Source organism: Bacteroidales bacterium, assembly GCA_022647615.1.
Classification (GTDB): domain Bacteria; phylum Bacteroidota; class Bacteroidia; order Bacteroidales; family UBA932; genus Egerieousia.
The window spans coordinates 115344-1038089 of sequence record JALCKZ010000001.1 but is presented as its reverse complement, the minus strand read 5'-3'; the positions used below and the strand labels follow the sequence as shown (position 1 = coordinate 1038089).

Sequence of the window (922746 nt, the reverse complement as noted above, 5' to 3'; positions counted from 1 at the left end):
AATTCTCCCCCTCCTGATATCAACTTTTACCTTGGTATCCTGAGGCCCCTTTAATAGCTTGATGAGCGAATCCTGATTAAATTTTACTCCGGCAACATTTCTACCGTTAACTTTTATAATTCTATCTCCGCTTAGCAAACCCGCCTTTGCAGAAGGTCCTCCTGGTATTACGTTGATAACCACCGCAGTATCATTAGGGACATTAAACTCAACGCCAATTCCGCTAAAGTTTCCCTCCAAAGATTCATCCGCTTCCGCCAAGTCCTGCGGAGGAAGATAAACAGAGTGAGGATCCAAAGATTCCAAAATAAGAGGAATGGATTTTTCAACCATATCCTTAGGGTTGAGAGTATCTACGTAATTCTGCTGAATCTGGTCAAGCACAAGCAGAAGCTTATCCCACTGATGTCCACCTATTGCATACTCAGCCATGCTCCTCCTTCTTGAGCATCTCTCCAACATGTTGAGAGACAAGAATAAAGAAAGAATAATGATAATAACTATCCCAAAATAAGGATTGTGCAAAAGCTCTTTAAAATACTTATGGTGATACTGCTGAACAGGCTGCTGCGGTTTTTGATCAGGCTCTTGCTGAGAATTTTGCTGTAACTCCTGTTGGGAATCTTGCTGCGGTTCTTGCTGTGGAGTCGGCTCTTGGTTCTCTTTATTAATATCTTCCGGCATACTATAGGTTCCTCTCTTTTTCTAATTTGTCAATTTCTTCCTGCGGCATGTGAACTATTTCTATATTAGCTCTTTGCAGCAACTTTATTCCATCATCAAGACGATAATCGTCTCTATAAACCACTCTCACAATTCCGCTTTGAATAATAAGCTTGGCACATTCAACACACGGCGATGCAGTGATATAAAGCGTGGCCCCCTGTGAGCTGTTGTTCGACTTTGCCACTTTTGTAATTGCATTAGCCTCAGCATGTAACACATACGGCTTTGTAACTCCGTTCTCATCCTCGCATACATTTTCAAACCCCGATGGGGTTCCGTTATAACCATCAGAAATTATCATTCTGTCCTTCACCAGCAGAGCGCCAACTTGTCTTCTTTTGCTGTAAGAATTCTTGGCCCATATACCTGCCATTTGCAAATAACTAATATCAAACTGTGTCTGCTTATCCATAGACGAATCCTTTAACTCTCCAGTGTATTAGGCTGGTACAAATATCTCTTAATGCTGCGCTTTGGAGTTTTTTCAAATTCCTCCGGCATAACTCTTACTCCTGCTAGCTTGCAATAATTTGGCAAATCTTGATTTACAATCTTAATGTTCTCCTCCATCTTCTGCTTCATATCTCCGTTTGTAATTCCGGCAAGAGCACCCGCTTCAAAATCGGGATAAATTAATGCCATAAGTTTCCCGTTCTCTTCAACAACCAAAGATTCAACAACATACGGCATATTATTAATTAAACTCTCTATCTCTTCTGGATAAATATTTTGTCCGCTAGGACCAAGCAACATTGTTTTGCTCCTGCCCTTGATGTACAAAAATCCCTCTTCATCCATTAGTCCCAAGTCTCCAGTCTTAAACCATCCGTCGGGAGTAAAAGATTCTTGCGTAGCCTTTTCATTTTTATAATAGCCAAGCATTACATTGTCCCCCTTTATCAAAATTTCTCCCGGTATTGTTGCAGGAATTCCTGAATCAATTTTTATCTGCATGCGCGGCGCCGCCTTGCCGCAGGAATACAATTTCAATTTATCCCACCTTGCATAAGCTATGATTGGAGCGCATTCTGTCATTCCGTAACCAACTGTATATCTGAAACCTATCTTATGGAAAAAGCTGTCAGCCTCTTTGTTAAAAGCAGCACCGCCCACAATTACTTCCACAAAATTTCCTCCAAATGCATTGGATAATGTCTCATTAATTTTATCCCCAATCTTTTTATCTACATACGGCAGCCCAAGTAAAAATCTCATACCCGGTTTCTTTAAGAAAGGCTGCAATCTGCTCTTGTAGATTTTCTCTATGATAAGAGGAACTGCAATAATGAGTATAGGCTTAATCTCTTCCAATGCCTTGACAATAATACTTGGAGAAGGAACTCTGGTCAGGAAATAAACATGTGCGCCTACGCACATTTCAAACAGAAACTCAAACATCATTCCGTACATGTGAGCTGTCGGGAGCATAGACACAACGCTGGTAGCATTATTTACCTGAGGCATTTCCTGCATTGCAAATAACACATTGGAGACCAAGGCTCTATAAGGAATCATCACACCCTTGGAAAAGCCGCTGGTTCCGCTTGTATAGTTTATCATTGCAAGCTGCTCCGGACTCTCCTCCTTATAATAATTCAAGCTCTCTTTTGTGAAAGCCTTAGGATATTTTTTTCCAAAAAGTTCATTAAGATGCTCGCGTGTTTCAGAAACGGTTGGATCTTTTGCATAAAGTACAATAAATTGATCCATGTTTATAATTGACTCAGCATTAGGCATGTGTGATGCCGTAATTTCTTCCGCCACAATTGAACCCACAAAGAGCGCCTTTGCGTCTGAGTGATTAACTATAAACTCTATGTTCCCCGGTTTGAATTCATGCAGGATAGGAACAGGTACTGCACCATAAGTAAGGCAGGCAAGAAAAACCACGCCCCAGTTTGCCTGGTTGCGCGCACATATTGCAATCTTGTCACCCTTTTGTATTCCACAGATTTTAAAGATGATATGGAGTTTTTCTATTCTCCTGGCCACATCTCTGTAATACAGAGTTATCCCTTTGTAATCTGATAAAGCAGGACAGTCCCAGTTCTTCTTAAAACTATCCTCAATCATTTTATTTAGAGAAATATTCATATTTAATTTAACTAAAAATAATCTTTTTTATCCCGACGGATTATTCCGCCATCTTATGCAAAATCCTGCAGCTGACACAGATGCGAATACAAACCGCCCTTTGCTACAAGCTCTTCATGTGTCCCCTGCTCTTTAATTTCGCCATCTCTAAGTACAACAATAATATCTGCGTGACGAATAGTACTCAGCCTGTGAGCAATCACAATGGACGTTCTGTTCTGCATCAGCTTTGTAAGCGCATCTTGTACAAGTCTCTCGCTCTCAGTATCCAACGATGATGTTGCCTCATCAAGAATAAGAATAGGAGGATTCTTTAAAATAGCTCTTGCTATTGCCACTCTCTGTCTCTGTCCGCCGCTCAAGTTTGCGCCGCGGTCTCCAATATTGGTCTCAAACTTATCCGGCATCTGCTCTATGAAATCATAAGCGTTCGCAATTTTGGCGGCATTTATAACATCCTCTTTCTTAACGTTTTCCGCACCAAAAGTTATATTATTGTAAATAGAATCATTAAATAAAATGGAGTCCTGGGTAACAATACCCATTTGAGCTACAAGGGATTCCAGCGTATAGTCCTTAATGTCCACATTATCAATCAGCACTTCTCCGCCCGTAACATCATAAAATCTTGGAAGCATATCTGCAAACGTAGACTTGCCCGCACCGGAAGGACCAACTATTGCAACCATTTTTCCCTTAGGAATTTTAAGGCAAATATTTTTTAAGACCGGAACATCCGGCGTATAAGAAAAATCTACATTGCGATACTCTATATCCTCTGTAAAATCCTTTAATTCAATCGCTTCTTCTTTCTCCTTGATTGGATTCTCAACATCCAAAACTGCAAACAATCTCTCTCCGCTAACCATTCCCCTCTCTATGCTTGCATAAGCCGTTGAAATATTTTTAGCAGGCTCCAGGACTCTCCAATAAAAAGCAATGTAAACAACAAAGGCAGGCATATCCAGCCCAAGCTGTCCATGAATCTGAAGCCAGCCTCCGTAGAACAAAACCGCAGCGGCAATAGTTATTCCCAAAAATTCAGATATGGGAGAGGCAAGCTCCTGACGGTAAGACATCCTTCTACTGTTCTTCTGATGAGCAACGTTTGATATCTCAAAATTATTCTGAACATACTTCTGTCCGTTAAATGCTTTTATTATTCTTATGCCGGACATAGCCTCATCAAAATGGCTTACGATTCTTCCCATAAGCTGCTGAGTAGTAACTGCTTTCTTCCTTAGCTTATGCGCAATTTTCCCAATAACTATCGCTGAGAAAGGTATGGTCAGAAGAGTCACCAACGTTAATTTTGGAGACATGTAAAACAAGCCGGCAAGGAATCCGATAATTAAAAGCGGCTCGCGGAATAAAATATGAAAACTGTTTGCAACTCCGTTTTGAACTTCAGTAACGTCATTGGAAATTCTGCTTAGCACATCTCCCTTTTGATGGGAATGAAAATATCCGACATGCAAAGTGGAAACTTTTCTAAACAAATCCGTTCTGATATTTTTCATGATGCGCGCCCGCATCTTAATGAGAATCACCTGAGACCAGTATCTTGTAACATTGGAAAGAAAGGATGCCATGATTAAAATTATGCAGACAAAAAGCAATGCGCTCAAAGGGCCGCTTTGCATAAATATTTTGTCCATCTCATACTGAAAGACATCCTTAAAATATTGAACGCTCAAAGAAAAATGGGCAACCTTGTCCGCGTTTGCCGCCGCTGCCGCCTGCACCGTATTAGGCTCAAATAGAACGGTCAACAAAGGGTCAACCAATGCATAATTAGCAACGCCGAAAATAACTGAGAATATGGAGAGTACAAGATATCCGGGCCAGAACCTTTTAAACGGCCTGGCATAATTTAATAATCTCTTAAATGACTTCATACTCTCATCTTTCTTTATATCAATTTATTATCGCGGAAGGTTAAAGTTTCTTTATCCTTCCGCTCTTTAAATTCAGCAAAAACTCCTTCCCGTCAACTCCCATGACTTTAATGTACCCATCCTTCTCCATGGTAATGCGGCTGTCCTTTGCTATAGGCCTGCGCCAATTTCTTGCGGTAAGCTCAGAGCCATCCAGATTATAAATTCTTGTAGCTCCTATTGTCCTCATCAACAAATAATTGCGACCAAATATCACAACTTCTGAAGGCAGTTCTCTAGTAAACTCCGGAGCATGAATATCCTTCCATCCGGATGCCGGCGTACCGTCAAGATTATATTTTGTAATAGTGTTATCCTTGTTAATTACCAGCAGATAGTATTTATCTCCCTCCTTTACAACTGAAGGTCCCATGGAAACCCTCTTTGGCAGCACAATAGGATATCCGCCGGCATACGCTCCGCGCTTTGTCATCAGACACAGCTTATCTGCAACAATAAACGCCATGTGAACTTTGCCTCCATAAACTACCTGACCTACAGCACCTTTAAGAGTATCCTTAAATGGCAGGGCCCACTGGTCTTTATGGGTTTTATCAGAAAATGCAATTGAAAGAAACTTCTTAGACTGCTCAACATAATTAGTGTCTCCGCTAACAGGGTCAATAACCATAAACGGTCCGAGCGATGCTTTAATTGTACTATCAATAAACTGCTGGTGTCCGCCCTCACGCTTAAACATCTCAGGCGCATTGGAAAGCTTGGCGGCATAAAAATCCAGTTCCGCTATAACATTCTTATCTTCAGCACCTACGGTTGCAGTAAGACATTCAAAATTCTTCTTCTTTATGCTTGAGGTAAACTGCTTTCTAAAATATGGATTAAGCGCGCTGAACAATGTATCGGAACCCTCTTTGATATTAATCAAAACTCTTGCGGAACCTTTATCAGACAGGAAAGAAGACGCCGGTGTTTTGCCAAGATAATTCTCCAGGCTTATACGTCCTCCGCCCTTTGTAAATTCTGCAAGCGCTTTACGCGGACCAACGACCATCCACTCTCCGGAACGGCAATAAACCTCCTCCCTTGTATGGCTGAAGGCCTCTCCAAAAACTGAATAAAAATATCCTCTCAGTTTATAAGGCTTAACTTTGGGTCTGCCTATCTTATCTTTAACGCCTCCAAATAATCTTGATAATCCCGATGGTTTCACGTGTGCAACCGTCAGCCATTCATACTTTCCTCCAATAAGGCAGAATGCAGTAGCAACCTCTGTAAAATTCTGAGATATAGCCCAATCTGCAGGCTGCTTCTCTCCCCTCCTTGCGACTTTAAGCTGTCGGGATAAATAAGAATTCAATTTTTTATTTACCTCCAGATAGTCTCTGTAAGATTTTAGATAACTCTTCATTCCGGAGATTTGCAAGCTTACGCAGAACATCGTGCTGGCAGGAAGAATTTTTCCAACTTCGGATTCGGCCGGTTTTTGAGACAGGAAGACAGACGCGTAATTGGCCGGATCATTTGTATTGCAGGCCACTCCGCGGAAAGAGATAAAATTCTTCTGTCTTGGATTAATCTCCAGCGCGCTCCAAGAGGAGAAACGCAAAAGAAAATCTGAATATTTCAAAAAGTCATATGTAACGCAGCCGGAGAAAAGTTTTCCTACCTGTTTGTGACTCAGATATAAACACTCTGCACCGCCTGTTCCCTCCAAAGCAGCTTTGAAATCATGAAAGTCCAAAATAGAACTTCCGTTGGCAAGGTGCCGCACAGAACTCTCCAGCAAAAATGTGGAGCCGCTGGCTATCAGCAGAGACCCGTGGGTTGTAACTTCCAATCCATCAGGATATTCACGGACATCACAATTATTATATTTTCTGGAAGTATGGGAGACCGAATCCAAAAGTCCGGATATGATGCCGCTGTAACCCGGCACAGTACTCATATCCATAATCTCCATAAATGTTATTTCATTTTTGGAAGAATAATGTAAAGAAAAGAGAACGTGGCAGTTATTGAATACTTTTTTCTTAAGGAGAGATTCCTGGAATTTTACAATTGACTCGTTCTTGTTAATGAGGCCGCTGCCAAAATTTGTAGTATCATTAAGCACCGGAATAAAATGTTCCAGCTTCTCAAAATCAAATATTGCTATGGCATCTGTCGGGACCGCCTTATAAGCCGCCATTGATGCCTCTGTCAGCTGCCGCTGCTCTTTATCAGCCTTCTCTTCCCGCCCCTTGCATGCCACAAGTAATAGCACGGCAGCGCCTAGCACTCCGCACAAAAAGTAATTCCTCCGGTTCCTCATTTATTTGAACGCACAGTCGGGGCAAATTTACTAAAAAATAAAGGAAGGGAGGCAAAGAGGGAGAAAAAAAGAGGCCGGCAATATGCCGGCCTCAAAATTCTTTATGCTAAAAATTCACTTTGCTACTTAACAGGAGCAGCAGTTGCAGCTGCAGGTTTAGCAGCAGCCTTTGTAACTTTTACAAGTTCAACGTTGAAAATCAAAGTAGAATAAGCAGGCAATTTAGGACCCATCTGTCTTGGACCATATCCCAAATCAAATGGAATCCACAAAGTCTCTTTTCCACCCTCTCCAATAAACTGAAGTCCTTCTGTCCAGCCTTTGATAACTGCATTTAGAGGGAATTTAACAGTTTCTCCTCTGTCATAAGAAGAGTCAAATACTGTTCCGTCCAAAGTTGTACCCTTATAGTTAACCTCAACGGTATCCTCCGGAGCCGGCTTGTTTTCATTACCAGGTTTCTCAATCTTATACTGCAAACCATCGGGAGTCTCCTTTACGCCATCTTTAGTTTTATTAGAAGCCATAAACTTCTTCTCCTCCTCTTGTTTAACCTTTGCCATAGCCTCCTGAGCCTTCATCATATACCTTTGAATGACAGGACCACAATCATTTTCCTTAATCTTTAAAGTTGTGTCTCCGGCCATGTAAGCCTTCATGGCCTTCATAATAACGCCATAATTAAGACCTTCCATAGAAGAAGCCTTAAGCATTCCGCCAAAAGAAACACCAACGGCATAGCTGACAGAGTCAATTTCTGCCTGGCTTACGCCCTCAATCTTAGTCGTCTTCTTTCCGCAAGAAGCAACAACCATTGCGCATAAAGCGCAAACTGCTAGTGATTTTAAAATCTTCATTGTATTTAACTAATTAGTTTATAATAAATTCTATCCAAGCGCCTTAACCGCAGCGCAGAGGGCAAAGGTAACTATTTTTGCAAACTTCTGACAGCAAACAGGCAAAGTTTATGCAATAGCCGTGCCCCGACGTTTGCGTCCCATTCATTCTTCTCTCCGCCGGCCGCCATCTTGCCTTTTGCAGAAGCAGGCGCAACCTCGCAAAGGTCAAATCCAATTATTCTTTTTCTTCCCGACAGTTTCCTAAGCAAGTACACAGCCTCTCCCCACGTAAGCCCGCCGGGAACAGGAGTGCCTGTATTAGGACAGCAGGATGGCTCAAGTCCGTCAATATCAAAGCTTACGTAAACATTATCCGGCAAAACATCAATAATGCCATCGCATATTTCATCCCAGGTCATCCGTCCGCCGTAAAGCGCAGATTTAATTCCCGCATCCGTAAAGACCTTTAAAGATTTATTGCCGTTCATCAAATCATACTCGTCCTTGCAAAAATCTCTAATTCCAACCTGGCATAAAGTCTTGACGCCCTTAATCTTATGCAAAATATTATACATGATTGAGGCATGAGAATATTCAAAACCCTCATAGGCCTTTCTCAAATCTGCATGCGCATCTATCTGCAGCACACCAAGTTCCGCAGTCGCTCCTTTTCCAGCTTTTCTAGCCTGCTCCGCAACCATTTCCGCCGCCGCCTTAACAGCGCCAAAAGTCACACTATGTTCTCCCCCAACAACGCCCACAATTTTGTTCTCTTTATTGTAATCCCGACAGATTCCCTCTACAATTTCATTCATCTCCTCGGATGCCGCATTAACCTCATCTATAAGCTTCTGCATTTTACTCTGCTTCTCCCCTCCGGCAAGCGCATCTATAACTTTTTCCGCCTTTGCCCGCGCATCCTTGCTAATCAGCTCTATATAATCTTCCGCGGCAAAAAACTTTACATCATTCTCTTTACTTTTAGCATTTTTATTTCCCGCACTTTTTGAGTTCTCCGCAGCTCCAGCAACAAAAGTTTTTGCAGTTCCGATTTTCAAATTTTCTGAATTTGCAATTCCCTCGTCAAATAGGTCCACTTGAATAGAGGCGTCAATAATTGCCTTTGGTCCTTTTGAGGTACCTACTGAATATGAGACAGTTGCATCCCACGGGACAGAAACGATAACAACCGGGCACTCGTCTGCCCCATAAGGCATCCCAAAATAATTCCCATTAGGAACGCCCACTCCGTTAACATCAAATTTTTCCATACAAAGGATTAAAAACCAATTGAATTAATTTCCAACTTCTGACAGAAATTTAATTCTTACAAGACGCACTTCCTCTTCTGAATAATCCGGGCCAAGAGCTTTCTCAGCATCTATCAAAGAATCTGTCTCCGCCTCTTCCTTAAAATAATCATAGATATCTGCAATCTTGTCTTCATCAACAACTTGCTTTATGTAATAGTCTATGTTAATGCGAGTACCTGAGTTCACGATAGATTCAATCACAGAATACAAATCATCCATGTCCATATTCTTTGCATTTGCAATCTCATCAAGCGGCAACCTTCTGTCAATACTTGAAATGATAAATATTTTATTGGCAGAATTTGTCCCGATAGTTTTCATTACGAAATCATCCGTAGGCCTGTCTATCTCATTCTCCTTCACATATTTATCTATCAGCTCTATGAATTCTTTCCCGTATTTTTTTGCCTTGCCTTCACCAACTCCCTGGCAATCTTTAAGTTCCTCAAGGGTAATCGGGTACTTGATTGACATCTCCTCCAGCGCAGGATCTGAGAATATTACAAATGGAGGAAGACCCAATTTCTTTGATACGGAACGTCTTAAATCTTTAAGAATAGCCAGCAGCTGAAGATCTCCGCCGCCGCCGCCATGTTTTTCAGCGTCATTTGTAATTGACTCATCCTCATCCGTATCCTCAAACTTCCTGTCCTCAGTAATCTTGATTGAATAAGGTTTCTCCAAATACTCCTTCCCCTTTGGAGTCAATGATATCAACCCATACTGTTCAATATCTTTCTTTAAGAATTGCATTACGCATGCCTGGCGGATAACAGCCAGCCAGAACTTATCGTCCTTGTCCGGCATTACTCCAAAAAAGCGGCTGTGATGATGATTGTAAGACTTTATAATTGAATTCATTACACCGCCCAATATATTTGCAAGATGGTCGCTTTTAAAACTCTCCTTCATTGAGCGAATCAACTGGAACAGCGTAACAAAATACTCTTTTCCTTCAAACTTAGGCTGCGGATGCAAACAATTATCGCACGCCCCGCAATTATCCTGTTTGTAAACTTCACCAAAATAATTCAGCAAAGTCTTTCTGCGGCATTGATTAGATTCCGCATAAGCAACTGTCTCATTAAGAAGCTGCTTCCCTATCTCCTGTTCTGCAAGAGGTTTGCTTTGCATAAATTTCTCCAGCTTAAGAATATCCTTAAAACTGTAGAAAGCAATGCATTGTCCCTCACCGCCGTCACGGCCTGCACGCCCCGTCTCCTGATAATAACCTTCCAAAGACTTAGGCATATTATAATGGATAACAAAACGGACATCGGGCTTATCAATACCCATTCCAAACGCTATTGTCGCAACAATAACATCTACGTCCTCCATCAAAAATTTATCCTGGTTTGTAGCTCTTGTTGCTGCATCCAAGCCGGCATGATAAGGCAATGCCTTGATTCCGTTAACGCACAGCAACTCAGCCATTTCCTCCACCTTTTTGCGGCTAAGGCAATATATTATTCCGCTCTTGCCGGGATTATTTTTGATAAACTTTATAATCTCTTTCTCAGCATTTATTTTTGGACGGATTTCATAATAAAGGTTTGGTCTGTTGAATGATGTCTTAAAAACTTTAGCATCCATCATCCCCAGATTCTTCTGAATATCAGACTGAACCTTTGGAGTTGCCGTTGCCGTCAAGGCAATTATGGGGGCAGCCCCTATCTCCTGAACTATCGGGAGTATCCTCCTGTACTCGGGACGGAAATCATGTCCCCACTCAGAAATACAATGGGCCTCATCTACCGCGTAAAAAGAGATATGGCATTGCTTTAAAAGCTGAATATTTTCATCTTTTGTCAAAGACTCGGGAGCAACGTACAAAAGTTTTGTAACTCCTTTAAGCAGGTCATCTTTAACCTCTTGCACCTGCGCCTTATTAAGGGAAGAATTTAAGAAATGCGCAATGCCATCACTATTTGCAACAAAGCCGCGAATGGCGTCAACCTGATTTTTCATCAACGCTATCAGCGGAGAAATAACTATGGCAGTACCCTCCATCACCAATGCAGGCAGCTGATAACAAAGAGATTTGCCGCCACCTGTAGGCATGATAACAAAAGTATTATTTCCTGCAATCAGATTTTTAATGACAACTTCCTGGTCACCCTTAAAAGTGTCAAAGCCAAAAAACTCTTTCAGCTTTTTATGTAGTGCTTCCGATGATACCACGTCTCCTCCTTATAATAAATAAAAACCACTAAAGGGGCATGTCGGCCATTCAGGCCCAGCTCCAAACAAAATAATCTTTTATACAAAAGATATTTTTAACTTTGTGCATACAAGTTAGTGATAACTTTTTTGATAGCAAAATTTTTATGAAAATTTCAAAGAATAATCTCAAGGATTTAGCAGTTAACGTCATAAAAAAAGAGGCGGAGGCCGTTAGCAATCTTACTCCATATATAGATGATAAATTCATAGAGGTCTTAAACCTCATTTACAGTTCAAAAGGACGTCTTATTGTTACGGGCATAGGAAAGAGCGCCCTGATAGGCAACAAGATAGTGGCGACTATGAATTCAACCGGCACACCTTCTATTTTTATGCATGCCGCAGATGCAATCCACGGAGATTTGGGAATTGTTCAGCCGGATGATGTTGTTATGTGTATCTCAAAAAGCGGCAATACTCCGGAGATAAAAGTCCTTGTTCCGCTGATTGCAAGAATGGGAAATAAAATTATCGCTCTGGTATCAAATGCAGACTCTTTTTTAGCACAGCATGCAGATTATATTATCAGAGCAACTGTCGCGGAGGAAGCTAGTCCCAACAATTTGGCGCCAACTTCTTCTACCACAACTCAGCTGGTTATGGGGGATGCCATGGCGGTCTGCCTGCTTAAGATGAGAGGCTTCTCCCAGGAAGATTTTGCAAAGTATCACCCGGGAGGTTCACTTGGCAAACGCCTGTACCTGAGGGTTGCAGATGTTATTGACAAGAGCGTGCGCCCATGGGTTGACCAGGATGAAAATATTCAAAATACCATCATAAATATTTCTCAGAACCGCCTTGGTGCTACGGTAGTTCTGGACAAAAATGACCAAATGCTGGGAATAATTACAGACGGAGATGTCCGCAGAATGGTTGAGCGCGGCAAACCGCTGGAAACTCTTAAGGCAAAGGATATTATGTCCCACAATCCCAAGCAGATAGATATCAATGAGCTTGCGGTGAATGCGTTTAACATAATGCAGAAAAACAAAATCACATCTGTGGTTGTAATGGAGGATGGCAAGTATGCAGGTCTTGTCCACATTCATGATATTTTGAGGGAAGGTATTGTCTAATTTTTTGTTCCCGACAGGTTATTCCATTTGATTGAATTGTCTCGTCCCCACCAGGTTAGCTGGCGTTTGGCGTAGCGGCGGGTGTTGCGTTTGATGAGGTCTGCGGCGGTTGCGAGGTTTGTTTTGCAGTCCAGATAGTCAAATAGTTCCCGGTAGCCTACCGTGCGCAAAGAGGGATACTCAGGTGTTACAGCGCCACTTCGCTTAAAGTCGCTGCGCTCCATGCGTTCGCCGGGCACCAGCGACTGCTGGAGAACTCTGTACTTTTGCAGCCCCTTCACTTCATCAAGCAAGCCGGCAGAAATCATATTATCAACTCGCATATTGATACGCTCATAAAGCTCTGCGCGATTGCGGGTTATCCCGATTTTTTCAATTTTGAACGGTCTTTGCTTGTGAGGCATGGCGGGTGCGTTGCCGGATGCGGCAACCCCGCCGGTTTTCCAATCGGAAAATTTGCGGCCGGTTTGCAATGTGACTTCCAGCGCCCTTACAACTCTCTGGGGATTAGCTATATCTATGGTCTCATAGGATTCCGGGTCCAGCCTCTTAAGGTCATAGCGCAAACTCTCCAGCCCCTCTTTTTCCAGACGCTCAGTGAGTTGCGCCCGCAAGTCCAAATCGGCTGCTGGGAAATCATCCAGCCCGTTGCACACAGCATCTATGTAAAGTCCGCTGCCTCCGCACATTACAAGTCTGTCGTGAGTCTTGAACAATTCATCCATCAACGCAAGCGCCTCAATCTCAAAGCGTCCTGCGGTATAATGTTCTGTTATGGAATTTGTGGCAATGAAATAATGCTTGACCTCCGCAAGCTGCTCCAATGATGGGCGCGCCACCCCAATATTTAATTCTTTGAAAATCTGTCGTGAGTCACAACTAATTATAGGCGAGCCAATTTCTTTTGCAAGTTTAATTGCATATTCTGTCTTTCCCGCAGCAGTAGGACCTAAAATTATTGTGAGAGTTTTGGAAGAGTCTGACATCATTATTGATTATCATCCGCATCTGCGTCGGCAGGGTCTTCATAAATATCTGAAGGGTTGTCCGTTGCGTCAACAGAAGTAGACTCGTTAATCAAATCAAAGTTGTCATATTTTGCGGCAAATTGTTCCGGAACTCTCCCCTTCTCTGCCACAAGCCGGGGATATGAGTTGTGCGCAGCAAATTCAGCCGTACCCTCTTTTGTTAAAGTCAGATATTTATTCTTTTTAATGTCAAAGACATACAGCAGAGTATTCTCTTTTTTTGACAAAGTCTTCTCTATTGTCACCCCATCCAAAGTTCCGCTGCCCATATCAAACAGACCATAAATACTCTTGACTTTTCCGCTGTCATCCAATCCCTTAAAAGCAATCATCTGATCCGGCGCAAAACCCAAATCATCAGTCAAATATTTATGCAACGCAAAAAGCGTAGTACTTCCGCTTATTTCATAAGTGCGGAAAAAAATTTTACTGAATGTAAACGTTGCCTTGTATGTATAAATTGTATCTGCCATGATGCAATAATTTGTAGCCGTTAATTTTTTAATATAAAACGCACAGTATCAGCTCTATCTGCAAAATCGTCAATCTCAGGCCTCTGCGCTAACCCAAAGGTAGTATATTTTTTCTGAATTTTGCTCTTGTTCGTTTTCTCAAAATCCGCCACATCTTTTTTGTATTTGTAGTACGCAAAATTTATCTGCGCCAGCGGAGGATGCACAGAATTGCCGCGCTGCAAAATAAAGAACCCTCCATCTATAAATCCATTTTCATCAGCACATGAAGAATCTGGAGCACAAATATTTGCGCCGCCCATGATATTCAGGGCGCGCATCCTCAAATATGAATTTTTGTACGCATCAACGCTCATCATAATTTGCTTAATGCTCCGCGTTCCGTTCAGCTTCATTTTTTGCGCTGCTTTTATAAGATTCTTAAAATCATAATGTTCCGGTACAAACAAATATGAGACGCTACGGCAGCCAAGTCCAAAATAAAGCAGCATATCTTCTGTCAAATTACAAAGCTGCTCCTCACTTTCCTTACCATTCACAACGGCAAAACTAAATCTGCTCCCCCTCAAAAGTTTTGGAACGCCCGGATATTCTTTTTTAATCTCAGCCATAGAATCATCGCTGCCGGAAGCAATTATAGCACAAGTATTTGAAGCAAATTTGCAAAAAACAACTTTGCCGCTCCAGTAACTATCAATATTACACAGCATCTTGTACACCGCAGGAAGCAAACGTGAATCTTTGGAAGAGAGCTTAATATATGCGTTGCGCCCGCAGGCAAGAGTGCAGAGAAAATCATGGAAACCAACAAGAGGCAGATTGCCGGCCATTATTATCCCGACAGTTTTTTCCCACAAATCGCCCTCTCCCCTCTCTGAGATTTTCCCATCTCCTCCGGCATGATTTAACAGCCATTCCAAAGGTCTGGGCTGCAAGAACTTATCCACAATATTAATAATTGCGGCGCGCTGCATCTCTATTGTAAAAAAAGGATTATCCTTCCGGGCCAAACGCATTGCATCTGCAAGAAGCGGATTTTTCAGATTTTTCATCTCCCTGCCAAGCCGGACAAAACTTTTTATAAAATGATTTTCTTGCATAGTGCAAATTTATCAAAAAGGAGTATCTTTACAACCTGAAATGGGCGCACAGAAAACTTTACTCTCCGACAGTTATTTGAGTATTGCTTCCCTTTCAGAAGGGGCATACAAAGATAACGGGAGCCGTTTTCTTTCCTTCGCCTACCCCTGCACTTCCGCAGAACAGGCAGATGAAATCCTAACAAGCATAAGAAAAAAGTATTACGACGCTACGCACCATTGCTATGCGTACAGACTTGGCAGAGAAGGAGATACATTCAGAATAAATGATGACGGAGAACCCTCTTCCACGGCAGGACGTCCTATTTACGGGCAAATACTTTCAAACAATTTAAGCGATATTCTTCTGGTGGTTGTCAGATACTTTGGCGGCGTTAAGCTGGGAGTTCCCGGACTTATCAAAGCCTACAAAACGGCGGCGGCAGAAGCCATCGCGAACTCAAAAATTATCACAAAAATTTCTACTGAACGCTATAAGATAATTTTTGACTACCCATCTGCAGACAAGATTTTAAAAGAGCTGAAAAAACTTGGAATAGAGGCGCAAAATAAAAAATTCGAGAGCGAATGCTCAGTAGAGGCTGATATAAGGCTGACTGATATAGAGAGACTTACAGGGACATTTAAAAGAGACAGCCATATCTCCTTCACTAAAATTGAGCAAGAAAAATCAGATAATAAAAAGACTAAAGTATAGAGATAAAAAATTTAACAAATATGCCAAAAAGTTTAATTTCCATTTCAGATTTTACAAAGGAAGAGATGCTTCATGTACTGGAAGTTGCGCGGGAATTTGAGGAGAAAAAATCTCAAACTTTCCTGCATGATAAAGTCATAGCATGCCTGTTCTTTGAGCCTTCCACCAGGACCAGGCTGAGTTTTGAGACCGCCTCAAACAGACTGGGAGCCAGGGTAATAGGATTTTCAGATGCAGCCAACACCAGCGTTTCAAAAGGGGAAACTTTAAAGGATACCATAAAAATGGTCTCCAACTATGTAGACCTGATTGTGATGCGCCATCCTCTGGAGGGTGCGGCAAGATACGCTTCTGAAGTAGCATCTGTCCCTGTCATAAACGCCGGCGACGGAGCAAACCAGCATCCGACTCAAACCATGCTGGATCTCTACACCATTAAGCAGACTCAGGGGACATTGGAAAATCTAAACGTGGATATGGTTGGAGATTTAAAATATGGACGCACCGTACACTCTCTGCTTCAGGCACTTTCATACTTTTCTCCAGAATTTATGTTCACCGCTCCGGAAGAACTTTCCATGCCGGAAGAGTACAAAGATTTCCTAAAGCACAAAAAAATCTCTTTCAAAGAGACAAAGGATTTGGCAGAGGGACTGAATCAGGCAGATATCCTCTATATGACAAGGGTTCAAAGGGAGCGTTTCACAGATCCAATTGAATATGAGAAGGTAAAGAACTGCTACAGGTTAACTGCTGATATGCTTGGAGATTGCAAGAAAAACATGAGAATCCTCCACCCTCTTCCAAGAGTAACGGAAATTGCTCAAGACGTGGATGATACCCCTTTTGCATACTACTTCAAGCAGGCGGAAAACGGAATGTACGTAAGAATGGCAATCATCTCTTACCTGCTGGGATACAGATAATAATATCCATCGCGATGGATAAATAATTGTCATTTTTAATAGGGATAAAAAATAAATATGATGGATAAGGTTAAAAAAGTAACAGAAGATATTCTACAGGTTAGCGCAATAAAGAACGGAACAGTATTGGACCACATACCTGCAAATCAGCTTTTTAAAGTAATCAGCATTTTGGGTCTGGACAAGAATTGCTCCAACCAGATAACTTTTGGAATGAATCTGGAAAGCAAGCTTCTTGGAAAGAAAGCTATCATCAAGATTGCCGACAGATATTTCAAGCCAAGCGAGATTAATAAAATTGCGCTTGTAGCTCCCGATGCCAAAATTAATGTAATCAAAGATTACAAAGTGATTGAGAAAAAGGTTATCACCATTCCAAAAGAGATAGTAGGCATTGTAAAGTGCATGAATCCGGTCTGCATAACCAATCATCAGCCTATCGCCACTAAATTCAGGACGGAATATGAGAACAAGCATTTAAAACTTGTCTGCCATTTCTGTGAAAAAACCACTGACGGAGATGATATTCAGATAATTGACTCCCAGCTATAGCTCCCGTTCCAAAAATGCCCCGCTCTCTTGTGATGCGCGGCGCATCAGTTTAAGTGCTTTATAGCTGCAGATTTAAGGGACATTGCCACAAAAGGGTTCGGCTTTGTCCCTTTTTTATTTAGTTTAGCATAAATATTACGTTTAAATAAAAAGATTTATTAAATTTGGCACTCTAGAAAAGAAAACTAGAAAAAATTAAAACAATAATTTCAAAAATATAAATAATTTAAAAGATACATTAGTTATGAAAAAGGCTTATAACTTTAACGCAGGACCTTGCAAATTGCCTCAAGAGGCCATTGATGCAACAATAGAAGGTCTAAAAGATTTTAACGGCACAGGTATGCCGGTTATTTCAGTTTCTCACAGAAGCAAAGAGTGGGAAGCAGTTATGGAGGAGTGCAGATCTCTATGGAGAGAACTTCTTCATATTCCTGATAATTACCATATTCTGTTCCTTGGCGGCGGCGCAAGCTTGCAATTCCTATATGTTGCAATGAACTTGTTTGACCACAAGGCAGCTTATCTTGAGACAGGTGTTTGGGCAAAGAAATCTCTAGCAGAGGCAAGAGGACTTGCAAAGAGCAGAGGTCTTGGTGATAACGCAGCTTATGCAATTGCATCTTCTGCAGACAAGACATATTCTTACATTCCAAAGGGTTACACTATCCCTTCTGATTTGGATTATTTCCACATCACAACCAACAACACTATCTACGGAACTGAGATTAAGACAGATATGGATTGCCCTGTTCCATTGGTAGCAGATATGTCATCAGACATTATGAGCCGCAGAGTTGATGTCAGCAAATATGCAGTTATCTACGGTGGCGCACAGAAGAACGTTGGTCCTGCCGGTGTTGCATTTGTAATCATCAGAGATGATATGCTTAACAGAGTTAAGACTTATATCCCTACTATGTTGAATTACAAGACTCACGTAGACGGAGAGAGTATGTTCAACACTCCTCCTGTATTTGCAATTTACGTTATGGTTCAGACACTTAAGTGGCTTAAGAATCTTGGTGGCGTAGATAAGATGCATGAAATCAACATGAAGAAATCAGAGCTTCTTTACAATGAGATTGACCGCAACAAGATGTTTGTGGGCACAGCTGCTAAAGAGGACCGCTCTATCATGAACCACTGCTTTGTAATGGCTCCTGAGTATAAGGCTCTAGAACAAGAGTTTATGGATTTTGCAAAGAGCAAGGGAATGGTTGGAATTAAAGGCCACCGTTCAGTTGGAGGATTCAGAGCATCTCTTTACAATGCCTGCACAGTAGAAGACGTTCAGGCTCTTGTTGACTGCATGCAGGAATTTGAAAAAATGCACGTTAAATAACTGAGTTATAAATAGTTGTAATACTCCCGACAGATGGTTAAAATAATCTGTCGGGACTATTATTTAAAAACAAAATATCATGAAATTTTTAATAGCTACTGATAAACCTTTTAGCGCCGCTGCCGTTACAGGCATTAAAAAAATTGTCGAGGGCGCAGGACACACTCTAACCGTTTTGGAAAAATACGGAACAGAAGATAAATTTATTGCAGCAGTTGCTGATGCAGACGCACTAATTGTTCGCTCTGATAAAGTTACCAAGGCTGTTGTTGACGCCGCCAAGAATCTTAAGATTGTTGTACGTGCCGGCGCAGGCTTTGATAATCTGGACCTTGCAGCACTTTCTGCAAGAAAGATTGTTGCCATGAATACTCCGGGCCAGAACTCAAATGCAGTTGCAGAACTTGCACTTGCATTTATGGTTTACATAAGCAGAAATCAGTTCACTCCAGGAACAGGAAGCGAGCTTAAGGGCAAAACACTTGGTATCCAGGCTTATGGACACGTAGGAAAATTGGTTGCAGACCATGCAAAAGGATTTGGCATGACTATCATGGCATTTGATCCGTTTGTACCTAAAGAAGTTATGGAGAAAGATGGAGTTGTTGTTGCTAAAGACCTTGATGATCTTTACTCTCACTCTAATTTCATTTCTCTGCATATCCCTGCTAATGACCAAACTAAAGGCTCCATCGGATACGCACTTCTATCCAAGATGCCTAAGGGCGGCTGCCTTGTAAACACTGCAAGAAAAGAAGTTATCAATGAGCCTGAACTAGAAAAAGTTCTGGAAGAGAGACAAGATCTTAAATACATTACAGATATTGCTCCTGCAAACATTGCAACTCTTAAGGAGAAATTTGGCAATAGAGTTTTTGCTACTCCTAAAAAGCAGGGTGCAGAAACTGCAGAGGCAAATTTGAATGCCGGTCTAGCTGCTGCTAATCAGATAGTTGGATTCTTCAAAGATGGTTGCACAAAATTCCAGGTTAACAAGTTTTAATAAGGTTTAATTCTTTTTAAAATTCTAAAGAATATGGTAAAAGTAAAACCTTTTGCGGCGGTACGCCCTCCAAAAAATCTTGCAAAGGAAGTTGCATCCCATCCTTATGATGTGCTAAGTTCAGAAGAGGCACAAAAAGAGGCTGGTGAAAAATCTTTGCTTCACATCATAAAACCTGAAATAGATTTCACTCCAATTGCAGGCGAGCATGAACGCAGAACCTATGATAAAGCGGTGGAAAACTTCAAGTTATGGCAGCAGAAAGGGTGGCTGGTTCAAGATAAAAAAGAGCAGTACTACGTATATGCTCAAACCATGAACGGCCGCACTCAATATGGAATTGTGCTTTGCGCAAATGTAGATGATTACATGAACGGCACAATAAAAAAGCATGAACTTACACGCAAAGAGAAAGAGGATGACAGAATGATTCACGTTAGAATTCAGAATGCCAACCTTGAACCTGTCTTTTTTGCTTATCGCGATAATAATGAAATCAACAAAATTGTTGCTGAGACTATTAAGAAACAGCCTGAGTATGACTTTGTTGCAGCAGACGGTTTTGGCCACAAGATGTGGGTCATAGATGATGACAAAACTATCGCGAGAATAACAGAGCTTTTCACAACACAAGTTCCTGCCTTCTATGTTGCTGATGGACACCACAGAACAGCTGCAGCTGCGAGAGTTGGAGAAGAGAAGAAAAAACAAAATCCTCACCATACCGGCAAAGAGGAATACAACTACTTTATGGCAGTAGTATTCCCTGAAAGCCAGCTGCATATCCTTGATTACAACAGAGTTGTAAAGGATTTGAACGGCATGTCAAAAGATGAATTCATTAAGAAAATGAGTGAAGATTTTGATATAGTAAATAAAGGAAAAGAAATTTATCATCCTGCAGGACTTCACAATTTCTCCATGTACATTGGTAGCGAGTGGTATTCAATGACAGCTAAGAAAGGAACCTACAATGATTCAGACCCTATTGGCGTTCTGGATGTTACGGTCCTTTCAAATTGCGTCTTTGACAAACTGCTTAACATAAAAGACTTGCGTACATCTGACAGAATAGATTTTGTCGGAGGAATTCGCGGTCTTGGAGAATTAAAGCGCAGAGTAGATAGCGGAGAGATGGTTGCAGCATTTGCATTGTATCCTGTCTCTATGAGCCAGCTGATTAACATAGCTGACACCGGCAACATCATGCCGCCAAAGACAACCTGGTTTGAGCCAAAGCTTGCCAGCGGCGTTACTATTCACAAGCTTGATGATTTTAAGGGTTAAGATTATAACTCTCTGATTTTTAAAAAGCAGCATCTTTCCGGTGCTGCTTTTTTTATTTTGCAAGTCATTTGAAAAGTTTCGCTCTGCCTTAATTCCACCAAGTAATGATAACAAGGCCGCAGGCCCGCGACCGAAGGGAGCGTGCAGCTCCGCGGCGCAAGCCGCGTAAACCACAAGGCAATGCGGCGCGCTCGTGACGCATTGCTTGTTTTCCGGCCCCGCCGGAAAACAGAAAAGCCCTGCAGTCATTGCTGACTGCAGAGCTTTTCGTTTTAAATTGGCGGCTACCCACTTTCCCACTTGGTATAGCAGTATCATAGGCGCGCGCGGGCTTAACTTCTCTGTTCGGAATGGGAAGAGGTGGATCCCCGCTGCTATTGCCACCACAATATCTTCGCCCGGCCTTTGTCTCCGCCGGCAGGGCGTATGTTGCTGAGAGAGAAACTCCCTGGTAAAGTCTCGTTTCACTGTTTGTATTTGAAGCTCTCGGGCTATTAGTACCGCTCGGCTTTGGCATTGCTGCCTTTACACCTGCGGCCTATCAACGTGGTAGTCTCCCACGGCCCTGTTTGGAAATCTCATCTCGAAGCTAGCTTCGCACTTAGATGCTTTCAGTGCTTATCTAAACCGCACATAGCTACCCGGCAATGCAGCTGGCGCCACAACCGGTACACTGGAGGTGCGTCCATCCCGGTCCTCTCGTACTAAGGACAGGCCTCCTCAAATTTCCAACGCCCACAACAGATAGGGACCGAACTGTCTCACGACGTTCTGAACCCAGCTCGCGTGCCACTTTAATCGGCGAACAGCCGAACCCTTGGAACCTGCTCCAGCCCCAGGATGTGACGAGCCGACATCGAGGTGCCAAACCGCTCCGTCGATTTGAGCTCTTGGGAGCGATCAGCCTGTTATCCCCGGAGTACCTTTTATCCTTTGAGCGATGGCCCACCCACGCGGAACCACCGGATCACTTTGCCCTACTTTCGTACCTGTTCGACTTGTCGGTCTCACAGTCAAGCCCGCTTTTGCCACTGCACTCTGCGCACGGTTACCATTCGTGCTGAGCGGACCTTGGGAAGCCTCCGTTACTCTTTTGGAGGCGACCACCCCAGTCAAACTACCCACCAAACGGTGTCCCTGTCGCCAGGTTAGATCCCGGATAACCAAAGGGTGGTATTTCAACGGCGACTCCACGAATACTGGCGTACTCGTCTCACGGTCTCCCACCTATCCTACACATCGGTTATCCAAAATCAGCGTTAAGCTGCAGTAAAGGTTCACGGGGTCTTTCCGTCCCGTTGCGGGTAAGCGGCATCTTCACCGCTACTACAATTTCACCGAGCTCATGGCTGAGACAGTGTCCAGATCGTTACACCGTTCGTGCAGGTCGGAACTTACCCGACAAGGAATTTCGCTACCTTAGGACCGTTATAGTTACGGCCGCCGTTTACCGGGGCTTCAATTCAGCGCCTCGCACTTCCATTGCTTTCCGTGCTTACGCCCCCTCTTAACCTTCCGGCACCGGGCAGGTGTCAGGCCTTATGCTTCATCTTTAAATTTTGCAAAGCCATGTGTTTTTGGTAAACAGTCGCCTGGACCATTTCTCTGCGCCCTCTTACGAGGGTCCCCTTATCCCGAAGTTACGGGGTTAATTTGCCGAATTCCTTAGCCATGATTCACTCGAGCACCTGAGGATTCTCTCCTCTCCCACCTGTGTCGGTTTACGGTACGGGCTCTGACAGATTGTATCGCCGAAGATTTTCTCGGGAGTCTGATTACCGCTTCTGTCGGATCGTCCGAAGACTCTCCGTACTGTCGGCTTTCAGCGGCAGTAGCTCTTAACCTCTGCTGTGCCTACGGCCTTCAACCGGCTATTCCGTCAGCCGGCGAGCGTGTCACTACTCCGTCCCTCCTTTGTGTCTGTCACAGGTAATGGATTATTAACCATTTCTCCATCGGCGTCGCCTCTCGGCTTAGCCTTAGGTCCCGACTTACCCTGATCCGATTAACGTTGATCAGGAACCCTTGGGTTTTCGGTGTGCGGGGTTTGCGCCCGCATTATCGTTACTTATGCCTACATCTTCTTTTCCGGACGCTCCAGAAAGTCTCGCGGCTTTCCTTCACGGCCGACCGGAATGCTCCCCTACCGCTCCGCCATTGCTGGCGAAGCCCATAGTTTCGGCAGTGTGTTTGATACCCGATCATCATCCACGCACAGTCCCTCGACTAGTGAGCTGTTACGCACTCTTTAAATGATTAGCTGCTTCCAAGCTAACATCCTAGCTGTCTATGCGACCGCACTTCGTTCTATTAACTTAACACACGTTTGGGGGCCTTAACTGTTGGTCTGGGCTATTTCCCTTTTGCCGCCGGACATTAGCACCCGACGACTCATTCCCGCAGATCGTCTCCACGCATTCGGAGTTTGTCAGAACTTGACAGGCGTTGAAGCCCTCGCATCCTATCAGTGGCTCTACCTCATGCAGACTGCTGCAAGACTGTTCCTAAAAACATTTCGGGGAGTACGAGCTATCTCCCAGTTTGATTGGCCTTTCACTCCTACCCTCAACTCATCCGATCCCTTTTCAACGGAAATCAGTCCGGTCCTCCATCCCCTGTTACGGAAACTTCAACCTGGTCAAGGGTAGATCACAAGGTTTCGCGTCTGCTCCCGGCAACTCGCTCGCCATATGCTGACTCGCTTTCGCTTCGGCTCCGTACCTCACAGTACTTAACCTCGCTGCCGAGAAGCAACTCGTAGGCTCATTATCCAAAAGGCACGCCGTCACCACCTAAGTGGCTCCGACCGCTTGTAAGCGAACGGTTTCAGGTTCTCTTTCACCCCGCTGTTCGCGGTGCTTTTCACCTTTCCTTCGCAGTACTGGTTCCCTATCGGTCTGCCATCCATGTTTAGCCTTGCGGAGTGGTCCCCGCTGCTTCAGACAGGATTCCTCGTGTCCCGCCTTACTCAGGATTCCGCTGGACTCCGGCCTGGCTTCGAGTACGGGGCTGTCACCCGCTGCGGCGCGCCTTTCCAGACGCTTCCTCTCGCTCTGCCTTCGTCGTATCGCGGTCCTTCTACCCCCAAAACGCCTAGACGTCCTGGGTTTGGGCTCTTTCCTTTTCGCTCGCCACTACTCGGGAAATCGATGTTTCTTTCTTTTCCTGCGGATACTGAGATGTTTCAGTTCTCCGCGTGCGCCCACCCTCGCGGGTGTATGATGTCTTCAACATCATGGGTTGTCCCATTCGGAAGCCTGCGGATCAATTCCTGTTTGCAGATCCCCGCAGATTTTCGCAGCTTACCGCGTCCTTCTTCGCTGATGGTAGCCTAGGCATCCTCCATTCGCTCTTTGTAACTTCTTCTTACCTAGTGAATCATTCTCTGATTCTCTACTTGTGAAATCGTAGTCCCATATCAACGGACAGCGCCCATCCCTGGACGCCGACCCTGTACATATAACTCTTGGTCGTACATACTCTCTTAATTAATATCAGACTAATAAATTTCTTTACCTCTTTGTTTCTCTCTCATTACTTCAATGAACTTCCCGGGTCCCCCCGGTGGTCCGGATGTGTGCGGAGCGCGGGCCTCTTGCGGCGAGCGTCCCTCCGGATTATATCTAAAAACAAGCAGTCAAGCGCCTACAGCTACTTCTCAACTCCAAAAAGGAGGTGTTCCAGCCACACCTTCCGGTACGGCTACCTTGTTACGACTTAGCCCCAGTTACCGGTTTTGCCTTAGGTCGATCCTTGCGGTCTCGAACTTCAGGCACTCCCAGCTTCCATGGCTTGACGGGCGGTGTGTACAAGGCCCGGGAACGTATTCACCGCGCCATGGCTGATGCGCGATTACTAGCGAATCCAGCTTCGTGGAGTCGGGTTGCAGACTCCAGTCCGAACTGAGACAGGCTTTCGAGATTGGCTCGGCGTCGCCGCCTCGCTCCCCTCTGTACCTGCCATTGTAACACGTGTGTCGCCCCGGACGTAAGGGCCGTGCTGATTTGACGTCATCCCCCCCTTCCTCACACCTTACGGCGGCAGTCTCGCCAGAGTGCCCACCACTGCGTGATGGCAACTGACGACAAGGGTTGCGCTCGTTATGGCACTTAAGCCTACACCTCACGGCACGAGCTGACGACAACCATGCAGCACCTCGGTACAGACATATTGCTATGCTGCAGAATCTCTCCTGCATTCCTGCACCGTTCGAGCCCGGGTAAGGTTCCTCGCGTATCATCGAATTAAACCACATGTTCCTCCGCTTGTGCGGGCCCCCGTCAATTCCTTTGAGTTTCAACCTTGCGGTCGTACTCCCCAGGTGGACAACTTAACGCTTTCGCTTCGCTACCGATCGGTATATCGCCGACAGCCAGTTGTCATCGTTTACTGTGCGGACTACCAGGGTATCTAATCCTGTTCGATCCCCGCACTTTCGTGCCTCAGTGTCAATCGAGGGTTCGTCAGCTGCTTTCGCAATCGGTGTTCTGTGTAATATCTATGCATTTCACCGCTACACTTCACATTCCGCCAACGGCACCCCTATTCAAGGCCGCCAGTTTCCATGGCACGATCCGCGTTGAGCGCGAACTTTTCACCACGGACTTGACAGCCCACCTACGCACCCTTTAAACCCAATAAATCCGGATAACGCTTGCATCCTCCGTATTACCGCGGCTGCTGGCACGGAGTTAGCCGATGCTTATTCGTACGGTACACTCATCGGGCTACACGTAACCCTTATTGTTCCCGTACAAAAGCGGTTTACAATCCATAGGACCTTCTTCCCGCACGCGGCATGGCTGGATCAGATTTCCATCCATTGTCCAATATTCCTCACTGCTGCCTCCCGTAGGAGTCTGGACCGTGTCTCAGTTCCAGTGTGGGGGACCTCCCTCTCAGGACCCCTAAACATCGTGGTTATGGTGGGCCGTTACCTCACCATCTGACTAATGTTACGCGAACCAATCCGTCACCGCATCGCTGCTTTCTTGAAGGTGGGATGTCCCACCCGCAATCTATGCGATATTAGACCACGTTTCCATGGATTATCTCCCTGTGACGGGAATGTTGTTCACGCGTTACGCACCCTTCCGCCGGTCGCCGACATCCGTATTGCTACAGACCGCTGCCCCTCGACTTGCATGTGTTAAGCCTGCCGCTAGCGTTCATCCTGAGCCAGGATCAAACTCTTCATTGTATATGTTTCTATTTTTCTAAGTTGATCTGTAGCTCCTTTCTTATTAAATTTGACGCTCGAAAATTAAGTGGATCTCGTCAAAGACTCCACCTACCAAACTGTTTAAAGTTTGCTGCTTGTTTCTATGTTTCAACGAACTTTTCCGATCCGCTTTCAGCGAAACGGGCTGCAAAGGTAAACATCTTTTCTTTTCCTGCAAATTTTTTTGAAAAAAAAGTTGAAAATTTTTCAAAAAAGCATAAAAAAGCCGTTGCAGATATCTACAACGGCTAAAAAAAAATCTGTTACAAAATTGTAAATTTGATTATATCGCCATAAAATGAAGTACCAAATACCTATTGAAATCTCATATACTGGCCTCTGTTTTATTTACCTTTTATTTTCTTTTAAAATATCTCTGATTTCCTCCAAAAGCTTCTGGTCTTCAGTCTTTTCCGGAGCTGCAGGTGCAGGCTCGTCTTTCTTTTTCTTTGATAGAAGATTGATTCCTTTTACAAGCAAGAACACGCAGAACGCTATGATAATGAAGTTGATAATAACATTGATGAAAGTTCCGTATTTAAACAAAACTGCAGGAACGGCAGGGGATGTTGCCGTTGCAGCAACAGCAGGTTTAAGTGTAACAGCAAGGTCTGAAAAATCTACGCCGCCAACCAGCACGCCAATGCAAGGCATAATTAAATCGCCTACTAATGAGTTAACTACAGCTGTAAACGCTGCGCCGACAATGAAACCTACGGCCATGTCAGTTACATTGCCGCGCATTGCAAATTCTTTGAATTCCTGCAAAAACTTTTTCATATCTAATTGATTTTAATTGGATTACGTCCATCAAGCACAGCCTTGTTTACAGTTTCCAGCTCCACAGAAAAACGTTTCATTTTTTCAGCCATGTTGTAAACAGCCTGCTGCAAAGTATAAGGAGGCTTTATTGCAACTACCACCATGCCGTTAATTCCCTTATCTCCAATAATTTTCATTGCATCCTCACCGCTGTAGGCAGTCATGGTTTCCATATATCCGTCCCTTACATCTCTGAAGGAATCTATAAATGCCTTATGGTTAAGACTATCCACGGCCAGGATTGGAGCGCCGTTAGGATTTTTATAAGAGAACGCTCTAAATGCCTCATCATCTGTTCCGTATGATGCAACGGCGTTTCTGGCATTTTGAGCAAAAATGCCATCTTTGTTATCAATTTGATTTAGTGTCATTTTGGTAACAATCGCCTGTCGCGTAATATTGTTGTCAGATGGAATTGCCTGGCATGTATTGAAATCCTCGCCATCTTCCAAATCTAAAATCAGCACTCCGTTTGGAAGGTCTTTGCCATATTGCTTTGTCTGCTTTTTATCTTTAAGATAACGCATCCCTTTTATTGCATCTGCTCTAATCTCGCTGAAGAATGTCACAACGGAATCCCCTACTACATACATGGGCGCCTTTGTGGAATCGCAATCTACTATAGCACTGATAGTAAGCATGTTATCTACAGAAGAACCTTTTTTATCATATACGGTGCAAAGCACTTTTAATGAATCTTTTAGCGTAACCTCAGCAACAGACTTGCTCTTCTTGCCTCTCTGAAAATAATCCATCGCGGAGATAGAAGAAAAACTGAAAACTGAAAGTGCAACTACCGCTGCTGCAACAAAAATGCGTGCGGAAAAAAATCTTTTAAATCTCATACCAAAAAAATATTAATAATGCCGGAACTGTTTTAGCTCCCGACAGATGCAAAGATAAGAAAAGATGCACAGAACAGATTGTAAATTATTTGTCGTGCCCAAACACGTAGCTGATGCTAAAGCCAAGCATTAAACCGGCAACATCTTTTTTTGAGGAAACTCTGTACCATGAGTTGTCGGTGGAGCTGCCTCTGTATTCTGTTGTGCTCTTTTCCGTTCGCCTCATTTTTAAGTTTGTAAAATTCATAACCATAATCCGATAGTTCAGACGCATATCCTTGGAATTGCCTGTGAGAGAGATAATTGAGGACATGTTATAATGCACCTTGGTTTGTTGGGCAGCCAAAGATTGCACTGGCGAAAATAGAAAACTGCATCCAAATGTTGTGAGTCTGGTTATTTTATAATCAAAGGCTAAAGATGGCGATATTGTGTTTGTGCGTCTTGTTGTATCTGCCCTGCACATATTATGTTGCAAAGTTAAATTAAGCGAAGTACGGAAATTACTTGTGAAGGAGTAGCGCATAATCATTTTTGCAGCAATATTATTGGAGACCCCGATATTTTTGTAAGTAGTGTGCGTAACTCCGTCATTTCCAAGGGTGGAGAAAAGATTTATTGCATCTGCCGTGTACTTATACTCAAGGTTAACTGAGAACATTATTTTGTTAACGGACATCATATAATTTACTAAAGCATTATCGCTTTTGCTGTCCTTAAGATTAGGATTCCCGCTGTTCACATAAAGCGGGTTAGAATCATCAACTGCAGGGTTAAGCTGGTCAATTCTAGGATGAAAGGCATCACGAGAGTATATAAACGTGATATTATATCCAGCCTTTGGAACCCATATAAATTTTGCGGACGGCAAAAAATGAAAAGAATGATAGGAAACATCGCTGTAAGTATCAGTCGTAAAATTTCCCTTATCATTATAATAATTCGCCTTTCCCGATAGCGAAAGCTTTAGGGACTTTGCAAGTGTGAATGTGTAACTAGCTGTAAATAAGCCCTCTTGGATTTTATTGTTCAATATCTGCGGAAAACCGGAAGTCTCATTCCACAGATTTGTGTTCTCATCAAAAACATAAGCGGCATTATTATTTTTATTATTGTCAAAGCTATAACTTCCTGTAAATGCGGCTGATTGCGTCTTTGTGACCGGGATGTTAAACCTTGTGCTAAATATTTGGAATCTCTCTCTTGTTGTATTGTCTCTCTTGCTTGCACTTGAAGATGAGGGATTTCCGGAATAATAGCTGGAGGTATTGCTGTTTGAATTTACATCTCCTTTTGAATACCTGTAAAGATAGGATATCATAAAATCCCTCTTTTTAAACTCTCCGTTGTTGTATGTAAGCTCAGTGGAATAGTTAGTGTTTTTTCCTATAGATGAATAAATGCTATTGCTTTCTGCTCCCGACAGATAATAATGGATATCCGTTAATGAGTGTAAGTCTGTCCTCCTGTGAGAGTAAGTGTAATCAGCCGCAAGGCTCTGTTTTTTAGATATTTGCCAACTAACAGCTCCCTTTATGCTTGGAAAATTAGAACTTGAATTTTGCTTTCCGGCAGATTCTAGAACCGGAACAGGCATTGCATTATCCTCTATTTTTTCTCTGAGATTGCTGCTCTTTGTTTTTCTATAATCATCAGAATAATTCTCTGCCAAATTTGCTGTGTAAGAAAAATGATGAGTACTAGCTGTTATAGTCCCCTGGGGAATTCCCTGATAATTAAAGCCGGAGAGATTGCCAATGAAATTAGGAGTGAAAAGAAGACCCTCAAACAGTTTGGATTCATTTTCTGTTATAATATTGATTATCACATCCGTATTGGCATATGACACTGGCGGATTAGGCACAAGCTCAATGCTTATTATTTTTTTCCCGGTTACCACTTTCATAACAGATGCATCAATCAAAGATGCCTCAGGTTTCCCATTTACCAAGTAGCGTATCCTGCTGTTGCCGCCAAAATAAATTGGTTGATTAGATGCATTTAGCTCCATAAATGGCAACCTTGCAAGCAGTTGCGCAATCTTCTTCTTTTTTGCGGTAGAATCCGCAGCTACATCATAAATATATCCGTCGGCCGACGGCCTCACCAATTGCGGAGCCGTTACATACACTGTATTTAGCTGAGTATTTGGCTTCAAATAAATAATTCCAAAATTGTAATATCTCTTGCCTGACTGAATATCAATCTTTTTTACAACGCTGTCATAGCCAAGCATTGCAATCTCAACCGTATAGGCATTGCTGTTTTTTTGAAAGAAAGACTTAAACATTCCTGAGTTGTCGGTGGGAATATTCTCAATAAGTTTATTTGCCTCATCCCTCACAACCACAGTTGCAAAGGAGATAGATTTCTTTGTGGCGCCATCCCGCACCACTCCTCCTACGGCTATCTCTCTTCCGCTCTTATTTTGCTGCTGCTCTGTGTTTTGCGCTGTCGCGATGCTAATAGAAAAAAGGGCACAGCAAACAACGCAAAAAAATGCGAGGGAATAATTGACTGCCCGGTGTGATTTCATTAAAATTCTAGGTTGTTGTGCAAATGTAGTGATAATCAGTGAGCTTTTATGCGTACATTTGCAGCAAGTTTAAAAACAATTAATATGTTAAAAGTTTTATTTGTTTCATTGATGGTTCTTGCATCTGCAAATGCTAATGCAAGCTCACCTGTTGTTGCTAAAAGCAACGCAATTGTTCCGGCTACAGCTATGACTGCTCCCGCTACAGGTATTGATCCCGTTTACGTAGTTGACGGTGTTGTAAAAACTAAAGCTGAATATGACAAGCTTAAGGCTGCCGGCAAGATTGCCCAGAATTTTTTCTCTAAGAAAATTAATGCTTCAGAAACCTCATTCTTAGGACAATGCGCAGCTCAAGCACAAAAGTACGGCGCTATGTTTGCACTTTCAAAAGGAAGCAAAGCATCTCCTGCATATAAGAAGATGATGGCTACTTATGCAAAAGGCAAAGCTGCTTATGCACAGGGCAAAGCTCAGTATGACCAAGGAAAGAAAGCTTATGACCAAGGCAAGTCAGATTACAACTCTGCAAAACAGGATGTAAATGACGCTAAGGCTGCCGGCAAGGAAATCAGTTCTATGTTTGGAAAGAAGAAGAAATAAAAGAGTTGCAGTAAAGACTGAAACTCAAATAGTTAAAAAAAATCCCCATCCGTACGGAGGGGATTTTTTTTAATGCATTGATTCACAGCCCCTCCTATGCATCTTTTTTTGTATCTTCGCATACCAAACATAAAAACTTATGGCAGACACAAATAAACAACAGGAGAAAGCACCGGAGTATAAACCTCTTCTTTCTCCCGACAGGAAATACCCGGAGGCCACAATCTACAGCGTGAGCGTTGGCCTTCTGATGGTTATAATATTCTCTGCAGCAGCAGCTTATCTTGGTCTAAAAGTAGGACAGGTCTTTGAAGCTGCAATACCTATCGCGATAATAGCAGTAGGACTTTCAAGCGCGCTAAAGAGAAAAAACGGACTTGGAGAAAATGTGATTATTCAATCCATTGGAGCCTGCTCCGGAGGAATTGTAGCGGGTGCAATTTTTACGCTACCCGCCCTTTATATCTTGCAGGCAAAGTATCCGCAAATTTCCATTGATTTCTTTAAAGTCTTCTTGAGCAGCTTGTTAGGAGGCGTGCTTGGAATTTTGTTCCTGATTCCTTTTAGAAAATATTTTGTAAAGGAGATGGACGGAAAGTATCCTTTCCCTGAGGCAACCGCTACTACTCAGGTACTTAAGAGCGGAGAGGGAGAAGGCGGAAGTGCAAAGCTGCTATTGATTAGCGGTCTGGTCGGAGGTATTTATGACTTCATCGTTTCCTCTTTTGGCTGGTGGTCAGAGACAGTTTACACTACCGTAGCACATTGGGGAACCGTTGTTGCAGACAAGGCCAAATTGCTTGTAAAACTGAATGTTGGAGCGGCCGTTCTTGGACTTGGATATATTATTGGACTTAAATATGCATTCATTATTTGCTGCGGTTCTTTCCTGGTTTGGTTTGTAATTATTCCTCTGATGAGCATAATTTGCGGACCGGATACAGTTACTTTTTTAGGGACAACTTTTGCGGGCGTTTCTTCTATGGCACCGGAAGTTATCTTTAAAACTTACGCAAGACAAATTGGTATTGGCGGCATTGCAATGGCCGGCATTATAGGAATTATAAAATCTGCAGGAGTTATCAAATCTGCTTTCTCTCTGGCTACCAAGAGTTTTGGAGGGAAGAAAAAGGGAGCGGAAGAAGAAGCCGTGGTGAGGACACAAAAGGACCTGAGCATGAAAATTATTGTCTGGGGCCTTGTTGCCGCACTGGCCGCAACTTTCATATTCTTCTATTTTGGCGTAATTCCTGATACGGGCAAGCTCATGCTATCTATTGTAGCTCTGCTGATTGTGGCTGTGATTGCATTTTTATTCACGACAGTTGCCGCAAATGCAATTGCAATTGTTGGCTCTAATCCTGTAAGCGGAATGACATTGATGACTTTGATTTTAGGCTCTGTAATTCTTGTTGCATGCGGACTAAAAGGATGGCCGGGAATGGTATCATCAATGATTATCGGCGGCGTAGTTTGTACGGCGCTGTCCGTTGCGGGAAGTTTTATAACTGACTTAAAAATAGGATATTGGATAGGCTCTACTCCAAAAGTTCAGGAGAGCTGGAAGTTCCTTGGAACTCTTGTTGCCGCTGCAACAGTTGGAGGAGTTATGATTGTGCTAAACCAAACTTACGGATTTACAGGACAGAATGCCCTTGTTGCTCCGCAGGCAAACGCCATGGCAGCTGTTATTGAACCGCTTATGAGCGGACAGTCAGCCCCTTGGGTGCTTTACGGAATAGGCGCCATCATTGCTCTGATTCTGAATTTCTGCGGAGTTCCGGCGCTAGCGTTTGCACTTGGAATGTTCATTCCTTTGGATTTGAACCTTCCGCTTTTGATTGGCGGCGCAATTGCTTGGTATGTAAGTACAAGAAGCAAGGATGAAGCGGTAAATACTGCAAGAAAAGAGAAAGGAACTTTGCTGGCCAGCGGCTTCATTGCGGGCGGTGCGCTTATGGGCGTTGTCTCTGCAATCATCAGATTCTCAGGCAAAGATTTGATGGCAAAAAATTGGATGGGGACGGCAGGTGCGCAGTATGTTGGTATGCTTATGTATGTGCTGCTGATTTCGTTCTTGATTTACAGTTGTTTGCATGATTCCAAGAAAAAAGCATAATTTATACAAGGTCATTTGAAAAAAATAAAAACACAAAATAAAATGGAAAAAGTAGAAGAAAAATTTCTGAGATACGTATCCGTATGGACAACGTCAGACCCTGATTCTAAGACAGCTCCAAGCGCAAAGCGCGAATTTGATTTGCTTAAGATGCTTGCAGATGAGCTGCACAAAATGGGCATCAAAGCTACAATCTCCGCACATGGAGTTTTGATGGCTACTGTCCCTGCTAATCTTGACAACGCAAAAAAGAGCAGCGGCAAAAAAACTGTCGGGACAAAAAAAGTTCCTGCAATTGGTTTTATTGCACACGTTGATACCGCTCCAGATGCAAGCGGCAAAGACATTAAACCGCAGATTATCAAGAACTATGACGGCAAAGACATATTGCTTAACAAGGCTCTGAAACTAAAGCTTTCCGTAAAGATGTTCCCGGAAATGAAAGCATATAAAGGGCAGACTATCATCACGACAGATGGTACTACACTTCTTGGCGCAGATGACAAGGCTGGTGTTGCAGAGATTATGTGCGCCGCAGAGTACATGATGGAGCACAAAGAATTTAAGCACGGAGAGGTAAAAATTGCCTTCACTCCGGATGAAGAAATTGGATGCGGTGTTGACCATTTTTCAGTTAAAGATTTTGGCGCTCAATACGCTTACACTCTGGATGGCGGAGCAATTGGAGAGCTTGAATATGAGAACTTTAATGCCGCTTCTGCAAAAATAGAAATACAAGGCTGCAACATTCACCCGGGGTATGCAAAGGGCAAAATGATTAACGCCATGCTGGTTGGAAATGAACTGATAAACATGCTTCCTCCAAAAGATAGACCGGAACACACAAGCGGACATCAGGGATTTTTCCATCTGACAAGTTTTAACGGAACCGTAGAAAATGCTAGCATGAGTTTCATCATCAGAGACCATGATATTAAGAAATATGAGGAGAGAATTAAGATGATGAAAAAGATTGGAGAGAAACTGAACAAGAAATACGGAAAGGGTGTTGTAAAGATGGAAATCAAGAACCAATATTACAACATGAAGAAGGTTGTTGAGCCTAAGTATTTCATTGTAAAGCAGGCAATTGAAGCAATGAAGAAAGCGGGAGTAAAACCTGTCATCCAGCCAATCCGCGGCGGTACAGACGGAGCAATGTTATCATTCCGCGGCCTGCCATGCCCTAACCTGTTTGCAGGCGGACACAACTTCCACGGCAAACTGGAATACGTTCCGGTCGGCAGCATGGAAAAAGCGGTTGAGGTTATAAAGAATATTGTTAGTTATTCATAAACTCCTACGGCGCGGAAGTAATAGCTGTAGTCATTTATGTAGACATATTCGTATACGGTATTGCCAACCAGGTAATATATCTGGCCGTTGTAATTGATTTCCTGATAGTCATTTGGAAGGTCATACAAGACTGACCCCGTTGGAGCATTTACAACTCTCATGTAGTAACTGTTTACAGGTGTGTAGTAGTTGCCGTAAGCATCTACATAGTAAGGCTGTCTGTAACCGTAGTAGTAAGAATCTGCATAATCAACTGCATAAAGGATTGAAGCAATTAGATTGCGGGCAATTAAGGTCCCGATAGGTGGTCTGGAAATTCCGTAGTAATCTCCATATCCTCTGTACCATATGCCATTCCAGAAATAGAAATCGTAGCCGTTTTCATTTATGTAGTAAGCGCCTCTTGGACGATTATAGAAACGTGCGCCGTACTCATATCCTCTGCGGATTGGGGCTGGTCTGTGAATTTGTCTGCCATCTGAGAACGGATTGTATCCAAGATGTCTGTTTGGATTTCCCGGATTGTAACGCGGCTGTCTGCTGTTGTTATAACCATATCCTTCATCTCCTCTGCCGCCAGGATAACCATAACCTCTGTTTCCGCGTCCGTTATTGTCATTCATTGTGTTATGACCATTGTTATTTGGTCTTGCACCATTACCAATACCGTTATTGTTATTATTTGGCCTTGCACCGTTTCCTATGCCGCCGTTGTTATTGCCATAACCGGTATTTCTGTTATTGCCGTTATTGTAATTGTTGTTGTTGCTGTAACCCTGATTCCTGTTGTTGCTAGGTCTTGCGCCGCTGCCTATGCCACCGCCTATCTGGTCATTGTAATTCCTATTGTTTGAAGGAGTTGCACCATTACCAATGCCGCCGCCATTATTATTTGGACGCGCGCCGCTGCCAATACCGCTTCCGCTGTTATTATTGTTGTTAGGTCTTGCACCGTTTCCGATACCTCCGCCTGTATTTCTGTTTTGACTAGCGGGAGCCGCACCATTACCTATTCCGCCGCCCGTGCTGCGTCTTGTAGAGGAACCTCCGTTATTTTTCTGTTGCTGACCGGAAGGGGCCGCACCGTTGCCTATCTGTGCAAAAGCATCATTTGCCGTAAAAGCAAAAGCTGCTGCAACCGCCAGAATAAGAGCCTCTTTTAAGAATGTTGTTTTCATATCAGTAAGGTTTTAATAATTATTCATGTTAATATTTTTCTTCCCGACAGATTTTTTATCTCCTTCTATTTCTTCCTATTCTTTCTGCCTTTTCATATCTCCTTCTATGTATTAAAGGCAATACTTGTGCCACACTAATAACTCTCTAATTATATGCAAGATGCGGGCACATAACAGCCTGTAAAAAGTACCTCTTCTTTCTATTTGTAAAGGTAGTACTTTTTGCTCAGCTCTTTAAATGCAGCCTCATCCTTATCAAAGAATGTCTTAACATCGCTCCACTTATAATTCTGTGAAAATTTCTCCCTTATATACTTGCTGCCGCACACAATGTCAAACATATTAAAGCGCCCCTTATCGCAGCAATCAAAAGTCTTCCTGTCGGGATACATCTTTGCAAGCACCTGCATTACATAGAATTGCACCTCAGTCAATTTTGCCTTCTTGTAGTTGGTAATAAAGACCTGCACGCCCTTCATCTGCTTGCCCTGATATTTTCCGTAGAACGGAGTGTAATTGATTGGACGGAACCTAAACCCCGGCAGCTTAAGAGCATTCATCTCTTTTGCAAATGCCTGCGGCTCAATCCATTCTGCTGCAAACAACTGGAACGGAAGGGTATAACCAACGCCTTCCGATATGTAGCCAAGCTCTCCAAGGATTCCGCTAACAGGGTAGTAATAAGCACTTTCTATCTGCGGAATGTGAGGAGAAGGCAACACCCAAGGAAGCTTTGTATCCTCATAAAGCATATCTCTGTGCCACCCCTTCATAGGAATAACAGTAAGCTTACACTGTTCTCCGTTCTTGAGCATCTTCTCTCCGTTCAGCATCTGGGCAAGTTCACCAAGAGTAAGTCCGTACAAATAAGGAATCTTCCACTGGCTAACAAAAGACTCACAGCCGGGCTCAACAAGATTGCCCTCAACTCTCTCACCTCCAAGCGGATTAGGACGGTCAAGCACAACCACCTCTTTATCATTTTCCGCAGCCGCTTCCATAATAAGTCCAAGCGTGCTTACGTAAGTATATGAGCGACAACCAATATCCTGAATATCAAAAACCAGAACGTCAACTCCCTTAAGCATCTCAGCATTAGGCTTCCTGTTCTTTCCAAAAATTGAATAAACGGGAAGACCTGTTGCAGAATCTTTTTGGTCTGTAACAGAGGCGCCGGCATAAGCATCTCCTCTAACCCCGTGTTCAGGAGCATACAACGCTACCAGCTTGACATTAGGGGATTTATAGAAAATATCAATATTAGAATTCAAGTCAGAATCTACTCCGGTAGGATTTGTTACAAGTCCTACTCTTTTTCCTTTTAGCTCCTTGAAATGATTATCCTTAAGAACTTCCAGACCGGTCTTAACTCCGCCAAAAAAAGGAAGCTGAGCCGTTGCAAAATTTGACGTGCCGCTTGCAAACAAAAGTGCCGCAGCTGCAATTATAAACTTCTGTAATCTTCTCATATTAAAATTATTTTTCATCAATTTTTTTAGGCTCTTCCGCAGCCTTTACCGTCTTCACCTTTTTCCCGTAATTAGGATCAACTTTAATTAGTGCGGTTACAATAAGAGTTGCGATGTTGCAGGCGAACACCCACCAGAAGAAGGGTTTATAGCCGCCAAGATGTTCCTCTATCCAGCCGGCCGCCATGCCGGGAAGCATCATGCCCAAAGCCATGAATGCTGTGCAAATTGCATAGTGAGATGTCTTGTGAGTTCCCTCTGCAAAATACATCATGAACAACATAAATGCTGTGAAACCAAAGCCATATCCAAACTGCTCAATAAAGACGCAGATGTTAATTACAAGAAGGCTTGACTGAGGGAAATGACTTAAGTAACAGAATGTTATACAAGTCAGGGAAATACTCAAAGCCATCGGCCACAACCATTTTTTAAGACCTCCGCGGCTTGCGCATATACCTCCGATAATTCCTCCAATAGTTAAACCCAAAACTCCAACAGTGCCGTAAACAATTCCGACGGCCTCCGTGCTAAGTCCAAGACCACCTGCGCTCAAAGGGTCCACAAGAAATGGCTGAATTAGTTTAATAAGCTGAGCCTCAGGCAATCTAAAGAACAGCATAAAAAGAATTGCAATTCCAACCTGCGGCTTGCGGAAGAAAGAACCAAACGTTTCAAAAAATTCTTTGACAACATTTGTCTTAATTCCCTCCTCCTCTTTAATAGCCTCAACGCTTCTGTCAGATGCAGGACGCGGCAATATAAACAGGTGATACAGACCAACTACGCCAAGCAGCGCAGCCAAAATTAAAATTGTATATCTCCAAGCCAAAGGGACAACTCCAATGCTATTCTCCAGCAAGCCGGCAATTACCACAAGCACTCCCTGTCCGAAAATTGAGGCACATCTGTAGAACGTACTGCGGATTCCCACAAACAAAGATTGGTCAGAAGAATCCAAAGCCAGCATGTAAAAACCGTCCGCCGCAATATCATGAGTAGCAGATGAAAAGGCTACAAGCCAGAAGATTGCAAGGCATGCGGTAAACAAAGAGACAGGGACATTGCCCGCTGCAATTTGCGCAGCCGGCACAATTGGAATAGTAAATGCAACAAGCGCAAGCCCAACCGCCATCACCAGCTGCATTGTAACTGTCCACCATCTTTTTGTCTTAAGTATATCCACAAACGGGCTCCAGAAAGGTTTAATAACCCAAGGCAGATAAAGCCATCCCGTATAAAGTGCAATGTCTGTATTTGACATTCCCAACTTCTTGAACATCAGCACAGAAATTGTGTTGACGGCAAAGTACGGAAGACCCTCCACAAAATACAAAGTGGGAATCCAATACCATGGATTTCTCTTTTGAACTGCAGGTTTTTTCTGGCTCCCGACAGTTTTTACTTCTTCACTCATATATTATGATTTAATATTTTCTAACTCAATTATTAATATTCTCTGACTAAAGCACTACAAGCTGTTCTAGATAGAAATATTTTCTAATATTTCTTAATAAGCTCAGAATTAGGATAATAATGCCTTAAAATCTCATTGTATTTATAACCCTTCTCCCCCATAACGGCCGCTCCAATTTGACAAAGTCCAACACCATGTCCCCAGCCTGCGCCAATCAATTCAAATCTTGCCACTCCATTTCCGTTTGCCTCAGCTGAAACATTTTTAATCTCTTTTCCTGAGGCATCATATTTTCTCACAATAAATGCGGAACTGTAAAGATGTGATTCAGAAAGAGTTTTGCGAATCTCCAATTCCTTGCCTATGGTAACAGTTCTCTTTGTCCCCACAATCTTAAGTTTGGTAAGACGCCCGGAAGTTCCTCTTTCTACAGGAATCATATCTGTGATTGTTCCAAAATCTATCCCTGAACGTTTCTTTGCAATTGCAGAAATTTCATCTGCTGAATATTCAACTTTCCATCTGTAAAAATTCACAGTCTCCTGATCATAATTATTCAGGACCTGGCTAAGAATTTTTTTATCATGAGTATTGCAGAAAGAATCGGGATTATCCAATATCCATTTCTCCGCATTTTCCTCTTTTGTCAAATCTGTTTTTGAAAGTGCGGCGCTAAAATCCCCTTTTCTCTCGGACTCTGCAGCATCCTCATTATCACGTACATTCAGCAAATAATCATAATGCTTAGGCTCCCAAGCATTTTCAAATTCTTCCAGCACTCCGCCGCAGCATTTATAAAATCTTGCATCGCAAATTTCTCCTTTGTATGAGAGAACTTTTCCCCAAGTGGCATCAACAGCATCAGCAACCGTCTTTGTGGATTCTCTTGTAAGTCCCTCATATCTTTGACAATGGTCATCCGCGCAAACATCAAATTTTTTATGGTCCTCTCTGTCATACCACTTTATAATTTCTTTGTCTGTCGTGATAAAAGAATTTACAGGAGCGGTCTTGCTGTTGATATTATTCCTTTTTGCTATCTGAGCCATTAGCCAGCTTCTAGATATAACAGCGTGAGCCTTAAGGAATTCCCCAGATGCAGCCGCATTCATCTCAGAGGAAATAACGCTCTTTAAATAATCCTCTATTCCAATCAAATTCACGGCGCAGGCTTTGCCCTCATCCACAATAAATTTTAAAAAACCTCTGAACTTTTCATTCTCTTTTCTCTCCCAATGAAAATTCACACCTATCGTGACATCATATAACCAGAATGTTCCCAGCTCCGATTTTGGCTCATCCTCAGAAGAATCCTCTGTTGGGGTGAGAATAAATTCATCACAACCTTCTCCGTCCAGCAAGAGCCTGCCGTTATTTAGCTCAACAGTGTGCTCGCCTGAAAAAATTCTATCAGTATGTGCACACAAATTATTCTCCGCATCCGCTGCCGCAGAAGATTTACAGCTTGTCAATTGATACTTTCCGTTTAACTTGAACTTAATCTTGTCCGCGTGCATAATCCCCACGCTGACAAACGGTTGAATACTATTCATATTATTGTTTGCTCAAAATTCCGTCAATAATTTTCTGCTCAACTTCTTTTGTTACAGCCACCTCATCCAAAATTTTCTCCAGGTCGGCAGCTTTTATCTTATTAAAATCTTTCTCCAGCGGGGTAATAAAAACTCCTCCCATATCCACGGAAGCTGGTGATAGCAAGATGTTTGCATCTCCCTGTGCATCATAGCAAGAAGGTCTGTGCTTGGCACGGGCAAAAAGCACAATGTACCAAGTGCCTGTGTCATACCAGCATAGGATATTCAACATTGGCTCCCACTCCTCATCTTTATACACCTTGCTCTCCATTTTCTTTACAAGAGCGGGGTCAAAATTTGGATCCCCCTTCCCCGTAATTTTGGAAAAAGCAGCATAAATTTTTGCACTAGCCGCAATTGCAAGCTTTTTATTTCCTGCTTCAATTAAAAAAGCTCCGTTAATATAATTCTCTATTAATGAAAGTCTTAAAAAGTTATCGCTAGGCTTTAATTCATCTTCCAGCTTATTATAAATTCCACGTTTTAAAATTTCCTTGGTACGGAAATTTTTAAGCTTTGCCTCCAGCGGAAGAAAACCTTTGCTGCCCGCCTGAAAATGAAAATGGTCCGGCGCGGAAGCTCCGCACTTTGGACCATTATAGAATAGAACGTAATTTTTTAGAATTTTTGCGAGGCTCATCATATCATCCAGCCTTGTGGAATCCATCTCTTGCCTGGAATGTGTTGTGCAAGGGATTGTAAGATGCCGCGGAAAAATTGGAAAAGGATTTACGAGTACTGAATAATCAGTTGCAACTCCATGGAAATTAATACCTTTCTGCACTTCCGGACGATTTGCCGCACATAGAAAACACTTCCTTTCCGTAATAGATTTTGCATCAACTTTGGCCCCGGAAGAGACAATGCGCGCCGGATTAAACTGCACTTTCACCGCAATTCCGGGATTCTGTTTCAAATTTGCCAGTTCGCCCTTGCGTATCCACAATGTCTTAACCTTCACACTCTTAAGAGCAGCATAATTATTTCTTGCCTGCTCCCATTCCTGCAACTGACTCTCAAACAGCTCATCCACAGCTGCCATATTCAAAACCACATTCTCAAAATTTTTCCCCATCACAAAAAATTCTTATCAATTTTCTTGCTTTGTTGTTGCACTATCTTCCTGTCTTTTTATTCATTGCAACGCGTGCCTGCAACTCCCAAGTACGGATTCTGTCCTTGTACAAATTATTCTTATTTGTCTTCTCAACACTCAGTGAAGCATCAGAATTTCCCTCCCATCTGCGGCAGCAATAAAGTGTTTCAAAAGAGCGGCCAATTGCATACTCGCGACAGATTCTTAGTCCAACCGCGTAGTCTTCTCCGTAACTAGTGTTAGGAAGATTTATGCTGCGGATAAATGGAGTAAAGAAAGCGCGTGGCGCTCCAAAACCATTAATCCTCAGCGCATTATTATGGCCATTCTCTTGAGTGTATTCTTTATGGTCAATGATTCCAGGAGGAATTATCTCCATCTTAAAGTTTGTCATTGCATAGGCGCCGACAAACATTCCGCAATTCTGCTTGTAAAAATTATCAACTATTGTTTGAAGTGAATTTTCTGAATAATAAACATCATCGGAATCGAGCTGAATTGCAAACTTTCCGCACTTAGGATTGTGAATTCCAAGATTCCAGCAACCGCCTATTCCAAGGTCATTCCTGTCGGGAATAATATGAACAACACGCTTATCATTTTTAAACTCGTCAATAGCCTCCTTTGTGCCATCATTAGAGTGATTATCAATGATTAGCACATTATACTTAAACTTGGTCTGCTGGCTTAAAACGGAATTGATGGCATCCCTGACTGTCTTTACGCGGTTGTAAACCGGAATGATAACGGATGCCTCAAACTCAAATTTCTCCTTGCCAAACGGAACCTTCTTGGTGCGGCGCGACAGGTACCCTCCAATCTTCTTAAGATGGTCAGTACAAGCCTGTTCCATCTCCACCTGCACAGCGCGGTTCTTAGGGTCAACATAATCAAATATCTTCTGCCCGCTCTTGCGCGTATCCTCCTCAATCTCAGAATACAAGAACTCATTAATATGAACAAGAGCACCCTTCTGAGAGACCTTAAGCCGCAAGTCATACAGACCCGCAAACTTATAATTAGTCTTCATGGTCTTTACAGCAGCCTTCAAAGCGCTTGTCTTATAGAACAATACAGACCCAAAATCAAAATCATCCCTCAAGCTGCCAAACTGATAATCAATCACCGGCTTTGCTGTTTTCTCTCCATTCAAAAATGAATAATGATCCGCGTAAATCATGGCCGCGCCGGAATCCTTTGCAACATTCACCATACGCTCAAGACTCAGATAACCAATACTTAACGTAGTTTCCTTTGTATAAATTAAAGTGTAATCACAATCAGAATGCGCCGCAATCTTCTTAATAACAGCTGTCTTGGCCATAGGTTCCTTAACAGAGTCAAGCAAGATAATCTTAGACACCATTGGACAAGCCTTAAGGCTCTCCATAGTTTTAATCACCTGTTGCTTAGACGTATAGGGAATAAAACAATTGATTTTTACGCTCATGATATTGAATTTATTTGATTATTTTTCTTAGACGCGTAAAATTAACAAAAATAAAGGAATATCCCAGCCGCCCGCCTCCACGGACTTGCTTGCCCGGACTTGTACTCAAGCGGAGCGGCCAAAGGCCACAGAGCCGCGCCGGAAGCACGTGTCTCTCCGAGCGGCAGCGCGTCAAACCACAAAGCGGTGCAGTGCGCTCGTGCTGCACCGCCTACATGCCGCTCAGCGGCTTGTTAAACAAAATTCCTCTCTTGCAGCCCAACGGCATATAAAAATCCTCTTCTGAAGGCACTCTCAGGGGTGTACCGTAACTCATTGGCCTGAGCCTTAGAACCAATACCCTTGATAATGTGCATTTTATAAAACTTCCTCATTTTAGAATTGAGGATGTTTTACAATTAATTGAATACGAGCAATTAACGTTCTACGGATCAGGCCAGCAAGTTACAATAACAAGGAATATAAAAAGAGAAAAGGCTGACAATATATTGATTATCAGCCTTTTATAAGTGGAGAACAAGGGAGTCGAACCCTTGACCCCCTGCTTGCAAAGCAGGTGCTCTAGCCAACTGAGCTAGTCCCCCAGTAATTTACTCTATCTAAAGAACTTCTGAGCTGATTTCGCCAGCCCTAGCCGTGTTCCGGCTTTTTGTAGTCCCGCGCGGAGTTGAACCGCGGACCCCCACATTATCAGTGTGGTGCTCTAACCAACTGAGCTACGAGACTGTGTTAAAGACACCTTCTACTGGTCTCTCCGCAAAAGCGGGTTGCAAATATAAGTACTTTTTTTATTCCTGCAAATTTTTTTACCCACACAGTAATTTACTACTTTTGCTCCCCGCAAATAGTTGCGCAGCAAACTGTCGGGAATAAAAAGAGTAACATGGTATCCTACTGGGAAATATTTAAGTGCTTCTCCAAAATTGGAGCGTTCACGTTGGGGGGCGGGTATGCCATGATTCCAATTATTCAGCGGGAGGTTGTGGAGAATAAGAAGTGGATTGGGCTACAGGATTTTATGGATGTACTCGCGATAGCTCAGTCTGCGCCCGGTGTTATGGCGGTGAATATCAGCATCTTTCTAGGGTACAAGCTGCGCGGCAACAAAGGGAGCGTAGTGGCAACACTTGGAAGCTGCCTGCCGTCTTTCATTACTATCTTGCTGATTGCCATGTTCTTTGCTGGCTTCAGAGACAATCCCATAGTAGTAAAAATCTTCAAGGGTATCCGGCCGGTTGTAGTTGCTCTTATTGCGGTTCCGGTTGTAGATATGGTAAAGCAGTCAAATCTAAATGTTTACAGAGCTTTGCTTGCCATCGCGACAGCTGTTGCAATTGTATTCCTTAAAGTTTCTCCAATATATATCATTCTTGTGGTGGGTGTATTTTTCTTTATGGGAAGGTATTTTGATGACAAAAAAAAGAGAAAACAAAGTGGTAATAATCTGATAAATAGAGAAGCAAACAACGCAGAAGCAAACAACGCAGAAGCAAGCAGCGCAGATGGAAAGAGTGAAGAAGGAGGTGAGAAATGATTTACCTGCAGCTGTTCTGGGTGTTTTTTATCATTGGACTCTTTACGTTTGGCGGAGGGTACGCAATGCTGTCACTGATTCAGAGTGAAGTGGTTATAAAGCATGCGTGGATAACCGCCGGGAAGTTTACTGATATCGTGGCAATATCCCAGATGACTCCGGGACCTGTCGGGATAAACAGCGCAACCTACGTTGGCTATACCGTAACGGGGAATGTATTTGGCTCACTGCTAGCCACTTTTGCGGTTGTGCTACCGTCATTCATTTTGGTGCTTACAATCTGTCACCTCTATATGAAGTTCAAAGAGAGCAACTTATTTGCCTCTCTAATGAAAACGCTGCGGCCTATCGTTATAGGCATGATTGCCGCCGCCGCAGGAATTTTAGTCACAAAAGAGAACTTCTTTGACTGGACCAGCTGGGTTCTTTTTGCCGGTGCCTTTGCCGCATGTCAATGGCTGAAAACCAACCCTATATGGGTTATCATTGCCGGCGGAGTTATAGGATTGATAATATATTAGCTAGGCGTTAAACAAATATCCAAAAATCAGAACTTGAGCATCAGCTCAATGACAAATTTGTCCTGCTCGCCTTTTGGAATGACTGCATTTTTCCTGTAGAAATAGTCCTCGTAATTAAGGCGCAAGTCTGCGGTGAAGGGCTTGCCCATGCTCAGCGTGATGCCGTAAGTGGCTCTGCTTCTGTGGTAATTTGTGATTGCAAGTGTTTGGGTCCCGACAGTTCCTGTTGCAGTTGTACCGGAATGTGTGGCCAGCACTTTGCCGTTGCTGTGGTCTTGCATATAATCATAACGCACTAAGAATGAAATCTTTTTGAAAAGATATTTTGATGCATCGGAGTTGGCCGAACCGCTATTTGATGAGGAGCCGCCCAATAGTGCCAAGCGGCAGAATTTGATTGGCAAATCATAATTGGCAAATGCATTAACCGCATTGACATCATGGAAAGCGTTGTGAGCGTAGTGATAATACAGATACTCTGTCTCTACATGCAGACGCTCACCCTGATAATATCCGCCGGCATCCACCATGTAAAATCTTACAGAGTCCGGCTTGCGGTCTTGAATGCCGCAGGTGAATACCCACTGCTTGCTTACAAGGAACTGAGCCTTAAATGTATGCAGCAAAGAGACGTGCCAATTCTTTTGTTCAGTAAAACTTGCACCGTTGTAAATGCCTGCCTGCAAGATTATTGGGAACGGGGTGTTGCTGAAAGTGTACCCAAGCATTACGCCAACATCTCTTAAGCCGCCGTACTTTGCAATAAAGGAGCGGTTTGCAAAGAACTGAGTAGCAGGACTTCTGTGAGCATCAAGAGTTGAAGGGATTCTCATTTGGCCGGCTGTCAGCTCAAAGCCTTTAAACGGAGTAAAATGTATATATGCGTCAATAGGTTTTATAGAACCTTCATCGGAAAAATCTACTTGGATGCGATAATCAAAAATGGGACTCACTCTTCCGGTCATATCAACACGGGCATGGCGGATTTCAAATCTGCTTATCCCCTCTGTCTCAGGCTTTGAGGAGCTTGAAGCACTTTCCCCCTTCTCTCCTCCGCGCGGTTCATATTCATATCTTGCATTCAAAAGTCCGTGGAACTGAGGCATATACGGAGACTGCAAAACTTTCTGCAATGTGGTTGGCTGCTGCGGTGTGGTTGTCTGCTGTGCTGCGGCTGTCTGCTGCACTGCGGGATGGATTGTGTCCCTCTGCGCCAATGTAGTAACATCTCTCTGCGCAGACGCTGCAGAAACTGTCGCGATAATAAAAACTATCGTGATACAAAAAATAGAAATTGCAGTTGAAAAGTGTTTAATTGCTCCTATATGCTTCATTATGAAAAACTTCTTGGTTAAGTTGTTACGGGCATTCAATATTTATACGGGCGGCAAAGATAAAAAATTTTAACTTTGCAGAAAAGAGAGCTACTTGAGGACTTTTTCATAATTGCTTTATTATAAGCCTATTAATGTTTTCACAATCAAGATTAATAATTATTATAAAAAGAATATAATCCTATGAATCAACATATTATAAAAAAGTCCTCAAGTACGTTGCTTATTATCCTTTTGTCATGCGTAATGCTGCATGCACAAAACGACACTTTAAAGATGCTTACCCCGCAAAAGGCTGCTATTGAGATTGCTCCGGATGATACTGTGGACGTGATGCTGAAATATGCGGAGACTTTGCTGGGCAGCAGATACGGCAGAAGCAAGATTGGCGGGAAGACTTTTGACTGCTCAGGATACGCAAGAGAGGTTTACTACAAAGTAGGATACACCCTAGGCGCCTCATCCAGAGACCAATACAAACAGGGAGTTAAAGTTAAGCTGGACAGTTTGAAAAGAGGAGACCTTGTTTTCTGGAAAGGGACCCGCAGCAGAAACATTGGACATGTGGGAATTGTATATGAAGTCTTGGGTAATGGCGCGTTTAGGTTCATACATGCAACAAGGCCGGGAAGATGTGTCTCAATTGACAATTCAACCCAGCCCTTTTATGCTAAACGTTTTGTCGGAGCCCGCAGGATTCTCTATTAAACCACCACAGGCTTCTCCGCCTGGTCCAACTAATATTTATTATGCAAACTAGCTCTGGCTATTTGCGCTGCTCTCTTGACTTGCAGTGCTTGCCGGTCCTGCCTGGCCTGCAACAATCTTAGCAGCCTCCGCAGCGGCGGCAGCCTTCATAACTCTCTTTGCTTTAACGTATTTCACATCCAGAATAATCTCCGCAACGCCAAATAAAATCAAACCAAAACCAAACAGCATTGTAAGAAGTTTCAATGCATCCTTTGAGCGGAAGAAGAAAATTACACCGATAATCAGAGCAATGACAGGCAATGTATAAACCAGCGCCTTGTTCTTGCTGCCCTTTGTAAATCTGTAAGTATGAATTATTTGAGCAATACCGTAAACAACAAGAACGGCTCCGAACAAGAAGGCAATTATGCTAAGAAAAACCTGAGGCATGAATAACATCCAGCATCCAAGCGCAAGAAAAATAATAGCACTAACCGCTGTAAGATAGCCCATTCCAACAATGTGAATAAACATTCTTGTTGCAAAAGCATAAATTATAGTAGCAACTCCGGCCGCAATAAAACACCACCCAAGCACTAAAACAATATACTGGGAAGAGGCTGTCGGCCACAACGCCAGGCAAAAACCCAGCACCAACACAAAAATTGCTCTGATTAAATTTCTCATATTAATTTTTTTTTAAAATTGTTTTCAATTTGTAACGCCGTTAATAATTAAAGATGGCGTCTTTTTAAAAAACAGCCTTTATCACACGCTTGATATTTTCCGCTTTGCCCATTGTATAAAAATGAATGGCAGGAGCTCCGGCAGCAAGCAGCTCTTTGCATTGCCCTACGCACCAGTCAATTCCACATTCATATACGGCTGCATCATCTTTGCATTTTTTAAGTTCCGTCATCAATTCCACCGGCAAATCCAGAGCAAATGCGTGAGGCAAAAGTTCTATCTGCTTGCGGGTGGAAATTGGTTTTATACCTGGGATGATTGGTACTTTTATCCCGACAGTTCTGCATTTTTCTACAAAGCTGAAATATTTTTTGTTGTCAAAAAACATCTGAGTAATTACGTAATCTGCGCCCGCATCTACCTTTCTCTTAAGATTCTGAATATCAGCCTCTAAATTAGGAGCTTCAATATGCTTTTCCGGATACCCTCCAACGCCGACACAAAAATCCGTGCTTACGGCATTTTTGATGTTTGGGTCCAAATAGTTTCCGTTATTCATATTTTTTATTTGCGCAACAAGTTCTGAACTATGAGCATGTCCTCCAGGTGTTGGAACAAAGTATTTCTCACCTTTTGGAGCATCTCCGCGTAATGCCATAATATTGTGGAAACCAAGGAAATGTAAATCCAAAAGCAAACTCTCATTCTGATCCGCAGTCTGTCCTCCGCAAATCACATGGGGCACAACTTCTATCTGAGGGAACTTGCGGCTCACGGCAGAAACTATCGCGAGCGTGCTAGGTCTCTTAGTCACTGTAACTTGCGTGAACGTGCCATTTGCATTTTTGCGATACTCCACCTCATCTCTGTGAGATGTAAAATTCATGAACGGCGGCTCAAACTCCATGAGCGGTTCAATAGATGCGTACAACTTGCTGATATCGCTGCCTTTAAGAGGCGGGACAATTTCAAATGAGGCAAAAGGCTTGCGCCCTTTTTGTGTAAGAATTTCAGAGACTTTCATTGTGGAACTTTATTGCAATGGCAAAGGTAATAAGTAATTACAAAAAGAAGTGCGAGTCCGCCAATTAAATCTTTATATATCAAAAAAACGGGCATCAGGGTGGGCAATGAGCATGCCGCAGATGGAGGTGGTTGGTATGATGGCATTGGATTCCGTGAGCTTTATGTCCATGCGGTCTTGCACGCGCAACAGGTTAAATGCCATGCGTTTAAGAGAGTGATCAGGACATACCGGATAGCCAAAGGCGGGACGGATTATGTGAAGGCGCTGCACTGCTGCTGCGGCTTGCGCATCACTTGCAATCTGCACTGCGGCGGCGGCTTGCACGTCACTTGCCGTCTGCGCACTTCCATCTACCTGCGCTTGCATCCAGTCTGCAAGCGCCTCTGCAAGGCGCGCACAAATGCTGTAACGCAGCAGGTACTCAAAACTCTTATGATCAAGCTGTTCTGCTCGGCGGTCCTCGACCTTCAAAACAAAGATTCCAACACGGGAAGTGTATCCCTCCGGAGCAATGAAGTCCGCAAGTGACAAATACTCAGAGCCTTCAACAACTTGCCGGGGAACAGGAATTTCCGCAATTATTTTCCTCCCGACAGAACTTTCACCCTCTTTAAGATTCTCATATATATGAATAACATCCTCAGCATCAGCCGCAGCATCAAAAAACTTAAGCATCACACTCGCCTCTGCGGAGCCATCGGCAGTCATCTCGGCAACACATGCAAGTGCTTGGTCATAAAGCTTTTCAGCCTCTTCATTCTTGTAAGCTACCTCCGGATATTTTCCTTTGAATCCCCAAAAATTAAAGAACCCGGTCCAGTCAATCCTTCCAACAATATCTCCAAGATTCAAATTTTTTGCAAAAAGATTATTCTCCCCATAACCATCCGGCTGAACATAACTGTCGGGAGCAAAATGAGGAGCCCTCGCACGCGCTTCAGCAACAGTCAGTTTGCGAGCATTGCGCCATTTGTAGCTGCGACGGATTTCACGTTGTTCATGCTTGATAATTGCGGAATAATTTCCCGGCAAATAGTCATCCGGAATTGTACCGGACGCACTAGAAATATCGCGGGCATGACCTCCAAAATCATTCACAAGTTTCTTGTAAACAACCGCCGCCTTTGAGGCATCGCCGCCATAAACGACTGTTCCACTGTATAATGGAGCGATATTAACCGCAGTGTGAATTGCGGAAGTTGTGGCGCCGCCAACTGCAAGCGGAATCAGATAGCCAAGCTCTTTGAGCATTCTCTCTTTATTCTCCTCCAGCAGCGCAGCAAGATTTTCCATCTGTTTCAAAGATGGCGTAATCAAACCGCTCACCCCTATCAAATCCGCTTTGTTTTTTATAGCCTCATCTACAATCTTCTGATTCTCAACCATTACTCCAAGGTCAATCACTTTGAAATTATTGCATGTCAAAATAATTGAAACAATATTTTTCCCAATATCGTGGATATCCCCTTTTGCCGTTGCCAGAATTATGACAGGCTGTGATAAAATATTTTTATTCCCGACAGATGATGTGCCGGCATTATATTTTTCAATGAACGGCTGCAAGAAATTCACAGCAGCCTGCATCACGCGGGCGCTCTTAACCACTTGAGGCAGAAACATTTTCCCCTCACCAAACATTTTCCCTACCGCTTCCATTCCATCCATCAGCGGACCCTCAATCAGAGAAACCGGTGAGGCGGACTGAGTCAATCCTTTTTGCAACAGGGACTCAATATCACTTGAATCTCCTTTGATTAGCTTGTGTTTCAGAACTGCTGCAATATTTTGTGGCTCTGCGGAGTTGCTGCTGCCCGTTGATTCTGAAGACCCTGCGGAGCTGTGCTCTGCGGAGTTGCTGCCTGCTGATTCTGAGGACCCTGTCGAGCCTAGCGAGCGCATGGAGCGCAGCGACTTTAAACGAGCAGGCTCCGACAGGTCCGAGGAAGCATGCTGTTTTGCAGCAGGCTCCGACAGGTCAGAAGAATTTTCCTTTGCAGCAAACTCATCTTCTTTAATTCTAGTGGCAACCTCCACAAGCAACTCAGTAGGCGAAAGCGATGCAGCAGAACCAGAAACTGTCGGGAACTTAGAAGCATCATTCATCACAACCGCCTCCACCCTGGCCAGCAGCTCCGGCTCTATATCATCATAAACCTGTAACATAGAAGGATTTACAATAGCCATATCCAAACCGGCTGCGATGGCGTGATATAAAAATACGGAGTGCATTGCCTCGCGCACTTTGTTGTTTCCGCGGAATGCAAAAGACAAATTTGAGACACCGCCGGAAGTTTTCGCACCCTGCAAATTCTCTTTAATCCAGCGCACTGCGCGTATAAAATCAACGGCATAATTATCATGCTCCGACATCCCCGTTGCAATAGTCAAAATGTTGCAATCAAAAATTATATCGCTTGGAGCAAAGCCTACGCGCTGAGTTAAAATATCATAAGCGCGCTTGCAAATTTGGATTTTGCGCTCATACGTAAGTGCCTGACCCTCTTCATCAAACGCCATTACAATCACAGCGGCGCCCAGATAAAAAAGTTCAGTTGCGCGGCGCACAAATTCCTCCTCCCCGTCCTTCAAACTTATAGAATTCACAATGCATTTTCCGCTGCAATTTTTCACCCCCGCAAGAATAGTTTCCCAGTTTGAAGAGTCAATCATCAGCGGAACTTTTGCAATCTCCGGCTCACCCGCAATATAACGTAAGAAGTTCTGCATCAGCTCGCTGCCATTGAGCATAGTATCATCCGTATTGATATCAATCACAGTTGCACCGTCCTCAATTTGCTTTGCCGCAATCTTTGCCGCCTCGCCCCAATTTTGCTCTCTCACCAGCCTTGCAAACTTGGCGCTGCCCGCCACATTAGTCCTCTCACCTATATTTATGAAGTTGTTTATCTTTCTGTTTATCAGCAAATTCTCTAGTCCGCTGACATATAAATTATCTTTTGTACTCCCGACAGATTTTGTCTCTCTTGGCTTGCAATCTTTTAAGGCATTGGCAATTGCACGAATATGCTCCGGTGTTGTACCGCAGCATCCGCCCGCAATATTTATGCATCCCTTCTGTGCAACTTCTTTGATGCAGGCCGCCGTGTACTCCGGAGTTTCATCATACTCGCCCATCTCATTCGGAAGTCCCGCATTTGGATAAATACTTATGCCACAGCCTTTTGAGTCTCCATAAAATTCACTGCAAAAATTGCTCAGCTCCTCAACAAACGGCATTAAATCTTTTGCGCCAAAAGAACAGTTGAGACCAAAAGTTAATAGTTTATAATGTGAGATTGCCGTAAAAAATGCTTCAACTTTTTGTCCGGTCAGCAAACGTCCCGTCTTATCATTTATTGTAGCTGAGACCATTACGGGAATGTCTGTGCCTTTTTCTACTTGTGCCTGATGGATTGCATAAAGGGCAGCCTCTGCATTGAGTCCGTCATAGCAGGATTCCAACAGCAAAATATCAGCTCCACCATCTATCAGACCTTCAGCTTGTTCCTTGAATGCTGCGGCCATTTCATCAAACGAGATGCTGCGGTATTCGGGTTTGGTGACGTCTGGAGACAGCGATAAGGATTTGATTGTGGGGCCCATGGATCCTGCCACAAGTGTGCGGCGGACAGACTCCTCTGACCCTCTGTTGCTGGCAGAATCTCCAGACTTGCAGTAGCCTGCTCGCTTAAAGTCGCTGCGCTCCATGCGCTCGCTAGGCTCTGCTGCGTCTTGAGATTCTGCATCCTGTGCGTCTTGAGATTCTGACTCTTCTGCTGCACGCCTGGCGATTTCTGCGCCGCGTTTGTTGAGCTCGTAGACTTTATCGGCAGTGCCGTATTCTTTTTGGGATATGCGGGTGCTGCTGAATGTGTTTGTTGTTATGATTTCCGCTCCGGCTGCTATGTAATCCTTGTGTATCTGCATGATACCATCGGGATTAATAAGGTTCAACATATCCATGTTGCCATCCTTTGAGAGCTTGCGCTGCTGAATCAAAGTACCGAGGCCGCCATCAAGAATCAAGATATGATTCTGCATCCGCCTCTCTATTTCTGCGCGTGAAATCCGTTCCATAAGTGCCTGTAAAGATAAAAAAAAGCAGGCAAGGTGCCTGCTTTTCTCCGGGTGAGAAATGGGGCTCGAACCCACGACCCTCGGTGCCACAAACCGATGCTCTAGCCAACTGAGCTACTCTCACCATATTATCAGCTTCAACATATTTCAGCCTCCGCTGCCAAATCAGCCTCAGCATATCCGCCGTCGCTGCCCAATCAACCTCAGTGCATTGCTGCATCTGCCGCCGAATTGGGTTGCAAATATAATTCCTTTTTAGCAAAGTACAATCCTTTTTCCTAAATTTGCCGTTCGTGCACGGCAGGGAGAGGGTGGAAAGAAGCGGAGAGAAGAATATCTGTCGGGAGCTAAAAGAAATTTTTATAACACTCAGATAATATAGATTAACAATATGGCTAGAGAAATAAAGTTCTCCCTTCTTTACAGGGACATGTGGCAATCTTCCGGCAAGTACGTGCCGAAAGTCTCTATGTTAAAGCAAATTGCACCGGTCATTATAGATATGGGCTGCTTTGATAGAGTTGAAACTAATGGCGGCGCTTTTGAGCAGGTAAACTTGCTTTTTGGAGAGAATCCTAATACCGCAGTAAGAGAGTGGACAGCACCATTCAATAAGGCTGGCATTCAGACACATATGCTAGAGCGCGGACTTAATGCACTTAGAATGTTCCCCGTTCCCGATGATGTTCGCGCACTTATGTGCAAAGTTAAAAAGGCTCAGGGTGTGGACATTATGCGTTCATTCTGCGGATTGAACGACCACCGCAATTTGAAAGGTTCTGTTATTCACGCAAAAGAGGCCGGGATGATTTCTCAGGTTGCTCTAAGTATCACACACTCACCTATTCACACAGTTGAATATTATATGGGCGTTGTAGATAAAGTTGTTGAATACGGCGCAGATGAGATTGCTCTTAAGGATATGGCGGGTATTGGACGTCCTGTATTTTTGGGCAGATTAGTTAAGGCTATTAAAGATAAATATCCTCATATAAAAGTTCAGTATCACGGTCACTCAGGCCCCGGATTTTCAGTAGCTTCCATGCTTGAAGTTGCAAGAGCGGGCGCCGAATATATTGACGTGGCTATGGAACCTCTTTCTTGGGGAAAGATTCATCCGGATGTTATCACAATTCAGGCAATGTTAAAGGATGCCGGCTTCCTTGTTAAGGACATCAACATGAAAGCATACATGGAGGCTCGCCGTTTAACTCAATCATTTATAGATGATTATCTTGGATACTGGATTGCACCGGGCAACCACATGATGACATCACTTCTTGTAGGCTGCGGACTTCCTGGCGGAATGATGGGCTCTATGATGGCAGACTTGAAAGGTTTCCAGGGAGCTATAAATGCTTCATTAAGAAATCAGGGCAAGCCGGAACTTGGTATCAATGACCTTGTTATAAAGTTGTTTGATGAGGTTGCATACGTTTGGCCTAAGCTGGGTTATCCTCCATTGGTTACTCCGTTTAGCCAGTATGTAAAGAACACTTCTTTGATGAACTTGATGCATATGCTTAAGGGTGAGCCGCGTTGGGGCACCATAGATAAGGATACAATGAACATGATTCTTGGTAAGATGGGCAAGCTGCCTGGGCCGTTGGCTCCTGAGATTGTGGACATTGTAAAGCAGAAGGGTCTTGAGTTCTACACAGGAGTTCCTCAAGATGCATTCCCTAACGAGCTTCCTAAATATGAGCAGATGATGAAGGAGAAAGGCTGGGAGCGCGGACAAGATGACGAGGAGTTATTTGAGCTTGCAATGCATGAGACTCAGTATCTTGATTATAAGAGCGGAGTTGCTAAACAGCGTTTTGAGAAAGAGCTGGAAGCTGCTAAGGCTAAGGCAAATGCGCCAATCATTGTTGAGCGTCCGGTTGTTGAGATGCCTACATTTGATGTCAATAAAATTGTTGAGCAGCATCCAAACGCAAAACCAATTCAGGCAACTGTCAAAGGACAAGTTGTTTGGCAGTATGACGTTGCAGACAAATCCATGGCTCCGGTTGTCGGAACCGCTGTAAAGGCCGGACAGACAGTATGTTTTGTTCAGGCATTCTATGGCCAGGAAGAAATCAAGGCACCTGCTGACGGCAAGCTTGTAGTAATTTGCGCAAAGCAAGGCCAGAAAGTAGAAAAGAATGAAATTATTGCGTTTGTGGAGTAATCTCATCGCCTTTAAAAGAGTCAATTGACATATAATCAATACGTTACAGGGTCCAGCTAGCCGAATTTTGGCACAGCGAGACCCTGTAACTTTTAGATTATCAAATGATTGTATTTTTTATAGGCGATGAGATTCCTCACAGTTCTTCTCCAACGTGGTTCACAAACGCCCACCAAGCCCAAGCATCTATAAGCTCATTATCATCTGAGTTCCACGCTTTTAAATAGAGCTTGCGGACTACATCCAGCCAAACCAAAGAGCGGGTTTCATGACTGTCGCCGGTGCCAACATTGATAACTTCTCCGTAAGAATTTTTTATGCAGCAAACGCCTTGAGAGCCATTGGGACTTGCAGCAACTTGAGAACCATTGGAATTGCAGGCGGACTTTGAGCTAAGAGGATTAAACGCATCTTTATAGTTGATAATACCGTTGTATTCATAATACATCTCACGGGTGGTGCTGGAAATTCTGGCAAAGCGTCCGGAGTACGGCTTAAGTTGTGAGTTGTCCAACTTCAAATAATATTCAAGCATGGCATCAGTGCACCACTTTAAAGTAGAATCTGTCGCGACCATCTTAGGATCTGCTACATAGACAGTTATACCATCCTTAAAAACGTATGGTTCATAGTAGCCGCGGGTGTACATGTCCTCATACACAACTCCGCGCACTGCAAACTGTCCGGCATTCTGCCACATAATATAATTCAACAGCTTCTGAGTATACTTATAATCAAGACTTTGCACGGCACGCCAGCAAGCTGAAATTGTCCAGCACGCAAGTTTCTGAGCATCAGGCATAAGCAGCATTACTCTGCCTTTCTTGTCCGCATGAGTTTTAACATCATTGCGCATATAATAAGTATACAACTTCACGGGATATCCCTCATATCCAGGCACATCAGTTACAGTCTTCTCCAGCTCCTGAGCCATGTAAGCGGAGTTAAGCACCTTCTGACAGCGCGCCATCAAAACATCCATGCTATCCCTAACATATTGTTTGACAGCCTTTTGCTTAAACACCTTCACGCGCCGCGCATCTCTTAATGTCCAAGTTTTTGCCTCACCGCTCTGCTGGAATTTTGCCTCACCGCTCTGCTGGGATTTTGTTGTCTGCGCATTTGAGAAAGATGCAAGGCAACAAAGAACAAAAGAAGATGAAATTGCAATTAACATCTTCCTGGAAACTTTAATTAAGCTTAACTTATTATACATATTAATGGTTCTAAGAATATTAGCGTCAAAGATACGACGCACTTTTGTGCCCCCCAGCGGAATCGAACCGCTACCGCGAGAACCGGAATCTCGAATTCTATCCATTAGACTAGGGGGGCGGGCAAGGCGCATGCGGCATTCCCGCTGCGCGGCAGGCAAAGTTATATATTTTATTTATCTTTGCCGAGCTGCGGCAGGGGGTGCCCTGTCACAATAAAATGCGGCAGGAATGTCTTGTCATAATAAAATGCGACAGGAATGTCCTGTTATAATAAAATGCGGCAGGAATGTCCTGTCGGGATAAAAAGAAAAATTTTATAAAATATGAAAGCATACGTTTTCCCCGGACAAGGGGCGCAATTTACAGGAATGGGTCAGGAACTGTACAACAGTAATCCGCTGGCTAAGAAACTGTTTGATGAGTCAAATGATATTTTGGGATTTAACCTTGTAGACATCATGTTCAAGGGAACCGCGGAAGAGCTTAAGCAGACCAAGGTTACACAGCCTGCAATTTTTGTTCACTCCGTTGCTCTTGCAAAGTGTCTTCCGGATTTTAAACCTGATATGGTTGCAGGTCACTCACTTGGAGAGTTTTCCGCACTAACGGCAGCCGGCGGTTTGAGTTTTGAGGAGGGACTTCAGCTTGTTGCAAAGCGTGCGTTTGCAATGCAGAAAGCCTGTGAACTTAAGCCATCTACAATGGCCGCCGTTCTTGGAATGGATGATGCAAAGATTGAAGAAATTTGCAAACAGACTCCCGGAATTGTTGTAGCAGCAAACTACAACTCTCACGGACAAGTTGTGATAAGCGGTGAAATTGAGGCAGTTGCAAAGGCAGGAGAAGCCATGAAAGCAGCGGGTGCAAAACGCGTTGTTCCATTGGTAGTTGGAGGCGCATTCCACTCACCTTGCATGGAACCAGCACGCGTAGAACTAGCAGAAGCAATTGAGAAAGCACAAATCAGCAAGCCCGTATGCCCTGTATATCAAAATGTTGATGCACAGCCACATTCAGACCCTGCTGAGATTAAGAAGAACTTGTTAATCCAGCTTACCCATCCGGTACGCTGGGCTCAGATAGTTGAAAACATGGTCAAAGACGGAGCCAATGAATTTGTAGAACTTGGGCCAGGCTCTGTCCTTCAAGGACTTGTAAAGAAACTTGCACCGGAAGGCACCATTATTTCCGGTAAGCAATAATGAAAATTGGAGTAATCATATCTACGTATAATAATCCGGCGTGGCTGGAAAAAACCTTGTGGGGTTACCTTAACCAGACAAGGCCGGCGGATGAGATTTTGATTGCTGATGACGGCAGCACGGATGAGACGCGCAAGTTGATTGAGAGCTTCACGGAAAAGTCCGCGGCAAGCAACCACGGCACCCTTCCAATCAAACATATCTGGCAGGAAGACAGAGGTTTCCAGAAGTCGCAAATTTTAAACAAAGCTCTGGTTGCGGCAACCGCAGAGTACCTGATTTTTACTGACCAGGACTGCGTGCCCCGCAAAGATTTCATTGCAACTCATGAGCGTTATGCGGAGAAAAACTATATACTGTCTGGAGGCTATTTTAGGCTCCCGATGGATATTAGCAAGCAGCTCACAATGTCAGATGTCGCATCTGGCAATGCCTTCAGTTATAAATGGTTAAAAGCGCAGGGGCTCAAATGGAATTTTAAGTGCACCAAGCTGATTAAGTGTCCCGCCTTTTGCAAATTCATGAATTTTATAACGCCTGCAAAGGCAACATGGAACGGCTGCAATGCCTCAGGATGGAGAGAAGATATGCTTGCCGTCAACGGCTATAATGAAGAGATGCATTACGGCGGACAAGACAGGGAATTTGGAGAGAGACTCTTTAATATGGGATTGAAATCCAAGCAGATACGTTATTCAGCAATACTGCTGCACTTGGATCACAAGCGCCCTTACAAAACGCCGGAGACATTGCAACACAACAGAGAAATCCGCAACAACACAAAGCTCAATCACATCATCCAGACTCCAAACGGAATTAATAAACTATAAATCCTTAATAAGTTTGAGCAGCCGCTCTTTAGTGAATAAATTTTTTACAATTTCTCTGTTAGAAATTTTCTCTGAAACAGTCAGCGGAGTATCCAGCTGCTCTTGCGTAATGCCCTCCAGCTCAAAGACTTTCAGCCTATGAGCCAACGCCCATTCATAAACCGGACTGCGCTTGGAAAGAAAAACTTTTGACCCTATAAAAAGAAATACCAGTATGTTCCCGACAGCTTCTTGCCTCCAGTTTCCATACAAGGCAACTCCAATGCTCAGCTGTAATTTATTGTACTCCTCCAAAGGCATAAAATCCAAAAGCGGACAAAATCTGTCGCTGAGCAACTTGCGCCCGCCTACCAGCACGCACCTCTTATAACGCTTTATACATGAATAACTTAACGGAACATAAACTTTTCTTGCGCCAAGATTGAGAGATGCAATTTTCCTCATTGCATAAAGATGATTATTTGATGCGGAACCGGAATTTCCAATGATTATATTGCCGGAGCCGCCACTGCCATTGCCATTGCCACTGCCATTGCCACTGCCATTACCATTGTCGGAGCCGCCACTGCCGCTGCAAACACCGCCCTCGTTTTTCCCCTCATTATCAGACCTCAGCAGCCGCTTAAGCAAATCCTCACCAAGAACAACATCAACAGGATAATAGAAAAAATCCTTGCGCGGCTTGCCGGCAAGAGAAGGATAATATTTTAAAAGATAATCATAATCATTTTCTGTTGTGTCTGTAACTATGTAATCCACATGCTTTTGCACAAACCGCACAATCATGTGCGCAGAAAATTTTCTGTTTAATCTTCCAACAAAAGCAAAGAAATTTCCAACTGACGGACGCACCCCCGCAATTGAGAGAGAATCTATATCATAAATTTTAAAGCTGGCCGGTTCAAGAAGATTATTGTATAAATCCAGTCCCCAGATAATCCAATAAATTTTAACCCCGCACGCTTTAAGACGCTTCAAATCCATGCACCGCAAAAGGCTAATCTTCCGCTTATTAAGAAGGTGTATAAAAATTTTATCATTTTTCTCCGCATGAACCTCTCCAATACGTCCGCCGGGAAGAAGCCCCGCAGAATCGCTCAAACCAAAAACATCCTTAAAACAATCGTTTTTAAAAAACTCGCTGCGGGAAAAAATAAATGGTTTTCCGGAGACATATTTGAACGGATGATGGAGCCGGTTTGCGACAACAAAAAGATTCTGACCGGGATATACTTCCTCAAACATCTCAACCGTGCGGTTGATGACTTTCTCGTCATTTACAAAATGCAGAATCATAAGTTTTTTTTATTGCAGCTATACAACTGCAGGAGAAGTTTCTGCAACTTTAGCCTCAGACTCTCTAAGATAATTCACAGTCTCGCTCACAACATCCTCAACATCCGCTAGTTGCATAGCATTATATAACGGAAGGCGCAGAAGACAATTTGAGTAATTATCTGCCTGAGGCAGATTCACCCCGTCCCATCCGTTCTGCACGGCATACTTGCTGCGGTGCAGGGAAAGATAATGGAATGTTGCATGTATGCCATTGTCAGCCAAATACTTGATTAAACCGGAACGCTGCTCAAGAGAACGGCACACAATGTAAAAAACATGAGCATTATTGTAAGCATATACCGGAAGAGCAGGAATTCTTATTCCATAACTCTCCAAAACATTCTCCCCTTCCGCGCCGGCAGAGACATTACTATTTGCAAATCTGTCGGGATTATACTTAAATGCCTTATAATAAGCTCTCCACAGCTCTCTGCGCCTACGCTGAATATCCTCCACTTTCTGCAGCTGGCCCCACAAAAATGCTGCGGTATATTCCGACGGCAAGAAAGAAGAGCCGTTGCCAACCCAGCCATATTTATCCACCTCTCCGCGGAAAAATTGGCTGCGGTTTGTCCCCTTCTCCCAAACAATCTCCGCATCATTCTTAAACTTCTCATTGTTAACCACCAGCAGACCGCCCTCTCCGCACTGGATATTCTTAGTCTCATGGAATGAAAATGCCGCTAAGTCCCCTATGCTTCCCAGCGGTCTATCTTTATAAGAGCTGTAAATTGCTTGTGCACAATCCTCTACAACAATAATTCCATGTCTGCGCGCAATCTCCATAATTTTGTCCATCTCACACGCAACGCCTGCATAATGCACAACCACAATCACTTTGGTGCGCGGAGTAATCAGCGCCTCCAATTTGCTCTCATCAATATTCGGGTTATCAGGCCGGCTGTCTGCAAACACAATCTTGGCCCCCTCCCTGGAAAAGGCAAGCGCACTTGTAACAAAAGTATAGGAAGGAATTATGACTTCGTCTCCATTTTTGACTCCCGACAGGATTGCACACATTTCCAGCGCGTCCGTGCAGGAGGTAGTAAGCAGGCACTTTGGAGTGCGGAGCACCCCGTCTTTGCCAGCCACGGCCAGGGCACCCTTGCTAAGCTTTTCCTCAAAAAACCGCTGGCACAACTTGGTATAATACCCGTTGCCGCTCGTCTGGCCCCTTTTGAAGGAGTCCTCTATAAACTTCACTTCCAAGCCCGTAAAATACGGCTTGTTGAAAGGAATTCTTTCTGTATTTTTCATATAACCCTTACTACCACCGGAAGGTACCGGAGGTCTCTAAAAAATTGTGCCAAAACAGAACGGCGGCGCAAATTAAATAAAAACCTTCCGTTAAATGATATCTTTTCAAAAATACTGCATAAAAGAACAAAAAGCCCTTTGCTTTAACTCTAATAAATGACTACCTTTGAACCTCAAATTTGTAAGAATTAATAACACTAATTTTTTGATATGGCAAAAGAAAAACAATTTATTACCTGCGATGGTAATCAGGCTGCCGCACATGTAGCCTATTTGTTTAGCGAACTTGCTGCTATTTACCCTATTACCCCGTCATCACCAATGGCTGAGCACATAGACGAGTGGGCAGCATTTGGAAGGAAAAACTTGTTTGGAGAGACTGTCAAGGTCATAGAGATGGAGAGCGAAGGCGGTGCGTCCGGAGCTGTTCACGGTTCTCTGCAGGCCGGAGTTCTAACTTCTACATTTACAGCATCCCAGGGATTGCTGCTTATGATTCCTAACATGTATAAGATTGCAGGTGAAATGCTTCCTGCTGTATTCCACGTTTCAGCAAGAAGTCTTGCAACTCACGCTCTTTCCATTTTTGGAGACCAGCAAGACGTTATGGCAGTAAGACAGACCGGTTTCTGCATGCTTGCTTCCGCAAGCGTACAGGAGGCTATGGACCTAGGAGCCGTTGCCCATCTTTCTGCAATTAAAGCTTCCCTTCCGTTTGTTCACTTCTTTGACGGATTTAGAACCTCTCATGAGATTCAGAAGATAGAAGTTCTTCCGGAAGATGAGCTAAAGAAGATGGTAAGTACCAAGGCTTTGGCAGCTTTCAGAAAAAGAGCTCTTAATCCTAACGCTCCCGTTACAAAGGGAACCGCTCAGAATTCAGATGTTTACTTCCAGGAGACTGAAGCCAGAAACCCTTATTACACAGAGGTTCCAGACATCGTAGCAAGATATATGGGAGAGATTGGAGAGGTTTGCGGCCGCCATTATCTTCCTTTTGACTATTACGGAGACCCTAAGGCTGAGAATATTATCATCGCGATGGGTTCTGTAACAGACACCACAAGAGAGGTTGTTGATTACCTTGTAGCAAAGGGAGAGAAAGTCGGAGTCATTGTAGTTAGACTTTACAGACCATTCTCTGCAAAATATTTCTTAAGAGTTCTTCCTAAGACTGTAAAGAAAATTGCAGTTCTGGATAGATGCAAAGAGCCGGGATCTGTCGGCGAGCCTCTATATGAAGATATTAAGACTACCCTTGCTGAATCTGCTAACAAGATTAAGATTGTTGGCGGACGTTACGGTTTGTCATCTAAGGATACTTCTCCGGCGCAAATTTTTGCAGTATTTGACAACCTTAAACTTAAGGAGCCAAAGAACTCATTTACAATTGGTATCGTAGATGACGTTACATTCTTGTCATTGCCTCAGAAAGAGGAAATCCCTATGGCAAGAAAGGGTACTTATGAGTGCAAGTTCTTTGGACTTGGTTCAGATGGTACCGTTGGCGCAAACAAGAATACTATTAAGATTATTGGTGAGAGCACAAAGAAATATTGCCAGGCTTACTTTGATTATGATTCAAAGAAATCAGGCGGTTACACTTGCTCACACTTAAGATTTGGAGATTCTATCATCCCTGCACCATACTTGGTTTCAACCCCAGACTTTGTTGCTTGCCACGTTCCATCATACTTGACAAAGTACGATGTTTTAAGAGGCATCAAGAAAGGCGGCACATTCTTGTTGAACAGTTTATGGGATGCAAATGAGACTTGCAAGAGACTTCCGGATTTCATTAAATACCAGATAGTTAATAAGAAACTTACATTCTACATCATCAATGCAACTAAGATTGCAGAGGAGATTGGACTTGGCGGAAGAACCAACTCTATTCTACAAAGCGCATTCTTTAAGATTGCAAACATTATCCCTTATGAGGATGCTGTTAAAGAGATGAAGAAGATGATTGAGAAGAGCTACGGCAAGAAGGGTGAGAACGTTGTCAAGATGAACTATGCAGCTGTTGACAGAGGCGTAGAGTTTGAGAAAGTAGAAATTCCATTTGAGTGGAAGAACATTTCTCCTTGCAAGTTTGTCCCTGATTCTTACAAGCGTATGGCTCCGGATTGGGTTAGGAAAGTTGCAGATCCTGTTAACGCACAATGCGGCAATGACCTTCCTGTCAGCACATTCGTAGACTTCCCCGATGGCTGGATTCCTGCAGGAACCGCATCATTTGAGAAGAGAGGAGTTGCTACTCACGTACCTGAGTGGAATCCGGAGAACTGTATCCAATGTAACCAGTGCGCATTCATCTGCCCTCACGCTGCTATCCGTCCTTACTTAATGACTGAGGCAGAGGCTGCTAAAGCTCCAAAGGGTTTGAAGAAAGCACAAGGCAAGGCTAATCTAAAAGATTACTTCTTTACAATGCAAGTAGATCCTGCGGATTGTACAGGTTGCGCAAACTGCGCAGATGTATGTCCTGCAAAGGAGAAAGCTCTTGTTATGAAACCTGCTGAGACTCAGCTTGGTGAGCAGGCTAACTTTGAATATCTTCACAACAAGGTTGGATATAAAGATACTGTTGCTCCTAAGGGCGCTAACCCTAAGAACTCTCAGTTTGCTCAGCCATTGTTTGAATTCTCAGGCGCTTGCGCAGGTTGCGGCGAGACTCCTTATATCAAACTTATCACTCAGATGTTTGGAGACAGAATTATGGCTGCCAATGCAACAGGCTGTACATCAATCTACAGCGGTTCATTCCCATCTTCTCCTTATTGCAAGGACAAGAACGGTCACGGTCCTGCATGGGCTAACTCATTGTTTGAGGATAACGCAGAATATGGTCTTGGCCAGAGACTTGGCTTTGTAAGATTAAGAGAAACTCTTGTTAAGAGAGTAGAAGAGGCTATCGCTGATGCAAAGACAGGTGCGGAAGTTAAAGAGCTTATGCAGAAATGGCTGGACAATAAGGATAATGTAGAGGTTGCTAAAGAAGTTGCAGCTAAGCTTATCCCTATGATTGAGGGTTGCAAACACCCTGCATGCCAGGCAGTTTATGAATACAAAGATTGCTTCATTCCAAGAAGCCAGTGGATTATCGGCGGAGACGGCTGGGGATATGATATCGGTTACGGCGGACTAGACCACGTTCTTGCTTCAGGCGAGAATGTAAACGTTCTAGTTGTTGATACTGAGGTTTATTCCAACACAGGCGGCCAGTCATCCAAGGCTACTCCTGCAGGTGCAGTTGCTAAATTTGCAACCAGCGGCAAGAAGATTAGAAAGAAAGACCTTGGAATGATGGCTATGAGTTATGGTTATGTATATGTTGCCCAGGTTGCAACAGGTTCTAGCCAAGCTCAATATCTAAAGGCTATTCAAGAGGCTGAAGCACATAATGGTCCTTCATTGATTATTGCTTATGCACCTTGTATTAACCACGGTCTAAAGGCCGGAATGGGTCACAGCCAGCTAGAGGAGAAGAAAGCTGTAGAGTGCGGTTATTGGCACCTATACAGATTCAATCCGGATGTTCCTGCCGGCACAAATCCGTTCACTTTGGACAGCAAGGAGCCAGATTGGAGCAAGTTCCAAGACTTCATCAAGGGCGAGGTTAGATATGCATCTCTTCTTAAGACCTTCCCTAAGGAGGCTGAGCAGTTATTCTCTCTAACAGAGGAGTTTGCTAAGCTGCGTTATGATGGTTACAAGAAACTATCAGGCAAATAGCCTATAAGTTTTAATATTTAAAAAGGGCGTTCCAAACGGGACGCCTTTTTTATTTCCACAAGAATCTGTCGGGAGCTATAAAAGCTATTTTTTGGAAATTCATTTTTTAATGTTTAATTTTATAAAAATGAAGGAGCAGATTTTTTGGCTCCCGACAGATATTAAAAGCAACCTTAACTTACATTAAATACTTTCAGAAATGGGAAACAGAGTACACAATTCTTTTTACACGCCAATGGGGCTGGTTGACGTTGAGTACCTTGCTCACGGTTCAATTCATATTGACTGGGAAGGGATGCAGATTTACGTAGATCCGTACAGCGCCGTTTATGATTTCACCGGCGCTCCCAAAGCAGATTTAATACTTATAACACACGCTCATACAGATCACTATGACTGCAGGGCTATAGAAAAAATAGCAACTCCTCATACAACTTTTGTGGTAAGCAAAGGAGTTGGGACATGCCTGGATAATGACCTGCCTTCACTGCACTTGAATCTGGATGATAACAAGCTTAACGTTGACGCCGGGACCACGCTTGAGAACATGAAAAAAATAAACAAGCTTAAACACTGCAAGGTAGATGTGCTTAAAAACGGAGACAACGTAGCATCCAGGGGGTTAACAATTTATGCAGTGCCGGCATACAACATTAAAAATCTCAGAAGCAACGGGAAACCATTTCATATTAAAGGTGAAGGGAACGGATATATAATGGACATGCAGGGGTTCAGACTTTACTTTGCAGGTGATACAGAGATGATTCCGGAGATGAAAGAAATCAAGAACATAGATATTGCCTTCATGCCAAAGGAATCCCCTTTCACAATGTCGGATGAAGAATTTGTAAAAGCAGCAAACATGATTGGACCCAAGAATTTGTTCCCGGTTCACTATGTTGATATTGACCCTAAAAAGCTTGCAAAAGAGACAAATACAGGTATTTGCTTGTACGTTAATGGTAAGCAGTACTAATCATGAGAATCATAGAATGTGTGCCTAATTTCTCTGAAGGGAGAGATAAGGTTGTTATTGAAAAGATTGCCGCATCAATCAGAGAATGCGGCGTGAAGCTTCTTAATGTTGACCCCGGAGATGCCACAAACAGAACGGTTTACACTTATGTAGGCGAACCGGAAAAGGTTATCTCCGCTACTTTCAATGCTATCAAAACTGCTCAGCAGCTGATAGATATGAGCAAGCAGCATGGAACTCATCCCCGCATCGGAGCGGCGGATGTAGTGCCGCTTGTACCGGTGAGTGAAGTCACCCTGGAAGAGTGCGCAGCTTATGCGCGCCGGCTTGGCCGAATGGTTGGAGAAGAGCTGGGGATACCGGTATATTGTTATGAGTCAGCCGCTTTTACTCCCGACAGACAAAACCTTGCAGACTGCAGGGCAGGAGAATATGAGGGAATTAAGGATAAGCTGGCGGACAAAAAGTGGAAGCCCGATTTTGGCCCAAACGTTTATAATGAGACTGTTGCACGCAGCGGAATTTCCGTCATAGGAGCGCGCGATTATTTAATTGCAATCAATTTTAATTTAAATACCCCGGATGTTGCTGTAGCAAAAGAGATTGCAGGAGAGGTGCGGGAGAGCGGACGCAAAATAAAAGTGCCCGCCGGCAACAGCAAAAAAACACAAGAAAGCGGCAAAGAGATAAAAGAAACCGGAAGGAATAATAATGATTTTATAATTAAAAGAGTTCCCGGACTGCTAAAAGGATGCAAAGCAATCGGCTGGTACATAGATGAGTACAAGATAGCGCAAGTTTCCATGAACGTAACAAACATCAGCGAGACGCCGGTGCATATTGCATACAAGAAAGTTTGCGAGTGCGCGCAAAAGCACGGGGTTAAAGTTACGGGCTGCGAGCTGATTGGACTTGTGCCTAAGAAAGTGATGACCGCAGCGGGAGAATATTTCTTCTACAACAACACGGCAGCTGTAGAGTCAGCCGCGCGTCACAAGAAGCAACCCACTGAGGGTGAACTTATTCAAATGGCTATCAAAGGATTTAACTTGAATGATGTTAAACCTTTTGACCCATCAAAGAATATTATTGAAAATCTCTTGTAATTACTTTACAAGTTTCACCTTTTTACCACTTGCAGGTTGAGCATTCTCAACATCCGCAGGTTTTGAATTTTGAATATCAGTTGGTACAACTTGTTTATTATTAGAAGTTTTGCGTGCCTGTTCTTCTGCCGCCTGCTTGGCCTCCGCAGCGTTTTCCGCAGCAATTTTTTTGTTGATGGATTTGATTAGCGCGGTTATAGCCTCGTATGATTTTAGAAAATAAATTTTAGTCTGGGGATAATCCGGGAACGCAATGCTGCTTAGCCTTCCCCTCTCCGATGGGTGTACCTTCCTGTCAGTCAGCTCCCAGCGGCTGCGCGGCATTTCAGAAATTCTCCAGTTGAAATTCTTAAGACGTTGCTTATCTATCGCGAGCTTATAAGTTGGCCGCACATCACTCTTTAAATCCTCCACATATTTTATGCGCTGAATTTTTCTGTTAATTATATGTGCGGAGAGAATTTTACTCTCCTTCTGGTTCATCAAAGTGATTGCGCTGTCCCTCTCTTTTAAGAATAAAAGCGCAGATGCTCCGCCAAGCGCGTCAAATCTGTAAACGTCATTATCCTTAAAATATGCAACCATCTCCGTGCTCTTAATCTGGTCAAAATGAATGGAATCCTCTTGCGAAATGATGAATGCGTTCTCAATCAGATTCCCTTTGTAAATTGTATTATTACGGATAGAGAGCTGAATGCTGTCTGCGGTAAACTGGTTCTTATCTTCATTCCACAGAGCCGGGTTTGAATAAAATCTTGCTATGCTGTCTATCCCTGTATAAACCAGAGAATCACACTTTCCGCGCAAATCGCTCTTGAAAATTTTCACCTTATGGTACGCATCCATAAACATAACTTTGGATGTATCACCTGCTGCTATTAAAGCTTTCTTTCTTGCCGTTGCCAGACTGTCCTTTCTAATTTTATCCAGCCGCATCTTCACCGCACTACCCACAGTATCAGGCTTTTGCTGCTCATCATTTTCAAGCTGTCCGTTTGGATTATTTAATCCGTTTAAATTCTTTTTACCTGCCGCAGCACCGGCATCACGCTTCATTTCCGGCGCCGAGTTTTCACGTACATTATTTGTTCTGCCTCCGCCTGAATCATTGTTCCCGGAGGAACTTAATTTATAACTGTACGGATTTACAAAAGTGCCCAATAGCTTCTTATTTTTCTTGTATGCTGCAAGGTATTGAGCATTAAGAGAATCCACCTGTATCATAGGGTCTCTGTCAGCAAGCATCTTCCTCTCCCAGCACTGCTTGACTGTATTGGTGTCAATGTCACACCTGCGGAACACTCTCATTTTCAAAGTATCCGCGGCAAGGAACAAAGTATCAAGCTTATAAATCGGCTGCCGTTTTAAAGAATCATAGCCGCTCTTCTCCTGGGAGTACATTGCGGCAACAGGCTTCTCAGTCATTATTGCGCTCATGGGTTTTCTATTGTAAATTCCTCTGTCGCCCATAAGTATCGCAGAATTTGCCGTGTCCTTAATCTGCACATTACCAAACATTTCCGCGTTTCCTGTCTTGCGAAAATAATTTATGATGTTGCCCCAAACCTCCTGATCTTTTGTTGCAATGTAGTTGTCTTTTTTGAATGAGAGCATCCCTGTTTTTGTCAGATAATCTCCATCATTTGTGTAAAGAGTATCTCTCTCTTTCCATGCGGTAGTATGCATTCCAAAAGTCGCAAGTTCCGCCGGAGAATTATAAGTAGCCTGGTCACTGCGCACATAAACTGAGTCTGAAAACATCTGCACATCTGTGTAAAATGCAAACTCTTTCTTCCCTGCATTATACGTTCCGGAACTTCCTTCTATGATATCTCCCTTGCTGTCCCTCAAACATCCGCCGTTGTAAAACGTTGCTATACTGTCCTTTGTGTTATAATCCAGAAACTTGGTTTTAAGCTGGTCTCCCTTTCTATTATAAAGCTGAACAATCTGCCCGCGAAACTGAGCAAGATTTTGGTCAGAAAGATAAGTAAGCTGGTCGCCGACAAGATATGTTGTTTGCTGTATTATTTGGACATGTCCCATTGCATCAATGACATTGGTGACAACATTCCAAATTGCAGAATCGCAAAGCAAGTATGTGTTATTGTGGTAAAATCTGGCGGGTCCTATAACTTTCCTGTAGACTCCGTTCATGTTATCAATCAGAGCTGCAGACCTTGCATCCAGAAGTCTGACCAAAGAGTCCCTATCTCTATTCTTCTGAGCATAAGCGCTATCCGCTGCCGCGCCGTTTAATAAAACTGTCGCGATGCAGAACAAAAAAAGAGAGGGGAAAAACCTGAAATATTTATTTAATCCACCCGCTGCTTTCAAACGGACAGTCTTTAAACATGTCATCAATTCTAATGTAAGTGGACTTTTGCTTCTCAGCTACAAACTCCTTAATTGCTTCCGTTTGCCTATCCTGATTTGCAATATTCTGAATTACAGTAAAGTCATCTTTTGCATTTGCAGTATGAGAAGGAATTATCTGGTCCAATCTTATTATCTTGTAAATAGTGTGTCCTACACGAGTCTCATTATCAGCAGATTCAAACGGTGCAGAAATATCGCCCACCTTCATATCTTTTAGCACGTTATAATCTGCCGGCTTCAGCTGGTCCTTCTCAAAATAAGTGCTTCCGCTATTTTCATCTACCATCTGGCCGCCGTTAACTCTTGTCTTGCTATCCTGGGAATAGAAGCGCGCAGCCTTCTCAAAAGTAATGCTGTCCTGCTGAACTTTTGTCCTTATGCTGTCCAAAGTTTTAAATGCCTTATCCCTGTCAGCTGTTGTGTACCTGGGCTTTAGAAGGATATGACGCACATTGAACATATCACCATCCTTCTCAATCATTTGAATAAGATGGAAACCATCCGGAGTCTCAACAATTTGAGAAATCTGCCCCGGCTTTAGAGCCATTGCCGCATCTGAAAATGCAGGCCAATAAATATTTTTTGAAGCCATCCTCAGCTCACCGCCGCGCAACGCACTGCCCGGATCCTCTGAATAAAGTGCCGCAAGCATGGAGAATTTTTCTCCGTTAAGAACCCTCTGCCTGAACTCCAAAAGTTTCTCCTTCACAGCCATAGTTGCCTGTTCCTTAGAAGGATACAACACTATCTGGCTAAGCTTGTATTGAGTAGAAACTATAGGAAGAGAATCTTTGTCAACTTTCTTATAAAATCTTTTTACCTCAGAAGGTGTAAGCTCACCGACAGATCTCATCACTTGCTGCTGCTCTTGCTGAGTAAGATTCTGCTCATTCAAAATCGCTCTCCAATCTTCCTTCAGCTTAAAAATAGGTTTCTTAAAATAAGCCTCAGTCTCCTTCTCTCCGCCAAGCTGAGTCATAACTTTATCCAGCCTTTCATTTAGCTCAGACTCAACCTGATCCGGACGTACGTTCAAACTGTCCAGCTTTGCCTGATTCAAAAACAATTTTGCAGAAAGCATGCCCTCTAAAATCTGGCAGCGCATATTTTTGTCAGATGTAACTCCCTGAGCCTGCATCATTTGCACCTCATCCTCCAGCTGGCTCAACATAATAGGCTCATTGCCTACTATAGCTACGGTCTTGTCAATCAGACCCTTCTTATACACCTGCGCCTGCGCCGTTCCGCTAGCACCAAACAATGCCGCAGCAAAAACAACAGCAAGCCACAATGCTCCGCTTTGCCTGCTCTTTAATAACCCCTTGCAAAAAACTTTAAGAACCTTATTCATATAAAATATTTGTATTCAACTTATTATCCCGACAGTTATTATCTCCCATCAATTTTTATACTCCTTATTAACTGCTCGCTTCTATTCCTCTCTATACTATAATATTTCTGTCGTGAGTCAATTAATTATTGTTCCTTTTACCTGCTGTAATTAGGTGCTTCTCTTGTGATTGTCACATCATGCGGGTGATTTTCAATCACACCTGCAGAAGTAATTCTTACAAAGCGCGCATTTCTAAGCTCCTCAATATCAGCAGCTCCACAATATCCCATTCCAGCTCTCAAACCGCCGGCCAGCTGATAAATAACCTCATTCAACATTCCCTTGTAAGGCACCTGAGCCACAATACCTTCCGGAACCAGCTTCTTCACATCATCTTCCATATCCTGGAAATACCTATCCTTTGAACCTTGCTGCATAGCCTCCAAAGAACCCATGCCTCTATAAGATTTAAACTTCCTGCCGTTCAAAATGATAGTCTCGCCCGGAGATTCCTCAACTCCTGCAAACAAAGACCCTGCCATAATTGTGCTTGCACCTGCGGCCAGAGCCTTAACCATATCACCTGAATAACGGATACCGCCATCTGCAATTACAGGTATTCCTGTGTTTTCCAATGCCTTAGAAGCCAGCATGATAGCAGTCAGCTGCGGAACTCCGACTCCGGCAATCACGCGGGTTGTACAGATAGAACCCGGCCCTATTCCTACCTTTACAGCGTCTACTCCGCACTCAGCCAATGCCTTAGCGGCTTCTCCCGTTGCAATATTACCCGCAACTATTTGCAAATGAGGGAATGCCTTGCGCACAACCTTGATAGTATCCAGTACGTGAGTAGAATGTCCGTGCGCCGTATCAATGCAAATCGCATCAACTCCGGCAGCCACCAGCATCTCAACTCTCTGCATGGTATCTGACGTAACTCCCACAGCAGCAGCAGCTAGCAGTCTTCCCTTAGAATCCTTGCTGGCATTAGGGTTATCCTTTATCTTTGTAATGTCCTTATAGGTGATAAGTCCCACAAGAACGCCCTGTCTGTTCACCACGGGTAATTTTTCTATTCTGTATTTCTGCAAGCAGTCTTGTAGCCTCGTCCAAATCTGTACGCGTTGTTGTAATCAAGTGATCCTTAGTCATCACCTTGCTTATAGGCGTACGGGAATTCTCTACAAATCTCAAATCTCTGTTAGTTACAATTCCAATCAAGTTTCATATTAGAATCCACAACGGGAATACCGCCTATGTGATTCTCACTCATCAACTTGCGTGCATCGCCAACAAGCGCGCTCTCGTGAATAGTTATAGGGTCGAATATCATTCCGTTTTCCGCCCTCTTTACCTTGCGCACGCTCTCCGCCTGCTTCTCCTTGCTCATATTCTTGTGAATCACGCCAATACCTCCCTCCTGAGCAATGCTGATAGCAAGATTGGAATCAGTAACGGTATCCATTGCAGCAGAAACTATCGGGACCTGCAACGTAATATCCCTTGTAAACTTACTGCTGATATTCACCTCCCTAGGAAGCACAGAACTGCGCGCCGGAATCAACAACACATCATCAAAAGTCAATCCCTCCATGGCAATCTGCCCGTTAGGATTCGCCGCCTCAATAACCTTATTGGCCGCAGCAGCACCAGCTTTAGAATTAGACCTTGAATTAAGCTTAGAATTGGAATGATTAGATTTCATACGCTTTTTTTTGAAGTTGCGCAAAGATAATAAAAACCTTGTTGTGGCACAACTTTGCAAAACGCCCTCATTATCAACCCTTCCCCAAACATCGCTCCCCCGTTTCCAACATAGCGCGCTTTTATAACACCCTGTCTTTCAATTATTTTTGCAAAGTTGTGCCACAAATCTTTCTTATCCTATATCTAGAATCCTTAACCATGCTGGCAATCTGGCTTGTAGTTCCACCAACGTTTTTATATAAATGTACTGCAAGTTCATCACTTTCTCTTAGTGATAACTCACCCAATCTCTTACCATCAAAATGAGCATCAATGTACCCCTGTGCAGCCCTCATTAACTCTTGAAAAGGCAACTTATTCCATGCGCTACGTCTGCTCTTATATTTTTCTCTTAACCCGGACGGAATAGCATTAATATAATTTACAAACTCATTTTTATCTTTAAACTTGCTATCAATCAGCGAAGTATCAATTTCTACATATTTAAGAATTCGAGCTCTAACTACATCTTTACATCCAAAATGGACATGTACTGAACTCCACTTATAATCACAGACATCATCACACATGCCTGCTGCAATTGGATTCCTTAAAATATAAGCACAGTTATACAACAGATTCTCCTCCGTCACTTTTGGATAACTAATAAAGGGAGAACTAAAAAGGCTTCCAGATTCACCATATCTTTTATTATGCCACAAGCTGTACCGCGGCAAGAATTGTTTCATTAGCTTTGTAATAGACTGACTCTCAACCATTATATGGCAATGGTTTGTCATTATGCAAATCTCCATCAAAGTGCTCCCCGTCTTTTCAAGTGCATTGCCCAAAAATTCCAGCAACTTAATCCTATCCAAATCATCAAGGAAAACCACATTTCTATTATTCCCTCTAAACGCCACGTGATGAATTCCGGACTGCTCTCTTTTCTCTCCTCTTTTTCTTTTCATAATCCCGATAGTTTTTTACTTGTTTCAGTTTTGCAATATACAACCATAAAAGCCTGATGTCAAGCCAATTCGTATATTTGACTTTTTTAATATTTCTTGTAAAAAGCAACGCGGTCCGCGTAGCTTTTTCCGCTCATGTGGTCTTCAACAAATTATGCAAATCGCACAATCTGTTGTCAAGACCACATGCAAATAAAAACGCTAGAAAAACAATTTTACCGCAATGCGCAGAACAGCATTGCAATTTAGAGGTTCCTGCTTCGCAGGTATATTTAAATTAATGTTCTGCCACAACTTTGCAAAACTTCCTCATTATCAACATCCCACAAAATATCGTTCTCCTTATTTTTGCACAGCGCTCTTCTGCAATACCCTGGTTTCCAATTATTTTTGCAAAGTTGTGGCACAATCTTAAAAATATATTTGCCTGCGCAGCAGGTCAACCCTCAATTGCAACACCTCACAACGCACATAACCTCACTTCCCTTACCAGCCAATAAAAAAGCATATGGGCTAAACAATATATTGCGCGCCAGCGCAAATTATTGTAGCCCATATGAGCGGAAAAGCTACGCGTCAAGCGTTGCTTATTCCAAGAGATTCCCCCGTTGTGGCACAACTTTGTAAAACACCCTCATTATCAAACCTTTCTAAAACATCGCTACCCCCATCTTCCGCATAGCGACCTTCTGTAACACTCTATCTTTCAATTACTTTTTCAAAGTTGTGCCACAACCTGAATCTAATTATCTTTGTGAAACCAATGGAACAGCACCTCAGATATAATCCTTTTATCAATTATTTTACGGAGCGGTACGGATGCCGGCTGCAGAAGGTTGTTGTGAATGCAGGATTCACATGTCCTAATCGCGACGGATCTATAAAGAGCGCGCGGTATAGAATCCAAAATAATGATACCAAAAACAGCAAGCCACAATATAAGACGGTAACGTGCAGCGGCCTGGGTGGTTGCACGTACTGTGACAATGACGCGTTCCATCCAAACTACTCCACGCCAGACAAATCTATCGGGAGGCAAATAGATGAAGGGATTGAATTTCACAAAGTGAGATATCATAAGGCGCAGCAGTATATTGCATATTTTCAGCCATTTTCAAATACATACGCGCCGCTGGAGCAGCTCAAGAAAATTTATACAGAGGCGCTCAACCATCCGGATATCCGCGGGATTGTAATTGGGACGCGCCCGGACTGTATTGATAATGAGAAGCTTGATTGGCTACAAGAATTATCTGATAAAAAAATTGTAATCATAGAATACGGCGTAGAGAGTGTATATGATAAAACGCTGGAGCGCATCCACCGCGGGCACAATTTTGAAACGGCAGTCAGAGCAATTGAGGAGACGGCAAAACGCGGCATCACGCAATGCGGGCACTTCATTTTTGGACTGCCGGGAGAGACCGCACAGGAAATGGATGCCTCAGCGCAAATAATTAATACATTACCGCTTACAGCACTCAAATTCCATCAGCTCCAAATCATCAAGGGCACCCAAATGGAGCAAGAATTTGCAGCTCGGCGACAGGATTTCATCACATTCACGCTAGAAGAATACATAGACTTCATTGCAAAATACATCGCAAAACTAAAACCAACATTTTACATAGACCGTTTTGCCGGAGAAGTGCCGCCGCGCTTTGTCAATGAAACACCCTGGGGACTAATACGTTACCAAGAACTGCGCACAATGCTGGAGAAACGGATGGAGGAACTCAACCTCACTCAAGGTTGTAACTTTACAAAAAGATAAACTTATATGAAAAAACTAACTCTAATTATCAGCGCATTACTAATTGCTGCAACAACTTCATTTGCAGGCAATCCTGTAAAAATCACAAAAGGCAACGCAAGCGCCATCAAAGACGCCGGCGTAATCCCGTTTGAATTTGATTACACTAAAACAGCTGTAACAGGCCAAGGCTCAGATGTTTTCATTAAGGCGCAAGGCAAAAATGAAGAGACTATTCAGAGTTATGAATATTTTATAGATGCATTTAAGAGCAAAAAATTGGGTATCTCAACAACAAGCAATTCAAACCTTGCTCAAGTTAAAGACGCCAAATATAAATTAGTAATTCACGTTGCACATTTAGACCTTGGCAGCGGAATAGCATCCCAGTTTGCAGTAACCTTCACGGCCGGCGGCTGCATCATGGACGGCACTGCGGAAATAGTTGAGGTCGCGACAGGTAATCCCGTAATTACCATGTCCATAGACAAATTCAAAGCCCACAGCCGCGTCAAGGACAACAAGCGCCTTGGCATCCTTTACAAGGACATTGCAGAATTCATGATTGACGCACTGGAGGATTAATTATTTTTTTTACTTCCGCAGTTGGCGGGTTTTTACGGAGTAGGCGTATTTGGAACCTGCACGTATGGATTGATTGTATAAACATTTCCACCCACTAACGTCTTCCCTGAAACTGATGAAGTTTTATAGGTCAAATCTCCTTTGTCACTTGTATGCGCCGTGATAACTATCTCTGAATTAAGTGTTTGCCCAAATACCGCAACATAAATTGGATTAAGTTTATCATTTGCAGAAATAATAGAGGAAGTTCCTATACTTACGTTCATATCTCCGCGCGTTGGCGTACCGATAATGTTTCCCGCAACATCCGTTTGGCCCGCAACAATCAATTTATTATTGCTATCAGATGTTGAGATAGTTAAATTCCCTAGGAACGCACAATCACTACCAAAGGTAACATTAATCTTGAGGATTGCCGTTAAGTGCTTGAAATTCAGATTCCCGGAAATTTCTTTTGTTGTATTTTGGTCAGAACCAGATACGATGTACGAAAAAGAAGCCCCCATAATAATTTTTGAGTACACATCATCATTTCTTGGAATACCAAAAGAGAGCAATCTTCCGGACTGAGAAGAAAGATTAAAAATTGCATATTTATAATAATGAGTATCAAGTGTCAATGAGGCCGGATAAAAAGCATCTATTTCTGAATCATCTTGAGTTATTGGATAGTTAGCAACAGAAATGCTAAGCTCCCCCTGAAATTTCGCAGACTTAGACGTTCCAGAATTATTTGTGGTTAATAGAGTCTTTGAAGCCCTATCAAAACTAGTGCTATAGTAATAAGGATACCCAACCTTAATAGAATCCGTCGGAGACCAGTAAACATTCATACCGCTCCCCGGGTCTTCTAGTGAGACCTTTGTAGGCAGGCCGCTCTCCAGGTCAATCTCCTGACCGCCCAACAATCCGGCAACGCCTGCAACACCTGTAGCACCTGTAGCACCCGCAGCACCGCTAACACCATTGGCAGAACTATTCCCGTCATCATCTAGTGTCGCCGACAGTTTTATCACATATTTTTGGGTTTTGGCGCCCGCATCAGAATCTGCATCGCTCTTGGAGCATGCGCCGGCCAATACCGCACCAAACAGCAACAAAAGAAGAAGGATCTTACTTGAGGACTTTTTCATAATATCTTGATTTGTAATTGAATACTAATTAAAACTATTTTGCTACAATGCTCCTGTACTTCAGTTGGGTAGCGGTAGGATTATCAACTTCTTCTATCTCCCAAGTGAAATTGTTCACCTCCCCGCCTCTTGATATAATTTAGTCTAGACGTTAGAAAAAAACTTATTTACAGTATCCACGCTCACCGTAAAAGAAGAATACTAAACAGTCGCTCTGTCGTTCGGCAAAAAATCATGCTCATTGCAAGACCACAACAGCACAGCGCCCAATAACATCAGGATGATTTTCTTAATAGCTAAATTTTAATTGTCAAAGATACTCATAATCCCGACAGATTAATCCCCCCATTTTCAACCACTTCAATTCCAAGATCTTACTTGAGGACATAGCGGAGCGGCAGCAAGCCGCGGAGCCTGGCGCGTAGCGCCAGTGCCTCCTCATGGCGGCAGCCATGTAAACCACAAGGCATTACGCCGCTTTGTGGCGGAATGCTCTGCATGCGAGCGCAGCAAGCATGCAAATAAGCTCACGCCAGGAAACTCATGCCTGCGCAACAAGGCATACATTCGCCACTGACAATCAAGTATTTACATTTTGTCCGTTCCCTGCAGACACGGATAATCCGCAACACTCTGATTATCAGACTTCACCCCGACCCTTATTTTCCAGTGCCCCCTCATCACACCCCCAAAAACTCAGCGTCACGCACCATCCCAAAATCCTTTTAAAATTTGTTGTAATAAATATGTTTTTTACAGCCTTTTTGTTTTTATAGTCCTTCCATCTGGAATCCACAACATTAACTCTCTCTGCATAGCAACAACTGCGTTAACTATTCAGTGACAAATCATTATTCAATACAAGACTCCCAAGCGGAGCGGCAAAGCAGCAAAGAAAAATCCAAGCGGAGCGGCCGCAGGCCGCGAACGCCTGGCGCGTAGCGCCAGTGCCTCCTCATGGCGGCAGCCATGTAAACCACAAAGCATTACGCCGCTTTGTGGCGGAATGCTCTGCATGCGAGCGCAGCAAGCATGCAAATTGTTCCTATCGCACAAACTTTTTACTTTTCCGGAAAAAATTTTTACGATATGACACAGAATTGACGATCTGGTTACATATAATTGTTCCCTGATTTTATAAAGCAACAAATTATGGAAAATGAATTGGAGAACATCAGTAGTAAAATCTACACCATCAGAGGTGTAAAAGTAATGTTAGATTGTGAACTGGCATCATTATATGGGGTAGAGACAAGAGCTATAAATCAAGCAGTTAAGAGAAATATGAAAAGATTCCCGACAGACTTCATGTTCAAATTGGATGACGCAGAGCTTGCAAACTTGAAATCACAGATTGTGATTTCAAGTTGGGGAGGAAGGAGATGGAGACCCGTAGCATTTACCGAGCAAGGGTTAGCCATGCTATCTGGGCTTCTTAAAAGTGATATCGCAATTCAAGTAAACATTCAGATCATGCGCGCCTTTGTTCAAATGCGCAACTATCTGGCAACCACCGCCAACCTCACTGCAGAACTTGAAGAACTCAAAAAAAAATTGACAATGCTGGAACGCAGTGATTCAAATAATCAATTGGCAATCAGCAAAATTAGCAAAGACATAGATAATATTTATCTCGCGATAGCTGCTTTGTCCGTTACCGCTCCGTCCGCCCCTAAACCCAAACCAAACAATCCCATAGGTTTTAAACAAAGCATCACTAAAAAATAACGGTCCTCAAGTACATAATCCCCTAAAGCGGAGCGGCCGCAGGCCGCGCAGCCTGGCGCGTAGCGCCAGTGCCTCCTCATGGCGGCAGCCATGTAAACCACAAGGCATTACGCCGCTTTGTGGCGGAATGCTCTGCATGCGAGCGCAGTGAGCATGCAAATAAGCTCACGCCAGGAAACTCATGCCTGCGCAACAAGGCATACATTCGCCACTGACAATCAAGTATTTACATTTTGTCCGTTCCCTGCAGACACGGATAATCCGCAACACTCTGATTATCAGACTTCACCCCGACCCTTATTTTCCAGTGCCCCCTCATCACACCCCCAAAAACTCAGCGTCACGCACCATCCCAAAATCCTTTTAAAATTTGTTGTAATAAAAATGTTTTTTACAGCCTTTTTGTTTTTATAGTCCTTCCATCTAAAATCCACAACATTAACTCTCTTTGCATCGCAACAACTGCGTTAACTATTCAGTGACAAATCATTATCCAGTACAAGACTCCCAAGCGGAGCGGCAAAGCAGCAAAGAAAAATCCCAAGCGGAGCGGCCGCAGGCCGCGAACGCCTGGCGCGTAGCGCCAGTGCCTCCTCATGGCGGTAGCCATGTAAACCACAAAAAAATGCGGCGCTTTGTGCCGCCTTTTACGCATGCACTGCACAACAGTGCATGCAACAAAACTAGAGTATAACACCCTGAATACCAGTATAAGGTCGCATATTGCGTCCTTAAATAATTTTGTCACTATAAAAATGTTTTTTACATTTGCACCAGCGGAGAGACATAAAACCGCTGAAAGCAACTTGCGAAGCTGCAAAACTGCAAAGGCCGTTTTTACGGCCTTTGTGTTTTTGTAGCCTTTCCATCTGGAATCCACAACAATAACTCTCTTTGCATCGCAACAACTGCGTTAACTATTCAGTGACAAATCATTATCCAGATAACACAAGTACTCATCCGCCTCAGCCTTAGTCAATGCAGCAACGCAACACAGGCAAACAATTTTTTCCTGACGCGTCATGTCCTTAAATGCCTTCCCCTTTTCTTTGCAGTACTCCTTAATTTGTTCTGTATAATCCACTTCTTCCATAGTCAAATGTTTTTAAAAGTTTTATGCAAAACTCTTTTTTGTTCGCGACAGTTTTTGTCATTGGTAAAATTATTTTTTGTATCGCGACAGAAAATGTCACAGAAGAATTTTATACTTGCTGCCTAAAATGGATATCACAATGGTAGCGCAAGGTTTGAATAAAAAAAGACGAGGAGCATTTCTGCCCCCCTTCTTAAATGTTTTCACAACGGAATAATCCTTATTGTGAATTGCTTCGTTTTGTATTACAAATATAATAAGAACTTTGATTATACCAAAAAGAATAAATATTTATAACTTTGAAGTAACAAACTTAAACAGGTCATTATGAAAAGGATATTAGGGTTAGATCTGGGAACAACCAGTATTGGCTGGGCATTGGTCAATGAAGCCGAAAACAAAGATGAAAAGTCATCAATTGTAAAGCTGGGAGTAAGAGTTGTCCCATTATCTACTGATGAGATTCAAAACTTTGAAAAAGGAAAAAGCATAACAACAGAAGCGGACAGAACACTCAAAAGGGGCATGCGAAGAAATTTGCAACGCTATAAATTGAGAAGGAAAAACTTAATTGATGTTCTAAAATCCAATCACATCATTACAGATGAAACAATCCTTTCGGAAAATGGTAACAGAACAACATTTGAAACCTATAAGCTAAGAGCACAGGCTGCAACTAAAGAAATATCACTTGAACAATTTGCTAGGGTCCTATTGATGATCAATAAGAAAAGGGGATACAAGAGCAATAGAAAAGCTAATAATCAAGAGGAAGGATCTCTCATTAATGGGATGGACATCGCCAAAAAACTTTATGATGAAAATATGACTCCAGGCGAATTTGTTCTTGAATTATTAAAGGAAGGGAAACATTATATACCAGATTTTTACAGGTCTGATTTGCAAAATGAATTTGATAAAATATGGAATAAACAGGCACCATATTATGCTGAGTATTTGACACAAGATTTTAAAAAACAGATTTCTAATAAAAGCAAAACTCAAACTAATAAAATCTTCCTGGGAAAATATAAAATATTTACCGCTGATAATAAAGGAAAAGATAAAAAGTTGCAGGCATACCAATGGAGAGTCAAGGCTCTAAAAGAGAAATTAGATATTAACCAGTTAGCATACGTGGTAAGTGATGTAAATGGAGATATTACATCATCAAGCGGCTATCTTGGCGGCATAAGCGATAGAAGCAAAGAGCTATTCTTTAAGAAGATAACGGTAGGACAGTACAAAATTCTGAAATTGAGTGAGAATCCTAATTACAGCCTTAAAAACAAAACATTTTACAGACAAGATTATTTAGATGAATTTGAAATTATTTGGGAGACACAGGCAAAATTTCATAAAGAATTAACTCCTGATTTAAAAAAAGAAATTCGAGATATAATTATTTTTTATCAAAGAAACTTAAAATCCCAAAAGGGATTGGTTGGTTACTGTGAGTTAGAGAGCAAACAAGTAGAAAAGATAATAGATGGAAAGAAAAAAATAATCACAATAGGAAGTAAGGTATGCCCAAAATCATCTCCATTTTATCAAGAATATAGGATATGGCAGAAGTTAAATGATTTTATTGTTATTAATGAAAAAGAAGAAGAACAAAGAGTGCTAACACAAGATGAGAAGCATTTGATAGCCAATGAATTAAATTATAAAGAAAAACTATCTAAAACTGATATTCTTAAAATATTATTCAAGAATTATAGGAGCTATGATGCAAACTTTAAAGAACTCATCGGGAATAGAACAAATTCATCAATTTATCAAGCGTTATCTTTAATTATTTCTGAAAGCGGAAATGGTGATTATGACTTTTCAAAGACAAATGCGGATGAAATAAATAGAGTAACTAGCGAAATATTTAATGGACTCGGGTACAAAACAAACTGCTTGACTTTTGATACAAAAATACAAGGGAATCCAGATGTACAACCATATTACAAGCTGTGGCATTTGCTATATTCATACGAAGGTGATAATTCTAAAACCGGAGATGAAAAACTAATTGCTGATATACAAACTATTACTGGCCTTCCAAAAGAATTTGCAATAATTTTATCAAAGGTCAAATTTGAACCCGACTATGGTGAATTAAGCACAAAAGCTATTCGCAAAATCCTACCATTTCTAATAAAAGGGAATAACTATAGTTCAGCCTGTGAACTCGCTGGTTACAACCACTCCAAACGCTCTCTAACCAAAGAGGAAATTGAAAATAAAAACTTGATTAAGAAATTACAGATTCTACCTAAAAATACATTGAGGAATCCAGTTGTTGAAAAGATTCTTAATCAAATGATTAATGTCATTAATCAACTAGACGATACATATGGTAAACCTGATGAGATAAGAATTGAACTAGCACGAGAATTAAAAAAGAGTGCTGAAGATAGACAAGAATTAACAGATGCAATTAACAAGTCTTCAGCTGAATATGATGAATATAAAAAACTATTAACTTCAGATCCAGATTTTCATTTACATGGAAGTTATATAAGCAGAAAAGATTTAATTAAATACAAGCTTTACCTTGAATTAAAGGATAATGGCTTTAAAACGCTTTATTCAAACACTTATATCCCTAAGAATGAGTTGTTTATCGGAGATTTTGAAGTAGAACACATAATTCCTAAAGTTAAATTATTTGATGATTCTTTTTCCAACAAAACATTAGAAAGTTCATCTTGTAATAGGGAAAAAAACAATAGGACCGCCATGGATTATGTTGAATCAAAAGGCCATAGCGATGAATATCTTAATAGAATTGAACAGCTAATGAAGTCTGGTGCTATCTCCAGAGCAAAGTACAACAAATTGAAAATGCATGAGAGTGATATTCCGGATGATTTCTTAAACAGAGACTTAGGCAACACTCAATATATTGCAAGGAAAGCAAATGAAATTCTTAGCACATATGTCAAGACAGTTGTGCCAACGACCGGTTCCATTACTGATAGATTAAGGGAAGACTGGCAACTAATTAATGTAATGCAAGAACTTAATTGGGATAAATATGATAAACTGGGTTTAACAGAGACTTTTGCCAACAGGGATGGCAAACAAATTAGGAGAATTAAAGATTGGACTAAAAGAAATGACAATAGACACCACGCCATGGATGCTTTGACTATTGCCTTTACAAAACATAGTTACATACAATACTTAAATAATTTGAACGCGCATTCGGATAAATCTAGCAGTATTTATGCGATTGAACAAAAAGAACTAACAAAAAATAATCATGATAAGTTAGTATTTAATCCTCCTATTCCGCTGAATGAATTTAGAACAGAAGCAAAGAAACAACTTGAAAATATACTTGTATCCATCAAGCCCAAAAACAAAGTTGTTACTGATAATGTTAATATTACAAAGAAGAAAGGTGGAGTAAATAAAAAAATCCAGGCGACACCTAGGGGTCAGCTACATAATGAAAGTATCTACGGCCACATTAAACAATATTCTACAAAAGAAGAAAAAGTAGGTGCCACATTTGATGAAACAAAAATATCAACTGTAGCAAACAAGGCATATAGGGTTGCACTTTTAAACAGATTAAAAGAATTTGACGGAAATGCTAAGAAGGCATTCACCGCTAAAAATTCTTTAGTCAAGAATCCATTGTTTACAGATGCAGCGCATTCAATAAAAGTTCCGGACAAAGTTGCAACTACGCAAATTACAGACCTTTATACAATAAGAAAAGCAGTCGATAAAGACTTGAGCGTTGATAAGGTTGTTGACGCACATGTAAAAGCAATATTAGAAAGTCGACTAAAAGAATTTGGCGGAGATGCAAATAAGGCATTCTCTAACCTTGATGAAAATCCTATATGGCTTAATCGAGAAAAAGGAATTTCTATTAAGAGGGTGACAATTAAGGGAGTAAATAATGTTGTGGCGCTTCACGACAAAAAAGACAAAGACGGGAAATTAATCTTAGATAAAAACAACAACACACAGCCAACAGATTTTGTTAGTACTGGCAACAACCATCATATTGCAATTTATAAGGACGAGAAAGGAGAGCTGCAGGAAGTGCCTGTTTCATTTTTTGAAGCAACCGTCAGAGCAAACAACAATCTTCCAATTATTGATAAAACTTACAAACAATCAGAAGGTTGGAGGTTTATGTTTACTTTAAAACAAAATGAATATTTCGTTTTCCCTAATCCTGAAACAGGATTTGATCCTAGTCAAATAGATCTAAAGGACCCCAGTAATTATTCTCTAATTAGTCCCAATTTATATAGAGTTCAAAAGATTGCATCTAAAGACTATGTTTTTCGCCATCATCTAGAAACAAATGTGAATGACTTTAGCCTTCTAATGGGACTGACATTTAAAAGAATACGTACTATTTCAAGTCTAAACGGACTAATAAAAGTTAGACTAAACCATATTGGAGAAATTGTGGAAATCGGTGAATAAATAAATATGCATTGATAAAGAAAACATTATACTTTGGCAATCCGGCATACTTGTCCTCTACAGATAATCAGCTGGTTATTAAAATGCCTGAGGTAGAAAAATCTAACCTCCCGGGGTTTGTTAAAAACAGCGCAATTAGGACAATCCCTATTGAAGATATTGGGATAGTCGTCCTTGACAATAAGCAGATTACTATCAGTCAAAATGCAATATCACAACTGCTAAATAATAATGCTGCAATAATAACTTGCGATGATTCCAGAATGCCTGTTGGTTTGCTATTACCTCTTGAAGGCAACAGCATTCAGAGTGAGAGATTTAGGGACCAGATAGAAGCAAGTCTCCCACTAAAGAAACAGCTTTGGCAACAAACTGTACAGGCAAAAATTATACATCAAGCAGTTATATTAAAATCCATATTACAAGAAGAACAAAAGAATATGATTATTTGTGCTAATTCAGTAAGAAGCGGAGACCCTGATAATTATGAGGCAAGGGCGGCAGCGTATTATTGGAGCCATCTGTTTCCTGCGATACCAAATTTTACAAGAAATAGAAATGGAATACCTCCAAACAATCTGCTCAATTATGGATATGCTCTACTTAGGGCAATAATAGCAAGAGCTCTTGTGGGTAGCGGCATGCTGCCTACATTGGGAATACACCATAAAAACAGATACAATGCATATTGTCTTGCAGACGATATAATGGAACCATACAGACCATTTGTTGATAAGAAAGTACTGGGAATCATTTCCACGACAAAAGATTACACATTAATAACACATGAGATTAAGGTCGAATTACTTAAACTAGCCACAGAAGACGTAATTATAAATGGTCAAAAAAGTCCTTTACAAGTAGCCGCGACAATTACAACGGCATCACTATATAAATGTTTCTCCGGCGAACTTAAAAAAGTTGTTTACCCAGATATATAATGGATGAACGAATTAGTCAATATAGAATTATGTGGGTGCTCGTATTATTCGATTTGCCTACTGAAACTAAGGCAGATAGAAAGAATTATGCAATATTTAGGAAGGACCTTATAAAGGATGGTTTCCTAATGTTCCAATTCTCAATTTATATAAGACAATGCGCTTCAAAAGAAAATGCAGAAGTTCATATGAAGCGAGTGAAGAGAGTTTTACCGCCTACAGGAGAAGTTGGAATCTTTTGTATTACCGATAAGCAATTTGAAGATATTCAATTGTTCTCATGCAAGAAACGAAAGAAGGTAGAATGCGAGGACATCCAATTATCATTATTTTAAAAAAGAAAAACCCCATCCTTACAGATGGGGTTTTTTAGAAATACACCATTTTTTAAATCGTTGTTGCCACATATAATTATTTGATTAATAGTATATTACTCAAATTGTGGTGTATATCAATGATCTAAATTACAAAACTGAAAGCAATTCACAACCAAGTGTTGATGATTACCTGAGAACAGAGCTCGTAAGGTGTATATCAATGATCTAAATTACAAAACTGAAAGCAATTCACAACGATCCTTACGAGGTGGCTCTGCAAGTTCTTGGGTGTATATCAATGAAGCGGTGGTGTATATCAATGATCTAAATTACAAAACTGAAAGCAATTCACAACATGATAACCGGGAGTTATCATTCGTCTATTTTAAGGTGTATATCAATGATCTAAATTACAAAACTGAAAGCAATTCACAACTGCCACTGAATATATCAATGCCGTTACAGGGAATATGAAGAAGCAGGTGTATATCAATGATCTAAATTACAAAACTGAAAGCAATTCACAACCCTTTAATGGTTTTAGTTCTTCTACCGCTAGGTGTATATCAATGATCTAAATTACAAAACTGAAAGCAATTCACAACGCCTCAACTCCTCCATTCACAATCTGTGAAGGTGTATATCAATGATCTAAATTACAAAACTGAAAGCAATTCACAACCCATCAGAAAGTTTCCATCTTCTGACAGCAGGTGTATATCAATGATCTAAATTACAAAACTGAAAGCAATTCACAACAAGAATGAACCCGGAAGTCTCTGCAATGGTGGTGTATATCAATGATCTAAATTACAAAACTGAAAGCAATTCACAACAGCCTTTGCTGCATCGTTACAAGTTTCAGCGGTGTATATCAATGATCTAAATTACAAAACTGAAAGCAATTCACAACCACACCAATGGAACTCACTATTATTTAGGGGTGTATATCAATGATCTAAATTACAAAACTGAAAGCAATTCACAACTACGGCGCGTACATCGCAATTGAATTTAAGGGTGTATATCAATGATCTAAATTACAAAACTGAAAGCAATTCACAACTATTCCAATCCAACACGAATTTTTGAGGGAGGTGTATATCAATGATCTAAATTACAAAACTGAAAGCAATTCACAACTCCCGGAAGCATTTGCGCTGCTTCCAAATTGGTGTATATCAATGATCTAAATTACAAAACTGAAAGCAATTCACAACCTCAGAGAATTATTACACGACAGATGATGCGGTGTATATCAATGATCTAAATTACAAAACTGAAAGCAATTCACAACAGGCATTGAGCTTGATTTAAAATATCTAAAGGTGTATATCAATGATCTAAATTACAAAACTGAAAGCAATTCACAACATTGCCGGAGATGATTACCGACAAGGACACGGTGTATATCAATGATCTAAATTACAAAACTGAAAGCAATTCACAACACCTTTGTTATACTCTGAGAATAACACTCTGGTGTATATCAATGATCTAAATTACAAAACTGAAAGCAATTCACAACGCTCCTGCTGCTCTGCCTTGCATTTTTCTAGGTGTATATCAATGATCTAAATTACAAAACTGAAAGCAATTCACAACCTTGATTAATGACTTGTTTTTATCGCCATGGGTGTATATCAATGATCTAAATTACAAAACTGAAAGCAATTCACAACAGGACTTGGAAACGTAATGTTTTTGAGTGTGGTGTATATCAATGATCTAAATTACAAAACTGAAAGCAATTCACAACAATAAACGTACAATGCACAATACCGTTATAGGTGTATATCAATGATCTAAATTACAAAACTGAAAGCAATTCACAACTGTTTGAGATTTATCCCCATCAATTTGCGGGTGTATATCAATGATCTAAATTACAAAACTGAAAGCAATTCACAACACTTTTTATGATGATATTCGTGTAGCATTAGGTGTATATCAATGATCTAAATTACAAAACTGAAAGCAATTCACAACGTTCTGGAATAATGTTTACTCAGTCAAATGGTGTATATCAATGATCTAAATTACAAAACTGAAAGCAATTCACAACACCGTTACAGTTACATCCTGAGAATAAAGTGGTGTATATCAATGATCTAAATTACAAAACTGAAAGCAATTCACAACCCTTTGTCTACAAGGTTAAACTTTGCTTTAGGTGTATATCAATGATCTAAATTACAAAACTGAAAGCAATTCACAACCGAGTTGTCAGGTTCTCTCGTCTCTGTAAGGTGTATATCAATGATCTAAATTACAAAACTGAAAGCAATTCACAACTCGCTTTTCTTGGCTGTAATAGCCCAAGCGGTGTATATCAATGATCTAAATTACAAAACTGAAAGCAATTCACAACATACCGTTTGATACTGCTGGATTCCAAATAGGTGTATATCAATGATCTAAATTACAAAACTGAAAGCAATTCACAACAGATGCAACGTGATAAACGTTTGCAAGAAGGGTGTATATCAATGATCTAAATTACAAAACTGAAAGCAATTCACAACAGCAGAGGAACTGTTATCAGTGCACTTCATGGTGTATATCAATGATCTAAATTACAAAACTGAAAGCAATTCACAACAACTTGTCAATGACACTCCAAATGAAAGTGGGTGTATATCAATGATCTAAATTACAAAACTGAAAGCAATTCACAACTATACTGCGGAAGAATCCGAATCATTTGCGGGTGTATATCAATGATCTAAATTACAAAACTGAAAGCAATTCACAACCAAGTACCTCCAGCAGTTCAAATACAACGAGGTGTATATCAATGATCTAAATTACAAAACTGAAAGCAATTCACAACATCATTTTTATCTAAAAAAAGATAATCAACGGTGTATATCAATGATCTAAATTACAAAACTGAAAGCAATTCACAACACATTGGCTATGGTTGGTGATAATATTGGTGGTGTATATCAATGATCTAAATTACAAAACTGAAAGCAATTCACAACACAACAAAGGTTATTCATCTGATTTTAAGGGGTGTATATCAATGATCTAAATTACAAAACTGAAAGCAATTCACAACGTGTCCTGTAACCGTTGTAGCATCTCACTCGGTGTATATCAATGATCTAAATTACAAAACTGAAAGCAATTCACAACGAGGATGACTATAAGCGTTATCTGATGAAGGGTGTATATCAATGATCTAAATTACAAAACTGAAAGCAATTCACAACACAAGCGTGGCAAGCACCTGCATCTTGTTCGGTGTATATCAATGATCTAAATTACAAAACTGAAAGCAATTCACAACTGGATATTCCAATGATCCCACAGCTATTGTGGTGTATATCAATGATCTAAATTACAAAACTGAAAGCAATTCACAACACAGCCAGTGTTTCACAAACAATTGAGTTTGGTGTATATCAATGATCTAAATTACAAAACTGAAAGCAATTCACAACCCTGCGCCGTCACCATTATCATCCGGATTCGGTGTATATCAATGATCTAAATTACAAAACTGAAAGCAATTCACAACGTGCAAACGCAATCTATGCTGCAGTCATCTGGTGTATATCAATGATCTAAATTACAAAACTGAAAGCAATTCACAACTCTACAGTATGGGCGGAGCAAGGCTAAGCAGGTGTATATCAATGATCTAAATTACAAAACTGAAAGCAATTCACAACTAGACGTTTGCAATACCAACGCATTATGTGGGTGTATATCAATGATCTAAATTACAAAACTGAAAGCAATTCACAACTAACCAAGGTGATTAAAGATACTTCCACGTGGTGTATATCAATGATCTAAATTACAAAACTGAAAGCAATTCACAACCGGCTCTATAATGATTACCGGTTACGCTAAGGTGTATATCAATGATCTAAATTACAAAACTGAAAGCAATTCACAACCTGCCGTCAGCTTGGTTATGAGGCTGTTGCGGTGTATATCAATGATCTAAATTACAAAACTGAAAGCAATTCACAACAGCACGGTCTGCAGGGTGAAGCAAGTCAACGGTGTATATCAATAATCTAAAATACAAATTTTTTTTCATCGCCTTTAAAAATGTTATTCACCACATTATCCGCATATTACAACGGCACGTTGCGGCATTTTAGGCAGAGCGCAACCTTGCAACTGTCTAATAATAAGTTGATTGTCTTTTTTATCGCCCATAACCTTCTGTCGTGAAGAAAAAAAACCGAGCTACTTTTTAAACAGCGGTACAATTCCGCTGACGTTAAAAAGCAACTCGGCTTAAAGGACGTTGCCAGAAACATAAGTGGAACATCCAGCACAATATCAAGTGCGCCATCAGTATAATCTCCACTCATCTTCTAGCAAACGTAATGCAAAGGTAACTACTATGAAGTGAACATCAAAATTTGGCAAGGCTTGTTGAGGTTTTTTAAACCCTCTCTATAAGCCCAATTGCATGACACAGTGAATTATGCTCATAATTCATTGTTAATTTGTCTACAATCTCTGTATTATCGCAATCGCCTACTATAAGCAATTGATTATCTTTAAGATTCTCCATTTGCCCAGCGATTCTTTTAGAATTAGATATGTATTCCTCAATTGTTTCAAAATCGTCAAAATTCTCTATTATTTCTTTTAACATTTCAAGCTCATCTTTGATGTAATACTTAGCATCGCCACGTCTATATTGAGAATATTCCTTTCCATATTCTTTTGAAGAGCGTTCAAATGCGTTAAGTGCTTTTTTACCAGTTCTATACCAAAACTTGCAATCTTTTTGTTTTGTGAATATTTCAATCTTTAAATTGTATTTCTTTGCCAATTGTTTAGCTTTTGCAAAATCACTAAATCCAATTACTGCACCTTGCACGTCTGCCGGTTTGCCGTTCATATCCGATGTCGTTTCTATGTACTTAAGACCCTTATATTCTGTCAGTAAATTATCATAAATTTCTTTCATAATAATGATGTATGCCGCTTATCCGTTGCCGCCGTTTAATTGCTGCTTTTAGAGGCCATGTACGGCCTTAAACTTCTTCAATGCTCCATGTCATAGCGCCTTCTTTGTGTTCTACTTCGCTATACAACCAATCCGGTATTTCATTTTCATAAAATCCAGGTCCTTCATACCAAGAAAAATCCCATTCACTTTCTGGGTCACCAATCTCTCTATAATAATCTTTTGCATCCTGAATACTTTTAAATTCCTGTGCATCATTCCCCCCTAAATAATATTTTCTCGCATATCCAATTAGTTTCTCATGTGCTTCTTCCCTCGTATACAGATGTCCAAAATTGTCATCATGTACCCAACGCACAGGTATTGTCCCGTCCCTCTGCAACACTTCTTCTCCATGATAATGCCTTTTAGCGAAACGAGGATTGCAACTTGCTATTATTCTGCAGATTGCACTATTCTTAGAATAGTCATTTGTTTTCATCTGACTTTATTTTTTAAAAATTTCTTATACCGCTATATTGCGTTCAAGAGTATCATGCGCTGTCTCTTAATTTTGCAAAGATAAAACAGCTGAGTGACAATTTGTGTCATTAAAATCAAGCGGTGCGGCACAAAGCACCGCACCGCCTAGTGGTCAACGCGCAGTCGCGCGGAGCTGCACGCTCCCTCCGGTCGCGGGCAAAAAAAGGCTGCGCTATTTTTTGCCTTGTGAGCTTTTCATCGCCTTTAAAAAACTCAATTGCCACATTGTCTGCACGTTACAACGATACGTTGTAGCATTTTAAGCAGAACGCAACCATGCAACTGTCTAATAATAAGCTGATTGAGTTTTTTAAAGCCCATGAATCCTGTCGGGATGAAAAAACTGAAAGCAATTCATAACTTACAAACCCAATACAACCTCAGGAGATATTGCAAGTTTCTTAACCATTGCGCGTGCTATTGAAAGAGTTGGCTCGCTTTTTCCAGTCATGTATTCGCTTACACGTGAAGGGCTGACGTTTAGTGTTTTAGCAAGATCTTTTTGTGACATTTTGCGTTCATACATGCGCAGTTTAAGTACGTCCGATAAAGATGGAGCTTTTATTGGATAATGTTTTTCATCATAGTCGGCTACTAGATTTGAGAGTAAAACAAGCTCTACGGATTTGATATCATCATCCGGAGTATTCTCATCAACAACCTTTAACAGTTGTTCTATGCGCTTTGTAGCAGCGGCATATTGTTTCTCATTCTCAATTTTTGCCATGACTAAATGTTCTCTATATTCTTAATGCTATAAATATAAATCGTTTTTTACGATTTGGAACAATTTGTTTGATTTGCATGTTTTTCACGCATGCTTCGCGCGGAGCTGCACGCTCCTTCTGGTCGCGGGCAAAAAAACGCTGCGCGTATTTTTGCCTTGTGAATTTCCTACAACATTAATTTCTGTCGTGAAGAAGAAAAAAAACCGAGCTACTTTTTAAACAGCGGTACAATTCCGCTGACGTTAAAAAGCAACTCGGCTTAAAAGACGTTGCCAGAAACATAAGTGGAACATCCAGCACAATATCAAGTGCGCCATCAGTACAATCTCCACTCCTCTTCTGGCAAACGTAATGCAAAGGTAACTACTATGAAGTGAACATCAAAATTTGGCAAGGCTTGTTTGGAGAATTATTTTGCAACATAGAAGTTAATCTTTTACCTTGGGAACCAGTTGGGGCTGATTGTTTTTCCCGATTCAGATTTGGTATTCTGATAGGGTTTGGCAATCTGCCCTTTTTCATTTGCATGTTCTGCATGCTACACTACGCTTGCATGCGTACGGCAAGGTAATTTGATTTATATGTCTACTCACTATAATGTCCAACAACAGAAATTATATAAACAGTTATTAAATCATCGTTAATAGAATAAACAAGTCTGTGTTCCTTAGTTATCCTCCTTGAATAACAGCCTTTTAATCCGTACTTTAAAAGTTCAACCTTGCCTGTACCACTCCGTGGATTTTTCATAAGCTCCAACAAAAGAAGTTGTAATTTATCAAAGACTTGCGGAGCAGATTTGCGCAATAAAGAAATATCCTTAAGTGCACTTTTGGAAAAGGTCAACTTGTACATCATAACTTTTTAAGAAGATTATTTAGCTCTTCCGGAGTACTGACTTGGATGCTCTTACCTTTGTGAATTTGGTCTATTGACTTCTTTATTTTGTCTATCATTTTTGGAGAAAAGTCAACATCATCATCCGACAGTGGTACAAGGGTAAATAATTGATTACCACGCCTAATAAGCACTTTCTTACCTGCCTCGGCAGCATCAAAATAACTCTTTATGTCCTTACGAAAGTTTGCAGTTGTAACTATAAGGTTCTCCATTTTGCTTAAAATTTTATGTACATAATTATGTACAATAGTACTAGAATTTTCCATGAGTTCCAAATTTATAAGTGTATATTTTTTCACGCAATATACAATTGGAGCCATGCGTTCTCCAAGCCAAATAGTATATTTATCCTGCTGTTAATGAGAAGTTTTTACGATTTGGAACAATTTGTTTGATTTGCATGTTTTTCACGCATGCTTCGCGCGAAGCTGCACGCTCCCTACGGTCGCGGCCTGCGGCAAATAGATTCTGCTGTGAAGAATAAAAATATCTAATAAACGATTTACTGATTTTTACTCTCTTAGCACTACTAGAATTAGAAGAGAATTCCATCAAAGACAAACTGTTAGAATACTCTACACCTTTAATCACTACAACCCAATCAAGGATAATGCTATTACCGTGATGTATCACAAATTTAGGCTTCTCAATCTGTAATGTCTTGCCTGTCTCAAATTCCACAGGAGAAGAAATCATCTGATAAATATCACTAGCACCACCTACAATATTTAAGCTCTTTAAAGTACAAGAATATGGTAACGTATTATTAAAAATAACGGAAATTGCCATATAGCCAGAAGTATCATTGCCAAAATAAGATAGCTGACATTTTTCCAATTCAAATAAATCATCTAGTCTTTTAACCGTCACGGCACAGGTATCTGCTGCCAAACCATCCTGGCTCTTAGCAATAACCAATGAACCGCCCCTGGACAAGCCTGAAACAAAACCCTTATTATCTACCTGAGCAATAGAAGGTTTAGTAGATGTCCATATTAAATTATTTTTATCAACGGTACCCGTAACATTATACGACAACTGCTGTGACTCACCTATGATTAACGACAGGCTATTGGGACTAATTGTAATTGTATTATTGACAACCGTAAAGGTATATGTTGTATCTGCAAAACCATCATTACTCATTAAACCCAATGTACTTGTACCCTCTTTCAGCGGAGTAATAACTCCGGAGGAAGAGACGGAAATAATTTTATCATCCCCCACTGAAATCTTAGCACCAGGAACATACACATTATTGGGGATGATAGAATATGTCATCGGGAAGGTTGTCTTAAGCTGTAACGTTAAATCATTTGGCGTAATATTAGTCTCTATTTTTTTTGCCAATGGTTTCAGTTCTCCGGAAGAAATATTTATATAAATCTTGTACACCCTATCAGAATTTGAATAAAAAGCAGAAAGCAAATCATTGTCTTTTGTCAAAGAAAGCGTTCCCTTAACATTGACTAGTTTATGAGACCAAACCGTCTTTTTAGACATATCAAAAGAAGTTCTTATGATAGAATCATTATTGGCCTGTATATAGTCTATATCATTAAGATACAGTATTTTAGAATTATTATCCGGAATCCTGATTTTGCCTAAAGAAGTCAAAAAATTACCATTCTTATCCAATAAAGCAGACGATACAGTTTTAGTTAAATTTAATCTAGCATATTCCTGATCTGTCAAATAACAATATATGTTATTATTGGGCAAAATTTGTGTAGCATTAAAAAAGAAGTTAGAGCCAACTTCAGGTATTTCTAATTTTTGTGAATCTTTGTGAAAAACAATAAGTAATTCTTTTTGGATGTCTTTTCCTGATATGTATTTATCTATCGTACTCCGACTCATTATTGGAGCAACTATGAGGTACACATCCTTTGTCGCACGAATTATATCCAAAGGGCGTATGTAATTATTATCTCCTATATTATAAGATATATCTACTTCAGACAATTTTGCTCTTGTACTTCTATTTGCCTGGACAACAAACACTTGATTTTGATTTCTAAAGCCGATATAATAACATGCAGTATCTATGTCGACTCTATTTACGTATACAATATTTTTATCTCTTGTCAACCAATACGCAACAGTATCTTTTGGATTTACAAAACTAGACGAGACATTTTTCACACAAGAACTAAAAATCCCGAATGAAAAGCAGACCAGTAATAACAAATATATGATATGTGAGTGCCTGATATTTAATATCTTCATAATCTATGCAACGCGGCGGCAAATTTACATAATTCTGTCAGGAAGAAAAAAATTACTTGGCCACAATCGCCCTGTACTTCAGCTGTGTTGCGGTTGGATTGGCAACTTCTTCTATCTTCCACGTAGTTTTATTGACTTTCCAGCCAACAGGCTGCAACATCTTGTCATAATCAAGGTCCTCTGTAGTCTCCACATATTTAAGGAGTTGAGTGATATCGCACCCGCACATTTCTTTGTACATTTGCCAAAACTCTGCCTTGGTATAGCCGCGATTGTTGGAGGTACAGAATCTGTCGAGAGTATGCAAGAAATCATCCAGACTCTTCTTGCCTCCTGTTGCGTTTACCATAAAGACATCCATGAAAAGACCCATAATAGCTCCTTTTTTGTAAGGATTTGCAAAAATTTCATTAGAATCATACTCCAGATTGTCAGAATAAAACAACATCCAGATATCTGTTCCGGACTGCTCCAATGGCATTACTTTATATCCTCCAATGGTCTGAGTAAAGCTGATGAAATAATTTATAATAAACTTGTATTCAAAATCAGAGAAGTCATTATTTTTTAAAAACAATTTAAAGGTATAATAGTCAGTTACCCCCTCTACAAACCATAACATCTTGCATGGTACAACATTTTGATAATCAAATGGACCCAGCTCTATTGGCCTGATAATTTTTGAATTCCAAATGTGTATGAATTCATGCTGAAGCGAACGCCAGAATGAAGTTAAATGTTTGTCCAATCTGCAGGAACATCAAAGCGCACATGCACGGACTTGTGGTTCTGTCGTGAGGCAGAAAATCATGCTCATTGCAAGAATACAGCAGCATGATGCTAAGCAACAGCAGGACAGTTTTTTTTATGCGTAAAATTTTAGGTACTCAAAGGTAATCATCATCCCGATGGATTCATTCTTTAAATCTGTCGGGAGCTACAAAAGGCCTATTAACAGTATGATGATGGGGATAGAAAATGCGAGACCAAATAGGGTATAATCTAAGGCGGATGCGCGGCGGTTTTCTTTGGGATACAACTGCGCTACCTGCGTGGAACCTACCAGATAGAAGAACCAGATGGCTTGGAAGAGCGTGAAGACAAACATTATAATAGCGTAAATAATAGCTGTATGCATGAAGAAGCCTCTTAGCACATTTTGAAACACTACAATAAAAAATATTGATTTACCAAGGAAGACGGAATCTGGTTTAAACTTTATAAAGGAAAAAACCATATAGAGCTCATACATGCCTGTAACCAGCAAGGATGAAATGGAAAACATCCATATTGCGTCAAAGGTTGGCAACATTTTAATCAAACTGCTAGCTCCTACATAGATATTTCTCAATGCACCGGCGGAAAGCAATATAAGGGCAACTAATAGCCAGCCGTGTATGCCCTTGTGTTTTAAGTGTTCTTTTTCCATGATTATGGAATCCTGCTCCTATGTTTGCAAATATAGCAATTTGCCAATTACAGCAGCCCAATGATAAGGAATATGAGTGGAAATACGAATGTAACACCTACTATGAAAAAGTCCCAGCCGCTGGCATAGCGTTTTTCCTTGGGATACAGGCGCTTAACTTGTTCTGAACCGTATAGGAAAAATATCCAAATTGCCTGAAAGAGTGTGAAAATGAAGATAATGACTATATCTATAATTGAAGAGTCAGGATATAAAAATGTATTTATTAGATTCTCAAATACAACTATGAAAAATAGAGCTTTTCCAAAAAATATTGCGTTAGGTTTAAATTTGAAGAAGCAGTAAATCATATACACTTCAAACAGACATAGAGTAAGCGTTGACAATATAAAATAAACATCTAAGAAGCTCACCGGCAATGATAAATAGATCAAACTATACACCAGACCCCTAATATTGTAGCCTACTCCAAATGCCAGAAGTATGAGAGCAAACAGCAGCCAGCCGTGAATTCCCTTATGTTTATTTTCCAACTCCATTATGTCAAATTTTTATTCCCCGACAAATGCAAACAAGTCAATGGTTAAGCAGATAAGAGGGACAAAAAATGCGATGCCGGAAATGACCCAATCTGCTTTGGTTGCTTTGCGCTCCTCTTCCGGATATAAGCGCTTAACTTGCAGTGAACCTTGAAGATAGAAGAACCATACCGCCTGCAGGAACGAGTTGACTGCAAAGCCTGCAACACCAGTGTTTGACGCTATAGGGCTGAGTAAAACCGATATGATGTTTTGAGAAATTACAATGTAGAACATCATTTCTCCAAGGAAAAATGCATCAGATTTGAATTTGATGAATTTATAAACCATCCGGAGTTCAAAGAAGCTTATGAGTATAAGACTTGAGATGCCAAATAGCGGATGGTAATGGTAATATTCCATCTCCTTGAAATAGACAATACGCGGTGTCAAGTTATATAAATTGTAACAAGCTCCTAGTGTTAATAGGAGAACCAGGAGCCAGCCACGTTAATGCAACAAGGAGCCAGCCGCGTATTTTTAATTTCTCTTGCATGTTACAAAGGTATTAAAAAAGAGGCTGTGGTGCAATTTTGTAAAATTGCACCACAGCAAAATTATTTAGTGTAAAAATCTATTATCCTTTGGATGGCTTGCTGGCAAACGGGGCAGAAAGTTGGGTATTGATTTGTGCGCATGCGGCAATCATAGTTACCTCTGTAAATACCTTTAAATAAATAGCCTCCGCCTTCATACATTCCAACGGGAAGTTCTCCCGGGTGTTGCAGTTTGTTGTTGCCGAATGCAGGGGTATTTACAAATACGCCTTTTTCTCTGCTTTCATATTGTTCTATTACCAAACCCAGTTTGCCCGCTTTTGCTTTGACTTGTTCTGGGGTTCCTTTAAGCATTTTTAGTTTGCCGTTTTTATCCAGCGTGCCCATAAGCGTCACGCGCAGGATATTCTTGGGTATGAAGCTGTTGCCGTAACGTTTTACGCTGCCGGCAGATGCAGAGTTAATAGGAGTGTGTAAAGCAGCCGCAGATTTTTCTGCCTCAGCAACTAATTGCTCCTCTGTTGCTGTAATCTCCACGGGAACTTTTTCAACAACTGTCGGGACCTGAACATTGGGCTTTATTAAATTTTCCCATTTGCCTGTGAAGTTTACGCGTGTGGTAATGTTTGGTTCCCAAGGTTCTACAGAGATATCATAAGAGTCTGTAAGGACGTCATGTTCATAAAAATACTCGTCAGCCAGGCCGCCAAAACTGTGACCAAACTCGTGAACTACAACAGGTCTGAACAGCGGATGATGCGCTGCGGTAAGGTCATACTCATTGTAAATTCCGCCCCCGCCGTACTCTTCTGTATTGACCAAAACTATGATATGCTCGTATGGAACTCCAACAAGAGCATCATGTATCTGCTTGACATTCAGCGATGTCATGTATCTGTCAGAGTAGAAGGTGGAGAAGCTGGAGCCAAAGCTTGTGTCTTTCCACTCTCCAAGACGCGGTATGCTGACTCCTGAATCTTTTGACGGTGAGGCTACTGCAACAATGTTGAATTTTTCTTTGTTGGATTTGAACGGCTCATATTCAAACAAACTTTCCGCTGCAATTTCCGCATCTTTATAGAAAGTATCCATCTCCTTCTCTGTATAGCCTTCAGCTACAATTGCCACATCTATACAGTTTTCCGGGTCCCCTCCCTTAACAATATATTTGGATGGAAGCAGATGCGTCTCTCCTTTTTTATGAATCAAAATATCCTTGGGATTTACAAAATGTGTCAGCGTTGCGATTGGCTTCTGACTTTTGTTGTAAATAGTAACTGTAATCTCGACAGGTTGTTTTGGGAATGGTACCAGGAATGTATTCTGGAATGAACGCTCTTTTCCTCCCGCGGCCTCATCAGTATCAAGATACTCCAAGAACAAAGAGGAAAAAGATGTCTCATAAATAATCTTATGCGATGCGCTGTCGGCGACAACAACCTGACCGTTCCCTTTAAGAGGCAGCCTGTCTAAATTGTGTCTGCGGCCCGCCCATATTGGAAGGCTTGCCAATTCATCCACCGCGATTGTCTGATGCGTTTTTGAACCGCAGAACACATAATCCAGCCGCAAAGTCTTGTTAACAAAATAATTATCAAATTGTATATCCTGAGCCGCTGCAGTCATGACCGCCGCCGCTGCAAAAAAGCACACTAACAAAAATCTTTTCATAAATATAAAATTAGGTTTAACACTCAAAGATACAAAATGACGACGTTATATTGGATATGACAGCGTCATATTGGATATAACAACGTGATATTGGATATGACGGCGTCATTAATAATTGTCTTTCTTTTAAAAATCCTTAAATTTACCGTATCAATTTTGTGCATTATGAGATACGTATCTTTTTTAGCGCTGGCTGCGGCGGCTTTCATTGCAGTTCCGGCGGGGATGCAGGCGCAGGAACATAGCGGCTGCAAGAATCAGAATCCTGACAATCAGGCATTTGAAAAGTTGAACAAAGAAGTGCGCAGTGCGTACGCCCCGGATGAGCGGGATAAGACTTACCAGGTGCGCATGGAGACGGCTAAGAGCCAGTCAGACCAAACCAACAATTTTACTTTTGTGCTAAGAGGCTCAACAACAGAGACTGCGGCAAAAGAAACTATCGTGAAAAAAATGAGAGAAGCACTTGCAGCAAATCACGCAGGGGCCAATGTTCAAGTTCTAGATAGTATTGACCTTCTGCCTTCCGCCAAGTTAAACGGTAAAATTTACGGCATTATATGTATGTCCGTTGCAAGTTTCAACTGTGATGGAGATTTCTCTGCAGAATCTGGCACTCAAGCTCTTATGGGAATGCCTGTAAAAATTCTGGAGCAAAATGAAGACGACTGGTATCGCTGCATCAACATGGAGGGCTATACCGCCTGGGTGATTGGACGCAGCGTTACTGCAATGAATGAGCAGGAGTATGATGAGTACATGAGAAAACCTAAGGTTATTGTAGCCACCAAATACACAACCATTTACAGAGAACCTTCTTATACTTCTCTTGTTGTGAGCGATGCTGTTTGGGGAGATATTTTGATTAAGAAAGGTGACGTAGCCGGCACGCACGGAAAAAACGCCGGCAATCATGACGGGCAGGGAAAGGTCTTGCGCAACGGTGGAAAAGGTTTGCACAATAACAATTGGGTGCATGTTGCAATTGCCGATGGAAGAGAAGGTTACATTAGGGCATCAGAGGTAATTGGACTTGATAAATGGATAAGCACGGCAAATCCTACGCCTGAAAATATTGTTGAAACTGCAAAGCAATTTACCGGATACCCTTATGTTTGGGGCGGCACTTCAGTTAAAGGAATTGATTGCAGCGGTCTGGCTAAGACCTCCTATTTCCTTAATGGTTACGTACTTAGAAGGGATGCTTCCCAGCAGTGCAAGACCGGAGACAGTGTGGATGTTGCAAAATATGTTGCGGGCGAGCAGACGCTTGAAAATCTCAAGGCTTTGCAACCGGGTGATTTACTGTTCTTTGGACGCAAGGCAACAGCGGAGAGACCGGCTCACGTATCCCACGTAGGAATATATGTTGGCAACGGTATAATGATACATTCGTCTGATATTGTGAGAATTAATACTCTTATTCCCGACAGCTCAAATGCAAATGCGGAGGGAGATTTTATTGGTCCCGACGGTTACAATTACGGTAAGCTGCCATATTACAGAGGCTCCGGCAGATTGCTAATGGCCCGCAGAATAATAGGCAATGCAGACCAAGGCAAAGGAATTATTTCCGTTAAGAAGATTGGTCTTACAAAGGCCGAGAAGCCGGCGCCGTATCCTAATAAATGAAAGATTATTTAATTAATATACTGATACACAATGACAAGCAGAAGAACATTTTTAAAGAGCGCGGGACTTCTGACAGCTGCAGCAGCACTGTTTGATCCTGCTAAGATTTTTGCACGCAATGGAATGGGATTCTCCGGTGCAGGCGGACGCGGATTGTCCGGCAAAGGAGAGAAGAAGATTGTCCTTGAGTGGTGCCCTTATGAGGCAAAGATGAAACACGTTTTCACCATCTCTCACTCATCCAGAACATCCACTCCAATTGTCTTAACCAGAATAACTTATGACGGATATACCGGATACGGCGAGGCAGCAATGCCTCCATATCTTGGAGAAACCACCAGCTCTGCGGTTGAATTTTTAAAGAAGGCAAAACCGGAGCTTGAGAGATTCAGTGATCCGTTCATGATTGGAGATATCATGCAGGATATGGATGAGCTGACAACTCACAACTGCGCAGCAAAAGCTTCAGTTGATATTGCACTGCATGATTTGGTTGGAAAAATGATTGGCCAGCCATGGTGGAAGATTTGGGGCTTTGATCCTGCACATTGTCCAAATAACTCATTCACAGTAGGATTGGACACACGAGAAGTTGTACTTCAGAAAGCAAAAGAGGCCTCTATATATAAAGTTATCAAGGTAAAGCTTGGTCGCACAGAGGAGCAGGACAAGATGATGATTAACACAATCCGCGAGGTTTGCAACAATACAATTTGCGTTGACGCCAATCAAGGATGGAAAGACAAACATTATGCTCTTGACATGATTAACTGGCTTAACACCAAGAATGTCAACATGATAGAACAACCAATGCCTGTCGGGATGCTAGAAGATACAGGATGGGTTACAGAGAACAGCCCGCTTCCAATTATTGCTGATGAGTCTTGCCAGCGTCTTACCGATGTGCGCAAGTTGCACGGCTACTTTACCGGCATCAACATCAAATTGATGAAATGCACCGGTTTGCATGAAGCTCGGGAGATGATATCATTAGCAGAGGCACTAGGCATGAAGCTTATGGTTGGCTGTATGACAGAGACTTCCGTAGCAATTTCCGCCGCTTCTCAGATTGCTCCAAAGACCAAATGGTCAGATTTGGACGGCAACTGGCTGATTGCAAATGATTGCTTCACAGGTTCTCAAGTTGTTGACGGACGCATAGTTCCATCTAATGACCCCGGCATTGGAGCCAAGATGAACAAAGGCGTTGATTTGCAATTTGTAGGCAGAATAAAAACGAATACTTGAGGACTTTTTCAATGAAAAAGTCCTCAAGTAAAAACATTATATCATGAAAAATTTAAGAGAAATAAAAAAGGACATCAATTACCTTGCAAGCGAGGTGGTTTCCGATTGCCTTACTTACCTGGCAATCAATGACAACAAGAATCAGGAAGAGATCAGCAAAATCATTGGCGCCGCGCTAGATTTGCGTGATGAGATGGTTTGCAAGATTAATGATTATCCTCGCGACAGTGAGGCTAATGCAGGCAAAGCAAAATCAGCAGCTGGCAAAGCCGGCGCAGAGGGCAAGCATCGCGTCCGCAGTACCGTCACAATGAAGTACTTCAATGCCGTTGGCAAAGAGATGCTGGAAAAAACTGACGCTCTGTTTGCAGAACTAAGCAAGCTTTCCGGCGGCGGTGCAAAGAAATAATGGTTGTGCCACAACGTTAATCTATAAACGAAATGCTCTTAAACGTAACGCCCAGAAAAGTGTTGCCGGAAACGCCTGTCTGACCGCGTTTTAGAACAAGGTCTATGTTAGTGGTGGTGACGCCTCCAAACACAGATGTCCAGTCGGTGTCTGTTATGATGGAGCAGAATATCATCTTTGACAGAGCAGTACAATCAAAGAACGCCCTACTGTCAACATTTGTTACTTTTGGAAGGAAAACTGTACTCAAAGCACCGCATTCTTCAAAGGCACTATGGGTAATATGATTAACTTTTGGTATGGAAACATATTTAAGACCATCGCAATGATAAAACATATACTCAGGAATAAATTCCAGAGTCTCATCTATAAATCCCGACATGCCAACTGTCCTAAGTGGAGATACTGCACCTACACCTCCATCTGCCTGAATAATAGTTCCGTTATAGGATTTATCACTCAAATAAATTTGTAAAGCATTACTTTCCAGCGGGGCCTGGTTAATCAAAACCAGATAAACAAGACTTCCGATAATATTTCCGCTTGTATTAAAGATTGCCGCCGGATGAAAAATCGCACCATTACTGCTTATATTGTATGACTTGCCGGCCTCCAATTTTGCAGGAGCAGTTGTGTAAAGAAATTCAACAGACGTTGCCGTTGCAAGAGGTTGATCACTAAACACATAATACAACGGTCCAGTAAAGACGCCAATATTTTTAAGCACCTTAGGTGTTGGTATCACAAGGTGATTCCATTTATTGTTTGTAGATGTACTTAACGTGTTTTCCGATACGTACTGTGCCTGACCAAAATTCAAATCTGACCAATTAAGCTCTAGAGAACTCCCTGTACCTGAAAGCGTTGCAGTGCCAGAATTTGCAAGCAATCCGTTACCTGCAAAGACTGTAATGTATTTGAATGAATTATAGGGCGGTATATTCATTCCGTTTGCTCTAATAATTGAACATGCATTCCTAAATTTTAAATCCGGGACAATGCTGTCCGTTGTAATGGTTGTATCTGCATACATCAATGAATTATTTGTGGCGTTGCCGGAAGTTGTAGTTTCTTCCCAAAGCGCTCTGTCGTTTGCAGTTGCCCCAGTGTAACTTACAGATATGCTGTTGTTTGTCTGATTGACCGCTCCGTGCTCATTGTAAAAAGCATAGATTTGGTCCCCGACTCCGGCGCTCAGCGGACTCGCACTTGTAAACGGTCCCTTCTTTGCGTTATCTGTTCCTGCATAGGAATAAGATGATGCCGCATTTGTTGAATCATTGATAAGTGTCACAGCATCACCTGTTTGCCAAGTCACCTTCTTGGCATTTCCGGACCCGTCGGGAGTAATATAAACTTTTGTGCCAGGCGTTGCCGCAGTGCCGGCATTTGCTGTAGCGCTTGATTTTGAGGCATTTGCGCCGCCATCAGCACTTGCATTTGAGGTATTTGCGCCGCCATCAGCACTCGCATTAATTGTGACAAGCGGGTGTCTTGTTGTGACTCCCGACAGTTCATCTGTTTTGGCGCAGCTTGTTGCAGTCAGCACCACTGATGCTGCTGCAGCAACCGTTGCTGTCACGGTTACAATAATTGCAAAAAATTTCTTCATTTTATATAGTACACGTTCCTTGCTTGGGCCTTGTTGAAAAGCAAAAGCCCCGGATAGCGCTGCAAAGGTACTGTTTTTTGCTAAGTTGTGGCACAACTTATGCCATGTCAGGCTGGATTTTGCAAAATCCAGCCTGACCTTTTAAAATTTGCACGCCGTCATATTGGTTATTACGACGTGTTATTGGTTATGACGGCGTCCTTTTTTTAAAATTAATCCACAAGCGTGATGCTATTGAACTTAATTCCGTTAATTATGTTATTACCAGTACCAGTAATTCCTGTTTGTCCTTTCTTAAGAACAAGATCTATGGTAGTAGCATCAATACCGTTAAAAACGCCTGCGCTGTACCAATTCTGAGAAGAACTGATAAGAGTCCCAAATGTTATCTTTTTTAAATTGGAACAGTTTGCAAAAGTGAATCCGTTTGTTGTGCTAAGAGATGTGACCGATGGTAAATATATGGATTCAAGTGCTGTACATCCCCTAAAAGCATAATCTGGAAGTGCTGTAACGTTTGCTATTGAAACATTTTTTAAAGAGGTGCAACCGTTGAACATAGAAGATGCAAGAGAAGTGCAGCCGTTTGCAATAAAGGTTTCCAGATAGGTGCTATTTTGCACATATTTTGGAGTTGATGTAAAACTGTCGGGAATTACAACTGTTTTATTGCTTGTTGCGCTATTAAGAGCCTGCCTGATGTAATCACTTGAGCTTGGATCTACTGTGCAGTACCAGAATGCAGAACTTGGAGCAGTTGATGAAGAAAGCAGCGCCCCTTGCTTTACTAGAGTTGAAGGAATTTTATAATAGTTACCTCCCACTAATTCTGTTGAACCGGTAAGCATAGTATAGTAGACTTCTGTTGCTGTGGCACCCGTACCACCTTTAGTGAATACAATGGTTAAACCTTTGCTTGTTGATTGTGGCAACATCAGAAAATAAAAAGTTGGGAATTGCGCAAAGTTTGCGTCAGTTGTTTGATTCCAAAGTTGTCTAGTCCCGTACATGCCTTTATTTGACCAACTTATATCCGGAGATTTTCCATCTGTACCTCCACCGGACAATTTCATTGTGGCTGTATTGCACATGGAACCATCCGCCGAACATGCTCTAACATACCTAAACCCACCTGTTGTTGGAAATGTAATCTTAATGGCTACTAATGCATTTTTGAACGTTATCTTGGGTATTGAGCCGGAGGTATACTTTACACCGCCATACATAATTGAATAATTGCCAAGAGATGAATTTGTCATTGGAGTCTTAAAAGAGCCGCCGGCTTCTACGCCAGTAAGTTCTACGACATGCCCGTTAGCTACCCAATTTGCAGGTTTTGTCTCTTGAGGTGCCCACGGTGCATAAATTGCGTACAACTGATTCCCATTTGTTGATGAAAATGATCCTGAGAACTTGGCAGATGCTGTTGCGCTACCATCCGTTAATGTAAACTTTGATGGAACACTTGAAGCTAATGGACCGTCAAATACATAAAAGGCATCTCCTGTTTTCCATACAACTCCCATTCCGCCAACTCCCAAAGAATTAGCGTTATCCGTCAAGGTAACCTTGGTTCCTGTGGCAAGGTCTATCTCATCACCGCCCAGAACTGCCTCAGCCTTAGTGCCTCCGGCAAGCGACGCATCAAGTGTTGTAATTTTTTCTTTTGCTCCCGACAGTTCTTCTGTTTTGGTGCAGGATGCTACTGTCAACGCTACAATCACCGCACTGGCAGTTATTGCCGCCATTGCATATCTTATTGTAAATATCTTTTTCATATATATAAATCTTTTACTTGAGGACTTTTTCATAATTTATTCATTTTCAATTATTTAATTTTTAAATTTATTGGTTATGCATAAATACATATAAACTTAAAACACATATAATCAAATGATTATGAAAAAGTCCTCAAGTACGGGGTTTATCCTATTAGTTTATTCTTATCCGGTTTTGGATTATACATCTGGGAAAGCGAGCCGCCGTCACCATAATCAGGCAGTTCTCCGCTGGTGGCAATGAAACCCTCCGGCTCCATTGTAATTAACTTGCTGTCGGGAGACAAATAATTTTTCTTAACAGTGCATGCTCCCTCTGCAACTGAATTAATTGTTTTCTTCATATAATAAATTGTTTCTTTGTCTAGGTAATGCCTTATGCCTGAACGGCTAGGGCTGAACGGGGGCAAAGGTAATAATAATAATTTAACGCAGGCTGGATTTTGCAAAATCAATTGCAAATCAAGCATATACAAAAAGACGCCCGGCCACTGTTGACCGAGCGTCATTTTATAACTATTTATATATCAGGTTTTTTTGCAAAATCCAGCCTGACCTTTTAAAATTGCACGCCGTCTTTTTTCAAAATTAATCTGCAAAAGTAATGTGATTGAACGTAACGCCGGAGAATGTATTTCCAGTGATAGTAGCACCGCCGTCATCCTTCTGACCGGTTTTCAAAACCAAGTCAATATTTGCCGGTACGGTGGTTCCGCCAAATACATTGAGAGACGACCATGAGAATGAAGTTATAATGCTATTAAAAGTTACCTTAGTCAGCGCAGGGCAATCTTTAAAGGCAGAGTCTGTAAGAGTAGTTGCTGATGGTAAATTTATGGATGTTAAACTTGAGCAACCTTCAAATGCTGAGGTGCCGATATATGTGGTACCTGCTATTGAAACATTCTGTAAATTTGTGCAGCCTTTGAACATTGCACCTTCTATAGAAGGACAGTCATTATCAACAAAGGTCTGCAACCTAGTGCAACCCTCAAGTTTTGCCGGTACTTGATTAAATCCGTCAATTACAACTGTTATATTTCTTGTAGTACCATTTAAAGCTGTCAGGCGATTGTACAAGTTTCCGGCCGTAGGGTTTACATTGCAATACCAAAAATCTGAAGCATCAGTTTGAGAATTAACTGAAAGAACAGCACCTGTCAAGACAGAAGTTGAGGGAATTCTATAATATTTGCCGGACTCAATTTTTTTGGTTGCATCTGTAAGCATAACGTAATTAACAGCTGTCGCAGAGGCCCCCTCACCACCTGCTGTAAAAGTGATTATCATTCCTTTGCTGCTTGCCTGCGGCAACATCATTAAGTAAATTTTTTTCGCAGCGCTGAAAGTATATTCGGTAAGCCAGGTGCCCATCGTTCTTGTACCATATTCACCTGATTTTGACCAGCTAATAACTGGAGATGCTCCTCCGCTGATAGTCATTGTTGCCTTATTTCTTATAGAGGCGTCCGCAGAGTAACCCTTTATCACCATAAACGTTGCTGATGTATTAGGAAGTGTCAACTTGACTGCCGCCATTGCATTGCTGAATGTCAAATGAGGAATTGCATCGGATGCATACACTGCCCCGGCATACATAACAGAATAGTTATAAACACATGATTCGACTGTGTTTATTACAGAAGAAGTAATATTTTTTAAATCAATAATTGACCCATTTACAGCGGGCTGAAATGAAGAGGAAGAAGTACCTGCTATTGCATAAATATTATGACCGTTTGTAGAAGAAAATGTCCCGGTGAACGGACCGCTGGCCGCACCATCTGTACCGGCGTAAGTAAACGCTGTATTAGTGCTTGAATTATTGTCACCGTCAAACACAAACATCTCGTCTCCTGTTTTCCACGTAACTCCCATTGTAGTAGTGTTATCTGTAAGTGTTACCTTAGTACCGTCCGCAAGATTTGCCTCAGCTTTGGTACCGTCATCAATGCTTGCATTAATGGTTGTAATCTTATTTTTTGTCCCCGACAGTTCATCTGTTTTGCTGCAGGATGCAGTTGCAACAACTGTTGCCGCAACTGCTATTATTGTAAATATCTTTTTCATATACATATAAATTTTCTACTTGAGGACTTTTTCATAATTCATTCATTTTAAATTATTTAATTTTTGAATTTACTGGTTATGCATAAATACACATAAACATAAAACACATATAATCAAATGATTATGAAAAAGTCCTCAAGTACGTTATCCTATCAATTTATTCTTATCCGGTTTTGGATTGTACATCTGGGTCAGCTCGCCGCCATCACCATAATCAGGCACATCACCGCTGGTTGCAATGAAACCCTCTGATTCCATTGTGATTACCTTACTGTCGGGAGCTAAATATTTATGCTTCCCAATACTTGAAATTATTTTCTTCATATTTTTTGGTTAAATTTTTAGGTTTATTTGCTCCATGAAAACATTATGACAAAAGTAGTTAACTCATTGATTCTCACCAATGAGTAATTATACCTAAATTACAGAAAGGAGGTTGAGCTGGCTTATGCAAAACTGTTTTGCAAAATCCAGCCTGACATATTCAAAATTAGATTAATTTAACCTTTTGCAGCCGGGCGGAAAGCTCCTTTTCACGGCCATCTGTGGCAGCATTGACAAGGGCGTGAAAGCGGGCGCCGTGATTGCTGTAGACCAGGTGGCAAAGTTCATGGACAATCACAAAATCCATCAGATCCACAGGGAGTTCCACAAGGTGCATGTTGAGGTTGAGGTTGCGGATTGTGGAGCAGCTGCCCCAGTTGGTCTTGTTGTCCTTGATAGCCACGCGATTGTATCGGAACGGGTCTTTTTCTATGATTCCCAGCCTGTTACGGATGACTACCTTACCGGTGAGCAGTTCATAAAGCGCCCGGGTTCTTGCAGGCAGAATCTCATGCGCGCGTTTGCTAAGTGCCTGCAGCTGAGCCTTTGTGGGCAGCGTGGCGGCAGGATATTTAGCTGCCATCTCCCGCTTTGTGGCCATTATTTTGTTCTCGACAGTTTTTAGGAATTGTTGCGCTTCTAGGTAGCTCACATAGTTGGGCAGCGTCACCTTCACCACCCCGCGAGCGCTGACACTCACTGATATAGAGCGGCTCTGCGGTCTTTTCTCAAAGATCACATCCCCCAGCCCGTTGCTATATGAAATTATTTTTTTGCTCACGGCTCACAAAAAATCAAAATCTGCAAAATCCGCAGACAAATAATAAGCCAGTAAATTTATTTTTGCTCAAATAAAAAAAACTTATACCTTTGCACTCCCCAAAAAGAGAAGCATATCCGCAGATGCTCTGTGGCTGGCGTACAAAAAATATGCAAGACAACCAGATAAACTGTCGGGAGCTTCAAAGGGGTAACAAAAATAATTAAAATCTTAGCAATTATGTCAGAGTATTTAGCTTCAGACAAAAAGCAGGATATCTTTGGAAAGTACGGGAAGTCCAATAAGGACACCGGCTCCGCAGAGAGTCAGATTGCTTTATTCTCCTACCGTATCGCTCACCTTACCGGTCACATGCAGCGCAACAAAAAGGACCACGCAACTCAGCGCGCCCTTATGATGTTGGTTGGTAAAAGACGCCGCTTCCTTGATTTCTTAAAGGAACGCGATATTGAGAGATACAGGAAAATCGTTAAGGACCTAGACCTACGTAAATAATTTAGGATTTTTCCTAAACACTTTTAGGTTCTTATTTTTAATAATCCCGACAGGATAATACCCTGCCGGGATTTTTTTTGTGTCCCTCTAATATGACGCCGTTATATTGGATATGACAACGTGATATCGGATATGACGGCGTTATACCGGATATGACAACGTTATAACCAATAATACGGCGTAATAACCGGTAATACAGCGTCATTTTGGGTGAAATTTTGAAAGTTTTGGCGTTTTGATACATCGTCCGGCGCCGAAGGGGGTATTTTTGCCAATTTCCCAGAGGGAAAAATTTGCTTTTTCCCGGAGTGGAGGTTTGCAGAATCTAAATTTAAACAATACACTATTTGAAAATTATGAAAAGATTTTTCACAAATGAATTTGCGCAAGCTGCAATTTTGGCATTTGCAGCAATTATCGCTTTTGCGTTTTTTGCGCTTACGGCAACATCCTGCGCCAAGACAGATGAACTGTCGGGAGAAAAAAATAAGCTGATGACCATTAACGCAAACATTGACAGCGGCACAAAAGCAGAGGCAAGTCTTGTGGATGGCACAAAGGTATATTATACAGAGAATGGCGATGATGCTCATCATACTATGAGTGTTACATGGGCGACTAGTGACAAGATGTTTGTGTATGACGGCAATGCTAATAGTGCAAATTTTGACATATTTACCTATGCCGGTACTGACAACGCAAAAAGCGGAAAATTTACCGGAACACTCGCCTCTACAATTACAAATGGGCATCAGATTTATGCTATTGCGCAAGGTAACGAAAGTTCTTATTATGGTGGTAGCGCTAAAATTAACGGATGTGGCATAGATGTTTCAACTACCCAAGGTAGTTACAGCTTATTATACAATCAGGCAAACGAACTTAGGGCAACATCCTATATGTATGCCGGAGCAACTTATTCAGGGGATTCAATTCCAGCTTTGACATTTCACAATGCGATGGGGGCAATCAGGGTAAATCTGCCTAGTGACGTATGGCGTTTTTACCAAAAAATCAGAAGTTATTCTGCGGATGCATCTATTTGCAACTCAGCTGTTATGGAAGTTAAGGGGACAGGAACAAGTGTTTATCCTGTATGGACTGGCCAAACACGCTTTGGAACTAGAGAAATTATGAACTGGACAGGCAATTGTTCTTTCGATCAGTCAGATTATAGATTCTATTTTACGATGTTGCCGCAAACCTCCTGCAAAGGTTTAACAATTGTACTTACAGCCGGAGGTTTAAATGTCAGCGCAACAGATGTTTATTATTATATGCTTACCGGAACAACAGCTATTGAAAGCAGCAAGTACTACGTGATACCTGCATCTGCATTCAAAACCGGAGCATTGCTTTCTAATGAAACTCAAAGAGGTACGTCCGATTTTTGGTATTGCAATAAAAATCCCCAGGGTACAGAACTTAAGACATATCTGACTGCAGTTAATGGAAATACTGCAAGAAATATTGTGGCTGTTGCAGAGGGCTTCACGGAAACTCCTGCAGCACTGCAAGGTTGCAACCGTCTGCAAACATTTATTGATAATGATTGTACAGCCCTGTCTGCTAACATGTTTAACGGATGTACAAATCTTCAGAACGTCTCTATAGATGGCGTTACATCCCTGCCGGCAAATGCGTTCACAGGATGTACATCCCTGACACATTTGAATTTAACTGCAAGTGGTGGTATGGATACCATTGGAGATTATGCATTTAGCGGTTGTACGGCATTAACAACTCTTAAAATATATCAACGTGTATATAATTGGGGAGTTACTGTATTTGACGGCGTAAATACCGGGAATGTTGATTTGTACGTTAATACCGGCCAAACGGGCGTGAGCGGCAATACAATTACTTGCGGCAGCACCACGTATACCTTCAAAAATATTTACGCAACGTTATAATTAATTTTAATGACGACGTCATTTTGGAGATAACAACGTTATATCGGATATGACAGCGTTATATTGGAGATGACAACGTCATATTGGAGATAACGGCGTCATTTTGGGTGAATATAAAATTAAACAATACACAATTTAAAAAATTATGAAAAGAAATTTAATCCCGACAGCTAGCTGCATGCATAAGCAGTCTTATGAAAAACCTCAATCAAACGTTATTAAGATGGAGTCTGAGGGCTTTATTGCCACCAGCGGAGAAGCGCCTGATTACGGTGACGGCGGTGAGCTGACCCAGATGTACAATCCAAAACCGGATAAGAATAAACTTATAGGATAACGTACTTGAGGACTTTTTCATAATCATTTGATTATATGTGTTTTATGTTTATGTATGTTTATGCATGATCATTAAATCCAAAAATCAAGTAATTTAAAATGAACAAATTATGAAAAAGTCCTCAAGTAAAAGACTATATATTATATGAAAAAAATATTTACAAAAAGATACGCAATGGCGGCAATGGCTGCCGGAGCGGTGATTATGGCGCTGACGGCAACATCCTGCACAAAGACAGATGAACTGTCGGAAACCAAAACAAAAAATGCCATTACATCCATCAACGCAAATATTGATGAGGGTTTGACTAAAGTTTATATTGCTCCCGACGGGTCAACTACAAACGGGAAGAAGGTTACGTGGAAGACAAGTGATGCAATAACTGTAATCAATGATGCTACAAATGCCTCTGCTGTTTATACTTATGATGGTACTGACAATGCACAAAGAGGAAGTTTTAAAAACACCAGCGGCAGTTTGAACGCAAGCGCCGGAAACCAGGTGTATGCTTTCTATAATGCAAATGGCACCGTTGACGCAGCTAAAAATGCAATATCTGTGAGCTATACAGGTGCAACTGCCAATGACCAAGCAATTTGGGACGGAAACACAACCTCCGGAGATGCAACAAATAATTCACTGATGTATGCCGGTGCGTCCGTAGCGTCAGACAATGCTGTTCCACTTGTCACTTTTAAAAATGCAAATGCCATCATCAAGAGTACCGTAACAGGCGGAACGGCAGCACAAGAATTCAAATACATAACAGTTGTTTCAGGAAACGGCATGATGCCAATAGCAGGCACCGCAACCATTTCCGGTACCGGAGATGCAGCAACGTTAAAATGGTCAGAAAGAAAATTTGGCGCTGTTGAATATCATTCTGCAAGCACTTTAAATCTCTCTGCAAACAACACATGGAATCAACTGGTAATTCCTAGCATGCAGTTTTATAATGCAGACGGAACTGTCGCCAGCACCAAGGCTGATATAGGACCAATATACTACTTGTTCAGTGATGCGCCTCTTGCCACTGCAACCAAGGTTTATTACATAAAAGCAGATGGTAACTTATCATCCAGTCTTACAGTATTTGAGGCGGGCAAATCTTACGGCTTGAACAAGGAAGTACAAGAAGCTGCTATTATAACTACCAACGGCACTAGTAGCGTCGCTGTTAGTGATAACACTAAGATGGTTTGGATTAACCAAGCACCTGCTTCTTTTACCCAGTATATAGGAGATGTAGCACTGCACCTTGATACAACACCATCTAACATTACAATAATTCAGGCAAATCCAGATCCTGCAGCTGCTACCCGTGAGAATTACTTTTGTACGAAAATAGGTACATACATTAACAATTATTCAACAGCAATTGGCACCTCTATGTTTTCCTTTTACTCAGGCCTTAAGTATGTTTCCTTGGGAAAAGTAACGGCACTTACTTCATCTGCTTTCCAAGATTGCAGCATACTACAGTCAATATTCCTTCCAAAGGTCACAACAGTTGGCTCTAACGCATTTCAGAACACTAAAAAGTTAACTAAAATAATGTTTGGTTCTATTCTAGAGAACGGTGATTGGGGAACAAACAACGTGTTTTGGAATAGAGATGCAGCAGGAGAAATAGACCTTGTACTAAAGACCGGCCAGAAAGACAATAACGGCACCGAAATATCAGGGACAACATTCCACGGCGTTACGTTTAAGAGCATCACGTTCATGGATTAACAAGATTGTGGCACAAGAAATTTTTTATGAAAAAGATATTTACAAAAAGATACGCAATGGCGGCAATGGCTGCCGGTGCGGTGATTATGGCGCTGACGGCAACATCCTGTGCAAAATCAGATGAACTGTCGGAAACCAAAACAGATCTGTCGGGAGAAAAAGGAAATGTGATTACAACTGTCAGAGCTTCTACAGGCGGGGATGACCAGACCAAGGTTTATTTTACACCGGGGGATGGAAATATTTTTCACGTTACCTGGCATACCGATGATAAGATTCATGTCATTAATGATACCCAAAATGACAATACGACTTTTACTTATAACGGAACAGATAATGCAAAGATTGGGGAGTTCAAAGGAAGTTTGTCTGCAAAAGCAGGTGATCAGCTATTTGCATGTTATTACCCTGACCCTAACACTACTGTTGATTGGAATAATAATAGCCTTACTTTTGTTCCTTTTCATTCTGTTTGGAAGATTGTTCCGGGAGAAAAAACATCTGCATCTGCATATTCACCTCAACGTGCATTGATGTACGCCAGTGCAACGGCCGGAGCAAACGGAACCATCCCATTGTTTAATTTCAAGAACGCCAATGCAATAATAAAATTTACATTTGGTAGCCCTATCCCCGCAAGTTATAACGCCACCAAGTATTTGACACTTTTGTCTGCCGACGGCCAATTTCCACAAACAGGTAAGGCAACGGTTTATATTGAGGGTGGTGAAACCAAAATTAAGTGGTCAAATTTAAACTATGATGAGTACAGAGTCTCGGGATTGTCGACGGGTTATTATGATTTTTCATATTCTTATGGTAATGTAGCAATCCCGGGTACTTATGGTCCCCTATATTGTATAGTAAGCAATGACCTTCTTGAAACAGCAAGCAATGTTTTTTATATTAAGACAGACGGAAAAGTATCACTTGAGGCGGGCAAATCTTATAGCATGAATAAACCTATGGGAAAAGCTGCTGTTCTTAGTTCCTCCAGCGTTATTGGCAATCTAGGAGAATCAGAAGTTTGGATTAATCAATTAGCAGTATCTGATACGAGATTAAGGGATTCGCTGTATAACGTTAATAGTAGAAATGCTACTGTCAGAACGAAAGGCGTTACAATAATTCAGACAATCCCTGCGTCTACAACAGACGTACCGGCAATATTTATCAAAGCCAACAATGTAAGTTATTATGACTCCACTCTTGCTGCATATATAAACAATCGTTCAAACACAATTCCAGAAAAAATGTTTATGAATTGCCGAGCCCTTAAGTATGTTTCTTTGGAATATGTAAAGGCAATTCCTTCTTATACTTTCACTAATTGCTTAGGCATAGAGTCACTATTTTTCCCAAGTGTAACCACTTTAGCAGATCGCGCCTTGGCGTGGATGCCTAATTTAACTAAATTAAGATTTGGTTCTATTATAACGGATACAAATTGGTATTTAGCGTTTGGTACTGTAGCGGCGTCTGGGTTTACAGTTCCAGGGAACATAGATCTTGTGCTAAAGACCGGCCAGACGGGAGTTTCCGGCAATACGTTTAATGGCATTACGTTTAAGAGCATCACGTTCATGGATTAATTTTAAAAGCGCAGGCTGGATTTTGCAAAACAGCCTGATATGTAAATAATTATAAAAAAGCGCTCGGCCTAAATCAGCCGAGCGCCTTTTTGTATGTGCTTGATTTGCAATCAATTTTGCAAAATCCAGCCTGCCTTATAATTTACTCCGTTGGAGCATTATCTGTGTGGCTTTCAGGTGCGTGATCATCATGGCGGTCATCGCGATGGAAATCTCTGCGGGGACCACGGTCACCGTCACGGGAATCTCTGCGGTCACCGTCACGGGAATCTCTGCGGTCACCGTCACGTCTGTCATGACCATAACCTCCACGGGAACCGCCGCGTCTGTCATCGCCGCCTCTGCGGTCATCACGTCTGTCGTGACCTCCAAAACCACCACGGCCACCCTCCGGACGAGGTCTGCGAACCGGCTCTACATAGCCCTCCGGTTTTGGCTGTAATGCTCTCATTGACAAGCGCATCTTGCCGCTCTTCTCATCAATCTCCAGAAGCTTGACGTCAACTTCATCTCCAACCTTTAGAACGTCCTCTACCTTCTCTGTCTTGCCCCATGCAATTTCAGAGATGTGAAGAAGTCCCTCTTTGCCCGGAAGAATTTCTACAAATGCTCCAAACTCAAGAATGGAAACTACTTTGCCGTGATAAGTTGTACCAACCTCAGGAACTGTGGTAATACCCTTAACCCATGCAAGTGCCTTATCCATACCCTCTTTATTCTCTCCAAAGATATCAACTGCTCCAACTGTTGTTCCGTCCGGCTGCTTTTCTTCTGTAACTGTGACAGTTGTACCGGTAACTTTCTGAATCTCCTGAATAACTTTTCCGCCTGTTCCAATAACGGCACCAATAAACTCTCCAGGAATTCTCAACTGTACAATGCGAGGTGCATAAGGCTTCAAGTCCGGACGCGGTGCAGGAAGAGTCTTCATCATCTCTCCCATGATGTGCATGCGGGCTTCATGTGCCTGTGCAAGTGCCTCAGCCATAATCTCTTCTGAAAGACCGTCACACTTAATATCCATTTGAGTTGCTGTGATACCATCCTTGGTACCTGCAACTTTAAAGTCCATATCTCCAAGATGGTCCTCATCTCCAAGTATATCAGAAAGGATTGCGTATTTACCTGTCTTTGAATCCGCTATAAGACCCATTGCACAACCTGCAACAGGTTTCTTAAGTTGAATTCCGGCATCCATCAATGCAAGACATCCTGCGCAAACAGTTGCCATTGAGGAGCTTCCGTTGCTCTCCAAAATATCTGAAACAACTCTGACTGCATAAGGATTTTCTTCACCTGTCGGGACCATAGGCTTTAAAGCCCTCATAGCCAGGTTGCCGTGACCAATCTCTCTTCTGCCTACGCCGCGCTGAGCCTTAGCCTCGCCCGTTGCAAACGGAGGGAAATTGTAATGCAAAACAAATGCATCGCTGCCCTGAATCAAAACCTCATCTTTAGATTTCATGTCTAGTTTTGTTCCAAGGGTAACAGTTGCAAGTGCCTGAGTCTCACCTCTTGTAAAGATTGCAGAGCCGTGAGCGCAAGGAAGGCAATCAACCTCGCACCAAATTGGGCGAACGTCTTTTGTTCCTCTGCCGTCCATTCTTTTTCTCTCATTAAGAATCAGGGCGCGCATTGCCTCTTTCTCAACTGCTGCAAAATATCTGTTGACCATTACGGTCTTATCTTCTCTCTCCTCTTCCGGAATAGTCTCCATAAACTGCTCTTTTAGAGCATCTAACGCATCATCTCTCTGATGCTTCATCATTGCCGCGCTTGCTATTTCATAGCACTTGTCATAGCAGAATTTATGGCATGCCTCTTTAACTGCCTCATCATTAGTCTCATGGCAATAGGTTCTCTTTGTCTCTTTACCTACTGCGACAGTTAATTCTTTAAGTACTGCGCATTGCTTTTTAATCTCCTCATGAGCAAATTTGATTGCGCCCAGCATAACGTCTTCACTAACCTCATTCATCTCACCCTCTACCATCATTATGTTTTCAGATGTAGCGGCCACCATTATATCAAGGTCTGTATCAGTCATTTCTGAGAATGCAGGGTTGATACAGTACTGCCCGTTTTTACGTGCAACTCTAACCTCAGAGATAGGTCCCTGGAAAGGAATATCACTTACTGCAAGAGCACCGGCTGCTGCAAGTCCTGCAAGCGCATCCGGCTGTGTATCTTTGTCTGCGGAAATTAGCATCACGTTAACAAAAACTGCTGCGTGGAAATCCTCCGGGAACAAAGGTCTTAAAGCCCTGTCTACCAGACGGGCAATTAAAATTTCATAATCTGAAGCTTTCCCCTCTCTTTTCATAAATCCGCCGGGGAATCTTCCTGCTGCCGCGAATTTTTCTTTGTAGTCTACCTGAAGAGGTAAGAAATCAACATCCTCTTCTGCGTCTTTTGCGCATGTAACAGTGGCCAGGAGCATCGTGCCCCCCATCTTCACAACCACTGCGCCGTCAGCCTGTTTGGCTACTTTACCGGTCTCAATTTCAATTGTTCTGCCATCACTCAGCTGGATGGTTTTTGTAATTATATTCATATCGTCTTCTTAAATGTCTTCTTTATAATCCCGACAGACCATCTGTCGCGACCTTTAAAAAAAGCGGCTTAGCTTTTTGCTGCACCGCTTTAATCTGTTGGCTACCAGTTGTATAGAGGGCGTCCCGCCATCATTTGCCCAACATCGTGCTTGACTTCCTCCAAAACCTGAGGGTTGCTGATGTCGCACAAAACTTTATCTATAAGCCTTACAATCTCCTTAATATCATTCTCTTTCAAACCTCTGGTTGTTACGGCAGGAGTACCTACTCTTAAACCTGAAGTCTGGAACGGAGAGCGTGAATCATTAGGAACCATGTTCTTGTTAACCGTGATATCCGCCTGAACCAAAGTGTTTTCTACAACCTTACCGGTCATATCAGGGAACTTGGTGCGCAAATCTATCAGCATCATGTGGTTATCTGTTCCGCCGCTGACAACTTTGTAACCGCGGCTCATAAATTCATCCGCCATTACCTTTGCATTCTTCTTAACCTGCTCAACATAATCTTTAAACTCCGGCTGCAAATCCTCAAAGAATGAAACTGCTTTTGCTGCAATGCAGTGCTCTAGCGGACCGCCCTGAATACCAGGGAATACGGAAGAGTTAAGAACTGCAGACATCATCTTAATTTCACCCTTTGGAGTTTTCTCTCCCCAAGGATTTTCAAAATCCTGACCAAGCAAAATCACACCACCGCGCGGGCCTCTCAAGGTCTTGTGGGTTGTGGAAGTTACTATGTGAGCATATTTTACAGGGTTCTTCAAAAGACCCTTTGCAATTAGTCCTGCAGGATGAGCCATATCAACCCAAAGAAGAGCACCAACTTTATCAGCGATAGCTCTCATTCTCTCCCACTCCCACTCTCTGGAATATGCTGATGCGCCGCCAATTATAAGTTTTGGCTTGCACTCCAAAGCTGTCTTCTCCATCTGGTCATAATCTACATAACCATCGGGAGTAAGACCGTAAGGAACAGCATGAAACATTTTACCTGAGATGTTTACGGGAGAACCGTGCGTCAAGTGACCGCCCATATCCAAATGCAATCCCATGAAAGTATCACCCGGCTTTAAGCAAGCCAGCATAACTGCCATATTAGCTTGTGCTCCTGAATGTGGCTGAACATTAGCATACTGCGCGTCAAACAGTTTGCAAAGTCTGTCAATAGCGCACTGCTCAATCTTGTCAACCTCCTGGCATCCGCCATAATATCTGTGACCCGGATAACCTTCCGCATACTTGTTGGTGCATACAGAACCCAACGCAGCAAGGACTTGCGGGCTCACAAAGTTCTCAGAGGCAATTAACTCAACGCCACGCATCTGGCGGTTTTCCTCTCTTTTAATGTACTCAGATATCTCTAAATCCTGTTTCATAACTTAAGCTTTATTTTTCTCCGTCGGTAACCCCTCCGGCGTTATTATTATTTTAATTATTATTTCAGCTACAAATTTGCCTTTTCCCAAAAGACGTAATTTGCAAATGTAAAAAAATTTAATCGCTTTTGGAAGAATTCCTGATGTATCTTTTTGTCCATTATTAATATCTTTGCAAAACTTATCATTTTTAAGGCCGTTTCTTAACAATTTTAAACTAATGGGCAGGAAACTTTTAAATAGTGAATTGGGCAGGCCTAGCGTTGAGGAATTTAAGCAGGTGCCTCGTATTCCCGTAGTACTGGTGCTGGACAACATCCGCTCGCAGTTTAATATTGGAGCAGCTTTCCGTACTGCAGATGCCTTTGCCGCAGAAAAGCTCTATCTGTGCGGCATTTGCGCCACTCCGCCATCCGCAGAAATTCACAAGTCCGCCCTTGGCGCAGAGCTTTCCATGGAGTGGGAGCATTTTGATGAAACGCCGGATGCCATACAAAAGCTTAAGGCTCAAGGATATACCATTATAAGCATAGAGCAGGCTGAAGGCTCAATTATGCTTGACAAGCTGAATCTTGTAAAAAGTTGCGAAGGAACTTTTTACAAATATGCGCTTGTATTTGGCAATGAAGTTGCCGGCGTTCAACAGTCTGTGGTAGATATGAGTGATGCCGTCATTGAGATTCCTCAATGCGGCACCAAACATTCAATCAACGTTTCCGTCTCCGTGGGAGTTGTTCTCTGGGAGTTTTTCCAAAGATTGCGGAAATAAATTTTTAGAAACCAAGGTTTACTACAGAAGAGCCTTCAGTTTTTATCTTTTGCTCTGTTAATGCTTTGTGGATTTTGTCATACAAAAATTTGTAGTGAGCTTTTTGCACAACTGTTCCGGCAGCGGATGCTGCAAGACATTTTTGCTGAAGCTGTGTCAGCTGATAATATACCATTGAACCTATGTCTGAATTGTCTTTATCAGCAGCCATTCCTGTAGCGATTGTTCTGTCTCCCATCCTAAATGTCATTGCATTTGCTCCGGTGTACAAATCTACAAGATGCTTAACATAAGCCTTTTGCATGATTCTCTGAGCTGATGCCTCTTTTGCTCCGGCAGCAGCAGGTGCAAAAATCATAGAATTCATATCGGCAAAATAATCGCTCAAAGTATATGCCTTTGCCCCGTTGGAAATTTCATCTTCATAGCAGTTAAGAAGAACCCGTCGTGAGACAAGATTGTCTAAAGTTGAATTGTAGATTTGCTCCAGTACAACATCCGGACGGCGGACAATTTTCTCCATTATATCATTAGGAGTCAGCCACATCTGAGGAGAGAAAGTGTTTCTCTTTAAATAAGCCATTGCCTCTTTCTGCTTTGCTTTCTCTACATGAGTATAAAGAGCACCAGGCTGGTCAGAATATTTTTCTTCCTGATAAACACCTCCTATCCATTTGGCTACGTGGTTGTTATATCTCTTATACTGTCCTAATACCTGATCATAAAGTTCCAGCAAATTATCATATCCCTCATTAGGAGTGTTGGTCCACTCAACCAAATGCTTCATGATAAACTTAAGATTGCGCGTTCCTACTTCATTGGTTTCCATCTGATTAGCACCAAGGTCCTCACTCTGCAATCTTGGGTCGTTTACGCTGCTCTCTGTTCCAAACTGATAAATAGGATCCTTTATTTTCTCCTTAACAACATTGCTCAGGTAAGGGATTTCACTGTCGGGAGTAAAATTAGGCAACCTCTTATAGCCCCACTGAATTGCCCACTTGTCATAAGGTCCAATGCAAGGGAACAACAGGTTCTGCGGAATATTGTCACCAGGCTCAGCAACATAATTGAAGCGAGCGTAATCCATTATAGATGAAGCATGTCCATACTTCTTCAAGAAATTCACATCCTTAAGCTGCGCTACAGAATAATGAGCGCTGCCGATAAAATTGTGACGCAATCCAAGAGTGTGTCCAAGCTCGTGAGAAGAGACAAATCTGATAAGTTCTCCCATCAGATTGGTAGGCAGCACCATGTGGCGTGCCATTGTATCAGCCGGAGCGCACTGAACAAAGTACCAGTCTCTCAAAAGCTTCATCACATTGTGATACCAGTTAACGTGAGTCTCAATGATTTCACCAGAACGCGGGTCACTTACATGAGGGCCGCTGGCATTCTCAATATCAGACGGTTTGTAGATTATAGCGGAGTGAGTTGCATCCTCCAGAGACCAGGTAGAATCCTGCTCTTTTGTTGGCGCAACCTCTGCGCGAATTGCATTTTTAAATCCTGCCGCTTCAAATGCAGGTTGCCAATCATTCACACCCTCAATAAGATACGGAACCCACTCTTTTGGAGTAGAAGGATCTATATATATCACGATAGGTTTTACAGGTTCTACAAGTTCACCCTTTGCGTATTTTTCAGCATCCTCAGGTTTAGGCTCCAATCTCCATCTAGAAATCATGCTCACTCTTTTTACACCCTGCGGATTTTTATCAAAGTCTGTGTAATTAACTGTAAAATAGCCAACTCTAGGGTCAACATACCTTGGCTGCATAGGAACTTTAGGAAGCATTACCATAGAAACATTTAGAACAAACGTGGCTGCTCCTTCCTCTTTACCGTAGGTTACAAGAGAAGTAAATTCTGTATTGATTGGGAAAGTTTTGACGCTCTCTACATAAGAACGATCTTTGACAATATTATTTATTCTTAATTGTTTCTTATCACCTCTGTCAAAATAAAGACCGTTGTTATCATTTAATAGAAAGTCAGTTACATCAATCACATTATCTCCGTTCCCCTGAGCTTTAATATCAAATGAAGCAATGATTGCATTAACATTTGAGTTCTTTACATTCTGCGCAAGCTCTCCGGTAGAACGTTCTCTCATCAAAACTTGCTGCAAGAAAATTTTATTGCCCGGACCTTTGGCAAACCTAATCATGCTCTCTCCAATCTGGTCGCCCGCATATCCGCCAAAAGACATCCTGCTTCCCTCTGCGGATTTCACGATTCTGGAAACAACCTCAATATCACGCCCTATAATAGAGTCATTAATATTAATGCACCACTTATCATCCTTTTGTTGATAAACAGTTGTAAAACCCTTCATCACTTTGGTACCAGGAGTAAGGAATTTATCCATCGCGACAGGCTTCTTTCCTTTATCCTTGTCCTTATCCATGCCAGCCTTATCTCCCTGATCACCAGGTTTCTGGCCATTCTGCATCTCCGGCTTGTCGCTCCTGCGGTCCTTGCGGCCCTGAGCAGCCGCACTGTTGCCGTTAGCACTAACGCAGAAGCCAATGGCCGCCGCTGCGCACACAATTGTAAAAAACTTGCTTATTCTCATACGATTATTTTAAGTTTGAATTATCTAATTAGACTACTTTGACACTTCAAAGTTAGAAAAAAGGCCGACAAAAATGCCGGTCTTTTATTTTGACTGTATAAATCTTCAAAAATTTGCCGTGACGTTTTACGGATTCATCATATCCGTGTTGCGGAAATTGAGAATCTCATATATGGAATCTATTGCGGCGGCGGCGGGGCCTTCCGGCTCCAGCATCTTTGCGTTGTTGTAAGCGTTGATTGCTTCTCCCCACATCTGCTGCCTGCGGTATAGACCGCCAAGAAGATACCAGGCATAAGCATTTTTTGGTTCTCTTTCCAGCAATGCATTCACCTGATTATAAGCTTCTTCATTAAGGCCTTCACGCATCAGTGCTTCAATCTCAACTGTCGTGATTATTTGTGATATGAGCTTCTTCTTCTGTTCCATGACAGTTCAAAAATACACAATCAATTTCAACTTTCCAACTCCAAAATTTCTAAAGGAAATGCAAAAAAAAACTCCGGAGAAATCCCCGGAGTTTTTTTAAGATTCACACTCCTACTTAACCATTCCGGAGAAGCCCATGAATGCAAGGGCCAACATGCCGGCGGTTATCAATGCAATTGGAGTTCCGCGGAAAGCTTTTGGAACGTTGTTGAGTTCCATCTGCTCTCTGATTCCGGCAAACAGCGTAATTGCAACGCCAAAACCAAGTGCAAGAGCCATTGCATAAACTACTGATTCTGCAAGGTTTAGCATGTGAGGTGCAGCGCCAAATGTAAATTGTTTGGTAACTACGATGATAGCAACTCCTAGTACGGCGCAGTTGGTGGTAATCAATGGAAGATAAATTCCTAGAGCCTGGTAAAGTACCGGGTTGATTTTCTTAAGAATGATTTCTACCATCTGAACCAGCGCGGCAATTACAAGAATGAAGACGATTGTCTGCATGAAGGTAATGTCTATCTGCTGACCAAACCATGTATTGATAAGGATGTGATATTGAATCAAATATGTAACCATAGTGGAAAGTCCCATGACAAAGCAAAGTGCCGCGGACATTCCAACTGCGGTGGAAATTTTCTTTGATACTCCAAGGAACGGACAAATTCCAAGGAACTGAGAAAGTATTACGTTGTTAACGAATACTGCTGAAATTATTATAAATAAATACTCCATAATTTTTCCTTTTAAGCATTAGCCTTTTTGCGGTTCTTCATGCTGTTGAACAGAACCATCAGATATCCAAGCACAATGAATGCGCCGGCAGGAAGAATGAAGATTAACATTCCGTCTGCGTCAAACAATTTTGTGTTCATGAAAGATAAACTTCCAAGGAACTCTCTTATGATTCCGATGCATGTCAGGGATAGTGTAAATCCAAGACCAACTCCAATACCGTCGCACATAGAATCTATTACTGTATTTTTATTTGCGTAAGCCTCTGCACGTCCAAGGACAATACAGTTTACAACAATTAGCGGAACGTAGATTCCCAATGTTTTATAAAGGGATGGAGTGTAAGCCTGCATAAGGAACTGAACTACAGTTACAAACGCGGCTATGACAACTATATAGCAAGGGATTCTGACCTTATCCGGAATGTGCGGAGCAAGTGCTGAGATTCCCATGTTTGAGCAAGCAAGAACTATCATTGTTGCAAGTCCCATTCCCATTCCGTTAAGAGCAGAAGTTGAGGTTGCAAGCGTAGGGCACATACCAAGAACAAGTACAAATGTTGGGTTGTTCTTTATGATTCCCTGTAATGTCAATTTAAACTTATTCATGATAATCTATTTTTTATTCCCGACAGTTTTTTCTCCTTTTGCAGCAGCAGCATTAGCGGCTGGTTTTGTGGCAGTTGCAGCAGTTGTTGCGGCAACGGTTGAATCAGCTGCAACAGCGGATGAATCTGCAGGAGCGGCCTGGTCAGCTGAAGCGGAACTCTCTGAATTTATACTGTTGAATATATCAGCGGCCTGTTGCATTGCGTCGCAAAATGCTCTGGATGAGATTGTTGAAGCTGTAATAGCATCAATATCTCCACCATCTTTCTTAACTGCAATTTTAACGCTGCCGTTTATAAGATTCAAACCTTTCCATTGTTTGATGAAAGGTTGATTAGGGTCTGTGATTTTTGCTCCAAGGCCCGGAGTTTCCTGATGGCTGACTACTGCTGTATTATAGACAGCACCGTCGGGAGTAAAACCAACTATCATGCTGATTGCTCCGCCAAAACCTTTAGAGGTTGTGACAGGAACTGCGTAACCAACTATCTGACCACCTTTCTTTGCTATGTAAACCTTATCCATTTTAGATGGAGTGGTAGGGTCAGCGATAGCAAGAGTATCTTTTGAAACCTCATTGTCGCATGGCGGAACTACCTGTTTGATAGCGTCATTCACCTTTGCGGCTTCTGCCTGTGCTATAGGGTCCTTTGTAACTGCATAAACAACTGCAACTGCAGCGGATGCTCCAAGACAAATGAACAGGAGCACAAGGGCCATATTCTTTAAACTAGATTTTGTAGCCATAATTATTTCTTCTGCGCCTCCGTCGCAAACCTCTTAGGTGTAGCAAATTTGTTAATCAAAGGAACAGTTGCATTCATAATAAGAATTGCAAATGAAACGCCCTCCGGATATGAACCAAATTCCCTAATTAAAACTGTAAGAATTCCTATTCCTACTCCAAAGATTATCATGCCTTTAGGGGTCATTGGGCTGGTAACATAATCCGTCGCCATAAAGAATGAGCCCAGCAGCAAACCACCGCTTAACAGATTGAATACAGGATCTGTAAACTTGGAAGGGTCTGCAAGATAAAGTATTCCGGAGAACACAAATACCGTCAGCAATATTGATAGTGAAATATGAGGTTTAATAACTCTTCTGCAAAGAAGATAAATGAAACCTAAAATAAGAGCAAGCGCGCAAGCCTCTCCGGAGCTTCCTCCGATTCTTCCCCAAAGCAGCTGGCCGTAAGAAAGATTGGGATCTTTATCCAAAAGAACTTGTTTGATAGTTGATCCATTATTTAGCTGAGCCTGAACCTCAGGTTTTGCAAGCTCCTCTTTTACAAAAGCTAGCGGAGTTGCTCCGGAAGTTGCATCAAGTGCGGTAGTTGCAAAATGGCTGTTTCCAAATAGATATCCGCTTTCAGGTGCGTGGAATGCTGCGCCCGTCATAAGAACAGGGAATGAAACCAGCAAAACAACACGCGCTACAAGTGCGGGGTTAAAGAAATTTTGTCCAAGTCCGCCAAAAGTCATCTTTGCAATTCCTATTGCAACAACAGCTCCTATCAATATCATCCACCATGGTGAGCAGACCGGCAAGTTAAGTGCAAGCAAAACGCCCGTAACCACAGCAGACAAATCGCAAATAGTAAGCGGTCCTTTGAACAAGAATTTCTGAATCAGATATTCAACAAGGACACAAGCTACTACGCTAATTAGGACAAGCTTGATTGCGGACAAACCAAAGAAGTATATAGAGACCAAGACTGCCGGCATCAGTGCAATGATGACGTCCAGCATCAGCCTCTTGGTGTTTTCCCTCCCATGAACGTGAGGGGCACCGGATACAATCAGTTTATTCATTATTATTTATTTTTTTAATTTTTCTCAAAATTTATAGAGCTCCCGACAGTTACTTTTTAGGACGGCTCTTCATAATTTTCATTACTGCGGCCTTTCCTAATCTCACTGAATCAAGAAGCGGAATGTAAGCCGGGCATGTAAACTGGCAGCAGCCGCACTCTATACAATCATAAATTTTATGCTCTTCCAATCCTGCCATATCGCCGGCACGATACATCTTATTAAGAATGTAAGGTTCCAAGCCCATAGGGCAAGCATTGATACATTTAGCACAACGGATGCAGTTTCCTTCTGTCTTTCTCTTTGTCTGAGCTTCAGTCAAATACAAGATAGCGGAAGTTCCCTTTAATGTTGGAGCATCCAAATTTGCAATGGCCTTGCCCATCATAGGACCGCCGTTGATAAGCTTTGCAGCATCTTTTGGAATTCCTCCGCAATAATCAATAATCTCTTTGAATGGAGTTCCGACTCTGTGCAAGAAATTTCTCTGTACATTGCTGCAATCTCCGGTAACAGTCATAACACCTTGGAACAAAGGCATGTTCTTCTGTACGGCATTATAAACTGCAATTGTAGTTGCAACATTTTGAACAACTGCGCCTGTATCTACAGGAAGTCCCATGGAAGGAACTCTCTTTTTGATAACGGCATCAATCAGCTGTTTCTCACCGCCTTGCGGATATTTCTTCTTTAGCTTTACAATCTCAATGTTAGGATGCTTGCCGCTTGCAAGAGATGTAAGTTTCTCAATAGCAGCAGGTTTGTTCTCCTCTATTCCAATGTAGCACTTCTTTACATTCAGCGCTTTCATTAAAATCTCACAGCCAACAAGCAGTTGCTCAGGCATCTCTATCATCTCACGATAGTTTGATGTTAGATATGGCTCGCACTCTGCTCCGTTAATAATAACACATGTTGGATGTGCTGTTGGAGGAGGGCAAAGTTTTATTGAAGTTGGGAATGTTGCGCCGCCCAGTCCGACAACGCCGCACTCTTTAATTTTCTCTATAATTTGCTTTTGGTCTAGCTTGATTTCACTGACAACGGCATCTGATCTGTCAATACCTTCCATCCACTCATCTCCCTCAACATCAATTATTACCGTCATTACAGGATTGCCCGCAGTATCTTTAACGGGCTCTATTGAACGTACAGTTCCGGAAACGGAAGAGTGAACCGGAGCAGAAACAAATCCCTTTGGATTTGCAATCAGTTGTCCAACCTTTACTTTATCTCCCGGTTTTACTATTGGTTCTGCGGGAGCTCCAAGATGCTGGCCCATAGAAATATACGCAACCTTTGGAACAGGAAGCTTCTCTATTGCAGCCTCTGAGGAAATCTTTTTATCTGAAGGATGAACACCACCTATAAAAAATGTCTTCATAATATATTCTCCTATTTGTTATGCAACAGGCTTTGCCGTACTTTCTACAGGTTTTTGCGCAACTGTCTGTGCTGCAGGCTGTGCGGACGCCGCCGGTCTTGGCGGGAAGTTGCACTCATGAATTGCGCCGGTTGGGCATTCAAGAACGCACTTGCGGCACATTCTGCATTTTGTATAATCTATATAAGCCAAATTATTTTCTACCGTAATAGCACCAAACTGGCAGACTTTCTGACACTTGCCACAACCTATGCAGGCAGCAAGGCAAGCCTTTCTGGCAACTGCTCCCTTGTCTTTGCTGACACAGGAAACATACAATCTGCGACCTTTAGGGCCTTTGTTTCTAAGCTCGATAATGCCTTTAGGACAAGCTTTTACGCACGCTCCGCAGGCAACGCATTTTTCCTCGTCAACCTCCGGAAGACCTGTCGTGACATTAACCTTAATTGCATCAAACTGGCAGGCTCTCTCGCAGTCTCCTAGTCCAAAGCATCCATATCTGCAGCCAGTATCTCCTGAATAAACGGAGGCTTCTGTAGCACAAGTCTTGCGACCGTCAAAAAAGGTGACTTTCTGTCTCTTATCACAAGACCCTGAGCACCTTACAACTGCTACTTGCGGCTCTTTTTCCGCAACCGTGTAGCCTAGCGCATCTGCTACTTTCTTCATTGTAGCATTTCCGCCAACGGGGCAGAAAAGATTATCAAGGTTACCGGATTTTACGGCATCCTCTGCAAAAGCTCTGCAGCCTGCATGTCCGCAACCTCCGCAATTGGCACCCGGCATAAGAGCCTCAACGGTGTCAATCCTTGGATCTTCCTCTACCTTAAACTTTTGTGCCACTAAAAACAGCACAATCGCCAGAAGCAATCCTAGGATTGTCAAACAGGCGATGGTAAAAATAATCGTATTAGTCATCTAACTGTTAATAAAATCAAAAGAACTATTATTATTTAAAATTCAGGTTTGTTTCAAAAAGCTGCAGACAGCCCTATTTTTCAGCCTGCGGGTCTTGTAATTTGCTGATTGTAAAGTGGAACCCTCTCCCAACACGTCCTCTGAACAAATAGAGGATAAAAAAGTACAACGCTATGATCCCCAGCACAATCAACCCCAAATATAACTCATTTGTTACAAAACGCTGCAAAGATAACAATAATATTATAAGAATAACCCCCGGAACTGCGTATACAATCCATACCGCCCTATTTCCGAGTTTTTGCTCCATATTCACGTTTACACGCTCTCCTACCTTGTAATCACCCTCCGCACCCTTAACCTCTACCACCTTCTCCTGCATCTCAGAGGCTGAGCAAAAACCCTTTGCATGGCAACCGGCGCAAGCAGATTGGCTAACTATCGTGACCTTAATTACATCCGGCTTTATCTCCCGGATTACACCTTCATGAGAAATTGTTTCCATTATCTGATTTTGCTGGTTAAAGGATACTTGTTGTTGATGATTTTAGAGACGCGGCCCTGCATTTTGCCCACTAGAATCGGAGATTCAAAAAAGACGGGAAGTTTGTTGTCATCGTCTGTTACCCAGATGGTCATATCATCTTTGCCAGTAAAGACATTACCGGCAACAACTCTCACCGCAAACTTCATTGTGCGGAAAGTGCCATAACCCGGAACTTTCCTGTTCTCTTTCCCTAAATAAATAAAGTACAAATTGTATATCTCCTTGTCTATCGCAAAATTAATTGGTTGCTTCTGTCCAATTGGAATGCTGCCAAAGCTTAGAGTGCGGCTGTGATAATAAAGAGATAGTAAATCAAATGTATTTGGAGAACCTTGCAGCACAGTGTCAAATGGCTCTCTATCATACTTTTGCGTGATACTTTTAATAGTGTAATTTCTATTGTTGAAATAGAATGTGTTTTTCATTCTATACTTGCCTTCCGCGGCGCTGCGGTAAAAATAGCTGGGCCTCAGCGTACTAGGAGAAAATTTGGACTCAAATCTCTCTCTTACTTTAAAGAAAAGGTCATAGAATTTAAAGGTGTAGCCGTTTATAACAGCATGATATTCACCATTTTCATAGGACAGCTGGCATACCGCGCTGCCAACATCCGTAAGGACTCCGCCCCAAGTATAATTTAATGTGTAAGCTACCGTCTCCCCGCTTTTAAAAGGAAGTTCCTGCGCTTTGCAATTAGCTGTCGGGAATAAAAAACAAAGCACAGCTAAGGAAATAAATACTGCACGTATTCTGTTGGCCCTATGTAATTTTTTATCTGTATCCATTTGAAACATTGCTGTTTAAATAAATTTATTCCATTGTAAAATCAGTCTCGCCAAACTCTTTTTTATTCATTTTTGACTCAAAAGACATAGGCTTGATTCCCGTGTCAGTCGCTCCCTCAATATTACTCTCCAACTTGTCCAGCTCTTCATCTGAAGGAAGTTCCATCTCATTGTAATCCACAAACCTCATCTCTCTCTTTACAAACTTCATGTGCACTTCATCAGTTGGACCGTTACGGTGTTTTGCAATTATGACATCCGTAAGTCCCTCTGGCATATTGGCATCCGTTGTTCCGTAATATTCAGGGCGATGCAAGAAAATTACAATATCCGCATCCTGCTCTATAGCTCCTGACTCTCTTAAGTCTGTCAGCTGCGGCTTCTTCTGACCGCCTCTGATTTCTGCTGCACGGCTTAGCTGAGCCAGCGCAATTACCGGAACATCAAGCTCTTTCGCAATTGACTTTAATGAACGGGATATCTCTGAAACCTCCTGCTCCCTAAATCCCTTGAGCTCTTTTGAGCCGGTCATCAGCTGAAGGTAATCTATGATAATCATCTTAACATGAGCCGTTTGCACCAATCTTCTTGCCTTAGCCCTCAAGTCTGTAATAGATAATGACGGGGTGTCATCTATATATAAAGGAGCATCAACCAGCTGATTAAGCTTATCGCTGAGCTGCACCCAATCTGAATCCGTCATTTTTTTAGCGCCCTTTATTTTATCAGATGAAATTCCTGTCTCCGCAATCATCAATCTCTGAACAAGTTGCTCAGGCGCCTGCTCCAAAGAGAAGAAGGCAACGGGGATTCCAAAATCCACCGCCATGTTGCGCGCCATTGTAAGAACAAACGCAGTTTTTCCCATTCCGGGACGTCCTGCAATAATAACCAAATCTGAATTTTGCCAGCCAAAAGTAACCCTGTCCAATCCCATGTATCCGCTATGTAAACCGCTCTGTCCGTTAGGATTAGATTGCGCCTTCTCCAGCTTGTCAATGGTATCTTTAATAATGGATTTAACGGCTTTTGTCTCTCTGGTCATGTTCCTCTCCGCAAGTTCAAAAATCTCCTGCTGGGTGCTGTCCAAAAGTTTATCTACAGGCTCCGCATCATCATAAGATTTCTTAAGAGCATCCAATGATATGCCAATCATCTTGCGCTGTATATACTTATCTACCAGAATTTTAGTGTGATAATCAATATGTGCTGCCGCACCAATCTTCAAGCTCAGCTGAGTAAGATAAACAGTTCCGCCCACCTCATCCAAATCTCCGTTTGCTTTAAGTTGCTCAGCGACAGTGTATATATCAATTGCCTTATTTGCCTGATTCAGCTGTACAATGGCATTGTAAATTTTTCTGTTCTCCTGTTTATAAAAACATTCCGGAATAAGAGAGCTGACAACCTCTACAACAGCTTCCGGGTCCAGCATCAGAGAGCCAAGCACAGCTTCCTCTATATCAGGAGCTTGAGGAACTTTATTCCCTGTCTCAAGACCTGCAACCTCCAGCTCTTTGTTACGGGCTTCCAATGCTCTCTCACGATATTGAGCCGCCTTTTTAGGATTAAAAACTTTGCCGTTAGAATCTGCCATATTATATCTCTAATTATTTGCCGGGAAGAAAATTATTTATCCCGACAGTTTGTTTTCAATTTGTTAAGCGCTTTTAAAATTGCAGCCGTTCCAATATCAATCTCCTCATCAGTTATGCAAAGCGGAGGAGCAATTCTAAAAGAAGTTGGCTGGAACAAGAACCAATCCGTAAGCACCCCTTCATCCAATAGCAAATATAATATTTGTTTTGCCAGCTCTGCGCTGCCCAAATCTACCGCTATTAGCAGGCCGGCTGCACGTATCTCTTTTACAAGCGGATGCGAGCTTAAAGCCTTTACAATTCTAGCGCTTTTTTTATCAACATCTTTTACCCAAGGCTGTGTTAATAAAAGTTTCAAAGAGGCCAAAGCCGCAGCACAACATACCGGGTGGCCGCCAAAAGTTGTAATGTGTCCAAGCGGAGGATTATTCTGCCAGGCGCTCATAAGTTCATTGCTTGCAACCAGTGCTCCAAGCGGAAGTCCGCCCCCAAGCGCCTTTGCCAGCACCAAAATATCAGGAACAACATTGTCGCCATATTTTTGGAACGCGAACATTTTTCCGGTGCGGCCAAAACCGGTTTGCACCTCATCATAAATCAGCAAAGCTCCTGTCTCCGTGCATTTTGCCCTCAATTCATTCAGAAAACCGGGCTGCGGAATCTGAACCCCTCCCTCACCCTGTACAGGTTCAATTATCACAGCAGCCGTCTGTTGCGTAATTGCGCTCAAAGAATTTATATTATTGAACTCAATGAAGTTAATCATTGGAAGAAGCGGACGGAAAGGATTCTTAAAATCTTCTGAACTCATCAAGCTCATAGAACCCTGAGAACTACCGTGATATGCGTTTTTACAAGCTATGATTTCCCTGCGGCCCGTCACTCTCTTTGCAAGTTTCATAGCCGCCTCATTGGCCTCGCTGCCGCTGTTAACATAGTAAACACTTTGAAGACTGTCGGGAAGAATAGAAGTAAGCAATTTAGCATGAAGCACTTGCGGAGACTCTATCATCTCTCCGTACACCATAAGGTGAGCATAATTTTCCATCTGCTCCTTTACGGCGTCAATGACTTCTCTGCGGCAGTGCCCCACATTGCTTACAGATACTCCGGAAATAAAATCCAGATAACGTTTTTCCGGCGAGTATAAAAAAACACCCTCAGCCCTAACTATGTTTAATCCAAGAGGTTTTGAGGATGTTTGTGCAACGTGTTTGAAGAAAAGTTCCCTTAATATTCCAGGCTCTTGTTCCATAACACTATGTTGTGAAGGAATTTATGCTCTCTTGCAAAAGTTCCCGCGCTTTATTTCCTATTTTTTTGTCGTCTTTCTTGCAGCACTTTTCTTTGCAGGCTCCTTTGCATCAGCAGGTTCCGCCTTAGATGCGCTCTTGCTTCCGGCAGCATCTTCATCATCAAACTTCTCGCTAACAAGAATTCTTCCGCAATATTCGCAAACAATAATTCTCTTGCTGCTCTCTATATCTATCTGTCTTTGAGGAGGAATCTTATTAAAGCAACCTCCGCATGCGCCGCGGACAACCTTAACAACGGCCATCTTATTGCGCGCATTAGACCTAACTTTTTCATATGCAGCAAGCATACGCGGATCTATTTGTGCCTGAATCTCTTCTGATTGTTTAAGCAACTCCTTCTCCTCTTTCTCCGTCTCCTTTACAATACCGTCAAGCTCTTTCTTCTTATTTGCCAAATCCTCCTGGCGACCCTTAAGCTCTGCGTTTTCCTCATCCAAAAGAGCCTTTTTCTCCAAAAGAATCTTTGTATTATCAGCAATCTTCTTTTCAGAAAGTTGGCTATCAAGTTCCTGATATTCAATCTCTTTGGAAAGAGAATCAAACTCTCTGTTATTCTTGACATTGTTGCGCTGCTGCTCATACTTCTTTATAGCTGCCTTTGAGCCAACGATATCCTGCTTCTTAGAGGCGATAAAAGCCTCAATCTCTTTAACCTCTTTTGCAAGAGCCGCAATCTTTGTCTTATGACCAAGAATCTCATCCTCAAGGTCTTGCACCTCCAAAGGAAGCTCACCTCTCAGCATGTAAATCTTGTCTATTCTGGAATCAGTCTTCTGAAGCTCATAAAGCAGCTTCAGTTTCTTTTCCATACTGTCGGGATCAATATTCTTTGAAATTTGCAAAGATACAAAGGTCTCTCCCTTAACAACTTTTGGGTTGACCGTCTTTATTGTCTGTTTTGTTGCCATATTCTATAAATCAGTGCCGCGTGAATTGCAGCTGTAATTAAATCTCTCTCTAATAATAATATATGGGGCTTTTATCCCTTTTACTCAGAGAGACCGCAAATTTAGAAAAATTTTTCTTAACAATGCTCTCTAACAAGGCAACCGCCCCCCATTCGCTCTCATAATGCCCAATATCCAGAATCATAAAGCCCTCCGGCTGGTAAAAATTGTGGTGGCTGACGTCCGCCGTAACCAGCGCCTGAGCCCCCGCAGCAATAGCATCACTCACAGAACCCTGCCCTGCGCCGCTGCTAACCGCCACTTTTGTGATTTTGCCGGCCACTCTCCTATCCAAAGCTGCTATTTTGCCGGCCGCCTCTACACTTTTGCAATCTGTCGCGATGCCATACCCTATTGGCTTTGAGCATCTTAAATACTTCACATTGAACTGCTTCTTCACAAATTTGATAAACTCCTCTCCTGTCATGCCCTCTTTGCCATTACCCCCTCTATTCCCATTTTTACCGCTATTACCGCTATTACCGCTATTTAAGCTCCCGACAGTTCCGAATCCGTCTGCGCTCAGCACTTTGCAATTCTGCAGATTTAATCTCTTGGCCATCAGGTCATTAAGACCACCGCGCGCTTTATCCAGCGGCGTATGGCTGGAATAAATTGTGATACCGTTCTTAATAGCAATTGCTATAGCGCGGCCTTGCAGACTTTCAAAAACGCAGCTTGTGCCGGAAGAAGTCCTATTTGCAGGACCATTATATCCGCAGGCATCACTATAGAGTATATTCTTGCACCCACCGAAAATCAGCGGATGATGAGTCAGAATCATATCACACTTCTTCTCAACAGCCTCCTCCACAACATCCAGCGTACAATCCAAAGCTATAAGCACCTTATGCACAACTGCTTGAGGGTCTCCAACAGAAAAACCGCTGTTATCCCACTCAACCTGAGTACTAAGCGGTGCAAACTTCTCCACCGCCCCGGCTATGTCAATGGCTCTAACCACCTTCACTGATCTCATTGCTTTCATGGCTCTCACTGTTCTAGCTGTTCTAGCTGTTCTAGGCATTATTTATCCTCCGGAAAATCTTCATCCGAAAATTCTTTGTTATCTGCATTATCACCATCTTCTTCAGCTGCACCTCTTTTTGCAATATCCTCATTAGCAATAGCCTCCCCAATATCTTCAATAGCGTCAGCTTTCTCAATATCCTTGTTCGCTACAGCTTTCTCAATATCCTTGTTCGCTACAGCTTTCTCAATATCCTCAACCGCTACAGCCTCCTCAATATCCTCATTCGCTACAGCTTTCTCAATATCCTCATTCGCTACAGCCTCCTCAATATCCTCATTCGCTACAGCTTTCTCAATATCCTCAACAGCGTCCTTTTCAATATCTCCGCCTGCAACACCCTTACCTTCAGCAATTTGTCTGGCAACACTTTGCAATTTCTCCTTAATGGAATTCAACCGAGTAATCACCTCCAGCCGCTTATCCTCCCCCGTAGCATTATCCTTCATTCGGCGCTCAGCACCCTCCAGCGTCATCCCCAAATCCTTGACAAAGTGGTGAATAAGCCTAAAATTCTCCACGTCCTTTGCCGTAAACAACCGATTGCCCTTCTTGTTGCGCGCAGGCTTAATAAACTGCGGGAACTTCTCCGCCCAAAACCTAACCAGCGAGGCATTCTCCTTCAAAATCTCAGAGACCTCACCTATAGTGTAATACACCTTTCCACTAGAAATTTTTTCTGCTGTTGTCATAACGCTAGCAAAGATAATGTTTTTTCCCGCCGTATTGAGAAAATAAGTTCTGTAGGCGGCACTGTGTATCAAAGGATTGCAGTTTGGACGAATCTACAGATTCGGCCAAATCATAACTCATTGATTCTCAATGCCGATACGCACACTTATAAAAAAAGAAAATATCTATCGCGATACAAAATAAAAAATTAACTTTGTACTACAAGACGGCTACATCACAGCCATCTTATCTCCGCCAAAAATATTAGCATGTGATAATTCACATGCTGTTAATGCTGCTGCACGTAAAAATTTGCCGCAGCTAATAATGCTGCTGCATGCAAAAATTTGCTGTAGCTAATAATGCTGCTGCACGTAAAAATTTGCCGCAGCTAATAATGCTGCTGCACGTAAAAATTTGCTGTAGCTAATAATGCTGCTACACGTAAAAATTTGCCGCAGCTAATAATGCCGCTGCACGTAAGTTGTATTTTAAAATGAATTTAAAATATTGGGAATAATGGAGTTAGAAGATTATTATGTTGGCGATGGGGTGCAAATCGTTTCACCTGCGCGAGAGGAAAAGAGATTTTTTAAAAATGTTTATCATGTCATGTTCAGGGGAGCTATGAGGTATAATATATTCTTTAGGAAAGAAGATTATTATAGGTTTTTATTTTATTTGAACAAATCATTAACACGGTATGAATCAAATATTTATGCATTTGTGCTTATGACAAATCACGTGCATATGCTCATAAAAAGTGATTTTATAAATGAGGTTACAATATCATTAATAAGGAGTTACTGCAGCTATGCATATTACAAACATGACATAGGTAAAAATTTTATTGAAACTCCGGCTAAGATTGTACATAAGCCTGAACTTGAATGGCAGTTGGATGCATTGCTGTATATTATTAATAATCCGGTAGTTGCTAATTTATGCAAAAAACCTGGCGGGTACCCTTACAGTTCCTATCTTCTTTACACAAAATGCAGAACCCCTTTAAGACAATTTATTGATATTGACTCATCTCTGCTTTTTAATAATTATCATACTCTCGACAGATTTAATAAGGTCCGGCTAGATAAGTTAAGATATCAGAAGGACAACAGTATTTTCAAAAATGCAAAGTATTTAAACGAATGGAGCACTGATGTTTAATAAGTTCTGTGGGTGCCATTGTGTACTAGAGAGTTACAGTTTGGCCGATTCTACAGATTCGGCCAAATCATAACTCATTGATTCTCAAAGCCTATACGCACACTTACATCACATCACCACGTTGCAGGAATAATTGCCAGCGGACGAGTGAGTGCGTTTCGTACGAGCAATGATTTTCACCAGAAAATCATTAGCGAGAAGTAAGCCAGAACGAGTCGCTGGCAATTATTCCTGCAACATTGCGAATTAGGAGCGAATGAAGAGCAAATGAGGAGCGCCGTATTAATCCAGTGACTGACCGGTGTTCTGGGCGGCGGAGATGACATCCATGTAAGTATGCAAGTCTAATGAACCAAAGAAGTAGTTGACGGGATTCATATAGCGGCCATTGAAGACTACCTCATAGTGCAAGTGCGGTGCCATTGACATGCCGGACATTCCAACGCGCCCTATTACCATGCCTTGCTTAACACTCTGTCCTGCACGCACATACACAATTCCAACATTTGCATAGCGGGTGTGATATCCGTTTTGATGGTTGATGCTGAAGGACTTGCCGCTGCTGCGGTCCTCCCCTTTTGGCATCTTTTCCACCACACCATCAGCCGGCGCAAGAATTTCAGTGCCGGACGCCGCGGGCAAATCAAGTCCATTGTGAGCAACTACACTTTTAAAGAATGGATTTATTTTTTTCCCGACAGATGCTCCAACTTGTTGAGGAGTAAAATTTCCTATCGGGACCAAAGAAGGGATATTCCTAACACTCTTGCCAAGGTAGTTAAATGCGCTTCTTATTGAGTCAATGGATGTTCTGACGCTGAGGGCTCCTGCCACAGCCGTATCCAGCCCGCTTTTCATCATCCTTATAATATGCTTATTATTAACGGTGTCCAGGTCATAATCGTATGACGCAGCACGCTGCGCAAGCGGAGAATAATCTGGAGGATCTGCATTAAAAATTGTATGATAAATGTCCCGGTCCCTCTCCTGCAAAGAGGCAACTGTTCCGTTGAGAACCACAAGCTGTTTCTGCATCTGCCTGTATTCCTGTTGCATAGCGCGGTTTTGCCGCATGATGCGTCTGTCCTTGCCGGTGTAAATTATGCTGGAAAATACAAAATAGTAAAGAATGGTAAGCAAGATGCTGGCCAGCAAGTACTTTACAACCAGCCATATGCGGCCGCGCGTGGTGAGTTTGTCTTCCACGAATTTGAGTTGTTCTCTGCTGAACCGATATTTATTTTTCTTTGCCATTCAAGTTGCTACTTTTCATTAAAAATAAATTTTTTTGAATATTCTGCCGCAGCCGGCTCAGCCGCAGCCGATCCCTTTGCGCAGCAAAATAGGGGAGGCGAGGATGGATAAGGCGAGGCAGAACTATTCAAAAAATTTATTCCCTTTTAATCATACGTGAATACTCCTCCGGAGAAATATCCTTCTTAAAATAATTCATCGGATTAACCTTGCTCCCGCGATACTCCACCTCATAATGCAGATGCGTTCCCGTACTGCGCCCCGTACTCCCCATCATTGCAATCTGCTGACCTCTTTGCACATACGCACCCGGTCTCACAATAGCCCTGGATAAATGCGCATACCTTGTCCTATATCCAAAACCGTGATCAACCACAACCTCATTACCATATCCGAAGAATGAATAATCCACTTCCGCAACTCTTCCGTTACCTGTTGCATAAATAGGCTCTCCCTGATGCCCGGCCAAATCAATACCGGCATGCATTCTTCCGCCACCCTCTATAGGATCTACCCTTACACCAAAACCGCTGGAAAATTTTATATGATTCAAGAACACCGGCGGAATTGTAGGAACACAGGAAGCCATCTCCCCCGCCCGTTTTGCCATTTTCTCAACCTTGTCATAACTAAGAGATTGTATATATGCTTTTTTATAGAGCATATCCATCTGCATATCTGATGCAACCATAAAATCTGAGTTGTCAAAGTTCTGCAGCCAAACATATTTTTCCGGAAATCCGTAGCCGGCATCTCGCACATCCGCAGGGATATCATCCATTCCAAAAATTGGTCTGTAGACATTGTTGTCCCCTCATCTGCAATTCTCTAAGAATACTCTTGTTTGCAGCCATCCTCCTGTTTAGAACTTCCAGCTTTGAATGCAGTCTTGCGGTAGTCTGACGCAGCTGGATTGTACGCGGAGTCTCCAGCTTTAACACTTTGATGTACAGCATGTACCAGCATCCGGCCGCTACAAGAGATAACAGGAAAACTATCATCCCCTTGCTTAGCCGCTTCATTAAAGGAACTTTATGAAGCTCATACGCAAGAGTCTCTGCGTTAAATTCATATCTCTTTTTAGATGCCATTAAGGTGACAAATTTAAATCAAATAGTTATTTTTGCAAATTGCGTGCGAGGATAGATAGAAGGGGCCCAGAGCCATTAAAAAATTTTTTACACCGTTTAATAACACAAGCTATATGATGACTTCAAAAGAAATACGAGCAGAATTTCTGCGCTTTTTTGAATCAAAGGGACATAAGATTGTCCCCTCTGCGCCGATGATAGTTAAGAATGACCCGACGTTGATGTTTACCAACGCAGGCATGAATCAGTTTAAGGACATCTTCCTTGGCAATGCGCCTGCCTTTGCAAAAAGGGCTGCTGATTCTCAGAAGTGCCTGAGGGTTAGCGGGAAGCACAATGACTTAGAGGAGGTTGGACATGATACCTATCACCACACAATGTTTGAAATGCTTGGCAACTGGAGCTTTGGAGACTATTTTAAAGCAGAAGCCATTGAGTGGGCGTGGGAGCTTTTGACAAAAGTCTTTAAGCTTAATCCCGACAGATTATATGCTACTGTTTTTGAAGGGAGCAAAGAGGATAAGGTAGATATGGACAGTGAGGCTAAAGAGGCCTGGCTCAAGTATTTGCCTGCAGAGAGAATTCTTCTTGGAAATAAGCATGACAACTTCTGGGAGATGGGAGACATGGGACCTTGCGGTACTTGCAGCGAGATTCACATAGACCTGAGAGATGATGCAGAGCGCGCAAAAGTTCCAGGTAAAGAGCTTGTAAATCAGTCTAATCCGCTTGTTATTGAAATTTGGAATTTGGTGTTCATGCAGTATAACAGAAAAGCTGACGGAACACTGGAGCCGCTTCCTCATAAAAATGTGGATACGGGAATGGGCTTTGAGAGATTGTGTATGGCAATGCAGGGGAAGAAGAGCAATTATGATACTGACGTTTTCACTCCTCTTCTGGATAAGATTGGAGAACTTGCAGGCAAAGATTATAAGACTGCAGATGAGAAAGTTAGAATTGCAATGAGAGTTATTGCAGACCACACAAGGGCAATTACTTTTTCAATTGCCGACGGCCAGCTTCCATCCAATGTAAAGGCAGGTTATGTTATCAGAAGAATTTTAAGACGCGCTGTACGTTATGCATATACATTCCTGGGAGTTAAAGAACCTTTGCTGTATCGCCTTGTGCCAACGTTAGTTGCGCAGATGGGTGATGCTTATCCCGAGATTAAAAAACAACAGCAGCTTATAGAGAAAGTTACAAAGGAAGAAGAAGATGCATTCTTAAAGACCTTGGACAGAGGCATTAAGATGATGGATGATTTGGTTGCAAAATGCAAAACAAAAGAGGGAAGTTCTGCTGAAATCAGCGGAACAGATGCATTTGTTTTGTATGATACGTTCGGGTTCCCGATAGACCTTACAGAGCTGATTGCCAAGGAGAACGGTTTGACTGTGGATTTAAAGGGATTTGAAGTTGAGCTTGGAAAACAGAAGGCCCGCAGCAGAAATGCCGAGAGCAAAAAAGAGGGAGACTGGATAGAAGTTCATCCCTATTCAGAACCGGTATTTACAGGTTATGACGTTACTGTGGAGCACGGTGTTAAAATATTGAAGTACAGAAGCGTAAAGACAAAAGGAAAGGAAGTTTATCACATTGTTCTGGATAAGACTCCGTTCTACGCAGAGAGCGGCGGACAGGTTGGTGATACAGGTTATATTGTTGCGGAAAATAACAGTGCAACGCAAAATGCAAACACAACACAAAATGCAAACGCAACGCAAAATAATATACCTGTCGGGAGCATAAAGATTCTTAACACAATAAAAGAAAACGGACTTTCAATTCATGTGGCCGATAAATTGCCAGATGATGTAAATACCTTATTTACAGCACAAATAGATGAGAACAAGAGACTGCGCACAACGGCCAACCACAGCGCTACCCACCTGCTGGATTTTGCGCTGAGAAAAGTTCTTGGCACTCATATTGAGCAGAAGGGTTCTTATGTGGATTCTCATGTTTTAAGATTTGACTTTTCACATTTTGAAAAAGTCAGTCCGGAAAAATTAAGAGAGACAGAAAAAATTGTGAACGCAATGATTCGTGCAGACTATGAGAAAGACGAGAGGCGCAACGTTCCAATTGAAGAGGCTCGCAAGAGTGGTGCAATTGCCTTATTTGGAGAGAAATACGGAAACAAAGTCCGCATAATAAAATTTGGAGATTCAGTTGAATTCTGCGGCGGCACGCACATTGCTTCTACAGGAAGAATTGGATATTTTAAGATTCTCTCTGAGAGTGCTATTGCAGCAGGTGTCAGAAGAATTGAAGCAACAACAGGAGAGGGTGCGGAAGAGGTTGAATATAGTTTGGAAGATTTGATGATTTCAATAAAGGATTTGTTTAACAACGCACCAAATGTTATTGAAAATATAAAGAAACTTCTTTCTGATAATGAGCAGTTTAAGAAGGAAGCCGAGCAGATGGTGAAGGAGAAATCCGCGGAGATGAAGAATAAGATTATGGCTAGCGCGCAGCATGTTGGAGGAATAGATTTGATGGTGCTGAAAGGGATGTATCCTGCTGAGATTGTAAAGAACATAGCATTCATGATTAAAGCGGAAGCAAAGCACTCTGTGTTTATAGGAGCAAGCAATTACGGCGACAAGCCTACTTTAACTTTGATGTACACGGATGATATTGTTAACCAGGGATTTAATGCAGGCAAGGATATCAGGGAAGCTGCCAAATTCATACAAGGCGGCGGCGGCGGACAGCCGTTCTTTGCAAGTGCGGGAGGTAAAAATGTTGACGGACTTGAGGCTGCAGTTGAGTGCCTGATTAAGATTATTAAAAAATAGCTGCGGCTGAACCGGCTACGATTAACTAAAAAAACTTTTAACTGCCAGGAATTTTATAATGAATTTTAAGAGGAAGAGAATAAACTGGAACATTCTGCATATCAAGACATTGGACTTGTATATGCTGAAGTCCTTTTTAGGCCCCTTCATCTTAACTTTTTTGATTGTCACCTTTATTTTGGTGATGCAGTTCCTATGGCTGTACATAGACGAGCTGGTCGGCAAAGGATTGAGTTTTGGTGTCATTGTTGAGTTCATGGGATGGGGTTGCTGTACGTTAATCCCTCTGGCTCTGCCACTTGCAACATTGCTTGCCTCTATCATGACAATGGGCAGCCTTGGAGAAAACAGCGAGTTGCTGGCAATGAAAGCGGCAGGAATTTCTTTGCAGAGAATTATGATGCCTCTTTCTTATGTGGCTGTGTTCATTGTAATTGGAGCATTTTTTGCCTCTAATAATTTGATACCGGTTGCTTATAACAAGATTTACACTTTGAGAGAGGACATCGGAAAAACAAAGGATGAAATTAAAATCCCGACAGGTGTATTCTACAGCGGCATAGATGGTTACTCCATAAGAGTTACAAACAGAGACAAGAATGATTTGATGCATGGCATCATGGTCTATAACCATACAAAGGATAACGGCAATGTAGATTTGACTGTCGCCGACTCCGGACGTTTCTCTCTTTCAGAAGATAAAAAGAGTCTTGTTATTGTTCTGCACCACGGTACAAACTATCAGGAAACAAACAAATTAAATTTTGCCGATACCTCACTTCAAGTTCAGAAGATACAGTTTAAATATCAGATGGTTACAATTCCTTTGCAGAATTATGCTTTCCAAAAATCTGATAAAGCAAAGTACGGAAGCGAGGTTATGTCAAAGAACCTTAAGCAGCTAAAATATGACAGGGACTCTCTGACAAAGGAGTACAACAAAAGCCTGGATATGCAGACAATGAGGGCTTTGACGGGAGATAATTTAAGTCATCAAGAACAGCTGGATTCCACTAGAAATAAGGGATTTAAGAAGTCTTTTGCGCTAAACAGCCTATTCAAGTGGAAAGATAAAAATCAAGAGAAAACCGCATACAGGGAGGCTATTTCAAATATTGATGTACAGAAACAAACTGCAGAATTTTATGCGGCAGAACTTTACAACTCAGCATATCCATTAAGGCGCACAAAAATAGAAAGTTACAGAAAGTTCACTCTTTCAATCGCGTGCCTTATTTTCTTCTTTATCGGAGCTCCAATCGGCGCAATTGTACGCAAGGGCGGATTGGGAACTCCTGCAATTATTTCAATTCTATTCTTTGTATTGTACTGGGTAGTAGACATTAGCGGCAAAAAGCTGGCAAATGACGGTGCGGTGGATCCATTCTCCGGCGCATTTATCTCAACCATTGTTCTTGCCCCTATTGGCGCATTTTTAACTTGGAAATCTACAAAGGACTCATCATTGTTTAACCCGGAGGTACTATTTAACAATATTGGCAATTTCTTCAAAGGATTGTTCAGCAAGGCCAAGAGAATTCAGTTTAGACTGGAGAAGGAGGAACAGCGCAAAGAGGCTGAGCGTGAGGACCGTGAGTGGCATGAGAGAGAAGCCAGGGAGAAGGCTGAAGCAGACAAAGGGGAAATCAAATGAAAATAGGAAAAATCATATACATGGGCACTCCGGAATTTGCGGTTGCCCCTCTTAAAGCGCTGCTGGACAATGGCTACAATGTTGCGGCTGTTGTTACAGTTCCCGACAGGCCAAAGGGCCGCGGGCTTCAGCTTGCTGAGAGCGATGTGAAAAAATTTGCTTGCTCAAAAAATATTCCCGTACTCCAGCCAGAAAAATTAAGGGATGAAAATTTCCTAAAAGAGCTTTCCTCTTTTAATGCAGATATCTTTATTGTTGTGGCTTTTAGAATGTTACCGCAGTGCGTCTGGCAGATGCCAAAGTTTGGAACATTCAACCTGCACGGTTCATTGCTGCCAAGATACAGAGGCGCCGCCCCCATCAACTGGGCAATAATGAACGGAGAAAAAGAGACGGGTGTAACTACATTTTTCATTGATGAGCAGATAGATACCGGGAAGATTTTAATGCAAGAACACTGCCCTGTTGAGCCGCGTGAAACAATGGGAACGCTGCATGACAAGCTGATGTCAATGGGCGCCAAGTTGGTTGTGGATACGGTTCGCGGTCTTGAAGCAGGGACATTAAAGGCTGTTGCACAGGATGATATTACTGCAACAGCAACAACAACAGCAACAGCAAATTCAAGCAAGCTTGAACCCTGCCCGGCTCCAAAAATCACAAAAGAGACTTGCCGCATAGATTGGAACAGAAGCGCGCAACAAATTGATGCTCAGGTACGCGGGCTTTCCCCTTATCCCGGCGCCACTACTGTACTTGAAGGTGAAGAAAAATCCATTGACGTAAAAATTTACTCAACGGATTTATGCAATGAAACCTTGCAAAAAAAATCTGTCGGGAGCCTGACAACTGACGGCAAAACATACATCCGCATTACTTGTGGAGATGGCAACCAACTGGAAGTAAAAGAATTGCAGATGGCAGGCAAAAAGCGGATGAAAACAGAAGACTTCCTGCGCGGCTTCCGCGGAATTGAAAACTACAAGAGCCAGTTAAACAAGTAACCGGACAGGATAATAAACAGAGTTATTGTCCCAAAGAAAATTCCAATCAGTTTCCACGTCATTACTTTTTTAAGCAACGTTGCCTCCGGCAATGATAATCCAACAACCGCCATCATAAAAGCTAACGCCGTTCCAATTGGGATTCCCTTTGCTACAAAGACCTCTATAACAGGCACAATACCAGCTGCATTGGCGTACATAGGCACTCCAAGAATGACAGACAACGGAACCGCATACCAATTGCTTTGAGACATGTGCTGCTGGAAAAATCCCTCAGGAACATAACCGTGAATTGCACCACCTATCGCGATACCAATAATAACATACAGCAGCACACCTTTTACAATCCCCCAGGAATCATGAATAATACCAGGGAGACGCTGCATAAAAGTAGCCTTATCTCTCTCCCACTGCTTAGTTTCTGCCGTTGAATCCTTCTGAATTTTTTTGACCCAATCACTCAGATAAGGTTCCAATTTCATTTTGCCAAGCACAAAGCCGCCAATAATTCCAAGCAAGATACCGCTGACAACATAGATAACGGTAATACGTAAACCAAAGGTACCCAAGAACATAGCAACGGCCACTTCATTAACCAGCGGAGACGTTATAAGAAATGAAAAGGTTACCCCCAGCGGTATTCCTCCTTTTACAAAACCGATAAAAAGCGGAATGGATGAACAGGAACAGAACGGAGTTATTGCTCCAAAGAATGAGGCAAAGAAATATTGCAGACCGTATAACTTATGTTTTGTCAGATAATTACGTAATCTCTCTATAGGGAAATAAGCATTAATTACTCCCATTACAGAACTGATTATAAACAGCAAGATTAAAATCTTGATTGTATCATAAATAAAAAAATCAACGGCCGACCCGAGTCTGGACTGTGCGTCCAGGCTCAAAATTCCATAAGCCAGCCAATCTGCAAATCTTTGCAACATATTAATATAAAACTATTTATAAACGTTTTTTTAAACGTTATTTATAAACTCTATTTATAAAACTACTTAGCTGGCATCAATGCTTTTTTAATTTCAGCCTCAGAGATAACCCCCTTAGCAACAACCTTTTCATCAACCACTAATGCCGGCAGAGCCATAACATGATATGACATAATCTTCTCCAAATCCTCCTCTTTAATCAGCTCAGCATTAATACCATTCTCTTTTACAACTTTCTCAACTGCAGCATATAATGCCTTGCATTTGCTGCATCCTGTTCCTAAAACTTTAATTACCATAATCTTATTTATTATTTGTTAAATATCATTTGTCAATGTTGTGTTGTTGCTGCTTGTTCGCAATTCGTAAAACAACGAACAACATAACTAAAAAAATTTAGCAGCACCCGCCCTTCTTCTTTTGGCAATTGCAAAAGAACTCTCCAAAAACTTGCTTTGCAAGCGCCCAATTATCTCTATTAATACAATACTTCACTTTTGGCCCCTCTATCTCTCCCTGGATTAAGCCTGCATTTTTCAACTCTTTGAGATGCTGAGAAACAGTTGCCTTTGCAATTGGAAGCTCATCATTAATGCCGCCAAAGAAACAAGTATCACGTTTAGCCAGGAAATCTAAAATTGCAATACGCGCAGGATGTCCCAATGCCTTTGCAAACTTTGCCAGCTTCTCTTGCTGCTCCGTATATTTCTTGTTCTTATTCATGAGCTTATTTAATTACTAAGTGGTTACAAGCTTTTAACAATGTTTGTCAGCAACTCTAACACATCTTATTGTTCGCAAATTTACGAACAATATTCAAATATCCAAATTTTGATAACAAATAAAAGTGGAATACCTTTGATTTATCTAAGATGAAACAGAAGAACATAATTATTGTTTGTGACGGAGACTTTCCCACTGCAAAACAGCCGCTTAAAGTTTTGCGGGATGCAGCCGGGGGCGCGCCAAGCAAAAGCAATTCTGCCGGCAAGCGCAATGGGATAATCATTGCCTGTGACGGGACCGTGGTTAATCTTGCCAAAAACAGATTTACACCAGATTATATTGTTGGAGATATGGACACTTTGTCCGCAGCCAACCAGAAAAAATACAAGAAACTCATTCACAAAAATTCCAGCCAGAAGAACAATGACCAGACTAAGGCGTTTGAGTTTGCGCTGCAACTAGTCAAAGAAGAGGCAGGGGCTGCAAAAATAGCAAATGATGCTATTGCAAAGTCAAAAGCTGAAAACGCTACTACCACAAAGTCGGCACGCGCAAATAGCTCATTACAAACACAATACAAGATTATAATTCTTGGGGCAACTGGCAAAAGGGAAGATCACACGCTTGGGAACATCTCATTGCTTGCAGATTACGCAGAGGTGCTTAAACAGAACTTCTCTGCCAAAGCAACTACAGGTAATAAAAAACTCAAAACAGATAAAGGTGATCCATACAATATAACTGTCGAGATAATAACAGATTACGGCACCTTCATCCCTTACCTGGACAGCTTTAAAATCACAGGGCGACCAAGAAGTTTGGCGTCACAAAAGAAAGGTGAGCAAATCTCATTTTTTGCATTTGATCCAACACTGCGCATTAAATCTAAGGGATTAGTATATCCGCTTGATAATGTGAAGTTTGATATGTGGTGGAAGGCCACGCTCAATGAGTTTGCGGAAAGTAATGCTTTATTAAAATTCAATCATCCCGCAAAGGTTCTTATTTTCAGAAAATTCTAACATCCGATATGAACATAAAACTAAAACGTATTTATGATGCTCCCGCAGAGGATGACGGTTACAGGGTCCTGGTAGATAAACTTTGGCCGCGCGGAGTTAAGAAAAGTCCTAACTTAATGAATTACTGGGCAAAAGAGATTACTCCCACGGATGAGATGAGGAAAACATTTCACGCAGACATGGAGAATAATTGGGATGCCTTCCGCAAAAGCTATAAAAAAATGCTGGAACATTCTGAAGCTCTCGACAGTTTAATTCAGGGCTGGCGCGCTGCAGGATACAATACGGTCACTTTGCTCTATGCCTCCAAAGCTCCTAAAAATCACGCACTTATTTTGAAAGACGTCATTGAGAAGAAGCTAGGTTGACACTGAAGGAGTTAACTCAGCACATACCCCTCATCGGTTTTTTTGATTACGCCCTTTTCTGCGAGCATAGATATAGCCCTTGATAGTGAGGGCCTTGCAACACCAAAGATAAAGGCCACGTCTTGAACGTTGGAGATTTTTCTCTGGAATTTAAGATATGTAATGATTCTTTCTGTCAAGTTTTGCAAAGCGAATTCATTAACTTTTCTGCTTAAAAACTCACTGCGATCTGAAATGATTCTCAAGAAGTTACGCAATACAGTTGAATCTGCCTCCATGATTTTAAGGAAGTCCTCTCTGGAAAGAGCGTAAAGCTTGCAGTCGTTTTCAGCCTGTAATGAGACGGGAAAATAATTCTCACTCCCAAAGATAAACGCAGGTGCCAGGATATCAGGAGATTTCAAGTGGTCAATTATAACCTCCTTCCCCTCTTCATTTGTCATTTTAGCAATAATATTTCCCTCTGTAAGCAAGTATAAAGAGGAGCAAGTATCATCCTGCATTGCTATAAAATCTCCGGTCTTATAATATTCCTCTTTAAGTGAACATTTTTTAAGAAATTCTACGGTCTCTTTCTTAGAGCATCCCTTAAATACCTCTGTACCAGTTATTTCATCAAAATCAATCATTGCAAAAAAATTTTTGCCTGCGTAACAAAGGTTACGCTTTTCTTATTCCCGACAGCATACTTTTGTACTACAAACAAATTTAAAGAATAACTTTTTAAAAAAATAAGATTATGGAAAATAGTATGTTTTGTTATCAGTGCCAGGAAACAGCAAAGGGTATTGGATGTACATTTGCCGGCGTATGCGGAAAACGCGCTTCTACCTCATCTGCAATTGATATTTTATTGTTTGCAGTAAGGGGTGTCTCGATTGTAGCAGATGCCTTAAGAACAGGGGGTTATAAGATAGACCAAAAGGTGAATCTGTTTGTAACGGATGCACTTTTCTCAACAATCACAAATGCAAACTTTGATGACGCAAGTTTACTATTGAGAGTAAAAAAGGGATTTGCTATTAGAAATGAATTGCTGGCCGCAGCTAAGCAAGAGAACATAGAAGTTCCTCAGGTTGATGAGATTACATGGAAGGGAGAGGAGAAAGATTATTTAGAGAAAGCTAAGACAGTAGGCGTATTAAGAGAACAAAATGAAGATTTGCGTTCTCTTAAAGAGCTTGTATTGTATGGATTAAAAGGAATGGCCGCATATCATGAGCACGCTATTCGTCTCGGATTTAATGAAGACAGCATTCACGCTTTTACACAATCTGCTATTGCTCAGATGGCTACAAAGAGCATGACGGCAGATGAGCTTGTAAAGCTTGTAATGCAGACAGGAAAGTTTGGCGTTGATGCTATGGCCCTATTGGATAAGGCAAACACCACCCGTTACGGCAATCCGGAGATTACAAAAGTTAATCTTGGAGTTGGCACCAACCCGGGAATTTTAATTAGCGGACATGATTTGCGTGATATTGAGCAGCTGCTGGAACAGACTGAGGGAACGGGAGTTGACGTTTACACTCACGGAGAAATGCTACCGGCTCACTACTATCCTGCATTCAAAAAATACAAACATTTTATTGGCAACTACGGCAACGCATGGTGGAAGCAGAGAGAGGAGTTTGCACAGTTTAACGGTCCAATTGTATTTACAACAAACTGCATTGTTCCGCCAATGGAAAATGCTGTGTATAAGAGCAGAATGTTTACAAGCAATTCAACCGGGTTCCCTGGATGCAAGCATATAGAAACGGATGAGAACGGACACAAAGATTTCTCAGAAGTTATTGCACTTGCAAAAACCTGCAAAGCTCCCGTTGCACTGGAGTCCGGAGAAATAGTTGGAGGATTTGCTCATAATCAGGTACTTGCACTTGCAGATAAAGTTGTTGACGCAGTTAAGTCCGGAGCAATCCGCAAGTTCATTGTAATGGCGGGTTGTGACGGCAGGATGAAAAATCGTGAATACTACACGGAGTTTGCAAAAGCTCTTCCAAAAGATTGCGTGATTCTTACCGCCGGGTGCGCAAAGTATAAATATAATAAGCTGAATCTTGGAGATATCAACGGCATACCACGCGTATTGGATGCAGGCCAATGCAATGATAGTTACTCACTTGCAGTAATAGCTCTTAAGCTTAAAGAGGTATTTGGACTTGATGATGTTAATAAGCTCCCGATAGTTTATAACATTGCCTGGTATGAGCAGAAGGCGGTAATAGTGCTGCTGGCGCTTCTGTATCTTGGAGTTAAGAACATTCACCTTGGCCCGACATTGCCTGCATTTTTATCACCAAACGTTGCAAAAGTTCTTGTAGACAATTTTGGAATTGCAGGAATTGGAACCGTTGATGAAGATTTGAAAATATTTGGAATAACAAAATAACATGAGCAGTTTAGATATAAAATATAAGTATGCAGCTCTTACATCCTCTGTGCCTTTTGCAAAATGGCCGCTGGATTTGCTGATGGAGTATGTGCTCAAAGTTCACCACAAGGGAATACGCACAAATGGTCCAAAACTATTGCAAATTGCTGCAAAGGTAAAAGACAAGCACGGGAATGAACACCCGGAATTGGTTGAAGTCTACGAACTTGTAAATCAATCCTTGCAAGATTTGGAAACGCATCTTACAAAAGAGGACCAGGTTCTGTACCCATACCTTTTTGAACTTTATGAGGCATCTGAGAACAGCAAAAAGATAGAGCAGATTCATTGCGGAACCATAGAAAACCCAATAAGTGTCATGGTTTCAGATCACGACGGAGAAGAGGAGAGATATGCCCGCATCATAAAGCTGACAAACAATTTTGAAGTGCCAAAAGGTGCTTGCCCCGCTTATCGCCTGCTGATGACAGAGTTAGAAAAGTTTGCAAACGCTCTCTTTGAACATATACATCTTGAGAACAACATAATTTTCCCAAGATGTATAGAACTGGAGAAGCAAGTTGTACAGAGCTAGCAAATTGTACTGAACTGGAAAGTTGTACTCAGCTAGCAATAGCAACTTTCAAAATTTAACGTAGCCTTTGAGAGCATCCACATAGCTCTCAAAGGCTTTTTTACCTTTTTCAGTCATCTTGCAGGTGGTCCTGGTTTTTTTCCCGACAAATTCTTTCTTTATGCTAATATACTTTGCCTCAGAGAGTTTATCCAACTGCACGCTAAGATTGCCGGCAGTTGCGTCTGTTTTCTCTTTTAGATATACAAAGTCTGCTTCTTCCACATTCATGAGGATAGAAACTATCGCGAGCCTAAGCTGCGAGTGAAGAAGCGGATCTAATTCTTTCAACATCATTTCTTAATCTCTTTTTGCGCTGCTGCTATTTAATACCTGCACAATCCTTTAATTATTAGTGTTTTGCCTTGCCTTATGAACAAGAATGTGACCGGGAACAACCATCATCACAACAAAAGAGAGTCCAAACAGCAGAACATCATAGACCATCAGAGAATGGCTTAGCATTATTTCAAAAAGCATATAAAATGCTAATACAAAAGCAATTATTGGAGTATATGTTAAAGATTTTTCTTTAATTATTATACCGGTAATTGACACTCCTATACCCGCGAACAATAATGAAAGTGGCATCATAGTAGCCATCAGAAAATGCTGCCCATGATAAGCTGCACCTGGAACATTAAAGAAATCATCCGCGCCAAAAATACTGAACAATCCAAGAACAACCACGGACAGTAGAAACATGTAACTCATTATTATCCAGACCTTACCAACAACCTTATCCGTATAAGTCACAACTTTGCGCGGATGCTTTTTATACCATCTTTCCATATATCCCTGCAAACAAAACATTAGTATCCAGCACCAATTCCACATATTATTGTGAGTAATAATTAAGAGTGTAAATATCACAATAGATAATGCGGCGGTAAAATAGCCCCAGTAAAGAAAACTGTTACCATCCCCTACTTCTAAATTTTTTTTGCTTGTTAGAATCATTTTAGAAATAAGCTCCAAACTTTCCTTCTCATTTAGAGGTTTGTCATCCATAGAAGTTTTTGGACATTGATTGTCCATAATTGTTTTTTCTTCCATAATTTGTTAAAAATAAACTGGTTAAAAAGAAGCGGAGAGAAACGCCGGCCGTTATCATCTCCGTTTCATGCTGCAAATATAAAGCGGTTTATTTTATAAACCAAATAATTTTTTCATAAACTGCGGTTCAGTTCCTCTGAGGCAGCGTTAAAAGCTGCGTTGCCGATGCTGCGGGCAAGGATTTTCCCGTCGGGAGATATAAAGACAAAATATGGAAGCCCCTGCAAGAAATAGCTGTCAATCAGAGCTTTATTGTTTGCTTCCGCAACTTCTGCATCAACGGGCCAAGGGTGATTAAGCAGTTCAGTAATCATGCCTTTCACATTTATATTTCCCATGCTGTCATCAGGAGATGTGTTTTTCAAAGTGCGGCGCAACTGAGCATAAGAATCTGTGATACCTATAACAACCAGTTTATCTGAGTGCTTCTTATACAAGTCTATGACGCTGGAATCTATCTGGAATGTCCCTGGGCAAAGTCCGTAATGATAAATCAAAACATACTTACCTTTAAAGTTTGACAATCTGTAAGTTACTGGCTTACTTGAATTACCCGCAGCAACAGCCGTTGATTTGTCCGCAACCGTTATCTCAAAATCAGGTGCGGTTTTACCAACATTTACCGCCTCCATTTTTTGCAACAGAGATGCCACTTGTTTTCCATAATGGCTCTGTTTGCCTGCACGTGAAAGACTATCATACCTTCCGCGCAACTCCTCATACGGCTTGTAAGAATCTTTCAAAATTCCAAGCGCGCAAAATTCATTTCCGTGCGTTGCAACATACTTCTTCATCTGCGCTTCAATTCTCTCATTATCAGCTTTATGGTAATATCCGAATCCATTGAACTCCCCAATAAATTTCTGTGCATTCACAGTATCCTTTTCTGCAAACGCGTTAATAATTTTTTTAGCCAGCCCACCACGCAGAGAGGACAAAGAGTCCCTGGCAATTAATATTTTTGAGAGTTCAGCATCATAAGTTTTTCCTCCCGCCACACAGTAATAAATTGACTCCCTATCACCGCTCAAAGTATAGTTGCCGTCGCTGATTAAAATTTCTTTGCCCTTCCTATCTGATGCAGCAACTTTCTTATCTACAGGATAATACTCAATTAAATACAATTGGTCATGGGAGTGGCTGCCGCTGTAAAAAGCATAACCGTCCTTTTGCGCAACAACATCAAAAGAAAATTTGTTTCCCCAGCCGGGCAGAATAATCTCAGAAAAACGCAGTGTATCACCTTTTTGCATGCCCGCAATTTTTGCAGTCACAGTAAACTTCTTTGAGTTCCCGACAGTTTTTTGTTGTGCTTGCGCGGTGGCTGATAAAGTCTGCACGGCCGCAGATGTAGAATGCTTTGCCTGCGCAGCGGCTGAAAAAGCAAAAGAGAAGAACATAAAAAAACATAATGAGACTGAACCCAATCTCATTATGCTAAGTGACTTATAGTTAGACATAGTATGTTATATTTTTCTTTGTAACGCCGTGGATTGCTCCGGATTACTCCGCCAGGAACATCCCCACCATTGCAGCAGAAATAAGCGCCACAAATGTGGCTCCAAGCAGTGCGCGGAATCCGTACTCTCCAAGTATGGATTGTTTGTTTGGCGCCATTCCTCCAACTCCGCCTATTATAATTCCGATAGATGCAAAGTTTGCAAATCCGCAAAGCACGTAAGTTGCCATGATGATAGATTTAGCAGATGTAAATACGCTTGTTTGCAACATAGTTGTCAAACTCTGATATCCAATAAATTCTGTAAGAATTAATTTTTCACCAAGCAATCTTCCTACAAGACCAAGATCTGCAGTAGGAACTCCAGTCAACCAAATGACAGGAGTAAACAGGTAAGAAAGAATGCATTGCAGCGTCAGGTCAGTATATCTTCCGTGTGAAAATACAGTAAGCCAGCGGTCAAATGCAGGGAAGCTTATGATGTTCAAGATATAATTGACACCCGCTATCAATGCATAAAATACAAGAAGCATTGCCGCAACGTTTGCTGCAAGTTTAAGTCCCTGAGTTGTTCCGCGGGAAATTGCATCCAGCACATTATCTCCAAGTTTCTCCTTGGTAACTTCAACGGAGTTGTCAATTGGCTCAGTCTCAGGCTTTAATATTTTTGCCATTGCAATAGCGCCGGGAGCGGCCATTACAGATGCGCTCAGCAAGTGCTTTGCAAATTCAACTGTCATAACAGGGTCGCCGCATCCAAGCATTGCAATATAAGCAGCAAGAACGCCGCCTGCCATTGTCGCCATTCCGGAAACCATAACAAGCATAAGTTCAGAACGGCTCATCCTTGGTATGTACTCTTTTACCATCAAAGGCGCCTCTGTCTGACCTAAGAAAATATTGCCTGCGCAAGACAATGACTCTGCGCCGGAAATACTCATAAGTTTTGTCAGGCACCAGCCCATGAACCATACAACCTTCTGAAGAATACCAAGATAGAAGAACAAGCTAGTCAGAGCGGAGAAGAATATGATTGTCGGCAATATTTGGAAAACAAATATGTATCCAATTTTTGTCTGATCCAGCAACGGTCCAAACAGGAAGTTGGAACCCGCTTTTGTCCAGTCCAAAACCGCCACAAAGCATTTGCCCATGTACTCAAAAAATACCTGAACAGCAGGGAACATCAGCACGGAGAACGCAACTATAAACTGCAGCAGCAGAGCCATTCCCACCGTTTTCCAATTTATTTTTTTACGGTCAGTTGAACAAATCCATGCTATGAAAATTATCAAAGCTATTCCAAGGATACCCTTGCCAATTGATTTCCAGCTAAATACAAGCTGTTTCTTCTGAAGTATTTGTGCAAACTGAGCCTTTCTTTTTGCAAGCGAAATCTTTATAGAATCTTGCTGCGCCTGGGCCGCCAGTTTTGTACTGTCCGCATTTGCCTTAAACTTAGCCAGTTCCAAAGAATCTGACTGAGCTTTTGTCATCTCTGCAGAACCCGCGTTAGCGGCAGCCTCAGCCTTGCTGGCCTCAACCGTTTTCTCAACATCTTGTGCAGCCGGATTTGACGAACGCTTCTGGGCTACTTGATTTTTCTGTGCAGCTTGTTGTGATTCAGTTACATTCTCCTTAACGGAAACAACACTGTTTAAAGGTTTGCCGCTAATAAAACCGCAAAGCAAACCGACTGAAATAATGACAAGTGCAACTTTTAAAAACTTCTTGCTGAATAGTCCAATCTTCTCTGATTGTCCTTTCTTACTGTTCTTCATATATTTAATTCATTAATAATCAACAATAACCAACCGGGTGAAAATTACTTTTTCTTCTGTTTTCCGGAAGCCTTTTTCTTTTCCGGGGCTGCAGGTTTCTCAGGTGCCGCCGGTTTTTTCTCGGCTGCAAAGGTTAACTTATGCAGCTCAGCCTTAAGCTGTTCCGCCCGTTCATAATCTTCATTGGCAATTGCAGCGTTAAGCGCATCTGTAAGTTTTGTTTTGTAATTTTTCTCCCGATAGACTTTCTTCCCCTCTGTATTTACCTTTGTAGCAAACTTTTCCAGCACATCCGCATAAACATAAATTGGAGCGTTGAAAAATTTTGCCATGACAATTCCGTCAGCAAATCCGCAAACAAGTCGCAGTTCTTTTTTGCCGTCAAACAGCAGCAACTCCGTCATGAAGTGCCTGTTTGAACCCATCCCTTTTATAACGGTAATTTCCAGCAGCTCAATTCCAAAGTGCTGCAGCGTTGTGCAATAGAGCATCTGCATAGTTGGAAGTTCTTCCGCAGGATTCAATTCTTTGTTCTTGAAATTTGTAAGAATGATATTGACATCTGGCCTTGACAGCTTGATAGGCAAACACTTGTCTCCTCCCTTTTTGTACAGGAAGAAAACAAAATTACCCCCTTGAAAGTCAGAGACGCTCAGCGCCCCCATGTCCAATCTTACCCTTTCCATATAAAGCAAGGCAAAGATACTATTTTTTACTACTTTTGCCTTAATGTTTTTTGAGGTAAAAAATAAGGATGCGCAAAGCGGCGCAAGGGCTGGGGTCCTGCATACGGAACATGGTGATATTCAAACACCTATCTTTATGCCGGTAGGAACCGTAGGCTCAGTAAAAGGGGTATACCATCGGGACCTAAAAGATGATATCAAAGCTCAAATTATTCTTGGCAATACTTACCACCTGCTGCTGCGGCCGGGCATTGATTTGATTAACAAGGCGGGAGGATTGCATAAGTTTGTAGCATGGGACCGTCCAATTCTTACGGACAGCGGAGGATTCCAGGTCTTTTCACTTGCAGAGAATAGAAAAATCACAGAGAAAGGTTGTACTTTCCGCTCACATATAGACGGTTCTCCAAGAGAGTTCACGCCGGAGAATAATGTTGATACTCAGCGCAAAATAGGCGCAGATATTATAATGGCTCTGGATGAGTGCACGCCCGGAACTGCAGATTACAAATACTCTTTGCAGTCTTTGCAGAGAACAGGCCGCTGGCTGGAAAGGTGCGTAAAGCGCTTTAAAGAGACGGAGCCGCTTTACGGGTACAAGCAGTTTTTCTTCCCGATAGTTCAAGGTTGCATATATCCTGATTTGCGCAGAATGGCTGCAGAACAAGCAGTTAAAGCAGATATGGATGGCTGTGCAATTGGAGGTCTTTCTGTTGGGGAGCCAACAGAGAAAATGTACGAAATGCTGGAAGTGCTTAACCCTGTGCTTCCTGCGGATAAGCCGCGCTACCTCATGGGGGTCGGCACCCCTGCAAATCTGCTGGAAGGCATTGAGAGAGGGGTAGATATGTTTGACTGCGTAATGCCTACAAGGAACGGACGCAACGGGATGTTGTTCACATCAGAAGGGATGATTAACATGAGAAACAAGTGCTGGGCGGAGGATTTTTCTCCAATAGATTCTAACGGCACCTCATTTGTAGACCACACATACTCAAAGGCTTACTTAAGACACTTGTTTGTTGCGGGAGAGATGCTTGCGGCTCAGATTGCAAGCTATCACAATTTGGCCTTTTATTTGAAATTGGTTGGAGACGCTCGCGCTCACATAATTGCCGGGGATTTTAAGAAGTGGAAAGATGAAACTGTTAAAAAAGTTACACAAAGAATTAATGATAAGTAACTTTGCGGCGCCGCAAGGCAATATGCGGCAATAAAAAAGTAAACAACTGTCGGGATACAAAAAGTGGCATTAACAAGAAAAGACATAGAGAAGCAGCTTAAGGATTTTAACTGGCACATCACCACGCTGGACAAGTACATAATACGCAAGTTTATAGGTACTTTCTTTGTTGCGCTGCTGCTAATCATCGGCATTGTAATCATATTTGATATCAGTGAAAAAATTGATGACTTTGTGGACAAGAATGCCCCGCTTAAAGAGATTATCTTTAACTACTATGCAAACTTTATCCCCTATTTCATAAACGTATTCAGCCCTCTGTTTGTGTTCATTACGGTAATTTTCTTCACCTCCAAGATGGCTGCAAATTCTGAAATTGTTGCAATACTTGCGGGAGGAATCAGCTTTAAGAGATTGATGTATCCTTACTTTTTGTCATCTGCTTTTATTGCCATATTCAGCTTGATATTAAATCTTTACGTCATACCGCCATGCAACAAGGGGAGGCTCGCCTTTGAGGCAAAGTATATCAAAAAACCATTTGAGAACACCAACAGGAACATGCACTATCAAATCAGTCCGGGAACTTTTATGTATGTGCAAAGTTTCTCCACTTTCAATAATACCGCTTATCAGTTTACGCTGGAAACCATTAAAGGTCACGATATTATCTCAAAGCTGAGCGCAGGTGAAGCCCAATGGGATTCTACAAAACAATGCTGGCAGCTGCGCGATTATTTCTGGCGCAAATATGTTGGAAATGCAGAGCAGGTTAAGACGGGCAAGCAGCTGGATACGGCGTTATCTATTACCGTAGATGATTTTTACAGAAAGAAAAATACCGTCCAGGCCGTTGCATCCGGACAGCTTGGAAAGCTTATAAAAGCGCAAAAAATGCGAGGTGACCAGATGGTGGAGTATGCTCTTATAGAGAGAAATACACGATGGGCTCTTCCGTTTTCCGCATTTATTCTTACGCTCATAGGCGTCTCACTTTCTTCTAAAAAGAGGCGAGGCGGAATTGGTATGAATATAGGAATTGGAATTGCATTAAGCTTCTCTTACATCCTGTTCCTGCGCTTTAGCCAGATGTTTGTCTTTACGGGAGCGCTGCCTCCGTTTGTGGCCTTGTGGCTGCCAAACGTAATTTTTGCGGTGATTGCGGTCTTCTTATACCGCATCGCACCTAAATAAGCCTCTCTTAATTGTCACCCAATTAAAATCAGCCAATTAAATTTTAGCTCACGGCCTGGGCTTCAAATCTGTGATTATAACTTTATAATATCGTTTGTAAGCGCGTATTTGACAAGTTCTATGGAACTATTTATTCCCAGCTTGTGAAAGATGTTCCTCTTGTGATTATCCACCGTTCTGGGGCTGATTGAGAGTTTATCGGCAATCTCTTTACTTAAATATCCGTTGCAGCACAATCTCATCACATCCATCTCCCTATCTGAAAACATTTCAGATGCCTCTTTGCATTTGTGCCCTTTTGCAATGTGCACATTTTCCAAAATTCTTGCAGTATCCATTCCAAAATACTGGTTGCCGCTCCCAACGCACTCAACAGCTGCGGTAATTTCCCTGCCGGAAGAGGTCTTATTTACAAAGCCATCAATTCCTATTTGCAGAAGTCTGTAAATAACAGATTCATTGCTCTCTGCGCTAAACACAAGAATTTTTACAGCTGGGTATTCCCTCTTGATTATTTTTGCCGCCTCTTCTCCGGACATCCCGGGCAAAAGCAAATCCAGCAGGATGACATCCGGCAATTCATGTAATCCCGACAGTCCTCCGTTTTTTAACATTTCCAACAACTCCTCTGCAGTTGAGGCGCTTCCAATAACTTTGATATCTCTGCTGTTTTTTTCCAGTGCGGCGGAAATACCTGAAAGTATCAGGGGATGATCATCTACCGTAATAACTTTAACAATCTCATTCATAACCACATGTATAAGATACTATTCTATATTCCTGTTAATTGTAAAAGTAAAAATTGTACCCCCTCCCTCTCTCTTTTCTGCAAAGATTGTCCCTCCGCAAATTCCTATCATGTCCTTGCAAACCTCCAAACCAAGTCCGCTTCCAATCTCCCCTTCAGTTCCGGGAGAAGATTGTCTTTTGCTGTAATCAAAAATATTTTCAAGTTTTTCCGCACTTATTCCAACTCCATTATCAACAACTGAAATTGCTATTTTGTCTCCGATAATTTTTTCCTGCACTGTTATCTCACCGCCTCTGTAAGAATACTTTATTGCATTAGAAATCAGATTCCTAATGACCGTCTCTACAATGTTTCTATCGGTGACAATTATAGTATCATTAGATATTAGCATTTTAAAATTGATACCCTTAAGCTCAAGAGGAATTGCCAGCAAACCTTTAACTCCGCCCACAACAGAAATGAGTTTAAATCTTGTCGGATGATAAGATAATCTTCCCATTTGAATTTGAGTCCAGTTAAACAAATTCTGCAACAATGTAAGTTCAGAATCTCCGGAGAGCAAAAGAAGTTCACATTGCTCTTTTAAAAGTTTTCTGTCAATTGTTTCAGACAAATCCATAATTTGCTGAATCGTAAGCTGTTGTGCAGCTACAGGATTTTTAAGGTCATGTGAAATTATTGCAAAAAATCTGTTTTTGACATTATTCACCTTCTCCAGGTCTTCCGCTCTTTTCTTCTGAATCTTGAACAAACGTCTGCTCAGAATCAGCAACGTAAGCAACAACGCAGCAATCACAGAGCCAAGAACAGTAGTAATCATTCTTGCTCTGCGCTCAACTTTATTTCTCAAGCTAAGCTTGCTTACATCCTTATCTCTCAGCTCTTTCTCATACTTAACACGGCTCTCCAAAAAAGCCGATGCATCTTTATTTCCAATTACGCTGTCTCTATAAATATCGCTCTCCTCCTTACAGGCAAGAGCAGCTTTATAGTCTCCCGTTTTCTTGTAATATTCTCCAAAGCTCTTTTTAATTTCTATTAAATATTCCGGAGCATGTATCTCACGTGCAACATCCTGAGCTTCAGAGAGAACTCTATACGCATCCGGCAACTTCCCAAGTTTTATATCAATATCCCCAAGCGCAATTGCAGAAGGAATCCAATGCCATCTGTCGGGAATAGAATAAGAAAGCTTGTATGCATTTGCATACTCTTCCTGAGCCTTAGCTAATTTTCCCTGCTTTTCATACAAGGAACCTATGGCGCAGTAATTCAAAGACATACCCACTTGAGATTTTGCCGCAATATTCTTCTCCATGGAATGATTGTAATAAACTTCAGCAGAATCAAACTGCCCGCGATGCTCAAAAATAGAACCTATGTTTGCGTAATTGATTGCCATCCCAAGCGGACTTTTCAAAGAGTCTTCCATTGCAAGCGCCTCCCGGAAAAACTCCTCGGCATCATCATAATAACGCATTGTCAATGAGATGTTCCCAAGTCCGTTTAAGGCAACGGTTTTATTTTTAAATGCATGAAACTCTCCCCTTTTCATACCGGAATATTCATTTGCATACTGCAACGCCATGTTATGATTTGCAGTTGCATCTGCATAAGAACTTATCCTTCTGAAATCTGTTCCCAGATTGTTGTATGCCTGAGTAATTTCAATTGTATCTCTTATTGCCAAGGCCGCTTCAAGTCCCTGTTTATGAAGCGCTAAGGCTTCATTATACTTTGAGGCATCCCTCATATATTTCCCCAATATGCGGCAGGTAACTTCTATGCTAACCGGGTCATTATTTTCAACGGCGCTTTTCAAATATTTTCTAACCTCGGCAGAATCAAAAATAGCCTCGCTCTCAGACAAGCTTTTCTTAGATGCATTATTGTATCTAACATTCTGTCCGGCAAGAGCAAGCACTTTTTCCTCTATAACCTGCTTATCATCAGATGAAATATCGTAATCGGTTCCGCCCCTTTTGCATGACGGCAGAAGAAAAGAAATGGCGGCGGCACATAAGAGTGAAGCTACAATTAAAGCCCTATTTACACTACCGGTCTGCATTTGCGCAAATTTAGGAAATATTTGTTAATCAGATATTTTAAAGGGACGATGATTTTCAGATTTTGTCTTTTTAAGTTCCTCTTCCATTCTCTTATAGCTATCAGGAGAAATAAAAGACTCTTTAAATCTTTCAAAAATATACTTTACCGCAGCAGCAGAGGGATGAATCATATCTTCCGCATACCACCTGTAATCCCTAAGCTCATCCATCATAATCTCATAAGCCGGAAAATATTCTGCATTCTTTTTTTCCTCCCGACAGTTTTGCTGTTCTTGTATTAGGTTATCTACAGCCATCAGCAAAGAGGATTTGCTAACTTGGTTACCGTGAGCGCCATCCGCCATGTGTCTGATTGGACTTACCGTAAAAATAAAACGCTTATCAGGAAATGTGCTTACAATTGTATGAAGCAAACTTTCGGTGCGGGAAACAGGAAGAAATTCTCTGGAAAAATATTTTGCAGGCAGCTTGTGACAATTTGCTACTATCATCCCTGTCCCGCCTGCAGCAGGATTTTCCACACCCGCAACTATTTGCTTATCTGCCGTTCCAACATATTTGAAAACCCATGAAGTACCAAGTGTTACTATTACTTTTGTTGATGCTTTAAAAAACTCCGCGTCATTTTTTAGTTTCTCATTTGCTTTATCCAGAAAAGTTTTTGCATCACGCTGCCCGCAGGAAGAATGATGGAAAAAGGTGACATACAGACCATCAGGACGGCTGACAATATCTTTCTCCGTAAAGAAAGGAGAAATACCCAGCGGCATTTTGCAAAGCCCGGCTGCCGCACCAAGTCTAAACAAAGAGATAAAAATAGAGGCGGGATTATATAATGTGCCAAAAGGATTTGTCATCACATCAAACTTGTAATCCTTTAATACTCCGCCAATTTCATCAGAAAAGCAAGAACCGGCAAGAAGTATTTTGTCAGAATAACTAATTTGACTCTTTGGTTTTTCTATCTCTACTATCGTTTGTATTTTCATATTCTGTTAAAATTTCAATTTCTTCCCAAAATGTTTTCCCGGATTTTTTTAAGCCCTGCACGCATAAGCGGCGTCTCTCCAAATAGCCTCTTAAATCCCTGTTCATCAAGGTTTTTCCACCATTCACAAGTTGCCTTGGCAAGCAGTTTTTCATTTGTGCGGAACTCCGGCCAGCCATCTTTATTTTTGCTATTCCAGGGACATGCATTCATGCAATCATCACATCCAAAAATCCATTTTGTTTTTTTATCTCTCTCTGCCTTACTCTTTTGTTTGCAAGGAACATTCTCAGTTTTCGCCTGCAAGCGCTCTTCTATTGTCTTATATGATAAGCATTTGCGAGCATCAAAAAAATGGCCTCCGCTTAATGCGCCAGTACTGCAGGCATCAATGCACTTTGTACAAGTTCCGCATTTGCTCCCTTTATTTTTGCTCGGCGATGATTTTTCTCCCTCCTCTCCGCTATTGCAACCATCCGCGCTACAATAGCAATCACTAGTACTGCTGTCACAACTGTCTGTGTAGTATGGCAATACAACTGTCGTGATAATAATTCCAATAAAATTTTTTATGCCGTGCTCCGGACTAATCAAAAAATTATTTTTTCCTATAAATCCAAGTCCCGCTTTTACAGCCCATGCCCGTTCCAGCACCGGCGCGGAATCTGTGAAGGCGCGGCCAACATTTTTTATATTTGATTTACAGCAATCTATTTCCGTTGTTGTGCTAAACGCACCGGAAACCGCTGGAATTGCTGCTTCACTTAGCACATTGGGAACCCCGGTGGTTTCTTGTGAAATCAGCTGTAAAATTTTATACAGCTTGTCCTTTATAACAATGTGATAATCAATACCACGCGCAAATTCGGAAATCAGGGGCGCAGAACTTTGTTCGTTAGAATTTTCCACCTTATTGGGTTTTGATACGCGCCCAAAAGGAGCGAGAAAAACAAGCACGCTTTTGGCTCCGGGAACTAACAATGCAGGATTAAAACGTTTTTCCATGTTGCGCTTTAAATAATCCATGCCGGCAAAACGTCCGCTCTCTTCAGCAGACTTGTAATGCTCCTCCTCAGATACCAGCTCCTCAGCCTTGGCACAGCCGCACGCAACAAAACCCAGCTCTGCACTTAATGCTTTAATCTTCTCAAATAAATCCTTATTTGTATCCCTTTTTGCCATTTGCTGATTTAAGACACACTTGCAATTCAAACAAAATGTACTAGTTGCAAATTTAACAAAAGATAAACTGTCGGGAGTTAAACATAATAGTTTAAAAATCTAATAGATTTTATTAAATTCGCGCATTATTGTTATGAAAATTTAAAATTGATTTAAATATGAAAAGAATATTAGTAGTTGGAGCCGGCGGACAGATAGGTACGGAATTGGTTGTACATCTGCAGAAAAATTACGGAGAGGACAACGTTGTTGCCGCTGAAGTAAGACCGGATGTGGTTAAGAAAATTTCTGAGCACGCCCAAGCTGTAGAACTGGATGCTCTTGATTTCCAAAAATATGGAGAGACCATAAAGAAATATAAAATTGACGCCATCTATAATTTGGTTGCACTGCTTTCCGCAAAGGGAGAGCTGAATCCGGATTTAGCTTGGAAGATTAATATTGGGGCGCTTCTTAATTCATTAAATCTTGCAAGAGAGCTGCACTGCTCTGTTTTCACCCCTTCTTCTATTGGCGCATTTGGTTACAATACACCTCATTACAAGACTCCTCAGGATACAATCATGAGACCTGATACTATTTACGGAGTTTGCAAAGTCACAGGCGAATTGCTTGGAGATTATTACTTTAAGAGATTTGGAGTAGATGCCCGCAGCGTACGTTTCCCGGGACTTATTTCCAACGGCGCTCTACCAGGCGGTGGAACAACAGATTACGCAGTTGAGGTATTCTATGAAATTTGGAAGCATGGAAAATATACATGCGCCGTTCCTCAGGATGCGTATATGGACATGATGTATATGCCTGATGCATTGGCTGCTACAACACAGCTAATGGAGGCTGATCCTTCTCGTTTGAAACACCGCAATAGCTTCAACATTGCCTCCATGAGTTTTACTCCGGAGCAATTGTTTAATGAGCTTAAAAAGAGAATTCCTTCATTTACATGGGATTACAAAGTAGATCCTATTAAAGCTGACATTGCAAACAGCTGGCCTGATATCATGGATGATTCTTGTGCCCGCGCCGAGTGGGATTGGGCTCCAAAATGGGGTCTGCAGGAGATGATGACAGATATGCTTGCTGCCTGCAAAGAGAAAGTTGATAAAGGTTTATATTAGAAAAAGGTCTGCAGGAGATATTGAAACACAGACAATTAAAAAAGATGTCCTCCGTAATGGAGGACATCTTTTTTAATTAATTGATTATCAATATTCCCCGTTGGTCTTTCTCCGCAGGGAAATATCCAATTATTTCTTCTCTTCAGCCTTTGGAGCAGCAGCTTTTGGAGCTTCTGCCTTAGGAGCCTCAGCTTTTGGAGCTGCAGGTTCTGCAGTTTTCTTTGCGCGGCTACGACGTGTAGTCTTCTTCTCTCCGCTCTCTTTCTTTGCACTCTCAAGAGCAGCCTCATTGAAGTCAACCAATTCTATAATAGCCATCTCAGCAGCATCTCCTGCTCTGTATGAAGTCTTCAGAATACGGGTGTATCCGCCCGGACGCTCTGCAATTTTAGGAGCAATAACTCTAAACAACTCTGTTACAGCCTCCTTCTGCTTTAAATAGCTGAAGGTGACACGGCGTGAATTTGTATCGTCTGTTTTGCTCTTGGTAATCAGAGGTTCTACATAGACTCTCAATGCTTTAGCCTTTGCAAGAGTAGTTTCTATTCTCTTGTGAAGAAGCAATGAAGAAGCCATATTAGCAAGCATCGCCTTACGGTGTCCGCTCTGACGGCCAAGATGATTTACTTTCTTATTGTGTCTCATGTCTTCTACTTTTTATCAATGTTATATTTGGAAATATCCATTCCAAATGACAATCTGTGCTTGTCAATCAGAGACTCTATTTCCGTTAATGACTTCTTTCCAAAATTACGGAACTTCACAAGTTCATTCTTCTGGTGTGAAACAAGGTCTGCAAACGTCTCAATATCAGCTGCCTTTAAGCAGTTAAGCGCTCTTACGGACAAATCCATATCGCTTAACTTCTTCATAAGAAGCTGACGCATTCTCAACGTCTCCTCATCCAATTCTGAATTCTCTTTCTCCGCGCTCTGCTCAAATGACATCTTCTCATCTGAGAATAGCATGAAGTGATAGATAAGAATCTTTGCAGCTTCCTTCAAAGCCTCCTTTGGCTGAATAGAGCCATCTGTCGTGATTTCTATATTAAGACTCTCATAATCTGTCTTTTGTGCTATACGGCATGGTGCTACCGTGTATTTGACATTTACGATTGGAGTATATATGGAATCAATTGGGATTGTCCCTGCCGGAGCATTTTCATCCTTATTTTCCTCTGCCGGAACCCAGCCTCTGCCTTTGCCAATAGTCAAAGTCATCTTAATCTTTACGGATTCCTCCATAAAGCAGATGTGCTGCTGTGGATTAAGAACCTTGAATGATGTAAGGCTCTTGGAGATGTCCTCTGCGGTCATCTCTTTCTTTCCGCTGACTGTGATAGAAACGGTCTCTCCATCCTCGCTCTCTACCATTCTCTTAAATCTTACTTTCTTAAGATTAAGAATAATGTCTATAACCCCCTCAATCACACCGTGGATAGTGGCAAACTCATGATCAACTCCCTCTATTTTAACGGAGGTGATTGCAAAGCCTTCCAGTGAAGATAACAACACACGTCTAAGCGCATTGCCAATGGTAATTCCATACCTAGGCTCCAAAGGCCTAAATTCGAATTTTCCAAAGGTATCCGTGGACTCCAGCATTATTACCTTGTCCGGTTTTTGAAATGCTAATATTGCCATATTTTTAAATTTAATTTTTCAGTTAAAACTCGTTACTACTTAGAGTACAACTCGACGATGAGCTGTTCATTAATGGTCTCCGGAATTTCCGTTCTCTCAGGCAAATTTAAGAATTTACCGCTTAAAGTGTCTGAATTCCATTCTAGCCAAGAATATTTTGCAGGATTGGCGGCAATAGCGCTCTGAATAACTTCCATGCTCTTGGATCTCTCTCTTACACCTACAACATCACCAGGTTTAACGTGTGTAGAAGGAATGCTTGCTACAGTTCCGTTAAGAACAATGTGACGGTGGCTAACAAGCTGTCTTGCAGCTGCGCGCGTAGGAGCAATGCCAAGTCTGTAAACAACGTTATCCAATCTTGACTCCAGAAGCATCAGCAAATTGATACCGGTGATTCCCTTCATCTTGGAAGCTGCTGTAAACAGATTGCGGAATTGTCTCTCCAATACTCCGTATGTATATTTAACTTTTTCTTTCTCTTTTAACTGAGTGCCGTACTCAGAGACTTTCTTTCTCTTCTTAGCCATGCCGTGCTGTCCCGGAGGGCAGTTCTTCTTCTCAAAGCTCTTATCAGCACCGTAAATTGGCTCGCCAAATTTGCGGGCAATTTTTGTTTTTGGTCCAGTATATCTTGCCATAATCTTTTACGTTTTATCAGTTAAACTCTGCGGCGGCCCTTTGGTCTGCAGCCGTTGTGAGGAAGTGGCGTAACGTCTATAATTTCAGCTACTTCTATTCCCGCATTGTGAATTGTTCTAATTGCAGATTCTCTTCCTGCGCCGGGGCCTTTTACATAAGCCTTAACCTTGCGCAATCCTGCGTCAAACGCAGCTTTGGCACAATCCTCTGCTGCAACCTGAGCAGCATAAGGAGTATTTTTCTTAGATCCTCTGAAACCCATCTTGCCGGCAGAAGACCAGCTTATAACCTGACCCTTAAGATTGGTCAAGGTTACAATCACATTGTTGAATGTAGAAGTGATATGAGCCTGGCCCAGAGCTTCTACTTTAACAACTCTCTTTTTATTTGTAACAACTTTCTTTGCCATAATCTAACTGCCTTTATTTAGTTGCTTTCTTCTTATTAGCTACTGTCTTCTTCTTACCCTTTCTGGTACGAGCATTGTTTTTTGTGCTTTGCCCTCTGACAGGCAGTCCTAGTCTATGGCGAATGCCTCTGTAGCATCCGATGTCCATAAGACGTTTAATGTTTAATTGAGTTGCGGTTCTAAGCTCGCCCTCAATCTTATAGTCTGCTGCAATAGTTTGTCTGATTGCAGCAATTTGGTCATCTGTCCAATCTTGCACCTTGGTATTCACATCAATGTGATTACTCTCAAGGATTTTTTTGGCAGACTTGCGACCAATTCCGAAGATATAGGTCAGACCTATCTCTCCCCTTTTGTTTTTTGGTAAATCTACTCCGGCTATACGTGCCATAATCTATTGTTTACTTTTGTTTTATTAATTACAAATTCACTTTCAGGAATCAGCAACTGCTAACCCTGGCGCATTTTAAACTTAGGAGTTTTTTTGCAGATGATGTAAACACGTCCTTTACGTCTTACAATTTTGCAATCTTCACTGCGCTTCTTAATTGATGCTTTAACTTTCATCGTATTATAATTTTATAATTTATTCTTACAGAGTTATTTATATCTGAATGAAATTCTTCCTTTAGTCAAATCATAAGGAGACATCTCAACTTTTACTCTATCTCCCGGAAGAATCTTAATGTAATGCATTCTCATCTTTCCGGAGATGTGCGCAATAATAACAGGGCCGTTATCCAGTTCAACTTTGAACATTGCATTGGACAGCGCCTCCAGAATTGTTCCGTCTTTCTCTATTGCCTCTTGTTTTGACATACGCTAATTTTTATTCTTTAATTTGTTAATGTAGTCGTAAGTGGTCAGGATTTGCGGCTTTCCTTTTTTTACTGCGACAGTAAATTCAAAGTGAGCAGATTTCTTGCCGTCCGCCGTGGCAACACCCCAGTCATTATCCTGGATGTAAACCTCTTTAACTCCGGCATTTATCATTGGCTCAATGCAAATTACCATCCCTTCTCTCAGCTTCTTGCCTGTCCCCGGTTTTCCGTAGTTTGGAACCATCGGATCTTCATGCATATCTTTTCCAATGCCATGGCCGACCATTTCTCTCACGACAGAAAATCCCTGAGACTCACAATGTTGCTGAACCGCGTTGCCTATATCTCCAATCCTGTTTCCGTCAATTGCCTGAGCAGCACCTAAATACAAGGACTCCTCAGTTGTCTTAAGAAGCAATGCCGTCTCTGCATCAACTTCTCCAACAGGAAAAGTATAAGCTGAATCTCCAAAAAACCCTTTATAGATAGTGCCGCAATCTACGGAAATAATGTCTCCCTCTTTTAGCTCATACTCGCTTGGAAAACCGTGAACCACAACGTCATTCACTGACAGGCACAGCGTTCCGGGAAAACCGTCATAACCAAGAAAACCGGGAATTGCCCCGTTGTCCCTGATGAACTCTTCCGCAAGCTTGTCCAGAGTTTTTGTTTTAACTCCGGGAGCCACGGCCTTGCCCACCTCGGCCAAAGTCTTGGAAACCAAGATTGCATTCTCTTTAAGAATCTCTATCTCTTCTAAGGTTTTATAATGTATCATCCTAACCCCTTCCGGGTTTCTCTAAAAATTAGTACGGCCTTTCAGACGTCCCGTTTTCATAAGTCCGTCATAGTGCCTCATTAACAAATAACTCTCAATCTGCTGCAATGTATCAAGGATAACTCCAACAACAATCAGCAAGCTTGTTCCTCCATAGAATTGTGCAAACTGGTTGTTAATTCCAAGTATCATTGCAAACGCAGGCATAATTCCGACAATTGCCAGGAAAAATGAACCCGGAAGCGTAATGCGTGACATTATACTATCCAGATAATCAACAGTTTTCTTGCCCGGCTTAACTCCAGGAATAAAACCTCCGTTTCTCTTCATATCCTCTGCCATCATGGTAGGATTTACAGTGACTGCGGTATAGAAATAAGTAAATATCACAATCAAGAATCCAAATACCAAGTTGTACCAGAATCCTTTATAGTCGCTCATAGTAGCTGCAAGTCCGCGGGTTGCATCAAATCTTGAGAACAACAGCGGGAACAACATCAATGCCTGGGCAAAGATGATTGGCATAACGCCGGCAGCATTAATCTTTAAAGGAATATACTGTCTTACGCCACCGTACTGCTTGTTGCCTACGATTCTTTTTGCATACTGTACCGGAACTTTGCGGGTTCCCTGAACAAGTGCAATTGTTGCGGCAAAAACAAGGAACAAGAAAATGAGCTCAACTATCAGCATCAAGATGCCTCCCGTTGTAGCATTAGCTCTTGTACCAACCTCAGCAGCAAGTGCATATGGAAGCCTTGCAACGATACCAACCATGATGATTAATGATATTCCGTTTCCAAGACCTCTATCTGTAATTCTTTCGCCGAGCCACATAATAAATATTGTACCGCCAATCAACACCATTGTTGCGAACAGCGTGAATGAAAATCCGTGAAGTAAAAATGCATCTTCCGGAAGCGTTGTGTGCAAACTAGTTAGATAAGCAGGTGCCTGTACTGCCAGAATAACAATGGTCAGATATCTGGTCCATTGGTTCATCTTTCTTCTTCCGCTCTCCCCTTCTCTCTGCATTTTCTGGAAGTAAGGGATCATAATTCCAAGCAGCTGAAGGACAATTGATGCGGAGATGTAAGGCATTACACCCAGCGCAAAGATTGAAGCATTTCCAAAAGCACCTCCGGAAAACATATTCAGCAAGCCAAGAAGACCCTCTGAAGTCTTTGCAGCCAAATCTGAATTGGCAATCAAAGACGGGTCGATGCCGGGCATTACTACAAAGCTTCCCAGACGATAAACCAGCAAAAGAAGAAGCGTATAGATTATCCTCTTTTTCAGTTCCTCTATCTTGAAAATGTTCTTTATAGTTTCAATTAGTCTCTTCATTATTTTACTTTATTACAGTTGCAGTTCCTTTTGCAGCCTCAATTTTCTCTTTAGCTGACTTTGAGAAAGCATTTGCCGTAACATCCAGCTTTGCTTTAAGTTCTCCGTTGCCAAGAATCTTTACAAGATCTTTCTTGGAAACAAGTCCATTCTCAATAAGAGTCTCCTTGTTAATTGCGGTAACCTTAAGCTTTTCACTAAGCGTTTGTAGAGAGGACAGGTTAATAACCTTATACTCAATCTTTTTAGGGTTGTTAAAACCGAACTTTGGAAGTTGTCTCTGGATTGGCATCTGACCTCCCTGGAATCCAATCTTATCGTGGTAGCCGCTGCGCTGTTTAGCACCGTTCATACCGCGTGTGGAAGTGCCGCCGTGTCCGGAACCTTCTCCGCGTCCTATTCTCTTATGCCTTCCTAGGGCACCCTTTGCGGGTTTTAATGTATGTAGTTTCATCTTAAAATCTCCTATTTAATATCCTCTATTGTAACAAGGTGACGAACTTTCTCAATCATTCCCTTGTTAACAGGATTAAGTTCAACTTCTACGGAATGATGAATTCTTCTGATTCCTAAAGCGTAAAGCGTTGCAATTTGTCTTTTTGTTGCACCGTTTCTGCTTATAGTTTGTGTAATTCTAACTTTAGCCATCTTCCAAATCTCCTATCCGTTAAATACATTCTTCATTGGAACACCTCTAACGCCTGCAACGGTGTAAGCATCTCTCATCTGAGCAAGAGCGCCAATTGTAGCCTTTACAAGGTTGTGAGGGTTTGATGAACCTTTAGATTTTGCAAGGACGTCGTGTACGCCAACTGACTCAAACACAGCACGCATTGCACCTCCGGCCTTTACTCCGGTTCCTGGAGCTGCAGGTTTCATAAAGACCTCTGCACCACCAAATTTTGCAACTTGCTCATGAGGAATTGTCTCCTTGTTAAGAGGAACCTTTACAAGATTCTTCTTAGCGTCCTCTATTCCTTTGGAGATAGCTGTCGTGACCTCATTAGCCTTTCCCAGACCGTAGCCTACAACACCTTTCTCATCTCCAACAACTACTATGGCAGCAAAGCTGAAGTGGCGGCCTCCCTTGGTCACCTTTGTAACTCTTCTAACTGCAACCAATCTGTCTTTTAATTCCAGATCTGTAGTTCTAACTCTTTTCTCTTTATCGTTGTTATTCTCTGCCATAATAATTAGAATTTAAGTCCGCCTTTGCGTGCGGCATCTGCCAAACTTTTAACTCTTCCGTGATAAAGGTAACCTCCGCGGTCAAATGCGACCTCTTTAATTCCCTTTGCAACAGCTGCTTGAGCGGCTGCAGCGCCTACAAGAGCTGCAACTTCTACGCTGGTCTTTCCCTTTGTCTGAGGCGCAATCGCCTTATCCATAGAGGAAGCGGCAGCTAGTGTCACGCCCTTCTGGTCATCTATGAACTGCACATAGATTTGCTTATTGCTTCTAAATACGCTCATCCTTGGTTTCTCTGCAGTTCCGGAAACATTTCTGCGGATGCGGTAACGTATTCTCTGTCTTCTTTCTGTCTTATTCATAATCTCTCCTCCTGTTATTTAGCTGCTGCTGTCTTACCGGCCTTTCTGCGGATGTACTCACCCTCATACTTGATACCCTTGCCCTTATAAGGCTCCGGTCTGCGGAATGAACGAATCTTTGCCGCAATCATGCCAACCAGCTGCTTGTCACAGCTTCTAAGAATTAATACAGGGTTTGCACCCTTCTTAACTTGAGGAACCTCAGCTTTAACCTCATCGGGAAGCTGAAAATAAATATCGTGAGAATAACCAAGGCTGAACTTTAAAAGCTGACCTTGAGCTTCTACACGATATCCAACTCCTATTAGCTCCTGCTGGATTTTGTATCCCTCAGAAACTCCTACCACCATATTGTGGATAAGAGCACGGTAAAGTCCGTGCAAAGATCTGTGGCGCGGCTGATCTGTAGGTCTCTCTACTTTCACTACGCCTCCCTCAACGGTGACCTTGATATCAGGGTCTACCTTCTGGCTCAACTCGCCTTGAGGGCCTTTAACCTTCACCACATTATCCTGTCCAACCGTAACGGTGACAGCTTTGGGAAGGCTTACAGGTAATTTTCCTATTCTAGACATAATTAAAAAATAATTCTATTAATAAATGTAGCACAAAACTTCACCGCCGACGTTCTGCTCCTTAGCTTCCTTGTCTGTAATAATACCCTTAGAAGTAGAAAGGATTGCAACGCCAAGTCCGTTAAGTACGCGCGGCATCTCTGCAACGCCCTTGTACTGTCTAAGACCCGGACGGCTGATTCTTATTAGTTTTTTGATAGCAGGCTGCTTAGTATCAGGATGATACTTAAGAGCTATCTTTATATTCCCGACAGGTTTTCCCTCTTCAAACTTGTAGCTTAAAATATAGCCTTTATCAAAAAGGACTTTTGTAAGCTCCTGTTTCATTCTAGAGGAAGGAACGTCAACAACTTTGTGTCCTGCCTGATAAGCGTTCCTAATTCTTGTTAAATAATCTGAAATTGGATCAGTCATTTTACTTTAATTTTTTAAATTTTTAATCTCTTTACCAGCGTCATTTTGGCGCCCGATATCCAATAATGTAACCTGCTACCAGCTAGCTTTATGCACTCCCGGGATAAGACCTTTGCTGGCCATCTCTCTGAATTGAATTCTGCTGATGCCGAACACGCGCATATAGCCTCTTGGTCTTCCTGTAAGAGAGCAGCGGTTGTGTAATCTAACCGGGCTGGAATTCTTTGGAAGTTTATCCAAGGCAGCGTAATTTCCCTCTTTCTTAAGTTGTTTACGCTTCTCGGCATATTTGGCGCATAATTTGGCGCGCTTAACTTCACGCGCTTTCATTGATTCTTTTGCCATATTCTTTTTTTAAATTTTTTCTGCAAAAAGTTATGCTTTCTTCTTGAAAGGAAGACCGAAGGCTGCAAGCAGAGCGCGAGCTTCCTCATCACTATTGGTGCTGGTAACAAAAGTAATTTCCATACCAACTACCTTAGTAACTTTATCAATATCAATCTCGGGGAAGATAACCTGCTCTTTTAATCCAAGAGTATAGTTGCCTCTTCCGTCAAACTTCTCCTCAATTCCTTTAAAGTCCCTGATACGAGGAAGAGAAACCTTAATCAATCTCTCCATGAACTCGTACATCTTGGTCTGTCTTAAAGTAACTTTAACACCAATAGGCATTCCCTTTCTCAATTTGAAAGTTGCAATATCTTTCTTTGAGTAAGTAAGAATTGCTCTCTGGCCGGTAATCATAGACAACTCTGCCTGAGCATTTTCTGCAATTTTTTTATCTGCAGTTGCGCTTCCAAGACCCTCGTTAACCGTAATCTTCTGAAGTTTTGGAACTTGCATAATTGTCTTATAGCCAAATTGCTTTGTAAGCTTTGCTATAATTTCATCCTTATAAAGTTTCTGCAGGTTAGGAACCCAGCCCTTTGGTTTTACCTGATCGGCTGCGGCTTTCTTTGCTCCACCTTTTTCCTGCTTTCCACCTTTAGCTTCTTTCTGAGGCTTTCCCTCTTTCTGAGGTTTTGCAGCCTTAGGAGCTTTCTCCTGTTTTGGAGCCGCTTCTTTCTTAGGAGCTTCTGCCTTAGGCGCCTGCTCCTTCTTTACTTCTTCTGCCATTATTTAATTTCCTCCCCTGACTTTTTAGCGTAACGTACAAGTTTACCTTTATCGTTCAAGCGGCGGCCAATTTTTGTAGGACCACCCTTAACAGGATCTACAACCTGTAAATTAGAGATGTGAATAGATGCCTCCTGCTTAATAATTCCGCCCTGCGGATTCTTAGCATTTGGTTTTGTATGCTTGCTTACCATGTTGAGACCCTCAACAACTGCACGCATCTTAGCCTTATTAACTGCTAGCACTTTACCCTGCTTGCCTCTATCGTTTCCAGAGTTTACAAAGACCGTATCGCCTTTCTTAATGTGTAGTTTTACATTCATTATTATACCCTCCTTATTATTATAGTACCTCCGGGGCAAGTGAAACAATCTTCATAAAGTTGTCGCGAAGCTCTCTGGCTACCGGGCCAAAAATACGCGTACCTCTGACTTCTCCCTGGCTGTCCAAAAGGACGCAGGCGTTCTCGTCAAATCTGATATAAGAACCGTCCGGTCTGCGGACCTCTTTCTTTGTTCTTACAACAACTGCCTTGGAAACAGAACCCTTCTTGGCATCTGCTCCAGGGATTGCGCTCTTTACCGCAACAACTATCTTATCTCCAACACCGGCATAACGGCGCTTTGTTCCTCCCAGCACGCGAATGCAAAGAACTTCCTTTGCTCCGCTGTTGTCGGCTACCATTAATCTTGATTCCTGCTGTATCATGGTTATTTAACTTTTTCAACAATTTCTACTAATCTCCAGCGCTTTGTCTTGCTCAAAGGACGAGTCTCCATAATTTTTACGGTATCGCCTTCTGAACATTCGTTCTTCTCATCATGCGCTACAAACTTTGTGGTTTTATTTACGAACTTGCCGTAAATAGGGTGCATTTCCTTAGTTTTTACTGCAACTACTATGGATTTGTCCATCTTGTTGCTAACCACTACACCTACTCTGACTTTCCTTAGCTTTCTTTCCATTACTTAGATTGTTTTTTATTCTCAATCTCACTAAGAACAGTGAGCATCTTTGTAATATCCTTTTTTGCTTTCTTAATTTGAGACGTATCCTCTAATGGAGAGACTGCGTGATTAAGAAGCATCTGGTTAAGAGAACCTCTGCTGGTCTCTATGCGCTCCCTCAGATCCTTCTCTGACATTTCGCGTATTTCTTTTGTTTTCATGGTAATATCTCCAATTATTGTTTAACGTAATCCCTTCTTACAACAAACTTTGTAGAGACGGGCAATTTCTGGGCTCCAAGTCTAAGCGCCTCTCTGGCAACCTCTACGGGAACACCTTCAACTTCTATTAACATTCTTCCTGGCGTAACAGGTGCAACAAATCCCTCAGGATTTCCTTTTCCTTTACCCATACGGACTTCGGCAGGTTTTCTTGTATAAGGCTTATCCGGAAATATGCGGATCCATACGTTTCCTTCACGTTTCATATAACGGACAACTGCCTGACGTGCAGCCTCTATTTGCTGACCTGTCATCCAGCAAGACTCCAAGGTCTTAATGCCGAATGAACCAAAGGCAAGCTGACTACCTCTGTGGGCTACACCTTTCATGCGGCCCTTCTGCCATCTTCTGAATTTGGTTTTCTTTGGTTGTAACATTGCTTTATCTTATTAATTTTCAATACTTTAGTTGTAACGGAGCCAGAGTATTGGGGTTCAAAGGTATAATAATTTATTCAATGTGCAAACTTTTTTCAGTTTTTTTTAATGCATTTTGGACAAAAAAAAATGACGGTCAACACCGCCATTTTCATTGAGTTACAAATTTGCAAATTTTTTAAAATCCCCTTTTTTGGAAATCTTTATACAAATCCCGACAGGTTATTTTTGCTTAGCAGCATTGAGCTTTGAACTGACTTCAATACATTTATTCCAGACGCGCATAAGGTTTCCGCCCCAGAACATTTGCAATTCATCAGTTGTCCAGCCTCTCTTTAAAAGCTCCACCGTTAAATTCTTCATCTGCCCGGCATTATCCATCCCGACAACTCCGCCGCCGCCGTCAAAATCTGTTCCAAGTCCCACATACTGAGGACCTACCAAATTTTTAACATGGTCAATGTGATTTGCCAGAACCGCAACGCCAACCTTATGTGCAGGCAGGTCATCAGATAGGAAAAATCTTCCTGTTCCAATCTGAACAACACCGCCGTTTGCGGCAATCATCTTAATCTCCTCATCAGTTAAGTCTCTCCGCTGGGAAGGCTTTAAAGCCCTACACGCAGAGTGCGAAGCTATCACTGGAGCCTTGGCAACCTTAAGCACATCTTTTAGCGCTTCAGAGGAAACATGAGAAATGTCAACTATCATTCCCAGTTTCTCCATCCGCTCAATAACTTTGTATCCAAAAGGTGAAACTCCGTGCCAGCAGGCAGTTTTCCACTCTCTTGAACCATCGCAAACTTGGTTTGCAGCATTGTGGCTTAAGGTTATATATCTTACACCTATCTTAAAAAATTCATCTACCCTATTTACGTCATCACCAAGAGGATAACCATTTTCAATTGCAAGAATAACAGCCCTTTTCCCCTGAGCCTTAAGCTTTAACACATCCTGGGGAGTGTAGGCCATTCCGGCAACATCGCTCTTTTTTGTGGTAACATACTTTTTCCATGAAAGCAGTTCGCTTTTGCAATAATGGTATGCGGAGTCCAATGACTTCTTATTTTTCCACGGCCCCTGCTCCAGGTAAACTGCAAAAAATGCAGCGTCCAATCCTCCCTTCTTCATCAGCGCAAAAGAAACCTGTCCCTTTGGAACTGTATACTCACCGTTGGGATGCATCATATACGTCGCCGTATCATTGTGAGTATCAAAGGATACCACATAATTATGCACACTGTCCGCAAGCACATAGTACTGCGCATCAGATAAATTATATGCGTTATGCTTTGGCGCCCCGGGTATCGGCAAACTTTTAGGTTTTGGTGCAGTTGTCTCAGCGACAGATTGTTCCGTTACAGCGCTTTTTACATTTTTCGCATTTTTTGCGCTCTTAGAACTCTGCGCTGTAGCACTTTGATTTCCGCCGCAACTGCAAAGCACTACTGTTGCTGCTATCAATAAATATTTTCCGATTTCACTCATCATATATCGTATTCCCGACAGATTATTTTATCACCGCTTTTTTACTCCACCACTTCATCTTAAACGCCAGCCACAACAGCAACGCACTGAATATCAAGCATGCCCACATCAGCCAATTCCCCCAGCCCGCAGTAAAGGCTATCGGGACCAAAGTAATTAAAATGATTTCCACCGGCGCAATTGGCAGATATGCAAGCGCATAGTCATCCATGGTCTTGCTCTTCATCTCCGGATCTACTATTCTTTCCAGCGCAATACCCATTGCCATAGTACCTGTCCACCAGCCCCATGCAAAGATTGAGCGCTCAAACCAGTAGTTGTGAGAAAGATGTCTTCCAAAGTAAAATGTGATTGCATAAACTACAACGGTACCAACAACCAGCATAACTACAAGCGGTACCCAGAATTTAACAATAACAGCAAGCTTTATGGATGCAACTCCGCAGGCAACAAGCAAGTCCGTAAAGAAACTTCCTATACGCTGCGTTGTCTTTGGGCATATATAATCAGTAACACCTGTTCTATCAAATATCTTCTTGAATATCAAGCCGGCAATGAAGGCGCATGAAAATACGGGAAGCTCCATATTATTATAAGGAGGCTGCATTCCGCTGCACCAATTTTTAACCGCCACGCTCAAAACATATCCTAAAAATGCAACAAAAAATACAAGAGCAAAATGGAATGTCAAGGTCTCGATAGATATAGAAGAAGTTGTGCTTTCTCCAACGTCATCTCTTTTGCCTTTTGGAAGAAGCCCCGTACGCAGTTCGTTTGGAAGGTCTTTAAAATCAGTGATAAACGCGGTTTGGTTTTTCCTTGCCGCATGCTTGATGATAACAAGCCCGCCGACAATTGCAAGAACAACTCCAACCGTTGCAGTTGTCATTCCAAGACTCATGGCATCATCCCATCCCATATTCTTGAATGCCCCGCCAATTGCTGCAGCAGTCCCGTGACCGCCATAAAAACCTGTCGGGAGCATAGCACCAAAGGCGCTGTTCAAATCGGGCCATATCAAATTAAGCACATAAAGGCCAAAAAGTCCCATGATTCCCCACTGCACCAACATTCCTATCTGAGCATAAACCCACATAGGCCCTACTCTTGTAACAACCTCTTTTACAGAGGATTTTGGAGAGGAAAGCGGAAGGGAGCCAAATACAAGCGCAATCATAACTGCCGCATAGGAGGCCAAATTATTTGAAAAAGGAAGCCACCCAAGACCGTTTGGACCAAACGCAAGTCCAAGAAGACCAGCAATTAAACTAGGCGGAACAAAAAGTTTTTGAACTAGTTTTACTTTGACTCTGATTAGCTTGCCGACCAGAATAAGGCCGAATATCATACCCATGTCCACAAAAAAAGACCACGGAGTAAAGCCTTGAAAATTGAAGAAGTTGTACATTTAAAACAAATTAAGTATCAGGTTAAAAACGCCACTTCAACCGCAAAAAAAGATTGAAGCATGCAGTAAAAAAGTATCAGTGCATTTATACGTTAAGTGCAATTGAATTGACAAATATACAACTTTTGCATTAGTTTTGCAGGTCAATCGTGGATGGAAAGCATTATGGAGGGGACAAAAATAGAGAGAGATATTTCTTTTATCTCGACAGTTTTCAGCCGCTGCTGCTGCACAATATTTCTAACCGGAGCAATTTTGCTATCGGGAGGAAAAACTTTGTGCGCCCAAAACAACAGAAATGAGAAAATTAAAAACGGCAACGAGAACGTAAACCCTCAGCTATCCCACCCTAAATCTCTCTTTGGCACAACAACTTACGGGAATCAGCAAGTTAACCCGTCCGGAGACATGATGAACAAAGAGCTCAAGGAGGACAAGGATGCCATTGCCGCCCGCATCAAAAAGAGAGAGGCCGACGACAAGATTAGAGCTAAGCTATGGGAGAAAGTAGAAAAGGATAGAGCTCTATATAAGGGGAGTTCAGAATGGGCGGTTATGTATTACAATGTTGATGAAAAGGGAGATACAACTTTCATTGACTGGCTTCCCCCGGTATTTAAATTTGAGACCGTACGCAAATGGTACAAAGCAAAAGTTTGGAGAGAGTACCGCAGGCTGGTTTGGAACTTCAAAAAAGTTTACCCTTATGCTTTGCAGGCCAGAGGGATAATCCATGAGGCAGATAGCGTTCTTGCCGTATCAAATTTCAGCAGGCGGGAAAAAGATGAGTACATAAAAATGTACCAGGACAAACTGTTCAAACAATTTGAAAAGCCTATGAGGAATCTGACAATATCACAAGGCCAGCTACTTATGAAGCTTATAGACAGAGAATTAGGAAGAACATCATTTTACATAATAAGACAGTATCGCGGACGTCTTTCCGCCGGATTCTGGCAATTGGTTGCCCGCATGTTTGGCTCAGATTTGAAAAAGCCTTATGACAAATTTGGAGCGGACCGGCAGGTAGAAGAGCTGGTAGTCCTCTACCAAGAAGGCTCATTTGATGCCCTCTACTACTCAATGTTTGGAAATCAATACTGATTCGTCAATTTTATCGCCTTTAAAAAAGTTATTTTTTTGATTATCAGCATGTTCTAGCCTTGCGTTAGCCGCTTTTAGCCCCAACGCACGTCTGGAACAATTTGATAATTACGCACTTGCACTTTTCATAGGCCATGAAACTTTTGTGAATTTGGCACGCGATTGTTAAAATGGCACTCTAACTTTGCTGCAGCAAAAGCAAATCATTCAATGAAAATACAAAAACAGCTATTACATTACAACATATTAAAAGCCACAACATTACAGCAACGTAATGCAAATGAATCCCAACGCCGGAATAACAGTAAATTCCAATAATAGAATAACAGTAAATCCAACTGATAGAATAACAGCAGATTCCAATAATAGAATAACAGTAATCCAACTGATAGAATAACAGCAGATTCCAATAATAGAATAACAGTAAATCCAACTGATAGAATAACAGCAGATTCCAATAATAGAATAACAGTAAATCCAACTGATAGAATAACAATAATTAAAATATAGATATGGAGAGATTTAAGAGAGTACAAGCGGGAGTATTGCATGTTGCATTTAGGGGAAACAGCAGAGATACAGTATTTTATGATGATGAGGATTACATTGTGCTTTTGAAGTACCTGCAGAAAGCGCTGGAGAAAAATGCAAGTTCACTGCTGGAGTTTTGCATTATGACTAACCATTGCCACCTGCTGGTTAGAACGGAAAACATTACAAAACTAATGTCCACATTTTTACGCACCTACAGCCTGTGGCACAACAAAAAACACCATCGTTCAAACAAATTGTTCAGCACCCCTTTCTTGAGTTCGCCACAATATACGGAAAGAGATATTTTGGAGATGTCATCATATATCCTTAATAATCCGGTTGTTGCAGGGATATGTGAAGACTTCCGCTCCTATAGATGGTCCTCTGCAAATTTACATTTTAACAATAAAGATATCATTCGGACCAAACTGCTTGAATATGTCAAAATGGATACAAGCCTTATTGACAATCAGTTTGCAAATAAAGAGGAGTTCCTGAAATTCATAAAATTTATGCCGGAATCTGTCAGGAAGAAAATTGAAGATGAGAAAAAGAACTGGAATCTGACACCTGTGCGAGAATTAATAGAGCTTGCTAACTCATATATTACCAGCCATTTTCACAATTCAGCCTCTATAAGTGACCTCACTTTGTCAGAATCGGATGAGTTGATAAAATATCTGTTTCACAACGCGCGCTGTACATACGCCCAACTTGCCGGCTTGTTTCACGACAGCAAAGAAAGGATACGCAGGTTGATGTTTCATCGCCTTTAAAAATGTTAATAGCTTTATTTTCAACTCATTACAAGGCTCCGTTGCCGGCAAAACAGGCCAACGCGACCTCGCAAACAACTAATAATCAAATGATTGTATTTTTTAAAGGCTATGAGATTCTCCCGTTTCTCCATCAAACACAACATAATCCGGATTGTAAATCCAGTCTCCCAGCATGAAAAGCTCAGAGCCATCCGCAAGCTGCTTATGTGCAGGGATGTGGAAGTGTCCAAAGATAAAGTAATCTATTTTCTTCCCGACAGTTTGTGACATACCGGATGCAGACCGCTCTTCCGCGGCAGCAATTTTATCTTTTGTTGCAGATGCTGGTTGGCTTGCTGCTGATGACACAGAGCAATCTTTCACAGCGGCAGCATATTTTTTCTGGAAATCTTCTGAATAGGCAATGCACTTATTGATAGTCCTTTGCGCGCCCTCGGCAGAAGCCTGTCCGCGGGTAAGTCTATTATGTTTGCTCCAGCTATGCCCCAGCAAAAACGCCCAGCGGGGATGAATTCCGCTAAACAAAATTTGCAAAATGCGATTATAAAAAATGCTTTTTAAAAATTTATATCCAGGGTCGCCGCTCCACAAACCATCACCATGTCCCAGGCAAAAACGCTTCCCCTCAATCTCAATAACAGCCGGCTGCTTTTCCATCACAACCCCAAGCTCTTTTTGAAAATATCTGTAAGTCCAGATATCATGATTCCCGTTAAAAAAATGCACCTTAACCCCGCGGTCAACCAGCGCCGCAATCGCACCAAGCGTCCGCGTAAAACCATTGGGAATCACATCTTTATACTCATACCAAAAATCAAAAATGTCCCCCATCAGAAAAACCTCTTTTGTCTGTGCCGGCAAATTGTAGAGGAAGGAAGAGAATTTTTTTTCTCTCCCGACAGGGTCTTTAAAGTCAAGCCCCAGGTGTACGTCCGCCACAAAAAAATATAAGTTTTTCTCCTCCATTAAACTGCCCAATAATTTTGCTGTTATATGTTTATTGTTGTGCTGCTATTGCGCTATTGCTATTGCTACTGCTGCTGCTATTGCTACTGTTACTGTTATTGTTACTGCTATTGCTATTGCTATTGCTATTGCTACTGTTATTGTTACTGCTATTACTACTGCTGCTGCTATTGCTATTGCTAAAACTAATTTTATTTAATCAGATATGGAAGCACAATACAAAGAATTCCCACTATTGCACAATAAATTGCAAAACCTGTAAGCTTCACATTCTTAACAAGTTTAACCATCCACTTGCACGCAGCCCATCCTGCAAAAAATGCAGCGATAAATCCCAGCAGAAGAGGTAAAAATTCAATTCCTGCAGCACCTGCACTTGAAGAACCAGCAGCATTCATTGCAGCAGCACTTGAAGAACCAGCCGCGCTCGCTGCCGCAGCACCAGCTCCCTTGACTGCCTTATATACATCCAATAACGCCTCTCCGAGCACCGGAATGATAACCATCAAAAAAGAAAATTGTGCAACGGAAGATTTCTTAACCTTGCAAAGCAATCCGGTGGAAATTGTTGAACCAGAACGTGATAAGCCAGGAAGAACAGCAATTGCCTGAGCTATTCCAACAACAAATGCCTGCCAATAACTAATCGCTGAATTATCACAATAATCAACTCCGGAACTCTCTTCCTCAGCTGCAATTTTACTGTCTGATTTGGAAACGCCGCAACCATCACTTGCAATTTTACTGTCTAATTTGGAAACGCCGCAACCATCACTTGCAATTTTACTGTCTGATTTGGAAACTCCGCAACTCTCAGCCGCAACTTTATCATCTGCAATTGCTGAAGTTTTTTTCATGCTCCGTGCAGTTATTCTTTCACTGCAATCCAGCAGCAACGCCGTGACTATCAGCATGCTACCGACAAGCAGCAATCCGTTGCCCGTATGGGATGCCACATAATCTGTGGAGAAAATTTTCTCAACAAAATCTTTTAATGTGAAGCCAATTATTGCAACCGGGATAAGTGAAACAAGTATCTTAAAAACATAATCTTTTTCCCCATTCATGCCGCGGACAAAAAAACCTTTTATTAATCTTCCAAGTGGTCTGCGGAAAACTACAATTGTACTTAGAACTGTTGCAACATGCACCGTAACGTCAAATGCAAGATTTGTTTTTCCGCCTATCCCAAAAAGCTCCTGAAAAATTGTAAGATGTCCGCTGCTGCTTACGGGCAGAAATTCCGTAAGACCCTGTACCAAACCAAGTAACAAACCCTGTATCCAAGTCATATTAATCTATCCTTTAATTATTCTATCAATGATTTTACTAGCTACCTTCCGCGTAATTAATTGTTGCTTTTATGTTCAGCTAATTAATTTTACACAAGATTAATCCTTTGTTAATTTCTTCATGTTTCTCTTCATGATGGCGACTATTACAAGAACAATTCCCCCAAGAATTAGTATCGGAGAAATTACCAGTCTTGTAAAACTAAATATTGCGGGAGAAAAAACATCTGGATCTTTGCTGCCTCCGCCAATCATTAAAATGTATCCCAGAACCATTATTCCAAGTCCTATGAGAATCCAAATAATATTGCTCTTGGGCATTGCAAAATTCTGCTCTTCAGCAGAATTATTTTTCTGTATTTTTTTCTGACTCATAATTTATGTGTATAATTCATTACCGCTTAATCCTACTAACTTATTGACAACAAAGTAAGTACAGATAAGACATATAATAACTCCAAGTATAATAACTCCGGCTGAAACTTCTATCATAATCTGCAAATTGATAATAGAAAATATGCTGGAAAATTCTCTTCTAACTAAAAACAGTACTCCGGTCAGTGCGCATATTGCAACAACTCCGCTTATAAGTCCCTGGAATATAGCCCTGTAAATAAAAGGCCGTCGGATGAATCCTTTGGTTGCTCCAACAAGCTGCATGGTATGTATTGAGAATCTTTTTGAGAAAACATTTAGCCGTACAGTATTGTTAATCAGGACTATGGAGATAAACATCAGCAGCGCAATAAATACTATCAGAACCATTCCTATCTTCTGCATATTCTTGTTTATGGTATCTATCAATGACTCCTGATACACAACATCATCAACAAGAGGGTCGCGCATCAACATGCTCTTAAGAGTCTTTACGCTGTCGGGATGAAAATAATTTGAGTTAAGCTGAATCTCAATTGAAATTGGGATTGGATTGGATTCAAAGACATCCAGGAAATCGCTTCCCAGCAAATCTTTCATCTCCTTTGTTCCCTCCTCTTTTGTAATCAGCTGCGTGGATTTTACCGCGGGCAGCAATGCAACGTTTTTACAAAAAGCCTCCGCCTGAACCTGCGTGGCATCCTCTTTCAGAATGGTGGAAATCTTAATGTTCTCCTTAAAGTAATCAGAAACCTCACGCGCATTCACGGCCAAAACCGCAAAAATGCCCACTATAAAAAGCACCAGCGATATGCTTATTACGGATGACACGTATGAACGCATCAGCCGTCCCCCAATGGAATTTTTTTCTTTTCTGCTCATAAAATATGCCCCCAAAGATATGAAAAACCTTCATTTAAAAGTCAAAAATTTTTACTACCTTTGCCTAGAGGATATTGTGTACTATGGGTGAGCCTGTTAAAATCTTATATGTAAGCAGTGAGATTACTCCGTATTTGCCGGAGGATTCCATTTCACTGGCGGGGCGTTATATGCCTCAGGCGGCCCAAGAACACGGCATGGAAATCAGAGCTTTTATGCCAAGATACGGGACAATAAATGAACGCCGCAATCAGCTCCATGAAGTCATCAGGCTTAGCGGAATGAACATTGTCGTCAATGATTTGGACAGACCTCTTGTCATAAAAGTTGCATCTATCCAGCAGGCTCGCATGCAAGTGTATTTCATTGAAAATGAGGATTATTTCAAGAGAAAATTTTTGTACACGGATGAGCGCGGAAAGTTTTTTGCAGACAATGATGAACGTGCAATTTTCTTTGCGCGCGGAATGTTGGAGACTGTAAAAAAATTAAGATGGCAGCCTACAATTATTCACTGCGGCGGATGGATGACTCACCTTGTTCCGCTGTATCTAAAAATGTCTTACAAAACAGATCCTATATTTGCAAAAAGCAAGATTGTTCTCTCTCTTTATGATGAAGTTTTCAAAGAGAAATTCTCCTCCGGTTTTGTGAAAAAGGCGCTGATGCAGGGAGTATCTCCGGCGGACATGGATGTGCTTGGCAATCCTAATGGCATAAATCTTGCTAAATTAGCCGTCAAGTATGCGGACGGAATAATTCTGGGAAGTAATAATGTTAATAAGGAAGTCCTTGATTACGTGGCTAAACGCAAATTGCCAACTCTCCCTTATTCAGAAATAAGTGCCGGAAACGCCTCGTACACAAATAAGTACATTAAGTTTTACGACAAATTATTAAAAGTATAATGCAATTCAAGGCTTTCTTCCGTTATCTGATTTTGCCGGCGGCGGCATCGCTACTCACATATTCCTGCATATCAGTAGATAAAACTATCGGTGACAATTATGTTCCCGATGATTATATAATGCAGGTTGGGACGGCTACTTTCCACATGCCGCTAAAAACCAGAGTTGCAGACAGCATGCAGGCGCTTAATACATCTTATGGTTATTTTGGGGCAATAAGAACAAAAGAATTTGGTCTGGCCAATTTTACATGCGCCACCAATTTTGCACCTGTGTCTTCCGGAATGAACTTAGGAACAGGAGCTTATGTAAAGAAGATTTTTATCACCATGCTTCTTAGCGGAAACTCTATTCCGGATGCAAGCCAGGAGGGCATAACTCAAAACATACATGTTTACAGAATGAACAAATATGTTGATACTACCGACAAGTACAACAACATGATTAAGAGTTCTGATTACATTCATACACAGATAAATAAAGGCAGCACCGTTTATACCGGCACAGATTCCCTGACAATATATCTTGACAATAGTCTTGGAGAAGATATTCTTAAAGCAACTGATTTACAGTTAGATTCTACGACTCAGTTTGTAAAAGGATATAAGGGATTGTATTTTACATGTGATCCTCCTGCTGCAGGAACTTACGGCGGCAGATTGAACAAATGGACTGTTAGTTCTACTTACATGTATATGCAAGTTAATTTCCAGCCAACATGGAAAAGCGGTCTTGCAAGAAAAGATACTACGATAACTTTTGCTTTGGGTGTAGACTATGCTCAGAATGAATCCACCTATGAGTCCAAAGCCATGGAATCTGATACGCCTCAGAAATACATTGATATTGAGGGAGTAGGAGGACTTAAACCTTATGTAGACCCTGTTGCTCTGAAGGACACTTTGGATGCGTGGGCAGCAAAGCAGGGATATGATAAAAATAGAATTTTAATAAGCGGCGCAACTTATTATTTGCCTTATGAGCTCCCGACAGATGAAAGCAGAGTTACAAGCTATTATCCGCAATATCTATATCCTTGTCACAAAGTTGCAGATACAACAGATTACTACTATTATCCTCTTTCAGACGTTTACAGCACAAGCAATGCGGTTGGCGCAATCAACAGATCTCTTTACTATTATGAGGGACAGATGGCCAGCACAATCCAAAAAATAATGAAGGCTGACAGAAAAGATGTTGCCGCAGAGCCTTTGTACAAATTGTGGATTATGCCAATCGTTGCATCTTCCAGCAGCTCTTATTATTCTAGCTCCAGTTCAACAACATACTCCCTGGATGCTTCAACTTACACAATGGGAAGGATAAACGGTCCGGCAAACGCCAACTATCCTTATATCAAAATTGTTTACGCTATCCTCAAGGATAAATAAAAATGCAAACTGCTAAGCAGTTTGCAAAGCAATGCGCTACAATGCAGCGCATTGCCTTGTGGTCAAGCGCACTTCGTGCGCAGGATGCACCGGCACTCCGTGCCGGGACTCACGGCTTTCAGCCGCTCGTCTTTATATATACATGAAGTAATAATTGCAAGGCCGAAGGCCCGCGCTTTAGCGCGTGCATTTCCGCGGCGGTAGCCGCGTAATACACTAATTGCCGGCGTGCTTTGTGCGCCGGCAAATATAGCCGGCATTGGCCGGCTATTAAACGCATTGCTCAGCAACCTGCACAGCAGGTTGCTGTACATGCAATAAAAAAGGCTGCCCATTTGGACAGCCTTTTTTAATCAACTATAATGTTTTAGAACAACAATCTTACGCCAAACAACATTCCCCAGGTACTGCCTGTAGAAACGCTCTTCTGCCAAGTATTGTTTCCTGCCCATCTGCTTACGATTGCCTCTGCAGAATCATTTGCTCCTGCAGCTGATGCATTCAACATATAAGTAGGAACACCGTTAACAGCCTTAACAAAAGTTAAAGGACGGATTCTATCATAAGACATTGAACCCATTGTCTTGTAAGCGCCCCAATTCTTGTTAAGAAGGTTGCCTGCATTGATGATGTCTAAGCTGACCTGTAGAGTATATCTTCTGTTGCTTCCAAAGTTTGTGAAGATGTCTTGAATAACCTTAACATCCCATCTGTTGTGCCATGGCTCAACATAACCATATCTCTTAGCATATTGGCCTTTATGGCTCTTCAAATAAGAGTTGCCCTCAACTAATGTCCAGAATGCATCTCTCATCTGTGTGTCAGTTACAGTATATTTATACTTAACCTTGTTAGCATCTGTATATGTGTAAGTAGAAGTTACAAATGCAAGCTCGCCCTTACTTCCAGGGATATACATCAAATCAGATGAGTTGCCATCTTTATTCATATCATTTGAGTAGCAGAAGTCTGCTCTACCCTGAGACTCTCCTGTGTAGGATAGTGAAAGAGTTGTAGCAAAATGTTTAAGCCATTCAAATCTGTAGGAGATGTTTCCAACTAATCTGTGAGGAACAGCAAAACCGGAAGCTGCAAGCTCAGGGTCATTCAAATAAGAAACAACTGAGTTGGCGCTCCATGCTGATGATGCAGTAGAACCAGGGTTGTTTGTAACGTCCTTAGCAACTGTATAAGTGTAAGCAATCATTCCGGAAAGACCTCTTGTCAAGTTCTTAGTCAACTGAGCAGTAAGTGAATTCTGGAAACCTTTGCTTGTATTGCAAAGAACCATCGCAGAGCTTAAATCTGAATTGATTCTTGTATTTGTCCAGTAAGGTCTGTCATCCATTCCGGAATAGTATCCTGAAGGATATTGCAAGTTCACATTCTTCTGCATAACGGCATTGATATCCTTGGAGAAAATTTCCTCCAAAGTCAAAACCATGTTCCAAGGAAGAGCTATATCCAAAGCCAAATCACTTCTCCATACCTGAGGCATCTTGAAGTCTTTTGAAACCTCGCAAAGTGCTGAACCTGAAGGAATTTTACCAGGGGTTGTAGGGAACAATGTTGGATGAGCAGCAATCATAGCCTTGTAATCTTTGTTAAAGGTTATCTTGTTCTGAGCCAACGTAGAAAGGTTGGTAATCATAATCTCAGGAGACTGAATCATACCTGAACCGCCTGGCTGGTTTGTAAACCATACAAAAGGAAGCATGCCACTAAAGAAACCTGAACCACCTCTTAACTGAAGACTTCTGTCTCCGTTAATATCCCAGTTGAAACCAATTCTTGGGTTAAGTTCCAGTTTTCTCTTTGGCCACTTGCCGCTGTTCATGTAGTAATTCTTCTCTGCTGATTCTCCAACAGTGTAGTGATCTCTGAAAGTATTGTTCCATTTGTTAAAGCCGTAAGCATTAACAGCAGGGTTGTTGTCCAAGCTATTCAGATAGAAAGGAAGCTCAGCTCTTAAACCCATCGTAACCTTAACTTTGTCATTTACCTGCCACTCATCCTGAGCATATAATGCGCCTAGGCCGAATGAAAGCTCAACACCAGGAGTGCTTTGTCCATTATATCCGTAAGTTACGGCAAAAGCGGTTGGAGTTGCATTTGCATAGAAAGCAGACATACCATCTGCATAAGTAACGCCTGTTGCAGGGTCTACTGTATTGTTGTAGTTATATCTGTAGTATGACGTACCTTCTCTGATGTAAACATTCTTAAAATATAGTCTGTCGAAAGAGGCGCCAAATGTAAGGTTGTGGTCGCCAAGGTTGATAGACAAGTTATCTTTTACAGAAAGTGTGTTGTTCTTAACATCATTTCCATAAGTAAATAGCTCATATCCAAATGACATATATTGGTCTCCGCCTTTGTAGATATCAACAAACGGGAACACACCGCTATCTGAAGTTCTCTTATCCTCAATCATTGTGTATGAACCAAGCAGCTGATTGGAGAATTTTCCCCAATGGCTGTCCAACTCACCCGTTATACTTCTTACAGTGTTTTTGAAACCGTACCAGGAATTACCAAAAGAGACTGAATAAATGGAACTACGTCCGGAACCTCTAGGGCTAGGAGCGGAGTTTGCATTTGTCAGCTGGTCTGATGTTCCGACAACCTCATTGTATCTGATAGTGAACTTGTTGTTCTTATTGATGTTCCAGTCGATTCTTGCAAGAATCTTGTGGTTATCGCTCTTAAAGTTAGGGAAGTTCTGATATGCACCTGCCTCATAACCATACTGGCTTAGCAGATAATCATGCATAGCCTTCAAATCAGAAACGGTTGTACGTGAAGTCTTGGTTGATACGTTTGAAGTACCATCTGTACTTGGCTCATAAGCGCCTGAAGGAGAAGTCTCTTTCTCATACTCGCCGCTGACAAAGAAGAACAATTTGTCTTTAATGATTGGGCCTCCGAATGTTACACCATAAGTCTCTGCTTTGGAATCACGTGCATTTGCAACTGTGTAATCTCCAACTTTGTTGCCGGTGAATTTCTTAGGTCTCAAATAAGAGTAAACGGAACCTGAAAATCTGTTAGTACCGCTCTTTGTAACTGCGTTGATAGATGCGCCGGTGAACTGTGACTGTCTGATATCAAACGGAGCCAAGTTAACGGATACCTCCTCAATAGCGTCCAAAGCAATTGGCTGTGCATTTCCTCCGGGAAGGATTTGAGATGTGCTCAATCCAAAATTGTTGTTAAATGCTGCACCATCGATTGTTACGGTATTCATACGATTATCGCGGCCTCCAAATGATGTTCCATTTGCCTGAGGAGTAAACTTGGTAAAATCAAGAATACTTCTGCTGATGGAAGGAAGTTGCTTTAATTGTGTTGAACTTACGTTTGTAGAAGCACCGTTCTTATCTGAGTTCATGATTGGGTTATTTCCCTTGGCCTGAACTACAACTTCATTAAGTGCAACAGCCTCTACGTTCATTACCACATTGCGAACAAAGTTTTCGCCTAATTTTAGGTATGCGCCTCCTGTCTTGTTGCTGCCATAACCAAGCAGTGAGACTTCAACGTCATAAGGTCCTCCGATTCTCATATTCAAGATACGATAATTACCAGAATTATCGGTGGTTGAATAATACTTAGAACCGGACGGAGTGTGCGTTGCTATAACAGTAGCGCCAACTACAGGACTCCCGTCCTTCTCTGTTACCTTGCCGCTCATTGAGGATGTTGTAACCTGGGCAAACAAGCCCGCAGATACAAACAAGCTCAAAACCGTCAAGGCAAAAAGCTTAATAGTTTGTTTCATAAATGATTAGATTATTTAAGGTTTTGTAAAATAATATCTGTTTTTTCAGCCGTTTTCTTCGGCAGTGCAAAATTAAAAAAATTCAGATTCATAAGAAGTAGTAAAACAAATATTTAACAACTTTTTATTAACATTGTATTAATTCACAATCTTTATTACCTTTGCACATATAAGTGGAGAGATTTGACTGCTTGCAACCACGCTAAAAAATGCTAAAAGGAACGGACGGCTTATCTGCCGGACGCTTTCAACACGCACAAAGTCAAATTACTACACTAGATGTTTAACTTTAAAATGTTTAGTTATGGCTTATTTATTTACATCAGAATCTGTATCTGAAGGACATCCGGATAAAGTTGCGGATCAAATATCAGATGCGGTATTGGACGAATTTCTAAAGCAGGACCCTGAGAGCAAAGTTGCTTGCGAAACTTTTGTAAGCACCGGTCTTGTCGTTGTGGGAGGAGAATCCCATTCAAATGAGGCGTATGTTGATATTCAAGATACTGCAAGGAAAGTGATTAATTCTATCGGCTACACAAAGGCCGATTATATGTTTGACGGCAACTCATGCGGCATCCTTTCCGCCCTGCATGAACAGAGCGCTGATATCAGGCGCGGAGTTGACAAAAAGGATAAATACAATCAGGGCGCTGGCGACCAAGGCATCATGTTTGGATATGCCTGTCGTGAGACAGATGATTACATGCCTCTACCTATATGGCTGTCTCACAGAATTTTGCAGGAGCTTGCAGAGATAAGAAAGAATACAAAGCTAATGCCTTATTTGAGGCCGGACGCAAAGTCTCAGTTCACGATAGAGTATTCTGACGATCGCAAACCTCTGAGAATTAATACGATTGTACTTTCCACCCAGCATGATGAATTTGCCGGAGATGCGGAAATGCAAAATAAAATCAAGGAAGATGTGCGTAAAATTCTAATTCCAAGATTGATAAAAAAATTGCCGGCACGCCTGAAAGAATTGTTTAATTGTAACTACAAGCTGCTGGTAAATCCTACCGGAAAATTTGTGATTGGCGGACCTGCCGGTGACACCGGCCTGACAGGCAGGAAGATAATCGTAGATACATACGGAGGAAGAGGAGCTCACGGTGGCGGCGCGCTTTCCGGAAAGGACCCAAGCAAGGTTGACCGCTCTGCTGCCTATGCGGCGCGCTATATTGCTAAGAATCTGGTAGCTGCAGGGGTTGCGGATGAAGTTCAGATACAGCTTTCTTACGCGATTGGAGTGGCCAAACCGCTGAGTATTTTCATAAATACTTTTGGAACTTGCAAGGTTGCAAAAGGGAAAAGAAATGCCGGCGATAAAAACGCTGATAACAGTACAAATTGCAAATCAAAAGTTGTAATGTCAGATGGAGAAATTGCAAAAATTGTTGGAGAAATTTTTGATTTGCGTCCTGCGGTAATAATAGAAAAATTCCAGCTGAAAAATCCAATTTACTTGCCTACAGCCGCTTACGGTCACATGGGACGTACTCCTTATGTTGGGGAAGTTACCGTTGTGAAGAACGGAAAGAACGTGAAAAAGAAAGTTCAGTTTTTTGGATGGGAACTTCTGGACGCAGTACCAAAAGTCAGAAAAGCTTTCGCGCTTGCTAATTAATTTACAACAGCTATCAGTTGAATAGCTGCTATCAAATCATCTAAGCAAAACGGCAAATGGTCTCAGGCTATTTGCCGTATGCTTTTATACCGTCTTGCAGGAATTTTGTAAAGACCTTGACGTCAAGATTATAACCCATTGGCTGAGCCAGAGGCTTGCCGGTTTCATCAAGTATTATGTAGTATGGCTGAGCGTTTGCGTTAAAACGGGTTAACATGAAATTGGAATTTATATCTCCTAACTCGCTTAGCACCTTTCCATTAGGCAGAGTTACCTGATCTTCTTCCGGCACGGTCATCTTGTCATCTGCATATAATGCACATACAACATACTCTTGCTTAAGCATTTGCAGCACTATCGGATTGCTCCAAACTCTTGCTTCCATCTCACGGCAGTTGACACATCCATGTCCTGTAAAATCCAGGAATACAGGTTTATGTACTTTTTGCGCATAAGCCAATGCCTCATCATAATTAAAGAAACCCTGCAGTCCCTGAGGCAAATGCAAAACATCAGAATATTTTGCATTCAATGTATCAATGGCGGCTGTTTTATTTCCGCCGTCCGCACTGCCTGCACCAATGTAGGCCACTCTAAAGTCCTGTGTCTCAATTGGAGGCAAATATCCGCTCAAAGCCTTAAGTGGTGCACCCCACATTCCGGGAATCATATAAACAACAAATGCAAAATCAATTATTGCAAGCAAAAGACGCGGAATAGAGACATGATCCTCTTTTGAATCATATTGGAATCTGATTTTCCCAAGCAGATAAATACCTAGTAATGCAAATATTACAATCCAGAATGCAAGATAAACTTCTCTGTCCAAAATTCCCCAGTGGTAAGTTTGGTCTGCAATAGAAAGGAACTTCATTCCAAGAGCAAGCTCTATAAATCCAAGGACAACTTTAACTGAATTAAGCCATCCGCCAGATTTTGGAAGCTTATCCAGAAGTGACGGAACAAATGCAAAAATTGTGAACGGAATTGCGAAAGCTATTGAGAATGCGAGCATTGCAACAACAGGTGCCCAAATCTCACCTTGTGTGCTTCTGATTAAAATGCTTCCTACTATAGGACCCGTGCAAGAAAAAGAGACAAGCACCAGCGTCAAAGCCATAAAGAAAACTCCCAGCAAACCTCCTTTATCTGATTTAGCATCAGCCTTGTTAACCATCCAGCTTGGCAGCACAATTTCAAACGCACCAAAGAAACTCAGCGCAAAAACAAAGAACACAATGAAGAATATCAGATTTGGTATCCAATTAGTAGCCAGCCAGTTAAAAATATTTGCAGTTACGCTCCCGCCTCCAATTAAATATGTTATAAGTATTATTATCGCGATAGGCAATGTGTACAGCGCAACTATTGAAAGACCATACATGCTCGCCAGGAATTTGCCTCTGCTGCTAGATTTTTTCTTGTCATCCTCCTTCTCATCTCCCTCTGAGTGATGCATGAAAAATGAGACCGTCATCGGCACCATCGGGAAAACACAAGGAGTAATCAACATTGCAAAACCCCACAGAATTGCCTCAAGCACAAGGCTCCACAAAGAGCGGTGTCCAACTCCCGAATTATCAAGCTTGCTCCCGCTATTGGCTGAACCAGCACTTGTAATGCTGCCGTTTTGTGAATTGATTGCACTGTCTGCAACTGCATTTACGCCAGCTCCGTCTGCCGCGGAAGCTCCTGATACAGAAGAATCTGTCGCGATGCTATTATTCGCTGATATTCCGCTGTTTACAGCACTGTTAGCAACTACCGGATTTTTTGCAGCAGGCAAAGTGACATTAAAATCTTTCTCGCCGTTTACGCAGTTACCCTCCTTGCAAGCCTGCCACTCAACATGCGCAACAACTTTCACGGGCTTGTTAGAAAGCACCTGAACTTTTTGAACTAGAATAGCGCCGCTTCCAAATGTTCCAATTTTCATTTGGAATATATCATCATAAGCCTTTGTAACCTTGCCTTTTATAAAGGGTTTGCCAATAAGTTTAAAATCTTTGTTAAGCTGAAATCCTGCGGTTGCAGCAACCTTATAAATAGTTGCATTAGGCCCGTCTGTGTAGGGACCAAAATCATACACATGCCACGCGGGATCAATGCTCGCAACAAGCTGAATTTCATAAATATCAGCAGCTGCACCATTTGCAGACTTAACTCCGGAGTTTGCAACTTTCTGCGCCCAGGTCACCGGATCTCCAACATTTCCAAACTGAGGAGCTACAATGCAAGGCATAACCACCGTGTTTGGAACAGCTGCTCTTGCGGACACCGCATTCGCATTTAAAACACTTGCAAACCCGGCACTTTGCAATGCGCACACCGTCACAAGCGCCACAAATATTCTGTATATCTTTTTCATAAAACTAATTCCTTTTATCACCAATAAAATTCTCTTTTTTAGATATGGGACACTCTAAACTGAAGGATCACTAACACAAAAATAAGGATTTTCGGTTTTATAGCCTATAAAAAAGTCAATTCTTTCATAATGTGATAGTTACATTGGTCCGTTAGGCGCAAAAAAGCCCAACGGACCATTATATCATATTGATAATGTGATAATTAACTTTTTTAAAGGCGATGGACTTTCCCCGGCAAGGCAAAAAAAGGCCGGCTAAAAACTTAGCCGGCCTTTCTGCCTCGTGCTCGGGACGGGAATCGAACCCGTACAGCCATTTCTGGCCACAGGATTTTAAGTCCTGCGTGTCTACCAATTCCACCACCTGAGCAATTCCAGTAAAACTTTTGGTTTTGACGGCTGCAAAGGTAATATTTTTTGGAGAATTGGAAAAACTGAGTACATTTGCAGCGTTATTAACAATTTTGTTAAACAATTTTGTTAAATAAAATATAAAAACACAACTGAAATGAAGAGCAATAAAAACAGGTTGAACAAGGAAGATGATATTCTACAAGCAGCTGAACAAGAATTCCTTACAAAAGGATTTGACGGAGCAAGAACCACGTCAATAGCTAAAGCAGCAGGGGTTACGCATGCGATGCTGCACTATTATTTTAAGACAAAAGAAAACCTTTTTGAGAAAATTGTAGGCGGAAAAATAAAGACTATCGGGAATTTGTTTTTAGTTGCCTTCAGCAGTTCAAATCTTCCTTTTGAGAAAAAACTGGAGGATGGAATAACAGCTCAATTTGAGTTCATCTTAAAAAATCCTGACCTCCCGCGTTTCTTTGTTAATGAAATAGCCTCCAAACCAGAGCATTATAAACTAGTTGGGTTGAACAAGGAGATACGCTCAATGGTTAAAAATATCTTAAAGAACGTGCAGGCTGAACTTGACAAAGAAAATGCAAGGAAAAAATTACCCCACATGGATGCCCGCCACCTGATGCTTGATATTGTTTCCCTTAATGTTTTCCCATTCATTGCATATCCGGTTATACAAATGGTTCTGGGGAAAGAATTTACGAGCATCAAACATTTTGCGGCAGCACGCAAGGCGGAAAACATTGAAACAATTATGAAACGCCTTAAATAAAATAGGTGCCATAAATGCACTAAACACCTTAAATAAAAAGGAAGCTATAATGCATTAAACACCTTAAATAAAAAGGGAGCTATAATGCATTAAACACCTTAATAGAAAACACCTTAATAGAAAACACCTTAACAGAAAACGCTTTAACAATTAAGTGTTATGATTAAAAAAAACAGAAATACTTTAAGGATTTGCAGCAGAACCGCCTCTTTATTCTGCGGCAGGACCGTCTCATTGATTTGTGGCAGAACAGCATTGTTTGCTTTGCTTCTGCTGTGTACTGCATCTCTAAAGGCTCAAACTACCGCATCTCAAGAGCTTAGCTTGGATGAATGCCGCGCACTTGCCAGAAAAAATTATCCTGAAATAAAGCAATATGATTTAATCAGGCAAAGCGAGCAATACACAATATCCAATGCCGGAAAATCTTATCTGCCGCAGATAACACTGTCGGGACAAGCCACATGGCAAAATGAAGTCCCTTCCTTCCCTTCTGCATTAGGAAAAATGCTGGCCCAAAGCGGAATGAGCATGAGCGGAATGGATAAAAAACAGTATAAGGTTACCCTTGAAGTTAATCAGACCATCTGGGATGGAGGAAAATCTTCCGCAGATAAAAAATTGGCTCAGGCGGAATCCATTGAGCAGCAGAATTCTGCAGATGCAGATTTATATGGCATAGAGGGAAGAGTAGATGATTTATATTTTGGAATTCTGTTGCTTGACAAAAGAATTTCCCAGACCAATTTAACAGCCAAGTTGCTTCAAAGCAATTTGGATAAGGTGCACTCTCTGTTAAAAAACGGTGTTGCAACACAATCTGATGCAGATGCGGTAGAAGCTCAATTACTTACTGTAAATCAACAAATTACACAGCTAGAGTCAGCTCGCGACAGTTATGAATTAATGCTTGGAGTGTTCATTGGAGAAGATGTGAAGGGGAGACATCTTCTCATGCCTGACGTAACCAATAATGGAGACAGCACAAATATTAACACGCTCATAAATCTTGTCCCGCAGAGGCCGGAGCAGAAAATGTTTGAAGCAAAATCAAATAGCCTTGCTGCAAAAGAAGAACTTATAAAATCCTCAACTAGACCCAAGTTCGGACTTTTCGCACAAGGATTTTATGGTTATCCGGGCTTTGATTATTTCCAAAGCATGATGAACAAAAACCCAGGATGGAATGCAATTGCCGGAGTAAAAATGGTGTGGAATTTTGGCGCATATTATACGCGCAAAAATGATTTAAATAAAATACGGACGGCGCAGCAACAAGTAAATGTGCAAAATGATGTATTTCTGTTTAATACAAAGCTGCAGACAACCCAGGAAAACGGGGAAATTACGCGCATCAAAAAGGCGCTGTACAATGATGATAAAATTGTAAGCCTAAGAACGTCAGTGAGAAAAGCGGCAGAATCCAAACTAAGAAACGGCATCATAGACACTAATGATTTGCTTGGAAAAATAACTGATGAATCTGATGCCGTCACCGCCCGCTCTGCAAGAGAAATAGAGCTTGTGAAGGCAATTTATCAATTGAAACATCTTGTAAACAGATAGTTGCCAACAAATATTCAGACAAGAAACATCATGATTAACAAGTAACAGGATGATTAACAAGAGACATTATAAAGAATAATAATAGAAAAAGATATGAAAAGAATTGTTAGATACCCGCTTCTTATTGCCGCCGCAGGGACGGTGATAATGTCATGCAGCAAAAAAGAGAACTGGGATGCAACGGGAACATTTGAAGCAACTGAAATTACAGTCTCTTCTGAAACTGCCGGTAAAATTCTGTATCTCAATGCAGAAGAAGGGAATACGCTTAGTGCGGGCGAAGTTGCAGGGGTCATAGATACAACACAATTGTACTTGCAGAAACTGCAGCTGCAAAAAAGCGGTGCAGCCCTTAAGTCCGGCCGTCCCGACATTCAGAAACAGGTTTCATCCATCAGGGAACAAATTGCAAAACAGGAAATTGAGAAGAGACGTGTACAGAATCTTCTTAAAGACGGCGCGGCTACAACCAAACAGCTGGATGATGTAAACTCCTCATTGAAAGTATTAAACGGACAATTGGCAGCACAGCTATCTTCTCTTAATAACAGCACCGCCTCTATAAATGATAACTCCTCAGCCGTGGATTTGCAAATTTCCCAAATCAATGACAAGCTAGAAAAATCTCATATAAAAGCTCCTGTAACAGGCACGGTGCTAGCCAAATACAGCGAGGAAGGAGAATTTGCAAATATTGGGCGTCCCCTATTTAAAATTGCGGACTTGAATAACATATACCTGAGAGCATACTTCACTTCCGACCAGCTTTCCAAAATAAAACTTGGACAAAAAGTACATGTTACTGCTGATTTTGGAGGAGATAAAACCTTTGATTATCAGGGACAAATAACTTGGATAGCTTCAGAAAGCGAATTCACTCCAAAGACAATTCAAACAAAAGATAGCCGCGCGGATATGGTTTACGCAGTAAAAATTGCGGTAAAAAATGACGGGCGCATAAAGATTGGAATGTACGGAGAAGTTAAGTTATGATGCAGCAAAATGCTATAGAAATTAACGGAATCTCAAAGAGTTACGGGACTCTTAAAGCTCTCGGCAGCATCACTTTTAATGTCGGGCGCGGAGAAGTCTTTGGACTTATAGGACCGGACGGCGCGGGAAAATCTACGCTGTTCCGCATCCTGGTTACTCTAATAAATTCCGATAGCGGTACTGCAAAAGTTGACGGGCTGGATGTTCTAAAAGATTATCATTCAATAAGGAACAAAATAGGATACATGCCGGGAAAATTTTCTCTTTATCCGGACCTTACCGTAGAAGAAAACGTGAATTTCTTTGCCGCTCTGTTCCATGTTACCCTGGAACAAAATTATGACCTTATCGCCCCTATTTACAAGCAGATAGAGCCATTTAAGAGCAGAAGAGCAGGCAATCTGTCGGGAGGAATGAAACAAAAACTGGCACTGTGCTGCTCTCTTATACACAAGCCGGACGTTCTGTTTTTGGATGAACCTACAACTGGAGTTGACGCTGTTTCCAGAAGTGAATTTTGGGACATGCTGCTGGAGCTGCAAAAGAAAGGACTATCTATTTTGGTCTCAACTCCTTACATGGATGAAGCGGGCAGATGTAATAGGATTGCCCTTATAAACGGCGGGAAAATTTTGGATATTAATACTCCCGACGGCATAGTAAATAATTTTAAAGAACCGCTGTACGCCATCTCCGGAACAGATATGTACGGCATATTGGCTGCAACCAGAAAGGAGAAGGAAGTTATTGAGTGCTACCCATTTGGAGCTGCACATCATATAGTGGCTTCTGAAAAATTCAATCCCGAAATTTTAAAGCAAACGTTGGAAAAGCAAGGATTTAAAAATATAGAACTTAATAAAACCAGGGCGGGGATAGAGGATGTGTTTATTAAGTTGATGCGCAAGCAATAATTAGGCTGGCAGGCAAAACGTGCAAAAAACGGATGTAAGAAAAATGGAAGAAAACATCATATCGGTTAAAGAGTTGTGCAAAAGCTTTGGAGATTTCAAGGCGGTTGACCGCATTACTTTTGATGTAAAGCGCGGAGAAATCTTTGGTTTCCTGGGAGCTAACGGAGCCGGTAAAACAACGGCAATGAGGATGTTATGCGGTTTAAGCTACCCAACGTCCGGCTCAGGTACGGTTGCAGGATTTGACGTAATGAAGGAGGGAGAAAAAATCAAACATCACATTGGCTATATGAGCCAGCGCTTCTCTCTTTATGATGATTTGACTGTCTATGAGAACATGAAATTATTTGGAGGAATTTACGGACTCTCAAAGATGCAAGTTAGACGCAGAAGCGTGGAAATACTTAACCAGCTGCAATTTAAATCTGAGATAAACACGCTGGTTGGTTCTCTTCCTCTGGGCTGGAAACAAAAACTTGCTTTCTCAGTAGCCTCTCTTCACAGGCCGGAAATAGTTTTTCTGGATGAGCCAACCGGAGGAGTTGACCCCGTTACCCGCCGTCAATTTTGGGAGATGATTTACAAGGCATCATCAGAGGGGACAACAATCTTTGTTACAACCCATTACATGGATGAGGCCGAATATTGCAGCAGGGTCTCCATAATGGTTGACGGACAAATTAAAGCGCTGGATTCTCCTTCAGCATTAAAGAAACAATTTAACGCCTCAGCAATGGATGAAGTTTTCCGTTCGCTTGCAAGAGGAGCAAAAAGGGGGGAGTGATATGACAGGTTTTGCATCATTTGTAAAAAAGGAATCACTGCATATTTTGCGGGATAAATGGACGCTGCTGATAATTTTAATACTCCCGATAGTTCAGCTGCTGCTGTTTGGTTTTGCAATATCTATCGAGATTAATAACATCAATTTTTCTGTCTCCGCGCCTCACAGGACAGAGGCTATCAGAAAACAAGTTGAGCAAATTTCTTCTAATCCGTATTTTACATTTAAGGGATATATTACAAGAAATCAGGTAGATAAAGAGCTGCGGTCAGGCAAGAGCGACGCAGTTGCGGAGTTCTCAAAAGATAATTCAGTGCTGATTGCCATTGACGCATCCAATCCAAACAAGGCAATGGAAGGGGCTGGATATATGCAAAGCATATTGGCAAACGGGAGCTCAAATGCATCGGGGACAACTGCAAATTTATCCTCAATAATGCCGGAGACGCACATGTTATACAATCCTCAAATGAACAGCGCATACAATTTTGTTCCAGGCATTATGGGTCTGATTTTCATATTGATATGCGCAATGATGACATCAGTTTCAATAGTGAGGGAGAAGGAAACGGGAACCATGGATGTGTTGCTTGTGTCCCCTGTAAAACCAATAAAAATCATTTTTGCCAAGATGGTTCCCTATTTTGTTCTCTCTTGTATTAACCTGGCTTGCATACTGTTACTGGCGCGGTTTGTTTTAAATGTTCCAATGTCGGGGAACCTTGGGAGCGTAATAGGGATCTCTCTGCTTTACCTCGCCTTGGCTCTAGCACTTGGACTTTTAATCTCTACGGCCACATCAAAACAAATAACGGCTCTAATTATTTCCGGAATGCTTTTGCTTCTTCCAATCATCATGCTTTCCGGAATGGTATTCCCGATAGAAAATATGCCAAACGTCTTTAAGCCCTTGACTTACATTGTGCCGGCGCGATGGTATATTTCAGCAATAAGAAAACTTATGATAGAAGGACTGCCGTTTAAATACGTGCTTGAGGAGTTTTCCGTCCTGCTGGTTATGACGCTATTTTTGATAGCGCTGGCTCTTAAGAATTTTAAAGATAAAATGGAATAGGCTATGCGTACACTTCTTGTTTTACTGGATAAAGAATTCAGGCAGTTTTTCCGCAACGCCTTCCTGCCAAAAATGGTACTAATGTTTCCATTGGCGGTGATGCTGATTTTCCCTTGGACAACAACAATGGATGTGCATCATATTAACATCTCTATTGTAGACAATGACCACTCGCAAGCCTCTGAAAGAGTGATAAATAAAGTAAAGGCCTCCGATTATTTCACTCTTAGCAATACAGCGGAAAATTACTCCCGCGCGCTGGACAATCTGGAAAAAGGAAAGGTAGATGTAATAGTAGAAATCCCGACAGATTTTGAGAAGGGACTGGAAAATGGAAAGCCTAAAAAAGTTAGCATTTTTGCTAACACCGTAAATGCGGTCAAGGGTTCTCTTGGCTCACAATACATGAGTCAAACCGTAACTCAATCTATCGCCGAGCTATATAAAGAGAAGGGACTGACGTTTTCAGCAGCAAGCATATCGGTACAATACCGCTACAATCCCACTTTAACGTACAGGTATTTTATGATTCCGGCGCTGATGATTATGCTGATTATCATGATATGCGGCTTCCTGCCCTCTCTTAACATTGTGAGCGAGAAGGAGATAGGCACTATAGAACAAATCAACGTAACACCGGTAAACAAGTTCACATTTACTTTGGCAAAGCTGGTTCCATATTGGATTATGGGATTTTTTGTTCTTGGGGTGGCGATGGTTATTGCATGGCTCGTTTATGGACTTACGCCGGCGGGTTCAATAGGAGCTATATTTTTGGGTGCGGCGCTTGCAGCGCTCGCAATGTCAGGACTTGGAGTTATTGTTGCAAATAATTCAAACACAGTGCAGCAGGCTATGTTTGTAATGTTCTTCTTTGTAATGATATTTGTCCTGATGAGCGGACTTATAACCCCTATAGAATCAATGCCTTCATGGGCGCAATATTTAACATACGCATTCCCCCCAAGATACTTTGTGGACATTATGCGCTCCGTTTATCTTAAAGGGACGCTGCTATCTGAATTGTGGATTGATTATGTTGCCCTTGCGGGACTTTCCATAGCTCTTGACCTGCTTGCAGCTGTCACATACAAAAAACAAGGATAAAAAGAGAATAGTTAGAGTCAGTAACGCAAGCTAAAATCAACAGCTCAAATTAGAACCTAAGCTCTATTCCAAATGTTAATGCAAAACGATTGTGTACCGGTTTGCTCACTCCGCCAATTGTGTGATAGCGGTGTGTTAAACGCCATGTTGCATCTACGCGGAACATTCTGAAAATGTTAGATATACCAACTCCGGCCTCCATGTACGGTCTGCTAAGAGAGGACATTTTTTCCGGGAACAAAATTTCTGCTTGTGATGCCGCTCCGTTACCGTCAGAGGTACTGCCATTGTTGCGTTTTGACAAAGTTCCATAAGCGGCCTTGTATGTAAATATTTCACGCCACTGCAATCTTTTTAGCAACGGAATTTTACCCAGGAAAAATCCTTTGAAGTTATGCTCATAAAATAAAGTTACCCAAGTGTCAGATGCAAATTCATAAAAGTCCATGCATGTAAACGCAGTTGCATCATGGAAATACGTACCGTTGCCCTCATGCAATTTAAGCAGCGGATAAGGCACTTTGCCTATTATTCTTCCGCCGGATAACTGGATATTTGAAACTCCGACAGGAGGCAGCTGCAAATTATACTCAACTTTTCCCTCTGTTCTGAAATAGCTGTAACTATTGTTGCTCAGACCTTTAACGGCAGCAATCAAATCAATCGTGATAACAGGGAATTTTGTAAACATGTATTGTTTGTCAAACACGCCGCGCGTAACTGTCTCATTCCAAGAGAAACGCGCCGTGTAATGGAATTGATTTGCTGCAACTGATGAAATGTGCGTACTATCAGGAGCAAACATAGGAACATATTTGTTGGAGTAAATTCTCCTGCTCTCTATTGCAAAAGTATTATCAAAACCCGTTCTCCACTCATGCAGATATTGTAAAGAGAAATCGTTTACCGGACTGAGTTTCTGACTATTACCTTTTGCAAGCACAGAAGAAAGTATATTGCCCTCCGTAAAGGCATCTATTCCTTTTCCAAGCTGCAGAGCATCATGCTTAAAGCTCAACGTGATTTTTTTAGTTGGCTGATTGCTAAACATATATTCTACAGTACCGCCCCCCTTAAAGTTCTGGTCTTTTGTTCCGTATGCACCATAAAGCATGAACCTCCACTTCTTGCTGAAATTGTCATTTGTCCTTGCTCCCATCTGAAAGCGCGCCCCCTCCAAATTATTGAAGCTGAATATTTTAAAGTAAGGGCCAAACCCCACGTATTTAGTATCGTAATAGCCGTTGAATATGGTATTAATAACGGTATAAATATTTCTGTACAGCGGAACATTTTTAATGGAATCCACCATTTTATAAATATTGCTCTCTTTTGTGGTCAGCGCATAAGGTCTCACTTTGTCCCAATAAGACTCATCATTATTTAAAACATTTCCGTTGACAATAACGCTGGTATTTATTTTAGCCACACTATCAGGCAATTGCGTGTCAAAACGCGGATGCAGATAATCAACCTGTCGGCGACCCAAAAAAGAAATCATCTTGGAGGAATCTCTTAGCGTAACGGAGAAATCTGCATACACTTTATCCTGCTTAAAAAACCACACAGAGTCCGTCAAGCTCCCGACAGATTTTCCCCCGCCGGCATTGCCGCCGGCAACTCTCTCATTCTCAACATCAATTACAAGGTCTCTAATCCAGTTAACATTAGAACCCTTCTTTAATTTTGCGTGAATATCCTTTAACGCAAAGTCTTGAGCATCAATTGACATCTCTCCGTCAAACACAGGAGATGAAACCAGCTTTGACGGATGGTATCTTATTTTGTAAGTCTTTCTACCTCCAATTTTTGTGCTGTCAATCAAGTAGTAATTATAATACACGTTTCCAACTGAAGAAATTGGAGACGGAAGCTGCACTCCAAAAATATTTATATAATTATCATAAAAATTTGTCTTGACGTTCATATTTCCGGTAAACTGCGCCAAAGTGTATTCATCTTTGATACCTGAGATTTTGCTAGCCTTTATAACTTCCTTGTTTACAACGGGATTCTTCTGATGATAAAAATGAGAATTTGCCTCAGAAATCATTACGGGCAAATACGGCTGTCCGGAAATTACAGAAGTATCCATGTAATTAAAAACAAATCCAAAATTTTTACGCAGCAACTTGCTCTTAATCTGCTCATCAGCGTTTGTCAAATCAAGCTCCATTTTGCTGTAAATACCACAGTCATAACGCTCTCTCTGCTCCGGATCATTTCTGTATTTGTTGTCGTCTATCCTCTGAAGGATGGAGCGGACATAGTGGTCATCCGGTTTCACAACAATAGCATTAAGATTTGTAATCTGCTCATTAAGAGCAAAATTAACCTCCTTAAAACCTCCCTTAACAATTGGAAATTCCTGCTGATCATAGCCAATAATCATGGCGCACAAAATACCGTCGGTGGGTTTGCGCGTTTCCATAGTATAATAACCATCCAAATCTGTGGAGACTCCAATTGTGGTATTCTTAAAAAAGACACTCGCAAAAGGGATAGGCTCGCCGGTTTTAGCATCTGTAACCCTGCCCTTGACTTTTGTCACCTGGGCAAAAGAAAAACTTGGCAATGAGATAATTATACTGGCAATTAGACAAAGAGCCAGCACTATTTTCTTCTTTTTTATCCCGATAGTTATATCGTTTAATAACATTTATCTATTCAAAAATTCCGGCAGGAAGAACTTTATTAAACTCCTTCGCCGGGGTTTTATAAAGCGTATAATTTCCGTTTCCCTCTTCCATCTTCATAAGGCATAAAGAGCAGTCTTTCTTGCTGTAATACAGGATTAAAGCCACAACCCCGTTCTTTGCTCCCTTCCCTTTATTCAATTCAAACGTATAATATTTGTCAGAATCTCCATAAGTGATAGATGCATTATTCTCTTTTGCCGCACCGTTTACATCACCGGAAATTGCAGTGACCAACGTATTCTTAAGGTTCCTCATGCGCGCATCTGTTTTTGTACTGTAAGCAGTTTTCTTTGAGCCTTTTGCAAGAACCAATTTATCCCCGTTCACAAGGAGCTGATTACCCGCCGGCTTGTCATATTTCATATTAAGCTGCCCAGATGAGCGCTTAAAATATAGAGTGCCGGAGGAATTTAAATCACTTTTCACCCCCATCATATGCTTAACCTGCACAAATCCGCATTCCACTGTTCCGTATTTTGCATTAGCATCCGCTATCTTTTTTATAATTCTCTGTTGTTCTGCATTTTGTGCAAGCACCGCTGAAAAAGAGAAAACAAAAAATAACGCCGCAAAAATAACTTTAGATACCTTATTATAAGTAGTCATTTCTTCTCAATTTATATCTGTTAATCCTATATTTTGCCCCTGCTGATACTGCAATTATTACTCCAAAAATTTGCCGGCACATCACATCTCCAGATTCAAGTCCAATCCTGCAGTTGCTTCCTTAAGCCCAATAACCGCAGAACAAGTTAAAAATGAGGTAATTGAGACACCAAGGATTCCGTGCAAATTTAAATTTTGCCCGGTAAAATACAAATTCGGAATTGGAGTTTTAGGCGCCAAAAGCGTACACAGCAGATTATTGCAATCTTTTCTAATGCCGTATGCAGCGCCATTAACCGTTCCGGTATAGTTCATATAAGTAAGCGGGGAGCTTGTACATATACTCCCGATGGAATCTCTTAGCCCAGGTATGCATCTCTCTGCCAAAGCAATACATTCCTCAGCCTTTTTCCTCTTAAACTCTTTATAATCCTCTCCTCTCTTTCCGACAGAGGTATCCTTCCATTTTTCAACTTCAGAAAAACTCATCGGAGCAAGCAAATCTATTATCTGAGCAAATTCACCATTGGCAGGGACCTGATAACTTATCAGCACGCCATGCACCTTGCCATCCCCCAGCATATCTGAAATCTCCCAAGGTGAACCCACCTCCGGAGAATAATAGTAAACGTTTCTGTTTCTGTACTGTACACGGCCGGGCTTTAGAGCAATATTTACGGTAAACATTCCGTAGGTCTCTCCAAGATTATTAATTCTATGACGGAACACCGGACGTACAAGATGAGTCTCTTTAATAAGATTAAGGGTAATCCCGGGGTGAACATCAGAGATAAAATTATCCGCAGAAATTCTCACACTCTCTCCGCTGTTGTTAATAATCCTCAGCCTCCGTTATTTTCCCCTCTTTTTCAATAAGCTGGCTGACAGCAGAATCTGTCATTATTTCTCCGCCCATCTTTTTTATTCCATTTGAAAGAGAGTCTGCTATCATAGAACCTCTTCCGCATAATCTCCAAGCACTCTGCACAAAAGAACTGTTTATCTGAGCAAATAAATAGAGCGGCAATGTCTCCCTGTGAAGCTCCAGCTTTAAAGAATCCCCGCTCAAGACATTTAGCAATTCTGTATTCTTTATGGTCTCACGCAAAAAACAATATGCAGAATCTGAAAACAGTTTTGTGCGGAAGGCAATATCTTCTTCATGCGCCATAAGTGGGCCTGTAATTTCCTTTCCTACAGACCTTAAGAAGAAAACATATCTGTTAAGAGCAGCCTCATCTTCAGGGAAATATTCAGAAAGTTTACGGGCGAAATTCTCATATCCGTTAGCAAAAAGATAAGATTTTTCTCCTAAAATTACCTCATTGTATCCGTCGGTATCCAGTTGATGCCAAGGCAAATCCATCAGCTTGAAATAAGAAAAAATATTATGCAGGATTTGTCCCTTGCCCAAACCTCCTACATAGTGAAAGCCGGTATCATATTCATTATCACCGCGTTTAAAGCTTTGCAAACACCCGCCAATGGAATGATTCTTCTCAACCACGCAAACCCTTCTCCCATGCTTTGCAAGAATATAAGCACATTCCAGACCGCCAAGTCCGCTTCCAATTATTAGAGTATCAAAGCTTTTAGAAGACATATCTATTCCTTTTCAACTACTTTTTCACCTTTGCCCTGACTTTTTCATAAGCCTCAAAAAGCCATGGCTGCAAAACAAAAGTAATCATAATGGTAGAAATCATTCCCACAAGGGTAGAAAACCCTATTGATGAAATTGCGGGGTGAACCGCAAACATCAATGAAACCACCGCAATAATTAATATGCACGCAGAGAAGAAAATTGCACTCTTGTGATATACAAGCAGTTCCTTGCCGGATGCTCCGGACATATCCCTCCCGCTCACTCTATTTTCATGCGTTAATCCATCCATCACAAATATGCTGTAATCAACTCCCATTCCAAAGATGAAAGTGGAGATTATAATATTTATGAGATTAAATTCCACTCCCGCAGCTGCCATTGCTCCAAGCACAATATACCAGCTCATTCCCATTGGAAGAAAAGCTATTAGCGCATAAACAACATTCCGCATAGAAAGCAGCAAAACTATTAGAACAAAAATAGAGGAAATCATAAGCACAAGATTAAAATCATGGCTCATAATACTCACCATATCAGATGTATAGAAGAACGGATCCACAACCAGCGTATGCTTTGCCAGCTCGTTTTCCGCGGCAGCCGCGTTCCCCGATGAAACTGATTCAGGTTTTCCGTAAACTCCTCCGCGCGCTATAAACTTTGAGATTTTTTTAAAATTCTCCGCCGGAGCCTTAACGGCAGTAAATACAAGCCAGGTGTCTCCTGTATGTTCTATCATATTGGACATCAAGCTATTTGGCAGCACATTGGAATCATATAGACTCACGGGCTTATATTGTTTTTCCACCATTTCATAAAACGGAGAAAACATATCCGCCTCAAATCCTGCCCTCTCCCCTGCCTTTATAATAAGACTTTTAACCTCTTGCTTTCTATCGGGAGTCCAATAATTATTCCAAAAATTTATACGCGCATTTTGCTCATCTTCAGGCAAAAGCAGCGCGGAAGAGTTGGAGTATTTTGCAATCTCCCCTCTCTGTTTTAAATCCCGACAGATGTATCCAATTTTCTGATTGTACCTGAGCGCAGAGTCCAGCGACCTGGCAAAGACCGCATAATATTTCTGAGTCAGTCCGTGCATAACTTTCTCTGTATAAAGATTATTGGCTCGTACAACCTTAGGTTCATAATATCCAAGATGAGTTATGTCCGTATCAAATTTTGCCTTCCCCCCCGTAATTATAAGAGAGGCGGAAAATACCAGAAGTACTAAAGCAATCAGCCAGGATTTTTTATGATAAGGATAAGACGTAATTCTTTCAATTACTCTAAATGCCTTATTATCAGAACTTACAAGCTCCCCGTTGTCATTATCATTATCGCTTATCATTATCGTTGTTGTTGTTGCCCTCTCCGTTCATGGTTTTTGGAGCCTTTGTTTTAAAAAACTGCGGCAAGAAAAGCAAAGCGGAAAGGGTTGTACCAAGCATTACCAATGAGGCAAACAGGCCAAAATCTCTTAACAGGGACGACCGCGTAAACATCAGTCCCATAAGAGCTCCAATGGTTGTGATACACCCCAGCATCACAGGTTTGGTTTGCTCTTTTATTACCCTCTCCGGGTCATAAAGATAAGAGTAATGAGTTATCACGTGGAGACAATAACTAAGCGCAACTCCAATTACCAAAGAGCCTATGCCCAAAGAGATAAATGACATGGAACCTTGGATAAAATACATCATCGCAAGGGCAAACACTATCCCGTAAATAAGCGGCAATAAAAGCAAAACAAGAACTTTAAATCCTCCTATGGTCTTCCGGAATGAAAAACCTATGATTAAGCAAATAAGTAACAATGAAATACTTACCGTGATTGTCAAATCTTTCTTTATCCTTTTGGAATTAAAAACGCTCTGCACCGGAGAGCCATAAAATAAAACCTCAACTCCGGGGTTGGCCGCCTCAAAAGAGGCAATCTCTTTTTGCAAATTATTCACCAGCCGGGTTCCGCTTTTGCTGTCAAATGATTTAAATGACGGGGACAAAAACGCAAGGGCCATTGTACTGTCGGGAGAAAAAAAGTGATTGCTAATTATTTTATAATCAGAATCTTTAAGCGGGTTACCGGAATTGCCTGCAGCAGGGGCGCTGCCATTTGAAACGCTGCCGGACGATGCGCTTTTGGCAGAGAAAAGATTGCGCAAAGCAAGAGGATCCTCTCTTATGATATCATAATATGCGCTCCCCTCGGGAGAGGACAGAAGCTCCGTGTTGGCCGCCATAAGTGAATCCAGCACAGCCGGTTGCAGCATCCTGTCAAAGCGCGGATAGAAGTCCGCAGGCAAAAAAACGGGGGCATTTTCAAAGATGAAAGAGACGGCATTTTGAACCAAAGTGTCATCAATTTTCCAAAGTACATTCTCTATCTCACCGCCATTATGAGCAATAAGAGAATCGCAAAAAGTATCAGCGCATAAAATCAGGCTGTCTGGTGTAACTCCCTCTGCCCCTGCATTTTCCTTAGTACTGCCGGAATTTGAAATTTGCGTGCCGCGCGGAACAAATTCTAGAAAAATCTTATCCTTGACCCTTAATTTATCAAATGCATAGCGGGCTCCGTTATTGTTCCCCGCAGATGGAAGCAACTTGGAAATATCCTCTTCATAATGCATTTTTGCTCCAAAAAATGCAAAGAGGATAAAGCTGGAAATCAGTACTATGTAAAAAGCCGCCTTATGCTCCTTAAAGAAGCGGAAAGCGGCCAGTATAAATTTTGTCATTTGGGAAAAGCAATTACTTGCTCTCTATCCTTGCAAGTATAAAATTATATAACTCTGTAAATGTCTTAATTTTAACTATTTCCGTCCCCTTGATTTTAACTCCGAAGGTCTCTTCCATTAAAGCAACAAGATCCACAAGACTAAGGCTGTCCAGGTTTAGGGTTTTCTTGATGTCTGCATCAGGAGTAATTACATCTTCTTCTACTTCAAATTCTTCTGCCAGAACTTTTTTTGCTTTTGCTTCAATCTCTGCTGTTGTCATACCTTTTATTTTTAGAACTATCTATCTAATTTTTAATTACTTATTATTTGCCGCCATTCTGCAGGTTCTTTACCACAAGCGTAGAATTTGTGCCGCCGAATCCAAAAGAGTTGGAAAGGAAAATATTAAAATGAGCATCCAATCTCTTTGCCGGAATATTCAATTTTGCAGAATCCTCATCCGGAGTTTCAAAATTAACATTCGCCCCGATAAAATCATTCTGCATCATCAACATTGAGTAAATCACCTCGCTTGCTCCTGCCATCCACATTTCATGCCCTGTCTGTGATTTTGTGGAAGTTACAGGCGGCATGTGGTCTCCAAATACCTTATAAATTGCCTTGGCTTCATTTTGGTCACCGACAGGTGTACTTGTGGCGTGAGCGTTTATGTAGCCTATTTCATTTTTCTGAATACCCGCGCGGCGAATAGCCATCTCCAAAGAACGCGCCGGGCCATCTACGTTAGGGACGGAAATATGGTCTCCGTTTGAGGAAAAGCCATATCCTAAAACCTCCGCAATGATTGGCGCTCCGCGCTTTACGGCACTCTCATAATCCTCCAGAATTACAGTTGCCGCACCTCCGGAAGGAATTAATCCGTCGCGATTTTTATCAAAAGGACGGCTAGCTTTCTCCGGCTCACTCTCCCTTTTTGAAAACGCTCCAATGCCGTCAAAACTGCAGACAGAATAGGGATTAACCTCCTGCGCACCTCCGCAAACAACCATATCCTGCAACCCGTCTCCTATAAGCAAAGCTCCTAAACCTATTGCATGTGAGCCGCTTGCGCAAGCTCCGGAAACCGTAAGATTCATTCCCTTAAGCTTAAAAATGCAGGAAAGATTCATTGTGACGGTAGAGTTCATGGATTTAAAAATTCCGCCGCTCCCTATCATTGATGTATCCTTGTGTTCCCGCATGGTATCTACGCTCCTAATTACAGGCTCCGCGCTAGAATCATTTCCATACATAAGACCTACCTCATGCGTATCCAGATAATCTTGCTCAATCTTTGCAGCCTTAAGAGCATCAGCGGTAGCACAATAAGCATAAAGCGCCTCCTCCGGCATATAAACTCTTTGGTTGCGGCTTAGAACTCCCTTAAGATTAGGAATTTCCAGCTTTCCGGTAAGGGCGGAAACAAATCCCATCTCTTTGCGGACCGGGTCAAAAACAATCCCCGATTTCCCGCTATATAAAGAATCTCTCACCTCCTCCAGCGTCTTGCCAAGGCAGGAATAAATTCCCATTCCGGTTATTACAACTCTTCTTTTCATTTTAACGCGTCCGATTTTACTTTAACGCACTCCACAACTCATCCTCCAATCTATCCCTCAAATCTTTCAAGGCGCGCAATTTAGCACTTTTTCTATTTTTATAAAAGCGATATTCCTCTTTTAGACCAAAACTGTATGAACAATAGTACCACGCAAAAAGTGACAAAAGCGGCAGAAGGCAGACATAAATCACTCCCATCAACACCGTAAAAATTTTACATGCCAGCAAAAAAGATATCAGATAGAAAAGGGGGATTGTAATAATTGCGCTGAACCCCAGCAAAAAGGACCCACGCAGCATTGGATCATTCATCCTCTTTGCAAACGGCTGCGGAATAACATAAATGAAATAGGCAGGCCACAAAGAGAAAATCCAAAGCGGCAGCAGCAAAACCAGGCAAACGCAACGCACAATCATCCTGCACTTTACAGCATCCATTCCAAAAATCTTCTTCCCATTTTCCAAAGGCACATTAGTTAAAGTCTTAAAAGAAATCTCATTCTCCTCCAATCCTTTTTTAAGCTCCTGCGCCTCATCAAATATTTTATTTTTTATCCCGACAGCTGGTAGATTTCCAATTGCCTCCACCATCTGCTTATCGGCAATCAGCTGTTCCGGCAGCTCCTTATAATCCAAATTATTTTGATGCGCATAATTTGCCCCAAAATTTGTACGCAAAAAATCTATCGCATCATAATTATCCAAATCTTCAATGTTGAGCATCATCTCTTTTATCTGTGCTCTAACAAGCTCATTCACTTCTCTTTGCGCCGTTCTTGGCTGGCTTTTGTAGAGTTCATAATAAGGTTTAAGAGAGATTGGCTTGCCGTATTTAATTAGCATATCTCCCTGTATGGGATAATATCTTGAGTAGTGATTTGCGCATGGAAGAATAAAGACTTCTTCCAGAAAATCAGATTTTTTTGCGGCATTGAAAGCCAGAGTTGTATAGCCGCTTGTGAAATCTCCAAGCCAGCGTTTGTTCTGATGTCCGGCCTCCGGAAAAAGCATCACAGCCTCTCCGCCAGCAACCAGTTCTTCACTTTCAGCAAAAGTTTTCTCATTCTTCCCGACAGCTTCAATTCCCTCAAAATTAGCTCTATACGCCGGCATAACACCCAGATAGCGCATAAACTTTGTAAGGATGCCGCTAACGCTAAAAATATCAGCGCGTGCTATAAAATGAATTTTTCTGTTTGAATTTGAATTTGACAACAACACCGCAATTGCATCAATAAGACAATTCTGATGATTCTCAACTATGACAAGCGGCGTTCCATCCGGAGGAACATTTTTGGTGTTCATGTAATACACATGTTTGAACATCAAATTGTTAAAAGTAAAACTAATAATCCACTTAATAATTCTGTAAAAAAAACCTGTCTTTCTAACCTCTTCTTTCATTACCTATCGCGATTATTATTTATTCTTCATTAATCCAGCGCTCTATATCAAACGTGTCATTAAAGAATAGTTTAGTCATCTGATTTACAATATCATGTCCGCACGCACTGTTTGCAAAATACACAAACGTTTTTCTCTCATTTGGAATTATGATGAACAGCGCCTTTGAATTTCCGTTATCGCCCCAATGCCAAAGAATTGTACCGTGATTCTTTGTCTTCTCAGTGCCAATGCCCAGGCCCCAGGCAATTGTTCCCTTCTTGTCTATCTCCCTGATTTTAGGAGGATACTGAGTTGCAAGTCCGCTGCAAGGAGTAATCATCATCTTGTAAGTCTTTCTTTTTAAGCCGGTTCCATTCAACAAAACTTTCAGGAAATTTGAATAATCATGCGCATTTGTCAGCAAAGTGTATGCAACATTCTGCCTTGGAAATCTCCTGACCCCGCGGTTTTCCCCCTCCCTGTTAAATGACGCAACTGCCATAGTATCAAACTGCGGCATCCATTCGTAAGAACTGTTTGGCATATCATATTTATCAAACACTTCCTCTTTTGCAATTTCCTGTATTGACTTGCCTTTTATTTTCTCGACAGCTCTTTGCAGAAAAGCGTAACCTTCTCCGGAATAATCAAAAATAGAATCCACAGGGAAAATAAAATGGATTTTGCTTGCGGGCCATTCATCAGAAGATGGAGATGCCGCCCATTCCTCCAGTCCGGTGCGATGCATCAGCACCAATCTGGCTGTCAGCCTTTTAGCCTTATCCTTGTCTATGAAACGGTCTATGTCCGTATAGTTGTACAGCGGCTTGTCCAGGTCAATCTCCCCGCGGTCATACATCCTCAGCACAACGTATGCAAAAATCACTTTGCTCAAAGATGCAGCCTGAAAAACAGGCGTCTTGCCGCCCGGCTTGTTTGCACTGACGTAACCAAACATTCCTGTCCTCTCTAACTTAGGTTCTGAGGAAGCGTTGTACTCAACGTACTTGTACTCAATCAAAGGAATCCTTGCCTGCACTCTGATTTGATCTACGCTGTTTTGGATGTTTTTAAAATTATTCACCTTGTTGTTTATATACTCAGCAGCATCCTGCGCCATCACCAAACCAGGCGCAAACAGCAAAGCTGCAAGTATCATAATTGATTTTTTCATAGGTCGCAAAGTTACGAAAAAGATGTGGAAAAGGCCGCGTAAACTCAGCCCTTGGGTCCACAAAAAAAGCCTGAAAAAATTCAGGCTTTTTCTGTGGACCCAGTAGGACTTGAACCTACGACCCCCTGATTATGAGTCAGGTGCTGCTAACCAACTGAGCTATGAGTCCATGTCCAACGGCTAAGATGGTTTACTTTATCGGGGACACTTTGCCACCGGAAAATAATCATCATCACCGTATGTGTTGTTCATCAGACTTTTATCTCAACTTCTACGCCGCTTGGAAGTTCCAGCTTCATAAGAGCATCAACTGTCTTGGATGAAGAGCTGTAAATATCCAGCAGACGGCAGAAAGAGTTTAGCTCAAACTGCTCACGTGCCTTTTTGTTAACAAAGGTTGAGCGGTTTACGGTAAAAATCTTCTTGTCAACCGGCATCGGGATTGGACCGCTGACGATTGCGCCTGTAGCCTTTACTGTCTCTACAATCTTGGCGGCAGATTTATCTACCAGCGCATGATCAAAAGACTTAAGCTTAATTCTTATTTTTTGGCTCATTTTATTTATTAATTTTTTAATTATTCCTCTTCTGCAATTGGCTTATTGCCAGACTTCTCAATAATCTCTTTTGCAAGATTAGCAGGAAGTTCCGCATAATGTGAAAATTCCATCGTACTAGTTGCACGTCCGGAAGACAATGTTCTTAAGACAGTTACATAACCAAACTGCTCGGAAAGCGGAACCATCGCCTTGATGATTCTTGCTCCTCCCCTGGAGTCCATGTTAGTAATCTGTCCGCGACGTTTGTTAAGGTCTCCGATTACATCTCCCATATACTCCTCAGGTGTTACAACCTCCAGAGCCATAACGGGTTCCATAATTACAGGAGCTGCCTTAGCTGCTGCCTTGCGGAATGCTTGTCTTGCGCAGATTTCAAATGAAAGCTGATCGGAATCTACGGGGTGGAATGAACCATCTTTAAGAACAACCTTCATAGATGTAACTTCATAGCCGGCAAGAACACCATTTTGCATTGCCGCCTTGAAGCCCTTTTCTACTGCAGGAATATATTCTCTTGGAATGTTTCCTCCTTTAACCTCATCTACAAATTGTAGTCCTGTAACTCCCTCGTCCGCAGGTCCCATTTCAAAGATGATATCCGCAAATTTACCACGGCCGCCAGTCTGTTTCTTAAACAGCTCTCTGTGCTGAACGGTCTGACGCAATGCCTCTTTGTAGTTAACTTGAGGAGCGCCCTGGTTAATTTCTACGCCAAACTCTCTCTTTAATCTGTCAATCAAAATCTCCAGATGAAGCTCTCCCATTCCGCTGATAATAGTCTGACCTGTATCTGTATCAGACTTAACGGTAAATGTAGGGTCTTCCTCTGCAAGCTTGCCAAGAGCGATTCCAAGTTTGTCCAAATCTGCCTGAGTCTTAGGCTCTACGGCAAGTCCGATAACAGGAGTCGGGAACTTCATAGACTCAAGAACTATAGGATGATTCTCATCACAGATGGTATCTCCTGTTCTCAAATCTTTGAAACCGACTGCAGCACAGATATCTCCGGCCTCAACAAAATCTATAGGATTCTGTTTGTTGGAGTGCATCTGGTACAATCTTGCAACTCTCTCTTTCTTATCGCTTCTGGTATTAAGAACGTAAGAGCCTGAATCCAGTTTGCCTGAATAAGCTCTCAAATATGCTAATCTTCCTACAAAAGGATCTGTCGCGATTTTGAAAACAAGTGCGCAGAAAGGCTCTGAAGCTGAAGGTTTTCTCTCAACTTCTTCCTCTGTCTTTGGATTTGTTCCGGTGACATTGCCTCTATCCAAAGGACTTGGCAGATATCTCACGACAGCGTCCAGCAAGAACTGCACGCCCTTATTTTTAAATGAAGAACCGCAGCACATTGGAACAATGTCCATGCTAATGGTACCTTTTCTTATTGCTGCTATAACTTCTTCATCTGTAATAGTTTCCGGATTGTCAAAATACTTCTGCATTAAGGCGTCGTCAAATTCAGCGGCGGACTCAATCATAGCGGCCCTCCACTTCTTTGCCTCTTCTACCAAGTTTGCAGGAATATCTTTCTCTTCATAATTAACAAGTTCCTTACCCTCTGAATCATAGTAAATTGCCTTCATCTTAAGGATATCTACTATACCTTCAAATTTATCCTCTGCACCTATCGGGATGCAAATAGGAACCGGCTTAGCTCCAAGCTTCTTCTTGATGTCCTCTACTACTGCAAAAAAGTCTGCACCAACACGGTCCATCTTATTTACATAAGCAATCTTTGGAACACCATACTTATCTGCTTGTCTCCAAACTGTTTCTGACTGAGGCTGAACTCTTCCAACTGCGCAGAAAGTTGCAACCGTCCCGTCTAGAACACGCAAAGAACGCTCTACCTCTGCGGTAAAATCTACGTGCCCCGGGGTATCAATCAAGTTAATCTGAAAATGTTCTCCGTTGTAGTGCCAGAATGCCGTAGTAGCTGCAGAAGTGATAGTAATACCGCGCTCCTGCTCCTCTACCATCCAGTCCATTGTGGCTGCTCCATCATGAACCTCACCGATCTTGTGAGTCTTGCCCGTATAATACAGTATTCTCTCAGAAGTAGTTGTTTTTCCGGCATCTATGTGCGCCATGATGCCGATGTTTCTGGTGTATTTTAAATCTCTTGCCATTTAACTAAACTCTCCTAAGAACTAAAAACGGAAGTGAGCGAATGCCTTGTTGGCCTCTGCCATCTTGTGCATGTCCTCTTTCTTCTTGAAGGCACCGCCTTCATTGTTATATGCTGCCATTATCTCCGCCGCTAATTTTTCAGCCATTGAGTGGCCCGGTCTCTTTCTAGCAAAAAGAATCAAGTTCTTCATACTGATAGAAATCTTTCTCTCCGGACGCACCTCGGTAGGTACTTGAAAGTTAGCTCCTCCAACTCTGCGGCTTTTAACCTCAATTTGGGGAGTTACATTTTCCAATGCTTTCTTCCAAATCTCTACTGGAGCCTTGCCAGAATCTTTCATCTTCTCGCCGATCATGTCCATTGAATCGTAAAAAATAGCGTAAGCGATACTCTTCTTCCCCTGCAACATAAGATTGTTCACGAACCTGGTTACCAGGGCGTCGTGAAATTTTGGATCAGGAAGTAGAATCCTCTTTTTAGGCTTTGTTTTTCTCATTTCTTTGAAATTTTAAAACATTAATGACTTACTTCTTAGCTTTAGCGGCCTTTGGTCTCTTTGCTCCGTACAGTGAACGTCCTTGTTTACGTCCATCTACGCCTGCAGTGTCCAATGCCCCTCTAAGAATGTGATAACGTACTCCGGGAAGATCCTTTACACGGCCTCCTCTAACAAGAACAATACTGTGTTCCTGCAAGTTGTGACCCTCTCCCGGGATGTAAGCATTCACCTCTTTTTGATTTGTCAGCCTTACACGTGCAACTTTTCTCATTGCAGAGTTGGGCTTCTTAGGAGTTGTGGTGTAAACACGCACGCAAACTCCACGTTTTTGAGGACTAGAATCAAGCGCGCGAGATTTAGATTTGGTTACGATTCTCTTGCGCCCATTCCTTACTAACTGTTGAATTGTTGGCATAAATTATTGTTAATCTTTACTTTATGTAATTTCCCGCCCTTAAAAGCGGGTTGCAAAGATAACAATAGTTTTGTGTTATGCAAAATTTTCCGCAAGCATGCAGCGGGCGCTGCCGCCGCCGGCCGTCTCGATGGTATTAATGTCAGGTGCCACAATTGTGACATCTTCCTCCAGCTTTTTAATCTGTTCGGGAGTCAGCGACCCTTTTGCGGTTGCGGACATTACAAGAAGTTTTTTGCAAGAACTGTCGTGAGCCTTATCAGCTGCCTTGCCTGAATGCAGCTCCAGCATATTGCCGGCAAACTGCCCCATCTGCTCAAAGGATATTTCCACAATCTCTTTGCCGTTCTCCTCCAGCAGTTCTATAAGTCTTTCACGTTCAGATAAATCCGTGATTGAATCTAGACAAACAATTGCAAAGCGGGAACCAATGCTCATCATTACATTAGTATGATATATTGGCGTACCGTTCTCATCTGCAGCATCAAACAAGAAATAATCATAGTCCAGCTTCTCCGCAAATTTCTCCAAAACATCTTCATTGGTACGCGGGGACTTGCAGCAAAACGCCAGCTTATGCTCTCTATCAAGAACCATAGAACCGGTCCCCTCCAAAAATTTATTCTGCTTCTCAAATCCCGTAAGGTCCACAACTTTGTCACATTTTAGTCCCGACAGCTTATCCATTAATTTTTTTCTCTCTTCTCTGCGGTTGGGGGCAAACATAGGATAAAGTACAAGCGTACTTTCCGCCGATGTGCTTGCACAGCAAGCTCCGGAAGGATTTTTTCCGTCACAGCATGCATTAACAGACCCGTCACAGCAATGCACGGAAAAACAATTGTTTGGGAAGATGGAATCTGGAGTAAACGGCTGAGGGGTATCCTCTGCTACCATCACTTCAACGCCTGAATCCTGCAGCAGCTTGACATACGCGTCAAACTCTTTAAGAGCCTGTCGCTGAACTTTTTGAGCAGCCTCTTCATCTGCGGTTGTGTTTTGCTGAAACGCATTGTTTGCCGCTGTCTGCTCATTAAAGGCAAAACGTACCGGCCTTACCATCAATACTTTATTTGTTGTCTGCATAAAAAATCATTTTAAAGAATACTACAAAGTAAGTAAATTTTAACTGACTGCTTTTATAGTTTTCCATTATTTTACTACTTCACGTTTTTTTTTATAAATTTGTAAGCAATTAAAAAGGAACTACTTAAAAAACATAATTATGAAATTCACAGCAAAAGAAAAACACTATATGGACATGGAGTCCAAATACGGTGCTAAAAATTATCATCCGCTTCCCGTTGTTCTAGAAAGAGGCAAAGGGCCATTCGTATGGGATGTCAACGGAAAAAAATATTTTGATTTTCTTTCTTCTTATTCTGCTATTAACCAGGGACATTGCAATCCTAAAATTGTAAAGGCTTTGTGCGACCAGGCTCACAAATTGTGCTTGACTTCCAGAGCATTCTACAATACATCTCTTTGCGAGTATGAGAAATACATACATGAATTCTTTGGATATGACAGGATGCTTCCTATGAACTCCGGTGCAGAGGGAGTTGAAACCGCTCTTAAGCTTGCAAGAAGATGGGGCAACGTAAAGAAGGGTATTCCAAATAATAAAATCAAAATCATTTGCTGCGAAGGCAACTTCCACGGACGTACAATTACCGTGATAACCATGAGCAATGATCCATCATCATTTGCAAATTATGGTCCTCTTACCCCAGGATTTGTACAGATACCTTACAATGATACAAAGGCTTTGGAGAAGGCTCTTGATAAATATGGAAAAGAGACTTGCGCATTCATAGTAGAACCCATTCAGGGAGAGGCGGGCATAATGGTTCCGGATGACGGATATCTAAAGAAATGCTATGACCTTTGCCATAAACATAATGTTCTTTTGATTGCAGATGAGGTTCAGACCGGTATCGCAAGAACAGGCAGAATGCTTTGCAGCCAGTGGGATAAGATTCGTCCGGATATTGTTATTCTTGGCAAAGCTCTTGGCGGCGGCGTACTTCCTGTATCTGCTTGCCTTGCAGATGATGATATCATGTTGAACATTGCTCCCGGCGAGCACGGCTCAACGTTTGGAGGCTTCACTCTTGCAGCCCGCGTTGCTGTTGAAGCTTTGAAATTTGTTAAAGATGAACATCTGACAGAGAAAGCTGAAAAGCTTGGAAAGGTTTTCCGCGCAGAAATTACCAAGATTCATTCCCCTTACATTGCAGAGGTCAGAGGCCGCGGTCTTTTGAATGCCGTAGTTATAAAACCTCACAACGGTAAAGAGGCATGGGATGTTTGCCTGGAGATGATGAAGAATGGTCTTCTTGCAAAACCTACTCACAGACACATTATTAGATTTGCACCTCCGTTGGTAATAACTGAGGCTCAGATTAAACAAGCTGTAAAGATTATTGCAAAATCTATAAAGTCTTTGGAATAAAATAAATCAATAATTAAAGAGGGAGGGGCCTTTGATTTAAGACCCCTCCCTCTATTTTTTATTGTGTATCAGCTACTTATATGGCCATCACCTATAAGGCAATGAATATCAAAATCTGTGCGGTGAGAACCCGCAAGAACATTGTCAGCGGATATACGGTTGCATAACCTACTGCAGGATAACTATTTCCGGCAATCTCACCGGAGAATGCAAGCGCAGGAGGGTCCGTGGTACTTCCGGCAATCATACCAATTAGAGTCAGGTAATTTGTCTTTGTAACAAGCCGGGCAAGAATTCCTACAAGCAACAGCGGAACTAAAGTTATTATAACTCCGTAGCCTATAAGCATATACCCCTGATGATTTACTAGCGTATCTATAAATTTCTCTCCAGCACCAAGTCCAACGGCTGCAAGGAAAAGACAAATGCCAATCTCTCTTAACATCAAGTTTGCACTCTCAGTTGTGTAAGTAGGAAAATGAATTCTATTGCTAAAATGACCTATTAAAATTGCAATAATAAGCGGACCGCCGGCAAGTCCAAGTTTCACAGGCTGAGGCATTCCCGGGAATTTAAATGGAAGACTTCCAAGCAAAACTCCAAGCGCAATTCCCAAAAAGATAGCTGCAACATTTGGCTGCCAAAGTCTCTTTATTGAGTTGCCCATCAGTTCGCCCATCTGCTTAATTCCGCTCTCGCTCCCGACAGCTACTAATGTGTCACCAACTTGGAGCGCAATGTTGGAGGTTGCAACAATATCAACGCCTGAACGGAGAATTCTTATGACATTAACGCCATAAGCTGTCCTCAAATCTAATTGGCTAATAGTCTTGCCGTTAATGGAAGCTTTTGTGATTAATATTCTCTTGGATATTAGAGTTTTATCTAAACTTTCCCACTCTTTGATATCCATGTTCACAATTTTGCCCATAGAGGTTGCAATCTCATCAATTTCAGAATCTGCAGCAACTATCAGCATCCTGTCTCCGGCATTAAGTACGGTAGAAGGAGCTGCCAGGACAACAGTACCATTTGGTCTGCATAATCTTGTGATAACAAAATGCTTTTTATTAACGGCATGTAATTGCGCTACTGTTTTCCCGTTAACAATGTTTCCATTTACGGCACTGTCTGATATCTCAACAGTTATAATGCGCGGAGCGGAATCTTTTACGGAAGAGCCGGAATCAAGTTTTTCCGTTTCTTTCTCAATTTTTACTTTGAAAATAGACTTAAGTATCAGCATGGAAAATATAATTCCAAGCACTCCAAGAGGATAAGCCATTGCATATCCTATTGCAAGAGAAGGGTCAGCGGCTCCCGTCGCATCAGCAACTGTTTGCTGAGCCGCACCAAGTCCGGGGGTATTTGTAACCGCACCATAAAGAACGCCGGTCATTGTAATAAGAGAAGTGCCTGTTATTCTGTGAATTGCATAAGCACAGACACAACCCAGCAATACAATTAGAGTTGCCCACCCGTTAAGAGCAAGACCTCCTTTTTTAAATGATGATACAAAGTTGGGCCCTACGGAAAGACCTACGGAATAGACAAAAAGTATCAGTCCAAAATCTTTAACAAATCCCAAGGTAACGGGCTCTATTCTCATCCCAAAATGGGAGACAATAATTCCAATGAAAAGCACCCATGTTACTCCAAGGGAAATTCCCCCAACTTTAACTTTTCCAAGTAAAACGCCAAGAGTTATTACAATAGAGAGAATTATCACGGCATGTGCAACTCCCTGATTCATAAATAACTGTCCAAACCATCCTAATATCATAACTTCTAACTATACTAAATATTATTGCATCTAAAAGATTCTATTAATTGCAATAGATTACTTTTTATTTTAATTTATTTCTTCTTTTTTCCCGACAGCTTTGCTACAGGTTTTGCAGAATTTTCCGTTATGGTCATCTCTTTTAGCAAAGTATCGGCGTGAGCATACTTATCCAAAAACCACAAAACATATCTGATATCCAAATTTACGCAACGGCAATATTTGTTGTTAAAAAAGAACTCATCTGCAATGCCGTCTCTGTTTCCGTCAAATGCAAGACCTACCAGCTCCCCATTAGCATTCATTACGGGACTGCCTGAATTTCCGCCTGTTATATCGCATGTTGAAATGAAATCAACAGGGATTGTATTGCCGCTCATTGTACTGGTCCACCTCCCAAAATTCTTATTTTTGATTAAGGTGTACACAGCCGGATACATATTAAAATCATAATTTGTTGTATCTCTCTTCTGTTCAATTCCGGCCGCAGTTGATTGCCATGAATAATATACTCCATCTGCAGGAGCAATAGATTTTACATTGCCATAAGTAATTCTCATTGTAGAGTTTGCATCCGGAGCCTGAGCAACCCCTCTATCTTTGAGCATCAAATAAGTTGCACCAATGTACGCTCTGTTAAGCGTTGTCGGATTAAGCTTTTCAGCAGCCAAAATTTTGTTAACCTTCTGCCCAAGCTCAATTGAGTTCACAAAATCTCCAAATACTGCAAATGGTTCAGCTTTAACTTTTTCCGCAGTAATGCCGCTTGCAAAAAATTTGATTGTTTTAGTGCTGTCGCTGAAAATACTATTGGCGTACATCTCCTTGACTTTGTTCTCCAGATTGTCTCTGTTGTCATCCAAGAATTTCCTCAGCTCATTACTCATATATTGGCGGTCCACATGCTCATCAATATATTTTAGCATTGTATATGTAATCTCCTGCTCTACAGCCGGGTCTGTCTCCCGCTCTTGTTTTAGAGTCATATATAAAATTCCACGTACATCTTTATCTGAAGTATCCACGGTTGTAAGTTTTTTCTTCTCCATTGTCCTAACAATCGATCCTAATCTTGTAGAGTAAGTAACGGCTGCGCAACCTCTTACAAGCGCTTCCATTAACATTTGCCTGTTCTTGCTTACATCCTTGACAGAAGAGTAAGTTTTTTGCAATCCTTCAAGAACATCGCCATAAGCCTTAACTCTTTGAGGATCTGCATCTATCCACTGTTTAAGCTTTGCCTCTCTGACCTTGATTGTATCAATCGTCCCCTGCTTTCCAATACAGATGTTCTGCCATTTTGCATAGTCGCAATAATTGCTGATTTCAAAGTATTCATTTGAATATTTTAATCTTAGCAGCGGATCCTTGTCCATGAATTTCTTAATGACATCTAGCTTGGTCCTTCTAATTACGTATGTGATAGGATTTTCAACTGCATAGTGATATTCCAATTCAGGAGAAGAGACATATCTGCTTGTGCTGCCCGGGTAACCCATGACCATTGTGTAGTCTCCCTCTTTAACTCCTGCCGCTGAAACTTTCAGATATGCAGAGGTTTTCATCGGCACATTGTTTGGACTGTACTCTGCCGGCGAACCGTCGGGAGCTGTATAAATTCTATACATTGCAAAGTCACATTTGTGCTGAGGCCAGCCCCAATTGTCGGCATCATTTCCAAATGCGGCAACTGTAACGGGAGGCGCGCCAACAAATCTTACATCTCCATAAGTCTGACTGATATATAGATAGTATTTCTGACCGGCCCACTCTGACTGCAAATCAAAATCATATTTTTTAGCCTCTTCATCTTTGCCAAGCTTGGAAAGAAGTCTGCGCTGAACTTTCATCAAATAGCGGAATCCTCTGCCGCCGTGACAATCCATGCTGTCAACTATTGCCCTGCACTCATCTGTTACATCCAGAACGGTGCAAAGGAATGTTATTGTCTTTCCCTTGATTGGCATCTCATCTGAACGCTTCAAAGCCCAATAACCGTTCTCCAGGTAATTATGTTCCGGAGTTGAAAGCGCGTGAATATCAGAGTATGCACAGTGATGGTTGGTAATCATTAAACCATCGGGAGAAATAATACTGCCGCTGCACTCACCTCCATTAAGAGCAACAACTGCATCTTTTAAAGATGTGCCGCGTTTGTAAATACCTGGCTGCTGATATTTTGCATCTGAATATATTTGAGCAGGAGTAATCTTAATACCCGCTTTTCTCATCAATCCATAAAGCTGGGGATTAATATCATTCACCAGCCACATTCCGCCGTCAGCACGAGCTGCGGTGCAAAAGCCTAACACGCAAAGTGTTACAATAATTAAAGTTTTACGCATTTTATAAAGTTCAAAATTGTCCGCCAAAAGTAGCAATAAAAATTCAACTGCAACCTACCGGCGGCATGCAAAAAAAACGGCCGGCATGTTTTGCCGACCGTTTAAATATGATTTACGTTGTGTTCCTAGAAGTTCAAGCCAACCGCAACGCTGAACATCTGAGAATATTTGCCCGGAGCATAAATAATGTTTTTGCCCTGCATTCTTGTATAAGAAACGTCAGCATAAAGGTTACCCAGAAGCTTGCCGCCTAAAAAGTAAGTATATCTTAAACCAAAGTTATACAAACCTTTAGGTTGAGTGTAATATTCATACTCTCTGAAAAGCAGCAGATAGTTTGGCTTAGGCTCGCCTGTTGCAACTGTAGCGCTAAAGTTTGGATCCGTGTGCTTTTCAAGCACAGTGCCCCAGCCGTTGCTCCACTTTGCTCCTGCATAAACATCAAACATGCCTTTCTTGAACAAGAAATTTTTCCTTGCTTTTACATAGAAATCATTGTAAGTGATTTTTTGAGTGTAGTAATAAGGAAGGACAAATGAACTGTTGGAACGATTGGTAGAATGATCATATCCAAAGTTGACATCAACAGAAGGATTTAATTCTCTGCCTGCGCCGCGTCCAAAGGTCATTCTATAATCTAGATTCCAATCAAAGCTTCTTTTCGCAAATACTTGAACCTGACCATAATAAGTCATTGTTGAGATTCCGCTGACAATTTGTGTAGTGAATACCTGATCGCGATTCTTAATCTTATTATACGCACTTGTGAATGTCAGATAATCTGCAAAACTTCCATTGTCATAGCTAAGTTTTCCGGTATAAGTGAAATTCTTTCCATGTTCCTTGGAATATAGGTGCTGTCCGCCTTCTCCGGTTTGACCGCGCCTCTTGTAGAAAGAGAATTCATTATAGAAGCGCCATTTGCCGCCTCCGTTATCATCAAACTTAAACTCAACCTGACCACTCAAACCGTTGTATTTGCTAATAAAATATTGATCATCCATACACAGATTTTCCGTATCCCAGGCATCATGCAATCCAAAGAATAAGCCCTTGAACCAATACCCCGTATAGATAACATTGTTATCTGAAATCTTGGAATATCTGACTTCTTCATTGTATTTCCTATAAAAATAGCTTGCTCCAACATCCACATAATCAGATGTATATTTTGCGCCAAAATTAACATCCATGAATGCATAAGTTGTATTGTGACGCAAATCTCTCATCTTGGATAAGTTAGAGGTTTCATATTTTGCGCTTGCGCCAAGTTCCAGCCATTTTGTAGCATTAAACGCAACGCCTCCTGCAACTTTATAAAACTCTTGTCTTTTAGAAGTTGGTACAGTATCGGCTATAAAGTTTGTCAATCTCTCCGGATCAAGCACGCCGCTGAAAGTCATATTATTGCCTCTGAAGTTGTTATACTCTAACATACCGTGCATGGCAACTTTTTTAACTCTGGCATAGGACTCAGTCTTAAATCCGAAAATATTGCTATTATCTGATTCATAATATTTTACAAACTTTCCATTGTTGTAGTTAAAATAGGAACCAACATAAGAGAGCTCTTTATTATTCGCGATAGGAATATTAACTAGTCCGGCTGGATTCAAGCCTGTAATCCAAGCGCTCTTAAGAGGGACTATTTCAAATTTTGAAGTTTGCTTAAAAGTAACCAAAGAGTCATTAATCTGTTTCTTAAAGTACTCCGCATTTTTGCTGTTCTGCGCGTAACCACCCTCTGTAAAACCACATATAAAAAGAGCGGAAACTGCAATAAAACCAAATAAGTTTTTCATCTTTTTCATTTCAGTTCCTCCCTATTCATCTTTTAATAATTGGTGATCGCTGATAGCAAAATCTGCAAGCGAGTTATTAGTATCTTGCAAAATGGTTCTGCCGGCTTTTGCCGTAGCAGCCTCATCTACAATTCTATAAACAGTATGTCCCTTATATGAATTAGCCGCAGGAGGGAACAAAACATAAGAAGCATCTACAGATGCCGGTAATCTCTTATATTCTGTAGTTGATCTCATAACTTCCACCGCATCAAGTACAAATGAAGAAGGCACCATTATATATTCCATTGCTGAAGAAGTACCAGGTTTGCGGCTTCTATTGTTTGGATCGTTAATAAATCCTTGCGCAGTATTTCCTTGAATTTTGAATATCAGGGCCGTAGGCGAATTAATAGAGAACGCATACGCCGTGGAAGTTCCCTGTTTCCAAAGCAAATCCAGCCAATGTCCGTCAAGATTTGATGATGGAGTTGGATTGAAGGTCTTGTTTGTATAGCGGGAATTGTAGCATACAAAGTAATCAGACTTGCTCAAATCCACAGAATTAGAGTTAACCAAAGTGTGGTTGATAGCGCCCCTGATTACAAGCACTGCGTACTTGCCCGGCTGAACAGGGAAAGTTGTACCAGTTCCCGGCCATTGCCAAACAGCCTCTGTAATTGGGATAGTATCCCTTATAACCTTCTGACCATTAGCATCTTTATAAGACCATACGCTTGGAGAAGAGAGTGAGTTGTACGCCTCGGCACAACCAAAACACAGACTGTCCAAATAAGCTACCTGATCACTATTATTATAAATGGTCATGTAGGCATCAGAAAAATATGTCTTTTTTGTAGCAGGATTAAAGCAACCAGAAAAGTAAAGCTCCTTTATTACTAGCTGGCTGGAATATGACAATACTAAATCTACATTAAGATTTATGGAGCTTGCCGTAGTATCTTTAAGCTTAACTGCATCTATACTCTTATTAAACAAAGGTATTGTCCCTGATTCAGAAACACCTTTATCTGAAACAGATACTCTATAGAAACCATATTGCAAATCCGCAGAGCAAGTTCCCTTTGCATCTGTTGTAAGGTCATACTCAACTCCGTTAGAAGGGTTTATAACCTTAACAATTACACCGGCTCTTGTGAGAGAGGTATATTTATCGGGATAAACAAGCTGAATATTCAGCTTCTTTGTTCCGCTGACATAAGGGCTGTCATCCATCTTGTCCAGCTGCTTTGAGCAGGAACAAAATATCATTAAGCCTATCGAGATTAAAAATAATATCTTTTTCATATTCATTTCTTTATGAGTCTCCTTAGCCCTTTAAAATTTAAGTCTTAAAGTTGCTCCATAGGTGAAGTTTGCATTCTTCATCTGATACATTCCGGTAGACCAATATTTTATTCTGTGCATACTGCGGGAACAGTTATTTGCAAAGAATGAGATGGACGCTATCTTACCTATCTCTTTTGTAATACTGATATTTGCACTAAAGTAAGGGCCATTGCCGTCAGTAACATAAGTACTCTTGCTGCTCCTGTAGCTTATTAATGAAGCATATACAGGGTCTGAAGCCTCTTTTTCAGTGAACGGTCTTACTGTTCCGTCAAGCGTTTTGTAAGCAACCGGCCATGCGCCTGTAATATATTGCTTCTGGTGATAAACAGAACCTGAAACTCTGTTTCCGCTGTCATCTACAAGGTACGCCCACTCTTTACCATTGTAGTATGTTAGGTTCCTATCTCTCTCATAGAATTGAGCTTCTATTCTAGTTGAAATTGTCAAACGAATTTCAGGTATGTGAGTTACAAAAGTGACATTAGCGTTAATAAAATCTTTCTTGCTTCCATTGTATGTAGCAACTCTATTCATATTGCTGCCAACATAGTAAGCGACAAACTGATAAGAACGACCCTGCGCGCCAAGAGTTGAGTGTGGCAAACCGGATGCATAATATTCTACCAATCTAGTATCCAGGTTTTTAGTATACTCATACCTAGCGTCTGCAATAACAGAAGTTCTCAAAGGCTTAATAGTTCCAAAATCAATTGTTAGCTCAATACCCTGAGTAGTAATAGGTTGTAGGTTATTTGCCTTTGTGTTTCCAACAAAAGTAGTATCAAGAACAGACTTTGGAAGAAGTGTCTCGCCTGCAGTAGGGTTATCAAGATCTGTTACAAAGACATCTCCCGTAGAGTTGTCAATTCTAAAACTTGGATTTGCCGGAACAGATGTTTGCTCGTTAGTTCTTACATAAGCATAAGGAGCATAATCTGTAGTCGTTGTGTAAGTGTTCTTTGCTTTATTATTAAAATAAATTGCGGACACTTTTACACCGCCCAAGTTTACATCAAAGCCTAGCTCAATGTTTCTGTTCTTTGCCCACTTAAGGTCCTTGTTCTCTTGATTCTTATATACCTGGGTATTAACAGCATAGAAATAATTGCTGGTGTTATAATTTTTAGAATAAACAACAATATCACGATAGTTATCAAGAGGATATAAAATTCCAAGGGATGGAAGTTTTGTCAGCTGACCCCAAGCGCCTCTTATTGTGAAAGATCTTAGGAATCCGCTTCTCTTCTCTCTCATCAGACTCCACTTTAAATTGAAACGAGGTGACAAAGCAGAAGGATTGTTATACTGCATATTTCTTAGGTGCTGTCTCTCTGCTCTTAATCCGGCAACAGCCGTAACCATAGTCTGGCCAAAAGGAATTGATGCAACATCCTCTAAATATGCAGAATATGTATTAAGAGCTGGAATTTCCTTGTACGATCTGTCTCTGACACCGCCATTCATGGAAATTCCGGGATAAGAAACATTGGTTGAACTATTTGTCGCCAAATAAGAAATACCATCTCCCATATTCTGAGAATTTGCCCAGTCAACGCCAAGTTTCATATTATTATTAACTGTACCAAATTTTCTATTCCATGTAGCTTTCAAACCAAGTGAAGCATCAAATGGTTTGCTGTCATTGGTTGTTAAATAGTAAAAATTGTTTGGGAGATAAGCCATCTCATAATAGCCGTTTTCCAATGAGCTATAGCCAGGAATGATTGTAGAATAAGCATAAAAATCATTCTCTTTTTCTGTGCCGTTTTCATAGCTAATAGAGCCTTTGCCTTCCAAACTTGTAATCCAAGGTGCATTAATCAGCCATTTAACATCAGCGCCAAATCTCAAATTGCTCTGATTCTGTTTTTGCCATGTATTCTTGTAAGCATCAGGGTCTTGCTTGGCATGCTGTTTAGCAAACCCTCCAGCTAAAGTAAGATCAACTTTAAGAGGTCTTCCTGTTTTATTGAAAGTCCTCACGTAATTAACGCTGTAATTATTTCTGTAGTAAGTAGTGTAACGACTAACAGGATTGCTAAAAGCTTTTGCATATTCTGCACTTATATTCATTATACCCTTATCGTTCCCGAGCTCAAAACCTTTGCTTGCAGAGAACTGTTTAGTCTTTGGATTAATAGATATAGTCGCAGTATACGGAGTCTTTCCTTTCTTGGTATTAATCAGCACCATACCTGATGTCATATCGCCATATTCAACAGATGGAACTCCGGTGATAACTTCAACTGACTCAATATTTGAAGCAGCAAGAAATCTTGTATCTACTCCAGTTAATTTATTTGACAAATCATTTGATTGGAAAATCCTTTTTGTGTCATCAAAAGTTAGCATGGATGCATTGTTGGACAATTTAATTCCGTCCATCATAACTGCTGTTCCAAATCCGCCTGTAACCGCATCATCTCCTCTCAAGCTAATAACTGAAGCATCTGTAAGAGAATTCTTTGTAGTTGTTCCTCCGGGCAGCAAGCTCAAAATATCCGTAGCATTTACAACCTGCAGATGCTCAATAGCTTGCTTCTCCATCATTCTGGTAGTAGTTGCCGCGCTTTTGCTTTCCTGCGCCGTAACTGTAACGGAAGACAATGTTAAGTTGTCCTCTTTCAGCTTGAACTTCAAGTTCTCCATGTCCATCTCAATCTTCAGCGTCATGTCCTGTCCCTGATAACCAAGGCAAGAAATCTTAAGGGTAGTAGTACCCTTTGGAACTCTGTTGATTGTGAACTGCCCCTTTGAATTTGTTGTTGCCCACAAGCCGTACTCAGGCAGGTTGACGGTAACCATTTCCAACGGCGCGTCAGTGCCGTATTCGGTTATCACACCTTTTAGAGTAACACCTTGTCCCTTAGCAGTTTTGTTCTGCGCGGAGATAGAGGCAACACCAAATAGAAGAGCAAAGAAAATACAAATCAGTTTCTTCATTTAGGGTTAATATTAAGTTAAATTATAGTAAAATAGTTTCTGTTTAATCCCGACAGATTACTTGGTATCTGCCGTTTTGTTATCATCTGCAGGTTTATAAATCTGAGTGAAAATGTTATTCTGTCCAAAGATGTTCTTAGCAACATTCTGCACATCCTCTTTTGTCATTGCATTGATTATTGCCAAATCATCTGTGTCTTTGTACTCTCCGTCTGTAAGATTATCTTCAATTCTGCTAATCCAACTAATGCGGGAGTAATCCTTCTCTTTAATTGACTTGTTAAGGAACTTGCGGAAAGTCTCCATCTCTTCATCTGTAACACCATTCTTTACGACATTGTCAAATTCAGTATAAACGGCCTTATTCAATGCGTCAAGATTTTTTGCTCCTGCAGTGTAGCTGACAGTAACACATAAATATTTCTCAGGTGCAGTATTGTATGTAGGAGATACGCTTACGCTATAAGTGCCGCCCATCTTCTCTCTCAATATCTGTATATATCTGTCTCTCAAAGCACTGCATAAGAATCTTGCAGCAATAATTTGCTTGGTGCTATACTCTCCAAATCCGGTAGCATCTACTGTAATATCGCAGACAGTACTCTTTATATCATGTGCGTTAAAGACAAAATCTCTCTTTCCTTTAAGCATATAATTGCCCTTATTGCTCTTTGCATTTTCACTTCCCGTAGGCATGTTGCCAATATATTTTTCAATAAGAGGCTTAACAGTTTTTGCGCTCATCGGGCCGCTGAAAATGTATGTCATGCCGGAGCGATTGCTGAAATGCTCTTTGTAATATTTCATCAACATGTCAGCAGTGAAATCTTTAACATCCTGGGTCTTAACTTCTTGCTGAAGAGGAGTTGGATAATAAGTTACCTTCTCCAGAGTATCTATGTATTTGCCAAGTTCACTCTTTGGAAGTTCCAAAGATGCAATGCTGGATTTCTTTGTGTTGCTCAAAGCCTCTGTGTCCAACTGAGGATCAGTAACTTGAGCGTATAACATCTGGAAGAATTTCTCCGCATCTTCTACTTTGAATACGCCGCTTATTGCATCTTCCCTATAATGGGACTCTGGTGAAAGTCTCATATTTTTGCCGCTCATAAGCTTTGCAATTTCATCTCTCTTAAGGTCTCCAAATACAACTGCTCCCATACAACCTGCAGCAACTTTTGCACGTCTTGATGCAATTTCATCTTTAACAACTGAAAGACCGCCGTTTCTGTAAGCTTTCATCATTACTCTCTTCTCTACATCTGGCTTTGTTTCTCTCCAGTAAACCTTTGTGTTTCCGGGCAATGTGAAGACAGTAGTTGAATCTACCGCAGCATATTTCTCAGTAGAGATTACAGAAACAGGCTTCAAATTTTTAGAGAATACAAATTTACCTGCAGCCTTAAATGCAAAAGGTTCAATCTTTGATTTATTCACAGAATCTCTGATGGCATTCAATTCACTCTCTGTCGGGAGTATTTTCTCTAAACTCTTAGGAGCAACCAAAACAGAAACGCTGTTGTTGTATTTTATTTTCTTAACGTAATCATTAACATCTTTTGCAGTAAGCTCGCTAAGCATTTTTACATTATTATCTGCATAAGCCTTTGTGTCAAACAAAGGAGACTTCCTTGTAAAATTCTGAACTGCAATACCTACGTAAGTTCTGCTATCAGGATCATATAATCCTTTTATGTCTCTGGTATATCTGCCTTTTACCTCAGCTGCAGCCTCTGCAACCTCATCCTCTGAGAAACCGTATTTCAACATTTGGGCAGCATCTTTATAAAGTGCTACCATTGCTTTTCTATAATTGTTATTTACAGGAACGGAGGTAAATCTCATAATGTTGCAATCATAATAAAGTCTGTCCATTGCAAGAACACATCTTTTTGTTGCTGCATCAGGCTCTTTTCTCTCTTGTACAAAACGGTTGTTCATAGCAGTTGAAATGACCTCTCTTATAAGGGTTTGCTGTAAGTACTCATTTGTAGAGATAAACTTATCATCAAAGTAAGGATATCTTATATCTAGTTTTGCAGCAATGGCTCTGGTCTCAGGATCTACAAAGTAACCAACCTGATTTTTGCCTGCATAATCAACTTTGTATGTCTCTCTCTTAGCTCCGTTCTTTACGGCAGGGATATCGCTGAAGATTCTCTTGATGCTGGCTTCTATTTTGGCCGGGTCAATATCTCCGACAATTACAATAGCCTGCAAATCTGGTCTGTACCATTTGTGATAATAATCTATCAAGACCTGAGGAGGAAAATTATTTACAACATCCATAAGGCCTATAGGATCTCTCTGAGCAAAACGGGAGCCTGCATAGTCCAAATCATAAATAGTTTTCATCATTCTGCTCTTAACGTCATCTCTCATTCTCCACTCCTCTCTTATAACGCCTCTCTCCGCCTCTATCTCCTCCGGCTCACAAGAAATAAATGAAGACCAGTCATGCAACATTAAAATTACAGTATCCACAAATGATGCTCTCTTTGTAGGAACGGCATCAATATTATAGACTGTTCTGTCCTGTGAAGTGTAAGCATTTAAATTGTTGCCAAATCTTACGCTGTTAGCGGCAAGAATATTTCTAAGAGCTTGCTTGGGAAAATTCTTGGTTCCGTTAAATGCCATGTGCTCAAGGAAATGGGCAAGTCCTCTCTGAGACTCGTCCTCTTGTAATGAGCCAACGTTATCTGCAATATAAAAATCTGCGATGCCGGCAGGATTTGTGTTCCTTCTTATGTAATAAGTAAGACCATTGTCCAACTTGCCGACGATATAATTCTTATCTGTCGCGATAGGTAAATCTTTAGTTCTTTTTTGTGCGAATGAAAATGTAGCGGCCAGGCACATAGCCACCGCAATGAGGAATATTTTTTTCATATAGATATTAAATTTCTGCAACAAATGTAATAATTTATTTCTATGAAAATACCCGCCATAACGCATTTTGGCGGGCATCTCAATTTTTAGAATTTTTTTTTGATTACAAATTGAAAGAAAAACAAGAAATTTGGATTATTTATTTAACTAAAATCCTTCCGAAAACTTGTTTGTGTGCAGTTATGCACATATAAACCGTTCTTATTAAGTTATGTAACATAAAGGCAACATAGAGAGCTTGGATACCTATTATGTCTTTTAAAAGGAAATATGAAGCAAAGAAACCGGCGACGGCAACCAGCATCAAATGCATGATTGACCTTGTTGCTGTAGCGCCAATAAAAATTCCGTCCCACGTAAATGCAATACAACTGAATGCAGGCATAACCCAAAGCCAAGGTAAAAACGGAACGGAATCTTCTATTACCTGTTTGCTATCTGTAAGCATCATCACCATTCCCTTTCCTCCAAACAAGTAGCAAAATGTTGATACAACGGCTATTCCGCCGCACCACCAAAAAATTACTTTAACAGAAGTTTTAAGAGAATCCTTGTCTTGAGCTCCTATGTATTTTCCCGTGAGAGCTTCTCCTGCAAATGCAAAACCATCTATAAAGAAAGAGTAAAGCAAAAGCAGCTTCATCATTATTGTACTTACCGCCAATAGTTCGTCGCCGTAATTTGCTGAAAAAGAGGTGAATCCGGCATAGATGCAAAGAAAGCAAAGAGAGCGCACAAATAAATCTCCGTTAATTGAGAAGAATTTTTTAAGGTGCTTTAATTTTAAACTATCGTGAAAATTAAAATATTTAAACAATTTTCTGTAATAGACTATAGTGAGTATAATACAGAGTATCAGGCCTGTATATTGAGCAAGCAAAACCGCAAAAGCAATTCCGCGGAATCCCATTCCCATGTGCAATGCAAACCAGATGCTGGCCAGCAGGTTTACAACGTTAACCGTTATATCTGCTATCATTGGACTTATTGCATTTTGCATTCCAATGAAAAATCCTTTGAACACAAATAGTGAAAGCGTGGCGGGAGCAGCCCATATTCTTATGAAGTAATACTCTTTTGCGAGTACTGCAACCTCCGGAGAACATGGTATTACAAGCAGTGCAAGATTAACGTATAAATATTGTATTATCCAGATTAGCAGCGCAATAATCACAGCAGTCCCAAGCCCCTGGGAGAAAATTTTCATGGCGTCGGAAAAATCTCTTCTGCCATAAGCCTGTGCAACCATGCCGCTGGTGCCCACTCTTAAAAAGCCCATGTTCCAGTAGAGCAAATCAAAAAGCATCGTGCCAATTGCCATTGCTCCAATAGCCACGGCGTCTCCAAGGCGGCCGGCAACACCAAGGTCAACCATTCCAACCAGCGGCACGGTAATGTTGGCAAGAATGCTTGGGAAGGCCAGAGCGAGTACGCTCTTATTTATCCTTTTGACGTTGCTCATAAATTTATTTAGTATTTCGGCTGCTTAATGCTAATATGCAATTGCCGCTTTGCATTAGTCCTCCGGTGCTCTATACTTTGTATCTTCCTCCAGCATAGCAAGATATGAGTAGTATCTTTCCGGAGAAATTGTTCCATTTTCAACAGCCGCTTTCACAGCGCAGCCGGGTTCATGAGTATGAGTGCACGGGGCAAACTTACAATTATTTTCCACTTTAAGCATCTCCGGAAAATAATTGCTCAGCTCCTCTTTCTTAAAATTGACAAGACCAAAACCTCTGATACCGGGGGTATCTATCACAAACCCTCCCGTTACAAGAGGATGCATTTGATAAAAAGTGGTAGTATGTTTTCCCTGGAGATGCGCAGCAGAAATTTCTGCAGTTTTTAAATCAAGTCCCGGGTCCATTTTATTTATCAAAGAAGATTTTCCAACTCCGCTCTGGCCGCTGAAAAGCACCACCCTGTTTTTGCACTCCTCCTCCAATATATTGATATTCAATCCGGTAATTGCAGAGACCTCCAGCACTTCATACCCCGCCCCATTATATATGGCTTTAAAATTTTCCGCAATTGCCTTTATCTTTTTTCTCTCTTCAGGCTCTATTTTTTTACTCCCGACAGCTTCTCCATTTTGTAAATAAATATCTGCCTTGTTTATCAAGATTGTAACGGGAACTCCATAAGCCTCACATGTAACCAAAAACCTATCAACAAATTGCGGCTTTACCTGAGGGTCAGCCATTGTAACCGTAAGAAAAACTTTATCTAGATTGGCGGCAATAACATGGTTCTGCCTGGACAAATTTGTGGACTTTCTGATGATGCAGTTTTTGCGCGGAAGCACCTCTTTTATGATGCACATTCTGCCATCAGAGGAACTGTCGGGAGCTATATCTCTGCCCATATCAGCCTGCTCATATTCAACTATATCCCCAACTGCTATGGGATTGGTAGATTCCAAATCTTCCAACCTCATCTTACCTTTTATGACTGCGGGAAATAAATTCCACTCCGGTAATTTTGATAGCAGGTAATGGCTGCCGGTATGCTTTACTACGGTGGCTCTCATACGGTGCGAATTTAGCAATTTGTTTAAAAAGGATTAACTTTGTCATATATGAAAACATTAGCGCAGCTCAATTCTATTATAGATAAGGCAATTGCAAAACTTGATTGGGAAAAAGAACCCCTGCGTCTGTACAAGCCGCTGGAGTATATGTTATCCATAGGAGGCAAGAGATTGCGTCCAAGGTTTTGCATTACAACTTACAACCTTTTTAATGACAAGATTGACAAATCCATAATTTTGCCCGCACTTTCCTTGGAGGTATTTCATAGTTTCACCCTTATTCATGATGATATCATGGACAAGGCGGACCTAAGGAGGGGACAAAAGACCGTCTATAAAAAATGGAACAGCGATATTGCAATTCTCTCCGGAGATGCAATGTGCATAGCTTCATATTCTTTGCTTGCAAATGCTCCATGGGGGAAATTACATTCGGCATTGGAGCTGTTTTCCCAGACCGCAATGCAGGTATGTGAAGGTCAGCAATATGATATGGATTTTGAATTCATATCCTCTATCAAAATGGAGGATTATATGAAAATGATAGGTCTTAAAACGGGAGTCCTTATTGCCTGCTCTGCAAAACTTGGAGCTTTGCTGGCCGGTGCTCCTGCTCATATCTGCAATGGGCTGTATAAGTTTGGTTATCAGCTTGGCCTGGCATTCCAAATCCAAGATGATTATTTGGATTCTTTTGGAGACGAGAAGATTTTTGGAAAGAAAATTGGGGGAGATATTTTAAACAACAAGAAGACATGGCTGCTGATTAATAGCTGTAATGTGGCCAATCAAAAGCAGAAAAAAGAGCTGCATAAGCTTTTGGCAATGAATGAATCAATGGGCAAAGAGAAGATTGTCAAAGTAAGACAATTCATTGAAATGCTTGGAGTTAAGAAAAATGCGGAAGAAGCCATCGCTGAGAATTACAACAAAGCTCTCTCTACTCTTAAGAAGCTAAAGCTGACAAAAGCTCAGGAAGAGCAAATGACAAAATATGCTAATACCTTAATTACCAGAATAAAATAAGCTCTAGAATTTGCCGGAATAAAATAGATATTCAAAAGAATATTTTTGATGTTTTATAGAATATTTTTTAGATAAAATTTATAATTGATACTTATATGAGTTTTACAGAAAAGTGCAACGAGATATTTAACAGGTGCATAAACAACTATCACAAAACCAATGATGTAGATGCGCCCATCCAAAACCCTTATGAAGAGAGAAGCATAGAATATTTTCTATACCTGAAGAATTGGATAGATACCGTTCAGTGGCATTTGGAAGATATTATCAGAGACCCGCAGATAAATCCGGCGGAAGCCCTCAAGCTCAAAAGGCGCATAGATAAGTCCAACCAGGACCGCACAGATTTAGTGGAGATGATAGACAGCTGGTTCCTAGATAAATACAAAAACATTAAACCTCTGTCGGGAGCTACAATAAATACGGAAACTCCGGCATGGGCAGTTGACCGTTTGTCTATTCTTGCGCTTAAGATTTATCATATGCATGAGGAGGCAACAAGAGGAGATGCAAGCAAGGAGCATAAAGAGAAATGCCAGGAGAAGCTGGAGGTGCTGCTTGTTCAGCAAAAAGACCTGGGCACAGCTATAAATCAGCTGCTTGCAGATATTGAGGCCGGTCGCAAATATATGAAAGTATATAAGCAGATGAAGATGTACAATGACCCGTCCACCAATCCTGTTTTGTACGGAGGCGGCAAAAAATAATTTGGATAACAAGGTCTGTTCACCATCTCAAATGGAACGGAAAATTGCAGGCATCATTATCTAACATCATCAAATTGTATCTCAATCATGAGGTCCGTTAAGGAGAGACATATTTTAGTTATAAGGCTGTCAGCCCTTGGAGATGTGGCAATTGCAGCACCTCTTGTAAAGGAGTATGCTCGTCAAAATCCTGCAGCAAAATTTTACATGCTATCCCAGCCCCGCTATGAGCCAATGTTCAGCGGAGTGGAAAATTTGTTTTTTGTCCCGATAGATACTAAAAGAAATTCTCCCGCATATTGCGGAGGACCGCGGCAGCTTATGAGATTTGCAAATGATACTGTAAAAAAATACGGCATCACTGACGTGGCTGATATTCATAATGTTCTGCGAACAAAAATTATGCGCTTTGCAATGTGGGGACACAGAGTAAAATGTCGCGTAATTAATAAACGCTTTGGACAAAAGCGCGGACTGATTAGGAAGAACAACAAGATTCTTAAACCACTTACCGCTAGCCAAAGATGCATGGAGGAAGTTCTTGTTTCACTGGGATTTACTGATATTCATTTCACCTCCGCCGGCAGACCTATTGAAGAACGGCTGCACCTTTCAACTGATGTTTGTAAAATTGGGATTGCTCCTTTTGCAGGACATGCCGGAAAAACTTGGCCGCTGGAGAAGATGGAAGAAGTTGTGAGAATTTTAAGCGGAAGTAAAAAATACGATAATGAGAATTGCAGTGGAGATAATACCTGTAAAAATAGAATTTTGCTGTTTGGAGGAGGAGAAAAAGAGGTTGCGCTATTAAATAACTGGGCCGCAAAATATCCTAATACAGAAGTTGTTGCAGGAAAGCATACAATGGTGGAAGAGCTTGAGCTGATGAAGAATCTTAACGTTATGGTAAGCATGGATTCCGCAAATATGCACCTTGCATCTTTGGAGGGAACTCCCGTTGTTTCAATATGGGGAGCTACTCATCCTTATGCAGGCTATTACGGTTACAGACAGAATGTTAATTATGCAGTACAAGTAGATTTACCTTGCAGGCCATGCTCTATATATGGTGCAAAACCCTGCTATAAAGGTAATTATGAGTGTCTGGAAAAAGTTGCTCCGTCAATGGTGGTAGAAAAGGTTGAGGCCGTTTTAAAGAGCGGAGAGAAAAAATCATAAGAAAAACTGATAAAATATTTTATAGTACCAAGTTGAGATTTTATCAAAACTTTATGAATTATTACATGCCTGAAAATCAAATAGAAATAATGGCTCCTGCCGGCAACTTTGAATGCCTGATGGCGGCAATCCAAGGCGGTGCAAACTCCGTTTATTTTGGAGTGGGCAATTTGAACATGCGTTCTCATTCAGCCAATAATTTTCAGCCGGAAGACTTAAAAAAAATAACAGAAATCTGTCGGGAGCATAAAATAAAATCCTACCTGACTCTTAATATCGTCATTTATGATTCTGAGGTTGGCGATGTGCGTACGGCTCTGCAAGCTGCTAAAGATGCGGGAGTTACGGCTGTCATTGCTTCTGACATGGCAGTAATTGGGATGGCCAGGCAGATGGGTATTGAAGTGCATATTTCTACTCAGCTGAATGTTTCAAATTTTGAGGCGGTAAAGTTTTATTCTCAATTTGCAGATGTAATTGTCCTTGCGCGGGAGCTGACCTTGCAGCAAGTTAAAGAAATCAGCAGAAGGATTAAAGAGGAGAAAATTTGCGGTCCGGGAGGGAATCTTGTACGGCTGGAAATGTTTGTTCACGGAGCGCTTTGCATGTCTATCTCAGGCAAGTGCTATCTCTCTCTGGATGAGTATGGTGCATCTGCCAACAGAGGTTCTTGCTATCAGCTTTGCAGAAGAGGATATAAGGTTTCAGATTTGGAGACCGGCCGTGAGTTTAACATAGAGAATAAGTACATAATGTCTCCAAAAGATTTATGTACAATTGAGTTCATAGATAAAATTATTGATGCGGGATGTACTGTCTTTAAGATTGAGGGACGCGCCCGCAGCGCAGAATATGTAAAGTTTGTAACTTCTTGTTACAGAGAGGCTGCAAATGCCGTACTTGCAGGAAAATATACTCCCGCTTTAGCAGCTGATTTAAAGTCTAAGCTCAGCGGCGTTTTCAACCGCGGCTTCTGGGACGGTTATTACATGGGCGCGCGACTTGGAGAGTGGAGCACAGTCTACGGCAATAAATCTACACGCAAAAAAACATACGTCGCAAAAATCACAAACTACTTTTCCAACCTGAAAGTTGCAGAAGTCCTGGTGGAGGCAGGAGAACTTCATGTAGGAGATAATGTGCTGATTATAGGCCCATCTACCGGCTGCCTGGAAAAAACAATCACAGAAATCCGCGTGGATTTAAAGAGCGTTCCCGCCGCACATCAAGGAGAGCTTTGCTCCATTCCAATTGCAGAACACCTGCGGCGCTCAGACAAGATTTACCGCTGGGAGTAATACTCCAACGTTCATTGTTCCCTGGGTCACAAAGTCCATTGCCACATGAGTCACAAAACCCAAAATCTCAAAGGTCCTCACAGTCCAAGATTACAAGATTACGAGCAAGAGTTGTAAAGCCACCGCAGGCCTGCTGCCGTAGTGAGCGTGCAACATCGGGGTCGCTAGAGTCGCTCCATCACGTCTCGTGTCTGGCTGGTGGTTTATCGTCCCTGGGAATCAACTTGTTAGGAAAGTTCTGTTTTATAGTAAACAGAACTTCGGTAACTATCAGATTATCAGCATCGGCAATAGACCAGCAATACAGCAGTGGACCAGTCATGAACCAGCCATGAACCAGTCATGAACCAGCCGTGAACCAGCCGTGAACCAGTCATGAACCAGTCATGAACCAGCCGTGAACCAGCCGTGAACCAGCCGTGAACCAGTCATGAACCAGTCATGAACCAGCATACTTGGTTTTTTCTCTGATTACATCTAGGTATGTACAAATACATCCAAGTACATCTTATTACAACCTCTCGGCACCATCATATAAAATACAACCTCTCGACACTGTCATATAAAAATAAACAGCTCTAACTATTTTTTCTGTCGTGATAAAAAATATTAATTTTGAACAGCAGATGCGCTTGGCATATATACTTTCATGCCACTGATACATTTGCATCTTCACTACTTTTTTACCGCTATTAAGTTTGTGAGGGAGATATGTGGGTTTAAAATTATGCGAATGCTGCAGTTTTGCAGCCGCGTGATATTATATAATAATTTGATTATTAACTTAATAGATGTAAAATTATGGAACTTGGAGATTATTTTCTTAACGGAGAAGGGACACAATTAGTTGTAACTAAAACTGCTGCACAACTTGCATCAAGGCATGCAGATTCAGACAAATATGCTGGAATGGAACAACTTGCATCTGGGCAGGCAGCAGCAAGCAAAAAAATAAACGGCAATAATATTTCTGTCGCGACAGAAAATATATATAGTTCTTATCATGTTATTGTAAGGGGTACAGATGGACATAAAATCTTTTTTAAAAGAGAAGATTATTGCAGATTTTTATTTTTTCTGAACAGGTTTTTACATCTCAGCAACTCAAGCATTTACGGCTTTGTTCTTATGACAAACCATGCTCACCTGTTAATTCACAGCAATTGTGTAAAAGATGTTGTTTGCAATCTAGTAAAAGCATATGAAGGATATTTCTATTGTAAGTACCAGAGACCTAAGTCAATAGACAACCATAAAAATAACAGGCAAGCGAGGCTGGAAAAATTGTCCATTATAAGCAGCGGACCAAAATTGGTAAATAAATCAACAAAGGAAGGTTTTAAAAGGGCACCTATCATTGAAATGCCGGCAAAAATTATAGAAAAGGCAAGCGTTGATTATCAATTAGATACCTTGTACTATATTATAAACAATCCTATTTTATCTGGAATGTGCATACGGCCCGGCGGATATCTTTATAGTTCTTATTTATTTTATACAAAGCATGGGACTTTTTTATCACAATTTATAGATGTGGACACAAGCTTGATTTTTGAGCATGACAAAACATTGGAAGATTTCAATAAGAAAAGGTCTAAGAAATTAGCATATCAGTTAAGTACAAAGAATCGTAAAAAATGCGGAATAGTCGGCAACTGGAATGAAGTTTAAAATATCTTGCTGCTGGCTTATTGCCGATACTGATAATCTGATAGTTACCGAAGTTCCGTTTTCTAAAAAACAGAACTTCTTTAACGCGTTGATTTCCAAGGCCGATTGGTCACCAGCCAGCCACGAGACGTGATGGAGCGACTCTAGCGACCCCGATGTTGCACGCTCACTACGGCAGCAGGCCTTCTGGCCTTAGGGAACTCAGCAGGCCTTCTGGTCTTGGGGAACTGAACTCAATAAGGTTTTAAACTTGGGTATAATTAACAAACTTGAGTGCAAGTAACGTGGAGTGTTTATTTCCATTTGGCAACCGCCTTGCGAAGCTGTTCATCATTGCGGATGATGGAGCGGACGCGGCCGGGGATGTAGTAGTATTTCTGAACTATTTCTTCTTCCAGCAACGGTTTGATTTCCTGCATTTTAAGGTTGAGCGTTTGTTCTTTGGTCAGTTTAAGTTTTTTAGTCAGGGCGTCATATTCAGATTTATTGGCATTGTACATGTCATCTTTTTTGGCCTCTTCTATCATCTGGTCCAGCAAAACTTCTGCGCCTGAACGCTCATCAAATTTTTTCTTGGAGGCAAATTTCACAAAGTCCGCATACTCTGCAGAAGTCAAAGAAAATTTATCGGGAGCTGCAATAGAGTTATGCTTTTTATAATAATCAACTGCATACTCTTCCATTATTCCGCTCAGCACCAATGAATAAGCAGGGCGACTATAGTTTTCTCCCTTTACTTCTATGTCCGGAGTTATTCCGCCACCATCATAAACAGTGCGTCCGTTTTTTGTCTTAAACGCTTTTTTAAGAGAGTCCGGAACAGTGCCCGCGCTGCCGTCCGCATTCCTGTGAGAATAATCCAGCACTTGAATGCATCTGCCGCTTGGAGTGTAATATTTTGATGTAGTGAGTTTTATCCTGCCGTCATAGCCAACCGGTCTGAAAGACTGTACAAGTCCTTTTCCAAAAGTACGTGTCCCAATAATTGTTCCGCGGTCCAAATCCTGCATTGCTCCGGTTACAATTTCTGAAGAAGATGCCGATGCGGAATTTACAAGCACCATTACAGGTATCTGGGTATCAACAGGTTCTTCTTTTGTCTTTGCAGTAAAGTTTGCGCTCTCCGCTCTTCCTTTGGCCGAGACAACCTCTGTCCCTTTTGGCAAAAAGATAGAGAGAATATTCACGGCCTCATCCATAAGACCGCCGCCGTTTCCCCTCAAATCCAGTATGATACGCTTTGCTCCCTTTCCTTTTAGACTCACGACAGCTTTTCTAACGTCTTCTCCTCCTCCCATGCTGAATCCGTCAATTTTTATATAACCATCTTTTGTCATTCTGCCGGTTGAATCTTGCAGAAGCCCGCTATAGGAGACATCGGAAACATGCACTCTGTCTCTCTTTACCAGAAGTTCTTTTGTCTCTCCCGTGCGTCCCTTCCTAACCAAAAACTTAACATCAGTGCCCGGAGTTCCCTTCATCCTTTTACTGCATTCATTTGATGACAAAGGTTTTACATCTGCACCATCTATTTTTAAAATCAAGTCACCTGGCTCCAAATTGTAAGTAACAGCAGGAGAACCCTCATAAACTTGTTCAATCTCAATTCCCAGAGAATCAATCTTTCTGATAACCGCGCCAATTCCTCCGTATGAAGCTGTAGTAATTAAATCTATCTCCTCCTGGTTTTCATCCGGAATATATTCTGTGTAAGGGTCTATGGAATTCAGCATTGCATCAATTCCCGTGTTGAGCAGCTTGCCAAAATTAATAGTATCCACATAATCAGTAGAGAGCTGCTTTAGTATATTATATTCAACCTCAAGACCTTGCGATAGCTTAAAATTTTTGCTCTGAGCTGCTGCGCCATTTTTTGCAGGGAACAGAGCTGCCGGCAACAAAAGAACAACCATCGCGACAGAAATAATTCTGCTAATAATTTTATTCATAATAATCCTCTAAAAAATTTTCCAAATTTACTCAATTCTAAACTTTTGTTAACTTTGGGTATATAAATGCTCAAAGCGATGCAAAAGGCAAAACAAAAAACAATGCAAATGGTATTTGCTACCGGAAATCCCAACAAATTAAGGGAAGCGGCAGAAATACTAGGCAAAGAGTTTACACTTATTATGCCAAAACAGCTGGGATATGAGGGAGATATTCCGGAAACGGGAAATACTGTGGAGGCCAATTCCAGGGAGAAAGCTCAGCTAATATGGAATATGTTCCACAAGACTTGTTTTGCAGATGATACGGCACTGGAAGTTAAAGCTTTAAATGGCGCACCGGGGGTGTATTCAGCAAGGTACGCCGGAGAGTCCAAAGACTCCAACGCAAACATTGCAAAACTGCTGGATGCGCTGGCAAAAGTTGCGGCAAGCGGCAAGGCAAAAAAATGCAGAGACCGCAGCGCAAGATTCAGAACTGTCGTGACCTTAATACATCAAGGGACCGTTTACTCTTTTGAGGGAATTCTAAACGGGACAATTGCCGAGAGTCCGAGCGGCGAGGGCGGTTTTGGATATGACCCTGTTTTTATTCCGGAAGGATGCTCATGCTCGCTTGCGGAAGTGACTGAAGAACACAAGAATAACATCTCACATAGAGGCATTGCAATGCGCAAGCTTGCCAATTTTGCAGGGAGTCTGCTGCAAGAATAATCTTGCGGAAAATTGATGATTTCAAAGAGCCAGATAATAATTTTGCACACCATTAAACATTCCGATACTGGGATTGTTGTGCAGGCCTATTCAAATTGCGCGGGAAGGTGCGCTTTTTACTTCAGGGCAGGTGGAAACAAAAACAAAAACATTGCAGAGCTTCACCCTTTAAATATCTTGGATATAGTATCTTACAGCGGAACAGGTCCTGCCATGCCAAGCATAAAAGAGATGACCCCTGTTGAAAATATGCGCTCTATTGTTACAGATGTCCGCAAGAATGCAATTGCAATTTTCATCAGCGAGCTGCTTACAAAAAGCATTAGAGAAATTGAACCAAATCCAAGCTTATATACTTTTCTTTCATCCTCAATTTTAGTCCTTGAAAGTTTGCAGCAAGGCATTGAAAATTTTCATCTGCACTTCCTTGCACATTACTGTAAAATTCTGGGTTACATGCCATTAGATGACTACAGCCAATCGCGCAAATTCTTTGATTTTACCCAAGCTCACTTTTCAGAATTTTTTGATAAAGGATGTTGTTTCACAGAGCAACAGTCTTCTCTGTTGCATAATATTCTCACCACGCCTGTTACTGACATTGATAAAATTCAATGCACCGGACAAGAGCGCGCGGAATTTTTAAAGAGCCTTTTGGACTATCTTTCATACCATTTGGGCGGAAAAATGGAGATAAAATCCCTTCCCGTATTACATGAAATATTTGCTTGATGCGTTCTGTTGGTTAATTTTGCAGCAGCAATGAAGGTTAATGAGATAATAAATAAATTCTTCCTTAGGGCGGAAAAGAAATTGCTGCTGGAGATAGAGAAGAGCAAACAAGAGCCGTTTGAATATCAGCATAGTACTTTTAATTCCCTGATACATAGCGGAAAAGAGACTTTGTTTGGAATAGAGCATAGATTTGGCAGCATTAAATCTGTCAACGATTTTCAAAAGAATGTTCCCGTTTCTGACTACAACGGTCTTGCAAGTTATGTAAACCGCGCCCGCAGCGGAGAGGACTATATACTTTGGAATCAGAAAGTTAGATGGTTTGCAAAATCCAGCGGCACAAGTTCTGACAAGAGCAAGTTCATTCCCGTTACGGAAGATTCGCTTAAGTTTATGCACTTTAAGGGGATGACTTCTATGCTTGCTAATTATATTAATACTTATCCCGACAGCAAGCTATTTGCAGGGCGCGCACTTACCCTTGGCGGCAGCGTAAAACCGGATGAAATGGGCAATGGCTCATCACAATACGGAGACCTCTCCGCAGTCATGCTTAAGAACACGCCCGCTATTGTTGAGTTTGCCCGCGCACCAAAAAGAAGCACTGCGCTTATTGCAAACTTTAATGAAAAAGTAGAGAGAATCTGCAAAGAGTGCAGCAAAAAAAATATCACAAGTTTTTCCGGAGTGCCAAGCTGGAATCTTATCCTGCTAAATAAAGTGCTGGAATACAACAAAAAAGAGAGCCTTCTGGATATATGGCCAAACCTGGAATTATTCATGCACGGCGGAATTGGATTTGAACCCTATCGGGAGCTTTATAATAAAATTATTCCGCGCGACGATATGCATTACCTGGAAAATTACAATGCGTCAGAAGGTTACTTTGCTTTCCAGGATGACCCCGCAGTAGATGCAATGCTGCTGACAGTGAACAACGGCGTATTTTATGAATTTGTTCCAATGGAATTTTTGCATGAAGCCATGCAAGGGGATAATTCTCACGTAGTTACACTGGAAGGAGTAAAAACGGGAATTGACTATGCAATTATCATTACAACCAACGGCGGACTATGGAGATACCTTCCGGAAGATTGTGTAAAATTCATCTCTTTGTTCCCGCACAGAATAAAAGTCACGGGACGTACAAAAATGTATATCAATGCATTCGGTGAGGAGATGATGATAGATAATGCGGAAAAAGCTCTCTCCGCCGCCTGCAAAAAATGCAATTGCACAACCCGGGCATTTACGGTTGCTCCGGTATTTATGGATCTTCACAAAAAAGGGTATCACCTTTGGGCAATTGAATTTGCAAAAGCTCCGGAAAGCATTACTGAATTTGAAAGGACTTTGGATACGGAGCTTACAAAAGTTAATTCAGATTATGAGGCAAAAAGAGCCGGAGATGCAACAATGCAATGCCTTAAAATACTGCAACTTAAAGACAACACTTTTGTAAGGTGGATGGAGAGCAGAGGCAAACTTGGAGGACAAAATAAAGTACCCGCTCTATGGAAAGACCAAACATTTATCAGCCAGCTTAAAGAGCTGCAATAATGTACGGCATAACAAGTTTCACAGGAAAAGTGATGGACATAAAAAAATACTCTGCAGAAATTTTCAAAATCAAGACGGAAGAAGAATTTAACCGCCTTGCGCTGCAGGCATTTTCCCATCAAAAAGAAAATTGCAAAGTCTATCGTGAGTACCTGCAACTAATTGGAAAAGAGAGCTTTCAACCTCAGCATGCCTCTGAAATTCCTTTTCTTCCAATAAAACTTTTTAAGTCCCGACAGATTATTTCCAAAGCGCCTTCATCTGCTGCCTCATCGGCAAAAAACAACGCAGACAGCAGTTTACGATACAGCTTGCAAGACTGTTATTTTTACAAGCAGCGCCACCACTGGAATGATTCCGTCCAAACATTATGTCACGAACATTAAACTTTATGAGAAAGATTTTCTGAAGGGCTTTGAATATTTTTACGGCAACATTAAGAATTACAACATTTTAGCACTGCTGCCATCATATCTGGAACGCAAAGGCTCATCACTTGTTTACATGGCGGACAGGCTCATAAAAAAAGTTAGGGAATCTGGCGGTAAGGGAGATTTTTACCTTTACAATTATGAAAAATTGTTGAAAGACTTAACGCGGCTTTGTGGCGGTACCACTTCATGCAGCCAAAAATCTGACTACCCAAAATCAAATTATCTAAAATCAATTCATCTAAAATCAAAAAGTGCTCAAACTGGCAAAAACAATAAAGAACGTAAGACAATTTTACTGGGGGTAAGTTTTGCGCTGCTGGATTTTGTAAAATTTCTCAAAGCAAAAAGCTCAGATTCAGGTGTTGACTTGCAAAGTCTTCCAAAAGGCAACATCTCCAAAAATCATAATATATTTCCGTTTGAAAATCTTATCGTCATGGAGACGGGCGGAATGAAGGGCAGAGGCAAAGAGCTGAGCCGCAATGAATTGCATACGGCACTTTCAAAAGGTTTTGGTTTTTTCCCAAAATACTTGCGGAGCAAATCCCATCCATTCAGCAAGCCACATACATTCAGCAAACCACATCCATTCAGAATATGGAATGGCGGAACTTTTATCACAAGCATACTCTACTGGTGACGGCATATTTCAAACACCTCCTTGGATGAAAATTTATACCAGAGATTTGATGGATCCGTTTAAGATTACTGAGAAAACCGGCGGCATAAACATCATTGATTTGGCAAACATAAATTCATGCTGTTTCATTGAGACAGAGGACCGCGGTACAGTAACCACACGTAACACTCACACGGTGCACAAAGACCAACTGCACATTCACAATTGACGGCCGCATCAAAAATTCAGAGCTCCGCGGCTGCAACATGCTAATAGAGGAATAAGCCACCTGCCCCATGGTGTGCTGTGCTGTACTGTACTGTACCAAAAAAGCAAAAATTACCCTATCTGATTATCAATAAGTTACAGCGTTTTTATTTTTCTCAAAAATTTACACCTTCGCAATACATAGATTGTCAAGTAATTAACTTTTTGCCTTTCTGTGTGTACTGACTGGGGTTGGAAGAGCATCAAAAAAAGCGGCCACAGAGAGCATATATTTAGGCACCTCTTAGCGACATTTTGCAACACATTGTAAATCTGCACGTTTTGTAAAATTGTGGCACAACAGAAAGGAATTTCATTTACGCAACCCGCTGCGCAGGCTGCGTGTTGCCAGCATACAAAGCATGCTGGCAATCTGTGGTTTACACCGCTACCGCGGTGAAGGAGGCACGCACCTCCGGTGCGGCTGCGCGGCAACTGGCTGGCAGAATATAAGAGATATGCGTATGGTGATGATGCCCGCTGCCGCTCAGCAGGAGATCCTTTCCAGATGCTCCGATGGTGGACCAGAACCGCAGCACTAACCGCCGCAAGGGACCACCTTAAAAGAACCGTAACACTAACTGGCGCTATCAGGGGTTACGTTGGAAGCTGGCTGATCAGCGTTGGAAGCGGGCTGACCGGCATTGGCGGCCGGCTGGCCTTGGGCTCCGTAAGTGACCGGTTTGTCAGGGGTTACGGGTTCTCCGTTAAAGAAGCTTATGTATTTGTTTGCCTTATCTGATAACGCTTTGGCCTCAGCAGTTGCACCGCCTTGCCTGTAAGCATCTGCTATCATAAGCAAATAATACAAGTTTCTCTTAAGGTTATCCTCTGATATCAGCTTGCCGTGATAAGGCTTGGAGAACAGAAGAATATGCTGTTCTGTCTCCTCTACCATTTTCTCTCCAAGCGCAACACCTTTTGCTTTTTGTCCGCACTCTAAGTAAACAATGATTGCATCCATTACGGCCGCATCATTGACTGAAGAGATAATAGAATTGTTCAGCGGGAAATTCTTCTCCGGCATAACTTCCTGCATCCTGTCCAAAACCTTAACCGCCTTCTCTTTCTCTCCAACCTGCAACAAGGCCTTGGCCGTATTGGTCATAATCTCTCTTATGGAAATTAAAGAGTTGAATGTTAAAAGATTCTGGTAATCAATGTTAACTGGAGCTTTCAAAGAATTAAGCCTGTAAACATTCATTACTCTATTATACAAAGCATCAGCATCCACCTGATCTATATTTCCGGCGGCCTGTCCGGTTGCGCTCTTTATAGGAACAAACTTATATCCAAAGCCATCATATTGCAGATAATCCTTCTCTCCAATATTAACATCTCCTCCTCTGCTAAGCATATAAAGCGGTCTATCCCATTTATAATGAGCCAGATAATCCAGCAACATCAAATCTGTTTTAGTAATAGAAGAGACATTGCTTGGAATAACAAGTTCTACCGTATCCAAAATTTTATCATAATCTTTCTCCGCAACAATATGATACTTCTTTACATTCTCCTTATTTACAGGTATCAACAAATGTTTGCAAGGGATAAAATTGTGGTCCTTGCCATCTGTCAAAGGAATTGTAATAGAAGGATCTTCAAAAATATCCATTGCATCAGATGCCAGGATAGGACCCTTTATTCTATCCACAACCTGCACATAATCATTGCATCCGTAATAATATTGCTCCTTCTTTATAGAGAATTTTATTGGTTTGGAATCATATTGCTGAAGCTGCATCTGGTCTATGTACCAATCAGTTCCAAGCAATGAAGTGTTAACAATTCTCACATCTGTTCTAACACCTTCAACCTCCTGAATATACCACAAAGGGAATGTATCATTATCTCCGTGTGTAATCAGAATTGCGTCTTTATCACAGTTTTGCAAATAATTATAAGCCATATCGCGACAGGTATATCTTCCGCTTCTGTCGTGATCATTCCACGTCTGAGACACCATCTGAATTGGCACAAGCAAGCACAAAACACCTGCAACCGCAGAGGCTGCAACTGGCTTCTTCATAAGCTTTTCCAAAACTTCCGCCAGCCACATTGCGGCAATACCAATCCAAATTGCAAACGCATAGAATGAACCTGCATAAGCATAGTCCCTCTCTCTTGGCTGATAAGGAGTTTGGTTAAGATATAATATGATTGCAATACCTGTCATGAAGAACAAAAGAAGCGTTACAACAAAATTTCTCTTGTCTTTCTTATACTGATACCACAAACCTATAAGTCCCAGAATTAGAGGCAGAAAATAGAAATGGTTCTTTGCCCTGCTGTGAACAATGTAAGCAGGCCCCTCACTCTGGTCTCCCAGTCTTGCCTTATCTAAAAACTTAATTCCGCTCTCCCAGTTGCCTTTGTAAATATCACCCGGAACACTTGCCTGCAAATCATTTTGTCTCCCCACAAAGTTCCACATGAAATATCTGAAGTACATGAAATCCAACTGATAATCAAAGAAATACTTAAGATTAGCTCCCATGGTAGGCATCTTGTAATCGCTCCCCTCTATGTAACGTCCGCCGCCATTAGTGTACATATTGTAGAAGTCCGCATAAGATGGATCTGCAGAGCTGTACATTCTTGGAAACACCATCTTGGTGTCTGAATTGTAAACAGGCTCAGCCGGCGCATCCAGCTTCACATATTTGCCATGCATTATATTATAATAATGAGGAACCTTTATCTCCTTAAGAGTGGAGGCATAAGTCTCACCGTAAAGAAGAGGCTGACTGCCATATTGCTCTCTGCTCAAATATCTTACAAGGGTAAAAGGATTATCTGGCTGATACTCGTTTGTAGGGGTATTTACGCTGGACCTGATTATTACAACGGCAAATACAGAATACCCTATCAGTATAGAAGCAAGACATAACCATATCGTATTCCAAATTGCTTTTTTAGTCTTGTACGTTCTATAAACGCCCCAGAAGCAAAGCGCAAGAATAGCAGCCACAAAGAATGCTGCTCCGCTATTTACAGGAAGCCCTAAACCGTTTACAAACAGCAAATCTGTATATGCTGCAAACTTTGCTGTATAAGGAACTATAAACCAAAGCACTAATGCTATCAATACAAATGAAAGAAGCATGACTTTAAAAGCACCCTTCTTTGTAACAGTATATTTTTTGTAATAATAAACAAAAACAAGAGCAGGAATTGCCAATAAATTAAGAAGTTGCACTCCTATTGAAAGTCCCATCAGGACGGCAATAAGCACTATCCATCTGTTTGCATATTTCTCATCCGCTTCCTCTTCCCATTTAAGCATTGCCCAAACAACAACAGCTGTAAACAGAGATGACATTGCATAAACCTCACCCTCAACCGCAGAGAACCAAAATGTATCAGACCAGCAATACGCCAAAGCACCAACAACACCTGCCGCATACATTGCAATTGCATCTCCAAGAGAAAATTCTCCTTCTGCCGCTCCGGAAGCGTTGCTCCCGTTTGCAAAAACCATTTTCCTCTTCTTTTCAGTAATTCTTCTAACAAGGTGAACGATAGTCAGATATAAGAAGAATATCGTAAAACCGGAACACAAGGCGCTCATGGAATTTATAAGTTTGGCAGCATGCATTTTGTCCCCGAAGAAAGTAAATGCGCGTGCAATTACCTGGAATACAGGGTTTCCTGGAGCGTGTCCCACCTCCAGCTTGTATGATGATGCAATAAATTCTCCGCAATCCCAGAAGCTCACGCTTGGTTCAATTGTAGAGAGATACGTAACAGATGCGACGACCAAAACAATAACCGCCACAATGTTATTAATCCTGTTAAATCTTCTAATTTCCATCAGTTAAATATAAAAATGATAGTGGTTGGCAAAGATACTCTTTTACTCCTTTTAATACTACCTTTGCGGAAAATTTTAACCCCTGCAAATTATTAGCCATGGCAAATAATGACTGGAAAAAGAGACTTGGCGTAGTTTATTCAACTAATCCCGATTTTAATTATAATCGCGATAGTCATTCCGCCGCCGGCAACGTATCCTCAGCCGATAACGGAACTGCCGCCGGAACACTTAAGCCAGCGGAGCAAAAGCTGGTGGTAATGATAGACCGCAAGGGAAGAGCAGGGAAGCAGGTTACCCTGGTCAAAAATTTTATAGGAGCTGAGGAAGATTTGGAAACCCTTGCAAAGCTGCTTAAGACCAAATGCGGCGTAGGCGGTTCTATAAAAGATGGAGAAATTTTAATACAGGGAGACTGTCGGGATAAAATTGTAACCATACTCCTTTCACAAGGTTACAAAGCTAAAAGAGGAAACTAGCCCGCAGGTAATCCGGCTAAATTAAATTTGACGATATTAAAAAGATTATAATCATTAATGGCTCATGCAGGTCTTACATATTATTTCCCTGTTCAGCAGGTAGATACGCTTGCCAATACGGCAACCTCAGATGTTGCATCGCAGGCACCAGCAGATTCCGCAGCAGCCGCCAACTTTTTATATATACCTCCCCATTTTACAATTGACCATGAGACCCAAGAGCATGCTCTGATAGCGGGAAAAAGTTTGGATGATCTAATCAACGAGCTTAAAAATGTAAAGCCGAACCCTCATAAAAATTTACTTGAACCTATCTCAAACGCATGGCCGGAAAGCGTCAAAACCGTCTCATCCGTAGAGAGCTTTGAGAAAACATACATTCCAAAAAAGATTGATACATACACCAATCTTGGATTGTTCCTAATGCTCCTGGTCTTTTTTATTTTGGCATGTGAAAGAATAGCAGAAGGGAGCATCAAAATAATGACACGCTCCTTTAACCTAAAGAGAATGAGAGAGATGGAGGGCGACTCCGCAATGCAGACAAGCCGTAATCTTACGGCAGTATTTGGAACATGCTTGCTTGCGTTCATACTTGCAAACCAAAATATCAATTATGGCTTCATGGGAGAAATACCTGTAGCAGAAGCATTTGGTCTAATTGTAGTGTCCACGGGAATATACGTTATTCTTAAATCATGGATACTTACTATTTTGGATTATGTTAATGAATCATCCTCCTTCCGGCTTATAAATAAATTCGGGCGCACATATTTTGCCATGGCCATCATATTCATGCTGGCGGGAGAAGTTATTTTTTCATTATTCCAGGACATTTCAGCAAATTACATAATATGGTGGATTGCAATTAGTTGCGCAGTACCGACATTGCTGTATTTAAACATGGAAAGAAGAATTATGTTCCAGAACAGATTTTCCGTATTTACTTACATTTTGTATCTTTGCACCGTGGAAATTTTACCGATTGTTTTAATTGTTAAAACAATTTAGACAGATTATGAAGATTAGCAAGATATTGATTTCACAACCGGAGCAGGCAGGAGGCAATCCTCAATACGGAAATTTGACCGCCAAGTATGGAGTTGCCATAGATTTTAAGCCGTTTTTTAAGTTGGAACCCCTGAGTCTCAGAGAGTTTAGAACACAGCGTATTAACATCCCGGATTACACTGCCATTGTGTTTACGGCAAAGGCGTCCATAGATGCCTTCTTCCAATTGTGTGAAGAGCAGAGATATAAAGTCCCTGAAAGTTTAAAGTATTTTTGTATAGGAGAGAATATTGCTTACTATCTTCAAAAACACATCGTATACAGAAAGAGAAAAATTTTCTTTGGTAACGGAACTTTTGAATCTATTGTCAAAAACGCTACTAATGAGAAACATAGAGATGAGAATTTTTTAATCGCGACAGCTGATCACTTAAGACCGGAGTGGAGCAAAATGTTTGAGCAGGCAAAACTTAAACACTCTTCAGCCGTTTTTGTAAAGATTGTGAACAGTGATTTGAAGAGCGTAAATCTTGCTGATTATCAATTAATTGCATTTTACAGTGCACTTGACGTAGCATCACTGAAAGCCAACTATCCAAACTACAAGCAGGGAGAAACCATGTTTGTAATTTTTGGTAACAGCGCGCAAAAGGCAATGCAATCTGCAAAACTTAAAACTACGCTGGCGGGACCGGCTGCAAATTATCCGTCCATGGCTTCTGCTATTGAATATTGCATAAACAATACGGATAAGCTTATTGCTCAGCAAAATGCAGCACCTGAAAAGAAAGCGGCGCCAGTTAAAAAGACAGAACCTGTTAAAAAAACGGCACCCGTAAAAAGGGCTGCTCCTGCAAAGAAGGCTCCAGTTAAAAAAGCTGTAACTGCAGGAAAGAAAGCAAGTTCAAAGAAGGTAGTCTCCGCAAAGAAAGCCGCGCCTGCAAAAAAAACACCGGCGGCAAAGAAGCCAATACCGGCAAAGAAAAAATCTTCCGTAAAATCGGCAACAGTAAAAAGCAATAAGAAAGTTGTTAAAAAGACTCCCGTAAAGAAAACAAAATGTCTCAAGAAAGTTCAGAAAAAAACACCTTTAAAAAGGAAGAGCGTCTCTGTTCGTTCAAAGAGATAGAGGAGCTTAAAATCAAAGGCAATCCGCTATTTGTCTTCCCGTTTAAGGCTAGCTGGATGAAAACGGAAGGAGGCATTAATAAGATTCTTATTCTTGCACCAAAAAGAAACTTCAAAAAAGCAGTTGACAGAAATCTATTAAGACGCAGGATTAGAGAGGCTTACAGAAAAAATAAAACTCTGATTCCGCAACAGGGAATTGATATTTTCATAAGCTATATTGCAAAGGAAATTTCAGATTACAGTTTCATTGAAGAGAAGCTCAAGGACATTTTAAAACAAATTGCAGATGCAGCCTCAGCAACAACAGAATAAAACATCCAAGGCGGGACAAAACAAAATACTGCACACCATTAAAACTGTCGCGAGCATACCATTCCTGATTCTTATTAAATTCTACCAAATTTGTATCTCTCCTCTTAAGCCGCAATGCTGCAGATTCACACCTACCTGCTCAGCTTATGCAGTGGAGGCGCTAAAAAAATACGGCCCCATAAAAGGCTCATGGCTAGCAATTAAGAGAATTTTAAGATGTAATCCATGGGGAGGCAGCGGCTATGACCCGGTACCCTAAAATAGAACTTGCAGAGTTGTAAAATGCGTTAATAAGTATCCCCGTAAAAGCGGCGGTAGATGTCATCTTTTCCGGAATCTACAAACTCTTTTGAAAGCCCGTCAATGTCATCCGTCGGCATATCGTTGAGATTCAACATAATAAGTCCGTCAACACAATCATTGAAATCAGGGTCAACATTAAAGTTGATAATCTTTGCGTTCAATCTCAAATATTTTTTCAGCAGCGTAGGAAGACGATACTGTCCGACGCTAATCTTAAAAATAAACCGGTCAAAAGTCTCCAGATTGTCCATCTTCTTGGAAAGGAGCGCCTCAATATCCACCCTGCCAAAATCGGGAACAAACGGATTCTTGGGAGATACAAGAGCTGAGTACTCCGGTATGTACTGCTTCAATCTAAGATAATATATCATTGCGCTTCTGTAAAAAGCCGGATACCAAGAGCTTATGCTCACAGGCCCTATAAGGCACTTAACATCCCTGTAACGCAACATTGCATAGAGAAGTCCTTTTAGCAAAAGAAGCAAAGCAAGAGTATCTTTCTGATAATTTTTAGCAACAAAAGAACGCCCCAATTCAACAGATTGATTAAGCAATGGGGAGAACTCCTGCTTGTAACAAAATAGAGAGTCAGTATAAAATCCTTTGATTCCGTATTCTTTAATAATCTCGCTGCCTATGCCAAGCCTGTACGCACCAGCAAGTTCATTTTTAGAATTGTCCCAAAGAACAAGATGCTTGTAATATTTGTCATACTCATCAGTATCACTCTCTTTGTTTGTCCCTTCTCCAACAAAGCGGAATGCCTCCTCCCTCCTAAGTCCTATCTCCTGCATTATAGCCGGAATATTTTTATAATCAAACAAATAACAAGAGAACTGCCCAACCTGAAATAGTTTGCTGTCGGGAGAATCATTGAATTCCGATAAAATATTATCAACGCTGGCCGGCGCAATTAGCGGAACGGTGTATTCCCTTGAGACATCGCTCTTTAAATTGGCCTCAAGCGCATAAGTTCTGCTCCTCAAATAGGCACCTAAAGATTTATTCTCCTTATAATCAGCTATTTCTTCTACAGGTATAACTCCTCCTATCCTAAAATGAATTGTCTTGCCCTTCTTGTTATTAAGCTCTCCGGGCAATCTTAATGTTCTTAATTTCGGACTGATTTTACCCAGGAAATGAAAATACGCAGAATTAGTTCCATGAAAATAAACGGGAAGAACGGGAACGTTGGCCCGCTTAATCATCTTAATAATAGAAGGTTGCCACTCTATATCTTTTACCACCCCTTCTTCATTATCATTAGATGAAACCTCCCCGGCAGGGAAAAGAACCAGCACACCTCCATTTGCCAAATGCTCCTCTGCCCCTTTGATCCCCCTGAAACTGCTCCTTAAATTGGCCTTGTCTGTAAAAGGATTCACAGGCAAAAATTGCTCTTTCATATTTGGAATTTGGGAGAGAATAAAATTTGTCAAAACTTTAATATCGGGTCTGATTTTACTCAGAATGCTAACGGCAATCATCCCGTCTATTCCGCCAAAGGGGTGATTTGAAACTACAATAAGAGAGCCTGTTTTTGGAATCGTTTCCAGCGCCTTGGAATTAACATCTACCGTAACGCCAAGATATTCAATAAGATGATCTGCAAAATCTGACCCATTATATTGGGAGATGTGAGAGTAAATAGCATTCATCTTGTCAAAGCCGGCAATTTTCATTGCAGCGGCCGCAACCAATGTCCCCGCAACGCCGGGAATTTTGAGGGCGCTCTTGACTTCAGAATTATTAATTACTTTTGTACCCATTAGTAGAACAATGCCTGCAAGCCACAAAGATACAATAAATTTGGAAGAGAAAATATCTCTATTGCCGGATGAGCCGGGGGTCTATAGATTCCTCAACTCAGATGGAAAAATCATCTATGTGGGCAAGGCAAAAAATCTGAAGAAAAGGGTTAAGCAGTATTTTGTGACTCCCGACAGATTAAATGCTAAAACTCAGGTTCTTGTGAGCAAAATTGCAGATTTGCAGCATACGGTGGTGGGGAGCGAGCAAGATGCTTTGCTGCTGGAAAACAATTTGATAAAGCAGTATCAGCCCAGATATAACATTCTGCTTAAAGACAGCAAAACATACCCTTGGATTTGCATAAAAAATGAAACTTTCCCAAGAATGTTTATGACTCGCCGGGTTGTGCAGGATGGCTCTCTATATTTTGGACCATACGGGTCTGCATTATACGCGCATCACTTGCTGGATTTATTTCACTCCCTTTTCAAACTAAGAACATGTTCTTTAAAGCTTGACGCAGAGGACATTGCAGCGGGGAAATTTAAAGAGTGTCTTAACTGGCACATTAAAAAATGCTCCGCTCCATGCATAGGAAAAATTTCAGAAGAGGAGTATAATATTCAAATAGAGTACATTAAAAATATTCTTAAGGGAAATGCAACTCCGCTTGTCAAAGAGTTTAAAGAGAAAATGACTGCAGCCGCAGCGGCACTTAAATTTGAAGAGGCGGAGGTTTACAAAGAGAGGATGCAAATTTTAAATGCACACTACAACAAATCTCTTATTGTCCAGCCAACGCTCTCCAACATAGATGTGTTCTCAATTGTTTTCTCAGAGTCCGCGGCATACGGAAATTACATGAGAGTGAGCAACGGGTGTATTATTCAAACAATGAACCTGGAGCTGAAGATGAATATAGAAGAGAGCAAAGAGGATATGCTAACACATTTTATTCTAGATGTTTACGATATCCTTAAAAGTGCGGGCACAACTCCTAATCCGGAGATACTTGTGCCGTTTGAACCATCTGAAAAAATATTTGGAGAGGAGAAATATATCCATGTTCCGCTGCGAGGAGACAAGCTGAGCCTGCTGGAGCTGAGTCAAAAAAATGCATCGGAATTCAAATTCCAAAATTTAAAACAGGACGCTCTAAAAAATCCTGAACACAAAAGCGTATCTGTCGAGATGCTTAAAAAAGACTTGCATCTCCAAAATTCTCCCGTTCATATTGAGTGCTTTGATAACTCAAATATTCAGGGTACCAATCCGGTTGCTTCATGCGTTGTATTTAAAAACGGCAGGCCAAGCAAAAAAGATTATAGAAAATTTAATATTAAAACCGTTGTGGGTGCAAATGATTTTGCCTCCATGTATGAAGTTGTATTCCGCAGATATTCAAGGCTTCTGGAGGAAGATGGAGAAATGCCGCAGCTGATTGTTGTGGATGGAGGAAAAGGTCAATTGGATTTTGCATATAAAGCCTTGACGGATTTAAAGCTAAATAAAAAGATTCCAATAATAGGCATTGCAAAAAGATTGGAAGAGCTTATTATTCCGGGAGACCCGACGCCGCTTTTTTTAGATAAAAATTCTCCCGGTCTAAAATTAATTATGCAGCTCAGAGATGAGGCGCACCGCTTTGGAATAACTTTCCACAGATTAAAGAGAAGCAAAGGACAAATAAACTCAGAATTGCGTGATATTAAGGGCATCGGAGAGGGAACTGAGAAAAAGCTGCTTCAAAAATATAAAAGCGTTGCAAGGTTGAGAGAAATCTCCGCGGAAGAATTGACGGAATTTGCCGGGGCAAAAGTTGCTCAGGCAATTAAATCCCATTTTGAGAATCACTCTTAACATCCTGCTCCTCAAGAGCTTTCTTCTCCAATATTGCTTTATCCGCCGCCTTTTTCCAAACAATATATCCGTTAATAGAATTAGCCAGATAGAAAAACCACATTATAACCATCTCCGCAGAAGCCTCACCTCCACGCATATAGACCACAATCCACATAATTATGCTAAGGGCATTTACAAAAATCCAGATTGCCCACTGCTCCATATAGGTCATTACCATAAGTATCATTGCAATTATGGAGAGAACCGTTGTTGCGGAATCTTTAAACGGCTGAGGGTCATTGACCGCCTGAAGAATAAAACCGCAGCTTGTTACAAGAATTACACATCCTAAAATTAAATATATCCTGTATTTCCAAGGCATCTTTAGAGTGCTGACAACTGTCTCATCTTTGTTCCCCTTTTCATCCACTCCTCCGCGTTTTTTTATCCAGGAAAAGAAGCCTATGAATTGCATGGGAAAATAATAAAACGCATTTAGCACAAAATCTCCGTATATCTTATTATTCAAGGATATATAAGCATATAGGGAGACATTAATCAAACCAAAAAAGTAGTTGAAAATGTTTCTTTTTGCGCATAGCACATTACAAGTCAAACCAGTAACACCAGCAACTGCTCCAATCAAGCTAAACTGTTCTGCGGCTCCGCTTCCAAATTTTAAAAAAAGCCAATATCCTAGGTAAAAAACTATGGAACCAATTATTATTATCCAGTCAAAAAGCTGCAGGGTATTTTTTTTAAAGAGTTTCATGGTTAATCAAATGTAATAGAAAACAGAAGGGCGCCGTAATTGTGTCCTCCGCCATTATTTGCATATCTGAATCCGAGACTAACAGGATATCCTATTCTAAAGAAATGTCCATCAACAATTATATCCCCTCCTATTGCGTGCATATTGCTCCACCCCGTATTTTTTTTAATCCTGGCATAATCCGCAAACGGAATGATTTGCAGACGTTTAAGATAGGCAAAACAGCCAAGTGAAACATCTCCAAGATAAAGCGGAATAGCATAATCAGCAGAGAGCTTATAGTAATCCGTTCCATACTCCTCATCCATTCCTCTTGGCATATCAAGCTGATTGCCAAGCCAATATGTATGACCACCAATATCCTGATACTGATACCCTGCGGAAAGTTTTATCCCTTGATTCCAAAAAATACCGGGGACATAACCATAAACATATCCGGAATAAATTGAGCCAAATTTATTGCCTCCGTTAGGATTAAAGCCGGCCCGTACACTTGCGCCAATTCCCCACTTTGGATAGATTTGAGCTTTTGAAACAGGAAGCATGCAATAAGCTCTTAACGCCCCTATAAGCTGTTGTCTATCAACATTCTTCTTAATAAACAATTTTGTATACAGTTTTTGGTCATTTCTATAACTCCACAAAACTTGCGGAATAAATCCTCTGTTCCATCCGCCGGAATTAAATCTCCAGGGAATATATAATGTGGCAGCAGTATGAATAGAATGTTTGTTCTTATCTGTCATGGCTGCGTCATTGTAATGAGCCTCCATTTCAAAGACCGGATAAAAACCTGTATATGAAAACTTTGCATGCAAGCCGCTTCTGCCGTGCAAATAAGAGTATCCCACCATTCCAACCGCAGTACCCAAAGTATTTTGGGAATAGAGCGTTACGCCAGGAGCAGCTTCATTAATAAATGAATCATAACTTCCGGCAGTAACAGAATTAACATCATAATAGACCGGAGCCCAGGAGTGAAGTTTTAGCAGATGTTGTAACTTATTGTAGTTCCCGATAGTTACGCTATCGGCATCCATATCTTTTTTAAGCCTCTCCATTGGCTCTTTGCTCTGCGCCTCTTTGTATTGCCCGGAAAGCTCCTCAGCTACAACATAATGCGCTCTTCCTATAGAATCTCCAGGAACGGCAATTCTGCTTGGAGAAGATTTATAAACTTTAAAACCGTGGGCATCCTTCATTGCGGTATAATATAAATCTTCGCCTGAAAGTTGTGCAGAAGAGACATTTACAGCATCGCATGCCCGGAAAGTTTTCCCCGCAGCAGTATCATAACAATACAACATATCGCTTCCGGAAAAATCAGAGATAAAATATAATAACCTGCCTTCTGAACGCAATCTCTTAATCACCTGATGTTGAGGAGCTATTACTGATGTTGCAGCCGACTCTGAAATTTCGTTTCCATCATATACATACAAACCTTCTCCATCATCTGTAATGGCGGTCATGAATATTTTGGTTCCTACAGAGGCCGTTTCCAAAATCTGGCCGCGGAAGGATTTGCTCCTGTAAACACTTACAGAATAAGGATTTACAATAAGCAATTTGGAAAAATCAGCACTGCCGTTATACTCAGTTAGCACAAGATAATCCTTACATCCGGAGGGGTTGTACCAATATGTTCCCTCTTTAAGAAGAGATGTTGTTCCGTTTTTTAAATCATAAGAATAAACCTGGCTGTAATCAACTTGCTGCCATCGCGGATTTGGAACAATCTCGCTCCACCAAATTTTGCCATCTTTATAAAGAAGATTGCTGGTAGAACTGCTGAAATACCTCAGCACCTTGCTTTTAAAAGCACCGTCTTTTTTATCTCTCTGCAAAAGGGCAAGATAAGATGAGCTTCCATATCCGGAATAAACAACTAAAACGCTATCGGGATTAATAACAGTAACTTTGTCATAATTAACATAATAGCCATGCTCCGCACCGGTTGCCCTCTCCTCAAAAGGAAGGGTTGCCGCAGAAGCATCGGACTGCGTATTTGTCTGATTATAAAGAGATTTCATTTTTTCAAACTCAGCCCCCCGCACATAATCTCTGTGACTTTTCCCCGTGTAAGTTTCAAAAGCATTGGAGACCACATTAACATTCCAGAACTGTTTTGCCTCCAGCGTAAATATTTTATCAGCAAGTTTATAATCCTTTGTTTCATATCTGGCGGCACTGTTAATCCAATATCCAAGAGCATAATGATTTGGAGTGTAATTCTTTACAGACCCAAACCGCCACTGGTCCCAGGTGCGTTCCTTTAATTCCCCGCTCCGATTTGGAACCCTTGTATCCAAAAGATAATAGGCTAAAAAGGAGCCGCTTCTGCCGCGTCCCGCATTGCTCCGCTCCGTCTCCGCAACCACTGCATCTCCCTCCAGCATCCACCTAGAAGGATAGATTCCGGAGGCTCCTCCGGTAATATGGTCACCCAGAAACCAATAGAGATATTTGTAAATTCCTTTTGTGAAATGTGCAATTTGCCACGCATGTCTTCCCTCATGCAAAACCAGCTGCTCCTCCCACTTCTGAGGATAGGTAGAATACGCAGATGGTATACCGTAAAAATCTATCTGTCGCGGAGCCCAAACCGTAACACCATTCCCCTTAGCATTATACGTATGCAGCACCATAGGAAAACTATTGCACAGTCCGGAACGCAACCCAAGAGAATCTGCTGAGGAACCATAATTAAGCTCCATCAGATTAAGGTATCTTTTTGCAACCTTGCCGGCAGCAGTGCTGTCGCTATATGGAAAGATTAAACTGAAGTGTCCGGATTTTGCTATCTGCCATTTTACTCCCGACGGCTCCTCTCCAATGTAGTAATACTGCGCAAACGCCTGAGAGGCAATAAGCAGTAAAAGAGCAGCAGAGAATAGAAACTTTTTCAAAATCTTAACTTTTGTTTGCAGATGCTAAGTTAAGAGAAAAAATATTTTTCTAACTCCAATTTTAGAATTACATTTGTTGAACTATGGTTAAAACTACTATTTAAGCAGATGAATGTAGTTTACGGCATTCTAAAGCTTCTCGGCGCGCTGGGTTTGTTCCTGTACGGAATGACCATGATGAGTGAGGCCCTGCAAAAAGTTGCAGGAGACAAGCTTAGAAGTTTTCTTGCCGCCATGACCTCCAACGCCTTTAAGAGAATTCTTACAGGTCTCTGCGTTACAGCAATAATTCAATCCTCAAGTGCCACAACCGTTATGGTTGTAAGCTTTGTCAATGCGGGATTGCTCTCTCTTTCTCAGTCAATTGGAGTAATCATGGGTGCCAATATCGGTACTACGGTTACCGCGTGGCTTCTAGCTTTGCTGGGATTTCAGGGGAGCCTTTCATCAATAACTATTCCTCTTATCGGATTTGGATTTGTTTTCATGATGTGCAAGTCCAAAAAGAAAAAGTCTATAGGAGAGATGATTATAGGCTTTGCGCTTTTGTTTCTTGGCCTTGAGTTCTTAAAAAATTCCGTTCCCGATTTAAATAATTCTCCGCAGGTTATAGAGTTTATTCGCAAGTGGTCCAGCTATGGGAACTGGTCCGTAATTCTCTATGTGCTAATTGGTACCGTTCTTACAATCATAATGCAGTCCTCCGCCGCAACTATTGCCCTTACATTGGTAATGTGCAACAATGGCTGGCTGCCATTTGAATATTGCGCCGCAATGGTACTTGGAGAAAATATCGGAACAACTATTACTGCAAACCTGGCTGCAATGGTCGCAAATGCATCTGGTAAGCGAGCCGCCAGGGCACATACAATATTCAATGTCTTTGGAGTAATTTGGGTTGTAATTTGTTCCATCCTTTCTTGAAACTTGTTTCATGGGCAATTATGGGGCTTGGAATGGACAATCCTCTAATGAGCGGAGCATCAAATACCTCTCTGCTTTGCTCCATTGCAATGATGCACTCTTTGTTCAATATCTGCAATACCATGATTCTTGTCTGGTTTACACCGCAGATAGTAACTCTGGTAACAAAGATGGTGAAGAGTCCAAAAGAAGAGGAAGTTTACAGACTTCAGTATATACAGGGCGGGCCTTTAAGCACGGCGGAACTATCTCTGGGCCAGGCAAAAGAGGAAATCTTGCATTTTGCCGAGCTGTGCCGCAAACAATACGGCTATGCAAGGGAAGCGCTTAACACAACTGATCCTCAGAAATTTGATGAGCTATACCGCAAGCTGGAGCACTACGAGCTTATCACCGACCATGTTGAGTTTGAAATTGCAAAATATCTTAACAGCTTGTCAGAGGGGGTATTAAGTGATGAATCTTCCCGCCGCCAGCAGGCAATGTATAAGATAATAAGTGAACTTGAGAGCCTCGGCGACAGCGGTTTCAATATGGGCAGAATTCTGCAGAGGCGCAATATCCACAACACCACCTTTGACCCTACAATGCTAAAGAAACTTAACTATATGCTAGATCTTCTGGAGAAGGGTTTTGATGCAATGGAGACCAACTTAAAGCTTGGTTATGATCATATTACGGATATTTCCAATGCTCAGGATGCAGAGCAGAACATCAATGAATACCGCAACAATCTAAAGGAAGAACACCTTCTTAATCTGGAGAATAATTCCTACGGCTATCTTACAGGAGTTTACTACATGGACTTTATCAATGAGTGCGAGCATGTAGGAGACTTTATGATAAATATCTCAGAAGCTATTATTGAGATAAAATAATTTTCCTGGAGCAAATTATCCAACAAGCCAAACCATTACGTGGTTTGCAAAGACTTCATACTCCAGCTCAAACTCTTCCTCTTCATTCTCCTCTTCTCCATCCTCATTTACAATATGCTCATCCTTAGGATATTTAAAAACAGCATCTATATCCCCCTCATCTCTTATGCTGAATTTTTCAATCTCCATGTCTTTGGAAAAATCAACATCATGGCGTCCCATCCTTTTGTATAAAGCCTCCTTTGCACACCAATAAATAGCAAGTTGCTGCGTCCTCTCCCTCTTACGCTCATCATCATCCTCTTTTTCATCCAGCAAATCATCAATCTCATTCTCAGATAAAGCCTTCTTCTCTACAGCGGAAAAATCTCTGTCCAGGCACTCAATATCAATGCCTACATCTTCCGAAGGATTTATAATTATTGCAGCAAAATTATTTGTATGAGTGACGCTTATGTGCGTCATGTTATTGACAAGATAAGGGCTCCCGTTATCATGGTGGCCAAGATGCATCTCTTCTTCAAACACGCTGTTAATCAAAGCTCTTACGGCAAGTTTCTCCCGCCTTAATTGCGCGCTTTTTATTAAGAACAAATCTTCCAGATCCTCTTTAGGAGTGCCAATAATTTTAAGGAGTTCGTCTTCTGTCTCTTTAATCTCCCAGACGGCAATTGTTGTTCCGTCCTTTAACTCTTTTTTAGTGTACAGTCCCATTTTTATATCTCAATTTTTTAATATCTGTTGTTAAAATAATTCTATTTTTTCATCGCGACAGTTTCTTTATCGCTTTCATCTGTTATCTCTCCAACTATCTCTTCCAGAATATCTTCCAAAGTTACAATTCCGTCCATCCCGCCAAATTCATCCACTACAATTGCAAGGTGCTTTTTCTGTTCTCTAAATTCTTCCAGCAAATCAATTGTCTTTTTAGACTCCGGAACAAAGTATGCCTCTCTTATATGGCTGCGCCAGTCAAATTTTTTTGCAGGAGATGTTCTGTCGGGAGCCTGATTAGAATTTGCAGACAAAAGAAATGGCAGCATATCCTTGATATACAGGAATCCGCGGATGTCATCCAGATTATCTTTGTAAACAGGAAGGCGGGAATATCCGCATTCCGTTGCAATTTTTATGACCTCTTCATTGCTCATGTCCATCTCCAACGTAACCACATCTACTCTCGGCTTCATAACTTCTGTTACATTTTTCTTTGGCAATGAAAGTATTCTCTTAAGAATTTTCTTCTGCTCCGGGTTTGACGGAATAGTCATTTCCACCGCTCCGCTCAAATATTTATATGGGTCATCCTCAACATCTTGGGATATTCCGGCATCCACGTTTTTTGTGAACAAATCCATAAGTTTGTTGATTGGTTTTGCCAGCGGTCTCAAGATAGAAAGCGGCATGCTCATAGCTCTGGAAAAAGAGACCGGTCTGCTGTTGCCAATTAACTTTGGCATCGCCTCTCCAAAAAGTACAAGGACAAACGTTACAATAACGGTACAGACAATAAACTCAAGCACCGGATGCCCTGTGAAATCAAACAGCCTGGAGATAAGAGCAGATGAGAGCAGAATTATTAGAATGTTTACCAAATTATTTACTTGAAGAATTGTACCAAGCAAATCATTTGGTCTGGAAATCAAGTTAATAACACGTTTGCTGTTTTTATCTGCGGACTTGCGCAACTTCTCTGTTTCCTGTGGGGAAAGAGAAAAAAACGCCGCCTCGCTCCCGCTCATCATAGCGGAGCAAAACAATAAGAAGATTATGCAAATCCCCATCAACAATGATGTTGCCTGACTGCTGCTAAAAAGAATTATTAAGCTACAACTGGGAGGTTCCACAGACTATAAAACGTATTGGTTAGTACGCAAATATATAAAATTTCACCAATTAACTAAAATTTTGAGGCTCTCAGGGGTTATTCTGCCTAAGTATTATTTTCTATAGGAAATAGTTTCTAATAGAAAATAATTTATATATTTGCATCGTAAAACTATATGACAATGGAACCAATTTGTGCTTTGAAAGAGGTGTACAAGCAGCTGTACAAATTTGAAAAAGAGTTCTCTGCGGAGAATGACATAACCATTAATGAAGCAATGTTGCTTTGCTGCATGAAGGACGGAAAAGAACGTTCGGCCGGAGAAATTTATAAATATATAGGTCTCTCTGCATCAAGAGGTTCCAAGATTATAACTGCAGCGGAAAAGAAGGGTTTTTTAGTGCGCTCAATTGCAAAAGCGGACCACAGGCAGATGTTATTCAAATTGTCAGCTATCGGGAAAAAGAAAGTTGAGCAAATGCAAAAAAGCAAAGTGAATACAAAAGATTTATACAACGGAATATTAAATATGTTAAAATAAACACAATGAAATACTTGATTATAGGCGGAGTAGCCGGAGGAGCTTCGGCGGCTGCAAGATTAAGAAGATTAGATGAAAAGGCTCAGATTATTCTGTTTGAGAAGGGAAATTATGTCTCCTATGCAAACTGCGGCTTGCCATATTACATTGGCGGAACAATAGCTGACAGAGCAAAACTTTTTGTTCAGACGGCAAAGGGTTTTCACGACAGATTTAACATTGACATAAGAACTGAGCAAGAGGTAATTGCCTTGCATCCAGACAAAAAGAGCATTTCTGTTAAAGAGCTCTCATCCGGGAATGTGTATGAAGAGAGCTATGATAAACTTGTTCTCTCCCCGGGAGCTGAACCAATTAAGCCAAATCTTCCAGGGATAAATGATGAGAGAATTTTCACGCTCCGCAATGTAAGCGATACGGATAAAATAAAGATGTACATAAACGGGCACCAACCTAAAAAAGCAGTTGTAATAGGCGGCGGATTTATTGGGCTGGAAATGGCTGAGAATCTTCATAATACCGGGGCAGAGGTAACGGTTGTGGAGATGAGCAATCAGGTTATGGCGCCAATAGATTTTTCTATGGCTCAAATTGTTCATCATCATTTGGTTTGCAAGGGAGTGAATTTAATTTTGAATGACGGTGTAAAAAGTTTTACGGAACAGGGAGATTTGTTGACGGTAGATTTACAAAGCGGAAAATCTGTTCAGGCAGATTTTGTTTTGCTGAGCATTGGCGTGCGGCCGGATATTGCTCTTGCGGAAAAGGCGGGACTGGAAATTGGCAAATTGCATGGAATTGCTGTGAATGAGCATCTTCAGACATCCAATCCGGATATCTACGCTATTGGAGATGCAATAGAAGTTGTACACGGAGTAACTGGCATGGCTGCTAAAATTGCTCTTGCCGGACCTGCCAATAAACAGGGAAGAATTGCGGCAGATAATATAGTTGAAGGGAACAAAGAAAAATATGAGGGAACTATCGGGACCTCAGTGGCAAAAGTATTTGATTTGACAGTTGCCTCTTCCGGCGCTAATGCTAAGATGCTTAAGAGCGCAAATATTCCTTATGTCTCTTCCTGGACACATCCTGCTTCACATGCGGGGTATTATCCTGGCGCTCTAAATATGGATATCAAAATTTTATTCTCTCCGGAGAACGGAAGGTTGTTTGGTGCGCAAATAGTTGGTTATGACGGAGTTGACAAGAGAATAGAAATGGCGGCGCAGGTGATTCAAAAGAGAGGAACCGTTTATGATTTGGCAAAACTTGAGCATGCTTATGCTCCTCCTTTCTCTTCCGCAAAGGACCCTATGAATATGGCTGGCTTTGTGGCTGAAAATATTTTGGAGCATAAAGTAGAAACAGTTACTTGGAGAGATATAGAGACTCTTCCAAAAGATGCTGTTTGTGTGGATGTTAGAACGCCTGTTGAATACGGTCTTGGTACAATTCCGGGATTTAAAAATGTTCCGGTTGATGAGCTGCGCTCCAGAATGAGCGAGCTTCCAAAAGATAAAATGATTGTTGTCACTTGCGCCGTTGGATTGAGGGGATACCTGGCTTACAGGATTTTAACGCAGAACGGTTTTACAAACGTCAAAAATCTGTCGGGAGGATACAAGACATGGGAAGCCGCTACGGAACCTGTTGGAGATGCAAAAAACGGCAGTGCAAATTGCAAGTTTGAGCCTGCTGATAAAAAGAGTGAAAAAGTGTTAGTGCTGGATGCCTGCGGTCTGATGTGCCCGGGACCGATTATGAAATTGAAAGAGGCGTATGAGAAAATGGCTGAGGGTGAGACCCTTATCATTAAAGCAACTGACCCCGCTTTTGAGAGAGATGTACAGGCATGGTGCAAGGTTGTCGGAGCAAAATTAAATTATGCGCGCACAGAAGGTGGTATTGTAAATGCCTCTGTTACAAAAGAGAAACAACAGCAGGCAACTCCGGAATACCATTGTTCAATGGAGGGAAAGAATAAAACTTTGATTGTTTTTAGTGATGATTTGGACAAGGCTCTGGCTTCTTTTGTTTTGGCAAACGGAGCAGCGGCAACCGGAAAGAAAGTTACTATGTTCTTCACTTTCTGGGGATTAAATGTTATCAAAAAGAGTAACAAGCCGCGTGTGAAGAAGGATATTTTTGGGAAGATGTTTGGCTTTATGCTACCGGCCAACAGCAAAGAACTTGGACTTTCAAAGATGAATATGTTTGGCCTTGGCAGCATTATGATGCGTCACATCATGAAGCTCCGCCGCATAGACAATTTGGAGAGCCTGCGCCAGCAAGCCATTGATAATGGGGTAGAGATGATTGCCTGCACAATGAGCATGGATGTCATGGGCGTAGCAAAAGAAGAGCTGCTGGATAACGTTGTACTTGGCGGAGTTGCCAGCTACATGGAACGCGCAGAACAAGCGGGTGTGAATCTGTTCATATAGAACCTATTTCGCCTGAGCAGCCCCAATCCATTCAAGATAATTGGCCGGGGTAATAACAGATATTTTTTTCACAGAATAGGTGTCGGTGAAAATTTTGGGGACAGAAGTTTTCCCCTTTTTAGGATTCCACTTGAATTCAAAGGCAAGAAGTTGTCCCTCTGATTCCTCCAGATAGTCAATCTCTTGCTGCTGGGTTGTGCGCCAAAAATATGAGCGCACATAATTCTTATTATACTGGTTTGCCTTTATCCTTTCTCCTATGATAAAATTTTCCCACAACGCCCCTGAATCTTCACGCATATTCAATGGAGAAAATCTCTGAATTACCGCATTGCGTATTCCGTTATCATAGAAATATATTTTTTTGCTCTTTTTAAGTTCCGTGCGAATATTCTTGTTATAAGCGCTTAACTTAAAAATGATGAAACATTTTTCTAATAAGTCTATGTATTTTTCTACTGTTTTATTATCTGTCCCGACAGTTTGCGCAAGTTCATTGTATGAGACCTCATTGCCAACTTGCAAAGCAAGGGCAACTAATAACTTATCCAAGAGGGCCGGTTTCCTGATATTATCCATGGTAAGTATATCTTTATATAAATAACTGCCAGTCAGGTTTGTAATGAGATCTTTGGAATCCCATGAGTTGTTAACAATATCTGGATATGAGCCGTAAATTAGCCGTGACTCTAAGATTTGGTTTACATATAGGAAACCTTTATAATCATAAAGTTCTTTTGTAGATAGCGGATATAAAAAATATTCATATTTTCTTCCTGTAAGCGGTTCGTTTATAGTATTTTGAAGCATGAGAGAAGAAGAACCTGAAACAAGAAGCTGCACTTCCTTAATGTTATCCGTAATTAATTTTAAAGTCTGTCCTATTCCGGCAACTTTTTGGGCCTCGTCAATTACAACAATTTTGTTGTTCCCGATAAGGCTTTTTAGTCTCTGTGTGTTTGTATTAGTCAATAATTCTCTGACTTCTGGCTCGTCACAGTCAAGGAATAATGAGGCCATATTTTTAGTATTGACTATTTCTCTTAGCAGCGTACTTTTACCAACCTGCCTTGCTCCAATTACTATAATTGCCTTCCCCTTAAATAGTTTTTCTTCTATGATTCCTTGCAAACTTCTTGTAATCATGATTCCCTAGGTATTTTTTCATTGGCAAAAGTATAAAATTTGGGATTATAATCCAAATATTTATACTAATTTTTGGGATTACAATCCCAAAATAAGAACTAAGGCCCTCGACCGGATGTCCCCAAGCGGAGCGGCAAAGCCGCGCAGCCGCGACCGTAGGGAGCGTGCATTTCCGCGGCGGTAGCCGCGTTATACACAAAACGGCACGGCGCTTTGTGCCGGGCCGTATGTTTTGCAAACTATGCTAATTTTTTAGTGTATTGTATCAGACTGAGTCCTCCACGGAAAATAAAAACTTTCTTGCAAATGGGACTTGGTAGAGTAATTTATATAATTCCACGCATCTTTTTCTGAGACGTTGTGTTTCTTTAAAAAATCCCATTCTATTACCATGTCATTTGTAAGATTGTTGAGATTCAATACAATCAAATTTACATCATCTATCAAAATAAATAATGAACCAGAATGGGTCTGATTTATACCGAATTGATAAATTTTATAATCTTTATTATTTTGGCCAAATACAATTTCTTTTTTCCAAATATAATCTTTTTTTAAACCATCATTTACGTAATTTTCGCTTGGATGACTTATAAGATATCTAAATAGATAATCGTTAAGTCTCCTATCAGAAATTTTTAAAAAAGAATCTTCTTTTTTTGCACTAACTTGACAGTAAGATATACTGCTGTTGAATAGAAAAAAAGCAAAAAAAGAAATGAAAAACAATTTACTCAATATGCTAATTTTAATTTTCATGGTTTTCTAGAGTTTCTTTTAAAATCTGTTCTTCAATTTTATTAGGTGCATCCTCAACTCCAGGGGCATTACCCTCAAGGCGTAATTTTATATTTTCGTTATTGATGTTATGTTCTGCTTCGTGTCCAACTATTGCTGCAATTTTTTCATCAATTGTTATTGTTTTATTTTTATACATGGATGTAATAATCTGATTATTTATGCTTTTATCATTCATGAGACTATTAAGACTACCCTCATATACAGTTATTATAGAACTATATAGTTTCTTCCCAACAAACATTGAATTCGAAAGGCCCAACCTGTACACTGATTTTGATGTTTCTATACTTTTACTGCTTATGTCAAGAGTTATTTTTACATTAGACTTAGCCATTTTATACCACTGCGTTTTCCCTGTATGAGTTTTTAACATAGCTGTACCAATGCGTTTTGCATTATTCGTTGCATATTTAGTCCAACCCGTTTTTAAATTATATACTATGTGACCACAAGTGTCTACTATTTTTTCCCCATGTTTGTCAATATATTTAATAGGAGAGTTTAAACAGTAACCATATAAAGAAATTGCATAATATTTTTCGCTCATCGGATCTGGTCTTGTCCATCTTGCTATTACTTCATCATACTCCCTCGCACCGTAATCCAGCCAGTTAACATTGCCGGTGGTCTGTACTTCCTTGCCGTTGTATTTCCATCTGTTTGAGGTCATTACAGGATATGTGCCGCCCGTTGTCATCCTCTTTCCAAATGCATAATAATCATTTCTTTCAGTGACATTTCCACTTGCATCGGTTATAGCTCTCACACTTCCAAGATGATCGGTAGCATAGTAATATGGTGACAGCGTGCCGTTTACATTGATGATTCTTCCGCCTCCAAAGTCCGTGCTTTCAAACGCATAGCCTGTTCCCGTCTTTCTGAACACCATTGATCCAAGGTACAGATAGCCGTTTGACGATGAGCTGCTTGCATTGTCCTGCACCATCACCTTTGTTCCATCTGCAAGGTAAGTGTAGGCACATTTTAAGGTTCCGTTGAATTGGTCATATTTTAGGTCCCGACAGGACATTGCCAAGAGATACTGCAATGTGGTTTTTATTTTCAAAGCTGAAATCCATGGCCTCTCCAATTTTTATTACATCATGTTTGCCAATAATAGAAATAGTATCAGAGGTTCCTGTATATAAAACTTCTATTTCCACGTTTTTGCCGGTAGACAAATCAGTAAGTATTATTCTTTTTATATCATTGTTATATCCTTGAGAAAAAGAGAGTTGTGAACACAAAATGCATAGTGCAAAAATTATTATTTTTATATTTTTACTGGCATCCATTTAATATACCTTTTTGAATATTATTTTGGGACTTCCCATTCATCACTTTATCATTCTTAACAACTATTGGCATGGTCATCAAAAATGACCTATTTATTAAGATGGGATCATTTTGATAATTGATAGTTTGAATATCTATTATCTATACCCATTGGAATTATGCCTTGCTTTTTTAAAATCCAATATTCATTTTCAAAAACTCGATGAGTTTCAAAATGTACCTCAAAAAAATTAGAGTTTGTACCTCGTATTATATACAGCGGAGAATGCAAACCCTTAGAATCTACAATGTAAAACGAGGCAAATTTTTTTTCAATGACTGTTTTGTTAAACTGGTCTTTAAACTCAAGAGTATCTCCTTTGTGGGAGATTAAATATAGACTGTAATTTATTAAGTTATTCTCCATATCGCGAATATGCAGTGTGGTCTTCTTTCCTTTTTTCTTAGACTCCCAGACTACTAATTTTGTCCTTTGAGGTTTACTGTCTAATACTAAGAGACTGTCATTTCTTATTTGCCAATTGCCAGTTACCCCCATTTTTAAAAATTCCGTCTTTTGCCAGTAACTAAACGTTCCATTTTCAAACAAATCAATACTCTCATAGTAATGAGGAGATTTAAAGGAGTAATTACCTTCTATTGAAAAATCTTGCGAATACAACGGTATAGGCAATAACAACAAGCAATAAAAAACTTTAAGTATTTTCATGTGGTTAGTTTTTTTGGCCTTTGAGATAATCAGAATCAAGTTCTGCAATATACAAATCTTCAAATGCTGTAGTATCCCCATATGCAATTTAGACAAAATTTTATTTTCTCATAAAGAAGGCACTAAAAGTAAGGTTATTATTATGACTTGTGTCTTTTTCATAATTTATACCTAAATTTCGTTGTAATTAAATAATATTTCAGCACTTATGTGTGTTCTAGACCTAATGAAATAATAATTAGAAAAATGAAAAAGATGAATAATAATTTTAAGATATTACTTTTTTTATTTTTATTAGTCATAAGTGGATGCAATAATTCTATACATAGGAGTCTCAATTTTATAGAGAATAATTCTAGTGATAATTTTAATTGTTTTAAAAACAAAGAGATTTGGTATAGAGGTGCAGATAGTATTGGCAATCAAATTGTGATTATAAACGACGGTGTAGATAGTAGTGGCTATTTGGTTGTTATAGACAAAGCATCTAAGAAACTTGTAACGCTAAGAAACTTAAACTCAAAGAATAACAAAACAATAGAGGCTGCATATAAAGATTCATTAACTTACATAGCAAATGAATTTTTAAGGTATAATGTAATGTTTCTTAAGGTTGATAAATATTATAACATATATATAAGATTTGAGAGTGTGGATTCCCCTCCGACATTAATGAGAATAGTGCAAAAAAGTAAAATTGATAGGAGTCGGTATTTTTTTGAAAAAACAAAATGGAAAAACATAATTGATAACTGGTACTTGACGGAATGGTGATGTAAGATAAAATGCGCCCTCACCTATCTTGTAAATGGCACGCTGTCACCTTATTACTACGCTGCTGATCATCTTGGAAGTGTGAGAGCCATAACCGATGCAAGTGGAAATGTCACTGAAAGAAATGATTATTACGCATTTGGAAAGAGGATGACAACGGGCGGCACATATCCTGTAATGACCTCAAACAGATGGAAATACAACGGCAAAGAGGTGCAGACCACCGGCAATGTTAACTGGCTGGATTACGGTGCGAGGGAGTATGATGAGGTGACAGGACGATGGACAAGACCGGATCCGATGAGCGAAAAATATTATGGGACAAGCGGGTATACTTATTGTGTGGATAATCCGATAAATAAGATAGATTTAGACGGTTTGGATTGGTATGAAACTGTCGACGGTACAATAAAGTGGACTAAATTAAGAAGCCAAAAGGAACTTGATAAAAATAAAATCAGAGGTAACTATTTAGGTGAAGCGTATCTTGTATTCAATGGTTCAAGGAAAGAAAAACTTGGATCGAAAAAGGAAGGAGATAAAGGATATGATAAAAAACATTCTGATGGCTATATAGATGGCGAAGGAGCGATTACTGCGAATGTAACCCTATATGGTCCTAATGGAGAAGATGATATATCGACATTAACTGGTTATACAATGACGTCAAATGCAGAAAAATTCATTCCTATAGAAGAAGGGCTGTATGATGCTAATTATGATGAAAAGGGCAAAAGCGGCACATTAAAGTCACATTGGGTATTAAACCACAGAGGTGTTATTCCGACTATGGATGGTCTACCAAATACAAGCCCATATGCTGGAGAAAATTATGGGAAAGGGATTAAAACAGGCATTTTTATACATTCTACGAACCGCTCTGGTTATGCAGGAGGAAACATTTCAACAGGATGCTTATTACTAAGTCCAAAAGATTTTCAAAAATTTAATTCTAAAATGACTGGGGTACAAAATTTTAAGGTACTAATCAAAAGAGATTAACAAATAATATAAATTTTTATTATGTATTATAAGGGTATTAAAATTTGTATCGCAATAATCATCCTATCAGTGCTGACAGGAGGATCGTACATTTTTTGCCAAAATGATTTAAGACACACAAAACAAAGTGTCATGCAATACAATGTGGATACACTTGACATTAAGAACGATACGGCCATTGTCTTTTTAAACTTGTCATTCAAAAACAGAGTATATGTTTATGACAAGCCAAATGGGAAAATTTTAAAATCTATAAAGCAGGACAGTGCTAATGAAGACTATTTAATGTTTATGCTTCTAAAGAGAGAGAAAAATATGTTTTTTGTTAGAGCATACTCATCTTTAGATGGAAGAAAAATTATTGATGGTTGGATAGACAAAAATTATCCTCTAGGAATTTATTCATCTGTATACAATAATGATTTGAAACTATTCAAGCTACCATACGATAGGAAAAAGACTGTTGCTAAACACATCGCGTATAGTCCAAACGCGTATCAAGTAATTGATTTTTACGGGAATTGGCTACTTGTCAAGTTTAGAATAAATAATAAAATTATGTATGGATGGATGCCCCCAGAATATCAATGCAATAATGTTTATTCAGCGTGTTCATGAATTTTTAACAAAGCAAATTAATGTACTGTCGTGAAGAAAAATATGACCAGTTCAATGGAACCTTAAAATGTGCCTACACTTACCTTGCAGATGGAACAAAGGTGATGGTGCAGGACAATGCAAGCAGCTCATCGTCAAACGGCTATCTGTATCTTGGCTCAATGGTGTTCAAGAAGACGGGAACAGGCTATGCGTTTGAAAGCACGGACTTTGGAGGCGGAAGAATCATCAATGTAAACGGCACGCTGTCACCATATTACTATGCTACCGATCATCTTGGAAGTGTGAGAGCCATAACCGATGCAAGTGGAAATGTCACTGAAAGAAATGATTATTATGCATTTGGAAAGAGGATGACAACGGGCGGAAGTTATTCTGTAATGACCTCAAACAGATGGAAATACAACGGCAAGGAAGTACAGACCACCGGCAATGTTAACTGGCTGGATTATGGTGCGAGGGAGTATGATGAAGTAATAGCAAGATGGACAAGACCGGATCCGATGAGCGAAAAATATTATGGGACAAGCGGGTATACTTATTGTGTGGATATCCCTGTAATTTTCTGTGATCCTACCGGTAAAACTATCTGGATATATTACGATGACAATGAGGGTAAAAAGAAGAAGATGCGATATCTAGCAGGAATGGCATACTCCGGAAACAACAATTTTGTCTCAAGCTCGATAAACATTTTGAATGCAATGAATGGTGTTAAGGCAGGAGCCAAGGTACTGTCATCTTTAACTTCATCAAAATATGATTACGATTTTACAAACACCCAATCTGCTGCCGGCAGTGAATCCATGGCTTTTGATTACATACATGACGGCAAGTACAAGGAGGGCGGTGGAGAAATACATGCTGCAAGTCTGTTAAATAATGGGCTTGATAATGAAACTAAAGTGGAATTATCATCACATGAATTATTTCACGGTTATCAGAGAGAAAACGGCAGGAATCCTGCCACAGTTAACGGCGAGGTTGAAGCTTATCTTTTTGGCTATGAGGTGGCCAATTATTCCATATATGGTCATCAGACAGTTTTGACACCTTTTGGAACCGAAAGTAAGGCAGGGGGTGATTATGGACTTGCAATGTCGTATATGCAAGACATTCCTGAAACAATACACGATAGTTATCAAAAAGCAGTTAACAATTTCATTAACGGGGCCGCAGCCAATCAAACTCATATATATGATAAATTTAAGATAGACCCCAATTACAAGCCACTGATATTTAAATTTTTACCCATTGGAAAGTAAATTTATTTTTTATGTCACGAATACTTTTATCACTCATGTTTTTGTTATCGTTTTTTACCCTATCCGGGGAAAAAATATATGGTCAAAGACCATTTGATATTGAAAAATATCCAGGTGATTATTTATACATGGATGGGGTTAATATTAATGGTAATTTTCTGATACGACTTTATGTTTCAAAGAAGGGGACAATAAAAAATTTTGAAATAGGGCGGATAGATTTAAAGAACGGAGAAGACACCGTACTATATTTTAGCTATGCCACTCCCTATAAAAAAATTATTAATAAACGATACTACTCAATTGATGAACAAAGCTGCCATGACAGTATTCAAAAATACGTTAATCAAATTATCTTAAAACCTACAATGGATACCGCTCTATATAGAAACATAGTACCGTGCACATTACGGATTTTGGTAAGATGCAAACCAATACCGAAATATAGGTCGGAACTGTTAAACAATTATTATTGCAAAAAAAAATCCGTTGATATAAACGGTGCCATATTATACAAAGGGGAGAAAGAGCATAACAAAAACAATAAATACAAATAAGGTAAGATTAAATCATTAAACAAAGCAAATTAATGACTTGTCGTGACCTAAAATCTGTCCAGTTCAATGGAACACATTCATAGTAATCCGAATACCGTTTCTATGCTGAAACTTTATAGGGGGTAGAATATATAACGCTTATCCTAATATTTATTACAAGAAATGAAAAGAGTTATAATTTATATAGCCATTATGTTGGGGTCATTTGTTATTTGCAATGCACAGAAGATAGAACAACGCGCAATGTGTGGTATATTTGATAAATGCGTAAATCGCAAATATTTCAATATAGAAACATTCTACTCCTTAGAACTAAATGCTGACAGTACTTTTACATTCGTTATAAATCATCAGGACGCTCGTCCCAAAGGTGTTGGCAAATGGAAGATAATTGATACATGCTTTATATCTCTTGAACTTGAAGAACCCTCTGTTGAAGAATGTCTTACATCTGGGTATATGAGTGAAAGGAAAATAAAAATGAGAATTATTAATATAAATAAGATTAAATACAAAGATGTTATTTTAAAACGCAAACGATGATGTCCCATCGTGAAGCAAAATATTAACAATGGAAAGAACAAAAAGAAAAATAATTAGGCGTGCTGCTCTCATAGCAATAATTATAATCTTTGCGTGCATAATATTCTATATCATTTCTTGTATCATCGCATTTGAACATATTTCACAACCAAGAAAACAGTTAAAGACGATTCCTATTAGCCAAGATGTTAAAATTGAGATAGGTTACGTGCCTGGCAGCGCTCTTGATCCTAGGGTTTTTCAACTTACCGGATATAGAAAAAATAATACTTTTATAAAGGGATTATAGAAAAGCATTACACGTGCACAGTTTGCAAAACATACGGCCCGGCACAAAGCGCCGTGCCGTTTTGTGTATAACGCGGCTACCGCCGCGGAAATGCACGCTCCCTACGGTCGCGGGCCTTCGGCCTGGGGGACATCCGGTCGCTGGGAGATGTTGGACGTAAAAAAAACCTCGGAGATTTTCTCCGAGGTTTTTTAACATACATTGTTTGGGGCTATTACATCATGCCGCCCATTCCGCCGCCGCCCATTGGAGGCATTGGGGCAGGATTTTCTTCTTTTTTGTCTGCAATTACACACTCGGTTGACAGGAACATTCCGGCAACTGAAGCTGCATTCTGAAGAGCAACTCTTGTAACTTTGGTTGGATCAATAACTCCGCCTGCAAGCAAGTTTTCATATTGACCTGTCTGAGCATTGTATCCAAAATCACCCTTTCCTTCCTTTACTTTTTGAATAACAACGCTGCCCTCTTCTCCGGCATTCTCGCAAATCATTCTAAGCGGCTCTTCTAGTGCTCTTATAATAATATTGATACCGGTCTGCTCATCCTCATTATCTCCCTTAACCTTCTTAAGAGCCTCAATAGCACGGATATATGCAACTCCGCCACCTGCTACAATACCTTCCTCAACAGCTGCTCTTGTTGCATTAAGCGCATCCTCAACTCTATCCTTCTTCTCCTTAAGTTCAACCTCAGAAGCTGCACCAACATAAAGAACTGCAACACCACCTGCAAGTTTAGCAAGACGCTCTTTCAATTTCTCTTTATCATAATCGCTGGTTGTTGTCTCAATTTGTTTCTTAATCTGAGCAACTCTGTCTGCGATATCATTCTTCTTTCCTGCGCCATTGACAATTGTAGTGTTCTCTTTATCAATAGTTACCTTCTCTGCAGAACCTAACATCTCAGGTGTTGTGTTCTCCAAAGTAAATCCTCTCTCCTCTGATACAACTACGCCGCCTGTAAGAGTTGCAATATCCTGCAACATCTCTTTTCTTCTGTCTCCAAAACCAGGAGCTTTAACTGCGGCAACTTTGATTGTACCACGCAATCTGTTAACAACCAATGTTGTAAGAGCTTCTCCATCTACATCCTCTGCAATGATAAGAAGAGCTTTCCCGTCGCGAGCTAGAGGCTCAAGAATAGGAAGAAGATCTTTCATTGTAGAAATTTTCTTATCTGTAATCAAGATTTTTGGCTGGTCAAGAACGGCCTCCATCTTATCTGGATTTGTCATAAAATAAGGAGAGATGTAACCGCGGTCAAACTGCATACCCTCAACAACTTTAACCTCTGTTGATGTGCCTTTTGCCTCTTCTACTGTGATGACGCCCTCTTTCTTAACTTTGCTCATTGCATCTGCAATAAGTTTTCCTATAACTGCATCATTGTTTGCAGAAATAGTACCTACCTGCTCAATCTTAGAGTAGTCATTACCAACGGATTGGCTCTGCTTCTTAAGATTCTCAACAACTGCGTCAACAGCTTTGTCTATACCTTTCTTCAATGCCGTTGGGTTAGCGCCGGCTGTAACGTTTTTAAGACCGACGTTTATAATTGCCTGAGCAAGAACGGTTGCGGTGGTTGTACCATCACCGGCCTGGTCATTAGTTTTGGAAGCAACCTCTTTAACAAGCTGAGCTCCCATATTCTCAAAATGATCATCAAGTTCAATCTCTTTAGCAACGGTAACACCATCCTTTGTAATCTGAGGTGCTCCAAACTTCTTATCTATAACAACATTGCGCCCCTTTGGACCAAGTGTAACCTTAACTGCATCTGCAAGTGAATCAGCTCCTTTCTTCATAAGAGAGCGGGCTTCCATATTGAATTTAATCTCTTTTGCCATATCTATAATTTTTTAATTCTTTGTAATTAATTGTGTATTAAACAAAATGACCTGTCGGGATTACTTGCTTATAACTGCAAGAACATCTGACTGGTGCATAATCATATATGTTGTTTTTCCATCCGGAGAATTAATCTCAGTACCTGCATATTTTCCGTAAAGTACTGTATCACCTTTCTTTAGCTCCATTGGCTCATCCTTTTTGCCGGGGCCAACTGCAATAACTTTTCCCTCTTGAGGTTTCTCTTTTGCTGTATCGGGGATAATAATTCCGCCTTCCGTTTTCTTTTCAGCCTCTTTAGGCTCAATTAAAACTCTGTCTGCTAATGGTTTAATCATGATTTTATGTTTTTAAATATTTATATATTTTTTTTTTTTGTCCCGACAGGTTTTCCAATCCTTGCGGGGACGCTTGGGCAAAGGGCAAAATAGATGCCAGCGGGAGAAAGCGGATAAAATCTGACATTTTGACACCATAATGTGCTATATTTGCCACCATGGATGATGAAAAATATATGTTGGCAGCATTAGGAGAGGCAAGAATGGCGCTGGAGGATGGAGAAGTCCCTATTGGATGTGTAATTACCGGCGGCGGCAAAATAATTGCACGCGGACATAATTTAACGCAGACTCTTAATGATCCCACGGCACATGCGGAGATGCAGGCCATAACATCAGCCACCTCATATCTTGGCGGCAAGTACCTGGACCGCTGCACCTTATATGTGACCGTAGAACCTTGCCCAATGTGCGCCGCGGCCCTCAGCTGGGCCCAAATTGGAAAGATTGTTTACGGCTGCAAGGACCCAAAAAGAGGATACTCCTTGTTTGAGCCGTCCCTGCTGCACCCTAAGACAGAAGTTGTTAGCGGGATATTGGACGGAGAATGCGAAAAGCTTATGAAAGATTTCTTTGCAAAAAAAAGAGTGAAAAAAACTGTCGGGAAGAAAAAAGGAAAACAATAAAAATTTAGAATGGGAAGTTTAACGGGACTTGGATATCTGGGCCTTTTTCTGGGGTCATTTCTGGCGGCTACTATTGTGCCGTTCAGCTCCGACTTTCTGATTATAGGAATTCTCCTTGGTGGTGGAAACCCCTGGATATCATTTACTTGTGCAACGGCAGGCAATTGGATTGGCGGACTTACTTCCTATTGGATTGGATGGCTTGGAAGATGGGACTGGATAGAGAAATGGTTTAAAATAAAGCAGAAAACCCTTGAAAAACAGAAGTCTAAGATAGATAAGTTTGGAGCCGGGCTGGCCTTTTTTTCCTGGCTCCCGATAGTTGGCGACCTATTTGCCATAGCATTAGGCTTTTACAGAGTCAAATTTTGGAAGTCCGCTTTGTTCATGCTAATTGGAAAGGCGGCCAGGTTTGCGGTGTGGGTAATTCTCTATATCCATTACGGAGATGCCTTTGTAAACTGGATACATACGCTGGAACCTTTTGCTTAAGTTAAATTTTTATATATTTTTGCAGTCCCAAAGCTGCCGGGAGTTACAGAGGCGGCGCGTAATATTGAGATATGGTGTAATGGCTAGCACTGCTGATTTTGGTTCAGCCAGCCCAAGTTCGAATCTTGGTATCTCAACTTCTTTTTATAAATCACATTTTTATGAGGCGTAATTTTTCTTTTGGTTCTGTTCTCATATCTTGCTGTCTGTTAATTTCTTGCTCCATTTTTATTTTCTCCTGCAAGGGAAAAAAAGGCGCAATGGATATGGTGTCCCTGAATAAATTTCCGCAGGTTCAGGTACCCGATATGATTGACAACCAGGTTGATGCAGCAAAGTATTATGCCCTCAACTATTGGAAAGATTTCCTGGACCCAAACAGATTGCTGCAGCTGGAATATAGCAAAGACACATCCGGGGTTCTTGGTGTAAGCGGCAAAGTTTTCCAGGATGCATTCATTGGGTACATAAAAGCGCTGCAGGCTGCAAATCATTATCCTACAGCAAATGCCGGAGAGCGTGACCTTATGAAAAAAGCCGATTCTCTTGCCATGACAGGAGATAAAAAATTCCTTGGAAAAATAATTGAGTACAGTGAGAAATATCTGTATGAACCTAATTCTCCGTATTTGGATGAACAGCTGTATGTTCCTATATTGGAGGGTATTATAGATGCTCAATCTATACCTGCGAATGAAAAGATAGGTTACATTGCCCAGTTCAAGATGGCTATTCTTAACATGATTGGAGCAAGAGCAAATGATTTTGAATTCTCAACCGGCACGGAGACTAAAAACCTGTATGATATTGACGCTGAGTATACTCTAATTTATTTTAATAATCCAGATTGTTCAGATTGCGTCAGAGTTCTTAATGTTCTAAAAAATTCAGACGTCATAATAAATATGATTGGCCAGGATAGATTGGCAATTCTTTCTCTTTATCCCGATAAAAATCTGGCTGCATGGAGAAAAGGAAAGAGCTTATTTCCAAAAGATTGGATTTATGCATATGATCCAAAAGGTGCTATCAACTCCGGAAAAATTTACTCTTTGAGAGCTATTCCAAGCCTGTATCTTTTAGATGAACACAAGGCTGTCATTTTAAAAGACGCCACTGCGGACAAAGTCATTGCCAAGCTGCAAGATGCTTTATATCAGAATGATGTAATGGACGCCAAGAGCAAAAAAGAAGCTGCCGCAGCAGATTCAGCCGCAGCAGCCCTTGGACTTTAATTGACTCTATTTCTAAATTTATTCAGGAATAATTTCCAGATTGTGTCCTTTTAAGGTCACGATAGTTTTCTCTATCATCTTAAAAGGATGATAATCTGTTTTTGCTTTTCTAAGCCCCTCATCTCCCGCATCATCTTCTCTGTTAACATAAGCAAAGCCAAGCTGCGAGTTATGTTGTAAAAACTCATAATTAATTGTAGGATAAGCACCTACAATATCAGCAAATGCCTTTTCTATATGCACAAGAAATGTATTTGAATTAGTCATTTCGCCTAGAGTAAATGCCACAATTTTACCATCCAGCCTAAGCAATCCGCCCTTTAAACCCAGCTGCTTAAAATTTCTTATTGCCATCTTAACAGAACATCCCTCAGCAAATAATGATGGATTATGACTGCATCCATACTTCTTGCACCACTCCATGTTCATTGCAGCACACTCATCTATATTAGCCTCCGTAATCTCCTCATACGCCCAGTTTTGCGCACGTTTAAATCTTGAGATAAAATTACGTTTGCTCTGATATTTTTTCCCTTTTAGTGTAAGCAAATCACTTGCATTATACACATAGTCAAAACTATTGCGGTACTTCTGATACTCAAATCTGTCGGGATAATAATGCTGCAGAAATTCTACCTGTTTATCCAGCACACCCACAAAAACCACATAAGCTCCTAGTTTCTCCGAGTCTGCAATTATATAATCTACAGCCTCTTTCAGCTCTTCATCACTACCTTTGCCGGCCGGGAATAAATAGTAAGCATGTCTGATATCTGCCGTTTCTCCGTCATCAACCGGCTTTAAGTCTGTGATTGGATTTTCCGCCTTGCTGCAGTTTCCGCATCCCGTCTGACCGGCAGGTTTTTCATATTTTTTTTTCTCTGCAAATCTTACCAGCAGGAAGTCCTTATGGCGGGCAACATTAGTATTAATGATTTCCCGCCATATGAACATTACTGTAAAATTATAATCTGTAGAATCATAGTCTGACGCATGCAACAGGCTGTCAATCCACACTTTATCCCCCAGCTCAATATCTCTGAATTCCATAAAAACTTTTTAAAACCAACAATCCGCCCCCCGCAAACTCTATACCTAAAGTCTTAGTCCTTTATGTCCAGCCATTGTTTTAAAGTTGCAATTGCCTCTTTCTTCATAGGTTCCGGCATATTGTTTATTCTGGAACGGTGGCTGCCACCAGGCAAAATATAGAACTTAATGTTGTCATGTCCGGGATTGTGAGGTCTTACAGAAGACCATGGATCCCACTGGCCATATATGAACATCATCTTGGCATCTGTTGTAGCAACAAAGTTTGTAAGTCTCTTATACAGAGTATTATCAAATTTAAATTTCTGTGCCGGCAAGAAAATTCTCTGAAGATATCCGTGAGTAGATTTAATTGTCAGAAGGTCCTTAAACGGCTCACAATCATAACTATAGTACCCAAGTTCTTTAGCCGCCTGAACAAAGAAAGGAGCGTTGGCATCCCAGCTTTGGAAATAATCCGGACCTACTGCCTCTGCAAAAAAGTCAAACATCTCTTTGTCCGTTGCAGTCTTTGGATTTGGAACGGTAGAAGTTTTTCTGCCCCACTGCCAAAAAGCAAATGTAAATTCAAGAGTGCAATAATCATAAAGCTCAGGAATTGTAATCTTATATTTCAAATTATTTTTCTTTACATATTCCTCCAGCATAGGCTGTATAGTTGCGCGTCTCTTAAGAATTTCTATTTGGAAATTTTTAAGAATAGCTCTGTCTTGCGCTGTTCCGCAGGAATCTCTAATAAAAGGCTCATGTCTTCCATCCTCAGCGCTTCTGCTTACCGGTCCTACGTAAGGAACAGAGCAATCCAAATCTTTTGGATAAAAAGATGTGTAGGCCATACAGTTTTGTCCTCCCTTGCTTATTCCGGAAGAGAACCACTTGCCAGGGAACAGATGTCCAAGCGCCGTTCTAACAGCGTGTAAATCTGCCGCTTCCTGCTCCGCCGTCATATAGTCCCAATTTAATTTATCGGGAGTAATAGTGGTATCATCCTGTGCAAATGGGACAGATTTGTTAAAATATCTGTGCTCCACGCCAACCATATTTGTGTTAAACAATGCGGAGATTTCCTCTCTGTATCTTGGATTAAGAAAATAACTTCCGGTATATCCCTCAGTTATAATTCCCGTTGGCTTGTTCCATCCGGCAAAAGCAACAACAACCATCTGCTTAAAAGTGCCTTTCTTAGGGTTCTTATGGTCAATAGGTTGCGTGATAAAGAAAACATATTTGTCAATAAACTTGTTAGGCATTTTGTCCGCAACCTCAAGTTTTTTGATGTCTGAAATAAGACCAATTTTTTCATTAGGCTTTACATATCTGTTAAGCCATAGTAAATCTTCCGGCAGCAAAGAGTCCGGAGACGATGCTGCAAACTTCTCACAACAAGCTTTTTGCGCCGTTGTTTTGTCTTGAGCCGCAGCGGGTATTGCAATCATTGCAACTATGCAAATCGCAACTGATATTTTAATTGTTTTTAATAAACCTTTTAACATAACTATTTTATAAAATTATTAATTCATTAGTTTTTTAACGGTACATATTTCTTTTTTAGCTTACCAAAGATAATTATTTTGTAGCACTCACTCCAAGCCAGCCGCTCAATGTTGCCATTGCCTCTGTTTTCATCTTGGACGGCATAGTGGAAATGGTGGCTGTATGGCAGGCATCAGGGACTATATATAATTTCAGATTCTTTCTTTCCGTTGAGAAAAGTCTGACAGCCGTACATGGATCATGCGCTCCATAAATGAACAGCATCTTTGATTTTGTGGTTGTTACAAATTTATGCACCCTATTGTATAGAGTATTATCAAAGCTAAATGTCAAACCACATAATTCTAATTTAAGCAAATCTCCTCCGCTTTTTACCTGAGTCAAAATATCCTTGAATGAATCAATATTGATAGAGGGGAAACCCATCTCCTTTGCCTGCTGAACATAAAGAGAGAAACTAACTTCTGCTTCTTTCGTCGCTTCCAGGCTGTCTATTACACCAACAAAACCTATAAGTTCTTCATCTGTCGCCTTTTTGACATTTGATATTGCATCAGGATTTCCGCCCCACTGATAAAATGCAAAGCCCGACAGTAAAACAGAGTATTCAAATTGCATTACACTAACAGGATTATCGCCGGCACCGGGACCAAGCATCAGATTTGCAATCCTCTTTTCCCGTTTAATTAATTCCCTCTGATAACCAATAAGCTTAGCCCTGACATCAGGAGTCCAGACCGTATCTGTTATGTAATTCATAAGACGTCCGTCATTTAGCCCATTGCAAAATGGAGCCTCATAAACAACAGAACACGTCATGTCTTTAGGGTAGAAACTCGTATAAGAAACTGTGCAAAAGCCTCCCTTGCTCCATCCGCTAGCTATCCATTTACCTTTAAACAATTCTCCAAATTTTTCTCTAATAGCGTGTAAATCAGCAGCCGCCTGCTCCTCCGTCAAGTAATCCCAATTCATTTTAGCTATGTCCAAAGCGGTTGTATCGCCTGCAAATGGAACAGATTTTCCAAAATACCTGTGCTCAACTATTATAGTGTTTGTTGAAAAGGCAGAAGATATCTCTTTATTAAAATTCGGATCAAGTCCGTATGTAACTGTATATCCCTCTGTTATATAGTTAACCGGCTTGTCATATCCTGCAAAGCAAATTACAACTCTCTGTTTAAAAGTTCCAATTTCCGGATGCTTATGATCTATCAACTGAGTAATATAGAGCACATACTTGTTTTTATATTGCTGACATTCTGATTTGTCAATTCCCAGTTTCTCAATGCCCGTTATCATTCCAACGCTATCTCCCTTCCCAACCACGCTGTTCAGCCACAGCAAATCCTTCTGAGTCAGAGAATCTTGATACTCAGGCGTAAATGATGGCGCAACGCTCCTATTACAACTTGCAAAGGAGAATACGACAACCGCAACAATAACTATCGCGACAGTCATCCTAATTACCGGAGAGAATTGTTTTAACATAAAAAAGAGAGATAGTTTAAGTTAAACTAACGGCTATGGTACTCTATCATAGCCATTATGATTGTCAAAGATAACAATTTTAAGTACTTTTGCGGCTCACAGAATTGAGAAAGAGATGAAAAATTTTGTAGAAGAACTAAAGTGGCGCGGAATGATTCATTCCATGATGCCAGGAACGGAAGAACAATTAATGAAGGAGCCAACTTCCGCTTATGTTGGAATAGACCCAACCGCAGACTCTTTGCACATTGGACACCTTGTAGGTATAATGATGCTTAAGCACTTCCAGGCTTGCGGTCATAAGCCGATAGCTTTGATTGGCGGTGCGACCGGAATGATTGGAGACCCCTCTATGAAGAGTCAGGAGCGCAACCTTTTGGATGAAGCCACATTGCGCCACAATCAGGAGTGCATAAAAAAACAGCTCTCCAGATTCTTGAATTTTGATGATAAAAATTCCCCTAACGCAGCACTCATGGTGAATAACTATGACTGGATGAAAGATTATACTTTTCTTGGTTTCATCAGAGATATTGGCAAGCTAATTACTGTCAATTATATGATGAGCAAAGACTCCGTAAAAAAGAGATTGAGCGGAGAAGACAGAGAGGGAATGTCATTTACAGAATTTTCTTACCAGCTAGTGCAAGGATATGATTACTTGTTTCTTAACAAGCACTACGGATGCAAGCTGCAGATGGGCGGAAGTGACCAGTGGGGTAATATCACCACAGGAGCTGAACTGATTCGCAGAACTTCCGGCAATGAAGTATTTGCTTTGACTTGCCCGCTGATGACCAAAGCTGACGGCGGAAAATTTGGAAAGACAGAGAAGGGAAATATTTGGCTAAGCGCAGATTATACAACTCCTTATGCTTTTTATCAGTTCTGGCTGAATGTCAGTGATGAAGACGCTCAGAAATTCATCAAGATTTTTACAATGCTGGATAGGGAGACAATTGATGCCGCCATTGCGGAACATCTTAAGGACCCCGGACAACGTTCTCTGCAAAAGCTTCTTGCAAAGGAGATTACAACAATGGTGCACGGTGAGGAAGAGTGGAAAAACGCTGTTGAAGCATCAAATATTTTGTTTGGCAAATCCACAAGAGAAGCGCTTCAGAAATTAGATGAGCGGACATTCCTTGCAGTGTTTGACGGAGTTGAACAATTCACCGTTAGCAAAGATAAATTAAAGACTAATATATTGGATTTACTTGCTGTTGATACACAAGTATTTCCATCAAAAGGCGAGTGCCGCAAAATGATTCAGGGCAACGGACTTAATATTGACAAAGAGAAATTTACTGACGTTAACGGAACCCTTGATGATAAGTTTTTAATCAACGGCAAATACGTTCTTGTTCAGAAGGGTAAGAAGAATTATTACATTCTTAAGTTTGAATAGCTGCCGGCAAAATAAGTAACGCAAATTTTAAAGTTGTCATAAAAATAATCGTATATGGAAGGAGAATCAAAGAGACAGCAGAAAATTCAGCGGGAGCTGCAAAGGCATCTAGCTGAAATAGTTAGAGGCAGGGGCATGTCCGCTTTTGGCGGAGCTCTTGTAACAGTGAGCGAGGTGCGCGTAAGTCCCGATTTTTCTTATGCAAAAGTTTTTGTGAGCATATTCCCGACAGAAAAGAAAAAGAGCGTTATGGAACTTATTGCGGGGGAGAGCAAATCTATCAGAGGAGAGCTTGGACATGTTGTTGCAAAACAGCTTAGAATTGTTCCGGAACTTGAATTTGTTCTGGATGAGACGCTGGATTATGTACAGCACATAGATGATTTGCTTGCGGCGGACCGCAAGAAGTCCGAAAAATAAAGAAGCAATCTGCGTTTACGCACATTGCTGATTAACAAGATTATGCATCTTCCATATTTTATAGCGCGCAGATATCTTTTCTCAAAAAAGAAACATAATGTGATTAACATTATTTCCGTAGTGAGCGCGTGCGCTATTGGAATTGGCTGTCTTGCTCTAATTGTTATTCTATCTGTATATAATGGATTTGACTCTACAATTTCCTCTATGTATGAGAATTACATTCCGGACTTTGTAGTTGAACCTGCACGGGGAAAGGTCTTAAACACAGAGGATGCTCCGCTTCAAAAAATTAAAAACATAAATGGGATATTTGCATTTTGTCCTGTAGTAGAAGAAAATGTGTTCTTGCAATACGGTAATGTTCAATCAATTGCAAAAATAAAAGGAGTCCCGGATAATTATTGTCTCCTTAAGAAAATTACAAATCACATAACAGACGGCGTCTTTCGCACAAAATTTGGCCAGCTAAATAAAGCGGTTGTCGGGGCCGGACTTGCTCAAAGGCTCAGACTGCAGCCAAGTTTCACAGATGCTCTAGAATTATTCTTCCCTACCAGAACCGGAAATATCTCCATGCTTATGCCAATGGAATCCGTGGAGACATTAAATATCCACCCCTCCGGCATTATACAGCTGGAACAAGAATTTGATAAAAACTCTATGTTCATCCCTTTGGAGGCGGCACAAGAATTAATTGAATATCAGCCAAATGAGGCAAATAAAATTGAAATATATCTCAGTCCCGATGCCAGCCCCGCAATAAAGGAGGGCGTTAAAACAGAAAAATATAAAACTGTCGGGACCCAAATAAAAAAACTTGCCGCCCAGGCCGGCACAGCTGATAAAGAAAAATATATAGTCAAAAACAGATGGCAGCAGAATGCATTGCTATACAAGATGATGCGCAGCGAGAAGTTTGCAGTTTATTTGATTCTTTTCTTTGTTATTGTTGTTGTTTCCGTAAATATTTTTGCCTCACTATCAATGCTCATAATTGATAAGCAAGATGATATAAAGACGTATCGCGCAATGGGAGCAAAGAACAAAATGCTCCGCAGGACTTTTACCCTGCACGGCTGGTTAATTTGCATGGCAGGGGCAGTTATAGGAGTATCTATTGGCTTAGTACTCTGTATTATACAACAAAAATTCGGGGTTGTGCCAATGCCGGGGAATTTTACAATAAGCTCATATCCGGTAGACATTCAGTTATCTGATGTTGTTGTAATTATGGCGATTACTGCAATTATTGGATACATAATGTCCGCTATTCCGGCACATTCCATAAAAGAATAAAAACGGGCCGCAAAAAAATATGCAGCCCGCTTTCTTGTACTAAAACCTAAACCTACACTATTAAGATGCAATAGAGGCATTTTCTGTTGCAGCTCTATTAATGTATTTTTAAGAATAATTTTGAATTAGGTATTATTACCTAGATGTTGTGCCGGAAATTTGCCATAACATGTGCATTTCCCTTGCACTTTACACAAAGACAGCAATTTTGGATAAATTATTACTCACATTTTAGTTGTGTTTTTCATATATTTGCAATAAACAAAGCGTTCAGCCAGTGGAACCCTTGGTAAAAACAAATTCTATCGCCAGCCAGCAGAATTGCTGGTACGTAGCACATATAAAAAATTTAACCGGACAAAAGATACAAGCCAGGTTAAATGAGCTTGGCATTAAGAATTACTTGCCGTACTGGACTGAAGTGACAGAATTCCGCGGTAAAATTGTAAAAAAGGAGAAACCGGTCCCTATAAATCTTATTTTTCTCTTTACAACGTACAATACTTGCCTGAATCTTATTAATTTTGAGCCAATGAAGGTGAACTTCATGAGAGATGCCATCACAAAAAGATTCATGGTAATCCCGGAGAAACAAATGGAAGATTTTATGTTCCTTCTTAATTTCTCTGACAAAGCCATCAGGGTTATTAATAAAGATTTGCGTCCGGGGGATAGAGTGCGGGTTATCAAAGGAGATTTTGCTGGAATAGAAGGAGAACTTATCAGGGTCCAGGGGCATAAGAGGGTTGTTGTAAGGCTTAAAGGACTAATTTCCCTGGCCACGACGTACATTCCTGGCAGTTTTCTTGAGAGGATTGTTCCGGAGCAAAGTTCAAATACCGGAACAGAGATGACAAAGAAGGGGGATTCATAAAATATTAATAGATTTAATTGGGGGTAAAAGAATGTATAATTATCAAGGTCCTGTAAAACGTTTTTCACTTAGGCATTTGTCTCAAATTGTAGTTAATTCAAAATTTGTTAACAGATGGTTTGTATTTGCATTTGATGTCCTTGCTTCAACTTTTGCGACTACAATTACATACATAATCATTGGATTCTTTATTAACTCACCTGCTCCCGTCTCTTCATACATTCACATAGTTTGCGCCTCACTTGTATCAAGTGCCGCAGCATTCTTAATTTTTGGAACATACAGGGGCATCTTAAGATATACCAGCTCCCAGGAAATTTGGAAACTTTCTGTCGCCGTATTCAGCAAATGCGTTATTCTTTTTGGATTGTTTGCAATTCTGGACGGAAGAATTGGTTTTACAATTGGCACAGCAAAAATTCTAATTGTAGAATTTCTAGATATAGTTGCAACAATGTCCATCTTGGTATTTACAAGAGTCGTGCTTGTTTACATTTATAACCTTAGTCTGAGCCAGCTGAACAGGAACAAAATTAATGTCTTGATTTATGATGATGGAGATAAGAGTGTTTTTGTTGCTAACTACTTGGCTAATACTCATTTATCAAAATACAATGTTGCCGGTTTTGTGAAAATGACGGACACTGTTGCAAAGCATGTTCTGAGCGGTATCAAAGTTTACTCCGTTCTTAATATGAATTTTCTATCTCACATAATAGAGAAACATGATATTAAGGCTATTGTGTTCCCAACGCAAATATCTGCCGCAACAGAAAAAGACCGTATTGTAGATTTTGCAACAAAGCATGATATTAAAGTTTTACTGTTCCCTCCTATTGATGAAATTAATAACGGATCCAACTTCAGAGCTTCCCTTAAAGAGATAAACGTGGAGGACTTGCTTGGGAGAGATGAGATAGAAATCAACATGGATAAAATAAAGGAATTCCTTGATGGCAAGCGTGTTATGGTCACAGGAGCTGCAGGCAGCATTGGAAGCGAATTGTGCCGCTTAATAAGCGGATATAATATCAAAAAACTTATTATGCTAGATAGTGCTGAAACTCCAATGCACAATCTTATGCTTGAATTCAATGACATTATCAAACGCCACAACGCAGAGATGGAGAATGATAGTGATAACCCTGCGTCATTGCTAAATGATTACGAAGACCGTTTTTCATTTATAATCGGAGATGTACGAAACAGGGTCAGAATAGAGAAAGTTTTTGATAAAGAACGCCCACAGATAATCTTCCATGCTGCTGCATACAAGCATGTTCCAATGATGGAAATGAATCCTTGCGAGGCCATTGGCGTTAACGTCAGAGGTACCATGATAGTAGCGGACAACGCCGTAAAATATGGCGCGGAAAAGATGATAATGATTTCTACTGATAAAGCAGTAAACCCAACTAATGTAATGGGCGCCAGCAAGAGAATTGCAGAAATTTATGTTCAGTCTTTAAGCAGGGCCATTATGAGCGGAGAGGTAAAGGGCTCAACAAAGTTTATTACCACAAGATTTGGAAACGTGTTGGGTTCCAACGGTTCTGTTATTCCTCACTTTAAGGATGAGATTGCCAACGGAGGTCCCGTCACGGTTACACATAAAGATATTGTAAGGTATTTCATGTCCATTCCGGAGGCATGCCGTCTGGTACTTGAGGCTGCAACCATGGGAGAAGGATATGAGATATTTGTATTTGATATGGGCAAGCCTGTTAAGATTGCCGATCTCGCAAAGAACATGATTCGCCTTGCCGGGTATGAACCTGATGTAGATATAAAGATAGAATATACGGGTTTGCGTCCTGGAGAAAAATTATACGAGGAGCTTCTTAACACAAAGGAGAATACTATTCCTACATCTCATAAAAAAATATTCAAGGCCAAAGTGCGTGAGTTCCCTTATGACGTAGTAGTCAAGAATTTGGATGAACTGCGCTTGTTTGCAAAGAACATGGAGGTTGTGGAAACTGTTAGAAAGATGAAAGAGATTGTTCCCGAATACAAGAGCCGCAATTCTGTCTTTGAACAGCTAGATAAGGCAATCTAGCTTACGCAAGAAAGCAATCTAAATTTTATTTGAGTATTTTTGTCTGACGCTTGCTAATCATGCGGCATATATCGTATGTCAGATAAAATGAAAATGGTTGACCTTTTTGGCCAATATGGCAAAATCAAAAAGGAAATAAATTCAGGAATACAAAATGTCATTGACACCTCTGCTTTTATTCATGGGCCGGAGGTTTCTCAGTTTGAAAATAATCTTGCACAATACCTTAATGCCAAGCATGTTATAAGCTGCGCCAATGGAACTGACGCATTGCAAATTGCATTGATGGCTTTGGATTTGAAACGCGGAGATGAAGTTATTGTCCCCGCATTTACTTATGTATCAACTGCGGAGGTAATTGGTCTGCTTGGACTTGTCCCTGTTATGGTGGACGTTTGCCATGATACTTTTAATATCGCGACAGATAATGTTTCATTAGAAAATATTGAGAAGGCTCTGACAAAAAAAACAAAGGCCATTGTGCCTGTTCATCTTTTTGGGCAGAGCTGTGATATGAAGCCGCTGATGGAATTTGCAAAGGCTAACAAACTATTTGTTATAGAGGATAATGCGCAGGCTTTGGGGGCAAAGTATTTTCCGCGCGGCAAGGGAGGGAAGAACAGAAAAAAACCTGTCGGGAGCTTTACGGGAACAATTGGAGACATTGGCTGTACCTCTTTTTTCCCGACAAAAAATCTAGGCTGTTTTGGAGACGGCGGAGCGCTAATCACAAATAATAATGCGCTGGCGGAAAGAATAAGAATGATTGCAAACCACGGTCAAGTTGTAAAATATCACCATAAAATTATTGGATGCAATTCCAGGCTGGATACTTTGCAAGCTGCTGTGCTGGATGTAAAATTAAAATATCTAAATGCCTATTTATCAGCACGCTATAACGCAGCGCAATACTATACGTCAAATCTGAAGTCATTAGATCCGGGCGGAGATTTTTTTGAAACCCCTTATGAAATGGGTAACTCAACACATACTTACCACCAGTATACGTTAAAGGTAAAAAACATTGGAGGCAAGAACAGCACTCGCGATGCGCTAAGACAATTCCTTGCAAATAAGGGAGTTCCGTCAATGATATATTATCCTCTTCCGCTGCAGGAACAAGAGGCGTTTAAAAATATTGCAAGAATTGGAACGCCATTGGATGAGTCTAAAAAACTCGCATATTCCGTTCTCTCTTTGCCAATGCACACGGAACTTACTCACAAAGAGCAGGATAAAGTAATCAGAGCTATAAAAGAATTTTATTCGCTTTAAGATTTTCTTCTTAAAAATCTTATTACCAGCCAAAAGGATGTTTGGTTAGAGGCAACTTTGCAAGTGGATGATAATCTCCTTTAAGTCCTATAGGTTCTGCATGACGAATATCATAAACAGTTTGTATGCAGTTCTTTGCCTCACCTATTCTAAATCCGTTGCCGCCAAGAATATTTTCATAACTCTTTGTATGCAGCTCCGTGAAGCCTTTGCTGAATTCAAATTCATTTCCATCTATGGTAACGCTCCTGTATGTTCTCTTCTCTCCTTGCACTGCATTTGCCGGAAGAGTATCTGCGTTAATGCTTAAGAAATAGCGTACTCTCGCTCTCTTAAGTTGAAGAAAACCTGCTACCCTATCGTGAGTCTTAATATGCACAACACTCTGCTGCACAGGACCGAATACCCATTGCAACATATCATAAAGATGTATCCCAATGTTAGTGGCAAGACCTCCGCTTTTAGCCTCATCTCCCTTCCAGCTTGCATAATACCATAATCCTCTGGATGTTATGTAAGTAAGGTCTACGTCATAAATTTTGTCTTTCGGACCCTCTTCTATCTTTTTCTTTAGCGCAACAATGGAATCATGCAGCCTCAGCTGAAGAATTGTATAAGCCTTATGGCCGGTCTCCTGCTCCAACCTCTCCAAATCCTCTAGATTCCAAGGGTTCAGGACAACAGGCTTTTCACAAATCACATCCATATCATGCTCCAGCCCATAACGGATAAAAGAGTCATGCGTATAATTCGGGGTGCAGATAGAGAGAAACTGTATGCGGTCTTTTGTATTTCTTAACTTTGAGATATGACGCTCAAATAATTCCTGTTCAGTAAAAAAAGAGGCCTGCGGAAAAGAACTATCCAGGCGGCCGACGCTGTCAAATTTATCGTAAGCTACTACTAGATTATTTCCGGTATCGTGAATTGCCGTTAAATGACGCGGAGCAATGTAGCCGGCAACTCCAATGAGTGCAAAATTTTTCATAAATATTTTTGATATATAAAGGGTATTTTTGTTATCCGTTCAAAGATAATGTTTTTTGGGCATTTGGCGTCTCCGTTTTTTACCCCAAATGTTTTCAAAATCTGATAATTTTGCTACTTTTGCAAGTTAGTGAAAACACAGCGTTCAGCTGTTTGATTAAACAGATAAAAATTCAACTAATGGCATATAAAACAAAATCTATGGCGTTAACGCCTGGAGCAATCAGACTAGCGTCAATGGCGGTAATAGCGTGCGGACTTTTGGTTACAGGATGCAAATCCGCCAAGGAAGTTGTTTACCTGCAAGACGCAAATAAAGTTGCTACTGAACAGATTGCAAATTATCAAGATGTAAAAATCAAAACCGATGATTTGCTTTCAATTATCGTCAGCAGTCAAAACCCGGAGTTATCCGCAATGTTCAACTTGCAGGAAAACCAATACCAGGTAGGTGGCACAGGAACCACTATGGGACAGAGTAAAACTTTGGGTTATCTTGTTGATAAAGACGGAGATATTGATTTCCCTGTTCTTGGCAGGCTTAGGGTTTCCGGTTTAACAAGAGCTGAACTATCCACTATGATTAAAGAGAAACTGGACAAAGAGGGGCTTTTAAAGGATGCTGTTGTTACAATTCAGTTCCAAAATTTTAAAATTTCTGTAATTGGTGAAGTTAACAATCCCGGAAGGTTTTCCATTGAAACAGACAGAGTATCAGTCCTTGACGCTATTGCAATGGCAGGTGATATGACCATTTACGGCAGAAGAGATAGCGTTATGATTATGAGAGAAAATAACGGAGTAAGGGAAGTCATGTTTACCAACCTGCTTAAAAGAGAGGCTCTTGCGGCCCCAAGTTTTTACCTGCAGCAGAATGATGTTGTCTATATAAAACCAAACCAGATAAAGGCGCAGCAGAGCAGGATTAACCAAAACAACAATGTTGGAGTTTGGTTGTCTGCTACCTCATTGCTGGCATCTGTGTTGACGCTCATTTTTAAATAGTAATAAACATAACTGTTTTAAACAATGGAAATAGAAGAGCAGAAACAATATACATCGCAAGAAGAAAACGTAAATCAGATTACCCTGCGTGATATTCTGAATATTTTCTGGATAAACAGAATGTGGTTTATCCTCTCTATAATTGTCTGTCTTGCAATCGCTTGTCTTTATATTTTAAGAACGCCAAAGACATACTCAAGATCAGCGACAGTGCTAGTTAAAGAGCAAAAGAAGGGCGGTATGTCAGGGTCTTCAGCCGCAATGTTCCAAGATATAGGAATGTTCAATTTTAACAATGACGTTAATAATGAACTGATCGTTTTCCAGGCTACCAAGCTAATGCGTAATGTTGTAAATAAGTTAAATCTTACGGTTGATTATGTGGCCAAGTCCGGGCTTAAAAAATTAAACTTGTACACAGAGTCTCCGTTCCAAATTTATTTCTTGGATGCAGGGCCTGATATGTCTTTTTCTTTTGAGGCAAAAAAAATAAATGCCAGTACAATAAGAATTTCTGACTTTTACCAGAAGCCAGACAAAATGAACATTCTCCATGCCCCCGCAATGAATGTAAGAACTTATGATACTGTTAATTCCCCTGTCGGGAGAATAGTAGTCATTCCAACTGAAGAATTTGTTGACAAAAAAAGTTCTGGCAAATTGATATATGTCTACAAGAAAAATTTTGACAGAACAGTTATAGGATACCAACAAAAAGTATCTGTTTCACTTGCAAATAAACAAGCATCTATTTTATACTTAAGCATTAATGATGTTTCTATAAAGAGAGCAGAGGATGTTTTAAATGCTTTGATTGATGCCTACAATGAGGATGCTTTGGCTGATAAAAACAAAGTATCTCTTAACACATCCAATTTTATCAACGACAGATTAAGTGTGATTGACAAGGAGTTGGGGAATGTTGATTCAGATATAGCAAGTTTCAAGAGCAGCAATAAATTAACTGATGTTCAAACAGAAACCGGCGGATATGTACAAGAAGGAAATGAATATAAAAAGACCAGCCTGGGCATTGAAAACCAATTGAGCATGGCCAGATATATTCAAGATTATTTGGCTAATTCCAGAAATCGCAATGCGCTTATCCCTGCCAATGTTGGATTCGACCAAGCTCTTGAGCAACAGATATCTACTTACAATACTACAATGTTGCAGAGAGATAAGCTGATGGCAGGAAGCAGCATGAGCAACCCTCTTGTTGCAAATTTGACCGCACAGCTAGAACCGATGAGACGCAGCATTGTAAGTTCTGTTAATAATCTTGTAAGCTCTCTTACAATACAAGTCAGAAATGTAAGGAGCAGAGAGGCCGCAACAATAGGAAAAGTCGCCGCTATTCCAGAGCAGCAAAAATATTTGATTTCCGTTGAAAGACAACAGAAAATCAAGGAAGAGCTTTACTTGTATTTGCTGAACAAACGTGAAGAAAATGAACTTAATCTGGCAATGAGCGAGAGCAATATCAGGGTGATAGATAATGCTAAAGGTTCTATGATTCCTATTGCTCCAAAAACTAATATTATTCTGCTTATTGCATTAGTTCTTGGATTTGCAATTCCAGCAGGAATATTCTGGCTATTAGATACTTTGGATGTTTATGTCCGCAATAAAAAGGATGTGGAGGACGCAACGGACGCACCATTCCTTGGAGAGATTCCGCGCAAAGAAAATTTGGAAGACAGGTCTATTGTTGTACGTGCTGCCGGACGTGACTCCATCTCTGAGGCATTCAGAATAATCCGTACTAATATGGACTTTATGAATGCCGGGAAGACGGGCAAGCAGGTTATCATGTTTACATCTGCAAACCCAGGCAGCGGAAAAACATTTGTCTCAACTAACCTGGCAGTAAGCTTTGCACAAGCCGATAAGAAAATTATTTTGATAGATACAGATATCAGAAAAGGCACATTGGAGACAATGGTTAAAAAGTCTTCAACCAATATTACTAGTTCCGTTGGACTTACAAATTATTTAAGCGGCAAGATTGACGATGTCAGCAAAGTAATTACCAGGGGTGCGTTTAACAGCAAACTAGATGTTATATTTTCCGGCCCTATTCCGCCAAATCCTACGGAACTTCTTATGACGGACAAACTTGGAAAATTAGTTGAAGAACTTAAAAAGAGTTATGACTATATCTTCCTTGACAATGTCCCTGTTGGAGTTGTAGCTGATGCAAGTATTGTCAATAAGCTTTGTGATATTTCTATCTATATCATTCGCGCAGGTTCAATGGACCGCAGACAGTTGCCGGATGTCAACAAGCTATATAAGGAGGGAGCCCTTAAGGGTATGTGTATTATCCTTAATGCAACCGAGTACAAGAAGAATGGATATGGATACGGCTACGGTTACGGTTACGGATATGGTTACGGATATGGATATGGCTACGGGTACGGAGCTGAAACTGAGCAAAGCCACCATCATCGGAGCAGATTTCAAAAAGCCGTTGATACTATTTTAGGCAGGCACCACCACCACGCTCATTAGTGTGAAAATTTGTGGCACCGTTAATTTTTAACTATATTTGGGAAATATTTGTTCAAAATATAGTTAACTATGGGATTGTTTAATCATAAAATACAACATGGGAGCGCATTGCTGGGGGGTACTACGGACATTCACTGCCACATTCTACCTGGAGTTGATGACGGTTCTAATTCATTAGCTGAGAGCGCCGAAATATTAAGACTGGTGGGAGAAGCGGGTGTAAAAAGAGTCTACCTTACTCCGCACATGATGGGCAAGGAGGGGGCTGTCGTTGATCCTGAAAGTTACGGGAGCCACCATCACCACCATCGCGGAGAAGAAAATTCTTCTGCTCAAAACAGTCAGCTTGCCACATCCAAGCTTCCGGAAAATTCCAGCGGAAAAATTATTCCAAGCAGTGTAATAATTGAACAGGAGGAGGAAAATTACAAATTGTCCAACACCACAGGAAAATTTGCATCAGAACCTCTTGGCGGATTCTCTGAAGAACACATAAAAGAGAGATTTGAGAAATTCAAAAAATACTGCAAAGGAAATATTGATATCAGACTCGCCGCGGAGTACATGATGAATCCTGATTTTTCAAATAAAATTAAGGATCACAATCTTCTTGCATATTCTGACGGTAAGCATATCTTGGTAGAAACTTCATACTTTTTTCCGCCTGTTGAAATGGATGAGATTCTTTATAATCTTACACTAAACGGATATATTCCAATCATCGCCCATCCGGAGAGATATAATTACATGCAGAAAGAGGATTATAAATCCCTTAAGCAGAAAGGTTATGCCTTTCAGCTGAACTACCTCTCATTAACCGGCTATTACGGAGAAACTATTTACGACAAGGCTATTGATTTGCTAGACGCTGATTACTACAACTTTACGGGTAGCGACTTCCACCGTTCAAGTACTTTCATTCACCAAATCCAATACTTAAAGCTTAATAGAAAGCGCACTCTAAAATTGCAGCAGCTCTTTGCAAACAATGACACGTTGTAGTTAGCATTTTTGTCATTTATCGCGACAGATTTTAAATTATTTTTTTTCCAATCTTGTCTGCAGGGGATTTGCAGAGGTTGTTAATTTTTTTGTTCACAACATTTAGAAACCCTATTAAAAAACAATATTAAATCTGTTTAAATTGCAGTCAGATTTTCCGCGCATCAGGACATAAAGATGTGCGGTGTTTTTTTCACACATTAATTATGAAAACCTACACGTACAAAGAAGCTATTGATGAGAGTTTGCGTTATTTCAAAGGTGATGATTTGGCTGCAAATGTTTGGGTTAACAAATATGCCATGAAGGATTCTTTTGGCAATTTGTATGAATGCAGCCCTGACCAGATGCATCACAGAATTGCAAAAGAGTTTGCACGCATAGAGAAAAAATTCCCAAACCCCCTGACAGAAGAGGAGATTTATGAGCTTATTAAAGATTTCAAATACGTGATTCCCCAGGGCAGCCCGATGAGCGGCATAGGTAATCATTTTCAGATAGTTTCATTAAGCAACTGCTTTGTAATAGGGCATGATGAGCCGGCTGACAGCTACGGTGGAATTATGAAAATTGATGAGGAGCAGGTTCAGCTTATGAAAAGACGCGGCGGAGTTGGCCATGACTTGTCACACATCCGTCCTAAGGGTAGCGCCGTTCTTAACAGTGCGCTTACTTCTACAGGAGTTGTGCCTTTCATGGAGAGATATTCTAACTCTACAAGAGAGGTTGCGCAGGATGGGAGACGTGGAGCTCTTATGTTATCAATCTCTATAAAGCACCCGGATTCAGAGAGTTTCATTGATGCAAAACTAGAGGAGGGAAAAGTAACCGGAGCAAATGTTTCTGTTAAAATAGATGATGAATTTATGCGCGCTGCCATTGACGGCAAAACGTATAAACAACAATATCCCATTTATTCTTCCGCTCCAAAAGTTGTAAAAGAAATTAATGCATCTGCTCTTTGGAAGAAAATTATTCACAACGCATGGAAGAGCGCGGAACCGGGAGTCCTATTTTGGGATACTATCATAAGAGAGTCAGTTGCAGATTGTTATGCGGACCTGGGATATAGAACTGTTAGCACAAATCCTTGCGGAGAAATTCCGCTGTGTCCTTATGATTCTTGCCGCCTGATTGCAATGAACTTGTATTCTTATGTAGATGACCCATTTACAGAGAAGGCAAAATTTAACACTGCAAAATTTAAAGAGCATGTCGGAAAGGCAATGCGTCTAATGGATGATTTGCTGGAACTGGAAATAGAAAAAATTGACGGTATTCTTGCAAAAATAAGCAAGGACCCGGAGGCGATGGATATAAAGAGAACGGAGATAGAACTGTGGGAAAAAATTAAAGAGAAATCTAAAGGCGGACGTCGTACAGGTCTGGGAATTACTGCAGAAGGAGATATGCTTGCAGCACTTGGCTTGAGGTACGGCTCTGATGAAGCGACAAATTTTGCAGTAGAAGCGCAGAAAACTTTAGCAGTAGAAGCATACCGTTCTTCTGTAAATATGGCAACGGAAAGAGGAGCTTTCCCAATTTACGATTCTAAGAGGGAAGCCAACAATCCAATGATTCTCAGGATTAAAGCGGCAGACCCCGCTCTGTATAAAAAGATGGTATCCGTCGGGAGGAGAAATATATCAATGCTAACCATTGCCCCTACCGGAACGGTCAGCATTATGACGCAGACTACCAGCGGAATAGAGCCTGTGTTCAAACCATATTATATCAGGCGTAAAAAAGTTAATCCGTCTGATCAAAATGCGGTGATTACCTTCCGCGATGATATTGGAGATTGCTGGGAAGAGTATTATGTTTTCCATCCTAAATTTGTTTATTGGTGCAGTCTGCAAGGAATTGATATTGAAAAGATTAAAAAGATGAAGGCATCTGAGCTGGATGCGCTGGTTGCAAAATCTCCTTATCATCTTTCATCATCTAAAGATATCGACTGGGTTGCAAAAGTAAAGATGCAGGGAGCAATGCAGAAATGGGTTGACCACTCTATTTCCGTAACAGTGAATCTCCCGACAGAAATTACAGAACCAGTTGTAGCTGAGGTATATAAAGCAGCATGGGAAGCCGGCTGCAAGGGTGTAACGGTTTACAGGGAAGGCTCCAGAAATGACGTGCTTGTCTCTACAACCAAAGCTCCAAAAGAGGCGGCTATCAAACCAAAAGAGCGTCCAAAATCTTTGGAAGCAATTGTCATAAGATTCTTGAACGGACAAGAGCATTGGATTGCGCTTGTGGGACTTATGAACGGAGCGCCTTATGAAATCTTTACCGGACTTTTGGATGAGGATTCCCGTTCTATTCCAAAGAGCGTGGACAGAGGATTCATTGTAAAAGAGAAAGATCCAAAGACCGGAGCCAGTAGATATGACTTCCAATTTGTTGATAAATACGGATATACAAATGTTGTAGGTGGTATTTCCCACATGTTCAACAAAGAGTATTGGAACTACGCCAAGATGATAAGCGGAGTTCTTAGAAACGGAATGCCTATTGTAGACGTTATCAATTTGATTAATGGTCTGCAGCTGGATTCAGATAACATCAACAACTGGAAGAACGGAGTTGAGCGCGCTCTTAAGAAATTTATTCCGGACGGAACAAAGGATGAGAGCGGCAAGAAATGCAGCAAGTGCGGCAGTAACAATCTGGTTTACCAGGAGGGTTGCCTTGTTTGCCTGAACTGCGGCTATTCTAAGTGCGGTTAATAGCTGAATTCTAGCCTATTGCGGCTTGCAGCAGCATATTGCATAGTACGGATATTTATGATTTTATTCCCGACAGCTAAAATAAATATTGGGTTGTATGTTTACGGCGTAAGGCCGGATGGGTTCCACAATTTGGAAACCGTATTTTTTCCTGTCGGACCTTTCAACAGCAATTTGCAAAGTGATATTCTGGAAATTGTTCCCGCAGAAAATTCCTCAAATATGGCAAAAGCCAGAATTTTCCAGACAGGAATTACTTATCCGGGAGCACCGGAAGACAATCTCTGCGTGAGGGCATACAACCTTATGGAACAGGAATTTAAATTACCCGCTGTAAATATTCATTTGAGAAAACAAATTCCCGTTGGCGCCGGTCTTGGAGGAGGCAGCGCAGATGCGGCATGCACTCTTCTGGGATTAAATAAAATGTTTGCTCTTAATCTAAGCGATGAAAGACTTGCCGAATTTGCCGCAAAATTGGGCAGCGATTGCCCTTTCTTCATCTTCAATAAGCCGATGCTTGGCGAGGGACGCGGAGAGCTTTTAACGCCATTATTTTCAATTGAAAATGATAGCGTAAAAGAGAACGGCATCAGAGAGCTTGCAAATGGAAAATACAGAGTCAAAATAATCAAACCCGATTGCTCAATCTCAACGGGCCATGCCTACTCTTTAATAAAGCCAAGAACAGAAAAATCAGGCAATTCCACACAACAAGCTGGCATTGCACAACAATCTCTTGCAGAACTAGTTAAAGAACCTGTCGAGAACTGGAAAAATAAAGTCTCTAATGATTTTGAAGAGCCTGTCTTCAAAGAGCACCCGGAACTTGCAGCAATAAAGCAGCAGCTAATTGATGAGGGAGCGATATACGCCTCATTAAGCGGCAGCGGCTCCGCTATCTACGGAATCTACAAAAGCTCCTGAATCGCAGCCTCAACAACCTTTAAATCTGCGGTTGGCTCAAAACGCGCAATAACTTCTCCGTGTCTGGTAACCAGGAATTTGGTGAAGTTCCATTTGATTTCCGCATTGTTCATGTAATCAGGATCTATCCTTGCAAGCATCTTGTTCATGCGGCCGGACATTTTGTTCTCCTTGTCAAAACCTTTGAATCCCTGTTTCTCTTTCAGATATTTGTAAAGAGGGATTGCATACTCTCCATTTACCTCAATCTTAGAGAATTGTGGGAACCGGACATCATAATGCAAAGTGCAGAAGTTATGGATTTCTTCATCTGTTCCGGGAGCCTGACCTGCAAATTGATTGCAAGGAAAATCCAGAATTACAAGTCCCTGGTCCTTATACTTTGCATAAATTTTTTCCAGCTCTTCATACTGCGGGGTAAAACCGCATCCTGTTGCGGAGTTAATGATAAGAAGTACTTTCCCTTTGTACTGTTCCATGGAAACTTCCTTCCCCTGCTGGTCTTTTACCGTAAATTTATAAATGCTCATGTCATTCTCCTTTTTAGTTTGACTTTCAGTATTTTGCGCATTAATAAAGCAAAAGGAGAAAATCAAAAATGTTATTGTCAAAATATACTTTTTCATATCCAAAACTAAATAAGCAGGCGGCAAAGCTAGCAGCAATGTTTGCTGCAATCTGAACAATGTGTAAATTCTCCGCGCAATCTTCTCTCCACCAAATCGCTCAGCCTGCTGCGCAGCTCTTCATTAGAAATCTTTTCCAGCACGGCATAAGCAAAGGCTTGCTGCTGAAGCAGTTTTGCCTCTTCTACATTTATGCCCCTTGAGCGCATGTAGAATAATTCGCCTTCATCCAAGCTCCCGACAGTTGCTCCATGAGAGCACTTTACATCATCCGCATAGATGATAAGATGAGGTTCTGAAGTTGCCCTGGCAGTGTCCGTTGTAAGCAAATTATTGTTTGACTGATACGCCTCAGTTTTCTGAGCATCAGGAGCTACCAGAATTTCTCCGCTAAAATTGGAAACGGCCTCTCCTCCAAGAATTCCCTTAAACAGTTGCAAGCTGTTACATTTTGGAGCCTTATGGGTAAGATTTATTTCCGTCTTAATTTTTTGTTTGCCGTCTGCAAGGTACAAGCCATCAAGTTCACAATTTGCATGCTCGCCCGTAAGGTATGTCTCTATGTTGTTATTTATCTCTCCGCCGTGCAAAGTAATCAGGTTAAGATGGAAAGTGGCGTCTTTGCAAACCTCTATGGTAAAATGCGTTACATGAGAGGATAAATTGTGTTCATTCTGCATTGCAAGGAAATCTAAAGTTGCCCCCTCGCAAACTTTTATGTTAATATTTTCCGCCGTCAAAAACTTTTCTTCAGCCAAAGTATGAGAACATAAAACAACTTTTCCGGAAGAATTTTTTCCGGCAGTTATATTAATATCATATCTCAATTCAGGCTTTTGCGGATTGGTTCTTATTGCAATAATTTGCAAAAGATTCTCAACAATTTTTCCTTCCGGCAAATTAATATTTAGCGGAGCACTTTTTTCTATTTCTCTAACATGCTCAGGCATAGACAGTTTTGTACTAACCTTGCCAAGCCTTGTATGAACGGAAAATTCTCTTTGTACAGATTCCGTTTCATTTGCAGAACCCGGACATTGGGCAATTTTATCATTTGAACAGTTAACATCATTCCCGGAGCATACAAAAGAATCACTCTCCTTCAACAAGCCGTCAACAACAAAATATTGTCTGGTGTTTTTTAACGGTACGCGACACTTGAAATTGCCATGGCTGTCATTTTGCAATGTATTGCTCATCAGCACATTGGGACAATCTTTTGGTTCCGTAAAATTGCCTAAAAATGTATAATTATTTTTCTTCTCCTCTGCCATGTTCAATTCCTATGCAACTGTAATCCCTATTTATTTTCGCTCTCTTCTTGTTCCTTAATCATCTCATCATAACCCTTGGTCTCAACAACATGAGCCAATTCTTTGCCCGCCGTCTTTATAATTCTTCCTTTATAAAGGACATGAACGACATCCGGAACTATATAGTCCAGAAGTCTTTGATAGTGAGTGATTACTATAAATGCGTTGTTACTTGTCTTAAGCTTGTTAACACCATGTGCAACTATCCTCAAAGCGTCAACATCCAAACCGCTGTCCGTCTCATCCAAAATTGCAAGAGTCGGATCAAGCATTGCCATTTGGAAAATTTCATTTCTCTTTTTCTCTCCTCCGGAAAAACCTACGTTAACACCTCTGGAAGAAAATGACGGATCCATCTGCACAATTGCCATCTTCTCTCTCATCATTTTCAAATATTCAGCCGCACTCAAAGGGGGAAGATTCTTCTCTTTACGATGCTCATTTACAGCTGTTTTCATAAAGTTAACATTGGTTACTCCGGGAATCTCTACCGGATATTGGAATCCCAAAAAGATTCCGGCCCAGGAGCGCTCCTCCGGTTTCATCTCCAAAAGATTTTTTCCCATGAATTTTACGGTCCCCTCTGTAACTATATAATTTTCATTGCCCGCAAGCACTGCAGACAAAGTGCTTTTTCCGCTTCCGTTAGGGCCCATAATTGCGTGAACCTCACCGGGTTTTACAACAAGATTAATTCCTTTAAGAATTTCCTTGCCGCTGATTGTTGCGTGCAAATTATTGATTTCCAGTAAATTTTCCATATCTCTTTCTCTTTTATTAACTATCGCGACAAATATTATTTATTTGCAGCGTCTCCTTTCATATCAAATTCCGCAGCTTTTTTTAAATCTGCAATTCTCTGTTTCTTATACATTTTCAGCCATATTACAAACCCGCCTATAGCTAGAAATACATAAGCAAGATATACCAGCGGCATAAATCCAAGACCAGCCTTTAAGCTTAATATTATGTTAGTTATATCTGCTATCAGCCACACGCCCCAGCAGTCCAGCTTCTTCTGGGCGGAAAGCCACTGAGCCATAAGCACAAGGCCAAGAGCAAAGGCATCAAAGTATGGGAATGTTGCGGGATAAGTAAATACTGCCGGCCACCACATATCTATTCTGGATAGCAAATAACCCCACACAAACATGAAAATCACAACAATCCCGGCGACTACCGTACGCTGGCCGTTATTATAAACCGTAACTTTTAATTTGTTCTTTTCATCCTTCTCATAAATATGCGGATGTGTCCAGCGATAATGTCCGTAAAAGTTTATAAACAAAGATATCGGCTGCAACAACATGCTGGAATACAGTCTGTTCTGCAAGAACAGAAAAAACAGCAAAATGTTATACAAATATCCAAACCAGAAGTTTGCAACCTTTCCTTTAACTGCAAAGAAAACGCAAAGCAGGCCGGTAACAACGGAAATTATTTCCAAAGCGCTAACGCCCTGGCCCATAATTGTGAATATCACATTATGAATGCTGAAAAAATTCAGTACGAGGTCTTTTATGAATCCTATCTGTACCATGTTATCCTATGCTTCCCTCCAATGATACCTGCAAAAGCTTCTGCGCCTCCACTGCAAACTCCATCGGGAGCTTATTCAAAACCTCTCTGGCATAGCCATTTACAATAAGTCCTACGGCATCCTCAGCCTTTATTCCTCTCTGCCTGCAATAGAAAAGCTGGTCATCTCCAATCTTGGAAGTTGTCGCTTCATGTTCTATTACCGCACTCTTATTTGCACTGTCTATATGTGGAAAAGTATGCGCTCCGCATTTGTCTCCAAGGAGCAAACTGTCACATTGTGAATAGTTTCTGGCACCTGTTGCATTTGGGAAAACACGGATTAATCCTCTATAGCTGTTCTCACTGTGACCCGCTGATATTCCCTTGCTTACAACCCTGCTGCGGGTATTTTTGCCTATGTGCAGCATCTTTGTTCCAGTGTCAGCCTGCTGCCAGTTGTTGGTAACCGCAACGCTGTAAAACTCTGAAGTTGAATTATCTCCCCTAAGAATGGTACTTGGGTATTTCCATGTAATTGCAGAACCGGTCTCAACTTGAGCCCAGAACAATTTTGCATTGGCCCCCTCGCATAATCCCCTCTTGGTGACAAGGTTATAAATACCACCGTCTCCGTTCTTATTTCCCGGGTACCAATTCTGCACAGTTGAATATTTGACTTCTGCATCCTGCTTTACAACTATCTCTACAACAGCTGCATGCAGTTGCGCCTTATCTCTTCTGGGAGCAGTGCAGCCCTCCAGATAACTGACATAAGCCCCTTCATCCGCAACTATTAAAGTTCTCTCAAATTGTCCCGTTCCAGATGCGTTAATTCTAAAATAGCTGGAAACTTCCATGGGGCAGCGAGTATTCTTTGGGATGTAGCAGAAAGAACCGTCGCTGAAGACGGCAGAGTTCAGGGCAGAAAAATAGTTGTCGCCGATAGGCACTACGCTTGCCAAGTATTTTCTTACCAGATCTGGATAATCTTTTACAGCCTCTGAGAATGAGCAAAATATGATGCCCTTCTCAGCAAGTGTTTCTCTGAATGTTGTCTTAACGGAGACTGAGTCAAACACTGCATCTACAGCAACTCCCTGTAACACATTTCTCTCCTTCAATGGGATACCCAGCTTGTTAAATGTCTCTTCCAGTTCAGGGTCTATGTCACTCTTGACAGCCTCTGTTCCTGCGACGCCCGCAACGGGTTTTCCGGATGGAGCGGCATAGTATATAATATCCTGATAATCAATTTCCGGAACTTTCAAATGTCCCCATGTGGGCATCTTCATTGTCTTCCATTTTGCATAAGCCTTCAAACGGAATTCCAGCAGCCACTCGGGTTCATTTTTCTTCTTGGATATAAGCCTGATAATCTCCTCGCTTAGTCCTTTGGGTGCAAATTCTTGCCGGACGTTAGAGACAAATCCTTCCTTGTACTCCTCGTTTGCTATCTCGCGGATTATTTCACGGCTTTCTTCCATGTTTACGTTTTCTTGTTTCATGAATTGGCAAATATAGTAAAAAACGTGGAGGGGGCGCATTATCCACCCTCTCAGAACTCTTCCTCTCCTAGCCCTGCACGTTTTGTTATGCCCTGTTTTTGACTACGGCTTGTAAATGGCTCATTGCCTAGCCATCTTTGGCTGAAAAGCTAACTCGCTACGCTCAAACACACGATTTTCCGCCTTCAGCTGGCACGGCAATTATCGCCCAAGCCTCATGTCTAAAAGCAGGGCATAACTGCAACTTTGCAGACTGAACCGGCCTGTCGGGAGTTAGAAGTTAAGCGGAGTGGTCTTCAAATAATCAACTGTTTTGTTGATTTGCTTATACATCACAACATCATCCTGGATAAAAGCAACTTGCTTGCGGTATCCAGACAGATATTTCTCAATTATAGGAGAACTCTTCAAAGGACGGCGGAATTCCATAGCCTGAGCCGCATTAAGAAGTTCTATTCCAAGTATCCTCTCCAGATTATCAATAATCTTGTGAAGTTTTGTAGCAGCATTTGCTCCCATGCTGACCATGTCTTCCTGGCCATTTGAAGAGACTATTGAATCACTGGATGCTGCAAAGCAGTACATCTTATTCTGACTAACCATAGAGGCTGCCGCATATTGCGGAATCATCAGTCCGGAATTCAAGCCAGGATTTGCGACAAGAAATTCCGGAAGATTGCGCAAACCCAAAATAAGCTGCGCTGTTCTGCGCTCAGAAATATCTCCAAGTTCTGCAAGTGCAACTGCCAGATAATCAAATGGTATGGCAATCGGTTCTCCGTGGAAATTTCCTCCAGAAATAATTAAATCTTCATCTGGGAAAATTGTAGGATTATCCGTTACGGAATTAATTTCTGTTTCAAGAACGGATGATACATAATGAATAGCATCCTTTGCTGCGCCGTGTACTTGAGGCATACAGCGGAATGAATAAGGGTCTTGCACATGAACTTTGTGCTGAGCTATTATCTTGCTGCCTTTCAATAATTTGCGGAATCTTGCACCCGTTTCAATCTGTCCTCTGTGCGGACGCATCTGCTGAATGCAATCCATAAACGGCTCAATTCTACCATCATACGCATCCAGAGAAATTGCTCCAATTAAATCTGCAGTCTTAGAGAGACGAATTGCATTAATCATTGCAAACACAGCATTGGCACTCATGAATTGTGTTCCGTTAAGAAGCGCCAGTCCCTCTTTGCTCATAAGCTTGACAGGCTCCCACTTAAACTCTTTTAGAACATCCTTTGCCGTGCGACGTTTCCCTTTGTAATTAACGTCGCCTTCTCCAATAAGAGGAACAAACAAATTAGCCAGCGGAGCTAAATCTCCGGAAGCGCCAAGAGAACCTCTGTCATATACAACGGGCAAAATATCATTATTGAAAAAATCTATTATTCTCTCGACAGTACCTACTTGTACTCCGCTGTGTCCCAGAGACAAAGCATGTGCTTTAAACAAAAGCATTAGTTTAACTATCTCCGGTCTTATCTCCTCTCCAACGCTGCAAGAATGACTCTTGATTAAATTCTCCTGCAGTTTGCCAAGGTCAGCCAAAGAGATGCTTTTATTACAAAGAGAGCCAAAGCCGGTAGTGATGCCATAAAGAGGTTCAGAAGATTTAGCAATCTTTTTATCTAGATAATCTCTGCATTTTTGAATGCGTTTTTTTGCCTCAGGAGCAAGCTCCAGAGTCATATTATCTTTTAATATTTTCTCAACTATTTCTATTGTAAGCCTGCCGGAGCCTACGCGGTAAACATTACTTTTCATTATAATTTCTGATTAATTTCCTTTAACAAATCGCTCTCTTTTTCACAAGCTTTTTTCTCCAGCTCATCTGATTCTTTCTTCATCTTTGCAACATATTCCGCATCTTTAAGAGAACCAAGATTAATTTTTACATTCAGCAAAGCTCCTAATACAGAAGAACGTGCAGCCATCATTGCAACGCACGCATCTGTCACGGCATTGCTGTTTCCCTTGCGGGCAACCTCTGCAATCATGTCCATAATTTCATACGCACGTCTTGCTACGGACATTGGAACTTCCGCTGCAAATTTTGTAGCCTCCTGAATTGCAGCGCTTCTTGCCGCCTTCTCTTCCGGAGTATTTTTAGGCATCTTAAAACATCCAAAAACTTTATCGTAAGCCTCTGAATCTTTATCCACATCTGCAATAAAAGCGGCTTTGTTTTCCAGCATCACTTTCTGGATTTTCTCCATCAGTTCAGCTTTATCTTCATAGCCCTTCTTGCCAATAGTAAGTCCTGCCACCATTGCGGCCAATGAAGCTGCTATTGAGCCATTTAGAGCAGCAATGCTGCCACCTCCGGGAACAGGATCATTGCCGGAAACTTTATCTAAAAATTGTTTTACAGTTAAATCTACTAACATAAAATGATGATATTAATTTCTATTAATTTTATCTTGTTGCTTATTAAATTTTCTATTTATCGTACCGAATAAAAGACTCCATCTTTAACAACCGCGCTAACGCAATTCATTCCGATATAGTATGGCAGCACGTGATAATCAGAGGAATACAGCATCACAAAATCTCCTTTCTTTCCTTTTTCTATACTCCCGATAGATTCTGCTCTGTTAACTGCGGCGGCGCCATTTAAAGTAAGAGCTGTAATTGCTTCTTCTATAGCAAGTTTCATATATATGCACGCAAGGTCAAACGTCAGCGGAATAGAACCGGAGAAACAACTTCCGGGATTCAAATCTGTCGCGAGTGCAACAGCGCAGCCGGAATCTATCATCTCTCTTCCCCTTGCATAAGGCTCTTTTAACGCAAATGCGGTTAGCGGTAATAACGTGGCTACCACATTGTTATCAGCCATTGACTTAATGCCGGCGTCTGATGCGTGAAGCAAATGGTCTGCAGAAAGAGCATGCAGTTCTCCCGCCAGTTCGGCACCTCCGAGAGAGACAATTTCATCTGCATGAATTTTCAGTTTAAAACCAAGCTGCCGCGCAGCACTTAAAAGTCTTCTGGATTCCTCTATGGAAAATACTCCCTCTTCACAAAAAACATCGCAGTTTTCTGCAAGATTTTCTTTTTTGATTAAAGGCAGCATCTCATTGATTAAGAAATCAATATACTCTTTGCTCCTCCCTTTATATTCTTCAGGCAAGGCGTGAGCTCCCAGAAAAGTTGAGACAACATTCACTCTCTTCTTCTCATCTTCATCTAAACTCCGCATTACCCTCAGCTGTCTTAGTTCAGTCTCTTTATCCAATCCGTAACCGCTCTTCCCCTCAACTGTTGTAACTCCCATCCGGCTCATCTTGTCCAAAAATGCTGCGGCTCCGGAACGCATTGATTCAAAGGTTAATGCGCGAGTAGCTTTAACGGTGCTGACAATGCCGCCTCCACGATTCATTATGGACATGTAGCTCTCGCCTTTAAGGCGCCAGGAAAATTCCTCAGCTCTCTCTCCTCCAAAAACAAAATGAGTATGGGAATCTACAAAGCCGGGCAGCAAACATTTTCCATGCGCATCATAATATTGAACGCCGCCGTAAAATCCGTCGCGATAATTATTGCGGGATACTCCCACATAATCAATGATTCCGTCCTTTACTTCAACCTCTCCATTATCAATGATTTGCAGCTGCGACATCTCCTTTCCCCTGCGCGCTGATTTTCCTACAGGAGTAACTATTTTTGCATTATAGATGACAATATTCCCTTTCATATTTGCTGCTGCGGTTTAACTCTATTACTCCATTATTCTGGACTCCAGAACTTGCTGCATGGAGAAATTCTCCAGTCCCAAATAATAAGAAGCTGTGTCAATAAGAGCCTCCATTGGAACAAGGCCAATTATCTCACTCCCGACAATACTTACACCATAACGGCGGGCCTCAAAACGTACCATCTCAAAAGCTCTGTAAAGTGCTGTCTTTGTGAAGTCTGTCATATTGATGGAGACTTGTGTAATACCTCTGTCTTTAAGCTCTACGCCCATTGCTTTGCAATATCTTAAACCGCCTCCGATGAAGCGAATTTTCTTTGCAATATTATGTGCAATCTCCAAACTTGGAGTGTTAAGATTTATGTTGTAAGCAACTAAAGGCATGCGCGCTCCAACGGCAACGGTACCGGCGGTTGGATGACGCTCTGCGGGACCAAAATCTGGCTGCCACTCAGGCAACTTTATTTTCTCGGCCATCCCCTCAAACTCTCCCTTGCGAATTGCTGCAAGATTCTCTCTATGAGGAGCTGTCGCAGATTTCTCATATAAGAAAACTGGAATTTTATATAGCTCTGCAATCTTTGCCCCAACCTCTTTTGAAAGAGCAATACACTCCTCCATTGAACTATTTCTGATTGGAATAAAAGGTACAACGTCAACAGCGCCCATGCGCGGATGCTGACCCTGATGATGATTCAAATCTATCAGCTTAACTGCAATTCCAATTGCCTCCAGCAACGCTGCCTTAAGCGGCTCAGGTTCTCCTACTACAGTGACAACCATACGATTATGGTCTTCATCATTGCTATAGTCCAAAAGTTTAACGTTTGTTTTCCCGCGGAACGGTTCTACAATCTTATCAATTTTTGCCTTGTCTCTTCCCTCGCTAAAATTGGGAACGCACTCAATTATTTTATTCATAACTATCTATTTCTTAGATTTAATAACTCTATTAATTAATTCATCATCAGCTACATAAGGGATTGTAATATGATACATGTCCCCGTTAGTTTTGTTAAAGGCCTCTGCGGTTTCCAGAGCGTGCTCATTGCGTGCCCAAGAACGTCTTGCAACTCCGCTCATTACATCCCATGTCATTGCGGAACGTAATATGTCATCTACTCTCTTGCTGCCGTCGCAAACCATTCCAAATCCGCCGTTTATAGCCTTCCCTATTCCTACTCCGCCGCCATTGTGAAGAGATACCAAACTCATTCCTCTTGCACAATTTCCTGCAAAACACTGAACAGCCATATCGGCCATAATATTGCTTCCGTCTTTAATATTCGCGGTCTCTCTGAAAGGAGAATCTGTTCCGCTAACATCATGATGATCACGTCCTAACATGATTGGGCCAACCTCGCCGTTGCGGACCATTTCATTAAAGCGCAAAGCAATTTTCAAACGTCCGGATGCATCCTGGTAAAGAATACGAGCCTGCGTCCCGACAACTAAATTATTTTTCTCCGCATCTCTAATCCAATTATAATTGTCCAAATCTTGTCCTCTGCGGTGAACATCTATGCAATCCATTGCGGCATGGTCTGTCTTGACCAAGTCTTCATGCTTGCCGGAAAGGCAAACCCATCTGAACGGACCATACCCATAATCAAACAGTTGCGGCCCCATGATATCCTCAACATAACTAGGCCAGATGAATCCGTTTTTCACATCCCCGTCGCGAGCTATCTCAGTAACACCTGCATCAAAAACAGCCTTCATAAATGAATTGCCGTAGTCAAAGAAATATGTGCCGGCCGCTACAAGTTTCTTAATTGCAGCAAAATGGCGGTGCAAAGATTCATCTACAAGTTTGCGGAATTTGTGAGGATTTTCATGCAGCATTTTTGTGCGCTCTGCAAAAGTCAGCTGCACAGGACAATAGCCGCCATCATAAACTGCATGGCAGGAAGTCTGGTCAGAAAGCAATTCTATCTTCTCTCTCTTCTCTACTGCATATTCCAGCAAATCAACAACATTGCCGTGATAAGCAATTGAACATGGCTCACGACGGCTCATTGCATCATGGGCAATTTTGAACGCCTCAGCTTTATCTTCTGTAATATGATTAACCCATCCCTGACGATGACGGGTCTCAATGCGGGACATATCAACTTCTGCAATAATTCCAGCAGCTCCGGATATTTCCGCCGCCTTTGATTGAGCGCCGCTCATTCCTCCCAAACCGGAAGAGACAAATAAATGACCGCGCAAATCTCCGTTCTGAGGAATGCCAAGTTTTAACCTTCCGGCATTCAGCAAAGTGTTAAATGTCCCGTGGACAATACCTTGCGGGCCTATGTACATCCAGCCGCCGGCGGTCATCTGACCGTAATTTGCTACGCCAAGCTGCATGGCGGTATGCCAATCTTCCTGATTGTCAAACATTCCTACCATCAAAGCATTGGTTATTATAACGCGGGGAGCATCCGGACGAGATTTAAAAAGTCCAAGAGGATGACCGGACTCCAAAACAAGCGTTTGGTCCTGGGTAAGCTCCTGAAGGTATTTTTTAATCAGGCGGTACTGCATCCAGTTTTGGCACACCTGCCCTGTTTCTCCGTAAGTAACTAATTCATAGGGATATAAAGCTATATCAAAGCAAAGATTATTATCAATCATCACCTGAAAGGCTCTCCCCTCTATGCATTTTCCCTTATATTCATCAATCGGCTTCGCCTTCAAATCACCTTGAGGTCTAAAGCGATAACCGTAAATTCTGCCGCGAGTGCGAAGCTCCTCCATAAATTCAGGAGCAAGTTTCTCATGTAATTCTTTTGGTATATAGCGCAATGCGTTCTTTAAAGCAATTTTAGTCTGCTCCGGATTTAACGTGTAACCGCGGTCCGGGGCTCTGCGGATTCCCTCTACGAATGTGGGGTACTCCGGTAATTTATTATCAAGTGTAAATTCCATGACTTTAATTTTAAATCGCAATAAAAATACAACATTTATTAACAATTATTGCAATTTTTCAGATATTTTAATTGAAAATCATGTCTGAAAGCCTTCTCCGCTTGCAGAGATAAGGTTTGCACTATATGCCCTTAAGACGGGCAATAAGCTCATCGCCCAGCGCCTGCTTATCCTCAATGTGCTTTAAAATCGCCCTTACAAACGTATTGTTCTCAAAATCTCCGCGGACACATTCAAAATCCTCAATCTTAGTATCCCTTGTTCCGTCCACCCCAAATCCTGTCATTGACTGCATGGAAAATTCTTTGCGGGCATCATCATAAATCTTATGATCCAAACCAATCACCGCCTCTTGCCAATCCTTAACAATATCAACTATATTCTTAGCCGTAATTGCCTCCGGATTAATGCCATACACTTCCTCTATTTTTGAATAAGCCCAAGTCCATTCATAGTTGTAATAGTTGTCATTCATTCTGGCAAAATGAGCGTTTATATCCTTCAATTTGTTAATATCCCCATTCTCTATTCCGTTCAGCAACTTTCCAATCTCACTCTGCGGCGCAATAAGACCGGCAATATCTACCCAATCTCCAATACCCACGGAACTCTCCGGTTTCAAACGTTCTCTGATTTGTGCATCGTTCTCAAACTTAATCCCTTCCAACCTCTTAATTATGGAATTGCCCATAAATTTATGAATAGCCGTCTCATAAAATTTAATCCCGCCAAAGAGAGAAGAACTTTTAATCTTTGCACTTTGATAGGAATACAATTCTGACGTCTCGCCTGAAACCCTGATTAAATCTTTCAGAATTTGTCTCCCCTTCATCATCTTCTGAATTGTATAAGGGCTCAACAAGTTGTAATTAATGAAATCCAGCCTGTTAGGGTCTGCTCTTTTATCTCTCTTAGGCCATTTCTGGGCATCTCTGATTGTTCCCACGCTACGTAAATTAACCCCAGGAACCAGATAAGTTGTATTGCCCTGCTCTATCAAGATACGAGAATGGCAAATCCGACGTATCTGCGTGATTAACATGCCTTCCCATAACCAAAGAAAAGGCTCCGACACGTGCCGGCCACAAAATATATGAATCTGATGTTGTCTTTGCCCCCTCTCCAGTGTTCCCTGGTGAATCGGGCCAAGTTTATACATGTGATTGCTCTGATTAGAGCCTGAGCCGGCATTCATAAATGAAAACATTCCGGCAATAAGCAATGTGGATTTATGATGAGTAACAGTAAAAGGCCCTGCAAAAATTGCACATGCCTCTCCGTTTTCTCCCTGGCAATTGCTAAAGAACAGAGAATCTGAAGCTGAATAATTGTGCCCCAGCAAGCATGCCTGCCCCACAAAACAACGGCTTAAAGTGGTCCCGTCGGTGACACTAGAACCAGAAGAAATAATAAAATCCTCGCATATTACATTTGCCCCAATTAAAACAGGAGCCGCCTCATTGCTGTTGATGCTGCCATTCTCCAATCTGGAGGCCCCATTAATTGAACAGTAGTCGCCTATCCTGACATTTTTTATTACGTCAGCATTTTTTATCCTCACAAAAGAGCCGGTTGTACCAACGGTTGATGCATGCTTATTGGAGTAATAATCAGTGATTTCCCTCAGCTTTTGAATCAGCTTCGGACGGTGTCTGTAAAGAGCGATAATGTATGCCTGATGTGCAGAAAGCTTATCGTTAATGTAAACCTCTCTGCCACCAGTCTCATTCAAAACGGAAGCGGCCACTCCATTGCCAAAAGTTGACAGGCGGTCCACATACATAATCCCAATATTCTCAATCAAAGTGTTATCACCTATCTCATAATTAGCAATATAGTTTTGCACTTTCTCAATACAGCAGTTGTCGCCGACAGTTACATTATGCAGTGTGGCAAATTTGAGCTGACTATGTTTTTTTATACCGCCGGGAAGCGTAAAAGAATCCTCCGTCACCCCCAGCTTAATTGTGCCGGAAAATGTGACATTGCTTATATAATCTGTCGTAAAGGCCTCCGCAACAGTTATGTTATTCCAATCCTCAGCTATGCAGAATTGTCTCTCCAGCCGGATAATTTCATCTCCGGTTAGTTTACGATACTTTTTGTTCATACTTAATTAAACTTTAATATGGTTAGTTTGACCCTCTCTTTTATGTAAAATTATATAATTTTTCTCATTTCCAATAACAATTTAATAATCCGTACGTTTGGTTTTAAATAAATATCTTTGCAATAATAAATCAGACAGAACATGGCAGAAAAAGAAAACAAAGCGGCAAAAACTCCGCAAAGGACAGAAATCAAGGAACTTGGAAGGATAAAAGCATTGGACAAGCTTTTTGAAAAGACTTCATACAAAAACAATGATGTACAATTCTTTGGAGGCAAGCTTAGCGCAGATAAAAGTGATGATTATTACTACATGACAGCAAACCGCATGATGATGGAAGGTGTTGATTTTGACCTTACTTACACTCCGATAAAGTACCTTGGATATAAAATGGCCATTTATGCAATGGGGCCTCTTTACGCACATAACTATGCCCCTTATGTTCTGAGCTTTACGGTTGGGCTCTCCGCCAAATTCAGCTATGAAAATGTTGATTGGCTTTGGGCCGGCATACAGGCCGCAGCAAAGGAGCATAATATTTTTAATGTCACGATAGACTTAAACTCCTCTATGACAGGGCTTATAATAAGCTGCACATCTGTCGGGAGGCAAGAGAAAAAAATAGTTGACGCCTGGCCTAAGGCGGATAAAAACTCATTGCTGTGTGTAACGGGAAATCTTGGGGCTGCTTATATGGGGCTGCATGTGCTTGAAAGAGAAAAGGTTGCTTTTGGAAACGTAGCGCCGGAGCAGATGAAAAATTACAAGCAGCCGGATTTAAGCAAATACAAATATATTCTGAGCCAATACCTTACACCGGAAATCAGCAGCAAGTGCATAGATAATTTTAAAGATGCCGGATTCTTCCCGTCCACAGGATGCTTCATTGCCAAGGGTTTAGGCGATGCGGTAAAACAAATTTGCAAGGAGACAGGGTTTGGCGCCAAAGTTTACATAGATAAAATTCCTATTGCTCCGGAGAGCAGGGCTATGGCGGATGAGATTGATATTGATATTATTACATCTGTCATTAATGGAGGGGATGATTACCGTTTGCTGTATGTTGTGCCGCTGGAAAAACATGAGCAGCTGCATAAAGAGATGGCAGACCTGGATGTAATTGGGCATCTTTGTCCTGCAGATGAGGGAACAGCTTTGGTAACCCCAGACGGCAGAAGCCTGGAAATCAAAGTACAAGGCTGGGAATAAAATCCTCCGGATTTTAACGCTACATATTTATCTGAGTCTCTGCTCTATACTTGATATCCATTTTGTCAAGCTCATTAAGCAGCGGTCTGTCAACGTTAACTTTTTTGGAAGAGGCGTAGTTAAGCGTTATTTTATTTTCTGATTCAGTTATGACAATATTCATGGGAGTGGTTCCCTTGTTTTCTTTTATTGTCTTGACCAAATCTGTGCGGAACTCTTTATCTAATTTCTCCGTCGGGATATACAAAGTTATGCCGCGCATAAACTGCTCCTTAAGATTAGCCAAAAATGTAATCTTCTGAATCCTAATCTCATAGTCCGTTTCTGAATTGTATCTTTTGCGCAGCTTGCACTTGATGAACAGAGCCGCCCCGGGATTAAGATACTGCAGAAATGCTTCATAGTCTTTCCCAAAAACAGCAAAATTCAGGGTCCCGGCATAATCTTCCAAAGTCATTGAAGCAAAAGGCTTTCCGCTTTTCTGTGAAACCTTTTTTATAAGAGATGAAACTATTCCGCCAACGTAAAAATCTTTATCCGCAAGTGCGGGACTGCTTTTAACTTGCTGAGGCAGAGCCGCCGCCTGGACAAGATTATAAGATGTAAAATTGTCCATCTCAAACTTGTACATATCAAGAGGATGAGAAGAAATATACATTCCAACCATCTCCTTCTCTTTCTCCAAGAATTCCAGATTGTTATACTCTGCGGCAGCTGCAGGAACTTCAGGAGTTTGCGCAACAAAACCTGTATCGGATTCTCCAAACAAGGAGGCTCCGTTATCCTCTTTTTTATTTACTACCTGAGAATATCTGACAAGGGCATCTAAGAAAATGTCCCCTTTTGAATTGGCTGAAAAATACTGATCTCTACGTATATCCGGGAACGACGCATCAAAAGCTCCTGCATAAGCAAGAGATTCTATGGTCTTTCTGTTTATATTTCCGTTGCCCGCTTTTTCCGCAAAATCAAAGATAGATTTGTACGGCGCGTTTTTTATAATCACCTCAGAAGCAGCGCCTCCAACTCCTTTAATGGCGGCAAGTCCAAATCTTATTTCATTATCTCCGTTAACGGTAAAATCTATTCCGCTTTCATTAACATCAGGACCAAGAACTTTGATTTTCATTCTCTTGCACTCATCCATCAATTTGGAAATTTCCCCTATGTCACCAAGATTTTTGCTCATGTTGGCGGCCATGAACTCCGCGGGATAATGTGCTTTAAGCCATGCGGTTTGATAGGCTATCCAAGCATAACAAGTTGAGTGAGATTTATTGAATGCATACTTTGCAAACTCTTTCCAGTCGCTCCATATTTTTTTCAGCTGCTCCTCTTTGTAACCATTTGCAAGACCACCCTTCATGAACAACTCCTCCATCTCCATCATCTTCTCTATCTTCTTCTTTCCCATAGCCTTGCGCAATCCGTCGGCCTGTCCTTTGGAGAAGCTTGCAATTCTCTGGCTCAGAAGCATGACCTGCTCCTGATATACCGTAACGCCGTATGTGTCTGAGAGGATGTCCTCCATCTCCGGCATCTCATATTCAATTTTTTTACGCCCTATTTTTCTTTCAACAAAATCAGGAATATACCGCATAGGTCCTGGACGATACAGTGCATTCATCGCAATCAAATCCTCAAACCTATTGGGTTTCAGCTCTCTAAGCCACTTCTGCATTCCGGGGCTTTCAAATTGGAAAACAGCAATTGTATCTCCGTGGCTGAACAGCTTAAATGTCGCCTTATCATTAAGCGGCAACGTATCAACATCAATATCAATTTTTTTGCTCCTCTTTATATTCGCGACAGCTTCTTTTAAAATTGACAAAGTCCTCAATCCAAGGAAATCCATCTTAAGCATTCCAACATCCTCTATATCAGAACCCTCATATTGAGAGACCCAAATATCATTTCCGGAATCTTTATCTTTTGCAATGCTGATTGGAATGTGCTCGCTTAATCTGTCGCGACCAATAATAACAGCGCAAGCGTGAACACCTGTATTTCTTACTGTTCCTTCCAGCATGCGCGCATACTTCATCGTCTCTCCAACCTCCTTAGACTCAGGATGTTCATACTCCTGCTTGAACTCCGGCACAAGGCGCAGGCAGTTATCAAAATTTACAGAAACTTTCTTTGCGTCTATTTCTTCTGTGCCGTCCGGACGCTTAACTTTTACCTGCTCATCTGGGAAATTTGACGGAACCATTCCTGCAATTTTATTTGCAATGGCAAGCGGAACATCCTCTATTCTGGCAATATCCTTGATTGCACTTTTAGTTGCCATTGTGCCAAAAGTAACCACGTGAGACACATGGTCTTTGCCATATTTCCCCTCCACGTAAGAGAGTACATCTCCGCGCTTCTCCTCCTCAAAATCTATATCAATATCGGGCATTGAAATTCTGTCGGGATTAAGAAAACGCTCAAACAGAAGATCATACTTGATTGGGTCTATCTTGGTGATTCCCAGACAATACGCAACAACGCTGCCGGCTGCGGAACCTCTGCCCGGACCAACCCAAATACCTCTTGCTCTGGCAGCATTAATGAAATCCTGCACTATCAAAAAATAATCAGGGAATCCCATTCCCTTAATTGTCTGAAGCTCAAAGTCAATCCTCTCTTTAAGCTTTGGAAGCATATTGGGATATCTTGTCTGAGCGCCGTTGTAAACCAAATCGCGCAAATAATCATTGGAATCTGAATATCCTTCAGGCAACTTGAAAATAGGGAGGATATGGTCATGGTCAATATCATACTCCTCCACTTTTGCGGCAACTTCCAATGTGTTTGTAATAACCTCAGGATGAGAAATATGCATAGCCGCCATCTCATCGGCGGTCTTCATATACTCCTGCTGTGTATAATGCATCCTGTCCTGGTCCGTTACGCGCGCGTTTGTATTGATACAAATTAATCTGTCGTGAGCAGGACCATCTTCTTTATTTACAAAGTGACAGTCATTTGTGGCAATGCATTTTATCCCAAGTTTTTCACTCAGCTTAAATAAGCCGGCATTTACAATCTTTTGTTTTTCAAATACTTCCTGGCTCTGTCCGGGAACTTCCGTGCGATGCTGCTGAATCTCAAAATAATAATCATCACCAAAAAGATTCTTATACCACAAGGCAGATTTTTCCGCCTCTTCCATATTCCCCGCAGCAATCAGACGCGGCAGCTCACCCCCAAGACAGGCGGAAGATGCTATCAGATTCTCATGATATTTCTCCAGTATCTCCCTGTCTACCTTTGGCTTATAATAAAAACCCTCTGTCCATCCAATAGACACTATCTTCACAAGATTGTAATAGCCCGCAAGATTTTTTGCAAGCAAAATCAAGTGATAGGCACCCTGGTCTTCCTTCCCCCTTTTTACAAATCTTCCCTCCGGATTTACATACACTTCACATCCCACAATTGGTTTAACCACTCCTTTGAACTTTTTTGCAGTCTTAAGAAACTCCTTGATACCAAACATATTGCCGTGGTCTGTCAAAGCCATGGCAGGCTGGTGGTCAGCAGCAGCTTTCTTAAAATAATTCTCTATCTTCCCCTCTCCATCAAGAATGGAATAGTATGAGTGTAGATGTAAATGAACAAATTGCATTATTTTTCTCCCGACAGTATATTGTTTTTACCTAGATACAAATTCAGTTACTTACTAATTGGAACCTTGGATCTTATTTATACAAGCGCCTCTCCCGTCATCTCCTTTGGCTGCTGTATCCCCATCAGTTTCAAGATAGTAGGAGCTATATCACATAACCTTCCGTTCTTGACGCTCTTTACATCATCATCAACTACAATGAACTGAACAGGATTTAAAGAGTGCTGAGTATTTGGCGATCCGTCGGGATTAACAGCACAATCCGCATTGCCGTGGTCTGCCGTAATCAAAACAGTGTAGCCATTTTCACGCGCCGCTGCAACAACTTGCTTTACAAGGCCGTCAATGCATGTCACAGCTTTCTCAATGGCAGTGAAGACTCCCGTATGTCCAACCATATCTCCGTTAGCAAAATTGAGAATTATCATATCCTCTTTTTGCGTTTTAATTGCTGCAATTAATTTCTCCGCAACTATCGGCGCGCTCATCTCCGGCTGCAAATCATAAGTTGCAACTTTAGGAGAAGGAACAAGGATTCTATCCTCATTTTTAAACGGTTCCTCTCTTCCGCCGCTGAAGAAAAATGTAACGTGAGCATATTTCTCCGTCTCCGCAATTCTCAGCTGATTTTTACCCGCATTTGCAACAACCTCACCAAGAGTATTTTGTACGTTTTCTTTATCAAACAAAATATGCACGCCCTTAAATTCATCATCATAAGGAGTTAAGCAGCAATAGTATAACGGAATAGTATGCATACCCTCTTCCGGCATATCTTTTTGAGTCAATGCATAAGTCAATTCACGCGCGCGGTCATTTCTGAAGTTAAAGAAAATGATTGCGTCATCTTTCTGAATCGTAGCCACTTGCGGTGTACCATCGGGAAGCTGATTGGCACTACTCTCCCCGCCGCAAACAGAAATAGGTTTTACAAACTCATCCGTAACATCTGCTTTATATGATGCATTCATACCGTCTGCAGCAGTTGCAAATTTTGCCCCTTTACCGCTGACCAACAAGTCATAAGCCTCTTTAACCCTGCCCCATCTTTTATCTCTGTCCATAGCGTAAAATCTTCCTACCACGCTGGCAATCTGGCCGCAAGATTTCTTCATGTGTTCCTCCAGCCGGTTGATAAATTCTATTCCGCTATGAGGATCGGTATCTCTTCCGTCCATAAAGCAATGGACATAAACTTTTTGCAGACCGCACTCTTTTGCCGTATCCAAAAACGCAAACAAATGCTCTAAAGAACTGTGAACTCCACCTGTAGAAACAAGTCCCATCAGATGCAAGGCGTGTCCTTTCTGCGCATATTCATAAACCCCTTTTACCTCTTTATTTTCCAATAGCTTATGAGCCTCGCAAACCTTGTTGATTTTTACCAAATCCTGATAAACAACTCTTCCGCCGCCAATATTCAAATGCCCGACTTCTGAATTTCCCATTTGCCCTTTTGGAAGACCCACATCCTCCCCGCAAGCCTGTAGTTCAGAATGCGGATACTTTGCCCTAAGTGCGTCAATATTAGGCTGTCCCGCCATATATATTGCATTGGTTTTATCATGTGCTCCAATGCCCCAGCCGTCCAAAATCATCAATAAAACTTTCTTGTTCATAATATCTCTCCTTATCTTTTTTGCTCTTTTTTATCCCGACAGATTATCTTATTTCTCCAATAAAATTTCTCTCCTAATCGGGTTCGCAAATTACTGATTTTTTCACTACCAAAAAAGGTTGAACAACATCATTAGTTATCAACATAGAGCAGACAATAATATATCGTAACTTTGGGGCATGTTTTACGTTAGCGAATTAAAAAACACTCCGCCGGAAAAATGCTCTACGGAGTTACAAAAGAAAGTTTATGAGGCTTTTGCCAAATTAAACATCCCTTATGAACGAGTAGACACTGACCCGGCAATTTCAATGGATTTGTGCCTTTTGATTGATGAAAAAATAGGCATAAAAATAGTTAAGACGCTTTTTCTCTGCAACAGGCAACAGACTGAATTTTACCTATTTGCAACAAGAGGAGACAAACCGTTTGTCACAAAAGATTTCAGCCATGCGCTTGGCATTTCACGAGTCTCTTTTGCACCTGCAGAGAAGCTCTTGAGCATGATGGGAACCGTGGTAGGCGCCACAACAATTTTAAGCGCGCTGCTAGACATGGGTCCGGAAAAAAAAGTAAAAATTGTCCTGGACAAGGAGGTCACCGATAGTGAATGGTACGGCTGCAGTGACGGCACAGTCAACGGCTATCTCAAAATCAAACTCAAGTATATCCTAGAAGATTTCTTTAATTACACCGGACACAAACTACTGATTGTTAACGTATAATCTGTGGCCGAGAAGTTGTGAGATATCCAAGAGCGATTTCCAGGGAACGTGGAAAGAAGAAGCGGAATTTCTCTGGAATAGAATCCCAATTGGTTTCTACTTTGCCGGTACCTGCGGAATATTTCATAATCAAAATATTACCTGCAGAATTAACAGATTTTAAATCAGAATCTACCCCGGAAAATACTGCCGTGAAGAAAAATTCTTCAGAGGTTTTGCGCTTGTATTCCGTTGCAAAAACGGTATGACTAACGGTCCTTTCTTCCTTTGTAATTTCTTTGGAATTTAACTTCTGCAACTCATCTGATGACGGCAACAAAAGCCACTGGGAACTCAGCGTCAAAATATAGCGGTTCTTTGGCAACTGTAAATCCTTGCCGGACATAAGCGCATCCGCATCCAGAACAAATTCTTTTTCCGCAAGTTCCGGATAGTTGTAATTATCTGTAATACTACCTTTTAGAGCGCTTCGTATTGCCAGCAGATTCTCTCCTATTTTGTAACTTTTTACCGTTAGATTTATTGCCTCCGGAAATTTTTCTCCCTCTTTGATTATCATTTTTTTTGCTCCTGTTGTTTCTAAAATTTCTATTGCCGGAACCCGGATTAGTCCTAAAATTTCTGCCGCTGGAATTAGAGTTATCCCTCTGAACATCTGCGTTGCTGGCAAATTCCGCTTTATTGTAGCTCTCATCCCATACAAGCGAGAAGTCTATTATCTTTTGCTCAAGATTAGTCTTCTCTACTTTTATCTTCACTTTGTCTCCAAGCGTAAATTTTTGGTGCGTGGATTTGCCTATCACACAATAGTTTTTCTCATCAAATTCAAAGTAATCCTCTTTAATATCACGCAAAGCAACCATGCCTTCAACTTTGGTTGGTTCTATCTGAACATACAGTCCCCAATCTGTAACTCCGCTAATAACGCCTTCATAAATCTGACCAATTTTATCCTCCATAAATTCAGTCATCTTATACTTAACGCTCGCCCTCTCAGCCTCTGTTGCAAGCTGCTCTCTTTCAGAGGCATGCTGGCACATATCCTCATAATATTTCTTATCCGCGCTCTTTCCTCCGGCAAGATAATTCGCAAGCAGACGATGAACCATCATATCTGGATAACGTCTGATAGGAGAGGTAAAATGCGTGTAGTATTCAAAGCCCAAACCATAGTGACCAATATTGTCAGTTGAGTATTCTGCACGCGCCATAGACCTCAGCGCAAGAATTTCTATTGTGGCGCACTCAGGTTTACCCTTCAGAGAATCAAGCAGTTTGTTCAATGCTTTTGCCAGCTGCTGCGGAGTATCGGAGGCATCCATCGTGTATCCAAAATGTTTGATGAAAGTCCTCAGCTCTGTAATCTTGTCCATATCAGGCTGGTCATGAATACGGTATACAAACGTTGGCGCTTTTATCTTAAGACCTGTCGTGACATAAGTTGCTACTTCTTTATTTGCCAGAAGCATCAGCTCCTCAATCAGCCAGTTGGCCTCACGTGAAATTTTCTCAACTATATCTATTGGCTTACCCTTCTCATCTACAAGCACTTTCATCTCCGGTCTCTCAAAACTGATAGACCCTTTTTCAAATCTCCTCTTTCTTAAAAGTGTTGCAAGTTTGTGAAGTTCAAGCACTGCGTCAATCACAACTTTCCCTGGAACAGCGGTGCTAAGTCCAGTCACTTTATGAGTCTCTCCCGCTGTACCGTCAGCTGTTGCAATATTTGCATTAACTGAAGTATTCTCTTTATTCGCGACAGATGCTCCTCCGCTAGAAAGTGTTGGCTTGTAATTAGTTGTATCCCCGTTGCTCTCTATCAGCTGCTGAACTTCTTCATAAGCAAATCTAAAATCAGAACTAATTATTGTTCTTCCAAACCAGCGATTAATAACGTTTGCATCATCATCCAATTCAAAGACAGCGGAGAACGTAAGCTTTGGCTCTCCGGGTCTTAATGAGCAAAGATTATTTGACAAAACTTCCGGCAACATTGGAACGGTCCTGTCAACCAAATAGACAGATGTTCCTCTGTCAACCGCCTCTTTATCAATAATGGAACCTGGTCTTACATAATAAGATACATCGGCGATATGAACTCCAACCTCCCAATGTCCGTTATCCAGTTTTTTAAGAGAGCATGCATCATCAAAATCTTTTGCATCTGCAGGGTCAATGGTAAAAGTGCAAGTCCCTCTAAAATCTCTTCTGCCGGAAAGCTCTGCGTCACCGATAGTTACAGGAATTTTTGCCGCCGCATTTTCAACTTCATCAGAGAACTTATAAGGCAATCCAAACTCAGTAAGAATTGCATGCATCTCCGTATTATTATCCCCGGAAGCTCCAAGAACATCAATCAAATCTCCCTTTGGAGTCTCTTGACCACGTACAAATTCCTTAATCAGCACGGCAACTTTAAGCCCCTGATATTCAGGCTTTACTTGCTCTATCGGGACCTCAATATCATAAGGCATATTTTTATTCTGCATAATAACCCATGCCTTCTGACCCGTAATCTGAAGAATTCCAATATAAGGCCTCTTGCTTCTCTCTACAATCTGGAAAATTTCTCCCTCCTCGCGATGGTCATTCTTTGCCTTGCGTGTTATTGCAACTTTAACAGTATCATTGTTTAAGGCGCCGTTTAATTTGCCGGAAGGGATGAATATATCATCCTCTCTGTCGGGAACTGTAACAAAGCCAAATCCGCCTGCCGCCATGCTAAGCTTGCCGGTAACTTCCTCAATTACTTTTCTGCTGTTGGTTCTATTCTTCTTGTGGCCATATTGGCTCATGATTTCGTCCTCAGTTCCATATTTGGAGCCGTAAGTTTTTTCCGCAGAGCGCATATAATGTTTGTCATTGCGCCCCTCACGGTTTCTGCGATTTTTGTTACCGCCTCTGTTTGAACGGTTTGAACCGCCTCTTTTATTATTTCTGCTCATGAATTTTCTCAATTAAGATTTAGCAAATTTAACAAAAAAAAGCGGCCATAAACTGACCGCTCTTTTTGTATCATTATTTTAACACTTAGGCTTTAACCTCTGGTGTGGCAGGTTGTGCTTCAGGAGCAGCTGCAGGAATCTGTTTCTTTCCCTTCTTGCCGCCCTGATTTTTCTCCTCTTCCTTCTCCTCTTTCTCTTTCTCTTTCTTCATGTTCAAATCATACATGATAGGAGTTGCGATAAAGATAGAAGAATATGTACCAACTATAACTCCAAGTGAAAGAGCGCAAGAGAATCCGCGGATAACCTCGCCTCCAAATATTGCAATTGCAATCAAAACGACAAGCGTTGTTCCTGATGTATTGATTGTTCTTGACAATGTGCTGTTTACGGCTCCGTTTACATTATCTCTCAAAAGTCTCTTTGGATATAATCTTCTGTACTCCCTGATTCTATCAAAGATAACCACGGTATCATTGATTGAATATCCGATGATTGTCAAAACTGCTGCAATAAACGTCTGGTCAACATCCAATGAGAATGGAAGAATTCCGCTGAATATTGAGTAGAAGCCAATTACAAGGATAGAGTCATGCGCCAATGCTATAACTCCGCCGGCGCCCCAAGACCAGTTCTTAAAGCGGACCGCTATGTATAAGAAGATTGCAAGCAGTGATATGATGACGGCCAAAACTCCCTTTCTCTTCATATCATTTGCAATGGTAGGACCAACCTTATCAGAACTTACAATTCCGTTAGGATTATCTACCGTAGTTGTAAATTCTTCCAGAGACATTTGGCTCTTGTACATGCCCTTTAATGCATTGTATAATTTAGCCTCAACCTCTTTGTCAACCTCTGTAGAATTATTCTTAATCTTATACTTAGTTGTCAGTTTCATCTGGCTGCCAGATCCAAACTGCTTAACCTCAACGCTCTCATTGAATTCCTTCATTGCCGCTGCACGGACCTGTTCAGCAGTAACATCCTGGTCAAATCTCAAAACGTAAGTACGACCACCTGTGAAATCAACTCCATAAGAGAAGCCTTTTGTAAGAATGAAGGCAAGTGCAACGGCTACTATAATTCCGGAAATAGTGTATGCATATTTACGCAGATGAACAAAGTTAACGTGCGTATTCTTTAAGAAGTTTCTTGTCAGACTGTTATCAAATGTGATGTTCTTATTACGTGCAAGACGTGATTCAAAAATCAACCTTGTAACAAATATTGAAGTCAGCAAGGATGTAATGATACCAATTACCAACGTAGTAGCAAATCCTTGAACCGGACCGGTACCAAAGATGAACAAAACAATACCTACAATTATTGTGGTAATCTGACCATCCAAGATTGCAGAATATGCATTGCTGTAACCGTCGTGAACTGCAAGCCGTAACTGTTTGCCCGCTCGCAACTCCTCCTTGATACGTTCATATATGATGACGTTGGCGTCAACCGCCATACCCATTGTCAATACCAAACCTGCAATACCAGGCAATGTCAAAACCGCTCCGAATGAAACCAAAGCTCCCATCAGGAACAAAACGTTTGTAAGCAATGCGGCATCAGCTGCAAGACCCGCACCCTGATAGAACAAAACCATGTAAATCAATACCAGCAAGAATGCGATAATGAATGAAAGCAAACCTGCATTGATTGACTCGGCACCCAAAGAAGGTCCGACAACTTGTTCCTGAACAATTGTTGCAGGAGCAGGCAACTTACCTGATTTCAAAACATTAGCTAAGTCCTGAGCCTCTTCTACGGTAAAGTTTCCGGTAATCTGAGAACGTCCGCCTGTGATTTCAGTTTGAACAGTAGGATATGAATAAACCATTCCATCCAACACAATGGCAACGCTTCTCTGCAAGTTATCTGCTGTTAGTCTTGCCCATGTTCTTGCACCCTCCGGGTTCATTGACATTTCAACGTCAGGAGAACCTCCGCTTGTCTGATATGCTGTATTTGCATCAGTAATAACACTTCCGTCAAGAGGTGCTTTACCGTCGCGGGTAGCGTTCTTAATTGCAATCAGGTCAAAAATAGTTCCGCTCTTATCCTGAGGATCTGCCTTAACTGTCCACATTGGAACAAGTTCTGCAGGAAGAATTGCTTTAATCTGAGGCAATCTTAAATATGCATTAATCTTTGCAGTATCCTTATAATGAGCTCTTCCAATTACAGGACCCGGCGCAAGCTGACCTTGATATGCGCTCGGCTGAAGAACTGAGAACAGCGGATTTGATTTTGCGTAATTTACATTCTCTTTATTTGAAGTTGAGTCTGCAGCAAGCAATTGCTCTTTGTAACTGCTTATAGCTTTGTTAGTAGTATCTGCTGCACCAATTGCTTTTGTACTATCTGCTGAAGCAGCAACTTTGGAAGTATCTGCAACTTTTACATTTGCAAGAATATCTCTTAGGGTATTATTAATCTGCTCCAAATAACTGTAAACTTCTTTGTTTTCAAACGTAGGCCAAAATTCCAAAGAGGCAGTACCCTGCAGCAGTTTTCTAACACGCTCAGGCTCTTTAACTCCGGGAAGTTCTACAAGAATTCTACCGGTGTTGCCAATTCTTTGAATATTAGGAGATGTTACTCCAAAACGGTCTATACGGCTTCTTAAAACGTTGAATGAGTTTGCGATAGCACTTTCAGATTCCGTGCGGATTACTGCAATAACCTCAGCATTAGTGGTTTCCGGCTTAATCTTATCCTTCATCTCATAAGTACCAAAGATGGCGGATAGTTTCTTGCCCGGAGCTACCTGGTTCCAAGCCTGCTCAAATAGCGTAATGAAATCTGCATGACTTACAACCTCATTTTTCTCTGCAAGAGCAAGGGCTTTCTGGAATTCCGGTGACTGGTTGTTATCTGACAAAGCCCTAATCAAATCCTTCAACTGAACCTGAAGCATAACGTTCATACCGCCCTTCAAATCCAATCCAAGGTTAATCTCTTTCTCCTTTACGTCTTTGTAGGTAAAGCCAAAAAATACTTTCTGAGAGGTAATGGAATCTATATAATACCTGTTCCTCTCTTTACGCAGTGAATCAAGGAAATACGCCTTGTCCATGTCAGCAACTGCCGCATATTGCGGAGTCTTCTTCATAGCTGTAACCGCAGCCTCTGCGAAATCTTTTGCCTTATTCTCCTGATGTCTGGTTGCCCAAGTAAATGATAGTTGATACAAGCACGCCAGAGCTATTAAAATCGCCACAAATCTAATGGCACCTTTACTTTGCATGTGATATTGTTTTTAAAAGTAGGGTGCAAATGTACAATTTTTTCTCAAAATATAAAGTATTTCCTACCTTTGTTACAGCGTTTTGGCACATTCAAATGAAATCTATAAAATTCCTATTAATCATATCCGCGGCCTCTTTGCAGTTAATGCTATTTTCATACGGGCATGCGTTTTCACAAAATAAGCAGCAAGAGGAGGGGAACAAGCTGGAGGCGTCGGCAGATTCTCTGGTGCGCGTCTATCAGTTTTCCAGAGCAAAAGGCATCTATAAAAATCTTGTAAAGATGGAATCTTCAGCTCCCGACAGGGCAAGGCTGGAGTCAAAAATTGTGACTTGTGATAACGGGGAGGCTTTGCTGAATTATGTAGCTGAGCCAAAGGTCATCACCAAATCCACCTTCAGCAAAAAAGATTTTTTTCTGCATTATCCGGGACTTTCAAAAGAGGGTTCATTTGTGGAGATTCCCGCCTCTCTAGGCGGCGGAAAGGACACAATTTACTTTCCGTCAAACACTTCCGTGCTTTACTATAGTAAAGCAGACAAGAACGGAAGCTGGAATATTTACATGACAAAGAAGGGTGCCAATAATGTTTGGAGCGCACCAAAAGTTCTAAATGACAATGTGACCTCTTCCGGCAATGAACTGTTTCCCTATGTCTCTCCGGATGGCAAAAAACTCTACTTCTCATCTAATGGCCACTATGGCGCAGGCGGTTATGACCTGTATGTGAGCGACTGGGATGAGCAGACAGGAGATTGGGGCATGGCGCAGAATATGGGTTTCCCCTATTCATCCCCGTCAGATGATTTGTTCTTTTATAATACTCCCGACGGGAAATATTCAATTTTTGCCTCCACAAGAAATTTAGACAATCCGGCAAAAAGCAGCTACGCGCCGGATAAAATTACTCTTTATGTTCTAGCATTTGAGCCGCTCCCCGTTAAGCATCAGACAACTCCGGAGGAGGCGCTGGAAATATCAAAATTAAGGAGCGGAAAAACACAAGAAGAGAGAGATTCTGCAGCAGCTGTCGGGATTAACAAAAAAATAAAAACTGCCGACATCAGCTCTTCCGCAACTCCGGCGGACTCTGTTACACAATCTGCTACCGCAAATTATTCCCGCATCAGCATCCAATACAGAAACCTGCAAAAATCTATAAACCAGTCTATTGCAAGGCAGAAGAAAAACAGGGAACTATATGCGGCGCTAAAAAACAGAATTGGAAGTTCAACAGATTCTTTGCTTACCGCCCGCAGAACAGATTCTCTTACAGCACTTGCGCAAAAAATAACTGAAGAAGAGCGCAACACTCTGGACTTGCAGGACAAAGCAAACAAAGCGGCTGCGGCACTGAAAAAAATAGAGGAAAATTTCCTATCCGACGGAATGATTGTTCCGCCTGTAAAGCAAGCAGATACCACATCAAATAATTCTGCAAAAAAAGATTCACTTAATGTTGCCGTCAGCGATAATATATTTGAACAGAACGCTTTAGGCGAGACGCCAACAATGAAAGTAGAAAAAGCGGCACCGGAAAAAGACTTGACTTTCAGGATAGGCGCTTCACAAATGGGACAACCGGAAGACGTGCCGGAAGGTTTAGTTTATCAAGTTAGATTTTTACAGCTTGCCAAACCTGCAACCTTAAAAACATTCAAAGGAATAAGCCCCGTATTTGAAAAAAAATCAGGCGGCAAATATTTTTATAATGCCGGCCTATTCTACTCATATCCAGAGGCTTTAAAGGCACTGTCGAGAATAAAAAAGATAGGATTTCGCTCTGCCTCAATAGTTGCGCTAAACAACAGAGAGTCTGTCTCTTTAAATGCGGCAAGAGCGATGGAGAAAAAATTGTCTGCCGCTACATACAACGTTATAATTTCTGGATACGACAGCTCTCTGCCGGAAGATGTTCTTAAAGTCCTAAAGGAAAGCACGCAGAAAGATATTGCAAAAATAGCGGGCAATTTTATAATAGGCCCGTTCTCCAAACTTGCAGAGGCAAACTCACTTGCAGATAAACTTAAGAATATTTCCGACAAAACTATTTCTGTGGAAAAAGTCAAATAGTTTTTTTATATTGCGTTAAAATAAATCAACATTAAACACTATGTGGGCACTTATTATTGCACTGATTATCATAGGAGTAATTTTATTAGTTACTGAATTAATAATCATTCCGGGATTTGGTGTGACGGGCATTTTGGGCATTGCTGCAATGGTGGCTTCTTGCTGCCTTGGATGGTATCATTTTGGACACGTATGGGGAACTTGGATTATACTAATTAATGTTGCGCTAATCCTTTTGCTGTTATTCCTTTTACTGCGCTCAAAAACGTGGAAAAGAGCAAGCCTGCAAACAAACATCAACGCAAAAGTTGATGAAGACCCAAGAAAGAAAGGAATCAAAGTTGGTCTTAAAGGTATTTCTCTAACACGTCTTGCCCCTGGAGGACAGGCAAGAATAGGAGAGAATAACATAGAAGTATTCTCCAGAGGCCAGCTGATAGATGCTTGTAAAGAGCTTGAAGTCACTGATATAGATGGCACAAAAGTTTTTGTGCGTGAGGTTGAAGATGATAAAATCAATTAGAAATTTTTAAACTAAAAATATTATGATGGGTCCTGCTACAATGATTATTTGGATAATGGTTGCTTTTGTTGCACTCCTTATCCTGTTATGGTTTTTCCCTATCACACTTTGGTTCCAGGCCTTAATTTCCGGTGTGAAAATATCTCTGCTTCAGCTGGTTCTGATGCGCTGGAGAAAAGTTCCTCCCGGAACAATTGTAATGGCAATGATTACCGGAACAAAGGCGGGATTGCATTTGGATGCCAATCAGCTGGAAGCTCACTATCTTGCAAAGGGAAATGTTCCTAATGTTGTAAACGCTTTAATATCAGCAGATAAAGCAAACATTTCATTGGACTTCAATATGGCTGCTGCAATTGACCTTGCAGGACGTGATGTTTTTGAAGCTGTGCAAATGTCTGTAAATCCTAAAGTTATAAATACACCTCCTGTAACGGCAGTTGCAAAAGATGGTATTCAGCTGATTACCAAAGCAAGAGTAACCGTACGCGCTAATATCAAACAATTGGTTGGAGGCGCAGGAGAAGAGACGGTGCTTGCCAGAGTTGGAGAGGGAATCATCTCTTCAGTAGGTGCTGCAGACAGTCATAAAAAAGTTCTTGAGCATCCCGACAGTATTTCCAAAGTCGTTCTAGGTAAGGGACTTGACGCAGGAACAGCATTTGAAATTTTATCCATTGATATTGCAGACATAGACATTGGAAGAAATATCGGCGCCATCCTTCAGATAGACCAGGCAAATGCAGATAAGAACATTGCACAGGCCAGAGCTGAGGAGAAACGCGCAATGGCGGTAGCTCTAGAACAGGAGATGAAAGCGAAGGCTCAGGAGGCGCGCGCCAAAGTCATTGAGGCTGAGGCACAAATCCCAATGGCCATTGCAGAAGCATTCCAAAAAGGTCACATTGGAGTAATGGATTACTATCGTCTGAAAAACATTCAGGCAGATACAGATATGAGAGAAAACATTTCAAAGTAACCACAACACTATTAAGCAAATGCTGCTCCGGCAGAGGCTTAAATTTTGGTTAACCGCAGAAATCAATTATATTTGCACTCCTTTTGAAAGAGAGGAAATTTAGCTTAGGCTTCCGGTGAGGTGGGAGAGTGGCTGAATCCACCAGTTTGCTAAACTGACGAACGGGGTTTCCCGTTCCGCGAGTTCGAATCTCGCCCTCACCGCGAACAAATGCAAGATGTTGCTCTGCAACACCTTGTAAAACGCAAAAGGCACCACAAGCTTGCTTGTCAGGTGCCTTTTAAGTTTTATAGGGGTTTTGCGGCGTGCCGCAAAACATCTTGCATTTGCTCTAGCATCCCCAGCCGGACAGGCTAATGCGAGAATGCGCAGCCGCCTCAGCGGCGAGCACCATCCGCCAAATTTTTCATAGGCCATAAAAACGTTAATCGCTTGATAATATGATTATTGCAAGCCTCCGTTGAGCCTTTTTAAGCCCAACGCGTCCCTGCAACTCTCTAAAAACTAATTGATTGTATTTTTTAAAGCCTATGAGATTCTCCCTCTTTCAGCAAATCCCCTATCAACTTTATCATCGCCGCAGACAAATCCATCCCGGAAAGCTCCTTCTCCAGTTCCGCCTTTTCTCCGCGCTTCTCAATTATATCATACAAAGTCTTCAAATCTGCACCATCCTCATTGCGCCTAGAATCTGAAGTTAACATTCGCTGCACCTTTGCTTTAAAAAGATAAACAGGTTTCCAAAATAGCACGGAAATTTCATCATACGTTTCCGTAGTCAAATTCACCCGCTCAGTCTGTCCCTCAAATCCAGGATCATACGTCAACAAGGCATCAACTTCAACTCCCTCTTTTTTATTAGCATAGCCCAGCTGAAATCCATTATTCTCTTCTACTAATGGCAAAAATTTTTCTCCCGACAGATATTTTTTGAATTCTTCAATTCCCTTATTATCAGCCTTTGACATAAAATTAATATCATCTCTAGGACGCTCTCTATTCTCTTTCACTTTATACATCCTAGCCAGAAATTGCACAGCAGTTCCTCCAATTAAAGCAAAACCGCACTTTGTCGCATTAATAACTATCGGGATATCAAAAGGTGAGTAAGTTTCAATGAAAGTTTTCTCACTAAAAATGATTGAATCAAAGGCATCTGATTTATTTGCCGCGTTGAACTTCTCAATAAGCTCTTTGAATGATTCGACTATTTTATTCCAGCCGATATACATGATATTAATCTTAACGCCGTCATCTTGCTTAATAGTGGAAACGCCTGATTGTTGGACAAATACGACATTGTAAATTTTAGAGATAGTGCTCTTTTTTATTTTTTGGTTTCTAAAACATCTTTCACAATTACTCTTGATTTTTCCCCAATCTTCCTCCGAGTCATAATTGCTAAAGAAAATTGCATCTTGCTTTTTGGTACTTTCATGAGTAGCAATTACAAGCGCATTAGAAATGTAATACTTCTTGTTAAAATTCGCATAATACAAATGTAACTCCCGAACATCCTGCAAATCAAGCTCTTTAACGCAGATACCCAATAGCTTACGCCAGCCCTTAGGGGAATCATTATTAAGGATTCTCCAGAGAGTCTCCACCATCCCGTAGTCAACAGAGTACGGACGTTCTATGTAGTATGTGGTCATGGTAAAAATTAGGAACAATTATTTATGAATTACTGGCCTAATCTTATTCCTTGATCATCAATTAAACCCTCATTATACCTATACACGGCTCTTAGAACACTATTTTCATCTGTGTCGTTTACAATGCTGTCCCAACTGATAAAATTAATCGACCCTAAATTCAAATTAGTATATGTTGCTACGTCTTCTGGAATATCTTTTTTTAGTTTAGGAACAATTGCTACATAATATGAATTTTTGCACGGTACAATCTTGTTAAACAATTTTAAGACTGTTGTATTCTGCCCGATTGTTCTTTTTTTTCTATACTTGTCCGTAATCCATATTCTTTTATTGATATTGATATTGATATTGATGTTCTCACGATTATCAAATAATAGTTTTTTAAGATATAATTGATAAAAAAGATTTGAACTATAACCGTCATACTTATTCCGACTTTTGAAATTAGATTCAGATTTTTTCAGTCCACCGTATGCCTTCACTTTTGCCTCCACAAAGATTGCATCCTTTGTACTATCTTTATCTTTATGAGAGACAATGATAACTAAGTCTGGGGTTCCAAATTCAGATAAAGAGTGTTCTAGGTATAATTCACATTCTGCGATATCTTTGATTTTTAATCCTTTTATTTTTTCCAAAAAGTGTGTTAATGTTTCTGGCTTTTCCATAAATGAAAATACAAGCGCATCCATCATACCGCGTTCTGAATACCCAATAAAATTTGTTTTCATATTAATATTAAATTTAAGTTTAGACAATAAAACTACCTACAAATCTCAGACATCGTAACTATCCGCCCCTTGTAAAATCTTATACCCCTTAAACACTTCTTCAAATTTCTCCGGCGCTTCTGTATGTACAGGGATAATCGCCTTTGGGCTAACGCTTTTCACAATCTTTTGCAAAGATTCAACATCAGCATGTCCGCTAGTATGAGCAAAATACAATGGAATCTGATTATCATTTAACCATTTGACAAGTTCTTTATTTTTATTACGATAGCCAAGCCAAACAGACCAGATAAAATCCACATCTCTCACCTTAAGCGGCTTTAAAATATCTCTCAACAACCTAGGACGTACAAGCACCACAGATGAACCAGAATCCTGCGTTATTACATCCTTCTTTACCACTTTACCTTTGTCGCTAAAATACTTTGCATCATTCTGTCTCAACTCTTCCACTTTATGATTATTCGGGTGCCTATAACTCTTAGGTATATAGACATTTATTTTTTGATGCGTCTCTGCGGAGGGAATAGTATTTCTTACTTCATTAATATCTCTTAGGACTGCTGCCGTATATAAATCAATATATAATGTTTTTTGAGTCTTAACACATGCTTGGTAAATGGTAACAATCCTGTCAATGTCCAATGCAGAGGCCCAAATATAATGCAGCTTATTACTGCCGGAAAACAAATTACACAACTCACTTTCTACCTCATTCTCAAAATAATACCTCCTTACACATTTAGCAAAATGTAAATCCCCAACATCACACGTTTTAACAGAATGATCTTCTTCTTTTCTAATATTTGTTCCTTCAAGCAACAGACAATCAACATTTTTTGGAAGACATTTGTAAAGCCCTCTTTTTCTGCCGCTGATTCTAATATCTCCGCTATATAACAGTTGTTTGCCATCCGCCTCAACTAATAGAGCACATGCATCAAATGCTGAATGATCTACTGTATAAGGAGTTACCTTAATAGAACCAACCGTAACAGATCTGTCGGGATTACTTTTGTCATACGATTTAAAAGTGATAAAATTATTATTCAATCGCAGTCTTTCGCTCAAATGTTTTCTGGGAACGGACACAGCAGCTAATGTTCCTTCAGATAGATACACCGGAATATTTTTGTCAATATGTTTCAACAGTCCAGTATGGTCTGCGTGATAATGGCTGATAAAAATTGCATCTGCTCCTTCACACCACCGTTCTGCCTCATCGTCAATGTTTTTCTGTTCAGTATCATTTAATTCATCATAATTAAGAGGCATTCCAGCATCCAGAATGATTCTATTTGTAGAGGTTGTAACTTCTATGCAACTGCCGCCAATCTCATGCGAACCTCTATAAATTTTTACCCTCATAATTAAAACGTTAATATATCCCTGCCGGCAGAATCTTTGCCACCCTGGAAATATAATTTTTGAGCCTCTGCAAAAGGAATTTCTTTTGTTTCTTCCAATATTGTACAAGGCATCATTTCTTTAAGAAGCTTAGGAATATCTTTAAACTTTAAACCCTTAGCATCCTCAAAAATAGCATCCATAATATCTTGTTTCGTTCCAAATGTCACATGAACTGCATACTCAGTAGTCCACTTAAATCCATACCCTTTGGGGGAGGTAATTTTAACCAAAGGCCTTACTTTCTTGGCTGGTGATTTTTTATTCTCTTTTAACATTGTCTTATTTCTTTCTAACATTTTCATAGTTTCTTCTGGTTTTCTTTTCATAGTGCAGTTTGTTTATTTTCTTGAGGTTATAATTCTCTCTCAAAGTTATGAATTTATTCTTCTGTTAAGACCCGGTTTCCGTTTTCTATCAATTCTGTCAGATTTCCCTCGCAGATAAACACATTGCTCAACACGCCAAACGCAACTATGTGTGATTCATGTGTTTGAACATCAGTCATTTTACAAATAGAAAAAACAACGTATTGGGTAACGCTTATATCATATCTTGCAGCTATGGAATTATTTACGAGACCCGGTAGCATTGAGCTAAAAAATCTTGCAACTTGATATGCTCCGCTATTTAAATTAGAATTATACTCCAAGTCAAACTGAGCGGCATCATCAAGTACCGTATTCTTCATTTTTCCCTCTGAGGGACAGGTGATTATTAAAATAATTATAATTGCCGCAGTTGTGATTGACTCTATTATTTTCCCGACAGATGATGACTCGTTTTCCATTTCTTTGACCTTTTAAATCTGGTACAAAGATTACTTCTAACTTTGCCAAATGGCAGCAGAAGCCAGGAAAAGTGATTTATTTATCAAAAACCTGTTTGTCGTAACCTTCTACATAGATTGCCTTGGCCGGACGGGCAGGGCAAGCTTTTTCACAGGCGCCGCAACCCACGCAGATGCTGTCATCTACAGATGGATATTGCAAACTATCGGGATTAGTCTCATCCAGCGGCAGCATGGTAATTGCACCATAAGGACAATTTTGCCAGCAAACTCCGCATGCCACGTTCTTATTCAAAACCAGACAGTTAAAGCCTTGCCAAACAGCATGGCCAATATGAACTTTAAATTTTGTTTCTGCCTTGATTGGCTTTATAGCACCGGCAGGACACAGATTAGAACACTTGTCACAATCTGGCTGGCAAAAACCTTTTTCATAAGAGACGGTTGGCTGCATAAAAGTCATCAGACCCATTGAAGGATGCAGCACATGACCGGGACAATTTGCAATACAAAGCTGACAGCCGGTACAATGGTCAGCCATGTTTTCCGCACTCATCGCTCCTGGAGGAAGAATTGGTGTTTCCCTGGAAACTTTATCAGGCTCGCCCATTACTTTTGTCACACATTTATCTTTTGCCAAAGCAGCGGTTGTCGCCAGCATTGCAGTGGCTGTCAGAAAGTTGCGGCGTGTAAAATTTTGTGTCCCGACAGTTTGTTGTGCAGGAGCATCTGATTTTTTATCTGCATCAGCAACCACTTTTTTTGCCTCAGCCGCATCCTGCTGCTGCCTGCCTTTCCACATAAAATGATAATGAATTGCACCCTGATTGCAATTACCAATGCAATCTCCGCAAGAGACACATCTGCTATAATCTATTTTATGATTATCATAATTTATACAAGATGCTTTGCATCTGCGGCCGCAAAGCTTGCAGCCCACACATTTGGAATTATCAATCATTGGACGGAACATTGCAAACCTGGAGAAAAATCCAAGTACTGTTCCAACGGGACATATTGTATTACAATAGGTTCTGCCGTTCCTCCATGCAAGAATAAAAATTACAACAAGAGTAATAACTGCTACTCCAAAAACATAGTAACTTAAAATATGATAGTGTCCCAATTGTACTGCCGGAGCAAATAAATTAGACGCAATTCTTCCATAAGAACTATACGGCGCAAGCAGCGCAACAAAAGAATGAATTCCAAAAACTATCGCGAGTATAAAAAGTCCAAGTACCACATACCTCAGCCATGAAATTGCAGGAGAATAAGTAAACCTGTTTTTCTTCCCTTTGCGTTTGCCTGAAATCCAGGATATTACATCTTGCATAACGCCAAGAGGGCAAATAACGGAACAATAAATTCTGCCAATTATTAAAGTTAAAATTATCAGCGCTGCAACAACTATTATATTTAGTGAAAGAACCGCAGGCAGAAATTGCATCTTTGGCACCCATGAAAGCCATTTTGCATAGCCGCCGCAAATTCCTAAAAATAAAAGTGTTATGGCAATAAAGAAAATCGCCGCCAAAATAATTCTAACTTTTCTAAACATGTCTAATTCTTATTAGTGAGTTCTTATGTGCAAAGTTATGTTAAAATTTCTTACGGAAGCTTATTATAGACTTCATCTGTCACAGGCTCCAGCCACTCGGTAGAAGCTCCCTCTGCAGGAACTCCAATTGCTATATGCTGGAACCAGCAATCCTTAGCTGCTCCATGCCAATGCTTTACGCCGGCAGGAATATCCACAACATCACCCGCATGCAACTCTTTTGGAGCCTTCCCCCACTCCTGATACCAGCCTCTGCCGGCAACACAAATCAAAATCTGACCGCCTTTGTAATGAGTATGCCAGTTATTGCGGCATCCGGGTTCAAAAGTAACATTTACAATTGGCAGCTTCCCCTCTCCTGTTGCAAGAACATTTAAATAACTATTACCGATAAAGTATTTTGCATAAGCAGAATTAAAGTCTCCAACTGGATAAAGAAGTTTTTTTATTTCCATATCTTTTATTTGTAAGACTCACGATAGATTCTCAAGCAATCTTCATCTGTTAATGGAAGTCTCTCACAATCAAACAACATGCTCATGCAGCTTTTTGCATTCTTAACCATCCCCTCAAATTCAGACTCCTTAATTCCGTAATCAGACATCTTTAAATCTGCAACGCCGCAATCCTCCTGAAGCTTTGCAAGCATTGTTATAAAATCCTCAGGCTTAGAGGCATTCTCCATTCCCATAATCTTAGCCATCTGAACAAATCTATCATCACAAGAGTGTTTTCTAATCAGACAAGAATAATAAGCCTTGCTTATCATAATCAAGCCTGCCCCATGTGGAAGTTCCTGATGATAAGCAGATAACGCATGCTCCAAAGAGTGCTCCGCAGTACAAGTTCCAACACACATAACAGTTCCGGAAAGAGAATTTGCAAAGGCAACTTTTTCCCTTGCCTCCATATCCTTCCCGTTCTTTACGGCACGCGGCAGATAATGAGACACATTGTAAATTGCGGTATGAGCATACATATCACTCATCAAATTTGCACACTTGGAAACATATCCCTCAAGACTGTGGAAGATTGCGTCAAAGCCTTGATATGCTGTGAATTTTGGAGGAACAGATGCCATAAGTTCAGGGTCAACAATAGCAAGAACCGGAAACAAATTCACGCCAAAAAGAGCGGTCTTCTCTTTTGTATCCGGATTAGTAATAACTGCTCCATTATCTGTCTCTGAGCCTGTTCCGGCTGTTGTAGAAATAGCAACTATCGGGAGCGGATTAATAATTGGTTTTCCCTTGCCCGTTCCAAGCGCAATATAATCCCACAAATCACCGTCATTTGTAGCCATTGTAGCAATGCCTTTTGCAGCATCCATGCAACTCCCTCCGCCAAGCGGCAGAATAAAATCACATTTGTTTTCACGCGCCATTTTTCCGCCTGCCTCAACGGTTGCCTTTAAAGGATTAGGCTCAACTTTATCAAATACAACATACTCAACACCAGCCATTTTAAGCTGTTCCTGAGTTCTGTCCAAATAACCGTTTGCTCTTGTAGATTTACCATTGGAAATAACTATCAACGCTTTCTTTCCGGGAAGCGGAAGTGTGTGAAGATTATTCAACTGTCCTTGTCCAAACACCAGCCTGGTAGGAACATACATATCAAAATTGCTCATAATTATTAATTTTTAAATTTATTATCTCTGTTTAAACATAATTTCATGTTGCAAAAATAAGGCCCTGTACCCTATTGCAAGTTACATAAATTACAGAAAGATTTACCATTTTCACCGCTTGCACACATCTCTCCCTTTCTTAACTTTGCACAGACGTTGGCACTCAGAGAATCCTCACAATAACCAGAATGACGCATGAATAAAACCCGCACAGAAATATTAAAGCAATTAAAAGCTCTTATTTTGCCTCACGACGGTGAATACAAAGAGTTTAACGCCCGCATAGTTTTTGGAGCAAAGAAGCTGCGGCAAATCAAAAAGAGAGCGTGCTGGGAATAAGGATTCCTGCCATCAGAACTCTTGCAAAAAAGCTCGTCCAGGAAGATTGGCAAAAAATTCTGGAAGCAGAAACCGCAGAGGCAACTTTTCTGGAGGAAAAATTACTCACAGGCATTTTGATTGGTTCTGCTAAAATGCCTTTAAATGAGAGATTTAAGTGGTATAAGAAATTTATCCCAATGATTGATAATTGGGCAGTCAATGATGTTGCCTGCAGCACCACAAAATGGGTTCAAAAACTAACTGCAGCTGACAAAGAATCTGTATGGAATTTTCTGCAACCCTATCTGAAATCCACAAAAGAATTTTATTGCAGATTTGCCGTAATAATGCTGATGGTCAATTTTTTAGATGACCAATATGTTGATAATGTTTTATCAGCATGCAGAACTGTTGGCGGCAAAAAAGGACAATTTTATTCAAAAGAAAAATCAACATCGGGCAACTCCAAAACAAAATTGCAAGAAGGTTTTAAAACTCCTTTTTATGTAGAAATGGGAGTTGCATGGTGCCTTGCAACCGCTGCTGCAAAATATCCTGAAAAGACAATTAACTTCCTAAAAAACAATGAACTGTCGGGAAGAATAAAAAAAATGACAGCTCAAAAATCCAGAGATTCTTTTAGAATAACTAAAGAGAATAAAATCAAGATTTCCGAGCTGTCACATTAACAACTGCAAAATATATATTGTCAGAAATTCACTCCTATGCGGAATGAAATTCCGTTCATGTTTACATCCTTGTAATTGCCTGTAATACCATCTTTCCAATATGGATTATAATCATCATCGCTGTCGTTTGAATAATTGTATCTCAGCCAGTTAAACCCTATGCTCAAATCCAGGTTTCTTAAAGAAATTCCCAATGATGCATTAAAAGTGGGACCGTGAATATCGCCCGCCATAAACCCGCTCTTAAAATCAAGGTACGGGCTAATTGTCGTTGGCAAAAAATGGAACCTTACATCTGCAAACATTTTAAAGCTATACAGATTGTCATCATAATCATTAAAGTAACTGCTGTTATAGTTATCATGATTATTGTTGTCAGCATCAAAATAGACAACGCCAATACCGCCTCCAACAAAGACAAACGGATTAATTTGACAACCGTGAGTTGTGGAGATATCATATCTGTCCAGACTATAATCCCCTACTCCAACGGTATATCCGTTATCTACAAAACCCCTGTATCCATGATGACGGAAAACGTTATCATAGTCATAATCATTACGATAATATTGTTGCCGAGATGGTTGCTGCTGGTCTTGGTTAATTATCACTCTATGAGAACGATACCCAGGTCCATAATACACTTGGGCAGATGCTCCGGCGGCAATCAGAACCGCAAATAAAACACAAATTATCCTTTTCATTTTTATTCCGTTTTAGACTAAAAAGTGAACATTTTAGAACTTATGACCAAAATCAATGCCAGCGGTTAAGCTTTAATTTCTATTCAAATGGAAAAACCGGAGAAATACTGCACAAAGAATTTACTTGCAATGCACAAAAAAAGCAATCACCCGCTTACGCAAATGATTGCTCCAAACTTTACTATGAAAAACTTGTCGGGGTACTCCGACTCGAACGGAGGACCCCCTGCTCCCAAAGCAGGTGCGCTAAGCCAACTGCGCCACACCCCGAATCCCCTAAAGGGGCTGCAAATGTAAAACTTATTTCTGTTTTTGCAAAATTCCCCTATTATTTTTAAAGTTCCCGACAGTTTTTACCCGCCGCAAAACGTTTTATTTCAACTGCTCAAGCAGTCTCTTCATGCTCACTTTCTGAGCAACAATTTCATGTATCTTCTCAATTGGCACTCTCTCCTGCTTCATGGAATCTCTCTCTCTTAAGGTAACAGCATTATCATTAAGTGTGTCAAAATCAACGGTTACGCAGAACGGCGTGCCAATAGCATCTTGTCTTCTGTATCTCTTCCCGATAGTATCTTTCTCCTCATACTGACAATTGAAATCAAATTTCAGCTCATCCATAATCTTCTGGGCCACAGCACTTAATTCATCTTTCTTAACAAGAGGCAAAACCGCAACCTTAACAGGTGCAAGAGCCGGATGAAATTTCATAACAACCCTCTCTTCTCCATTCTCCAGTTTTTCAACATTATACGCAGATGAAAGAATAGCAAGTACCGTTCTGTCCAGGCCTACAGAAGTTTCAATATCATAAGGGGTATAACTTGCATTATCCTCAGGATCAAAATATTGTATCTTCTTTCCGCTGAACTCCTGATGTCTTTTCAAATCATAATCTGTTCTTGAGTGAATACCCTCCAGCTCCTTAAATCCAAATGGGAAATTGAACTCAATATCAGTTGCCGCATTTGCATAATGCGCAAGTTTTTCATGATCATGAAATCTGTAATTCTCTTTGCCCAAGCCAATTGCAGTATGCCAAGCCAAGCGGTGCTGCTTCCAGTACTCAAACCATTTCATCTCCTCACCCGGCTTTACAAAGAACTGCATCTCCATCTGCTCAAACTCTCTCATTCTAAATATAAATTGTCTTGCAACAATCTCATTTCTAAAAGCTTTACCAATCTGAGCTATTCCAAAAGGAATCTTCATTCTGCCGCTCTTCTGCACGTTAAGGAAGTTTACAAAAATACCCTGGGCGGTTTCCGGTCTCAAATAAATTGTTCCAGCATCATCAGAAACGCTTCCTACCTGAGTGGAAAACATAAGATTAAACTGCCTTACATCTGTCCAGTTTTTAGTTCCGGAAATTGGGTCAACAATTTCACAATCAATAATCAGCTGTCTTAAAGCGGCAAATCATTGTCATTAAGGGCCTTGGTCATTCTCTCTCTAACTTCTGTATCTTAACAGCTTCTCTCTGCACATTCGGATTTGTCGCACGGAACTTCTCTTCATCAAAGCTCTCTCCAAATCTCTTTTTCCCTTCTCAACTTCCTTGTTAATTTTTAGCCTCCAGCTTTGCAATGTAATCTTCTACAAGTACATCTGCGCGATAACGCTTTTTAGAATCCTTGTTATCAATCAGCGGGTCATTAAATGCATCAACGTGTCCGGAAGCTTTCCAAATTTTAGGATGCATGAAAATGCAGGAATCAATCCCCACAATATTCTCATGCAGCTTAACCATAGCATCCCACCAATATTTCTTTATGTTATTCTTAAGCTCGCTGCCCATTTGACCATAATCATAAACCGCGCTAAGTCCGTCATAAATCTCGCTGGACGGAAAAATAAAACCATACTCTTTTGTATGGGCAATCAGATTCTTAAAAAGTTCTTCCTGTGTCATAATCAAAAAATATTAAATCCCCTTAAACGCTTATAAGCGGCGTATTATTAGGCACCGACCTTTGTTTTTTCTGGGGTTGCAAATTTACTTATAAAATTTCCTTAAGCAATTTCTGGGCAAACGGCCGCTCTTTTAATCTTGCATGAGGCACCGTCAAGTTCTCTGTATTTATCTGCAATTCAGCACATACCGTATTATTGTTTCCATGACTGCTTTCTGCAAAAATTTTTAAAATATCTATGTCTATAGTTCGCGACAGATATTTCCTTTTGTTTAAATCCTTTGGCTGCTTCTCTTCCTTTCTTGTCCTGCCCAATTCTTTTTCAGTCTCCAGGCAAATATCCAAAACCTCTTGCGGCTCCTTATAGGTCAAGCACATAAAGGCCTGATTCATAAATTTCTCTGTCGGGATTATATTTCCGGTTTCATCTGTCTTTTTCTCAAAAATTCCCCACGGCTCAGTCTCAGATATGGAAGATGTCCGCACCGCTTCACTTAAATCCGTTACATCCAAATAATCTGGTAAAAGTTTATCAATCAAAAGTTTATCAGCTTTCTCAATAATACCTTTTTTATCCCCGATGTTGCTCCCAAGCAACAAATAGACCCTATACAGTTTTTGCATAGAAATACTCTTTACAACTTTAATGAATTTTTACAGAAGTCCCAGTTCCAGTTTTGCCGCCTCGCTCATTCTGCTCTCATCCCAGGCCGGCTCAAAAACAAGCTCAATTTTAACATCCGTAACTCCCGGCACATCTTTGACCGCTTCATTCACATCCCTAACCAAATCATCTGCCAAAGGACAGGTTGGAGAAGTCATTGTCATCTTAATATACACCTTTCCACCCTCCTCAACCTTAAGCTCATAGATAAGTCCAAGGTCATAAATGTTCACGGAAATTTCCGGATCATACACCTGTCTTATCGCCCTAACTACATCACTCTCTATTGCCATAAAAATTCTATAAAATCGTTAATAAATCAGCCACATTAAATTCTTTCAATAGTTGCAACTCTACTTTTTTACATCTTTACTTTGCAACTTTATTTTGCATCCTTCTCTGCAAACGCCAGCGCATAAATTTTAATCTGCTTAATCATAGAAACCAAACCGTTCGCCCTGGTAGGAGAAAGATTTGCCTTAAGCCCTATCGCATCTATAAAATGCAAATCAGAATCTAAAATATCTTTAGGAGATTGCCCATCATAAACCCTTACCAATAAGGATATTATACCTTTTGTGATTATAGCATCGCTGTCTGCTCTAAAAAACAATTTTCCATCCTTTTCACTGCAAATCAGCCACACTCTGCTCTGACATCCCTTAATCAGATTCTCATCTTTTTTATCCGCCTCATCAATAATTGGAAGATTCTTTCCCAAGTCAATAATGTACTGGTACTTGTCCATCCAGTCAGTAAAGATTGAGAACTCTTCAATTATTTGATTCTGTATTTCATTAATTGTCATAATTACATCAACATTTTCTTTGCTCTCTTAACACATTCAATAAATTTCTTTGCCTCTTCAAGCGTATTATACGGTGCAAATGAGGCTCTTATGACACTTGTAACTCCAAGTGAATTTAACAGCGGCTCCGCACACATCAAGCCAGTCCTTACCGCAACGCCCATCTTATCAAGCAATTGCGCTACATCTCCGGCATTGCATCCCTTGATATTAAAAGAGAACAAAGGAATTTTATCTCCCGTATCATCTGACGCCTGAGAAGAAACTTTCCCCTCCGGCAATCCATAAACTTCCACATCCCCTACTTCATTTGGAAGCGCATTAAGCATATATTTAATTATCTCTTGTTCAGACGCTTTCACGGCTTCTCCAACTTCACCCTCTCTAACAGAGGCGGCAAAATCCAATGCCGGTTTTAATGTAGATGCGCCAATAAAATTTGGCGTGCCCGCCTCAAACTTCAGAGGCAGCGGGGCATAAGAAGTTTTCTGATATGTGACCGTTCCAACCATGTCACCTCCTCCCATATACGGTGGCATCTCATTCAAATAATGGCTCTTGCCGTATAAAATTCCAACTCCGGTTGCGCCATAAATTTTATGAGCAGAGAAAGCATAAAAATCACAATCCATTTTTTGCACGTCAACATGGGCATGAACTATTCCCTGCGCTCCATCTATTAATACTGGAATATTATGACTATGAGCTATTTGTATGATTTTCTCCACGGGATTCACAAGACCAAGAACATTGGAAATGTGAGTTGCGGCAACAATCCTTACTTTATCATCCAACATCTTATCCAGCTGGTCAATTCTAAGAGCCCCTCTGCCATCAATAGGAAGAATTCTGATTTCCGCCCCTATCCTCTCAGCAGCCAGCTGCCACGGAACAATGTTAGAGTGATGAGAATCTGCAGTAATTACAATCACATCTCCCTTCATCAAATACTTCTGGCAAAAACTTGTAGCAACAAGATTAATAGAAGCCGTAGTGCCGGATGTATAAATAATATTTTCCCTGTCGGGAGCATTAATAAATTGCCTTACCCTCTCACGCGCCCCCTTCATAAAGTCCTGTTGCCTCATCAGATAGCTGATACATAGCACGATGCACGTTTGCATTTACTTTTGCATTCATTTTGTCCAGCAATTCCAGAACCTCCACCGGCTTCTGAGAAGTAGCGGCATTATCCAAATAAATCAGCGGCTGCCCGTTCATTTGCTGGGCCAGCGCCGGGAATTTTTTCCTTATATCTTCTATTGCTCTTTGTTTCCATATTTTTATAACATCAATCTAAGTGCCATTTACAAAATGGCTCTTATTTACTGCCTTATTGGCGTTGTATGCAAAATTATAAACAAACTTTCACTTTGCATCTAAAAAAACTTAATTTTGCTCTGTTAACAAGAAAAACATTTCTCCTATGTATGATTATATAAAAGGGCAGCTTACGGAAGTAACTCCCACACAGGCAATTGTAGAGACAGGCGGAATAGGGTACAAGCTGGAAATTTCTCTGCAGACTTTTACAGATATCCAAAGTTTGAAGGAGGTAAAACTCTTTATCTACTACCATGTTAAAGAGGATATTGCAATGTGGTACGGCTTCTACACAAAAGCAGAGCGCGATATGTTTATGAAGCTCATAAACGTCAATGGCATAGGCCCTAACACCGCCAGGATGATGCTGTCATCTTTAAGTTCAGATGAACTGAAGAATGCAATCATAAGCGGAGATGTTAATAAAATAAAGAGCATCAAGGGAATAGGGCTTAAGACAGCTCAAAGAGTCATAATAGATTTGAAAGATAAGATTGTCAAAGGCGGCGATACTTCAATGGACTCTTTGATAGCCGGCGGCGCACCAAAAACACAGGCAGCCCAGGAGGCTCTTTCCGCCCTTGTTATGCTTGGCTTTAACAAAGCCGCTGCTGAAAAAGTCATCAATGAAATTGTCAAAGACAATCCGCAATACACTCTGGAAGAGCTTGTGAAACATTCACTTAAAAGACTATAATGGAACCTTCTTCCATTAAAACTAATTCGCTTAGAGCGTGGATATTGGCGGCACGGCCAAAGACTTTGTCCGGTGCTGCGGTACCGGTGATTGTTGCCATTGCAGCAACTATTGCCGATTACCGCATTGCTATATCTTCTGGTGCTGCAGGCAGTTACGGAATTGCAACTTTGCTTGGCGCTCCCAGATTTTTTATCCCCGCGCTTTTGTGTCTTCTGTATGCGCTTGTCATGCAAATAGATGCAAATTTCATAAATGATTATTATGATTTTAAAAAGGGCTCTGATACTGAAGAACGGCTGGGTCCAAAACGTGCATGCGCCCAGGGATGGATAACCCAGGGAGCAATGAAAACTGGTATAATTATCTGTACAATAATTGCTTGCGCAATAGGACTTCCGCTTGTAATTTACGGCGGATGGTGGCTAATAGCAGTAGGGGTGATTTGTGTAATCTTTGCAATTCTTTATACCACAAAACTTTCCTATAAGGGAATGGGGGATGTTCTGGTAATAATTTTCTTTGGACTGGTTCCTGTTGGATTCACATATTATGTTATAGCACACAATATTACGTTGGCCGTTATGATGTCCGGCGTGGCGGTAGGGATAGTGACGGATAATCTTTTAATGGTAAATAACTATCGGGACAGAGAACAAGATGCAAAAAGCGGAAAGCGCACAATTGTAGTTAAATACGGCGCTCAGACGGGAGAAGATTACTATCTGCTGAATGGCGTCATGGCTGTTGTATTGTGCTTTGTGTGCCTTATTACCAAATATCCATGGGCGGCAGCGCTTCCAATAATTTATCTGATTCCACATATTCTTACATGGCGGAAAATGAAAACAATAAATCACGGAAAAGAACTTAACTCCGTTCTTGGTCTGACCGCCCGCAATATTTTAATCTTTGGACTTTTGCTTGCTCTTGGTTTTATGCTATAGATTAAAGAAATTTGCAAAAACAACTGCATCTAATTACATTTGAACATTAATTTTAAAAATAATTAAAACTAAATAATATGAATATTCCTACAAACTTAAAGTATTCAAATGACCACGAGTGGGTCAAAGTAGATGGAAATATTGCAACCATCGGAATTACAGACTATGCACAAAGCCAGCTTGGAGATATAGTATTCCTTGATATTCAGACAGAAGGAGAAGACCTTAAAGAGGGTGAAACCTTTGGAAATATTGAGGCTGTAAAAACAGTAGCAGAGGCTCACATGCCTATAAGCGGAAAAGTTACTGAGGTTAATCCCGATTTGGAAAGTGCACCTGAGAGCGTAAACAAAGATCCTTACGGCGCATGGCTAATTAAGGTAGAAATGTCTGATCCTAAGGAGCTTGACAAGCTGATGGATGCAGCTGCTTACGAAGCTATCTGCAAATAATTAAAACTCATATTATTATCGCGACAGTTTCTTTAAGCTGCCGCGATAATTTTTGTAAACACATGATAATATGGCAATGTTAAAACACAGTTTTGGAAGCGACAATCATTCCGGCGTTCATCCGCTGATAATGAAGGCAATTGAAGATATCAATCATGACTTCAATCTTGCTTACGGAGAAGACTCTTATACAGAGGACGTTCTAAAAAGCATGGAAAATCTTTTAGGCGGAAATTGCAAAGCACTTTTTGTCTTTAACGGCACAGGCGCAAATGCGGTTGCCCTTTCAACTTTTTGCAAAACATACAACTCAATACTTGCGCCAAAAACAGCGCATATCCTTGTAGATGAGTGCGGTGCAGTAGAAAAACTGTCGGGATGCAAAATAGTTCCCCTAAACTGCAAAGACGGAAAAGTCACTCCAAAAGATGTTGAGGCAGAATTGGAATTTGGAGACCAGCATCACACTCAACCCGCAATTCTCTCAATATCAGAGCCTACGGAGCTTGGCACTTTATACACTGCTGCTGAAATTAAAGCTCTCGCAGATTTAATGCACAAGCACGGATGCTATCTGCATGTTGACGGATCTAGAATTGCAAATGCAGCCGCAGCTTTAAAAATGCCAATTAAAAAATTTGTTGCAGACACCGGAGCAGATGTGCTTTCATTTGGCGGCACAAAAAATGGCTTGCTGGTAGGGGAGGCCGTTGTGGTTTTGAATGCAAAAAAGAACAAAGTATTTGCAGATTCCCTGATGTACTACAGGAAACAGGCAACCCAGCTTTATTCAAAGAACAGATTTATTGCCGCCCAGTTTGAGGCTTACCTGAAAGATGATTTATATCTGAAGATGGCAGGCCACTCAAATGCCATGGCAAAGTACCTGGAGAAAAGAGTTAAAGAAGTTAAGTGCGTTAAGATTTCCAAGAAGGTTCAGAGCAATGCAGTGTTTGCAATTCTGCCCGTAGCCGTCAGCACCAAGCTGGAGAAAAAGCATTTCTTCCATGTTTGGGATAAGGCAACAAATGAGGTAAGATGGATGTGCGCTTTTAACACCCAGAAGTCCGATATTGATGCCTTTGTAGAGGATTTAAAAAAGGCTGCGGCAAAATAATTCAGTTTTAACAGTTAAATAAATTAATAAATTATGGTTGCAAGACCGGCAACTAAAAATGACATGAAAGCACTCCGTTCTATATGGATGGAGTGCTTTTCTTTAGATGATTCCTATCTTGATTTGGTTGAGAAAAAACTGTTTCCTTATGCTCAACTTTATGTCTTGGAAGATAGGGGAGAAATACTCTCAACTTTTGCCTTAATCCCGATAGATTTTTATCCGTTTTCACAATTTAATTCTGCGGAAGACAAAGCTATGAACGGAGCATATCTTGCCGGAGTTGCAACTCCCGAAAAATTCAGGGGCAATCACTATTCTTCAAAACTTTTTGAAGAGGTTTCAAAGCAAATTTCCGAATATGATTTTTTGCTGACAAGACCGGCAGAAGAGAGCCTGATAAATTTCTACTTTCAACTTGGTTTTAATGTTCCCGTCAACAATCCATATTCAAACAATTTTTTCTTCAAAACCTGCCAGTGCGAGGGAAACAAAAATTTTGCAAAAGCTGAAAAAATGGTTGAATCCGGCAAATACAATTTTTCCTCTCCGGCAGAAATCAGAGAAAAAATAATTACATGCAAAAAACCATGTTTGGTTTGGGGAGAGAAAATTTTAGATTTTGTAATGGCGGAGGAAAAATTCAATAAAACCACCGCTCTCCAAATTGCACTTTTCAATCAGGATAATTCCTTCCTTGATCCGACTAAAGAATTAAGCCCGGAACAAATAAAAAATTTACAAGAGAATCCTCCGTTTATTGGGGATACCCCTTACGCCTTTGTAAAAATCATAAAATCTGAAAAATTAAATAAACATGATTTTTACGGCAGTTATTTTCTGTTTACCCTGGAATAAAGTGCTATTTTTTGATTTAAAGCCCCGTTTTGGGGCTTTTTTTGTTTATAGACATGGAGACTTTGAACGTTTAGGGTTTCGTCAAAATAGGGCCATTTCTGTAAGCCGTTTTTTGCAAAATGTTCCACGCGGAACAATTTATAGTTAAATATCTATAAATCAATAATATATATACTTTGATTTAAAATTTAACTTAAGATAAACCCTTATTTAAAAGCGTATAAAGCGGATTCTTAAAAATCTGAAAAATTTGAGAAAAATCTGCCAAATCAATAAAGAAAAACTTTAAATAACAGTTATTAACATTTTGGATACCAAATTGTTAATAATACTCAACTTAAAGAAAAAATTCTCTGACAAAAGTTCTTTTTCCACCCGCAAGTCTCTAGCTCTTTGCCTTGCCACAAAGCGCCAAGGTAATTTGTGGTTTATGCAGCCTTATAGATTTTCAGGCTGGAATCTCGGGTTGAAATCCTTTACAAATTTAATTATTTTTTTCAAAAGTCCTGCAAATCACTCACGCTTTAGCCTACGGCTTTGAAAGAAGGCTCGCAGTTTGCCTATCTGCCGGCAAAAAAGCTAACTCGCAACCTAAGGTTGCTCAAACACACGCTTTTTTACCAGCATCTAGTCAATCCTGCTTCGCCAAAGCCTCATGGCTTCAAGCGTGTGAATTATAAAAAATACCTTGTGGTTATACTACTGGATTGTTGTTGCAAGGTCATGAAAAAGGTTGAGCGAGTCCGTTTCGTACGGCAATGATTTTCTTCAGAAAATCATTAGCGAGAAGTAAGGCAGAGCGAAACTTTTCAAATGACCTTGCAGAGAGCCGTAGGCATGAATTTACCCGCGGCCGAAGAAAATCAGCAGCACAGAAATGTCCGATGGAGAAACCCCGGGAATCCTGGACGCCTGAGCAATTGTAGCAGGCTGGTGCAAGATAAGTTTTTGCCGCCCCTCTGTAGAGAGAGAATAAACCTTGGTGTAATCAAACTTTGCCGGAATCTTCATCCCCTCCAGACGATGCATTTTATCTGCCTGTAATTTTTCCCTCTCAATATACCCTCTGTATTTTATCGCAATCTCCACGCTTTGTAAAGTTTCATCTGAAAGCTGAAATTTTTGTTTCGTCTTTAATGAAATCTTTGCCGGCCTGTAAGGAAAACTGAAAGTAAATTTTTTAGCTGAAAGGGCAGATAATCTCTTTGCAGGATTATTCAAAATTTCATCTGTCGCTGAGTATTTGCCATCAAGCTCCTTTGCCGGAGAAATTACTTTTGTTCCCCGTGGAACAATTTTAAGAAGGGCAGATAAAGAAATATTGGGGCGCGTCAAAAGAGCAGATATCTTTTTCCCCTCAGAAAGGGGAGAACTATTGTGCTCATCCAAAAACTTGGAAGACATTTTTGGAGAGATATTATTTGTATCAAAATAGTCTGTAATTTTTGCGGCGGCCGAATATTTCGCCTCCATTAACTTCATTCTGCCGGATGTAGCCAAACCAATCTTGTAGCCATAAGGAGTCAATCTAAAATCTGCATTATCCTGTCGCAATAAAATTCTATACTCGGCTCTAGAGGTAAACATTCTATAAGGTTCGTCAACACCCTTTGTAACCAAGTCATCAATCAGCACACCTATATAAGATTCATCTCTCTTCAGAATCAAAGGCTCTTCATCCCTTAATGACAAGGCAGCATTAATTCCTGCAATAAGTCCTTGTGCAGCAGCCTCTTCATATCCTGTTGTTCCATTGACTTGTCCCGCAAAATATAAACCTTTAATCTTCCTGGATTCCAGAGAGTTATAAAGCTGAGTAGGGGGAAAATAATCATATTCCACCGCATAGGCCGGTCTGAAAATTTCAGCAGATTCCAACCCTTTTATATGGTGCATGGCATCAACTTGGACCTGCATTGGAAGCGAGGAGGAAAATCCCTGAAGATAATATTCATGAGTATTCCACCCTTCCGGTTCAAGAAAAAGCTGATGCTGCGGTTTACCCGCAAATGTTCTAACCTTGTCCTCTATGCTCGGACAATAGCGCGGACCTTTTCCGTGAATTAATCCTGTGAAGAGCGGAGAATATTTAAAACCTTTCTTTAAGATTTCATGAACTTCAGGATTTGTATGAACCATGTAACATGACATCTGGGGAACATTCAGCTGAACAGAGGATGGAACATTAAGGAAAGAAAATTTTGAGGGAACATCATCGCCAGGCTGTTTTTCCAGCTTATTAAGGTCTACAGATTTTATATCAATTCTGGGCGGAGTTCCGGTCTTCATTCTATCTGTCTGAATGCCGGCAGAAGAGAGCTTTTCTGTCAATCCAACAGCAGTTGGTTCTCCAATTCTTCCGCCCTCAGCACAATGAAGTCCGATAAATAATTTTCCATGTAAAAATGTACCCGCGGTAATGATAACTTTCTTAGCAGAAAAATGTGCGCCCATGGAAGTCTTAACCCCGGTAACTTTTCCTCTTGATATATCCAGGTCATTTACAATGTCTTGCCATATAAATAAATTGGGAGTATGCTCCAGGACAAATCTCCAGTTTAGAACAAAAAACATTCTATCACATTGAGCTCTAGGGCTCCACACTGCCGGCCCTTTTGAGCTGTTAAGCATTCTAAACTGAATGGTGCTAGCATCGGTGACAAGTCCCATGCTCCCGCCCAATGCGTCTATTTCCCTGACAATCTGGCCCTTGGCGACACCGCCAACTGCGGGATTACAAGACATCTGCGCTATCTTGTTCATATCCATTGTGATAAGCAAAGTCCTAAAGCCCATTTTTGCGGCGGCGCAACATGCCTCGCATCCGGCATGACCCGCACCTATCACAATTATATCATATTTATTATCAACCATTTTAGTCCTTTCCTTTTTTATTATTTGCAGTCAGTTTGCATTTTATACTCCCGACAGATAATTTTTTTAGTGCAGAATTTTCTGCAGCTCTCATTTTTTTCTGCTGTACAGGAGTTAAATCATCCTCTCCAATCATGTGTAAAATTCCATGAATTACCACCCGGCAAATTTCTTTTTCAAATGTCTGCTTATATAAATCTGCATTGGCGCAAACCGTGTCTGCACTAATATATAAATCCCCGTTAACTATCTGACCTACTGAGTAGTCAAAAGTTATTATATCTGTATAAAAATTGTGTCCCAAAGATTTTTTATTCAATTCCAGGATATAACTGTCGGGAACAAAAATAATGTTAATCTCACCGCACTCAAAACCCCGTTCACTCATAATTTGAACAATCCATTTTTTTAAAAGCCGCTTGCCGGATAGAGCAAATTTGGTCTTCTCAACAAAGAATTGAATCATAATGTCTTTAATTTTTTTAGTGCAATAAAAGTACTACCTTTGCGACGCTCTTAAAATAGATGAGAGCGGTTTAATTTTTGCAGCAATTTTTGCATTGCAAAATTAAGAGATAAATTTTTTAATTATATAAAAAATAGAAGATTATGGCTAAAGTCTCAGTGATTGGCGCCGGTAATGTTGGTGCGACTTGCGTGAATGCAATGTTGCACTTGAATTTCTGCTCAGATGTCGTTTTGTTGGATATCAGGCAGGGTTTTGCAGAGGGAAAGGCAATGGATATGATGCAAACCTCTAAAATTTACCAATTTAACACCCGCCTTGTTGGTGTTACAAATGATTACAAAGCAACTGCAAATTCAGATGTTGTTATTATTACATCTGGCATGCCAAGAAAACCAGGCATGACAAGAGAAGAGCTGATAGGAGTTAATGCTAAAATTGTAAGCGAAGTTACCGCAAATGTTTTAAAGTATTCACCTAACTGTATTATTGAGGTCATTGCAAACCCAATGGATCCAATGACTTACCTAACACTTAAGAAGAACAAACTTAACAAGCATAGAGTTGTGGGAATGGGCGGATTGCTAGATACAAGCCGTTTCACATATTATCTTTCTCGTGCGCTGAATGTTCCGGTTTCTGATATTGAAGGAATGGTTATCGGAGGTCACGGTGATAAAACAATGATTCCTCTGATAAGAATGGCAACTTACAAAGGCATTCCAGTTACCTCATTATTAACTAATGACGAGTGTAATCAAGTTGTATCTGATACAATGGTAGGAGGCGCAACTCTTACAAAATTGATTGGAACTTCTGCTTGGTATGCTCCCGGAGTATCCGCCGCAACCATGGCTAAATCAATTATCCAAGATGATAGAAAAATGTTCCCTTGCTGTTGCTATCTAGAAGGAGAATACGGACAGAAAGATATATGCATTGGCGTTCCTGCAATTCTTGGAAAAGATGGATGGGAGAAAGTTATTGAGTTTGACCTAAATGCAGAGGAGAGAAAATTATTTGCAGCAAGTGCGGAAGCAACCAGAAATACTGCAAAGATTTTGTATGACCAGAAACTGATTTAATTTTTTCTGAGTTTATCAACATTTTTTGCACCATCAAAGGAAAAAATGCGTATTTTTACGCTCGCAAAACAGAATATTTAAGTACTTAATATGGAAATCAAAAAAACACCAAAAGCAGATCTTGAGAACAAAAAGCTATTGTTCAAAGAGATTGGTTTAATTATCGCGCTTGGCGTCGTCCTTCTTGCTTTCGAATGGAGCACAAAGGAGAAAGAGACAAGCACTATGCAAGCCGGCCCACAGGCTGCAGTTGAAACTGAGAATGTTCCTATTACACAACAGGAAACTCCTCCTCCTCCAGAGAATATCAGGGAGCCTGTTGTATCAGACGTTCTGCAAATTGTAAACAATGACGTTAAAGTTGCTTCCACACTTATCAGCACAGAGGATATTAAGGGTGCGGGAGTTGACATTAAAGATTACGTTGTTGCAACACAAGCTGCTCCGGAAGAGTCTGTAGAAGAGGAAGTTATTCCTTTCGCTATTGTAGAGGAAAAACCTAAGTTCCAAGGCGGCGACCAGAACGATTTCACCAAATGGGTATTCTCTCACATTGAGTATCCTGAAATCGCAAAGGAAAACGGAGTTCAAGGCCGTGTTACACTTCAGTTTACAGTTGATACTGATGGTTCTGTAAAGAACGTGTCAGTTCTTAGAGGAGTTGATGCTTCCCTAGATAAAGAGGCTGTAAGAGTTGTTCAGAGTTCTCCTAGATGGACTCCGGGAAGACAAAGAAACAAGAACGTAAAAGTTAGATATACGTTCCCTGTTATCTTCCAGTTGAAATAATCCTGAAGATTAAAACAACAAAATAAAAAAGCGATGCATAAAAAATGCACCGCTTTTTTATTTGATTTTAGTCTATTAACTCTTAATTATTCTACTTTATCCTGCGCTGTTTTATTTTATTCCCTTCTCTGCTTTAATCATTTTAACAACCTGATCTACAGGCAATGCAGGGACCTCATATCCATTAAAACCTTTTGTGGTTTTTGCAGCAAACATAGAGTTCCAAAGGGCTTCTGCAGTAGCCTCAATTGTTGCTTGGAAAATAGGGGACATTTCATCATTATCCAGCACTTTCATTGTGTGTATTTTCTCCCCGTCTTTAATAAGATTATCGGGACAAACAGAGAGTGCAAGAACATAATCTCCGCTTCCGTTAGATGCGTTTCCGCCGGTTCTTGACAATCCCATAATTGCCCTCTTTGCAATACGTTGCAATCCTCTGGAATCACACGGAGCATCAGTTATTACCACCATCATACAAGAGCCGTCCCCCTTCTTTGCCTCTTCAGTCTTAGCATTTGCATCTATGCTCTTTTTAAAAGAATAACTGCCAAGTTTTTGCCCAACCTGTACCCCGCAAATCTCAAGTACTCCGCCATAATTTGTTTGAACCAAAACTCCAACTGTGTAACCTCCAAGGTTTTGCGGGAGCACTCTAGATGATGTTCCAATTCCGCCTTTCCAGCTAAAACAAATTGTACCGGTTCCTGCCCCGACACATCCCTCCTCTACCGGACCTCCTTTTGCATTTTTTATTGCATCCAGAACGTCAGAAACCTTTACGTATCTGGCCCTTATATTATTTAATTCTCCGTCGTTAGTCTCTCCAACAACAGCATTTACGGAACGTACATTTTCATTCCCGGGCTGCTGAAGCGTGTAAGTAACAAGCGCTTCAATTCCGGTAGAAACATTAAGTGTGTTTGTTAAAACGATAGGGGTCTCTATGTTTCCAAGTTCCTGAATTTGAGTAGTTCCGGCCAGTTTTCCAAAACCGTTCCCAACATAAAACGCAGCAGGCACTTTTAATCTGAAAATATTACCTCCATGAGGAATAATGGCGGTTACGCCAGTACGCATATCATCTCCTTTTCTCAAAGTTACCTGGCCCACGGAAACACCTGGTACATCGGTAATTGCATTATACTTTCCGGTTTTGAAAATTCCATATTCAATTCCATAATCGCGCATTCTTTTCCCATGCGCGGAGTCCTGGGCAAGCGAGCAATAGCAGCTGCCGGCAGTAAGAAATGCTGTTAACATTAGAAGTAAATTTTTCTTTTTGAACATAAGGCAAATTATTTGATGTAAAAATAATTAACTTGCGTCAATAAAAATAGAAAAATCTAAATCTACTTAATGGATAAAGCGGTTTTTGTTAGTATTATTACTCCCGACAGCTCAGAAAATCAAGCAAATGAATACTTAGATGAATTGGAGTTCCTTGCTATGACGGCAGGGATAGAGAACGGGAAGAGATTCATGCAAAGAGTAGAAAAGCCAAATTCCAGAACATACGTTGGAGAGGGAAAGGTTGAGGAGATAAGAGACTATATATCTGATAACGAGATTCATCTTGCAATCTTTGATGATGAATTAACGGGAGCTCAAGTAAGAAATCTGGAGAAAGAATTAAACTGTGAAATATTAGACAGGACCTCTTTAATTTTGGATATTTTTGCGCTGCGCGCTAAAACGGCATCTGCAAAGACACAGGTGGAACTAGCTAGATATCAATATATTCTGCCAAGACTGGCAGGCATGTGGAGCCACCTGGAAAGACAAAGAGGAGGACGCGGAACAAGAGGCGGTGCCGGAGAAAAACAAATTGAAACAGATAGGCGAATAGTTCTTGATAAAATAACTCTTCTTAAAGAGCAGCTTAAAAAGATTGACAAGCAGATGGCTGTTCAGAGAGGCAATCGCGGCGGTCTTGTAAGAGTATCTCTTGTCGGCTATACAAATGTTGGCAAAAGCACTATCATGAATTTACTCTCAAAGAGTAATGTCTTTGCAGAAAATAAATTATTTGCAACGCTGGATACTACTGTAAGAAAGGTTGTTATAGAGAATGTCCCATTCCTTTTAAGCGACACCGTAGGATTTATAAGAAAGCTGCCTCATCAACTTGTAGAGTCATTTAAAAGTACGTTGGATGAAGTAAGAGAAGCTGACGTCCTCATGCATGTAGTAGACATATCGCATCCAAATTTTGAAGAACAAATTAAAGTTGTAAAACAAACTTTGGAAGAAATCGGAGCCGGCAATAAACCAATATTTACAATTTTCAATAAAATTGATGCATACAATTTTATTAAAAAAGATGAATTTGATTTAAGTCCAGATAAGCCTAATAATCTGACACTTGCACAGCTAAAAAATTCATGGCTGAGTAAAGAAAATACACCATGTATTTTTATATCCGCAAAAGACAAAACCGGAGTTGACAAATTAAGAAATGACTTGTACAAAATGGTTTCGGAAATTATGAAAGGCCGTTATCCGTTCAATGATTTTCTATGGAATTAAAAAAGAGACACTCCGTATTAACGGAATGTCTCTCTATAGAAAATAATTTGGAATTATTTTTACTTGCTCAATTTCCCCTTTATAAATTCTCTGTTAAGTCTTGCTATATGACTGATAGAAACGTGCTTTAGGGCATTCCATTTCACATGCTCTAGTGTTGGTGCAATTTCCAAATCCAAGCTCGTCCATTTTTGCAATCATATTCAAAGCTCTCCTCTTAGACTCAATTTTTCCCTGAGGAAGCAGGGCAAGAGAACTAACTCTAGCTCCGATAAATAACATTGCTGAACCATTTTTGCAAGTTGCCACACATGCTCCGCATCCTATGCAAGCTGCTGCATCCATGCTCTCATCAGCCTTCTCTTTTGCGATAGGAGTTGCATTAGCATCTGGTACAGAGCCTGTTCTAACAGATACAAATCCTCCGGCCTGCATAATTTTATCCAAAGCGCTTCTATCTACCACCAAATCTTTAATAACAGGGAAAGCGGCGCTTCTCCATGGTTCAACTGTAATTGTACTGCCGTCTTTAAATTTTCTCATGTAAAGCTGGCAAGTAGTAACTTCATTCTCAGGACCATGCGCACGTCCGTTAATATAAAGGGAGCAAGCTCCGCAAATACCCTCACGGCAATCATGATCAAAACTTACAGGGCCGCTATCTGCAATGCAAGGTTCACCATCTTTGCATCCTTTGCTAAATGCAATAGGATCTGCCTGCTCGTTAATCAGCTGCTCGTTAAGTATATCCATCATCTCAAGAAAAGAAGTACCATGAGAAATGTGTTCAACCTTGTATGTCTCAAAGTGTCCTTTACTATGAGCGTCTTTCTGTCTCCAAACTTTAAGCGTAAAATTCATAACTCTTAATCTTTATAATTTCTGGTTGCAAGATGAACAAATTCAAAATCAAGAGGTTCCTTATGAAGCTCAGGTTCTGAATTCTCTCCTTTATATTCCCATGCAGAAACAAACATGAAGTTCTTATCATCTCTTTTTGCCTCTCCGTCTTCTGTCTGCATTTCCTCTCTGAAATGGCCTCCGCAGGACTCGCGTCTTTGTAACGCATCGCGAGCCATAAGATCACCTATCTCTAGAAAGTCTGCAAGACGATTTGCCTTTTCCAGCTCTTGATTGAACTGTTCATTTGTACCGGCAACATATACGTTACTCCAGAATTCTTCTTTTAATTTATTAATTTTCTCTATTGCAGTTTTCAATCCCTCTTCATTTCTGCTCATGCCAACATACTCCCACATCAACTCTCCAAGCTCTTTATGTATAGAATCAGGGGATCTCTTTCCCTTTATTGCAAATAATTTTGCAATACGCTCTTTAACAGCATTTTCCGCTGCATCAAATTCAGGGCTGCTAGTGTCTGTTTTAGGCTCCTGAATTTTATGGGCAAGATAATTTCCAATTGTGCAAGGAAGAATAAAATATCCGTCTGCAAGACCCTGCATTAAAGCAGAGGCTCCTAGTCTGTTGCCGCCATGGTCTGAGAAGTTTGCTTCACCTATGGCGTACAATCCGGGGATAGTAGTTTGCAAATCATAATCTACCCACAAACCACCCATTGTATAGTGAATTGCAGGATAAATCATCATTGGTTCCTTGTATGCATTGAAACTTGTAATTTCTTCATACATCTGGAAAAGATTTCCGTAACGTTCTCTGATTTTATCCTCTCCTAGTCTTTGGATGGCGCTCTTAAAATCAAGAAAGACAGCCTTTCCCGGAGGATTAACTCCAAAGCCGGCATCGCATCTCTCTTTTGCCGCACGTGAGGCAATATCTCTTGGAACAAGATTTCCAAAAGCAGGATATCTTCTCTCCAGATAATAATCTCTTCTCTCCTCCGGAATTTGAGACCCGGTAATTTCATGCCGGCGCAATTTTTCAACATCCTCCTTAAACTTTGGAACCCAGATTCTTCCATCATTTCTTAATGACTCGCTCATAAGAGTAAGTTTTGATTGCTGGTGTCCGCGGACAGGAATACAAGTAGGATGGATTTGCGCAAAACAAGGATTGCCAAAATATGCACCTTTCTTATAGCACTGCCAAGCTGCAGAACCATTGCTGTTCATTGCATTGGTTGACAAGAAGTATACATGTCCGTAACCGCCTGTTGCCAAGACAACTGCGTGAGCGCCAAATCTTTCTAATTGTCCGGTAACAATATTTCTTGCGATAATTCCTTTTGCCTCTCCGTTAACTAAAACCAAGTCCATCATCTCATGTCTTGGATAAGATTTAACTGTTCCTGCAGCAATCTGCGCGTTCATGGCAGCGTATGCTCCAAGCAAAAGCTGCTGACCGGTTTGACCGCGCGCATAGAAAGTTCTGCTGACCTGCGCCCCTCCAAAAGAACGATTGGCAAGAAGTCCGCCGTATTCTCTTGCAAAAGGAACTCCTTGTGCAACGCACTGATCTATAATATTATTACTAACCTCTGCTAAACGGAACACGTTACCCTCTCTGCTTCTAAAATCGCCGCCTTTAACTGTATCCTCAAACAATCTGTAGATAGAGTCATTGTCATTTTGATAGTTCTTTGCTGCGTTAATTCCTCCCTGCGCCGCAATAGAGTGCGCGCGCCTTGGAGAATCGCTAATGCAAAAAACCTTGACATTATAACCAAGCTCTCCCAAGGTTGCCGCGGCGGAAGCTCCGGCTAAACCGGTTCCAACAACGATTATTTCTAATTTTCTTTTATTCCCGGGGCTAACTACCTTAACCTCAGACTTATGTTTCTTCCACTTTTTTGTAATGGGTCCGTCGGGAATATGAGATATTAACTTATTATCCTCCATTTTACTGTTATTATTAAATTTCCGCAATTTTACAGACTTTTTGCCGTTTTACAAAAGTTTAAAATAATTATCTTTGTCAAGTACGGAATATGTGTCTGATTAGCGAAAATTACAAAAGCAAATTACATATCATGAAAAAATTTCTAGCAGTTTTAATGGTTGTTTTTTTGGCATTGTCAACTTCTGCGTTTGCCCAGGTTAAAAGGGAAACCAGAGCAGAGAAAAAGGCCAGAATTGAGAAATTGGTAAAGGATGGCGTTGCCAATAAAGTTTTATTCATTGAAGTGACCAGATTGTGCCCTATCAATGGGGTGGCTCAGAACGTTGTCTATGGCAATGACGGTTATTACATCAAAATTCTAGGAAATAGAATATCATGTAATTTGCCGTACATAGGCAATAACAGAAGCGTCGCTTACGGCAACAACAGCGATATAAATATCAACAGCGATAAGCAAGATATGACCCTGATGGGAGGATGGCAAGACAAAGATAAATGCTATATTTTCCAGACAATTTTCTGGAATGGCAACAAGTCAGAAGGTCCTAACATAATGCAGGTTACATTAACCATGCAAATATACACATCCGGAGAAGTTTTTGCCAAGGCGGATATTGTTGGAATGGATTCTATGAGTTATGTTGGAGAGGTTGATAATGAACCTGCTGCCAAATAATTTCGTTTCATACTTAAGAAAATTATTTAATTCAATGTACTATAAAAATTTTATTAGCCGCATTGCAATATGCTGTTTTTGTGTTCTTTGCACCATTACAACTTTTGCCCAAAATTCTAAAAATCAATATGATTATTTGTTGCCGAAGCCTCAGATAATTAGGACGTCCGGGACAGAGACCGGCAATGATTTTACTCTAAATGAATCATCCGTTATCATCTGCAAAAATAAATTTCTTGCAGGGTATCTGAAGGAGCATCTGCAAAACCTAAAGTATAATCCGCAGGTTATTTATAAGAATAATGTACCTAAAAAAATCACCGGCAATTATATCTTGATTGCAGAAGATAAAGACGCATTACAACCCGATAATCAAGATGTTGTAAAAGAGGGATATAGACTTAAGGTAGGGAAGGATGCAATAGTTATTACCGGAACAGACTATGGCGGAATGTTTAACGGCATTCAAACATTGCTGCAGCTGCTTCCTGTAAATGTTTATAAAGACAAGGGGTTGACTTATTATGAAAAACTTGCAGATGGGGCTGTTGTCACCGATAGTTTTGTTTCTGGCCCAACCACAAAATGCAGTATCCCGTCGGGAGAAATAATAGACTGGCCTGCTTATAATTACAGAGGCATGATGCTGGATGTTTCCAGAACATTCAGACCTGCCGCGGAGATTTATCAATATTTAGACTGGCTGGCATACAACAAGATAGACAAATTTCACTGGCATCTTACAGATGACCAGGGATGGAGAATTGAAATCAAAAAATATCCGGAGCTTATGGCAAAGGGAGCATGGCGCGGACCTGGAGAAGCTTACAAATCTTGTTTTGGTTCCGGCAATAAAAGATACGGCGGATATTATACACAAGAGCAGATAAAAAGTATCGTAAAATACGCGGCCGATAGAAACATAGAGATTATCCCGGAAATTGATATGCCAGGTCATAGCGGCTCTGTAGCAGTAAGTTATCCAGACATAGTATGCAGACAGCCGGAAAACGGAGACTTTAAAACAGATGCGCATAACGGCGAATTCAGCAAAGAAATCTGGTGCGTTGCAAAAGAGGAAAATTACAAAATGCTGAAGGGGATTATCAAAGAGATGTCAAAGATGTTTCCTTCCAAAATAATGAATATCGGCGGCGATGAAGTCAACCATACAAACTGGAAAAATTGTCCTGACTGCCAGGCTCTAATTGCACAGAAGGGGTTAAAGGATGAGTTTGGATTGCACAATTATTTTGTAAAGAGACTAAATGATATTGCTGCCAGATACGGAAAGGTGCTTGCCGGCTGGGAGGAAATTATTAAAACAGGAAATTTAAATCCGGGAACCACAGTATATATTTGGCATAGCACCAGTCCTGCTAAAGATGCTGTAGCAGAGCATTATCCAACAGTATTGCAAGTTGGAGCCTACAGCTATTTTGACATGAAACATACAAAGCTGGAGAGAGGACACAATTGGGCCGGTTTGGTCCCGACAGATAAAGCTTATTCTTTAAATCCTGCAGAAATTGCAACGCCTGTTAACAACGGCAAGAGCGCAGAAGAAAATACTGCAGATTTTAAAAAATATGTAATTGGACTACAAGGCGGATTATGGGAAGAGCTTGGAAACAGACCCGTTAACTTTGTTGAATATCAAACATTTCCTAGATTGTGCGCACTATCGGAAGTTGCATGGGGAACATCCAAGAAAGCCGACGGAACACCTAATTGGGAAGATTTTAAACGCAGGCTAACCGGAGCGCATTACCAGAGAATGAGCAACATGGGAATAAGATACAGGGTTGTGTATCCGAACGTTACAGTACATAACGTTGATAATGATACAATAATCACAGCCTACAATGATTCTGTTTCCAATTACAAATTGGTTGCTGAAAAACCTTATGAGGGCGCTATAATAAAATATGCAATTGTTGCTCCCGAGACAGCAGCTGATGGAGTAAGAGGACAGGCTGACACAACAAATTACAAGTACATTTATTCAGAACCTATAATTACAAAATATCCTGATACTTACAGATTTGCAACATTTGCAAGCGATACTCTCCATAGCATCGGCGTTGCACAAATGAGCATGCCGCTGCATAAATATTTGACTCCAAAATTTACCATCGAGAGTAATAAAAATTTATTCAAAGAAAGTTCGTTTAACGACTTAACCGATTACAATCCAAAGACTACTATGTTTTTGGACGGAAGAGGACATAGCGGCGATTATGTAAAAATTACTTTTGATGAACCTCTTGATTGCCATGCTATTGACATTGTCACCGGATCAGATATAATAAACTTCTACGGCATAACTGAAGGATATGCTGAATACTCTTCAGATGGCATTAATTACACAGGCAAGGTGAATTTTGACTGCCAGAGAGCCGTGCTTCTTCCTAAAGATAAAGTTAAAAGCATAAGAATTGTATTAACCGGAGATTCAGATAGTTATAAAGTAGGAATACAAGATTTAAATATATTCTAGGATATAACTTTAAGGGATTTAAAACAGAAAAGAGAGCTTGAAAACAGGCTCTCTTTTTCTATTTATTGCTTTGATTTGCTCTCTGCAACTATTATTAATTCTTCAAATTAGCATAAGCATTTATTGCAATAGAAGAGACTTTATTGTTAAATGTCTCAAGATCTTTCTTTGATAATTTCCCTTTTCTTAAAAGAGAAATAACAGGTTCGCTCTCTTTAAAGATTTCATTCTCAGAAGGCCACAATTGTTGTTCATATCCAGTTCCCTCTGCATTAAATACCTTTGAGAATTTAAAATATTTATAGCCGCTGCCGCGTTTTACAGGAAAAACTTCTTTGTATTTAAGTGCAAGAACCATATCGCACATTTTGCAATTAGAAGGAGCTTCTGTCTGCTTAACCATGATATCAGGCAAGGTCTCAGGATATTTTAAAAACATCGGGATTGCAAGAGAAATAGGAGGATAGCTCATAGCGCACCACATGATAGTGTTATCACCACTTTCTCCCTGTTTAACTCCCTGGAACACAACTGCTGCGGACGTTGACTCTCTTGGAATAAAATCCTGGTCAATAAACCATCCGTTACTCTCTTTTGTAATATTTGATTTATATAGATCAGCTCCTATGAAAGAGTTGTAATAAGATCTCGACAGATTATTAAAAATCCACTGTGGAGTAAATGCATCTTTATTTTTCAGCCCTTGCTGAATAGCAAAATCTGCATTATCATGTCTGATATAACCATGTCCTTCATCCTCTCTTCCGGTATAAGAAAAGTTTGTATAAACCATATAACCTTCCGGCGCTATCAAAGGATTATTTATATCTCTCTTTATCCACTTAAAGTTGTTAACTTCAAAGTAGGCCGCTCCCCCTTCTGCATCAATTACACCAAAATTTGCCTCTATTGCCATTGGCTTTTTTATCGTATCCAGCAATCTTTCAAAATCCGCTACTGTCTTGCAAAGTCCTAACGCTTTGAACATTACACGACCTTCACCATCACCTTCCTTGCTATTATCTCCAATTATGTGAATGTTATAGGAGGCCGTATTCATAATGCAAAAACCTGCGGCATTTGCGCCTGCCCATGCCTCTCTTCCTCTATCTGGAGAATTAACAAGAGCAATAAAATCAAACCTTGGACCTTTAAAGTGTTCTATTCTATTATTCAGTTCATCGGTGTCTCTGTTTTTCCACATCATTGGTCTTCCGTCGGGAGTAACCTTGCCTGTAAAAATTGCTGACGTACAGCAAAATGCATTAATTGTAAAAAAACTAAGAACAATTAAAATAAAAGCTTTTTTCATATTAACCTGGGATAAAAATATTACTTAAAAAGTAAAAAATATTAAACTAATAATAATTTATTATGCTGATTTTAAAACAAATAAGGATCTTTGTATTTAGAAATTCCTAAATGTCCGTAAGATAAATCTGTTGCCTCCCTTCCCCGCGGAGTTCTTCTTATAAAACCCTCTTTAATAAGGAAAGGCTCATAAACTTCCTCTATTGTTCCCGCATCTTCTCCAACAGCAGTAGCTATGGTTGTTAACCCTACAGGTCCTCCGTTAAATTTATTTATGATTGTTGTAAGTATCTTATTATCCATAGTATCCAGACCTCTCTTATCTATATTAAGAGCATCAAGAGAATACTTTGTAATTTCTAAATCTACCTTGCCATTTCCTTTTACCTGTGCAAAATCACGTACTCTTCTTAAAAGAAGATTTGCAATTCTTGGTGTTCCTCTGCTTCTGCAAGCTATCTCTTTTGCAGCCTGATCATCAATATCTATGTTTAAAATTTTAGCAGAACGCTTAATGATTTTTTGAAGTACTGCAGCATCGTAATATTCTAAGTGGCATTTAATTCCAAATCTTGCCCTTAATGGAGAAGAAAGCAATCCGCTTCTGGTAGTTGCACCAATTAAAGTAAAAGGATTTAAAGTTATTTGAACAGAACGAGCTCCGGGACCTTTATCAATCATAATATCAATCCTGTAATCTTCCATCGCTGAGTAAAGATATTCCTCAACTATTTTTGGCATTCTGTGAATCTCATCAATAAACAGAACATCACCCTTTTCCAATGACGTAAGCAAACCGGCTAAATCACCCGGCTTATCCAAAATAGGACCTGAAGTTGTCTTCATATCAACTTCAAGTTCATTAGAAATAATTGTAGCAAGAGTTGTTTTACCAAGCCCCGGAGGACCAAATAATAAAACATGATCTAGAGATTCTCCCCTTAATTTTGCCGCCTGAACAAAAACTTTAAGATTCTCCACAACTTTATCCTGCCCGGAAAAATTTTGAAAATCCCCAGGTCTTACGACCCCTTCCAATTCCTTATCAGAATCTGTCTCCAACTCTCTTGGATTGAAACTTTCTATTCTCTGATCATCCTCTTTCATACTCTACAAATATACTCTTTTTTCTTTTTGGCTCCCGACAGATTTTTTTAACACATTTAACATATCATTAAAATTATATTATTTTTTTAAAAAAACTTTTGATGATAGTTATTGCATGTTGACAATGTTCATAAAAAACATTTAAACAAAAATTTAGAGTTTTTAACTCAATATTAACAATTGAAATATATATTTAATTACTTTAAAATAAGCGTTTTATAGTAATTTTAAGTTATTATATTAACATATGTTGATAAGCAAAAACGTATTAGAATAAACAAAAATCAGTTGTTAAAAAACTATTGAAAAATTCTTAAAAACAAAGCCGTTTTTCACTTTTAAAAATCATTTTTTCAAATGCCACGTTTATTCACAATATTATCAACAACTTTATAAAGATTTTTTTAACAATAATCCCTATATTTGCCACCCATGTCAGAAAAAGAGGGGACAGAAGTTATTTTCCATAATGCGGAGATTGCAGAGAAGCTTGCTGAATATCTGAGCAATGAGGAGCAGAAAAGATGTTTAATAAAAGGGCTTTACGGGTCTTCCAAAGGGTATGTTATGTCCTCTTCTATAGCCCGCGCATCTTTGAGCAATATACAAATAGTGATTGAAGATGATAAAGAGGCAGCCGAATATTTTTGTGCCGATTTATATAACATTCACGGAGAGAGCGATGTCTATTTTTTCCCAACCTCTGCGGCCAAACTTTCAAAAATTAGTACAATCAAAGACTCTTCTCAAAAAGTACAGCGCAGTTCTACAATAAGCGCTATAAACTTATATCTGGAGAATCTGCAAAAAGGGGATGTGGCCAAACAAAACAGGATAATAATAGTAACTTATCCGGATGCGGCCAAAGAGCTGATTCTTAATAAAAAATCTCTTAAAAATTCTGTTCTGAAAATCAAAAAAGGAGATGAACTTCCTTTTGATTTTATTAAAGAGACATTAATGAATGCAAATTTTGAGAGGGTGGATTTTGTGACGGAGCCTGGACAATTTGCAGTAAGGGGAAGCATTATAGATTTATTCTCTTTTTCAGATAATGTTCCATACAGACTAGATTTTTTTGGCAATAATATAGAATCTATAAAGCAGTTTGATATTAATACCCAAACATCTTCTAAAGAGCTGACTTCCATAGAAATATTTCCTAATATTTTTGAGGAGCAGCAAATAGCGGAAGAGGGAGGAGAGAGCATTTTTGATTATGCGGAAGGTAATGCCGTAGTGTGGAATGATGCCTTTGAAGATTTGAGCAATTTGTTTTCTAATTGTAAATGTGTTTCCCTTAACGGAACATCCCTGCATGAAAATAATAATTTTCAAGAGGAAGAAATAATATGCAAATTCTCTCCGCAGCCAAGTTTTAATAAAAATTTTAATCTGCTGCGTGATGATATAATTTCCAGGAATAAAGAAGGTTACAAGGTTTTTATAAGCTGTTCTGAGGTGGTGCAGGCAGAAAGATTAAAAACTATTTTTAATAACCTGGAAGTTTCAGCAGAGGACAAACATCCCATTTTTGAAGTTGTCCCTTATTCTGTGCACGAAGGTTTTATATCCGGAGAATTAAAAATATGTCTTTATACAGATCACCAAATATTTGACAGATACCAGCGCGTAAAAATTAACAGAAGCGTAGAGCGCAGCGAACGTCTTACCATAGAGGAGTTAAATGCTTTGCATATAGGTGATTATGTCGTACACATAGATCATGGAGTCGGAATTTTCGGGGGATTGGTAAAGACTGTTGTTGGTGGAAAAGTGCAGGAGGCTGTGAAAATAATGTACAAAGACGGCGATGTTATATTTGTCTCCATACATGGTCTTCACAGAATTGCAAAATATAAATCGGGAGACGGCACTCCTCCTAAAATTTACAGACTTGGAAGCAGCACATGGACAACCCTTAAGAGAAAGACAAAAGATAAGATTAAGGATATTGCAAAGGATTTAATTAATCTTTACGCTCAAAGACGTCAGTCAAAGGGTTTTGCTTTTTCCGGAGACAACTATATGCAGCAAGAGCTTGAAGCCTCTTTCATGTATGAAGATACTCCAGATCAAACAACTGCTACACAGTCTGTTAAACAAGATATGGAAAGCGATTGTCCAATGGACAGACTTATCTGCGGAGATGTTGGTTTTGGAAAAACTGAGGTTGCAATTAGAGCTGCGTTTAAAGCGGTATGCGATAGCAAACAAGTTGCAATTCTTGTTCCCACTACAATATTGGCATTGCAGCATTTTCAAACTTTCACTGACCGTTTAAAGAAATTTCCATGCAATATAGACTATATCAGCAGATTACGTACGACAAAAGAGATAAATGAGATATTAGGGAAACTGCAAGAGGGCAAAATAGATATTATAATAGGAACGCATCGATTGCTAAACAAAGCTGTCAAATTTAAAGACCTTGGACTTTTAATAATTGATGAGGAGCAAAAATTTGGAGTCGCAGCAAAAGAGAGATTAAGACAACTTAAGATGGAAGTTGACACTCTGACGCTTACGGCTACTCCAATTCCAAGGACACTTCAATTTTCTCTATTGGGAGCAAGAGATTTATCTATCATAAACACCCCTCCTCCTAACCGGCTTCCTGTACAAACAGAGATTATTGATTTTAGCGAGGATGTTATCAGAGATGCTATAAATGAGGAGGTTGAAAGGGGAGGTCAGGTCTTCTTCGTCCATAATAGGGTTGAAGATATTTATGCAGTTCAAAAAATGATTAACAAAATTTGTCCAAAAGTTAAGACCGCCGTAGGTCATGGACAAATGGAGGCAAAAGATCTTGAGCGCATAATGCTGGAATTTATCAGGGGAGATTATGATGTGCTTATCTCTACAACCATTATAGAAAACGGCATAGATATTCCAAATGCTAATACGATGATTATCAACCAAGCACAAAATTTTGGCTTAAGCGATCTCCATCAACTTAGAGGACGTGTCGGAAGGTCCAACAGGCGGGCCTTTTGCTATTTGATAGTTCCTCCTTTAACATCAATTACTGAAGATGCGCGCAGAAGGCTAAAGGCTATTGAGGCTTTTTCTGACCTTGGGAGCGGCTTTAATATTGCCATGCAGGATTTGGATATTCGCGGCGCCGGCAATATGCTTGGCGGAGAGCAGAGCGGCTTTATTGCGGATATGGGGTTTGAAACTTATCAAAGAATTCTAAATGAGGCCTTTGCAGAAATTAATACGGAAGGAATTGTGCAGAATAGAGCAAGAGAATTGAAACTTCCCGGCGGAGGATTTTTGGCAGACTGCACCGTAGACACTGATTTGGAGGCATTTATACCGGACGATTATATTCCTCAGACAACAGAAAAAATAAGATTGTATAAAGAGCTGGATACTATTTCATCAGAAGAAGAGATAAAGAAATTCCTGGATACTCTTCACGATAGATTTGGAGAAATTCCGCAGCAAGTTATGCAGCTTACATATGTTGTAAGGATAAGAAGAGCGGCGATGAGATTAGGCTTTGAAAGAATAGTCATCAAGCAGAAAAAGATGTTGTTGTATTTTGTAAACGACCAAAATTCAGCCTATTACAAAACAGAAACTTTTGCCGAAATTTTACAGTGGGCAAGCCGCAGACATGGCTGTACCGTAAAAGATGCGGCGGGCAAATTGTGGATTAGCGTTCCGGAAGTTAATACTATTGAGCAAGGTTATTATATTGTAAATCAAATATTACTATCTTTGCACCCCTAAAAAACGGTGTCCCAATGGTTAACACAAAAAATCAAAAAATAAATCCTGAGCTAAGTCTTCTTGTGGACATAGGTAACACAAATTGCAAGGTTGTTTTTTATAGAAACGGACTGATTGGTAAAATGTTAAGAAGTCCAAGAAGAGATGCTGTTCCATTTATTTTATCTGTGATTGGAAAGGTTATGGAGAAGATAAATGTTATTGTTGTAAGCAATGTAAGGACATCTAATGCCCCGGTAAAGAGGGCTTTAAAGTCTAAATGCCGCAAGCTGGTGTTGCTGGACTATCGCACAAAACTTCCTCTGGATTTGGGATATAGCTTTGATGCAAGGGAACTTGGGGCGGATAGAATTGCCTCCGCTCTTGCGGTTGCAGTAATGTTTAAAGGGCAGGATTGTATAAAATTTGATTTTGGAACAGCCTTGACGGTAGACTTTATTGATAAGAAGGGAAGGTACCTAGGAGGCAATATATCAATAGGTTGCAGAAGCAGATTTAGAGCATTGAATAAATTTACCGGACTACTTCCATTCATTACTCCGGACCCCGTTTTTCCTCCAATTGGGGTAACTACAACAGGGGCAATGAGCGCCGGCGTAGTTTTCGGTCTAATATTTGAAGTAGAGGGTTATATAAACAGGTATCCAAGACATACCATAATCTTTACAGGTGGTGACGCTTTTTATTTTGCGGGCAAAATGAAAAACACCATCTTTGCAATGCAGAATATGGTTTTACTTGGGTTGGCACATATAGCGGATTATTATGCGAATTAAAACACAATTAAGGGGTTATATTTTAATTATTGCGTTACTTTTTGGAACACAAATTGTTAGAGCGCAAAGGACGGATGCTTTAGGAACATACACCCCATATTCGCTTTATGGAATTGGAGATCTTGAACAACAAGGCAACGCAATTAGCAAAGCGATGGGAGGCATAAGTGCCGGAGTTAGAGATTCCCGCTATATAAATTACGCCAACGTTGCCTCCATAACTCAGAGAGATACTCTCTCATTCCTGTTTGATTTTGGTCTTAAGTCTAACAACATATATAACAAAGACAGCAAAAATCATTCGGCTTACAATACATTTAGTATCAACAATTTTGCTTTTTCGGCACCTATTTATCATAAGTCCGCTCTTGTTGTAGGAATAACTCCTTTCAGCAATATTGGCTACAAATTTGAAACTACTGAGACAAATGATGCTCTGGTCGCAAAATACGGAGATATTAAATACAGAAAATATGGAGATGGCAGCATAACCCAAATTTTTGCGGGCGCCGCAATGAATTTCTTTAAAGATTTTTCTTTTGGACTTAAGGGGATTTACTATTTTGGAGACCTTGTTAATCACTCAGATATAGATTTTGGTTCTACCGGCAGCTTAAGAACGGCAGAGACCGGATGGGATTATCAAACAAATGGTTTTGCAGCTGAGGCCGGCTTGCAATATTTTAAGAAACTTAAGAAAGATTACACATTTACTGCTGGCGCTTCTTACAGATTCAAGAGCAGACTATCGGGGACAACAAAAAGATATGCATACGTTTACGACAGTTCTATAGCTGATACGGTTGTTAGTAACAAGTTTACAAAGCATATAACGGTTCCGGCAATTTTAACTGTCGGCGTCTCTTTGCGCAAGGGTGACAAGTGGATGGCAGGATTGGATTATCAAAGACAGGATTGGTCAAACACTTCTTTCAGCGCAACTCCGGGAGTTGATTTTACGCCGGTAACTGAAAATGTATTTAAAGCAGGATTTGAATATATTCCCAACAAGTATGATATACGTTACTATATGAAGCGCGTAACTTACAGAGCAGGACTTCATTATGAGAATACATATATAAAACTTAACGGGAAGCAAATAAATTCATACGGAATGTCCCTTGGAGTTTCATTCCCGGTATTTAGATTAAATAACTCCGTAAATTTCACAGTTGATTTTGGACAGCGGGGTTCTACAAAAAATAATTTGGTTAAAGAAAACTACGTGCAGTTTATCTTGAGTTTAAGTTTGCACGATATTTGGTTTATCAAACCTAGGTATGAATAAAATTTGTAAATTTGTCCCCCGCATTTGAAAAGAAACAAAAACAATAAAAAAACAAATAAACCGTATTATGAAAAAATTAAGGATAGCATTAAGCTTAATAGCGGGCGCGCTTTTGGTATTGCCAGGTCAAATATCTGCCCAGGGCAGGTTTGGAAGCGATAGCGTTAACTGCGTTAAATATCTTAATTTCTACAGAGATTCCTACAAACAGGGCAACATGAAAGAGGCAGCTCCTCTATGGAGGAAAGCCTTCAAAATATGTCCTCCAACTGCAAGTCAGAATATGTTTATAGAGGGTCAGAAGATTCTTAAGTATTGCATTGAAAATTACAAAGGAGATGCTGCCGGAAGAGACAGACTGATTGATACTTTGTTCCAATTAAATGATACCAGGGCACAGTATTATCCAAAGAATGCCTACAGAGCTCATGAGAATAAAGTAATGGATATGATTAACTATTACGGTAAAGATCCTCAGAGAGCAAAGCAAATATATGATGAGTCTATGAACGTAATTAAAGAGGGCGGCGTTAACGCTTTCTCTTCTTTGATTGTTAATACGATGATAAAGGCAGGTGATTTGTACAAGACGAAAGCGCTTACAGACGAGCAAGTTATGAGCACTTATTCTACTTTGAATGATGTTTTGGAACAAAAGATTGATGCTGCTCCGGGCGATACAGTTTTGAAGAATGATCAGATAGCTTTGCAGAATGCATTTGTTTCCAGCGGCGTTGCTACTTGCGATAATCTAATCAAAGTTTTCACTCCAAGATTCAATGAGAATAAAGAGGACACAATGCTTGTAAAGATTATTGTTAAGCTTCTTAGCGATAACGAGTGCACAGATTCTGAGTTGTTTATTAACGCTGTTTCTCAGCTTTACAAACTATCTCCTTCTGCAAATTCTGCTTATTATCTTTATATCCTTTACAACAAGAAAGGAAATGAGGAGAAGGCTTCTTATTATTTGAAAGAGGCTGCAAACAATGAGACCGGAAAGAAGAAGGGAGATTATATGTTTGAACTTGCTAATTACTACTACAAGAACCACGCATACAGCGCAGCTATTTCAACTTCAAGAGCAGCTGCAGGTTATAATCCTGCACTTGCCGGAAAGGCCGATATGATTGAGGGTAATGTTTGGGCTGCTACAGGATGTGCCGGAGATGAGATGAATCAAAGAGCAAAGTTCTGGGTAGCAACTGATTATATGATTAGAGCTAAACAAAAAGATCCTTCTCTAACATCAGAGGCAGACAGAAATATTTCCAGATATCGTCAATATTTCCCAAAGACTGCAGATGCATTTATGTTTGATTTAACAGACGGAAAGAGTTTCACTGTTTCTTGCGGCGGAATGACTGCAACTACAACAGTTAGAACAAATAAATAATATTGCGGGTTCCCCAAATGCAAAGGGCTTCCCTTCATATTAAAAGCAGCAAAACGGCAGCAATTAAATTTTTAATTGCCGCCGCTTTTGTAATGCTTTATACCTTAGTATCTTGTGAAAGGAAGACGGAAATCACAAAAAGTGTAGATTTAAATAAAGCTCCGCGACAGATTGTAGATAGTATTTATGCCGTTCAAACAGAGAACGGAGGTTTGACTATGCGCGTGGAGGCAAAGAGAATGGAGAAATATGAAAATGATACAGTATCTTATGAATTATTTCCCAAAGGCTTTGATATTTATTCTTATAATCGCGATGGATTTTTAGAGACACACATTCATGCGAAAGCCGCAAAACACACTGTTTCAAAGGCATATAGAGAGACGTGGGCCGCGTTTGGCAACGTTGAAATTTTCAACTATGTCAAAGGGGAGAAGATGACAACGGACACTTTGTACTGGGATAAAAACAATCATAAAATTTATACCCATTGCTTTGTTAAGATGTCATCTCCAAGAGGACTTATGCAGGGGTACGGAATGGAGAGCGATGAGATGGCGCGCAATGCAAACATAATGATGCCTTTTGATAGTTATAGCAGACTTGGAAAAGACTCCGTTTTAAGCCGTATTTATAAGGATACGGCCAACTTTATCGGACCAATCTTAAAACCGGCAAAAAAGCAAAATAATTTACTTGTAAAGGGGAAGAAATGACAACTCATATTATCATAGCCGTAATAGCACTTTTATTTGCAGCGCTTTTTTCCGGTTACGAAATGGCCTTCCTCCACTGTAACAGATTAAAAATTGCGCTAGACAAAAAGGAGGGGAAAAAGTACGCTTTCGTCATGGACAAATTTATAAATGATGAAGGACGTCTTATCTCATCTCTTTTAATGGGGAATAATATTTTTACGGTCGTATATGGAATTGCCGCCGCAAAAATTCTCAACCCCTGGATTACATCTCATATTACCGCATCAATAGGCGGAACCCTTATACTTGAGACAATTATAGCCACTCTTGTAATTTTAATAACTGCAGAATTTCTCCCCAAGGCTTTATGTTTTTTAAATCCTAACAGAGTATTTTCTTCTCTATACAGGGTTATTAATTTTTTCTATTATTTATTTTATCCGGCTACCTGGCTTATTAATAAATTATCAGAATTTATCATAAAAATTGCCGGCTACAATAAAAAACATGTTGTAAAAAATAACGCTCAGGAATTTAATGAAACAGATTTGATGAATTTGTCTGAGCAAGTGGAAGGTGTTCAGGATGAGGAGAGTCCAACGGCTAATGATATAGAGATTTTCCAAAATGCAGTTGATTTTTCTACTACAAAAATCAAAGAGTGTCTTATTCCAAGAACGGAAATTACCGCAATAGATGAGGAGAGCTCTTCAGAAGATTTGCTGAAAATATTTGTGGATTCCGGATATTCCAGAGTCCCTGTCTATCGCGATACAATAGATAATATTATTGGATATGTGCATTCTAAAGATTTGCTAAAAAAATCCACATCTTCAATTAAACAATTGTTGCGTTCAATTCATTATGTATCAATGGATAAAGATGCACAATCTCTTCTGGAATTCATGACTAAAAACAGAGTCTCCATTGTGGCGGTCAGGGATGAATACGGCGGTACCGAGGGAATAGTTACGCTGGAAGATTTGATAGAGGAAATCTTTGGTGATATTAATGATGAGCTGGATAAAGATGTGCTGATTGAGAAAAAGATTAGTGATGATGAATATATTTTTTCCGCCCGTTTGGAAATCAAAGAGCTAAATAAAAAATATGATTTTGAGTTGCCGGAATCAACTGATTATTCAACAATTGCAGGATTAATTATCAACGTCGCCGAGGCTCTTCCAAAAGAGAAAACGCAACTTCAGATAGGAAAATATATCTTCACAATTCTTAAATGTTCCAGCAAGAGAATAGAAGTTGTTTCTTTTAAAAAAGCTAAATAAAAAATACGTTTAGCATATTGGTAACATCTAGTTATAGACGGCTGGGCATAAATAGCATAAAAAAAGAGCGGTATTTTTACCGCTCTTTTTTTTATTGTGTTAAACTTTATATTGTGTTAAACTCTCTGCTAGAAGAACTTGTAGCGTTTGTCCTTTACGTTGGCATCTTGCTCCATGATTTGAGGAAGATAGTTTGCCAAGGATGCAAATGTTTGCAAGCTTCTCTGCTTTGCGTCATTTTCTGTAAAGTAAGCGCCTCTCTCTTTGCCTTTAATCTGGAAATAGTAAACACCAATTGTTCCTGCAACAGGACCAACAATTTTATTAGTGTTTGCGGCACCTGCAATTGCTCCAATGAACTTAGGGTCAAGCTGCTGACCTTCTGTTAGACTTGTGAAGGTAACGCCGTTCTGATTGCTGATAGTCAGACCAAGTTTATTTGCAACCATATCCAATGATGCAGGATTATCTCCTACAGTCTTTTTGCAAACCTGAGCAAGATGTTCTCCTGTCTTAAGCATTGTCAGATAATTCTTGATTTGCGGAGCAACTTCTTTAAGGGTTGCATATCCATCTTCATGAATCATCTTTACGGCAGCAACAAAGAAATATTTATTGTTAACGGAAATAATAGGAGAAACTTCATTTACTTTATTTTCAAATATCCATCTGCTTAGCTCTTTTACATCATCAAAGCTGCCAACCTTCTTTGAACCTGGAGCCAGATTCTGTACGGGGTACATTGTAACTCCGTGAGAACGTGCATATTGTTCAAATTTCTTAATATCCTTTCCGCACTTTTCAACAACGTTATTTGCTTGAGCATAATAACCGGCAAATGTCTCTTTTCCTGCAACAGCCTCTTTAGAAAGAATTGCTACTTGAGCTTTCCTTATTGGCTTGGTAACCTGAGATACTTTAACAACATGCCAGCCATAGTTGCTCTTTACTTTGAATATATCACCTGCTTTTGCATCCATAACTTTCTCAAAGCCAGGCATCATATATTGTTGTGTCATCCAGCCTATATCTCCGGGTTCCATTCCTGCCGGTACCTGCTGACCACCTGCATATTGTGCTGCAAGCGCTGCAAAGTTGCCGCCTTTATTGATTACCTGAATAAGGCTATCTGCCTCCTTCTCATTGTTCTTAACAAATATCTGCTTAACAAATACTGAATCAGGCATCTCTTTAACACCCATTACTTTTGCTGCAAAGTAAACATTTTCAGATAATTGTACAGGCAAAACAGCTCCTGCGGAAGCAGTTGCCGCAAAATCATCCAGCGGCTGTGAAACAGATGCAAGATCTCCTCTTTTGAAGTATGAGCCTTCAAATTTTGCATCTGAATTTCTGGCAAGGAAAGTCTTCATATCAGACTCCGTCGCGACCCCCTGAAATTCAGGGAAAACCTTATCTATATCTTTCTTTGCAATTGCCATATCCTCAGCAGAAGGCTTAACCTCAAAGGCTACAAATTCTGCATCTCTGCTCTCTTGCTGTCTAAGAGTTTTTTTGATTTTCTCATAATAAGCCTTAATCTCATCATTTGATACTTTGATAGAAGAATCAGGAGTAAAGCCTATAGGTTTAATAACAAAGTCTACGTTGTATGCAATGTTATTGTCTTCTATTGCCTTATGTATCTGTGCTTTATTAACAATTGTGCTCTTTTGGAGAAGAGTGACATATTTTGTGAACATTCTGTCCTGTGTCATGCTCTCTTGCAGATAATCCCAATACATCTTAAGATTGCCGCTGTTGTCCTGCGGAATCTGCTGAATAAATTGAAGAAGCTTGTCTTTATCAAATGAGCCGTCTGTGCCCATGAAATTTGCCTCTCTTGCAATGACCGGTGATATGTCCGTGCCTTCGCTCATGTCTATAAGTTCCTTATCTCCAACAGCTAAGCCGGCATTTTCACAATCGGGGATTATTACCATCTGAGCAAGCTCATTCTGCCATGCAGAGTTGTTTATCATCTCAGTTGTCTTCTCATCACTTGCGTTTGAGCCAGTTGTGAGCTGATAAATTTTCTGGAAATAATCTATTCTCTTTTGGAATAATTGTGATGAAATACCCTTGCCGTTAACCTCTCCTATGTCATACTTGGAAGAGAACATGGAAATTGCATTTTGCAAAGTCTCCGGGTCCACAATAAATGCTAACAACGCTATGGCGATAACAACGGAAATAAACACTCCCATCTTAACGCGCATTTTCTCTAGAACTGCCATATCTGAATATTTTTATATATAATTCTCAAAATTATAGGGGGGCAAAGATAATATTTTTCTCCCCAAAAGCCTAAAAAACTACTTATTACTTCAATCTCAGGAATGAATATCCAAAGCGTTCGCATGCTGCGCGCTCCAAAGCTTCGCGGTCATCCGGATGGGCTATTTTTATGAGTTCCTTGGCGCGCTGAGCATAATTTTTATCTCTAAGATAGGCGATTCCATATTCTGTGGCAACGTATTGAGTTTGAAATCTGGTAGTTACAACGCCAGCTCCGGGTGTGAGATGAGCCGTGATTTTTCCCTTGCCTTTACTGGTGCGCGAAGGGAGAGCTATAAAGGTTTTCCCTCCATCTGACAATGCCCCGCCGTACATGAAATCATGCTGTCCGCCAACGCTTGAGAAAATGTAATCTCCTATGCTATCAGCGCATACCTGGCCTGTCAAGTCTACTTCCAAAGCAGAATTAATAGCGGCTACATTTGGATTCTGACGTATTATTTGCGGATCATTTGTCCAGGCTACATCTTTCATTACAACTTGCTTGTTGTAATTTAAAAACTCATACATCTCTTTAGAACCCATCGCGAGCGAACCTACGCTTATCCCGGGAAGAACTTTTTTAAGAGAGTTATCAATAATTCCCTTTTTCATAAGCCCGACAACTCCGTCTGTCATTGCCTCTGTGTGCAGTCCCAAATGTTTGTGGTCGCTAAGTGCCTGAAGCACAGCATTTGGTATTCCTCCTACTCCAATTTGGAGAGTTGCTCCGTCCCCGATTTTACTAGCTACATTACGGCCAATGGCTTGTTCTATTGGCGTGGGAGCACCTAGTTTCATTACAAAAGGAGGGTCATCACACTCTATCGCCGCGGTTATTTTGCTTTCATGGATTAAGGCATCACCATACATATAAGGGATGCTTTTATTGATTTGCGCTATTATTATTTTAGAGCAATCTACCGCTCCCATTGCTAAATCTGCAGAAATTCCGTAGCTGCAGTAACCGTTCTCATCGGGAAGGGAACAATTCAAGAAAGTAACATCTACCGGCAATAGTCCGCTGCGGAACATTCCCGGGATTTCACCCAAAAATGCGGGGATTTCGGAGCCGTAACCTTCATGTACCCATCGGCGCTGGTTATAGCTCAAAAACAGACTGTTAATTAAAAATGAATCCTTGAATTCAGGCTTGCAAAACGGAGCCTCTTTGTCTGTAATGTTGCAGCCTGAATAGATAACAACGTCACGTAATTCATTGCCCCGTTTGGCTAAAGCAGTTTGCAACACTTCCGGAATAGATGTGCTACCCTGAATGTAAATATGGTCGCCCGAATGTACGAGCTTCATGGCCTCGTCGGCGGTTGTATAGTTCATCTGGTTTTGTTGTTTAATTATTTTGGAGCTTCTCAAAAATGCCCAGCCGCTCGTCCAGGTCTTGCAAGGTACTGTCGGGAGCTAAAAGGGACACGCATATTCTCAATCCGTATTGCAGGCTGCCGGTTGTGTCAAGAGCTATTGCTATTATGCCGCAGCGCATAAGTTCCATTAACAAAGTGCGGCTGTCCATCTTTTTATATCCTACTGTAAAGAAAAATCCGTCGGCGATATTTTCATTTAAGTCCTTGGCGTACACAATGCTAAACCCGTGCTTTAAGAAAATTTCTTTGGCCAGCTTTGCGCGGCGCCCATACTCTGAAATTGTGTGCACAAAGTTTAATTTGCCGTCAATTGCGGCCTGCATCATTGCGGCCAGAGCAAATTGAGGTGCGTGTGATGTTCCGGAGGATGCTGTGTACAAATATGTTAGTGAGAAATTATCTCCAAATCTTGCAATATGATAACGTCTCTTAAGTTCCGGATATTCACGGCTGTAAAGTTTATTTGATATGGCGGCTATTGCAATACGTTCTCCGGCATAGCTGAATACTTTTGAGCTGGAAATCATCAGCACGTAATTGTCTGTGTATTTGGCTACTGAAGGTTGGAAAGGAGGTTCAAAAGGGGTTGATTTGTCATTGCGGAAGTCCATGCAGAAATAGGCTAAATCTTCAAGTACGATTGCATCATATTTTGTTGCAAGTTCTCCTATAATTTTCAATTCGTCCGGAGTCAAACATACCCATGAAGGGTTGTTTGGATTGGAGAATAAAATTGCGCAGATGTTATTGTTTTTCAGATAACTCTCCAATTTTCCCCTAAGCTTTTCTCCGCGGTACTCGTAAATGTCAAAGCCCTCGCTCTTTATGCCAAGCACTTCTGCCTGAGTGTGTTGAACCGGGAATCCGGGATCTATGTAAAGAATTGTGTCTTTTTGCGGATTAAGCTGCGAGCACTCAAGCAAAAGGTTGTAACAGCCTTGCATTGAGCCCACCGTGGGAACAATCCCTTTTGGTTCAACGTCTATGTCAATAAATGCTTTAATAAATTTTGATGCTGTTTCTTTTAGCACAGGCTCTCCGCTAATGTTGGGATATACAGAGGCCATGCCGCGGTCAAGCGCAGCTTTTTCTGCCTCTATGCCAATTTCACTTGCTGGAATACTTGGACTGCCTATTTCCAGGTGGATAAATTTTTCCCCTGTCTGTTCTTCTAGAGCGCGACTCACGGCCACACATTGACGTATGGTAGCCTGAGCGATATTCTCTATGCCCATATCGCCGAGCACGCTGTCGATTCTCTTTTTATCGATTGCTTGCATAGGTGACGTATTTATTTAACTATGTTCTAGGTGTTTCTGAGCAAAATCGTAGCCGGCGTTGAAGGCCTCTACATTGGTTTCCGTGATTTTTTCTCCCTTGGCGGCAAAAGTATTGCGAATACCATCTACAAGATTCTTAGGTTCAAGAATTTTGATGAACGGAGCTGCCGCACCCAGAAGTACCATATTGGCGCTGCGAGGAGATTTTAATCCAAGAGCAATTGCGTCCACATCTATCATTATTACTTTGCCAACTTTTTCTAGTTCCGCCTTTATATCCTTCATATCCGGATAGTTAGGGATGTTTAAAAAAGGCGAGGTATTAGTGATGATCCAACCCTTTTTACTCAACCAGGGCAAGTATCTAAGAGCCTCCATTGGTTCTAGCGAAATTATTAAATCGCACTCTCCGCGGGGGATAAGATCACTGTAAATGGATTCTGTTGAGAGGCGCAGATTGCTTTGTACGTCGCCTCCGCGCTGGCTCATGCCGTGTACTTCTGCTTGTTTAAGGTGTAAATTTTGGTCAAGTGCCGCCCAACCTATAATAGTGGCAATGGAAAGGATACCTTGTCCTCCCACTCCTGAAAGTATAATATCTTGTTTCATTATTTTTTGTTTTTACTAAGCGCGTGACGGCGTGCTGTTTGGATACACTCGCGCCGAGAAATAATTACGGAAGTTCCCTTGTATTCCAGCTCCTCTCGTATTACTTTTTCCATCTCTTTGTAATTTGCAGGAAGAGGTATAATTACCCTCAGATGGTCCGGATTGACGCCCATGCCCAGGCATATTTTTTCCAGCTTGCCCGTGCCCGCAGAATCCTGACCTCCGGTCATTCCTGTAGTAAGATTGTCGCTGATGCAAAGCGTAATATTAGAATTTATATTTACCGCATCAAGCAGACCTGTCATGCCGCTGTGAGTAAAAGTTGAGTCTCCAATTACTGCTATTGATGGATGTACTCCTGCTTGTGCAGCACCTATTGCCATTGTAAGAGAAGCTCCCATTTCAACTGTAGAATGTATGGCGTGGAATGGTGCCAGCCAGCCTAGTGTGTAACAGCCGATATCGCCAAATACGCGAGCTTCCGGATAGTCTTTAACTACCTCATTTAGAGCAGTATAAAAATCACGATGGCCACATCCCTGGCATAAGGCCGGAGGGCGCGGAACTGTGACTTGAGAAGGAGCGTATGTCTCATTTGGCTTTAATCCTAAAGCGGCGCGTACGCAGTCCGGAGAAAGCTCTCCCGTTCTTGGCAACGTGCCGTCCAAACGTCCTTTAATTGTGATACCTGTTTCAAAGACACCAACCAGTTTTTGTTCTACAAGAGGTTGTCCCTCTTCAATTACTAAAATGGTTTTGCATTTGCGGGCAAGTTCATGAGCTAGAGCTCTTGGGAATGGATATTGAGAAATTTTTAGAACAGGATACGGGCAGCCGTCCGGGAAATTTTCCATCAGGTAGTTGTAGCCAATGCCGCATGCAATAATTCCCATTGAGCAATCTTTTCCCTCTATAAGGACGTTGTGTCCCATTGTTACGGATTGATTCTCAAATTCTGCATAATCTTTTATTAACTGTTTTCCGCGGACAATGGAATTAGCCGGCAGGGTTACCCATTGACGAGGATTTTCCGGATAATGCATTTTATTCTCTTCTCTTGCTTCTCCGCTTTCAACTACCGCACGTGAGTGTGCCATGCGCGTGGTAAGGCGCATAAGAACTGGAATCTTAAATTTCTCGCTGTAGTCAAATGCCTCTTTTACAAGATTATAAGCTTCCTGCTGATTGCTTGGCTCAAAGCAAGGTACCATTGCAAAATCTGCATAGAAACGTGAATCTTGCTCATTTTGAGATGAGTGCATAGACGGATCATCGCAGGCTGTCACTACCAAACCGCCGTTAGCTCCCGTAACGCCGGAATTAATAAATGCGTCGGCACAAACATTCATGCCAACATGCTTCATACATACCAGAGCGCGCTTGCCCGCATAAGATGTTCCCAATGCGCTCTCCATAGCTGTTTTTTCATTACAGCTCCACTCGCTGTGGATACCGCGTTCTTTTGTCAGCGGCTGTTGCTGAATGAATTCGGTAATTTCTGTCGAGGGTGTTCCCGGGTAGGCGTATACGCCTGTGATTCCCGCGTGAAGTGCGCCAAGGGCAAGCGCCTCATCACCCAATAATAGATTTTTATTAAGCATCAATTCAATATTAACAAGTTGTTTTATTTAATTGCGGCTCCCGACAGATTAAATATTAGACACTAGACATTAAATAGAAAATGCATAATATCACCATCTTGAACCGTGTAATCTTTTCCCTCCGTAGCAAGTTTCCCGGCAGCCCGGCACGCCGCCTCGGAACCATATTTCACAAAATCCTGGAACTTAATAACCTCTGCTCTGATAAAGCCTTTCTCAAAATCGGTATGGATAACTCCTGCCGCCTGAGGTGCCTTATCTCCTTTATTGTATGTCCATGCTCTGACTTCCGGCTCTCCCTGGGTAAAAAATGTTTCCAGGTTAAGGAGCTTGTAAGCACCTTGTATTAAGCGTACTACGCCAGATTCCTTTAATCCCAGCTCATCCAGGAACATCCTCTTATCTTCATAAGTCTCCATTTCGGCAATATCAGACTCAATTTTTGCGGCAATGACCAATATTTCCGCCCCTTCATCCTTTACGGCCTCTCTGACTTTCTCAACATAAGCATTCCCGTTCTTTGCGCTCTTTTCATCCACATTGCAAACATACATAACCGGTTTATTTGTAAGCAGATACAATTCCTTAGCAAGTTTCTGGTCATCTTTGCTTTCAAAGGTGACGGTTCTTGCAGATTTGCCCTGTTCCAAAGCCGCCTTGTACTGTTCCAGCACGCCGCAAAGTTTAAGAGCGTCTTTATCTCCGCCGGTTTTTGCCTGCTTCTGCACTTTAGACAGTCTGCTCTCAACGGTCTCCAAATCTTTAATTTGCAGCTCCGTATCCACAACTTCCTTATCCCTTACTGGGTCAACGCTGCCGTTAACATGAACAATATTTGTATCATCAAAACATCTTAGCACATGTAAGATTGCATCCGTCTCTCTTATGTTTGCAAGGAACTGATTGCCAAGGCCTTCTCCTTTGCTGGCCCCTTTTACAAGGCCTGCAATATCTACAATTTCTACAGTAGCCGGAACTATGTTCTTTGGATGAACCATTTTTACAAGCGTTTCCAACCTTTCATCCGGAACAGAGGTAAATCCTATTTGAGGATTAATAGTACAAAATGGAAAATTAGCAGCTTCCGCCTTAGCAGAGCTGATACAATTAAATAGAGTGGACTTACCTACATTCGGGAGCCCGACAATACCACATTTTACTGACATATCTTGTTTATTTGTATGACGGTGTTATTATCTACCGGTAATTATGCAAATTTAACAATTTTACCGGGTTTTCATAATAAATACATCAATTAACTTGGATTTGTACTTTAACTTCTTTTTATTTCCCGCCTAAAAAAAGAAATAATGAAAGAAATTGGGAAAGTTTTGATTATGCTTGTGATGTTCTGGAATGTGGAGAATTTCTTTGAACCGTTTGATAATCCGGGAAGTAATGACAATGACTTTACCCCGTTTGGCAAGTATTACTGGACTTGGAAAAAATTTGAGAAAAAGAGAGATGACATTGCAAAGGTCATAATATCAGCGGGCGAGCAAACAGGAGAGACTGGAGTGGAGGGAATGGCCTCAGAACCCCCTGCGCTTATTGGTCTTGCTGAGGTAGAGAACAGATTTGTGCTAAATCAGCTTGTGAATGAGACACCGCTGGCGCGTCTGAATTACAAGATAATACATAGAGATTCACAAGATGAGCGCGGGATAGATGTGGCCTTGCTTTACAGGCCTTCCCGCTTTAAACTTTTGAGAATTAATTTTCTTCCCGACAGTTCTATTCTTTCAAAAGTTTCCGGCGGAACGGAGCTAAAAAAGTTTAAGACCAGATGGGTGCTGTATGCCAAAGGGATTGTAAATGAATTGGATACGCTGCATGTGCTGGTTAATCACTGGCCGTCAAAACTAGGAGGAGAGCAGAGAACGCTTAAGAGCAGAATGCTGATTTCTAATATAGTACGCTGTTTTACAGATTCTATTTTGCAATCTCAGCCTAATGCAAATATTATTCTAATGGGAGATTTTAATGATACTCCGGAATCAAAACCATTGCAAAATCTGTCGGGATTTAAAAATTGCGCCACAACTTTTTTAAGCTCTCATTTTAGAGAGGGGACTCATAAATACAATGGGAAATGGGAAATGCTGGACCAATTTTTATTGTCGCAACATCTTGTTTATAAAGGCAATGGCACGGAGGGTAAATATGGCCGGGATGCACAGTGGATTTTTTGCACAGATTCCAGCATGGTTATTTTTAAGTCAGATTTTTTGCTGCAGGAGGATAAAATGTTTCTTGGGAACAAGATGAAAAAAACTCTGAACGGCCCGCAGTATTTGGGAGGAGCCAGCGATCATTTACCAATATTGCTTAAAGTCTTTTCGCCACAATTATGAAACAAAGAGGAGTAATGGCGCTATTCTTTTTGAGCTTATACATTTTTGGAGGAAAATTAAATAACTTTGCAAAGAACCTGAACAAATAGAATTTATTTAGCATGAAGCAGTATCTGGACCTCCTTCAAAAAATTATGAATGAGGGAGTTATAAAACATGATAGAACCGGAGTTGGGACAAAAAGCATTTTTGGTTATCAGATGAGATTTCATCTGGATGACGGATTTCCGTTGCTAACCACCAAGAAAGTACACTTGAAATCAATTATTTACGAACTGCTTTGGTTTATACAGGGAGATACAAATATTAAATATCTTAAAGAGCACGGGGTTAGCATTTGGGATGAATGGGCGGATGCGACGGGGGAACTGGGTCCCGTTTATGGAGCGCAGTGGAGAAGATGGGATTGCGGAAACGGGAAAACCATTGACCAGCTGTCAAATCTGATGAATCAGCTAAAGACAAATCCGGATTCCAGAAGGTTAATTATTTCTGCATGGAACGTTGCGCAAATTGATAAAATGGCCTTGCCTCCTTGTCATGCTTTATTTCAATTTTACGTTGTAAACAACACTATTTCTTGCCAGCTTTATCAAAGAAGCGCCGATACTTTTTTGGGGGTGCCGTTTAATATTGCCTCCTATGCTTTGTTTACCATGATGATAGCAAAAGTTTGCGGCTTCAAGCTTGGAGATTTTGTTCACACTCTAGGAGATGCTCATATATATCTTAATCATTTTGAGCAGGTTAAAGAGCAACTTTCCAGAGAGCCGAGACCTCTTCCGAAGATGATAATACATGGGGAGCAAAAAGATATTTTCTCTTTTAAATATGAGGATTTTGAGCTAACAGATTATAATCCATGGCCTTCCATTAAAGCTCCTATTGCTGTTTAGCAGGCAGATGTGCTGAGGATTTGTTTGGTAGGAAAGTTTTTGTAGCAAGAATAAAATTATTTTGGAATGTTATCTCTTATAGTTGCAGTTGCAGAGGATGGTGCCATCGGGATGAAAAATAATCTCCTTTGGCATATAAGCGAGGACCTTAAATATTTTAAGGCCACCACTTTAGGGAGTCCTGTGATTATGGGGAGGAAAACATTTGAATCAATAGGGCGTCCGCTTCCCGGGAGAAGAAATATAATTGTTTCACATCACAATTTTCCTCTGCCGGAAGTTGCAAAATTTAAAAAAGACGGAACGCCTTCCAATACTTCCGTAGAGATTGCAAATGATTTTGAAAAACTTGCACATGATGCGCAAAACTCTAAAAATGAGTTCTTTGTGATAGGAGGTGGAAGTATTTATAAAGAATTTTTTAGGTTCGCCGACAGATTATATATCACAAAAATATTTTCTCATAAAGATGGTGCGGATACTTTTTTTCCTGAGATAAAAATGACGGAATGGAACGAGGCAAAAAAATCCTCCGTTCTGCATGACCAGGAAAATAATATTGATTTTCAATTTATTACATATAAAAAACAATAGGTTGTTATGGCAAAACAAGAAGGATTTGGAAGTTCATTTGGAATGCTTATCGCTCTAATTGGTTCAGCTGTAGGACTTGGCAATCTTTGGAGATTTCCGTATCTGGTTGGAACAAACGGAGGCGCGGCATTTATTGTTATCTACTTGATATGCGTTGTTTTCTTGTGTCTGCCCGGAATGATTTCCGAGTATGTCATCGGAAGACGCAGTCAGCAAGATGTTTATGGAGCTTTCAAAATTCTTGCTCCCGGTTCTAAATGGAAATATGCCGGACTTGTTTGCGTGCTTGGCGTAACAACTGTTTTGTCATTTTATTGTGTTGTCGGCGGCTGGACTATTGATTATCTGATTAAAGCAATCGGGATGAAATTTTCTGCTGCAGACCAGGGAGCATTTAACAGCATGTTCACCAGCGTCTCTACGTCAAGTTCAGAAAACACTCTTTATATGCTGGTCTTTTTGCTATGCACTTGTCTTGTAGTTTTGATGGGAGTAAAGAACGGCATAGAAAAGTGCAATAAAGTAATGATGCCCGTGCTGTTTGTGTTGCTTATTGTAATCATAATCAGGTCTCTTACTTTGCCGGGCTCAGGAGAGGGAATGAAATTTTTGTTTAGGCCGGACTGGTCCAAGGTTACAACTAACACTGTAATAGCGGCTTTGGGGCAGGGCTTTTTCTCTTTGTCATTGGGCTGCGGAACAATCATCACCTACGCTTCATACTCAAGCAAAAAAGACAATTTGTTTAAAACGTCAGGTTTGACGGCTCTTGCTGATACAACAGTTGCAGTACTTGCCAGCATTGCAATAATGCCATCTGTATTTTCTTATGGCATCTCTCCAACCCAGGGACCCGGTCTTGCTTTTGTGACGCTGCCGTATGTGTTTGCAAATATGCCTTTTGGATGGTTGATGGGAATCATGTTTTTCTTCATCATGTTTATTGCAGCAATCTCTTCTTCAATTTCTCTGCTGGAAGTTATGGTTGCTTATCTGATAGAAGAATTTAAGGCAAACCGCATGAAGGCCACCTTGCTCTCTTTTGGGGTGGTTTTGATTTTGGGAACGTTATGTGCTCTATCTCAGGGAGTTTTAAGCGGAGTCCACATATTCAAAAAGGATATTTTTGATTTCTTTGATTTTATATCTGCAAATGTTTTTATGACAGGCGGCGGCTTGCTTGCTGTAATTTTTGTAGGCTGGAAGCTTAGCAAATTGGACTTCAAAGATGAATTCACAAGCAGCGGAAAATACAATTATCATCCGTGGTTTGTAAGTACTGTGCTGTTCCTTATAAAATATTTGGCGCCAGTTGCAGTTGCCCTGATTATGATTAACGGCCTAATTTAGTCCGCAACCTGCGCTAATTTTCTCTTTTTTCTGATACTGCAAACAATACCTCCAATTAACAGAAGTATTAAAATACCGCTTGCTATTTCTGAATATAGCTCTCCTTTTGTAAAGCTCTCAGGCTCAAAGAAGAATGTTATATCTCCCTCACCCGCAGGAAGAACCACTCCCCTCAATATCCAGTTGGCCCGGAAAATATTTAACTCTTTTTCTCCCGACGGGTTCTTTAATTTTGCGGTCCATCCGGGGTTATAGTAAACCTCGCTGAACAGTGCAATTTTTGGAGCTTTTGATGAGTAATGATATGTCAATTTGTTAGGAGCGTAGGATGTTAATGCTATTGAGGAAAATCCCGCGGCAGTATCTTTTGGTGCAGCTGTAATTTGCTTTAGCTGAGCATCTTTATCCAGAAAATCATTTGATATGACGGCCGTTGTGTGCGGGTCAATTGTCTGCAATTTTGCCATCTCGTCATTTGCATCCTGCGCCGGAACAATATTATTTACAAACCAGCAATTGCCTAATGCAAAGTTGTTTATAAGCGGAGGAGTTTGTGCATTAAGAATAATATATCTTGTATTAAGCATGCTTAAAACAGGATGGTATGTGATTGCGGCATTTGCATCGGCGATAGTTTTAGCGCTGTCCAGTTCTTTTGCAAGACCCTGGATTTCAGGCATAATGTCACGCTCAATCAAATCCTGATAACGCTGCAATTTTGCAGGAGAGTAACCGCCTATCGTTTTGTGCCAATAACTTGTGTAGGCATTGTTAAACGGATCCACGGATAAATCCAAAACTCTATAATCGGGACTCTTGTCGCTTAATATCATTTCATCTACCGGGCGCTTGTTAAGAACACTTGTAAAATCCTGTTGACTAACAAAATCCTTGCTTCCCAAATATCTCTTGTCAACTCCCCACATATCAATAATTACCAAAACAATAAGTGCAAGAGTTGCGTGCTTGGCTTTAAGTTTCTTTGTAAATCCATACCACAATGCAGCCGCGGCCAAAACCACAAAAACAAGAGAACGGAAAGCATCCGCTCTCAGCAATGAGATTCTGTCCTGCGCCAATGACGCAGCAATTTCTTTTGGCAGCTGTGAATCAGATTGACTGGTGAAATTGCCTGCCAGAGAAGGGAATATGGAGAACAGCAATGCAAAGCCTCCAGTAATTCCCAGCGCCCACATCATTCCTTTTTTAGCCTCCTCTTTTTTAATGTTTCCGTTAAGCATCTCATTTGCAGCTAATACCGCAAGTATTGGAATCATTACCTGCAAAATCACAAGAATCATAGAGACCGTTCGGAACTTGTTATACAGCGGCGCATAATTAAAGAAGAACTCTGTAAGTCCCATAAAATGAGACCCCCATGAAAGCATTAAGGCAAGTATGGAGACGCCTCCAACCCACCATTTTAATCCTCCCTTGAGTACAAAAAATCCAAGCAGGAACAGAAATATGCAAATAGCTCCCATGTACATCGGGCCTGCAGTAAATGACTGTGGACCCCAGTATGTTGGCATCTGCTGAATAACCTGGTCCGCTCCCTGATAGCTCTGAGAAAGTAATTTGTAAGTTTCAGATTTTTGAGAAAGAGAGCCGGCGGAAGAGCCTCCGTTAAAGTTAGGAATGAACAAGTTAGGAGTTTCATTTATTCCATAGGACCATTGAGTTGCATAAGACAAATCCAAGCCGCTTCTGCTCTTTGCATTCTCTTTTTTATTTCCCGACAGAATTTTATCCTCCATTGCGCCACCCGTTTGAGCCTGGGAAGCGGTGTTTTCCGTAAGCTCCGTACCTCCTCTCATTGTGTGTTTTGCATACTCGTAGGTTGGCCACAGATGATTTATATTTGTTGCAATTCCAAGCAGACCGGCTATTAAAATTGCAATAGAAATTTTAAAAAATTTAGAGAACGTTTTGCCTTTTAACGCATCGCAAAGTTGCCAGATGATAAAGCCTAATACTATGATTGCCAGATAGTAAGTGATTTGAGGATGATTGGCTTTTATTTGGAAGCTCAAAGTAAAAGCAAAGAAAATAGCACCCCATATCCAGTTCTTTTTATATGCGTAAACCAGAGAAGCTATTACCCAAGGCATAAAGGCAATGGCCACCATTTTTGAATTATGCCCCACTTGTATAATCTGCATATTATAAGAGCAAAAGGCCATTGCTATTGCTCCAAGAATTGCAAGCCATATATTAACTCCAAAAGCCAGGAACATTAAGAATGCTCCTATCATACAAATGATTAGATAACTTGCCGGACGCTGACCTATAAATAAAATGTCATACAAATATTGGGTAAAATCACCATGATATTTTACGGAGATTGTAGTTGCGGGCATTCCGGAAAACATTGAATTTGTCCACAATGTCCTATCTCCCGGATGGGCATCATTCCATGTCACAATCTCATTTGCCATGCCATTCCAGCTAGAGATATCTGATTGATTTACAACCTTTCCCTGTAATGTGTACGGGGCGTATGAATATCCTATGATTATAAAGGCAAGAATTGCCAGAATGTACGGCAATAGTTTTTTAAACCAACTTTGTGTTTTTAACTCTGACATATATTTTATTTTTTAAATTCATTTAACAGCTCTGCAAATTGCTGAGCTAGAGCAGGTCTGGAATATTTCCGGGCTGCAGGGGAAATGTTTTTCCGCTGCTGGCCCATGGCGTTTTCAACCTCTGATGAAGAACTCTTTTTAAACTCCTCATACGCGGCGTCAACAACTCTTCTCATGCCTTTGGAATCTCCATAATCGCAAATAGTTCCGCATTCCGTCTCCCTCATGGCATCCCCAAGATTACTATCTGTTGGCCCAATTGCAAGAATACTGGAACCGCTTGCAAGATATTCAAAAAACTTCCCCGTCAAAATAGCTTTGGCTTCATTCTCTTTCCTCAAAGGCAGCAATAACAGATTGGCTCTTTTTTGCCAGGCAACTGCTTCTGAATGAGGAGCATATCCAAGGTTCTTAATGTTTTGTCCCAAATGTGCTTCTTCTATCTCCTGCGTCACAGATGAATCCATCTGCCCCATTGTTACAAACAAAAAATCTTTTCTAAAATCTGCTTCAGCTTCCGCCTTTGCTCCAAGCTCTCGCCACAATAAGTCAGGGTTTGCAGCATCAGTTAGAAGACCTGTCTGCACAATAGTAAATTTGTTCTTTGTTAAAGTTTCTATTTTCAATGCAACCTCTTTTCCCATCTTGTCTGAGTTGCCGTCAGTGAAATCATCCGGGTCAAAACCATTGGTTATAATGGAGATAGGGGTTTTTGTCATGGAGCTGAAATCCTCCTTCATCTGAGGAGATACAACAACAATTTTATCCGCTTCATCTATTACGCCCTGCTCTAATTTTTCATGTTTCCTGCGGGAACATTTTGTAAGGTTCAGATGTTTAAAGTAGAATATTTTAGTCCACGGATCCCTGAAATCTGCAATCCAAGGAATGCCAAGTGAAGCGTGTAACCTTTTTGCAATCAAATGCATAGATTGAGGAGGCCCTGTGCTAACAATGGCATCAACAGGATGTTCTTTTAAATATTTTTTAAGAAAATTCACAGAGGGCCTAACCCACCATACGCGGGGGTCGGGGATAAAAAAGTTCCCGCGGATAAAAACAGATATTCCGCCGGAACTTTTTTGCGCTACGGCATTAGCCTCTATTTTTTCATTTTTCTTTTTTCCCGACAGAATTTTATAAATGGCGTAAGGTTCTAATATTTTGCGTTTTATCACTTCCAAATCCGGAGCAATATCTTTAGCGAGAGTGGCATCTTCTGCATTTACCTCCGGATTAAGCGGAGTGTAAATAACAGGCTGCCAGCCATATTGCGGAAGATATTTTGCAAATTTCAGCCAGCGCTGAACTCCGCTTCCTCCCGCGGGCGGCCAATAATATGTGATTATTAAAACTCTTTTCACAACGTTATTTATAATCTATCGGGATAAAAATATTCAAAAATAGTTTGTGCTTTATTTATTACCTGTCCGCTTCTGTTCCTTTTATTAAATTGTTATACAAACAGTTATCAACATCACGATGGATGGTCATAAAGTTGTGGTCGCTTCTTTCATTGCAGCCGTTTGTCATTACAACAATTCCAAAGGTGCGCTCCCTGTTCCAAAACATTGAGGTTAAAACCCCGTAAGCTCCGCCGGTATGACCAATCATTGTTTTGCCGTCAATTAGCTGTTTTGTTGTTCTGATTGCAAAGCCGTAATCATCTCCTTCATCTGTTGGTCCAACAAGGCGGCTTTGCATAAGCAGCGCGCTTTCCGGCTTTATTATCCTCATATCCATATATTTGCCAAGTCCCATGTGCATCATCATTACTGTTGCCAGTCCGGTTGGAGAAAGTTTCATTCCGCCAGTAGGAGAGAAAACAGGAGTTGAGTAACCCATCTGATAGTTAGCAATTTGCTCAGTTCTTGGATCATAAGCTTCCGGCTGAGGTTCATATTTTCCTGTCTTTGGATCTTTTTCATATAACGTTACAAACTTGGATGCATCCAGGCTTGCAACCCAATATCCTCCATAAACAAACAGCGGATTAAGTACATGACCTACAACGTATTTGTCAAATCTTTGTCCGCTTGTCCTCTCCAGAATTGTTCCTAAAGTATTGTATCCTAAATTGCAATATTCATACTGTGTTCCCGGGCAGTAGTTGTTGTATGCTTTTGCATAATCTTTTGATTTTGCGGGATTTATAACATCAAGAGTAAAATATCCCTGGCTGTCATTCAAACTTGATGAGTGAGAAAGCAACATGTAAAGTGTAATTTTTACATCCGGGAATTTAGGATTCCTAACCTTAAATCCAACTAAATCAGATACATCTGCATCCAGGCTTAATTTGCCCTGTTCAACCAGCTGCATTATGGAAGTTGCGGTAAATGATTTTGAGATAGATGCAATTCTAAATAAATCATCCTCTGCAAGAGGTGTCTTATTTTCCAAATTTTTATATCCCCATGTATTTCTGTAGATTATATGACCATCCTTAACAACTGCCACCCCAAGTCCTACCGCTTCATTAGCCTTCATAATGCTATCTATCTGTTTGTTGATTGTAGTGCTTTTGTTGCTCCATCTTTTCAATTTCAGCCTTGCGGGTGTCAGCCGATGTACCCTTGATAAGTCTGTTGTACAGGCATTTATCTACTCTGCGGTGAATTGCCATAAATCCTCTTTCCCACTTCTCCTGGTTGCCGTTTGTCATTACAACAAAACCAAAAGTACGGTCGCTATTCCAAAACATAGAGGTGTGAACTCCGTATGCTTCTCCAACATGTCCAATCATTTCATAACCATCAAGCAGCTCATAACCTCTTCTTAATGCAAAGCAATAGCGGTCATACTCATCATCTGGTCCAAACTGTGCAGATTGCATTGTTTCAGCACTTTGCTTGCTTATGATTTTTTTGCCGTTATAAGTTCCAAGTCCCATGTGCATCATCATTACCGTTGCAAGTCCCGTCGGAGAAATTTTCATTCCGCCTGTTGGAGAGAAAATTGGAGTTGAGCGTCCCATCTGATAGTTAGCAATTTGTTCCGTTCTTGGATCATAGGCCTCCGGCTGAACTTCATATTTTTTTGTCTCATTATTCCAATTATACAAATTGACAAATTTGCTCTTGTCCAAGCTGGCAACCCAATATCCGCCGTAAACATTTAATGGTTTAAGAATGTGATTTACAATGTATTGGTCAAATCTCTCCCCGCTTATCCTTTCCAATATTGTTCCTAATGTGTTAAATCCCAGATTGGCGTATTCATATCCGGTTCCAGGTTTGTAATCATTATATGCTTTATAGTAATCTTTTGATTTAGAGGGGTCTATAACATCCAATGTAAAATAGCCCTGGCTATCATTCAGGCTGGAAGTGTGTGACAGCAACATTTTTACGGTAATCTTCACATCCGGGAATTTTGGATTTCTAACCTTAAAACCAACTAAATCAGAAACATCCTCATCCAAAGATACTTTTCCCTGCTCTACAAGCTGCATTATTGCCGTGGCTGTGAATGATTTAGAGATAGAAGCTATTCTAAAAATATCATCATTTTTTAATGCTTTTTTATTCTCCAGGTCTTTATATCCCCAAGAATTGGCGTAAACAATTTGACCATTTCTAACAACGGCAACTCCCAGTCCGACGGTATTGAACTCCTTCATTACTTGCGCTATGTCTGAATTTATCTCTTTTTTTGTCTGAGAAGAGACCGGGTCTTTTTTGGCTGATGCAGCGCTGCCTGCCAAAACCAAGACGGATAATAAAATTGTCGTGATTAAAGATTTAAAAAGTTTCATTGTTAATTGTGGTTAAATTGTACATTTTACAACATTTACAAAGATAGGAAATTGATAGAATTGCACGCTCCTTTTGATTTATTATGCTAATTTTGCGTTGCTATGGCAGAGAGAAATTTAGACACGCCGCTGATGAAGCAATATTTCAAATTTAAAGCCCAATATCCTGAGGCTTTGATGCTTATGCGCGTGGGAGATTTCTATGAGTCTTACGGTGATGATGCAATCACAACAAGCAAGGTGCTGGGTATTGTTTTGACAAAGAGGTCTAATGGGGTCCCGACAGCTGTTGAATTGTGCGGATTTCCGCATCATGCCATTGATAATTACTTGCCAAAGCTTGTGAGGGCCGGATATAAAGTTGCGGTTTGCGATCAGCTGGAAGACCCTAAATTTGCAAAGAGCATTGTCAAGAGAGGTGTTACAGAGCTTGTTACGCCAGGCGTTGCGTATAATGAACAGCTGCTGGATTTAAAGGAGAATAATTTTTTGTGCTCAATATTTTTCTCTAAAGATGAGGGAGGGGCCGCATTTGTGGATGTATCTACCGGAACATTTAAAGTGGCGCAGGGAACTCTTGATTATCTGGAGGTTCTGCTATCTGATATGAAGCCAAAGGAGATGCTTTTGCAGAAGGGATATGAGGCGGGATTTAAGAAAAGATTTGGGGAGGATTTTTACATCACCTTAATGGATGATTGGGCGTTTGTTCCGGATGCGTGTGAAGATAAATTAAAGAAACAGTTTGGAGATAAGGCGCTTAAGGGATTTGGGATAGATGAACTTTCTCTTGCAAAAACAGCCGCCGGAGCTGCGCTGTTTTATTTGGAACAAAATCATATTACAGATGCGGCTCAGATTAACTCCGTATCTAGAATTGACGGTAAAAATTTTGTTTGGCTGGATAAGTTCACTATCAGGAATTTAGAGATATTTTCTACGGTTGCTCCCGGAGGTGTTTCCCTTATAAATGTTGTGGATAAAACTTCTTCTCCCATGGGAGCCAGGTTGCTGCGTTCTTGGGTTGGAATGCCGTTAAAGGAGAGCGGAGAGATAGAGAAGAGGTATGACGCGGTGCAATATTTTGTTGAGCACAAGGATATTAGAGAAGAGGTACAGCAGAGGATTGGGAATATTGGAGATATGGAGAGAATATTGGGACGTGCTGCGGCGGGGAAAATAAATCCGAGGGAGATGGTTCAGCTCAGACGCGGGCTGGAGCAAATCAAACCTATTTCAAATTTGGTTACCCCTTTGTCACAATACAATAGAGAGCTTAAAGAGTTTAGAGAATTAGCTGCGCTGATAGCCAAAGATATGGTTGAAAATCCGGCTGCCATGCTGGGCAAGGGTGATATAATTGGCGGCGGAGTGGACAAAGAGCTGGATGATTTAAGGAGCATTTCACGCAATAGCAAGGATTACTTGATTGACTTGCAGAGAAGGGAGAGTGAAAGGACAGGAATATCCTCATTAAAAATAAGTTACAATAATGTTTTTGGGTATTACCTGGAGGTAAGAAATACTTATAAAGACAAAGTTCCGGCGGAGTGGATTAGAAAGCAGACACTTGTAAGTGCGGAGAGATATATTACTCCGGAACTTAAAGAGTATGAGGAGAAAATTTTGGGAGCTGAGTCCAGAATTTATGAGATAGAGAGCAGAATATATCAGGAGCTGGTAAGTGCTGTTCAAAAAGATATCTCATCTATTCAGGTGACCTGCAATGCAATAGCAGCTATAGATTGTTTGGCTGGATTTGCACAAATTGCCTGTGAGAATAAATATTGCCGTCCTAAAATTAATGAAGGAGATAAGATAGAAATAGCACAGGGAAGACATCCCGTTTTGGAAACAATGATGCCGGCAGGGGAGGAATATGTTGCAAATGATTTGATGCTGGACAATGATACTCAGCAAATTATAATCCTGACAGGTCCTAACATGGCAGGTAAAAGCGCGCTGCTTAGACAGACTGCTTTAATAGTTCTGCTTGCTCAGGCCGGTTCTTTTGTCCCTGCAAAGAGTGCTTCTATTGGTTTGGTTGACAAGATATTCACCAGGGTAGGAGCATCTGATAATATTTCCCGGGGCGAGTCCACTTTTATGGTGGAGATGATAGAAACGGCTACAATTCTACACAATTTGTCGCCGAGAAGTCTTGTGCTTTTGGATGAAATCGGACGCGGTACAAGCACATTTGACGGTATGTCAATTGCCTGGGCCATAGTGGAATATATTCATCAGAACGGAATGAGGGCAAAGACACTTTTTGCCACCCATTATCATGAATTGAATGAACTGGAAAAACTTTATCCGCGCGTAAAGAATTACCATATTGCCGTTAAGGAGGCGGGAGATAAAGTTATATTTTTGAGGAAATTATGTCCGGGAGGAGTAGCTCATAGCTTTGGAATACATGTTGCTAATATGGCCGGTATGCCGGCTGCGGTGATTGATGCGGCGCAGAAAAAATTGACTGAGATGGAGAAGGAACAGGCAGATAATGAGCAAAATAAAGAGCGCAAGAAAAAAGATGACGATAATCTGCAGCTCTCATTTTTCCAGCTGGATGACCCGCTGCTTGTGGACTTAAAGAAGAAATTGGAATCTCTGGATTTAAATACTATGTCCCCGATGGATGCTTTTGACGCGCTGCGGGATATGAAGAAAAAAATGGGTCTGGGGAAAAAATAACTGAGTAAAAATAGAAATACTAAGAGGATTTATTATGGCGGAGTGGAGATTTGTAAAGAGAGTCAGAATGGTGCTGAAGATGCTCAAGGAGGGAGTGGTGTTTGCTTATAATGAGCTGAAGGGGAATAAATTCCGCACTTTTCTGTCATTGCTGGGAGTTAGCATTGGCATCTTCTGCATTGTAGCTGTTTTTACTGCGATAGATGCGTTGCAGAAAAATGTAAGGAAGGGGTTTGAAAGTTTGGGAAGCAATGCGGTGCAAATTTCAAAGTGGCCCGGCATGGGCGCGGAGGATGATGAGGGTAATTCCGTAATGAATACTACCGGAGAGTTCAAATGGTGGGAGTACATGAGACGTCCTCCTATTACTTATGAGGATTACAAATTCTTGAGAGATAATTCCCAAAAAGCAGATGCGATTGTCCTAAATGCCGGATTTACAGCTCTTTTAAAGAACGGAAGAAATTCAATTGATAATGCCCATGTTATTTGTCCTACCGGTAATTTCAGAAAAGTTGTTAACGTAGATTTGCAAAGCGGGCGATTCTTTACTGAGGCGGAAGCCGAAGAGGGAAAAACTGTCGCGATTATTGGATATGAAGTTGCACAAGAACTTTATAAAGATGAAAACCCGATAGGGAAGAGTATTAAAATCAACGGTAATTCTGCAATTATCATTGGTGTTTTTGAGAAGCAGGGGAATGGCATACTTAACGTGATGGCCACAGACAAAGCAGTTTTTATTCCTTTTAAATTCGGCAAAGTAATGGTGGATTTTGACGATTCGGATGCTCTTGACATAATCGCAATACCAAAACAAGGTGTTGATGCTGATGAATTTACGGGAGAACTTAAGATGCTGATGCGCCAGCACCGCAGATTACGTCCAAGCGATAAATATAATTTCTCTACAATGAAAATGACCTCTCTTCTTGATATGGTAAAAACTATTTTCAAAGCCATTAACAGGGTAGGTTGGATAATTGCGATGTTCTCTCTTTTGATTGGAGGATTTGGAATTGCAAACATTATGTTTGTTTCAGTCAAAGAGCGAACTAATATAATAGGCATTCAAAAGGCGCTGGGCGCAAAGAAATATATTATTCTTACACAGTTCCTTACAGAGGCCGTTTTGCTAGCTATTGCCGGTGCAATCGTGGGAATATTGTTGGTTGCCATCATCTTGCTGGTAGCTCCAATCCCTCCGGAATATGAAGTAACCCTGACCATGGGCAACGTCCTTGCCGGTGTGCTAATAGCTTCAATCATAGGTATTATCAGCGGTTTGCTGCCTGCCAGCGCTGCCGCCAATCTCAATCCTGTTGATGCTATCAATTCTAAATAAGTAATAACATGTTCTCAGGGCCGCAGGCCCGCGACCGAATGTCCCCAGGCCGTTAGGCCCGCGACCGAATGTCCCCAGGCCGTTAGGCCCGCGACCGTAGGGAGCGTGCATTCCGCGGCGGTAGCCGCGTTAACCATAAGGCAATGCGCTGCTTTGTGGCGCATTGCTCTGCATGTGAGCAGAGCGAACATGCAATTCTCGTATTGCTACCGCTGACTTTATCTTATAAGTGTTGCTGTCGTCATTGTGTATCAACGATTTACAGTTTGGCCGAATCTATAAGATCGGCCAAATTGTAACTATCTGATTCACAGTTCCGCCTACAGAACTTTTTTTGATAATCTCATCGCACGCAAAGTCTTGTTATGCTCTTGCTTGCGCCTACGGTTTTTTAACGGCAATAGTGCCTAAAACCTCATGGCTGCAGAGCAAGACATAACAAGACTTTACATGTAGGTGTAATAGAGATTACTTTTTATCGTGCATCCACAACTGCCAGCTGTTGAAAAGATTTTGCCAGATGGAATAAAATGCCAGGAATACGGCAGCCATCGGAAGTAGGTAAGTGCTTGACATCCACATTCCTACGGCGGTGTTCTTTTGCCCAAGCATCTGGCCTCCGGCCATTGAATCTCCGTATTTTTTGCCAATTAACTTTCCTATGCCGTAGTGGAAAAAGCAAACAAATGCAGAGATAATTCCTAAAGCAAGAATAACTTTTCCGTTTCCACGGCCGTGGTTAAAGACGTAGTTAATTGTCTGACCTAAAGCAAGAAACAAAGCTATTGCCCACAGATAAAATGTATAATCTTTAAATCTGCTGAGATAACTTCCCGCTTTTGGAAGAGTAACCTGAATAAGCAGAGCGATAAAAAACGGCAGGCCGATGATAGGTCCTATCTTCCTGAATACCAAAAGAAAAGAGGTCCAAAAAGGCATATCTTGCTGTTGGCCGATGAATGAAAAATATATTGGGGCTACAATTGCAACCATTATATTCCCGACAATTGTATATGCTGTAACTGTTTCTCTGTCAGCACCCAACATGGTGGAGATTACCACAATGGAAGCGGCGACGGGACAAAGCACGCCAATCAAAACTGCTTGCGCTATAACTTCATTTCCAAATAGGTAATGAACAGCAAAATATGCTGCCAGGCTGACTATAATCTGAAAGAACATAATAATATAGTTTAGCCTGGAAATGTGAAGTTTACGCAAATCTATCGCGACAAAATTGAGTATTAAAATTGTGAAGACACAGTAGGGCGCCAGGTATGCATATTTTCCGCAAAAGCTATGGAAGATTAATCCAAGAATAATAGCAATTGGAAGTATATAGCTGCGGAGTTTGGACATTGATTTTATTTGATTTTAAAATAATTTTAATTCAGGCAGTAACTGGTAAGTCATTCTGTGATACTTGGTTACGCCATATTTTTCTATTGCGGCCCTGTGCTCTTTTGTGGGATAGGCCATGTTTTTATCCCAGCCGTATTGCGGAAATTCTTTTGCAATTTTTAACATGTAAGCATCTCTGCTGGTTTTTGCAAGAATGGAAGCGGCTGCTATTGAGGCGTATGTGGCATCTCCCTTAACAATGCACTTGTGCTGAATTTTTTTGTATGGCTTGAATTTATTGCCATCTACAATTATTGATACAGGCTGAGGTTTAAGTTTTTGCAGCGCTTTATGCATAGCCTTTATGGAGGCGTTAAGGATATTTATTTTGTCTATCTCTTTTGGAGAAACGCTTGCAATGCCATAAGCTACAGCCTCTTTCATAATAATGGGACGCAGCTCATCTCTCTGTTTTTTTGTAAGCTGCTTGGAATCATTTAGCAGCGGATGATAAAAATCTTTTGGCAAAATTACGGCTGCCGCATAAACAGGACCGGCAAGACATCCGCGTCCCGCCTCATCACATCCCGCCTCTATCACACCGGCGTTAAAAAAAGGTTTAAGATTTGCCATTGGAAAATGCAGCAGATTTAAAAAAAGCAGCAGACGTTTATGCGCTGCTGCTTTAAATTGAATTTCAGCTAATTAAAGTTGAGAAAGCAGTTTCTTTACAGCTTGTACAATTGCGCTCCCCTCAGCTTTTCCGGCAAGTTGCTTTGTTGCAGTTCCCATAACTTTTCCCAAATCGGAAATTTTAGTTGCTCCAACAGCTGCAATAATTTTCTTAAGTTCTGCCTCAAGTTCTTCTGCGGAAAGCTGCTTTGGTAGAAAACACTCCATGTGCTTTGCCTCTGCTAACTCATTGTCTGCCAAGTCTTGGCGATTGTTCTGCTTATAAAGTTCTGCGCTCTCATTGTGCTGCTTTACAAGTTTCTGAATCAACTTAACCACATCAGAATCTGCAAGCTCTTTTGCCGCACCGCCCGCTGCTGTTTTAGCCAGCAGAATTTCAGACTTCACAGCTCTAAGAGCCTCTAACTTAACCTTATCCTTGGCTATCATAGCAGCCTTGATTCCGTCCTGTATTTGTTGCTCTAAACCCATAATTTTTTATTTTTTATATCTGTCGCGACAGATATTATTTTCAACTATTTCTCTTCCTGTTTTGGTGCGGTTGATGTGATGCACAGCTCTTTCATCTGAATATCATCTATATATGAAGGTGCGTCTGCCATTACATCTCTGCCCATATTATTCTTAGGGAATGCAATGTAATCTCTGATTGTATCCTGTCCGCCAAACAAAGCGCAGAAACGGTCAAAGCCAAATGCAAGACCTCCGTGAGGAGGTGCTCCAAACTTAAACGCATTCATCAAGAATCCAAATCTGTATTCCGCCTGCTCCTTTGTAAAGCCCAGAATTTCAAACATTCTGTGCTGAACTTTAGAGTCGTGAATTCTTATGGAACCGCCGCCAACTTCTGTTCCGTTAAGAACAAAGTCATAAGAATTTGCTTTTACCTCAGCCAAACCCTCTTTGTCATTTGAATAGTATTTATCCAAATCTTCCGGTTTTGGAGCGGTGAAAGGGTGGTGCATTGCATAAAATCTTTGAGTTTCATCATCCCATTCCAGCAACGGGAAGTCATAGACCCACAACGGTTTATAAATGCTGTTGTCTCTTAGTCCAAGACGGTTGCCCATCTCAATTCTGGTAGTACCAAGTGCAACTTGTGTCTTATGTTTTCTCCGCACATTACAAGAATCAAATCATTCTCTTTAGCCTCAACAACTTCCGCTATTTTCTTTAATTCTTCAGCGGAGTAAAATTTATCAACTGAAGATTTGATGCTTCCGTCTGCGTTTAACTTTATGTAAATCAATCCTTTTGCTCCAACCTGCGGACGCTTAACCCACTCTGTTAATTCATCAAGCTGTTTGCGGCTATATTCCGCGCAACCCGGAACTGCAATTGCTCCAACATATTTTGCACTGTCAAAAACAGAGAAGCCTTTGCCTTGAACATTTTTTGTAATCTCATGGATAAGCATCTCAAAACGCATATCGGGCTTATCTGAACCGTAATGTGCAAGTGCCTCATCATAAGGCATTCTCAAGAACGGCTTAGTAAAATCTTTATGAAGCACTGTCTTAAACAAATGCTTTACCAGACCTTCAAACATTTGCAGTACATCTTCTCTCTCTACAAAGGACATCTCGCAATCTATCTGTGTAAATTCCGGCTGACGATCCGCGCGTAAGTCCTCATCCCTAAAGCATCTTACAATTTGAAAGTAACGGTCATAACCTGCAACCATCAACAATTGTTTAAACTGCTGCGGACTCTGAGGCAGAGCGTAAAATTGCCCCGGGTTCATTCTGGATGGAACCACAAAATCTCTTGCTCCTTCCGGAGTGGACTTGATAAGACACGGAGTTTCAATCTCCATGAAGTTATTGCTGTCCAAATATTTGCGGGCCTCAAGAGCCATTGTATGTCTTAACATCAAAGCGTTCTTAAGAGGGTTGCGGCGCAAATCCAGATATCTGTATTTTGCTCTTAAATCCTCTCCGCCATCTGTCTGGTCCTCAATTGTGAATGGAGGCGTAACGGCAGGGTTAAGAATTGTAAGTTTGCTCAGCTTAATTTCAATGTCACCTGTCGGGATTTTAGAATTTTTACTTTGTCTCTCCGCTACAACACCCTCTGCCTGAAGCACGTACTCTCTTCCAAGCTGATTCAGTATATCTGTAACTTCTTTTGGTCCGTTATCGTCCGTAACCAATTGTGTGATTCCGTATCTGTCTCTCAAGTCTACAAAATTCAGGCTTCCCATCTTTCTGATTCTCTGCACCCAGCCGGCAAGAGTAACCTGTTTTCCGGCATCTGCAAGGCGCAATTCTCCGCATGTGTGTGTTCTGTACATATATTAAAATGTTAAACTTTTATCCTCTATTTTTGAGCCCTCAAAGGTACTAAAAATTATATACCTTTGTAATAATCAACTAAATGAGGATGAGCAGATATAACAACAAGAGTATCAGAGAAGAAGGCAGCGCGGAAGGCGGCAAAAAAAAGTACGGCCGCGGAAAACCTTCCAGACCAAGCGGAGGCGTATGGGCCAAAAAAGCTCTGGGCCAGCACTTTCTGAAAGATGAGTCCATCGCGATGGATATAGTGGACGCTTTGCTTATCCCCTATACAAAAGAGGATGAGATTGCCTATGAGAAGGGGGAGCCGTACAAGGAACAGGTTAATGTTCTAGAGATTGGACCCGGTACCGGAGTGCTGACAAAGTATTTGCTGGAGAATAAAAAAATAAAACTGGAAGTTGCAGAGATAGATGATGAGTCAATTGCATTCCTGAAATCTAAATTTCCGCAACTGCTTTATACTCTGCAGAAAAGGGACTTTCTCACGATAGATCCTCATGACATTTTTCAAGGGCAGTTTTTCATTATCGGCAATTTCCCGTACAACATTTCCTCACAGATTTTCTTTAAGATTTTAGAGTACAGAGATTCTGTGCCGCAGGTTGTGTGCATGTTGCAAAAAGAGGTGGCGGAGCGGCTGGCTTCCGGGCCCGGAAATAAATCTTACGGGATTCTTTCCGTTTTGCTGCAGGCTTGGTATAATATTGAGTATCTGTTTACTGTGGACAATACGGTTTTTATGCCGCGTCCAAAAGTTCAGTCTGCGGTAATCCGTTTAATCAGAAATGAAAGAACATCCCTCGGCTGTGATGAAGAGCTTTTCAAAGCCATCATCAAAACCTGCTTCAACCAGCGCAGAAAAACCATTCGCAATTCCATAAAACCGCTTTTAAATACACTACCGACTTCCATTGCTCCAAGCGCCGCAGATTTGAACTCCACTGACCAAAATTCCGTTGCTGGCGCATCCCCGGATTCAATTCTTCAACGGCTAGAATCCACCTGCCTGCTAGATTCCCGTCCCGAACAGCTTGGCGTAGAGGATTTTGTAAAGCTTGCAAAGGCCGTCAGATAGGGAAAGGTTGTGGCACAACTTTGCAAAACTATTTGATTTACAGTGGCTTGCAAAATGTCGCTCAGAGGGGCCTAGATTTGGGTTTTTGTTAATTAGCTGATAATGTGTGCATTAACCTACCAAAGAAATCACAAATTGAAAGACTATGCCGTGTAATATTTTGTAAATCAACATATTGCTAAAACCCAAATCCAGGCACCTCTGGCGCGGTTTTCAAAATAGCCTCCGGATGTGTCTGTAGAGAAGGTTGTTCCAGAAAAAAGAAAGTTTTCATAACTTTAAAGAGTCATTTATTCATTATCATGAGAAAATACCTGTGTACAACATTAGCGTTAATTTTTGCTGCTCCAATATTTATTTATTCTCAAACCAATAAATTTAGCAGTTTAACAAAAGAGGAGGCTATAGCAGCATACGAAGGTACATGGAGATATTCCAATGATACTACAAAAGAAGTCTTTACGGTTGTTATGAAAAAAGTTTTTGTTTATGATTCAAACCACAAATCTATTCCAATGTATTGTGGTGCATATACTTATGAACGGAACGGAAAACAGTTATAAGTACCATGGGCAAGTTAATTGACGCTAAATATGAAATAGGGAGAATTTATGACACAGAAAAAGACGCCAGTTTCTTTAAGCAATTTCCATTTACCGTATGGCCATTCCAAGGGCCGTATGGAAAAGATTTGCAGATGTATCCATATAATTTTCTATTAATGCGTTTTTATGATGCTGACAGTTGCTCAGTAGAATTGATTTCGGTAGATCAAAGTAAATCAACTATGCGCTGGTCAGTAGAGTGGGGAGTAGATTATTATGATTTTAGCAAATTTTCCAAGGAGGTCTACGAGGTTCCACGGCATGTGGTAATGACCAAGGTACATTAGATACGCGTGTAAGGTTTTGAAATGGATTGTTATCTCAACTCTTATTAAATATAAACATATGAAAAATCTTGCACATAGAATTTTCTTAGTTCTTTTGATTTTTTGTAGCGCAGAGACAAATATGTACGCTCAGAAAATCAAGGATTTGGCTAATATGACTATAGATGAGATAATCTCCGTATGGGCTGGGGAATGGAAATATGAAAATGACACTACAAGAGAGGTTTTCATTATTAATCTAAAATGCACAGAGGCAGTAATTAACAACAACCCTGGTATTGAACATCGTTTTACTTGCGATTTCAAGGGCTCTGTTTATTATTTGAGGAATGATACCGTTGTATATGACAACAGAAAAAATTTTGACACATTGGTTTTCACGGGGCTGCTTAAGGAAATTGATATACGTAGGCCAATGGCGGAACTATATGTTTATCAAGGTAGAACCAACAGACCCATATTAAATTTTTATGATGTAGTTCATCTTCGCGCAGGGACAGGTTATCCTACATTGACTGTGGATGAAGAGAATAATTATAGACTTCATTGGAAATTGCGCGACCAAGAGGGAGAGCTATATGATGAACCTATGCCAATAGCCCCCGGTTTTTCTATCCCGACAGATGTTATTTTAACCAAAGTGCAACGGAAGTGATTTTAAAGGCGCATGCGAGTGATAGTTGTGCCACAACTATGCAAAACGGTTTGATTTACAGTGGCTTGCAAAATGTCGCTCAGAGGGGCCTAGATTTGGGTTTTTGTTAATTAGCTGATAATATGTGTATTAGCCTACCAAAGAAATCACAAATTGAAAGACTAGACCGTATAATATTTTGTAAATCAACATATTGCTAAAACCCAAATCCAGGCACCTCTGGCGCGGTTTTTAAAATAGCCTCCGGATGTGTCTGTAGAGAAGGTTGTTCCAGTAAAAAGAAAGTTTCATTAAATTTGATTCACGATAGTTCCAGAAACGTTGGACATGATCCTTAAAATAAACTGTCGGGATAAAAAACATGTTGCCGTTATGAAGAGGATGATAATCTTAACACTGCTTATTTGCATATCATTGCAAAGCGCTGTATGTCAGAAAAATGTACGCGGCAAATCCGAATCACAGGTCAATTACACCAATGAAGCAATTAAGGCGGCCTATGAAGGTACATGGAAGTATGAGAACAAATCTACGGGCGAGATTTTTATTGTTGAATTAAAGTACTTGCCGCAAGTAATAGAACAGATGATAACCACAGAACCAACAAAAGTTCTCCCAAACATAGTTGGTGAGTACTCCTATGTTCATGGCGGCAAATCTATTAATTACTTAGATAAGATGGTTGACATTAACAAAATGACTTCTTATGGAGAGATAGTAATAAAGGCTGCAAGCATTATGGGGTCTCCTTTACAAAATTGTGATTTTATGTTTTGGGACAGACTATATGACAAGTATACCAACAATCTGAAAATCACACCGGATGTCATGTCGGGGGCTAACACACATTTGAGATGGCAGTTGGGAGACAGAGTGCCTTATCCGGAAGCATACATTATATATCCGGATGATCCGGACAACAAAGTCCCTGCATATTTTGATGAGCGCTCAGAAAAAGAGAAGGCAGCAGATGCCGCAAGAGAAGCCGCCAAACCAAAAGGTTTTTCCGTCCCGACAGATGTTATTTTAACAAAGGTTAAATAAAATAAGGTGACTGTTGTGCCACAACTTTGCAAAACGGATTGATTTACAGGCTTTTGCAAAATGTGGCTCAGAAGGGCCTGGAAAGGCAAAAAAAAGACAAGCATGTTGCTTGTCTTATCATTACTCCAAAATTTTTAAGAGTAAAAATGCCTTCCTTTTTCGAGACCTTTTTTTGCCCCTTTTTTGAGACCCTTTTTTTTAAAGATTTTTCCGGGGCGTGTTAAATTTTTCCGGCAAGTTCTTCAAAGACCTGGGCTACAATGCCTTCTCCAAGGGCGGATGGCCGGCCGGCATCACCACTCTCCATAATGCTTTGGACTATAGGGATTTGGGCAAGCAATGGAACGTTGTATTTTTCCGCCATTTTTGCGCCGCCGTCTTTTCCAAAGATGTAGTATTTGTTATTTGGAAGTTCCGCAGGAGTGAACCAGGACATATTTTCTACAATGCCTAACACTTTGGTGTTCACACCTTTATTGTTAAACATATTTATGCCTTTCTCAACATCTGCAAGAGCTACGTTTTGCGGAGTGGTAACAATAATCGCCCCAGTAAGTTTAACTTCTTGTACCATGCTGATATGAATATCTCCGGTTCCCGGAGGAAGGTCAATTAAAAGATAGTCCAGCTTGCCCCATTCAACTTGATAAACAAGTTGCTTAAGCGCGCTGCTTGCCATCGGGCCTCTCCAAATAAGAGCTTGCTCCGGAGATGCAAAATAACCGATGGAAATCCACTTAACCCCAAACTTTTCTATCGGGACCATTAAATCTTTGGTCTCCATATAATGCTCATTAGCAGGGTCTTCTGAATATTCAGCGGTCTTAACTTTTATAAGTCCTGGCTGCTGTCCCTCTGTTCCGGTCATCTTTGGAATAGACGGGCCATAAACATCCGCATCTATAAGTCCCACGGAATAACCCTGTTTTGCAAGCGCAACTGCAAGATTCACTGCAACGGTAGATTTACCAACGCCGCCTTTTCCGGAGGCAATTGCAATGATTTTACCGACATCCTTCAACTCCTCTTTCCCAAGGTCATCCATTTTCTTATTCTCAGTCGCTTTCTTCTGGTCAATCAGTTCCAGTATATCAACCTTGACGCCGGGGAAGGCATTTGTAAGTGCCTTAACACAAGCCTCTTTCAAGCTCCCGCTAAGAGGGTCCGGTCTGTGAAAAACCAGGCGGAATTTAATTGTTCCGTCATTTTCACCGCCGCCTGGAGTGGGTTCAAATTTTAAATTTTGCACTAGAGAAAGCTCCATCACGCTTTTCTCATAAGCGGGATGGAGCACTGTTCCTAAAACTTTTTCTATCTCTTCAAATTTCATGCTTTGCGATTAATTAAACTTCATCTCATTCAGCAGGTAACCTGCGCCGCCAAACTTATCCATCACAAACAATACATAACGGATATCAACGCATATACATCTCTGAACATTAGGCTCAAATATAACGTCACCGCTCATGGATTCATAGTTGCCGTCAAATGCAAGACCAATCAATTCTCCCTTTGCATTCAAAACATCAGAGCCGGAATTTCCGCCTGTGATATCATTGTTTGTCAGGAAGCAAACCGGCATCTCTCCGTTCTTAAGAGCATACTTGCCGTAATCCTTTGCCTTCCACAATTCTTTAAGTTTTGCAGGAACAACAAACTCAGGATCATTAGGATTTTCCTTTGCCATTACACCGTCCAAAGTTGTATAGTAATTAAACTTCTTGCCGTTAACTTCATATCCTTCAACTTTGCCGTAAGTAAGTCTCATTGTGAAGTTTGCATCCGGATACAAGAATTTGCCCTTCTCTGCCGCCATCTCAATTTGTCCCTCCATATAGGCTTTCTTTCCTTCCTGGAATTTTTCCTGGTCCTTATTATATTCTTCATAAGCCGGACGCACTGCTGCAATTACAGACACATACATTTTGAAAGCAGGATCATCCTTCATTGTAAATGCGGTATCTTTCATTGCCTCAAGAGCTTTCTCCTGAGATGTGAAATATGATTTCTCAAACATATTGTCAACATATTTATCTATGCTGCCATTGTAAGCTGAATCAATCTCTTTATAGAAAGAGGGGATATATTTAGGATTTGTGACTTTATCGCGATAGATTTTAATAAGAGCTTTTGTTGTCTCTTTATCTAGAGCGGGAGAGTAATCTTTATAAAAATCTGCAGTCTCCTCTTTGAAATTCTTATCGCTGATTCTTCCGAATGCTAATTGGGAAATAGGCTGAATAATCTCTATATCATTCAATGTTTCAATAAAATATTCAAATGCAGAGAAAGCGTTTGCACGCTCTTTTACAACGCTGTTAATCTTCTCCAGGCAATCTCCGTATTTAGCTTTTCTCTCGGGTGATTGTTCAACCCATTTCATAAATTCTTTCTCCGCCTCTGCTCTTCTTGCAATGACGTCCAAGGATTTAAAAGCGTCATTCATGGCAATGGCTTTTTTGCGGAAGTTGGATGAGTAAGCAAACTTGCTGGCATACTGGATATTAGTGTGCTCATCTGCTCTCATGGCTTTCTGCCAGATACCCTCTTTAATAGTACGGCAATATGCCTCTGCTGCATTGCTTATGTTCTGCATTTCAGCAACTTCCGTGCTTGTCATATATCTCTGAGTTCTCCCCGGGAAGCCGATAATCATTGCAAAATCATTTGGCTTATACCCTTTCATTGAGATAGTTAGATACTTCTTAGGATTGTAAGGGACATTGTCTTTTGAATAAGATGCAGGGTTGTTGTTCTTGTCTGCATAAATTCTGAAGACGGAGAAATCTCCCGTATGTCTTGGCCACTCCCAATTGTCTGTCTCGCCGCCAAACTTTCCAATTGAACTAGGAGGTGCGCCTACAAAGCGGACATCCTTAAAAGTTCTGCTTGTAATAACGTAGTAATTATTGCCTTGGTTAAATGTTTGAACCATAGCAGTCAAAGTCTTATCTCCTCCAATCGCAGCATTTTTCAAACTGTCGGTGACCTTTTTCATATAAACAGCCTTTGCCTTTGGGTCCATTCCTTTTGTTTTTGCCTCAGCGGCAAGCATATCTGGCGTAGCGTCTACAAATTTATCAATGAATGTAACGGTTAAATCCGGCAGAACTAATTCTTCTGAAGAATTCATTGCCCAGTAACCATCTCTTAGATAGTCTTTTCCAACGGCGCTTAATTTTTGGATACTTGAATACCCGCAATGGTGGTTGGTAAGAACAAGGCCTTTGTCGGAGACAACTTCTGCGGTACATCCGCCGCCAAAAATCATAATGGCATCCTTTAATGAAGAGTGATTGATGTCATAAATCTGCTGAGCTGTAAGTTTGCAGCCCTGCCCTCTCATAACCTTGATGTTCATTTTCTCCAAGTACTGAAGAAGCCACATTCCCTCGTCTGCTTTCACCTGCACTGCAGCAAAAGAGAAGATAAGGGTTAGGACAATTAGAAATTTAAATTTTTTCATATTAATTGTTTATTGAATTATTTTAATCTTTTAAACAGTAAGTTTTTTACCCAAAAATAATTTCTGATTTTCACTTTGGGAGTTTCAAAAGTAATAAAAAAAACACTTGCCTAAAAATTTCAGACAAGTGTTTAAATTTTATGTATTTATTTTATATCCCGACAGATTAAATATTACGATTGCCCGGGAATGTGTACAAACCTGTAGCGGCACCATCTGTTGCGCTGTTGCCTGTCCTTAGAATGAAGTCATTAACCAGCGGACCTGTTATACCATCTTTGTAGTTGAATACTCCGTTCTTAACCTGGAAGTAATTCCAAACGCTGACTGTCTCTTTTGGATAGAAAAACCAGTTATATCCAACAAGACCTTTTGCAACGCCATCATTATATCCCTGATCCATGTAAGTGCAAACAACGCCGTAAGGAAGTCCCTCTGAATTAAGTAATTCATTAGGAGTAGTTCTGGCATTAACAGCATATATTATATCACTGCTGTCATTTGTTTTAACCCACCAAACAATATCCAGATTTGAAAAACTTGTGGCATCGCAAATGGTAAGTATTTTAGGGAACGCAATATAATGATGATCATATTGAACGGTATTAATAAAGCCGCTGGTTCCTGGATAATCTTCAAACAAATCATGTCTGCAGTTTGTAGAAATTACCTCATCATATACTTTAACATTGTTCTTGTATACAGTTAAGCCAAGTGTAATTGACTTGGTTGCGCCGTATGCAATTGGGTGAATACCAATCTTTAATTTATTGCTGCTTATTCTGTAAAGCGTGTGAATTACAAGGTCATTGTAATCAAAATCACAATTTTTAGAGTCCTCAAATGCTTCCGTTGTCCACAACTGCTTCATGTTGCTCTTAAAGATTGAAGAATATCCTGTGGCATCCATTGGATAATAGGAAATCACAACACCCTCACCATCTGTAACAGCCTTTGTGGCAGCAGAAGACGGTGTCTCTTTCCCTGTCAGAACTTGGGATGTAACCTGTCTGTTCTTAGGAATCAGAATGGTATCATTCTTACTGTCATCTGCAATAGAAAGCGTATCGCCGCAGCATGTAACAATGGAACCATAACCTGCTTTAGCCGGAACACTACACTCCGTCGTAGTAAGGTACTGCTCTACATCATCAGATGTAAAATTTTTAACGGTGTCGTTTTTAACGCAGCTTGTTGCAGATAGACCAACAACTGCTACCGCCGCTAAGCTAATTAATAAACACTTTTTCATATATATCCTCCCAATTATCTTTGCAAATTAAAATTACTATAAACCACACAAAAAACCCGCCAAAGACAAAATGCAACTATTAAAAATTACTGCATAAATCGTATTGAGTTTTTAATAATAATTCTAAATTTGGGCTGCAAATGTAATAATAAAATGCAGACATGTACTCCGTATGACGCAAAGATACTCAATAATTTGCGTTGTGCCAAAAGTGCAAAATTGTTGCACATTAGGCACGTAATCATCGCGACAGATAAGTTTAAGGGAGGTCTTGGCTCCGTTGAAGCGGCGGATGCCATTAAAAAAGGGCTTCAAAGTGCCTTTTTATGGCACAATGTACCTTTTTTTATTCCCGATAGGGATTACAATATTGTTGCAATAGCCGACGGCGGAGACGGCAGCGCCGACATATTTAAGGTGTCAACGGGGGCGGAACAAATTTTTTGTACCGCCGTTGGACCTTTGGGCAGGAGGGTAAAAACTTCCTTTATGTTTTGCCGCGCCAAGAGAGTTGCATTTATAGAGATGGCCCAAGTTTCCGGGCTGGCAATGATTAAGCCGGCCGATAGAAATCCTATGCACACTACAACTTACGGGATGGGTGAATTAATTCTTAAAGCGGCTGAGGCGGGGGCCAAAAAAATTATCGTTGGAATAGGCGGCAGCGCTACCAATGATTGCGGTGCCGGTTTGTTGCAGGCGCTCGGATATAAATATTTGAATTCTGCAGGCAAAAATATTTTGGATAAACGCGACGGTGCAGAGGCTTTTATTACAGGCGGGAATCTGTCGGGAATAAAAAAAATAATTCCTCCATCCTGCAATTCCGGAAAAGCAAAATTGCTCAGAGGTGTTGAAATCACAGTTGTCTGTGATGTTAAAAATCCACTAACAGGTTCAAACGGAGCTACTTATGCGTACGGTCCTCAGAAGGGGGCGGGTAAAAAAGAACTTGTTGCTTTGGAAAACGGAGTGAAAAATTTTTTAGTTGCGACGGAAAAATCAAGTGATGGTTGTGATAAAAAAAATAGAGAGGCAACAACTCTTTTTGTAAAAAAGATGGCAAAAGAAGAGGGAGCCGGTGCTGCAGGAGGTGTTGGATTTGCTCTTATGTGTTTTCTTAAAGCAAAGAAAATGAGCGGGTTTGACTATTTTGCCAAACTTCAGAGATTGGAATCTAAAATCAGACAGGCCGATATTGTAATTTCCGGAGAAGGAATGATAGATGCGCAAAGTCTTAAGGGCAAGGTTATTGGCGGGGTAATAGGTTTGGCAAAAAAAACAGAAAGAGACAAAAGCAATTTAAAATTTAAAAAGAAAGTTTGGCTTTTCTGCGGAGCTTCAAAGATTAAATCGGGGAAGGATGCCAAAATCTTTCCTATGTCTGATATAGAGCCGGACATGAAGAAAAGAATGAACAATGAGGCAACGTATCTTAAGGAGCGGGCTTGCGCCGCAACCTTGGAGGAACTCCTTAATGTAGACCAGCCGTAAAAATGGCAGACGTTTAGTTGTTTGATAGAATTATTTCCTAAATTTGAAGTCTTTAATGCCGGATAAAGATTCCGGCGTACAACTTTAAAGAATAAACAATAAATAAATTTTAAAATATGAAAACATACGACACCAGTAATGTGAGGAACGTTGTACTCCTTGGAGGCCCGAAGGCGGGCAAAACTCTTTTTGCAGAATCAATGATGTTTGAAGGAAAAGTAATTGAGCGCAGAGGGACTATAGAGGGGAAGAATACAATGAGCGATAATACTGAGATTGAACAGGAAAATCAGAGGTCCATTTATTCAACTCTTCTTTACACGGAGTTCATGGATACAAAGTTCAATATAATTGACACTCCGGGGTCAGACGATTTTGTTGGCGGAGTATATTCAGCGTTTACGGTTTGCGAGAGCGGAATTATGCTGGTCAATTCTACTCAAGGTGTTGAGGTTGGTACAGAGATATTTACACGTCAGGCTCTTAAGCATAAGAAGCCGCTTACATTTGCCGTTAGTCAGCTAGATCATGAGAAGGCAGATTGGCACATGACTCTTGAGTCTTTGAAAAATGTTTATGGAGGTAAAATAGTTCTTGTTCAATATCCGGTTAATGCGGGTCCTTCTTTTGATTCATTCATTGATGTTCTTAAGATGAAGATGTATCATTTCAAGGATGATAACGGAACAAGAGAGGAACTGGATATTCCTGCAGATCAGATAGATGAAGCAAAGGCTTTACAACAGGAGCTGATTGAAAAATCTGCAGAAAATGATGAGAAGCTGATGGAAGTTTTCTTTGACAAAGGAACTCTTTCTGAGGATGAAGTTAGAAGCGGACTTAAAGCCGGAATGGCAAAGGGAGAAATCTTCCCGGTATTTTGTTTGTCATCCAAGAAAGATATTGGTGTTAAGAGAATTATGGAGTTCACAATTAACACGGCACCTTCTCCTCTTGGAGTTGAAAATGAATTAAAAGATGGTTCAAAAGTTAAAACGGACCCTGCAGGACAGACGGCAATTTATGTTTATAAAACAGCTCTTGAACAACACCTTGGAGATGTTGCCTACTTCAAAGTGATGAGCGGCAAACTAACTGAGGGAATGGATGTTGTAAATCCCGAGTCCGGAGATAAAGAGAGAATTTCTGCTATATATGCAGCCGCAGGAAGAAAGAGAGATAAAATTTCTGAAATGCGCGCAGGAGATATAGGATGTACTGTAAAACTTAAGAGCGTTAAACAGGGACAAACTTTATGCGCCGGAAATTGCGAGTATGTATTTGCTCCTACAAAATTCCCTGAGCCTAAGTTTAGAACGGCAATCAAGGCCAAAGATCCAAAGGATGATGAAAGACTTGGAGAGATTCTTAACCGCGCCCAGGCAGAGGATCCTACAATTGTTGTTGAGTACTCTAAGGAATTGAAGCAGATTATATTAAGCGGACAAGGAGAACATCATATTAATATTCTTAAGTGGAAAATTAATAACATTGACAAACTGGATATAGAATTGCTTGCTCCAAAAATTCCTTATAGAGAGACTATTACAAAGGTTGCAAATGCAATGTACAGACATAAAAAGCAATCCGGCGGCGCAGGTCAGTTTGGAGAAGTACACTTGCTTATAGAGCCTTATGTAGAGGGAGCTCCTGAGAATAACAAGTTCAAAGTTGATGGCATGGATATGACATTGAACATTAAGGGCAAAGAGGAGTATCCTCTTGAGTGGGGCGGCAAACTTGTTTATTATAACTGTATTGTTGGCGGTGCAATTGATGCGCGCTTTATGCCTGCAATTCTAAAGGGTGTCATGGAGAAGATGACAGAGGGTCCTCTTACAGGTTCCTATGCACGTGATATTAAGGTATATATCTATGACGGCAAGATGCACCCGGTTGATTCAAACGAGTTGTCATTCAAGCTTGCAGCACGTAATGCATTTAAAGAGGCGTTCAAGAAAGCTGGTCCTAAAATTATGGAGCCAATCTATAATATAGAGATTACCGTTCCGTCTGATTGCATGGGAGATGTGATGAGCGATTTGCAGAACCGCAGAGCATTGATAGAGGGTATGAGCAGCGAGGCCGGCTTTGAAATTCTTAAGGCAAGAATTCCGCTGGCAGAACTTTACAGATACTCTACAACGTTGAGTTCCCTTACTTCCGGCCGTGCAACATTTACAATGAGATTTGCTGAGTATCAGCAAGTTCCTGCAAATGTCCAGGATGAGCTTCTTAAGGCTTATGAGGCTGAGGAGAAAGAGGAATAATTCCGCAGCAGAGATTTCTGTCGCGACAGAAAAAATTATAATAGATGATTATTGAGTGCAAAAATATTTGCAAATCTTACGGTAAAATTCAGGTCCTCAGGGGCCTGAATTTTTCTGCAGATAAGGGTAATATTGTGAGCATTGTGGGTGCGAGCGGCGCAGGCAAAACTACGCTCCTGCAAATTTTAGGAACTATTTTGGCTCCCGATAGCGGACAAGTGCTTATTGACGGCACGGATGTTTTTGCGCTATCTTCTAATGAACTTGCAGAATTTAGAAACAAAAAAATTGGATTTGTTTTTCAATTTCATCACTTGCTTCCGGAATTTACCGCGGTGGAAAATGTAATGATGCCGGCTCTTATACTCAAATCTGAGCATAATGGTAATGCAATGAGTTATAAAGAGATAAAGAGCAAAGCAATTTCAATTCTTGCGGAACTTGGTTTAGCCGGAAAGGAGGATAGCAGACCTTCTGAGATGAGCGGCGGAGAACAACAAAGAGTGGCAATAGCAAGGGCGCTTATGAATGACCCCGATATTATTTTTGCCGATGAGCCTTCCGGAAATTTGGACAGCAAAACAAAACAAGAACTGCATGATTTGTTTTTCAAATTAAGAGATGCTCATGGCCAGACAATTATTATTGTTACACATGATATGTCCATGGCGGAGAGAAGTGATAAAATTTTGGAAATAAAAGACGGCCAGTTTGTTGAGCAACAAGAGGCTAGTTTGTTGGGCAATTAATTGAACAAAACTTAATCATCCGGTGGGGAACGATTATTTTAAATTTAAGGAATTTACTGTAAATCAGAAAGATTCCGTAATGCGGGTTAATACGGACGGAGTACTTCTTGGCGCCTGGATGTCTTTGGCCCTATCAGATAAAAGATTGCTGGATGTTGGGACAGGAACAGGCGTAATTGCTTTAATGGCCGCCCAACGTTTGCAAAAAATCAAATCGGCTGCCGGTCAAAATTCAAATTTTTTGATTTATGGAATTGACTGTGATGCAAGTAGTTGCGCTGAGGCTAAAATCAATTTTGAAAATTCTAAATGGAGAGATAACATTATTGCGGAGGAAATTGATTTCCAAAAATTTTCCGTGAGATATAATAACAGCGAAGTTGAATCTCTGCTAAAAGGGATTATAGGTCAGGGAATTACAATTAAGGACGCACTTAAATTTGATTTAATTTTTTCCAACCCTCCTTATTTTACAGACTCTTTAAAATCTCCTTCCGCAGAAAAATCATCGGCTAAACACAATGATAATTTATCCCAATCTGATTTGATAAAAGGGGTGTGCGCTTCCTTAAAAATCGGCGGAAAATTTGCACTTATTCTCCCGATAGATGAAGCTGAAAATTTCATTAGGAAAATAAAATTTTTGGAGGAGCATCTATCTAAAAGAGAGCAAGTTCCGTTTCTGCAGCTTACCAGAAGATGCAATGTGATTTATGAAAAAGGCACTCCTCCGAGGAGGGCTCTTATGGAATTTGCTTATTCCGCGGAGAGAATGCCGGGCAATATTTGCGATTTAACAATCCAGGATAAGAGCATATTTACAAAAGAGTATAAAGAGCTGACAAAAGAATTCTATATCAATTTTTAATTTTGAGTACCTTATTTACTATATTTGCTAACGCTGTGATGTATTTTTAGCTGAATTAAATTATTTACTGATATGGATATGATTTCTCCAAAACCCATGAAATTGTTATATGCGCAGGAGCATTTGTCTTGCGTTAACTATGTGACCAACAAGGCAATAGGATTTAGTATTCATATGCTTTTGAAGGGAGATATTTTTGCTATTCCGGATAAAACTGAAAATTATATTGTTTTTTTAACAAGCGGAAAGCTGGAGCTGAATTTTGAAAAAGTTGGGGTAAGAGAACTCAATTCAGAAGAGATGGTGTTAATTCCCCTGAATTCTGATGGCAACGGTAAAGTGCTGGAAAATAGTTCTTTTGTGCTTCTTGCTTTTGATAATGAGCATTTGAATTTGTGTGATAAGTTTTCTATCGATGATGTTCTCTCTTCTGTTGCTCCGGAAGATGAATTTTCCAGAGCGTTGCCAATTTATCCGCCAATGCAGAGCGTGCTGGACAGCGTGAATTTTTTCTTAAGCAATAATATTAGCTGTATCCATCTCCATGAGATTAAACAAAAAGAGGCATTTTTAATTTTGCGCGCATTTTATACAAAGGAGGAGAATGCAAGTTTGTTTGCTGCTTTGCTGCATGGCAACAGGATTAAGTTGCCGGAATTTGTAAGAATAAATTATTTGAAAGTTAAGACTGCGGAAGAATTGGCTACAAGATATGGTCTTGATTTTGATGAATTTACCCGCAAATTTAAAGAGTCTTTTGGAATGGAGCCTCAGAAGTGGATGGATAAGAAAAAGGCCGAGCTGATTAGCGGAGAACTTAAAATTGTGGATATTCCTTTTGAAAATATTTCCAAGAAATTTTTGTTCAATACAATGGAGGAGTTTAACAAATTCTGTATCCTTAATATAGGAAAAACTCCCGTTGAGTATAGAAACCAGAACGGGAGTATTGCAATAAGGAACAATTAAATACTAAACCAAGAACCTATTTATTATTTTGCTTGTTATTATACTGTAGGTCCATATTGTGTCCTTGCCCATTGAAATGAAGCTGATTCATTTTGCGCTTGTCTCCTTTTCCGCGCAACTGCATAATCAAATTGTTCTTGAACTTTTCCTCCGTCGCTGTTACAAGCGCAGCCTTCTTAATAGGAAGAACTTTCTGATATTCAGCAAAATGATCACTTACCAACTCTAATTCCTTTTCATAATTTTTATGATAAGTCTCTGCAAGATTCCTGACATCGGAGTCTGAAGAGCTAGCATCTTTTGCCGCCTGTGAAAGAGCTTTTAAACTTTGATGAGTAGCATGCTTTGCCTCCATTTTTTCTTTCCAGCATTTATCGTATACGGGCCAGAATCTGGCAGCTTCATCAGAAGTGAGATTAAGCTCCTGGGTGAAGAAGGCAATTTTCTGTGCTTTGATTTTTTCCATGTTAAGCATCATGCTTTTTCCGCCGTTCTTTCTGCCGGCAGCCGTATTGTCTTGCGTATTAGCGTTTTGTGCAAACGCAGATGTTCCAAACGCCATGGCGGCAACGGCCGCGAGCGTTAATGTAATTGTTTTAAAAAATTTAACCATTGTACCTGAAATTTTAACCTATGAAATAAAATTATTCTTCCAACCCTGCCAGTTCCAAAGAAGCAAGACTAACTGATGCGCTTGGGTATGCTTTTAGATACTCTTCAACTGCATCTGCATAATCTCCCTCTGTCTCTTCTGTCATCTCTTCTGCTTGCGGAGGAATTACCCTTACTGTAATAGTATCCTTGTTGCCCTCTGCAACAGCGTCATCTAATTGTCCGGCAACGTAGTCATTCTCAAGACTGTCCAGGAATTCATCTGCGTTAACCATTGTTTGTGCGGTAAATTGGTGACGCTCCGTAATGCCCTTTGTAAAATGGATAACACCCCAGCCCGCTCCAAGAATCAAAAGGAAAGAGGCGGCCAGGCCAAGATATGCCTTAAGAGAACGGTGCAGCAAACCCCATTGTCCGTCCGGAGTTTGTCCCTTAATTTTAGCGCGCACTTCATCCTCTACTGAAGTAAAGTATCCTTGCGGAACCTTAAACGGCATCTTCTTTAAATTGCTGTTGTTAAGGATGTTGTTTGCACTCTCAAAAGGCTCTCTGTCTATGTTGTTGTTCTCTTCCATCTTAAAGTTCTTCTCCTTTTTAACTGACATTTATTAGACTTTTCTGCTGTGAAAAAGTTAAATCTTTATTAAAATTTCTTTTTTAGGTTATCTGATATTTTGTTGTATGCTATTGAATACGAGGTTTTTACTGCGCCGACATTACTCTCCGTTATTTCCGCAATTTCTTCATACTTCATGTCTTGAAAATATCGCATGGAGAAAATTGCCCTCTGCTTATCCGGCAGCTTCATCACTTCTTGCTGAAGCGCCAGCTGAATCTGGTCTCCGTTAAAAAAGTCATCTGTCGTGAGCTTGTTCGCAAGGGCTTTATCAAAATTCGTAAGAGAAAATCTGTTCTCGAAGCGCTGCTTTTTGAGCCATGTAAGCGCCTCATTTGTAGCTATTCTGTAGATCCATGTGTATAGCTTGGATTCTCCCCGGAATGTGGGGAGGTTGTTCCATATTTTGATTAAAGAATTTTGCAGAAGGTCATTTGCATCCTCATGATTCCCGGCCAATTCTCTCAAATGCCAATACAGACGCTCGCTATATTTGCGTACGATGAGATTGAAGGCATAATCAGCCTTCCCCTCCTCTTTGTAGAGCGCCAGTATTTCAGAATCTTCCTGCATGTAAAACCCTTTGGTATATTAGACTACCGCAGCGCTATAAAGTTTAATGGGAGACGGATTTATTTTTTCCTCCCGATAGCTCTTTTTGCTGCTGCTACAATATGCTCAGCATCAAGACCATAAGCTTTCATCAGCTCATCGGGTGTTCCGCTTTGACCAAATTTGTCCGCAATTGCAACATATTCAACAGGAGCAAGATAATGACCTGCAAGAAAGCCGCTGATTAATTCTCCAAGACCTCCCGCAATAAAGTGCTCTTCTGCTGTTACAACTGCGCCGGTCTTCTTAACTGACGCAAGAACAGCATCATAATCAAGAGGCTTAATGGTTGCAATATCAATTACCTCTGCGCTGATATTTTCTTTCTCCAATGTGTCCGCAGCTTGCAGAGCCTCCCAAACAAGATGACCTGTCGCGAATATTGTAACATCCTTTCCCTCAACCATTTTAATTGCCTTGCCAATTTCAAAATTCTGGTTTTCCGGAGTAAAATTTGGTACGCTCGGACGTCCGAATCTTAAGTAGACGGGGCCCTTGTATCTGCCTGCCGCAATGGTTGCGGCTTTTGTTTGATTGTAATCACAAGGATTAATAACAGTCATATTTGGAAGCATCCTCATCAGGCCGATATCCTCCAAAATTTGATGTGTTGCGCCATCCTCTCCAAGTGTAATTCCGGCATGAGAAGCGCAGATTTTTACGTTAGTATCTGAGTATGCAACACTTTGTCTTACTTGATCATACACACGTCCGGTTGCAAAAGCGGCAAATGTTGAAGCAAAAGGAATTTGTCCGTTAAGAGATAATCCTGCGGCAGTTCCAATCATATTTGCCTCTGCAATTCCGCACTGGAAAAATCTCTCCGGAAATTCTTTTGCAAAATCTCCCATCTTAACTGAGCCTTTTAAATCTGCCGTAAGAGCTACGGCTTTTTTATTTTCTCTTCCAAACTCTAACAGTCCGGCGCCAAACCCTGAGCGTGTATCTTTATTTCCTGTATTTATAAATTTTGCCATTGTAAATTCTTTTTAGTCAATAATTTAATCCCGATAGATTTTAATAATCGCCAAGCGTTTCCTTTAGCTGGGCAAGAGCTTTTTCAGCCTCTTCCGGCTTTGGAGCCTTCCCATGCCATTTGCAAGTTCCTTCCATAAAATCTACCCCTTTGCCCATGATTGTCTTCATAAGAATCATAACAGGCTTTTCATCTTTAGCCCCCAGCTCTTGTGCAAGTTTAAAGGCAGATAAAATTTCATTAAAATCATGACCGTTCTCAACAACAATCACATCCCATCCAAAAGCTTTCCATCTTTGGTCAAGATGGTCAGGACCAATAACTTCCGTAGTTGTTCCATCTATCTGCTGTCCGTTCCAGTCTGTTATGGCAATCAAATTATTAATCTTGTGGTGAGCAGCAAATTCCGCTGCTTCCCATACTTGCCCCTCCTCGCTCTCTCCGTCTCCAAGCAATACATAAACATAATTTTTGTCGCCATTCAATTTTTTGCCCAGCGCTGCGCCTGAAGCGACTGAAAGTCCCTGTCCAAGAGAACCGCTGGCTTCATAAATTCCGGGCAGATTTGTATCTGTAGCAGGGTGCCCCTGGAGGCGTGACCCAAGCTTTCTAAAAGTTCCAAGTTCTTTTACCGGAAAATATCCGCTGCGTGCAAGGGCGCTGTAAAATAGCGGAGATTCATGTCCGCATGAGAGAAAGAACATATCATTTCCCTCTCCGGTACGGTTCCAATTCTTGGGAGAATGCTTCATTTGGCTGAAGAACAAAGCAGTAACAATATCAGTACTAGAAAGGCTTCCCCCCGGATGGCCGCTTTGAGCTCCTGTGACCATCCTGATTATATCTCTTCTAATTTGGGAAGCGGTATCTTTAAGTTTTTGTATATCAGGCATTTTTATGAGTATTTTATTTTTTAAGATTTGTAAATTTACACGATTATTTACTATTTCCCAAAAAGAGTATCTTTGCAGCCAAGAGGGCCGCGGCGTAAAACAGCGGCATTTTTTAACATGGATAATATTAGAAATTTCTGCATTATTGCGCACATAGATCACGGTAAAAGTACCTTGGCTGACAGGATGCTTGAGGCTACTCATACGGTGACAGACAGAGAGATGGAGAGCCAGGTGCTGGATTCCATGGACTTGGAGAAAGAGAAGGGCATCACTATTAAAAGTCATGCCGTGCAAATGCAATATCAGAGCGGCGGCAAGGGTTATATCCTTAATCTGCTTGATACTCCGGGACATGTGGATTTTTCTTATGAAGTTTCCCGTTCAATAGCCTCCTCAGAGGGAGCTTTGCTGGTTGTTGATGCAACGCAGGGCATTCAGGCTCAGACAATTTCCAATTTGTATCTGGCGCTTGAACATGATTTGGAAATTATCCCCGTGGTGAATAAGATAGATATGGATGCCGCTGAACCGGAGGTAGTTAGAGACCAAATTGTCAATCTGATTGGCTGCAAGACGGAGGATGTGCTTTTTGCCAGTGCAAAGACGGGGCAGGGAGTACCGGAAATTTTGGAGGCTATCGTAAAGAGAGTGCCGGCTCCTAAAGGAGATCCCAATGCTCCGCTGCAGGCTCTGATATTTGACTCCGTGTTTAATTCCTTCAGAGGTATAATTGCTTATTACAAAGTAGAATGCGGCTCTATTCACAAAGGAGAAAGAGTTAAATTTGTTAACGCGGGAACAGAGTATACAGCGGATGAAGTTGGAGTAATGGGGATGAAGCTGCAGCCGAAAGATGAAATTGGAACAGGTAACGTTGGCTATATAATCAGCGGAATAAAAAGTGCGGTTGAGGTTAAAGTAGGTGATACTATAACATCAGTGGAAAATCCTTGTACAAAAGCAATTGCAGGGTTTGAAGAGGTAAAGCCGATGTTGTTTGCGGGAGTTTATCCCGTGGAGACGGACGAGTATGACAACCTAAAAGTTTCATTGGAAAAATTACAGCTTAATGATGCCTCTTTGGTCTTTGAACCGGAGAGTTCTTTGGCTTTGGGCTTTGGTTTCCGCTGCGGATTTTTGGGGCTGCTGCATTTGGAAATTGTGCAGGAGAGATTGTTCCGCGAGTTCAACATGGACTGCATTACAACCGTTCCAAACGTCTCATTTAAAGTGTATACCACTAGCGGAGAGGTTGTAGATGTGCATAACCCTTCCGGTCTTCCGGAGGAGACTTTGATTGATCATATAGAGGAGCCATACATCAGAGCGCAGGTAATTTCAAAGGCGGAATTTTTTGGACCAATCATGAAGTTGTGCCTGGACAAAAGAGGCACTTTGGTAAGTCAGCATTTTATCACGACAGATAGAGTTGAACTTAATTTTGATATGCCGCTGTCTGAGATAGTTTTTGATTTTTATGATAAGTTAAAGTCTATCTCAAAAGGCTATGCATCATTTGATTACCACATAATAGATTTCAGAGACGCAGATTTGGTAAAACTGGATATTCTGCTTAACGGAGAACCTGTAGATGCGTTATCTTCTCTAACTCACCGCGCTCATGCTTATGACTTTGGCCGCAAGATGTGCGAGAAATTAAAAGACCTTATCCCAAGACAACAGTTTGATATTGCAATTCAAGCTGCGATAGGTGCTAAAATTATTGCGCGTGAAACTGTCCGTCAGGTCCGCAAAGATGTAACTGCAAAATGTTACGGAGGTGATATTACCAGAAAGCGCAAACTGCTTGAGAAACAGAAGAAAGGAAAGAGGAGAATGAGGCAGGTAGGACAAGTTCAGGTGCCTCAGTCTGCATTTATGGCCGTGCTGAAAATATAAACTGTCGGGATAAAAAATTAGCCGCAAAAATAATCAGAGAGTTTTCTGAAAAGCAAGTCTTGCAGTTCCGTTATGGGTGTAAATAATGCCGCAATATTTAAAGTTTTGCTTTTTTAATATGCTTTGCATCACCTTGTTATCTGCGTGAGTATCTACGCGCAGATTATTGATTTTATTAAAGCACCAGTTTATGCAAAAGTCTGCAATTCCTTTTTGGGTGCCATCAGATGCAAGGCGATGAATTACTCCGTAAGGTTTATCGTTTAACCATTTTCCATTCTCAATCACCGTATAAGTTGGGTCATCTCCGATTATGAAAATAAAAGCTGCTGCAATGTGACCGTCATCTGTCCGGCAGATGAAACAGTGTCCTTTAGCAATATCCTCTGAGATAAGCGCTTCCGTTGGGTATCCGTTAATCCACTGATTGGGATTTCCGGTGCCGGCCATAAAATTTCTGGCGCGGGCAAAAATTGGCATCAGCTCTTTTAAGTTCTCTATAGAAGCCTTTTCTATTTTCATAAGTGCAGAGGTTCTCTCTTATGGGCGAATGACTAGTTAACGGTATTTATAAGTTCATCAGCAAAACCGGAGAAATTTTTCTCGGCATTCCAGTTCTCTTCCCAATTTGCGCGGGCATTGTTTTGTATTGCAATCTGCTCTTCCTTAGGGAGCAAGATGTATTTTACAATGTAATCTTTAAGAGTTTCCGGAGTTTGCGCCGCATCTACAAGATATCCGACAGGGCAATTTCTAAACATCTCAGAAACGCCTCCAACATTTGTTGCAATAACCGGGATACCATAAGAGAATGCTTCCATTATAGAGACCGGAACACCCTCCGTGCGGCTTACCAAAACAAATAAATTGGCGCCATTATCTCTGTAATATTCAAGTACTTTTGAGTGCTCAACAGGGCCGCGCAAATTCACTATTACAGATATTGAATCAGTATTTGAGACAGCAGAATTTTTACTTTCTGCTACAGTATCATTTTTTTCTGCGCTGACATTTTTGTTAAAATATTTAACGCATTTGTTTTTTAAATCCTCCAGCAGCGGGCCTCCTCCAAAATGAGTCCAATGAATTCCAGTAAATTTCATCCCCTCGGAAGCTCTTTTTTCTCTGATTTTTTTAACTAGCGCAGAATCATCCGCAATAAGTTTTATTGCCTCTGCAATCATATCAACTCTCTTAAGCTCAATTACATTAGAACAGCTGACAATTTCAAAAACCCCCGGGAGACGTCCCATAAGATTTGCAAATTTCTCATCTGTGTTGGAGCTTCCCAAATGAAAAGTCTCTACCAGCTTAGGCTGATGTTTGTAATTCTTTTGGATGTAATGTGCGCCGTCGTAAGAGATTGGTACGGCGCAATCTATAGAAGGATAAAGCATCTCCCTAAATGGAAGATATCCCTTTGCCCTTTCATAAATATCTGACCCGTGGAATCTTACAAATACTTTTGGCATTATGGAAGTTGCGCCTTCCAATTTTTTCTTTAAGAACGGAGTGATTAATGCAGATTTATCTCCCCAGTAGAAATATAGAACGTCAGCCATAGAACATTCTCTTACAATGCGTTCCATTAGCGGCTTATTCCCCAATATGCTGCGGAGCATAAAAAAGTAATCACAGAAAAGCCAAATTCTTCTAAAGAATCCAGCCTTTTTCCCAATCATATATTTGCCTGCAGGCGGGATATTTAAACCGCATACTGCGCGGCTGAAAAATTCTTTTGTTGCAAAGAAAAACGGAGCCCCGCAGAATAGTCCGTGGTTAATCAAGCCCAATTTGCTCTTATGGTTAAAAGAGAGCAGAGGTTCTTTAACTTCTACATTGGCAGGCATTTGCCTGGCATGAGATTCTGTCGGGATATAAAGAGGATAAATGATAACTCTATCAAAACGCGCCGCTACATAAGGCAGTTCGTCTGCGAGAAAAGTCTCTGCCGCCCCATAAGGAAATGTGTCTGTAAAAAGGACCAGATTGTGTTTGTAGGTGTTATCCATTTAGACAAAGGTAAGAAAAGGGGAATAAAAAAGCCGGCTTTTAAACCGGCTTTTTTAATATGTTTGGGTAGTGATTTACCTCATAGCGGCAAATTCAATATCCTTCTCTGCGCGCTGCTCATATTTCTTCATCTTGTAAGCCTTTGCAAGTTCATTCTCGCAAGTTGTTGCATCTCCCTTGCGGGCTGCTACGATGGCTCTTAGATAAGATTGATTAGGGCATTTTTCATCCTTTAGAACAGACTGTGCTCCGTCAAGGTCATTGTTAAGAATCTTTGCAAGACCATTGTTGTAGCACTTTGTTCCCTCTAGCTCTTGTGCAGCTTTTGCATAGTTGCCATTAAGAATATCAATTGCTCCCTGGTTCTCTTTAGATTCTGAACTGTTTGCCTTTGCAAAATACTCAGAAGCCTTATCATAATTTTTCTTCTGAAGTTCTACAACTCCCATATTGTTATAATAAGAAGGAGTTTGTTCAGACATCTTGCTTAGATAATTCTCTGCGTCGTTTGTTTTGCCTTCCTGCAATGCCATAGCTGCCAAGTTGTTATAAGCGCGGCTGCTATTGTATTTATCGGCTGCCTTCTGATAAATTTCAGCTTTCTCTTTTCTGTTCTTTGTCAGAGTAGCAGAATAAAGCAAAGCCTCTTCATCCAAACGGTCATCATTATTTTTAACCATCTGTTTAAGCTGGTCATCAGAGAAATTCTTCTTAACAACATTTGCAACCATTCTGCTGCGTCTTAGCTGAGGAAGAACTTTGCTCTTCAAGGTCTGGAAAACATTAGACATATTTCTAATCTCGCGCTCTCTTACAGCAGGATCTGAATACATAGACAATACTCTTATAATAAGGTCTTTATCCTCTATGTTTGAGTTTTGTACCATCTGCTGGAAACCTTCCCAATCCTCTCCCTTTTCTGATAGTTCTACAGGGACATTAACTCTTGCATCCTTTGCAATATTTTTCTCATAAGCCTTTTTTGCAGAATTTGCACGCTCGTTGGAAAGAGTATTATTTTTTGCCTCCGGTCCGTCAGGTGATGCATATCCGATAATTGAGCTTGACTCAATAGTCTTGGTTGAATCTGCTTTTGCTTCCTTTAAGAATTTTTCAAACTCCTTAATTTCCTTGGAGTTAAGTCTGCCCTTCTTAACATCAGCCTTGTTTATATCATAAAGAATCTGAGCCTCTTTTGTGATGGTATTCTCTTTCTGATAATTATCATTCTCAAAAGAAGGATCTCCGGAAGTCTTTGCAAGCATATATGTGCAATTTGTTCCGTCGGCAATCTTAAATGCAGCAGGATATTTATAAGACTTTGTCTTATTAACATTGTAAACGGTAGCTCTAAGTTCCAGATGAGCTTTCTCTACGCCCTCTTTATAAGGGAATACAACGCTTCTGCTAAAAGTGCCGCCATTTGCATAAGATACAACTGCATAATTATCATTTACTTTATCTCCTTGCAACCAATAATCCTCTCCAACCATCTCTCCACCATCATAAACAAGTACCGGGGTAATTTTTAATTTTGCCTTCTGCAAAAAATATTTTGCAGGGAAAGTGACAGAATATGTAGCCTTAATTTGACCGGCAACACATTCAAGAACTTTTGGATTGCAGCTTGTCTTAACCATGCTCGCCATTTTGGCCATCTTCTCCGGATTAGCGCAGAAAGTCGTAAGCGCAGCTAGAACAACAATGCCTGCATACTTTAGAAACCTTTTCATAACTCTTTTATAATTAATTAATTAAACAAATATTTTTCTTTCCCGATAGTTGTTGGACCGGGTCACCATTCTGCTGTTATAGCAAATTAGACTATTCTATATTCATTTTGTTAAGTCTGTCCAAATCTTCCTGCGTATCTACGGAATATGACTCATAATTGCTCTCTGCAACTCTGATTTTATATCCGTTCTCCAGCCATCTTAGCTGCTCCAGTTTTTCTGTTTTTTCCAGAACTCCCTGAGGCATAGCGCATATTGCACTCAACGCCTTGGCTGTATAGCCATAAAGCCCGATGTGCAAATAATATTTCCCGTTTTTCACAATCTCATCACTTAGTTCTCCACCACGGAAAAAAGGAATTACAGATCTGCTAAAGTAAAGCGCGTTCCAATCTTTATCTATGACGACTTTTGGCCTGTTTGGATCATTGACTTCTTTGACACTGCCACACTTTTTTACCAAGGTTGCTATTTCAACCTTCTCATCATCAAAGCAATCAATAAGCCTCTTTAGTTGTTCCGGCCTAATATAAGGCTCATCCCCCTGCACATTAATAATTACGTCAAATATCTTGCCGCTTTCAGCTTGATACTTGGTCAATGCTTCCAAACATCTGTCCGTTCCGCTGCTATGAGACGCGGATGTCATCACAGCTTTTCCTCCCATTTCCAGCACCTTATTGAAAATTCTCTCATCATCTGTGGCGACGCAAACGTCTTTAAAGACTTTTTCTGCCTGACGCACAACTCTGACTATCATTGGGACTCCGTTTACCATTGCAAGCGGCTTGCCCGGGAATCTTGTTGACGCATAACGTGCAGGTATTATTGCAATTACATTTCTCATGTTCAGGTATTTCTATAATGTGCTTGCGGAAAATGCCCGCAGAAGCCACGTAATTCACAAATGTACTGAAAAATTGTCAGTTTTTTTTAACTTTGTGCATTGGCGGCAGTGATATTGCAGTAAACGTGAAGATAGGAAGAATAGCCGCAAGAAGGAGGAATGTTAATGGAGCTTCAAAGTTTAAAATCTAGGTTTGACATAATTGGCGATGACCCCGCGCTTAACAGAGCATTGGATATTGCCATGCAAGTTGCAGGAACTGATTTATCTGTCGTTGTTTATGGAGAGAGCGGCGTAGGAAAGGAGGTCATACCTCAGATAATTCATCAGAACAGTCCGCGCAAGCATGCCTCTTACATAGCAGTTAACTGCGGAGCAATTCCGGAAGGAACAATTGATTCTGAACTTTTCGGACATGAGAAAGGTTCATTCACAGGGGCGAACGAGACAAGGAAAGGATATTTTGAGGTCGCCGACGGCGGTACTATTTTTTTGGATGAAGTGGCGGAGCTTCCGCTTGCGACGCAAGTGAGGTTGCTTAGAGTTTTGCAGAGCGGAGAGTTTATGAAAGTAGGCTCTTCAAAAGTTCAGAAAACCAATGTGCGCGTTGTGGCGGCAACTAATGTAAATCTTGTAAATGCTTGTAAGCTAGGAAAATTCAGAGATGATTTATATTACAGATTAAATACCGTCCCAATAACGCTGCCTCCTCTGAGAACTAGAAAAGGAGATATATTCTTGTTATTCAGGAAGTTTGTTCTGGATTTTGCAGAGAAGTACAATATGCCTGTTCTAAAGCTTAATCATGATGCGCAGGTTTTGCTTACATCTTATCGCTGGCCCGGCAATGTTCGTCAGCTAAAAAATGTGGCTGAGCAAATGTCTGTGCTGGAAGTAGATAGGAACATTACCGCAGATGCGCTTCAGAAATATTTGCCAAAGGACGGACCGGAGACTCTTCCAATTTTAAAGAGCGAGGCAGATAAGGAGAGCTTGATAAATGACAGGGATGTTCTCTATAAAATGATATTCTCTCTTAAGCAGGAAGTAGATTCATTGAAGAGTAAAATAGCCTCTTTATCAGATGGTTATACCGGCTCTCATTTGACTTCCGGCATCGTGGAAAATCCTGAGGATGCGGGCAATGTTGTGAATGCCGATGAGGGGGTAATAGTAAACGCATCTCCTATACAAGGAACAACTATCGTGAATAAAAAAGATACTGCGCCTGAGCCGGAAGAGAAAGAATATTCTGAGGTTAAAGAGGATTACTCTCTGCATGCCGTTAATGCAGAGCTAATTAAGAAGTGTCTGGAAAAGCATAGGGGAAGAAGGAAAGCAGCGGCGGCAGAGCTGGGAATTTCTGAGAGAACCCTTTACAGAAAAATTAAAGAATTACATCTGGAAAAATGAGGATAAAAAAGTATCATATATTGACGGCACTGATTATTTCATTAATCGCGACAGGTTGTGGAATATATTCATTTTCCGGGACTTCCATTGCGCCTGATGTAAAATCTATAACCGTGCATACTATAGAAAACAAGGCAATGCAGGTGAACCCGGCATTGTCAAATCAGATGACTCAAACTTTGCAGGACAAGTATAGACATCTTACAAAATTGGATATGGTTACGGATGGGGGAGATTTGGATGTAAGCGGCTATATTACTAGTTATGAGGTAACTCCTACGGCCATTACATCAGAGGAGGTTGCATCTAAAAACAGGCTGACGGTTACGGTCAGGATTATATTTAAGAACGAGAAATACCCAAAAGAGAATTTTGATAAATCTTTTGCAGCATATCAGGATTATGACTCCACAAATTCTTTGGATGCCGTGCAAGCTGCTCTGTGTGACCAGATTGTAGAGACATTGGTGGAAGATATCTTTAATGCTACGGTTGCAAATTGGTAGCGGCTTACGTATGGAGAATGTAGATTTTACTAATATAGAGCAGTTTACGCCGGACCAGCTGGAAGGCATCGTTGCGGAGTATCCTTGGTTTTCTTATGTCAGGGAGATTTTGCTTCTCAAGCTTGCGGCTATCAGCAGAGAAATTTTTGATACTGAGCTGAGGCATTCGGCTGTGTTTCTACCCTCCAGAGGAAGACTCTATGAGAAAGTTATTCAGATAGTTCCCTCAGATGAAAAGGTGCTGGAAACTGTTGTGAATGAGAAGGTAGAAGAGAAAATAACCGAGAAGGAAGAAGAGCAGGCGGAGGAGCAAGCAGAAGAGAAGACGGAGGAGAAGGCAGAAAATCCTGTTGAAGTCATTAATGTTGAGCAGGAGGAAAAGCCTGAGGATGTGAAAGCTGCGGCAGCTGAAGCTATTGAAGAGGCAAAGAGAGAAAGGGCCGGCGGAAGTCCGGTAGAGACTAAAATAAAATATATTCCGGTTGGAGGCGATTACTTCTCCAGGGAAGATTTTGAGCAGCTGGAGAAAGAAGAGGGAGGTTTGCCGTCAGAAGCTCCTCGCCTTGCAACTGATTCAGCAGCAGGTGGTCCTAAAATCTCTTCCACTATAGGTCCCGACGGCAAAGTTAACTTTGATGATCCCGAATTTTGTACGGAAACGCTTGGACAGGTTTATGCACAACAGGGTTATTATGAGCAGGCTATAGAGGTTTTCTCCAAACTAATTTTGCTATATCCGCAAAAAAGTGCTTACTTTGCAGCCCTTGTAAAAGAGGCTGAAAAAGCTAAAAAAGAGGCTTCTTCCGGCCGGGGGAAATAAGACACAGATTTACAACAAGTTAAAAAGATAAGATTTTTAGAATATGTATACCGTTTTAGCTATCATCATTGTTATTGCAAGTATATTTTTAACAATTATAGTTCTTGTACAGAACGATAAAGGCGGCGGATTAGCAGCCAACTTTGCCTCTGGCAATCAGACGTTTGGAGTAAGACAAACTGCAGATTTCCTGGAGAAAGCAACTTGGACGCTAGTAGCAATTGTAATTGTTTGCAGCATATTGGCTACAGCCTTTGTATCCACAAAAGTTACAGAGACTAAGTCAGACCTTACAAAGGAACTTCAGCAGCAGGCTCCGGCCGGCGCACAGCCTCAGTTCCCTAATGCCGGCGGTGCTCAGCAATCAGCTCCGGCGGGAGAACAAGCACCTGCTACTCCTTCAAAATAGGTGAAAATAGGCTACCGTAACAAAAAAGTAACAAAATAATCCGTCGGGATTAAAAGATAATATAGGCCTGGTAATCAAGAGATTAAATCTCAAAATTACCGGGCTTTTAAAAATATTTTAGTACCTTGCGATACAAAGTACTAAATAATCACCATATATTTGCAGTACCAAATACTAGAGAAAATAAACAATAAAAAAATACAAGATGAAAACAGTGTTAACAGTTGGAATTGGCGGTAAAAGTTTCACAATTGAAACGGAGGCTTATTCAGATTTAAAAAATTATCTAAACGCTTTTAAGAACAACTCAAAACTTGGAGTTCAAAGCGACGAGACAATGAAAGATTTGGAGGCGAGAATTGCAGAGCTTTTCTCCACCAAGATTGATTCCTTTAGAAATGTGGTTGATTCTAAAATGGTAGATGAAATTACGGCTCAGCTTGGAATGCCGGACGGGCAACCATACATTAAAAATGCTCAAGACACAGCACAACAGGGTGCAAACGGTGAATATGCCGGGACTGAGTATAATTCGGCCGCAGGCAATGGAAGTGCTTCTTACAAAATGGTGCCGTCTCATAAACTTTACAGAGATCCGGGACGTCATACGCTAGGCGGAGTCTGCACAGGTATTGCATATTATTTTGATTTGGATCCAGTTCTTATGAAGGTCATATTCATATTAGCCTTCTTTGCGGGACTATTTGGTTTTCTAGTTTATATTATTCTTTGGATTATTATTCCTAGAGCGGTTAATCCTGTGCAAATGTGTGAGTTATACGGGATACCTCCAACAGCGGAGAATCTTGCAAAATTTGCTCCGATGTTCAAATAATAATCAGGTGTCTAATATGAAACTAATGACACAAGTTCTATTCATTAACGAGTAAAAACATTTAATATGGAAATTAAAGATCAAGTAGAAATAAATGCAGATAATGTTCAGGCCCAGATGAGAAGAGGCGTTCTGGAATATTGTATCCTGAGCATTTTGCGCAAGGGAGATTCTTATGCATCTCCTTTAATATCAGAACTTAAGCAGGCCCAGATGATAGTGGTTGAGGGGACGCTTTATCCGCTGCTGGCTCGTCAGAAAAACCAGGGATTATTAAGTTATCGCTGGGAAGAGAGTCCAAGCGGCCCTCCAAGAAAATACTATTCCTTAACAGATAAAGGGCGTAAGGCTTTGGAACTTATGGATGCCGCGTGGAGCGATGTTGTAAAATCCGTTGAACTTGTAAAGAACGGAATTGATATGAATAAAATTGTTGACAATAATGCTTCCTCGGACTCTGCAACAAAACAAAATAGTGCAGAAAATGCTGCTGCTGAGGAGAATAACAACTTATAAAACTTAAACTATTATGGAAGAGACACTAAAAATTAGCATAGGAGGCGTTGCATTTGTCATTAATAAAAATGCCTGCGCAAAACTGGAAAATTATTTGAAAGCGCTTGCAGCTCACTACTCCTCAAGACCGGAGGGAAAAGAAATTTTGGATGATATTGAGAGAAGAATTGCAGAGTTGCTTTTGGATAAGTTTGACAAAGAAGATGTTGTAACAGAGGAGAGAATAGATAAAGTAATTGCAGTTATGGGGAGACCGCAGGAGATAGAGGGAGATGATGAAACTATCGGGAGTACGGAAAATGCAAATGCGAATGCAGAAAGTTCTGCAAATACCGGGAGTTCTGCAAGTTACAATGGAGGGAATCAAAATTTAGAAGCTGGGCGCAGCAACCGCAAATTGTTCAGAGATATGGATAACCGTGTGATTGGCGGAGTTTGCAGCGGACTTGCCGCATACTGCAAAATGGACCCGGTTATAATGAGATTGATTTTTGTGGTGGCGTTTATTTTGGGTTCGATTGGCAGACATTTTTTGTGGATTAGCGGACACGGCTTTGGATGGACACATTTTGGAGGTCTTGTTTTTTTAGCTTATATAATTCTTTGGATTGTAATGCCTAAGGCAAAAACAGTTGAGGATAAGTGTGCGATGAAAGGGAGCGCTCCGGGCGTACAAGGCGTTGAGTATGATTATAATAACTCTAACGGGCCAAGAGGTGAAGAGTTTGGAAGAATCATAAAAATTATTGTAGGAATTGTTTGTATGCTTGCTTCTCTTGGAGGATTTATAACGGGCCTTGCATATTACTTTGCATCCGGTTTAAGATTTGGAACCACTCCGCTTGCTATTCTTAATTACTTTGATTTCCAGGGCAATATATTCTTTATTAATATGCTGAGATTGGTTGTTTGGCTTCTGCCTTGCTGTATTCTAATGTACCTTGGAATTCGCTGGACATTCAACTTTAAGATGCCAAAATTCAGACCGGGGCTTATAGCATTTGGAGTTTGGGTAATAGCTTTAATCTTTTTGCTTGTCTTTGGCGCTGCTGCCGTTGAGCAAACATTTGACTTTACAAAGCAGTCGGCAACTCAAACATTGTCAAAGAATTATGACACTCTTTATGTGAATTATGCAAATCTTCCTAATGCTCCCGACAGTTCATTTACAGATATGAATGACAGAGAGTTTATGTACAGAGTATGTGCCGTCTCTTTGCTGCCAGCTCCAATCTGGAAGGATTGGGATTCAGATTCTTATTCTGATTTTGAAAATAATATTTATGATGAAGACGAGGGAGATGACTCCACAACCGTTGTAACACCCTTAAAGACAATAGTAAAGGCGGACAGAGACAATACTTATAATTGTGGTTACAGATTGTTCTGGGGTAAAGATAAAAACAAGCAAGCGATGTTTGCAATCTATCCAAAGTTCTCTGTAAGTTCAGTTTCCGCTAGCAATATAGAATACAACAAAGATTCTACTGTAACTAAGATAGTAAGAGATACAACTATAACTCCTACGGTAGAGATAGAGATGAAAAGAAGTTACGGCAGAGATAAATTGATAACCAGCAAGGTTTCTCCTAACGGAGATTATGAGAGCAACCTTATTTCAATAAAAGGTCCGGTGATTACAATCTATCCGCAAATCATTTCACGTTCAAAGAAATTCAGCGGAACTCTGGTAAGTGCAAAAATAACCGTTCCTGATGGCAGCGTAGTAGTAGTCAATAAGTTAAAGAGATAAGTTCATTATAAATACCCGCTATACTGCGGCGGGATATTATTAAGTTCGTAAATATTTTGTGATTCGTTTTTAGTTCGCGAGTGTGGTAAAATAGGTAACTGTTTTGCCACATCAAGCGCGAGCTGTGCAAAAAAATCTAAGAAATCATCAAGCTAAAATTTAACCAATAATACAACCTAGATACTGCAACATAATGTAAAAAATTCCGTCTAACTGGTGTGTTAATTTAGGAACCGGAATTTTAGATGCAGCAATATTTAATCATGAAAAAGGAAAACTATTTAAAAATAATTTTATTGACCGCGCTAATGGTCATTACATGCGGTTTTGCTAATGCTCAGAAATTCAGCATTAAAGGAAGAATTGTGGAGGTTAGTGCGGTGGAGTTTGCGGATGTTGTTCTGCGCAAAAAAGATATGAGCGTTGTGACAGGCTGCGCTACAGATAAAAACGGAAGGTTTGTCTTTGACAATGTCTTGGCGGGAGATTATATCATTGAAGTTTCCTGCGTTGGGTATGAGAATAAAAAAATCAGTTTAGACAATGTTAGCGGGAATGTGAACCTTGGAGATGTGCAGATTGACCATTCCGCTATTGCTCTTAATGAGCTGGTTGTGAGCGCTTCTAACGTTGTGAACACTCCCGATAAAAAATTGGTGCTGCCAACGGCTTATCAGGTGAAATCCTCTTCTAACGGATTGGATTTGCTTGCCAGAATGCAGCTTTCCAGATTGAAGGTTGATCCGCTGCAAAGCAAGATAACCTCTTCAAATGATGGAGAAGTTCAATTGAGAATAAACGGGGTAAAGGCTAATATTCAGCAAATTAAAGCTCTTAAGCCGGAAGAGATAAAAAGAGTTGAGTATCATGATGACCCATCTATGCGTTATGGAGAAAACGTTGCGGTTGTGATAGATTACATCGTAAAAAGGGCAGAATCTGGTGGATATGTTGGAATGGAAATAACGCAATCCCCTAATATGCTGGGTTTTAATGATGTTGATTTTAATGCAAAATTTAATCACAAGAAGTCTGAATTTGGTCTGGACGGCGGTTCTCATTTCCGTGATATGAAGGGGATGTGGAGAGAGAACAGAGAGACATTTAATTTTGCTCACGATAGTTCTTTTACCCGTGTTGAACAGGGTATTCCAAGCCGCTTTAAGTTTTGGCATAAGTACATGAATGCTTATTATAATTATCAGGAGGGTGAGGAATGGTTCCTTAATGCCAATTTTGGATTTACTCACCGCAAAGTTTACAATAATGATTATCACAGCTTGTTATATCCTGTAAATGACCGTGATAACTATGTTGATATGAGAGACAGCACAAATGCATTATACACTACCCCTTCATTAGATTTGTATTTTCAGAAAAACTTTTCCAAGAACAAACATCTAATTGTGGATGTTGTAGGAACTTATGTCGGAACTACGGAAAAGAGAATGTATTCAGAGTCTAAATCTCTTGCTGCCGGCGGAGAGGAGATTGCGACAGATATTTATTCAAAAATTAAAGGAGATAAATACTCCATTATTGGAGAGACAATTTATGAGCAGGGACTTTTAAAATCTAAAGAGGAAAATAACACTGTCGGGAACAATAAAAAACATTCTGATAAAAGCCTGACACTCAGCACCGGCGCAAGATATTATCAGGTTTATGCAAATAATGATTATAGCGGAACAGTTGATGCAACAACGGCAATGAGAGAGGGGCGTGCGGCACTTTTTGCAGAGCTGAAAGGGCGTTATAATAAATTTAATTATTCTGTTGGAGGATATGGCGCTTACATGTGGACCGGACAGGCCAGAGCCAATTATCACAAGTTTGTAGTCTATCCAAAATTTAAGATTGGATACACTTTTTCAGATAACGCATATATAAATTTGACAACAAAATTGGATTACTATACGCCGGAACTTTCAGATTTGAACAATGTTGAACAGCTGATTGATTCTCTGCAGATTAGAAGAGGCAATCCCAATCTTAAGGTTTATCATATGTGGGACAACAGATTACAGTTTGAGTGGCGGAAAGGTATGTTCACGGTGGACGGTCTGGTTCACTATAAGTACATAAAAAATCCAATTATGGAGGAGACGTTGAGGGAGAATGACAAATTTATCAGGACCAATTTTAACCAGAATAGCTGGCAAATGATTAATCCGGAATTGGAATTCAAAGTTGGTCCGATTGCAAAAATATTTACTGTAAGCGCAACCGTGGGGATGAACCATTTTGACAGCAAAGGAATTGATTATCACCATGTTTACAACAACGGTTATTACGATATAGAAATGGATGCTTTCTATAAAAAATTTATACTGCACTTCCAGATTAACAGCTTGGACAGGAATCTTTGGGGCGAGACGGTCACTGCAAGAGATGAAAAAATTCATCTTATTATGCTTGGATATAAAATCACGGATAATATGTCTATTGCCGTTGGCGCAGTAAATCCGTTCACTAACCGCAACTCGTATAAACAACCAACAATCAACTTGAGCGCTCTTGCTCCATCATACAGCAACACACATTTCAGAGAGTCGGCTCAATTGTTTATGATAAGATTCACCTGGAACTTCAGCTTTGGCCGCAAGTACAACTCCGCGGACAAACTGCTGCAAAACTCAGATACGCAGAGCAGTACGCTCAGCGGAAAGAAATAAGTTGAAAGACTGTATAAAAAAAACAGGCGGGGAAATCCTGCCTGTTTTTAAACATTGTGTTAAACCGCGTTCAACCACCGCGTTAACCTGCCGGGTTATTTTTTCAAAACCCCAAGCTGCTTGCCAATCTTTGTGAAGGCGGCAACGGCGCGGTCCAGCTGTGCTTTGCTGTGGCCTGCGGAAACCTGTACGCGGATTCTTGCAAGGTCCTTAGGAACAACAGGATAGTAGAATCCTACAACATAGATTCCTTCATCCAGAAGTTTTGCAGCCATCTGCTGAGACAATTTTGCATCATAAAGCATGATTGCGCAAATTGCAGATTGTGTAGGCTTTATATCAAAGCCGGCCTTCTTCATTTTCTCTACAAAGTATTTTGTATTTGCATGAAGTTTATCCTGCAGTTTGTTGGTCTTGCTCATCATGTTGAACATCTCTATTCCGGCAGCAGCAACCATTGGAGGGATTGAGTTTGAGAATAGATAAGGTCTTGAGCGTTGGCGCAATAGCTCAACTATCTCTTTCTTGCCTGTTACAAATCCGCCGACTGCACCGCCAAAGGATTTGCCAAGTGTTCCGGTAAGGATTTCAATCTTGCCTCTCAGGTGATGAAGTTCTGTAGTACCGCGTCCGGTTTTTCCTACAACTCCAGCGGAGTGAGACTCATCTACCATAATCATTGCATTGTACTTCTGAGCCAGCTTGTACATCTGGTCAAGAGGCGTAACGTTGCCGTCCATAGAGAATACACCGTCGGAGACAATGATTCTATAGCGCTGTTTCTGAGCCTGTTTTAGACATTTCTCCAGCTCTTTCATATCTGCGTTTGCATATCTGTAGCGGACAGCCTTGCAAAGTCTTACGCCGTCTATGATTGAAGCGTGGTTAAGGGAGTCTGAAATAATGGCATCTTCTTCTGTGAATAGGGGCTCAAATACTCCGCCGTTTGCATCAAAGCAAGAAGTGTAAAGGATAGTGTCCTCTGTTCCAAAAAATTCTGCAATTTTTTTCTCCAGCTCTTTCTGAAGATCTCCTGTTCCGCAAATGAAGCGGACAGATGACATTCCGTATCCTCTCTTATCCATGGCAGCTTTGGCAGCCTTGATAAGTCTTGGATTATCAGATAGTCCCAGATAGTTGTTAGCGCAAAAGTTTAAAACTTTCTTCCCGCCTTTAACTGTAATATCGGCGCGCTGAGGGGATGTTATAATTCTCTCATCTTTATACAAACCAGCATCCTTAATGGATTTTATTTCTGATTTAAGATGTGCTTGAAAATCTTTATACATGTTATTAAAATTTATAGTGTAATTTTTTTTGCCTTGGTAAATATTATGTGTCAGCGAATATATACTGAATATTAATACCTTATATTTTTAACATAACAAATTTACAATTTCTGAGAAAATAATACTAATTTAGCAACTGAAAATTGGCTCTGTTTTTGAAACAGAAACACAAAAGAATTTATAATTAACAATCATTAATTTTTCAATTATGGAAGTAACAGTTGGAGATGCTAATTTTAAGGAGGTTGTTCTGGAGAGCAAACTTCCCGTTATGGTAGATTTTTGGGCAACATGGTGTGGTCCTTGCCGCATGATAAGTCCTATTGTTGAAGAACTTGCAAAGGAGTATGACGGAAAGGTTGTGGTTGCTAAATGCAATGTAGATGAGGCCTCTGAAGCTCCTGCAAACTACGGTATTAGAAACATTCCTACTCTTTTGTTCTTTAAGAACGGAGAGATTAAAGATAAGCTTGTAGGTTCAAACCCAAAGGCGGCTATTGAGGAGAAGTTAAAAGCTCTTCTATAAGCAACGGATCATTTGTGCGGCTGCAAAGGTTTGCACCGGGCTTTGATTGTTGCAAATGTTAGTGCGGCAAAGTATTTGTCGCGACAGGTAATTAAATAATTACAACTCTTAAAAGAATTGCGTTATGAAAACACCCTTGAAAGTTCTATGTATTGCGCTGACAGCATGCATTTTGGCTGCTGTGCCTGCAGGAGCGCAGACCGGTCTTGGTATCAAAGCAGGAATCTATACAAATCAGCTTAGCGATTTGGAACACTATGATATGCACAGTAATCTTGGTTTCCAGGCTGGCGTCTTGTATAAAATTAATTTGCCGATGGGGTTTGCAATCCAACCGGAACTGCTTTATGTAGAGAGGAATACAAAGTTGGAGAACAACGCCGGTACAACCGCGACATCCAAGGATAAATATAATTTAAAATATCTTCAGGTACCCGTAAGCATTCAGTGGGGACCAAATTTGATGCTAGTACGCCCTTATGTTCAAGTAGTTCCGTACATGAACTTTTTGATGGGGAAGAAATTTACAAATGGTGCAGATTTTGGCGACTTGCATAAGGCAAACACCGGCATAGGAGTTGGAGCCGGACTGGATGTTTGGAAACTGCAAATAAGCGGAAGATACAATTGGGATTTCAATAAAATGGGCAATACGGACGGTACGACTTATTCCAGCTACAAGGAGCTTAAGCAGTCCAAGGGGAGAGGTCTTGAATTCTCTATCGCATACATTTTTTAGCAATCCAAGTTGCAATAACTCGGAAGTTTTAATGGTGGCTAATTAGCTGAATATCCCTTATAATGACGGATTTAGAAGATGCAAAAAAAGAGCTTGGCTCTGATTTCAAAAAGTATAGGCAGACGCTTTCAGTGGCTGTGCAGAGTGAAGATGTGCTTCTATCCAGAATTAACTCATATATAATTGCTAATGAGGGAAAAGAGCTTAGACCTGTTCTTTCTCTTATAGCGGGAAAAGCTTGCGGAACTTTGGTTCCTCTGAGTTATTATTGTGCAGTTGTTGCAGAGATGATTCATAATGCAACACTTATGCATGATGATGTTGCGGATGATGCCGATATGAGACGCGGCGTTCCCTCTATAAATGCTCAATTTTCCGCAGCCGCTTCAGTTCTGTCGGGAGACTTCTGGCTTGCCAGAGCGCTGCACATTCTTACTACAAAATGCGGCAGCAAAATTCTTGGCTGTTTTACAGATGCGGTTCAGAAAATGGCTGAAGGTGAGATGATTCAGATGAGCAAGGCGGAATCTTTGGATACGAGCGAACAGGATTATTATGATATCATAGAGCGCAAAACCGCAAGTTTGTTTAAGGCGACAATTAAGAGTGCCGCTTATGCTGTAAAAGCAGAAAGGGTTGTGGTTGAGGCAATGACACATTACGCAGAGCATCTTGGTCTTGCTTTTCAAATGCGAGATGATATTTTTGATTACTCTCCAAAAATGAAAACCGGGAAAATGGCGGGGGCAGATTTAAAGGAGAGAAAAATCACCTTGCCGTTACTTTGTGCTATGGATAATTGTCCCGACAGTTCCGAAAGAATTCGCAAACTTATCGGCAATATAGAGAACACAAAAATAAAAGGGACTCAGATAAAACCTCATGAAGCAGTTATCATTGAGGAAGTTACCAAGTTCGTATACAAGTACGACGGCTTGAAGGATGCGCAAAAGAAACTAGAGGAACAGAGTTCTCTTGCAGTTAATGCGCTTGCTCTTATACCACCGAGCAGAGAGAAAAATCACCTTATCGAGTTTGCTGAATTTGTTGGAAAACGGAACAAATAATTTTTATTCCATCAGCAATTAAATTATCATCAAAATCAAAACCGGGAGTGTGAATCGGAGCATGCTTCTCTCCTGCGCCCATGTTAAAAAACGTAGCCTTTGTGTTGTGTGTGAAATAGGTGTAATCGTCTGAACCATGCTCGCCTATTGGGTCATGTTTTGTACTGTATCCCAGCTTTTTAGCTACTTTCTCCACAAGATTTGCAAACTGAATATTGTTTAATGTTGCAGGGAATGCATCAGAGTATGAAATTATGCATTTGAATGCATTTTTAGCTGCGCTCTTTCCTGTTTTACTTTTGTGCGTTTTTGCAAATTTGATATTCTCAGCTTCTATAATTTTTTTTGCACTTTTTTCTATAGCGGCTGTAAGTCTCTTTAATTTAGCATCTTCATTTGCGCGCGCTGTAATTCTTACCGCTCCGTTTCCTGGAGTGATGCCGTAATCCTTTGTCCCGACAGTAAAATTAACTATTGTGGAAAATGCATCTTTCGTATCCAGTTTTCTTACGCTCTCTATAATTTTTATCACAGCATCTGTTGGATTGGCTGCATCCTGAGGGTTGCCGGCGTGTGATGTGTGGCCGTTGATTAAAATTTCCATTCCGGTAGATGCCCACGCATAGGTTTTATTAAACACAACTATCTGATGTTCTTTATGTCCCGGGGAATTGTGCAGGCCAAGAGTATAATCAAATTTCATTTTTTTCTTCTTGAGTTCTGCAACCATTTTTTTTGCCCCTGTGCCAATTTCCTCCTCCTCCTGGAACAGCAAATAGATGTCTCCTTTGTCTAGCAGATTTCCATATTCTGCCGCATTATTGCTCTTCTTGCCTCTTGATTCTGCAAGTGTTTTTGCAACTCCGCACAATATAGCCATGTGACCGTCGTGACCACAAGAGTGAGCGATACCGTTATATTTTGAAGAGTAGGGGACTCCTGACTTTTCAGTAATTGGGAGTGCGTCTAACTCACAGCGTACCAGTAAACTACGTCCGGGTTTCTTGCCTTTGTAATGGGCTATAATTCCATAGCCGGTCACATTTGTCATCAGCTCGTCCGGTTTGCATTTTTTTAGAAAATCCACAATTACTTTTGCTGTTTCCCCCTCATTGCCTGATAGGCAAGGGTGACTGTGGATAGTGTGTCTTAGATTAATAATTTCTGAAAGGTCTGTCATAATAGATGTACAATTAAGTGCGATATTGCAGCCGGTTATTGCCGCTGCTATCTTATATTTTTCTTTGTTCTTCCCTTTTCCTCTTCTGATTTCCAAAAATCTTTATTCCAAGCTGGTTCTGAAAATTGCTTAATATCAAGAGGAAGCAGAAAAGCAAGATACGTTATTTTTAATCCTTGCGAAAGGAAAAATTTTTCATAAAAAGTTTGTACTGTTAACAATTCCGGCGGGAAATTCTGAGTGTTGCCTTTCTGCGCTTCCGCGTAAATATCTGAACTGCAAGCCAATATCTTGCATTTGTTTTGCTCGGCGATGGCTTTTGTGTACTCATGCAAAAAGCGGCTGTCGGTTTTAAGATGAATTATTCCTCCCGGAATAAGGAACTTATTGTAGCGCTGTAAAAAAAGAGTTCCGGTCAATCGTTTGCGCGGGCTTTGCATTTGCGGGTCTGCAAACGTTATCCAAATCTCAGCTATTTCATCTTTTGCAAAAATCCACTCTATAAAGTCTATGCTTGTGCGGATGAAAATCACATTGGATAATTTATTGTTTTCTACGTATTTAGCCCCTTTCCACAGACGGGCGCCCTTTATATCTATTCCTATAAAATTTCTTTGAGGATATTTCTCTGCAAGCGCAATTGTGTATTCTCCTTTGCCGCAGCCAAGTTCCAGCGTAATGGGATTGTTATTTTTGAAAACATCAGAATTCCACTTTCCTTTGAATACATAATCCGTACGGAATACCTCTTGCATTGAGGGCTGGAGCAGACACTTAAAATTTTCATTCTGCCTGAATTTTTCTGATTTGCCTATGCTGCTCATAATCAGTTATCTGTATGACACGCCAATCCCAATCACATTATCATACGCAGAATTATTTTTTGATAAGTGCCTTAGAATTATTCTCCATCTTCCTGGGATATCTACATTAATGTTATTCATGTATGGCCACTGAATTTCTATTATCCTTCCGCTCTTGCGGTATACGCCTTCTACTTGCGTTACGTTCAAAGGCAGATTAACGGTATCAAAATATTTTTTGCTATCGGGAGAAATAAAAGCAATAAAAACCGGCAAGCTGTCAATTGCTGCAAGCTTCTCATTGTTAAGTATTTGAGCACATAGATAAATTTTGCCCGGAGCTATTCCTTCTCTTATGTCCAAGGACAAGTTTGCAGAAGTGTTATTGTGCCAGCCTTTTGTAATTCCAAAATCTTTAAAGTCATACTCCTTCAACGGCTCTGTGCATGAGCATAAAGCCCATAAGCAAAAAGCAAGTACAGGAATAGTTTTAAATATATGTTTGAATTTTGGCAATTATTATTTGTTTTCTTTTGGTTGCTGTGAAGATTTTTGAGGCTGTTGAGCAGGGCGTTGTGCAGGCTGTTGTTGAGCAGGGCGTTGTGCAGGCTGTTGCTGAGCAGGATGTTGTGCAGGCTGTTGTTGTGCAGAATGTTGTGTTGGCTGTTGTTGAGGCTGCTGCTGAGACTGCTTCTGGTTGTGCCATTTGTTTTTTCCGCGGTTGCGTTTTTTCTTGCGCTCTTCATCAAATCTTGTTATGCTGTCTTCTCCCGCCGCGCTCTTGAATTCCGGTATTTTTTCATCAGGTGTTTCCATCAAAGAATCTCCCTTTTCTCCGCGCCTATTCATCTCCATAATATCTTTAACCTCACGTGATTTAAGAGGGAATATCTGGGCCATGCTATGCTCATCATAAGAGAACCACATTATTCCCTTAAGAATGTCTGTCTTAACAAGATATACATCTCCGTCTTCCAAACGCAACGGATCGGTTACTCTTGGCAATCTTTCTCTTGCGTCCACGTATATGGCTGCTTCATAATTTATGCAGCACTTAAGTTTTCCGCACTGGCCTGCAAGTTTCTGGGGATTCAAAGAAAGGTCCTGGCATCTTGCCGCTGCTGTAGTAATAGACTGGAAATCATTCATATATCTAGAACAGCAAAGCGGCTGTCCGCAGACTCCTATTCCTCCAATCAGTCCCGCTTCCTGTCTTGCGCCAATCTGCTTCATCTCTATTCTGATATGAAATTCTTCTGCAAAATTTTTAATCAGCTGTCTGAAATCTACGCGCTCATCTGCAATGTAATAGAAGATTGCCTTTGACCCATCGCCTTGGAATTCAACATCTCCAATCTTCATGTTAAGTCCAAGGTCCGCAGCCATTTGCCTGGAGCGAATCATCGTATTATGCTCACGAGCAATAGCTTCCTGCCATTTCTCAATATCGGCCTCTTTAGCTCTTCTATAAATTTTCTTAAACTCAAAAGAAGAAGGTTCAATTTTCATCCTCTTAAGCTGACTTGCTATTACAGGTCCCGACAGTGTTATAATGCCAACGTCATATCCGTTTTGTGCCTCTGTTACAACAATATCCCCCTCTCTCAGCGTCTGTCCGGAATCATTTTTAAAAATAGCTTTTCTGGTATTTTTAAAGCGCACCTCAAAAAGAAGCTTCATGTCTTCCTCCGGAATTCCGCTTAGCCAGTTGAACACGCTTCTTTCACAACATTTTGGATTGTAAGAACATACAAGTTCTCCCTCTTTGGTTCTCCAAACCTCGCAGCCTCTTTGGCAATCGTATTTTTTATCGCTACTTCCCATATATTAAACTTTTAAATAGAGCCTGTCGCATAAATCACAGAACACAAATTTGGCGTTCACGTTTCTTTCTATGCAACTTATGGCGTCATTAAAATATTCTGCGCAAATCTGGAAAAAGTCCACATCCAAATTGCGGCTCATTTTTTCTAATTCCTCTTTGTGAACCGGATTCATGTATGCAATTTCCGGTAAATTCATCTTAAGAGCATACATCTCTCTCAGCAACTCTAAAGCGTTCATAAAGAATGCCTTCTGCTCCTCCTTTCCCTGTGCGGCCATATCGTTTCCAAGCGTCAGCAAATCGGGTAAATTTTTATCAATGCTCAAATTTAGCATGTTAATGAAGTTGGTATAATTTTCCGCGCTCTCATCACTTTGGCTTATAAGCTCTACTGCTTTGCCATAACTCCCCTGAGCACATTCTGCCCACATTTTTGCAGTTGCGCCGTCCAGCTTAAAGTTTTTTATAATTCCCTCTGTCATAGATTCTTCATCTACGGGAGGAACCTCTACTAATCTGCATCTGGAACGGATTGTTGTAATAATTTTCCCGGGATCATTGGTAATCAAGAAAAAGAAAGTTCCCGGACTTGGCTCCTCTATATTTTTAAGCAGTTTATTAGATGCTTCTGCATTCATTCTCTCCGGGAACATCATTAGCACAACTTTATCTCCTCCCTCGTATGCGCTGAAACTCAATTTGTTGATAATCCATGTCGCCTCCGATACTCCAATAATTCCCAGCTTATTTTCCAATCCCAGCTTTCTATACAAGTCTTGCTCAGAAAAGTATGGATTTTTTTTCACAAGTTCTCTGAATAATCCATAGTACATGTCAATGGAGACTTTCTTCCCTTTCTCTACAAGCTGAGATGTGTTAATTGGAAATACAAAATGGACATCCGGATGGACTAAATCTGTCATTTTTTTGCATCCCCCGCAAATTCCGCAAGAATCGGGGGCCGATTCATTCACCGTGCTTGTATCTCCTTCTCCAACAGATGTTTCTGCACCAAACAGGCCGCCTCCTTCTTGCTCTGCTACCCATCTTTTGTTTTTGCAAAACATATACTGCAGCAAAGAAAGCACAAGGGGAAGCGCTCCGCACCCAGGCTTCTCAGCAAACAGAATAGCATGGGGAATACGGTCGTTATCCACCATATTCTTCAAGTTTGCCGCAATCTCCTTATGTCCTATTAAATCTGAGAATTTCATCTATCGTGAGAGAGCTGCTATTCGTCTCCGCCCTCTGCTGCAAAATTACTCTTTTTTATGAGCATTTCACAAGCGGCGCAGTCAAACTCCAGCTCAAGTTTGTTTTTCCCGTTCAAAAGGTAGAGTTTTTCATTTTTCTGCCCCGGGTTTTTAAGGCACATCCCAAGCTGGTATCTGATACAATATTTTGTCCGCATCAGCACCGCCTTCTTTGGCTGTAAAATTTCAAAGGCTGGAGCTATCTTTTTAAATCCCAGCTCTTTATATATTTCTCCCGATAGTTTGTTGGATGAATTGGCTAAGTATGAGACCCCGTCCGAGCCGTCAGAACAGTTTTTAAGGGCGGCCGGCGCAATATCTCTTGCCAATGCTAAATTGCAATTTAATTTCTCCTTCTCTTTAGATTCAGAGCATGCGATTTTTTCAGCAAGATTTCTTCTTATGCCATTAAGAACAGCCGCAGTGTAAAAGAAAATATTATCCCCAAGAACCTTGCTCACATTAAATCTGCAAACTCCGCCGCTTTTGCTTAATTGCCTGATTATATTTTGTTTAGCAAATTCGGGTTTCTCGGCGGCAGTCCCCTCCGCAGGGAATTCATACTCCCATTTCTCCTCCTCCGGCCACGAACATTTAATTTTCACTGAGTGTTCTCCAGGGGTTACGTCAATATCATAAGGAATAAATCTTTGAGGAAGATTTTTCTCCAGCTCTTTCTCAAATTCAAAACTGTAATTTCTGTAAATGATTGAATATAAAGATATTCTAAATTTCTCTGTGGTAATTGTCCAATCTCCGGAATTGCTGTTTGCCCTGGCTCCCAAGATTTGTCCTGCCGGAGTTTTGAAACATAGTCCGTCGCCATTTACAATTCTTTTTCCGCTGTGCTTAAATTGCAGGAAACCGTCGCGATTATAAGAGATACTTGTCACTTTCCCGATGGGCTCTCCTATGTATTTTGCTCCGTCGGTGCTGTTCCAGTCACCACGTTTACCGTTGATATACAGCTGTGTATAGCTGCGGTTAAAAGTTGCATCAGGATTGGGGGCAAAGCCTCCGTTGCAAATTCCGCGGGAAGCCCTTGAGTAAATAACAGAGGAATTTTTAGAGGCATTGTTATTTTCTATGAACTTGTTAATTGCTAAATCATAGTATCTTACAATGTTTCTTACGTAAGAAATATTTTTTAAACGCCCCTCTATTTTAAATGAAGTTATACCGGCGTTTGCCAAATCTGCAATATGACTTGATAGATTGAAATCTTTTAGTGAAAGGAGCGGCTTGTTACGTGCAATTATCTCTCCGTCAGCATTTACCAGAGTATAATCTGACCTGCATGCCTGGGCGCATTCTCCGCGGTTTGCGCTGCGCCCTGTCAAATATTTTGAGAGATAACATTGTCCGCTGTAGCAAACGCATAAAGCTCCGTGCACAAAAAATTCAAGCTGACACTTTACTTTTTTTCTAATGTTTTCTATTTGCCCGATAGAAAGTTCCCTTGCAAGAATTAATCTTTTAAAACCCAGAGCCTCCAGAAGCGCCGCCTTTTCCGGCGTTCTGATATCGGTTTGAGTAGATGCAAAGAGCGGAATTGGCGGAAGATTCATTTTGAGCAGCGCAAAGTCCTGGACTATAATCCCTTTGCAACCTGCATCATAAGCCCTCCAGGCATACTCCTCCGCCAGGGGAAGCTCAGAGTCATACAAAATAGTATTTATTGTTGTGTAAACTTTTGCTCCAAATTTTCCAGCATAAGAACACAGATTGGCAATATCTTCAAAGGAATTGCCCGCCGCTTCTCTTGCCCCAAATTTTGGGCCCGCTATATAAACGGAATCGGCACCGCAGTCAATAGCCGCGATACCGATTTCTTTATTTTTTGCAGGAGCTAAAAGCTCAAGTTTTATTTGCATTTCAAAGCAGCAATTTTACTCTTTGCAAAAGCGCCAAACTGCTTGTCAGTTAGAATTCTCTTGTAGTATGCGCATGCATTTGGAGTGCTTCCGCTCTTCTCATAGCATGTTGCAAGATAGTAGAAAGTAGTAGAGTTTTGCTGTGCTTTCTTTAACAATGAAATAGCCTTTGCATAACTCTTCATATTAGCTGCAGCCATTCCGCCGTAAAGACTTGCCTGTGCATTTGTGCCAAAACTGTTAACTTTTTCTGCTGCTGCAACTGCTGCAGAATAGTTCTTTGCCTGAAAAGCAGATGCAAGCTTGTTGAAGTACATGGTAGATAGCTGTTTATTTGCAGCGTCTGCCTGTCCGTTATCCTTTGCTTTTGTAAATGCGTCCTCTGCAGATGCTTCATCTCCGGAAGCTGCATAAGCCATTCCAAGTCTTAAGTAAGCATTTCCATCAGAAGGGGTATACTCCAAAGTTTCTTTGTATTTAGCAACTGCTTCTGTGAAATTCTTAGCATTTAGAGCATTATCTCCAAGCATCATAGTAATCTGAGGGATAAGGTCTCCGGCAGATTCAGCTGTTTCTGTTCCGCCATATTCTTTTGCCTTTGCAACTGTTGCCTCTAAGCCTGCAAGTGCGCCGGCATAATCCTTTGCATCCAGTTTTTTAGTTGCGGCCTGAAGAAGAATCTTTGGGATAATGTCTTTGCAATCAGAAACCATCTGTTTCCCCTCTTCTCCTGCGGCGGTTGCAAGTTTCATTGCTTCATTGAAGCCGGTAACTGCCTCTGTTTCATTGCCTGCCGTAAATGCATCTTTTGCTTTGTTAAAAGCCTCTGTTGCTGCAGTCATGTCCTGTGCAAATGCGCCTGCAGATACGAATAATGCAAGAGCAAGTGTCATTAAAAACGTGTTGATTCTTTTCATGTGTCTATTATTTTAAAAAGGTTTATCCGTTCAATTGAAATTTTTCTCAGACTCTAGAGACAAAATTAATAAAAAAAATGGGCGCTTACGCAAACAAGACCATAAATTCTTAATTTTGCAATGTCAGGAAAATACGCAATGTCATGAGAAAAAAATCATTCATATTAGTTGTCCTCTTCTCTCTTTTTTTTATTCCCGATAGTTTCTCTCAGGTAAAAGACCCGGCTAAACTTCCGGATGACCCAAGGGTAAAGACCGGGACGCTGGCCAACGGCCTCTCCTACATCATTATCAAAAACCAGGCCCAAAAAGGGTTAGCCGATTTTTGCGTTGCGCAAAAAGTGGGAACCGTGCTGGAGAACAGCGGAAGGGAGGGCTCTTTTAAATTATTGGAACTGCTTGCTACAAAAGGTACTAGGAATTTTGAGGGTTCTACAATTTTAAGTTACCTGCAATCCCTTGGTGTTAAGGGGAATGATATATCTTTTAACACCGGCAAAGATGAGACAACATACCTGATAAAAAATATACCTGTCGGGAGGCCAAATACAATAGATTCTTCTCTGCTGATTCTTTATAACTGGATGAGTTCCATTAATGTTGATGAAGATGACTTGGAGAAAGAAAGACCAATTTTGGTGAATATGGCGCTAAATAATTGGGATGCTTCTTCCAGGCTGGATAACCAGGAAATAAAAAATGTTTTTCCGGACAGCCCTTACGGAAGAGAATTAAACCCTTCCAACATTAAAAGCATTAAGAATCTATCTTCCAAGGATTTGCGTACGTTTTACTATAATTGGTGCAGACCGGATTTGCAATGTGTTATTGTTGTTGGGGATGTTGACCCGGCAAAACTTGAGACTCAAATTAAATCAGCTTTTGCCACTATTCCAAAGCCGCTGAAACCGGAAACCAGGGATTATTATATTCCTAAAAAATTTGCCGGAGTTAAAGCGGTGCTTCTTAAGGATGCAGAGTATGATAAGACAACTGTCTCCATAAGTTTTCTAAAAGAGCCTCTGCTTGAAAAATATAAAACCACCAATATCCCTTATATTCAGGAGTATATGGATGATGCTATCACAAGTTTGCTGCAGGATAGAATAAGGGAGGGAATAGTGCAGCAAAGTCTGCCGATTTTTAATGTTAATATCAGCACGGGAAAATTCATGGGCGTTGAGAAAAGTTCCGCGTATACAATTTCATTTGAGACACTGCCCAATACCGTTTACGCATCTCTTGCTTTTATAAGCGGCGAGATAGATAAAATGGGGAAGTTTGGATTTAATAATCAGGAGTTTAACAAATCCGTAGAGATTTATTGGAGGCGGCTGGAGAACTTTTATGATAACAGGGCTTCCGCTCCAAATGATGTTTATCTGAACAGAGCGCTTGATAATTTTTACGGCGGTTATTCTTTAGCCAGCACAGAGCTGAAGTTTGCAATTATGAAGCAGGTTTTGTTCTCTCTTAATCTTAGTGATTTGAACGGTTATGCAAAGGCTTTGCTGGACCAGAATGACAACATAGTAATTGCGTGCCGCATGCCGGATGTAAAGGGGATAGAGCAGCTTTCCAAAGAGCGCGTATTAGCCTCATACACAGAATCTCTTGGCAAAGGCCCGTCTGAGTATAAAAATGCTCCTATATTAAAATGGCCGGATGTTGTTCCAACTGTGGCTGCCAATATTATTTCAGATACGGAAGATCCAATTACCGGCGCCTATGTGTTGACTTTGTCTAACGGGGCTACAATTGTTCTAAAGCATACAACAGATTCTAAAGACACAATCGCTTTTAAGGCCGTTAGCAAAGGGGGATTTTCTTTAATGTCCGGGGTGAATTCCGGCAATGAGGATTTTATTAACGGCGTATTAAATCTTGGAGGACTTGGCAATATTTCTCAGGCAAATATGCAGCGTCTTTATGATTATAACCACATGAATGTTTTTGCTAAAATTTTGCAAAACACAGAGGAGATAAACGGGTATGGAATTGCGGCCAATGCTGAGAAACTATTTCAGGCGTTAAATCTGAGCATGACAAGCCGTAGAAAAGATAATGCGGCATTTGACATTTATAAACAGAAGATGGTGTATAATACTATGTATCACTCACTTTCTCCGGAGAGAACTTTTGCGGATACCGTTAACTATTATCAAAACAGCAATAAAAATTTTGTAGCGCCAATTACCGCAGAACAAATTAATGGTTATGACTACACGGATATGCTAAATAACCTTAATCAAAGGTTTTCAAATGCGGCTGACTTTACTTTCATCTTCGCCGGCAACTTTGATGTACAGGCATTTAAAGATTATGCAGTTAAATATATCGGCAGCATCCCGGGAGATGCAACGGAGAAAGAGAATGCGATAGTTGTTCCAAATTATTTTGCCAAAGGCGTGGTAAATAAAAGATTCTTGTTTAAGATGGATGTACCGCGTACATACGTTAATTTTACGCTCTCTTGCGGAGCCGAGTTTAACATTAGAAATGAGATACTTGGGGAGATGACTCAAACTTTGCTGGAAGACACCTATCGCGGTGAGCTTAGACATTTTTCTACTAATTATAAAATCACGACAGATCTTAAAGATTATCCGGAAAATATTTTTGTAGCAAGCTCATATTTTGAGACTGACAGCACGTCTGCTACGGAGCTGGAATATGCGATAGTAAAAAAGCTTGATGGCGTTTCAAACGGCGGGATTTCAGATGCACAGTTTAAGGAACTTGCAAATGAAGTAGCCGATAAATTTAATTCAAACAACAGAGGTAATTCCTACTGGCTGACCACATTAGAGAGACGCTATATTTTGGGAAAAGATTTCTATAATAATTTTTCCAATGAACTTTCCGGCATAAGCAAGAGTGAATTCTCAAAGTTTATTGCAGGACTTTTATCAGGCAATAGGATATCTGTTATAATGGATGGTACCACACATGATGTGGAGACGGAAAAGCTGTTGAAGGAGGATACCTTCATAAAGGATTATTTTGACGTTAATTAGAGGTGATAATCAGAATTAAAGATTGCCTTGTAAGCTCGGAAATAATTACCGAGTGTTTCTCTTGCGACTATGTTAGATGCAAGGGGTGTTGTTGCGTAATTGGAGATAGCGGCGCTCCGCTTGATGCGCGCGAGCCTGCTTTGCTGGAGAAAGAGTTTGAAAATTACAAAAAATATCTGCCCGGAGTCTCTTTGCAAACTATTAAAGACCAAGGATTTTCCGTTATTGATGCTGACGGGGATTTAGTCACGCCGCTTGTTAACGGGCATGAATGCGCATACTCTTTTACAGATGAAAAAGGTTATACTTTTTGTGCCGTTGAAAAGAGCAGTTGCGGATTTCGCAAGCCAATTTCCTGCTGGCTTTATCCTATAAGAGTATCACGTCTTTCGAATGGACTTTATGCTTTAAACTTAAGCCGGGAACACCTTTGCCGTGAGGCATTTGAGAAAGGAGCAAAAGAAAAGGTCCCCGTTTTTAAATTCTTGCGGGAACCTTTAATTTACAGATTTGGAGAAGATTTTTATTCCTCTTTGGAAGTGGCTTCAATTAGCTTAAGCGCACGTTCATAATTCTCATCTTCTACCGCCAGGTCAATAGTGCCCAGGTCTGTAGGCAGACCTGCAAATACCTGATTCTGATTTAGTACCGCTGCCGGTATTCCCTCATTCTCAAGCATTCCTTTTGCAATGTTTGCTGCAAAAGCATCTGTGTAATGTTTTACAACTTTCATATTATTGATTCTCGTTAGCTTTTTCCTGAGCATCCTCTTCCGCCTTCTGCATAATCCACTCAATATTGTGGCTGAAGCGGACAACATCTGCGCGTATTCCTGTTACAAGTACGGTGCCATTTGAATATTTAATTGTAAGCACATCCTCAAATAGGCGCATAAAGCGGATAAACATATTTCTGTGATGGTAAATCATTGTACTTCCCTCAAAATCTTTATCTTCCCTTACAAAATTCATGTGAGCTTCAGCAAGCATGTTTTGAATCTCTGTCTTGTGCTCCTCATAGTGTTTTCCAACTGGAATTTCTCTCTTGCCGTAACCAATGAAAGGATATGCAAATGAGAAGACTGTAAAGAACAAAATTAAATTTCTTTCATTGCCTTTGAACATATCCATAGGGGTCAGTCCCGCTGCATGCTGTGATGTGTAGAAAATGATGCAGATAAGGATTACAAAAAAGACAAAAATGAAAATGAAATATTTAACCACTCTTAGCAAATATTTCCCTACGCCGTTTTGATTCATATTCTCTGTATGTTAGTTAAGCAAAAGTACAAATTATTATTCTTACATTTGCGTATGCGGCATCATATATGCAGGAATCTTTTATACATAGCATAAATGCTCAATAAAATAGACAAAGCGTTAATACTTTATCATTATGGAAAATAAATACAAAGTTATCATTGGAGTACTGGCGGCTGTTGCTGCAATACTTTTGGGAGTCTTGATTTATGTCCTGGTACAGAAAAATACTATGAAGCAGGATATTAGCGGACTCACGATAGATAAGACCACTCTTACGCAGCAGATGACACAGCTGCAGAGCGATTATGCAAATCTTTCCTCCACGAATGACACAATTAATACTCAGCTTCAGGTAGAAAGAGAGAAAGTTGCAGAACTTATTCAGAAAGTCAACAATACAAAGTCAACCGACCAGGCAAAGCTGATGAAATATGAGCGCGAACTTGGAACTTTGAGGTCTATTATGAAAGGTTATATCAGACAGATAGACTCTTTGAATACCTTGAATGTCAGCCTGAAGAAAGAGACCGCAGCTGCAAAGCAGGAGGCGCAGGAGAGCAACACAAAGTACAATGACCTTAAGACAACAACGGATGAACTTGGCAAGCAAGTAGAGAAGGGCTCAGTTGTCAAAGGGCGCGGTCTTAACATTGTCGGACTTAACGGAAACGGCAGAGAGACAAATCGCAGCAGCAGAGTTCAGAAGCTAAAGAGCTGCCTGAATCTGGTAGAAAATTCTATTGCAAAGACAGGCCCTATGACCGTGTATATCAGGGTTAAAGGTCCCGATGGAATTTTAATGACAAACGGTGGTCAGCAGGTCTTTACGGCAGGCGGAGAGCAGATGATTTATTCAGCATCCAGAGAGGTAGATTATGAAGGAGCCGAGATTGAAGTTTGCGTATACTTTGAACCGTCGGGAGTAAAATTCACAAAGGGCGTTTATACAATTGATGCCTATACAAACCGCGGCTTGCTTGGAACAGCTCAAATTTATTTGAAGTAAGCTGAGGTGACGGATACATCTGATGCAGAGTAGATGTTAAGATGATTTGAACTGATGGCCGGCATATATGTACACATCCCTTTTTGTAATTCATTCTGTATATATTGCGGTTTCTATTCAGTTATAAATAAGCAAATCAGAGAGAGTTATATTCCTGCGCTCAAAAGAGAAATCTCCGGGCGCAGGAATTTTTTTGATGCCGGTACCGAGCAAAATGCTAACTCAAATTTTTCCGAGGCAGGCGCGAAAATCAGCACATTGTATTTTGGAGGCGGCACACCGTCTGTTCTGCAAATCCCTAAGCTGGAGGAGATTGTGCGGTGTCTCAAAGAGAATTTTCAGTTTGCTGCACAAGTAAAATTACCTGCCGGCGGAGCGGATAAATTTGCTGCGGAAGGTGAAGGCAAGTTTGTTGCAGGGCGTGAAGGTAAGTTTGAATTCACGGTTGAAGTTAATCCGGATGATATTACACCGGAATATGCTGCCGGTCTGAAATCTATTGGAGTAAACCGCATAAGCATGGGCGTACAATCATTTATTGATGAGCATCTTAAATGGATGCATCGCCGTCATACCTCTGCGGATGCAATAAATGCTTATCACATTTTGAGAGATGCCGGGTTTGACAACATTAGCCTGGATTTGATTTTTGGTTTTGCGGGTTTGACCACTCAGCAATGGAGATATAATTTAATCAAAATCACATCTTTGCGGCCGGACCACATCTCAGCCTATCAGCTGAGCATAGATGAAGGTACAACGCTGGAGGCGCTGGCCAATCATGGAAAATACGAACCTCTTAGCGCTGATGAATGTGCTGCGCAATATGCTATGCTTCAGGATATTCTCTCTGCCGCAGGTTATGACCAATATGAGATTTCCAACTTTGCACGCCGGGTGCCAGCGTCATCATTTTCACAATCACAGTCTTGCTGCAATTCACCATTTCAGTCACAGCATAACAGCAACTACTGGAACAAAACTCCCTACCTTGGACTTGGTCCGGGTGCCCATTCGTTTGACGGACACAATCAACGAGAGTGGAATTTCCCTAACGTTATAAACTACTGCAATCCGCAAACCAAAGAAATCCGTTCAGGCGAAACTCTCACCGAAAAAGACATCTTCAATGAATCCATAATGCTTGGTCTGCGCCAAATTAACGGCTTGGATTTAAGCACGTTAAACAAGGACCTTCTAAAGATTATCTTGCCCGTCATCGCCCGCCTGGAGGATGAACATCTCCTGCTCCAAGAAAATCTTAAGGATGATTCCGGCCGTGAAAAATTTATTATTAAAATCCCGACAGATAAATTTTTCATTTCAGATTCCATCATGCGGGATTTATTCGTGTAATAAACTAGTTTACAGGCAAGCGGAGCGTGCAGTTCCGTGGCGAAGCCACGTATACCACAAAACGGCACGGCGCTTTGTGCCGGGCCGTACTGCATGCGAGTGAAACGAGCATGCAATTTTGCACAACTTGAATTATCTTCGCATAGCAAATGAAAAGTTTAAACATAGCTGGAAAGAAGATTAACATTTTTGGAGAGGAAAACGCACCTTCTCCAATTGTATATCTGCATACATTTGAGCATGAGGGGAGTATTGTGTGGGAGCAGTGCCGGAAGATAGGTACCAAAAAATTTATTTTGGTTGAGATTGACGGGGTGGATTGGAATGCGGATATGTCTCCCTGGCCGATTGAGAAATTGTTTGCAGGAGATATTCCGTGTTCAGGCAAGGCGGCTCAGTGGATGCAAGTTATTGTTTCCCAGATTATTCCGGAGGTAGAAAGAAATATAGGAGCCACAAAGCGTTTTATAGCAGGGTATTCTTTAGCCGGGCTGTTTGCACTTTGGGCTGGCTATAACACAGATATTTTTGACGGTATAATATCAGGTTCCGGTTCTTTCTGGTTTCCAGGCTTTATAGAATATGTCCGCAAAACGGAGATGAAGCGCACCCCTTGCTCAATATATTTATCACTAGGGGACAGAGAAAGCCACGTGAAGAATGAAACTCTTAACAAAGTGGAGGAGAATACTTTATGGCTCTATAATCACTATCGGGAGAAAGGATATAATGCTCGCTTTGAGTTCAATACAGGAAACCATTATATGCAAACCCAGCGGCGTATCGCCAAGGGTATTAGATGGTCTTTATCAGTTAATAACCAATGTTATTAGCAAATCATCCAGTTTGAATACAGGAACGCTTTTGTTGCGACGGCAATGAAAATCAGGACAAGAAGTGATGAGTAAATAATGCCGATGACCCTTAAGCGAGGAAGCCAATTTTGATTGTTCCAGCCTATTGTTTGGAATGCGCTCCAGAAACCGTGGTTAAGGTGTAGCCAAAGGCATACAAACCACAGAATGTACATAATGTATATGCGCAAGTTTCCAAATGTAAACTCCAAAGATTCAGGGCCTTTTGCAGATTCATTTCCCAAAAATTCCTGCAGCTGCATCTTTGCCCAGAAATCATAAAGGTGCAAGCCTATTCCAATTAAAATCAGCAAGCCAAGAATAATCATGTTCCTGGAAGCCCATCCGTCTGATTGTGACTTGTTTGCAACGGCATATCTTACAGGGCCGCGTGCCTTGTAATCTCTAATGTAAAGGATGAAGGCATATATTATGTGTACGATAAATCCGGCAGCCAGTATTGGAACAATAGCTGTAATAAAAGGGAGTTTCATAAAATCGCATCCTGCCTGAAATGCCTCTCTGCTAACTAAATACAAGCTATTAATTGAAGCGTGAATTGTCAGGAATAAAATAAGAAACAACCCGCTTATGCTCATGACCAGCTTCCTGCCTATAGATTCTGTAAAAATATTTGACATAAATAATACCTCTCTAATTTTTGTGCGGCAAAGATAAAATCTAAGTTTCTAAAAAACAATAATAGGCACGCAAGTTGCATTTTTGGGGCTAAATAATTATTTTCGTAGTTGATTTTTGTGGATAAAGTTATGAAATTCAAGAGGGTATTACTAAAACTTAGCGGAGAGAGCATGGGCGGTTCCAAAGGAGCCGGCTTTGATTCTGACGCTATTAGGGCATATGCGGATGAAATTGCAAAGGCTGTAAAAGGCGGAACTCAGGTTGGGATTGTAGTTGGAGGGGGAAATATCTTCCGCGGCGTAGCCGGCACAAAGGCTGGTTTTGACCGCGTAAAGGGGGACCAGATGGGTATGCTCGCGACAGTTATTAACGGTATGGCGCTTGCGCAGTTTATTAAGGATAAATGGGTGAATGCAGAGGTCTTTACTGCACTTCCAATGGAACCTGTTGCAAGGTACTACAGCAAGGAGAAGGCGATTGAGGTTTTGGAGAATGGCGGCGTTGCAATTTTTACTGCAGGTACAGGTAATCCTTTTTTCACGACAGATTCTGCGGCGGCTTTGAGAGCTTGTGAGATTGAGGCGGATGCGCTGCTTAAGGGGACGCGCGTAGATGGCGTTTATGATAGCGATCCGGAGAAGAATCCAAAAGCAAAGAAATATGATACTTTAACATTTGACAAAGCGCTGGCTGATAACCTTAAGGTTATGGACCAGACAGCTTTTGCAATGTGCAAAGAGAGCGATATGCCAATCATAGTTTTTGATGTAAACACTCACGGCAATTTAACTAAATTGCTTGAGGGAGAGAAGGTTGGCACAACAGTTACAATGAAATAAGTAACTGTTTTTCTAAGGAATAATAATAAAAGAAGAAAATATTATGAGAAAAATTTTGATGTTATTGGCAGCTGTATTGTTTACGGCAGGTATTGCTTCCGCTCAGAAGAATGCGGACGCAGACGGCAACTATGTAAAAGTTGGCGAACAAGTTCCAAGTTTCACCATTACTATGCTTAATGGTAAAACATTGAACATTAATAATTTAAAGGGCAAGGTTGTCTTGGTCAATTTTTGGGCTACATGGTGCCCTTATTGCGTACAGGAACTTACAAGATTCCCGGAGGAGATTGTAAAGAAATTTGCAGGAAAAGATTTTGCAGTTGTATGCGTTGATAGAATGGACGGCAAGAGAGAGACTAAAGCAAAGGTTGAGGAGTTTATGAAGTCTAAGGGATATAAATTCCCTGTTGGCCTGGATGATGGCGGCAAAGTTTTTGGAATGTTTGCAACAAGCGGAATTCCAAGAAATTATGTGATTGGCAAGGACGGCAAGATTGCTTACATCGGAGTTGGTTATGACAAAGAGGAGTTTGCAAAATTGCAGGCTGCTATAGAAGAGGCAAAAAAATAACTGTCGGGATTAAAAAGAATTTAAACTTATAATTATGGATATTTCTGTTTCCAAAAATTGCATTGCACAGGCCAAAGACAAAATGGAAAAGGCTGTTGTGCATCTAGAGGAAGAGTTGAAAACTTTCAGAGCAGGCAAGGCTAATCCTTCTGTTTTCAATAACGTTATGGTTGATTACTACGGTACGCCTACAGCTATTCCAAAAGTTTCTTCCGTCTCTACGCCGGACCCCAAGTCTATTGTTATTCAACCTTGGGAGAAGAAGATGGTAGCGCCTATAGTTAAGGCGATTATGGATGCCAATCTTGGTTTCACTCCTATCAACAACGGAGAAAATGTCAGGATTAATATTCCTCCTTTGACAGAGGAACGCCGCAAGGAGCTTTGCAAAGAGGCTCGTACTTCCGGTGAGAATGCAAAGATGAGCGTCCGTACTGCAAGACGTGATGCTGTTGAGGCTCATAAGAAATTTAAAAAGGACGGTCTGGAGGAGGATATCTGCAAAGATGCAGAGGATGAAATCCAAAAGATGACAGACTCTTACGCTAAGAAAATTGATACGATTGTTGAGGCCAAAGAGAAAGAGGTCATGACCGTATAGGGTAATCGTATAAGAAAGTTAAGATTGAAAAAACGGGCAGAATTGTTCTGCCCGTTTTTTTTGCAATGTTGTGCCACAACTTTGAAAAACTGATTGATTTACAGGGGCTTTCAAAATATCGCTCAGAAGGGTCTAGATTTGGGTTTTTGTTAATTGATTGATGGTGTGCGTGTTAACGCATTGTTAAAATCAAAAATCGGAAAAATCAAATCGCTTAACTTTATGTGAATCAACATATTGTCAAAAACCCAAATCTAAGTGCCTCCTACGCGGTTTTTAAAATATCCTCCGGATGTGTCTGTGGAGGAGGTTGTTCCAGAAAAAAGAAAGTTTACCTAAATTTGATTCACGATAGTTCCAGAAACGTTGAACATTACCCTTAAACTGTCGAGATAAAAAAACATGCTGCCGTTATGAAAAAGATAATAGTTGTACTGGGTATGATGTTATTGTGCGGATTAAGTGCAAAGGCACAAAACCTTTTGTCATATAAGGATTCTTTAGATATTTATGAGGGAACATGGAAATATGAAAATACTCAAACAAAAGAAATCTTCATTATTAAGCTAACTCAATTTACGGATCACAGTAAAAGTAATGTCCGTTACGGATATTTGGGAACATATTCATATTATAAGAACTCGTCAGAGGTGGTTAATTCACATGGGATAAAGATGCCATTGAATTATTTAACAGCATATTACAGTATTCCTTTGGAAGTTTCTGTCAAAATACCAATAGCGTTATATTGTATGGGTGGTGCTTCAAAGTTATGTTTGGGTTTTCATGATTTGACATACAAAAAGTTTGAAGCAGGCGGATATGTTCAACTGCTCTCCACAAAGTCCGGAGCTGAGAAACTTTTGTGGTATCCGCAGAATGGAGAGGGCGTAAGGACTTATATCGTAGGAGAGCCGGAAGAGCCGGATGGATTTTCTGTTCCGGTGAACGTGGTGATGACCAAGGTGCATTAGATAGGGAACAGTTGTGGCACAACTTTGCAAAACGGATTGATTTACAGTGGCTTGCAAAATGTGGCTCAGAAGGGCCTAGAAAGGCAAAAAATTACCCTATTTGACTATCAGGAACTTACGGCGTTTTTAATTTTCTCAAAAATTCAGACCCTTATAATACGCAGATTGTTAAGTAATTAACTTTTTGCCTTTCTGTGCGTTCTGTGAAGGGTGCAGCTGTACGTTCTGAGGGGGTTCAGCTGTGGGCTCGGCGATGGTATGCAACAATTGACTTTTTTTTGACTATAACGGAAAGAATTTTTTTCTAACTTTAACATACATTTAAACATAAACAAATATGATAACGGTAAGAATGCGGCGCATGCCTCTGCTCCACCGTTGTTCCAAGTGCCAGTGTCTTGCGCTGTTCTGTTCAACTTTACTATTATGTCTTCTATCGTCCTGTGCCAAAGACTATTTCCAGTCTTCACGGGAAGATGACAAGGCATACGGTTCAAACGGGATGTTCACGCTCCCGGTAAATCTTAACAGGTACAACCTTTTGTCCACGGGGGGGGGGTACTAAGACATCATCTTCAGACACAACTTATTACATCAATGTAGATTCTCTTATTGATTGGCACAGATGCAGGGAGATGATATTTTCAGAAGACGGATATGTATACACTCAGGTTCCGTTCAAATCCAATGAGGAGGGCATTTACGGAGTGTGCGCCCCAAAGGGTGCAAAAAACATTAAAGACTCTATCGTGAGAATAAAATGTTTCTACATTCTTCTGGAGAATTACAAAAAGGGGGAGAGATATGAGTATCTTGTAACCATGATACCATCAAAGCAGGTGGAAACACAGGGAGAAGATTACGATTTTTTAAGCAAGCCAAACTTCACCGGATTGGTCATATATTCCTCATTGGAAGGAGAATATATAAGAGAGGAGATATACAAGAAAGGAATTGTTCATAGCGGCAAGCTTTGGCAACAGGCAGAATACAACGGAACAAAGAACAGAACGAAAACGGATAATTCTGATGATGTGGTTGATGGAGGTGAGTTAGCCACCATTGTGTGCACGGCATATGTAAGCCATACAAATCCGATAAATGGTGCGGGGTTAAAGGCATTGGAATTGGCGATAGAGCATAATGATAGGGCTCATATGCAGGAAACATGTTCAACGGAGGGCAAAGATGAGAATCAAACAGCCGGTGGTGGTGGAGCCCCTGCTCCGAATAGTTGCTATTATATAACATACTCTTTTTCATCATGCAGCGGAATTGGTGCAGGAAAGGATTCTGTCTCACGCGGAGGCACGTGGTGTTCGCCTGCTGCTAATGACAACGGGAGCGATTGCAAGTTTTTATTTTGGAACGGCGATGCGGTTGAACATAAATATTCCAGGGTGGCTATTATTGAAGATGTTGCTAGTAATTATAATGTTAATGCTGTATATGTTTCAAAGAAAGATGATCCGGATTGCTTTATTGTTTCTTATCTGTTTGGAAACGGGGAGATAAGATCAATGCTGGACACGCTGTTAAGAAACACGTTCAGAGATAATAAGGAAGATGGATATATGTTGGGAGGTATTATGAGTGGTTTGCCGGTACGTGGAAATACGGATATTAAATTTCATTATTCCCAAGACCAGAGATTTACAGGCATGTACCACACGCATCCCGATGATAATGTTATTCCGAGCAAATCAGATTTTTATACATTGTACAACATGATTGCCAATTTCTCTGTTGACAAATATTCTTTTTCTTACGTTATTGCAGGTTATCATGAGCTGCTGTATTTACAATTGTCTGATTGGTCTAAATTTCAGAGCGCTTTTGGTGGAATAGGTACACCAGACAATATTAAACAGCATTGGAGAGATTTTTTAAAAAATAACGGAATCACAGATACTAATAACCATAATTTCATGAATTATGATTTAGTCTTTAAAGAACTTGCGAAATTTGGAATTGGTTATCAGATGGTACCGCTTAATCCGAGTTACCTTAGCCCACTGCCTGAAACAGGGTACTACTTTATGAATTATGATAATTCGGGATCATATGATGGTACATATTGGGATACTACAATAAAAGATTGTTTAATAAAATATGGTTTAACTAAATGAGAGAATTTATTATGAAAAAAATAGTTTTATTACTTTTTATAATTCTATTTAGCCCTAAAATCTATGCTCAGACAACGACAGATTCTGCATCTGTGTATGAGGGGATATGGAAATATGAGAACTCAACTACGCATGAGGTATTTACAATTCAATTAAAAAATGTAATTGGAAGCAATGGTCCCAGTAGGATAATGATTTATGGCAGTTATTGTTACACTAAAAATTCTAATGTGATTTTGGATGCCTTGGATAAAATGAAAGGGAAGTGTTATAATCAGTTAGAATGGCAGCAATTGGGATGGAGAGCAAGAATGTCTTTTCCAATTCATATGTATGGAGGGCATGCGAGACGTATTGGCTTGGATTTTGATGATTTGACATACAAAAAATTTGAGGATGGCGGATATGTTCAACTGCTCTCCACAAAGGCCGGAGATGAGAAACTTTTATGGTATCCGCAGAATGGAGAGGGCACAAGGACTTATATCGTAGGTGAGCCGGAAGAGCCGGATGGATTTTCTGTTCCGGTGAACGTGGTGATGACCAAGGTGCATTAGATAGGGGACAGTTGTGGCACAACTTTGCACAATCTTGCAAAAGCTAGCTCGCTTGAGAAACAAGCGAATAAAAAAAAGACAAGCACTTTTGCTTGTCTTTTTTTGTTTATCATTCTTATTTGTTATTTCTATTCGCGGATAGCAGCGATGCCCGGAAGGTCTTTGCCTTCAAGGTATTCCAACATTGCGCCGCCGCCGGTTGAGATGTAGCTTACTTTGTCTGCAAAGCCCATCTGATTAATGGCTGCAACGGAATCTCCGCCGCCAATTAATGTGAATGCTCCGGCTGCTGTTGCATCTGCAAGCGCCTTTGCAATTTGAAGTGTTCCAAATGCAAATTTAGGCATCTCAAATACGCCAACGGGACCGTTCCAAAGAATTGTCTTGGAGGCAAGTATAACTTTTCTCCACTCGTCCAATGTATCTTGCGCAGCGTCCATTCCCATCCAGCCATCTGGAACTTCAGAGTTCTTGCAGCGCTGAGTCTTGGCATCATTGTCAAACTTATCCGCAACTACTATACTGTCGGGAAAATAAAGTTTAACTCCCTTAGCCTGAGCAGCTTTTACAATATCAAGAGCCAAAGGCATCTGGTCATCTTCACAAATTGAAGTACCAATTTTTCCGCCCTGAGCTTTTGCAAATGTGAAAGCCATTCCGCCGCCGATAATCATATTATCTACTTTGTCCAAAAGGTTCTGAAGGATTCCAATCTTTGAGGAAACCTTTGAGCCACCGATAATTGCAGTTACGGGATGCTGAGGATTCTTAAGCACTTTGTCTATGTTAAGAATTTCTCTCTGCATAATGTAACCGAACATTTTATCATTAGGGAAGTATTTGGCAATTAAAGCTGTAGAAGCATGAGCGCGGTGTGCTGTTCCAAATGCATCATTGATGTAGCAATCTGCATAGGAAGCAAGGGTCTTTGTGAACTCCTTCTGGCTCTCTTTAACTTTTGCCTTTGCCGCCTTCTTAACGTCATCAGAAGCGTCATCAGCAAGGTCTCTTGGTTTGCCCTCTTCCTCTGCGTAAAACCTCAGATTCTCAAGCAATAGCACTTGCCCGGGCTGTAAATTTTTAGCCTGCTCCTGAGCCTTCATGCAATCAGGCGCAAACTCAATTTTAGCTCCCAGCAATTCCTCTATTTTGTAAATAATGTGCTTCAAAGAGAACTTATCCGCAACACCTTTAGGTCTTCCAAGGTGAGACATTAGAATCAATGCTCCGCCGCCCTCAAGAACTTTCTTAAGAGTAGGGATTGCAGCTCTGATTCTTGTATCATCGGTAACTTTAAAATTTTCATCCAATGGGACGTTAAAGTCAACTCTGACGATGACTTTCTTTCCCTTAAAATTGTAAGTGTCAATGTTTTGCTGCATATACGTATGTATTAAATTGTTAATTTCTTTTAGGTCTCGACAGTTAAATTGCCCGCCGCAATAAGTGCGGTACAGAGGACCGCTGCCGCAGCATGTGCAAAACGCGCACCGCTTTTGCTGCTGCGAAATTACAAAAAAAGCCTCTCTTTGTTGCCGTTAAACCATTATTCCCTAACTTTGAGCAACCTATTTTAAAAACAAAACCATGAAAAATATTAAAACCATCCTCTGCAGCACGTTGGCGGGGGCAATGATGCTTTGTTGCAATTTATCTTATTGTCAGCCTGTTCCGGCAAATCATGAAATGGACAGTGATATTGAGCAAACTTTATGGATATTTGAAGATATGATGTTAACCCATATAAATTTGCAGAAAGATTCTGCCTTTTTTCTGCTAAAAGGAGAGGTGAAAAGCATAGAACAAGATAACGATCTGGCAGAAGACCTGCCCTATTCCAGAAATTTTAATGAAAATGAAAACTGTTGTTCCGTCACATTCGACACGGGAGGAAATGTTACAAATTACAATGATTGGAACTACGTTTACGAAGGCGGGAAAATACTATACAGAGTCTGCGATAGACAAAAAAGAAAACACGTATATGAATACGATAAATCAGGAAACATATCGGTAATAAAATATTTTTGTCCCGCAGACGACAAGGCATGCATGTACAAAATTTACCACACATACGATGACCGCGGGAATATGACAGAGCGCAGAACTGTTGCCTCAAACAGAAAAGGGAAGGAAACTATGGTATCGGATGTTCTGTTTAAGTATTATGAGAATGGCATGCCGGCAGAGAAAAAGATCTTAATCCACGCGGAATTATATTGGGTTCACGGAGCGGGTGGAATAGATGCGGAGGTGTCGTTTATATATGATGAGAAGGGAAGACTGACGGAGGAAACAAGCATTTACCCCACCAGAAAGGGGGGAACATATGTGAACTACATGCACAAATTCACATACAATGATAAGGGTGATTTAGCCACAATGGAGGAGAAGGAACACATACCTCTTCAAGACAATTTCGTTAACCGCTCCCACATATATAGCTACGAGTATGATAAAAAAGGAGATAAAATAAATTGCAGTGAGGATATCACCGGGAAATACGATATGGATCCAGAGCACCCTAAAAGACCGTCACAGGATGTTATTAGCGGCCGTATTGTATCAAAATACAATTACACCAGAGACACTGCGGGAAACCTGATTTCATACTCTTCAACAGATTCTTTAGGAAACATGTATTCCGCTGAATATGAGTATGATAACCATGGCAATTGGATAACCAAGACAGAATACAGGGGCGGTATGCCACGTAGAATTACAAAAAGAAAAATAGAATATTACCGGTAGGCCGCAAATACACAAATCGTTTTTCCAAGGGTGAGAAATATTAGTTTTTGTATTTTGGCTCCTGCCCAAGTTTAAAAAATTGCTTCTGAGCGGTACAAAAGTTATCTTTGCGACAAATGACAGAACCTCAAATCATAGTAGAAAATCCGCATTGCTGGAAAGACTACGAAATCATAGATTCCGGAGACGGGTATAAGCTGGAGCGTTTTGGTACTTACGTGCTTGCGCGCCCTGAGCCTAAAGCGTTATGGAGCAAAAGCTTGCCCGATAGCGAGTGGGAGAAGCTGGCGTATACTCAATTTGTTCCGGGTGCCGGTTTTGGAAAACAGGGCAAGGAGGATAGCGGCACATGGGAGAAACTCAAAAAAATGCCTGAACAATGGACGATAGAATATTCTAATACTGAAAGAATTGCCTCTGAGTGGTCAGAAAAAAGGCATGGATTTGCCAGAGGCTCGGACGGTTCAGTGGGAAATGAGGCAAAGCTTGACGGCTTGCATATGAAGTTGCGTCTTGGTCTTACATCATTCAAACACGTCGGAGTGTTTCCGGAGCAGGCGCCAAATTGGGACTGGATATATGCACGCACAAAAATGTTGGTGGATAAACTGTCTGTAAATAAAATGGATACCAAACCCGTCGGGAATAATGACGGTGGCATCAAAATTTTAAATTTGTTTGCCTATACGGGTGCAGCTTCACTTGCGGCACGTGCGGCAGGTGCGGATGTTACTCATCTGGACTCTGTTAAACAGGTTGTTGCATGGGCGAAGGAGAATATGGAGCTTAGCGGTTTGGATAATATCAGATGGATTATAGATGATGCGCTTAAGTTTGTTAAAAGAGAGGCCAGACGCGGCAATTTATATGATGGCATGATACTTGACCCTCCCGCATACGGACATGGCCCGGAGGGCGAAAGGTGGAAGTTGGACGAATTGCTTTTTGATATGCTGTCCGAGTGTGCCAAAATCGTTGCGCCTAAAAATGCGTTTGTTGTACTTAATTTATATTCAAATGGTTATTCAGCCCTGCTTGCAAACACGCTGCTTAATAAGGCTTTTGGAGGAGAGGGGAAATTTAGTTGCGGAGAACTAGTTTTAAAAGACAAGTTTGAGAAGATTATACCTCTGAGTGTTTACTCTAGGATGACAAGATAGTTTCAACAAAAGAGATTGAAAAAATGAATATAATAACATCTGTTAATACCCTATTTAACCTGCTGTTTATACGCTGGAATGTTTCTCCATACCTTTTGCATATTGGACATTTTGCTGTTAGGTGGTATGGCATTCTTTTTATAACGGGCTTTATATTAGGTTATTGGATGTTTACAAAGTTCTACAAGGCAGAGGCGCTTCCTCTAAAGTTGCTGGACCCGATGCTTTATATGCTTTTGATTTGCGCCCTGGTTGGAGCGCGTCTTGGTCATATAATCTTCTATGAACCACACTATTATTTTGTTGAGCATCCGGAGGAGATTCTTAAAGTATGGCACGGCGGGCTTGCAAGTCACGGCGGCGCAATTGCAATTTTGTTTGGAGTGTGGTGGTATGTTCACAAGTATGGCAAGCAGTATCATTTTGATTTCTTGTGGGTTATGGATAGGCTCGCGATAGCTGTTCCCTTTGCGGGTATGTTTATCAGGCTTGGAAATCTCATGAACTCAGAGATTTACGGAGTTACGACATCTCTTCCTTGGGGTTTCATTTTTGAGCGCAACGGAGAGCTGATGCCAAAACATCCCACTCAACTTTATGAGGCGCTTTCATATTGCCTGATTGGCGTAATTATGGTGCTGATTTATTGTTATGCCCATAAGAAAGTTCACAGAGGATTTTTATTTGGTCTTTTTCTTACGCTTCTGTTTGCCGCCAGATTCTTTATTGAATTTGTCAAAGAGCCGCAAGAAGCCTTTGAAAATAATATGTCTTTAGACATGGGGCAGTGGCTAAGCATTCCGTTTATTTTGGTTGGCCTGTTCTTCCTCATCAGGAGTTTTTACATAAAAACTCCAACCAGGATTTACCCTGTAGAAACTCCGGCCGTTAAATAATTTGCGCCATTGCAAATGATTGATAGTCAAAATATATTTTCTGAAATAATTAAAGTTCCCGCAGATTATGATATGCTCTGCATCCTTGGCCCCACCGCAAGCGGCAAGACAAAGTTTGCCGTTGAGTGCGCAAAAAAAATCTCGGATGCGCATTTGCAAAACAGACGCGGAGGATTTCAAAAAGTTGAAGGTCAATCATTTGTTGCGGAAATAATTTCTGCTGACTCGCGACAGGTTTACCGCGGGATGGATATTGGTACGGGAAAGGATTTGGAGGAATATGACGGTGTGCCGTATCACTTAATTGATATTGTGGAGGCGGGTGAAAAATACAATGTTTTCCGGTATAAGCAGGATTTCCAAAAGGTTTACGATGAGATAGTTGCGCGCGGAGCATTTCCAATTCTCTGCGGCGGAAGCGGTTTATATATAGAGGCCGTTTGCACCGGTTATGAGCTGAAAGAAGTTGCCCCTGACCACGCGCTTAGGGAGGAGCTGGAGAAGAAAGAGATGCCGGAACTTATTCAAATGCTTGCGGAATTAAAAGCAAGCAACAACTCTGAGCCACACAACAATACAGACTTTGACAGCAAGAAGAGAGTTATCCGCGCAATTGAAATTGAAAAAGCTGAGGCGGCGGGGAGATCAGAGAAAAGTGGTATATGTGGTGAGGACGCAGAGGGGAAACCTGTCGGGATAAAAATAAAAGTCAAATATATTGGTCTTAATCCGGACAGGGAAATACGCAATGCGCGTATTGACAGAAGATTACAGCAGCGGCTGGACGGCGGCATGGTAGATGAGGTGAAGAAACTTTTGGATGGCGGCATAAAAGCCGAAGACCTGATTTATTACGGATTGGAATATAAGTTTGTGACTCAGTATATTACGGGACAGCTGAGCTTTGATGAAATGAAGGAGCATCTTGCAATTGCAATTCATCAGTTTGCAAAAAGGCAGATGACCTGGTTCCGGGGAATGGAGAGGAAAGGGATAAATATTGAGTGGATAAAACTACCCGAGTAAATAAATTCCCCACATTAAATGTGTTGTTTGGTAGAGTATTTGAGAGTAATCTGTCTGTGGTTGAATATTTTAAAAATTCATAATATGAAAAAGATTTTAACGGCGGTGGCAGTTTGTGCGGCATTTTTAATGACTGCGCAATATGCTGGTGCACAAAAGGTTTCAGACCTGGAATTTGAAAATGTGAAAGATTTGATAGCCCAGGGGAGGGCGATTATGATTGGACAGGCGGAGAAGGGGACGGCGGATAGCGCGTATTATTATCGTTTGCCAAATAGAATGAATGGTGTTGTTCGCAAGGAGCTTTGGGATTTGGGAAAAAATTCTGCCGGTATTGCTATTAGATTTTCATCTAATGCAAAGTGCATTGGCCTTAAATGGACACTGATAAATAATTTCAGCATGGCTCACATGGCTGGTACAGGTATCAGAGGATTAGATATTTACACTCTTGCAGATTATGCAAATCCGTCTGATGGAGTTGATAAAAGTGCAAATACCGGAGAAAAATTTAAGGAGGCGTTTAAATCTCTTGGCAAGGATGCAAAAAGAGTTGGAAAGAAAGCGGTTAATACTGTGACTGGTAAAAGCAACTGGATTTATGTTGGCGTTGTTTTTCCTAACGGAAAAAATTCCTCCAGCGTTTTTGTCCGCAAGATGGATGGAACTCAAAGAGAATATTTGATGTATTTGCCTCTGTATGATGGTATTGAGAATCTTGAGATTGGAGTTGACAGCAGTGCTAAAATTTCTGCTCCTCAGTCAGCAGATTTGCTTCCTGCAAATGTTCAGGGTCAGTCAAGCAAAAAATTGCCAATTGTATTTTATGGAACAAGCGTAACTCAAGGCGGGTGCGCTTCTCGTCCCGGTATGGCATATCCTGCAATCGTTGAGCGCGCTCTTGGAAGAGAGACAATTAATCTGGGCTTCAGCGGCAACGGACGCATGGATAAATCAATGGCAAATTTTGTAACCAAGATTCCTGCATCTGCGTATGTAATTGATTGCCTGGCAAATTGCGATTATAATATGGTCAGAGACAGTTCAGATTATTTCATTACCAAGATTGCTGCGGCGCATCCAAATGTCCCCGTGGTAATGGTTACAAATTATAGATATCCTCAGCAGAACGTAAGTTCTTCTTTACAAGAAGAGATGGATAAAGAGAATGCTCTTTGGAAATCTATTTTTGAGAGACTGGCTAAGAAATACACTAATCTCCATTACTTAGATATCTCAGGAAATGTAATTGACAATGAAGATACTGTAGATGGTACTCATTTGACAGACAGAGGATTCACCCATATTGCACAGGAGTTCATTGGGGAATTAAGATCCGTGATGGATTAATAATCCTCTCCTCTTTGTTCCGCACGGCGCATATCTTTTTGCTTTATGGTTTCACGTTTATCATACTCTTTCTTGCCTCTGGCAAGTGAGATGTTGAGTTTTGCGTAGCCATTATCTGCAATGAACAGGCGAGAAGCAACTATCGTGAGTCCCTTCTCTTTTACAGAGCGTTGCAGCTTTTTAAGTTCTTTCTTTTTAAGCAGCAGCTTGCGGTCTCTTTTGGGGTCTTTGCGGTTGTAGCTGGCCCACCAGTAATCCGCTATATGCATCCCCTTGACGTACAGCTCTCCGTGGTCAAAGAAGCAATAACTATCTACAAGAGAGGCTTTTCCGGCCCTGATGGATTTAATCTCGGTACCGGCCAGGACAATTCCGGCGGTGTAGTTTTCCAGAAATTCGTACTCGAATCCCGCCTTCTTGTTCTTTATATCTATCTTGCTTTTAGTCTTTTGCATATTCAGCTTCCGCGCAATCTGCCTCTGCGGCAGAGCGGTGCAAAGTTAATCAAATTCCCCGTGTCTAATAATTGCGTATAAATTCAAATAATTGTTATATTTGTGAACTGATTATCCAAAAAAATTAGATGTACAGTTTAAATAAAGAGAAAACAAATGTGATTCTGGCTCTGTATAAGGAGCCTAGGAGCGTGTTCCGTTTGAATGATATAGCTGCTGTTATAGAGGAGCCGCGCCCTGATGCTTTGTATAAACGTCTGAACTATTACGTTCAAAGCGGTAAGATTTTGAACCCTCGCAAAGGAATATATGCGAAGGAAAATTTTAATATGGAGGAACTTGCCGGTATACTATATACGCCGTCTTACATTTCATTTGAATCCGTCCTCCAGAGTAAAGGAATTATATTTCAGTATAATTCAACAATTACAATGGCTAGTTACCTTAGCAGGAAAGTGAAAGTTAATGATACAGAGGTTGTTTACCGCAAAATTAAATCGGAGATATTGGTAAATCCGGTCGGGATACAAAATGTTAATAATAAGAGTATTGCAACAACAGAAAGAGCTTTGCTGGATACGATGTATCTGAACAAAAATTATACTTTTGATAATATTCCTTCTTTAGACAAGAAACTTCTTGCAGAAATATTGCCCATTTATAATTCAAAAATTTTAGCAAGGAGATTGAACAAGCTCTTAAATTCTGTTTAAAATTTTATGTAAAATGTTTGATAAAAATAAACATAGATTGTATATGTTTCAGATACTGAAAGATATTTATTCAGATGTGAAACTTGCTGAATGCCTTGGATTTAAGGGTGGGTCTGCATTGATGTTTTTTTATGACTTGCCACGTTTTTCCGTTGACTTGGATTTTAATTTGCTGGACGATACAGAGCAAAAAACAGTTCATAACAAGCTGAAGGCCATTTTGCAGAAATACGGAAAAGTTGCGGATGAAGCTGAAAAATACTTTGGGCTTATTTTAGTGTTGGATTATGGTGCAGGAGAAAGAAAATTAAAGGTGGAAATATCTACAAGACAATATGATAACTACTATGAAATAAAAAATTTATTTGGAGTAGCAGTAAAAGTGCTGGCAGAGCCGGATATGTTTGCGCACAAACTTTGTGCGTTGCTGGATAGAAAGGAGGTTACCAACAGAGATATTTTTGATTGTTGTTTCTTTATGCAAAAACATGTGCCAATTAATAATATGATAGTTGAGGAACGCATGAAAATGAAACTTGCCGATTATATTCAAAAGTGCATAGATAAATTAAATAAGATGAGCGACAGGGGATTGTTAAATGGACTTGGAGAATTGACAGATGAAGAGACAAAGAAATTTGTCCGCACTAAAATGAGAGCTGAAACAATCTCTTTATTAAAGTTTTACAAAGATTATCCGATATTGTCATCTTAGAATTATGTGCGTCCCTATGAGGCTCCTTATTAATAAAAAAGACGAGCAGTTTTTCTGCTCGTCTTAATTATTGTTGGAGTATGCGGACTATTTAGTTCTCGCAGCAGCTGACAAGATTTCTGTCTCCGTAGCCATCATCAATTTTTGATACAGCCGGCCAGAACTTGTTCTCTTTCACCCACTCCAGCGGATAAGCCGCAGTCATGCGAGAATACTTGTGAGCCCAATTATCTGAGCAGCACTCCAATGCAGGATGCGGAGCATTTGCAAGAGGATTATCGTGAGCATCATATTCTCCGCTCTTAATCTTCTCGCACTCGCCCTTAATTGTCTTAAGAGCATCTATGAATCTGTCCATCTCCTCCTTTGGCTCGCTCTCCGTAGGCTCAATCATAAGTGTCTCATGTACAGGGAATGACAATGTAGGAGCATGGAATCCAAAGTCCATTAATCTCTTTGCAATTTCACCTGAACCAACGCCATATTTCTCTTTAAAATCACGACAGTCTATTAAGCACTCATGTGCAACTCTTCCAGTTGCTCCTGCGTAAACAACCTCATAATCAGGATGCAAGCGCGCCGCAATATAATTTGCATTAAGAATAGCAACTTCAGATGCCTCTTTAAGTCCCTCTGCGCCAAGAAGTTTAATATAAGCATGAGTAATAGGAAGCAGCATTGCATTTCCGTAAGCGGATGCGCTGACAGACTCCATATCTCTTCCGCCGGTCTCTGAATCATAAGGACTGCCAGGCAGATAAGGCTTCAAAGTGCTTGTGCAGCAGATAGGTCCAACGCCGGGACCGCCGCCTCCGTGAGGCATTGCAAAAGTCTTATGCAAATTCAAGTGGCAAATATCCGCACCAATTGTTGCAGGATTTGTAAGACCAACCTGAGCATTCATATTTGCACCGTCCATGTAAACCATTCCGCCGCAGCTGTGAATGATATCCATGATCTCTTTAATCTTAACCTCAAAAACTCCGTGAGTAGAAGGATATGTAATCATTAGGCCTGCAAGGTTATCCTTGTTAGCTTCTGCCTTCTCTTTAAGTTCATCTACATTAATATTTCCGCGGTCATCGCAGCCTACAAGAACAATTTCATATCCCGCCATTGCAGCACTTGCCGGATTTGTCCCGTGTGCGGAAGTTGGGATAATCATTACGTTTCTGTTCTCTTTTCCTGTAGCTTTGTAATATCTTCTTATTGTTGTAAGACCTGCGTATTCCCCTGCTGCTCCGGAATTTGGCTGCAAAGAGCAGGCGTCAAAACCGGTAATTGTGCAAAGGTCTTTTTCAACCTCTCTAATCAGCTGCATATAACCTTCCACCTGATTTTTAGGTGCAAGAGGGTGAACGTTGGTAAGTTCGCTCCAGCTAAGCGGCATCATCTCAACGGCAGCATTAAGCTTCATTGTGCATGAGCCAAGAGGAATCATTGAATGTGCAAGTGAAATATCCTTGCGCTCAAGCATTTTGATGAATCTCATCATTGCAGTCTCTGAATGATAAGAGTTGAAAACGCTCTCTGTTAAAATAGGGGTTTCTCTCTGCATGAAGCCGTCCAAGTTTTTGCAGCAGCAATGTCCGCCTTCTTGTGCGGCGCCCATTTCTGCACCATGGCAGCATCCTTGTCCGTGTCCCTCTCCGCCGTGGCAGCAAGGCTCAATTCCAAATATCGGAAGAATCTTATGTACCTCTTCTTTGCATGAAAGCTCATCAAAGCTTATGCGGATGAAACCATCGGGAGTATAATAGAAATTAAAGCCGGCATCCTCAGCTTTCTTGCGGATTGCTGCAACATCAAATTTGCATGAGCCTCCTTCACATCCCTGAATTTCAATTGTGTCAAAGAAATGCTCATCTGCAACGGCCAGCTTGTAGCCAGCCTCTCTCAAATGGCGCGCTACTCTGTGGGCAAATTTTGAAGCGTTCTCTGCAATGGAAGTAATTCCCTCAGGTCCATGATAAACCGCAAACATTCCCGCCATTGTGGCGTTCAAAGCAGTTGCGGTGCAGACATTAGAAGTCGCCTTCTCCCTCTTAATATGCTGTTCGCGGGTCTGAAGAGCTAGTCTAACTGCCTTATTTCCAAGACGGTCAACAGAAACTCCAATAATTCTGCCCGGAATAAATCTCTTGTATTCATCTTTTGTAGCCATATAGCCTGCCACAGGTCCGCCAAAGCCCATAGGAAGTCCAAGTCTTTGCGTACTCCCGACAGCTACGTCTGCGCCCCACGCTGCGGGCTCTTTTAGCATTGCAAGGGAAAGGATATCGCAGTATGCCGTTACAAGTGCATCATTATCATGCATTTTCTTGCAGAACTCCGCATAGTCCCTAACCTCTCCGTTGGCTGCAGGATACTGAACCAGCGCTCCAAAACACATAGGGTCAACCTGATACGTCTTGTAATCTCCTGTCTGAATGACAAATCCAAGACCTGTAGCACGTGTCTTAAGCACGGAAAGTACCTGAGGGAAAATGTTTTGATCAACAAAAATCACATTTTTCCCCGCCTTAACGGCGTTGCGGCTGCGGACATTGTACATCATTCTCATAGCCTCTCCTGCAGACTGCGCATCGTCCAGCATAGAGCAGTTGGACAACGGAAAGCCTGTAAGTGAGCTAATTACTGTTTGGAAAATCAGAAGGGCCTCCAGACGGCCTTGTGAAATCTCAGCCTGATAAGGGGTGTAGGAGGTATACCAGCAAGGATTTTCAAAAATATTCCTCACAATTACCGGAAGCACGCCGGTGCCATAAAACCCCTGTCCAATCAAAGAGCGGAAGTTCTTGTTCTTTCCAACCATCTCCTTAAGTTTTGCCAGGTATTGATTTTCCGTCATTGGAGCGTCCATCTCCAAATCCTTCTTTAATAAAATGTTCTCCGGAACAGTTTGTTTAACAAGCTCTTCCATAGAATTAACCTTAAGAGCGGAAAGCATCTCCCTGATATCTTTCTCTCTTGGGCCTATGTGTCTTTGCGCAAATGATAATGTCATATATGTAAGTGTTTTATTCTTTAAATTTAGAGCGAAAGGCAAAGATATAATAATCTATCGTGAGTAAAAAGAGTGTATAAAACAAAAAAGTACTAAATTTGCCGCACTAAAACCTATACATAATAAAATATGAGTTTACTAAGCGAAAAAATCTCCGATTTGCAGAAGCGTACAGCTCAAGCATTGCAGGGAGGAGGTGAAAAGGCCGTTGCAAAACAAATTGCAATGGGCAAGCTCCCAGCCAGGGAGCGCATTAGGCAGCTATTAGACGAGGGAACGTTTTATGAGTACGATTTGTTCATTCAGCATGACGCTAAAGAGTTTGGAATGGACAAAAAAATTCTTGCCGGAGACGGAGTGGTTATTGGTACCGGCAAGATTAACGGCCAGCCGGTAGCAATTTATGCTCAGGACTTTACGGTTGCCGGGGGTTCCCTTGGCAGTATGCATGCAAGAAAGATTACCAAAATAATGGATTACGCCTTAAGGATGAGAATTCCGCTGATTGGAATTAATGATTCCGGCGGTGCGCGTATCCAGGAAGGTGTTAATTCTCTTGCGGGTTATGGAGAAATCTTCTTCAGAAACACACTTAACAGCGGCGTAATTCCGCAGATTTCAGTCATTTTGGGACCATGCGCAGGTGGCGCAGTTTATTCTCCCGCATTGACTGATTTTGTTTTTGTGGTAGATAAGATTTCTAAAATGTTTATCACGGGTCCGGAGGTTATCAAATCAGTTCTTGGAGAAGAGATTGATATGGAGAGTCTTGGCGGAGCCCGCGTTCATTGTGAAATTACGGGTAATGCCCATTTCTTTGCAGAGACAGAGGAGCAGTGCTTTAAACAAATAAAGACTTTGCTTTCATATTTGCCTGCAAATAACAAGGTTGCTGCTGTAGTTAAAAAGACAGAGGAGCCGGACAAGAAGTACAAGATTGAGAAAATTGTCCCTGCTGATGCAACCGCTCCTTATGATGTCCGCAACGTTATCAGGTCCTTGACAGACAGCTCAGATTTTATTGAGGTTCAGGAACTTTGGGCAAAGAACATTGTTGTGGGCTTTGGAAGAATGCACGGAAAGACAGTTGGCTTTGTTGCCAATCAGCCGTTGTATCTTGCCGGAGTGCTGGATTGCGACTCTTCAGATAAGGCAGCTAAGTTCATAAGATTCTGTGATGCCTTTAATATCCCGATAGTTACTTTGGAGGATATGCCGGGTTATCTGCCTGGAGTTGACCAGGAGCACGCAGGTGTTATCAGGCATGGAGCAAAAGTTCTTTATGCATATTCAGAGGCCACGGTTCCAAAGATTACCGTTATCCTTAGAAAGGCATACGGAGGAGGCTATATTGCAATGAACTCCCGCCACTTAAGAGCAGATTTTGTTTTTGCATGGCCGACAGCAGAGATTGCAGTTATGGGACCGGAAGGGGCAGCAAACATTATTTTCCGCAAGGAAATTATGGAGGCCGCAGATCCTGAGGCAATGAGAAAACAAAAAGTTGCAGAATATAAAGAGAAGTTTGCAAATCCTTATGTAGCAGCATCAAAGGGTTATATAGATTCAGTTATCAACCCTGCCGACACAAGGAAATTTATACTTCAGTCTCTAGAGATTTCAGTTGACAAATACGCCGGCGGTCCTAGCAAGAAGCACGGCCTTCCACCATTTTAATAGTTCTCACAGAGTTTTGTTTAACTTAAAAAGTGAGGTAAAAAATGAAAAAAGCTGAAACTAAATCTACAACAATAAAAAAGAGTACTAAGCGTAATTATAAGATTTCTTCATTGGCAGCCGCAAAGGAAGAGGGTGCGAAGGTAACGCAACCTAAGCCCGATGTTGCAAAGGATCTAGAGAAAAAATTTGATGATAAGGAAAAGGAGCTGAATAAAGAGGAGAAGAAAGTACGTGCTATTCCGGAGGTTGCCGATGCGGTAGTTACTCCTGCGGCCGAGCAGGCAAAACATCTGCAGCTGCATGAAGAAGGAACGGCGTATAAAACTTTCTTCACCAAGAAATTTCTTGAGCGCAAGAAGTGGCAGGCCCCTGATATTACAAAAGTGCTTTCTCATATCCCCGGTTCTGTAATTCAGATATTTGTGAAGCCTGGAGATGAGGTCCGCAAGGGAAGCAAACTTATGATTTATGAGGCAATGAAGATGAAAAATGTTGTCAATGCCCCATACGATGGAAAAATCAAAGAGGTTAATGTAAAAGTTGGAGAGCACCTTCCTAAAGATTCTGTGCTGGTGACTTATGAGAAGTTTCATGCTGCCGCATCTGAGGAGCATGGGCGCGGACATCACCATCGCAGCAGGAGATAGAGCTCCCGACAGAATATTTAATTGAATTTTAGTTACTTGCAGAGTCACTTTTAGCGTACTCTGCAAGTTGGTTTATAGGGATGGAGAGAAAGGTAACAACGGAGAAGGGAAAAGAGGGGGAGGATATTGCCCTTGAATTCTTGCAAAGCAAGGGTTTGAGGCTGTTGTCCCGCAACTGGAGGTGCGGACATCTGGAGCTGGATATTGTGATGGAAGATGATAAGATGCTGCATATAGTGGAGGTGAGGAGCAGAGAGTATCCGGTTGTTATTGAGCCCTTCGCCACAGTTGACGCTGCAAAGCGGAAAAAGGTAATCGCCGCCGCAGCAGGGTTCGTTAAAAGAAACCGTATTAAGAAAGAGGTTGTATTTGATGTGGTATCCGTGGTGTTTATGCCACAGGGACATACCGTTGAGTATTTCCCAAATGCATTTGCGCCGTCTTGGTAATAAAAAATTCTTACCTTAGTGAATTAATTGAAGAGATTTTAGAAATGGAGAGTAACAAATATTGTATCATAATGGCCGGCGGAGTTGGAAGCCGCTTTTGGCCTGTAAGCAGGAACGCGACACCTAAACAATTTCTGGATATTTTGGGAACCGGTGAGTCATTTTTGCAGGCGACTGTTCACAGATTTGAGAAAATTATTCCGGCGGAGAATATTATAATTGTTTCCGCCATGCAGTATAAAGATTTGATAAAGAAGCAAATACCAGAACTGCTGGATGAAAACATTTTGCTGGAAACCCGCCGCAGAAATACGGCGCCTTGTATTGCTTATGCAACCTACAAGCTGTATAAAAAACATCCGGATGCGTGTGTTGTTGTCACCCCTTCTGACCATTTAATTATAAATGAGGAGGCTTTTCTGGATACTGTAAGTACGGTGCTGGATCATGCGGCCGGGACAAAAGAACTTTATACGCTTGGAATTAAACCTACAAGACCTGAAACGCAATATGGTTATATTCAAGCAAATAAGGCTCAGTCTAAACAAATTAACGGGCATACCGCTTATCAGGTAAAGACATTTACGGAGAAGCCTAATGCGGACCTTGCAAAAGTATTGGTGAAGAGCGGAGAGTTTTTGTGGAATTCCGGAATTTTTGTTTGGAATCTGGAGGCAATTAAAACGGAGCTGGAGAAATATTTGCCGGATGTCGCGGCACAGTTCAAAGACATTTCGGACGTTTATTATACTTCCGCAGAGCAGAAAGCGGCGGATGATGCTTATGAGGCATGCACCGGAATATCAATAGATTACGGAGTAATGGAGAAGACCTCCAAGAGCTGGGTGTTTGAGGCTTCATTTGGCTGGAGCGATCTGGGAACATGGGAGAGCCTGTATGTCCACAATGAGAAAGATGCCGATAATAACATGGTTGTGGCCGATGCAAAAATGATGGTTAACACAAAAGATTCCATCGTGGTTTCAAATGAAGCGGGAAAGCTGGTGGTAGTTAAAGGATTGCAGAATTACATGGTCATCAGCACCAAAGATGTTCTGCTGGTCTGCCCAAGAGATGAGAAAGGTTTTAAAGAGATTTTCACAGACCTGGCGGTTAAAGATTTATCTAAGTATCAATAATATAGCACATTTAATTGCTATAAGAATAAAATAATAATCCCGACAGATTAACTGTCGTGATAACAATATTTAAACAAAACAATTTATGACACCTGTAAAAGTTAACGTACAAAGCGAGATAGGCCGCTTGAAAGGGGTAATACTTCACACCCCCGGAGCTGAGGTGGAGAACATGACGCCTCGCACTGCACAGCGCGCTTTATACAGTGACATCCTAAATTTGTCAATAGCCCAAAAAGAATATGCACAGCTTAACGGCGTGCTTAAGAAGTACACAAAAACTTATCAAGTTAATGACTTGCTAAAAACTGTCCTGGATGACAGAATGCAAAGAGATACCCTGGTAAGGAAAATTTGTTCCGTGGAAAATGCCCTGGATTATTTCGATGCTCTTATGGACCTGAATTCCAAGGAACTAACAACTCTTTTGATAGAGGGGTTGCCGGCAAAAATTGATACCTTGACGGCATACATTAAAGATGAGTACTACGCATTAAGTCCTTTGTATAATTTTTATTTTACTCGCGACGCGTCCGCTTCCGTTGGAAAAGATGTGCTGATTTGCAAGATGGCAAATCAGGTGAGAGTGCGTGAATCCATGATTATGCAGGCAATTTTTGAATGTCCGCAATTATTTGATTGCGAGATGATTAATGCAAACGATTACTCTCATGAAAAAGTTGGCGAGGGGGGAATTGCAGGGAGCCAGGTTAATGCCGGTCTTACCATAGAGGGCGGAGACGTTGAAGTTGTTAATGACCATATCCTTTTGATTGGTAACGGGTTGCGCACAAGCACCCAGGGAATTGACATGATGATTTCCCGTTTTTGCAAAGACAAAACAGAAGGAGAAAAATATATTCTTGTGCAGGAGCTTCCTGGAAATGTTGAGTCATTTATCCATCTTGATATGGTGTTTACAATGCTAGACAGAGACAGCTGCCTGATTTATGAACCGCTGATACTTGGTGATAATGAGTACAGAACGGTGCTTATAACAATAGATAACGGGAAAGTAAAAAGCATAAAAACTGTCGCGAATATAATTAGCGCGCTTAGACGTCTTGGCGTTGATTTGAAACCTGTTATCTGCGGCGGGGATGATGAGTGGAATGAGGAGAGAGAGCAGTGGCACAGCGGAGCAAACAGTTTTGCCCTTGCACCTGGAAAAGTTTTTGCTTATGCCAGAAATATCCATACTATTGAGGCGATGAATGATAGTGGTTATGAGGTTCTTGCGGCAAAAGATGTGATTGCGGGGAAGAAAGATTTGGATTCGTATAAGCGTTGTGTTGTTACTATTGAGGGAAGCGAGCTTCCGCGCGGTGGCGGCGGCGCAAGGTGTATGACCATGCCGGTTGTGAGAGAGAAGATATAGACTTTGGGCACGCGTTCTTTAATTTGTATATTTGCAGCCGTAAAATTTTAAGAGATGACAAAAGAAGAAATTGAACAGCTCTTGCAGAAGATAGAAAATCTTAAAGCTCAGAAACTGCAAGATGTTGAGGACATTAGAGTAAAGCTTCTTGGAAAGAAGGGAGAGATTACCAAAATGTTTGAAGAGTTCCGCGGTGTGTTGCCGGAACAGAAAAAAGAGTTTGGACAAAAGCTGAATTTGCTTAAGACTAAAGCTGCGGAGAGAATTGAGGCGTTGAGGGAAGGCTTTGAGAATGGGCAACTTGCAGGGGGCAAGAAGTTTGATTTTACAAAACCGGGAGACAAGTTTGAGCTTGGAACCCGCCATCCGATTTCTATTGCGAGAGAGGAAATTTTGAACATCTTTGGAAAATTTGGTTATGCGGTTGCAGAAGGGCCTGAGATTGAGGATGACTGGCATGTATTTACGGCTCTTAATTTTCCTCCTGACCATCCCGCCCGCGATATGCAGGATACGTTTTTTATTAATCCCGACGGCAATGACCCAATTTTGCTGAGGACTCATACAAGTTCTGTCCAGGTTAGGACAATGGAGCGTATGCCTCTGCCTATCAGGGTTGTATGTCCTGGAAGAGTTTTCAGAAATGAAGCAATTTCCGCACGTGCACATTGCATTTTCCATCAGGTAGAAGGACTTTACATAGATAAAAATGTCTCCTTTGCAGATTTAAAGCAGGCTATCCTTTTGTTTGTGCAGGAGATGTTTGGACCCGATACAAAAATTAGAATGAGACCTTCATATTTTCCTTTCACAGAGCCAAGTACGGAGGTTGATATCAGCTGCAATATTTGCGGCGGAAAGGGTTGCAATATTTGCAAAGGTACTGGCTGGCTGGAGATTATGGGCGCCGGAATGGTTGACCCTAACGTATTGGAAGCAAGCCATATAGATAGTACAAAATATACAGGTTTTGCTTTTGGAATGGGTATAGAGAGAATTGCAATGCTTAAGTGGCAGGTTAATGATCTTAGGCATTATTTTGAGAATGATGTGCGGTTCTTGCGTGAGTTCCAGAGTGTAATCTAATTTTGCAGATTAAAAGGAACTTTATATCTTTGCACTCCCCAAAGGGGAATCGCGGAAATAGCTCAGTTGGTAGAGCGCAACCTTGCCAAGGTTGAGGTCGCGGGTCCGAGTCCCGTTTTCCGCTCAAAAAAAAAGGCAGACATCTCGTCTGCCTTTTTTTGTAGGAGGTAAGAGAATCGAACTCTTATTTGAAGAATGAGAATCTTCTGTCCTAAACCGTTAGACGAACCTCCCGTGTTGTCCTCTGCGGCGTTTTGGCCGTTTTGGGAGTGCAAATATATGCAATTTTTTTTATGCTGCAAGCATTTAAGGGCTTAAGCAGCAAACATCAGAAATGCTCTGTAAACCACAAAAGCAACTATCCAGGCCAGTACAAGAGTATAACATACAGTGAATGCTGCCCATTTCCAGCTTCCCGTCTCATTTTTAATTGCTCCTATAGTTGCAACGCACGGGAAATATATCAGAGTGAAAAGCATTAGGCTCAAGGCAATTGCAGGGGTCAAATCTATTACGGCATTTAAAACTCCAAGCGTGCTGACTACAATTTCCTTTGCGGCAACTCCGCTAAGCAGCGCAACGCTTACTTTCCAGTTGAACCCAAGCGGCTTCATTACAGGCTCAATAAATTGCCCGAGCATCATCAAAAATGAATTCTGTTCTGTCGGGAAATAACTTAAAGCCCAGATAATTATAGAGCCGGCCAAAATAATTGTGCCTATTTTGTGCAAATACTGTTTTCCTTTGTCCCAAGTATCTCGCATTAGAGATTTGAATGTTGGAATTCTATATGGCGGAAGCTCCATTACAAACGGCGTTTCATCTTTTGAGAACAAAAATTTCTTAAAGATTTTTGCCATGATAGCTGCCAAAAATATTCCTCCAAAATAGATGCAGAAGATTACAAGTCCCGCGGAGTGCGGAAAGAATGTCCCCGCAAGCAGCAGATAGATAGGGAGTCTGGCGCTGCAGGACATTAGCGGATTTATCAGAATTGTAATCATCCTGGAGTTGCGGTTCTCTATAGTTCTTGTTGCCAGCACGGCTGGAACGTTGCAGCCAAATCCCATAATCAGAGGGATGAAGGAGCGGCCGTGTAGTCCTATTTTGTGCATTATTTTATCCATGATGAAAGCGGCGCGGGCCATGTAACCCGTTGATTCAAGCAGGGATATGAAGAAGAACAAAATTAAAATGTTTGGCAAAAATACTATGACTCCGCCCACGCCTTTTATTATTCCTCCAATTAGCAGCGCGCGGAACCAATTATCTGGCATCAGCGCAAATATTTGAGCACCAAGCCAATTCACCCCTGAATCAATCCAGTCCATAGGGTATTGGCCTAGCGTAAATGTTGTCTGGAACATTATAAAAATTAACGCTATAAAAATAGGATAACCCCAATATTTGCTTGTGACTATGTTGTCTATTCTTGCAGTCCTGCTCAGCGTCTTCTTTGGCTTGGCAAGCGTAAGTGTCTCTTTTAAAGCTCCGTCAATGAATCCGTACTTTGCATCCATTACCGCATTTTCCGGAGTATCGTGCAGTTCTTTCTCTACCTTTAATATCTCTTCATCTCTAACGCGGAAGATATCGGCATGGTTTGGAAACTTTGCAACAAACTGTTCTATTTGCTTATCTTTTTGCAAGATACGTATGGCAAGAAAACGCGGAGTGAACTCATCCATTGCATTCGGGTTCTTGTAGATTTCCGCCTTTATTCTGTCAAAGCTTCTCTCCAGCACTGGGCCGTGATTTACGTGAATGTGCTTCAAGACCGCTGCAATTCCGTAAGCATCAGTTGGTTTATTGGTTTGGATAAATCTTCCTTTTGTAGACGGATCATTTTTTTCTCCCGATTTTTCCAGCGGATATTTTCCGCTTGCATCTGTAGACCTCACAAAATCTCCCTCCTCATAAACTTGAATTGCAGTACTGAAAAGTTCAGAAATACCCCTCTTTTCCGTACTAACTGTCGGGACTATAGGAACACCCAGCAGCTTCTCTAACTCTCTGTAATCCACATGGTCACCGTGTTCCTCCAGTTCATCAAACATATTAAAGGCAATCACCATTCTAAGGTTCATGTCTATGAGCTGAGTTGTCAAAAATAAATTGCGCTCCAAATTTGTGGCGTCAATTACGTTGATAATGACATCCGGCTTTTGATTTATGATGTGGTTGCGGACATATTTTTCCTCTGGGCTATATGCTGATATTGAGTAAGTTCCAGGCAGGTCTGTTAAAGTTATATGATAACCTTTAAAGTAAAAAGAACCCTGCTTTGCATCAACGGTTACGCCGCTGTAGTTGCCAACTTTTTCATGGCCGCCGCTGGAGATATTAAACAAGCTTGTTTTGCCGCAATTGGGATTTCCTACAAGTGCAATGCTGACCTCCTTGCTTTTCTCCCGCGCGCCGCGTGCAAGCTCATCTTCTTCCGAGTCTGTAAATGACTGATTATAAGCTTTATATTTACAATCAGCGACGGTGCATCCAATGCATCGTGCGCTTCTCATCTGAGCGGCGGAATCATGTTCGCGCGCCAAGTGCGCAGCTTCTTCCGTGCTGATAACCTCAATTTGCTGAGCCTCGCTTCTCCTCAGAGAAACGTTGTAGCCTAAGATATTATACTCAATTGGATCTTTAAGGGGGGCGTTAAGAATGACCTCTACAGTCTTTCCTCTTATGAAGCCCATCTCCACAATACGCTTTCTGAATCCGCCGTGTCCCTGGACTTTAACAATAACGCCTTTCTCGCCGGTCTTGAGATCTGATAGTTTTTCCATCTGTTTCCTTTGACTCTTACCGACGGCAAAGGTAGTGAAAATAAACCCAATTTTGGCGGGCCGCTTAAAATAGGGGAACTATTTAAGGAACCTCTCGGCTGTGTCAAAGACGCGTCTGAAACTTTTATATAGTGTTTCCGGCAGCAACTCTTTCATTCTCAGTGATGCAGAGTGAGGAGCCGGGAACGGAATCTGGTGAGAATATTCAAAAGGAAAATCTATCTCTTCTACTAGGTTGGAATTTTTTATCCCGACAGCGTGCAAAGCGCCAAAGGTTGGGATGACTTTATCTTTTTTAAGAGTGAGCATTTTTATTCTGTTGCAAGCCTTTGTGAAAAACGATTCTCTCTCTTGCTTAAGGCAGTCAACTGTTATTAAAGATTTGTAGGCTTCATGAATTGAGTCTCCGCTAGTCTTAACAAAGTCATTGCAATAGTAATTGTGAATCTTTGCAAATGCCTCGCTGTCAACAATATCTTTTGAACTTCCGTTCATGTCTCCAAAAATGGAGCCGCCGCAGAAAGTGCAAAGTTTGCTGTCGGAAAAATTTCCATCAGGATTAGCAATAAGAACAGTCTGCGCCAGCAAAGCGCCAACGGAGTAGGCAAAAATATCTATTCTGCAATCTTGCGAGAATATTCTTTTCCCGTCATTTAGGATTTTTCCCTCCCTGATATCTCTGCCAAGCTGGGCAATGTTATAGACTGATTCTCTGCCGGATACATAAAATCTTTCCGGACAAAGAGAGAGGCGGGAACTTAGAGCAACATTGCAGAAAGTGGAGTTGCTTATTCCTCCAAACAGCACCCTCCTTTTTGATGACCATGGCATCATAAGCCTTGGCGCACACCAAGATGCGGGCGTTCTGTTCATGTGAAAAGCCATCGGGAATAAAATGACAGGACGGTTGCAGTTAATTGCAAGGTCTTCTGCCCAAGTGAGATACTTCTCCCATGAGCGTTCATTCAATCCGTGCAGCAGCAATATGCACTCTTTAAACTCTTCTGTATTAGCTTCTTCTGCGCCCGTGATATTTTTGCCGGCGGGTTTGAAAATTACAAAATCAAACTCTCTGTTCTCTATAATCTTTGTTTCATTATCGGTGCAAAAATCTGTTGAAGGCATTCCAACTTGCAGAGAATCAGTGCTATCGCTCCCCAATCTTTCAGAAAAATGAAAGGGAAGAATTTCTACTTTAGTATCGTCAATTGTATTTTTCTTTTCAAAGGAAAAATATGATTTGAGCTTTTTGGTCCGCTCGGCAATATCAATCATATTATAGTTTTGCCGCAAATTGTATCGCGACAGACAAATGTAAGCAAAAAGAGGGCCCCGCTATTCTGCGGAGACCAATGGTGCTTTATTTAACAAGATTGTAATCTTTTATACAAGATACCTCCGTGCTCTCCTCTCCAATCCATCCGTCCTGACAGTTGATGCCTGTCTGCACTTTTACAAAGTTTATGTATTTAAGTGAGACAGCATTTCCGCTTGTATCTATGGCATTGCTGATTTTGAAGTAGTTAGCTTGTGATAATGCGTGAGGATTATTTGCGGGGTCAACAGCTGCAAGTCTGTCAATCAGACTGAAATTATCAGCATATCCCCATTCAAAAGCGCTGTTAACCCATGAGGTTGCGGAGAGCTGCTTGTTATTGTCAGGCAGACGGGTACCGGTAAACTTCAATGAGTTAGCCGTAACATTTACAATTCCCGCAGCGCTGCCATAAGTTGCCGTACCTGCAGCTGCCCATGCAGGATAATAATTTTGTGAGTGATAGGTATTGCGTCCAATTACTCCGCTCTTGCCATCTGAATCTGTCCACGGAATGTCTGCGGTTGCAGATGCCGGCTTTGTATAAGTTACAGAGTATTTGCGGTTTGTAGTGCCTTTGGAAAATTCGCTCCCTGCAAGTTCATACCATGTATCATCAGGCAAGCCGTTGCCGTTTGCATCTTGCATCACATAGACAATTCCGGGTTCTGAAGAACCGTCAAAAGAATTTCCAAGAATCTCAATATTATAACCTCCATCATTTTGCACAGCGTGGTCAAACCCTGCAATTATGTAACCGCCAAATCCTCCAAGAGATACAATCGCTTTTTGTTTCAACCTGTTCAAAGCATAAGAACAGGCGGCTGACATTGTAGAAGCAGAATAACCTTCATTCACAAATTGTCCCGGCGCAGGCATGAATTCATAAACTTTATTGCAGTAAGCAGCACTGTTTTCCTCTCCAGGATTTAATTCTCCTACACTCTGTAATCTGCTCTTGGTGAATGCAATATGAGCGGGAATGTCTCCGGTTGTTGCGCTCCATTTCATTACTCCTGCAGGAGTAAAACAATATAAAGTTCCCGGAGTTACATAATCTCCTGCATCCGTTACAAAAATTTCTCTTGTCTCCGGATTTACCGCAATACCATAAGGAGTTTTAATTTTTGAGTCTGTCCCATCGGTTATAAAATTGCCGCCGGATTTTTGTTTTGTTTTTATATTATAAATCTCATAAGATGGTGTGTGCTTGCCTGTTGCATAACTGTAAGCATTGCCCAGGACATATAAAGAATCTCCGCACAATGTCATCTCGGAACAAGCTATCCCAAGTCTCCCCGTTACACTTCCGCTTGCGGTATTTATCACATAAATGTCGGATCCGGTGCTGTTGTAATCTCCGCTTGATGAGACATACACATTTCCATAGGAATCTGCCTGCATTGCGTGAAGATTAATTGCAACGTCAATAGTATTTTCAATTTTAAAACTATTCAGATTAATGACGGAAACTGTTCTGTCATAATTTGGAGCCATGTATCCGCCGGAGTTTGCCACATACATTTTATTCCCGGCAGATACCATTTGTTCGGGTTGGTAACCAACTGTTAAAGTGTCTGTTATTGCAAGAGAGGTTGTATCTATTTTTGCAACGTATCCTTTGCGGGCATTAGGATTTATTGATACGGGTCCCGCATAAGAAGTTACATAAGCGTAACCTCCGTGAAAAGCCAGGTACCTGCAATTTGGAATTGAAATTGCCGTAATGTGTTTTGCAGTGGCGGCATCCATCACTTCCAGATAGTTGGAGCAATTTATTATAGCGTAAATTTTTCCTCCGTAAATTTTTATATCATTTCCCACATCTCCAAGTTCACGTGAAACAGTAGGATTTATGCTTGGAAAAATATTTTTGTAATACGTTCCGCTTTGATAATCAAAATAATCCAATGACGCTTTATTGCTTCCCATATTTCCTTCATTTAGCAGATAAATGCCTTGGATATTTTTTGCATTATAGCCCGGGGTGACCGGGGTGTTGGCTGACGGAACAATCTCTTCCATCTTTCTGCAACCTTGTACCGCCGTGCAACAAGCATATAATAAAAGCATTACTATAACAAAAGAGTAATGTTCTAGGATATGTTTACAATATGTTTTTAAAATATCTTTCACCTTTTTATTTCCTCCGTCCTCTAAAAACTTACGCTCACAATAAATCTGAAATTAATTCCTGGCATTGGGTAGCATCTTACTACCTCATATTGCTGATTGAAAATATTATTTACCTCCGCAGTAAGTCGCACATTCTTAATGCTTTTAGAGATAGAAAAATCGCTGGTATACCAAGGCTGCTCATGATTCTCAACTGTGTTTGCCTGGGAAGTATAACGTTCTCCGGTATAGATGAAACTGTAATTAGCCTCCCATCCTTTGTATGTTCCGCCAAGAATTAAAGAACCGCTGTTCCATGGAACATAAGGAATTTGCCCTCCATAGTAGCTGCTGCTTTTATCTGTAAAATCTTGCGCCTTCTGATATGTATATGTCAATCTTGCATTTATCCTTGCTTTGCCAATTGCACATTCTCCGGAGGCCGCGGCATCAATCCCTTTAATCTCCACGTAACCAAGGTTTACCATTGTCCATCTAAATTGGTTAGATGCGGGCATTGCAATTATTTTATTGTTGATTTCATTGTAGTAGGCATCAACATCTGCCGTTATATTTCTTAAAAAACCGCTCTTCCACTCTTTCTTGTATCCCGCTCCAACATTGTATTGCTCAGCTACTTCCGGCTCCAAGTTTACGCTCCCCACAAACGTATAGTACAAATCATTCAGCGTAGGCATGCGGAAAACCTTTTTATAAAATGCGCGGAAGTTTAAATCTATATTATCAAACGGAGCGTAAGATGCGATAACTGCCGGAGTAAATTTATTTCTATCCTTTGCTGCCTTGTAACCGCTCTTAACATCCTCAGTTACGTAATTATAGAGCAGGCTGGCCTGCACCTTTACCCTGCTGAATCTCAGGGATGTAGCGGCTGCAGCATATAAATTATATCGTTTTGGATAGACAAAATTCAGCATATCTGAATTAAGTTTATTCCATTGCAAATCTGCGGAGAGATTTACATTCCACCATTTGAAAATTCTAAAATCATTTGCAGCGGAGGCGTAAAGCTCATGTTGTTTGTAGTGGTTGTTCACATACATTGTGCTCACATCTTTCCTAGGGTCAGAGAGATAGTGAAGCCAGTCATAAGAATATTTCCCCTTCAGCATCAAACCGTAAAAAGAGGAGAAATTTTTTCTCCACAAACCTTGCGTGAAGAAATTCTTATCCCACTGCCTGTCTGCGTTAATAAATTTCCCCGGTTCCTGCCTGACCGATGCTCCCGGATAACCGCGCCTGGAATCATAGTAATAACTCTTGACACTCCACTCCGCGCTGCGTGCAATGTCATCTGAATAGGCTCCGTTCCTCCCGTTGCCAAACAATGCAGCCTCCACCCTAAGTGCGTGAACATCACCATTATGGCGGTACTGAGTTGTATCATATCCGCCGGATTTTTTATATGTAAATTTATATCGTCCGCTGGTGTATAAATACTCCGCGCTTAAAGAACTGCTGACTTTCTCAGAGAGTCTGTGCTCCCATAAAACAGATGGATTTACAGTTGCAAAAGAGCCCCCCTTTAAAGTCACTTTTAAATTATTTGATGCTTTAAATTTTTTTATTCCCGACAGATTTTCTGCTGAGTAATTTTCAAAAACTGGAATTCTTGTTTGAAGATAAACAGAACTTGCGGAGGCAAAATCTTTCGCACTCTGGAAGATGGAACTCTTTTGTCCGTTATAAAGAGAGACGGACTCCATGTTGTCCAGAGAAAATTTCCCCAAGTCTATAATTCCGTTCTGCGCATTTCCCAGTTCTATTCCGTCATAAAAAACTCCAACGTGCTGGCTTCCCATACTTCTGACATTCACGGTTTTAAGTCCGCCTATTCCTCCGTAGTCCTTAATTTGAACTCCGGAAAAATATCTGATAGCATCCGCAACAGAGTGAACGCTCAGCTTCTCCAACTCCTTTCCATGCAGAGATTGGGCGGGAATGATTTTAATCTGAGCTCTGTCTGCAACTACAACGGCCGGATGAAGATACTGCATGCTGTCCAAAGAATTCTTTGATAATTTTTTGGACTGCAGCTGGTTATCCTGTGCCGCAGCAGTTCTTGACAATAAAACTGTCGGGACCAATAAAAGAGTCAGTATCAAAAGTTTGCAAGCCCGCACGCTAAAGCCTTTTTATAATTAACTGTAAAACAAACAAACTGTTTCTCTAAAAAATAGGGGCTTTTGCTTTTGGCGTTGTTCCTCTATCTATGCGGACCGCAATGTTGTCTATTGCAAAGTAGGCTGCATTATTCATTCCGTAAGTACCTGTATCTGAACTGCTCATATCAATGTAAAGGGTGTGGATTTTTCCGAGAGAAGACAAATCTACAGGTTGCCATTCAGAATAAAAGCCCTTGCCTGTTGTGTTGTAAAAGTCTACAAGGTAAGCACTTACGCTACCTGTGGTATTGCCGTTCTTGTCTATTCCTTTAAATGTAACTTTAAACCAGCCCTTGTTTGCGGCGGTCATAGGATTCTTTCCAACTCCAAAAACATCATCTACCATTGAGGTGTAGTAACCGTAAGTCGTATTGCAGATATATAGGTGATCTATAACACGTTGCGTGGTATCCGTATCACTAAAGTACATAGTCGGCCCTTCTGAATATGCCCCCTTGTATCCATAAGATACGGCGCAATTTTTTGAATTGTTATATCCCGGATAACCTGCTTTGTTTTTGTAATAAACATTCATTTGATATTTATACCAGTCGCCACCTGATATAGAAGAGAAATCCATTCTGTTAAAATTTGAGACTGCAATTCCGCCGCTATAGTACTGGTCTCCGTTGCACTTGGAGCAAAGTCCCGTGCTGTCATCCATCCAATAATATTTTTGTCCGTAAAGGTTTGTGCCATATTCGTCGGAAGCAATCATAGAAGACTTCATGGATTCAAAAGTTAACGTAGCTACTTTGTAAGCAGGTTCGTCATCATTTTTGCTGCAGCTCTGTAAAGTGCATAAGCTCAGCAGCATGCACAAAGTGCACGCACATAGCAATAATTTTTTCATATAATAAATCATAAGATAAATTTTTCCCGTTTTCCGCAGGTACAATTCACTGCACAATTGCAAATGCCGGTCTTCTGACTTATTCCGTCTTGGCGCCTTCCCAGTAAATAACCAGTGGCAAAGAGAACCAAAACTTTTATGGAACTTACAGCAGCGGAAACTGTCGCCGATTTTCACAGCGTTCCCTGTTGCGTTTGCGGAGGCAAAGGTAATAAAATATTCTATTGTTGAAAAAATGTTAACTACCCGTAGTCAATATTCGATAACTTTGCGAGTGCATACTTAAACAAAATCATGGGCAGTTCGGAAATTCAAATTGTAAAACGCGGTGGAAACCGCGAAAATTTTTCTGTAGAAAAAATTAAAAACGCAATTAACAAGGCGTTCTTATCAGTAGGAGCTTTTGCAACAGATGAGGATTTAACAGCTATCCTTTCTCACGTGAGAGTTTCCAACAATATGAATGTGGAGGAGATTCAAAATCAGGTAGAAAAGGCATTGATGACAGAGAAGTATTTTGATGCTGCAAAGTCATATATGCTTTATAGACAGAGCCATACGGAGGACAGGGAAGTTCGCGACAGATTGGAATTTTTGATTAATTACTGCAAAGCGGAAAACGCTGCAACGGGGAGCAAGTATGATGCAAATGCAAATGTTGAGAAGAAAAATATAGCTACGCTTATTGGTGAAATTCCAAAAGCGGGGTTTATTCGCTTGAACAGAAGATTGCTTACTGACCGTTTGAAGGATATGTTTGGGAAAGAGTTTGCAGACAAGTACATGCGTCTTCTTAATAATCATTTTATTTACAAAAATGATGAGACTAGTCTTGCAAATTATTGCGCAAGTATAACCATGTATCCTTGGCTGTTAAGCGGAACAACTTCTCTTGGCGGCAACTCTTCCAGACCTACAAATCTTAAATCTTTTTGCGGAGGTTTTGTAAATCTTGTGTTCATAGTTTCCAGCATGTTGAGCGGTGCGTGCGCAACTCCTGAGTTTCTTATGTACATGAATTATTTTGTGGGCAAGGAATATGGAACTGATTATTACAAACATGCAGATAAAGTTGTTGATCTTTCCGTAAAAAAGAGAACAATAGAGAAAGTTATTACGGATTGTTTTGAGCAAGTTGTTTATTCAATTAATCAACCTGCCGGCGCCCGCAATTTCCAGGCAATATTCTGGAACGTAGCATATTATGACCGCTACTATTTTGAGAGTCTGTTTGGTGAGTTTAGATTTCCTGATGGGACAAAACCGGATTGGGAGTCTCTTTCCTGGCTTCAGAAAAAATTCATGAAGTGGTTTAATAAGGAGCGCACAAGGAGTGTTCTTACTTTCCCTGTAGAGACAATGGCGCTGCTTACGGAAAATGGAGATGCAAAAGATGAAGAGTGGGCGGACTTTACAGCGGAGATGTATTCAGAGGGACACTCTTTCTTCACATACATGAGTGATAATGCAGACTCATTATCAAGCTGCTGCAGACTTAGAAATGAAATTCAAGATAACGGATTTAGTTACACTCTTGGTGCGGGCGGAGTATCTACCGGTTCAAAGAGCGTGCTGACTATCAACCTTAACCGTTGCATTCAGTATGCCGTAAAGAACGGGAAAAAATACATGGAATTCTTAGAGGATATTGTTGATACCGTTCATAAAGTTCAGCTGGGTTATAATGAAAATTTGAAAGAATTGCAGAAACAAGGAATGCTTCCTTTGTTTGATGCAGGTTTTATAAATATCAGCAGACAGTATTTGACAATCGGAATTAACGGACTTGTAGAAGCTGCTGAGTTTCTTGGAATTAAGATAACGGATAATCAATACTATGCAGCATTTGTTCAGCAAGTTTTGGGGTTGATTGAGAAGTATAATAAGAAGTATCGCACAAAGGATACAATGTTTAACTGTGAGATGATTCCGGCAGAAAATGTTGGAGTTAAACATGCCAAATGGGACAGGGAGGACGGATATAAAGTTCCAAGAGATTGCTATAACAGTTACTTCTATGTTGTTGAAGACCAGTCTTTAAACATCATTGACAAATTTAAGATGCACGGAGAAAAATACATCAAACATCTTACCGGAGGTTCTGCGCTTCACATGAATTTGGATGAGCACCTTTCAAAATCTCAGTACAGACAGTTGCTTGTTGTTGCGGCAAAAGAGGGTTGTAACTATTTCACTTACAACATTCCAAACACAGTGTGCAATGATTGCGGACATATTGACAAGCGCTTCTTAACAGAGTGCCCCGAATGTCACAGCAAGAATCTGGATTATTTAACCAGAGTAATCGGTTACATGAAACGCGTCAGTAATTTCTCCGCCGCCCGTCAGCAAGAGGCTGCAAGAAGATATTATGCAAAAGATAACGGAGAGATAGAGAAGAGCATCTTTGTGGATGACGCATCATCTAGCGCAGAATCTGCTGCAGCTGAGGTGAATACATCTGCCAAGAGAAATGCGGAAGTTGCAGCGGAAAAAGTTGCAGTAGAGAAATAATTTCTCTTTCTTTGGAGGATTGTGAGGAATGCTTAAATGTTTTAATTATGATATTGTCTGCCAGGAGATACCGGATGAGGTTACCCTGGCAGTTAATATTTCCGGATGTCCTATCAGATGTCCCGGATGTCACAGCAAATGGTTGTGGGAAGATAGGGGAGATGAATTGAATGAAGAGACTGTCGGGATATTAATGAAAAGATACGGAGCAGACATTACATGCTTTTGCTTCATGGGGGGAGATGCTGAGCCTGAGGAAGTTCTGCGGCTTGCAAATTTTCTTAAATCAAAATATCCAAAGATAAAAACCGGATGGTATTCCGGCCGCTCAACTTTACCAGATGCAGCAAACGCTGTATCTTCACATGCATCAGCTGTATCTTCACGTACATCTGCTGTATCTTTACGTACATCAACAGGTTCCATAGATTCCAGCTCTTTGTCAAAGTCTCCTTTTTGTAAAACTTTTGATTATATAAAGTTGGGTCCGTACAAAGAAGAGTGCGGCGGATTACGTTCTCCAAAAACAAATCAAAGATTATTTAAAATTTCAAATGGCGCTGCTACTATTTTGAAATTCAGCAGCAAAAATACTCCGCTGTCTGAATAAAAATTCTTTTTAAGCTTAAGGCCGCGTCAGCGTGGCACGTGCAATTTTGTGGTGAAGCTGAGCGTTACATGCTATTACTTTCCTGAGCAGTTTGGGCACAGTCCTTTGATAACATAGTTAACATCTTGTACCTCAAAGCCTGAGGGAAGATTAACTATAGGGACAGGCAAGCCCTTAAAACAGAATGTTTTGTGACATTTAACACAATAGAAATGTGCATGCTGGTCTTCAACGGAACAATCACAATCATCAGAGCAGACTGCATATTTTACAGCACCTGTTCCGTCATCAATGCAATGAACAAGATGGTGTTCATGGAACAAAGTTACGGTTCTAAATAGTGTGGATTTATCTGCGGTGTCCAGCTTTTCCTCAAGGTCTGTAAGAGATAATGCCGTACCCGCATCCATCAATGTGCGCAGCACCAGCAGACGCATTGCAGTTGGGTGTATCCCCCTGAGGTCCAGCTTATCCAGATATTTTTGCTCTTCCATAAATGATTGCAAAAAATAAAATTAAATTGAATAAAATAAATTAAATAATGCGCCGCAATGTTTCTTTTAAAATTTATCTAGGCATTACGTTATTTATGCAAGTTATTTACGCAAGGCAAATTTAGCGTTAATATTTGATTGTTAATCTCTCTTTGTAATTGTCCTGATTCTCATAGAATTCAGCACTGCAAGCAGAGCAACTCCGGAATCTGCAAAAACCGCCGCCCACAAAGATGCAAACCCAAGGGCTCCAAGAACCAGAATAATCAGCTTTATACCAAGAGCTAGTATAATATTCTCATTTACAATGTATTTTGTGCACTTCCCAATTTTGAAAGCAGTTGCAACTTTGCTTGGCTGGTCCGTTTCAATCACAACGTCCGCCGTCTCAATTGCAGCGTCGCTCCCAAGTCCCCCCATTGCAATTCCAATATCTGCAGTTGCCATGACAGGTGCGTCATTTATGCCGTCTCCCACAAATGCAACTTTAGTATTTTTTTCTCCCGACAGTTCTTTGATATGTTCAACTTTTCCTTCCGGCATAAGGTCTCCGTAATACTTTGGAAAGCCTAGATTATCAGCTAAATATCTTACTATATCAGATTTGTCTCCGCTCAATATTGCAAGGTTGTTTATTCCAAGTTTTTTAAGATTTTCAGCAGCGGCGCGGGAATCTTCTTTTACTGTATCGGCCAGTAAAATATAGCCGGCAAATTTTCCGTTGATTGCGCAGCACACTACGGTTTTTACCATGGTAAAAAGTTCCGAGGGAACAAGAATATTTTTATCGTTTAGCAGTCTTGCTTTGCCCACAAGAATTTCTTCCCCGTTCATAACGGCGGCAAGTCCCTTGCCTGCAATCTCCTGCACATCAGATATTTTAGGCAGAGACTGCAAAAATTCTTCCTCTGAAATTTCTCCATTATTTTTTGCTGCTGTCAAATATTTTCTCTTTGCGTACTCCAGAATTGCCTTTGCAATAGGGTGATTGCTGTTCTGCTCCACAGCGGCAATAGGATATAATACACTGTCGGGAACATTATTCTGAACTTCAAATACTCCCTTTGTCAGTGTGCCTGTCTTGTCAAAAACAACTGCATTTATTTTAGTTATTGCATCCAGATAGTTGCCGCCTTTGAACAAAATTCCTTTGCGGGATGCTGCGCCGATTCCTGCAAAATAACTTAGCGGGATGCTGAGTACCAGGGCGCAAGGGCAGGAGATTACAAGAAAAACAAGCCCGCGGTAAAGCCAGTCGGAGGACACATACTCAAAACCCCCGTTTGCCACAGCACCAGCAACAGCCGGATTTACAATAGAATATAGATACGGAATAAAAACAATCAATACAGCCAGCCCCATTACCGCAGGAGTGTATATTCTTGCAAACTTTCTGATAAACAGCTCTGTAGGGGCTTTGCGCTCAGAGGCTTCCTGCACCATTTTTAAAATGCGGGAAATTGCGCTCTCCCCAAAAGGCTTTGATATTCTTATGTTTACAACTTTATCGGAGACAATCATTCCGGCCAGAACCTCACCGCCTTTTTTTATGGAGCGCGGCACGCTCTCTCCCGTCAGGGCCGCTGTATTGAATAATGCTGCATCAGAAACAAGTGTTCCATCCAACGGAACCCGCTCTCCAACCTTAATCCTAATAACTTGTCCGACAACAGCTTCTTTTGAATTAATAATTTTCTCTTCCCCGTTGTCACCAATAATTCTGGCTGTTTCCGGCCGCACATCCATCAGAGCAGTAATGCTTTTCTTTGCTTTGTTCACTGCCCTGTCCTGGAACACTTCCCCTATTGAATACAATAGCATAACTGATACAGCCTCAGGGTATTGTCTTATGCATAAGGCTCCTATTGTTGCAATGCTCATGAGCGTATATTCAGTGAAAATATCCTTCTGCAACATGTTTTCCCAGGACTCCTTCATTACAGGAACGCCCACAGGCAAGAAAGCGGCAATGTACCATATCGGCATTATCCATTGATTCTTCTCCAAAAATTCAGTTGCTGCAAAGTGCTCAAGTACAATGCCTCCCAAAAGCAGCAGCGCAGAGGAAATGATTAGAATCCACCGTTTATCAATGCCGTTATGTCTGTGTTCTGAGCTCATAAATCCCTTTTTATGGTGCAAAGATATCCTGAGCATTGTGCAACCAAGTTGCAATTAGAGATAAAAAACTTAAATTTGTGGTATGGGAAAGAAATTCTTAAAGTATACTCTTATTGCTGCGGTGGCTGTCATAGCACTTGCGGCATGTGTTAAAAACCACACTACGGTCGTTAATCAGATTGTAGCTGATTCTGTTTATGAAGGAACTTTGTATGTAGATAAATCTTTTACAAAAGATTCTACAGTTATCTTCCTTGAATTTCCGGATAATTCTGATAAGGCAAATGTCTCTTTGGTTGCTGTTAGGCTATCTTCCTCAGAAACAGAGTTTTATACAATAGGGATAGAGGGTATTTCCTATAGCGCCACTTCCTCTAAAATTACTTTAACAGGAGATAATATTGTTCCCACCGTTTCCGGTGAGGCAAAATCAGATTTAACAATCAAAAACTTTGAGGCTACCGTAGACTCCAGCGCAGATCCGGAGCGCATAGTCTTCACAATGACCATGGGCACCCATGAAGTAAGCTTCACCGGCGAGCTGATTTACAAGAAGTATATAGAATAGGGATTATCATCCTTTCGCCAGGGGGGTACTCTTGGTATATTCTGCCTATCAACATGTTATAAAAGATGTCCTCCGTGGGGAAGTGCATCTTTTGCGGCCTTGGGGACGTATTGTCGTAACTCTCTGATTTGGTGTAGTCTGGGGCGACATTGATAATCAAAAAGTTGCAAAACATCTCGGATTTAAAATTGAGATCTTTCGTAACGCATTGATGCACAATTCCCCCTATGGGTACACTTTTAGCACATTGCCCTAGAACACACTAGGAGCCAAGTTTGTTATTTGTGATATTGCATTCCGCCGAGATTGCATGTGCCGCTTTGCGTCACATGCGTACGGCCCGGCACAAAGCGCCGTGCCGTTTTGTGTATAACGCGGCTCCCGCCGCGGAAATGCACGCTCCCTACGGTCGCGGGCCTGCGGCCTTGGGGACATAAAAAAAACAGGCGAGGAATTCGCCTGTTTTTATCTTTTTGTTGCGTGGCTTATTTAGCCGGCGCAGGTGTTTCCATCTTGTCGCCGTGGTCTTTTGCAACGGCATCTAGCCATTTCTGTGGATAGCCAGGCTGATATGGCATTTCCGGAGTTACAGCATCAAAACCGTTGTTCTTGAATGAACCGTCGGGATTCTGCTTTTTAATATTTCCGTCCATGTATTTTACAAGAAGGTATTCATCCATGTTCTTGAATGTCTTAAACATACGGTCTGCAAATTTCTCGCTCCAGCCTGTCAGATACTCTTTAACTTTTGTAGTATCATTATTATTTTCTTTAAGAATTCTTAATGCCTGAGCATCTACGTCAGGAACAATTTTTAGAGCTCCGTTTTCATGTTCATCAATAGCCTTTCTTACCTCAGGGGCAATATCCTTGTAACGTGAATATGCAAAGTTTGCAATACGATTGAACAGCCAGAATGCTGAGGAGTCTGAATACTTCATCATGTTGCCATTGCCAACTCTAAAACAAAGAGGAGCAATGTTTCCGCTGCTGTAAACAGGTGTAAGGCAAGAGGTTGCAGTATCATCAACTCCAAACCAAATAATTCCGCCAATAGCATCCGGCAACCAAGGACGAGCCTGACCTACCAGCCAGAATCCTGTTTGCTGTGTTGCAACTGATCTCTCAAATTCATAAGTCTTGCCATTGGAAGTGAAAGTCATAGGACGCCATCTGTAAGGGCACTCAAAAGGACCTGCTCCAAGGTCATGTGAGAAATCCATCGGAGTATTCTCAAAATGATCTCTCATTGCATCCGCAACATCCTTAACTGTAAGCAGATGTGAAGGCTTAATATAAAGCGGCATTCTGTTGGAAGGGTTAGTTCCAAGAGCATAATCCAAATAATAGCTAGCATCTTTATCTCCAATTTTTCCGCCTCCAAGAATGTTAAAGAAACTCCAAACTCTAGTTTCACAACCTCTTAAAACTTCAAATGAAGCAGGGTCAAATGCCTCTGAAAAACTAAACTTATCATCCGGTCCGCTATAGTATCCGTTCTCTTTTGCAAACTTGATAATGTCTTTAGAGTAAAGGCAGTTCTCAGGGTCATTAAGCGGGAAAGTGGTTATGCGTGAGTAGTTTGCATGTCCTGATATATAACCGTCAGGGATTCTGATAGCAACCCATGCGGCACCCTTGTTAATGTTTCTTCCCTTCTTGTCAAACTTCATTCCTTTGCCGACAATCTCCATAATCCAAGCTTCATTTTTATCTGCAATGGAGAAAGACTCACCCTCTGAGCAATAGCCGTAAGTATCCATAAGATCAGAGATGATTTTTATGGCCTCGCGTGCAGTCTTGGCTCTCTGAAGAGTAACATAAATCAATGAACCATAATCCATTTTAGCTGTGGTATCTACAAGAGACTCTTTTCCTCCAAATGTTGTTTCCGTGATAATCAGCTGGAATTCATTCATGTTTCCCATGGTAGAATAAGTTCTGTGAACCTGAGGAATTTCCCCAATGTACCTTCCGTTATCCCACTGGTAAATTTTTAGCATGCTTCCTTTAGGCCAAACACGTCCTTGAACATGATAAAGTTCTCCGTATGAAGTGTGCGAATCTGCTGCATAAGAGACCATTACGGAGCCATCTTTTGAAGCTCCCTTGGTTACAATTATATTTGTACAAGCCTGAGATGTGTTATATGAGCCGCAAAAAATGAGCGCAGCCGCAGCAATAAAAAAGGTTTTGAAATTGATTTTCATAATGTTTATTAACTTTGTGATTAACAAATATAGTAAATAATTGTTATGAAAAAATTAACTGTCCTTGCGGTTAAGTATGTTTTAGTTGCCGCAATTATTTTGGTATCAGCAATTTATTCAATTCCTTCTTTTGCCCAGCAGCAGGAGAAAGAGAAGACGCCGGAAGAGGTAGCCGCCTCAGAGGTAAAAGCTATGGTAAGGGAGCTGCAACTATCTGATGCGCAGGAATTTTACTGCGATTCTATTCTTACCCACAATTATACTTCTATGAAGAGCGATTTTGAGAATCTTCAGAAATCGGGAATGCAAGAGGCCAGCACATATCAATTTCTTAAGGACAGATGGCAGAAAAAGACTCTTGAGGCTTTAAAGAAAGTGCTTGATGATCAGCAGTATATCAAATACTTGAGAAGAATCGGCAAGGGCAGAGAGTACAAGAAGGGCAAGGATGGAAAGTACTATCTGAAGAATGATCCAAACAAGGATAAAGAGAAGGATAAGGAGAGTAAGTAATTTTTCTCCCGACAGTTTATTTATAGGATTCCTCTATGGCCAGTCTCAATTCATTGATGCTGGTCATTGTTTTTAGTTCCCCAGCCTTTACAAAAGAGATATTTCCGGTTTGCTCGGAAACAACAATAACGGTTGCATCAGTTTGTTCTGTCAATCCTGCGGCGGCTCTGTGGCGCATTCCGTAATTTGCAGGAATATTCTGATTATCAGACATTGGCAGCGTACATCTTGCGGCTATAAGTCTGGTGGTATTCATAATTAAAGCGCCATCATGCAGCGGTGAATTTTTAAAGAAAATATTCTCTATAAGTCTTCTGTTTACAAGCGCGTCAATCCTGTCTCCTGTCTCAATAACAAACTCCAGGGATGAGGCATGCATCATAACAATAAGCGCTCCTGTTTTAGTTTCTGCCATTCTGCGCACGGCTTGAGTAAGTTCATTCAAAGTTGTCAGCGGGACATCTTTCTCCTCCTGTCCAAATAATTTGCGGGCAAAATTGCCCCCCTTTCTCCCTTTAAATGAGGTAGTTCCAATGTGCAGCAAAAACCTTCTGATTTCCTGCTGAAAAATCACTATCAGCGCAATAACGCCAACTCCAAGCACTTGTCCAAGAATTGCGGAGAGCAAATTCATGTGCAGCGCTTTTACAACCACCCAGACAAAGTAAATAACTATAATCCCGATGAATATATTCATTGCGGAAGTTCCACGTATCAGCTTGTAAATCTGGTAAATAAGGAATCCTACAAGAATAATGTCTATTATGTCAATAGGTTGTATGTTTACAAAATCAAACATGTTTTATTGCTCTAAAGCTGCGTTTAATAAAATAGATGCCGCTATTAATTGCCTCAAAATTAATGAAAAAGTTTTACAATCGGCATCTGCTCAATTAATGCTGGCTGCTGCGCTATTCCACATAAGCAAGAGTTGCAATGCTTACTTTGCATTCAATTCCCGCCTCCGCGCAGGCTTTTAGTAAAATTGATGCGCATGCCTCCAATGTGGCTCCCGTTGTAAGTACGTCATCTACAATCAGAAAATGTATGGGAGAAAAATTTGCCGTGCCGGTTGCAGAACCTTTCTCCCGTTTTGCGTTAACATTCTTTGCACAGCGCCCAAGTCCGCGTGGGGAAATCTCAAAAGCATCCTCAACATTTCTCCATCTGCTCAATCTGTCCTTCTGTGTTTGTGTCTTTGTAAAATGCTTGCGTTTAAGTATTTGCGTGTACACCTCGGGGCTTGCATGTCCACCTTCCATGCCGTTTGTTAGTCCGAGTTCAATTCCGCGCGCAATAATTTCCGATTGATTAAAACCGCGCTTCAATTTTTTCCTCCAGTGCAGCGGCACGGGGATAACGCAGTCTATGCAATTATTTTCTCCGGCGCTGTGCGCAATTTTTTCTCCAAGCATCTGTCCCATGTAAAGGCCCATCGGGATATTTCCCTTATACTTAAGGTCATACACACATCTCTTATATTCATTTCTAAAAAACATCAGCGGAAAAACTCTCTCAATTTTTATTCTTCCCCAAAAAATAATTTCCGCAGGGTTATTCTTAAAATTCCAAAAATACGTAAGCGGAATTCCCGCCATGCACTCCAGGCAAAAATGCTTTTCAAATTGCCTGAGCTCTCTTCCGCATACTGCGCATTGCCGCGTAACAAACAGATTAAAAGCTGTTTGAGGCAATGCCCTTATTGCGTAAAAAATTTTTGCCGGCCAGTTGTTTTTCATAGCAAAACAAAGTAATGTATAAATGAGTACTTTTGCGTGCAACAAAAACAAAACTTTTTGCAAAAGAATAAAATTGATGAATTTTTTTGATAATCATACACATTCAGAGTTTTCTCCCGATAGCAGAATGACTGTGGAGCAGGATATTAGAGCGGCTCTTGAGAAAGGACTGGGTGGAGTTGCAATCACCGATCATTTGGATTTAGATGTTCCCCGCAACAGCGGCGCCTTTGAGTTTGACATAGCAGCCAGGCAGAAAAAAATTGCGGAAGTAGTGGAAAATATGGAGCTTGGAAAATTAAAAGTTCTAAGAGGCATAGAGGTGGGATTGCAGCCGATAAGCATCAAGCACACACTGGATTACGTTGCTCCATACAAATTTGACTCAGTAATAGCTTCAATACACTTTATTGACAGCCTGGACCCTTATTATGGTTCTTACTATAAGAGCAAAAGCAAAAAAGATGCTTACGGCAGAACATTTGAGCTTATGCTTTCAACTGCAATGGAATACAATGACTTTGACATCCTTGGACATTTTGATTATGTGGCAAGATATGCCCCCTACGATGATAAGGATGTTACCTATAAAGAATTTGCGGAGTACCTGGAACCGCTTCTGAAATTTCTTGCGGATAGCGGGAAAGCCTTGGAAATCAACACAAAATCTTATGAAAAGGGAGTCAGTCACGGCATAGGAACAACTCAAGCGCTCAAATTGGATTTGAATATCCTGCGCAAATTCCGCGAATTTGGCGGAGAGGCAATTTCACTTGGCTCTGATGCTCATGATGCGGCAAGAGTAGGTGATAACTTTAAGACTTACTGGCAAATGGCCCAGCACTGCGGGTTCAAATATCTGTGCTACTTTGAGAATCGCAAAGCGATATTTTACAAGCCTGAGTAATTAATTCAGAAAATCCGGCAGTCTCTATATTTTGTGTACCGGCCTGCGGATTTGGAACTTCTCTTCCGTGCCGTGGTACAATCTTTTTAGATTGCTGATGTGTGTAAGCCAGATAGTTACGCCGCACACCATGCTGAAGATTCTTAGAGCCCATGTCTCCTGCGGGTCCAGCCACAGCGCAAACAGCAAATTTACAAGCAGTGGAAAACATGTTACCGCGGCAATCACGCTTACGGAAATATATCTTGTAAAGTATAAGACTATCAGGAAGATAATTGTACAAATCAAAACAGCAAACGGGTGAATGGCAAGCAATGCTCCGCAAAAAGTTGAAACTCCCTTGCCGCCGCGGAAATGGTGATACAGAGGAAATATATGCCCTGCAACTGCGGCAAAACCAAATACAATTTGTGCGCAAACAAATAAATTTGTTCCGGGTTCAAGCAGCGGCATTAAGAACACAAGGCAGCAGGACGCAACCCCTTTTAACACGTCAATGGCAAAAACTGCAAGCCCCATGTGCCACCCCATAACTCTCTGAACATTATTGGCTCCGGGGTTTTTGCTTCCATACTCGCGAATATCTATTCCGTAGATTTTCTTGCTTAGAAAAATGGCGGGGGAAATTGACCCCAGCAGATAGGAGACAATTATGAATATGATGAACAGCCAGACTGTTAATGTAACGCTCATTAACTATTTTTTATAGGTCTAAGTTTTTGCGGAGGTCGGCCGCTTTAGCAAATGCGGAGGTCAGCCGCTTTACTTGTATAAATACAAATGTAAAACTTTATCTTTGCAAATGAAATGAATCTGGAACAGAAACTGGGGTTTGACCAAATACGGCAGAGCATAAAAATGCGCTGCTCAACGGCTTATGCTCAGAGGCGTGCAGAGACGGAGGAGATGTCAAACAATCCTCAGACCATAGAGAAGCGTCTTGCCCTTGCAGATGAGATGCGTCTTGTTGCAATGTTTGAGACAAAATTTCCCCAGGGAGAATTTACGGACTGCACCGCTTTTTTGAAGGCGCTGGAGGCTGAGTTTAGCTGCATAAGCGTTGAGAATCTAAGAAAGCTGCAGATGTTTTTGGAAAATCTGCGGCAGGTTCTCTCTTTTCTGCAGAATACCAAGGAGGGGCAATATCCTCATTTAAAGGAGCTTGCCTCGCCGGTTCAATTTTTTCCGGAGGTCAGCAGAAGAATAGATGCCATTCTGGACAAGAACGGGGAGATAAAAGACAATGCCTCAGAAGAGCTGGCAAAAATCAGAAGAGAGCTTCTCTCCACCCAAAATTCTATATCCCGCAAAGTTCAGAGCATTTTTAAAAAGGCTCAGAGTGAAGGCGTTGCAGATGAGGATGCTACTATTTCTGTTCGCGACGGGAAATTACTTATCCCTGTAAGCACATCTAACAAGCGCGGATTGCCCGGACTTGTTTTTGATGAATCTTCCAGCGGAAAGACCGTTTTTGTGGAGCCGTTGGAAGTGGTGGAAATGAATAACAAAGTGCGGGAGCTGCACTTTGCCGAGCAGAGGGAGATTGCAAAAATTCTTGCTGAATTCACGGATTTTTTAAGGCCATATTTGATTGATATACAAGGAGGGGCAAGGTTCATAGGGGAAGTGGATTTTATCCGCGCAAAGGCTGAGGTTGCAGGAGTTATGCAGGCGGGAAAGCCTATTATTTCCCGTGACGGCATGCTTAGAATTTCCAACGGAAGGCATCCTCTTCTGGAGGCGGCGCTAAGAAAAGAGAATAAGCCGATAGTGCCTATGACGCTGGAAATCAATAGAAAAAAGCATATTTTAATAATCTCCGGTCCAAATGCGGGAGGAAAATCCGTATGTCTGAAAACTGTCGGGATACTGCAATATATGTTGCAATGGGGCATGCTTGTTCCTTGTTCCGAGGTCTCTGAATTTCCCGTTTTCAATAATATATTTATTGATATTGGAGATGAGCAATCTATTGAGAATGACCTTAGTACGTATAGCTCTCATTTGATGAACATGAGAAATCTGCTTAAAAATGCAGATGGAAAATCCTTGGTTTTGATAGATGAATTTGGCGCGGGGACTGAGCCTGCGGCAGGCGGAGCAATTGCAGAAACTATATTGGAGGAGCTGGACAAGAGAGGCGTATATGGCGTGATAACAACGCATTACACAAATTTGAAGGTGTACGCGGAGAACAGCGTTGGAGCTATTAACGGAGCAATGTTATTTGACAGCGCAAGGATTCAGCCGCTATATAAATTGGAGATTGGAGTGCCTGGAAACTCTTTTGCATTTGAGCTGGCACGCAAGATGGGATTGCCGGAAAATATTGTGCATCAGGCAGAAGAGAAGGCGGGAGAAAATTTTGTGGATTTGGAAAGACAGCTTAGAATGATTTCCAAAAACCGCCGCAAGCTGGATGAGAAACTTGCAAGAATTAAAAATACGGATAAAACTTTGGAGGATGTCACTGAGCGCTATGCCCAGGAATTATCTGATATTAAGGAGACTAAGAAGAAAATTATTGAACAGGCAAAGGAGGAGGCGCAGCAAATTCTTGCCTCTGCAAATAAGAAAATAGAGGCTACAATTAAAGAGATAAGAGAGGCGCAGGCGGAAAAAGAGAAGACAAAAGAAGTGCGCGAGAATCTGAAAAAGTTTAATGAATCTCTGGAGCAGAAAAAAGATTCTAAGCAGGATAGAAAAATTCAGGCTAAGATGGAGCAGCTGATTGCGCGCAAGAAAAGGCAAGAGGAGAGGAAAGAGCGAAACTTGCAGCACGCTGTGAATCAGGGCGTCGGCGGCGGAGCGGCAACCGGGGCGGAGAATGGAAAATCTGTCGGGAATAAAAAAGTTTTAACCCTTCAGACGGGGAGCAAGGTTAGAATCAAGGGGAGCGATTTGATAGGTGAGGTTATGCAGATTGGAGAGAAATGGGTGAGCATTTCAGTTGGTGATATTATCAGCAAGGTTAAGAGAGATACAGTAGAGGTCATTTCAAATAAAGAGTTTGAGGCGGGGCACAAGAGTGTTCCTAAGCCCTTGACCCATAATTCATTGGGAATAGATGAGAGGAAGCTCAACTTTAAGACGGAAATTGATGTGCGCGGGGAGAGGCTGAGTGATGCGCTGGATATTGTGGCACGCTATATAGATGATGCTGAGCTTGTTGGAGCGTCACAGGTTAGGATTCTGCATGGGAAGGGGACAGGAGTCCTTAAAGAGGAAATCCGCAAATTCCTGAAGACCCTGCCATCCGTGCAAAGCTGCGCAGATGAGGATGTCCGCTTTGGCGGCTCCGGTATCACGATAGTTAAAATGAAAGATTAGTCTTCCGGGAAACGCTCTTTAATATAGTGTTCTACGGCTTTTGGGAAATTGGCCTGTTCCAAAATATGAATCTTTGCAGCAAGAGTTTCCGGAGTATCTTCCGGAGTTACCTGGCATTTAGCCTGGAATAAAATTTTACCATGGTCCATCTGCTCATCTACCAAATGAACAGTAATGCCGCTCTCTTTTTCATGAGATTCAATTACAGCTTTATGCACATGTGCTCCGTACATCCCTTTGCCTCCGAATTTTGGCAAAAGCGCCGGGTGAATGTTGACAATCCTCTCCGGATACAAATTAATTAAGGCCTTTGGCACCTGAAGAAGATAGCCGGCAAGGATTATAAAATTGATTCCGTTGTGCTTTAGATACTTAATAACATCGGGGTTCTCCTCCGAGCACAGCTGCTCTTTGTCCAGCATCAAATATTTCACCTTTAGGCGGGACGCCCTAAGCAGAACAGGCGCCGCAGGGTTATTTGAAATCACCAAATCTACCCTTGCAAGGCCTGCAGGGGCATGTAGGGCGGCATTTGAAGGGCTGTCGGGAGCTCCATTCTCATTAACGCCGTTAAAATACCTTATTAAATTCTCTGCATTGGTGCCTCCACCAGACGCAAGTATTGCAATGTGCATCATAATATTAATAAATAAACCGCTTGCGGGTACTTTAACAAAGGGGGAAACCCACAGAAAGCGGAACAAATATACTCAATTTTGAAAAATTTAATTACCTTTGCGCACTACTAAAAAATAAACTTAATTATTAACTAAATCATTTGATTATGGCAGACATTACTTCTAAAGTTAAAGAGATCATCGTTGACAAATTGGGTGTTGATGCAGCAGAGGTTACACCGGAGGCAAGTTTTACAAAAGACCTAGGCGCTGATTCTCTTGATACAGTAGAACTTATCATGGAATTTGAGAAAGCATTTGAGATTACAATTCCTGATGACGCTGCAGAAAAGATAGCAACCGTAGGAGACGCTATCAAATTTATTGAGGATAATAAAAAATAGTCCCAATACAATTTAAAAGGGGTGTCTGATGGGGTTTTATAATATTCCCGACAGATATCCCTTTCCTTTTGAATCCTTTTTGAGTCTTTTCAATTAAAGATTCTCTATAATTATAGTCTTAAACAATTCATTGGAGAAATTAAAATGGAGTTAAAGAGAGTTGTCATTACAGGTATAGGTACCATTAACCCTTTGGGTAACAACGTAAAAGAGTTTTTTACCGCTCTTGACAATGGTGTCAGCGGTGCGGGACCCATTACAAGGTTTGACGTATCCCTTTTTAAGACAAAGTTTGCATGTGAGGTTAAAGATTTTGACCCGCTTAAGTATGGAATGGACCGCAAAGAGGCAAGGAAACAGGACAGATATTGTCAGTTTGCTACCGTTGCTTCAGACGAGGCTATCCAGGATAGCAAGCTGGATTTGGAAAAAGAAGACAAAACCAGAATTGGCGTAATCATCGGTTCCGGTGTTGGCGGCATAGAGTCTATGACTCAGGAAATCATAGAATTTGCAGATGGACAGCGCGTTCCGCGTTTCAGCCCGTTCCTGATTCCAAAGATGATTGCAGATATGGCATCCGGTCTTGTATCAATTAAGTACGGATTCCGCGGACCAAATTATGCAACCGTTTCTGCTTGCGCATCTTCTTCTCATGCAATGTGCAACTCCTTTGATATCATAAGATTAGGAGAGGCTGACGTGATAGTTACAGGTGGAGCTGAGGCAGCTATCTCTATCCCCGGCGTGGGCGGATTTAATTCCGCGCAGGCTCTTTCTACAAGAAATGATGACCCTAAGACAGCAAGCCGTCCGTTTGATAAGGACAGAGACGGATTTGTTCTTGGAGAGGGTTCTGCAATTCTTGTACTTGAGGAGTACGAGCACGCAAAAGCAAGGGGAGCAAAGATTTATGCAGAGCTTGCAGGTTCCGGAATGACTGCAGATGCATATCATATTACGGCTCCGCTTCCTGACGGTTCTGGTGCAACAAAAGCAATGGAGACTGCACTTAAATGTGCCGGTCTTGGAACAAAAGATATAGATTACATTAATGTTCACGGAACATCTACTCACCTTGGAGATATAGCTGAGCTTAAGGCAATTAAAGAGGTATTTGGAGAGGATGTTTACAGGCTGAACATTAGTTCTACAAAATCTATGACAGGGCACATGCTTGGTGCTGCAGGAGCTGTTGAAACTCTTGCCTGCATTCATGCAATTGATGATGGCATAGTTCCTCCAACAATTAATTGCCAGAATCTTGATCCTGAGATTGATTCTAAATTAAATCTGACTTTGAACAAGGCTCAGAAGAGAGAGGTTAGGGCGGCCATGAATAACACCTTTGGTTTTGGCGGTCATAATTCTTGCCTTGTTCTGAAAAAGGTGTAATTAAACTAGCGAGATAAAAGAAACTCACAGCTCTGTCTCGCCTTATCCATTCTCGCCTCCCCTATTTTTGCTAAAGCAAAAGGGATCGGCTGCGGCTGAGTCGGCTGCGGCAGACTGTGAGATTTCTTTTATCTTGTTTTGGATTTTCCTGTTACCTGTTTTGTCTCTCCATGTCAAGCCTTATGAAGATGAACAGCAAAATGGTGAAACTCAGCATACTAGACCCACCATAACTCAGGAACGGCAACGGAATCCCAATTACCGGCATTATCCCCATCGTCATCCCAAGATTTATAAAGACATGCATGAAAAATATGGATGCCACGCAGTACCCGTATATCCGCGCAAAGTTATCGGGATTCTTATCGCTGAGGATTAAAATTCTAATAATCAGATAGATATAGACTGCTATCAAAACAAGGCTTCCAACAAATCCCCACTCTTCTCCAACGGTGCAAAATATAAAGTCCGTACTTTGCTCCGGTACAAAATTGTATTTGGTTTGAGTGCCGTGCAAAAATCCTTTGCCTATTAAACCTCCGCTTCCAATTGCAATCTCGCTTTGATGGACGTTGTATCCGATTCCCTGTAAATCTTGATTGACTCCCAGCAAGCTCTCTATTCTTGCGGTCTGGTGAGGTTGCAGGACATTTGTAAAAATAAAGTTGACGGAGATTACAAATAATGATGCGGCTAAAAAGCTTATTATAAGAAATTTAGAAGGTCTGTCCCTAATTATTATTGCATCTTGCAGCCAGATAACAAGATAAGGGGCGGATAAAATCAGAGCTATGTATTCCGGCCTGATGACGGTAAGGAACTGCATAAATTTTATCCTCATTATTGCGGGAAGAAATGCCATCAGCACAATTACAGGCAAAACAGAAATTAACGTTCCAAGTATATTCCGTTTTAACAACCCTCTTATAATTCCCGCCACCGCAAAACAGCAAATGATTGCAACAAGAGGGGAAGATACTATCGTGATGATAAACAGAGTTATTATTGCAAAGAGAAAAATAAGCACCCATCCGTTAAGCCCCTCTCTATAAAGGACAAAGATTAATCCAAGATATACCAGAGCGCTGCCGGTCTCTTTCTCTGCAATTATCAGGATGATAGGGACAATCATTATCAGCGCCGCCTTGCAAGCATCCCTGATGTTGGAGAATCTGAACCCGTATTTGCTCATCACGTAGGAGAGCAAAAGCGCAGTTGTAATTTTAGAAAATTCCGCGGGCTGGAATGCAAAAGAGCCAAGATAAAACCATGATTTTGAACCATTTACTTCCTTGCCTGCAAAAATGACAATAAACAGCAGCAGCAGCATTGCGCCGTACAAAAACGGAGAGAGCACATCATAAATTTTTGGATTGATGATGTAGATAATAAATATTGCCGTGACAAAAGAGACGCACATCCAGATAAACTGCATCCCGTATCTTTGAGTAATATCAAAAATAAGCGGATGGTCCTCTGTATATACAGCAGAATAAATATTCAGCCAGCCAAAAATCACCAGAAACAGGTAGGACATCAGCAAGCCAAAATCTATTTTTCTATATTTTGTTTCTCTGTACATTAATTAATTATTTTTTTCTCCCGACAGTTTTTGTGTTGCAGCCGCTTTTGCATTTGCTGGGTGCTTCTTTGTATTTGCCTGGTTTATAAGCCTTACGTAATATTTTTTACCGGTGCTGTCAGTCTTGACAATGTATTGTCCCGGAATTAGCTTGCGCCTTACCGGTACAAATTGCTTTGTATTTGTCTTTATAATTTTCTCCTCCAGGTCTTTTCTCTTAACGGTTCTGTTAAGATATTTTTCAACCATCAAAGATGCAACCGGGGCTGCCCAGGTTCCTCCAAATCCTGCGTTTTCTATATAAACTGCAACTGCAATTTTTGGATGGTTGCGCGGAGCAAAACAGATGAAGGAGGCATTATCCTTTCCGTGAGGGTTTTGCGCGGTTCCCGTTTTTCCGCACAAATCAATACCATCTATGTGTGCAATTCTTGCAGTACCGCCGGGGCCTCCGTTTGCTGCAAGATGCATTCCTTCTATTGCGGTTGCAAAGTGCATGGTGTCAATGCCAACGTAATGTCTTACGGAGAAGGCTTTTGCACGGAGAGAATCCGGTGCGTTTTTTACCAAATGGGGAACATAGTAATATCCTCTGTTTGCGATAATTGCGGCCAAATTTGCAAGGTGCAAAGGAGTGGTTCCAATCTCTCCCTGTCCAATTGCAAGGGACAAAATGTTAAATGAATTCCATCTGCCCTTGCCGTGAATTTTATCATAAGTTTTTGTAGTAGGGAGAGTCCCGGCCAGCTCGGCAGGGAAATCGCTTCCCAGCTTTTTGCCAAACCCGAATCTCATTACGGCATCTCTCCAGTGGTTGAAAGCCACGGAGATAGGGTTATATTTTGGATTTGTAATTATTGCTCTGTAAACGTGCGCAAAGTATGCGTTGCATGACATACATACTGCGAGTTTAAAATCCAGCGGACTTGCATGATGGTGACATCCCATTTTTCCGCCCGGGAAATAATAACCTCCGTTGCAAGGAAATTTGCTGGCAGGAGTGATAACGCCATCTTGCAAACCAATCAGTCCGTTTACAATTTTAAATACGGAACCCGGAGGATATGCCGCCATGGCGGACCTGTTAAACATTGGTTTATAGGGGTCATCCGCAATTTCTCTGTAGTGCTTGCGCATGTTGGAAAGTTGTGCAATGGTAATACCTGGTGATGAGACAATTGCAAGAATTTCTCCCGTGGAAGGTTCTATCGCGACTACACTTCCAACTTTATTTTGCATCAGCAGTTCTCCATATTCCTGCAGCTCTCCGTCAATTGATGAAATCAAATCTTTTCCTGGAACAGCCTCTACATCATATTTTCCGTTGTCAAAACTGGAACGTATTCTGTTGCGGGAATCACGGACAAAAATGTTATATCCCTTTTTGCCGCGCAGCACATCTTCATAAGATTTTTCCATCCCTGTAACTCCCACATAATCACCACGTTTATAATCCGGGTGTTTTGACAGAAATGTGGAATCAACCTCAGATATATATCCAAAAAGATTTGCTCCGGCATTAAACGGATAGCTTCTTGCCGTTCTGCTTATTGCATAGAAGCCCGGGAATTTATATGCTTTTTCTGCAAATAGACTGTAATCTGCTCCTGAAACTTGCTTGATAAAAGTAAAAGTCTGATACCCGATTTTTCTTTTGTTGATTCTGTAGTTGCGCAGCTTTTTCCTGACAATTTTATAATCTACTTTAAAAGTCTGGCAGAAATCCAAAGTGTCAAAAGGCTGTATATCCATGGGAGTCACCATGATATCATAAGTGGTTCTGTTGCCCACCAGGGTCTTTCCGGTACGGTCATAAATAACTCCTCTTGCCGGATATCTGGTCTCATAAAGCAAAGCATTATTCTCTGCGTTAATCTTGTATTCTTTGTTAAGAATCTGCAAGAAAAACAGACGTATCACCAGAATAAGACCGACGATAACAACGCCAACTATGAGAATATTTTTTTTCTGCACTTTGCAATCTCTTTTGAGAGCCTAAAGTTACTGCATTAACCTTTGGAAAAATAATTTTTCTAGTATTATCGCAATCAGCAGATTTGCAATAATATTAATTAAAAGTCTTATTATCAAGAACGTAGCTGAACCTGAGCCAAGGTCGTCCAAGATGACATAGCAAACGAAAAAGATGGAGTATGAAAGCAATAAAAATGTAAAGAATTTCTGAAATCCAAGATGTTTGCTGTTAACATCTCTGGCTCCTGCTCCGCCTCCCGCCTCATATCTTGCTATGCTCTTCATAAGAGGACGCTTAAAAAATGCTACGGCTGTAAGACTTGTTGCATTCAATCCAAGCAAACCGTCAGATAATGCATCTATCAAAAGTCCCGCGATGAATGCTGTGAGCATTAGAAATCCTGGTTTGAAATCGGCCGGCAGCATCATTATAAACAGCGGGAAAACAGCAATATACAGCGGCGGCCAAATATTCACAAACTCGCATATCAGCAGCTGAATTATCAGCGCCGCAATGCCAATCACCGTATATCTTAAAATGTCATTCATCTCTTCTACCTCTTGCTGTAAGATGGTTTAACTTGTGACAAAGAATCTATCTGGCGTCTGTGCCTGTGCTTTACAATTATCACGTAATCCAAATCTTTGAAATCCTGTATCAACTTAACTTTCACCTGTTTGTGCGTGCCGTTAACAACCCTGTAGGAAACCGCGGTTCCAATTGGAATGTTGGCCGGGAAGAAAGTTGAATAACCGCTTGTAAAAACCGTATCTCCTCTTCTAACTTTAATATGCTGAGGTATTTCTGTCAGCTGCGCATAGTAAAGAGACTTGCGGTCCCACTTTAAAGTTCCAAATACATTGGACCTTCCAACCTTTGCGCTTACGGTTTGTTTGTCATTCAGGAAAGAGAGAACGTAAGTGTAATCTTGTCCCACGGCCCTTGTAATTCCCACAACCCCAATGGGTGTAATGACTCCCATATCTTCCGTTACGCCGTCCTTATCTCCCTTATCTATAATAAGATAGTTATGCTCTGAATTGATGCTGTTCTTAATAACTTTAGCAAGCTGGTAGTCATACATCACCATGCTGCTGTCCAGTTTTAAGGTTGTGCTGTCGGCTCCGTACGCCGCATTCATGTCAATCTTTTTAACCTTAACGCTGAAAGTTCCGTCCGCAATACTTTGCTGAATGCAATTTCTATAGACGATGTTCTGCTTAAGCAGCCATGCATTTTGCCTTGTAAGAGAGGCATTAATTTCCTTTAATCTGGTATAATCTTTAATTGCGGTATTCCTCTCCCAAAAGAAACTCTGAAAAGTGCGCACCGCTTCAAATATCCTGTATCTCTGCACAATACTGTTGTTCAGAATCATGAGGACACCCGCTGTTTCCAAAACCACAAACAGTACAAACCTCCCAATTGCATTATAAATCAGCGGTGGAATTTTCATTTGACTCCCGACAGATTATTATCTCATCAGATAAGGCAGCTTGGCAGGGTTCTTAAGAGCTGTGCTGGTTCCTCTTGCAACTGCTCTCAGAGGATCTTCCGCAACATGGAACGGAATCTTAAGCTTATCTTCCATTCTCTTGTCCAGACCTCTAATCAAAGCGCCGCCGCCTGTCAGGAAAATTCCCTCCTTGACAATATCTGCGTACAACTCAGGCGGAGTCTGCTCAAGTACCTTAACTACAGTAGTTTCCAGCTTTGCCAAAGACCTGTCCAGGCAATGTGCAATCTCCGGACTGGAGACAGAAATTTCTACCGGATATGCAGTCATCAAATTAGGACCCTTTGCAAGATATGGCTCAGGCGGATTATCCAATTCCGGTATGGCAGCGCCAACCGCAATTTTAATTTGCTCTGCAGTAATTTCTCCAATTTTTATATTATGCTGCTGCCTTAGATATTGCTGAATATCAGATGTAAACACATCTCCGGCAACCTTTATGCTCTCTTTGCAGACAATGCCTCCAAGGGAAATGACGGCGCACTCGGTAGTACCTCCGCCGATGTCCACAACCATGTGTCCGCTAGGCTCTTCCACATTCAGTCCAATTCCAAGAGCGGCTGCCATAGGCTCATAAATTATATATACGTCCCTTCCTCCGGAATGTTCTGCTGCATCTCGTACGGCTCTGATTTCCACCTCTGTGCTGCCGCTAGGTATGGCAATCACAATCCTAAGATTTGGTGTAAACAGAGTTCTCTTGCTGTTAATCATCTTAATGAAACCGCGAATCATTTGCTCCGCAGCATTAAAGTCCGCAATCACTCCATCCTTTAAAGGCCTTACAGTCTTGATGTTTGGATTTGTTCTCTCATGCATCAGCCGCGCGGTGTGTCCATAAGCAATAGGCTTGCCCGTAATCTGGTCAATAGCTACAATTGAAGGTTCATCAACAACAATTTTGTCATTCATAAAAATGACGGTATTGGCTGTCCCCAAGTCAATTGCAAGCTCCTGTGTTAAAAAAGAAAATGCCATATCTAATGTTTAAAATGTCTTATTCCTGTCATTACCATTGCAACTCCGTTTTTGTTGCACCAATCTATGCTTTCATCATCTCTGATTGAGCCGCCGGGTTGAATGACAGTTTTAATGCCCTCTGCTGCAGCTATTTGTACGCAATCAGGGAATGGGAAAAATGCATCTGAAGACATAACGGCGCCGTTCAAATCAAAGTTAAATGATTTTGCTTTTTGAATAGCCTGCTTAAGTGCATCCACTCTGGAAGTTTGTCCTATTCCGCTGGCCAGCAGCTGTTTCCCCTTTGCAATTACAATTGCATTAGACTTAGAATGCTTTACCAGCTTGTTGGCAAAAATAAGATCCGGAATCTCATCCTCCCTTGGTTTTAAGGTAGTTGCAGGCTTCAGGTCTTCCGGTGTCTCCACGTATGTATCTCTCTCTTGTGCAAGAACTCCGTTAAGCAATGAACGGAATTTCTTTTTAGGAGGAACAATTCCGTGATTTACAAGGATAACGCGGTTCTTTTTAACTTCCAGTATATCAAGTGCTTCCTTAGTGTAAGAAGGAGCAATCATAACTTCAAAGAAAATCTTGTTCATCTGCTCTGCGGCAGCTTTGTCAATTTCCCTGTTTGTGACAAGTATTCCGCCGAAAGCGGAAACCGGATCTCCCGCAAGCGCTTTCTCCCAGGCCTTTACAAGGTCAGGGTCACTTGCGCATCCGCAAGCGTTGGTATGCTTTATAATGGCAACTGTTGTCTCAGAAAAATCAGAGATAAGTTCTATTGCAGATTCAATATCCAGCAGGTTATTGTGAGAAATTTCCTTGCCGTGAATTTGCTCCGGAAGAGAATTCTTAGGGCCAAAATACATCCCTTTCTGATGAGGATTTTCTCCGTAACGCAAGCTCCTGCATTCAGTTATGTTCTTGTCAAACACCGGAATATCAAAGTCTCTGTTAAAGAAATCAAAGATTGCGGTATCATAATGAGAGCTTACCTCAAATGCTTTGGCTGCAAAAAATTCTCTCTCTTTTAAATCCGTCTTTGCCCCTTTCTCCCTGAGAATCTGCAATAAAGGCGCGTATGATTCCTTTGACGGAACTATTACAACATCATTGTAATTCTTGGCGGCAGCTCTGATAAGAGAGATTCCTCCAATATCTATTTTCTCAATAATGCTCTGATGGTCAGCACCTTTTGCTACAGTATCCTCAAAAGGATACAAGTCCACAATTACAAGATCTATCGGGAGTATAGAAAATTTCTCAAAGTCCTTTTTATCATCCTCATTGTCTCTTCTGCCAAGGATTCCTCCAAATACTTTTGGATGGAGCGTCTTGACTCTTCCCCCAAGGATAGAAGGATAGCCCGTCATATCTTCCACTTTAGAGACAGGGATGCCGTTGCTGCTTAAAAATTCTCCGGTGCCCCCCGTGGAGAGAATTTCTACGCCATTTTTTACTAACTCTTTGGATATCTCTAATATACCGTCTTTAGAGTACACGGATATAAGAGCCCTTTTAATTTCTTTCACCTTGTTTTAAATTCTTTAAAATTACCCGCGTAAAGTTAAAAAATATAGCGTAAAAATTGATATTTTTGTGAAGATAAATTTGAAAATGATTTCACAGAAAAAATATTACGCAATTATAACGGCGGGGGGGAGCGGAACAAGAATGGGTTCCATGATTCCAAAGCAATTTTTGGAATTGGGCGGCAAACCCATATTACTTAGGACATTAGAGCTTTTTACAAATCTGGACAGGGAGGTAAATCTTATACTTGTTCTACCGTCGGGATATATAAAAAAATGGCAGGACTACTGCTTGGAAAACCACTTCTGGGTTAAGCATGTGATAGTGCAGGGCGGAGTTACCCGTTTTCACTCTGTCAGAGAGGCTTTGGATTTGGTCCCGGATGATGCCGTTGTTGTAGTTCACGACGGCGTACGCCCTTTTGTTCCCAAGGATTTGATAAAGGGGATGATGGATTATGAATTTACAGATAAAGTTGCCGGAATAATTCCGGTGCTTTCAATGACTGATTCAATGAGAGAGAAAGTCTTGGACAAAGAGGGGGAGATGGTGAGCAGCCGTCCGGTTGCAAGAGAGAATTATTTTATGGTTCAGACCCCGCAAGTGTTTGATTCTACGCGGCTTAAAATGGCATATAAAAAACCGTACTCTCCGGCCTTTACAGATGATGCAACAGTCATAGAGAGTGCGGGTTATTTAGTTGATACTTGTGACGGCAGCAGATTAAATTTAAAAATCACTACCCCGGAAGATTTGAAAGATGCCAAAATTATTTATGACTCTCTTTCCAGACTTCCTAAAAGTTCAGATTAAAGTCTTTTCTTTAAAGCAGCTCTTGCTTTATCTCTTTGTTTCCCGTGATATCCTTTTGCCTCCGGATAATCCTTAACCCATACCTGGCGTTCAATAGCCTGGTCTAGTGAGACAAGTGTTTCAGTATCCTGAACACTAGGAATGTTTTGAATAGTATTTATCAGAATGTCCAGCAAGTGGTCATGGTTGAAGCAATACATCTTAAGAAGCAATGTATGCCTGCCGGTAACAAAGTGGCATTCAACTATTTCTGGGATTTTTTTAAGTGCCTCAATTACTTCCGGATACTTGTTTACCGGGGAAAGATTAACTTCCACAAACGCGCAGACATTAAGTCCAAGCGTGGATGGCTTGACAAGAAGGCGGGAACCGGTTATGATTCCCAATGATTCCATCTTCTTAACTCTTTGATGAATGGCAGCTCCTGAAACTCCGCAATCTCTTGCTATTTCCAGGAAAGGCATTCTTGCATTCTTGACAAGTGAAGAGAGAATTTTCTGGTCGGTGTCGTCGATTTGATATTTTGGCATATTTATAAAATTTAACTGTTTTCGCTCACTATTCTGAACAAAAATAGTAAAAATTTTTACAAAGTATTACATTTTCTGTAATAAAATAGCCATCTGATAGGAATATTTCCCTCGCATGCAGACTTATAATCGGAGGCAGAGCAAGGCACTAAAATATTATTTTTTTTCTTCTCGACAGGAATTTCCATCCACCATCTGCCTGTATTTAAACTAGTTATAAAGGAGATTGCGTCGCTTCCTCCGCTCATGTCAACTATCTTGCGCATGAATTGCATTGCCAATTTTCCCTTTGATATTGAAATCATAGGGTCTTCTTTCAAATTAGAAGCAATACCGTCAAAAACATGCCATACTACCTGACTAACAAGTGCATCGCAGATAGGTCTGCGCACTTTTTCAGAAATGCCGAAAATGAAGATTGCTTTCAATTTTTGAGAGAATGCGGCGTACCTCACAACTTGGCAAATTTCATTGCTCATAAAGCCGTTTGGATTTCCCTCCTCCTCTGACCATGGATAGTCTGCATACTTTACGGAGCGCATGTCTATGAAGATGTATTGAGCATCTCTCATCAGCGGCTCACATTGAGTCATGTCATCCCTTATCTCACCAAGATGCAGCGTCTCAAACCCGCTGTCATTCAGAAATACATCAATGGCAGGATTAAACAAATATCTCTGAACTCCAATCAAAGAGAAATTTGTTAAGTTCTTGTTTGTCAGGAGCGGAAATGTCTCCTCAGGAGATGCCAGAAAATTTCCTGATGATATAAGTGCAGCTGTAAAAGGCTTTGCTCCAATTATTCCGCGCAAAGAGGGAATATTTTCTCCGCAAAGAACAACTGTCGGGAGCTTAGATTTTAAATTTTTTTTAAGTGCCGCAGAGAAATTTTTTTCATCCGGAGCGCTCATAAGTTTTGCAGCAGAGCGCACATCTTTTTCTGCATATAAGCTCTTGTAACTGCTTATGATTGAATCCAATTTGCCTTTTGCCATAAATGCTTTAATTATATAGCTTTCTATTTTTTCCAGCTAATAGAACTTCTACTTTTTCCCTCTTCTGCTTCTGCCGGTTGGCTCTGAATTTTTGATAATATTCTGGCAATCTTCCAGCGTTAATTCTTCCGCCTTCTTTGCATTTTTGCCCTTTGGAATTTTGTAATTGTCCTTGCCGCATTTTATGTACGGACCAAACCTTCCGTTAAGAACATGAATGTCTTCTTTCTCAAAAACTCTTATGACTTTATTTGCCTCTTTTTGAATGTGATCTTCTATCAGGGCGCAAGCCTCATCCTCTGTAATAGTGTAAGGATCATATAGTTTGCCAAGAGAGACAAATTTGTTGTCATACTTTATATAAGGACCAAATCTGCCAATGGCCGCAGTTACAACTTTATCTTTCCATTTTCCAACTTCTCTTGGAAGGTCAAATAATTTTAGCGCCTCTTCTAGAGTAATTGTTTCTATTGACTGACCTTTTCTAAGGCTGGAAAATTCTTTTTTAGGGTCATCATTATCTCCCTTTTGAACAACAGGACCAAATTTGCCAAGCCTTACTATAATCTCTTTTCCGCTTGCAGGGTCTTTGCCCAAAGAGCGCTGCGCATTTACGTGGCCCTTCTCTTCCATGGAGGCTTCAACCTTCTGATGGAAAGGACCGTAGAATGTTTTAATCAAATTGTTCCAGACCATTTTGCCCGCTGCAATCTTATCAAAGTCACCCTCAATTTTTGCAGTAAAGCCGTAGTCCATAATAGAGGTAAAATTCTTCTCCAGAAAATCCGTCACAAGAGTTCCTATGTCCTCCGGGAATAATTTATTTTTCTCAGCTCCTGTCTTTTCCGTCAATTCTGTTTTCTCTATTTTTTCTCCCGACAGGGTCATCTTCTCATATTTCCTCTCTACTCCGTCTCTATCCTCTTTAACAATATAGCCTCTTGCCATTATTGTTGTGATGGTTGGAGCATAGGTAGATGGTCTGCCAATCTCCAGCTCCTCCATTTTCTTTACAAGAGAGGCCTCTGAATATCTTGGAGGTTTCTGTGTAAATCTCTGAGTTGCAGCTATCTCCAACGGCATCATTTTTTCGCTGTCGGGAATAGCAGGAATAAGCTGATTCTCCGCTTCCTCCTCCGGCTCATCATCTCTTCCCTCCAGATACAGCTTTAAAAATCCGTCAAATAAAATTTGCTCTCCCTCGCTTGTGAACTTTTCAGAAATTTTATCTCCGCCAATTGTTATAACTGTCTTCTCCAATTCTGCGTCTGCCATTTGAGATGCAACGGCGCGTTTCCAAATTAAAGAGTAAAGTCTTTTCTCCTGTGCAGTTCCCTCTATTGTTAGATTGGAAGCATAGGTTGGACGTATAGCCTCATGAGCTTCCTGCGCCCCTTTGCTCTTTGTTTTGTATTGTCTTGTCTTGGAGTATTGCGCTCCATAGTTCTCTGTAATTGTCTGTTTGATAGTGGTTAACGCAAGCGTAGATAAATTAGTGGAATCTGTACGCATGTAAGTAATTAATCCGCTCTCATAAAGTTTCTGCGCAATTCTCATTGTTTGAGAAACTGAGAAACCGCACTTACGTCCCGCCTCCTGCTGAAGCGCAGATGTTGTAAATGGAGGAGCAGGTGTTCTGGAAATTTTCTTTTTCTCTGTCCCCTCAACTGCAAAGTTGCATCCGCGGCACTTATTAAGGAAGGCTTCCGCCTCTGCGCTTGAATTAAATTTTGTATCCAGCGCGGCGCTCAACTTAATTTTTTCCGGAAGCGTAGCGGGATGGAAAATGCCAGTTACCTTATAGAAAGAATCAGCCTTAAATACCTGAATTTCACGCTCTCTGTCTACTATTAATTTTACTGCGACAGATTGAACTCTGCCCGCTGAAAGTTTCGGTGCAACTTTTTTCCAAAGGATAGGGGAGAGTTCAAAACCGACAAGACGGTCAAGCACTCTGCGCGCTTGCTGCGCCATCACCAAATCCATATCAACTTTGCGCGGATTTTGAATTGCCTCCAAAATTGCGCTCTTGGTAATTTCATGGAACACAATCCTCTTAGTGTTCTCATCTTTTAGACCAAGATTATTCTGGAGATGCCATGCAATAGCCTCTCCCTCACGGTCTTCATCGGATGCAAGCCAGACAGTCTGCGCCTTTTTTGCCAAAGCTTTAAGTTCAGAGACAACTTTCTTTTTGTCTGCAGAGACTTCATACTTTGGTTCAAATCCATGTTCAATGTCAATTCCAAGATTCTTTTTTGCAAGATCGCAAATATGTCCAAAGCTGGATTTGACAGTGTACTCTTTACCTAGAAATTTTTCAATAGTCTTTGCCTTTGCAGGTGATTCGACTATAACAAGATTCTCTCCCATAATGCTTAAACCCCCTCTTTTTACTTTTTTAATGGGCTGCAAAGTAAGTCATAAACTACTGTAAAATGCAAATTTTTATTTGTATTTTTGCTCATATTAATTGCCAAAAAATGGAAATAAAGGATAAAAAGAAGTTTCTTAAATGGCTGTGGCTCATAGTATTCAGTCCTATCATTCTTGTGCTGACCGCAATATTGCTTGTATGGATTTTTGCAGATATTCCCTCTTTTGAGGAGCTGGAAGACCCTCAGAGCAACCTTGCAACTCAAATTTTGGCAGAAGACGGCACTCTTCTGAATACGTTTCATGTAGAGAACAGATCTTACACTACGTTTGATGATTTGTCACAAGGTCTTAAGGATGCAGTAGTTGCAACAGAGGATGTGAGATTTTACAAGCACAGCGGAGTTGATATGAGGAGTTTGTTTAGAGTTGCCGTTAAAAGTCTTGTGCTGGGCAATACCAGGGGAGGCGGAGGCGGAAGTACTCTAAGCCAGCAGCTTGCAAAGACTTTGTTCCCAAGGGATGAGGTTAAATCTCATTTTCCTGGCGCAAAGTTTTTTGTATTGGGCGTTAATAAATTTAGGGAGTGGATTACGGCTGTAAAGCTGGAGAGAAATTATACCAAGGAGGAAATTTTGAGCATGTATATGAATGCGGTCTTCTTTGGAAGCAATGCTTATGGTATTAAGAGTGCGGCAAATACATTTTTTGGCAAGTTGCCAAAAGACCTTAATGTAGAGGAGAGTGCGCTGCTTGTTGGTATGGTTAACAAGCCTACCAGATTTAATCCTGTTGTTAATCCGGACCTCTCTTTAAAGAGGAGGAATCACGTGCTGAGCCAGATGAAAAAATATAAATATCTGTCGGGAGCTCAATATGATTCCATTGTAAGATTGCCAATCAAACTTACTTACAGCAATGATGAGATTGCATCCGGCCTTGCTCCTTACTATAGAGATATGTTGCGCAGAGTGATGAGCGCGGATGAGCCGGTGAGGTCTGATTATACCAGCGAGAGCGAATATAGAGAGGACTCAACTCTTTGGAAGACAGACCCTTTATATGGATGGCTTAATAAGAATTTTAAGGCTAACGGAGATAAATATAATCTGGATCGCGACGGTTTAAAAATTTATACGCCTATAAATGCAAAGATGCAGCAATACGCAGAAGAGGCTGTCGCCGAGTACCTTAAGCAGCTGCAATCTACTTTCCGCAGAGATGTCAGATATACAAAGAATCCTCCTTTTGCAAACGGGACGGATGATGCTACTATAGAGACTATTATGAGGCAGGCGCGGCATTGGAGCGATAGATACAAAAATATGCGCAGCGCGGGAGAGAGCGAGGCGGAGATTGACAGAGCCTTTAATACCAAAACTGATATGCGCGTATTCTCCTGGAATAAAAAGGGTTATGCGGATACTCTTATGACTCCTAATGATTCCATCAAGTACTACAAATCTTTCTTGCGTGCAGGACTTATGGCTATAGAGCCTGAGACCGGATATGTAAGAGCTTATGTTGGCGGAGAGAATTATAAATACTTTAAGTATGACCAGGTTATGCAGGGACAAAGACAGGTAGGTTCCACATTCAAGCCGTTCCTTTATACGTTGGCCATGCAGGAGGGATTTACTCCATGTGATAAGGTTGTAAATGTTCCTCAGTCATTTGTGGTATCAGGCGGAAATGTCTGGACACCAAGAAGCCAGGAGGGCGGACAGTGGATTGGCAAGACCGTTACTCTTAAGTGGGGATTGCAGAAAAGCAGCGATAATATCTCTGCATATTTGATGAAACAGTTTGGACCGGAAGCGCTTGTTGCAATGGCCCATAATCTTGGAATTAAATGTTATTTGAATCCCGTATATTCTTTGTGTGTTGGTTCTGCGGATATACCTGTTTATCAAATGGTAAGCGCATTCAATGTATATCCGAGCAGAGGCGTTTACATTGACCCTCAGTTTGTAATAAGAATAGAGGATAAAAACGGTGTTGTACTCTCCAGGTTCCAAAGCAAAAAGAGAGAGGCAATTTCTGCAAAGACTGCTTATCTGATGGTTAACATGATGCAAAATGTTGTTGACCACGGTACCGGAGCAAGGCTGAGGTCTTACATAAGCGGCGGTCAGATAGGAGGTAAGACGGGAACTACAAATGATAATGCCGACGGATGGTTTATAGGTTACATGCCTAGATTGACAGCCGGCGTTTGGGTTGGCGCAGAGGACAGGCAGGTTCACTTTACCAGCATGGCAAACGGAAGCGGTACAAATATGGCGCTTCCAATTTGGGGAATATTTATGAAGAAGGTGCTTGCGGATGCTAAACAGGGAGTTACGATTAACGACAAGTTTACCGTGCCGCAAGATTTTGATGTAGATATGAATTGTCCTACGCCTGCGGCTGATAACAGCAGCGGAGGGGAAGATACCGGAGAGGGAGAGACTGAAGCGCAGGATGAATTTATTCAGGAAAACTAATCTGTTAACACAAGAATTTGTTAACACAGGAAAATTAATCTGTTAACACAGAAAAACTTAATCTGTCAATTTAATAGGAGGAGCAGTTATGAATGGCAAACAAAATGTTGCGCTTATTTGCGGAGGTGATTCTTCCGAATGCGAAGTTTCCGTACAGAGCGCTATTAATGTGGCAAAATTCATTGATAAGGAGAAGTTCCAGACTTACATGGTCTTTTTGAGAGGGACTCACTGGCTTCTTGTTCTTCCTCCCGATGATGAAGAAATTGATGTTGATTTGGTGATGGGCCGCAGCGATAGAAATCTGGAGACTCGCAGCAAGGAGATTAACAAAACAGATTTTTCCGTTCTGTGCAGACATGGCTTGGTAAGGTTTGACAAGGCGTTTATAATGATACATGGCAAACCGGGGGAAAATGGTCTGCTTCAGGGATATCTGGAGATGATGCATGTTCCGTTCACTACCTGTTCCGCATTTGTTTCCGCCATCACATTTGATAAACATTCTTGCAAAAGATTTTTGGATTATGCAGGAGTGAAGATGGCAAAGGATGTCTATATCAGAAAAGATGTTCCGCACTCTCCGCGGGAAATTATCAGACAACTTGGACTTCCGATTTTTGTTAAGCCTACTGTTGGAGGCAGCAGCTTTGGAGTTACTAAAGTTAAGAGAGAAGAAGATTTGGAAGGAGCTATTAATCATGCATATACGGAGTGCGATACTGTAATTGCGGAGGAAGCCATAGAGGGCAGAGAAGTTACAAACGGCATTTACAAGCTACAAGGTGCTATTCACAAATTGCCTGTTACGGAGATAGTTACTAAGAGAGAATATTTTGATTATGAGGCCAAATATCTTGGAGAATCACAGGAAATTTGTCCTGCTCAGTTATCTCCGGAGATGACCGCAAAGGTTCAAAATTTGAGCGAAAGAATTTACACATACATGGGATGCAGCGGCGTTGTCAGGATGGATTACATTATCCGTGGCAATGACGTTTATTTCTTGGAAGTCAATACAATACCAGGCATGACCAAGATGAGTCTTATTCCAAAACAGCTTGCTGTTGCCGGTCTTGATTTGAAGCAGTTCCTTACAGACATGCTTGAGGATATATAATCAAGTGTTCAAGCATAGCTAGAGAATTTTTTAGGAATTATTATAGGAGGTTACCTGTGACAATTAAGGAGTTTATAGATTTTGGAGTTGAAAAACTTTCTCCTCTTTATTCAAAAGAGGAGTCTATCTCTTTATGCAACAGGGTGTTGGTAGGGATGGCCGGATTTAGAGATTACTCTTATATTTCAGAGCCTGAGAGAGAAATATTGCTGATAAATAAAGAATCTGTCGAGAATAAAAAAGATTTAGATTTTTCCGAGGCGATGATGAGAGAGGCGGTGCTGAGGATGGCGAAGGGTGAGCCTGTGCAGTATGTGCTTGGGTATGAGATGTTTTGCGGGCACAGATTTAACGTCGGTCCGGGAGTCTTGATTCCACGTCCTGAGACTGAAGCGATGGTGAGCCTGATTACTCTTAGCAACAGTTCCAGAAAGCCGCATGAGATTTTGGATATTTGTACGGGGAGCGGCTGTATTGCATGGAGCTTGTGGAGCAATTTTCCGCGCGCTCATGTTTATGGTTGCGACAATTCTGACGTTGCTTTACAATATGCTAGAAATCAAAAGATTGAAAGGCTAAAGCCGGATGCGTCAGAAGGGATGCCGGAGCATATAGATTCCGTTATTGACGGTTCAAAAGGGGAGCAAATGGCGCCGGATTTTTTCAAATGCGATATCCTTTCTACAGAGGCTCTTTCTATTTTTGGAGGGAAGAAGTTTGATATCATTGCAAGCAATCCTCCGTATGTGCTGGAGAAAGAGAAAAAGTTCATGAGGCCAAACGTTCTTAACTATGAACCGGCAGAGGCATTATTTGTCTCTGATGATAATCCGCTTGTGTTTTACAGAAAAATTTCACAACTTGCGTTCGATATGTTAAATCGTAACGGAAGAATATATTTTGAGATTAATGAAATGTTCGGGGAACAAGTAGCCTCTCTGATGGGCGAAATGGGATTCTCTGAGCCTCAAATAGTTACGGACATCAACAACAGACCTCGTATTGTTAGAGCTCTAAGGTGGTGATGGCTCCAGCCACACCTATGTATTCTGAATTGTAACCAATTCTTCACAATTTTTATTTTGAAGAGTCCCTTATGGGAAAAATAAACCCCTTATATATATATCAGGGGTGTTATTAGTGCATTTTTTATCAACCTTAAATATATAATAAAATGAAAGTAACCAAAAAGTACACACTCCCCGAGAGTGAGATTCCGACGCAATGGTATAACATTGTGGCGGACATGCCTAACAAACCACAACCTTTGTTGAACCCCGGAACCCGCAAACCTATCAAAGCAGAAGATATGGAGGGCCTATTTGCAAAAGAACTTGCAAGACAGGAATTTTCAACAGAACGATGGCAGGAAATCCCGGAGGATGTGAGGACTTTGTATAAAATATACAGACCTTCTCCGCTGGTGCGTGCATCGGGATTAGAGAAGGCGCTGAATACTCCGGCCAAGATTTATTTTAAGAATGAGAGCGTAAGCCCCGTTGGTTCTCACAAGCTTAACACTGCAATTGCACAATGCTATTACAATGCTGAACAAGGGATTACACATTTAACAACAGAAACAGGTGCGGGACAATGGGGTTCCGCAATGGCCGTTGCCGCAAAACATTTTAAGGTTGCGCTGGATGTATTCATGGTTAAAAACAGCTATAACACAAAGCCTTACAGGAAGATTGTAATGCGCACTTATGGTGCAAATGTTCATGCTGTTCCATCCCCGGATACTGAGTACGGACGCGCTGTTCTTGCAAAAGATCCAACGTGCCTTGGCAGCCTTGGCATGGCCATTTCAGAAGCTGTCGAGATGGCGGTACATACTCCAAACAGCCGTTATACATTGGGTAGCGTGCTTAACCATGTGCTTTTGCATCAGACTGTTATAGGCCTTGAGGCGGAGAAGCAGATGGAGATGGCGGGCGATTATCCCGATAAAGTTATTGCATGCTTTGGCGGCGGCTCCAACTTCTCCGGCCTATCATTTCCATTCCTGAGGCATAACTTCCTGGATGGAAAAAAGACCAGATTCATGGCGGCAGAACCGGCAGCATGTCCAAAACTTTCCTGCGGTAAATTTGATTATGACTTTGGAGACACGGAAGGTTTAACTCCGCTTATCCCAATGTACACGCTGGGGCATGATTTCCAGCCTGCGCAAATACATGCCGCAGGTCTTAGATACCATGGCGGCGGCCAGATAGTCAGCCAGTTAAAGAAAGACGGCCTGATAGAATCCTACCCGATAGAGCAAAAAGAAACCTTTGCCGCCGGCATCACATTCGCCCAGGCAGAAGGCATCATACCGGCACCGGAATCCACCCACGCCATCGCACTTGTAATCCGCGAGGCGCTCAAAGACAAAGCAGAAGGAAGAGATGAAACCATCCTCTTCAACCTCTCCGGCCACGGCCTGCTGGATATGGCGGCCTATGAGCAATACTTGGACGGCAAGTTCTAAACTCCCGACAGATTATCTTTAAAAAGCCCGCTTTTCGCGGGCTTTTTTAGTTTGTCGCAATATTCAGAGCATAATAAAACTATCAATTACTTACTCTCACCAATCAATAGATTACTTGGGCTTATTTTATTTAGTTTGCCCAATCATCCTGGCGCTCTTTGAGTTATACATGGTCTGGTCCTTCTTCAAATTCAGGCCGGATGCCGTATTACTTGGAAAATCTATATTTCTCATCACCGTGGTATTAAACCTAATATCCGGTTTCTACGATATAAAAATATTAGACCTTCTTAGACTTTTCTTGTTCACTCTCATACAAGCCATTTGGTTGTTCTTCCTAATAGGCTCAGAACAAGTCAAGCAGCTCTTTCCAAAAGAAACACGCCGCGTACCTGTTTATGATTATTTCATAGTAGGCGCCGCTGTCTCCATCCCAGTCCTTATAATCTTAGTTGGTATTTTATAGCTCACGACAGATATCCCCAAGCGTAGGCTCATAATTGAATGTCCCCAAGGCCGAAGGCCCGCGACCGTAGGGAGCGTGTCTCCTCGCGGCGGTAGCCGCGTAATACACAAGGCAATGCGCTGCTTTGTAGCGCATTGCTCTGCATGCGAGCGTTGTGAGCATGCAGCTTTACAAATTGTTCCTATAGCACAAACTTTTTACTTTATATATGAAAATCTCAGATAAAAATACATATCTTTTAATCCGTAAAAAATGACATTTATGCCATAAACCTAGAATACGATGCGTGAGATAAAGAGACCTAAATACTTTTAAAAACGTGGAACACGCTGATCTTAATTCTTAAACAATTGAGATATATTGGTACAATTCCTAAATATTATTTTACTGATACTGGGTTGCGAAATGCTTTACTTGATTTCCGTCAGCAAGAAGAGACACACTTGATGGAAAATATTTTATATAATGAGTTAAGTATAAGAGATTTCATTGTCGACATTGGGATGGTTGAAGTTAGGACAAGCAGTAAAAAAATGGGGAGCAAACGTAATCAATATGAGGTGGATTTTGTGGCTAATATGGGTTCAAAGCGTTATTATATTCAGTCTGCTCTTAATATTTCTGATCCAAAAAAAATGTCACAAGAAACCTTTTCGCTCAATCACATTCCTGACAGTTTTAAGAAAATTATTATTGTAAAAGATGATATTTCTCCCTGGCATAATGAGAGAGGTATATTAATTCTTAGTCTTTTTGATTTTTTGTTAAATCCCGATAGTTTAGATCTGTAGTTTGTGTTGCGCTGCTTTGTGGCGCAACGCTTCGCAGTCTGCGCAGCAGACTGTGCATGCAGCTTTACGAATTGGCTCGTTATGGCACACTATCAATAGTAACTTGCTCAAAAATATTACAAAAAGCATTTAATTGGTACTAATTTTAGTACCTTTAGTTTTTAAGGAACAAAAATTTATTTGAAATATGGGTTATTTAAAATATAAAGGTTACACTGGTAGCGTGGAATTCGGTGATGAAGATAATTGCTTGTATGGCAAAGTATTAGGCATGAGTAAAGATGCTATTACTTATGAGGGTAAAACAGTTAATGCTTTAAGAGAGGATTTTGAAGGCGCTGTTAATGATTATCTTGCTAGTTGTAAAAAGCGCAGAATTGAGCCATGCAAACCTTATAGTGGGAAGTTAAATCTTAGAATGAGTTCTGAATTGCATAGGGAAGTCGCCGTTTTTGCCGCTAAAACTGGAACTACAATTAATGATTTTATTAATCAGGCAATTAGAAAGGCGTTAAGGAAGAGCTCAGCTCTTTAGAGTCTATCGGCAAATTCAACAAGCCTTGCCAAAAATTTCTGTGCTTGTGCCTTTGCAATATCTTTGTATGTGTGATGTACTTGTCTGTCGCCCTGTTAATAATCTGGGAGGTTACGGGAGTAGCTTTGTCACACAGGACTAACCTTCATCTTTGCGGTGGAGGTTAGTCTTTTTTTTAGGTCACGGTGGGGAATAACACTTCAACATCAGCAAATTGTACCTATAGCACAAACTTTTTACTTTTCCGGAAAAAGTTTTTACGAATTGGCTCAACATTGTTTTTGTGATTGCATATAATTGAGCAAAATTTTAAAACTAGCAATTATAATTTGTAGGTTATAAAATTATAACTAAATTTGTGGGAGGATTTTTATGCCTTTATTATTTATTTTATTGGGTTTTAGATTTATGTTTTTTTCTAATGACCATGAACCAATTCACATACATGTAGTTAGGGGGATGGGTGAAATCAAAGAATATGCAAAGTTTACCTTAATGCCTGATGTCAAAATTGTAGAAAACAAGGGTTTAAAGAGAAGTGAATTAAAAAAAGCACAAAGCATCATAGAGGACAACAAAGAAATAATCATTGATAGGTGGCTGCAATATTTTAACAATGGAAAAAATTAAAAAAATATGGCTGACAAAAACTGCTGTTTACATAGAAACTGTAAATGGCAAAATTGCTTATGAAAAATTTTCTGATTACCCTAGATTGCAGCGTGCCACTTTAGAACAGCGCAAAGATTACACAGTCAGTTCATTAGGTATCCATTGGAAGAATTTGGATGAAGACTTAAGCTTTGAGTGCTTTTTTAAAAAGAAAACCCCAGTACCTATATATAATTTTTTTATGAAGCACCCGGAACTCAATGTTTCTGCCATAGCGCGAATGATGGATATGAAGCAGAGTCTACTTGCTGCTTACATTACAGGTGCAAAAAAGCCATCTGAAAAGCGCAAAAAAGAGATACTTAAGGTAATAAATATCATAGGCCAGAAACTGTCTTCTGTAAAATCTCTTTCATAAAAATCAACGATAATTCCCTCCGTATATGCCTCATCTATCCACTGGTCTAAGTTTTCGACCGGTTCAAAGCATGTAACCTTTTTTGACAGTATATTCCAAAATGGAATATATGCAAGGTCCTTGAAGTTCAAACTTTTACTTTTCTGGAAAAAGTTAGTCTTTTTTTAAGGTCACGATGGAGAACATCTCGGAAGCAAATGTAATGTGTTAAGAAAATAATATGGACAAAATGGATTGTTAAATAAATAACTAAAGTCCTTTGGAAATAGCTAATTTTAAAACAATTACTAAATCCAAATAATATGAAAAACTATAGTAAGTTCTGCATTGGTTCTATGCTGTTTCTTTCTGTCATCTTTTGTGCAAGTTGTGGTAATGGCAATGGTAATAGTACCGGAGCAGTAGACAATACTGCGCAATCACCTGTTAATGAAAACAATGGGACACAGAACCAAAGTCAAAACCAAGTTCAAGAATCAGCCACCGTTGAGAGTAGCGCTCAGGAGGCCCAAACTCAACAAAAAACGGTAGCGCCTTTTAGGAACATGTATGATGTTGACGCTTACACTTTAGGGAGAACTTTTGTTGATGATAGTGGCGTGCATCTGGTCATAAAGCAAGATGGAATTTATGCTAATGGGACATGCTTATCTGCTGCACCAACTGTGGAAGATTTTGGTTCTTCTTCTGCTACAATAGTAGCACAAGTACCTGGCGGCAGAGGGACAATTCGTTTATATCTCTCTATAGAAAATGGTGTTGGAACTTTAGTGGAGGCTTCCTCCGGTGATACTTATACTGCCCAGTAAATAAGGCTCTTATCGTAAGTACGACTCTAAATACATGATTATGAACAAGGATAAAATAAGTACAATCATTAGCCTTATTTGTTTACCATTTGTTATTTATTTTAGTTTTAGGGACTGTTTAAGTTGTAGCAGCAAAAAGGCAGCTGATACAGAGTCTGAAACCGTGGTTTCTCAGAGTGTTCCTGTTGATTCTAGTGCACAATCTGCTGCATCACAAGAGAATACTCAAAGTATTGAGAATAACAAGGATTTGCCAAGCTGGCTTTATGGTACTTGGAGTATTAGTTATACAGATGTTAATCCTGTAACTAATATGCCGTTCCAGAGTGGTGAGGTTTTGAGGATTGAGAAAGAGACTATTAATTGTATTTCTGTTATAATAGATTCTAATGGTCAGAGGACGGGTAATACGCATCTTTATACTGAGTTCTATATTTCTGATGGTCAGTTAAATCTGAAGGAGGATGATGGTACGTGTACCTTTTTTACTCTCGATATGGTTAATGAGCGTCTTGGGTTTGACGAGAGTAAGGATCTTTGGATGACTAAGAGCGCGGAGTAAATTTTTAGGTCACGACGGGAGATGAAGTCGAAAATTTCGACTTCAATGCTGGTTTCGCGACAGAAAGTAAATGAAATCTTTTTGAGGAATTTTAGTAGGAATAGAGTGTTTAGATGAATGAGTTTTTCTTCTACGATTATTGAATATTAAGTATTTTTATTGTTAATTATCAATGTTTTCCGCAATTTCTAAACTATGCGTTTAATATAGGTTGCTCTTACTTCCAATAAATAAATATTAAGAGCTTTAAACAAAATTTATAGGAGATTATTTTATTCCTCTATTGCATTTACTTCTTGAATTCAGCTGTGATTTTTTAAGGTCGCGACAGAAATTGTCACACGGTGGAAGTAGATTTGCAGATTATTTTAAAACAGCTTATTATGAAAAAGAATCATGTTTTTAAAATGATTGCTATTTTGTTGGCAATCATGTCTTTACAGTCTTGTGCTATTTTTATGGGCATAGATAAGGAAGTTAATTTTAAATCTCACCTAGATAAAGTTTCGGTCAACGGTAAAGAGATTCCTGTAATAACTCCTTCAAATGTTTTTGAACAAGCAGATATTACAATTTCTACAAATAATTCAAAAACAACATTTTATGTTAGTGTTTATAATAATAGCGCTAAGCCATTGTTCTTAGTTTGGGATAAGGTTAGTTTGATTTATCCTGATGGTACCGCCACAACTGTATACTCCGGTGAGAAAATGATGAAGGATATAGATAAAAGCACACTCTCTTTACCTATTCCTGCATATAGTCGTGTGAATGTGAATTTTATGCCATCTAAGAGTATCAATTGGAATTCCGGAAGTTCTTTTTGGGGGTATCATGACGCAGGATGGGATTTTCATAACATTATAGATGATTCTAGTAGGACGCATCACAAGGAGTTCCTTGAACATTATCAGGCTCTTATTGGGCAATACTTTAGGATTTATTTGCCGTTATGTGATAGTAATAATAATGTTGTGAAGGAGTACATGTTGTTCTTGAAGGTTAGCGATGTATTTTTGGAGTAGGGTGAGATTTGTACTATTGGCAAATGTCCCCGCATTTAGGTATTGGTTGTATATTATTATGCAACCAATACTTTATGCAACATATCTACATATTTTCCAACATTACGCGTATTTTCACCAAATACACTTTGCCATTCGAATTGGTCAAATGGAGACACGTTAGTGATAACATTTGTGTCTATATCTCCATTTTCTGTTAGGTAGTTTATTATTTTGTCTAGATATTCTTCCTGCATAGAATTCAATGATCTATTTCCTGATAAGAAATTTGAAAACAATTTTTTTGCCTCAACTCTATCTACGCCAATAATAGAGCGGATAAAAACAGCAACATTGTCTCCACACATTTTGTTTTCAACATAATTTTTAAAATCATCCTTAGTGCCTAATTCTTTCCACAATATTTTTTCTAATTCAGCAATATCCTTATCGGTAAGTTGTTCAATGTGTTGTATTTTTTGAAGCACCGGCAAATTCTTGTTTTCAAATAAGTAATCTAAAACCTTTTGGCCGTAACTTATTGGAGTAATGTATGTTGCACCTTCTCCTGTGTCTTCAAGGACATCGCTTACATTTATAGTAAAAGTTTTACCATCTGCTCCAACAATAAACTGTATTAAATCTCGCAACTCTACTCTTATTCTTTCAAATTTATCAATAGATTGATTCTCCCAAAAAGCCGAAGTAAGAACCTCATTAATAGTATTCATCTTAGCATTTACTTGCCCAATTGAAGCCCTTTCTTGCAATGCTCTTGCGATCGTAATAACATTTTTTTGTGCTTTTTTGGCTTTAATAGTATTGTTTAATAAAGACAGCTCTATTTGCAGAATTATAACATCAAATCTTTTTGCATTTTCATCTGCCATTTTAATAGGAAGGATCGGAGCAATGACATCTTTAATCGTCTTTGCTTCAACTGGAGAAATATATGCCCAGCTATCTTTGTTTTTGTATTTAGAAATTAATTCATTCTTTTCTCGTACAGAAATTTGCCTGCTATCTAATTCCTTCACCTGATTGAATAATTCTTCCTTAAGGCTATTATGTAGTGCCTTTGAATATGTATCAGATTGGTATTCACTTTTTTGGAGCTCACAAGCGATGTCAATTTTTAATCCAAATATTCTTTCTGTTAATGACATCTGCCTTGGGGCTTCTTTTCCGTTAGCAGGTACAGAAAAGAATTTGATGTTACTGCACCAGTCATAAATGTTGAAAAACTTTTTATCCTTATTTGCTCCAAAAATATTTTCAGAAAGGCGAGTTCCCCTGCCGATCATTTGCCAAAATTTGATTTTGGATTTAATTACTTTAAAAAATACCAAATTTAAAATATCTGGTACATCAATTCCAACATCAAGCATATCAACACTTACAGCAATCTGTGGCAGCTTATTTCTTTCTTCAAATTTATTAATTAAGTCTTGAGCGTAGTTTACATAATTGTCTATAAGTTCACAATAATTTGGTAAATGGGGATAAAGGGCATTAAATCTATCAACAATTAATTTAGCGTGTTTATGACTACTTGCAAAGATTATGGTCTTGCCTATCTTGTCTCCATCTTCCACTTTTTGACCATTAGTCATCAGGTCTTTAAGAACTTTATCTATAGTGTCTTTATTGTATATATACTTGAATATCTCTTTATTAGAGATATCCCTATGGTAATCCTCGTCAGGATCAAGAGCTTTTTTAGTTTTTTCGTAGTCCCACACGGTTTCAAGTTGATCTTTCTCGCTGTCACTTAGATCGTCATATTTTATACCTTCCCTTAAAATCTTAGAACTGCGAACGAAAGCATTATAATTTACAAGGTAACCATCGGCAACGGCTTTGCTCAATTCATACTCGCAGTTAGGATGTCCTTCTTCCAAACCAAATAACTGATAAGTACTTCTATCCACATCTTCTCTTGGTGTTGCAGTTAATCCTACTAACAGTGAGTCAAAATATGAAAAGATAGAACCAAATTTTCCAAATACAGACCTGTGTGCTTCATCAATAATTATTAAATCGAAGCGGCCAACAGAGAAAGTCTTATCAGCTGCATCAACATAGTTAATCATTGTTTGATAAGTACTTAGTATTATTCTAGCTTCAAGGTTAGAAGGCGAGCCTTGGTCAGATAAAACACAGTAAGTCATATTTGGAAGAAGCTTTGCAAATGCCCGGTGAGCTTGGTTAACCAACGCTGTTCTATCTGCTAGAAATAAAACATTTTTAATCCAATTATTTCTAGTAAGCACATCCACTAAAGAAATTGCTACTCTAGTTTTTCCAGTACCAGTTGCCATAACTAAAAGTGCTCTTCTATGATTACTGTTGAAATGCTCACAAACTTTTGTGACTGCTGTTATTTGGTAGCTTCTGTCTGTAATATCTTTATTTATTGATAGATCTTTAATTTTTCCTTTTGCCCTTTGCTGAATCAGAAGTTCTAGGTCTGCTTGGGTATGAAAACCGAATAATGCTCTTTCTGGATAAATGCCGTCTTCTATTTTTATAACAAAACCGTTTGTATAATAAATAACAGGTCGTGTACCGTATTTTTTTTCTAAACAGTCAGCGTATAATTCTGCTTGGTGTTTTCCTTTAATTGGATCAACGCTGGTTTTCTTTGCTTCTACTACAGCCAACGGTTTACAAGCACTATCAAATAATACATAGTCTGCATATCCAACTCTTTGACTATTAGGCATTCCATTTACTTCTACCTCTATGCAAGCCTTTGATGGTAGAATAGAGCCCTCTTGTTCTACAACTTGCCATCCTGCCTCTTCTAGATATTGGTCTATGTGTAGTTTTCGTGTTTCAGCTTCAGAAATATTATCGCGAATTTTAACTGAATCGAGATGTTCAACTTTGCCCTTGTACTTTGTAATAATGGGTTCATTTGCTTTTGGTTCGTCAGCTGGGGCGACTGTGATTCTCAATCCCGGTTTGGATGGTATTAAAGTGTTTTCAAAAGCAGGAATTTTATCTATTGCTCCAAGTTTTAATAACACCGCACCAACAAAGGCGTGAAGATTTATTAAAGAAAAGAATGATTCTCTTTTTGGTACTGCACCGATGTGCGCTGCTATGTTTCCAGCTTTACGGATATAATGTAGCCTTTTTAATAGATCGTAACTATCTTCACCAAGAAAGTCTTTAAATTGCTGGTCTTCAACTAGTTCAAATAGTGATGTGTGTTCGCCTATGTAGAATCCTTTGAGCATGTAAATTGCCTTGACAAGATATTCTAATGCTTGTCTGCTGCTCAATGCAGATTTTGCGGGGTCTGCAATTTGGTATTCTTCAGCATTACGGCAGTATGTGTAGAGGTCTGCGAAGTCTTTCTTGTCTTTTAGGAAGTCAAAGTTTCTCATTGCGGTTTAATTTAACTATCCAAAGTATTTATCCATTGTGTAGTCTAGGAGTTTCTGTGTTTCTGCTATGGATTGATTTATAAGTTGTTTCTGGTGGTCAATAGCTTCTATCTTTGAGGCAAATTTAGCCTGAAGATCCAATGGTGGCAGTGTAATCATTGTATTATTTGCTCGAACAATAGTGTATGTCCCCACTACGGCAGCAGCACAATTATTAACTTGATGTTTTATATATGGAGTTTTAAAAGCGTATAAGATATATATTGGATTCGCCTTCCCCAGATATTGCAACCAAATTATGTTACCATCTTTAAAGTAAAATTTATCAGTATTTTTCACTACATAACAAACGCCCAATGTGCCAACTCCCGTTATCATAATGTCATTTGTATGTGGAATTCCGTATTTTTTAGCGTATTCTGCATACATTCTATCATCTATAAAGAGTTCATTATCTACATATCCATTTTGGGCTAATTTTACTATTTCTCTTGCCCTATAAAAAGGGACTCCTTTTTTTCGCCACTCGGATTGAAAAACTCGTTTGCTTGATGTAATGTTAAATAATTCTCCTAATTTACATATTTTCCATCCCTTTTCATTTGTAACAGGGTCTCCAAACATATCGTAGAATGTAGCTTGGGCAAGATTATCTAATTCGGTAATTTGCTGGCGTTTATCTTCAATTATTTTATTTAGCAAATCCAGCTCAGCGACAATTTCTTTTTGCTCGGAAAGGGGAGGGATGGGAAGTGGAATACTCACTAGTGCCGCTTGTGTAAGTTTTGGCACGATAGCACCCGTGATATATTTTTGTAAGTCCGAATAAATTAAATAATAATTAACGAAGTAATCAATAACCTCACTCGATAATTTAAGTATATGCACGTGATTATTAACCCAACTCTTACCATCTATAATGTATGAAGATTTATCCCACTTACCCCATTTTGCTCCATCTTCACCGACTAAAAGGAAACGGCCATCAAATATATATTTATCTACATAATCTTGAATTCCAGACGCGCCATAGTATGGATATTCACCAGAATTCCTATTTTTTTTTGTGACAGGTTTTCTTTGGCTATCATATATTGAGCAAATATCTCCTAATTTTTTAATTTTCCAACCCTTTTTCATACCTACTTTGCAAAATTAGATTTATAATTATCAATAGCCTTAACTATCTCTTTTTCAAGTGATTCAATGCGTTTCAAAACAACCTTCGGCCTCTCATACTCGACCTTTTCTCTCTCAACCTCTTTGTACTTATTAATGGATAAATCGTAATCATTTTTCCTAATCTCTTCAACAGGCACTAAGAACGATTGATCCTTGCGACTTCGCTTCTCTTCAGCCTTTAAATTTTTAAATCTTGCTATCACATCTGGTATATCATTCTCCTTTACCTCTGTACGTTTCTGGTCAAGAGAATAACCATCAGCTTTCATATCATAAAACCAAACCTTATCAGTTCCACCTGCATTAGTTTTAGTGAATACCATAACAGCAGTACTAACTCCAGAATAGGGTTGGAATACACCAGCAGGCATACTAATAATTGCTTTTAAGTGCTGATTCTCAACTATTTCTTTCCTAATAGACTTATGGGCATTACTATTGCCAAACAACACACCATCAGGAACGATACTAGCACACCTTCCGCCCACTTGCAAAGAACGAATGAATAAAGACAAAAATAACAACTCAGTTTTCTTTGTGTTTGCGATAGTTAGAAGTGATTTACTTATTGATGGACTGTCAACGGTTCCGGAAAAAGGAGGATTAGCCAAAACCAACGAATATAGCTCAGAATCAGTGTTATCGCTCGAAACGGAATCTCTCCATGCAATATTCGGATTCTCTACTCCGTGCAACATTAAATTCATAGCTCCAATTCTTAACATTGTCTGGTCAGTATCAAAACCATGGAACATTCCATTTTTGTAATGTGCAAGGTTTTCTGTTTTGAGAAGTTCTTTTGCTTGGTGCGTTTTTATGTATTTGGCACACTCAACTATAAAGCCCGCACTTCCCATTGCAGGGTCGCAAACTGTGTCTTTTAGAGTGGGTTGCATAATTTCAACCATCATCCTGATAATGTGCCTTGGTGTTCTGAATTGCCCATTATTTCCGGATGCAGCCATTTTTCCTAGAACATACTCGTACACATCTCCCATAGTATCTCTATTATTCATGTCGAGCTTATCAATCCCATCTACAATGTTGGCCAGGAAATGTCCGTTTGGAATCATGAATGTAGCACTTCCCATATAACGGCTATATGCAGATTCTTTTCCTTTGTTAAGATTTTTAATAAAGACGAAGACATTATCCCTAACCATTTTGAACATATCATTAGGATTGAGGTTCTTAAACACATGCCAACGCATTGATTTATAAGGAATTTCTTTGTCGCTCTCCGGATTATGCCAATTCCCTTTTTTGAAGGAAGCATCTAATACTTTGCTACCAAAAATATTTGCATTTGCCTCCGCTTTGATTTGGGAATCATCTATCATTTTCATGAAAAACAGATATGTCATCTGTTCCAGCACTGTAATGGAGTTTGTTATACCACCTGTCCAAAAGCTATCCCATATAGCGTCTATTCTGTTTTTAATTTCTCCTGTTATCATCAGTTATATCGTTTTATTTATAGAATAAATAGTTTGTAATCTGTTTAGGATGAAAATACTACGTGGCCAAAGTTAAGAATATTGAGCAAAAAATGCAATAAAGTAAAAGGCGCTATGCTAGTTTAAAACTTAGACAATCTTTGTCACTTAATAATTTTCTTTCAATCATTTAACCTTATACGACTAACTAATCAAAATATTACCGAACTTGCACACACAATGAAAGCAATAGACTCAACACTAGGACTATCCAAGAAAGAACTAATCGCACTTTGCCGCTACTACAAGGGAGAATCTGAAAGGCCATACGACGACGATAGGGCCTTACTGTGGGACTATGAATGCAAATGGGTAGAATTTCATAAAACACAAAAGAAATTCCTAGAAGAGCAACTGCAAGATTATTACAAATTCGGATACCAAACTTTCAGTCCCGAAGATGGTGTGCCAGTATCTTTAAAAGCAGTTTTATTTAATCGTTATATGCATTGGAGTGACTATGAATCCCCAATTGACAATAAGGGCTTTATGGAATGGTACAAGAAATATTACTTAAGAGAAAAACTTATAAAGCCAAATAATCCAGGTACTAAATAATTTACTGCGCTTATTATTCTATGCTAACAGGATCAATAGCCAAAAGTATCACCCAATGGATAAAACCCATCTTTTTCTAATATATCTTCATAATGTTCCATTAATCTCCTTACTTTTTTAGATAGATAATGTGAATTAATGCTCTCAAACACACCATCTTTTATCATTTCTATCATAGCATCGTAATCAAAATCAAAACAATCTTCAGTATGCGAAGTAGTACTTATAATACAAGTTAAATCAAGGGCTAACTGTTCAAATGTATTAAGTTTCTTGTATTCTTCTGTAATGCATTTCTCAACAAAATCTTCCAATTTATAATTAATCTCTTCTATGCAGTGAGACTGCATTTTTACTGAAATCTCATCTACGTAGCTTATTCCAAGTGATCTGTTATCATCTCGTGGTAAATCCTTCGTATTCTTATTTATTTCAGCTAGGACACGTTTTGTTATTTTTTTTACAATAACATCTGTGTCCCTACGACACTGGTCTTCTAGTTTTTCAATAAATTCTTCCGCTTCCATAAGAAGTTAAAATTTAGTTAGTCGTCAAAATTACCTATTAATTTTGACAATTTATATCGCTGAATTATATTCTATTCTAGAATTAACTTAACTAATTGAAAATTTAACAAAAGTTGTATTTACTTCTTGAATTCAGCCCCTCCTTTTCCCAATTTAGAGAAAACCTGTCGTGATATAAAAATAAAATTATATACCCATCACCGTCTTTTCTGTCTCTCACATCGTCAACAAATCCGCATAATCCTTAGCAGTATTAAACGCCATAATTCCAACTATACTTCTATCGTCATACTTATACGCGATTTCATAAATTCCTGTAGCTTTAAATAACTCATCCCTAAACTTTTTTACTTGAGCTTTGGTAAACTTATAAATCTTATAACACGTCACATCTCTTGCAACATATGCATTCACATACGTCAGGTATCCTTTCTTCTGCAACTCCTTTACCTCTCTGTCACACAAAATTTTACGATAATCTAACCTTGGAAATATATCTTCCGGAATAAACTTGCTAGGCGGCTCATCAGGGACACATGGAAACTTTGAAAACTCCAGCGGACGGTCATGAACATTATCAGGAGGAGGCCCATAAACATCCATTATTTTAGAACCGTCAGACGGTCTATAAAGATTAGACATAGCGGAAACAAAATCATACATCACCCATTCCACAGGATTTTGGAATATGGAGTAATCCACATGCATTTTATCCTCAATTTCTTTTGCAAGCGCTCTGCCACGCCCATCTCTAAAATAGTGCACACATTTCTTCTCCCATGACCATAACATTAAATGATATTGGTCTAAGTTATCAGGTTCTTTTTGGCTATACTGATACACTCTGCAGGCGGCAATAGCAGATTTTAGAGAATAATAATGTTTCATAATGGCGCAAAGGTAAAGCGAGGAAGTGACAATTTGTGTCAAGAAATACGGTTAAAAAATTTTTTGTGACATAAACTGTCGTGAGGCAAAAATAACTTTGCATAATTAAATCAATAAAACCATGAAAAAATTAATTTTATTACTCGCAATTTCTTTATTAACAGTCAGTTTATCAATCGCTCAAACTCCACACAAGGTTTATTGTGAGATTGTTGGGACAAGTAATTTAACTGGAACAAAAATATCTAGACTTGAAGTAGATATGGGACAAAGCTCAACATTAGGAACATATTTTAATGCGCATACTCTTGTTGATGAGAACAATGAAAAGATGAAATTCAACTCCATGATGGATGCAATGAATTATTTTGGGAAATATGGATGGGAGTTTGTACAAGCATTTGTAGTTGGAACAACTCCCGGAAATTCAGTTTATCACTTTGTTTTATCAAAGGAAATAACTAATGATGAGCAAATTAAGGAGGGTATTAAGTTAAAGGAATAATTTGATTATGCTTGCATAATGAACACATAGATTCAAAATAGTTTAACTTTGAGAAATCTAAATAATATATAATGAAAAAAATCATACTTCTTTCTTTTTGCTTATGTGCGCTGCTGACTACATCCATGGCGCAATCATATCAGGGTCGCAATATGGACTTCTTGACGGATGAAAAATATTTTAAAGTAGAGCTTGACTACTCTTTGGTAAGTAATAATCTTGCATTCAAAACTGATGAAGAAATCCAGGAATGGGAAAGCGGACAATCATTGAAAGAACTTACAGATGAGTGTATTAAATGTCTTAATGAAAAACTTGAGGAAAGAGGATGTCACTTAAGAGCAAGCAACATCAAACCTGCAAAATATCGCGTAATTATAAGCGTTACAAGACTTACAAGGGGAGGTAACACTAATGCTGATATATATTTTAAGCCTGTGGATTCTGATAATACGCTGTATATAACAGCTTTATATGGTGATGGCGGGCGTGTTGGAACCGTTGTGAATTTAATGGGAGACGGAATAAGAAGCCTTGCGGTAAAACTTGGAAGATTCATTGATAGCAAGACACATGCGCCAGCTAGAAAGTAAAACTAAATAATCTTGCAGCCTTCTGCGAAGTCTGCATAAAAGGCGCCACAAAGCGGCGCCTTTTTTTGTGGTTTGACGCGCTGCCGCGCGGAGCTGCACGCTCCCTACGGTCGCGGCCTTCGGCCAATAGATTCTACTATCCGGTTATGAAACACTATTAGAAACGATAGCCCACATTCAAACTGTAACTGATATTATATGGCCAGTCCCCGCTAGTAGTTTTGATATGACAAAGCCCTAAGTCACAATTAACTCCAACGGAAAAATGACCTAAGTCCAAGCCAACTTCCCCAGCAATTCCGGAATCCCATTTCTCAATACCAACACTACCTCCAAAGGTATCAGAGCTACCTGAATTAATTTTACTCTTACCTGCTATACCATAACTGACATAACAACCAACCCCAATAAGAAAATTATTGCCGCTGCCTTTTGATAAGGGGATATTAAAAGTTACTTCTGCTGGTACTTCTAGGTAAATCTCATCTATGGTCAATGTCCCGTAGCCAGCACTGCTCAAATCAGATTTGGCTCCTTTATCGGTAACAATAAGGCCACACTGAATACCTACGATTCTTTTTTTTGTCAAAGCATTACAGAAAATGCCAGCACGATAACCAAACTTATTATCAAATCCTGCGGAACCCTTACCGTAGTAATTACTTAAATTAACACCTGCGACAACTTTAAAGTAATGACTCTTTGCAGCAAACTCCTGATTCTGAGCAAAAACAAAGACTGATAAAAAAGTGAACGTTAAAATGAATAATAATTTTTTCATAACCCTAAATTTTAAGTTGTTTCAAAATTAGGCTAATGATAAACTATTATAAAAGTTTAACAAGTCTTGTCAAAATTGTAACGTAACCAATTTTCTATCTAGCCTTATTAATTTTGGTGTAGAGCGTTCTCCCGTTATATAATAATTGGAGGACAAAGAATGATCAAACGCATTTAAGAAAGAGCTTCTAATCTTAGAGCAAATTTCATTTATGGTATTTTTGGTGGGGTCAACTGCATTGTCAAGACTTTGCAAAATTGGCTCTGCGTGTTCCCTGTTAGAAATGTTTCTATAAATATTGCCCAATTCATCTTTATAGTTAGGTAAATCCTTGAAAATGATACCTTCCGGATGTTTTAAGAAAAGAATGTAAACAGCTTTTTGGATTGGCTGCAACTTAATTTCCATATCATTATAGTCTGTCAAAATAATATTATAGTCGCTTGTAACAACCAATCTGCTTAACTTTTGCGGGGTCTTATTAAAGAGAGATTTAACTACCATCTCTTTAATTCCCATTGCCTGCAATTTATTTATGCGTTCTTCTATTTCCTTGATAATTTTTCTTGCTTCATAAGAGAACTCTTTGTCAGCCTTGCTTGGTTCATCATTATCATTTGAAATTATTTGAAATCTTACGACTTCATCCCGTGTTCTGGCTTTTGCTAAATAAAGGAATGCATATAGCTGATCTATAATGGCTTTGTTGTTTGAATTAATCTCATCTAACTCTTGATATTCAAAAATATAAGAGTTATTTTCTTCTTTAATTTCTCCGGTGTATCTAATTAGTCCGTGTGTTATGACAGCAGTTTTTGACGACACGTATGATAACAAATCTTTCTCAGTAAATCCGGCAGCATTATCTGGGATTGAATCAGATTTTAATTGCGGGTTATAGTATTTGAAGTATTCCTCTTTTGAATAATCCTTAATTATTTGTGGAAGATAAATGAAATGAAACCCTGCATTCTCATATTTTTCTTCTATCTCTTTATGCATATCTGATATGCTCTGGGATATTAAATTGCTGTGCTCTTTTTCTACATATATAATATCCTTTGTAAGAGGATAATATGGCAAATCTTTGCTTATATAAAACAGATAAGAATTATCTGATAACGAGTCAAGTAGACTAGTGGTGGGGTTAATTGCCGCAGTCTTTTTTTTCCTTCCAAATAGGTGACTAAAAAATCGCATTGATTATTATTATTTTAAGCAAAGATACCTCTTCTTGCTGACAATGTCAGTAGTTCATAAACAAAACAAGCGGTGCGGCACAATCGCACCGCCCCGCCTTGTGGTTTGACGCGCTGCCGCGCGGAGCTGCACGCTCCCTACGGTCGCGGCCTTCGGCAAATAGATTAACATCCATGCTTGCAGGTTGTATAAACGTAAATATCTAACAAACAGGTTGTTGTAGCGGCTGGGGTGCTGAAAAACGGACCCATGGTAATGCAAATAACAGATAATCAATAACATGGTAATGGCCACACTGTCGTGAGATAAAAAACCGAGTTGCTTTTCAAACAGCAGTGACCCCGCTGACGTTAAAAAACAACTCGGTCAAATTTATGTTCGACGTAATGCAAAGGTAGCAATATTAAATCAACTAATGAACTTTTTGGCAAGGCTTGTTAAGGCGCACTTTATTTTGAACTGTCAAGGAATGCTTGACGGTTCAATCTTTCTTAAGTTACTGGTATTTACGCATGCTCCGCTGCGCTTTGCATGCGAGTTACCAGCGCACAAGGCGCGCTGGTAATCAGTGGTTTACGCGGCTGCCGCCGCGGAGTTGCACGCTCCCTACGGTCGCGGGCAAAAAAAAGCTGCGCTATTTTTTGCCTTATGAATCTTTTCATCGCCTTTAAAAAAGTCAATTGCCACATTATCTGCATATTACAACGATGCGTTGCGGCGTTTTATGCACAACGCATCGTTGCAACTATCACATAATAAGCAAATTAACTTTTTTATAGCCTATGAAACCTTTTTTAGCTCTGGAAAATCATCCGGACGAGCTGGGGGATGTTGGTGGTGCGAATTACCTCTATGTGAGGATGTTTGGTCTCTTCTTTGTGGTTGTAGGAGGAGATGAAAATCTTTTCAAAGCCAAGTTTTTCTGCCTCGGCGATGCGGCGTTCTACTTGGGAGACGGGGCGGATTTCTCCGCTGAGGCCGACTTCTCCGGCGAATGCAAAGCGTTGGTTTACAGGGACGTCAAAGTTGGAGGAGAGAATGCTGATTACTGTGGCCAGATCGCAGGCGGGGTCTGTAACCCTGATGCCGCCGGCCATGTTTAGGAAAACGTCTTTTTGAGATAATTTAAAACCTACTCTTTTTTCCAGCACGGCAAGTAGCATGTTCATTCTGCGGACATCAAAACCCGTTGCGGAGCGCTGCGGAGTTCCATAAGCAGCTGTACTTACAAGAGCCTGAACTTCAATTAAAAAAGGACGAGTGCCATCCAGCATTGCACTAACCGCTATGCCGCTCAAATTCTGCTCATGCATTGGGATAAACATATCGGAAGGATTAAGAACTTCCTTAAGTCCGCTCCCTGTCATTTCATAAACGGCAAGTTCTTCAGACGCGCCAAATCTGTTTTTAATTCCGCGCAATATTCTAAAGGAGTGCTTAGTATCACCTTCAAACTGAAGTACCACATCCACAATATGTTCCAGCACTTTAGGACCTGCAATTGTGCCATCTTTTGTGATATGTCCAATTACAATTACAGGGGTGTTAGTCTCTTTTGCAAAACGCAAAAGCGCAGCGGCGCACTCTCTGATTTGGGAGACGCTACCTGCTGAAGACTCTACAATATCTGAATAAATAGTTTGGATTGAATCCACTATAAGCAGCTCAGGAGCAACAACTTTGGCCTGTTCAATAATATTCTCCAAAGAAGTCTCAGCAAGCACAATACAATTATCGTGAGTCCCTCCAAGCCTCTCCGCTCTCAGCTTTATTTGCCTTGCGCTCTCCTCACCTGAAACGTAAAGAGTTTTTAAATCATTGCAGATAAGAGGAATTTGCAAAGACAAAGTGGACTTTCCAATGCCAGGTTCTCCGGCAAGAAGCACCATGGAACCTTTCACCATTCCGCCTCCTAGCACCCTGTCAAATTCACTGCTGCCCAGCAAGATACGACTCTCTTTTCCGCCCGCATCCACATCAGAAAGCCTCTGCGGTTTTGCAGAACCAGCATTAAATGAGACAGTTTTAGAGGTGGCGCCATCTCCCTTGCTCACAACTTCCTCAACCATAGTATTCCACTGTCCGCATGACGGGCACTGTCCGAGCCATTTAACGCTCTCATATCCGCAATTATTGCAGAAAAATGCTTTCTTAATCTTTGCCATAACAAGTGTAAATTTATAAGTTTTTGCTCAAAGTTTAATAACAAATAGGTTATATTTGTGAATAAGTCCGTGTCGCATTGGCGCAGGGCGTGTATTTAATCCACTTTCATTATGAAACACTCAGTTACATCTATTGGAATCAAACAACTTTTTTTATCTGTCGCGACAGTAATTCTTACTGGTTTCGTTTTTCTTATTGGCTCAAATCGGCTTTTTGCCCAAGAGCAGAATAAGGCAAATGTGCAGCAAGGCACGCATAAAGGCATGTGTCCTAAGTGCGAGCAAAAGCTTGCAGATCAAATTGATAAGTATGCTCAGGAAGTTCAGAAGACATGGCAGCTTCCAGGATTTTCTCTTGCAATTTCTTTGGACAACAAGGTTATTCTTTCCAAGGGTTATGGCGTAAAAGAACAGCGTCCTGCGGACGGCGTTGGCTATAAAGGAGCTAAATACAGTGATGATTTTGTAGCAAGCGGAGATGTTAAAGGCGTTGTAAATGAACCAGGTGCGCCAGTAGATCCTAATACCCTTTTCCAGGTTGGTTCTATCTCCAAATCATTTACCGCAACCGTAATGGCGCAGCTTGTCGGTGAGGGAAAACTTAAATGGACAGATAGCGTAAAAAATATTCTGCCTGATTTTAATATGTATGATGACCCATGGGTTACACGCAACATGCAAATTAGAGATGTGATGACTCACAAGACAGGACTTGCAAACGAGGCGGGAACTTATTTTCCTAACCTTGGTTACAACAGAGATGACATCTATAAGATGCTGCAATACCTTAAGCCAACTTACTCATTCAGAACGGAGTATGACTATAACAACATAACCTTTATGATTGCAGTAAAAATCATTGAGAAACTTACAGGCAAGAGCTGGGAAGAGAATGTTCAGGAGAGAGTTTTCAACAAACTTGGAATGACAAACTCAGCTTTGGATGCTGCAGGTTTTGGCAATTCAAAAAATGTTGCAACTCCGCATGACTACTCCTATCTAGGTAAGGTTGTGGCACTTCCGCTATATGCAAATGAGCAGGCTCTTTATTGGCTGACAGTAATTGGCCCCGCAGGTGGTGTAAATTCAACCGCAAATGATTTAATAAAATATGCACAGTTCCATTGCAACAACGGCTATCTTGTTAATCGTAATCCCGACGGGTCAGTGAAGGATACAAGCTTTATAATGCCGCGCAAAGATGTTGCCTATCTGCATAAGGGTGTGACAATTACAGGGCAGGACTCTGTTCATACAAACCTTTACGGACACTGCTGGTTTATTGAGCAGAACAATCATTACAGATTATATTTCCATACCGGAACAACATGGGGCATGACTGCAATTTGTTTCTTTGTTCCTGAGTATAAACTATGCGGAGTGATGCTTGTAAATTGTGAGGCAAATGCTTATCCGCGTTATGCAGTTATGAGAAGAGCGATAGATTTGGTAAGAAAAGATACAGTTTTAAAAGACTGGAGTACAGATTATTATAACGAGTGGCTAAAAGAGAGCAAAGAGTCCTGGGCTAAGAGGCAGAAAGAAGAGGCTGATGCTGCAAAGGAGTATAAACCTGAGATGGATAAGAATCTTTTTGTAGGACATTATTTTAAGGATGCTCCTTTTGGTCCTGCAGTTGTAACTTTAGAGGATGGAAAATTGTATATAACTATCGGGACAAAGAAATTTAAGAATGAACTTGTCCACCGGACAGGTACAACTTATGAGTTCAGAAGCGACGGGCACGGATTCCCTATAACGTTCAATCTCAATGAGAAAGGAAAGAAAGTTACAGGCTTTGATTTGAAGTTTGGAGAGGGAGAGGAGAAGTTCTTTGGAGGCTGGAAGAGAGATAATAAGACAGCGCCGATTGTAAGAAAAGACAGATAAATAATTTGCATTATGAAAAAGATATTTAAAATTTCTTTGGCAATTTTTGCTGCGGTTCTAATGATGGTTCCGGCACAGCAAATTAATGCGCAAAGCAGAAAGATAAAAAAAGCTGAGCCTATGGATGTTCAGAAAACTTTTGTTGCAAAACCTTTAATTGGAGTCTCAAGTTTTGCAGACCCCGGTGTTACAAGCGTAAATCTTACTTATATTCAGGCAGTTGAGAAGGCAGGCGGTGTTCCCGTAGTGATTCCTGTTACTACGGATAAAGCCATGCTTGAACAATATTTAAATCTTGTTGATGGAGTTTTGATGACAGGGGGAGAAGATGTAGGACCTCTTAAATATTTTGGCGAGGAGCCAAATCAGCACCTTGGCCAGATTGTACCGGAGAGAGACGAATTTGATGTTATGTTAATCCGCAGCGCAGTTGCAAAAGGACTTCCTCTTCTTGGTATTTGCAGAGGAGAGCAGCTTTTAAATGTAGCCTTTGGAGGTACTCTGTATCAGGATATTCCGTCACAGGTTCCCAATGCAATAAAGCATAATCAGAGCGGCGTTGCTCCGCGCGATTATCAGTTCCACTCAATAAAGATTGAGAAAGGTTCTGTATTGGAGAAAGTTTTAGGTTGCGATAGTACGGCTGTAAATTCTTATCACCATCAGGCTGTTAAAGATGCAGCTCCAGGTTTTAAGATTACCGCACGCGCAAAAGACGGAATTGTAGAAGGCATTCAGAAAGAGGGGAATGAATATGTTTACGGAGTTCAGTTCCATCCGGAGGGATTAATCCAGACCGGCAACAATTTCTTTCTTCCAATCTTTAAGCACTTAATTGAGGGAGCCCAAAAATATAAGGATTCTAAGTAAGGTCTTTTAAATAGCCTTTACGGCTTAATGCATGGACAATTTGTCCGGTGATAGGAAGAGTGATTTGCTATCGGGTTTATATGAAAAATATAAATCTGTATTGTGTTTTTACGCTTCACGTTACACTGGTTCATATTGGGAATCGGAAGATATTGTTCATTCAGTGTTTGCAAATCTTTTGGATAAAGAGATTAAACTTGCTGATGAACATGCTCTTAGATCCTATCTCTTTTCCGCAGTTCATAATGAGTGTTTAAATAATATTGCTAAAAAAAGCACTGCCAAAAAGTACTACACATACACTCTTCTAAATGAAACAGACAAAGATGAGTCAGGGTATTTGGCAAATAGAATTGAGACAGAGGTGCTTTGGGAAGTTTTCTCCAAAATCGAGCAACTGCCATCTGAGTGTAAGAAAGTTTTTAAATTAAGCTATTTGGAAAATATGAGCAATCAAGAGATTGCAGATAAGCTCTCCATTTCAATCAATACTGTGAAAAGCCAAAAGAGCAGAGCAAAGCAACTTCTTAAGGAGTCTCTTAAAGGCTTGTTTGTTTTTGCAGCCGTTATATTCGGCTTGTAAAATTTTAAATAAATATTTTTTATTTCCGTTCCACCCTTTTTATGTCCTTGCTTGTCTACTATATAAAGGGCAGAGAGGAGCGGACCGTTAATCATTTAATCTTATGAATGAAGAACAATTCAAAAGAGTAAAGTTTTTGTTGGTAAAGAATTTAGTTTCTGAATTGAATGATGCTGAAGCTGAAGAACTTAATGCGTGGAGAAAAACATCAGCTGCCAATGAAAACTTGTATCAGCGACTTTCTGACAAAGACTATTTGCTGGCAAGGTATCGTGATTTTAGGACAGTAAAAGAGATGTCCTCCAGGACCAATTCTGATAAACACGGCTTTATTAGCAGGCCATATGTTAGGTGGTCATTGGGTATTGCCGCCGCAATGCTTCTATTTTTTACCGGCTACTCTATTTATAGAATTAATAAGGAGAAGCAAATAATACAATCACTTACAGCTGAGAAGATTTCTAGCGTTTCTCTTTCAATTGACAATAATTCCATTATTGACTTAAGCCATTACAATTCAGGAGATAAAGTTAAAAATACAGATGCGGTAAAAGACGGGAACAGGCTTGTCTATGAGAGCGAGGGGACAAATTCAAAAAGAATATCAATGCATACTTTATCTGTTCCGGCTAAGCAGATTTTTAGCGTCGTTCTTCCGGATGGTTCAAAAGTATGGCTGGCTTCAAAGAGTACAATTACTTATCCTTCTGCATTTTCTGATAAGAGCAGAAATGTAGTTCTGTCCGGAGAGGGGTATTTTGAAATTGCAAAAAATCCCGACAGGCCTTTCACAGTTACAGCTGGAGATTCTAAAATAAAAGTAACCGGAACACGTTTTAATCTCAAGGCATATAGAGGAGATAAAAAAATTGAGGCTGCATTAATTGACGGCAAAATATCTTTCTCATATAAAGATAAAAACGGGATAGAGAAGGAATTACCTATGCATCGCGGAGAGTTATCCGTGCTGGATATTAACAGCAGGGCTGTTGAAACATCTAACGTTAACGCATCTTTGTACAATTCATGGATAGATGGAGTGTATTTCTTTGATACTCAGAGCCTAGAAGAGATAATGAATGACATGGGAAGATATTATAGTTTGGATGTTGTATTCTTAAACGCGAGCATGAAAAACAAGGTTTTATCGGGAAGATTACATGTAGAAGACAATCCGGAGACTATGTTAGAATCATTTAAAAAAATATTATCTGGACATATCAAATTAGAGAAAAAAACTATAATTATTTTTTAAAAACCTAAAAATTAATACCATGAAAAAAAGAAGATTTAAATTCTTTTTTCTTCCTTTTTTGCTGAGCGTTCTGATGGTGTTTTCATCATCTGCAGGAGCCCAAGTGAAAAAAGAGCTTTATAATGTGAGGTTGAATAATCTTACGTTAAAAGAAGCCCTGGTCAAAATAACATCACAATGCGGATATTATTTTGTCTATGAAGATGCAGATGTTGCCAATCTGCCAAAACTCAATAAGGAGTTCAAATCCAGCAGTATAGATAATATTATTGCGGGGTGCCTTTCAGGAACGGGGTTGACTTTTTCTGTTGAGAACAAAACCATTTATATTAAAAAATCGGAGGTAAAAACATCCACAAAGCAGCAAAGAGTGGGCGGACCCGGAGAGCCTGTTTATGTTACAGGCAAAGTAACTGATGCTAATAAGGAGCCGCTTCCCGGTGCTTATGTTAGAGTTAAGGAGGAAAATGGTATAGGAGTTTCTACAGACGCTGATGGAAATTACAAGTTAAGATTGAATAATTCAGCAAAAGATAAGACCCTGACATTTACATATTTAGGTATGCAACAGCAGGATGTGGCTGTTGGCGGGAGAGAGTTGATTAATGTGACTATGCAAGAGGAGAGAAACGAGCTGGAACAAATTGTTGTAGTTGGTTATGGTGCTGTTAAGAAAAAGGATATTGCGGGCTCTATTCAAAATGTTACTTCTTCAGAGATAGCAAAGTCTAATACTGCAGCTTTTGAGAAGGCCATAGAGGGAAAGGTTTCAGGTGTCCAAATCACATCTACTTCAGGTATCCCCGGGTCTTCTTTTTCTATAAATATTAGAGGCAGGGGTTCTATAAATGCAGATACACAACCATTGTATATCGTTGATGGAGTGCAGATTACTAATGGATCACAAACTACTAATGTTTTGACTGATGCTAACGTAATGGGCGGCATAAACCCGGATGATATTGAGTCAATAAGCGTTTTGAAAGATGGAGCTTCAGCCTCTATTTATGGTGCTCAAGCTGCCAACGGAGTTGTTATTATTACAACAAAGAAAGGTGCTGCCGGCAAGACCAACGTCTCATTTAATGCAACTGTCGGGATACAGCAAATAGCCCGCAAGGTGCCTGTAATGAACGGAAAGCAGTGGGCTGAATATGCTTTGCTGGAGTATAAAAACTATGACCAATATTACGGCACTAATAATTACCAGACTCAAGTAGATCTTTTTAAGAGTTTTGGATGGGGAGATGACGGCTATTCACAAGCGCCTACAACTGATTGGTATAAAGAGATTTTCAGAACTGCAAAGGTTAACAACTATGAAGTTAATGTATCCGGAGGTACGGAGAAAACAAAATTTTATGTCTCCGGAAACTACAATAAGACTGATGGTATTATTAAACATACTGATTATAACAGGGCGACAGGGAGAGTTAATTTAAGTCACGCGCTAACATCCTGGCTTACTCTTAACACAAATAATACCTTCAGCAGGAATACTTATCACCAGGCTCCTACAACAGGTGCCTATAATCCGGCAAGAACTGCAATGTTTTTGCTGCCGGGGGTTTCTCCAAGAGACGATGAAGGTAATTACGTAAAAGATTTGCCTTATGGTTACTATATGTACAATGTGCCTCAGATGATGGAACTTAATGAATATAGCGGTAAATCATCTAATTTGCTCTCTGCAAATGATTTAACTTTTAAAATTATACCTGGTCTGGAATTTAAGAGCAGTTACAATTTTGATATGACATGGATGAAAGAGCATCAGTATAGTGATCCAAGAACAAGATTAGGCTCCAGGGTAAACGGTCAGGTTTCTGCCTATTCAACTGATATAGATAAGTTTCAGACAGAGCAAGTACTTACTTATAACTCTACCGTTTTTGGGAACAGGTTAAATGCGGTTGCAGGTTTCTCATATATAGATTATAAATATCACATGACAGGAGCAACTGCAAATGGAGTATCTAATCCTGAGCTTAGGTTGTTGAGCAGTGCATCTACTCCTATTTTGGCTGCAGAATCTTATTCTCAGTGGAAGATGGCAGGATTTTTTGCAAGACTTGGATATACCATTAAAGACAAATATATTTTCTCCGCTACATTAAGATATGATGGTTCCTCCAGATTTGGTTCGGATAATAAATGGGGTTTATTCCCTTCTATATCATTTGCTTGGAGAATTAAACAGGAGAGTTTTCTTACGGATGTAGAGTGGCTGAGCGATCTTAAATTAAGAGCTAGCTATGGTGTTACCGGTAATGCAAATATTGGAGATTACGTAGCATCAAGATTGTATGCCGGCGGTTATGCTTATAACGGAATAGCCGGAGTTGTTTCCTCTTCTATTGGTAATCCAAAATTATCATGGGAAAAGAAACACTCTAAGAATTTTGGTTTGACGGCTGCCTTCTTAAAAGATAGAATCAACTTTGACCTAGATGTTTACAGAGATGATACAAAAGATTTGCTGTACTACAGAACGATTCCTCAGACAACGGGTTACAGTGAAATTCCTTCCAACATGGGTGGTGTAAAAAATGAGGGTTTAGACATTCAACTGAATACAATAAATTTTGACGGTGATAATTTTAGATGGCAGACATCATTGAACTTGTCATTCTGTAAAAACTCTATTACCAAACTGCAAGATGGACTTGACCAGATAGGAAATTATAAAGTCGGCAAGCCTGTCACAGCGGAGTATGTTTATAAATGGGCCGGCGTAAATGCTTCTGATGGCCGTCCAATGTACTATGACAAAGATGGTTACATCACATACAATCCTACGTTGAACGATAGATATTGGACAAAAGGCGCAGACCCAACTTTCTTTGGCGGATTTGAGAATACAATTTCTTGGAAGAATTTAACCTTGACAATTTTCTTCCAGTTCCAAAGAGGTGCTGTAAAATATTGGAGTGACAAAACCGTTATTATTGGTCAGGCGGCAGATAATAACTTGCTTAAGGATTTGTATTATAAATATTGGAAAAATCCGGGAGATGTTACTTGGGTTCCAAAGCCGGTTTATAACGGAACTTATCCTGGCAATCCAATGAAATATGATAACAACGGAGAAACCAGCATGAGTTTGATTTATGAATCTACTGATTTTATAAAATTAAAGAACATTACTTTAAGCTATAATCTTCCTGATAAATTTATGAAGAGATTAAAGCTGGCCAGTGCTCAGATTTTCTTTAACGCTTACAACTTGTGGACTACCACTCCATATCAGGGTTATGATCCTGAGACGGTTGGCAGTGACAGAGGTTTGTATCCCCAGTCAAAGAGTTACAGCATGGGTATAAAGATTAACTTTTAAATGAGAAGAGATGAAAACGATTAAGATATTTTTTATTACGGCTTTATCGCTTGTTACATTGAGTTCATGTAATTCAATGCTGGATATAAGTACAAAGCATGCTCTTCCGCAGGATAAGATGAAAACAGAAGCAGGCTGCAAGAGCTTGATTATAGGCGTTTATGATATGATGCAGGACCCTCTGTTTGCAGGAAGAGACCTTATCTGTACTCCAGATGTACTTGGGGACAATTGTATTCCTTCACCGGGCGCTACAAAGTATATAGAACAATACTATTTCCAACCTCGCTATAACATTGATATTTGGGAGTCTGCATATAAGCAGATAGAATCTTTGAATGAGTCAATCTCTTATTTAAAAGATTTGGAGCAGACCAATAGTGTGAAATCATTGGAGGGGGAAGCTCTATTTTTAAGAGCTTACGACTATTTTTATCTCGCGATAGTTTACGCAAGGGTGCCAGGTCATTTGGTTTCAAATTTTGATTTATGCGTTCCACTTATTACAGAACCATTTTATAATGTTGGCGGAAATATTACTGAGCATGCCTCTGTTGAGAGGGCAAAGGTTGATGCGGTATGGGCTCAAATAGTTAAGGATTTAACCGATTCATTCAGCTATCTAGATGGCAATGATTCAGGTAATTATCCTTACAGAGCATCTGCTGTTGCTGCTAAAGCTTTGTTGTCCAGAGTATATCTGTACATGGGACAGTGGGACAACACAATTGATGCTGCAACTTATGTAATTAATAACTCTCCTGTAAGTATTTATTCTGGATCCAAGTACACAGATATTTTCTCTAAAGGTTCTGAGTCTTTGTGGCAGCTTCATTATACAACCGCAGAGAATTTGGCCTCATCTTCTTTACATTCTACTTATGGAACCGTTGATGATGGAGTAAGAGACTCTGAAGGATACGGAGACGGCGCAGGGGCTGGCGATGCTCAACTTTCTGTAAGTCAAGATTTTATAAATCTTATAGATCAGGCTTCAGATATTAGGTTTGGAGCATTGAGAAAAGTACATTATGGCGGACAGAATTTATGGTGGACAACAAAGTTCAGCAGCTGGGGCGGAACCTTTGGCTTGGACGATGTTCCTTTGATAAGAATTTCAGAGATTTATCTTAATAGAGCAGAGGCATATGCGCATAAGTCAGATTATACAAAGGCAAGAGCAGATGTAAATGCGCTAAGAGATAAGAGAGGAATTGGAGATGCAACTGCGGTAAATTCAGCTCTTTTAAATGAAATTCTTTTGCAAAGAAGAATAGAATTAGCTTTTGAGGGTCATAGATTTTTTGATATGAAGAGACTTGGAATGGATATATCAAGACCAAGCGGGCTAACTACTGTTTCATATGATGACTATAGAGTTGTAGCTCCAATTGGAACTTCAGAACTTGATGTAAATAAGTCACTTGTTAATAATCCTGGTTATTAATAGATGGAGTTTATTAATAAACATTTAAAAATTATTATCATGAAAAAAATAACAACAATTATATTATTATTCTCCATGGCGCTCCTGTTTAACTGTTCTTGCCAAAAGCAAGACTGGACATATAAGGGACCTCAATATTTTGAGTTCAGCGCCTATGAAAATCATCAGGGAACGACAAGCAATATTTATCAAAAAGAGAATAGCAAGATTGGCTTGGATTCTATTTGTATTCAGCTTGTTGCAAAGTCTACGGGTGATGTGACGGTCAATTATGAAATTGTAAAGCAACTCTATTATTTAACCGATGAGGATAAATATGTGGAGAGTGTTCCAACCGGGAAAGATTTGTCTCTTGTGGATACTGTTTACTCTACAGCCGTATATGGAACAGATTACACTATCCAGACTAGCGGCAGTTCAACTTTTTCCGCATCTTCAATGACAGGAAGCCTTGTTATACCTAAAGATCAATATTTTGGCTATATACAAGTTAACATGCTTAAAAAAGCGGGCAATAATTTCTATGTAGTTCTTAAAGACTCTGAGACAACAAAAGTTAACAAGCCAAATTCTATCTTCAAGTATATGCTTTCTCCGGATAAGGTATTTTATTTCCAGGAGTCATTTGCATCTGAAATACCTGATACATGGACTCTTATAGATAAGGACGGAGATGGTCATAACTGGAACTGGTACGACGGAGCAGCTACGTCTGATTCTTATATTTCCGGTGGAGTAGGTGCCGTAAAACCGGAAAATTACTTGGTATCACCTTCTATAACTATCGGGAGTACGACAGATAATGTTTATTTGACATTTGAACTTGCAGCGGGAGATAGTGATTATCCTGAGGAAAATTATAGAGTAGTTATCTCAGAATCACCAATTACTATAGATAATTGTCGCAATGCCACTTTGTTGAGAGATTGGACTGCGCTGGATTCTTCTTATGGAGATTTCAAAATGGAGACAATAGATGTTACCGCTTATAAGGGCAAGACTGTTTATATTGGATTTGTACATGGCAACTGCACAGACTGCTATTACATAGAACTAAAAAATGTTAAAGTGTTTGGTAAGTAGTAATTACGTAGATTGAAAATGGAATTAGACGAGAGATTAAAACAAATTTTTGTTGAGCTGACATCTATTGATGCGGTTTCCGGGAGCGAGGCACCCGTTGCAGATTATATTGAACATTTTGTAAAAAACTTAGGATTGAGTTGTTACAGAGATGAGGCAGATAAGCTGTCAATGGGAAATACGGGGAATGTAATTGTGCCAATCATGGGGGGCGGGGAATTTTTTCTTGCGGCTCACATGGATACTCCAAGGTCCACAAAAAATTTGAAGCACCAATTTCTTTCAGATAGAATAACGTCTGATGGAACCACTCCGCTTGGTGTGGATGACAGAGGCGGACTCTCGTCTATTCTTTTTTCTCTAGAGAAAGCTGTCGCAAACAAAACGTTGTTGCCGTGCACTTTGCTCTTTACTGTTTGTGAAGAGACATCTATGGCCGGCTCATTAACATATAAGCCTGCCGAAGGGATAAAATATGGTTTTACCTTTGATTCTTTTATGAGCCCTGCGTGCATAGTATCAGAGACTTGCGGACTCATAGATTTTGAATTTGTAATAAAAGGGAAATCTTCTCATGCAGGAATTTCTCCGGAAAAGGGAATTAATGCAATCATGATTGCCGCTGAGGCTATGACCAAATTTCCGTTTGGAAAACTTGGGGACAAGGAGACAGCCAATATAGGAATTATTAATGGCGGGAGCGGGACTAATGTGGTTTGTGATAAAGTCTTTTTGCATGGAGAAGTTAGAAGCGGAACAAAAGAGAAAGGTGAAACCATGATTAGCAAGATAATCGAAGATTTCAAACAAATTTGTGAAAAGCATGGCGGTAAGCTTGAGGCAAAATATTCTTGGGATTTTGTGCCGTATGAAATACACGGTGAAGATTTGCCATTTAAACATTTTGCGAAAGTTGCATCCTCTTTAGGCCTTAAGGTCATCCCAATGAAATCAATGGGGGGAAGTGATGCAAATTCCTTGAATGCCAAGGGGATAAAAACAATTAATTTGGGTGTGGGAGCACAGAATCCTCACGGCAATGATGAATTTATTTTATACAAAGATTTTACAAATGCTGCAAAAATAGCATATCAATTATTAACAACTCATTTAGAAAAATAAAATGAAAAAAATATTACTATTTGCCGCACTGACATTGTTGGTGCCTATTGTTTCTTTTTCTCAACCAAAAAATTCTTTACTGCATTATTTGCCTGAAAAGGTAACTGCCAAGGGTACTCTTGTAATTGAGGGGGGCGGAGATAGAATTTCCGTAATTCTCAAGACCATAATTAAATATGGCGGCGGGGATAAGGCAAAACTTCTTGTTGTTCCTTTTGCCAGCGGGATAGCAGATACAACCGGTATGAATCAAAGCAAGGAATTTAGGGATTTAGGATGTAAAAATGCTGACTATATTTTCTGTGATAAGAAAGACATAGACTCTCCGGAGAATTTGGCAAAATTGGATGGCGTTACGGCTATATTTTTCTCTGGCGGAGACCAACTTAGGCTTACCGGATATCTTGCCGGAACTAAATTTTTTGAGAAAATAAAACAGATTTATAATAATGGCGGAGTGATTAGCGGAACAAGTGCCGGCGCTGCAATTATGAGCAGAATTATGTTGACTGGTAGAAGTTTAAGTGATACCACCGATGATTCACATGAGTTCAATTACATCAAAGCCAACGATGTTGAGGTTGCACAAGGTTTTGGATTTTTAAAGAACATAATTGTTGATCAGCATTTTATTACAAGGCGCAGGCAGGTAAGATTGATTAACGTATTACTTGATCATCCGGGATATAGAGGAATTGGAGTAGATGAAGAAGCTGCACTTGTTGTAAAGCCAAATAATACAATAGAATTGATTGGTAATAGTAATGCCATGTTGTTTGAACCGTATAAGGTTGCTGCCGGAAAAACAAAAAACAGGAGCTTTAAGCTGACAATACTGTACCCTGGGGATACATATAATTTGTAACTTTGCTACAATCTATCTATTAAATAATTGCAAATGGCAGGCTTAAAGAAGATACCTCATACTTTTGTCATAATAGGCGCTATGATCCTATTGTGCGGAATACTTACTTGGTTTATACCGGCAGGGGAGTATAATCACCAGACTGTTACTGTCAATGGGGCGGAGAGAGATGTTGTTGTGAATGGGTCATATCACAAAGTTGAGCAGGCCCCGCAAACATGGCAAATCTTTGGTTCTTTGGTAGAAGGATTTAAGAAGCAAGCTAACATAATAATTTGCATATTAATTATTGGCGGCGCTTTCCAAATTATGAACAGCAGCCGCGCCATAGATTATGGTATTCTCTCATTCTTAAAGAAATCTAAAGATTTTGAGAAACATAAGCTGCTTAAAAAAATTGGAGTGAATAACATTGTCATAGCTCTTTCCATGGCAATGTTCAGTCTTTTTGGGGCGGTGTATGGAATGAGCGAGGAGACAATAGCGTTTGTAATTATCTTTGTACCTCTAGCAATATCAATGGGTTATGATTCCATAACAGGAATACTCATGGTGTATGTTGCAGCTCATATTGGTTTTTCCGGTGCAATATTTAATCCTTTTACAATAGGAATTGCACAAGGACTTTCCGGTTTGCCTCTGTTCTCAGGTTTTGAATACAGAATGTTTTGCTGGGTGATTTTGACCATACTAATTATTTCATTTACATTAATCTACGCAAACAAGGTAAAAAAGAATCCCAGGATTTCTCCAATGTATGAGCTGGATGAATACTGGAGGAAAAGAGAAAGGGATAGCATAAATATGGACTTTGAGAAAAAGACCCCGGTTTCTGCATGGGTGATTTTTATTTTCTCAACAGTTGTCCTTATAATTTTCTCTTGTTACTATCCGCAAACTACTGTAAAAATTGGACAAACTGAGAGTACATTTTGCTGCCTGCCAATATTAACTCTGCTTTATGCTCTATCAGGATTCCTTACATTGCACAAGTCTTATTTGTTCTACATCCTTGATGTATTAGCTTTTACAATTGTATTTCTGATAGTTGGGGTTCTGGGTTATGGCTGGTATATCACTGAGATTTCCGCTTTGTTTTTGGCAATGGGAATTATTTCAGGTATTGCAATGGGCTCCGGCGGAAATGAGATTTCAAAAGAGTTTATTGGAGGTGCAAAGGATATATTAACCGCAGCTCTTATTGTTGGACTTGCGGGAGGTATAATAGTAGTTCTGCAGGATGGGAAGATAATGGATACCATTCTATACTCTCTTTCAAATGCCATGCGCGGAACCGGCAAAGGGGGAACAGTCTCTATCATGTATGCAATTCAAACTGTGATTAATATCTTTATTCCTTCAGGTTCTGCAAAAGCTGCTCTTACAATGCCAATTATGGCTCCGTTTTCAGACGTTATTGGTTTGTCAAGGCAGGCTACGGTGATGGCTTATCAATTCGGCGACGGATTTACAAATATGATTACCCCAACATCTGCCGTTCTTATGGGTGTGCTTGGAGTTGCCAAGATTCCATATGAAATTTGGTTTAAGTGGTGGTGGAAAATTTTGCTGGTATTTATGATTGTGGGTTTGATTTTATTGATGCCTACGGTTTATATGCAGCTCAACGGTTTTTAAAATAATATTATGAAAAATTTGAAAATTTTGGCGGTTGCGTTTGCAGCTGTCCTGTGCTCTTCATACTTTATTGAAGCTCAGACGCTTGCCACACCTGCTCAAAAGTGCGGATATACTAAACTTACAACTTATCCGGAACTTGCGGAATTTGTGAAGGAATTAGGCGCATCATCTCCGCTGCTCTCTGTAAAAACTATCGGGAGTACAAAACAAGGCCGCGATATTTTTGCTCTTAAGTTTTCTAATAAAAGCAAGGGACCAAAAACAAAGTTGCTGATTTTTGCACAGCAACACGGCAATGAACAATCTGGCAAAGAGGGTGCGCTGCTGCTTGCTGAACAGCTTGTAAGGCCTGAGAACAGATATCTTTTTAACAGATTGGAAGTCACCATTATTCCAATTTCTAATCCGGATGGTTCAGAGGTTAATAAAAGGCGTAATTCAGCTGGAATGGATTTAAACAGGAACCATCTTATTGTGACGGAGCCGGAGGTTATTGCTCAGCAAAATCTCTTTGACAAAGAACTTTTTGATGTCACCATGGATGTACATGAATATTATCCTTATGGAGAGGAGAGCGATTCTCTTGGATTCCACAGGACTGCAGATGAGTGTATTGGATATCTCACAAATCCGGATGTATCCCGCAAGATAAAAGAGTTTCAGTTTAAAGAGTTTACCCCGTTCTATTCAAAATATTTGCAATCTCACGGGGACACATGGGCATTTTATACTCCTGGAGGGGTTCCGGATAAAGATTATTTCCGTTTCAGCACTTATGATGTTAATGACGGCAGACAATACTACGGCATATTAAACACCCTTTCTTTCATTCAAGAGGGGAAAAACGGGAAAGATGTTTTTGTTGAAAACCTGGAGCATAGAGCTGTTTCTCAATGCGATGGAATGATGGCGCTTATAAAATTTTCATACAATAACAGTGAGAAAATAAAAAAGCTTGTTGCTTCCGAACGCAGAAGAATAACAGAAGGCGAGGATAAATATGTTTCTCTTAGAATGGAACATAGAACGGATGGAACTCCGTTAGCTCTTCATGTTCAGAGCAATAAGACAGGGAAAGATTCCATTGTAAATGTAAAAGAATTTAGGAGTAAAGTTGTGACTGTAGATTCTATTAGAATTCCTGCCGGATATTTAATACCAAAATCTAATGAAAAACTTTGTGGCTGGATTGCACGTCAGCATTTCAAGACGGCTCAATTAAATAGCTATGAAGCAAAGAGTTATGAAGTAACTAAAATTATTGGTGAAGAAAAAGTAGATTTTGAGGATGATATTATCTCTCTGCCAAAGACGTCAGCTGATAAATTATCGTGGTCTGGGTTTACAGCAAAATACGGCAAAGACATATTGGGAAAATACATATTTGTTCCTGCGCGTCAGCTAAAGTGCAAACTTCTGGTTGTTGGACTTGAGCCAACATCAGAGCTTGGTTTGTCAACATATGATGAGTTTGAAGATTTAGTAAAGCCGGGATTGGAGTACCCTGTTATCCGCGTCAATTAAAACATTACAAGACAGCCCATTCCAACGCTTTTAGAGGAGGCTTGCGGAAAGGCCATGACTTGGATATTCTTTTTTTTACGGACAAATAATCTTTTTGTTGCAGGAAGCATCCAGTACGCTATTCTTGTGCTAAACACACCTATTTCGGCACCTATCAGCACATCCGTTAGCCAATGTTTGTCATTGTACATTCCAAGGGCTCCCGTACTTGCCGCCACAATATATCCTGCCACGCCTATCAGTGGTGATACATCATTGTACTCCTGCCGTAAAAATTCCGCTCCCATAAATGCCATTGCGGCGCGGCCGGATGGACATGAGCGGATTTCGCCGTCGGGACCTCTTCTCCTCATTGCATATTTCAGGCAGGTTGTCGTAGTTACCATGACAAGGCTTGCGGTAGCAAGTACAATTGTGCGGTCACGGAAATTATGCTCTCCCGGTTTTAAGCGTACATTCAAAGCATACACGGCCGCAGCAGGAACGTATTGAGAAGTTTGATCAAGGTCTAAATTTCCCCTGTTTAATTTTTCAAATTTGTCTCTTAGCTTATGGTCTGCTTTCCTTAACAAGCCAAGGCTAACTGCGGTAATGTCAACTCCTATGAATATGGTCGGCAGGATAAGTTGTTTATAACTTAAACGAATTGCAGGCGAGAAAATAGAATCTCTTGTTGAAAGTTCGGAGGCAACGGGCATTGTGGCATCTGAAAGATTAATCTGTAAAGCTCTTATTTCATGAAGATCAGAGTTTTGCGTTTCCGTGTGCATGGTTTCTGCGCTTGGTGCTTCCGTACTGAGCATTTCTGTGCCAGGCGCTTCTGCGTTTAGCGTGTCGGTGCTTTGGCACAAAGAGCGAGGGGCGCTCACCAAGAACAACGGTATTAACAAAAAGATGGTTTTCATGTTTTTAATCTACCTCTTGCTATCTTTTATTAGCTTGCTAATCTGATTATTAAGGGCAGTTGCTTCCAGCAGCTGTTCTATTGTTATGTGCATTCTGTATTTCCACATCCAATGAGGAACGGCAGGGTTGTTTATTCTCTCGCTGTATGCAAATCTGTTTCTGATTTTGTCATTTACGGACATCCAGTCTTGCAGCGGGAAAATTGCAAACATGCTTGGAGAAGCAAGGTTGTTTTTTAAGACATTCTCGCACTCTGCAGGTGTTGCATCATAATATGTTTCTCCTGTATCTTCAGATTTATAGGAGACAGTTTTCAGCCTCTCTCCAAGCCACATTCTAAGTGTTGCACTGTCGTGAGTAGAAGTGCTGCAAACACTTAAATATGGGAACGTTACAGGGTCTCCAAAATTTACGCCTTGCTGCTTTGGCATAATTTGCAGCTCCAGACTTAAGATTTTCAAATCTGCCATGCATTTGTGTACCGGCTCGGCCAGCATTCCCAAATCTTCTCCGCAAGCCAGCATATTAGAGGCTGCAATAATTTGCTGCAACTTTCTCATTGCGTTGCGGTACCACAAATCATTATTTCTTTTGTAGAAGAAATTATCAAACAAAGCATCAAAAGATTTTTTCTGAGCAGGCTTTAGAGTTTTGTATTCTTTGCTCTCTTTTGCGCAGATGCAAGGGACCCATTTGCATTTATGATAAGGGTCTTCCATAAAAAGATTTTCCTCTGCTATTTTTTGCAAATTCTCTTCTTTTTGTTCTTTTGGCGGATTTAGTCCGTAGCTCTCAATTTCCTCAATATCAAGAGGTAGTACCGGTGAAAAATGTCCCGCTTTTCCTCCGTCCAGCGGATAAGGGACTTCCCAAATTCTGAAAAATCCAAGGATGTGGTCTATGCGGTATGCGTCAAAATAATCTGACATTTTGCGCATCCTTTTTTTCCACCACTTGTAATTATCTCTTGCCATTTCTTCCCAGTTGTAAGTAGGGAAACCCCAGTTTTGTCCCTGAGCAGAATAGTAATCAGGAGGAGCTCCGGCCTGCTGTCCAAAGTTGAAGTACTGCGGATGCTGCCAGGCATCTGCGCTGTTTCTGCTTATCCCGATAGGTAAATCTCCCTTTAGCGCAATGCCGTTGGCATGAGCGTAATCAATGGCTTCAGTCATCTGATTATGAAGATGATATTGAAGATAGACATAAAAGAAGATGTCATCTTTAATCTCATTTTTTCCAGAGGATAATTTATCTACGTCAGCCTGGGAGAATACGGAATATTTTTTCCACTTTCTAAAATTTGCAGTTTTATTTTTATCTCTCAAAGCGCAAAAAACGGCGTAAGGATAGAGCCAATCTTTATTGGCTTTTGTAAATTTATAATACTCCGGCTGTACAAAAGTATCCTCTTTGCTCTGGTCATAGATTGCGCGGAAATAGCGCATCTTAAATTCCAGGACGTCATCATAATCTACAGTGGCATTGTGATTTAGAGCTTTTGCCTCTTCTGCAAAGGCCTTGGCTTTTTCTCTATCTTTTACGTGACCCATGCCTGATGCCGACAGGTAGATTGGGTGAAGGGCAATGGAGGAGATGCAGTTATACGGATATGAATCTTTCCAGTTCATATACTCGGAGGTGTCATTGATTGGAAGCATTTGTATAATACTCATTCCCACATGCTTTGCCCAATCCACCATTAGCTTTATGTCCTCTATCTCTCCAATTCCGCATCCGTTTTTTGAACGCAGGGCAAACAGCGGTGCAACGCACCCTGCAAATTTTGGTTTGCCGGTCTTAAAATTGGCGGAAGAATGCTCCACGATAAGAGTTTCATGTTTAGATACTTGCGGGATTTCAAGCACTCTGTTAAGTCCATCTTCCCAGGTGTACTCCCCGGTGATATCATTTTTGCGGATAAACTTATATTCCCATGTTTTGCCCTGCTCTTTTTCTATTGGGAAAGATGCTATCCATTTAAGTCCCTTAAGTCTTGCCATGTTTGCGGCTTTCTCCGGTTTCCACTCTCCCATCTCCTTGCTGCTTCCGCATACATAAATGCTGCAATCTTTTGGAACGTTGGGTATTACTACCCTTATAATTAGCTCATAATTACGCTTGTGCGTCTGAGTGTAAGGGCTGCATTCATTTCCGAAAAAAACATGCGAAAACGGGTCTGTCAGGAATGGAGCCTCCGTTGTATTTCCCTGCCACTGATCTCTGCTCTCAATTTTTGCCGTAGCAGAATTAAGCGCAAGACGGCGTCCTCCGCCCGCTTCAAAGTAAATAGTTCCTTCGGAACTTTTTACAAAGTACTTATAATAAAGCAGTCTCTCTTTTACAGGATCGCACATTATTTCTCCGTTCCATTCATCTGATTCTGAGCGTGTAAGGCGGAAGGCCCTGTCAGGGTCATAGTTGCCTAAAATTAAAGATGAGCCTGTGATGTAAACCTGCTCTCCCGGTTGTGTTTTAAAATTAATTCTAAATTTTATAATCATAAACTGTCGGGAGTTTTAGCTCTCTTTTTTTCTATTGCAATGCTGATGAGTGAAATTACTCCGCAAAGCACCATTATAAATGCCTGTGACTCATGGGATATTGTGGCAAAGACCATCCCTTCCGCATGAGCAATTCCGTAAATTTGGGCAAGCGCAAGACTTACTAAAAAATGATAAGCGCCAATACCTCCCTGTACCGGGACCGCCCAGCCCAAACTTCCTACAATCATCAGAAACAGAGCGTCTGCTATTGTAAATTCGCTCATGCTTGGGAAGGCAAGAATTGAGGTGTAGCTGGTTGCCCAGAAGCTGGCCCACAGCAGAAGAGTAAGGGTGAAAAACAACCATTTCCTCTTCATCTTGAATGCAGCTAAAATGCCTTGCCACAGCCCTTTAAGGAAGCTGACAAATTTATTGTGGAACTTGTGCTTTCTTAATCTGTCGCGATAAATATAAATTAAAACTGCTGCCGCTGCTATTAGAAAAATTACTGCGGCAACAATAATTATCAGAACTCTTGTAAGCCTCCCCTCCGCCGGGTTAATCATCTGAAGCTGAATGAAAGAGCCAAATCTTTTCCAGGAAAATATTACCATCAGAACGGCAAACAAAAAGAGGCAAATCAAATCCCAGCTTCTCTCCAGAATGACCGTTCCGATAGCCTCCTCAAATGTCACTTTTTTCCTTCTTGCTACAATTCCGCAGCGGACAAGCTCTCCAACGCGCGGCAAGGCAAAATTTGCAAGATTTCCAATTGTAACGCCGTCATAGGTCTCTTTTAGTGTCACCGACGGATTTAGCTGATTTGTAAGAAGTTTCCAACGCCATGAGCGCAAGATAAAACCTGAAATTCCAAAAAGCATGGAGATTGCTATCCACCAGTAATCGCAGTGCCTGAGGCCATTTGCAAAATCGCTCCATTTCACCCCTTTGAAGCAGAAATAAAGGAGCACAACAGCAATCAGCAGTACAATAGCGTACTGCAGAATTTTCTTTGTTGTAATCTTTTTTCCCGGAGCTATCTGCATACCTGTGCAAATTTACACAAACCTTCCGATAAATTATGGAAATAATATACCTTTGTAAGAGAGAAAAGAGAAATTTATCTATGAAATCTATTATTGGAGTTGGTAATGCTCTAACGGATATTTTAGCGGTTTTACCCAATGACAGTTTGTTGAAGAAATTCCATTTGCCTGTTGGAAGCATGCAGCTGGTGGATGAGGAAACAGGAGGAAAAATTTGGCAAATACTTAAGGAACAGGGAGTTCAATATGTGGCGGGCGGATCTGCTGCAAATGCAATTTCTGGTACTTCAATTTTTGGAATGCCGAGCGGATTCATAGGGAAAGTTGGAGATGATGAGCTGGGTTCTCTTTTTAAAAGTGCGCAGGAAGTAAACGGTATTAAGCCTATCTTGCTGAAAGGCAAGGCTGCCAGCGGCCGTGCGATGGTATTTATTACTCCTCCTTCCGGGGAGAGGACATTTGCGGATTATCTTGGCGCAGCTCTTGAGTTATGTCCGGAGGATTTAAAACCTGAGTATTTCAAAGGGTATGATTATCTTCATATAGAGGGATATCTTGTTCAGAATCAGGAATTAATAAGAAGAGCGGTAGAGATTGGCAAAAGTCTTGGGATGACAATTTCTTTGGATTTGGCAAGTTATAATATTGTGGAGAGCAATAATGCTTTTCTTCACGATGTGATTTCTCATTATGTAGATATAGTCTTTGCAAATGAACTTGAGGCGCAGAGCTTTACAAAGCTGAAGCCGGAGCTGGCAGTACGCGAGATTGCAAAGATTTGCAAGATTGCCGTAGTAAAAATAGGCAAGCAGGGCTCTTTAATTCAGAGCGGAAGCAAGTTCTATAAAATCAAGGCAAGGCCGGCGGATATTGTGGATGCTACGGGTGCCGGAGATATTTATGCTGCAGGATTTTTATTTGCGCATGCCAATGATATGCCTCTTGAAATTTGCGGAGAAGTTGGTTCCATTATTTCCGCAAAAGTTGTGGAAGTTGTTGGACCTAAGGTAGATGTGCCAAGGTGGAAGGTTGCAAAGCAAGAGATTAAGGCCATGATGCGCGCCATTAATCCGGATCTTTAATACTTAAAAGAGCTGCCGCCGATGAATTCACGCATGATGGATGTTGGCGGAATTGCAGCTTGTTCTTTAAAGTTTATTTCTACCACGTAAGACAGGAACTTGATGAGTCTCAGGCTCTCCGCGTATGCAGGAGAAAGGGGTGAGATTCTTCTTAGCAGCGGCTCAGCGTAGAATTTCAACATTGGAAGTTCATATATCAAATATGAGTTGAACATTATGTCTGCATTTTCCTGATAGGGGAAAATGTTTTTGTTTCCTCCCGCAACAACGCTTTTCCATCTTAAAATTGTCTCCTCTGCGGTAATGCCGCGGAAGTTATTATCTCTGACCATTCTTCTTAAAAGACGTGCGTCTGTAGTTGAGAGTGAATTGTTCTCATCAATTGACAGTGAGGTTAATGCAGAGGCGTATACTTTGAACTTTTTCTCCGGCGCAATTTTCTCCGTTAATGTTGGATTAAGAGCGTGAATCCCCTCCATGACTAATATATCTCCGCCGTTCATTCTAATTTTAGCTCCGGTCATCGTGCCGTATCCTGCCTCAAAATCAAACTTTGGCAGAGTGATTTCCTCTCCGTTAAAGAGCTGGTTAAGCTGCTTGTTTAGCAGTTCCAAATCCAGTGCATTGACAGATTCAAAATCATAATTTCCGTTCTCATCTTTAGGGGTATGCTCTCTGTCTACAAAATAATCATCCATGGAGATGATAATAGGATTAAGTCCTAATACCTTAAGTTGCAGAGCAATACGTTTAGATGAAGTTGTCTTGCCGCTGCTGGACGGTCCGGCAATAAGCACCAGTTTTACTTTATCTTTTCTTTGATAAATTTTATCCGCAATGATTGCAAATTTACGCTCATGCAGAGCCTCTGAAACTTGGATAATGTTTCTTGCATATCCGTTCAGAATCCCTTGATTTATGGAGCCCATATCTTTTGCCCCGGTAATCTCGCACCAGTCTCTGTTCTCTTTGAAAATTTCAAAAAGCTTATCCTGGAATTTAACGTGCGGCATATCATAAGGAGGGTATGGAACAGGTGCCTGCAGACAGAAACCGTCATTGTATTTTATCAGATTATACGCTGTCAGGTATCCCGTGGAGTATACAAGCGGACCATAGAAGTTGTCTCCGTAACCATCTAAGTAATAGACATGTGAAAAGAATTTCCCAATAGATTTCAGCAGTCTTGATTTGCTGGTTTGTCCGTGAGATTCAAAAAGCGCCTGCGCTTCATTTGTGGGAATTTTAGTCTTAATAAATAGAAAATTTTTCTTTACAAGTTCTGCCATCCTGTCCAGCAGTTTGTTGATATCAAGCTCAGTAACGGGTACGGTGACGGAGAAATCTTTTTTATCTCTCAGCTCTCCGTATAGTCCGTTTGGCAGGGTGTAATCCAAACTTAAAATACAATCTGGATATAAATCATAAACGGCGCGCTGCAGCAAAAAACTTAAAGAACGCACATAGGTTCTCCTTCCGTCTCCTGTTGTAATATCCAGAAATTCAAGGGTTGAAGCCATGTATATCTCCGTGCTCAGCTCTTTAAGCTGGTTGTTAAGATAGGCGGCAAGTACGCGGTGTTCTCCCTCTTTGTATTTAATTTCTTTTAAGAAATCTTTAATAGTAGTTCCCGGTTTTATGCTGTAATTTTCATTTGTGTTTTTACAGAAAATTCTCAATTTATCCATCTTTAAATACTTTATATCAACTTCTACCAAACTTTAATTTCCAGATGCCGTATTGGATTGGTTTTCAAATTTATAAAATCTCTTTAAGATATTTTCCCGTATAAGAAATTTTGTCTTTTGCCACCTGCTCTGGTGTTCCCTCTGCAATTATTTTTCCGCCGCCGCGTCCTCCTTCCGGCCCCATATCTATCAGCCAATCAACTGATTTTAAAATATCAAGGTTATGCTCTATAATCACGACGGTATTTCCTTTGTCCACAATTTTCTGCAGTACTCCAAGCAGAACCTTTATGTCCTCAAAATGCAAGCCAGTTGTTGGCTCATCCAGGATATAAAGGGAACTTCCTGTCTCCCTTTTGGATAGTTCTGTAGCCAATTTTACTCTTTGGCTCTCTCCGCCGCTTAAAGTGGTAGAAGGCTGCCCAAGTTTTACATAGCCAAGACCCACATCCTCCAGAGCTTTAAGTTTTGGTACAATGGAAGGAATGTGTTCAAAGAATTCAACTGCCTGGGAGATAGTCATTTCCAGCACATCATTAATACTCTTCCCCTTGTATTTTACCTCCAAAGTTTCTGCGTTATATCTTTTTCCGTTACACTCTTTGCATGTAACATAAACGCTAGGCAGATAATTCATCTCAATTGTTTCTACTCCTGCTCCTTTGCAAGTTTCACATCTGCCGCCTTTTACGTTGAATGAAAATCTCCCCGCCTTAAATCCTCTTATCTGAGCATCGGGCGTTTTTTCAAAAAGTTTCCTAATATCGGAGAATACATTTGTGTAGGTTGCCGGATTGCTGCGCGGTGTCCTGCCAATTGGGCTCTGGTCTACAACTATCAGCTTATCAATGTTTTCTATCCCTTCAATTTTCTGATAAGGTAGCGGCGTCATTAAAGAGCGGTAAAAATATTTGCTCAATATTGGCATTAGAGTCTCATTAACCAAAGAAGATTTTCCGCTGCCGCTTACTCCGCTCACACCAATCAGACAACCAAGCGGAAGGGTAAGGTTTGCGCCCTTTAAATTATTGCCCGTTGCTCCGTATAACTTTAGAAATTTTCCGTTGCCCTTGCGTCTCTCCGACGGCACTTCTATCTTTTTTATACCTCTCAGGTAATCAGCCGTATAGCTGTGCATCTCTTTAATCTTTGCAAGTGGCATTTTCATTAGTTCTCCGGGAGTGCCGCTAAACAAAAGTTCTCCTCCTCTGCTACCTGCTCCGGGCCCTAAATCAATCAGCCAATCTGCGCTTAGCATTGTCTCCAAATCATGTTCAACCACCATTACGGAATTCCCCTCATCTCTTAATTGCTTAAGTGAATTGATAAGTTTTATGTTATCCCTCTGATGCAGTCCTATGCTTGGCTCATCCAAAATATATAGCACATTCACAAGCTTGCTGCCGATTTGAGTTGCAAGCCTAATTCTTTGACTCTCACCTCCGCTGAGCGTTCTTGTTGCCCTGTCGAGAGAGAGATAATTTAATCCTACGGCCTGCAAAAAACCAATCCTGTCATTGAGCTCTTTTAAAACATCGCGAGCAATCAGGTTTTGTTTTTTGTCCAGTTTTTCCGGCAAGCTCTTTATCCATTCCGCCAGCGTATCTATGTCCATTGCAGAGACTTCCGCAATATTTTTCTCATCTATCTTAAAATAGAGAGCCTCTTTTTTTAATCTTGTTCCGTTACATTCCGGACATACTGTCTCTTCTATAAATCTCTCCTTGCGTACGCTGATATCATCCTCATCCTCTTTTTGCTCTAATTTTGAGACAATTCCGGGGAACGGAGCAAGCAGAGTTCCGTCTGCAAGATTGACTCTGAACAATTCATCAGTCCCATAGATAATCATATTGAGAATATCTTCCGGCAGGTTCCTGATTTGCGTGTTAAGAGAGAAATCATACTTCTTTGCCATGCTCTCCAGAATGCGGAAATTGTTGGAATCTCTATAGCTGCCAAGCGGCAAAATACCTCCCGCATTTATTGACTTGTGAGGATTAGGAATAATCTTGGAAATATCTAATTGTGAGATATATCCAAGGCCTTTGCAGCGCGGGCAGGCTCCCTGCGGAGAGTTGAATGAAAACGTAAACGGCGCCGGCTCCGGCAAAGAAAATCCGGTATCTGCATCCATCAGATGCTGGCTGAAAAATCTCAAATCTTTATCCAGTTCAGAGGCGCTGCTTTTATTCTCTGCGTCTGAAAGTTTTAGTATCGCGATAGTTCCCTTTCCCCTTTCAAGTGCGTTATTGACAGACTCGTAGATCCTTTTATAATCTGTCTCCGACGGAATCAGCTTATCAACAACCAAATCAATGAAGTGGATTTTATATCTGTCCAATGGCTTGACATCTGCCACCTCCCTGATTTTTCCGTCAATTCTAACCTGCTGGTATCCTTTGCGCAACAAACTGTCAAACAAATCTTTATAGTGTCCTTTTCTTCCCACTACAAGCGGCGCAAGCAGCAAGCATTTCTCTCCGTTATACTCCTTAATAATCAGCTGTGTTATTTGGTCGCTTGTATATTTTATCATTCTCTTGCCCGTAGAGGGGGAGTATGCGTAAGAGGCTCTGGCATAGAGCAAACGGAGGAAGTCATAGACTTCCGTTATGGTCCCGACAGTTGAGCGGGGATTGTTTCCCGTAGTTTTCTGCTCTATTGCTATTATTGGGCTTAACCCCGTAATGCTCTCCACATTAGGCTTTTCCAGGATACCTATAAACTGCCTTGCATAAGCGGAGAGCGTCTCCATATAACGGCGCTGCCCCTCTGCATAAATTGTATCAAACGCAAGGGAAGATTTCCCGCTGCCTGATAATCCGGTGATTACCACGTATTTCCCGCGCGGAATAGTAACACTTACGTTTTTAAGGTTGTGTTCGTTGGCCCCTATGATTTCTATTTTATCCAAAATGGTTCCTTAAAATTAAAAGCCCTTATCTCTTAAAAAAGGATTAAACTGCAGTTCATCTTTCATGGTTGAATTTGGGCCGTGCCCAGGGTAGACAATGCAGTCCGCCGGAATTTCCTTTGCAATTTTGCTAAGGCTGGAGGCCATTGCTTCATCATCACCCTCAGGCAAATCCGTTCTTCCGCAACTCCCCGCAAACAGCGTGTCTCCCGTAAGGACAAATTTATCTGTCGGGGAGTAAAAACATACGCTGCCGTGCGTATGTCCCGGCGTGGCAAATACTTTAAGCACAGATTTTCCAAATGTAATATCCTCACCCTCTTTAATATCCAATGTATCAAACGGCGGCTGCTCAATCTTATATCCAAACATAAGACAATCTTTTTGAGCGCTCTCCAGCCTGTGTTTATCCTTGGGATTCAGGTACAAAGGGGTATTGTATTTCTCTTTTATAAAAGAGGTTCCCATTACATGGTCAAAATGTCCGTGAGTGCAAATTGTTTTAACGGGCTTTAAATCTTCAGAAGAAATATATTTCACAATCCGGTCTTCCTCGCTTTGAGAGCTAATGCCCGGGTCCACAATTACACACTCTTTAGTCTCGTCGGAAAGGATATAGCAGCACTCCCGCAACTCGTTCAAATAAAACTGTTTAACCTTTATCATATTCTAATAATTTATTTCTTTACTCCATGCAGCATTGGAACAAAACTGGCTGCGCCAAAAGATTTCTTCTCAAAATCTATTTTATTTTTTCTTGTTATCAGCAGCATTTCTTGTTCTTTCTCGCCGACAGGTATTACAATTCTTCCGCCTATTTTTAGCTGAAGCAAGAGACTGTTAGGTATTTCGGGCGCGCCGCAGGTAACTATAATTCCGTCAAACGGAGCAAATTGCGGCAGTCCTTTAAATCCGTCGCCCCAGAAAAGCTTGGGTTTTGTGTATTCAATTTTCTGCAGATTTATTTGTGCCTGCAGGAAGAGCTCTTTTTGTCTCTCAATTGAGTAAACGTTCGCACCTAAATAAAACAAGATAGCTGTCTGATAACCGCACCCGGTTCCAATCTCCAGTATCTTATCTCCGCTTTTAACATCCAGCAGCTCTGTTTCCAGCGCAACCGTGGAGGGCTGGGAAATAGTTTGTTTTTCTCCAATTTCCACCCTGATGTTTTTATATGCAAATTCCTCCATCCCTTTCTCTATGAAAATATGGCGGGGCACGGCGCCAATTGCACGTAAAACCCTGCTGCCAAACATTTTACATTTGGCAAGCTCCTCAACAAGTTTCTTCCTTCTTCCCTTTTGAATAAGCGGGTCCAGTTCTGAATTTAGCATTTGACAAAATTACAAGAAATATTCTTACTTTTGTAGAAGAATCTATATCGGTTCTCTACTTAAACTTTTTTAATATGCATATTGGAATAGCGGGAAATATTGGTAGCGGCAAAACCACCCTTACCAGACTTTTGGCAAAGAGCATTAATTGGACTCCAAGATTTGAGCCGGTAGATGATAACCCTTATCTGGCAGATTTTTACAAGGATATGCAACGCTGGTCCTTTAACCTGCAGATTTATTTTCTCAATAAAAGATTCAAAGAAGTTGTAAATATCAATCGTTCTAATGAGAACGTAATACAAGACAGAACCATCTATGAAGATTCCTGCGTTTTTGCTCCAAACTTGCACAAGATGGGACTTATGAGCACAAGAGATTATGAGAATTACAAAGACTTATTTTCTCTTATGATTTCTCTTGTAAAACCACCGGATTTAATGATTTATCTCCGTTCATCCATTGAGCACCTTGTTGGAAATATCCAGAAGCGCGGCAGAGAGTATGAAGAGGGAATCCGCCTGGATTATCTAAAGGGATTGAATGATTTGTATGAGGCTTGGATAACTGAGTACACAGATGGCAAAAAGCTAATCATTGATGTGGATAAATTAGACTTTGAGAATAATCCAAAGGATTTAAGTTCTGTTATAGACTCAATAGGAGCAGAACTGCACGGATTGTTTTAATTATCTGATTTGCAGTAGATTTAATATCTCTTAAGCCAGCTTTCGGGATTTTGTTTCTGGGTTCCGGCCCAAAGTTCAAAGTGCAGTACGGATTCTTCCATAGAAGAGTCCAGCGTTCCGATTGTTTGTCCTGTTGAGACTTTCTGACCAACTCTAACAGAAACGCTTCCAAGCTTGCAATAGAAAGTGAAATAATTGCCGTGCTGAATAAGAACGCAGTGGCTGTATCCCGGGATAACTATTATTTGCTTTACTGTACCCTCAAATACTGATTGAATAGAGCATCCTCTTGGTGCAGAGATATTTATACCGTTGTTAAATGGAAGTCCGCCTCCCTTTACAGTATTATCATTATGTTCTCCGTATCCCTCTGTAATCACGCCTCTTCTTACAGGCCATGGAAGTCTGCCGCGATTATTTCTGAATTCTCCGGAAAGTTGTGCGCTTTCAGGTGTCTCAGAATATGTCATTGGAGCAGCCTTTTCTGATGAGGAACTTGTTGATTTCTTGGTAGATGTATTTCTAGATGAAGATGCAGAATTAGCCGCCTTTTTCCTCTCTGCCGCAATTGCCGCAGCAATCATCCTCTGAACTTCTCTGTTAAGTTGAGCCGCCTGTCTCTTTTTTTGCTGAAGCTGACCGCTGAATTTTTTCTGTTGCCGGGCCAGGGAATTTGCATACGCATTGGATTTTTGCTCCTCTGTCTTGAACTTGTTATACTCCTCTGTCTTAGACTTTTGCGTCTTTATATTTTCTGTCTGCAGGTGAGTGATATTTTTTCTCTCATCGGCAATTTTATTCTGTACTTCCTTTAAATTTTTGGCCTGATCATTCAGCGCCCTGGAATAGTCTTTAAGATAGCTCCATCTCCTGTACCCCTGTTCAATACTATTGCTGGCAAGAATATACATGAACCAAGTACGGCTGTCCCTGTTGCGGTATGCCTTGATAATCATCCTTTTATAGTACATCTTAAGGGTATCCATGTGTCTTTGCGTCACACCAAGTTCAATGGTCTTGCCGTAAATCTCGTCGCTCTGCCTTGCAATCTCTTTGTCCAGCTGTGCAATCAGCAACTTCCTGGTCTCCACCTTTTTCTTTATTAGGGCAAGCTCCTCCAGCGTGTTCTTTCTCTTCTTTTGAGTTTGCGCTATTTGCCTATCCAGAAACTCTATATCTTGTTGCAATTTATTGATTTGCGCCTTTTTACTCTCGACAGATTTTTGAGTGGAGGAATTTTGAGCGCATGCTGAATAGGGTGATGAGAGAACAAAAAAAGCGGAGAGCAGCATTGTAAAAAATGCTACCGTAAAAACTGAATGATGTAATGATATATTAAAAGCCTTTTGCAAAATATTCTCTAAATGATAAAACTGTCGGGACAAAAATAGCAATTACTTTTTGCTCATTTCTTTTTTAACCTCAATCTTTTTTTGCAGTTTCTCTATCTGCTCAGTATCTCCCTGTCTCTTAGCAGCTTCCAGCGCCTTGTCCCAGTAAAGAAAAGCAAGGTCATACTCTTTAAGGGCAAACAAAACTTCTGAATAGTGGTCCAGCATCACGGGATTATCTGTACCTCCGTATGCCAGAGCATGCTGGAACTGTTTGCGTGCCTCCGCATAGTTCCCCTGCAAGTAAAGAATCCATCCGTAAGTATCCAGATAAGTGGCATTGTCCGGTTCATTATCTATTGTAATCTTGCTCATTTTAAGGGCTTTATCCAGGTTGCCGTTTTTGTCTGAAGTGGCAATGTACCAGGCCCAGTTGTTAAGTACCGGAGACTCTTTTGGATTAAGCTTTAATACTTTCTTGTAGTATTTATACGTCTCTTCATTTTGATTCTTAAGGTGATATAAATCTCCAATCAAAGAATAGGCGTTAATCAGAAGCGTCGTATCTTTCTTTGCTGCAGAAATTTTTTCCACTTGTGAAATTGTGGCAATAGCAGAATCATACTGTTTCAGATTATATTCGGCTAATCCTTTAAATTGCAGCATATCAGTCTTTCCGGGGAATTTAACTGCTGCGGAATCTCCAAAATTTTTCAGCCTTTTCCAATCCTCGGAACTGTACAAAAAAGACATGTAATCTATGTTTGTACCGTAATCATCCGGATAATATTTTATGTTGTTTTCCAGGATTTTGCGCGCTTCATCTCTTTTTCCCGCACCGGCCAGGTATATGGCCGCAATCTGATTGCCGGTGGAATCATCCGGGTCTGCTTCTGCCATAATCTGCATGGATTCAGCCATTTGCTCCTTGTATCTTGTAAGAAATCCGGGGTTGTTAAAAATCTGTTTAAGGTAATCTGTCTTCATCTTTGGATTGATTTCCTTATTTGCCATAAACGGATTTAAAAATTTGAAGAAATTGGGAAAGTCATTTCTTAATCTGTAAAGTTCCGCCTTTCCAAAAAGTGCTGGTGCATAAGCGGAATCTTGTTCCAATGCCTTATTGTAATAGCCTAGAGCCAAAGTATCATTATATCTGTCCATGCTCATGTCTCCCAGCAGAGCCTCATATCTTGGATTTGGACTTACGGCGTCCGCATCCTGCAAGCACTTGATTGCCTGCGGATACTGGCGTTTTGCAGAGTATGCGTTAAAGCGGGCCATTGTGGAGACCTCATTAGGACCTGCTATTTTTTCCAATCTGTCGGCGACAGAAAATACTTTATCAAAATCTCCAGTCTTGGAGTAGATGTTTACAAGATTCAGAAAGACCTCGGATTTTCCCGGATATTTTTTTGACAGTTTCTCAAATATGGTTTTTGCCTCATCTATTTTATTATTCTGCAAATAGGAGGCTGCAAGGTCTGTTGCGTAGTAATAGTTTGATGTATCAATATCATAGGCCTTCTTAACAAATTTTTCAGCGTCATCCATTTTATTCAGCGACAGTGAAATCTTTGCCATCAGATGATATGCTGCGTCATTTTCTGGATTTTGTTCCAGGGCGGAGACACAATTTGCCATTGCCTCTTTAAAGTTATTCTTCAGATATGCCTGTTCTGCTGAAATCATGTAGGTATCTGAGTTGTTCTTCTTGGAGGTGTTCTTCTCTTGCGCTGCGCTGCTGCCTGCGGCCAGCATTACAAAAAAAAGAAGTGCTATCGGGAGCAATATTTGTAATTTCTTCATTCTCATAAGTCCACGCAAAAGTACAAATTCCGTGCTAATCAATGTTGAATTTGGGGGCAAGAATGATTAATTTTGTGGCATTGTTTGCAACTTTTGCAGGCATAAAAGCATCTATAGAGTGTCCAAGGAGATAAACATAAAGCAAGATTCCAAGGATCCCTACTCAGATTTGGTGAGGGAGTGCATTGGCGGAAAGCAGCAGGCACAGGAGGAAATGTACGGGAAGTTATCTTCCAAAATGTTTCCGGTTTGCTTGCGTTATGTTGGTGAAAGAGAGCGTGCTAAGGATGTTATGCATGATGGGTTTATTACCCTTTTTGCAAAGCTGGGGGACTTTAGGGGAGATGGTTCTTTTGAAGGTTGGGCAAGGAGAATTTTTGTGACAACATGCCTCATGTATTTGAGGAAAAATGACGTCCTGAAAAATTCGGAACAGATAGACGGGGAGATTCCGGTTATTGATATAAAGCTGGACCCAAAAGAGACGGAAAGGTTGGATGCTCAGACGCTCATGAAGGTTATTGCGGAGATGCCGGCGGGGTTTAGGACTGTGTTTAACCTTTATGTGATAGAGGGATATTCTCATAAAGAGATAGCTAAGATGCTAAAGATGAGCGAGGGAGGAAGCAGGAGCCAGCTGAGCAGAGCAAGAGTGTGGTTGCAGGAGAAACTCAAAAATTTTAAGTGGAATTAATTGTGTTATAGAATTTGAAGAATTCTGACAATATATTAAACAGTGCAATGCAGGAGGAGAGAACAAACTCCATTGACCAGTTGTTTGCCGATAAGTTGAAAGACTTGGACGGAAGCAAGGAGTCTTTGGGGGATTTTGCTCTTTCAGATGAGGAGAATTCCAAGATATGGGATTCCGTGAGCCGCGGCATTTCTGCAGGAAAACCTGTCGGGAATAATAATATTGTTAAACATAACACGCTAAAGACCAGAATTATATATTGGTCAGTCGCAGCAGCTGCAGCCGCTGTTGTTGCGGGAATTTTCTTTAAGACATCAAGCCCAAATCAGTCATATATTCAAAAGCAGAACGGACCGGCAAAAGAGATTATTGCCGGCCAACAACCATTTCGGCCCGAAATCAAACCTATGAAAACGACTATGGCCCGAAATGCCCAAAATTATCTGGCATCTAAGAGTGTGCGGGAGCCTGAGGTTGAACTTCCTTATTTGACGGAGCAGCAGTATGATATTCACGTTATTGCGAATGAACCTGTTGTGAAACCTTATAAAAAAGCTGAACCTAAGACTGCTGTGCAGAAAAAGAGGACGGAATCTTTTGGGTATATGACTAATTTTGGAGCTTATGAAAATGAGGAGAGGCAGAGCAGAAGAAATATTTCTTATGCAATTTCTTCTAATATTTCCGGCGGCGGTAAATTTGACGTTTCAAATAACTTCATAAAATCCGTTGCGGCGCAGGTTGGATATGTTGCTCCTTCTTCAGCTCCTCAGATAGAGCAAGTTTCAGAGACTACGTATTCTCTTCCGTTAAATTTTGCTATCCAGGCACACTATAAAATCAATAACCTGGTTACTGTTGGTGCAGGTGTAAGTTACACTTATCTGCACAGCAAATACGACGGGCTTATTAACAAGAAAGCTTATAAGATTAGACAGGGTATCCATTACATTGGCATTCCTGTTAATGCTTACTTTAACATATTGCAGTCTAAGTCATTTTCTTTCTATGGCAATGCGGGTGCAAGCATAGAGAAGGGAGTTAAAGTTCATTATGAGATGACGACTTATGACGGCTCCACAAGGAATGCAAATTCTCATGTTAAAGGAGTTCAGTTCTCAACTAACGCAGGTATTGGACTAGAGTATAAATTTAATAACAGCAAGATGGGTATCTATGTGGAACCTAACTTGGTATATTACTTTGACTCTAAGATTCCCGCAAGCATAAGAACAGACCAGCCGCTGCAAATAGAGGCTGAGGTTGGAGTAAGATTCCACATCAAATAATTGAGGATGTTGTAATAATTAAAAAGCCGCGGATTTCTGCGGCTTTTATTTTGTCTTGTTTGCTTTGAGCTGGCGCGCGAGATTGTTTGCAAATACAAAATCATTAAGCTCTTTGCAGTCAGAATCCATAATCTCTTTGCAGTTTCCCTGCCACAGCATTTTGCCTGTGTGAATGAAACCGATGTGATCTCCGATTTCCATTACGGAGTTCATATCGTGAGTGTTAACAACGGTTGTGATTTTGTACTCTCTTGTAATTTCCTGAATCAGACGGTCTATAACAATTGCAGTTGTGGGGTCCAGTCCTGAATTAGGCTCATCGCAGAAAAGATATTTTGGATTCAGCGCTATTGCTCTTGCTATGCCAACTCTCTTCTGCATTCCGCCGCTAAGCTGAGATGGATATAACTTATTGGCATTCACAAGATTTACCCTTTTAAGACAGAAATTGGCTCTCTCTAATTTTTCCTCATAGCTCCAATCCGTGAAAAAATCCATCGGGAACATTACATTTTCCTCCACGGTATCAAAATCAAAAAGCGCGCTCTCCTGGAACAACATTCCCATCTCCTTATGAAAGGACTTCTTTGCCTGAGCATTCATGCCGATAAATTCATTGGTATCATACCAAATCTCCCCCTTCTCCGGTTCATAAAGCCCCACAAGACTCTTAAGCAGAACGGTTTTGCCGCTGCCGCTTGCTCCGATAATCAAAGAGCACTCGCCCGGTTCAAAACGGATATTAATATCGTCCAGAACCTGCCTCCCGTTAAACTCCTTATATAAGTGCTTTACTTCAATCATTTTTTAAACAATGACAGCGTCATATTTTTTACATAAATAACTTGGTAATCATAAGGTCAAAAATCAGTATCAATGTGCTGCTTACGACAATTGCTTTGGTGCTGGAGCGTCCTACGCCAAGCGAGCCGCCTTTTGCATTGTAGCCGTAATATGAACATATAGAAGTGATTATAAAGCAGAATACTGCCATTTTAACCATGCTGTAATATATATACCAAGGTTTAAAAGCAAATTGCAATCCATCCCGATACTGTGCCAGCGTTATGATTCCGGTAAATGAGATAATCACCGCGCCTCCAATTAGTCCAAGCACAAAGCTGAGAAGCATTATAAACGGGCTGAAAACTGTTGAGGATGAAATCTTCGGAAGGATAAGATAGTTTGCGGAATTGACGCCCATAATTTCCATAGCATCAATTTGTTCCGTGATTCGCATGCTTCCAATTTCAGATGAGATGTTTGAGCCTATTTTTCCGGCAAGAATTAGCGCTACCATAGTGGAACAAAACTCCAGCACCAAACTCTCTCTTGCCATTACGCCAACATACATTTTAGGAATAAAAGGACTCTCCATATTGTTTGCAGATTGCAAAACAATAACGGCGCCGATAAAAACTGAAATGATGCTAACTATTGGTATAGAGCCTATTATGAGCTTATCAGATTCAAGCCAGAATTGCTTCCAAAAAATCTTCCACTTCTCCGGCTTGCGAAAAACACGCAGCATCAAGTTATAGTATTCTCCTATTGTCTGAAAAAGCGTCTTCATAATTTACACCCTAACGGCGCCGCTAATTTACTCATTTTTAAAATAAAATTGCTATTTTCGCGTAGTCTAAAACTAAACAAGTCGTGAGGATATTGTATAACATCGGGCTGAACATAATGCCCTTTTTTGTCGCGATAGGTTCTTTGTTCAGCAGAAAAACAAGATTGTTTTATAGGGGGAGGAGGGGACTGATTAAGAGGGTCTCAGAGGAAGTAAAACAGGGAAATCCTATAATTTGGTTTCATTGCTCTTCAGTTGGAGAATTTGAGCAGGCGCGTCCGATAATTGAGTGGTATAAGAAAAATAAGCCGCAAAAGAGAATACTTGTAACTTTTTATTCTCCAAGTGGTTATGAACTCAGGAAAAATTATAATCTTGCAGATTGGGTCTATTATCTTCCGATTGATACTCCGTCAAATGCCCGTGCTTTTGTTGCTGCGGTAAAACCGGAAAAGGTGATATTTATTAAGTATGATTTGTGGTATAATTTCTTGCGTTGCATACGTAAGAGCGGTGCTGAGTTATACCTCGTTTCCGCCATTTTCCGTCCTTTCCAGCCATTTTTTAAGTGGTACGGCAACTTTTTCTGCAATATGCTTAAAGAATTCACAAAAATTTTTGTTCAGGATGAGGAATCCAAAATGAATCTTAAGCGGATTGGAATCTCCGGGAATGTTTTTGTTAGCGGAGATACCCGTTTTGACAGGGTGCATGAAATTACAATGAAGAGCAAACAATTCCCTTCAATTGAAGAGTTTGTAAAGGATGGCTTTAGCGTTGTGGCCGGAAGCACGTGGTTGCCTGATGAACAGATGATTGCGAGCGTGATGAAAAATTTTTCCAAAGTGAAACTTGTAATAGCGCCTCATGAAATTACAAAAGAGAGAATAGATAAAGTTGCTGAAATTTTTAATCAATACGGAGTAGTGAAATTTTCTGAACTTGTGGAGGGGACGGCAGATAATAATGGAGGTGCGACGGTTTCTTTAAAGACGCAAGGAAAGAGAGTGCTTATTATTGATTGCCTTGGAATTCTCTCATCTCTATATAGATATGCGGAATTTGCTTATATAGGCGGAGGTTTTGGAGCTGGAATTCATAATATTCTGGAGGCGGCAACTTACGGATGTCCCGTTGTGTTCGGCCCTAATCATAAAAAATTCCAGGAGGCTATAGATCTTCTTAAACTTGACGGCGCAACTTGTGTTACGGATTCCAACGAGTTTTATGAAATCTTGGATAATTGTGTTAAAGACAATGAATTGCGCACGTGGAAGGGAAACGTTTGCAAAACTTATGTGGTAGGGCATATTGGCGCAACTGAAAAAATTGTGAGCAAAATAGAGGGTTAGTAAATACCTGTCGTGATGAAAAATATTCTAAAAAATTTTTTAGCCGTTGCAATAACGGCAGCGCTTTTTGTTTTTTCAGCAAATGTTGCTGCGGCGCAGGATGATGAGAATGATGCCAATGTTTCCGTCAGCTCTTCTTGGTGGAGATATGATGCTGATATTCAGCCAGGTGCATGTTCAGTAGGCGACTATATTCCGCTGCTTAGAGGGAAGAAGGTATGCTTGCTTTCTAATCAGACGGGAATGATTAATGAGAAGACGCATGTTGTGGATACGCTTGTTTCTTTGGGAATTAAGGTGGTTTGTCTGATGTCTCCTGAGCATGGATTCAGAGGGCAGGCAGATGCGGGGGAGCAGGTTGGGAATTCCGTTGATGCTAAAACAGGTATTCCTATCCGTTCTCTTTATGGGAAATCTGATCTCACCACTGACCAGCTGATGTCCGGCTTTGATGTGGTAGTATTTGATTTGCAGGATGTTGGAACACGTTTTTATACATACTATGTTACCATGATTAACATGATGGCAAAGTGTGCAAAATATGATAAAGAGTTTATTATTCTGGATAGACCAAATCCGCTGGGCTTTTATGTTGACGGTCCAATTCTGGATATGAAATATAAATCCGGAGTGGGAGGTCTGCCAATCCCTGTTGTATATGGAATGACGTTGGGCGAGCTGGCAAATATGGCAAATGAAAAAGGATGGCTGGAGGGAGGAGTTCATTGCAGCCTGGCTGTTGTCAAATGCAAAAATTACACTCATGCAAAACACTATAAGCTTCCTGTTAAACCTTCACCTAACTTGCCTAATATGAGGGCGGTATACCTGTATCCATCTTTGTGTTATTTTGAGGCTACAAAGGTAAGTCTTGGCAGGGGAACGGATTTTCCGTTTCAGGTTTATGGCAGTCCGGAAATGAAGGGATTTAGTTTTTCATTTACTCCGCGCAGCGTGCCGGGTGCAAAAAATCCTCCTCTTCTGGATAAAGAGTGTTTTGGAGAGGACTTAAGATTATATCCTCTTACACAAGAGGTTAACAATAGGGGAATTGACTTGACCTATTTAATTAATGCATACAATGCAAGCGGCAAGGGAGATGAATTTTTCTCCGGCTGGTTTGAGAAGCTAATAGGGCAAAGATACGTTAGGGAAATGATAGAGGAGGGGAAATCCGCCGATGAGATAAAGCAGCGCTGGAGCGCTGATGATGAGCAGTTTATCAAAGAGAGGAGACCTTATCTGTTATACCCGGAAAAGTAGGCTGATTGTCGTTTTCTATTTGTAATCCTGCAATATTTCTTGGATGAGTTTTCCAAGTTCTCCGTTTTTCAAATTTTCTACGTTAGCAAGGTAATATTTGAAACCGTTTTTTCTATCGCATTTTATCTTAACGCCAAAATCCTCCTCAATAGCGTCCTTGTGATTATGAAAAGTTCTCAAAGGTAATTTCTCTTTGAATTTTTCCTCGTACATTTTATTCAGTTCAGAATAGGAAATTTTTTTGGCATGGTATATTGCGCCAAGCATCCAGACACATTTTGAAAATAAACTGGTAACCATATTCTTAAGTTTAAAAATCTGCACAAATGTACAAAAGACTTGTGCCAAATCGTGACACTATTTAGTCCAAATGAGACTGATGGTTTTTATTCTACATGAATCTTTTGTATCAATTTGCTTTGAATTTACGATTGTTCATTTTTCACGCATTGGAGCAAAAAAGTAAATGGTGCTGTTTTTATCAATTGGATCTGTTTTGATAGTGCTGCTCAATATATTGCGGCGTGTAAAATAATTTTGAGGAAGTATTATGTTGTGTAAAGTTTTTTGCGCCAGCGGGAGCGGACTGGAAGCGGTGACGGTAACAGTTGAGGTTGAGGTGACTGATGGAATTCAATTTTTTCTTGTTGGTCTTCCCGATAGTGCCGTTAAGGAGAGCCAGCAGAGAATCGGCAGTGCGTTAAGTCATTACGGCTTTCGCATACCCGGAAAAAAGATTGTTATCAACATGGCGCCCGCCAATATCCATAAGACGGGTTCTGCATTTGATGCTGCCATTGCAATTGGAATCATCTGTGCATCAGGGCAATTGGATGTTGATTGTCTTAGCGATTTTTTCATAATGGGGGAGCTTGCTCTTGATGGAACTTTGCGTCCTGTGCAAGGGGCGCTGCCAATAATAATTCATGCGGCTCAGCAAGGTTTTAAGGGTTGTATACTCCCGACAGCTTCTGCAATGGAGGGGGCGGAAATTGACGGCATAACCGTTTTTGGAGCGGAGAATATCGGGGATATAATTGAGATTCTTAAATCTCCGGAAACTGCTGCAGATAAGGTTGTTAAAATATTGGAGGATGGAGATTATCCGTCGGGAGAAATAAAAAAATTTGATTATGATTTTGCTGATGTCAAGGGACAGGACACTGCAAAAAAAGGATTGGAAATCGCCGCGGCCGGCGGACATAATGTGCTGATGGTGGGGAGCCCCGGCTGCGGAAAAACTTTTATGGCAAAGTGCATTCCGTCCATCCTTCCGCCTATGGAAAAAGAGGAGGCGATAGAGACCAGCAAGATATATTCTATTGCAGGTCAGTTTGATGCGACAAACGGGCTTATGCGTACAAGACCGTTCCGCGCACCTCATCATACTATAACAGTCCCCGCGCTTGTTGGAGGGGGAGCCAGCGGAATGCCGGGAGAAATCTCGCTTGCTCACAACGGAGTTTTGTTTGCAGATGAGTTTGCGGAGTTTGGCAGGCAATCAATTGATGTGCTGAGGCAGCCGCTGGAAGATGGTGTTATTCAGGTGAGCAGAGTGAAGACGAAGTATGTTTACCCTGCGCGTTTTATGTTTGTTGCAGCAATGAATCCTTGCCCTTGCGGTTTTATTTATGATGATCCGGGGAAGTGCACATGTTCTTCCTCCGCAATAATGCGCTACCGCGGAAGGGTATCGGGCCCCGTTTATGATAGGATTGATATTCACTTGAATGTCAAGCAGGTAAAGCCTGGAGAAATTATAGGGAGCGCGCAGGCGGAACCAAGTGAAAAAATTGCCGCGCGTGTTTTGGCTGCAAGGGAGATGCAATTTGAACGGTATAAAAATGAGAAGTTTTTTACCAACTCGCAGATTCCTCCTTCTAAGCTGAATTACTACTGCGGATTAAGCCAGAAGGAGCAGATTTACTTGAGGAATATCATTCAGAAATTAAAAATTTCAGCAAGAGGGTACAGCCGCATCTTAAAGATAGCAAGGACAATAGCTGACCTGTCGGGAGAAAGAAATATTTCCATAGAGCACATAGCCGCTGCCATCCAGTTCCGCTGCAATGACCGGCTAGAATAGGCAGCCCTACACTTTCCGCTCCCACTGCCCAAGCTCCAGGTCCTTGAGCTCACCGTTTTCAATTTTGAATCTGAGGGCGGTACGCACTGTGTGAAAGCCCATTACGCCTGCAGCACCGGGATTAAGAACCATCATGTTCCTCTTTTTGTCGTTCATTACACGCAAGATATGCGAGTGTCCGCAGACAAAAATATCGGGCTTTATTTCTTCTATTAATTTGAAAGCATTGTAATCATATCTCCCGGGAAATCCGCCAATGTGCGTCATCAAAATTTTCTTGCCGCCGGCATTAAAAGATTGATACAGCGGCACTTTTTCTCTCACGTCCCAATCATCGCAATTCCCGTAAACGCCTATCAATGGCTTAAATGCAGCAATCTCATCCAGCGTGCGCTCATTGCCAAAATCTCCAGCGTGCCAAATCTGTTCTACAGGTTCCAGGAACTTGCAAAGCTCATTGTCAAACAATCCGTGAGTATCTGATATTAATCCTATGTACATAGACTTTTCCTGAGAGATTACTTTTTGATAATTGTAATGTTTCCTCAGAGATTATTTTCTGATAACGGTAACCTCTCCCTTGAGACCGACCTTGATAATCTGTGATGCTTGATGGGTAGAATTTTCTTCCATGGATTTGTCAACAATCAAGTCCACGGAATTTTTAATCTCTTCCGGAATTTCTTTGAAAGATTGCGGAGCCGGTTCTCCGGAAATATTTGCAGAGGTAGAAACTATAGGCCTGTGCAGTCTGAAAATAAGCTGTTTGCAAAATTCATTGTTTGGTATTCTTATCCCGACAGTTCCGTCTTCCGCTACCACGTTTTTTGCAAGTCCCATGGCGCCGGGGTAAATAATAGTCATTGGAGCATCATTCACTTCCAGCAGCTCAATTGCAACTTGCGGAATCTCTTTGATGTAGCGGCCAATCATATCCATGTCATTAACAAGGGTAACCAAACTCTTGCTCTCCGCCCGTTTCTTAATTTCAAAAATCTTTGCAACTGCCTCTGCATTAGTGGCATCGCAACCCAGGCCCCAGATAGTATCTGTAGGATAAAGAATGGTGCCTCCCTTTTTTAATACATCAACCGCCAGTTTAATTTGCTTGTCCATTGCGGGACTGCATTTGTATGAATATTGCTCTTTCATGATTTTGAAAAATAAACTTCAGTTACTGCTGCCAGCGCCGCAGTCTCAACTCTTAAACGTGCTGTCCCCAAGGTAATTGCAGAGAATCCGGCATCTGCGGCCAGCTCAATTTCTTTCTTTGAAAAATCTCCCTCCGGTCCAATCATTATTGTAATTTTAGGTTTGCCGCAACTCTTATCGTCTGAATTGCCTGCATTGGCATTGCCTGACATTGCATTGCCTAAGCAATCTCCATTGTTAAGTGCGCTGCGTAAAGAAATCTTCTCCGCCTCTTCACAATGTGCTATAAGCTTAATTGCATCTGAACCTTTCTGTGTTTTCAGAAAATCTGCAACACTCATTTCATCCTCAATAACAGGTAAATACGCTTTTAAAGATTGTTTGGTTGCGGAGAGTGCAATAGCTTCCAGCCGCTCTTTTTTTATGCGGGTTCTTATAGAATGTTCGGAGATAAGCGGAACCAGTTTATCAATTCCAAACTCGGTAGCCTTCTCCAAAAACCACTCATACCTCTCAATGTTTTTTGTGGGGCAGACAGCCATCGTGAGTGAATAATTTCTTTTCCCTATCCCGACAGATTTTTCTGCTATTTCACACTCGGCTTCTTTCCCCGCGCTCAGCAATTTGCACCTGTAAAGCCCTCCCTCTCCGTCAATTACATAAACAGTATCTCCAGGCTTGTTTCTCAGCACTTTAACGCAATGTCTTGTCTCGTCTTCCGGCAAAATAATCTTGCTGCCGGTTATGTTCTTGGAGTAAAACAGTTCCATATCACAAATGTACCATAAAATTCACTACTTTTGCACTAGTCGGTTGCACAGCTCCGTCTCGCCTTATCCATCCTCGCCTCCCCTAATTTTGCTAAAGCAAAAGGGATCGGCTGCGGCTGAGCCGGCTGCGGCGGACTGTTGCAAACCGACTAGAAGTCAGTATTTTGCATTATATGGAACAGGTAAAAACACAACGTTACATTGCACTGGATGTCCTTAGGGGCATGACAGTAGCCGGAATGATAACCGTAAACAACCCCGGGAGCTGGGCGCATGTATTTCCTCCGTTAAGGCACGCATTATGGGCGGGCTGCACACCAACAGATTTGGTGTTTCCGTTTTTCCTGTTTGTGGTAGGAGCCGCGATGGCCTTCTCATTTGCCAAATACAATGAGAGCCTGTCGGGAAAAAGCGTAAGAAAACTTATAAAAAGAGGATTGCTGATAATACTTGTAGGTCTGGCACTTAATGCATTCCCGTTCTATCCGTTGAATCCAAATCCGGTTCTGAACTGTCATGAAAATTATATGAATTATCTGCAGCACATCAGATTATTTGGAGTGCTGATAAGAATCGGATTCTGCTATATGGTTGGCGGACTGCTGGCGTTGTGGCTTAAAGAACCAAAGAAAATAATACCGACAATGGCTTTGCTTATTGCGGCTGAATGGATAATTCTTGCAATCACCGGAGATGCTTCATCTCCAATGGTTAATGGAGCAAAAGGAATATTTTCAGCTGCCGGCCAGGGTTCCGGAATGATTGATATTAAAGTAGTTGGAGAGAGCCATGTGTATCACGGAGAAGGATTCCCGTTTGACCCCGAGGGTTTGCTTGGAATCTTAACCGGTTCATGCACAGTTCTTTTAGGCTTTATGATTGGCAACCTTGTAAGGAAGGCGCAGGATAAAATAAAGGTAGTAACGCAGTTATACACTATCGGCCTGATTTGCCTTGCTCTGGGTTTAATCATCAGCATTTGGGAGCCAATTATAAAGGCTTTATGGACAGGCTCTTATGTCCTTTATGCAGGAGGCTGGGCAATTATTATGCTGGCGTTCTTTATCTACTTCATAGATGTTAAAGGAAAAGTAAAGGCGTTCACTCCGTTTAGAGCATTGGGAATGAATCCGTTATTTGCATTTGTAATGGCGGCGTTCTTTGTAAAGATTCTTGGAATGATGATTCATTGGACGTCAGTTACAACTTTAACAAGCGGAGCTGTTGGCCCAAGGAATTTTTCAGTACTGTCATGGTTCTATCAATATGTATGTGTGGGACTTATAGGTAAGAGCAATAATATCTCTTCTTTGCTGTTTGCCCTTTGCTACGTAGCGGTATTTACCGCAATGGCTTATTGGTTGTATAAGAAGCACATAGTAATCAAGTTATAATGATTAAGCCGTTTAACTATAAAGGAAAGATTTTAAACGCCGTACAGTGGAATGGAGTTAATATGCAGGAAGTCAGCGATTTTGCAGGCGACAAGCTGATGCACCCTCATCTTTGCATGGGCTTTGTGTATTTGTATATTCTTACTCCCGACGGGATTTGCCAGGTGAATGAGGAGGATTATATAGGCAAAGATAAAGAGGGCAATTGCTATGCAATTCCGCAAAACGAGTTTGAAAAATAATCTGTCGGGACAGAAAAATTATGGCTGACATTAAGAAAATAATTGAGATTAAGACTCTTGCAGACATAGACAGAGCTGCGGAAGAGTTTATAAAGTTTATATCAGAATCAGATTTGCAAAGCAATATTTTTGCTTTTTACGGCTCAATGGGGGCGGGGAAGACCACGTTTATCAAGGCAATTTGCAGAGCGCTTGGTGTCAAGGATAATGTGAATAGTCCAACTTTTACAATCATAAATGAGTATGCTTCCGCAAAAGGCTTCCCGATATATCATTTTGATTTTTACAGGATTAACAAGCTGCAAGAGGCTTATGATGTTGGAGTGGAGGAGTATTTTGCCGGCAACGGATTGTGTCTAATTGAGTGGCCGGAGAAAATAGAATCAATTCTGCCGGAGGGTCATATTTCCGTAAACATAAATGTCAATCCCGATTTGAGCAGGACGGTGAGCATTAAATAATCAGCTCTGCTACAACAGGGAAATGGTCTGACATAGAGGATTTTATAGTAGTATGGCTTATGCTTTCAAAATCGGCCGGAAACAAAACATAGTCTATTCTCAGCAGCGGCCACAAGTAAGAAAATGTTGCGGCAAACCCTTTTCCGGATTCTCTAAAACTGTCTTTTCTATCTTTTGACAACATGTGATATGCGTATGACATCGGCGTGTCATTGAAATCTCCGCAAATAATTGCAGGATAGGGACTTCTCTTGATGTGTCCAGCTATGATGTTTACCTGGTTCGACCTGCGTATTACCGTGCCTTTTACTTTTGCGTGGACATTTATAAGATCGCTGGTGAACTCTTCCTGGTTACTTCTGCGTTCATGTCCCAGACGCTGAACAAGAGAGGTAAATGAGACGTTATAGGATTCCAGATGATTATCATAAATTCTTATCATCTTGCCGTAATGGTCTATGTCTGCGTAAATTGCAAGATTGGTGCTGTGATGGAAACTTATGCGGCCTCCGTCATTTATTTTAAACTTGCTTAAAATAATGTTTCCAAAAAAATGTCCGTTCTTAACTTTGAACAAATGGTAAACGCGATATTTATAATCCGGGAAAACTTCTCTGACCTGATCTTTATTCTCTAAAAAAGCCTCCTGCAGGCAGACAATATCAGGGTTGTTGCGCTTCACCTGCCTTTCAATCATTTTGATGACAAAAGTCCTGCTGTGAGCCTGTCTTGAGGATGAGAACATTCCTGTATTGTACGTCTCAATCTTCAGCTTAATTCCCTCTCTCTGAATCTCTTTGTTGTTTGCGATTTTAAAAAAAGATTCTGCATACAAAAGTGAGGGAAGCAAAACCACAATCGGAATCCACGCGCTCTTGCTTCTCCATATCAGCGCAATTAGCAGAAGAATAAAATTAATTATCAGGATTGGGATAAAATAAAGTCCAAAAAACAGAGGCACCGCAAATTTTGACGGATTAACGTAAACGGCTATGTATGAGAGAGCCATGCAGGCTGCTGCAATAATCAAAATAAGCCTGTATGAAACTCCAAAGAACAAAGGAGTTTTCCTTTTCCTCTCCTTTCTATCTGAATAATAAGCCGGTATCATTCTTTTTTATATCTGTCGCGACAGATATTAATAGTACATTTTTCCTTTTTTCTTCCAATAAACTATCATAAAATAGCCAAACAACATTCCTCCCAGGTGGGCAAAGTGAGCAACATTTCCTCCCATTCCGGTAACTCCGGTTATTAATTCTATTGCGCCGAATATCATTACAAACCATTTGGCTTTTAGAGCAATAGGGATAGGGAAGATTAACTGCAGCTGATTGTTTGGGAATAACATTCCGTATGCCAGCAGCAGTCCGTATATAGCTCCGGATGCTCCTACGGTTGGTACATTAAGACTTTGGAAATATGGCACAAGGGCATTTGCTTTTGCATAAACCGCAGGGCTCATGCTCCTTAAAATTTCCGGATTCTGAAGAGCCTCAAATGCTTGGCTTACACTATTAAAGCCAATTGCGTGCATTGCCTGTGCAGCAGATGCATATCCTAAAGTGTGAAGAATATGCTGGCTTTGCAGAAACAAAACTCCGCTGTGGCAAAGCGCCGCTCCCAAACCCGTTACAAGATAAAACAGCATGAATTTTTTACCGCCCCACACGTTCTCCAATATGCAGCCAAAGAAAAACAAAGTGTACATATTAAAGAAAATATGCCAGAAGCCGCCATGCATGAACATGTGCGTAATTAGCTGATACGGACGGAAATAGGGGCTTTGAAAATGGAACAGGGATAACTTCTCGTACATTGGATTGCCAATGATGAGCGTTGCAATAAACATAATAACGTTTATGATTATCAGATTTTTTACAACCGGCGGAATTCTGCTCCACCATCCTCCTGAATTGCTATAATAACTCATAATAATTTCTTTTTTAATTCATCTGCGGTGACAGTTGTCATGCAATAACCTCCTAGCGGATAAATTGCAGGGTCTTTACATGCTAACAGCTCATTAACCAGAGCATTAGCCTCCATGTCAGTCATTGCGGATTTCAAAGAAAAATTAGAATGCCTTATGGCATCAAGCGCTATTTTCTCTCTGAATTTAATATCAAATCTATCATTTTGCCCATCTCCGTTTTCAGCCTGATTTTCTTCATCCTCCAGCTCCTCCGCAAGATTGGCAATAAAATCTTCTATGTTAATTTTTTCCCCGTTGAAGTCAGAAGGAGTGCCGTAAACAAGAATACAATCCTTCCCAAATTCTCTTATATCAAACCCTAAAGATTTTAATCTTTCTGTGTTACTCATTAATACAGAGAAAGATGCATGGTCCATATCAACCGTTTTAGGGAACAGTTCCTCTTGTATGGCGGGTTTGGCGTGTACTAGAGAACTCAGATATTTCTCATATGCAATTTTACCGTATGCTCTTTGTATATCAATGAGCAGCAAGCCATTGTCCGATGCCGTCACAAGAAAATCTCCCTTGATTTGAAGAAACTTTTTTTCTCCTCCCTCGCCAACAATTTGTTCTCCCTGCATGACGCCAATAGTTCCCGGGACACCTGACTCTTTTTTGCCGGAGGCGGAACTCTCTGTGTCAAAGGGATTAAACAAAGGGTCATAGTTTTCAGCGGCGCGTGAAATCCTCCTGTTCTGAATTTTTCTCTCTCCTCTTTGGACATTGTGAACCCGTCCTTTGTGGATATCTCCTGCGGAACCCCTTCATTATCAAAATCTATCGTGGGAGCAAAAGCATTTTTCCCAATAGCCTCTTTTACTGAAGCCTCTAAAATTTCAAATATAACCCGCTCATTTTCAAACTTGATTTCAGTCTTGGACGGATGGATATTTACATCCAGTTCCCCCGGCTCAACCTCAAAGAAAACAAAAAATGAAGGAGTGTCCCCATCGGGAATAAGATTAGAATATCCCTGCAGCAAAGCCTTGCGCAAAAACGCATTGCGGAAAAATCTTCCGTTTGCAAAGAAGTACTGGTTTGTCTGTGTTTTCTTTGCAGATTCCGGATTCCCAACATAGCCGCTGATTTTCACCACTCTTGTATCAATCTTTAAATCAATTAATTGCTTAACCGCAGAAAGCCCGCTGATTTGCGCAATCCTTTGTTTTAAATTCTTGACTGGAGTAAGGTGCATTGCCTCTCTGGAATTGCTAATAAGTTTAAATTCAAGGTCCAGCCTTGTAAGGGCAACTCTTATAAATTCCGAGATTATTTGCTTGTATTCTGAATTATCTGATTTTAAGAACTTTCTGCGGGCAGGAATATTGTAAAAAATATTTCTTACTGCAATATTGCAACCTTCAGGACAAGAAACTTTCTCTGTTTTGTCTAAAGTGGAGGCAGCAATATGTACCTCTGTACCAATATCTTCCCCTCTTTTCCTGGTCTTAAGAGTTACATCTGCGCAGGCAGCTATAGACGCAAGCGCCTCTCCCCTAAAGCCAAACGTTGTAATGTGTTCCAGATCCTCCGCTGTATCAATTTTGGAAGTTGCATGACTCAAAAAACAAATCTTAGACTCCTCTTCCGTCATGCCGCAGCCATCATCAATCACCTGGATAAGGGTCCTTCCGCAATCATTGATAACCAGCATAATAGACTGTGCGCCGGCATCCGCGGAATTTTCCAGCAGCTCCTTCACAACAGATGCAGGTCGCTGAATCACTTCTCCTGCGGCAATAAGATTATATATGTAGTCTGGTAGAACCTTAAGCATTTGATTATTTGTACAATGCTATAAGTTTAGCAAAAACCTGTCCAAAATAAAGAAGCGCCACCATTATCGCAATTAACAGAAGATAAACAACATACCTTCTTGCACGGGTATATCCGTTGCTTGAACCCTCGCTTTTGCGTGAGGTAAATTTCATTTGTCTGAAACCACCGTGGATAATTTGGCCCGGAACATATTTTCCTTTATCCTGGCTCTCCGCGCTTTTCCTTGCTTCATCCATTGCTTCTGTCTTTGGATCATAGTATAGGGGTTTGTAATCAAAAACCCTATGTGCCGGCATGTGAAAAAATTTAAGTCCCATAATGATTATCTGTTTCACGCAAAGATAGAATAAAAAGCGTAAATTTACAGCCTGCTACATAACTCTGACAATTATGGAAATACGTATTGGCAACGGATATGATGTCCATCTGCTGGCTCCCGGGCTGCCGCTGGTTCTTGGCGGCGTAAAAATTGAACACACAAAAGGTTGTATTGCACATTCTGACGGGGATGTGATAATTCATGCCCTTTGCGACGCTCTTTTAGGAGCCCTTGCGCTTGGGGATATTGGCCAGCATTTCCCCGATACCTCGGATGAATTTAAGGGTATTGACAGCAAAATTTTGCTGGAGCGCACATACAAAATGATAACAGAACGTGGCTATCACCTTGTAAATGCGGATGTTACACTTCTTTTGCAGAAGCCTAAAATTGCCCCTTACGTGGTTAAGATGCGTAAAACTCTTGCAAATGTTCTTGATGTAGCTCCCGACAGAGTATCAATAAAGGCTACTACCACAGAAGGTGCCGGCTACATCGGCCGGGAAGAGGGTACCGCCGCGTATGCTGTAGTGATAATCTCTCGCACAAGCTAATGCCTTGTGGTTAAGCGCACTCCGTGCCAGGACTCGCGGTCTTACCGCTCGTCTTATAGATTTTTATATGTAAAATCTTGAAGTAATGATAATAAGGCCGCAGGCCCGCGCGGAGCGCGTGTATCTCCGCGGCGGTAGCCGCGTAAACCACAGAATTTTGCGCCGCTTTGTGGCGCAAAATATGAGTACGTAATTTTATTTTGCGAGCAAAATAAAATTATGTACTTTTGTGCCCGCCTTTGAGGAAACGTTCTTCAAAAGCGCATATCAAACTGAGATATGGTGTAATTGGCAGCACAGGAGATTCTGGCTCTCCCGGTTCGGGTTCAAATCCTGATATCTCAACAAATCTTGTAAAATACAAGGGGCGCGGTAGCTCAGCTGGTTAGAGCGCATGATTCATAATCATGAGGTCTCCAGTTCAATCCTGGATCGCGCTACTGAATAAAAAAGGGTGACCGTTTGGCCACCCTTTTTATTTATGGGATATTGGTTGTGCCACAACTTTGCAAAAAAGATTGATTTACAAATGTTTGCAAAATGTCGCTCAGAAGGGTCTGGATTTGGGTTTTTGTTAATTGATTGATGGTGTGCGTGTTAACGCATCGTTAAAATCAAAAATCGGAAAAATCAAATCGCTTAACTTTATGTGAATCAACATATTGTCAAAAACCCAAATCTAAGTGCCTCCTACGCGGTTTTTAAAATAGCCTCTAGATGTGTCTGTATAGAAGGTTGTTCCAGAAAAAAGAAAGTTTACTTAAATTTGATTCACGATAGTTCCAAAAACGTTGGACATGACCCATAAATAAACTGTCGGGATAAAAAAACATGCTGCCGTTATGAAAAAGATAATAGTTGTACTGGGTATGATGTTATTGTGCGGATTAAGCGCAAATGCGCAGAGCTCCTTGTCTTATAAGGATTCTGCATCTGTTTATGAAGGGACATGGAGATATGAGAATCCGACAACGCATGAGGTATTTACCATTCAATTAAAAAGAGTGATTGGAAGCAATGGCCCCAGCGGGATAATTATTTATGGCAGTTATTGTTACACTAAAAATTCCAATGTGATTTTGGATGCATTGGATAAAATGAAAGGGAAGTGTTATAATCAGTTAGAATGGCAGCAATTGGGGTGGCGGGAAAGAATGTCTTTTCCAATTCATATGTATGGAGGGCATGCGAGATGTATTGGCTTGGATTTTGACGATCTAACTTATAAAAAGTTTGAGAGTGGCGGATATGTTCAACTGCTCTCCACAAAGGCCGGAGATGAGAAACTTTTATGGTATCCGCAGAATGGAGAGGGCGTAAGGACTTATATCGTAGGCGAACCGGAAGAGCCGGATGGATTTTCTGTTCCGGTGAACGTGGTGATGACCAAGGTGCATTAGATACGCGTGTAAGGTTTTGCAAGGTTGTGGCACAACATTGCAAAACCTATCCACAGAGCGCAGGAGGCCGATTTTGGCACCCCCTCCAGAGGGGCCTGCTGAGCAATGCGCTTTTGCATGCTCACTTTGTTCGCATGCAGAGCAATGCGCTACAAGGCAGCGCATTGCATCGTGGTCTACGCGGCTACCGCCGCGGAAAGGCACGCTCCCTACGGTCGCGGGCCTTCTGCCTTGGGAACATCTGGTCGCGGCTGTGCCGCTCGTCTTATAGGTTTTAACATGTAGGGTTTTGGAGTAATGAGAATAGAACGTGTTGTCCGGACAAAAAAAGGGTGACCGTTTGGCCACCCTTTTTTTATGCTATTTCAAATTCCGTTATTAGTTGGAACTTGTAGTCTTATACCAATCTTTATGGACTGAATTATCTTTTGCCCAAGCAGAGAAGTAAGGGAACAGCAAGCTGATTTGCTTAGTCTCGCTGTAGCTGACATCCAGAAGCTTAGCCATATCTGTTGTTGTTGCATTTTCCAAATAGAATGCAAATGGATAGTAGCCGCCTGAATTCAAAACGTAATATATTCCGCTTCCCGGAACGGAGCAATCTTGTTGTGTTCCAAAGTAAGAGTAATCCATTAAGCTTGTAGGCGCGTTCATTGGAGTATGAAGTTCCCATCTCTTGCTTGCATCATTAGCGCTTGCTCTGTAGATAAATGCATTAATTGAACTCTCGTCACTTACAGTCTTTGTAGATCCGCTGCCATAATTAACTGTTACAACGTAAGTTGTAGATGCGGCTGAACCAATGCTGCTTGCAACATCATCTGTAAGAAGAACAACCTTTCCGCTCTCCTCTGTGTTTGCAGTAACAGCGGCGCCATCCTTTGTAACTGAAATAGTTGCACCGGAAGGAACAGTATTAAACATAAAGCCTATGCCGTTCTTAAGAGTTGTTTTGCTGTTAGGATAAAGTGTGAAAGAGAACTGCTCCTTAGTGATTTTATCTGAGTAGTTAAATGTCTTTGTATAAACATATTCAGACATTACGTCATTCATATCAAAGTCTCCTGTCTTAGGCCACAAATCCTCAAATGCGTAGAACCCGTATCTGCTCATAGTCGCAATAGTACCTGAACCATTAACTGTTGGGACATTAGTAATTGCAGGATTAGAAGTAAGTGCAAATACAACGTCTTCAAAGTTCTCATCATCATTTCTATCCTCAAATCCCATGATTATATCATTAGGATATGATTCATCTCTGAAGTATGCAGTATGTGTAGTAAGCGTTGTGCTCCAGCCTGTTCCCGCGGTTGCAGGGGTTGAACATGCGTAAAATACTTTCTGGCTGTGTGTGTCATAATAATCTGCAAATCCGTTGAAATACAGATTCCACATATTATTAGCCAGCACAAAACCAATTCTCAAACCCTTTGGAAATTTGGTAGTTGGAGCGGAAGTTCCGTCCAGGCCAAAATATTTCAGCTGAACTTTATCACCAATTTTAAGAGCCTTAGGGTATGCCTCATAACCAGACAGACTCCATTCAACCTGGCTGTTAGGGAAAATTGTATAGACTCTGCAATCCTTTATGCTTGCTGGTTGCTTACCATCTTCATAATAGTAATAGCCAACAGGGTTGTTCCAGCAAGTCTGACCCATGATAACCATTAATGTTAGCTCTGTGTTATCCTCTCCGGTAAGCAAATCTTCCTGGGTACGGTAAATATTTGATAATTTGGAGTTTATGCTAAATACGCTATTTGCAATCTTTTTTAATTTCTTCTGAGTTGTAGTTGATACCAAAGAAATTGAAGGGTCATTTGTATAGGATGCAATGCCTGTAGTTGCATCATAAGTTCCTAAATCATCATGCCAACCAAGCTTTGCAAAACGTGACATGTCAGTTCCATACTTTGTAGCCTTTGACGGGGCTTTTGTAGATGAAGCTAATGAAGCTACTGCATTTGTAGCATCTGCGTCGCTGACGGTTAGAGTTCCGTTAGAAACGGTTCCCTTCAAAACTCTTACAACTCCGGGTGTGTTAGCAACAATATATACCGTGCTTGCGTAAGCAGGCAGGTGAAGTTTGCCTGAGTAAATGCCATTTTCATCTGTGAATGCGGCATCCAATGCCGGAATTGTAGTATCCAAGGAGCCAACGTTGCTTCCGTTATTTTTGATTGGATTTTGATCATAAACATAAAACAAGGTTTCTCCGGCGTTAGAACTATATGAAATAGTAGCTGTTACAGTTTGGCTTGTAGCATAAGTCTGAGTGTTAGGATCGTCTGGGGTGCTGCTGCCAGAATTATTTTTCACGCAGCTGGTACCGGCTGCGATGAATAAAAACATTGCGCCCGTGAGGACGACATTTTTTAACTTAAACATATTCTGTATCATATTTTAATATTTTTCTTAACCACACCTGTTGTCTCCCGACAGGTATTTTTTTGGGGTCGCAAACGTACAAAAACTTTCCTAAAAGTAGTAATTATTCTTTTATAATTTGTACAAATTGCAACAAATTCGTTGTATAAACCACCAACGCTGTTAAATAATTAACGGTGTTAAGAGGTAAATACTGCGTCAAATTTTATCTTGTTGTTTTATACCAATCCTTATGGACTGAATTATCTCTAGCCCATGCAGAGAAATAAGGGTATAGCAAACTAATCTCTGCCGACTCATTTGATTTGCTCAATAGAGGGGCCATATCGCTAATCTTTGCATTTTCCAAGTAGAAAGCAAATGGATAGTAGCCGCCTAAATTAAGAACATAATAAATGTTGCTGGCAGGGACTGAACAATCCTGATTTGTTCCAAAATAAACGGGATCAACCAAAGCTGTCGGGACCTTCATAGGCAAATGAACTTCCCATCTCTTGCCCGCAGTGGCAGTTATTCCCGGCAACATGCTTTCTGATCTGTATATAAAAGGATTAATAGATGATTCATTTGTTACATCTTTAGTTGAGCTGCTGCCGTAATCAACTGTAACTACGAAGGTTGAGCCAATATCGCTCTTCACATTATCTGTTAGAAGGACAACCTGTCCGCCCTGTTCTTTTGTCGCATTGAGAGTTGCACCATTCTTTGTAGCAGTGATAGTTGCGACGGCAGGAGCTGAATCAAACATTAGCCCAAGTCCATCCTGGTATGATGCAGCATTCTGATACAGAGTGAAAGAGAAAGTTTCCTTTACAATTTTATTGCTATTGTTGAAGTACTTTGTGTACTTGTAATCAGCCATTACGTCATTCATGTCAAAGTCTCCGCTCTTAGGCCACAAATCTTCAAATGCGTAGAAACCAGACCTTTCCAGAGTTGCAAGCGTACCTGTTGAGTTCACGATAGGTACATTTGTAATTGCGGGATTTGATGTAAGGGCAAATACAATATCATCAAAATTTTGGTCATTGAAGTGGTCCTCAAAGCCAACTATGATATCATTTGGATAATTCTCATCTCTGAACATCGCGGTCTGTGTCTTGCGCTTTGTGCTAAAGCCGGTGTCCGGGGTTGCCGGAGTTGAGCAGGCATAGAAAACTTTTCCGTTGTTTGTGTATGTATCGCCCGGGAATCCGGTAATGTACGTGTTCCACATGTTTGTAGCCAAAACAAATCCAATTCTAATATCCTTAGGGAATTTAGTGGTTCCGGCCGCTGTTCCGTCTAATCCATAGTACATTAACTGAATATAATCCCCAATCCACAATGCTTGCGGATATGATTCCAAATTGCCGCTGGACCATTTTATTTGGGAGTTAGGGACTATTGTATATACCTTTGTATCAGCTAGTTTAGCAGGCTGATGACCATTCTGATAATAATAATATCCTATAGGGCTGTTCCAGCAAGTACTGCCCATGATAACCATCATGGTAATTTCCGTATTATCAGCTGCTGTAAGAAGGTCTTCCTGAGTTCTATATATCTCTCCCAGCGTCTTGTCTATGTTCATTGTGCTGTTAGCGATATTAACCAAAGTTGTAACATCTGTTGTGGATGTTAAAGTAGCACCCGGAAGATTCTTGTAATTGACAATTCCTGTGTGGTCATCATAAGTACCCAGAACATCATGCCAGCCAAGGACTGCAAAACGGTTGGCGTCATAAGCGTATCTTGTTGATTTAGTGGAAAGCAGGCTGACTGCCTCTACGGCATTCTCTTTATCTGAAACACTAAGAACGCCGTTATTTACAGAGCCTTTCATTAGTCTTGTTCCGTTAGGCGTATCTGCTACCACGTAAACAGTCTCCGCGTATGCAGGCAAATGAAGTTTTCCGCTGAACACTCCTTTTTCATTTGTGTAGGCGGCGTCCAGGGCGGGAATAGTTGCATCAACTGAATTTGCTGCATCTCCTTTGCTTACAAGAGGATTCTTGTCGTAAACATGAAACAGCACTTTCCCGTTTGAATTGCTGTAACTTATTGTAGCAGAAACAGTTTGAACCGTTGAAAATGTCTGCGTGTTTGGCGTCTTATTCTCGCTGATACCGGTACTGTTTTTAACGCAGCCGGCAGCAAATATAAGAGATGATATCACCGTGCCCGTTAGGACAATATTCTTAATGTTTAACATATCGTGTATATATCGTTTTCCAAAATTTTCAAATAGTTCAATTCTATGCGGGACTCAAAGTGCAATTGCAAATATGTTATTTAGTTGTCTTATACCAATCCCTGTGGACTGTGTTATCCTTTGCCCAAGCGGAGAAGTAAGGATAAAGCAAACTAATCTGGGAACTCTCATTTGCAGCGTTCAGAAGAGGTGCCATATCGCTAACAGTTGCGTTCTCCAAGTAGAAGGCAAACGGGAAATAACCTCCGGAATTAAGGACGTAATAAACTTTGCTTTTTGGAACAGAGCAATCCTGATTTGTCCCAAAATAAACAGGGTCAACAAGAGCTGTCGGGACCTTCATTGGCAAATGAACTTCCCATCTCTTTCCCGCTGTTGCTGTAATTCCAGGTATCATGCTTTCTGACCTGTAAATGAAAGGGTTAATAGTGGATTCATTGCTAACGCTCTTATTAGAATTGCTTCCATAATCCAGCGTCACTACAAATGTAGAACCAATGTCAGACTTTAACATTATCTGTTAACAATATAACCTGACCGTTTTGTTCCTGTGTTAAAGTTACGGGAGCGCCATTCTTTGTGGCAGTAATGGTTGCATTACTAGGAACTTTATCAAACATAAGTCCGATACCATCTTGATAGCTTGCAACATTCTGATATAGAGTAAAAGAGAACTGTTCTTTTGTAATCTTATTTTTGTTGTTGAAGTATTTGGTGTACTTGTAATCCGCCATAACATCATTCATGTCAAAGTCTCCGGATTTAGGCCACAAGTCTTCAAATGCATAGAAACCGTATCTGCTTACTGATGCAAGCGTACCTGGTGTATTTATAGTTGGAACATTTGTAATTGCAGGGTTGGAAGTAAGTGCAAATACTATGTCATCAAAATTCTGGTCATTACTGTAGTCCTCAAACCCTATGATGATATCGTTTGGATAATGTTCATCCCTAAACATTGCAGTGTGTGTTTTACGCGTTGTGCTGAACCCTGTCCCGGCTGTTGCGGGAGTGGAGCATCCATAGTAAACTTTACCTTGCTTATTATAATAATCTTTGGCATGGTTATAATATGTATTCCACATATTTGTAGCAAGTACAAAACCTATTCTGATATCTTTAGGGAATTTGGTCGTTCCGGCCTTTGTTCCATCTAATCCGTAGTACTTCAACTGAATATAATCTCCAATCCACAATGCTTGCGGATAGGATTTATGGTATCCGTCATCCCAACTAACCTGTGCATTTGGAACAATAGTATAAATCTTTGTATCAGAAAGTGTTGCAGGCTGGTGCCCATTCTCGTAATAATAATAACCTACGGGACTGTTCCAGCAAGTATTGCCCATAATAACCATCAGGGTTACTTCTGTGTTGTCTGCGGAAGTAAGAAGGTCTTCCTGGGTTCTGTAAATATCGCTAAGAGTCTTACTGATATTCATTGTTCCGTTTGCTATGTCTACCAGCGTAGTAATATCTGTAGAAGATACTAGGGATGCGCCGGGGGTATTTTTGTAATTCACAATACCTGTGTGGTCATCATAAGTGCCTAAAGCATTGTTCCAGCCAAGGACAGAGAAACGGTTTGCATCGTAAGCGAATAAAGTTGGAGATTTTGTTGAAATCATACTTACAGTCTGGATGGAATTTTCCGTGTCTTTAACAGTTAATGTTCCATTCGAAATGCTTCCCTTCATAAGCCTTGTGCCGTTTGGAGTTTCTGCTAGAATGTAGGCATTTTCCAAATATGCAGGCAAATGCAAAGTGCCGGTATATACGCCGCTGTCGTTAGTATAAGCTGCATCAAGCGCAGGTACATTTGATTTTACAGAATCAGACACTCCCCCGTTGCTGACAAGCGGATTTTGGTCATAAATATAAAACAATACTGCCCCATGAGAATTACTATAACTGATTGAAGCAGAAACTTCTTGGGACGTAGAAAAAGTTTGCGTGTTTGGCGTTTTAGACTCTTCAATTCCCGATTCACTTTTGACACAACTGCCAACACTCAGCGCAAGGATACACAATGTGCTGAGAATAAATAAATTATTTCTCTTTAAGTTCATGATACATTTTTAGTGATACCGCAGCCTGGCCGCTCCGACGGTCATAAATCAATTTGAACAATTTCAGGCTGTACACAACTGCCGCAATTATACAAAATATAATTCTCATGGCAAAATTTTTGGCTGTTTAGTCGGCAAAAATGCTAAATTTATGCCCTGAAAATCAACTTAGTGTGTTAAAAATTGGCATAATTGCAAACAAATATGGGTGCAAAAAAAAATGAGGTGCAGACGGGCCAGGGCGGTGTCTTTCTTCCGCTTGCAGATGGTGGCATTAAGGCGGGATTTGCCTCTCCCGCCCAGGATTATGTAGAAAACGGCATTGACCTTAACAGGGAGCTTGTAAAAAATCCCGCCTCTACTTTTTATGGCAGGGTGAGCGGGAGCTCAATGATAGGGGCCGGCATAGAAGATGGAGATATATTGGTGATTGACAAATCTTTGCAAGCTCGCGACGGGGATATTGCCGTCTGTTTTGTAGACGGCGAGTTTACCCTCAAGAGGGTCAAGCTGGATGGGGAGGTGATTTGGCTGGTGCCGGAAAATCCTAATTATAAGCCAATTAAGATTACAAAAGAGAATGATTTTGCAATTTGGGGAGTTGTGACGTACACAATAAAGGATATCAGGAGGAAGAATTCAGAGAAAAAACCTGTCGGGAGGAGAATAAAGGCACAACAGGTCAAAAAGTAAAATTTACGCTTGCACGCTTAGCAAGAGATTTTAGATGGCAGATAGAAAGCTCATATTTGGAGTTATGGATTGCAATAACTTTTTTGTCTCCTGCGAGCGGGTGTTTAACCCGGCGCTGGAGGGGAAGGCTGTTGTTGTCCTTTCAAATAATGACGGGTGCTCAATTTCCCGCAGTCAGGAGGCAAAGGATTTGGGGATTAAGATGGGGACGACTGCGTTTAATGTGCAAAGAGAGTTTGTAGAGAAAGGTCATCCCGTGGAGATGTGCTCTTCCAATTATGTACTTTATGCTGATATGAGCCGGAGGGTAATGTCTGTTTTACAGTCAATTGTGCCCGATATAGAGATTTACTCTATTGATGAAGCGTTTATTAATTTCTCCGGAATGTCCAAGAAGCAAATTGATGATAAGTCTAGAGAAATTGTTTATAAGGTTAGGAAATTCATCGGGATTCCCGTCTGCGTAGGTGTCGGATATTCAATGACTTTGGCAAAAGCTGCAAACAGATTTGCAAAACACTTTAAGGGATACAAGGGGTATTGCTACATTGATACGGAGGAGAAGAGAGAGAAGGCGCTGAGGTTGCTGGATGTTGGAGATGTGTGGGGGATTGGGAGGCGGCTCTCTAAATTTTTAAAGTCTCACGGAGTAAATACCGCGTACGATTTTACGAAACATTCAGCCTATTGGGTTAAAAAAAATATGGGTGTAACAGGGCTGAGGACTTACGACGAATTAAACGGAAGAGCAGATTTGATGATAGAGGAAGATGCTGCCAGACAGAGTATTACAACAAGCCGCTCATTTGGGGAAATGGTTGAGGATAAGGAGCAGCTGGGTGTAGCAATTTCCAATTTTGCCGCATCATGCGCAGAAAAATTGAGAGCGCAGCACTCCGCGGCGGAGAGCGTAACCGTTTATATCACAACAAACTTTTTCCGCAATGATTTGCCCCAATATTATAACACGGCAACAATAGAATTCCCGGAGGCTACCAATAGCACCGTTGATATTGTAAGAGAGTGCAAAAGAGGATTGGATGCTATTTATCGCGACGGGTTTAAATATAAAAAAGGCGGAGTAGTTTTGGGGGGAATAATTCCTGAGGACCAAGTGCAGCAAAATCTTTTTGTGGAGAGCAACTATGATAAAATGAAGAATATCAACAATTTGCTTGATAGCGTAAATCATAAGTTCGGGCGCAACAAATTGCATCTTGCTGTGCAGGGGAGTACCGCCGCTTCAAACGTATCAAAGGAAAAATGGCAGATGCGCAGAGAGCATCTTTCTAAAAATTACACAACCAACCTTAATGAAATAATTACGCTCAAAGCGTAACAACTAATCTTCTAAAAGACTAGTCATTAGCTATATACGGATACAAATTCAAAAAATTTAGTGTAATTACCTTATGATATACTTAAGGAATTTTTTATCCTTAAATTCTTTCTCTGAATTGATAACCCTATGTGTTTGCTTTGCAAGTTTTATCTCAGTCGGATTAAATACTTCCGGATTTGAGACGTAGATTGCAGCAATTAAATCATAAGGATAATTGTATATCTTCATCTTCTCTATGGCCTTGCCAATAGGCACGGATGCTTTGATATTGAATATTTTATAGAAGGTCTGCTTATCTCTTGCCAAAAAACTTCTAAGCCCCATCTCTCTGTCCTGTTTTATAAAATTGGTTATTGCCTTAAGATTTTCCTCTCCCAATTTTTTATCCGGATATGCAAACCCTCTTTTTTCCAGTTTTCTCCCTAATCTTGGAGTTATTGGAGAGGAGTATGCCGCACCTTTTCCAATGAATGCGAAAGAGGTTCTATTTTGCAATGACAACAATGCCTCCGCTGCTGAGGAATCTGCGCGGAAATTGTAAGAACCATAGTCCGGTACAAGCAAATCGTTAATGCTCTCCCCGGTTTGCATCTTGCTTATAAGTCCTTGGACTACAATCTCTTTAAGATTATAATTTGTTGAGTCTTTAAATAATTTTTGAGCAGGCGCAAGAACAAGCAGCGTTACCTCCCCGGGATATTTTTTGCATATACTATCCAGCATCGCAGAGGGGGTTTGAATCTTCATGAAATATGGAGAATTTACAACAATCGCGCTCTGAGCAAGTTGCGAAAGATTGTGTTCCAGCGTAAGCTCATAAGCTCTCCCGTCCAAAGCAGTTTGTTTTAAATATTCCGCCTGTTTTGCAAGGTTGCTGCTGTCGGGATAAGCGATAGGTACGCTCACTCCAAAAAGATTTAGAAACAATTTTGCGCTTACTGCTCTTGGTGCCGGTATGTCTCCTGTTGCAATAATTCCCGCAATGTTAATGTTCTTGCATCCCGCAAGCCATGCAAGCGCCTGGGCATCATCAACATCCCTCCCAAAATCAGTAATCACTACAACTTGTTTTACAGGTGCTTTTGAATCAAATTTGAAGGGAGAATTTTTTGAATTATTAACACAAGCCGCAATGGAAATAATCATTGCAGCAACACACAAAAATTTGCAGCTATTTTTTATCATGGCGTTTATTTTATTCCCGACAGTTATTTTATATTTTCTTTCCCATTCCCAGCGCACGCATAAGAGCCTCTGGCTTAGGGTCTCTCCCTCTGAATCTGCGGTAAAGAACATCTGCGTCCTCTATATTTCCCATGGATAGGATATTCTTGCGGAAACTCTCAGCAACTTTTTTATTAAAAATACCCTTTTGTTTAAACAGTTCAAATGCATCTGCCTCAAGAACTTCCGCCCACTTGTAAGAATAATATCCGGCAGAATAACCTCCGGCAAAAATATGGGTGAACGCAGGGCAAAACGCAGTCCCTTTTATATGTGGCAGTACGGCACATTTCTTTGTTGCCTTCTCTTCAAATGCCAGCGCATTAGTTTTTGGAACAGACGTCAAAGTGTGCCAGGCCATATCGCAAATTCCAAATGTCAGCTGGCGTACGCTTGCATATCCGCTGTTGAAATTTTTAGATTTAACAATCTTATTAATAAGCTCTTGCGGAATAACTTTTCCCGTTTTATAGTGCTTTGCCCACAAAGAAAGATACTCTCTCTGCGCAGCCCAGTTCTCCATAATCTGAGAAGGCAGCTCAACAAAATCTGTCGCGACATTAGTCCCTGTCAGCGAGGAATATTTTCCTTCCGCCAACATTCCGTTGAGAGCATGTCCAAACTCATGAAGAATTGTGGTGACCTCATAAAACGTTAATAATGAGGGGTCTTTGGCGGTAGGTTTTGTAAAGTTGCAAACAATGGAGACAAAAGGCCTCCTCTCTTTTCCCTCTTTTGAGAAACTCTGTTCGCGGAAATTCGTCATCCAAGCTCCGCCTTTTTTGCTAGCGCGCGGGTAAAAATCTGAATAGAAAAGCGCCATGTGTCTTTTCTTGGAATCCGTTACGTCATAGACTTTTACATCCGGATGATAACCCGGGATATCTTTGGCTTCCGTAAAATTCAGACCATATAATTTATTTGCCAGCAAGAAGACGGCCTTCTGTACGTTCTCAAGTTTAAAATAAGGCTTTAGCAAATTGTCGTCAACCGCATATTTCTTTACTCTAAGTTTTTCCGCCCAATATGCAAAATCCCATGGTTGCAGTTTCCCTGTAAATCCTTGTTTAGCAGCATAGTCTGCAATCATCTTTACATCCCTTTTTGCATAAGGCAAAGAGCGTTTAAGCAAGTCATTCAAAAAATGCTCAACTGTTTTTGTGTTTTTTGCCATCCTGTTTTTTAGGGCGCATGCGGCAAAAGTTTTATATCCCAGCAGCTTTGCAACCTTCAGGCGCAGTGCAATCATCTTCTTGATAATATCTTGATTATCAAACTTTCCTCCAATGCATCTTGTGCTGCTTGCCCTCCATAATTTCTCTCTCAGTTCCCTCTTGTCACTGTATTTCATAAAAGGAGACATGCTTGGGAATTGCAAGGTGTAAACCCATCCTTTGAGTTTCATCTCCTTTGCAGTTGCCTCTCCCGCCTCTATTACATAATCAGGAAGTCCCTTTAAATCAGCTTTATCTGTGATGTGCAGCTTGAAGTCATTTGTTGCATCCAAAACATTTTTCCCAAACTTAAGGGAGAGCAGGTTCAGTTCCTGCAAACATTTAGAATACTCCTTTTTTGCTGCCGGCTTTAAGTTTGCGCCATTCTCTACAAAGGCTTTATATTTTTTCTCCAGCAATCTCTTCTGCTCTTTGTCCAGCTTCAGCTTAGCCCTGTGGGAATAAACTGTTTTAATTCTCTTAAACAGCTTCTCATTCAGCAAGATATAAAGGCCATACTGTGTAAGTTCCGGAGAAATTGTCTCTGCAATTTTCTGCATTTTGTCAGAGGCCATGCACTCATTCATGTTAAAGAAAATGCCCGAAACATCGTCCAGTTTTTCACCCGAATATTCCAGCGCTTCAATTGTATTTTCAAATGTGGGAGCTTGGGGATTGTTGATGATTTCATCAATCTCCTTCTTCCCCTCCGCCAGGGCAATTTTAAATGCCGGCAGGTAATCATCTTCTCTAATTTTATCAAACGCCGGAGCGCCGTATCTGTTCTTTGAAACGGTTAATAAAGGATTCGCCATAATATTTTATTTAAAAATCCCGACAGGTAATTTGTAATCTATCGGGATATAAAAGATTCATTTATAAATTATTGCACTTGTATTACAAGGTACTTGGTCTGCTCCCAGAAATCCGAAGGATTGGAAATTGTAAGCACAGCCTCTCCGTTAATGTTGTCTATAGAGTAGGTCCCTTTTGGATGGTTGGAAATAACCTTTGCCTTTTGTGCGTTAGTATTTATAGTTGAAATTTCTCTATAATCAATTTTGATGAATGCGTTTTTCTCTGCCTGATATGAAATCTTAGAAGATTTAAACAAGCCGCCTCTTGTAAGTACTCCAACGTTAATCAATTCATCTTTTGTACCTACAATGTAATATACGGAGTAAATCTGCTTATCCTGGGAAGAGATTTTATCTTTCATCTCTCCGCTCTCGGTATTTAATTTGGTAATATCATTTTTCAAATCAGATACGGCCTGGTCCAGAGATTCAACTTGCTTGGTTTTCTCTGCTAGCTGCAAATCTTTGTTTTGCAGTTGCTTAGACAAGTTGTCTATCATCTCTGATTTTTCATTTAGCTCTTTCTGGATGGCATTCAATCTTTTCTTAAATTCAATGGATTGAATCCTGTTATCATTCTTAAGCTGTTTGATTTTGTTCTTATACTCTTGAATGGCAGACTGAACTGCTGCAATATCGGCCTGAATTTGCTCCTTGTTATTTTGCGGGGTAGTAACTCCTTCTTGTTGCTGAACTGTCAAAATATTCTCCGTCTCCCTTATAGATTTAAGGCCCGCTTCAACCTCATTAAGGGTGCCAAACACCTCATCCAGCTGATTCTTTTGAGTACCATAATTGCCCTGCAGTGAATCTAACTGCGCCTGCAATGCTTTGTATTTACTGGAGCTCTCTACGCAAGAACTTAAGGACATGGCAAATATCACAAGAATGGCTGCCGTATATAATTTTTTCATTGTCTTACCTTTTGCTTTGCGAAAGTAGTCATTATTTTACACATAACGGTAATGGAGAGTATTATTTTTAACAAAAAGGTTGCATTTCTTCCGGCCAGGCAACGGCAGTTTTTTTCTATCGTTTTTAACGTTTTATAATTCCCGCATTTGCGATATTCTTCCCTCATTTTTGCGTTGTAAAAATCTGTGCGGCAATCGTCGCTGCAAAATACTTTGTCACTTCTCCCAAGTATAATTTTGCCGCATACCGGACACTTTCTCTCTCTCTGAATGTTTTGAATATTTTTTTCCATGTTTCTCTATTATTCCGCTGTTCGGATAACGTTCTTATTTGCAAATTTTCCAATATAAAGAGATGTATTTTTATTTGCGTGCCAAATCGTAAAATATTTTCCGAAACATGAAACTTTTTACAATTCCGGATTTTTTTATCTGTTTTTAAACGCTTATAATGTGGCTATTGCATGATATGTGATTTTACTTTGTGTCACAATTTAACTTTAAACATAAAACCATGGAAAGAACTTTAAACAAAGTAGAAATCAAAGGGAATGTGGGAGCGGAACCCAAAATTACAAATTTGGAAAATGGTTCTCAAGTTGTAAGATTTTCTGTTGCTACGCATGAGACTTTTAAGGCAAAAGACGGTCAGTTCAAAGAGGAAACAACCTGGCACAACATTGTCGCCTGGGCTACCAAGAACATGCCCGATTTTCTCACAATCAAAAAGGGCTCATTTGTAGAAATTACGGGAAGATTAAAGTATTCCAAGTATAAGGCAAAAAGCGGAGAGGATAAGTATGTAACTGAAATTATTGCTTTGAGGATGGCAATAGCTCCCTCTGCGGCACTTGCAACAGCTGGTTTTAACACGGCAACAGCAGAACCTGCCGCCGCATCAAACATTGAACTGGAGGGTGCCCCCATGTAACTCAGGCTGATGTCAATTTATTTTATTTGTTTAAATTTGCCCCCGTCTTATTCCGCCGTTTGCCGGCGGATAAAAAACGGGGGATTTTTATGACTAGAGATATTCTGATTTACAACACTTTAACCAGGAAAAAAGAAAAATTTACACCAATTACTCCGGGGAGAGTAGGGTTATATGTTTGCGGACCAACCGTCTATGGGGAACCTCATCTTGGACATGCAAGGCCGGGTGTTACATTTGACGTTCTTGTAAGGCTATTCAGAGAACTTGGCTACAAGGTCCGTTATGTTAGAAATATAACTGACGTGGGCCATCTTGAGCATGACAGTGATAACGGAGAGGATAAAATTGAGAAGAAGGCGCGTCTGGAAGAACTTGAGCCAATGGAAATTGCACAGACTTACACTATAAGTTTCCATCATGCAATGGACAGGTTGAATAATTTTCCTCCAAGCATTGAACCCCATGCATCAGGTCATATTATTGAGCAAATAGAGCTTATTAAAAAAATCCTGGACCATGGATTTGCTTATATAACAAATGGTTCTGTCTATTTTGACGTTGCTGCGTACAACAAGAAATATCATTACGGAGAACTGAGCGGAAGAAATTTGGATGATATGATGACCAATACCAGAGTGTTGGACGGCCAGGATGAAAAGCGCAGCCCCGCAGATTTTGCATTGTGGAAAAAGGCTCAGCCAGAGCATATTATGAGGTGGCCTTCTCCTTGGAGCGACGGCTTCCCGGGATGGCATCTGGAGTGCTCCGCGATGGGTGAAAAGTATTTAGGAAAAGAGTTTGATATTCACGGCGGCGGAATGGATTTGATGTTCCCTCACCATGAGTGTGAGATAGCTCAGAACAAAGCTGAGCGCGGAACCGGCGGCGTGCATTATTGGATGCACAACAACATGATTACTATCAACGGCCAGAAAATGGGCAAGTCTCTTGGCAATTTCATTACTCTGAATGAGCTGTTTACGGGCAGTCATAAATTGCTTGCTCAAGCTTATACCCCAATGACCATCAGGTTCTTTATTCTTCAGGCACATTACCGCGGAACGTTGGATTTCAGCAATGAAGCGCTTCAAGCCGCGGAGAAGGGATATAAGAGAATGATGCAGGCTGCAAAGGATGTAAAATCCCTAAAAGTTTCTGATGTTGCAAATGCCGGAAAAGCTGTGGTTTCAAACGCAGCTGCTCAGGAGAACAAATCTGCGGAGCAAAAAACTTTAATGCAGCAGCTTCAGGATTTATACAATAATATTTATGATGCTCTTTGCGATGATTTAAATACTCCGGTTGCGCTTTCATATCTATTTGAGGCTGTGAGAATTGTAAACTCCGCAAAGGATGGAAAAGTTGCCGTGGGAAGCAAGGAAAAAGAGATGCTGGAGAAGATTTTTTCTGAGTTCGCGATAGATATCCTTGGACTTAAGGATGAAGAAGATGGTGCGGCAGGAAACGGCGGCTCAAAAGTTGTTGAGGGGCTGATGAAACTTGTGCTGGATGAGAGAAAAGATGCGCGTGAAAAGAAAGAGTGGGCAAAAAGCGATGTCATAAGAGACACTCTTAACAATCTGGGTATCAAAATAAAGGACAATAAAGACGGCGGAACAGACTGGAGTCTGGAATAAAAATCTGTCGGGATTCTAAAAGGAAACAATAACAACAAATAATAAATTACGATGATTTATTCTACAGAAGTTGAACACATGTGTGTTGTAAAGAAGGGTCCAAACCATGGCCCCGCACCTATACCTGAGGAAGGAAAATGGGTGAAAGCCAAGGAGATAAAGGATATCTCCGGCATGACTCACGGAGTGGGCTGGTGTGCCCCTCAGCAGGGCGCCTGCAAGCTTAGTCTTAATATTAAAGATGGTGTCATTCAAGAGGCGCTTATAGAGACTATAGGATGTAGCGGTATGACTCATTCTGCTGCAATGGCGGCGGAAATCCTTAGCGGAAAGACAATACTTGAAGCTTTAAATACAGACCTTGTTTGTGATGCTATTAACACTGCAATGAGAGAGCTGTTCTTGCAGATTGTTTACGGTCGCAGCCAGTCTGCTTTTTCAGAGGGCGGACTTGTAATTGGAGCAGGTCTTGAGGATCTTGGCAAAGGTCTTACAAGCCAGGTTGCCACAATGTATGGTACTTTAAAGAAAGGTCCTAGGTATCTGCAACTTACAGAGGGATATGTTAACAGGGTAGCTCTTGATAAGAATGATGAAATCATAGGATATGAGACAGTTAATCTTGGCAAGTTTATGGAGGATGTTAAGAAGGGAATGGATGCCAATGAGGCGCTTAAGAAAGAGACAACTCCTCACGGACGTTTTGCAAAAGAGGATGGAGCTGTTAAATACATAGATCCACGTAAAGAATAAGGAGGAGAGATTATGATTAGAAAAGTAAATTTTGAGAGTCAGGAGCGCAGAATGAAGCAAGTGCTTGCCGCTTTGAATGCCAACGGTATCAAAGACATAGAGGAGGCAAATGCTATCTGCGATAAATATGGTGTGGATCCTTACAAAACAGTTGAGGAGACACAGCCAATTTGCTTTGAAAATGCAAAATGGGCTTATGTAGTTGGAGCTGCAATTGCCTTAAAGAGAGGATGCAAGGGTGCTCCGGAAGCTGCCGAGGCTATTGGAGTTGGTCTGCAGTCTTTCTGTATTCCGGGTTCTGTTGCTGATGACAGAAAAGTTGGTCTTGGACACGGAAATCTTGCTGCGCGCTTGTTAAGAGAGGAGACAAAGTGCTTCTGCTTCTTGGCTGGCCATGAGAGCTTTGCAGCAGCAGAGGGTGCAATTAAAATTGCAGATAAAGCTAATAAAGTTAGAAAGGAACCTCTTCATTGCATTCTTAACGGACTTGGAAAAGATGCCGCTCAAATTATTTCCAGAATCAACGGCTTCACTTATGTTCAGACAGAATTCAATTATTTTACCTCTGAACTTAAGGTAGTTAGAGAGATTAAATATTCTGATGGCAATCGTTCAAAGGTTAGATGCTACGGTGCAGATGATGTTAGAGAGGGAGTTGCAATTATGTGGAAAGAGGGTGTAGATGTTTCAATTACAGGTAATTCTACAAATCCTACAAGATTCCAGCATCCGGTTGCAGGCACATATAAGAAAGAGTGCGTAGAGAAAGGAAAGAAATATTTCTCAGTAGCCAGCGGCGGCGGTACAGGCAGGACTTTGCATCCTGATAACATGGCTGCCGGTCCCGCAAGTTACGGAATGACAGACACTATGGGCCGCATGCACAGCGACGCTCAGTTTGCAGGTTCTTCTTCAGTTCCTGCTCACGTAGAGATGATGGGCTTCCTTGGCATGGGTAACAACCCAATGGTAGGCGCTACCGTTGCTGTTGCAGTTGATGTTGCAACTGCCCTTAGCAAATAGGCCTGCTGCTCAGAAGAAACAATTTGTTAATATTTAGCTCCCGACAGATTAATTTTCCGTCGGGAGCTTTTTTGCGCCCGATTGTATTTAGTAACTTCGCCTTTCAAACTGTAACCATTAAAGTCTAAATACTATGTGCGGATTTGTAGGAGTCTTTGATATAGACCAAGTTAAGGAGGGTGATAAATTAAGAGAGCAAACCCTCAAAATGTCCAAAAAAATAAGGCACCGCGGTCCGGACTGGTCCGGAATTTACTGCAGCAAAAAGTGCATTCTTTCTCATGAAAGATTATCCATCATTGACCCTCAGAGCGGGAAGCAGCCGCTGCTTACAAAGGATGGAAAAGTTGCTCTTGCCGTAAATGGAGAAATTTATAACCACCAGGAAATCAGAAAGAAATATGAGGGGAAATATGAATTTCTTACAAACTCAGATTGTGAAGTTATCCTTGCGCTGTACAGAGAAAAAGGAGTAAATTTTTTGAATGATCTCAGCGGAATTTTTGCCTTTGCGCTGTATGATTCTGAAAAAGATTTATACCTGATTGCAAGGGACCCGATTGGTGTCATTCCTTTATATATGGGTTATGACAACGCAGGGCAATTTTATGTAGCCTCTGAGTTAAAGGCGCTTGAAGGAGTTTGTTCATCAATTGAATCTTTTTTGCCGGGGTATTATTTCTGCAGCAAGGATAAAAAGATGACAAAGTGGTATAGCAGAGAGTGGACAAATTATGATGCGGTAAAGTCTCAACCACTTGATGTTGAGCAGGCTGCAAAGCAGCTCAGGGTCTCCCTGGAGAGCGCTGTAAAAAGACAGCTGATGTCTGATGTCCCTTACGGCGTACTTCTGTCGGGAGGATTAGATAGTTCCATAATATCTGCAATTGCAAAGAAATTTTCTGCAAGAAGAGTGGAAACCGGAGATGCGCAAGAGGCGTGGTGGCCTCAGCTTCACTCCTTTGCGATTGGACTTAAGGGAGCTCCCGATTTGGCTGCTGCTAAGAAAGTTGCAGACTATATTGGAACAGTTCATCATGAAATTAATTATACAATTCAAGAGGGCCTTGATGCTTTAAGAGATGTCATCTACCACATAGAAACTTATGATGTTACTACAGTAAGAGCCTCAACTCCAATGTATTTGCTTGCCCGTGTAATAAAATCCATGGGTATAAAAATGGTACTTAGCGGAGAGGGCTCTGATGAAATTTTCGGCGGATACCTTTATTTCCACAAGGCGCCGGGTCCAAAAGAATTTCATGAAGAGTGCATCAGAAAAATTTCCCGCCTTCATTTGTATGACTGCCTGCGTGCTAATAAATCGTTGTGTGCCTGGGGAGTAGAGGGACGTGTTCCTTTTTTGGACAAAGAATTCATGGACGTTGCAATGAGTTTGAACCCTCGTTTGAAAATGGTGGTGAATGAGCAAAACGGGAATGCGAAATATATTAAAGGTCTCGACAGTGTAAAAAATCCGGGAATGGAGAAGTGGATTTTGAGGAAGGCGTTTGAGGATATGTTGCCGGAGGAAATTGCGTGGAGACAGAAAGAGCAATTTTCAGACGGAGTTGGTTACAGCTGGATAGATACTCTGAAGGATGTCACTTCAAAAGCGGTGACCGATGCAGAGATGAACAGAGCCGCCCAAAGGTTCCCAATAAATCCTCCGCGCAACAAAGAGGAATACTATTATAGGAGTATCTTTGAGGAGTGCTTCCCTTCTCAGACGGCCGCAAAGACCGTCCCTTCCGTACCGTCAGTTGCTTGCAGTACCGCTGAGGCGCTGGCCTGGGACGCATCCTTCAAAAACATGAATGAGCCAAGCGGGAGGGCAATGTCCATACACGGCCAAGCAAAATAACCCTTCCTGGACACATGCAAGGCCTGTCGTGATGCTTGTTAATGTGATTAACAGGCTTTTCTACAAAAAAATTTGCCTTTTCAGCAAATAATGTTACCTTTGCACCCCCTTGGAAAAATTCCTAGGGAGCCGTATCCAACTATTTGCAATAGAGTAAGGTGGCTATGCGGCTTATGTTTAATTTAATTACAATTAACAACCAATGCCTGGATTAATTGGCAAAAAAATCGGAATGACATCCGTTTTCGGTGCTGACGGGAAGAATATTCCTTGCACCGTTATTGAAGCTGGTCCGTGTGTTGTTACGCAGATTCGTACAGAAGAAAAAGATGGTTATTGCGCTGTACAACTTGCCTATGACGAGAAAAAAGAGAAACACACCAGCGCCCCTCTTATGGGACACTTTAAAAAGGCAAATACCACTCCTAAGCGTAAGCTTGTTGAGTTTGAGAATGATTACTCAAAGGAGCTTAAGCTAGGTGATTCTATCAATGTATCAGACGTTTTCAAAGATGCTGATACTTGGGTTGATGTTACCGGAATTTCTAAAGGTAAAGGCTTCCAGGGCGTTGTAAAACGTCATGGATTTGCAGGAGTCGGCGGCCAGACACATGGCCAGGACGACAGGTTAAGAGCACCCGGTTCTATGGGCGCATCTTCTTGGCCTTCTAGAGTGTTCAAAGGTAAGAGATTGGCAGGACACATGGGCGGAGACAGAGTTAAGATTTTGAATCTTAAAGTCATCAAAGTCATTCCTGAAAACAATCTGCTATTGGTTAAAGGTTCTATACCGGGAGCTTCCGGTTCTTATGTAATTGTGGAGGGTTAGTCCTATGGAATTAGCATTATTGAAAAAAGACGGAACAGATACCGGAAAGAAGGTAACGCTGGATGATGCAGTGTTTGGAATTGAGCCAAACGATCATGCTATTTATCTGGATGTTAAGCAGTACTTGGCTGATCGCAGACAAGGTACAAGCAAGACTAAAGACAGAAGCGAGGTTGCATTCAGCACAAAGAAAATTCTAAGACAAAAAGGAAGCGGCGGCGCACGTCACGGTTCCATTAAGTCTAACATCTATGTCGGCGGAGGAAGGGCTCACGGTCCAAATCCTAGAGACTATGATTTTAAGTTGAATAAGAAGGTTAAACAACTTGCACGTTTCTCAGCTTTATCTTACAAAGCAAAAGAGTCTGCTATCACAGTTGTTGAGCCATTCACTATGGAAGCTCCTAAGACAAAAGAGTTTGTGCAGATGATTAAAGATCTTAAAGTTAATCCTCGCAGAGTTCTTTTTGTAGTTCCGGAGTCATCAGATAACATAAGCTTGTCTTCCCGCAATTTGGAGAATGTAAAAGTTGCTACACCTAATACTATTAATACGTACGATATCATGCGTGCATATTCAGTTGTATTTGTTGACGGTGCGCAAAATTCTCTTAAAGCAGAATACAAACGTTAATATCTAAGCAATTATGGGAATTTTAGTAAAGCCGATAGTAACGGAAAAGATGACGGCACAGGGAGATAAGTTGAGCCGTTATGGTTTCATAGTAGACAGCAGCGCTAACAAGATTGAAATTAGAAAAGCTGTTGAAGAGAGATACGGTGTAACTGTAAAAGAAGTTAATACAGTTAATTACCATGGAAAGGCAAAGAGCCGCTATACAAAGGCGGGTCTATTATCAGGCAGAGCAAATAAGTACAAGAAAGCTTATGTAACTCTTGCCGGTGAGGATAAGATTGATTTCTATAGCAACATTTAGAGATGGCAGTACGTAAATTTAAACCGGTAACACCCGGTACTAGAAATAAGATAATCAGCGCATTTGATGAAATCACTTGCCACGTTCCGGATAAGTCTCTGCTTGCTCCTAAAAAGAGCACAGGCGGCCGTAACAATGAGGGTAAGATGACAATGCGCTATATTGGCGGCGGACATAAACAAATGTATCGTATTGTAGACTTCCTTAGAAACAAGGATAACTACAAGGCAACCGTCAAAACAATTGAATATGATCCAAACCGCAGTGCAAGAATTGCGCTTGTGGTTTATGAAGATGGAGAGAAACGTTACATTATTGCTCCAAAGGGTTTGAAGGTTGGGCAGAAGATTGCTTCCGGTCCCGGCGTTGCACCTGAGGTTGGCAATACAGTACTTCTTTCTGAAGTTCCTCTTGGAACTATGCTTCACAACATTGAGCTTATCCCCGGACAGGGAGGTGCTATGGCACGCAGCGCAGGTTGTTATGCTCAGATAATTGCAAGAGAAGGTAACCATGCAGTTCTTAAATTGCCTTCAGGCGAGACAAGAATGGTACTTGTAACTTGCAGAGCTACAGTTGGTATAGTTTCAAATCCTGACCATAACCTGGAGTCTCACGGTAAAGCGGGACGCAAGAGATGGCTTGGAGTTAGACCAAGAAACAGAGGCGTTGTTATGAACCCAGTTGATCACCCTATGGGTGGTGGTGAAGGACGTGCCTCAGGAGGACATCCTAGAAGTAGAAAGGGCATTCCTGCAAAGGGTTACAAGACAAGGAATCCTAAGAAGACTTCTAAGAAGTTTATTATTGAAAGAAGGAAAAAGTAACGGAATAAAACTGATTAGAGATTATGAGTCGTTCAATTAAAAAAGGTCCATACATTGAGGCCTCTCTAGAAAAGAGAATTCTTGCTATGAATAAATCTAACAAGAAAGAGGTTGTAAAAACATGGTCAAGATCTAGTATGATTTCTCCGGATTTCGTAGGTCATACAGTAGCCGTTCATAACGGAAACAAGTTTATTCCCGTTTACGTTACAGAAAATATGGTAGGTCACAAGCTTGGTGAATTTGCTCCAACTCGCACATTCAGAGGACATAGCGGTAATCACAATGAGGAAGCCGCAGCAGCAGCACCATCGGGAACTGCAGTAAAGGCAGCTCCAGGCGCAGCACCAGCGGCAGCAGCTAAGCCGGCCGCAGCAGCACCCGCAGCAAAACCCGCCGCTAAGTAATTAATGATTAAAAAGACATTACGATGGGAAAAAGAAAAAGACTAATGGCCGAGCGCCAGAAAGCTATAAAAGCAGAGACTGCCGTTGCAAAGTTAAATGATGTACCTACTTCTCCCCGCAAAATGCGCTATGTAGCAGATACTATCAGAGGCGTTGAAGTCAACAGAGCTCTGGATCTTCTAAAGTATTCAAAGAAAGAGGCTTCCGCAAGACTTGCCAAACTCCTTAAGAGTGCAATTACAAATTGGGAGAGCAAGAATGAGGCGGATAGAAAAGAGCTTGATAACGGCAACGTAGTTGTCAAATCTATTACGGTTGGACAAGGACGTACGCTTAAGAGAATCAGAACTGCTCCTCAGGGCAGAGCTGCAAGAGTTAGGAAACGTTCAAATCACGTTACTATCATTCTTGATAAAAAAGCTGTTAAAGAGACAGTAGAAAAAGTTAACAAGACCGCTGCACCAAAACCTGCAGCAAAACCGGTTGCAAAGCCGGCAGCTAAGACAGCAGCTAAAAAACCGGCTGCTAAAAAAGCTGCAGTAAAAGCGGAGGAAAAGTAATATGGGACAGAAAACAAATCCAATTAGCAACAGACTTGGAATTATCCGCGGTTGGGATTCCAACTGGTATGGCGGCGATGATTACGCTGCAAAGATTCTGGAAGATAACAAAATCCGCAAGTACTTGACAGCCAGATTGGCTAACGCAAGCATTTCCAAGATTGTTATTGAGAGAACTCTTAAGCTGATAACAGTTACAATTCATACTGCAAAGCCGGGAGTTATTATCGGCAAAGGCGGTGCGGAAGTTGACAAACTAAAAGAAGAGTTGAAGAAGATTTCCAATAAGGAAGTTCAAATCAATATTTTTGAAGTTAAGCATCCGGAGATTGATGCAAACATTATTGCAAACAGTATTGCCCGTCAGGTAGAGGGAAGAGTTTCTTACAGAAGAGCAATCAAGATGGCTGTTGCAACCACCATGAGACTTGGTGCTGAGGGAATTAAGGTTCTTATCAGCGGACGTCTTGGCGGTGCTGAAATGGCCAGAACTGAGATGTTCAAAGAGGGAAGAACTCCTCTTCATACTTTCCGTGCAGATATTGACTATGCGCTTGCAGAGGCAAACACAAAGGTCGGCCTGCTTGGAATTAAAGTATGGGTTTGCAACGGTGAAGTTTACGGAAAGAAAGATCTTTCTCCTAACGCAGGTGTAAGTGCTAATGACAGAGCACGTAACGCCGGCGGACGCGGCGGAGACGACCGCAGGGGAAGAGGTCCTCGCGGAGACAGAGGAGATCGCAGACCTCGCGGAGACAGAAATGACAGAGGCGAGAGAGGCGACAGACCAAGAACTCCAAGAGCGCCAAGAGCTCCAAGACCGGAAGCATAACAATCAGCAATTTGATTTAGTAATTTTGCCTCGCGATGGATTTTCTATCGCGAGGCTTTTTATTTGCAAAAAGTTCCGCATCGCAACTTTCATGATAACTAAAAAGAGACTATAAATATGAAAAAATTATTTTTGACGATTGCTGCATTTGCTTTATCTGTAGTAGTTTATGCGCAGCCGCAATATTTAAAACATGTGACTCCGGCCCAGGCGGGCATGGATGCCGCAAAACTTGCGCGGGTGGATACTATTATGAATCACGCAGTTAAAGTAAAAGATATTCCCGGCGGCGTTGTTGCAATTGTCAGAGGAGACAAGATAGTTTATCTAAAAGCATTTGGGCACAAGTCTGTATATCCGACAGTTACGCCCATGACAACTAATACGGTATTTGACCTTGCATCATGCAGCAAATCAGTATCCACTGCAATCTGCATCATGCAGCTAATGGAGAAAGGATATATAAAACTTAATGATAACGTAGATAGATTTATTCCTGATTATCAGCCTTATGTAGACCCCGCTACAGGAGAGAAAACAGACATTACAATTTTGGATTTGCTTACTCATTCCAGCGGTCTGCCCGCTTATGTAAATCCTTCTGAGATAGAAAAGCAGTATGGGAATGACGACCCAAAGAGTTTGATAGATTGGATAGCGCATTGCAAAAGAGATTTCAAACCCGGGGAAAAATTCCAGTATAGCTGTCTGAATTTCATTACATTGCAAAATGTGCTGCAGAATATTACAGGCGAGAAACTTTGTGACTATGCCCAGAAAAATGTTTTTGACAAGCTGGGCATGGAGCACACAACATACAGTCCTAAACTTCAAAATAAAACTGCAATCATGAAGCTGGTTGCTCCAACAGAAATCCAGCCGGACAGTACTTGTCTTTTGGGAGAAGTTCATGACCCTCTTGCGAGAATCATTGGAAAAGGAAATTCCGGGAACGCCGGAGTGTTCTCATCTGCAGAGGATTTATCTCTTCTTGCGGCCGCGCTGATGAACGGCGGAGCTTATGGCGGCAGGAGGATTCTTAGTCCTCAGACAGTGAAGACTATGACTAGAGTTCCCGACAGTGTCAAAAAGCTTGGACGCTCTCTTGGATGGGACAATTACTCACCCTACGCATCACAGCTTGGAAACTTTTTCACCCCTTATGTAACTTTTGGACATTCCGGATACACCGGCACTTCCATAGCAATTGACCCTGTTACAAAAACAGCTGTTATCATTCTTGCCCACAGGGTACACCCGCGCGATGAAGGCGGCACTGTTAGAAATAGCTGCCTGATAGCAAACGTTGTTGCCAGCTCTATTATAGAATAATTCTAAATAACTTGCTTTTGCAGGCCATTTTTTATATATTTGCAGCAGGCTGAGTGGCATGCTGTTTAAGCATTTACAATAAATTTTACTTGCGTTAACGGTTCAAATACTTTCAAATTGAAATGAAGAAGATTTTATTTTTGGTGATTTCCCTTTTCCTGGTTACGTTTTCTTTTGCGCAACCACAACGCCTAGATATGTCTACCCCTGCTCAAATGGGAATGGATCCTGTCCGTCTGTCAAGAGTGGATCAGGCTATCAATCAGGCAATTAATGACACCATCATACCGGGCGCAGTAATAGCTGTCGTGAGGAAAAATAAAATAGTTTACCTTAAAGCTTACGGATATAAATCCATCTACCCCAAAAAGGAGAAAATGACAACTGATGTTGTTTTTGATTTGGCTTCCTGCAGCAAGCCTGTTGGGACAGCGACATCAATTATGCAGCTGGTTGAAGCGGGGCAGCTTAGGCTTACGGATAAAGTCAGTATGTATGTTCCGGGATTTCAGCCTTATACGGATAGTACGACGGGAGAAAAGACTGATGTTAGAATTATAGATTTGCTTACTCATTCCAGCGGTCTGCCGGATTATGTGAATCCAAGCGTTATATATGCAAAGTATGGAAATTACAATCCGGAGAGTTTGATAGACTGGATTGCTCATTGCAAAAAAGATTTTAAGCCCGCTACCAAATTTAGATATAGTTGTCTGAATTTCATCACTTTACAAAATGTGCTGCAAAATATTACAAAGCAAAGCCTTTGTGATTATGCGCAGCGCAATGTATTTGACAAATTGGGAATGGAGCATACAACTTACTCACCTGCAGCTCAAAAGAAGGATGAGATTATGAGATTGGTTGCCCCTACGGAGAAGCAGCCGGATGGAAGCGTTTTGCTTGGAGTTGTACATGACCCTCTTGCGAGATTAATCGGGAAGGGCAATTCCGGAAATGCCGGAGTGTTCTCATCTGCAGAGGATTTAGCGCTTTTTGCAGCGGCAATGATGAATGGCGGCGAGTACGGTGGCAGAAGAATATTAGGTGACATGACTGTTAAAATAATGACAACTGTGCCGAGCGGAGTAAAGAATTTGGGACGTTCTCTTGGCTGGGATAACTGGTCTGATTACTCTTCCAATCTTGGCAACTTGTTTACACCGGAAGTTACCTACGGACATACAGGATATACGGGAACTTCAATTGTGATTGACCCTGAGTCCAAGACGGCTGTTATACTGCTTGCAAACAGGGTGCATCCTTATGACACCGGTTCCGTTGTCCGCACTAGAGCGCTGGTAGCCAACATAGTAGCCGGCTCAATTGTGAAAGAGGTTAAATAGTTTTGACAAACTGCTGAATATTGCATCTTAATTGTGCAATATTTTTAGTGATATTTATTATTGGGAGATTAAAATAAAAAGATATGAAGAAGATTTTGTTGTTGTTTGCTGGTGCGTGTTTTATATTTTCTTCTTGTGTAAAGAGCGATATAGAGGGCACTGATCCGGTCATTAGTAATTTTGACTGGAAGACTACCACCCCGGTAGCTATTAGTGTTCCTACACCTGCCGTTGAGACGGCGTATCAGGGGTATGCTACAACTATAAAAATTTACAGCAAACCGCTGTATGTTTCTAAATTTATGTTGAGTGAGGGCGCTGCTTATTCAGGCAAACCTTATTCAACTACTATTGACCTGCCTGCAGGCATAGATACTTTGTTTGTTTGGGCTAAGCTCCCGACAGGTGTCTCAAAATTTTATAAATATATTGTAAGCGGTACAAAAGCCTATGCTGTTACATCTGCCTCATCTACAATGACTAAGGCAATGTATAAAGCCGCTCCATTGGTTCCTGCTCCAACTCCGGTTCCCGCAAGTTATAATGGAACATATACCTCATCAAATATTGAATTGTGGTCTTCAACTACATCAATGAGGCTGGCCGGTAATTGGCTTGTAAAAGGGCCGATAACAACAGCCGGGTGTGAATTTTTGAACCAAGGAAATATTACCAGAATGGTTTTTATTTCCGGCAATGTTGTCATTAACAATAGTTCACTTACCAACGTAGATACGGGAAATATTATTGTCCTTCCCGGCTCCACTTTAACTTTCACTGGTCCAATTTATTTAAACGGCAGCGCGTACATAGATGTTCAAGAAGGGCTACAGTTAATTTCAACCAAGGCGTATCCTCCGGACAAACTTCTAATACAATTGTAAATAGAGGCACAATAAACATTGGAGTAGGTTCTGCTTCTAATGCGTTCATTAATACCACAATCTACAATGTTGGGAAATTCAACATTGCAAATGGCGGAAATACCTTAGGTATTGAGAGCGGAACAAATTTTTATAACTACGGATCTCTGGATGCTCAGTATATTGAGGCAAACTCCGGAAATTGTGTTTTGGAGAATGAGGTTGGAGGTGAGGTCGTTTGCACTTCAATGGATTTAGCCAACGCCACAACGCAGTTTAATAACTACGGCAATTTTGTATGTTCCGGAAATCTAGGCTCAAGCAGCGGTACAATAAACAACAGCGGATATCTTGCTTGTGATTCTTTCACGGATGTAGATAAAACTACAGTTAATTGTACGAGCGGTTCTTTATTCAGTGTCAAGAAGTTTTTGGTAAATGACACTAAAATCAACATGGATCCGCAAAGCATTATAGTTATTGATGAGTTCAAGAGTTCAACTTGGAACTGTTCATTTATTAACTCATCTAAAACGGATTACGGTTTGGTAGTGCTTGGAATGCAAGTAGGTACAAACGGAACTTTGACTGCAGATGCATCATCTAAAATTGACGGCACAACAATGTCAAATACATATTTTGACGGAGCAATAGAAGTTTATTATCCTAATGCCGCAAATGCTACTGAATCAGAAAGTTGGACGCATAATTTGTGCAACAAGGATTTAGGCGGCGGCAAAGAAGGTCCTGCATATTTTGGACATGATGCAACTGGTCCTATAAGAATTAATAATATTCCCGATAGTGGTGAAAATCTTGGAACAGGCGTTATAAGCGGTACAACTCCAACTGATACAGACGGAGATGGTGTTCCGGATACAGAGGATGCATTTCCTACAGATCCAAAATTAGCTTATGTAACCTATTTCCCTTCAGAGACGGGATATTGCAGTTATATCTTTGAGGATAAGTGGCCGGAAGCGGGAGATTATGATTTGAATGATATTGTATTATATTGCAACATAGGATATTATAAGAACGCAAGCAACAACGTAGTTTATGAGAAAGTGAAATGGAAAGCGATGGCTGCAGGTTGTTCTTATTGGGTAGCAGCAGGTGTTCAGCTGGATGGGATTACTCCATCACAAATTACATCTGTAACAAATGACAATTCTAATCTAAAAGCTCTTCCTATAGGTCATTCAATGTCAAATGGTTGTGAGAGCGGACAAACTTATGCAGTCTTCCCGTTCTTCAACAATCCTAATGAAGTGCTTGACAGAGAGACATTTGTAAACGTCAAGAAATCTGATGCATACGTTGTTCCTCAGGAGCACGTGAATGTTATTACGTTTGCATCTCCTGTTGCCGAGACTTTGCTTGGCATGGATAAGTTTAATGCATTTATTGTTGTATCAAGAGATTACAAGAATACGGACAGAGGCAGAGAAGTCCATTTAATGAACTTTGGTCCTACAAATTTGATGGATGCTACGTTGTTGACTTATGACGCAAACGCATCCGGTGAGATAAGGTCCGCTTCTAATCCTTTCAAGACAAAGACAGGTCTTGTATGGGCTTTGATGGTACCAAAAGAATTCCGCTGGTGTGTAGAATCAAATTCTATATCAACAGTTTATGCAAAGTATGTAGAATGGTACACAAAAAATACTGAGGCATCAAAACTTTGGTATGACACTTCAGTAAGCGGAAATGTAAATGACGAAAGTTTGCTATATCAATAATTGAATAATATTCCTGTCGAGAGACGGACTAAAATACTACTTATGAAAAGACTTTTTTTATTAGCGGCAATTTTTATGGCTCTTACCTCCTGCGTTAAAAATCAAGGCATAGAGGGAACAGATGCTGTGTTGGATGGTTTTAATTGGAAAACCACACATGCCGTTTCAATCAGTGTTGCAACACCAACGGTGGATGCTGCATACCAGAAATATGCAACAACCATCAGGGTCTACACAAAGCCTTTATATACAAGCAAATATCTTGTAAGCGAGGGTGCTGCTTATACGGGTAAGCCATACACGGCTACAATAGATTTACCTACAGCTCTTGATACACTTTATATTTGGGCAAAGGTGCCAGGAAGTTCAGTTCATTTGTACAAATATATTGTTAGTGGTACAAAAGCGACTGCTTGTATTAAACCAACAGTATCTTCGGCAACAAAAGCTAGTGCAATGTCTGCCGTTTCAGGCCCGTTAAGAGTTGCTACTGTTCCTGCTGGCATTTCAGTACCAAGTAGTTATGACGGCACTTTTACTAGCAGCGATAACGCAAGCAGTGTTCAGTCTCATATAAAAAAATCTGGTAATTGGTTGCTTCAAGGACCTGCTACATGGAGCAATAGTTCAATGTTTTCTGCAAACACGACCAATTCTACAGTATTTATTTCGGGTGATGTTACCCTGGACTGCTCGGTTAACTTTAGCAGGGCTTCAATTGTAGTTTTGCCGGGTGCAACTCTCACGATTACTGGATTCAGTACAGGTGGAAGTTATGAAGACGGTCAGACTATTATTGATGTAAAAGAGGGAGGAACAATTAATTTTCAGGGTGGCTTCCAATTTTATAATGCAAATTATAAGTGGGGTTACGTATCTGATATTATAAATGCTGGTACAATCAATGTCGGGAAAGGAACAAATACAAGTTATTCAATTAAAGCAATAGATTTTTACAATACTTCCACCAGTACTTTTAATTCAGCAAGCAACGCACCTACGTTTTCCGTTGGCTTTAATGCAAAGTTTTATAACTTTGGGACAGTTGATGTTCAGGATGTTACCATAGGATCTGGTGCTTTTTCTCTTGAATCAAGAATAGAAAATGAGGACGGGGGGGATTTTTCATGTGCCAATATGACGCTTTCCGGTAATTATTCAGATGTTGCTAACCTTGTCAATTATGGTAATTTAACATGTTCAGGCACTCTGTCTCCTACCCAGGGGAGTTATGTTTTTAATTTGGGATATTTGGGAGTGAATACATTTATGCCTGGAAGGTCTGGCAGAGTTCATTTATACTCCGGTTCTCTTTTTGAGGCGAATGTGTTTAATTACGAGACGACTGCTGAGTATGGATATGACCACATTATTTACGCTGATGGCGGGAGTATTGCCGTTTTCAATCAGCTGAATACCACGGGAACTCTAATGAAAGTATTGTTTTACAACACATCAGACAGTGATTATGCACTGATAATTGTCGGTATGCAGGAGACGGGAAGTTCAGGAACATTAACAAAGGATGCTTCTTCCACAATATATTCATCAACTACTATCAATAACATGGATTTTGAGGGAGCTATAGAAGTTTATTACGCAAATGCTGCTGATAAAGCGGAGTGCTTATACTGGACCAGAAGGCTGTGCAATGATGCTTATGGTGATTTATTGCCAGCATATTTTGGATATGACGATGATGGACCTGCACGCATAAATGATATACCTGAAACACCTTATAATCATGGAGTTGGACAGATTAACAAAGGCCCTAAGGATACATGACGGAGATGGAGTGCCAAATGATACTGACCAGTTCCCTAATGATCCAACGTTAGCGTACGTATCATATTTCCCTTCCGAAGGAACTTTTTGTACTTATGCATTTGAGGATTTGTGGTCAGATATTGGAGACTATGATTTGAATGACCTTGTTATATATTGCAACGTAGGATACTACAAGAATGCCAATAACATGGTTGTTTATGAGAAGGTTAAATGGAAGCTGATGGCTGCCGGCACATCCATGCTGCTAAGCTGCGGCGTACAGCTGGACGGAGTAAGCACGTCTGAAGTTTCATCTGTAACCAACACAAATACTGCACTTGCAGCCGGTCCTATAGGACATTCAGAATCAAATGGTTGCGAGAGCGGACAGACCTATGCGGTATTTCCATTGCTGAACTCACCTTCAGAACTATTTGGAGTGAATACATTTGTAAATACCGGGTACACAGGAGGCAGCGTTGTTGCTCCTGTAGAGAAAGAGACCAAGGTTACATTCACAACACCGCTTGACCCGACAAGACTTGGAATGGATGCATTCAATCTGTTCATTGCGGTATCAAAGAATTTTGATGCAACTTACAGAGGCAGAGAGGTTCACTTGATGACATTTGATGCAACGGACTTGATAGACCCTAATCTGCTTAAGTATGATCCTACTAATCCACAAGATTGGAAATCAGATGATAATCCATACAGATTAAGAAACGGATTAGTATGGGCTATTATGATACCGACAGAATTCCATTGGGCTAGAGAGACCATTGATGTAGCATCTATTTACACCAATTATATCAACTGGTATTCCACTTCTGCAGCAGATGCTCAGTATTGGTATGATACGTCTGTATCCACTAATGTTTCTAATTACAATTGGTTATACAACTAATATTGGCTGTATAACTAGCTGATAAACAAAATAAAAAGCCGACAGAAATGCCGGCTTTTTTTATGCTTTGACCTTGATGATAAGCTGTGTGTTTTAGGCGTTTACAAGTGCAATGGCTGCGGCGGCCTCAATGATAACAGGGCAGCGCAACGCAATGCAGCAATCATGACGGCCGCGAATGGAATACTCTTCTACTTTGCCCGTTACAAAATCAAAGCTTTTCTGATTTTTGGAAATGCTTGATGTTGGCTTTATTGCAACTCTGAAGACAATTGGGTTGCCGTTGGAGATTCCGCCGTTGATTCCTCCCGCGCCGTTTGTTTTTGTCTTGCCGTTCTTATCTATGATGCAGTCATTGTGCTGAGAACCTTTCATTTCCGCCGCTTTAAATCCGTCTCCAAATTCAATTCCGCGCGTTGCAGGGATAGAAAATATAAGATGAGAAATCTGTGATTCCAAAGAATCAAAAAATGGTTCCCCAAGTCCTGCGGGAACATTACTGCAGGTGCACTCAATTAACCCGCCCAAAGAATCACCCTCTTTAATAGCCTCTTTAATAAGCGGTTCCCACTTTTTATCATCTGTCTCTCCTCCAATTGCGGTAAGTTTTGCAGAGATTGAAATTGCATTTTTCTTTACGGTCTTTGCAGGTTTTGCATTATATATCTCTTTGAGACAATTGCAATTACCTGTCGTGAGCATCTTCTTGGCAACAACTCCGGCAGCTACAAGACAAAGCGTAAGACGTCCGGAAAAGTGCCCTCCGCCGCGTACGTCATTAAAGCCGCAGAACTTTTTCATTGCAACAAAATCTGCATGCCCCGGACGCGGCCACTCTTTTATTTTCTCATAGTCTGACGAGTTTGTATTTTGATTTCTGAATACCACGGTTAGCGGAGCTCCGGTTGTCATGCCGTGGTAAATGCCTGATATGATGAGAGGTGTGTCATCCTCTCTGCGCAATGTAGTGCCAATTCCTCCGCTCTTGCGGCGCTTTAAATCTACGCTAAAGTCACTCTCTCTCAACTGCATTCCTGCAGGAACCCCATCCATTGTGACACCAACCATTGTGCCGTGTGATTCTCCAAAAATGGAGAGCCTGAATTTTCTCCCGTATGAATTCATAATATTATTATTTTTTTAATTGCAGTCTTTCCAAAAAAGAGGGGAACGATTTATCAATGCACTTTACCTCATCAATTTTTATGGAGAAAGGAATATTATTTTGCTCCCGATAGTATTGTTGCAACATTCCTTCAATTATCAAGGCCATTGCAATTCTGTGGTCATTGCGGGAGGAGCAAAGTGCGTAATCATTTGTGCCGCAGGCCCTTCCTGATGACTTTGAACCGGATGTGGAACCATATTGCAAACCATTGATTATCATAACATCACCATCTACGCAAATGTCAGCTCCAATTTTTGTAAACTCTCCTATTATTGCTTCCGCTCTATTGCTCTCTTTCTTTAACAATCTGCCAACTCCTTTGATTTTGCTGGTCCCATTGCAATGGATAGCAAGCGCTGCAAGTATTGGGAACAAATCGGGGCAATTAGTGGCATCAAAATCAAATGCATTAAGGCGGCGGGCGGAAATTGTGACGTCCTTCAAATTGGAAGGGACGGAACGCCTCATATCATATCTCACATCCTGTTTTTTAATCAGCTCTGTATTAGAGGCTTTTGAGAATTTTATTTTTACTCCGCACTGCAGCAGAACATCCAGAATTGCCTCATCAGCCTGATTGGTTTTTGTGTTCATGCTCCTGATTGTAAAAGTTCCGTCGGAACTTTTTTCACTTTTTTCATCAGCAGATTTGCAGTTTACCATGGAACTTGCAATTGCTCCGGCAACGGCAAAATTTGATGCAGAGCTCCAATCAGAATCCATCAGGAAATGAACTGCTCCGTATTCTTGTCCTCCCTTAATGTAAAATACCAGCTTATCTTTTTCAGCTGTGCATTTTATTTTTATTCCGAATTGCTTTAAAATGCTTATTGTCAGCATAATGTATGGAACACTGGCAGGGTTGTCAACTTCCATTACACTATCGTGATTAAGCAAAGGAAGAGTCATTAAAAAGCCGGAAATAGTTTGAGAACTTTCTTTGCCTGAAATTGCAAAACGATGCTTGCTAATTTCCGCTCCAACTACAAACGGCAAATATTTATTCTCCTTTGCCGCAGTGCACCATGCACCTGATTCTCTAAGCGAGATAACAGCAGAACCCAAATCTCTCTTTAACAAGCTGCCTTCTCCCGTGATTGTTATTTTGGATGCAATTTCCGTATGGCTCCTAATGCTTGATACATAGGATAATACAGGCATAAGCAATCTTGTCAGAAGACCGGATTCTCCGGTGTTTATCAGCTGGAATTTTTTCCATTGCTCTATGCCCGGACTCTTTATAATCAAGTACTTTTCACCCGTATTATTTTCTCTTCTTTTGCTGGTTACAAGACAACCCGCTTTGCGTGCAAAATTTATGGCTGAGGTAATGTCATTGCAAGGCTCAAAGTTCTCTAATATGCTCTCTCCCTTTGCAATAGAGGCTGCGATAATAGCTCTTTGAGCAATGCTTTTAGAGCATGGTATTGTCACAGATTTGTTAATTGCTTTGCGGTTTTCTCCTGCAGATGCCTTAGTGAATGGAGAAAACAATTTGCTGCTTGCAAAAGACGGAACCTGGAATTCATAATTGCCTGATGCCGTAATTTTTTTCATCTCGGCGACGGTGTATTGCCCGTCTGCGGTTTGTGTTGTGTATGAGCAATATGCAAATGGAGCTCCCAGATAAAGGGAGGCAACTCTTGTGAATTTCCCGGCATTTCCCATTGCAAATGCAATTAGGTTGTCCGGGAATAATTTATACAGTTGCAAGACCCTTGATGCTTCAGAAATATTTGCAGCGGTTGGTACAATCTTGACAAGATTGGCTCCTAAGTTTTTGCATCTTTCAGCTATTGCTTTTAATTCTGCAAGCTGTGGTGTTGACTCAAAGTTGTGGTATGAAACTATTAGCTTGCATGTGTCGTTCTTCTCTATTTCCTCTTTTATCTCCTTGAAAACATCGGCTGGAGCATTTTCTTGAATATCAATATATTCTGCACCGCTTTGTATTGCAGCCAGCATCTGTTCTCTTGCAATTGTTTTTGTTTGCGGAGTGATTCTGTATGTAAAAATCAAATGGGGATGGGATAAAATTATTTTTTTTACCTCGGCCGTTTTAAGTCCGCACAAATCACCTCTAAGTTCTGCAAATTTGCATTTGTTAATTGCATTTGCACACTTTAGAGAATCTTGCTCTCCAATGCATGCACAAATAATATCTCTCTCTTTTGCAGTATTACTTCTCATTCCAAACCTTCTGCTTTTTTGGCCAGCTTGTATAAATTGTTTAGGCTAATTAGCTCATCCTCAACATGTCCCGGTGCATAAGGCATAATAAAATGGATTCCGTGTCCGCTTACTTTTTTATCATATCTTATAAATTTTAGCAGCTTGTTGATTTCAACTTTACAATCTGTCGGGAGCCCGACACTTTGGAAATCTTTCTTGAGCATATCAACAAATTCTTGTGTGCAATGTCCCGCTGCATGTGAAATCATAGCGGCCATTACAACGCCAACGCTTACTGCTTCTCCGTGTGTGAAGGATGGTTCAATAGGTCTGTAATCTTTATTTGCCAAAGCTTTTGACATAACCTTGGCATCTATGCTGTTATAGTATTTTTCTATTGCATGGGCAAAGGTGTGTCCAAAGTTTAGCTTGCGTCTTTCTCCCCTTTCAAATTCATCTTTGCTTACAATGGCTGTCTTGTAGAAACCGCACTTGCTCAAAAGATTATTAATGGCTGTGATGTTCTTATCATTCTCATCCTTAATATTATATGAAGAGAAAAATTTTACAGCCTTTTTGTAATATGTCGCATCAAAAATCAGAAAAGTCTTAAGGACTTCAGATATCCCCGACTTAAAAACACGCGGAGATAGTGTGGAAAAAAACATAGGAGTTTCATAAACCCACATTGGCTGGTTAATGTTTCCGATGATGTTTTTGTAGTTGTTAAAGTTAACTCCGTTCTTGCCGCCTAGAGCAGCATCTGCCTGCGCCAGCAAAGTTGTAGGTACAAAGCCAAAACGTACGCCTCTTTTGTATATGGAGGCCACGAAACCCGCTATGTCTGTGGTAATTCCGCCACCGACACCAATAATGAAACAGTCCCTGTCTGCGCCAAGTTTAAGAAGCCTGTCGGTGATTGAGCCAATTGTCTCCAGGGACTTATTTTGTTCCGTCGCCGTAATTTTTATAAGCGACATTCCATGGAATAATGGAAAATATGGACTCAAATGCTTATCAATTATAACAAAAATTCCGCTGTTGCTTGGAATTAGTTTTGTTAAATCATTGATATTCTTACGTGTATATATTGCCACGGCCCTTATAATTTGTAATTGTTTTTACAAAAGTATATAATTTTGTCTCTTAAAACAACACTTTTAGCGGGATTTCTTGGCGGTTTCTTGTAGAAAAATAAACAACCGTAAGGAAAAATACATACCTTTGCAGCGTTGAAAGTAGATATTCAAACCTTTCAAAAAGACAATAATGTTGAACAGACGATTTTACGGCTCCTATTATTTTTACTTTTACTTTATCAGGTAAGAGCGGGAGCGCATTGTAGAAATTCAGTAATAAAGAATATATTAATGTTTGAACTCCTGCTGGAAAAGCGGGAGTTTTTTTTATATCTGTCGCGACAGATATTTAAGACAAAAGAGGTAAAAATTTTTAAGATGAAAAGAGTGGCAATACAGGGGATAGGAGGTTGCAATCATTACATTGCAGCGCAAAATTATTTTAGCGGCGAGGAGATAGAAACTGTTGATTGTGACACATTTAAGGAGCTGGCCGTTAAAGTGGAGAAAGACCCTGCGCTGCTGGGAATTATGGCAATTGAGAATACAATAGCCGGGAGCCTTCTTCCAAATTATCAGCTGATAAGAAGCTATGATTTGAAAATTGTTGGAGAATATAAACTGAGAATTTCTCACGCTCTTGTAGCTCTGCCTGGAATTGGGATTCACCAGATAAAAGAGATTAATTCTCATCCTATGGCTTTTATGCAATGTGAAGATTTTCTGGAGACTTTGCCCAATGTCAAAATGGTTGAGAAAGAGGATACTGCAGGAAGCGCTAAGTGGATAAAAGAGAATAACTTAACAGACCACGCCGCAATCTGTCCCTCCGTTGCTGCAAATCTTTACGGGATGGAAATTCTTGCGGACGGCATTGAGACAAACAAGAGAAATTTTACAAGGTTTTTGATTTTGGAAAATAAGAGCGTTGCAAAAAAAGTTGCAGATGCAAATAAAAGTTCTCTGGTTTTCACTTTGCCCCATGAGACGGGGAGCTTGTCCAAAGTTTTGACAATTCTCTCTTTTTACGGAATGAATTTAAGCATGATTCAAAGTCTGCCGATTGTTGGACGGGAGTGGGAATATCAATTTTATATTAATTTGTTATTTGATGATTATCAGAGGTATAAACAGGCAATTGATGCAATTGTGCCGCTGACAAAAGAGTTTAAAATTTTGGGAGAATATGAAGAAGGCAAGCAAAATGTTTAATAGTGGCCTCCTATGCAGAAGATGTGACTGCAATTGAATTATTGGTTAGAAAAGATGAAGAACAAAAAAGAAATATTGAAATTTTCTCCAGCTCACAGGATTGAGAATGTGAAGGAATATTATTTTTCCGTTAAACTTAAGGAGATTGCTGCAATGAAAGCGGCTGGTGAGGATGTAATCAATTTGGGCATTGGAAGTCCGGATTTGCCTCCCTCTGATGCAACTGTTAAAGCTCTGAATGATTGCGCATTGCGTACAGACTCACATGGTTATCAATCTTACATTGGACTGCCTGAATTGCGTGCCGGCTTTGCAGATTTTTATAAAAGAAAATACGGTGTGAATCTTGACCCTGCGTGTGAGATTCTTCCGCTGATGGGGAGCAAGGAGGGCGTGATGCATATCTCAATGGCGTTTGTAAATCCCGGAGACGGAGTGCTGATACCAAATCCCGGATATCCGACGTATGCCTCTGTTTCTAAGCTGGTTGGCGCTAAGATTATTAATTACTCATTGAGAGAAAAAAACAATTGGTTCCCGGATTTTGAGGAGCTGGAGAAGCAAAATGCCGCAGGTAAAATTCATTTGGATAAAGTAAAACTGATGTGGTGCAATTATCCGAATATGCCAACAGGTGCGAACGCTAATATGGCTCTGTTTAAGAGACTTGTGGCATTTGGTAAAAAGCACGGCATAATAATTTGTCATGATAATCCTTACAGTTTTATTCTTAATGAACATCCTATAAGTATCCTTGCCGTTCCAGGAGCAAAAGATGTTTGCATAGAGCTTAATTCTATGAGCAAAACTTTTAACATGCCCGGCTGGAGAATAGGAATGGCTGCAAGCAACAAGCAATTTATCCAATGGATTTTGCGTGTTAAAAGCAACATGGACAGCGGTATGTTTAAGGGCTTGCAGCTGGCTGCGGTTGAAGCACTTAAAGTTCCCGACAGCTGGTATAAAAAAATCAATAAAGTGTATGGAGAGCGGAGAGATTTGGCTGCTAAAATTTTAGAGTCAATAGGGTGTGAGGTTCGCAAAGACCAGAGCGGTTTGTTCCTTTGGGGGAGGGTGAAAAATGCAAGACCTACCACCGGCCGCGCTGCAAAGAAAGAGCAAAATACAGTTGTAATTTCAGCCGGACAAAAAATATGTGATGATTTATTGCATGAGAAAAAAATATTCCTTGCCCCAGGTTTTATCTTTGGAAGTGAGGGAGATAACTATATTAGAATATCTTTGTGTGCTAATAAGCAGATGCTTGTAAAGGCTCTGAATAAAATTACGAGTAAAAGCGATGAAAAAATTAAATCTTAAAGGAATTCAAAATGTGCGGCCGCTTGTTATAGCAGGCCCATGCAGCGCGGAGAGCAGGGAGCAGGTAATGAATACTGCAGAACAGCTTGCGGCTAAAGGAATCAAAATTTTCCGTGCAGGAATATGGAAGCCCCGCACCAAACCAGGTGGTTTTGAGGGGATTGGAGTTGAGGGTCTTGCCTGGCTCAAGGAGGTCAAGAAGAAGACCGGCATGCTGGTTGCCACAGAGGTTGCTACCCCTGAGCATGTATTTGAAGTCCTTAAAGCCGGGATAGATTTAATTTGGCTTGGTGCGCGTACCGTTGCAAATCCTTTTGCGGTGCAGGCGCTGGCCGATGCCCTTAAAGGTACTGATATTCCGGTGCTTATAAAGAATCCTACAAACCCTGATATTGAACTTTGGTGCGGAGCTGTGGAGAGATTGAGCAATGCCGGGGTAAAAAATATGGGCCTCATTCACCGCGGCTTTAGTTCTTATGACAAAAAAATATACCGCAACGTTCCGCTATGGCATATTCCAATTGAGATGAAGCGCAGATATCCGGAGGCCACAATGCTCTGCGATCCAAGTCATATGGGCGGCAAGAGGGAATTGATTGCACCGCTATCACAGCAGGCTTTGGATTTAAATTATGACGGTTTGATAATAGAGTCCCATTGTAATCCCGACAGTGCATTAAGTGATGCTGCTCAGCAGCTTACGCCTGATGTTCTGGATTACACCTTAAAAATGCTTGTAATAAGAGACAATGTGCAAACAACAGAAAATATAAATGTTCTGCGCGGACGCATAGATGAGATTGACAGAAAAGTCATTGAGCTCCTATCTAAGAGAATGGCAATATCCAGAGAGATAGGAACTTACAAGAAAGAACATAATATGCCCGTTTTGCAAACAAAGCGCTATGGAGATATTATGAAAGACCGGGCAAAACTTGCAGAGTCTCTAGATTTGAACAAAGATTTTGTGGCCGGAATAATGGAGAGCATCCATCGCGAGTCAGTAGATGTACAAATGAAAATAATGGGGAGCGGGGAGGAGAAAAAAATAAAGAGTGTTAAAGAAAAGAGTGTAAAAAAAGTTCCTTCAAAAAAGAAGTGAACAACTAGATTTATAAGATGAAAATTTTGATTCTGGGAGCCGGCAAAATGGGCTCGTTCTTCTGTGATTTGCTGAGCTTTAACAATAAGGTTGCAGTTCTTGAGACAGATGTTAGAAAATTGCGTTTTATGTACAATGTGCTGCGCTTTACGGATTACAAAGAAGTTAAGGCTTTTAAACCCAATCTTGTAATTAATTGTGTTACACTTAACTGCACCATACAGGCATTCAAAAAAGTGATGCCGTTCTTACCTGATAATTGCATAATTTCAGATATTGCTTCTGTTAAAACTCGTTTGAAAAAATTCTATGAGGAGAGCGGATTTCGCTATGTATCAGTACATCCAATGTTCGGCCCAACCTTTGCCAATCTGGGAAATTTGCAGCAGGAGAACGCAATTATTATTAATGAAAAGAGTGAGACAAAGGTAAATGATAATAAACAAAGCAGTTCCGGGAGCCGTGGACTTGCAAAGAGCCGGGGTACTGATAAAGCAGGCCTGAAGTTTTTCAGGAACCTGTTTAATTCTCTTGGACTTAACGTAAGGGAATATACTTTTGCGGAACACGATGAAGTTGTATCTTATTCTCTTTCAGTCCCTTTTGCAAGCACGCTAGTCTTCGGCTCCATAATGAAACATCAGGATGTGCCGGGTACAACCTTTAAAAAGCATCTTGCAATTGCGCATGGCCTTTTATCAGAAGATGACTACCTGCTTACTGAAATATTGTTTAATCCTCTGACATCCAGACAACTGTCGGGAATACAAAATAAACTCTCTTTGCTGCAGGAGATTGTTAAAGAAAAAAACACCGCCAAGATGAAAACTTTTCTTGACGGCGTCCGTAAAAATCTTGAATAAATTCAAATAACTTCTATTCACATTAAAGTGACAGGATGTGTGCAACTTCCAGCCATTTCTGGTTTATAGGGTTGTGTTTTGCACAAGCTTCTTCAAACGGAGTGTATGCAACCTGGCCGTTTACCTGTCCAATCAGAACGTCTGAAACCCCTGACATTAAGGCGTTAACAGATGCGTTGCCCAATGTACTTGCAAGAACTCTATCGTTGCAAGTAGGGGAACCACCTCTTTGTATATGCCCAAGCGTTGTTACACGGGTCTCATAATCAGGGATTCTAGCCTTCACCTTAGCTGCAATCTCAATTGCGCTTCCCTGGTCCGAGCCCTCCGCAACAATTACAATTCCGCTGGTCTTATTCTTTCTTCTCTCTTTAAGAAGATAATCGCAAAGATTGTTTATATCTGTGTGAACCTCAGGGATTATAGTGGCTTCAGCACCTGTCGCGATTGCAGTATAAAGTCCAATAAAACCGGCATCTCTGCCCATAACTTCCACAAAGAAAACAAGATTGTGAGAGTCTGCCGTATCTCTGATTTTATCTATTGCCTCAACGGCGGTATTGATTGCCGTATCAAATCCAATAGTGAAATCTGTTCCAAATATGTCATTATCAATAGTTCCGGGAAGACCAACAACAGGAAAATCATTTTCCGTTGCAAGCATGTGCGCACCCCTGAAAGAACCATCTCCGCCAATTACAACCAGCGCATCTATAGAGGCTTCCCTAAGATTTTCAATTGCTATATCTCTGCACTCTTTATTTTCAAACTCCGGCAATCTGCTGGATTTTAAGATAGTACCGCCCTGGGAAATAATTTTTGAAACGGAATGTGACTGCATTGTCACAAACTGCCTGTTTACAAGTCCGTAATAACCTCTGTAAATCCCGACAGGTTGTATATTGTTGTAAATTGCTGACCTTACTACTGATCTGATTGCCGCATTCATTCCAGGCGCATCTCCTCCGGAAGTCAGAACACCTATGCGGTTGAGCTTCCTTGGAACTTTTATATTTTCTGAATTCTCATTCATACTTATTCTTGTTTTAACCTGCGCAAAGTTAATATTTCAATACTTATTCTTGTTTTAACCTACGCAAAGTTAATTTATTTTCTGTCCCTTATTTAAATATTAGAGTAAACAAAAAAATAAGTAACTTCGCAAGAAATACAACAGCCGGTATTATAAAATACAACAGCCTTTATGACTTCAAAATTGGCCATAATAAGAAAACTGCTCTTAATAATTTCCCTGGCGGCAGGCGTTGTCTTTGTTTTTTATATCCTCGCTTTTTTCTTTGACTTCTCCATTGACAGGCATGCTTTTGATATTCCGATACTGGCGCTTGTGTTCCTTCTTATATCATTGGTAATATGCTATCTAGTGTTGTCACGCCATGAGGATGAATGGTTCTTGATGAAGAACAGTCTTCTGCTGTTTAAGAAAAAAGTGTCTATCGCATCCAGGTTGAACGGCACCATATTTATGGTGTACGACAGGACTAAAAGATTCTTTATCAGGTTGGATGAAAGCGGAGACACAATCTTGCACTACATCTATTTAAAAGATTGGCTGCCACAATTTTACCCGGAAGACTTGCATATTGGAAAAGAGCTGCTCGGCGTTTTGGATGAAGGAAAGATGGAGCAGTATCATACAGAGTATAGGTATAAATTTCCCGACAGATATTGCTGGTTTTCTATTGATGTTTCTCCGTATGAAAGTGGAGCCGGCAATGAAATATTGAGTTATATCTGCATTGTTCGCAGCATAGATAAAGAAAAGCTGGAAATGCAGGAAATGATCTACTTGCGAGATAAAGCGGAGGCTGCAAATAAAATGAAAACGCTCTTTATACAATCTGTTAGCCATGAGGTGAGAACTCCGCTAAATGCGATAATCGGTTTTTCTGGTTTAATTTGCGAGGGGGCATCGGCGGAGGGGCGACAGGATTATATAAAATATATTAATGATAATTCTAAGCAGCTTCTCAGCATTGTAGACAATATGCTTCTGTTGTCCGACGCAGAGTCCGGACTAGTTACTGTAAACAAACAAACGTTTGATTTTGAGCAGTTTTTCAAAGCGCTTGCAGACACTCTCAAGGTGAGGATGCATAAAAAACTGGATTTTATCTGTTTATCCGGAGGTCCGGCAAGTATTATTTCTGATGATGAGATAATAAAAGACATTCTAGGTATTCTTGTTTCAAATGCAGAGAAATTCACTGACACCGGGAGCATCACAATGAGGTATGAAGTAACAGAAAAAGATATCAAAATATCTGTAATTGACACGGGCATAGGAATTAGCAAAGAGGCGCAGGAGGCGTTGTTCCGGCTATTTGAGAAGGCAAATAAATTCTCACAAGGGGCCGGCCTTGGACTTGCCTTGTGCAGCACAATGGTTCGTCTTCTTGGAGGCAAAATTGGTGTAAACTCAGAGCTAGGCAAAGGCTCAACTTTCTGGTTCAGCATTCCTAAGTAAAAAAGTTCCTTCGGAACTTTTTTACTTTTTTCAACAACCTGTAAACGAAATTATAACTTTCATGAACGGCATTTGCTAATTCTACAATTTTACAATCTGTCTTCTTGAAAACAGTTTTGATTAGGCCTTTTTCTTCTTCTTCTGTTAAATCTCCCAATTTTTTTCCCCCTAGGTTCTTTATGAGATATTCAAAAATGGCATTCCCTAAAATTTGCGCACTATTAATTTCCTTACACTCAAGTGCAATTTTTTCCATCTCACTTTTCTCCATCTCACTTTTCTCCATCTCACTTTTTCCCATCTCACTTTTTCCCATCTCACTTTTCTCCATCTCACTTTTCTCCATCTCACTTTTCTCCACTTCAAATTTCTCCATTTCACTTTTCTCCACTTCAAATTTCTCCGTCTCACTTTTTCCCATTTCGCTTTTCCATACTTTTCTTCTCTCCATTCCAGTTTTTCCGGTTGCTTGTGAAGAGTTATCTCCGCCAATCTTTTTCAATGTGACATTGTTATTAACGGATTTTTGTTCCGTTCTTACAGAACTGTCGGGAATAAAATTAATATGATTTAGGAATTCCTTGTAACTGTGGAATTTGCTGTCATACAAAGAGGTATCTATTTTTATATATTTACTTGCATTCATACAGCTAATTGCCATATTGTTAGGGAAATGCATTGAGGCGGAACTCCAGGCGTACTCCTCCGCCTTCTTGCAAAGATTTGCCTTTAATGGATTTTGCAAAATATAAGTGCTTAATTGAAAAGCTTTTATCTCCTCGTTCTTTGCTGAACTACCAAAAGGAGAAGCAAAAAGTTTATTAGACATATTATGCCGTTGATTATACCATCTGGAATAGCTCTGTAAAAATGGCCCCATTAGCTCAGTGACATTTTCAGTCCTTACCAATAAATGAAAATGATTAACCATCAGCGCAAAATCAAGTAAACTGCTGTGGGTCTTATCTAGCGCTTTTTGCAATTTTTTGAGAAACACCACACAATCAACATCATCATAAAACACTCTAAATCTGCTATTCCCTCTGCAATAACAATGAATTATCCCATTTTGGATCCTTTTTTCACCTTTTTTCATCCCGACAGCCTCCCAATTAATACTAAAATAACATGTGTAATGATAGGCTGAAAAGGAAACAATCGCAAGCCAATGCGTATATTTATTTTTTTTGTATTGTTCCCTCGGAACTTTTTACATATTGTTGATTCTTAGATAGATATACTTTAAAATTTACGATTGTTCAAAATGCAAATATCTGATTTTGTGAATTATGTAAAAAGTTCCGAGGGAACAATTATCTTTGCATCGCAATGAAAATCGGCAATATCACATTTGGAGAGTATCCGCTGTTTCTGGCACCCATGGAGGATGTTACAGATCCCTCATTCAGATACATTTGCAAGGAGTTTGGGGCGGATATGATGTACACGGAATTTGTCTCTTCCGATGCCCTTGTGCGCAATGTGACAAAGTCTCTGCAAAAGCTGCAAATTTATGATTATGAAAGACCTATCGGGATACAAATATATGGTCACATCCCTGAGGCAATGGTAGAAGCGGCGCAAATGGCGGAGGCCTCTCATCCCGATGTGATTGATATAAATTTTGGATGCCCCGTTGATAAAATTGCTAAGCGGGGAGCGGGCAGCGGCATGATGCGATATCCTGATAAGATGGTGGAAATCACTGAGATGGTGGTGAAGGCGGTGCACACTCCGGTGACGGTGAAGACAAGGCTTGGCTGGGATGAAAATTCTTTAATCATTGTAGAACTTGCAGAGAGACTGCAAGATGCGGGGATTGCTGCGCTCACAATTCACGGCCGCACCCGTTGTCAAATGTATAAGGGAGAGGCGGACTGGACCTTAATTGGAGAAGTTAAGAACAACCCGCGCATGAAAATCCCAATCATTGGCAACGGAGATATTATTGACGGGCCGACAGCGCGCAATGCTTTTGACAAGTATGGCGTTGATGCTGTGATGATTGGGCGTGCTACATATGGACATCCGTGGATTTTTAAAGAGATAAAGCATTTTCTCGCGACAGGTAATGAAATGCCTCCCCTGACTGTAAAGGAGAAAGTGGAGCTTGCAAAAAAACACTATGCAAAATCTTTGGAGATAAAGGGTGAAAAGCGCGGCATGTTTGAGATGCGCCGTCACTTGAGCAATTATTTCAAAGCCCTTCCAAACTTCAAAGAAACCCGCATGAAACTTGTCACAGAGCCGGACCCCGCAAAAGTTGTACAGCTATTGGATTACATTGCTGATACGTGGGGTTAAAAAAAAGAGTTCCCTCGGAACTTTTTACGCAGTAGTTGGTAAAAAGTTCCGAGGGAACTCTTTTTTTACGAAAGTTTGCATATCATAAATTTTTATATACCTTTGCACCCCTCTTAGAAAAGAGGGTATGTGCAACTTTAAAGCACAAGATATTTAATTTTTTATATCATCATACGATGGATTACAGAAGTTACAAAACAGTGTTTGTCAACAACAAAACAGCCACTAAAGAGTGGGTGATTATTGATGCTACAGACCTAGTTTTAGGACGTCTTGCTTCTAGAGTAGCGTTGCTGCTTAGAGGTAAGGAGAAAGTTAACTTTACACCTAACACGGATTGCGGAGATAATGTTATTATCATTAACGCCGCAAAGGTCCGTCTTACAGGTAAGAAGCTGACAGATAAGGTGTACGTAAGGTACACAGGTTATCCCGGAGGTCAGCGCTTTGCAACTCCAAAGGAGTTATTGCAACGCAGACCGGTAGCGCTTATTGAGGAGGCCGTTAGAGGAATGCTTCCAAAGACAAGGCTGGGTGCTCAGATGTTCCGCAATCTTCACGTTTACGCAGGTGCAGAACACAAGCATGAAGCACAGAAACCAAAAACAATTAAATTAAACGAAATTTAGAGCATGGAGAAAATTAACGCCCTTGGAAGACGTAAATCAGCAATTGCTCGCGTTTTCGTGAACACAGGTAAAGGCAACATTACAATTAATGGCAAAGAGCTGGAGAAATATTTCCCTGATGAGTCTCTTGTTTACATTGTAAAACAGCCGCTTGAGGTCACCAACACTTTGGCTAACTTTGATATTCAGGTTAACCTTGTAGGTGGCGGAATTAAAGGACAGGCAGAGGCTCTTCGCCTTGGCATATCACGCGCCCTTTGCAAAATTGACGCTGAGGCCTATCGTTCAATCCTAAAGAAGAACGGATTTCTTACTCGTGACCAGAGAGAGGTTGAGAGAAAGAAGCCGGGACAGCCTGGAGCTCGCAGACGCTTCCAATTCAGTAAACGTTAGAGTATTACAGCTGATTACGCACGGGTTGAATTTAAAGTGGCGGACTTTTTTATTCCCGACAGTTGTCAAAGAATAGAAACTACCGGCAACTTGTTCACCCGCGGAAAATCTGCGAGATTGACAAGGTCACTACTCGCGATTGAAGTAAGAGTTCTGCTTAACATGCAGAAGAACTGTCGGGAGGCAAATAAATGCCCAAGTGACAGAAAAAATTAACGCATTAAAAATTAAAAAAATGCCAAGAACAAATTTTCAAGAATTACTAGATGCAGGCGCACATTTTGGACACCTTAAGAGAAAATGGAATCCAAAGATGGCTCCATATATTTTTATGGAGAAAAATGGTATTCATATCATTGACCTGCACAAAACCGTGCTTATGATAGATGACGCTGCCAATTTTATGAAGAATTTGGCACGCAGCGGCAGAAAAATTCTTTTTGTCGCAACAAAGAAACAAGCAAAAGATATTATCGCAGAGAAGGCCAAAGAGGTTAACATGCCTTACGTTACAGAGAGATGGCCGGGTGGAATGCTTACAAACTTCCCAACAATCAGGAAGGCTGTTAAGAAAATGAACACCATAGATAAAATGATTACCGACGGAACTTTTGAGACTCTTGCAAAAAGAGAGAAACTTCAGGTTACCCGCCAGAGAGCAAAGCTGGAGAAGAACTTAGGTTCTATCGCAGACCTTAATCGTCTTCCTTCCGCTCTGTTTATTGTTGATATTCAGAAGGAATCAAACGCCGTTAAAGAGGCAAAGAGACTTAACATTCCTGTTATTGCAATGGTAGATACTTGCTGTGACCCAACTCCGGTAGACTATGTAATCCCTGCCAATGATGATGCAGCAAAATCCATTTCAGTTGTTATGTCAGCTTTGTGCGGTGCTGTTGCTGAGGGACTTTCTGAGAGGAAAGTAGAAAAAGAGAAGGCTGCCGCAGAGGAGGAGAAGAGAGCTAAGGATAAAGAGCTTGCAGAAGATGGAGGATGAGAAGGCTAATGAAATTGATGTCCCGACAGAGGGCAGAAAAATTCGTCCAAGAAGAAGCGTTGCCAAAGCTACTCCCAAAGAGGGTGTAAAAGCATCTCTGAAACCTGCTCCAAAAGAGGAGAAAAAGGCTGAAGGAGAGAAGGTTGCAAAACCTGCAAAGGCAGAGAAAAAAGAGGATAAAAAAGAGGAATAATCCGTTGTGATTATTAAAAAAAAGAGGAGATTTTAATATGGATATTAAAGCATCAGATGTAATGAAGCTGCGCAAGATGACGCAGGCCGGCATGATGGATTGCAAAAAGGCTCTTGTAGAGGCTAATGGAGATTATGAGAGAGCAAAGGAGCTTCTTAGGGAGAAGGGTAAGTTGATTGCCGCAAAACGTTCTGACCGTGAGACTTCTGAGGGTGCTGTTCTTGCAAGAACAAATGCTGACAACACAAAAGCAGTTTTGGTTTGCCTTGGCTGCGAGACAGATTTTGTCTCAGGTACAGAGGGCTTCCAAAAACTTGCTAAGGAGATTGCAGATGCAGCTATTGCTAATTTACCTGCAGACGTTGATGCTCTGAAGGCTTGCAAAGTTGGTAATTTAACAGTAGAAGAGGCTGTTACAGACCAGACCGGCAAGAGCGGAGAAAAGCACGTCCTTGCTTGCTATGAGAAAATAGAGGCCCCTTATGTTGGCTACTATATTCATAACAACAAGAAAGTTGCAACAATAGTTGGATTCAGCAAGAAGATTGCTGATGAGGCTGTTAAGGAGATTGCAATGCAGATTACCGCAATGGTACCCGTTTCTATCCGCAAAGAGGATTGCCCTCAAAGCGTAATAGACAAGGAGTTGCAAATCTACAGAGAGGAAGTTGCACAGGAGGGAAAACCTGCGGCAATTGCAGAGAGAATAGTAGAAGGCAAGCTTGCAAAATTCTTCAAAGAGAGAACTTTGGAAGAGCAAGTACTTGCACTTGGCGATGGCAAACAAACTGTAGCTCAGTACCTTAAGAGCGTTGACCCTGAGGTTAAAGTAGTTGCTTTCAAGAGATATTCTTTGAGCGACTAATAACGTAGAGTTATATTATTGTACAAAAAGAAGGCGCGAATTTTCCGCGCCTTTTTTTATATTTGCAACCCGTATGCTTGGAATAAAAAGTAAAACATTTCTATTTCCTTATCTGGCTGTTCTGGCCATAAGAAATTATCTGTACGACAACAGAATAATCAAGAGCGTCAAATGTGATGTTCCTGTTATTTCTATTGGAAATATTACGGTTGGCGGAACAGGGAAAACACCTCATACAGAAATGCTTGTAAGGTTGCTTAACGGAAGCTGCAAAAATGATATTGCTGGCAGCGAGCCTTGCAGAATAGGGGTTATTTCCCGCGGATACAAAAGGAAATCACGCGGTTACAGGATGGTTGAAGCGGATGATGATTTCCGCATGACGGGTGATGAGCCGTTGCAGATTAAGCGCAAATTCCCTGACATTAAAGTTGCCGTTTGCTCAAATAGAGTTAAAGCTGTTCAGAAAATTGTGGCTGATTGCGGCGTCAACATGGTAATTTTGGATGATGCTTTCCAGTACAGAAAGATTATTCCCTCTTGCAATATCTTGCTTGTAAACTATTATAATTCCATTGCGGGCGATAATCTGCTTCCTGTTGGAACTCTAAGGGATCTTCCTTCCCAGGTACGCAGGGCGGATATTGTGATTGTTTCCAAATCCCCTGATTTTGGAGATTATGATGGGAATGACAACCCTGAGATGGCTGCGGCAGCAGTTGAACAGGAGGAGAAAAAATGGCGCAAAGAGCTGGAACTCAGACCGGAGCAGAAACTATATTTTTCCACTGTGTCATATTTGGATGCAAAGCCCGTATTTCCAAAAGAGGCTGACTCCCGGTATCTATACTCAAAATTCTGTATGCTATTTTCCGGCATAGCAAATGATACGGACATTAGAAGGCAGCTTGTTGGCAGCTATCGCATTGTAGATTCTTTAAAATTTAAGGACCATAAGAATTACTCATCCTTTGATATTAAGGAGATTACGGCAATGGGAAGACGTCAGCCCGCAGCCGTCATAATGACTACGGAGAAGGATAGCGTCCGTTTGCTCAACAATGACAAGATTCCCGCTGACATAAGGAAGCGTCTGTTCTACCTGCCAATAGAGGTAAGGATAATACCGACTTCCAAAATGGCTGAGTTTAAGGAGGTTATACTTTAATCTCCTTGTCGGCAGAATTTGCCGCACCTCATTTTCAGAATTTATTGCTTCCCCGCGTTTAATTTAAGATTTTTCCCTTCAAATAAAGGAAAAATCTGCTTAAATTTGCCGCCGCGCAGGGGTTTGTCAAATATTTTGCCCTGCGGTCGTTTTCAAACACTCCAATCATGAAGAATAACATTAACATATCATTGGCTTTTTTAACATGCCTAATGTTTTTTTTATTGTTCCCGACAGTTTCTGAATCTGCTCCGGCCAAATCTAAAAAAACAACAGCTGTATTGGTCTGCAATACTGCAGTTCAGGAGATTACAACGCTCCAGGGGGAACATGTAATGCTTGCCGGTTTTGCAGCCAGACATAAACTTTCAAACGGTGAGACTAATATTCCATTGTATTCACACGCACTTGTAATAGGAAAAGCTCAGTGGAACGCAAAGACAAAAACTTTGGTTAAGAAAAACGGAGTGCCGCAAGTGACTGATAAAATGTTGGTTATAACAAACGACCTAATGGAGATTTCCATTGATGAAGCTAAGATTCTTACTGACTCTATTGTTGCTTTGACAGGGATGCCTAGAGAGAGAATTTTTATTCACTGCATACATACCCATTCTGCTCCGCGTTCTATGTTGAGCTATTGGGCTGACCCTGGCAAACCTAATCATGATTATGCAATCCGCTGTGAGGCGCATATCATTGCAAACGCAGTTAAGGCTGTTAAGGATGATGCAGCATTTCAGCCTTTTACAGTAGAAGTAGGAGAAGGAAGCAGCAATATTAATATGAACCGCGGAGAGAAAGACGGTCCAATTGACAGGACAGTTTTTGCTGCAAGATTTTTAAATATGGCTACGGGAAAACCTATCGTGAGCCTAATAAATTATTCTTGCCACCCTGTAAGTTTGGGACCCGGCAGCCAGGTTACATCTTCTGATTTTCCAGGAGTTGTTATGCGGGAGCTGAATAAGGCATGGGGCTGCGATATTTTCTATTATTCTGGTGCTCAGGGGAATGTAGACCCTGCGGGATGTCCTCAAAGCAAAGTTGAGGTTACTGAAAAAATTGGAAAGCAGATGGCCAATGATGTTCTTGCAATTAAATTTCACAAGCTGCCAGTTGCAAAATTTTGCGGAAAAGGTTTGACCCTTAAGATTGTAAATAATGAAATCAAACTTCCGTTCCAAGTTGCAAAGGTAACGGAGGAAGCAATTAATCATTTGGCTGACAGCACTTCCAAGTGGGGAGTATCTGTTTCTCAAACATGGAAAGATGATGTCGAGGGGTGGAGAAAAGGAGAGATTAAAAAGTTGCGCGATGGCAAAACAAAAGATTATCTTCCGTTTGAAGTTGCAGCTGCCAATGTTGGAGGTTTAATAATGTTCTTCACTCAAGGAGAACCATTCAATGAATATCAAAGCGGACTTAGAAAAGAATTTGCAGGAACACCTTTAATGTTCATTGCATACACAAATGGTCAGAATTCATATCTGCCTAGTGCTCATGCTTATACGGTTAAAGCGTATGATTATGAAAAAGACCAGATGCATGTTTACATTCACTCCCCGTATCCGTTGTCTTCCAAAATGACAACCACTTATGAAGAGGGTATTGCAGAGACCGTAAAACAAGTTTTAAAGTAGTATTTGACTGTGCATATTATTACAAGAACACTGAATATTGTTTTTTTTCTGCTGATTACAAGCGGTAATTTTGTCTTTGCGCAGAATACAAAACAAAATACGGAAGGGCTAAACATTGTGCCGCAGCCCCAATCTGCAACTTTAATTTCTGGTGAATTTAACTTTGGCTCAAATTCTAAAATCATTGTTCCTGTCAAAGAAAAAAACGCTCCTTACATTCAGGCTTTCTTACGTCAGTTCTCTGGCATTGCCTCTTCTCAAATAAAAGAGAGCAATAAAAAAGGCGGGGATAAAGATGTTGTTTTCCAGAAGGTTGCGGGGATGGACAAAGAGGAATACAGTTTGGATGTTACCCCATCCGGCGCAGTAATAAAATACAGTTTTCCCAACGGAGCATTTTATGCGGTGCAAACATTAAGTCAGCTTGTTAAGCCGGAATCGGAAAAGGCAGCAGGCGGAAAAGAGCAATGTTATACTGTGCAATGCGCATCAATTAAAGACAAGCCTAGATTCAGTTATCGCGGAGTTCATCTTTGCGTTGGCAGCCATGTATTCTCTATGGATTTTATAAAGAAGTATATAGATGAGGCGGCAAAATATAAGATGAATGTTTTTCACTGGCATCTGACGGAAGACCAGGGATGGAGATTGGAAATCAAAAAATATCCGGAGCTTACACAGAAAGGTTCTATCAGAAAAGAGACTGTTATAGGGACTTTGAAATCAGGTGTTTATGACGGCACACCTTATGGCGGATATTATACTCAGGAGCAGGCAAAGGAGATTGTAAAATATGCAGCTGAAAGATATGTTACCGTAATTCCTGAGATAGAGATGCCGGGCCATTCTCTTGGCGCGCTTCACTGTTTTCCAAATCTCTCTTGCGACAGCACAAAAACTTATGAGGTTGCAACAAAGTGGGGAGTTTTCAAAGATGTTTATTGTCCAAAAGAGGAGACTTTCAAATTTTTGGAAGATGTCCTGACTGAGGTTTTTGAAATATTCCCGTCTGAATATATTCACATCGGCGGAGATGAATGCCCAAAAACTGCGTGGAAGAACAGCGCTTACTGTCAGGATCTTATGAAGAAACTGGGGCTCAAGGATGAAATGCAACTGCAAAGTTATTTTATTCAGCGGATGGAAAAATTCATCAATGCACATGGCAGAAAAATTATTGGATGGGATGAAATTTTGCAAGGTGGTCTTGCGCCAAATGCAACGGTAATGTCATGGCTTGGAGTAGAGGGCGGCATCAAAGCGGCAAAGCAACATCACAATGCAATCATGGCGCCGTATGAATATTACTATCTGGATTATTATCAGGCAAACCCTGATTCTGAACCACTTAGCATGGGAGATGTGAACACTTTAAAGAAGATGTACACTTATGAGCCTGTCTCAAACACGCTGACTCCTGAGGAGCAAAAATATATAATTGGAGTTGAGGGTTGCTTGTGGACTGAATATGTTACTACTCCCGATAGAGCTTGGTATCAGGCATATCCGCGTTCTCTTGCAATTGCGGAGAGTGCATGGACAATGCCGGAACATAAGAGCTGGGATAGTTTTACAAGGAGAGTGGAAAACGGGCAGCTGAAGAGATTGGAAAGCGATGGCATAAAATATTGTGATGCCTTTCACAATGTATATATCCAAGTGAAGAAAGATGATGTTTACTCCAAAGTTGTGACAATGGAGCTTGATGCCCCTGATGCTGTAATACGCTACACTACAGATGGTTCAGAGCCAACTGCGGAATCTCCCGTTTACAAGTTGCCGTTTGTCATTAACAAACAGACCATAGTTAAAGCAAGAGGTTTTAGAGAGGGGAAAGCAATTGGAGTTACAAAACAGGCGGGATGGTAATGCAGACGCGGCAGTGCAAAACTGTCGGGAGCAAAAATGAAAATTTTATAAAAATTAAATAAACAATTTTAAAACGTACCAATATGTTAAGAATGACGGAGCAGCCTTCTATGTTTGATCATCTGGAGAAGATGACTGTAGATGAGCTGGTTAAACACATTAATGATGAAGATAAGACAGTCCCTTTTGCTATTGAGAAAGTACTGCCCCAGATTAGTAAAATGATTTCCGCAATAGAAAATCAACTTAGAAATGGTGGAAGAATGTTTTATATGGGTTGCGGAACAGGCGGCCGTCTTGCCGTTATGGATATTGTAGAACTTCCTAATACTTACGGTATTGAGAAGGGCATTATTAATTGTATTCTTGCAGGAAGAGTAGAAAATATCATGCAGGTTTTGGAGGAGAAAGAGGATGACAGACAGGAAGCATGGCAGCAGCTTACAGAATACAAAGTTTCCCCAAAGGACTTTGTAATAGGCATTTCCGCAAGCGGTACAACTCCGTTTGTTTTGGAAGGAATGAAGAAATGCAAAGAGAATCACATCCCTTGCGGTTCATTTGTAAACAATCCAAACTCTCCAATTTCTCAGTATTCAGATTATCCAATTGAAATTCTTACAGGTCCCGAGTTTGTAACCGGTTCTACCAGAATGAAGGCCGGCACTTCTCAAAAGCTTCTTTGCGATATGATAAGCACAACAGTTCTTATCCGTTTGGGAAGAGTAGAGGGAAACAGAATGGTTAACGTACGTCTGATTAATGATAAAGTCGTAGACCGCAGCGTTAGAATGTTTATGGAGCGTAACCCTAAAATGACTGATTACAAGCAGATTGAAGCTGCCATCAGAAAGACGGGCAACGTAAAGAAAGCAGAGGCTTATTTTAAGGAGCAGGGTCTTTTGAAGTAAAAATTATTCCCGACAGAATTTGCCGGGAGTAAAAAGTGAAATTCAGTATTATGATATTAATTGCAGACAGCGGCGCAACAAAAACAGATTGGTGCGCGCTGGATAAAAAGGGGACGGGCAAACCGATATTTTTTAAATCAGAAGGATATAATCCTAATTATATCAGCGGACCCGATATTGTTAAGTCTGTGGGAGCTGCTGTCCCTCAGAACTTTCCGGCAGATGAAGTTGAGGAGATTGATTTTTACGGAGCCGGTGTCACGGAGCTGCAGTATGGTTTTATGACGGAGTGCCTGGTAAATGTTTTCCCTAATGCTAAGGTTAACATGGCAATGGACCTTCTTGGTTCTGCGCGTGCATTGCTGCAACATGAGCCGGGATTTGCGGCCATTCTTGGAACCGGCACAAATTCATGCATTTATGACGGCAAAAAGGTCACAATGAATATAGATTCTCTTGGATTTATTTTGGGAGATGAAGGGAGCGGAGCCTATCTTGGCAAGAGATTTATTTGTGATTTTATCCGCGGAGATATGCCAAAAGAGGCGCGCAAAATTTTTCAGGATTATTGTCCTCTGAATGGCGACCAGCTTATAGATGAGATATATACAAAGCCTTTCCCAAACAGGTTCTGCGCAAGATTCAGCAAGGTTATCTCTGCCAATGTTAAAGATGGCAACTATTTTTACAAGCTAGTATACAACGCATTTATTGCTTTGTTCAAAAACATTATAAGCCATTATCCAGATTACATGAAGTACTCTTTCAACTGCGTCGGTTCCGTAGGATATTATTATAAGAACATCCTGCAAAAAGCTGCTGATGAGTATAATATGAAACTTGGAAATATTATTCAGGCTCCAATGGAGGGGCTGATAAAATTCCACTCAGGCAAATAACTGTCGGGATAATAAAAGAGAAAAATTATAAGCGTTAAAAAATTCTCGATTAGAATAATCTTTAAACTTAAAGTATATGAGTCAGAAAAAAAATTACATCATTCCTCTTGCCTGTATAGGATTTCTATTCTTTACGGTAGGGTTTGCATTGGGGTTGAATTCATATTTGATTCCTCTTTTGCAGAAGTCTCTAAGTGTCTCTAAGGGAGCCTCTTATCTGATTATCTTTGTGACTTTCTCCGCGTTCCTTATTTTTGGATATCCGGCAGGATGGGTGATAAGAAAAATTGGATATAAGAAAACAATGGCGCTTGCATTTGTGATTTTTGCTATCAGCTTTGTTCTATTTGCGGCTGCTGCAAAAATGAAAAATCTTGGGATGTTCTTGTTTGCATCTTTTGTTTGCGGATTAGGCAATACCGTAGAGCAGGCGGCAATTAATCCTTACATCACAATTCTTGGTCCCATAGAGAGCGGCGCAAGAAGAATAAGCATAATGGGAATCTGCAACAAGATTTCATATCCTATTGCTACTCTGTTTATTGCGTGGCTTGTAGGAAAACCTATTGCTGAGGCGGGCGTTAATGATGTCATCACTCCGTTCTATTGGATTGCGGCAATTTTCCTGGTACTTGGAGTTCTGGTTTTATTTGCTCCGCTAGAGGAAATTAAGGCAACCGGAGAGGAAGAGGGTCATGAGCAAGATTGCCCATACGCTGCAGACAAAACTTCTATATGGCAGTTCCCTCACCTTGTACTTGGATGCGTTGCATTGTTCTTATATGTAGGTGTTGAGACTCTTGCATTGGAGACTTCCGTTGACTTTGCAAACACTCTTGGACTTGCAAATGCAGAACAGTATTCATGGCTGCCGTCCATTGGAATGGTAATCGGATATATAATTGGTATTGCTTTGATTCCTAAACCATTATCACAGGCAGGAGCACTTAAGATTTGCTCATGGCTTGCAATACTTGGAACTTTCCTGACAGTGCTTACACCGGTTCAAACTTCTATTTGGTTTGTCCCTTCAATTGCACTTGCATGCTCACTTATATGGCCTGCAATTTGGCCTCTTGCAATGGCAGACCTTGGCAAGTTTACAAAACAGGGCGGCGCTCTGCTGGTAGTTACCATATTTGGCGGAGCTGTTGTGCCTCAGATATTTGGGTGGATTAGCAATATTCTTGTAAGTCATCACATGGATAAGGCTACGGCTATTCAGCAGTCTTATTGGATTGCTCTTCCTTGCTATTTGTTCATTTTGTGGTATGCTTATTACGGTTATAAGATTCGTAAACCGGCAAAGAAATAATTTTAAGTTACTTATATACAAGGTTTATTGCCAGCGGCTAAGCGAGTGCGTTTCGTACGAGCAATGATTTTCTTCAGAAAATCATTAGCGAGAAGTAAGCCAGAGCGAAGCGCGGCAATAAACCTTGTATTATAAAAAAAAATATATATATGGTGATGGATAACTGGAAACAAATATTGGCGCAATTTAACACGCAAGGAACACTCTGTGAACCAAAGGCATTGGGCAACGGACTAATTAATGATACTTTCATTGTCCGTACTGCTGAACCTGAGTGCGATGACTATGTATTGCAAAGAATTAACAATGCAATTTTCCCCGATGTAGAATTGCTGCAGCGCAATATAGAGATTGTCACTGACCACATTAGAGAGAAGCTGCGTGCGCGCGGAGAGAAAGATATTAAACGCAAAGCGTTGCAATTTATTAAGACTCGCGACGGTCAATCTTGCAGCTGCGGGTGCGGAAAAGCAGAGCCAAAAACTTATGTTTGCGTGGACGGCAAGTATTGGAGACTTTCTGTATTTATTAAAGACTCAAAGAGTTATGAGGCAGTAACCCCGGAGTTTGCTTATCTGACAGGGAAATCTTTTGGAGATTTTGAGGGGATGCTTTCAGACATTCCTGCCGGAAAAGTTGGGGCATCTATCGTGAACTTTCATAATCTAAAATTCCGCCTGGGTGAGCTGGATGCTGCAATTGCAGCTGATACTGCCGGCAGAGTTTTGGAGATGAAACCTATTATAGATAAGGTGCTTGCAGCGGCAGATAAAATGTGCGTTGCGCAGAATGAGCAAGAGGCCGGTAAGCTTCCTACTCGCCTGGCACACTGTGACACCAAAGTCAACAACATGCTGTTTGATGCAAAAGATGACAGCTTTCTGTGCGTTATAGATTTGGACACTGTGATGCCTTCAACTGTGCTTTCAGATTTTGGAGACTTCATTAGAACTGCGGGAAACTGCGGAGCTGAAGATGATAAAGACCTTACCAAGGTGCGTCTGAATATGCCTGTATTCCAGTCTTTTGCAAAGGGATATCTGGAGGGGACAAAATCTTTTCTTACCCAGCGTGAGAAAGAGCTTCTTCCTTTTGGAGGCGCAATGATGACTTACATGCAGACAGTCCGCTTTCTTGCAGATTATCTAAACGGAGATACATATTATAAGATTAAGTATCCGCGTCACAACTATGATAGAACAATGGCGCAGCTGACTCTTTTTGAGGATATTGAAAAGCATCTTCAAGAGATGAATAATTATATTGAATCTCTATAGCTCTATAAAAAAATCCCCGAAGTTTTCGGGGATTTTTTTATTTTAAATTGTTCATTAAATAAATCACGCCGCCTGTCATGGCCTCAACACCGGTCATCCATGTTCTATGAAATTCAGGTTTCATTTTGGAAGTGTGGAGTTCTCCGGTTGGCTTATCAGCAGGGCTTACCCCAAGGCGGAACAGCGCTCCCGGCACGATTTGCAGATAGCGTGCAAAATCTTCCGCTCCCATAACTTTTTCTATCTCAACAAGATTGTTTGCTCCAATTGTTTGGGACATGCCTTCTTTTACTATCCTGACAAGTTTTGCATCGTTTACAACAGGAGGTGCAGGGTTGCCGGTCACAATTCTAGGCATCTTGTTTTCAGGCATGCCAAGACCCTCTGCTGCTCCAAAGGTGATTTCATGAATTCTTTTTAAGAAAGTGCTGTCAGTTGCATTGTCAAAGAAACGTGTAGTTGCCTGCATAACAACACTATCGGGAACTATATTAGGACGTGACCCTGCATTAAACGCTCCAACTGTTAGCACAGCGCTCTTGGTTGCAGGTATGGTGCGGGATACAATTGTCTGATACTGAAGTACTGCGGAGCATGCCGCGGGGATGGGGTCCTTGCCTCTGTGGGGATATCCTCCATGAGTTCCTTCTCCGTAAATTGTTATAGTGTAGTTTCTTACCCCTGCCATTGAAGGCCCGTATATATAGCCAACTTTGCCCGCAGGAAGGTCCGGAAAAGTGTGAAAGCACAAAGCGTACGATGGTTTTGGGAAGCGTGTAAACAGTCCATCTGCAATCATTTGCGCGCTGCCTCCGTTCTTTTCCTCTGATGGCTGGAATACTGCAACAATGGTTCCGTGCCATGCCGAAGCGTTGGACATCAAGTTGTTAAGCACTCCAAGCATTACCGTCATGTGTACGTCGTGCCCGCAGGCGTGCATCACAGGAGTACCTGCATCTGAACCATCCGGCAACCTATTGCCTTTAGCATCCACTCTTTTGGTACTTTCAAACTGTAAGCCTGTCTCCTCTTTTATTGGAAGAGCATCCATGTCTGCGCGCAGCAAAATGATGGGTCCGCTGCCATTTTTAATAATTGTAACAATTCCGTAACCTCCGCCAACTCCACGATTGATTTCAATTTGTAACTTGCTGTTATTGCCTGATAATTTAGCATTTGCACTAGAAAAGGTCTTCTTGAAGACCCCCAGCTCCGCCGCAATAGCATCAGATGTTTCTTTTTCCATACCACTAAGTTCCGGATTTTTATGAAGTTGTTCATAAATGGCCTCATAATGGCTATATGTTTGTTCAGCAATGGATTTGATTTTCAGAATATTAGCACTTGGAAGAGCTGTGGAAATTTTTATAGGATTTCTTTTTTGCGCAAATGCAGAGGAAGTTGTCAAAAACAAGCCTAAAGTTATGGTTTTCAAAATGAAACGTAAAGTAACAGAATTGTTATTTATCATGATTATAATTTATTGTCATTCACAAAGATACCTTAAAAAAAATTGCAACAAAAGTGCAACATTTTCCATACCTTTGCATCTATTAAAGTATATGAATAAAGGCTAATATTGGCGAACAAGTTACTTAAAAACGATATTTCTTAACTTAAAATAAACTATTTTTTTTAACCTAAAATTTAATTTATGTCCATTAAACAAAATTGTGGCAGGCTTTTTAAGCTTGCGCTAATGACAGTTGCTGCAGTGGTATTTTCCGTTGGAGCAATGTGGGCATCAGTCCGTTAAGGTTACTGGTAGGGTAACTGATAAGGCGGGTGAACCTCTAGTTGGCGTTTATGTTCTTGTACAGGGTACAAAGACGGGCGCTACTACCGATGTAGATGGAAAATATGCAATCAACGCACCTTCCAAGGGTACGCTTGTATTTTCATCTATGGGATTTAATAATGTTACAGAGGCCGTTAACGGTCGTGCTGTTATCAATGTCGTAATGCAGGATAACGCTGTGCAACTTGGAGATGTTGTAGTAACTGCAATGGGTATCAAGAAAGAGCGCAAAGCTTTGGGATATTCCGTTTCTGAAGTAAGTTCTAAAGAATTACTGAAGAATAAGCAGACAAATGTTATTAATTCCTTGGCTGGCAAGGTTGCAGGAGTTAATGTTACACAATCCGGTGGTGCTGCCGGCGCAGGTTCATCCATTATAATTCGTGGAGGAAACTCTGCATCTGAATCAAGGGATAATCAGCCATTATTTGTTGTTGATGGAATCATATACAACAATGGAACAGTAAACGGAGGAAATTCTCTTACTGATGGTGTGACAAACGCCTCAACAACATTTTCAAATCGTGTAATGGATATTAATCCAGAGGATATTGAGAGTTTGTCAGTACTTAAGGGTGCGGCTGCTGCGGCTCTTTACGGTTCACGTGCTGCTGACGGTGTAGTTATTATTACAACAAAGAAAGGTGCAACAGACGGTAAAATTAGCATCAATGTTTCATCTAAATACACTTATGCGTCAATTAATTCTTCTCCAGATATCCAAAGTACATATGGCAGAGGATATTATGATCAGAATGGAACTTTCACACAGGATTTTGTTACTTCTTCTTGGGGGCAGGAAAATACAGGTACGGTTTATAACAACGTAAAAGATTTCTTCAGGGGTGCTTCTACGTACGACAACAGCGTAAGTATTGCCGGAGGACACAAAAATGGCAACTTTTACGTATCTGCTTCCAGATTTAATCAGACAGGAGTTGTTCCGGGAACAAATTATAAGAAAAATACTTTCCGCGTAAACGGAGAACAGAAATATGGTATTATAACTGTTGGTGCAAGTGGTGCATATACAGTTTCAAACACTAAGAAAACTTTAACTTCTTCCGGATTGTATAGTGGTGGTGGTAATGGAACTATGACAGCTCTTTACGGCTGGTCCAGAAGTGAGAACATGTCCCATTGGTTAAATGATGATGGAACAAAATACAGGATGTTTGGTGACAAGCAAGATCTTTCTGCAGATGTAGAGAATCCTTATTGGATTATTAATAGGGACAAACTTACAGATAAAAATGAGAGATTAACTGCAAACTTAAATGTCAACGCAAATATTACAAAGTGGTTAAACGTTTCATACCGTTTGGGTTTGGATGAATATACTAATGACTCGTTTACTTACATAGCTCCGGGTTCTGCAGTAAAGGAGCAATACCAACAAGGACGTTTGAGTAAGAGCAAGCTTAATTACAACTACGTTTCTTCCAACTTAATGGTTAATGCTCATAAAACCTTTGGAGATTTTGATTTTAACCTTTTGGCAGGCACATCTGCAGAAAGCACAAAGGTCGTTGACCAAACACATTGGGGATATAATTTTATTACTTCTGGAACAATAAGTTTTGCAAACATTCTTGATGCAAATAAATTTTTCACAGATGCTACTACAAGGAAACGCCTTGTTGGCGTATACGGTGAATTCCGTGCATCTTATAAGAATATAGCTTATTTAACTGTTACGGGACGTAACGACTGGTCATCTACTCTTCCTACAGATAACAGGTCCTATTTTTATCCTTCAGTAAGCGGTTCATTCGTTTTCACTGAGTTGCTTCCTAAGAATGACATCTTATCATTTGGAAAGATCCGCGCATCATGGGCAGAAGTTGGTAAGGATGCAGATGCTTATAAAACAATTACTTATATGTGGCCAGCTCAAGTTGTCAATGGCGTATTAACAGGAATTGGCAACCAGTGGACGGGAGGTTCTCCTTACATGATACCAGAAAAACAAGATTCTTGGGAGATTGGTACAGAAATGAGGTTCTTTGGCGGAAGACTTGGTTTGGATTTTACATACTATAATAGTATCACTAAAAACCAAATTGCAGCACCGCGTTTGCCACAGTCAACAGGTTATATCTTTAAGACAATCAACTCTGGTTCTGTAAAGAACAAGGGTATTGAATTGATGGTTACAGGAACTCCTATAGAAAATAAGAATTTTTCATGGGATATTTCTGCAAATGCTTCGTTTAATAGAGGTACCCTTGGTAGTTTCTTAAAGGGTATAGATATCTTTTATGTAACAGAGACTCAGATTGGTGGCGTAAAAGCAGCTTCAATACCTAACGGAGGCCATTTTATGGCTTTGACAGGTGACTATTGGCTGAGGGAAACAAAGGATGTAACTGTTACTGATCCTGTAACTGGTGTTTCAACAACTACAAAGCAAGAGGTAAAAGGCGGAAGATACCAAGTAGATCCTACCACCGGACTTTACAAGCTTACAGGAGTAACAACAAATGTTGTTGGTAACCGTGAGCCTAAATTAAATGTTGGTTTGACAAACAACTTCAGATATAAGGCGCTGTCCGTATCTATTTTACTTGATTTCCGTTTTGGCGGAGATGTTTATAATGGAACACAATATTCTTTGATTTCTTCCGGACAGTCCAAGCAGACTTTAAATCGTAGCCAAGTAACAGTAGAAGGTGTAGACTCAAAAACTGGAGATCCGGTTTCCTATACTTACAAGGCAGGAGAAACTTACGTGATAAATAAAGTTTCCTATTCTGGAGAAAACATGATAGAGAAATACTATAGCAGTTATGCAAGCAATGCGTATAATTTAATTCAGAGCGTTAACTGGGTAAAACTACGTTCTGTTAATATCAGTTACGATTTTACAAATCTTCTTGCTAGCAGGCAAAAGTTCATTAAGGGTTTAACAGCAAGTATTTCTGGCTCTAACCTTTGCTATTGGACTAATTACAAAGGTGGTATGGATCCTGAAGTTGCTGCAGTTGGTTCTGGTGCCGGAGGCTCAGGTTCTGTAGGTATTGACTATTGCGGAGTTCCTTCTCAGAGAACTTTCTCATTTGGTGTCAATATTACATTCTAATTTAAAGATAGGAGATTACGAATATGAAAAAATTATTGTATATCGTTTTAAGTCTTATATTGTTAGTAGGTGTTACTTCTTGCGGAGATTGGCTAGATGTCAACACGGATGAAGACAACCCTAATAATGTGAGCGCTACAGAGAATAATAGATTACCATGGATACAATATTACTATATTTATGCGTGGGGTACTGCAAATACACGTGCAAGTGCGATTGATCAAATGGTTGTTGGTACATCAAGAACTGGAACCATCGGCAGGCAGGCATTATGGAATCCTTCCTCTGGAGTTTCTACGACAGTTTATCAAAACTGGTTCGTAGGCGCAGCTGCAAACATTCCAGATTTGATTACAAAAGCTCAGGCAGATGGTGCATATCATTATGTTGGAGCAGCATTGGTAATTAAATCTATGGGCTATATTATGATGGCCGATTTATACGGCGAAATGCCTTATACTGACGCTGTAACTACAAGTTTGTCACCAAAATATGACACAGGTGATGTGATTTACAATGGTTGCTTGGCAGACCTAGATGAGGCAATCAAATATTTTGATATGACTCAAAGTACAACAGCGCCTTCTTTGGCAGAGGGTGATTGCTGGAATGGCGGAGATGTTGCAAAATGGAAGAAATTGGCTTATGGTCTTAAAGCTCGTTGGCTGAATAATCTTAGCAAGACAAAATCTTATGATCCGGCTGCTATCCTTGCTGCTTTGGAGAATGCACCCCAGTCTAACAGTGACAATATTATTATGGTTCATAAAAATGTGTCTACTTCTACCTACAACTTTACTACCGCAGATGCGTATGGACCAAATACTACTTGGGATTCAATGGCGTGGGGTACCGGCCAGCGTTTGAATAAGTGGTATGTAGATTTGCTTGTCAATTTTAAGGGAACAGGCGTACTAGACCCAAGAGCGGATAAGCTTATTCCATCTTCAATGTATAAGGTAACACTTAAATCTGATGGTTCAATCAGTTCATTTTCTTGGTTAAGAGACTGTGGCGTTAATCTGAGTAGTACTGATGGAGGTTGGATAGGTAATCGTATGACATTCGGGAATCTTAACTCATACCTTAGCATGGCAAAAGCAGATGTGACAAAAACTTATGCAAATACTTCTATTACAAAGTTTTACGCTTCAGCTGATGATTTTATTGCAATGATAAATAAATATTATTCAGCTGATAATGTAACTGTTCTTAAAGAAGCAAGTGATGTGAAAGTTACTTATCATGCCGGCGCAATGTATGTTAATGATGTTAACCCACTGTATGTTGAGGATATTAAATATGTTCAGCTTCGTTCAGATGCAGTTTTTGAAACACAAGGTCTATCTACTTCAGATGAATGTTGCTATTATTCAGCAGCTCCGGCGGATACAAGAGCCAACGGTTTTGTACAGGGTACAGGCTCTTTCTATGCAAGACCAGATTCTGATTCTGACATACTTACTTATTCAGAAATGTGCTTTATTAAGGCAGAGGTTTATTTCAGACAAGGTAAGCTTTCTGATGCATATACCGCATACATCAATGGTATAAAGGCCAATTTTGAACGTATGAATAGCAAATTGAGTTCATGGAAGGGAGCTGGAGCATGCAAAACCGCTCTTGGATATGATGTTACTTTCGCATACGGACCTATGGCCCAGGCAGATATTGACGCTTATATGACAAGTGCAGCAGTTAAACAATCAGCTGCTAGCTTAACTTTGTCAGATATTATGATGCAGAAGTTTATTGCGATGGGTCCTAACTATCAGAATTACAATGATATGAGACGCTATAATTATTATGCTGGTAACATCGGCAATTATGGTGTTATTTATACTCAATTGGCGGTTCCGGTATACAGAACTCAAGATCAGGCTACTTTTAGCGCAGATCCTCAAAACGTGTCATTCTATCCTCGTCGTTGGATGCAGTGTTCTCATGAGACTAATTACAATTCTACAAACCTGAATGAAATTACCCAGAAACTTTATAATATTTCAGCTCAGGACAAGAGTATTTGGTCAATCCCTGTTTGGTGGGATGCAGAATAAATTTAAATTTTGGTCCCGATAGCTTGTCTGTCGAGATTTAAAAGATTAAGCGTCTCTCTTTTTTGAAAAAAAGATTATAAATTGCAACAAAAAGTGTTACATTTGCATCTCATTTAGAGCGAGTTGTTTTTCGCTGGAGATTATAATATGGTTATGAAGGGAAGCTATTATATCTTATTGATGTTCAGATTGTTGGGCTCTACAGTGCAACAGATACGTGTGCTCTGGTGGTTTTTATGCTCCAACAAAAGATACATTTTTGTAACTAATGAAAATATTTTAGCCTTGCGGCTGAAGTGATATTATGGGTGGTTCCCGATGGAGGACTGCCCTTTTTGTTTTTTATTATTAAAAACAAGACAAAACAAAACAAACGGTAAAAGACTATAAAGCAGAGAATTATAGAAATAAACAAAAATTTTTACAACTTATTATTAAACCTAATTTTTAATTTATGTCCATTAAACAAAATTGTGGCAAGCTTTTAAAGCTTGCGCTAATGACAGTTGCCGCAATGGTATTCTCCTTTGGGGCAATGTGGGCTCAGAATTCTAAAGTTACTGGTAAAGTAACCGATAAGAGTGGAGAGCCTTTGGCGGGCGTATATGTTTTGGTTCAGGGAACCAGAAATGGTACGTCAACCGATGCTAATGGTGCGTATACCTTAAACGCTCCTAGCAAAGGAACATTAGTATTTACTTACATGGGCTTTAACACAGCAAACGTTGCAGTTAACGGGCGCTCCAGTGTTAATGTAGTCATGGAAGAAAGTGCTACTACTTTGAATGATGTTGTTGTCGTTGGATTTGGTACACAGAAGAAGGTTAACCTGACAGGTGCCGTTTCTTCAGTTGATGTTGGCAAAACATTTAACAGTAAACCTATTACAGATGTTTCTAAAGGATTGCAGGGAACTGTTCCCGGCCTTACTATTACATTTGCAACAAACGACTTGGGAGCTTCTCCTTCTATCAAGGTACGTGGTACCGGTTCTATCAACGGAAACAACAAACCTCTTGTTTTGTTAGACGGTGTTGAAATTCCTGATTTGTCATTTGTTAATCCTGATAACATTAAGAGCATCTCCGTTTTGAAGGATGCAGCTTCTGCTTCCATTTATGGAACACGTGCTGCGTTTGGAGTTGTCTTGATTACATCTAAGGATGGTAGTAATATGACTGATAAAGTTCAGATTACTTACTCAAACAACTTGTCTTGGAACCAGCCAATCGCTCTTCCAAAATATTGTACTTCTAAGAAAGACGTTATTGCTCAGTTGAATCATGGTATCATAGCTCAGAAAAATGTAGATGGTTCTGACCTTGAGGGTTTTGGAATGTACTACAAAGATTTGATTGAACCTATTTCCGAGTGGTTTGACAAGTATAAGAGCCAAGTTAGCGGAGAGGTTTGGAAGTATGGAAGAGATTACTCTTATCAGGGTGGCACATTCTATTCTTATAGAGTTTCTGACCCTAACAAAGAGACTTTGAAAAAATTCTCTTTCCAGCAGAATCATAACTTGACTATCACAGGAAGCACGGGCAAGACAAATTATAATATTGCCTATAGCTACAGCAAACAGGATGGTCAGCTTAAGAAGGCTGCTAAGCAATATGTACAGAGAAATAATATTAATATTTCAACTAATACTCAGCTATACAAATGGTTGAATGTTGGAACAAAACTTATGTACACAGAGAAGATGCAAAAGTATCCTCACGGATATGCATCCAGTGATGGTGCAATGAGACTTCTTGCATACGATATGAGATTCCCGACATGGTTCCCTTATGGTATTTCTGATGGTGCCAAGGATGATTCAGGTAATTATCTAAATGCAAAATCTGCTTCCGGCGAAGGTCTATATTTCAGACAAGGTAACGGCTTTGTTGCTTATGAGCCAACTTGTACTACTACTGATGAATATTTAACTATCGGTGCCAATCTAAAAGCTAATCTTTATAAAGGTTTGACATTAACAGCTGAATACACCAGAGGCAAGTACAATTATGAGGACAGAGATATTGCATATCCTTGCTACATTGCAAACTGGTGGAATTCTTATGCTCCAAAAGCTGCTTATACAACAAGCGACTATTTGGATAACACATGGGTAAAAACATCTTCTAACACTTTCAATGCTTACTTAGATTATCTTTACAATCTGTTTGAGGATAACCACTTTGCATTCAAAGTTGGTATGAATACTGAGGATTACAAATATGATAGCAACTATCTTTATTCTCAAGGCATCCAGAACATTAATATTCCTACCCTTAATCTTACTCGTGATCATAACGGAAAAGCTACAGTTGATGAGGCTTTGAGAGCTAGATCATCTGCAGGTTTCTTTGCTCGTATTAATTACGATTATCAGGGTAAATATTTGTTGGAGTTGAACGGACGTTATGATGGTTCATCTTTATTCAAGAAAGGTGACAAATGGGCTTTCTTCCCTTCAATGTCTGTTGGTTATAGAATTTCTGAAGAGAAATTCTGGGCTCCAATCAAGAAGTATGTTTCTAACTTAAAGTTACGTGCTTCTTACGGTTCAATAGGCAACCAGAACATAGCATCTTCAACCAATTTCTATCCATTTATGTCTCTTATAGACACTTATACCAATTCTAATTGGGTTTTGACTGATGGTAATTTCCCTACAGCTAGCACAATGCCAACAATCATTGGCAGGAGTATGACATGGGAGAAAATCAGAACTCTTGATATTGGATTTGATGCAGGTTTCCTTAACAATGAATTGACTCTTGCATTTGATTGGTATCAGCGCAAGAATATTGGAATGCTTGTTGACCGTAATGCAGTTGTTGATTACGGTGGTTTCCCTAATCTTCCTCAGGAGAACAGCGGAGACTTGAAGACAACAGGTTGGGAACTTCAGGTTGATTATAACCATGCATTCAATAATGATTTTTCTGTTTATGCTACTTTCACACTTGCTGATGCAACATCAAAGATTTCCAAATGGAATACAAGTGTTGGCAGATTGACAGATTATTACGAAGGTAAAAAACTTGGTGAAATTTGGGGCTTTGAAACTGATAGATATTGGACGAGCGCAGATGACGCTGCTACTATTAAAGCTTGGCAGGGTAATTTGCAAAAGGGAGGATTCGTTTATGGTGCTGGTGACATCAAGTACAAAGACCTTGACGGTGATAATAACATTAATACAGGAGATGGAACTATCTCTAAACATGGTGATTTAAAGAGAATTGGAAATACGACTCCAAGATTTGAGTATAGTTTGCGTATGGGCGCTTCTTGGAAGGGTATTGATGCAGAGATTTTGTTCCAGGGCGTTGGCAAGCGTGATATGTATTCATATTCATCTTTGTTCCTGCCTACAGCTGAAGGTTCTCAGATGAATATCTTCAGAAATCAGCTTGACTATTGGACAGAGGATAATCAAAATGCAAAATTCCCTCGTCCTTATTTTGGCGACGGCGTTGGTTCTACTCTTAATGGTCTACCTTACGGTGGCAGAAATAACTACTATCCTCAGACAAAATTCCTTCAGAATCTTGCTTACTTGCGCTTGAAGAATGTTACAGTTGGTTACACTCTTCCTGCTAAGATATCACAGAAGGCGTTTATACAGAAGGTCCGCGTTTATTGCAGTATTGAGAACGCAATTACTTGGGACCATATTCATGGTGTAATGGATCCTGAATTAACAGGAGGCTGGAATACAGCATCTGGTATTGATAGCCACTATGCAGGCAGGGCTATGCCTTTCAACCGCCAGTGGTCATTTGGTGTTCAGGTTACATTTTAATTACTGAAAAATATGAAAGTTATGAAAAATAAAGTTTTTGCATTAGTTGCTATTGTCTGCCTTGCTTTTAGCATGACGGGCTGCAACAGCTATTTGGACAAAAAACCTCTAGATGCAAATTCAGATGCTACAAACTGGTCATCTGAGGCTTCTATTAAGATGTTTTCTTGGGGTTTTTATGGTTTGTTTAATTCATATAGTTACGGAAGCGGTTGGAACAGAGGTCAATACCATGGTGAAGGCATTACCGATGATTACAATTCTGATTCATTCAATCAGTTTACATCCAACGTTCCTAGTAGTTCAGGTTCATGGAGCACTCCTTATGCATATATACGTAGAGCGAATGTTATGTTGAACCGTATTTCTTTAGTTCCTAATATGACAGCAGCTGCAAAGGCTCACTGGAGAGGTGTTGCACGCTTCTTCCGTGGTATGGAATATTTTGAACTTGTTAAGACTTATGGAGATGTTGTATGGGTTGATACAGAAATTGATATTGATGATGCAGCTGCTCTTGGAAGGGCTCGCGATGATCGTGTTACAGTAATGAAGAATGCTTGCGCAGACTTGCAGGCTGCTGCTGATAGTTGCTATGCTCCAAGTGCGGCAGACAAAAATACTGTAAATAGCATGGTGGCTAATGCATTGTTGGCACGTGCCGCTTTGTTTGAGGGTGCTTGGCAGAAATATCACGCTAATAATACAGCTAATGCTAAGTATTTTTATGAAATAGCTAAAGCTGCTGCAGGCAAGGTTATTGCCAGCGGTCTTTATTCCATTAATACAGATTATGCAGGTCTTTATATAACTGATGATTTTGTTAAAACACCAAGAACAGACTTGATAATGTATGACATTTACAGCGAAACTGCTTCTGCGGGTCTTGTAAATAAAGGACATGGAGTTTATGGATGGGATATTTCTTCTACTCCTTCTTGGGGTATTACCAAGAGTGCGGTTGAGAGCTTTGCAAATGCAGACGGTCTTCCTATTTATATGGGAACATATGATGACGCTACTGTACAAAAAGCAATTCAGAACCGTGATGCTCGTCTAAAGGTTGCAGTTGTTGATACTTTGATGTGCCCTGTAGGTTGCGGCTTTACAGATGGTATTGTTTCATCTACCGGCTATTGGATTCGCAAATATGTCCCTTGGTCTAAAAAGGATGAAAAAGAGAAATTATCAACTTGGAATGCTCCTACCAATGATACTGATGGTCCTGTCTTCACTTATGCAGAAGTTTTAGAGAACTATGCAGAAGCAGCAGCAGAACTTGGAACAGTTGGAGGAACAGCTATCACTCAAGCTGACCTTGACAAATCAGTTAATATTTTGCGTGTAAAGCACGGAAATATTCCTGGGTTTACACTTGTAGGTACAAGCGCAGTTGCAGTTAACGGCACTACTATTACTGCAGATCCTAAGAATACGACAGGTGTTAGCGTTCTTCTTTGGGAACTTAGAAGAGAGCGCAGAAGCGAGCTGTTTGCTGATGGTTTCCGCTATACTGATTTGATGAGATGGAAGATGGGTAGCTATCTTGATTTTGATATAAATCCTGACTGTTATCTTGGTGCAAGACAGGATGCTTTGAAGACTTACTTTGATGACCATGCTGCACAACTTACAGCCGAGAAGAAGACTTGGGCTAACGTAATAGCTAAGAATTTCTGGACAACCGGAACCAAGGTTTACAAAGCTTCTTATAACACAGCAAGTGTTAAACATACTTGGAATGATAAGTATTATTTGGAGCCAATACCTTCCGGAGAGATTGTTTTGGATCCTAATTTGACTCAGAATCCTGGTTGGTAGCAGAGATTTTTCAACTGTTTAAGTTGAAATAGATTATAGAGAGGGACAGCAACAGCTGTCCCTTTTTTTTGTTATATTTGTAGTTATCTGGCGGAGAAATCTGTCGGGACCTAAAATTAGACAATTTTTAAAATTACAATATTATGTTTACAAAGGCAGTATACGCAGCAAGACGTCAAAGACTTGCAAAGGATGTTGCAAAGGGCATCATTTTAATTCTTGGTAACAGTGATGCTCCGTCAAATTATCCTGATAATTGTTATACTTTTAGGCAGGATAGTAACTTCCTGTATTTCTTTGGGTTGAATGACCCTGATTTGGCTGCCGTAATTGATGCGGAGACCGGAGAGGAGATTATTTTTGGGAATGATGTTTCCATAGATGATATTATTTGGATGGGACCTCAGGCTTCAATTGCAGATAAGGCGGCAAGCGTAGGTGTCAAAAAATCAAGAAAATATGCAGATTTGCAAAAATATTTGACTGCTGCAAAGAAGGCAAAGAAAGAGATTCACTTTACGCCTCCTTACAGATATCATAATATGATTTTGCTTAATTCTCTTCTTGGACTCCCGATAGATTCTCTTAAGAAAAAGGCATCTGTGACTCTTATTAAAGCCATTGTAGCTCAGAGAATTGTAAAGGACAAGTATGAGATTGAGGAAATTGACAAGGCTTGCAACATAGGTTATGCTATGCATTTTACAGCAATGAAACTTGCAAAACTTGGAATGCTTGAGCAGGAGCTTGCCGGACTTATGGATGGAATTGCAATGCAGCATGGAAGCAAGGTCTCTTTCCCTACAATTCTTTCCCAAAATGGAGAGACGCTGCATAACCACCTTCACAATCAAATACTTACAAAAGACAGATTAATTGTGATTGATGCCGGTGCTGAGAATAATATGAATTATTGCTCAGACAATACCCGTACAATTCCAAGCAGCGGAAAATTCACTCAGCAGCAAAAAGAGATTTACAACATAGTATCAGATGCAAATAATTTAGCATTTAAACTTTCAAAGCCGGGCGTTGCATATTTGGATGTTCATCTGGCAGTTTACAGATTATTTGCAGAGAGGCTTAAGGAACTTGGACTTATGAAAGGTGATGTAGATGAGGCTGTTGCAAATGGTGCTCCTGCATTGTTCATGCCTCACGGACTTGGTCATAACATGGGTCTTGATGTTCATGATATGGAGGATTTGGGAGAGGATTATGTAGGTTACGGCAGCGCTGCAAAACGCAACAAACAGTTTGGTCTTGCGTCATTGAGAATGGCCCGCAAACTTGTACCTGGAAACGTTGTAACTGATGAGCCGGGAATTTATTTTATTCCTGCCCTTATAGAGAAATGGAAGAAAGAAAAAATAAATGCCAGTTTCATTAATTTCTCCAAGCTAAAAGATTATTATCACTTTGGCGGAATTCGTCTTGAGGATGATGTTCTTATTACTCCCGATGGTTGCAGACTTCTGGGTGCCAAGAGGTTGCCAATAACAGTGAAGGATGTGGAGAGAGAGATGAAGGATAATAATAAATAGAAAAATATTTTTTTCTGTCAGTAAATATCACACGTTAAAATGAGATTAAGAATAAAATACGGCAAGAGGCTATCGGGATTATTTTCCGTGCTTCTTGCTCTATTTTTATTCTTCTCTTTTACAGCGGCTGCGCAGAGCACAGCTACGGATGCAAACTCCAAAGATGAACCAGCTTATGGTAATGACCACGTAGCAAATAGCAATCTGCCTGTTTTAATTATTTCTTCTTATAATCCGGAGACAAGCTCCGTTACAAACACGCTTTTAACTTGTAAGCAAATCATTGATTCTCTCAAGATTAAGAACCCTCTTGTTATAGAGAACATGAACTGCAAAAACTTTGGTGAGGTGTTTGAATATCAGAAGAGATTTGACAGAATTCTAAATAAGTATACAGGTGCGGATGGTAATTTAGCCGTGTCTGCTGTTGTGCTTCTTGGACAGGAGGCGTGGGCAACATATTTGTCTCAAACTAGTGACAAGATAAAGAGAGTGCCTATTGTCTGCTCCATGATTAGCTCAAACAGTATTCCTCTTCCGGCAGCCGGAACAAACCTTGCCACATGGGCGCCAGACCCTATCTATCTTACTGACTTAAAGAAAAGGGATAATGTCCTGTCGGGAGTCATATATAACTATGATATTGAGCGTAATATAGAGCTGATAAAACTGCTTTATCCTAATGCCACAAATTTTGCGCTGGTAACCGATAATACTTTTGGAGGAGTTGCAATGCAGGCGCACGTGAAGAAAGTTTTTGAGTCTCACGGTGATTTGCACCTGATTTTGCTGGACGGCAGAAATAAGGACGTGCTGGAGATGGAGAATGCAATTTCCTCATTAACACCAAGTAACAGCGTCATGATGCTTGGAACGTGGCGCGTGGACAAGAACGAATCTTATTATCTGCCGACGGCTGTTTATACGCTGGTTGCCGCAAATAAAAAAATTCCTGTTTTCTCATTGTCTTCTATTGGCATGGGACAGTGGGCTTTAGGAGGATGTTTCCCAAAGTACAGGAATCAGGGGAGAGACATTGCAGAAAATTTGATTAAGGTTTTGAACGGAAGTTATTCAGAACCGGGAATTTATTTTGACCATATTCCAAATACGGTACAGTATGATGCTCAGGCTTTTGCAAAATATAATCTGGATAAGAGAATAGTTGGCAGCGGAGCAAAATTCATAAATGAGGTAAACTATTTGCCGGAGCGTTATCGCAAATGGGTTGATTTAATTGCAGTTGCGCTTGCTGTCTTTCTTATTGCATTTATTTTCATCCTTACTTTGCTTTATAAAACAGAGAAGCTTAATACCTCCCTGCAAGTTTCTCACAGAGATAACAAGCTGATTTTGGATAACATAGGTGAGGGTCTGATTTTTATTGATATAGATCATAATATAATTTGGGAGAATTGCAGCACAATAAAGGGAATGGAGGATTTTGCGGAATGGCGGATAGGAACCAAATGTTATGATTTGAAAAAGAGGAATATTAAGTGTGATACCAATTGTCCAATTTTAACTCACTCTTTTGACGGTTCGCACACTTCCAGGGAGATAATACACAAAGAGGCCCGCACTTATCAGATGTATTACAACTCTATTTATAATCCCGACAGCAAAGAATATCTTGGTACTGTTATTAGAGTAGAGGATGTAACTGAAAGAGAGGCGCAAACGGCAGAACTTAGGCTTGCAAAGTCTGCTGCCGAGTCCGCTGATAAGATGAAGAGCCAGTTTATTGCAAATGTCAGCCATGAAATCAGAACTCCTTTGAATGCCATCAACGGCTTTGCGGAATTGCTGATGGATGAGGATATTACGCCTGATGACAAGAAGATGTACAAAAGCATTATTCAATCCAATACAAAGCAGCTTCTTAATCTAGTAAATGATATTTTAAGTCTTTCCAAGATAGAGGCCGGCACGCTGGATTTTGTTAGCGAGGATGTGGATTTGAATGAGCTTGTTTCTGCTTTCTACGGAGAATTTTCTTTGGATGCTAAAGCTAAGACGGGAAGGTTTGTAGATAAAAATATTGAGCTGCAGCTGGATATTCCAAAGGAGACCTGCAAGATGATTTCTGATCCTGCACGGTTGAGGGAACTATTTACAAATCTGATGGTTAATGCTGTTAAATTTACTAACCAGGGACATATTAAAATTGGCTTTACGGAGAGAGAAAAAGACGTCCGCTGTTTTGTTGAGGATACCGGAAGGGGAATTCCTGATGACCAGAAGCAAAAGATATTTGACAGATTTGTAAAGCTGGATAACTATGTGGAAGGTACAGGCTTAGGACTTTCCATCTGCATGCAGATTGTAAAACACTACAACGGCCAGATGGGTGTGGATTCGGAGGTTGGCAAGGGCTCTACGTTCTGGTTCATTTTGCCTAAACAATAAGGATATAAAACTTATTATATAAAAAATTAACCCTTATAATCGTTTGATTATAAGGGTTTTTCTGTGGTACCCAGGGCCGGGGTCGAACCGGCACAGATTTAACTCCACTGGTGTTTGAGACCAGCGCGTCTACCAATTCCGCCACCTGGGCATTTAACCGTGCGGAGCACGGACGTCTCAAACAGGGTGCAAAGGTAATAAAAAAAGGGAGGATTTTTCAAACCTCCCTTTTTTAAAATCTCACTTTTTATTATTTAGTCCGTAATTGGCTAATAATTAAATGTTATGCTCTTTTTAATCTCCGGGTTTATGCTGTTTGCAACGGGGCAAGTTCTTGCCGCAGATTCAATTAGACGCTTCTGCTGGTCTGTATAATTATTCCCTTTTGGAAACGTGATATTTAATTTGAGTTCGACAACGCGTCTAGGTGCCGTTCCCATAATCTTCTCAGTCTCAATGGTCGTACCGTCTATGTTAAAGCCGTAGCTCTGTGCGGAAATGCCCATAATGGTGAGCATGCAGCATCCTAATGCACTGGCCAGCAAATCAGTAGGGGAAAAACTCTCCCCTTTGCCGTGGTTGTCCAGAGGGGCGTCTGTAAATATTTTGGCTCCCGATAGTTCATGGGTGACTTCACTTCTTAGGTTACCCTTATATACAGTTTTCATTTTAGTCATATATAAATCCTCCTTTCTATTTTTCCTTCTATTTAGTGTTTGGTTTCTCTATTTTTTATCCTGTTTCTTTTTGTTCTCTTTTTTGCTCTCCAGAAAATCCTTCTCAAACTTTTCTCTAAGTTCTCTCAAGGAATCTCTTATCTCCAAAATATCATCATAAACAGTCTCTGCTATATGTTGTTTTTTAGGTTTTTGCACCATTTCCCCAATTAGAGTGGCGCTTGTGCAGCTTGTGATTTTTACATCTACGTAATCCCCGGGGTTGATGCTTGCTGCGGTTCCTTTTTTGCTGCTGGCCGCAGGCTGAGGTACATCAAAGACACACATCTTGTTTTGCTGCGTACGTCCTGTCATCTGTTTATCAGAACGTTTGGAGAATCCCTCCACCAAGACCTCAAACACTTCCCCAACATTTTTTTTGTTTGATTCCAGAGAGAGCGAACTCTGGAGTTCTATAATTTCATTTAGCCTCCTTGTCTTTTCAGCAACAGGGACATCATCTTTAAACTTCTTTGCAGCCAGTGTATTAGGCCTTTGGGAGTATTGAAACATGAATGCTCCGTCAAAGCCAACCTCTTTAATCAAGGAGAGCGTTTGTTTGTGATCTTCCTCTGTTTCTGAGCAGAATCCTGCTATTACATCTGTCGTGATTGCGCAGTCAGGAAGAATCTCTCTTATGTCCGCAATCTTTTGCAAATAATCCTCCCTGGTGTATTTCCTGTTCATCTTTTGCAGCATAACATTGCTTCCGCTTTGGACGGGCAGATGAATGTGGTTGCAGATGTTTGGATACATTGCCATTGTATAAAGCAGACCCTTTCTAATATCCTTAGGATGATTGGTTTGGAAGCGTACGCGCAACTTCGGATCTAGCAGCGCAACCAGTTCCAGCAGCTGATAAAAATTTGTAGTATCCGTAGGGTCATCCGGGTTTGACCATAGATAAGAATCTACATTCTGCCCTAAAAGAGTAATCTCTTTATAACCCTGCTTTATAAGCTCTTCAGCTTCATGTACAATACTTTTGGGGTCTCTGCTTCTCTCTCTGCCGCGCGTAAACGGAACAATGCAATAAGAACACATATTGTTGCATCCTCTTGTTATAGAGATGAATGCGCTTACTCCGTTTGTGTCAGTTCTTACGGGGTTTATGTCTGCATAAGTCTCCTCAGGCGATAGGTTTGTTGCGGAAATTTTTTCTCCGGTTTTAATAATTGTATTTATTATCCCTGGAAGATTCCTGTAGGCATCAGGCCCTGCAACAAAGTCAACTGCAGGATTTTCCAGCAATTTCTCTTTTACTCTCTGCGCCATGCAGCCAAGGACGCCGACAATAGGACCCTGAGGGGTAAAGCTGTCGGGACCTTTAAGACTTTTAGCTTTTTGTTTCCTTTTCTTCTTTTCCTGTAAAAAAACGTCCAATCTTCCCAGCACCCTCTGCTCTGCGTTATCTCTTACAGAACAAGTATTTACAAGAATCACATCTGCGTCGGCAATTTCCTTGCACTGCTCATATCCCGCACCATGCAAAATAGAGATAGCAACCTCGCTGTCGCTGACGTTCATCTGGCACCCGTATGTTTCTAAATAGATATTCATAATTGTTCCTTGCAAAGATAAGTTTTTTAACTTTGCGGATAATGAAGAAGTTATTAAAAATAGTGTTTTGCGTTGCGGCAATTGCATTAATTGTCTCCGGTTGCGCAGATTATAGGAAAATTGTACTGGAAGATATTTCAATTACGGGCTTTAAGCTTAAATCTGCAACCTGCGCCCAAATTAATCTGGCCGCTTATGTGGATAATCCTACCGGCGGCACGTTTAATGTTACGGATATAGATGGTTTGCTTTACAAGGATGGTGTAAAATTTGCCCACTATAATTTAGTGGACCCGGTTGCCATACAGCCGCGCCTTAAGACCAGGATTCCTCTTACAATAGAGATTAATTTGGATGATCCGCTGTCTGTGCTGGCCATGGGGCTTAATGTAAAGAGCTGGAATAAAAAGGATTTTATGATGGACGTGCACGCTATTGTGAGAAAGGGCGGATTGAGAATTCCTTTTGTGCGCAAAAATGTTCCGCTGGATAAAGTGCTGGAGAGGGTTAAGGTGCGCTCAAATTAAATAGATGTATTATGAAAAGATTTATCTTTTTGGCGTTGATTTGCCTGTTGTCATTAAATGCTGTAGCTCAGGGATATAACAATGATTATATGACTGCCGATTCTGCTGCCGTTGTTTCACCTGTAGATTCATCTCTTGTAGGTGTTTCCGTTTTTGATTTGCTAAAGAGAAATTCATCTTTTGGTTCCGGCAGGAGCATTGAGACCGGAGGCAATGGGGAAGCTGTTGCTGGCGGAGTGGTAGTTTTGCACCAGGATGCCTCTGTTAAGGCGGCTTTTGAGAGTTATGTTAAGTCTAATCCCGACAGGGCAAAGACCGGGTACAGAATAATTGTTTTTAGCAGCAATGCGCAGAGTGCCAGGGGAGAATCAGAATCAATTGCATCTCAGTTTAAGGACTCTTATCCGGGGCTTGGAATTTATAGAAGCTATGCAAATCCTTTCTTTAAAGTCACTGTTGGAGATTACAGGACAAAGACTGATGCGCTAAAGTTATATTATGAAATCAGCGGGCGTTTTCCGCGCGCTAAAATCATCAAGGACAGAATAAATTGGTGCCAGTTTTAATTACTGCAAGCGCCTGTTAGTGAATGTGAACGCTAAAGTGTCCGGAGTCTCCCTCCTCACTCTTTTTCTTTGCTTTTTTCAACGGAAGTTTATCCTTCCACCATTTTGGAGCATGCTTTTGTCCCCACTCAATAAGAGGCATTATGTGACGGGTGATTTTTTCAGGATAAATATCTTGAATGTTGATTAGAATACCCGTCTCTTCTACATCTCCAAAGCCGTGATTAATAGCACTTCCAAATACTTTCATGGATGGAGAAAGTTTCATGTATGAATTAATAAGCGGAGGTATATGCTCTCCGTTATTTTTAATCTCTTTAACCAGAACTTTATATCCGTCCTTGTATTGGAGTCCCTCAAAAAGAGAATTAATGTAGGGATCATGAGTATTGCAATCCAGCGGCTCCTTGGATGTTACCATGTTATCCGGGTCAGGAAAATATTTATTTAAAAAGTTAAGCAGAATATTTCTCGCTCTCTGGTTATAGGAGGTATACATGGTTACTTTGCCAAAGAGGAATTTGATATTGTCATACTTCAAAACCAGAGCTCCAAGTCCGTCCCACAAGTTATCCAATGCAAAAACGCTTTTGCGTTTTAAATTGGTACTCTGATAGTTAGGCTGGATGAAAGAGCGTCCCAGCTCTATTGTCCACGGCATATATTCTTTCTGAAATTTCTCAGAAAAGTTGTATAGCTCAGCAGTTGCAAGTTTCTCTATCGGGAGTCCGCCGCACATTATATACCTGTACCCGCCAAGAATTTCCTTGTCTTCCGGGTCCCATACAATTAGCTGGTTATAAGCATTATAAGGGTCAGTGTCAAACGGGTCAATGTCCATGGATTTCCCCGTTCCTCCTCCTCCAAGGCGGAAAGAAATTTCACGCAGCCGGCCAATTTCCCTCATAACATTGGGGGAATTCTCCGCCGTAACCTCATACAGCAAGTTCCCTCCCGTACGGGTTTTGCGTACAAATTTATCTTCTGTTAACTCATTCTTTATCAGCTCTCTATCTACTGGCTGAATAACTGCTTCCATATTCATAAACTTTACCCCTAATTATATTGCACCATTGCTGAGCATTCATTTCCGATTCTTTTATCTCCTGCGGACTTATGGGATTTCCAATGACCATGCTAAACTCCGCCCCCTTTTGTCTGAACAATTCATGAGGCAAAAACATCATCTCTACATTGAATTTTATCCCCAGAAATTTTCTGATTTTTGCAAGCCTATAGAATGCCTTTGAATTTCTTCCGCTAAAAAAAACGGGAACAATATCTCTTCCGCTCTCAACGGCTTCCCCGACAAAATTTTTATGCCACTCCGTATCCTTAATATCTCCGTTTATTAGTCTGGAACACAGGCCCGCGGGGAAATTGCACAAATTGTAATTATCTGCGTATGCCTTTTTTATATTTTCCAAATTTGCCCGGGAAGTTTTTCCCATTTTGTTCACCGGAATAAAGATGTCTTTTAGCGGCGGAATGTTGTATAAAAAATCATTCACAATAAATTTTGCAGGACCAAATCTCTTTGTAAGCTCGCTAATTAAAATTAAACCGTCCAGTCCTCCAAGGGGGTGATTGGAGACAAAAACATATTTAAAATTTTTATTCTCTTTTTCCTTTTCACGACAGTTAAACGTCTCCTCCGCCCGGTCTGCGTATCTTATTATTCCCTTGACATTTAAATATTTAAGTGCACCTCCCGCAAAATCAGCCCCGCTTAGTCCGTTGCACTCTTTTAAAATTTCATTTATCTCTTTAAGGTGAACTATTTTTGCAATAATGGAGTAGACAAAGGATGGAAGCTTGCGTGCAAGTTTTTCATTTTTGTTTGCTACCACTTTTTTTATGTCTATCTGAATTGCATCCATTTTTCTTGTGCAGTTTGTGCTGCGGCGCCTATGCTTTTTTCCTGTGCGGCCAATGCTCTTTGAGCTTGCATGGCACTCCCTATCGGGAGGCAAAATTAAAACAAAAATAGTATCTTTGTGATATGCTAAAACAGGGGCTACAGCAAAAAATGCAGCAGCGGCTCTCACCGCTTCAAATCCAGACAATTAAACTTCTGGAGCTTCCCTCTATTGAGCTGGAGCAAAGGATAAAAAAAGAGATTGAGGAGAATCCTGTTTTGGATGACGGTCCTGCGGAGAGCAGCAATGATGATGATTCCCAGGATGATGCATCTGAGGAGCAAAAGCCCAAGCAGGTTTCTCTCTCTGAGTACAACGGAGATGATACTCCCGGTTATAAGCTTTATGTGAATAACCGCGGCAAAGATGAGAAGCCGCAATACAATACTTTTTCTGTTAAAGAGAGTTTCCAACAATCTTTGGTTCAGCAGCTTGGATACAGGCACATGGATGAGAGGCAGAGACAGATTGCCGTCTTTATTATCGGCATGCTGGATGATGACGGGTATTTGCGCAGGACTCCTGATGCTTTGTCAGACGATATCGCTTTGCGTCTTAATATAGAAACTACTCCTGCGGAGATTGAAAAAATTTTAACCGGAACTATACAAGAGTTTGACCCTGTGGGTGTTGGAGCTAGAGATTTAAGAGAGTGTTTGCTTTTGCAAATTCAGGCAAGAGAGGAGAGAACTCCGGCGGTTGAAAATGCTCAGACCATTCTCAAAGATTTTTTTGAAGAGTTTACAAAGAAGCATTATCCAAAGATTATCTCTAAGATGGGGATAACGCAGGATGATTTGAAAGACGCTATTGGCGAGATAGTTAAACTTAATCCGCGTCCCGGCGGCCAGATAGATGATTCTTATGTTGAGCAGGCTCAGCAAGTTGTTCCAGATTTTGTTTTAGAAAACAATGACGGGAAATTATCCGTTACCCTGCCCAAGTTTAATGTGCCGGAACTGCGTGTGAATAAACGTTATGCAGACTTGCTTTCAAAAGCTGCCGATAGAAGCAACAGAGAGGGGAAAGAGGCTGCAAGTTTTGTAAAACAAAAATTAGATAGCGCAAAGTGGTTTATAGAGGCCATAAAGCAGAGACAAAATACTTTGCAAAATACGATGAATGCTATAGTTGAGTTCCAGAAGGATTATTTTGCGGATGGAGATGAGACCAAGCTTAAACCAATGGTTCTTAAGAATATAGCGGAGAAAACGGGATTGGATATCTCTACAATTTCCAGAGTGGTAAATTGCAAATATATTCAGACATCTTTTGGAATAATACCTCTTAAGTATTTCTTCTCAGAAGGTTTAATGACGGAGAGCGGAGAGGAAGTTTCTACAAGAGAGATTAAAAAAATACTTCAGCAAAGCGTTGAATCTGAAAATAAAACAAAACCTCTTACAGATGAAGAGCTTGTAGAAGTTCTAAAGTCCAAAGGATATCTTGTTGCAAGAAGAACGGTGGCAAAATACCGTGAACAATTGGACATTCCTATTGCACGTCTGCGCAAGGAGTTATAAAGCAATTATTACAAATGAGATTCCCTATTAATTTTAGAAGCGTCGGGGTTTTTGCAGCTGCCGCGCTTACATTCTTTCTATTATATTCTTGCAGTATGAAACAATCTGTTGATTTAATTGGCTATAACGGAACCATTTATACCGTTGATTCATCTTTTGACAAGGCTGAGGCCTTTGCAGTAGATGACGGAAAATTCTTAGCTGTCGGGGACAATAAGTCCATACTTGGCGCTTATAAATCCAGGCACATGATTGATTTTAAGGGCGGTGCTGTTTATCCCGGTTTTAATGACGCGCACTGCCATTTGTTTGAAATGGGCAAAGATTTGTGGTACTGTGATTTGCGCGGTTCAAAATCTTTTGATGAGGTGATTGGGAGATTGCAGGAATTTTATGCTCAGCATCCCGACAGAAAATTTATTATTGGAAGCGGATGGGACCAGGGGCTGTGGCCGGGTAAAAAATTTCCTACGAATGAGAAGCTGAATGCAGCTTTTCCCAAAATTCCTGTTGTGCTGTCACGTATTGATTTCCACGCAGTTGTGGCAAACCAAGCGGCCATAGACGAGCTGGGACTAAAACCCGATGATGCTAATTTAAATCTTAAAGAGGCGCAGATAGTAAACGGAAAGTTTACCGGAATTTTTATGGAGAATTTGTGTGTTGAATTCAAAGACAAGGTGGCAAAATATTCCCGCAAAGATTTGGAGGAGATTATGTTAAACGCTCAGGCAGAGTGCTTTAAGAATGGTCTTACCTCTGTGTGCGATGCTGAGGATGAGTATCCTACAATTATGCTTATGGATTCTCTTGTTAAGAAAAAACAGCTTACCCTAAAAATTGATGCATGGCCTCTTCCAACTGAAGAGAACTTTAAGAACATCACAAAGCCTTTCAAACACAAGAACTTAACTGTCGGGACCTTTAAACTTTACAGAGACGGTGCGCTTGGTTCCAGAGGTGCATTGCTGCTTGCTCCTTATAGTGATGACCCGGCAAATAGCGGGCTAGAGTATTATCCTTTAGCAGATTACATTAAGTATTGTAATTGGTGCCATGAGCACGGATTCCGTGTTGCAACGCATTGCATTGGAGATAAGGCAAATAGACAGGCGCTGGATGTTTATGCAAGTATTCTTAAGGGGAAGAATAATCTTGGCTGGAGAATTGAGCATGCGCAAATTATTGATGATAAGGATATTAACAAATTCAAAGAGTATTCAATAATCCCGTCTGTTCAGCCAACTCATTGTACATCAGATATGATGTGGGCAAAAGAGAGATTGGGAGAGAGGATTAGAGAGGGGTACAGATATCAGGATCTTCTTAATCAGCTGGGCTGGATTCCTGCCGGAACAGATTTTCCTATAGAGAGCGTAAATCCTATTTATACTTTCTTTGCGGCCGTTTACCGCAAGAACTTGGATTTCAGGCCGGAGGGAGGATTCCAAATGGAAAATGCACTGACCAAAGAGGAGGCGCTTAGCTCCATGACAATTTGGGGTGCAAAGTCTACTTTTGAAGATAAGATAAAGGGGAGCATTGTGCCGGGCAAAGAGGCGGACTTTGTTACGACGGATAAAGACTTTATGAAAGTACCTGAAAAACAAGTGCCTGCAACAAAAGTCACAGGCACATGGTTAAATGGCAAAAAGGTTTTTTAAAACTTTTTGCCCCCTTAAATAATCTCTTTTTTCTCTCCGTATGCTAAATCCCCGGCGTCACCAAGGCCCGGGATTATGTATGCCTTGTTTGTAAGTTCTTCATCTACAGCTCCTACCCAAAGCGTAACTTTTTTATGAGGCAGCTGCTTGGATAAGTTTGCAACTGCGGCCTTGCTTGCTACGACTGTTACTATATGTGTGTACTCCGGCTCTCCATTCTCACATAACTGATTATAAGCTAACATTATGGAAGAACCTGTGGCCAGCATGCAATCTGCAAGAATTAAAGTCTTTCCCTCCATAGGCGGGCAACTGGTATAGTCTGCATGAATAGAGAATTTGTTGTCTTTTCCATATTTGCGGAAGGCGGCAATAAATGCATTATCGGCAGTATCCAAAACTTTTAATATTCCGTTATGAAGCGGAAGCCCCGCTCTCATTATTGATGCTACAACAAGCTGACTATCAAGAACCTTGCACTGCGCAATTCCAAGAGGCGTTGTAATATCCTTCTCTTTGTACTGTAATGTTTTGCCAATCTCATAGGCAACGCACTCTCCAATTCTCTCAAGATTATTGCGGAATTGCATCCTGTTTTTCTGAGCAACCTTGTCTCTGATTTCTGATAAATACTGATTAACAATGGTGTTCTCTTCTCCTAGATTGACAATTTTCATAGCGGATAGGTATTAAGTTATAGTAAGGTTGAAATCACTTTAACGCGGTGTAAAGTTAACTATTTTTTTAACCATTCAAATGCAGCCATCGTCTGCGAATGAGTAATATTGGTCTCCAGCAATAATAATATGGTCTAAAAGGGAAATGTCGCACATTTCAGCCGCTGTTTTAAGCCTTCTTGTCTGAAGCTTGTCTTGGTCTCCCGGCATTTTGCTGCCGCTAGGATGGTTGTGTACAAGGATGATGGAATTTGAGAGTTTTGCCATGGCATTTTTAATAATCATTTTCACATCCAGCACAGTGGAACTTACTCCCCCGCTTGTAAGTTTCTCCTTGGCAATCATTCTGTTGCCGCGATTAAGATATAATATCCAGCACTCTTCATGGTTGAGATCTTTTAGCAGCGGGCTCATTAATTTTGCCGCGCTCTCAGATGAATAGATTTGGGTGATAGGTGGCGCCTGCTCTACTGCCATCCTCTTTGCAATTTCAAATAAAGCCATCATAGCCAGGGCCTTACCTTGTCCCATTCCTCCAAATTTTCTGTAGTCTTCAAAAGTGAACTTGCGCAGTACGTTAAGATTATTATCTGCAGCGTTTAAGATTTTCCTTGCAAGGTCTACTGCATTTTCACTTCTGCTCCCAGACCTTATAACTATCGCGATTAACTCCGCAATGCTAAGATTTTCTCCGCCCTTTGCCAGAAATTTTTCTCTTGGCCTCTCGCTCTCATCCCATTTTGTAATTGTTAGATTTTCTGTCATAACTCTGATTTTTAAAGTTGTTTTCCGTGAATAAAAAAAACTTCCCAAAGATTGGGAAGTTTCTAAAAATCAGACTACAAAAGGGTAAATTTATCCTCTATAAAAATCCGGAATAAGAAATATTTTCGCTCAACAGAGCAAATTTATTTTTATACCTTATTTCTCAGCAGGTTTCTTCTCTGCGGCCTTTTTCTCTGCAACTTTTTTAGCAGGAGCCTTTTTTGCAGGGGCCTCTTTAGGAGCCTCTTTGCCTAAGCCGCTAACGTGCTTTGCAAGTCCGCTCTTAAGGTTAGAAGCCTTATTCTTGTGGATAATATTTGTCTTTGCCAGTTTGTCTAGCATTGCGTTTACCTTAGGAAGCTGTTCTTCAGCAGCTTTCTTATCAGTTGTGTCCCTTAAAGCCTTGATGGCGTTGCGGGTTGTTTTTGCATAATAATGATTATGCTCATTGCGCTTAACATCTTGTCTTGTGCGCTTGTCTGCAGATGCGTGATTTGCCATAATATTGTCTTTTTTAATATCTTACAGTAGTCAGTACGAGAATCGAACTCGTATTGCAAGAATGAAAATCTTGTGTCCTAACCATTAGACGAACTGACCATAAGGGCGGCAAAGGTAAAAAGAATTTATTTATTCTGGAAATTTTCCTGCCAGTCAAAGGAGTAAATAATTGCCTCTACCTGACGCAGATAATTTCTTTTGTTGTAGCGCGGTGCGTATACAAAGCCCATTACTACAAGCAAATTCTTTCCGTCCTTTGTGTAGAAGATATGCTCTACAAACGGACCTCCCATAAAGTCATTCTCTACTTCCCACAATCCTCTCATCTCCGCAAAGCTTTCATTCTTGTATTTATACCAGTTAAGAACCGGTGTTTTTTCAGGTGCAATAATCATATAGCTGTTATCCTGAGGCCCCGGCACATTTTTCTTAAGTACCAGGTTCTCTTTGCTCATCAGGCTATCAAGACTAGGAAATGCCTTCCCGTCAAACGGCAGCTTATAGATTAAGAAATATTGATTGATGTATGTGGTTTCATAGGAAATCCACATGAAATTATCAGTGGCTTTTTTAATAGAATATCCGTTAGGAAAATAGGGTGAACCTCCAAACTTTTCAGCTACCGCCTTTCTTATGCTTGTCTCCTCATATCTCTTTGAGTTCCTGATAATTCTGTCTCTTTCCGCCTGGTCTATGGCATTGTAAATTAACTCTGCATTTTTATTTATCAAATCAGCGCATTCAACGCTAGAACGTGCGTGCACATAAATTACAATTTGCGGAGTTGCCCATATATCATTCCTCAACTGTATCTGATTCTCTTTAAGTCCGGAATTAATATCCAAGATGATAATGTTTCTGTGACTTTGGAAAAGGTCTGTAAATGAAGATTTTTGGATGTTTACAAGGTTAAATGAAGGCTCTTTCTGCGGAAGCATAGGATAATCTGCGGCAAGCAAATTTCTTACAGCGGTGCCCGGTTCAGCCTCCCAGTTTGCCTTATCAACTACAACTACAATCTCTCCTGCCTTTCCGGTGATGGTCTTTTTCAGGTGCATCCCATTGTCCCCGCAGCTGCAAATAATAGCGGCTGCAATAGTCATTATTATAAGTTTAACCTTGTTCATAAACAGAGTTTTTTAATTTTTCCAAATTTAAAAATTATATGGAGACATTTATGTCACCAAATTGTAAATTTATTTATCTGAACAGCCTGGCAATGTCATTGCCGAACGCCAAGACCATCAATGCAATCAGCAGCACCATTCCCACAACTTGTGCCGCCATTAAGAACTTATCGCTTGGCTTGCGCCCCGTAACTATCTCATAGAAAGTAAATAATATGTGTCCGCCATCAAGCGCGGGGATAGGCAAAATGTTAAGTACGGCAAGCATAATTGACAAAAATGCGGTAATGCTCCAGAAGGCATGCCAGTCCCAGTACCCTGGAAATATCTGACCTATAGCTATAAAGCTCCCGACAGATTTATATGCTTCTGTCTTTGGAGTAAAAATCAGCTTAAGCTCTTTCCAGTAATTGCTGATGCCTGTGCTTGCTTTGCTGAATGCGGCGGGAACGGAGCTGACCAGAGAATATGTCTTCTTTGTAACCTTGTAATACTTAGTTACATCCCCGCCAAGATTAACGCAAATGGCACCTCTCTTGTTTACAGCAAGCGGAATTTGAAGCGTTTCCGCAGGCACAATCGTATTCTTTGCTTCAGCAATATTTCTTACAACAGTGGCTTTTACAGTATCTCCCTTGTGCTTTTCCAGATATTCTTTTACATCTGTAAACATCTGAGTTTTAGCACTATCTACTGCAATAATCATGTCTCCGACCTTAAGCCCGCTATGAATATTTTGAGATGTGTCAGGTATGTTTCCAACAATAAACGGAATCCCATATTCAAATAAATCAGGCGAATTCAGAATTGCCGGAATATAATCGGGGTCTATATTGACTGTGACTTTTTTATCTCCTCTTACAACGGTTGCTTCTGTTGCCTGGCGGTGAATCAAATCTGCGCGCAGATTTGCAAAATTATCTGTCGGGACCCCATCAAAAGCTACAATTTTATCTCCGTTGCGGAACCCCATTTCCCTTCCCAGGTCATTTACAGCTACTCCGGTTGTAACGTCCTTTGTCTTAATGTATTCCTCTCCCCAAGTAAAAAGTATTCCGGCGTAAATTAAAATCGCCAAAAGGAAATTAAAGAAGACGCCTCCAAACAAAACCCAGAATCTCTGCCATGCCGGATGCGCGCGGAACTCCCACGGCTTAGGCTCGCTTTTCAGCTGGTCTTTATCCATGGATTCATCTATCATTCCCGCAATTTTGCAGTATCCGCCAAGCGGCAGCCATCCTATACCGTATTCAGTATCAGAGTTTTTGGGCTTCCATCTAAATAACGCAAATCCTGCGTCAAAGAAAAGATAAAATTTGTCCACCCGAATTTTGAAAATTCTTGCAAAGATGAAATGACCAAATTCATGAATCAGAACCAGAAGGCTCAGCGATAGAATAACTTGTATTACCTTTAAAAAAATTACCATAAAATCTCTTTAATAATTATGCTTTAAGCACTCTTAATCACGCTCTTAGCACCTTTAATCTTGCTTTAAGTATTTTTAATCACGCTTTTAGCTTTTCTCCGCACAACTCTCCGGCAATCTTTTTTGCCTCCGTGTCCGTTGCGTAAATATCCTCTATTTCAGGAGCGGGGACAAATGTACACTTTTCCATTGTTCCCTCTATGATTTTTGGAATATCTATAAATTTAATTTTTTCATTAAGGAATGCATTAACGGCAATTTCATTTGCTCCGTTCATTGCGCACGGCATATTGCCTCCTTTTTTGTATGCGCTGTAAGCCAAGGAGATACACGGGAATTTTGTCAGGTCTGGTGCGGCAAATGTAAGCTGCTTTAGCTCTGCAAAGCTGATTCTCCGCGTGTTAAGTGAAATTCTTTCCGGATAAGAAAGCGCATATTGGATTGGCACTCTCATGTCGGGAGCGCCAATTTGCGCTTTTATGCTGCCGTCGCAAAACTGTACCATTGAGTGGATTATGGATTGCGGATGCACTACAATCTCAATCTTTTCCGCCGGCATATTAAACAGCCAGGAGGCCTCCATCATTTCCAAACCTTTGTTCATCATTGTAGCTGAGTCAATTGTGACTTTAGCCCCCATGTGCCAGTTTGGATGATTAAGCGCCTGCTCCTTTGTAATATTCTTAAAATCTTCTTGTTTCAACTCCCTGAATGGTCCTCCGCTTGCAGTCAGCAAAAGTTTTTCCACTTGAGTTTTCTCTCCCTGCAGGCATTGGAAAATTGCGGAATGCTCTGAGTCTACAGGTATTATGGGGCTATTGCATTCTCCCGACAGCTTGCTTATTATTGAGCCGGCTGCAACCAAAGTCTCTTTATTGGCTAGGGCGATTACCTTTCCCTTCTTCATTGCCGCCATTGTAGGGGCAAGTCCGCTGAAGCCGACCATTGCCGCAAGCACAATGTCCACGTTGCTCCCGCCTGCCAGCTCCCCCGCAGAATCAATACCTGCAAATACTTTAATGTCAAGAGGATCTAGCTCTTTATGAACTTCCTCATAGAGATTCTTATTGCAGATTACAACTGAATTAGGCTTGAATTTTTTGGCTTGTTCAATCAGCAATTTGCTGTTATTGTTTGCCGTAAGCAGCTCAACTTCAAATCTGTCGGGATGACGGTCAATAACATCAAGTGCCTGAGTACCAATAGAACCCGTGGAGCCTAGTATAGCGATATGTCTTTTTAATGTCATTACTTGATGGAATGTTTTAACGCCTTGTTCTGGGCGGCGTCTGCTTTCTTCTTGTTGGCTTCCTGTTTGCTTACCTCTTGTTTCAATCTCTCCTCGTCTTTTGCGTAGGCGGCTCTTAATGAGGAACTTGCTGAATCTGTTGCAGCCTGCTCTTCATCCGTGCCTTCTACCGGAACAGGTTCCTGTCCTGTTGCAATTCTTTGAATGTTAGTAAGTTCTCCCTTCCACATATTAACCTCATTTTGCAATGAATCCAACCTTATGGCATTGCGCACAAGTTCACGTCTGCTCTCCGCAGAAGGATATCCCGGAATAAGCTGTTTGATAGGGGTATATGAAATAATTAAAGAGACAACGACAATCAAAAAAATAACAACCAAAACGGCGGTCAAAATAAACATTCTGCCGTTGGCGCGGAAGGCAAACAGCTCCTCATGAGAAGTATCATTAAAGATAGAAAAGCGGAACTTATTGGATAGCTTGTTCTTATGTAGTTTTTTTTGCTTTGGCATAAAACTAAAAATCAATTAACTTTGCCCCGCAAAATTGTTGCGGATGGATAGGATAATTGGCATAGACTATGGCAAAAAGAGGGTTGGCGTTGCAGTCACAGACCCGCTGTGTATTTTTGCGTCTCCTCTGGAAACCGTAGCTTCTGCAAAGTTAATTGAATATCTCAAAAATTATGCACAAAAAGAGAAAGTGTGCAGATTTGTCGTTGGATATCCTAAGAACTTGAATAACAAGCCTGCAGAGTGTGCGCAATATGTGGATGCCTTTTTAAAAAATCTCAGCCGGGTTTTTCCTGAAATACCTATTTCACTTGAGGATGAGAGATTTACAACAACACTCGCTCAGCAGGCAATGATAGCCGGAGGAGTGAAAAAAAGCGACCGCAGAGAGAAGGGCGCGGCTGATAAAATAAGTGCGGCAATTATTTTGCAGAGTTACATAGATGCTAATAAGCATGCTGCCGGCAAAAAATAAATGTCTTTAGCAATAGAATTGAATTTAAATAGTTACAAAGATGATATTACCTATATATGTATATGGCTCAAAGGTTTTGAGAGAAGTGGCAAAACCAATTGATTTAAAAATGGAAGGTCTTCAGCAGTTTCTGCAGGATATGTATGAGACAATGAAAAAGGCTGACGGTGTGGGGCTTGCAGCACCTCAGGTTGGAAAATCCTGGAGAATTGTGGTTGTTGACGGTTCAGATATGACGGAAGATTTTCCTGAGCTGAAAGATTTTAAGAGATACCTTATTAACCCGGAGATTTTGGAGGAGAGTTCAGATACTGTTGAATATTCAGAGGGCTGCCTAAGCGTTCCGGACATTCATTGTGATGTTACCCGTCCGGCCTCAATTAAAGTCAAGTATACAAATGAAAATCTCAAAGAGGTAACGGAAACTTTTACCGGTTTTGGCTGCCGCATGGTGCAGCATGAACTGGATCATCTAGATGGTCACATGTTCATAGACCATGTTACTCCAATCCGCAAGAAGCTCATTGCCGGCAAATTGCACAATATTCAGATTGGCAAATTCTCTCCGCGCTATAAAGTCAAAGGAAATTTTTAGGAATAGCGTTTTTTAAAATAATCCTTTTGGGATTTTCATCGCGATGGTTTTGTCCTTTTTAGAGATGGAGATGATAAGGTCTTCATGCAGGGGAACCATTGTGGAATTGTTGATTTCCAGGCAGATATTGGCGGTGAACTCATAGAAACTTGTGATGACGCCTTTTTCTGTGCCGTCTTCATCCAGCAGCTTGAAGCCAATAAGCTGTTCAACATCAGATATTTGATTGTCTTCCTCTGCGCCTTCTGAGGTGCTGTCGCCGGACGCATCAGTTGAATCCTCTTTAGCAGAGCTGGGGTCTTCTATAAAGATATCATTCCCCACAAGTTCCTGGGCATGAGCACCGTCACGGACTGTCGAGAACTTTATAATCCATGCGTTGCCGCTGCGCTGTGTGGCGGAGGTGATAAAAAAAGGAACCGGCAGTTCTTCAAAATGAATGAACACCGGTTCCTTAAAGTATACTTCTTTGGAAATACTCTCTGTAGCTCTTTCAGCAGAATTGTTTTCTTCAAAAGTAATTAGTTTGTCTTCAAATTCAGGAGCATTGATTCTTATTAGAACCTCTCCTGTTGAATCATAAGTTTTTACAATTTGTGCAACAGGCGTAAGCTTTATGCTGTCCGCTGAGCGCATACGTAATTACTTCTTTTCCTCTGCTTTAGGCGCTTCAGCTTTTGGGGCCTCTGCCTTTGGCTCTTCTGCCTTAGGAGCGGCTTCTGCAGATTTCTCTGCTGCTGCCTTAGCATCTTCAGCTGCTTTCTTCTCAGCCTCGGCCTTTTCAGCCTCTGCCTTTGCTTTTGCAGCTTCAGCCTCTGCTTTCTTCTTTGCAAGTACCTCTGCACGTGCAACATTTACTTTGTTCTCTGCTGCTGCGGCATTCTTCTTTGCACTCTCATTGTTGGTCTTTATAGACTCAACTTTCTTTGCAACTTTAGCATCCTTCTCAGATACCCATGCGTTAAATTTAGCATCGGCTTGCTCCTGAGTAAGAGCCTTCTTTGCAACGCCTTCCTGTAGATGTTTCTTCAAAAGGACGCCTTTGTAAGACAATATCCTTCTGCAAGTTGTGCTAGGCTGCGCACCCTGATTTAACCAATAAAGAGCTCTCTCGCTGTCCAAGACAATAGTTGCAGGATTGGAATTAGGGTTGTAAGAACCTAGTAATTCAATAAAGCGACTATCACGTGGAGCCCTAGAATCGGTCACTAAAATATGGAAAAAGGCAAATCCCTTTTTACCATGACGTGATAAACGAATTTTTACAGACATAACTGTGAGTTTAAAATTTAATAATTTCTATAACTTCCTTATCTGCTCGAGAAAAGGTGCGCAAAGATATGCTTTTTTTCTTAAAATGAGCAATTTATTTAATCCCGACAGTTTTTTGCTTGTTGACCGGTATAAATGAAAAAAGGGTTGGAAGAACTCCAACCCATTTCTCAAACCTAAAATTTAACCTATGAAAAAACTATTTGTCTCTTTCTATTGCAAGGTCCGTGCCACAATTTGAAAAACCTATCGAGATGCTATTAAAAGGAGGTTTTTATCACCAAAACGGCTTTTTTTATGGACGAACTCAATTTTTTATAGGCCAAACTTTATGCCTATTTTCCTCTTACTCGGCGTATTTTTATTATTCTAACCGGCGTGATAGGGCAATCTGCCTTATTTGTAGGGACCGCCGCTATCTTATCTACAACATCCAGGCCACTTAAAGTCTCTCCAAAAACGGTGTAGGAACCATTCAAGTGTTTGCAATGTTCCGGATTTTGGACAATATAGAACTGAGAGCTAGAGGATTCCTTCATAGGATTTTCTTTATCGCCCTCTCTTGCAGCAGCCAAAGCACCTTTTATATGGGTGTGGTTTGGACGGAACTCTGCAGGCAACGTGTAACCGGCGTCATTATTGCCCCACATTGTTGAATCACTATCGTGATTCTTAGTTTGAGGGTCTCCAGCCTGAATCATAAATCCGTTTATTACCCTGTGGAACAGGATGTTGTCAAAAAAGTGCCTTTTGACAAGCTTTACAAAATTGTCTCTGTGAAGAGGCGTATCATTGTAAAGCTTTACCCTAATTGTCCCCATTGTTGTGACAATGTCAAAGACCGGCTCTTTTTTAGTTTTTTCCCGCGCTTGTGCGTTGCCAAAGCATGTGGTTATAACAAGCGCGCAAATTGCTATTATGCCAATTATCTTTTTCATTTTGTTTTAACAGGAAGTATGCTCAAAATCTTTATTGGCTGAAGCGGGCAATCTTTGTCACCGGTGGCAGCAGCAGCAATTTTATCTATTACATCTAGTCCGCTGACAGTCTCTCCAAATACGGTGTATTGACCATCTAGCTGTGCGCATTGCTGAGCATTCTGAACAATGTAAAATTGTGAACCTGAGGACTCTCTGTTAGGATTTGCAGTATCTCCCTTTCTTGCGGCAGCAAGGGCGCCCTTCTTATGTTTGTGATTTGGAAGGATTTCCGCAGGTATTGTATAGCCCGGACCACCTTGTCCCCAAGTTGATTTGTCTGAGTTGGGGTCTTTTGTTGCGGGGTCTCCGGTTTGAATCATGAAGTTGCTTATTACCCTGTGGAACAGAATGTTGTCATAATATCTCCGTGAAGTAAGTTTCTCAAAGTTGGCTCTATGCAGAGGTGTGTCTTTATAAAGTTTCACTCTTATTGTTCCCATTGTTGTTACAATATCAAATTCCGGCTCTTCCGGAAGTGTTGCCGGGTCAAATGCCAGCGTGTCCGGCTGTGCAGCTTTCTGTGCAGCAAGTGCGGCAGAGTCTTTTTGTGCCTGTGTCATTTCTGTAGTTTTTTTGCCTTTGCAGCCCGCGACAAGAGCTGCGCCGATTAGCATGATGCCAATTATTTTTTTCATAATTATTTTGATTTATTTTTATTGTAGGATTCTGAGTTATTTGTGTCTGTTTTTGCACGGTATTTACTGCAAAAATTCACTCATACAAATATAATTAATAACTTTGAGCGGTGATATTAAAATGGAGTAATATGCGCTTTGGCAGGTTCTGTCTGGTCCTTATAATATGCTTGCTATGCAGCTTTGCGGCTTCCGCACAGATGCAAAGGGATACTATAGTGCGCAAAACTTCAAATCTTTCTTCATCTGCCGCGTCTGCCGGAAAATTATTACACAGACCAACCGTTGGCGTGGTGCTGAGCGGAGGAGGGGCAAAAGGCCTTTCTCATGTTGGAGTGCTTAAGGCGTTGGAGGAGAATAATATCCCGATAGATTACATTTGCGGAACCTCAATGGGGGCTATAGTTGCGGGACTTTATGCTATTGGCCTTACCCCGGATGAAATGCTGTATCTATTTAAGACTAAAGAGTTTGAGAGCTGGTACAAAGGAATGCCGGAGCAATCTTATGCCAGTTATTTTTATAAGCCTTCTCCAGATCCCACAATGCTTTCCGTTGCAATGGAGAGGAAGGAGGGCAAAAAAACAATTTCCGGGGATAGCTTAAGAAGTTCTGTCGGGAGAAAACTAAGCAAGCTTAAGCTTACGCTGCCAACCAGCCTTGTTTCTCCTTACCCAATGGATTTGGCTGTCATGCAGATATTTGCAAGTCCGTGCAAAGCATGCAAATATAATTTTGATTCTTTGATGGTGCCGTTTTTCTGCGTGGCTTCTGATATTCAAAAGAAGCAGGCATATATTGCAAGGAACGGAGACCTTGGTTCATCTGTCAGAGCATCAATGACTTATCCTCTTTACTTTAAGCCTATAATGATTGACTCCACGCTTCTTTATGACGGAGGCATTTATAATAATTTCCCATGGGAGCTGATGAGAGATTATTTTCATCCAGATTATATCATTGGAGTTCAGTGCGTTGTGGGTAACATAAAACCTGAGGAGGAGAATGTTACCACTCTTGTGAGCGGGATGTTGATGAATGATAGTGATTATAATATTCCCGATAGTCAGGGAATTGTAATTAAAGGGCAGTATCCTTTTGCCATTATGGATTTTGCAAAAGTTGATGAGATTTCTTCTAAAGGTTATGAGGTGGCGCAGCCGTATATTGCGCAGATAAAAGAGCGTATCACAAGGGAGAGAACCCGTCGGGAACTTGACTCTATCCGTCTGGCATTCAGAGAGAAATGTGGCGAGGTTAGGTTTAGCAAGAATGTGGAAATTACAGGAACTTTAAACCGTCATGAGAGAAGTTTTATAGACCGTACGATAAAAGAGGCTAATGGGAAAGATATTAGCTTTGACCAGTTTAAGAGGGGCTATTATAGAATTATTGCAAGCGGCGCCGTGAATACTTTTTATCCCTCTTTTGTTTATGATAAGAAGGACCCGTTGTTTAGAGAGAACGATTCTCTGTTTACTCTAAAAATTAGGGCGACAAAAAGTGCTCCGATGCGCTTATATATAGGAGGGAACATCTCATCATCCTCTCTAAATCAGGGATATCTGGGCTTTTCATATTCTCATCTTTCTGCAAATCCATGGAGGGCAAAAGCGGATATGAATCTTGGAAAATTTTACAAAGGCGGTTCTATTAAATGGAGGCAGGAAGTTGGAGTAAACCCAATGGCTTTTTATTATGTGGAGGCAGTTGGACATCAGTTTGATTATTACAACGGAAATCAAAATGTATTTACCGCGGATAAACTTCCTAAAGATGTGCAGGCCAAGGAGTTATTTATTAAAGGCGGAGTTGCTACTCCGGTCTCTTTTAAGAGAAATCTTTTGGCTCAGGGGGGAGTTGTAATAGGAAGAAGATATGTGAGCTCTTATCAGAAAGATAATGTGGCTTCCACTGATACTCCCGACAGGGGCAGCGTGTTTATTATCTCTCCAATGGTTACAATCAAGAGAAGCACTTTGAATTTTTTGCAGTATCCTACGGAAGGGGCCGACGAATTCATAAGGTTGCATTATATATATGGACGTGAGTCTTTTACACCCGGAAACACCAATACTTCTGCTTATGAAATATCCGGAATTACCCATCACATGGCGGCTTTGAGGTTAAAGGCGGAGAGATATTTTTCCGTTACAAAAGCATTTTCAATTGGGTATGATTTTGATGTTGTGTTGAGCAATCGCAACAAGATGAGCAATTTCTACAGCGCTCTTATGTTCATGCCTGCTTATGAGCCAATCCCTCATGCCACTACAATTATGATGGGAAATTACAGAGCAAATAGTTTTATCGGCGCGGGAATATCTCCTATCTTCTTGTTTACAAGGTCTTTATATTTGCATACAAAAATTGCCTACTTCAGGCCTTATGAACAAATTGTAAGGGCTGACAACGGGTGGGAATATACATACACAAAGAAATTTCCAAGCGGAGGATTCATTGCTAACTTTGCACTTGTTTGGCAGTCTCCTATCGGACCGGTTTCATTGTCCACTGCATATTACAGCAAAGGAGGGGCATATAAATGGTACCCGCAGCTGAACATTGGTTTTTTGATATTTAACAAGAAGGCCCTTGAAGATTAAAACTGTCGAGATTTAAAAGAGAATAAATGGGAAGTCCAATAAAAAAACTGGCAGGTGAGACCGCGATTTACGGGTTGAGTACAATACTGGCGAGGATTATAAATTTCTTCTTCGTCCCAATCTATACAAGAATTCTTACAACGGACGGCTATGGAGCATACTCTGAGATTATGTCCTATATTGCTGTGCTGCAGGTTGTTCTGGTGCTGGGGCTGGAGACGGGGTGCTTTAAATTTGCAAGTCATTCAGAGCATCCGGAGAGGCCGTTCTCAACAGCATTGATTACGGTCATAACTGTTGTGACTTTCTTCTTTATCTGTATGTTGCTCTTTGCTAATCCTATAGCGGGGGCAATGGGATATCCGGGCTACGGGAAGATGATAATCTACATTGGCGGAATCCTTGCATTTGATTCAGTCACAGCTATTTTCTTTGCAAGGCTGAGGTATTTGCAGAAAGCGTTTAAGTTTGCAATTTATAAAACCATCAAGATTTTAACTGAGCTTGGCGCCAATTTAATGTTGTTCTTCTGGGCACCGGCTTACTTTGCAAAACACCCACAATCACTTCTAGGACAGCTTATTCCAACAACGGTAGATTTTTCTTATATCATATTTGCGGTCTTTGTGAGCTGCGTTGTTTGCTTCATTTTGTTCATCCCGGATATGATAAAAATGAGATTGAAATTCAACTGGGATTTGTGGAAGAAAATGATGATTTATTCTCTGCCTCTGATGGTTGCAGGACTTCCCGGAATTATTAATGAGAGTCTGGACAGAATACTTTTCAGATTTTTTGTGGGACCTCAGTGGAGAGCTGACCTTGGAGTTTATCAGGCAGCCGTTAAGCTTGCGGTAATTATGAATTTGTTCATTCAGATGTTCAGATATGCTGCGGAACCGTTTTTCTTTGCAAGGGATAAAGAGAAGGGTTCCAAAGAGTTATATGCGAGGGTGATGGAATATTTTGTAGCATTCTGCATCTTTATTTTCCTGGGAGTTACGCTTTACATGGATGTGCTGGGATTAATTCTTGGAAAGAATTTCCGCGGTGCGCTTGGTACTGTTCCTATCATGTTGCTTGCATATATGATACTGGGAATTTTGTTCAATGTCTCAATGTGGTATAAGCTCAGCGGGCAGACAAAATATGCAGTTACCATAACATTGCTGGGACTGATTGTCACTGCTGTGGTGAATGTGATTTTCATGCCTCGCTTCTCATATTGGGCATCCGTTTGCGCTCACTTCCTGAGTTGTCTTACAATGCTGATTTACAGCGCATGGCTGGGCAGCAAGTATTATCCGATTCCTTATAAATGGAAGAAAATTTGCAGTTATGTCGGAGTAGGAGTTGTGATATACGGAGTCTCCATGTTAGTTGCCTTCTGCCTTGGCAAGACCGGACTTTCCCGCACACCTGAAATACTTGTAAAACTTGGAATCAACACAATTTTGATAGTTATATATCTTGCTTATGTTCAGCACAAAACAAAGCTGCTGAAATACAAATGGGCTCAGATATAGATTAAATATATCTGTCGCGACAGATATTAATTAAGAATGATTGCTCTGTAAAATACTGTTATTATGATAGTTAAAATAGTCAACACATCTGCTTACCCGACGCCTAAGTATGCAACAAGTTTATCCGCCGGGATGGACTTAAATGCTAATATTGATGAACCTGTGGTTATCAGGTCATTGGAGAGGGCTATAATTCCGACGGGATTATTTATTGAATTGCCTCAAGGTTATGAGGCGCAGATTAGACCGCGCAGCGGCTTAGCGGCAAAAAGCGGAATAACGGTGGCCAATGCACCCGGGACAATTGATGCAGATTATCGCGGAGAAATCAAAGTAATTTTAGTAAACCTTTCCAAAGAGCCATTTACTGTCAAGCCCGGGGAAAGAATTGCGCAGATGGTTATAGCTAAGTATCAGCAGATACAATGGAGTGTAGTTGACCATCTTACGGAGACATTGAGAGGAGAGGGAGGTTTTGGTTCCACAGGTCTTGGAGCAAAAGCGGCGACAGTTTCCGTTGCAAAAATTTCTAATGAAAAAGGAAAGCCGGATATTTTTAAGTTATATGTTCTTTACAAAAAGACAACAGGGCTTTGCACTGATACAAGGCAAATCACAAAAGGGTGTATGTTCTTTGCGTTAAAGGGAGAAATTTTTAACGGAAATGAGTTTGTACTCAAGGCATTAGATGCCGGAGCCGCTTATGCTGTTGCTGATGATGAGAAGCTTGTAAAAGAGGCCAAGAAAAAATATCCAAAGAAAATTATTTTGGTTGATGATGTACAGCGCACTTTGCAGCTGCTTGCAAGACATCACCGTTTGCAGTTTAAAATTCCTGTAATAGGACTTACCGGAACTAATGGAAAGACTACCACAAAAGAACTTATAACAGCTACATTAGCAACTAGATACAAAGTTGTCTCTACAATGGGGAATTTCAACAATGATATCGGAGTGCCTGTAACTTTGTTGAAAATAAATAAGGATACGCAGGTTGCCGTTGTGGAAATGGGGGCAAATCACCCGCATGATATTGGGACTTTGGTTAACGTTGTTTGTCCTACGTTTGGGCTTATTACAAGCGTGGGCAAGGCTCATCTTCTTGGATTTGGTTCCTTTGAAGGTGTTAAAAAAGCCAAAGGGGAGCTTTACGATAACTTGCAGGAATATAAGAAGATAGCATTTGTAAATGTGGATAATCCAATCCTTAAGGAGATGGCGGAGCAGAGGCCGAATATGCAAATTGTTCCTTACGGATTAAAGAGCAACTGCGCAAAAATTCTTAAGAATAAAGAGTCTGACCCGTTCCTGAAAATGGAGATGCCTGACTTATCAGGGTCTTCCAAAAATGGAAAGATGATAAGGATATCTACCCATCTGATAGGTGATTACAATAGCGATAATGTTCTTGCCGCTCTTTGTGTTGCCACGTATTTTGCAGTGCCTACAAATGCTGCTGTTAAGGCTATCGAGAACTACATCCCCTCTAACAATCGTTCTCAGATGACAAAAACAAAGCTGAACACTTTAATAAAAGATACATACAACGCAAACCCTACAAGCATGAAGGCGTCGCTGGAAAACTTTAATAATCTGAAATTTAAAAACAAGGTTTTACTGCTTGGAGATATGCTGGAGCTGGGGAATGATTCTGTGAAAGAGCACAAGATTGTTGTTGACCAGGCGCTGAAGATGAAACCAATAAAGTTAATCTTGGTAGGTGAGGAATTCGGAAAGGCATACAAGCAGTTGTATGAGAAAAGAGCTGACTGCATTAAAAACGTTAGCGGCATTGGGTCAAAAAATGCGGGTGCAAAGATTTCCGGAGGGAAAACTGTCGTTGAGCTTTACAAAACTTCCGCTGAATATGCAGAACAGCTTAAGAAACAGCCTATTAAAGGGTGTTCAATTCTAATTAAAGGCTCTCACGGGATAAAACTTGAGACACTGTTTGATTTGCTATAGGAAATTGCTTTTTCTTTTAAAATATTTGACAAAACGTTTAGGGTAAAACCATATATGGGTTCTTTATATGTGCTAACTCTGGCGTTGTGATGAAAGGTATTGTTACATGTCGCAAGAGCATAGTGAAAATATAGGTAAGGAAATATTTTTTAAAGAGCTATATTTCAAGTACTTTAATAGGGTGCGTTATTATGCCTATTGTTACTTGAGAGATATGTATGATGCCGAAAATGTAGCGCAAGATGTTTATGTATCATTTTGGGAGAAATTTGATGAATTACATGTTTCCGGTGAACCTGTATATTTATTGTTGTTGATGGCAAAGTGGAGATGCCTTAACATTATGAGGAGAGATAAGAGAGATAAGCTGTATAAGAACTCATCTGTGAAGCACGACGGAGATTCCATACGGTACTTGGCTCTTAGTGATGAGAGTTCCGTGAGATTGCAGTGTAAGGAAATTTACAGATTGTATGACCTGGCCCTGTCGGAAATGTCCCCTAAAACTAGAGAAACATTTTTGATGAGCAGAAATAATGATCTAAAATATAAGGAGATAGCGACTCTTTTAAATGTTTCTCAAAAAACCGTTGAATATAGAATAATGAGTGCATTTAGAGTATTACGTAAATACCTTGGGGAATATATAAGGCTAATTGTTTTATTTTTATGAACAAATATTTAATATATAAATATTTAAAGGGAGAGGCCTCTAAGCAGGAGCAAGATGCCTTAATGAAATGGGTAAGCGAGAGTGCGGAAAATGAGAAATTTTTCACTCAGCAAATGAATTTATGGGTTGCCGGCACATCTCCTGATACAAGAGCAGAGGAGAAAGGGTATGACGTCATAATGAATAAGATACATGATAAGGAGGACCATGCGGCAGCGGTCAATAAGCATAAATTTATTTGGTATGCAGCCGCCGCAATTATTGTGTTGCTTGGTCTAAATATAATACAATTGCTGTTTAAAGATGAGAAGAAGCCAATCGGCAATGATGCTAAATTATCACAGTTGTATAGCAACGTGACTCCTGTTAATGAAGTTTACACGGTGAAGGGGACTAAGGCAAAAATCATTTTGCCTGATAGTTCTGTTGTGTGGTTAAATTCAGATTCTAAAATTAGTTATCCTAATGCTTTTAATGCCGAGAGCCGGAATATTCAGTTCTCCGGAGAGGCATACTTTGATGTCGTTCACAACCCACAGCGGCCAATGATTATAAAAACGAGCAAAGGGTATTATTATAAAGTTTTAGGAACAAAATTTAATCTAAAGAGTTATGATAATGATCAGGATGTTGAAATAACTCTTTATTCCGGGAAAGTGCAAATATTTGATACTGACAAGAATAACAATACCATGCTCACGGAAATGCAGCCAAATAAAATAATGGTATTAAAAAAAGCTAGTGTTGTTTCTACATCTCAAGTATCGGAGCCTAATCAGAATTCACAGTGGAAAGAGGGTATCTTGGATTTTAATGATACCCAAATGTCTGAAGTTATTAAAATGCTGGAAAGATGGCACGGCGTAAATTTCATTGTTAAAGACCCCCAAATTCTAAATTATAGATTTACAGCAAGATTTAAGTCAGAGTCCATAATCCAAATATTGGATTATATCAAGATGACGACTTTCATTGATTATTCCGTAGAAGGAAATACTGTTACATTAAAGAGAAGATAAATTTAGGGTATTTCCTTTTTTTGGTTATTACTTTTTAAACACCTAGTAACTATGAAAAAAGAACATTTCTCTAAAATTATTGTGGGATTTGTAATCCTGCAGATTGCGTGTCTTGTTACAGCTTTTCCTTTGCATGCACAAAGGGTTGACATTCATGAGAATGGAACGACAATCAAAGAAGTGCTTAAGGAAATTACTAAACAGACCGGTTATAATTTTATCTATTCTGATTTGCTAACTGAGCTTAATAAGAAAATTGATTTTTCTTATAGATCGGATAATGAACCTATAGATAAAATATTGAACAAACTTTTTGATGGAACAGGAATTCTTTATTCTGTCAAAGAAAAACAAATTGTCTTACAAACAAAGGCTTTGAAAGCTCCCAAGCTTATTAATGTACGAGGAGTTATTAAGTCTGCCGAGGGGGGCGAGCCGCTTGGTTTTGTAGTGGTTTTTTCCAAATCTACTCATGTTAACACGGCATCAGATGCGCAAGGCAATTATTTTATTAAAGTTCCTGATGATGCAGTATTGGTTTATAATTTAATGGGTTATGAGCCAATAGAAATTAAAGTTGGGAATCGTTCTGTAATTAACGTGATTCTCCAGCCAGCCAAAACTGTCTTGGATGAGGTAATGGTGGTAGCGTATGGGACAGTTAAGAAAGCCTCGTTTACTGGGTCCGCTGCAACCGTGGGGAAAGATAAATTTAACGACAGACCTTTGACAGAAATTTCACAAGCTCTTACTGGCACGACTGCCGGTTTGCAGATAGAGACCTCTAACGGACAGCCTGGTTCTACCCCGAATATTAGAATAAGGGGAATTGGTTCTTTTAATGCAAGCAATGATCCTCTTGTAGTATTGGACGGCATGCCTTACGATAATTCACTGACAAGTATTAATCCTAATGATATTGAGAGTATCACCGTACTTAAAGATGCTTCATCCGCAGCTCTTTACGGCGCACGCGCAGCAAATGGAGTTTTGCTGGTCACAACCAAGAAAGGTAAATTCGGCGCGACAAGAATTAGTGTAAAGTACAATCTTGGTCTTACTACAAGACAGACAAAAGATTATAAGACAGTTGGCATGAAAGATTATATGAAATTGTATTGGGAGAGTGAGCGTAATAGTCTGATGTACAGCGGGGCCACATTGGAAGAGGCTAATGCCAAGGCAGGTGCTGCATTGCTGGCCGGCATGTCTTACAATGTGTTTGACATGGGCGCAGACCAATTATTTGTTAATAATTCCGGGGAACTAAATCCTAAAGCAAAATTATTGTGGGGAGATGATTTAAATTGGAAGGATGCTATTGAAAGGGTCGGAGTTCGTCATGATGTTGCTGTCTCTCTTTCCGGGGCAAATGAAAAAACAGATTATTACGCATCTGTCGGATACACAGATGATAATGGGTATATAGTTGGTTCTTTGCTAAGAAGATATTCATCTGAGGCTAACATGAATACTCAAATAAAAAAGTGGCTTAAGGTTGGGGCAAATCTAAATGCTTCTATTACAAATTCAGAAGGGAATCAAAATGAATCCAGCGGCAATAATTCAAATCCTTTTAGATTTTTGAGGTATGTAGGCAATATATTCCCGATACACTTGCACAATCCAAATACCGGAGAATATATCTATGATGATAATGGGAACAAGTTGTATGATTTTGGCGTAGGCTATACAATGGCTGACGGTACGGTGATTCCAAAAAGAGATTATGTTTCCGGTAATAATCCTGCAATTGAGTTAAAAAATATTTATGACGGATATAGAAGGAATACAATCAACGCTAAAACATATGTTGAAGTAAAATTCTTAAAAGATTTTAAGTTTTCTGTAAATGTTGGCGTGGGAGAGAATATGTACAGAGGCTGGAACGGAACTTATGTTTACAAAGAAAAAGGCAATGCCGGAACATCTTACAAGTCAAATTCAAATACTACGACGTGGACTGCAAATCAAATACTTTCTTATGCAAAGGAAATTGGCAAACATCACTTTGACTTAATGGCCGGGCATGAAAGTTATGATTTTAAGTATAGTAATCAGTCTTCTTCTATGAAGTCTCAGATTATTAAGGGTTCAAATTTTGAGTTTAAGAATTTTGCTGAAATCAACGGTATTCCTACTTCTTATGAGGATAATTATGATGTTGAGGGTTATCTATCAAGAGCTAACTATGATTATGATAATAAGTACTTTGCATCAGCTTCTTACAGGAGGGATGGTTCTTCTAGATTTTACAAGAGTGTGAGATGGGGGAATTTTTGGTCAGTAGGAGGAGGCTGGAGAATTGATAGGGAGGCGTTTATGAAGGATGTGAAATTTGTAGACATGCTTAAGCTGAGGGTATCATATGGCGTAGTCGGTAATGATGATTTGGAAAGTTATTATCCGTGGAGAGCAACATATTATCCATATCCAAATGGTTCTGAGCCGGGATTCCTTCAGTCTTCTCTAGGAAACAAAGACTTATCTTGGGAGGTTTCTCATAATTTTGATGTTGCAGTAGAATTTAGTCTGTTTTCTTCACGCCTAAATGGTTCTTTGGAATTTTTCAACAGAGTGTCCAGCAATCTTCTTTTTGAGGTGCCTCAGCCGCTTTCTGCAGGCGTTGATTCAAAGAGCATTAATGCTGGTACAATGTATAACAGGGGATTGGAGATTACGTTAGACGGGGATATTTATAAAACTAAAGATTTCAGGTGGTCCGCCAACTTTAATGCAACTTATATTGTAAACAAAATCAGCAAGCTGCCGATAGATCCTTATAAATCATCTATGTATAGGATAGAAAAAGGACATTCAAGATATGAATTCTGGTTGCGCCAGTGGAGAGGAGTTAATCCTCAAACAGGTTATAATCTGTTTGTTGCTGATGTTGACAATCCTGCCTTTGTTTGGGATCCAAATGAATTAGTGGATTTCCATGGGGTAAAGTGTACTGAAAATGTTGAACATGCAAAATTTGACTGGAGCGGTACGGCAACCCCTAAAATTACGGGTGGCTTTGGTTCTGCAATCAATTGGAGAAATTTCTCATTCTCATTTAATTTCTATTATCAGTTAGGAGGGAAATATTATGATAGTACATACGGGTCATTAATGTCTGTCGGGACATCATCCTTATCTTATCAAAAATTGCACAAGGACCTGCTAAAGCGTTGGTCATCTGTTGGCGATATCACAAACGTGGCAAGATTGTCAAATGGAACTGACTCAAAAAATATAGATGCAACAACATCTTCCAGGTGGCTTGTTTCTTCTAATATGTTAGAACTAACTAATTTATCGTTATCTTATTCTGTGCCCGGCAAGTTCCTTAAGAAGTTGGAAATTGCAAGTGCTAAGTTGTATTTTTCAGCGGATAATCCATTTTTGTTTACTAAACGCAGAGGTATGTTCCCTCGCAGAAATTTATTATCCGGATATGATGGAAATGCAGACATTTATTTGCCATCCAAGACATTTTCATTTGGAATTAACATAGATTTTTAATTGAATTGACCATGAAAAAATTAATAATACTTACGGTGATAAGTTCAATATTTGTGCTGTCATCTTGTAGTAAAGATTTTTTGGATACACAATCAACTTCCTCTGTGGATCAGACTCAAATCTTTGCAACTACGGAAAACGCAATGTCTGCCATTAATGGAATTCACAGACTTATGTATAAACAGGGAACATCCGCACCTCAGTGCGGTTACGCAACCTACATGCTATGGATGGAAATGATGGGAGAGGATTTGGTTTATACTAAAGGTAATGCACAATGGCAGTCTCAGGCAAAGTGGTCATTGCATAGGAATACGGCTTCTACTTTAAACAGGTATCTGTACGGTTATTTTTATGATATTATTTGTAACGCTAATCTTATTGTAGAAAACATAGATAATGCTCAGGGAACTGATATGGAAAAGAATTATATAAAAGGGCAAGCCTTGACTTACAGAGCCTTTGCGCATTTCTGTCTTGTGCAGTTGTATGCGGAAAGATATTATCCGGGGAAGCAAAATACTCAGGATGGAATTGTTCTAAGATTGAGCACCAGCCTTGAGCCTAAAGCGCGTTCAACAGTAGAAGAGACATATGATGCAATCAATAAAGACCTTGATGATGCTATTGAACTTTTAAAAACGGTCACTACAAAAAGAGCAAATATTACCCACATTGATGTTAATGTCGCAAGGGCAATTAAGGCCAGGGTATTGTTGACGCAAGGACGCTGGCTGGATGCAGCTGAGATGGCAAAGCTTGTTGTTGATAATTCAGGGGCAAAATTGCTCTCAACCATGTATGATTTTAAGCAGGGCAGAATGTGTACGGCAAATGAAGAATGGATTTGGGGAAAGATAGGTCAGCCCACATTGGAAACTGGAACACTAACTAATTTTTTCAGTTATATATCCAACACTAATGTCTCATATAACAAAAATACTCCTAGAGCTATTTATAATCTCCTATATAACAGAATTAGTTCTACGGATGTGCGTAAAGCATTATGGCTTCCGGATGCGCCAACCATGTCAAAATCTAGTATTGCATATCCTCCTTCCGGAAATATTTTTAAATGGATGAGCCAAAAATTTATTGTGGATTATACTGACAATAAATCAGCTTCTTACAGCGGCGCATTATATACTGCGGACCTGGCATACATTAGGGTAGCGGAGATGATACTTATTGAGGCTGAGGGTTATGCGCGTGCAGGCGGTAATGATGATAAGGCGGCAGATGCTTTATATGTACTTGCAAAAAATAGAGATCCGCAATATGTACGTTCATCAAATACAGGTGCTTCTTTGATTGATGAGATAATGTTCCAAAGAAGGATTGAGCTTTGGGGAGAGGGCTTTAGATTTACTGATTTGAAGAGATTAAATATGAACTTGGATCGCGGACCCGCTCCAAGGGCAGGATATAATCAGGGAGGCAGTGCAAATGGGTGGAAAAATGGTAAAAATCCTACTAAGCTAGATCCTTTAGCTTCCAATTATAATATGTACGATGACCAGGGATTAGGTGAGGAGAACAGGTATAGGGATGCAAGCAGTTTGGAATGGCAATTTGTTATCCCTCAGGCAGAGATTGATTATAATCCTTTGTGCAATCAAAATCCTATTTAATTAGAACGGCTTTTATATGAATTAAATATGAAAAAATGGTATTCTTTTCTGATTATCTGTATTTTATCTGTTAATTGCCTGTCAGCGCAATCTTCAAGTCAAACCGTGTTAACCGGAATTGATTATTTTATTCCGCAGGGTAATTACCGGTTTAATTCTAACATACCAACCCCAAAATCTGTATTGGGTTTTGAAATTGGAGAGCAATATGTCGACTGGAATGATGTCCTAAAATACATGTATGATCTTAAGAGCGTTTCTGATAGAGTTTCTATAAGAGAGTATGGAAGAACCTTTCAACATCGTCCTTTTATCCAAGTGATAATTACATCTGCAGAGAATCAAAAAAAATTGGAACAAATTAGAGAAGAACATTTATCCATTACAGATGTGTCACTTTCTAATAAGTTGGATATTAAAGAGATGCCTGTTATTGTCAACTTGATGGGATCCATTCACGGCAATGAGCCGTCCGGTGTGAATGCTTCTTTAATTGCTGCCTATTTTTTTACAGCCGCAGAGAGTGAAGAGGTTACTAATCTTCTTAAAAAGACAATATTGATTATTACACCTGGACAAAATCCTGATGGAATTAACCGGTTTGCAAGTTGGGTGAATTCTAGCAGGAGCTTTACGGAGAGTGCAGATTTAAATTCCAGAGAATTTAATGAAGCCTGGCCAAGCAGCCGCACAAATCATTATTGGGCGGACAGCAACAGGGATTGGCTTATGTTGCAATATCCTGAGGGCATAAATGCTGTGAAAATGTATATGAGCTGGATGCCAAATGTTGTTGGGGATTTTCATGAGCAAGGCGGGAACGGGAAAGGGTACTATTTTAGCCCAGGACATCCTTTGAGAACAAACTCTTTGACTCCGGAAAAGAATCAAAAACTCACATCTGAAATTACAAAACATATAGCGGCCGCTTTTGACAAAATTGGTGTATTATACTACTCCAAAGAGGGTTATGATGATTTTTATTACGGAAAGGGTGCCGCTTATGGAGATATGCAAGGGAGTGTTGCATTCCTTTGTGAACAAGTTGCCACAAAGGGATTTTTAAGACCTACGGCTTTTGGCAATGCCTCTTTTGCAAGCACGGTGCGCAATCAGTCTGTATCAATGATTACTACCGTATTTGCATCTTTTTCAATGAAGGATACGCTGCTTGACTATCAGCGTAAGTTCTATGTTAATTCAAGCAGGCAGGCAGCAGCAGATAAAATTAAAGGCTATGTTTTTAATTCCAGGGGCAACAAAGGCATTGAATATCATTTTCTTGAGACTTTGCAAAGGCATGGAATAGAAGTATATAAGTTAAAGGATGATTTAACTGTCGGGAAGCAAAAATATTCATCTTCAGACTCTTATATTGTTCCAACTGCCCAAAAATATTATTTTAAAGTCAGGACGCTGTTTGAAAATGTTTCAGATTTTCGCGACAGTACTTTTTACGATATTTCCACATGGACATTTCCTCATGCTTATAATTTGGAATATTCTCCGGTAACTGTACCTGTTTTAAATTTGCTTGGTGAGAAGGCAGACAAATTGGAATTCCCAAAGGGGAAAGTTATCGGAGGGAAGAGTACTTATGCGTATTTATTTGATAATAAGGAGTATTACACACCTAAATTAGTTGCCTCTTTGTTAAAAGACGGTATACTTGTGCGGGTGTGCGGCAAGCCTATAACATTTGCTGACAGCAGCAAGACGTTAAAATTCAGTTATGGAACTTTTATAGTGCCTGTTTCATATCAGAATATTACCTCTGAAGATTTGTATAAGAAAATCTCAGCTTATGCAGCGGAATGTGGCGTTACCGTGCACTCTATGAATAGCGGTCTTATGTCTGATTTAGATCTTGGCAGTCCCTCAATAAAAAATGTAAGAGTTCCAAAGATTGCAATGTTAGTAGGACAGGGAATGGGGGTAGAAGAATCGGGAGAGATATGGCATATGTTGGATCAAAGATTTAAGATTCCGATGACTTTAATGGATTTAAAGTCTATCTCTACGGCAGATTTGAGCCAATACAATGTACTTGTTTTTTCCGGTGGCGTTCCTGCTCAAAAATTTTCAGAAGCTGATATAGCAAATTTGAAAGAATGGGTTGCCAAGGGAGGGGAGGCTATCTTCCTGGGTAAGGCAATTGATATTGCCAGAGACGCAAAAATATCTGATATAGAGGTGGTTTCTAAAGATGAAAAACCTGGAGCAATATCAGGCGTTATACTAAATTGCAAGCTGGATAAAACCTCAGTGCTTGGATGGGGTTATTCTGGGCAAAACGTTGCTGTAATGAAAAATGGAACTAGGGTATATGGAGTAAAAGATGAAAAAGCAAAAGTTCCAATGTCTTATTTAAAAGATTCATTTTTATCTGGATGTATATCCCAAAAAGATATTATAAGACTGGGCGGAACTCCTGCAATTATTACGGAACCTTATAAAAAGGGACAAATTGTATTTTTTGCAGATGATGTAAATTTCCGGTCATATTGGTTTGGGGCATCCAAAATATTTATGAATGCAGTGTTATTTGGTGAATTGTTATGATTGAAGAGGGGTGGCAAACAAGATGTTTTGTCACCCTTTTTTAATTCTCTTGCATGTACTTCTTTGGGGACATGCCAACATGTTTCTTAAAGAATTTTCCAAAAGATGACTGGTCTGCAAAATGCAGTTTTTCCGCTATCTGCGGGATGGATGCGCCCGGCATGCGCAGCATTGTTTTTGCCCTGACAATCAGATTGTTTGCAATCCAGTGTTTTGCCGTATTATCCGTTTGTTCTTTTAGTATTAGAGATAAGTATTGTACCGTGATGCACAACTTATCTGCATAGAACTCTGGATAATGCTCTGCTTCTCCGTACTTTATAATCAATCCCAAAAACTTTCTTATAAGCTCATCTTTGCGGCTATCGGTTTGCAAGTTTTGTGTGTTGTTGATGCTAGAGAAATAATTGGCGACTTGCATGGAAAAAATGTAAAAAGCGGAGTGAAGAATTTCCCCCAGAAATATATTCTCTTTTTGCTGTATAAAATTATAAATGTTTTCCGTACACCTTTTTATTACCTCCATCTCCTTGTCATTCAGCTGAAAACCTGTTTTATTGCCAAGGTTCATAAAGTGTCCCATTGGAATGGGGCGACGTTCCATCATTGTGTCTTGTGCAAAATCTCTTGTCACCATTATAACGTAGTATCTGCAATTTGGGGAGATAGCAGAACTGGTTATTGTGTTAAACGGTGATATAACTATTAGAGTGTTTTTTTTAAATGAGTGGTCTATGTAGTCCAAAGTAATTTTCATTTCCCCTTCCAGTATCAGAATAAAGCTCATGACGTTTAATTTTACTGGAGGAAATTTTTTCATTACATCCTTAAGCTTCTTTTCATTAAACTGATTGCCCCCCATAATTAGCAGCTGATTTTTGTAGCAAAATCCGCCGGACTCCGCGGCAAAATTATCAAGATGCATTTCTACCCTTGTTGCGTTTTCCGCTGAATTCCCACTTACGGCAGTTGCCAGATTATTATTCTCCATATATGCTGATATGTAATTTTGGAACAAAAGTATCAAAAAATGTTTTTTAAAAGCAATTATTTTGCAACTCATTATAGTTTTGGAACAAAAATGTACAAAATTGACCCGTATAAGTTTCCTCTAATGGTATCATCTTTGCGTTCCCAAAGCCCGTTTCACAATTGACAAGAAACGGTTGGATTTAGAATATGATTAGAAAAGAGCAAATAATGGAGACAGCTTTTGATGTTTTTGCAGAGCGCGGCATCAAGGGCGTGAGCATGGATGAGATTGTGAAAACTCTTAAAATATCTAAAAAGACACTTTATGATTATTTCTCCAATAAGGAGGATTTGGTTTTGCAAAGTTGCCAGTTTAAACTTAACGGATTGAAGAAGCGGCTTGATTACATTAGCACCTCTTTGGATAATTCTCTAGAAGTCATAGTATTTGGAGCTTTGGAAGGTTTTAAATTTTTTCATGTTTCCGGTGAGAATTTTAAGAGGGATGCTTACGGAGACCCTGAGCTTCAAAAGTTATTTTCAAGCACAAAAGAGGAGTTGGATAAAAGAGGAATGCGGATAATCAAAAGGGGAGTGGAAGAGGGAATGATAGAGAAGGAGCAGAATTTTGATGTATTGGTCTCTCTGTTCCGTCAGCAACTTTTGGATGCAAAGGCTGATCACAAAATGCCCGGGACTCCGGAGAAAATTTGTTTTGACTTTATAACAACCGTATTAAGAGGTATTTGCACAGACAAAGGCAAAAAGGTAATAGATGAGCTGAGGGCCAAGTATAATTAAGTAATATCTGTCGCGACAGTAATAAAATGAAAATATAAAAAAGAAGAGCAGAAGTTTAACAGAAAAAAACAAGTAAACATTATATGGAAAAAAGATTTTTAAAATTTGTTGTAGTTGCGGGAATGGCTGTGTTTTTATCAGCCGGAGCTTTTGCTCATTCTGTTGCAGCAAATGTTCAGGCCGGCGGGCAGGCGGCTGCAAGCGATACGCTTGCGCTGACATTGGATGAGGCTTTGCAAATTGCAAAGAGCCAGAGCCTTACTGTTAAGATTGCAGACAAGGAGATTCAAAAGACCGGTTATGCAAAGAGCGGAAGTTATTCATCTTTGTTCCCACAAATTAATTTCAGCGGAGCATATCAGCGCACCATCAAAAAACAGGTGATGTATATGAAAATTGATACTGTAACCAGGTCTTTTGCAGTTGGTACCGCAAACGTTTACAATATGGGATTTTCCGCCTCCATGCCTTTGATTAATTTTCCGCTTTGGAAGAGTTTGGAAATTTCCGGAAAGAATGTGGACCTTGCAGTTGAGCAGGCACGTTCCTCCAGGCAAGACCTTATAGATCAGGTACAACAAGCTTTTTATACTTGTTTGCTTGCTTCAGATTCTTATGATGTCTACAGAGAGAATTATAATAACGCCGTGCACAGTTACAAAGATGCAAAGGCAAAATATGAGAGCGGCAGAAGTGCAAAATATGATATGATACGTGCGGAAGTTACCATGCAGAATGCAGAGCCGAGCATGTATGATGCGCAAAACAGCATGGTGCTGGCAATGTGGAAATTAAAAGCCCTTATTGGAATTGATTTAAATACAAATATTAAGTGCATTGGAAAATTGTCTGACTATAAAGATGTCTTGAAGGATGTTTCAATTGCAGCTGATACTACAATGCTGGAGAAAAACTCTTCATTAAAACAACTTGATATCCAGAGCGATATATTAAGCAGGACTTACAAGATGCAGCTTGCGCAGTATTATCCAAGTCTTAATGCTTCATTGTCTTATTCCTGGATTGCGATGGCGGAGGATTTTAAATTCAAAGATTATAAATGGAATCCTTATTCAGTTGGAGGTCTTTCTCTTGTAGTTCCAATCTTCAGCGGCGGCCAGAGATGGTACAATTTGAAACAGACAAAAGTGCAGCAGGAAGAGCTGGATTTGCAGAGGGAAAACGCAAGAAGGAATTTGGTGGTTGCAGTTAAACAAGGACTTAGCTCTTTGGAAACGGCTATCAAACAGTACAATGCCGCGCAGGCTTCTATAGAGGGGGCAAAGACAGGGTATGAAATTGCGCAGAAAAGATATGAAATTGGAAGCGGCACATTGCTGGAGATGAATGATGCTCAGCTTGCTCTTTTGCAGGCCAAGCTTAATCTTAATCAGTCCATCTACACTTATCTTGTAGCAAAGTCTTCTCTTGATAAAGTGCTGGGCGTTAATGTAAATGATGAGGCTGAATATAATCCTCAAAGGAGAGAGCTGATTAAGAAATTACCTGCTGCTGAGAAGGAACATCCAGCGGCGGCTGATAATAAGAGTGAAGAAAATAAATAGATATGGAGAACGGTTGCTGTCGGGATTAAAAAGGATAGAAAAAATAAAAAATATAATAATATGCATACAAAAGATTACATGAATTTTCTTGCTGCCATTGCGCTTTTTGGAGCTGTGATGGCAGGGGCTTCTTCTTGCGGGCAGAGCAAGAAAGATAAGGCTGCTGCACAAGCTGATTCTCTTAAGGTACAGGATGTTACCGTTACAAAGATTTCTGCTCAGGATGTTGACCAGATAGAAACTTTTACCGGCACGGTAGAGGGATACAATACAAATAATATCTCTCCAAAGATGGGTGCAAGAATTCAGAGAATTTTTGTTGAGGTTGGAGATCATGTTGCCCGCGGACAGAGATTGGCGATAATGGATGCGGCTTCTCTTACCCAGGCAAAACTTCAGATGCAAAATAACAAGCAGGAGTTTGAGCGTTCTAAGCAGCTGTATGAAGTTGGAGGCACCTCAAAATCAGATTATGACGCGCGCAAGATGGCTTATGATGTCTCTTTGTCCAACTATCAGAATTTGGCTGAGAACACATATTTGATTAGCCCGATTTCAGGTGTTGTTGTTGCAAGAAATTATGATCAGGGAGATATGTTTAATCTTGGCGGACAGCCTTTGTTTACCGTTGATCAAATTCGTCCTGTGAAGATTAAAGTTAATGTTTCCGAGGAGCTGTTTAACAGTATTAAAAAAGGAATGAATGTGGATGTGCAGCTGGATGTGTTTGGGAATGAGGTGTTTAAAGGTAAGGTGCATCTGGTATATCCTTCTGTTGATGCAACAAGCAGAACTTTCCCGGTTGAGATTACTATAGAAAATCAGAATGAGCGCGTACGTCCGGGTATGTTTGCAAGAGTTACATTTAATTATGGAAAAGAGCATCATGTAGTTGTTCCTGATGTTTCTGTTGTTAAGCAAATTGGCAGCGGCGACCGTTATGTTTATACAGTTGTTGACGGAAAGGTTGTTTATAAGAAAGTTGACCTTGGAAGGCAGTTTGGAAAATTGTATGAAGTTAAGAGCGGACTTACTGAGGGAGATGAGGTAATAGTTGAGGGACAGAGCGTTGTAAATAACGGAGAGAAGGTAAATGCAAAGGAGGGAGAGCCTGCATCTTTTACTCCCGACAAATTTGAAGAGTAGAGTTGAGTATTGCAAGCCGCGGCAATGATGACGGCATTTAAAGTTTAATGAAAATAATTATTTAATATGAGTTTATATTCATCGGCGGTTAAGAATCCAATTTCCACCGCGCTGATATTTGTGGCCATAGCAATCTTGGGAATCTTTGCTTTTACAAAGCTGCCCATAGATTTGTATCCGCATATAGAGAGTAATTCCATTATGGTTATGACCTCTTATGCAGGTGCAAGTGCTTCAGATATAGAAAGTAATGTAACCAAGCCAATTGAGAATACTCTTAATAGCGTGAGTTATCTTAAGCATTTAACTTCCCAGTCTAGAGAGAATATCTCTGTTGTAACATGCGAGTTTAAGTATGGAAGAGATATTGATGTTGCAACAAATGATATCAGAGATAAACTGGAGATGGTAAAATCCTCCTTGCCTGATGCTGCGGGAAACCCGATAATTTTTAAATTTTCATCTGATGATATTCCTATCATAGTTCTCTCTGTTACTGCTAAAGAGAGCATGCCTGGTTTGTATAAATTGTTGGATGACAAGGTTGTAAATACGCTGGCAAGAACTCCGGGCGTTGGCTCCGTTTCTATCATGGGCGTTCCAAAGAGAGAGATAAAAGTTTATTGCGATCCTTACAAACTGGATGCATACAATATTCCAATAGAATCTATCGCGAGCATAATAGGCACAGAAAATTTGAATATGCCTGCCGGCTCAATAGATATTGGCTCAAACAACTATTCCCTAAGAGTGCAAAAAGAATTTGGTTCCGCGCAGGAGATGGAGAATATTGTTGTTGGCAGCTATGGCGGCAGAACCGTTTATTTAAAGGATGTTGCAAGGGTTGTTGATGGAATGGAGGAGCGTTCGCAAGAGAGTTATATCAGCGGAAAGAAGGGTGGAATGATTGTAATTCAAAAGCAGACCGGCGCTAACTCTGTGGAAATTGCAAGGCAGGTAGAGAAGATGCTTCCTCAAATAGAAAGCACTCTTCCTTCTGACGTTAAGATTGGTGAAATTGTAAATACGTCAGATAACATTGTAAGAACTATCGGGAGTTTGAAAGAGACTATTTTCATTACTCTTGCTTTGGTTATGCTTGTTGTCTTTGTCTTCTTGGGAAGATGGAGGGCAACTTTGATAATCATTACTACCATACCTGTCTCTTTGCTGGCGTCTATGGCTTATTTGCTTGCTACGGGTAACACGCTGAATATCATCTCAATGAGTTCACTGTCAATTGCGATTGGAATGGTGGTGGATGATGCGATAGTGGTGTTGGAGAACGTGACCACCCACATAGAACGGGGAAGTTCTCCAAAGCAGGCGGCGGTTTATGCTACCAATGAGGTTGCGCTTTCCGTTGTGGCATCCACACTTACAGTACTTGCCGTCTTCTTGCCTTTAACCATGATTAGCGGATTGAGCGGAATTATGTTCAGGCAGCTTGGCTGGATGGTCAGCATCATTATGGTTGTATCATTGTTGTGCGCACTTGCTCTTACTCCAATGATGTGTTCTCAGATGTTAAGGCTTAAAAACAAAAAGACTAAATTACATGAGGCGCTGTTCACTCCTATTGATAAGGGACTCAATGCTTTAAATAGAGGATATGCTAAGCTGCTGGACTGGGCTGTTCATCACAGAAGACAAGTTGTTTTCATCGCGACAGGAATTTTTGTTGGCGTGCTTGCTATCTGCGGTCCGTTTATTAAGAGCGAATTTTTCCCGCAGCAGGATAATGCCAGAATTTCCGTAAAGGTGGAATTACCTGTCGGGACAAGACAAGAAATTACAAGAGACTTTGCCCTTATGCTTCAGCAAAGATTCATGAAGCTGGAGCCTGAGATTGAGGTGAATTCAGTTTCTGAAGGTACGGCGGACAGCGACAATTTGTTTGCTTCCTTGCAGAGCAACGGTACAAATATTATAAATTTCAACATCCGTCTTTGCAGCGTTGAGAAGAGAAAGAGGGGGCTTACAGAACTTTCAGATGTGTTAAGAAATGAACTTGCAAAGTATCCGCAAATACGTAAATCACAGGTAATTGCAGGAGGACAGCAGGGAGGCATGGGAGGACAGCAAGGTGTTGAGATTGATATTTACGGATATGATTTTAACGCTACAGATGCTGCCGCACAGGAAGTTGTAAAGCAGTTCAAATCATTCAAAGGTGTTCAGCAGGTTTTGGTCAGCAGGGATGCATACACTCCTGAGTACAGAGTAAACCTGGATAGAGAGAAAGTTGCAATTAACGGTTTGAATACCGCTACTGTTTCACAATACTTAAGGAACAGAATTAACGGCGCTACTGCTTCTGAATTTAGAGAGGAAGGTGATGAGTATGATATTAAAGTCAGATATGCTCCTGAGTACAGACAATCCGTAGAGGATATTGAAAATATCACAGTATATAACTCTCAGGGTAAAGGAATAAAAATCAGAGAGTTAGGTAAGGTTGAAGAAGAGATGACACCTCCTACGATTGAGAGAAAAGACAGACAAAGATATATCTCCGTAACTGCCGCACTTCCAAAGGGAATGGCTTCCAGTGATTTGCTAAATGGTATTCAGCAAAAGTTAAACAATGTGCATTTCCCTGCCGGAATATCTTGGCAAGTCGGAGGAACTTATGAGGATCAGAAAGATATGTATTCCGATTTGTTCACTTTGTTGATTCTAATTGTCTTGCTGGTATTCATTGTAATGGCTGCGCAGTTTGAATCGCTTACCTATCCGTTTGTTATAATGATGGCGGTACCGTTTGCGTTTGTTGGAGTAGTCATAGGACTCGCCATCACCGGAACGCCAATGAGCGTCATGGCCATGATTGGTGTCATCATGCTAATTGGTATTGTTGTTAAAAACGGTATTGTGCTTGTGGACTATACCAACCTGCAAAGAGAGCGCGGAATGGGTATCACTCAGGCAGTTGTAACGGCGGGACACTCCAGACTAAGACCCGTTCTTATGACAACATTAACAACAGTGCTGGGTATGATTCCTCTTGCAGCAGGAACAGGTGAAGGCTCAGAGATGTGGAAAGGCATGGGACTTACAGTAGCATGGGGCTTAAGTGTCTCCACTGTAATTACCTTGGTTTTGGTCCCGACAGTTTATGCAATCTTTGCCGGCAACGGAGTTAAACACCAAAGGAAAAAAGATAAAAAACGCATCAAGGCCCTAGAAGCCGCAAAAGTTTCCGTCCCGGAACCCAATGCTTAATGAAGATTTTGGAATAAGATTTTAGAATGGGATTTTGGAATAAGATTTTGGAATGGGATTTTGGAATGAAGATTTTAGAATAAGATTTTAGAATAAGATTTTGGAATAAGATTTTGGAATAAGATTTTGGAATAAGATTTTGGAATAAGATTTTGGAATAAGATTTTGGAATAAGATTTTGGAATAAGATTTTGGAATAAGATTTTGGAATAAGATTTTGGAATAAGATTTTGGAATAAGATTTTGGAATAAGATTTTGAAAAATCTTTAAAATTTAAAAATTGACAATTACATGAAAGCAATATTTACAACATTTAATGAGGCTCATTATGATGCAATCCTTGCACTCTTGGAAAAGACTAACATTAAGGGATTTACAAACTGGGCGCAAGTCCGCGGACGCGGCAGCATAAATGGCGAACCGCACTATGGAAGCCACGCATGGCCAACCATGAATTCCTCTATTTTAATCTTTGCTCCAGATGCAGACGTGGCCGATTTAAAGAAACGTCTTCTGGACTTAGATTCACAATTTCCCGCCCTTGGACTACGTGTCTTCACCTGGACCGTGGACGAGTAGGGGCATTGGAAAACACAAGGCAATAAAAAAGAGAAGCAAATTTGCTTCTCTTTTTTATTGCCCGCGCGCCACGTGGCGCGCTGCCTCCTCGTGGCGGCAGCCACGTAAACCACAATGCATTACGCCGCTTTGTGGCGGAATGCTCTGCATGCGAGCATAGCAAGCATGCAGTTTTCTTTGGAATGCTCTGCATGCCAGTATAGCAAGCATGCAGTTTTTCTTTGGAATGCTCTGCATGCGAGCATAGCAAGCATGCAGTTTTTCTTTGGAATGCTCTGCATGCCAGTATAGCAAGCATGCAGTTTTGTGGCAATTGTGTCTCACATTTACTATACATGTATACGGCTTGTAATAAGGTTGTTGCATGCGTGCTATCATGTTTCTGTAACTGCTTGATCTGGAGTAGTCTGGGGTGGCGCTGTAAGTCAGACAGTTGCAGAATATGTCTTTTTTAAAAAAGGAATCTTTCGTAACATGTTGAAGGCCAGCTCCCCCTAGGAGTACACCCGGCATAATACTACCCACTGCTTACTACCCACTGCTTACTACCCACTGCTTACTACCCACTGCTTACTACCCACTACTTACTACCCACTACTTACTACCCACTGCTTACTACCCACTGCTTACTACCCACTGCTTACTACCCACTGCTTACTACCCACTGCTTACTACCCACTACTCACTACTTACTACCCACTGCTTACTACTCACTACTTACTGCTTACTGTTTACTGCCCATTCTCCACTTATTCCATCCATTATATTTTAGACCATAGGATTTCCTAAACTTCTTTTTAGACTTACTCCTCCTCAAATCCTCTTTTAAATCCTCATTTAGCTCAGACATAGATTGATAGTGCTCCTTAACAAAACTACAATCTACATTTATTAGACTTGATATTTTTGTTTTTCGCCTAGTGTAAAATAGGTATGAACTGTATTTATAGCCGCCAGGGGTTTTACTCATACCTTCTTTCACAGGATTATTTAAAATGTACCAAAGATTTTCTCCCATAAATTCCTCAGACGGTTTTTCAATAATTTTTGGAGTTCCAAACAGAGCAGAATATTGTTTGTACGTATTAACGAAATATCCTGTATATCCGTTAGTTAATACATTGATTAAAGATTTTATATCATAACACTTCATAAGCAAATGTACATGATTTGTCATCAGTACAAATCCATAGAGCGATGCACTAAATTCATTCAGCCTCTTGTTAAGCAGAAATAAAAATTTCCTATAATCTGCATCCTTTAAAAAAAGAGGCTTGCCATCCACTCCTCTTAGCATCACATGGTAAACGTTGCAGTCCCCGGTAGTGCAGGTATTTCTTGTTGTCTCCATAATATTTATTTTGTAAAATCTTTCCACAAAATAAACAGCTAAAGTATTAATTATCAAGTAAAAACATACAATTTACCTGGGTGACAGCAAACAAACGCGTAAGCTCAAAAACAAGAAAAAAGCAACATCGTAAAAAGCAAGCCAATTCGTACAAATCTTTTCCGGAAATCAAAAAATCTCATGTGAATTGAGAGGAAAGAAAAAGCAACATCGTAAAAAGCAAGCCAATCCGTACAAATCTTTTCCGGAAAAGGAAAAATCTCACGTGGATCGCGAGGAAGAAAAAAGCATCACCGTAAAAAGCAAGCCAATCCGTACAAATCTTTTCCAGAAAAAGAAAAATCTCACTGAATTGCAAGGAAAGAAAAAGCAACATCGTAAAAAGCAAGCCAATCCGTACAAATCTTTTCCGGAAAAGGAAAAATCTCACGTGGATCGCGAGGAAGAAAAAAGCATCACCGTAAAAAGCAAGCAAATCCGTACAAATCTTTTCCGGAAATCAAAAAATATCACGTGAATTGCGAGGAAGAAAAAAGCAACATCGTAAAAAGCAAGCCAATCCGTACAAATCTTTTCCGGAAATCAAAAAATCTCACGTGAATTGAGAGGAAAGAAAAAGCAACATCGTAAAAAGCAAGCCAATCCGTACAAATCTTTTCCGGAAATCAAAAAATATCATGTTGAATTGCGAGGAAGAAAAAAGCAACATCGTAAAAAGCAAGCCAATCCGTACAAATCTTTTCCGGAATTGGAAATAGCTGATTTGTGAATAATTACTTCAAAGGCAAAACCTCAATCCAGTAATCATCAGGGTCATGAATAAAGTACAACCCCATTGCCTCATTTTCATAGCAAATGCAACCCATGGCGCGGTGATATTCACGTGTCTTGTCATAATCTCCTGGGACGCGAACACACAAGTGAGTCTCATTTTCTCCAAGTTCATAAGGTCTGTTTGCATGTGCCCGTAACCATGTAAGTTCCAGGCGGAAACCGCTATATGTATTATTGTCTTTTCCTGCTTGTTCTTCCACCATCTCACCAAGATAAACGATTATGAAGGAGCCGTCGGGAGCTACAATACGATGTCCAACTTCTTTCAGTCCAAGCGCTTTATCATAAAATTCAATACTGCGTTCAAGGTTGGAAACGTCTATGTTCATGTGGTCAAAGCGTGCCGCAATTTTTGTGATTTTTGTATGTTCCATTGTGTGATATTTAAAAGTTTCACTTACAAAAGTTTAATCAGGTGTTATCCAACTCCACTCAAGATCCAACTCCACTTAGGTGTTATCCAACTCGATCCAACTCCACTCAAGATCCCATTCCACGTAGGTGTTATAAAAGACCAGGATACACTTCATTACAATTCAACATGAAGATATACTTCAAGTGCTATCCAACATGGATTCAGTTGTGCAAGTTAATAAAAAGGAAGAAAAGGAGTCAGATAGATAAGTGAGTGAGTGGTTTCGCTGGGTGTACTCCTAGGGGGAGCTGGCCTTCAGCATGTTACGAAAGATTCCTTTTTTAAAAAAGACATATTCTGTAACTGTCTGACTTACAGCGCCGCCCCAGACTACTCCAGATCAAGCAGTTACGTGGATGTGATGAAGCTGCATAACTGCATGTCATCTACGCTAGCGCGCCACGTGGCGCGCGGGTATTGTTAAATTTCCAAGCATGGAAAAAAGAACCTTGAAGAACCGCAGGAAGAATCTTGCCGGTCCTAGAATCTTAAATCTGAGAACTTTCTGCATCCGCAGAAGAATTTGCGGATGATGCTGTGCGGATATACTCCGTTTACGCAATAAATTGAGCGGCAGGATTTTCCGTTTGGTCCGCGGAGTCCGTCCAAGCGGGGAGAAGGCTTAAGTGCGCGCTTCATTTTTCCATAGTCCCTATGTGCCTTCCATACTGCGCCGCAGTAAGAAAATTTACCTTGCAGGATGTACGCGATTGCAGAAAGTCCGTCCAAGAATTTACGGATGAGCAATCTGGACCCGCGTATGCTGAATAATCTAAAAGTACGTCCGAATAATTTTATCCCGCCCCTTGGCTCCGGTAAATTTTTCCGCAGCATCAACAAATTATTTCGGTAATTAAGATAAAGTTTGCGTGGAGAATTATTTGGCAGCGTCCCTCCTCCCAAGTGATACACATAACTCTCCGGTACTGCCCAAATCTGACTCCCCATCAGTGCAGCTCTCCAGCAAAAATCAATCTCCTCCATGTGTGCAAAAAAACTCTCGTCCAGCCCTCCGAGCCTGTGGTAAAGCGTGCTGCGTACCATCATGCAAGCTCCTGATGCCCAGAAGATTTTGCGTGGATCATTGTATTGCCCGCTATCCTCTTCCACACTAGAAAGAATCCTTCCGCGGCAGAAAGGAAATCCCCATCTGTCAATAAATCCGCCGGCCGCTCCCGCATACTCAAAGACTTCTTTCTTCTCCTCTGCTGGATTAAGCTTTTCAATATTTGGCAGTCTGTTTTTTTCTGCCTCTGCTAAGTTATTTTTTTTGCTCCCGACAGATTCTTCAATTATTTCCAGATGTCTTGTGAGCGAGAGCATTTTTGGCTGACAAACTCCCGCCTCTTTGTGGGCCTCCATAAAATTAAACAGCGGATTCAACCAGCCGTCGGGAGTCAAAATATCAGAATTTAAAAGGACGTAGTAATCTGCGTAAATTTGTTTAAAAGCTCTGTTGTAACCGCCCGGGAATCCCCAGTTTTTTCCAAGAGGGATATACCCGACGCCTTCAACTGTACGGACAAATTCTTCAGAACCATCTGTTGAACCGTTGTCCGCGACAATCACAGAAACAGCATAAGAGTCCGTCGGAGAATTTACTTTGCCAAAACTTTCAGAATTTGCCTTGTTGGAAAATTCAGCATCTGCGTTTGCGGAAATTTCAGCATTTGCGTTTGCGGAACTTTCAGCGTTTGCGTTTGCGGAACTTTCAGCGTTTGAAAGATGTTCCTTTACGCTCAATAAAAGGGGCGGCAAGTACTTCTGTAAGAAGGACTTGCCGTTCCAATTTAATATTACTACGGCAACTTTTTTCATTTATGCCAGCTCTTTCATTTCCGAATTAATGCCGGCTCTTTCTTTAAGCCAGCTCTTCAGCTCCGAAATTTATTTTGCCTCGCCGGTAGTTCTTTCCAGCCACTTGACCATTCCAAACATTACGCTCATGGAAATCAGGCATAGCAGCAAGAATACTCCCCAGCAATAGCCAAGTCCAAGATGGTTGTACATCTTAGGTCCAATCCACAAGAACAAGTTGCCAACGGCTGTAGCGCCAAGCCAAAGTCCCTGGCAGATACCCTGCAAATTTTTAGGGGCAACCTTTGAAACAAAGCTAAGTCCAAGAGGAGAGATGAACAGTTCTGCAACTGTCAAGAAGAAATATGTGACAATCAAAACCCAAGGACCTGCCTTCATGGATTCCTGAGTTGCAACTCCTAAATCTCTAAAAGCTGTTGCTGATGGATAACCATGTGCAAAGGAAACTAGGGACAAGAACAGATAAGCCGTACCGGCGATTCCCATTCCTATCGCAATTTTTCTTGGCGTGGAAATTTGTTTGTTCTTCTTTGCTAAATGGCTGAACAATAACATAATAAGCGGAGTCAGTGCAATTACAAAGAATGGATTGACAGCCTGCCATATTTCAGGAGCAATAGTGCTTGTATTAACAAAGTCCCTTGCAAAAAGAGAAAGAGACGCACCGTTCTGATGGAAAGAGAACCAGAAGAAAATTACAATTCCAAGAACAGCAAACAAAGCGTACATTCTCTGTTTGATTTCCTTTGCCATTGCAGCCTTCTCTTCTGCTGAGTAATTTGTAGTAACCTTAGCCTCTTTCTTAGAAGGGTTAGGGAACGTCTTCTTAGTAGCGATAAATATTACAAGAGATATCATCATTGCAATAACGGAAGCAATAAAAGAGTAGTGAACTCCCGTATTGAATACATCTAGATAATGTGTGCAAAATGCTGAAAGATTATCAGTTGCAGCGCCTCCAACATTTACAGTATTAATCAGCTGATGAAGATTAGCCATTTTTTCTCCTGCCATTTGCGCACCCTCATTTATGTATTGGTGGCAAAGTGCGGGAAGCTGGGAATTGTAAACAAGTCCGTTTACTTTTAACCACCAGCTTCTAAGAAGCGGAGCAATAAATGGAGCTACAAGTCCGCCTATATTAATGAATACATAGAAAATTTGGAAACCAGGATCTCTCTGGGCTTTTGCTTTCTTCAATTCTTCAGGACCTTTCTTTGCAGCTTCCGCCTCAAAGTTGTCATACATCTGGCCCACGATTGCCTGCAAATTTCCTTTGAAAAGTCCATTGCCAAAGGCAATTAGGAATAGGGCAAAACATGTGCCTGCAAGAAGGATGGCTGTGTTTGTAGGTGTAGCCATAATTGGTATAGACAGAAGAACATACCCGGATGCCATGATAACAAGTCCCGTCATAATGGTCCCTTTGTAATTCTGTTTGTGGTCAGCAATCAGACCGCCTACAAGTGACATGACATAGATGCCTGCGTAAAAAATTGAATAGATGAGTCCGCCGTTCTCATCGCTCAATCCAAATTTAGAGCATAGGAACAAAGTTAGCACTGCGTTCATAATGTAGTAGCCGAAGCGTTCTCCCATATTGCTTAGCGCAGCCGCCAAAAGTCCTTTAGGATGATTTTTAAACATATAATTTCAGTTTTAGTTTTTGCTACACAAAGATATTAAATTATCGGCAGAGCCGTTAAACATTTACAAAATAATGTGTTATATTTGTTGAAACTAGGTTCCGTTAGATAAACATGGCAAAATTTCTTGCAGAAATAAGATACATTCTTTTATATCTGATATCTCTTCTACCATTAAGAGTTCACTATTTTTTCTCAGATATAACCTCCTTCATTTTGGAGCACATCACAAGGTACAGGTTCACTACAATTACCGTAAACATGTCCCGCAGTTTTCCGGAACTCAAGTATAAGGAAATCCGCAAGCTTGTTCACAACTATTATCGTTTCATGAGTGATGTCCTATTTGAAACCATCTGGGATTTAGCACATTCCGATGCCGCTATTTGTCGCGTGGCGCATGCGGAAAATCCTGAAGTTGTAGATGCGCTTATTGCAAAGCACAACAAAGTTCTTATAGTGATGGGGCATCTCGGCAACTGGGAACTTGTGAGCGGAATGTGTGGTCTTAATTCTCATAGAACTCCCGACAGTTTCTCTTCTTATCCGCTTTACATGGTTTACAAAAGAGCGAAGAATAAAATTTCCGATGCAGTTTTTAAAAAAATAAGAATGCATGAGTATCGCAAGTTTCAATCAAAAGGGGAGATGATAGAATCACATCAGGTGATAAGAAAAATTTTAAGAGACAAAGAGGAGAAAGCTACCTTCATAATGATAGCAGACCAGAATGCGCTTGGTGATAATAACCTTGTTGTGAATTTTTTAAACCAGCCAACGCAGATGCTGCAAGGCCCTGAGTTTGTGGCTGTTAAAATGGCAATGGCTGTTGTCTATCTTGGAATTGACAGAATTTCCAGAGGAAAATATTCTATACATTTTTCAACAATTACGGAAGATGGCTCAAAGGAAGAGCATGGATTTATTACAAAAAAATATGCTGAACTTTTGGAGAGCGATATCAAAAAAAATAAAGTCAATTGGTTGTGGAGTCACAGACGCTGGAAGAAAAACGTTTCTATTTTGCGTTGCAAGTAAATTAATTTTGAAATAGTTATACAACTTAAAAAAATAATTCTTATAATTGCATCGTAATTAATCGGTCACAATTTTGAAGATAAAAATTGTAGATAAGAAGTTGCGGAATATAAAAAATCTGATTTTGCTTTTTACAGCTCTTTCATTTTTTACAACCGCACAAGCTCAAGTCCTAAAGGATGGAGACCCTGTTCCACAGGGTGCGGTAATTTACTCTCTACCAGAAACTTCCATTAATATTTTAGTTTCAGTTTCTCATGTGTCTTTTGCCGCAGGTCCGTTTGCATCTTATTCAAAAAAATATTTGGGCATAGATGCAAGCAGAAATAATTCAGAAAATTATTCTATCGCGAGCATAGAAATTTCTCCAAGCGTAGAGGCTGATCCTTCTGCGAGTGTTGCGGTTAATATTGGAAATTCAAAAACTGCAGGCGCGAATTTTTTAGCGTTTTGTTCTCAAGGTTTGATAGTAGCTCCAGGTTATTATTCTTCCGGTTCTGTTCCGTTTACTTTTCCTTCTGAAATTTCATCTTCATGGTCTGATAACGTTCAGGCTGTCTCTAATCTTCAAAGGGATACTGCTAAACTTTACAAGAGCGTGAAGAATGCAAGCGGAGAAATAGAAAAAGTGGCAGTGCCTCAGACTCAGATAGTTGAGAAGACTCTTGAGCAGAAAGCAGCGGAGACGGCGGAACTTATTTTTAAGTTGAGACAAAAGAGAATAGATATTCTTACCGGAGAGACGGATGCAAATTATAGCGGCGCCGCTCTTGGTGATGCGTTAAAAGAAATTAACAAGCTGGATAAAGATTACACCTCTTTGTTTACCGGCGCTCAAGTTGTCAATGTGGAGAGAGCAAGTTACGATGTTGTACCAAAAGCAAAGAACGCAAAGCAAACTTATGTTGCTTTTAGAATGTCGGATACTCAAGGTATTCTTCCGGCTGATAATATGAGCGGACGTCCGATTTACCTGGAGCTTTCTGTTCTTGACCAGAAGATAGAGGCGGTGGATTTGAATGAAGCTGCTGCCGCTTCAAAAGGAAAGGTGGCTTATAGAACCCCTGTTATTGTGATGGCGAAATTGATTGATGGTCAGAAGGTTCTAGCTCAGCGCAGGATTCCGGTTTACCAGTTTGGAAAGATTTTATACTTCCCTCTGGATGTTGCTGCCGGAAAATAACCTGTGAAAAATATCTGTCGGGATAAAAATAAATTACAATAATATATTAAAGACTTATAGTATGAAAACAATATTAGATTTGGAGCCAAAAGAAGTTTGGTCCATATTTCATGAGCTAAATCAAGTGCCTCGTCCTTCTAAGAAAGAGAGCAAGGCTGTTGACTTTGCTTACAACTATGGAAAGAAACTTGGACTTGAAACTTTCAAGGATAAGATTGGTAATGTTATTATCCGCAAGCCTGCAACAAAAGGGATGGAGAAGAGAGCAGGTCTGATTATGCAAGCTCACCTTGACATGGTTCCTCAAAAGAATCCAGATGTTAAACATAATTTTGAAACTGATCCTATTAAGACAAGAGTTGTAGGAGATCTTCTTTATGCAACAGGTACTACGCTTGGAGCAGATGATGGTTTGGGAGTTGCTTCCGCACTTGCCGTTCTTTCTTCTAAGACATTGAAACACGGCCCGCTAGAGGCTTTGTTTACAGTAGATGAGGAGACAGGAATGACCGGTGCAAGAGCTTTGAAACCGGGACTGCTTAAGGGCGATATTCTTATCAATCTAGATTCAGAAACAGAAGGCGAACTTTATGTTGGTTGCGCAGGCGGACTTGACGGTACTGCTACTTTTAAGTTCACGACAGAGAAAGTTCCGGCCGGTTATGCTTACAAGAAAATTGTTGTAGGCGGCTTGGTTGGCGGACACTCCGGAATGGATATTATTCTTTACAGAGCTAACGCAAACAAAGTACTTGCAAGAGTTCTTCTTCCTCTTCTTAGAGATTTGAATGTCCGTCTTGTAGAAATTTCCGGCGGAAGTATTAGAAATTCAATTCCGAGGGATGCTTATGCAGTAGTAGCTATTCCTTCTAAGTCTGCAAGAAAAGCAGCTGCTCTTATTAGCAAAGTATTCAAAGAGGTAAAATTTGAATATCAGTACACAGACAAAGATCTTAAGATTTCTACCTCTAACGTAAAAGAGAAGAATCCTGCAATAAAGAAAGATACTGCTCTTAATGTTGTAAGAGCTATATATTCTTGTCCTAATGGAGTTTACAGAATGTGTGATACTGTCCCTAATTTTGTTGAGACATCTAACAACATGGCAATTGTAAAGCAAGAAAAGAACACTATACTTATTCATTCTCTAATGAGAAGTTCTATTGATAGTGAAAAGTTTGATCTTGCTGAGGATATGAGAGCCGTGTTTGAACTTGCCGGAGCAAAGTTTGAGTGCAGCGGAGCATATTCCGGATGGCAGCTGGACATGAACTCTCCTATATTAAAGGAGGCAAAAGAAATTTACAAGAAACAGTTTGGAAAGGAGGCAAAAGTTGTTGCTATTCATGCAGGACTTGAGTGCGGTATTCTTGGGCAAGCATATCCAAAGTGGGATATGATATCATTTGGACCTACAATTTTCTCTCCTCACTCACCTGATGAGAGAGTAAATATAGAAAGCGTGGGAAAATTGTGGAAGTATCTATGCGCCCTTGTAGAGAACGCGCCAGTTAAAAAGTAGGCACTAACATTTTAAAACAATTTTATATTATGGTAACAAAAAAAGCAACGGCTAAGAAAGCCACAAAGAAAGTAGCAAAGAAAGCTGCTCCTAAGAAAACTGTAAAGAAGGCTGCTCCTAAGAAAGCTGCCAAAAAACCTGCTAAGAAAGCGGTAAAGAAAGTTGCTCCTAAGAAAGCTGCCCCTAAGAAGGCTACTGCAAAGAAGGTTGCAAAGAAGGCTGCTCCTAAAAAGAAAGCTGCCCCTAAGAAGAAAGTAGCTGCTAAGGCTATGCCTGCAAAAGCTGCAAAGAAAGTTGTAGCAAAGAAAGCTGCCCCTAAGAAGGTTGCAAAGAAGGCTGCTCCTAAGAAAGCCGCTAAGAAGGTTGTTAAGAAGGCTGCCCCTAAGAAGGTTGCAAAGAAGGTTGTTAAGAAAGCTGCTCCTAAAAAAGCCGCTAAGAAACCTGTTGCAAAGAAAGCCGCTCCTAAGAAAAAGGTTGCTAAGAAATAATTGGCAAACCTGTACGTCAAAAAAAGCCGCTCATTTTATGAGCGGCTTTTTTGCTAGTCTATATTCTGTAGCAAGTTATTACTTTGCAACTGATTCTGCTGCAGGTGCCGGAGCCTCTTTTGTATAGGTTACTTCAGTACCATCAAGAGCTAAAGTCAACTGTCCGTTAACCTCGGAAATTGTTGCATTCTCAGTAGTATCAAACTGAACACCATTTCCAATACTCTTAACGTGAAGAATAACTTTATTTGCAGGACCCGCAAGCTCCCACTTTGAATAAACAAGCGTAGCCATGTTGATTGATTTTGCTTCTCCGCCAACCATTAGCTCAACTCCCTCTTTCAAAGAATCAGGCATACCGGCTGCAACATGTGTCCATGAACCAATAGCTTTTGCATAGGTTGGGTCACATGCAACTTTTGTAGCTTCAATTACAGGTTTAACCTTGCCGACATAATCAACAACAACAGGAGAACCCTCTATCATTCCATTTGCATCATTAAGATCCGCTTTTGCAATAAGGAAAGTCTGAGTAGAATCGCTCAAAAGAGCTTTTACAACCAGAGTATCATTGCCGGATTTTACAACCCAGCCGGTGTACTCTCCAGGTGTAGTATTTTTGCACGCAACGCATGCAACAACGGCTACAGCTAAAACAGTTAAAAACTTCCTCATAATAATTACATTAAATTATTTAGTCTCTTCAGCTTTAGCTTCTGCAGGCTTTACGTCTTTCTCTTTTTTCTCTCCCTTCTCTTTCTTCTCTGCTTTCTTGTCGCTCTTTTCAGCCTTTGCATCTCCCTCTGCCTCAGCAGGTTTCTCAGCAACCTTCTTCTCCTTCTTTACTTTTGCAGGAGCTGCCTCTTTAACAACCTCTTTAACCTTTCCCTCTTCATCTACAACTTCTACTTTTACAGAAGCATACACATTTTTATATACATCAATCTTTGCCTCATAAACTCCAATCTCCGTAACTTTATCTGCATCCTTGATTTCAATTTTTCTTCTGTCAACCTCAAAGCCCTGCTTTGCAAGTGCATCTGCAACTTGAATGTTATTTACAGAACCATAGATTTTTCCAGTTGCACTTACCTTAGTAGGTATTGTAACTTTAACAACATTAAGCTTCTCTGCAAGAGCTGTTGCATCTGCAACAAGCTTAGCCTCTTTATGAGCTCTTTGTTTTGTGTTCTCTGCAAGAACTTTTTTTGCAGACTCAGTTGCTGCAATAGCAAGACCGTTAGGAATCAGATAGTTATTAGCGTATCCGTTCTTTACCTTTACAAGGTCATCTTTGTGTCCAACTTTGCGGACATCTTCTTTCAAAATTACTTCCATCTTCTCTCCTCCTTATTATTTCAACAAGTCTGTTACATAAGGCAGCAGGGCAAGGTGACGAGCACGCTTAACAGCCTGAGCCACTTTTTTCTGGAACTTTAGAGAGGTTCCGGTCAAACGGCGAGGAAGAATTTTTCCCTGCTCGTTAAGAAATCTCTTCAAAAATTCTGCATCTTTATAATCGATGTACTTGATGCCTGCTTTCTTAAAGCGGCAATACTTTTTCTTTTTAACTTCTACAGTAACCGGATTTAGATAACGGATATCTGCATTTTCTTCTACTTTATTTGCCATAATTATATCCCTCCAAATTACTCGTTAGTTTTTTCTTCCTTAGCTGCAGGTTTCTCTGCCTTAGGAGCTTCGTTCTTCTTGGCAGCCCTGTTTGCTCTTCTTCTTTCTGCGTATGCAACGGCGTATTTATCCATCGCGAACGTCAAAAATCTGATGATTCTCTCATCACGGCGATACTGAGTCTCTAATGTCTCTACAAAAGAAGGCTCTGCTTTGAATTCTACCAGGTGATAAAAACCTGATGTTTTTTTCTGGATAGGGTAAGCTAATTTCTTAAGCCCCCAATCCTCTTCATATACAACTTCGCCCTTGTTCTCTTTAATCAAAGAGATGTACTTGGACACCGTTTCCTTCATCTGTGGTTCAGATAAAACGGGAGTTGCAATGAAAACGGTTTCATAACTCTTTAACATCTTGTGTTAATTTTTTATTGTTAATTTTTTTGTTTGCTGCGGCACTAGGTAAAAATGCCTAGATGCAGTACAGCCCGCCGGAGGAGAGTTTGCACACTTCCAAAAGCGGGCTGCAAAGATAATTATTTATTGCGAAAATGCAATTTTTCTATGAGTAATATGCTAGAAATCTACATTTTCTGTTTAGCACGGTCAGTTTATTCAATTGCAAATCTCATTGTAACTGTTACTGAAACCGTGGTTTTATCCATTTGCAGGGATGTCTCCTCTTGCGGAGCTTCATTATCCACTGCCATGGCCTTGCTCATCAGGGCAATGTTGGAATATGCTCTTTGATAAGAGTTATATGTCTGTGCATAAATTACTTTGCCAACTTTTCCGCCTACGGTCTCTACAATAGTCCTTGCATTCTCCTTTGACTTCTTTGCCGCCTCTGCATAAAGCTCATTTTTAGTCTTTTCCTGAAGCTCTTGTGACACCTGGGCTTTGTCTAGATTAACATCAGATATGCCGGCATCATTTAAGGCCTTAAAAGATTTTCCTAGCTCTGCGGCATCTTTAACCTTCAAAGTATATGATTTTGAGGCAAGTATGGCATCCCTCTTTAGGAAATATTTTTGAAGGTCGCTGTTCATGTCATCTACGGTAAGGTTTTTCTCCACATCTATTCCTACCCCTTTGAGAGCTGCTATCATTTTCCTTTCCTGCTGCTCAACCGTTACTTTGCCCTTGCTGTCTTTCTCATTAATTGTGATGCTCATGTAAATCTCATCGGGAGTGATTTCCCTCTCGCATCTTGTCTGAACCTCTACGTAATTTTGCTTATTGTTGTCCTGCGCATAAGATTTTATGCTGCCTGCCAATAATGCCGTACAAGCTGCTGCGGCTGCAAGAGAAATGAAATAAATTTTTTTCATGCTATATCTTTTTACTCTAGTTATTTATATTATTTATAAAAATTTTATTTTTCGCTAATTAGCACTATTTTTGTAAAGGGTTATATCAAATTTAAGACCAGACGTAAAATCTGGAGTGTAAAATTGCAATTTTTAATTCAAAATAACTGATATGAGAAAATTATTTACACTGTTGCTTGCTGTTTGCATCGCGACAGTTTCTTTTGGGCAGAGCATGTTGCTTAACCCTCAGGATCCAATTAAGCTGGATAGTCTTGTCAGAGTAGGGCACCTGGATAACGGGCTTACCTATATAATAAGACATAACGCGAATCCAGAACACAGAGCAGAGTTTTATATTGCTACCAATGTAGGTGCAATTAATGAGACACCGGCTCAGAGGGGACTTGCACATTTCCTTGAGCACATGTGCTTTAACGGAAATAAAGATTTCCCGGGCAACACAATGATGTCCTATTTGGAAAAGAACGGTCTTGTTTTTGGTGCCAATATAAATGCAATGACCGGCGTTGAACAAACAGTTTACGTTCTACAGGCAATTCCTACAGAGCGTAAGGCCATGATAGACACCGCTTTGGTAATTTTGCAAAATGATGCTCATTTTGTAAAGAATGATCCTTCAGAGATTGAGAAAGAGAGAGGGGTCATAGTAGAGGAGTGGCGCAGCGGAAATTCTGCACAAAGACGTCAGTCGGAATCTCAAATGAAAGTCTTGTATAAAGGGACAAAATATGCAGATTGCAATGTCATTGGTGATGACAAGTGCATTCTTGGCTTTGATCCAAAAGAACTTGTCTCTTTTTACCAGACATGGTATTATCCTGCTAATCAGGCAATTATTGTAACAGGAGATGTTGATGTAAATTATGTAGAGAACAAAATTAAAGAGTTGTTCAATGTCATCCCGAAGAAAGAGAATGCTCCTGTTAAAGAGACTATAAAAGTTCCTGATAATAAGGAGCCTCTTGTAAATGTTTTCTCAGATCCTGAGACAAGCTCAACTAGCGTAAATATTATTATTAAGCAGGAGCCTATTCCAAATCAGTATAAGCCGCTTGGCTTGTATCTTGCGCTTAATCTAAGCAAAGATTTGATGACCAGCATGTTAAGTGAGAGATTTTCTGATGCTGCAAAAGAGCCGGGTTCTGTCTTCTCAGCGGCCGGTGCCGATTATGCACAATTTGCAACCATTATGGACGGTGCGTATTTTTATGCTCTGCCAAAAGAGGGTAATGGTTTGGCAACTGTAAAAGAGCTTGTAAAACTTATTCGCCAGGCTGGCCAGTATGGCTTTACTCAAGATGAACTAGACCGTGCAAAAACCAACCTGTTAAGAGGTTATCAATCTGCTGCAGACAAAGCAGCAACAAGAACAAACGGACAACTGGCTATGCAATATGTTAATTATTTTCTAGAGCAGGAACCGTATGTAGATCCTGTATACGAGAACGAGGTTGTAAAACAATACGTTCCCCAAATTACATTGCAGCAGCTTAACATGATGATAAAGAGTTTGATAACAAAGGAGAATAATATTATTCTTTACACTTGCCCTAAGAAAGATGGTGTTAAGGTCCCGACAGATGCAGAAGTTCTGTCATCTTATAATGATGGTTATGCTGCTGAGGTTAAACCGCTTGCAGCAAATGCAGTCAATGAGCCTCTGCTTAATGCAGCAGCTATCAAAGGTGGAAAAGTTAAAAAAGAAGAGGCCGGTTTTGCCGGTTCAAAGACATGGACTTTAAGTAACGGTCTTAAGGTACATCTTTATCCAACAGATATACAGAAAGATGCTATCCAATTTAGATTAGAGCAAAAGGGTGGAAAGTCTATTTTGCCAATGGAAGTCCTTCCAAGTTTTGAGGAGAATGTTATAGCATTTTACCAGCAAAATGCAGGTGTTTCCAAGTTCAGCCAAAGCAAGCTTGACAAGATTCTCGCAGGCAAAAATGTATCTGTCGGGAATACGGTAGGTCCTTTGACAAGCGGAATTATTGGCGGCGGCTCTACAAAAGATTTTGAGACAATGATGCAACTTGCTTATCTATACTATACTGAGCCAAGATGCGATGCCGCTGAATTTGAAAACAGCATGTCTCAAATGAAGTCCATAGCTTCAAATTTGGGCAGCAATCCTGATTTCCGTTTCTCTGAGGAGAATGAAAGAGCTTTGAATAATAATAGTCCAAGATTTTTCTTCTTTGGGAAAGACCTTCTTGACAAGGTTAGCGCTGCAAATATTAAGAAAGGTCTTGATATGTTGTTCAGTGACGCTGCCGGCAGTGAGATTTATATTGCAGGTGACTTTAAACCGGAGGTTATTAAACCTTTTGTAGAGAAGTATTTAGGCGCTCTTCCTGTAAAATCAAAGGTTGCGCGCAAGTTTGTAAATCATAATATGTACATGGCTCCCGGAATGCATGAAGATGTATTTGAGTTTGATATGAAGAACCCTCAGACCTCTGCGGCCATATACTATACAGGTTCTCTGCAGAATACAAAAGACAACGCAATTCAATTGAAGGCAATGACTTATATCTTGGAAATGAGATATATAGCTAGCTTGAGAGAGGAAAATGGCGGAACATACAGCCCTTCCGTAGACGGGTATATTTCTTTGGGCGCCAATGAACGTTACAATTTCAATGTTACATTCCAGACTCAGTATGAAAAGTCAAAAGGTCTGATAGAAAAGGTACATAAAGGCATAGAAGATTTGGCAGCTAATGGCCCTACAGATGAGGAACTTACAAAGACGATTGAAAGTTTTAAGAAAAATATTCCGGAAAATATGAAACGAATTTCATATTTTATGAATCTTATAGAAGAATACTACTCCTGGGGCAAGGATATGACTGATTCTGATGCTTTGATTAACAAAAACGTAACAAAGGAAACAGTCCAAAAAATGGCGCAATTGCTTGTGAATAACAAGAATAGAACGGAGATTGTAATGAACCCTAAGAGGAAATAGGTCATTTTCAGGCACCAAAAGCGTTTGGATTGTTTTGAATTTGGAAAAATAATCCTACCTTTGCAGCCATGAGGATATACCCCTAAAAAGATGTAATGAGGTATATTTGAGTGAGTTAGATATTAAAAATTGAAACTATTTATAAACTAAAATTTTTTTAAAATGAACTTTAAGAAATTATTTTTGACAGTTGCAGTTTGCGCATTCGCTGTTTCTTCAGTTGCTGCTCAGTCAGTTAAAGGAACAGAGGCACAGACAAAGAGAGGTCCTTATGAGACCAATCGTTTCTTTGACAATGTTTTCCTTGGAGTTGGCGGTGGTGTTAACTACTACCAGGGCGAGGAAGATTTGAATGCTGATTTCAGCAAGAGATTAGCTCCTGCTTTAAACGCTTATATTGGAAAATGGATTACTCCATGTGTTGGTGTTAGATTGTCTTACAATGGTCTTTCTCAGAGAGGCTGGACTTCTAACAAGAACAGCGCTTATGCTAATGGAACTCAGGACAATGGTTACAAACAGGAGTTCAACATGTCTTATGCACGTGCAGACATTATGTGGAACATTTCCAATGCTATCAGCGGATACCGCTCAGATAGATTTTGGGATATCGCTCCTTACGTAGGCGGCGGCGCTGCTTATGCATCTGCAAAACATTCTCCTAGACATGGCAATTGGGAACTAGCTGCTACAGCTGGTATCTACAACATGTTCCGCGTAGCTAAGGCTTTGGACATCACTCTAGATCTTAGCCAGACTTATGTTAACCAGAGATGGGACGGAGAGGCTTACAAATCTCGTCAGGAGTATTTTGCAACAGTTTCTCTAGGTCTTGCTTATCAGTTCAGAGTAAGAGATTTCTCTCGCGCTCATTCAGCTACTGATTTGACTCCTTATAACAATAAGATTAAGGATCTTAACGATGCTCTTGCAGCTGCTAACGCTAAGAACAATCAACTTCAGAAGGATTTGAACGATGCTAACAATCGCCCTGCAAAAGAGGTTGTTGTTAACGGTGAGAACACAAAGTCAGCTACTCCAGTTGCTTTGTTCTTCCCTCTTGGCAAATCTACTCTTGATGAGACTCAGCTAATGAATCTTGATTTCTATGTAAAGAACGCTATGAAGGTTGATTCTAATCATACATTCACAGTTACAGGCAGCGCTGACAGCGCAACTGGTTCTAAGAAGATCAATGATAAGCTAGGTGTTGACAGAATGAATAAGGTTTATGATCTACTTGTTAACAAGTATGGTATCAGCAAGGATAAACTGGTTAAACAGTCTATCGGCGGAACTGATAAATACAGCTCTAAGACAAACAGACTTAACCGTTGCGTCGTTATCGAATAATTACGATAATTTGATATAAAAAAAGCCGCTTGTTTCAAGCGGCTTTTTTTTGTGCTGCATAACTGTCGCGATAATTGTCTGTAATCCTTTTCTTTTGTTCCAAAACTCCAAGGAATGTACTGTCGGCCAAATTTTTGCAGTATATTTATCAAAAGTTACTTCTTAAAAAAGATATTGACATGGATTCTGATAATTGTAATAAAGAGAGCAAAATGAAAATAACCAAGGTTGTTATCAACCCGAAGTATGAGAAATTTGCGCCATTTATCAATAATATTTGGAGGCATGATTACAATCCCGATAAGATATACCGCAATTATCGTAATACGGTTGAGAGCGTAACTATTGATGGAGTTAAATTTGTGGTTAAGAAATTTAAGAAACCGACTGAATTTAACAGGTTTGTCTATACTTTCTTAAGACCCACAAAGGCCAAGCGTTCTTATGAATATTCTCTTAGGTTGTTGAATATGGGCTTTGAAACCCCGGAGCCTGTGGGCTATATGGAGATGTCTTTGCACGGGATTTTTCATACCGGTTATTATGTTTGCTTATATACAGATTACAGGTCTATAGGGGAACTTATGAATTTGGATTTCTATGATAAGGACCCAAGCAAAATATCTGTTTTAAAGGAGTTTATCTATGCTTTTGCGGCCTATTGCGTGGATTTGCATAAGCATCATGTCACTCACAATGATTACAACAAGGAGAACATTCTTTATAAAGTGATAGACGGGAAATTTCATTTTGCTCTTATAGATGTAAATCGTTCTAATTTTAGGACACATTCCAGGCTTCAGTTTACAAGCGATCTGGCAAATTTAGGGTGCAGTCCTCTTGTTGTTGCGGCCATTGTTGTGGAGTATTGTAAGATAAGAGGATGGGATTATGCCCAGGTTGGAATGGGTGCTCTGTATAATGCAGAGAGACTTAAGAATAGACGCTCATTTAGGGCCCGCCTTTGCAAATTTTTGGGTATTAAGAGAGGAATAGATGACCCTACAAAGATAAGATAGCTGAGGTGTTGTTTGCTTGAATTAGGCTGTTGTAAACGGCTTGAAACCAGCAGAATGAATAGTTTGAAACTGACTGATATAAAAAACGCCGGCAATTATGTTGCCGGCGTTTTTTGCTCCTGAAGCAGGACTTGAACCTGCGACCCCCTGATTAACAGTCAGGTGCTCTAACCAACTGAGCTATTCAGGAAAATATTATCCTCTCTCTTTGAGGGGTACAAAAGTATAGTTTTTTTAAAGAAGTTCCAAATCTTTTAAGTAAAATGGCAAAAATAGAGTAACTTTGCCCGCGACCGTCTAGGTGTAAAATGTCAATTATATGGATTTAAGTCTTATATCTCAACTGCTCAAAAGAATTATAATGCAAAATGGCAAGGTCTCTTTGCCAATGATGGGTTCTTTGGAGGTAGAGGATGTGCCTGCCGGATTTTCTCCGGACGGTTCTGTCATTGCCCCTCCGTATAGGAAAATAGTCTTTAATAGTTTTGATGTGGACAATGACGGGTTGCTGGAGGATGAATATTCTTCTGCAAAAGGAATAACTTTGGAAGAGGGAAGGAAAGAAGTTGCTGAATTTGTTAATTCCGTAAAAACCAGCCTAATAGATAATAAGGCTTTTTCAATTGACGGGCTTGGAAAAATAATCTTTGGAGATGATTTCAAATATAATTTTGAAACAGCCGGGAGTTTGAATTTGTCTCCCGATAGTTTTGGATTGGATAGCTTTAAGGTTGAGAAAATAGATTCCCGCAGCGGAGATGGAGCTAAGCAAGAGTCTAAGGACCATGGAGATGCTGTTAATATTTTGGGCAGTACGGAAAAGAGCGTAAGCGGGACCATAGAGGATTTTGGCGCTCCAGAGCACAGTCCTGAATTTGCAAAGGTTGAACAGCCTCCTATTGATTATGAATTCAATAATGAGAGCGAAGCAAAAGATGAAGATGCTATTGATGAAGAAAAGACAATCGCTCGTGAAATTAGTTCTGTAGCAGATGTTTACAAGATTGCCCCTGCTGCAATTGCACCTGCCGCAAAGAGGGTTGACGATACTATTAAGGGAACTGTGATTGTAGATTCCGGACATTCAGATGATGTTGCCGATAGTGTAGAAAATGAGGAGCCGCACCCTATAAAAAAAGAGGCTGAAGTTCTTCATTTTACCAAGAAACAAAATCCTGTTGAGTCAGATAATTCAGCAGAGAGAACAGATAAATTCATTCCAAGTGCAGGTGTTCTTGGAGGACATTCTTATGTGTTTGGAAAACCGTTGCAGTCAGAGGCAACAGAGGTTGTCGTGCTTGGCGATAATGGAAAGTATGAAGTTGAGCATAAGGCTGTTGAGATAGAAGATGAAGAAAGCGAGAAAAAATCGGGAGCTGCTAAAGCTGGCGGAGTTGAAGATGCTCAGAGCGCTGTAGGTGCGATAGGCCTTAATGCAAAGGCGGCGATGTAAATAATGTTGAGGTTAACGTAGTTACAAAGTCCGGTGCTGCAAGTGCTGAAGAAGCTGCAAGTGACGAGGAGTTGTCTCCTGAAGAGATTGAACTTAAGAAAAGGCTTGAGGCGCAGCAGATTGCAGAGTCGGAGAAAAAAGCGGAGCAGAAACTGTGGCAGGATGCGCAAAAAGTTCAACAGCAAAAGGAGCAGGAGGAGGCAGCAAGGGCTGAGGCTGAAAGAATTGAGAAAGAGAAACATGCAGCAGAGGAGATTGCTGAGAGAAGAAGAAGGGGAGAGCTAATTGAGGATGAAAAACAAGAAATTGGTTTGGACGGCAAACCGCGCGCAAAAGTTGTGAAAGATATAGAGGGCCAGGATGAGAGCGCTAAAGAGTCTATAGCAGAGATATTTACAACTGTCGCTGAGAAAGAGGCAAATGCTTCCAAAGCAAAAGTTGTTGGAGAGAAGGAGGCTTCTAAGGACTGGAGCGCAGTTAAAAATTCTGCGGCCGAGGGGGAGACGGAGAGTGCGGAAGATGCTGTAGAGCGTGAGAAAAAACGTGCTGAGGAGCTTGCAAAAGCAGAGGAGGAAAAAGCTAAAGCAAAGGCTAAAGCTGATGCGTGGGCCAAGAGACAGAAGGAAGAGGAACAGCAGCTCCAGGCAGAGAGGAAGCTGCGTAATGCAAAGATTCTTAAATACTTAAAATACTTCGGGTATGGTGTTGCCGCGGTTGTGGTGCTTGCGTTGGTTGTTTATGCGTTGCGCGAGCCGCTGAAGCCTGTGCTGGAGCATCTGTTGTATAACGCGGATGAGCTGCGCGTTATTCATTACAATCTATAATCTACGATTAGACTATAAAAATTTAAATATTCCGCCGCAGCCGGCTCAGCCGCAGCCTAAACGGGTGTCTAACCGATTTGCGCACCGTTTGCAACAACCTCCTGCGGAGTAACAAACCGCATTTTACCCGCACCATCCTTAGCCATCAAAATCATTCCCTTGCTCTCTATCCCTCTCAGCATACGAGGTTTTAAGTTTGCAAGTATGCAAATTTGTTTTCCGACCATTTGCTCCGGAGTGTAGTATTCTGCTATGCCTGAAACGATTACGCGCTTGTCAATGCCGGTATCTATCGTGAGCTTTAACAGCTTGTCAGTCTTTGGAACCTTGACAGCCTCCAGAACAGTTGCTGTTCTGATGTCCATTTTGTCAAAGTCATCTATCACGCACTCAGCCTTTTGCGGCGCTACAACTTTAGCGGCGGCTTCTGCGGCTTTTGCTGCATTAGCTTTCTTGGTATCGTTAAGTTTCTGAACTTGAGCATTTACGGCGTCATCTTCTATTTTGCTGAACAGCAATTCAGGGGCGTTGATTACATGGCCCGCTTCCAGCAAATCTGTTCTGCCTATGTTTGCCCAATCTATTAATCCCGACGGTTTGCTTATTGGACAAATCTCCTTGTTAGCAGGAGCAATGTTAAGCATTGCCTGTAATTTTTTGGAAGAGAACGGGCAGAATGGTTCAAACGCAATTGACAGATTAGCACATAGTTGCAGAGAAAGATTTAGTATTACCGCAACTCTGTCTTTATCCGTTTTTATAACCTTCCATGGCTCAGTGTCAGTTAAATATTTATTGCCAAGACGGGCCATATTCATTGCCTCTTTAAGTGCATCTCTGAATTTAAAATTCTCCAGGCTGTTTTGAAGCTGCTCTTTAATTTGAGGAATTGCTGCTATAAAATCTTTGTCTATCTGTTGCAGCGCACCTTCCGGAATTGCAGGAACTTTTCCGTCAAAATACTTGTGTGTCAAAACAATACTGCGGTTTACGAAGTTGCCGTAGATAGCAACAAGTTCACTGTTGTTGCGGGCCTGGAAATCTTTCCACGTGAAATCATTATCCTTTGTTTCCGGCGCATTTGCACAAAGTGCGTAGCGCAGAACATCTTGTTGTCCAGGGAAATCTGCAAGATAATCCTCCAGCCATACCGCCCAGTTGCGGGAGGTGGAAATCTTATCTCCTTCTAGATTTAAGAATTCATTTGCGGGAACATTATCAGGCAGAACATATCCGCCGTGAGCCTTTAGCATTGCGGGGAAAACTATGCAGTGGAAGACAATGTTATCCTTTCCAATGAAGTGAACCATGTGGGTGTCTTCGCTCTTCCACCATTTTTCCCATTCATTTGGAAGAAGCTCCTTAGTGTTTGATATATAGCCGATTGGAGCATCAAACCAAACATATAGAACTTTTCCTTTTGCATCATCCAGCGGAACTGGAATGCCCCAGTCCAAATCTCTTGTTACGGCTCTTGGCTTTAAACCACCGTCCAGCCATGACTTGCACTGTCCGTAAACATTTGTTTTCCACTCCTTGTGATTGTTTAGTATCCAGTCTTTTAGCCAATCTTCATATTTATCCAAAGGCAAATACCAATGCTTTGTTTTCTTTTTAATTGGAGTTGCGCCGCTTATGGAAGAGTGTGGATTTATTAGTTCATCCGGGCTTAAAGTGCTGCCGCATTTTTCACATTGGTCCCCGTAAGCTCCTTCAAATCCGCACTTTGGACAAGTTCCGACAATGTATCTGTCGGCCAGGAAAGTGTTGGTTGCAGTATCAAAATATTGCTCGCTTTCTTGCTCTACAAATGCGCCGTCTTTATAAAGTTTAAGGAAAAACTCAGAGGCAGTTTCTGCATGAATTTTAGAACTTGTTCTGGAGTAGATGCTAAAGCTAATTCCAAAACGGTTAAAAGAATCTTTGATTATCGCATGATATTTATCCACGATATCTTGTGGAGTGCAGCCCTGCTGTTTTGCTTTAATGGTGATTGGAACTCCGTGTTCGTCGCTTCCGCATACAAATAGAACATCCTCACCCTTAAGACGTTGGAAACGCGCATAAATATCGGCGGGAACATAAACTCCTGCAAGATGGCCAATGTGGACAGAGCCGTTTGCATAAGGCAGTGCGGCCGTAATCAAATGTCTTTTAAACTTCTTCTCCATATTCTTAACTTATTATATTCTTTTAAAATTATCTGTAGTGAGCTTAATATTTTATCACGACAGTTTATGTATCAATTAATTTTGCCGCTTTTGTCAAATCTTTTTTGACCTGAGTGAGCAGCTTGATTTGTTCCATCAGATTTTTCTCTTCTTCTGCATTTCCCTCTTTATGAGCCTTATCCAGCTGCGGAGTTAGCTCCAGAATTCTTTGCGCAACAACTTTGGCCTTGTAAATATAAATTGCTTTTGGAACAAGATTGGCAAGTATGTTTTTTTCCGGTATAAGGGTATTTTTTACTTTTTCGCTCCTCAAGGAGTATTTGTCCTGAAACAAATTTATCACAACCTGAGCTACTGCATTATCGGGACCTGTGGTAAAATGTCTTACTATCTCTGTTGAATCCGTCGCGTCCAAAGTGAAGTATTCATTGTAAATTTGCCTTAAGACAGGATTGATAAGTTCCAGTCCGTCGCAATCCAGCTGCGTTTTTATATACTCTGCAACGCTTTGCTGCTCTGTGCTTTCCGTGCCGTAGTTAAAGTTCTTCTCGTTCTTTAAAATGTTGTGTCCAAACTTAAGCAGGTAATAAATTAAATCTTGCTCCGCCTCTTTGCAGTAATCATTTTTGCGGACAAGATTTTCCTCCTCCTGAATAGGTGATGTGATGTTCATCTCCTCCGGCTCAGGTACTCCCGTATCAGCCTTTTGCAAATCCTCCTGCTTCTTGTTCCTCCAGTACTCATCATTCTGCCTCTTTGCGCGCAGCTCTGCAACTTTCTGATTCAGAATGTCCGGAGATATTTTTAGATTTTTTGCGGTTTCATCTATGTAAACGCTGCGGACAATGGAATCCGGTATTACGGAGATACTTGTGACAACTTCCCCAATCAGCTTTGCGCGTTTTAGCGGATCCTTCTCAATATCCTGGCTAAGAATGCGATACTTGAATGAGATAAAATCTTCTTCTGCATCTTCCAGGAATTTTTGAAGTTCGTCAGGCGTATGTTTGCGTGCATAAGAATCGGGGTCTTCGCCGTCCGGGAACAGAGCAACTTTTACCTCCAGGCCTTCCGCCAGGAATAAGTCTATCCCTCTTAATGAGGCATGAATTCCCGCGGCATCTCCGTCATAAAGGACGGTTACTTTTGGAGAGAATCTTTTTATGAGCTGAATCTGTCCTTGCGTAAGAGATGTGCCGCAGCTTGCAACAACATTAATAACTCCGCTTTGATGGAAAGAAATGACATCTGTGTAACCCTCTACAAGATAGCAGTTTTGGGCCTTTGCAATTGCAGCTTTGGCTTCAAATAATCCGTAAAGAGTCTTATTTTTCACATACACGGAACTCTCAGGCGAGTTAACATATTTTGCTATGTTTTTATCTCCGCGCAATTTTCTTCCGCCAAATGCAACAACTCTTCCCGTTATGCCGCGGATAGGGAACATGACCCTCTCCCTGAAGCGGTCATAAAGTTCTCCTCCGTTTTGGTTTTGATAAAGTCCTCCGTCGGGATTATCAATATCAGATCCGTTATTCCTTCCCTCTAATGCAAGCCCTACCTCTGTAAGATATTCTTTGTTGTATCCGCTCTTAACTGCCTGGCTGCTAAAGGAATTGCGCTCCCTGTCCGCATAGCCCAGCAAAAAATCTTTTATAGTCTGGTCAGAGAAACCTCTCTCTCTAAAATAGCTAAGGCCAACTGCTTTTCCCTCTTCTGTCTCCAGCAGAGAGCGGGTAAAATATTTTTGAGCGTACTCATTTACAATCAAAAGGGAATCTCTGTGCTGACGTCTCTCAACATCCTCCGCGGTCTCTTCTCTCTCCCTAACTTCTATTCCGTATTTTTTCCCAAGGTACTTAAGCGCCTCAACATAAGTCATTTGCTCATGCTCCATCACAAAGTTTACAACATTCCCAGCCTTGCCGCATCCAAAGCATTTATAAATTCCCAGCCTTGGTGAGACGGAAAAACTTGGAGTCTTCTCATTGTGAAAAGGGCAGCAGGCTATATAGTCTGAGCCTCTGCGCTTTAAGGCAACAAAATCCCCAATGACGTCAACAATGTTGGCGGCATCCATAATTCTCTCTATTGTTGCCCTGTCTACCATTAACTGTTGTGATAAGTATTTTGCTCCCGACAGATTTTAGAATGCTTTGAATCCTATTGCTTTGCGGGCTAGAGCAAGCGTTGCCGCAGCGCTCTCCCTTGCTTTATCGGCACCCTGTCTTACAACTTTGCGAAGATACTCTTCATTGTTGTAAATGTCATCTATTCTGGCCTTTATAGGAAGCGTCTGCTTGCAAATATCCTGAGCAAGCTGCTTCTTCAAATCTCCGTATCTGATGGAGCAATCATTATATTTCTCTTTGAAAAATTCTACCGTGCTCTTGTCTGAAACAATGGAGAGAATCTTGAAAAGATTTGCTACTGATTCGGGCATTTCTGAATTTGGAGTCGTAGGACCGGCATCAGTCACTGCCTTCATAACTTTCTTTGTGATAGTCTTTTCATCATCGCACAGGAAGATTCCGTTTCCCTCGCTCTTGCCCATTTTTCCGTTGCCGTCCAGCCCTGGAACTTTAATTGCGCCGCTTCCAAAATCCATATTGGTTGGCTCCGGAAAAACCTCTTCTCCGTAAAGCGTGTTGAATCTTCTTGCTATGGTTCTTGCAATCTCCAAATGCTGGTCCTGGTCTTTTCCAACAGGAACCTTTGTTGCCCTATGTGCCAGAATATCAGAGGCCATCAGCACCGGATAGGTAAGCAAGCCCGCATTGACATTGTTCTTCTGTTTGCGCACTTTGTCCTTAAAAGAGACAGTCCTTTCCAGCTCCCCAACATAGGAAATCATATTGAGCAAAGTATAAAGCTCGCAGATTTCAGGAACATCGCTCTGTACGTAAATGGCTGATTTATCGGGGTCCAGGCCTGCAGCCAGATACTCTGATAAAATGATTTTTACCCCCTCATGAAAATCAGCAGGGTGCGGGTGTGTGGTAAGTGAATGAATATCAGCTACAAAGAAGAAACATTTATAACTGTCCTGGATTCTTACAAAATTTTTCAGCGCACCATAATAGTTGCCAAGGTGCAGGTGGCCGGTAGATCTAATGCCGCTCAATACAGTCTCCATAATGTGAATAATTATAAATATCGCGACGGAAGCTAATCCGTCGCGATTATGATAAATTCTTGATTTTTAGTCGCTGATGGTCTTAAGCTTCTCTCTGACTTTTGCCTCAATTTCATCTGATAGCTCAGGATTGTCCCGCAGCAGCTGCTTTACGCCATCTCTGCCCTGGGCCAATTTATTCTCTCCGTAGCTGAACCAGCTTCCGCTCTTTTTGATGACATCCAAATCAACGCCAAGGTCAACAATTTCACCCAGCTTTGAGATGCCTTCTCCAAAGACAATGTCAAACTCCGCCTTTCTGAAAGGAGGGGCCATCTTATTCTTGACAACCTTTACTCTTGTGCGGTTTCCGGTCGGATCATCTCCATCTTTGATTTGGTTTAACTTCCTCACATCCAGACGTACAGAGGCGTAGAACTTAAGAGCGTTACCGCCGGTTGTAGTCTCAGGATTTCCAAACATGATTCCAATTTTCTCACGCAGCTGATTAATAAAAATACAGCATGTGTTGGTCTTGCTGATGTTTGCCGTAAGCTTTCTAAGTGCCTGGCTCATAAGTCTTGCCTGCAATCCCATCTTTGAATCTCCCATCTCGCCCTCTATCTCAGCTTTTGGAGTAAGGGCTGCAACTGAGTCAATTACAACAACATCCACAGCTCCTGAACGGATAAGGCTGTCTGTAATTTCCAGCGCCTGCTCTCCGTTATCCGGCTGAGAAATAAGCAAAGTGTCAATATTCACTCCAAGTTTCTTTGCATAAGTTCTATCAAATGCATGCTCCGCATCAATGATTGCTGCAATGCCTCCTAGCCTCTGGGCCTCTGCAATTGCATGAATAGCAAGCGTAGTCTTGCCGCTGCTCTCCGGTCCGTAAATCTCTATCACTCTGCCTCTTGGATAACCTCCAATTCCCAGCGCATGGTCAAGTCCAATTGAGCCGGACGGAATAACAGAAACATTAAACTTAGGCTGATCTCCCAATTTCATAATTGTCCCCTTGCCAAAATCTTTTTCAATTTTGTCCAGAGTCGCCTGTAGAGCCTTTAGTTTTTCAGGATTTGTTTCCTGAGCCTTTGGCGTCTCTTTTGCCTCTTCCTTTACCTCTTCTGCTGCTTCAGCAGCCTTTTTCTCTTTCTCTTTAGCCATAATGGTTTAATTTTTTAAATGTGAATTTATGATGTTTACAAAGATACTCAGAAATGACTAAATTTACGCTATGAAAGAGAAACTTTTAGGCAAAAATATCGGTGAACTTAAGGAGATTTGCAAAGCCCTTTCCCTGCCCTCATTTGCGGGAGGTCAAATTGCGCAATGGCTTTATAAAAAGAGAGTTGCAAGTTTTGAGCAAATGACAAACCTTTCTCTTTTATCACGACAGAAACTTTCTGAAAATTACGCTGTTGGACTGGTACTGCCGGCTGAAGCGGCTGTGTCAAAGGATGGTACAAAAAAATATCTTTTTCCTTGTCATACAGGCTCGTTTATAGAGGCTGTTATGATTCCGGAGGAGGAGCGCGCAACTTTGTGTGTTTCTTCTCAGGCTGGGTGCCGGATGGGATGTAAATTTTGCATGACCGGCAGACAGGGTTTCAAGGGGAATTTGGATGCCGCTGAAATTCTCTCTCAGTTTTTTGCAATTCCTGAGGCTGAAAGGCTTACCAACGCAGTGTTTATGGGGATGGGGGAGCCGCTTGATAACCTTGAGAATGTGGAGCGCGCTATTGATGTGCTTACTGCGGAGTGGGGGTGCGGATGGAGTCCTAAGAGGATTACTGTCAGTACCATCGGGATTAGCAGCTCAGCTCCTCACGGCACTGATGAGTTGCAGAAACCGCTTCGCTTAAAGTCGCTGCGCTCCATGCGCTCAGCTGGTTTTGCAACTTCATCAGTGCCAGTAAAAAGCTCAGGCGATGCAATCGGCTTGCAGCAGCCCGCTCGCTTAAAGTCGCTGCGCTCCATGCGCTCGCCAGGCTCTGCTACGCCGATTGCTAGAGTTGCTGTGGAGTCTATGTTGCAGCGTTATTTGGATGAGACAAAGACACATCTGGCGGTGAGCATGCACAACCCGTTTGCTGAAGAGCGGCAGGATATGATGCCGGCGGAGGATCTTAACCCGCTTGACAGAACGTTGGAAATCATTAGGCAATATGATTTTACGGGACAGCGCAGAGTAAGCTTTGAATATATCATGTTCAAAGGCCTTAATGACAACAAACGACATGCAGATGCAATCATCTCAAAGTTAAGAGGTTTGGAATGCAGAGTCAACCTGATAAGATTCCATGACATTGGAGATACAAAATTTCAAAGTTCGCCGATGCCTGTGATTGAGCAATTTAAGGAGCGTCTTTGCAATGCGGGCATTACCGCTACAATAAGAGCCTCCAGGGGAGAAGATATTTTTGCGGCGTGCGGAATGTTGAGCGGTCTTAAAAATAAAAATGGATGAGGAAGTTTCTTGCAGTCATAACTGTTTTTCTTTTAGTTGTTTGCGGCAACGGTCAGCAGGCGGGGGCAATTACTCAAAAAGATACGTTAGCCGTAAATAAATCTGTCGGGAAGAAAAAAAGACCGGTAGTTGGTTTGGTATTATGTGGCGGCGGTGCAAAAGGAGCTGCGCATATTGGAGTGCTTAAAAGGCTGGAGGAGCTGCATGTCCCGGTAGATTTGATTGTCGGGACTTCTATGGGTGCGCTTATAGGTGGTTTGTATTCAATGGGTTACAGCGCAGACCAGCTGGATTCTTTAATTGGGAATGCGGATTGGTCTTATCTTTTGAGTGACAACTCTAAAAGGGTTGACGCATCTTTTTCCAGGAAGATGTCGGATGAAAAATACCTAATAAATTTGCCATTCTACAACTTGAGGGCCGGCGGAAGATTAAGCAAGGTGCAGAGGGATACGGCAAAAATTAATGCAGAAAAAATTGCAAGAAAAAATAGCGGTAAAACATCAAAAGATAACAAAGCTAATAAGGCTGCAAATGTTTCCGCAACTGATAACTCGCGCTCACAAGAAACATCTTTAATAGGCAGATTGCCAAGTGCTTATATAAGCGGACAAAATGTTCTTAATCTGCTCAACGGACTTGCAATAGGGTACCAGGATTCAATAGATTTCAAAAAACTTCCAATCCCGTTTGCGTGCATGGCTACTGATTTGGCAACCGGAGAAGAGGTTGTTTTGGATCATGGCTATCTTCCTCTCTCCATGAGAGCCAGCATGTCAATTCCGGGAGTATTTGCCCCTGTTACAATTGACGGAAAAGTTTTGGTGGATGGTGGTGTTGTGAATAATTTCCCGATAGATATTGCCCGCAAAATGGGTGCGGATATTGTGATTGGCGTAGACGTTCAGAATGACTTGCTTAAGGCTGGTGACTTGAACTCAATTGATAAAGTTTTCAATCAGCTGATTGGCCTTATGGGAAATGATAAATTCCTTAAGAATAAGGAAGATGCAGATGTTTATATAAAGCCTGATGTTTCAAAATTTGGCACTTATAGTTTCAGCAAAAGCGCAATAGATACTTTGGTAGCAAACGGGTATGCCGCCGCGTTGGTTAAGGATGAAAGGTTGCAGTCTCTTCTGAGAAAAACGGGGCCGGCAAATTTTCATGGAACAGACCAGGAGAAGAATTCCTCCGCCAGGGAGATTTACCGCTCAAAATTTAAGATTGGCGAGATAGGGATGGATGGAGTTTCTCCAAATGATAAAAAGTGGCTGCTTAACCTAGCCGGAATTTCAGAAAACAGTACTGTAAGCGGAGCCCAGATTAATGAAGCAATATCATTATTTATTGGAACTCAGGCATTTTCACAAGTTGCTTATCAGCTTGCGCAGCAAAAGAGCGGGGAGGAAAAACTGACTTTTATTTTTAAGAAGGGACCAACTAACATCATAAGTTTTGGAGCGCATTATGATTCAGAAGAGGCGGCGGCACTGCTGCTGCATCTTGGAATTCACCAATATGATTTGCATGGTTCCAGATTTGGAATTACAGCAAGGCTAAGTTATAATCCTTACATTAAAAATGAGTATACTTATGTCTTCAGACATTTTCCGCGCTTTGTGGCGATGTATGAATTTGGTACTAGAGATTTAAACATCTATAGTTCAAATGTTTCCAAAAATAATATTTCATACATATATAACGGAGTGGAAGCATGTTTTGCAAATATGTATTTGAGAAATTTTGATATAAAAGCGGGAGTAAAAATTCAGAATTTTAAATTCACAAAATTTTTATCTGACTACATAAATGAATCTGATTATACTTTAAAAGCACGCAGTTATGCCAGTGTTTTTGCAGATGCAAAAATGGATAATCGGGACAGTAAATATTTTGCCAAAAGGGGAATGTATCTGGATGCGTCCGCTGAGTATTACTTTGCAGGGTTCCATTCCGGATTTAACAGATTTGCAGCTTTTCGCCTTGGTTATCATCTGGCAATAAATCTTACTCATGATTTTGTGCTTATCCCTTATATTTATGCAAGAGTAACTCTCAACAATAAGTCGGAATTTCCTTTTTACAACTTTGTAGGTGGCTCAGAGGAAGGAAGATACATAGATCATCAGATTCCGTTCATTGGGATAAATTATGCAAACGCAATGAATAAATCAGTTGCGGTTGCACGGTTGGATTTGCGCAAAAAAATTGGCAAAAAACATTATGTTTACGCTATCTGCAATTATATGAGAACAGAGGGCAATCTTGGTGGAATAATAGATATTTCCAAAGGTGGTTATTGGGGTGCCGCTCTCAAATATTCTTATGATACTCCGCTTGGTCCGCTCAGTTTTAATCTTCACTGGTCAGATTATAACCACAAAGTAGGAGCTTATGTATCACTTGGTTATTACTTTTAGACTATGACAAAGGAACAGGCGCTTAACAGATTGATGGGGGAGTGCAGCCGCAATGAGATGTGCAGCGGACAGGCGCGCGCAAAGTTGGAGAAGTGGATGGCGGCGCAGAAAACTGTTGTGCTTACACAACCTGATATAGAGGAGATTATAAAGACTCTTGTCAAAGAGAAATTTATAGATGATGCAAGGTTTGCAGGGGCTTATATTCGCGACAGATATAAATTTTATGGTTGGGGACCGCGCAAAGTGGAGTTCCAAATGAAAACTCTTGGAATACCTGTCGAGATTATAAAAGAGGCAATTGAAACTGAGTCAGAGCTTGCCGCAGAGACTCTTAAAAAAATTGTTGCCGCAAAAAGCTCTGAGGTTAAAAGACGTTCAGAAAGAGCAACATCGCACAAAAATGATGATGATACGGCAGATGAAAGCAGCTCCTATAAAGTTCAACAACAGGCGCGTGCAAAGATTATCAAGTTTGCGCTCTCCAGAGGTTTTGACTACGGAGAGATAATGAAAGCCATAAAGGAATAAAAAAAGCCCGAATCACTTCGGGCTTTTTTCTATTCAACGTTAATCAACTTTTGCTGCTTTTTAATTTGATCCTCCTGCAATTTAGGAATCTGAATATTCAAAATTCCATTGTTAACTTTTGCAGAAATTTTTTCTTTATCTGCATTGTCAGGAAGCGTCATAACTTGCTGGAATTTAGAGTATGAGAACTCGCGTCTCAGGTAGTGGCTATTCTCCTTGCCCTGATTGTTCTCATTCTTTTTCTCCATGGAGATTATAAGGTTATCGTTCTCATCTACATTGACCTTGAAATCTTCCTTGGTCATTCCCGGTGCTGCCACCTCAATCTTATAATCTTTAGCATTTTCAATGACGTTTACTGCAGGTGCAGAAGCGTTAGCTTTAATCATCCAATCATCGTCGCTGAAGATATCATTAAAGATACCTGGTAACCAGCTCTCATTGTTTCTTCTTAAAATTGGCATCATAATAAAATCCTCCTATTTTTAAATTAATTTATTATTAAATATTATCTTGAAAACTTCTCTTTGATTTCTAATCTCTGTTCATTTTCAAAGACACTTGGGTAAATCGCAAAGGCTGTGCCAGCTGAAAATCAGGAAGTTTTGACAGCGTTAAGATTATTTTTGGTGACAATTTTTCAGAAAGACTGAAATTTTTTCAGTCTTGGGGGATATTCCTTATTTGATTATATTTGTGGCGTTATGGAAAATCTTAAAGAACGTCTGGATACGTTGAGGAGGTCTCTTTGACTATGACAAGAAAGTCAAGGAGATAGCTGAAGGTGAGAAGGTTGCTGCGGCACCTGATTTCTGGAATGACGCTAAGAATGCAGAGGCGTTCTTAAAAAAACTGTCGGGAATAAAATATTGGGTCAATGCTATTGACTCCCTTAAAAGAGAGGGGGAAGACCTTGACGTGCTTAAGGAGATGGGGGCGCCGGAGGAGGAGATTGCTCAGCAAGATGCTTTGGTTACCAAGCATTTGGAGGAGGTTGAATTTAAGAGCATGTTGTCTGCGGAGGGAGATAATCTTGGCGCGCTGGTTAAGATTAACAGCGGTGCGGGCGGTACGGAGAGCAATGACTGGAGCAGCATGCTTATGAGGATGTATACCAGATGGGGAGAACGCAATGGCTATAAAGTGACTGTAACAGACTTGCTTGCAGGTGATGAGGCGGGAATTAAATCCGTTACTCTTCAGATTGAGGGCGATTATGCTTACGGATATTTAAAGGCGGAGAACGGAGTGCACCGTCTGGTGAGAATTTCCCCGTTTAACGCACAGGGCAAGAGACAGACAACTTTCTCATCTGTATTTGTTTATCCGCTTGTAGATGATTCAATAGAAATTGTGATTAATCCTTCAGATTTGGAGTGGGATACTTTCCGTTCCAGCGGTGCCGGAGGACAAAATGTAAATAAGGTTGAGACGGGTGTAAGAGTTAAGCATATCCCGACAGGTATTGTTGTGGAAAATACGGAGACACGCTCTCAGCTGGATAATAGACAGAATGCGCTGAGAATCTTGAAGTCACACTTATATGAGCTGGAGCTGGAGAAGAAGCGGGATAAGCAGGCGGAGCTGGAAGGGCAGAAGAAAAAGATAGAGTGGGGTTCTCAAATTCGCAGTTATGTTTTGCATCCGTATAAGATGGTGAAGGATGTGCGTACCGGGATAGAAACGGCTGATACGCAAGGAGTTCTGGATGGAGATTTGAACGCTTTCATGAAGGCGTTTTTGATGGGCGTCAGAAGAGGAGACAATAAGAATGTTGATGAAGAGTAGAAAAATTAATGATAAATAATTGCTCGCAAGAGCTTGGAAAAATAAAGATTATGGAAGAATACAAATACAATCCCATGTTTGAACTTGGCAAGGATACTACTGAGTATCACTTGCTTAAAGATTCAAAAAAATATGTAACCGTTGGAAACTTTGAAGGTCATAAGATTTTAAAAGTTTCTGCGGAAGGTTTGAGAATGCTCTCAAAGCAGGCATTTCATGACATTGCTTTTATGTTGAGACCATATCATAATGAGATGGTTGCAAAGATTTTGGATGACCCTCAGGCCAGTGAAAATGATAAGGCGGTTGCTCTGACTTTTATGTTAAATGCAGATGTGGCTTCTAAATGTCAGCTGCCTCTTTGCCAGGATACGGGCACGGCAATTATTTTTGGCTGGAAGGGAGAGAACGTTTATACCGGAGGCGGTGATGCGGCTGCTCTGGAGCATGGAGTTTATGATACATATACAACTGATAATCTGCGTTATTCACAGACAGTTGCCTTTGATATGTATAAGGAGAAAAACTCCGGAAACAACATTCCCGCACAGATAGAAATTTTTTCTCACGACGGTGATGAGTACAAGTTTTTATTCATGGCAAAAGGTGGCGGAAGCGCAAACAAAACATATTTGTATCAGGAAACAAAAGCGCTTCTTGCACCGGATAAACTGGAGAAGTTTTTAATTGAGAAGATGCGTTCTTTGGGAACTGCGGCATGTCCTCCTTATCATATTGCATTTGTAATTGGAGGAACTTCTGCAGACTTGAATCTCTCTACGGTTAAACTTGCATCTGCAAAATATTATGATGCGCTGCCAACTAAGGGCCTTGGCAACGGCCAGGCATTCAGGGATGTAGAGATGGAGCAAAAACTTTTGAAGGATGCGCAGGAGCTTGGAATTGGCGCTCAGTTTGGCGGCAAATATTTTGCGCATGATGTTAGAGTGATAAGACTTCCGCGTCACGGAGCCTCTTGTCCTGTTGGACTTGGAGTAAGCTGCAGCGCAGACAGAAATATTAAAGCAAAGATTAATGAGGACGGAATTTGGTTGGAGACATTGGACGCAAATCCTGCCCGCCTGATTCCGGCCAAGTTTAAAAATAGCAGCTCCGCTTTTGAGGGTGGCGTTCATATAAATCTGAATCGTCCTATGAAAGAGGTGCTTGCAGAGCTGACCAAACATCCCGTTTCTACTTTCCTTCTGTTGGACGGAACTATCATTGTTGCCCGCGATATTGCGCATGCTAAATTGAAGGAGCGTCTTGATAAAGGAGAGGGGCTTCCTCAATACATTAAAGATCACCCGGTTTACTATGCCGGTCCTGCGAAAACTCCTAAAGGAATGCCGAGCGGTTCATTTGGCCCAACAACAGCTGCGCGCATGGACCCTTATGTAGATTTGTTCCAGGATAACGGGGGCAGCATGATTATGATTGCTAAAGGCAATAGAAGCCAGGCAGTTACAGACGCATGCAAAAAGCACGGCGGATTTTATCTTGGCAGCATAGGCGGTCCTGCTGCAATCCTTGCACAGGATAACATCAAGAGCGTCAAATGCATAGAATATCCTGAGCTTGGAATGGAAGCCATCTGGCAGATAGAGGTTGTTAACTTCCCTGCGTTCATTTTGGTAGATGACAAAGGCAATGATTTTTTCAGTAAATTCGAGGGCCGTTAGTCGGATATGAAAAAGATAAATTGTTCAATATTACCTTTCTGCATCCTGTTATTTGCAGGAATTTTGTGCAATAATGTCAATGCGCAAGATGCTAAGACGTTAGCAAGGAACCATGCAGTTGATACTGTATTCAACAAGAAATTGGAGTGCAGTATAATTTCTAGAGGTGATAATTTTCCCGACAGATGTATTAATAGGGACAGCGTTTATTTTTTGTTTGCCGCTCTTCACAAAAATATTGATATTAAGGATTTTGCATTAAAAACAAATTTCTCCATGTCAAAAACAGATTCTATTTTGTCTTTGTTGGAGGGCAAAAATTTGGTTCACCAAATTAACGGAAAATATAAACCCACAATTTTTGTCTGTTTGACTGAGGATGGGGAGAAATTATTTTCCTATGCTCATCCGATATCTGAGCAGATAGCCAATGTGATTGAGGAAAATCTGTCGGGAATAAAAAGAGATTTTTCAAAGACGGGAATGGCCGCGATTGGTAATTTTGAACATTGGTCTTTTTTCATTTTGAGTGATGTGCTGTTAGATAACTGGCAGATTAGCAATGTGGAAAGTGATTTTTTGAAGGCGCCTGAGCGTCCGCTTAGACACGGAAAAAATTATTATTGCCGCATTTCTGAGGGGAATTCAGAGAGGGAAGCGTTTGGCATTTACGGAAATCAGGTAGGAAAAATCAGTGTTTACGGGAATAACCGTAAGCACTGCAATTTGTCTGAAACAGGGAATGTTGTCTCTGCTTCAGATAATGAAATACTTGAGACAATGGCTCAAAAGTTTCTGCCCAAGTTGCTTAAAGTTTTGGAAAATAACAGAGCCTATATGGAGAACATTTATGTTAAATCTGGTTACTCCAATGAAATAACCTTCAATGAGTTTTGCATTTGGTGGTATCATTTCATTTATACGCAAACTACAGATTTACTGGCATCTAGAGGCATATTGCAAATTCCGGAGAGCGGAAATTTTGTGTATAAATTTTAAAAGCCGGCTGCTGTTTTTACCAGCTTCCTCCGGCACCTCCTCCGCAGAAGCCTCCGCCTCCGCCGCCAAAACCGCCGAAACCTCCAAAGCCGCCTCCGCCGGAACCGCCGCCAAAGCCGCCAAAGAATGGCCTGTCAAACCCGCCTCCGGTGTTGAATCCGCCGCCGCGGCCGATATGTCTGCCGTGTTTGTGCTCATAAATTTTAGCTGCAATTATACCGCCGAAAAACAGAAGAAGGAATACTAAGATAAATATGTCATGCGGACTTTCTCCATCATCTCCGCTGAACTCATCTGAAGAAATCTCACCGGCTGCAAGAGGGAAAATCAAACTAAGAGCATCATTAATTCCGTCATAGTAATCATTCTCTCTAAAGGCCGGAATAAGACGCAGTTGTATAATTCTCTCGCACATTGCGTCTGTAAGAACACCCTCCAATCCGGAGCCTGTGGAGATGAAAACTTCACCACTCTCATTTCCGATTTTTGGCTTTACAAGCAGAACAATTCCGTTAAGATATTTTTTCTGTCCTACATCCCAAGTTTTTCCTATTGTGCGCGCATATTCCTCTTTATCAAATCCGTACAGAGTTGGAACAATTACAATTGCAATTTGGTTAGAAGTTTTTCTGGAGAAATCTTCACAGCGGGTTTCCATTGCGGCAACTTGTTCCGGAGTTAAAATTCCTGTGTAGTCATTGACCAATCTTTGAGGATTGGGAGCTGCCGGAATTGCATCCGCAGCTGAGTTAAATTTAGAAGAAGATTCTTTTTGTTCTGCGGCATCCAGCGCAGACTCCGCCGCTTTAATCTGCTCATCTCCAACTGGTACGTAAGGATCTGTTGCAAGCGTGGAACCAAAAGATGTTCCTATTACATTGCCGTCTTTATCTTTTTTAACGGCGGCTTGCAGAGATTTTTCTGCAGCATTTGTGCTTGCTTTTTTTATTGAGTCCGCGGCAAGCAATCTGATATTTTGATTTGCAGCCGCAGGTTGCACGGCAACATTTTTTGCAGCCGCAGGTTGCTTTGCAGCACTCTGGACTACAGCTGATTTTGCGGCCGGTTGTGCAGCAGTCTTTTGCGCTCCGGCAGGTATTGCCGCAGCTGCAATAAAGCATAACGCCGCAAGAACAGCAGCGCATTTATTTCCCAAAAGATATCTCATCGCTCTGTTCATTTACATCATCCGCCGTGTGCGGGAACTCTTTCTTAAGCAATTCTCCCGTGCTTAGAATTGCATTGCATATTCCGCTGGCATACTGTCCTTTAGAGAAATCTTCAGACATTGCCGAGCGGATGTCATTCCAATAATTATCCGGAATAACTCTGTTAATACCGTCATCTCCAATGATTGCAAACTTGCGGCTTTTCTTTGCCACATAAATCAATACTCCGTTGCGCGCTGCTGTCTTGTACATGCCAAGCATGTTGAAGACATAAATTGCCCTTGCTAAAGGATTATCCTCTTTGCATTCGCTCTCTATGTGCACGCGAATTTCTCCGGATGTATTCAGCTCCGCTTTTTTTATAGCGGCCACTATCATCTTCTCATCCTCTTTGGGAATCAGACGTTTAACAAACCACATGATAAAAATAAAACTGTCGGGAGTAAGATAATTTTCTTATTCCCGACAGTAAATTATTAAAGATTAAAATTCAACTTTTGGAGCTGTTTCTGAGCCTGCGGCTGCCTCAAAGTAAGGTTTGGTCTTAAAGCCGAACAGACCGGAAATCACGTTGTTAGGGAATTTCTGCAGATACGTGTTGTAGTTCTTTGCAGTATCATTAAAGTTGTTGCGCGCAACGTTAATTCTATTCTCTGTTCCCTCCAGCTGACTTTGAAGTTCCAGGAAGTTTTCATTTGCCTTAAGGTCCGGATAATTCTCCTGAATCATAAGCAGTTTGCCAAGCGCGCTGCCAAGTTCACCTTGAGCATCATTAAATTTCTTAAGTGAAGCCTCGTCCAAATTTGCAGGATCAACTTTTATTTGAGTAGCCTTTGCGCGAGCCTCTACAACTCCCTCTAGCGTAGATTGTTCATGCTTTGCATAACCCTTAACGGTGGATACCAGATTAGGAATCAAATCTGCTCTTCTCTGATAGGTGTTTTCTACGTTGCTCCATGCAGTGTTTACAGCCTCACGCTGTTTAACCATTGAGTTATAGGCCTTTATGCCCCAGATAACTAGTACCGCCAAAATGACGAGTACTACTATTAGTCCTGAACATCCTTTTTTCATAATTGTAAGTATTTGTTATAGTTGTAGTTCTAGTGCTTGCGTACACATCTGATGGAAGCTCCCATATCATCCTTTGTTGCGTAATTGAAAGGGAAGTTTGGCAGATTGTAGTATAAGTATCTGTAATATGCATTGTTAGAGTCCATTTGAGTAGAACTCCAGAAGAATGCATAAGCATTTAATCCTGTGAAATAGTGATAATTATTTGAACAGCTTCCTGTTGCAAGCGCGTTCCATCCGAACTTGTTTTTCATGGTTACCTTTGCTGCGTAAGGCCAGAATTTTGTCCCGTTGCATTTTGCATTTACCATGACCATCTCTCCAAGACCTATCCAGTTATCAAGAAAACCTACTGCACTTCCTTTCAGAGCTTTAGCAAGATCTTCCCAATCCTCGTTCGTAGGCACCGTCCACCCCGGAGGACAAGCTCCCTGAGGACCGCCGCCAAGGCCTGAACCTGAAACTTTTCCTGTTGCATCATTCCAATTATATAGTCTGCCAAAAAGATATCCTGCATCATCGGCATTTGCGTATCCGCTGCCGCTGCCTTTATAATTAAGGTTTTCTGCAAACCAGTCCAGATTGCCAGCCGTAGTTATGTAATAATATTGGTTGTCTCTAGGATCTTTGATGGAATCGGTAGGAGCGGAAACATCTGTTAGAGAGTGTCCTATGTAAGGAACGACAGTATTGCAGTATTGAGTTGCTGTTGTTCCGTAATATCCTGTAGCAGAGGCTGCTTCCGTAATTGAATATGTGGCCAGCGAGTCCGGTACAACAAAGGTGGCCTTTACCCCCGCAGAACCTTTTATAGTATCATCCGTCATAGTGGAATACCACTTGTAAGTTACTCCGGATGAAGGAGTTGTAATACCCCCTGCTGTAAGCGTATAACTTTTCCCTGCAAGCGAATATAATGGAACAGAAAACTCCATATTTCCCTCCATGTAATCTTCATCATCGCTTGACTTGTGACATCCCGTTGCAAACAATGCCGCAACCGCCAGGAGCATCCAAAATTTATTAAGAGAACTCAATTTCATTATTTCTTCTAGTGTTTGATTGCAAAAGTACGTTTTTTTGCACTTAAAATGAATTATTTCTAAATTTGCCTATCGGTGAGCCAAAATCGTGCCATCGCCTTGAGGCTGCACGCAACTATAATATCTAAAGTTATGTTTAGGAAAATAGAAAGGCGCTTTGCGGGTGCCGCAGCTGTTTTATTGATGGCTATCTTTACAGGATGCAATAAGGGCAATGATTACATTGCGCTGACAGGTGTCGCCCAGGGTAGTACTTATCACATTGTTTATGAACCTGTTGATAGTTCCTCTGCTAGTGTCAGGGATAGTGTGAATCTGTATTTCAAGCAGATAGACAATTCCGTATCGGGGTACGATTCAACGTCTCTCCTTTATAAATTCAACAATAACCTGCCCGTAAAACCGGATAAAATTTTCATTGACAATTTTGTTGCATCTCAGAAGATGTACAAGGTAAGCAATGGGGCTTTTGATGCCTCAAGCGCTCCGTTGTTTGACCTGTGGGGGTTCGGTTTTAAAAATAAGGCTAACGTTACAAAGGCAAAGATAGACAGCATAATGCAGTTTACCGGAATGGAACACTTTAAGCTTGTCGGGGATTCCATTACAAAGGATGATCCGCGCTGTGAGCTGAATTTCAATGCGATTGCACAGGGATATACCGCAGATTATTTTGCCGAAAGATTCAGAAAGATGGGGATTAAAAATTTTATGATAGAAATAGGAGGGGAGATTTTTGCACAGGGTGTAAATCCTAAGGGCAAGGAGTGGAACATTGGAGTTGACAAGCCTGTTGACGGGAATAATTCTCCCGGCGAGATGATACAGGATGAAATCCGCATTTCAGGCAAAGGGCTTGTAACCAGCGGAGACTACAGAAAATATTACGTGGAGAACGGCAAAAAATATGCGCACACCATTAACCCAAAGACTGGCTATCCTGTGCAGCATAATTTGCTGAGCGCAACCGTTGTAGCTCCAAACGCAACAGCAGCAGATGCTTACGCAACATATTTTATGGTAGTGGGATTGGAAAGAGCAAAAGAAATTATTGCAGAAACTCCTGATATTGAGGCGCTTTTGATTTACGGAGACCAAAACAATATGAAGCAATATGTTTCCGAGGGGATGAAGAAAATGACAAAAGAGACAAAGTAGATTCTATCTGTCGTGATTATTATCATCCCGACAGATATTAATTATATAACTATGAACAAGCACTTAATTGACAGTTCTAAAAACATTTCCAGAAGAAATTTTCTGAAAACGTCCATTGCCCTTGGCGGCATTTCTTCTTTAGCTATTCTTGGCGGTGAAAGTTTTGTGACTTCATCTGCGTCGGGCTTTTTAGGTTCCGGTTTTAAGACAAAAGAACAATTTGATACTATAATTGCAAATGGATTAGTTTATTGCGGAGACGGCAAGGCTCCATTGAGAGCGGATGTGGGTTTGAAAGATGGAAAAATTTCCGCGATTGGAAAACTTGGCAAGAGCTGCAAAGAATTTGTGGATGCAAAAGGGCAGGCTGTTAGTCCCGGCTTTATAGATATTCACACTCATACCGATACTAATTTGCTTGAGGCTCCGCTTGGGGACAGCAGATTGTTCCAGGGCGTAACTTCCGATATTGCAGGTAATTGCGGCGGTTCTCCTTTCCCTTATTCAGATGCAGAGTATGAGGCTGCAAAAGGGACAAAGCGTTTTGGATATCCTTTCTGGAAAAACGTTGACGGATTTTATGACGCTTTAAGGAAGAATACAATTGGAATTAATTTTAAGAGTTATACCGGACAAGGCACTCTTAGACACGTAGTTGTAGGTGACAATAATGTTCCATGTACTCCTGACCAGCTTAAGCAAATGTGCTATTTGCTTGACCAGCAGATAGAAATGGGAAGCATTGGGTTGTCATTTGGTTTGGAATATACTCCAGGTTCTTATGGCAGCAGAGAGGAATTTGTTGAGCTGCTTAAGGTTGTTGCAAAGCGCAATGCGTTGTATGCAATTCACATGAGAAATGAGGATGACCGCGTAGAACAGGCTATTGCTGAGGCGATTGACTTGGCACGCGCATCCGGAGCAAGATTGGAAATATCTCACCTTAAGGCGCAAAATGAAGCCAATTGGGGAAAGGTTCCAAGCATGCTTAAGTTAATTGATGATGCCGTAGCGAGCGGTATGGATATTTGCTTTGACCGCTATCCTTACACAGCTTTCTCTACAGATATGGAAACTTTTGTTCCTCTTAATGACAGGCAGGGAAGCAACGAGGATGTTATAGCAAGATTGAAAGACCCTGTAAAGTCCAAGGCTATAGGCGAATATGCTCTTAGCAGAATTAAGAGGCTAGGCGGTCCTCATTGCGTTTTGGTTGCCGCTTGTTTTGCTCCTGGCAATGAAAAATATTCAGGTAAATTCATAGATGAGTGCTGCGCTATTTCAGGAATGGAAGTATGGCCAATGATTCAGTACCTTTTGATTTCAGAAAATCTTGGTGTTCAGATTGCAGGCTTTGCAATGAAAGAGAGCAACTTGCGCGCAATATTAAATCACCCTCTTGCAATGGTTGCATCAGACGGAAGCGTATATTCTCCTAACGGACGGCTTGGTACGGAGATGCCTCATCCGCGTTCTTATGGGACATTCCCTAACTATCTTGGCAAATATGTAAGAGATGAAAAATTCTGTGATTTGCAAACTGCAATTTACAAATGCACCGGACTTCCTGCTCATCAGCTGAGGCTGAAAGAGAGAGGTTTGCTGAGGAAAGGATATGCTGCGGATGTTGTTGTGTTTAATCCTACAACTATCGCTGACATAGCAACTTATGCAAAACCACACCAATTCCCTCGCGGTATTGAGCATGTATTTGTAAATGGTGCTCATGAAATTTCAGGCGGCAAATATACAGGCTGCAAACTTGCAGGTGTAATATTGTAGACAGTATAAATAGCAAATAAAAAGAGCGGTGCCGTTTTTAGCGCCGCTCTTTTTTATGTTGTTAAAATTATGCTAGTTCAAATTTTTATCAATTATTTTAAGCAGGCTGTAACTGCCGCTGCTTGCATCTTGCAGCAGCTGCCATATCATTATTCCGCCGTAACCGTTGGAGTTTATGTATGCGCATTTATTTGCAATTGTAAAGCGTCCGTTGTATAGGGTTTTTGTGCCGGATGCCTTTCCGGCAACCTCGTCAGTGTCTGCATACTCTATCCCATAATGACTTAATATGGAGGCAAATGTGACTCCGTATGGAGTGTGGCCGATAGCTGCAGGATAACTTACGGTGTCCCATGTATAGCCGTAGAAAGGAACACCTCCAAGCAGTTTCTTTTTATCTATGTTTGGAAACTTTTTCATCAAAGTTTCAAAGTTGCTTTGGAAAGAAGTATATGATGCGTGCTGTGAATTTGCAGTTGACCAAACATTATGGTCATAGCTCATTAGACTTGCAAAATCCAGTACGTCAAAAAATCCCGAAACATAAGGATCATATTCTGTTACGGCCGCAGTGATTAAAAAACCGGATGGAGCCGCGGCTCTGATTTCCTTTGCAAGGTTGTATAAATTTTCAGCCTCTGTTGTTCCCCAGCCGCTGCGCTCTTCATAGTTGATATCTACACCGTCGAGACCTTTAGATTTGCTGTATGCAATTATATCCTGTACCAGAACGGCCCTTTTTGCGGCATCATCCAGTACCTCTGTAAAGTACAGACCTTTAAGTGATAACGAGTACAGCTGCATCAAAACTTTTACATTGTTGTTGTGAGCTGCGGAGATAGTATTATCAATATTTCTGTCTAGTCTCCTTGTATTAAGATGTCCGGTGCTTGAGACTCTGCCGGAACTGAGAATGATATGTGTTAAACACTTCCATCTCATCTGCGATAGCTGTACGCTGTTAGCAGATGTGGAATCCATAGGAAGATAACCCACAATCTTTAATGAATGTGTTTTTGTTGTGGTAGTTGTGTCAGGCTGGGAAGGAGTAGGGTTAACCGTTTTGCTTCCTCCGCCGCACGCGGATAGCGTAAATAAAAACATGTAAGTAGTAAGAGCGGTGCATGCAAGAGCTTTATTAAGTTTCATATACTTTAATAAGTGTCCAAAAAAATCAATTCCCTTTCTTCTTCTCAGTCTCATCTTTCTCAAAGGCCCCAACTATCTTTGTAACAAGAGGATGGCGAACTATGTCATCTTTTGTAAAATCTATTATTGCAATGCCTTTTATCTTTTGAAGAAGTTTTATTCCTTTTGAGAGTCCGGAGTCCTCTTTGTTTGGAAGGTCAATTTGCGTCATGTCTCCGGTGACAATAAACTTTGCATTATTTCCCATTCTGGTAAGAAACATTTTAAGCTGTCCCAAAGAGGTATTTTGCGCCTCATCCAAAATAACAAACGCACCCTCCAAAGTCCTGCCTCTCATATAAGCCAGCGGAGCAATTTGAATTGTTCCCTCTTCCATCAAAATTTTAAGTTTTTGAGGAGGTATCATATCCAGCAGCGCATCATATAAAGGTTGCAGATACGGATCAAGCTTATCTTTTAAATCTCCGGGCAAAAAGCCAAGTCTCTCTCCCGCCTCAACTGCGGGTCTTGTAAGAATCAGCTTCTTTACCTCTCTGTTTTTTAGCGCTCTAACTGCCAGAGCTATAGCGGTATATGTCTTTCCTGTTCCAGCCGGCCCTATGGCGAAAATCAAATCGTGAGTATAATAGTCGCTAACCAGTTTTTTCTGATTCTTTGTGCGCGCCCTCACAATCTTTCCCTCATTTCCAAAGACAATGATATCTCCCTCATCTCCAAGGTCTCCGCGTCTGCTGCGAGGGTCAACATTATCCTCTTCTGCATATTCGCTGGGCATTCCCATGGGAATATCATCACCATTTCCAAGAGGAGACTGCGGACTTTCAAACACTTGGTCCACATCATCAAGATTTAAATTGCGCTTATGCTTTCTGGTGTCTATCAAGACATTAACCGAATGTTCAAAATTTGTAATGTCCTTGTAGCTACCCTTTAGCATTATACAATTGCCGCGCGGCGTAATTTTTAATTGCGGAAAATATTTGCCCAGACGGTTGATAATCCTATCATTGACTCCAAAAATATCAATTGGGTCAATCTCTTTAAGCTCAATTTTTTTCTCTGCCATTATATTTAAAATGCGCTTTTAAAACATTTACTGCGCACAAATGTAGTTATTTTTAAACGCTTATTTCTCCAGTCTTGCGGAAACATACATACCGGGACGGAACTGGGGATTATTGCCGATTATTTTGGCATAAACCTGCGTAGAGTGGTTGACCTGGTCTATATTCTGCCCTACGGAGACTATTGTTGCATAGAAAACTTTCTTTCCAAAGCCATTGACTCTGAATGCTATATCTTCCCCAACCTTAAGGGCTGTAACATCTTTTTCATAAGAAGTAAGGCAAAGCATTGGAGCTGTCTTGTCCATGATTTCACAAAGAGATTCTCCTGCCTGCATATACTTTCCAACGTTCATGTAAACGTTTCCTACATAGCCGCTTATAGGGGCTCTTACAATTAGCAGCTGCTGAATACCTTTTTGCAGCAATGCGGCAGGTGAGAATCCAAGCAGTCTAAGTTGTGCGGCGTCTGATTGAACTTTACTCTCCATAGATAAATATTCGGCCTTGCTCTGCTGCAATTTTTTCTTGGAAGCTGCCTCGTTCTGGGCAAGAGTTGTCTGGCGCTCAAATTCAGTTTTAAGAAATTCAGCTTGAGCGTGGCTGTCTAAGTAGCTCTGTTGCAATGAAATAAATTCGGGGTTCGCGACAGTTGCTACTACGGCTCCTCTGGCAATGAACTGCCCGGGCAGAAGCGAGGTGCTTTTAATTTGTCCGCCCATTGTCATTGAGACAGTTGCATGTTTTTGAGGAGTAGCTGTGATTGAGCCGTTGAAAATAATTTCATTTGGCTTTGAAGTTGCGGAAGTAACTCCGTCAATGCCTGAAGCTTCTCCATTTGAGGCAGTTGCATCTGATGCTGTTGCGGATGTGTCTTCAGATATTGCTGCAGAAGTGTCTGCGGCTTGTGTGTTCTCTTGAGCAGCGTTGTCTTGTTGTTTCTTGCCGCCGCATGCTACAAGTGCAAATAAGCAAAGAGTAAACAGAATCTTTTTCATATTTTTTTATTTATATAATTCATATTCAAGTGCGGCTATATTGTATTGATATACAGTCTCTATATAGCCTCTTCTAATATTGCGCGCAGCCGTTACGGACTGGATAAAATCTGCAACGCTTATGTCGCTTTGCTGCAGCTGAAGTTTTGCGCTTTTTGTAAGTTCATCTGCAGTTTTAAGAGCGGAGCCTTTGTAATATTTTAAACTTTCGCTTTGCTTGTGCAATTCTGCGGATAGCTCGCTTACTTTATTTTTCAGTTGTCTGATATTTGCCTCAGCCTCTGTTTGAGCAGAAATCGCAGCAAGTTTTGCCTGTCTGATTTTGCTCTTCTGAGGAAGGAAATATAGCGGGAAAGAAACTCCTACCATCCACGCATTCAAATTCTTAAGAGGGCGTATATCTTGGTTGGTATAACCTACGCTCAGTTCCGGAAAGAAGTGGCTTCTCTCTACATTTACCATTGCTTGTTTCTCAGCAGCCTGGCTGTTAAAATAATTTACATGCGCATCTGATAAAGAAAGGGAGTCTGCATTTGTGTAAAAAATGGAGACAGATGAATCTGCAGGGTAAATGTCATTGTCAGTGTAACAAGCCCATTTAAAGCGGCTTAGAGCAACCTTTGACTCCTCTTTTGCCTGATACAGCTGGTTATGCAAAGCGGCAGCATCTGATGACATCATGTTCTTTTCCAGCAAATTTATCTCTCCCTGCTGATATCTGATATCTGCAATCTTCTGTAAATCAGTGGCCATCTTCTCCTGGTCTTCATACATGGCGCAAAGATTTTGTGTGTACTGGCAATAAGCCCAGGCTCTTTTAACCTCTGCAGTAACCTCTTTCTCAACCATTTGTTTGAAGTAAGTGTTTGTGCTTACTTGCTTGTTAACTAATGTGTTTTTATAAAAAGGAGTGAACAGGGAGCCAAGACTTTGTTCAACATTAATTTGCCTATCTTTTTTATCGTCGCTATTTATTTGTCCCCATTGGTATTTGAAAGTTGTAGGTGTCGCCTCCAAAATTTCTCCGCGTGAAGCTTTTGCCTGCTCAATTGCCAGTGCTGCACTTTTAAGACGCGGACTGTTTTGATGTGCAAGCTGTATAGCCTGTTCCAATGTAATAGCCTCTCTTCCAGTAGGATTGACTTGCATTTCTTTTCCGCTTGCAACCTGTATCTCTTTTACGGTTGAAGTTTGCTGTGCTGACATTGCTGCAGGAATTAGCAACAGCAAAGGAATAATTGCAAAGAAAGGAATATGGAATTTCTTTCCCGGCCTTGCCCATGCAAAGAATGAGTGAACTACATTATAGAACAAAGGCAATATAATAAGTGTAAGTATTGTAGAAATTATAAGGCCTCCAATCACGACAGTTGCCAAAGGACGCTGTACTTCAGCTCCTGCGGAAGTTGCGATAGCCATTGGCACAAAGCCAAGCGCAGCTACCAAACCTGTCAGGCAAATTGGCCTTAACAATTGAGGTGTTCCCTCTTTGATAATTCTGTTTGTAGATAAGTGGTACATAGACCTGTTTCTGATTTCGTTAAAGTGATTTATCATTAAAATTCCATTTAGCACTGCAACTCCAAACAGAGCAATAAATCCAACTCCGGCAGAGATGCTGAACGGTAATCCTCTTATCCAAAGCGCTAGTATTCCGCCGATTAAAGAGAGAGGTACCGTGGAGAATACCATAAGCGTATATGTGATGTTCTTGAATGCAAAGAATAGAAGCAGCATAATTAGCAGCAGCGCAACAGGCACTACTACTAACAGAGTGTGAATTGCTTTCTGTAAATTTTCAAACTGGCCGCCATACTCAAAATAATATCCCGGCTTAAGCTTGATATTTTTGTCAAGAACTTTTTGGATATCGGATACAACTTGCTGAACATCTGCATTACGCACGTTCACGCCAATTGCAATTCTTCTCTTTGTCTCATCTCTGTTAATTTGAAGAGGTCCGCTAACAAGTTCTACGTCAGCAAATTCTGTGATTGGAACTTGGCTCCCGTCTGCAGTGCGGACAAATAATCTGTTCAAATCAAAGTCAGCCAACTTCTTCTGGTCCAGACGTACAACCAAGTCAAATTTTCTCTCATTTTCAAATACGGCGCCGCTGACTTCTCCAGCGTAGGCGGAGCGTATGATTGTATTTAAATCCTCTATGTTTACTCCGTATTGTGCAATCTTGTCTCTGTCATATTTTACAATCAGCTGAGGCAGTCCCATTGTTTGTTCAACGCTTACATCAGATGCTCCCTTTACATTTTTCTCTATCAGGGCTGCAGCCTCTTTTGCTTTGATAGCCAGCTCTTTAGTGTCCTCTCCATAAAGCTTGACTGCAATGTCCGCCTTGGAGCCAGTCATCAATTCATTAAAGCGCAACTGTATTGGTTGGGAAAATGTAATTTCCGCTTTATTCTCCAGAGGTTTAAGAGCTTCCTTCATTTTTTCTACCATTTCCGGGCGGCTCTTTGCACTCTTCCATTGTTTGAAAGGCTTCATAATTATCATAATATCAGCATCCTCAACAGCCATAGGATCTGTCGGGACCTCAGCGGTTCCAATCTTTGCAACTACATGCTTTACCTCCGGGAACTTACCAGTCAGTATTGCTTCCGCCTGATTGGTAAGTTTGATACTCTCTGTTAATGAGCTTCCTGCGGGTAGAGTCATCTGCATTGCAAAGTCTCCTTCATCCAAAGTAGGGATGAATTCCGCACCTAATTTTCCAAAAATAAATAAGGATACTACAAGCGCACCAAGTGCGATATAAATTGTCGGCCATTTCCATCTCTTTCCAAGACAAACCTTTAGCGTTGCCTGATACTTTACATTCAGCCATGCAAAGAAACGGTCGGAAAAAGTTTTCTTGTTGCTCTTCTGTTTTTTCAGAACAAGAGAAGCCATCATAGGAACATAAGTAAGTGACAGCAGTAACGCTCCTATTATACAGAATATCAACGTCTTTGCCATAGGGGTGAAATATTTTCCCTCTATGCCGCTTAGTGTAAGAATTGGGAAGAATACAAGCAGGATGATGAATACTGCAAAAGTTGCGGAGCGTGTAACTGAAGAGGCGCCCTTTTCAACTTCCGTGTCCATTTCTTCTTGCGTAAATTTTTTCCCGATAAAATCTTTTCCGTATATGTGCGCCAGTATTCCCTCCAGGATTACAATGGAGCCGTCCACCACAATTCCAAAGTCAACTGCACCAAGGCTCATTAAATTTGCGGTCACGCCAAAAATTCTCATCAGAATAAACGCAAACAGCAGAGCCAGAGGGATTATGGAAGCTACAATAGCACCGGCCCTTACATCTCCAAGGAAGATTATAAGTACCAGAAGTACAATGATTGCGCCCTCAATAAGATTATGGATAACTGTCGTGATATTTCTCTTAACTAGTTCAGATCTATTAAGATACGGTTCTATATGAACTCCGGCAGGCAAAAGGTTCTGAACTTTTTCTACGCGTTTTGCAAGTTCCGCCGTTACAACATTTGCATTTGCTCCCTTAAGCATCAATGCAATTCCGCCGACGCACTCACCCTTGCCGTCCATTGTCATTGCGCCAAAACGTTTAGGTGCGCCAAAGTTGACAGTTGCAACATCATTAATGTGGATAGGAATTCCATTCCTATTGGTAATCACTATTTTACCAATATCATTAATGTTATTTATCATACCCTCGGACCTTATATAATAGGCATGGCCTGTTTTTTCTATGTAGCTTCCTCCGGTATTTTGATTGTTCTTGCTCAGCGCGTCAAAAACGTCGCTGATGGTTATGTTCAGAGCAAAAAGCGCATCTGGGTCAACTGCGACTTCATACTGTTTTAAGTATCCGCCGAAACTGTTAATTTCTACTATGCCGGGTATTCCGGATAGTTGCCTTTTCACTATCCAATCTTGTATTGTCCTAAGTTCCATTGGATTGTACTTGCTGCGATATTTTGGATCTACCTTAAGGATATATTGATAAATCTCTCCAAGACCTGTTGTGATTGGCATCATTTCAGGCATCCCAAGCTCCGGCGGAATTTCACCGGCGACCGTCTGAATTTGCTCACTTACAAGCTGTCGCGCATCCATCACAGGAACGTTTTCTTTGAAAACAACCGTAACTACGGAGAGTCCAAAACGGCTGACAGAACGTATCTCTTGTACGTTCATGATATTTCTCATTGCAATCTCTACGGGCATAGTAATCAGCTTCTCAACCTCTTGCGGGGCAAGGGTAGGTGAGACTGTTACAATTTGCACTTGATTGTTTGTGATATCGGGCACCGCATCAACTGGCAGAGTCAGCATTGCATAAATGCCGCCGATAAGCAAAAAGAGAACCGTCAGTCCAACAAAAACTTTCTTCTTGACTGAAAAATCAACAATTGAATTCGACATAACCTGGCTTTAAAATTTGAGGGACAAATATAATAATATAGTTTATAATTATTCAAAATTAAATCACTCTATCCTAACAAGGTGTTTGTTTTTAATAAAATCATAGGTGCGCTTCATTTTAGAGAAAGCAGCCTTCTGATTTGGCGTAATTGCTCCTGTCAGATAATCAGAAGAATTCATAAATTCTTCTATCGGGACAACAGTATAGTCTTGCAAAAACTCACCTTTTCTAAAGCACCAGGTGTATTCCCATTTTGGCATCGCGATAGATATCTTTCCGGTAAAATTGTTCTTAACAAAAAATAGCTGCAGAAATGTACCTACCTGTGTATAAGCTGGATCGCTCTGATTAGAGATATAATTTCCCATTGAGTAGAAAACAAGTTTTTTAACATTTCCCGCATCTGAACTGCTGTCACTTTCTTCTGGGCCTGGGACGGATTCCATATAGATATAGGCCTCTTCAGGGACGTGGGGGTGGCTGCCTACAATCACTGTAACTCCCTCTCTGAAAAGCATTTTAGTCCATTGTTTTTGTTCGGCCGATGGTTCCAGATGATACTCCTCTCCCCAATGCGGGCAGGCAATTATTACGTCCGCTTGTTTGTCCCTTGCCCTTGCAATAGTTTTCTTTACTTCCGTACTGTCCAGCAAATTAACGTAATACGGCTCGGGAACCGGCATGCCGTTAGTGTCATAAGTAAAATTTATAAAGGCAAATTTTACACCCTTGATTGTAAAAATAATTGGATCTTGCTCAACCTCATCTTGTTTGCTTTTATAAACTCCGGTTGTGGGTTCGCCGATGGATTCATAATACGCAAAAGTATTTTTCAATCCCGCCTCTCCTTTATCCGCTATGTGGTTGTTTGCCATAAGGAAAAGTCCTATTCCGCTCTCCTTTGCCGCCTTTGCTATTTCCGTTGGGGCGGAGAAATTTGGATACCCGCTGTAAGGTTTGGTTCCCACAGTCATCTCCATGTTGGCAACCATAAGGTCCGCCTTTTTAAACCTGGAGGTCATATATTTAAAAGCATCATCATAAACGTAATCCAATCCATCTCCCATCCTGAGCGCAGCCTCAATTTGTCCTCCGTGCTGCATAACATCTCCTGTAAATGAGATTTTTATAGTGTCAGAAGAGGCAGGCAGCTTGTAGGTCTGAGCAACTGTTGAACCTGTCGGGAATAAGATAGTAAAAGAGATTAGAGCAAACGCTGTTAAAATCAGGTGGCGGAATTTAAGTCTGCCGCCATAAAAGGAGTTCTTCATAATTAGGCGTAAACTGTTAATAATTAGGATGTAAATATACGCTATTTTTTTGTGATTTAGCGCATAATTTCATACATTTGCGCCACTCGCGGCGGCTTTTTTTTAAGCCGGCAATGTTGAGCTAATTATCATTTACCGTTCTGATTATGAAGAATAAAATACTTCTTGTTGCTGTTATTGCACTTATACTTGGAGGGTGCGATTGGGTTAGGAGCAGATTGGATTTGCCCACTTCCAAAGATATTGCCGCAAAGAAAGCCCTTATTATACAGAGGGAGATGCAGCTGGATTCTGCAAGGAATGTCAAGACAGATTCTTCCGCAGTGATGGCTGTAAAAGATAGCAGCAGAAGTTTGATGGGAGAGGACTCTGCGGAGATGAGTGCCGCAACGCAAAGAGCGGAACAGCAGAGGATTGCAGATGAAGAGGCGGTGAGAAAACTGGATGCTCAGCAAAAGGCAATTCAACAGCAAAAGGCGGAGCAGCAAAAAGCTGAACAGCTGCAAAAAGCAGCACAGCAAAAGGTGGCGCAGCAACAAAAATTGGCTCAGCAGAAGCTTGCACAACAGCAGAAAGTAGAGCAGCAGAAACTTGCACAGCAACAAAAGATAGCACAGCAGCAGAAGCTTGCACAGCAGCAGAAGCTTGCACAGCAGCAAAATGTGGCTCGGCAGCAGAAGATAGCGCAGCAGCGGAATGTGGCAGCACAGCAACAGAAGGCAGTGCAGCAGCAAATCCCTCAGCAACAAAATGTTGCGGTTCAGAAGGATACTCCTTCTCCGTTGAGATACCGGTATTACTTGATAGTAGGCTCATACAAACAGGCAGCAAGCGTGGAGAAAAGATTGAGGCAGCTTAGAAACATGGAGGCAAGTCCCGTAGCCATTCCACTAAAGAACGGACTTACAATGGTTTCTGCAGTTGGATTTAATTCTTTGCAGGATGCTCAGGCAGCTATATCTGATGTACAGGATATTGCCCCGGACGCTTGGGTTTACAGCAGGGCAAGAGGTTTGCATAAGTAGGAATTACTAATTAAAAAAAAAGATATAATTATATATGAAAACAACAGCTTTTACTCAGAAACACATTGAGTTAGGGGCAAAGATGATGCCTTTTGCCGGGTACAACATGCCTCTGGAATATATCGGTATTAAACAAGAACATCTTGCTGTAAGAAACAGCGTTGGAGTTTTTGACGTTTCCCACATGGGAGAATTTTATATCAAGGGACCTAATGCTCTAAAGTTTGTGCAGTATGTTACAAGCAATGATGCATTTGTCCTTTTCCCTGGCAAGATTCAATATTCCTGTTTCCCTAACGGAAAGGGCGGCATCGTAGATGACCTTGTTGTATATTGTTTTGACCCTCAGTGCTATATGATGGTTGTAAATGCTGCCAACATGCAGAAAGATTGGGACCATTTGTGCAAATATGCTTCAAAATTTGGACTTGTAGTTGGCAAAGATTTTTATAACGCTTCTGATGAGCTAAGTCAGCTTGCTATCCAAGGTCCTAAGGCTATGGAAGTTATGCAAAAACTTTGCAATGAGCCAATTATGACTATGGAGTACTATACTTTTAAGCAACTGACAGTTGGGGGAATTGCTGATGTTATTTTATCAACGACAGGTTATACCGGAGCAGGCGGCTGCGAGGTTTATGTAAAGAACGCGGATGCGCTAAAACTTTGGGATAAGATTTTTGAAGCTGGAAAGCCGGAAGGTATTATGCCTGTGGGACTTGGAGCAAGAGATACGCTGCGTTTGGAGATGGGATTCTGCCTGTACGGGAATGATATAGATGATACAACATCTCCTCTTGAGGCGGGACTTGGCTGGATTACTAAGTTCAATGATAACAAGGGAGACTTTATTGATAGAGATTTTCTTTTGAAGCAGAAAGCAGATGGTCTTACAAGAAAGTTGTGTGCCTTTGAATTAGTTGACCGCGGTATTCCAAGACACGGATATGAGATTTGCAATGCCGGCGGTGAGAGAATAGGATTTGTTACCAGCGGAGGAATGAGCCCAAGTTTAAACAAGCCAATTGGAATGGGATATGTAGCTGCTCCTCTATATAAAGTTGGTAATGAGATTTTTATAAAGGTAAGAGATAAGCTGCTTAAAGGTGTTGTTGTTAAGGCTCCTTTCTACAAGGCAGAGTAAGATTTTAACTCTCTTGTTCCGTTTGATTATGTACAGAATCCAAAAAATATTTTTCCGTGCAGTTGTTGTTTCTTTCTCTTTTGTGTTGATGACTGCGGGATTTAATGAGGCGTATTCTCAAAATAAGGGGGTAGCAAACATTAAGTCTCCTCAAAAGACAGAAATAGAGAAAAACAATGAGGACACGCTTAGAGCGCATGTTAAGTTCTTGACTTCCCCTCAGTTACAAGGGAGAGGCGCGGGTTCTCAAGGTGAGGTTAAGGCATCGGAATATATTTATGATTATCTTCTGTCAAACGGACTTCTTATGCTCTCTCCAAAAGAGGGGGAGGACTTTAAAATGGTCCAGCCTAAGGGAGATACTCTGCAATCCCGCAATATAATTGGGATTATCCCGGGATATGATAATGCCCTTGCAAAAGAGTATGTTCTGATTGGGGCTCACATGGATGGCCTGGGTTGCACAACCTTGAATGTCAACGGAAAGCAAGAGATGCAAATTTATCCCGGTGCAGATAAAAATGCAAGCGGCGCTGCCGTGCTTTTGCAAATTGCAAAAATGATTTCTCAGAATAAATTTATGTTCAAACGTTCTGTTATCATTGCATTCTTTGGGGCGGGTGAGCTTGGAATGGCCGGGAGCTGGTATTTCTTAAACCGTTCATTTTCAGAGGTTGACAAGATTACTCTAATGATGGATTTGGATGCTGTTGGCTTAAGCGGAGAGAATAACAAATTGCAAGTTTTCACAGGAGTTCAGAATCCCGATATTAATGAAATGATAGGTGCAGTTGCGTCGGCCCCTTTCTCCGTAACTCCTTCTCTTGTAGACAAAGAGCCATTTGGTTCTGACTACAGGAATTTTTATCAGAAGGATATTCCATCTGTACTGTTTACTACGGGAACAAGTTCCCTGCTTAATACAACAAAAGATACGGGGGAGACGCTAGATTATTTTCAAATGAACCGCATTGCGGAATTCGTTTATTCATTTGCACTTGCGGCCGCCTCCAGAGATAAGAAGGTATCGCAGGGACTTAAGGCCGGAGAGGAGAAAGTGGATGGGAAAAATGAGATTGTATATACTCAGCAGGGCGTTGACCACAGGGCAACTTTCTTGCGCGGAGATGAGAGGTACTTCCTTAAAGAGTGGGTATATCAGTATATTAAGTATCCCGATAGTGCAATAGCAGGAGGAATAGAGGGGACCGAGCAAGTAGAATTTATTGTAGATAAAACAGGTGCGGTAAGAGATATTAAAATCACAAAGAGCCTTAGCGATGATATTGACAATGAGGTTATTAAAGTGTTCAAAGCTTCACCAAAATGGAAGCCTGCAACAATTAATGGCTCAAATGTCAGCGTCAGGATGTCTCTTCCTGTAGAATTTATTTTGACCAAAAAGAGAGGCAGCTTTGGTATTAAGAAATAGCCTCCCTTACATAGAAAAGTATAAAAAATTGTTGCTCAATGGATTACAATTACAAGGAGATTGAAAAGAAGTGGCAGAAGTTCTGGGCCGAGAACGGAACATTTAAAGTAAAGACAGACCCTTCTAAACCAAAGTATTATGTTCTGGATATGTTTCCGTATCCTTCCGGAGCCGGATTGCATGTGGGACATCCCCTTGGATATATAGCTAGTGATATTTATAGCCGCTACAAGAGATTAAAAGGGTTTAATGTCTTGCATCCAATGGGTTATGATGCCTTTGGACTGCCGGCAGAACAATATGCAATTCAAACCGGACAGCACCCGGAGGTTACAACAATCAATAACATAAACAGATATAGAGAGCAGCTGGACAGGATAGGTTTTTCATTTGACTGGGATAGAGAGGTAAGAACCTGTGACCCTGCATATTATAAGTGGACACAGTGGGCGTTCCTTAAGATGTTTGGATGCTGGTATAATAATGAGCATGATAAAGCTGAACCAATTGAGAATCTTGTAAAAATATTTGAGACAGAAGGTAATACAAAGGTTAATGCCGCATGCGGAGACGTGGATGCTTTTTCTGCGGAGCAATGGAAAGGTTTTTCTGAGAAACAAAAGGCAGATGTGCTGATGCAGTATCGTATTGCCTATCAAGGAGAAACATCAGTCAACTGGTGTTCCAAACTTGGAACCGTCCTTGCCAATGATGAAGTAAAAGAGGGACTCTCTGTGCGCGGAGGTTATCCTGTTGAGCAGAAGAGAATGAAGCAGTGGCAGTTGAGAATTTCCGCCTATGCAGGAAGGTTGCTGGATGACCTGGATAACCTTCAATGGACAGATGCGCTTAAAGAGATGCAACGCAACTGGATAGGCAAGTCTTACGGCGCGGAGATAATTTTCAAGGTTTCAAATCCTAATCCTGCAAACGGACAACCTGCTAATGTTGAGCAGGATATGAAAATATTTACCACTCGTGCGGATACTGTTTTTGGAGTTACATTTATGGTGCTAGCTCCGGAGAGCGAGTGGGTGGATTTGCTTACCACAAAGGAGCAAAAGAGTGCAGTTGATGATTATCTAAAAGAGGCAAAGAAGAAAACGGAGCGTGAGAGAATAGCAGAGACGCATACTGTAACAGGTGTATTTTCAGGCTCTTATGCTGTTAATCCTTTTACCGGAGATAAAGTTCCAATTTGGATTTCAGAATATGTTCTTGCAGGTTATGGTACCGGGGCAATTATGGCAGTTCCTGCCCACGATAGCAGAGACTATGCGTTTGCAAAGAAATTCAATCTTAAAATAATTCCTCTGATAGAGGGTTGTGATATTAGCAAAGAGAGCTTTGATGCAAAAGAGGGTATCATGTGCAACAGCGGATTCCTTTCCGGCAAAACGGTGAAAGAGGCTATCCCTCTGGGAATTGCAGAGGTTGAAAAGCGCGGCATCGGAAAGAAAAAGATTAATTACAGGCTGAGGGATGCAATATTCTCCAGGCAAAGATATTGGGGAGAGCCGTTCCCAATTTACTATAAGGACGGCATAGCAACTCCAATACCTGAAGATGAGCTTCCATTGCAATTGCCTAAAGTTGAGTCATTTAAGCCTACAGCTGATGGCGAACCTCCGTTGGCTCGCGCTAAAGATTGGACGTACAAAGGCTATCCTTTGGAGAAAAGTACAATGCCAGGTTTTGCAGGAAGCAGCGCTTACTATTTGAGATACATGGACTCCCGCAATGACAAGGCGCTTGTAAGCAAAGAGGCGGATGAATATTGGAGAAACGTGGATTTGTATGTGGGTGGAACAGAGCATGCTACGGGGCATCTGATTTATTCCCGCTTCTGGAATAAATTTTTATATGACCTTGGTTATGTTGTAGAACCGGAACCATTCCAAAAGCTTATAAATCAAGGAATGATACAGGGACGTTCAAATTTTGTATACAGAATTAAGAACACAAATAAGTTTGTCTCGCTTGGACTTAAAGATCAGTATGATACAACGGAAATACATGTTGACATTAATCTTGTGCACAATGACAAGCTTGATATTGAAGGCTTTAAGAAGTGGATGCCCGATTTTGCAAATGCTGAATTTATACTGGAGAACGGAGAATACAAGTGCGGCTATGCTGTTGAGAAGATGAGCAAGTCTATGTATAATGTTGTTAATCCCGACAGTATATGTGATACGTACGGAGCTGACACTCTGAGACTTTATGAGATGTTCCTTGGACCGGTAGAGCAGAGCAAGCCATGGGATACCAAAGGCATTGACGGAGTCAACAGATTTCTAAAGAGATTGTGGAAGATGTTTTTTGGGGAGTTTGGCGGCAAGAGTGATCCTGACGGAAAAATCAATTTATCTGATGAAGCTCCAACTGCTCAGGAACTCAAAGTATTACATAAGCTCATTAAAAAAGTTGATGATGATATTTCCAATTTCTCATACAATACTTCAGTCTCCGCATTTATGATTGCAACCAATGAACTCTCTGATTTAAAGTGCAATAAGAGGGCCGTTCTGGAGCCAATCATTGTGCTGCTTTCTCCTTTTGCTCCGCACATCTGTGAAGAATTATGGGAGCTGTCGGGACATAAAGGGAGTATTTCATTTGCGCAATTCCCTAAGTATGAGGAGAAATATACAAGAGAAGATAATTTTGATTATCCGGTTTCTTTCAACGGCAAGACAAGATTTAAGATTTCGCTTGCAAAGAGCTTGTCAAAGGATGAGGTAGAGGAGGCCGTTCTTGCTGCTGAGGATACTGCAAAATATCTTGGAGGAAAGAGTGTTAAAAAAGTTATAGTTGTTCCCGGAAGGATTATCAATATTGTAATGTGATGGCAAGCAAAGTTGCAACCATATCAAAGATAATTTTTGAATATTTTGTTATTACCATAGGTGTCTTCATCTATTGCGGAGGATGGTCGGCATTCATAACCCCGCAGGGAATTACAGGCGGCGGCGTTACCGGTCTTGCTACCAACATCCAATATGCTACAAACGGCTTTATTCCGTTGTATGTCAGCTATATTGGAATTAATGTACTTTTGCTTGTAATAGGAACAATTATACTTGGACGCGGATTTGGATTCAAGACAATCTACAGCATTTTATGTGCAACTTTTTTCTTGGCTGTAATGCCGCACTGGCATTGGCTGATGAGTCTTTCAGATATCTCAGATAAGCTTGTATCTGCTGTGCTTGGCGGAGCAATTTTGGCCGTTGGAATTTCAATGATTTTTAAGAAGGGAGGAAGTACGGGAGGCACCGATATTGTCGCTCTTGTCCTTACAAAGTATTATGATACTTCCCCGGGAAAAGTTTTCATGTATTGTGACCTTATAATTATAGGCTCCATTCTGTTTTTGCCTGGAAAAGGGTTAAGCGATTTTATCTATGGTTATCTTACAACTGTCTCATTTTCATATATGCTGGATGCTTTGCTTACAGGCCGTCAGCAGTCTGTCCAGATACTTGTTATTTCCGGCAAGTATAAGGAGATTGCAGACATGCTAATCAGCGACGAGCATCGCGGGGTTACCGCACTGGATTCTATGGGCTGGTATACAAAAGATGAGAGCAAAGTTCTTGTTGTAGTTGCAAGGAAATATCAGGTTGCCGGCATAATGACCTCTATAAAAAACATTGATAATAAGGCATTTGTGACAGTTGGAAATGTGTCTGCTGTTTACGGGGAAGGTTTTGAGAAGGTAAAGGAAAAGCCAAAATTCAAAGAGAAGAAGAGCAAAGAGGAAAAGATAAGGAGTTTTTTAAAGTGGATAAATAATAGTTAGTGCAATATTAATATTTATTAACATGAAGAAGGTCTCTCTGCCACAAGTTTTAGATGTGATTAAGTGTTATTTTTTTATAACGCTTGGTCTATTGTGTTATGTCATTGGATGGGAAATTTTCCTTGTTCCCAACAACATGGTGGGCGGCGGAGTAACAGGCGTCTCTGCAATTTTTCTATATGCTTTTAATATTCCTATTAGTGTTTCCTTCTTTGTTTTAAATACAATTTTACTCCTGATAGCGCTTAAAGTACTTGGCAAAGCCTTTGGTTTTAAGACAGTTTACGCAATAGTAGCGGCATCACTTTTCTTCCAAATCGTACCGGGTTTTATTCCTCATGATTTTATACAGGAGATAGCAATTTCAAACGGCAAGCTTTTATGTGCAATTTTCGGCGGCGTAATGTCAGGCTTTGGAATTGGAATCTGCTTTGCGCAGGGAGGCAGCACCGGAGGCACGGATATTATTGCGTTAATGGTTACTAAATATCATAATATCTCTCCTGGGCGAGTAATCCTTTATATAGATATATTTATCATTGCATCTTCTCTTTTAATTCCCGCTAAGGATGTGCTGGATGCAAGCGGTGCTGTTATAGGAAAGGAAACTTGGGGAATGCGCCTTGCCACAGTGCTTTACGGCTATATTCTGATAGGCGCATCCAGTTATACCGTTGATATGTTTCTTGCTGGCTCCCGACAGTCTATGCAGGCGTTTATCTTCTCTAAAAAATATGTTGAAATAGCAGACGCAATCACATCTAAGTTAGGCAGGGGAGTCAGCGTTGTGGATACGACAGGATGGTACACAAAACAGGATGGAAAATTACTTGTAGTCATCTTACATAAAACAGATACAAATACTTTTTACAAAATTATCAGAGGTATAGACAAAGGGGCTTTTGTCTCTATCACCAACGTCTCCGGGGTCTACGGAGAGGGCTTCCAAAAAATCAAAAAGTAAGGCTCGTCTGCCTGAAAAAATAGTTTTTTTTGCTTGTTTTTTACGATTATGCTTTGCGAGTGCATATTCGTAAAATTTGTTGTTGTGCAAAATGGTAAAATTATTTTTTCGGAAATCAAAAAAGTTCAATTTATCTATTGTTTTTTGCAATGTTTTTCCATTTGGAATTATAAATTTGTAGTGATGTAACAAACAAATTTATAGATAATTACTAATAATAAATTTTATTAATCGTGTCTGTTCGAGATGAGATTTTGGGAGTAATTTTATTTTACGCCCTTATTATTATCGGCTTGTTTAAAAACCGATATTTCAGAAAGAATTTGAGGGAGAACCTTGAATTTATTTTTGTGTATTCTTCATTGCTCCTGGCACTGATGCTGGAGCTCTTATATCTGATTTTGCCCGGGAGCGCAATATGCATCCCAACCGGCAATCATTATGAGGCTATGATATGTAAAGTCTATTTGTTCACCAGTGTTTTTATTATTTGTTTCCTAAGGTCAAAAGGTATTATAATAGACAAGTACAGACATCTTCATCTTACTGAAAAATATATTTTGCTGCTGTGGTCATTGGTTGTGGTGTATGATTCCGCAAGGATGTTTTGCACCGACTGCAGATATGCGGAATACATATCTCTAGGGATGGTTACGCTTTCTACAATGTTAATTTGTATTTATTGTACAATTACTTATGAAGACAGGGCAGATTTTATATGCTTTCATGTAGGGAAAAAATTATTTATTTCTATAACGCATTTGACATTGCTCATTTCTGTATTGTTCGGCCTTCATATATTTTTGATTTTCGAGAGGACTGAACTGATGGAGGCAATGTTGTCGTTAATTGTTTTGGCAACAGTGCAAATTGTTTTAACAAGCGGAACATTTAAAGAAAAAAAGAAAATGGTAAAGCCGCTTTTGTATACGTCTGATAATAATGGAAATACAACATTGCTGGAGGATGCGGAAGATTGCGGTGATGATGAAATTATGCGCAGGCTTATCTTATATTTTGAAAATGACAAACCATATTTGGATCCAAACCTAAGGGCGGCAAAAACATCTTTAGCTATCGGGACAAATAAATTATATATGTCCAGGGCAATTGGCAAAAGCAAGTTTAATAATTTTAACAGCTTATGTAACTATTACAGAGTCTTGGAGTTATGCAGGTTGTTCATGGATGAGCCTGATAGTGATATCATGGATATTTACGGAAAGGCGGGGTTTGCGTCCAGAGGCGTTTTTTGCAATAGCTTCCTTTTGTTTACGGGGGAATCTCCTGCAAAATGGGCAAAGCGCTTAAGGCAAATGCGAGGTCAAAGACTTTTTGTGCGGGCGGAAAAGTTTCTCCGCTTTCCAAAAAATATTGTTTAATCCTCTAAATGTCCAGACTAAAATTAATAAAGCCAAAATTTAATAAACCTAATATGTTGTTTAACCTAAAATACTGATGAAATGAGACTTATAGAAATTCTAAAAAATCTTAAGCCGGTGAAAGAGAATTCCGGAGAGATAGAGACTGATGAAATATTGTATGAGGAAAACATAGGCGTAGAATATCCGCCTTGCTCAATTGTCATGGGAAAAGCGGAGACTTTGAATAATCTCTCTGCGGTATTAGATAATGTGATGGAGGAGAAGCAGCTTTATCTGGACCAGCATACTTCTCTTACCAAAATTGCTGTCCTGATTGGAAGCAACAGAACGTATTTGTCCAAAATCCTTGCAGAGCGCGGCGGATTTTATTCATATATTAATACATTGAGAATTAGGCATTTATTTAGGCTCCTTTCTGAATGTGAGAGCGCTAAATCCCTCTATGAAGATTATGAATCAAATTTATCTGAAAGACCACATAGAACTTATGGCAAAGAGCTGCAGGGCATGCTGGTGGAGAGCGGATTTTCTGATTTGCGCTCACTTAGACGGGCTCTTGATACTTCTCCGTCAAATGATGATTACTCCAAAAAAGTAAGAGATATCCTCTTTACGTAAGAGGGATACTTTTAAAAGGGATATTTTGCTTGCCTAAAAAAAATTGTTATTGCGATAGCGGTTTTCCGGAGGGGAAACTGTTATATGAAAAATTTGTTGACGCTTGCAAGTGCCTGAGGCAAAGCAAATACTACGACCCTGTCATAAGGTTTTACGCTTGTATATTCATTAGCTATGAAGCTTTCATCTCCGCGGATTATGCCGCCGATGATTGCCTCCTTAGGGAAGCGCAAATCTTTGATGGGGCCGTTTGTTATGCTGCTGCTTGGGTTTACGATAAACTCCAGAACTTCTGCATCTGAGCCGTTTAAACACTTGATAGAGCGTACTTTATTGCTCAATGTAAATCTGAAGATACGTCCCGCTGTTATAAGCTTTTTATTTATGACTGCGTCAACTCCCATATCCTCAGCAAGTTTGATGTATTCTATATTTTCAACCTCGGCGATGGTTTTTTGAACGCCCATGTTTTTAACTGCGACGCTTGCAAGAATGTTAGTCTCGCTGCTGCTGGTTACTGCTACAAACGCATCATAATTCTTTGCATCCTCCTCTACAAGCAAATCTGTATTTCTTCCGTCTCCGTTGATAACCACTGCATTAGGAAGAGCCTCCGCAAGGTATTCGCATCTCTCTTTTTTATGCTCTATGATTTTAATCTGGTCTACCTTATCTTGCATTTTGCGCGCAAGCATCTCTCCGATTCTTCCTCCTCCGATAATCATAAGGCTCTTTATTTCAATCTCATTTTTGCCTGAGTAGCTCATAAGCTCACTAACACCGTCTTTTGTGCAGATTACAAATACCAAATCTCCCTGCAAGAATTTTGTGCTTTGAGTTGGGATAATTGTAGTATTATTTCTTGCTATTGCAACGGGTTGGAAAGGCTTGTAGCTGCCATTTGGCGATAAATCTTGTACTGTCTTGTTAATCAGCGGAGCCCCTTCATCCAAACGGAACACAACCATTTGCAATCTGCCGCGTGCAAATTCCATGAACTCAGTTGTTCCGGTTTGCTTTAGCAAATCTATAATTTCATAAGCTGCCATCTTCTCCGGATAGAATAGCAAATCTATTCCCATCTCTGTGAACATCAGCTTATTATCATATTGCATGTATTCGTCGTTGTTGATTCTGGCTGTAACTTTTTTGGCCCCCATTTTTTTTGCCAGAAGTGCGCTTATGATATTTACATCTTGCTCCTGCGCCGGGCTGACTGCTATGAACAAGTCTGCTTTTGGAACACCTGCCTGCTCCAAAGTAGCTATAGATGTGGGTTTTCCAAGTACCGTAATAATGTCTGCAACCTCTGCAAGCTTATTAAGGTGCTCCTCATCTCCATCAATTATGGTAAGGTCATTAGCCTCCCTGCTCAGCATTTTTGCCAAGTGGCTGCCAACTTCTCCTGCTCCTGCAATAACTATTTTCATAACGGCGCAAATATAATATTATTTTGAGAATGGTAGGCTTACGGCATCTGTCGGGATAAATATAATTAGTATAAATTGAGCATAATTACTTACACTTTTTGGGGAAAATGTGTTTCAAAAAATTGTATATTCGCGTTGTCAAATTATGATTTTATAGCTGCAACATGGCTTTGTTTAAAACCTTTTACAAAAAATCTAACATTGCGGTCCTTTTGGCCGTCATCTCTCTTATTTTATTATTTTCCTGCAACTCTAACAAAAAAGAGTGGCAAGAATATGAGCAGTCAGCAGAGTATGCAAAGTCGCATCCCAATCAGAAAGGATTTGATTCTCTTTTGATGGATGGCAAATTTAATGATGCGGCAGGAACAGGAAGAAATTATTCTTCTGCATCGGATGGTTCTGCAGATGCCTCAAAGAGTGACCCTTACAGCAAAGGTTATCAAATTGGATTTGATTCCGGCCTTTCAGATGGCAGAAATAATTCCAAAGGTGCAAATGCGGCAAGCATAGATCCGCAAGGTTTGGGCTTCTATGGAGCAAATGCCGTTAAATATCAGGAGGGCTATAATGTTGGTTATGAGGATGGTTACGAGAGAAGCAAGGAGGGATTCGGAGATGAGCAGTCATCAGCTGAAACGGATAAAGGTAATGCCAGGTCCGTTAATGAAAATTACTTAAAGACAACGGGCAAAGAAATAGCAAAAGAAGAGGCACAGGCAAGGGCTGCGGCTGAAAATGAAGTTAAGGCAAGACAGGCGGATAGAGAGAAGAGAAGGCAAGAGATTGAAAAAGAGGCCTATGAAAAGACCAAGGGCAATAATTAATTTTTGACTCCCGACAGTTTTTTTAAAACAAGGTTATTATAAAAAAAGCCGCCCCTTTAAAAGGACGGCTTTCTTAGTAGTAAGCTTCTTTATTTCTAATACTCGTCTTCATTAAAGAAGAAATCCTCCTTGCTTGGATAATCAGGCCAAATATCCTCTATGCTGTCATAGACTTCCTCATCATCCTCAAGGTCATTTAAATTCTCTACAACTTCTGCCGGAGCACCGGAGCGTACTGCATAATCAATCAATTCGCTTTTTGTTGCGGGCCACGGTGCATCTTCCAATTTAGAAGCAAGTTCAAGTGTCCAATACATAATAAAAAATATTAATACTTAGCCCCTCTTTCTTTAAGGGGGTGCAAATATAATATTATTTTCTAATTATGGTAACCAGAATTCTTCCGGAGTATTTGTGATTGTGCAAAAATACCTTCCTAATGTGAATAAGTAGTCTGCAAGGCGGTTAAGATACCTGGCTCCAGCTTTCACATTTTCAGATACTTGCTCTGTCTTAGATGTAAGGGCAATGCATGTGCGCTCACAACGGCGGCAAATGGTTCTGGCAATATGGCATTCTGCTGCAATTTTAGGGGCTCCCGGAAGAATAAACGCCGTTTGTGCGGGATTTATGGCCGCCATGGCATCAATCTCAGTTTCCAGGAATTTTACCTCTGCTTCATCAAGAGATTTGAACTGTTTGTTGGTTCCCTCCTCCGGTGTTGCAAAATGGGCTGCAACAAGCATAAGATTTTTCTGAATTCTAACTAAGGATTCTTTAAGATGTTTTCCTTCCCCCGGTCTAACCGCAGGGTCATCTGTGTTAGAAACAATAAGGCCGATAAAAGAAATAAGTTCATCTACGTTTCCGTAGGCTTCTACTCTGGGATGGTTTTTGGGGACTCTTCCGCCTCCAATAAGGGACGTCATTCCGTCGTCGCCTGTTTTAGTATAAATGCTCATAGAATTAAAAATATATTATGCTGAAATTTTATTTTCAGCTGATTGTGACTCCATTACGGGGTGGGGGTTGGCTAAGTCGCTCTCAATTTTACCGTCGCGGAGCTTAACAATTCTCCTGGCAAATTTTGCAATATCTTCCTCATGCGTCACAAGGATAATAGTATTCCCGGCCCTGTATATTTTTTCAAAAATTTTCATAATCTCGACAGATGTTTTAGTGTCAAGATTTCCCGTTGGCTCGTCCGCCAAAATAATTGTTGGGTTGTTGATTATTGCGCGGGCAATTGCAACTCTCTGCCTCTGACCGCCGCTAAGCTCTGACGGCTTGTGCTCCATCCTATCCGCAAGCCCCACAATATCAAGAGATTTTCTTGCGTGTTCCAATCTTTCCTCCCTTGGTATTCCGGCGTAAATCATAGGCAGCGCTACATTCTCCAATGAGCTGTATTTTGGCAAAAGGTTAAAAGATTGGAACACAAATCCAATCTCTTTGTTCCTGACATCGGCTAGCTGCCCGTCATTCATCTTGCTCACATCCGTTCCGTTCAAAACATATCTGCCGGAAGTAGGGGTATCAAGACACCCCAAAATATTCATCATAGTAGACTTGCCGCTTCCGGAAGGTCCCATGATAGCAACAAAGTCATTTTTGTAAATAGAAAGAGAAACGCCGTCAAGCGCACAAACCTCCTGATTGCCAATCTGATATATCTTGAACAGATTGTCAATCTTAATTACTTCTTCTCTCCCTTCTCCTCTGGCTTTTTCTTTCACTTCTTCTCTCTCAGTGCTTTTATTCGTATCCATATCTTTCCGTTTATCTAGTTTATCTAGTTTCTCTATCTCTCTGTTTCTCCGGTTTCTATATTTCCGGCTACTCCATTTTACTTAAGAAGTCCTTGCATGTCTCTGTTAAAGAGCGCAATGCAGACGGAGTATCCCACTTGGAGGAATCCTTAACGCCAACCGCATTGGAGACAGACCTCAATTCAAAAAAGTTCACATGCTCATTCAGGCACACATAAAAAAACGCAGCGCCCTCCATGCTCTCTATCTGAGGATTGTAACGTTTTACAATCTGACTCTTTGTCTCATCCGTTCCTGTAACTGTCTGAACAGTAACTCCTACCGCGCGCTTGTAAGATTTAATCAACTCCTCAAAATAATCGGGCAGTTTCACAGAATTCAAAGCACCATCCGTGTAAGGAAACAAATTAGAATCCAAAGAGGCAGAATCAAACAGCGATATAAAACCGGAACTAGTCTGGAACCCAAGATCCCCAAAATACTCCTTCTCAATCAAGGCCACAGAACCAACCGGAAAACTCCCGGTATCATAACTCCCTGCAATTCCGATATTTATTACAAGAGAAAACTTATTCCCTTCCGCCTCTGCCTCCGCCAGCTTTTTAGTAAGCCTGTAACAAGTAGACGCTGTCCCAATACCGGTCAGCAAAAAATCAACCTGAACTTTTCCTGCAATTCTGCTCTCATAAACTCTCAAAGCCTGTTGTGCGCAATCAATCTCTTCTTGTTCCGCCGCGGTAAATAAAATTCTAATCATCTCAATGGTGCAATAAAATGGTGCAAATATCTAGTACTATAAAAATCGGATGCTAAATTAATTAAACAAAAGACAAAATCGTTGCCATAAAATAAATTTATCCCGTAATGTTAATAAATTGTCTTTTAATCAACACGTTTCACGGAAGATTCATGATTGTGGAGGCGTTGTTGCCATGGTTGTTGCTATAAGTGTTGCTATGGACCTTGTGTATCAATGCGTTACATTTTGGCCGGTTCTGTGGTTTCGGCCAAAATGCAACTATCTGATATTCAGCAGCGATAGCAACACTTGTAGCAGCAATCTGTCCCCAGCGGAGCAGCTGAAAGCTGCGGAGCCGCGCCGGAGGCGCGTGCCTCCTCGCGCACGGAGTGCGCTTAACCCCAAGGCAATGCGCTGCTTTGTAGCGCATTGCTTCAGTCCGCACAGCGGACTGTACTTGCTGCTTTGTAGCGCATTGCTTCAGTCCGCACAGCGGACTGTACTTGCAAAACTATAAACTATAAAGGGAAAATTTGAAAATTATACCGCCTCCCGGTCTGCACTCTGCATCAATTGTTCCTTTGTGGAATAGAACGGAATTTTTCACGATAGCTAAACCAAGGCCGGAACCTCCTGTCTTTCTGGTCCTTCCCTCTTCCACTCTGTAGAACCTTTCAAAGATTCTTGTCAAATCTTCTTGCGGAACACCCTTGCCGGTGTCTGTATATGTGAAGTTTATTTTATAACCACCCTCTCCTGATACCTGCTCAATTCCGGCGCTCAAAGAAATTTCTATTCCAGGGCCGCCATGCTCTATAGAATTGTCTATTAGGTTTTTAAACAAAGAGTAAATTAAAGAGTAGCATCCGTTAAGCTTAAGTTCATTGCTTATCAGGGAGTGGAATTGAATGTGATTAGCCTCTAGCTTATATCCAATCTCTTCGCACACTTCCTGCAAACATTTGCTGATATTAACTTCCTCTATTTTGTATGTTTCTCCACCCTCATCCAGCTTGTTCAAAGTAGAGACTTCCGCAATCAGATTTGATAGTCTAAGTGTCTGTGCATAAGCTTTATTTATGAATAAAGTCTTTTGCTCTTCAGGCATATCGGGGGAGTGAAGAATGGTCTCCAGATAGGCTCTTATTCCTGTGACCGGAGTCTTTAATTCATGTGCAATATTATGGCTCATCTCCTGCTTATACTGCTTCGTCTTTTCCAGCTGCTGAAAAGTATCTGCAATTTTTCTTCCTACTTCTCCAAAATCATCATCTCCAAAATCAATGCTGCTGAAATCTTTTTGCTGGCTCTTTAAAGCCCCTACAAATTGATTGAATTTTATTAGAGGTCTTGTTAGTTTTCCCGATATGATTATTGTTGCTGCTACAAGTGCGGCAAGCAGCGCAATCATCATCAGCAAGTATCTGTTATCTTTCTGGACCTGAGCCGGTTTCTCAGACATGAATTTAATTGCCGTCCTGATAAAATATCCATTGTACTTTTTTGCGTAGAACAAATATTCATCACCCATAGTTGCGGCATAGCGCAAGGAATTTCCATCGCCGTTTTGATTAGCTTTAATAAATTCCGGCTTGTTTGATTGATCCTCTTCTATTGAAACTTCATTTTGCCTGCTGTCATAAAGCACAAAGCCTGTGCTGTCTAAAATAGTGAACAACATCCCTTTAGCAGGTGGCGCAATTTGTGAAAACTTATTGCCAGCGGCAATTTTATTGTTAACATCAGCATTAAAAGCAATCAGCTCGTTTTGTAAAGTAGCCAAGCTGTAGTCCTTGCTTTGCTGCAAAGTATAAACGGTAAATCCAAGAGCCACAAAAGCCAGCAAAATAAGGAAGTACAGAAGCAATCTGTACCTGTATTTAATCTGAACTTTTTTCATTTTATATTTTTGATAGCTGCCGGTGCCGTTTGCGCGGTGTTATTTTATTTAATTTCTTTCTGCAAGCTGTATCCGTATCCGGAGCGATTCATAATTAAATCTCCGGCTCTTCCAAGTTTTTTCCTTAATCTTGCAATATGCACATCTACAGTTCTTTCCAGTACATAACTCTCATCTCTCCAAACTAATTTTAGAATATCATCCCTGGAGAAAATTTTGCCCGGGTACTTAGCAAGGAGCAGTAATATCTCCATCTCTTTTTTAGTTAAAAAGACTTCCGCTCCGTTTGCTATTACTTTCTTCTCGTCGCTCTTAATTTTTAGAATGCCAAAATCATATTCGCTCAGCTCAACCTCCGGCTTTTGATTAGAAGTGTTTTGCCATCCGGCAAGAGGCGCACCTTGCGGCTCCTTCTTTTGCATTCTCTTATAGCGGTTTAGGACGGCGCCAACTCTTGCAACCACTTCTTTGACAGAGAAAGGTTTTGGAATGTAGTCATCTCCTCCGGTCTTAAACCCGTTCAGGATATCAGGCTCTGTATCAAGCGCTGTTACAAATATGATAGGGATTGTGCTCTTGTAATCTTCTCTTAAAAGTTTGGCAAGTTTAAGACCGCTAATTCCGCCAAGCATAATGTCTAATATGAGCAAATCAAAATTTTCTTTTGGAATCATATAAAGTGCTTCCTCTGAACTTATTGCAGTCTTAACCTCATACCCGGCCCTCTCTAGATTGTACTGCAGAATTTCACAGATATCCTCTTCATCATCAACTACAAGGATTTTGCTTTTTTTCTCTGCCTGAGCGGCTGGCCCGGCAGTTATTTCTTTGTTATTGTCCATAATACATGAGAATTATACAGTTGCAACATAAACATGCATCAACTAACGGCCTCAAATATAGTAATTTTAGTTAAATTTGCCTTGCGCTGCCGTTAGGCATGGAAGTAAAAAAAATACAGTTATGGCTTACAAAAAAGAGGAAAAATATACTCCGGAATTAACGGAGAAACTTGCAAAACATTACAAAGCAATTTTGAATTTGTTGGGGGAAGATGCTGGTAGAGAGGGACTTTTGAAGACACCTATGAGGGTTGCAAAGTCCATGCAATTTCTTACTCAAGGGTATCAGCAAGACCCGTACGCAATTCTTAAATCTGCACTTTTCAAGGAGGATTATAGGCAAATTGTTTTGGTTAAGGATATTGAAATTTATTCAATGTGCGAGCATCACATGCTTCCTTTTTATGGCAAGGCTCATGTGGCATATATTCCAAATGGCTACATTACAGGACTTAGCAAGATTGCAAGGGTAGTGGATGCTTATTCAAGGCGGCTTCAGGTTCAGGAGCGTCTGACTGTCCAAATTAGGGACTGCATTCAGGAAACACTTAACCCTCTGGGAGTTGCGGTGGTCATAGAGGCTGCGCACATGTGCATGCAAATCAGAGGCGTGCAAAAACAGAATTCCGTTACCACCACCTCTGCTTTCACCGGTGCTTTCCTAAAAGACATCCGTACCCGTGAAGAATTCATGAGACTCATCGGCTCCACGCTGCACTAGTTTTTTGTTCCAAAGGTCGCAGCGGTAGATGCTACTTACTGATTAAACCATCCAATATTTTTTTCAATTCCGGAGTGCCGGGGCGTGGGGCGTCAAGGTGGATTATTTTTCCTGTTTTGTCAAATATCAGCATGCGGGGGATTTTACTAAGTCCAATCTCTTTTACGAATTTGCTATTATCTATGTTGGTAATCAGGTAATTATCGCCTCCCTCTTCAGAAATTTTATATTTCTCAATAGCTCTGCGCCAAGTCTCCGGAACTTTGTCTCCAGAATCAAAATAGACAAATGCAATATTTTTTCCCTTGTACTCTTTGCGGAGTTTGAGTGCAGCAGGCATCCCGCCAACACATGGCCCGCACCAAGATGCCCAGATATCCAAATAAATAAACTTGCCTTTGTATTTATTAAGCACATCAGACAGAGAAGTTTTTTTACCGCCAACGTTCAATAGTGTGAGGTCAATTGTGTATTTTCCTGAATATGTTGGTTTTACTGTGTCAATTTCCAAGATGAATTCTTTTTCTCCCGATAGTTTAATGTATATTTTATTGCACTTGTCAACAAGTTCCTTAGGATAGTGGTGCCAGCCATATTGATTAGTTGACAAATCAGCCATAGAATTTTTAAGGATAGAAATTCTTGCATATATAGAAATTGTGCTGTCTTGAGAAATAGCTGCAAACCCTTTTTCATCCATGGGGAAATATGCACTTTGAGCTAGATGGTGTGCAAACGTATAGTGCATCATTGAGTCTGACGCAATGATTGGCTTGGAGTAACGGCGAAGAGTTACAAGATTGCCGTGAAGGATGGCAGTTAATGTGTCATGTCTCTTTAAATAATCTGCATACCAATGTGTTATGCGTCTGGAGGAAACAAGAGAATCCAATTTTGCATTGTAATCTTGTTGATAAGATTTTAGGACAATTCGCAGAGAATCAATATTTGGAATTTGATACTCTTTTATATTATAACCTCTTTTCCAACATATATTAATGTCATTGGCATAACAGAGGGTAGATATATTGTAGCCTGTTTTTTTATCTACAGCTCTTGCATCCTCTTCCGGCAGATTGTATAGCCATGTATTGTAGGAGGAGCAGAGACTCTTTATAATGGGCCTAAGATTTTTCCCGTATGTAAACAGCACTGTATCACCCGCTTTAAGCATATAGTAGTTGTCCTCCCGTACTTGATTGCGGTGCATAACTTCCGCAAAGCCGTTGTATGTTGGAATAATTAAAGTGTCGCATCCGGACATGCGTGGGAAAAAACTGTGAAACCTGCGCATGGCATCTACATACTCAACTACACGCGGAGGTACGATGCTCATAACGCCGCTAGTTAGTTTGCTGGTACCAGTGTGATCGGGGCAATCCTTAAAAATGATTACCACATTGGACGTATTTGAGTGATACCCAATTGCAGCATTCTTTTCTTGCCCATAGCAGGTTGTGCATAGTGCCAGAAAGAAACTAAGAATCAGCGTACTTTTGCAGGTAGTATTGTAAAAGTGCTGTGTATAAGTTCTTTTCATAATTATCAAAATTATCTGCAATATTTTAGAATCAATGTCTCCAAATTGTCATTTTTTACAATCTTTCCGTCTCTTCATTATTTGAAGATCTAACTATATTTTTCCGGCCTTCTTTATTGCCAAAATTCCAAGAAATTGTAATCAAAAATGACCGTGCATCATAATAGTTATTATAGACTTGTTTTACCCCGTCACTCTTGTACGTATATTTTGGTTCAGACGTCTTGAATATGTCAGAAAGTTCCAACTTAATTTCCATGCCAGTTTTATTGTGTATATACTTAAATCCAATATCGGCCTGAAATGCATTATGCCTTTTGCGATAGTTATATAGTCCTGGTAAGTATTCAGTTAGATTGCAATCAATTATGAATTGCTTTTTTATGGAAAAAGAGTTATCCAAATAAAAAGAGCCTTGATAACCGGAAATATTCTTGAATTCTTGTTTTTTTGAATAATATGAATCTTTAGAAAAATCACACTGTACTACGGTTTTCCACCATTCATACGGAGAGAAGTATTTGTAAATATTTATTCCCCATTTTTTTACATCTAGAAAATTATTAGCTGTTTCTGCCTGCTTCTGCACATCTTCACTATCCAGAATAACCAATTTGCCTACTTGATTTGTTTGACTCGAATAATATAAACGGGTACTAAAGGATTCGCGGAACAGGTAGTTCAATTCAAAATTTTTGATATAAGACGGACGTAGTAAAGGGTTGCCTACAGAATAGCTGTATTTGGTAATATACCACTTGAAGGGATCCAAATATTTATACGGAGGTCTTTCTATTCTGTCTGAATATTGAAAAGATATATTGCTGTTTTCACCAAGGTTATAAAGGATACTGATAGTTGGGAAAACGTGGAAGTATTTATTATGCTCAGTTTCTGAATAATTGACTGATTCACCCGTAGTAAATGTACCCTCAAATCGGAGCCCTGCCTTAAATATCCAGTTTTTTATTTTCTTTTCACCAGACAAGTAGAAGGCATCAACATTTTCCTTGTATTTGAATGTATTATTGTCATTGAAATTACCAATATAGCTATCTGCAGATTTTGTATTGATATAGGAAAATTTTGCTCCGGTATTGAATTTACATCTAAAAAGGGTGGCTTCAAGATCGGTGGCGGCTGTTATGATATCATAATCAACCTTGCCGGCTGTCCGGTATAGCTCTTGTGGAGAGGATAAACCGTTGGTTAATAAGGAGGATGAAAAATTCCGATTTGTTTTCACAGTATTTTTCAAGTAATCTGCGTTAACTGAAAAAATCGTATTATCGTTTATATGATAGTTAAAGAATAGGCCTGAATTTGTTTTATAATTATTGCCGGTGGTTTTGCCATGTGACAGTAAAACGGAGTCAACGGCATTTGTCATTGCATTCATATATTCCGTTCTATTATCCAAATCGGAAATTCTTTCACTATTATGTAACGGGCAGGAGAGGTCAATGGCTACTGACATTTTCTCATTGAATTTGTAACTCAAGTCAAGATTAAGCATTGCAGACGTCATATTCCAGCGTTTGGGATTAGACGTTGAAGTTGTGAGTTGCGGATAATAGCTCAGATAATTTGTGTTGTTCAAGTAATTAACATTATCATAGGACAATGTACCATCAAATGATATTTTTGAATTGTTGTATCCCACATAAGCTGATCCCATATATGATGAATACGTGTTCTGCCCAAAACCAAATTTCACAAGTCCATTTATTCCCGCAGGCAATATGTTCCTGGTTGCTATTCTTATTACCCCTACATTTCCTTCCGCATCATACTGTGACGGCGGAATGGTCATAACACGGATGCTCTTAAGGTTGCTTACAGGTATTGAGTTAAGATATGATAAAAGAGACCTCCCTTCTAGTCTAACAAGCTTATTGTTAATAAAAACAAGGACTCCATCCTTTCCAACCATACCTAAAGATCCATTTGAGAGTTGTATGGATGGAACGGTTTTTAAAAGGTCTGATGTTTCTTTACCTTTTAAATCGGCTTTATTATTGAGCAATAACTGATAGCCATCGGGTATAATTGATAATCGTGCGTTATGTGCAACAATTAAAACGGAATCAATCTGCTGAGTTTTTGTGGTATCTTTTATGGAAACGGGATCTTGTGCTAATAATAAAGCAGTCTTCATTACTAGGATACACATGACTATATATCTAAGACTAGGTTTCACTGCAAAACATCTATTTGTTCCTATTTAAAAAATCCCTGTAAAGATAGTCCTCATCTCCTTTAAGCCATTCATATAGAGTTGGTTCTATTGGCATGTCAATTTTTAAATTTTGATGACCTATATTAAGAATATTGCCGTTTTTGTCCGTTACGGCAACATACGTGTAAGGGACTTGCATTGTGATATAAGAATTGTATGGAAGCTGAATAAACACGCGGGGGCCTCCTGTGGTAAGCAAATATTCACCAGGTGTTTCCCCAATGAAAGTTGCGCGTCCTGCTGCTTTAAGCAAGTTGCAGAATAGCATGCAGGCTGAGAAGGAAAGATTGTTTGTTGCAACGTATAACTTTCCTTTGAAAGGATACTTTGTTTCTGAGTGTACGTATTCCGTCTTCAGCAAAGTATCCAATCTGAAATATTTTCCGTCGGGAGTATTTTTAAATATCTCTACTGATTTATTTATCAGATTGTTAATGCTGTCTTTCTCCTTTTTGCTTAGGCCTTCTGAATTGTAGTACATCTCATAAGTATTTTTGAGCAGCGGCAGTCCGTCCTTCTTGGAGTAGGAGCTAGCGCGGAAAAATTCTTTTATTGGGAGGGAACTGTCTAGAAAATAGTTTAACGTTTCAAATACGTCTCCGGCATACCCCCCGGGGTTGTTTCTTATATCTACAATTAAGTTTGTAACTCCGTCTTGGTGAACTTGTTTCATGCACTCCTCAATCCTGTCCTTGTATGCATTGTCATTCTTCATAAAGAAGATGGCAGTAAATTCTTTTGAGTAGAACAGATTGATATCCAGTACTCCTGTACTGTCATTCAGTTTATAATATGAGAGAGAATGGTTGTGCAGATTGAATGCGTTCTCATGTCTTTTTATTTTAACATCCCCGTTTTGTTTATAGAGCTTGTATCTCTCTTCTCTTCCTATGCCTTGCAAAGTTGCCGTCTTTGTTTCAGAAGATGTGAATGTTGTGTCTGAATATACTTTATATTCAATTGAATATGGCGGTTTGACGCTTTCGCAAAATAGATATCCTGTAATGTTGTTCCACGCTCTTGGGTCTCCCTCAATTTGGCTGTTCATCCATGCTCTTGCATAAAGAGGAGCGCAATAGGTAACTTCTACTTGTTTTTTTGCCAGCGTTTGCGCGGGTATTCCGTTGATTGAAGTGATTTCACTGTGTTTTGGAAGATTGCCGGTGTAATCTGTTATTACAAAGATTCTTCCGTCTTGAGTTATTTTAGGGAATATGGGAAAGACAAGGTCTTCCGGCTTAAACCATTTGTTTCTGTTATACACTCCAATGTCAGGAAACTGAAAATGCCCGTCCTCTATCATCCTTGAAAAATATCTCCAGGAGAGTACATATTTTAAATTGTGAGCTGAGGTGATTTGGGAATCTATGTATTGAAATATGCTGTCTCTTTGGGCCCTTGTAGAACATCTGTCGGGATCTGCATATACGTCATTTATAATATGATATATGAATGCAGTTTCTTCATGGCGGTTTTGTGCCAGGGCTTTAGCCGGCTCCGTCGATTGAGTTTTGTTCTGTGCGTAACTGTTAAATGCCAGCAACTGCAGAAGAAGGACAAATGGTATTATTTTTTTCATGATTTACTCTTTGTCCTATTGTTGGATGAGAGATTATACCTGCTTTTATATCACATTAAAGCTGGAGAGTCCCAAAAATAATGTTCCAAGAACCCATACTGAAATTACTGTTATCCAAACGGTTTTATTTGTCTCTTTGCCCATCCAAACCCACATTATGCCAATGAGGGCCAATATGGAAATTACTAATGCGTATATCCCGCTTATCGCCATAGACATCTTAGATCTTAATAGTTCATAAATAACTACGGCAATAATCAAGACTGAAATTGAGATTAAAAATCTTTTAGTTTGTTTTTGAGTTAATAACCACATAGTTTTTTGTTTTAATAAATCCTATTATAAAGTTAAGTTTACCCTGCTTGTCAAAGTTACCTACAATGTTTTAGAATCTATGTCTCCAAATTGTCATTTTTTTACTTTAATATTTACAGAATACAATTCTTAATATAGTTAGGTTTATTAGTGAAAACTAATGTTCATTTATATTTCATTTTTCATAACTTTGAGTTGTAATGTGGGTAAAATCAACATATAAGAGTCATATAAAACTGTTCTCCATTGCCGCTATCCTGCTTATCATTGCACTTCAAGGTATAATGCTTTTTAATGTCTACAGGTCACTGGAAAAAGTCATTTTTACAGACGTAAATGAAGCATTTAAGTCATCAACTGAGCAGGAACTTCTTGCTAGAGCAGCAAAAGTTCATGCACCTGATGGGACAATTATTCCAACACCTAAGGGTGCGTTGGCAGGCTCTGTATCCGATATGTATATTGGCTTTAATGATCATTGTGATAAATATGGACACCCGCGCAATTTAGATACCTTAAGAAAATACTTTAATAAATATCTTGCTGCAAAGAATATTCATAATCTGGAGTATAAAATTGTTACACTTAAACCTGATACAAATTATTATAATTCTCCATATAAATTTTATAATGATACCAGATATAATGATGTGTCATTCAGAGGATTCAAAACGCATATAATACCGGTATTATCTAATCTTACTTTGGGTATACAGGCCGTGGTAAACAATCCATACAAGCTGATTCTTTCAAAAATGTTTTTGCTCCTTCTGATATCATTGTTTGTATTAATATTTGTTATTTATAGTGTAGGGGAGCAGATTAAAATTATTAATGAGGAGAAGGCGCTAGCACTATTTAGGAAAGATCATACCTATTCCATGATACATGATATGAGTACGCCAATGAACGTGATAAGAATGAGCTGCGGGGAAATATCAAAAATAAATGCTGTTGCAGGAGATAAAGAAGCGAGTGAATTTGTGCAAATGCTCAATGAAGGCAATGAACGGCTTATTGATATGAGGAAGAAGATACTTGATGTGTACAAGCTTGAAAATAAGGCAGGTGCGCTTTCTTATTCCAAGATAGAGATTAATGATTTTTTTGATGCGCTAATAAAGAAGTTTAACTCCTATACAACTAAACAAATCTGTTTTGAAAAAGTGTGCGGCACCGGGTTGTTTTTAAATTCAGATATACAGTATTTGACTGACATTTTTGATAATCTGATTGAGAACTCCATCAAATATTCCGGGGCGTCTGTTAATATTACTCTTTCTGCCGCAGAGAATGATAAATTTGTTTTGCTCAAGGTTAGAGACAATGGATATGGAATGCCAAATGATGAAATTGAGAGGATGCTGGATAAATTTGAACGCGGGATAAATAGTAAAGCATCAGAAGGTTACGGACTTGGCTTAAATTTTGTCTATCAAGTTGTGTCTCTAATGAAAGGAACTCTTGGCATAGAAAGCAAAGTGAATGAGTTTACTGAGGTGTTATTGAAGTTGCCTGTAAATGATTGATTTTATGATTAATCTTTTGTTTGTGGATGATGATGTGTTGACATGCAAATTGTTCAAATCTGCATTTGAGAGGCACGGGTATCATGTTGAGTGTTGCTATAATGGCAAGGAGGCGCTTGAGAAAATTAGGGTTTACTCTCCGGATTGTATTATTACTGATATTCAGATGGGAGTAATGGACGGGAATGAACTTATAGGCAAATTAAAAGAATCACGTTGCAACACCCCAATAATTGCTCTTACCGGCAATCCAAAGGACATATCCACATTAAGTGCGGATGCATACCTTCCCAAGCCATTAAATTTTGATATTCTCACTGTTACGATTGCTAAGTTGCTTAAGGAGAAATCTCTTAGCGCGCAAAGTGCAGAGTATGAGATTGGTTCATATGTTTTTCATGCTGGAAACCACACTTTAATTGTCAATGATGAAAAAATAGAGATGCTTCCAAAAGAAGCAATGCTTTTGGAGTTGCTTTGTAAAAACTTAGGGAAGAATGTTTTACGTGATGACATTGCTGCTGTGTTGTGGTATGGTGCGGAGAAAAACAATATCGCTCACAACTTGGGTACTTTGGTCTATAATCTTAGGCATTATCTTGCTAAGGATAAAAACATTTCTATTACTGTTGTTCGGGGTGACAGTGTTAGGTTGGAGGTGGGGTAGTTCAAAAGCCTTTAATGTATAATAATGAATTATAAATGAACATGACCGGTTCTGAAACTATCTAATTTTACCAAATATAGATAGTTTGGTATGTTCAGAATTCTTTTTCCTTTTATTGTGATTTTGCCTATTCTATTGACAGGCAAAAAAGTAGTAATTAATTCACAATTCTGCAAGGCAACCCCCGATGCAGAAATGTCTCTTAACGGCAAATACTTGCTATACAGGAATAAAAAAGAATCCTTGAAAATAATTGACATTGAGAAAAATACTCTAGTTGCACAGTTGGGCAAATGGGGAGGACAGTCAGGTAAATTCTTTTATCCCGTTCCTTTAAGCACTAATGTGAATAATCCCTTGTTTTATTTACTCGACTATGGCGATATATTTGAGGTATCTGAAAACTTCCAACTGAACAAAACAAAGCGGCGCCTTTACTCATTTGAATATGATTTTGGCGGCAATTCATCCCAATGGGCAAGTAACTATTATATTTTTAATTCGCGTAGTATCTTATTTGTTGGTGCAGACAAAAAAACTGATGCCGGTGTGTTTCTAACTTATTCAGATTTAAATGGTTTAACAACAAAAAAGATATTATCTCTAGCAGTTGATACCCTTAGGGGATACCTGCCATACAGTGGCAGTCTTGCAGTCGGTTATGACAACAGGAGAGCTGTTTTTGCATATAATAGTTATGATGTGGTTAGGGTAATTAACCTTGAGCATAAGACATCTTTTTTGATACAACGTCAGCTTAATAACCCTGATATTTCTATTCTCAGAGAATCGTACAATAGGCACTTTAGATACTATGTTAAGACAGTGGCGGGGTACAAATATTTTTATTGTTTGTACTTTGGAAATTTTGCTGATAGGCTTTTTTATGGCAAGCAAACTAATTCATTTCTAGAACAATATAATTGGAATGGAAACCTTATTAAAGTTTACAAATTAGATCATGTGGGATTAAGTTTTTGCATAAATGAGGCGGAGAGCAAATTACTGTTACTATCTGTTGCAAAGTCAGGTTTATCAGTTATATATGAATATGAGTTAATATGACGATATGAAATCATTCATTAAAAAAACATTTGTTTGTGTCTTTGTAGGGTCGCTATGTATTGTAAATAATGCAGAAGCACAATTTCCTCCGTTATTTCGGCCGGTTGATAAGTATAAGGTGGAGGATGCATGCCTTTATAACGCATACTATGATTTGGTGTTCTATCCTTATGGCAAAGAAAAGAGTGTTATTGTTGGAGGAGTAAAGCATCAAGAAGAACATGATATTACGCTTGTGCAGATAGGGAAAAATGTCATGCATAGTTTTAGTTATGAGCAATTTAAGAACGATTCATTGAATACCATACTCGCTGCCAAGGGAAGAAATACATATTCAATGAAGCAGGAGGTTTTTCAAAGCAATGTATATAGATACCTCAAGGAGAGTAAAATTACTTTGATATACAGAACAATTTTATTTGGTCCGATTTATTCATACACAGAGCAAGAGATTCCTATCAAATGGGAAATCTCATCTGACAAGGATACCTTATCTAATTATCTTTGCCAGAAAGCAACCTGCACTTTCCTTGGGAGGCATTATACTGCATGGTTTACATCAGATATTCCATTTAGTGCAGGACCATATAAATTTGGCGGTCTGCCTGGATTGATTGTGAAAATTGCCGATGAAACTAATGATTATGAATGGAGTCTGAGATCATTCACCAGGGCTGCGTCTGATGAAACAATCAAACTGTATAAGTGGCCTTATCAGAGCATTACAAGAGCAAAAATGGCAGATATCGTGAGGAGAATGAACAACAATCCTTACATGTTCCTTGAATCCATTGGAGCAAAATTTCATGTTGGGAACTCCGATTCCTATTCATATATCTCTCTTCCTTATAATCCTATTGAGCTGGATTTGGAACAAAAAAATAAATGATAAAAATTCGCAGATATAAATATTTGCTTTTGTGTTTTTTTCTCTTGCTGCCAGTATGTTCAGTGAGTCAGACAGTTATTAGCGGAAGAATCAAAGATAAAGAGGGGAATGCAGTATCCTACATTAATGTGTTGCTTGTAAAAAACTATCGTGATAACACAATAATAAATTATACAATGTCTTCCGACAATGGCTCCTATTCTCTTAAGGTTGGCAATGTCGGTGACAGTTTGCATTTTATTGTTAAGGGGTTTAACATAAGGACTATTTATAAGACGGTTCCCAACAGAAGCAGTATTGTTAATTTTACTGTATCTGAGGAAAAGATTGAGCTAAAGGAAGTTGTGGTAAAAGGAGGAAAGATTTGGCAGCATAGTGACACTATTAATTTTAGGGTTGGGGCGTTTAAATCAGCCGGAGATATTTCCATTGGAGAAGTAATTAAAAAGATGCCAGGATTAGCCGTAACATCTTCTGGCACAATAATGTATAAAGGATCACCTATTAATAAATTCTATATAGAGGGATTGGATTTATTAAAGGGAAGATACGGCATTGCTACTAACAATATCTCTCCGGATGAAATTGCAACTGTGCAGGTGCTTGAAAATCACCAGCCTGTGAAGGCGCTAAAAAAAGTTGTAATATCTAATGATGCAGCTATAAATCTTAAGCTTAAGGAGGACGCAAAGGGTATTGTCTCTGTTATTGCGCTGCTAGGAATAGGATACGGCGGTAATATCAAGGCTGAATGCAGTATTGTGACATCTTATTTTTCCAGGACGTTGCAAAATATGTACATGATAAAGAGTAATAACTCTGGACGTGACCTTGCAGCTGAAATTCAGAACCACTATGGTGCAGGCGGGAACACGTCTTTTACATGGATGGTCAAACCCTCCCCGCCGGCAATATCAAAATACATGTACTATGATAATCGCTCTAATGTCTTGTCCAGTAATTATTTATTTAAAGATAAAAATGATGGTGAACTTAGCATGGGAGTATATTATTTTAATGATAGGGATAAAAGACGCAGCTATTCAAGTAGTTCTTATCTTCTTCCGGACGGATCACGTACTGTTATTAACGAGAATATGTCTTCCTCTGAATTGACTAATAATATGAGTGTTGAGAGTGAATATAAAATCAATAAAGAGAAAATATTTCTCAATGATAAGGTAAACTTCCAGGCAGGATGGTTGAGTGGCAATGGCAAGATATTGAGCGTTGATTCTACATATCAGCATATAAATACAAATAATATAAATATCTCAAATTCATTTAATTGGATAGCAAAAAAAGGAGATTATAAAGGATGGAATATTGCATCATCTGAAGGTTATAGCACAAATCCTCAAAGTTTGTGCATATCACCCTCTTCCTTCCCAAAACTATTTAGCGATGGGCCCTCTTTTGGATTAAGACAGCATGTAAACCTAACAAACTTTTATTGCAATAATTCCGTTGAAAATCTTGCTGCGTTAATGATTAAAAAATTAAGGATTGGCTATGTCCTCTTTGCGAATGTTCTTGGCAATAGGTTGAATAGCAATCTTTTGAATGAAAACACCAATGGGGGATATTCTCCTAATAAGATAGATTCACTCCATAATAAAATAGATTATCTTAATTTTTCCGGAGGTCTTTCTGCGGATATCAGTTATTCTTCAAATGAATTTTTCTTTGGGCTTTACGTACCTGTCGAATATAATTTTAGACGTCTTGGTAATTATATAGGTGCGACTGATTATACATGGGGAAGGATTCTTGCAACACCTTCTTTATCAGTTTCTCTACGTAAACCTAAATGGGAATATGTGTTGTACTATGCAATGTCCAATAGTCATCTAGGAATAAATCAATTGTATGGGGGTTATATCTTGTCAAATTATAGAACTCTTAGTGCTTATGAACCCAATATGAGTGAGCAACATTATCATACTTCAAATTTTTCTATAAGATACAAAGATCCAGCTGACATGTTGTTTTTTGATGCTAGGGCATCATATTCTTACTATAATATCATAAGGCTTTATGGACTTTCATTTGATGGCATATTCTCTAATATCACATCTGAGAAGGTTAGTACTTATGGCAAAAGTTATGGTATCTCGGCTAACATAAATAAAGGCTTTGATTGGAAAAAACTTGGTTTAAAATTTAGTGCGGCTTGGAGTAATAGTAAAATGCCACAGCTCAGACAAGGCGTTGTAGTAAGGTATAAATCAGATAGCTATTCTGCTACAGGAAGTGTTAATCTAGAACCATTTAGCGTTCTTGTTCTATCTGCTTCTTGTTTTTGGAATAGATCGCAAAGCAAGCTTACAGGTGGTGCTAGTATGCCATCAGTTACTTCCGTTATCTCTAATGCTGAAGCAACAGTGACTTTACCGCTTAATATTCTATTGAATATGAATGTGTATAATTATTACAATAATATTCCCTCTACCGGGAAGTCTTTTACACTTTCAAACTTAGGGCTACAATACAAATACAAGACAACAATATTTTTCCTTGACTGGAACAACATCTTTAATGTAAAGAAATACAAGTATTCTTCATTAGATGGCATAAATGAGTACTATTCTGAGTATTATATACGTCCTGCTACAATCATGTTGAGGGTGCAGTTCAAATTGAAGTAATTTTCTGGAATAAAGCGTCGCATGCGTACGGCCCGGCGAATTGCATGCTCGCTACGCTTGCATGCGTACGGCCCGGCACAAAGCGCCGTGCCGTTTTGTGGTTAACGCGCTGTCGCGCGGAGATGCACGCTCCCTACGGTCGCGGGCCTGCGGCCTGGGGACAATGTTACGTAACTAGATATCAGGCACGGATGGTCTATTATGAAGACTGTACGTCAATTGATTACAAAAGATGTGTTTTTGTAAAAACAGAACTTTCATACTCAATTGATTATCACAATCTCCAGTGAACCAGCAAACTAAGACCAACATACCCGATGCACGCTCCTTATGGTCGCGGACTCGCGGCTTTGCCGCTCGTCTGGATTTTCTTTAGAGATTTATCGCAAAAACACATAGCAATTTGCCACAAAAACACATAGTGAAATACCACAAAAACACCTAATGGATGTTTAAACTGTCTTGTCTTGGATACGACAGGGTGCTAGTATACAGTCTGTTGTGCTGATTAGAACCAAATATTCAGGCGGGCGATGTGTTCTCCGCGTTCTCCGTCCTGGACTACGACGACGTCTTTGCCGGCCTTGTTCTTGTAGATGCGCTGCTGCTCTATGTAAGTGTGTGAGTGCCCGCCTATTATGAAGTCTACATTCTCAGTGTTCTGGGCTATCATATCATCGCTGGGGTTTTGTTCAGATCCGTTTAGCATTCCGCAATGGGACAGAACAATTACCAAATCACAGTGCTCCTGATTCTTTAAGTATGCGGCATATTTGTTTACAATTTTATACGGATGCAGAAATTCCATATTCGCAATTGTAGCAGGGCTTACAAGACCTCTAAGTCTAACGGAAAGACCGATGACTCCAATTTTCTTGCCCGCCTTGTGCAAAATCGCATAAGGTTTAACAACATCATTAAGAGGAGTTTTGCTAAAATCATAATTTGCGCACAGTACAGGAAAATGAGCATTTTTAATTCTGCGGGCAAGCTCTTCTTGTCCGTTATCATATTCATGATTCCCTATACATGCAACATCATACTTAAGTGCATTCATCAGCTCTATCTCCACATCTCCCTTGTACAGAGTAAAATATGGAGTCCCTTGTGAAAAATCTCCTGCATCCATCAGCAGCACATGCTTGTTCTCTTTGCGAACGCTGTTAATGAAATTCTCTCTTCTCTCATATCCGCCAAGCCCCTTCGCAGGTCCCGCATTCTCCGGCTCTATCTGACTGTGAGTATCATTAGTATGCAGAATCACAAGGTCTTGCGCACAAGACGAAGTTGCTGCAAAAGCAAGTACCGTTACTGCAACAGAAAATATACTTATGATTTTTTTCATTTTTTGTCCTCCGCATTTTTATTCTCTTCCGCTGTTTCTTTATTGCTCATGACGGGAGATTTGCTCTTTATTATCTGACCGTCTTTTGTCCGTCTGATTTTTGAACCTTTTAATGTGCAGCGGCCATCTAGCTGTGCATCAATATATTTACCTTGTGCGGTTAAGTCTTTGACATAATTAATTATGCCGTCCATCATCAGAATGTTGGTATAAATTACCCCTTCATTTTGCTTAAGAGACACAACCTGGTCTCCTCCGTTAAGCAGAAAATCTATTGTGGCAACATTGTATATTCGGTTGGTATCCAGCGGTTCTCCGTTAATCAGAAGTTCATCTATGTGATCATCCGTGATTGCAAGTTTGGTGTGGCTCATGATTTGGACCTTGTGCATCTTTGCAAAAAGTTCCATGGTCTGCAGCACTTTTGTTCCCGGAAGTTTCTCAATCACAATAGAATTCTTAAACGGAAAGATAGACATGATATCAAAACTGGAGACATTGCCTTTTGGAATTGCTGTACGAATTCCGCCAAAATTAAGCAGTGAAAAATCTATTTTCATCCCTTTGAACTTGCTGGTATCCAAATAATTCTGAGCAATGTTATAAATTGCATCTGCCGCCCAGTTGGTCATTGGGCTCTCCGGGTAATCCTTCTCTAATCCGTTTGGCGAGTAGCCGATAGTGGCATCAAGTGCATCAACTGCAGGTTTATATTTTGCTATGATTTTTCCAGTTAAATTCTCTTTTCCCGCAGGAGTATTCCATGTGGAATCAATCACCGTTACTCCCCATTGTTCTCTTTTATAATTGCTGCTGACCGCGCTCTTGCTGTTGTAACCTTTATAGGTCACCTGAGCAGAAAGAAAACCTGTCGGGAGACAAAAAGAGAGAACTAAAAGTGTCCAAAATATTTTATTTTTTATTTTCATCTTAATCTTAATCTTTGAATTTCAACCATTTGCCTATCTCTTTCCAGCCCGCTTTTTTGCCGTAGGAAAGGATGCCTATTCTGTATATTTTTCCCGACAGCCATGCCATTATAAGGAAGGTTGCGACCAGCAGAACTATTGATAAAATGTATTGCCAAAGCGGAATGCCGGCGGCAACGCCAATTCCGTAGGAAACTCTGGCCATCATGACCATAGGGGAGGTGAACGGAATGATGGAGCCCCAGACGGCAAGTGCGCTGTTAGGGGACTGGAACGCGCTCAGCATGATGAACAAACCTATGATTAAAGGAATTGTGATAGGCAGCATAAGCTGCTGTGTATCAGCCTCATTATCTACGCATGAACCTACTGCGGCAAACATGCTGGAGTAAAGCAAATAACCAAGAATAAAATAAACCAGAAAGGAAATTAATACGCCGCCAAGATGCATGTTGCCCAACATTCCAAATATTGAAGAGATATCCGGCATTGATTCTCCCGCCTGAGCCGCTGCTGCCGTTGCCTGTTGAACAGCTGCTTGAGATTGCACCGCATTTGTTACCGTGTCGGCGCCGGCAACTCCCATCACGGCAGCCACAATTATTCCTGTAAGCATAATCCATATAACAAATTGAGTAAGAGCAACTAATGCTACTCCAACAATTTTGCCTATCATTAGCTGAACCGGTTTTATAGAAGAGACAATTACCTCTATGATTCTGTTATTTTTCTCCTCAATAACTCCGCGCATTACCATTCCGCCAAATAGGAAAATGAACATGTAAATGATAAAGCTGGCAACATAACCGATTGCCATATTTGCCTCTACGTGAGTCTCTTTGTCTTCTCCCTGTTCTCCGACTTGGTATGTAGTGATTTTTACGTCAGTCTGGAAATTGTCTATTACCTTATCCAGATTTGGAATATTATAAGAGCGCAACTTATTGTCCTGCACTGCTTTATCTATCTTGCCCTCAATGTCTGACTGCACGCTCATTCCAACTTGCCCGGGAGAATATATGGAAGCCTTTGTGTTGTTCTCTTTATCCAGCGAGTCAATTACAAGTATTGCGCTGTATTCACTTGAAGATGCAATATCCTTTTTTAATTGAGGAAGTGCTGCCGGTGCTATTGCTGCAAAAGTTGTATTCTCTATGCTGTCCAAATAAGGCATAACAACACCGCTGTTATCTACAACGGCAATGTTCATATTATCCTTGTGCTCTGCTGTGGAAAGTGTTATCAATGTTGGGATTACAATCATTGCCGCAAACAGGAGCGGGGTAAGCAAAGTGAGTAAAATGAAAGATTTCTTCTTTACTCTGGAGGAGTATTCTCTGGAGATGATGATTCCTATTTTGTTTTCTCTGCTCATGATTATTCCTCCTTATTTTTAGGTGCGGTTGCAGACGTGCTGCGATGTGCTGCGGCCGCGGTGTTTTTTTGATAATCTGCAATACCCTGGGATACAGCTCCTCCGCTCTCCTTCACAAGTTTGATAAAGATGTCATTCATGCGAGGCATCAATGCCTGATATGAAATGATGTCTACTTTTGGAACTATCTCATTAAGTATGCTGCGGCTTGCAGTTCCAGGTACAACCTCCAGAATTGAGTGCCTTCCGTCTTTCTCTTCTTTGCTGGAAAGCACTGAAAACAAAGAAGGTACACTGTCGAGAGCTTGCTCTGAATTGTATACAACTTCCACTCTGTTCTTTCCGTGTTCCTTGCGGATTGCCTCAACTTCTCCGGTGATTACAACTTTGGATTTGTTGATGAGAGCTATGTTATCGCACAGTTCCTCAACTGATTCCATGTTGTGGGTGGAAAGAATTATTGTTGCGCCGTTATCTCTTAACTTTAAAATTTCTTTGCGAATTAAATCCACGTTAATTGGGTCAAATCCGGAGAAAGGCTCATCCAAAATGATAAGGCTTGGCTTGTGTACCACCGTGATAATGAACTGAATCTTCTGGGCCATTCCCTTGCTCAGCTCCTCCAGCTTTTTGTTCCACCAAGGCTGAATTCCAAACTCCATGAACCATTTCTGCAACTCTCTTGTAGCATCTGACCGGCTCATTCCCTTAAGGCGGGCAAGATAAATAGCTTGCTCCCCAATCTTCATTTTCTTATACAGACCGCGTTCCTCAGGCAAGTAGCCTATGCGTTCAATGTCTGATAGTTGCATTGTCTTCCCTTTGAATAGAAGTTCTCCGCTGGTTGGCAATGTAATGCGGTTGATGATTCTGATAAGCGTAGTTTTTCCCGCCCCATTTGGGCCAAGGAAGCCAAAAATTTTGCCCTCCGGGATATCCAAGTTAACAGATGTCAGCGCGTTAAAATTGCCAAACTTTTTGGTTATGTCTTTACACGTTATTAATCCCATAATCTGTTTGATTTACGTGCAAAGTTAAGAAAATCATTTTACCTCGTGAGGATGCGTTTTTCATCGCCTTTAAAAAAGTTATATATTTGATTGTCAGCTATTTCTAGTCGTGCGCTTGATAACTTTTGCTGCGACGTGCCAACGTAACACAATGAATACTAATAACATAACTTTTTTAAAGGCGATGAAAGCGGAGCCGCGCCGGAGGCGCGTGCCTTTCCGCGGCTTGAGCCGCGTAAAACCACTGATTGCCTTGCCGCTTTGTGGCAAGGCAACTAGCAGGCTGCACAGCAGACTGCGTTATGGCTGTGTTATGACTGCGTTATGACTGTGTATGACTGTGTATGGCTGTGTATGGCTGTGTTATGACTGTGTTATGACTGCGTTATGACTGTGTTATGACTGTGTTATGACTGTGTTATGACTGCGTATGGCTGTGTTATGACTGTGTGAGGGCTCTTGTAACTCATTGGCCTGATCCGTAGAACGCTAATTACTCATATTCAATTAATTATAAAATATCCTCAATTTTAAATTGAGGATATTTTATAATATGCACAGAATCAATGATATTGATTGTGCGGATCAGGCCAGCAAGTTACACGGTAGCCCCTGCAAGCATTCCAGAGGCATATTTCTTTCTTTGCGGCCACATCTCTTTCGGCGGTGCTTATGGCGAACAGGCAAGCAAGTAAGCAGGCAAGCAAGTAAGTAAGTAAGTAAGCAAGTAGGCAGGTGCTGTGTTACCTCACATACGGCCGGAGCTTTTCTGCAACTGTCGCTGAGATAATGCTAGCTCTCACCAGGTTATCCAATATGCAGGCCTCCGCACCGCTTTGAGAGATGAATAGCGCTATGCCTCTGGCTGCGTAGGCGCCTATGTACGGGTGGCGTTTTAGGAAGTCTTTGTTTTTTTCTGCCATCTCCGCTATGGAGAATTTTTTTATTCCCGACGGATGTACAAATATTTGTTCTTTGAGCATGTTGTACCTCTCCTCATCTATGCCATCTATTTCCATTAGCTGTTCCGGCCGCGCAAAACTTCCAAGTTTTTCTCTGTACGACAATATTTTGCGTGCGTAGTAAGCGCCTATGCCTCTGAGCGATACAAGTGCTGCGCTGTCCGCTTCATTTAAGTCAATGTAAATTTTTTCCGATGTTTTTTGCCCGCGCGGAGCTTGTGCAATTTTGCCATTGCTCAAGGCGCCCGCACTATTTTGCGGCACAAAGCGCCGCAAAATTTTGTGGTTTAACGCGCTGTCGCGCGAGGAGGCACGCTCCCTACGGTCGCGGGCAAAATTCTGAAAATCAGAATTTTGCCTTGTTATCATTACTGCGTTGTTATTTATTCCATTTGATTTTTGGAATGATGTTTCTTTTCCGACATCTGCAGTATTACCCTGTGGAATAGTGATATACGGTAGCAATTCAATGTACCTGGCATCATCTACCACGTACATTTTTTTGAAGTCTTCTTTGCGGCGGAATATGCCGCCTTTTTCTCTGTAGTGGATTATTGTAAGGGCTTGTTTTTCAGAGAAGCCCAGCAGACATAAGCTGTCGGGAGAAATAGTATTTGGATTAAATTTGAAGTGCTGCGGTTTGCTGCCGCGGGTGTAACTGGTTGAATTATTGCCGCGTGTGCTGCCGCGCTGATAACCGCGTTGGTAATTGCCGGGCGAGTAGCCGGGTGTGCCGTTGCGTTGGAATTTGCCGCTGCCTTGATAGCCGCCGGGTGAATTGCCGTCTGCATATTGCACGGATGGTTCATCACCGCCGCATTTGTGCAGCGTGAATGTAACTGTTTGAAATACAAGTAGCAGGAAAATCAGCGCGATGACTCCGCGCGCTCTTGTTGCGGAAATTTTTTCATTCTTCTTCCCGCCCTTCTCTGTGTTGGTCCCTTGTCCCATATTCGTCCTCCTCATCTTTTACGCTATAATCTTTTTCACTCTTTACTTTCTCTGCCCCCTCTAGAACAACAACAATCTCTCCTTTGGGTTCATTATTTTTATACCACTCTGTTAGCTCGGCGATGGTGCCCCTTTTGCATTCATAGTGGATTTTTGAAATTTCTCTACATACTGCCGCATGTCTCTCTGTGCCAATGAATTCGCACATTTGCTCCAATGTCTTTACAAGCCTGTATGGCGATTCGTAAAAAATTATTGTGCGAGGTTCTGCAGCCATCTCTTTGAACTTGGTTTGTCTTCCTTTTTTGGGCGGAAGAAAACCTTCAAAACAAAATCTGTCGCATGGAAAACCTGAAGCAGTCAGCGCAGGGACAAAAGCTGTAGGGCCTGGAAGCGCCTCAACCTCAATGCCTTGCTCAATACAACTTCTGACAAGCAAAAATCCTGGATCTGAAATTCCGGGGGAGCCCGCATCGCTGATTAACGCAACGGTCTGTCCATCAAGGATTTTCTCACAAACTCCGCCGACGGTCTTATGCTCATTGAATTTGTGATGGCTCTCCATGTGAGTGGTTATGCCGTACTTTTTCAACAGCACGCTGCTGGTCCTTGTATCCTCTGCAAGAATCAGGTCAACGCTCTTCAAAACATTTATAGCTCTGAGAGTTATGTCCTCCAGATTGCCTATTGGAGTAGGCACCAGATAAAGTTTTCCTTTCCCTTCTTCCATCACTTTGCTCAGCTGTTTTTAGCCGTCCAATTATTTTTAAAATCTTTATTACTTCCGCTTACTCCTCTGTTTCAGCCTTTTTGATATCGTATTTTCTGCGGATGTGCATGTAAAATCTATAAACAATATCGCTGGTCTCATCCCACTGCGGGTACTCTTCTCTTAAATGCGCAACAATCTTTTTGAAGTTCCCGATAGTATCAATGTCTTGCATAACATTCTCAAATTCAATCTCTTTCCCGTTAAACAATTCATTGATAAATTGCATTTTATCATTAAGTCCCATGCTGGCAATCAGATCATCAACATAAGCGGCGGGGTAATCAACCTCCCAATCATACCAGTCAGGTTTGCTTTTCTCTTCTTTTGCTTTTTCCTCTTCTGGCTCCGCGACAGGTTTTTTCCTCTGCTTCCTCTTCCGCTTCTTCCTCTGCGCTCAATTCAGCATCTGTCGGGACCTCATTAACATTCTCCTCCTCAGGTACTTCAGCAGGTTCCTCAACGGGCTCCTCTAAAGGTTCATCTACAGGCTCCTCAACAGGTCCTTCTTCAAGATCCTCTGCGGGTTCTGCTTCCGGAAATTCATTGTCTGCCGGGACCTCCTTCATATCCTCCAGCTTATCAAGCTTGGACTCAATGTCATCCAGCCGCTTTTCAATCTCCGCCAGGCGATTCTCAAAATCCTTCAGGCGCACTCCAAGCTCTTTTGAAAAACTCTGCAGACAACTGCTAACATTCTGTTTAACAATGTCTTCCGTTGAATCATATTGTTCCAGAACTTTTCCAAGTTCGGCCAGAAGTCCTTTTTTCTCTTCCATAATTTTAATACCTTTGTTCAACCTAATTAGGATATCACAAAATTAGCAAAATGTTTGAAGAAAGAACAAATAAGGCGGGATGGATTGAGGTCATCTGCGGTTCTATGTTTTCCGGCAAGACAGAGGAACTCATAAGACGCTTAAAAAGAGCTAATTTTGCGCATCAGCGGGTGCAGATTTTCAAGCCTGCCATTGATACCCGCTATTCAGATAAGGATGTTGTCTCTCATGACAAGAATTCTATTGAGTCCAACAGGGTGGACTCTTCACAAAATATTTTGTTGCTCGCGACAGATGTTGATGTTATTGGCATTGATGAAGTTCAGTTTTTTGATGACGGAATAGTTGATGTCTGCAATCAGCTGGCCGATAGGGGTGTGCGCGTGATTTGCGCCGGCCTGGATATGGATTATCTTGGCAAGCCCTTTGGTCCCATGCCCGCGCTTATGGCTGTAGCGGAGCACGTTACAAAAGTTCACGCAATCTGCGTAAAGTGCGGGCAGCCCGCCCGGCACTCCCATCGTATTGCCGGCGGAGACAAACTTGTAATGCTTGGAGAACAAGACAAATACGAGCCTCTATGCCGCCACTGCTTCAATGCTGCGATGGCTGAAGAGAAGAAAAACAAATAATTTTTCTATTTATTGATGTACCTGAATGAGAAGCAGGCGGTTATGAAGTAGACGATGGCCTGCGTCCATAGGGCGATGAATTCCGGGAGTATCTGACCGAATTCTGCGCCGAAGGTGTTGAGTTTCAGGTAGCCCTGAATTCCAAATGTGGATGGGAACAGGTATGCGAAATATCTTTCCAGAATTTCGGGAAGTTGGTCAGCGGCCAGGTGACGCCGCTTAAGAACAGCAGTATTACGCTGAAGAACAGGAACATTACCATGCCGGTCTCTCTGTTTTTGATAAACACGGAACATGTAAGCGAGAAAAATATTACTGCAAGCAGGAATGGCAGCAGCAGCCTGTAGATATCCCATGGACTTGCAAGGTGCGGTAGACCAAACCATCTGGGTATCAGTACTGTAATGTAGGCGGAAAAGATAGCGTATATTAAAAAGTAGGCCATGCCTTTTCCAAAAATTACTCTGTAGATCCTTTTTTGGTCTATCTGATTTTCAAATAATTTGTGATTTTTATTCTCTTCTCTGACTGTTCCGGCAAGCATTCCTATTCCCAGGAAAAGCAGCTGGTGAATAATTAAAATCATAACACCCGGTACAAAGAAACTTGCAAATCCGTTACCGGGATTAAACAGAAATTGAGCCTCATACGGAGCAGGGTCTGCACTTTGGAGGGCGAGCTGCTGTGTTTGTCCCGCCGCTTCATACCGATGTATTTCTATGTCTTTATTCTCCTGCAGCATTGTGAAGTTTATTGCAAAAGCCACACTTTTGTAGACAAAGAAGCTGGTCATATTCACATATACGGAGACGGTTGCCTGCTCCTGTCCGTCCAGGACGGTTTTTTTCAAAATCTTTTGGAAGTACAATAATTGCATGAACTTTTCTGCGCCCCATTAAATACTCAGCCTCGTTCATATTTATGCAACGCCTTAGCTGTACCTCTTTTGTGGCATCCAGTTCTCTGGAAAATTTTCTGCTGTAGGCGGAGGCGTCATTATCTATTATCGCGACAGGGATCTCACTCACGGACTCTTGATAATATACAAAACTGTAAAGTAGAGGATAACCCAGTCCTGCAATAAATAATATCAGCATTACACCGCTATCCGTAAAAATCCTGATCACTTCATTCCAAAAAATGGTGGTCATTTGTCTAACGGCATTCTGCAAATATTGTCTTCTGAACTCTTTCATTTCCAATCTATTTAAGCGGGTAGTTTTGGAATATTAAAGCTCTCTTAAGCCTTTTTAGTATTGTAAACGGAAGCAGGCAAAATATCAGCAAACCAACGTAGTTAAGCCATACGGCATTGAAACCGGCTGCAAATATTCCTTCCTTCACATATATCAGGAAGAATTGTCTTAAAGGGAACATAACCGCCCATCCCTGAATTACACCGAGCATGTATTCAACGGGGAATGACATTCCGGCAAGCGACAGAGAGAGAATACCGTACAGTGCCGCAAAACTTAGCCCGTCTCTTAGGACCGGGAAAAGACCTATCATAAATATCCCAACTGCCTGTGCTGCAAATACCAACAGCGTTATGGTTAAGAACATGACCCATATATGCGTGGCTATCGGGTATCCCATTATTCTGCACGCCAGCAACTCAAAGGCAATTCCCATCAGCACGAATATGAAGGTGTAGGGCAGCAACTTTCCTGTGAGGGCATTGAAGATTGAGCCATGGCTTTCCGACATCCAATCCCGGCTTGTCTTCATTTTTAGTTCATAACCAATGGAGAAAACAGTCATCAGCAATACGCAAAGTTGCAGAAGTCCGGGCCATAGAATTGTAGTCAAATATATACCGTAATTTGTCCATGGATTTTTAATCAGGTGAAAATCGGTTTTTATAGGCTGCAGGCGGGCCATCATGCCCGATTCGGGATAACCTTTTGCTTTTAGTATTTCTCTGCGCACTCCTACGTCAAGAACGGTGCCTATGTAGATGAAATTTTTATATGTAAAATTTCCCGGCACCATAAGGCCTTGCTCACAATAGATTCCCACCTTTGGTCTGCGTCCCTCAAGAATATCTCTGTATGCTCCGTTTGGTATATCTATAAAACCATAAATATCACCAACTTGTAGCGCTTTTCTGGCTGCCTGATATTCCGAGTATATCTTCACAACCCGGACACCCTGCTCTGCATCCAAATTTCTTCTCACCATTCTGGAGAAAGAAGAATTATCTCTGTCAACAATTCCGATAGGCAACTCATTTGGTAAACCTTCATCAAATAAAGAAAAGAAAAAGATAGCGCAGAAGGATAGAATCAACACAGTACCAAATAGATAGATTGGACGGCTAAACATTTGCTTCCACTCTCTGTGCAGGACCTCCTTAATGCTTTTGAACATTCGGAGCCAGCCAAATAACCAATCGTTTACTCTATTCTTTAACAACGTTTTATGATAATTAATTCTCTAAACTTTTTTAGAATTATTTACTGTAAACTGCTTTTGCCGAGGTTAATAAATATTACTTAAGAACTTCTGTAATTATTGTGCTCATTCCGGCTCTCAAACCCTTAATTTTTTCTGTGGGGCGTGCGCGGACCTCAAAAGTTTTTGCATCAAAATTGCCTGAAACTTTAGTCGCCTTCCAAGTTGCATAAGATGCCATCTCATTTATGAAATAAACCTTGGCGGTAAATACCTTATCTTCTCCTAATGCGGGTATTTTCAACTTGATAGTCTTGCCAATGTCCATTCCCTGCAGCAAATCTTCTCTCACGTTAAACGTAAACCAAACATCATTCATGTCTATGATGCTCATGATAGGTGCTCCTTGTCCAACAAGCTCTCCAACCTTTGGATATACCTCTGTAATTTCTCCTCCTGCGGGAGCCGTAAGATTAATTTCATCCAGGTAAGTTTTAACTTCTGTAACATTACTGTTTGCGACTTCTACTTGCGCCATGGCCATTACTCTATCCTCTTTCTGCGCTCCGTGAATAGCCATATCATACTGACTTTTAGCCGCTTTCTCAGTTGCAAGCGCCGCATCATACTGTGCTTTTACTTCATCTCTTTTCTGTGCGGAGACAACCTCCTGATTATACAGATTTTGTATTCTGGTATAAGATTTAAGGGCAATATCTGAACCCACTCTTGCTTTTTGCCACATTTCATAAGCGCCCTGGACAAGTTCACTTCTTGCACTTTGATTTGCTTTACGGTTTTGCGCATTTGCCGCCATGCTTCCGGCATTAGCCTGTTTAACTTTTGCCTGAACTTCCGGGCTGTCAATTAATACAACAAGCTGGCCTTTGGAAACAGTATCTCCTTCGTCTGCAAGGAGCTGTGCAATTCTACCAGGAACCTTGCTGGATATTCTATACTCACGCGCCTCAACTTCTCCCTGAAGGATAATCTTTTGCGGTTTGGATGTCAGCCATCCAATTAATCCAAGAACAACTATAACAAGTATCAGCGCTCCAAGTCCTACAAGCAAGCTGATTGTACTCTGTTGTAATTTTTTCATAATGATATATTTTTAATTTTTTATTTTCTTTTTGCTTTTTCTGCATGAGATATTTCTCATTATTTTATCTTTTCCTGTTTAGCAGATTTTTCAGATGTCTGACTGGAATTTTTCTCCGGAGTCTCCTTAATCATTTTAACCGGCCCCTCTTTAATTACGCCGTCATCTTTTGCTCTCTGCCCCTCTTTAATATTTGTTATCCCGACAGCTTTCCTTAAGTAAAGCTCTGTCATTCTTGCATTTATGCCTGCATCAATTTTATCTGACTGAGCGGATACCCATGCCGTCTGAGCGCCAAGCAAATCCGTTACGTTTATAAGTCCCTCTTTATAAGAGATGTTGGCAAGCTTAAGATTTTCCTCCGCAGCACTTATATTGCTAAGCGCGGACTCCAGCTTTTTGTTTGCCTCCCTAACATTAAAATTGGCTTGCGTAACTTGCAGATTGATAAGTTCTTTTGCCTGGTCAATTCTGTAATTTGCAATATTAAATTCATGTTTTGCGGCGCGCAATGTGTAAGTTCTGTCTCCAAAGTGAAAGATAGGAACTGTGACTGCAACTCCCGCTGTAAACATTCCTCCAAACTTTGTCTCATACCCATTGTATGAATTTGGATTTGTTGTGATGTAATTTCCCGTTGCAACAATATTTGGCATAAAGCGGCTGCGGGCAATATTCACATTGCTCTTGGAAATTTTTACAAGCTCCTCTAACTGTCTGATTTCAGACCTGTTATCTATTGCCTGATTAACATCATATCCGGCCTCCAGCTCCTTTGCATTTTCCGGAGAAACATCTTCATCTGCAAGTCCAAAGTCTCCGTTCAAATCCAAACCGCACACGCGGAACAAAGACATCTTTGATAGTTCAACTCCATCTGTTGCGCGGGTAAGCGCAAGGTGAGCTTCATTGAGTTTCACCTTAACGTTAAGCAAATCTCCTTTTGTTGCAACTCCCTGGTCTTTAGCTGCCTGCACATCTTTGCAAAGTTTTTCCAAAAGGTCAACGTATTTTTGAGCCAGCTTCTTTTTATTAATAAGGGAAACCGTTGTCCAGTATGACTGGTCAACTTCCAAAACAAGATTCTCCTCTTCATTATTATGTGCCAGCTTTGCAATCTCCTCATTGCTCTTGGAAATGTTGTAAAGCTCCCTCACTTTGTTTCCCAAGAAGATTGGCTGCGTAAAACCTATGCCGCCAACAAACACATTTTCAATATCATAAGTAAGTGAACTTTTTGGAAGCAATGCATATTGTTTCCACTGTATTTTCTCCGGATTAGTGTAAGGGTTAAAAGGATTTCCGTTTGCATCAACCGGCATTGTAACTCCGTTTACTACGGTCCATGAGTTACTTATTTGGTCTGCAGTAAAACCAAAGGTGCCGCTAGAAGTCTTGCTTCCAACAGGCAGCATTGCGTCTGAAGAAATCAGGGATAAGTTTTTCTGATTCCATGTATATGCTCCAACTGCCTGGAAACTAGGAAGAAACTGTGTGAATGCAGCCTGCCTTAAATTCTCAGCCTGCTGGATCCTTTCCTGAGAAATTTTTACAGTCTTGCTGTTTTGGAGTGCAAACGTCTCATACTCCTCAAGAGTATAAGTTTGTGCAAATGAACTTATCGCACAAATGATGCAAACTGTTGTCAACAAAATTCTCTTCATCACTCTCATGTATATTTCTATTTCTTTTTTCAATCTATTCTTTGGTATCGCGTTCAACATACCATGTAAATCAATCTTACTCTCTACCTATTTAGTTTATCTCTTTTCCTGCTCCTCAATCAGCTTTGGTTCAACATCTCCGCAATCAAAGTGTCCCGGGTGACATCCCTCCATATTCATAGCCTTATAATGTGCGCGGATTTTCTTTAAATCTTCTTGCGCATTTTCCGTTGGCATAAATCTTATGCCCCTTCCAATTTGCTTTCTGCTCCAGTCAAAAAAACCAAGGTAAATAGGCATGTCACAAGCTCTTGCAATTGTGTGAAAGCCAGTCTTCCACTTAGCCGTTTTTTTTCTGGTTCCCTCAGGGGCTATTGCAAGATGCATCTTCTTAGCCTTTTGCACCGTTTCTATAATTTGCTTGGCTGAAATTGCACCATGGCTTCTGTCCACGGGGACGGCTCCCATTCCTCTCAAAATTGGGCCCAAAGGCCAGAAAAAAAATTCTTTTTTTATCATAATATTGGCCGTTCCACCTACAGATGTATAAAAGAACCAAGATATTATGAAGTCTTTGATTGAAGTATGCGGTACTCCAAGAATAATACACTTGGGTTCCGGCACCTCTCCATCCATGACTTTCCAGCCAAGGAGCTTTATCATAAATTTTGCAAAACGCTGTTTCCCGCTCATATTATTCTTCAGTTTCCGTGCCGGTGCTTATAATGTCTTCCATTATAACGTCTTCCCTAAGATGTTCTTGGATAAAGTTTTGTCTGTCGGGAGTATTATTGCCCATATAGAATTCCAGCATGTCATGTACTGAATCATCTTTATTCAGACGCACTCTGTCCAGACGCATATCTTCTCCGATAAAATCTTTGAACTCATTTGCGGATATCTCTCCAAGTCCTTTGAAACGAGTAACTTCCGGCCCTTTTCCAAGTTTGCCTATTGCATCTTGTTTCTCTGCCTCTGAGTAGCAATATCGTGTATCCATTGCTCCGTCTTTCTTTCTTTTTCTTACTCTGAACAGCGGAGTTTGCAGGATGTAAACGTGCCCGCGTCTGACAAGTTCAGGGTAGAAAAGCAGGAAGAATGTCAGCAGAAGCATTCTTATGTGCATTCCGTCAACATCCGCATCCGTTGCAATTACAACTTTGTTATATCTCAGATTGTCAATATCTTCCTCAATTCCAAGAGCCGCCTGCAGCAAATTAAGTTCTGCATTTTTCTTATCGTAAATAACTTTCTTTGAGTTGCCAAAAGTGTTTTTTGGCTTACCTCTCAAGCTGAAAACTGCTTGAGTCTTAGTGTCTCTGGTCTTTGTGATTGTGCCGCTTGCAGAATTTCCCTCAGTTATAAAAATAGTGGTCTCTTCTGCTCTCTCATTGTTGTCTCCGTAATGTATGCTGCAATCTTTAAGTTTCTCATTATTAAGACTTGTTTTCTTTGAGCGCCTTGCCTTTTGGAAACTTGCAAGTTCCTTTCTCTCTTTCTCGCTGGCAAGAATTTTCTTAAGCAGCGGGTCTGCAGTCAAAGGATTTTTATGCAGATAATTGTCCAGATCAACAGTCAGGAAGTTCATGATGAAATCTCTAATAGGGATTCCTCCATTTGCCACGGTATCTGTGAGTTTGGAGTTCAACATGGTCTTTGTCTGATTTGCAAAATCTGGATTGCCAACCCTGATGGAGATGGCCGCCACCATTCCCTCTCTTACATCTTTTGGATCAAAATCTTTTTTGAAAAACTCTTTGATAGTCTTTCCTACGCCCTCTCTAAAGGCGGAAAGATGTGTTCCTCCGTTAAAAGTATTTTGCCCGTTTACAAATGAATAAATATTCTCCCCGGTCTCTGTGCAGTGTGTGATAACAACTTCTATATCTTTGCCTGTCAAATGAATAGGGGCGTAAAGCGGTGTCTCGGACAGATTGTCGTTTATCAAATCCAGCAGTCCGTTTTCAGATTTGTATTTTTTTCCGTTGAAATTAATTGTCAGACCTATGTTCAGATAAACATAGTTCTTAAGCATGGTGTCAATAAATTCTACGTTGTAGTTATATCCCTCATACAGAGTATCATCTGCGGTATATCTTACAAAGGTTCCGTCCTTCTCCTCTTTTGTTTTCTCCTTGCCTTTGCGGATTAAAACGCCCTTCTCAAAATATGCGTAATAACTCTCTCCGTCTATAAAAGACTGTACATAAAATTGTGTAGATGTGGCATTTACGGCTTTTGTTCCAACTCCGTTAAGACCAACTGATTTGCCGTAAGCCAGAGAGCCGTCCTTGCCAAACTTGCTGCCGGTGTTCATCTTTCCTACAGCATCTAGAAGTTTGCCAAAAGGGATTCCTCTTCCGTAATCTCTGACGCTCACCTCTTTAGTCTCTTCATTCAAGGTAATGTCAATAGTCTTGCCCCATCCTTCATGGAACTCATCCACTGCATTATCTACAATCTCTTTAAACAGCACGTAGATACCGTCATCTTGTTCACTGCCGTTGCCAAGCTTTCCCAAATACATACCCGGTCTTCTCCGGATGTGCTCATACCACTCTAGGGTTTCAAAATCACTCTCGCTGTATCCCTTATTCATCTCTCTATTATATTTTTACTCCCGACAGTTTATCCTGTCGGGAGCTAACCTTGCAAATTTACGAAAATTAGATAAAAAGCCTAAAATCTCCCTTTGAGGATGTGCTAAATACCCAATTATTGTGGAAAATAGACTAAAAATGAAGTTGTGATCACTGATATAAATTTCTTTGAAAGCAATACTTCTGCAATCTGTACAGCATTGGTTGCTGCCCCTTTGCGCAAGTTGTCAGATACGCACCATAAGTTGATACCGCTTTTGACCGTTGGGTCCAAACGGACTCTTCCTACAAAAACTTCATCTCTGTCTTTGGCGTAAATTGGCATAGGGTAGGCCAGCTGCTCAAGATATTTTTTCCCTGCGGCAGTTTTGGAACTTGTGCTGAAATATTTTGGCAGCTCCGCGCCAATGGCTTTATTCTGCTCTCCGTAAGGATTTTTTGTGCTGCATCTCTTGGGGAGTGTGTTGTCCTGAAGAAGAACTCCTTTGGTTTTTCTGAGGGTTGCATAGACCTCTTTAAGAGTTACCGGCTTTGCAAATTCCAGATTTACAGATTCTCCGTGGCCTCCTATTACAGGAACCCTTACCGTAGTAGGGGAGACCTTGATGTTATTGTCCCTCATTATTTTGTGAGTCTCATCCACCATTTTCATCTCCTCTTTTGTATAACCCGTTGGGAGAAATTTATCTATATGAGGCAGAAGATTGAGGTCTATCTGGTAGGGATATGCGGTGGTTGTTTTCCGTCCCTCTGTCCCGCGCGGAGAGTAATAACAGCTTGCGCTGCACGTGTTTACATTTTTTATTCCATTTTTAAGAGCTTTTGCAAGAGTCTTTGTGCCGGTTTGGTCATTGCGTTCTGCATCTAGCTCATCTACAGCTTTTTTGCCAGTCCCGGTTATGCACTGATAGGTGGAGACTACAATCCTCTTGATTTTATATTTTTTGTGCAAGTCTGCAATTGCAACCAGCATTTGAATTGTGGAGCAATTTGGATTTGCAATAATGTAATCACTCTTTTTGATTACATCTGCGTTGATTTCGGGAATTACAAGCCGTTTTGTTTTGTCCATTCTCCAATATGAGGAATTATCTACCACATAGCATTTTACAGCCGCAAATTTTGGGGCCCACTCTTTGGAGACATCTGCCCCTGCGGAGAAAATTGCTACTGCCGGTTTCATGGAAACGGCTGTTTCCGGAGAGACAACGCTCCACTCTTTACCTTTAAATTTTATCTTTTTACCTGCTGATTTTTCACTCGCCACGGGAATCAGTTCTGTTACCGGGAATTTTCTCTCTTCCAGAACTTTAATCATGTTTCTGCCAACCAGTCCGGTTGCCCTACAACTGCTACTTTCATTTTATGAATGTTTAATTTTTTCAGATTTATTGTTGAATAATTTTAAATGGACAGGATATCATTAAGCAATCCGGATGCGGTCTGTTTTGCTCCCGCACCTGCCCCGCGGATAACTATTCCTTGTGGATAAAACTCTGTGGTTAAGATAATTGCATTATCGCTGCCTTCTACATTATAGAATGGATGTTTTGCATCTACTGCCTCTATGCCAATGAAAATCTTGGCGTCCAGTTTTGCAACAAATCTTAATTTTTTTCCCCGCCTTTGAGGCTTCTTCATAAAGTTTTTTTAGACGAGGTTCATATTTCCCCTCAAAGAAAGGCTGATAGTTTAAATCACTGATATCCAGTTTGAATCCTGCCTCTCTGCTCAAAATTAAAAATTTTCTAAGCACATCTGTCCCGCTTAAATCTGTCTTTGGATCAGGCTCTGTGTATCCAAGCTCTTTTGCCTTTTCCACCAGCGCTGCAAAATCTTTTCCGCAGTAATTGCTTAATAAATAATTTAGAGTTCCCGATAGTATCCCCTCTATCTTTTTCACTTTGTCTCCGCTGTTAACAATCTGTTTTACAGTGCTTATAACAGGCAATGCAGCTCCAACGGTTGTTTCATATTTATATTTTGTCCCCTCTGTTCTTGCAACCTCAAATAGTTCTTTATATGAATCATAGGAGAGTGAGTTTGCAATTTTATTGCAAGCTGCTACTGCAATTTTGTGACGGAATAAATCTACGTAAGTGCCTGCAATTGACTTGCTTGAAGTGCAGTCTACAAATATGGAATTGCTTAAATTCAGCTCGCAGATTTTTTCTATATAGTTGCTGCCGGAATTTTTCTCTCCGGTTGCAAGGACTTTTTTTATATCCTCTTTTGACACCCCTTTTGCGTTCTTATTTCCCTTTTTATCTGACGGAATTTTTACACCGTCGCGAGCAGTAATATAATTTTTACTGTCAGATACTCCGCATATAACCAGGTCTTTGCCCAGCTGATTGGATATGAAGTCATGCTGTTTATTTATCATCTCTATCAGAGCGGAACCAACTGTGCCGCACCCTGCAAAGAACAAATTAATCCTTCTCCCTTTTCCGCTGAAAAATTCTTTATGAATGGCGCGGATTGCGGCTTTGACATCTTCTGTGTGAAGGACCGTTGAGACATTTTTTTCTGATGATCCCTGCGCAATTGCTCTGATGTTTATTCCTTCACGGCCCAGCGCATCAAACATTCTTCCGCTTGCACCGCTCTGATTTTTAAGGTCATCTCCAACCAGAGATATAATAGAGAAACCTTTCTCAACCTTTAGAGGATCTACTTTCCCAAGTGAAATTTCATAGGCAAACAGTTCATCTGCTGCCTTTTTTGCCTTTGCAGCATCAGATTCAGGAATTGCAATACACATTGTGTGAACAGATGATGCTTGAGTGATTAAAATTATATTGATGTTGTTTTGAGAAAGCACATCAAACAATCTGCTGGAGTAACCGGGCACGCCAACCATTCCGCTCCCCTCCATGCTAAGCAGAGCAATCTTGTCTGAACTGGAGATGCCTCTGATTTTTCCAATTCCTTCCGGCGGATTTTTTTCTATTAGAGTGCCGTCGTCCTCAGGGTCAAAAGTGTTTTTACATATATAGGAATGCCTTGTTTAACAACTGGTTGTATGGTTGGGGGATATACAACCTTTGCCCCAAAGTGTGAAAGTTCCAGCGCCTCTTTATATGATATGTTCCTTATTGGTTTTGCCTCCGGAACAATGCGTGGGTCTGCGGTCATCATGCCGTTTACATCCGTCCAAATTTCCAAAACTCTTGCCTGTGTTCCAACGGCCAAAATGGATGCTGTATAATCAGAACCTCCTCTGCCAAGTGTTGTTGTTCTTCCCTGGTCATCAGATGCAATGAAACCCGGGAGGATGTATAAATTATTGTGTGCGGTGCTGAAATATTTTTCAATGTTATTTGCGGTCTCTTCTTTCTTTACAACATTAGCTCCTGCTGAAACCTCTGTTTTTATGAGACTGCGGGAATCTTTCCATACATGGCTTATATTCAGAGATTTAAGCTTTGAACTTATAATCTTTGTAGAGAGCATTTCTCCAAAACTCATTATATGATCCAGACTGAGCGGACTAAGTTCTTTTAGCAAATAAACTCCGTTGCAAATCTCTCTAAGTTTGCCAAACAATTCCTTGCACTCGCTTTTTATTGGAGCGGAATCCTCCTCTGGAATAAGCTCTTTTATCAGCTCAATATGCCTTTGGTATAATGCTTCAATCTGCTGAGTATAAGAATTATCCTGCAACTGAGCAGCTTTTCCTATTTGAATCAGCGCGTCTGTAGCTCCGCTAATTGCGGATGCAACCACGGCGGTTTTATCTCTCTTAATTTTCTTTTTTACTATGGCAATCACTCTGTTTATATTCTCTGCATTTGCAACAGAGCTGCCCCCAAATTTAAGTACCTGCATACTAAAAATTGCCTTGCGGCATTATTTAAATGTTCTTATCTTTGACACTGTTCTTTAACGCTTTTTGTATCTGTTTGTATTCCAGCAGGAAACCGTCGTGACCAAAATCTGATTTTATCTTAATAAATTTTCCGCTCCCTGTTAGTTTTGTTATTTGACTCGGAACTGCGGCAGCAGCATGTGTGCTCTGCAATAAATTTTTGCTCGCTGCCACGGGAATAAAATATCGCTGTCAATTCCAATGCACAAAACTTTTGCTTTAATCTTTGCCAGCGCCTTTTCCACACCTCCGCGTCCGCGGCCAACATTTTGGCTGTCAAAAAGATTAACCATTGCAAGATATGAATAAGCATTGAATCTTTTCTCTAATTTTTCTCCCTGATGGCGCTGATATGATGATTGCTCTGTGTTCCCAAAGAGAGTTTATATCTGGGTCTTGCTGAGTTGAGTTGTAACCTTTGCAACTTCTGTAGGAGATGAGCGCAACGGTGCGGGCGGCTCCCATTCCTTTAAGTCCGCCTGTAATCACAAATTTTTCTTGCCTTTTGTTTGGACTTGTGCATATTCCTCATTGCCGAATGTTCCGTCTGCCTCCAATATCATTCTCTGGCTCTCATTAAATGCTGTTTCCCAGGGGGTAACGCGAGCGCTAGTGGCAATGAACGCGGCATTTTTTATTACATCCGGGTACATAATGCTCCACTCTACCGCCTGATATCCTCCAACAGAGCCTCCTATAATCAAATCTATTTTTTGATGCCAAGATGCTTGCGCAGCAGTTCCAAAAAATTAACTTCATCTCTTACCGTAACTTTTGGAAAACTAAGCAGATAAGGCTTGCCGGTTTTTGGATTCACGGAAGCGGGGCCGGTGGAGCCATAGCAGCTTCCAAGCAAATTTGCGCATACAATTGTGTACTTGCGCGGGTCAAAAAACTTTCCCTCTCCAACCAGAGTATCCCACCACTCAGAAGGATCAGAATTTGCTGTCAGCGCGTGAGTTATCCAGATAACTTTCTTCTTCGCGGCAGTTTTCTTATGAGTTTCGCTCCGGGTTCCCGGAACTCTTTTGATATGTGGTAGCATATCTCCAGCTCCGGCAAGGACTCCCCGCTCTCCAGCTTAAAAGGTTTGTTATATTTAAATAATCCTAAGCGCATTATCAAAGTCAGCAATAATGTCCTCTATATTTTCTATTCCAATGCAAAGCCGCAAAGTGCCTCCCGTAATTCCAACCTTATTAAGTTCCGCTTCAGATAATTCCGAGTGGGTAGATGTTGCAGGATGTGTAACTAGAGATTTATTGTCCCCCAGATTTGCAAGCAGCGTGAAAAGCTTAAAGCGTTCTACTACCTTGGCTGTCTGCTCTTTAGATGCTTTTAAATCTACAAAGATGATTCCGCCGAAACCGTTGTTTAAATATTTTACAGCGTTTTTATGTGTCGGATGACTCTCCAATCCCGGGTAGCATACCTTTGCAATTTTTGGATTTTTCTCCAGCCATTTTGCAAGTGCAAGCGCGTTATCGCAAACTCTTTGAACTCTCAGGGAGAGAGTCTCAACGCCCATTAGAAGCAGGAATGCGTTAAACGGGGAGAGACAACCTCCAAAGTTTGTAAGTCCTTCATACGCAAGCTGTGCGCTAAATGCACCCTTGCCGTATCTTTGCAGATAACTTTTGCCCCCAAGCGCAGATTGAGCCTCCGTGAACTTTGGAAATTTTCCGCAGCTCCCAATCAAAATTCCCCCCGTTAACTACAACTCCTCCAATTGTGTTGCCGTGTCCGCAAATCCATTTGGTTGCTGAGTGGGTAACTATGTTTGCTCCTTTTTCCAGCGGTCTGCACAAATATCCGCCGCATCCCTACGGTGTTATCTACTATCAGCGGAATATTATGTTTAGCAGCAACTTGCGCAAGCATCTCAAAATCCGGAACTGCCAGATTTGAGTTGGCAATAGTCTCTACATATATTCCTTTTGTTTTATCATCTATCAAAGATTCAACTTCATTGCGGTCATTGCATGAGCAAAATTTTACGTTGACTCCAAACTGCGGAAGCGTATTTTTGAACTGTCCGTAAGTTCCGCCGTAAAGAGAGATGGAACTAATAAGATTATCGCCGGCCTTGCAAAGCCCCTGCATTACAAGCCATTGCGCAGCAATTCCGGATGCGGCCGCCACTGCGTCATAACCTCCCTCCAGCGCAGCAATCCTTTTTGTAAAAGTATCAACGGTAGGGTTAACAATTCTTGAATAAGAGAATCCGTCTTTTTCATGAGCAAAAATTTTTCTCCCTTCTTCCACATTTTTAAATGCAAATGAAGCGCTCTGATAAATAGGGGTTGCGCTTGCTCCCGTAGTTGGGTCGGGGGTATTGCCCGCATGTACCTGCAAAGTCTCAAACTTATAATTTGACATATCTTTTTTATTTTAAAATTTTCTGTCGCGACAGATATTAATGTTTCTGTTTTATTGAATTGCTGAGCGCGAAAAAAGTTTGGCGCTCTTGTAAATAAAAAGACCCGTACCTCCTTTGGTACAGGCCCTTATAATGTTTGATAAGGGTAATTGGAAAGCATCTTAGCGATGCATTCGCATGGACATTTGATAGCCGCGCTGCACTCCCTCCGCTAGATTGGAGAGCGTGTTTAAAAAGAATATTTGCGCATTAATGTTCATGTTTGCTTTCAGTTTGCAACTGCAAAGGTATAGATAATGCTTAAAAATGCAAAATTAATCCTTAATTTTTGCCAGCGCTTCTTTTAAAAGACGCTGTGCCGTTTGCTTGTCATTATAGATGCAAGGGCCTGTTACACAGCCGCCTTCACATGCCATAACTCTATGAAAGGAGCCGGAGCTTTGCCTGTTTTGCCGTAGACTTTTAGCAAGCTTACATTTTTCTTGTCCAGGTTAGTTACCTGCAAAGCGCTAAGCTGCTCATTCTTAAGAATGTATTTAACCGCTCCAATTACGCCGCCCGCTTTTGCAAAGCCATGAGCCGCTCTGTATGAGTTTATTGCAGGCTTGTATGGAGTTACTTTGTCTAAATCAATCCCAAGTCCGGCGAAAACGGAGCCAAGTTCTTCAAACGTAATTGCATAAGACACGTTAGGGTCATCTCTTGTCTCTTTTTTCTTTGCAAGACACGGGCCTATGAAAACTATTTGTGCGTTAGGATATTTCTTGTTAGCTATCAATGCCGTGTAATACATTGGAGAGCCGGCAGTTGAAATATGCGGAAGCATTTCCGGAATATGTTTTCTTGCAAGCTCAACCCACGCAGGGCAGCAACTTGTTGTCATGAAAGGTGCATTGTTTGCTATCTTTCTTTTTAGCTCTTCCGCCTCTGTGGAGGTTGTCTTCATTGCTCCTTCAGCGACCTCTATAACATCTTTAAAACCAAGCTGTTTTATTGCTCCATATACATTTTCTATCGGGGCGCTGAACTGTGACAAAATGGATGGAGCAACTATCGCGACCATCTCATTTCCCTTCTTAAGTCTCTGCAGCACATCAAAAATTTGAGAGACTTCAAATATGGCTCCGAACGGACACGCATTAATACATTTGCCGCAATAAATACATTTGCTCTCATCTATATGCTCAATTCCGTTCTCATCTTTGCTGATTGCCTTAACCGGACATGATTCCTCGCATGGTACTGGTATATAGACTATTGCATGGTACGGACAACTTTGGAAACATTTCCCGCAGCTGATGCAAAGGTCATGGTCTATCTCCGCCTGCCCCAGCTTGTTGAAATTTATCGCGTGCTTTGGGCAGTTCATATAGCACATCCTGGCAACGCAGCCTCTGCAAAGGTTTGTAATCTCGTAGTTTACCTGAACGCAAGAAGAACAGGCCTCGTCAATTACGCAGACCAGATTCTCCTTGGAAGTATCTTTTCTTTCCAGCGCTTTTTTGGCATACCATGACAACGGAGTAAGCTCGTCAGTCTCATCATTCATATCAAAGCCCATAAGAGGGAAACTTTTGTACTTCCATACAGCTCTCTCTTTATGAATGCAGCATCTTCCGCGCACTTTTTCCCCTTTGGGACTGAGCTTGATAGGAAGACGGTCTATTTCCTCAACCAGCTTTCCTCGGTTCCACATCTCCACCAGCTTTGCTAAAAGCTCCTGGCGGACTATCATAACGTTGTTAGTAAATGCCATATCGGGCGCAAATATACCTATTTGTATATTTTCTTCAAAAAATCGTAACTTCGTGGTGTCTAAAGAGGAAACTAAACTAGAACTAAACACATACTTATGAATAAATTCTACAAAAGATTTTTAGCGGCTGCAATCATGTTGCCGGCTCTTTTTGTTGCTTACCAAACAAGCGCACAAGAGTTTGACCGTCACATAGAAAAAACCACATTTGTTCCAAAGGGACAGTATCTTGCGGGTGCAACTTTTACTTACGATGAGTACACTGCAAATGATTACGAGTTCCTTGCGGTTAATGACCTTAACGGCAGCAAATCCTCTATAAGAGGTACGGCGTACGTAGGATATTTCTTTAAAGAGAACATGGCGGCAGGTTTGAAGTTTGCTTATAGAAGGAGCAGACTTAGCGCGGACAAGTTCAATTTTAATTTATCAGATGACTTTGATATTGACGTTCATTCTTTCTATACAAAGACTCAAATGTTCTATGGCACAGCGTTTTTGCGCAATTACATCGGACTTGGAAAGAGCCGCAGATTTGGATTGTTTAATGAAGTTGACCTGACTCTTGGCGGAGGACAGGGCAAGACCCGCAACGGAGATGGAGATGAGCTGGAGGGAAGTTATCAGGATATCTATGAGGCACAGCTTGGTATGTCACCGGGCCTTGTTGTATTTGTAGACAATCATATTGCAATAGAGGCATCAGCTAATGTAATAGGCTTTGATTACACACATTACAAGCAGACTAAAAACCAGGTCTATCATAATTCTCTTAATCACACAAGCGCAAATCTTAAAATTGATTTGTTCTCTATTAATCTGGGTGTCAGCTTCTACCTGACTCCAAGCTGTTTTAAGAGAAACAAGAAGTAATATATTAATCGCGACAGATTTTGTGCCGGAGCAAATGTGAGATTAAGTGAGAGATTGAATAGAGGTTAAGTGAGAGATTAAGTGAGAGATTGAGTGAGAGATTGAACAGAGATTAAGTGAGAGATTGAATAGAGATTAAGTGAGAGATTGAATAGAGATTAAGTGAGAGATTGAACAGAGGTATAAATGTGAGATTAAGTAAAAGATAATTAAATAACTGTCGGGAATAAAAATATAAAATGAGAAAATTTAATATGAAACATAGAGGTAATTTTTTAACGGTCTGCCTGCTTGCCGCTGCTGTTACTTTTGCTGCAACGGGCTGCTGGAAAGATGATTCGCCTTATCCAAATGAGAAGGCGGCGTTTACATCTTTCTCAGTAAGAGGCGCAATTTCTACCAGAATAAGTCCAAATGAGCTTAAGGTTTACGTAGAGCTTGCGGACTCCGTAGACATTGAGAATGTGTTGCTTACAAATGTTGCTTTTAATTATGACAATACTACGATTTCTCCCGAAATTAAAGAGGGGAGTTATCTTAATATGTCTTCCGATTTGAGCTACACTTTGACAACTTACAAAGATTACGTTTGGACCATTGTAACTACTCAAACTATTGAGAGATATTTTAATGTGGACAAGCAATATGGCGCCGCAACTTTTGATGTGGCAACGCACACTGCAACTATACAAGTTTCTCCTGCGCAGCCGCTTAATTCAATTGTTGTAAAGGCTGCAAAACTTGGAAATTATGGTTCAACTATAACTCCTGACCCTAAGACAGTTACAGACTTCTCTTCTCCTGTTCAGTTTACGGTAAATCATAAAGGAAAGAGTCAGATATGGACTGTAAAAGTTTCTCAATCCTCAGAGGAAATCAGTACCGGCAGCGTCAATGCTTATGCAAAGCACGCAGACGTTGACGGAGATTTTACTATCGGTAACGGAACTCCTTCCTTCCAATATAAGAAGGCGTCTGATTCTGATTGGATAACTCTTCCTTCCGCTGATGTGACTGTTAGCGCGGGACACATGACCGCCACTATTTCTGACCTCGAGCCGGAGACTGATTATCAGTATATTGCAATATGCGGTTCTCAGGCGGGAAATATAAAGACCTTTAAGACGGAAGCTGCAACTCAATTGGATAATTCCAGTTTTGATAATTGGTATCGCGACGGCGTCACCTGGTATCCTAATATAGATTTGACTAGTGCTCATTATATTTGGGACTCAGGCAACAAGGGAGAAAATTCTTTGGGAGAGAAAAATCCAACTTGTCCTGAAGAGAGTATTGTTGTGAAAGGCAAAGCGGCTAAGCTGCAATCACTTTCTATTGTTTCAGTATTTGCTGCAGGTAACTTGTTTACAGGACATTATGTCTCAACGACAGGTCTGAGCGCAAAGCTTTCATTTGGAATTCCATTTACTTCACGTCCTCAAGGGTTGCACGGTTACTATAATTACCAGCCTGGCAAAGTTGATAAAACAGACTCACCTTATGAGAGTTACAAAGGCACAACAGATACTTGCCAGATATACGCATTGCTTACAGATTGGGCGGAACCATTCATCGCAAACTCCGCAACCAAAACATTTATAGACTATTACAATGACCCAAATATCATAGCAAGATGTCAGCTTCTGGACGGCTCAAACACAGGAGGTTACAAGGAATTTAATCTGACCTTCAATTACGTCAGCACCACAAGAATTCCAAAATACATCCTGGTAGTTGCCACCTCCAGCCACAAAGGAGACTACTTCACAGGCAGCACTCAATCAATCTTGTATGTAGATGAATTTTCACTAGTTTATAAATAAACATATTTGCAGCCGCGCCGCAGGCGCATGCCTTTCGCGTGCTTTTCGTACGCTTTTCGCACGCCTTTCGTACGCTTTTCGCACGCCTTTCGCACGCCTTTCGCACGCTTTTCGTACGCTTTTCGTATGCTTTTCGTACGCCTTTCGTATGCTTTTCGTACGCTTTTCGCATGCCTTTCGTACGCTTTTCGCACGCCTTTTAATTGCTGCAACTCTTTAGACCACTTGATTGCCAGCGTACTTTGTGCGCTGGCAATTGTGTTTTGCTCACAGAGAGTGTAGATCACCTTTGTAACTTGCTGGCCTGATCCGTGCAATCTAAATACCTAATAATAAGCAAATTATAAAACATCCTCATTTGCCAATTGAGGATGTTTTATAATATTCGGAAAATCAGCGCAATGCGTTCTATGGTTCAGGCCAGCAAGTTACAGCGTACCCTCTGTATGTACCTGTAGAGGCTTTTCGCTCCAACCTCTCCTATCCTCTCCAAATTTTCACCTCAACTTTGTTCCAAATCACATGAACACCAACAAACATCTGTCGGGAACTTAGAACATCACAACTTTTTTATACGCCATTAAAACAATTTGTTTTTTGTGCAGAACAAGCATAAAGGTAAATCTGAATGTTTTGATCAATTGGCTTGACAAACAGCTACATGCAGATGTATATTGCTCAAAAAAATTAATGCTATGAAAACAACATCAACAATGAAAATTAAGGAAGGTGCGCCGGCTCAAACTAAAACCTGTGTGCCAGATGTCAATGTGCAAGATATCCATGATTTGAAAATCATAGAGGACTCTCAAGGTGGTGACTCTCAAGCTGAGGATTCCAAAGGTGTGGACTCTCAAGGTGTGGACTCTCAAGGTGGTGACTCTCAAGCTGAGGATTCCAAAGGTGTGGACTCTCAAGGTGGTGATTCTCAAGGCGAGGATTCTACGGTGCAAAGCTGGCAGGAGCAATATGAATATGATGATTGGCACGAACGAGTTTCGGCGGACCAGCAGGTTTTTGATGAGTTGGGAATTGACGATTTTGGATTTAATAATGATGCCTTAATTGTTAGTAGTCACAATCTTGTGAGGATGGATGAATTAAAGAGTTGTGGTGAAGATGTGTTTCATATTCTTGTAAGGGGTAATGATGGACGGGCTATTTTTTTCAGTGATTATGATTACAAGAAATTCTTATGGCTTTTGAACAGGTGTCTAATCAAGTCAAATTCAAGAATTTATGCCTTTGTGCTTATGACTAATCATGCGCACCTTTTAGTGAGAAGTGCTGATGTTCATTATATAGTGACGTCCCTGGTATGTGGCTATGCGGGTTATGCTCATACAAGATATAAGAATAATGTTGCAAGCGCGGAAAAATCTGTCGGCGACAACTATTCATTTAATAAGAATAAATATTGTAATACATTGAGCGGCAAGTTATTTGAAACACCTGTGAGAATATATAAGGCAAGCAATTTAGACTATCAGCTGGACCTTATCAGTTACATAATTAACAATCCAATACTTGCCGGAATGTGCGTGAGACCAGGAGGTTACAAGTATAGCTCATATTTGTTTTATACAACTCGTTCCACAAGTTTGGCGCAAATTATTTCCGTGGACACAAAATTTTTCTTTGACAATTTTAAGACTCTCGACAGATTTAATAATTTGCGCGGGAGTAAGCTGGTTTATCAGAAGAGACTCAAGAAGTTAAAACTTTCCTTGCGGAGAAGGTTTGGGGAAATTGCGGAGCATGCCTGGCAGGATGGGGACAAGAGTGAGATGTAACTTACGGCGTCATACATGACAGCTACTTGTGGTATGAACTGGCTCAGCGATAGTATTTTATGTCATGCTAGGCGCAGTTTAGCGTAATCAAAGCCGGTTTAGCGGAACTCAACATCGCTTAGCATAACCAAGCCCGGAGTAATAAACCCAGCTTAATGAAACTTGGCAGATATTAAAAAAGCCCGCGAATTCCGCGGGCTTTTTTAATTCATAATAGAAACAGAACCTTATTTCTTGAACTTCTGGTTCAGCAATTCAATCATCTTGATTACGGAGTAGGAAACTCTGGTGCCGGGGCCGAATATTGCAGCGGCGCCGTCTTTGTAAAGTTCATCATAGTCTTGTGCAGGAATTACTCCTCCAACAACTACCATAATGTCTTCTCTGCCCAGTTTCTTAAGCTCTTTAATTACCTGAGGAACAAGTGTTTTGTGGCCTGCTGCAAGAGATGAAATTCCAATGATGTGAACGTCATTCTCAACAGCTTGTTTTGCAGCCTCCGCAGGTGTTTGGAACAATGGTCCCATATCTACGTCAAAGCCGCAATCTGCGTAGCCGGTTGCAACTACTTTGGCACCTCTGTCATGACCATCCTGACCAAGTTTTGCTATCATGATTCTTGGCTGACGGCCCTCTTTCTTTGCAAAGTCCGCAACCATTTTCTTGGCTTTCTCAAACTCTGCATCTTTCTTAACTTCAGATGAATATACGCCTACGTTCATACGGATTTTTGCTGTGTATCTTCCAACTACTTTCTCACAAGCGTCTGAAATTTCTCCAAGAGATGCGCGTGCTTTTGCCGCCTCAACTGCAAGCTCAAGCAAGTTGCCTTTCTTGGTCTTCACCGCTTCTGTTATAGCTGCAAGACACTGTTCAACTTTCTGATTGTCTCTATTCTTTCTCAACTCTTCCAGTCTGGCAATCTGCTGATTGCGGACTTTAGTGTTGTCAATGTCAAGAATCTTGATAGGGTCCTCATGCTCTAATCTGTACTTGTTCAAGCCAATGATATTCTCCTCTCCGGAGTCAATTCTGGCCTGCTTGCGTGCAGCTGCTTCCTCAATTCTCAACTTAGGAATTCCAGTTTCAATAGCTTTTGCCATTCCGCCAAGTTTCTCAATCTCCTGAATGTGCGCCCATGCTTTGTGAGCCAGTTCATTTGTCAGAGACTCAATGTAATATGAGCCTGCCCAAGGATCAATTGATTTGCAAACTGCAGTCTCCTGCTGAATGTAAAGCTGAGTATTTCTTGCAATACGTGCAGAGAAATCTGTCGGGAGCGCAATAGCCTCATCAAGCGCATTGGTGTGCAAAGACTGAGTGTGTCCCAGCGCTGCCGCCATTGCCTCAATGCAAGTTCTTGCAACATTATTAAATGGGTCTTGCTCTGTTAATGACCATCCGCTGGTTTGGCAGTGTGTTCTCAGCGACAGAGACTTAGTGCTTTTAGGATGGAACTGGTTAACCAGCTTTGCCCACAACATTCTTGCTGCGCGCATCTTGGCAATCTCCATAAAGTGGTTAGTACCAATAGCCCAGAAGAATGACAGACGCGGTGCAAATTTATCCACCTCAATGCCCGCCTTGATTCCGGTTCTCAAATATTCAAGACCGTCTGCAAGGGTATAAGCCATCTCAATATCATTGGTTGCTCCCGCCTCCTGCATGTGGTAGCCGGAGATAGAAATAGAGTTGAACTTAGGCATATACTTGGAAGTATAAGCAAATATATCTCCGATGATTTTCATAGAGAACTCAGGAGGATAGATGTAAGTGTTGCGCACCATAAACTCCTTAAGGATATCATTTTGTATAGTTCCCTGCATCTCTTCCAGCTTGACTCCCTGCTCCAAACCCGCTACAATGTAGAAGGCAAGAATAGGAAGAACGGCTCCGTTCATTGTCATTGATACGGACATTTTTCCAAGAGGAATCTGGTCAAACAGAACCTTCATATCCTCTACGGAACAGATACTTACGCCGGCCTTTCCAACGTCGCCGACAACTCTTGGATTATCTGCGTTGTATCCTCTGTGAGTAGGAAGGTCAAATGCAACTGACAGACCTTTTTGTCCCGCTGCAAGGTTTCTTCTGTAGAACGCATTGGATTCTTCCGCTGTGGAAAAACCTGCGTATTGTCTTACGGTCCAAGGTCTTTGAACATACATTGTGCTGTAAGGACCTCTTAAGAAAGGAGGAATTCCGGCAGCATAATTCAAATGCTCCATCCCTTCCAAATCTTTCTCCGTATAATTTGTCTTAACCTCTATTTTTTCCGGTGTCAGCCACTCGCTCTCTTTCAGCTTAATAGGAGCGCTGTTGTCTTTATATAATATTTCTGAAAATTTTGGTCTCATATTATCTCCCTCCTATTTAACTCCAAGTTTAGTCTGATACTCTGTAAGTGTCTCAAGAACATTGCTCTTTACGCTGATAAAATTCTTGATACCTTTTGCCATCAAATCATCTTTGCATGCAGGCTCGCCGGCAACAACTACTATTGCCTTCTTGCCCGCAAGTTTTGCAATCTGAGGAACTGCATCTGCGTATTCATCATCAGATGAGCATGCTACAAGAATGTCCGCCTTGGCCTTAAGACCTGCTTTAACACCCTCTTCCGCAGATTCAAATCTGTTGTTATCTACAACCTTGAATCCTGCTACTGCAAAGAAGTTGCATGCAAACTGAGCTCTTGCCCTGCACATTGCAAGATTACCGTAAGTAATCATGAATGCTACCGGACGCTTTGCAGCTCTGTCTGTCTTAAACCTCAATGCCTCAAATGCCTGAGCGCCTCTGTATTTTTCCAGCGGACGTCCCAGCATCTTTCCCTTCTTTGCAGGTGCTGCACCGCGGGTTACAACTTTCTTTGTAACATCTTTGTCGGCAACCTCTATGAAGTTAGGGAACTGATTGGTTCCAAGGATATTATCTCTTCTTGTTGCAATGTTGGAATCTCTCTTTGCAGAAGTCTCTTTAACAGAAGCCTGAATTGTATCGGCCTTGAATGCCTCTACATATCCGCCCGCGTTTTCAACTTTGTTGAACAAATCCCAAGCTGCTTTTGAAATAGAATCCGTTAATGTTTCAACATAATAAGAACCTGCCGCAGGGTCCACAACTTTATTGAAATGAGACTCGTCCATCAGCAAAGACTGAACGTTTCTTGCAATTCTGTTGCTGAACTCGCCCGGTTTTCTAAACGCATGATCAAATGGAAGAACCTCCAGAGAATCAACTCCCGCAATTGCAGCGCTCATAGATTCTGTAGTGTCTCTCAACATATTGATGTATGGGTCATAAACCGTTTGATTCCACTGGCTTGTAACGGCGTGCGCTTTAATTTTTGCGCTGTTGTCGCTCTTTGCGCCATAGGCCTTTACAATGTTAGCCCACAGCATTCTGGCAGCGCGGAACTTTGCAATCTCCATAAAGTAGATGCTCCCGACAGAGAATGTAAATTTGATTCTCTTTGCCGCCTCATCAGCCTTAACTCCAGCCTCTTTAAGAAGGTTAAGATATTCGCTGCCCATTGCCATACCGTATCCAAGCTCCTGGCAAATGCTTGAGCCTGCATCATTGAATGCATAAGTGTAAACACCTACAACCCTGATATTTGGATAATCTTTTACCATTTCAATTGCCTTTGCAAGCAATTTTGCCGCAGCTTTCTTGTCATATAACCCTGTGGCGTTAAGCTCTTTAAGAGGGTCATAATCAAAAGAAGCATTGACAGCGGAAGGCTTAACCTTCTGCTCTGCAACAACTCCCAGAAATGCCTTAAGCACGCTCAGCTCTTTGCATCCGGTGAAATTAACTTCAACGTCCGCAAGAGAAATGTCCTTAAGCAAAGTCTTCATGGAAGCTTTGGTAACACTCTTTGTCTGTGAAAAATTAAAGCCGGCTGCGGTGACTCCCTTCATTAATCCGTCGAGAGCTAAAGAGTTGGCTTTCTTAAAGTTGTCTTTGACCTCATAGTCCTGTCTTATAAGCCAGGTGTTGTCATCTTTTGTGCCTCTTACAAACGGGAACAAGCCCGCCTCTCCACCAAGATGCTTAAGCCCCTTAAGGTCCTCCGCGCGGTAGTAAGGCTGAACGGAAAACCCTTCTAGAGTTCTCCAAACCAGCTTTTTCTGATAATCGGCACCTTTCAAATCTTTTATGATAGCTTCCTCCCATACCTGTTTGGGAACCGGAGGAAACTCAGCAAATAACTTCTCTGCCATATTTATTTAACTGTTAGTTTTTGATTGGTGTATTTTTACCCGGAAATCCTTACTGCCGGGCATCTGACAAAGATAACAAAAATCTTATCCAAAATTTTGCGTGCAAGCAATTTTTACCTACTTTTGCAACCCAATAAAAAATGGCCGGTACGGCCCATCAAAAGGAGGTGGCAACATTTAATGATTATTGTACCAATTAAGGACGGAGAGAACATAGAGAGAGCTTTGAAGAAATTCAAACGCAAATTTGAGAAGACAGGAGTCATTCGCGAGCTTCGCGACAGAAAGACTTTTGAGAAACCGTCCGTTAGAAGACGTGATGAGATTAAGAAAGCGATTTACGTTAAACACCTTCAGATTAATGAGGAATAAATAAAAGCCGGTTTTTGCCGGCTTTTTTATTACCTTTGAGATATGGGCAGGGTAGAGGATTTCATAGATTTTCTTAGGGTGCGGAAGCGGTATTCTCCGCGGACGCAACAGCTTTATGCAGATGCTATTAAGCGGTTTTATGAGTATATGTATCGCGACAGTTTGCCTGCCGCCGGTACGGAGCCGGCCGCCGGAACCGGACTGCCCGGCACTGAGGAGGAGAGGCTGAAGCTGCTGACACCGTTGAACTTGCGCGGGTTTGTGGCTGACGGCCTGGAGAAGGGGCTCAACCCGGAGACCATGAATTTGATGTTGAGCGGCTTAAGTACGTACTGCAATTACCTGCTGAAACAGAATGGTTTGCAGAGCAATCCCGTTAAGGAAATCTTCAGGCCAAAAGAAAAAAAGCGTTTGCCTGAATTCTATACTCAAGACGCAATGGCCGAATACCTTAACAGACCTGTCGGGGACAACTATGAGGCTTTAAGAGACAGGACCGTTGTGATGCTGATTTACGGTACCGGCATGAGGCGTGCAGAGGTGACGGGTTTGACAATAGGCAACCTGGATATTAGCCGCAGTATCTTTAAAATTGTCGGAAAAGGAAATAAGGAGCGAGAGATTCCCGTAATCCCTTCTCTTTTAGAGAATCTTTTAGTATATTTACAATTAAGAAATAAGACCTTTCCTCAGTGTGAGACTGATGCTTTTTTCTTGACAAATAAAGGCGATAAGATTTACCTGAAGTTTGTCAATGACATAGTAAAGAAAGAATTGACAGGTTTGAAAGGGTTTAGCGGAAAGAAATCGCCGCACGTGCTCAGGCACTCTTTTGCAACAGCGCTGCTTAATAACGGGGCTGACCTCAACAGCATTAAGGAAGTTCTTGGACACTCGTCGCTGGCTGCTACACAGGTCTATACGCATAACTCTTTTGAACAGTTGAAAAAAGTATATTTAACTGCTCATCCCAGAGCAAAAAAAGGAGGTTGATTTATGGATATCAGAGTACAATCTGTGAAATTTGATGCCGATGATAAGTTATTGGCATTTGTGAACAAGAAAGTGGAGAAGCTTTCAAAATTCTTTGACGGATTTTTAAAGGCCGATGTCACACTTTCACTGCTTCCGGATAATCTTAATAAAGAGGTGAAAATCAGGTTGCAGGTTCCGGGTGACGATATTTATGTGACGAGGAATGCAAAATCTTTTGAGGATGCAGTTGTGGACTGCACAGATGTTTTAAAAGGGCAGCTGGTAAAGATGAAGGAAAAGAAATTCGGCAAGTAAAAGTGAATATGTTTGCGGAAGTTGCGCATGCAATGATGAGATTCCGCAGGAGCAGTTGAGGTCTCTTAAAAGAACATGTTCACGATATCATCAGAATTAATATTGGCAAAGTAAGCGTCTGAATTTAAGGCGCTTACTTTTTTTGTAATAGCCTCCTTGGTGTGGACGGTCCCAATCATGTTTTTTATGAAATCCTCTGTTTGCGCCGTGAAAAAATAATCTCCGCTAATGTTCAAATCAGTTATAATACCGTCATTTACAGTAAAATAAAATTCAAGTATGCCGCCGCTGAATTTTCTTATGTTGCTGAGGCTGTATTGCGGAGAGCTGCCAAAATTCCAGCAATCAGTTGAGTATTTGATGTTTTTAAGGGTCACGACAGCTTCATTTTCCGATTTGCTCAGTTCATATTTTACCGCTTTGTCTTTTCCATTCCAGTGTTTGCAGACATAATCTCCAAGAAAATCTTTGAACCAAAGAACATCCTTTTTCTCCTTAATATGTTCCTTGATGTTGGTCACTCTGCTGCGGTTAGATTGCACCGCCTTGCCTATAAATTTTTCCGGCCTGCTCTTTAATGCTGAGGCAAGGTTGCTCATTGATGAATCAAACAGAAGGGTACCATGCTGGAGCACCCTGTCTTTCCAAATGCAAACTGCATTGCCGGAGAATTTTTTACCCTCTATAAGCAAATCATTGCGCCCCTCCAGATATGCCTTAACTCCCAATGAATTAAGAGCTTCCAGAATTGGTGCAGTGTATCGCCTGAACATTGCGGAGGTGTCTTCTCCAGGAGTTCTTTCTTGTATGAAAGTAAAATTTATATTCCCTAAATCATGAAAAACTGCGCCGCCTCCTGTGAGTCTTCTTACTACTTTTATGTTATGCTCTTTTACATAATCAACATCAATTTCAGCCAAAGTATTTTGATAGCGCCCTACAATAATTGCATTGTCATTTCTCCACAGTCTGAAGATTGGTTCTGTTTTATATTTAAGAAGATACTCCTCTTCTGCAAGATTTCTGTAAGGATCAACGGATATATCAGAGATGAAGAGCATGAGTAGATAAACTTTTAATAGATAGTAATTTATGTGGTTTGGCTTCTGGTGTGCGCACTGCAATTATTAAAGTATTGCAAGTAAATTTTCCTTGCCAGAAAATAAATCCCAAGACCAATTGCGTACCCAAGAATTGCACCGCAAATTACATCTCCCGGGAAATGTTTCCCCACATAAATTCTGCTGTAACTTACCAGTATTGCAATAAAAAATATGAGCCATGTGTACCACTTTTTTCTGATGAATAAAGTTGTTATTGCAGCAAGCCCAAAGAAGTTTGCAGCGTGGTTGGAAACAAATCCGTACATGCCTCCGCGTCCTGTGATAAACCGTGCAATATTCTCAGTTGCAGGGTCATGGCTAGGCCTTAATCTGTGCACCAGCGGCTTAATTATGCTTGCGGAAATTTGGTCAGTTAGCAGAAATGTGAGCATGGTTGCGGCTAAAATGAAGAGAGCTATTTTCCAGCCTCCTGCAATAATGAAATCACTTTGAGTTCCGGCATTATTTAAATTATTATGCGCGCAAGAATTATTTAGCTCGCTGCTCTTTTTGAATGGATTGCTCAAGTTGTATTCCTTCTTATATAGCAGATACACAAACAGCAGAACATAAAAAGGAATCCAAGTATAAGCGCTTGTAACAAATGTCATCACGGGGTCAAGCCACGGGGTGTGTGCTCCGTTGATTAATAGAAACAATTGTTTATCAAGCTCTAACATATTTTATTTCTGCAAAGACTCCCAGATTATATCCTTAAGTTCCTTAAGTCCTTCTCCCGTCACGGATGAGATAAAAACATAAGGTACCTTTTTAGGCAAGTGCTTTTTAATCTCTTTCTCCAATTCCTTATCCAGCAAGTCACATTTTGTTACTGCCAGTATGCGCTCTTTATCAAGAAGTTGCGGATTGTATTCTTTTAGTTCATTCAGCAGAACTTTATACTCTTTGGAGATGTCCAGGTTTTCAGCGGAGACCATAAACAGCAAAATAGAGTTTCTCTCTATATGCCTTAAAAATCTGTAACCCAGTCCTTTTCCTTCATGAGCACCCTCAATGATTCCGGGAATATCCGCCATTACAAAAGATTTCTCATCATAGTATTTTACAATTCCTATGCTTGGCTCAAGTGTTGTAAAAGGGTAATCGGCAATTTTTGGATGTGCTGCGGAAATGCTTGATAATAAAGTAGATTTGCCGGCATTGGGGAATCCTACAAGTCCTACATCTGCCAAGATTTTAAGCTCCAGGATGAACCATCCCTCTTGTCCCGGTTCTCCCGGCTGCGCAAATCTTGGGGTTTGACGTGTTGCGGTTTTAAAGAATGTATTGCCCATTCCGCCGCGTCCTCCGGGTAGAATTACAACCTCCTCTCCGTCTACGGTGATTTCTCCAACAACCTCTCCTGTCTCTGCTTTTTTAGCAATGGTGCCCAGCGGTACATTCAAGATAATATCCTGAGCATCAGCACCTGTGCAAAGAGCTCCTCTGCCGTTGCCGCCATTCTCAGCATCAATATGTTTTCTGTATTTAAGGTTAATCAATGTCCACTGGCTGTGGTCACCTCTCATAATAATGCTGCCGCCCTTGCCGCCGTTACCTCCGTCGGGACCACCTTTCTCCACAAACTTTTCCCTCCGGAAATGCATTGAGCCTGAGCCGCCTGCACCGGATGTTAGGTGAAGTTTTACATAATCTACAAAATCTGTATTAGGCATAATTGTTCCTCCCGACAGTTAATTTAATACTCTATAATGGTTGCTGTTTCTGCAAATTGTTCTTATTGCATCTCTTTTGAGATGGAATCAAATACCTCATCCACAGACTTTTCTCCCTCTATCTCATAATATTTGCCCGCCTTTTTGTAATAATCTATCAATGGCTCTGTCTCTCTGTGGTAAGTATCAATTCTGTTTCTAATTATCTTTTCATCTGCGTCATCTTTGCGCCCTTCAACGTTTGCACGGTACTTGATTCTCTTTCCAATAGTATCATCCTGAATTTTAAGGGAGATAACTTTTGTGACCTCCGATTTCATTCCTGTCAAAATTTTATCAAGCATTTTTGCCTGGGCAATAGTGCGTGGAAAACCATCCAGGATAAATCCCTTAATATCCTTATTATCAGCAAATACGTTCTTTATCATTCCAACCACAACCTCATCCGGAACAAAATCTCCGGCTTCAATTAAACTCTTTGCCTTTAGTCCCAATTCTGTTTTTTTTGCAATTTCGTTTCTCAAAAGGTCTCCTGTGGAAATATGTTTAAGATGAAACTTCTCCACCATCTTTTTTGCTTGTGTTCCTTTTCCTGCCCCCGGAGGACCAAATAAAATGTAATACTTCATTGTAATGACTTTTGTTTTAATATTTTATATCTGTCGCGATAAATATTATTTTTTATTTATCAGCAACCGTTTTTGAGTTTCCTCCTCATCCAATACGTAAATATCTTTATACTGCCTACCCAACTGATTGTAATCCAGACCAAAACCAACTATGAAATCATTAGGGATAACTTTGGCGTAATAATCTATTTTTACACTACCCTTGTATGAAGATGGCTTGTAAAGCAGCGTGCATACCTTAATATCTTTTGCGCCGGCATCTCTTAAAATTTTGTCCATCTCCATAATTGTTCCGCCTGTGTCAACAACATCCTCAACTACTATAACTGTCTTATCCTTAACGCTTTTAGTTAATCCCATAATTTGTTTTACCTCTCCTGTGGAAGATGTTCCCTCATAAGAGGCAAGACGGATAAATACAATATCGCAAGGGAAATTTATCCTCTTCATAAGGTCCGCGGTGAACATAAAAGAGCCTGTAAGAACGCCTAAAAAAATAGGGGTGTCAACACCGGCAAGGTCTTCATTAATGCTCTTTGCTACCTTATCAATAGCTTTCTCTATTTTTGCATAAGGCAAATACATTTTAAAGCATTTGTCGTACAATTGTATTCTTTTCATATAGTTTGTTTTAGATTTTACTTTTTGGCATAGGTATTTGACAAAAATACTCAATTAAATAGGAAAAATGTAACTTTGCAAAAAATATAAAATATGAAACCACTTGTAAGCATAATTATGGGCAGCACTTCTGATTTGAAAATCATGGAGAAAGCGGCTGAATATCTAGATGAAATGGGAGTCCCTTTTGAAATTAACGCTCTTTCCGCGCACAGGGTACCCGATATGGTTGCTGATTTTGCCAAGAATGCTCATAAGAGGGGTATTAAGGTAATTATCGCAGGAGCCGGCGGAGCAGCTCATCTTCCGGGAGTTATAGCAGCAAGCACACCTCTTCCGGTGATTGGTGTCCCTATAAATTCCTCAAATTCAATACATGGCATTGATTCAATCCTTTCAATTCTTCAAATGCCTTCCGGAATTCCTGTTGCAACAATGGCCGTTGATGGTGCAAAAAATGCCGCAATATTTGCAGTCCAAATACTTTCCCAGTCTGATGCAGAACTGTTTGGCAAGTTTGTAAAATTCAAAGAGGAACTTGCTGGGAAAATTGCAAAGGCAAATGCAGAACTTAAAGAGGTAAAATATAAGTTTAAGACCAATTAGTAAAATTGTTTTTCTGGCAGGACAATTTATCTTCTCCTTTGATAAATTTATTTTCTTGCCGGATAAATTTACTTTATGGCCTGTCATTGTAAAAATGGCAGGCTATTTTTGCGCTCTAATCTATTCAAACATAGGAGGTATGGTATGGAGCGCAAGAATTTTCTCACCGGCAAAATTTTATTTGCCATTCTATTTATTTTTCTCCCGGCAGTTGTTTTTTCGCAGACGGACAAGTATCCGGAAATTGAAAAGGTGATAGAGCAAATATCTGACTACTACGATAATAGTCTTGATAATATTTCATCTGAAGGAGGAGTCTCCGCAGCGGATGCGGAGAATTCTTCTGCTCGGAACATGGAAGAGATTTTGGAATATTATGAAAGACTTAGGAAATATCCGCTAAATATAAACAGTGCGTCGCGCTCTGATTTGCAGAGACTTGTGCTGCTTACAGATTTTCAAATAGAGGCGCTCCTGGATTATGAAAAAAATCACGGACCTGTGATTTCATATTCTGAACTCTCTTTGCTTAACGGATATAATGAGGAGATAGTAAAGCTGTTGCGTCCATTCATTTATTTTGGAGATTCCGGCATAAGACCCGGAAATTTCTTTAAAGATTGCAGTTCTTCTTTTTATTCTAAATATGCGCGCAAAATAATTTGTTCCGGCGGCAAGACAAATTCTTCTGAAACAGAATTTGGAGACCCCAATTATATCCAGTTGAGATACAGGACAGTATGGCTGAATAAAGTTGAAGTGGCATTATTGGAGGAGAAGGATGCGGGTGAGCCGGCGGTTGAGAAAAACAGAATTCCGCTTGGGGACTTTATCTCCTTTAGCATTGCGTTGCGCAACATGAAATTTGTAAAGAGGAAAAATCCCGGCGTTAGCGGAGAGCCTGAAAAATTAAAAACTTTTGCAGTAGACAATTTGGTGATAGGGGATTTTTCCGCCAGATTCGGGCAAGGTCTAACACTTTGGAATTCATTTAATTTGCAAGGTGCGGAAGATATGTATGGGTTTTATAAAAGAGGTGAACCTGTCTCTCCATATACCTCTTCCGATGAGGAGAAATTCTTCAGAGGAGTTGCTGCCGAGCTTTCCTGCGGAAAATTAACGGTTTCATTGTTAGGGTCATACAAGGGCATTGATGCAAAGATTGCCCCAAACGGAAAGGAATATACTTCTATACTATCGGGAGGCATACATAACTCAAAATTATTATTGTCTGCAAAAGATGCAATGCATGAGGTAGTTACGGGGGCAAATGTTACCGCCCTTTTTAACAAGATTAAAATTGGTTTTTCCTTTGCCGGATATACTTATGATAAAATCAATGGCAGAAATGTTAAGGATTATAATGAGTACCAGATGTATGAGGGCTTTCATTGGAACTGCGCAGCCGATTTTTACACCTTGCTGGGGAAGCTCAGGTTTTTTGGCGAGGCTGCTTACAGTTCCCCTGGATTGGAACATTCGGGAGGTTATGCTGCTGTTGCGGGAGGCACATTTCCTATTTGCGGAAAATGGAAAATTAACTTTCTAGTGCGCAGTTATTCTAAAAGTTACACAAATCCTCATGCAGGCGGTTATACGCTTACATCTTCTTGCTCAAATCAAAATGGCGCCGCAATAAGAGCAAGCGGATATGTTTTCAGAAATCTTAAAATGACTATGGGTTCAGATTATGTCTATTATCCATGGGCAAGGTTTAATATTAATTCATCCTCTATGTGCTGGAAAAATTATTTGAAGTTTGAATTTACCGGAGATGTTTTGAATTTCTCTTTGCGCCTATCCTGCAACTATTTGCGGACAAACGTGATTGATAATATTTGTGCTGAAAAAGCGGCGGCAAAAATAAGAATTTGCAAATGGTTGAATTTTATGGCAAAAGAGGAGGTGAATTCAAAAGGAAGCTATGCGGTCTCCGCGCTCTCCAATATTAAGATGAATGTTTTGTCCATGCATTTTTGTGTGGCATATTACAACGCGGAGAAATGGAATGGACGTCTGTATATGGTTGAATATGACTTGCCTATGACATACGCTTCTACTCTTTTTTACGGAAAGGGAATTAGCTGGTATGCCGTTGCGCAGGTCAGGGCGGCCAAGTGGCTGGAATTATTTTTAAAGTGCGGAGAAAAAAAATCCCTGCTTAGTTTGAAAGCAGGGATAAGATTTAATTTTTAGCCTCTTTGAACTTTAAAGAGGATTAACCTCTTTTAACTTTGATTTTTCTTCCGGGGAAAATCTTGCTGTTGTTGGAAAGACCGTTAAGTCTAAGCAAATCGCTCAAAGTCATATCATACTTGCGTGCAATGCTAAATAAAGTATCGCCTCTTCTAACCGTATAGTTGGTAACTCCGGACTTTCTGGCGGAATTCTTTTTTCCTCTGCTGCCTGGAATGTAAGTATCTTCAGATGCCGCATGTGATTCATACGTAGACTCTCCTCCGCCTCTTCCTCCTTTGTAAATTACCAAGCTCTTGCCCGCTTGTACGGTGTTCTTTCTCATGTGGTTCCACTTCTTAACCTGCGTAATTGTTACTCCGTATTTGCGCGCAATTCCCCCCAAAGTTTCACCGCGTCTAACTTTATGATACATCGTCCTTTGCCTTGGAGTATTGCTCCTTGCAGAAGATACGGTCTCATTATCATCTCCTCCGCTTGCCTCAGCTTTTTTGTAGTTGTTGTAAACTATTGGATTAAAGAAGATGCTGTCTTTGTAGGCGTAGATTTGCTGCTCTTTATCAACAAATGGAACTGTGTAATTGTAAGGCAGGTTAAGAATATATTCCTCCTCTGAACCTGGGATTATATCATGCAGATACTGGGGGTTAAGCTGTCTTAATTCTTCTACAGGTATTCCAATGTTGTCAGATATTTGCTCAAAGTGTAAATTCTTATGAATTCTAAATGTGTCTACGTGAGCCGGCAATGTGATTTTTTCAGGAACTATATTGTAATCCCGATAGTAATTCAAAAGGTAAAGAGCTCCAACAAAGTTAGGGATGTAACCTCTTGTCTCTCTAGGCAAATATCCGTAAACAGACCAAAAATCTTTACAGCCCGCGCGTCTTATTGCTTTGTTGACATTCCCGGTACCGCAATTGTATGAGGCAATTGCAAGGGACCAGTCTCCAAAAATCATGTACGCGTCTCTTAAATATTTTGCTGCTGCCGTTGCTGATTTGACAGGGTCCAGACGTTCATCAACGTATGAGTTAATTTCCAATCCATACTGCCTGGCCGTTGTTCGCATGAATTGCCACATACCTCTTGCATTGGTAGGGGAGACGGCCATTGGATTAAGAGCAGACTCAATTATAGCCAGAACGGTCAGCTCTCTTGGCAATCCGTATGATTCAAAAATATCTTCAAAAATAGGTAAGTAATAGGAACTTAGACCCAATATGATTGATGCCAGTCTCGGGCGTTTTTCCGTGTATAGAATGATACCGTTTTTGACAGATTTGTTGTAAGGTATCGGGATGAAAGAATTCATCTTTTTTATCTTCTCTATGTAGACTTCATCCGGAATGTTTGTTGTAAAATTGACGCTGTCCAAATCTATAGTTTGCATGTCGCCGACAGTAAGCTGCTTTTGCAAATACCAGATGCTCAATAAACTATCGGGATTAGAGCCTGGCGTCTTGGTCTCAAACAAATCGTTCTCTATAAGACCTATGCCTCCGGGGTTAATTGAGTCTCCCGCATCAGTTGTGTCTGCAATTTCAATTTCACCCTCTCCTATAATATTCTTTAATGAATCAATTGTCTTTCTAAGTTTTGCGTTTTCTTGTGTCAGCTGCTTTTTGCTTTTGAATAATTGTGCGTAAGTATTTGTGTTAAAACACAATAAGCTGCACATTGCAATCAGCAAGATGGTAACTCTTCTAAATCTCATCAGTAAAATTTTTTTTAATTGTCAAATCCGTTTTCCTCTCAAAAATCTTTCCACTATAGTTAGACTCCGCAAAATTTTAAAAGTTAATATTCATCTGGAATCCAATTTTAGTGGAGGAATACCCGCTGTTAAACCCATAAAATGTCTGCGCCGGCACGGGTAATGGCGCACCCTCCTGTATTATTACGGGTTGTACGTTAAAGGACAAATCGTCGCTTATATCAAAATGGCTGAAGTGCGCAAAAACATTTGCATCTATAATGTTAAGCGCATAAATCAGCATCGTCGCAATAACGGAATAATCCCTATTGCGCCTGTATTGGTCTCTGTACCAGATAATATCGTCCGAGGAAAGTGGCCCTGTATATGTTCCCGCCGCCTTATCTATGTACATGTTTTTATATCTTCTGTATTCTTTCTGGTTAAATGCCCAGCAATATCCGCTAATCATAAATCCGGCATAGTAAATTGGAATGTGCCAGTAATCTCCATTGTATGCCTGGCCTAGTCCCGGAAGCAAGGCGGAATAAAAAGAGGCTCTTGCAGGTAGAGGTCTCTCATAAGATTTGTAGCTCACGGTGGCATCCATCAAAGAGCCCCAATATGAACCTATTGCCCCCAATACCAGATAGTTTCTTAAATCTTTTGCACTCTGCTTCCCATCTTTTTTCCACTTCATGTTGGCCATCACGGCGCCGCCAATACATCCTCCTATAGCACCATAAACAATAGGAATCTTCCATGCCTGTTTGTTGTACAGCTGCCCAGTTCCCGGTACAATAGCTTGTCCCAGAAACATATAGGATATTGACATGGTATCTTTGTGTGCTAGAGCTTTGAAATACCTCTTTAAAGAATATTGCGGTCTTACGGCTGCGGTATCATCTCCGTAACTAAGCGTATCTGCCTGATTTGCAGACTTCATTGTACCTGCAGCAGGAGGGGCGTTGCTTATAAACTCCCCGCCGGTTTTGATTTGTGCATCAGCGCCGCGCGGAGCAAAAAAACAAACTCCCGCAATCACTGCTGATATCAATATTTTTGATAATCTTCTCTGCACAACCAAATTTTTCCGCTCTACTACAAATTATGTTCCTTTAATATTTTCAGAAAATCTTCAAGTTGTGTATCTGACTGATAATGAATTGTCAAGTCTCCCGCCCCTTTTTTGCGCGGTTTAATTGCCACGCTCTCCCCAAAATACTTCTGAAGAATTTCCGCAACTTGTTTTCCGTTCTCCGTTGCCGCTGATAAATTTCCGGCAGGGACTTTTGCCTCTTTCCCCTTCACTTTCTCTGCCGCAGCACCATTGAGTTTTTTAACCCTCTCCTCTGTCTGTCTCACCGACAGGTCATCTTCAATTATTTGATTTGCAAGCTTTAATTGAGCTTTGTCACCTTCCAGGCCAAGCAGCGCTTTTGCATGTCCCATGGAAAGTTTTTTTGCCTTAATAGCAAATTGAATCTCAGGGGGCAGCTTAAGCAGTCTTAAAAAGTTTGCAACTGTTGCTCTGTTTTTCCCTACACGCTGTGAAAGAGCCTCTTGCGTTAGGGAGCATTCATCTATTAATCTCTGAAAACTTAGAGAAACATCAATAGGATCCAAATCCTCTCTCTGAATATTTTCTACCAAAGCCATCTCCAGCATAGCATCCTCGCTGACATCTTTTATATATGCGGGAATGCTCTTCAGCCCTGCCGCAGTGCATGCGCGGAACCTTCTCTCTCCGCTGATTATCTGATATTTGCCGCCATGAATTTTTGTAACGGTAATAGGCTGTATAAGCCCCATCATTTTTATTGATTCGGCCAATTCATCAAGCTTCTCCTGCGCAAAATCCGTTCTGGGCTGGTATGGATTAGGAACAATTTTATCAATTGATATCTCTTTAATGGATACTAGCTGAGAAGAAGAACTGTCGGGAGTACTACTCTCAGTCGGCTGATTTACAAAGTCATCCTCCTGTCTCTCCTGTGTTGCGTTCTCAATGAGAGCGCTCAGTCCTCTTCCAAGTCCTGTTTTAAATTTTGGCATAACTTTCTACTTTTCTTTTTTTACTGCGGCACTTGCAACAACTTCATTTTTTGCAATGACCTCTTTTGCAAGATTCAAATAATTGCTTGAGCCATTGGACAATGCATCATATAAAATAACGGGCTTGCCAAAGCTCGGAGCCTCGCTCAGCCTGACATTTCTATTGATGACAGTCTCAAAAACCATCTTTCCAAAATGGCGGCGAACATCTTCAGCCACTTGATTTGCAAGCTTTAAGCGGGAATCATACATTGTCAGAAGGAAACCCTCTATTGAGAGCTGCGGGTTCATATTCTTCTGCACCAGCCTAATTGTATTTAGCAGTTTTCCAAGGCCTTCCAGCGCAAAGAACTCACTTTGCACGGGGATAATGACGGAGTCCGCAGCGGTAAGCGCATTGATGGTAATTATTCCAAGAGAAGGGGAACAATCAATGATTACGTACTCGTAAGTATCTTTTACACTGTTAATTGCATTTTTAAGTACAAACTCCCTGTTCTCAACCGTAACCATCTCCAGCTCGGCTCCAACAAGATTAACTCCGGATGTAGTCATATCCAGATTTTTGATATCGGTTTTTCTTAAGATTTCCTTAAGCTCTCTCTCCCCAGTAAGTACTTCATAGATAGTCTTCTTATCTTTAGAATCCGGATTAAAATTGAGTCCGGACGTGGCATTTGCCTGTGGATCTGCATCAATTAAGAGTGTCTTTTTCTCCAAAACTGCAAGCGACGCGGCTAGGTTAATTGCCGTAGTCGTTTTGCCCACTCCGCCCTTCTGATTTGCTATTGCAATTACTTTTCCCATATAACATGCGTATAAATATGCGTATTGTGCAAAAATACTAAATCTTTTTTAGCTATGCAGAATTTATTACTTTTGCCTGGCTTAAGTTTTCAACACAAAACGGGTGCCTGTTAATAAAATGTCGGATAAATTTTCAGATAGCTGGATGGTAATAGTTAATCCAAAAGCCGGTAGCGGCAGAGGATTAAAAGATTGGCCTGTCATCTCTAATCAGATGTACAACAGCGGATTAAGGTTTACATGTGTATTTACAGAGCACAAATATCATGCAATTGAACTTACCGTAAAGGCTGTAACAGACGGCTTTAGAAACATTGTGGCAATAGGGGGAGACGGTACAATTCATGAGGTTGTTAACGGCCTTTTCATTCAGAAAGTAGTTCCTACTACTGAGGTGTGTTTGGCTGTCATCCCGACAGGTACCGGAAATGACTGGATTAGGATGTACGGCATTTCAAAAACCTATGCGGAAGCTGTGGACTCTCTGGTGCAGAAAAAGACTGTGCTGCAGGATGTTGGAAAGGTTGTTTTTTATGAGACAAGGGTGGAGCATACGCGCTATATGGCAAATGTTGCGGGCCTTGGATATGATGCTGTCGTGAATCTGAAATATAATAATTTGAAGGATGAGGGGAAGTATGGCAAATGGCTCTATCTGAGGAGCACCGTAAATACTTTCATTAATTTTTCTTCCAAGCATTTTGAGATTACCGCAGACGGCGAGCCGTTCTATAACGGACTTGTTTTTTCCGGCGCGGTAGGAATTGGAAGATTTAACGGAGGCGGTATGCAGCAGACCCCTAATGCCGCTGTAGATGATGGACTTATGGATTTGACTATCATTAAGAAAATGTCAAAATACAAGGTGCTGCGCAATTTCCGTCTTTTGTTTTCCGGCAACATTTATCAGATTCCAAAAGTTATTTTCAAACAGTGCAGAGAGATTGAAATTACAACTGATCCGGAGACCCGCATAGAGATTGACGGAGAAGCTGTCGGGACCTCGCCGTTCAAATTCAGCCTTGTGCCAAAGAGCATTAAAGTTGTTGTAGGTCAGGGATATGTCTATGCCGGCAGCCGCAGATAATTCTCTCATCGGAGGGTTTTTTGCAATAGAGGGCCAGCATGAATTTTTTATAGCGGATCAACATCAATTATTATAGAGTCCTGAACCTTAAGTGAATCCAGCGCTTTCTTAAGAGCATCTTTGTTTGCCTCCAGCATTTTATCGCGTGCGAATTTTACGTTGTAGCAAAGCAGAAATTCATTTCTCACTTTTTCTATGCGCGGAGGGAAAGGTCCTGTAACTTCCTGAGCAGTAAATCCTCTGGACATTTTTAATATTTTTCCGACAGCCTTTGAAATTTCATTCAGAATGTTTTTATCTCTGTTTCTGACAGTTACGGTTATCATTCTCACGTATGGAGGAAAACCGAATTGCCTTCTCTCATCTAGCAGCGCAATGCTGCTGTCGGGAGCTTCAACAGTATCTGCATCCTGTGCATTGCTGCTGTCCGCGGGATTATTGAGATTTGCAATATATTCAATTACAGGGTGTTTCTTCTGGTTTGTCTGTATAATGAGCTTCCCTTTTTTATCGCGACGGCCTGTCCTTCCCATTAGCTGAGTGAAGAGCTGAATTGCCCTCTCATCTGCGCGGAAATCCTGCAGTCCCAAAATTGTATCTGCCTGGATGACGGCAACCAGATTCAGGTTCTTAAAATCAAACCCTTTGCTTATCATCTGGGTGCCCACAAGAATATCCGTATTGCCCTCCGCAAAGTCCTTTAACACTTTATCTTCCAGCATTTTGCTCTTTGCAATATCGGCATCAAATCTGGCAATTTTAGCCTCCGGGAAAAGTTCTTTTAATTCCTCCTCCAGCTTCTCCGTTCCAACACCTTTTGCCTCCAGAGAATGATTGCCGCATTTTGGACAAATGCCCGTAAATTTTGTCTGATACTCACAATAATGGCAGCGCAAAGTATTATCGTATTTGTGATAGCTGAGCGGCACATCGCAATGCGGGCAGCGCGGTATCTCCCCGCATTCAGTACATTGAACTACAGGTGAATAGGAGCGCATATTGCGGAATACAATTACTTGTCCTTTCTCCGCGATAGTCTTTTTTATTTCATTGATGAGTTCTTGTGAAAAGCTCCCGTGCATTTGCTTGCTGCGCCTTGTCCAAATAGTATCTATCACCGTGATGTCAGGCTCATTTGCGCTGTAGTATTTCTCTTTGAGTTCCACCTTTGAAAATCTGCCTATAGTGCAGTTATAACGGCTTTCCAATGAAGGAGTTGCGGAGCCCATTAATACTTGGGCCTTGTGCAGTCCGGCGAGCATAATTGCAGAATCTCTGGCGTTGTATCTTGGGGCCGGTTCTGTTTGTTTGTAGCTTGCGTCATGCTCTTCATCTATGATTATGAGTCCCAGATTATTAAATGGCAACAGCAGTGATGAGCGTGTCCCCAGTATGATAATCGGTTCATTCCTAGATGCGCTCAGCTGGCTTTGCGCCTGTGGAGATGTTAGGATGTCCCGCAATAGTTTTTTTGGCGCTTGATTAAGCGCAGAGTGAAACACAAACAGGCGGCTCCCAAAATGCTCGCGCAGACGGCGCTCCATCTGTTTGCTCATTGCAATTTCCGGCACCAGGTAAAGAACGTTCTTCCCGTTTTTCAGGTGCTCGTCTGCAAGCGTTATGTAAATTTCTGTTTTTCCGCTTCCCGTTACCCCCTCCAGCAGCACCGGCTTTTTTGCTATTTGCTCTTTGATTTGTTTGTACGCAATTTGCTGTGCATCAGATAATACGGGGCGATGTGCATCAATAAATGAGAATTGGTTTTCGTTATCCTCTTTCTTGATTTTTTCAAAGATATCTGCAGGAGTTTTATGAGATTTTACAGCTTCTTGTTTTTGTGTTAAAATAGGGTAGGCCGCTTTGAAAACTTCTCCCGTGCTGCACAAATAATAGTGTGCAATTGAGTCCCAAAATTTTATCTCTTCCGGAGTGATTTTTGGAAGATCTTCTATGTATAGAATCTCCTTGTATTCAACTGGTTTAAGCTCCGTGCGCGTGGTGCCGGTCTTTTCATCTTTGACCTTCACCTCTGTAAATTGCTGTGGCAAATCTTTCTCCTCCACAACTCTGCGTATTACTCCGCTGTGGATTTTCTTCCCAAACATTACGCGCACGCGGCTGCCGGTAAGCGAAGAGAAAATCTTTGAGCTTGAAGTGGCTGAGGAGTCTGAGAGTGAGGAATAACTGTCGTGAGGCAGAATGTAAAATATCTCCCCCTCAAATTTGATTGGAAGAATTACAGATACATATATTTTGCCTTGCGCCATCATTGTTGCAAATTTAAAAATTATCCCTATATTTGCAGCCCTAAATCACTGGTGCCTTAGCTCAGCTGGTAGAGCAAAGGACTGAAAATCCTTGTGTCCCTGGTTCAACTCCCGGAGGCACCACAAAAAAAGGTCTGCGAAAGCAGGCCTTTTTTTGTGCAGTGGCGATAACTGCATTATTGAATATTCAAATAATTGATTACATTTGCGCGCTCTTACAAAGGAGTTTATACTGTTTGTGTTTGCTTCCGCGTTTTTCTGCGGACATTTTGTCTCCAAATCATCTTTATTAATTCTGTTGTCTGAAGTGACAGCTGTGCGTGCTGCCGTGCAAGAAGGGATTGCCCTGATTTACACGTCAATTGCAAGGTGCAGCGCAAAATGTTTTTGTAATGATGAAATCATTTTTTATTGGAAAATTGGAAGTTAAGCTCCCTATAGTTCAGGGTGGAATGGGCGTTGGCGTTTCACTTTCCGGACTTGCCTCTGCGGTTGCAAATGAAGGCGGCATTGGAGTAATTTCATGCGCCGGGATGGGACTGCTGTATCGTAAAACCCCTGATAATTATCCTCTTAACTGTATCTATGGCCTAAGAGAGGAGATAAGAAAGGCAAAGGAAATGACCAAAGGCATTATTGGAGTGAATATTATGGTTGCGCTCTCCAATTTTGCAGATATGGTTAATACCTCCATTGAGGAGAAAGCAGATATTATTTTTTCAGGCGCGGGGCTTCCTCTTAATCTCCCGTCATTTTTAAAGAAAGACAGTACAACTCTTTTAGTCCCGATAGTTTCCTCTGCAAGAGCGGCAAAAATAATTTGTGAGAAGTGGGATGCCACTTACCATTATTTGCCTGATGCTGTGGTAGTTGAAGGACCAAAGGCTGGAGGACATCTTGGCTTTAAAAAGAATCAGATTTTTGATGAAAATTATACTCTGGAGAAAATAGTTCCGGAGGTTGTTAAAGTAACATCCTCTTATAAAGAGAGAAAAAAAATTCCGGTTATTGCAGGCGGAGGCTTGACTACCGGGGAGGATATTATGAGGATTATGAAGCTTGGAGCTGACGGCGCGCAAATGGCTAGCATTTTTGTTCCGACAATTGAGTGCGACGCGGCCGGCGAGTTCAAAGAGGCATATATCAAATGCAAAAAAGAGAATATCATAATCATAGACAGTCCTGTCGGGATGCCGGGCAGGGCAATAGAGAGTGAGTTTACAGATAAAATTAATGCCGGTCTTACAAAACCCCAAGGATGCGGATATCATTGCATTAAAACATGTGATTATGTCCACAGTCCATATTGCATTATCAAAGCATTATATAATGCTGTAAAAGGCAAATTGTCAGACGGATATGTATTTGTCGGAGCAAATGCCTATATGGCTGATAAGATAAGGAGCGTACATCAGGTCATATCTATTTTGAAGAAAGAGTACGCATTATGTGAAATTAAACAAAAGTAAATTAATGACATTTAAAGAATTAAAAATTACAGAGCCTGTTCTTAAGGCTTTGAGTGATAAAGAATACGTTACGCCAACACCTATTCAGGAGCAGGCAATTCCTGCCGGGATTGAGGGGAGAGATATTTTAGGAATAGCCCAGACGGGTACTGGAAAAACTGCGGCATTTGCGATTCCAATTATTGAGCAGCTGATGAAAAAAGAGCGCAATCAGGGGAGTGAGAATAATCTGAAAAAAGAGAATAATCCGTCGCTGAGAAAAAATAATAAGCGCCCCATTAAAGCGCTGATTCTCACACCTACAAGGGAGCTTGCAATTCAGATAGAGGAGTCTTTTTCCGATTACGGAAAGTATAGCGGATTAAAACATACGGTTATTTTTGGAGGCGTTAAGCAAGGACAGCAAGTTAAGCGGCTGAACCAAGGTGTGGATATTTTGACTGCTACTCCGGGACGTTTGCTGGACCTTATAGGACAAGGGTTTATAAGGTTGAACAATGTTGAGCATTTTGTGTTGGATGAGGCGGACAGAATGCTGGATATGGGATTTATCCATGATATCCGCAGGATTATTCCAATGCTTCCGCGGAAGAAACAAACAATGCTTTTTTCTGCGACAATGCCGGAGGAGATAAACAAGATTTCCAAAGATTTGCTGCATAATCCCGTGAGGGCGGAAGTTGCTCATTCTGCGTCTGTTGTGGATGCGATAGAGCAAGATTTGTTCTTTGTTGAGAAGCCTCAGAAAATAGATTTGCTTGTTAGAGTTTTGAATGAGCAGACGGAGGATAGAGTGCTTGTTTTTTCCCGCACAAAACATGGTGCTGACAAAATTGCCAGAGCCCTCAACAAATGCAAAATTGGGTGCGAGGCCATACACGGAAATAAATCTCAAAACGCAAGACAAACTGCGTTGAAGAATTTTAAAAGCGGGAAAACAAGAATTATAGTCGCCACGGATATTGCGGCAAGAGGTCTTGATATCCAGGACCTTGGTCTTGTTATCAACTATGACCTTCCTGATGTTGCGGAGACCTATGTTCATAGAATTGGGCGTACCGGCAGAGCGGGAAATAGCGGTCTTGCCTTTACTTTTTGCTCCAGCGAGGAGTATCCGATGATAAAGGATATTCAGAAAATTACTGGCAAGAAGTTGCGCAGGGTTAGTTAGAGCTTTTCCGCTCGTCTCAGATTACCTTTTTGGATAATTATCTGATAGATTATTGATTATATTTGCTGAGGTTTTGAGACTATGGTTTTTGACCTTAGTATTGAAGTTTTTGGCTTATGAATATTTTACGTGATAATCTGACGCGAGTGCTGTATGCTACCGATGCAAGTGCCTATAGGGAAATACCTTATGGCGTTTGTTTTCCGGCAGGCATAGAGGACATTCGCCTGGCAATTAGCGTTGCGGGCGCCAATGGAATTTCTCTAATTCCCCGTACTGCTGGGACCTCTCTTGCGGGGCAGGTTGTGGGGAGCGGTTTGGTGGCTGATGTCTCCAAATATATGGACCGTATTCTGGAGGTCAATAAAGCAGAACATTGGGCCAGAGTTCAGCCGGGCGTTGTGCTGGATAAATTGAATCTTTATCTGGCAAAAGACGGATTGTTTTTTGGGCCTGAGACTTCTACGTCCAACAGGTGCTGCGTTGGCGGCATGGTAGGCAACAATTCCAGCGGCAGCCATTCTTTGGTTTATGGAACTTCACGTGCTAATCTTATTGAGGCTAAGGTAGTTCTGAGCGACGGCACCCTTGCGGTTTTCTCAAAAGAGAGAGCTGCCGAGGTTATAAATAAAATCAAAGTTAAGGCTGAGGAGTTCAAAAAAAGTATCTATGACGGTACGGGGAAATTTAGCGAGAGAGGTTTGGCTAAAGCTTTTTTCCCATCCAATCTGGAAGAGAGAATTTATTGGCAGCTCTTTAAATGGGCTGTGGATGAGGGCCTTTGCGATGCCGTTAATGCTGAGTTTCCTGATGGCGACATTAAGCGCCGCAATTCCGGCTATGCGCTGGATGAGGTGCTAAATGATATGCGCAAATATCTGTCGGGAGGAAAAGAGGCTCCAAATTTATGCAAGCTGCTTGCCGGCTCCGAGGGTACATTGGCCTTTGCTTATGAGCTGAAACTCAATCTTGTACCGCTTCCGCCAAAAGACAGGGTGCTGGTTTGCGTGCATTGCAATTCTTTGGATGAGGCGTTTGCCGGGAATGTGAGGACGTTGGAAAACGGGCGCGGAGTTGTGGCGATTGAGCTGATTGACGATAAGATTTTGCAGCTGAGCAAGAATAATATTGAGCAGAATAAAAATAGATTTTTTGTGCACGGGGACCCGGCCGCTATTTTGTGCATTGAGATTGCGGGGGAGAGCAGGGAGAATGTTGATTCAATGGCAGATGGAATAGAAGCTGATTTGAAGGAGCATAGCTGCGGTTATGAGTTTACGCGTGTATATGGAGCTGATATAAAGAGAGTTTGGGCATTGCGCAAGGCGGGCCTGGGATTGCTTTCAGGTATGCCGGGAGATGCAAAGCCTGTCTCTTTGATTGAGGATACTGCTGTCTCTCCCAAGCGTTTGGCAGAATACATTAAGGATATAAAACAAATGCTGGACGGCTTTAAGCTGAGCTGTGTTTATTACGGCCATATCAGTGTTGGAGAGCTGCATTTGCGCCCTATTCTTAATCTTAAAGATGCTCACGACAGATACTTGTTCAAGGCTGTCGCACAGGAGACTGCAAAGATTGTAAAGAAGCATCACGGCTCTCTTAGCGGAGAGCATGGGGATGGAAGATTGAGGGGTGAGTTTTTGCCGCTTATGTTTGGCCATAAGGTGTACAAGCTGTTTAAAGATTTGAAGGCGGTGTGGGATCCTCATTTGATTTTTAATGAGGGAAAGATTGTAGGTACTCCGTCAATGGATACATGCTTGAGATATGAAGTTGAGCAAAAATATGTTGCGGAGAAATATCTGAATAAAGTTCCTAAAAAATATTTGGAGGATGTCGGGAAAACAACTGATGCTGAGAAGTTTGAAACGTATTTTGATTTTACTCAGCAGAAGGGTTTGTTCTGTGCAATTGAGCAGTGCAACGGCAACGGAGATTGCAAGCGTCCGGCCGAGATGGGAGGGGTAATTTGTCCTGCGTTTAAAGCGGGGAAAGAGGAGAGATTTTCTACCCGCGCAAGGGCGAATATGATGCGCGAGGTTTTGACAAACGGAAGTATAAAAAGGGGTGCGACTCACAACCTTTTAACTGATAATGTAATTCATAACAGCAGGCGTAATCCTTTTTTGGATAATGCCACGTATGAACTTCTTAATGAGTGTCTTAGCTGCAAGGCCTGCAAGAGCGAGTGTCCTTCAAATGTAGATATGACAAGGTTGAAGGCGGAATTTTTGCAGCACAGATTTGATGCCCGCGGAGTTCCGTTCCGCAACTTTATGGTGGCGCACATGCCGCAGATAGAGAAGCTTGGCTCCCGCTTTGCTCCTATTTATAACTTGTTTGCTTCCTGGAAGTTATCATCCGGAATAATAAAGAAATTAATTAATTTTTCTCCCGACAGAACTATACCAACGCTGAGCAAGACATCTTTGCGCGCTTTGGCTAAGAAACTGCACCATCCTGTACCTCAGGCGCTTGAAGGAAGAGCAGAAACTGTCGCGACAAAATATTATAACGGAAAAGTTTATCTTTTTGCCGATGAGTTTACAAATCACATGGAGGCAAAGCTGGGCGTTACTTTTATCAAGTTGCTAAATAAGCTTGGTTATGAGGTTGTTATACCAAAGCATTATGAGAGCGGTAGAACGGCTTTGTCTAAAGGAATGCTTAAGCTTGCGCGCAAGTTTGCATTTAAAAATGTTGATGTATTAAAAGATGTTGTCACAGAAGAACATCCTCTTGTTGGAATAGAACCATCTTGTATTCTGAGCTTTAGGGACGAGTATCCCTCTTTGCTGAGGGGCGATATGGCGGTTGCCGCAAAGAAGCTTGCAAAAAATTGTTTGCTGTTTGATGAGTTCATAATGAGGGAAGTGAATGCCGGGAAAATATCCTATGAATCATTTACAATCTCAAAGGCGGAGATATGGCTTCACGGGCATTGCCACCAGAAAGCGCTGGTAGGCACCGCTTTAACAGAAGCAATGCTTAACCTGCCCGTTAATTATAACGTTCATGTAATTCCAAGCGGATGCTGCGGAATGGCCGGTTCATACGGTTATGAAAAAGAGCACTACAAGAGTTCCATGGCAATTGGAGAAGAGGTGCTTTTCCCTGCAGTCCGCAAGGTTCAAAAGATGCAGCAAGAGGCTGCGGCCGAGGGTAATACATGTAAGTATATAGTTTCCGCTCCCGGTACTAGCTGCCGCGAGCAAATCTTTGACGGAACCGGAGTGAGGGCTTTGCATCCAATTGAGGTTCTGTATAATGCTTTAAAATAAAAGCGGTTATAAAAGCGTTATAAATAATCTTTGGCTTATCTTTATTAAGTTTATCTTTGCACTCCCAATTATGAAGATATGATGAAGAAGATTATTATTTGCGCAGGTATATTACTTACATCAATTCAATTTGCTGTTGCTCAAGTTAAGTTAGATTCTGTTGTTGTTGATGCAAAATCATTAAGAGATGAGCGCGCTTTGAGCAATCAGGCTGTTTCCTACAACCATTTTACCTCCAAGGAGTTGCAGAGCCAAAGAATTTTTTCTGTTAAAGGTTTGACGGGCTCCGTTCCAAATTTATATGTTCCTGATTATGGTTCAAAACTCACATCGTCAATTTATATAAGGGGAATTGGTTCTCGTATAAATTCCTCTGCGGTAGGTGTTTATGTGGATGACTTTCCATATTATGACAAGTCCGCATTTGATTTTGATTTCTCTGACGTTAACAGAGTTGATGTTTTGCGCGGTCCCCAGGGAACTCTTTACGGTATGAATTCTATGGGTGGAATAATTGACATTCATACAAAATCTCCCTTTGAATATGCCGGCACCGATTTGTTTTTAAGCGCTGCTACAAAAAATAATTATCGCTTCTCACTTACTCATTATCATAGAATTAGCAAGAAGTTTGCATTTTCCGCGGGGGGCTTTGCAGACCATGAAGGGGGCTTCTACAAAAATCAGTACAGCGGAAAAAACATTGATAAGGGTACAAACGGCGGCGGAAGATTTCATGCAATGTTCCGTCCAAATTCCAAGTCTGAATATGATCTTAATGTAAGTTATGAATATACGGACATGGGCGGATATCCTTATGGCGCATATAACAAGAACACAGGAAATTACAGTCAGCCAAATTACAATTTCAGCAGCGGCTATTATCGCAATTTGCTGAATGTGGGATTAAAGGGAGAGCACACTGCCGGCAATGTGAAAATTACTTCCGTTACAGGGTGGCAACATCTAAGAGACCGGATGTCTTTGGACCAGGACTTCACGCCTGCAGACAGATTTACAATGCTTCAGAAACAGAAGCAAAATACTGTAAGCGAGGAGGTTGTGTTTAAGAATATAAATCCTGATTTATTGGGCGGGAATGTCAAATGGCAGCGCAGTTCCGGAGTTTCTGCATTTTATCAGTGGCAGAAAACAAATGCGCCTTTGGATTTTGGCAAAGATTTTATCTCTATGATTCAGCAGCAGATGGATGCGGCAATGTCCCACTCTCCTGTTGCTGTTAAGCTCACCGACAGCTTATTGCAGATTCCAGGCAAATTCAGCACTCCAACTTTTGGCGCTGCAATTTATCACCAATCTGTCTTTAAAGATTTGTTCGGCGCAGATGGCTTGTCTGCAACTGTCGGGATTAGACTAGATTATGAAAAAGTAAAAATTGATTATGACTCAAGAGCCGCAATGAATTATAATATGTTAAGGCGTGGATCTGTCATAAAAAGCGGAGCTTATGCGGCAAGATATTTTGGGAATCTGGATAATCAATATTTCCCTATATTGCCCAAGTTTTCAATTGATTATAGGTTTAACGGAGCAAACAATGTCTATGCTCAGGTAAGCCGCGGTTACAGAAGCGGCGGTTATAATATTCAGATGCTTTCTGATTATTTGCAAAGCGCAATGATGTTAAACAAGGGTGATATTCAGAATGATTCTTCCGTTAATCTTGCAATAAAATATAAGCCGGAATATTCTTGGAATTATGAAGCAGGAGCGCATCTGACAATTCCCGGGACGGAGATAAATGTTGATGTGGCTGCTTTTTATATGCGCGTTAAGAATCAGCAAGTTGCAAGGTTTGTGGAGAGCGGGCTTGGACGTTATACAACTAATGCCGGCAAGAGCCGCAGTTGTGGTGCTGAGTTCTCCGCGCACGGTCAAATCATTGACAATTTGAGTTTTGCAGTTAATTACGGATATACTCACGCCACGTTCATAAAGTATCTTTCTAATGAAAAGGTTTATGACAATACAGGGAAAGCAACTCTGCAAGTAGTTGATTATAAGGGCAAGCACGTCCCTTTTGCTCCTGAAAATACTTTTAGCGCCGCCCTGATGTATGATATACCTCTTGGCAATGTTGCAACTTCTTACAGCGGGATTTCTGTGAAAGGGCTGCGTGCGGAGATTGAGTATTCCGGCGCCGGCCGTACATTTTTCACTGAGGCAAATGACGTTAGCCAAAAGTTTTACGGACTGCTGAATGCCAGGATTGTTGCCAGGTTAAGCCGCCTTATTGAGATTGATATCTGGGGGCGTAATTTGCTCAATAAAGACTACGCCGTTTTCTACTTTGACAGCAGCAGCGCAGCGGCGGTTAACGGCAGCACGGGCTTTATGCAGAAAGGTAAGTCTATTCAGGGGGGTATTGACTTGAGAATCAGATTCTAAGCTCTGTTTTTAATGCTCCGGAGAGGAGCATAATACCACTTTTACACTAAATTTGTTCCAAAAGTCTAATGAGTAACACAATGGGCCCGTTTTTTGTACCTTTGCGCGTCTCTTGATAGGGCATTTGTTGAACTATCGGGAACTTAAAAAAGAAAAATAAAATTATCATATATGAGTGAATTAGTTGGTCATATTTCTCAAATCATCGGACCGGTTGTAGACGTCTCTTTTGATGTAAAAGCAAAAGAGTCTTTGCCGGCCATCCATGATGCTTTGGAAATTAGAAGGCCGAACGGTAAAATTCTGACCGTTGAGGTTCAGCAACATATTGGAGAAGACACAGTTAGAACGGTAGCAATGGACAGCACCGATGGTTTGCAGAGAGGCATGAAAGTGCAGCCGAAGGGTGGTCCTATTACAATGCCCGTAGGTCCTCAGGTCAGAGGGCGCTTGATGAATGTTGTTGGAGATCCTATTGACGGAATGAAGCCTCTGGAGATGAAAGGCTCTTATCCTATTCACAGGCTTCCACCTAAGTTTGAGGAACTTACAACTGTTCAGGAGATGCTCCCGACAGGAATTAAAGTCATTGATTTGATGGAGCCTTATTGCAAGGGCGGTAAGATTGGTTTGTTTGGAGGCGCAGGAGTAGGCAAGACCGTCCTTATTATGGAGCTGATTAACAACGTCGCCAAAGGTTATAACGGTTTTTCCGTTTTTGCAGGAGTTGGAGAGCGTACGCGTGAAGGTAATGATTTGCTGAGAGATATGTTGGAGAGCGGAGTTATCAGATACGGAGAGAAATTTAAGAAAGGTTTGGAAGAGGGGAAATGGGACTTGTCAACCATTGATTATAATGAAGTTGCAAAGAGCCAGGCTACATTGGTGTTTGGACAAATGAATGAGCCGCCCGGAGCAAGAAGTTCTGTTGCGCTTTCCGGACTGACTGTGGCTGAGTCATTTAGAGATGGTGCGGCAGAAGGAACAGGCAATAATATTTTGTTGTTCATAGATAACATCTTCCGTTTCACGCAGGCGGGCAGCGAGGTTTCAGCATTGCTGGGACGTATGCCTTCTGCGGTAGGTTATCAGCCTACGCTTTCTACGGAGATGGGTGCAATGCAGGAGAGAATTACTTCCACAAAGAAAGGCTCAATTACCTCTGTGCAAGCCGTTTATGTCCCTGCAGATGACTTTACGGACCCTGCGCCCGCAACAACTTTCTCACACTTGGATGCAACAACTGAGCTGAACAGAAAGATTACCGCGCTTGGAATTTATCCGGCCGTAGATCCTCTTGCTTCAACATCCAGAATTCTTGACCCTCACATTGTCGGGCAGGAGCATTATGAAGTTGCCCAGAGAGTTAAGCAAATTCTTCAGCGCAACAAGGAGCTTCAGGATATTATTTCCATTTTGGGAATGGAGGAGCTTTCTGCAGAAGATAAGCTTACCGTTAACAGAGCACGTAGAGTACAAAGATTTATGTCACAGCCGTTTACGGTTGCAGAGCAATATACCGGAATAAAGGGTGTGATGGTAGATATTAAAGACACCATCAAAGGATTTAAGATGATTATGGATGGTGAGTGTGATGATCTTCCGGAGCAGGCCTTTATGAATGTTGGTACAATTGAGCAGGCAATGGAGAAGGGCAAGAAGATTTTGGAGCAGGCTAATGCATAATAATAATCGCGATAGTAATCTATCGCTGAGAATATGGCAGATTTGCATTTAAATATTATTTCTCCTGAGGCGTCATTATTTGACGGTGATATAGAGAAAGTTACATTGCCGGGAGAGCTGGGGCAGTTTACAATTTTACCTCATCATGCTCCAATTATTTCCTCTTTGGTTAAAGGGGAGATTGAGTATTTTCCCGTTGCCGGCAGCGGAGATGAAGCTGACGGGGGAGGAAAAAAGAGTTTGGAAATTGAGGGGGGATTTGTGGAGATGAGCGACGGAGTTGTGACTGTTTGTGTCTCGTAAATTTTATTGAGGAGAAGCAAGAAAACATGGACCACGCAGAGGCAAAAGATAAGAAAGTGCAGGTTAAATACCTTGGAATCAACGCAGTAATAACTGTTGTTGCGGGTGCGGCCGCATACTTGGTTTTGAAGTATGCGCTGCCAAGCTTTTCATTCCCTGGCATTATATGGCTTACACTATGTTTCTTTATCGTATGTCAGCTGGGCATGAATATTCTGGTCAGCAGGTCTAAAGCAAAACCTAGGCAAATGCCTCAAATCTACCTGCTTCTGAAGATGATAAAATTTATTTTGCTGGTGATTTTTGCGGTTGCATATTGTGTCTCAATCAAGCATCAGTTTGCCGCCGGGAGCGATAGTTTTATTAAGCCGTTCCTTGTCACTTTCGCAATCTATTATATCATCTGGCTTGTATTTGATACAACATTTTTCATGAAGCACAGCAAGGATTTAACCGCTGAGGTTAAAGTAGTTGCACAGAAAGATGAAGAGCATGATAAGATGAGGGAAGAGATGGAGAAACAGGAAATTGCTGAGAAAAAGGAGAAGAAGATTAAGAATGGGGCAGAGTGCTCCGATAAAGAAGAGAGTGAAAAAAATGCGTAAGGCGTTTATCATATTGTTAAGTATTTTATGCATCGCGACGGCGAGTGCAAAGGCTGCGGATACAACTGTCGTACAGCAAGTTGCAGGTGCCGCCAATGCTGTTGCGGCGCAGAAGACTGCTGCTGCTCCGGCTGCAAAAGCTGTCGGGAGCGATAAGAAAAGCATAGATGTAAAAGCGATAATTTTTGGTCACATCTTGGATTCATATAAATGGGAGATTACAAAGATTCACGGCAAAGAAATCTCTTTGTATTTGCCCGTTATACTGCACAGCAAAACAAGCGGATGGCATGTTTTTTCTTCACGGAAATTATATGTAAATGAGGACGGTACGGAAAATGAAGAGGGTTGCTATGAAGGTTTTTATCCAGCTCCTGAAAGTTCCGCCCACCAGGGGAAATTGATGGAAAAAATGCCGGATGGAACTTTCGTTAAGCCGGCTGATTTCTCCGTCACAAAAGTTTCTCTTGGGCTGATGATAAATTCTACAATTTTGATTGTGCTGATTTTATGTACGGCAAAATTTTACAGGAAACATCAGGATGGCTCCGGAGTTCCCGGCAAGTTTGCAGGATTTATGGAGATGTTCATCATGGCCATAGAAGACAGCGTTGTAAAGCCTTGCGTAGGAGCTAATTATAAGAAATATTCTCCTTATCTTCTCACTGCGTTTTTCTTTATTCTTGTGAATAATATAATGGCTTTGATTCCAATATTTCCTGGAGGCGCAAACGTTACAGGCAATATTGCAATAACTTTCTTCCTTGCAATTTGCACATTCCTGGCAGTTAACATTTTTGGAACCAAACATTATTGGAAAGATATTCTTTGGCCGGACGTGCCGCTTTGGTTAAAATGCCCAATCCCATTGATGCCTCTTATTGAGCTCTTTGGAATATTTACAAAGCCAATCGCATTGATGATACGACTGTTTGCAAACATGCTTAGCGGACACATGGCAATGCTTGTGCTGACATGTCTGATATTTATTGGCTGCAGCATAGGCGCTTTGATGGGAAGTACGATGACTGTAATTTCAGTTGCATTTAATTTGTTCATGAATGCTCTGGAGCTTTTGGTTGCATTCATCCAGGCTTACGTATTTACCTTGCTTTCAGCTGTATTCATTGGAATTGCACAAGAGGGCAGCGCGGTAAAGAGTGAGAAATAATTTTTGAATTGAGAGACTTAAAAGAAAAAATATAAACGTTAAAAAATAAAACATTATGTTACTATTTACAGTTTTGGAATATGGAATAGGCGTAGGACTAAGTAAAGGTCTTGCTGCAGTCGGAGCCGGTCTTGCAACAATTGGTGCCGGAATAGGTATCGGAAAAATTGGAAGTTCTGCAATGGATGCAATTGCCCGCCAGCCTCAGGCAGTAGGTGATGTAAGAAGCAGTATGATTTTGGCAGCAGCTCTTATTGAGGGAGTTGCACTATTGTCAGTCGTAGTTTGCTTGTTGTCTTACTTTGTCCAATTGTAATAAAAGACGCCGTCTTTAATTTAAAGACGTTGTCATAAATTTAAAAATTATGTCATTATTAGTTCCCGACAGCGGTCTGTTGTTTTGGATGCTCCTCTCTTTCATCGTCGTATTTGTTGCGGTGGGAAAGTTTGGATTTCCGTACATTACAAAAGCCGTTGAGAAAAGAAGAGAGAAGATAGCTAGCTCTTTGCAAGGCGCCAAGGAAGCAGATTTAAAGATTTCCAAGGTGAAAGAAGAGAGTGATTCTATTGTCGCTGCTGCCAACAGGGAGCAGGGACGTGTTCTCAAGGATGCTTCACAGCAGAGGGAAAAAATAATTGCAGAGGCAAAGAATGAAGCAGTGCAAGCTGCTCAAAAAGAGATTAATGCGGCTAAAGAACAGATTCGTCTTCAGAAGGAAGAGGCCATCCGTGATATTCGCCGTGAGGTTGCTTCTCTTTCCTGCGATATTGCAGAGAAAATTTTGAGACAGCAGCTGAGCGATAAGGATAAGCAGATGGAAATGGTTAACCGCATGATTACAGAAGTTCTGGATAAAGAAAAATCGGAGGCTCGCAGCTAAATGGACGTAGGAGTATTATCGGTAAGGTACGCAAAGGCGCTGTTTGATTATGCGCGTGAAAAAGGCGTTGAAGATCAGGTTTATAGAGAACTTGGTCTGGTAGCGCATTCCTTTGCCGTCAATCCCGATTTGCGTGCAACGCTGGAGAATCCATTGCTTTCTGCAAAAGAAAAAATTTCGCTTCTGCATACTGCGGCGGGAGAAGTCCTTAAGCCTGCAGAGGGGGAAGTTCCCGGCGGAAAAATATCCGCGGAGCTGGAGAAGTTTTTTGACCTTGTAGTTGAACGCAAGAGGGAGGGTTACATGTACTCCATTGCGCTTGTGTACGCAACCTTGTATAGAAATTTCAAACACATCGGCGTTGCAAAAATTATTACCGCCGTGCCGTTGGAAAAGTCTATGGAAGAGAGAATTACAAATACGGCATCCAAGATGCTGCATTGTACAATTGAGCTGGATAGGGTTGTTGATCCGGCTATTGAGGGAGGTTTTATTTTTGACATCAATGATTATAGATTAGATGCCAGCGTAGCCACTCAGATTAGAAAATTTAAACAACAATTTATAGAGAAGAACAGGCGGATAGTTTAGCGTGTCCGCATTAAATGTCAGAAAATTATGGCAGATAATATTAATGTAAGCGAGGTTTCCGAGGTTTTGCGCAAGCAGCTGGAAGGCATTGAAAGCCAGGTGCAAATGGATGAGGTTGGTACTGTCCTGCAGGTCAGCGACGGTGTTGTCCGCATTTACGGTTTGCGCAATGCAGAGGCTAATGAGCTTTTGGAATTTGAGAACGGCGAGATGGCTGTTGTCATGAACTTGGAGGCAGATAATGTCGGTGCGGTTTTGCTGGGTCCGACAGATGAAATCAAGGAGGGATTTACAGTTAAGCGTACAAAGCGTATTGCATCTATCCGCGTGGGAGAGAGCCTTTTAGGAAGGGTTATCAATCCGCTTGGAGAACCTGTGGATGGCCGCGGAGCAATAACGGGAGAACTTTGCCAGATGCCTTTGGAAAGAAAGGCTCCGGGTGTAATTTTCCGTCAGCCTGTAAATCAGCCGCTTCAGACCGGTATCAAAGCAATTGACTCAATGATTCCAATCGGCCGCGGACAGAGAGAGCTGATTATTGGAGACCGCCAGACAGGAAAGACTGCGCTTGCAATTGATACAATTATCAATCAGAGAGGAAATTATGAGGCAGGCAAACCTGTTTACTGCATCTATGTTGCAATAGGGCAGAAGGGTTCAACTGTCGCGAGTCTTGTAAATACTTTAAGACAATATGGGGCAATGGATTATACTACTGTCGTTGTCGCGACAGCTGGTGATCCCGCTGCGCTGCAGTATTTTGCGCCATTTGCCGGAGCTGCAATAGGCGAGTATTTCAGGGATACCGGCAGAGATGCGCTGGTCGTATATGATGACTTGTCAAAGCAAGCTGTCTCATACAGAGAGGTTTCCCTGATTTTGCGCAGACCTTCCGGACGTGAAGCTTACCCCGGAGATATTTTCTATTTGCACTCCAGGCTTTTGGAAAGAGCTGCAAAAATTATTGACCAGCAGGAAGTTGCAGAGCAGATGAATGATCTTCCGGAGAGTCTTAAAGGGAAAGTAAAAGGCGGAGGCTCACTTACCGCGCTACCAATTATTGAGACGCAGGAGGGAGATGTTGCAGCGTATATTCCAACCAACGTAATTTCAATTACGGACGGACAGATTTTCCTGGATACAGATTTATTTAACCAGGGCAACCGTCCTGCGATTAATGTAGGAATTTCAGTCTCCCGTGTAGGAGGAAATGCTCAAATTAAATCCATGAAAAAAGTTGCCGGCTCTCTTAAGATTGACCAGGCGCAATACCAAGAGCTTGAGTCCTTTACAAAGTTCGGCGGTGAGATGGATAAGGTGACTGCAATGGCAATTGATAAAGGAAGAAAGAATACTCGTTTGCTGGTTCAGCCGCAATATTCTCCAATGGCAGTTGAGGAGCAGATAGCAATTCTTTATTGCGGAACTCACGGATTACTAAAAGATATTCCAATAGAAAAGGTTTCAGATTTTGAGACAAATTATTTGCGCTCTCTTAAACTTAATCATAAAGAGGATGTTATGGAGCCTTTGAAGAAAGGAGTCATTAATGACGATATGATGAAGGTTATGGATAAAGTTGCCAAAGAGACTACAAATCAGGTAAATGCGTAAAGCAGATAATTGGCGGCTGCAACAAAATTGCCGGCGGCAAATAAAAAATATTTGAAGGGATTAAATTATGGCATCTTTAAAAGAGGTTAAAACAAGAATCAATTCTGTACAGAGCACCCGCAAGGTGACCTCTGCAATGATGATGGTATCCTCTGCCAAACTTCATAAGGCTCAGAATCTTATAGGTAACATGGTTCCGTATCAGAAGAGGCTGGATAAGATTGTTGCCAACTTCCTTTCCGGAGAAATTTCCGTAAAAGACAATGAGGGCAAGGTCTCAAAAAATGACTCTTCCTTTGAGTCTCCATTTGTTGCGGAAAGGGCGGTTAAAAAAATTGCTGTTGTTGCATTCTCTTCAAACTCATCACTTTGCGGTTCATTCAATTACAACATAATTAAAGAGTTTACCTCTGCTGTTCTTGAATACAAAGGGAAAGATATTACAGTATTTCCTGTCGGGAAAAAAATAGAAGAAGCTGCAAAAAAGATGGGCTTCAACGTACAGTCATATATCCCCAAATCAACAGATTCGGAGCCTGATGTTTTGCTTCAGACCCTTGCTGCAACTCCCTCATATTCAGGTATTGCAAAGCTTGCGCGCAAGCTGATGAAAATGTATGCCGCAGGTGAAGCTGACAAGGTTCTGGTAATATATCATCATTTTAAATCTACTGCAGTTCAGAAGGTTGAGAGAATTACTTATCTCCCGATAGATATGTCTGCGTATAAGAGTGAGAATGGTGGTGCGGGTGAAAATAGCGCCGAGGGGAAAAGCGGAGATAAGAGAGACGGCGGCTACTTGAACAATTATATTGTTGAGCCGAGCGCGCCTGAACTGATTGCCGCGCTGATTCCGCAAGTACTTAGCCAGAAGCTATATACGGCATTGGCAGATTCTTATGCATCTGAACATGCCGCACGCACAATGGCAATGCAGGTGGCAACTGATAATGCCGATGATTTAATTCAGGAGCTGACGCTGCAGTACAACAAATCCAGACAGCAATCAATTACTGCTGAGCTGCTGGATATTATCGGCGGCACAATGAAGTAATAGAGAAGAAATAGTAATAGAGATATAAAGAAAAAAGCAGCGTCCTGTTAACAGAGCGCTGCTTTTTTATCTTATTGTTAATCAATGTGAGTCTCTAGAATTCTCACATCGTTGGAGTACTCAATTACAACACTCTTAAGTGATGCAGGCAAAAGATAAACATCACTCTTCTTTATTGTAATACTTTGCTCCTCAGTCTTTTCCGGTCCATTCGCGTCAACATCTTTAAAGAATATTTTGCCGGCGCCGTCTGTGCAAATAAGAATTACAAATGAATCCAGCGCGGAGAAATCAAATGTGTATTTTAAAGTCTCCCCCTTTTCTGCTTCTCCATGTTTAAGGTGCATCATGGATGTCGTAAAATACTTGCAACCAACAAGTTTCTCAACTTCTGTCTTTCCGCCTCTCTTTAAATTATCCTCAATAACGTTACCGCAATCTGCATTAAACGGAATAGGGGAATAATCTACAGATTCAAGCGCTTCATCAATATCAAGCCTTCTGTGATTCCCGTCTTTATCCACCCTGTTAAAATCAAAAAGTCTGTATGTCAAGTCAGAAGTTTGCTGAATTTCAACAAGATATGTCCCTGCTCCAATGCTATGAACTCTTCCTGCGGGAATGAAAAACCAATCTCCTCTTTTTGTCGTATGCCTGTTTAGCACACTGTTAATTTCAAAACCAAATACATCTCCGTCCTCTGCCGCAACCCCTTTCATGGTTCCTCCAAGAGCAGTCCATTCACGGTCTCTTCCTATTGGGTCGTGTGAATTCATGTCTCCGGTTACCAAAGCGCGCAGCCTGGCCGGAGTCATGGCCTCATTGAAGCCGTCAAAAATATATGCATCACCTACGGAATCAATGACATACCATAATTCGGTCTTGCCATTTGAACTCCCTTTCTTTTTTGCTATTTCATCAGAAGGGTGAACTTGGACGGATAGGTCATCTTTTGCGTTAATGAATTTAACAAGCAGAGGAAATCTGCTGCCGTATTTTTTCCAAACTTTCTCCCCAACAAGCGCGCCTTTGTACTTTTTTATAAGCTGTGTTAGAGACGTGCCCTCAGTTACGTTGTTTGAATTTGCACTATCGCTGTCTGCAAACAGTCTTCTCTCCCTCTCCTGCGGGCTTTCCACATAAAGGATTGATTCATTTCCCTTTACTGCAGAAATCTCCCAGCTTTCATTGCCCCATATAGCGGGCTTGTATATAGAAAAGAAAGAAATGGGACGCATAACAAATTTTTACGTTAAGCGTCCCAAATATAACAAATTATAATTTGTTTTACAAATACTTCTCCTCCATAAAGAAGTTAAATATCTCTAAAACAGTGTGATAGCAACAGTTATGCCGGCCATTACAATTGATACCATGCTCATCAATTTTATCAAAATATTTAGAGATGGGCCGCTTGTATCTTTAAATGGGTCGCCGACAGTATCTCCAACAACAGTTGCTTTGTGAGCGTATGAACCTTTTCCGCCCAAATTTCCCTCTTCTACAAACTTCTTTGCATTGTCCCATGCGCCGCCTGCATTTGCCATAAAAATAGCCAAAACAAAGCCGCTGGAAAGACCTCCAATCAGAAGTCCAAGAACACCTGCAACACCAAATACAATACCTACAATGATAGGGGCGATGATAGCAAGCAATGATGGTCCAACCATCTCATGCTGAGCACTCTTTGTGGAAATCCCAACGCAGCGTGCGTAATCCGGTTTTGATGTTCCCTCCAAAATTCCTTTGTCTGCTTTAAACTGTCTTCTGACCTCCTCAACCATTTTTTGAGCGGCACGTCCAACGGCACCCATCGTGAGTCCGCAGAATAAAAATGCAAGCATTGCTCCAATGAAAATTCCCGCAAGAACTTTAGGGTTCATAAAGCTTACATTATACCAGCTCATAAAATCAGAAATTCCTGCGCTTTGAACATCATTAAGAGATTTTAATTGTCCCTCAATTGCAACCATTCCGTCTGCCGCTCCATTAGCAACTCTAACAAGCGCAATCTTTATTTCATCTATGTATGAGGCTAATAGGGCAAGAGCGGTAAGGGCTGCAGAACCAATTGCAAATCCCTTTCCTGTAGCAGCTGTTGTATTTCCAAGAGCATCAAGCATATCGGTTCTGTCTCTAACATCTTCTCCTAGTTCGCTCATCTGAGCATTACCTCCGGCGTTATCTGCAATAGGACCGTAAGCGTCTGTAGCCAAAGTTATTCCAAGGGTAGACAACATTCCAACTGCTGCAATTCCAATTCCGTAAAGGCCGTAACTCAAATTCTGAGAGGAGAACATATTTGCTATGTCAAAATTAATTGCGCACAAAAATGCAAGGGTGATAGCGATACTTATTACAACGACAGGTATCGCAGTGGAAATCATGCCTGTGCCAATTCCAGAAATAATTACGGTGGCGGGGCCTGTCTCTGCGCTGTGAGCTATTTTTTGCGTAGGCTTATAAGAGTGTGATGTGTAATACTCTGTGCTCTTGCCAATTATAACTCCGGCAACCAATCCGGAAATGACGGAGAATGAGATTCCCAGCCAATGGTCAAGACCTAATACATATAGTATGATGAATGTGAAAATTGCAATGCAAATAGCTGCGGTGTTAACTCCGACGCTCAATGATTTTAGCAGCTCTTTCATTCCGGCTCCCTCTTTTGTCTTGACAAGGTAAATTCCTATAACAGAAAGAAATACGCCTACTGCTGCAATTAACATTGGAGCAAAAACTCCTTTCAGCTGAGCCTCCGGTGAGAATGCAAATGCAGTAGCTCCAAGAGCTGCTGTTGCAAGTACGCTTCCGCAATATGACTCGTACAAATCTGCTCCCATGCCGGCAACATCACCAACATTATCGCCAACATTATCTGCGATTGTAGCCGGGTTGCGAGGGTCATCCTCGGGAACTCCTGCCTCAACCTTTCCAACAAGGTCCGCGCCAACATCTGCTGCCTTTGTATAGATACCTCCGCCAACTCTTGCAAACAAAGCCTGAGTAGAGGCTCCCATTCCAAATGTCAGCATTGTTGTTGTAATAACCACCAAATCATTAGGATACACCGCATGCAATATTAAAAACCATAATGAAATATCCAGCAGTCCAAGTCCGACAACGGTAAGACCCATAACGGCACCGCTGCGGAATGCAACCTTAAGACCGGAGTTCAAAGATTTCATTGCGGCATTCGCAGTTCTTGCAGAAGCGTAAGTCGCCGTCTTCATTCCAATGAAGCCTGCAAGTCCGCTAAAAAATCCGCCTGTTAGAAATGCAAACGGAACCCAAGGATTTTGAATATTAAAACCATAGGCAAGCACTGCAAAAAAAGCGGATAGTATAACAAATACTATCGCGACAACTTTATATTGCTGCTTCAGATAGGCCATTGCGCCCTGTCTAACATAAAGCGCAATCTCTTTCATTCTGGGCGTTCCCTCGTCTTTCTTAAGCATCTGCTTATAAAATAGATAGGCGAATCCCAGGGCCACAAGAGAGGCCAGCGGGACAATGTAGAAAAGTACGTTAGTTAAGTTCATAAATGATTATTTGAGTAATTATTAGTTTAATATAGGCGTATCGCCGCGGCGATAACAATTGTAAAAGTACAAAAAATGTAACATACGTGTTACTAGTTTGGTTCTATTATATATCTAAATGAATAAAATTTGCTTTTTGAAACTTCTCTCTCTCTCCTGCGGTTAGTTCCCCGGAAGCAAAAGCATCATCCACTATTTTCAATGCCATCCCCTTCAAAATGTCTATGTTTGAGCCAGTTGTAGCAATTGTGTTTTGTTCTTTTTTTGTATCCCGACAGATTCCCTCTTGTTCTGCTCTTTTTTCTCTCTCCTTCTGGAAAAGAATTTTGGCATGTTTTGCTACTGCGGGCGCCGGATTTATAACATTGATTTTGTTAGCAGATACCTTGTTGATTGCCTCTTCCAGGAACGGATAGTGAGTGCAGCCAAGTACCACATAGTCCGCTCCGGCTTGAATCATCGGGTCTATATATTTCTTTACAAGTTGTTCAGCTTCAAGGGTTTTAGTCTTGCCTTGCTCTACAAGTTCAACCAGTCCGTCTCCTACTCTTTCAACAATTTTTATGTCTTTTTTGCGTGCAAATTTTTCAGAAGTATTAATATATAAGGCGTCCGTTGAAAGTTCCCTTTGTGGCCAGCACACCAATGACTCCGGTCTTTGTCTCAATGGCTGCCGGTTTTACAGCAGGTTCCATTCCAACAAACGGAATATCAAACTGTTGCCGCAATTCTGTTATTGCGCCGGCGGTTGCCGTATTGCATGCCACAACTATAATTTCGGCGCCCCTTTCAATTAGAAAGCTGGCTATCCTGGAAGTGCGTTCAACTATCGTTTTTTTACTTTTTGGGCCATAAGGACAGTATTCGGAGTCTGAAATATAGAAGTAACTTTCTGATGGTAAGACTTTTATCAGCTCCTTCCAAACTGAAAGGCCACCAGCCCCGGAATCAAATATTCCAATCATTTTTTGCCCCTCCTTTTAGAGTTTTTCAAAAATTTGATTACAAATATAACATTAATGTTGCGTTTTTTGACCGTATTGCATCTATAATTGAGGCCGAAAAAAGAAAAATTTTGTCAAATGCGTAAAAGTAAGTATATTGCCAACGTATTTGCGCACCAGAAAAAACTATTACAAAATATAAATTAAAACAACACTACTAAAATTAACTTAAAATTTAACCAATGAAACGAATCACATTTGTTTTAGCGTTGCTGTTATTGTGTGTTCCCCAGTTTATAGGGGCTCAGACAATAAAAGTAACCGGAACCGTTACCAGCGCTACGGAAAAATATCCGCTAGAGGGTACGGGGGTTATGATCAGAGGAACTAAGAATGGCGTTGCAACTGACTATAACGGACAGTACGTTATCAACGTCAGAAAAGATGCCGTGCTTGTATTCTCCTCTGTCGGCTACAAGACTGTAGAGATTCCTGTAAATGGAAGATCTGTCATTAACGTAGCCATGGAAGAAGACGCTAACTTATTGACTGAGACTATCGTAGTTGGATACGGTACAGCCAAGAAGATTAGCAATGTCGTCGGAGCAGCCGCAACTGTAAAGGCTAAGGTGCTGCAAAACAGACCGGTCATTAACGCCGGCGATGCTTTGCAGGGACAGGTTGCAGGTTTGCAGGTATATTCATCATCTGGAGACCCAAGTGCAACAGTCAGCATGAGATTAAGAGGAGTTAACTCCATCTATGCTTCTACTGACCCGTTGTTCATTTTGGATGGTTCTCCGGTTTTGGCATCCGTTTTCTCTACATTGAATGCTAATGATATTGAGAGCGTTACAATTTTGAAGGACGCTTCATCAACAGCTATTTACGGTTCACGTGCAGCTAACGGAGTTGTATATATCACAACAAAGAAGGGCGTTGGAGACAAGCCAACAGTAAAGATTTCCGCTAACTACGGTATATCAAATATTGCGGCTTTCCCTATGAGAATGTTGAACACAAAAGAGTATTTTGCTTACAGAGAGATGGTTGACCCGTCACTTACAACAAATACTTCATTCCAGGCTCTTAAGAATTTCCGTCTAGAAAATGATATCCATACTAATTGGAGGAAATGGATATTGAACCAGAATGCACCTTCAATGGGAGGTGATATGACTGTTTCAGGAAGAACCAATAAGACAGATTATTACATCTCTCTTAATGCCTTCAGGCAGGTTGGTATCGAGCCAAGCAGCAACATGAACAGATATGGTGCCAGAGTAAATGTTAACACTAAACCGACCGATTGGTTTAAGTTTGGTATCAACATGGGCCTAACTTATGATTTGCACCACTCTACGGCTTATTCTGGAACAGGAAACAGCTGGTATAACCCTATCAACATTTCCACGTGGTATTTGCCTTATATGACTCCTTATGAAATCCTTAAAGATGCTAACGGCAAATTTTTGGGATATGGAAAAGAGCAGAATTATATGTCAGACTTTGACGGTTGGAACTGGCACTATCTTTCTGCATATCAGCCAACTAAATATAGTTATGTAAGATTAAACAGCAGTTTGTATGAGGAATTCACTCCAATCCAGGGCCTTACTATTAAGTTTGCTCAGGCATTAGAGGGTTATGATTACAGATACTCTTCAAAGCGTTATAAGGATCCCGAGGGAGCCTTTAGTGCTGGAAGTGCTTCTGAGAGCTTCACAAGATTTTACAGAATGACTGCTACCAATACCATTGAGTATAAGTTCACTTTGGGAGAAAATCATAACATCACTGCTCTTGCAGGACAGGAGTCCATCAGGAGAAACAGCGAGGGTTTTGGAGCTTCTTCCTCAGGTCAGATGGACCAAGTATTTACTTCAGTATCAAGAGGTATTACCCCTGGCCAACCATCATACTCTTATGATGACGCAAGGTATAACTCTTTGTTCAGCAGATTGGAGTACAACTACGCTCAGAAATATTTCTTGGATGGTTCATTCAGACGTGATGGTTCCTCTTTGTTTGGCTCAGCTAACAGATACGCTAACTTCTACTCCTTTGGAGCAATGTGGGATGCAAAGAAAGAAAACTTCCTTAAGAACGTCAGCTGGCTGAATGATTTGAAACTTAAGTTCTCTTACGGAACAATTGGTAACTCTGGAATTGATAACTATTTGCCATACAGCTTAGTAGGTCAGGGTTCCGTTTACAACAGTTCAGTTACATGGGGTCTTTCCAGCCTGGGCAACAACAAGCTTACCTGGGAGACTCAGAAGACTTACAACGTGGGCTTAGACTTTAGAATTTTCAATTTCTTCTCTGCTCAGATTGAGGTTTACAACAAGATGACTTCTAACTTGCTGATGGATCTTCCTTACTCATACTCAACAGGATTCTCATCCGGCTGGGCTAACGTTGGAAAGATGCGCAACAGAGGTATTGAGGGTACATTTACTTTCAATATTCTTCAGACAAGAAACACAATGTTAACCTTAAGCGTTAACGCAAGTTACAACCAGGATAGAATTAGAAAACTATTCCAAGGCAGGGATAACTTCACATTGGAGAATTACGGACTTAATTTGACCGTAGGACACTCATACGGAGAGTTTTATCAAGTTAGATATGCAGGCGTTGACCCTGCTTCCGGCAAACCTCTTTGGTATGATAAGGATGGTAAAATTACCAGTGTTTACAACAGCTCAAATGCCGTTTTGCTTGGTAAGAAATATTCCCAGTTTGCTCCATGGGCAGGCGGTGTTCAGATTGATTTCTCTTGGAAACAATTTGCATTGCAAGCTAACTTCACGGGAGTATTTGGAAAATACATGATTAACAACGATAAATTCTTCAACTCAATTTACGTTTCCAACATTGGAGATATGAACAAGGTTGCAGAGTTGCTATATGGTACATGGACTACTCCTGGACAAAATGCAAAATATCCTAAACCAGAGTATAACCAGAATGTATTTGATTCCAGAGTAGTTGAGAATGCTTCATTTGTAAGATTGAAGAATATTACTTTGTCTTATACTTTCAGCAAAGATGCAGTTGAAAAGACACGTGTTCTTAGCGGTATAAGAATTTATGTTACTGGCAGAAACTTGCTTACTTTCACAAAGTATACAGGTTGGGATCCGGAGCCGGATACAAATTTGGTTTTAGGACGTTATCCTAACTCAAGACAAATTTCAGCCGGTGTTGAATTTACATTCTAATACTTAGAGATTATGAAGAAATTTATTTATCTATTTATAGCTCTGGCATTTGTTGCAACATCTTGCAGCTTGAATGACCAGCCGATTGATACAGAGAGCCAGGATGTTGCCTTTAAGACAGTTGCCGATGCCGCCAATTTTGCCAACGGCATGAATACTGCCTTGAGAGGTCTCTCTTCCGGTTCTTTTATTTATGACCCTGATATTGCTACTGATTACTTTAATGCAGGGTTGGATTATGGTAACAGAGAGGGCGTTTTCCACAGATGGGAATGGACTGCATCAGAGGATGTAAGCACATCTCTTTGGGCTACATCATACTATGATATCAATGAAGCTTGCTATCTTCTGCAAGGCATCAGCACATTAAGTACAGCTGACCTTTCAGACACAGAAATAGCTTCTCTTAAGCACTATCAAGGTTATGCCTATTTTGTAAAGGCTTATGCCGGATATATGCTTCTGGAATATTTCTGCAAACCTTATACTTCTGCAAATGCTGCCAGCGACTTAGGTATTATGCTAATTGACAAATACAGTTCAGCTGTTGACCCTGCTACGGCTCACTTGAGCTATCCTGGCAGAAGTACTTTGGCTGCATCTTATGATTGGGTAGTTTCCAATTTGGATAAGGCATATAGTTGCCTTTCTGATGTTGATGGTGATGTTGGTTCTACCACTCTTACTGTTGATGCGGTAGTTGCAATGCAGGCAAGAGTTGCTCTTGCAATGCAAAACTGGAGCTTGGCTGCACAAAAAGCTGCTTCATTAGTTGATGCAGGAACTTATCCTCTTGCAGCAGATTACGATGATATGAATAATATTTGGACTTATGATAGCGGCGATGAGTGCATAGTTCAGATGGATGCAAGCTTTAATCCTTCATCTCTTCCTGCTTCTAATGACCCTGGGTATGTCTCATATAGTGTGGGAAGTTCCAATGCTGCTAAGGCTCCAAGATATGCTCCAGATTATATTCCGGAGAAGTGGTTCATTAGTGGTTATGCAAATAATGATTTGCGCCTTCTTTGGATTTGGCTTGATTATGATAAAGAGGCTGGCAATTTTGTTACCCGCGGAGTTTGCAAGTATAACTCTGCTAGCGGGGATGCATATTTGCTAAACAAGTTCCCCGGCAACCCGGATTTGAGAACTCCCGGTTCAACTTGGGCTTATTCCAACCACGTAAACAAGATTAAATTGTTTAGAATTGCCGAGCAGTATCTTATTGCAGCTGAGGCTTATGCAATGATGGGCAATACTACCCTTGCAAACAAATATTTGTCAGAGTTTACTCAGGCTAGAATAGTAGGTTCTTCCGCACTTAGTTTGAGCGGGAATTTCTTGCTTGCAAGAATTAAGAAAGAAAGAACTTTGGAATTCGTTGGTGAAGGTTTCCACTTCTTTGATTTGAAGAGATGGGGAGATTCAATGGAGAGAACAGGTGCTCAGAATGCAAGCATTATTTCTAATGCCGGTTCTCCTACTATGGAGTACTTGGCTAAGGACCCTACGGATCACAGATGGTTATGGCCTATACCTCAGGCAGAGATCGACGCTAATCCTCAGATTAAGAATCAGCAGAATCCTGGTTACTAATAGATGGTATGTTTTTTAAACATTTTAAATTTAAGAAATATGAAATTAATAAATATAACTAAGAGTTTAGCGGCAGTTTTGCTTTCTGTCGGGATGATAATGACATCTTGCTCTACGGACTGGCCTTCTTATAGTCCTACAAGCGGAGATGTTACTTTCCAGGCCAGTTCGGGTTCATTTTCTCTATCCGGAACTCCTGTTACTGTTACGCTACAGAGAGGTACAGCCTCTGCTGCAGAGTCTGTGCCCGTTACTTTAACGGATACTAATAATGTATTTACCATGGTAAGTAAAACGGCAGATTTTGCCGCCGGCAGTTATACTGCGGATGTTCAGCTCTCTTATACTAGCAGCGCACTTACTCCGGGTGATACTTACGCGTTTAGCTTGGCAATTGATTCTAAGGTAGCCGCTCCAGGTGCTATTGCTACTAAGTTTGATGGTACCGCAATGCTTCCTTTTACATGGGAGGATTATGGAACGATTTCTTGGACTGCCGGTATTGCAAGAAGTTATAATGGTAATGCTAGCCTTGTTACATCATACAAGCTGCAGAAGGCAAAATACACAACGGCATATTATAGGGTTGTTAATGCATTTGGCGGAACAACCAATCTTGATGTGAAGGTTGATGTTGCTGCCGGGTTTGTTTATCCTTTGAATACACCTGCTTATTGCGGATGGTTCAGCACCAACATGGTTAAGATGGTTACTGGATCTACTTATAAGAATACGGCTTGGTGGTTATGGCTGGATCAATATCCTGAGGACCAGATGAACGAGGTTGCAAATGGTTCAGCAACAGGCAATGCGCTTGTAGTTGGAAGTGCTATGACGTTCTATTGTTTCCACACCTATAATGATGATGGTAAATATATTTCTTCAGGCGGTAGTTATTGGCTGGGTGAAAGGCTAACAGTTACTGCAGTTAAGTAAAGAGTATACGAATTGTTAGATAATATTAAAAAAGGCGACACTTATGTGCCGCCTTTTTTATTTTTATGATTTGCCTATTGCTGTGTGCAGTGATTTGCTTATTGCTGTGATTTGCTTATTGCTGCAATTTGCTTATTGCTGTGACTTGCTTATTGCTGCAATTTGCCTATTGCTGTGACTTGCTGCTTATTGCTGATTCAAATTATCATTAAGGAAACTGTCAATCTCATCCTCTTCCGCTCTGCTTAAAACAATTCTGCCGGTGCTGTCTACAAAAATATTTTGCGGTATTGATGTTACGAGGTATGCTTTTGAAACGGCGTTGTCCCATCCCTTTAAGTCAGATACCTGCGGCCATGAAAGACGGTCTTTTGCAATTGCATCCAGCCACGCATCTTGCTCTTTATCAAGTGATACGCCCAGTATTCCAAATCCTTTGTTTTTGTATTTGTAGTACAGTCTTCTAAGTATTGGATTGAACTGGCGGCACGGGCTGCACCAGGAGGCCCAAAAATCAACCATCGTGATTTTATTCTGTTTATATATATCTGAAAATTTAATAGGGTTTCCTGCCGGGTCATTCTCTGTAAAATCAGGCGCCTGCTTTCCAACCGCAAAGTTGCTCTCTCCCGAAACATATTTTTGAATCTTCTTAAAGTATTTATTGTTAGCATATTCTGGAATTGATGCAAATTCTTTTTCCAATTTCATTGCAGAGTCTGCAGGCATATATTCTATTTGCATTGCGTCTTGGTAAAGCGCAAACATAGAGTGGGGGTGTTTGTTAATGTAGTTTGTAAAAACGTTGTTAATGTCTTCATAAACTTTTTTCCTAACAGTTGTGATGGAATCTTTCATAACATCTGTTGCGGTTTCAAACATTGATTGCAGCGTGTCTAATTTCGCCGCCTTTATAATGCTCTTTGCCACAGTGTTTAACGAGTCTACAACATGTTGTGTTCTGCCTCCCGTTATTACAGGTTCCTCATTTGTGTCCGCCGGAACTGAGATAGTGTATGTGTCGTTTTCCAAAAAGAGCGTGCAAATATTTCTGGATGAGCCGCTTTGGTCAACGCCAAGAAATCTGATTACCACAAGGTCAGGAGATTTGACAGAACCGGTGAACATTGCCTGTCCGTTCACTACCGTTGCAGTATCATTTATGGCATACTCGGAAGTATCCATATTGGTCATGATTATTCTTGCATCTGTCTTCAAATCAGGTACATCACCTTCAAATTTTACGGTGACTTTGTAGCCTGCCTCTTCTTTTTTCCCGCATGCAGCAACCATGATTACCGCCGCCAGAATCAATAAAAATTTTTTCATTTTCTATGGTGTAAGATGTTATTTCAAATTATGCCGTGATGATTGGTACGTATAAAAATAGTAATCCCGACAGATAATTCAAATTGAATTGCACTGTCGGGATTAAAAATATTAATTACTGATTGTCTCTGTTTTCTTCTTCTCCCTCTGCGTTTGCTTTCATCTGAGACTCAACAGAATTTGCAGGACCGTTCTCCTGAGTTGCCTGCATCATTCTGCGATACTCGTCTGCAGAAGTTACAACAATCTTCTCATAGTCTCTAAGACCTGTACCTGCAGGTATTGGATGTCCGCAAATTACGTTCTCCTTTAGACCCTCCAAATAGTCTGTCTTTCCGTAGATTGCAGCCTCGCTCAAAACCTTGGTAGTCTCCTGGAAGGAAGCGGCGCTCATAAAGCTGTTGGTCTTTAATGCCGCCTTGGTTATTCCCTGAAGTATCTGGTTTGCAGTTGCAGCTACGGCGTCTCTTGCCTCTACGGTCTTGAGAGCCTGGCGTTTAAGCATTGAGTTTTCATCTCTCAGCTTTCTAACGGTTACAATCTGTCCGGCCTGAAGATTCTTGGAATCGCCTGCGTCAAGAACAACTTTCTTGTCCCAAAGCTCATCATTGCTCTTCATAAACTCCTGTCTGTCAACAAGCTGCTCCGGCAAGAAGCGGGTGTCGCCCGGATCAACAACCTGCACTTTGCGCATCATCTGTCTGACAATAACTTCAAAGTGTTTATCGTTAATCTTAACGCCCTGCATTCTGTAAACTGCCTGAACCTCGTTTACGATATATTCCTGAACCTTTGTAGGTCCCAGAATAGCAAGGATATCTGAAGGTGCAATAGCTCCGTCTGAAAGCGGATCTCCTGCTCTTACATAATCGTTCTCCTGAACAAGAATCTGTTTTGTCAAAGGAACAAGATAATGCTTCTCCTCTCCGCTCTTTGCCTTGATGATAATCTCCCTGTTTCCTCTCTTGATCTTACCCATGGTGACATCTCCGTTAATCTCTGCAACTATCGCAGGATTAGATGGATTGCGGGCTTCAAACAATTCAGTTACTCTAGGAAGACCTCCCGTAATATCTCCGGCTTTTGAACCGGCGGTTCTTGGAATTTTTACAAGAATATCTCCGGCTTTGATTTTCTGTTTGTTGTTCACCATAATGTGAGCATTAACAGGCAAGTTGTAGCTCTTCAGCTCATTTCCTGAAGCGTCAACAATTCTAATTGCCGGGTTCTTGTTCTTATCCTTAGACTCAATGACAACTCTCTCTGAGTGGCCGGAAATTTCATCCAATGCCTCAGACTTAAATGTCTCATTCTCAATCAAAGAGTCATACATTGCAGTACCGTCTACCTCTGCAAGAGTAAGTGCATTGTAAGCATCCCATTCGCAAATCTTATCTCCTTTCTTTACAGAATCCCCCTCCTTGAAGTATAGAATAGAGCCGTAAGGTACTCTGTATTCGGACATTGTGATTTCAGTATTAACATCCACAATTCTAACTTCCGTTGCGCGGCCCGTTACAATTGTCTGTTTGCTCCCGTCATCACCCTTCTTGTCCAAAGTCCTAAGCTCCTCAAATTCAAGCTTTCCATCATATTTTGATGTAATCTCGCTCTCAACAACAGAGTTAGATGCAGTACCTCCAACGTGGAATGTTCTAAGTGTAAGCTGTGTACCTGGCTCTCCAATTGACTGAGCAGCAATAACTCCAACAACTTCTCCCTTTTCTACCATTCTGCTTCTTGCAAGGTTGCGGCCGTAGCATTTAGCACAAACTCCCTTCTTGCTTTCGCAAGTAAGCACTGACCTAATTTCAACAGCCTCAATAGGCAAAGACTGAATTGTTGATGCAATCTCCTCTGTAATTTCTTCTCCGGCACCAATAATCTTCTCTCCGTTAAGAGGATTGTAAATATCATGAACAGTGGTTCTTCCAAGGATTCTATCATAAAGTGTCTCTACAACTTCATCCTTATTTTTAATCTCTGTCGCGACAAGTCCTCTAAGCGTTCCGCAGTCTTCCTCTGTAATTATCACATCATGAGATACATCTACAAGACGTCTTGTTAGATATCCTGCATCTGCTGTCTTTAATGCGGTATCAGCCAAACCTTTACGTGCACCGTGAGTGGAGATGAAATATTCCAAAACTGACAAACCCTCCTTGAAGTTTGCAAGAATAGGGTTCTCAATAATTTCATTACCTCCCGTTGCACCTGACTTCTGTGGCTTTGCCATCAAACCTCTCATTCCGCAAAGCTGACGAATCTGCTCTTTAGAACCACGGGCTCCGGAGTCCAGCATCATCCAAACTGGGTTAAATCCCTGATTATCTGCTGAAATCTCTTTTACAACTATGTTGGCAAGCTCATTATTGACATTTGTCCAAATATCAATAATCTGGTTGTAACGCTCATTGTTTGTGATAAGACCGGCATCAAAGTTAGCCTTTACAGCATCAACCTTCTTGTATCCTTCATTAACAAGTTTCTCCTTTTCTGCAGGTACAATAACGTTGTTGATGTTAAATGACAGACCGCCTTTGAACGCCATCATGTAACCCATTGCCTTAACGTCATCCAGGAATTCAGTAGCTCTCTTTGCTCCGCATACCTTTATGACATTTCCAATGATATCTCTCAGAGACTTCTTGTTAATCAGCTGGTTAATATAACCAACTTCTTTAGGAACCACCTGGTTGAAAATAACTCTTCCGGCGGTAGTCTCTTTAATTTCATAACCTTTGGTTATATCCATGAAATCTTTTGGAAGTCTTACATGAATAACTGCATGCAAGTCCAGGCGCTGCTCATTGTGGGCAATGATAACTTCCTCAGGACCATAGAAATACATTCCTTCTCCCTTGACACCCTTTCTTGGTTTTGTAATGTAGTAAAGTCCAAGAACCATATCCTGTGATGGAACCGTAATAGGGGCTCCGTTGGCAGGATTAAGAATATTGTGGGTGCAAAGCATAAGCAGCTGAGCCTCAAGTACTGCAGCATTTCCCAGCGGCAGATGGACGGCCATTTGGTCACCATCAAAGTCCGCGTTGAACGGAGTACATGCAAGAGGGTGAAGCTGTATTGCTTTTCCTTCTATCAATTTTGGCTGGAATGCCTGAATACCAAGTCTATGCAGAGTAGGGGCACGGTTAAGCAAAACAGGATGTCCTTTCATTACATTTTCCAGGATGTCCCAAATAACCGGGTCTTTTCTGTCTACCATCTTCTTTGCGCTCTTTACTGTCTTGACAATTCCTCTCTCCAGCAACTTGCGGATAATGAACGGTTTGAACAGCTCAGCCGCAATGAATTTTGGAAGACCGCATTCATGCATCTTAAGCTCCGGGCCAACGACAATAACTGAACGTGCAGAATAGTCCACACGTTTTCCAAGCAAATTCTGACGGAATCTTCCCTGCTTTCCTTTCAAAGAATCTGACAAAGACTTAAGCGCTCTGTTTGACTCAGTCTTAATTGAGTTTGATTTCTTTGAATTATCAAACAAAGAATCCACAGCCTCCTGCAACATTCTCTTCTCATTTCTAAGAATGACCTCAGGAGCCTTAATCTCAATAAGTTTCTTCAACCTGTTGTTTCTGATAATGACCCTTCTGTAAAGATCATTCAAATCAGAAGTTGCAAATCTTCCTCCGTCAAGAGGTACAAGAGGTCTTAAATCCGGAGGTATAACAGGGATGACCTTCATAATCATCCACTCCGGCTTATTGATATCTTTAGAATCTCTGAATGCTTCTATAACACTCAGTCTCTTAAGTGATTCTGCTTTTCTCTGCTGTGATGTCTCATTCTCCAGGCTGCTTCTTAAAGTGTAAGAAAGCTGGTCCAGGTCAAGTTTCTTAAGCAGTTTGTAGATGGCATCTGCTCCCATCTCTGCAATAAACTTGTTAGGGTCATCATCCGGCAGCTGCTGGTTCTCCTTTGGAAGAGTATCTACCAATGCAAGATATTCATCCTCAGTTAGAAGGTCAAGCTCCTTAACAGGCTCTTTTGTCTCGCTCCTCTGAGCGGCAACACCCGGCTGAATGACAACGTATCTCTCATAATAAATAATGGAATCCAGCTGCTTGCTCTTAATGCCAAGCAATGCTCCAATCTTGTTAGGGTTGGAACGGAAATACCATATGTGCGCAACAGGAACGGTAAGCGTAATATGACCTTCTCTCTCTCTGCGGACTTTCTTCTCCGTAACCTCAACACCGCAGCGGTCGCAAACAATTCCACGGTAGCGGATTCTTTTATATTTTCCGCAATAGCACTCGTAGTCCTTTGTAGGACCAAAGATTCTCTCGCAGAACAATCCGTCTCTTTCTGGCTTATATGTACGATAGTTAACAGTTTCCGGTTTCAGCACCTCGCCGTGAGACCTCTCCAGGATTTCCTCCGGAGAAGCAAGGCTGATTCTAATCTTGCTGAAATTGGTCTTAACTTTATTATCTTTCTTTAAAGGCATATTTATTAATTTTTTAATCCAAATGAATGCTTAGCCCCAAGCCTCTAAGTTCATGAAGCAATACGTTAAGTGACTCAGGAATACCTGGTTGCGGCATCGGCTCACCCTTTACAATTGCCTCATAAGCACGGCTTCTGCCTGTGATATCATCTGACTTGATAGTTAGAATCTCCTGCAGAACGTTTGCAGCTCCAAATGCTTCTAGAGCCCAAACCTCCATCTCTCCAAATCTCTGGCCTCCCAGCTGAGCTTTTCCGCCAAGAGGCTGCTGAGTAATAAGAGAATAAGGACCGGTTGAACGTGCGTGCATCTTATCATCTACCATGTGGTCTAGCTTTATCATGTAGATAACTCCGACCGTGGCAGGCTGGTCAAACATCTCGCCCGTGCCTCCGTCTCTTAGCCAGGTAGTTCCATATCTAGGAAGTCCCGCCTTATCTGTGTATTTGCAAATATTTTCCAGAGAAGCTCCATCAAAGATAGGGGTGGCAAACTTAAGTCCAAGCTGGCGTCCTGCCCATCCAAGAACGGTCTCATAAATCTGTCCAAGGTTCATACGGGAAGGCACACCTAGAGGGTTAAGAACAATATCCATAATAGTTCCGTCCTCCATGAAAGGCATATCCTCGTCGCTTACAATCTTGGCTACAATACCCTTGTTGCCGTGGCGTCCCGCAACCTTATCACCAACTCTAATCTTTCTCTTCTTGGCCAGATAAACTTTGGCAAGCTGAGTAATTCCGTTTGGAAGGTCGTCGCCGATAGTGATATCGTAGTTTCTCCTGTTATTCTGAGACTTAAGCTCATTAAACTGGATAAGATAATTGCTAATCAACGCCTTAATTAGCGTGTTAGTGTGTTTATCGGAAGTCCATTTTGTAGGATTAATATTCTTATAATCTATATTGTTAAGGTCTTCCTTCTTAAACATCTCACCCTTAGGGATAAGAAGAGTTCCGTACATGTCGCTGACACCTAATGAAGTCTTCTTTGCAGTAAGAGTCATGAGCTTATCCATAAAGATAGCCTTAAGCTCCTCTGATTTCTTCTGGAATTCCTCCTCGGCCTTTGCAACATTGCTCTTGATAGAAGCCTTAAGCTTCTTCTTCTCTCCCTCTGAATTCTTTCCGGAACCAACTCTCCTGAACAATCTCTTTCCGATGACAGTACCTGTAAGTGAAGCAGATGCCTTAAGTGAAGCATCCTTAACATCACCCGCCTTATCACCAAAGATAGCTCTCAAAAGTTTCTCCTCCGGAGAAGGATCCGTCTCTCCCTTAGGAGTGATTTTTCCAATTAGAATATCTCCAGGTTCAACAGAAGCTCCAACTCTGATAATTCCGTTCTCGTCAAGGTTCTTTGTAGCATCCTCGCTTACGTTAGGAATATCTCTTGTAAGCTCCTCCGGACCACGCTTAGTATCACGCACTTCCATGATGTATTCATCTACATGCACAGAAGTGAAGATATCCTCGCGGACCATCCTCTCGCTTAGTACAACGGCATCCTCATAGTTATAACCCTTCCAAGGCATGAAGGCAACCTTAAGATTTCTTCCAAGAGCAAGCTCTCCGTTTTGGGAAGCATAGCCCTCTGTCATAATCTCGCCTTTCTCTACCTTTTGTCCTTTCATCACGATAGGTTTCAAACGGATAGAGGTACTTTGGTTTGTCTTCCTGTACATTGGAAGCTTGTATACTGTAACGTCGGAAGTGAAGCTTACAAACTTCTCATCCTCAGTTCTGTCGTATTTCACATGAATCTCATTTGCATCAACAAAAACAACCTCTCCTTTTCCTTCTGCTGCAATCTGAGTTCTGGAATCTCTGATAATTGGTTCCTCCAAACCTGTTCCAACAATAGGAGCCTCCGGGCAAATAATAGGAACTGCCTGGCGCATCATGTTAGAACCCATCAACGCACGGTTTGCATCATCATGTTCCAAGAAAGGAATAATTGATGCTGCAAGAGATGCAATCTGGTTTGGCGCAACGTCAATCAAGTGGACATCCTGCTTTCCGACAACAGGATAGTCAGCCTGCCATCTGCATTTGATTCTATCATCCAAAATCTTTCCGTCATCGTCAAGGTTAACATTTGCCTGTGCAACCATCTGATTCTCTTCCTCTTCCGCACTCAGATAAACAACTCCCTTCTGGGCCAGGTCAACAACTCCGTTATCAACTTTTCTATATGGAGTCTCAATAAAGCCAAGGTCATTAATTCTTGCGTAAACGCATAGAGAAGAAATCAATCCAATGTTAGGACCTTCTGGTGTCTCAATAGGGCAAAGTCTTCCGTAGTGAGTGTAGTGAACGTCTCGTACTTCAAATCCTGCTCTATCTCTGCTAAGTCCGCCGGGACCTAATGCTGACAACCTTCTCTTGTGAGTCATCTCAGCGATAGGGTTTGTCTGGTCCATAAACTGGGACAGCTGGCTAGTGCCAAAGAATGAGTTAATTACAGAAGAAAGAGTTTTAGAGTTGATTAGGTCAACAGGCTTAAACACCTCATTATCTCTCACATTCATTCTCTCCCTAATTGTTCTTGCCATTCGTGCCAGACCAACGCTAAACTGGTTTGCAAGCTGCTCTCCAACAGTACGTATTCTTCTGTTGCTCAAGTGGTCAATATCATCTACCGTCGCCTTTGAATTAATCAGCTGAATCAAATAGCGGATGATTTCAATAATATCTTGTTTTGTCAGCACCCTCACATCCGGGGATGTTGTCAAATTCAACTTCTTGTTAAGTCTGTATCTCCCGACAGTTCCCAAATCATATCTCTTGTCGGAGAAGAAAAGCTTCTCAATAACATCCTTTGCCGTAGCCTCATCTGGCGGTTCAGAATTGCGCAACTGTCTGTAAGTATAGAAGATAGCGTCTTTCTGAGTGTTGCAGACATCTTTCTGCAAAGTGTTATAAATTATTGCATATTCCGCAGCGCTCGCATCCTCATTGTGAATCAGGATGTAAGAAACACCGGAATCTATAATTTTATCAATTAAATCCTCTGTTAGAACGGTCTCTCTCTCAACAACAATCTCTGTCCTCTCTATGTACATGACCTCGCCGGTATCCTCATCTGCGAAGTCCTCGTTCCAAGTCTTTAAAACTCTGGCTGCAAGGGTTTTACCAATGCATTTTTCCAGTTCGGGCTTAGTGGCCTTAACTTCCTGTGCAAGTCCGAAAATGTTTAATATGTCTTTATCGCTCTCAAAGCCAATTGCTCTAAGAAGCGTAGTGACCGGCAATTTTTTCTTGCGGTCAATGTATGCGTACATGACATTGTTAATGTCTGTCGTGAACTCAATCCAAGAACCCTTGAACGGGATAATTCTTGCTGAGTAAAGTTTAGTTCCGTTTGTGTGCATGCTCTGCCCGAAGAATACTCCCGGAGAACGATGCAGCTGAGAAACTACAATTCTCTCTGATCCGTTGATAATAAATGTGCCCTGCGGGGTCATGTAAGGAATGTTTCCCAGATAGACGTCTTGTATAACCTGCTCAAAATCTTCATGTTCCGGGTCCGTGCATGACAGCTTCAACTTAGCGTTCAGCGGAACGCTGTAAGTAAGTCCTCTGTCCAGACACTCATCCATGGAGTAGCGCGGAGGGTCAATGAAATAATCAATGAACTCCAGTACAAAGTTATTGCGCGTATCTCTAATTCCTTTAGGATCTGAATTTTGTGAGAAAACCTCCTGAAAAACCTTATACAAGCCCTCGTTCTTTCTGTTCTCAGCTGTTGTATCCAGCTGGAAGAAATCCTTGAAAGATTTTAACTGAACCTCAAGAAAGTCCGGGTAGTCAAGAAGGGTTTTAGAGGTTGCGAATGAAATTCGCTTATTATTAGTGTTTTGCAACATTGTGTTAAGGTTAGTTGATAATAAACTTAAAAAACGACAAAAAGGTTTAGGGCAAAAAGCCCTAAACCTGACTACGTCCTGTTAGGCAGGGAGGTATGAAATAATTAACTTGTTCAAATTATCTCTCCAAGTTATTTAATCTCAACCTCTGCACCAGCCTCTTCCAGTTTTGCCTTTAGCGCCTCAGCGTCTGCCTTGGAGATTTTCTCCTTAACAGCCTTAGGGGCAGCATCAACTAGATCCTTAGCTTCTTTTAGTCCAAGACCTGAAAGCTCCTTAACGGCCTTAACAACCTGTAATTTAGCTTGTCCGGCTGACTTAAGGATAACGTCGAATTCAGTCTTTTCTGCAGCAGCAGGCGCTCCTGCAGCAGCAGGACCGGCAACAGCAACAGCAGCGGCAGCAGGCTCAATGCCATACTCCTCTTTAAGAACTTTAGCTAACTCTTGTACATCTTTTACTGAAAGATTAACTAAGTCTTCTGCAAATTTTTTAATATCTGCCATGATTTATAATTTTTTATGTGTTAATAATTATTTCTTTTCCTCTAGCGTCTTTACAATGCCTGCAATCTTGCCGCCGCCCTGTGATTGAAGGGCAGAAATGACATTCTTAGCAGGAGACTGCAACAACGTAATGATATCTCCAATAAGTTCGTTCTTGGACTTAATGTTATAAAGTACATCCAGATTCTCTGCGCCGATGTAAGGACAATCCTGAACAAACGCACCTTTAAGGGCAGGTTTGCCTTTTCCGTCTGCAGCGCTGAAAGTCTTGATGACTTTTGCAGGAGCATTTGGAACTGTCGTGAACATTACCGCTGATGAACCGGTCATAATTGGCTCAAATTGCTTTGCATCCTCTATTCCGCTCTTTTCCAAAGCTTTAGAGAATAAAGTATTTTTGACAACAAGCAATTTTATTTGCTGCTTAAAGCATGCGCGTCTCAATTTTGATGTCTGAACAGCGTTAAGTCCCTCAATGTCTGTAATATAGAAATTGGGGTTCTCTTTAAGGCGAGCTGTTAAATCCTCAATAATCTGTGATTTTTTCTCTTTCTTCATGATTTTCTCCTCCAAATTATTCAGTATCAACTGAGCCAAACGCCTTGGCATCAATAGCAATTCCGGGACCCATAGTTGATGAAATGAAAATGCTCTTAATGTAACTTCCCTTAAGAGACTGAGGTTTCAATTTAACAACTGTGTTCAAAAACTCACCGGCATTCTGAGTCAACTGCTCTGCAGTGAATGATACTTTACCAATGCTTGTGCTGATAATACCCTGTTTGTCAACCTTGAAGTCTATCTTACCTGCCTTAATTTCCTTAACTGCAGCCTTCAAATCCATGGTTACAGTACCGGTCTTAGGGTTAGGCATCAAACCTCTTGGTCCTAGGACTCTTCCAAGGGCACCAACTTTAGCCATAACAGTAGGGGTGCAGACAATAACGTCAACGTCTGTCCAGCCTCCCTTTATTTTTTCTACATAATCGTCCAAGCCTACATAATCGGCACCGGCCTCTTTAGCCTCTGCCTCTTTGTCCGGCGTGCACAATACAAGTACTCTTACCGTCTTGCCTGTTCCGTTAGGAAGTGTAACTACGCCTCTGACCATTTGATTGGCCTTGCGCGGATCAACTCCCAGACGCACAGCAACATCTACCGAAGCATCAAATTTAGTAGAGGTTGTTTCCTTTACTAAACTGCAAGCCTCAGCCAACTTGTACTGTTTTCCCGGCTCAACTTTAGCCCTGGATATTTTTTGATTTTTAGTTAGCTTACTCATTGCGTTTGATTTTATTTAACATCGGCAGGGAATGTTCCCTCTACAGTAATACCCATGCTTCTTGCTGTTCCCGCAACCATCTTCATAGCTGATTTAAGGGTAAAGCAATTAAGGTCAGGCATTTTATCTTCTGCAATCTTCTTTACCTGCTCCCAAGTCAGCTTTGCAACTTTCTTTCTGTTAGGTTCGGCAGAACCCGACTGAATCTTTGCAACTTCCTTAATCATAACAGCAACAGGAGGTTCCTTTACAACAAAGGTAAAGGACTTATCCGTGAAGACAGTAATAATTACGGGAAGCGTCTTGCCGGCCTTCTTTTGGGTAAGCGCGTTAAATTGTTTGCAGAAATCCATAATATTCACTCCCTTAGAACCTAATGCCGGTCCTACTGGAGGTGAGGGATTTGCTGCACCGCCTTTAATTTGTAATTTAATTAATGCGGCAATTTCTTTAGCCATAATAAATTTATTTATTCTTTAACTACTTGAACAAAACTAAGTTCCAAAATCGTCTTTCTTCCAAAGATTTTAACCATAACTTTTAGCTTCTTCTTGTCTTCCAAGATATCGTCTACAGTTCCGTCAAAACCGTTGAAAGGACCATCAATGACTTTTACAGGCTCGCCTTTAACAAATGGTGCCGCATTCTCTTCCTCCTTGTCCATCATCTCGTCAACCTTCCCTAAAAGCTGATTGACTTCAGATTCACGCAAAGGAACAGGTTCCTTCTCCTTACCGCCCTTTTTAATGATTTCCGTAAGGAAACCAGATACAAAAGGAATATCACGGATAATGTGTTGAATTTCACCTGTAAGGCAAGACTCAATGAAGATATAGCCCGGAAAACAAATCTTATCCGTGCTAACTTTTTTCTCGTTCCTAACTTGGTAAACCTTCTCAGTTGGAACTAGAACTTGAGTAACATAATCCTCTTTGTTGAGTCTTTTAATCTCATTGATTATGTACTCTTGCGCTTTCTTCTCTTTTCCGCCCTGCGCTCTTACAACGTACCATTTTTTTGCCAGCTCACTCATTATGCAATTTCTATTAATCTGTTAAACAAATTAGTAAAGCATATTATAAATGGCTGTCATTATGTTCTTGAACGCTAAGTCCATTAAGAATATCAGCACTGCAAAAATTAACGTTGTAATCATTACAACAATGGCTGAATTCTGTAACTGCGCCCAGGTAGGCCAGCTGACCTTTTTGGTCAATTCTGTATAAGCCTCTTTTAGATATAAACTTACTTTGCTCATTTAAATTTTTAATTATAGACTCCGCAATTGGAAGCTTTGCTTTGCCTTATTAAAAATGAATCAGATCGTAACATCCGGTTCAGTGCAGGGACAGAGCGATTCGAACGCCCATCAGCGGTTTTGGAGACCGCGATTCTACCCTTGAACTATGTCCCTAAATGAACCCCTGCGCCTCACTCTTTTGTACTATGCAAAAGCCTAAGACTCAGGGATTTATTAGAATTAACTATCGGGAACTTAATATAGCTCCCGATAGAACTTTATTCTAGAATTTTGGTTACCTGTCCTGCACCTACAGTTCTGCCGCCCTCACGGATAGCGAACTTAAGTCCTTCTGACAATGCAACTGGGTAGATTAACTCTACTTGGATTGTTACGTTATCACCAGGCATTACCATCTCAACTCCCTGAGGAAGATCAATCTCTCCTGTTACATCCATTGTACGGATGAAGAACTGAGGACGATACTTATTCTTAAATGGAGTGTGACGGCCGCCCTCTTCTTTCTTAAGGACGTAAATCTGAGCCTCGAACTTCTTATGAGGAGTTACGGAACCAGGTTTTGCAACAACCATTCCTCTCTTAAGGTCTTTCTTATCAATACCTCTTAGAAGCAAACCAACGTTATCGCCAGCTTCACCTTCATCAAGAATCTTGCGGAACATCTCAACACCTGTAACGACAGTCTTCTTAGGCTCGTCGCCAAGTCCGATAAGTTCAACCTCATCACCAACCTTAACAATACCGGTCTCAATTCTACCTGTAGCAACTGTGCCACGGCCTGTGATTGAGAAGATATCCTCAATTGGCATCAAGAAAGGTTTCTGGTTATCACGTACTGGAAGCGGAATGTACTCGTCTACGGCAGCCATAAGCTCCATAACTTTCTCTTCCCATTTCTTGTCTCCGTTAAGAGCTCCTAGAGCGGAACCTCTGATAACAGGAGCGTTGTCTCCATCATACTGATAGAAAGAAAGAAGCTCTCTAACTTCCATCTCTACTAGATCTAGCATTTCAGGGTCATCAACCAAGTCAACTTTGTTAAGGAATACAACAATCTTTGGAACGTTTACCTGACGAGCCAATAGAATGTGCTCTCTTGTTTGAGGCATAGGACCATCTGTTGCAGCAACAACAAGGATTGCGCCATCCATCTGTGCAGCACCAGTTACCATGTTCTTTACATAATCAGCATGCCCCGGGCAGTCAACGTGAGCGTAGTGACGATTAGCTGTCTGATACTCAACGTGTGCGGTGTTAATTGTAATACCGCGCTCCTTCTCCTCAGGTGCGTTATCAATCTGATCAAAAGTCTTGATCTCATCATCTCTGGAGAAACCTCTTTCTGCAAGTACCTTGGTGATAGCTGCAGTTAAAGTGGTTTTGCCGTGGTCAACATGGCCAATTGTACCAATGTTAACATGAGGTTTATCCCTCTTAAATACTTCTTTTGCCATAATAATATATTATTAATTAATTAATATTGATTCCGAACTTGAAGCAACTCCAACATCCTCATTCTCAACCACCTAAAGTAGAGCCGACATCGGGACTTGGACCCGAGACCTCTTCCTTACCAAGGAAGTGCTCTACCTCTGAGCTACGTCGGCCTTCTTAGAGCGGAAGACGGGGTTCGAACTCGCGACCCTCAGCTTGGAAGGCTGATGCTCTACCAACTGAGCTACTTCCGCGGTAAAAAAGTGGAGAGGGAAGGATTCGGACCTCCGAAGGCATAAGCCAGCAGATTTACAGTCTGCCCCAGTTGGCCACTTTGGTACCTCTCCGTTAACACAAAAAATTAGAGCCGATGGAGGGATTCGAACCCCCGACCAGCTGATTACAAATCAGCTGCTCTGGCCAACTGAGCTACATCGGCAATAAAATTGCCCCTTTTTTAAGGGACTGCAAAGGTAGAATTTTTGAATTAATTAGCAAAACTTTTGTAAAAAAAATTAATAAAATTTTCTTTTCGCGACAGATTATTGCTCCTCTTTGCAAGGTCCGGCGCACTCTTTTATCCTCTCAAAAATAGAGGAGGCATCCAGATGGCATTCGGCAAGCTGCTCATTTACAGTTGCATGCTCAATAAATTTATCCGGGATTCCCATGCAAAATACTTTTACGCTACTACCATAAGTTTTTGCAATATATTCACACACAGCGCTATACAGTCCTCCTATAATAGTTCCGTCCTCAACCGTAATAATTTTTTTGCAGTTCTTTACGGCGTCATCAACGGCGGCAACATCCAAAGGTTTAAGAAATCTCATGTTATAGTGCATAACGCTAATGCCTTCTTTTTCAGCTAGTCCAACGGCCTCTGCCGTATTGTTCCCAATAGTTCCGATGGATAAAACCGCAACATCATGCCCCTCTTTTAATTTTACGGCTTTGCCAATTTCTATTTTTTTAAATTCTTTTGGAAGTTCCAGACCTTGGCAACATCCTCTTGGATAGCGTATTGAGATAGGGCCGCCGTATTCAGGCAGTGTTGCGGAGTAAAGCATATCTTGCAATTCAATTTCATTAAGCGGAGCCATCTCCGTGATATTCGGCACTATGCGCAGGTATGAAAGGTCGAACGCACCTTGATGCGTGGCGCCGTCTTCTCCTACAAGTCCGCCTCTGTCTATGCAAAATACAACTTTCAAGTTTTGCAGGGCTACATCGTGAATTACCTGGTCATAAGCACGTTGCAAGAATGATGAATATATGTTGCAGAAAGGAAGCATGCCTCCGGCCGCAAGACCTGCTGAAAAAGTTACAGCGTGCTCCTCTGCAATTCCGACATCAAATGTCCTGTCGGGAAAAACCTTCATCATATCACATAGCTGACCTCCGCTGAGCATTGCCGGCGTGATGCCTACTATATTCTTATTGTGTTTTGCAAGTTCTACTATTGTCTGCCCGAAAATGTTCTGATATTTAAGAGGTTGACCCTTTTTGGAAATTCTCTCCCCGGTCTCCACGTCAAATTTCCCCGGCGCATGCCAGATGCTCTGCGCTTTCTCCGCAGGCTCATATCCTTTGCCCTTTAACGTTCTAATATGCAGAAGTTTAGGGCCTTTTAGATTTTTCAGATTGGTAAGGGTTGTGACAAGCTCACCAATGTCATTGCCATCGATTGTACCAAAATATCTGAACCCAAGTCCTTCAAACACAGAGCCGTGCTTAACCAGCGCAATCTTTGTGGTCATTGCAAATTTTTGCAGTATGCCCCTAAGTTTGCCGTTGCCCACTTTGTTCCAAATCTTATTTTTGATTCTGTTATAAGTAGGTGATGTGGTGATTTTCACAAGATAGTTGTGCATGGCGCCAACGTTCTTGTCTATGGCAATTTGATTATCATTTAGAATAACAAGGATATCCGTTTTGGAAACTCCGGCATTGTTTAAACCCTCAAAAGAGAGCCCGCCTGTTGCGGCACCGTCGCCGAGTACAGCTATGACTTTAATATTTTCCCCTTTAAGCCTTGCTGCTGTTGCAAGTCCTAGAGCTGCTGATACAGAGGTAGATGCATGACCAACTCCAAAGGCGTCATAAGGACTTTCGCTCATTTTTGGGAAACCGCTCGGACCATCCTTTGTTCTGTTGTTTTTGAACTCTTCTCTTCTGCCTGTAAGGATTTTGTGTGCGTAAGCCTGATGGCCAACGTCCCAAACAATTTTATCATTTGGCGTATCAAACACATAATGAAGAGCTACGGCAAGTTCAACTGCTCCTAAAGAAGCGCCAAGATGTCCCGGATTTTTCGCACAACACTCTGTAATATACTCTCTCAGTTCTTTACATAATCTGATAAGTTGTCCAGTACTTAAACCTTTTATATCTTTTGGTGAATTAATCTTCTCTAACATGTGATTTCTCTTTTCTCGCTTTTGAAATAACTCCTGGTATTACCCCTTAAAGATTGCGCAATTTACAATTTATTTGCCAAATCTTAAAATCAAAGATTTTGCGATTTGGAATAAAAGCAATAAATTGTCGCGTTTTTTGAAAACCTAAATTAAAGAAACTAAATAATAATTAAATACAAATGACAATATCTGATAAAATACACCAGACAATGCGTGATAAGGCTTCCGTCCGTTGGACGGCCCTTGTGTTGTTGGCATCAGCCATGTTTTTTGGCTACATCTTTGTTGATATTCTATCTCCGCTGAAAGATATTTTGCAGACACAGCGCGGATGGGATTCTACTGCTTTTGGACATTATGCAGGATCAGAACCATTCCTTAATGTGTTTGTTTTCTTCCTGATTTTTGCGGGCATTATCCTGGACAAAATGGGGGTTCGCTTTACTGCGATACTTTCCGGCGCTGTTATGGTACTTGGCGGCTCTCTTAACTACTTTGCTGTAACTGACGCTTTTGCAGGAAGTTCCATTGCATCATTTATGGATGGAATTCTAAATCTTCCCGCTTCTTGGTGGAATGTTACACCTTGGTATGCAGGCATGCCAGCATCTGCAAAACTTGCGGCAATAGGCTTCATGATATTTGGATGCGGTGCGGAAATGGCCGGTATTACAGTATCACGTGGTATTGTTAAGTGGTTCAAAGGCAAGGAGATGGCTCTTGCAATGGGAATTGAGATGGCTATTGCGCGCGTTGGCGTAGCAGTAGTTATGGTAGGTGCTCCGTTTCTTGCTCATCTAGGCGGAAACATTAGCGTTTCCCGTCCTGTTGCTTTTGCGGTATTGCTTATGCTCATTGGTTTGATGTGCTTTATTGTTTATGCTTTCATGGACAAAAAGCTTGAAGTTCAGATGGGAGAAAATGGAGAGGAGAAGGATGATCCTTTCAAAATCAAGGACTTGAAGTTGATTTTCACTTCCAAAGTATTCTGGCTTGTGGCCTTGCTTTGCGTGTTATACTATTCTGCAATTTTCCCGTTCCAGAAATATGCGGTGAATATGTTGCAGTGCAATCTTCACTATTCAGCTGAGACTGCGGGTCTTATATTCTCAGTCTTTCCTTTGGGAGCTGCAGCTGTCACGCCGTTCCTTGGTAATTTCTTGGATAGAAAAGGTAAGGGCGCCTCTATGTTAATGCTTGGAGCTATGTTAATGATTGTGTGTCACCTTTCATTTGCATTCCTTGTTCCGGCAACGCAGAATGTTTTTATTACTTTATTGAGTATCATATTATTAGGAATTTCTTTCTCATTGGTTCCTGCAGCTTTGTGGCCTTCAGTTCCAAAATTGGTAGACAGCCGTTTGCTTGGTTCTGCTTACGCAGTAATATTCTGGATTCAAAATATTGGATTGTATGCATTCCCAATGATTATTGGTTCTGTTCTTACAGCAAGTAATCCTGGTGTTACGGATCCTTTGAAGTTTAACTACACAGTTCCAATGCTTGTCTTTGTTTCACTTGGAGTTATGGCTTTGTTATTAAGTTTCTGGCTAAAGGCTGAAGATAAGCGCAAGAATTACGGTTTGGAATTGCCTAATATTCAAAAGAAAGCTGCTGAGGCGTAGACTATTAGCGTAAATTTTACTGACAATAATACCCTAAAAACTTAAATATATAAAATGGAGAAAGCCATTAAATTTCTGAGGGATTCCAAGAGCGCACGCTGGATTGTACTTGCATGCCTTGTAGTTCCCATGTTTGCGTCATATTTCTTTGACGATATGTTCTCTACGGTGTCTCATATTTTCAAGACTCCAGGGTTAGCTCAATTGGCTTGGAATTCACAAGATTATGGATTCTATGCGGGCGGATATTCATTTCTTTGTGTATGGGGCGGACTGATTGTTTGCGGAATGCTCCTGGACAAATGGGGTGTCCGTTTTACAGGTTCTCTTTTTGTAGCAATGATGGTCGGAGGTGCCGGAATTGTTGCTTATGCAATTAGCGGCAGTTTCAACGGCAGCGGACTTCATGACTGGATGGCCGGATTTACTGCAAAACCTTCATTAGTACTGGCTTACATAGGTTGTACGTTATTCGGGCTCGGCAGTGAAATTGCGGGTGTGGCGGTAACGCGCTCAATTGCCAAATGGTTCAAAGGCAAGGAGATGGCGCTCGCGATGGGGCTTCAGCTTTCAATAGCGCGTTTGGGAACAGCTCTTGCGTTTGTTTTTGCTCCTACTTTGGTTGGCCTTGTTGATAATCCTCCAATGGGTTTCCAATACACTTTTGCTGATACCGGAAGACCTGCTCTTGTAGGACTTGGAATTATGGCTATTGGAATAGTTTTGTGGAGTGTTTTTATCACGATGGATTTCCATTTGGATAAGCAGACAGGAGAGACTGATACAAAGGAGGTTAAAGAAGAGGATAAATTTAAATTTTCCGATATCTTTAAAATCTTGACTAACAAGCATTACATCCTTGTCTCTTTGCTTTGCGTTTTCTTTTATTGCTGTATTATTTCATTCAAGAAATTTGGTACGTCAATACTTATTCCAAGATTTGGAATAGATTTGGAGATTGCAAAGTGGATGATTGCAATGATTCCTTTCTTCACGGTTATTTTTACTCCTCTGTTTGGTTCTCTTGTAGATCACAAAGGAAAAGGAACTACATGGATGATACTTGGCTCTTGCGTAGTACTTCTTGCTCACCTTTTAATATGCTTTGCACCAGGCGGTTCTCATTTCTGCGGTTACGCAGCAATTGCTCTTCTGGGAGTTGGATATTCATTGGTTCCCGCAGCAATGTGGCCATCTATTCCTAAGATTATTCCGGAGAAAAATCTTGGTTCTGCTTACTCTTTGATTTACTGGATTCAGAACATGGGAATGTTGCTAGTTCCAATATTTGTAGGCGGTATCTTAAAGAGATATATAATTGATGCTAACAATATTTCACAGCAAGTAAGCGCTGCGGTTCATGCAGAGTATTTGTTTATAGGTCTGGGTATTGTGGCTGTAACCGTTTCTATTTTGCTTGCAAAATCTTCTAAGAAAAACCCTCAGCTGCATCTTGATGATCCTAACAAAGTGAAGAAGGCAGCATAAAAAAGAAGACCGCTTTGTGCGGTTTGATAAAAATAAAAGGCGGTCAAATTTTGATCGCCTTTTATTTTGCTAAAATCTTATGTATAAGGAATTTGTATTATTTATACTACATCTGACCGTTTATTTTGCTTTATCTGCTTCCGCTTTAATATTAGGATCTTGCAAACCATAATGCTTTCTCTTGTTCAAAGACTTTAAGCAGAAAGCCAAAATAATTGCGACTGAACATGTAATTGCAAAGACCAGCATCGGCAGTACGTAATTATATTTTGGATTATCCGGATATCTCATAGGCAATGCCGCATTATATGTTGATAAGATGCAGTATTTATTTAATATCCAGCCTATTAACATAGGAACTCCCCAAAGTCCTATATTCTGAATATAATAGGTTAGCGCCATTGCAGTTCCGAATTGTTTCTCCGGAATAATTTTAGCCAAGGATGGCCACATTGCGGATGGAAGCATTGCAAAACCAATTCCCAAAAGAATCATCAAAATTATGGCAAACCATGCTGCATGAGTGAACGGAAGCGCAAAGAATAAATGCACGCCAGTTATGAGCACGGCACCAAAAATCATCAAGTCCGCGCCATGTCCGTATTTGTCATAAATCCTTCCAAATAAAGGAGTTAGAATAAGGCATCCAAACGGCAAAATTGCCGGAATTGTACCGGCCCATTTCTCTGCCACTCCAAATTTGTTGACCATAAGTGAGGATGCAAACTGGTAGAAAGGTAAAACTGCCGCATAAAAAATCAGGCACAAAAATGCAATCAGCCAAAAACCGGGATTAGTAATAATTGCTTTGACATCCTTAAGAGAGAAGGCTTCATCTTCCTTTTTACCCTCTGCCAATTTATTTTCTGCGAGTTGTTTATCTAATCGCTTGTCTTGGATGCAGTAGAAGAAGAAGCAAACCAAAGCTATGCCCAGCAAGATTAGAGCAAACATAACTGATGAGCTCACGCTGCCGTAATGTGCTGCAATCAACGGAGATACTACAAGTGCCAAGGCTGAGCCAAGTCTTGCAAGCGCAAGCTGAAGCCCCATTGCCATAGCCAGCTCTTTCCCTTTGAACCACTTGACAATAATTTTGCTTACAGTAATTCCCGCAACCTCAGAACCAACTCCAAAAATTCCAAATCCAACTACAACCCATATCACCTGTTTTTTCATGTGGGCTCCTACAAAATAACCAAGGTTCTGAGCGCCTGTAGCAGGGTCAATTACAGGTATGTAAGCTACTGCGTAGTACTTGATTGCAATACCTATTACCATTAGAATGCATGATAACATTCCGGTAAATCTTATCCCTTTTTTATCCAGGATAAAACCTCCAAAAATTAGCATTCCAAGGAATACGTTGAAGATTGAGTACGAACCTGCAAACCAGCCAAATTCAACGCTGTTCCAAAGGTTGTTTTCCTCCAGCATTGTTTGCAGAGGAGCAAAGATGTCCGAGGTGACGTATGCTGCAAACATCACCAGCGAGATTATGAGCAAAGCTATCCACCTTGCTGCAGCTGAGTCTCTTAAAGTCTTTTTTATAGTATCCATTTTTTGGGCAAGCTCACCCGGGGAAGTTATCTCTTTGCCGCTTTTTGTTTCTTTCTAACAATAGTTTGACTTCTGTCGGGACCTACTGAAATAACACTGATAGGTACCTGCAATTCCTTCTCTATGAAGCTGATATATTGTTTGTATGCGGCAGGGAAGTCACTGTCCTTTTTACATTTGCTCAAATCTTTTTTCCAGCCTTTGAACTCTTTGTAAACAGGTTCTATTTTAGCGTAGGTGTCATAAGGAACTCTGTCCGTTTTCTGACCATCTACTTTGTATGCAACTGCAACTTTAATCTTGTCAAAAGTGTCCATCACATCCGCCTTCATCATGATAAGATTGGTTACGCCGTTAAGCATGATTGCATACTTAAGTGCCGGAATATCAAGCCATCCGGTTCTTCTCGGACGTCCGGTTGTTGCGCCGAATTCGCAGCCTCTTTGCCTTAGTTCCTCGCCTGTTTTGTCAAACAATTCAGTAGGGAAAGGACCTGCGCCAACTCTTGTGCAATATGCCTTGAATATTCCGTAAATCTTGCCAATCTTAAGAGGAGAAAGTCCAAGACCTGTGCATGCGCCTGCGCAAATGGTTGAGGATGAAGTTACAAAAGGATACGCGCCAAAATCTACATCCAGCAAAGTTCCCTGTGCTCCCTCTGCAAGTGCATTCTTTGTCTTAAGATATTTGTTCAATTCATACTCGCTGTCTACAATCTGGAACTTCTTAAGATAATTTATAGCATCCATCCACTCTTTCTCATGCTCTTCTGCATTATATTGGAAATCAAATTGTTTAAGGAAAGTTTTATGCTTCTCCTTAAGAGTGTTGAATCTATTTTTAAAATCTTTTGCAAGAATGTCTCCAACTCTAAGTCCGTTGCGCCCCGTCTTATCCATGTAAGTAGGGCCAATGCCTTTCAACGTTGAACCAATCTTTGTCTTCCCTTTGGAAGCCTCTGATGCTGCGTCAATTATTTTGTGGGTAGGGAGGATAAGATGAGCCTTTTTTGAAATTACAACTCTCTTTGTAACAGGTACTCCAAGCGCCTCAATTCCTTTGCATTCCTCTCTGAAAATTATAGGGTCAAGTACAACTCCGTTGCCAACTATGTTGATAGTATTTTTTCTGAATACGCCTGCGGGAACTGAATGAAGAACAAACTTTTTTCCTTCAAAATTCAAAGAGTGACCGGCGTTTGGACCTCCTTGGAATCTGCAAATTACAGGATAATTTTTTGCCAGAACATCAACAATTTTGCCCTTGCCTTCATCACCCCACTGTAATCCTAAAACAACATCAACTTTCATAAGCACAAAAATATTTTAAAGTTAAATTTTTTAATCCCGACAGATTAGAACGGAAGATCATCGGTTGTATCTTCTTCTCCAGGAAAATCCTGAGTTGCAGGAGCTTGTGGCTGCTGCGGCTGAGGCGCCGGAGCTGCATGCTGAGGTGCGTATCCGCCGTTATTCTGCGGCTGCGCAGGGCGCTGCCAATTGTTTTGCTGAGGCTGAGCGCCGCCATTCTGATACCCTCCCTGTGATGCAGGGTTATCTGACTTCCTCCCTACAAGCTGCAATGCATCTGCATAAATCTCAGTTATATACCTTGTCTGATTGTTTTGATCTGTATAGCTTCTGCTCCTAATTTTTCCCTCAACATAAACTTGAGTACCCTTCTTGACATATTTCTCTACTATATCAGCTAATGCTCTCCAGCACACAATGTTATGCCATTCTGTCCTTTCCTGCGGCGCACCGCTTCTGTCCTTAAATCTTTCTGACGTTGCAAGAGTAAAATTTGCAACGGACGCTCCTCCCTCCAGATGTCTAACCTCCGGATCCTTTCCAACATTTCCCAATAAAATTACTTTGTTTACAGACATATTTTTAGATTTTTTTGATTGCGTAAAAGTACTCTTAAATTATTGATTCTGCAAAAAGCCTCATCCTCTCTGCTGACGGTTCCCGGCCTGTAAAAAGCTTGAATCCCGGGATTGCCTGGTTCACCAGCCATTCCAATCCGCCCACGTAGTTTGGGGCTGCGGAGAAAGAGGGGTTTTTATAATTTGCTTCAATCAATAGTACTCCCGACAGGTCACTCTCTTTTAACTCTTCTATTTTCAGCGGCAGCGCATATACTATAACTGCAACGCGTTTAACAATATCTGCCACCTCGTTTAATCCGGCGGATTCTGCTCCTATTTCTGCAGCAAATTCTTTTGCTTTATCTATGGTTCTGTTTGCTATAATGGTTTTGTAGCCAGCGTCTTTTAGTGCCAGTGCGGCTGCTTTCCCAGCACCGCCTACGCCAATTACCATTGCTTTTCTTTCAGCAGAGGGATATAATCTATTTGCCAAAGGCCGCGTGCGGAGCACGCGTGCATCCTCGCGGCGGAAGCCGCGTAAATCACTTGGCAGTGCGGCGCTTTGTGCCGCACTGCTCTGCGCGCAGCGTATGCTCAAGATTTCCCTCACGGCCAAATAATCGGTATTGTAGGAAAAAACTTCTGCCCCCTTGAATAGCAGGGTATTGGCGGCGTGCAGGCGAGTGGTGACGGAGTCCGGACGGGTGACATACTGCATTACGGATTCTTTGAAAGGAGCAGTGACATTGATGCCACTGTATTCGCCATCGTGAACTTTTTGCATTGCCTCCTCAACACTCTGGGATTCAATTAGTTCATATTCATCTGTATTTCCGCTGTAGGCTATTTTGAATAGGGCTGGGCTTAGAGAGTGTTTTATTGGATTTCCTATTAGGGCGAACTTTGACATATTTTATTTGGGAAATTTTATAATATATTGGTTACCAATTGATATTAGAAAATTTTTGTAGAAACAGCGACAGATGATAGCCGTCCCCTAATCCATGGTGGATTTTTACAGAGACCGGCATTAGGATTTTTTTGCCCTTTTTATAAAACCTTCCTGTGACCACGTGTGGGAATGAGGAGTCAAAAGGTGAAAAAGGCTCTGCAATCGCCGTAAAATTTACCCATGGGACACAGGAAAAGCAGATTAAATTCCCATGCATAGTATCCGCCTTGAGGTCTAGACCGTCAGCCATTTCAGCCTGATTTTCAGCTTTTCTAGCCTCCTTAATAAAAGAGTCTATATCGCTGTAGTTGTTAAACCAGGTAAAAGCCAGTGTATTGTTTCTTTTTCTAAGATACGTTGAACCTATACTTGCATTGTCATATAGATAAACTTCCCCGTTTTCTATTCTGTATCTGAAATTTTCTATGCTGTCAGCAATCTTTAACGTGTTGTACAATGTTGTCATGTATAAGGAACGTCCCGTGCTTTGTGCATAATCGTACACCTGGGTAACATCTACGTCTGCAAGCAGTCCCCCCATAGGATATTTAAATTTTGAGAAGTACTCGTATACTTCTTTGCGTTCCCAGTTTTGAATATTAACCTTTGTTTTCATTTATTCTCGTTTATGCTTGACGACCTCTGTCTAAGCGCCTCATAACATAAAATAGCTGCTGATACAGAGACGTTTAGAGAATCCAGTTTCCCCATCATCGGAATCATTATTTTCTCGCTGGCCGCTTTTCTCCAAAACTCAGTAAGCCCGTTTGCCTCGCTTCCCATTACAATTGCGCAGCCTCTCTTCATGTCTGTTTTATAGTACAGTTTTGAATCTTGCAGCTGTGCTGTGTATATTGTTATATTATTGTCTTTTAGCCATTTATAGGCCTCTTCATTTGTGCAGCAGACAACGTTTTGCGTAAAGATTCCTCCAAGACTTGCGCGGATTAAATTTGGATTGTACAGGTCTGTAAGCTCATCGCAAATCAGAACAGCATCCGCTCCGCAGGCATCTGCCGTTCTTAGCAAAGCTCCAAGATTGCCGGGTTTCTCCACACTCTCAACTACTAGAATAAGAGGCTGATAGTTACCTTTCTCATCACACTTTACTTTGAGGTTTATATCCTCCAGCTTTTTTTTCTTCTCTTTAACAACTGCTACAATACCCTCTGTTCCTGCGCGATAGGCAAGCTTGCCATAGACATCTTCTGTTACTTCAAAACAGATTTCATCTATTGCGTGCTTTTTTATCTCATTAAAATTTTTCTCTGAAATTATTTTTGGACAATAAAAAACAGTGCGCAGTTCGTATCCGGCATTAATGCAATCCAGGACTTCTCTAACTCCCTCCACAACAAATAAATGCCTGGCCCTGCGCTCTTTAGATTTCTCATAAAGCTCAAGCGCCTCTTTAATTTTTGGATTCTTTAAAGAAGTGATAAGATTCCTATCGGCATCCGGGGTCATTTGTAAATTTCCTGTCGGGAATAAAAAATTATTTATACTGCTCCGCCTTCATCTGAGGGAAGAACAAAACATCCTGTATAGAGGTCTGGTTGGTCATGAACATTGTAAGGCGGTCCATTCCAATTCCCATTCCGCTTGTTGGAGGCATTCCGTATTCAAGGGCGCGGATGAAATCCATGTCTATGTACATTGCCTCATCATCACCCTTGTCCTTCAGACGCAGCTGATCTCTAAATCTTTCCAGCTGGTCTATAGGGTCATTAAGCTCACTGTATGCATTTGCCAGCTCTTTGCCGCAAACAAATAATTCAAATCTTTCTACAAGAGAATCATCATCTCTCTTCCTCTTTGTAAGCGGAGAAGTGGCTACAGGATAATCAGTTACAAACGTAGGTTGAATCAAGTTCTTTTCACAGAACTCTCCAAACAAAGCATCTATCAGCTTGCCCGCGCCAAAGCTTGGGTCAACCTGAACTTTTAATTTCTTGCATGCATCTCTTAGCTGCTCCTCATTCATTCCCGTTATATCTATGCCTGCATACTCTTTAATTGCCTCAATCATAGGCAGTCTGCGGTATGGACCCTTAAATTCTACCTCTTGCTCTCCAATTTTTAGCTTGGTGGTACCGTTAACAGCTACTGCAACTTTCTCCAACATCTGCTCTACAAATCTCATCATCCAGTTGTAATCTTTATAGGCAACGTAAATTTCCATTGCCGTAAACTCCGGATTATGAGTACGGTCCATGCCTTCATTTCTGAAGTCCTTGCTGAATTCATAAACGCCGGGATAACCGCCAACTATAAGTCTCTTTAAATAAAGCTCATCCGCAATTCTCAGGTACAAATCCATATCCAAAGTGTTGTGGTGAGTTACAAACGGACGTGCGTTGGCTCCGCCGGGAATTGGCTGAAGGATAGGGGTTTCCACTTCCAGGCAGCCATTCTCGTTAAAGAAGCTGCGCATTGTATTGTAAATCTTTGTTCTCTTAACAAAGACATCTCTTGTCTGAGGATTAACAATCAGGTCTACATATCTCTGGCGATAGCGTAGCTCAGGGTCTGCAAATGCGTCATACACAGTACCATCCTTCTCTTTAACTATCGGGAGCACCCTTAATGATTTGCAAAGAAGCTTTATCTCTTTTACATGAATTGTCTTCTGCCCCGTCTGAGTTACAAATGCGTATCCCTTAACTCCGATGAAATCTCCAATGTCCATAAGTTTCTTAAAGACAGTATTGTACATTGTCTTATCTTCTCCCGGGCAAACTTCATCTCTCTTGACATACGCCTGCACTCTTCCAAAAGAATCCTGAATCTCTATGAATGATGCAGCTCCCATAATCCTGCGGCTCATTAGCCTTCCTGCAAGACAAACATTCTTAAAGTGCTCGTAATCCTTGTCATCCTCTCCTGCATTGGGGTTAAACACCTCTACAATTTCTTTAGAAGAACTGTTAACCGGGTATTCCTCTGCGGGATACGGGTTAATTCCCAATTTTCTAAGTTCATCCAGAGATTGTCTTCTTATCTGCTCCTGTTCATTAAGGTTTTGTTCCATCTTTATTCTGTTAATAATAAATTATTTAGACCATTTTTCCAAAGAGGCAAATTTAATATTTTTCTATGATAAAAGAAATATATTCTTTACATTTGCGAACTAGCGATGGATGTAAGAAATATAGAGAAGAAGTGGGTGCTAAGAGAGCCCGGCAACCCTCTTTACACAAGGCAACTTATGCAAGATCTTGGAATTGATGAGGTGCTTGCAAACCTTTTGGTGCAGAGGGGAATAAAAGATTATGCGGAGGCCAGGGACTTCTTCCGCCCCGATTTGAAAATGCTTCATAATCCTTTCTTAATGAAGGACATGGATGTTGCTGTTGAGCGTATTCATACTGCAATTGAGAAAAAAGAACGCATCCTCATCTATGGAGATTATGATGTTGACGGAACTTCTGCAGTTTCTTTGGTTTATTCTTTTCTGAAAACACTCACTGAAAAAGATGAGATAGATTATTATATTCCCGACAGATATGATGAGGGATATGGTATCTCTTTTCATGGAGTTGACTGGGCTGCGGAGCGTAAGTTTAACTTGGTGATAGCGCTTGACTGCGGTATCAAAGAGGCTGATTCTGTGAAGTATGCAAAAGAGAAGGGGATAGATTTTATTATTTGCGACCATCACTTGCAGGGAGATATTCTTCCTCCCGCCGTTGCTGTCCTTGACCCTAAGCGGTCAGACTGTGATTATCCTTTTGATGACCTGTCGGGATGCGGAGTGGGCTTTAAATTAGTCCAGGGTTACGCGCAAAAATATCAGATTCCTTTTGAGAAAATTGAGACTTTGCTGGATTTGGTGGCTGTAAGCATAGCAGCTGATTTAGTGTCAGTTACGGGAGAGAACAGAGTGCTCGCTTATTTTGGATTGAAGAGATTGAATGAGGCTCCGCGCAAGGGACTTCTTGCAATGATAAAACTTTCCGGTTTGGAAAAGCATAAAATCACGATAGATGATATTGTGTTTAAGATTGGTCCAAGAATTAATGCGGCGGGGAGAATGGAGAGCGGAAGGACTGCAGTTGATTTGCTTACATCTCAGAATGAGGCTGATGCAACAAAATTTGGAAAGGAAATTAATGACCATAATAATGAGCGCAAGAACATAGACAGGGAGATTACTAAAGAGGCGATTGAGATTGTGAAGAAGGAGCCCGATTTTGAGAAACTCAATTCTACTGTGGTTTACAATGAGGGATGGCACAAGGGAGTTGTAGGTATTGTCGCAAGCCGCTTGGTAGAAGCATTTTACAGACCTACTATTGTTCTTACAAAATCTTCAAATGGCTTTATTACAGGTTCTGCCAGAAGTATTCCGGGATTTGATTTGTATGAGGCAATTGAATCTTGTTCAGATTTGCTGGAAAATTTTGGAGGCCATGTTTATGCTGCCGGACTTACTCTTAAGGAGGAGAATCTTCCTGAGTTTAAGAGACGCTTTGAAGAGATTGTTACTAAGAAGATTACAAAGGAGATACTTACTCCTATCATAAAAGCCGATTCTTATTTGGAGTTCCATCAAATTACTCCAAAGTTTTTTAGAATTTTGAATCAATTTCAGCCGTTTGGTCCGGGTAATCTTTCTCCTGTTTTTATTACGGAGAATGTTTATGATGACGGTAATGGAAGAAAGGTGGGGAGTCAAAATGGACATTTGAAACTGGAGCTGATTCAAGAGGATGAACCTTATCGTCATTTATCAGCAATAGCATTTAACATGTCGGATTACTTTGACCATCTGGAGGCGGGCAATCCGGTGGATATTTGCTACTCAATTGCAGAGAATTTCTACCGCAGCAGCATTGCCAATGTTCAGCTGAGAATCAAGGATATACGTGAACGCAACGATTTGAGTTTCTAGGAAAATCTTCAAGAAGTAATATAAGGAGATTAACAAGGCATAAAAAATAACAGGCATTTTTGCCTGTTTTTTTTTGCCCGCGCGGAGCGCGTGCAGCTTCGCGGCGGAGCCGCGTAAACCACTAATTGCCAGTGCGCTTTGTGCGCTGGCAACTCGTATAGTACTATCTTTTTACTATATTAGGCAGATTAACACAAATTGTGTAAAACTCCACTAAACCTTCGTATTGTGTCCATAATTTATTTAACGGTTTGTTAAAATCATTTACTACCTCATTATCAACTGACTCCTTGGGATATATGATAACGCATGGCACCACTTCTTTATAGTCTGCGTTTAGTTGATTGAGTATTGCATTGTCGCGAGCATATCCTGACAACTGCCGAATTACATAAGTATCCAAATGTATATCACTATCAGGAATGTACTTGGTATCCAAAATCAACTTATGTGACTTACACAAGAAATCAGGATATCCGGTCTGTCCTTCAGCTTGATAGATTATATCGTCAGGATACGATGCAGACAATAATCCATAAACATAGTGCTCATATAGCAATGGCATATCAATCCAAAATACTGGCACAAAATCATGGTTTTTACCTTCTTTGGTAATGCTGAAATCATATCTTTTTAAAATGAGTTTTGCCAACTTTATACTCTCTTCATACTCTTTGAAAAGTTTATGATGTTTAATCATTGAGACCTCATGTTGCTCTATCGTGTTACCAACTCCACTCATTACAGCTAGGCATTTGCGCAAGATATTGATAGCCCCTTCTGATTGTTGTGGTTGTATTTTTTGTAGAATCACTTGCGATATTATAAGAGCTTTTTTAATGATTCTATTTTCCGGGATATCCTCTGAATATTCTTGATAATTACAGTAAAATCGGTCAAGTCTTCTTGTCAACACATTAGTTTTTTCGTTCTTACGAATATCCAGCCTGCCTTTAACTTTATGCATGTTCCCATCCCTATTCACATAATCTTTTTTTAAGCCTTTTGCTATAAGAGATTTAGTTACGGCAAGAAAATGAAGGACAATTAAAGGGCTTAAAATACTGTCAAGTTCTTGACATTCAATTTCCTTCTTTGAGGTATCAATATGGTAAATCTTAGAAAATGAGTCTTCAGCTAAATTACTGTAGAAACAGGACATAAACATTTTTAAAAAATCTATGTGTTCAATTTTTGGTACAACTGCTACGGGAATTTGATCATGCTCAGTATTTATCCACTGAGCACCTATCATATAAGATGCTCTATAACCGGGCTTATTATCAAGCCCTTCCCATTGAATAAAATAACGCTGATTGAAATCCGAGGTACCAGGAGGAAATAGGGGAAAACCATTCCCTAGCCTCGAATCATATTTAAGATATGATACTTTATCTGGAAAACAATCATGTTCATGAATGACCTTAGTTGTTCTCATCAGACTATTGACTTAATGGGAGTAGATTTGTCCAATTATCGAAATAGTCTTTCGTGTCTTTATCTGTTGTCTTGGGCTGACGAAGTATACCATCCTTAATGTATTCTTTGATTAAAGGGATCACTCCATAGCTTATTTTCATCTTAAGTTCTTTTTCACTTTCAGCAAGAAAATAACTATGTCCTACCATTAAATCCTCTATATTCATATCATCCGCCTTGTAGCTCTTAATGAAATTAAATACGTCATCAAATAGTGTTGCAGCTTCTTGAGCAATATTTGAACCTTGATTCTCCACAATATTTTTCTGAGAAGGCAATGTTTTGAATACAAAACGTCTACGTAGCGCATAATCCAATGTGCCAGTGCTTCTGTCTGTAGTATTCATCGTCCCTATAATGTACACATTGTTAGGCACTCCGAAATCAACTTTTGAGTATGTTAGTGGAATAGTTAGTGGATGTGTGCTGAGGAGCCTCTTATCTTTTTCAATCAATGTTATTAATTCGCCAAAGATTTTCGAAACATTACCACGATTTATTTCATCGATAATAAGGACATACTTTTTATCCGGATTCCCTTTTGCTACAGCACATATTTTTTTAAAGATTCCATCTTCCAATTGATAGGCTATGTTTTTATCTTTTACAATAGGCCTTAGACCTTCTACAAAATCTTCATAATCCATTGATTGGTGGAATGTTATGAAAGCAATTTGTTCGTTTTTTCTCAGGTCTTCATATTTTTTCATTACTTCGCTATGGTCATTAAAATTCACAAAATTGTCGTCAATGAGAGCTACTGCTATTGATGCAGAATTGTATGTTTTTCCTGTACCGGGAGCACCTTGCAATATTAAATTGCGATTAGTCTCCAAAAGGTACTTGCATGAATCTATATTTGTTTCCATTTCTTTGTCTTGGTTTGAAAGTATTTTTGTAAAGGCTACTATATGTATAACTTGCGGGTATTTAGCACCATTATAAGTCTTAAAATTTTCGATGTCAATTGGTGAAGTTAGTTTCTCAAATTTGCTTGCAAGAAAAACAATTGCCGCATGTTTATCACCATCACTATAGTCTTTAAAATTATCTTTAAATTCTACAGGTTCAGGTTCATATTGCCTCCAGTTGTTGGCCTTTTTAGTATAATTTTTTTCAACAGCGAAATCTATTACTGTGGCCTTATATGTCGCATAATTTTGACTTACAAAGTATACAACAAAGGTGCCTCCAGCTTCTACAATTGAGGATAATTTTTTAATGACATCTGCTCTATCAACGGGGCTTGTATTCCACCATAGACAAGCGTGCTTATTAGCCTTCATATCGTTTATATAGGAGTCTTTCCAGGAGTCATTAGAATCACGGCAAATCAGTCCTTGAATATCTCTGCTATCCCATAGCGTTTTTAATCCATAGATTAGCCTTGAATAAAAGTATGTGTTGTTTTCGTCATTTTCGCACTGGCAAAACTTTTCAAAATATGCTTTAGCCTCAGTTGCAAAAGTCGTTCTGTCATATCCTTTTTCAAAGAAGAATTTTGCGATAAGTGATTTATGCTGCTCGCTTAAAATAGGCAGATGGTTCCTTGGATCTTCAATGTAGTTGAATAGGTTAGTCATCGTGTCCGTTACGCTTTTAGGGTCCAGTTTGTACTTTAATAATTGGCTAATCCAGTTATTTTGATAAACGCCAACTTGCGCGATAGCTCGGTGGTCTTGATATTCGTTTATATCATTTTTATCCTTTGCTTTAGTGTCACAATGGGCAACAAACTTAAATAAGGTATCCCTAATATTTGAAATATCTTCTCTTTTACTAAAATCCTTGTAATCTAAAGAAATAAGTTCTGTAATCAACTTACCATCAATCTGTAAGCTTTTCCATTGATTCCATGCATCTCTAGCTTTTGCGAAATAGAATTCTTTAGAGGAGGAGATGTTTTCATACAATGGTTTATTATTCCTTAATTCGTCTTCGATTTTATTTTTAATATCCATTGCTAGCTGTCTTTTTTACCTGATTCCTTTAATTTTAGAGAGCGTACTTTATTTCATTCAATAACAAAGTTAACAAATAACGTTAGTAATTAAACCCAAATTGCCACAGCGGGATAACGTCTCCGTGTCCGACCTCAATGTCATCCTTGACCACAAAACCATTGCTGATATTTTCTATCTGCTTATGTCCTTTTTTGTGACCTCCAATTTCAAAGGTATATTTATCTACTTTAAAATCAGACGCCTTTGATGAGGTTACATCATTCATTACTCGCATTTGATTATAAAAAAAGGTCTCTCTGATATTGCCAATTTCAGGCTTATCTCCTGATAAAACATACATTAGACTAGGATTATCTACATAAACTTTTTCAACTTTGCCCAAACCACGCATTCCTCCGGTGTTGTCTCTAAGTTGTCCAATCATGCCTGTTTTTTCCAGCATAATCAAATAGTCAGAGATATTATTTTTACTAACCCCGATTTCTTTTGCCATGTTGTCTGCGTTTGGTTTAAAAGGAGCAAGAGTGGAAATAATAGAAAGCATCCTTTTCAATTTTTTTGCAGTAACTGCTTTCATGTCTGTGTACATAGGTATGTCATTTTCAATAGTTTGAGTAATGACCTGTTCCATTCGTATTGCAAAACTTCCCTCCATTGCAAAAGGATAGTAGCCCTGTTTAAGATATTTTCTGAAAAGAGGCAGCGGGTGTTGGATGCCTTTAATTTTAACTTTATGTGCTAGAATCTCCTCTAGAGTGTAAACTCTGACATCAACATTTTGATATAATGCCAGATACTCTCTGAAGGACATTCCCTGCATTTCATACATTACCACACGTCTGCTTAAATCTGCTTTGCCTTTGTATATGTCTAATATAGAGGAACCTGTAAAAACTATATGCAAATCAGGGTGAACATCATAAACTTGTTTTAATTCTCTTGACCATCCAGAATATTTATGAATTTCATCTATGTATAAATTAGTTCCGCCTTCCTTAACAAAATCATCGGCCAATTCTAGAATAGTATGATTTGCAAAATAAATATTGTCAGCAGCTACATATAAGTGATTCCCAGTGTATTGATGTGCTATGAGATATTGTAGCATCATTGTGGTCTTTCCAATTCCTCTTGGACCAATAATGCCAATCAATCTGTCACCCCAATTGATTTGACTGTACTTGTAGCGGTTGAATTTTGTCGGTGTTGCTTTAATCTTTTCCGACATGTATGCATATAATGAATCCTCTATCATGGCTTTAAGATTTGTTGCAAATATAAATAAAAATCCCTCAATGAGTGCTTTTTTTGCAAAAAATCTCCCTCAATAAGGGATTTTTTACTGCAACCTGTTTTACAGGTTGCTGAAGCAATGCGCTACAAAGCAGCAAGTACAGCCCGCTGCGCGGGCTGCAGCAATGCGCTACAAAGCAGCGCATTGCCTTGTGGTTAACACCGCTGCCGCGGTGAAGGAGGCACGCGCCTTTGGCGCGGCGTTCGCGACTTTGCCGCTCCGCTTGGGGACATTGATATTACCTGTTAGGTAATCTTTTTAGGATTTCTTCTGCTATGGATTTTTTATCCCAGATGGTGGTATCTACCTGGAGTTTAGAGCATTGTAGATAAGATGGTTCTCTTTTGGCAAGCATGGTTTTTACCCACGATTCTGTATCTGCTTCTCCTTTGGCGGCAAAGACGGGGCGCTGACTTGCCGTGTCTTTTAATCTGAAAGCCAGCTCTTTAATTGTACAGGTGAGATAGATGCAAAAAGTTTTCTCTTTGATGAGCTTTTTGCACTCAGGATTCATTGGCGTTCCGCCGCCGAGAGATAGAATTAGATTTTTATCCCGGTAATCTGCGATAATCTTTTTTAGCGCATTTAATTCCGTTGCCCGGAATTTTTCTTCTCCATTTTTTGCAAAATATTCAGAAACGGTACATCCTTCCTGCGTCTCTATATAACTGTCCAAGTCAATGACTTGCGTTTTTAACTCATTGGCTAGGTAACGCCCCATGCCGCTTTTGCCGCATGACATAAAACCGCATAAAGAAAGTATCATAAACTATCGTGAATTAAAATAGAGTAGGGTCTCCGTTATCATCAGATGGCTGGTTATCACCTGGTTGCTCAGGTGTGTCATCCGGGATATCTTCCGGAGTATCAGGTTCTTCCTCAGATGCAGTTTCTTCCGGGACATCCGTTTCTTCCGGCTCCGGCATGTCTTCATCCAGCTCAACCGGCTCTATCAAACCAACTTTTTCTACCTCTACGCCGGTAAGTTTTCTTCCCTTCGCCTTCCAGCCTTTCTTCTCTACAAACTGGTCAATATCAACAATTTCATTCTCCTCTTTTGTGGTCTCGACAGCTTTTTTGCCGCGTCCTGTTTTCTGCTTAACCAGGAACTGGACAATTGCCTTTGTACCAGGCTTGTCTGTAAGTCTCTCTAGGTAAGACCCTTCTGCCTCTGATATGAAAATATTTGTAGGGTTATTATTAACCTCAAAACAGAATCTCTTAATGTAGAACTTCTTTGTCTCGCCGTCATAATAGACTGCTGCAAAGACCTTTTCAGGATTCATTTTCTCTATCCTCAGGATTTCTCCCTGATAGTGGTTTGTCAAATCAAAATTGGTTGTACAATAGGTGCCATCTTTGTAGACAGCAAGAATCATATCACCTTCATGGAATTTTCCAAGATATAATCCGTGATTATCTTCATTCAGACGGTTGATGTCTTTATCAAACCAAAGAGGTTTATCTCCAAGCGTAGATGCGCCCGCGGACCTTAATAGAACTTTGGTTACTGCGTTCTTTGTCAATATGTTGCCGCGTGACCCGCGCCCCTTGACGGCAAGCTGTGCAAAGTCGTAATCAAAGATAAGCTTCTTAAGTTTTGGTCTTGGACGCAGCATAACTTTCACTGTCTCAGCTTCTCCGTTAGGATTGGCAGTAAACCAAAGAACTGTTGAATCTGCCTTGCCCTGAGTTAAATCATACTCTTTGTCTCTTGTAACTGCAGGAACCGCAAATCTTTTTACAAAGCATGAACCGTTTTTGCCGTCCCTGTAAATTGCATTGTATATGGTTCTTACATCATTCTTTACAAATACTCCGGCATGAATTATATCCTTGCCAACAAATGTTTTGTCAGATATTTTTGTGACAATATATTTACCGCTCTTAAGGAAAACTATTATATCATCAATGTCTGAACAGTCGCAGATGAATTGTGCGTTCTCATCCTTTTTAAGCTGCATTCCTACAAAACCTTCTGCATAATTTGCGTAAAGTTTTGCATTTGATACGGCAACTTTTGTGGCCTGAATTGTTTCAAAATTTGCAATTTCAGTCCTGCGCGGAAAGTTCTCCCCGTATTTTTTCTTAAGGGCCAGGTAATAGTCTATCGTGAACTGCGTCAAAGAGTTAAGGTGCTTCTTTATACCCTTCATCTCGCTCTCTGCCTTAGCAATTTTTGCATTGCACTCTTTAACGTCAAATTTGGAAATTTTACGTACGGGCTTCTCAACAAGCTTTTGGATATCTTCCATCGTGATAGGCTGTTGCAGCCGTTCCTGATATGCAAGCATTGCCTTGTGAATTTCAGAAAGCTGTGATTCCCAGCTCTTTGAGTCTTTCTCCAATAACTTATATTTCTTCTCTTCAAAGAAAATTTTCTCAAGCGAAAGATAGTGCCATGTATCCTGCAGCTCCTGGAGTTTAATCTCAAGTTCTTGCTTTAGAAGCTCTTTTGTTCTATCTGCGTTGACCTTAAGAACTTCCGTTACGGTTAAGAATTGAGGCTTGTTATCCTTTATGACACAAGTGTTTGGAGAAATTGAAACCTCGCAGTCCGTAAATGCGTAAAGTGCGTCAATTGTCTTATCAGGGGAGACATCGCTATTTAAAGTGATTACGATATCTGCATTTTTTGCAGAATCATCATCAGCTCTTTTAATCTTTATCTTCCCTTTATCATAAGCCGCCTTTATGCTCTTAATAATATCCTTTGAGTTTTTGCCGTAAGGAATTTCTGTAATCTCGATAGTTTTTTTATCAACTCTGGCAATTTTGGCTCTGACCTTTACAACCCCTCCGCGCTTGCCGTCATTGTAGCGGCTGACATCTATCATCCCTCCGGAAGGGAAGTCCGGATATAGCTGAAAATCTTTGCCTTGCAGATATGCAACGGCAGCATCTATCAATTCATTAAAGTTATGCGGAAGAACTTTGCAATTTAATCCTACGGCAATTCCGTCTGCTCCTTGCTGAAGCAATAATGGAAATTTAACGGGCAATGTAACGGGTTCTCTATTGCGTCCGTCGTAAGACTTCATCCACTCTGTTGTCTTTGGGTTGAAGACTACGTCATTAGCAAAATTGCTAAGCCGCGCCTCAATGTAACGTCCGGCGGCGGCATCATCTCCCGTAACTGTATTTCCCCAGTTTCCCTGACAATCTATAAGGAGATTTTTTTGTCCCATCTGCACAAGGGCGTCCATAATGGAGGCATCTCCGTGCGGGTGAAATTGCATTGTCTGACCTGCGATGTTGGCAACTTTGTTAAAGCGCCCATCATCCATCAGCTTCATTGTATGCAAGATACGGCGTTGAACAGGTTTCAGCCCGTCCAGGATATGCGGAACCGCGCGGTCCAGAATTACGTATGAAGCGTAATCCAGGAACCAGTTCTTGTACATTCCTGTGATTTTGTACTTATTCTCTCCCTCTGCAATAAGTTTTGTGAACTTTCCGGAAGCCTCCCCATCTACAACAGCATCTTGAGCTGCGTCCTCTGCGGAATATCCTTCATCTTCTGTATGCTTATCTTGCTCATCATCAGTCTCTCCGGACCTTATTTCATCATCTTCTGCCATGTCGTCTCCGTTAAATTAAATGGTCGGCAAAGTTATAAAAAATCTCTTATTTGGACTTTTCACGCAAATCAACAAATTTGATTGGCTTGCGGCTCATTGGCGGAAACATCTCCTTTGAGATTAGGTCTTCCGGCTCTATTGAAATGTCCGGGGCAACGCGCACCTTTGAGCGGAAACTATCCTTCACTCTCTTGATAAAAGAGTCGGAAGCATCTGATCCGCCAATTCTTACGCGAATGCTGTCTGTTCCAATTGAGTTAGTGTAGACTTCTATGATGTAGTTCTTAATTCCTGGTATGTTATCCAGCACGTCATTAAGCGCGGGAGGATAAAGGGTTGTCCCTTTGTACTTTATCATTTGTCCAAGACGTCCTACAACAGGAGTCAGTCTTATGGTATTTCTGCCGCACTTGCATTTACCTGATACTCTATCACATATATCTCCGGTCTTAAATCTCAGCAGCGGCATTCCGGTAACACCCAGCGTTGTAATTGTAACATCCCCGGGAGTCCCTTCCGGAACCGGATTATTATTTTCATCCAGGAATTCAACAATGATTAGCTCCGGCTGCAGATGTCCTCCGCACTGATACTTGCACTCTGTGAATGAAGATTGCATCTCAGTTGATGCATAGGTGGAGTGCATCTCCAGATTTGGCCACCTGTCGTGAATACGCTGTCCTAACTTATTGAGAGTGAAATCACTATTGCGCAAGGATTCTCCAATGCAAACCGCCTTTTTTATAGAGCACTTTGTAACATCTATGCCGTTTTTATCTGCGTAGTCAATTAGCTTGAGAATAAATGATGGAACTACCATGCAGAAAGTAGGGTGCACGCGGTTAATCGTATCCCATTGAAGTTCAGGGATTCCGTTGCCCACTCTTATAATTCCGCATCCAAGCTGCCTCGCCCCCATGTAGTATGCAAACCCTGCCATGAACCTTCTGTCCATTGTGGTCATAAGCTGCATAATATCTTTTTTTGTAATCCCGACAGTAGTGAATGAGAGGAATTCATTATAGGCCAGGCGCTGCAAGTCATTCTCCGTCAAGGCAAAAGTGACAGGGTCTCCAAGAGTGCCGGACGTTGTAACGTAGTCTATAACCTCTCCCTTTGGAACGCACAGAAAATCATTGCCATACATTTGCAACTCTTTTTTTGTGGTAACAGGGATTTGCTGCAAGTCCTCAATCTTTCTGATTTTGGAAATGTCTATCTTACTCTTTTTGAATAGATTCTTGTAGTATTTAGAATTAGCCTGCAGGTTTTTTAGTTCTTCTCTCATTCCCGCTTCCTGAAAGGCTTTGATTTCAGCGGGGGATTTAAATTGAATATTACTATCTTTTCTCATGATTCTATTCATAGCGCAGCGCTTCTATAGGGTCAAGCGCGGCGGCACGTTTTGCAGGAAGATAACCGCTTGATATGCCAACAATTAGGCAAATCACAATTGCAAGCAGCATCCACATCCAAGGCATAACAAAATTAGCTTTCATCAGCGCGGCCACTGCGTTTCCGGCAGCCACTCCAAGTACAATTCCAAGAAGGCAGCCTATCTGCGCAATTACTATTGATTCAAATAAAAACTGTTGTCTTATCATTTTTGATGAAGCTCCAATTGCCTTGCGTACACCTATTTCCGATGTTCTCTCTTTAACCGATACAAGCATTATGTTCATCAATCCTACTGCTGCTCCAAGCAGAGTAATAAGGCCTATGACAGCTGCAATTATTGTAATTGTTCCCAGGGTTTTGCCGGACTGTTTTAGCATTGACTCATTGCGGTCAATTGTGAAATCATCCTCATCCATAGGACTTAAGCGGCGCACTCCTCGGAAAATTTGTTCCGCTTTATCATACACGGGAGACATATCCTCAAGCGCAATTCTTGGCTGAACTCCAATCTCATAAGAGGCGTTATCCCCAAAAAAATAGGAGCGCGCATTAGTGACCGGAACAATTATGCTTTGGTCTGCACCGCCTCCGCCAAATCCTTGTCCTTTGCTTGCAAGCAATCCAATTACTCTATATTTAACTCCCTCCAAATCAACTGATTGTCCTACCGCATGCTCTCCCGGTTTAAATACCGTGGAAACAACGCCGGACCCAAGCAAACAGACAAAAGCGGCGCCTTTAATATCTTGCTGTGAAAAATTTCTTCCCTCCGCTATTTGCGCATTTGAATATGGAACGTAATCTTCATCGGCGCCATACAATTCAACTCTTGGGGAGGTGCTTAATGAGCCTCTCTTAACGGTTTTTGCTTCGGCGTAATTGTAAACGCTTACAAACGCCGGTATATCATATTGTCTTTTAAATTCTTCCGCCTGAAAATAGGTGATGTTTGAATTGTTTCTTATTCTTCCGCTTTTGATAGAAGAGCCCCCAAAATATTGCTGAGAAATTGTAAATGAGCTTGCTCCGAGCTTTTCAAAACTGGAGCTGACTTCGCTTTTTAATGAGTCCGTAGCCGTCAGAATACCCACTAGAGAGGTAATTCCTATCGCGACTATAAGAATTGTAAGAGCAGACCGCAGCCTGTTGTTTTTAATAGAACGCAGCGCAACCCTCAGATTCTCCCGCACTAATGGCGATATCCTCCAAAACTTTTTCACAAAAATCCTTCTTGCCATGTCTTAAAATTTTAACGTCTGTAAAAATAGGAAATAATCTTTTATTGGCATACATTTGCCGCCGATTATATTTATAAAATGGAAAAGGAATTTAGACCAAGGCGCTCTGACTCAAAGAGTACAGGACGCAGCTACGGACACAGAAAGTTCTCAGCCGGGGAAGGCTCAGGACGTCCGCAGAGAAGGAGTTTTCATCACGACAGAGATGATAAAGGTGAAGGCTCAGATGAGAAACCGCGCAGAAGTTTCAGAGGAACGCGCGATGGAGGTGACCGTCCAAGAAGAAGTTTTGGCGGTTCGCGTGACGGAGGTGACAGACCAAGAAGGAGTTACGGGAGTTCACGTGACGGAGGAGATAGACCAAGAAGGAGCTTTGGAGATAAGCCGAGGAGTTTTGGAGACAGACCTTTCAGAAGGAAATTTGATGATGACAAGGAGGGGGGAGAGCACAGAGAAAGAAAGAGTTACGGAGATAAACCAAGAACATTTGGCGACCGTCCAAGAAGAAGTTTTGGCGGCTCACGTGATGGAGGCGACCGTCCAAGAAGAAGTTTTGGGGATAAGCCGAGGAGTTTTGGAGACAGACCTTTCAGAAGAAAATTTGATGATGACAAGGAGGGAGGAGAGCACAGAGAGAGAAGGAGTTACGGAGATAAACCAAGAACATTTGGAGACCGTCCAAGAAGAAGCTTTGGCGGTTCACGTGATGGAGGCGACAGACCTCGCAGAAGCTTTGGCGGTTCACGAGACGGAGGCGACAGACCAAGAAGAAGTTTTGGAGATAGAGACAGGAAGCCGCGCAGGGATTTTGATGCAGAGAGAGCTGCCCGCAGGGAGGAGATGAATGAGAGCAGAATAGACAGATTCCAAGAGAACGGGGATGAGACTTTGGATAAGCAGCGCTCTTACGTTCAGGAATATACCCCTAAACCAAGACAGCCAAAGGCTGCTGGAGAAGAGGGAACTCGTTTAAATAAGTTTATTGCAAATTCAGGAATTTGTTCCAGAAGAGAGGCTGATGATTTTATCACAGCCGGAGTGGTTTCTATTAATGATCAGGTAATTACTGAGCTTGGAACAAAAGTTTTTCAGAATGATGTTGTTAAGTTCAATGGTGAGGTTATTAAGGGCGAACAGAAAGTTTACATCTTAATGAATAAGCCAAAAGATTATGTTACAACAACTTCTGACCCTCATGCGGAAAAGACCGTAATGGATTTGGTGGAGGGCAAATGTGCTGAGAGAGTATATCCTGTCGGGAGACTAGATAGAGAGACAACGGGCGTGCTGCTGCTGACAAATGACGGAGAACTCACAGAACAGCTGACACATCCTTCTTATGAGAAGAAAAAAATCTATCAGGTCTTTTTGGATAAGAATCTGAAAAAGGATGATTTTGAGAAGATTGTAAACGGTATTGAACTGGAAGACGGACCTATTAATGCTGATGCGCTTTCATATATAGATGAAGATGAGAGCCAGCTTGGAATAGAAATCCATACCGGCAGAAACAGAATTGTCAGGAGAATTTTTGAGAGTCTTGGATATAAAGTTAAGAAGCTGGACCGTGTTTATTTTGCGGGACTTACAAAGAAGGGACTAAGACGCGGACAGTGGAGATTCCTTACTCAGCAGGAGATAGGGATGCTCAAGATGGGCTCTTACAAGTAACAGGTAATATTGCTGCAACTAAATGAATATCAGATGGCTGTATCAAAAGAAAAAGATCAGATAAACAAATCGGGGTTTGTGAACATCATTGGAAATCCCAATGTTGGCAAATCTACGCTGATGAATGTTCTTGTGGGTGAGAAGCTCTCTATTGTTACTGCAAAAGCGCAGACAACGCGCCACAGGATAATGGGGATTGTTAACGGCAAGGATTATCAAATTGTTTTTTCTGATACGCCGGGAATACTTAAACCCTCTTATGAACTGCAGGAAGCAATGATGCAGTTTGTGGATTCGGCTATCGGAGATGCTGATATAATTATCTACGTTACAGATGTTTATGAAAAATCGGAAAAGAATGAAGAGTATGTTAAAAAACTTAACCTGCTCTCCGTTCCTGTTCTGATTGTTGTTAACAAGATTGATAAAACAGAACCTGCCGTTGTAGATGCGCTGGTAGAAAAATGGCATCGTCTTGTACCAAAGGCGGAGATACTTCCTATCTCTGCGCTTAATAAATTCAATACGGATATTCTGCTTAAAAAAATTGTTTCCATCTTGCCGCAGCAGCATGCATGGTATGACCGTGATGTGTTCACCGACAGAAATTTACGTTTCTTTGCCTCTGAAATTTTAAGAGAAAAAATTTTGGAAAATTACACTAAGGAAATTCCTTATTGCGCAGAGGTTGTGATTGATTCTTTTAAGGAAGAGGAGAAGATTTATTCCATTGAGGCAATTATAAATGTTGTGCGGGAATCTCAGAAAGGAATTATAATAGGCAAAGGGGGAGCGGCTTTGAAAAAAGTTGGTACTCAGGCCCGTAAAGAGATGGAAAAATTCTTTGACAAAAAAGTTTTCTTAAAGATTTTTGTTAAGGTGGACCCTGCGTGGAGAGAGAATAAGCAGGAGCTTAAGAAGTTTGGGTATTTGTTCTGAAAATTTTCAAAAGCAGCCATGAACCGGCTGTAAAAACTAGTCCGGCGCTAATAGCAAGTACTATGCTCCCGATAAGGTATTGCATTAGGTATGAGTACATTACCTTGCCGTCAATCTGAGCTAAATCAATAAACGTTGGTTTGCCGCTTACCCATCCTCCAACAACAATGCTTGCAAGGATGACAAATGGAAGGATAGGGGGAAGCGTAATTAGTGTGAAGGCCATTACAATTACCGGATTCAGTTTCATGAAGTGTGCGGTAATTCCTGCAAAAATCAGCTGCAGCCCCCACAAAGGAATGCAGCCGCAGAACACTCCATAACCAATTGATATTGCGATTACTGCATTTGATTGAGTAGAATGGGTTACATTATCGTGAATAAACTTTTTAGCATTCTCCTTTGTGAAGTATGAGAAAAAATTATTGCTCTTCTTTTGAGGGTGTTGCTCTACTTTATCATGCTGTTTTTCAGTCTGCTGTTCAATATTTTTTTGCTCTTCCGGCATCACATTGGATGAATTAAATCACCGCAAGTTAGCAAAGATTAACAAACAGCGCTATTGTGCGTTTATTTCAATTTAAAGATGTATGTGATTGTGCCGGTCTGAACTGCAGCGGCTGAGGAGCTTACATTAAAGCGCGCCTTTAGCGCAGCACTTTTTGCGGCGGCCCAAAGAGTTGGATCGGAGACGGTAGTTCCGCTTTGTCCCGGAATTGCATTGGTGACTTTTCCATATTGGTCCACCATTATTTTAACTACTACAACTCCCTCTTTATTAACTGTATATGCAGGCTTAGGCAAGGAACCTACGGTGCTGCGTCCCTCCAGTCTTACAGATGGTTCTCCCCGCACGGCTCCCTTGTTAGTATTCCCCTCCGGATGTCCTGCCTTAAGAGCATTTGATACAACTCGCGCAGTTTGAGCTGCTTCCTCCTTTGAGTGATTGTCTTCAGATGTGAAAAGAGCGCGCCTGTCAATTTTTGTTTTACGTGCAGGTTCATATTTTGCAACATCTCCCTTATCTCCGTAAGTAGTTGCTACTCCTGAATTTTGCTTCTTGCCAACAACTTGAGCCTCAGATTTTTGCACCAGCTTTATCTCTTTATTAGGGTCTGCTTTTGGAGCGCGCGGCTCAGTTCCTCCATTCTTAAATTGCTCAACTGTAATCTCTTCCGTCGGGATTTCCAACAGGATTCCCTTCTCCGCAGGTGGCGGATAAACCATTTTAAATCCATTTACCCCAAGCACTAAAAACAGCAGCGCATGCACAACAATAGTGAGGCAAACACCAATTTGTTTACCCTGCTTGTCATATTTTTGCTGTTTCAGTGATTCTCTCATAAAATGCTAATCCTCAGGTGCTGTAGCAAGAATTACCTTATACTTATTGCGCTTTGCAATATTCATTAGTTCAACAACTTTCTCAATTGGGACACTTTGGTCCGCAAGAATTGTGAATGTTGGATCGTCCGTGTTTTGAAGCAGCGCCTGAAGCTCAACTTCTACCTGGTCAAAAGGAAGCGGCTGCAAATTTCCGTTTATGTGATAAGTATAAGTGTGCGTATCTTGGTGATCCTTAATTGATACGCTCACCTGCTGCTTAGAGGAAATCTGATTTGTGCTCTTTGGAAGCAGGAGCTTTAGCGCGTTTGGATTTATAAGTGTAGATGTAACAAGAAAGAAAATCAGCAGCAAAAAGACAATGTCTGTCATTGATGACATGCTGAATCCGGCTTCTACTTTACATCTTTGTTTAATTGCCATATTAATTTGTTAATTAACTAATTATGTACTAGTTCTATTTTTATCCCGACAGTTTTTTTGCTGTCGTTTTTTGTCCTGTTGCTATTTTGCAACGGTGCTATCACCAGGCTCATGAAGCAAATCCATGAACTCAATTGTGTTGCTCTGCAGCATGAATACCAAATCAGAAACCTTTGCTGTCAGGTAGTTATACCCAAAGAAAGCAAGAATACCAACTATCAAACCTGCAACGGTTGTAACCATGGCTGTGTAAATACCTCCTGATAACAGCGTGATATCTATATTGTTGCCGGCTTGTGACATATTAAAGAATGCCTGAACCATACCAAGTACGGTACCCAAAAATCCTATCATAGGTGCGCCTCCCGCAATTGAAGCGAGTCCCGGAAGACCTTTCTCCAACCTTGCAACTTCTATATTGCCAAGGTTTTCCACGGCTGCCTGTATATCTGTAAGCGGACGTCCCATCCTCTCTATGCCTTTCTCAATTAGACGTGAAACAGGCGTATCTTCTCTCTTGCACAGTGCAAGCGCAGACTTAATTTTCCCGTCGTGAATCAAATCCTTAATATCATTCATGAAATTAGGATTAACCTTTGATGCCTTTCTGATTGTATACCATTTTACACCAAAGATATAGATGGTCAAAATGGAGAGAATAAACAGAGGAATCATCAGCCATCCTCCCTTTATTGTCATGTCAATCAGGGACATAGAAGCTTGCTGTTTAACTGCGACAGTTTGAGCGGCCTGATCAATTGCCGCAGCTGTGTCTGCCTGTAATAGGAATGTTAATAATGTCATATTGTTTTACGTTTATAAATTTCTGTTTTCCACACCCACGCAACCCTTGCAAATATTATGCAAAAATCAAAGGTACAAATTCACAATGGAAAATTCACAAGGCAAAAATTTCCCACGGCTTTTCTTTCAATTGAAAATCCTCAACGCAAAAATTTCCCATGGCTTTTTTCAATGGGAAAAATTCCGCAAGGCAAAATTTTCTGCTCAGCAGATTTTTGCCCGCGCGGAGCGCGTGCCTCCTCGCGGCGGGAGCCGCGTAAACCACACATTACCAGCGCGCTTTGTGCGCTGGTAACTGCATGCGGAGCGTGCTTAACACAATTCCTTTTTTCCGAGCTGCTGTTTCATTCCCGCCACCCCCCCCCCTCCAGAAGTACGTGGATTTGGGTTTTTACCAAGTTGCAGATAATAAGCGCATTGCACGTTTGTGAAAATCAGGTTTTGATTTTTTCAATCCATGTATCTTGTTGTATATCTGTATTTTAATAAAAACCCAAATATAAGCTCTGCGAAGCGGTTTTTCGTTTCACACCTGGACGCGTAGAAATGTACTGTGCATACCACCTCTATAGGATGCGTGGAGAAGCACTTTGCCACCCCCTCCAGAACGCACAAAAAGGCAAAAATTACCCTATCTGACTATCAGTAAGTTACGGCGTTTTTATCCCCTCAAAAATCGTAGACCTTGCAATTAACACATTATCAATAGATTAACTTTTTGCCTTTCTGTGCGTTCTTAAGCGGTAGCATCTTCACGCAGCCTGCTGTGCAGTCTGCGAGTTGCCAGCATACAAAGCATGCTGGCAATTAGTGGTTTACGTGGCTGCCGCCACGAGGAGGCAGCGCGCCACGTGGCGCGCGGGCAAAAAAATAACGGGCGAAAAGAGCCCGTTATTTTTTATGCCTTGTTATCATTACCCGGGATTGAGAATCGTAGGATTATTCTATCGGATATGGATAGCGTATCTCTGTAAGGAATAGGGCATTGCCGGGGACGGAGTAACCGGCGGCGCATCTGTCTTTGCGGGCAAGCATCTCTGCAATCCACTCCGGTTTGCGTTTGCCGCTGCCAACTTCCAAAAGTGAACCTACCATTGCTCTGACCATATTGCGCAGGAATCTGTTTGATGTAACAGTGAATACATATATATCTGTTGCACAGGGTATTATAAAAGCTGCGCCGCCGGTTTCTGCTGCTGCGCCACCGGTTCCTGCCGCTGCGCCGCGGGTTCCTGCCGCTGTGCTGCCGGCTTGACGTTCCCAGCAGGCGGCGGTTACGTTGCAGATGGCATTTTGCGCTCCGCTGTGCAGTTTTTCCAGGCTGGTAAAATCTTGCTCTCCAAGGAAGTACTTTGCCGCCTTATTCATAGCTTCAAAATCCAGCTGCCCGGGTCTGTAAAAGTATGTAAAAGCTGAGTTAAACGGTTCTTTTTCAAGCGTTAAGAAGTATTTGTAGGTCCTGCTCACCGCATCAAATCTTGCATGAGCGGAGGCGGGCATTTTAAAAATGTTCTTTACTACTATTTCTTTGGGCAGAATGGCATTTATTTTGTAAAGAAACTCAGCCGGGTTTTTACCAATAGATGAAATTTCCGTATGGGCTATATAGTTGACGGCGTTGACTCCGCTGTCTGTTCTTCCCGCACCGGTAATTTCAATCTTCTCTTTTAGGAGAGTGGAGAAAGCCTTTTGAAGTTCCTCCTGAACGCTGTTTGCGTTTTTTTGAATTTGCCAGCCGCTGAAGGGGGCGCCGTTATATGAAAGACGGATAAAATATTTCATAAAGCTGTCGGGAGGAAAAATATTTTTATCCCGACAGGGCAAAGATAGAGAGAAAAAATAGACAAAAAATAATTTTATATGGAGAGTGTAAACATTAAGGAACTGAATGACAGAATTCAGAAAGAGAGTGCCTTTGTGGACATTATCACAATGGAGATGAACAAGGTGATTGTGGGGCAGAAGCACTTGGTTGAGGATTTGATGATTGGTCTTCTTGCAGACGGACATTTGCTGCTGGAAGGAATGCCCGGATTGGCAAAAACTTTGGCTATCAGCACATTGGCTGATATCATTGATGCAAAGTTTAATAGGATTCAATTTACTCCGGATTTGTTGCCGGCAGATATTGTGGGCACAATGATTTACAGTCAGAAGAGCGAGCAGTTCCAGGTTAAGCAGGGTCCCGTATTTGCAAACTTTGTTCTTGCGGATGAAATTAACCGTTCACCTGCAAAGGTTCAGTCCGCATTGCTGGAGGCCATGCAGGAGAGGGAGGTTACAATTGGCGACCAGACTTACAAATTGCCAGATCCGTTCTTGGTTATGGCTACGCAAAACCCTATAGAGCAGGAGGGTACATATCCTCTTCCTGAGGCTCAGATGGACCGTTTCATGCTGAAGGTAATTGTTAATTATCCTAAGAAAGATGAGGAGAAGATGATTATCAGAATGCACAATGCCCAGCAGTTCCCTAAGGCAAGTACAGTTTTGAAGCCGGAAGATATCATCCGTGCAAGAAGCGTTGTTAAAGATGTTTACATGGATGAGAAGATTGAAAAATACATTGTAGATATAGTTTATGCAACAAGAACTCCGCAGGAATACGGACTTGGCAAACTTAAGAATTTGATTCAGTACGGAGCTTCTCCGCGTGCAAGTATCTCACTTGCAAAGGCTGCCAAGGCTTATGCATTTATCAAGAGAAGAGGTTATGTTATTCCGGAGGATGTCCGCGCCGTTTGCTATGAGGTTATGAGACACAGAATTGGTCTTACTTATGAGGCTGAGGCAGAGAATATTACACCGGAGAATATAATTACTGATGTTGTTAATGTTGTTGAAGTTCCTTAATAGAATTTTTGTGTTGGAGAGCAAGTAAATGGATACAGATTTACTAAGTAAAGTAAGGAAGATAGAGATAAGAACCAGATCTCTTTCTCATCAGATATTTGCGGGTGAGTATCACTCTGCATTTAAAGGGAGAGGTATGGCATTCAGCGAGGTGCGCGAGTATCAGTTTGGAGATGATGTGCGCAGTATGGACTGGAATGTAACTGCCAGGTTGCGTTCGCCTTACATCAAAGTGTATGAGGAGGAGAGGGAGCTCACGGTTGTGCTGCTGATTGATGTCAGTTCTTCCGGAATTTTTGGAACAACGGAAAAAAGCAAAAGAGATTTGGCAGCGGAAATTGCTGCAGTTCTCTCATTTTCAGCCTCTATCAACAATGATAAAGTTGGGGCGCTGTTTTTCTCCTCCAAGGTTGAGAAGTTCATTCCTCCAAAGAAGGGGAGAAGTCATCTTTTAAGAATTATAAGCGAATTGCTTGAATTTAAGCCAACTGCGCAGGGGACAAATATTTCAGAGGCGCTGAGGTTTTTGACAAATGCAATAAAGAAAAAGTGTACTGCCTTTGTCCTGACGGATTTGTATGATGTTGACAAAGATTGCAGACCTAACTATGAGGAGGCTCTTAAGATTGCGGTTAACCGCCATGATATCTCTTTCATAAATGTCTATGACCCAAGGGAAAGAGAGATTCCTAATGTGGGTTTTGTGAGAGTGAGAGATGCTGAGAGCGGGAGAGAAAGCTGGGTTGATACGGCAAGCATTTATGTGAGAGATTACTATTCTCAATGGGGACAGGAAGTTTTAAAACAGGCGCAGCAGCTTTTCAACAAGTACCGCGTAGATTCTGTAAGCATTTGTACCAATGAGGATTATGTGAAGAGTTTGATAAAGTTTTTTAAGCAGAGATGAGAGGTTTTAAGCATATACTTTTAATTGTCGGCTGTGTTGCTGCTCTTGCTGCGTGCGGACATGCAAATAAATCTGAGAAGAAAGACGTGAAGAATCCGACGCTTTCCCGCGACTCTATTTTAATTGGAGACCAGGTAGTTATGAGCGCTGATTTTTCAGTTCCCGACAAAGCTCCAATTCAGGTGATACCTTATGCTCAGACACTTGCAGCTGTTTCTGCCGGAGCGCAGGGAGGAGAGGAAATGCCTCAGGATTCTGCCGCTGCAACGCAGATAGCTCAGCCGCAGCAAGTTGCAATGCCAGCGCAAGCTGCGCAAATGCCGCAGAGTACCGGCCTTCCGGATTCAACTTCTGCATCTATGGTCGCGCAACCGGGACCTTCACAAATGGTTCAGCCCGCTCAGGCTGGTACCGTAGAAGTTGTTCAGGATTTTGTTATTGATACGCTCTCCTTCAAAGACGGAGTGCGCAAATTGCGTGCAAAAGCTATTATAACTTCCTTTGACAGCGGATATTACAAACTTCCTGCTCCCGTGATTCTTATGGGTAACAAGAAGGGTCAGATAGATACGGTAAAGCTGAGCGAGAATGAGCTTGCCGTTAGTACGATTCCTGTGGATACAGCCTCCTTCAAACCTTATCAGCTTGGAGTAAAGGATTCACAAATGAAGTATCCAATTACTTTCAGAGATTTTATCCCTTGGATTCTTTTGCTTTTGCTGCTTGCTGCAATTGCTTATTGCATAACAAGATACTTTAAACTTAAGGCGCAGAACAAAGACTTCTTCGGAAGAAGCAAAATTAAAATTCCGCCTCACGTTATAGCTCTTAAGAAACTGGAAAAATTAAGAGATGAGAAGCTATGGCAGAGCGGGAAAGAGAAGCAATACTTCACCGGAATTACAGATACTTTAAGAGAGTATATTCAGAAGCGTTATGGTTTCGGAGCAATGGAGAAGACCTCTACTGAAATCATGGAGAGTCTGCAGGACAAGAAGATAGAAGAGAAAACTTATAATAATCTTGGGGAGATGTTTAAGGTTGCGGATCTTGTAAAGTTTGCAAAATATTCTCCGCTTCCGGATGAGAATGAGAATGCAATTCCTGCCGCAGAAAACTTTGTGAACTTTGCATACATGCAAGAGCTGAAGGAACAAGAAGAAAGGGCTGAAGCTGCTGCAAAGAAGCAAGCTGATAAAGCTGCTAGGACTGCTGCTGACCAGGCGGCCAAGAGTGCTGATAATAAACAGAATACAAAAAAGACAGATGGACCTGTCGGGAATAAAAAGGAGGAGGAGAAATAATGTTTTTTGAGTATCCAAAATTATTGTGGCTTCTGCTGATTTTAATCCCTGTAATATTCCTGTATATTTGGAGAGAGATTAAGGGGAAGGAGCCTTATTTGCTGGTTCCTACAATTACTCCGTGGAAATATAACGCCGGAGTTTTTCAGAAGATTTTAAAGCATGTTCCGTTTGTCTTAAGGTGCGTTGCAATTTCATTTTTAATCCTTGCAATTGCGCGTCCGCGCTCCTCTTCAAAGCTGGAGAAGGTAAGCACGGAAGGCATTGATATTGTGCTGGATATGGATGTGTCAACCAGTATGCTCGCGATGGATTTTAAACCTGATAGGATTTCTGCCGCAAAGCAGATTGCGATACAATTTATTTCTCAGCGTCCTGCGGACAGAATGGGAATTGTGGTTTTTGCCGGAGAGAGTTATACTCAATCTCCTCTTACTACGGACCGTGCATCTCTTATTAATTTGATGAAGGAGATTAATTGTGATGAGATAGAGGATGGTACGGCAATAGGAAACGGACTTGCAACTGCGGTTGCAAGATTGAAAGATTCTCCCGCAAAGAGCCGCGTGATTATTTTGCTGACAGATGGTGTGAATAACACCGGAGAGATTTCTCCGCAGATGGCGGCGGAAATTGCAAGAACTTATGGCATAAGAGTTTATACTATAGGCGTTGGTGCAATGGGAGTTGCGCCGTATCCGTTTATGACTCCTTACGGAGTACAAGTTCAGGATATGAAAGTTGAGATTGATGAACCTCTTTTGCAAGGTATTGCAAAGGAGACTGGCGGAAAATATTTCAGGGCGACAGACAATACAAAGCTGATGGAAATTTATCATGAGATTAACAAGATGGAGAAGAGCAAAACCATCGTGAACTCATTCCCTAAATACAGAGAGCTTTATATGGCCTTTGCGCTTATAGCTTTCCTGGCCGTTGCGCTTGAGATAATTATGAGGTTGTTTGTTACTAAACATTTACCTGATTAGGAGGAGGAGATATGTTACATTTTGCACAACCGTTATATTTGTTTTTAATATTTGTTATTCCTCTATTCTACTTATTTTATGCACTTTACAGAAGAGGAAGAAACAAGAGAATTGCAAAGTTCGGAACTCCGGAGCTGGTAGACAAATTGATGCCGGAGAGGTCAAAGTCTATAGGGTGGGTTAAACTTACCTGCTTCTCTTTGGCGTGGCTGTTTTTAATGCTGGGTCTTGCAAGGCCTCAGATTGGAGCAAAGCTTAAGGAGAGCGATGATAAAGGTTCAGAGATTATGATAGCGCTGGATGTCTCAAATTCCATGCTTGCTCGTGATTATTCTCCAAACCGTTTGGAGAGGGCAAAGATGGATATTGCCCATCTTGTAAATAGGCTTCACAATGACCGCATAGGTCTGGTTGTATTTGCAGGACAATCTTTTGTACAACTCCCAATTACAGCAGATTATGTCTCCGCAACCGCTTTTTTGAACAGCATAAATACGTCATCTGTCCCAATTCAGGGAACTGCAATTGGAGATGCCATTGAGACTTGCGCAAAGAGTTTTTCAGAAGAGGGAATGGCAGGCAAAGATAATAAGGCAATTATTGTGATCACCGACGGTGAAAACCATGAGGATGATGCAGTTGCTGCCGCACAGTCTGCTCGCGAGGCGGGAATCAGAGTTTATTGCATAGGTGTTGGAACACCTCAGGGTCAGCCGATTCCGATGGCCGGCGGCGGACTTATGAAGGACAAGCAGGGAAATATTGTTGTCACAAAGCTGGACGAGACTGGTTTGCAGGAGATTGCAAAGGCGGGTGATGGAGCGTATGTTAAGGCGGGAGATGCCGAGTTTGGTCTGGATGTGATACTTGATAAAATTAGAGAGTTAAGCAAGCAGAGTTACAAAGCCCTTGCATTTGAGGAGTATGATGAGCAGTTTATGTACTTCCTTGCAATAGCTCTTGCGTTTTTGCTGCTGGAATTTTTAATAGGAAACAGAAAGTTGGGAAAGAGAATTTTTATGTTTGCGGTGCTATTTTTAATGATTGGCACTCAGGGTTTTGCGCAGAGAGATAAAAAACAGGTCGGCAACGGAAACAGATATTTTGGAAAGAGCAAATTCAAACAGGCGGAGGTTGAATACCGCAAAGGTTTGCTAAGAGATTCCATGTCTGTTGTGGGGCGTGCTAATCTTGCAAATACCCTGTACAGATTGAAAGATGCTGATAACGCCACTAAGATGTTTGAGGCTACGGCAGATACCGTGAGCAAGATTCCGTTCAAAATGAATTGGAACGGCAGCGGCAAAACTATCGTGAAGAAAAAATACACTAAGAAAGACATGGGCAAGCCAAATAACTTGTCAAAGTTTTTCTTTAATGCCGGCAATAACTATATGGCTCAGAAGCAGTATGACAAGGCGGCTGAAATGTTCAAGCAATCTCTTGTCAGGAATCCTTCCGATATGATGGCCAAGGCAAACTATGCTTATGCCAAGAAGATGGCTCAGAATCAGCAGAATCAGAACAAGGATAATAACAAGAACAATAAGGACAATAAAGACAAGAATAATAACAATCAGAACCAAAATCAGAATCAGAATCAGAACCAAAATAATCAGAACAAGAATAATCAGGGAAACAATAACCAAAATCAAAATCAGAACAATAACAATCAAAACAAGAATAACCAGAACCAAAATCAGAATAATCAAAACAACCAGAATAATCAGAACAAGCAGAATCCGCAGCAGCAGCCTCAGGGTGGCGGCCAGCAGCCAAAGATGAGCCAGCAGAATGCTCAGCAAATGCTGCAAGCCATTCAGGATAAGGAGAATCAGACGCAGCAGAAAGTGCAGAAGGCGCGTGCGGCTGCAGCAAAGTCCAGGCAGAAGGAGAAGAACTGGTAGAATTTTGATATCTGTTTAATAGGTAATTAAGGGTAAGATTTAATAAATTTGCAAGCTGAATATGCTTAAGAGAAGTTTAAAAATATTTTTCACGATAGTTGCCGTGTTTGCCGCAACACTCTATGTTACAGCTTTTTCTAGTGTTAAGGCTGCTGCTCAGGGTTTTGTTGTAAATGCTCCAAGAGTAGTTGGGCAGAATGAAGAATTTACAATTTCTTTTTCAGCAAACGGAGATATAGATAGTTTTCAGGCACCTTCAATTTCCGGTGCGTCTGTCTTGGCCGGACCTTCCAAGTCCAGCTATAGTTCCATGCAGATTATCAATGGCAGACGTTCTGATTCTCATGAGGTTACATACACTTATGTTTTGCAGGCGGGGAGTTCCGGAACCGTAAGAATTTCTTCTGCATCTGCAAACGTGGGCGGCAGGACATTTTCTACCCGTCCGGTAAATATCAGCATAGTTGCCGGCGCCTCATCTCAGAGCAGTGCAAGGCAATCAAGCGGATACAGCGGCGGCGGAAGACAGCAGGCTGATGATGATGAGGGTTATTCAACCCCAATCCCTTCCGGCAAAGCCGACGTGTTCATGCGCCTTAATCTTAACAAGACAAAAGTAGTTAAGGGTGAGCCAATTATAGCAACTCTTAAAATTTATACACGTTCTAATATTACAGGTTTTGAGGATATAAAATTCCCTGTATTCAATGGCTTCTGGAGCCAGGAAATTGAGACGCCTCAAAATATTAATTTTACAAGAGAGAGGATAGGTAACCAGATTTATTCCTCCGCAGTTTTAAGGAAATATATGTTGCTTCCGCAGCAAACAGGGAAACTTACCATCAATCCTGCTGAACTTGTTTGTCAGGTTCAGGTTGTATCCAGCCCACGCAGAAGCAGGAGCATGTTTGACGATTTCTTTGATAATGACGCTTATTCTCTTGTTAAAAAGAAAGTTACCACCGGACGCGCAACTATCTTTGTGTCACCTCTTCCGGGCAATGCTCCCGCAAGTTACGGAGGCGGCGTCGGAAAATTTGCAATGAGCGCCCGCCTTACCCGCCAGGATATTAAATCCAATGAAGCAGCCTCTTTGATAATTGATGTTACCGGCAGCGGAAACCTTAATTTAATATCTGCGCCAAACGTAACGCTTCCGTCAGATTTTGAGAAGTATGACGTTAAGACAACAAATAGTTTTACAAACGGAGCAGAAGGTGCCAGCGGAAAAAAGACATTTGAATTTCCTTTCATCCCAAGGAGCGAGGGGAAGTTTACAATTCCGCAAATTGAGTACTCATATTATGATATAAGCCAGCGCAGATATGTAACTCTTCATGCCGGTCCGATAGAGGTTAATGTAACCAAGGGCACGGCCGGCAACAGTACATATATCGCCGCTTCTAATCAGCAGCAAGTAAGCAATATAGGAGAAGATATCCGTTATATTGCAAACGGTTCTCCTCGGCTTGCAAAGAAGGGAAGTTCTCTTATCGGAAGCTGGCTGTTTTACTTAATTCTGGTTTTAATTCTTGGGGCATTCTACGGATTGTACAGGTATTTGAAGAATCTGGTTGCAATCAACGGAGATATTTTGAGAAGCAAGAATAAGAGAGCTAACAAGGTTGCAAAGAGCAGATTAAAACTTGCGCAAACTTATCTTGGACAGAATAAAGTTCAGGAATTTTATGAGGAGCTTCATAAGGCGCTGCTTGGGTATATCAGTGATAAACTTTCTATACAATTTGCTGATATGCAGAGAGATACGATTGAATCTACATTAAAGGAGAAGCAGGTTGGAGAGGATGAAATTACCGGCTTCATGAAGTTGCTGGATGATTGCGAGATGGTGCGCTATTCTCCGGAAGGTGCGGCCGGCGCAATGGACGCTCAGTATGAGAACGGCGTAAAGATAATTTCAGATTTGGAGAACAAATTAAAGTAACTGTCGGGAGGAAAAAAATGAAAAAATTATTTACAACATTTTGCTTCATACTAAGTTTTATTTTTATCGCGACAGCTTCTTTTGCCGCAAAAGCTAATGAAGATGTTAATTCATTGTGGGCCAAGGGAAATGAGGCATACTCCATGGGCGAGTTTAACAATGCCATTGAGTGTTATTCCAAGATAGAAAAGCAAGGACTTGTCTCCGCTGCGTTGTACTACAACATGGGCAATGCATACTACAGATTGAAGGAGAACGGCAAGGCAATTCTTTATTATGAAAGGACGTTGAAAGTGGATCCTGCAAATTCAGATGCAAGAATTAATTTGCAGTTTGCAGGTGCCCAGACTTTGGATAAGATAGAGGAGGTTCCTGATTTTATATTTGTGACTTGGATAAAGAATGTCCGCAATTCATTGTCTTCCAACGGATGGGCAACATTGGCATTGGTTCTGATTGGAGTAACTTTGCTGTTTTTGCTTGCATTCAAATTTGTTGGTAGAAGACGTGCAAAGAAAATTTATTTTATAATCTCCTGCTGCGTGTTTTTCTTTACAGTTATATCATTTTTGTTTGCCGTTAATTTGGCGGTCCGTGCAAACAGCTCAGACTCAGCCATTGTAATGAACAACATTGGCAATGTAAAGAGCGCCCCAAATACAACAGGAAATAGCATCTTTGTCCTTCATCAGGGGACCAAACTAAAAATCTTGGAGAAAGCAGAGGGCTGGGACCGCATTCAAATCAAAGACGGCCGCCAGGGCTGGATTGAGACCAGCGATATTG

Annotated in this window: 751 protein-coding genes, 22 tRNA genes, 3 rRNA genes, 20 pseudogenes, 3 CRISPR repeat arrays and 1 riboswitch (2 of these 800 running past the window's edge); of the genes and pseudogenes, 364 read left to right on the top strand and 432 right to left on the bottom strand. The window is 40.9% G+C overall.

From position 1 onward, the window contains the following. The 8 genes from LKM37_04495 to recQ form a co-directional block, all read right to left on the bottom strand. A protein-coding gene (locus LKM37_04495) for a S41 family peptidase (protein ID MCI1720261.1) crosses the window boundary here: on the bottom strand, nt 1-684 show its 5' end (the start). It extends 1068 nt beyond the left edge of the window; 684 of the gene's 1752 nt are visible here — the first part of the coding sequence; it begins with the start codon at nt 682-684; its stop codon lies beyond the left edge, outside the window. A 1-nt stretch (nt 685) separates the two neighbouring features. Next, complete coding sequence (locus LKM37_04490; GenBank protein MCI1720260.1) at nt 686-1138, bottom strand: dCMP deaminase family protein; 453 nt, start codon at nt 1136-1138, stop codon at nt 686-688. Between the two features lie 11 nt (nt 1139-1149). Next, nucleotides 1150-2820, bottom strand: a complete 1671-nt coding sequence (locus LKM37_04485; GenBank protein MCI1720259.1) for an AMP-binding protein — start codon at nt 2818-2820, stop codon at nt 1150-1152. A gap of 53 nt (nt 2821-2873) precedes the next feature. After that, a complete protein-coding gene (locus tag LKM37_04480; GenBank protein MCI1720258.1) occupies nt 2874-4718 on the bottom strand; it encodes an ABC transporter ATP-binding protein/permease in 1845 nt (614 codons plus the stop codon). Between the two features lie 40 nt (nt 4719-4758). Further along, nucleotides 4759-7029: a hypothetical protein gene (locus LKM37_04475; protein MCI1720257.1), complete on the bottom strand. Its 2271-nt coding sequence runs from the start codon at nt 7027-7029 to the stop codon at nt 4759-4761. Nucleotides 7030-7151: 122 nt separating this feature from the next. Continuing rightward, entirely contained in the window at nt 7152-7886 is a 735-nt protein-coding gene (locus LKM37_04470) for an FKBP-type peptidyl-prolyl cis-trans isomerase (GenBank protein MCI1720256.1), read from the bottom strand. Nucleotides 7887-7957: 71 nt separating this feature from the next. Further along, a complete protein-coding gene (locus LKM37_04465; GenBank protein MCI1720255.1) occupies nt 7958-9139 on the bottom strand; it encodes an agmatinase family protein in 1182 nt (393 codons plus the stop codon). Nucleotides 9140-9163: 24 nt separating this feature from the next. After that, the gene (gene recQ / locus LKM37_04460; GenBank protein ID MCI1720254.1) at nt 9164-11362 is read right to left on the bottom strand and encodes a DNA helicase RecQ; all 2199 of its coding nucleotides are present in this window, start codon (nt 11360-11362) and stop codon (nt 9164-9166) included. 146 nt (nt 11363-11508) lie between these two features. Here recQ and LKM37_04455 point away from each other — a divergent pair, with 146 nt between their 5' ends. Further along, nucleotides 11509-12480: a KpsF/GutQ family sugar-phosphate isomerase gene (locus tag LKM37_04455; protein ID MCI1720253.1), complete on the top strand. Its 972-nt coding sequence runs from the start codon at nt 11509-11511 to the stop codon at nt 12478-12480. On the opposite strand, the gene miaA (LKM37_04450) is transcribed toward LKM37_04455, so the two are convergent. Genes miaA (LKM37_04450) through LKM37_04440 form a run of 3 tightly spaced genes read right to left on the bottom strand, consistent with a single transcriptional unit; the run spans nt 12477 to nt 15081 of the window. Beyond that, complete coding sequence (miaA, locus tag LKM37_04450; protein ID MCI1720252.1) at nt 12477-13469, bottom strand: tRNA (adenosine(37)-N6)-dimethylallyltransferase MiaA; 993 nt, start codon at nt 13467-13469, stop codon at nt 12477-12479. The two genes, LKM37_04455 and miaA (LKM37_04450), sit on opposite strands and share 4 nt — an antisense overlap. Next, nucleotides 13469-13981 carry a hypothetical protein gene (locus tag LKM37_04445; GenBank protein ID MCI1720251.1) on the bottom strand — a complete coding sequence of 171 codons (513 nt, stop codon included), beginning with the start codon at nt 13979-13981 and terminating at the stop codon, nt 13469-13471. Before LKM37_04445 ends, miaA (LKM37_04450) begins: the two co-directional genes overlap by 1 nt. Nucleotides 13982-14001: 20 nt before the next feature. Next, a complete protein-coding gene (locus LKM37_04440; GenBank protein ID MCI1720250.1) occupies nt 14002-15081 on the bottom strand; it encodes a hypothetical protein in 1080 nt (359 codons plus the stop codon). 40 nt (nt 15082-15121) lie between these two features. Between LKM37_04440 and LKM37_04435 the strand changes: the two genes are divergently transcribed. From LKM37_04435 to LKM37_04410, 6 genes are all read left to right on the top strand, one after another. After that, nucleotides 15122-15778, top strand: a complete 657-nt coding sequence (locus tag LKM37_04435; protein MCI1720249.1) for a YigZ family protein — start codon at nt 15122-15124, stop codon at nt 15776-15778. A gap of 20 nt (nt 15779-15798) precedes the next feature. Next, nucleotides 15799-16704 carry an aspartate carbamoyltransferase gene (pyrB, locus tag LKM37_04430; GenBank protein ID MCI1720248.1) on the top strand — a complete coding sequence of 302 codons (906 nt, stop codon included), beginning with the start codon at nt 15799-15801 and terminating at the stop codon, nt 16702-16704. Nucleotides 16705-16761: 57 nt separating this feature from the next. Further along, complete coding sequence (gene pyrI / locus LKM37_04425; GenBank protein MCI1720247.1) at nt 16762-17256, top strand: aspartate carbamoyltransferase regulatory subunit; 495 nt, start codon at nt 16762-16764, stop codon at nt 17254-17256. A gap of 244 nt (nt 17257-17500) precedes the next feature. Further along, the gene (gene serC / locus LKM37_04420; GenBank protein ID MCI1720246.1) at nt 17501-18601 is read left to right on the top strand and encodes a 3-phosphoserine/phosphohydroxythreonine transaminase; all 1101 of its coding nucleotides are present in this window, start codon (nt 17501-17503) and stop codon (nt 18599-18601) included. Between the two features lie 79 nt (nt 18602-18680). Further along, entirely contained in the window at nt 18681-19604 is a 924-nt protein-coding gene (locus LKM37_04415) for a 3-phosphoglycerate dehydrogenase (GenBank protein ID MCI1720245.1), read from the top strand. 33 nt (nt 19605-19637) lie between these two features. Beyond that, on the top strand, nt 19638-20891 hold the full coding sequence (locus tag LKM37_04410) for a DUF1015 family protein (protein MCI1720244.1): 1254 nt from the start codon (nt 19638-19640) through the stop codon (nt 20889-20891). A 275-nt stretch (nt 20892-21166) separates the two neighbouring features. Here LKM37_04410 and rrf read toward each other — a convergent pair. The 6 genes from rrf to LKM37_04380 form a co-directional block, all read right to left on the bottom strand. Next, nucleotides 21167-21279, bottom strand: a 5S ribosomal RNA gene (gene rrf, locus LKM37_04405). A gap of 86 nt (nt 21280-21365) precedes the next feature. Further along, nucleotides 21366-24257 (bottom strand): 23S ribosomal RNA (locus LKM37_04400). Nucleotides 24258-24559: 302 nt separating this feature from the next. Then, a 16S ribosomal RNA gene (locus LKM37_04395) occupies nt 24560-26091 on the bottom strand. Together the 16S, 23S and 5S rRNA genes form the textbook arrangement of a ribosomal RNA operon. Before the next feature lie 369 nt (nt 26092-26460). Continuing rightward, on the bottom strand, nt 26461-26892 hold the full coding sequence (gene mscL / locus LKM37_04390) for a large-conductance mechanosensitive channel protein MscL (GenBank protein MCI1720243.1): 432 nt from the start codon (nt 26890-26892) through the stop codon (nt 26461-26463). Nucleotides 26893-26894: 2 nt separating this feature from the next. Beyond that, nucleotides 26895-27779 (bottom strand): hypothetical protein, encoded by an 885-nt coding sequence (locus LKM37_04385; GenBank protein MCI1720242.1) that lies wholly within the window; start codon nt 27777-27779, stop codon nt 26895-26897. Between the two features lie 85 nt (nt 27780-27864). After that, a complete protein-coding gene (locus LKM37_04380) occupies nt 27865-30315 on the bottom strand; it encodes a TonB-dependent receptor (protein ID MCI1720241.1) in 2451 nt (816 codons plus the stop codon). A gap of 84 nt (nt 30316-30399) precedes the next feature. Between LKM37_04380 and LKM37_04375 the strand changes: the two genes are divergently transcribed. The 3 genes from LKM37_04375 (at nt 30400) to pepT (ending at nt 34333) form a co-directional block, all read left to right on the top strand. Next, nucleotides 30400-30918: a hypothetical protein gene (locus LKM37_04375; GenBank protein ID MCI1720240.1), complete on the top strand. Its 519-nt coding sequence runs from the start codon at nt 30400-30402 to the stop codon at nt 30916-30918. A gap of 139 nt (nt 30919-31057) precedes the next feature. Beyond that, nucleotides 31058-33037 (top strand): oligopeptide transporter, OPT family, encoded by a 1980-nt coding sequence (locus LKM37_04370; GenBank protein MCI1720239.1) that lies wholly within the window; start codon nt 31058-31060, stop codon nt 33035-33037. Nucleotides 33038-33079: 42 nt separating this feature from the next. Beyond that, on the top strand, nt 33080-34333 hold the full coding sequence (gene pepT / locus LKM37_04365) for a peptidase T (protein ID MCI1720238.1): 1254 nt from the start codon (nt 33080-33082) through the stop codon (nt 34331-34333). Here the strand turns inward: pepT and LKM37_04360 are convergent. The 9 genes from LKM37_04360 to LKM37_04320 form a co-directional block, all read right to left on the bottom strand. Continuing rightward, nucleotides 34324-35511 carry a hypothetical protein gene (locus LKM37_04360; GenBank protein MCI1720237.1) on the bottom strand — a complete coding sequence of 396 codons (1188 nt, stop codon included), beginning with the start codon at nt 35509-35511 and terminating at the stop codon, nt 34324-34326. The two genes, pepT and LKM37_04360, sit on opposite strands and share 10 nt — an antisense overlap. 200 nt (nt 35512-35711) lie before the next feature. Continuing rightward, complete coding sequence (locus LKM37_04355) at nt 35712-36980, bottom strand: DUF1343 domain-containing protein (GenBank protein MCI1720236.1); 1269 nt, start codon at nt 36978-36980, stop codon at nt 35712-35714. Nucleotides 36981-36987: 7 nt separating this feature from the next. Then, the gene (locus tag LKM37_04350; protein ID MCI1720235.1) at nt 36988-38397 is read right to left on the bottom strand and encodes an MFS transporter; all 1410 of its coding nucleotides are present in this window, start codon (nt 38395-38397) and stop codon (nt 36988-36990) included. 83 nt (nt 38398-38480) lie between these two features. After that, nucleotides 38481-39950: a SpoIID/LytB domain-containing protein gene (locus LKM37_04345; protein ID MCI1720234.1), complete on the bottom strand. Its 1470-nt coding sequence runs from the start codon at nt 39948-39950 to the stop codon at nt 38481-38483. Between the two features lies 1 nt (nt 39951). After that, nucleotides 39952-41034 carry a DUF4922 domain-containing protein gene (locus tag LKM37_04340; GenBank protein MCI1720233.1) on the bottom strand — a complete coding sequence of 361 codons (1083 nt, stop codon included), beginning with the start codon at nt 41032-41034 and terminating at the stop codon, nt 39952-39954. 73 nt (nt 41035-41107) lie between these two features. Beyond that, nucleotides 41108-42538 carry a glycosyltransferase family 2 protein gene (locus tag LKM37_04335; protein ID MCI1720232.1) on the bottom strand — a complete coding sequence of 477 codons (1431 nt, stop codon included), beginning with the start codon at nt 42536-42538 and terminating at the stop codon, nt 41108-41110. A 233-nt stretch (nt 42539-42771) separates the two neighbouring features. Further along, nucleotides 42772-42912 (bottom strand): hypothetical protein, encoded by a 141-nt coding sequence (locus tag LKM37_04330; GenBank protein ID MCI1720231.1) that lies wholly within the window; start codon nt 42910-42912, stop codon nt 42772-42774. 136 nt (nt 42913-43048) lie between these two features. Next, nucleotides 43049-43122 (bottom strand) — tRNA-Ala (locus tag LKM37_04325). A gap of 68 nt (nt 43123-43190) precedes the next feature. Then, nucleotides 43191-43264, bottom strand: a tRNA-Ile gene (locus LKM37_04320). 157 nt (nt 43265-43421) lie between these two features. Here LKM37_04320 and LKM37_04315 point away from each other — a divergent pair. Beyond that, nucleotides 43422-43922: pseudogene (locus LKM37_04315) on the top strand (chromate transporter). A gap of 146 nt (nt 43923-44068) precedes the next feature. Continuing rightward, on the top strand, nt 44069-44593 hold the full coding sequence (locus tag LKM37_04310) for a chromate transporter (protein ID MCI1720230.1): 525 nt from the start codon (nt 44069-44071) through the stop codon (nt 44591-44593). 26 nt (nt 44594-44619) lie between these two features. Here LKM37_04310 and LKM37_04305 read toward each other — a convergent pair whose 3' ends face one another. After that, nucleotides 44620-45927 carry an OprO/OprP family phosphate-selective porin gene (locus tag LKM37_04305; protein MCI1720229.1) on the bottom strand — a complete coding sequence of 436 codons (1308 nt, stop codon included), beginning with the start codon at nt 45925-45927 and terminating at the stop codon, nt 44620-44622. Between the two features lie 183 nt (nt 45928-46110). Here LKM37_04305 and LKM37_04300 point away from each other — a divergent pair, with 183 nt between their 5' ends. Next, on the top strand, nt 46111-46635 hold the full coding sequence (locus LKM37_04300; protein MCI1720228.1) for a C40 family peptidase: 525 nt from the start codon (nt 46111-46113) through the stop codon (nt 46633-46635). 48 nt (nt 46636-46683) lie between these two features. Here LKM37_04300 and LKM37_04295 read toward each other — a convergent pair whose 3' ends face one another. The 4 genes from LKM37_04295 to LKM37_04280 form a co-directional block, all read right to left on the bottom strand. After that, nucleotides 46684-47304, bottom strand: a complete 621-nt coding sequence (locus tag LKM37_04295) for a DUF308 domain-containing protein (GenBank protein ID MCI1720227.1) — start codon at nt 47302-47304, stop codon at nt 46684-46686. Between the two features lie 64 nt (nt 47305-47368). Next, nucleotides 47369-48328 carry a methylenetetrahydrofolate reductase [NAD(P)H] gene (metF, locus tag LKM37_04290; GenBank protein ID MCI1720226.1) on the bottom strand — a complete coding sequence of 320 codons (960 nt, stop codon included), beginning with the start codon at nt 48326-48328 and terminating at the stop codon, nt 47369-47371. Nucleotides 48329-48400: 72 nt separating this feature from the next. Continuing rightward, the gene (locus LKM37_04285) at nt 48401-52408 is read right to left on the bottom strand and encodes a homocysteine S-methyltransferase family protein (protein ID MCI1720225.1); all 4008 of its coding nucleotides are present in this window, start codon (nt 52406-52408) and stop codon (nt 48401-48403) included. A 50-nt stretch (nt 52409-52458) separates the two neighbouring features. Beyond that, nucleotides 52459-52532: transfer RNA gene (locus LKM37_04280), tRNA-His, on the bottom strand. Nucleotides 52533-52799: 267 nt separating this feature from the next. Between LKM37_04280 and LKM37_04275 the strand changes: the two genes are divergently transcribed. Further along, nucleotides 52800-54581 (top strand): oxaloacetate decarboxylase, encoded by a 1782-nt coding sequence (locus LKM37_04275; protein MCI1720224.1) that lies wholly within the window; start codon nt 52800-52802, stop codon nt 54579-54581. Between the two features lie 136 nt (nt 54582-54717). On the opposite strand, the gene LKM37_04270 is transcribed toward LKM37_04275, so the two are convergent. Together LKM37_04270 and LKM37_04265 are read right to left on the bottom strand one after the other, a co-directional pair. After that, complete coding sequence (locus tag LKM37_04270; GenBank protein MCI1720223.1) at nt 54718-55797, bottom strand: hypothetical protein; 1080 nt, start codon at nt 55795-55797, stop codon at nt 54718-54720. A gap of 47 nt (nt 55798-55844) precedes the next feature. Next, a tRNA-Arg gene (locus LKM37_04265) sits at nt 55845-55916 on the bottom strand. Between the two features lie 205 nt (nt 55917-56121). Between LKM37_04265 and fabD the strand changes: the two genes are divergently transcribed. Together fabD and LKM37_04255 are read left to right on the top strand one after the other, a co-directional pair. Next, on the top strand, nt 56122-57000 hold the full coding sequence (gene fabD / locus LKM37_04260; GenBank protein MCI1720222.1) for an ACP S-malonyltransferase: 879 nt from the start codon (nt 56122-56124) through the stop codon (nt 56998-57000). After that, a complete protein-coding gene (locus LKM37_04255; protein MCI1720221.1) occupies nt 57000-57830 on the top strand; it encodes a glycosyltransferase family 2 protein in 831 nt (276 codons plus the stop codon). The genes fabD and LKM37_04255 overlap by 1 nt, the downstream gene beginning before the upstream one ends. Here the strand turns inward: LKM37_04255 and LKM37_04250 are convergent. Next, nucleotides 57825-59126, bottom strand: a complete 1302-nt coding sequence (locus tag LKM37_04250) for a TDP-N-acetylfucosamine:lipid II N-acetylfucosaminyltransferase (GenBank protein MCI1720220.1) — start codon at nt 59124-59126, stop codon at nt 57825-57827. The two genes, LKM37_04255 and LKM37_04250, sit on opposite strands and share 6 nt — an antisense overlap. A gap of 18 nt (nt 59127-59144) precedes the next feature. Beyond that, nucleotides 59145-60425 carry a dTDP-4-amino-4,6-dideoxygalactose transaminase gene (gene rffA, locus LKM37_04245; protein ID MCI1720219.1) on the bottom strand — a complete coding sequence of 427 codons (1281 nt, stop codon included), beginning with the start codon at nt 60423-60425 and terminating at the stop codon, nt 59145-59147. 210 nt (nt 60426-60635) lie between these two features. On the opposite strand from rffA, the gene nifJ reads away from it, so the two are divergent. The 3 genes from nifJ (at nt 60636) to ftcD (LKM37_04230) (ending at nt 66245) form a co-directional block, all read left to right on the top strand. After that, nucleotides 60636-64163, top strand: coding sequence for a pyruvate:ferredoxin (flavodoxin) oxidoreductase (nifJ, locus tag LKM37_04240; GenBank protein ID MCI1720218.1), 3528 nt, complete (start codon nt 60636-60638; stop codon nt 64161-64163). Between the two features lie 199 nt (nt 64164-64362). After that, nucleotides 64363-65139 carry an MBL fold metallo-hydrolase gene (locus LKM37_04235; protein MCI1720217.1) on the top strand — a complete coding sequence of 259 codons (777 nt, stop codon included), beginning with the start codon at nt 64363-64365 and terminating at the stop codon, nt 65137-65139. A gap of 2 nt (nt 65140-65141) precedes the next feature. Next, nucleotides 65142-66245, top strand: coding sequence for a glutamate formimidoyltransferase (gene ftcD / locus LKM37_04230; GenBank protein MCI1720216.1), 1104 nt, complete (start codon nt 65142-65144; stop codon nt 66243-66245). Here ftcD (LKM37_04230) and LKM37_04225 read toward each other — a convergent pair whose 3' ends face one another. The 4 genes and pseudogenes from LKM37_04225 to LKM37_04210 all read right to left on the bottom strand — a co-directional run bounded on the left by LKM37_04225 (nt 66246) and on the right by LKM37_04210 (nt 72617). Further along, nucleotides 66246-68582 carry a hypothetical protein gene (locus LKM37_04225; GenBank protein ID MCI1720215.1) on the bottom strand — a complete coding sequence of 779 codons (2337 nt, stop codon included), beginning with the start codon at nt 68580-68582 and terminating at the stop codon, nt 66246-66248. It abuts the gene before it with no gap. Next, complete coding sequence (locus LKM37_04220; protein ID MCI1720214.1) at nt 68557-69975, bottom strand: peptidylprolyl isomerase; 1419 nt, start codon at nt 69973-69975, stop codon at nt 68557-68559. The genes LKM37_04225 and LKM37_04220 overlap by 26 nt, the downstream gene beginning before the upstream one ends. Nucleotides 69976-70112: 137 nt before the next feature. Further along, nucleotides 70113-71554, bottom strand: a pseudogene (gene guaB, locus LKM37_04215) (IMP dehydrogenase). 253 nt (nt 71555-71807) lie between these two features. Further along, the gene (locus tag LKM37_04210; protein MCI1720213.1) at nt 71808-72617 is read right to left on the bottom strand and encodes a transposase; all 810 of its coding nucleotides are present in this window, start codon (nt 72615-72617) and stop codon (nt 71808-71810) included. A gap of 763 nt (nt 72618-73380) precedes the next feature. Between LKM37_04210 and LKM37_04205 the strand changes: the two genes are divergently transcribed. Beyond that, nucleotides 73381-74391 carry a TIGR01212 family radical SAM protein gene (locus tag LKM37_04205; GenBank protein MCI1720212.1) on the top strand — a complete coding sequence of 337 codons (1011 nt, stop codon included), beginning with the start codon at nt 73381-73383 and terminating at the stop codon, nt 74389-74391. 6 nt (nt 74392-74397) lie between these two features. After that, nucleotides 74398-74955: a hypothetical protein gene (locus tag LKM37_04200; GenBank protein MCI1720211.1), complete on the top strand. Its 558-nt coding sequence runs from the start codon at nt 74398-74400 to the stop codon at nt 74953-74955. A 32-nt stretch (nt 74956-74987) separates the two neighbouring features. Here the strand turns inward: LKM37_04200 and LKM37_04195 are convergent, their stop codons facing one another. Next, the gene (locus tag LKM37_04195) at nt 74988-76088 is read right to left on the bottom strand and encodes a hypothetical protein (GenBank protein MCI1720210.1); all 1101 of its coding nucleotides are present in this window, start codon (nt 76086-76088) and stop codon (nt 74988-74990) included. Nucleotides 76089-77240: 1152 nt separating this feature from the next. On the opposite strand from LKM37_04195, the gene LKM37_04190 reads away from it, so the two are divergent. Beyond that, nucleotides 77241-77816 carry an ORF6N domain-containing protein gene (locus LKM37_04190; GenBank protein MCI1720209.1) on the top strand — a complete coding sequence of 192 codons (576 nt, stop codon included), beginning with the start codon at nt 77241-77243 and terminating at the stop codon, nt 77814-77816. A gap of 913 nt (nt 77817-78729) precedes the next feature. On the opposite strand, the gene LKM37_04185 is transcribed toward LKM37_04190, so the two are convergent. Further along, nucleotides 78730-78909, bottom strand: a complete 180-nt coding sequence (locus LKM37_04185; protein ID MCI1720208.1) for a hypothetical protein — start codon at nt 78907-78909, stop codon at nt 78730-78732. Between the two features lie 327 nt (nt 78910-79236). Between LKM37_04185 and cas9 the strand changes: the two genes are divergently transcribed. From cas9 to cas2, 3 genes are read left to right on the top strand one after another with little or no spacing between them, the layout of a single operon-like run. After that, a complete protein-coding gene (gene cas9 / locus LKM37_04180; protein ID MCI1720207.1) occupies nt 79237-83355 on the top strand; it encodes a type II CRISPR RNA-guided endonuclease Cas9 in 4119 nt (1372 codons plus the stop codon). A gap of 11 nt (nt 83356-83366) precedes the next feature. Next, nucleotides 83367-84296, top strand: coding sequence for a type II CRISPR-associated endonuclease Cas1 (cas1, locus tag LKM37_04175; protein ID MCI1720206.1), 930 nt, complete (start codon nt 83367-83369; stop codon nt 84294-84296). After that, a complete protein-coding gene (cas2, locus tag LKM37_04170) occupies nt 84296-84631 on the top strand; it encodes a CRISPR-associated endonuclease Cas2 (protein ID MCI1720205.1) in 336 nt (111 codons plus the stop codon). The genes cas1 and cas2 overlap by 1 nt, the downstream gene beginning before the upstream one ends. A gap of 108 nt (nt 84632-84739) precedes the next feature. Continuing rightward, nucleotides 84740-85141: a CRISPR direct-repeat array (repeat unit 47 nt; unit sequence GGTGTATATCAATGATCTAAATTACAAAACTGAAAGCAATTCACAAC). 30 nt (nt 85142-85171) lie between these two features. Beyond that, a CRISPR array of direct repeats spans nt 85172-87446; the repeat unit is 47 nt; unit sequence GGTGTATATCAATGATCTAAATTACAAAACTGAAAGCAATTCACAAC. A gap of 107 nt (nt 87447-87553) precedes the next feature. Next, nucleotides 87554-88601: direct repeats of the CRISPR family, unit length 47 nt; unit sequence GGTGTATATCAATGATCTAAATTACAAAACTGAAAGCAATTCACAAC. Nucleotides 88602-89024: 423 nt separating this feature from the next. On the opposite strand, the gene LKM37_04165 is transcribed toward cas2, so the two are convergent. The 11 genes from LKM37_04165 to LKM37_04115 form a co-directional block, all read right to left on the bottom strand. Next, on the bottom strand, nt 89025-89558 hold the full coding sequence (locus tag LKM37_04165) for a hypothetical protein (GenBank protein ID MCI1720204.1): 534 nt from the start codon (nt 89556-89558) through the stop codon (nt 89025-89027). A gap of 67 nt (nt 89559-89625) precedes the next feature. Further along, nucleotides 89626-90039 carry a hypothetical protein gene (locus LKM37_04160; protein ID MCI1720203.1) on the bottom strand — a complete coding sequence of 138 codons (414 nt, stop codon included), beginning with the start codon at nt 90037-90039 and terminating at the stop codon, nt 89626-89628. A 402-nt stretch (nt 90040-90441) separates the two neighbouring features. Then, nucleotides 90442-90807 carry a helix-turn-helix domain-containing protein gene (locus tag LKM37_04155; GenBank protein ID MCI1720202.1) on the bottom strand — a complete coding sequence of 122 codons (366 nt, stop codon included), beginning with the start codon at nt 90805-90807 and terminating at the stop codon, nt 90442-90444. Nucleotides 90808-91393: 586 nt separating this feature from the next. Beyond that, nucleotides 91394-91666 carry a Txe/YoeB family addiction module toxin gene (locus tag LKM37_04150; GenBank protein ID MCI1720201.1) on the bottom strand — a complete coding sequence of 91 codons (273 nt, stop codon included), beginning with the start codon at nt 91664-91666 and terminating at the stop codon, nt 91394-91396. Beyond that, entirely contained in the window at nt 91663-91974 is a 312-nt protein-coding gene (locus LKM37_04145) for a hypothetical protein (protein MCI1720200.1), read from the bottom strand. The genes LKM37_04150 and LKM37_04145 overlap by 4 nt, the downstream gene beginning before the upstream one ends. A gap of 79 nt (nt 91975-92053) precedes the next feature. After that, nucleotides 92054-93937 carry an Ig-like domain-containing protein gene (locus LKM37_04140; GenBank protein ID MCI1720199.1) on the bottom strand — a complete coding sequence of 628 codons (1884 nt, stop codon included), beginning with the start codon at nt 93935-93937 and terminating at the stop codon, nt 92054-92056. A gap of 52 nt (nt 93938-93989) precedes the next feature. Next, nucleotides 93990-94685, bottom strand: a complete 696-nt coding sequence (locus LKM37_04135) for a hypothetical protein (protein ID MCI1720198.1) — start codon at nt 94683-94685, stop codon at nt 93990-93992. Nucleotides 94686-94874: 189 nt separating this feature from the next. Then, nucleotides 94875-95366 (bottom strand): hypothetical protein, encoded by a 492-nt coding sequence (locus LKM37_04130; protein MCI1720197.1) that lies wholly within the window; start codon nt 95364-95366, stop codon nt 94875-94877. A gap of 47 nt (nt 95367-95413) precedes the next feature. After that, nucleotides 95414-95905, bottom strand: a complete 492-nt coding sequence (locus LKM37_04125) for a hypothetical protein (protein MCI1720196.1) — start codon at nt 95903-95905, stop codon at nt 95414-95416. A 12-nt stretch (nt 95906-95917) separates the two neighbouring features. Further along, complete coding sequence (locus LKM37_04120) at nt 95918-96307, bottom strand: hypothetical protein (protein MCI1720195.1); 390 nt, start codon at nt 96305-96307, stop codon at nt 95918-95920. Nucleotides 96308-96501: 194 nt separating this feature from the next. Continuing rightward, nucleotides 96502-98112: an IgA Peptidase M64 gene (locus tag LKM37_04115; GenBank protein ID MCI1720194.1), complete on the bottom strand. Its 1611-nt coding sequence runs from the start codon at nt 98110-98112 to the stop codon at nt 96502-96504. A 165-nt stretch (nt 98113-98277) separates the two neighbouring features. On the opposite strand from LKM37_04115, the gene LKM37_04110 reads away from it, so the two are divergent. The 3 genes from LKM37_04110 to LKM37_04100 are packed head-to-tail and all read left to right on the top strand — an operon-like array spanning nt 98278 to nt 101401. Further along, on the top strand, nt 98278-99744 hold the full coding sequence (locus LKM37_04110) for a C40 family peptidase (protein ID MCI1720193.1): 1467 nt from the start codon (nt 98278-98280) through the stop codon (nt 99742-99744). 30 nt (nt 99745-99774) lie between these two features. Beyond that, nucleotides 99775-100992 (top strand): dipeptide epimerase, encoded by a 1218-nt coding sequence (locus LKM37_04105; protein MCI1720192.1) that lies wholly within the window; start codon nt 99775-99777, stop codon nt 100990-100992. Between the two features lie 43 nt (nt 100993-101035). After that, entirely contained in the window at nt 101036-101401 is a 366-nt protein-coding gene (locus LKM37_04100) for a hypothetical protein (protein MCI1720191.1), read from the top strand. A 16-nt stretch (nt 101402-101417) separates the two neighbouring features. Here LKM37_04100 and LKM37_04095 read toward each other — a convergent pair whose 3' ends face one another. The 6 genes from LKM37_04095 to LKM37_04070 form a co-directional block, all read right to left on the bottom strand. Further along, nucleotides 101418-103013, bottom strand: coding sequence for a leucine-rich repeat domain-containing protein (locus LKM37_04095; GenBank protein ID MCI1720190.1), 1596 nt, complete (start codon nt 103011-103013; stop codon nt 101418-101420). 212 nt (nt 103014-103225) lie between these two features. Next, nucleotides 103226-104791 carry a leucine-rich repeat domain-containing protein gene (locus tag LKM37_04090; protein ID MCI1720189.1) on the bottom strand — a complete coding sequence of 522 codons (1566 nt, stop codon included), beginning with the start codon at nt 104789-104791 and terminating at the stop codon, nt 103226-103228. A 146-nt stretch (nt 104792-104937) separates the two neighbouring features. Further along, a complete protein-coding gene (locus LKM37_04085) occupies nt 104938-105135 on the bottom strand; it encodes a hypothetical protein (protein MCI1720188.1) in 198 nt (65 codons plus the stop codon). 244 nt (nt 105136-105379) lie between these two features. Next, on the bottom strand, nt 105380-106861 hold the full coding sequence (locus LKM37_04080; GenBank protein MCI1720187.1) for a leucine-rich repeat protein: 1482 nt from the start codon (nt 106859-106861) through the stop codon (nt 105380-105382). A gap of 144 nt (nt 106862-107005) precedes the next feature. Further along, nucleotides 107006-107185: a hypothetical protein gene (locus tag LKM37_04075; protein ID MCI1720186.1), complete on the bottom strand. Its 180-nt coding sequence runs from the start codon at nt 107183-107185 to the stop codon at nt 107006-107008. A 166-nt stretch (nt 107186-107351) separates the two neighbouring features. After that, nucleotides 107352-107966 (bottom strand): M48 family metallopeptidase, encoded by a 615-nt coding sequence (locus tag LKM37_04070; GenBank protein ID MCI1720185.1) that lies wholly within the window; start codon nt 107964-107966, stop codon nt 107352-107354. Nucleotides 107967-108185: 219 nt separating this feature from the next. Between LKM37_04070 and rpsO the strand changes: the two genes are divergently transcribed. The 5 genes from rpsO to LKM37_04045 all read left to right on the top strand — a co-directional run bounded on the left by rpsO (nt 108186) and on the right by LKM37_04045 (nt 114037). Next, nucleotides 108186-108461 carry a 30S ribosomal protein S15 gene (gene rpsO, locus LKM37_04065; GenBank protein MCI1720184.1) on the top strand — a complete coding sequence of 92 codons (276 nt, stop codon included), beginning with the start codon at nt 108186-108188 and terminating at the stop codon, nt 108459-108461. A gap of 356 nt (nt 108462-108817) precedes the next feature. Then, complete coding sequence (locus tag LKM37_04060; GenBank protein MCI1720183.1) at nt 108818-110374, top strand: leucine-rich repeat domain-containing protein; 1557 nt, start codon at nt 108818-108820, stop codon at nt 110372-110374. Between the two features lie 145 nt (nt 110375-110519). Beyond that, nucleotides 110520-110711 (top strand): hypothetical protein, encoded by a 192-nt coding sequence (locus tag LKM37_04055; GenBank protein ID MCI1720182.1) that lies wholly within the window; start codon nt 110520-110522, stop codon nt 110709-110711. Between the two features lie 144 nt (nt 110712-110855). Next, on the top strand, nt 110856-112445 hold the full coding sequence (locus tag LKM37_04050; protein MCI1720181.1) for a leucine-rich repeat domain-containing protein: 1590 nt from the start codon (nt 110856-110858) through the stop codon (nt 112443-112445). 26 nt (nt 112446-112471) lie between these two features. Beyond that, the gene (locus LKM37_04045; GenBank protein MCI1720180.1) at nt 112472-114037 is read left to right on the top strand and encodes a leucine-rich repeat domain-containing protein; all 1566 of its coding nucleotides are present in this window, start codon (nt 112472-112474) and stop codon (nt 114035-114037) included. A 142-nt stretch (nt 114038-114179) separates the two neighbouring features. Here the strand turns inward: LKM37_04045 and pnp are convergent, their stop codons facing one another. The 3 genes from pnp to LKM37_04030 all read right to left on the bottom strand — a co-directional run bounded on the left by pnp (nt 114180) and on the right by LKM37_04030 (nt 118180). After that, complete coding sequence (pnp, locus tag LKM37_04040) at nt 114180-116591, bottom strand: polyribonucleotide nucleotidyltransferase (GenBank protein ID MCI1720179.1); 2412 nt, start codon at nt 116589-116591, stop codon at nt 114180-114182. Nucleotides 116592-116692: 101 nt separating this feature from the next. Further along, nucleotides 116693-117970 carry a serine hydroxymethyltransferase gene (locus LKM37_04035; protein MCI1720178.1) on the bottom strand — a complete coding sequence of 426 codons (1278 nt, stop codon included), beginning with the start codon at nt 117968-117970 and terminating at the stop codon, nt 116693-116695. Nucleotides 117971-117973: 3 nt separating this feature from the next. After that, a complete protein-coding gene (locus LKM37_04030) occupies nt 117974-118180 on the bottom strand; it encodes a hypothetical protein (protein ID MCI1720177.1) in 207 nt (68 codons plus the stop codon). Nucleotides 118181-118190: 10 nt separating this feature from the next. On the opposite strand from LKM37_04030, the gene LKM37_04025 reads away from it, so the two are divergent. Beyond that, on the top strand, nt 118191-118739 hold the full coding sequence (locus LKM37_04025) for an RNA methyltransferase (protein MCI1720176.1): 549 nt from the start codon (nt 118191-118193) through the stop codon (nt 118737-118739). Nucleotides 118740-118743: 4 nt separating this feature from the next. On the opposite strand, the gene LKM37_04020 is transcribed toward LKM37_04025, so the two are convergent. From LKM37_04020 to LKM37_03950, 15 genes are all read right to left on the bottom strand, one after another. Further along, nucleotides 118744-121320: a zinc-dependent metalloprotease gene (locus LKM37_04020; GenBank protein ID MCI1720175.1), complete on the bottom strand. Its 2577-nt coding sequence runs from the start codon at nt 121318-121320 to the stop codon at nt 118744-118746. A gap of 126 nt (nt 121321-121446) precedes the next feature. Then, on the bottom strand, nt 121447-121749 hold the full coding sequence (locus LKM37_04015) for a hypothetical protein (GenBank protein ID MCI1720174.1): 303 nt from the start codon (nt 121747-121749) through the stop codon (nt 121447-121449). A 111-nt stretch (nt 121750-121860) separates the two neighbouring features. After that, entirely contained in the window at nt 121861-122481 is a 621-nt protein-coding gene (locus LKM37_04010; GenBank protein ID MCI1720173.1) for an RnfABCDGE type electron transport complex subunit A, read from the bottom strand. 11 nt (nt 122482-122492) lie between these two features. Then, a complete protein-coding gene (locus tag LKM37_04005; GenBank protein MCI1720172.1) occupies nt 122493-123089 on the bottom strand; it encodes an electron transport complex subunit E in 597 nt (198 codons plus the stop codon). A 6-nt stretch (nt 123090-123095) separates the two neighbouring features. Continuing rightward, nucleotides 123096-123836 carry an RnfABCDGE type electron transport complex subunit G gene (locus tag LKM37_04000; protein ID MCI1720171.1) on the bottom strand — a complete coding sequence of 247 codons (741 nt, stop codon included), beginning with the start codon at nt 123834-123836 and terminating at the stop codon, nt 123096-123098. Nucleotides 123837-123838: 2 nt separating this feature from the next. Next, complete coding sequence (locus LKM37_03995) at nt 123839-124906, bottom strand: RnfABCDGE type electron transport complex subunit D (protein MCI1720170.1); 1068 nt, start codon at nt 124904-124906, stop codon at nt 123839-123841. Nucleotides 124907-124952: 46 nt separating this feature from the next. Next, nucleotides 124953-126290 carry an electron transport complex subunit RsxC gene (rsxC, locus tag LKM37_03990; GenBank protein MCI1720169.1) on the bottom strand — a complete coding sequence of 446 codons (1338 nt, stop codon included), beginning with the start codon at nt 126288-126290 and terminating at the stop codon, nt 124953-124955. Nucleotides 126291-126305: 15 nt separating this feature from the next. Then, on the bottom strand, nt 126306-127205 hold the full coding sequence (locus LKM37_03985; protein MCI1720168.1) for an RnfABCDGE type electron transport complex subunit B: 900 nt from the start codon (nt 127203-127205) through the stop codon (nt 126306-126308). Nucleotides 127206-127278: 73 nt separating this feature from the next. Further along, nucleotides 127279-127710: a SoxR reducing system RseC family protein gene (locus LKM37_03980; GenBank protein ID MCI1720167.1), complete on the bottom strand. Its 432-nt coding sequence runs from the start codon at nt 127708-127710 to the stop codon at nt 127279-127281. Then, a complete protein-coding gene (locus LKM37_03975; protein MCI1720166.1) occupies nt 127710-128537 on the bottom strand; it encodes a DUF3108 domain-containing protein in 828 nt (275 codons plus the stop codon). Before LKM37_03975 ends, LKM37_03980 begins: the two co-directional genes overlap by 1 nt. Nucleotides 128538-128562: 25 nt before the next feature. Continuing rightward, complete coding sequence (gene dnaB, locus LKM37_03970; GenBank protein ID MCI1720165.1) at nt 128563-130134, bottom strand: replicative DNA helicase; 1572 nt, start codon at nt 130132-130134, stop codon at nt 128563-128565. Between the two features lie 32 nt (nt 130135-130166). Then, complete coding sequence (locus LKM37_03965; protein MCI1720164.1) at nt 130167-131390, bottom strand: aspartate aminotransferase family protein; 1224 nt, start codon at nt 131388-131390, stop codon at nt 130167-130169. Between the two features lie 57 nt (nt 131391-131447). Further along, nucleotides 131448-132359: a C4-type zinc ribbon domain-containing protein gene (locus tag LKM37_03960; GenBank protein ID MCI1720163.1), complete on the bottom strand. Its 912-nt coding sequence runs from the start codon at nt 132357-132359 to the stop codon at nt 131448-131450. 49 nt (nt 132360-132408) lie between these two features. After that, nucleotides 132409-133386, bottom strand: a complete 978-nt coding sequence (locus LKM37_03955; protein MCI1720162.1) for a Nif3-like dinuclear metal center hexameric protein — start codon at nt 133384-133386, stop codon at nt 132409-132411. Nucleotides 133387-133424: 38 nt separating this feature from the next. Continuing rightward, nucleotides 133425-134120, bottom strand: a complete 696-nt coding sequence (locus LKM37_03950; protein MCI1720161.1) for a MerR family transcriptional regulator — start codon at nt 134118-134120, stop codon at nt 133425-133427. A gap of 499 nt (nt 134121-134619) precedes the next feature. On the opposite strand from LKM37_03950, the gene LKM37_03945 reads away from it, so the two are divergent. Further along, nucleotides 134620-135267 carry a transposase gene (locus LKM37_03945; protein MCI1720160.1) on the top strand — a complete coding sequence of 216 codons (648 nt, stop codon included), beginning with the start codon at nt 134620-134622 and terminating at the stop codon, nt 135265-135267. Between the two features lie 282 nt (nt 135268-135549). Here the strand turns inward: LKM37_03945 and LKM37_03940 are convergent, their stop codons facing one another. From LKM37_03940 to LKM37_03930, 3 genes are all read right to left on the bottom strand, one after another. After that, nucleotides 135550-136521: a M23 family metallopeptidase gene (locus LKM37_03940; protein MCI1720159.1), complete on the bottom strand. Its 972-nt coding sequence runs from the start codon at nt 136519-136521 to the stop codon at nt 135550-135552. Between the two features lie 136 nt (nt 136522-136657). After that, nucleotides 136658-137302 (bottom strand): M23 family metallopeptidase, encoded by a 645-nt coding sequence (locus LKM37_03935; GenBank protein MCI1720158.1) that lies wholly within the window; start codon nt 137300-137302, stop codon nt 136658-136660. Next, nucleotides 137295-137612, bottom strand: coding sequence for a hypothetical protein (locus LKM37_03930; GenBank protein MCI1720157.1), 318 nt, complete (start codon nt 137610-137612; stop codon nt 137295-137297). Before LKM37_03930 ends, LKM37_03935 begins: the two co-directional genes overlap by 8 nt. Nucleotides 137613-137725: 113 nt before the next feature. Between LKM37_03930 and alaS the strand changes: the two genes are divergently transcribed. The 3 genes from alaS to fmt are packed head-to-tail and all read left to right on the top strand — an operon-like array spanning nt 137726 to nt 143080. Continuing rightward, nucleotides 137726-140422: an alanine--tRNA ligase gene (alaS, locus tag LKM37_03925; protein MCI1720156.1), complete on the top strand. Its 2697-nt coding sequence runs from the start codon at nt 137726-137728 to the stop codon at nt 140420-140422. A gap of 58 nt (nt 140423-140480) precedes the next feature. Next, complete coding sequence (locus tag LKM37_03920) at nt 140481-142076, top strand: LptF/LptG family permease (GenBank protein MCI1720155.1); 1596 nt, start codon at nt 140481-140483, stop codon at nt 142074-142076. Then, nucleotides 142073-143080 carry a methionyl-tRNA formyltransferase gene (gene fmt / locus LKM37_03915; GenBank protein MCI1720154.1) on the top strand — a complete coding sequence of 336 codons (1008 nt, stop codon included), beginning with the start codon at nt 142073-142075 and terminating at the stop codon, nt 143078-143080. Before LKM37_03920 ends, fmt begins: the two co-directional genes overlap by 4 nt. Here the strand turns inward: fmt and LKM37_03910 are convergent. The 3 genes from LKM37_03910 to LKM37_03900 all read right to left on the bottom strand — a co-directional run bounded on the left by LKM37_03910 (nt 143056) and on the right by LKM37_03900 (nt 144747). After that, the gene (locus tag LKM37_03910) at nt 143056-144024 is read right to left on the bottom strand and encodes a permease (protein MCI1720153.1); all 969 of its coding nucleotides are present in this window, start codon (nt 144022-144024) and stop codon (nt 143056-143058) included. The two genes, fmt and LKM37_03910, sit on opposite strands and share 25 nt — an antisense overlap. 62 nt (nt 144025-144086) lie before the next feature. Then, a complete protein-coding gene (locus LKM37_03905; protein ID MCI1720152.1) occupies nt 144087-144323 on the bottom strand; it encodes a thioredoxin family protein in 237 nt (78 codons plus the stop codon). A 97-nt stretch (nt 144324-144420) separates the two neighbouring features. Further along, entirely contained in the window at nt 144421-144747 is a 327-nt protein-coding gene (locus LKM37_03900; protein MCI1720151.1) for a winged helix-turn-helix domain-containing protein, read from the bottom strand. Between the two features lie 149 nt (nt 144748-144896). Between LKM37_03900 and LKM37_03895 the strand changes: the two genes are divergently transcribed. Together LKM37_03895 and LKM37_03890 are read left to right on the top strand one after the other, a co-directional pair. Continuing rightward, the gene (locus LKM37_03895) at nt 144897-145772 is read left to right on the top strand and encodes a thiamine pyrophosphokinase (GenBank protein MCI1720150.1); all 876 of its coding nucleotides are present in this window, start codon (nt 144897-144899) and stop codon (nt 145770-145772) included. Nucleotides 145773-145780: 8 nt separating this feature from the next. Beyond that, nucleotides 145781-146140 (top strand): DUF488 family protein, encoded by a 360-nt coding sequence (locus LKM37_03890; protein MCI1720149.1) that lies wholly within the window; start codon nt 145781-145783, stop codon nt 146138-146140. A gap of 11 nt (nt 146141-146151) precedes the next feature. Here the strand turns inward: LKM37_03890 and LKM37_03885 are convergent, their stop codons facing one another. Continuing rightward, a complete protein-coding gene (locus tag LKM37_03885; GenBank protein MCI1720148.1) occupies nt 146152-146769 on the bottom strand; it encodes a Crp/Fnr family transcriptional regulator in 618 nt (205 codons plus the stop codon). Between the two features lie 110 nt (nt 146770-146879). Between LKM37_03885 and hcp the strand changes: the two genes are divergently transcribed. Beyond that, nucleotides 146880-148535 carry a hydroxylamine reductase gene (hcp, locus tag LKM37_03880; GenBank protein MCI1720147.1) on the top strand — a complete coding sequence of 552 codons (1656 nt, stop codon included), beginning with the start codon at nt 146880-146882 and terminating at the stop codon, nt 148533-148535. Nucleotide 148536: 1 nt separating this feature from the next. Further along, nucleotides 148537-149112 (top strand): hemerythrin domain-containing protein, encoded by a 576-nt coding sequence (locus tag LKM37_03875; GenBank protein MCI1720146.1) that lies wholly within the window; start codon nt 148537-148539, stop codon nt 149110-149112. Nucleotides 149113-149160: 48 nt separating this feature from the next. On the opposite strand, the gene LKM37_03870 is transcribed toward LKM37_03875, so the two are convergent. The 5 genes from LKM37_03870 to LKM37_03850 all read right to left on the bottom strand — a co-directional run bounded on the left by LKM37_03870 (nt 149161) and on the right by LKM37_03850 (nt 154133). Further along, a complete protein-coding gene (locus LKM37_03870) occupies nt 149161-149445 on the bottom strand; it encodes a transcriptional regulator (protein MCI1720145.1) in 285 nt (94 codons plus the stop codon). A 51-nt stretch (nt 149446-149496) separates the two neighbouring features. Continuing rightward, a complete protein-coding gene (locus tag LKM37_03865; GenBank protein ID MCI1720144.1) occupies nt 149497-150207 on the bottom strand; it encodes a hypothetical protein in 711 nt (236 codons plus the stop codon). A gap of 113 nt (nt 150208-150320) precedes the next feature. Then, nucleotides 150321-151667, bottom strand: coding sequence for a peroxiredoxin family protein (locus LKM37_03860; protein ID MCI1720143.1), 1347 nt, complete (start codon nt 151665-151667; stop codon nt 150321-150323). 43 nt (nt 151668-151710) lie between these two features. Then, nucleotides 151711-153447, bottom strand: coding sequence for a Na+ dependent nucleoside transporter (locus LKM37_03855; GenBank protein ID MCI1720142.1), 1737 nt, complete (start codon nt 153445-153447; stop codon nt 151711-151713). A gap of 44 nt (nt 153448-153491) precedes the next feature. Beyond that, nucleotides 153492-154133: a bifunctional nuclease family protein gene (locus tag LKM37_03850; GenBank protein ID MCI1720141.1), complete on the bottom strand. Its 642-nt coding sequence runs from the start codon at nt 154131-154133 to the stop codon at nt 153492-153494. A gap of 43 nt (nt 154134-154176) precedes the next feature. Between LKM37_03850 and tgt the strand changes: the two genes are divergently transcribed. Both tgt and LKM37_03840 read left to right on the top strand, forming a co-directional pair. Continuing rightward, a complete protein-coding gene (gene tgt, locus LKM37_03845; GenBank protein ID MCI1720140.1) occupies nt 154177-155316 on the top strand; it encodes a tRNA guanosine(34) transglycosylase Tgt in 1140 nt (379 codons plus the stop codon). A gap of 63 nt (nt 155317-155379) precedes the next feature. Then, nucleotides 155380-156510 (top strand): LptF/LptG family permease, encoded by a 1131-nt coding sequence (locus LKM37_03840; GenBank protein ID MCI1720139.1) that lies wholly within the window; start codon nt 155380-155382, stop codon nt 156508-156510. A 74-nt stretch (nt 156511-156584) separates the two neighbouring features. On the opposite strand, the gene LKM37_03835 is transcribed toward LKM37_03840, so the two are convergent. Genes LKM37_03835 through LKM37_03820 form a run of 4 tightly spaced genes read right to left on the bottom strand, consistent with a single transcriptional unit; the run spans nt 156585 to nt 161500 of the window. Continuing rightward, entirely contained in the window at nt 156585-157259 is a 675-nt protein-coding gene (locus tag LKM37_03835) for a response regulator transcription factor (protein ID MCI1720138.1), read from the bottom strand. A gap of 18 nt (nt 157260-157277) precedes the next feature. Further along, on the bottom strand, nt 157278-159329 hold the full coding sequence (locus LKM37_03830; protein MCI1720137.1) for a tetratricopeptide repeat-containing sensor histidine kinase: 2052 nt from the start codon (nt 159327-159329) through the stop codon (nt 157278-157280). 24 nt (nt 159330-159353) lie between these two features. Beyond that, nucleotides 159354-160319: a GSCFA domain-containing protein gene (locus tag LKM37_03825; protein MCI1720136.1), complete on the bottom strand. Its 966-nt coding sequence runs from the start codon at nt 160317-160319 to the stop codon at nt 159354-159356. A gap of 14 nt (nt 160320-160333) precedes the next feature. Beyond that, nucleotides 160334-161500, bottom strand: a complete 1167-nt coding sequence (locus LKM37_03820) for a DUF1730 domain-containing protein (GenBank protein MCI1720135.1) — start codon at nt 161498-161500, stop codon at nt 160334-160336. A 158-nt stretch (nt 161501-161658) separates the two neighbouring features. Between LKM37_03820 and LKM37_03815 the strand changes: the two genes are divergently transcribed. After that, nucleotides 161659-162621 (top strand): NAD-dependent epimerase/dehydratase family protein, encoded by a 963-nt coding sequence (locus LKM37_03815; protein ID MCI1720134.1) that lies wholly within the window; start codon nt 161659-161661, stop codon nt 162619-162621. A 129-nt stretch (nt 162622-162750) separates the two neighbouring features. Here LKM37_03815 and rplQ read toward each other — a convergent pair whose 3' ends face one another. The 24 genes from rplQ to LKM37_03695 form a co-directional block, all read right to left on the bottom strand. Further along, nucleotides 162751-163266: a 50S ribosomal protein L17 gene (rplQ, locus tag LKM37_03810; protein MCI1720133.1), complete on the bottom strand. Its 516-nt coding sequence runs from the start codon at nt 163264-163266 to the stop codon at nt 162751-162753. A 5-nt stretch (nt 163267-163271) separates the two neighbouring features. Beyond that, the gene (locus LKM37_03805; protein ID MCI1720132.1) at nt 163272-164264 is read right to left on the bottom strand and encodes a DNA-directed RNA polymerase subunit alpha; all 993 of its coding nucleotides are present in this window, start codon (nt 164262-164264) and stop codon (nt 163272-163274) included. A gap of 35 nt (nt 164265-164299) precedes the next feature. Next, the gene (gene rpsD / locus LKM37_03800) at nt 164300-164905 is read right to left on the bottom strand and encodes a 30S ribosomal protein S4 (protein MCI1720131.1); all 606 of its coding nucleotides are present in this window, start codon (nt 164903-164905) and stop codon (nt 164300-164302) included. 20 nt (nt 164906-164925) lie between these two features. Beyond that, a complete protein-coding gene (gene rpsK, locus LKM37_03795) occupies nt 164926-165315 on the bottom strand; it encodes a 30S ribosomal protein S11 (protein ID MCI1720130.1) in 390 nt (129 codons plus the stop codon). A gap of 13 nt (nt 165316-165328) precedes the next feature. Next, on the bottom strand, nt 165329-165709 hold the full coding sequence (gene rpsM / locus LKM37_03790; GenBank protein MCI1720129.1) for a 30S ribosomal protein S13: 381 nt from the start codon (nt 165707-165709) through the stop codon (nt 165329-165331). A gap of 56 nt (nt 165710-165765) precedes the next feature. Continuing rightward, a complete protein-coding gene (gene rpmJ, locus LKM37_03785; protein MCI1720128.1) occupies nt 165766-165882 on the bottom strand; it encodes a 50S ribosomal protein L36 in 117 nt (38 codons plus the stop codon). A gap of 33 nt (nt 165883-165915) precedes the next feature. Further along, a complete protein-coding gene (gene infA, locus LKM37_03780; protein ID MCI1720127.1) occupies nt 165916-166134 on the bottom strand; it encodes a translation initiation factor IF-1 in 219 nt (72 codons plus the stop codon). 3 nt (nt 166135-166137) lie between these two features. Continuing rightward, a complete protein-coding gene (gene map / locus LKM37_03775; protein MCI1720126.1) occupies nt 166138-166914 on the bottom strand; it encodes a type I methionyl aminopeptidase in 777 nt (258 codons plus the stop codon). Between the two features lie 21 nt (nt 166915-166935). Further along, nucleotides 166936-168261 (bottom strand): preprotein translocase subunit SecY, encoded by a 1326-nt coding sequence (gene secY, locus LKM37_03770; protein MCI1720125.1) that lies wholly within the window; start codon nt 168259-168261, stop codon nt 166936-166938. A gap of 4 nt (nt 168262-168265) precedes the next feature. Continuing rightward, nucleotides 168266-168715, bottom strand: a complete 450-nt coding sequence (gene rplO, locus LKM37_03765) for a 50S ribosomal protein L15 (protein MCI1720124.1) — start codon at nt 168713-168715, stop codon at nt 168266-168268. 11 nt (nt 168716-168726) lie between these two features. Further along, the gene (gene rpmD / locus LKM37_03760; protein ID MCI1720123.1) at nt 168727-168909 is read right to left on the bottom strand and encodes a 50S ribosomal protein L30; all 183 of its coding nucleotides are present in this window, start codon (nt 168907-168909) and stop codon (nt 168727-168729) included. A gap of 12 nt (nt 168910-168921) precedes the next feature. After that, a complete protein-coding gene (rpsE, locus tag LKM37_03755; GenBank protein ID MCI1720122.1) occupies nt 168922-169449 on the bottom strand; it encodes a 30S ribosomal protein S5 in 528 nt (175 codons plus the stop codon). 5 nt (nt 169450-169454) lie between these two features. Further along, a complete protein-coding gene (gene rplR, locus LKM37_03750) occupies nt 169455-169814 on the bottom strand; it encodes a 50S ribosomal protein L18 (GenBank protein MCI1720121.1) in 360 nt (119 codons plus the stop codon). Between the two features lie 11 nt (nt 169815-169825). Beyond that, nucleotides 169826-170386 (bottom strand): 50S ribosomal protein L6, encoded by a 561-nt coding sequence (gene rplF / locus LKM37_03745; protein MCI1720120.1) that lies wholly within the window; start codon nt 170384-170386, stop codon nt 169826-169828. Between the two features lie 18 nt (nt 170387-170404). Further along, a complete protein-coding gene (gene rpsH, locus LKM37_03740; protein MCI1720119.1) occupies nt 170405-170800 on the bottom strand; it encodes a 30S ribosomal protein S8 in 396 nt (131 codons plus the stop codon). 75 nt (nt 170801-170875) lie between these two features. Then, entirely contained in the window at nt 170876-171145 is a 270-nt protein-coding gene (gene rpsN / locus LKM37_03735; protein MCI1720118.1) for a 30S ribosomal protein S14, read from the bottom strand. Between the two features lie 30 nt (nt 171146-171175). Then, on the bottom strand, nt 171176-171709 hold the full coding sequence (gene rplE / locus LKM37_03730; GenBank protein MCI1720117.1) for a 50S ribosomal protein L5: 534 nt from the start codon (nt 171707-171709) through the stop codon (nt 171176-171178). 206 nt (nt 171710-171915) lie between these two features. After that, nucleotides 171916-172239: a 50S ribosomal protein L24 gene (gene rplX / locus LKM37_03725; GenBank protein ID MCI1720116.1), complete on the bottom strand. Its 324-nt coding sequence runs from the start codon at nt 172237-172239 to the stop codon at nt 171916-171918. 19 nt (nt 172240-172258) lie between these two features. Continuing rightward, on the bottom strand, nt 172259-172624 hold the full coding sequence (gene rplN / locus LKM37_03720; protein ID MCI1720115.1) for a 50S ribosomal protein L14: 366 nt from the start codon (nt 172622-172624) through the stop codon (nt 172259-172261). Between the two features lie 2 nt (nt 172625-172626). After that, the gene (gene rpsQ / locus LKM37_03715) at nt 172627-172881 is read right to left on the bottom strand and encodes a 30S ribosomal protein S17 (GenBank protein MCI1720114.1); all 255 of its coding nucleotides are present in this window, start codon (nt 172879-172881) and stop codon (nt 172627-172629) included. Beyond that, a complete protein-coding gene (gene rpmC, locus LKM37_03710) occupies nt 172881-173084 on the bottom strand; it encodes a 50S ribosomal protein L29 (protein MCI1720113.1) in 204 nt (67 codons plus the stop codon). The genes rpsQ and rpmC overlap by 1 nt, the downstream gene beginning before the upstream one ends. A gap of 14 nt (nt 173085-173098) precedes the next feature. Then, entirely contained in the window at nt 173099-173521 is a 423-nt protein-coding gene (rplP, locus tag LKM37_03705) for a 50S ribosomal protein L16 (protein MCI1720112.1), read from the bottom strand. Nucleotides 173522-173743: 222 nt separating this feature from the next. Further along, nucleotides 173744-175012 (bottom strand): dipeptidase, encoded by a 1269-nt coding sequence (locus tag LKM37_03700; protein ID MCI1720111.1) that lies wholly within the window; start codon nt 175010-175012, stop codon nt 173744-173746. 19 nt (nt 175013-175031) lie between these two features. Then, complete coding sequence (locus LKM37_03695; protein MCI1720110.1) at nt 175032-176417, bottom strand: sodium:glutamate symporter; 1386 nt, start codon at nt 176415-176417, stop codon at nt 175032-175034. A gap of 153 nt (nt 176418-176570) precedes the next feature. Between LKM37_03695 and LKM37_03690 the strand changes: the two genes are divergently transcribed. Then, nucleotides 176571-177521: a DUF4294 domain-containing protein gene (locus LKM37_03690; protein MCI1720109.1), complete on the top strand. Its 951-nt coding sequence runs from the start codon at nt 176571-176573 to the stop codon at nt 177519-177521. Nucleotides 177522-178033: 512 nt separating this feature from the next. Next, the gene (locus tag LKM37_03685; protein ID MCI1720108.1) at nt 178034-178831 is read left to right on the top strand and encodes a transposase; all 798 of its coding nucleotides are present in this window, start codon (nt 178034-178036) and stop codon (nt 178829-178831) included. A 102-nt stretch (nt 178832-178933) separates the two neighbouring features. On the opposite strand, the gene LKM37_03680 is transcribed toward LKM37_03685, so the two are convergent. From LKM37_03680 to LKM37_03665, 4 genes are all read right to left on the bottom strand, one after another. Then, complete coding sequence (locus tag LKM37_03680) at nt 178934-179800, bottom strand: UDP-2,3-diacylglucosamine diphosphatase (protein MCI1720107.1); 867 nt, start codon at nt 179798-179800, stop codon at nt 178934-178936. 191 nt (nt 179801-179991) lie between these two features. Continuing rightward, a complete protein-coding gene (locus LKM37_03675) occupies nt 179992-181092 on the bottom strand; it encodes an undecaprenyl-diphosphate phosphatase (GenBank protein ID MCI1720106.1) in 1101 nt (366 codons plus the stop codon). A gap of 99 nt (nt 181093-181191) precedes the next feature. Further along, complete coding sequence (locus LKM37_03670) at nt 181192-181467, bottom strand: DUF3098 domain-containing protein (protein ID MCI1720105.1); 276 nt, start codon at nt 181465-181467, stop codon at nt 181192-181194. 3 nt (nt 181468-181470) lie between these two features. Continuing rightward, nucleotides 181471-182349, bottom strand: a complete 879-nt coding sequence (locus LKM37_03665) for a permease-like cell division protein FtsX (protein ID MCI1720104.1) — start codon at nt 182347-182349, stop codon at nt 181471-181473. Between the two features lie 83 nt (nt 182350-182432). Between LKM37_03665 and LKM37_03660 the strand changes: the two genes are divergently transcribed. After that, the gene (locus tag LKM37_03660) at nt 182433-183257 is read left to right on the top strand and encodes a glycogen/starch synthase (GenBank protein MCI1720103.1); all 825 of its coding nucleotides are present in this window, start codon (nt 182433-182435) and stop codon (nt 183255-183257) included. Beyond that, nucleotides 183257-184648, top strand: coding sequence for a DUF4270 domain-containing protein (locus tag LKM37_03655; GenBank protein ID MCI1720102.1), 1392 nt, complete (start codon nt 183257-183259; stop codon nt 184646-184648). The genes LKM37_03660 and LKM37_03655 overlap by 1 nt, the downstream gene beginning before the upstream one ends. Before the next feature lie 367 nt (nt 184649-185015). Here the strand turns inward: LKM37_03655 and LKM37_03650 are convergent, their stop codons facing one another. Continuing rightward, nucleotides 185016-188429 (bottom strand): carboxypeptidase regulatory-like domain-containing protein, encoded by a 3414-nt coding sequence (locus LKM37_03650; protein ID MCI1720101.1) that lies wholly within the window; start codon nt 188427-188429, stop codon nt 185016-185018. Between the two features lie 304 nt (nt 188430-188733). Between LKM37_03650 and metK the strand changes: the two genes are divergently transcribed. Further along, nucleotides 188734-190059 carry a methionine adenosyltransferase gene (metK, locus tag LKM37_03645; protein MCI1720100.1) on the top strand — a complete coding sequence of 442 codons (1326 nt, stop codon included), beginning with the start codon at nt 188734-188736 and terminating at the stop codon, nt 190057-190059. 67 nt (nt 190060-190126) lie between these two features. Here metK and LKM37_03640 read toward each other — a convergent pair whose 3' ends face one another. Together LKM37_03640 and LKM37_03635 are read right to left on the bottom strand one after the other, a co-directional pair. After that, the gene (locus tag LKM37_03640; protein ID MCI1720099.1) at nt 190127-192427 is read right to left on the bottom strand and encodes a thioredoxin family protein; all 2301 of its coding nucleotides are present in this window, start codon (nt 192425-192427) and stop codon (nt 190127-190129) included. 284 nt (nt 192428-192711) lie between these two features. Next, nucleotides 192712-192797: transfer RNA gene (locus tag LKM37_03635), tRNA-Leu, on the bottom strand. Between the two features lie 138 nt (nt 192798-192935). Between LKM37_03635 and LKM37_03630 the strand changes: the two genes are divergently transcribed. The 7 genes from LKM37_03630 to LKM37_03600 all read left to right on the top strand — a co-directional run bounded on the left by LKM37_03630 (nt 192936) and on the right by LKM37_03600 (nt 200004). After that, the gene (locus LKM37_03630; GenBank protein ID MCI1720098.1) at nt 192936-193565 is read left to right on the top strand and encodes a TetR/AcrR family transcriptional regulator; all 630 of its coding nucleotides are present in this window, start codon (nt 192936-192938) and stop codon (nt 193563-193565) included. A 159-nt stretch (nt 193566-193724) separates the two neighbouring features. Beyond that, entirely contained in the window at nt 193725-195131 is a 1407-nt protein-coding gene (locus tag LKM37_03625; protein ID MCI1720097.1) for a TolC family protein, read from the top strand. A 93-nt stretch (nt 195132-195224) separates the two neighbouring features. Next, on the top strand, nt 195225-196124 hold the full coding sequence (locus LKM37_03620; protein MCI1720096.1) for an HlyD family efflux transporter periplasmic adaptor subunit: 900 nt from the start codon (nt 195225-195227) through the stop codon (nt 196122-196124). Then, complete coding sequence (locus tag LKM37_03615) at nt 196121-197038, top strand: ABC transporter ATP-binding protein (protein ID MCI1720095.1); 918 nt, start codon at nt 196121-196123, stop codon at nt 197036-197038. Before LKM37_03620 ends, LKM37_03615 begins: the two co-directional genes overlap by 4 nt. Before the next feature lie 43 nt (nt 197039-197081). Then, a complete protein-coding gene (locus LKM37_03610) occupies nt 197082-197822 on the top strand; it encodes an ABC transporter ATP-binding protein (GenBank protein ID MCI1720094.1) in 741 nt (246 codons plus the stop codon). Then, the gene (locus tag LKM37_03605) at nt 197776-198897 is read left to right on the top strand and encodes an ABC transporter permease (GenBank protein MCI1720093.1); all 1122 of its coding nucleotides are present in this window, start codon (nt 197776-197778) and stop codon (nt 198895-198897) included. The genes LKM37_03610 and LKM37_03605 overlap by 47 nt, the downstream gene beginning before the upstream one ends. A gap of 3 nt (nt 198898-198900) precedes the next feature. Continuing rightward, complete coding sequence (locus LKM37_03600) at nt 198901-200004, top strand: ABC transporter permease (GenBank protein MCI1720092.1); 1104 nt, start codon at nt 198901-198903, stop codon at nt 200002-200004. Nucleotides 200005-200053: 49 nt separating this feature from the next. Here the strand turns inward: LKM37_03600 and LKM37_03595 are convergent, their stop codons facing one another. From LKM37_03595 to LKM37_03520, 16 genes are all read right to left on the bottom strand, one after another. Then, nucleotides 200054-202663 (bottom strand): DUF5686 and carboxypeptidase regulatory-like domain-containing protein, encoded by a 2610-nt coding sequence (locus tag LKM37_03595; protein MCI1720091.1) that lies wholly within the window; start codon nt 202661-202663, stop codon nt 200054-200056. A gap of 4 nt (nt 202664-202667) precedes the next feature. Beyond that, complete coding sequence (locus tag LKM37_03590; protein MCI1720090.1) at nt 202668-203309, bottom strand: outer membrane lipoprotein carrier protein LolA; 642 nt, start codon at nt 203307-203309, stop codon at nt 202668-202670. 81 nt (nt 203310-203390) lie between these two features. After that, complete coding sequence (locus tag LKM37_03585) at nt 203391-204125, bottom strand: hypothetical protein (protein ID MCI1720089.1); 735 nt, start codon at nt 204123-204125, stop codon at nt 203391-203393. Between the two features lie 16 nt (nt 204126-204141). Continuing rightward, nucleotides 204142-204912, bottom strand: coding sequence for an NAD(P)-binding protein (locus LKM37_03580; GenBank protein ID MCI1720088.1), 771 nt, complete (start codon nt 204910-204912; stop codon nt 204142-204144). Nucleotides 204913-204928: 16 nt separating this feature from the next. After that, entirely contained in the window at nt 204929-206263 is a 1335-nt protein-coding gene (locus tag LKM37_03575) for an MMPL family transporter (GenBank protein ID MCI1720087.1), read from the bottom strand. Beyond that, the gene (locus LKM37_03570) at nt 206250-207653 is read right to left on the bottom strand and encodes an MMPL family transporter (GenBank protein MCI1720086.1); all 1404 of its coding nucleotides are present in this window, start codon (nt 207651-207653) and stop codon (nt 206250-206252) included. Before LKM37_03570 ends, LKM37_03575 begins: the two co-directional genes overlap by 14 nt. Before the next feature lie 13 nt (nt 207654-207666). Continuing rightward, nucleotides 207667-207915, bottom strand: coding sequence for an acyl carrier protein (locus LKM37_03565; protein ID MCI1720085.1), 249 nt, complete (start codon nt 207913-207915; stop codon nt 207667-207669). A 43-nt stretch (nt 207916-207958) separates the two neighbouring features. Next, nucleotides 207959-209194, bottom strand: a complete 1236-nt coding sequence (locus tag LKM37_03560) for a beta-ketoacyl-[acyl-carrier-protein] synthase family protein (protein MCI1720084.1) — start codon at nt 209192-209194, stop codon at nt 207959-207961. A 16-nt stretch (nt 209195-209210) separates the two neighbouring features. After that, nucleotides 209211-210599, bottom strand: a complete 1389-nt coding sequence (locus LKM37_03555; protein ID MCI1720083.1) for a 1-acyl-sn-glycerol-3-phosphate acyltransferase — start codon at nt 210597-210599, stop codon at nt 209211-209213. Nucleotides 210600-210618: 19 nt separating this feature from the next. Continuing rightward, complete coding sequence (locus LKM37_03550; GenBank protein MCI1720082.1) at nt 210619-211755, bottom strand: beta-lactamase family protein; 1137 nt, start codon at nt 211753-211755, stop codon at nt 210619-210621. Nucleotides 211756-211849: 94 nt separating this feature from the next. Beyond that, nucleotides 211850-211924: transfer RNA gene (locus LKM37_03545), tRNA-Ile, on the bottom strand. Nucleotides 211925-212006: 82 nt separating this feature from the next. Continuing rightward, nucleotides 212007-212312, bottom strand: a complete 306-nt coding sequence (gene rpsJ / locus LKM37_03540) for a 30S ribosomal protein S10 (GenBank protein ID MCI1720081.1) — start codon at nt 212310-212312, stop codon at nt 212007-212009. 20 nt (nt 212313-212332) lie between these two features. Next, nucleotides 212333-214447 (bottom strand): elongation factor G, encoded by a 2115-nt coding sequence (fusA, locus tag LKM37_03535; GenBank protein ID MCI1720080.1) that lies wholly within the window; start codon nt 214445-214447, stop codon nt 212333-212335. 21 nt (nt 214448-214468) lie between these two features. After that, nucleotides 214469-214945: a 30S ribosomal protein S7 gene (gene rpsG / locus LKM37_03530; GenBank protein MCI1720079.1), complete on the bottom strand. Its 477-nt coding sequence runs from the start codon at nt 214943-214945 to the stop codon at nt 214469-214471. Between the two features lie 28 nt (nt 214946-214973). After that, nucleotides 214974-215363, bottom strand: a complete 390-nt coding sequence (gene rpsL / locus LKM37_03525; GenBank protein ID MCI1720078.1) for a 30S ribosomal protein S12 — start codon at nt 215361-215363, stop codon at nt 214974-214976. A 75-nt stretch (nt 215364-215438) separates the two neighbouring features. Further along, complete coding sequence (locus LKM37_03520; protein ID MCI1720077.1) at nt 215439-216449, bottom strand: arginine deiminase-related protein; 1011 nt, start codon at nt 216447-216449, stop codon at nt 215439-215441. 139 nt (nt 216450-216588) lie between these two features. On the opposite strand from LKM37_03520, the gene rocD reads away from it, so the two are divergent. Further along, the gene (rocD, locus tag LKM37_03515; protein MCI1720076.1) at nt 216589-217818 is read left to right on the top strand and encodes an ornithine--oxo-acid transaminase; all 1230 of its coding nucleotides are present in this window, start codon (nt 216589-216591) and stop codon (nt 217816-217818) included. Between the two features lie 91 nt (nt 217819-217909). On the opposite strand, the gene LKM37_03510 is transcribed toward rocD, so the two are convergent. The 8 genes from LKM37_03510 to rsgA all read right to left on the bottom strand — a co-directional run bounded on the left by LKM37_03510 (nt 217910) and on the right by rsgA (nt 233448). Further along, complete coding sequence (locus LKM37_03510; GenBank protein ID MCI1720075.1) at nt 217910-219601, bottom strand: putative transporter; 1692 nt, start codon at nt 219599-219601, stop codon at nt 217910-217912. Between the two features lie 74 nt (nt 219602-219675). Continuing rightward, entirely contained in the window at nt 219676-221946 is a 2271-nt protein-coding gene (locus LKM37_03505) for a S46 family peptidase (GenBank protein ID MCI1720074.1), read from the bottom strand. Between the two features lie 125 nt (nt 221947-222071). After that, the gene (locus LKM37_03500) at nt 222072-223748 is read right to left on the bottom strand and encodes a hypothetical protein (GenBank protein MCI1720073.1); all 1677 of its coding nucleotides are present in this window, start codon (nt 223746-223748) and stop codon (nt 222072-222074) included. A 21-nt stretch (nt 223749-223769) separates the two neighbouring features. Next, on the bottom strand, nt 223770-225035 hold the full coding sequence (locus LKM37_03495) for a DUF4876 domain-containing protein (protein ID MCI1720072.1): 1266 nt from the start codon (nt 225033-225035) through the stop codon (nt 223770-223772). A 30-nt stretch (nt 225036-225065) separates the two neighbouring features. After that, nucleotides 225066-228023 carry a TonB-dependent receptor gene (locus tag LKM37_03490; GenBank protein ID MCI1720071.1) on the bottom strand — a complete coding sequence of 986 codons (2958 nt, stop codon included), beginning with the start codon at nt 228021-228023 and terminating at the stop codon, nt 225066-225068. Nucleotides 228024-228080: 57 nt separating this feature from the next. After that, entirely contained in the window at nt 228081-230915 is a 2835-nt protein-coding gene (locus tag LKM37_03485) for an insulinase family protein (protein MCI1720070.1), read from the bottom strand. A 139-nt stretch (nt 230916-231054) separates the two neighbouring features. Next, on the bottom strand, nt 231055-232377 hold the full coding sequence (locus tag LKM37_03480) for an MATE family efflux transporter (GenBank protein MCI1720069.1): 1323 nt from the start codon (nt 232375-232377) through the stop codon (nt 231055-231057). 54 nt (nt 232378-232431) lie between these two features. Then, nucleotides 232432-233448, bottom strand: coding sequence for a ribosome small subunit-dependent GTPase A (gene rsgA, locus LKM37_03475; GenBank protein MCI1720068.1), 1017 nt, complete (start codon nt 233446-233448; stop codon nt 232432-232434). A 48-nt stretch (nt 233449-233496) separates the two neighbouring features. Between rsgA and LKM37_03470 the strand changes: the two genes are divergently transcribed. The 5 genes from LKM37_03470 (at nt 233497) to LKM37_03450 (ending at nt 239329) form a co-directional block, all read left to right on the top strand. Next, entirely contained in the window at nt 233497-234474 is a 978-nt protein-coding gene (locus tag LKM37_03470; GenBank protein ID MCI1720067.1) for a polyprenyl synthetase family protein, read from the top strand. Nucleotides 234475-234569: 95 nt separating this feature from the next. Continuing rightward, nucleotides 234570-235181, top strand: coding sequence for a DUF4254 domain-containing protein (locus LKM37_03465; GenBank protein ID MCI1720066.1), 612 nt, complete (start codon nt 234570-234572; stop codon nt 235179-235181). Between the two features lie 87 nt (nt 235182-235268). Further along, the gene (locus LKM37_03460; protein ID MCI1720065.1) at nt 235269-236360 is read left to right on the top strand and encodes a glycosyltransferase family 9 protein; all 1092 of its coding nucleotides are present in this window, start codon (nt 235269-235271) and stop codon (nt 236358-236360) included. 53 nt (nt 236361-236413) lie between these two features. Beyond that, entirely contained in the window at nt 236414-237658 is a 1245-nt protein-coding gene (locus LKM37_03455) for a U32 family peptidase (protein MCI1720064.1), read from the top strand. A gap of 801 nt (nt 237659-238459) precedes the next feature. Next, nucleotides 238460-239329 carry a hypothetical protein gene (locus tag LKM37_03450; GenBank protein ID MCI1720063.1) on the top strand — a complete coding sequence of 290 codons (870 nt, stop codon included), beginning with the start codon at nt 238460-238462 and terminating at the stop codon, nt 239327-239329. Between the two features lie 293 nt (nt 239330-239622). Here the strand turns inward: LKM37_03450 and LKM37_03445 are convergent, their stop codons facing one another. Next, complete coding sequence (locus LKM37_03445) at nt 239623-241278, bottom strand: S41 family peptidase (GenBank protein ID MCI1720062.1); 1656 nt, start codon at nt 241276-241278, stop codon at nt 239623-239625. Nucleotides 241279-241380: 102 nt separating this feature from the next. On the opposite strand from LKM37_03445, the gene rdgB reads away from it, so the two are divergent. The 6 genes from rdgB to LKM37_03415 are packed head-to-tail and all read left to right on the top strand — an operon-like array spanning nt 241381 to nt 245569. Further along, entirely contained in the window at nt 241381-241992 is a 612-nt protein-coding gene (gene rdgB / locus LKM37_03440; protein ID MCI1720061.1) for an RdgB/HAM1 family non-canonical purine NTP pyrophosphatase, read from the top strand. A gap of 15 nt (nt 241993-242007) precedes the next feature. Further along, entirely contained in the window at nt 242008-242724 is a 717-nt protein-coding gene (recO, locus tag LKM37_03435; protein MCI1720060.1) for a DNA repair protein RecO, read from the top strand. A gap of 30 nt (nt 242725-242754) precedes the next feature. Further along, complete coding sequence (locus LKM37_03430; GenBank protein MCI1720059.1) at nt 242755-244287, top strand: GH3 auxin-responsive promoter family protein; 1533 nt, start codon at nt 242755-242757, stop codon at nt 244285-244287. After that, a complete protein-coding gene (locus tag LKM37_03425; protein MCI1720058.1) occupies nt 244287-244673 on the top strand; it encodes a hypothetical protein in 387 nt (128 codons plus the stop codon). Before LKM37_03430 ends, LKM37_03425 begins: the two co-directional genes overlap by 1 nt. Further along, complete coding sequence (locus LKM37_03420) at nt 244639-245361, top strand: hypothetical protein (protein MCI1720057.1); 723 nt, start codon at nt 244639-244641, stop codon at nt 245359-245361. The genes LKM37_03425 and LKM37_03420 overlap by 35 nt, the downstream gene beginning before the upstream one ends. Before the next feature lie 25 nt (nt 245362-245386). Next, nucleotides 245387-245569, top strand: coding sequence for a hypothetical protein (locus LKM37_03415; protein MCI1720056.1), 183 nt, complete (start codon nt 245387-245389; stop codon nt 245567-245569). A 615-nt stretch (nt 245570-246184) separates the two neighbouring features. Here LKM37_03415 and LKM37_03410 read toward each other — a convergent pair. Continuing rightward, nucleotides 246185-249421 (bottom strand): DUF2723 domain-containing protein, encoded by a 3237-nt coding sequence (locus tag LKM37_03410; GenBank protein MCI1720055.1) that lies wholly within the window; start codon nt 249419-249421, stop codon nt 246185-246187. 98 nt (nt 249422-249519) lie between these two features. Here LKM37_03410 and LKM37_03405 point away from each other — a divergent pair, with 98 nt between their 5' ends. The 6 genes and pseudogenes from LKM37_03405 (at nt 249520) to yidD (ending at nt 252613) form a co-directional block, all read left to right on the top strand. Continuing rightward, complete coding sequence (locus LKM37_03405) at nt 249520-249900, top strand: translation initiation factor (protein MCI1720054.1); 381 nt, start codon at nt 249520-249522, stop codon at nt 249898-249900. Nucleotides 249901-249957: 57 nt separating this feature from the next. Further along, on the top strand, nt 249958-250911 hold the full coding sequence (locus tag LKM37_03400) for a DUF4271 domain-containing protein (protein MCI1720053.1): 954 nt from the start codon (nt 249958-249960) through the stop codon (nt 250909-250911). Between the two features lie 7 nt (nt 250912-250918). Then, nucleotides 250919-251536, top strand: a pseudogene (locus LKM37_03395) (uroporphyrinogen-III synthase). 177 nt (nt 251537-251713) lie between these two features. Beyond that, nucleotides 251714-251827: pseudogene (locus tag LKM37_03390) on the top strand (heparin-binding hemagglutinin). Nucleotides 251828-251970: 143 nt separating this feature from the next. Continuing rightward, nucleotides 251971-252354 (top strand): ribonuclease P protein component, encoded by a 384-nt coding sequence (locus tag LKM37_03385; protein MCI1720052.1) that lies wholly within the window; start codon nt 251971-251973, stop codon nt 252352-252354. Between the two features lie 37 nt (nt 252355-252391). Next, on the top strand, nt 252392-252613 hold the full coding sequence (gene yidD, locus LKM37_03380) for a membrane protein insertion efficiency factor YidD (GenBank protein ID MCI1720051.1): 222 nt from the start codon (nt 252392-252394) through the stop codon (nt 252611-252613). A 28-nt stretch (nt 252614-252641) separates the two neighbouring features. Here the strand turns inward: yidD and LKM37_03375 are convergent, their stop codons facing one another. After that, nucleotides 252642-254426 (bottom strand): lysophospholipid acyltransferase family protein, encoded by a 1785-nt coding sequence (locus LKM37_03375; protein MCI1720050.1) that lies wholly within the window; start codon nt 254424-254426, stop codon nt 252642-252644. Nucleotides 254427-254466: 40 nt separating this feature from the next. Between LKM37_03375 and uvrC the strand changes: the two genes are divergently transcribed. After that, nucleotides 254467-256269: an excinuclease ABC subunit UvrC gene (gene uvrC, locus LKM37_03370; protein MCI1720049.1), complete on the top strand. Its 1803-nt coding sequence runs from the start codon at nt 254467-254469 to the stop codon at nt 256267-256269. Here uvrC and pnuC (LKM37_03365) read toward each other — a convergent pair. Together pnuC (LKM37_03365) and LKM37_03360 are read right to left on the bottom strand one after the other, a co-directional pair. Further along, nucleotides 256241-257023, bottom strand: a complete 783-nt coding sequence (gene pnuC / locus LKM37_03365) for a nicotinamide riboside transporter PnuC (GenBank protein MCI1720048.1) — start codon at nt 257021-257023, stop codon at nt 256241-256243. The two genes, uvrC and pnuC (LKM37_03365), sit on opposite strands and share 29 nt — an antisense overlap. Nucleotides 257024-257025: 2 nt before the next feature. Further along, on the bottom strand, nt 257026-259932 hold the full coding sequence (locus LKM37_03360) for a hypothetical protein (GenBank protein MCI1720047.1): 2907 nt from the start codon (nt 259930-259932) through the stop codon (nt 257026-257028). Nucleotides 259933-260040: 108 nt separating this feature from the next. Between LKM37_03360 and LKM37_03355 the strand changes: the two genes are divergently transcribed. Both LKM37_03355 and LKM37_03350 read left to right on the top strand, forming a co-directional pair. Next, nucleotides 260041-260856 carry a Na/Pi symporter gene (locus LKM37_03355; GenBank protein ID MCI1720046.1) on the top strand — a complete coding sequence of 272 codons (816 nt, stop codon included), beginning with the start codon at nt 260041-260043 and terminating at the stop codon, nt 260854-260856. Beyond that, a complete protein-coding gene (locus tag LKM37_03350) occupies nt 260826-261734 on the top strand; it encodes a hypothetical protein (protein ID MCI1720045.1) in 909 nt (302 codons plus the stop codon). The genes LKM37_03355 and LKM37_03350 overlap by 31 nt, the downstream gene beginning before the upstream one ends. A gap of 15 nt (nt 261735-261749) precedes the next feature. Here the strand turns inward: LKM37_03350 and LKM37_03345 are convergent, their stop codons facing one another. Further along, the gene (locus tag LKM37_03345; protein ID MCI1720044.1) at nt 261750-262448 is read right to left on the bottom strand and encodes a 4'-phosphopantetheinyl transferase superfamily protein; all 699 of its coding nucleotides are present in this window, start codon (nt 262446-262448) and stop codon (nt 261750-261752) included. Nucleotides 262449-262489: 41 nt separating this feature from the next. After that, a complete protein-coding gene (locus LKM37_03340) occupies nt 262490-263518 on the bottom strand; it encodes a CNNM domain-containing protein (protein MCI1720043.1) in 1029 nt (342 codons plus the stop codon). A 225-nt stretch (nt 263519-263743) separates the two neighbouring features. On the opposite strand from LKM37_03340, the gene LKM37_03335 reads away from it, so the two are divergent. Both LKM37_03335 and LKM37_03330 read left to right on the top strand, forming a co-directional pair. After that, nucleotides 263744-264103: a MarR family winged helix-turn-helix transcriptional regulator gene (locus LKM37_03335; protein MCI1720042.1), complete on the top strand. Its 360-nt coding sequence runs from the start codon at nt 263744-263746 to the stop codon at nt 264101-264103. Between the two features lie 5 nt (nt 264104-264108). After that, nucleotides 264109-266550: an FAD-dependent oxidoreductase gene (locus LKM37_03330; GenBank protein ID MCI1720041.1), complete on the top strand. Its 2442-nt coding sequence runs from the start codon at nt 264109-264111 to the stop codon at nt 266548-266550. A 3-nt stretch (nt 266551-266553) separates the two neighbouring features. Here LKM37_03330 and LKM37_03325 read toward each other — a convergent pair whose 3' ends face one another. The 5 genes from LKM37_03325 to LKM37_03305 all read right to left on the bottom strand — a co-directional run bounded on the left by LKM37_03325 (nt 266554) and on the right by LKM37_03305 (nt 270502). Beyond that, entirely contained in the window at nt 266554-267696 is a 1143-nt protein-coding gene (locus tag LKM37_03325; protein ID MCI1720040.1) for an ATP-binding protein, read from the bottom strand. A gap of 252 nt (nt 267697-267948) precedes the next feature. Continuing rightward, nucleotides 267949-268455, bottom strand: coding sequence for a hypothetical protein (locus LKM37_03320; GenBank protein ID MCI1720039.1), 507 nt, complete (start codon nt 268453-268455; stop codon nt 267949-267951). Continuing rightward, nucleotides 268445-269587 (bottom strand): hypothetical protein, encoded by a 1143-nt coding sequence (locus tag LKM37_03315; protein ID MCI1720038.1) that lies wholly within the window; start codon nt 269585-269587, stop codon nt 268445-268447. Before LKM37_03315 ends, LKM37_03320 begins: the two co-directional genes overlap by 11 nt. Beyond that, nucleotides 269502-269792: a hypothetical protein gene (locus LKM37_03310; protein ID MCI1720037.1), complete on the bottom strand. Its 291-nt coding sequence runs from the start codon at nt 269790-269792 to the stop codon at nt 269502-269504. The genes LKM37_03315 and LKM37_03310 overlap by 86 nt, the downstream gene beginning before the upstream one ends. A 107-nt stretch (nt 269793-269899) precedes the next feature. Continuing rightward, on the bottom strand, nt 269900-270502 hold the full coding sequence (locus LKM37_03305; protein ID MCI1720036.1) for a hypothetical protein: 603 nt from the start codon (nt 270500-270502) through the stop codon (nt 269900-269902). A 246-nt stretch (nt 270503-270748) separates the two neighbouring features. On the opposite strand from LKM37_03305, the gene LKM37_03300 reads away from it, so the two are divergent. The 7 genes from LKM37_03300 to LKM37_03270 all read left to right on the top strand — a co-directional run bounded on the left by LKM37_03300 (nt 270749) and on the right by LKM37_03270 (nt 275550). After that, on the top strand, nt 270749-271276 hold the full coding sequence (locus LKM37_03300; GenBank protein MCI1720035.1) for a hypothetical protein: 528 nt from the start codon (nt 270749-270751) through the stop codon (nt 271274-271276). Nucleotides 271277-271357: 81 nt separating this feature from the next. Then, entirely contained in the window at nt 271358-272278 is a 921-nt protein-coding gene (locus LKM37_03295; protein MCI1720034.1) for an RHS repeat-associated core domain-containing protein, read from the top strand. Between the two features lie 144 nt (nt 272279-272422). Next, nucleotides 272423-272896, top strand: coding sequence for a hypothetical protein (locus LKM37_03290; GenBank protein MCI1720033.1), 474 nt, complete (start codon nt 272423-272425; stop codon nt 272894-272896). Between the two features lie 20 nt (nt 272897-272916). Continuing rightward, nucleotides 272917-274161: a hypothetical protein gene (locus LKM37_03285; protein MCI1720032.1), complete on the top strand. Its 1245-nt coding sequence runs from the start codon at nt 272917-272919 to the stop codon at nt 274159-274161. An 11-nt stretch (nt 274162-274172) separates the two neighbouring features. Continuing rightward, nucleotides 274173-274718: a hypothetical protein gene (locus LKM37_03280; GenBank protein MCI1720031.1), complete on the top strand. Its 546-nt coding sequence runs from the start codon at nt 274173-274175 to the stop codon at nt 274716-274718. A 162-nt stretch (nt 274719-274880) separates the two neighbouring features. Beyond that, nucleotides 274881-275261, top strand: coding sequence for a hypothetical protein (locus LKM37_03275; protein MCI1720030.1), 381 nt, complete (start codon nt 274881-274883; stop codon nt 275259-275261). Nucleotides 275262-275289: 28 nt separating this feature from the next. Further along, a complete protein-coding gene (locus LKM37_03270; GenBank protein MCI1720029.1) occupies nt 275290-275550 on the top strand; it encodes a hypothetical protein in 261 nt (86 codons plus the stop codon). A 214-nt stretch (nt 275551-275764) separates the two neighbouring features. On the opposite strand, the gene groL is transcribed toward LKM37_03270, so the two are convergent. Continuing rightward, on the bottom strand, nt 275765-277399 hold the full coding sequence (gene groL, locus LKM37_03265) for a chaperonin GroEL (GenBank protein MCI1720028.1): 1635 nt from the start codon (nt 277397-277399) through the stop codon (nt 275765-275767). 60 nt (nt 277400-277459) lie between these two features. Next, complete coding sequence (locus LKM37_03260; GenBank protein ID MCI1720027.1) at nt 277460-277741, bottom strand: co-chaperone GroES; 282 nt, start codon at nt 277739-277741, stop codon at nt 277460-277462. A 155-nt stretch (nt 277742-277896) separates the two neighbouring features. On the opposite strand from LKM37_03260, the gene LKM37_03255 reads away from it, so the two are divergent. From LKM37_03255 to LKM37_03240, 4 genes are all read left to right on the top strand, one after another. Further along, complete coding sequence (locus tag LKM37_03255) at nt 277897-278364, top strand: nucleoside deaminase (protein MCI1720026.1); 468 nt, start codon at nt 277897-277899, stop codon at nt 278362-278364. 9 nt (nt 278365-278373) lie between these two features. After that, nucleotides 278374-278856, top strand: a complete 483-nt coding sequence (locus LKM37_03250) for a VTT domain-containing protein (protein MCI1720025.1) — start codon at nt 278374-278376, stop codon at nt 278854-278856. A gap of 65 nt (nt 278857-278921) precedes the next feature. Beyond that, nucleotides 278922-278993: transfer RNA gene (locus LKM37_03245), tRNA-Gln, on the top strand. Nucleotides 278994-279017: 24 nt separating this feature from the next. Next, a complete protein-coding gene (locus tag LKM37_03240; protein MCI1720024.1) occupies nt 279018-280091 on the top strand; it encodes a DUF5106 domain-containing protein in 1074 nt (357 codons plus the stop codon). A gap of 18 nt (nt 280092-280109) precedes the next feature. On the opposite strand, the gene LKM37_03235 is transcribed toward LKM37_03240, so the two are convergent. The 3 genes from LKM37_03235 to LKM37_03225 form a co-directional block, all read right to left on the bottom strand. After that, nucleotides 280110-281141, bottom strand: a complete 1032-nt coding sequence (locus LKM37_03235; GenBank protein ID MCI1720023.1) for a phosphatidylglycerol lysyltransferase domain-containing protein — start codon at nt 281139-281141, stop codon at nt 280110-280112. 53 nt (nt 281142-281194) lie between these two features. Further along, nucleotides 281195-282634 (bottom strand): aminopeptidase, encoded by a 1440-nt coding sequence (locus tag LKM37_03230; GenBank protein MCI1720022.1) that lies wholly within the window; start codon nt 282632-282634, stop codon nt 281195-281197. Between the two features lie 73 nt (nt 282635-282707). Continuing rightward, nucleotides 282708-284126, bottom strand: a complete 1419-nt coding sequence (locus tag LKM37_03225; GenBank protein MCI1720021.1) for a hypothetical protein — start codon at nt 284124-284126, stop codon at nt 282708-282710. Between the two features lie 115 nt (nt 284127-284241). Between LKM37_03225 and tyrS the strand changes: the two genes are divergently transcribed. From tyrS to LKM37_03195, 6 genes are all read left to right on the top strand, one after another. Then, the gene (tyrS, locus tag LKM37_03220; protein MCI1720020.1) at nt 284242-285534 is read left to right on the top strand and encodes a tyrosine--tRNA ligase; all 1293 of its coding nucleotides are present in this window, start codon (nt 284242-284244) and stop codon (nt 285532-285534) included. 54 nt (nt 285535-285588) lie between these two features. Next, nucleotides 285589-285954, top strand: coding sequence for a 30S ribosome-binding factor RbfA (gene rbfA / locus LKM37_03215; protein MCI1720019.1), 366 nt, complete (start codon nt 285589-285591; stop codon nt 285952-285954). A 99-nt stretch (nt 285955-286053) separates the two neighbouring features. After that, nucleotides 286054-287253 (top strand): FtsX-like permease family protein, encoded by a 1200-nt coding sequence (locus LKM37_03210; GenBank protein MCI1720018.1) that lies wholly within the window; start codon nt 286054-286056, stop codon nt 287251-287253. Nucleotides 287254-287530: 277 nt separating this feature from the next. Continuing rightward, nucleotides 287531-288127, top strand: a complete 597-nt coding sequence (locus LKM37_03205) for a UpxY family transcription antiterminator (GenBank protein MCI1720017.1) — start codon at nt 287531-287533, stop codon at nt 288125-288127. A gap of 31 nt (nt 288128-288158) precedes the next feature. Beyond that, the gene (locus tag LKM37_03200) at nt 288159-290186 is read left to right on the top strand and encodes a polysaccharide biosynthesis protein (protein MCI1720016.1); all 2028 of its coding nucleotides are present in this window, start codon (nt 288159-288161) and stop codon (nt 290184-290186) included. 75 nt (nt 290187-290261) lie between these two features. Next, a complete protein-coding gene (locus LKM37_03195) occupies nt 290262-291461 on the top strand; it encodes a DegT/DnrJ/EryC1/StrS family aminotransferase (protein ID MCI1720015.1) in 1200 nt (399 codons plus the stop codon). Between the two features lie 22 nt (nt 291462-291483). On the opposite strand, the gene LKM37_03190 is transcribed toward LKM37_03195, so the two are convergent. Next, complete coding sequence (locus LKM37_03190; GenBank protein MCI1720014.1) at nt 291484-292449, bottom strand: Gfo/Idh/MocA family oxidoreductase; 966 nt, start codon at nt 292447-292449, stop codon at nt 291484-291486. A gap of 236 nt (nt 292450-292685) precedes the next feature. On the opposite strand from LKM37_03190, the gene LKM37_03185 reads away from it, so the two are divergent. From LKM37_03185 to ispE, 5 genes are all read left to right on the top strand, one after another. Next, on the top strand, nt 292686-293453 hold the full coding sequence (locus tag LKM37_03185; protein ID MCI1720013.1) for a polysaccharide biosynthesis/export family protein: 768 nt from the start codon (nt 292686-292688) through the stop codon (nt 293451-293453). Nucleotides 293454-293477: 24 nt separating this feature from the next. Further along, nucleotides 293478-295967, top strand: a complete 2490-nt coding sequence (locus LKM37_03180; protein MCI1720012.1) for a polysaccharide biosynthesis tyrosine autokinase — start codon at nt 293478-293480, stop codon at nt 295965-295967. Between the two features lie 69 nt (nt 295968-296036). Beyond that, nucleotides 296037-296969 (top strand): hypothetical protein, encoded by a 933-nt coding sequence (locus LKM37_03175; GenBank protein ID MCI1720011.1) that lies wholly within the window; start codon nt 296037-296039, stop codon nt 296967-296969. Nucleotides 296970-297175: 206 nt separating this feature from the next. After that, nucleotides 297176-299698, top strand: coding sequence for an adenosylcobalamin-dependent ribonucleoside-diphosphate reductase (locus tag LKM37_03170; GenBank protein ID MCI1720010.1), 2523 nt, complete (start codon nt 297176-297178; stop codon nt 299696-299698). 57 nt (nt 299699-299755) lie between these two features. After that, nucleotides 299756-300625: a 4-(cytidine 5'-diphospho)-2-C-methyl-D-erythritol kinase gene (gene ispE / locus LKM37_03165; GenBank protein ID MCI1720009.1), complete on the top strand. Its 870-nt coding sequence runs from the start codon at nt 299756-299758 to the stop codon at nt 300623-300625. Here the strand turns inward: ispE and LKM37_03160 are convergent. From LKM37_03160 to LKM37_03110, 11 genes and pseudogenes are all read right to left on the bottom strand, one after another. After that, nucleotides 300610-301155, bottom strand: coding sequence for a glutathione peroxidase (locus LKM37_03160; protein ID MCI1720008.1), 546 nt, complete (start codon nt 301153-301155; stop codon nt 300610-300612). The genes ispE and LKM37_03160 overlap by 16 nt on opposite strands. A gap of 125 nt (nt 301156-301280) precedes the next feature. Beyond that, the gene (sufD, locus tag LKM37_03155; GenBank protein ID MCI1720007.1) at nt 301281-302525 is read right to left on the bottom strand and encodes a Fe-S cluster assembly protein SufD; all 1245 of its coding nucleotides are present in this window, start codon (nt 302523-302525) and stop codon (nt 301281-301283) included. Nucleotides 302526-302551: 26 nt separating this feature from the next. Next, a complete protein-coding gene (gene sufC, locus LKM37_03150) occupies nt 302552-303325 on the bottom strand; it encodes a Fe-S cluster assembly ATPase SufC (GenBank protein MCI1720006.1) in 774 nt (257 codons plus the stop codon). 35 nt (nt 303326-303360) lie between these two features. Further along, on the bottom strand, nt 303361-304104 hold the full coding sequence (gene pnuC / locus LKM37_03145) for a nicotinamide riboside transporter PnuC (protein ID MCI1720005.1): 744 nt from the start codon (nt 304102-304104) through the stop codon (nt 303361-303363). A 1-nt stretch (nt 304105) separates the two neighbouring features. Beyond that, complete coding sequence (sufB, locus tag LKM37_03140) at nt 304106-305590, bottom strand: Fe-S cluster assembly protein SufB (protein MCI1720004.1); 1485 nt, start codon at nt 305588-305590, stop codon at nt 304106-304108. 273 nt (nt 305591-305863) lie between these two features. After that, a complete protein-coding gene (hutH, locus tag LKM37_03135; GenBank protein MCI1720003.1) occupies nt 305864-307363 on the bottom strand; it encodes a histidine ammonia-lyase in 1500 nt (499 codons plus the stop codon). Beyond that, entirely contained in the window at nt 307363-307986 is a 624-nt protein-coding gene (locus tag LKM37_03130) for a cyclodeaminase/cyclohydrolase family protein (protein MCI1720002.1), read from the bottom strand. Before LKM37_03130 ends, hutH begins: the two co-directional genes overlap by 1 nt. A gap of 56 nt (nt 307987-308042) precedes the next feature. Next, nucleotides 308043-309296: an imidazolonepropionase gene (hutI, locus tag LKM37_03125; protein ID MCI1720001.1), complete on the bottom strand. Its 1254-nt coding sequence runs from the start codon at nt 309294-309296 to the stop codon at nt 308043-308045. A gap of 24 nt (nt 309297-309320) precedes the next feature. Beyond that, nucleotides 309321-310217 (bottom strand): glutamate formimidoyltransferase, encoded by an 897-nt coding sequence (gene ftcD / locus LKM37_03120; protein ID MCI1720000.1) that lies wholly within the window; start codon nt 310215-310217, stop codon nt 309321-309323. 6 nt (nt 310218-310223) lie between these two features. Beyond that, nucleotides 310224-312212, bottom strand: a complete 1989-nt coding sequence (locus LKM37_03115; protein MCI1719999.1) for a urocanate hydratase — start codon at nt 312210-312212, stop codon at nt 310224-310226. Between the two features lie 121 nt (nt 312213-312333). Next, nucleotides 312334-314322, bottom strand: a pseudogene (locus tag LKM37_03110) (DUF4954 family protein). 141 nt (nt 314323-314463) lie between these two features. Between LKM37_03110 and LKM37_03105 the strand changes: the two are divergent. Continuing rightward, nucleotides 314464-315531, top strand: a complete 1068-nt coding sequence (locus LKM37_03105) for a hypothetical protein (GenBank protein MCI1719998.1) — start codon at nt 314464-314466, stop codon at nt 315529-315531. Between the two features lie 19 nt (nt 315532-315550). On the opposite strand, the gene dnaE is transcribed toward LKM37_03105, so the two are convergent. Both dnaE and gpmI read right to left on the bottom strand, forming a co-directional pair. Next, entirely contained in the window at nt 315551-319144 is a 3594-nt protein-coding gene (dnaE, locus tag LKM37_03100; GenBank protein ID MCI1719997.1) for a DNA polymerase III subunit alpha, read from the bottom strand. 77 nt (nt 319145-319221) lie between these two features. Continuing rightward, the gene (gpmI, locus tag LKM37_03095) at nt 319222-320763 is read right to left on the bottom strand and encodes a 2,3-bisphosphoglycerate-independent phosphoglycerate mutase (GenBank protein ID MCI1719996.1); all 1542 of its coding nucleotides are present in this window, start codon (nt 320761-320763) and stop codon (nt 319222-319224) included. Nucleotides 320764-320941: 178 nt separating this feature from the next. Between gpmI and LKM37_03090 the strand changes: the two genes are divergently transcribed. Next, the gene (locus LKM37_03090; protein ID MCI1719995.1) at nt 320942-321487 is read left to right on the top strand and encodes a prolyl-tRNA synthetase associated domain-containing protein; all 546 of its coding nucleotides are present in this window, start codon (nt 320942-320944) and stop codon (nt 321485-321487) included. Here the strand turns inward: LKM37_03090 and LKM37_03085 are convergent. From LKM37_03085 to secDF, 3 genes are all read right to left on the bottom strand, one after another. After that, nucleotides 321477-322046 carry a hypothetical protein gene (locus LKM37_03085; GenBank protein ID MCI1719994.1) on the bottom strand — a complete coding sequence of 190 codons (570 nt, stop codon included), beginning with the start codon at nt 322044-322046 and terminating at the stop codon, nt 321477-321479. The genes LKM37_03090 and LKM37_03085 overlap by 11 nt on opposite strands. Next, a complete protein-coding gene (locus LKM37_03080; GenBank protein ID MCI1719993.1) occupies nt 321940-324432 on the bottom strand; it encodes an RNB domain-containing ribonuclease in 2493 nt (830 codons plus the stop codon). Before LKM37_03080 ends, LKM37_03085 begins: the two co-directional genes overlap by 107 nt. A gap of 85 nt (nt 324433-324517) precedes the next feature. Next, nucleotides 324518-327682: a protein translocase subunit SecDF gene (secDF, locus tag LKM37_03075; GenBank protein ID MCI1719992.1), complete on the bottom strand. Its 3165-nt coding sequence runs from the start codon at nt 327680-327682 to the stop codon at nt 324518-324520. Nucleotides 327683-327711: 29 nt separating this feature from the next. Between secDF and LKM37_03070 the strand changes: the two genes are divergently transcribed. The 4 genes from LKM37_03070 to LKM37_03055 all read left to right on the top strand — a co-directional run bounded on the left by LKM37_03070 (nt 327712) and on the right by LKM37_03055 (nt 331462). Beyond that, entirely contained in the window at nt 327712-329757 is a 2046-nt protein-coding gene (locus LKM37_03070; GenBank protein ID MCI1719991.1) for a hypothetical protein, read from the top strand. 40 nt (nt 329758-329797) lie between these two features. Continuing rightward, entirely contained in the window at nt 329798-330280 is a 483-nt protein-coding gene (locus tag LKM37_03065) for a hypothetical protein (protein MCI1719990.1), read from the top strand. A gap of 25 nt (nt 330281-330305) precedes the next feature. After that, a complete protein-coding gene (gene floA, locus LKM37_03060; protein ID MCI1719989.1) occupies nt 330306-331259 on the top strand; it encodes a flotillin-like protein FloA in 954 nt (317 codons plus the stop codon). A 114-nt stretch (nt 331260-331373) separates the two neighbouring features. Beyond that, a tRNA-Ser gene (locus LKM37_03055) sits at nt 331374-331462 on the top strand. A 318-nt stretch (nt 331463-331780) separates the two neighbouring features. On the opposite strand, the gene LKM37_03050 is transcribed toward LKM37_03055, so the two are convergent. The 8 genes and pseudogenes from LKM37_03050 to LKM37_03015 form a co-directional block, all read right to left on the bottom strand. Continuing rightward, entirely contained in the window at nt 331781-332932 is a 1152-nt protein-coding gene (locus LKM37_03050; GenBank protein MCI1719988.1) for a hypothetical protein, read from the bottom strand. An 11-nt stretch (nt 332933-332943) separates the two neighbouring features. Beyond that, nucleotides 332944-333648: a hypothetical protein gene (locus LKM37_03045; GenBank protein ID MCI1719987.1), complete on the bottom strand. Its 705-nt coding sequence runs from the start codon at nt 333646-333648 to the stop codon at nt 332944-332946. A 45-nt stretch (nt 333649-333693) separates the two neighbouring features. Beyond that, on the bottom strand, nt 333694-335016 hold the full coding sequence (locus LKM37_03040; GenBank protein MCI1719986.1) for an MBL fold metallo-hydrolase: 1323 nt from the start codon (nt 335014-335016) through the stop codon (nt 333694-333696). 2 nt (nt 335017-335018) lie between these two features. Beyond that, nucleotides 335019-335384, bottom strand: coding sequence for a hypothetical protein (locus LKM37_03035; protein ID MCI1719985.1), 366 nt, complete (start codon nt 335382-335384; stop codon nt 335019-335021). A 53-nt stretch (nt 335385-335437) separates the two neighbouring features. Continuing rightward, nucleotides 335438-335845, bottom strand: coding sequence for a hypothetical protein (locus tag LKM37_03030; protein ID MCI1719984.1), 408 nt, complete (start codon nt 335843-335845; stop codon nt 335438-335440). 76 nt (nt 335846-335921) lie between these two features. After that, the gene (locus LKM37_03025; protein ID MCI1719983.1) at nt 335922-337406 is read right to left on the bottom strand and encodes a 4Fe-4S dicluster domain-containing protein; all 1485 of its coding nucleotides are present in this window, start codon (nt 337404-337406) and stop codon (nt 335922-335924) included. Between the two features lie 50 nt (nt 337407-337456). After that, nucleotides 337457-337852, bottom strand: a pseudogene (locus LKM37_03020) (cupin domain-containing protein). A 14-nt stretch (nt 337853-337866) separates the two neighbouring features. Then, nucleotides 337867-339036: an iron-containing alcohol dehydrogenase gene (locus tag LKM37_03015; GenBank protein MCI1719982.1), complete on the bottom strand. Its 1170-nt coding sequence runs from the start codon at nt 339034-339036 to the stop codon at nt 337867-337869. Nucleotides 339037-339231: 195 nt separating this feature from the next. On the opposite strand from LKM37_03015, the gene LKM37_03010 reads away from it, so the two are divergent. Both LKM37_03010 and LKM37_03005 read left to right on the top strand, forming a co-directional pair. Continuing rightward, nucleotides 339232-339375, top strand: a complete 144-nt coding sequence (locus LKM37_03010; GenBank protein MCI1719981.1) for a hypothetical protein — start codon at nt 339232-339234, stop codon at nt 339373-339375. Then, a complete protein-coding gene (locus tag LKM37_03005) occupies nt 339363-340046 on the top strand; it encodes a DNA alkylation repair protein (protein ID MCI1719980.1) in 684 nt (227 codons plus the stop codon). Before LKM37_03010 ends, LKM37_03005 begins: the two co-directional genes overlap by 13 nt. A gap of 20 nt (nt 340047-340066) precedes the next feature. Here LKM37_03005 and LKM37_03000 read toward each other — a convergent pair whose 3' ends face one another. From LKM37_03000 to LKM37_02965, 8 genes and pseudogenes are all read right to left on the bottom strand, one after another. Continuing rightward, the gene (locus LKM37_03000; protein ID MCI1719979.1) at nt 340067-340750 is read right to left on the bottom strand and encodes a hypothetical protein; all 684 of its coding nucleotides are present in this window, start codon (nt 340748-340750) and stop codon (nt 340067-340069) included. A gap of 195 nt (nt 340751-340945) precedes the next feature. Further along, nucleotides 340946-341020, bottom strand: a tRNA-Pro gene (locus LKM37_02995). 102 nt (nt 341021-341122) lie between these two features. Continuing rightward, a pseudogene (locus tag LKM37_02990) lies at nt 341123-342662 on the bottom strand (glycine--tRNA ligase). 88 nt (nt 342663-342750) lie between these two features. After that, complete coding sequence (locus LKM37_02985; protein MCI1719978.1) at nt 342751-343287, bottom strand: 2-amino-4-hydroxy-6-hydroxymethyldihydropteridine diphosphokinase; 537 nt, start codon at nt 343285-343287, stop codon at nt 342751-342753. Between the two features lie 30 nt (nt 343288-343317). Then, a complete protein-coding gene (locus LKM37_02980) occupies nt 343318-343620 on the bottom strand; it encodes an iron-sulfur cluster assembly protein (GenBank protein MCI1719977.1) in 303 nt (100 codons plus the stop codon). 89 nt (nt 343621-343709) lie between these two features. Continuing rightward, a complete protein-coding gene (locus LKM37_02975; protein ID MCI1719976.1) occupies nt 343710-344135 on the bottom strand; it encodes a SufE family protein in 426 nt (141 codons plus the stop codon). A gap of 2 nt (nt 344136-344137) precedes the next feature. Further along, nucleotides 344138-345223 carry a cysteine desulfurase gene (locus LKM37_02970; GenBank protein ID MCI1719975.1) on the bottom strand — a complete coding sequence of 362 codons (1086 nt, stop codon included), beginning with the start codon at nt 345221-345223 and terminating at the stop codon, nt 344138-344140. Further along, nucleotides 345189-345356 carry an aminotransferase class V-fold PLP-dependent enzyme gene (locus tag LKM37_02965; protein MCI1719974.1) on the bottom strand — a complete coding sequence of 56 codons (168 nt, stop codon included), beginning with the start codon at nt 345354-345356 and terminating at the stop codon, nt 345189-345191. The genes LKM37_02970 and LKM37_02965 overlap by 35 nt, the downstream gene beginning before the upstream one ends. Nucleotides 345357-345561: 205 nt before the next feature. Here LKM37_02965 and ruvA point away from each other — a divergent pair, with 205 nt between their 5' ends. The 5 genes from ruvA to LKM37_02940 all read left to right on the top strand — a co-directional run bounded on the left by ruvA (nt 345562) and on the right by LKM37_02940 (nt 349529). Beyond that, on the top strand, nt 345562-346155 hold the full coding sequence (ruvA, locus tag LKM37_02960) for a Holliday junction branch migration protein RuvA (protein ID MCI1719973.1): 594 nt from the start codon (nt 345562-345564) through the stop codon (nt 346153-346155). Further along, nucleotides 346155-347102, top strand: coding sequence for a 1,4-dihydroxy-2-naphthoate octaprenyltransferase (menA, locus tag LKM37_02955; GenBank protein ID MCI1719972.1), 948 nt, complete (start codon nt 346155-346157; stop codon nt 347100-347102). The genes ruvA and menA overlap by 1 nt, the downstream gene beginning before the upstream one ends. Nucleotides 347103-347179: 77 nt before the next feature. Then, on the top strand, nt 347180-347554 hold the full coding sequence (gene gcvH, locus LKM37_02950) for a glycine cleavage system protein GcvH (protein ID MCI1719971.1): 375 nt from the start codon (nt 347180-347182) through the stop codon (nt 347552-347554). Between the two features lie 70 nt (nt 347555-347624). Continuing rightward, nucleotides 347625-348671, top strand: coding sequence for an aminotransferase class I/II-fold pyridoxal phosphate-dependent enzyme (locus tag LKM37_02945; protein ID MCI1719970.1), 1047 nt, complete (start codon nt 347625-347627; stop codon nt 348669-348671). A 33-nt stretch (nt 348672-348704) separates the two neighbouring features. Next, entirely contained in the window at nt 348705-349529 is an 825-nt protein-coding gene (locus LKM37_02940) for a GNAT family N-acetyltransferase (GenBank protein MCI1719969.1), read from the top strand. A gap of 843 nt (nt 349530-350372) precedes the next feature. Here the strand turns inward: LKM37_02940 and mnmG are convergent. Further along, nucleotides 350373-352403 (bottom strand): tRNA uridine-5-carboxymethylaminomethyl(34) synthesis enzyme MnmG, encoded by a 2031-nt coding sequence (gene mnmG / locus LKM37_02935; protein MCI1719968.1) that lies wholly within the window; start codon nt 352401-352403, stop codon nt 350373-350375. Nucleotide 352404: 1 nt separating this feature from the next. Continuing rightward, on the bottom strand, nt 352405-352869 hold the full coding sequence (gene ybeY / locus LKM37_02930; protein ID MCI1719967.1) for an rRNA maturation RNase YbeY: 465 nt from the start codon (nt 352867-352869) through the stop codon (nt 352405-352407). 143 nt (nt 352870-353012) lie between these two features. On the opposite strand from ybeY, the gene LKM37_02925 reads away from it, so the two are divergent. Together LKM37_02925 and LKM37_02920 are read left to right on the top strand one after the other, a co-directional pair. Continuing rightward, a complete protein-coding gene (locus LKM37_02925) occupies nt 353013-353954 on the top strand; it encodes a malate dehydrogenase (protein MCI1719966.1) in 942 nt (313 codons plus the stop codon). A gap of 90 nt (nt 353955-354044) precedes the next feature. Continuing rightward, entirely contained in the window at nt 354045-354743 is a 699-nt protein-coding gene (locus LKM37_02920) for a TonB family protein (protein MCI1719965.1), read from the top strand. 111 nt (nt 354744-354854) lie between these two features. Here LKM37_02920 and LKM37_02915 read toward each other — a convergent pair whose 3' ends face one another. Continuing rightward, nucleotides 354855-356006 (bottom strand): P1 family peptidase, encoded by a 1152-nt coding sequence (locus tag LKM37_02915; protein ID MCI1719964.1) that lies wholly within the window; start codon nt 356004-356006, stop codon nt 354855-354857. A gap of 96 nt (nt 356007-356102) precedes the next feature. Between LKM37_02915 and hflX the strand changes: the two genes are divergently transcribed. Then, nucleotides 356103-357272 (top strand): GTPase HflX, encoded by a 1170-nt coding sequence (gene hflX / locus LKM37_02910; protein ID MCI1719963.1) that lies wholly within the window; start codon nt 356103-356105, stop codon nt 357270-357272. Nucleotides 357273-357331: 59 nt separating this feature from the next. On the opposite strand, the pseudogene LKM37_02905 reads toward hflX, so the two are convergent. Both LKM37_02905 and LKM37_02900 read right to left on the bottom strand, forming a co-directional pair. Beyond that, nucleotides 357332-358133 (bottom strand): annotated as a pseudogene (locus LKM37_02905) (succinate dehydrogenase/fumarate reductase iron-sulfur subunit). Nucleotides 358134-358138: 5 nt separating this feature from the next. Next, nucleotides 358139-360088 carry a fumarate reductase/succinate dehydrogenase flavoprotein subunit gene (locus LKM37_02900; GenBank protein ID MCI1719962.1) on the bottom strand — a complete coding sequence of 650 codons (1950 nt, stop codon included), beginning with the start codon at nt 360086-360088 and terminating at the stop codon, nt 358139-358141. 131 nt (nt 360089-360219) lie between these two features. On the opposite strand from LKM37_02900, the gene LKM37_02895 reads away from it, so the two are divergent. Both LKM37_02895 and LKM37_02890 read left to right on the top strand, forming a co-directional pair. Continuing rightward, nucleotides 360220-360765, top strand: a complete 546-nt coding sequence (locus LKM37_02895; GenBank protein MCI1719961.1) for a DUF4251 domain-containing protein — start codon at nt 360220-360222, stop codon at nt 360763-360765. 34 nt (nt 360766-360799) lie between these two features. Continuing rightward, entirely contained in the window at nt 360800-363265 is a 2466-nt protein-coding gene (locus LKM37_02890) for a beta-N-acetylhexosaminidase (GenBank protein MCI1719960.1), read from the top strand. A gap of 94 nt (nt 363266-363359) precedes the next feature. On the opposite strand, the gene LKM37_02885 is transcribed toward LKM37_02890, so the two are convergent. Further along, entirely contained in the window at nt 363360-364577 is a 1218-nt protein-coding gene (locus tag LKM37_02885; GenBank protein MCI1719959.1) for a hypothetical protein, read from the bottom strand. Between the two features lie 71 nt (nt 364578-364648). Continuing rightward, nucleotides 364649-365683 (bottom strand): Holliday junction branch migration DNA helicase RuvB, encoded by a 1035-nt coding sequence (gene ruvB / locus LKM37_02880; protein MCI1719958.1) that lies wholly within the window; start codon nt 365681-365683, stop codon nt 364649-364651. Between the two features lie 432 nt (nt 365684-366115). Between ruvB and mfd the strand changes: the two genes are divergently transcribed. The 6 genes from mfd to LKM37_02850 all read left to right on the top strand — a co-directional run bounded on the left by mfd (nt 366116) and on the right by LKM37_02850 (nt 374871). Next, on the top strand, nt 366116-369427 hold the full coding sequence (mfd, locus tag LKM37_02875; protein MCI1719957.1) for a transcription-repair coupling factor: 3312 nt from the start codon (nt 366116-366118) through the stop codon (nt 369425-369427). Nucleotides 369428-369441: 14 nt separating this feature from the next. Further along, a complete protein-coding gene (locus LKM37_02870; protein MCI1719956.1) occupies nt 369442-370203 on the top strand; it encodes a type III pantothenate kinase in 762 nt (253 codons plus the stop codon). Continuing rightward, nucleotides 370193-371491 carry an outer membrane protein transport protein gene (locus tag LKM37_02865; GenBank protein MCI1719955.1) on the top strand — a complete coding sequence of 433 codons (1299 nt, stop codon included), beginning with the start codon at nt 370193-370195 and terminating at the stop codon, nt 371489-371491. The genes LKM37_02870 and LKM37_02865 overlap by 11 nt, the downstream gene beginning before the upstream one ends. 67 nt (nt 371492-371558) lie before the next feature. Next, a complete protein-coding gene (locus tag LKM37_02860) occupies nt 371559-372887 on the top strand; it encodes a hypothetical protein (protein ID MCI1719954.1) in 1329 nt (442 codons plus the stop codon). 92 nt (nt 372888-372979) lie between these two features. Next, on the top strand, nt 372980-373603 hold the full coding sequence (gene lptC, locus LKM37_02855) for an LPS export ABC transporter periplasmic protein LptC (protein MCI1719953.1): 624 nt from the start codon (nt 372980-372982) through the stop codon (nt 373601-373603). A 62-nt stretch (nt 373604-373665) separates the two neighbouring features. Next, nucleotides 373666-374871, top strand: coding sequence for a hemolysin family protein (locus LKM37_02850; GenBank protein ID MCI1719952.1), 1206 nt, complete (start codon nt 373666-373668; stop codon nt 374869-374871). Nucleotides 374872-374999: 128 nt separating this feature from the next. Here LKM37_02850 and LKM37_02845 read toward each other — a convergent pair whose 3' ends face one another. The 6 genes from LKM37_02845 to ychF form a co-directional block, all read right to left on the bottom strand. After that, nucleotides 375000-377108 carry a SurA N-terminal domain-containing protein gene (locus LKM37_02845; GenBank protein MCI1719951.1) on the bottom strand — a complete coding sequence of 703 codons (2109 nt, stop codon included), beginning with the start codon at nt 377106-377108 and terminating at the stop codon, nt 375000-375002. A gap of 85 nt (nt 377109-377193) precedes the next feature. Then, the gene (locus LKM37_02840; protein ID MCI1719950.1) at nt 377194-378486 is read right to left on the bottom strand and encodes a 4-hydroxybutyrate CoA-transferase; all 1293 of its coding nucleotides are present in this window, start codon (nt 378484-378486) and stop codon (nt 377194-377196) included. Nucleotides 378487-378499: 13 nt separating this feature from the next. Continuing rightward, complete coding sequence (locus LKM37_02835; GenBank protein ID MCI1719949.1) at nt 378500-379810, bottom strand: pyridoxal phosphate-dependent aminotransferase; 1311 nt, start codon at nt 379808-379810, stop codon at nt 378500-378502. A 15-nt stretch (nt 379811-379825) separates the two neighbouring features. Beyond that, nucleotides 379826-380419, bottom strand: a complete 594-nt coding sequence (locus tag LKM37_02830; GenBank protein ID MCI1719948.1) for an indolepyruvate oxidoreductase subunit beta — start codon at nt 380417-380419, stop codon at nt 379826-379828. Then, nucleotides 380419-382020, bottom strand: coding sequence for a thiamine pyrophosphate-dependent enzyme (locus tag LKM37_02825; protein MCI1719947.1), 1602 nt, complete (start codon nt 382018-382020; stop codon nt 380419-380421). Before LKM37_02825 ends, LKM37_02830 begins: the two co-directional genes overlap by 1 nt. A 62-nt stretch (nt 382021-382082) precedes the next feature. Next, nucleotides 382083-383186: a redox-regulated ATPase YchF gene (gene ychF / locus LKM37_02820; protein MCI1719946.1), complete on the bottom strand. Its 1104-nt coding sequence runs from the start codon at nt 383184-383186 to the stop codon at nt 382083-382085. Nucleotides 383187-383330: 144 nt separating this feature from the next. Here ychF and LKM37_02815 point away from each other — a divergent pair, with 144 nt between their 5' ends. The 4 genes from LKM37_02815 (at nt 383331) to LKM37_02800 (ending at nt 387214) form a co-directional block, all read left to right on the top strand. Then, nucleotides 383331-384374: a hypothetical protein gene (locus LKM37_02815; GenBank protein MCI1719945.1), complete on the top strand. Its 1044-nt coding sequence runs from the start codon at nt 383331-383333 to the stop codon at nt 384372-384374. Between the two features lie 101 nt (nt 384375-384475). Then, a complete protein-coding gene (locus LKM37_02810; protein ID MCI1719944.1) occupies nt 384476-385270 on the top strand; it encodes a thymidylate synthase in 795 nt (264 codons plus the stop codon). Between the two features lie 66 nt (nt 385271-385336). Beyond that, on the top strand, nt 385337-385864 hold the full coding sequence (locus LKM37_02805) for a dihydrofolate reductase (GenBank protein MCI1719943.1): 528 nt from the start codon (nt 385337-385339) through the stop codon (nt 385862-385864). A 6-nt stretch (nt 385865-385870) separates the two neighbouring features. After that, nucleotides 385871-387214 (top strand): sodium-dependent transporter, encoded by a 1344-nt coding sequence (locus LKM37_02800; GenBank protein MCI1719942.1) that lies wholly within the window; start codon nt 385871-385873, stop codon nt 387212-387214. On the opposite strand, the gene LKM37_02795 is transcribed toward LKM37_02800, so the two are convergent. Genes LKM37_02795 through LKM37_02780 form a run of 4 tightly spaced genes read right to left on the bottom strand, consistent with a single transcriptional unit; the run spans nt 387211 to nt 393559 of the window. Beyond that, complete coding sequence (locus tag LKM37_02795) at nt 387211-389802, bottom strand: YfhO family protein (GenBank protein MCI1719941.1); 2592 nt, start codon at nt 389800-389802, stop codon at nt 387211-387213. The two genes, LKM37_02800 and LKM37_02795, sit on opposite strands and share 4 nt — an antisense overlap. A gap of 5 nt (nt 389803-389807) precedes the next feature. Beyond that, on the bottom strand, nt 389808-391166 hold the full coding sequence (locus LKM37_02790; protein MCI1719940.1) for a glycosyltransferase family 4 protein: 1359 nt from the start codon (nt 391164-391166) through the stop codon (nt 389808-389810). A 58-nt stretch (nt 391167-391224) separates the two neighbouring features. Beyond that, on the bottom strand, nt 391225-392346 hold the full coding sequence (locus tag LKM37_02785) for a beta-lactamase family protein (protein ID MCI1719939.1): 1122 nt from the start codon (nt 392344-392346) through the stop codon (nt 391225-391227). Next, nucleotides 392297-393559 (bottom strand): beta-lactamase family protein, encoded by a 1263-nt coding sequence (locus LKM37_02780; protein MCI1719938.1) that lies wholly within the window; start codon nt 393557-393559, stop codon nt 392297-392299. Before LKM37_02780 ends, LKM37_02785 begins: the two co-directional genes overlap by 50 nt. A gap of 102 nt (nt 393560-393661) precedes the next feature. Between LKM37_02780 and mutS the strand changes: the two genes are divergently transcribed. Then, nucleotides 393662-396256, top strand: a complete 2595-nt coding sequence (gene mutS, locus LKM37_02775; protein ID MCI1719937.1) for a DNA mismatch repair protein MutS — start codon at nt 393662-393664, stop codon at nt 396254-396256. Between the two features lie 34 nt (nt 396257-396290). Next, nucleotides 396291-397601 carry an ABC transporter permease gene (locus LKM37_02770; GenBank protein ID MCI1719936.1) on the top strand — a complete coding sequence of 437 codons (1311 nt, stop codon included), beginning with the start codon at nt 396291-396293 and terminating at the stop codon, nt 397599-397601. Nucleotides 397602-398069: 468 nt separating this feature from the next. Here LKM37_02770 and LKM37_02765 read toward each other — a convergent pair whose 3' ends face one another. The 4 genes and pseudogenes from LKM37_02765 to aspS all read right to left on the bottom strand — a co-directional run bounded on the left by LKM37_02765 (nt 398070) and on the right by aspS (nt 401928). Then, nucleotides 398070-398960, bottom strand: a complete 891-nt coding sequence (locus LKM37_02765; GenBank protein ID MCI1719935.1) for a hypothetical protein — start codon at nt 398958-398960, stop codon at nt 398070-398072. Nucleotides 398961-398975: 15 nt separating this feature from the next. Next, complete coding sequence (locus LKM37_02760; GenBank protein ID MCI1719934.1) at nt 398976-399575, bottom strand: ribonuclease HII; 600 nt, start codon at nt 399573-399575, stop codon at nt 398976-398978. A gap of 72 nt (nt 399576-399647) precedes the next feature. Beyond that, nucleotides 399648-400106 (bottom strand): GatB/YqeY domain-containing protein, encoded by a 459-nt coding sequence (locus tag LKM37_02755; GenBank protein MCI1719933.1) that lies wholly within the window; start codon nt 400104-400106, stop codon nt 399648-399650. A gap of 44 nt (nt 400107-400150) precedes the next feature. Beyond that, nucleotides 400151-401928, bottom strand: a pseudogene (gene aspS, locus LKM37_02750) (aspartate--tRNA ligase). An 89-nt stretch (nt 401929-402017) separates the two neighbouring features. Between aspS and rsmA the strand changes: the two are divergent. The 5 genes from rsmA (at nt 402018) to LKM37_02725 (ending at nt 405601) form a co-directional block, all read left to right on the top strand. Then, the gene (rsmA, locus tag LKM37_02745) at nt 402018-403010 is read left to right on the top strand and encodes a 16S rRNA (adenine(1518)-N(6)/adenine(1519)-N(6))-dimethyltransferase RsmA (protein MCI1719932.1); all 993 of its coding nucleotides are present in this window, start codon (nt 402018-402020) and stop codon (nt 403008-403010) included. Between the two features lie 302 nt (nt 403011-403312). Continuing rightward, entirely contained in the window at nt 403313-403573 is a 261-nt protein-coding gene (locus LKM37_02740; GenBank protein MCI1719931.1) for a hypothetical protein, read from the top strand. Nucleotides 403574-403578: 5 nt separating this feature from the next. Continuing rightward, nucleotides 403579-403902 (top strand): hypothetical protein, encoded by a 324-nt coding sequence (locus LKM37_02735; GenBank protein ID MCI1719930.1) that lies wholly within the window; start codon nt 403579-403581, stop codon nt 403900-403902. Nucleotides 403903-403960: 58 nt separating this feature from the next. Further along, complete coding sequence (locus LKM37_02730; GenBank protein MCI1719929.1) at nt 403961-404557, top strand: hypothetical protein; 597 nt, start codon at nt 403961-403963, stop codon at nt 404555-404557. A 327-nt stretch (nt 404558-404884) separates the two neighbouring features. Then, on the top strand, nt 404885-405601 hold the full coding sequence (locus tag LKM37_02725) for a hypothetical protein (GenBank protein ID MCI1719928.1): 717 nt from the start codon (nt 404885-404887) through the stop codon (nt 405599-405601). 220 nt (nt 405602-405821) lie between these two features. On the opposite strand, the gene LKM37_02720 is transcribed toward LKM37_02725, so the two are convergent. The 3 genes from LKM37_02720 to LKM37_02710 form a co-directional block, all read right to left on the bottom strand. Beyond that, nucleotides 405822-406646, bottom strand: a complete 825-nt coding sequence (locus LKM37_02720; protein ID MCI1719927.1) for an Mrp/NBP35 family ATP-binding protein — start codon at nt 406644-406646, stop codon at nt 405822-405824. 294 nt (nt 406647-406940) lie between these two features. Then, a complete protein-coding gene (locus LKM37_02715; protein MCI1719926.1) occupies nt 406941-409067 on the bottom strand; it encodes a S46 family peptidase in 2127 nt (708 codons plus the stop codon). A 166-nt stretch (nt 409068-409233) separates the two neighbouring features. After that, nucleotides 409234-410319, bottom strand: coding sequence for a hypothetical protein (locus tag LKM37_02710; GenBank protein ID MCI1719925.1), 1086 nt, complete (start codon nt 410317-410319; stop codon nt 409234-409236). 153 nt (nt 410320-410472) lie between these two features. Between LKM37_02710 and LKM37_02705 the strand changes: the two genes are divergently transcribed. The 5 genes from LKM37_02705 to LKM37_02685 all read left to right on the top strand — a co-directional run bounded on the left by LKM37_02705 (nt 410473) and on the right by LKM37_02685 (nt 416669). Further along, a complete protein-coding gene (locus LKM37_02705; GenBank protein ID MCI1719924.1) occupies nt 410473-411813 on the top strand; it encodes a glycerate kinase in 1341 nt (446 codons plus the stop codon). A gap of 116 nt (nt 411814-411929) precedes the next feature. Then, on the top strand, nt 411930-414083 hold the full coding sequence (locus LKM37_02700) for an elongation factor G (protein ID MCI1719923.1): 2154 nt from the start codon (nt 411930-411932) through the stop codon (nt 414081-414083). Nucleotides 414084-414130: 47 nt separating this feature from the next. Continuing rightward, nucleotides 414131-414832 (top strand): ABC transporter ATP-binding protein, encoded by a 702-nt coding sequence (locus LKM37_02695; GenBank protein ID MCI1719922.1) that lies wholly within the window; start codon nt 414131-414133, stop codon nt 414830-414832. Between the two features lie 22 nt (nt 414833-414854). Then, the gene (locus LKM37_02690) at nt 414855-415700 is read left to right on the top strand and encodes a methyltransferase domain-containing protein (GenBank protein MCI1719921.1); all 846 of its coding nucleotides are present in this window, start codon (nt 414855-414857) and stop codon (nt 415698-415700) included. A 72-nt stretch (nt 415701-415772) separates the two neighbouring features. After that, nucleotides 415773-416669: a hypothetical protein gene (locus LKM37_02685; GenBank protein ID MCI1719920.1), complete on the top strand. Its 897-nt coding sequence runs from the start codon at nt 415773-415775 to the stop codon at nt 416667-416669. 16 nt (nt 416670-416685) lie between these two features. On the opposite strand, the gene LKM37_02680 is transcribed toward LKM37_02685, so the two are convergent. The 5 genes from LKM37_02680 to LKM37_02660 are packed head-to-tail and all read right to left on the bottom strand — an operon-like array spanning nt 416686 to nt 420378. After that, the gene (locus tag LKM37_02680) at nt 416686-417282 is read right to left on the bottom strand and encodes a hypothetical protein (GenBank protein ID MCI1719919.1); all 597 of its coding nucleotides are present in this window, start codon (nt 417280-417282) and stop codon (nt 416686-416688) included. Between the two features lie 31 nt (nt 417283-417313). After that, nucleotides 417314-417886, bottom strand: a complete 573-nt coding sequence (locus LKM37_02675) for a hypothetical protein (protein MCI1719918.1) — start codon at nt 417884-417886, stop codon at nt 417314-417316. A 38-nt stretch (nt 417887-417924) separates the two neighbouring features. After that, entirely contained in the window at nt 417925-418470 is a 546-nt protein-coding gene (locus LKM37_02670) for an RNA polymerase sigma factor (GenBank protein ID MCI1719917.1), read from the bottom strand. A 59-nt stretch (nt 418471-418529) separates the two neighbouring features. Next, nucleotides 418530-419486 (bottom strand): transketolase family protein, encoded by a 957-nt coding sequence (locus LKM37_02665; protein MCI1719916.1) that lies wholly within the window; start codon nt 419484-419486, stop codon nt 418530-418532. 40 nt (nt 419487-419526) lie between these two features. Then, entirely contained in the window at nt 419527-420378 is an 852-nt protein-coding gene (locus LKM37_02660; protein ID MCI1719915.1) for a transketolase, read from the bottom strand. Between the two features lie 117 nt (nt 420379-420495). On the opposite strand from LKM37_02660, the gene lepA reads away from it, so the two are divergent. Continuing rightward, nucleotides 420496-422280, top strand: coding sequence for a translation elongation factor 4 (gene lepA, locus LKM37_02655; protein ID MCI1719914.1), 1785 nt, complete (start codon nt 420496-420498; stop codon nt 422278-422280). A gap of 33 nt (nt 422281-422313) precedes the next feature. On the opposite strand, the gene LKM37_02650 is transcribed toward lepA, so the two are convergent. The 4 genes from LKM37_02650 to kdsB all read right to left on the bottom strand — a co-directional run bounded on the left by LKM37_02650 (nt 422314) and on the right by kdsB (nt 426873). Next, nucleotides 422314-422802: a GNAT family N-acetyltransferase gene (locus LKM37_02650; protein ID MCI1719913.1), complete on the bottom strand. Its 489-nt coding sequence runs from the start codon at nt 422800-422802 to the stop codon at nt 422314-422316. Nucleotides 422803-422834: 32 nt separating this feature from the next. Then, nucleotides 422835-424292: a glycosyltransferase gene (locus LKM37_02645; GenBank protein MCI1719912.1), complete on the bottom strand. Its 1458-nt coding sequence runs from the start codon at nt 424290-424292 to the stop codon at nt 422835-422837. 75 nt (nt 424293-424367) lie between these two features. Continuing rightward, nucleotides 424368-426026, bottom strand: coding sequence for a hypothetical protein (locus LKM37_02640; GenBank protein MCI1719911.1), 1659 nt, complete (start codon nt 426024-426026; stop codon nt 424368-424370). A gap of 91 nt (nt 426027-426117) precedes the next feature. Beyond that, on the bottom strand, nt 426118-426873 hold the full coding sequence (gene kdsB / locus LKM37_02635; GenBank protein MCI1719910.1) for a 3-deoxy-manno-octulosonate cytidylyltransferase: 756 nt from the start codon (nt 426871-426873) through the stop codon (nt 426118-426120). A 159-nt stretch (nt 426874-427032) separates the two neighbouring features. Here kdsB and LKM37_02630 point away from each other — a divergent pair, with 159 nt between their 5' ends. The 8 genes and pseudogenes from LKM37_02630 (at nt 427033) to LKM37_02595 (ending at nt 435800) form a co-directional block, all read left to right on the top strand. Next, the gene (locus tag LKM37_02630; GenBank protein ID MCI1719909.1) at nt 427033-428286 is read left to right on the top strand and encodes a sigma-54 dependent transcriptional regulator; all 1254 of its coding nucleotides are present in this window, start codon (nt 427033-427035) and stop codon (nt 428284-428286) included. Further along, nucleotides 428283-428792 carry an LPS assembly lipoprotein LptE gene (gene lptE / locus LKM37_02625; GenBank protein ID MCI1719908.1) on the top strand — a complete coding sequence of 170 codons (510 nt, stop codon included), beginning with the start codon at nt 428283-428285 and terminating at the stop codon, nt 428790-428792. Before LKM37_02630 ends, lptE begins: the two co-directional genes overlap by 4 nt. A gap of 10 nt (nt 428793-428802) precedes the next feature. Next, nucleotides 428803-429612: a tetratricopeptide repeat protein gene (locus LKM37_02620; GenBank protein ID MCI1719907.1), complete on the top strand. Its 810-nt coding sequence runs from the start codon at nt 428803-428805 to the stop codon at nt 429610-429612. A gap of 43 nt (nt 429613-429655) precedes the next feature. Further along, the gene (secG, locus tag LKM37_02615) at nt 429656-430021 is read left to right on the top strand and encodes a preprotein translocase subunit SecG (protein MCI1719906.1); all 366 of its coding nucleotides are present in this window, start codon (nt 429656-429658) and stop codon (nt 430019-430021) included. Between the two features lie 205 nt (nt 430022-430226). Next, a complete protein-coding gene (locus tag LKM37_02610; GenBank protein ID MCI1719905.1) occupies nt 430227-430856 on the top strand; it encodes a PspC domain-containing protein in 630 nt (209 codons plus the stop codon). Between the two features lie 90 nt (nt 430857-430946). Continuing rightward, nucleotides 430947-431270: pseudogene (locus LKM37_02605) on the top strand (PadR family transcriptional regulator). 115 nt (nt 431271-431385) lie between these two features. Next, a complete protein-coding gene (locus LKM37_02600) occupies nt 431386-433125 on the top strand; it encodes a PspC domain-containing protein (GenBank protein ID MCI1719904.1) in 1740 nt (579 codons plus the stop codon). 263 nt (nt 433126-433388) lie between these two features. After that, nucleotides 433389-435800 carry a carboxypeptidase-like regulatory domain-containing protein gene (locus tag LKM37_02595; protein MCI1719903.1) on the top strand — a complete coding sequence of 804 codons (2412 nt, stop codon included), beginning with the start codon at nt 433389-433391 and terminating at the stop codon, nt 435798-435800. Between the two features lie 95 nt (nt 435801-435895). On the opposite strand, the gene kbl is transcribed toward LKM37_02595, so the two are convergent. Then, the gene (kbl, locus tag LKM37_02590; protein MCI1719902.1) at nt 435896-437089 is read right to left on the bottom strand and encodes a glycine C-acetyltransferase; all 1194 of its coding nucleotides are present in this window, start codon (nt 437087-437089) and stop codon (nt 435896-435898) included. A gap of 208 nt (nt 437090-437297) precedes the next feature. Between kbl and trxA the strand changes: the two genes are divergently transcribed. The 3 genes from trxA to LKM37_02575 all read left to right on the top strand — a co-directional run bounded on the left by trxA (nt 437298) and on the right by LKM37_02575 (nt 439421). Continuing rightward, a complete protein-coding gene (gene trxA, locus LKM37_02585; GenBank protein ID MCI1719901.1) occupies nt 437298-437615 on the top strand; it encodes a thioredoxin in 318 nt (105 codons plus the stop codon). A 124-nt stretch (nt 437616-437739) separates the two neighbouring features. After that, nucleotides 437740-438354, top strand: a complete 615-nt coding sequence (locus LKM37_02580; GenBank protein ID MCI1719900.1) for a PorT family protein — start codon at nt 437740-437742, stop codon at nt 438352-438354. A 62-nt stretch (nt 438355-438416) separates the two neighbouring features. Then, nucleotides 438417-439421: a polyprenyl synthetase family protein gene (locus LKM37_02575; protein ID MCI1719899.1), complete on the top strand. Its 1005-nt coding sequence runs from the start codon at nt 438417-438419 to the stop codon at nt 439419-439421. On the opposite strand, the gene LKM37_02570 is transcribed toward LKM37_02575, so the two are convergent. Genes LKM37_02570 through LKM37_02540 form a run of 7 tightly spaced genes read right to left on the bottom strand, consistent with a single transcriptional unit; the run spans nt 439381 to nt 447273 of the window. Continuing rightward, complete coding sequence (locus LKM37_02570) at nt 439381-440697, bottom strand: amidohydrolase (GenBank protein ID MCI1719898.1); 1317 nt, start codon at nt 440695-440697, stop codon at nt 439381-439383. The two genes, LKM37_02575 and LKM37_02570, sit on opposite strands and share 41 nt — an antisense overlap. Continuing rightward, nucleotides 440649-441425, bottom strand: coding sequence for a tRNA (guanosine(46)-N7)-methyltransferase TrmB (trmB, locus tag LKM37_02565; protein ID MCI1719897.1), 777 nt, complete (start codon nt 441423-441425; stop codon nt 440649-440651). The genes LKM37_02570 and trmB overlap by 49 nt, the downstream gene beginning before the upstream one ends. Nucleotides 441426-441431: 6 nt before the next feature. After that, complete coding sequence (locus tag LKM37_02560; protein MCI1719896.1) at nt 441432-441920, bottom strand: hypothetical protein; 489 nt, start codon at nt 441918-441920, stop codon at nt 441432-441434. Between the two features lie 3 nt (nt 441921-441923). Next, nucleotides 441924-443228, bottom strand: coding sequence for a hypothetical protein (locus LKM37_02555; protein ID MCI1719895.1), 1305 nt, complete (start codon nt 443226-443228; stop codon nt 441924-441926). A gap of 3 nt (nt 443229-443231) precedes the next feature. Beyond that, the gene (locus tag LKM37_02550; GenBank protein ID MCI1719894.1) at nt 443232-444443 is read right to left on the bottom strand and encodes a hypothetical protein; all 1212 of its coding nucleotides are present in this window, start codon (nt 444441-444443) and stop codon (nt 443232-443234) included. A gap of 17 nt (nt 444444-444460) precedes the next feature. Then, nucleotides 444461-446356, bottom strand: a complete 1896-nt coding sequence (locus LKM37_02545) for a U32 family peptidase (protein ID MCI1719893.1) — start codon at nt 446354-446356, stop codon at nt 444461-444463. Beyond that, nucleotides 446347-447273, bottom strand: a complete 927-nt coding sequence (locus tag LKM37_02540) for a tetratricopeptide repeat protein (protein ID MCI1719892.1) — start codon at nt 447271-447273, stop codon at nt 446347-446349. The genes LKM37_02545 and LKM37_02540 overlap by 10 nt, the downstream gene beginning before the upstream one ends. Nucleotides 447274-447416: 143 nt before the next feature. On the opposite strand from LKM37_02540, the gene LKM37_02535 reads away from it, so the two are divergent. Then, entirely contained in the window at nt 447417-450290 is a 2874-nt protein-coding gene (locus LKM37_02535; GenBank protein ID MCI1719891.1) for an insulinase family protein, read from the top strand. A gap of 5 nt (nt 450291-450295) precedes the next feature. Then, nucleotides 450296-450862 (top strand): DUF3109 family protein, encoded by a 567-nt coding sequence (locus tag LKM37_02530; GenBank protein ID MCI1719890.1) that lies wholly within the window; start codon nt 450296-450298, stop codon nt 450860-450862. Here LKM37_02530 and LKM37_02525 read toward each other — a convergent pair. Both LKM37_02525 and LKM37_02520 read right to left on the bottom strand, forming a co-directional pair. After that, nucleotides 450814-451023 carry a DUF2007 domain-containing protein gene (locus LKM37_02525; GenBank protein MCI1719889.1) on the bottom strand — a complete coding sequence of 70 codons (210 nt, stop codon included), beginning with the start codon at nt 451021-451023 and terminating at the stop codon, nt 450814-450816. The genes LKM37_02530 and LKM37_02525 overlap by 49 nt on opposite strands. Nucleotide 451024: 1 nt before the next feature. After that, nucleotides 451025-451549, bottom strand: coding sequence for a hypothetical protein (locus LKM37_02520; GenBank protein MCI1719888.1), 525 nt, complete (start codon nt 451547-451549; stop codon nt 451025-451027). Between the two features lie 136 nt (nt 451550-451685). Between LKM37_02520 and LKM37_02515 the strand changes: the two genes are divergently transcribed. From LKM37_02515 to LKM37_02505, 3 genes are all read left to right on the top strand, one after another. Continuing rightward, the gene (locus tag LKM37_02515) at nt 451686-452558 is read left to right on the top strand and encodes a hypothetical protein (GenBank protein ID MCI1719887.1); all 873 of its coding nucleotides are present in this window, start codon (nt 451686-451688) and stop codon (nt 452556-452558) included. 54 nt (nt 452559-452612) lie between these two features. Continuing rightward, entirely contained in the window at nt 452613-453914 is a 1302-nt protein-coding gene (locus tag LKM37_02510; protein ID MCI1719886.1) for a coproporphyrinogen III oxidase family protein, read from the top strand. 149 nt (nt 453915-454063) lie between these two features. Beyond that, on the top strand, nt 454064-454747 hold the full coding sequence (locus LKM37_02505; GenBank protein MCI1719885.1) for an alpha/beta hydrolase-fold protein: 684 nt from the start codon (nt 454064-454066) through the stop codon (nt 454745-454747). Here LKM37_02505 and LKM37_02500 read toward each other — a convergent pair. Continuing rightward, a complete protein-coding gene (locus tag LKM37_02500; GenBank protein MCI1719884.1) occupies nt 454744-455409 on the bottom strand; it encodes a succinate dehydrogenase cytochrome b subunit in 666 nt (221 codons plus the stop codon). The two genes, LKM37_02505 and LKM37_02500, sit on opposite strands and share 4 nt — an antisense overlap. A 129-nt stretch (nt 455410-455538) precedes the next feature. On the opposite strand from LKM37_02500, the gene pyrH reads away from it, so the two are divergent. The 6 genes from pyrH to LKM37_02470 all read left to right on the top strand — a co-directional run bounded on the left by pyrH (nt 455539) and on the right by LKM37_02470 (nt 461084). Then, a complete protein-coding gene (pyrH, locus tag LKM37_02495; protein ID MCI1719883.1) occupies nt 455539-456249 on the top strand; it encodes a UMP kinase in 711 nt (236 codons plus the stop codon). Between the two features lie 43 nt (nt 456250-456292). After that, nucleotides 456293-456823: a TlpA family protein disulfide reductase gene (locus tag LKM37_02490; GenBank protein ID MCI1719882.1), complete on the top strand. Its 531-nt coding sequence runs from the start codon at nt 456293-456295 to the stop codon at nt 456821-456823. Between the two features lie 34 nt (nt 456824-456857). Continuing rightward, nucleotides 456858-457424, top strand: a complete 567-nt coding sequence (gene frr / locus LKM37_02485; GenBank protein MCI1719881.1) for a ribosome recycling factor — start codon at nt 456858-456860, stop codon at nt 457422-457424. Nucleotides 457425-457837: 413 nt separating this feature from the next. Further along, nucleotides 457838-458398 carry a hypothetical protein gene (locus LKM37_02480; GenBank protein MCI1719880.1) on the top strand — a complete coding sequence of 187 codons (561 nt, stop codon included), beginning with the start codon at nt 457838-457840 and terminating at the stop codon, nt 458396-458398. A gap of 635 nt (nt 458399-459033) precedes the next feature. Continuing rightward, the gene (locus LKM37_02475) at nt 459034-460527 is read left to right on the top strand and encodes a hypothetical protein (protein ID MCI1719879.1); all 1494 of its coding nucleotides are present in this window, start codon (nt 459034-459036) and stop codon (nt 460525-460527) included. 11 nt (nt 460528-460538) lie between these two features. After that, nucleotides 460539-461084: a hypothetical protein gene (locus LKM37_02470; GenBank protein ID MCI1719878.1), complete on the top strand. Its 546-nt coding sequence runs from the start codon at nt 460539-460541 to the stop codon at nt 461082-461084. A 128-nt stretch (nt 461085-461212) separates the two neighbouring features. Here LKM37_02470 and LKM37_02465 read toward each other — a convergent pair whose 3' ends face one another. After that, nucleotides 461213-462466 (bottom strand): phosphoglycerate kinase, encoded by a 1254-nt coding sequence (locus LKM37_02465; GenBank protein MCI1719877.1) that lies wholly within the window; start codon nt 462464-462466, stop codon nt 461213-461215. Nucleotides 462467-462671: 205 nt separating this feature from the next. On the opposite strand from LKM37_02465, the gene LKM37_02460 reads away from it, so the two are divergent. From LKM37_02460 to LKM37_02440, 5 genes are all read left to right on the top strand, one after another. Next, nucleotides 462672-463835, top strand: coding sequence for a hypothetical protein (locus LKM37_02460; GenBank protein ID MCI1719876.1), 1164 nt, complete (start codon nt 462672-462674; stop codon nt 463833-463835). A 116-nt stretch (nt 463836-463951) separates the two neighbouring features. Beyond that, nucleotides 463952-464995, top strand: coding sequence for a class I SAM-dependent methyltransferase (locus LKM37_02455; GenBank protein ID MCI1719875.1), 1044 nt, complete (start codon nt 463952-463954; stop codon nt 464993-464995). A gap of 23 nt (nt 464996-465018) precedes the next feature. Next, nucleotides 465019-465891, top strand: a complete 873-nt coding sequence (gene lgt / locus LKM37_02450; GenBank protein MCI1719874.1) for a prolipoprotein diacylglyceryl transferase — start codon at nt 465019-465021, stop codon at nt 465889-465891. Between the two features lie 15 nt (nt 465892-465906). Then, complete coding sequence (gene miaA / locus LKM37_02445; protein MCI1719873.1) at nt 465907-466917, top strand: tRNA (adenosine(37)-N6)-dimethylallyltransferase MiaA; 1011 nt, start codon at nt 465907-465909, stop codon at nt 466915-466917. Nucleotides 466918-467001: 84 nt separating this feature from the next. Next, nucleotides 467002-468267: an SGNH/GDSL hydrolase family protein gene (locus tag LKM37_02440; GenBank protein MCI1719872.1), complete on the top strand. Its 1266-nt coding sequence runs from the start codon at nt 467002-467004 to the stop codon at nt 468265-468267. Here LKM37_02440 and smpB read toward each other — a convergent pair. Continuing rightward, entirely contained in the window at nt 468264-468722 is a 459-nt protein-coding gene (smpB, locus tag LKM37_02435; protein ID MCI1719871.1) for an SsrA-binding protein SmpB, read from the bottom strand. The two genes, LKM37_02440 and smpB, sit on opposite strands and share 4 nt — an antisense overlap. A 128-nt stretch (nt 468723-468850) precedes the next feature. On the opposite strand from smpB, the gene LKM37_02430 reads away from it, so the two are divergent. Together LKM37_02430 and LKM37_02425 are read left to right on the top strand one after the other, a co-directional pair. Further along, entirely contained in the window at nt 468851-469435 is a 585-nt protein-coding gene (locus LKM37_02430) for a hypothetical protein (GenBank protein MCI1719870.1), read from the top strand. A gap of 43 nt (nt 469436-469478) precedes the next feature. Then, complete coding sequence (locus LKM37_02425) at nt 469479-470150, top strand: nucleotidyl transferase AbiEii/AbiGii toxin family protein (GenBank protein MCI1719869.1); 672 nt, start codon at nt 469479-469481, stop codon at nt 470148-470150. Nucleotides 470151-470241: 91 nt separating this feature from the next. Here the strand turns inward: LKM37_02425 and gcvP are convergent, their stop codons facing one another. Then, a complete protein-coding gene (gene gcvP / locus LKM37_02420) occupies nt 470242-473157 on the bottom strand; it encodes an aminomethyl-transferring glycine dehydrogenase (GenBank protein MCI1719868.1) in 2916 nt (971 codons plus the stop codon). Nucleotides 473158-473286: 129 nt separating this feature from the next. On the opposite strand from gcvP, the gene LKM37_02415 reads away from it, so the two are divergent. The 7 genes from LKM37_02415 to LKM37_02385 all read left to right on the top strand — a co-directional run bounded on the left by LKM37_02415 (nt 473287) and on the right by LKM37_02385 (nt 479660). Then, nucleotides 473287-474834, top strand: a complete 1548-nt coding sequence (locus LKM37_02415) for an acyl-CoA carboxylase subunit beta (GenBank protein MCI1719867.1) — start codon at nt 473287-473289, stop codon at nt 474832-474834. A 44-nt stretch (nt 474835-474878) separates the two neighbouring features. Then, a complete protein-coding gene (locus tag LKM37_02410; GenBank protein ID MCI1719866.1) occupies nt 474879-475484 on the top strand; it encodes an acetyl-CoA carboxylase biotin carboxyl carrier protein subunit in 606 nt (201 codons plus the stop codon). An 80-nt stretch (nt 475485-475564) separates the two neighbouring features. Beyond that, nucleotides 475565-475933: a YraN family protein gene (locus LKM37_02405; GenBank protein MCI1719865.1), complete on the top strand. Its 369-nt coding sequence runs from the start codon at nt 475565-475567 to the stop codon at nt 475931-475933. A 44-nt stretch (nt 475934-475977) separates the two neighbouring features. Then, entirely contained in the window at nt 475978-477072 is a 1095-nt protein-coding gene (locus LKM37_02400) for a mannose-1-phosphate guanylyltransferase (GenBank protein MCI1719864.1), read from the top strand. Between the two features lie 85 nt (nt 477073-477157). Further along, nucleotides 477158-478450, top strand: a complete 1293-nt coding sequence (locus LKM37_02395; GenBank protein ID MCI1719863.1) for an arginine deiminase family protein — start codon at nt 477158-477160, stop codon at nt 478448-478450. 54 nt (nt 478451-478504) lie between these two features. Further along, nucleotides 478505-479536: a phenylalanine--tRNA ligase subunit alpha gene (gene pheS / locus LKM37_02390; protein ID MCI1719862.1), complete on the top strand. Its 1032-nt coding sequence runs from the start codon at nt 478505-478507 to the stop codon at nt 479534-479536. A gap of 51 nt (nt 479537-479587) precedes the next feature. Beyond that, a tRNA-Gly gene (locus LKM37_02385) sits at nt 479588-479660 on the top strand. A 37-nt stretch (nt 479661-479697) separates the two neighbouring features. Here LKM37_02385 and LKM37_02380 read toward each other — a convergent pair. The 6 genes from LKM37_02380 to LKM37_02355 form a co-directional block, all read right to left on the bottom strand. Beyond that, nucleotides 479698-479770 (bottom strand) — tRNA-Glu (locus LKM37_02380). Between the two features lie 80 nt (nt 479771-479850). Further along, a complete protein-coding gene (gene feoB, locus LKM37_02375; GenBank protein MCI1719861.1) occupies nt 479851-482325 on the bottom strand; it encodes a ferrous iron transport protein B in 2475 nt (824 codons plus the stop codon). A 78-nt stretch (nt 482326-482403) separates the two neighbouring features. Next, on the bottom strand, nt 482404-483600 hold the full coding sequence (locus LKM37_02370) for a DUF6051 family protein (GenBank protein MCI1719860.1): 1197 nt from the start codon (nt 483598-483600) through the stop codon (nt 482404-482406). An 85-nt stretch (nt 483601-483685) separates the two neighbouring features. Next, nucleotides 483686-485665, bottom strand: a complete 1980-nt coding sequence (locus tag LKM37_02365; GenBank protein MCI1719859.1) for a hypothetical protein — start codon at nt 485663-485665, stop codon at nt 483686-483688. 131 nt (nt 485666-485796) lie between these two features. Then, nucleotides 485797-487773, bottom strand: coding sequence for a TonB-dependent receptor (locus tag LKM37_02360; GenBank protein MCI1719858.1), 1977 nt, complete (start codon nt 487771-487773; stop codon nt 485797-485799). Between the two features lie 172 nt (nt 487774-487945). Continuing rightward, nucleotides 487946-488794 carry a DUF4465 domain-containing protein gene (locus tag LKM37_02355; GenBank protein ID MCI1719857.1) on the bottom strand — a complete coding sequence of 283 codons (849 nt, stop codon included), beginning with the start codon at nt 488792-488794 and terminating at the stop codon, nt 487946-487948. 46 nt (nt 488795-488840) lie between these two features. After that, a riboswitch (cobalamin riboswitch) is annotated at nt 488841-489031 on the bottom strand. Between the two features lie 57 nt (nt 489032-489088). Here LKM37_02355 and nrdD point away from each other — a divergent pair. Next, on the top strand, nt 489089-491308 hold the full coding sequence (gene nrdD, locus LKM37_02350; GenBank protein ID MCI1719856.1) for an anaerobic ribonucleoside-triphosphate reductase: 2220 nt from the start codon (nt 489089-489091) through the stop codon (nt 491306-491308). 28 nt (nt 491309-491336) lie between these two features. Beyond that, nucleotides 491337-491918 (top strand): anaerobic ribonucleoside-triphosphate reductase activating protein, encoded by a 582-nt coding sequence (locus LKM37_02345; GenBank protein MCI1719855.1) that lies wholly within the window; start codon nt 491337-491339, stop codon nt 491916-491918. A 74-nt stretch (nt 491919-491992) separates the two neighbouring features. Here LKM37_02345 and LKM37_02340 read toward each other — a convergent pair whose 3' ends face one another. Further along, nucleotides 491993-492412: a transcriptional repressor gene (locus tag LKM37_02340; protein MCI1719854.1), complete on the bottom strand. Its 420-nt coding sequence runs from the start codon at nt 492410-492412 to the stop codon at nt 491993-491995. 141 nt (nt 492413-492553) lie between these two features. Next, on the bottom strand, nt 492554-494533 hold the full coding sequence (locus LKM37_02335; GenBank protein MCI1719853.1) for a heavy metal translocating P-type ATPase: 1980 nt from the start codon (nt 494531-494533) through the stop codon (nt 492554-492556). Nucleotides 494534-494615: 82 nt separating this feature from the next. On the opposite strand from LKM37_02335, the gene LKM37_02330 reads away from it, so the two are divergent. Further along, nucleotides 494616-495101, top strand: coding sequence for a hypothetical protein (locus tag LKM37_02330; protein ID MCI1719852.1), 486 nt, complete (start codon nt 494616-494618; stop codon nt 495099-495101). Nucleotides 495102-495586: 485 nt separating this feature from the next. Here the strand turns inward: LKM37_02330 and LKM37_02325 are convergent, their stop codons facing one another. After that, the gene (locus LKM37_02325; GenBank protein ID MCI1719851.1) at nt 495587-497311 is read right to left on the bottom strand and encodes a C69 family dipeptidase; all 1725 of its coding nucleotides are present in this window, start codon (nt 497309-497311) and stop codon (nt 495587-495589) included. Between the two features lie 45 nt (nt 497312-497356). On the opposite strand from LKM37_02325, the gene LKM37_02320 reads away from it, so the two are divergent. After that, nucleotides 497357-497824 carry a hypothetical protein gene (locus LKM37_02320; GenBank protein MCI1719850.1) on the top strand — a complete coding sequence of 156 codons (468 nt, stop codon included), beginning with the start codon at nt 497357-497359 and terminating at the stop codon, nt 497822-497824. Between the two features lie 16 nt (nt 497825-497840). Here LKM37_02320 and cdaA read toward each other — a convergent pair whose 3' ends face one another. Beyond that, complete coding sequence (gene cdaA, locus LKM37_02315) at nt 497841-498623, bottom strand: diadenylate cyclase CdaA (GenBank protein ID MCI1719849.1); 783 nt, start codon at nt 498621-498623, stop codon at nt 497841-497843. A gap of 112 nt (nt 498624-498735) precedes the next feature. Further along, nucleotides 498736-499563 carry a hypothetical protein gene (locus tag LKM37_02310; protein ID MCI1719848.1) on the bottom strand — a complete coding sequence of 276 codons (828 nt, stop codon included), beginning with the start codon at nt 499561-499563 and terminating at the stop codon, nt 498736-498738. A gap of 76 nt (nt 499564-499639) precedes the next feature. Between LKM37_02310 and LKM37_02305 the strand changes: the two genes are divergently transcribed. Continuing rightward, nucleotides 499640-500470 (top strand): histidinol-phosphatase HisJ family protein, encoded by an 831-nt coding sequence (locus LKM37_02305; GenBank protein MCI1719847.1) that lies wholly within the window; start codon nt 499640-499642, stop codon nt 500468-500470. A 24-nt stretch (nt 500471-500494) separates the two neighbouring features. Here LKM37_02305 and plsY read toward each other — a convergent pair whose 3' ends face one another. Continuing rightward, nucleotides 500495-501163, bottom strand: coding sequence for a glycerol-3-phosphate 1-O-acyltransferase PlsY (gene plsY, locus LKM37_02300; GenBank protein ID MCI1719846.1), 669 nt, complete (start codon nt 501161-501163; stop codon nt 500495-500497). Between the two features lie 114 nt (nt 501164-501277). Here plsY and LKM37_02295 point away from each other — a divergent pair, with 114 nt between their 5' ends. Then, nucleotides 501278-503800 carry a Smr/MutS family protein gene (locus LKM37_02295; GenBank protein MCI1719845.1) on the top strand — a complete coding sequence of 841 codons (2523 nt, stop codon included), beginning with the start codon at nt 501278-501280 and terminating at the stop codon, nt 503798-503800. On the opposite strand, the gene LKM37_02290 is transcribed toward LKM37_02295, so the two are convergent. Beyond that, nucleotides 503797-504438, bottom strand: coding sequence for a phosphoribosylglycinamide formyltransferase (locus tag LKM37_02290; protein ID MCI1719844.1), 642 nt, complete (start codon nt 504436-504438; stop codon nt 503797-503799). The genes LKM37_02295 and LKM37_02290 overlap by 4 nt on opposite strands. 146 nt (nt 504439-504584) lie before the next feature. On the opposite strand from LKM37_02290, the gene LKM37_02285 reads away from it, so the two are divergent. After that, complete coding sequence (locus LKM37_02285; protein ID MCI1719843.1) at nt 504585-504821, top strand: acyl carrier protein; 237 nt, start codon at nt 504585-504587, stop codon at nt 504819-504821. A 144-nt stretch (nt 504822-504965) separates the two neighbouring features. Then, nucleotides 504966-506216, top strand: a complete 1251-nt coding sequence (gene fabF, locus LKM37_02280) for a beta-ketoacyl-ACP synthase II (protein MCI1719842.1) — start codon at nt 504966-504968, stop codon at nt 506214-506216. Between the two features lie 151 nt (nt 506217-506367). On the opposite strand, the gene rodA is transcribed toward fabF, so the two are convergent. Genes rodA through purH form a run of 6 tightly spaced genes read right to left on the bottom strand, consistent with a single transcriptional unit; the run spans nt 506368 to nt 513787 of the window. Next, nucleotides 506368-507798, bottom strand: coding sequence for a rod shape-determining protein RodA (gene rodA, locus LKM37_02275; GenBank protein MCI1719841.1), 1431 nt, complete (start codon nt 507796-507798; stop codon nt 506368-506370). Between the two features lie 3 nt (nt 507799-507801). After that, nucleotides 507802-509772 (bottom strand): penicillin-binding protein 2, encoded by a 1971-nt coding sequence (locus LKM37_02270; GenBank protein ID MCI1719840.1) that lies wholly within the window; start codon nt 509770-509772, stop codon nt 507802-507804. 27 nt (nt 509773-509799) lie between these two features. Then, nucleotides 509800-510321: a rod shape-determining protein MreD gene (gene mreD, locus LKM37_02265; protein ID MCI1719839.1), complete on the bottom strand. Its 522-nt coding sequence runs from the start codon at nt 510319-510321 to the stop codon at nt 509800-509802. A 5-nt stretch (nt 510322-510326) separates the two neighbouring features. After that, a complete protein-coding gene (locus LKM37_02260; GenBank protein MCI1719838.1) occupies nt 510327-511229 on the bottom strand; it encodes a rod shape-determining protein MreC in 903 nt (300 codons plus the stop codon). A gap of 18 nt (nt 511230-511247) precedes the next feature. Further along, on the bottom strand, nt 511248-512267 hold the full coding sequence (locus LKM37_02255) for a rod shape-determining protein (GenBank protein MCI1719837.1): 1020 nt from the start codon (nt 512265-512267) through the stop codon (nt 511248-511250). 2 nt (nt 512268-512269) lie between these two features. After that, complete coding sequence (gene purH / locus LKM37_02250; protein MCI1719836.1) at nt 512270-513787, bottom strand: bifunctional phosphoribosylaminoimidazolecarboxamide formyltransferase/IMP cyclohydrolase; 1518 nt, start codon at nt 513785-513787, stop codon at nt 512270-512272. A gap of 67 nt (nt 513788-513854) precedes the next feature. Here purH and LKM37_02245 point away from each other — a divergent pair, with 67 nt between their 5' ends. Beyond that, nucleotides 513855-514601, top strand: coding sequence for a 2-C-methyl-D-erythritol 4-phosphate cytidylyltransferase (locus tag LKM37_02245; protein MCI1719835.1), 747 nt, complete (start codon nt 513855-513857; stop codon nt 514599-514601). On the opposite strand, the gene LKM37_02240 is transcribed toward LKM37_02245, so the two are convergent. Genes LKM37_02240 through topA form a run of 3 tightly spaced genes read right to left on the bottom strand, consistent with a single transcriptional unit; the run spans nt 514598 to nt 518499 of the window. After that, entirely contained in the window at nt 514598-515131 is a 534-nt protein-coding gene (locus LKM37_02240) for an Lrp/AsnC ligand binding domain-containing protein (GenBank protein ID MCI1719834.1), read from the bottom strand. The genes LKM37_02245 and LKM37_02240 overlap by 4 nt on opposite strands. Nucleotides 515132-515187: 56 nt before the next feature. Beyond that, entirely contained in the window at nt 515188-516126 is a 939-nt protein-coding gene (locus LKM37_02235; GenBank protein MCI1719833.1) for a hypothetical protein, read from the bottom strand. Nucleotides 516127-516174: 48 nt separating this feature from the next. After that, nucleotides 516175-518499, bottom strand: coding sequence for a type I DNA topoisomerase (gene topA / locus LKM37_02230; protein ID MCI1719832.1), 2325 nt, complete (start codon nt 518497-518499; stop codon nt 516175-516177). A gap of 110 nt (nt 518500-518609) precedes the next feature. Between topA and LKM37_02225 the strand changes: the two genes are divergently transcribed. From LKM37_02225 to LKM37_02175, 11 genes are all read left to right on the top strand, one after another. Next, on the top strand, nt 518610-520988 hold the full coding sequence (locus LKM37_02225; GenBank protein MCI1719831.1) for a transglycosylase domain-containing protein: 2379 nt from the start codon (nt 518610-518612) through the stop codon (nt 520986-520988). A gap of 88 nt (nt 520989-521076) precedes the next feature. Beyond that, nucleotides 521077-522108 carry a D-alanine--D-alanine ligase gene (locus LKM37_02220; protein ID MCI1719830.1) on the top strand — a complete coding sequence of 344 codons (1032 nt, stop codon included), beginning with the start codon at nt 521077-521079 and terminating at the stop codon, nt 522106-522108. A 56-nt stretch (nt 522109-522164) separates the two neighbouring features. Beyond that, nucleotides 522165-523133 carry a peptide chain release factor N(5)-glutamine methyltransferase gene (locus tag LKM37_02215; GenBank protein ID MCI1719829.1) on the top strand — a complete coding sequence of 323 codons (969 nt, stop codon included), beginning with the start codon at nt 522165-522167 and terminating at the stop codon, nt 523131-523133. 149 nt (nt 523134-523282) lie between these two features. Beyond that, nucleotides 523283-524581, top strand: coding sequence for a TrpB-like pyridoxal phosphate-dependent enzyme (locus LKM37_02210; protein MCI1719828.1), 1299 nt, complete (start codon nt 523283-523285; stop codon nt 524579-524581). Nucleotides 524582-525397: 816 nt separating this feature from the next. Next, a complete protein-coding gene (locus LKM37_02205) occupies nt 525398-525838 on the top strand; it encodes a DUF4143 domain-containing protein (protein MCI1719827.1) in 441 nt (146 codons plus the stop codon). Between the two features lie 187 nt (nt 525839-526025). Next, on the top strand, nt 526026-526373 hold the full coding sequence (locus tag LKM37_02200) for a type II toxin-antitoxin system HicB family antitoxin (GenBank protein ID MCI1719826.1): 348 nt from the start codon (nt 526026-526028) through the stop codon (nt 526371-526373). A 393-nt stretch (nt 526374-526766) separates the two neighbouring features. Further along, nucleotides 526767-527003: a DUF4160 domain-containing protein gene (locus tag LKM37_02195; GenBank protein MCI1719825.1), complete on the top strand. Its 237-nt coding sequence runs from the start codon at nt 526767-526769 to the stop codon at nt 527001-527003. Beyond that, on the top strand, nt 526990-527403 hold the full coding sequence (locus tag LKM37_02190; GenBank protein MCI1719824.1) for a DUF2442 domain-containing protein: 414 nt from the start codon (nt 526990-526992) through the stop codon (nt 527401-527403). The genes LKM37_02195 and LKM37_02190 overlap by 14 nt, the downstream gene beginning before the upstream one ends. Nucleotides 527404-527705: 302 nt before the next feature. Then, entirely contained in the window at nt 527706-528212 is a 507-nt protein-coding gene (locus LKM37_02185) for a hypothetical protein (GenBank protein MCI1719823.1), read from the top strand. Nucleotides 528213-528252: 40 nt separating this feature from the next. Continuing rightward, on the top strand, nt 528253-528774 hold the full coding sequence (locus tag LKM37_02180) for a hypothetical protein (protein MCI1719822.1): 522 nt from the start codon (nt 528253-528255) through the stop codon (nt 528772-528774). Nucleotides 528775-529157: 383 nt separating this feature from the next. Beyond that, complete coding sequence (locus tag LKM37_02175; GenBank protein ID MCI1719821.1) at nt 529158-529799, top strand: hypothetical protein; 642 nt, start codon at nt 529158-529160, stop codon at nt 529797-529799. Between the two features lie 56 nt (nt 529800-529855). On the opposite strand, the gene LKM37_02170 is transcribed toward LKM37_02175, so the two are convergent. Genes LKM37_02170 through LKM37_02160 form a run of 3 tightly spaced genes read right to left on the bottom strand, consistent with a single transcriptional unit; the run spans nt 529856 to nt 535812 of the window. After that, the gene (locus LKM37_02170) at nt 529856-533173 is read right to left on the bottom strand and encodes a DEAD/DEAH box helicase family protein (GenBank protein MCI1719820.1); all 3318 of its coding nucleotides are present in this window, start codon (nt 533171-533173) and stop codon (nt 529856-529858) included. 15 nt (nt 533174-533188) lie between these two features. Then, nucleotides 533189-534313, bottom strand: coding sequence for a restriction endonuclease subunit S (locus tag LKM37_02165; GenBank protein MCI1719819.1), 1125 nt, complete (start codon nt 534311-534313; stop codon nt 533189-533191). A gap of 2 nt (nt 534314-534315) precedes the next feature. Continuing rightward, a complete protein-coding gene (locus tag LKM37_02160) occupies nt 534316-535812 on the bottom strand; it encodes a type I restriction-modification system subunit M (GenBank protein ID MCI1719818.1) in 1497 nt (498 codons plus the stop codon). 219 nt (nt 535813-536031) lie between these two features. Here LKM37_02160 and LKM37_02155 point away from each other — a divergent pair, with 219 nt between their 5' ends. Then, the gene (locus tag LKM37_02155; protein MCI1719817.1) at nt 536032-536409 is read left to right on the top strand and encodes a hypothetical protein; all 378 of its coding nucleotides are present in this window, start codon (nt 536032-536034) and stop codon (nt 536407-536409) included. A 32-nt stretch (nt 536410-536441) separates the two neighbouring features. On the opposite strand, the gene LKM37_02150 is transcribed toward LKM37_02155, so the two are convergent. Both LKM37_02150 and LKM37_02145 read right to left on the bottom strand, forming a co-directional pair. After that, entirely contained in the window at nt 536442-536936 is a 495-nt protein-coding gene (locus tag LKM37_02150) for a hypothetical protein (GenBank protein MCI1719816.1), read from the bottom strand. A gap of 216 nt (nt 536937-537152) precedes the next feature. Next, on the bottom strand, nt 537153-537824 hold the full coding sequence (locus LKM37_02145; GenBank protein ID MCI1719815.1) for a hypothetical protein: 672 nt from the start codon (nt 537822-537824) through the stop codon (nt 537153-537155). A gap of 121 nt (nt 537825-537945) precedes the next feature. Here LKM37_02145 and LKM37_02140 point away from each other — a divergent pair, with 121 nt between their 5' ends. Together LKM37_02140 and LKM37_02135 are read left to right on the top strand one after the other, a co-directional pair. Then, entirely contained in the window at nt 537946-538329 is a 384-nt protein-coding gene (locus tag LKM37_02140; GenBank protein MCI1719814.1) for a hypothetical protein, read from the top strand. 71 nt (nt 538330-538400) lie between these two features. Then, nucleotides 538401-538922 carry a hypothetical protein gene (locus LKM37_02135; protein ID MCI1719813.1) on the top strand — a complete coding sequence of 174 codons (522 nt, stop codon included), beginning with the start codon at nt 538401-538403 and terminating at the stop codon, nt 538920-538922. A gap of 157 nt (nt 538923-539079) precedes the next feature. Here LKM37_02135 and LKM37_02130 read toward each other — a convergent pair whose 3' ends face one another. The 3 genes from LKM37_02130 to radA all read right to left on the bottom strand — a co-directional run bounded on the left by LKM37_02130 (nt 539080) and on the right by radA (nt 543068). After that, on the bottom strand, nt 539080-539703 hold the full coding sequence (locus LKM37_02130) for a PorT family protein (protein ID MCI1719812.1): 624 nt from the start codon (nt 539701-539703) through the stop codon (nt 539080-539082). Nucleotides 539704-539772: 69 nt separating this feature from the next. Next, nucleotides 539773-540903 carry a hypothetical protein gene (locus tag LKM37_02125; GenBank protein MCI1719811.1) on the bottom strand — a complete coding sequence of 377 codons (1131 nt, stop codon included), beginning with the start codon at nt 540901-540903 and terminating at the stop codon, nt 539773-539775. Nucleotides 540904-541697: 794 nt separating this feature from the next. After that, nucleotides 541698-543068 carry a DNA repair protein RadA gene (radA, locus tag LKM37_02120; protein MCI1719810.1) on the bottom strand — a complete coding sequence of 457 codons (1371 nt, stop codon included), beginning with the start codon at nt 543066-543068 and terminating at the stop codon, nt 541698-541700. 111 nt (nt 543069-543179) lie between these two features. On the opposite strand from radA, the gene LKM37_02115 reads away from it, so the two are divergent. From LKM37_02115 to LKM37_02065, 11 genes are all read left to right on the top strand, one after another. Continuing rightward, complete coding sequence (locus LKM37_02115; protein ID MCI1719809.1) at nt 543180-544958, top strand: serine hydrolase; 1779 nt, start codon at nt 543180-543182, stop codon at nt 544956-544958. A 12-nt stretch (nt 544959-544970) separates the two neighbouring features. Further along, nucleotides 544971-545828, top strand: a complete 858-nt coding sequence (locus LKM37_02110; GenBank protein MCI1719808.1) for a gamma-glutamyl-gamma-aminobutyrate hydrolase family protein — start codon at nt 544971-544973, stop codon at nt 545826-545828. Between the two features lie 31 nt (nt 545829-545859). Further along, nucleotides 545860-546411 carry an RNA polymerase sigma-70 factor gene (locus LKM37_02105; GenBank protein ID MCI1719807.1) on the top strand — a complete coding sequence of 184 codons (552 nt, stop codon included), beginning with the start codon at nt 545860-545862 and terminating at the stop codon, nt 546409-546411. Between the two features lie 103 nt (nt 546412-546514). Beyond that, a complete protein-coding gene (locus LKM37_02100) occupies nt 546515-547666 on the top strand; it encodes a FecR family protein (GenBank protein ID MCI1719806.1) in 1152 nt (383 codons plus the stop codon). Nucleotides 547667-547685: 19 nt separating this feature from the next. Then, on the top strand, nt 547686-551003 hold the full coding sequence (locus LKM37_02095) for a TonB-dependent receptor (protein ID MCI1719805.1): 3318 nt from the start codon (nt 547686-547688) through the stop codon (nt 551001-551003). Nucleotides 551004-551013: 10 nt separating this feature from the next. After that, nucleotides 551014-552450, top strand: a complete 1437-nt coding sequence (locus tag LKM37_02090) for a RagB/SusD family nutrient uptake outer membrane protein (protein MCI1719804.1) — start codon at nt 551014-551016, stop codon at nt 552448-552450. A gap of 39 nt (nt 552451-552489) precedes the next feature. Continuing rightward, complete coding sequence (locus LKM37_02085) at nt 552490-553533, top strand: choice-of-anchor J domain-containing protein (GenBank protein ID MCI1719803.1); 1044 nt, start codon at nt 552490-552492, stop codon at nt 553531-553533. Nucleotides 553534-553551: 18 nt separating this feature from the next. After that, complete coding sequence (locus tag LKM37_02080) at nt 553552-554655, top strand: M20/M25/M40 family metallo-hydrolase (protein MCI1719802.1); 1104 nt, start codon at nt 553552-553554, stop codon at nt 554653-554655. Nucleotide 554656: 1 nt separating this feature from the next. Then, entirely contained in the window at nt 554657-555520 is an 864-nt protein-coding gene (locus LKM37_02075) for a cyanophycinase (protein MCI1719801.1), read from the top strand. 33 nt (nt 555521-555553) lie between these two features. Then, nucleotides 555554-557158, top strand: a complete 1605-nt coding sequence (locus LKM37_02070) for an AbgT family transporter (GenBank protein MCI1719800.1) — start codon at nt 555554-555556, stop codon at nt 557156-557158. Nucleotides 557159-557167: 9 nt separating this feature from the next. Further along, nucleotides 557168-558685, top strand: a complete 1518-nt coding sequence (locus tag LKM37_02065; GenBank protein MCI1719799.1) for a hypothetical protein — start codon at nt 557168-557170, stop codon at nt 558683-558685. On the opposite strand, the gene LKM37_02060 is transcribed toward LKM37_02065, so the two are convergent. From LKM37_02060 to LKM37_02050, 3 genes are read right to left on the bottom strand one after another with little or no spacing between them, the layout of a single operon-like run. Beyond that, a complete protein-coding gene (locus tag LKM37_02060; GenBank protein MCI1719798.1) occupies nt 558682-559590 on the bottom strand; it encodes a phosphatase PAP2 family protein in 909 nt (302 codons plus the stop codon). The genes LKM37_02065 and LKM37_02060 overlap by 4 nt on opposite strands. Nucleotides 559591-559599: 9 nt before the next feature. After that, entirely contained in the window at nt 559600-562092 is a 2493-nt protein-coding gene (locus LKM37_02055) for a 4-alpha-glucanotransferase (protein ID MCI1719797.1), read from the bottom strand. Further along, complete coding sequence (locus LKM37_02050) at nt 562089-563120, bottom strand: flippase-like domain-containing protein (GenBank protein ID MCI1719796.1); 1032 nt, start codon at nt 563118-563120, stop codon at nt 562089-562091. The genes LKM37_02055 and LKM37_02050 overlap by 4 nt, the downstream gene beginning before the upstream one ends. A gap of 35 nt (nt 563121-563155) precedes the next feature. Between LKM37_02050 and LKM37_02045 the strand changes: the two genes are divergently transcribed. Beyond that, on the top strand, nt 563156-564202 hold the full coding sequence (locus LKM37_02045; protein MCI1719795.1) for an adenosine kinase: 1047 nt from the start codon (nt 563156-563158) through the stop codon (nt 564200-564202). Here LKM37_02045 and LKM37_02040 read toward each other — a convergent pair. The 4 genes from LKM37_02040 to LKM37_02025 form a co-directional block, all read right to left on the bottom strand. Beyond that, the gene (locus LKM37_02040) at nt 564199-565890 is read right to left on the bottom strand and encodes a nucleoside kinase (GenBank protein ID MCI1719794.1); all 1692 of its coding nucleotides are present in this window, start codon (nt 565888-565890) and stop codon (nt 564199-564201) included. The genes LKM37_02045 and LKM37_02040 overlap by 4 nt on opposite strands. Nucleotides 565891-565960: 70 nt before the next feature. Beyond that, complete coding sequence (gene uvrA, locus LKM37_02035; GenBank protein MCI1719793.1) at nt 565961-568810, bottom strand: excinuclease ABC subunit UvrA; 2850 nt, start codon at nt 568808-568810, stop codon at nt 565961-565963. A 12-nt stretch (nt 568811-568822) separates the two neighbouring features. Beyond that, complete coding sequence (locus LKM37_02030) at nt 568823-569473, bottom strand: MBL fold metallo-hydrolase (GenBank protein MCI1719792.1); 651 nt, start codon at nt 569471-569473, stop codon at nt 568823-568825. A gap of 11 nt (nt 569474-569484) precedes the next feature. Next, the gene (locus LKM37_02025) at nt 569485-570141 is read right to left on the bottom strand and encodes a protein-L-isoaspartate(D-aspartate) O-methyltransferase (GenBank protein MCI1719791.1); all 657 of its coding nucleotides are present in this window, start codon (nt 570139-570141) and stop codon (nt 569485-569487) included. Nucleotides 570142-570215: 74 nt separating this feature from the next. Here LKM37_02025 and LKM37_02020 point away from each other — a divergent pair, with 74 nt between their 5' ends. After that, nucleotides 570216-570830 (top strand): deoxynucleoside kinase, encoded by a 615-nt coding sequence (locus LKM37_02020; protein ID MCI1719790.1) that lies wholly within the window; start codon nt 570216-570218, stop codon nt 570828-570830. Nucleotides 570831-570850: 20 nt separating this feature from the next. On the opposite strand, the gene LKM37_02015 is transcribed toward LKM37_02020, so the two are convergent. Together LKM37_02015 and LKM37_02010 are read right to left on the bottom strand one after the other, a co-directional pair. Next, nucleotides 570851-572122, bottom strand: coding sequence for a peptidoglycan DD-metalloendopeptidase family protein (locus LKM37_02015; GenBank protein MCI1719789.1), 1272 nt, complete (start codon nt 572120-572122; stop codon nt 570851-570853). Between the two features lie 102 nt (nt 572123-572224). Then, nucleotides 572225-573970 (bottom strand): tetratricopeptide repeat protein, encoded by a 1746-nt coding sequence (locus LKM37_02010; GenBank protein ID MCI1719788.1) that lies wholly within the window; start codon nt 573968-573970, stop codon nt 572225-572227. A 118-nt stretch (nt 573971-574088) separates the two neighbouring features. Here LKM37_02010 and LKM37_02005 point away from each other — a divergent pair, with 118 nt between their 5' ends. Both LKM37_02005 and LKM37_02000 read left to right on the top strand, forming a co-directional pair. Beyond that, complete coding sequence (locus LKM37_02005) at nt 574089-574664, top strand: sigma-70 family RNA polymerase sigma factor (GenBank protein MCI1719787.1); 576 nt, start codon at nt 574089-574091, stop codon at nt 574662-574664. A 14-nt stretch (nt 574665-574678) separates the two neighbouring features. Further along, nucleotides 574679-575953 (top strand): porin family protein, encoded by a 1275-nt coding sequence (locus LKM37_02000; protein MCI1719786.1) that lies wholly within the window; start codon nt 574679-574681, stop codon nt 575951-575953. Between the two features lie 45 nt (nt 575954-575998). Here the strand turns inward: LKM37_02000 and LKM37_01995 are convergent, their stop codons facing one another. Both LKM37_01995 and LKM37_01990 read right to left on the bottom strand, forming a co-directional pair. Continuing rightward, nucleotides 575999-576757: an ATP-binding cassette domain-containing protein gene (locus LKM37_01995; GenBank protein ID MCI1719785.1), complete on the bottom strand. Its 759-nt coding sequence runs from the start codon at nt 576755-576757 to the stop codon at nt 575999-576001. Between the two features lie 28 nt (nt 576758-576785). Then, entirely contained in the window at nt 576786-577526 is a 741-nt protein-coding gene (locus LKM37_01990) for an ABC transporter permease (protein ID MCI1719784.1), read from the bottom strand. A gap of 83 nt (nt 577527-577609) precedes the next feature. Between LKM37_01990 and LKM37_01985 the strand changes: the two genes are divergently transcribed. Next, nucleotides 577610-578878 (top strand): 3-deoxy-D-manno-octulosonic acid transferase, encoded by a 1269-nt coding sequence (locus tag LKM37_01985; GenBank protein MCI1719783.1) that lies wholly within the window; start codon nt 577610-577612, stop codon nt 578876-578878. 15 nt (nt 578879-578893) lie between these two features. Beyond that, nucleotides 578894-580141 carry a DUF1343 domain-containing protein gene (locus LKM37_01980; protein MCI1719782.1) on the top strand — a complete coding sequence of 416 codons (1248 nt, stop codon included), beginning with the start codon at nt 578894-578896 and terminating at the stop codon, nt 580139-580141. Nucleotides 580142-580156: 15 nt separating this feature from the next. Here the strand turns inward: LKM37_01980 and LKM37_01975 are convergent, their stop codons facing one another. Beyond that, entirely contained in the window at nt 580157-580441 is a 285-nt protein-coding gene (locus LKM37_01975) for a hypothetical protein (protein MCI1719781.1), read from the bottom strand. A 250-nt stretch (nt 580442-580691) separates the two neighbouring features. On the opposite strand from LKM37_01975, the gene LKM37_01970 reads away from it, so the two are divergent. Further along, nucleotides 580692-582227, top strand: a complete 1536-nt coding sequence (locus LKM37_01970; GenBank protein ID MCI1719780.1) for a YifB family Mg chelatase-like AAA ATPase — start codon at nt 580692-580694, stop codon at nt 582225-582227. A 6-nt stretch (nt 582228-582233) separates the two neighbouring features. Here the strand turns inward: LKM37_01970 and LKM37_01965 are convergent, their stop codons facing one another. Genes LKM37_01965 through LKM37_01955 form a run of 3 tightly spaced genes read right to left on the bottom strand, consistent with a single transcriptional unit; the run spans nt 582234 to nt 584149 of the window. Further along, nucleotides 582234-582728 carry a metallophosphatase family protein gene (locus LKM37_01965; protein ID MCI1719779.1) on the bottom strand — a complete coding sequence of 165 codons (495 nt, stop codon included), beginning with the start codon at nt 582726-582728 and terminating at the stop codon, nt 582234-582236. A gap of 51 nt (nt 582729-582779) precedes the next feature. Then, on the bottom strand, nt 582780-583379 hold the full coding sequence (locus tag LKM37_01960) for a threonylcarbamoyl-AMP synthase (protein ID MCI1719778.1): 600 nt from the start codon (nt 583377-583379) through the stop codon (nt 582780-582782). Then, entirely contained in the window at nt 583376-584149 is a 774-nt protein-coding gene (locus tag LKM37_01955) for a 16S rRNA (uracil(1498)-N(3))-methyltransferase (GenBank protein ID MCI1719777.1), read from the bottom strand. Before LKM37_01955 ends, LKM37_01960 begins: the two co-directional genes overlap by 4 nt. Before the next feature lie 173 nt (nt 584150-584322). Between LKM37_01955 and LKM37_01950 the strand changes: the two genes are divergently transcribed. From LKM37_01950 to tsaE, 3 genes are read left to right on the top strand one after another with little or no spacing between them, the layout of a single operon-like run. Further along, nucleotides 584323-585543 (top strand): heparan-alpha-glucosaminide N-acetyltransferase domain-containing protein, encoded by a 1221-nt coding sequence (locus LKM37_01950; protein ID MCI1719776.1) that lies wholly within the window; start codon nt 584323-584325, stop codon nt 585541-585543. Then, the gene (locus LKM37_01945; protein MCI1719775.1) at nt 585543-585785 is read left to right on the top strand and encodes a hypothetical protein; all 243 of its coding nucleotides are present in this window, start codon (nt 585543-585545) and stop codon (nt 585783-585785) included. Before LKM37_01950 ends, LKM37_01945 begins: the two co-directional genes overlap by 1 nt. Nucleotides 585786-585805: 20 nt before the next feature. Further along, nucleotides 585806-586246 (top strand): tRNA (adenosine(37)-N6)-threonylcarbamoyltransferase complex ATPase subunit type 1 TsaE, encoded by a 441-nt coding sequence (tsaE, locus tag LKM37_01940; protein MCI1719774.1) that lies wholly within the window; start codon nt 585806-585808, stop codon nt 586244-586246. Here tsaE and LKM37_01935 read toward each other — a convergent pair. From LKM37_01935 to LKM37_01915, 5 genes are read right to left on the bottom strand one after another with little or no spacing between them, the layout of a single operon-like run. Further along, nucleotides 586239-587357, bottom strand: a complete 1119-nt coding sequence (locus LKM37_01935; GenBank protein MCI1719773.1) for an endonuclease/exonuclease/phosphatase family protein — start codon at nt 587355-587357, stop codon at nt 586239-586241. The two genes, tsaE and LKM37_01935, sit on opposite strands and share 8 nt — an antisense overlap. A 27-nt stretch (nt 587358-587384) precedes the next feature. Continuing rightward, entirely contained in the window at nt 587385-588179 is a 795-nt protein-coding gene (locus tag LKM37_01930; protein ID MCI1719772.1) for a rhomboid family intramembrane serine protease, read from the bottom strand. Continuing rightward, nucleotides 588176-588805, bottom strand: coding sequence for a hypothetical protein (locus tag LKM37_01925; GenBank protein MCI1719771.1), 630 nt, complete (start codon nt 588803-588805; stop codon nt 588176-588178). The genes LKM37_01930 and LKM37_01925 overlap by 4 nt, the downstream gene beginning before the upstream one ends. Next, on the bottom strand, nt 588733-590001 hold the full coding sequence (mutL, locus tag LKM37_01920) for a DNA mismatch repair endonuclease MutL (GenBank protein MCI1719770.1): 1269 nt from the start codon (nt 589999-590001) through the stop codon (nt 588733-588735). Before mutL ends, LKM37_01925 begins: the two co-directional genes overlap by 73 nt. 4 nt (nt 590002-590005) lie before the next feature. After that, nucleotides 590006-590320 (bottom strand): hypothetical protein, encoded by a 315-nt coding sequence (locus LKM37_01915; protein MCI1719769.1) that lies wholly within the window; start codon nt 590318-590320, stop codon nt 590006-590008. A 73-nt stretch (nt 590321-590393) separates the two neighbouring features. On the opposite strand from LKM37_01915, the gene ispF reads away from it, so the two are divergent. From ispF to LKM37_01895, 4 genes are all read left to right on the top strand, one after another. Next, nucleotides 590394-590876: a 2-C-methyl-D-erythritol 2,4-cyclodiphosphate synthase gene (ispF, locus tag LKM37_01910; protein ID MCI1719768.1), complete on the top strand. Its 483-nt coding sequence runs from the start codon at nt 590394-590396 to the stop codon at nt 590874-590876. Between the two features lie 273 nt (nt 590877-591149). Continuing rightward, a tRNA-Gln gene (locus LKM37_01905) sits at nt 591150-591221 on the top strand. A 21-nt stretch (nt 591222-591242) separates the two neighbouring features. After that, a tRNA-Met gene (locus tag LKM37_01900) sits at nt 591243-591316 on the top strand. Between the two features lie 402 nt (nt 591317-591718). After that, nucleotides 591719-592276 carry a hypothetical protein gene (locus tag LKM37_01895; protein MCI1719767.1) on the top strand — a complete coding sequence of 186 codons (558 nt, stop codon included), beginning with the start codon at nt 591719-591721 and terminating at the stop codon, nt 592274-592276. A 378-nt stretch (nt 592277-592654) separates the two neighbouring features. On the opposite strand, the gene LKM37_01890 is transcribed toward LKM37_01895, so the two are convergent. From LKM37_01890 to LKM37_01880, 3 genes and pseudogenes are all read right to left on the bottom strand, one after another. After that, nucleotides 592655-594676 (bottom strand): LruC domain-containing protein, encoded by a 2022-nt coding sequence (locus LKM37_01890; GenBank protein ID MCI1719766.1) that lies wholly within the window; start codon nt 594674-594676, stop codon nt 592655-592657. A gap of 193 nt (nt 594677-594869) precedes the next feature. Continuing rightward, on the bottom strand, nt 594870-596858 hold the full coding sequence (locus LKM37_01885) for an LruC domain-containing protein (GenBank protein ID MCI1719765.1): 1989 nt from the start codon (nt 596856-596858) through the stop codon (nt 594870-594872). Nucleotides 596859-596934: 76 nt separating this feature from the next. Then, a pseudogene (locus LKM37_01880) lies at nt 596935-597943 on the bottom strand (LruC domain-containing protein). 1188 nt (nt 597944-599131) lie between these two features. Between LKM37_01880 and umuD the strand changes: the two are divergent. Together umuD and LKM37_01870 are read left to right on the top strand one after the other, a co-directional pair. After that, nucleotides 599132-599620 (top strand): translesion error-prone DNA polymerase V autoproteolytic subunit, encoded by a 489-nt coding sequence (gene umuD / locus LKM37_01875; protein MCI1719764.1) that lies wholly within the window; start codon nt 599132-599134, stop codon nt 599618-599620. Between the two features lie 34 nt (nt 599621-599654). Then, the gene (locus LKM37_01870; protein MCI1719763.1) at nt 599655-600959 is read left to right on the top strand and encodes a Y-family DNA polymerase; all 1305 of its coding nucleotides are present in this window, start codon (nt 599655-599657) and stop codon (nt 600957-600959) included. A gap of 66 nt (nt 600960-601025) precedes the next feature. On the opposite strand, the gene LKM37_01865 is transcribed toward LKM37_01870, so the two are convergent. The 3 genes from LKM37_01865 to LKM37_01855 all read right to left on the bottom strand — a co-directional run bounded on the left by LKM37_01865 (nt 601026) and on the right by LKM37_01855 (nt 605171). Beyond that, nucleotides 601026-602147, bottom strand: a complete 1122-nt coding sequence (locus LKM37_01865) for a hypothetical protein (protein ID MCI1719762.1) — start codon at nt 602145-602147, stop codon at nt 601026-601028. A 28-nt stretch (nt 602148-602175) separates the two neighbouring features. Then, nucleotides 602176-604215, bottom strand: a complete 2040-nt coding sequence (locus tag LKM37_01860) for a M3 family metallopeptidase (protein ID MCI1719761.1) — start codon at nt 604213-604215, stop codon at nt 602176-602178. 68 nt (nt 604216-604283) lie between these two features. Continuing rightward, nucleotides 604284-605171, bottom strand: coding sequence for a hypothetical protein (locus LKM37_01855; protein ID MCI1719760.1), 888 nt, complete (start codon nt 605169-605171; stop codon nt 604284-604286). A 514-nt stretch (nt 605172-605685) separates the two neighbouring features. Here LKM37_01855 and ssb point away from each other — a divergent pair. The 18 genes and pseudogenes from ssb to LKM37_01765 all read left to right on the top strand — a co-directional run bounded on the left by ssb (nt 605686) and on the right by LKM37_01765 (nt 623735). Further along, entirely contained in the window at nt 605686-606102 is a 417-nt protein-coding gene (gene ssb, locus LKM37_01850) for a single-stranded DNA-binding protein (protein ID MCI1719759.1), read from the top strand. A gap of 89 nt (nt 606103-606191) precedes the next feature. After that, nucleotides 606192-607742, top strand: a complete 1551-nt coding sequence (cysS, locus tag LKM37_01845) for a cysteine--tRNA ligase (protein MCI1719758.1) — start codon at nt 606192-606194, stop codon at nt 607740-607742. Between the two features lie 51 nt (nt 607743-607793). Beyond that, on the top strand, nt 607794-608495 hold the full coding sequence (locus LKM37_01840) for a hypothetical protein (protein MCI1719757.1): 702 nt from the start codon (nt 607794-607796) through the stop codon (nt 608493-608495). 12 nt (nt 608496-608507) lie between these two features. Continuing rightward, nucleotides 608508-609518 carry a GGGtGRT protein gene (locus LKM37_01835; GenBank protein MCI1719756.1) on the top strand — a complete coding sequence of 337 codons (1011 nt, stop codon included), beginning with the start codon at nt 608508-608510 and terminating at the stop codon, nt 609516-609518. 133 nt (nt 609519-609651) lie between these two features. Further along, nucleotides 609652-611382 (top strand): asparagine synthase B, encoded by a 1731-nt coding sequence (asnB, locus tag LKM37_01830; protein MCI1719755.1) that lies wholly within the window; start codon nt 609652-609654, stop codon nt 611380-611382. A gap of 202 nt (nt 611383-611584) precedes the next feature. Beyond that, entirely contained in the window at nt 611585-612211 is a 627-nt protein-coding gene (gene rplC / locus LKM37_01825) for a 50S ribosomal protein L3 (GenBank protein MCI1719754.1), read from the top strand. Nucleotides 612212-612215: 4 nt separating this feature from the next. Further along, entirely contained in the window at nt 612216-612845 is a 630-nt protein-coding gene (rplD, locus tag LKM37_01820) for a 50S ribosomal protein L4 (GenBank protein MCI1719753.1), read from the top strand. 13 nt (nt 612846-612858) lie between these two features. Next, a complete protein-coding gene (gene rplW / locus LKM37_01815; GenBank protein ID MCI1719752.1) occupies nt 612859-613149 on the top strand; it encodes a 50S ribosomal protein L23 in 291 nt (96 codons plus the stop codon). A gap of 2 nt (nt 613150-613151) precedes the next feature. Beyond that, nucleotides 613152-613976, top strand: coding sequence for a 50S ribosomal protein L2 (gene rplB, locus LKM37_01810; protein MCI1719751.1), 825 nt, complete (start codon nt 613152-613154; stop codon nt 613974-613976). Between the two features lie 23 nt (nt 613977-613999). Next, nucleotides 614000-614266, top strand: a pseudogene (gene rpsS / locus LKM37_01805) (30S ribosomal protein S19). A gap of 140 nt (nt 614267-614406) precedes the next feature. Next, nucleotides 614407-614799, top strand: a pseudogene (gene rplV, locus LKM37_01800) (50S ribosomal protein L22). 145 nt (nt 614800-614944) lie between these two features. Beyond that, a complete protein-coding gene (gene rpsC, locus LKM37_01795; protein MCI1719750.1) occupies nt 614945-615775 on the top strand; it encodes a 30S ribosomal protein S3 in 831 nt (276 codons plus the stop codon). A gap of 117 nt (nt 615776-615892) precedes the next feature. Continuing rightward, nucleotides 615893-617107, top strand: a complete 1215-nt coding sequence (locus LKM37_01790) for a beta-lactamase family protein (protein ID MCI1719749.1) — start codon at nt 615893-615895, stop codon at nt 617105-617107. Between the two features lie 122 nt (nt 617108-617229). Continuing rightward, nucleotides 617230-618453: a beta-lactamase family protein gene (locus tag LKM37_01785; protein MCI1719748.1), complete on the top strand. Its 1224-nt coding sequence runs from the start codon at nt 617230-617232 to the stop codon at nt 618451-618453. Nucleotides 618454-618536: 83 nt separating this feature from the next. Continuing rightward, nucleotides 618537-619337 carry a hypothetical protein gene (locus LKM37_01780; GenBank protein MCI1719747.1) on the top strand — a complete coding sequence of 267 codons (801 nt, stop codon included), beginning with the start codon at nt 618537-618539 and terminating at the stop codon, nt 619335-619337. A gap of 188 nt (nt 619338-619525) precedes the next feature. Beyond that, nucleotides 619526-621061, top strand: coding sequence for an LruC domain-containing protein (locus LKM37_01775; GenBank protein MCI1719746.1), 1536 nt, complete (start codon nt 619526-619528; stop codon nt 621059-621061). Between the two features lie 42 nt (nt 621062-621103). Beyond that, entirely contained in the window at nt 621104-622846 is a 1743-nt protein-coding gene (locus tag LKM37_01770) for a hypothetical protein (protein MCI1719745.1), read from the top strand. Then, entirely contained in the window at nt 622806-623735 is a 930-nt protein-coding gene (locus LKM37_01765; protein MCI1719744.1) for an LruC domain-containing protein, read from the top strand. Before LKM37_01770 ends, LKM37_01765 begins: the two co-directional genes overlap by 41 nt. 93 nt (nt 623736-623828) lie before the next feature. Here LKM37_01765 and aroC read toward each other — a convergent pair whose 3' ends face one another. Genes aroC through LKM37_01750 form a run of 3 tightly spaced genes read right to left on the bottom strand, consistent with a single transcriptional unit; the run spans nt 623829 to nt 628172 of the window. Beyond that, entirely contained in the window at nt 623829-624860 is a 1032-nt protein-coding gene (aroC, locus tag LKM37_01760) for a chorismate synthase (protein MCI1719743.1), read from the bottom strand. A 7-nt stretch (nt 624861-624867) separates the two neighbouring features. After that, complete coding sequence (locus LKM37_01755) at nt 624868-627093, bottom strand: type I 3-dehydroquinate dehydratase (protein ID MCI1719742.1); 2226 nt, start codon at nt 627091-627093, stop codon at nt 624868-624870. Further along, on the bottom strand, nt 627090-628172 hold the full coding sequence (locus LKM37_01750) for a 3-dehydroquinate synthase (GenBank protein ID MCI1719741.1): 1083 nt from the start codon (nt 628170-628172) through the stop codon (nt 627090-627092). The genes LKM37_01755 and LKM37_01750 overlap by 4 nt, the downstream gene beginning before the upstream one ends. Before the next feature lie 360 nt (nt 628173-628532). Between LKM37_01750 and LKM37_01745 the strand changes: the two genes are divergently transcribed. The 4 genes and pseudogenes from LKM37_01745 (at nt 628533) to LKM37_01730 (ending at nt 632651) form a co-directional block, all read left to right on the top strand. Next, nucleotides 628533-629366, top strand: a complete 834-nt coding sequence (locus LKM37_01745) for a prephenate dehydratase (protein ID MCI1719740.1) — start codon at nt 628533-628535, stop codon at nt 629364-629366. 54 nt (nt 629367-629420) lie between these two features. Further along, complete coding sequence (locus tag LKM37_01740) at nt 629421-630686, top strand: aminotransferase class I/II-fold pyridoxal phosphate-dependent enzyme (protein ID MCI1719739.1); 1266 nt, start codon at nt 629421-629423, stop codon at nt 630684-630686. Continuing rightward, nucleotides 630667-631713, top strand: a pseudogene (locus LKM37_01735) (bifunctional 3-deoxy-7-phosphoheptulonate synthase/chorismate mutase type II). Before LKM37_01740 ends, LKM37_01735 begins: the two are co-directional and overlap by 20 nt. A gap of 92 nt (nt 631714-631805) precedes the next feature. Beyond that, the gene (locus LKM37_01730; protein ID MCI1719738.1) at nt 631806-632651 is read left to right on the top strand and encodes a prephenate dehydrogenase/arogenate dehydrogenase family protein; all 846 of its coding nucleotides are present in this window, start codon (nt 631806-631808) and stop codon (nt 632649-632651) included. A 22-nt stretch (nt 632652-632673) separates the two neighbouring features. Here LKM37_01730 and pfkA read toward each other — a convergent pair whose 3' ends face one another. Continuing rightward, nucleotides 632674-633684 (bottom strand): 6-phosphofructokinase, encoded by a 1011-nt coding sequence (pfkA, locus tag LKM37_01725; protein MCI1719737.1) that lies wholly within the window; start codon nt 633682-633684, stop codon nt 632674-632676. 171 nt (nt 633685-633855) lie between these two features. On the opposite strand from pfkA, the gene LKM37_01720 reads away from it, so the two are divergent. Further along, nucleotides 633856-635139, top strand: coding sequence for a HAMP domain-containing histidine kinase (locus LKM37_01720; protein ID MCI1719736.1), 1284 nt, complete (start codon nt 633856-633858; stop codon nt 635137-635139). Here the strand turns inward: LKM37_01720 and LKM37_01715 are convergent. Continuing rightward, entirely contained in the window at nt 635132-635968 is an 837-nt protein-coding gene (locus tag LKM37_01715; protein MCI1719735.1) for a hypothetical protein, read from the bottom strand. The two genes, LKM37_01720 and LKM37_01715, sit on opposite strands and share 8 nt — an antisense overlap. Nucleotides 635969-636468: 500 nt before the next feature. On the opposite strand from LKM37_01715, the gene dusB reads away from it, so the two are divergent. The 14 genes from dusB (at nt 636469) to LKM37_01645 (ending at nt 649602) form a co-directional block, all read left to right on the top strand. Beyond that, a complete protein-coding gene (gene dusB, locus LKM37_01710) occupies nt 636469-637443 on the top strand; it encodes a tRNA dihydrouridine synthase DusB (protein ID MCI1719734.1) in 975 nt (324 codons plus the stop codon). A gap of 176 nt (nt 637444-637619) precedes the next feature. After that, nucleotides 637620-638072, top strand: a complete 453-nt coding sequence (gene rplM / locus LKM37_01705; protein ID MCI1719733.1) for a 50S ribosomal protein L13 — start codon at nt 637620-637622, stop codon at nt 638070-638072. A 3-nt stretch (nt 638073-638075) separates the two neighbouring features. Further along, nucleotides 638076-638465: a 30S ribosomal protein S9 gene (gene rpsI, locus LKM37_01700; protein MCI1719732.1), complete on the top strand. Its 390-nt coding sequence runs from the start codon at nt 638076-638078 to the stop codon at nt 638463-638465. 36 nt (nt 638466-638501) lie between these two features. Then, nucleotides 638502-638681 carry a hypothetical protein gene (locus LKM37_01695; protein ID MCI1719731.1) on the top strand — a complete coding sequence of 60 codons (180 nt, stop codon included), beginning with the start codon at nt 638502-638504 and terminating at the stop codon, nt 638679-638681. A gap of 19 nt (nt 638682-638700) precedes the next feature. Next, entirely contained in the window at nt 638701-639462 is a 762-nt protein-coding gene (gene rpsB / locus LKM37_01690) for a 30S ribosomal protein S2 (GenBank protein ID MCI1719730.1), read from the top strand. After that, the gene (locus LKM37_01685; GenBank protein MCI1719729.1) at nt 639452-639655 is read left to right on the top strand and encodes a hypothetical protein; all 204 of its coding nucleotides are present in this window, start codon (nt 639452-639454) and stop codon (nt 639653-639655) included. The genes rpsB and LKM37_01685 overlap by 11 nt, the downstream gene beginning before the upstream one ends. 37 nt (nt 639656-639692) lie before the next feature. Beyond that, nucleotides 639693-640520: a translation elongation factor Ts gene (tsf, locus tag LKM37_01680; GenBank protein ID MCI1719728.1), complete on the top strand. Its 828-nt coding sequence runs from the start codon at nt 639693-639695 to the stop codon at nt 640518-640520. Nucleotides 640521-640593: 73 nt separating this feature from the next. Further along, nucleotides 640594-641688, top strand: a complete 1095-nt coding sequence (gene lpxK, locus LKM37_01675) for a tetraacyldisaccharide 4'-kinase (GenBank protein ID MCI1719727.1) — start codon at nt 640594-640596, stop codon at nt 641686-641688. A gap of 167 nt (nt 641689-641855) precedes the next feature. After that, nucleotides 641856-643331: a hypothetical protein gene (locus LKM37_01670; GenBank protein MCI1719726.1), complete on the top strand. Its 1476-nt coding sequence runs from the start codon at nt 641856-641858 to the stop codon at nt 643329-643331. Nucleotides 643332-643448: 117 nt separating this feature from the next. Next, on the top strand, nt 643449-645200 hold the full coding sequence (locus LKM37_01665) for a family 20 glycosylhydrolase (protein MCI1719725.1): 1752 nt from the start codon (nt 643449-643451) through the stop codon (nt 645198-645200). Between the two features lie 83 nt (nt 645201-645283). Next, entirely contained in the window at nt 645284-646111 is an 828-nt protein-coding gene (locus LKM37_01660) for an N-acetylmuramic acid 6-phosphate etherase (protein ID MCI1719724.1), read from the top strand. 50 nt (nt 646112-646161) lie between these two features. After that, nucleotides 646162-647010 (top strand): N-acetylglucosamine kinase, encoded by an 849-nt coding sequence (locus LKM37_01655; protein MCI1719723.1) that lies wholly within the window; start codon nt 646162-646164, stop codon nt 647008-647010. A 76-nt stretch (nt 647011-647086) separates the two neighbouring features. Continuing rightward, a complete protein-coding gene (gene gluP, locus LKM37_01650; protein MCI1719722.1) occupies nt 647087-648325 on the top strand; it encodes a glucose/galactose MFS transporter in 1239 nt (412 codons plus the stop codon). Nucleotides 648326-648480: 155 nt separating this feature from the next. Beyond that, nucleotides 648481-649602 (top strand): aminoglycoside phosphotransferase family protein, encoded by a 1122-nt coding sequence (locus LKM37_01645; GenBank protein ID MCI1719721.1) that lies wholly within the window; start codon nt 648481-648483, stop codon nt 649600-649602. Nucleotides 649603-649639: 37 nt separating this feature from the next. Here the strand turns inward: LKM37_01645 and LKM37_01640 are convergent, their stop codons facing one another. Next, nucleotides 649640-651073 (bottom strand): amidohydrolase, encoded by a 1434-nt coding sequence (locus LKM37_01640; protein ID MCI1719720.1) that lies wholly within the window; start codon nt 651071-651073, stop codon nt 649640-649642. Between the two features lie 235 nt (nt 651074-651308). On the opposite strand from LKM37_01640, the gene LKM37_01635 reads away from it, so the two are divergent. From LKM37_01635 to LKM37_01610, 6 genes are all read left to right on the top strand, one after another. Next, nucleotides 651309-654482: a SusC/RagA family TonB-linked outer membrane protein gene (locus tag LKM37_01635; protein ID MCI1719719.1), complete on the top strand. Its 3174-nt coding sequence runs from the start codon at nt 651309-651311 to the stop codon at nt 654480-654482. A gap of 23 nt (nt 654483-654505) precedes the next feature. Next, nucleotides 654506-656539, top strand: a complete 2034-nt coding sequence (locus LKM37_01630; protein ID MCI1719718.1) for a SusD/RagB family nutrient-binding outer membrane lipoprotein — start codon at nt 654506-654508, stop codon at nt 656537-656539. Between the two features lie 454 nt (nt 656540-656993). Further along, complete coding sequence (locus LKM37_01625) at nt 656994-660338, top strand: TonB-dependent receptor (GenBank protein ID MCI1719717.1); 3345 nt, start codon at nt 656994-656996, stop codon at nt 660336-660338. 21 nt (nt 660339-660359) lie between these two features. Next, nucleotides 660360-662159 (top strand): RagB/SusD family nutrient uptake outer membrane protein, encoded by a 1800-nt coding sequence (locus LKM37_01620; GenBank protein MCI1719716.1) that lies wholly within the window; start codon nt 660360-660362, stop codon nt 662157-662159. A gap of 143 nt (nt 662160-662302) precedes the next feature. After that, nucleotides 662303-663703 (top strand): aminopeptidase P family protein, encoded by a 1401-nt coding sequence (locus tag LKM37_01615; protein MCI1719715.1) that lies wholly within the window; start codon nt 662303-662305, stop codon nt 663701-663703. Between the two features lie 39 nt (nt 663704-663742). Next, nucleotides 663743-666112, top strand: a complete 2370-nt coding sequence (locus LKM37_01610; GenBank protein MCI1719714.1) for a sensor histidine kinase — start codon at nt 663743-663745, stop codon at nt 666110-666112. A 64-nt stretch (nt 666113-666176) separates the two neighbouring features. Here LKM37_01610 and LKM37_01605 read toward each other — a convergent pair. The 3 genes from LKM37_01605 to miaB all read right to left on the bottom strand — a co-directional run bounded on the left by LKM37_01605 (nt 666177) and on the right by miaB (nt 668388). Further along, a tRNA-Leu gene (locus LKM37_01605) sits at nt 666177-666263 on the bottom strand. A 118-nt stretch (nt 666264-666381) separates the two neighbouring features. Further along, nucleotides 666382-666780, bottom strand: coding sequence for an OsmC family protein (locus tag LKM37_01600; protein MCI1719713.1), 399 nt, complete (start codon nt 666778-666780; stop codon nt 666382-666384). A 57-nt stretch (nt 666781-666837) separates the two neighbouring features. Further along, entirely contained in the window at nt 666838-668388 is a 1551-nt protein-coding gene (miaB, locus tag LKM37_01595; protein ID MCI1719712.1) for a tRNA (N6-isopentenyl adenosine(37)-C2)-methylthiotransferase MiaB, read from the bottom strand. A 41-nt stretch (nt 668389-668429) separates the two neighbouring features. Between miaB and LKM37_01590 the strand changes: the two genes are divergently transcribed. Together LKM37_01590 and LKM37_01585 are read left to right on the top strand one after the other, a co-directional pair. After that, nucleotides 668430-668915 carry an LEA type 2 family protein gene (locus LKM37_01590; GenBank protein MCI1719711.1) on the top strand — a complete coding sequence of 162 codons (486 nt, stop codon included), beginning with the start codon at nt 668430-668432 and terminating at the stop codon, nt 668913-668915. An 11-nt stretch (nt 668916-668926) separates the two neighbouring features. Beyond that, nucleotides 668927-669481, top strand: coding sequence for a hypothetical protein (locus LKM37_01585; protein ID MCI1719710.1), 555 nt, complete (start codon nt 668927-668929; stop codon nt 669479-669481). A gap of 16 nt (nt 669482-669497) precedes the next feature. Here LKM37_01585 and LKM37_01580 read toward each other — a convergent pair whose 3' ends face one another. Together LKM37_01580 and LKM37_01575 are read right to left on the bottom strand one after the other, a co-directional pair. Further along, on the bottom strand, nt 669498-670520 hold the full coding sequence (locus tag LKM37_01580) for a GNAT family N-acetyltransferase (protein ID MCI1719709.1): 1023 nt from the start codon (nt 670518-670520) through the stop codon (nt 669498-669500). Beyond that, entirely contained in the window at nt 670492-671361 is an 870-nt protein-coding gene (locus LKM37_01575) for a glycerol acyltransferase (GenBank protein MCI1719708.1), read from the bottom strand. Before LKM37_01575 ends, LKM37_01580 begins: the two co-directional genes overlap by 29 nt. Before the next feature lie 122 nt (nt 671362-671483). Here LKM37_01575 and rpoN point away from each other — a divergent pair, with 122 nt between their 5' ends. Together rpoN and LKM37_01565 are read left to right on the top strand one after the other, a co-directional pair. Further along, nucleotides 671484-672923: an RNA polymerase factor sigma-54 gene (gene rpoN, locus LKM37_01570; GenBank protein ID MCI1719707.1), complete on the top strand. Its 1440-nt coding sequence runs from the start codon at nt 671484-671486 to the stop codon at nt 672921-672923. A gap of 95 nt (nt 672924-673018) precedes the next feature. Beyond that, nucleotides 673019-674587: an amidohydrolase gene (locus tag LKM37_01565; protein MCI1719706.1), complete on the top strand. Its 1569-nt coding sequence runs from the start codon at nt 673019-673021 to the stop codon at nt 674585-674587. 14 nt (nt 674588-674601) lie between these two features. On the opposite strand, the gene upp is transcribed toward LKM37_01565, so the two are convergent. From upp to LKM37_01525, 8 genes and pseudogenes are all read right to left on the bottom strand, one after another. Further along, entirely contained in the window at nt 674602-675264 is a 663-nt protein-coding gene (gene upp, locus LKM37_01560; protein MCI1719705.1) for a uracil phosphoribosyltransferase, read from the bottom strand. A gap of 75 nt (nt 675265-675339) precedes the next feature. After that, nucleotides 675340-676029: a DNA repair protein RadC gene (radC, locus tag LKM37_01555; GenBank protein ID MCI1719704.1), complete on the bottom strand. Its 690-nt coding sequence runs from the start codon at nt 676027-676029 to the stop codon at nt 675340-675342. A gap of 249 nt (nt 676030-676278) precedes the next feature. Beyond that, a pseudogene (rpsT, locus tag LKM37_01550) lies at nt 676279-676530 on the bottom strand (30S ribosomal protein S20). A gap of 27 nt (nt 676531-676557) precedes the next feature. Next, nucleotides 676558-676629, bottom strand: a tRNA-Glu gene (locus tag LKM37_01545). A gap of 26 nt (nt 676630-676655) precedes the next feature. Beyond that, a complete protein-coding gene (locus tag LKM37_01540) occupies nt 676656-677657 on the bottom strand; it encodes a DUF4837 family protein (protein ID MCI1719703.1) in 1002 nt (333 codons plus the stop codon). 73 nt (nt 677658-677730) lie between these two features. Next, on the bottom strand, nt 677731-679086 hold the full coding sequence (gene rseP / locus LKM37_01535) for an RIP metalloprotease RseP (GenBank protein MCI1719702.1): 1356 nt from the start codon (nt 679084-679086) through the stop codon (nt 677731-677733). A gap of 79 nt (nt 679087-679165) precedes the next feature. Then, entirely contained in the window at nt 679166-680335 is a 1170-nt protein-coding gene (locus tag LKM37_01530) for a 1-deoxy-D-xylulose-5-phosphate reductoisomerase (GenBank protein ID MCI1719701.1), read from the bottom strand. Further along, complete coding sequence (locus LKM37_01525) at nt 680335-680847, bottom strand: hypothetical protein (GenBank protein MCI1719700.1); 513 nt, start codon at nt 680845-680847, stop codon at nt 680335-680337. Before LKM37_01525 ends, LKM37_01530 begins: the two co-directional genes overlap by 1 nt. A gap of 43 nt (nt 680848-680890) precedes the next feature. On the opposite strand from LKM37_01525, the gene ruvX reads away from it, so the two are divergent. Together ruvX and def are read left to right on the top strand one after the other, a co-directional pair. Further along, complete coding sequence (gene ruvX, locus LKM37_01520) at nt 680891-681322, top strand: Holliday junction resolvase RuvX (protein MCI1719699.1); 432 nt, start codon at nt 680891-680893, stop codon at nt 681320-681322. A 40-nt stretch (nt 681323-681362) separates the two neighbouring features. Further along, nucleotides 681363-681917: a peptide deformylase gene (gene def, locus LKM37_01515; GenBank protein ID MCI1719698.1), complete on the top strand. Its 555-nt coding sequence runs from the start codon at nt 681363-681365 to the stop codon at nt 681915-681917. 12 nt (nt 681918-681929) lie between these two features. Here def and LKM37_01510 read toward each other — a convergent pair whose 3' ends face one another. The 4 genes from LKM37_01510 to LKM37_01495 all read right to left on the bottom strand — a co-directional run bounded on the left by LKM37_01510 (nt 681930) and on the right by LKM37_01495 (nt 684804). Then, entirely contained in the window at nt 681930-682553 is a 624-nt protein-coding gene (locus tag LKM37_01510; protein ID MCI1719697.1) for a hypothetical protein, read from the bottom strand. 6 nt (nt 682554-682559) lie between these two features. Continuing rightward, nucleotides 682560-683189, bottom strand: a complete 630-nt coding sequence (locus LKM37_01505) for a 30S ribosomal protein S16 (protein ID MCI1719696.1) — start codon at nt 683187-683189, stop codon at nt 682560-682562. A 335-nt stretch (nt 683190-683524) separates the two neighbouring features. Continuing rightward, nucleotides 683525-684127 (bottom strand): peptidylprolyl isomerase, encoded by a 603-nt coding sequence (locus LKM37_01500; protein MCI1719695.1) that lies wholly within the window; start codon nt 684125-684127, stop codon nt 683525-683527. Then, on the bottom strand, nt 684124-684804 hold the full coding sequence (locus LKM37_01495) for a peptidylprolyl isomerase (GenBank protein MCI1719694.1): 681 nt from the start codon (nt 684802-684804) through the stop codon (nt 684124-684126). The genes LKM37_01500 and LKM37_01495 overlap by 4 nt, the downstream gene beginning before the upstream one ends. A gap of 200 nt (nt 684805-685004) precedes the next feature. On the opposite strand from LKM37_01495, the gene LKM37_01490 reads away from it, so the two are divergent. The 8 genes from LKM37_01490 to LKM37_01455 all read left to right on the top strand — a co-directional run bounded on the left by LKM37_01490 (nt 685005) and on the right by LKM37_01455 (nt 700296). Further along, nucleotides 685005-687410: a patatin-like phospholipase family protein gene (locus LKM37_01490; protein ID MCI1719693.1), complete on the top strand. Its 2406-nt coding sequence runs from the start codon at nt 685005-685007 to the stop codon at nt 687408-687410. A 26-nt stretch (nt 687411-687436) separates the two neighbouring features. Further along, nucleotides 687437-688936, top strand: a complete 1500-nt coding sequence (locus LKM37_01485; GenBank protein ID MCI1719692.1) for an oligosaccharide flippase family protein — start codon at nt 687437-687439, stop codon at nt 688934-688936. A gap of 63 nt (nt 688937-688999) precedes the next feature. Further along, nucleotides 689000-690901: a dUTP diphosphatase gene (gene dut / locus LKM37_01480; protein MCI1719691.1), complete on the top strand. Its 1902-nt coding sequence runs from the start codon at nt 689000-689002 to the stop codon at nt 690899-690901. A gap of 106 nt (nt 690902-691007) precedes the next feature. Further along, on the top strand, nt 691008-691574 hold the full coding sequence (locus tag LKM37_01475; protein ID MCI1719690.1) for a sigma-70 family RNA polymerase sigma factor: 567 nt from the start codon (nt 691008-691010) through the stop codon (nt 691572-691574). Beyond that, a complete protein-coding gene (locus tag LKM37_01470; protein MCI1719689.1) occupies nt 691571-692593 on the top strand; it encodes a FecR family protein in 1023 nt (340 codons plus the stop codon). The genes LKM37_01475 and LKM37_01470 overlap by 4 nt, the downstream gene beginning before the upstream one ends. A 51-nt stretch (nt 692594-692644) precedes the next feature. Further along, entirely contained in the window at nt 692645-696103 is a 3459-nt protein-coding gene (locus tag LKM37_01465) for a TonB-dependent receptor (protein ID MCI1719688.1), read from the top strand. 11 nt (nt 696104-696114) lie between these two features. Continuing rightward, the gene (locus LKM37_01460; GenBank protein MCI1719687.1) at nt 696115-697734 is read left to right on the top strand and encodes a RagB/SusD family nutrient uptake outer membrane protein; all 1620 of its coding nucleotides are present in this window, start codon (nt 696115-696117) and stop codon (nt 697732-697734) included. Between the two features lie 27 nt (nt 697735-697761). Next, complete coding sequence (locus tag LKM37_01455; protein ID MCI1719686.1) at nt 697762-700296, top strand: peptidase M14; 2535 nt, start codon at nt 697762-697764, stop codon at nt 700294-700296. 40 nt (nt 700297-700336) lie between these two features. Here LKM37_01455 and LKM37_01450 read toward each other — a convergent pair whose 3' ends face one another. Continuing rightward, nucleotides 700337-701287: a helix-turn-helix transcriptional regulator gene (locus tag LKM37_01450; GenBank protein ID MCI1719685.1), complete on the bottom strand. Its 951-nt coding sequence runs from the start codon at nt 701285-701287 to the stop codon at nt 700337-700339. Nucleotides 701288-701475: 188 nt separating this feature from the next. Here LKM37_01450 and LKM37_01445 point away from each other — a divergent pair, with 188 nt between their 5' ends. The 5 genes from LKM37_01445 (at nt 701476) to LKM37_01425 (ending at nt 708585) form a co-directional block, all read left to right on the top strand. Further along, entirely contained in the window at nt 701476-702069 is a 594-nt protein-coding gene (locus LKM37_01445) for a TetR/AcrR family transcriptional regulator (GenBank protein ID MCI1719684.1), read from the top strand. Between the two features lie 83 nt (nt 702070-702152). Next, nucleotides 702153-703634 carry a TolC family protein gene (locus tag LKM37_01440; GenBank protein MCI1719683.1) on the top strand — a complete coding sequence of 494 codons (1482 nt, stop codon included), beginning with the start codon at nt 702153-702155 and terminating at the stop codon, nt 703632-703634. A 78-nt stretch (nt 703635-703712) separates the two neighbouring features. Then, complete coding sequence (locus LKM37_01435; GenBank protein MCI1719682.1) at nt 703713-704780, top strand: efflux RND transporter periplasmic adaptor subunit; 1068 nt, start codon at nt 703713-703715, stop codon at nt 704778-704780. 66 nt (nt 704781-704846) lie between these two features. Then, nucleotides 704847-708005: an efflux RND transporter permease subunit gene (locus LKM37_01430; protein ID MCI1719681.1), complete on the top strand. Its 3159-nt coding sequence runs from the start codon at nt 704847-704849 to the stop codon at nt 708003-708005. Between the two features lie 292 nt (nt 708006-708297). Continuing rightward, a complete protein-coding gene (locus tag LKM37_01425) occupies nt 708298-708585 on the top strand; it encodes a hypothetical protein (protein ID MCI1719680.1) in 288 nt (95 codons plus the stop codon). Between the two features lie 724 nt (nt 708586-709309). Here LKM37_01425 and LKM37_01420 read toward each other — a convergent pair. Beyond that, entirely contained in the window at nt 709310-709936 is a 627-nt protein-coding gene (locus LKM37_01420) for a transposase (protein ID MCI1719679.1), read from the bottom strand. A 187-nt stretch (nt 709937-710123) separates the two neighbouring features. Between LKM37_01420 and LKM37_01415 the strand changes: the two genes are divergently transcribed. Then, entirely contained in the window at nt 710124-710453 is a 330-nt protein-coding gene (locus tag LKM37_01415) for a hypothetical protein (GenBank protein MCI1719678.1), read from the top strand. Between the two features lie 256 nt (nt 710454-710709). Here LKM37_01415 and LKM37_01410 read toward each other — a convergent pair whose 3' ends face one another. From LKM37_01410 to LKM37_01400, 3 genes are all read right to left on the bottom strand, one after another. Then, complete coding sequence (locus LKM37_01410) at nt 710710-711144, bottom strand: lactoylglutathione lyase (protein MCI1719677.1); 435 nt, start codon at nt 711142-711144, stop codon at nt 710710-710712. A 521-nt stretch (nt 711145-711665) separates the two neighbouring features. Then, nucleotides 711666-713003 carry a glycosyltransferase family 2 protein gene (locus tag LKM37_01405; protein MCI1719676.1) on the bottom strand — a complete coding sequence of 446 codons (1338 nt, stop codon included), beginning with the start codon at nt 713001-713003 and terminating at the stop codon, nt 711666-711668. Between the two features lie 69 nt (nt 713004-713072). Continuing rightward, complete coding sequence (locus LKM37_01400) at nt 713073-714650, bottom strand: peptide MFS transporter (protein MCI1719675.1); 1578 nt, start codon at nt 714648-714650, stop codon at nt 713073-713075. Between the two features lie 113 nt (nt 714651-714763). Here LKM37_01400 and LKM37_01395 point away from each other — a divergent pair, with 113 nt between their 5' ends. From LKM37_01395 to LKM37_01380, 4 genes are all read left to right on the top strand, one after another. After that, nucleotides 714764-715687 carry a lysophospholipid acyltransferase family protein gene (locus tag LKM37_01395; protein ID MCI1719674.1) on the top strand — a complete coding sequence of 308 codons (924 nt, stop codon included), beginning with the start codon at nt 714764-714766 and terminating at the stop codon, nt 715685-715687. 73 nt (nt 715688-715760) lie between these two features. Further along, nucleotides 715761-716870, top strand: a complete 1110-nt coding sequence (locus tag LKM37_01390) for a DUF4831 family protein (protein MCI1719673.1) — start codon at nt 715761-715763, stop codon at nt 716868-716870. Nucleotides 716871-716931: 61 nt separating this feature from the next. Next, complete coding sequence (locus tag LKM37_01385; protein ID MCI1719672.1) at nt 716932-718392, top strand: aminoacyl-histidine dipeptidase; 1461 nt, start codon at nt 716932-716934, stop codon at nt 718390-718392. 29 nt (nt 718393-718421) lie between these two features. Beyond that, nucleotides 718422-718880: a hypothetical protein gene (locus tag LKM37_01380; protein ID MCI1719671.1), complete on the top strand. Its 459-nt coding sequence runs from the start codon at nt 718422-718424 to the stop codon at nt 718878-718880. Nucleotides 718881-718958: 78 nt separating this feature from the next. Here LKM37_01380 and LKM37_01375 read toward each other — a convergent pair whose 3' ends face one another. From LKM37_01375 to LKM37_01355, 5 genes and pseudogenes are all read right to left on the bottom strand, one after another. After that, nucleotides 718959-719555 (bottom strand): lipocalin family protein, encoded by a 597-nt coding sequence (locus LKM37_01375; GenBank protein MCI1719670.1) that lies wholly within the window; start codon nt 719553-719555, stop codon nt 718959-718961. Nucleotides 719556-719804: 249 nt separating this feature from the next. After that, nucleotides 719805-720218, bottom strand: a pseudogene (gene rplI / locus LKM37_01370) (50S ribosomal protein L9). Nucleotides 720219-720233: 15 nt separating this feature from the next. Continuing rightward, complete coding sequence (rpsR, locus tag LKM37_01365) at nt 720234-720512, bottom strand: 30S ribosomal protein S18 (protein ID MCI1719669.1); 279 nt, start codon at nt 720510-720512, stop codon at nt 720234-720236. Nucleotides 720513-720529: 17 nt separating this feature from the next. Continuing rightward, entirely contained in the window at nt 720530-720925 is a 396-nt protein-coding gene (gene rpsF, locus LKM37_01360) for a 30S ribosomal protein S6 (protein ID MCI1719668.1), read from the bottom strand. Between the two features lie 197 nt (nt 720926-721122). Beyond that, complete coding sequence (locus LKM37_01355; protein MCI1719667.1) at nt 721123-721842, bottom strand: SIMPL domain-containing protein; 720 nt, start codon at nt 721840-721842, stop codon at nt 721123-721125. Between the two features lie 151 nt (nt 721843-721993). Here LKM37_01355 and LKM37_01350 point away from each other — a divergent pair, with 151 nt between their 5' ends. The 3 genes from LKM37_01350 to LKM37_01340 all read left to right on the top strand — a co-directional run bounded on the left by LKM37_01350 (nt 721994) and on the right by LKM37_01340 (nt 727188). Further along, on the top strand, nt 721994-724816 hold the full coding sequence (locus LKM37_01350; protein MCI1719666.1) for an insulinase family protein: 2823 nt from the start codon (nt 721994-721996) through the stop codon (nt 724814-724816). Nucleotides 724817-724978: 162 nt separating this feature from the next. Continuing rightward, entirely contained in the window at nt 724979-726169 is a 1191-nt protein-coding gene (locus tag LKM37_01345; protein MCI1719665.1) for a hypothetical protein, read from the top strand. A gap of 179 nt (nt 726170-726348) precedes the next feature. Then, nucleotides 726349-727188 carry a hypothetical protein gene (locus LKM37_01340; protein ID MCI1719664.1) on the top strand — a complete coding sequence of 280 codons (840 nt, stop codon included), beginning with the start codon at nt 726349-726351 and terminating at the stop codon, nt 727186-727188. Between the two features lie 116 nt (nt 727189-727304). Here LKM37_01340 and LKM37_01335 read toward each other — a convergent pair. Beyond that, nucleotides 727305-727378, bottom strand: a tRNA-Asn gene (locus LKM37_01335). Nucleotides 727379-727507: 129 nt separating this feature from the next. Between LKM37_01335 and LKM37_01330 the strand changes: the two genes are divergently transcribed. Further along, nucleotides 727508-728641, top strand: coding sequence for a hypothetical protein (locus LKM37_01330; protein MCI1719663.1), 1134 nt, complete (start codon nt 727508-727510; stop codon nt 728639-728641). Nucleotides 728642-728712: 71 nt separating this feature from the next. Beyond that, nucleotides 728713-729465, top strand: a complete 753-nt coding sequence (locus LKM37_01325) for a hypothetical protein (protein ID MCI1719662.1) — start codon at nt 728713-728715, stop codon at nt 729463-729465. A gap of 68 nt (nt 729466-729533) precedes the next feature. Here the strand turns inward: LKM37_01325 and metG are convergent, their stop codons facing one another. From metG to recA, 4 genes are all read right to left on the bottom strand, one after another. Further along, nucleotides 729534-731636 (bottom strand): methionine--tRNA ligase, encoded by a 2103-nt coding sequence (gene metG / locus LKM37_01320; protein MCI1719661.1) that lies wholly within the window; start codon nt 731634-731636, stop codon nt 729534-729536. Between the two features lie 64 nt (nt 731637-731700). After that, the gene (dnaG, locus tag LKM37_01315) at nt 731701-733746 is read right to left on the bottom strand and encodes a DNA primase (GenBank protein ID MCI1719660.1); all 2046 of its coding nucleotides are present in this window, start codon (nt 733744-733746) and stop codon (nt 731701-731703) included. A 36-nt stretch (nt 733747-733782) separates the two neighbouring features. Beyond that, nucleotides 733783-734772 (bottom strand): tryptophan--tRNA ligase, encoded by a 990-nt coding sequence (trpS, locus tag LKM37_01310; protein MCI1719659.1) that lies wholly within the window; start codon nt 734770-734772, stop codon nt 733783-733785. Nucleotides 734773-734838: 66 nt separating this feature from the next. Beyond that, the gene (recA, locus tag LKM37_01305) at nt 734839-735918 is read right to left on the bottom strand and encodes a recombinase RecA (GenBank protein ID MCI1719658.1); all 1080 of its coding nucleotides are present in this window, start codon (nt 735916-735918) and stop codon (nt 734839-734841) included. A 70-nt stretch (nt 735919-735988) separates the two neighbouring features. Here recA and LKM37_01300 point away from each other — a divergent pair, with 70 nt between their 5' ends. From LKM37_01300 to LKM37_01290, 3 genes are read left to right on the top strand one after another with little or no spacing between them, the layout of a single operon-like run. Then, the gene (locus LKM37_01300; protein MCI1719657.1) at nt 735989-737221 is read left to right on the top strand and encodes a radical SAM protein; all 1233 of its coding nucleotides are present in this window, start codon (nt 735989-735991) and stop codon (nt 737219-737221) included. Next, nucleotides 737218-739644, top strand: a complete 2427-nt coding sequence (locus LKM37_01295) for a patatin-like phospholipase family protein (protein ID MCI1719656.1) — start codon at nt 737218-737220, stop codon at nt 739642-739644. The genes LKM37_01300 and LKM37_01295 overlap by 4 nt, the downstream gene beginning before the upstream one ends. A gap of 3 nt (nt 739645-739647) precedes the next feature. After that, entirely contained in the window at nt 739648-740175 is a 528-nt protein-coding gene (locus LKM37_01290) for a RecX family transcriptional regulator (protein ID MCI1719655.1), read from the top strand. 29 nt (nt 740176-740204) lie between these two features. On the opposite strand, the gene LKM37_01285 is transcribed toward LKM37_01290, so the two are convergent. Then, nucleotides 740205-740642 (bottom strand): Hsp20/alpha crystallin family protein, encoded by a 438-nt coding sequence (locus LKM37_01285; GenBank protein ID MCI1719654.1) that lies wholly within the window; start codon nt 740640-740642, stop codon nt 740205-740207. A gap of 237 nt (nt 740643-740879) precedes the next feature. Here LKM37_01285 and prfB point away from each other — a divergent pair. The 3 genes and pseudogenes from prfB (at nt 740880) to LKM37_01270 (ending at nt 744644) form a co-directional block, all read left to right on the top strand. Further along, nucleotides 740880-741963: pseudogene (prfB, locus tag LKM37_01280) on the top strand (peptide chain release factor 2). Nucleotides 741964-742013: 50 nt separating this feature from the next. After that, a complete protein-coding gene (locus LKM37_01275; GenBank protein ID MCI1719653.1) occupies nt 742014-743645 on the top strand; it encodes a fumarate hydratase in 1632 nt (543 codons plus the stop codon). Between the two features lie 6 nt (nt 743646-743651). Continuing rightward, nucleotides 743652-744644 carry a hypothetical protein gene (locus LKM37_01270; GenBank protein MCI1719652.1) on the top strand — a complete coding sequence of 331 codons (993 nt, stop codon included), beginning with the start codon at nt 743652-743654 and terminating at the stop codon, nt 744642-744644. A gap of 16 nt (nt 744645-744660) precedes the next feature. Here LKM37_01270 and LKM37_01265 read toward each other — a convergent pair whose 3' ends face one another. The 4 genes from LKM37_01265 to LKM37_01250 form a co-directional block, all read right to left on the bottom strand. After that, nucleotides 744661-745812, bottom strand: coding sequence for a TPM domain-containing protein (locus tag LKM37_01265; GenBank protein MCI1719651.1), 1152 nt, complete (start codon nt 745810-745812; stop codon nt 744661-744663). Continuing rightward, nucleotides 745790-746233, bottom strand: a complete 444-nt coding sequence (locus tag LKM37_01260) for a TPM domain-containing protein (protein MCI1719650.1) — start codon at nt 746231-746233, stop codon at nt 745790-745792. The genes LKM37_01265 and LKM37_01260 overlap by 23 nt, the downstream gene beginning before the upstream one ends. Nucleotides 746234-746296: 63 nt before the next feature. Further along, a complete protein-coding gene (locus LKM37_01255; protein MCI1719649.1) occupies nt 746297-746887 on the bottom strand; it encodes a LemA family protein in 591 nt (196 codons plus the stop codon). A 29-nt stretch (nt 746888-746916) separates the two neighbouring features. Beyond that, a complete protein-coding gene (locus LKM37_01250) occupies nt 746917-747900 on the bottom strand; it encodes a hypothetical protein (protein MCI1719648.1) in 984 nt (327 codons plus the stop codon). A 162-nt stretch (nt 747901-748062) separates the two neighbouring features. On the opposite strand from LKM37_01250, the gene LKM37_01245 reads away from it, so the two are divergent. After that, on the top strand, nt 748063-749088 hold the full coding sequence (locus LKM37_01245; GenBank protein ID MCI1719647.1) for an FAD:protein FMN transferase: 1026 nt from the start codon (nt 748063-748065) through the stop codon (nt 749086-749088). A 51-nt stretch (nt 749089-749139) separates the two neighbouring features. Beyond that, complete coding sequence (locus tag LKM37_01240; protein ID MCI1719646.1) at nt 749140-750870, top strand: D-aminoacylase; 1731 nt, start codon at nt 749140-749142, stop codon at nt 750868-750870. Nucleotides 750871-750942: 72 nt separating this feature from the next. On the opposite strand, the gene LKM37_01235 is transcribed toward LKM37_01240, so the two are convergent. From LKM37_01235 to LKM37_01215, 5 genes are all read right to left on the bottom strand, one after another. Next, nucleotides 750943-752019, bottom strand: coding sequence for a glycosyl hydrolase family 18 protein (locus LKM37_01235; GenBank protein MCI1719645.1), 1077 nt, complete (start codon nt 752017-752019; stop codon nt 750943-750945). 25 nt (nt 752020-752044) lie between these two features. Further along, complete coding sequence (locus tag LKM37_01230; protein MCI1719644.1) at nt 752045-753085, bottom strand: PhoH family protein; 1041 nt, start codon at nt 753083-753085, stop codon at nt 752045-752047. Nucleotides 753086-753145: 60 nt separating this feature from the next. Continuing rightward, the gene (locus tag LKM37_01225; protein MCI1719643.1) at nt 753146-754081 is read right to left on the bottom strand and encodes an efflux RND transporter periplasmic adaptor subunit; all 936 of its coding nucleotides are present in this window, start codon (nt 754079-754081) and stop codon (nt 753146-753148) included. Nucleotides 754082-754087: 6 nt separating this feature from the next. Then, nucleotides 754088-758485: a CusA/CzcA family heavy metal efflux RND transporter gene (locus tag LKM37_01220; GenBank protein ID MCI1719642.1), complete on the bottom strand. Its 4398-nt coding sequence runs from the start codon at nt 758483-758485 to the stop codon at nt 754088-754090. 63 nt (nt 758486-758548) lie between these two features. Continuing rightward, complete coding sequence (locus tag LKM37_01215; protein MCI1719641.1) at nt 758549-759757, bottom strand: CapA family protein; 1209 nt, start codon at nt 759755-759757, stop codon at nt 758549-758551. A gap of 146 nt (nt 759758-759903) precedes the next feature. On the opposite strand from LKM37_01215, the gene LKM37_01210 reads away from it, so the two are divergent. From LKM37_01210 to LKM37_01175, 8 genes are all read left to right on the top strand, one after another. Next, entirely contained in the window at nt 759904-760782 is an 879-nt protein-coding gene (locus LKM37_01210; protein ID MCI1719640.1) for an SPOR domain-containing protein, read from the top strand. A 34-nt stretch (nt 760783-760816) separates the two neighbouring features. Beyond that, a complete protein-coding gene (gene gcvT / locus LKM37_01205; GenBank protein ID MCI1719639.1) occupies nt 760817-761926 on the top strand; it encodes a glycine cleavage system aminomethyltransferase GcvT in 1110 nt (369 codons plus the stop codon). Nucleotides 761927-761954: 28 nt separating this feature from the next. Continuing rightward, nucleotides 761955-763358: a TonB family protein gene (locus LKM37_01200; protein ID MCI1719638.1), complete on the top strand. Its 1404-nt coding sequence runs from the start codon at nt 761955-761957 to the stop codon at nt 763356-763358. A gap of 38 nt (nt 763359-763396) precedes the next feature. Next, nucleotides 763397-766207, top strand: coding sequence for a leucine--tRNA ligase (leuS, locus tag LKM37_01195; protein MCI1719637.1), 2811 nt, complete (start codon nt 763397-763399; stop codon nt 766205-766207). Continuing rightward, a complete protein-coding gene (locus LKM37_01190; GenBank protein MCI1719636.1) occupies nt 766207-767163 on the top strand; it encodes a YitT family protein in 957 nt (318 codons plus the stop codon). The genes leuS and LKM37_01190 overlap by 1 nt, the downstream gene beginning before the upstream one ends. Nucleotides 767164-767185: 22 nt before the next feature. Beyond that, nucleotides 767186-768127 carry a YitT family protein gene (locus LKM37_01185; protein ID MCI1719635.1) on the top strand — a complete coding sequence of 314 codons (942 nt, stop codon included), beginning with the start codon at nt 767186-767188 and terminating at the stop codon, nt 768125-768127. A gap of 323 nt (nt 768128-768450) precedes the next feature. Then, entirely contained in the window at nt 768451-769509 is a 1059-nt protein-coding gene (locus tag LKM37_01180) for a helix-turn-helix domain-containing protein (GenBank protein MCI1719634.1), read from the top strand. An 81-nt stretch (nt 769510-769590) separates the two neighbouring features. Continuing rightward, nucleotides 769591-770130 carry a hypothetical protein gene (locus LKM37_01175; protein MCI1719633.1) on the top strand — a complete coding sequence of 180 codons (540 nt, stop codon included), beginning with the start codon at nt 769591-769593 and terminating at the stop codon, nt 770128-770130. An 80-nt stretch (nt 770131-770210) separates the two neighbouring features. On the opposite strand, the gene trkA is transcribed toward LKM37_01175, so the two are convergent. Continuing rightward, a complete protein-coding gene (gene trkA / locus LKM37_01170) occupies nt 770211-771560 on the bottom strand; it encodes a Trk system potassium transporter TrkA (GenBank protein ID MCI1719632.1) in 1350 nt (449 codons plus the stop codon). A gap of 164 nt (nt 771561-771724) precedes the next feature. Between trkA and LKM37_01165 the strand changes: the two genes are divergently transcribed. Continuing rightward, the gene (locus LKM37_01165) at nt 771725-772387 is read left to right on the top strand and encodes a hypothetical protein (GenBank protein MCI1719631.1); all 663 of its coding nucleotides are present in this window, start codon (nt 771725-771727) and stop codon (nt 772385-772387) included. A 95-nt stretch (nt 772388-772482) separates the two neighbouring features. On the opposite strand, the gene LKM37_01160 is transcribed toward LKM37_01165, so the two are convergent. The 6 genes from LKM37_01160 to LKM37_01135 form a co-directional block, all read right to left on the bottom strand. Further along, nucleotides 772483-772704 carry a DUF2795 domain-containing protein gene (locus tag LKM37_01160; GenBank protein ID MCI1719630.1) on the bottom strand — a complete coding sequence of 74 codons (222 nt, stop codon included), beginning with the start codon at nt 772702-772704 and terminating at the stop codon, nt 772483-772485. Between the two features lie 66 nt (nt 772705-772770). Further along, entirely contained in the window at nt 772771-773349 is a 579-nt protein-coding gene (locus LKM37_01155; GenBank protein ID MCI1719629.1) for a cob(I)yrinic acid a,c-diamide adenosyltransferase, read from the bottom strand. Nucleotides 773350-773364: 15 nt separating this feature from the next. Further along, nucleotides 773365-774156 carry an ABC transporter ATP-binding protein gene (locus LKM37_01150; GenBank protein MCI1719628.1) on the bottom strand — a complete coding sequence of 264 codons (792 nt, stop codon included), beginning with the start codon at nt 774154-774156 and terminating at the stop codon, nt 773365-773367. Between the two features lie 67 nt (nt 774157-774223). Next, nucleotides 774224-774913: a futalosine hydrolase gene (mqnB, locus tag LKM37_01145; protein MCI1719627.1), complete on the bottom strand. Its 690-nt coding sequence runs from the start codon at nt 774911-774913 to the stop codon at nt 774224-774226. A gap of 493 nt (nt 774914-775406) precedes the next feature. Next, nucleotides 775407-776795 (bottom strand): ATP-binding protein, encoded by a 1389-nt coding sequence (locus LKM37_01140; protein MCI1719626.1) that lies wholly within the window; start codon nt 776793-776795, stop codon nt 775407-775409. 44 nt (nt 776796-776839) lie between these two features. Continuing rightward, nucleotides 776840-777637: a response regulator transcription factor gene (locus LKM37_01135; GenBank protein MCI1719625.1), complete on the bottom strand. Its 798-nt coding sequence runs from the start codon at nt 777635-777637 to the stop codon at nt 776840-776842. Nucleotides 777638-777758: 121 nt separating this feature from the next. Between LKM37_01135 and folE the strand changes: the two genes are divergently transcribed. Beyond that, complete coding sequence (gene folE, locus LKM37_01130; protein ID MCI1719624.1) at nt 777759-778358, top strand: GTP cyclohydrolase I FolE; 600 nt, start codon at nt 777759-777761, stop codon at nt 778356-778358. A gap of 31 nt (nt 778359-778389) precedes the next feature. Here the strand turns inward: folE and LKM37_01125 are convergent, their stop codons facing one another. Genes LKM37_01125 through LKM37_01110 form a run of 4 tightly spaced genes read right to left on the bottom strand, consistent with a single transcriptional unit; the run spans nt 778390 to nt 784031 of the window. Next, nucleotides 778390-779898, bottom strand: a complete 1509-nt coding sequence (locus tag LKM37_01125; protein MCI1719623.1) for a TlpA family protein disulfide reductase — start codon at nt 779896-779898, stop codon at nt 778390-778392. A 55-nt stretch (nt 779899-779953) separates the two neighbouring features. Next, nucleotides 779954-782056, bottom strand: a complete 2103-nt coding sequence (locus tag LKM37_01120; GenBank protein ID MCI1719622.1) for a TonB-dependent receptor — start codon at nt 782054-782056, stop codon at nt 779954-779956. A 52-nt stretch (nt 782057-782108) separates the two neighbouring features. Beyond that, a complete protein-coding gene (locus LKM37_01115) occupies nt 782109-783716 on the bottom strand; it encodes a S41 family peptidase (protein ID MCI1719621.1) in 1608 nt (535 codons plus the stop codon). Nucleotides 783717-783761: 45 nt separating this feature from the next. Next, a complete protein-coding gene (locus LKM37_01110; protein ID MCI1719620.1) occupies nt 783762-784031 on the bottom strand; it encodes a hypothetical protein in 270 nt (89 codons plus the stop codon). A 200-nt stretch (nt 784032-784231) separates the two neighbouring features. Between LKM37_01110 and LKM37_01105 the strand changes: the two genes are divergently transcribed. From LKM37_01105 to LKM37_01085, 5 genes are all read left to right on the top strand, one after another. Next, nucleotides 784232-785560, top strand: coding sequence for a HAMP domain-containing histidine kinase (locus LKM37_01105; protein ID MCI1719619.1), 1329 nt, complete (start codon nt 784232-784234; stop codon nt 785558-785560). 4 nt (nt 785561-785564) lie between these two features. Beyond that, entirely contained in the window at nt 785565-786227 is a 663-nt protein-coding gene (locus tag LKM37_01100; protein MCI1719618.1) for a response regulator transcription factor, read from the top strand. Between the two features lie 135 nt (nt 786228-786362). After that, nucleotides 786363-787292, top strand: a complete 930-nt coding sequence (locus tag LKM37_01095; protein ID MCI1719617.1) for a hypothetical protein — start codon at nt 786363-786365, stop codon at nt 787290-787292. A gap of 4 nt (nt 787293-787296) precedes the next feature. Next, on the top strand, nt 787297-788181 hold the full coding sequence (locus LKM37_01090; protein MCI1719616.1) for a GLPGLI family protein: 885 nt from the start codon (nt 787297-787299) through the stop codon (nt 788179-788181). A gap of 62 nt (nt 788182-788243) precedes the next feature. Continuing rightward, on the top strand, nt 788244-790829 hold the full coding sequence (locus LKM37_01085) for a hypothetical protein (protein MCI1719615.1): 2586 nt from the start codon (nt 788244-788246) through the stop codon (nt 790827-790829). Nucleotides 790830-791337: 508 nt separating this feature from the next. Here the strand turns inward: LKM37_01085 and LKM37_01080 are convergent. The 8 genes from LKM37_01080 to LKM37_01045 all read right to left on the bottom strand — a co-directional run bounded on the left by LKM37_01080 (nt 791338) and on the right by LKM37_01045 (nt 798949). Further along, nucleotides 791338-792174: a metallophosphoesterase gene (locus LKM37_01080; GenBank protein MCI1719614.1), complete on the bottom strand. Its 837-nt coding sequence runs from the start codon at nt 792172-792174 to the stop codon at nt 791338-791340. Next, a complete protein-coding gene (locus LKM37_01075) occupies nt 792171-793103 on the bottom strand; it encodes a 5'-nucleotidase C-terminal domain-containing protein (GenBank protein ID MCI1719613.1) in 933 nt (310 codons plus the stop codon). Before LKM37_01075 ends, LKM37_01080 begins: the two co-directional genes overlap by 4 nt. Before the next feature lie 7 nt (nt 793104-793110). Beyond that, nucleotides 793111-794478: an ABC transporter permease gene (locus tag LKM37_01070; GenBank protein MCI1719612.1), complete on the bottom strand. Its 1368-nt coding sequence runs from the start codon at nt 794476-794478 to the stop codon at nt 793111-793113. 2 nt (nt 794479-794480) lie between these two features. Beyond that, nucleotides 794481-795488 (bottom strand): ATP-binding cassette domain-containing protein, encoded by a 1008-nt coding sequence (locus LKM37_01065; GenBank protein MCI1719611.1) that lies wholly within the window; start codon nt 795486-795488, stop codon nt 794481-794483. A 743-nt stretch (nt 795489-796231) separates the two neighbouring features. After that, a complete protein-coding gene (locus tag LKM37_01060; GenBank protein ID MCI1719610.1) occupies nt 796232-797416 on the bottom strand; it encodes a helix-hairpin-helix domain-containing protein in 1185 nt (394 codons plus the stop codon). After that, nucleotides 797358-798131: a 16S rRNA (cytidine(1402)-2'-O)-methyltransferase gene (gene rsmI, locus LKM37_01055; GenBank protein ID MCI1719609.1), complete on the bottom strand. Its 774-nt coding sequence runs from the start codon at nt 798129-798131 to the stop codon at nt 797358-797360. The genes LKM37_01060 and rsmI overlap by 59 nt, the downstream gene beginning before the upstream one ends. A 58-nt stretch (nt 798132-798189) precedes the next feature. Beyond that, nucleotides 798190-798417, bottom strand: a complete 228-nt coding sequence (locus LKM37_01050; GenBank protein MCI1719608.1) for a hypothetical protein — start codon at nt 798415-798417, stop codon at nt 798190-798192. Nucleotides 798418-798475: 58 nt separating this feature from the next. Then, nucleotides 798476-798949 (bottom strand): hypothetical protein, encoded by a 474-nt coding sequence (locus LKM37_01045; protein ID MCI1719607.1) that lies wholly within the window; start codon nt 798947-798949, stop codon nt 798476-798478. Between the two features lie 50 nt (nt 798950-798999). Here LKM37_01045 and LKM37_01040 point away from each other — a divergent pair, with 50 nt between their 5' ends. Next, nucleotides 799000-799581, top strand: a complete 582-nt coding sequence (locus tag LKM37_01040) for a thymidine kinase (GenBank protein MCI1719606.1) — start codon at nt 799000-799002, stop codon at nt 799579-799581. A 124-nt stretch (nt 799582-799705) separates the two neighbouring features. Here LKM37_01040 and LKM37_01035 read toward each other — a convergent pair whose 3' ends face one another. From LKM37_01035 to LKM37_00965, 15 genes and pseudogenes are all read right to left on the bottom strand, one after another. Further along, nucleotides 799706-800167 (bottom strand): ABC transporter permease, encoded by a 462-nt coding sequence (locus LKM37_01035; GenBank protein ID MCI1719605.1) that lies wholly within the window; start codon nt 800165-800167, stop codon nt 799706-799708. 139 nt (nt 800168-800306) lie between these two features. Then, the gene (locus tag LKM37_01030) at nt 800307-800777 is read right to left on the bottom strand and encodes an ABC transporter permease (protein MCI1719604.1); all 471 of its coding nucleotides are present in this window, start codon (nt 800775-800777) and stop codon (nt 800307-800309) included. A gap of 7 nt (nt 800778-800784) precedes the next feature. Next, nucleotides 800785-801996: an ABC transporter permease gene (locus tag LKM37_01025; GenBank protein ID MCI1719603.1), complete on the bottom strand. Its 1212-nt coding sequence runs from the start codon at nt 801994-801996 to the stop codon at nt 800785-800787. A 76-nt stretch (nt 801997-802072) separates the two neighbouring features. Then, a complete protein-coding gene (locus LKM37_01020; protein MCI1719602.1) occupies nt 802073-803077 on the bottom strand; it encodes an efflux RND transporter periplasmic adaptor subunit in 1005 nt (334 codons plus the stop codon). 59 nt (nt 803078-803136) lie between these two features. Next, the gene (locus tag LKM37_01015; GenBank protein ID MCI1719601.1) at nt 803137-804741 is read right to left on the bottom strand and encodes a TolC family protein; all 1605 of its coding nucleotides are present in this window, start codon (nt 804739-804741) and stop codon (nt 803137-803139) included. A 96-nt stretch (nt 804742-804837) separates the two neighbouring features. Beyond that, complete coding sequence (locus LKM37_01010) at nt 804838-805434, bottom strand: 1-acyl-sn-glycerol-3-phosphate acyltransferase (GenBank protein ID MCI1719600.1); 597 nt, start codon at nt 805432-805434, stop codon at nt 804838-804840. Nucleotide 805435: 1 nt separating this feature from the next. Then, a complete protein-coding gene (locus LKM37_01005; protein MCI1719599.1) occupies nt 805436-807340 on the bottom strand; it encodes a toprim domain-containing protein in 1905 nt (634 codons plus the stop codon). Nucleotides 807341-807456: 116 nt separating this feature from the next. Then, complete coding sequence (locus tag LKM37_01000) at nt 807457-808659, bottom strand: aspartate-semialdehyde dehydrogenase (protein ID MCI1719598.1); 1203 nt, start codon at nt 808657-808659, stop codon at nt 807457-807459. Nucleotides 808660-808875: 216 nt separating this feature from the next. Next, nucleotides 808876-810219, bottom strand: a complete 1344-nt coding sequence (locus tag LKM37_00995) for an ACT domain-containing protein (protein ID MCI1719597.1) — start codon at nt 810217-810219, stop codon at nt 808876-808878. A gap of 74 nt (nt 810220-810293) precedes the next feature. Beyond that, nucleotides 810294-811172 (bottom strand): aspartate kinase, encoded by an 879-nt coding sequence (locus LKM37_00990; protein MCI1719596.1) that lies wholly within the window; start codon nt 811170-811172, stop codon nt 810294-810296. Nucleotides 811173-811322: 150 nt separating this feature from the next. Then, nucleotides 811323-811505, bottom strand: a complete 183-nt coding sequence (locus LKM37_00985; GenBank protein ID MCI1719595.1) for a hypothetical protein — start codon at nt 811503-811505, stop codon at nt 811323-811325. A 192-nt stretch (nt 811506-811697) separates the two neighbouring features. Beyond that, nucleotides 811698-812257: pseudogene (locus tag LKM37_00980) on the bottom strand (alpha/beta fold hydrolase). A 54-nt stretch (nt 812258-812311) separates the two neighbouring features. Further along, nucleotides 812312-812911, bottom strand: a complete 600-nt coding sequence (locus LKM37_00975) for a PLP-dependent transferase (protein ID MCI1719594.1) — start codon at nt 812909-812911, stop codon at nt 812312-812314. Nucleotides 812912-812922: 11 nt separating this feature from the next. Then, the gene (locus LKM37_00970) at nt 812923-813591 is read right to left on the bottom strand and encodes an aminotransferase class I/II-fold pyridoxal phosphate-dependent enzyme (protein ID MCI1719593.1); all 669 of its coding nucleotides are present in this window, start codon (nt 813589-813591) and stop codon (nt 812923-812925) included. A 315-nt stretch (nt 813592-813906) separates the two neighbouring features. Continuing rightward, nucleotides 813907-815348 (bottom strand): annotated as a pseudogene (locus LKM37_00965) (monomeric [FeFe] hydrogenase). A gap of 96 nt (nt 815349-815444) precedes the next feature. Between LKM37_00965 and LKM37_00960 the strand changes: the two are divergent. The 3 genes from LKM37_00960 (at nt 815445) to LKM37_00950 (ending at nt 819837) form a co-directional block, all read left to right on the top strand. Next, on the top strand, nt 815445-816221 hold the full coding sequence (locus LKM37_00960) for a hypothetical protein (GenBank protein ID MCI1719592.1): 777 nt from the start codon (nt 815445-815447) through the stop codon (nt 816219-816221). Between the two features lie 239 nt (nt 816222-816460). Beyond that, complete coding sequence (locus LKM37_00955) at nt 816461-818044, top strand: PCMD domain-containing protein (protein ID MCI1719591.1); 1584 nt, start codon at nt 816461-816463, stop codon at nt 818042-818044. Between the two features lie 695 nt (nt 818045-818739). Beyond that, the gene (locus LKM37_00950) at nt 818740-819837 is read left to right on the top strand and encodes a hypothetical protein (protein ID MCI1719590.1); all 1098 of its coding nucleotides are present in this window, start codon (nt 818740-818742) and stop codon (nt 819835-819837) included. 227 nt (nt 819838-820064) lie between these two features. On the opposite strand, the gene scpA is transcribed toward LKM37_00950, so the two are convergent. Together scpA and LKM37_00940 are read right to left on the bottom strand one after the other, a co-directional pair. Continuing rightward, on the bottom strand, nt 820065-822194 hold the full coding sequence (gene scpA / locus LKM37_00945; GenBank protein ID MCI1719589.1) for a methylmalonyl-CoA mutase: 2130 nt from the start codon (nt 822192-822194) through the stop codon (nt 820065-820067). 12 nt (nt 822195-822206) lie between these two features. Continuing rightward, nucleotides 822207-824063, bottom strand: coding sequence for a methylmalonyl-CoA mutase family protein (locus LKM37_00940; GenBank protein MCI1719588.1), 1857 nt, complete (start codon nt 824061-824063; stop codon nt 822207-822209). A gap of 180 nt (nt 824064-824243) precedes the next feature. On the opposite strand from LKM37_00940, the gene rpsU reads away from it, so the two are divergent. From rpsU to LKM37_00925, 3 genes are read left to right on the top strand one after another with little or no spacing between them, the layout of a single operon-like run. After that, entirely contained in the window at nt 824244-824435 is a 192-nt protein-coding gene (gene rpsU / locus LKM37_00935; protein ID MCI1719587.1) for a 30S ribosomal protein S21, read from the top strand. A gap of 42 nt (nt 824436-824477) precedes the next feature. Further along, a complete protein-coding gene (locus LKM37_00930; GenBank protein MCI1719586.1) occupies nt 824478-825428 on the top strand; it encodes a tyrosine-type recombinase/integrase in 951 nt (316 codons plus the stop codon). A 3-nt stretch (nt 825429-825431) separates the two neighbouring features. Continuing rightward, entirely contained in the window at nt 825432-825725 is a 294-nt protein-coding gene (locus LKM37_00925; protein MCI1719585.1) for an HPF/RaiA family ribosome-associated protein, read from the top strand. Nucleotides 825726-825790: 65 nt separating this feature from the next. Here the strand turns inward: LKM37_00925 and LKM37_00920 are convergent, their stop codons facing one another. The 5 genes from LKM37_00920 to hpt form a co-directional block, all read right to left on the bottom strand. Further along, a complete protein-coding gene (locus LKM37_00920; protein ID MCI1719584.1) occupies nt 825791-826786 on the bottom strand; it encodes a lipoate--protein ligase in 996 nt (331 codons plus the stop codon). Between the two features lie 29 nt (nt 826787-826815). After that, nucleotides 826816-827508 carry a phosphatase PAP2 family protein gene (locus LKM37_00915; GenBank protein ID MCI1719583.1) on the bottom strand — a complete coding sequence of 231 codons (693 nt, stop codon included), beginning with the start codon at nt 827506-827508 and terminating at the stop codon, nt 826816-826818. Between the two features lie 3 nt (nt 827509-827511). Further along, the gene (gene obgE / locus LKM37_00910; protein ID MCI1719582.1) at nt 827512-828504 is read right to left on the bottom strand and encodes a GTPase ObgE; all 993 of its coding nucleotides are present in this window, start codon (nt 828502-828504) and stop codon (nt 827512-827514) included. 62 nt (nt 828505-828566) lie between these two features. Continuing rightward, nucleotides 828567-829133, bottom strand: a complete 567-nt coding sequence (locus tag LKM37_00905) for an adenylate kinase (protein ID MCI1719581.1) — start codon at nt 829131-829133, stop codon at nt 828567-828569. A gap of 45 nt (nt 829134-829178) precedes the next feature. Continuing rightward, entirely contained in the window at nt 829179-829754 is a 576-nt protein-coding gene (gene hpt / locus LKM37_00900; protein MCI1719580.1) for a hypoxanthine phosphoribosyltransferase, read from the bottom strand. 93 nt (nt 829755-829847) lie between these two features. On the opposite strand from hpt, the gene purE reads away from it, so the two are divergent. Both purE and LKM37_00890 read left to right on the top strand, forming a co-directional pair. Beyond that, complete coding sequence (gene purE / locus LKM37_00895; GenBank protein ID MCI1719579.1) at nt 829848-830360, top strand: 5-(carboxyamino)imidazole ribonucleotide mutase; 513 nt, start codon at nt 829848-829850, stop codon at nt 830358-830360. A 144-nt stretch (nt 830361-830504) separates the two neighbouring features. Continuing rightward, nucleotides 830505-832556, top strand: a complete 2052-nt coding sequence (locus LKM37_00890) for a helix-hairpin-helix domain-containing protein (GenBank protein MCI1719578.1) — start codon at nt 830505-830507, stop codon at nt 832554-832556. 22 nt (nt 832557-832578) lie between these two features. Here the strand turns inward: LKM37_00890 and LKM37_00885 are convergent, their stop codons facing one another. The 4 genes from LKM37_00885 to LKM37_00870 form a co-directional block, all read right to left on the bottom strand. Beyond that, a complete protein-coding gene (locus LKM37_00885; GenBank protein ID MCI1719577.1) occupies nt 832579-834273 on the bottom strand; it encodes a LysM peptidoglycan-binding domain-containing protein in 1695 nt (564 codons plus the stop codon). A gap of 76 nt (nt 834274-834349) precedes the next feature. Further along, nucleotides 834350-835333 carry a DUF5683 domain-containing protein gene (locus tag LKM37_00880; protein MCI1719576.1) on the bottom strand — a complete coding sequence of 328 codons (984 nt, stop codon included), beginning with the start codon at nt 835331-835333 and terminating at the stop codon, nt 834350-834352. 20 nt (nt 835334-835353) lie between these two features. Then, nucleotides 835354-836307 carry a ParB/RepB/Spo0J family partition protein gene (locus LKM37_00875; GenBank protein MCI1719575.1) on the bottom strand — a complete coding sequence of 318 codons (954 nt, stop codon included), beginning with the start codon at nt 836305-836307 and terminating at the stop codon, nt 835354-835356. Between the two features lie 6 nt (nt 836308-836313). Next, nucleotides 836314-837114 (bottom strand): AAA family ATPase, encoded by an 801-nt coding sequence (locus LKM37_00870; GenBank protein MCI1719574.1) that lies wholly within the window; start codon nt 837112-837114, stop codon nt 836314-836316. 118 nt (nt 837115-837232) lie between these two features. Between LKM37_00870 and LKM37_00865 the strand changes: the two genes are divergently transcribed. Next, nucleotides 837233-838201, top strand: coding sequence for a diacylglycerol kinase family lipid kinase (locus LKM37_00865; protein ID MCI1719573.1), 969 nt, complete (start codon nt 837233-837235; stop codon nt 838199-838201). A gap of 47 nt (nt 838202-838248) precedes the next feature. Here the strand turns inward: LKM37_00865 and priA are convergent, their stop codons facing one another. After that, entirely contained in the window at nt 838249-840471 is a 2223-nt protein-coding gene (gene priA / locus LKM37_00860) for a primosomal protein N' (GenBank protein MCI1719572.1), read from the bottom strand. Between the two features lie 47 nt (nt 840472-840518). On the opposite strand from priA, the gene LKM37_00855 reads away from it, so the two are divergent. From LKM37_00855 to atpG, 14 genes are all read left to right on the top strand, one after another. Further along, a tRNA-Phe gene (locus LKM37_00855) sits at nt 840519-840591 on the top strand. 272 nt (nt 840592-840863) lie between these two features. Continuing rightward, nucleotides 840864-841937 (top strand): nitronate monooxygenase family protein, encoded by a 1074-nt coding sequence (locus tag LKM37_00850; GenBank protein MCI1719571.1) that lies wholly within the window; start codon nt 840864-840866, stop codon nt 841935-841937. Between the two features lie 4 nt (nt 841938-841941). Further along, entirely contained in the window at nt 841942-843108 is a 1167-nt protein-coding gene (locus LKM37_00845) for a DEAD/DEAH box helicase (protein ID MCI1719570.1), read from the top strand. A 116-nt stretch (nt 843109-843224) separates the two neighbouring features. After that, nucleotides 843225-846392: an FAD-binding protein gene (locus tag LKM37_00840; GenBank protein MCI1719569.1), complete on the top strand. Its 3168-nt coding sequence runs from the start codon at nt 843225-843227 to the stop codon at nt 846390-846392. Between the two features lie 78 nt (nt 846393-846470). Beyond that, nucleotides 846471-848801, top strand: coding sequence for a TonB-dependent receptor (locus LKM37_00835; protein ID MCI1719568.1), 2331 nt, complete (start codon nt 846471-846473; stop codon nt 848799-848801). Nucleotides 848802-848972: 171 nt separating this feature from the next. Beyond that, entirely contained in the window at nt 848973-850487 is a 1515-nt protein-coding gene (gene atpD / locus LKM37_00830) for a F0F1 ATP synthase subunit beta (protein MCI1719567.1), read from the top strand. 33 nt (nt 850488-850520) lie between these two features. Continuing rightward, entirely contained in the window at nt 850521-850790 is a 270-nt protein-coding gene (locus LKM37_00825; protein ID MCI1719566.1) for a hypothetical protein, read from the top strand. A gap of 26 nt (nt 850791-850816) precedes the next feature. After that, nucleotides 850817-851395, top strand: a complete 579-nt coding sequence (locus LKM37_00820; GenBank protein ID MCI1719565.1) for a DUF4407 domain-containing protein — start codon at nt 850817-850819, stop codon at nt 851393-851395. Then, nucleotides 851388-852566 (top strand): F0F1 ATP synthase subunit A, encoded by a 1179-nt coding sequence (gene atpB, locus LKM37_00815; GenBank protein ID MCI1719564.1) that lies wholly within the window; start codon nt 851388-851390, stop codon nt 852564-852566. Before LKM37_00820 ends, atpB begins: the two co-directional genes overlap by 8 nt. Before the next feature lie 55 nt (nt 852567-852621). Continuing rightward, the gene (gene atpE / locus LKM37_00810; GenBank protein ID MCI1719563.1) at nt 852622-852882 is read left to right on the top strand and encodes an ATP synthase F0 subunit C; all 261 of its coding nucleotides are present in this window, start codon (nt 852622-852624) and stop codon (nt 852880-852882) included. Between the two features lie 49 nt (nt 852883-852931). Beyond that, the gene (gene atpF / locus LKM37_00805) at nt 852932-853447 is read left to right on the top strand and encodes a F0F1 ATP synthase subunit B (GenBank protein ID MCI1719562.1); all 516 of its coding nucleotides are present in this window, start codon (nt 852932-852934) and stop codon (nt 853445-853447) included. Then, the gene (locus LKM37_00800) at nt 853448-854038 is read left to right on the top strand and encodes a F0F1 ATP synthase subunit delta (GenBank protein MCI1719561.1); all 591 of its coding nucleotides are present in this window, start codon (nt 853448-853450) and stop codon (nt 854036-854038) included. It abuts the gene before it with no gap. A 27-nt stretch (nt 854039-854065) separates the two neighbouring features. Next, a complete protein-coding gene (gene atpA, locus LKM37_00795) occupies nt 854066-855652 on the top strand; it encodes a F0F1 ATP synthase subunit alpha (GenBank protein ID MCI1719560.1) in 1587 nt (528 codons plus the stop codon). A 67-nt stretch (nt 855653-855719) separates the two neighbouring features. Beyond that, on the top strand, nt 855720-856706 hold the full coding sequence (atpG, locus tag LKM37_00790) for an ATP synthase F1 subunit gamma (GenBank protein MCI1719559.1): 987 nt from the start codon (nt 855720-855722) through the stop codon (nt 856704-856706). A 77-nt stretch (nt 856707-856783) separates the two neighbouring features. On the opposite strand, the gene LKM37_00785 is transcribed toward atpG, so the two are convergent. The 3 genes and pseudogenes from LKM37_00785 to murI form a co-directional block, all read right to left on the bottom strand. Beyond that, on the bottom strand, nt 856784-857944 hold the full coding sequence (locus LKM37_00785; GenBank protein MCI1719558.1) for a class I mannose-6-phosphate isomerase: 1161 nt from the start codon (nt 857942-857944) through the stop codon (nt 856784-856786). 87 nt (nt 857945-858031) lie between these two features. Beyond that, entirely contained in the window at nt 858032-860251 is a 2220-nt protein-coding gene (locus LKM37_00780; GenBank protein MCI1719557.1) for a sodium-translocating pyrophosphatase, read from the bottom strand. A gap of 106 nt (nt 860252-860357) precedes the next feature. Further along, nucleotides 860358-861216 (bottom strand): annotated as a pseudogene (murI, locus tag LKM37_00775) (glutamate racemase). Between the two features lie 221 nt (nt 861217-861437). On the opposite strand from murI, the gene LKM37_00770 reads away from it, so the two are divergent. The 3 genes from LKM37_00770 to LKM37_00760 are packed head-to-tail and all read left to right on the top strand — an operon-like array spanning nt 861438 to nt 866957. Further along, complete coding sequence (locus LKM37_00770; GenBank protein MCI1719556.1) at nt 861438-864422, top strand: TonB-dependent receptor; 2985 nt, start codon at nt 861438-861440, stop codon at nt 864420-864422. 12 nt (nt 864423-864434) lie between these two features. Further along, a complete protein-coding gene (locus LKM37_00765) occupies nt 864435-866021 on the top strand; it encodes a RagB/SusD family nutrient uptake outer membrane protein (GenBank protein MCI1719555.1) in 1587 nt (528 codons plus the stop codon). Between the two features lie 39 nt (nt 866022-866060). Continuing rightward, a complete protein-coding gene (locus tag LKM37_00760; protein MCI1719554.1) occupies nt 866061-866957 on the top strand; it encodes a hypothetical protein in 897 nt (298 codons plus the stop codon). A gap of 186 nt (nt 866958-867143) precedes the next feature. Here the strand turns inward: LKM37_00760 and LKM37_00755 are convergent, their stop codons facing one another. From LKM37_00755 to dxs, 16 genes are all read right to left on the bottom strand, one after another. Further along, entirely contained in the window at nt 867144-868286 is a 1143-nt protein-coding gene (locus LKM37_00755) for an AhpC/TSA family protein (GenBank protein ID MCI1719553.1), read from the bottom strand. Between the two features lie 115 nt (nt 868287-868401). After that, a complete protein-coding gene (gene rpoC, locus LKM37_00750; GenBank protein MCI1719552.1) occupies nt 868402-872760 on the bottom strand; it encodes a DNA-directed RNA polymerase subunit beta' in 4359 nt (1452 codons plus the stop codon). 13 nt (nt 872761-872773) lie between these two features. Then, nucleotides 872774-876628, bottom strand: coding sequence for a DNA-directed RNA polymerase subunit beta (gene rpoB, locus LKM37_00745; GenBank protein MCI1719551.1), 3855 nt, complete (start codon nt 876626-876628; stop codon nt 872774-872776). 131 nt (nt 876629-876759) lie between these two features. Continuing rightward, a complete protein-coding gene (rplL, locus tag LKM37_00740) occupies nt 876760-877134 on the bottom strand; it encodes a 50S ribosomal protein L7/L12 (GenBank protein MCI1719550.1) in 375 nt (124 codons plus the stop codon). A gap of 27 nt (nt 877135-877161) precedes the next feature. Beyond that, nucleotides 877162-877692 carry a 50S ribosomal protein L10 gene (rplJ, locus tag LKM37_00735; GenBank protein MCI1719549.1) on the bottom strand — a complete coding sequence of 177 codons (531 nt, stop codon included), beginning with the start codon at nt 877690-877692 and terminating at the stop codon, nt 877162-877164. Between the two features lie 16 nt (nt 877693-877708). Beyond that, nucleotides 877709-878416, bottom strand: a complete 708-nt coding sequence (gene rplA, locus LKM37_00730; GenBank protein ID MCI1719548.1) for a 50S ribosomal protein L1 — start codon at nt 878414-878416, stop codon at nt 877709-877711. A gap of 11 nt (nt 878417-878427) precedes the next feature. After that, a complete protein-coding gene (rplK, locus tag LKM37_00725) occupies nt 878428-878874 on the bottom strand; it encodes a 50S ribosomal protein L11 (protein MCI1719547.1) in 447 nt (148 codons plus the stop codon). A gap of 11 nt (nt 878875-878885) precedes the next feature. After that, nucleotides 878886-879449, bottom strand: a complete 564-nt coding sequence (nusG, locus tag LKM37_00720; protein MCI1719546.1) for a transcription termination/antitermination protein NusG — start codon at nt 879447-879449, stop codon at nt 878886-878888. A 30-nt stretch (nt 879450-879479) separates the two neighbouring features. Next, the gene (secE, locus tag LKM37_00715; protein MCI1719545.1) at nt 879480-879674 is read right to left on the bottom strand and encodes a preprotein translocase subunit SecE; all 195 of its coding nucleotides are present in this window, start codon (nt 879672-879674) and stop codon (nt 879480-879482) included. A gap of 85 nt (nt 879675-879759) precedes the next feature. Then, nucleotides 879760-879830, bottom strand: a tRNA-Trp gene (locus LKM37_00710). Nucleotides 879831-879934: 104 nt separating this feature from the next. Beyond that, nucleotides 879935-881131 (bottom strand): elongation factor Tu, encoded by a 1197-nt coding sequence (tuf, locus tag LKM37_00705; protein MCI1719544.1) that lies wholly within the window; start codon nt 881129-881131, stop codon nt 879935-879937. 81 nt (nt 881132-881212) lie between these two features. Beyond that, nucleotides 881213-881284 (bottom strand) — tRNA-Thr (locus LKM37_00700). Nucleotides 881285-881292: 8 nt separating this feature from the next. Continuing rightward, a tRNA-Gly gene (locus tag LKM37_00695) sits at nt 881293-881365 on the bottom strand. Nucleotides 881366-881375: 10 nt separating this feature from the next. Then, nucleotides 881376-881458, bottom strand: a tRNA-Tyr gene (locus LKM37_00690). Between the two features lie 18 nt (nt 881459-881476). Further along, nucleotides 881477-881550 (bottom strand) — tRNA-Thr (locus tag LKM37_00685). A gap of 103 nt (nt 881551-881653) precedes the next feature. Further along, a complete protein-coding gene (gene dxs / locus LKM37_00680) occupies nt 881654-883531 on the bottom strand; it encodes a 1-deoxy-D-xylulose-5-phosphate synthase (GenBank protein MCI1719543.1) in 1878 nt (625 codons plus the stop codon). A gap of 179 nt (nt 883532-883710) precedes the next feature. On the opposite strand from dxs, the gene LKM37_00675 reads away from it, so the two are divergent. Both LKM37_00675 and LKM37_00670 read left to right on the top strand, forming a co-directional pair. Next, the gene (locus LKM37_00675; protein ID MCI1719542.1) at nt 883711-885156 is read left to right on the top strand and encodes an MFS transporter; all 1446 of its coding nucleotides are present in this window, start codon (nt 883711-883713) and stop codon (nt 885154-885156) included. Nucleotides 885157-885210: 54 nt separating this feature from the next. Next, nucleotides 885211-886644 (top strand): MFS transporter, encoded by a 1434-nt coding sequence (locus tag LKM37_00670; GenBank protein MCI1719541.1) that lies wholly within the window; start codon nt 885211-885213, stop codon nt 886642-886644. A gap of 120 nt (nt 886645-886764) precedes the next feature. Here LKM37_00670 and LKM37_00665 read toward each other — a convergent pair whose 3' ends face one another. From LKM37_00665 to lysS, 7 genes are read right to left on the bottom strand one after another with little or no spacing between them, the layout of a single operon-like run. Then, nucleotides 886765-888204 carry an MFS transporter gene (locus LKM37_00665; protein ID MCI1719540.1) on the bottom strand — a complete coding sequence of 480 codons (1440 nt, stop codon included), beginning with the start codon at nt 888202-888204 and terminating at the stop codon, nt 886765-886767. A gap of 26 nt (nt 888205-888230) precedes the next feature. Continuing rightward, the gene (locus LKM37_00660) at nt 888231-889514 is read right to left on the bottom strand and encodes an adenylosuccinate synthase (protein MCI1719539.1); all 1284 of its coding nucleotides are present in this window, start codon (nt 889512-889514) and stop codon (nt 888231-888233) included. A 44-nt stretch (nt 889515-889558) separates the two neighbouring features. Beyond that, entirely contained in the window at nt 889559-890092 is a 534-nt protein-coding gene (locus LKM37_00655) for a single-stranded DNA-binding protein (GenBank protein ID MCI1719538.1), read from the bottom strand. 34 nt (nt 890093-890126) lie between these two features. Then, nucleotides 890127-890984 carry an NAD(P)-binding domain-containing protein gene (locus LKM37_00650; GenBank protein ID MCI1719537.1) on the bottom strand — a complete coding sequence of 286 codons (858 nt, stop codon included), beginning with the start codon at nt 890982-890984 and terminating at the stop codon, nt 890127-890129. 31 nt (nt 890985-891015) lie between these two features. Then, the gene (locus tag LKM37_00645; protein MCI1719536.1) at nt 891016-891642 is read right to left on the bottom strand and encodes a CatA-like O-acetyltransferase; all 627 of its coding nucleotides are present in this window, start codon (nt 891640-891642) and stop codon (nt 891016-891018) included. Continuing rightward, nucleotides 891639-892493 (bottom strand): RNA methyltransferase, encoded by an 855-nt coding sequence (locus LKM37_00640; protein MCI1719535.1) that lies wholly within the window; start codon nt 892491-892493, stop codon nt 891639-891641. The genes LKM37_00645 and LKM37_00640 overlap by 4 nt, the downstream gene beginning before the upstream one ends. A gap of 28 nt (nt 892494-892521) precedes the next feature. Then, the gene (gene lysS / locus LKM37_00635; GenBank protein ID MCI1719534.1) at nt 892522-894057 is read right to left on the bottom strand and encodes a lysine--tRNA ligase; all 1536 of its coding nucleotides are present in this window, start codon (nt 894055-894057) and stop codon (nt 892522-892524) included. 105 nt (nt 894058-894162) lie between these two features. Between lysS and recJ the strand changes: the two genes are divergently transcribed. Then, on the top strand, nt 894163-895920 hold the full coding sequence (gene recJ, locus LKM37_00630) for a single-stranded-DNA-specific exonuclease RecJ (GenBank protein ID MCI1719533.1): 1758 nt from the start codon (nt 894163-894165) through the stop codon (nt 895918-895920). A 163-nt stretch (nt 895921-896083) separates the two neighbouring features. Here the strand turns inward: recJ and LKM37_00625 are convergent, their stop codons facing one another. From LKM37_00625 to LKM37_00595, 7 genes are all read right to left on the bottom strand, one after another. After that, nucleotides 896084-897358, bottom strand: a complete 1275-nt coding sequence (locus LKM37_00625) for an McrC family protein (protein ID MCI1719532.1) — start codon at nt 897356-897358, stop codon at nt 896084-896086. Nucleotides 897359-897362: 4 nt separating this feature from the next. Then, a complete protein-coding gene (locus tag LKM37_00620; GenBank protein ID MCI1719531.1) occupies nt 897363-899360 on the bottom strand; it encodes an AAA family ATPase in 1998 nt (665 codons plus the stop codon). Nucleotides 899361-899442: 82 nt separating this feature from the next. Next, complete coding sequence (locus LKM37_00615) at nt 899443-900618, bottom strand: AAA family ATPase (protein ID MCI1719530.1); 1176 nt, start codon at nt 900616-900618, stop codon at nt 899443-899445. A gap of 277 nt (nt 900619-900895) precedes the next feature. After that, nucleotides 900896-901423, bottom strand: coding sequence for a hypothetical protein (locus LKM37_00610; GenBank protein ID MCI1719529.1), 528 nt, complete (start codon nt 901421-901423; stop codon nt 900896-900898). A gap of 13 nt (nt 901424-901436) precedes the next feature. Continuing rightward, nucleotides 901437-904238: a DNA gyrase/topoisomerase IV subunit A gene (locus LKM37_00605; protein ID MCI1719528.1), complete on the bottom strand. Its 2802-nt coding sequence runs from the start codon at nt 904236-904238 to the stop codon at nt 901437-901439. 46 nt (nt 904239-904284) lie between these two features. Next, on the bottom strand, nt 904285-905592 hold the full coding sequence (locus tag LKM37_00600) for an AMP-binding protein (GenBank protein MCI1719527.1): 1308 nt from the start codon (nt 905590-905592) through the stop codon (nt 904285-904287). A 4-nt stretch (nt 905593-905596) separates the two neighbouring features. Further along, nucleotides 905597-906874 (bottom strand): ABC transporter permease, encoded by a 1278-nt coding sequence (locus LKM37_00595; protein ID MCI1719526.1) that lies wholly within the window; start codon nt 906872-906874, stop codon nt 905597-905599. 78 nt (nt 906875-906952) lie between these two features. Between LKM37_00595 and LKM37_00590 the strand changes: the two genes are divergently transcribed. Continuing rightward, nucleotides 906953-908545, top strand: coding sequence for a pseudouridine synthase (locus tag LKM37_00590; GenBank protein MCI1719525.1), 1593 nt, complete (start codon nt 906953-906955; stop codon nt 908543-908545). Nucleotides 908546-908605: 60 nt separating this feature from the next. Beyond that, nucleotides 908606-909484, top strand: a complete 879-nt coding sequence (gene era, locus LKM37_00585; protein ID MCI1719524.1) for a GTPase Era — start codon at nt 908606-908608, stop codon at nt 909482-909484. Here the strand turns inward: era and LKM37_00580 are convergent. The 4 genes from LKM37_00580 to LKM37_00565 all read right to left on the bottom strand — a co-directional run bounded on the left by LKM37_00580 (nt 909459) and on the right by LKM37_00565 (nt 911965). After that, the gene (locus LKM37_00580) at nt 909459-909992 is read right to left on the bottom strand and encodes a DUF2062 domain-containing protein (GenBank protein MCI1719523.1); all 534 of its coding nucleotides are present in this window, start codon (nt 909990-909992) and stop codon (nt 909459-909461) included. The genes era and LKM37_00580 overlap by 26 nt on opposite strands. A gap of 62 nt (nt 909993-910054) precedes the next feature. Further along, entirely contained in the window at nt 910055-910828 is a 774-nt protein-coding gene (locus LKM37_00575; GenBank protein MCI1719522.1) for a TonB family protein, read from the bottom strand. A gap of 6 nt (nt 910829-910834) precedes the next feature. Continuing rightward, nucleotides 910835-911251: a biopolymer transporter ExbD gene (locus LKM37_00570; GenBank protein MCI1719521.1), complete on the bottom strand. Its 417-nt coding sequence runs from the start codon at nt 911249-911251 to the stop codon at nt 910835-910837. A gap of 81 nt (nt 911252-911332) precedes the next feature. Then, entirely contained in the window at nt 911333-911965 is a 633-nt protein-coding gene (locus LKM37_00565) for a MotA/TolQ/ExbB proton channel family protein (GenBank protein MCI1719520.1), read from the bottom strand. Nucleotides 911966-912140: 175 nt separating this feature from the next. On the opposite strand from LKM37_00565, the gene LKM37_00560 reads away from it, so the two are divergent. After that, complete coding sequence (locus LKM37_00560; GenBank protein ID MCI1719519.1) at nt 912141-912350, top strand: hypothetical protein; 210 nt, start codon at nt 912141-912143, stop codon at nt 912348-912350. Between the two features lie 644 nt (nt 912351-912994). Here the strand turns inward: LKM37_00560 and LKM37_00555 are convergent. Next, entirely contained in the window at nt 912995-913837 is an 843-nt protein-coding gene (locus LKM37_00555) for a tRNA pseudouridine(38-40) synthase TruA (protein ID MCI1719518.1), read from the bottom strand. Nucleotides 913838-913915: 78 nt separating this feature from the next. Between LKM37_00555 and LKM37_00550 the strand changes: the two genes are divergently transcribed. From LKM37_00550 to LKM37_00520, 7 genes are all read left to right on the top strand, one after another. Continuing rightward, nucleotides 913916-914908 carry an AAA family ATPase gene (locus LKM37_00550; GenBank protein ID MCI1719517.1) on the top strand — a complete coding sequence of 331 codons (993 nt, stop codon included), beginning with the start codon at nt 913916-913918 and terminating at the stop codon, nt 914906-914908. 28 nt (nt 914909-914936) lie between these two features. Then, complete coding sequence (locus LKM37_00545; GenBank protein ID MCI1719516.1) at nt 914937-915815, top strand: DUF58 domain-containing protein; 879 nt, start codon at nt 914937-914939, stop codon at nt 915813-915815. Further along, the gene (locus tag LKM37_00540) at nt 915812-917119 is read left to right on the top strand and encodes a hypothetical protein (protein ID MCI1719515.1); all 1308 of its coding nucleotides are present in this window, start codon (nt 915812-915814) and stop codon (nt 917117-917119) included. The genes LKM37_00545 and LKM37_00540 overlap by 4 nt, the downstream gene beginning before the upstream one ends. Next, nucleotides 917119-918108, top strand: coding sequence for a VWA domain-containing protein (locus LKM37_00535; protein MCI1719514.1), 990 nt, complete (start codon nt 917119-917121; stop codon nt 918106-918108). Before LKM37_00540 ends, LKM37_00535 begins: the two co-directional genes overlap by 1 nt. Before the next feature lie 38 nt (nt 918109-918146). Further along, a complete protein-coding gene (locus tag LKM37_00530) occupies nt 918147-920015 on the top strand; it encodes a VWA domain-containing protein (GenBank protein ID MCI1719513.1) in 1869 nt (622 codons plus the stop codon). Nucleotides 920016-920076: 61 nt separating this feature from the next. After that, complete coding sequence (locus LKM37_00525; protein MCI1719512.1) at nt 920077-921960, top strand: BatD family protein; 1884 nt, start codon at nt 920077-920079, stop codon at nt 921958-921960. Nucleotides 921961-921977: 17 nt separating this feature from the next. After that, nucleotides 921978-922746: the 5' portion of a tetratricopeptide repeat protein gene (locus LKM37_00520; protein ID MCI1719511.1), read on the top strand. The gene runs 11 nt beyond the window's last position; 769 of the gene's 780 nt are visible here — the first part of the coding sequence; its start codon is at nt 921978-921980; the stop codon falls past the right edge of the window.

Excerpts from the sequence above, each read along its gene's own strand:
- LKM37_01150 (MCI1719628.1), bottom strand. The coding sequence starts at position 774,156 with ATGGATACGAATAAAAGCACTGAGAGAGAAGAAGTGAAAGAAAAAGCC.
- LKM37_03425 (MCI1720058.1), top strand. The coding sequence starts at position 244,287 with ATGTACGGCATAACAAGTTTCACAGGAAAAGTGATGGACATAAAAAAA.
- LKM37_01715 (MCI1719735.1), bottom strand. The coding sequence starts at position 635,968 with ATGTCTAATAAACTTTTTGCTTCTCCTTTTGGTAGTTCAGCAAAGAAC.
- LKM37_01175 (MCI1719633.1), top strand. The coding sequence starts at position 769,591 with ATGAGACTTATAGAAATTCTAAAAAATCTTAAGCCGGTGAAAGAGAAT.
- hutH (MCI1720003.1), bottom strand. The coding sequence starts at position 307,363 with ATGAAAAGTAATGTTTACCGCGTAGGCTCCGGCAGGCTTACAATAGAA.
- atpA (MCI1719560.1), top strand. The coding sequence starts at position 854,066 with ATGGCAGATAATATTAATGTAAGCGAGGTTTCCGAGGTTTTGCGCAAG.
- LKM37_01955 (MCI1719777.1), bottom strand. The coding sequence starts at position 584,149 with ATGGAACTGTTTTACTCCAAGAACATAACCGGCAGCAAGATTATTTTG.
- LKM37_02040 (MCI1719794.1), bottom strand. The coding sequence starts at position 565,890 with ATGGATAAATTGAGAATTTTCTGTAAAAACACAAATGAAAATTACAGC.
- cysS (MCI1719758.1), top strand. The coding sequence starts at position 606,192 with ATGACTAGAGATATTCTGATTTACAACACTTTAACCAGGAAAAAAGAA.
- LKM37_01220 (MCI1719642.1), bottom strand. The coding sequence starts at position 758,485 with ATGTCGAATTCAATTGTTGATTTTTCAGTCAAGAAGAAAGTTTTTGTT.
- LKM37_01450 (MCI1719685.1), bottom strand. The coding sequence starts at position 701,287 with ATGGAGAATAATAATCTGGCAACTGCCGTAAGTGGGAATTCAGCGGAA.
- nusG (MCI1719546.1), bottom strand. The coding sequence starts at position 879,449 with ATGAGTGAGCTGGCAAAAAAATGGTACGTTGTAAGAGCGCAGGGCGGA.
- LKM37_02740 (MCI1719931.1), top strand. The coding sequence starts at position 403,313 with ATGAGAAAATACCTGTGTACAACATTAGCGTTAATTTTTGCTGCTCCA.
- LKM37_03615 (MCI1720095.1), top strand. The coding sequence starts at position 196,121 with ATGATGCAGCAAAATGCTATAGAAATTAACGGAATCTCAAAGAGTTAC.
- LKM37_04200 (MCI1720211.1), top strand. The coding sequence starts at position 74,398 with ATGAAAAAACTAACTCTAATTATCAGCGCATTACTAATTGCTGCAACA.
- LKM37_04490 (MCI1720260.1), bottom strand. The coding sequence starts at position 1,138 with ATGGATAAGCAGACACAGTTTGATATTAGTTATTTGCAAATGGCAGGT.
- LKM37_02110 (MCI1719808.1), top strand. The coding sequence starts at position 544,971 with ATGAAAAAGATATTTAAAATTTCTTTGGCAATTTTTGCTGCGGTTCTA.
- LKM37_03670 (MCI1720105.1), bottom strand. The coding sequence starts at position 181,467 with ATGAGTCAGAAAAAAATACAGAAAAATAATTCTGCTGAAGAGCAGAAT.
- rpmC (MCI1720113.1), bottom strand. The coding sequence starts at position 173,084 with ATGAAAACAAAAGAAATACGCGAAATGTCAGAGAAGGATCTGAGGGAG.
- LKM37_02370 (MCI1719860.1), bottom strand. The coding sequence starts at position 483,600 with ATGATTGATATTGCCGAGCGGACCAAAAAGCTCAAATCATATTTTTCC.
- LKM37_03330 (MCI1720041.1), top strand. The coding sequence starts at position 264,109 with ATGAAATACTTGATTATAGGCGGAGTAGCCGGAGGAGCTTCGGCGGCT.
- LKM37_01755 (MCI1719742.1), bottom strand. The coding sequence starts at position 627,093 with ATGAGAAGTAATACTGCAAAAGAGAGAGATATTATTTGTGCATGCATT.
- LKM37_04275 (MCI1720224.1), top strand. The coding sequence starts at position 52,800 with ATGGCTAGAGAAATAAAGTTCTCCCTTCTTTACAGGGACATGTGGCAA.
- LKM37_03335 (MCI1720042.1), top strand. The coding sequence starts at position 263,744 with ATGGAACCAATTTGTGCTTTGAAAGAGGTGTACAAGCAGCTGTACAAA.
- rpsB (MCI1719730.1), top strand. The coding sequence starts at position 638,701 with ATGCCAAGAACAAATTTTCAAGAATTACTAGATGCAGGCGCACATTTT.
- LKM37_00640 (MCI1719535.1), bottom strand. The coding sequence starts at position 892,493 with ATGACCCCGGATGCCGATAGGAATCTTATCACTTCTTTAAAGAATCCA.
- LKM37_03345 (MCI1720044.1), bottom strand. The coding sequence starts at position 262,448 with ATGGGACTGTACACTAAAAAAGAGTTAAAGGACGGAACAACAATTGCC.
- LKM37_03505 (MCI1720074.1), bottom strand. The coding sequence starts at position 221,946 with ATGCGTAAAACTTTAATTATTGTAACACTTTGCGTGTTAGGCTTTTGC.
- LKM37_01290 (MCI1719655.1), top strand. The coding sequence starts at position 739,648 with ATGACAAAGGAACAGGCGCTTAACAGATTGATGGGGGAGTGCAGCCGC.
- LKM37_03190 (MCI1720014.1), bottom strand. The coding sequence starts at position 292,449 with ATGAAAAATTTTGCACTCATTGGAGTTGCCGGCTACATTGCTCCGCGT.
- LKM37_00845 (MCI1719570.1), top strand. The coding sequence starts at position 841,942 with ATGACATTTAAAGAATTAAAAATTACAGAGCCTGTTCTTAAGGCTTTG.
- LKM37_01915 (MCI1719769.1), bottom strand. The coding sequence starts at position 590,320 with ATGGGACTTAAATTTTTTCACATGCCGGCACATAGGGTTTTTGATTAC.
- gcvH (MCI1719971.1), top strand. The coding sequence starts at position 347,180 with ATGAATATTCCTACAAACTTAAAGTATTCAAATGACCACGAGTGGGTC.
- tsf (MCI1719728.1), top strand. The coding sequence starts at position 639,693 with ATGGATATTAAAGCATCAGATGTAATGAAGCTGCGCAAGATGACGCAG.
- tuf (MCI1719544.1), bottom strand. The coding sequence starts at position 881,131 with ATGGCAAAAGAAGTATTTAAGAGGGATAAACCTCATGTTAACATTGGT.
- LKM37_03930 (MCI1720157.1), bottom strand. The coding sequence starts at position 137,612 with ATGGCATCTAAAAAGAGATATGAATTTAACGCAGAGACTCTTGCGTAT.
- LKM37_01165 (MCI1719631.1), top strand. The coding sequence starts at position 771,725 with ATGGCTTTGTTTAAAACCTTTTACAAAAAATCTAACATTGCGGTCCTT.
- priA (MCI1719572.1), bottom strand. The coding sequence starts at position 840,471 with ATGATGGCGCAAGGCAAAATATATGTATCTGTAATTCTTCCAATCAAA.
- LKM37_04455 (MCI1720253.1), top strand. The coding sequence starts at position 11,509 with ATGAAAATTTCAAAGAATAATCTCAAGGATTTAGCAGTTAACGTCATA.
- LKM37_01270 (MCI1719652.1), top strand. The coding sequence starts at position 743,652 with ATGAAAAAGATAAATTGTTCAATATTACCTTTCTGCATCCTGTTATTT.
- upp (MCI1719705.1), bottom strand. The coding sequence starts at position 675,264 with ATGAAAATTGTCAATCTAGGAGAAGAGAACACCATTGTTAATCAGTAT.
- LKM37_03590 (MCI1720090.1), bottom strand. The coding sequence starts at position 203,309 with ATGACTACTTATAATAAGGTATCTAAAGTTATTTTTGCGGCGTTATTT.
- LKM37_01015 (MCI1719601.1), bottom strand. The coding sequence starts at position 804,741 with ATGAAGAGAATTTTGTTGACAACAGTTTGCATCATTTGTGCGATAAGT.
- LKM37_04025 (MCI1720176.1), top strand. The coding sequence starts at position 118,191 with ATGGGCAGGAAACTTTTAAATAGTGAATTGGGCAGGCCTAGCGTTGAG.
- LKM37_02895 (MCI1719961.1), top strand. The coding sequence starts at position 360,220 with ATGAAAAAATTTCTAGCAGTTTTAATGGTTGTTTTTTTGGCATTGTCA.
- LKM37_02085 (MCI1719803.1), top strand. The coding sequence starts at position 552,490 with ATGAAAAAAATAACAACAATTATATTATTATTCTCCATGGCGCTCCTG.
- LKM37_04385 (MCI1720242.1), bottom strand. The coding sequence starts at position 27,779 with ATGAGATTTAAAAGATTTTTTTCCGCACGCATTTTTGTTGCAGCAGCG.
- LKM37_04475 (MCI1720257.1), bottom strand. The coding sequence starts at position 7,029 with ATGAGGAACCGGAGGAATTACTTTTTGTGCGGAGTGCTAGGCGCTGCC.
- LKM37_02255 (MCI1719837.1), bottom strand. The coding sequence starts at position 512,267 with ATGGCATTTTCTTTTTTAACACAGGAGCTTGCAATTGACTTGGGGACA.
- LKM37_02915 (MCI1719964.1), bottom strand. The coding sequence starts at position 356,006 with ATGTTAACAGCATTTCTTACTGCCGGCAGCTGCTATTGCTCGCTTGCC.
- LKM37_04445 (MCI1720251.1), bottom strand. The coding sequence starts at position 13,981 with ATGGCAGATACAATTTATACATACAAGGCAACGTTTACATTCAGTAAA.
- LKM37_03985 (MCI1720168.1), bottom strand. The coding sequence starts at position 127,205 with ATGACTAATACGATTATTTTTACCATCGCCTGTTTGACAATCCTAGGA.
- LKM37_00800 (MCI1719561.1), top strand. The coding sequence starts at position 853,448 with ATGGACGTAGGAGTATTATCGGTAAGGTACGCAAAGGCGCTGTTTGAT.
- LKM37_02720 (MCI1719927.1), bottom strand. The coding sequence starts at position 406,646 with ATGGATGACCTTGGGAAAGAGGAGTTGAAGGATGTCGGTAAAATCATT.
- LKM37_02630 (MCI1719909.1), top strand. The coding sequence starts at position 427,033 with ATGTTAATGGAGCTTCAAAGTTTAAAATCTAGGTTTGACATAATTGGC.
- LKM37_02095 (MCI1719805.1), top strand. The coding sequence starts at position 547,686 with ATGAAAAAAAGAAGATTTAAATTCTTTTTTCTTCCTTTTTTGCTGAGC.
- LKM37_00825 (MCI1719566.1), top strand. The coding sequence starts at position 850,521 with ATGGCAGATTTGCATTTAAATATTATTTCTCCTGAGGCGTCATTATTT.
- ssb (MCI1719759.1), top strand. The coding sequence starts at position 605,686 with ATGGAAAGAACTTTAAACAAAGTAGAAATCAAAGGGAATGTGGGAGCG.
- LKM37_03480 (MCI1720069.1), bottom strand. The coding sequence starts at position 232,377 with ATGAGCAACGTCAAAAGGATAAATAAGAGCGTACTCGCTCTGGCCTTC.
- LKM37_04205 (MCI1720212.1), top strand. The coding sequence starts at position 73,381 with ATGGAACAGCACCTCAGATATAATCCTTTTATCAATTATTTTACGGAG.
- LKM37_00535 (MCI1719514.1), top strand. The coding sequence starts at position 917,119 with ATGTTTTTTGAGTATCCAAAATTATTGTGGCTTCTGCTGATTTTAATC.
- dusB (MCI1719734.1), top strand. The coding sequence starts at position 636,469 with ATGAAAATCGGCAATATCACATTTGGAGAGTATCCGCTGTTTCTGGCA.
- LKM37_01530 (MCI1719701.1), bottom strand. The coding sequence starts at position 680,335 with ATGACATTAAAAAGACATATCGCTATACTAGGCTCCACGGGTTCTATT.
- LKM37_02130 (MCI1719812.1), bottom strand. The coding sequence starts at position 539,703 with ATGAAAAAATTATTATTCATTTTAACGTTCACTTTTTTATCAGTCTTT.
- LKM37_03305 (MCI1720036.1), bottom strand. The coding sequence starts at position 270,502 with ATGAAAATACTTAAAGTTTTTTATTGCTTGTTGTTATTGCCTATACCG.
- LKM37_01075 (MCI1719613.1), bottom strand. The coding sequence starts at position 793,103 with ATGAAAATAAAAAATAAAATATTTTGGACACTTTTAGTTCTCTCTTTT.
- LKM37_01035 (MCI1719605.1), bottom strand. The coding sequence starts at position 800,167 with ATGATTTTAATTATTCACCAGCTGCTTTTCCTGGGAATAGGAATGCTT.
- rodA (MCI1719841.1), bottom strand. The coding sequence starts at position 507,798 with ATGTACAGAGAAACAAAATATAGAAAAATAGATTTTGGCTTGCTGATG.
- LKM37_02155 (MCI1719817.1), top strand. The coding sequence starts at position 536,032 with ATGAAAGCAATAGACTCAACACTAGGACTATCCAAGAAAGAACTAATC.
- LKM37_02760 (MCI1719934.1), bottom strand. The coding sequence starts at position 399,575 with ATGGCAAATCTTAAACCTTTTTTTAACGCCGGTGTGATAGAGGCGGGA.
- LKM37_00865 (MCI1719573.1), top strand. The coding sequence starts at position 837,233 with ATGTCGGATAAATTTTCAGATAGCTGGATGGTAATAGTTAATCCAAAA.
- LKM37_02305 (MCI1719847.1), top strand. The coding sequence starts at position 499,640 with ATGAATTTTTTTGATAATCATACACATTCAGAGTTTTCTCCCGATAGC.
- LKM37_01495 (MCI1719694.1), bottom strand. The coding sequence starts at position 684,804 with ATGAAAAAAATAATTGGCATCATGCTAATCGGCGCAGCTCTTGTCGCG.
- LKM37_01500 (MCI1719695.1), bottom strand. The coding sequence starts at position 684,127 with ATGAAAAAGATAATTGGCATAATAGCAATTTGCGCGCTTGTTATAACC.
- LKM37_02025 (MCI1719791.1), bottom strand. The coding sequence starts at position 570,141 with ATGCTAAATTCAGAACTGGACCCGCTTATTCAAAAGGGAAGAAGGAAG.
- LKM37_03280 (MCI1720031.1), top strand. The coding sequence starts at position 274,173 with ATGTCACGAATACTTTTATCACTCATGTTTTTGTTATCGTTTTTTACC.
- trmB (MCI1719897.1), bottom strand. The coding sequence starts at position 441,425 with ATGAGCAGCATAGGCAAATCAGAAAAATTCAGGCAGAATGAAAATTTT.
- LKM37_02050 (MCI1719796.1), bottom strand. The coding sequence starts at position 563,120 with ATGCAGATAGCTCCGGGAAAAAAGATTACAACAAAGAAAATTCTGCAG.
- LKM37_01580 (MCI1719709.1), bottom strand. The coding sequence starts at position 670,520 with ATGGAAGCAGTTATTCAGCCAGTAGATAGAGAGCTGATAAAGAATGAG.
- secG (MCI1719906.1), top strand. The coding sequence starts at position 429,656 with ATGTATACCGTTTTAGCTATCATCATTGTTATTGCAAGTATATTTTTA.
- LKM37_03555 (MCI1720083.1), bottom strand. The coding sequence starts at position 210,599 with ATGAAAGAAGAGGTTAGAAAGACAGGTTTTTTTTACAGAATTATTAAG.
- ruvB (MCI1719958.1), bottom strand. The coding sequence starts at position 365,683 with ATGAAAGAGGATGATCAGAGAATAGAAAGTTTCAATCCAAGAGAGTTG.
- LKM37_04255 (MCI1720221.1), top strand. The coding sequence starts at position 57,000 with ATGAAAATTGGAGTAATCATATCTACGTATAATAATCCGGCGTGGCTG.
- rplW (MCI1719752.1), top strand. The coding sequence starts at position 612,859 with ATGGGAATTTTAGTAAAGCCGATAGTAACGGAAAAGATGACGGCACAG.
- rpmJ (MCI1720128.1), bottom strand. The coding sequence starts at position 165,882 with ATGAAAGTTAAAGCATCAATTAAGAAGCGCAGTGAAGATTGCAAAATT.
- LKM37_02345 (MCI1719855.1), top strand. The coding sequence starts at position 491,337 with ATGCTTAAATGTTTTAATTATGATATTGTCTGCCAGGAGATACCGGAT.
- LKM37_02330 (MCI1719852.1), top strand. The coding sequence starts at position 494,616 with ATGGGAAAGAAATTCTTAAAGTATACTCTTATTGCTGCGGTGGCTGTC.
- LKM37_02555 (MCI1719895.1), bottom strand. The coding sequence starts at position 443,228 with ATGGGAAGTAGCGATAAAAAATACGATTGCCAAAGAGGCTGCGAGGTT.
- rpsR (MCI1719669.1), bottom strand. The coding sequence starts at position 720,512 with ATGGCAAATAAAGTAGAAGAAAATGCAGATATCCGTTATCTAAATCCG.
- tsaE (MCI1719774.1), top strand. The coding sequence starts at position 585,806 with ATGGCTGACATTAAGAAAATAATTGAGATTAAGACTCTTGCAGACATA.
- purE (MCI1719579.1), top strand. The coding sequence starts at position 829,848 with ATGAAACCACTTGTAAGCATAATTATGGGCAGCACTTCTGATTTGAAA.
- kdsB (MCI1719910.1), bottom strand. The coding sequence starts at position 426,873 with ATGAGAAATGTAATTGCAATAATACCTGCACGTTATGCGTCAACAAGA.
- LKM37_03955 (MCI1720162.1), bottom strand. The coding sequence starts at position 133,386 with ATGAAAGCAATGAGATCAGTGAAGGTGGTTAGAGCCATTGACATAGCC.
- LKM37_00610 (MCI1719529.1), bottom strand. The coding sequence starts at position 901,423 with ATGATACTTTCTTTATGCGGTTTTATGTCATGCGGCAAAAGCGGCATG.
- LKM37_00605 (MCI1719528.1), bottom strand. The coding sequence starts at position 904,238 with ATGGCAGAAGATGATGAAATAAGGTCCGGAGAGACTGATGATGAGCAA.
- LKM37_03340 (MCI1720043.1), bottom strand. The coding sequence starts at position 263,518 with ATGGGGATTTGCATAATCTTCTTATTGTTTTGCTCCGCTATGATGAGC.
- LKM37_00820 (MCI1719565.1), top strand. The coding sequence starts at position 850,817 with ATGGACCACGCAGAGGCAAAAGATAAGAAAGTGCAGGTTAAATACCTT.
- LKM37_01120 (MCI1719622.1), bottom strand. The coding sequence starts at position 782,056 with ATGAAGACTGCTTTATTATTAGCACAAGATCCCGTTTCCATAAAAGAT.
- LKM37_01995 (MCI1719785.1), bottom strand. The coding sequence starts at position 576,757 with ATGATTGAAGTAAAGCACTTATATAAGGAGTTTAACGGGAGGCAGGTT.
- LKM37_01340 (MCI1719664.1), top strand. The coding sequence starts at position 726,349 with ATGGATTCTGATAATTGTAATAAAGAGAGCAAAATGAAAATAACCAAG.
- LKM37_03655 (MCI1720102.1), top strand. The coding sequence starts at position 183,257 with ATGCAATTCAAGGCTTTCTTCCGTTATCTGATTTTGCCGGCGGCGGCA.
- LKM37_03430 (MCI1720059.1), top strand. The coding sequence starts at position 242,755 with ATGAAGGTTAATGAGATAATAAATAAATTCTTCCTTAGGGCGGAAAAG.
- LKM37_03570 (MCI1720086.1), bottom strand. The coding sequence starts at position 207,653 with ATGACAAAATTTATACTGGCCGCTTTCCGCTTCTTTAAGGAGCATAAG.
- atpB (MCI1719564.1), top strand. The coding sequence starts at position 851,388 with ATGCGTAAGGCGTTTATCATATTGTTAAGTATTTTATGCATCGCGACG.
- LKM37_01960 (MCI1719778.1), bottom strand. The coding sequence starts at position 583,379 with ATGAAAGAGCAATATTCATACAAATGCAGTCCCGCAATGGACAAGCAA.
- def (MCI1719698.1), top strand. The coding sequence starts at position 681,363 with ATGATATTACCTATATATGTATATGGCTCAAAGGTTTTGAGAGAAGTG.
- rplJ (MCI1719549.1), bottom strand. The coding sequence starts at position 877,692 with ATGAAGAAAGAGAAAAAATCACAGATTATTGAGGATTTAACAGCTCGC.
- LKM37_02220 (MCI1719830.1), top strand. The coding sequence starts at position 521,077 with ATGAATGGCAAACAAAATGTTGCGCTTATTTGCGGAGGTGATTCTTCC.
- LKM37_01225 (MCI1719643.1), bottom strand. The coding sequence starts at position 754,081 with ATGAAAAAGATTCTGTTTACTCTTTGCTTATTTGCACTTGTAGCATGC.
- LKM37_02150 (MCI1719816.1), bottom strand. The coding sequence starts at position 536,936 with ATGGAAGCGGAAGAATTTATTGAAAAACTAGAAGACCAGTGTCGTAGG.
- serC (MCI1720246.1), top strand. The coding sequence starts at position 17,501 with ATGAAAAAGGCTTATAACTTTAACGCAGGACCTTGCAAATTGCCTCAA.
- lgt (MCI1719874.1), top strand. The coding sequence starts at position 465,019 with ATGAATATAATAACATCTGTTAATACCCTATTTAACCTGCTGTTTATA.
- lepA (MCI1719914.1), top strand. The coding sequence starts at position 420,496 with ATGGATAATATTAGAAATTTCTGCATTATTGCGCACATAGATCACGGT.
- LKM37_00660 (MCI1719539.1), bottom strand. The coding sequence starts at position 889,514 with ATGAAAGTTGATGTTGTTTTAGGATTACAGTGGGGTGATGAAGGCAAG.
- LKM37_01835 (MCI1719756.1), top strand. The coding sequence starts at position 608,508 with ATGATTAGAAAAGTAAATTTTGAGAGTCAGGAGCGCAGAATGAAGCAA.
- metG (MCI1719661.1), bottom strand. The coding sequence starts at position 731,636 with ATGGAGAAGAAGTTTAAAAGACATTTGATTACGGCCGCACTGCCTTAT.
- LKM37_02940 (MCI1719969.1), top strand. The coding sequence starts at position 348,705 with ATGGTTGCAAGACCGGCAACTAAAAATGACATGAAAGCACTCCGTTCT.
- LKM37_00545 (MCI1719516.1), top strand. The coding sequence starts at position 914,937 with ATGGATACAGATTTACTAAGTAAAGTAAGGAAGATAGAGATAAGAACC.
- LKM37_02430 (MCI1719870.1), top strand. The coding sequence starts at position 468,851 with ATGTACAGTTTAAATAAAGAGAAAACAAATGTGATTCTGGCTCTGTAT.
- LKM37_04210 (MCI1720213.1), bottom strand. The coding sequence starts at position 72,617 with ATGAAAAGAAAAAGAGGAGAGAAAAGAGAGCAGTCCGGAATTCATCAC.
- LKM37_01895 (MCI1719767.1), top strand. The coding sequence starts at position 591,719 with ATGAAAAAGATAATAGTTGTACTGGGTATGATGTTATTGTGCGGATTA.
- mfd (MCI1719957.1), top strand. The coding sequence starts at position 366,116 with ATGTCAGAAAAAGAGGGGACAGAAGTTATTTTCCATAATGCGGAGATT.
- recA (MCI1719658.1), bottom strand. The coding sequence starts at position 735,918 with ATGGCTAAAGAGAAAGAGAAAAAGGCTGCTGAAGCAGCAGAAGAGGTA.
- LKM37_02815 (MCI1719945.1), top strand. The coding sequence starts at position 383,331 with ATGAAAGAAATTGGGAAAGTTTTGATTATGCTTGTGATGTTCTGGAAT.
- LKM37_03865 (MCI1720144.1), bottom strand. The coding sequence starts at position 150,207 with ATGGAAGAAAAAACAATTATGGACAATCAATGTCCAAAAACTTCTATG.
- LKM37_02920 (MCI1719965.1), top strand. The coding sequence starts at position 354,045 with ATGGAAATCAAAAAAACACCAAAAGCAGATCTTGAGAACAAAAAGCTA.
- LKM37_03030 (MCI1719984.1), bottom strand. The coding sequence starts at position 335,845 with ATGGAAAACGAGTCATCATCTGTCGGGAAAATAATAGAGTCAATCACA.
- LKM37_04160 (MCI1720203.1), bottom strand. The coding sequence starts at position 90,039 with ATGAAAACAAATGACTATTCTAAGAATAGTGCAATCTGCAGAATAATA.
- LKM37_02765 (MCI1719935.1), bottom strand. The coding sequence starts at position 398,960 with ATGTCCAAACTCCGCAGCTATATACTTCCAATTGCTATTATTCTTGGA.
- LKM37_02105 (MCI1719807.1), top strand. The coding sequence starts at position 545,860 with ATGGACAATTTGTCCGGTGATAGGAAGAGTGATTTGCTATCGGGTTTA.
- LKM37_02600 (MCI1719904.1), top strand. The coding sequence starts at position 431,386 with ATGGAAGAGACACTAAAAATTAGCATAGGAGGCGTTGCATTTGTCATT.
- LKM37_02160 (MCI1719818.1), bottom strand. The coding sequence starts at position 535,812 with ATGATAACAGGAGAAATTAAAAACAGAATAGACGCTATATGGGATAGC.
- scpA (MCI1719589.1), bottom strand. The coding sequence starts at position 822,194 with ATGAGACCAAAATTTTCAGAAATATTATATAAAGACAACAGCGCTCCT.
- LKM37_03580 (MCI1720088.1), bottom strand. The coding sequence starts at position 204,912 with ATGTCTTCTAAAAGCTTTGATACTCTAATAATTGGAAGCGGACTTGGC.
- LKM37_03905 (MCI1720152.1), bottom strand. The coding sequence starts at position 144,323 with ATGGTAATTAAAGTTTTAGGAACAGGATGCAGCAAATGCAAGGCATTA.
- LKM37_04340 (MCI1720233.1), bottom strand. The coding sequence starts at position 41,034 with ATGGCAGCTGTGGATGAGCTGTTTGAGAGTCAGTTGCAGGAATGGGAG.
- LKM37_04185 (MCI1720208.1), bottom strand. The coding sequence starts at position 78,909 with ATGGAAGAAGTGGATTATACAGAACAAATTAAGGAGTACTGCAAAGAA.
- LKM37_03420 (MCI1720057.1), top strand. The coding sequence starts at position 244,639 with ATGATTCCGTCCAAACATTATGTCACGAACATTAAACTTTATGAGAAA.
- LKM37_03320 (MCI1720039.1), bottom strand. The coding sequence starts at position 268,455 with ATGAAAATTAAAATTAGCATATTGAGTAAATTGTTTTTCATTTCTTTT.
- LKM37_01400 (MCI1719675.1), bottom strand. The coding sequence starts at position 714,650 with ATGTTTAAAAATCATCCTAAAGGACTTTTGGCGGCTGCGCTAAGCAAT.
- LKM37_03300 (MCI1720035.1), top strand. The coding sequence starts at position 270,749 with ATGAAAAAGATGAATAATAATTTTAAGATATTACTTTTTTTATTTTTA.
- atpE (MCI1719563.1), top strand. The coding sequence starts at position 852,622 with ATGTTACTATTTACAGTTTTGGAATATGGAATAGGCGTAGGACTAAGT.
- pnuC (MCI1720005.1), bottom strand. The coding sequence starts at position 304,104 with ATGGTACAGATAGGATTCATAAAAGACCTCGTACTGAATTTTTTCAGC.
- LKM37_02925 (MCI1719966.1), top strand. The coding sequence starts at position 353,013 with ATGGCTAAAGTCTCAGTGATTGGCGCCGGTAATGTTGGTGCGACTTGC.
- LKM37_01070 (MCI1719612.1), bottom strand. The coding sequence starts at position 794,478 with ATGAGCAGAGAAAACAAAATAGGAATCATCATCTCCAGAGAATACTCC.
- LKM37_03870 (MCI1720145.1), bottom strand. The coding sequence starts at position 149,445 with ATGTTGAAAGAATTAGATCCGCTTCTTCACTCGCAGCTTAGGCTCGCG.
- LKM37_01250 (MCI1719648.1), bottom strand. The coding sequence starts at position 747,900 with ATGCTCCTGGCGGTTGCGGCATTGTTTGCAACGGGATGTCACAAGTCA.
- LKM37_03000 (MCI1719979.1), bottom strand. The coding sequence starts at position 340,750 with ATGAAAAGGATAATTTGTGTTTTATTTGCGGTTCTGATTGCCGCCGGA.
- LKM37_00890 (MCI1719578.1), top strand. The coding sequence starts at position 830,505 with ATGGAGCGCAAGAATTTTCTCACCGGCAAAATTTTATTTGCCATTCTA.
- rseP (MCI1719702.1), bottom strand. The coding sequence starts at position 679,086 with ATGGTAATTTTTTTAAAGGTAATACAAGTTATTCTATCGCTGAGCCTT.
- LKM37_04050 (MCI1720181.1), top strand. The coding sequence starts at position 110,856 with ATGAAAAAAATATTTACAAAAAGATACGCAATGGCGGCAATGGCTGCC.
- LKM37_03650 (MCI1720101.1), bottom strand. The coding sequence starts at position 188,429 with ATGAAACAAACTATTAAGCTTTTTGCCTTGACGGTTTTGAGCTTGTTT.
- LKM37_04345 (MCI1720234.1), bottom strand. The coding sequence starts at position 39,950 with ATGAATAGTATTCAACCGTTTGTCAGCGTGGGGATTATGCACGCGGAC.
- LKM37_00940 (MCI1719588.1), bottom strand. The coding sequence starts at position 824,063 with ATGGCAGAGAAGTTATTTGCTGAGTTTCCTCCGGTTCCCAAACAGGTA.
- LKM37_02755 (MCI1719933.1), bottom strand. The coding sequence starts at position 400,106 with ATGGGTTTAGAGCAACAAATACAGGACGGAATCAAGGCTGCTATGATA.
- LKM37_04370 (MCI1720239.1), top strand. The coding sequence starts at position 31,058 with ATGGCAGACACAAATAAACAACAGGAGAAAGCACCGGAGTATAAACCT.
- LKM37_03400 (MCI1720053.1), top strand. The coding sequence starts at position 249,958 with ATGGCTCATGCAGGTCTTACATATTATTTCCCTGTTCAGCAGGTAGAT.
- LKM37_03910 (MCI1720153.1), bottom strand. The coding sequence starts at position 144,024 with ATGTTGCAAAGATTTGCAGATTGGCTGGCTTATGGAATTTTGAGCCTG.
- LKM37_03565 (MCI1720085.1), bottom strand. The coding sequence starts at position 207,915 with ATGACAACAGCAGAGATTGAAGCAAAAGCAAAAAAAGTTCTGGCAGAA.
- LKM37_01245 (MCI1719647.1), top strand. The coding sequence starts at position 748,063 with ATGTTTAGGAAAATAGAAAGGCGCTTTGCGGGTGCCGCAGCTGTTTTA.
- rpmD (MCI1720123.1), bottom strand. The coding sequence starts at position 168,909 with ATGGCTAAAGTTAGAATTACACAAACTATAAGCAGAAACGGTGCAACA.
- LKM37_03520 (MCI1720077.1), bottom strand. The coding sequence starts at position 216,449 with ATGCAGACAACAAATAAAGTATTGATGGTAAGGCCGGTACGTTTTGCC.
- sufD (MCI1720007.1), bottom strand. The coding sequence starts at position 302,525 with ATGGCAGAGGAGAAGAAAAATAATTATACATTTTTAGGCAATTTTACG.
- cas9 (MCI1720207.1), top strand. The coding sequence starts at position 79,237 with ATGAAAAGGATATTAGGGTTAGATCTGGGAACAACCAGTATTGGCTGG.
- LKM37_04305 (MCI1720229.1), bottom strand. The coding sequence starts at position 45,927 with ATGAAGCATATAGGAGCAATTAAACACTTTTCAACTGCAATTTCTATT.
- LKM37_00770 (MCI1719556.1), top strand. The coding sequence starts at position 861,438 with ATGAAACGAATCACATTTGTTTTAGCGTTGCTGTTATTGTGTGTTCCC.
- LKM37_04005 (MCI1720172.1), bottom strand. The coding sequence starts at position 123,089 with ATGAATAAGTTTAAATTGACATTACAGGGAATCATAAAGAACAACCCA.
- ftcD (MCI1720216.1), top strand. The coding sequence starts at position 65,142 with ATGAGAATCATAGAATGTGTGCCTAATTTCTCTGAAGGGAGAGATAAG.
- LKM37_02525 (MCI1719889.1), bottom strand. The coding sequence starts at position 451,023 with ATGAAAGTTGTAAAACATTACACAGATGCTTTTGCAGCAAACATTGCA.
- LKM37_03495 (MCI1720072.1), bottom strand. The coding sequence starts at position 225,035 with ATGAAAAAGATATTATTTTTAATCTCGATAGGCTTAATGATATTTTGT.
- LKM37_00835 (MCI1719568.1), top strand. The coding sequence starts at position 846,471 with ATGATGAAGAAGATTATTATTTGCGCAGGTATATTACTTACATCAATT.
- LKM37_01790 (MCI1719749.1), top strand. The coding sequence starts at position 615,893 with ATGAAAAAATTATTTTTGACGATTGCTGCATTTGCTTTATCTGTAGTA.
- LKM37_04300 (MCI1720228.1), top strand. The coding sequence starts at position 46,111 with ATGAATCAACATATTATAAAAAAGTCCTCAAGTACGTTGCTTATTATC.
- LKM37_04145 (MCI1720200.1), bottom strand. The coding sequence starts at position 91,974 with ATGGAAAATTCTAGTACTATTGTACATAATTATGTACATAAAATTTTA.
- LKM37_02135 (MCI1719813.1), top strand. The coding sequence starts at position 538,401 with ATGAAAAAAATCATACTTCTTTCTTTTTGCTTATGTGCGCTGCTGACT.
- LKM37_02190 (MCI1719824.1), top strand. The coding sequence starts at position 526,990 with ATGGAAAAAATTAAAAAAATATGGCTGACAAAAACTGCTGTTTACATA.
- LKM37_02470 (MCI1719878.1), top strand. The coding sequence starts at position 460,539 with ATGAAAAAAATAGTTTTATTACTTTTTATAATTCTATTTAGCCCTAAA.
- radC (MCI1719704.1), bottom strand. The coding sequence starts at position 676,029 with ATGACAGAAAATCTAACAATTACAAAATGGGATGAGAGCGAGAGGCCA.
- LKM37_01645 (MCI1719721.1), top strand. The coding sequence starts at position 648,481 with ATGGATAACTGGAAACAAATATTGGCGCAATTTAACACGCAAGGAACA.
- LKM37_02065 (MCI1719799.1), top strand. The coding sequence starts at position 557,168 with ATGAAAAATTTGAAAATTTTGGCGGTTGCGTTTGCAGCTGTCCTGTGC.
- LKM37_00850 (MCI1719571.1), top strand. The coding sequence starts at position 840,864 with ATGAAATCATTTTTTATTGGAAAATTGGAAGTTAAGCTCCCTATAGTT.
- LKM37_00995 (MCI1719597.1), bottom strand. The coding sequence starts at position 810,219 with ATGGAGGGGAGCGGAATGGTTGGCGTGCCCGGTTACTCCAGCAGATTG.
- rplC (MCI1719754.1), top strand. The coding sequence starts at position 611,585 with ATGCCTGGATTAATTGGCAAAAAAATCGGAATGACATCCGTTTTCGGT.
- topA (MCI1719832.1), bottom strand. The coding sequence starts at position 518,499 with ATGGGAGAGAATCTTGTTATAGTCGAATCACCTGCAAAGGCAAAGACT.
- LKM37_04350 (MCI1720235.1), bottom strand. The coding sequence starts at position 38,397 with ATGAGTGAAGAAGTAAAAACTGTCGGGAGCCAGAAAAAACCTGCAGTT.
- LKM37_01935 (MCI1719773.1), bottom strand. The coding sequence starts at position 587,357 with ATGATACCGGCTTATTATTCAGATAGAAAGGAGAGGAAAAGGAAAACT.
- LKM37_01630 (MCI1719718.1), top strand. The coding sequence starts at position 654,506 with ATGAAAAAATTATTGTATATCGTTTTAAGTCTTATATTGTTAGTAGGT.
- floA (MCI1719989.1), top strand. The coding sequence starts at position 330,306 with ATGGGTCCTGCTACAATGATTATTTGGATAATGGTTGCTTTTGTTGCA.
- LKM37_02465 (MCI1719877.1), bottom strand. The coding sequence starts at position 462,466 with ATGCAGCAAAACATTGACACTTACAATTTTAAGGGAAAGAAAGTCATC.
- LKM37_03825 (MCI1720136.1), bottom strand. The coding sequence starts at position 160,319 with ATGAAAATACAAACGATAGTAGAGATAGAAAAACCAAAGAGTCAAATT.
- LKM37_01430 (MCI1719681.1), top strand. The coding sequence starts at position 704,847 with ATGAGTTTATATTCATCGGCGGTTAAGAATCCAATTTCCACCGCGCTG.
- nifJ (MCI1720218.1), top strand. The coding sequence starts at position 60,636 with ATGGCAAAAGAAAAACAATTTATTACCTGCGATGGTAATCAGGCTGCC.
- LKM37_02170 (MCI1719820.1), bottom strand. The coding sequence starts at position 533,173 with ATGAGAAACTTTGACTTCCTAAAAGACAAGAAAGACTTCGCAGACCTC.
- LKM37_01345 (MCI1719665.1), top strand. The coding sequence starts at position 724,979 with ATGAACTTTAAGAAATTATTTTTGACAGTTGCAGTTTGCGCATTCGCT.
- rpsK (MCI1720130.1), bottom strand. The coding sequence starts at position 165,315 with ATGGCAAAGAAAGTTGTTACAAATAAAAAGAGAGTTGTTAAAGTAGAA.
- LKM37_00960 (MCI1719592.1), top strand. The coding sequence starts at position 815,445 with ATGAATAAATTCTACAAAAGATTTTTAGCGGCTGCAATCATGTTGCCG.
- LKM37_02425 (MCI1719869.1), top strand. The coding sequence starts at position 469,479 with ATGTTTCAGATACTGAAAGATATTTATTCAGATGTGAAACTTGCTGAA.
- mreD (MCI1719839.1), bottom strand. The coding sequence starts at position 510,321 with ATGAATGACATTTTAAGATATACGGTGATTGGCATTGCGGCGCTGATA.
- LKM37_01980 (MCI1719782.1), top strand. The coding sequence starts at position 578,894 with ATGAAAAATATTCTAAAAAATTTTTTAGCCGTTGCAATAACGGCAGCG.
- LKM37_02070 (MCI1719800.1), top strand. The coding sequence starts at position 555,554 with ATGGCAGGCTTAAAGAAGATACCTCATACTTTTGTCATAATAGGCGCT.
- LKM37_02580 (MCI1719900.1), top strand. The coding sequence starts at position 437,740 with ATGAAAACACCCTTGAAAGTTCTATGTATTGCGCTGACAGCATGCATT.
- LKM37_03805 (MCI1720132.1), bottom strand. The coding sequence starts at position 164,264 with ATGGCAATATTAGCATTTCAAAAACCGGACAAGGTAATAATGCTGGAG.
- LKM37_02970 (MCI1719975.1), bottom strand. The coding sequence starts at position 345,223 with ATGAGGCAACAGGACTTTATGAAGGGGGCGCGTGAGAGGGTAAGGCAA.
- LKM37_02240 (MCI1719834.1), bottom strand. The coding sequence starts at position 515,131 with ATGCCAAAATATCAAATCGACGACACCGACCAGAAAATTCTCTCTTCA.
- LKM37_02045 (MCI1719795.1), top strand. The coding sequence starts at position 563,156 with ATGGAAATAATATACCTTTGTAAGAGAGAAAAGAGAAATTTATCTATG.
- secDF (MCI1719992.1), bottom strand. The coding sequence starts at position 327,682 with ATGCAAAGTAAAGGTGCCATTAGATTTGTGGCGATTTTAATAGCTCTG.
- LKM37_01890 (MCI1719766.1), bottom strand. The coding sequence starts at position 594,676 with ATGATACAGAATATGTTTAAGTTAAAAAATGTCGTCCTCACGGGCGCA.
- LKM37_03200 (MCI1720016.1), top strand. The coding sequence starts at position 288,159 with ATGTATAATTATCAAGGTCCTGTAAAACGTTTTTCACTTAGGCATTTG.
- LKM37_01445 (MCI1719684.1), top strand. The coding sequence starts at position 701,476 with ATGATTAGAAAAGAGCAAATAATGGAGACAGCTTTTGATGTTTTTGCA.
- LKM37_00560 (MCI1719519.1), top strand. The coding sequence starts at position 912,141 with ATGGAAAATTCACAAGGCAAAAATTTCCCACGGCTTTTCTTTCAATTG.
- LKM37_02290 (MCI1719844.1), bottom strand. The coding sequence starts at position 504,438 with ATGATGCACATTGCAATACTTGCGTCTGGTGGAGGCACCAATGCAGAG.
- LKM37_00615 (MCI1719530.1), bottom strand. The coding sequence starts at position 900,618 with ATGATAGAGGATTCATTATATGCATACATGTCGGAAAAGATTAAAGCA.
- LKM37_01745 (MCI1719740.1), top strand. The coding sequence starts at position 628,533 with ATGAAAAGAGTGGCAATACAGGGGATAGGAGGTTGCAATCATTACATT.
- kbl (MCI1719902.1), bottom strand. The coding sequence starts at position 437,089 with ATGTATAAAGATTTTCAAGCACATCTTAAATCAGAAATAAAATCCATT.
- fmt (MCI1720154.1), top strand. The coding sequence starts at position 142,073 with ATGAAAATAGGAAAAATCATATACATGGGCACTCCGGAATTTGCGGTT.
- ispF (MCI1719768.1), top strand. The coding sequence starts at position 590,394 with ATGGAAATACGTATTGGCAACGGATATGATGTCCATCTGCTGGCTCCC.
- LKM37_03405 (MCI1720054.1), top strand. The coding sequence starts at position 249,520 with ATGGCAAATAATGACTGGAAAAAGAGACTTGGCGTAGTTTATTCAACT.
- LKM37_02165 (MCI1719819.1), bottom strand. The coding sequence starts at position 534,313 with ATGAAAAAGGGTTGGAAAATTAAAAAATTAGGAGATATTTGCTCAATA.
- LKM37_00990 (MCI1719596.1), bottom strand. The coding sequence starts at position 811,172 with ATGCAGGTACTTAAATTTGGGGGCAGCTCTGTTGCAAATGCAGAGAAT.
- LKM37_04035 (MCI1720178.1), bottom strand. The coding sequence starts at position 117,970 with ATGAAACAGGATTTAGAGATATCTGAGTACATTAAAAGAGAGGAAAAC.
- LKM37_02405 (MCI1719865.1), top strand. The coding sequence starts at position 475,565 with ATGGAGAGAAAGGTAACAACGGAGAAGGGAAAAGAGGGGGAGGATATT.
- LKM37_00885 (MCI1719577.1), bottom strand. The coding sequence starts at position 834,273 with ATGAGATTTAGAAGAGTTACCATCTTGCTGATTGCAATGTGCAGCTTA.
- LKM37_01000 (MCI1719598.1), bottom strand. The coding sequence starts at position 808,659 with ATGATTAAAGTTCTGGAAGAGAGAAAATTCCCGGTAACAGAACTGATT.
- LKM37_02735 (MCI1719930.1), top strand. The coding sequence starts at position 403,579 with ATGGGCAAGTTAATTGACGCTAAATATGAAATAGGGAGAATTTATGAC.
- LKM37_03310 (MCI1720037.1), bottom strand. The coding sequence starts at position 269,792 with ATGGATGCCAGTAAAAATATAAAAATAATAATTTTTGCACTATGCATT.
- feoB (MCI1719861.1), bottom strand. The coding sequence starts at position 482,325 with ATGGAAAAACTATCAGATCTCAAGACCGGCGAGAAAGGCGTTATTGTT.
- LKM37_03855 (MCI1720142.1), bottom strand. The coding sequence starts at position 153,447 with ATGAAGAACAGTAAGAAAGGACAATCAGAGAAGATTGGACTATTCAGC.
- LKM37_03130 (MCI1720002.1), bottom strand. The coding sequence starts at position 307,986 with ATGTTAGTAGATTTAACTGTAAAACAATTTTTAGATAAAGTTTCCGGC.
- LKM37_04410 (MCI1720244.1), top strand. The coding sequence starts at position 19,638 with ATGGTAAAAGTAAAACCTTTTGCGGCGGTACGCCCTCCAAAAAATCTT.
- LKM37_01410 (MCI1719677.1), bottom strand. The coding sequence starts at position 711,144 with ATGGAACATACAAAAATCACAAAAATTGCGGCACGCTTTGACCACATG.
- rpsC (MCI1719750.1), top strand. The coding sequence starts at position 614,945 with ATGGGACAGAAAACAAATCCAATTAGCAACAGACTTGGAATTATCCGC.
- infA (MCI1720127.1), bottom strand. The coding sequence starts at position 166,134 with ATGTCAAAACAAGAGGCAATAGAGAAAGACGGAACAATTCTGGAGGCG.
- LKM37_02475 (MCI1719879.1), top strand. The coding sequence starts at position 459,034 with ATGATATTTTCAGAAGACGGATATGTATACACTCAGGTTCCGTTCAAA.
- LKM37_04485 (MCI1720259.1), bottom strand. The coding sequence starts at position 2,820 with ATGAATATTTCTCTAAATAAAATGATTGAGGATAGTTTTAAGAAGAAC.
- pnuC (MCI1720048.1), bottom strand. The coding sequence starts at position 257,023 with ATGAAACTCTTTAAAAAAAATACCCTGCAGCTTTTTGACTGGATAATA.
- mutL (MCI1719770.1), bottom strand. The coding sequence starts at position 590,001 with ATGCTTAAGGTTCTACCAGACTACATATATAATCTTATTGCCGCAGGA.
- ybeY (MCI1719967.1), bottom strand. The coding sequence starts at position 352,869 with ATGATTCAATTCTTTGTTGAGAAGACCAAATTTGCTCTATCCGGCAAG.
- trxA (MCI1719901.1), top strand. The coding sequence starts at position 437,298 with ATGGAAGTAACAGTTGGAGATGCTAATTTTAAGGAGGTTGTTCTGGAG.
- LKM37_04310 (MCI1720230.1), top strand. The coding sequence starts at position 44,069 with ATGATTTACCTGCAGCTGTTCTGGGTGTTTTTTATCATTGGACTCTTT.
- rsgA (MCI1720068.1), bottom strand. The coding sequence starts at position 233,448 with ATGAGAGCCACCGTAGTAAAGCATACCGGCAGCCATTACCTGCTATCA.
- LKM37_01285 (MCI1719654.1), bottom strand. The coding sequence starts at position 740,642 with ATGATGCCAATTTTAAGAAGAAACAATGAGAGCTGGTTACCAGGTATC.
- LKM37_03040 (MCI1719986.1), bottom strand. The coding sequence starts at position 335,016 with ATGAGGGTAAAAATTTATAGAGGTTCGCATGAGATTGGCGGCAGTTGC.
- ispE (MCI1720009.1), top strand. The coding sequence starts at position 299,756 with ATGATTTTATTCCCGACAGCTAAAATAAATATTGGGTTGTATGTTTAC.
- LKM37_01575 (MCI1719708.1), bottom strand. The coding sequence starts at position 671,361 with ATGGATGCAATTCAGATAGACATAAAAAAAGTGGTAGCAAACAAAAAT.
- LKM37_03510 (MCI1720075.1), bottom strand. The coding sequence starts at position 219,601 with ATGATATTAGGATGGTTTGGACAGTTATTTATGAATCAGGGAGTTGCA.
- LKM37_02090 (MCI1719804.1), top strand. The coding sequence starts at position 551,014 with ATGAAAACGATTAAGATATTTTTTATTACGGCTTTATCGCTTGTTACA.
- LKM37_02455 (MCI1719875.1), top strand. The coding sequence starts at position 463,952 with ATGACAGAACCTCAAATCATAGTAGAAAATCCGCATTGCTGGAAAGAC.
- LKM37_02295 (MCI1719845.1), top strand. The coding sequence starts at position 501,278 with ATGAATCTGGAACAGAAACTGGGGTTTGACCAAATACGGCAGAGCATA.
- pheS (MCI1719862.1), top strand. The coding sequence starts at position 478,505 with ATGACAAAAGAAGAAATTGAACAGCTCTTGCAGAAGATAGAAAATCTT.
- LKM37_03250 (MCI1720025.1), top strand. The coding sequence starts at position 278,374 with ATGGGAAGTTTAACGGGACTTGGATATCTGGGCCTTTTTCTGGGGTCA.
- recO (MCI1720060.1), top strand. The coding sequence starts at position 242,008 with ATGATTTCAAAGAGCCAGATAATAATTTTGCACACCATTAAACATTCC.
- LKM37_01660 (MCI1719724.1), top strand. The coding sequence starts at position 645,284 with ATGTTAAGAATGACGGAGCAGCCTTCTATGTTTGATCATCTGGAGAAG.
- LKM37_01685 (MCI1719729.1), top strand. The coding sequence starts at position 639,452 with ATGGAGGATGAGAAGGCTAATGAAATTGATGTCCCGACAGAGGGCAGA.
- LKM37_00970 (MCI1719593.1), bottom strand. The coding sequence starts at position 813,591 with ATGTCAAATTATAAGTTTGAGACTTTGCAGGTACATGCGGGCAATACC.
- LKM37_01600 (MCI1719713.1), bottom strand. The coding sequence starts at position 666,780 with ATGAAAACTGTATATAAGGGTAACCTAAGAAGTGAAGTCACCCATGAA.
- LKM37_03085 (MCI1719994.1), bottom strand. The coding sequence starts at position 322,046 with ATGATAATCAAAGAGGGAGAAAAATTTCCGGAGGCAATAAATCTAACG.
- LKM37_01230 (MCI1719644.1), bottom strand. The coding sequence starts at position 753,085 with ATGGCAGAGAAAAAAATTGAGCTTAAAGAGATTGACCCAATTGATATT.
- ruvX (MCI1719699.1), top strand. The coding sequence starts at position 680,891 with ATGGATAGGATAATTGGCATAGACTATGGCAAAAAGAGGGTTGGCGTT.
- LKM37_03685 (MCI1720108.1), top strand. The coding sequence starts at position 178,034 with ATGGAGAGATTTAAGAGAGTACAAGCGGGAGTATTGCATGTTGCATTT.
- LKM37_01855 (MCI1719760.1), bottom strand. The coding sequence starts at position 605,171 with ATGAAAAAATTATATACGGCAGCCATTCTTGTGATATTTGCCATGTCC.
- ychF (MCI1719946.1), bottom strand. The coding sequence starts at position 383,186 with ATGTCAGTAAAATGTGGTATTGTCGGGCTCCCGAATGTAGGTAAGTCC.
- LKM37_02020 (MCI1719790.1), top strand. The coding sequence starts at position 570,216 with ATGCATATTGGAATAGCGGGAAATATTGGTAGCGGCAAAACCACCCTT.
- rplX (MCI1720116.1), bottom strand. The coding sequence starts at position 172,239 with ATGAATGTAAAACTACACATTAAGAAAGGCGATACGGTCTTTGTAAAC.
- LKM37_03450 (MCI1720063.1), top strand. The coding sequence starts at position 238,460 with ATGGAACTTGGAGATTATTTTCTTAACGGAGAAGGGACACAATTAGTT.
- LKM37_02335 (MCI1719853.1), bottom strand. The coding sequence starts at position 494,533 with ATGAGCTCAGAACACAGACATAACGGCATTGATAAACGGTGGATTCTA.
- LKM37_01100 (MCI1719618.1), top strand. The coding sequence starts at position 785,565 with ATGATTAATCTTTTGTTTGTGGATGATGATGTGTTGACATGCAAATTG.
- LKM37_02395 (MCI1719863.1), top strand. The coding sequence starts at position 477,158 with ATGACACCTGTAAAAGTTAACGTACAAAGCGAGATAGGCCGCTTGAAA.
- lysS (MCI1719534.1), bottom strand. The coding sequence starts at position 894,057 with ATGGAACAAAACCTTAATGAACAGGAGCAGATAAGAAGACAATCTCTG.
- gcvT (MCI1719639.1), top strand. The coding sequence starts at position 760,817 with ATGAAAACAACAGCTTTTACTCAGAAACACATTGAGTTAGGGGCAAAG.
- mqnB (MCI1719627.1), bottom strand. The coding sequence starts at position 774,913 with ATGATTAGAATTTTATTTACCGCGGCGGAACAAGAAGAGATTGATTGC.
- LKM37_00755 (MCI1719553.1), bottom strand. The coding sequence starts at position 868,286 with ATGAAAAAATTTTTATTGATTCTGGCGGCGGTAATCATGGTTGCTGCA.
- atpG (MCI1719559.1), top strand. The coding sequence starts at position 855,720 with ATGGCATCTTTAAAAGAGGTTAAAACAAGAATCAATTCTGTACAGAGC.
- LKM37_00550 (MCI1719517.1), top strand. The coding sequence starts at position 913,916 with ATGGAGAGTGTAAACATTAAGGAACTGAATGACAGAATTCAGAAAGAG.
- LKM37_03975 (MCI1720166.1), bottom strand. The coding sequence starts at position 128,537 with ATGGATACAGATAAAAAATTACATAGGGCCAACAGAATACGTGCAGTA.
- asnB (MCI1719755.1), top strand. The coding sequence starts at position 609,652 with ATGTGCGGATTTGTAGGAGTCTTTGATATAGACCAAGTTAAGGAGGGT.
- LKM37_01375 (MCI1719670.1), bottom strand. The coding sequence starts at position 719,555 with ATGAGGAAGTTTTTAACTGTTTTAGCTGTAGCCGTTGTTGCATGCGTT.
- LKM37_01010 (MCI1719600.1), bottom strand. The coding sequence starts at position 805,434 with ATGAGCGGGAAACAGCGTTTTGCAAAATTTATGATAAAGCTCCTTGGC.
- pyrI (MCI1720247.1), top strand. The coding sequence starts at position 16,762 with ATGATGGATAAGGTTAAAAAAGTAACAGAAGATATTCTACAGGTTAGC.
- LKM37_02015 (MCI1719789.1), bottom strand. The coding sequence starts at position 572,122 with ATGCTGCTCTCCGCTTTTTTTGTTCTCTCATCACCCTATTCAGCATGC.
- LKM37_01510 (MCI1719697.1), bottom strand. The coding sequence starts at position 682,553 with ATGCGCTCAGCGGACAGCATAAAGCTTACGCCTGTTGCACAAATTGTA.
- LKM37_02965 (MCI1719974.1), bottom strand. The coding sequence starts at position 345,356 with ATGAACGGGCAGCCGCTGATTTATTTGGATAATGCCGCTACTTCTCAG.
- LKM37_03275 (MCI1720030.1), top strand. The coding sequence starts at position 274,881 with ATGAAAAGAGTTATAATTTATATAGCCATTATGTTGGGGTCATTTGTT.
- LKM37_02200 (MCI1719826.1), top strand. The coding sequence starts at position 526,026 with ATGGGTTATTTAAAATATAAAGGTTACACTGGTAGCGTGGAATTCGGT.
- LKM37_02715 (MCI1719926.1), bottom strand. The coding sequence starts at position 409,067 with ATGAAAAAATTTAAATTTCTAATTGTCCTAACCCTTATCTTCTCTTTT.
- umuD (MCI1719764.1), top strand. The coding sequence starts at position 599,132 with ATGGGTGCAAAAAAAAATGAGGTGCAGACGGGCCAGGGCGGTGTCTTT.
- pepT (MCI1720238.1), top strand. The coding sequence starts at position 33,080 with ATGGAAAAAGTAGAAGAAAAATTTCTGAGATACGTATCCGTATGGACA.
- miaA (MCI1720252.1), bottom strand. The coding sequence starts at position 13,469 with ATGATGTCAGACTCTTCCAAAACTCTCACAATAATTTTAGGTCCTACT.
- LKM37_01505 (MCI1719696.1), bottom strand. The coding sequence starts at position 683,189 with ATGTCTGTAAAAATTCGTTTATCACGTCATGGTAAAAAGGGATTTGCC.
- LKM37_04155 (MCI1720202.1), bottom strand. The coding sequence starts at position 90,807 with ATGGCAAAAATTGAGAATGAGAAACAATATGCCGCTGCTACAAAGCGC.
- LKM37_02660 (MCI1719915.1), bottom strand. The coding sequence starts at position 420,378 with ATGCCTGATATACAAAAACTTAAAGATACCGCTTCCCAAATTAGAAGA.
- LKM37_01655 (MCI1719723.1), top strand. The coding sequence starts at position 646,162 with ATGATATTAATTGCAGACAGCGGCGCAACAAAAACAGATTGGTGCGCG.
- LKM37_03195 (MCI1720015.1), top strand. The coding sequence starts at position 290,262 with ATGTCAGATAAAATGAAAATGGTTGACCTTTTTGGCCAATATGGCAAA.
- LKM37_03105 (MCI1719998.1), top strand. The coding sequence starts at position 314,464 with ATGGCAGAAAAAGAAAACAAAGCGGCAAAAACTCCGCAAAGGACAGAA.
- recJ (MCI1719533.1), top strand. The coding sequence starts at position 894,163 with ATGGATGTAAGAAATATAGAGAAGAAGTGGGTGCTAAGAGAGCCCGGC.
- LKM37_04465 (MCI1720255.1), bottom strand. The coding sequence starts at position 9,139 with ATGGAAAAATTTGATGTTAACGGAGTGGGCGTTCCTAATGGGAATTAT.
- groL (MCI1720028.1), bottom strand. The coding sequence starts at position 277,399 with ATGGCAAAAGAGATTAAATTCAATATGGAAGCCCGCTCTCTTATGAAG.
- LKM37_02410 (MCI1719866.1), top strand. The coding sequence starts at position 474,879 with ATGAAAAAAGCTGAAACTAAATCTACAACAATAAAAAAGAGTACTAAG.
- LKM37_03830 (MCI1720137.1), bottom strand. The coding sequence starts at position 159,329 with ATGCAGACCGGTAGTGTAAATAGGGCTTTAATTGTAGCTTCACTCTTA.
- LKM37_01870 (MCI1719763.1), top strand. The coding sequence starts at position 599,655 with ATGGCAGATAGAAAGCTCATATTTGGAGTTATGGATTGCAATAACTTT.
- LKM37_02675 (MCI1719918.1), bottom strand. The coding sequence starts at position 417,886 with ATGTCAGTTAAAAAGGAGAAGAACTTTAAGATGGAAGAGAACAACAAC.
- metK (MCI1720100.1), top strand. The coding sequence starts at position 188,734 with ATGGCTTATTTATTTACATCAGAATCTGTATCTGAAGGACATCCGGAT.
- LKM37_04060 (MCI1720183.1), top strand. The coding sequence starts at position 108,818 with ATGAAAAGATTTTTCACAAATGAATTTGCGCAAGCTGCAATTTTGGCA.
- LKM37_04295 (MCI1720227.1), bottom strand. The coding sequence starts at position 47,304 with ATGAGAAATTTAATCAGAGCAATTTTTGTGTTGGTGCTGGGTTTTTGC.
- LKM37_01840 (MCI1719757.1), top strand. The coding sequence starts at position 607,794 with ATGATTTATTCTACAGAAGTTGAACACATGTGTGTTGTAAAGAAGGGT.
- LKM37_00840 (MCI1719569.1), top strand. The coding sequence starts at position 843,225 with ATGAATATTTTACGTGATAATCTGACGCGAGTGCTGTATGCTACCGAT.
- cdaA (MCI1719849.1), bottom strand. The coding sequence starts at position 498,623 with ATGTTTGATTTTGTAAACATACAACCTATTGACATAATAGACATTATT.
- LKM37_02800 (MCI1719942.1), top strand. The coding sequence starts at position 385,871 with ATGGCAAAACAAGAAGGATTTGGAAGTTCATTTGGAATGCTTATCGCT.
- LKM37_02480 (MCI1719880.1), top strand. The coding sequence starts at position 457,838 with ATGAAAAAGATAATAGTTGTACTGGGTATGATGTTATTGTGCGGATTA.
- LKM37_04055 (MCI1720182.1), top strand. The coding sequence starts at position 110,520 with ATGAAAAGAAATTTAATCCCGACAGCTAGCTGCATGCATAAGCAGTCT.
- LKM37_01540 (MCI1719703.1), bottom strand. The coding sequence starts at position 677,657 with ATGAACAAGGTTAAACTTATAATAATGACTATTGCAGCCGCTATTATT.
- LKM37_03820 (MCI1720135.1), bottom strand. The coding sequence starts at position 161,500 with ATGGCAAAAAGGGATACAAATAAGGATTTATTTGAGAAGATTAAAGCA.
- trkA (MCI1719632.1), bottom strand. The coding sequence starts at position 771,560 with ATGAAAATAGTTATTGCAGGAGCAGGAGAAGTTGGCAGCCACTTGGCA.
- LKM37_02340 (MCI1719854.1), bottom strand. The coding sequence starts at position 492,412 with ATGGAAGAGCAAAAATATCTGGATAAGCTGGACCTCAGGGGGATACAC.
- menA (MCI1719972.1), top strand. The coding sequence starts at position 346,155 with ATGGAACCTTCTTCCATTAAAACTAATTCGCTTAGAGCGTGGATATTG.
- fusA (MCI1720080.1), bottom strand. The coding sequence starts at position 214,447 with ATGGCAAGAGATTTAAAATACACCAGAAACATCGGCATCATGGCGCAC.
- LKM37_01765 (MCI1719744.1), top strand. The coding sequence starts at position 622,806 with ATGGAGTTGGACAGATTAACAAAGGCCCTAAGGATACATGACGGAGAT.
- LKM37_01115 (MCI1719621.1), bottom strand. The coding sequence starts at position 783,716 with ATGAAAAAAATAATACCATTTGTCCTTCTTCTGCAGTTGCTGGCATTT.
- LKM37_01610 (MCI1719714.1), top strand. The coding sequence starts at position 663,743 with ATGAGATTAAGAATAAAATACGGCAAGAGGCTATCGGGATTATTTTCC.
- LKM37_02805 (MCI1719943.1), top strand. The coding sequence starts at position 385,337 with ATGTTATCTCTTATAGTTGCAGTTGCAGAGGATGGTGCCATCGGGATG.
- LKM37_03500 (MCI1720073.1), bottom strand. The coding sequence starts at position 223,748 with ATGAAAAACTTATTTGGTTTTATTGCAGTTTCCGCTCTTTTTATATGT.
- LKM37_00760 (MCI1719554.1), top strand. The coding sequence starts at position 866,061 with ATGAAATTAATAAATATAACTAAGAGTTTAGCGGCAGTTTTGCTTTCT.
- lptE (MCI1719908.1), top strand. The coding sequence starts at position 428,283 with ATGAGGATAAAAAAGTATCATATATTGACGGCACTGATTATTTCATTA.
- LKM37_02060 (MCI1719798.1), bottom strand. The coding sequence starts at position 559,590 with ATGAAAACCATCTTTTTGTTAATACCGTTGTTCTTGGTGAGCGCCCCT.
- LKM37_01050 (MCI1719608.1), bottom strand. The coding sequence starts at position 798,417 with ATGGGACTTAATGATAAAATGCAATTTATCAATGAATTGTTTAACGGG.
- LKM37_00670 (MCI1719541.1), top strand. The coding sequence starts at position 885,211 with ATGGAGAAAGCCATTAAATTTCTGAGGGATTCCAAGAGCGCACGCTGG.
- LKM37_00780 (MCI1719557.1), bottom strand. The coding sequence starts at position 860,251 with ATGAACTTAACTAACGTACTTTTCTACATTGTCCCGCTGGCCTCTCTT.
- LKM37_02545 (MCI1719893.1), bottom strand. The coding sequence starts at position 446,356 with ATGCAAATAAAACTTGAGCTTTTAGCTCCTGCAAAAAATAAAGAAATC.
- LKM37_04480 (MCI1720258.1), bottom strand. The coding sequence starts at position 4,718 with ATGAAGTCATTTAAGAGATTATTAAATTATGCCAGGCCGTTTAAAAGG.
- miaB (MCI1719712.1), bottom strand. The coding sequence starts at position 668,388 with ATGAATATCTATTTAGAAACATACGGGTGCCAGATGAACGTCAGCGAC.
- LKM37_03025 (MCI1719983.1), bottom strand. The coding sequence starts at position 337,406 with ATGTTTAGAAAAGTTAGAATTATTTTGGCGGCGATTTTCTTTATTGCC.
- LKM37_04075 (MCI1720186.1), bottom strand. The coding sequence starts at position 107,185 with ATGAAGAAAATAATTTCAAGTATTGGGAAGCATAAATATTTAGCTCCC.
- LKM37_01670 (MCI1719726.1), top strand. The coding sequence starts at position 641,856 with ATGAAGAATAACATTAACATATCATTGGCTTTTTTAACATGCCTAATG.
- rplQ (MCI1720133.1), bottom strand. The coding sequence starts at position 163,266 with ATGAGACACAATAAGAAAGTAAATCATCTTGGCCGTCAGAGCGGACAC.
- LKM37_02725 (MCI1719928.1), top strand. The coding sequence starts at position 404,885 with ATGATCCTTAAAATAAACTGTCGGGATAAAAAACATGTTGCCGTTATG.
- LKM37_01265 (MCI1719651.1), bottom strand. The coding sequence starts at position 745,812 with ATGAGATATCTTTTGGGAAATAAATGCGCTGCTGTTCTTGCGGCGTTA.
- hflX (MCI1719963.1), top strand. The coding sequence starts at position 356,103 with ATGGATAAAGCGGTTTTTGTTAGTATTATTACTCCCGACAGCTCAGAA.
- LKM37_00985 (MCI1719595.1), bottom strand. The coding sequence starts at position 811,505 with ATGGTTAATCTTTTTGACAGCCAAAATGTTGGCCGCGGACGCGGAGGT.
- LKM37_03180 (MCI1720012.1), top strand. The coding sequence starts at position 293,478 with ATGGAAATAGAAGAGCAGAAACAATATACATCGCAAGAAGAAAACGTA.
- LKM37_01460 (MCI1719687.1), top strand. The coding sequence starts at position 696,115 with ATGAAAAAATTAATAATACTTACGGTGATAAGTTCAATATTTGTGCTG.
- obgE (MCI1719582.1), bottom strand. The coding sequence starts at position 828,504 with ATGCCTAATACAGATTTTGTAGATTATGTAAAACTTCACCTAACATCC.
- LKM37_04270 (MCI1720223.1), bottom strand. The coding sequence starts at position 55,797 with ATGTATAATAAGTTAAGCTTAATTAAAGTTTCCAGGAAGATGTTAATT.
- LKM37_01040 (MCI1719606.1), top strand. The coding sequence starts at position 799,000 with ATGTTTGAAGAAAGAACAAATAAGGCGGGATGGATTGAGGTCATCTGC.
- LKM37_01135 (MCI1719625.1), bottom strand. The coding sequence starts at position 777,637 with ATGGACAATAACAAAGAAATAACTGCCGGGCCAGCCGCTCAGGCAGAG.
- LKM37_00555 (MCI1719518.1), bottom strand. The coding sequence starts at position 913,837 with ATGAAATATTTTATCCGTCTTTCATATAACGGCGCCCCCTTCAGCGGC.
- LKM37_03625 (MCI1720097.1), top strand. The coding sequence starts at position 193,725 with ATGATTAAAAAAAACAGAAATACTTTAAGGATTTGCAGCAGAACCGCC.
- LKM37_02140 (MCI1719814.1), top strand. The coding sequence starts at position 537,946 with ATGAAAAAATTAATTTTATTACTCGCAATTTCTTTATTAACAGTCAGT.
- LKM37_01970 (MCI1719780.1), top strand. The coding sequence starts at position 580,692 with ATGTTGTGTAAAGTTTTTTGCGCCAGCGGGAGCGGACTGGAAGCGGTG.
- LKM37_03115 (MCI1719999.1), bottom strand. The coding sequence starts at position 312,212 with ATGGAATTTACACTTGATAATAAATTACCGGAGTACCCCACATTCGTA.
- LKM37_03325 (MCI1720040.1), bottom strand. The coding sequence starts at position 267,696 with ATGATTACAAGAAGTTTGCAAGGAATCATAGAAGAAAAACTATTTAAG.
- LKM37_00565 (MCI1719520.1), bottom strand. The coding sequence starts at position 911,965 with ATGTCCCTGATTGACATGACAATAAAGGGAGGATGGCTGATGATTCCT.
- LKM37_01565 (MCI1719706.1), top strand. The coding sequence starts at position 673,019 with ATGAAACAATCTGTTGATTTAATTGGCTATAACGGAACCATTTATACC.
- pyrB (MCI1720248.1), top strand. The coding sequence starts at position 15,799 with ATGCCAAAAAGTTTAATTTCCATTTCAGATTTTACAAAGGAAGAGATG.
- rplD (MCI1719753.1), top strand. The coding sequence starts at position 612,216 with ATGGAATTAGCATTATTGAAAAAAGACGGAACAGATACCGGAAAGAAG.
- LKM37_02705 (MCI1719924.1), top strand. The coding sequence starts at position 410,473 with ATGCAGACATGTACTCCGTATGACGCAAAGATACTCAATAATTTGCGT.
- LKM37_04020 (MCI1720175.1), bottom strand. The coding sequence starts at position 121,320 with ATGAGAATAAGCAAGTTTTTTACAATTGTGTGCGCAGCGGCGGCCATT.
- rplF (MCI1720120.1), bottom strand. The coding sequence starts at position 170,386 with ATGTCTAGAATAGGAAAATTACCTGTAAGCCTTCCCAAAGCTGTCACC.
- LKM37_01720 (MCI1719736.1), top strand. The coding sequence starts at position 633,856 with ATGACTTCAAAATTGGCCATAATAAGAAAACTGCTCTTAATAATTTCC.
- LKM37_01275 (MCI1719653.1), top strand. The coding sequence starts at position 742,014 with ATGGAAGAATACAAATACAATCCCATGTTTGAACTTGGCAAGGATACT.
- LKM37_02890 (MCI1719960.1), top strand. The coding sequence starts at position 360,800 with ATGTACTATAAAAATTTTATTAGCCGCATTGCAATATGCTGTTTTTGT.
- rdgB (MCI1720061.1), top strand. The coding sequence starts at position 241,381 with ATGCAAATGGTATTTGCTACCGGAAATCCCAACAAATTAAGGGAAGCG.
- hcp (MCI1720147.1), top strand. The coding sequence starts at position 146,880 with ATGGAAAATAGTATGTTTTGTTATCAGTGCCAGGAAACAGCAAAGGGT.
- LKM37_02645 (MCI1719912.1), bottom strand. The coding sequence starts at position 424,292 with ATGGATAACACCTACAAACACAATCTGGTCCTTTTTACAGACACATTT.
- LKM37_02415 (MCI1719867.1), top strand. The coding sequence starts at position 473,287 with ATGAGTTTACTAAGCGAAAAAATCTCCGATTTGCAGAAGCGTACAGCT.
- LKM37_01380 (MCI1719671.1), top strand. The coding sequence starts at position 718,422 with ATGGTAACAAAAAAAGCAACGGCTAAGAAAGCCACAAAGAAAGTAGCA.
- LKM37_02505 (MCI1719885.1), top strand. The coding sequence starts at position 454,064 with ATGAAAAGTTTAAACATAGCTGGAAAGAAGATTAACATTTTTGGAGAG.
- LKM37_03270 (MCI1720029.1), top strand. The coding sequence starts at position 275,290 with ATGGAAAGAACAAAAAGAAAAATAATTAGGCGTGCTGCTCTCATAGCA.
- LKM37_02985 (MCI1719978.1), bottom strand. The coding sequence starts at position 343,287 with ATGCAAAAACTGTATAGGGTCTATTTGTTGCTTGGGAGCAACATCGGG.
- LKM37_01080 (MCI1719614.1), bottom strand. The coding sequence starts at position 792,174 with ATGAAAAAAATCATAAGTATATTTTCTGTTGCAGTAACGGTACTTGCT.
- LKM37_03935 (MCI1720158.1), bottom strand. The coding sequence starts at position 137,302 with ATGGATGATATCCCTGCGGATGTGCGAGATGCCGGCTACGGATTTCCG.
- LKM37_04375 (MCI1720240.1), top strand. The coding sequence starts at position 30,400 with ATGTTAAAAGTTTTATTTGTTTCATTGATGGTTCTTGCATCTGCAAAT.
- LKM37_00930 (MCI1719586.1), top strand. The coding sequence starts at position 824,478 with ATGGGCAGGGTAGAGGATTTCATAGATTTTCTTAGGGTGCGGAAGCGG.
- rpsL (MCI1720078.1), bottom strand. The coding sequence starts at position 215,363 with ATGCCAACAATTCAACAGTTAGTAAGGAATGGGCGCAAGAGAATCGTA.
- LKM37_00920 (MCI1719584.1), bottom strand. The coding sequence starts at position 826,786 with ATGCTCTTCATCTCTGATATATCCGTTGATCCTTACAGAAATCTTGCA.
- LKM37_02595 (MCI1719903.1), top strand. The coding sequence starts at position 433,389 with ATGAAAAAGGAAAACTATTTAAAAATAATTTTATTGACCGCGCTAATG.
- LKM37_03920 (MCI1720155.1), top strand. The coding sequence starts at position 140,481 with ATGAATTTTAAGAGGAAGAGAATAAACTGGAACATTCTGCATATCAAG.
- LKM37_04335 (MCI1720232.1), bottom strand. The coding sequence starts at position 42,538 with ATGAGCGTAAAAATCAATTGTTTTATTCCCTATACGTCTAAGCAACAG.
- LKM37_03375 (MCI1720050.1), bottom strand. The coding sequence starts at position 254,426 with ATGGGTACAAAAGTAATTAATAATTCTGAAGTCAAGAGCGCCCTCAAA.
- LKM37_03445 (MCI1720062.1), bottom strand. The coding sequence starts at position 241,278 with ATGAATAAAATTATTAGCAGAATTATTTCTGTCGCGATGGTTGTTCTT.
- LKM37_03065 (MCI1719990.1), top strand. The coding sequence starts at position 329,798 with ATGTGGGCACTTATTATTGCACTGATTATCATAGGAGTAATTTTATTA.
- LKM37_02700 (MCI1719923.1), top strand. The coding sequence starts at position 411,930 with ATGAAAACATACGACACCAGTAATGTGAGGAACGTTGTACTCCTTGGA.
- LKM37_02835 (MCI1719949.1), bottom strand. The coding sequence starts at position 379,810 with ATGCAAGCAATCGATAAAAAGAGAATCGACAGCGTGCTCGGCGATATG.
- LKM37_01585 (MCI1719710.1), top strand. The coding sequence starts at position 668,927 with ATGAAAAGATTTATCTTTTTGGCGTTGATTTGCCTGTTGTCATTAAAT.
- LKM37_04415 (MCI1720245.1), top strand. The coding sequence starts at position 18,681 with ATGAAATTTTTAATAGCTACTGATAAACCTTTTAGCGCCGCTGCCGTT.
- LKM37_04120 (MCI1720195.1), bottom strand. The coding sequence starts at position 96,307 with ATGGAATATTACCATTACCATCCGCTATTTGGCATCTCAAGTCTTATA.
- LKM37_01640 (MCI1719720.1), bottom strand. The coding sequence starts at position 651,073 with ATGATAAATAACAATTCTGTTACTTTACGTTTCATTTTGAAAACCATA.
- LKM37_03600 (MCI1720092.1), top strand. The coding sequence starts at position 198,901 with ATGCGTACACTTCTTGTTTTACTGGATAAAGAATTCAGGCAGTTTTTC.
- LKM37_01395 (MCI1719674.1), top strand. The coding sequence starts at position 714,764 with ATGGCAAAATTTCTTGCAGAAATAAGATACATTCTTTTATATCTGATA.
- LKM37_03665 (MCI1720104.1), bottom strand. The coding sequence starts at position 182,349 with ATGAGCAGAAAAGAAAAAAATTCCATTGGGGGACGGCTGATGCGTTCA.
- LKM37_04150 (MCI1720201.1), bottom strand. The coding sequence starts at position 91,666 with ATGATGTACAAGTTGACCTTTTCCAAAAGTGCACTTAAGGATATTTCT.
- lptC (MCI1719953.1), top strand. The coding sequence starts at position 372,980 with ATGCTTTATACCTTAGTATCTTGTGAAAGGAAGACGGAAATCACAAAA.
- rsmA (MCI1719932.1), top strand. The coding sequence starts at position 402,018 with ATGAGCAGATATAACAACAAGAGTATCAGAGAAGAAGGCAGCGCGGAA.
- LKM37_01780 (MCI1719747.1), top strand. The coding sequence starts at position 618,537 with ATGAAGAAGATTTTGTTGTTGTTTGCTGGTGCGTGTTTTATATTTTCT.
- LKM37_02515 (MCI1719887.1), top strand. The coding sequence starts at position 451,686 with ATGGAAAATAAATACAAAGTTATCATTGGAGTACTGGCGGCTGTTGCT.
- LKM37_04140 (MCI1720199.1), bottom strand. The coding sequence starts at position 93,937 with ATGAAGATATTAAATATCAGGCACTCACATATCATATATTTGTTATTA.
- plsY (MCI1719846.1), bottom strand. The coding sequence starts at position 501,163 with ATGAGCGTTACATTAACAGTCTGGCTGTTCATCATATTCATAATTGTC.
- LKM37_00580 (MCI1719523.1), bottom strand. The coding sequence starts at position 909,992 with ATGCCGGAAGAGCAAAAAAATATTGAACAGCAGACTGAAAAACAGCAT.
- mnmG (MCI1719968.1), bottom strand. The coding sequence starts at position 352,403 with ATGGTTGATAATAAATATGATATAATTGTGATAGGTGCGGGTCATGCC.
- LKM37_03090 (MCI1719995.1), top strand. The coding sequence starts at position 320,942 with ATGTTTTACGTTAGCGAATTAAAAAACACTCCGCCGGAAAAATGCTCT.
- rpsE (MCI1720122.1), bottom strand. The coding sequence starts at position 169,449 with ATGGCAGAGAATAACAACGATAAAGAGAAAAGAGTTAGAACTACAGAT.
- LKM37_02325 (MCI1719851.1), bottom strand. The coding sequence starts at position 497,311 with ATGAAAATCAATTTCAAAACCTTTTTTATTGCTGCGGCTGCGCTCATT.
- LKM37_02900 (MCI1719962.1), bottom strand. The coding sequence starts at position 360,088 with ATGGAGGATAATAAGTTAATATCTCATATTCCCGACGGACCCATTACA.
- LKM37_00875 (MCI1719575.1), bottom strand. The coding sequence starts at position 836,307 with ATGCCAAAATTTAAAACAGGACTTGGAAGAGGACTGAGCGCTCTCATT.
- secY (MCI1720125.1), bottom strand. The coding sequence starts at position 168,261 with ATGAAGAGACTAATTGAAACTATAAAGAACATTTTCAAGATAGAGGAA.
- LKM37_03415 (MCI1720056.1), top strand. The coding sequence starts at position 245,387 with ATGAAAATTTATACCAGAGATTTGATGGATCCGTTTAAGATTACTGAG.
- LKM37_01930 (MCI1719772.1), bottom strand. The coding sequence starts at position 588,179 with ATGAGTTATTATAGCAATTCAGGAGGATGGTGGAGCAGAATTCCGCCG.
- LKM37_01240 (MCI1719646.1), top strand. The coding sequence starts at position 749,140 with ATGAACAAGCACTTAATTGACAGTTCTAAAAACATTTCCAGAAGAAAT.
- LKM37_01200 (MCI1719638.1), top strand. The coding sequence starts at position 761,955 with ATGTACAGAATCCAAAAAATATTTTTCCGTGCAGTTGTTGTTTCTTTC.
- LKM37_02640 (MCI1719911.1), bottom strand. The coding sequence starts at position 426,026 with ATGAAAAGGTTTCTAAAGTATGCAGGCATTGTTGTTCTAGCTGCGCTT.
- mscL (MCI1720243.1), bottom strand. The coding sequence starts at position 26,892 with ATGAAAAAGTTTTTGCAGGAATTCAAAGAATTTGCAATGCGCGGCAAT.
- dut (MCI1719691.1), top strand. The coding sequence starts at position 689,000 with ATGATAGTTAAAATAGTCAACACATCTGCTTACCCGACGCCTAAGTAT.
- leuS (MCI1719637.1), top strand. The coding sequence starts at position 763,397 with ATGGATTACAATTACAAGGAGATTGAAAAGAAGTGGCAGAAGTTCTGG.
- LKM37_03610 (MCI1720094.1), top strand. The coding sequence starts at position 197,082 with ATGGAAGAAAACATCATATCGGTTAAAGAGTTGTGCAAAAGCTTTGGA.
- LKM37_00525 (MCI1719512.1), top strand. The coding sequence starts at position 920,077 with ATGCTTAAGAGAAGTTTAAAAATATTTTTCACGATAGTTGCCGTGTTT.
- LKM37_04330 (MCI1720231.1), bottom strand. The coding sequence starts at position 42,912 with ATGAGGAAGTTTTATAAAATGCACATTATCAAGGGTATTGGTTCTAAG.
- LKM37_02685 (MCI1719920.1), top strand. The coding sequence starts at position 415,773 with ATGGATATGATTTCTCCAAAACCCATGAAATTGTTATATGCGCAGGAG.
- rpsH (MCI1720119.1), bottom strand. The coding sequence starts at position 170,800 with ATGACTGATCCAATTTCAGATTATTTAACAAGAATTAGGAACGCTTAT.
- LKM37_01295 (MCI1719656.1), top strand. The coding sequence starts at position 737,218 with ATGAGGAAGTTTCTTGCAGTCATAACTGTTTTTCTTTTAGTTGTTTGC.
- fabD (MCI1720222.1), top strand. The coding sequence starts at position 56,122 with ATGAAAGCATACGTTTTCCCCGGACAAGGGGCGCAATTTACAGGAATG.
- map (MCI1720126.1), bottom strand. The coding sequence starts at position 166,914 with ATGATACATTATAAAACCTTAGAAGAGATAGAGATTCTTAAAGAGAAT.
- LKM37_02650 (MCI1719913.1), bottom strand. The coding sequence starts at position 422,802 with ATGAAAATAGAAAAGGCTTCTATAGAGAACTTAAAAGAGCTGATGCCA.
- LKM37_02440 (MCI1719872.1), top strand. The coding sequence starts at position 467,002 with ATGAAAAAGATTTTAACGGCGGTGGCAGTTTGTGCGGCATTTTTAATG.
- tgt (MCI1720140.1), top strand. The coding sequence starts at position 154,177 with ATGTTTTTTGAGGTAAAAAATAAGGATGCGCAAAGCGGCGCAAGGGCT.
- LKM37_01730 (MCI1719738.1), top strand. The coding sequence starts at position 631,806 with ATGAAAATTTTGATTCTGGGAGCCGGCAAAATGGGCTCGTTCTTCTGT.
- LKM37_01090 (MCI1719616.1), top strand. The coding sequence starts at position 787,297 with ATGAAATCATTCATTAAAAAAACATTTGTTTGTGTCTTTGTAGGGTCG.
- LKM37_00655 (MCI1719538.1), bottom strand. The coding sequence starts at position 890,092 with ATGTCTGTAAACAAAGTAATTTTATTGGGAAATGTTGGAAAGGATCCG.
- LKM37_01440 (MCI1719683.1), top strand. The coding sequence starts at position 702,153 with ATGGAAAAAAGATTTTTAAAATTTGTTGTAGTTGCGGGAATGGCTGTG.
- LKM37_00570 (MCI1719521.1), bottom strand. The coding sequence starts at position 911,251 with ATGGCAATTAAACAAAGATGTAAAGTAGAAGCCGGATTCAGCATGTCA.
- rpsG (MCI1720079.1), bottom strand. The coding sequence starts at position 214,945 with ATGAGAAAAACAAAGCCTAAAAAGAGGATTCTACTTCCTGATCCAAAA.
- trpS (MCI1719659.1), bottom strand. The coding sequence starts at position 734,772 with ATGGAGACTGTATTGAGCGGCATTAGATCTACCGGCCACCTGCACCTT.
- LKM37_04165 (MCI1720204.1), bottom strand. The coding sequence starts at position 89,558 with ATGAAAGAAATTTATGATAATTTACTGACAGAATATAAGGGTCTTAAG.
- LKM37_00915 (MCI1719583.1), bottom strand. The coding sequence starts at position 827,508 with ATGTTAGAGCTTGATAAACAATTGTTTCTATTAATCAACGGAGCACAC.
- LKM37_01470 (MCI1719689.1), top strand. The coding sequence starts at position 691,571 with ATGAACAAATATTTAATATATAAATATTTAAAGGGAGAGGCCTCTAAG.
- LKM37_01925 (MCI1719771.1), bottom strand. The coding sequence starts at position 588,805 with ATGCAGGGAGAACAAATTGTTGGCGAGGGAGGAGAAAAAAAGTTTCTT.
- LKM37_02355 (MCI1719857.1), bottom strand. The coding sequence starts at position 488,794 with ATGAAAAAATTATTGCTATGTGCGTGCACTTTGTGCATGCTGCTGAGC.
- LKM37_03980 (MCI1720167.1), bottom strand. The coding sequence starts at position 127,710 with ATGGAAACAATTTCTCATGAAGGTGTAATCCGGGAGATAAAGCCGGAT.
- LKM37_00595 (MCI1719526.1), bottom strand. The coding sequence starts at position 906,874 with ATGGCAAGAAGGATTTTTGTGAAAAAGTTTTGGAGGATATCGCCATTA.
- LKM37_01615 (MCI1719715.1), top strand. The coding sequence starts at position 662,303 with ATGTTTACAAAGGCAGTATACGCAGCAAGACGTCAAAGACTTGCAAAG.
- LKM37_02980 (MCI1719977.1), bottom strand. The coding sequence starts at position 343,620 with ATGGCAATAGAGAGTGATGTAGTTAGGGCGATAAGACAGGTGTATGAT.
- LKM37_00675 (MCI1719542.1), top strand. The coding sequence starts at position 883,711 with ATGACAATATCTGATAAAATACACCAGACAATGCGTGATAAGGCTTCC.
- hutI (MCI1720001.1), bottom strand. The coding sequence starts at position 309,296 with ATGAAAGGGAATATTGTCATCTATAATGCAAAAATAGTTACTCCTGTA.
- LKM37_02360 (MCI1719858.1), bottom strand. The coding sequence starts at position 487,773 with ATGCAGTATCTTCATCCGGCCGTTGTAGTTGCAGACAGAGCTCAGATT.
- LKM37_00925 (MCI1719585.1), top strand. The coding sequence starts at position 825,432 with ATGGATATCAGAGTACAATCTGTGAAATTTGATGCCGATGATAAGTTA.
- LKM37_03225 (MCI1720021.1), bottom strand. The coding sequence starts at position 284,126 with ATGTTAAAACAATTCTCTCCGGTAATTAGGATGACTGTCGCGATAGTT.
- LKM37_02320 (MCI1719850.1), top strand. The coding sequence starts at position 497,357 with ATGAAAAAATTAACTGTCCTTGCGGTTAAGTATGTTTTAGTTGCCGCA.
- LKM37_02795 (MCI1719941.1), bottom strand. The coding sequence starts at position 389,802 with ATGTCAGAGTTAAAAACACAAAGTTGGTTTAAAAAACTATTGCCGTAC.
- atpF (MCI1719562.1), top strand. The coding sequence starts at position 852,932 with ATGTCATTATTAGTTCCCGACAGCGGTCTGTTGTTTTGGATGCTCCTC.
- rplL (MCI1719550.1), bottom strand. The coding sequence starts at position 877,134 with ATGGCAGATATTAAAAAATTTGCAGAAGACTTAGTTAATCTTTCAGTA.
- rpsN (MCI1720118.1), bottom strand. The coding sequence starts at position 171,145 with ATGGCAAAAGAATCAATGAAAGCGCGTGAAGTTAAGCGCGCCAAATTA.
- pyrH (MCI1719883.1), top strand. The coding sequence starts at position 455,539 with ATGAAATTCAAGAGGGTATTACTAAAACTTAGCGGAGAGAGCATGGGC.
- LKM37_00600 (MCI1719527.1), bottom strand. The coding sequence starts at position 905,592 with ATGAGAAAAGATAGTAATATTCAATTTAAATCCCCCGCTGAAATCAAA.
- LKM37_01965 (MCI1719779.1), bottom strand. The coding sequence starts at position 582,728 with ATGTACATAGGATTAATATCAGATACTCACGGATTGTTTGACAATGAG.
- gcvP (MCI1719868.1), bottom strand. The coding sequence starts at position 473,157 with ATGACATTATCATTTGCGCAAAGACACATAGGCCCAAGAGAGAAAGAT.
- LKM37_04130 (MCI1720197.1), bottom strand. The coding sequence starts at position 95,366 with ATGGAAAAAGAACACTTAAAACACAAGGGCATACACGGCTGGCTATTA.
- LKM37_02830 (MCI1719948.1), bottom strand. The coding sequence starts at position 380,419 with ATGAAACAAGATATTATACTTTCAGGAGTGGGAGGACAAGGTATCCTT.
- LKM37_02975 (MCI1719976.1), bottom strand. The coding sequence starts at position 344,135 with ATGACAATTAATGAAATACAGAATCAAATAATTGAAGAGTTCTCAATC.
- LKM37_02180 (MCI1719822.1), top strand. The coding sequence starts at position 528,253 with ATGAACAAGGATAAAATAAGTACAATCATTAGCCTTATTTGTTTACCA.
- LKM37_01125 (MCI1719623.1), bottom strand. The coding sequence starts at position 779,898 with ATGAAAAGAACTTATACACAGCACTTTTACAATACTACCTGCAAAAGT.
- LKM37_04440 (MCI1720250.1), bottom strand. The coding sequence starts at position 15,081 with ATGCAAGAAAATCATTTTATAAAAAGTTTTGTCCGGCTTGGCAGGGAG.
- LKM37_03960 (MCI1720163.1), bottom strand. The coding sequence starts at position 132,359 with ATGGCAACAAAACAGACAATAAAGACGGTCAACCCAAAAGTTGTTAAG.
- LKM37_03170 (MCI1720010.1), top strand. The coding sequence starts at position 297,176 with ATGAAAACCTACACGTACAAAGAAGCTATTGATGAGAGTTTGCGTTAT.
- LKM37_01300 (MCI1719657.1), top strand. The coding sequence starts at position 735,989 with ATGAAAGAGAAACTTTTAGGCAAAAATATCGGTGAACTTAAGGAGATT.
- LKM37_00765 (MCI1719555.1), top strand. The coding sequence starts at position 864,435 with ATGAAGAAATTTATTTATCTATTTATAGCTCTGGCATTTGTTGCAACA.
- LKM37_03045 (MCI1719987.1), bottom strand. The coding sequence starts at position 333,648 with ATGAAAACAAATTTTATTGGGTATTCAGAACGCGGTATGATGGATGCG.
- LKM37_00905 (MCI1719581.1), bottom strand. The coding sequence starts at position 829,133 with ATGAAGTATTACATTTTATTTGGTCCTCCGGGGGCAGGAAAAGGAACA.
- LKM37_02810 (MCI1719944.1), top strand. The coding sequence starts at position 384,476 with ATGAAGCAGTATCTGGACCTCCTTCAAAAAATTATGAATGAGGGAGTT.
- rbfA (MCI1720019.1), top strand. The coding sequence starts at position 285,589 with ATGGAAGGAGAATCAAAGAGACAGCAGAAAATTCAGCGGGAGCTGCAA.
- LKM37_04190 (MCI1720209.1), top strand. The coding sequence starts at position 77,241 with ATGGAAAATGAATTGGAGAACATCAGTAGTAAAATCTACACCATCAGA.
- LKM37_00650 (MCI1719537.1), bottom strand. The coding sequence starts at position 890,984 with ATGTCAAAGTTCGCCCTAATAGGAAATCCAATAAAACACTCTCTAAGC.
- LKM37_03490 (MCI1720071.1), bottom strand. The coding sequence starts at position 228,023 with ATGAAGAAACTGATTTGTATTTTCTTTGCTCTTCTATTTGGTGTTGCC.
- LKM37_01155 (MCI1719629.1), bottom strand. The coding sequence starts at position 773,349 with ATGAGCATTTATACTAAAACAGGCGACGACGGAATGACGTCCCTTATT.
- LKM37_02610 (MCI1719905.1), top strand. The coding sequence starts at position 430,227 with ATGAAAACAGTGTTAACAGTTGGAATTGGCGGTAAAAGTTTCACAATT.
- LKM37_00540 (MCI1719515.1), top strand. The coding sequence starts at position 915,812 with ATGAGAGGTTTTAAGCATATACTTTTAATTGTCGGCTGTGTTGCTGCT.
- LKM37_04435 (MCI1720249.1), top strand. The coding sequence starts at position 15,122 with ATGGGCGCACAGAAAACTTTACTCTCCGACAGTTATTTGAGTATTGCT.
- LKM37_02550 (MCI1719894.1), bottom strand. The coding sequence starts at position 444,443 with ATGAAATTCTCAGATTTAATAGGACATAAGGAGATTGCGGCAAACTTG.
- LKM37_00645 (MCI1719536.1), bottom strand. The coding sequence starts at position 891,642 with ATGAAAACAAAGGTTAATATTCAAAACTGGGAACGCAAAGAAGTATAC.
- hpt (MCI1719580.1), bottom strand. The coding sequence starts at position 829,754 with ATGAAAAGAATACAATTGTACGACAAATGCTTTAAAATGTATTTGCCT.
- ruvA (MCI1719973.1), top strand. The coding sequence starts at position 345,562 with ATGTATGATTATATAAAAGGGCAGCTTACGGAAGTAACTCCCACACAG.
- LKM37_02310 (MCI1719848.1), bottom strand. The coding sequence starts at position 499,563 with ATGAAAAACAACTGGCCGGCAAAAATTTTTTACGCAATAAGGGCATTG.
- aroC (MCI1719743.1), bottom strand. The coding sequence starts at position 624,860 with ATGAATTCATACGGGAGAAAATTCAGGCTCTCCATTTTTGGAGAATCA.
- mutS (MCI1719937.1), top strand. The coding sequence starts at position 393,662 with ATGGCAGAGAGAAATTTAGACACGCCGCTGATGAAGCAATATTTCAAA.
- cas2 (MCI1720205.1), top strand. The coding sequence starts at position 84,296 with ATGGATGAACGAATTAGTCAATATAGAATTATGTGGGTGCTCGTATTA.
- LKM37_04080 (MCI1720187.1), bottom strand. The coding sequence starts at position 106,861 with ATGAAAAAGATATTTACAATAATAGCAGTTGCGGCAACAGTTGTTGCA.
- LKM37_02860 (MCI1719954.1), top strand. The coding sequence starts at position 371,559 with ATGAAAAAATTAAGGATAGCATTAAGCTTAATAGCGGGCGCGCTTTTG.
- LKM37_03550 (MCI1720082.1), bottom strand. The coding sequence starts at position 211,755 with ATGAAAAAATCAATTATGATACTTGCAGCTTTGCTGTTTGCGCCTGGT.
- LKM37_03485 (MCI1720070.1), bottom strand. The coding sequence starts at position 230,915 with ATGAAAAAAATATTCCTCATTGCGGTGGCTATGTGCCTGGCCGCTACA.
- LKM37_03460 (MCI1720065.1), top strand. The coding sequence starts at position 235,269 with ATGAGGTCCGTTAAGGAGAGACATATTTTAGTTATAAGGCTGTCAGCC.
- LKM37_01005 (MCI1719599.1), bottom strand. The coding sequence starts at position 807,340 with ATGAATAAGGGATACAGCGAGAGTGATTTTGAAACCCTAGAGTGGTAT.
- rplK (MCI1719547.1), bottom strand. The coding sequence starts at position 878,874 with ATGGCTAAAGAAATTGCCGCATTAATTAAATTACAAATTAAAGGCGGT.
- LKM37_03835 (MCI1720138.1), bottom strand. The coding sequence starts at position 157,259 with ATGAATGAGATTGTTAAAGTTATTACGGTAGATGATCATCCCCTGATA.
- LKM37_01990 (MCI1719784.1), bottom strand. The coding sequence starts at position 577,526 with ATGAAGACGCTTTTTCAGACAATAGGAGAATACTATAACTTGATGCTG.
- rpsU (MCI1719587.1), top strand. The coding sequence starts at position 824,244 with ATGATTATTGTACCAATTAAGGACGGAGAGAACATAGAGAGAGCTTTG.
- LKM37_04015 (MCI1720174.1), bottom strand. The coding sequence starts at position 121,749 with ATGGAACAGAAGAAGAAGCTCATATCACAAATAATCACGACAGTTGAG.
- LKM37_01045 (MCI1719607.1), bottom strand. The coding sequence starts at position 798,949 with ATGGAAGAGAAAAAAGGACTTCTGGCCGAACTTGGAAAAGTTCTGGAA.
- rplA (MCI1719548.1), bottom strand. The coding sequence starts at position 878,416 with ATGAGTAAGCTAACTAAAAATCAAAAAATATCCAGGGCTAAAGTTGAG.
- LKM37_01140 (MCI1719626.1), bottom strand. The coding sequence starts at position 776,795 with ATGAAAAAAGTTCAGATTAAATACAGGTACAGATTGCTTCTGTACTTC.
- LKM37_01860 (MCI1719761.1), bottom strand. The coding sequence starts at position 604,215 with ATGGCGAATCCTTTATTAACCGTTTCAAAGAACAGATACGGCGCTCCG.
- LKM37_01355 (MCI1719667.1), bottom strand. The coding sequence starts at position 721,842 with ATGAAAAAAATTTATTTCATTTCTCTTGCAGCCGCAGCAGCTTGTACG.
- LKM37_02825 (MCI1719947.1), bottom strand. The coding sequence starts at position 382,020 with ATGCTTAATAAAAATCTATTATTGGGTGATGAGGCGCTTGCCCTTGGC.
- LKM37_03940 (MCI1720159.1), bottom strand. The coding sequence starts at position 136,521 with ATGGCAAAGAAAAATAAATATCGGTTCAGCAGAGAACAACTCAAATTC.
- rpoB (MCI1719551.1), bottom strand. The coding sequence starts at position 876,628 with ATGTTGCAAAACACTAATAATAAGCGAATTTCATTCGCAACCTCTAAA.
- smpB (MCI1719871.1), bottom strand. The coding sequence starts at position 468,722 with ATGCAAAAGACTAAAAGCAAGATAGATATAAAGAACAAGAAGGCGGGA.
- LKM37_03175 (MCI1720011.1), top strand. The coding sequence starts at position 296,037 with ATGGGATTGTTTAATCATAAAATACAACATGGGAGCGCATTGCTGGGG.
- LKM37_01020 (MCI1719602.1), bottom strand. The coding sequence starts at position 803,077 with ATGAAAAAATTACAACAGAGTACAATCAGCTTGCTTGTAGGACTTGGA.
- LKM37_01060 (MCI1719610.1), bottom strand. The coding sequence starts at position 797,416 with ATGAGGAGGACGAATATGGGACAAGGGACCAACACAGAGAAGGGCGGG.
- metF (MCI1720226.1), bottom strand. The coding sequence starts at position 48,328 with ATGAAAGTCTCTGAAATTCTTACACAAAAAGGGCGCAAGCCTTTTGCC.
- LKM37_04360 (MCI1720237.1), bottom strand. The coding sequence starts at position 35,511 with ATGAAAACAACATTCTTAAAAGAGGCTCTTATTCTGGCGGTTGCAGCA.
- LKM37_02670 (MCI1719917.1), bottom strand. The coding sequence starts at position 418,470 with ATGCAGGAAGATTCTGAAATACTGGCGCTCTACAAAGAGGAGGGGAAG.
- LKM37_03015 (MCI1719982.1), bottom strand. The coding sequence starts at position 339,036 with ATGAGCAATTTTGATATGTATGTTCCTACCAGGCTGGTGTTTGGACAA.
- LKM37_01625 (MCI1719717.1), top strand. The coding sequence starts at position 656,994 with ATGTCCATTAAACAAAATTGTGGCAAGCTTTTAAAGCTTGCGCTAATG.
- LKM37_02535 (MCI1719891.1), top strand. The coding sequence starts at position 447,417 with ATGAGAAAAAAATCATTCATATTAGTTGTCCTCTTCTCTCTTTTTTTT.
- LKM37_03235 (MCI1720023.1), bottom strand. The coding sequence starts at position 281,141 with ATGGAATTCAGAGATATTGAGCTGGGGGATAAAGTGTGGATTGACAGC.
- LKM37_02870 (MCI1719956.1), top strand. The coding sequence starts at position 369,442 with ATGGTTAACACAAAAAATCAAAAAATAAATCCTGAGCTAAGTCTTCTT.
- LKM37_02175 (MCI1719821.1), top strand. The coding sequence starts at position 529,158 with ATGAAAAAGAATCATGTTTTTAAAATGATTGCTATTTTGTTGGCAATC.
- dnaG (MCI1719660.1), bottom strand. The coding sequence starts at position 733,746 with ATGGTAGACAGGGCAACAATAGAGAGAATTATGGATGCCGCCAACATT.
- LKM37_04095 (MCI1720190.1), bottom strand. The coding sequence starts at position 103,013 with ATGAAGAAATTTTTTGCAATTATTGTAACCGTGACAGCAACGGTTGCT.
- LKM37_03605 (MCI1720093.1), top strand. The coding sequence starts at position 197,776 with ATGAAGTTTTCCGTTCGCTTGCAAGAGGAGCAAAAAGGGGGGAGTGAT.
- LKM37_03850 (MCI1720141.1), bottom strand. The coding sequence starts at position 154,133 with ATGGAAAGGGTAAGATTGGACATGGGGGCGCTGAGCGTCTCTGACTTT.
- radA (MCI1719810.1), bottom strand. The coding sequence starts at position 543,068 with ATGGCAAAGATTAAGAAAGCATTTTTCTGCAATAATTGCGGATATGAG.
- LKM37_04220 (MCI1720214.1), bottom strand. The coding sequence starts at position 69,975 with ATGAATAAGGTTCTTAAAGTTTTTTGCAAGGGGTTATTAAAGAGCAGG.
- LKM37_04045 (MCI1720180.1), top strand. The coding sequence starts at position 112,472 with ATGAAAAAGATATTTACAAAAAGATACGCAATGGCGGCAATGGCTGCC.
- LKM37_00665 (MCI1719540.1), bottom strand. The coding sequence starts at position 888,204 with ATGGATACTATAAAAAAGACTTTAAGAGACTCAGCTGCAGCAAGGTGG.
- LKM37_01065 (MCI1719611.1), bottom strand. The coding sequence starts at position 795,488 with ATGGGATTAATAACGTGTAAAGACATAACCAAAAAGTTTGGCAATTTT.
- LKM37_03945 (MCI1720160.1), top strand. The coding sequence starts at position 134,620 with ATGGAGTTAGAAGATTATTATGTTGGCGATGGGGTGCAAATCGTTTCA.
- LKM37_03630 (MCI1720098.1), top strand. The coding sequence starts at position 192,936 with ATGAAGAGCAATAAAAACAGGTTGAACAAGGAAGATGATATTCTACAA.
- LKM37_02500 (MCI1719884.1), bottom strand. The coding sequence starts at position 455,409 with ATGTCAAATATTTTTACAGAATCTATAGGCAGGAAGCTGGTCATGAGC.
- LKM37_02845 (MCI1719951.1), bottom strand. The coding sequence starts at position 377,108 with ATGGCAGTTCTAGAGAAAATGCGCGTTAAGATGGGAGTGTTTATTTCC.
- LKM37_03255 (MCI1720026.1), top strand. The coding sequence starts at position 277,897 with ATGGATGATGAAAAATATATGTTGGCAGCATTAGGAGAGGCAAGAATG.
- LKM37_01525 (MCI1719700.1), bottom strand. The coding sequence starts at position 680,847 with ATGCCAAAGCAAAAAAAACTACATAAGAACAAGCTATCCAATAAGTTC.
- LKM37_01255 (MCI1719649.1), bottom strand. The coding sequence starts at position 746,887 with ATGAAAAAAGGATGTTCAGGACTAATAGTAGTACTCGTCATTTTGGCG.
- LKM37_03680 (MCI1720107.1), bottom strand. The coding sequence starts at position 179,800 with ATGGAGGAGAAAAACTTATATTTTTTTGTGGCGGACGTACACCTGGGG.
- dxs (MCI1719543.1), bottom strand. The coding sequence starts at position 883,531 with ATGTTAGAGAAGATTAATTCACCAAAAGATATAAAAGGTTTAAGTACT.
- rplP (MCI1720112.1), bottom strand. The coding sequence starts at position 173,521 with ATGTTACAACCAAAGAAAACCAAATTCAGAAGATGGCAGAAGGGCCGC.
- LKM37_01260 (MCI1719650.1), bottom strand. The coding sequence starts at position 746,233 with ATGTGGTTTGTTAAACGTCTGATTCCCAAAGAGGATGAGAAGATGATA.
- LKM37_03185 (MCI1720013.1), top strand. The coding sequence starts at position 292,686 with ATGGCGGTAATAGCGTGCGGACTTTTGGTTACAGGATGCAAATCCGCC.
- LKM37_02540 (MCI1719892.1), bottom strand. The coding sequence starts at position 447,273 with ATGAAAAGAATCAACACGTTTTTAATGACACTTGCTCTTGCATTATTC.
- LKM37_03575 (MCI1720087.1), bottom strand. The coding sequence starts at position 206,263 with ATGATAAGCGATAATGATAATGACAACGGGGAGCTTGTAAGTTCTGAT.
- LKM37_02490 (MCI1719882.1), top strand. The coding sequence starts at position 456,293 with ATGAGAAAAATTTTGATGTTATTGGCAGCTGTATTGTTTACGGCAGGT.
- LKM37_00625 (MCI1719532.1), bottom strand. The coding sequence starts at position 897,358 with ATGAGAACAACTAAGGTCATTCATGAACATGATTGTTTTCCAGATAAA.
- LKM37_04105 (MCI1720192.1), top strand. The coding sequence starts at position 99,775 with ATGACAAGCAGAAGAACATTTTTAAAGAGCGCGGGACTTCTGACAGCT.
- LKM37_01385 (MCI1719672.1), top strand. The coding sequence starts at position 716,932 with ATGAAAACAATATTAGATTTGGAGCCAAAAGAAGTTTGGTCCATATTT.
- LKM37_02460 (MCI1719876.1), top strand. The coding sequence starts at position 462,672 with ATGAAAAATATTAAAACCATCCTCTGCAGCACGTTGGCGGGGGCAATG.
- LKM37_02885 (MCI1719959.1), bottom strand. The coding sequence starts at position 364,577 with ATGAAAAAAGCTTTTATTTTAATTGTTCTTAGTTTTTTTACAATTAAT.
- LKM37_03675 (MCI1720106.1), bottom strand. The coding sequence starts at position 181,092 with ATGACTTGGATACAGGGTTTGTTACTTGGTTTGGTACAGGGTCTTACG.
- rplO (MCI1720124.1), bottom strand. The coding sequence starts at position 168,715 with ATGAAACTACATACATTAAAACCCGCAAAGGGTGCCCTAGGAAGGCAT.
- LKM37_03900 (MCI1720151.1), bottom strand. The coding sequence starts at position 144,747 with ATGAATAAGAACAAGAAATATACGGAGCAGCAAGAGAAGCTGGCAAAG.
- LKM37_04100 (MCI1720191.1), top strand. The coding sequence starts at position 101,036 with ATGAAAAATTTAAGAGAAATAAAAAAGGACATCAATTACCTTGCAAGC.
- LKM37_01455 (MCI1719686.1), top strand. The coding sequence starts at position 697,762 with ATGAAAAAATGGTATTCTTTTCTGATTATCTGTATTTTATCTGTTAAT.
- rpsD (MCI1720131.1), bottom strand. The coding sequence starts at position 164,905 with ATGGCAAGATATACTGGACCAAAAACAAAAATTGCCCGCAAATTTGGC.
- LKM37_02780 (MCI1719938.1), bottom strand. The coding sequence starts at position 393,559 with ATGAAACTTTTTAAATCTTTAATCACGACAATTTTATTATCCGTCTTG.
- LKM37_03560 (MCI1720084.1), bottom strand. The coding sequence starts at position 209,194 with ATGAAAAGAAGAGTTGTAATAACCGGAATGGGAATTTATTCCTGCCTT.
- LKM37_00590 (MCI1719525.1), top strand. The coding sequence starts at position 906,953 with ATGGAAAAGGAATTTAGACCAAGGCGCTCTGACTCAAAGAGTACAGGA.
- LKM37_02945 (MCI1719970.1), top strand. The coding sequence starts at position 347,625 with ATGGCAATGTTAAAACACAGTTTTGGAAGCGACAATCATTCCGGCGTT.
- LKM37_02520 (MCI1719888.1), bottom strand. The coding sequence starts at position 451,549 with ATGAATCAAAACGGCGTAGGGAAATATTTGCTAAGAGTGGTTAAATAT.
- LKM37_02145 (MCI1719815.1), bottom strand. The coding sequence starts at position 537,824 with ATGAAACATTATTATTCTCTAAAATCTGCTATTGCCGCCTGCAGAGTG.
- LKM37_01405 (MCI1719676.1), bottom strand. The coding sequence starts at position 713,003 with ATGAAAAAAGTTGCCGTAGTAATATTAAATTGGAACGGCAAGTCCTTC.
- LKM37_02010 (MCI1719788.1), bottom strand. The coding sequence starts at position 573,970 with ATGAAGAAATTACAAATATTGCTCCCGATAGCACTTCTTTTTTTTGTA.
- LKM37_03355 (MCI1720046.1), top strand. The coding sequence starts at position 260,041 with ATGAATGTAGTTTACGGCATTCTAAAGCTTCTCGGCGCGCTGGGTTTG.
- rocD (MCI1720076.1), top strand. The coding sequence starts at position 216,589 with ATGAAATTCACAGCAAAAGAAAAACACTATATGGACATGGAGTCCAAA.
- LKM37_03080 (MCI1719993.1), bottom strand. The coding sequence starts at position 324,432 with ATGAGCAGAAATAATAAAAGAGGCGGTTCAAACCGTTCAAACAGAGGC.
- LKM37_02125 (MCI1719811.1), bottom strand. The coding sequence starts at position 540,903 with ATGCGATTTTTTAGTCACCTATTTGGAAGGAAAAAAAAGACTGCGGCA.
- LKM37_02075 (MCI1719801.1), top strand. The coding sequence starts at position 554,657 with ATGAAAAAAATATTACTATTTGCCGCACTGACATTGTTGGTGCCTATT.
- LKM37_03690 (MCI1720109.1), top strand. The coding sequence starts at position 176,571 with ATGGAAAGCATTATGGAGGGGACAAAAATAGAGAGAGATATTTCTTTT.
- miaA (MCI1719873.1), top strand. The coding sequence starts at position 465,907 with ATGATTGATAGTCAAAATATATTTTCTGAAATAATTAAAGTTCCCGCA.
- LKM37_04085 (MCI1720188.1), bottom strand. The coding sequence starts at position 105,135 with ATGAAGAAAACAATTAATTCAGTTGCAGAGGGAGCATGCACTGTTAAG.
- LKM37_03035 (MCI1719985.1), bottom strand. The coding sequence starts at position 335,384 with ATGAAAAGAAAACCAGAAGAAACTATGAAAATGTTAGAAAGAAATAAG.
- LKM37_01885 (MCI1719765.1), bottom strand. The coding sequence starts at position 596,858 with ATGTTAAACATTAAGAATATTGTCCTAACGGGCACGGTGATATCATCT.
- ftcD (MCI1720000.1), bottom strand. The coding sequence starts at position 310,217 with ATGAATAAAATAATTGAGTGCGTTCCCAATTTTAGCGAGGGAAGAGAC.
- LKM37_04010 (MCI1720173.1), bottom strand. The coding sequence starts at position 122,481 with ATGGAGTATTTATTTATAATAATTTCAGCAGTATTCGTTAACAACGTA.
- nrdD (MCI1719856.1), top strand. The coding sequence starts at position 489,089 with ATGGGCAGTTCGGAAATTCAAATTGTAAAACGCGGTGGAAACCGCGAA.
- LKM37_01350 (MCI1719666.1), top strand. The coding sequence starts at position 721,994 with ATGAGAAAATTATTTACACTGTTGCTTGCTGTTTGCATCGCGACAGTT.
- rpsJ (MCI1720081.1), bottom strand. The coding sequence starts at position 212,312 with ATGAGCCAAAAAATAAGAATTAAGCTTAAGTCTTTTGATCATGCGCTG.
- LKM37_01435 (MCI1719682.1), top strand. The coding sequence starts at position 703,713 with ATGAATTTTCTTGCTGCCATTGCGCTTTTTGGAGCTGTGATGGCAGGG.
- atpD (MCI1719567.1), top strand. The coding sequence starts at position 848,973 with ATGAGTGAATTAGTTGGTCATATTTCTCAAATCATCGGACCGGTTGTA.
- LKM37_03965 (MCI1720164.1), bottom strand. The coding sequence starts at position 131,390 with ATGGAACAAGAGCCTGGAATATTAAGGGAACTTTTCTTCAAACACGTT.
- LKM37_01235 (MCI1719645.1), bottom strand. The coding sequence starts at position 752,019 with ATGAAACTTAATAAAGCTCTTGCATGCACCGCTCTTACTACTTACATG.
- rplB (MCI1719751.1), top strand. The coding sequence starts at position 613,152 with ATGGCAGTACGTAAATTTAAACCGGTAACACCCGGTACTAGAAATAAG.
- LKM37_02030 (MCI1719792.1), bottom strand. The coding sequence starts at position 569,473 with ATGATAAAGGTTAAACAGTTTTATTTGAACGAGTTGCGGGAGTGCTGC.
- LKM37_03885 (MCI1720148.1), bottom strand. The coding sequence starts at position 146,769 with ATGATTGATTTTGATGAAATAACTGGTACAGAGGTATTTAAGGGATGC.
- LKM37_02665 (MCI1719916.1), bottom strand. The coding sequence starts at position 419,486 with ATGGCAAAATTTATAAATACAGGAAATAAAGATACACGCTCAGGGTTT.
- LKM37_02055 (MCI1719797.1), bottom strand. The coding sequence starts at position 562,092 with ATGATTATAAAATTTAGAATTAATTTTAAAACACAACCGGGAGAGCAG.
- LKM37_02680 (MCI1719919.1), bottom strand. The coding sequence starts at position 417,282 with ATGGTTAAATTTTTTAAAACAATTACATTAACGCTCGCGGCCGTTGCC.
- LKM37_04380 (MCI1720241.1), bottom strand. The coding sequence starts at position 30,315 with ATGAAATCACACCGGGCAGTCAATTATTCCCTCGCATTTTTTTGCGTT.
- LKM37_01620 (MCI1719716.1), top strand. The coding sequence starts at position 660,360 with ATGAAAAATAAAGTTTTTGCATTAGTTGCTATTGTCTGCCTTGCTTTT.
- dnaB (MCI1720165.1), bottom strand. The coding sequence starts at position 130,134 with ATGGCAGATTCTAACGGCAAAGTTTTTAATCCTAAAAAGGCGGCTCAA.
- LKM37_03455 (MCI1720064.1), top strand. The coding sequence starts at position 236,414 with ATGAATTATTACATGCCTGAAAATCAAATAGAAATAATGGCTCCTGCC.
- LKM37_01330 (MCI1719663.1), top strand. The coding sequence starts at position 727,508 with ATGGATTTAAGTCTTATATCTCAACTGCTCAAAAGAATTATAATGCAA.
- tyrS (MCI1720020.1), top strand. The coding sequence starts at position 284,242 with ATGAAAAATTTTGTAGAAGAACTAAAGTGGCGCGGAATGATTCATTCC.
- LKM37_02080 (MCI1719802.1), top strand. The coding sequence starts at position 553,552 with ATGGAATTAGACGAGAGATTAAAACAAATTTTTGTTGAGCTGACATCT.
- rpsI (MCI1719732.1), top strand. The coding sequence starts at position 638,076 with ATGGAGAAAATTAACGCCCTTGGAAGACGTAAATCAGCAATTGCTCGC.
- LKM37_04235 (MCI1720217.1), top strand. The coding sequence starts at position 64,363 with ATGGGAAACAGAGTACACAATTCTTTTTACACGCCAATGGGGCTGGTT.
- LKM37_03700 (MCI1720111.1), bottom strand. The coding sequence starts at position 175,012 with ATGATGAGTGAAATCGGAAAATATTTATTGATAGCAGCAACAGTAGTG.
- LKM37_01190 (MCI1719636.1), top strand. The coding sequence starts at position 766,207 with ATGGCAAGCAAAGTTGCAACCATATCAAAGATAATTTTTGAATATTTT.
- LKM37_00955 (MCI1719591.1), top strand. The coding sequence starts at position 816,461 with ATGAGAAAATTTAATATGAAACATAGAGGTAATTTTTTAACGGTCTGC.
- LKM37_02620 (MCI1719907.1), top strand. The coding sequence starts at position 428,803 with ATGGAGAATGTAGATTTTACTAATATAGAGCAGTTTACGCCGGACCAG.
- LKM37_03410 (MCI1720055.1), bottom strand. The coding sequence starts at position 249,421 with ATGGAAATTAGAAGATTTAACAGGATTAATAACATTGTGGCGGTTATT.
- LKM37_03860 (MCI1720143.1), bottom strand. The coding sequence starts at position 151,667 with ATGTCTAACTATAAGTCACTTAGCATAATGAGATTGGGTTCAGTCTCA.
- LKM37_01865 (MCI1719762.1), bottom strand. The coding sequence starts at position 602,147 with ATGATAAAAAATAGCTGCAAATTTTTGTGTGTTGCTGCAATGATTATT.
- LKM37_04125 (MCI1720196.1), bottom strand. The coding sequence starts at position 95,905 with ATGGAGTTGGAAAATAAACATAAGGGAATTCACGGCTGGCTGCTGTTT.
- rpoN (MCI1719707.1), top strand. The coding sequence starts at position 671,484 with ATGCTAAAACAGGGGCTACAGCAAAAAATGCAGCAGCGGCTCTCACCG.
- LKM37_04285 (MCI1720225.1), bottom strand. The coding sequence starts at position 52,408 with ATGGAACGGATTTCACGCGCAGAAATAGAGAGGCGGATGCAGAATCAT.
- rsmI (MCI1719609.1), bottom strand. The coding sequence starts at position 798,131 with ATGGAAGAAGGGAAAGGAAAACTTTATCTGGTGCCTACTCCAATAGGC.
- LKM37_01420 (MCI1719679.1), bottom strand. The coding sequence starts at position 709,936 with ATGGAGACAACAAGAAATACCTGCACTACCGGGGACTGCAACGTTTAC.
- LKM37_02730 (MCI1719929.1), top strand. The coding sequence starts at position 403,961 with ATGAAAAATCTTGCACATAGAATTTTCTTAGTTCTTTTGATTTTTTGT.
- LKM37_01975 (MCI1719781.1), bottom strand. The coding sequence starts at position 580,441 with ATGGTTACCAGTTTATTTTCAAAATGTGTCTGGATGCTTGGCGCAATA.
- LKM37_02850 (MCI1719952.1), top strand. The coding sequence starts at position 373,666 with ATGGCCTTCCTCCACTGTAACAGATTAAAAATTGCGCTAGACAAAAAG.
- LKM37_02575 (MCI1719899.1), top strand. The coding sequence starts at position 438,417 with ATGACGGATTTAGAAGATGCAAAAAAAGAGCTTGGCTCTGATTTCAAA.
- rplM (MCI1719733.1), top strand. The coding sequence starts at position 637,620 with ATGGATTACAGAAGTTACAAAACAGTGTTTGTCAACAACAAAACAGCC.
- LKM37_03070 (MCI1719991.1), top strand. The coding sequence starts at position 327,712 with ATGTACAATTTTTTCTCAAAATATAAAGTATTTCCTACCTTTGTTACA.
- LKM37_01160 (MCI1719630.1), bottom strand. The coding sequence starts at position 772,704 with ATGTATTGGACACTTGAACTTGCTTCTAAATTGGAAGATGCACCGTGG.
- LKM37_00950 (MCI1719590.1), top strand. The coding sequence starts at position 818,740 with ATGAAAACAACATCAACAATGAAAATTAAGGAAGGTGCGCCGGCTCAA.
- LKM37_02510 (MCI1719886.1), top strand. The coding sequence starts at position 452,613 with ATGGCCGGCATATATGTACACATCCCTTTTTGTAATTCATTCTGTATA.
- LKM37_02235 (MCI1719833.1), bottom strand. The coding sequence starts at position 516,126 with ATGGCAAAAGGCAAATTGGATTCAATCATAAGCAGTTACAAGAGCTTA.
- sufC (MCI1720006.1), bottom strand. The coding sequence starts at position 303,325 with ATGGAAAATTTACTGGAAATCAATAATTTGCACGCAACAATCAGCGGC.
- rpoC (MCI1719552.1), bottom strand. The coding sequence starts at position 872,760 with ATGCCTTTAAAGAAAGATAATAAAGTTAAGACCAATTTCAGCAAGATT.
- LKM37_03640 (MCI1720099.1), bottom strand. The coding sequence starts at position 192,427 with ATGAAAAAGATATACAGAATATTTGTGGCGCTTGTGACGGTGTGCGCA.
- LKM37_01485 (MCI1719692.1), top strand. The coding sequence starts at position 687,437 with ATGGGAAGTCCAATAAAAAAACTGGCAGGTGAGACCGCGATTTACGGG.
- LKM37_02225 (MCI1719831.1), top strand. The coding sequence starts at position 518,610 with ATGGAAATAAAGGATAAAAAGAAGTTTCTTAAATGGCTGTGGCTCATA.
- rffA (MCI1720219.1), bottom strand. The coding sequence starts at position 60,425 with ATGAAAAATACAGAAAGAATTCCTTTCAACAAGCCGTATTTTACGGGC.
- LKM37_01185 (MCI1719635.1), top strand. The coding sequence starts at position 767,186 with ATGAAGAAGGTCTCTCTGCCACAAGTTTTAGATGTGATTAAGTGTTAT.
- LKM37_03875 (MCI1720146.1), top strand. The coding sequence starts at position 148,537 with ATGAGCAGTTTAGATATAAAATATAAGTATGCAGCTCTTACATCCTCT.
- LKM37_04115 (MCI1720194.1), bottom strand. The coding sequence starts at position 98,112 with ATGAAAAGATTTTTGTTAGTGTGCTTTTTTGCAGCGGCGGCGGTCATG.
- LKM37_02365 (MCI1719859.1), bottom strand. The coding sequence starts at position 485,665 with ATGGAAGAGATTGTTCCGTCAGCCAACACCCCGGTCACCCCGGGCTAT.
- LKM37_04000 (MCI1720171.1), bottom strand. The coding sequence starts at position 123,836 with ATGGCTACAAAATCTAGTTTAAAGAATATGGCCCTTGTGCTCCTGTTC.
- LKM37_04090 (MCI1720189.1), bottom strand. The coding sequence starts at position 104,791 with ATGAAAAAGATATTTACAATAAGATATGCAATGGCGGCAATAACTGCC.
- secE (MCI1719545.1), bottom strand. The coding sequence starts at position 879,674 with ATGAGCAAAGTAAGTTTATATCTAAAAGAGGCTTATACAGAATTGACC.
- pnp (MCI1720179.1), bottom strand. The coding sequence starts at position 116,591 with ATGAATATAATTACAAAAACCATCCAGCTGAGTGATGGCAGAACAATT.
- rpsQ (MCI1720114.1), bottom strand. The coding sequence starts at position 172,881 with ATGGAAAGAAAGCTAAGGAAAGTCAGAGTAGGTGTAGTGGTTAGCAAC.
- LKM37_03240 (MCI1720024.1), top strand. The coding sequence starts at position 279,018 with ATGAGGCGTAATTTTTCTTTTGGTTCTGTTCTCATATCTTGCTGTCTG.
- LKM37_02210 (MCI1719828.1), top strand. The coding sequence starts at position 523,283 with ATGAAAGTAACCAAAAAGTACACACTCCCCGAGAGTGAGATTCCGACG.
- LKM37_01490 (MCI1719693.1), top strand. The coding sequence starts at position 685,005 with ATGCAAAGGGATACTATAGTGCGCAAAACTTCAAATCTTTCTTCATCT.
- LKM37_03660 (MCI1720103.1), top strand. The coding sequence starts at position 182,433 with ATGGGTGAGCCTGTTAAAATCTTATATGTAAGCAGTGAGATTACTCCG.
- LKM37_04250 (MCI1720220.1), bottom strand. The coding sequence starts at position 59,126 with ATGATTCTGCATTTTGTAAATGACGAGAAAGTCATCAACCGCACGGTT.
- LKM37_02185 (MCI1719823.1), top strand. The coding sequence starts at position 527,706 with ATGAAAAACTATAGTAAGTTCTGCATTGGTTCTATGCTGTTTCTTTCT.
- LKM37_01215 (MCI1719641.1), bottom strand. The coding sequence starts at position 759,757 with ATGAAGAACTCCTTTTATGGCGGCAGACTTAAATTCCGCCACCTGATT.
- LKM37_01785 (MCI1719748.1), top strand. The coding sequence starts at position 617,230 with ATGAAGAAGATTTTATTTTTGGTGATTTCCCTTTTCCTGGTTACGTTT.
- LKM37_04470 (MCI1720256.1), bottom strand. The coding sequence starts at position 7,886 with ATGAAGATTTTAAAATCACTAGCAGTTTGCGCTTTATGCGCAATGGTT.
- LKM37_03695 (MCI1720110.1), bottom strand. The coding sequence starts at position 176,417 with ATGTACAACTTCTTCAATTTTCAAGGCTTTACTCCGTGGTCTTTTTTT.
- pfkA (MCI1719737.1), bottom strand. The coding sequence starts at position 633,684 with ATGAATGAGAATTCAGAAAATATAAAAGTTCCAAGGAAGCTCAACCGC.
- LKM37_01590 (MCI1719711.1), top strand. The coding sequence starts at position 668,430 with ATGAAGAAGTTATTAAAAATAGTGTTTTGCGTTGCGGCAATTGCATTA.
- LKM37_04195 (MCI1720210.1), bottom strand. The coding sequence starts at position 76,088 with ATGAAAAAGTCCTCAAGTAAGATCCTTCTTCTTTTGTTGCTGTTTGGT.
- lpxK (MCI1719727.1), top strand. The coding sequence starts at position 640,594 with ATGCTTGGAATAAAAAGTAAAACATTTCTATTTCCTTATCTGGCTGTT.
- sufB (MCI1720004.1), bottom strand. The coding sequence starts at position 305,590 with ATGAAACAAGAAAACGTAAACATGGAAGAAAGCCGTGAAATAATCCGC.
- rplN (MCI1720115.1), bottom strand. The coding sequence starts at position 172,624 with ATGATACAGCAGGAATCAAGATTAATGGTAGCCGACAACAGCGGAGCA.
- LKM37_02260 (MCI1719838.1), bottom strand. The coding sequence starts at position 511,229 with ATGAAAATTCCACCGCTGATTTATAATGCAATTGGGAGGTTTGTACTG.
- LKM37_01210 (MCI1719640.1), top strand. The coding sequence starts at position 759,904 with ATGAAGAATAAAATACTTCTTGTTGCTGTTATTGCACTTATACTTGGA.
- LKM37_03465 (MCI1720066.1), top strand. The coding sequence starts at position 234,570 with ATGAGTTTTACAGAAAAGTGCAACGAGATATTTAACAGGTGCATAAAC.
- LKM37_03595 (MCI1720091.1), bottom strand. The coding sequence starts at position 202,663 with ATGTTATTAAACGATATAACTATCGGGATAAAAAAGAAGAAAATAGTG.
- LKM37_03950 (MCI1720161.1), bottom strand. The coding sequence starts at position 134,120 with ATGACAACAGCAGAAAAAATTTCTAGTGGAAAGGTGTATTACACTATA.
- LKM37_02285 (MCI1719843.1), top strand. The coding sequence starts at position 504,585 with ATGGCAGACATTACTTCTAAAGTTAAAGAGATCATCGTTGACAAATTG.
- LKM37_00870 (MCI1719574.1), bottom strand. The coding sequence starts at position 837,114 with ATGGGAAAAGTAATTGCAATAGCAAATCAGAAGGGCGGAGTGGGCAAA.
- LKM37_00785 (MCI1719558.1), bottom strand. The coding sequence starts at position 857,944 with ATGCGTCCCATTTCTTTCTTTTCTATATACAAGCCCGCTATATGGGGC.
- LKM37_01030 (MCI1719604.1), bottom strand. The coding sequence starts at position 800,777 with ATGAAAGAGTTCAGAAGACAATATTTGCAGAATGCCGTTAGACAAATG.
- LKM37_02400 (MCI1719864.1), top strand. The coding sequence starts at position 475,978 with ATGGAGAGTAACAAATATTGTATCATAATGGCCGGCGGAGTTGGAAGC.
- LKM37_03285 (MCI1720032.1), top strand. The coding sequence starts at position 272,917 with ATGTACTGTCGTGAAGAAAAATATGACCAGTTCAATGGAACCTTAAAA.
- folE (MCI1719624.1), top strand. The coding sequence starts at position 777,759 with ATGGCTTACAAAAAAGAGGAAAAATATACTCCGGAATTAACGGAGAAA.
- LKM37_01770 (MCI1719745.1), top strand. The coding sequence starts at position 621,104 with ATGAAAAGACTTTTTTTATTAGCGGCAATTTTTATGGCTCTTACCTCC.
- LKM37_03895 (MCI1720150.1), top strand. The coding sequence starts at position 144,897 with ATGAAACAGAAGAACATAATTATTGTTTGTGACGGAGACTTTCCCACT.
- LKM37_04355 (MCI1720236.1), bottom strand. The coding sequence starts at position 36,980 with ATGAGAAGATTACAGAAGTTTATAATTGCAGCTGCGGCACTTTTGTTT.
- LKM37_00620 (MCI1719531.1), bottom strand. The coding sequence starts at position 899,360 with ATGGATATTAAAAATAAAATCGAAGACGAATTAAGGAATAATAAACCA.
- LKM37_01465 (MCI1719688.1), top strand. The coding sequence starts at position 692,645 with ATGAAAAAAGAACATTTCTCTAAAATTATTGTGGGATTTGTAATCCTG.
- LKM37_02770 (MCI1719936.1), top strand. The coding sequence starts at position 396,291 with ATGGCGGAGTGGAGATTTGTAAAGAGAGTCAGAATGGTGCTGAAGATG.
- LKM37_01740 (MCI1719739.1), top strand. The coding sequence starts at position 629,421 with ATGAAGAACAAAAAAGAAATATTGAAATTTTCTCCAGCTCACAGGATT.
- LKM37_03010 (MCI1719981.1), top strand. The coding sequence starts at position 339,232 with ATGAATAAAACCCGCACAGAAATATTAAAGCAATTAAAAGCTCTTATT.
- frr (MCI1719881.1), top strand. The coding sequence starts at position 456,858 with ATGGATATTTCTGTTTCCAAAAATTGCATTGCACAGGCCAAAGACAAA.
- gpmI (MCI1719996.1), bottom strand. The coding sequence starts at position 320,763 with ATGAACAAGAAAGTTTTATTGATGATTTTGGACGGCTGGGGCATTGGA.
- LKM37_00575 (MCI1719522.1), bottom strand. The coding sequence starts at position 910,828 with ATGAGAGAATCACTGAAACAGCAAAAATATGACAAGCAGGGTAAACAA.
- LKM37_03620 (MCI1720096.1), top strand. The coding sequence starts at position 195,225 with ATGAAAAGAATTGTTAGATACCCGCTTCTTATTGCCGCCGCAGGGACG.
- LKM37_02100 (MCI1719806.1), top strand. The coding sequence starts at position 546,515 with ATGAATGAAGAACAATTCAAAAGAGTAAAGTTTTTGTTGGTAAAGAAT.
- LKM37_03160 (MCI1720008.1), bottom strand. The coding sequence starts at position 301,155 with ATGAGCATTTATAAATTTACGGTAAAAGACCAGCAGGGGAAGGAAGTT.
- fabF (MCI1719842.1), top strand. The coding sequence starts at position 504,966 with ATGGAGTTAAAGAGAGTTGTCATTACAGGTATAGGTACCATTAACCCT.
- rpsO (MCI1720184.1), top strand. The coding sequence starts at position 108,186 with ATGTCAGAGTATTTAGCTTCAGACAAAAAGCAGGATATCTTTGGAAAG.
- LKM37_03470 (MCI1720067.1), top strand. The coding sequence starts at position 233,497 with ATGAAAACATTAGCGCAGCTCAATTCTATTATAGATAAGGCAATTGCA.
- LKM37_02710 (MCI1719925.1), bottom strand. The coding sequence starts at position 410,319 with ATGAAAAAGTGTTTATTAATTAGCTTAGCGGCGGTAGCAGTTGTTGGT.
- LKM37_03890 (MCI1720149.1), top strand. The coding sequence starts at position 145,781 with ATGAACATAAAACTAAAACGTATTTATGATGCTCCCGCAGAGGATGAC.
- LKM37_01950 (MCI1719776.1), top strand. The coding sequence starts at position 584,323 with ATGGAACAGGTAAAAACACAACGTTACATTGCACTGGATGTCCTTAGG.
- LKM37_03230 (MCI1720022.1), bottom strand. The coding sequence starts at position 282,634 with ATGTTAAAAGGTTTATTAAAAACAATTAAAATATCAGTTGCGATTTGC.
- LKM37_01475 (MCI1719690.1), top strand. The coding sequence starts at position 691,008 with ATGTCGCAAGAGCATAGTGAAAATATAGGTAAGGAAATATTTTTTAAA.
- LKM37_03385 (MCI1720052.1), top strand. The coding sequence starts at position 251,971 with ATGTCTCAAGAAAGTTCAGAAAAAAACACCTTTAAAAAGGAAGAGCGT.
- LKM37_01425 (MCI1719680.1), top strand. The coding sequence starts at position 708,298 with ATGAAAGCAATATTTACAACATTTAATGAGGCTCATTATGATGCAATC.
- LKM37_04110 (MCI1720193.1), top strand. The coding sequence starts at position 98,278 with ATGAGATACGTATCTTTTTTAGCGCTGGCTGCGGCGGCTTTCATTGCA.
- LKM37_02865 (MCI1719955.1), top strand. The coding sequence starts at position 370,193 with ATGCGAATTAAAACACAATTAAGGGGTTATATTTTAATTATTGCGTTA.
- LKM37_02115 (MCI1719809.1), top strand. The coding sequence starts at position 543,180 with ATGAAACACTCAGTTACATCTATTGGAATCAAACAACTTTTTTTATCT.
- gluP (MCI1719722.1), top strand. The coding sequence starts at position 647,087 with ATGAGTCAGAAAAAAAATTACATCATTCCTCTTGCCTGTATAGGATTT.
- rpsF (MCI1719668.1), bottom strand. The coding sequence starts at position 720,925 with ATGTTAAAGAGTTATGAAACCGTTTTCATTGCAACTCCCGTTTTATCT.
- LKM37_01945 (MCI1719775.1), top strand. The coding sequence starts at position 585,543 with ATGATTAAGCCGTTTAACTATAAAGGAAAGATTTTAAACGCCGTACAG.
- LKM37_01105 (MCI1719619.1), top strand. The coding sequence starts at position 784,232 with ATGTGGGTAAAATCAACATATAAGAGTCATATAAAACTGTTCTCCATT.
- alaS (MCI1720156.1), top strand. The coding sequence starts at position 137,726 with ATGATGACTTCAAAAGAAATACGAGCAGAATTTCTGCGCTTTTTTGAA.
- LKM37_02840 (MCI1719950.1), bottom strand. The coding sequence starts at position 378,486 with ATGAACTATACAACCGCCGACGAGGCCATGAAGCTCGTACATTCGGGC.
- LKM37_03815 (MCI1720134.1), top strand. The coding sequence starts at position 161,659 with ATGAAAAGAATATTAGTAGTTGGAGCCGGCGGACAGATAGGTACGGAA.
- LKM37_01110 (MCI1719620.1), bottom strand. The coding sequence starts at position 784,031 with ATGTGGTTATTAACTCAAAAACAAACTAAAAGATTTTTAATCTCAATT.
- dnaE (MCI1719997.1), bottom strand. The coding sequence starts at position 319,144 with ATGCAATTTGTTCATTTACATCTACACTCATACTATTCCATTCTTGAT.